The organism is Stenotrophomonas sp. AC248 (assembly GCF_979258185.1).
On sequence record NZ_OZ409840.1, the window covers coordinates 3,519,024 to 4,430,227 of the forward strand.

Genomic DNA, 911,204 nt, shown 5'->3' on the forward strand with positions numbered 1-911,204 from the left:
GTCAGCACCACGCCGTCCGGAATCGTGCGTACCAGTGCGTCGAACAGGTGGACCATCTGCGAACGCTTGGCCTGCAGTTCCTCGATCACCTTCTTGCGCGCCAGCAGGCGTTCCTTCTGGCGATCCAGGCGGTCGATTTCCTTGTTCTGTTCCTTGACCTTGTCGATCTCGGCCTGCAGGAAGGCATTGCGTTCGCCCTGCCCGCTGACCTGACGGTCGTAGTAGAACCAGATCATCAACGACAGCAGCAGGCCGCCGATGGCCGCAAAGCCGAGCATGCCGTAGAAGTCGCGCTGGCGTTGCTTGCGCCGCTCGGCGCGCCACGGCAATAGATTGATTCTTGCCATCAGTCAAAGCTCCTCAGCGCCAGACCGGTGGCAATCATCAGCGCCGGGGCATCCTGGGCCAGGGCATGCGCCTGGACCTTGGGACCCAGGGTCATCTGTGCCAGCGGGTTGGCCACCACGGTAGCCACGCCCAGCTGTTCTTCCACCATCTCCGGCAACCCGGCCAGCGCCGCGCAACCGCCGGCCAGCACGATGTGGTCCACGCGGTTGAATTCGCTACCGGCATAGAAGAACTGCAGCAGGCGGCTGATCTGCTGGACCGTGGCTTCCTTGAACGGCTCCAGCACTTCCATCTCGTAGCTTTCCGGCAGCCCGCCCTGGCGCTTGGCCAGTCCGGCTTCCTCGTAGGTGAGGCCGTAACGGCGCATCACTTCGTCGGTGAGCTGCTTGCCGCCGAACACCTGTTCGCGGCTGTACAGGCTACGCCCGCCACGCAGGACGTTCAGGGTGGTCATGGTGGCACCGATGTCCACCAGGGCGACCACGCCATCACTGGCGATGGGCAGTTCGCTGGCGACCAGGGCAAAGGCGTTCTCGACCGCGAAGGCCTCCACGTCCATGACCCGGGCGGTCAGCCCGCCGAGCTCCAGCGCCGACTGGCGCAGCTCCACGTTCTCCGACCGCGACGCCGCCAACAGCACCTGGACCATCTCCGGGTTGTTGGGAATGGCGCCCAGCACCTCGAAATCGAGGTTCACTTCCTCGATCGGGTACGGGATGTAGTTGACCGCTTCGAGCTCGACCTGGGCTTCCATGTCGTTCTCGTCCAGATCAGCCGGCATCGGGATCAGCTTGGTGATCACCGCCGAGCCGGCGACGGCTGCGGCAGCATGCCGGGCCTTCGTACCGGAACGGTTCACGGCGCGGCGGATAGCCTCACCCACGGCCTCCACTTCCACGATGTTCTTTTCCACGACCGCATTCGGCGGAAGTGGTTCCACAGCGTAATGTTCCACGCGGAAACGATTGCCACTGCGGGAAAGCTGCAAGAGCTTTACTGCAGTCGAGCTGATGTCGACGCCAATAAGCGGCGACTGGCTTTTTGGGATAAGCCCCACGGTTTCTCCCCTGCCGACGGGCACTTGGACGCATAACCTGCGCCCGCGCATTAATAACGTTTTTTTTGCAAACCGCAACCATCACGCAGTGAAACGTGCACTACCGCACGTTTCACGGCTCCCCAGACGGTCGTCGATCTGCGCTCCCCGGGAACAACCCCAGCCGTTCCCTTGCGTAATCTATACTCTGCGGCCACGAAATTCGCAATCGGAATCTGTCACTGATGACACGCTTTCGCCGCTGGCTGCGCTGGTTGCTGGTCGCCATCCTGGTCCTGGGCCTGATCGGCGCCGCCGTCGCAGGTGGCCTGTACTACGCCATTTCCTCCAAGCTTCCGGACGTGCAGACCCTGCGCGACATCGAGATGCAGGAGCCCATGTACGTGTATGCCAGCGATGGCAAGCTGATGGCCGTGTTCGGCGAGTCGCGGCGCGTACCGATCACCATGAAGGAGGTCCCGGAACGTCTCAAGCAGGCCTTCCTGGCCACCGAGGACGCCCGCTTCTACGAGCATGGCGGGGTGGACTACAAGGGCATCGGCCGCGCGGTCTGGCTGCTGGCCACCACCAACGACAAGCGCGTGCCGGGTGGGTCCACCATCACCCAGCAGGTCGCCCGCCAGTTCTTCCTGAGCTCCGAATACAGCTATACGCGCAAGCTGGCCGAGATCCTGCTGGCGCGCAAGATCGAGTCCGAGCTGAGCAAGGACGAGATCTTCGAGCTGTACCTGAACAAGAGTTTCTTCGGCAACCGCGCCTACGGCGTGGCCGCTGCGGCCGAGTTCTACTACGGCAAGAAGCTGGGCGATCTGGACCTGGACGAGATGGCCTCCTTGGCCGGCATCCCCAAGTTCCCGTCCTCGGGCAACCCGATCAGCAACCCCGAGCGGGCCCGCGAGCGCCGCGACTTCTATGTGCTGCAGCGCATGGCCAGCCTGGGCTTCATCAGCCAGGCCGAGGCCGACGCCGCCAAGGCGGTGCCGATGCACGCCAGCGCGCATGAGCCGCCGGTGCAGGTGGAAGCCCCCTACGTGGCCGAGCTGGTCCGCCAGGAAATGATCGCCCGCTTCGGCGGCGACGTGGTCAACAAGGGTTACCACGTGACCACCACCATCAACGCCGAGTTGCAGACGGCGGCCAACATCGCCGTGCGCGATGGCCTGCGCGTGTACGACCACCGGCATGGCTGGCATGGCGTGGAGCAGCACTTCGAGGTGTCGGCCGATGCCGATGCCAAGGCGCTGGCGGCCAAGCTGGTCGGCATTCCGGCCCAGTCCGGGCTGCTGCCGGCGATCGTGGCGTCCACCGCCGCCGATGGCAGCGCCACCGTGGTGCTGGCCAACCGCAGCGAGCTGGTGCTGCCCGTCGCGGCCAGCCGCTGGGTCAACAAAACCCCGGCCAAGCTGCTGACGCGGGGTGACCTGGTGCGGGTGCGCGCCGGCGAGAAGGAAGGCGAGTGGCTGATCGACCAGATCCCGCGCGGCCAGTCCGCGCTGGTCTCGCTGGATGCTGAAAGTGGCGCCTTGAAGGCACTGGTGGGCGGCTTCAGCTTCTCCGGCAACAAGTTCAACCGCGCCACCCAGGCGCGCCGCCAGCCGGGTTCGAGCTTCAAGCCGTTCATCTATGCGGCCGCGTTCGACAAGGGCTTCAACCCCGCCTCGATCGTGCTGGATGCCCCGGTGGTGTTCCGCGACCGCCGCGGCAAGACCTGGTCGCCGCAGAACGACGGCGGCGGCTTCCGTGGCCCGATGCGCCTGCGTGAGGCGCTGGTGCAGTCGCGCAACCTGGTCTCGGTGCGCCTGCTGGACGGCATGGGCGTGGACTACGCACGCAAGTACATCAGCGAGTTCGGCTTTGCCGAGGCCGAGCTGCCGCCCAACCTGTCGATGTCGCTGGGTACCGCCTCGGTGACCCCGTTGTCGGTGGCGCGCGGTTACGCCGTGTTCGCCAATGGCGGTTCGCGGGTGGATACCTGGGTGATCGACCAGGTGACCGACCGTGACGGCGTGGTGGTGTTCAAGGAAAACCCGGCGATGGCCTGCCGCGATTGCGCCGGCACCAGCGGCGGCGCGCCGGTCAGCCAGGTGGTGGACGGCTTCAACTTTGGCGCACCGCCTGCCCCGGCCACCGCTGCGGCGGCCAAGCCGCAGCAGGCGGCTGAACCGGCCAAGCCGGCCAACCCGGACGCCAAGGTCGCCCCGCGCGCCATCGACGCACGCACCGCCTATCAGCTGGTGTCGATGATGCGCGACGTGGTTCAGCGCGGCACCGGCACTGCGGCCAAGGTCCTCGGCCGCGAGGACGTGGGCGGCAAGACCGGCTCCACCAACGACCACCGCGACGCCTGGTTCTCCGGCTTCGGCGGCCCTTACGCCACCACGGTCTGGGTGGGTCGCGATGACTTCCGCTCGTTGGGCTACCGCGAGTACGGCGGCAAGGCCGCCTTGCCGATCTGGATCGACTACATGCGCGCCGCGCTGAAGGACACCCCGATCGCGCAGAACGAGCCGCCGTCCGGGATGGTCCAGGCCACCCTCAACGGGGCCACCGAGTGGGTCAAGGTGGAGGACATGGACAAGATCGAGGAGTACAGCTTCGATACCCATGTGCAGCAGGCTGACGACGCCGCGTTCGATATCTTCTGATGTCGACGGCAGGATGACGAGGAAGGCCGGGCATTGTCCGGCCTTTTTCGTTGCCACCGCCCCCACGTCACGTAGAGCCGGGCTCTGCCCGGCTGCCTGCCATGTCGGCCAGCCGGGCAGAGCCCGGCTCTACACGCCGGCGGCCGGGCAGAGCCCGGCTCTACACGTATGTCACATCGCCGGTGTACATTGCCGTGCAGGTCGCACAGGAGTACCGGTCATGCATCGAGCCCGCCAGCATGCAGCCACCCAGACCCGCGAGCGCCGCCACCGGCTTGCCCATGAAGCCGCCCGGCTGATGGCCGAGGGTGGCATCCGCGACTACCACCAGGCCAAGCTCAAGGCAGCGGCCCGGCTGGACATCCACGACGATGCCTCCCTGCCCCGCAATGCCGAAATCGAGGACGCGCTGCGCGAGTACCAGCGCCTGTTTGCCGGGGCCGATCATGGCGCGCAGCTGCGCCAGCGCCGCGAGGCGGCCCTGCGCGCGATGGAGTTCCTGGGGCAGTTCGCCCCGCGTCTGTGCGGCCCGGTGCTGGACGGCACCGCCGACGCCAACAGCCCGGTGCAGCTGCAGGTGCACAGCGACGACGCAGATGCGGTGCAACGCTACTTCGACGAACACGGCATTCCCGCCGAACTGCGCACGCGCCGCCTGCGGCTGGACCGCGAGCGGGTACTGGACGTGCCAGTGTGGGTGTTCAGCGCGGAGGAACTGACCTTCGACATCGCAGTACTGCCGTATGACGCGCTGCGCCAGCCGCCCTTGTCGGCCATCGATGAGAAGCCGATGCGGCGTGCGTCGGTGGCGCAGGTTCGCCAGATGCTGGCCGAAGCGGAGATGGCCGGCTACCTGCAGACGGGGTAGTGCTGCGTAGTGCGGCATGACCGCCGTGCGCCAACGCGATGGACCGGACGTCACGCGTCGGGAATGCTGCGCGCCTACGGCCTCACCAGCCCAGCAAGCCCCGCTCGAATGCACCGGGTTTGAGCTTTCCGTAGAACGCATCGAGGAAGATCGTACCGTCCGGCTTCCCATCCACTATCGCGGCGGCCGCCGGAACACGGACATCATCGATCACCTGCCACAGGTCTTCAGCGGCCATCGCGTACGAGCTGTCTGGCAGGGAGAAGCGTGCCGTCGGTGGCAGCGCGCTGTCCATGGTCCTGGCCACCGCTTCGGTGAACGACTCCAACGATGCGGTTTTGCGCGGGCGGCGCCGCACCATCTGCGCGAACATCAACTCCGAGAATATCCACGGCGAGCCGATGTAGTCGCGCCCCTCCACGTAGTCCTCGATCCTCACCGCCTTGCTGTCCAGGAACAGCAGCAATTCGGACTGATCGATCATGCGTTGCAGGGCCACATTCAAGATCATGTACATGCTTGCCGCAGTGCGTGTTACACGCTCGTAGTAGTACGTGTTCGGTTTGTGGGGAATGATCGAGCGGATCTTGTCGACGTCCTGAAGCAGCGTGTACACGTCGCCCCATACGCAGGAATCCACGAACACCTTCAACCCCAGGCCTTCCAGGTGCACGGCAAGGGCAACCACCGCATCGTGATCCTGGTGGGTGTGGGACAGGAAGACATCGGCCCGCTCGGTCGGGAACAGGTCCTTGGCGATGGTATCGGCGTCGATCAGGTTGTCATCATTGAGGATGTAATCCTTGATCTTCACCAGGCGGTGCTTGTTGCGGCTCTTGAACGTGTCGATGGCGCTGCGATCGGCATCGATCGCCAGCGCATCGAAGTTAGTGATTCTTGCATCCAGAAGCATGTTCGTTCCTTCTCATTCATGGGGGTGTTTTCGCGGGGCATGGCGTTCCCTCGCAGACTTCATATCCAGCCCAGCAGGCCTCGTTCCTGCTCACTCAGGGGCAGCTTTCCGTACAGGTGATCCAGGAACACCGGATGGTCGTGGCAGTAGGACGCAGCTGGAAATCCCGTGGTATCGGCGATGGCACGCTGGAGAACGTCCCACTCCATAACGTGCGTCGCTTCGGGCGCAGCGAATGCCGCAGGCCGTGTGGGCTGCATGGCTTTCAGTGCTTCCAGGCCCAGTCGGGGACGGCCACGTCGTGGCAGATGGCGGGCGAACATGAGCTCGGAGAACACCCACGGTGCGCCAACATGGCGACTGTCTTCCACGCATGCGTGTACCCGGGCAGGTTCGCCCTCCAGATGGAGGAACAGCTCGCAGCCATCGATCAGTCGCTGCAGCGTTGCATTGAGCACCATGCAGACGCTGGCCGACGTACGCGCCACCTTGAAGTAGTGAAAATGATGCGTACCGGGAGAATCGCGGCGCGCGGAGAGCATGTCGTCCATCTCCTGCTGCACCGCATACACGTTGCGCCAGAGGCAGGAGTCCACGAACACCGTCAGCCCCAGTGCCTCCAGCATCACCGCCAGTTGAAGTACCTGCTCTCGGTCGACGGCACCATGGGAGAGGAACACATCCGCCCGGGGCGCAGGTAACAAGGCCTGCTGCACCGACTCGGCATCCAGCAGATTGTTGCTGTCCATCAGGTAGGCGGCAATGTCGTGCGAGGCGGGCCTGCACCGTGCCTGGAAGGCCGCGATGGCCAAGGTGTCCACCTTCAACCTGTCCGCGGCGAAGTTGCGGATGCGCAGTTTCAGCAGCATCGGCGTGCCTCCTCGACAACCCCGTATACCAGCAGGACCGCGGCCACCAAGGAGAGATGGAAGGCGAGCACTGTCGGCCGGCACATCACCTTCCACAGCGGCTCGCGTACCAAGGCGAGCCGAGTCGCATCGATCCGGAAGGCAAGCACCTGCGCCAGCGGTGCGTCGCTGGCGGCGTTGTACAGCTGCACGAAGGCGCGCTCCTGCTGCAGGAAGAAGGCATGAAAGCCCATGAACAGCCCGCCGGGCAGCACGAACAACGCCCAATGAAACGGCGTCTGTTCGCCAACCGAACAGGCCAGCAGGGCGGTCATCACCGCCACGCTGCCGCCCTTCATCGCAGACGCGCTGTTGGCGAGGCGCGCGATGATCCCCTGCAGGATGGTGAGATACCCCAGCCGCAAGGCGATCTGGTTACTGACGTTCTCCATGACGATCCCCTTCTATGGAGGCCGGCAGGGCGCCTCGTCGGCGCCCTGCCCCGGCCCTTACCAGCCGATACCCACGCCCAGGCCCACACTCTGCTCACCGCTGTTGGTGAACGCGCCATTGAGGCTGAAGGTGGCCGAGCCGCGCTCGTTGAGCACGCGCTGGTAGCCCACCGCCATGGCCGACTCGCCATCGCTGTAGCCCACGCCCGCGCCGAGGCGGTTGTAGGCTGGCGAAGCCGGCGGTGTTCATGGCCATCGCCGTCTGCGCACTGCTCATCGCCGCCATGCGGTTGAAGCGCTTGTCCATCTTGTCCAGGCGCTGTTCGACCCCTTTGATCGCGTCATCGGTGTACTCGTTGGCGCGGGCGAGCATCTTCTCCAGATCGGCGGTGCTGACCTGCGGCGTGGGGGTGGGTGCAGGGGCGGGTGCGTCGGCCTTGGCCGGCTTGCCGCCGTCGTCGGCACTGGCAATGCGCCCCCCACCGTCTCCGGCAGAGGCGGTCTCCGGCGTACCCGATACCGCGCCACTGCCTTCCTCCTCCGCCACGGGCGGCGTGGGTGCACTGGCGGTCGCCATTGCGCGACCCTGCAGCGGGGTGTCAACGCGCTGTTCCAGGCCGTCGATGCGGCCATCCAGGCGCTGCTCCATGGCATGCAACTGGCCGCCGTTGACCGCATCCCGGCTGCCGGGTGCGATCAGACCGTTGGCCACGTTGCCGAGCACCATGCCGTTGGCGCCAGCCAGGTTGAGCTGGTTGAGGCCGTCAGTGCGGGTGGCGGGGCTGTCCTGGAAGACCGAGCGAAGTTGGGTCTCGACGTTGCCGACGCGGGTACTGTTGGAGATCACGGCACTGTCTAGCGCGGTCAGGGCGTCGCCCACGGTGTGCTGGACGCTGCCTTGAACCGCGAACGTCGAACCTACAACATTGCCGGCGGAATCAATACTTGCACCGCCACCCAGTGTGGACAGAGCTCTGTCGAGCTGGGAGACAGTGGCTGCATCACTGGCGCTACGCCCATCTGCGACGTTAACCAGCCGCCGTTGCAGATTGCTGTGCCCAAAAGACACGACACCTGCTTCCCTGGCGATCGAGGACGCCCCGAGCGCAAGGCTCCCCTGGGCACCCGCTTCGACGCGAGAGTACGCCCCCAATGCAATGCCATCGACGGAGTAGACGTTCGATCCAACTAGAGCAGCAAATCCCCTGTCGCCCGAAGAGCCTACATTTGCACCGCGGCCCAACGCAACCGAGTCTCTGGCCTGCGCTGAGGTATAGCTTCCTATTGCTGTCCCCCCTCTGACGAGGACGTAAACGAGCCATCGCCAATTGCAACGCCCATCTTTCCAGCCTGAGCCGCCTGGCTTTCGCCATCAGCCCACACGGAAACGTAGCGGCTGCCAGCTTCGAGTTCTCCAAGGCGTGCATTCGTGGAGTACAGCTGGGAGCCATTAATCACATCAAGGCTCCCATTCGCAATTAGTCCGTCAGCCACGCCCGTGACTGTCGATCCGCCAAAGTCGACCGCACCAACCAGTGTGCTAGTACGTCCATCGCTCAGATCGTTCAGAGCTCTATCTGCAATGCGGAGCTCATCCAGCGCAGTTCGATTTTCAGCTATATCCTGCTTTACAGCATGTAGCTGACCACCGTTGACCGCGTCGCGGCTGCCGGGTGCGATCAGACCGTTGGCCACGTTGCCGAGCACCATGCCGTTGGGGCCGGCCAGGTTGAGCTGGTTGAGGCCATCAGTGCGGGTGGCGGGGCTGTCCTGGAAGACCGAGCGGAGCTGGTGCTCCACCCTGCCAACGCGGGTGCCTGTGGTGGTCACGGCACCGTCGAGCACTGCTAGTGCATCGGCGACCGTGTTTTGCATGCCCCCTTGCAGGTTGTAAGTCGGACTGATGATGTTGCCATTTACATCTACGCCTGCATTACCCCCAAGCAAGGCTAGAGACTCATCTAGCTGTGCAATGGTGCTTGTGTCTTCTGCATCTCGACCGCGGGCCACGTTCACAATGCGTCGCTTCTTCGTCAGGTTTCCAACAGACACGACATTCTCTTCAGTCGCCGTTGATTCTGCCCCGAGCGCGACTGAGTTCTCCGCTCCGCCCTCTACTCTGGAATAGCCACCAAGTGCAGTGCCATTCTTACTGAGAACTGTAGAGCCAGTCCCAAGCGCAAATCCGTTCTCCGCAGCCTCGTCCACGAACGACGCTCGACCCAGTGCAACTGAACCCTTTGCTCTGGCCCTTGCGTAAGCGCCGACTGCGGTAGCGCCATTGGTGCCTTCACCTGCCTCAGCGCTATCGCCAATAGCAACGGAGAAATCACCTGCTTTTGCAGGAGAGCTCATTTCATCAAAAGCCACGGCAATAAACCGCCTGGCGCTTTCCATCAAGGAAACTCGATGATTGGTGGCAAACAACTGTCCACCATTCACCGCTTCGGTACTCGCCGCCGAGCTCACATCCCCCGCTGCCAGTCCACGCACCCGACCACCGTTCATATCGATGGCGCCGTCAGCGGAGAACTTCACCACCCCCTCTAGGTCCGGATCGAAATTGTCGAACTCGGTGCGCAGTTCGTCCAGGTCACGACGGTTGTCTGTGATGCGCCCATCCTGCCCGGACAGTTGCGAGGAGTGTGTCGCCAGTATCCCTTCATTGGCCGTCACTTTCTGCTGGGTACCGAACAACTGCTTGCCTGTAACCGCCTCGGTACTGGTCGCACCAAGGGCGCCATCGGCCACGCCGCTCAGCTTGCGCGCTGCATTGGACTTGTTGCGCAGGTCCAGCGTGGTGCCGGTGTTCTGCGCACCTAAGCGCAGGTCCCCGCTGGCTGAGACCTGGCTGACCAGGCCTTCCAGAGCCGTCGCACGGGTTACTACCCCGTCCGCCGTTCGCTGTGCGACGGTCGCTGCCGCTTGCGCCGTGGTCGCCGTATTCTGCGCTGCGGTCACGTTGGTGTTGGTGGCATTGAGCTGCTTCCCGGTTACCGCTTCGGTGCTGGTGGCACTCACGGTGCCATCCGCCACGCCGCTCAGCTTGCGTGCTGCATTGGACTTGTTGCGTACGTCCAGCACGGTGCCGGTGTTCTGCGCACCCAAGCGCAGCTCCCCGCTGGCTGAGACCTGGCTGACCAGGCCTTCCAGAGCCGTCGCACGGGTTGCTACCCCGTCCGCCGTTCGCTGTGCGGCGGTCGCTGCCGTTTGCGCCGCGGCCGCCGTATTCTGCGCTGCGGTCACGTTGGTGTTGGTGGCATTGAGCTGCTTCCCGGTTACCGCTTCGGTGCTGGTGGCACTCACGGTGCCATCCGCCACGCCGCTCAGCTTGCGCGCTGCATTGGACTTGTTGCGCAGGTCCAGCGTGGTGCCGGTGTTCTGCGCACCCAAGCGCAGGTTTCCGCTGGCTGAGACCTGGCTGACCAGGCCTTCCAGAGCCGTCGCGCGGGTTACTACCCCGTCCGCCGTTCGCTGTGCGGCGGTCGCTGCCGTTTGCGCCGTGGTCGCCGTGTTCTGCGCTGCGGTCACGTTGGTGTTGGTGGCATTAAGCTGCTTCCCGGTTACCGCTTCGGTGCTGGTGGCACTCAGAGTTGCGTCGGCCACGCCGCTGATCTTGCGATTCGCGCTGGACTTGTTGCGTACGTCCAGCGTGGTGCCCGTGTTCTGCGCTCCAAGGCATACATTGCCCGCCGACGCTGTCTGGCTGACCAACCCCTCCAGTGTCGTTGCGCGGGTGGCAACACTGTCGGCAACACGCTGCGCCGCCACTGCCGTTGTCTGTGCGCTGGTGGCGGTGGTCTGCGCGGTAGTCACGGCGCTGTTGGTGGCATGCAGTTGGCTGCCGGTGACCGCATCGGTACTGCCCGAGCCGACAGTGCCGTCCGCCACGTACTGGATCTTGCGCTTGGTAGTGGCATTGCCGACCGACACTGAATTGGCGGAGTTGGTCACCGCGCCGGCGCCCAACGCTACCGCGTTGGTGTGGGTGGCACTGCTGCGGTCGCCCAGTGCAAGCGCACTGCCACCGCCGGCCTTGGCCAAGTTGCCCAAGGCGGTGGCATAACTGCCGGTGGCGGCCGCCTCACGGCCGACGGCCGTGGCCTGGTTGGCGGTTGCCTGCGCACTGAAGCCCAGCGCCGTGGCGTGCGTCCCCTGCGCCTTGGCCGAGGTGCCGCTGGCCAATGCGCCGGTACCGGTGGCCGTGGCCTTGTTGGCCGCCGTCATGGCGGTGCCGGTGGCCGTGGTGTTGACGGCCACCGTCGCCTTGGCCGCAGCCCCATCGGCAGCGGCCTTGGCTGCCGTGGCGGTGCTGGTGGCTGTGGTCACGGCCTGGTTGGTGGCGTGCAGCTGTTGTCCGGTCACCGCATCGGTACTGGTAGCGCTCAACACGCCGTTGTCGATGTTCTGGATGCGGCGTTTGCCCCCACTGCGGTTGGCCACGTCAACCACCGTACCGGTATTTGCAGCGCCCACCCGGATGGCGCTGTTGGTGGAGGTCTGGGTGACCAGGCCGGTCGCTGCCAAGGCACGGTCCGCCGTGGACTTGGCGGTGTTGGCGGTGCTCAGTGCTGTTCTGACGTCCACGCTCACCGCGTTGAGCTGCCGACCATTGACCACGTCGGTGCTGGTCGCGTTGACCGTCCCATCGGCCACATTGACGACTTTGCGCTTCAGTGAGCTGTTGCCCACTGATATCTGGTGGCCGCCGGTCGTTTCCGAATCTGCGCCCAGTGCAACCGCATAGGTGTGATCAGCCTTGGAGTCTGCGCCCAATGCCATCGCCTTGCCGGTGCCACGCGCACGGGCCGCACGGCCCAATGCAATGCTGTCGGGATACCCCCCTGCGGACGCATGGTTGCCGATTGCGATGGAATGCATGGATCCGTTGTTGGCCACCTCAGCAAAGTCGCCCAGCACGATCGAACCCTCTGCACGCGCCTTGGTGTCTCCGCCGACCGCAATGGCGCCACTGCCCAGCGCATAGGAGCCACTACCAACAGCCAACGCATTGTGACCTTCCGATCGCGCAGCGTTTCCCACTGACACCGAGCCGACCGAATGGGCACGGCTGCCAAAGCCCAAGGCGACTGCGTGCGAGCCATAAGTCTCCGCGCGGTTGCCCACCGCCACGCTGTTTGGACCTGCAGCCTTCGAGCGGATGCCTACCGCGATACTCTCCTCGCCACCCGCCTGGGCTTCAGCACCTACAGCCATGGTCTCCGCGGCCGTGACCATGCTCCACTTTGCTGCCGTCGTATTGTTGTAGACATCCATCCGATGCAACGCCGTGGTGCCGATGGATGAGGAATACACCGCGTTGGGCTGGAAGGCGCTCAGCGTTTGCCGCTGCCACCAGTCCAGCTCATGCTCAGCCAGATCAGCTGAGCTGGCAACGGCGGGCAGCACAGACAGCAGCGCCATGAATGCCCTGCCTTTACGCACACTCTGTGCGAGCTTCCCGCGTGCACAGCTCAGCTCACTCGCCACTACCCAGCATTGCAGGGCGGTGGACCAGAGACGGCGATAGATCCTGTTCATGAAAACTCCTTGGCAAACGAAACGAGATGGAAACGGCCCGGCGTAGCGCAGCAGGCGGGTGGAGGGACTCAGGGGGCGAGCGTTTGCACGTGCTCACGGTGGCCATCCCGGGTCAGCCGGTAGCGCAGCTGAACGGTGTGGCCGGGCTGCATGGCGAACGGCAGCGGCAGTGCGCTGCCGGGATACAGGCTGCGCGACAGCTCGTGCGCGATGCATTGGCTGCCATCGCAGTCGGCGATGCTCGTGATGCCCAGGCGCAACGTGCCGGCGTTGCGCAGCTGGTCGCCTTGCACGCGAATATCCACCGTGCCGTCGGCTGGCAGTACGTTGACCAGCGCGCCCCACACCAGGTTCACGCCGATGCTGGCCTGGGCGCCCTCGCCCGCGTCCTGGTCGCGTTCGTCCGGACCGCGCACCCCTTCGAAGTAGATGCGGTAGGCAGTCTCGGCCTGCACGGGCTGCAGCGGAATCACGCGGATCAGGCGGTTGCCACCGCCGGCCAGGGCAAACTTGCCCGGGGTGACTGCGATGGCCGCTTCGCTGGGGTCCACGTCGACCTCATGCTCCTGCTCGTCGGCGGGATCGACGATACGGCGGACCGAGGTCTGGATGTACTGCGGCTGGGTAGACTGGGAATAGATGCGGATCTGCGTACTGCGCTTGCCATCGACCGCGGCGCGCATCGGGTGCACGGTGAGATTGGCGTGTGCAGGTGCCGCCAGCAGCAGCGACAGGGACAACAGAACAAGGACTGGAATTTTCATGGAAGCTCCTGGAAGGTCAGGGCGTGACCGTGGGGACGCGCAGCTCCACCTGCAGCTCGCCGAAGTAGGTGCCGGCCTGCTGGGTGGAGATGGGGACGCGCGGAATATCGAAGGTGATCGGCGTGGGGACGCAGAACACCGGTTGGCTCATGCCGGGCAACAACACCAGGCGCAGCAAAGCTGTGTCGATGCCATGCAGCTGTTGCTCCACGCCGTTGGGCATGAGCACCGGGGCGCCGTTGTGGTCCAGGGTGACGGTGTAGTCCAGGCGACGGGTATCGTCGCTGCCACCATCGGTATGCCAGAGCGAATAGCCACTCGGACCGGGCGGCTTGCCACTGCGGTCACGCACGGTCACGCCGAGGTACTGGGCTTGGGAGCCGAGCCCGTCGTATAGGCACATCTCGAGTGCGGTGCGGCCGCCAATGTTCTGACTGACTGGGTCGTAGGCCGCGTTGAGCTGCACCAGCGGAGTGACGTGGTGGAAAGCAGGGAAGTAGATTGAGACGGCGTTACGGTCAGTGATGGTGAGATCGAACTCAAAGTTATAGCGCGCCAGCGGCGTACCACCTATCTCATCGTGAAGATCCAGCGCTAGGGAAGCACGCCACTTTCCCGCCACCAGCCGCTGTACCTCGTTGTCTGGTAAATGAAGCTGTGCACCCGTTCCAATTGGCCACTCGGATGCACACTCCCATATGGACGCTGACCATAAGGGGATTGCGGCGCTGGACCACGAATCACCGCTGCAACGACGTCCTGGCATTGCACGATTGAGATGCCCGTCGAGCCTGAGCTCCGTCCTCATTCCTGAGCGCTGCTCTACAAACGTAAGCAGTACGCTGCCCGCTCCGGCCTCTCCCTCTGTGCCAACCTCTGGGCAGCGACCGTTTATTGAGTTCGACGAAGATTGGCAGGTGAGGTGTAGACCCCCGTATTTCGAGCTTGTATCAGTGCTATAACCCAGCACCGTGCGCGGCGCCCACAATTCGATATCCCCCGGCATCGCCGACCGATCCCACGACATCACAATGCTCTGCGTAGCACTCACCGGATGCGTCTCCGGCGGCCGCTGCCCCCACGCCTTCGGCATCACCACCAACAGCGTCATCAGCAACATCACCGCCCACACACCGCGCCGGTTCATGGCGTACCTCCAGCAGAAGCCGTCTGCGGCGTCGCCGCCAGCAGGGCCTGTTCCTGCAACAACCGGGTCACCCGCGCCTGCTGGCGGATCTCCGCCGGCAACTGCGCCACGCCCAGCGGCTCGCACTGCACGGCGCCCACCAGCATCACCACGCTGCGACGCTCACGCACCCTGAGCGGGCACTGCAACAGGCGGTCGTCCTGCAGCAGGTACAGGGTGCGTTCGCGGCGCGGGAAATCGGCCACGAAACCGCCGTTGCTGCCGGTGCCAGGCACCGGCGCATTGAGGATGCGGGCGCCGCCCAACGGCAGCCCGGCGATGTCGCGCGCGTTGCCGATAAAGGTGTAGGTCACCTCGATCGGCACCGGCATCTGCAGCAGCCGACCGGGTGACAGAAATACCGGGCGCGAGCCGCCCACGCCGGTCACGCGGATCGCGGCATCGCTGTTCAGAGCGCTGGCGTCCTGCACTTCGGCGCGGTGGCTCTGGTAGGCCGGCAGCGGCAACAGTCGGCGCTCGCCGAGTGCCAGCCGTTGCCGGCGCAGGCCGCCCACCTGCAGTTCGGCGGCGACGCCGGTCAGTTCCAGGTCGTCGGTGTCGTCCACCTGCACGGCCAGACCGGCCTCGGCCCCCAGCCCGCCGCCCCAGTAGAACCCGTGCCGGCCCAGTGCCAGGCCAGAGCTGTGGGTGGCGCTGTAGGCCATCTCGGTGCGGCCGCGCTGCTGGTAGTGGGCCACGGTGCCGCCGGTGTGGCCGATGCTGTTCTGCAGTTGCGCGCTGAGCGCGGCGCTGTAGCGGTCGCTGTTGTTGCCGCGCAGATCCACGGTGGCTTCGCGGTACTGCGCGTCCACGTCCTGGCGCAGGGTCTGCCCGGCGCTGTAGTTGATCTCCGGCCGCGCATGCTGCGGCTGGCGCACGTCCAGGCTGTAGCGGCGCTGCGAGGTGCCGCGGTCGCCGCGCTGCAGGCGGGTCAGGCTGAGGTTGAGGAAAATGCCGCGGTCCCGGCCGTCGCGCAGGCTGCTGTGGCTCTGCTGCTGCCACACGCCGACACGGGTGGAGATGCTGAACTCCTGCCAGCGCTGCACGCGGTTGTAGCTGGCCTGCCAGGTGCGGGTGAGACTGGGCTCGCGGCTGTATCGCTGCTCCCACGGCGGCAGCAGCGGGTCCAACCCGGCCAACGGGTCGTCGATGTCCCCGCCAAGCAGTCGCCCGCGGCTCCAGGTCTGGCGCCGGGTATAGGCGACATACGCACTGCCACCGGCAAGCGGCAGCGCCATCGAGGCACTGAGTGAATCGGCGCAGCCCAGCCGGTCGCGCGCGTCGTCCTCGAACTGGCAGGCCTTGCCGCGCATGCGCTGCTGGTACAGGTTCCAGGACGCATGGCGGCGGTAGGAGAGCTGGTGCTGCTGGCCGGTGCTGCCATCACTGCCCCGCAGGCCACTGAAGGTAGCGCGTATATCCTGGGTGGCGAAGGCGTGGCGCAGGTCCACGCGCAGCTCGCCATAGCTGAAGCCGCCGAGGTCGGCGGCCCCAGCGGTGACGGCGGCAGCGCGTCCCAACGGCAGGCGCAGGCCGGCCATGGCTGCCATCTCGCCGTCGAAACGGTCGCTGCGGCGCTCGTTGCGGCGGCCGCCCTGCAGGAACCACTGCACGCTGCTGTTGGTCCAGTCGCCGCCTTTGTCGAACGGCGCGTCCTCACTGCGTACCAGCACGCCATCTTCGTAGATGCGCAGGGTCACGCTGTAGTTGCCGAACGGGAAGCGGCGGGTGTCGAGTTCGTTGATGCCCGCCTGCAGGTAGAAGGTCTGCAGCAGGCGCTCACCGTCGAAGGCATCCACCCGCGCATCGCGCGCCAGCAGCACGGTCAGCGGTATCGCCTGCACCGCCGCCTCAGCATCCACGTAAGCCTGGGTGGTGCCCACGCGGAGGCCGGCGAAGCGGTCCATCGGCAGCATGCTGAAGCTGAAGGTGCCCCCTTGGGGGCTGGACAGGTTGCGACGATCCATGCGCCCGGCCTGCAGATAGTGCTGCTGGCCCAGGTCATGGCGGTAGTACGCGTTGTCGAACTGGACGTCATGGCGGCGCTGGCCACCGCGGTACTGCTGGCTGTTGAAGTTCCAATCCACCGCAATGTGGCCGCGCTGCAGTACACCCAGCGCACCTGCGCCCTGTGCAGTCAGCGCCTGGTAGCCGCGGCCACCACTGAAGTTCACTGTCTGCTGGTGCAGGAACGCATTGTCGGCGTTGCTGCTGACCGTGTGGAAACGGTCGGCCGCCGGCTCGGCGGTAATCCATTGGCGGGCGACGAACAGGCGCACCGCGCCCTCGCCCTCGTCGTAAAGTGCACGCACGGTATTGGGGTCCTCTGGCGGGTCGAGATAGCCGCAGCCCGCGCTGCCGGTGCCGTAGCGGCAGGCAAGATGGCTGTTGCGCGGCAGCGGCTGGGAAAGCGCGGGCAGCAACGCAGCCTGGGCCTCGGCGGAAAGGTCGAGTGCCTGCAGCACGCGCGCCGGATCTTCCAGCTGCACGTTCTCCAGAGTGACGCGCACCGGCGACAATCCGGCGGTGCGGCCGAACAGGCGCACATCAAGGTGCTCGGTCTGGCCGGCGACCAGATCTTCGAAACCGACGGGGACGCCGCGCGCCGCGACCAGCGGTGTGGCCAACGACAAGGCGAGCGCGACCGCCAGCCGAGTCAGGGCGGGTGCGTGAGCTTTCATGGGGAGTACTGCCTGAGGCCGCCGGCCCGGTGTCCGGGCCGGCGTGGGGTAACGCGAGGATTGAACCGTTACGGTTTCTGGGTCAGAACCACGCTGACGATCCCTTCGTACACGCCCTGCACCGTGATCGGGGTGCGGGTGGTCTGGGCGATATCGAGGTCCATGACGATCGATGCACCACTGAGCGCACCGTCGTACAGGTCCGCTGCCAGGAAATCCTGTGACGCAACGGTCAGGGCGCGCTTATTGAGGCTTACGGTGAGTGGAACGGCGGCGCCGATGCCGCTCTTGGGTACCAGCGACGGCGCATGTCCAAGCCGCACTTCCACATCCTTGTCTTCATCGTTGGTGTAGATACGCACGCGCTCGTTGTGCGTATTCAACCCCTGGCCCGGAACGTGGTCCAGTGCGATCGAGTCCGGCAACGCGGTGCCATCCTGCTTCATCAACGCCAGGGACGGATCGACATTGGTGTAGACGGTGATATGGGATTCGGCGGCGTTGGCCGACAGCGAAGCGGTGACCAGCGCTGCAGCGAGCGCGGCCTTCTTGAGAATGTTCGACATGGGGTTCTCTCTCTATTTTTGGGTACTTCGAAAGTAAGCTTCCGCAGGAAGCACCGCCGTCACCGCGTGGGGGTGTAGCAGCCCAGTCAGGTTAGTCAGGGAGGCGTGATTTACCCATTCAACCACTCCTAAAAACCGCAGCGCGGGTGCGATTTTGCGACGACACGCGCACTCCCGGGACATTGCAGAAATTCCTACGCAGCGTGCCTCTATCGGTTCGTATGGCAAGGCGTTGGATACGCAAAGGACGGCCGCAGCCGTCCTTCGCATGTTCCTGTCTCCAGCCACTTGGACGCGTGTCCCTGCGGCCCACACCTCACTCAACACCGGCTCATCCAGCAGCATCTCCTGGACATCCTTCCACATCTCTTCGCGCACCCGCCGTACCATCGCCGAGTCGCGCGCGGCCGGCACCGGCACCGGCAGCACCTCGCGGGCGTAGCGCGCCAACACCTCTGCCGCAGCAATCGCCGGCGGTCGCCGCGCGGGGTCTGCTGGACCGGCCATGTGTGCGTCTCCATTTCCGTTGGAAGGAACTGCAGCGTCTGCCTGTGGTCCAGCGGGCATTGCTTCCGGCGATGCGCCCCGGGCAGGGGCGCAGGGCACGCGGCGTCCTGCGTCCGCCCATGGCGGCCACGTCATTGTCAACCTGTGCGTTGCGCAGAGGGGGGTGGGCACGGCGGCGACAGTGCTGCGTCGCCGTGCGATGTGCCATCGCCCACGACGGTACGCAACGACGCGCGATCGTTCACCTGCTTCCACCAGTTCGTCTGTCCGGTGCAGCGCGCCTGCGAGGCGTTGGCACGGGTCGGTTCGGTTACCGCTGTTGCGACTTCATCCCCATCACACCCCCCTGCGTTGCGGATGCCTCATGCATCGGCGGCGGGTCGGCGCCATGCCTGCGCCAGCCCGGTCCTGGTCATCCCGCGCTGCACGGCAGGCCGCAGGATGCGACGAGAGCGTCCGCCCGGCCATTGGGCGCGTCGATGCCTGAATCACGTGATGCCCTATTCAACATTTGAATCTGGGCGCGTACGCACAGTTCCGTTCGGCCGGTGTTCTCACATTCACGCACCGGGCTGGCGCAGAGATACAGCGATGTGCGCAAACGGGCATGCGGGAGGTCAGCGCGGCGGCAGCACCTGCACGCGCTTCACCTCGATATCGGTGGGCTTGAAGCGGTGCGTGTCGACCTTGCCCAGCAGTTCCACCGTGGCAGATGCGCCAATGGGCGGGTGAGGCATGTCCTCGTCGTCGATCTCGACCTCGATGTCGCCGGTGGCGTCGCGGAAGCGGTAGCGTTCGTCGCCGACCTTGGCGACCAGATGGCCCAGCAGCAGCACCGCATGGTCGTCACGCTGCTGGCGTGCCTGCGCTACGGTGGTGGCGACGGCGGAGGCGCCCGGCCCGGTATAGCCGGCCAGGGCGTCGCTGGCATGCAGGGCAACGGGGGCAACAAGCAGGGGAATCAGCAGGTAGCGCTTCATGGTTGGTCTCCTTCGGGAACGGCTCGATTGATGCGACCAGCCTGATCCGCAGAGCCCGATAGACCCATGCAATAAGTACGAAAACGTCAGCGCAGCGCGCCTGCGCGGAGACACCGTTCATCGTCATGACGGGGGGAACCACCCCATGGGTGGCTGCACGGGGTGCCCACACCAACCGGCGCCACCGCGCAAGAATCAAGCTTCTTCGCCCATGTACGGCGAGCGTCTTGTTGCAACGGCCGTCGCAGAGTGAGTACGCCGCGACGCGGATGGCCGGGGGTGCAGGCGCCGTTTGGATCGGCTGGCGTCTCGATCCGGCCGGTCGCGAGCGTGAGGGCCCCGTAGCAGCCCGTAGGCCCCTGGCGCAAATGTCCCCCGGCCGCGTGGCGGCCTCCTCCTTTATTTTGCCCAGGAGCCTACCGGCCGCTACGGGGCTCGGCTTGCGGTAAGCAGGGGACGCCAGGCTTTTCTGGTGCTGTCGGTGGGTCGGGCGCGGGGCCCCCATGCCCTTGGAGGCGAAATAAAGGGGGAGGGGGAGGTGGCGGCCGCAGGCCGACGCCGGAGGACATTCGCCGGAAAGGGCATGGGGGCCCCGCGCCCGACCCGCCGGCGACTGCACCTGCAAATCGTCAAGGCACGTTTCTGCTTGCACCCATATGGGAGAAGAACCAAAAGAAACGCCCCGCAGTGCGGGGCGTTCTTCAACACGCGTTACCGGGACGATCAGCCCTGGTAGTCGCGCACGTCGCTGCCGGTGTAGACCTGGCGCGGACGGCCGATCTTCATTTCCGGATCGACCTGCTGTTCCAGCCAATGGGCCACCCAGCCGGAGGTACGGCCCAGGGCGAACATGACGGTGAACATTTCGGTCGGGATCTGCAGCGCCTTGTAGATGATGCCGCTGTAGAAATCGACGTTCGGGTACAGCTTGCGGGCAACGAAGTAGTCGTCCTGCAGCGCGGCCTGTTCCAGCTTGACGGCCACGTCCAGCAGCGGATCCTGCACGCCCAGCTGCTTGAGCACCTTGCCGGTCATCTCACCGATGACCTTGGCGCGCGGATCGAAGTTCTTGTACACGCGGTGGCCGAAGCCCATCAGGCGGAAGCCGGAGGTCTTGTCCTTGGCCTTGAGCACGGCGGACTCGACGTTGTCGGCCGAACCGATCTCTTCCAGCATCTTCAGCACGGCTTCGTTGGCACCGCCGTGGGCCGGACCCCACAGCGCGGTGACGCCAGCGGCGACCGACGCGTACGGGTTGGCACCGGTCGAACCGACCAGACGCACGGTCGAGGTCGAGGCGTTCTGCTCGTGGTCGGCGTGCAGGATGAACAGCAGATCCAGTGCCTTGACCACGTCCTGGTTCAGTTCGTACTGGCCGTCGGCCGATTCGAAGGTCTGCTTCAGGAAGCGGCTGACGTAGTCCAGCGAGGTGTCCGGCGTGTTGGCCGGCAGGCCCTTGCCGTGGCGGTAGATCAGCGCCGACAGGGTCGGCACCTTGGCGATCAGGCGCACGGCGGCCTGGCGGCGCTGTTCGGCGTCGGACAGGTCCAGCGAGGCGTGGTAGATGCCCGACAGCTGCGCGATGGCGGCGGTCAGGATGGCCATCGGATGGGCATCCTTGGCGAAGCTGCCGATCAGGGTGTTGATCGACGCATCGACGTTGGCTTCAGCGGCCAGCTCGTCGGTGAAGGCCTTCAACTGCTCGGCGCTCGGACGCTCGCCATTGATCAGCAGGTAGGCCACTTCGACGTAGCTGGACTTTTCCGAGAGCTGCTCGATCGGATAGCCGCGATACAGCAGCACGCCCTTGTCACCGTCGATGTAGGTGATGGCGGACTTGCAGCTGGCGGTGGCGGTGAAGCCGGAGTCGTAAGTGAAGAGACCGGTTTCCTTGGTCAGCTTCGAGATATCGACGCAATCGTTGCCGAGCGTAGGTTTGATGACGGGCAAAACAACCGACTTTTCGCCGGCGTTGAGCGTGACCTGATCAAGATCGGACACTGTGTGCGCTCCTCGAGGGAAGGCGCCCACCCAAGCGCATGGGGCAGGCACGTGAAGGAAGTCCACGATCGTTACCGTGGATCCCGGCATTATCGCACAGCAACATTTCTGCCGCCCTAGGACGGAAGTCGTAGACGCGGGTACGGGGCTGCGTATGGTGCGCCCTGCCAGCAGCGCCAAGGCTCCGCGCGGCATGCGGACAACAACGTCCGGACACAGCGTTCCGCAGGCACCCGTGCATCGCTTGGCCTGCGTTCAGTTCACGGCCCTGGAGCGGACACAAAAAAACAACGGCCGCCAAGGCGACCGTTGTTTTCGTGCAACTGCAGCGACAACTCAGCGCGCGTAGCGCTTCTGGAACTTGTCGATACGGCCGCTGGTGTCGATCACCTTGTGCTTGCCCGTGTAGAACGGATGCGAAGCCGAGGAGATTTCAACCTTGACGAGCGGGTACTCGTTGCCATCTTCCCACTTGACCGTTTCCTTGGCGGACATGGTCGAACGGGTCAGGATCTTGAAATCAGAGGTAACGTCGTGGAAAACCACGTCGCGGTAAACAGGATGAGTATCGGCCTTCATGGGCGCGCACCGTAATAAGGGCTGGTGATCAAGAGCGGCATTATAGCCCCGGATGCCGCAAAGGGCAAGCCGGGACCATCAACCGTGCGAAAGGTCCGCCGCAGCGGCGTCGTCAGACGCCGAGTGCCGCCCGGACCTGGGCTTCAAAACGCCCCTGGTCGTAGGCCATCAGCAGCTGGGTGTTATCCGGCTGCCCGGTCTGGCGGTTCCAGTCGACAATGGTAGCACCTCGGCTGTGCACGCCGGCCAGTTCGACGTTCAGCGGACGCGATTCGACCCGCAGGGCGCCGTCGGGCTGCAGCGCCCAAGCCATGGCGAGGGCATCGGCGGCGAACCAGCGCTCGCCGCGGCTGTCTTCGGACCACAGGCGGGTCTGGCGCGAAATCAGCTCATAGAAGCGGGCCTTGTCGGTGTCGGCAGCCAGCCACTTCTCGACATCGGCGTGCAGCAGGCCGTGGGCGACGGTGGCTTCCCAGTCGGCCACTTCGATGTGCGGGAAGCCGGTGAACACCACGTGCGCCGCTTCGGGGTCGAAGGCGATGTTGAACTCGGCCGCCGGGGTGATGTTGCCGTGGCAGGTCACCGCCCCGCCCATCACCAGGAAGCGCTTCACGCGCTGCGGCAGGGTCGGGTCGAGCTTGAGGGCCAGGGCCAGGTTGGTCAGCGGGCCAAGGGCGACCAGGAACAGCTCGCCGGCGTACTGGTGCGACAGGCGCAGAATCGCCAGGGCGGCGTGCTCGGCTTCGGCCTGGCGCTTGGCGGCCGGCAGGTTCACATCGCCAAATCCATCGGCGCCATGCACGTGGGCCGCGTCGACGGAGGGATGCAGCAGCGGGTCGGCGGTACCGGCGTAGACCGGCACGTCTTCGCGGCCGGCCACTTCACACAGCTTCAGCGCGTTGCGCACGGTGTGGTCCAGGCCGACATTGCCGGCGGCGATGGTCAGGCCGACGATATCGTGGCGCTCATCGGCGAAGGCCATCAACAGGGCCAGGGCGTCATCGACACCCGGATCGGTGTCGATCAACAGCGGAATCTTCTTGGTCATCGTTGCCGTCTTGATAATCGGCAAGGGACTTTCGCACCCTGTCATGACAAATACAAGGCGGGGGCGATCGGGTGCGGGCAGGTACCGACCGTTGGTCGGTACAGGGTTGAAAGGCGTCGCTTCGATCGGTCCGCCGGCGACCGGATGGGCCGCTACGGGGCCGACTTGCGGAACGGAGTACGTCAACGCCCGTGGAGAAATCAGGAAAGCCGCGCTGTTTTTACGCCGCCGCGTAGCGCACGGCCGTGCCGATCCAGCGGCGCACGACCTTGTCGGCCACCTCCGGTGCTTCGGACAGCAGGCGCTCGGCCAGGTCGTGCACGCCCGGCAGCAGGTCGGCGTCGCGCGCCAGGTCGGCCATGCGGAATGCAGCCAGGCCGGTCTGGCGGGTGCCGAGCAGTTCGCCGGGACCGCGCAGTTCCAAGTCCTTTTCGGCGATCAGGAAGCCGTCGTTGGTCTGGCGCATGGTTTCCAGCCGCTCGCGGGCCATGGCCGACAGCGGCGCCTGGTACAGCAGCACGCAGCGCGACACGGCCGAGCCGCGCCCTACCCGACCGCGCAGCTGGTGCAGCTGGGCCAGGCCAAGACGCTCGGCGTTTTCGATGATCATCAGCGATGCATTGGGAACGTCCACGCCCACTTCGATCACGGTGGTGGCCACCAGCAGGTCGAGCTGACCGGCCTTGAACGCCACCATCGTGGCGAGTTTTTCGCTGGCCTTGAGCCGCCCATGCACCAGGCCCACGCGCACGCCCGGCAACAGCGCCTGCAGCGATTCGAAGGTGGCCTGGGCCGGGGTGGCATCGAGCTCTTCGCTTTCCTCGATCAGCGTGCACACCCAGTACACCTGCTGCCCCTCGGCGCAGGCCACGGCGATGCGCTGGATCAGTTCGGGGCGCCGGTCGTTGTTGAACGCCACGGTCTGCACCGGGGTGCGCCCTGGCGGCAGTTCGTCGATGGCCGACACGTCCAGGTCGGCATACTCGGACATCGCCAGCGTGCGCGGGATCGGGGTGGCGGTCATCACCAGCTGGTGCGGCACGCTGCGCCCGTCCGCCCCCTTGTCGCGCAGGGCCAGGCGCTGATGCACGCCGAAGCGGTGCTGCTCGTCGACGATGGCCAGGGCGAGGTCCTTGAACACCACGCTGTCCTGCATCAGGGCATGGGTGCCGACCACCACCTGTGCGTCGCCGGAGGCCACGTCGGCCAGCACCTTGGTGCGCGCCTTGCCGGTGACCTTGCCGGCCAGCCAGGCGGTGCGCACGCCCAGCGGTTCCAGCCAGGCGCGCAGGTTGTTCAGATGCTGCTCGGCCAGCAGTTCGGTGGGCGCGGCCAGCGCAACCTGCTTGCCCCGCTCCACTGCCAGCATCGCCGCCAACGCGGCCACTACGGTCTTGCCCGACCCCACATCCCCCTGCACCAGGCGCAGCATCGGGTGCGCCTTGATGAGGTCCTTGCGGATCTGTTCGAACACGCGCTGCTGCGCGCCGGTGAGCTGGAACGGCAGGCTGTCGCGCAGCTGCCTGACCAGCACGCCCGGCCCGCGCAGCGACGGTGCGTGGTGCGCCTGCAGTGCCATGCGCTGGCGGCGCAGGCTGAGGTGGTGGGCCAGCAGTTCTTCGATGGCCAGGCGGCGTTGTGCCGGATGGCGGCCGGCGGCCAGCGCGGCCAGGTCGGCATTCGGCGGCGGCCGGTGCACGGTCAGCAGCGCGCTGCGCAGCGACGGCAGGCCCATGCCGGACAACCAGCCCGGCGGCACCAGCTCCAGCGTGGATTCTTCCGGCAACCGGTCCAACGCCAGCCCGATGAACTTGCGCAGGGTGGCCGGGCCGACGCCCTCGATGGCCGGGTAGACCGGGTCGAGGCTGTCGCCGAGATCGTCATCGTCGTTGACGCCCATCACCCGGTAACTGGGGTGGACGATCTCCAGCCCGGTATGGCCGGGCTTGGCGGTGCCATAGCAGCGGATGCGCGCGCCAACGGCGAACTGCGACACCTGCTGCGAGCGGAAATGGAAAAAGCGCAGTACCAGGGTGCCGTAGGAGTCGTCCTCGATGGCGACCTTCAGCACCGGGCGGCCACGGAAGCCGCGTTCAACCGCGCTGACCCGCCCTTCCACCTGCGCGGCCACGCCGGGCTGCAGTTGGGCGATGGTGGTCAGCCGGGTGCGGTCTTCATAGCGCAGTGGCAGATGCAGCCACAGGTCCTGCAACGAGGACAGGCCACGGGCCTCCAGCTTGGTGGCCACCGCCGGGCCGATCCCGGGAAGCATCGACAGCGATGCTTCCCCGGCCGCGGCCAGGGCCGGTGCAGGAGCCCGTGACCGTGCCACGTCAGGCCTGGTCGAGCACCATCACCGCATCAACCTCGAAGTTGGCGCCCTTGGGCAGGCCGGACACTTCGATGGTGGAACGGGCCGGGAACGGGGCCTTGAAGTAATCCTGCATGACCGCGTTGACCTTGGCGAATTCGGCCAGGTCGGTGAGGTACAGGCCGAGGCGGACGATCTGGTCCAGCGAACCACCGGCTTCTTCGGCCACGGCCTTGAGGTTGTCGAAGGCGCGGCGGGCCTGCGCTTCGATGTCGCCGGCGCCGACGATGTCACCGGTGGCCGGGTCCAGCGGGATCTGGCCGGAGAAGTACACGGTGTTGCCGGCACGCACAGCCTGCGAATACGGACCGATCGCGGCCGGGGCGTTGGCGCTGGTGATGATCTGGCGGGACATGGGAGCTCCAGGGGAACAAAAGTGGGCCCACCATTGTACCGCTGAAGCCAAGGCCCCAAAGCCGCGATCGAAGCCGCAATCGAAGCCGCAATGTCTGGTAGAGCCGACCGTTGGTCGGCTGGCCGGAAAATGACGAAGACGATTGGTCGGCCGGCCGACCATGTCGATCATTGTCGCGCGGTGCGCGAGCAGCCGACCAACGGTCGGCTCTACCCCCGGTGGTGCGCCAAGAGCGTCTGCGCCCATCATCGCCACGCGGAACGCGGTTTATTGCCGGCGAACCGACTGCACCACCGACAACCGTCGCAGCCTGCGCATGACCTCGGCCAGGTGGTTGCGGTCGCGGACCTGGATGTTGAAAGCCAGTACCGCCGCATTGAAATCGCGGTCGAGGTAGTCCACGCGTTCGATGTTGGAATGGCTCTGCGCGATCGCCGCGGCCAGCTGGGCCAGCACGCCGGTGCCGTTTTCCACTTCCACCACCAGCGAGGTGTCGTAGTCGCCGGACACGGTGGTGTCCCAGCCAATGGGCACCCAACGCTCGGGCGACTTGCGCAGTTCGGCCAGGTTCGGGCAGTCCATGCGGTGCACCACGATGCCCTTGCCGGCGGTGTGGTAACCCATGATGTCGTCGCCCGGGATCGGCTGGCAGCAGTTGGCGAAGCTGACCACGCCGCGCTCGCTGCCGTTGATCAGGATCTTTTCCTGCGAATGCTTGGAATGCGCGCCGCCGCGCAGCTCGGCGTAGGCCATCAGCGCCTGTGCGGCCTGGTTGGGCATCCAGTTGCCCAGCGCCACTTCGGCCAGCAGGGCCTCCAGGCGCGGGTAGCGGTGTTCGGCCAGGAACGCATCCAGGCGCCCCTTGGGCAGGCGTTCGAGCGAGCTGTCCATCGCCTCCAGCGCGCGGTCGAGCATGCGGTGGCCCAGTTGCACCGCGTCTTCGTGCTCCAACTGCTTGAGCTGGTGGCGGATGGCGGTGCGTGCCTTGGAACTGACCACGAACTCCAGCCACTGCGGCTTGGGCGTGGCCGAGCGCGCGGTGATCACTTCCACGGTCTGCCCGCTGACCAGCTTGGTGCGCAGCGGCACCAGCTTCTTGTCCACGCGCGAGGCCACGGCCATGTTGCCCACGTCGGTGTGCACCGCATAGGCGAAATCGAGCGCGGTGGAGTTGCGCGGCAGGGCCAGGATCTTGCCCTTCGGGGTGAACAGGTAGACCTCGTCCGGGAACAGGTCCACCTTGACGTTGTCCAGGAACTCCAGCGACGAACCGGCGGCGCGCTGGGAATCGATCAGTTCCACGATCCAGGCATGCGCGCGGCTCTGCGCGCTGTTGGGCGAGTCGCCGCCGAACTTGTAGGTCCAGTGCGCGGCCACGCCGCGCTCGGCGATCAGGTCCATTTCCTCGGTGCGGATCTGCACTTCGATCGGCGACCCGTACGGCCCGAACAGCACCGTGTGCAGCGACTGGTAGCCGTTGGCCTTGGGGATCGCGATGAAATCGCGGAAGCGCCCGTCCAGCGGCTTGAAGGTGGCATGCACCGCGCCCAGCGCGTGGTAGGCGCTGGGCACGTTGCGCACGACCAGGCGGAAGCCGAAGACATCCATCACCTGGTCGAAGGATTTGTTCTCGTCGTGCATCTTGTTGTAGATGCTCCACGGGGTCTTGATGCGGCTGACCAGCCGGTGCTCCAGCCCTTCCTTGGCCAGCCGCTGCGACAGCTGCACTTCCACCTGCGCCATCGCCTCGCGGCGGACCACCGGCTGGCTGCGGATGTGCTTTTCCAGGATGGCGTGGCGCCACGGGTACAGCGCCTTGAAGCCCAGGTTCTGCAGCTCGCTTTTGACCAGGCTCATGCCCAGCCGCTGCGCGATGGGGGCGTAGATCTCCAGCGTTTCACGGGCGATGCGGCCGCGCGCTTCGCGGCTCTGCGCGCCCAGCGTGCGCATGTTGTGCAGGCGGTCGGCCAGCTTGATCATGATCACGCGCAGGTCGCGCGACATCGCCAGCAGCATCTTGCGGAAGCTCTCGGCGGCCGCTTCCTGGCGGTCGCGGAATTTCAGCTTGTCCAGCTTGGTTACGCCGTCGACCAGCTCGGCCACCGCTTCGCCGAACTCGGCCGCCAGTTCCTCGCGCGTGAGCGGGGTGTCTTCGATGGTGTCGTGCAGGATCGCGGCGATCAGCGCTTCCACGTCCAGGCCGAGCTCGGCCAGCACCTGGGCCACGGCCACCGGATGGGTGATGTAGGGCTCACCGGACTTGCGGGTCTGCCCGGCATGCGCGGAGGCACCCACTTCCCAGGCACGGCGCAGCAACGGCAGTTGCTCGGGCGGCAGGTAATGCGCTGCGCGTTCGAGCTGGAGGACATAGTCGGGTACGGCCGCGCCGGGAGGCGAGGCGACCTTGGCAGTGGGGCCTGGGTTCATGCTGGAAGACTATTCCAGCGGCGGGATAACGGCAAACATCTGAACAGGGATCGGAGGGGGCTTCGACGACCAACGGTCGTCGCCTACCGCGTTGGACGGTGGTGGTGCGATGGCCAACGGTCGTTGCCTGGACCGATCACCCTGCGTCGTTGCGTGTCGGTGTTTCCGCGGCCCAGACGCAGAACAGCCCGCCAAGGCGGGCTGTTCGTGCAACCACAACCGGTTCGCGCGAGGCGATCAGTCGTCGTTCTTGGACATGTCTTCGTCGGCGACGACTTCGGCAGCGGCCCATTCCAGTGCTTCACGCTCTGCACGCTCGCGTTCGGCCTTCTCGACTTCGTCGATCAGGGCGTTGTCGATCTTGCGGGCCGCAATTTCGCGCAGCGCCAGCACGGTCGGCTTGTCTTCGGTTTCGCTGTTGTCCAGGGTGGCCTGAACGCCATTGGCCAGCTGACGGGCGCGCTTGGACGCCATCATGACCAGTTCGAAACGGTTGTTCACGACTTCCAGACAATCTTCTACGGTGATGCGGGCCATGCGGGCTCCCGGCAGCCGGTGAGGGCTGCTCAATCGAATGAGGGAAAGGGGACGGATTGTACCGGCGGGGGCTGGACAAAATCAAGCCAACCCGCTAGCACCCCGTTTGGAATCAGTCAGTTGAGGCCGCATCCTGGGTCAGCAGAGCCTGGATCAGGCCCGCGTGGCGGACCTTCTGGGCCTCCCGGCGCAGCCGGCTGGCCGTGAAGATGGCGCACAGCTCGTCCACTGCGGTCTCGAACACCTCGTTGACGATGACGTAGTCGAAGTCGTTGAAGTGCAGCATCTCTTCACGCGCGGCGGACAGGCGCTGGGCAATCACCGCCTCGCTGTCCTGGCCGCGCTTGCGCATGCGGTCCTGCAGGGCCTGCTTGGACGGCGGCAGGATGAACACCGTCACCGTGCCCGGCACCAGCTGCCGCACCTGCTGGGCGCCCTGCCAGTCGATCTCCAGCAGGACGTCCTGGCCCGCGGCCAGCTGCGGTTCCACCGACTGCCGTGCGGTGCCCTTCCAGTCGCCATGCACCCAGGCATGTTCGAAGAAATCGCCGGCGGCGATCATCCGCTCGAATTCCTCGGCGCTGACGAAATGGTAGTGCTCGCCGTTGATTTCACCCGGGCGCGTGGCCCGTGAGGTGAACGAGATCGACAGGGCGATCTGCGGGTCGCGCGCCAGCGTGGCGTTGACGATGCTGCTCTTGCCGGCCCCGGAGGGCGCGGCCACGATGTACAGGGTGCCGCGCGCAGGCGCACCGGCGGGCGTGGGCTGGCTGCTCATTCGATGTTCTGCACCTGTTCGCGGATCTGGTCGATCAGCACCTTCAGCTCGACGGCGGCATTGGAGGTACGGCTGTCCACCGACTTGGAGCCCAGCGTGTTGGCTTCGCGGTTGAATTCCTGCAGCAGGAAGTCCAGGCGGCGGCCCACCGGCTCGCGCTGGGTGAACACCCGGCGGATTTCGACGATGTGGCTGCCCAGGCGGTCCAGCTCTTCATCCACGTCCAGCTTCTGCAGCCACATCACCAGCTCCTGCTCGGCGCGGCCCGGATCGACCGGGTGCGGCAGGTCGGCCAGGCGCGCGGACAGCTTGGTGCGCTGGCCCTCGCGGATCAGCGGAATCAGCGTGGTGACCTCGGCGGCGATGCGCTCCACCCCGTCCACGCGTTCCTGGATGGCGGCGGCCAGCTTGTCGCCTTCACGCTCACGCGCGGCCACGAAGCCGTCCAGGGTGGCGTCCAGCAGGGCCAGCGCCTCGGCATGCAGCGCCGCGGCGTCCACCGCTTCGCCCTGCATCACGCCCGGCACCTGCAGCAGTTCGGTGAAGCTCACCTGCAGGCTGGGGAAGCCCGGCGCCAGGCGGCGGGCCAGTTCGCCCAGCTGGGCCAGCAGCACGTCGTTGACCACCAGTGCACCGGTGACCTCCGGCGCGCGCAGGCGCATGACCAGGTCGATCTTGCCGCGGCTGCAGCGGGAAGCGACGCGCTCGCGCAACTGCGGTTCCAACGCACGCAGCTCGTCGGGCAGGCGCACGCCCACCTCCAGGAACCGGTGGTTGACCGAGCGCAGCTCACAGGCCAGCGTGCCCCAGCGGGTGGCGCGCTCGCCGCCGGCATAGGCGGTCATGCTTCGAATCATGGTGGGTTTTCCGATGTTCCCAAAGGGGGAATGGTACCCTAGCGGTCTCATTCGAGCCTCCCTGCCTGCCCCCTCGGGGTGCGGGCATGGTCGCGTTCCCCCAGCTTCCACGGAACCCCAACGCATGTCCGACACCCGTCCCAGCGGCCGCCAGGCCGACCAGCTGCGCGAAGTGCGCATCGAGCGCGCCTTCACCCGTCACGCCGAGGGCTCGGTGCTGGTCAGCTTCGGTGAAACCCGCGTGCTGTGCACCGCCAGCGTGGAAAACCGCGTGCCCGGCTTCCTGCGTGGCAAGGGCGAAGGCTGGGTCACCGCCGAGTACGGCATGCTGCCGCGCTCCACCCACACCCGCAACGACCGCGAAGCGGCGCGCGGCAAGCAGGGCGGCCGCACGCTGGAAATCCAGCGCCTGATCGGCCGCACCCTGCGCGCCTGCATCGACCGCGGCGCTTTGGGCGAACGCACCATCACCCTGGACTGCGACGTCCTGCAGGCCGATGGCGGCACCCGTACCGCCGCCATCACCGGTGCCTACGTGGCGCTGGTGGACGCGGTGAACTTCCTGATCAAGCGCGGCGACATCAAGCGCAACCCGATCTTCGGCGCGGTGGCGGCGGTGTCGGTGGGCGTGTACCGCGGCACCCCGGTGCTCGACCTGGACTACGCCGAAGACAGTGACTGCGACACCGACATGAACGTGGTCATGAACGACGGCGGCGGTTTCATCGAACTGCAGGGCACCGCCGAAGGCCACGCCTTCCGCCGCGACGAGCTGGACGCGCTGCTGGTGCTGGCCGAGAAGGGCATCAAGGACCTGTTCGCGGCGCAGCAGGCCGCCCTGGCGTCTGCATGAACCGCCGCATCGCGCTGACCACCCTGGTGGTGGCCGACTACGACGAGGCCATTGCCTGGTACACCGGCATGCTCGGCTTCGCCCTGATCGACGACATCGACCAGGGTGACAAGCGCTGGGTGGTGGTCGGGCCGAGCGACGGCAGCGCAGCTGCCCTGCTGCTGGCGCGTGCCAGTACCGATGAGCAGCGCAGCCGGATCGGCAACCAGACCGGCGGCCGCGTCGGCTTCTTCCTGAACACCGACGATTTCTGGCGCGACCACGCCGCGTTGACCGCGCGTGGCGTGGAATTCCTGGAAACCCCGCGTGACGAGGTGTACGCCACCGTGGCGGTGTTCCGCGACCTGTACGGCAACACCTGGGACCTGCTGGAGCCGAAATGAAGACACTGGTACTGGCCAGCGGCAACGCCGGCAAGCTGAAGGAACTGCAGGCCATGCTGGGCGACCTGCCGCTGCAGATCGTAGCGCAGGGCGAGCTGGGCGTCAGTGACGTGCCGGAAACCGGCCTGACCTTCGTCGAGAACGCGCTGATCAAGGCCCGCCACGCCAGTGCCGTCACCGGCCTGCCGGCGCTGGCCGACGATTCGGGCCTGATCGTGGACGCGCTGGACGGCGCGCCCGGTCTGTACAGCGCGCGCTATGCGGGCAGTCCGACCAACGATGCGGCCAACAACGCCAAGCTGCTCGACGCGCTGCGCGAGGTGCCGGCCGAGCGCCGCACCGCCCGCTTCTACGCGGTGATCGTACTGCTGCGCCACGCCAACGACCCGCAGCCGCTGATCTGCGAAGGCAGCTGGGAAGGGGTGATCCTGGACGAAACGCGTGGCAGCAACGGCTTCGGGTACAACCCGGTATTCCTGGACCCGACGCACGGCCTGACCGCGGCGGAAATGGACCCCGCGCAGAAGAATGCCATCAGCCATCGCGCGCTGGCCCTGCAGTTGCTCAAGCAGAAACTGCCCGCGTTGCTGTGATGCCACCCCTGATGATGTCTGGAGAGCCGGCCAGCGGCCGGCACTACCCGTGAATTCCATGTCTCAGCCACACGACCATTGCGACCACCTGCCCGGCGAACACTGCGCGGGCGACCACGACCACGCGCCGCGGCTGATTCCGCCGCCGCTGGCGCTGTACGTGCACCTGCCGTGGTGCGTGCGCAAATGCCCGTACTGCGATTTCAACTCGCATGCGGCCAAGGGTGAACTGCCGTTCGAGGCGTACATCGACGCCCTGATCCGCGATCTGGATCAGGACCTGCCGCTGGTCTGGGGCCGGGTGGTGAGCAGCGTGTTCTTCGGCGGTGGCACGCCCAGCCTGTTCCCGCCCGAGGCGATCGACCGCTTCCTGCAGGCGGCGTCGGCCCGGCTGCGCTTCGCGCCGAACCTGGAAGTGACCCTGGAAACCAATCCGGGCACCGCCGAGCACGGCCGTTTCGACCGCTACCGCGCGGCCGGGGTGAACCGCATCAGCTTCGGCATACAGACCTTCAACGACGAGGCGCTCAAGCGCCTGGGACGCATCCACGACAGTGGTGAAGCCGAGCGTGCGGTGAAGCTGGCCCAGGATGCGGGCTACGACAATTTCAACATCGACCTGATGTACGCGCTGCCGCAGCAGACGCTGGCCCAGGCCGAACATGACCTGGAACGCGCGTTCGCGCTGCAGCCCACGCACATGTCGCACTACCAGCTCACCTTGGAGCCGAACACGGTGTTCTTCGCGCGGCCGCCGCAGGGCATCCCCGACGAGGATTCGGCGTGGGACATCCAGGAGCACTGCCAGGCGCTGCTGGCCGAGGCCGGCTACGCGCAGTACGAGGTCAGTGCCTACGCCAAGCCGGGCCGACAGAGCGCGCACAACCTGAACTACTGGCGCTTCGGCGACTACCTGGGCATCGGCGCGGGCGCGCACGGCAAGATCAGCAGCGGTGCCGAGCAGCACGTGCTGCGGCGTTGGAAGCACAAGCACCCGCAGACCTTCATGGACGCGGCGGGCACGGCAGCGGCGATCGGCGGCGATGACGTGATTGATGGCGAGCGCCTGCCGTTCGAATACATGCTCAACCTGCTGCGTCTGCATGAAGGGTTCACGCTGAAGGACTTCGAATCGCGCACCGGTCTGGAGGGCGCGAGCATCGCCGTGCCCTTGCAGGCGGCGATCCAGCGCGGCTGGATGACCCTGGACGGCGAGCATGCCCGCCCCACCGAGCTGGGCCGGCGTTTCACCAACGACGTGGTCGAACTGTTCCTCCCCGCGTAGAGCCGACCGTTGGTCGGCTGCTGTTGATCTGTTGCCGTCGATCTGATGCCACCTGCGCATGTCTGGGATTCCGCCGACGGCAGCCGACCAACGGTCGGCTCTACGTCGGGGGCGATGCGCAGGGGTAGAGCCGACCGTTGGTCGGCTGCTGTTGATCTGTTGCCGTCGATCTGATGCCAGCTGCGCATGCCTGGGATTCCGCCGACGGCAGCCGACCAACGGTCGGCTCTACGGCGGGGGCGATGCGCGGGGGTAGAGCCGGGTGTCGGGGGATCCCTTCTGGCGGGGACACCGCGAAACCGTTAGATTCCTTACTCTCAGGGGAGCCGGAACCACAACGGATGTCTGCGTCCGCACCTTCATCGTCCCAGACCGACCCGGCCCGTTTCGCCCACGTGGCCGCGCCGCCGCGCGTGCGCCGCCTGCTGGCGTCGCTGCATGCGTTGGCCGCGCAGACCCTGGCCACCCCGCTGAAACTGACCATCGTCGAACTGGAGCGCGAGCTGTTCCGCGATGCCGAGCGCGCGCGCAACAGCCAGATCCAGGCCGACATCTATGCCCAGACACGGCGCCTGCACGAGGTCAACGCACAGTTCGCCCCGCTGTTCCTGGACGCACTGGGGGACGCCCTGGCCCAGCTGCGCGAGCCGCGCGTGCGCCATGTGCCGACCCCGGCGGCCAGCACCCTCACCGCCAGTACCCTGACCCTGGTGGCCGACACCGACATCGACCGCGACATCGTGCTGGTGGAGATCACCCGCCGCGAGGCGCAACGGTCGGCCAGCGCCCTGCAACTGCTGGGGCAACGCTTCGCGGTGCTCGCCGCCGGCCCGGAGTTCGATGTCGAAGACCTGCCGTTCGGCCCGCACGTGCTGTGCCGGATCGTGCGGGAACTCGGCGAACGCTTCGAACTGGGGCTGGAAACCCAGCTGGCGCTCTACCGCGTGTTCGACCGCCAGTTGATCGACCGGTTGGGCGAACTGCTGGATCGCGCCAACATCCTGCTCGGGCACGAAGGTGTCCTGCCCGGCCTGGTCTACACCCCCTACCTGGCGCGGTCGGCCACCACCCGGCGCATCGTCACCGGCGCCGAACGCAGCGGCCCGGCGCGTGAAGGCGGCAAGGTCAATCGCCCCCTGACCGGCTGGAGCGGGTCGGCAAGCAACAGCGCGTGGGCGGCGATGACCAGCGAGGCAATGGGCGACCTGCCCGCCTCGCTGCGCTCCGGCCCGCCCGTGCCCGCCGGTGCGGAAAGTAACGCACCGGTTTCAGCAGCAGGCGCTGCGCCGCAGGATCTATCGGCGCCCGCCATGTCTGCGCTGCACCAGCTGCTCGACGCCGCGCGCCAAGCCAGCGCCACTGGCCTTGCCGGGGCGACGGGCAGTGCTGGCGGTACCGCTGCAAGCAGCGGCGCGGCGGCTTGCGGCGCCGTGGAGTCGCCGGGTGTTCCAACGGCGGCCAGCCCCGCCTCCTCTGCCGGCCCGCCGGTTGCGGTGGCCAGCGAATCGGTCCATGCCACCCTGGCCAAACTGCAGGCGCAAAGCGCCGGTACCGGCACGGCCCGGCGCAGCATGGCCGACCTGCACAACGCGCTGCTGGCCCAGATGCGCGCCGACCATGGCGCGCAGGCCGCCTTGACCGTCAAGGACAGCGACACCTTCGACCTGCTGGACATGCTCTACGGGCAGATCCAGCGCGAAGTGCGCCCGGACGCGGTCGCCGCCGATCTGCTCGCGCGCCTGCAGGTCCCGGTGGCCCGGGCCGCCCTGTCCGACCCGGCGTTCTTCGTGCGCGACCAGCATCCCGCGCGGGAGCTGCTCAATGCGGTGGCCGAAGCAGGCGCCAACTGGCTGGGCGAAGACGACGTGGACCCGCAGCTGGTGCAGAAGCTGGGCCGCGCCGTGGACCAGGTGGTGGACGACTACCAGGGCGACGCGGCGGTGTTCGAGGCCGCCAACGAAGACATCCAGCAGCACTTCCGCGCACTGGCGCACAAGGCCGAACTGGCCGAGCGCCGCCATGTGGAAGCCGCGCGCGGCAAGGAACGCCTGGAGTCGGCCAAGCAGCAGGCCGGCGCCAGCATCGAACAGCTGTGCGCCCAATCCCAACCCCCGCGCTTCGTGCAGTCGCTGCTGAAGCAGGCGTGGTCGGACGTGCTCACCCTCACCCTGCTTCGGCATGGCGAAGGCTCCGAGCAATGGCAGCAGCGCGAGCAGGAAACCGCCCGGATTGCCGAGGTGACCTGCCAGCCGCCCGGCACCGCGCCGAGCGATGCCGACCTGGGCGGCCAGGTGGAAGCCGCGCTGCTGCAGGTGGGCTACCACCAGGACGAAGCGGCCGCGATCGCGCGGCGCCTGTCCTCCCCGGGCGGCGAAGATGAAGGCAGTTCGCGCACCGAACTGACCGCCCGGATCCGTGCCCGCACCCGCCTGGGCGAACAGGGCGAGGGCCACGAGCCACGCAAAGTCGCGCCGCTGGCACGCAGCCTGGCCGAGGAAGACTGCTATCGCCAGCTGCGCACGCTGCCGTTCGGGACCTGGTTCGAATTCACCACCAACCAGCAGGGCGACCTGCGCCGCCAGCGGCTGTCGTGGTACAGCCTGCTCACCGACAATGCGTTGTTCGTCAATCCGCGCGGGCAGAAGGTGGGGGAACACTCGCTGGACGCGCTGGCCCGCCTGATGGCGCATGGCCAGGTGCGCATCGTCAACGAGGACAAGAGCCGCCTGATCGACCGCGCCTGGCAGGCGACGCTGCGCACGCTGCGTTCGCTGGCCGGCCCTGGCCCTGCCGCAGAGACCGCTCCATGACCGCCGATACCGATACCCGCCGCGCGCCGCGCCGCCAGGTGGCCGAACTGGTGCCTGTCACCGACATGCTGGCCGAGGCAGTGGTGGGACGGCTCGGCAATATTTCCGAAACCGGCATGCTCATGCTGGCCTCGGCACCAATGCACGACGACGCGCTGTACCAGCTGCAGTTCGCCATTCCCGGCCCGCACGGCCAGCCCGTTGCCCTGGACGTGGGCGCGCACCAGCTGTGGAGCGAGCAGACCCATGCCCCCGGCCAGGCCTGGGTGGGCTTCCGTTTCATCACCCTCAGCCGCGAGCACCGCGAATTGCTGCGGGCGTGGATCGCGCAGGAAACTTCGGCGGTCTGAGTGCCGGTTCCGGCACAGCGCGACGGGTCTGATTGCGGCAGAATCATGGGCTGCACTCCGCACTGCCCAACGAGCCTCCGCGATGAACCAGCCTGACCTTGGCGCCCTGTACTCCCATCACGTCAGCGTGCTGCGCCAGCGTGCCGATGAAGCGCTGGCCCGCGGCGGTTTCGACCACCTGGTAATTCCCAGCGGCACCCAGCACTACCAGGCGTTCGACGACCGCGACTACCCCTACGCGGTGAACCCGAACTTCAAGGCGTGGCTGCCGCTGACCAAGCTGCCCAACAGCTGGCTGGTGTACACCCCCGGCCAGCGCCCGACGCTGATCTTCTTCCAGCCGTTCGACTACTGGCACGTGGTGCCCGATGCCCCCAACGGCTGGTGGGTGGAGCACTTCAACATCGAGATCATCCGCAGCGCCGAGCATGCCCTGGCGCTGCTGCCCAAGGACCCGGCACGCTGCGCGATCCTGGGCGAGCCGCAGAGCGCCCTGGGTGCGTTCGTGCCGAACAACCCCGAGCCGGTGCTGCATTACCTGGACTGGCAGCGCGGCTACAAGACCCCGTATGAAATCGCACTGATGCGCCAGGCCCAGCGCCTGGGCGTGCGCGGTCATCGCGCCGCCGAGGCCGCGTTCCGCGCCGGCGCCAGCGAGTTCGAGATCCACATGGCCTACTGCAGTGCGGTGGGCCAGGACGCCAATGAACTGCCCTACGGCAACATCATCGGCCTCAACGAACATGCCGCGGTGCTGCACTACACCGACCTGGGCCGCAGCGCGCCGACGCCGTTGCGCAGCTTCCTGATCGATGCCGGTGCCAGCGCGTACGGGTATGCCAGCGACATCACCCGCACCTATGCCGCCGCCGGCCATGACGAGTTCCAAGCCATGATCGATGCGGTCGACGCGGCCCAGCAGCAGATGGCCGCCGGTGTGCGTGCCGGGGTGGACTACAAGCAGCTGCACGTGGACGCGCACTTGTCGTTGATGGGCATCCTGAAGGACTTCGGCGTGCTCAAGGTATCGCCCGAAGCGGCCCTGGCCACCGGCGTCAGCGCGGCGTTCTTCCCGCACGGCCTGGGCCACCTGATCGGCCTGCAGGTCCACGATGTGGCCGGTTTTGCCGCCAGCGACCGCGGCGGCCGCATCGAACGTCCGCAGGGCCACCCGTACCTGCGCCTGACCCGTGTGCTGGAGCCGGGCATGGTGGTGACCATCGAACCGGGCGTGTACTTCATCGACATGCTGCTGGACGAAGTGAAGCAGGCCGGCAACAGTGACAGCATCGACTGGAGCCGCGTCGACTTCTTCCGTCCCTACGGCGGCATCCGCATCGAAGACGAAGTGCTGTGCACCGACGGCGATGCCGACAACCTGACCCGCCCGGCGTTCGCCGCGGCCGATTGACGGCAGCCGGCCCGTAGAGCCGGGCTCTGCCCGGCTGCACGCGATGCCGGCCAGCGGCCGGCACTACCGGTGTCCCGGCCGCCCGTAGAGCCGGGCTCTGCCCGGCTGCACGCAATGCCGGCCAGCGGCCGGCACTACCGGTGTCCCGGCCGCTCGTAGAGCCGGGCTCTGCCCGGCTGCACGCAATGCCGGCCAGCGGCCGGCACTACCGGTGGTCCGGCAGCGCGCTCAGCCGGGCGGAGCCCGGCTCTACGGGTGTCAGCGCGCCGCCATTTCCTCTTCGATCTCATCGGCGCTGCGCGCCAGCGCCGCGGTCAGCACCTGGTGCCCGTCCTCGGTGATCAGCACGTCATCCTCGGTGCGGATGCCGATGCCGCGCCAGCGCGCTTCCACGCTGCGGTCATCTGCCGAGACATACAGGCCCGGTTCGATGGTGAACACCATGCCCGGTTCCAGCATGCGCGAGTCGCCGGCCAGCCGGTAATCGCCCACGTCGTGCACGTCCAGCCCCAGCCAGTGCCCGGTCTTGTGCCGGTAGAAGCGCTGGTAATGGCCTTCGGCGATGTTCTCTTCCGCGCTGCCCTTCAGCAGCCCCAGGTGCAGCAGGCCTTCGGTCAGGGTCTGCACGGCCGCCAGGTGCCCGGCTTCATACGCGTTGCCCGGCCTGGCCTGCGCCAACGCTGCCGCCTGCGCCGCGCCGACCAGGTCGTGCAGCGCGCGCTGTTCGGCACTGAAGCGCCCGTTCACCGGGAAGGTGCGGGTGATGTCGCTGGCGTAGCCGCGGTACTCGGCGCCTGCATCGATCAGCACCAGCTCGCCATCGCGCGATCGCGCGTTGTTGTCGCGGTAGTGCAGGATGCAGCCGTTGGCGCCGGCCCCGACAATGCTGGAGTATGCCGCGCACGCATCATTTGCCCGGAACTCGCGCTCCAGGTCGGCCTGCAGTTCGTACTCGTGGATGCCCGGGCGCGCCACCCGCATTGCTACCCGGTGGGCCTGCACGCTGATATCGGCGGCGCGCTGCATCAGCGCGATCTCGGCGCTGGACTTGAACAGCCGCTGTTCGTGCAGTAGGTGGCCCAGCTCCAGGAATTCATGCGGCGGCTGCGCGCCATGCCGCACCTGCGAGCGCACCCGGTTGACCCAGCCGATCAGCTTGAGGTCGAACTCCGCGTCGCGGCCGAAGTGGTAGTACACCCGCGAGCGCCCCTCCAGCAGACCCGGCAGGATGTCGTCGAGGTCGTCGATGGGATACGCATCGTCCATCCCATACTGCGACACCGCGCCTTCCTGCCCGGCACGCGCGCCGTCCCAGGCTTCGCGGTCGGCGTCGCGCTCACGGCAGAACAGGATCACCTCGCCGTGGCGCCGGCCGGGGATCAGCACCAGCACCGCGTCCGGCTCCGGGAAGCCGCTCAGGTACCAGAAGTCCGAGTCCTGGCGGAACGGGAAATGCGTATCCAGGCTGCGCACCCGCTCGGCCGCAGCCGGCAGCACCAGGATCGCGTCGTCGCCGGCCATTTCCATCAACTGCTGGCGGCGGCGGGTGTACTCGGCGGCGGAGATGCCGGTCAGCTGCCGGATATCCATCTCAGTTCAGACGCTGCCGGTGGCGCGCGGCCATCACGCAGTCGCCGTGCAGCAGCAGCACCGCCACGCGGATGAACTCTTCGATCTCGGCCAGCGCGTCTTCGTCATCATCGTTGCCGCTTTCGAAGTCTTCGCTGGAGGCCTGGGCCAGCTTGGCCAGGTCGTTCAGGGCTTCTTCGCCCTCTTCGGACAGCGTCGGGCGACGGCCACCGGAGCCCAGCCCGAAGCCGCCCAGGAAGGCGCGCGCCCAGGTGAACAGCGCATCGGCCTGCGCGGCGGTGTCGCTGGCGTCGCTGAGCAGCAGCTCGAACGCAAAGTCGCGGTCTTCCAGCTGCGCCACGCTGGCCTGCAGCAGCTGCGACAGCGGATCGTCCTCGGCCGGCAGCGGCAGGTTGTCATCGGCCAGCACCCGCGCCGGCCATTCGCGCACCGGCGCACCGCCGGCAGACAGCCAGCCGCACAGCCCGCCATGCAGTTCGGCGGCATTGGCGCCCAGGCCCAACGCCTGGCTGGCCTTGTTTACGTCATCGACACTCGGAAGTTCGGTCATCTTGGGGCTCGATCGGAAAAAGGCGCCGGGGCCGCCGGGGGCGGCGCTCTGGCAGCCTCACAGTGTAGCAATCCGCCCGTGGCCGTCGGGTTGCCATCGCGTTCCCGGGCAGGCGCTGCGGGGGTAACCCGACCCCTGCTGAAGCCCCCGTCATTATTCGCTTGACCGGCTCCACCGCCCTTGCCTATCGTGCCGGGCATGGAACCTTCCGACGCCATCACCCAATTGCAGGCCTTCGCCGCCCGGGTGGAGGCGTTGCTGGAACGCAACCAGCGCCTGGCCGAGGAGAACCGCAGCCTCCGCCATCAGCAGGAGCAACTGGTGGCCGAGCGCTCCCAGCTGCTGGCCAAGAACGAACAGGCCCGCTCCCGGGTCGAAGCGATGATCACCCGCCTCAAGTCCCTGGAGCAGCACACATGAGCCAGACCGAACCGGTCAGTGTCCGCATCCTGGACCGTGAATACACGGTGGGCGTGGGCCCGGAAGAGAAAGAAATCCTCACCGCAGCGGCCCGCCTGCTGGATGCGAAGATGCGCGAGATCCGCGGCAGCAACCGCATGGCCGCCGTGGACCGGGTGGCCGTGCTGGCCGCCTTGAACCTGGCGCATGAGCTGCAGCAGCTGCGCGATGAACACGCCCGCCAGGGCGTGGCACTGCAGCAGACCCTGGCCGATCTGAACCGGCGGCTGGACCGGGCGATCGACGGGGCGTGAGCCGCCGGCGGTAGAGCCGACCGTTGGTCGGCGCCACCCGAATGGTCATGCGGCCGACCAACGGCCGATGTTCCACGGCATGTTCCATTCAACAAGGCCATAGCATGGCCTTCATCGATCTGAATTCAGGTGCAATCCGACCGACGAACGGCCTATCCCTCGGCGCGCGCTTGGCTATAATGGCGACGCGTTCTCTGCTGTGAACGACGGCGTGTGCAAACATTCGCCTTGTCCCTTAATTACGACCACGGGTGCGCGACGGCGCCGGGAGTGCAAGTCCGCCTTGTAGCGGGAAGCCCGAAGGAACCCCAGCGTACCCACTTGAACCCCGGGTTCAAGGTCGTTTCGCACGCATCGTCACCGCGGAGAATGCAGTATTCCTGCAAGAGCGACGCCCCTACCGGGACGTCGCTCTTGTTTTATCCGCGCCCGCACCACGCCCCGGACCCAGGCATGACCGACCCGCGCACCGCACTGCGCCAGCAGCTGCGCCAACGCCGCCGAGACATCCCCGCCGCGCAGCGCCTGGCCGCCGCCGAACACCTGGCCGATCGCCTGCTCCAGCTCCCCTTCGCCCCTGCACACGGCTTCGTTGCCGGGTACTGGGCGATGGATGGCGAAATCGCCCTGCACCGCTGGCAGATGCAGCTGCCCGACATGTTGCAGTACTGCCTGCCGATCCTGGCCGGCGACACGCTGCGCTTCGCGCCGTGGCGACCCGGCCAGCCACTGACCGCCAACCGCTACGGCATTCCCGAACCGGACGTCGCGCTGGAGGCCACGCTGGCACCGGAGCAGATGACACTGGTGGTGGCGCCTCTGGTCGGTTTCGACGCGCAGGGCCGGCGCCTGGGCATGGGAGGCGGCTGGTATGATCGCAGCTTCGCGTTCCGCCACCAGCGCCCCGCACCGCCGTGGCTGGTGGGGGTCGGCTTCTCGGTGCAGCAGGTCGATGACCTGCCGGTACAGCCCTGGGATGTCGCGGTGGATGCGATCTGCACCGACATCTCCACCCACGTCTGCGTACCGGCCAACGGTCGGCACCTACCGTAATCAAAGACTCCGCATGACCGCACGCAAGCGCTACTGGCTGATGAAGTCCGAACCGGACGCCTTTTCCATCGACGATCTGCAGCGCGTGGGCCGTGAGCCCTGGAACGGCGTGCGTAACTACCAGGCGCGCAACTTCATGCGCGACGGCATGAAGGTCGGCGACGGGGTGCTGTTCTACCACTCCAATACCAAGGTGCCCGGCATCGTCGGCATTGCCACGGTGGCCAGCGAGGCCTACCCGGACGACACCCAGTTCAACCCCAAATCCGACTACTACGACCCCAAGGCCACCCGCGAAGAACCGCGCTGGATGCTGGTGGACGTGGCCTTCGAGCGCAAACTGCGCGACACCATTTCGCTGGACGAGATCAAGCTGCACGCCGATGCGCTGGGCGAAGGTTTTCCGCTGACCGCGCGCGGCAACCGCCTGTCGATCCTGCCGGTGACCGCCGCGCAGTGGAAGCTGCTGCTGTCGCTTGAAAAACACTGATTCCCCCTTTCCCTCATAGAGTTGCCCGCCATGTCCGAAGCCAAGCGCCTGGCTGCTGAAAAAGCCCTGGAATACGTCGAAGACGGCATGATCGTCGGGGTCGGCACCGGGTCCACCGTTGCCTACTTCATCGACGGCCTGGCCCGCATCAAGCACCGCATCAAGGGCACCGTGTCCAGCTCCGAGCAGAGCACCGCCCAGCTGAAGTCGCACGGCATCGAGGTGATGGAGCTCAACCACACCGGCAACCTGTCGCTGTACGTGGACGGCGCCGACGAGTGCGACGGCAACAAGTGCCTGATCAAGGGCGGCGGCGCCGCGCTGACCCGCGAGAAGATCATCGCCGAGGCCAGCGAGCGCTTCGTGTGCATCATCGACCCGAGCAAGCAGGTGCCGGTGCTGGGGCGTTTCCCGTTGCCGGTGGAAGTGATTCCGATGGCCCGCAGCCTGATCGCACGCCGCATCCTGGACATGACCGGCGGCCAGCCGGCCTGGCGCGAAGGCGTGGTCACCGACAACGGCAACGTGATCCTGGACATTCACCACCTGCAGATCACCGACCCGGTCAAGCTTGAGCGCGAGCTCAACCAGCTGCCCGGCGTGGTCAGCGTGGGCCTGTTCGCGCGGCGCCCGGCCGACGTGGTGATCGTCGGCGGCGAGCCGCCCCGCGTATTCTGATTCCGCGGCCGGCCCACGATGGCCGGCCTTCTTCCTGCCGAGGTAGACCCCGATGTCGCTGATCCGCCTGTTGCCGCTGCTGCTCCTGATGACCCTGACCGGCTGCGCCAGCAGCGGCACCCGCCACTGGGTGGAACTGAGCGGTGCCCGCTACCAGGTGGAACTGGCCCGCGATGACGCCAGCCGCGCGCGCGGGCTGATGTTCCGCGACCAGATGGATGCCGACCATGGCATGTTGTTCCTGCACGAGCGCGAGGAACTGCAGGCGTACTGGATGAAGAACACCAAGATCGCGCTGGACATCCTGTACTTCGACGAACAGCGCCGGCTGGTCAGCCAGCAGCGCGATGTGCCGCCGTGCTCGGCCGGCGACCGTTGCCCGCCCTACCCCAGCAGCGGCCCGGCCCGTTACGTGCTGGAGCTCAATGCCGGCCAGGCCGAAAAGCTGGGCTTGAAGGACGGCACCGAGATCACCTTCGGCCCCGGCATCGCCGACCGCTGACACCGCGTCCCCGCCCGGGGTAGAGCCGACCGTTGGTCGGCCGCCCCTGGCCCTCCTCAACGTTCCCGCTCAGCCGATCAACGGTCGGCTCTACCGGCGGGCGTGATCCGGCGCTGAAGCCCTTGAAACCGGCTGCGTTTGTCGCCAGTCTGTAGCCATGCAGGGGCAGATCACATTGCCGACGTGGGATTCACTGGCCGAGCTGGATGACGAGGCCCTGCCGCTGTTGCCCACGGCACTGCTGATCGCCCGCGACGAATACCCCGACCTGGACCCCACCGTCTACGACGCGGTGGTGCAGGCCCATGCCGACCACCTGCGTACCGAGGTGGACACCATTGAGCACTGGCCGCTGAAGATCGCCGCAGTGAACCGCCACCTGTTCGACGAACTGGGCTATGGCGGCGACCACGGCGAGTACTACGACCCACGCAACAGCTACCTCAACCAGGTGTTCGAACGCCGCCTGGGCAATCCGATCTCGCTGGCCCTGGTGCAGATGGAAGTCGCGCGCCGGCTGGGCATTCCGCTGGACGGGGTGTCCTTCCCGGGGCACTTCCTGGTGCGTCTGCCGGTGGACGACGGGGTGCTGGTGATGGACCCCTACAACGGCGGCCGCCCGCTGGACGTGGAAGAACTGCGCGAACGCGCACGCTCCCACCTGGGCGGCGAAACCCCGGACGACCACGTGCTGGCGCAGATCCTGGATGCCGCCCCGGCGCGCGCGATCCTGATGCGCATGCTGCGCAACCTGCACGGCGTGTATGTGGAGCGCGGCGAATGGGACCGCGCCGCGCGCAGTGCCGACCGCCTGCTCAAGCTGGCGCCCGAACAGGACGATGCGCTGCGTGACCGCGGCCTGGCGTACCTGAACCTGGATTACGAGGCCGGGGCGCGCCATGACCTGGCCCTGTACCTGCAACGCAACCGTCAGGCCACCGATGCGCAATGGGTGCGCGAGAAGCTGGTGGAACTGGGCGGACGGGCGCCGCGGTTGCATTGACGAAGAGGCGTATCGACCAACGGTCGATACCCGCCGGTCAATCGACCTCGACCATCTCGAAATCGTCCTTGGTCACGCCGCAATCGGGGCAGGTCCAGGTGTCGGGAATGTCTTCCCAGCGCGTGCCCGGCGCAATGCCTTCTTCCGGCAGGCCGTCTTCTTCCCTGTACAGAAAGCCGCAGACAACGCACATCCAGGTGCGGAAAGTGGTGGCGGTGGCATCGGTCATTGGATAATCACGGCTGGACAAAAACGGGCGACCGCCATTGTCCCACTCCCGTCGTGCTACCGGTAGCCACCGATGAATTCTGCTTCAGTCTCCCCCGTGCGCCCACGCGGCGTCTACCTGATCACCCCCGACGAGGCCGACACCGCCCGCCTGCTGGCGCGTACCGCGCCGCTGCTGGCCGCCGGCGCGACCTGGCTGCAGTACCGCAACAAGACCGCCGCGGCCGCCCTGCACCTGCAGCAGGCCACCGCGCTGCAGGCACTGTGCGCCCAGCACGGGGTGCCGTTGATCATCAATGACGACCCGGCACTGGCCCAGGCCGTGGGCGCCGCCGGCGTGCACCTGGGCGGCACCGACGGCGACATCGGCGCCGCGCGTGCCCTGCTGGGCCCCGACGCCATCATCGGCGCGTCCTGCTACGACCAGCTGGCCAATGCCGAACGTGCCGTGGTCGAGGGCGCCAGCTACGTGGCGTTCGGCGCGTTCTTCCCCACCACCACCAAGGTCACCTCCAGCCGTGCCACGCCGGACCTGCTGCGGCAAAGCGCCGCACTGGGCGTACCGCGGGTGGCGATCGGCGGGCTCAGCCCGGACAATGTGGGTCCCATCATCGCGGCCGGTGCCGACCTGGTGGCCGTGGTCAGCGGCATTTTTGCCGCCCCCGATCCGGTCGCCACCCAGCGCGCTTTCCTCGCCCAGTTTCCGTAAGACCCAGGACACCCCATGAACCACGACCAGTCCCACGCCCTGTTCACCCGCGCCCAGAAGCTGCTGCCGGGCGGTGTCAACTCGCCGGTGCGCGCGTTCAAATCGGTCGGCGGCGAGCCGTTCTTCGTGCAGCGCGCCGATGGCCCGTACCTGTACGACGTGGATGGCAACCGCTACATCGACTACGTGGGGTCGTGGGGCCCGATGATCGTCGGCCACAACCACCCGGCCGTGCGCCAGGCGGTCAAGCATGCGATCAACAACGGCCTGTCGTTCGGCGCGCCGTGCGAGGCCGAAGTGGTGATGGCCGAAACCCTCACCCGGCTGATCCCGTCGTGCCAGATGGTACGCATGGTCAACTCCGGCACCGAAGCCACGCTGTCGGCGATCCGGCTGGCGCGCGGGGCCACCGGGCGCAATCGCATCGTCAAGTTCGAAGGCTGCTACCACGGCCACGGCGACTCGTTCCTGGTGAAGGCCGGCAGCGGCATGCTGACCCTGGGCGTGCCCACCTCGCCGGGCGTGCCGGCCGGCCTGAGCGAACTCACCCTCACCCTGCCCTACAACGATTTCGACGCGGCCACCGCGCTGTTCGCCGAACAGGGCGAGCACATCGCCGGGCTGATCATCGAGCCGGTGGTGGGCAACGCCAACTGCATTCCGCCGCGCGACGGCTACCTGCAGCACCTGCGCGCCCTGTGCACCCAGTACGGCGCGCTGTTGATCTTCGATGAGGTGATGACCGGGTTCCGCGTCGCCCTTGGCGGTGCGCAGGCCCACTACGGCATCACCCCGGACCTGACCACCTTCGGCAAGATCATCGGCGGCGGCATGCCGGTGGGTGCCTACGGCGGCCGTGCCGACCTGATGTCGCAGATCGCCCCGGCCGGCCCGATCTACCAGGCCGGCACGCTCAGCGGCAACCCGGTGGCGATGGCCGCCGGCCTTGCGATGCTGGAACTGGTGCAGGAACCGGGCTTCCATGACCGCCTCAGCGCGGCCAGTGCGCGCCTGTGCGCCGGGCTGGAAGCGGCGGCGGCCGAGGCCGGCGTGCCCGTGACCACTACCCAGGTGGGCGGCATGTTCGGGCTGTTCTTCACCGACCAGAAGGTGGACACCTACGCCCAGGCCACCGCCTGTGACATTACTGCGTTCAACACCTTCTTCCACGCGATGCTGGAGCGCGGCGTGTTCCTGGCCCCGTCGGCGTACGAGGCCGGCTTCATGTCCAGCGCGCACGACGACAGCGTGATCGACGCGACCATCGACGCCGCCCGCGAGGCGTTCAAGGTGGTCAAGGGCTGATCGGGTACCGGACGACGGCCGGGACGACGGATCGGCCCCGGTCAACGGCGGGGGCGACGGATCGGCCCCGGTCCATGGCCTTCGGCGATGCAGGAGGGAACCGAGAGCATTCGGCGATGTGCCTCGCTGGCAGGGTCGCATCCCGATCGACCGCCGTTGGTCTGCGCAACGTTCGGTGAGGGCATGCCCCCAAAGCGAAGATCGCTTCGGCACAGGTGATGCGTTCGCCGCACCCACACGCATCAACGGCAGTCGTTTGGGAACCGACCCTACCAAGGCGCGTGCCTTCCATCATCGCGGAGCCGCCAACGGTTCTCATGATGCCGAGGGCATTCGGCGATGTGCCTCGCTGGCAGGGTCGCATCCCGATCGACCGCCGTTGGTCTGCGCAACGTTCGGTGAGGGCATGACCCCAAAGCGAAGATCGCTTCGGCACAGGTGATGCGTTCGCCGCACCCACACGCATCATCGGCAGTCGTTTGGGAACCGACCCTACCAGGCGCGTGCCCTCCATCATCGCGGAGCCACCAACGGTTTTCATGATGCCGAGAGCGTTCGGCGATGCGCCTCGCTGGTAGGGTCGCATCCCGATCGACCGCCGTTGGTCTGCGCAACGTTCGGTGAGGGCATGACCCCAGAACGCAGATCGCTTCGGCACTGGTCATGCGTTCGCCGCACCCACACGCATCATCGGCAGTCGTTTGGGAACCGACCCGACCAGGGCGCGTGCCGTCGCCGCACCGATGACGTTCTTACCCGAAGACCAGCTTGCCCTTCATCATCGCGAAGTGCCCCGGGAACGAGCAGAAGAACGTGTAATCGCCGCCCTTGGCCAGCTTCGCGGTCGAGAAGGTCACGCTGGTGGTCTGCCCACCGCCGATCACTGCGGTATGCGCCAGCACGCGCGCATCGCCCTTGGGCAAATAGCTGTCGGCCAGGCTCGTGCGCATGCCGGCCATCGCCACCGGCTGATAATCGGGGGTCCGCGTGAGCACCCAGTTGTGCCCCATCGCCGTGGCGGCCAGCTTGCCCGTGTGGCGCAGGGTCAGCTTCACCTGGCTGCAGTCTGCGCCGACCTTGATCTCCTTCTGGCTGAAGCTCATCTGGTCGGTGCTGTCGATGCTGACCGCACACACGCGGGCATGGGCAGCCGGGGCCAGCATCAGGCCGGCGAGCAACACGGGAACAAGCAGTTTCACGGCAATCTCCATCGAACAGTCCACGCGATTCTAGAGTCCGTGCCCATGCCCGGCCTGCGACGCGATGTCGCAGCGCGTGCCCCGGGTGGGGTACGGTCAGCAGTGGACCTGGACGAGAGTGCGCAATGGCCGTTGCCGTGGAGTGCCTGCTGCTGGATTTCGATGGCGTGCTGGTACGCCATGCGCGCCACCTGCGCGTGCGTCACTTGGCGGCCAGCACCGGCTGCAGCGTCGCGCAGGTGCAGGCGGCCTTGTTCGACAGCGGCCTGGAGCAGCAGCACGACGCCGGCCTGGACAGCACGCTGTACCTGCAGCAGGTGAGCGCTGCGTTGGGCAGCACGCTGAGCATTGCGCAGTGGCAGGCCGCGCGCATCGCCGCCTCCCTGCCGCAGGCCGGGGTGATCGAACGCATCGAGCAGGTCGCCCGCCGCCTGCCGATTGCGATCCTCACCAACAACGGCGCGCTGATGGCCGACACCATCCCGCGCATCCTGCCTACCCTGGCCACGGCGTTGCACGGGCGCATCCTGTGCAGCGGTGCGCTGGGCGGACGTAAACCGGACCCGGCTGTATTCGTGCAGGCGATGGCGCTGCTGGGCACACGCGCCGCGCGCACGCTGTTCATCGATGATCTGTTCACCAACGTGCGCGGTGCACGGCAGGCGGGATTGCAGGCGGAAACGGCAACCGACAGCCGCAGCATGGACAAGGTGTTGAAGCGGTACGGCCTGCCGTAGAGCCGACCGTTGGTCGGCTGCATTGGCCCCAGAGCAACCGCAGCCGACCAACGGTCGGCTCTACCGGGAGGCGATGAAGGATTGCACCGCCGCGCGCAGGCGCTTGAGGCCCTCGGCCACTTCCTCGTCGGTGATGTTCAGCGACGGCACGAAGCGCAGCACGTCCGGCCCAGCCTGCAGGGTCAGCAGGCCGTGATCGGCGGCGTGGTCCAGGATGGCACCGGCCTGGCCGGCGAAATCCTTGTCCAGCACCGCGCCCAGCATCAGGCCGCGGCCGCGCACCTGGCTGAACACCTTGAACTCATCGTTGATCCGGCCCAGGCCATCGCGCAGCGCCTGCGACTGGCGGCCCACGTTGTGCCCGATCTCCGGCGAGGACAGCTTGCGCAGCGCCACGCGCGCCACCGCCGCCGCCAGCGGATTGCCACCGAAGGTGGTGCCGTGCGCGCCAAACTGCATCACCTCGGCCACCTTCGGCCCGGCCAGCATCGCGCCGATCGGGAAACCGCCGCCCAAGGCCTTGGCCAGGGTCACGATGTCCGGTTTGATGCCTTCCTGCCAATGCGCGAACAGGGTGCCGGTGCGGCCCATGCCCACCTGGATCTCATCGAGCACCAGCAGGGCGTCGTGCTGGTCGCACAGCTCGCGGATGCGCTGCAGGAAGCCCGGCTTGGCCGGCATCACCCCGCCCTCGCCCTGGATCGGCTCGAGCATCACCGCCGCCACGTCGCCGGCGGCCATCGCGGTTTCCAGCTGCACCTCGTCGTTGAAATCGACGTAGCGGAAGCCGCCGGGCAGCGGCTCGTAGCCTTCCTGGTACTTGGGCTGGGCGGTGGCGGTGACCGCGGCCAGGGTGCGGCCGTGGAAGCTGCCGCGGAAGGTCACGATCACCCGCTGGTGGGCCGGGCGGCCCTTCGAGGACGCCCACTTGCGCACCAGCTTGATCGCCACTTCATTGGCTTCGGCGCCGGAATTGCACAGGAACACACGCTCGGCGAAGCGCGAGCTGGTGACCAGCTCCTCGGCCAGGCGCAGCGGCGGTTCGCTGTAGAACACGTTGCTGGTGTGCCACAGCTTGCCGGCCTGCTCGATCAGCGCGGCGGTCAGGTCCGGGTCGTTGTGGCCCAGCCCGCACACGGCGATGCCGGCGGCCAGGTCGATGAATTCACGCCCCTGGGTGTCCCACACGCGCGCACCCTGGCCGCGCTCAAGCACCACCTGGCGCGGTTTGTACACCGGCAGGTAGTAATGCGACAGGGACAACAGCGGATCGGTGGCAGCGGCGGTCATGGCGGTCAAGGGGTTGCGGGAAAGTCCCATTCTCGCGCTTCCGGCCGGTGAGGCACAATGCGGCGCATGCGACCGCTCACCGCCCCCCAGCTCAACCCCGCCACCGAGACCGGCTGGCGCCGGACCTGGTTCGAGATCATCTACCGCCACGACACCCGCCCGTCGCGCAATTTCGACCTGCTGCTGGTGTACGCCATCATCGCCAGCGTGCTGGTGGTGATGTTCGACAGCGTGCAGCGCTTCCACATCGCCCATGCCGACTGGCTGTACGTGCTGGAATGGGGCTTCACGATCCTGTTCACCGCCGAGTACCTGCTGCGGCTGGTGGTGGTCAAACGGCCCCTGCGCTACGCGTTCAGCATCTGGGGCATCATCGACCTGGCCTCGATCCTGCCCACCTACCTGTCCCTGTTCATCCCCGGCGCGCAGAGCCTGCTGGTGGTGCGCGCCCTGCGCATCCTGCGGGTGTTCCGCATCCTCAAGCTGACCCGTTACATCGAAGAAAGCGGCGTGCTGATGGAATCGCTGTGGCGCAGCCGGCGCAAGGTGCTGCTGTTCCTGTTCACGGTGGTCACCATCACGATCATCGCCGGCACCCTGATGTACGTGATCGAGGGGCCGAACCACGGGTTCACCAGCATCCCCAGCAGCATGTACTGGGCGGTGGTGACCATGGCTACGGTGGGCTTCGGCGACATCGTGCCGCAGACCGTGCTGGGCCGCTTCGTCACCTCGGTGCTGATCCTGATCGGCTACAGCATCATTGCCGTGCCCACTGGCATCTACACCGCCGAACTGGCCAGCACCATGCGCGAGGCCGACCTGGCCGCGCGGCGCGATGCGCGTGGCTGCCCGCACTGCGGGCTGGAAGGGCACGAGCCGGACGCCCGGCATTGCCGCCGGTGCGGCGACACGTTGCCCGATACCTTCAACCAGTGACCGCGATCCACCCCGGCGCGCGGCACGCACCGGGGTGGATCGCCATGCCGTTTACTGGCGGTTGCTCTGGAACACCAGGCTGTTGTACTCGTTCAACAGGCGCCCGGCCGAGCCCTGCGGGGCATGCGACGGCGAATCCAGCATGCGCTGTTCGAAGTCGGTGTACGGGGTCTTGTCGACCACGCGCTTGATGCGCTCCTTGCCCTCGCGACGGAAATTCTCCGCGGCGGTCTCGAAGCTGTTCCAGTCCATCTTGCCCGGCTCCTGGTCGGCCACCTTGGCGTGCGCTTCGTCGGCGATGGTATTGAAGGCATCCAGTCGGGCACGCCCCTGCACCACGTCGAAGTCATCCTCGGCCATCAGGTCCATCAGCGACTTGGCCTCCATCATGATGGCCAGGCGGTAATACGTGCGGGTGCGGCCTTCCTGCTTCTCCAGCGCCTGCAGCTGCGCCTGCTGGGCGCGGTCGTTCTCGGCCTCCAGCGCGGTGCTGAACACACCGCTGGCCTGCACGAAGGCAGCCAACGCCTCCATCAGCGGCGCATGCATTGCCTTGCCGCGCGCGTAGCCGTCGTCTTCGAAGTCTTCGCGCTTGTAGTAGTCGTATGCCGCGTGGGTAAGCGGCTGCAGGGTGTGCAGGCTGTCCAGGTAGGCCTTGGCCGCCTTGTCCAGCTCCGGCAGTGCCGGCGCGGCGGCGATCGCCGTGGGAATGGCCGCATCGCAGGTTTTGAGGTCGTTGGCGTCCAGGTCCGGCGGGCCGATCGGGCGCTCTTCGCGACCGGTCGGACCGGCCTTGGGGTCCTTCATCCAGCTGGTGTAGTACCCAATGCCTTGGTGGATGCCCGAATCGACATCGTTGTAGCAGTCGATGTAGCTGTTGAGCTTGCCGGTCAGCGCCTGCTCGGCCTCTTCGGCCTGGGCGTCGGCCTTGCTGGCCGGGGCGGCGGCCTCCTTGGCAGGCTCGGCGGACTTGTTGCCGCAGGCGGCCAGCGCCAGGGTGATCGACACGGCCAGTACCGCCGTGGAAAGAACGTGCTTCATCAAACGTCTCCGTGTTGTAAACGATTCCAGAGACGTAGTTTACCAACCCGGACCGCACAGGTCTGCGGTCCGGGTTGGCGGTGCGTGCAACGCCGTCGCGCGGGAGCGCTTCACGTTACCGGCATCCTGCCGATGCGGCCCTCAGCGCGCGCCGCTGAACCGCGCCATCCGGTTGGCCATGTCCACCAGATCGTTGTAGCTGGCCATCACCTCTTCGGCCGACCCCTGCGGCAGGCTCGCGCGCCCACCGCCCTGCAGCAGCATCTGCTCGCTGCGGGTGAGCGGCGTGTTGGCCTGCACGCGTTCGATGCGGCGGCCGGCATCACGGGCCAGCGCATCGGCCGAACGCTCTACGTGACCCCACATCGCATCGCCCTGCCCGACCTTGTCGTTCTGCGCCTGCTGCAACAGCGCCTGGAATGCAGCCAGCTCGGTGCGCGCCAGCGCCAGGTCCGGTGCATCAGCGCTGAGCAGCTGGGTCAGCCGCTTGCCATCGCCCACGATCCTGAGCTGGTAGTACGCCAGCGAGCGACCTTCGTCGGCTTCGATCTCCTTGAGCTGCGTGGCACGTCGTTCGTCCTCGCGCTTCTCCAGCGCGGCATCCAGTGCGGTGCCGGCGGCGAAGAACGCCGCGTAGGCCTGCATCATCGGCGCATGCTGGCTGCGCATGCCGGCATGGTCATCGCGGAGGTAGTCTTCGCGGCTGTAGTAACGGTCGGCCTGCTCGATCAGCGCGTACAGCTCGACAAAGGTCTTCTGATACGCGCGTGCCGCCGGGTCCAGGTCCGGCTCGGCCGGGGTCATGGCCAGTGCCGCCACCATCGGGGCGTTGCACGCATCCACGCGATGGGACAGCACCGTGCCGGGGCCGCGCACCTGCGTTTCCTTGCCAGTGGGGCCGGCGTCGGCGTCCTTCATCCAGCCGGTGTACTGCTGGAAGCCCTGATGGATCGGCTCCTCCACTGCGTTGAAGCAGTTGATGTAGGCATTCACTTTTTCCACGCCCTGCGCATCGGCGGCGGTGGAGGCGCCTTTGCTGCAGGCGCCGAGCAGGCCGGCCACGACGAGGGCAGTGGCGAGGGAGAGACAAGAAACACGCTGGGACATGGCAGGGATCTGAAACACGGGGTGCGCACCTTAGCAGTTGCGCGTGCAACCCCTGTCGATAACGTCGCCCCGTGTCGCCCTGAACCTCAATCCAGGAACAGATCCGGCAGCAGCGGCCGCGACGGGTCCATCGCATAGCCACTCAGGTCGGTGATACCGGCCGCAGCCAGCACCTCGTCATCGAGCAGGAACTGCCCGCTGAAGCCGGCTGCATCGCGGGTCAGCACGGCGTGCGCGGCATCGGCCAGGATCTCCGGCGTGCGGCAACCAGCAACATCCACGCCGGGAATCATGTTGATCGCATCGGTGGCGATGATGGTGCGCGGCCACAGCGCATTGACCGCCACGCCCTGCGGACCGAATTCGGCCGCCAGCCCCAGGGTGACAAAGCTCATGCCCATCTTGGCCAGCGTGTAGCCGGTGTGCGGGCCCCACCACTTCGGATCCAGGCTCGGTGGCGGCGCCAGGGTCAGGATGTGCGGATTGGGCGCCTGCAGCAGGTACGGCAGGCACGCCTGCGCGCACAGGAAACTGCCGCGCGAATTGACCTGCTGCATCAGGTCGAAGCGCTTCATCGGCGTATCCAGCGTGCCGCGCAGCCAGATCGCGCTGGCGTTGTTGACCAGGATGTCGATGCCGCCAAAGGTGTCCACGGTAGCGGCCACCGCGGCGCGCACCTGGTCTTCCTCGCGGATGTCGCACTTCAGCGCCAGGCCCTGGCCGCCGGCGGCGGTAACCGCCTCGACCGCGCTATGGATGGTGCCAGGCAGCTTCGGGTTGGGCACCGACGACTTGGCCGCGATCGCCACGTTGGCGCCATCACGCGCCGCGCGCAGGGCGATGGCCAGGCCGATGCCGCGCGAGCCACCGGTGATGAAAATGGTCTTGCCTTGCAGACTGGCCACGTCGAAAGCTCCTGCGCATGAATGTCTCGCGCCAGTATGCCGCGCCCACAGAATTTTCACCGCTCCTTGACGATAGTGGCCTCCCGGTTACCGCTGCGAGGTACTTGCCATGCGCCGTTCCCGTTGTCTGTTGCCTGCCCTGGGCCTGCTGCTGCTAGCCGCCTGCCAGAAAGACCCTGCCGAACCCGCCGCCCCGACCCCCACCGCTACCCCAAGCGCGCAGAAGATGGCGGCCGATGCCACGGTGCGCTGGAGCAATGCGGTGGTGTGGAGCGGCGACCTGAACAGCTGCCGCCAGGGCGAGGCGGCCGCCACCCGCGAGTGCCTGATCAAGGCGATGCAGGCCGGTGGTGCCAGCGCGGATGCGGTCACGGCGGCCGGGCAACTGTCCAGTGCCGGTGAGCTGGCGTTTGTCACCGCCTGGCATGAGCACGATGGCATTGGCGTGGCCACGGTGGCCTACCCGTTCCGGGCCAACACCAACGAGGGCACGCGGCTGGTGGATGCCGCCGGCAAGCGCATCGATGTGGACGCCGTGCAGCTTGACGACACCGTGCGTGCCGACCCGGGCGTGCAGGCCCTGCTGGCCGCCCACCCACAGGCGACGCCGTTCGCGCCGGCGCAGGCGGGCGGGAGCACACCGCTGGACAATGGCGGCATCCGACTGCTGTACCGCACGCCACTGCGCGACTGCCATGCCTGCGCCGACGTCGGGCAGATTCAGATCGGCTACGACTTTGATGGAACGCGGCATTTCATCGGGCAGCAGGTGGTGCCGGTGGCCACGCCCTGATGGCGAAGCGGCCAACGTCAGGCCGCGCCGATGTCACATAGGGTGTTCGACGCATCGATACGCTGCCAGGGACGGCACACTACTTCTTGTCGATGGCCTCCAGCCTTGGCATGGGCAGAACCCCGTGTGAGTAGCCCATGCTGCAGTTTCCGAGCGCATTGCACTCCTCCACAATTTCATCCAGGGAGGACATGCGCTGCGCCTCTGCAATGCGATCAAATCGACCGGCAACAACGGCCAACGGCGTTACCCCTTCACCGACAATCACCGGCTTTGAGCGTTCGAAGTGAGCGAGCACGCGGTAATAGCCGGGCTGATCCAGCGTTGGCTGCGTCCCCTCCCCTCTTGCACGGTCGTCGCCGGGAACAACGAACCCGGATGACAGATCGTTGCTCTGCGCCGCATCGCGGCTGGAGAACAACACGCGGGCTCCGAAGCCGGGGTAGTAGAGGACCACGACGACGTCCCTGCCCGCCAGCTTCTCCGGCGCGGTCAGCAGCTGGGTCGGCGAGACGTGGCACACGCCGCCGCTCATCCGATAGGCGCATATATCTTCGACGCCGCTGACGGTAACGGGCTCCGCGCGTTGGCATCCCGCCAGCGACAGGACGATCAACGCCGATACTCTGATACTAATCATTTCACCTCCCTCACCAGGCCACCAAGCCGCATCCTCTTTCCGTCACCCCGGAATGGGATCGCCGATTGTGCCAACTAGAAAGAATCACATTCGCCACGTCATCGGGCAACACATGCCGCCGGTAGCTGGAACGCGAGGCATGAAAACGCGGATTACTCTTGCGCCTTGGATGGCTTCTGCTGAGGCAATGCGCGACATCTACAGGATGCCGCCCAGCAGTTGCACCAGTGACAGGGGCTGATCTGGTGATGGCGGTTGTGCCGACCGCTGGCCGGCTGCGCAAAACCAAGATCTCACGCAGAAGCGCCCCGAAGGCATAACAGGGCGAACTCCCGCAAGCGGATTCACCTGCAGGCGGCATGCGAGGTTCATCCCCCCACAAGCCCACCTACAACTTGAAGGCATCCATTTCCAGGCTGCCCAGACGAATCGTCTCAAGAGTTACGCCCTGCCTCTTTCCAACCGGAACTGTTCGATTCAAATGGAAGACACCCATCACAACGACGCGCGACGCGGAATCCACACGCGTTGGTGACAGCAGATACGCCCTCAGCTCAGGCACTCGGTCACCCGAACGCAGTGACAGCGACGCCTGGATCTCATTGCCCTCGAACGAATCAAGCGAGGGGTAGAGTTCAATGACATCCTTTGCCACCGCTCTACCCTGTATCTGGATACGCCGACCATCATAGCGCTCGGGATGCGCAAGCAACTGCGTGTAGGTCGTGGCGCAGTAAATGCGATCGGCACGGTTACCGACATGCCAGCAATCGCCATCGCGTAGCGCAGCATCATCATGATCGGCGACACCGCAACCTGCCACAAGGACGAGAGCAGCCGTCAGCAGCAAGGGGGATGCACGATAACGTTTCACCGCACACTGCCCGGACCGGGTTGCGATTTGGACGCACGACGGCATTGCACCTGCCCGGGCGCTGCGAGACATGCTCCACCACCAGCCCATCGCGTTCTCGTCTCCGTGCTCCCTGCTCATCGATCCTTATTCCCGATACAGCACATGTGTCGTCTCGCCGCGGGCAAGCTGCTCCACCTCGGCAAGGCTGTCAACAACCAACACCGAGTACGTCAGCTCGACGCCCGAGTCCAGCTTTCTCTCGGTCTTGTCCGAATCCAGCTGAACGTCAAGATGCATACCCCGCCACCTGCCGCCGCAACAGATGCGGCACGATCACCCGATGTACCGGCGCCACCGGAAGCATGTACAGCCGCCCGAAGGCGTTGTGCGTATGCACCACCGTGGCGATCTCCAGTGCATCGCCACGCCATTGCAGTGCCAGTTGCACATGCAGGTGCCGGTCGTCGTCCTCCAGCACGATCGCGTCGGCCGTGCACCGCTGCACGGTGAAGATGCCCAGCCGTTGGCCGGGCGTGGGGTCGGCCGCGTCCTGCACGGCACGCAGTGATCCCAGGTCCTTCATGCCCAGCAGCCGCATGCCACCGTTGCGCATCGCCATCAGACCGTCGAACCAGCCCGGCACGGTGGACGCCATGTCCTTGTACGCCTGCAACGCCGAACGGCCGCCGCGTGGCACCGTCGCCCGGCACGCGTGCACGAAGTCGGCGCCGGGCAACTGCGCATGCAGCACGTTGCCGGCGTCCACCGGCACCACGCGCACCACCGGCGCACTCACGGCTTGGGCCCCTGCCCTTCGTTGTCTTCCCAGTGCAGGATCTTCCGGGTGACGAACCGGTAGACCGGCTTGCCCGTGCGGAACCACAGGTCGCGTACCCACGAGGTGCGCTTCAGCAGCCGCTTCTCCACCGGGGTCATGTGCTGCCGGCAGTACATGCGCTTGTGCTTGAGCAGGTGGCGCAGGTCTTCGCGGGCCAGCAGGCGCATCCAGCGCGAGCGCGGGTTGCCGATCACCGCCAGCTGGAAGTCGATCAGGGCCGGCGAGCCGTCCTCGCGTACCAGCCAGTTGGCTTCCTTGGCCAGATCGTTGTGCGCGATGCCATGCCGGTGCACGCGCTGCAGCAGCCGGCGCGCGGCGCGGAAATAGGCCAGGTCGCCGTGCGGCGGGCGCTGGTACATCGCATCGCCGGCCATGAAGCTGCGGTCCAGCCAGCGCCCGTTCCAGGACAGCAGCGCCGGGGTGTCGGCCATGCCGTCCAGGTGGGCCAGCGCGCGCGCTTCGCGCCGGGCCAGCCACCACGCGGGCAGCCGCAGCCACCACGGGGTGGCGCCCAGGTCGCGGCGGACAAAGCGCTGCCCGTCCTGCTCGATCAACAGAATGCAGCCGAAACTGTCGGCCTTCAGGGCATGCGGAGCGGGATCAGGGGGGCGGTTCATGGCGACATTCTAGGCGTGCGATCGCGTTCATTCACTGTAGATCACGCACGTTGGCCGCCGCTGGCCGGCAGTCAGTCACCTTCACACCTCTATAATCCGACGATGGACTCGTCATGGATCGATACCACGCTTGCGTGGATCTCAGCTCACCCCGTGCTCGCCGGTGCGGTCATTTTCCTCATTGCCTTCTGCGATGCGGTCATCGTGCTGGGCGCGATCGTACCCGCGCTGCCGCTGCTGTTCGCCGTGGGCGTGTTCATCGGCCTGGGCCAGATCTCCGGCCCGTACGCGGTGGCATGTGCGGCGGTGGGTGCGTTCGCCGGTGACGGCATCAGTTACTGGGTGGGCCGCCGCTGGGGCGACCGGCTGCGCGGCTTCTGGCCCTTCAGCAAGTACCCGCAGCTGCTGGACCGCGGCGAGACGATGTTCCGCCGCAATGCGTTCAAGAGCATCCTGGTGGCGCGCTATGTGGGGGCGATCCGGCCGTTCGTACCGGCCATTGCCGGCATGATGAAGATGCCGCTGTCGCGCTACTTCCAGGCCAGCGGTATTGCCAGCCTGTCCTGGGCAGTGTTGTTCCTGGCGCCGGGCTGGGTGCTGGGCGAAGCCTACGACGCCGTTGCGGCCGTGGCCGGGCGGCTGGTGATGGTGCTGGGTCTGGTGGCGGTGCTGATGGGCGTGGTGTGGGCGATCGTGCTGTACGGCTACCGCTGGTCGGCCTCGCGCATGGACAGCTGGCTGGCCACGCTGCTGCGCTGGTCGCAGCGCCACCCCACCCTGGGCCGTTACTCGGTGGCCGTGTTCGACCCGCAGCGGCGTGAGTCGGTGCCGCTGGCCATGCTGGCGTTGATGCTGCTGTTGCTGGGCTGGTGCTGGTTTGCGCTGCTGATGGCGGTGGTGGCGCACGGTGAGCCACTGCGCCTGGACATGGTGGTCCACCAGGCCATGCTGGCGCTGCGCAACCCGCTGGCCGACTACCCGATGGCCGCACTGGCGTCGCTGGGCGCATGGCAGGTGCTGCTGCCAGCCACGGCGGCCGGCATGGGCTACCTGGTCTGGCGCCGGCGCTGGATGGCGGCCGCGCATTGGCTGGCCGCGCTGGCCTTCGGGCTGGCACTGACCAAGCTGCTGGGCGCCACCGTGCACGTGGTGCGCCCGCCGGATGCCAGCAGTGGCTTCGGCTTCCCGTCGGTGTCGGTGACCATGGCCACCATCATCTTCGGCTTCTTCGCCGTGCTGATCGCGCGCGAGCTGCCCGGGCGCACGCGGGTGTGGCCCTACCTGCTGTCGGGCATCGTGGTCAGCCTGATCGGGTTTGCGCGGCTGTACCTGGGCGCGCATTGGCTGAGCGATGTCATCGGCGGCATGCTGTTTGGCATCTTCTGGCTGCTGGTACTGGGCATCGCCTACCGCCGCCGCTTCAACCGCTCGTTCTGGGTCAAGCCGGTGGCCTGGCTGTTCTACGGCGTGTTCGCGGTGGCTGCGCTCTGGTACGCGCCGCGCAATATTCCGCTCAAGCTGGCCCGCTTCGAGCCGGCCCAGCCGGCCCCGGTGGACATGCCCGCCACGGCCTGGCTGCAGGACGCGTGGCGGCAGTTGCCCGCGCGCCGCAACGAGTTCGATGACGACCAGCGCTGGCCGCTGGACGTGCAGGTGGCCGGCCCGCTGGCACCGCTGCAGAAGCGCCTGGAAAGCCAGGGCTGGCGCGTGCAGCCGCAGGCCGGTTGGGAACAGGCGCTGCTGATGCTCGACAAGTCGGCCACGCCGGACGAAGTGCCGGTGCTGCCGGCCACGCTGGATACCCAGGTGGAGTCGCTGCTGATGCTGCGCGCGGGCAATGCGCCCAACGAGATCTTCGCGCTGCGCCTGTGGCCGGCACCGGCGCGGCTGCAGCCGGGCAACCAGCCGCTGTGGCTGGGCAGCGCCCAGACGCTGCACTACCAGCAGCATTTCCACCTGATCGGGATGTGGCGGCCGATGCGCGGCATCGACCCGTCGTTGAAGGCGGTGCGCGACGCGCTGGACGGCCTGCCGCAGCAGGTAGACACGCATCCGGAGACGCAGATGCCGGTGTTGCGGGTGCGCACGAAGGCCGAATGACGCGGAAGCCGGCCCACGCATGACGTAGTGCCGGGTTCTACCCGGCAGGTGCGGGTGCGTTCGGTTGCGTTGTTGCGTCGCGCAGCGGGGCAGAGCCCCGCTCTACGCGGGGGGTGTCAGGTCGGGGATCCAGGCCAGCAGGTGCTGCAGGCGCAGATGGGGGTCGTCCTGCTGTAGCAGCTGCAGGCGCTGCGGCTCGTCCAGCGGCAACAGTTCGGCCAGGCGCCAGCCTACCCAGGCGGCCTGCTCCAGCTGGGCCGGATGGGTCGGGGCGAAGGCCGCGCCGGCCTGTTCGATGATGTGCTCCAGCACGGTGGCCAGCAGCGCGTGCTCCGGGCGCAGTTCGTCGTCGTGGTCGGCGGGTGCCCATTCCACGTCGGCCAGCACCAGCCCGTTGTCGCGGATGCGCGTGCGCAGCACATGGAAGCGACGCTGGCCGCGCAGGCGCAATACCAGCACGCCGTCGGCGCCCACATCGAAATCCTCGACGCGCGCTTCCACGCCGTAAGCGGCCGGCACCGCCGGCGCCCCCACTTCATCGCCGTCCAGAATCAGGCAGACGCCGAAACGGGTGTCCTGCCGGCTACACTCGCGCAGCATGTCCAGGTAGCGGCGTTCAAATACCCGCAGGCCCAGCGCGGCGCCAGGCAACAGCACCACGTGCAGCGGGAACAACGGCAGCGAAGCGGTATCGGTCATGGCCTGTGGCGCGCCCGCTTCATCCCTGCTGCAGCTGCGCCAGGAAGCGCCGCGGCGCGCCGTCGAAACCGCCGTTGGACATGAACACGACATGGTCGCCGGGGGCTGCGATCTCGCCCAACCGCGCCAGCAGCGCATCGGTGTCGGGCACGGCGTGGGCCTGCCCACGCACGGCGGCGATCACACCGGCCGCATCCCAGGCCAGCTCCGGGCGGTGCAGGAACACCACCGCATCGGCCAGGTCCAGCGACGGCGCCAGCGCTTCGGCATGTGCGCCCAGCCGCATGGAATTGCTGCGCGGTTCCATCGCCACCACGATGCGCGCGGCACCGACCTTGGCGCGCAGCCCTTCCAGCGTGGTGTGGATGGCGGTGGGGTGATGGGCGAAATCGTCGTAGACAGTGATGTCCTGCGCCTGCCCGATCACTTCCAGGCGGCGCTTGACGCTGCGGAAGCGGGCCAGCGCCGGGATCACCGCACTCAGTTCCACCCCGACCGCGTGCGCGGCAGCCAGCGCCGCCAGGCCGTTGAGCACGTTGTGGCGGCCCAGCAGGGGCCAGCGCACTTCGCCCACGCGGGTGCCACGGTGATGCACCACGAACGCACTGCCGTCGGCGTTGACCAGCTCGGCATGCCATTCCAGCGACGGATCAAACCCGAAGCGCTCCACCGGGGTCCAGCAACCCATCGCCAGCACCTGCGCCAGGTAGGCGTCCTCGCCATTGACGATCAAGCGGCCGCGCGCGGGCACGGTGCGCACCAGATGGTGGAACTGGCGCTGGATCGCGGCCACGTCCGGGAAGATGTCGGCGTGGTCGTATTCCAGGTTGTTGAGGATCGCCACCAGCGGCCGGTAATGCACGAACTTGCTGCGCTTGTCGAAGAAGGCCGTGTCGTACTCGTCGGCCTCGACCACGAACTCGCGCCCGCCGCCCAGGCGCGCCGACACGCCGAAGTCTTCAGCGACGCCGCCGATCAGGAAACCCGGCTCGCGCCCGGCGGCCTGCAGCAGCCAGGTCAGGATGGTGGTGGTGGTGGTCTTGCCATGGGTACCGGCCACGGCCAGCGTGTCACGCCCCGGCAGGACCTGCTCGGACAGCCACTGCGCACCGGAAATGTAGCGCTGGCCGGCGTCGAGCACCGCTTCCACCGCTGGATTGCCGCGCGACAGCGCATTGCCGACAATCACCTCATCGCAGTCGGCGGCAACGCTGGTGGCGCGATAGCCCGGATCCAGTGCGATGCCCAGCTGTTCCAACTGGGTCGACATCGGCGGATAGATGGCCTGGTCGCTGCCATGCACCTCATGGCCCAGTTCCCGCGCCAGCGCGGCCACGCCGCCCATGAAGGTGCCAGCGATACCAAGGATATGAATCTTGCTCATGCGGTGGATTGTGACCGATCACCTGCGACTGTGGATATTGTCGTCAGACAATTCCCCAGATGCGTGTAGGAAAAATACTCTGGGTGTCGGGGAATCCCCGATAGCGATGCAGTGTGAAGACGGACACAATTCAGGTGGCCAGCCGCAGCACCCCATTGGTCCTACTCCCCAAGAGGCCATCCCCAGGGGAGCTCATGCTGCGGGGCTCTGAGCAAGCCCGTCCGCTGGCACCTTAAACCGCACGCCTGGCCCCATGGGGCCAGGCGTGTGTGTTTACAGCCAGGCGGGCGCTGCCGCAGCAGCGCCACCGGCTCAGCCGTGGATCGCCGCGCGGATGCGCGCTTCCACGTCGTCCAGCTCACCCACGCCATCAACGCGCGCCAGGGTGCCGCGGCCGGCGTAGAAATCGACCACCGGGGCGGTCTGGTCGTTGTAGACCTGCAGGCGCTGACGCACCGATTCGGGGTTGTCGTCGGCGCGGCCCTGTTCGGCGGCACGGCCGGCAATGCGCTCGACCAGCAGTTCGGTCGGCACGTCCAGCTGCACCACCGCATCCAGCGGCTGGCCGATCTTCACCAGCAGGGTGTCCAGCGCGTTGGCCTGGGCCACGTTGCGCGGGTAACCATCGAGGATGAAGCCGTTGGCCACGTCGGCCTGGCCCAGGCGCGATTCGAGCATGCCCAGCAGGATGTCGTCGGACACCAGGTTGCCGGCGTCCATGACAGCCTTGGCCTGCTTGCCCAGCTCGGTGCCTGCGGCCACTTCGGCACGCAGCAGGTCGCCGGTGGAAATGTGCGCAATCGACAGGTGTTCCTTCAGGCGCGTCGCCTGTGTCCCCTTGCCCGAACCGGGCGGTCCCAACAGAACCAATCGCATCAACCTGACTCCAACTTGGTAAAAAAATGGAAGGGCGCGCGCCCCGGGATTGTCCACAATCACGCTGCACCGCAATACGCGCACTTTACCCCATACCGGTAATGTCTCTGCAATGTCCTTCCCCCACCCCCAGGTGAAATGATGTCCAAAGGTACCCTGCTCTACGCCCAGTCAGGCGGTGTCACCGCCGTGATCAACGCCACCGCCTCGGCGGTGATCAGCACCGCCCGAGCCAAGGGAATCAAGGTCTTGGCCGCGCGCAACGGCATTCTTGGCGCGCTCCGCGAAGACCTGATCGACACCACCAGGGAGTCGGCGGCGGCCATCGCCGCGCTGGCCCACACCCCGGGCGGGGCCTTCGGCTCGTGCCGCTACAAGCTGAAGTCGCTCGAGGCCGACCGCGGCAAGTACGAACGCCTGCTGGAGGTCCTGCGCGCCCACGACGTGCGCTGGTTCCTCTACAACGGCGGCAACGACTCGGCCGACACCGCCTGGAAGGTCTCCCAGCTGGCCAAGGCCTTCGATTACGACCTCACCTGCATCGGCGTGCCCAAGACCATCGACAACGACCTGGCGGTCACCGACACCTGCCCGGGCTTCGGCTCGGCCGCCAAGTACACCGCGGTGTCGGTGCGCGAGGCGGCGCTGGACGTGGCGGCCATGGCGGAAACCTCGACCAAGGTGTTCGTCTACGAAGCCATGGGCCGCCACGCCGGTTGGCTGGCGGCGGCCGCCGGCCTGGCCGGGCAAGGCCCCGACGACGCCCCGCACATCATCCTGCTGCCCGAGCGGGCCTACGACGAGGCCGCCTTCCTGGCCAAGGTCAAGCAGGTGGTCGAGCGCGTGGGCCATTGCGTGGTGGTGGCCTCCGAAGGCATCCAGACTGCGGACGGTACGTTCGTTGCCGATGCCGGCGGCGGCAAGGACTCGTTCGGGCACACCCAGCTGGGTGGCGTGGCTTCGCAGCTGGCCGCCCGGGTCAAGGACACGCTGGGCTACAAGGTGCACTGGACCCTGCCCGACTACCTGCAGCGCTCGGCGCGCCACATCGCGTCCAAGACCGACTGGGAGCAGGCGCAGGCGGTGGGCAAGGCGGCGGTGCAGTTCGCGCTGAAGGGCCACAACGCGGTGATGCCGGTGATCGTGCGCAGCAGCGACGCGCCCTACCGCTGGAAGATCGAGGCTGCGCCCCTGCACAAGGTGGCCAACCACGAGAAGAAGATGCCGGCCGGCTTCATCCGCAAGGACGGCTTCGGCATCACGGCCAAGGCCCGCGCCTACCTGTCACCGCTGATCAAGGGCGAGGCGCCCCTGCCCTACGGTGCCGATGGGCTGCCGAAGTATGTGACGCTCAAGAACGTGGGCGTGAAGAAGAAGCTGCCGGCCTGGCAGGAAGGCTGAGCCCCTCCGGCGGGTGGCGCGCCCCGGGGCGTGCCGCTCGTCGGCAATTGCGGCGCGCCGGGACGCCCCATACAATCGCGCCGAGCCGGCAGGACATGCGGGCTTTCGCACCCGCGACCCACCCTCCGCACTTGTGTGCGATGACAAGGACTGTACCGATGAAGCGCCACACCCTGGTTCCCCTGCTGCTGCTCGCCGTAGCGGCGCCCGCCTTTGCCGATACCTGCGAAAGCAGCTTCCAGAAGAAGGGCAACCCCCTGTCCGGCACCACCTATACCGCCTCGGTTACCGTGCCTGAGCTGACCGTCAAGAGCGCGATCGGCCAGATGAACGTGATTGCCAAGGGCAACAACATGGACGTCTTGAGCTCGGACGTGGAAAACGGCGCGATGCTGATCGAAGATCCGCAGACGGCGATGCACAAGACCATTCCGATCATCATCAGCGCCACCAGCGAGGGCCGCACCGGCACCGTGGCGATGACGGTCAAGCTCAACCCCGGCGCCTTTGCCAAGGCCGATTCGATCCGCGCCGAGATGTGCAAGATGCTCACCCAGGTGAAGCCGGGCAAGGCCGGCGAGCAGCTTGCCGCGTCCACGCCGAAGGCCTCCACGGTGAACATTTCGGCCAGCGATTTCGGCTACCAGCTGCGGACGCAGAACAAGGACAACCCCGCCGCGATCGAACCGCGCTACAAGGGCAAGATCTATTCGATCACCGGCCGGGTCAACGGCGTGCTCAAGAGCGGTGGCACCTACAACACCGGCTTCGAGCTGCCCAACGGCTCCGGTGGCATCGACTTCGAAAGCGTGGCCATCACCTGCGCCTTCGCGCCGAGCCAGGCCGCCTTCGCGCTGGCGTTGCGCCCGAAGGAAAAGGTCACCCTGGTCGGTGTGGTCGACCATTACGACCAGATCGGCCGCGTGCTGTGGCTGAAGGACTGCAAGGGCAACTGAGCCCGGCCAGCCTCGCGTCGCACCCAAGCCCGGACCGGCCCTGCCGTCCGGGCTTTTTCGTGGGCCTCAGCGGCAGGCGGTGCCTTCCACCTTCAGCTGCGCGGCGAACATCGGGATCTGTGCGATCTTGCCGGCGGCCGCCTGTTTCTTGGCCTCTTCCAGATAGATGCGCGACTGGCCCTGGCCATCCAGTTCGGCCTTGTGCGCCACCGGCATGCGCCACACGCGTACCACCGCCTGCTGCGCCGGGCACGCGGCGTTCGGCACGCGGATCACGTCGTTGAGCTTCCAGCCTTTGGCCTCGCTGGGCTGGGCCTTGTCGAAGTCGACGAAGCGGGCGCGCGGCTGGCACTGCTCGCTGGTGCGCACCACGGCGAATTTGTAGGGCTGTGCGGCATCGGCGGTGAACATGCCCTCCAACCGTGCACAGGCTTCGGGGATCTGGCGCAGCGTATGGGCCGCGCCCACCGCCTGCGGCGCACCGACGGCGCGTTTCAGCTCGGGGGTTTCAGCGGCGCTGGCAGCCACGGCGGGCAGCAGGGCCAGCCAGAGCAGGTGACGGGTGGACATGGCGGAACTCCGGATGCTGGGGATGGGCCGAGGCTGCCAGTGGGTGGCTGAACGGCGTGGCAAGGCGTCCCATCAACGCCTAGCGGGATCCAGACGACTGGACACCAGCCCCCTGAGTCAGGGGGCAGCCGCGAAGCGGCGGGGGATTGGATGCTGATAAGAGGGTCCCATGGTTTGCGCAGCAAACCGTGGGGCGACAGCGCGCATGCGATGGCGCGTACCCGGCACTACCCGTATGCGGGCTGTTGCCCGCATACTCGGGTTACCAGGGATTGCTGAACACCGCCACACGCTTGAAGACCGGGCACGGTCTGAACGGGTTGGTCCAAGGTTGCAGCCCGTTGTGCCCCCGCGTGGAGAGGTTCATCCGTTCGTCTGGATGCCATTCCATCACCCGGGAGGGGACATGCTGGAACGTTATGGGCTTTCTCTGGCGCTGTTCTGCGCCATTCTCGCGATTCTCTACGGCATCGTGTCGGCACGCTGGATCCTCCGGCAACCGGCTGGCAATGCCCGCATGCAGGAAATCGCCGCCGCCATCCAGGAAGGCGCGCGCGCCTATCTCAACCGTCAATACCTCACCATCGGCATCGCCGGCGTCGTGCTGTTCGTGCTGGTCGGATTCTTCCTCAGCTGGTACACCGCAATTGGCTTTGCGATCGGCGCCGTGCTGTCCGGCGCGGCCGGCTACATCGGCATGAACGTGTCGGTGCGCGCCAACGTGCGCACCGCCGAAGCGGCCCGCAACGGCCTCAGTGCCGCCATGGACGTGGCGTTCCGCGGCGGTGCGATCACCGGCATGCTGGTGGTCGGGCTGGGCCTGCTCGGCGTGGCCGGGTACTACGCGCTGCTGCTGCGGCTGGGGCTGGATACCGCGCAGGCACTGCATGCGCTGGTCGGGCTGGCCTTCGGTTCCTCGCTGATTTCAATCTTCGCGCGACTGGGCGGCGGCATCTTCACCAAGGGCGCCGACGTCGGCGCGGACCTGGTCGGCAAGGTGGAAGCCGGCATCCCTGAGGATGACCCGCGCAACCCGGCGGTGATCGCCGACAACGTGGGCGACAACGTCGGCGACTGCGCCGGCATGGCCGCCGACCTGTTCGAGACGTATGCGGTGACGGTGATCGCCACCATGCTGCTGGGCAGCCTGATGATCGCCGAAGCGGGACGCAACGCGATCCTGTATCCGCTGGTGCTGGGCGGTGTGTCGATCATCGCCTCGATCATCGGCGCGCTGTTCGTCAAGGTGAAGCCCGGTGGCTCGATCATGGGCGCGCTGTACAAGGGCGTGATCGTGTCGGCGGTGCTGGCCGCGATCGCGTTCTATCCGATCACCCTGCAACTGATGCCCGACAACAGCCACGGGGCGCTGAACCTGTACTTCTGCGCGTTGATCGGGCTGGTGCTGACCGGGCTGATCGTGTGGATCACCGAGTACTACACCGGCACCCAGTACAAGCCGGTGCAGCACGTGGCGCAGGCGTCCACCACCGGGCATGGCACCAACATCATCGCCGGGCTCGGGGTGTCGATGAAGTCGACCGCGTTGCCGGTGATCGCGGTGTGCGTGGCGATCTGGCTGGCGCACTATTTCGGCGGCCTGTACGGCATCGCCATCGCCGCCACCGCAATGCTGTCGATGGCCGGCATGATCGTGGCGCTGGATGCCTATGGCCCGATCACCGACAACGCCGGCGGCATTGCCGAGATGGCGGAACTGCCCTCCAGCATCCGCGACATCACCGACCCGCTGGATGCGGTGGGTAACACCACCAAGGCGGTCACCAAGGGCTATGCGATCGGCTCGGCGGCGCTGGCCGCGCTGGTGTTGTTCGCCGATTACACGCACAACCTGCAGGCGGCCAATCCGGGCGAGACGTTCGCCTTCGACCTGTCCGACCACACGGTGATCATCGGCCTGCTGATCGGCGGGCTGATTCCCTACCTGTTCGGTGCGATGGCGATGGAAGCGGTGGGCCGCGCGGCCGGTGCGGTGGTGGAGGAAGTGCGCCGCCAGTTCCGCGAGATCCCCGGCATCATGGAGGGCACCGGCAAGCCGCAGTACGACCGCGCGGTGGACATGCTGACCCGCTCGGCGATCCGCGAAATGATCGTGCCCTCGCTGTTGCCGGTGGCCGTACCGGTGGTGGTGGGCCTGCTGCTGGGGCCACGCGCACTGGGCGGATTGCTGATCGGCACCATCGTCACCGGCCTGTTCGTGGCGATCTCGATGACCACCGGCGGTGGCGCGTGGGACAACGCCAAGAAGTACATCGAAGATGGCCACTTCGGCGGCAAGGGCAGCGAGGCGCACAAGGCGGCCGTCACCGGCGACACCGTGGGTGATCCGTACAAGGACACGGCGGGCCCGGCGATCAATCCGCTGATCAAGATCATCAACATCGTCGCGCTGTTGCTGGTGCCGCTGCTGTAGGTCGAAGCACCAGCGCACGTCCCGGCCCAGCGCTTGGGCGTGCGTCCGGCCTTTGGCGTCACGGTTCAGCTACCCGCGACGCTACTTCGTCACATGCCGCTGGGCTGCGCCACTCTGCCAGAGCGAGGTCAATTTCCCCCTCCGCAGCGTCCAAGCGTCAAATTCGTACTTCCGGCTTGGAGACACTTGCCCGAAACTGCTTATCTATCAAGACATTCGCGGGCCAGACGAGCGAGACAACCTCTGCATCCAGTCGTATGCTTCTTCGACAGAACGCAGTTCAACCGCAACACAACTGTCTGGTTCAAGCGCCAGAACAGAGACGGTTGATCGTTCGGAATCGCTGGCCACGGTCATCAACCAGTGCAGATACTCCACGAATAGCTCTTTTTCGGCAGTCCGTGGCGGCGGAGGGGAAATGAACTGATTGCAGTACGTATCCAACGATACCGCAACGGAACGGTCGGGCGCCTCCGCGCTACAACTCGAGAATACCTTCTGGTTGCAGACTTGCGATCGATAGGGCGCGCAACGCAATTGCTGACTTCCGCTGTCCATCCAAGCGATGAAGTGGCATTGGTCATGCAAAGCACGCATTCGCGGATTCGTAGGAAGCAACGTGCAGAGTTTCTCACGCCTCGGCTTGTTCCTCTCGTCACGGAACTGTGCCTCAGTGAATTTGAACTCGATGAGAGAAAAACACGCTGAATCACTTACCAGGTAGTCTGCCGCATCCCGATCCTGCCCTCCCAGGGGAAAGGCATGAAAGCCCAACCCTTGTAGGCGCAAGTTATCGCTCATGCGACGATTGAACAGGTCTGCAACGCCTTGCTCCAGATGATTCACACGCTCTCCTCAATACATTGTCGAACTCGTCCTTACTCCACTTTATCTAACTCACCACGGCTACGCACGGGGCAGGACTATGGACTCAGCGCCGGCGGATGAAGAACGCCACCGGCACCATCACCTCCACCGGGTCGCCGCCGATCTCCGGCGGCGGCGCCGGCACCGGGCTGCCGCGGCGCACGGTGTCCAGCGTTTCGGCATCCAGCAACGGATGCCCACTGCTCTGGCCAATGCGGATGTTGCTCGCATTGCCCTGCCGGTCCACCGCAAAGCGCACATAGGCCACGCCTTGTTGGCGCAGGCGCTCGGCCCCGCGTGGATAGCGCCGATGCTGCTCCAGATGGCCCAGCAGCAACCCCTGCCAGGTGACCTGCGCGTCACTGCGCTGGCCGGCCATTGTCTGCGGCGCCGCGTAGCGTTGCGTGGCCTTCGCCTGTACGTCCGGCGGAGCCAGGGTCTGGTCCACATTGTGGGCGTCCGCGGGCGTCTGCTCGGTGGGCGGCGGCGTGCGCTGCGCTACCGCCTCTCCGTCCGGGTGCGGCTGCGGGGGCAGCGCCAGCGCGCGCACCGGCCGCGGTTCCGGCGTGGGGCGGTGCTGTTCCTGCTGCGAGGGCCCCTGCGCGATGTCGGTGGGCGGCACCGGCGGTGCTTCGGCGACCGGTGCCAGCTCCACCATCAGTGCTTCCGGCGGCGCGCTGGCCGGTGCGGTCGGCGCGCGCCCGATCCACCACAGCGTGGCCGCGATGCTGATCGCGTAGATGGCCAGCACGATGCCAAGGCTGCCGGCCCAGCGTGCATGCCCTGCACGGCCTTCGCTCATGGCGCGGGCTGTTCCAGCCCGACCAGGGCCACCTTGAGGTAGCCGGCCGCGCGCAGCGCGTTCATGGTCTGCATCAGGTCGCCGTAGGCCACCTGGCGGTCGGCGCGCAGGTAGATGCGCTGCTCACGGTCGCCGCCAGTCAGCCGCTGCAATGCGGCCGGCACTGCGTCGGCGCTAACGGCGGCATCGTTCAACCGCAGCGACAGGTCGGCCTGTACGGTCAGGAACACCGGCTCGTTCTCGCGCGGTTGCGGGCGCGCGCTGCTGGCCGGCAGGTCCACGGCGGTGTCCACGGTGGCCAGCGGTGCGGCGACCATGAAGATGATCAACAGCACCAGCATCACGTCGATGAAAGGGGTGACGTTGATCGCGTGGGTTTCTTCCAGCGCGTCGTCGTCGTGGCGTGCGGTACGGAGTGCCATGTCAAAGCCTCAGTGCGCAGCGCGCGCCAGCACCGGGCCGGCATGCACTGCCGCGCGGTCCAGGTCGCGCGACACCAGCTGCTGCACGGCCGCCGACAGGTCGCCCAGCAGCGCGCGTAGGCCGGCCAGCACCCGGGTGAAGTGGTTGTAGATCACCACCGCGGGAATGGCCGCCACCAGCCCCAGCGCGGTGGCCAGCAACGCTTCGGCGATGCCGGGCGCCACCACGGCCAGGTTGGTGGTGTTGGACTGGGCGATACCGACGAAGCTGTTCATGATCCCCCACACGGTGCCGAACAGGCCCACGAACGGCGCGATCGCGCCGATGCTGGCGAGCACGCCGATGCCGCGCCGCGCCTGCCGCGCACAGGCCAGTTCGATGCGCTCCAGGCGCGAGCCGACGCGCTCCTTCACCCCCGCCGGGTCGCCCCCGTGCGGCGACAGCCGCAGCTCGGTACGCGCGGCCTCCAGCAACAGGCGCACGGGTTCTTCCTGCAGCCGCGGGTCGAGCTGTGGGTCCGGCAGCTGCACGCTCTCCAGCAGCAGCGCGCGCGCCTGCAGCAGATGGCGGCGCTCGCGCGCCAGTTCCCAGCCCTTGGCCAGCAGCACCGTCCAGGTGGCCACCGAGGCGACGGCCAGGCCGATCATCACCGCTTTGACCACCACGTCGGCGGCCAGGTACATGCCCCATGGCGTCAGTGCAGGTGCCGGGGCGGCGATGGCGATGGCGAAGGGAAGCAACACAGTCATGGTCATGCTCATCAGGAAAGGGGGCGCGGCGTTGCGGCAACGCGCGCCGGAACAAGGGAGAGGCTCACTCGGGCGTGGGCGGCAGGCGCGGCGACGGCCGCGTCAGCACGTAGGCCGCGCTGGCAATGAAGAACGCGCCCACGCCCAGCAGCAGCCGCCACGACGGATGCGCGCCCCAGCAGAACATCACAAAGCCGAACGCCATGCCGCCGGCCGCAAAGGCCTTGCCCTTGCGGCTCACCGCGCCCTGCTCGCGCCACAGGCGCAAGGCCGGGCCGTAACGGGGGTGGTCGAGCAGCTTGCGTTCGAAGCGTGGCGAGCTGCGGGCGAAACAGCCCACCGCCAGGATCAGGAAGATGGTGGTGGGCATCACCGGCAGCAGCGCGCCGATCACGCCCAGCGCCACCATCACCCAGCCCAGGCAGAACCACAGCCAGCGCATCAGCGCGCGTCGAACTCGAGTTCGACGTGTCCGTGCACGCTGCGGAACGCCGCATCGGCGGCATCGATGACCTGCTGTTCCTGCGCGTCGTCCAGCACCACCCCGTCGAGCGCGGCGGTGAACTCGCGCCAATGGCGTGCCGCACCGTCGGGGTGCGCGGCCAGGTGGCGTGCACCGAAACCGGCATCCAGCCCCAGCCTGGCGGCCATCTTGTACAGAATGGTGCCGCCCAGGTTGGAGCCTTCGGCCACGTACAGCCAGCCCAGCGCGGCTGGCAGCGCCAGGTCCGGGTCCAGCCGCATCGGCACCGGGGCCGGCAGGATCTGTTCAAGGTCGGCCAGGTCGCGGGCGATCAGCGGCAGCCGGCGGCGTGCCTCCAGATCAGGCAGCAGGGCGTCAAGCGCGGCGTTGGCGTAGAGCGCGTCGATATCGCGATGGAAGCGGTACTGCACGCGCAGGAAACGCGCGAACTGGCCGCGGCTGGCGAAGATGTCGCCGGCCATGATGCGCTTGTCCAGCGCGCCGTGGCTGTCGCGGGTGGCGGCCTTCAGGCGCTGGCTGCGGGTGGCTTCAAGGGTATCGATGACGGTCATGGCGCTCGTGCTGGGCAATGGGGAATGCAGCCCGCGCAGGCCCCGGGAACAGGCCCTGCGCAGGTTTCCCGATTGAGACGTCTGCCACGGCGGCAACCCCAAGCCTGGTTGCGCGGCCGGCCCCCCCTACCCGATCCGGCGATGCCGGCCTCACGCGGCTGCACCGATAATGGCGGCACATTCTTGAGGAGGACTCCGCCATGATGATCACCACCGAACCGCGCATGACCAACCTGTTCCTGCAGCTGGGCCTGGACGCGAGCGACGCGGCGATCGCGCGCTTCATCGTTGACCACCAGCTGCCCGCCGAGGTGGCCCTGGTGGAGGCGCCGTACTGGAATGATGGCCAGCGCCAGTTCCTGGCCGAGCAGCTCAAGTCCGATGCGGACTGGGCGATCATCGTCGATGAACTGGGCGAGGCCCTGCATGCCGACGCGGTGGCGCAGCAGACTGGCGCCTGAAACGAACACGGGGGCCGGCAGTTGCCGGCCCCCGTGGGGTACATCACCGCATGCTCAGTAACGCCAGGTCAGCGCCAGCCGCACGATCCGGCCCGGTGCCGGCATTACGCCCAGCGCCAGGGGATCCAGGTAGTAGCGGTCGGTGAGGTTGTCGACGTTGAGGTCCACCGCGAACTGCTCGCTGGCCTGCCAACTGGCGAACAGGTCCACCACGGTGGCCGGGCGGTACAGCTGCTGGATCGCCGACAGGCCGACGTTCCATTCCTTGTCCAGCTTGCTGATCGGACCGGCGTTGTGGATCACCCGGGTGCCGAAGCTGAGCCGTTCGTCGAACAGGCGTGAGCCCAGGGTCAGGTTGACGGTGTAGCGCGGCGGATTCTGCGTGTTGCTGTAGGAACCCTCAAAGCCGCCATCAACGCAGTCGGGGGTATTGGCCAGTTCTTCGATCCTGCGCTGCACGCCGTAGGCACGGCGCTCGGCGGCGATGTCCGGCGCACAGGTCTTGGCTTCGACGTAATAGTGCGCGGACAGGTCGGCGAACACTTTGCCGGCATCGTAGCTGGACTGGAATTCCATGCCCGATACCTTGAAGCGGTCGATGTTGCGGATGTAGCCGGCCGACAGCGTGCGGTAGTCGCGGGTAATCAGGTCATCGATGCGGGTGTTGAAGTAGGCCAGCTTGAACGCCGCCGTATCGCCGTCGGTGAACAGCCCCTGCCGGACCGTGCTGGCGCCGATTTCCCAGGTACCGGCGCGTTCGGGCTTGAGCTCGCCCCCGATCGGCTTGGCGGCGGTGAACAGGCCCAGCGTGCTTTCGAACAGGCTCGGAAGCTTCACGCCTTCGGCGTACTTCACGTAGACCATGCTGTCGTCGTTGAAGTGGTAGGTGACGCTGGCGGTGGGCATGAAGGCATGGTCGGTACGGCGGATCGGCTGCGACCACGTCCAGCTGGTCGGCACGATCAGGTCCTCGGCCTCGGTCAAGTCATGGAAGTTCCAGCCGGTGATGTCGGCCACGGTGCCCTTCTTGTACGGCGAGGCCAGCAGCGACGCTTCGGTGAACTGGCCGTTCGCATCGGGGTACCAGTTGAGCATGGCGATGCGCTTGGCACGCCAGGCCGGCAGCGCCGGATTGCCGTCCAGCAGCTGGGTGTAGCGGTACTGGCCGATCACTTCCTCACCGTCCGGCGTGGCCAGGCGGTTGCGGTCGTGCACGCTGACGCGGTTGAAGCGCCCGCCCAGCAGCACTTCCCAATGGTCGTCGGGCTGCCACTTCATCGAGGCCACCGCGCTGTATTCCTTGCGGTCGGCGTTGCGCAGGAAACGGTTGTTGATCAGGTCGTCGTGCATGATCGGCGCATTCTTGCCGGGCCCGACGTCCTCGTCGCTGAAGGACAGGCCGTAGTCGAAGGTGAACACCCCGGCGGCATCGGTCACCAGGTGGGTCGTGTTGGACACGTCGAACCCGAGACGCTGCTGCTGCATGCTGTTGCGGTAGGCGTCTTTGTAGCCCGGGTCGGTATTGAAGCTCGGGCCGTCATACCACTCGGTGCGGCGATCGAAGTACCACGGGGTGATGCCGGTCAGGCCGTTGTACATCAGGCTGTCGGCGTCGGTGTACCAGAGGTTGGCCTTGAGGTCGACGCGGTCGTTGCCCGGGTTGAAGCGGTAACGCAGGTTGTAGGCATCCATATCCACGCTGCCCGGCTCCCACTGCGGCACGCGGTCACGGTCCACGCGGATGATCTGCGAGGCCATGATCTCGCCCTGGCGACCGCTGTAATGGCGGTAGCCCGCTTCCAGGGTCTGGGTGTCGTCGATGCGCCAGGTGCCCTTCAACAGCACCGAGTTGGACTTGGACGAGGTGTTGAACACTTCGGTGTTGGGCGGATTCAACGGGGCCAGCGTGCGCCGGGTCTGCGGGAAGTCGTCGTAGCCGTGCTTGCCGCCGTAGTAGTTGCCGGTGTCGCGCCAGGCGTAGGCGGCCACCAGGTCGAACGCATCCCAGTGCTTGCCACCGGCGATGTTGAAGAACTGCCCGCCCAGGCTGTTGCGGTTGCTGCGCGGCGCGGCGCCATAGGCCGGCACGTCGCGTGCGCTGCCGTTGGACACCCCACTGCGTACACGCAGGCCGACGTCCTGGCCCTCGCGCAGCACATCGCCGATCTTCAACGTCTCCATCTCGACCACGCCGCCGATGCCGCCGGACGCGTTGGCGCCGAGGCTGGGGCCCTTGGTGACGGTGAGGCTGGAGATCAGGTCCGGGTCCAGGTAGGTGCGCTGCGACTGGCCGGCGTAGCCCCGGTAGGTGTCCATGCTGGACTGGCCACCGTCGATGATCACCGGGATGCGGCTCTGGCCCTGGATGCCGCGGATGTTGAGGTCCAGCGCGTTGGCGGTACGCGGGTCGCCGGCGGTGACGCCGACCACGCCCTTGACGATGTCGGCGGCGGACGTGCCGCGGAAGCGTTCGATCGTGGCGCGCGGCACGTACACGCTGGAGCCGGCGGTGCGGTACACATCCAGTGCGCGCGCGGCATCGCTGTCGCCGTCGCCGGACTGCTCACCGGCCACCCGCAGCGCGTCGGTGACGATCACGCCGTCCTCGCGGCTGGCAGTGGCGGCTGGTTCCAGGGTCACCGCATCGGACCCGACGCTGCGCATCACCAGACCACTGCCACGCAGCAGCTGCTGCAGGGCCCGCTGCGCATCGAGGTCGCCGCTGACCGCGCTGGAGCGCACGCCCTCGGTGAGCGCTGCCGGCCAGGCCACCTGCACGCCGGACTGGCGCATGTAGGTGCGCAGTGCGTCGGCCAGCGGCTGGGCGGGAATATCGAAGCGATGCACGGCGGCGGCACGCGGCGTGCTGGCCTGGGCCATCGCCGGGAATGCAGGCGCGGCCACCAGGCCGGCGGCCAGCAAGGCGATGCAGAGGCGGGACCGACGCGGAGAACGGCCCGGGGAGGAGGTGATGCGCATGATGGAACCTGTCGAGAAGGCGATATCGCAGAAGCGACGTCCCCGCATACGGTGTGCGGGCGCTGCGAAGTACGTGGCGGCGGCGGGTACGTTCGGGGGGTGAGACGACTGGGGCGGCGACAACCCCAAGACCCATTTCGTTCGGCAGCGCGCGCCGCTACTTGCGGGCGTCGACCTGCACGATCGCCACGCCCATCGGCAGGCGGGTGACGCGCAGGCCGGCACTGCCGGCCAGTGCGTCCAGCGCCTGTTCGGGCCGGTCGATGCGGAACGCCGCGTTGATCGCCGGCAGCTGCGCCAGGTCGCCGCGGACGAAGGTGGGGCCACGCCGATAGCGCCCGATGCGCTGGACCGCCTCGGCAACGCCCACTTCATCCAGCAGCAGTTCGCCCTGCCGCCATGCCGCGATCCGGTCGGGCGCCTCGTCGGCCAGCCGCTGCACGCGGCCACCGGGCGCGAATGCGGCACGCTGCCCGGCCTGCAGCCAGGTCCAGCCACCGCCGTCGCTGGCCGCCACCCGCACCTGGCCCTGTTCCACATCGGCCTGCACGCCGGTGGCGTCGCTGGATACCGCAAACGCGGTGGAAATATCCTCGACCACCCCGCCCTGCGCGCGCACTTCAAACCGCTGCGGCTGGCCGGGCGCCACCTGGAACCAGGCACGACCGCGCAACAGCGCGATGCGGCGCACCTGGCCATCGAACTGCACGGCAATGGCCGAATCGGCATCCAGCACGGCGCGGCTGCCGTCAGGCAGCGCGACCTCGGCGATGCCGGTACCGGTGCGGTGGTCCGATTGCAGCCGCAGCCACGCATCCGGTGCCACCCAGGCCAGCGCCAGCACCGCCGCCGCGGCCAGCGACCAGCGGCGCACCCGCGCACGCCGGCGCGGCGGCGCGAGGGTGGCCTGCGGCCGTGGCCCCACGCTGCGCCAGAGCTGGCGTTCGCGTTCGAACACGCGCCGGTGGCCCGGCGCGGCCAGCCACCGCTCGAAGGCCTGCATGCCGGTGTCATCCACCGTGCCGGAGGCCAGCCACGCGATCCACGCCTGCGCCTGGACGGCGACAGACTCGGTGGATGCGGACGGCGGCGGAAGCGGATCGATGTGCGGCGGGCTCATGGCTGGCGGGGTGGCGCGGTCGGGGGCAATGCCACCGGCAAGGGACGGAAGCGGGGCACGCGACACCGCCCCAGTATGATCAAGACGAATGGCGGGTGCGGTTCCCCAATGCCATGACGCGCGCGGGCGCCATCAGCGCCCGTTGCGGGCCCAGGCCAGGCGCTGCAGGGCAGCGCGCACGTGGTTCTCCACGGTCGTCACCGACACCTTGAGGCGCTTGGCCACGTCGGCCTGGGTCATTCCCTGCAGGCGGTTGAGCCGGAAGATGGTGCGGGTTGGCTCGGGCAGGTGCTCGGCGGCGGCGAGCACACGCTGCAGTTCGTCCTGGGCCATCGCCTGTTCTTCGGTCGACAGCACTTCGTCCGGTCCCCACAGGTAATGCTCGGCCAGCAGGCGCGCGCGGCGGGTGCGCTCACGCCCGTGGTCGGTGGCCAGGTTGGTGGCCAGCCGGTACAGATAGGCCCGCGGGTTGTCGATGGCCTGGCCGCTGTCCACCCCGCGCGCCTTGAACCAGATCGCCTGGATCACGTCCTCGGCGCCGCCGTCATTGCCCAGGATGCGCTGCACCAGGCGCAGCAACGCCGGGCGTTCGCGGATCAGCATCTCGGTGAGGGCGGAGGCGTTGGTGGTCATGCGACGGACGCAGGGGCCGGGGCGGAAGGCGCGCCATGCTACCCCGCAAATGCGAATGAGTCACGTTTGTGCGGGCGCCGGGCGCTTCACCGCGCACACCCTGCCGTGGCCGGCGCCGCAGTAGAACAGCCCGGCACCGTCGGACTCCAATCCACTGACGCCGCGTCCGTCCGGCATCTGCAGGCGGTGCTGCACCGCGCCGCTGGCCGGGTCGATGCGGCGGATGTCGCTCTGCCCCGCCTCGTCGGTCCCGTGCCAGAGTTCGCCGTCCACCCAGGTCACGCCGGTCACGAAGCGGTCCGACGCGATCGTGCGCAGGATGCTGCCGGTGGCCGGGTCGACCTGGTGGATGCGGCGCTGCCGGTATTGCCCCACCCAGAGGCTGCCTTCGGCCCAGGCCATGCCGGAGTCGGTGCCGCCGCCCGGTGCGGGGATCGACGCCAGCACCTCGCCGCTGCGCGGATCGATCCGGTCGATGCGCGCGCCGGCGATCTGGTACAGGTGGGTGCCGTCGAAGGCGGTGCCGGCATCGCAGGGCAGTGCCAGGGTGCGTACCGCGTCGCCGCTGTCCGGGTCGAACGCCACCAGCGCAGCACCGGTGGCCGCCCATACGTGGTGCCCGTCGAAGCTGACGCCGTTGACGCAGTCCGAGCCGGCGAACGGGCCGTATTCGCGCACCAGTTCGGCGGCCTCTACGGGGGCAGCGGTACCCAAGGTGTCCGTGTTCATCGTTGCAGTCTCCTGGCCCGTGGAAGGCGGTGCCTGCCAGCGACACTAGCCAATCGGCAGCGCGGCAGGGAGTAACAAAATCGTCGTGAAACCGGCCAGCGGCACCGACCGCCAGCGCTGCGCCCGGCCACGCCCCCGGGTGTGGACCTGCCCCGCGGCCTGCAGCTCGGCCAGCGCACGCTGCACGCTGCGTTGGCTGGCGCCCACCGCCAGCGCCAACGACGAGGTGGACCAGGCGGCACCGTCGGCCAGCAGCGCGACCAACGCCGCCTGCTCACCATCGAACGGGGGCACCAGCACCGTGACCGTCTGCGCGTGGCAGGGCTGGATCCGGAATCCTTGCGGGGTGGCGTCAATCCGGGCCTGCGCGGCGATAAGCGCGCGCAGGCGGCCCAGCTCTACCCGCAGCCGCACACGCAGCGAGTCGTCGGGGTGGGCAATACCGAAGACCCGTTCAATCAGCACATCGCGTTCGACCCCACCCGGCCACGCCTCGGCCAGTGCGCGCAGCAAGGCGAACAACACCGGACGCCGCGCCAGACAGTGCCACTGCGTGCCGGTGCGTACGCCCCGTCGGCATGCATCCACCACCAGCGCGCCGGACGCGAGCAGGGCCGGAACATCGTCGATGCGCAGGGTGTGCGCCACGCCGGCCTGGAGGCTGCGGGCGGCCGGCCGGTCCAGCGCGGCATGCGCCTCGTCCACCTCCCGCCGCAGCGGGGCGATGCCGGCGCGTTCGGCCGCCGCCTGGGCGCGGGCCAGGGCGGCACGCGCCGGTGCGACCTGCAGCGCACGCAAGGCCAGTGCGGCAGCGGTCAACTCGGCCATGGCGGCCAGCGCCGGCGGCATCGGGCGGTCGGCCAGCTGGGCCAGGCCATGTTCGGCATCGCGCAGGCGGCCCAGCAACAGCCAGCGCCGGGCCAGGATCAGCCAGGCCTGCAACGCATTGGCGCCGTCTCCCCGCGCATCCAGCAGTGCCGCCACCTCCTGCAGGGGCTGCGACGATCCCGCCAGCTCGCGCATGGCCAGTGCCACCTCGGCCTCGGCGACCGTGCAACGCGCCCGCGCCACCGTCTCATGCGGGCCGAACGCGCGACGGGCGCGCCGCAGCAGGTCACGCGCGGTATCAAGTTGACCGAGCTGGGCCATGGCGATGCCGCGCAGCGCCAGCGCGGGCGGGTCGTCGCGCAGCGCAACGTAACCAAGCGCGGCCAGCACATCGCCGTTGGCAAGGGCGCGAGCGGCAGCCGTGATGAGGGCATCCATCTGCACAGGCTACCTGCCCGGCGTGGCGCCTGCAGCGATCGCGCCGCAGCTTAGAGGCAGGTGGTCAGCCCTTCGTACACGGTGGTGGCGGTGCCAGGCAACAAGGTGTCGATGGCCTCCGGCCCCTGAAGCGTGGCCAGCAGCCGCGGCAAGGGGGTCTGCGCCGCCAGCGGCAGCCGGCAGGCCCAATCGCGGGCATCCACCGTGACCGCGCCCGTGTCGGCCTCGACGTCCATGTTGCTGCCGGCAAATGTCCACCGGCACTCACCCACCCGGCCGCTGGCGGCGTGTACCGAACAGCGCAGGCGCATGGCCTGCAGGTTGTAGTACTCGCCTTCGCAGAAGGTGTCGCCGCAGACCTCATCGAAACCGCGTACCAGCGCCTGTTCCAGCGCACGGAAATGCGCCCCACCCTGCCCCTGGCCGGGATAATCCCGCGCGTCCACATAACGGGCCGCCGACGCTGCGCGCTCCGGCTGCCGGACCTGCTGGAGGCAGCCGCCCACCGCCTCGCCGATGGACAGCGCCGCACCGGGCAGCACGACATCGAGCGCGTCGGCGCGTTCCAGCGACGCATGGAAGGCCTCCACCCCCACCCCCGTGCCCAGCGGCAAGGGACAGTCCCAGCGTCGGTTGTCCACCAGGACCACGCCCGTGTCCGGCGCCACCTGCAGTTCGCTGGCAATGAACAGCCAGTTGCAGGCGTGCACCTGCCCGCTGGCCGCGTTGACCGAGCAGCGCAGCTGCAGTGCGCGCAGGTTGCTGTAGTCGCCTTCGCAGAGGGTATCGGCACAGACCGCGTCGAAGCGGTTCGCCAGATGGGCTTCCAGGGAATAGAAGCGGTCCCAGTTGGCCTCGTTGCGCGGGAAATCCACCAGGTCGACGAACGGCTGGGCAAGCAGCGGGGCGCTGGGCAGCCAGGCCAGCAGGGCGAACAGGCGCAGCAACGGCCGGAAACGTGGGTACATGGCCAGACTCCAACGGAAGGAGAACCAGCGTGGCCTGGCCCGGTGCACGGGCCCATCCGGCAAGGCCGCGCCGGGCCGTGGGAAAACCCGTCGCGGGGCGGTCATCCGGCCCCCGCTGCACGCGGCCCGGCAAAGGCATAAAATGGGGGGCTATCTGCCTTCATCCCCCTCTCGGAGTACACCCATGGGTCTGGAACTCGTCTCGCCCGGCAAGAACCCGCCGGAAGAAATCAACGTCATCATCGAGATCCCGAAGGATTCCGAGCCGGTGAAGTACGAAGTGGACAAGGAAACCGGTGCGATCTTCGTCGACCGCATCCTGTCCACCCCGATGCGCTACCCGTGCAACTACGGCTACGTGCCGAGCACCCTGTGCGGCGACGGTGACCCGGCCGACGTGCTGGTGGTGCTGCCGCTGCCGCTGATCCCCGGTTCGGTGGTGCGTTGCCGTCCGGTCGGCGTGCTCAAGATGAGCGATGAAGCCGGCAGCGACGAGAAGATCCTGGCCGTGCCGATCTCCAAGGTGTTCAGCGGCTACGCCCACGTGGAAGACATCGAGCAGGTGTCCAGCCACTGGCTGGAGCGCATCGGCCACTTCTTCGAGCATTACAAGGACCTGGAAAAGGGCAAGTGGGTCAAGCTTGACGGCTGGGCCGGCGCTGCCGAAGCCAAGCAGATCCTGGTGGAAGCGCACCAGCGTTACCTCGCCAACAACGGCTGAGGCTGAACCGCATCGCTTCGGCGCTGGCCGCCGAAGCGATGGACATCACGTTTTTTGACTGCGGCACATCACTATTTGTGCCGGATTGGGTACATTGCGTCTTCACACCGTCCACGGTGCGTTTCACCGTGGTCAGCCAGGGGACTTGTCGTGCGCATTCTGCTTGTTGGGGACCAGGCCAGCCTGTCGGCTGAACTGATGGATTTCATTGCCGATCTTGGGGAAGAGTGGCAACCGCTGACGGCCTCCGATGGCCAGTCGGCCATGAGCATCGTCGCCGCCGGTCCGGTGGACGCGGTCATTGCCTGCCCTACCCTGCCCGATCTTACGGCGACCACGCTGCTGGGGCAGATCCGTACCCTGCGCCCGGAAACGATCCGGATCGCGCTGGTGGATGCCGACCACAACAACCGCCCGCCGCCGGCGCGCCTGATCGGGGTGGCCCACCGCTTCCTGCCGATCCCGCTGGCCCCGGAAGTGCTGCTGGAAGCGCTGACCAGCCTGGAAGAACTGCGCGAACTGCTCGACAGCGCGCATCTGCGCAGCGCGATCGGTCGCATCGAAAAGCTGCCTTCACCGCCGCACCTGTACCTGAGCCTGACCCAGGCGCTGGAACACGACGACGACACCAACACCGCCGATGTGTCCAAGCTGGTGTCGGCCGACCCGGCGATTGCGGCCAAGGTGCTGCAGTTGTCCAACTCGGCGTTCTTCAACAGCGGCCGCACCATTTCCGACCTGCGCACCGCGGTAACGCGGCTGGGCCTGTCGACCCTGCGCGACCTGGTGCTGGCCAGCGAGGTGTTCTCTGCCTCGGCGCTGTCCGGTGCCGAACGCAATTCGCTGCAGCAGCGCGCGTTGCTGGCCTCGCGGCTGGCAGCCAAGCTGCTGCCCGATTCCAGCGCCGAGCTGGGTGCAACCGCCGCCCTGCTGGCCGATATCGGGCTGCTGCTGCCGGGCGTGCGCAACGAGCGCGGCGCCCCGGCCGACGCGACCGATGAACGCCCCGGCCATGCCGAGGCCGGCGCCTACCTGCTGGGCCTGTGGGGCCTGCCGATGCCGATCATCGAGGCGGTGGCGTTCCACCTGCAGCCGCAGAAGTCCAACACGCGCAGCTTCTGGGTAACCGGTGCGGTGCACGTGGCACTGGCGCTGATCAACGGGGACCCGGTGGATGAGGAGTACCTGCAGCGTGCCGGCGTGCTGCACAAGCTGCCGCAGTGGCGGGACCACGCCAATGGCCTGATGGGCCTGGTGGCTGCCGAAGTCTGACGCCGGCCTCCTTGACGGAACCACCCCGCACTGGCGCGTCATGATGATGCGCCAGTGTTGTTTCAGGGCCGCAGTGCGGCAACTCCTATCGCAGATAGCTCGACGCCCCTGCCGTTGCGCCTCACGGGCGTACAGCGGTGGCCTCGATTTCGACCCGCTGCCCCGGATGCGCCAGCGCAGCCACCTGGAATGTGGACCGCGCCGGCACGTTGGGCTGCCCGGCGGCAGAACCAAAGAACTGCGCATATCCTGCGGCGAATCCGTCTAGATCCATGTTCCCGTTGTTCTCTTTCCCGCCCACCAGGAACACCTGCAGCTTGACCACGTCCTGCATGCCCATTCCCAGCCGTTGCAGCTGATCGCGGATCTGTTCAAGGACACTGATGGTCTGCATCCGGGTGTCGCCATACGGCAGCCGCGACGCACTGCGCCCATCGCCGGCAACCAGCGCAGGCAGCTTCCCGCTGAGATAGACGATGGTGCGCCCCGGCGGCACTTCGACTGCATAGGCAACCGGAACGCCTGTCGCCTCATGGCGGATGATCTCGGTGGCCGAGGCCGCGTACGCCCCTGAGAAGAACAGGGCCGTCGCCATGGCCGCACCTTGGAAGGATCCTGCCTGCATACCAAATACTCCGCATCGTCGAATGAAGTGGATCGGGCGCGGCTGTAACCGGCGCCGCTTGAACGCCTCACCTTAGTGCGTGCTGCAGCGGTATGTCAGAGCCGGATGCGTCAGCCACCGGTCCGTATGCGGCCGGCCTGGCGGCCAACGCCCCGCCCTCCACGCGCCCTGTGCCTCGGGCGCGCATAGAAAAAGGGCGGACCTTGCGGTCCGCCCTCCTCTTTTACTGCAACAGAGCTTCGATGGATCAGAAGCGCTGGGTGTACTTCATGTACAGGAAGCGGCCGATATCGAAGCCGCCGTAGTAGGCGAAGCTCGAGTTCTGCTGCGAGTACATCAGCGGACCCTTGTGATCGAACACGTTGTTCGCGCCGACCGCAATGGTGGCATCCCACGGTGCCTTCCAGCTGACCTGCAGGTCATGGAAGGTGTTGGAGCCGGTCTTGCGCAGCGGAGCGGTTTCGCCATAGGCGAAGCGGTCCGGATCGGTGCAGCCGATGTCGATGCACGGCTCGTTCAGGCCCGAGTAGTAACGCGCGGTGTAGTTGACACCGAAGTCGCCCATCGCCCAGTTGACGCCCAGGTTGGAACGCACGCGGAACAGCGCGTCCTGACCAACCTTGCCGATCATGATGCTGTCGCCGGCGCTGTTCTGGTTGGCTTCGTCGTACTTGGCCAGGTAGCTGGTCTGCCAGTCGATGCTGAACTGACCGATGGCCAGCTCCGGCAGGCGGTACTTGATGCCCAGGTCGTAACCTTCGGTTTCCATCTTGCCGAGGTTGGCGGTGCCGTAGGTGATGCCGCTGATGTGGCCATCAGCCGCACGGGTCACGCCGCTGCAACGGCCAGCATTGCCCAGCACGTAGCAGTCACGCAGGATACGGTCGACGCTGTCTTCGATGATCATGTCGCTGATCTCGTAGCGGTACCAATCCAGCGAGATGTCCAGGCCCTGCACCCAACGCGGGCTCCAGACCAGACCCATGGTCTTGCTCTTGGAGGTTTCCGGCGACAGGTTCGGGTTGGCGCCGGAGACGAACTGGTCACCCGACTGGCACGGCGTGGTCGAGCACGGCACGTTGCCCTGGCCCAGCTGCACGTAGTTGGCCGGTGCACCACCGGCAAGGCAGGCGGCATTGCCGGCCACGCTGCCCGACACGCCCACGGCGCACGGATCGGTGTAACGCTCGAAGCTCGAGCTCAGGCCACCGTACAGATCGGAGATGGTCGGAGCGCGGAAGCCCTCGGCATAGGTGCCGCGGACCAGCAGCTCGTCCATCGGACGCCAGGTCAGACCGAACTTGCTGTTGGTGGTGCCGCCGAAGTTGCTGTAGTCCGAATAACGGCTGGCAACATTCAGGGTCAGTTCCTTGGCAAACGCCATGTCGGCCAGGATCGGCACGTTCAGTTCGAGGTAGACCTCGTTCAGATCGTACTCACCCTGGGTCGACTTCTGGCCCAGGCCGGTGGACTGGCCCGACTGCGCGAAGGCGTCCGGCACGTAGGAGCCTTCTTCCTTGCGGTGCTCCACGCCCACGGCGAAGCCGAGGTCGCCGGCCGGCAGGGTCACGATGGAACCGGCCAGGTTGGCGGTGAAGCTGGTGGTCTTGGTGACGCCACGGGTGGTGAAGGTCGGGAACAGGTATTCCTGCAGCGCCGGGTCGGCGAGCGAACCCTGGCCAGCCACGCCGTACGGCAGCAGCGGGTTCCACGGAATGCAGTCGGCCAGGGACGGATCCACAACGCCGGCAACGCCGCAACGTGCCACGCCGCCTGCATCGATGTAGGACGGGCCCAATGCCTTGCGCGAACCGATCAGGCTCATGTCACCGCGCTGGGTCTTGATCGACTCATTGCGGTTCCACAGTGCACCGACGTCCCAGTCAAAGGTCTTGTCGGCCACTTCGAAGTAGCCGCTGACGGTCGGCGCGAAGCGCAGGGTCTTCAGCTGGCTGTCGGTGGTGCGCGGCACTTCCCACAGGCGGCGACGGAACTCGATGTCCTTGCCACCGACGCCATTGACGTTGGTCGGGTTGAAGGCGCTGGAGGCCGACAGCGGGGTCTTGATGTTGGACGCGCTGGACTGGTACGGGTAGCCGGCGATCTGCTGGAACGTGTTGCGCTCGTTGTAGAGCACATCGGTGTTCAGGCTGATGCGGTCGGTGAAGTCGTAGGTGCCGTTGATGTACAGCGACTTGCGCTCCACACCGGTCAGCAGGCTCATCTGCTCGTTCGAATTGACGTACTCGTCTTCGGTCAGGACGTGGTAGTCATTCGGGTTCTTCGGATCGCCGCCCGGGTTCAGGGTCTTCCACACGGCGGTCTTGGAGTCGCCGCAGTTGACCTGCAGCGGGTTGCACCAGCTGCCGGTCTCGGTGATCGGGCTGCCGTCGCCAGCAACCGAATTCGGACCACGGCCGCCATCACGGCTGTACCAGCGGTCCTTGGCCCACACCGGATCCTGCTTGGAGTATTCGGCCGCCAGGGTCAGGCTGCCGCGCTCGCCGGACGCGCCCAGCAGCATCGAGTACTGCTGTTCGTCGCCGTCGCCGTTGCCGTACTGGCCAACGCGGACGCTGGCTTCGCCACCGTCGAAGTTCTTGCGGGTGATCACGTTGACCACGCCGGCAATGGCGTCCGAACCGTAGATCGAGGACGCGCCGTCCTTCAGGATTTCAATGCGCTCCACGGCAGCCATCGGGATCTGGCTCAGATCCTGGTAACCGGCCGTGGTGGCGCCCAGGCGCTTGCCATTCATCAGCACCAGGGTGCGCTGGGCGCCCAGGTTGCGGATGTCGACGTAGTAACCGCCCACGTTCTCGCCCGAGGACAGCGAATCCGAACGCGAGATGGCCGGGGAGCCGGCCGAGGTGAGGTTGTTCAGCACGTCAGCGACGTTCGAGAAACCCTGCTTCTCCAGGGCTTCACGCGTCATCGTCAGAATCGGCTGCTGGGTCTCCATGTTGGCGCCGCGGATGCGCGAGCCGGTGACCGAGATGCGATCCAGGTCAGTGGTGCCGGCTGCAGCTTCCTGCGCCGAGGCAAAGGTCGGCGACAGCGCGAGCGCAATGCCGGCGGGCAGAAGGCCCAGCCGCACTGCAGGAGTACGAAAATTCATTTATCTCTCCGAGGTACGTTAGTAGCGTGTTAAACCGCCTCGGAAAGTTACGATTGCGTTGCGGTTAATTATTTGCGGGAAGCAACCGATGGCTTTGCCGACTTTGGCGGGAGCATTCCACCGCCCTCGCGGAAGCCTGACGCAGACTGCCCGTAACGTGCCCGAAACGCCCTTGCAAAGCTGCAGCAGTTGTCAAATCCACTGGCAGCGGCGACTTCGCCGATCATCATGTCGGTATCACGCAGCAGGTCCGCCGCGCGCTCCAGCCGAAGGCGTGCCGACAGCGACTGCGGGCTTTCTTCATACAGGCTCTGGAAGGTCTTGGACAAGTACCAGCTGGAGAAGTTGGTCAGCTCGGCCAGTTCACCGATGCGCACCACGCGGTGGCTGTTGCCTTCCAGGTACAGGCGCGCACGCTGCATGCGGCCGAACACCTGGCGCTTGCGCACGCGCGAACGTCCCGGGCAACGCTGCACGCCGGTGGCCAGCACGCGCTGCAGCGAGGCCAGATGCAGCAGCACCGGGCGCAATGCCTGCGCTGGCTGGCCGCTGGCCAGTGCATCGCGCCACAGGCGCAGCGCTACGCGGACTTCGGCGCGGCTCATGCTGCCGCGGCCGGCATACAGGCTGCAGTCTTCCAGTTCGCCCAGCGCGCGCAATGCATCGGGGGTGAGGCTCAGGCCGATGCACAGACCATCGCGGCCGGCCTGGATCATCGGCTTGGATTCTTTCTCGAAGGCAATCCATTCGCGCTGGCGCAGGCGGAAGCGACCTTCCTTGGATTCCACCCACGCGCTGCCACGCAGCTGCATCCACACAGTGAAGGTTGCGCCAGCGGTCTGCAGGCTGCCGAGCCGGGCCACGCCCAGGCAGGTGGGCAGCGGACCGTCGTCGACGATCTTGTCCAGGGAAAGCGATTGGCCGCGATCGGCCAAGGAAAGCTGACGCATGACTGCACACCGTGTTTGCCGTTGCGGGGCAAACGTTTTGCCAAATCAGGCGAGCCAGGTCAGGAAAGTCCTACGAGATTCATCCGAATTCGACACGAGGCCGATACGAAAGAAGTACGAAGACTATTTTCCCTTCAAAAACAGGGCGTTGGACACCGCCGAGAAGACCGCCACCGGGGCCTCGGGCAGCGGCATCACGCCGATGTCGGCACCGTCGGCCACCGCCAGCGCCACATACAGGGCGCTGCCATCGGGTTGCGCACTGAAGCCGTTGCCGGCACTCAGCCGATCCACGTCCAGGCAGTGCTCGGTGCGGGCAGCGCCGGCGTTGATGCGCGAAAACAGCGTGGCGCAGGCGGCACCATTGGACAGGTAGTCCACGCTGCCATCGCGCGCCACCGTCCAGGTCCGGTAGCGCCAGCGCGATGGCCGGTCCTCGCTGACCTGCTGGATGCTGCCGGTGCTGAGCTGCGCATCCACCGACCACAACCCGCCTGCCGACAGCCGGGTGAACAGCACCCGTTGCGCGCTGCGGTCGAAGCGCGCCTGCGACACCCCTTCGATACTGGCCAGCAGCCGCCACGGCGACTGCCGACGATCGAACAGGGACAGCCGCAGCCGCTCGCGCGCGTCACGGTCGACGATCAGCACGTGGTCACTGTCGCCGCCGTACAGGGCCTGCAGCGGCTGGGCGACCGGAACCGGCAACGCCACCACCTGCTCATCGCGCGGTGACACTTCATAGATCACCGGGTTGGCCTGCGCATCGCGCCCGGACACCAGCAGGTGCGTGCTGTCCGGCGACCAGTCCGCGGCCTGCCGCGTTTCCGGCCGCAGGCCTTCCACCGGGCGCAGCGAGTCGGGCCGGGTCAGGTCCGCCCACCACAGGCCGTAATTGCCGGACCGGTCGGAGGTGAACACCAGTTGCCGGCCGTCAGGGGCGAGCATCGGCTGGCCGTCGCGGCCATTGGAGGGGAACAGGCGTTGCGGTTGCCCCGGCTGGCCGTCCTTGAGCGGCACCCGGAACAGCCCGAACTGCGCCTTGCGATGCACGAAGGCCAGCATCTCGTTGTGGCGCGACACCGCCGGTGACTGCGCATCGTCGATGCCGACATCGCGCAGCGTGCGGTTCTGCGTATCCAGTTCATACAGGCGCGATTCGCTGTCCACGCGGCGGCCGAACACGATGTGGCGGCTGTCACCGCGCCAGGCCCAGCCGCGGATCTCGGCCGAATCGGCGGTGAGCTGTTCGGGCACCCCGCCGCTGGCCGGGAGACGCCACAGGTCGCCAATCTGCGGGTTGCGCACGAACACGATCCAGCGCCCATCGGGCGAGTAGCGCGGCGCGTAATCGAAGCTGTCCTCGGCCACCTCGTAGGCCAGCGGCGTCCAACGCCCACTGGCGATATCCAGGACGCGGATGCCGCGGTGGGCATGCGTGCCGGCCAGGGAGCCGAACACCAGGCCGCGTCCATCCGGGGTCCAGTCGAAGCTGAGCAGTTCGGTGCCGTCACAGCGGGTAACGTGGCGTACCGCGCCGCCGGTGGCGCTGGCGATCAGCACCTCGCAGCTGCCGCCCGGCCCGAACCGCGCGAACGCGATGTCGCGCCCGTTGGGCGACCAGTTGGGGAAGCGGTCGGAATAGCCGTCCGGGGTTTCGGCCAGCAGCCGCGCCGGCGCGTTGCCGGACGTCTGCACTTTCACCGAGCTGCCGTTGCGGGCGCTGCTGTCGGCCTCGTAGGCAACCTGCGAACCGTCCGGGGACAGCGTGGGATAGGTCTCGAACCCGGCCGTGGCGGTGATCAGCCGGTACGGCCGCTGTGGGCTGCCGATCACCCGGCTGCCATCCTCCAGCACGCCGCTGGAACCGGGCTCGGCCGACGGGCGCTGCAGCAGCAATGCGGCCATCACCAGCAGCGCCACCAGCATGGCCAGCCCAACGGCCAGCAGCACGTAGCGACGGTGGCGCCGCCAGCGGCTGCGTACCGACGCCGTTGCCGGGCCTGGTGCGGTGCGCGCTGACGCAGGGGTTACCGCGTTGGCCGCAGGCGCCACGTCCGGTTCGGCGGCCGCCGGCACGACGGGATCGTCGGCCAGCATGCGTACCGGCACCAGCAGGCGGTACCCGGTCTTGGCGATGGTTTCGATGTACGCGGTGCCGTCGCCGTCGTCGCTGGCAAACGCCTTGCGCAGCTGGGTGACCGCCTGGGTGAGGACATCATTGGTGGGCAGGGTGTCGGGCCACACCTCGGCGAACAGTTCATCGCGGGTGACCACCGCACCGGGCGAACGCAGCAACGCTTTCAGTACGCCCAGCGCCTTGGGGGTGAGCCGGCGCACGCGACGCGCACCGGGCACCGTGACCTCGCGCGAGGACAACGTGACGGTGCAGCTGCCGATACGCACGACATCGGCCGAAGGAGGCTCACTAATGTTGCTGATCATTCCAGTGGTACGAAGGACTGCAGAACAACAGGAACGCAGCATTCATCGCAACCGACACCGATCGAACGAACCGCCAGATTCCGCACATGCCATCAGCGCAAACCGTAAAACAACTGAAGCGCGCGAATACTAGCCTATGCCGGTTAACCGCGCCTGTGCGTGCGGCCAACATCAGGCTCTCTCTCGCCGACGAATTCACATAAATCGCTTCAGTATTCGCGCCTTCGGGCGCGAATTTTTTATCTGCGATTCAGCTTTGTACACGCTTGATCATGGTCAATCCGACCAGGCGCGAGACCACCAAAGCCACGTACATCACGCCTGCGAACTGCTCCAGCATGACCAGTGCGCGTGCTTGCGGATGCACCGGCACCACGTCGCTCAAACCCACCCCGGACAGCAAGCTGAAGCTGAGATAAAGAAGCTCCATCCAGGTGCGCAATTCGCTCTCGCTGGTGGCCAGGAAACTGCCCGGGTACCACTGCTGGCAGACCGAGAAGGCGAACGCGAATGCCCAGGCCAACAGGGTGAACGTTGCCCCGGCCGCGAACAGTTCGTCGCGGGTGACCTTGTGGTCCTGGAGCATGTAGGCGGTCAGGCTGCCGGCGGTATAGAAATACAGCAGGCATTCCAGCAACTGGGCGGTGGTGGTGAGGGTGGGCCTGCCGAGCAGTGCCCCGGCGATGGAGAAGACCACCGCCGGGATGGCCAGCAGCAGCGCCAGCCACATGCCCAACGGGCTGCGCCGCACCACCCACAGGGCCAGGCCGAGCACGGCGATGCCGAACGCACCGAACACCGCGCGGCTGGCCCCGGCTTCGTCCATCGCCGGGTACAGCAGCACGCCCAGCAACTGCACGGCCAGCAACCACGCCGACGGATGCCGCCGTGCGATGGCCAGCCACTTGGTGGTACGTGCGATTGCCATGCCAGATCCCTTCCCTGCCCCGTTCGCCGCCGAGCTTAGCGCGCTTGCCGCCCCTGCCGCATGAGCACCGGGGCGACGGCCCGCCGCCCCGGCACCGGCCTCATTCCTGCCGGTAGACCTGCGCGCCGAGCTCGCGGAACTGCGCCGACTTGTCGGCCATGCCCTCCTCGATCGCGTCCCGTTCGGACAGGCCGTGTTCGGCGGCATAGTCGCGCACGTCCTGGGTGATCTTCATCGAGCAGAAATGCGGGCCGCACATCGAACAGAAGTGCGCCAGCTTGTGCGCGTCCTTGGGCAGGGTTTCATCGTGGAATTCCTTGGCCTTCTCCGGGTCCAGGCCGAGGTGGAACTGGTCTTCCCAGCGGAACTCGAAGCGCGCCTTGCTTAGTGCGTTGTCACGCACCTGCGCGCCGGGATGGCCCTTGGCCAGGTCCGAGGCATGCGCGGCGATGCGGTAGGCCATGATGCCGTCGCGCACGTCCTGGCGGTTGGGCAGGCCCAGGTGTTCCTTCGGCGTGACATAGCAGAGCATCGCGGTGCCGTACCAGCCGATCATGGCCGCGCCGATCGCGCTGGTGATGTGGTCGTAGCCCGGCGCGATGTCGGTGGTGAGCGGCCCCAGCGTGTAGAACGGCGCCTCGCCGCATTCGCGCAGCTGCTTGTCCATGTTCTCCTTGATCAACTGCATCGGCACGTGGCCCGGGCCTTCGATCATGGTTTGCACGTCGTGCTTCCAGGCGATTTTGGTCAACTCGCCGAGGGTTTCCAGCTCACCGAACTGGGCGGCATCGTTGGCATCGGCAATGCAGCCGGGGCGCAGGCCATCGCCGAGCGAGAAGGTCACGTCGTAGGCCTTCATGATCTCGCAGATGTCCTCGAAGTGCGTGTAGAGGAAGTTCTCCTTGTGGTGGGCCAGGCACCACTTGGCCAGGATGCTGCCACCGCGCGAGACGATGCCGGTCACGCGCTTGGCGGTCAGCGGCACGTAGCGCAGCAGCACGCCGGCGTGGATGGTGAAGTAATCCACGCCCTGCTCGGCCTGTTCGATCAGCGTGTCGCGGAAGATCTCCCAGGTGAGTTCCTCGGCGCGCCCATCCACCTTCTCCAGCGCCTGGTAGATCGGCACGGTGCCGATCGCCACCGGCGAGTTGCGCAGGATCCACTCGCGGGTTTCGTGGATGTGCTTGCCGGTGGAGAGGTCCATCACCGTGTCGCCGCCCCAGCGGATCGCCCACACCAGCTTTTCCACTTCCTCGGCGATGCCCGACGACACCGCGCTGTTGCCGATGTTGGCGTTGATCTTGGTCAGGAAGTTGCGGCCGATGATCATCGGCTCGCTTTCCGGGTGATTGATGTTGTTGGGCAGTACCGCGCGGCCGCGGGCGATCTCGTCGCGCACGAATTCAGGCGTGATGCGCGTTGGGATGGACGCGCCGAAAGACTCCCCGGGGTGCTGCCTGAGCAGCGCGGCATCGCGGATGGCCTCGATGCGCTGGTTCTCGCGGATGGCCACGAATTCCATTTCCGGGGTGATGATGCCGCGCCGTGCGTAGTGCATCTGGGTGACGTTGGCGCCGGCCACCGCACGGCGTGGCTGCAGCCGCGACGGGAAACGCACCGCGTCCAGGCGTGCATCGGTTTCGCGCGCCCGCCCGAAGCTGGAACTCAGGCCGTCCAGCAGTTCGGTATCGCCCCGCTCGGCCACCCAGCCGGCCCGCAACGGCGGCAGGCCGCAGGAGAGGTCGATGCGCGCATTCGGATCGGTATACGGGCCAGATGTGTCATACACGGTGACCGGCGCGTTCTCTTCCCCACCAAACAGGGTCGGCGTGCGGGTCAGCACGATCTCGCGCATGGGCACCTGCAGGTCGCTGCGTGAGCCGGGCACATGGATTTTGCGCGAACCGGGAATCGGTCGGGTAACCGATTCGGACAGTTGCTGGGCCTGCTGCTGCAGGGAGGAAAGCGCTGCGTTCATGACTTCGTCCTGGATCGGGTTCCGCCCAGGAATAGGCGGAACGGACGAAGCGGCGGCGCACGACGGACGCAACACGGGCGGTCTTCGGGCGGGGCAGCCCTACGGCGCATTGCGTCAGCATTGCGAAGCATCCCTACGCCGGTATCAACCGGATCAGGTTCGAAGGGACTGTCTCAACCGTGGCCACTGGGCCGCGGTACCCCCGCTTCGGGGCGAATTAGACCACAACCCTGACGCAATTGCCGCGCCCGGGCCGAGGCCATGCAGACAGCAGCTGGAACGTGAAAAAGGCGCTGATCTGCCATCCGCTAGAATGCTGCGGCGCGGAATGGCCGTCTGGCTGGTCCGCCCTGGAGTTCCGCAACCGGCATCGACCGGCTTGAATCGCCCCAGCCGCCGCCTCGGCAGCGCTGGAGACGGCAGGCATTCGCTCGCCCCCTTTGTACGGAGAAACTCCTCCATGGTGTTTCGCATTTCCATCGCACTGATCATTGCATTGGTGCTGATCGCCGGCCTCGCGCCCGGCCCCTTCAACGACGTGATCCAGAGTGGCCTGGGCCACATCATCCGCAGCACCGGCTGGCTGTACCTGCTGGTGGTGTTCATCACGCTGTCGTTCCTGATGTACCTGGCCTTCGGGCGGCTGGGCTCGCTGCGCATCGGCGGCGAAGATGCCGAGCCGGATTTTTCCAACGCCAGCTGGATGTCGATGCTGTTCGCCGCCGGCATGGGGATCGGCCTGGTGTTCTGGGGCGCGGCCGAGCCGATCTCGCACTTCGTCAAGCCGCCGGAAGGCCTGGCACCGCAGAGCATGGAGGCGGCCCGCGCCTCGATGCGCTACGCGTTCTTCCACTGGGGCCTGCATCCGTGGGCGATCTATGCACTGATCGGGCTGGCCATGGCGTGGTTCCAGTTCAACCGCAATGGCCGCGGCCTGATCAGTGATCTGTTGCAGCCGGTGATCGGCGCGCACCATCGTGGCTGGATGGGCACGGTAGTGAACGTGGCGGCGGTGGTGGCCACCGCGATCGGCGTGGCCACCACGCTGGGCTTCGGTACGATCCAGATCGCGGCGGGCCTGCATCGCGTGTTCGGCATCCGCGATTCGATTCCGGTGCAGCTGACCATCATCGCGGTGGCGTTCGTGCTGTACATGGCCTCCACCACCAGCGGGGTGAACCGCGGCATCAAGTGGCTGTCCAACTTCAACCTGGGGCTGGCGGCGGTATTGCTGGCGCTGGTGATGGTGCTGGGGCCGACCGGGTTCATCTTCGATACGTTCACCACCACCATCGGGTCGTATCTGAATTCGCTGGTGACGATGAGCCTGCGTATGTCGCCGTTCTCGGGCAGCACGTGGGTGGCCGACTGGACGATCTTCTACTGGGCCTGGTGGATCGCGTGGGCGCCGTTCGTGGGCTCGTTCATTGCGCGGGTGTCGCGCGGGCGCAGCATCCGCGAGTTCGTGCTGGGCGTGGTGATCGCACCGAGCGTGCTGGGCTTCCTGTGGTTCTCGGTGTTTGGTGGCACGGCGCTGTGGTCGCAGATCTTCGGGCACGTGGACCTGGCGCAGGCGCTGGGCAATGGTTATGAGACGGTGCTGTTCACGATGTTCGACAGCCTGCCGATGCCGATGCTGCTGTCGGTTGTCGCATTGGTGTTGTTGATCATCTTCTTCGTGACCTCGGCCGACTCGGCGGTGCTGGTGCTGGCCACGATGTCCACCGAGGAGGCAGGTGACCCGCCGTTGGCGCGGCGGATGGTGTGGGGCGTGGCGATCGCGCTGATTGCCGGTGTGTTGCTGCTGGCCGGTGGACTGACCGCGCTGCAGGGCATGATCACGATTGCGGCCTTGCCGTTCGCGCTGTTGATGCTGCTGGTGATGTGGTCGCTGTACCGGGTGCTGGATATGGAATACGCGTTGCAACGCCGGCGTGCGCAGCGGGCACGGCGGATGATGGACGAGTGGATCGAGCGGGAGATCGCCGCGCAGGAAGAGACGCGGGATGAGGCGGCGCGGGCGCCGTAGTTTGCCTCTGCCATGAGGCCCCGGTTGGGTCGGGGTGGATGGGAGTGCGGGACACGCCGTAAACCCCGCTTCGCGGTCCGGCCCAGCCGCATGCGGCTGTGCGTTCGACCGCATGCGAGGCAGTGCCTCGCAAGCAATGCGCTCTCACCCCTGGGGGCTCGTGGGCGCCATCCATGGCGCCCAACGGTCCCGCACTCCCATCCACCCCGCCCCTGGACACATGGCGGGCGGTGTGGGGAGAGCAGCCGACCAACGGTCGGCTCTACCGTTGGTCCGCCAATTGCATAGCGGGGCGGCGTTATCGCCGATCATTGCCGCGCGTTGCGCGGCCAGCCGACAAACGGTCGGCTCTACCCCGGGTTAATAGCCTGCGGCTTGGCCGTCTTTGCGGCTCTCCGAGGCGCCGTAGTACACGCCGGTGTCCGGGTCGCGCAGGATGGCCTGGTAGCCGCCGTAGGGGCCGTCGGCGAAGGTGACGCGGTGGCCCTTGCGCATCAGCGCGCGCACCGTTTCGTACGGGAAGCCGGTTTCCAGGTTGACCTCGCCACCGTCGCTCATCGCCGTGGCCTGCCCGGTCGGTTCGGTCGAGCCTTCGTGCTGGATGCGCGGCGCATCGCCGGCCTCCTGCAGGTTCATGCCGAAGTCGACCATGTTCATCACGATCTGCGCGTGCCCCTGCGGCTGCATCGCCCCGCCCATCACCCCGAAGCTCATCCAGGGCTTGCCGTCCTTGGTCACGAAGCCGGGAATGATGGTCTGGAACGGGCGCTTGCCCGGCGCGTAGCCATTCGGGTGGTCCTTCTGCAGGACGAACATCTCACCACGGTCCTGCAGGATGAAGCCCAGCCCCGGGGGCGCCATGCCACTGCCCATGCCGCGGTAGTTGGACTGGATCAGCGACACCATCATCCCGTCCGCGTCGGCGACGGTCATGTAGATCGTGTCGCCTTCCTGCAGCTGCTTCGGCGTGCCCGGCTGCACTTCGCGCAGGGCCTTGTCCATCGAGATCAACGCACGCCGCTGCGCCGCGTAGCCCTTCGAGACCAGCCGTTCCACCGGTGCCGGGTGGAACGCCGGATCGGTGTAGAAGCGCGCGCGGTCGGCGAAGGCCAGCTTCTTGGCTTCCACGAACAGGTGCACGTGTTCGGGCGAGCCGAAGGGGATCTTCGAGAAGTCGTAGCCCTCCAGCACGTTCAGGATCTGCAGCGCCGCGATGCCCTGGCTGTTGGGCGGCAGCTCCCATACGTCGTAGCCACGGTAGTTGCTGCTCACCGGTTCCACCCACTCACCGTGGTGGCTGGCCATGTCCTCGTAGCTCAGGTAGCCGCCGTTGGCCTTGAAGTAGCTGCCGATGGTGCGGGCGATGTCGCCCTTGTAGAAGGCATCGCGGCCACCGCGGCCGATCTGTTCCAGGGTGTTGGCCAGGTTCGGGTTCTTCCACATCTCGCCCTTGCGCGGCGCATGCCCGTTGACGGTGAACTGCTCCTTGAAGCCCGGGTACTGCGACAGCTTGGGCACCGAGCGGTCCCAGTAGTAGGCGATCACCTCGGCCACCGGATGGCCCTCGCGGGCGTAGCGGATGGCCGGGGCCAGGTTGTCGGCCATCGGCTTGCGGCCGAAGCGCTCGTGCAGCGCGAACCAGCCGTCCACCGCGCCCGGCACCGAGACCGGCAGCGGGCCGGTGGCCGGGATCTCCTTCAGGCCGCGGCGCTGGAACTCGGCCAGGGTCAGCGACTTGGGCGACCGGCCCGAGCCGTTGTAGCCATAAAGCTTCTGGGTCTTCGGGTCCCACACGATGGCGAACAGGTCGCCGCCGATGCCGTTGCCGGTCGGCTCCATCAGGCCCAGCGCGGCGTTGGCCGCGATCGCCGCGTCCACGGCCGAGCCGCCGCCCTTCATCACGTCCAGCGCGATCTGGGTCGCCAGCGGCTGCGAGGTGGCGGCCATCGCGTGCGGGGCGATCACCTCCGAGCGGGTGGCGAAGGGATGGCCGGTGACGCGGTCGGCGGCACTGGCGGCGATGGGAAGGGCACACAGCACGGCGGCGGCAAGCAGGCCGCGGGCAAGTCGTCGGGACACGGGGGATTCCTGATGGGTGGTAGCCACACCGATAGTGGCGGCAGAGCGGCCGCGATGGCATCCCACAATGGTCATGCCGTGGGCCGCATCGGCACCGAAATCCGCGCAGAACGTGCCTGCAAAATAGTGAATTCGGGTTCACCGCAACGCTTTCAACCGCAACCATCCTTGCGTGGCGGGGCTTTGCGCTGGATGCAGGCGAAACTGTTGGAAATATGCCTGCCAGGGTTGACAGCCTTAAAACCGCTGTGGTTTTCTCGATCTCATGTTGCAGCGCACAGCCATCCGCGAATCCATCGAGCACGCCGACACCGGCGGGGCGTCGATCCGTTCGCTTCTTGTCCTCGTACTTATTACCCAACCAACAGGTGCGGGACGGACCGGCGTGTAAGCAAGACTGCCAGGTATCCATCAAAACCCGCACCCACCCAGGTGCGGGTTTTTTCGTTTCAGAGCCTCCTCATTTTCCTCCCCCTTCCCGAGTTGCCCTTCCCGCCATGACCCGCCCGTCCGCCACCACCGCCTTCATGCCCACCGCCCCCACGGCGGATGCGTGCGGTTGTGGCGCTGCGCGTGCCACCCCTTCCCCTGACTGGCCGACGCGTCGCTGACCGTCGGCCATCTTTTTATTTCCGCCAAAGGACCTCCCCCATGAGCACCAACGACCTGCCCCAGATCAAGATCGCTGTTGTCGGCTACGGCAGCCAGGGCCGCGCCCACGCACTGAACCTGCGTGAATCCGGCTTCGACGTTGTCATCGGGCTGCGCCCGGGTGGCCCCACCGAGGTCAAGGCGCAGGCCGATGGCTTCACCGTCAAGGCCCCGGCCGAGGCGGTCAAGGATGCAGATCTGGTCGCCGTGCTGACCCCGGACATGGTCCAGAAGAAACTGTACGAGGACGTCCTCGCCCCGAACATGAAACAGGGCGCGGTGCTGCTGTTCGCGCATGGCCTGAACGTGCATTTCGACATGATCAAGCCGCGTGACGACCTGGACGTGGTGCTGGTCGCGCCGAAGGGCCCGGGCGCGCTGGTGCGCCGTGAGTACGAGATCGGCCGGGGCGTGCCGTGCATCTGGGCGGTCTACCAGGACCGGAGCGGCAAGGCCGCCGAGTACGCGCTGGCCTATGCGGCCGGCCTGGGCGGCGCACGCGCCAACCTGATCCAGACCACGTTCAAGGAAGAGACCGAAACCGATCTGTTCGGCGAGCAGGCAGTGCTCTGCGGCGGTGCCTCGGCGCTGGTGCAGGCCGGCTTTGAAACGCTGGTGGAAGCCGGCTACCAGCCGGAAATCGCCTACTACGAAGTCCTGCACGAACTGAAGCTGATCGTGGACCTGTTCTACGAAGGCGGCATCACCCGCATGCTGGAATTCATCTCCGAGACCGCGCAGTACGGCGACTACGTCAGCGGCCCGCGCGTCATCGATGCCGGCACCAAGGCGCGCATGAAGGACGTGCTGACCGACATCCAGAACGGCACCTTCACCAAGAACTGGGTAGCCGAGTACGAAGCGGGCCTGCCCAACTACAACAAGTTCAAGCAGGCCGACCTGGAGCACCCGATCGAGAAGGTAGGCAAGGAACTGCGCGCCAAGATGGTCTGGTTGCAAAGTCAAGCCGCGTAACCGCGCGGCTCCCCCACCCGCTTTCGTAAAGGTCACCGCATGAATACCTCCGCACACAGCACCGCGCCCCGCAACGGCGCACGCTGGTTGACGCAGGCCCTGGAAGCCGAGGGCGTGCACACGCTGTTCGGCTACCCCGGCGGCACCATCATGCCGTTCTACGACGCCCTGGTGGATTCAGGGTTGAAGCACATCCTGGTCCGCCACGAACAGGGCGCGGCCCTGGCCGCCAACGGCTATGCCCGCGCAAGCGGCCAGGTCGGCGTGTGTGTCGCAACGTCCGGCCCCGGCGCCTCCAACCTGGTCACCGGCATCGCCGATGCGATGCTGGATTCGGTGCCGATGGTCTGCATCACCGGCCAGGTCGCCACTCCGCTGCTGGGCACCGACGCGTTCCAGGAACTGGACGTGTTCGGTCTGACCATGCCGATCGTCAAGCACAGTTGGCTGGTGCGCTCGGTGGACGACCTGCCGCGCGTGGTCCGCGAAGCCTTCCGCATCGCCCGCGAGGGTCGCCCCGGGCCGGTGCTGATCGACCTGCCCAAGGACGTGCAGATCGCCGATGCCTCGCACCTGCCGGCGCACACCCCGGCCACGGTCAGCCCGCCGCCGGCACCGCAGGACGACGCAGTGGCGCAGGCCATTGCCGCGATCGCCGCCGCCGAAAAGCCGGTGATCTACGCCGGGGGCGGTGTTGCGCTGGGTGATGCGGTGGAGGACTTCCGTGCCTTCGTCGACGCCAGCGCGATCCCCACCGTGCTGACCCTGCGCGGGCTGGGCGCGCTGCCGCCGCAGCATCCGCACTACCTGGGCATGCTGGGCATGCACGGCACCCGCGCCGCCAACATGGCCGTGCAGGAAAGCGACCTGCTGATCGTGGTCGGCGCGCGCTTCGACGACCGCGCCACCGGCAAGTTGAACGAGTTCGCCCCGTTCGCGCGGGTCATCCACATCGACGCCGATGCGTATGAGATCTCCAAGCTGCGCAGTGCCGACATCGCCGTGCCGGGCAACGTGGGCAGCGCGCTGCGTGCATTGACCGCCGCGGCCACCACGCCGGCGTCGCAGGAGGCCTGGCGCAAGCGCTGCGGCAGCCACCGCGAACGCTTCGCCGCCCGCTACGATGCACCGGGCAAGCACATCTACGCCCCGGCGCTGCTGAAGCGGCTGAGCGAGCTGGCCCCGAGCGACGCGATCATTGCCTGCGATGTGGGCCAGCACCAGATGTGGGTGGCCCAGCACTGCCGCTTCAACCACCCGCGTAACCACCTGACCAGCGGCGCACTGGGCACCATGGGCTTCGGCCTGCCGGCGGCGATGGGTGCGCAGTTCGCCTGCCCCGACCGCACCGTGGTGCTGGTGTCCGGCGATGGCAGTTTCATGATGAACGTGCAGGAGCTGGCCACCATCGCGCGGTGCCGCCTGCCGGTGAAGATCGTGCTGCTGGACAACAGTTCGCTGGGCATGGTGCGCCAGTGGCAGGAACTGTTCTTCGCCGAGCGTTACAGCGAGATCGACCTGTCCGACAACCCGGACTTCGCCGCGCTGGCCCAGGTGTTCGGCATTCCCGCCACCCGTATCGAGGCCCGCGACGACGTCGAGGGTGGCCTGGCCGCGCTGCTGGCCCAGCCGGGCCCGGCGTTGCTGCACGTGGCCATCGATGCCCGCGCCAACGTGTGGCCGCTGGTGCCGCCCAACAACGCCAACAGCACCATGCTGGAAAGCAACCCTGCCCATCAGTCCCAGGAGTTCCCCAATGCAATACCGGCTTGACCTGGTGCTGGTTCCCGCCGAGGGCGCGCTGCTGCGCGTGATCGGCATGGCCGAACGCCGCGGCTTCGCGCCGCGCGCGATCGCCGGTGCGCCCAACGCGGCCGACCACGGCCGCTGGCACCTGCAGATGGTGGTGGACAGCAGCCGTCCGCCGGAAACCCTGTGCCGCCAGATCGAGAAGATCTACGACTGTGTTTCGGTGCGCATCAGCGCGCTCGAACCCGGAGTATCCGCATGAACGCCCGCACCGTTGCATCGGTGCCGGTACGGAGGTCTCTTCTCGCAGCACATGGATGTGCAAATGGTGCGCGTGCAGGAGGCACGACGTCGCACCGTGCGCCGTCGCAGCGCGTGCCGCGCCGCGACGATCACCATGGCAGGGTGCGTGATGCCGGCTAGCCGTACCCCGCAGGAACCGGACGTAGGCGACGTAAGCGTCGCCGACGTGCTGGCCGCGCAGGCGCGGCTGCGCCGCTATCTGCCGCCCACCCCGCTGCACTACGCCGAGCGTTTCGGGGTCTGGCTGAAGCTGGAGAACCTGCAGCGCACCGGTTCCTACAAGGTGCGCGGCGCATTGAACGCGCTGCTGGCCGGGCGCGAACGCGGTGACGACCGCCCGGTGATCTGCGCCTCGGCCGGCAACCACGCCCAGGGCGTGGCCTGGGCCGCCTACCGGCTGAACATTCCGGCCATCACGGTGATGCCGCACGGCGCACCGGCCACCAAGATCGCCGGCGTGGCCCACTGGGGCGCCACCGTGCGCCAGCACGGCACCAGCTACGACGAGGCCTACGCCTTCGCGCGTGCGCTGGCCGACCAGCACGGCTACCGCTTCCTGTCTGCGTTCGACGACCCCGACGTGATCGCCGGGCAAGGCACGCTGGGCATCGAACTGGCGCCGCATGCGCCGGACGTGGTGATCGTGCCCATCGGCGGCGGTGGCCTGGCCTCCGGCGTGGCGCTGGCGCTGAAATCGCAGGGCGTGCGCATCGTCGGTGCCCAGGTCGAAGGCGTCGACTCGATGGCCCGCGCCATCCGCGGCGACGTCCGGGAGATCACCCCGGTGGCCACCCTGGCCGACGGCGTCAAGGTGAAGATTCCCGGCTTCCTGACCCGCAAGCTGTGCAGCGCGCTGCTGGACGATGTGGTGATCGTGCGCGAGGCCGAGCTGCGCGAAACCCTGGTGCGGCTGGCCCTGGAAGAACATGTCATCGCCGAGGGCGCCGGTGCCCTGGCGTTGGCCGCCGGCCGCCGCGTGGCCGGCAAGCGCAAGTGCGCGGTGGTCAGCGGCGGCAACATCGACGCGATGGTGCTGGCCCAGCTGCTGGCCGACATCCGCCCGCGCCCCCCGCGCAAACCCCGCCGCCGTGCCAGCGAGCGAACGCGACTACCGCTGCCCACCGCGCTCGCCCCACCCAAGATTCCCGCCGCTTCCCCTTCCTTTGTGACCCCATCCGACATCGCTGTCGAGGAGACCTCCTGGTGACCACGCCCAACTCCCCCCGCATTAGAATTTTCGACACCACCCTGCGCGACGGCGAGCAATCCCCCGGCTGCAGCATGACCCCGCCGCAGAAGCTGGTGATGGCCCGCGCCCTGGCCGAGCTGGGCGTGGACATCATCGAAACCGGCTTCCCGGCCAGTTCGCAGTCCGACCGCGAAGCGATGACGCTGATCGGCCGCGAACTGCGCCAGACCACCCTGGCGGTGCTGTCGCGCTGCCTGGCGACCGACATCGAAACCTCGGCCAAGGCGCTGGAAGCGGCCGCCCATCCGCGGCTGCACCTGTTCCTGTCGACCAGCCCGCTGCACCGCGAGCACAAGCTGCGCATGAGCCGCGAGCAGGTGCTGGAATCGGTGCACAAGCACGTCAGCCTGGCCCGCGGTTACGTGGACGACGTGGAGTTCTCCGCCGAGGACGCCACCCGCACCGAAGAAGACTTCCTGATCGAGGTAGCCCGCGTGGCCGTGGCCGCCGGTGCCACCACCATCAACCTGCCCGACACCGTGGGCTTCACCACCCCCGAAGAGATCCGCGGCATGTTCCAGCGGGTGATCGCCGGGGTGCCCGACAGCGACCGCATCATCTTCAGTGCGCATTGCCACAACGACCTGGGCCTGGCCGTGGCCAACTCACTGGCAGCCATCGAAGGCGGCGCGCGGCAGGTGGAGTGCACCATCAACGGCATCGGCGAGCGCGCCGGCAACTGCTCGCTGGAAGAGATCGCCATGGTGCTGAAGGTGCGAAACGCCTTCTACGAGGAAGACACCCGCATCAACACCCCGCGCATCGTGTCCACCTCGCAGCTGCTGCAGCGTCTGGTCGGCATGCCGGTCCAGCGCAACAAGGCGATCGTGGGCGCCAACGCGTTCGCGCATGAGTCGGGCATCCATCAGCACGGCATGCTGCGCCACCGTGGCACCTACGAGATCATGCGTCCGGAAGACGTGGGCTGGGAGTCCTCGCAGATGGTGCTGGGCCGCCACAGCGGCCGCGCCGCGGTTGAACAGCGCCTGCGTGCGCTGGGCTTCTGGCTGGACGAGGACGAACTGAAGCACGTGTTCGAACAGTTCAAGGCACTGTGCGAGCAGCAGCGCGTGGTCACCGACGCCGACCTGCAGGTGTTGATGCAGGGCAGCGCCACCCAGAACGGCTACCGCCTGGCCTCGATGACCATCAGCGACGTGGGCAGCCGTGCCAACGCCCTGGTGGAACTGTCCGACCCGGACGGCAACCGCGTGGCCGAAACCTCGCAGGGCGATGGCCCGGTGGATGCGCTGTTCGGCGCGCTGTCGGCAGCCACCGGCGTGCAGCTGATGCTGGACAGCTACCACGTACACAGCGTCGGTATCGGTGCCGATGCGCGTGGCGAGGCCAACCTGAGCGTGCGCCACGACGGCGTGGAGTACGAAGGTACCGGCACCAGCCGCGACATCATCGAAGCCTCCGCACTGGCCTGGCTGGACGTGGCCAACCGCCTGCTGCGCCAGCGCAACGCCACCGCCGAACAACCCGCGGCCAGCGCCGCGGCATAAGGAGTTTCCATGAGCGCCTTCGACAGCTTCGACACCCCCGGCACGGATGCCCACCCGTGGAACGCCCACGACTACGCCATCGACGCCGGCTTCGTGCCCGTGCTCGGCGGCGCGGTGGCGCGGCTGCTCGACCCGCAGCGCGGTGAGCGCATCCTCGACCTGGGTTGCGGCGACGGCGTGTTGAGCTTCGACCTGGCCCTCAGCGGCGCGCACATCACCGGCGTCGACGCCTCGCCGGAACTGATCGGCGGTGCGCGCGCTCGCGGCATCGAGGCGCACGTCATGGATGCCCATGCCATGACCTTCGACCGCCAGTTCGATGCGGTGTTCAGCAACGCCGCCCTGCACTGGATGCGCGGCGCCGACCAGGTGATCGCCGGCGTTGCCCGCGCGTTGAAGCCGGGCGGCCGCTTCGTCGCCGAGATGGGCGGGCACGGCAACGTCGTGGCCATCACCAGCGCGCTGCAGGCCGCCCTGTGCAGCAACGGCCACGCGGTGCCGGCGTTCCCGTGGTACTTCCCCACCGCCGACGACTATGCCGATCGCCTGCGCGCGCACGGCTTCCAGGTGCGCTACATGGAGTCGCAGGTGCGTCCCACCGCACTGCCCACCGGCATGCGCGGCTGGCTGCGGACCTTCGCCCCTCCGTTCCTGGCCGGCCTGGACGCCACCCAGCGCCAGCACGTCATCGACGCTGCGGTCGCGCTGCTCGAACCGACCCAGTGCGACGGGAGCGGCCAGTGGACCGCCGATTACGTGCGGCTGCGCTTCGACGCGCGCCTGCGCACTGTTTGATCCATCTTTGACACGCACACAGCAAGGCCATTCCATGACCCCAGCTCCCCGCACCCTGTACGACAAACTGTGGGACGCCCACATCGTCGTGCCCGAATCGGACAGCGCGCCCGCCGTGCTGTACATCGACCTGCACCTGATCCACGAAGTGACCTCGCCGCAGGCCTTCACCGAACTGCGCGAGCGTGGCCTGGCGCCGCGCCGCCCGGACCGGACCAAGGCCACCATGGACCACTCCACCCCGACCCTGCCGGCCGGCCCCGACGGCAAGCTGCCCTACGCCAGCGCCGCCTCCGAAGCGCAGGTGGCGATGCTGGCGCGCAACTGCGCCGCGTATGGCATCGAGCTGTTCGACCTGCAGTCGGCCAATCGCGGCATCGTGCACGTGATCGCGCCCGAGCAGGGCTTCACCCAGCCGGGCATGACCATCGTCTGCGGCGACAGCCACACCTCCACCCACGGTGCGTTCGGCGCGCTGGCGTTCGGCATCGGCACCAGTGAAGTCGGCCACGTACTGGCGACCCAGTGCCTGCTGCAGCGCAAGGCCAAAACCATGGCCATCACCGTCGACGGCGTGCTGCCGGTGGGCGTGGGCGCCAAGGATGTGGCGCTGCACATCATCGGCGTGATCGGCGTCAATGGCGGCACCGGCCACGTGCTGGAGTTCCGCGGCAGCGCCATCGAGGCGATGGACATGGAGCAGCGCATGACGTTGTGCAACATGTCGATCGAGGCCGGCGCACGCGCCGGCATGGTCGCCCCGGACCAGACCACCTTCGACTGGGTCGCCAACACCCCGCGCGGGCCCAAGGGCGCCGACTTCGACGCCGCCGTGGCCGCCTGGTCGCAGCTGCGCAGCGATGCCGGCGCGCGCTTCGACGTGGAGGTCCACATCGAGGCCGCCGACATCCGCCCCACCCTGACCTGGGGCACCCACCCCGGCACGGCGATCGCGGTGGACCAGCCGATCCCGGCGGCCAACGATGCCGCCGACCAGAAAGGCCTGGACTACATGCACTTCCACGCCGGGCAGACCCTGGCCGGCACCCCGGTGGACGTGGTGTTTGTCGGTTCGTGCACCAACGGTCGCCTGAGCGACATGCGCGAAGTGGCGCAGGTGCTGCAGGGCCGCCACGTCGCCGATGGGGTACGCATGCTGGTGGTGCCCGGTTCGGAGATCGTCAAGCGCCAGGCCGAGGCCGAAGGCATCCACACCATCGTGCGCGCGGCCGGTGCCGAATGGCGCGAGCCGGGCTGCTCTATGTGCATCGCCATGAACGGCGACCTGGTCGCCCCGGGCCAGCTGGCGGTGAGCACCAGCAACCGCAATTTCGAGGGCCGCCAGGGCCCGGGCTCGCGCACGCTGCTGGCCTCGCCCATGACCGCGGCCTGGGCCGCGGTGAACGGCCGGGTGTCCGACCCGCGTGAACTGTATGCCGCCCAGGAGGTGGCCTGATGAGCGGCTTCCGTACCCTGACCTCGACCAGCGTGGTGCTGCGCGAGACCAACATCGACACCGACCAGATCATCCCGGCGCGGTTCCTGTCCACCACCGAGCGCGCCGGCCTGGGCAAGCATGCCTTCAACGACTGGCGCTGGCAGAGCGAGGGCGTGCCGAACCCGGCATTCGCCTTCAACCAACCGCACAACGCCGGGCGCAGCATCCTGCTGGCCGGGCGCAACTTCGGCTGCGGCTCCTCGCGTGAGCATGCGCCGTGGGCACTGACCGACCTGGGCCTGCGCGCCATCGTCAGCAGCGAGATCGCCGATATCTTCCGCGGCAATTCGCTGAAGAACGGCCTGCTGCCGATCGTGCTGGACGAGGCCGATGTGCAGACCCTGATGCAGCGCCCGGATGACGAACTGACCATCGACGTGGCCGCGCGCGAACTGCGCACGCCCGATGGACGCGTGTATGCCTTCCCGCTGGACGGCTTCTCGCAGACCTGCCTGCTGGAAGGCGTGGACCAATTGGGGTATCTGTTGGGCCGTACCCCTGACATTGAACGTTACGAGAGTGAACATGCACGCTGAGATTGTCGTATTGCCGGGTGACGGCATCGGTCCGGAAGTCGCCGCCGCCGCCGTCGCGGTGCTGGAGGCCGTCGCCATCCGTTTCGGTCACACCTTCGGGTTCCAGGAACACGATATCGGGGGCATCGCCATCGATCGCCACGGCGAGCCGCTGCCGGCCACCACGCTGGAGGCCTGCCGCAAGGCAGACGCCATCCTGCTTGGCGCGGTCGGCGGCCCGAAGTGGTCCGACCCGAATGCCAAGGTCCGCCCCGAGCAGGGCCTGCTGGCCATCCGCAAAGCACTGGGTCTGTACGCCAACCTGCGCCCGGTGCGCACGCACGCGGCCGCGCTTGGCGCCTCGCCGATCAAGGCCGAACTGCTGGAGGGCGTGGACTTCCTGGTTGTGCGTGAGCTGACCGGCGGCATCTACTTCGGTGAGAAGACCCGCACCGCCGACACCGCCAGCGACCTGTGCAGCTACAGCGTGGGCGAGATCGAACGCGTGCTGCGTACCGCCTTCCGCCTGGCCCGGACCCGCCGCGGCAAGGTCACCTCGGTGGACAAGGCCAACGTGCTGGAAACCTCGCGCCTGTGGCGCGATGTCGCTGCGCGGATCGGCCGCGAAGAGTTCCCGGACGTCGCACTGGAGCACCAACTGGTCGATTCGATGGCCATGCACCTGCTGGCCAAGCCGCGCGAATACGATGTGATCGTGACCGAGAACATGTTCGGTGACATCCTCACCGATGAAGCGTCGATGCTGGCCGGCTCGCTCGGTCTGCTGCCATCGGCGTCGCTGGGCGAGCCCGGCGCAGTGGGCATCTACGAGCCGATCCACGGTTCGGCGCCGGACATCGCCGGCAAGGGCATTGCCAATCCGTACGCCACGATCTTCAGTGCGGCGATGCTGCTGCGGCATTCACTGGGGCTGGACGAAGAGGCTGCTACGGTCGAGGCCGCGGTGTATGCCGTGCTGGATGACGGCGTGTTCACCGCCGATCTCGCCGCCAAGGGTTTTGCGGTGAGTACCGCCGCAGCAACCGACGCGGTCCTTGCCAAGCTGCAATGATCCTAACGAACGCGGCCTGAAGGCCGCGTTCGTGTTTCTACATCCCGCATGGCCTCCCTGTCCCGTCGGCCACGTCGCAGCCAGCGGCCGGCCTCCAACAAGGAAAGCCTTTGAACCCTCGTTCCTCTGCCGACTTTCTCACCCACGTGGCCCAGCGCGATCCGCATCAGCCGGAGTTCCTGCAGGCCGTCAAAGAAGTGATCCAAAGCCTGTGGCCGTTCCTGGAGCGCAATCCCCGCTACCTGGAACATGGCCTGCTGGAGCGGCTGGTGGAGCCCGAGCGGGTGATCCAGTTTCGCGTGGCCTGGGCCGATGATGCCGGCAAGATCCATGTGAATCGCGGCTGGCGCGTGCAGCACAGCTCGGCGATCGGCCCGTTCAAGGGCGGCATGCGCTTTCATCCGTCGGTCAACCAGTCGATCCTGAAGTTCCTTGCCTTCGAGCAGACCCTGAAGAACGCGCTCACCACCCTGCCGATGGGCGGTGGCAAGGGCGGCTCGGACTTCAATCCCAAGGGCCGCAGCGACACCGAAGTGATGCGCTTCTGCCAGGCCTTGATGCTGGAACTGCACCGCCACCTCGGTGCCGACACCGACGTGCCCGCGGGCGATATCGGCGTCGGCGCGCGCGAGGTCGGCTACATGACCGGCATGATGAAGAAGATCACCAACGACGCCTCCTGCGTGTTCACCGGGAAGGGGCTCTCCTACGGTGGCAGCCTGATGCGTCCGGAGGCGACCGGCTTCGGCACGGTCTACTTCGTCGAGCAGATGCTGCACCATGCCCGCCGCGATACCGATGGCGCCAGGGTGTTGATTTCCGGCGCCGGCAACGTGGCTCAGCATGCCGCGATCAAGGCCATCGAACTAGGTGCGAACGTGCTCACGCTCTCCGATTCCGGCGGCACGCTGTACGCCCGCGACGGCTTCGATGAAGCGGCGTTGCAGGAGGTGGTGGAACTGCGCAACGAACGTCGCGGCTGCCTGTCCGAACTGGCTGACGACAAGCGCTTCGAGTACCTGGACGGTAAGCGCCCCTGGCACATCCCGGCTGAGATCGCCCTGCCCTGCGCCACCCAGAACGAACTGGATGAAGACGATGCGCGCGCCCTGGTCGACAACGGCGTGCTGTGCGTGGCCGAAGGCGCCAACATGCCCTCGACGCTGGAGGCAGTGGACGTCTTCCTCGCGTCCGGCACCCTGTACGCACCCGGCAAGGCCAGCAACGCCGGCGGCGTGGCCACCTCGGGGCTGGAAATGAGCCAGAACGCGCAGCGCCTGTCCTGGCATCACGCCGATGTCGACGAGCGCCTGCACGGGATCATGAAGGACATCCACGCCAACTGCGTGCGCCACGGCAAGCGTGCCGATGGCAGCGTGAACTACGTGGATGGCGCCAATATCGCCGGCTTCGTCAAAGTGGCCGATGCGATGCTGGCGCAGGGCGTTTACTGAAGGCGGACCGTTGAAGAGGCGCGGCGGTGTTCATCCGCGGCGCCCTGCGGCGTGTCTTACCGCAGCGGTCAGTGCGCGGAGCGAATGTCGCTCGTCATGCAGCCGGCCAGCACCCCGCCGCTGTCGGTGGGTATGACGCTGAACGACCGCACGCGCGTGTATCCAGAGGACGCCTCCCGCGTTGCTTCGCGCCTCCAATACCCCTCTACCTGCCGATCCGCCGCGCCCAGACCGGTGACATCGAGCACCGCCCTCAGCGGCGCATCGCCCATGTCCGCCGCGAAGTAACCTCCATAGGCGAGGACGAGCGACTGCGCAGGCAGACCCTTCAACGCCACCGGCTGCTCCAGCGTGACGACCATGACGGGCATCTCCTGGCCATCGGCATGGTACTCACGCTCGGCGACCGCGCTTACATTGTCCGGCCATGCCAGCGGCGACAGTTCCGAGACACGCTCCCACATGTTGGCGATGCGCCGCATGGCAGCGTCGTCCGCCCGACATTCGAGCGCAGCGCCCATATCATCCGCCGTGGCAGTCTCGCGCAATCGGGGCGGAATGCGCGCTTCGCGCATCGGACCCGGGTAGTCACATCCCACCCGATAGCCCTCACCATCGCTGCTCACCACGATCGCGCCGGGCGATGACGTGTTGACGGCTGTAGGGGGCGCTGACCACACCTGGAACGGCTCACGCAACGTGCTCGACCGACGCCGCAGTCCGGTCTCGCTGACAATGCGCGCACGCTGCCCGGCATCGATGGGAATCGAGAAGCCCCTGTCATCCGCCACCACGCGGCGTGTTGTGATGCCGTGCACCGTCAACGCGTCCGGCATGTCGATGAAGGTCGTCATGTCCTCCTCGTCACTGCTGCGTGTGAAGCCCCAGCCCTGCAGATAGGCCGGACGCTCCTGCGGCGAGCCGTACCGTGCGCCCCGCAGCGCCGTCGTCACCGCCTCCACCGTCGCCGGTGAGGCACGGCATTCCAGGAGTTCGACGAGATCGCGCTGGAAACTGGCAGCAGTTTTCGCCTGCGCGGGCGGCGCGACGGCCATCAACAAGGCAACGGCCGCAGCAGAAACGAACAGAGAGGAAAAACGAAGCGACATCATGCGCGGCCGAAGACAATCCGGTGTGCATTGTGCACTCGCCAGTACCGCGAGACGACAGGCCATCGCGCCGAAAAGAAGAAGCCGGCCATCGGCCGGCTTCATCGTCCATCAACCTTCGCTGGTCTTGGCCTCATCCGGCTTCACCCGGAACCATGCCGCATACAGCGCCGGCAGGAACACCAACGTCAGCACGGTGCCGACGATCAAGCCGCCCATGATCGAGATCGCCATCGAGCCATAGAACGCACTGCGCGACAGCGGGATCATCGCCAGCACCGCGGCCAGCGCGGTCAGCACGATCGGGCGGAAGCGGCGCACGGTGGCGTCGATGATGGCGTGCCAGCGGTCATGCCCGGCGTCGATGTCCTGCTGGATCTGGTCGATCAGGATCACCGAGTTGCGCATGATCATGCCGGCCAGCGCGATGGTACCCAGCAGCGCCACGAAGCCGAACGGCGCGCGGAACAGCAGCAGGAACAGCGTGGCGCCGATGATGCCCAGCGGCGCGGTGACCAGCACCATGGCCGCACGCGAGAAGCTGCGCAGCTGCAGCATCAGCAGCGTGGCCACCACGATCAGGAACAGCGGCATGCCGGCCTTGATCGAGTTCTGCCCGCGTGCCGAGTCTTCCACGGTACCGCCGGTCTCCAGCAGGTAGCCCGACGGCAGCTGTGCACGGATGCCGTCCAGCGTGGGCAGGATCTGCTGCACCACGTCCAGCGGCTGCATGCCATCGCCGATGTCGGCGCGCACGGTCACCGTGGGCAGGCGGTTGCGGTGCCAGATGATGCCGTCCTCGAAGGCGTACTCCAGGCGCGCCACCTGCGACAGCGTCACCGGGGTGCCGCTGGCGGTGGGAATGGCCAGGCTGCCGAGCAGGCCCAGCTGGGCGCGCTCGTTGTCCGGCCCGCGCAGCAGCATCTCGATCTGGCGGTTGCCTTCGCGGTAGGTGCTCACGCTCATGCCCGACAGCGAACTGCTCAGGAACTGGCTCACCTGCGCGCTGCTCACGCCCAAGGCGCGGGCACGGTCCTGGTCGATCACCAGCCGCACCACCTTGCTCGGCTCGCTCCAGTCCAGGTTGACGTTGATCACGTGCGGGTTCTCGCGCACCTTGGCCTCGACCTGACGGGCAATGGCCTGCACCTGCGCGATGTGCTCGCCGGAGATGCGCATCTGCACCGGGTAGCCCACCGGCGGACCGTTCTCCAGGCGGGTCACGCGCATCTGCACATCGGGGAACTGCTTGATCACGTCCTTCATCAGCCAGTCGCGGGTGGACTCACGGGCCTTGGCGTCGGCGGTGAGCACCACGAACTGGGCGAAGTTGGTGGCCGGCAGCTGCTGGTCCAGCGGCAGATAGAAGCGCGGCGAACCGGTGCCGACGTAGGCCACGTAGTTGCTGATGCCCTCGCGGCCCTTCAACAGCTTTTCCAGCTTGCTGGCCTGGGCCTGGGTGGAGGCCAGCGATGCACCTTCGGCCAGCTCGATGTCGACCATCAGCTCGGGCCGGGTCGAATCGGGGAAGAACTGCTGCGGCACGAAGCGGAAAATCGCCAGCGAGAAAATGAACAACGCAATCGTGGCGCCGATCACCCACCAGCGGTGGCGCAGGCAGGTATCCAGGAAGCTGCGGAAGCGGGTGTAGAACGGCCGCTGGTACGGGTCATGGTCGTGCGCATGTTCGGTCGGCCTGATCCAGCGCGCGAACGCCGGGTGGCGGTCGGCCCACTGCAGGCGGCGGGCGTGCCAGCGCCCGGCCAGGCTGGTCGGCTTGGGCGGCTGCCGGTTGAACAGGTCCGGCAGCATCTTGTCGCCCAGGTACGGAATGAACAGCACCGCAGCAATCCACGACACCACCAGCGCGATGGTCACCACCTGGAACAGCGAACGGGTGTATTCACCGGTGCTCGATGCCGCGGTAGCGATCGGCAGGAAGCCGGCGGCGGTGATCAGCGTGCCGGTGAGCATCGGGAAGGCGGTGGATTCCCAGGCGAAACTCGCCGCGCGCAGGCGGTCGTAGCCCTGCTCCATCTTGGTGGCCATCATCTCCACCGCGATGATCGCATCGTCCACCAGCAGGCCCAGCGCCAGCACCAGCGCGCCCAGCGAGATCTTGTGCAGGCCGATGCCGAAGTAATGCATGACGAAGAAGGTCATCGCCAGCACCAGCGGAATGGTCACGCCCACCACCAGGCCGGTGCGCAGGCCCAGCGAGAAGAAGCTGACCAGCAGCACGATCACCACCGCTTCGGTGAGCACCTGCACGAACTCGCCCACCGACTCTTCCACCGCGTGCGGCTGGTCGGACACCTTGCGCAGCTGCATGCCAGCCGGCAGGGTCTTCTGCAGGCGCTCGAACTCGGCGTCCAGGGTGGCGCCCAGCTTCAGGATGTCGCCGCCGTCCTTCATCGCCACGGCCAGGCCGATGGCGTCCTCGCCCATGAAGCGCATCTTCGGCGAGGCAGGATCGGCGAAGCCGCGTTTGACCTGCGCGATATCGCCCAGGTGGATAGTGCGGTCGCCGGCCTGGATCGGGAACCGGCGGATGTCCTCGATCGAATCGAACTGGCCGGTCACGCGCAGCTGCACGCGGTCGCTGGGGGTTTCAAAGAAGCTGGTGGCACTGACCGCGTTCTGGTCGGCCAGCGCCTGCTGCACCTGCTGCAGCGACACGCCCAGCGTGGCCAGCTTGGTGTTGGACAACTCGATCCAGACCTTCTCGTCCTGCAGGCCCACCAGGTCGATCTTGCCGACGTCCGGCACGCGCTGCAGTTCCAGCTGGATGCGGTCGGCGTAGTCGCGCATCACCGCGTAATCGAAGCCCTTGCCGGTCAACGCGTAGATGTTGCCGAAGGTGTCGCCGAACTCATCGTTGTAGAACGGCCCGACGATCTCGCGCGGCAGCGTGGCGCGGATGTCGCCCACGCGTTTGCGCACCTGGTACCACAGGTCCGGAATCTGCTTGGAGCGCAGGCTGTCGCGCGCCATGAAGATCACCTGCGATTCGCCCGGACGCGAGTAGGACCGGATGAACTCGTATTCGCCGGTGTTCATCAGCGCTTTTTCGATCGGCTCAGTAACCTGCCGCGAGACCTGCTCGGCGGTGGCGCCGGGCCACATCGTGCGCACCACCATCGCCTTGAAGGTGAACGGCGGATCCTCGGACTGGCCCAGGTGCTTGTACGACCACGCGCCGATGACCGCGAACGCGAGCATCGCAAACAGCACCAGCGGGCGGTTGCTCAACGCCCATTCAGAAAGATTGAAGCGGCGCACGGCTCAGTGCCCCTTGCCGGCGGCAGCAGGCGCGGCCGCCGGTGCCAGCACCGGGCGGTTCTGGCGATCCACCGGGGTCACCACCTGGCCCTCGCGCAGCAGGTGGCCGCCGGCGGCGACCACCCAGTCGGTGCCGGTGACACCGGACAACACCGGCACCGCGTCGGCACCGTAGGCACCCACCGTTACCGGGGTGGCCTTGAGCGCGCCGTTGGCCGGGTTCACCACCCACACGCTGGCCGTGCCGTCAGCGCCACGCAGCACCGCCGCCAGCGGCAGCTGCAGGGTGCCGCTGCGGCCGGCGCGGGCGAACACGCGCGCGCTCTGGCCCAGCTCCACTTCGCTCAGCGCTTCGGGCGCCAGGCTGACCCGGGTGGCGTAGGTGCGGGCCTGCGCATCGGCGGCCGGGGCGATCTCGCGGATCGTGCCGGGCAGCAGCTGGCCCGGGCGGTTCCACAGTTCCACCTGCACCGCCTGGCCCACCTGGTAGTCGCGGATGCTGCTTTCCGGCAAGGCGATCAGCACCTCGCGTCCGCCATCGGCGGCCAGGGTGAACACGGTCTGCCCCGCGCTCACCACCTGCCCGGCTTCGGCCTGGCGGCTGGCGATCACGCCGTCGGCGGGGGCGCGCAGCTGCGCGTAATCGGCTTGGTTGCGGGCCACGGCCAGGTTGGCGCGGGCGGCGTTGGCCTGGCCCTGCGCGGCCTTGAAGGCGGCGGTCTGCTGGTCCAGCGCCGAGCGGCTCACCAGCTGGTCTTCGGCCAGCTTGGCGTAGCGCTTCTGGTCGTCGCGTGCGCGCACCAGATCGGCATCGGCGGCGGCCAGCTGGGCCTGCGAGGCGGCGGCCTGGGCGCTGTAGTCGGCCGCGTCCAGTTCGGCCAGCAGCTCGCCCTTGCGCACGCGCTGGCCGGCATCGACCAGGCGCTTGACCATGTTGCCTCCCACCCGGAAGGACAGTTGGCTCTCCTGGCGGGCATGCACCTCACCGGGATAGGCGGCCGCTTCCTGCCCGGCCACGGTGCCCGGATGCACCACCAGTACCGGAATGGCCGCCACCGGCTCGGCATCGTGCTTGCCGCACGCCGCCAGCAGCACCACCAGCAAACCACCGCCCATCCAACGCATGCTTTTCATGAGGTACAGGACCTGAGAAGAAATCCGGGAGAAATTCGCGCCGGCAACATACTGTTGCAGCACGGCTAATAGTGAACCAGCCGGTATAGTATAAATATCGAACCGATTGGTCTAGTATTGTTTGGATGACTGATCCGACCGCCCCTATTGCCCCTGCCAAGCCCGCCGCCAAGGCCTCCGGGCCGGGGCGCCCGAAGGACCTGGGCAAGCGCGCGGCGATCTTGGAGGCGGCCAAGGCCCTGTTCGTGGACCAGGGCTACAACGGGGTAAGCATGGACAGCATCGCCGCCCAGGCGGGGGTGTCGAAGCTGACTGTTTACAGCCATTTCGGCGACAAAGAGGCACTTTTCACCGAAGCTGTGAAGTCCACCTGTGTCGCCATGCTGCCCGACGCGCTGTTTGTCACCGACGCCGAAGGGCCGCTGCACGACCAGCTGCTGGGCATCGGCCACGCGTTTTTCAGCATGATCACCTCGGCCGAGGCGGTGGCGGTGCAGCGGGTGATGATGGCCCCGGAAACCGACGACCGCCTGCGCGAGATGTTCTGGGTGGCCGGCCCGCAACGCACCACCGACGCCCTGGCCGAGTTCCTGCGGGCCCGCGTGGCCCGTGGCGAGCTGGAGATCGACGACTGTGAAACCGCCGCGCTGCAGTTGATGACCCTCATCAAAGGCGAGCTGCATACGCATATGATGTGCGGGCTGCGACCGACCCCGGCCGACTGCGACGCCGATGCCCACGTGAGCGCCAGCGTGGCGTTCTTCCTGAGGGCCTACGCGCCGCGCCCCACGGCGTGAGAACAACATGAATGGACCGGAGGTCGCGGTGACTTCCGGCACTGCGACCCCGGCGCGACGGCAGCGATGCTCTCAGCGCGCCGCCGGCTCCCGGCACCGGTAAAATGGCCGGCCCACTGCGCTGGAACTAGAAACCTCATGACGATCGATTACTCCCACGCCCGCGAACTGATGGTTGAACAGCAGATCCGTCCCTGGGACGTGCTGGAGATCCGCGTGCTCGATGTACTGGCACGCCTGCCGCGCGAAGCGTTCGTCGCTGAATCGCACAAGGCCCTGGCGTATGCCGACATCGAACTGCCGCTGGGCTTCGGGCAGAAGATGATGAAGCCGGTCATCGAAGGCCGCACCCTGCAGGCGCTGGATCTGCAGCCGGGCGACGAAGTGCTGGAAATCGGCACCGGCAGCGGCTTCCTGAGCGCCTGCATGGGTGAGCTGGCCCGCGAAGTGCTGAGCCTGGAAATCCAGCCGGAACTGGCTACCGGTGCGCGTGCGCGCCTGGATGCCGCCGGCCTGGGCAACAACGTGCGGATTGAAACCGCCGATGCCCTGACCTGGGAAACCGAGCGCCGCTTCGACGCGATCTGCGTGACCGCCGCGGTGGACACCATCCCGTCACGTTTCACCCAGTGGCTGCGTCCCGGTGGCCGTCTGTTCGTCATCCGCGGCCAGTCGCCGGTGATGGAAGCGGTGCTGGTCAAGGCCGACGGCAGCACCGAGTCGCTGTTTGAAACCGATATCGATTACCTGCGCGGTGCCGCTCCGGCGCCCCAGTTCCAACTCTGAGTCCAAGGAAGCCGCAATGATCCGCCGATCCCTCGCTATTGCGCTGGCCGCCGCCCTGCTGCCGATGACCGCCTCTGCCGCCGACCTGCTGCAGGTCTACGAAATGGCGCGCAATGGCGACCCGCAGCTGTCCGCGGCTGAATCGACCCGTCTGTACGACAAGGAAGGCGCCGTGCAGGCACGCGCCGCGCTGCTGCCGCAGCTCAATGGTGAGGCCGCGCTCAACCGCAGCCGCAGCGACGACCGGGGCTTCAACACCGGCACGTCCACCACCAAGCGTCGTACCTACACGATCAACGGCTCCCAGACGTTGTTCAACTTCACCCAGTTCGCCAACCTGCGCTCGCAGCGCGAACTGAGCCAGGCCGCGGACTTCACCCTGGATTCGGCCAACGACAGCCTGATCGTGCGCACCTCGGCGGCGTACTTCAACGTGCTGGTGGCGATCGAATCGCTCACCGCCGCGCAGACCAACGAGGCGGCGGCCAAGAAGCAGTTCGACTTCGCCGACAAGCGCCTGGAAGTGGGCCTGGCCCCGATCACCGACGTGCATGAAGCGCGCGCCCAGTACGACCAGGCCCGCGCCAACACCATCGTCGCGCAGAACACCCTGGCCGACAGCTACCAGGCGCTGACCGAGTTGACCGGCCAGCCGGTGGCCGACCTGCGCGCCCTGCCGGCCGACTTCCGCCCGGAACTGCCGGCCAAGTACGCCCAGATCGACCAGCTGGTCGGTGAAGCGGTGGCGCAGAACCCGGCGCTGAAGGCACAGGAACTGAAGGTCAGCGCGGCCGAGTCCGGCGTGTCGGCCGCTCGCGGTGGCCATTACCCGACCCTGTCGCTGGGCGGCAGCTGGGGCAAGAGCGCAACCTGGGGCGATTCCAACGTCGGCAGCGGCGGTGCATTCAACCCCGACCTGCGCACCAACAGCGTCGGCCTGACCCTGAGCGTGCCGATCTTCTCCGGCGGTGCCACCCAGTCGGGCGTGCGCCAGGCACTGGCCCAGCGCGACATCGCGCAGGACGGTTACGAGCAGCAGAAGCGCGCCCTCGACCGCAACACCCGCAATGCCTACCAGACCCTGGTGGCCGGCATCAGCGAAGTGGAAGCGCGCCGCCTGGCCGTGGTCTCGGCACAGAGCGCCTACGACGCCTCGCAGGTGGGCCTGGAAGTGGGTACCCGCACCGTGCTGGACGTGATCCAGAACCAGCGCATCCTGTTCTCGGCGCAGCTGGACTACGCCAACGCGCGCTACACCTTCCTGCAGAACCGTCTGCAGCTGGGCCAGGCCGTTGGCACGCTGGACATCGCCGAACTGCAGGACATCAACCGCCTGCTGACCCAGGCGGCCGCCACGCCGAGCACCCAGGTCAACTGATCTGCCGCAACAGCGTTGGATGAAAAACCACCCGCATGCGGGTGGTTTTTTTTTGCCGCTTCGCCCGCCGTAGGCCCCCACCGTTGGTGGGTGCGCAAGTAGGTACCCACCAACGGTGGGTACGCATTGCGGGTCTACCGAGGTGCGCCACGCCAGCCGATCACGTCAATGCGCGGCATCCTCCCCCGCACGCCATTTCGCCACACAACCGGCGTTTTCCACGTTTCCGGGCGTGCACCGGCATAGCGCCGCGATACCTTGGTATAGATCGCCGAAATGCGCTTGACCGTGCCATCGCCACGCTCTAACGTCCGCCCCGCACCACCCTTCCCTTCGCCCAGAGACCCCTCCTTGGACAGTCATAGTCGACCTCGTTGCTGCTCCTGAGCCGACGGACCCGCTGACCCCAAGGTTGGCTCCGTCCGCACAGGACGGGGCTTGCCCGCGCATCGCATGATGCGCCCGCCTCGCATCACCTGCATCGCCGTTTCCAACGACCCCGACGAGGGTGCCGCTGGCGTTTCCGATTGCCTGGAGATTGCCCATGCACCAGTGCCGTGTACTGGTCCCGCTGTTGTTGAGCGCGGCCGTGCTTCCCCTCGATACCCGCGCCGCCGCCAGCCTGCTGGTGGACGATGCCAGCATCACCGATCCACGCCACTGCCAGCTCGAAAGCTGGGTGCGGCATACCCGCGACGGCCAGGAATGGACCGCCGTGCCGGCCTGCACCGTGGCCGATACCGAATGGTCGCTCGGCCTGACCCGCCTGCCGGGCCAGCCCGCCACGCAGTGGGCCATGGGCGCCAAGCGCGTGCTGGTCGAGCCGAAGGAGCGACGCTGGGGCCTGGCCGCCAGCGCCGGCCTGGGCGGCACCACGCACCGACCGCGCGGCGATGACTGGAACCTCACGGTTCCGCTGACCGTCGCGCTGGATGCGCAGGACCGGGTGCAGCTGCACCTCAACCTGGGCTGGGCCCGCCACGCACACGGGCAGGGGCGCACCAGCGGCGTCGGCATCGAGGTCGCGCTGCACCGCGACTGGTCACTGCTGGCCGAAAGCGCGCGCGATGCCGACCGCCAGCGCAGCAGCCAGATCGGCGTGCGCCGGCTGCTGTGGCCCGGCGCCAGCGTGGACCTGCTCGCCGGGCGCGTGCATCACCACCCCAACGGGCAGTGGCTGACGTTGGGCTTCAATCTCGCCGCCCTGCCCTGAGCCGCGGTTGCGCGCGTCGCCTGTCGCACCGCGTCACTTCGTCCACCGACCGCCCTGCCGCGCCAGCGTCGCTCCCGATGCCCGCTGCGGCCTGCCCCATTGCTACCTGCTGGAGAATTCCATGAACCGCGAAGACCTTCTGTTCTCGATCCGCACCCTGATCCGCTCACGCGATGCCGCTGCCTTTGCCAGCATCGCCAGCACCACGCATGCACTGGATCTGGTCGAAGCGCTCGATCTGTTCGGCACTGAGGCCACCCTGGGCCTGCTGATGCTGTTGCCAGCACCCGCACGTGCCGAGCTGTTCGCCCACTTTCCCGACGGTGCGCAGGACGCACTGCTCACTGTGATGCCACGCGACGCCGTGGTAACGCTGTTCGAGCACTTGCCGTCCGACGACCGCGCCGACCTCTACCACCGCCTCGATGATGCGGCACGCCAGCACCTGCTGCCCGCGCTGGCCAAGGTCGAGCGCGATGACCTGCTGCGCATGGCGGCCTACCCCGAGGGCACCGTGGGCGCGGTGACTACCTCCGACTACGCCTGCCTGGCCCCGCAGATGACGGTGGGCGACGCCATCGCCCACCTGCGCCATACCGCGCTGGACAAGGAGACCATCGACATCATCTTCGTGCTCGACCGCGACCAGCGCCTGCACGGCAGCGTCTCCCTGCGCGACCTGGTGCTGGCCGACGGCCGCGCGCCGATCGAATCGATCATGCGCAGCCCGCCCACCACCGCCGATGCCTACTGGCCGCAGCTGCAGGCCGCCGAACTGATCCGCCGCTACGACCTGCTGGCGCTGCCGGTCACCCATGCCGACGGGCGCATGATCGGCATCGTCACCGTCGACGATGCGATGGACATCGAGAAGCAACAGGATGCCGCGCAACTGGCGCGCTTCGGCGGCACGGTGAGCGCGCAGGGCAACGACCTGGATGTACGCACCACGCCGCTGAAGCAGATGTTCCGGGTGCGCGTGTTCTGGCTGGCGATCCTGACCGGCTTCGGCATCCTCACCAGCACCTTCGTGGCCGCGCAGGAGGCGCTGCTGTCGCAGGTGATCGTGCTCGCCGCGTTCATCGCCCCGATCGTGGACATGGGCGGCAACACCGGCAGCCAGTCGGCCACGCTGGTGATCCGCAGCATGGCGCTGGGCGAGTTGAAGCTGAGCTGGCGCGACGTGTGGTTCGTGGTGCGGCGCGAGCTGCCGGTGGCCGCCGGCCTGGGCGTCACCATCGCCGTGCTGGAAGCCGTCCTGGCGTACTTCAGCAAGGGCGTGGGCATGGACGTGCTGCTGGTGGTCGGCTCCAGCATGCTTGTGTGCACCGCGCTGGGCGGCATCATCGGCGCGCTGCTGCCGTTTGCGGCGCGCCGTATCGGCACCGACCCGGCCACGCTGTCGTCGCCGATGATCACCTCGATCATGGATCTGATCGGCGTGTTCATCTACTTCGGCTTCGCCTACCTGTTCCTGGGCGACCTGCTGGTGGCAGCGGCATAAGCGGCCTGCTGCTGCCGGAGCTCACGCCACTGGCGGCGGCAGGTGCGGGGCGATGAGCGCCACGGTGCGGTCGAGCGCGCCGCGTCCATTGCTGACCAGCATGCAGCCGGCGCGGGCCATGTCTTCGCGCGCCTGCGGATCGCGCAGCAGGGTCAACAGTGCATCGCCCACGCCCTGTGCATCGTCGGCGATCACCACCGCACCGGCCTCGCGCATGCGCCGGGAGATCTCGGCGAAGTTGTGCAGGTGCGGGCCGGTCACCGAGGCGGTCCCCATGGCCGCCGGTTCCAGCAGGTTGTGACCGCCGATCGCCTGCAGGCTGCCGCCGACGAAGGCGACCTGCGCACAGCCGTAGAAGGACATCAGCTCGCCCAGCGTGTCGATCACGAACACGTCGGTGTCGGCCTGCGGCCACTGCTGCTGGCGGCGCGTGGCCACCTTCCAGCCCTGCTCGCGGGCCAGTGCCTCCACCCGCGGGAAGCGCTCGGGATGGCGCGGCGCCCACAACAGCAGCAGGCCCGGCAGTGCCTCGCGCAGGCGGCGGTGCAGGTCGATGGTGGCCTGCTCTTCGCCTTCATGGGTGCTGGCGGCGATCCACACCGGGCGATCACCCGGCACCAGCGCATGGAACTGGGCCACGAAGGCCTGCACGTTGGGTGCGGCGATATCGAACTTCAGGTTGCCCAGCGCCTGCACCTGCTCGGGACGCGCACCCAGCTGGATGAAGCGCTCCGCATCGTCCTGCGACTGCGCGGCCACGCAGGTCACCGTGCGCAGTGCGCGCCCGATCAACGCCCGCAGCAGGCGATACCCGCGCAGCGAGCGTGCCGACAGCCGCGCGTTGAGGATGTACACCGGAATGCCCCGGTCCCGGCAGCCGAACAGCATGTTCGGCCACAGCTCGGTTTCCAGGATCAGCGCCAGGCTGGGCTTGAAGTGGCCGAGGAAGCGGCCGACGCTGCCCGGCACATCGTAGGGCAGGTAGACATGGTCCAGGGCGTCGCCCCACAGCGCGCGTACGCGTTCGGAGCCGGTCGGGGTGATGGTGGTGATCACCCAGCGGATATCCGGGCGCAACGTACGCAGGGCATTGACCAGCGGTGCGGCGGCGTTGACCTCGCCCACCGACACCGCGTGCAGCCACACCCGCGGCTGCCCGCTGGGATGCGGATAGGAGGCGTAACGCTCGTCCCAGCGGCGGAAGTACTCACGCACCCGGAACCCGCGCCAGACCAGGTGGTACACGGTGATCGGCAGCAACAGGTACAACACGGCCGAGTACAGGCCGCGCAGGATCCATTCGACAGGGCTTTTGCGCATGCGCAGAGGATACGGGAGCGGCGCGGGGAAGGCATCCCGCACCGCCGTGATGGGCCTGCCGGGATGCATCCATTAGAATCCAATCCATGTCAGATAACGCTTCCACCGCCACCCGCCCGTCCCTGCGCGACCCGCGCAACTGGCCGATGTTCGCCGTCATGTTCGCCGCCTTCGGCGTGGCCCGGCTGCCCTGGATGCTGCAGCGCGCGCTGGGCCGCGGCGTGGGCACCGTGGCCTACCGCCTGGCCGGCAGCCGCCGGCGCGCGGCCGAGGTCAACCTGCGCCTATGTTTCCCGGAAAAGGACGAAGCCTGGCGGCAGCGCCTGCTGCGCGACAGCTTCGACGCCCTGGGCGTGGGCATCTTCGAGTTCGCCCGGGCCTGGTGGGGCAGCATCGACAGCATCCGCCCGCAGGTGCAGATCGAAGGGCTGGAGCACCTGCAGCGCCTGCAGGCCGAAGGCCGCGGCGTGCTGCTGGTCTCGGGCCACTTCATGACGCTGGAGATGTGCGGGCGCCTGTTGTGCGACCACGTGGATCTGTCGGGCATGTACCGCAAGCACCGCAACCCGGTGTACGAATGGGCGGTGAAGTTCGGCCGGCTGCGCTATGCCAAGGCGATGTATGCCAACGAGGACATCCGCGCCACCGTGCGCCACCTGAAGAAGGGCGGGTTCCTGTGGTACGCCCCGGACCAGGACATGCGCGGCAAGGACACCGTGTTCGTGCCGTTCTTCGGGCACACCGCCGCCACCATCACCGCCACCCACCAGTTGTCCCGCATGACCGGTTGCGCGGTGGTGCCGTATTTCCATCGCCGCGAAGGCGGCCGGTACTTCCTCAAGATCGGCGCGCCGCTGGAGAATTTCCCCAGCGAGGATGTGGAAGCCGATACCGCACGCGTCAACCAGGCCATCGAAGCGATGGTGCGCGAAGCACCGGATCAGTACCTGTGGATCCACCGCCGCTTCAAGCGCCAGCCCGGCGGCCGCAGCGATTATTACCGGTAGAGCCACCCCATGGGTGGCTGCACAAATTCCGCCGGTAGAGCCACCCCATGGGTGGCTGCACAAATTCCGCCGGTAGAGCCACCCCATGGGTGGCTGCGTGGTGCCGGACCGCGAACAGCCACCCATGGGGTGGCTCTACCCCTCCATTGGCCAGCGCGACCACGCATACGGGTACTCACCCAATGCAGTGGCCAAACCCGCGCGTACCGGGTTGGCGAGGATATACAACGCTTGCCGGCGCAAGGATTCCTCCGTCCTCACGGCGTGGTCAAAGTATCCGTACTGCCAGACCCTCCCCTTTCGCCGCAGACGTTCATTCAACAATCGGCTGCTGCGTGATTTGAACAGCAGCATGCAACGCGCCAACGTGTCTTGCCGCAGCCGGATCAACCAATGCACGTGGTCCGGCATGACCACCCAGGCCAACGTACGGCTGACCCCGCAACGATCCATGTAGCGCAGCGTGTCGATGATTACCTCTGCATTGAGAGGATCTTCGAACCATCTGCGCCTGCCGTGCGTGGTGGTGGTGAGCGCGTAGCAATAGCCCGGATGCGAGTAGCGGCCGCGTTGGAGGCGTGGGCTGGTCATCGCACGAGGGTGCGTGGGACGGGGCGTGGTGCCCATCGGTGGATGGCGCGCGTGTGGGTCGGTATGCCGCCATCTACGGGTAGAGCCACCCCATGGGTGGCTGCGCGCAACGCCAGATTCCCAATCAGCCACCCATGGGGCGGCTCTACCCGTCGTCCCGCGCCAACAGGCTGCCGGCATACAGCGCGGCCAGCAGCAGGGTGAGCCCGCCCCAGAAGGTGGAATAGAACGCCAGGTGGGTGTTGAGCGGGAACACGGTGACCGCCAGCGCCAGCATGGCCGGGCGGGCGCGTTCGCGGGCTGGCAGCGGCGCGAAACGCCACGCGCGCCAGGCCTGGGCGGCGGCAGCCAGCCACAGCAGCAGGCCCAGTACGCCGGTTTCAGCGAGGATTTCCAGCACGATCTGGTGCGCGTGCAGCGCCGGGCCTTCGCCCCACACTTCCTGCGCCTGCGGTGCGGGGTTGCAACCCGGGTACGCATCGCGGAAGCCGCGCGCGCCCACACCGTTGACGGGGTGGTCGGCAATCATGCAGCCGGCCGCTGCCCAGATCTGCGCGCGCCCGGACAACGCCTGGTTGACGCCGTCGCCGTCGCCCTCCCACGCCATCGCGGTGCGCGAAACGCGCTCACGCACCTGGCTGGAGCCGAATCCGATCGCTACCGCGGCCACCAACCCGATGGCCAGACACCCGATCAACGCGCGCGCGCCGAGCAGGCGCCAGCCGGAGTACGCCACGACCAGCGCATAGGTGAGCCACGCAGCACGCGAGCCCGCCAGCACCAGCACCACGCCCACTGCGGCAGCGGCCACGCCCCAGCCCCACAGTCCGCCGCGTCGCGCGGCGGCAAACAGCGGGAACGGGGAGAGGCTGGCCAGGACCTGGCCAAATTTCAGGTTGCACGGCCCCAGCACGCCGCTGAGCCGGTCCACGGCAGCCACTTCAGCGGCGTTGCACAGGCCGTGCCCGCTCACCAGCTGCTTGAGCTGGTCCAGCGACCAGAACAACGCACTGCTGCCGAAGGCGGCCTGGGCCAGCGCATCGGCGGTCCACACCGCGGTGATCAGCGCGATGCCGCCCAGCGTCAGACGCCGCCGCTGCGGGGTGGCCACGGCAATCGCCACCAGCCACATGAAGGGCAGATAGCGAAGGCCGGCCGCGGTCTTGCGCCAGGCCGTCGCCGGGTCGATCGCATCGAAGGCGGAAAAGGCCTGCGGCAGCCAGTAGCCCAGGAACAGGATGCTGGTCAGCGCCCATGCCGGGCTGCTCAGCAGGTGCTGTTTGCCCTGCATGCGCAGCTGCACCATGCGCACGGCGGCATACAGCGCGCCCAGCACCAGCACGCTTTCGGCGATGCCAGGCAACGGCCACAGCGCCACGAACGCCAGCACCCACCACGGCGCCCAGCGACCGGCGCGGGACGCCGGAGAGCCGGGCACAAGCACCGGCTCAGCCGGCAAGGGAGGTGTAGAGCTTGAGGGTGTCACGCTGCATCGCCTGCAAGGTGAAAGGAATGCGGGCAGGCAGGCTGGGCGGTTGCTGCAGCAGCTGCAGCGCACGCGACAGCAGCGCCGCACCGTCGTGCAAGGCTACCGCACCAGAGGGCTGCAGCTGCGTCAGCAGTTCACCCACGCCACCGTGGTTCCAGCCCAGCACCGGGCGCCCCACCGACAGCGCTTCAACCACGGTGCGGCCGAACGCTTCGGGCTTGTCCGACACCTGCAGCACCAGGTCGCTGGCCGCGTAAGCCTGGGCGATGCGCGTGGTGGGCGCGGTCATCAGCACCGCATCGGCGACGCCCAGGGTGCGTGCCTGTGCCTCCAGTTCGGCTACATAGGCCTCGCGGCCCGGCTCGCGGGTGCCCGGCATCCACAACGTGGCAGGCACACCGGCCGCGTGCAGGCCGGCCAGCAGCTGCAGCGCATGCCGGTGGCCCTTCAACCGGGTGCCACGGCCAGGCAGCAACAGCAGCGGCGCATCGCCGGCCAGCGTCGGGTGCTGGGCGGCCACCGCCAGACGGGCGCGGCGATCGGTGCGCGCCACGCGCGGGAACTGGGCCACGTCCACGCCGCGCGGAATCACCTGCAGACGGTCGGCAGGCACGCTGGGGTAGTGCGTCTGTACGAAGCTGCGCACCGTGTTGGACACGCAGATCACCCGCTCGCCACTGGTCATCACCGCGCTGTAGCGGCCGGGCGAGTTGAGCCCGTGCACGGTGGTGACCCAGCGCGGGCGCTGGGCCTCGGGAAGGCTGCGCAGGGCGTACAGGCCCAGCCAGGCCGGCAGGCGCGAGCGCGCATGCACGATGTCGGCGCCCACTTCGGCAAACAACGCGCGCAGGCTGCGCACGTGGCGCAGGGTCAGCAGCGACTTGCGGCCGATGTCCAGGGTGAGGTGTTCGGCACCGCTGGCCAGCAGCGGCTCGACCAGTCGTCCACCCGCAGACACGACGATGGCCCGGTGGCCGGCGGCAACCAGGGCAGAGGCGATTTCAAGGGTGGAGCGTTCGACCCCGCCGGAGTGCAGCGCCGGCAGCAGCTGCACCACGGTCAGTCGGCGCACGGGAGCAGCGCTGACTTAGTCGGCCAGCACGAACACGGCGCCGCAGTACGGGCACTTGGCCTCGCAGTTGGGCTCGTCTTCGATCGGCAGGTACACGCGCGGGTGCGAATTCCACAGCGCCATTTCCGGGGTCGGGCAGCTCAGCGGCAGGTCGGCGCGATGCACGGTGTAGCGCTTCTCGGCGTTGGCGGGCGCAGTGGCGGTATGGCTCATGGCGTGGACACACACAAAGGAATTGCGAAGGGGGTGATTCTAGCACCCGGGGCTGTTGCATCGCCGTCCTCGCGCAGGCCGACCCACGCGGCAAGGACCCACCTTCGGCGCACAGCACCGTTCTTTTTAAATCGATCCAAAGAAACTGTCAACCGCGCCCGCAACAGGCTGATTTTCCGGGTTTGGATCGAACTAAATGGCACTTGCCAGCATCCCCCCGGCTGTTGCAGCATCGGTCCGGTTCGATTCCTGCCCCGATCGCATGGCCCGTCCCCCGCCGGACCTGCATCGCCCCTGTGTCCGCCCCCGGCGGCCGGGGTGGTGCCTGTCTGCCGAGGTCGCCGATGCGGGCTCTGCCTGCCGCCTGCCCTTCCCGGGAGTTCCCTGCATGACCCTGCCTGCCCCGCGCCCTGCCCGCCACGCCCTGCTGCCCCTCGCCCTTGCCGTGGCGTGCGCCTCGCTCGCCCTGCCGGCCCTCGGCCAGGGCCTGCAGACCTCCTTCGAGCGCGGCGAACCGGCCCCACTTGCCGGCAAGCAGGCCCTGCAGGTGGAAGTGGGCGGCGGTCCGCGCGCGCCGTATGCGGCCAAGCCAGGGGTCGGCTACAGCGGCCTGCGTGCTCTGCATTACACCGGCAGCGGCGGCACCCAGCAGCGCCGCCTGTTCAACACCGACGTGGCCATCGAGGCCGACACCACGCTGAGCTGGCTGGTGCTGCCGGAGATCGTCGGCACGGACACCGTGGCCTCCACCTACGTGTCGCTGGACCTGCTGCTGGACGACGGCAGCCGGGTCTCGGCCAGCGACGCGCGCGACCAGCACGGCAGTGCCTTGGGCGCCGCCGCGCAGGGCGACTCGAAGACGCTGTACCCGCAGCAGTGGGCACGCAAGGCCGTGCGCCTGGGCGAGGTGCCGGCGCTGCGCGGTCGCCGCGTGGTGGCGGTGGAACTGCAGGTGGCCAGTGCGGCCGGGGCGCCGGTGTCGGGCTGGATCGACGACGTGCAGCTGGCCGCGCAACCCCGCACTGCACCGCAGCGCGCGTCGGACTGGGTGCTGACCACGCGCGGCACGCAGGCCAACGGCACCTTCTCGCGCGGCAATAACTTCCCCGCCACGGCGGTGCCGCACGGCTTCAACTTCTGGACCCCGGTGACCGATGCCGGCGCGTTGAACTGGCTGTACCGCTGGAACGAACAGAACGACGCGCGCAACCGGCCGCAGCTGCAGGCGCTGGCCCTGAGCCACCAGCCCAGCCCGTGGATGGGCGACCGCCAGACCTTCCAGGTGATGCCGTCCAGCGGCCGCGGCGTGCCCGAGGCCGACCGCAGCAAACGCGCGCTGTCGTTCTCGCGCGACAACGAACGTGCGCGCCCCTACCGTTACGACGTGCGTTTCGACAACGGCATCGCCGCGTCGATCGCGCCCACCGACCATGCCGCGTTGTTCCAGTTCACCTTCCCTGAGAAGGGGGACGCCAACCTGCTGTTCGACAACGTCGACGCCCGCGGTGGGCTGACCCTGGATGCGGCCACGCAGACGCTGTCCGGCTACACCGACACCCGCAGCGGCCTGTCCAACGGCGCCACCCGCATGTACGTGGTGGCCAGCTTCGACGCGCCCTGGCGCAGCAGCGGTCAGATCAAGACCGGCCGCCCCACCGGCTACATCAAGTTCGATGCCGGCAGCACGCGCACGGTCACCATGCGCATCGCCACCTCGTTGATCTCCGTGGAGCAGGCCCGCCACAACCTGGCCCTGGAACTGGCCGCCGATGACACGCTCGACCGCGTGGCTGGGCGCGCGCAGGACGCGTGGGATGCACGGCTGGCTCCGTTCGACATCGGCGATGCAAGCGACGACCAGAAAACCACGCTGTATTCCAGCCTCTATCGCCTGTACCTGTACCCCAATTCCGGCCACGAAAACGTGGGCAGCGCCGCCGCGCCCGAATGGCGCTACGCCAGCCAGGCCAGCGCCGCCGAGGACAACACCGACGGCAGCGCCACGCGCAGCTTCGCCCCGGTGCGCGACGGCAAGGTGTACGTCAACAACGGTTTCTGGGACACCTTCCGCACCACTTGGCCGGCCTATGCGTTGTTCACCAAGGACGACGCCGGTGCGCTGGTGCAGGGCTTCCTGGAGCAGTACCGCGCCGGCGGCTGGGTGGCGCGCTGGTCCTCGCCGGGCTATGCCGACCTGATGGTGGGCACCAGTTCGGACGTGGCCTTCGCCGATGCCTGGCTGAAGGGCATCGGCGGCTTCGATCCGGAAGAGGCCTACACGGCCGCACTGAAGAACGCCACCGTGGTGCCGCCGGACCGCCATGTCGGGCGCAAGGGCATGGACCGGTCCACCTTCCGGGGCTACGCCAGTGCCGACGTGCACGAGGGCATGTCGTGGACGATGGAAGGGGCACTCAACGACTTCGGCATCGCCAACATGGCCCAGGCCCTGGCCAAGCGCGCCACCAGCGCCGCCGCACGCGAACGCTATGCCACCGAGGCCGACTACTTCGGCCATCGCGCCGGCACCTACGCCACGTTGTTCGACCCGGCCGCCGGGTTCTTCCAGGGCCGCACTGACGACGGCAACTGGCGCCTGACCGCCAAGGACTACGACCCGCGCGTGTGGGGCCACGACTACACCGAGAGCAACGGCTGGACCTTCGCCTTCACCGCCGCGCACGACGGCGAGGGCCTGGCCGGGCTGTATGGCGGCCGCGCCCAGCTGGCCGCCAAGCTCGACACGTTCTTCGCCACCCCGGAAACCGCCGATCCCGCCTTCGCCGGCTCCTACGGCGGCACCATCCACGAGATGACCGAAGCGCGCGACGTGCGCATGGGCATGTACGCGCACAGCAACCAGCCGGCGCACCACATCCCGTGGATGTACCTGTACGCCGGCCAGCCGTGGAAGACCCAGCAGCACGTGCGCGAGATCCTGGCGCGGCTGTATGTGGGCAGCGAGATCGGCCAGGGCTACCCGGGCGATGAGGACAACGGTGAGACCTCGGCGTGGTACGTGCTGGCCTCGCTGGGCCTGTATCCGCTGCGCATGGGCGCGCCCGAATACGCGATCGGTTCACCGGCGTTCCGCCACGCAAAGGTGGCACTGCAGGGCGGCGCGGTGCTGACGGTGAATGCCGCCAACAACTCGCGCGAGAACGTGTACGTGCAGTCGCTGAAGATCAACGGCAAGCCGTGGTCGAAGACCTGGGTGCCGCATGAGATGATCGCCAAGGGTGCCACGCTGGACTTCGTGATGGGCCCGCAGCCCTCCACCTGGGGCAGCGGCCCGGACGATGCGCCGCGCTCGCTCACCGCACGCGGCCAGCGCCCTGCCCTGCTGCATGACCTGCTGGGCAGCGGCGCACGCGCGCAGCTCGCCGACGGCCGCGCGGTGCCGGCGCTGCTGGACGACGATGCCGGCACGACGGTGCCGGTGGGCGCGGGCACGGTGGTGTTCACCGGGGTGAGCGATGGCACGCCGTCGATGTACACGCTGACCAGTGGCAACGGCGCGATACGCGGCGGTGCGTGGACGCTGGAAGCCCGCCGCGCTGGCGGCCGCTGGGTCACGCTGGACGAGCGCCGCGGCGAGGACTTCGCCTGGGCGTTGCAGACCCGGCCGTTCGCCATCGGCAAACCCGGTCGCTATGCCGAATACCGGCTGCGCATTGCCGGGCCGGGGCGGATGCAGTTGGCCGAGGTGGAGCTGCTGGCGCCGATGGGGGAGCAGTGAGAATGGGCAGGACCGGTTTTTTGAAGCGGGCGGCGGCCTGGATTGTGGGGAGCCGGCCAGCGGCCGGCACTACCCGGGCGCGTGTGCCGATCGTGGCGTGGAGCCGGCCAGCGGCCGGAACCACCCGGGTGCGTATTCCGATGGTGGCGTGGAGCCAGCCAGCGGCCGGAACCACCCGGGTGCGTGTGCCGATGGTGGCGTGGAGCCGGCCAGCGGCCGGCACTACCGTGTTGCTGGGGGCGTTGGTGGTGTTCGATGCTGCCGCGTTCGAGGCCAGCCAGCAGCGTGAGGGGGTGACGCTGGCCTACAGCGATCCGGCCGATGCGCTGGCCGCCCCGATGCGCACGCGCATCATCGACACGTTCTTTGCCGCGTATGTGCGCGAGCGCGCCGACTTCCATCCCGGCGCGCCGTCGCAGGTGCGCATCGTGATCGATCCGGGCTACGACGGCATCGCCTTCGTCGGCGAGGGCAAGGGCGCGGCCACCATCACCATCAATCCGGCCTGGCTGGCCAGGCACCCCGACGACGTCGACCTGGTCACCCACGAGGCGATGCACATCGTCCAGGGCTATCCCGAATACGCCAATGAACGCGTGCCGGGCTGGCTGGTGGAAGGCATTGCCGACTACGCGCGTGATCGTTACGGCCGGGAAAATGCGGCCGCGGACTGGGCACTGCCGACGACGGTGAAGGACGGGCAGAACTTCGACACCGGCTACCGGGTGACCGGTGCGTTCCTGTCGTGGAGCGAGGCGCAGCATCCGGGGCTGGTGAAGTCGCTGGATGGCGCATTGCGCGACGGGCGTTACACGCCGGCATTGTGGAAAGCGCGCACCGGCATGGCGTTGCCGGCGCTGTGGGCGGCGTACGTAAAGGCGCGTTGATGCCTGTGCGCCCACCGCCCCGGGTAGAGCCGACCGTTGGTCGGCTGCCCTCCGTCCAGGCGGCATGAACACCTGACGCGGGGCACGTGTGCGTGCCCCAGCCGACCAACGGTCGGCTCTACCGGGATGACGGTCAGGGCGCGCCCACCAGCCCGTTCTTGAATGCCTACTGGTCGGGCCCAGGGCGGCGGGAGCCGGTAGCCCGCCGCCGCGGCCGGGCCGCGTGGGGGTATTGGGCCCTCGGCAGGTTGCAGGCGGGTGACCGGGGTGCGGCGTGCGTGTGGCAGAGCAGAACGCCTGCCCACCAACGGTCGGTAGCTACCGGTTTCGCGGCGCGAAACCAAAACGCGCCCCGAAGGGCGCGTTTTGGCAACTGCAGGGGGAAGAACGCCTTAGGCGTTCTTCTCCGCCTCCAGCTGCTTGCGGATCTGCGCATCCACGGCCGCGATGGCGGTCATGTTGAGCACGCGGCGCGAGGTCGCGCTGGTGGTCAGGATGTGCACCGGCTTGGCCACGCCCATCAGGATCGGGCCGATCGCCACGCCGTCGGTGAACACGCGCACCAGGTTGTAGGCGATGTTGGCCGCTTCCAGGTTGGGCAGCACGAACAGGTTGGCGCGGCCCTTCAGCGTGCTGTCGGGCAGCAGCTTCTGGCGCAGTGCCTCGTCCCATGCGGTGTCGCCCTGCATTTCACCGTCCACGTTCAAACGCGGGTTGCGCTTGAGCAGCAGCGAACGCACGGTGCGCATCTTCAGCGCGTCGCGGGAATCGTGGCTGCCGAAGTTGGAGTGCGACAGCAGCGCCACCTTCGGTTCAATCCCGAACAGCTTCATGCGGTAGGCCGCCTGCAGGGTCGCTTCGCAGATCTGCTCGGCGGTCGGGTCTTCCTGCACGTGGGTGTCCACGAAGAAGAACACGCCCTGCTGGTTGATCACGCCGGTCATCGCCGAGGTCGAGGTCACCTTCGATTCCAGCGGCAGCACGCTGCGCACGTAGCCCAGCTTCTTGTGGAAGCGGCCCACCACGCCGGTGAGCATGGCGTCGGCTTCGCCGCGCGCCACCATCACCGCGGCAATCAACGTCGGCCGCGAACGCATCAGGTTCTTGGCCGCCGCCACGGTCACGCCGCGACGCCCGGTGAGGTTGTGGTAGTACTGCCAGTACTCGTTGAAGCGCGGGTCGTCGTTGATGTTGGTGATGTCGAAATCATCACCGGCCTTCATGCGCAGGCCCAGGCGCTCCACGCGCGATTCGATGACGTCCGGGCGGCCGATCAGGATCGGACGGGCCAGCCCTTCATCCACCACGTTCTGCACCGCGCGCAGCACCACTTCCTCTTCGCCTTCGGCGTACACCACGCGCTGCTTGTCGGCGCGCGCACGGTCGTACACCGGCTTCATCATCAGGCTGGTGCGGTAGACGAACTGGGCCAGCTTTTCGCGGTAGGCGCCCATGTCGGCGACCGGACGGGTCGCGACGCCGGAATCCATCGCGGCCTGCGCCACGGCGGCCGACAGCTCCACCAGCAGGCGGCGGTCGAACGGACGCGGAATCAGGTAATCGCGGCCGAAGCTCGGGGTCTCATCGCCATAGGCCGACCCCAGGTCGCTGGCCTCGCGGCGCGCCATCGCGGCGATCGCGTGCACGCAGGCGATCTTCATTTCTTCGTTGATCGCCGTGGCGCCCACGTCCAGCGCACCGCGGAACAGGTACGGGAAGCACAGCACGTTGTTGATCTGGTTCGGGTAGTCCGAACGGCCGGTGCCGATCAGCGCGTCCGGACGCACCGAACGGGCCACTTCCGGCATGATTTCCGGGGTCGGGTTGGCCAGCGCGAAGATCACCGGGTCCTTGGCCATGGTCTTGACCATGTCCGCGGTCAGGATGCCCGGGGCCGACAGGCCCAGGAAGATGTCCGCGCCATCGACGATCTCGGCCAGCGTGCGCTTGTCGGTCTCGCGTGCGTAACGGGCCTTTTCCGGGTCCAGGTCGGTGCGGCCGGTGTGGATCACCCCGTCGCGGTCGAAGGCCAGGATGTTTTCCTTCTTCAGTCCCAGCGACACCAGCATGTTGACGCAGGAAATACCCGCCGCGCCCATGCCGGTGGTGGCCAGCTTGACGTCTTCGATCCGCTTGCCGGTCACGACCATGGCGTTGAGCACCGCGGCACCGACGATGATCGCCGTGCCGTGCTGGTCGTCATGGAACACCGGGATGTTCATCCGCTCGCGCAGCTTGCGCTCGACGATGAAGCACTCCGGGGCCTTGATGTCTTCCAGGTTGATGCCGCCGAAGGTCGGCTCCAGCGAGGCGATGATGTCGACCAGCTTGTCCGGGTCGTTCTCGTCGATCTCGATGTCGAACACATCGATGCCGGCGAACTTCTGGAACAGCACGCCCTTGCCTTCCATCACCGGCTTGCCGGCCAGCGGGCCGATGTTGCCCAGGCCCAGCACGGCGGTGCCGTTGGAAATGACGGCGACGAGGTTGCCGCGGGCGGTCAGTTCGCTGGCCTGCTGCGGGTCGGCCATGATCGCCTCGCAGGCGTGTGCCACGCCCGGCGAGTACGCCAACGACAGATCACGCTGGGTCAGCATCGGCTTGGTCGCTGCGACGCGGATCTTGCCCGGCGGCGACATGCGGTGGTAATCGAGGGCAGCCTGTTTGAAATCTTCGTTGGACATCGCTTTCTGCAGATGAATGGGCGAGAGGAACAGGGGATCATACCCCCGTTGGCGTGGATGGACCTGTCGCTACGCTGTCGCGATCATGCTGCAACCGCACATATCGGCGCCGTTCGGCAGCGTATGCGCAGCGTGGCGCAGTGCGATGACAACCCGCATCAGCGGCGGTACGTCAATGAAAAAATCAGGGCCTGCCATCCGGGGGGACGGTGCAGGCCCTGCAACACACGCACGCATCAAACGGGTATCAGCGGGCCGGGGCGGTCAGCGGCGACGGCAGGTCGTCGGTGGTCAGCGCCGGCAGTTCGGCCTCGCGGCCGTCCAGGGCCAGCGCCAGGCGGTCGCGGTCCAGCGCGCCTTCCCAGCGCGACACCACCACGGTGGCCACGGCATTGCCGATGAAGTTGGTCAGCGAGCGGCATTCGCTCATGAAGCGGTCCACGCCCAGGATCAGCGCCATGCCGGCCACCGGCACTTCCGGCACCACGGCCAGGGTGGCGGCCAGGGTGATGAAGCCGGCACCGGTGACGCCGGCGGCGCCCTTGGAGCTCAGCATCGCCACCAGCAGCAGCGCGATCTGGTGGCCCAGGGTCAGCTCGGTATTGGTGGCCTGGGCGATGAACAGCGCGGCCAGGGTCATGTAGATGTTGGTGCCGTCCAGGTTGAACGAGTAGCCGGTGGGTACCACGAGGCCCACCACCGACTTGGCGCAGCCGGCGCGCCCCATCTTCTCCATCAGCGACGGCAGCGCCGACTCCGACGAGGACGTGCCCAGCACCAGCAGCAGCTCGGCCTTCAAGTAGCGGGCCAGCTTGAACACCGAGAACCCGCACAGCCGGCACACCACGCCCAGGATGACCGCCACGAACAGGAACGCAGTGAGGTAGAACGAGCCCACCAGCCAGGCCAGGTTGACCAGCGAACCCACCCCGTACTTGCCGATGGTGAAGGCGATGGCACCGAAGGCGCCGATCGGGGCGGCCTTCATCAGGATATGGACCAGGCGGAATACCGGGGCGGTCAGCGCCTCCAGGAAGGTCAGCACCGGGCGGCCCTTGGCACCGGTCAGCGCCAAGGCCACGCCGAACAGCACCGCCACGAACAGCACCTGCAGGATGTTGCCATCGACAAAGGCGCTGACCAGGGTGGCCGGGATGATGTCCATCGCAAAGCCGGTGAGGGTCAGCTCATGGGACTTTTCCACGTAGCTGTGGACCGCGGTCTGGTCCAGGTCGGCCGGGTTGATGTTCATGCCGGCGCCGGGCTGGACCACGTGCGCTACCACCATGCCCACGATCAGGGCCAGGGTGGAGAAGAACAGGAAGTAGGCCATCGACTTGGCGAACACCCGGCCGACCGTGCGCAGGTGGGTCATGCCGGCGATGCCGGTGACGATGGTCAGGAAGATGACCGGGGCGATGATCATCTTCACCAGCTTGATGAAGGCATCGCCCAGCGGCTTCAGCGATTCGGCGAAGGCCGGCTCGAAGTGGCCCAGGATGGCGCCAAGGACGATCGCCACCACCACCTGGAAATACAGTTGGCGGTAGAACGGCAGCGGCTTGGCCGCGACGGGGGCGGCGGTGGGAATGTGCATGGCGGACTCCGGAGGGACGGTATCGGCGCGTCCGGCCTGCAGGGGGTGCGGGCCGGTTCCGTGGGCAACACCGCAGCCCGGATCGTGTGTCGGGGGTTGCGGCGGATGGACGCATTTGTACGCGCGAGTCACCGCCACGCAGATAACCTATTGGTACTAGCCCCCCGGTTCAGGTGGCGTCGGGTGCCTACACTGCGCCCCACACCGCCCTCCCCCACGGCGGCAAGTGACGCGCGCGCGGCCGGCTGGGCAACAGTTTCCGGCGCAGCGGCCGTTGTTGTCCTGTCCCGTCTTAAAGAGAGAGCTGCACGTCCATGCGCCCGACCCCGACCCTGCTGGCCCTGTGCCTGGCTGCTACCCCCGCCCTGGCTTCGGCCGCCGATTTCGACAACTGGCCGACCAAGGTCGCCTTCAGCGATGGCACCGAACTGGCCGCCACCGCCAACATCGCTTACGACCTCAACGATTTCTCCGGCAACAGCGGCATCGAAGACGATGACGCGGTGCGCCGCAAGGAATTCGGCGCCACCCTGAAGAAGAAGGGCGTGTACGACGCGATGGTGTACTACGACTTCCAGGCCGACACCTGGCTGGACGTGTTCGTGCGTTTTGAGAGCAAGGCTTTCTTCGGCAGCGACATCGGCCGCTTCCGCTTCGGCTACATGAAGACCCCGGTGGGCCTGGATGCGGGCACCTCGTCGCGCGCCGGCAGCTTCCTGGAAACCGCCCTGCCCGTGCAGGCGTTCTACGAAGGCCGCCGCACCGGTGCCGAATGGGTGCTGGAGCGCCCGCAGTACCTGCTGCAGGCGGGCGCCTACGGCGGCAAGGACCTGCAGGGCGACAACCCCGGCACCACCCAGGCCGTGCGTGCGGTGTGGACCCCGGTCAAGGCCGCCGGCGACGTGCTGCACCTGGGCCTGGCCTACTCGCAGGAAAACCCGCGCGGCTACCGCGATGGCCGCGATGTGCACCACGACGCCAGCGCCCGCCTGCGCGCCCGCCCGGAAGCCGGCCTGACCGACATCCGCCTGGTGGATTCGGGCGCGCTGGCCACTGCCGACCAGATCCGCCGTACCGGCCTGGAAGGCATCTGGATCCGCGGCCCGTTCTCGGTGCAGGCCGAAGCGCTGCAGACCACCGTCACCCGTGAAGGCAAGCCGGACTACACCGGCAACGGCCAGTACGCCATGGCCAGCTGGGTGCTCACCGGGGAATCGCGTCCGTACAACGCCGGTGCGGTGGCCAACATCAAGCCGGCCCATGACTACGGCGCGGTGGAACTGGTGGCCCGTTACAGCCGCCTGGACCTGGACGACGCCGATGTCTTCGGTGGCCGCCAGCACGACTGGACCTTGGGCGCCAACTGGTACCTCACCAGCCACTTCAAGTTCCAGGCCAACTACGTGAAGGCGGATGCAAGCCGTCGCGGCGTGCATACCAAGCCGGAAATCTTCGAACTGCGCGCCCAGATGCACTTCTGATCGGCATCGCGGCGGGCGTGTACACCGCGCCCGCCGCACACCCGTAGACTGCCGCCATGTACTGGCTCGGCCGCCACCGCACCCTGTTGTTGACCCTGCTGCTGATGATCGGCGGTACCGTGCTGTGCGCGGCCGCCGCCGGGCATTATGCGTGGCGACGTGCATTGGCCACCGAAAGCGCGCAGGTGCAGCGCCAGCTGGAACTGTACGGCCAGGGCCTGCAACAACGCATCGACCGCTTCGGCACCTTGCCGCAGGTGCTGGCACTGGACCCGGACCTGCGCCGCGCGCTGCTGCAGGTGCCCGATGCCGCCGCCCGGCAGCGCCTCAACCTGAAACTGCAGCGCGCCAACCAGGTCACCCGCGCCTCCACTTTGACATTGGTCGGCCACGACGGCGTGGCCGTGGCCGCCAGCAACTGGGACCACCCCAGTAGCAACGTGGGCGAGGACTACAGCTACCGCCCCTATTACCGCCAGGCGCTGGCCACCGGCCGGGGCCGCTTCTACGGCATCGGCATGACCACCGGCGTACCCGGCTACTTCCTGTCCCAGGCCATCGAGGAAGACGGCCGCCGCATGGGCGTGGTGGTGATCAAGATCGAATTGTCGGCGCTGGAACAGGAATGGCTGTCCAGCCCGGACGTGGTGCTGGCCAGCGACGAGCACGACGTGGTGTTCCTGGCCAACCGCGATGCCTGGCGTTACCGCCTGCTGCGCCCGCTGGGGCCGGGCGAGCGGCGCGAGATGCTGGAAGCGCGGCAGTACGCCGACCGCTCGCTGCAACCGCTGCGGGTCCGCACCGAGGATGTGCTTGAGAACGGCGGGCGCATGGTGCGCCTGCTCGAACCCCTGCTGGCCGGGCCGATGCTGTGGCAGAGCCTGGCGCTGCCCGAGGAACACTGGAACCTGCACCTGCTGCACGATGCCGGCGCGGCCACCAGCGCCGGGCGCAGTGCGGCCATCGGCGGCGGCGCGGCGTGGCTGGCGCTGGGCTTCCTGGTGCTGTTCGTGCAGCAGCGTCGGCGCCTGGATGCGCATCGGCAGCGCAGCCGACGCGAGCTGGAAAGCGTGCTGGCCCAACATGCCGAGGAGCTGCGCACCGCGCAGGATGGCGTGCTGCAGGCCGCCCAGCAGGCCGACAGCGGGCTCAGCCGCAGTCTGGCGCACCTGCCGCAGGGCGTCGTGGTGATCGACAACACGCAGAAGCTGGTGGCGTGGAATGCGCGCTACCTGGAACTGTTCAAGTTCCCGGCCGGCCTGATCCGCGAAGGTCGCCCCATCGAGGAGATCTTCCGCTACAACGCGCGCCGCGGCCTGCTGGGGCCGGGGCCGATCGACGAAGCCATCGAGCGTCGCTTGAACCACCTGCGCAGCGGCCGCCCGCACATGCGCGAGAGCGAGAAAGACGACGGCACCGTGCTGGAGATTCGCGGCAATCCGCTGCCCGATGGCGGCTTTGTCACCAGCTACGCCGATATCACCGCCTACAAGAACACCGCGCGTGAACTGCGCTCGCTGGCCGATGCGCTGGAACACCGCGTGGCCGAGCGCACCCGCGACTTGGACGAGGCGCGCCGCGAGGCCGAGCGGGCCAACCGCTACAAGAGCCGCTTCGTGGCCTCGGCGGTGCACGACCTGCTGCAGCCGCTGAACGCCGCGCGCATGTTCGTGTCGGTGCTGCGCGGCAAGCTGGCCGGTGATGCACGTGAGTTGAGCGAACACGTGGATGCGGCGCTGGCCGCGCAGGATGCGATCCTGACCAGCCTGCTGGATATTTCACGGCTGGAATCGGGCGCCTTGCAGACCCAGGTGCAGGCCTTCGAGCTGTCGCCGCTGCTGGAAACGCTGGCGCGCGAATTCGGCATTGCCGCCGACAGCCGTGGCCTGCAGCTGCGCTGGGTGGACACCCGCGCGGTGGTGGTCAGCGACGAGGCGCTGTTGCGCCGCATCCTGCAGAATTTCCTCTCCAACGCGCTGCGTTACACCCCGCGTGGGCGCGTACTGCTGGGCTGCCGGCGCGTGGGCGACCAGCTGCGCATCGAAGTGCACGACCAGGGCCCGGGCATTCCGGAGAGCCTGCAGGGCGAGATTTTCGAAGAGTTCCGCCGCCTGGACGACGGTGTTGAACAGGAGCGCGGTGCCGGGCTGGGCTTGGCGATCGTCGAACGCATCGGTCGCCTGCTGGGTCATGGCATCCACCTGCACTCCACGCTGGGCCGCGGCAGTGTGTTCGCGGTGAGCGTGCCGCTGGGCGATGCGGCGGCCATTCCGGCACCGACGCCGGTGCCGGCCGTGGCGGCTGACGCCGGCGATGACAGCCCGCTGCGGCATTGCCGGGTGTGGAGCATCGATGACGACCCGCGCGTGTGCGCCGCCACCCGTGCGCTGCTGGAGCGCTGGGGCTGCGCGGTGGAGCTGGCCGACGGCCCGCAGGCCGCGCTGGAGATCGCCTCGGCACTCAACGTGCCGCAGTTGCTGCTGCTGGACGTACGCATGGGCCAGTGGCACGGCCCGGACCTGTACGACCACCTGTGCGACCTGTGGCAGGCGCGCCCGCCGTTGATCCTGGTTACCGCCGAGCGCGACGACGCGTTGAAGGCGCAGGCGGCGGAGAACGGCTGGGGGTTCCTGTCCAAGCCGGTGCGCCCGCCGGCGCTGCGGGCGTTGATGACGCAGTTGTTGGTACGACACAGGGCATAAAGCGGCTACACCTATCTCCGACCCGAGACGCCGGTAGGGTTGGTTCCCAAACGACCGCCAACCCTGCCGATCCGCGCGGCGTACGCATGACCTGCGACGAAGCCGCCTTCAGCACAGGTCATGCCACTACCGAACCCTGCGCAGGTTATCGGCGGTCGATCGGGATGCGACCCTACCTCGGTATACGCATCGCGAATTGCGCGGGGTATCGGCGGTGGATCTGGATGCGAACCCACGTCGGACAACGCATCCTGCTGAAGGTAGGGTCGGTTCCCAAACGACCGCCGACCCTGCCGATCCGCACGGCGAACGCATGACCTGCAACGAAGCCGCCTTCACCACAGGTCATGCCACTACCGAACGCTGCACAGGTTATCGGCGGTCGATCGGGATGCGACCCTACCTCGGTCTACGCATCGCACCTTTGCCACTTGTGAGGGATGGGCAAATGATCGCTTGCGCGCGTCAGCTGTCCAAACCCGCGCCGGCATCGCCTTCCGGCTCCAGCGCCTTCACCAGTACCGCGGCCTGCGTGCGGCTGTGGCATTCGAGCTTTTTCAGGATCGCGGTGACGTGCACCTTCACCGTGTTCTCGGCCAGGCCCAGTTCGTAGGCGATCTGTTTGTTGAGCAGGCCGTCGGCCAGGCACAGCAGCACGCGGAACTGCTGCGGGGTGAGCTGGGCCAGGCGTGCGGCGAGCAGCGCGTCGGACTCGGAGCGCTCCGGTGCCATGGCCGGGAACCAGACCCCGCCATCGAGCACCGCCGCCACCGCCTGGCCGATGGTTTCGGCGGGCGCGGACTTGGGGATGAAGCCGGCTGCGCCGAACTGCTGCGCGCGGCGGATTACGCGGGGGTGGTCGTTGGACGAGACGATGACCACCGGGATGTCCGGGTGCGCGCCGCGTACGTGCAGCAGCGAGGAGAACCCGCGGGCGCCGGGCATGGTCAGGTCCAGCAGCACCAGTTCGATTTCCGGGTGCTGGTCCAGCGCGGTTTCCAGCGTGGCGGCACTGGCCACTTCGATCACCTGCGCCTGCGGCAGTGACTGGCGCAGGGAATGGACGACGGCCGCGCGCAGCAGCGGGTGGTCGTCGGCGATCAGGACGGTGAGTTCGCTCATGCGGTCCATTGTAATGCGGTTGCCGGGCAGAGCCCGGCGCTACCCGGGTGGATCGTTGTAATGAGGCTGACGGCCAGCGGCCGTCACTACCCGGGTGGATCGTTGCAATGAGGTTGACGGCCAGCGGCCGTCACTACCCGGGTGGATCGTTGCAACGAGGTTGACGGCCAGCGGCCGTCACTACCGGGTGGAGGCCGGTGGCCGTCGTTACCGGTCGTCGCGCTGCCGCACGCTGCCGCGCCAGGCTTCGAGGAACTGGCGGCGCTTGAGGCCGTCCAGGTACACGAGCAGGCCCGGGCCCAGCTGGATGGGGCGGTAGCTGCGCGCGGGCGAGCGGCCACGTTGCTGGCCCTGTGCGGGCAGGATCGGCATCAGGCGGGCTTCGCGCGAGAGGACCTGCTGGCCGCGGGGTGACAGCAGGTAGTCGAGGAAACGCCGCGCCTCGTCCGGATGCGGGCTGCTGCGAGGAATCACCGCCGTGCGCAGCACCACCAGCGTGTAGTCCTCCGGTTCCACGATGCCCAGAGGTGCACCGGCCTCGATCCGCGCCTGCGCGTAGGAGCCCAGCACGTTGTAGACCAGCGACAGCTTGCCGCTGCTGACCTGGTCGAGCAGCACGCCGGTGCGTTCTTCCAGGTGCACGCCGTTGTCGCCCAGCGCGCCCAGCAGCGCGCCGGCAATGCTGCCGCGCTGGCCGTCCTGGGTGGCCAGCAGGTAGCCCACGCTGCTGCGCTCCACGTCGTAGGTGCCCACCCTGCCCTGCAGCGGTGCGTCCGGCGCGCGCAGCAGTTCCAGCAGTTGCCGGCGCGTGTGCGGTACCCGCGCCGCTGGCAGGGTGCGGGTGTTGTAGACGATGGCCACCGGCTCGTAGCTGATCCCGAACGCTTCGTGCCGCCATTGCGCCCACGCCGGCAAGGCGTCGGTCTGCACCGAGCGATGCGGCAGCGCATGGCCGTCGTTGACCAGCTTGGTCTGCAGGTCCATGCCGCTGCTGATCAGCATGTCCGGCGCCTGTGGACCGCCGCGGTCGCGTAGGTAGCGCGCGTAGATGTCCTGGGTGATCACATCCTCGTAGAGGATCTCGGTGCCCGGGTGCAGGCGCTGGTAGTCGGCGATCACCGTGGCGAACACTTCGATGTCGGTCGAGCCATGGATGCGCAGCTGCGCCACTGCCGGCCCCTTGGCCGGGAAGCGCTGCACATCGCCCGGTGCGGCCAGCGCCGGGCCTGCCACCAACAACTGCAACAGCACAAGCCACACGTACTTCATGCATGCATCCTCGGCAGGCGGATGGTGGCCACCAGGCCCCCTCCCACGCGGTTGCTCAGGTCGATCTGGCCGCCATGGCTGTCCACCACGCGCTTGACGATCGCCAGGCCCAGCCCGGCGCCGCCCGCTGCGGCCCCTTCGCCGCGCGCGAAACGCTCGAACACGCGCTCGGCATCGGCCGCGGCAATGCCCGGACCGTGGTCGGCGATGGTCAGCACCCAGTGCTGCGCCTCTTCGGTAAGCGCCACCTGCAGCGCACCGTCGCCGCCGTATTTAATGGCGTTGTCGATGAGATTCTTGATGGCCTCGCGCAGCAGCAGCGCGTCGCCATGTATCCAGGCCGCCTGTGCGCTCACCGCCAGCTGCACGCGCGGGGCCGGCAGTGCCTGCGGCAGCGCTTCATGCAGCGCCTGGTGCACGGTTTCGGCCAGGTCCACCGGGGCGAAGCGCTGCAGGTTGGCCCGGTGGATCACGCTGGCGTCGCTGAGCAGCTGGTTGAGCAACCGGCTCATGTGGGTGGCGTTGCGTTCGATGGCGTGCAGGCTGCGCCGCATGTCCTCGGGGTCTTCCTCGTCCAGTGCCAGCTGCGCCTGCGCGCGCAGTGCGGCCAGTGGCGTGCGCATCTGGTGCGCCGCCTCGGCCATGAACGCGCGCAGGGTTTCATTGCTGCCCTGCAGACGGCCCATGAAGTGGTTCAGCGCACCCACCATCTTGTCCATCTCGCGCGGCACGCTGGCATCGAGCGGCTTCAGGTCGGACGGTTCACGCCGCGCCAGCTCGCGCTCCATCCGCACCAGCGGGCGCAGCGCGCGGTGCACGCCCAGGCCCACCAGGGCCAGCGACAGCAGCGACAACACGGCGATGGCCAGCAACGCACGGGTCACCATGTCCTGCGCCAGCGCTTCGCGCGCGCGCCGGGTCTGGCCCACCTGCACCCGCACTTCACCCTGCGCCGACGGCGAGGACACCCGCCGCGACACCACCACGAAGCGCACCTGCTCGCCGCTGTAGAGCGCATCGAACAACTGCGGACGGTCGCTGGGCGCGTGCGGCGGCAGCGGCAGGTCCGCATACCCGGTCACCGTCTGGTCGCGCGCGTCGGACACGCGGTAGAACACGCGGTCTTCCGGCGCCATGGCCAGCAGGTCCAGCGCGGCATACGGCAGATCGACCTGCCATTGCGCCTCAACCAGCGCCACCGAATCGATGATCGACAGCGCCGAGGACACCAACAGGTGGTCGTAGGAGCGGTTGGCCGCGCGTTGCCCGTAGGCGCGCGCGCCGAACAGCAACGCCACCGCGAACAGCGCCAGGAACGCGCCCAGGTACAGCCACAGCGTGTGCCGGATCGAGCCGGACGTGCGCGGGTCAGTCGTCATCGCCGCCCGCACTGCCGGCGTCGTCGCCCAGCGCTTCGAGCAGGTAGCCGCTGCCACGCACGGTCACGATCCGCAGCGGCGCATCGGCCAGCTTGCGGCGCAGGCGGCCGACGTAAAGTTCGATCGCATTGGGGCCGGCCTCGTCGTCGAAGCCGAACAGGCCGTTGCCGATCTCGTCCTTGCCCACCACCTGGCCCAGCCGCCCCATCAAGATTTCCAGCAGGCGGTACTCGCGGTTGGGCAGTTCGATCGGCTGGCCGTCCAGGCTGACCCGGTGCGAGGCGTTGTCGAACTGGAACGCGCCGATCTGCACCACTTCGCTGGCCTGGCCACGGGTACGCCGCAGCAGGACCCGGCAGCGCGCCTCGAATTCGCGGAAATCGAAGGGTTTGCCCAGGTAATCGTCCGCGCCCACGTCCAGTGCCTGCACGCGGTCTTCGATGCCGTCGCGCGCGGTCAGCATCAGCACCGGGGTGCTGTCGCCGCGCTCGCGCATGCCGGCCAGCACGCGCAGGCCGTCCAGCTTGGGCAGGCCGATATCCAGCACCACCAAGTCGAAGCTCTGGTAGCGCAGCACGCTGGCCGCCGCCAGCCCGTCGCTCTGCCAGTCCACCGCGTGGCCACTGCGGCGCATGCGGCGAACGATGGCATCAGCCAGGTCCGGGTTGTCTTCCACCAGCAGCAGGCGCATCGGGTCAATTCGTCGAAGGTGCATGAATGCTAGCGCGAGCGGCCGCTGCCGTGGGCTTCGCTGCACTGCACAAACCCCTGACAGGTGGATGACAGCTTCGCGGCACTAGGCTGCGCCATCGCGTCGCAGTCCCCTGCCACGCCATTGGCGACATCACCGCACTGACGTACCTGGGAGGGTCCGTGGAACTGAACTCACTGCGCTGGCGCACGCCGGCTGCCTGCACCCTGCTGTTGCTGACCGCGCCGGTCTGGGCCGCCGAGGACAACGACGACGACCGCCCGGTCACCGCCACCGTCGGCGGCCGCCTGCACCTGGATTTCGCCGATTTCAGCAACGATGGCCGGGGCACCCCGAACAAGGACGACACCGAGATCCGCCGCGCCTGGCTGGATGTGTCGGGCAAGTTCTTCGTGGTCGACTACAAGCTGGAAGCCGACGTCTCCGGCGACCGGGTGGAGGCCAAGGACGTCTTCGTCAGCCGCAGCTTCGGTGACGCCGGCAAGCTCACCGTGGGCCAGTTCAAGCAGTTCTTCTCGCTGGACGATCGCACCAGCTCCAACTACGGCACCTTCCTGGAGCGCGGCAATGCCGGCACCACGCTGGCCCCGCTGTACCGGTTGGGCGCCTCGTGGCAGGCCGCGCGCGGCGACATGACCTGGGCAGCCAGCGCCTACAGCCTGGAGAGCATCGACGCCTGGCAGGTCAAGGGCCGCGCCGCCGGTGGCCGTGCCACCTGGGCACCGGGCGCCACCGCTGGGGAGGTGCTGCACCTGGGCCTGTCGCTGGCCCACGAGCGCTACGACAACCCCGGCGCCAACGGTGTGCCCGGGCTGAAGATCCGCCCGCGCCCGGCCGGCCACCTGTCCGACAACAGCCGCCTGACCCTGGTCGATTTCTCGGCCGGCCGCGACACCGACGTCAACAAGTGGTCGCTGGAGTACGCGCAGGTGCGCGGCCCGCTGTCCTGGCAGGGCGAGTTCAGCGGTGCCACCTTCGACGACGGCAGCCAGCGCGGCAAGGTGCTGGCCGGCTACGGCCTGGTCAGCTGGTTCGTCACCGGCGAGTCGCGCGTGTACGACCGCAAGACCGGCCGCTTCGGTCGGGTCAAGGATTTCCAGCACAAGGCAGGCGCCTTCGAGCTGGCACTGCGCTACGACCAGATGCGCGGCGACCAGCACCTGATCGGCCAGCCGGACCTGCGCGATGCACAGACCGAGGCATGGACGCTGGGCGGCAACTGGTACATGCGCCCGAACCTGCGCTTCATGCTCAACCTGATCGAAAGCCGCAACCGCGACCGCCTGACCGCAACCACGGTGGACCGCACCCGCGCGGTGACCGGCCGCCTGCAGTTCGATTTCTGAGCCTTCCCTTCCGTCTTTCCCTTCCAGGAGTCTGCAGATGATGCTGAGCATCCTCGGCTTTGGCATGGTCATTACATTCATGTATTTGATCATGAGCAAGCGGCTGTCGCCGCTGGTTGCCCTCATCACCATTCCGATCATCTTCGCGCTGCTGGGCGGCTTCGGTGCCGACATCGACGAGATGATGCTGGAGGGCATCAAGAAGATCGCGCCCACCGGCGTGATGCTGATGTTCGCCATCCTGTACTTCGGGGTGATGATCGATGCGGGCCTGTTCGACCCGCTGGTGCGGATCATCCTGCGCTTCGTCAAGGGCGACCCGATGAAGATCGTGCTCGGCACCGCGATCCTGGCGATGCTGATCTCGCTCGACGGCGATGGCTCGACCACCTACATGATCACCGTGTCGGCGATGCTGCCGCTGTACCAGCGGCTGGGCATGAACGCGCTGAACATGACCTGCGTGACCATCCTTGCCGGTGGCGTGATGAACCTCACCCCGTGGGGCGGGCCAACCGCGCGTGCGGCCACCGCGTTGCACGTGGACCCGGCCGACGTGTTCGTGCCGCTGATTCCCTCGATGGTGATCGCCTGCGCGGGCGTGCTGCTGCTGGCCTGGTACCTGGGCCTGAAGGAGCGCCGCCGGCTCGGCGTGGTGAGCCTGCCGCAGGGTGGCAGCTGGATGGACAACAGCGTGTCCGATGACGGGAACGCGCTGCCCACGGTGGAAGACGCCGAAGACACCAAGCGGCCGAAGCTGCTGTGGGTGAACCTGGCGCTCACCCTGGCGCTGATGACCGCGCTGATCATGGGCGTGCTGCCAATGCCGGTGCTGTTCATGGTCGGCTTTGCGATCGCGCTGGTGATCAACTACCCCAACCTGGCCGAGCAGCGCCGCCGCGTGGTCAACCATGCCGGCAATGTGCTGTCGGTGGTGGCGCTGATCTTCGCCGCCGGCATCTTCACCGGCATCCTCAACAACACCGGCATGGTGGAGGCGATGTCGCACAGCTTCCTGGCGATCATCCCCGACAGCTGGGGCCCGTACCTGGCGGTGATCACCGCGATCGCCTCGATGCCGTTCACCTTCTTCATGTCCAACGACGCCTTCTACTTCGGCGTGCTGCCGATCCTGTCCGAGGCCGCCGGCAACTACGGCATCACCCCGGTGGAAATGGCCCGCGCCTCGCTGGCCGGGCAGCCGGTGCACCTGCTCAGCCCGCTGGTGCCCTCGACCTACCTGCTGGTGGGCCTGGCCAAGGTGGAGTTCGCCGACCACCAGAAGTTCACCCTGAAGTGGGCCATCGCCATCTCGATGCTGCTGATGCTCGGCGGCCTGCTGTTCGGCCTGTACCCGCTTGCGTCCTGATCCGCCTACCAAGGAGCGTTCTGCCATGACCCTTCGCATCGCCTACGTCACCAGCGGTATGGGCAGTGTCGGCACTGCCATCTGCCAGAAGCTGGCCCGCAACGGCCACACCGTGGTGGCCGGTTGCGCACCGAACTCGCCGCGCAAGGCCGGCTGGCTGCGCGAACAGCGCGAGCTGGGCTTCGATTTCATCGCCTCCGAGGGCAACGCCGCGGACTGGTCCTCCACCGTGGCCGCCTTCGCCAAGGTCAAGGCTGAGGTCGGCGAGATCGACGTGCTGGTCAACAACGCCGGCGGCAGCCGCGACGTGTTGTTCCGGCAGATGAGCCCGGACGACTGGAACGCGGTGATGGGCTCGAACCTGCATGCGCTGTTCAACATCACCAAGCAGGTCATCGACGGCATGGCCGCGCGGGGCTGGGGCCGGATCGTGAACATCGGCTCGGTGAGCGCGCACAAGGGCCAGATCGGCCAGGTCAATTTCGCCACCGCGAAGGCGGCCATGCATGGGTTCAGCCGGGCGCTGGCCAATGAAGTAGCCACGCGCGGGGTGACGGTCAATACGATTTCGCCGGGCTACATCGCCAGCCAGTCGATCAGCAGTTTCCCGCCGGACGTGCTGGACCGGTTGGCCGGCTCGGTACCGATCCGCCGCCTGGGCAAGCCGGAAGAAGTGGCCAGCCTGTGCGCGTGGCTGGCATCGGATGATGCGGCGTATGTGACCGGCGCGGATTACGCGGTGAACGGTGGGCTGCACATGTTCTGATGTTTGACGCGTTAAGTTGACGCGTGACCTCCCCCACGAGGTGGCCGCGACGCTGCGAGGCGTTGCGGCTTTTTTTGTACGCCACACCGGCGCGTGTTCACCGTTGGTCGACACGCCATGAAACGCCACGGCCCCGCAACATCAAACGATCGATGCCTATCGGCGCCGCTCGTTGGCCTGCGCACAAGTCGGGTGACCACAGTCACACATCAACCGTCTTGCACGTTTTCCCAGCGAAAATCACGCTGGATGCGACACTCTCCAGCTACCCGCACTGACCCGCTTCGCTTCTAATCCATCTACAGAATCAGCCACGTTTTCGTGGTCAGTGGATTAGAAGGACTCCCGCATGTCGCATGGAATCGCAGCAGCCTCAAAGGCCCACTCGCAGCATCGCTTGATCGACATCGTGTGGGGGCCGGAGGCCAGCCCTGCTCCGCTGCTCCCGCAGCGCATCGAGTACCGCGACAGCCTCAGCGGCGATCTCCAGCTCACCGCCGCGTGCGTCGCCTCCCGTCCCGATCTCGACACCAGCGCGCTGCTCGGCCGCTCCATCGGTGTCGGGCTCATCAGCGCGCAAGGCCGGCGACGCTGGCTGACCGGCATCATCACTGGCGCGCACCGCGCAGGCCTGCATGGCGGCCTGCCGCAGGTGAACCTGCAGATCGGCTCGGCGCTGGCTCTGCTGGCGCACCGCCGCGCCTGCCGGGTCTTTCAGGACATCAGCGTGCCCGACATCGTGGCGCTGATCCTGGACGAACACCGGCACCGCAATCCACGCATTGCCGCCGCGTTCGAGCACACGCGCCAGCTGCTGCGCGAGCATCCTCCGCGCTCCTACTGCGTGCAGTTCAATGAGAGCGACCATGCCTTCATAGAGCGCGTGCTTGCCGAAGAAGGGATCAGTTACCACTTCCACTTCAACGTGGATCAGCTGCAGCCACGGCACTGCCTGCACCTGAGCGACAGCAGTCTGTTCGACCCGGGCCGTGCCCGGCCACTGCGGTATCGCAGCGCACTCACCGAGGACCGCGACGACGATCTGCAGCAGTGGCAGGCGCGTCAACACCTGGTGCCGTCGACCGTGACGTTGTCCAGCTATGACTACGCCAGCGCGCAGGTTCTGCAGGGCAGCGACGACACTGCGCTGCACCGCGACCTGCCGGCCAGTGACGCCACACTGGGATTGCAGGCGCATGAGGCGCAGACGCTCTACTACGCGAATGGCAACCAGGACCTTGATCGCTATGCGCGCCTGCGCATGCAGGCGCGGGAGCTGCGCGCACGCACATGGCTGGGCGAGGGGCAGTTGCGCAGCCTGGCCACCGGCGACGCCGTTATCATCGAGCAGCACCCGCTGTATGCGGCCCCAGAAAGTGCCGCTCGCAGTTTTCTGGTCACGGGCATCCATCTGGAGGCGTGCAACAACCTGCCCGACGCGGTGCCTACCGGCGATGGCGAGGGTCCCACGCCCGGCCAGTGTCGCACCCGGTTCCGCGCAGTGCCGCATGACCAGACGGTGGTACCCGCGTACGCCGACCGCCTGCACCGCCCCACCGCCAACGGCCCCCAGACCGCCACCGTGGTCGGCCCACCCGGCGAGACGGTGCATACCGATACGCTGGGCCGCATTCGGATCTGTTTCCACTGGCAGCGCCCACAGGACCACCCCGAAGGGCACACCGAAGATGCCCGCGCCTCCACCTGGGTGCGCGTCGCCCTGCCCAGCGCGGGCGATGGCTTTGGACACCAGTTCCTGCCGCGTATCGGTCAGGAGGTGCTGGTCACCTTCCTGCACGGCGATATCGACCGGCCGCTGGTGACCGGCGTCCTCTACAACGGGCGCCATGCGACACCCCGCTTCGCCGGGGTTGGGCACTTGCCGGGCAACCGCGCCCTGTCCGGCATCCGCTCGCAGGAACATGCAGGTGACGCACATGGCGAGTTGATCTTTGACGACAGCACCGGCCAGCTAGCCACCACGCTGCGCGCGAGCCCGCATGACAGCGCGCTGCACCTGGGACACCTGCACGGCCCGCGCACCGACGGCCAGGCAAGTCCGCGCGGCGAAGGCGCAGAGCTGCGCACCGATGCCGCCCTGGCGCTGCGCTCGGCGCAGGGCCTGCTGCTGAGCAGCCACGGCCGCCAGCGCGCGCAGGGCCACCAGTTGGACCGCCAGGAACTGCAGGGCCTTCTGGACGATTGCCGCCGTGTGTTCGAGGACCTGGCCACCCTGGCCATCGAACAGCAGGCGGGCGCACCGGCCACTGCCCCGCAGCAGGCACTTGCCGAGGCACTGCGCGGCTGGGGCGACCAGGGCGGCCAGGCACCTGTAATCGCCGTATCGGCCGCTGCTGGCCTGGTAAGCGCCACCCCGGCCTCGCAGTTGCACGTCAGCCAAGGACACCACGATGTAATTGCCACCGGCAGCCTGCAGCAGACGAGCGGCGAGCGCATGCACCTGCAGGCGGGCCAAGGCCTGTCGCTGTTTGCCCGTGACGGCGGCATCAGCACCATCGCCAACGCCGGGCACGTGGCGGTGCAGGCGCGCAGTGCGGAAATCCAGGCGCATGCGCTGCAAGGCGTGCAGATCAGTGCCGAGAACGGTGAGATCGTGCTGGCCGCACCGGTGATCCGCCTGGTGGCGGCCGACGGCAGCTTCCTGCGCGTGGGCGGGGGCGTGACCGGGGGTAGCAAGGACGCCATCGCGTTCCATGGTGCCAGCCATGACTGGGATGGGCCGCGCACCGAGCAGTGGCAGCGCGCCGTGGTGGCTGCGCCGATTCCGCCGGTATGCCTGCCCTGCCTGGCCATGGCGGCCATGCGCGGCAGCGCGGCGGTCAATCTGGCAGGCGCGGCATGAATCCCCTGCCGCCTGCGTGCCATGCCGCATTGGCCACCCACGGGGTGACGCCCTGCGTGCTCGTGGACGGCGCCATGCAACACGCCGCCGGCGTCCGGCTGGCCCGCACGCCGGGCGCGGGCATCTCGTTGTTTGACGACCTGCCCGAGGATGCGCAGGCGCTTGGCCCGTGGTTGCTGTCGCCAGCGCAGGCACAGGCAATGGGGCTGGACGGTAGTGGCCCAGGCGTGAACTGGCTGGTCAGTGCGCTGGCGCTGCCAGACGCGGCCAACCACCTGCGCCACTGGCTGCGCGATGGCCACCCGCGCGGGCTGCACTACACCCGCCTGGCCGATGGTCGCGTGCTGCGTGCGGCCATGACGGTGTGGACTCCAGCGCAGCGGGCTGCCTTCTGCATGCCGTGGCGTGGCTGGTGGCTGGCTGACCGCGATGGTGAAGCGTTGGCGCTTGCGCTGCCCGAACCGTTGTCCCTTGAGCCGGGCACAACGGCGGGCTGGACCGATGCGCAGCGCGAGGCACTGGCAGAGCACAGCGGGGTGGACCAGCTGCTGCACAGCCTTAAAGGACATGTGCGGTACGCCGCATCGCTGACCTCGCGCGAGCGCAGACACGCCGTCGCCACGCAGGTGCAGCGGGCAGCGGTGGCCGCGGGGTATGTGGAAGCGCCGGACCAGGTGAGCTGGATCGCATTCGCGCTGATGGCGGGAGGCTGCTCCATGCCACTGGATGGGCACCCGGTGCACGCGTTGGCGTTGCGCGGTGATGCGCTGTGGAGCGCGCTGATCGATGGGGCGGCCTCGGATGCACCCGCCGACACAATCACCTTTGACGAGGATCCGAAATGACAGACCCCGAGCGCCCTGAGACTACACCACCAGAACCAGCAGAAGATCACAGCCCACCGCTTCTTGGCGCAAGCAGGGAGCCTGTCGAAGATGACGCATCAACAGAGGCAATGGACCTGATGTGGTACGGCGTGGACGTGGTTACAGCTACGTTTATGGCAGCAACAATCGTGTGGCTATCAGCACCAGAAAGCGAAGACCCAGGAACCTGGTTCTTCTGCACCTTCGTGCCTTCGCTTCTCATGAGCAACGGTGTTCGAGACACGATCAAGGACGCCAATGCCCTCAGATTCCAGCAATCTTCACTCCTGCGCGTATCCTCCGGCGCGTGGCTTCTTGCGTGGGTGTTGTTCATCGGCTGGCTCGCCGAGGAACCACTACGCCTATACATCTGGCCGCTCCTTGCATTGCCGTTCGCCGCCGGAACAACGATTGCCGTGGCAGCAGTGCATTTCCTTTTTGCGCGCGCTCTCAGCACCGAGGCGGCGCGGCAGACTGCGTCCGCCGCAGCTGAAAAAGCACGACGGGACACCGCGTCCGATCCGACTGAGTCCGGGCTATCGTCGGAGGAGCCTGGCAGCGGGATGCCGCAGGGCCGCAGCAGCGACGGCAACTCACCCTTCTGGATGCTCGGAATCCTGCTGTTGCTCATTATTGCCGGCGCCATATCGGCGCGTTACCGCGCCGATACAGCGTTGAACGCCGTCCCTGAAGACCACTTGCGGACGATTCCGAGCACTTCTACACCGGATGATGCACGCCATGCCGATGCGGACAGCGTCGAGGAGCACATCCATCGACAACAAGAACTCGGGAGGAATGAATGAACATTACTGGATCGTCCGTCATTCAATCAGCAGTTGAAAAGGAGCGCGCATGACCACGTCTCAGCCGCCTGATGCCTCATCCACCCAGCCAGCGGAGCAACCAGCATCGGATAGTGATGGCCAAGCCAATGTGACCCAAGAAGGGCTCGAGCAGCAGGACTACGCGCAGCTGGCCTGGCTCGGGGTGGACGTAGCATTGGCTGCATTGATCACGACAGCAATGCTGTGGCAGCAACGTGACGGGAGCGACGTATCGCTGGAATGGCGGACTGTTGGGTTTGCAACCATCTTTCTCTTCATCAACGGGGTGCGGCAAACATTCAGCGATGTCCACAAGGCTCGTTTCAGACGATCACCCATTGTCCGTGCAGCCTTCAGCGTATGGCTCGCGGCATTCCTGCTGATGCTGGGCTGGGTAGGCGGTGGACCGCTGGGCCTTTATGCATTGCATGTGGTAGCCCTGCCCTTCATGACGGTCGTCACCGTTCTGGTGCTGGCGCTATACAACTCAGTTGCTCGTGGCGTTCGGCAGGACGTGGCAGAACGCATCGCTTACAGCGCGCTGCTTGAGAGGGCCCAACGGACCGCCGCAATCACCGGAACTCAACAGAACACCGAAGCCGGCCAGACCGCTGCCAGTCGGCGCGCAGGAATCGGCCAGGACATGAAGATCCTGCTTTGGCTTATGGTCATCTGCGCTGCGGCATTAGCTGTAAGCATCGCACCAGCGCGTCATTACATTTTGAAGCAGCACGTCTCTACGCAGGTGGGCGACAGCCTGATCTGCTGGACTATGGATGTGGCGCCACAGCCATTGGAACCTTCCTCATCGATGGCAGCCCTGCCAACGTGATCAGTAGGCACCGCTTCCATCGCGACCTGCCGCGGAAGTGGCAACCAGGCTTGGGTCTGCGCGTCAAATGGTGCCGCCCCACCCGCCCGGATAGTCACACATTCGATCAGCCACGGGAGAGAGGGTGCAGGTGGGTTGAAAAGGGTGCATCGATTCAACGGTGCACACATGCAGATAACTGGCTGCACATCTTCCCTGACGACCAGATGTTGGTGATCGCTTCTGTGAAGGCGCCGAATCATCAGGGCTACCCAGGGCCTGGGCACTCCAGCAAGGACGTCCAAGAAAGACAGAGGAGCTGGCCGCTATGAGTGAATACTCCCGGGCGTTTGAGAACACGGCCGCAACGCGAACTTACACCCCCTCGGAGGCGAGCGTCGATAGCGAGCGGGCGCCAGTTTTCGCGCACTTTCAAGTGTCAATGCGCCCCGATATGGCACACCTGAAGGACATCGAAAGAGAAGAATCCTGCGGACACGCAGTGATTGAATACTGGCGTCGCCGTAAGCACGACGCACTCCATTCAGCCGCATTCGCAGTTGCGGCTCTCACTATGGCGGGCTGTACGCCTCTGGAGCGAAGTTCAGACCCCAACGCACGCGTCGGCGGCAGCTTGACGTCGATGGACTATGAGCCGACCGACACCTTCGTGCGCCCTGTTTATGTCAATGGTCTGGGCGGGGACAGCGCCGGAACCGGCGGCAGTACTGTTCTCAGCGCGATCAGCCTGCCACAGCGTTGGTGTCCGGGGCTGACCGTAACTGTCAAATGGCGCCGATGCAGAGCTTTCTATGCGGACAAGCCGGAAACGGAAGAAGAGGCTTGCCGCTGGGTCGAGAAAGACGTTCCTGTACATCCCTACACCTACGTAGGCACCACCTGGTTGCACATCTTCGCTGATGACCAGGTGCTGGTTATCCCGGCAATGTTGGGCCCAAGGCATCCGGACTATCCCGGCGCGCGTCCCCCTTATAAGAACTTCTACGAGCGAAGAGGCATTGGCCGTGATGAATGAATGCTCCTGGCTCCCCGAGGAAGCGAACGTGATCTTTGGCATGCAGCGGGTGTCGCGCACACTGGATGCGCACTCCCTGACGACTCCCGGGAACGCACATTGCATAGGAACCGAGCCAGCAGATTCCTCCACATGCGCCTTGGTGAAGTCTCCCAGTCACCATAGGCGCGGTGCAATGCACATAGCCGCGCTCGCCGCCGTCGTGCTCACCTTGACGAGCTGCAAGCCCGCCGAACGAAGTTCGGACCCCAACGCGCGTGTCGGTGGCAGCTTGACTTCGATGGACTATGAGCCGACCGACACCTTCGTGCGCCCTGTTTATGTCAATGGCATGGGCGGAGACAGCGCAGGAACCGGCGGCAGTACTGTTCTCAGCGCGATCAGCCTGCCACAGCGCTGGCATCCCGGGCTGACCGTGAATGTCAGATGGAGGCGCTGCGCGCGCGGAACCTTCTATGTTCCCGGCGTTCCGCAGAATGAGGGGTGTCGCTGGGTCGAGAAAGACGTTCCTGTACATCCCTACACCTACGTAGGCACCACCTGGTTGCACATCTTCGCTGATGACCAGGTGCTGGTTATCCCGGCAATGTTGGGCCCAAGGCATCCGGACTATCCCGGCGCGCGTCCCCCCTATAAGAACTTCTACGAGCGAAGAGGCATTGGCCGTGATGAGTGAATGCTCCTGGCTCCCTGAGGAAGCGAAGGTGCTCTTTGGCGTGCGGCTGGTGTCGCGCACACTGGATGTGCACTCCCTGACGACTCCTGGGAACGCACATTGCATGGGAACCGAGCCAGCAGACTCCTCCGCATGCGCCTTGATGAAGTCCCCTGGCCACCTTAGACGCAGTGCAATGCACATAGCCGCGCTCGCCGCCGTCGTGCTCACCTTGACGAGTTGCAAGCCCGCCGAACGAAGTTCGGACCCCAACGCGCGCGTCGGCGGCAGCTTGACGTCAATGGACTACGAGCCGACCGACACATTCGTGCGCCCGGTGTATGTCAATGGCCTGGGCGGAGACAGTGCCGGAACCGGCGGCAGTACTGTTCTCAGCGCCATCAGCCTGCCACAGCGCTGGCATCCCGGGTTGACCGTGAATGTCAGATGGAGGCGCTGCGCGCGCGGCACCTTCTATGTTCCCGGCGTTCCGCAGAATGAGGGGTGCCGTTGGGTCGAGAAAGACGTTCCTGTGCATCCGTACACGTACGTGGGGCGTACCTGGCTACACATCTTCGCTGATGACGAAGTGCTGGTCATCCCGTCCATGAAAGGCCCGAATCATCCTGACTATCCAGGAGCTGAATTCCCCTATAAGAACTTCAACGATCGCAGAGGCATTGGTCGTGATGATTGAAACAGCGTGGCTCCCAGAAGACGCACCCGCAACTCGAATGTTCAACCCCGCAAAGGCGAGTGTCGGCATGGAGGGTGTTCCGTGCTGGATGAATGTTCAATTCTCGGTTTTCTTTGATGGAACGCGAAACCACAGAATTGAAGACCTACCGACAGGTGCGCACAGCAATGTCGTTAGACTCTTCGATGCTTGCCGTGAGAAGGAGGAAGAAGGTCAGTTCCGCCTCTACGTACAAGGCGTAGGAACTCCATTCCCTCATATTGGCGAAGTTGAGCCGCATCCGGACGGCGCGCAGAGCGGCGCCAATGGTGACCTGCACCTGCGTTACGCCTTTCTGTACATGGCTAACGAGCTGGCAAGAATCCTCACCGGGGACGTGATTGTCCCGGAGACCATCGCAGATACCAGCGCCGCCGTGCAGGACAAAGCCCAGGTCAAGGTCTGGCGACGCAAGCTGGAAGAAATGCTGGCCAACCCAATGCCAGGTGCGCCCACGATCCCGATGATCACCCTGGATCTGTTTGGTTTCTCACGAGGCGCAGCAGCAGCGCGAGCCTTCCTGAATCACCTCATCGAATGGACGGGTGATGGCCAGGCCCAGGTGTGCGGCATTCCACTGAGGGTCCGCTTCATGGGCCTGTTCGACACGGTTGCCTCGGTGACGTTCGCAGACTCCTTTCCGTTTCCGTTCAATGGCCACTTGGGATGGGCAAAGCCGGAATACATGATCATTCCCCAGTTTGTCGAGCAATGCGTGCATATGGTGGCTGGGCACGAAGCCCGCAACTCGTTTCCCTTGACCACAATAGGTGTAGAACGCGAGAAAGCACGCCCCCGAATCGAAATCGTGTACCCAGGCGTGCATGCTGACGTGGGCGGTGGATATGGACCCAACGCACAGGGCAAAGGAACCCACCTCGGCCAGCATCAGGTTCGACAGGATCAGTACGACATGCTGTCGCAGATTCCACTCAACGATATGTATGAACGCGCCTGCGCAGCAGCAGTACCATTAATCCCGATGGCTGCGCTGGGGGATGCCCAGCTCACCGACGCCTTCGCCATCTCCCCCGAACTACAACGCAGCTTCAACGCTCACCAAGCCACGCTGCAACAGCATCGCGGCGGGGCGCCGCTGATGCGCCTGCTGCACAGTCACTACGTCACCTACATCGGGTGGCGAAGAGACGTGTTGCCGCGTGCCCGGTTTATCGCACATCCCTTCATGACCCACTGCAAGGGCACCCAGGTGCAGGACCACATCAACCTGGACCAGGCCAATGCTGAGCTGGGCGTCTATATCCAGCCCTTCAGCCAGACCACGGACCGTCTGAGGGTGAGATTCCTGCAGTCAGGCACGGTCAACGCGATCACACGCGAGCACCAGTGCCTGCGGATGTACGACCGTTACTGGGCGGGTGCACCCGCGCCCACTACGGCGGTCAGCACCTTCATGGCGCAGTACGTGCACGACTCGCGCGCGGGCTTCGTGTTGACCGATCCCCAATGCGAGCGTGACTACACGAACATGCACGCCCTGCTGGAGAAGAAAGACAAACAGTACATCGCCAGTCGCAGTCGCTACCACGAGAAGGTGCTGCCGGCGTACGAGAAGCGGCGTGAAGCCAACCCCAGGATGGACGAGGAGCATCCATTACCGCCGGTCGATCCGCTCAATACCGCCGATCGCAGGGCACTGGAGATCTATCGCCGGGGTAACAAGCCCATCTTCACCGATGCCAAACCTGCATCGAGCATGGACGGAAAGCTGGACATGCTGGATGGCCTGGCGTTGATCTCGCGACGCGAGCCGCGTTGGAGCTATCTGCGCAGGCGGCAGATATTCCGGCCAGTATTCAAGCCGCGAGACAACGCCCGCGGCGAGGTGACGTCCCGCGGGGACGCCAAACGCCTCACACACGAGGACGGCCTGTCATGACCCCGGCAGCTCTCTGGCGGCGAGTCTTCTACGCTCTCTGTGCACCGTGGTCGTTGTTGATGGGCTGGTACGCGCTGGACCTGCCACCAGGCGAGCGCCTGGACGCGCTGGGCCCCTGGGCGGTGGGCAGTGTTGCCGCAGCCGCGTTTGCCCTGCTGGGCCGCGGCCTGCATGGGGGTGTGCAGGCGTGGTCCGCTCGCCCATCCCATCGCGACGCCAGTCCCATCCCGGCCGCCGCCGGCGCGGCGTCGGCGGCGTCCACCGAACCCACGCTGCAACTACGCGCCTGCTTCGCACGCCTGGAGCAGCATCCACCCGAGTGCCTGGCCACCCAACTGACCCCGTCCACGTCGCACGCCCCCCTGCTCGCCAACGACCTGCCCGACCCCGGCGCCTCGCTGGCCGAGCGCGGCATGGCACTGCAGGTACGCCTGGCACAGGCGATGGACATGCTGGTGAGCAACGTGCCCAGCGCCGGCCCAGTGCCGGTCTTTACGCTCGCCCCCACCCTTACCCCTGACAGCCGTTACGCCGCCGCCGACTGGCCCGGACTGATGGCAGCCCAGGCCACGGTGCGCCCGCCGCTGCTGCGGGCCATGGAGCAGAATGGCCCATCGCTGGCGCCCGTGCTGCAAGCCCTGCACGCGCAGTTCTCGGCTTCGCCAATGCTGTGCAACGCCGTGCTGTTGAGCGTGGACGGTGAGTTGATCCGCGGCCACTACTCCAGCCAACGGCGAGACCCGGACGCACCGCGTCTCCCGCCCGTGCACGACAGCGTGGTGGTGTTGTGGATTACCCGCGACGGCCTGCCCGCCGCCCTGCGCCAGCAGGCGGTGGACGCCAATAGCAGCGATGGGAAACGCGCCCGGCAGGCGATGGCGTGGTGGAGCAGGGAAATGGACAGCGTCCACGCGTTGTCCCCGGACGAAGCCCAGACGCGGGTGCTGCCGACAGCGACGGTAGATGCGTTGCTCAAGGCATACAGGGCGTCCGACGATCCCGAGCTGGCTGACCATGCCCGAGCTGCCCGCATGCTGGGCGAAGACACCTGGCACCCGGTGCCCTGGAGCACCCAGCAGGTGGAGGCGGACGACGCTGCGGCCGTGCTGGCCCGCCTGCCGCCCCCCCTGCACCTGCCGCTGCACGACGCGCACGGCAACCGATTGCCTGCCCTCGAATGCGAGCATGCGATCGCCGCCGGCTGGCAGGCGCTGTGCGCTCGCCTGCCGGACGATCAAGCGCCGTGGCGCGTGTGGCACGACAGCCGCGCCGATGCGGCCCTCACCGTCGCGCTGCGGCTGGCCCTGCGCGGGCTGTTGCCGCCGGTGGACCTCGACGACCCTGCACGTGCCGTGGATCTGGCCACGCGACTGGGTCCGCTGGGCAGTGGCGCCGGCGGCGCCGCATTGGCACTGGCAGCGGCCTGCCCAGGACGGCATGTCGTGGTCATTGCCGACGGCAACGGCGGTCTGCTGCTGCAACCGGTGATCACCGCAACGCCGCCGCAGGCATCTGCCAGCCCCCTGCCCACTTCCTATTGCCAAGTCCTCTCTGGAGCGCCATGAAATCCTGCATCGCCCTGCCCCTTCTGTTGGCCGCCGTTACCGCAATGAGCGCCTGCGAGCCGCAACCTATCCCATTGCCGGAGATCTGGAACACCTGGCCTGAAACACCCGAAGCACCGCAGCCGCTGCTGGGGACGGTGTGGAAGCTGCACGACCTGCCCGGCAATGGCGCGCACACCGCAGTGACGGTGTCGCCGGAATCGCACGTGGGCTTCATCATCCTGGAAGCCGATGGCCAGCACCTTACCGGCTACGCCGGCTGCCAGCCGATGACCGCACTGTACCGGCAACAGGGCACGACGCTGAACGTGGAAGGCCTGGTCCGCACCGGCTCGCGCTGCCACAAGGACAGCATGGACGACATCGGCGACCGCTTTGCCGCCGCGCTCAGCACGGCGACCGGCTACCGGATGGCCAGTGATGACGCGTTGCTCCACGTACTGGACGGCGACACGGTCACCGCAACCCTGATCTATCGCACGCCACCGAAGGGGCATTGGTGAACCGCGCGACGACCCGGAGGCCGGCATGAAACACCCGGTATGCCTGGGCGATCCCACCAGTGGCGGGGGCGAGGTCGTCTCATGTCAGATGGATGGCCGTCGCCACATTGGCGGCCGCGCGATCGCCGTGGTTGGCGATCTGGCCACGTGCCTGCTGCATCCCGGGCGTCATGCGTTTGTGGAGGGCAGCGAACGGGTGCGGGTGGAAGGCCAGGCGGTGGTCGTGGATGGCCACCGCCTGGCCTGTGGCTGCCACGGCATCGCCGGGCATGCTACGCACGTTCGTATCCGGTAGGTGCCGACCGTTGGTCGGCACACGCGGGAACCCGGCACCACCGACCAACGGTCGGTGGCTACCGCGGGGGTGGCGTTTGGCGGTGCCCGCGTTGGTCAGAACTCCGCTGCCACCGTCATGAACACCTGGCGCGGCGCGCTGGCGTGGATCGCGTAGCGGGTGCCGGTGGGGTCGGTCGGGGCGAACGAGCTGAGCTGGCCGGCGTAGCGCTTGTTGGTGAGGTTGGTTGCGTTGAGCGACACCTTGACGTCGCGCAGGCCCAGGCCGGGGCCGAACGAATAGCCCACGCCCGCATCGAAGGTGGTCACGCCTGCCACCGACTGGTCGTTGGTGTAGGTGTAATAGCGTTTGCCGGTGTACTTGGCGCGCAGGCTGGCGAAGTAGCCATCGCGGTTCCAGCTGATTTCACTGGATGCCATGCGCTGCGGGGTGTCCACGGTGATCTTGCCGGCCACCGGCACGATCGCCCCGCCGGAGGTGTAGTTGTCCTCGTAGGTGGTCTTGTTCCACGACAGCGCGTTGTACCACTGCAGGCCATCCACCGGCTTCAGGATAAAGGTCAACTCGGCGCCGCGGCTCTTCACCGAGCCCACGTTGATGAAGCGCGTGATGCACTCCGGGCGCGTGCCCACCTCGATGCTGGTGCACGGGTTGAGCGAGAGCAGGCGGTTGTCGAACATGACGTGGTACGCCGCGATCGAGGCCTGGTACTTTTCGCCGAAGGTGCGGAAGCCCGCTTCCAGCGTCTTGGACTTCTCCGGCTCCAGCCCGGCGCTGGCCGCGAACGATTCCGGCGACACCTGCAGCGGGCCGCCGCTGCCACCGCCGACGAACGCGGCGATGTTCTCCGAGTACGAGGCGAACAGCTCCTGGTTGGGGCTCAGCTTGAAGCCGATGCCGGCCTGCGGCAGCACCGATTCCTTGGCGGTCAGCGTGCCCGACGCGTAGCTGGCCTCGGTGCCCGGCTTCGCGTTGGCGGTCATGCGGGTGTTGGGGCTCTTGATGCCCACATCGACGGTCAGGCGGTCATCCAGGAAACGCATGCGGTCCTGCACGTAGAACTGGCGCGTGCGGATGTCGAAGTCCTGGTCGAACAGGCGGCGGTTCGGGTAGTTCAGGTAGGCGTCGTCCAGGAACGGACCGGTGATGTAGTAGAAGTTGCGCTCCACGTTGTGGTCGTTGCGCTCGTACCACAGGCCCGCTTCCAGCTCGTGGATGCCCCACTGCCAGCTCAGCGCGGCGGTGATGCCCTGGCGGTTGATGGTGTAGTTGGTGCTGCGGATGGAGATCGGCAGCGCCTGCGCGGTGCCCGGGTAGGACGGCTGGCCCGGTGCCCACCAGTGGCCTTGGCCACGGTTTTCATGATGGTAGCCGAGCAGCTTCAGGCGCGCGGTGTCGCCCAGCGCGAGGTCGGCATCCAGCGCGTACAGGTTGTCGTCGCGCAGCGCACGGCTCTGGTAGTAGGCATCGTCAATGCTGTTGACGCCCCCGCTGAAAGCGCACTTCTGCGCGTTGTAGGTGCCCGGCGCGCAGTACGCGGCGGCCACGGCGCGGTCCCAGTCCGGCGCGTAGATGTTCCAGTCATAGCCCAGGCCACGCCGCAGCATGTCCTTGGACAGGTAGGCGTAGTTGGCCTGGCTCACCCGCGAGGTGGCGGCGAACGCACCAAAGCGGTGGTCGCCCACGTTCCACACGGCCTTGGCATTGAACTGGCGCGTGGTCTGGTTCTGGTTCGGCGCGGCCCACATGTCCGAATCCTGGTGCACGCCGGACACGTAGGCCGAGAAACCGTTGAGGTCGCCGGTGTCCACGCGCAGGTAGCCACGGCGCTGGTTGTCGTCGCCCACGGTCACGCTGGCACGGCCGCCGAATTCGGTGGACGGGTCCTGAGAGAAGTACTGGATGGTGCCACCCAGGTTGCTGGTGGACGCCACGCCCAGCGAGCCGATGCCCTGGGACAGTTCCGCCCCGGCCAGGTTCTCGGCGATCAGGGCACGCGCGATGCTCAGGCCGTTGTAGTTGCCGTAGCTGTTGTCGCCCAGCGGAATGCCGTCCAGCGTGTAGCCCAGGCGGCTCTTGTCGAAGCCGCGCAGGGTGATGCTCTGCGATTCCTCGTTGGCGCCGAAGGCATCGTTGGACTGCACCGACACGCCCGGCAGGCGGTCGAGGATCTTCTGGCCGCTGGTGCCCGGCGGCAGCACCTGCTTGTCCACCGTGCCAATGCGCTGCACCTGGCGGGTTTCGCCCTGGCCGATCACCGACACGGTGTCCAGGGTCTGCGCGCTGAGCGCAACGGTGGCATCGGGGCCTGCGTTGGCGGCTACGTCGGCAGCGTGGGCATTGGCGGCGCACAGCGCAATCGCCACGGCGATCGTCAGGGGTCGGGTAAGCATGGTAGTCCGTTGCATGGGGGGTGATGACCTGCGCACTGCAGGTGCGTGACCATCATGCGAGCGCAACATGAAAGGATTCTTACGCCACGGGGTGCGGCGTATGAAATGCGACCCGACGCGCGAAACCGTGCGTGCATGCTCCCCGTATGCACCGCACGTACAATGCCTGCCTTACCGCAACGGCAGGGACAGCAGACAATGAACGAACAAGAGTACGAGGCCACCAAGTGGGCCCTGCTGCACGCCCATCTGGTGCAGGCCACGCCGGAACAGCGGCACCTCTATGTGGCGCGCTCCAACTACGGTGACAACCAGCGCGCCCTGGCATGGCTGGCCGACCAGCCCGACCTGGACCGCGCCACGGCGCTGATGCTGTTCTGGAGCGTGGGTGCTGGCGCGCATGCGCAGTACGAAACGCTGGACGACGTGCCCGACTACGATCGCGACACCCACCAGTTCATCGGCTTGGTGCAGCAACGCTTCCTGGACGGTTTCTATGCCGACCACGGTATCGGCTTCGATCCAACCCGGTGGGACGGCGCCGGTCCGAACGAGCATTCGGCCGCCGAACTGCAGCGCGTGCCGGCGCAGATGCTGCAGGCCGTGGACGGCGAGCATCAGATCGATCCGTTCGATGAAGCCTACGACGAGGACTACGACGACGGCCTGCCGATGGCGCTGGTCGAGCAGCTGTACGAGCTGGCTGACGTGCATATCGCCTGGGAAGAAGCGAACCCGCGGTAGGTCACCACCGTTGGTGGTGACGCGTCAGGTACGTCACCACCAACGGTGGTGACCTACTCGGCGGCCAGCTGGTCCATGCGGATGCGGTTGGCGAACAGCGAAAACGCCAGCATGCCGGCCAGGCCATTGGCGCGGCTGACCCAGTGCGGCAACCAGCGCGGCGGGCGCAGGATGCCCTCTTCAAACAGCGGCGCGAAGGCGATGGCATCGTGCAGCGACATCTTGCCGGCAAACAGCCAGCGGCAGACCTGCAGGCGGTCTTCGGCCAGCATGTGGCGGAAGAAGGTGTGCACCGACACCAACCCGCGCAGGTACACGGTGTCCTTGGTGAAGGCCGCGCCGCCGGTCGGCGGCACGCCGCGGAACACGCGCTGGGCCGAGGCGAAACTCTCTTCGTTGTTCTGCCCGGCCTCGCAGAAGTAGCGGAACACCTGGATGAAATCGGCGCCTTCGCGCGCCATCGCGATGGCTTCGGTGCGCAGGCTGATGCGCTTGAGCCGTTCGATGTCGATGCTGCCGGTGATCTGTTCGGCGAACGTGGCCAGCCCTTCCTGGGTGGCGGTGACCCGCGGCGAGGACAACGCCAGGCTGGGCAGGTGCGGCTGCTCGCGTCCGTTGAGGGCGGTCAACGAATGCACCAGCGCTTCGTGGTGGAACAGCTGCGCGCGGTCGTAGGCGCTGAAGCGTGCACTGGTGCGCAGGCGGATGCGGGTGGGACCGGCGGCGGCTTTGGAAATCAGCTCCGGGTCGAGCTGCACGCTGATGATGCGCGATTCGAAGAAAGCGTCCAGGTCGCTTTGCAGCTGCAGCTGCAGCGCGGTGGCCGAGACCGGCACCTGTTCTTCGGGGGCAAGCAGTTCGTGGTCCAGTTCCTGCGCGATCTGGATGAAGTGGCGTGCTGCCTCGCGGGTACTGGGGCCGTTGCCGGGCAGCGGGTGCTCGGGCGCGCCGAACAGCTCCACCGAATAGTGGTCCACCGCGGCGGTGCCCAGCGATTCCAGAAGGCCGGCGGCCAGGTCCCAGCTGTGCGCCGAGCGCTGCACATACAGGCCGATGGGATGGGTGGGATCGCATTGGGCGCTGATCGCGGCCAGGGCACGGCGCGTATCGCTGAAGTCCAGCCGGGGATAGGACACCTGGGGCAGCACCGGATTGCCGCGCGCGACGCTGGCCAGGAACGGTGCCTGCAGCGCGGCCGGCCAACTGGTCAGGCCAAGCAGCTTGATGCCGCCCACCGCCTCCACCAGCTGCGCATCGAGCGCGGTGTGGTGGGCCACCTCACGATCCACGGTCATCGGTGTGTCCATGGGCGGACAATAGCAGCCACCCATGGGGTGGCTCTACCCGCGGCCCCACCACGGCCGCCGCACACCGCCCGATCGTGGTCGACCCACCGGTGGCGGCACGTGGGTTATCGCCGGCCGCCCTTTCCGCCCGGTCGCCACTGCGCGCCCTTGCCCACGTGCTTGCGCTCGATGGCCTGCTGCGCCTGGCGCACCGCCAGCTTGGCCGCCGCGGCCGCCACTTCTTCCTTCAGCTTGAAGTAGTTCAACAGGCGTTCTTCATCCAGCGAGCCATCTTCGATGGCCGCACGGATCGCGCAGCCCGGCTCACGCTGGTGCGCGCAATCGCGGAAACGGCATTGCGCCGACAGGGCTTCCACGTCGGAGAAACCGCCTTCGCTCAAGGCCTCTTCACCGGTCGGCTTGAGCTCGCGCATGCCGGGTGTATCGATCAGGCAGGCACCGGCCGGCAGCGGGATCAAGGCGCGGTGGGTGGTGGTGTGGCGGCCGCGCGAGTCGTTCACACGCACGTCGGCGGTTTTCATGCGCTCCTCGCCGAGCAGGGTGTTGGTCAGCGTGGACTTGCCCGCCCCCGACGACCCCACCAGCACCACGGTGCGCCCCGCGCCCAGCCACGGCAGCAGCGCCGACGCGCTGGCCGGGTCGCGGCCGTTGATGGCCAGCAGCGGAATGTCCTGCGCGGCCAGCTCTTCCAGCACGTCCAGGGCATCCTGGCTGTACTCGGTCTGGTCGGCCTTGGTCAGCACCACCACCGGCTGCGCGCCGCCACCGCCCACCAGCAGCAGGTAGCGCTCGATCCGGCGCGGGTTGAAGTCCGCATCCAGGCCGCACACGATGAACACGGTATCGATGTTGGCCGCGATCACCTGCTGGTGGTAATGCTCGCCGGCCGCCCCGCGCTTGATCGCGGTGCGCCGCGGCAGCAGCGCGATGATCTTGATGCCGTCCAGCAGCACCCAGTCGCCCACTGCCGCGCGTTCATGGCTGGGAAACCGCGGCCGCTGCCACTCCGGCGGGGATTCGGTCTTGATCGCCGCGTCCGGCATGTCGGCCACGATGTAGCCGGTGCGGTGCTGCTCGATCACCCGGCCCGGACGGGCCTGCGGGTGTGCATCGAACAAGGCCTGCCAGCTGGGCAGCTCGGGGGCGCCTGCCCAGGGCCAGCCTATGGTCTGCAGGGCGCGGAAATCGATCGGTTCGCTCATCGCCCCATTCTACCCTCCCCCGCCGCTCCGGCCGGGCCCGGCAACCGCCCGCCAACAATGGGGTTTTGGCCCCGGCGGGGCTTGCCCCGCAACGCACCAATTCCGCTACCATGCAGATTCCATGCCCTCCAACGGCCCAGTCATGTCCACGCCCCCGATCAAGCCGCTTGCCACCCGCGAGCGCCTGTCCGAAGTCCGCTACGAAATCCGGGGCGAACTGGCGCGGCGAGCGCGTGAGCTGGAGGCCCAGGGGCGCAAGCTGATCAAGCTGAACATCGGCAACCCGGGCAACTTCGGCTTCCGCGCACCGGAACACCTGCAGCGCGCGATCGCCGACGACATGGGCCGCACCGACCCGTATACCCACCAGCAGGGCCTGCCGGAGGCCCGCGAGGCCATCGCCGCCGCCTACGCCCGCCGTGGCGCGCCCGATGCGCATCCGGACCGGGTGTTCGTCGGCAATGGTGTCAGCGAGCTGATCGACCTGTCGCTGCGCGCCCTGCTCAACCCCGGCGATGAAGTGCTGGTGCCCTCGCCCGACTACCCGCTGTGGTCGGCGGCCACCATCCTCAACGACGGCCGCCCGGTGTACTACCGCTGCGCCCCGGAGAACGGCTTCCAGCCGGACCCGGTGGAAATCGAGACGCTGGTGTCCTCGCGCACCCGCGCCATCGTGCTGATCAACCCGAACAACCCCAGCGGCGCCAGCTACTCGCGCGACCTGCTGGAGCGCATCGTCGCCATCGCCGCCAAGCACAACCTGCTGCTGATGGTCGATGAGATCTACGACCAGATCCTGTACGACGACGCGCAGTTCCACCCGGTGGCCCCGCTGGCCGGCGAGCATCCGTGCATCACCTTCAGCGGGCTGAGCAAGGTCCACCGCGCCTGTGGCTGGCGGGTGGGCTGGGCGATGCTGTCCGGTGCAGCCGAACGGCTGGGCGAGTTCCGCGCGGCGATGGACCTGCTGAGCGCGCTGCGCCTGTGCGCCAACGTGCCCGGCCAGTACGCCATCGATGCGGCCGTCAACGGCCCGGACACCGTCTCGGCGCTGTGCGCGCCCGGTGGCCGCCTGTATGAAACCCGCCGTGCGGTGATCGAGGCCTGCAACGCCAGCGAGCACCTGTCGCTGGTGGCACCGGCCGGCGCGCTGTACGCCTTCCCGGCGGTGGTCGGGCCGGCGGCCCGCAGCTTCGACGACCACGATTTCGCGCTGGAACTGATGAACGAGGAAGGCGTGCTGGTGGTCCCGGGCTCGAGCTTCAATGTGCCCTACCGCCACCACTTCCGGGTCACCCTGCTGCCCGAAGCAGAGGTGATGCGCGATGTCTTCGCCCGCATCGACCGCGCGTTGGCCCGGCGTGCCGAAGCGAATACCAAAGTAGTGCCGCTGAAGCCGCGCAGCGCGGTGGCCTGAGTGGCCCTGTCCTACCTGGCCCTGGGCGACTCCTACACCATCGGCGAAGGGGTTGAACCGGCCGCGCGTTGGCCACTGCAGCTGGTGGCCGGCCTGCGCGACATCGGCGTGGCGGTGGACGACCCGCAGATCATCGCCACCACCGGCTGGACCACCGACGAGCTGGAGGCCGGCATCGATGCCGCCGCGCCGCAGGGGCCGTTCGGCCTGGTCAGCCTGCTGATCGGGGTGAACGACCAGTACCGCGGCCGCAGCGTGGACGACTACCGCCCGCGCTTCACCGCGCTGCTGCAGCGCGCACTCGGCTTTGCCGGTGACCGTGCGCAGCGCGTGCTGGTGCTGTCCATTCCCGATTGGGGCGTAACCCCGTATGCGCGCGACAACAACCGCGACCGTGTGCAGGTCGGGCAGGAACTGGACGCCTACAACGCGGCCGCCGCCGCGATCTGCGCCGAACACGGCGTGTCGTTCATCGACATCACCGACCTCAGCCGGGTACCCGGCGGCGAAGCGGTGATGCTGGTCGACGATGGCCTGCATCCCTCTGCGGCGATGTACGCGCTGTGGACCGAACGCGCGTTCCAGGTGGCGCGCGTGCAGCTGGCCGACGAGGTGCCGCGCTGAGCACGGACGCCCTGCCACTGGCCAAGGAACAGGCCCGCCGCATCGCTGACGCGTTCATGCCGGCCCAGCGCTTCGGCAACCGACGCGATTACTACTACAGCCGCGGCAAGCTCGGCAGCGATCCGTTGTACCCGGGCGTACTGGCCGCGCTGGCGCCCGCGCACGGCGCCCTGCTCGACATCGGCTGCGGCCTGGGCCTGCTGGCGCACGTGCTGCGCCAGGCCGGGCACCGGCAGCCGTACCTGGGCGTGGACATCGATGCGGACAAGATTGCCCGTGCGCAACGCGCCGGGACGCGCGCAGCACTGGCCGATGCGCGCTTCGACTGCCTGGATGCCAGTGCCACCCTGCCCGCCCACCACGGCAGCGTGGCGCTGCTGGATGTGCTGCAGTACCTGCCCGCGCACGCCCAGACCGGGCTGCTGCAGGCGGCGGCCGCCCGCGTGGCACCGGGCGGGCGGCTGGTGATCCGCACCACCCTGGCCGACAACAGCGGCCGCGACCGCACCACCCGCATCACCGACATGCTGGCGCACCTGGTGGGGTGGATGGGCACGCGCCCGCGCCACTATCCGGACGCCGCCAGCGTGCGCGCGCCCTTGGAAGCGGCGGGCCTGCACCTGCAGATGCGCCCGCTGTATGGCAACACCCCGTTCAACAACTGGCTGGTCAGTGCCGAGCGGCCCGCGCTTGCCTGAGGGTCGCGCGCGGCGCGGCGCACGCGCATACTCGCGCCCCGATACCGGCATGGAGCCCGCATGACCCCGCCGTCGCCCCGACATTCCGCCCTGGGCATCGCCGCGCTGGTGATCAGCCTGTGCGGGCTGGTGATGTTTGCGATCAGCGCGCACTACGCGCATACCCCGGCCCATGCGCAGATGCAGACGCTGCCGGTGGTGCTGCTGGTGGTGGTGTGTATCAGCATCGGCCTGGCCGTGCTGGCCACGGTGATGGGCATCGGCAGCCTGCTGCAGCACCGCCGCCGGCGGGTCACCGGGGTGCTGGCGCTGGGGCTGGCGCTCACCCTGCTGCTGGCCCAGGTGTCGCTGGTCAGCTGGATGCGCCAGCAATGGCAGCATGCGCACCCGGTGGCGGGCAGCATGCAGCCGTAACGCGGCGGCCCGTGCCGCCTACGCCGCGTGGGGTAGGACCGCGCTCAGGCCACGATCCTGCAGGGCCTGCAGCACCGCTTCGATGATCGCCAGGTTGTGTCCGTGGGCGGCCCCCTCATGCAGCAGGACGATGGCGCCCGGCCCCAGGTCGGCCACGATGCGCTCCACCACGGCCGCCGGCTGGCAATCGACCCCGTCAAACCCGCGCGCGCTCCAGCCCACGCGGGTGAGCTGCCACTGCGCCAATGCCGGGGCCACGAACGGGTTGGTCATGCCCACCACCGAGCGGTACCAGCGCGGCGGCTGCCCGGCGAGGGCGGTCAGCGCCTGCTGGCACTGCGCGATCTCGTCGGCCATCGCCGCCCGCCCGAGCCGCCAGAAGCGGGTCTGCGGGTGGCGGTGGCTGTGGTTGCCCAGGGTGTGGCCGCGGGCCAGCATCTGCCGCACCAGTTCGGGCTGGGCCAGGGCCCGTTCGCCGACCAGGAAGAAGGTGGCCTTGGCCTGGTAGCGGTCCAGCAGGTCCAGCACCGCCGGGGTTTCGGGCGAGGGGCCGTCGTCGATGGTCAGCCACACCCGGGGCGCGCTGCCCGGCAGGCGGCTGAGCACAGGGGCATAGAAGCGGCTGTTGGGCAGGAACACGGGCACCATGAACAGCGCGTGCGAGGCCACCATCAGCGCCAGCCCGACGGGCCAGCCCAGGCCCACCCACGCCAGCACCACCAGCAGCTGTGAGACCAGCAGCCAGGGCAGCCAGCGCCAGGGGCGCAGGGGAATGCGATGCAATGTTTCCGGTACGGTCATGCCCCATGATGCCATGCGGCGTAGAATGACCGGTTCCAAACGCCGGACCCGACCGTCATGTCCCTTGATCCCGCCCTGCGCTCGCGCATCGAATCCATCCTCACCGCCAACCGCGTCGTGCTGTTCATGAAGGGTCAGCCGAGCATGCCGCAGTGCGGTTTTTCGGCCAAGGCCGTGGGCGCGCTGCAGGACCTGGGCGTGGAGTTCGCCCACGTCAACGTGCTGGCCGACGCGGAGATCCGCGAAGGCATCAAGGCCTACGGCGACTGGCCGACCATCCCGCAGCTGTACATCGACAGCGAGCTGGTGGGCGGCAGCGACATCATCCTGCAGATGGCCGGCAGCGGTGAGCTGAGCAGCGTGCTGGGTCTGGCCGCACCGGACCGCACGGCGCCCTCGATCACGGTGACGCCGGCAGCGGTTGAGATGCTGCGCGGCGCGCTGGCCGATGCACCGGGTGCGTCGCTGCAGCTGGGCATCGATGCAAACTTCCAGCCAAACTTCCAGCTGGCCCCGCACGACGACAACGCGATCGCGGCCGAGTCCAACGGGCTGCGCGTGCAGTTCGATCTGGCCAGCGCGCGTCGCGCCGAGGGCATCACCATCGATTGGGTGGACGATATCCGCGGCAAGGGTCTGGCGATCGACAACCCGAACGCACCGCGTGCGGTGAAGGATCTGGCGGTGCGCGATGCCGACGACCAGCTGCGTGCCGGCCGCCTGATGGTGGTGGACGTGCGCCCGGCCGACGAGCGCGCGATCGCATCGATCAACGCGTCGTTCGAGACGTTCGACGGTGACAACCGCGCCCGTCTGGAAGCCCTGCCGAAGGACACCGCGCTGGGCTTCCTGTGCCACCACGGCGGCCGCAGCGCACAGGCCGCCGAGCAGTTCCGCGCCTTGGGTTTCACCAACGTGCACAACATCACCGGCGGCATCGACGCCTGGTCGAACGACGTGGACAACAGCGTGCCGAAGTACTGATCGACCTCAGTTCAGCGCTCAAAGAAAAACGCCGGCAATGCCGGCGTTTTTCGTTTTGATTCTTCAAGCTAAGGCGGCTTGGCTGTGACGCCTCGGGCTGGGCGGGGGTGTGGGGGTTCGCGGGACACGCCGCAAGTACGTCCGTGTAGGCTCGTGAGCGCCATCCATGGCGCCCAACGGTCCCGCGAACCCCCACACCCCCCCCCCTGACAGTTGGCCGGTAGCCATGGCGAAAACACACAGCACAAGCAGCACCCGCTGGTTCAAGGTGTCAGAAGCGTTAGAGGTGTTAGAGGTGTTCGAGCTTTACCGCTCTTTCGTTGGGCACCCGCACACTGTCAATGGGTGGGTACGGGTGGGTTGGCGGGACCGTTGGGCGCCATGGATGGCGCCCACGAGCCTCCAGGGATGGATTTACGGCGTGTCCCGCCAACCCACCCGTACCCGCCAAGCCAGCGCACGCGCGCACCCGCCGCTGTTGCAGTTGCTGTTGAAGTGGAAGTTGCTGTTGCTCCCGCTTTTTAAAAGCCTCAACCCGCAAACCCACCCTCGGCCAGGTAATCCAGCTCCTCCGGCGTCGGCATCCGGCCCAACACCGCGTTGCGGTGCGGGAAACGGCCGAAGCGACGGATGATGTCGCGGTGCAGCTCGGCAAACTGCAGGTACTCCTTGTCGCCCAGCACATCGAACATCGCCACCGACCGCTCCTGGTCCTGCGGATCTTCCGAATGCTCGAACGGCAGATAGATGAAGGCACGCAGCTTGGGCACCAGCTGCAGATCCAACCCCTCCTCCACCGCGCGCATCGCGTAGTGCCGGGCCAGACCGTCGGTCGCGTAGGAATGGGCCGTGTCGCGGAAACAGTTACGCGGGAACTGGTCGAGCAGAATCATCAGCGCCAGCGCACCGTCCGCGCTGCCCAGCCAATGTTCGCGCCCACGCCGCGCCGCCGCGAAGTGTTCCTCCAGGAACGCCTCGCGGAACCGCGCATCGAACGCGTCATCGCGCGTGAACCATTGTTGTGGGCCGGCATCGCGCCAGAACTCCACCACTTGTACCGCCACGTCCATTCACTACCCCTGAGGGCGGAACGTCGCCAGGACGCCCGCCGGTTCCATTGCCATCACTCGTCAAAACGCAGGTGGCGGACCGACTTGCCGTTGCGCCGTATAAGCTTAAGCGCCTCGATACCGATCTGGATATGGTTTTCGACGAACTGCGAGCTGACCTTGGCGTCGGACGCCTCGGTTTTCACCCCGTCCGGGATCATCGGCTGGTCGGACACCAGCAGCAGCGCCCCGATCGGGATGTGGTTGGCAAAGCCCGCCGCGAACAGCGTGGCCGTCTCCATGTCGATGGCCATGCAGCGCATCAGCCGCAGCTTCTCCTTGAACGCCTCATCGTGCTCCCAGACCCGGCGGTTGGTCGTATAGACCGTGCCCGTCCAGTAATCATGGCCCAGATCGCGGATGGTGGTGGACACCGCCCGCTGCAGCGCAAACGCCGGCAGCGCCGGCACTTCCGGCGGCAGATAGTCGCCCGAGGTGCCCTCGCCACGGATCGCCGCGATCGGCAGGATCATGTCGCCCAGCTGGTTCTTGCGCTTCAGACCGCCACATTTGCCCAGGAACAGCACCGCCTTGGGCATCACCGCCGACAGCAGGTCCATCACGATGGCCGCGTTGGGGCTGCCCATCCCGAAGTTGATCAGCGTGATGTCATCGCTGGTGACGCTGGCCATCGGCCGGTCCATGCCCTGCACCGGCGCGCCGGTGAGGTGGGAAAAAGTGTGCAGGTAGCCTGCGAAGTTGGTCAGCAGGATGTGCTGGCCGAACTGGTCCAGCGGCACGCCGGTGTAGCGCGGCAGCCAGTTTTCGACGATTTCCTGTTTGTTCTTCATAGTGCGCGTGCGGTCCGGCAAGTGGTTCCAGTGTGCCTATTCTGCGGGTGCGCACCCAACAAGCAAGAAAAAGGCGGCCAATGGCCGCCTTTTTCCGTGCTGCCGTTACCGCTGGATCAGAACTGCACGGACCAGCGCGCGGTGGCACCGTGGTCACGCGACTCGCTGCCGAACTGGCCGTTGTAGCCCAGTTCCAGCTGGTTGCGCGGGCTCAACCAGGCCGACAGGCCCAGCTCGGCCACCACCGCATGGTCGGCGATGGCCGCGCCACTGACGGTGTAGCCGCTGCCACCGGCCAGGGCCAGGTTGGCCACCTGGTTGCGGTCGCCCGAGGCACGGCGGTAACCCACCCCGCCACGCACGTGCAGCCAGCTTTCCTGCTGCCACGCGGTCTTCAGGCCGCGGTCGAAGCGCACACCGGCGGTGCCGATGGTGGTGCGGGTATCGGCCACGTTGCCGTGCAGCGCAGCCGCGCCACCCTGCTCGTTGACGCCGTCCACGTCCACTTCCACGCGCGCCAACTGCAGGTACGGCTCCAGGCCCGCTTCGGCGCCGCCGATGCGGTAGGCACCTTCCACGAACAGCTGGCGGGTCTTGGCGTCGTAACGCGCGGTCAGTGCGTCCTGGAACCCGGCAAAGGCCAGTTCGCGGCGGCTGTCCACTTCGTGACGGGTGTAGCCCAGACCGGCGCGCAGGCCGAACCCACCCCACTGGTTGCCCACGTAGGCACCCAGGTGGGTGTTGTCGATTTCCGCACGGGCGCGACGGCCCTGGGCCTGCTTGCTGTCGGTACGCCCGGTACCGATCAGGCCGCCCACCTGCCAGCCCCCCGCGAAGCGGTGGTCGGCACCAACCAGCAGCCCGCTGGTGTTGCTTTGCGTGCGCGCCGCATTGGCATCGCCGTCGAGCTTGCCGCTGCCGCCGATGGCCTGCACCCAGGCGCCGGTGGCGGCCGCATCGCCCGCACCCGGCGCACGCGCGCCGACACTGCGACTGAGCGCGGCATCGCGCAGGTAACGGCTGCTTTCCACCAACGCCATCGGCGTGGCGGCATGCAGTTCACCGCTCAAGGCATCCAGTGCCGCGCCCACCTGGGCCGGGAACAACTGGGTCAGCGGCTTGGGCAGGCCCTGGTTGATACCCAGGCTGTCGGCGCTGGTGGCCACGCCGCGCTGGTTGGCGGTTACCGCCGCGCTGGCCAGTGCGTTGCCGCGGGCCACGTTGATCTGCACGCCGTTGGCGCCGTAGCCCAGGTTGAACTTCAGGAACGGCGAGAACGAGGAGAAGTCCAGCGTCGCAAAGCGACCGTTGACGCCGCCGTCGGCCTGCAGGAAGTTGAACTGCTCGCCCAGGTAATAGGTGCCCACTTCCGGCAGCGCCTTCAGGGTGCCGTCCAGGGTGGCGGTGCCGGTCACGTGCAGCATGTCGCTGCGGCTGCCCGGGGCCAGTTCGGCCAGGTAGATGCCGCTGGCGGTCTGCACGTAGTCGCCGTCGATGGTCAGCGTGCCGATCGAGTTGCCCGGCGCGATGATGCCTTCCACGCGGGTGTCGCCGAGACGGCCGATACCCTTCAACGCGCCCTTGCTCCCCACCACGGTGGAGCCGCCCTGCTGCAGACCGTTGAACGACACGGTACCGCCGTTGACGAACAGGTCCACATTCTCCAGCAGTGCGTCGGCGTTGACCCGGGTGGTGCCCGACGAGCGCAGCGTACCGGCCTCAAGGCTGCCGTTGAGCACGAAGGTGCCGGCCGTGCCGACCTCCGTCACCGCGCCTGACTGCACGCCGTCCAGGGTCACCGTACCGCCGCTGACGTTCAGTGCCGAGCCGTCGAGCACGCCCTTGGCGCTGATGACGCTGGTGCCGCCGAGGTTGTTCAAGGTGGTGGCCACCAGGCTGCCGTTGAGCACGAACCGGCCCGCCTGCACATCCACCGACGCGGTGAGCGCATTGGTGCCGTCCAGCTCGAGTACGCCCTCGCGCACGACGGCGCCGTTGAAGGTGTTGTCACCGCTCAGGCGCAGCCAGCCGATACCGGACTTGGTCAGCTTGCCCGGGCCGCCGATGTCGTTGGTCCAGTCGTCCCATGCATCGCCTTCCCACACCTTCAGGCCACCGGCTCGCTGGTTCATCACCACGTCGGTGTCCACGCGCAGCAGGCCGTAGCCTTCGATAGCCTTGCGCAGGTCCATCAGGCCCCAGCCGTAGACATCGTCGACGCCGGCTGCACCGAGGTCACGGGCGGTGGTGAGCAGCACGTCGCGTACCTGCGCGTTGTCCAGGTACGGGTAACGCTCGAACAACAGACCCAGCGCACCGGTCACATGCGGCGTCGCCATCGACGTGCCGCTCAGCAGCCCATAGGAGTAGGTCGGCAGGCGCTCCAGGACGTCCAGAATCAGGTTGCCGTTGTCGTCGGCGTACAGATCCGAGTTGACCTGCGAATCACCGCCATACACCGTGGAGTTGATATCCGTACCGGGCGCGGCCAGGCACCAGTTGGCCGCAAAACCGCAGCGCATCGACTGGTTGCTCAGCACCAGGTCCTGGTCGACGTTGACCACGGCAAGCCAGTACTTCTCGATATCGGGCATCGCACGCGGCAGCGAGGCGTACATGCCGGCGATCGGGCTTTCTTCCGGGCTCGGGTTGACGCCGCTGTTGCCGGCGGCCCACACCTGGATCATGCCCTTGGCACGCGAACCGTCAGCGATGGCCTGCAACCGCTCTTCGAACACCGGGTGGGACAGGTAGAAGTCCAGATCCTCCTCCGAGTTCGGCTCGCTTGCCAGGCCCCAGCTGTGGTTCACCGCACGCACGCCCTGCTCGTTGAGCTGGTTGTACAACTGCGGGAAGATCGAATTGGACGCCCCGATGGACGCTACGTTCTGCACGTCGAGGTAGCCATCGGGCGTGGCGGTGTAATAGGAGACGCTGTTGGAGAACAGGCGCGCCACGCTCAGGTCGGCACCGAAGGCAACGCCATGGGTGCCGCTGCCATCGCGGTTGGCCGCGATCGTGCCGCTGACGTGCGTACCGTGGATGCCGTAGCTGCCCCCTTCGAAGTACCCCCAGCTGTTGAGCAGGTCGACGATGCGCTGGTCGAAGGAGGGATCGAAGATGTTGAACTCGATGGCAACCTGGTCGCCATCCGTGGCGAAGCACGCGTCCGGACCGTCCACTGCGGCGGTGTTGGTGCACAGGGTGCCATCCGGCATCACGTCGGCCAGGTGGATGCTGCGATGGTCCTTGCCGGCAAACTCATCGTGATCCAGCCCGGTGCCGCTGTCGAACACGCCCAGGCGGATGCCCTTGCCGGTCAGTCCGCGCGCATAGGCGTACTCGGCATTGACGGCCTGCAGGCCCCAATCGGCCTTGAATTCGTCGGTGCGCCAGCTGGCTGCATCGCCGGCAACGCCCATGGTCGGCTGGGTGGGACCCGGTGCGGTCGGAACGATCGCCGCGCTCGTGCGCGGGGCCACGTCCACCACGTTCGGGGTCAGCTGGTAGGCGGCACGCTGCACGAGGCGCTGCTGCTGGTAACTGGTCAGGGTGTCGTCGGCGGCGCTGGCCACGCTGGGCAGCACCAGTGCGCTGAGCAGGATGCCGCCAATGGTGGTCGCCAACAGGCTGGGCGACGGGCGACGGGAGACTGCGGAAGAACGCTGGTTCATCTGTTTACCTTCCTTGAGTGATGCGCTTTCAGAGCAAATACGTGATCAATTTCACGGAACTGAGCGGGGTGAGCCCCACCCCGAGCGTACCTCATATTCACCATTTGTTCACAACCGTTTAATGATTACGAAACATTTCGCGATAGCCAACACCCCTGCAGTTCGTCACTTGGCAAACGCCCCCCTGCCCGGCTAGCGTCGGCGGCTGCGTCCATGTAACCCCGGGGAATCCATGCACAAGTTGTTGAGCGTCGGCGTCGGCCTGGCGTTGTTTTCGATCGGCCTCGCGCCTGCGCCCGCCGCCTCGCGCTTCGTGCAGGACCCCTACCCCACCACCTATGCGCCGATCGCCTCGGCACCGGTGCTGATCCACAACGCCACCGTGCTGACTGGCACCGGCACGCGCCTGGACAACGCCGACGTGCTGCTGCAGGACGGCCGCATCCGCGCGGTGGGCAGCGCGCTGGAGGCACCGGCCAACGCGGTCCGGATCGATGCGGCCGGGAAGTGGGTCACCCCCGGCATCATCGACGTGCATTCGCACCTGGGCGTCTACCCCAGTCCTGGGGTAAGCGCGCACAGCGACGGCAACGAGATGACCGCGCCGGTCACCGCCAACGTGTGGGCCGAGCATTCGGTGTGGCCGCAGGACCCGGGCTTTGCCGCCGCGCTGGCCGGGGGCGTGACCGCGATGCAGGTGCTGCCCGGGTCGGCCAACCTGGTGGGCGGGCGCGGGGTGACGCTGAAGAATGTGCCGGCCACCACCTACCAGGCCATGAAATTCCCGGGCGCGCCGTGGGGCCTGAAAATGGCCTGCGGTGAGAACCCCAAGCGCGTGTACGGCGGCGGCAAGGGCGTGGCCCCGGGCACGCGCATGGGCAACGTGGCCGGGTACCGCGCGGCCTTCATCGATGCCAGCGAGTACATCGCCAAGAACGCACCGAAGAAACAACAGAAGAAGCGCTGGTTCAGCGGCAGCGACAAGGGCGACAGCGCCGGCGATACCGGCGGCAAGCGTGACCTCAAGCTGGATACGCTGGCCGGTGCGATCCAGGGCGACATCCGCGTGCACATCCACTGCTACCGCGCCGATGAAATGGCCACCATGCTCGACCTGTCCAAGGAATTCGGCTTCAAGATCGCCGCCTTCCACCACGCGGTGGAGGCCTACAAGCTGTCCGACCGTCTCGCCGCCGAAGGCGTGTGCGGCGCGCTGTGGGCCGACTGGTGGGGCTTCAAGATGGAAGCGTTCGACGGCATCCAGGACAACATCGCGCTGGTCGACCGACCGGCCAACAGCTGCGCGATCGTGCACTCCGATTCCCCCGAGGGCATCCAGCGGCTCAACCAGGAAGCGGCCAAGGTGATCGCCAACGCGCGCCGGGCCGGGATCGAGATCGCCCCGGAGCGCGCGATGATTTGGCTGAGCTACAACGCGGCGCGCTCACTCGGCGTGGAGAAACAGACCGGCAGCCTGGAGGCGGGCAAGATGGGCGATGTGGTGGTGTGGAACGGCAGCCCCTTCAGCTCCTACGCGCAGGCCGAACAGGTGTTCATCGACGGCCACCAGGTGTACGACCGACGTGATGCGCGGCGGCAGCCGCTGTCGGACTTCATGCTGGGCCAGGAGGTGGGTCGATGAACCGGGTTCTGCTCCTTTCCGCGCGTTGCCGGGCGTGGCTCGGCACGACCGCGCTGCTGATGCTGGCCGCGTTGCCCGTGCACGCGCAGGACCTGCTGGTGCGCAACGCCACGGTGCATACCGCCAGCGCGCGCGGCAGCCTGGAACACGCCGACGTGCTGGTCCAGGGCGGCATCATCCGCGCGGTCGGTGCCGGCCTGGTCGCACCGGCCGGCGTCAGCGTGGTCGAGGCGGCGGGCAAGCCGCTGACCCCGGCGTTGTTCGGCGGCATCACCGACATCGGCATCGAAGAGGTGTCCGGCGAGTCGGCCACGGTGGACAGCACGCTGAAGCTGGACGACCAGCCGCTGCGGCCGGAGTTCGACGTCAGCCTGGCCTTCAACCCGGCCTCGGTGTTGATTCCAGTGGCACGGCTGGACGGCATCGGCTTCACCGCGCTGGGGGCCAACAGCGGCGGCGGCTTCATTGCCGGCCAGGGCGGGGTGATGCGGCTGGACGGCAGCGCCGACCCGATCGGGCCGCTGGCGCTGTATATCCGGCTGGGCGCGGCGGGGGCGGAACTAACCGGCAACTCGCGCGCGGCGCAGTGGATGCTGCTGGAACAGATGGTCAGCGAAGCGCGCGGGCGCGTGCCCGCCGATTCCCCGCATGCCCTGCTCACCCCCGCCGGGCGCGCCACGCTGGCACGTTACCTGGCCGGGCAAGGCCGGCTGGTGGTGCAGGTGGACCGCGCCGCTGACATCCGCCAGCTGCTGCGCTGGGCCGGCCGCGAGAACGTGAAGATCGCCATTGCTGGCGGTACCGAGGCCTGGCGCCTGGCCCCGCAGCTGGCGCAGGCCAACGTGCCGGTGTTCGTGGATGCACTGGGCAACCTGCCCAGCAGTTTCGACCAGCTCGGTGCCACGCTGGAAAACGCCGCGCGGCTGCGTGCCGCCGGGGTGCAGGTCAGCTTCGCCCAGCGCGACGATGCCTCGCACAACGCACGCAAGATGCGCCAGCTGGCCGGCAATGCCGTGGCCAACGGCCTGCCCTGGCAGGACGGTCTGGCCGGGCTGACCCGGGTGCCGGCGCAGGTGCTGGGCGTGGGCGATCGCATCGGCAGCATCGAGGTGGGCAAGCTGGCCGACCTGGTGCTGTGGGAAGGCGACCCCCTCGATGTGGGCCACTATGCCGAGCAGGTCTGGCTGGGCGGCCGCGCCATGCCGATGCGCTCGCGGCAGACCGAGCTGCGCGACCGCTACATGACGCCAGCGTCGGCCGAACCGCGCGCATACTCACGCTGAGCCCCATCCTGCGGCGGGCATGACGCCCGCCGCACCGTCCCCCCGGGAGTGCCCATGGCGCTGCGCTGGTATTTCGATTTCGTCTCGCCCTTCGCCTACCTGCACTGGCAGCAGCTCAAGACCCTGCCGCAGTTCGAGCGGATCACCCCGGTGCCGATCGCCTTCGGCGCGGTGCTGCACCACCTGGGCAACCTGGGCCCGGCCGAGATTCCGGCCAAACGCCGCTTCACCTACCGCCAGGTGCTGTGGCAGGCGCAGCAGCAGGGTGTGCCGCTGCGCTTCCCGCCCGGGCACCCGTTCAACCCGCTGGCCGCACTGCGGCTGTGCCTGGCCGCCGGTGCCACCCCGGCGTCGGTGGACATCCTGTTCAACTGGATCTGGCGCGACGGCCACACCGCCGACAGTGCCGCGTCCCTGGCCCTGCCGGGCGCCATGCTGGACGTGGCCCATGTGGCCGAGGCGATCAGCGCGCCCGACGTCAAGGAGCAGCTGCGGCGCAATACCGATGCGGCCATCGCCGCCGGGGTGTTCGGGGTCCCCACCCTGTCCATCGACGGCGAGCTGTACTGGGGCAACGACGCCCACGCGCTGATGCAGGCCGTGCTGGCCGATCCCGACACGGTCCAGGGCGGTGAGTGGGACCGGGTGGATACCCTGCCGGTGGCGGTCCAGCGCAGCCGTTGACCCGACGCCAGGTCCCCGGTCAGGCAGCGGCGGCGGTTTTGGGATAGCTTTCACAGTTCCGAACCTACAACCTGCCCGGAGGGGGGCTCAGGATGCGCATCGGAATCGTCGTCGACTCTGCCTGCGATCTGCCGCAGGACTTCATTGAACAACACAACATCGTGCTGCTGCCGATCACGGTGCGCATCGGCGAAGCCGTGCTTGCCGACCACCGCGACGAGCAGGCCACGCTCAGTTTCCTGCACGCCCACGTGGCCGAACACGGCGCCGAAGCGGAGACCATTCCGTTCAGCGTCACCCAGATCCGCGACCTGTTCCTGGGCAAGCTGGTGATCGATTACGACCATGTGTTCTGCATGACGATCACCAAGACCCGCAGCCCCATCCACGACAACGCGATGCAGGCGAGCTTCGCGATCCTCAACGACTACAAGCCGGTGCGCCAGGCGGCAGGCTTCAACTCGCCCTTCGCGCTGCGGGTGCTGGATACCCAGAACCTGTTCGCCGCCCAGGGCGTGACCGCGGTGGAAGCGGTGCGCCTGCGCGAGAGCGGGGCCAGCGTGCAGCAGATCCGCGAGCGGCTGGAAATGCTGGCGCAGAACGTGCACGGCTACATGGTCACGCGCGACCTGTATTACATGCGCGCCCGCGCACGCCACAAGGGGGACCGCAGCGTGGGCCTGCTCAGCGCGGCGCTGGGCAGCGCACTGGACATCAAGCCGGTGCTGCACGGGTACCGCGGTGAGACCGGCCCGGTGGCCAAGATCAAGGGCTTCGACAACGCGGTACAGAAGCTGTTCGACTTCGTCGGCCAGCGGGTCAAGGCCGGGCTGATGACCCCCACCGTGTGCGTCAGTTATGGCGGCGAGCTGGCCGACCTGCAGGCGCTGCCCGGCTATGCCAGCCTGCGCCAGACCTGCGAGGCGCACGGCGTGCAGATGTTCGAAGCGGTGATGAGCCTGACCGGCATGGTCAACGTGGGCAAGGGCGCACTCACGGTGGGGTTTGCCGACGGGCCGCATACCTTCAGCGCGTAGTGCCGGTCTTCAGCGGATATTGCCGGGCTCTGCCCGGCAACAACCGCCGCGATCTGCACGCCAAATCCACCGCGTTTCTGCCAGCCTTGCAGCCTTCAACGGAGATGACCATGTCGCAGTACCACATCAGCCTGCCGGACCCTTCCAAGGCCCGCGGCAACGATCCAGACCTGTCCTTCCACTCGCAGAGCGCGGCCGGCTTCGCCGAGGAACTGCAGGACGCCCTGCGCAGCACCGCCCTGTTCGAGAAGTGGCGCGCCAAGCAGCCCGACCCGGATGCGGTCGAGTCGCAGTGGGGTGCCACCGACCCCGATGCCACCGTGATCGGCGCGCAGGATGACCTGCGCATCAACCTGGTGGTGACCACCCGCATCGACAGCGATGTGTTCAAGCAGCGCCTGCGCATGCTGGCCGGGCACCACTGGGAACTGCGCGACGTGCGTTGAGGTTGGGTGCCGGCCAGCGGCCGGCACTACCGGGTGTTGTGACATTGCTGGGTGCCGGCCAGCGGCCGGCACTACCGTGTGTTGCGACATTGCGGGTTGCCGGCCAGCGGCCGGCACTACCGTGTGTTGCGACATTGCGGGTTGCCGGCCAGCGGCCGGCACTACCGGGTGTTGTGACATTGCGGGTTGCCGGCCAGCGGCCGGCACTACCGGGTGTTGTGACATTGCGGGTTGCCGGCCAGCGGCCGGCACTACCGGGTGTCGTGCCAGCCGCCGCCCAGCGCGCGGTACAGATCCACCCGGGCGATCGCCGCGGTGGCTTGGCTGTTGGCCAGCGCCGCCTGGTTGTCCAGCGCGATGCGCTGGGTGGTAAGCACGTCCAGCATGTCCACCACGCCCGCCTGGTACTGGCGCCGCGCCGCGTCCAGCGCGCGTTCGCTCTGGTCCACCGCCACCTGCAGCGCGGCACCGCGTTGCTGCTCGGCGGCGTAGCCGTCGATCGCATCATCCACTTCATGCCAGGCCTGCAGCACGGTGCGCTGGAACTGCAGCGCCGCCTGTTGCTGCTGCAGCCGGCTCACGGCGAGGTTGGCCTTGAGTCGGCCGCCCTGGAAGATCGGCAGGCTGATCGATGGCCCGATGCTGAAGCGATGCGCGTTCCAGCCGTCCAGATCGTCCAGCTGCTGCGCCTGGTAGCCGATGTCGCCGTTGAGGGTGATGCGCGGCAGGAAGCTGGCCTTGGCCACGCCGATGGAGGCGGTGGCCGCATGCAGGGCCGCTTCGGCGCGCCGGATGTCCGGGCGGCGCTCGGCCAGTTCGCTGGGTAGCCCGGTGGCCATCGCGGACAACACCGGCCAGTCGCGGCGGATGTCGGCCAAGCGGGCATCCAGCGCCTGCGGGGGTTGGGCCAGCAGCATCGCCAAGGCATTGCGCAACTGCGCATCGCGATGGCGCAGCGGTGCCAGGCGCGCCTCCAGCGCCGCTACCTGGGCGGCGGCACTGGCCACCTGCAGGGTGCTGGCCACGCCTTGGCGTTGGCGCACGCTGGTCAACCGCGCGATGTCGCGTGCAATGCGCAGGTTGTCCTCGGTGATGGCCAGCAGCTGGCGGGTCGCGCGCAGCTGCAGGTAGTCGCGCGCGGTTTCGGCCAGCACCGCGGTCTGCATCGCATGGGCGTCCTCAGCGGCGATCTCGATGCGCGCGTCGGCCGTCTCCACCTGGCGCCGCACGCGGCCCCACAGGTCCAGCTCCCAGCTCACACCGATACCGGCCTGGAACAGGCCGTAATCCTCACGCCCGCCATTGCCGGACGGATCGTTGAGACCCACTTCGCTGTTGCGTGCGCGCACGCCGCTGGCGGTGGCACCCACGCTGGGCACGCGGTCGGCCGCGACGATGCCGCGCGCGGCACGGCTCTGCTGCACACGGTTGGCCGCCAGCTGGATGTCCAGGTTGGCCTGCAGCGCCTGCGCGGCCAACGCGGCCAGGGTGGGATCCTCGAATGCGGCCCACCACTGTGCATCGCTGGCCAAGGCGTCAGCGCTGATCGCAGCGCCCTGCCACTGGGCGGGCAGCTGCGCGGTCGGGCGCACAAAGTCGGGGCCCAGGGTGCAGGCCGTCAACGCCGCACACAGCACGCCCAGCGGAAGCGCGCGCCAGGTTACTTTGCCGGTCATGCGCCCGCTCCTTCAAGGCCGCGATGCCCGCTGTCAAGGTCGACGCTGGCCTCCACCGACATGCCCGCACGCAGCTGGCCGAGCAACGGCTGGTCCTTGTCCAGCACGATCTTGACCGGCACCCGCTGCACCACCTTGGTGAAGTTGCCGGTGGCGTTTTCAGGGGCCACCGCCGCGAAGGTCACGCCCGTGGCCGGGGCGATGCTGTCGATGTGGCCATGCAGCGGCTGGCCGGGGAACATATCCACCTGCAGGTCCACCGCCTGCCCCGCGCGCATGCGGGTGAGCTGGGTTTCCTGGAAATTGGCCACCACGAACGCCTGCTGCAGCGGCACCACCGCCAGCACCGCCGTGCCCGGGGTGAGGTAGGCGCCCACGCGGATCGCGCGACGGCCGACCACACCGTCGATCGGCGCGCGCAGTTCGGTGTGCGACAGGTCCAGTTCGGCCCGCGCCTGCGCCGCTTCGGCGCGTTGCACCGCCGCCTGCGCAGCCTGCACGCCGGCGCTGAGAATGCCGGTGCGTTGGCGTGCGGTAAGCAGCGCCGCCCGGCCCTGGTGCAGGTGCGCGCTGGCCACGGCCTGGCGCGACTGGGCCTGCTGCGCGTTCTGCACGGTGCCGGCACCGTCGCGGGCCAGCGCGCCGTAGCGCTGCTGGTCGGCCTGGGCCAGGGTCAGTTCGGACTGGCTCACATCCAGCGTGGCGCGCGCCTGGTCGATCAGCGAATCCTGCTGGGCCAGCGCGGCCTGCGCATTGGCCAGCTGCGCACGCGCATTGGCCAGGTCGGCACGCGCGGCGGTCAGGGCCACCTGGTAGTCGCGGTCATCGATGCGGGCCAGCACGTCGCCGGCCTTCACTGGTTGGTTGTCGGCCACGCGCACCTCGCTGACGAAGCCGGCCACCTTGGGCGCCACCACAGTGAAGTCAACGGTGACGTAGGCATTATTGGTGCGCTGGTGGCGGCCGTCGCGCAGCAGCAGCCAGCCGCCGACGGCAAGCACCAGCACGCCTGCGGCGATGACGAAGGGAACGTGTTTTCGGGTGTCGCTCATGGGAAATATCCTGGAATTCAAGCCACGGCGCGTGGCGGGAAGATGCGGGTGGGCAGCCATGGAATCAGCGCGATCAACGCGACGGCGACCACGGCAACCAGCAGGTAGAGATCGGCGGCGGTGAGTGCGACCACCTGCGCATGCAGGCGCGCGCCCAGCGACGGCGAGGCGGCAGCGTCCAGCCACGGCGCGTTGCCCAGGCGCTCCACCAGCACGGTGGAATGCAGGTGGTTGCGCGCGGTGGTCACCGCCTCAAGCACGCCCCCGGCCAGCACCGCGGCAAAGCCTTTGACCGTGTTGAACCAGGCCGAGGCGAACGGGCCGTCGGCCGGCGCCAGGCTGCCGGTAGCCAGCAGCAACAACGGCAGCACCGCCATCGGCTGGGCAAGAATCTGCACCAGTTGCAGCAGCACGAAGTTGTCGCGGTTCCAGTCGGTGCCCAGGTGGCTGCCCAGCCAACAGGCCAGCGCCAGCAACGCCAGCCCGGTCGCCTGCACCCAGCGGCAGTCCACCCGGCGCTGATTGAGCAGCGTGGCCACCAACGGCAGTGCCAGCAGCTGTGGAATGGCCACCCACAGCATCAGCGGCGCCGTCTGCAGCGGCCGGTAGCCCTGCACCTGGGCCAGGAAGCTGGACGGAATCAGGATCACCGCCAGCAGCACGAACAGCACCCCGCCCAGGGTGATCAGCGCGTAGCTGAGGTTGCGGTTGGCCAGCAGCTGCAGCTTGAAGAACGGCAGCGGGTGCGACCATTCGTTGTAGAAAAACAGCACGAGCAGGCCACTGCCGCCGCCGAGCAGCGTGCAGATCAGCGGCGAGGCGAACCAGTCCAGCCGTGGCCCCTGCACCAGGCCCAGCACCAGCATCACCAGCGCCGGCAGGCCCAACGCCAAGCCCAACCCGTTGAACTGTGCAAAGCGCTCCAGCCGCAGCGGATCCTGCGGCAGGCCCCAGCCGACCATGGCGATGGCCGCGACGCACCACGGCACGATCTGCCAGAAGGCCCAGTGCCAGCCCACGTATTCCACCCACAGCGCCGCCATCGGCGTGCCCAGGCTGGGCCCGAACGTGGCGGTGAGTGCATAGCCGGCCAGCCCGTACAACTTGATGCCCGGCGGCAGGAAGCGCAGCGCCACGCTCATCAGCAGCGGCGGCAACGCGCCACCGGCCAGGCCCTGCAGCGCGCGCAGGATCAGGAAAGAAGGCAGGTCCGGCGCCAGCGGGCAGAGCACGCCCAGCAGCATGAACGCACCGATCATGCACATCGCAAAGCGACGCAGCGAGAACGTCACCGCACACCACGGCGCGAACGCCATCGCACTGACTGACATCGCCGTGTACACCGCCACGATCCAGCTGCCCGCATCGACGCTGAAGCCCATCGCACCGCGAATGTCGGCCAGCGCGACCTTGGTGACGTTTTCGTTGATGCCCGAGATCAGCACCGCCAGCAGCACGCCGCACAAGCCGACCGCCAGGCGCGGGCTCAGCACGGCCTGCGGCGGCGACGCCGGGGCGGCAGGTGAAGCGGCGGCCGGCACGGGTGCGCTCAGCGCATTCATCGCGCACCGCCGCTAACGGCACAGTGCACGGCATACAGCAGGAACATGGCAACCACTCCACGACGGGGAGCGGCAGTCTAGGCAGTGCGCATGCTGCGAAAAATGCTGTGCCGGCCAATCCTGGAATGCGTCACGCGCACGTCTCGAGGGTCACCCTGCACGCCCCGCCCGCGTCCCCAACTCAGGCCAGGCCTGACTGTGCATCGCACAGGGCTTTGATGCTGCGGCGCAGCCAACGATGCGCCAGATCGCTGTCCAGGCGTGGGTGCCATGCCTGCACCACAACGGCGGTGCTGACCGGAATCGGCAGCTCGAACAGCCGCAGCGGCACGCCCAGCCGTTCCAGCCGGCCCAGCATCACGCTCGGCATCTGCGGCAGGATCAGGTCCGAATCGGCCGCGGCGAAGATCGCCGAATGGAAGGTGGGCATGATCTGCGCCACCCGGCGCTGCAGGCCCTGCGTGGTCAGGTAATCGTCGATCGGCCCATGCGCGCGCCCGCGCCGCGACACCGCGATGTGGTCGTAGGCGACGAACCGCTGCACGGTGATCTCGTCGCCGAACAGCGAGTGGTCCTCGCGCGCGGCCCCGAAGAAGGAGGTACTGAACAGGTTCTGCACCTTGGTGTCGGCGCCGTGCTTGCCGGCGGTGCTGATGTGCAGGTCGATGCGGCCCTGCTGCATGGCATCGTCATCGCCGTCGCCTTCGGGCACGAAGCGCAGCACTGCGCGCGGTGCCTGGGACTGGAACAACTCGCGCATGCGGCCGCCGTAGGTACCCACGAACACATCGTTGGCGCGGATGCTGAAGGTGCGCTCCAGGGTCAGCATGTCGACCTCGCGGCCGGCGTTGAACACCAGGTGCGCCTGTTCGATCACCTCCCGCACCTGCTCGCGCAGTTGCAGCGCGCGCGGGGTGGGCGCCAGCCCCCGGCCCGAGCGCACCAGCACCGGGTCGCCGACCGCCTCGCGGATGCGCCCCAGGGTGCGGCTCATCGCCGGCGCGCTCAGGTTCATCCGCCGCGCAGCGCCGACCACGCTGCCCTCCTCGATCAACACGTCCAGGGCAAGCAGCAGGTTCAGGTCAGGCATGGCGGTGGCACACAGGGAGGATGGCAGTCACTTTACGGCATGCCAATTCGACGATTCATGCGTTTGACGCAATCCATGCCTGCGGCGCACGGCATGGGTGCGCGCGGTGCTTTGCGCGACCATCCCCGTCCCCCCTGCGAGATGCCGCATGTTCACCTCCATCCTGGTCGCCATCGACGGCGGCCCCCAGCACGCCCAGGTGCTGGCACTGGCCGGGTCGCTGGCCACCCCGCACACCCGCCTGCACCTGCTGTGCGTACTGGACCCGGCCTTTGCGCTGGCCGACGATGCCCCGCGCGCCGATCGCACCGAGTACGCGGCCGCCGACGCCCAGCGCCAGCAGGCCGTGCACCTGCTGACCACCGCGCTGGACCAGCTGCGCGAGCGCGGCATCGATGGCGTGGCCAGCCACCCGGCCGGGGAACCGGCCCAGGTCCTGTGCGATTACGCCCGCGAGCACGACTGCGACCTGATTGTCATCGGCCACCGGCATCTTTCCCGGATGGAGCGGTTGTTTGAACGCTCCGTCGGCCAATGGACCATCGACCACGCCCCGTGCCCGGTGCTGGTCGAGGTCCGCGACGCCGGTCCCTGACCCCCTCGCAGGCCGCCCATGCCCTATCGCACCCCCATGTCCCCCACCCGCGTCAGCTACCAGTCGATCGGCAGGCGATGCAATGCCGTCGAGCAACGCCTGCTGTGCGCGCTGCGCCGCGTGGCCGACCCCGCGACCCGCGATGACGCCGTCGCATTGCTGGGCGGCCTTGGCCTGGATGCCGACGGCGTCGGCGCCTTCACTGCGTTGGTGCCACTGCTGCGCACCGGCCACGCGCCGATCGAACTGCTGCAACCCGGCTCGCCGTTCATCGGCGCCACCGAACTGGACCTGCTGGCCTGCGTACGCCGACTCTCGCAATGGCGCCATCCGCGCCCGCGTGCACACCACGACGGCGATGCCATGGTGGCGCTGCGCGACCAGTTGGCCCAGTGCGCCCACGCCGCACGCCAAGCCGACCTTGGCCTGCGCCTGACCACGCTGTCACCGGTGGGCCTGCGCCTGCTCGATCCGGCTGCCTGGGTACGCAGCTGACTGTCGTGCGGGATACGGATCTACGGTTGAGCGTGCGCCTCGGGCAGCCGACCTTCCACCACGCGATTGCGGCCGGCGCGCTTGGCCTCGTACAACGCGGCATCGGTAGCGGCCAGCAACGCGATGGGGTCGGCCGAGGTTACCTGCGCCACGTGCGCCATCCCGATGCTGATGGTGACACCCACGCTGCCGATCGGATCGGCGGTGGCCAGCCGCAACCGCTCCACCGCCAGGCGCATGGTCTCGGCCAGGGCCAGCGCGCCGTCGCGGGTGGTACCTGACACCACCACCGCAAACTCCTCGCCGCCGTAGCGGGCCACCACGTCGGTGCCACGGGTAGCGCATCCGGACAGCGCGGTGGCCACGGCACGCAGGCAGGCGTCGCCCAGCGGGTGGCCGAAGCGGTCGTTGAATTCCTTGAAATGATCGATGTCCACCATCAGCAACGCCATGCCCTGGCCGCTGCGTCGCGCGCGGCTCCACTCCGCCTGCAGCACCTGATCGAACTGGCGGCGGTTGGCCACACCGGTCAGTGCATCCACCCGCGCCAGCACGTTCAACTGATCCTGGCGTTCCATCGCGCGCACCTGCATCACCACCCCGCGCAGGCCCGATCCCAGCGTGGCCAGCGCGAAGCCGACCACGGCCAGGTGCGGGTGTGCCTCCACCATCAAGGCCGACACCACCAGCAAGGCCGCCGGCAGGATCAACGGGCTGCCGGCACGCACGGCCAGGGCCAGGCGGCGCCGCGCGTCCATGGCCACCGCGTCGCCACGGCGCAGCGCCAGGCAGGCCAACAGCAGGAACGGAATGTCGATGATCAGATCGGCCAAGCCGCCGTAGCTGGTCTCGGTGGCGACATGGTTGATGTAGGCCGCCACGCCCATGTACACCCAGGCGAAGGCGGCCAGGGCGCGGAAGAAGATGCGCCGCGATGCGTCCTCGCTGGCCAGGTAGCGCACCAGCGCGAAGGCGGCGATGAACAGGTTTTCGATGTCGAACATCAGGCGCAGGCTGTTGATGCCCTGCTCGGGGGCATCGCTCATCGTGGCGAACGAGAAGGTGTGCACGAAGAACAGATAGCCCAGCAGCAGGGCCAGCGCGCCGTCGATGACCACCAGGTACCACGGCTCGTAACGCGGATGGGCCATCGCAAACGTCAACGGCACCCCGTACAGCACGTACAACAGCATGCTCACCCCGGGGGTTGCATCGGGCGTGCCCAGGCCGATTTCCTGGTACATGTTCAACGCCATGCCACCGGCCCACAGCAGCATGCCGGCGCTCAAGGCCAGCCAACCCACCCGCGCCTCGCTGTGCAGCATCCGCCACAGACAGGCCAAGGCGGCCAACACCGGCGCACCGATCAGGAACGAGAACGACACCGCCTGCGCATGGCCCGGCAACAGCACCAGGGCCAATCCGTGGCACACGATGTACAACGCCGCCAACACAGCTGCCATGCCATCCCCGCCCGGATGCGATGTGGACCCACGATACCGCCTTTGCCGTGCACCCGGTGCAGCCGCGCGTGTCACTTCACAGCGCCTGCACGCGCTCGCCGCTGCGCTCAGCTGCGCGTCAGCGTTTTCACAACAGCCGTGCACACCGCTGCGGCATGGTGCAGGTGAGCCCGCCCTGGAGTAGTCAATGCCGTTGCGTCCCACTGCCACCGTTTCGCTGCTGGTGCTGGCCCTTGCCAGCGCTACGCCCGCATTTGCCCAGCAACCGGCTGCCCTGCCCGCACCGGTTGCCGAAAGCAGCACACCCGCCACCGGCCCGCGTTCGGACCTGCACGCGCAGGTGCTGCTGGATCGCGCGCATTTCTCGCCCGGCCAGATCGACGGGCTGACCGGCTCCAACCAGAAGCGCGCGGTGGCCGGCTTCCAGGCCGCACATGGACTAAAAGTGACCGGCGAGCTGGATGACGCCACCTGGCAGGCGCTGCAGCCGGACGCAACCCCGGTGCTGGCGCGCTACACGCTCACTGCCGAGGATGTGGCCGGCCCGTTCGCGCCCATTCCGAAGAAACCGGCCGAGCAGGCCAAACTGAAGGCGCTTGGCTACGCATCAGTGGACGAGGCGCTGGGCGAACGCTTCCACGCCGCGCCCGAACTGCTGCGCGCGCTCAACCCCGGCGTGGACCTGGCCAAGGCCGGCAGCGAGATCCAGGTGCCCAACATCGCACCGGCGGCGTTGCCCAAGGCGGCCAAGCTGGTGATCGACAAGTCCGATTCCACGCTGCGCCTGTACGACGCGCAGGGCAAGGTGTACGCACAGTTCCCGGTGTCTTCGGGCAGCAAGCACGACCCGCTGCCGATCGGTAAGTGGAAGATCCTGGGCATCTCGCGCGACCCCACCTTCCACTACAACCCCAAGCTGTTCTGGGATGCCAGCAAGAAGGAAAGCAAGGCGCTGTTGCCGCCGGGCCCGAACAACCCGGTGGGCCGGGTCTGGATCGATATTTCCAAGCCGCACTACGGCCTGCACGGGACGCCCGAGCCGGGCCACGTGGGCAAGACCGAATCGCACGGCTGCGTGCGCATGACCAACTGGGACGCGCTGCAGGTGGCCGACGCGGTGGATGCGTCGGTGCCGGTAGTGATGCAGGAGTAACCGGATGAAACTGACCAAGCTGCTGGCACTGGGACTGGTGGTCGGGATTGCCGGCTGGTGGTGGCTGGGCCCGGTGGTGGACGGCCCGCGCGCGGATGCGGACGCCACGCCTGCGGTCCCGGTGCCGCCCCCGGCTGATCCGGCGGCGCTGGCCGCCCCGACCCGGGCGGCGCCAGCGGCCATGGCCAGCAGTGCGGCACCGGCAGCGCCGCTGACGCTTGCTCCGGCTGCGGCACCGGCCCGCCCGGCAGACGGCAGCGCGCTGGTGCTGCCGGTGCAAGGCATCACCGCCGCCCAGCTGCAGGACACCTTCACCGACGCCCGCAGCGAAGGCCGCGTGCACGATGCCATCGACATTCTGGCGCCGGCCGGCACCCCCGTGCTGGCGGTGGCCGATGGCACCATCGAGAAGCTGTTCAACAGCGATCGCGGCGGGCTGACGGTGTACCAGTTCGAGCCCGGCGGGCGGTATTGCTACTACTACGCCCACCTTGAGCGCTATGCCGACGGCCTGGCCGAGAAGCAGACCGTCACCCGCGGCCAGGTGATCGGCTACGTCGGCAGCACCGGCAATGCCAGTCCTGAGGCCCCGCATCTTCATTTCGAGATCCATACCCTGGGCCCGGAAAAGCACTGGTGGAAGGGCGCCTCGCTGAATCCCTACCCGGTGCTGCGCGGCGAGCAGCGGCTGCCCTGAGCCCGCCCGGCGGTGCGGCGGCCCGCTTGAACAGCCGCCGATGGCCGGCCCGCCCCGAAGATGCGAAAATCCCTCCCCCTTTCAGGCTGGCGCATTGGCGCCGGCCGCATACCCGAGATTCCGTGAAGACCCCCCAAGGCTTGCAGGCGCTGATCGACGACGGCGTGATCGATGAAGTGTTGCGCCCGCTCAAGAGCGGCAAGGAAGCGGCCGTGTACGTGGTCCGCAGCGGTGACGACGTGCGCTGTGCCAAGGTCTACAAGGACATGGCCCAACGCAGCTTCCAGCAGCGCGTGCAGTACCAGGAAGGCCGCAAGGTGCGCGGTAGCCGTGAAGCGCGTGCGGTAGGCAAGGCCAGCAAGTACGGTCGCAAGCAGCAGGAAACGGCCTGGAAGAACACCGAGGTGGACGCGCTGTACCAGCTGCGCGACGCCGGTGTGCGCGTGCCCGAACCGCATGGCTACTACCATGGCGTGCTGGTGATGGAGCTGGTGACCGACGCCGACGGCTTTTCCGCCGCGCGCCTGGGCGAAGTGGAGCTGGAGGCCGACCAGGCCCGCGACTTCCACCAGACTCTGGTCCGCCAGGTGGTGCGCATGCTGTGCTGCGGGCTGATCCATGGCGATCTGTCGCCGTACAACGTGCTGGTGGGGCCGGATGGCCCGGTGGTGATCGACTTCCCGCAGGTGGTCAGCGCCGGCGGCAACAATGCCGCGCGCAGCATGCTGCTGCGTGACGTCAACAACCTCACCGCCTACCTGGGGCGTTTCGCGCCGGAGCTGCTGGACAGCTGGTACGGCGAGGAGATGTGGGCGTTGTTCGAGGCCGGCGACCTGCTGCCCGACAGCCCGCTCACCGGCACCTTCGTGCACGACGAAACCACCATCGACCTGGACAGCGTGCGCCACGCCATCAACGATGCGCGCGAAGAAGCGTTGATCCGCCAGCAGGGTCGCGAGGCCGCGGAAGAAGACGAGGATTGAGGCGGCGGTAGAGCCACCCCATGGGTGGCTGTTCCTTGTTCCGGTATCGCGCGCAGCCGACCAACGGTCGGCTCTACCCCTCTGGTGCCGCGCGCAGCCGACCAACGGTCGGCTCTACCCCACTGGTGCTGCGTGCAGCCGACCAACGGTCGGCTCTACGATCAGGCGTGCAGCGCCTTGGCGTGGTGCGCGATGTGGTCGCCGATGAACGTGCTGATGAAGTAGTAGCTGTGGTCGTACCCCGGCTGCAGGCGCAGCTGCAGCGGGTGGCCGGCGGCGGTGCAGGCGGCCTGCAGCCACTGCGGCTGCAGCTGGGTGTCCAGGAATTCATCGCCACCGCCTTGGTCCACCAGTAGCGGCAGCTTTTCTTCGGCGGAGGCGACCAGTTCGCTGGCGTCCCACGCCGCCCAGCCGCTGCGGTCTTCGCCCAGGTACGCGGTGAACGCCTTCTGGCCCCACGGCACGCGGGTGGGTGCCACGATCGGCGAGAACGCCGACACGCTGCGGTAGCGGCCGGGGTTCTTCAGCGCGATCACCAACGCACCGTGGCCGCCCATCGAATGCCCGCTGATGCTGCGCGCACCGCTTGCCGGCAGATGCGCTTCCACCAGTGCCGGCAGTTCGTCCACGATGTAGTCGTACATGCGGTAGTGCGCCGCCCACGGCTGCTCGGTGGCATTGAGGTAGAAGCCCGCGCCCTTGCCCAGGTCGTAGCCCTCGGCGTCGGCCACGTCGTCACCACGCGGGCTGGTGTCCGGCGCTACCAGGATGACCCCATGCTCGGCCGCATAGCGCTGCGCGCCCGCCTTGGTGATGAAGTTCTGCTCGGTGCAGGTCAGCCCGCTCAGCCAGTACAGCACCGGCAGTGTCTGCGTGGCCGCTTGCGGCGGCAGGTACACCGCCACCTTCATCTCGCACCCCAGCACCGCCGAGCGGTGCTGGTACACGTCCTGCCAACCGCCGAAGGCGGCGCGATGTTCGATGCGTTCCATGGAAGTTCCTTCAGGGGCGGTCGCGCACAGGCGCGCCGCCGGTGTTGATGTCATGGTCCAGCTGCGCAAGCAGCTGCAGCAAGGGCTCGCATTCGTCCTGACCATCCAGGTTGCGCCGCGCCGCCACCGCAACCTGGCTCTGCGGCGGCCATTGCCCGTCGCGGCGTGCTTCGTGCAGGCGCGGCAGGAACACCTGCACCAGCCACTGTTCGAAGGGCATCTCGTCGATGCCGAACGGTGAATCGACGTGACGCGGCGCGCCGACCGGCCCCTGCAACCAGCCGAGCGCGCGCAACGCCTGCTCGATCTGGTCGACCAGCGCATCACGCAGCGGCACGGCCGGACGCTTCCAGAAGTCGGTCAGTCCCATGGGCCGCTCAGTAATGCACCACCGAGCGGATCGACTTGCCTTCGTGCATCAGCTCGAAGGCCTCGTTGATCTGCTCCAGGTCCATGGTGTGGGTGACGAACGGCGCCAGTTCGATGTCGCCCTTCATGGCGTCTTCGACCATGCCCGGCAGCTGGCTGCGGCCCTTCACGCCGCCGAAGGCGGTGCCCTTCCACGAGCGGCCGGTGACCAGCTGGAACGGACGGGTCGAGATTTCCTGACCCGAGCCGGCCACGCCGATGATCACCGACTGGCCCCAGCCACGGTGCGCGCATTCCAGTGCCGCACGCATCACGTTGACGTTGCCGATGCACTCGAAGGTGTGGTCCACGCCCCAGGTGGTCATCTCCACGATCACCTGCTGGATCGGCTTGTCGAAGTCCTTCGGGTTGACGCAGTCGGTGGCACCGAACTGCTTGGCCAGGTCGAACTTGGACGGGTTGGTGTCGATGGCGAAGATGCGGCCGGCCTTGGCCTGGCGCGCGCCCTGGATCACCGCCAGGCCGATGCCGCCCAGCCCGAACACGGCCACCGAATCGCCTTCCTGCACCTTGGCGGTGTTGTGCACCGCGCCGATGCCGGTGGTGACGCCGCAGCCCAGCAGGCACACGTGTTCCGGGTTCGCCTCGGGGTTGATCTTGGCCAGCGAGACCTCGGCCACCACGGTGTACTCGCTGAAGGTCGAGCAGCCCATGTAGTGGTAGATCGGCTCGCCGTTGTAGCTGAAGCGGGTGGTGCCATCGGGCATCACGCCCTTGCCCTGCGTGGCGCGTACGGCCACGCACAGGTTGGTCTTGCCCGAGGTACAGAACAGGCACTCACCGCATTCGGCGGTATACAGCGGAATGACGTGGTCGCCCGGCGCGACGCTGGTGACGCCCTCGCCCACTTCCACCACGATGCCGGCGCCTTCATGGCCCAGCACGGCCGGGAACAGGCCTTCCGGATCATCGCCGGACAGGGTGAACGCATCGGTATGGCAGACACCGGTATGGGTGATCTTGACCAGCACTTCGCCCTTCTTCGGCGGGGCGACGTCGATCTCGACGATCTTCAACGGCTGGCCGGGACCAAACGCTACAGCGGCACGGGATTTCATCGGGAACTCTCCAAGGCAAGGAACAAGACAGGTGCGCGCGCGGGTAGCCGCGCGCTTATTTCAGGTAGGAACGGATCAGCGCGCTCATGTCGCGCACACGCTCGGCGCGCTGCGCATCGGACTGCGCCGGCTGGCCGAATTCTTCACGCAGGTGGGCTTCCATCACTTCGGACATCAGCCCGTTGACCGCACCGCGGATCGCCGCGATCTGCTGCAGCACCGGCCCGCACTCGGCCCCGGCGTCCAGCGCCCGGTCCAGCGCATCGCACTGGCCGCGGATGCGGCGCACGCGGGCCAGGACCTTCTTCTTTTCTTCCGGGGAGTGCGGCACGGGCAAATGACCAGAGAACTATACTGGGGGATAGTATACACAACCGCTCGCGCGGGTCACTGCGCGGTTGCTTCGGCGCAGGCCATGGGCTAGAACGGGGCTCCCCCTCGTGAACCGCCCGCATGGACCGCCACGCATTCTGGACCCTCATCGAGCAGGCCCGGCAGGACGCCCCGTCGCCGGACGCCCTGCCCGCGCTGCTGACCCAGCGCCTGGCCGCACAGGACGCCGATGCCCTCCTGCGCTGGTGCGGGTATTTCCAGATTTACCATGCCCTGTCATACAAGAGCCGGTTGTGGGCGGCGGCCTACATCATCACCGACGGCTGCAGCGACGATGGCTTCGATTACTTCCGCGGCTGGCTGATCGGGCAGGGTCAGGCGTGCTTCCTGGCCGCCCTGCGCGACCCCGATTCCCTGGCCGCCCATCCGCTGGGCGCTACGCCGGCGGAGGGCGAAGGCATGCTTGCGGTGGGAGGCGCGGCCTGGTTTCAGCACCAGGGCATGGAGCCGGACCATGTCGCGCTGGGCGAGGCAATGCGCGCGCACGCGCCGAGTGCAGCCGACCACGCCGCGCTCATGGCCACGATCCACTACGCCGCCGATATCGATGCGCCGTGGGACGACGTCGATGGCGACGTGGAGGCGCTGGTGCCGCGGTTGGCGGCGCGGTTCGGCTGAGGCAGAAACCTCCTACCCTTCGCTGTCGCCCTCGCCAAACGCCTTGCTACGCAACCAGTCCAGCACGTCCCGGTGCAACTCAAGCGCCTGTGCCTCAGTGGGCGTACTCCACAGGCTGTGCCGCATGCCGGGCACCTCCACGTAGCGGAAGGTAACGCCCGCCCCCTGCATCGCCGTGGCCAGCTTACGTGCCGACGCCACCGGCACCGAGCCGTCGCGCTCACCGTGCACCACCAGCAATGGGGCACGCAGATCCCGCAGCACGTTGGCCTCCACCGCATCCAGGCGACCGGCCCAGACCGCGAAGGTGTTGGCCTCGCCCATCCAGTCCTTGCCGGGCACCGGCTCGGCGCGAATGGTGTCCATCCTGGCGCGCAGTTCCTGGCGGCAGGTGGTTGGCGTGCCGTTGGCTCCACACACCATGTCCTGCATCGATTCGGCCATCGGTGTCCCGCCGCCGAAGCCGATCAGCGCCACCGCCGTAGTCTGCGGCGCGTACGCGGCCAGCTGCGCGCCGATGCGCCCCCCATCGGAGAATCCCCAGATCCACAGCGCGCCGTTCCACCACGGTGCGTGGCGGTGCAGATACTGCAACGCACGCAGGTGATCAATAACGCGTTGATCCAGGGTGTAGTGCTGGCGGAACGCGTCGCTGCAGTGGAACTCCGGGCCGATGTCGATGCCACCGTCGGCAGTGCGCGGCGGGACGACGGTGCCGGGCTTTTCGATCACGGCCAAGGCGAAAGGATGCGGGCCGTCCACCTGCTGCTGAAGCCACGCCACGCTGTCGTTGAGCGTGGACGGAATGCACAGCGAGCCATCGATGAAGACCAGCAACGGCACCTTTCCCGCCGACGCAGGCCGGTGCACCTGTACATCCAGAAGGGTTCCGTCCACGCGGGGTACGCTCAGCTGCTCATGCAGCGGCGACGCGCTTGCCGCGCCCAGGCACAGCACGCCGACAATTGCCCAGGTGACACGATGAATCGCGTTGATCATGGTGCATCCATTGGCGGTGTCATTCCGCTGCGAACGTCAGCGCGCGCCGCGCACGGAGCGGCGTTTGCGTGCGCGCGGCGTCGGGCGGAAACAGGCTGATGTAACCGGCAGCGATCGCCCGGTCACGCAGGCGCGTGCCCACGCCCTCGGCCGCGACGATGGCCACATGGGTGACGCGCCCCTGCGGGTCCACGTCCATCTGCCATTCCACCCGTCCCACCCAATCCGCGGGCGAAATGTCCGCGTCGTAGTTGGGGCGGCCGTACACATAGGCGATGGCGGGGTCGCGCATGTACGGTGAATCATCCAGCGTGCGATCCACCCGCACGGTAGCGCTGGCATGGCGTCCATCGCCCAGCCACGTGTCCACCGTCCACTGCCCGGGCGCGCCGTCGTGGCCCAGCTCTGCGGGGAAACACTGCTTGCGGCCGCGATAGTCGGCATGGGTGCTGCGGGACACCTCCATGCCAGCCCCGTCGCGGATCGCCAGGGTCAGGCCCTGCACATCGGTATCGTGCGCATTCGCCGCGACGCACACCTGGTGCACCGGACCACCTTCCAGAACGAACTGCCGCGTCTGTTGCCGTGCCAACGCCCCCACCGGTGTCCTGGCCCACAGAAATTCGATGTAGATGGCCTCGGTACTTGCGGCCTGGCTGGCCTGCGCCGCCGGGCTTGCCAGCAGCAGTATCGGCAGCCCGCACCGGATCGTGCTCATCACTGCGTGTGCGCCGCGCATCTCCACTCCCGTCCGTGGTTGGTGGCATTGATGATGGCCTGCTTGGCACGGCACTGACAACCGATGCCTACCGGCCCGGCTCAGTCGAACGCACCGGCATCGGCCAATGTCGCCAGCGCATCCACCACGTAACGCACCTTCGGGCGCAGGTGCCGGGTCTGCGGCCATAGCGCGTGGATCTCCACATGGTGCTGCATGCACTGGCCGAGCACCTGCTGCAACGCGCCCGTCTGCAGGTGCCGCTTCACCAGGAAGTGCGGCATCTGGCAGATGCCCAGGCCGGCGATGGCCGCCTCGATCACGGCATCGCCATCGTTGAGTTGGTGGGTGCCGCTGGGAATGAAGCGCGCTTGCCCCGCGTCTTCTCCGATCCGCCACGCCACCGGCTGGCCGTACCGATAGCCGACGATGCTGCGATGCGCATGCAGGTCGTCCACGGTGGCGGGCGTGCCGTGCCTGTCCAGGTAGGCCGGCGACGCGCAGGTGATCAGCTGCTGGGTGCCCAGCCGTCGCGCAACCAGGTGCTGGGCCTGGTCCAGCCCACCGAAGCGGATCAACAGGTCGATGCCTTCTTCGACCGGGTCCACGAAGTGGTCGGTGAAGGTCATGGTGAGCTGCAGTTCGGGGTGTTCGGCACAGATGCGCAGCAGCACCGGCAGGATCATCAGCCGCCCGAACGAGGACGGCATGTCGATGCGCAGGCGCCCTGCCGGCAGGTGCGAGGCCGAGCCCAGGCACGCCTCGGCCGAGGCGATCTCTTCCAGCGCGGTGGCGCAGGAGGCGAAGTAGGCCTGGCCATCGGCGGTGAGCGAAATGCGCCGCGTGGTGCGATGGAACAGCCGCACGCCCAGGCGCTCCTCCAGCCGCGCGATCGCCTTGCCCACCGCCGAGCGCGAGATGCCCAGGGTCTCGGCCGCTTCGGTGAACGTGGCCGAGCGCGCCGTGGTGACGAAGGTGACGAGCCCGTTCAACGATTCCACTGGCAGCATCACCGCGCTCCATTGGGGACACAATGTCCCACTTGCTGGGAAATTGAAGTCCTTTATGCGCCTCCAGGTCAACCCTATCTTGAAGGGGTCGCGCCGCTGGCGCCCCCTTCCCCACGAGTTCCGCCTTATGACCGCCCTGCTCTTCCAGCCCTACGACCTCGCCGGCACCCCCCTGCGCAACCGCATCGCGATGGCGCCGATGACCCGCGCACGCAACCCCGGCACCGTGGCCAACGCCCTCACCGCGCAGTACTACCGGCAGCGCGCCAGTGCCGGGCTGATCATCAGCGAAGGCACCCCGGTGTCGCCGCAGGGCCAGGGCTACATCGACGTGCCGGGCATGTGGTCGGCCGAACAGGTGGACGGCTGGAAGCCGGTCACCGCTGCCGTGCATGCCGAAGGGGGCGTCATCTTCGCCCAGCTCTGGCACGTCGGCCGCATGTCGCACGCCTCACTGCAGCCCGACGGCGGCCAGCCGGTCAGCGCGGGCACCCGCCCGGTGGCGAGCGACCCGAAGAGCAGCGCGTTCGTGTACCGCGAGGACGGCAGCCGTGGGCAGGCCGATCCGACCCCGCCGCGTGCCCTGCGCACCGACGAGCTGCCCGGCATCGTCGACGACTTCGCGCGCGCGGCCGACAACGCGATCGCCGCCGGTTTCGACGGCATCGAACTGCACGCGGCCAACGGCTACCTGTTCGAACAGTTCCTCAACCCGGTCACCAATGACCGCACCGACGGCTACGGCGGCACGCTGCAGAACCGCGCGCGCCTGATCCTGGAGACCGTCGACGCGATGGTCGCGCGGATCGGGTCGCACCGCGTGGGCGTGCGGCTGGCACCGAACAACCTGCAGTTCGACATGCCCGAGTACGTCGGCAACGAAGCGGCGTATCTGTACCTGGCGCAGGAACTGGGCAAGCGCGGCCTGGCCTACGTGCACCTCAACGACAACCATGCACGGGGCGTGTCGGTCCTGAGCGAGGCGTTCCTGCGCACGTTCAAGCAGAGCTACGGCGGCACCCTGATCCTGGCCGGCAGCCTCACCCGCGCGCGCGCGCTGCGACTGGTGGACGAGGGCATCATCGATCTGGCGGCGTTCGGCCAGCCGTTCATCGCCAACCCGGACCTGGTGGCGCGGCTGGAGCGCGATGTGGCGCTGGCGGTGCCGGATCGGGCCACGTATTACGGCGGTGGGGCGGAGGGGTATACCGATTACCCGGTTGCCGGCTGATCATGGGGCCGGCGCGGGCGTGGTGATTCCGTGGGTGCGTGCAGCCACCCATGGGGTGGCTCTACCTTCCGCCCGCGCGGGGTTATCGCAACAGCAGGCCGCGCCAGGGGTTGGGTACGTCGCCCATCAGGGCCACCACCGCCTGGTCCAGTTGCCCGGCGTCGGCCAGGGTCGCCACCGGGTGCGCACGCAGGTGCGGCGGCAACGGCGCCGGCATCCGTCCGGCGTCCAACGCCAGCAGATGGTCGGCGAGCTGGCGGAAGTCCGCGTCGCTGAGTGCAGCAGGCCCAGGCATGGCCGCCGTCATGCCTGCACGTAGGGAATGCGCTCGTTGATGCGCGCGAAGCCGATCACCTGGCGGATCAGTGCATCGGCCTGGTCTTCGTGCAGTGCGCCGTCGGCGATGGCCTCGGTTTGCCCGAACCACGTTTCCAGTGCCTGCACCTGGTCGGCACGCAGCCACGCGCGGTGCGTGCCCAGCCAACGCTGCAGGTTGTCGGCCAGCGCGCCGTCGTCCAGCAGCGAATCCTCCAGGTCCAGCACCGACTCCACCATCTTGCGGAACAGGAAGTCCTGGTAGTTCGCGGCCAGCAGGTCGGCGCGGTCGTCGTCGTGCCAGACCAGCAGCACCGGCGGTTCGGCAAAGCCGGGTGCGTTGGTCCAGAAACAGTACACATCGCCGGCACCGGTTTCGGCAAACGGCAGCAACTGCATGTCCGCCCGCAGCGGGTTGTAGTGGTCGGCGGCAGTCAGGTCCGACCACGCCTCGTGCAGCCGCTCGCGCGCGATCGGCTCGTAGTCGTAGGCATACAGCAGCACCGGCGGTGCGGCCTGCAGCGCCGGAAACACGACCTTGAACCACTCCGGGTGCGGGCCACCAAAGCCCAGCCGATCCTCGGCGTCCAGCTGCCGGTAGAGCGGCGGGAAGGCTTGGCCGGTGGCCTGTTCGATATCGGAAAGCGTGTGCATGCAGGATCCATGAAGCCGAAGAGAGGCGCGCTCAGCGCGCGGTGTAACGATAGACCACGCTGGACGAAGAAGGGCGTGCAATCGACTGCCCGGACACGGCGACCACCGGCAGCGCATAGCTGCCATCGCGCATCACGCCGGCATGCTCGACGCGCGCATGGCCTGCCCGCCGCGACGCCAGCGTGGCGTGCAGGCGTGGCTCAATGCGAGCGCCTGCGCGGCTAGGCGGTGGTGTCGCGCACCATGTCCACGAATGCGCGCAGCGCCGACGACATCTGCCGTTGCCGCGGGTAATACAGCACGAAGCCGGGGAACGGTTCGCTCCAGTCTTCCAGCACCGCCACCAGGCGGCCATCGTCCAGGTACGGGCGCGCGGAGTCTTCCAGCACGTAGGCCAGGCCAAGGCCGTCGAGCACGGCCTGCAGGATGGTGTGCTGGTCGCCCAGGGTGAGCCGGCCGGGAACGTCCACTTCCAGTTCCTGGCCGTCGCGTTCGAACTGCCACTTGTACAGATGGCCGCTGGCGAAACGGAAGCGCACGCACTCATGCTGCGCCAGTTCGTGCGGATGCGCTGGAATGCCGCGGCGCTGCAGGTAGGACGGCGCGCCCACGATCAGGCCGCGCAACGGCGGGCCCAGCGGCACCGCCACCATGTCTTCGGGCACTGATTCATGCAGGCGCACGCCGGCATCGAATCCCTTGGCGACGATATCCACCAGGCCATCGTCCTGCGCCAGTTCGATGCGCACGTCGGGGTGGGCCTGCAGGAACCGCGCCAGGCGCGGGCCGAGCTGGGTCTGCACGGCGGCGCGAGTGGCGTTGATACGCAGCAGGCCGGCCGGGGCGGCGCGGAAGTGATTCATTTCCTCCAGCGCGTCATGCACCTGATCCAGGGCCGGCTGCAGCCGTTCGAGCAGGCGCTGGCCGGCCTCGGTGAGGGCCACGCTGCGGGTGGTGCGATGGAACAGGCCCACCCCCAGCCGTTCTTCCAGCGCGCGGATCGCATAGCTCACCGCCGAGGTGGACAGGGCCAGCTCGGCGCCCGCCTTACGGAAGCTGCGGTGGCGGGCCACGGCGGCGAAGGCGGCCAAATGGGTCAGATTGTCAGTGGCCATGATTATCCCGTTTTACTTGATGAATCATGCCGATATCCTGACTGTTTGTGCACGGGATCGGGGCGTATTGTAAAGCGCCTTTCTACAAACCTGCCAAGGATTCCCCATGTCCCTCGCCCATGGTTATGCGGTGCACGACCAGACCGCCCCGCTGGTGCCGTTCTCCTTCGAACGTCGCCCGGCCGGTCCCGATGACGTCCGCATCGAGATTCTCTTCAGCGGCATCTGCCACTCCGATCTGCACCAGGCCCGCGACGATTGGGGCGGCGCGATGTTCCCGATGGTGCCCGGCCACGAGATCATCGGCCGCGTGACCGAGGTCGGTGCCAATGTCACCCGCTTCAAGGTCGGCGACTTCGCCGGCGTCGGCTGCATGGTCGATTCGTGCCGCCACTGCGCGGCCTGCGATGAAGATCTGGAGCAGTACTGCGAGAAGGGTGCCACCTACACCTACAACAGCACCGAGCGTGATGGCGGCCAGCCGACCTTCGGCGGTTACTCCGACCACATCGTGGTCGAGCAGCGCTTCGTGGTGAAGGTGTCCGAGAAGCTGGACCTGAAGGCCGCTGCACCGCTGCTGTGCGCCGGCATCACCACCTATTCGCCGCTGCGCCATTGGAAGGTCGGCCCCGGTCAGAAGGTCGGCGTGATCGGTCTGGGTGGCCTGGGCCACATGGGCGTGAAGTTCGCCAAGGCGATGGGCGCCACGGTGGTGATGATCACCACCACCCCCGAAAAGGGCGCCGATGCCAAGCGCCTGGGTGCCGATGAAGTGCTGGTCTCACGTGATCCGGCGCAGATGAAGGCGCATGCCGGCAGCTTCGATTTCCTGCTCAACACAATCCCGGTGGGTCACGACACCAACCCGTACATGGCGTTGCTCAAGCGTGATGCCACCATGTGCCTGGTCGGCGTGCTGACCGAGCTGGATCCGCCGCCGACCGGCGTCAGCGTGATCTTCGGCCGCAAGCACATCACCGGTTCGGCGATTGGTGGCATGGCCGAAACGCAGGAAATGATGGACTTCTGTGCCGAGCACAACATCGTCAGCGATGTGGAAGTGATCGACATCAAGACCGTCAACGAAGCCTGGGAACGCATGGCGAAGAATGACGTGCGCTACCGCTTCGTGATCGACATGGCCACGCTGGAAAAAGCGGCCTGATCCTTCCGCACAGGCATGAAAAAACCCCGGCAATACCGGGGTTTTTTTTCAGCTGTACGCGTGTGGTCGGGCAGTCCAGGCGCCGCATGGATCCTGCTGTGTATTCGCCCGGGTCTGTCGCGAGCGTGAGGGCCCCGTAGCAGCCGGTAGACCCCTGGCGCAAATGTCCCCCGGCCGCGGGCGGCCTCCTCCTTTATTTTGCCCAGGAGCCTACCGGCTGCTACGGGGCTCGGCTTGCGGTAAGGAGGGGAAGCCAGTTTTTTCTGGCGCTGTCGGTGGGTCGGGCGCTGGGCGCCCATGCCCTTGGAGGCGAAATAAAGGAGGAGGGGGCGGCCGCGGGCCGACGCCGGAGGCGTCGCCGGAAAGGGCATGGGCGCCCAGTGCCCGACCCACCGACTACCGCTTTCGCCCACTCAGTACGCGAATTCCTTGAACACCGGATCGATGTTGCCGCCCCACTCGCCATGGAACAGCGCCAGCTTGCGATCGGCCGGGGTCAGCCCGGAATCGACGATCTCCTGCAGCACTTCCAGGAACTTGCTTTCGTCCTGGCCATCGGCGTTGCGCGCCGCGCGGCGCTTGAGGCCGGCCACGGCGATCTTCAGGGCTTCGCGCGAGAGGTCCAGAACGGTGCCGTTGCGGAACGGCAGCTTCAGCCCATGCCGCGGCACGCCATCACGCAGCACGTTGCGCTCGACCAGGCTGAAATCACGCACCAGGTCCCAGGCCGCATCCAGTGCGGCATCGTCGTACAGCAGGCCCACCCAGAACGCCGGCAATGCACACAGGCGGCTCCACGGGCCGGCATCGGCACCGCGCATTTCCAGGTACTTCTTCAAGCGCACTTCGGGGAAGGCGGTGGTCATGTGGTCCGACCAGTCGCGCAGCGTGGGCAACTGGCCCGGCAACACCGGCAGCTTGCCGACCATGAAATCGCGGAAGCTCTGGCCGCTGGCATCGTGGTACTTGCCATCGCGGTAAGAGAAGTACATCGGCACATCGAGCAGGTAATCCACGTACCGCTCGTAACCGAAGCCGTCCTCGAACACGAAGTCGAGCATGCCGGTGCGGTCGTTGTCGGTGTCGGTCCAGATGTGCGAGCGGTAGCTCTGGTAGCCGTTCGGCGCGCCTTCGGTGAAGGGCGAATCGGCGAACAGCGCGGTGGCGATCGGCTGCAGCGCCAGCGACACGCGGAACTTCTTGACCATGTCCGCTTCGGTGGCGTAGTCCAGGTTGACCTGCACCGTGCAGGTGCGGGTCATCATGTCCAGGCCGAGCGTGCCGACCTTGGGCATGTACTCGCGCATGATCTTGTAGCGCCCCTTGGGCATCCACGGCATCGCGTCGCGGGTCCACTTGGGCTGGAAGCCCATGCCCAGGAAGCCCAGCTGCAGTTCGCCGGCCACCTGCGCCACTTCATTGAGGTGGGTGCCGGTTTCCACGCAGGTCTGGTGGATGGTCTCCACCGCCGCGCCGGACAGTTCCAGCTGGCCGGCCGGTTCCAGCGTCACCGAGGCGTTGTCGCGCAGCAGCGCGATGGTGCGGCCCTCTTCCTGCACCGGATCCCAGCCGAAGCGGGTCAGGCCGTTGAGCAGGGCTTCGATGCCGCGGTCGCCGTCGAAGGTGGGCGGGCGCAGGTCGTCCAGGCGGAAGCCGAACTTCTCGTGCTCGGTGCCGATGCGCCACTGCGCCTGGGGCTTTTCGCCGGAGGCCAACGTGGCGACCAGTTCATTTCGGTCGGTGATCGGCGTCTCGGCGACGTGGCTGGGGCTCGACAAGGGGAGGCTCGCAGTATTCTGGTCAGGGCGGGGATGTGGGGTTGCAGCCCCCGCATCGCAAGGGCGCACTATATCGTGGCGTCCCCCACCGTCGTGTCACCGTGACGGTTTTCAGCATCCTATAAAAAAGGGCTTGACCGGGCCGCAGCGCCGTTGCGACGCATTTCGCCCCGCGCGGCGGGCGCGCCCTACACTGCCCCCATGAGCCGATCCAGACATCCGGAAGTACATCGCTCCGACCGCGTGGGCTGGCTGCGGGCCGCCGTGCTGGGCGCCAATGACGGCATCGTCTCGGTGGCCGGGCTGCTGGTCGGCATTGCGGCCAGCGGGGCCAGTGCCACCACGATTCTGGCCACCGGCATCGCCGGCACCGTGGCCGGGGCCATGTCGATGGCGGCCGGCGAGTACGTGTCAGTGCAGTCGCAGGTCGATACCGAGCATGCCGACCTGGCGGTGGAGAAACGCGAGCTGCGCGAAGACCCGCACAGCGAGCTGGAAGAACTGGCGGCCATCTACCGGCATCGCGGCCTGACCCCTGAACTGGCCCAGCAGGTGGCGGTGCAGTTGACCGCCCACGATGCCCTGGCCGCACATGCCCGCGACGAGCTGGGCATCACCGACGAACTGCGCGCCCGCCCGCTGCAGGCCGCGATGGCCTCGGCCGGTGCCTTTATCTGCGGCGCGGCGCTGCCGGTGCTGACCGCACTGCTGGCCCCGCATGCCTACGTTGCACAGGTCACCACCGCCGCCACCCTGGTCGGGCTGGGCCTGACCGGCGCGATGGCCGCGCGTGCCGGTGGCGCACCGCCCCTGCGCGGCGCGGTGCGGGTGATGTTCTGGGGCGCGCTGGCGATGGCGGCAGCGGCACTGATCGGCCAGTTGTTCGATACTGCGCGGTAATGAACGCCCTCCTGCACCCCGCCTCGCTACTGGACGACATGGCCAGCCTGGCCACCTGCGCGCGCGCCGACGGCTATGCCTGCGTCACCGCGCGTCGCGAGCACGGCGCCTCCTCGGTGGACATCCCGCAGCCGCAGTTCGCGATCCTGCTGCAGGGGCGCAAGCAAGTGGCCTGCGGCACGCAGTCGCTCACGTTCGTGCCCGGCGACCTGTTCCTGATCACCCGCCGCTGCCGCATCGACGTGGTCAACATTCCCGATCCGCACAGCGGCGTGTACCTCAGCGCGATCGTGCCCCTGTGCAGCGAAGCGCTGGCCGCCGCGCGCGTGCTCTGGAACGAACCCCTGCCCGAGGCCGGTGACGCGCTGGCGCGGTTGTCGCTGGACGACCACGGCGACACGCTGCGGCAATGGCGCCATGCGCTGGAACACGCGCGCTACACCGAGGCCCGGCTCGCGCTGGCCGCGCTGGTGCTGGCATTCTGCCGGCGCGGCCACGGCAGCCTGCTGGTGCCGCCCGAGCCCAGCCTGGGCGAACGCATCCGCGACCTGATCGCCGCCCAGCCCGAACGCGACTGGCAGTCGCGCGACTTCGAAGCGCAGTTGGGCCTGAGCGGTGCGACGCTGCGGCGGCGGTTGGCCAGCGAGCAGGCCAGCGTGCGCGAGCTGATCGCCGATGCACGCCTGGCGCACGCGATGAACCTGCTGTACACCACCCGGCTGCCACTGAAGACCGTGGCCGCGCGCGTGGGCTACCGCTCGCTGGGCAGCTTCAACAAGCGCTTCGCCGCGCGCTACGGGCTGGAACCGGCAGCAATCGGCAACAGCTGAAACGGCGAGCGGATCACGGCGCATTCTGAGCGGTACGCGGCATCGCCTGCGTGCAGCATGGGGGGCACCGCGGCACCGCCGCCTTGTGTAGAGCCTCTGCCATGTCCCTTCCCCGCATCCGCTTACGTGCTGCTGCCCTGTTGCTGGCCGTCGCCACCGGCCCAGCGCTGGCCACCACCGCGCACACGCCCTCGGCGCAGGTGCCCGGCGTCTATCACCAGCAGATCGGCACGCTGCAGGTCACCGCGCTGTTCGACGGCACCGTGGCACTGGGCCGCCAGGAACTGACCGGGATCGATGCCGGCGCGGTGACCCGCCTGCTCGATCACCGTTACGTGCCCGAAGACGGCAAAGGCCTGCAGACCGCGGTCAACGCGTATCTGGTGCAGCGGGGCAATCACCTGACGCTGGTGGATACCGGCACGGCCGCCTGCTTCGGGCCCGGCCTGGGCCAAGTGCTGGGCAACCTGCGCGCGGCCGGTTACGACCCGGCGGAGGTGGACGACGTGCTGCTCACCCATGCCCACCCGGACCACCTGTGCGGGCTGCTGGATGCGCAGGACACGATGGCCTACCCCAATGCCACGGTGTGGTTGTCGGCTGCCGACGCGGCCTATTGGCTGGACCCGGCCAGCGAAGCCACCGCACCGCAGGGCGTGCGCTTTGCCTTTGCGCTGGCGCGCAAGGCGGTGGCCCCCTACGAGGCGGCGGGCAAGCTGCGTCGTTTCAGCCCCGGGCAAACCTTGCCGGTTGGGGTGGCGGCGCTGGACAGCCATGGGCATACGCCGGGCCATGTGTCCTGGAAGCTGGACGCCGGCAAGGGCCAGGCGGTGCTGGTGTGGGGCGACATCGTGCATTTCCACGCGGTGCAGTTCGCCCAGCCCCAGGCGGCCTACGAGGCCGACAGCGACCGCACGGCCGCCGTCGCCAGCCGTCGCGCGATGATGGCGCAGGCGGCGGATGGGGGCTGGTGGGTGGCCGGTGCGCACCTGCCGTTCCCGGGGTTGGGCCACGTGCGGCGCGAGGGTGAGGCGTTTGCGTGGGTGCCGGGCGAGTTCGCGCCGTTGCCGGGGCATTGACCCGGGGATGCGGGCTGCGCGGCATTCGTGGGCGGGCGCGCGGCTGACCGGCGTTCGTTGGCGGGCCGCAAGCTGACCGGGTAGTGCCGGCCGCTGGCCGGCTCCTCTTTCGGCCGGATGTATCGGGAGCCGGCCAGCGGCCGGCACTACCGGGATGCGCGCACCGTTACCGGGGTCCGGCCCACGGCTACGGGGCCGCGCGCGGTATTACCGGGATGCGGGCTGCGCGGCATTCGTGAGCGGGCGCGCGGCTGACCGGCGTTCGTTGGCGGGCCGGAGGCTGACCGGTAGTGCCGGCCGCTGGCCGGCTCCTCTTTCGGCCGGATGTATCGGGAGCCGGCCAGCGGCCGGCACTACCGGGATGCGCGCACTGTTACCGGGTCCGGCCCACGGTTACGGGCCGCACGCGGCTGACCGGCGTTCGTTGGCGGGCCGCAAGCTGACCGGTAGTGCCGGCCGCTGGCCGGCTCCTCTTTCGGCCGGATGTATCGGGAGCCGGCCAGCGGCCGGCACTACCGGGATGCGCGCACTGTTACCCGGTCCGGCCCACGGTTACGGGGCCGCGCGCGGTGTTACGGGGATGCGGGCTGCGCGGCGTTCGTGGGTGAGCGCGCGGCTGACCGGCGTTCGTTGGCGGGCCGCAAGCTGACCGGTAGTGCCGGCCGCTGGCCGGCTCCTCTTTCGGCCGGATGTATCGGGAGCCGGCCAGCGGCCGGCACTACCGGGATGCGCGACCCGTTACCGGGGTCCGGCCCACGGTTACGGGGCCGCGCGCGGTATTACGGGGATGCGGGCTGACCGGCATTCGTGGGTGGGCGCGCGGCTGACCGGCGTTCGTTGGCGGGCCGCGAGCTGACCGGTAGTGCCGGCCGCTGGCCGGCTCCTCTTTCGGCCGGATGTATCGGGAGCCGGCCAGCGGCCGGCACTACCGGGATGCGCGCACTGTTACCGGGTCCGGCCCACGGTTACGGGGCCGCGCGCGGTATTACGGGGATGCGGGCTGACCGGCATTCGTGGGTGGGCGCGCGGCTGACCGGCGTTCGTTGGCGGGCCGCAAGCTGACCGGGTAGTGCCGGCCGCTGGCCGGCTCCTCTTTCGGCCGGATGTATCGGGAGCCGGCCAGCGGCCGGCACTACCGGGATGCGCGACCCGTTACCGGGGTCCGGCCCATGGTTACGGGGCCGCGCGGTGTTACGCGGTTTCGGGGGCCGGCTTGTTCAGGCCCAGCCAGCCGCCGATGATGCCGCGGGCTTCGTCCACGCCTTGGCGGGCGGGACCGGAGAAGGTCTGCACGCTGACGGTGTCGCCGAACGAGGACTGCAGTTCCTTGCGCACCTTCTGCAGGGCAATGCCCTGCTGGCCACGGCCCAGCTTGTCGGCCTTGGTCAGCAGCGCGTGCGCGGGCAGGCCGCGCTGCACCGCATAGGCCAGCATCTGGCGGTCGTAGTCCTTCAGCGGGTGACGGATGTCCATCACCACCACCAGGCCACGCAGCGCCTCGCGGGTACGGAAGTACTGGTCGATGAAGGCCTGCCAGTGGGCCTGCAGGTCCAGCGGCACCTTGGCGTACCCGTACCCGGGCAGGTCGACCAGCTTGGCCTCCGGGGTGACTTCGAAGAACACCAGCTGCTGGGTGCGGCCGGGGGTCTTGGAGACCCGGGCCAGGCTGTTCTGGCGGGTCAGGGCGTTGAGGGCGCTGGATTTGCCGGCGTTGGAGCGCCCGGCAAAGGCAACTTCGGCCCCGACATCCTCCGGCAATTGCCGGGTGTTGTGGGCCGAAAGCAGGTAGTGGGCACGTTCGAGGAGCAATGACATGCCCATAGGATCGCATGTCCGGGCCAGATCCGCGCTGCCGCGGCCGGTTTTGCTGCACCCTGCGTTGACCGTGGCGTGAAAGCGCATGGATAATCGGGCGATCCCCGCGGGTGCACCCTGCACCTGCCAGGCCGGTCCACACGGAGCTTCCGCATGCGCCACGCTCGCGTTCTTGCCGTTTCCGCTGTTGCTGTATCGCTGCTGGCCGCTGTTGCGGTCGCCCAGACCTCGATCACGCCCTTGCCTGACAACGGGCCGATCAAGACCGCGTCGCTGGAGGTCGATTTCAGCAAGACCACCTGGGGGGATGCCAAGGCCGGCCAGACCAAGGCAGCCGCCTGCGCGGCCTGCCACTCGGCCGACGGCAACTCCACCGTGGAGATGTATCCGAGCATCGCCGGGCAGAGCGAACGCTATACCGCCCAGCAGATGGCGTTGATCGCCAACGGCCAGCGCACCTCCGGGGCCTCGGCGGCGATGGTGCCGTTCGTGCAGGACCTCACCCCGCAGGACATGCGCGACATCGGTGCGTATTTCGCAACGCAGAAGGCCAGCGCCGGGCTTGCCGACGATGGCCTGGTGGGCGAAGGTCCGTACGCCGGCAAGAAGTTCTACGAGATCGGGCAGCAGCTGTATCGCGGGGGTGATGCCGAACGCGGCATCCCGGCGTGCATGGCCTGCCACGGTCCCACCGGTGCCGGCAACCCGGGCCCGGCCTACCCGCATATCGGCGGGCAGCATGCGGCCTACGTGGCGCGCCGGCTGCAGGAGTACCAGGCCGGCACCACCCAGGAAACCGACAAGGCACACTTCCAGATCATGGCCACCATTGCAAAGCAGCTGACCGAGCAGGAGATCCAGGCCCTGGGCAGCTACCTGCAGGGCCTGCACAACCGGGCCGACGATGTGGCCTCGGCCACGCCCGCGCAACCGGCGAAGGCCCCGTAAAGACCGCTCGGCGGCGCAATGGCCGCCCCGCCCCCGTGGCGGGTTATGTTCACCGCCACGCCGGCACTGGGCCGGCGTTGTTTTTTCCGATGGAGATGGATGTAGATGACGTTGATGCCCCGCCTGATGTTGTTGCTGCTGGCCCTGAGCCCCCTGTCCACGCTGGCGGCCGCGCCGGTCGCCCTGGTCGAAGGCACCGACTACGAACTGATCGAACAGCCCGGCCCGTATGCGCCGCTGGCCAGCAAGATCGAAGTGGTGGAAATGTTCGGCTACACCTGCCCGCATTGCGCGCGCTTCGAGCCGCAGCTGGAAGCCTGGGCCGCCAAGCTGCCCAAGGATGTGCGTTTCACCCCCGTGCCGGCCGCGTTCGGCGGTGTCTGGGATTCGTTCGCGCGCGCCTACTTCAGCGCCGACCAGCTGGGCGTGGCCAAGCGCAGCCATCGGGCCATGTTCGAGGCGCTGCATGAAAAGAACAGCCTGCCCATGCAGAACGTCTCGCCGGACGAACTGGCCGTCTTCTATAAAGACTATGGCGTGGCACCGGAGCGCTTCCTGGCCACCATCAAGGGCGATGCGGTCGAGCAGAAGCTGAAGGCCGCCCGCGCCTTCGCCCAGCGCACCAAGGTGCCCGGCACCCCGGCACTGGTGGTCAATGGCCGTTATCTGGTCAAGGGCGACTCGTTCGAAGCGCTGCTGCGCAACGCCGATGCCCTCATCGCCAAGGCCCGCAGCGAACGCACGCGCTGAGTGCAGGCTCGCTGAACCGTCACACACCGTCCACGCCGGACGCGCGTTGGCGCATGCCATCATTCCCCTCTGGCCGGCACCCCGGGTGCCGGCCCCACCATGTTCATCCGCTGGAGATGCCTAGATGAAGACCCGTTTCGCGATTTCGCTGCTGGCCCTGCTGCCGATTCTGGCGGCCTGCAAGGCCCAGGACGGCACCGCCAACACCACCGCTCCGACCGAACCGGCCACCCCGAGCAGCACCCCGGCCGCCGAGCCGGCAGCGCCCGCCACCGAGGCACCGGCTGCCAGCGGTGACACCGCCGCCGCCGAAACCGCCGCTGCCGCTGCGACCACCCCGGCCCCGGCCGCGGCGTCCTCGCGCCCGACCGGCCCGGAGCCGGTGGCAGGCACCGATTACGTGCTGATTGAAAACGGCCAGCCGTTCCAGCCGGCCGCCGGCAAGATCGAAGTGGCGGAGATCTTCGGTTACGTGTGCCCGGCCTGCGCCGCGTTCCAGCCGCTGATCGGGCCGTGGAAGGCGGGCCTGCCGAGCGACGTCAACTTCGTCTACGTGCCGGCCATGTTCGGCGGCACCTGGGACAACTACGCGCGTGCCTTCTATGCGGCACAGAGCATGGGCCTGCAGGAAAAGACCCATGAAGCGCTGTATTCGGCCATCCATGCCGAGCAGACCCTGAAGGGCGAGCGCGGCCGTGATTCGGTCGAAGACATCGCCGCCTTCTACGGCAAGCACGGTGCCGACGCCAAGCAGTTCGCCAGCACCATGAGCAGCTTCGCGGTGAATGCCAAGACCAACGCCGCCAAGCAGTTCGCCCAGCGCAGCCAGATCACCGGCACGCCGTCGGTTATCGTCAACGGCAAGTACCTGGTCAAGGGCAAGAGCTTCCCCGACATGCTGCGCATCGCCGATCACCTGATCGCCCGCGAACGCGCCGCCAAGGGCAACTGATTCCTACCGAGCCTGCAACCGTCGTGAATTCCCCCACCACGCGGACCCTGCGCCTGCTGACGGCCAACATCCAGGCCGGCAGCAGCACCCGCCGCTACAGCGACTATGTGACCCGCAGCTGGTCGCATGCGCTGCCGGCGGGGCGCAAGCGCACCAGCCTGGACGCCATTGCCCAGCTGGCGCGCGGTCATGACATCGTCGGCCTGCAGGAGGCCGATCCGGGCAGCCTGCGCTCGGGCTTCACCAACCAGACCCACTACCTGGCCGAGCGCGCCGGCTTCAATTACTGGAGCCACCAGCCCAACCGCCGCATGGGCGGGGTGGCGTCCAGCGCCAACGGCCTGCTGAGCAAACTGGAACCGGTGGAAGTACAGGACCACGCCCTGCCCGGCCGCATCGGCGGGCGCGGCGTGCTGCTGGCCAAGTTCGGCGAAGGCAGCGAAGGCCTGGCGGTTGCCGTGGCGCACCTGTCGCTGGGGACCAACTCGCGGATGTCGCAGTTGGCCTTCATCGCCGACCTGCTCACCGACCATCCCAACGCGGTGCTGATGGGCGATTTCAACTGCCTGGCCGACCGCCCGGAAATGCAGGCGCTGTACCAGAAGACCAACCTGCAACCGCCGGGTTGCGCGGTGCCGACGTTCCCGAGCTGGCGCCCGGACCGGGCCATCGACCACATCCTGCTCAGCACCGGCCTGCAGCAACGCAGCGCCGAAGCGGTCCCGGCCGCCTTTTCGGACCACCTGGCGCTGGCCATGGAAATCGACGTCCCCAGCCACGCGCTGCGCTGACACGTCCCCGTAGAGCGGGGCTCTGCCCCGCTGCACCAGAATTCGTAGAGCGGGGCTCTGCCCCGCTGCATTTCGCATGCACCCCGACAGCCGGGCAGAGCCCGACTCTACGGGCTTGGCGGTCGCGTAAACAGCCCGTCCACAGCCGCTATGCGCTAATGCTCCGGGTCTGCCGTGTTCGGCACCGAGAGTATTGCTCCCCATGAGCGCTGTGGAGTCGCCTCCCTACGAGGTACGCACGCTTCGACCGGTCTTCCTGCTTGCCGCCACGATCGTGGCGGCATTTGCCATTCTGGTCGCCGTGTTTCCCATCCAGTCCGGCAGCCTGCTGCTGGACGCGCAGACCTGGGCGTCGCGCAATGTCGGCTGGTACTACCTGCTGGCCATGACCGTGTACCTGGTCTTCGTGGTCGGCGTGGCCTTGTCCGGCTACGGCAACGTCAAGCTGGGCGCGGACCACGACGAACCGGAGTTCAGCTATCTGTCCTGGGCCGGCATGCTGTTTGCCGCCGGTATCAGCATCACGCTGTTCTTCTTCTGCGTGTCCGAACCCCTCACCCATTACCTGTTGCCCCCGCAGGGCGGCGTGGGCGAAGGCGAAGCCAGCGCGCGCCAGGCAATGCAGCTGCTGTTCCTGCATTGGGGCCTGCACGGCTGGGGCGTGTTCGCGTTGGCCGCCATGGCGCTGGCCTACTTCGCCTACCGCCACAACCTGCCGCTGGCGCTGCGCTCGGCGCTGTACCCGCTGATCGGCAAGCGCATCAACGGGCCGATCGGCTACACCGTGGACGCGCTGGGCATCGTGGCCACCGTGTTCGGGCTGGGCGCGGACATGGGCTTTGGCGTGCTGCACCTCAACGCCGGGCTCAACACCCTGTTCCCGGTGCCGCATGCGGCCTGGGTGCAGGTGGGGCTGATCGTGCTGATGATGGGCGCGGCGATCACCGTGGCCGTCTCCGGCGTGGAAAAAGGCGTGCGCTGGATGTCCAACATCAACATGCTGCTGGCGATCGGCCTGCTGCTGTTCATGCTGTTCGCCGGCCCCACCCAGTACCTGCTCAACGCGCTCATGCAGAACATGGGCGACTACCTGGGCAACGTGGTCGGCAAGAGTTTCGACGTGTATGCCTACGGCGGGCGCCCGGACTGGCTGGGCAACTGGACGGTGTTCTACTGGGCCTGGTGGATCGGCTGGGCGCCCTTCGTGGGGCTGTTCATCGCGCGCATCTCGCGCGGCCGCACCATCCGCGAATTCGTGCTCGGCGTGCTGCTGATCCCGCTGGGCTTCACCCTGGCGTGGCTGTCGATCTTCGGCAACAGCGCGCTGGACCAGATCCTGCACCACGACCAGGTGCACCTGGCGCAGATGGCGGTGGATAACCCGCCCACCGTGCTGTACGCGCTGCTGGAAAGCTACCCGTGGAGCCGCGCGGTCATCGCGGTCACGGTGATCGTCAGCTTCGTGTTCTTCGTCACCTCGGCCGACTCGGGCACGGTGGTGCTGTCTACGCTGTCCTCGCATGGCGGCGCACCGGAAGACGACGGCCCGCGCTGGCTGCGCGTGTTCTGGGGCGTGATGACCGGGCTGGTCACCGCCGGGTTGCTGCTGGCCGGCAGCATGGACGCGCTCAAGTCGGCGGTGGTGCTGGCCTCGTTGCCGTTCTCGGTGGTGTTGCTGCTCATGATCTGGGGACTGACCCGCGCCCTGGGCGAGGAATCGCAGCGCAAGAAGGCCTCGCAGTACTCGCCGATTCCGCTGATCGGGCAGTCACGGCACCAGCGTGGCTGGCGCCAGCGCATCACCCAGGCCGTGCATTTCCCGGTGCGCGACGAGGTGTACCGGTTCATGGACACCGACGTGAAGCCGGCGATCGAAGCGGTGGCCGCACAACTGGGCGAACAGGGCCTGGACGTGCAGACCAAATTCGAACCCGGCCAGATGGAACTGACCGTGGACCATGGCGAGCAGCAGGTGTTCACCTACCAGGTGATCATGCGCGGCTACCTCACCCCATCGTTCGCCGCGCAGCGCTTCCGCAACCTGCGCTACTACCGCGCCGAAGTGCACCTCTATGAAGGTGGACAGGACTACGAGCTGTTCGGCTACAGCCGGCAGCAGATCATCAACGACATCATCGACCAGTACGAGCGCCACCTGCAGTTCCTGCATCTGACCCGTTGAACCGCTGGTCTCCCGCTGCAAAGGAGTCATCGACATGCCTACATTCCCCGACCAACAGCTCTACATCGGCGGCCGCTACGTTCCCTCGCAGGGCGGACGCACCTTCGAGGTGATCAACCCGGCCACCGGGGCGGTGCTGGCCAAGGTGCACAGCGCCAACAGCGACGACCTGGATGCGGCCGTGGAAAGCGCACAGGCCGGCCAGAAGGTGTGGGCCGCGCTGACCACGGTGGAGCGCTCGCGCATCCTGCTGCGCGCCGTTGCCCTGCTGCGCGAGCGCAACGACGCGCTGGCCGAGCTGGAAACGCTCAACACCGGCAAGCCGCTCAGCGAAACGCGCAGCGTGGACATCGTCACCGGCGCCGACGTGCTGGAGTACTACGCCGGGGTGATGCACGGACTGGAAGGCAGCCAGGTGCCGCTGCGCGAAGGTAGCTTCTTCTACACCCGGCAGGAGCCGCTGGGCGTGGTCGGCGCCATCGGCGCATGGAACTACCCGATCCAGATCGCGCTGTGGAAGGCCGCCCCGGCGCTGGCCGCCGGCAACGCCATGATCTTCAAGCCCAGCGAAGTGACGCCACTGACCGCGCTGAAGCTGGCCGAGATCTTCACCGAAGCCGGCCTGCCCGATGGCGTGTTCAACGTACTGCCCGGCGATGGTGCCGGCGTGGGCACGGCGCTGACCGAGCACCCCGGCATCGAGAAGATCTCCTTCACCGGTGGCACCAGCACCGGGCGCAAGGTGATGGCCAGCGCCTCCAGCTCCACCCTCAAGGAGGTGACCATGGAGCTGGGCGGCAAGTCGCCGCTGATCATCTGCGCCGACGCCGACATCGAGCTGGCCGCCGACGTGGCGATGATGGCCAACTACTACAGCGCCGGCCAGGTCTGCACCAACGGCACCCGGGTGTTCGTGCCGCAGGCGCTGCTCACCGACTTCGAGCAGGCGCTGAGCGAGCGCATCGCACGCATCCGCATTGGCGATCCGTTGAACGAGGACACCAACTTCGGCCCGCTGGTCAGCGCCGCGCACATGCAGCGCGTGCTGGACCACATTGCCAGCGGCAAGGCCGAGGGCGCGCGCCTGGTCTGCGGTGGCGAGCGGCTCACCGACGGTGCATTCGGCAAGGGCTGCTATGTGGCCCCCACGCTGTTCAGCGACTGCCGCGATGACATGCGCATCGTGCGCGAGGAGATCTTCGGGCCGGTCCTGAGCCTGCTGGCCTACCAGACCGAAGAGGAAGCCGTGCGCCGCGCCAACGCCACCGAGTACGGCCTGGCAGCAGGCGTGGTCAGCAGTGACCTGAGCCGCGCGCACCGCCTGATCCACCAGCTGGAGGCCGGCATCTGCTGGGTGAACTGCTGGGGCGAATCACCGGCACAGATGCCGGTGGGCGGCTACAAGCAGTCCGGCGTGGGCCGCGAGAACGGCCTGGCCACGCTGCGCGCCTACACCCGCACCAAGTCCATCCAGATCGAACTGGACCGCTACGCGTCGGTGTTCTGAACCGGCCTGACAGGAGAACACCGCGATGAAGCGCGAGTACGACTACATCATCATCGGCGCCGGCTCGGCCGGCAACACGCTTGCGGCGCGCCTCACCGAGGACGACGGCGTGAGCGTGCTGCTGCTGGAAGCCGGCGGCCCGGACTACCGGCTGGACTTCCGCACCCAGATGCCCGCCGCGCTGGCCTACCCGCTGCAGGGCCGACGCTACAACTGGGCCTATGAAACCGAGCCGGAGCCGCACATGGACAACCGGCGCATGGAGTGCGGGCGCGGCAAGGGCCTGGGCGGCTCGTCGCTGATCAACGGCATGTGCTACATCCGCGGCAACGCGCTGGACTTCGACAACTGGGCACGGTTCGATGGCCTGGACGACTGGAGCTACCTCGACGTGCTGCCGTATTTCCGCAAGGCCGAAACGCGCGACATCGGCCCCAACGATTACCACGGCGGCGAAGGCCCGGTCAGCGTGGCCACCCCGAAGAACGGCAACAACGTGCTGTTCCACGCCATGGTGGAGGCCGGCGTGCAGGCCGGCTACCCGCGCACCGACGACCTCAACGGCTACCAGCAGGAAGGCTTCGGTCCGATGGACCGCACGGTGACCCCGCGCGGTCGTCGCTCCAGCACCGCACGTGGTTACCTGGACATGGCCAAGGACCGCGCCGGGCTGGAGATCGTGGTGCACGCCACCACCGACCGCATCCTGTTCGCCGGCAAGCGCGCGGTGGGCGTGCGCTACCTGGCCGGCAACAGCGCCGAGCCGATCGATGCCACCGCGCGCCGCGAAGTACTGCTGTGCGCCGGTGCCATCGCCTCGCCGCAGATCCTGCAGCGCTCCGGCGTGGGCGCGCCGGCGCTGCTGGCCGCGCTTGGCGTGCCGCTGGTGCACGACCTGCCCGGCGTGGGCGAGAACCTGCAGGACCACCTGGAGGTGTACATGCAGTACGCCTGCAAGAAGCCGGTGTCGCTGTACCCGGCGCTGCAGTGGTGGAACCAGCCGGCCATCGGCGCGGAGTGGCTGTTCGCCGGCACCGGCATCGGCGCCAGCAACCAGTTCGAGGCCGGCGGTTTCATCCGCACCCGCGACGAATTCGAATGGCCCAACATCCAGTACCACTTCCTGCCGGTGGCGATCAATTACAACGGCACCAACGCGGTCAAGGAACACGGGTTCCAGGCGCATGTGGGCTCGATGCGCACGCCCAGTCGCGGCCGCGTGCATGCCAGATCGCTGGACCCGCGTGAGCATCCGTCGATCCTGTTCAACTACCAGTCCACCGACCAGGACTGGCAGGAGTTCCGCGATGCCATCCGGATCACCCGCGAGATCATCGCCCAGCCCGCGCTGGACGAATACCGGGGCCGCGAGATCAGCCCGAGTGCGGACTGCAAGACCGATGCGGAGCTGGATGCATTCGTGCGGGCGCGGGCCGAGACCGCCTACCACCCGTCGTGTTCCTGCGCGATGGGCACCGATGCGATGAGCGTGGTGGACGGCCAGGGCCGCGTGCACGGCATGGAAAGCCTGCGCGTGGTGGACGCCTCGATCATGCCGCGCATCATCACCGGCAACCTCAACGCCACCACCATCATGATCGCCGAGAAAATCGCCGACCGCATCCGCGGCCGCGCCCCGCTGCCCCGCAGCACGGCGGACTACTACGTCGCCGGGGACGCGCCGGTAAGGCGCTGAAACCGCGGCGAAAACGGCAGGCGCCCACCGTTGGTGGGCGCGCGCCAAGGTAGTGCCGGCCGCTGGCCGGCTCCCAATACCGTTGGATCCTGAGGTAGTGCCGGCCGCTGGCCGGCTCCCAATACCGTTGGATCCTGAGGTAGTGCCGGCCGCTGGCCGGCTCCCGATACCGTTGGATCCTGAGGTAGTGCCGGCCGCTGGCCGGCTCCCGATACCGTTGGATCCTGAGCAGCCGGCCAGCGGCCGGCACTACCGGGTCATGCGACCGGTACGGCCGGCGCCATCCGCCGTGCGGTCACCGTGCTTCCCACCGACGCCACCACCGTGCAGCCAATGGCCGCCCACTGCAGCGGAGTAAGCTGCTCGGCCAGCAGCCCCATCGCCAGCAACGCGGCCACCGCCGGTTCCATGCTGATCAGGATGCCGAACGTCTCCTTCGGCAGCCGCTTCAGCGCCATCATCTCCAGCGACATCGGAATCGCGCTGGAGACGATCGCCACGCCCAGCCCGAACAGCAGGATCTTCGGGTCCAGCAAGGCCATGCCGGCGTGCGCGATGCCCACCGGCACCACTACCAGCGCCGCCGCGCACAACCCCAGCGATACCGTGTGCCCGGCGTGCAGATGCCCTGCCCGCTTGCCAAAGATGATGTACATCGCCCAACAGGCCGCCGCGCCCAGCGCGAACATCACCCCTACCGGATCCAGCGGCGCGCCATGGCCCAGCGGCAACAACAGCAGCAGCCCGACCACCGCGCAGCCCACCCAGACAAAATCGATCGGCCGGCGCGAGGACCACATCGCCACCGCCAGCGGCCCGCAGAACTCGATGGCCACCGCGATGCCGAATGGAATCGTGCGCAGCGCCATGTAGAACAGCAGGTTCATCACCCCCAGCGTGATCCCGTAGCGCAGGATCGCCCCGGCGTCGGCGCGCGTGGTGGTCCAGCGCCACGGCCGGAACACCGCCAGCAGCACCAGCGCCGAGAACCCCACGCGCAACGCGCTGGTGCCCTGCGCGCCGATCAGCGGGAACAATTGCTTGGCATAGGAGGTGCCCACGGACAGGGCGGTGACCGAGCCGAGCACGGCCAGGACGGGAATGAGCGAAGCGTAGCGGGAGGTCGACATCCGGCCAGCATATTGCGTAGCGGCCGAAGGAGATGCTCAATTGCAGGGGCCTTCCTGCATGTTTCACTCACCCATGACCGCCGCGTACGCCCCCGACGAATTCGACCGCGCCATCCTGGCCATCCTGCAGCGCGACAACACCACCGCCCAGCGTGAGATCGCCGAGACCGTGCACCTGTCCGCGCCCGCCGTGCAGCGCCGGATCAAGCGCCTGCAGGAAGCCGGCTTCATCCGCGCCAACGTTGCCGTGCTCGACCAGAACCGGCTGGGCCGCCCGCTGACCATCATGGTCGAGGTGCGCGTGAGCAGCGAACAGCCGCATCGCGTGGCCCCGTTCCGCCGCCGCGTGCAGGACGACCCGGCCGTGCAGCAGTGCTATGCGATCACCGGCGACGCCGACTTCCTGCTGATCCTCACCGCCGCGTCCATGGAAGAGTACGAGGCCATCAGCGAGCGCCTGTTCGGCAACGACGACAACATCGAGCGCTACCGCACGGCGGTGGCGCTGAGTACGTTGAAGCGGGGGCTGGACGTGCCGCTGTAGGACGGCCGGCGCGCCCGCGGGGGGTGCACCGGCCACCGCGCCCTCAGGGCACGCGCGTGAAGTGGATCGTCATCAGGATCGGCTTGCCGTCCTTGCTGAAGAACGCCTTGGACTCGGTCATCTGGTTGCCATCGCCGGCCACGGTATAGATGCGCGTGGAGGCCGGCGTGCCGTGGTCCACCAGCTGCATCACCAGTACATTCGGCGCGGGCATGCTGAGCGAGGCCACGTCGGCGCCGTAGTTGCCCACGATCGGGCCGGGCGTGCCATCCAGCGGCAGGGTGCTGTCGGCGGTCATCTTTCCGCCTTTCGGATCGACGATCTCGGCGCGGGTGGTCCAGCGACCCGCGCCGGCATCCTTGAACTCCAGCAGCACACTCTTGGGCCGGTCGGCCGCCGGCATCGGCAGCGTGGCGACATCGATCGCCCAGCGTCCGGCCAGGGGGAAGCGGCTGGCGTGGCGGCAAACAGCATCAGCGGCGCGGCCTGCAGTACGGCCGTGGTCAGGCAGACGGCGAACATCCTCTTCATGGAAGCTCCTTCCTGGGTGAGTGCACGACGTGAACCGTGCACGGGGCAACGGTGACGAGATCAGCCCCGGACGGCTGCTTCAATCGCCGCCACGTCGATCTTGCGCATGGTCATCATCGCCTCGAACGCGCGTCTGGCCACTGCCGGATCCTTGCTGGTGACCGCCTCGGTCAACACGCGCGGGCTGATCTGCCAGGACAGGCCCCATTTGTCGCGGCACCAGCCGCAGGCGCTTTCCTGGCCGCCGTTGCCGACGATGGCGTTCCACAGCCGGTCGGTCTCGGCCTGGTCGTCGGTGGCGATCTGGAAGGAAAACGCCTCGCTGTGCTTGAACGCCGGCCCGCCATTGAGACCGATGCAGGGGATGCCGGCCACGGTGAAGTCCACGGTCAGCACGTCCCCCTGCTTGCCGGACGGAAAGTCACTGGGCGCGTGGTGCACGGCGTTGACCGCACTGTCGGGGAAGGTCTGGGCGTAGAACGTGGCCGCGTCCAGCGCGGTGCCGTCGTACCAGAGGCAGATCGTGTTCCTGGCCACCATGGCGGTCTCCTGCAGCGATCGAGTGGGGCCAGCCTACGACCGACGGTGTTAAGCCGCTGCCCAGCAGCCCCAGATCCAGGCAGCGCAAGGCATCGGGGGGTGTCCGGATGCGGCCCGATGGACCAGCCTGAATTGCTGATACGACTGATTCGCATTAACATGGCGTTATCCCGTCCGCGCCAGGGAGGCGCTGCGGCGATCAGTGCCTGCGCCCGCGCCTTGTCCTGCAAGGCCTCCGCCAGCCGCGTACTGACCCCCACCCACTGCAGCGCGCCCGGCCACCGAGGATGTCGGCCATGTGCGTGCTGCCGCCCTGGAACCGCCGATGACCCGTTCTTCCGTTGTGCTGCCCCGCCTGTTGCCACAGGCCCGCCTGACCCAGGCCCTGCTCGCTGCGTTGTGCGCGCTGGCCGCCGCCCCTGCGTTCGCGCAGGACGCCCCTGCCGATGCCACCACCCTGGACAAGGTGGTGGTCAAGGGTGAGCGTGCCGAAGGCTACTCCGTGCGCAAGACCTCGGCCGGCACGCGTTTCGACCTGGCCCCACGCGAGATCCCGCAGTCGCTGAGCATCATCAGCCACCAGCGCATCGAGGACCAGAACCTCGATGACATCATCGACGTGCTGGCCAACACCACCGGCGTCAGCAGCACCCAGTCCGATACCGAACGCACCGAGTTCTACGCGCGTGGCTTCTACATCGACAGCTACCAGTTCGATGGCCTGCCTACCCAGATGGTGCAGAACTGGAGCTACGGCGATTCCGGCCTGGACCTGGCCCTGTATGACCGCGTGGAAGTGGTGCGCGGCGCCACCGGCCTGCTCAGTGGCGCCGGCAATCCCTCCGCCTCGGTCAACCTGATCCGCAAGCATGCCGACAGCGCCGAGCTGACGGGCACCGTGTCGGTCAACGTGGGCAGCTGGGGCCGCACCCGCAGCACCGTGGACGTGACTACCCCGCTGAACGCAAGCGGCTCGGTGCGCGCGCGCGTGATCGGCAGCTACCTGGACACCGACGCGCAGATGGACCGCTACAAGCAGCACAAGACGCTGGGCTATGCAGTGATCGACGCCGACCTGACCCCGGACACGCAGTTGAGCGTGGGCTACGACTACCAGCAGAAGCGGGCCAACGGCGCCACCTGGGGCGGCTTCCCGATGCTGTACTCCGACGGCACCTCGACCGGCTACGACGCATCGTTCAACGCCAGCCCGAGCTGGACCTACTGGGACACCACCAGCAAGCGCGCCTTCGCCACGCTGGAACATGGCTTCGCCAACGGCTGGAAGGTCAAGATCGGCGCGACGCACGACGAGAGCAAGGCCGACGACAAGCTGTTCTACCCGGCCTACAACGACTGGACCTCGGGAGCGTCGAACTTCGACAAGACCACCGGTGCCGGCATCTCGCCGTCGGCCGGCTTCTACAACACCGAGCGCAAGGTCAACGCGGTCGATGGTTTCGTGGACGGTCCGTTCCAGCTGTTCGGCCGCGAGCACCAGTTCATGGCCGGGCTCAGTTACAACAAGCGCGAGTACGCCAACTACGGCGACTACCAGGTAGGTGGCGCAAACCTGCCGTGGGATCCCTTCACCAGCTACCTGAACTGGAAGGGCGACATCGCCGAGCCGAACTGGAATGCGCTTGCACTGGCCAGCCGCGGCACCATCACCCAGAAGGCCGGCTACGCCGCCACCCGCCTGTCGCTGGCTGACCCGCTGAAGCTGATCATCGGCGCGCGCTATACCGACTGGAAGAGCGAAGGCGAAGACGCCGACCGCTCGCACAAGGTGACCACGCCGTATGCCGGCCTGGTGTTTGACATCAATGACACCTACTCCACCTATGCGTCCTACACCGAGATCTTCCAGCCGCAGATGCTGAAGAACCGCACCGGCAGCTACCTGGACCCGGTGGACGGCAAGAGCTACGAAGTGGGCGTCAAGGGTGCATGGTTCGACGACCGCTTGAATGCCTCGCTTGCCGTGTTCCGTATCGAGCAGGACAACGTGGGCCAGTCCACCGGCGAACCGGTGGTGGGCGGAACGGGCGGCGAAACCGCCTACATCGCCGCGCGCGGCACGGTCAGCCGTGGCGTCGAGTTTGAAGTGAACGGCGAACTGGCCCCGGGCTGGAACGCCACCTTTGGTGCCTCGCGCTACGTGGCCAAGGACATCAACGACGCGGACATCAACACCAACCTGCCGCAGACGACGATCAAGCTGTTCACCAGCTACACCCCGCAGTCGCTGACGGCGCTGACCGTGGGCGGCGGTGCCAACTGGCAGAACCGCATCTATTACCCGGTGCCCGCGTACGGACGCATCGAGCAGGACGGTTATGCACTGGTCAGCGCCTTCGTGCGCTACCGCATCTCGCCCGAGTTCAGCGTGCAGGCCAACCTCAACAACCTGCTGGACAAGAAGTACTTCTCGCAGATCAACGGCTACGGTGCCTACGGCGACGGCCGCAACGGCTCGATCACCTTCAACTGGTCGTTCTGACCGGTCATTGACCACAAGGTGACACCACAGAACGCCGGGCATTGCCCGGCGTTCTGCGTTCTGCACGACGCGCGATGGATGCGCAGCCACGCATGGCGTGGCTCTACCGGCTGCGGCGCGGTGCCCGATGGCGGTGCAGCCACGCATGGCGTGGCTTTACCGGCCGCAGCGCGATGCCCGATGGTAGTGCCGGCCGCTGGCCGGCTCCCCCTTCATCATCACCGGGCGTAATACCCCGCCTGATCCAGATCGGCGAGCAGATCCGGCCCCACCGGTGCCCACCCCAACAGCGCGCGAGTAGCCGCGCTGGACGCGGCCATGTCCGCGCCGGCCATCCGCGCGAACCACCCGAAGTGGTCGGCACCGCGCGACGCCACCGGCAGCTTCAAGTGTTTACCGATCACCACGGCGATCTGCTTGAACGGCACTGTTTCATCGGCGATGGCGTGGTACACCGGCACGCGGGCGCCCTGCTCCAGCGCATGTCGGTACACCCGGGCTGCGTCGTGCCGGTGTACGCCCGACCAGCAGTTCGTGCCGGCATCCAGGTAGGCCGACACGCCGGTCCGGCGCGCCAGGTCGATCAGGATCGGCACGAAGCCGTGTTCGCCCAGGCCGTGCACCGACGGCGGCAACCGCACCGTGGCCGCACGCACGCCCTGCAGTGCCAGCGCGCGTGCGGTGGGCTCGGACAGGCGCGGCGACGCCGGATCGGGCAGGTCGCCCTCCTCGCCCCCACGCGGCATGCCGAGCAGTCCGGACGTCACCAACAAGGGCCGCTCGGACCCCGCAAGCGCAGCGCCCAATGCCTGGATCACGCGCTGGTCCTGCGCACAGTTGTCGAGGAAGCGCGAGAAGTCATGATCGAAGGCCGTGTGCACTACCGCATCGGCGTCGGCGGCTGCATCGCGCAGCACCTCGTGCTGGTCCAGCGTGGCGAGCACCACGCCTGCACCCAGCGCCGACAGCGCCGCCGCTTTCTCACTGCTGCGGGCCTGTCCGGTCACCCGATGCCCGGCAGCCAGCAGTTCGTGCACGACCGCCGCCCCTACCCAACCGGTCGCGCCGGTAACGAAGACGTGCATGCTCAGCCCACCCGCATCGACAGTTCGACGTCGTCGCCGACGGCAATGGACAGGTAGCCACCGGACGCTGCGCGCACCCGCTCCAGGTAGGCCGGTGCGTGATCGGCATTGTCGGCCACGATCAGCGCGCCCGGTGCAAGCCGATCCTCAAGCAGGTCCAGGATGTCGGTGTAGAGCGGTTTGGCGCCATCGAGCAGGAGCAGGTCGATGCGCTCGGGAAGATCGTGGCGCAACGTCTGCAGCGCGTCACCTTCGCGGATCTCGACCAGGTCTTCGACGCCGCCGGCGCGCATATGCGCCCGCGCACGGGCCACCTTGCCCGGTTCGAATTCGCTGCTGACCAGGCGCCCGCCGCCGTTGTCGCGCAGGGCCGCAGCCAGGTGCAGCGTGGAGATGCCGAACGAGGTACCGAACTCGACGATGGCCCGGGCGCGCGTGCTGCGGGCCAGCAGGTACAGCAACGTGCCGGTCTGGCGCGACACCGGCAGCCACAGGTCCTTGAGCCGGGCGTACAGCGCCAGGTAGTCGGTACGGCTGTTCATCAGGCGGGTGCGTTCGTCGCCGGACATGCCGTCCAGGGCGGGGCTGGTGGCGTGCTCGGCGGCGTCGAACAGGTGCTCCAGCAGCGGAGCGATGGGGGCGGTGGTGAGGGTGTTCATGGCGGTGTCCCGTGGGCGATGGCGGGGGCGGCGTGCCCCGGCGAAATGCGAGTGATTCGTCGCATTTCCAGAATACGTGCGATCCTGCCGTCCCACTATTCGCATTCCCCACGCGCCCGGGGCCGCCCATGCCGCAACCGCCAACCCCTCGAATTTCCTCGCGAAAACGTCCCCGCCAGGCCCGCTCCAGTGCCCTGGTCGCGGTGATCCTGGAAGCGGCTGCTCAGGTTCTGGCCTTGCACGGTGCCGCCCGTTTCACCACCGCGCGGGTGGCCGAGCGTGCCGGGGTGAGCATCGGCTCGCTGTACCAGTACTTCCCCAACAAGGCCGCGATCCTGTTCCGCCTGCAGACCGACGAGTGGGCGCAGACCGGGGATGTCCTGCGGCGCGTGCTGGAAGATACCGGGGTGCCCCCGCTGGTACGCCTGCGCGCCCTGGTGCACGCCTTTCTGCGCTCCGAATGCGAGGAGGCGCAGATGCGCGTGGCACTCAGCGATGCCGCCCCGCTCTACCGCGATGCGCCGGAAACACGCCAGGCCCGCGCGCACGGTGAAGCGGCGTTCGATACCTTCATGTGCGAAGCGCTGCCCGAGGCAACGGCGGAGACGCGCGCATTGGCCGTCGACCTGATCGGCACCACCCTGAGCACGGTGGGCAAGCAGTTCTCCAGCAGTGATCCGTCACCGGCCGCTATTGATGCCTACGCCGAGGCGATGGCCGACATGTTCTGCGCGTACCTGAAGTCGCTGATGCCGCCTGCACCGCCACCGCGCAAGCGCTAGCCCGGCGCCGCAGTCACGCCGCATCCAACAGTATTCTTACGGTGGTATCCACAGCAGAACTTCGGATGCCCTGCCCCACACTGCGTCCTACGCTGGTCGTCACACCCGCGCGCAGAGTGCACCACGATGACCACGTCAAAACCGAACATCCTGTTCGTGATGGCCGACGATATCGGCTGGTTCAATATCAGCTGCAACAACAACGGCATCATGGGGTACCGCACACCCAATATCGACCGCATCGCGCGTGAAGGCGCCAACTTCACCGACTTCTACGGGCAGCAAAGCTGCACCGCCGGGCGCGCGGCGTTCATCACCGGCCAATCGCCGATCCGCACCGGGCTGACCAAGGTCGGCATGCCGGGGGCCACCCTGGGCCTGAGCTTCGAGGACCCTTCGGTGGGCCAGTTCCTGAAGCACTTCGGCTATGCCACCGGGCAGTTCGGCAAGAACCACCTGGGCGACCGCAACGAACACCTGCCCACCGTGCACGGCATGGACGAATTCTTCGGCAACCTGTACCACCTCAATGCCGAGGAAGAGCCGGAGTACCCCAACTATCCGAAGGATCCGGCGTTCCGCAAGCGCTTCGGGCCGCGTGGCGTGCTCAAGTGCACCGCCACCGACAAGGCCGATGACACCGACGACCCGCAGTTCGGCAAAGTCGGCGCGCAGGCCATCGAGAACACCGGCCCGCTCACGCGCAAGCGCATGGAAACCGTGGATGAAGAATTCCTGGCCTCGGCCCTGGATTTCATCGAGCGCAAGAGCAGCACAGGCGAGCCGTGGTTCTGCTACTTCAATCCAACCCGCATGCATGTGTTCACCCATCTCAAGCCGGCGTCGGTGGGCAAGACCGGGCTGGGCGTGTATCCCGATGGCATGGTGGAACTGGATGGGTACGTGGGCCAGCTGCTGGACAAGATCGACCAGTTGAACGTGGCCGACAACACCATCGTGGTGTTCACCACCGACAACGGTGCCGAGGTATGCACCTGGCCCGATGGCGGCGCCACGCCGTTCCGCGGCGAGAAGGACACCAACTGGGAAGGCGGCTGGCGGGTGCCGTGCGTGATGCGCTGGCCGGGCGTGATCGAACCGGGCCGGGTCATCAATGACATCGCGTCGCTGCAGGATTTCATCCCCACCTTCGCGGCCGCCAATGGCGAGCCGGACCTGGTGGAGAAGGTCAAGCAGGGGTACACGATGGGCGACAAGACCTACAAGGTGCACCTGGACGGGTACAACCTGCTGCCGTTCCTGGCCGGCAAGGAGGAAACGTCACCGCGCGAAGGCTTCCTGTACTGGAGCGACGATGGCGACTGCATGGCCGTGCGGATGGGGCGCTGGAAGGTGGTGTTCTCCGAGCAGCGCGCGAGCGGCCTGGAGAGCTGGCGGGAACCGCTGTCGCAGATGCGCATCCCCAAGTTCTTCGACCTGCGTGCCGACCCCTTCGAGCGGGGCGAAGAGAGCATCAAGTACAACGACTGGTTCCTGGAGCAGAACTTCCTGCTCTATATCGCGCCGCCGCTGCTGGGCAAGTGGCTGGAGAGCTTCAAGACCTTCCCGCCGCGCGCGCACGCGGCCAGCTTCAGCATCGACAAGGTGATGGAAGCGATGTCGCCCAAGAGCTGAGCGCCGTGCGCCCGGCCTCAGGGTCGGGCGCGCAGCAGCGCCAGCCCGAAGCCGATAAAGATGGTGCCCACCACGCGATCGAACACCTTGCGCAGGCCCGGGCGCGCCAGATAACTGGCCAGGCCGCGCCCACCGGCGGCGTACACCGCGTACCAGAACATTTCCATCAGCGCGAAGGTGCCCACCAGCACCACGAACTGCGGCAGCTGCGGCTGGCCGAGGTCGACGAACTGCGGCAGGAACGCCGACGCGAACAACAGCAGCTTGGGGTTGCTGATGCCGATGATGAAGCCATCGCGGAACAGGATGCGCCGCGAGCTGGGCGCGATCGTTGCCGCGCTGCCCACGTCCAGCGGCGCGTCGCCGCCACGCCAGGCCTTGATGCCCAGGTAGACCAGGTAGGCCACGCCCGCATAGCGCAGCACGTCGAACACCATCGGCGAGGCTTTCAGCACTGCACCCAGGCCGGCCGCGGAGATCGACAGGGCCAGCACCAGCGCCGTGAGGCAGCCGGCCATGGCCGCCACGCTGCGACGGAAGCCGACCCGCACGCTGCGGGTCATCACGTGCAGCATGTTGGGCCCCGGGGTGCCGCACAGGACGAACACGGTGACGGCGAAGATCCACCAGGTATGCAGGTTCATGGCAACAACGTTCTGAAGGGAGTAGAGCCGGGCGCTGCCCGGCTGTACATGATGCCTGACGCGGCCGCCGCCGTAGAGCCGGGCTCTGCCCGGCTTGCATCAGCCACGCGATCGGCACGGTCAGCCGGGCAGAGCCCGGCTCTACGTGGCTGCGATCGGCATGGTCAGCCGGGCAGAGCCCGGCGCTACGCGGTGCCACCGGCCACGGCCCGGGTGGCGGACCGTGGCCGGTGGGTCAGCGCCGGATCAGAACCGCAGGTCCGCGCGCAGGTACCAGTAGCGGCCACGCGGGATGTCATAGGTGGACGCGTCGTAGCCGTTGAGCGAGCACGACAGGCAGATCGGCGGATCCTTGTCGAACACGTTGTTCAAGCCGGCGCTGAGTTGCAGGCCCTTCATCCAGTCCACCTTGTAGCCCACCTGCAGGTCATGGAAGGTGGTGGCATCCAGCGTGTTGGTGCCCTCCTGCTGGTTGCTGCACACCGGGAACGCCACCGCGTCGCCGCAGTCTTCGGTCAGCTCGGAGATGTGCCGCACGGTCCAGGACGCGCTCCAGTTGGCCAGGGCCCAGCTCAGCGTCGCGTTGCTGGTCCACTCCGGGATCGAACTGTCGGCCACTTCCACGCCCGGCTTCTGCGGCTGCCGCTGGCCCGCCGCGCCCAGCGCTTCATAGCGCCCCACGAAGGTGTTCTGCCAGCCCAGCTTGAACTGGCCGATGTCGCTCTGCGGGAACGTCCAGAACAGGTCCACGTCCCAGCCGTCGGTCTTGATCGAGCCCAGGTTGGTGAGCCGGTTGTTGAAGCTGCTCACCGCACCGGTGGAGGCGCGGCTGATGCCGTCGCAGTAGACCGGGTCCAGGGTGTCCACGCACAGGTCCAGCTGGGTCTGCGCGTTGATGGCCTGGATCGCGCCTTCGATGGTGTGACGGTAGAAGGTCACTTCCACGTCGAAGCGCTCCGACCACGCCGCATCGTTGCCGAACCACGGGCTCCACACGAACCCGGCGCTGAAGCTGCGCGAGCGCTCCGGATCCAGTTCGGCGTTGCCGCCGGTGGTGACCGAGATCTGCGAGTTGGCCTGCTGGAAGCCGCTGGGTACGCCAAGCGCGGCGCAGTTGGCCGGATTGCCGCGCGGCGCGGTACCGCCCAGGCCGATCGAGCACGGGTCGAACAGCTGCAGGTCGGCACGCGCCGCCGAGCCATACAGCTCACCGATGGACGGTGCGCGGAAGCCTTCGGCGTAGCTGGTACGCAGCACGAAGTCGTTGGTCACCTGCCAGCGCAGGCCGTACTTGGGGGTGAACTCGCCGCCGAAGGTGGAGTAGTCCGAGTAGCGCCCGGCCAGGCTCAGGTCGAGCTTCTCGCCGATCGCGCTCTTGGCGAAGATCGGCACGCTCAGCTCCAGGTACGCTTCATTGACGTCGTAGGAACCGGAGGTGGGCAGCGACGGCACGCCGTTGTAATGACCGATCACGGTGAGCGGATCGGGATCGTAGCGGCCTTCGTACTTCCGGTACTCGTAGCCGGTGGCGAACGACACCGGGCCCGCCGGCAAGTTGAACAGGTCGCTGCTCAGGTTGGCGGTGAACAGGCTCAACTCGTTCTGGCTGCGGTCGCGCACTACCGGCTGTATCCAGTCCAGCATCGCCGGGGTGATCGACCCCGCGCCCCCGAAGATGTTCAGCGGCACGCAGCCGGGCGTGGCCGCGCAAACGGCCGGGTCGCCCAGGGCCATGTTCACCTTGAAGATGTCATAGCTGCCGTAGTTGGTCTGTTCGGCCTTGTTCTTGCTGTACATGCCGTTGACGTCCCAGAACCAGCTGCGGCTGCCGGCCTCGAACTGGCCGACCAGGCCGGTGGCGAAGTACTGGGTGTTGACCTCCTGCTCGAAGATGCGCGCGCCGCCTTCCACCGGGCGCCGGCCGATCAGGCTCATGTTGCCCGAGGACACCAGGTCGAACCCGAACGGGTTGTACGGGTTGAGCGCGGACACCACGATGTTGTCGGCCAGCGGGTTGCCGGTGGCGCCATCGGGGCCGAAGAACAGCGGCTCCGGGCCGGCCTGGTTGGTCGATTCGCGGCGGTTGCCCAGCGCCTTGATGTACCACTGGACGTTGTCGGTGATGTCGAAACGGAACTGGCCGAAGATGCCCTTACGTTCCGACGGCGTCAGCACCATGTTGTATTCGGCGAAGTTGAAGCGGTCGGCCGAGGTGAAGCAGTGGTAGTCGTCGGTACGGCTGCAACCGGCGCTGCCGTCGTAGCGCGGGTTGCTCACCCCGGTGTTGGGCACGATGTCCTGCTCGGCCCCGGTGTTGGGGTCGACGAAGGCGAAGCGGCCCTGCGGAATGCCACCGCTGCCGAAGGCCAGCCCGGTGCCGGGGATCGGGAAGCGCGACTGCTCGCGGTCGCGTGCATACACCGGGTCCTGCTTGGTCCAGCTGGCGCCCAGGAACAGGGTGTAGCGGTCGCCGCTGGTACCCCAGGCCAGGTCCACGCCCTTCTGGGTGCCGTCGCCCTTGCTGTATTCGCCGTAGTTCAGCGTGACCTGGCCACCGTCGAACTCGCGCCGGGTAATGATGTTGACCACGCCGGCGATGGCGTCGGAGCCGTACAGCGACGACGCGCCATCTTCGAGCACTTCGATGCGCTCGACGATCGCCAGCGGAATGGTATTGAGATCGGTGGCCGCGCCCACGCCGGAGGCCGAGGATTCGTTGACCCAGCGGATGCCGTCCACCAGCACCAGCACGCGCTTGGCCCCCAGGTGGCGCAGATCGACCTGGGCCGAACCGGCGCCCACGCCACTGCCGTCAGGCGGGAAGCCGAAGTTGCCGGAGGAGTTGAATTTGGCGTTCAGCGCCGACCCGGACCCGGTCAGCTGCTGCAGCACTTCGCCAATGGAATTCATGCCGGTGCGTTCGATCTCGGCGCGGGTGAGGGTCTGGATCGGGACCTGGCCTTCTACTTCGGCGCGCTTGATGCGGCTGCCGGTCACCTCGACGCGGTCCAGCTCGGTGGTCGTACGGGGCGTTTCCTGCGCGCCGGCCAGCGCGGGCACTGCCAACAACAGACACAGCGATACGGCGACCGCCAAGGGGCGGTAGTGCAGGTCGTTCATTCGCTCTCTCCACAAAGGAATGTTGGGCTGGGCTGCCGCACTCCCCCTGCATGGCGGCAACGTCTCCTTTGTAAACAAACGGTAAAACGCCGGTCGTGACGGAAGGCACCTTTTCACGTCGCTACGACAAATCCGAACAGGCAACATGTAGGCGCCGCAACGCAAAACGCCCCTGCAGGCAGGGGCGTTGTTTGGTGCGCCGCAGTGCGTACCCGCGCTACTGCACGAAGGCGATGCGCTCCAGGTGCGCGTTGTTGGCGGCCGCCAGCACCTTGGCCATCACCGCATACGCGGCGTCGGGGTCGCTGGCGATGCGCAGCTCCGGCAGGTTGCCGGCGTGCGCCTGGGCCTGCTCCTGCATGCTTCCCTGCAGGGAAGCGACCGGCACCACCTGCCCGTTCCAGGTGACCTGGTTGGACGCATCCACGCGCAGCTCGATCGGCGGCGGTGGCTCGGTGGGCGGCACCACGGTGGTGGTGCGTTGCGGCAGGTTGACCGGGATGGGCAAGGACACCATCGGGGCGGTCACGATGAAGATGATCAACAACACCAGCATCACATCGACCAACGGGGTGACGTTGATCTCGGCCAGTGGTCCAGACGTCGCGGCTGCGCGGAATGCCATGCTCTGTCTCTCCCTGGAGCGGGCTGCCCCATGGCCGACACTACGCCCGGCGCGGCGGGTCTTCACGGCGTTGTGCGGCGCTCGTTCATGATCGAGTCGGCTTGCCCTCACCGCCCTTCACCGCGCGCCGTTATGCTTTCGGCCATGACTCGACTTCCCCTGTATTTCCTCAGCGCCTCCGTCCTGCTGGCCTGCACCGGGGTCAGCCCGGTGGCCGATGCGCAGAACCTGGATGCGCAGCGCGCGCAGCTCAAGGCAGCCATCGACAACGCCGAGCGCGGCCAGTACGACCCGGCCCAGGCCGCAGCGCTGGTCAGGCATCCGCTGTACGGCTGGCTGGAATACGCCAACCTGCGCCGGAACATCGACACGGTCAGCGCCACGCAGGCGCAGGACTTCCTCAAGCGTTACAACGGTCAGGCCGTGGCCAGCAGTTTCCGCAGCGTCTGGCTGCCGGCCCTGGCACGCCGCCAGGACTGGCCCACGCTGCTGGCCAACTGGGTGCCTACCGACAACGTCGGGTTGCGCTGTGCCCAGCTCAACGCACGCCAGGCCACCGGCAAGGCCGACGCACAGTGGACCAGCGAGGCCCAGGCGATCTGGCGCAGCACTGGCAAGTCGCTGCCCGATGCGTGCGACGCGGTGTTCGCCGTGCTCGATGCCAAGGGCGGCCTGAGTGCCGACCTGCGCTGGGCCCGTATCGATGCGGCCGCCGACGAACAGCAGCCGGCGGTGATGCGCAGCGCCGCGCGCGGCCTGCCCGCCGCCGACCTGGCCCTGGCCAACACCTATGCCGCCTTCGTCGACAAACCCAATGCCAGCGCCTTGAACTGGCCACGGAATGAACGCAGCCGGCGCATCGCCACCGATGGCCTGGCCAAGCTGGCCAAGGCCGACCCGGCCGCCACCGAGCAGCAGCTGCCGCAGTACGCCAACGCGCTGCAGCTGAGCGCGGCTCAGCAGGCGCAGGTGCTGTACCAGGTGGCGCTGTGGACGGTGGCCTCGTATGGCCCCGAATCGGCGCGCCGTCTCAACGCGGTGCCCGATTCGGCCTACGACGAGCGCCTGCACGAATGGCGCGCGCGCGAAGCGATGTCGCGCGGCGACTGGCCGCAGGCGTTGGCCGCGATCCGCAAGATGGGCCCGACCCAGCGCAGCGACTCGCGCTGGCGCTACTTCGAGGCCCGCATGCTGGAGAAAACCGGCAAGCGCAGCGAGGCCCAGCCGCTGTACCGCGAGGCGGCACGTGCGGCCACCTTCCATGGCTTCCTCGCCGCCGACCAGCTCGGCCAGTCCACCTACACGCTGTGCCCGTGGGAACCCAACGACAGTGCGCAGGCGCAGGCGGCGGTCGCCCGCGACCCGGCCATCGTGCGGGCCATGGAGCTGTTCAAGATCGAACGCGCCGGCTGGGCCGTGGCCGAGTGGAATGACGCCCTGAGCCGCTACGACACCACCCAGCGCCGCATCGCGGTGGAAGTGGCGCGCGACAACGGCTGGTTCGACCGTGCGGTGTTCTCGCTTGGCAAGACCCCGGACGAGCAGCGCCTGTATTCGCTGCGCTTCCCGCTGCACCACGACGACGCCATCCGCCGCGAATCGGCCCGCAACGCGATCGACCCGGCCTGGGTGGCCGCCGAGATCCGCGCCGAGAGCATCTTCAACCCGAAGGCACGCTCGCCGGCGAACGCCATGGGCCTGATGCAGGTGCTGCCGGCCACCGGTGCCAGCGTGGCCAAGTCGATCGGCCTGACCAACTACGGCGGCGCCGCCAGCCTGTACGACCCGGACACCAACATCGCCCTGGGCACGGCCTACCTGCGCCAGCTGATGAACAAGTACGAGGGCCTGCCCTACATCACCATCGCCGCCTACAACGCCGGCCCCACGCCAACCGCGCGCTGGCAGACCCAGCGCCCGGGCTTCGACCCGGACATCTGGATCGAAACCATCAGCTACAAGGAAACCCGCGAGTACGTGGCCCGCATCCTGGCCTTCAGCGTGATCTACGACTGGCGCTTGAACGGCAACGCCCTGCCGGTGACCGACCGCATGAACGGCCGCCTGCAGGCCAAGCGCAAGAACTTCGCGTGCGCCGCCAACGCAGACAAGGGCGGCGACTGACCGGCCCGGGTATGCCGGCCGCTGGCGGGCTCGGCGAAGATCCCGCTAATGCCGGCCGCTGGCCGGCTCTGCGGACCGCCCGAACACCCCGGCACGGCCGGCCGCTGGCCGGCTCCCCGCACCGCCCGAACACCCCGGTAGTGCCGGCCGCTGGCCGGCTCCTCGCACCGCCCGAACACCCCGGTAGTGCCGGCCGCTGGCCGGCTCCCCGCACCGCCCGAACACCCCGGTAGTGCCGGCCGCTGGCCGGCTCCCCGCACCGCCCGAACACCCCGGTAGTGCCGGCCGCTGGCCGGCTCCTCGCATTGCCCGAAGATTCCCAGGAGCCGGCCAGCGGCCGGCACTACGTCATTGTCTGGGTTCATCGCGAGCCGGCCAGCGGCCGGCACTACCTCATTGTCCGAGCGAGCCGGCCAGCGGCCGGCACTACCGGTTGGCGTCGCGTTGGCCCACTGCGGCATCATGGGCGCATGAAGATCTATCTTGTTGGCGGCGCCGTACGCGACCGCCTGTTGCAGCAGACCCCCGGTGACCGCGACTGGGTGGTGGTGGGCGCCACCCAAGCGGACATGGAAGCGCAGGGCTACAAGGCCGTGGGCCGCGACTTCCCCGTGTTCCTGCACCCCCACACCGGCGAGGAATACGCCCTGGCGCGCACCGAGCGCAAATCCGGGCGCGGCTACCGCGGCTTCGTGGTCGATGCCGACCCGTCAGTGACGCTGGAAGACGACCTGCTGCGCCGCGACTTCACCATCAACGCAATCGCCTGCGACGAGGCCACCGGTACGCTGGTGGACCCGTATGGCGGTGCGCGCGACATCGAGAAGCGCATCCTGCGCCACGTGGGCCCCGCATTCGTGGAAGACCCGCTGCGGGTACTGCGCGCGGCGCGCTTCATGGCCCGCTTTGCGCCGTTCGGTTTCACCGTGGCCCCGGAAACCCTGGACCTGATGCGCCAGATCGCCGACAGCGGCGAACTGGATGCGCTGGTGCCCGAACGCGTCTGGCAGGAACTGCGGCGCGTGCTGCGCAGCGCCCAGCCGTCGGCCTTCCTGCGCACGTTGCACGAGACCGGCGCCCTGCGCGCGATCCTGCCCGAGCTGGAAGCGCTGTACGGCGTGCCGCAACGCGCCGAATTCCATCCCGAAGTGGATACCGGCGTGCACCAGGAAATGGTCAGCGACATGGCCGCGCGGTTGGCGCCGGGCGACGACCTGATCGGCTTCGCCGCGCTCACCCACGACCTGGGCAAGGGCCTGACGCCGCCGTCGGAATGGCCGCGCCACATCATGCACGAGCAGCGCGGCGTCGCCCCGCTGCATGCCCTGTGCGACCGCCTGAAGGTGCCGCTGGACCACCGCCAGCTGGCCGAAGCGGTGTGCCGCGATCATCTCAACGTGCACCGCATCGATGAACTGCGCGATGCCACCGTCCTGGACCTGCTCGCCCGCTGCGACGGCTTCCGCCGCCCGGAGCGCATCGCGCAGATCGCGCTGTGCTGCGAGGCCGACAAGCGGGGCCGGCTGGGGTTTGAAGACAGCGATTATCCGCAGGGCGCAACGCTCACGCGCCTGCACCAGGCGGCGCTGGCGATCCAGGCGCGGGACCTGGACCTCACCCACCTGAAGGGACCGGCGGTGGGTGAAGCGCTGGCCAAAGCGCGTACGCGGGCGATTGCGGCGGTGCGTTGAACGTCTGCGCCCCTGCGGCCCGTGCATCAACGGGCCAGCGCGGCGCATCCGATTTCAGCGTGCATCCACCACGGCAGCGGCCTGTTTGCAGGCCGGCTGCGCAAGCAGCCATTCGCGCGCCACCGCGGCCGCGTCCTGCCCTGGGGTCACCGTGACGTCAGGCTGCAGGCGGTTGCCATCGCCTACGCCGTTGCGGTCGGCCATCACGCTGCCGGTCAACAGCAGCATGCTGCCATCGGGCAGACGCTGCGGGGTATTGGAGGTGGAATAGCCGGCACTGGGCTGGCCGAAGCTGCGCGAAGCTGCCCGGCCGCGGAAGGCCAGTACCGATGCCTCGCCGGAACTGGCGGTGCGCGGCCCGAACAGGACGGCCACCGGCGCGCCCGGGTTGCGCAGCGTGTACCGCGTGTTGCTCGATCCCAACATCCCGTTCCCGTCCGACCAGATCGCGCCATCGCGATACGTCCACGGCTGCTGTTTGTCCGCGCGAAGGGACATGCCGACCGGATCACTTCCCCTGGCATCGCCCAGCAACGGGCCCAGGCCCAGCAACATGGGCCACATGTTGCCGCCACTGTTGCCGCGCAGGTCGACCACCCAGCCACAGCGGTTGCCATCGTCCTGTTCCTGGATGCGCGCCTGCAGCGCAATGGCCGCCTGCTTGCGGGCCTGGTACTGCACTTCCTGGGGCTGGGTCTGGTCGTCCATGTAGGCGCCCACCTTGATCCACCCCAGCCGCGCTGTCGGTCCGGTGCTGGCGTCCTCTGTCTGAAGGGGCGCAGCGCCCATCGCTGCCTGCGTGGCCGGTGCGCGTTTCGACTCAGTGCGCAACTGGCTGGGCGATATCCATCGCCCGTGCCCGCCACTGCTGCGCTGGATCACATCGTCCAGCAACCGCCGCGTCTGCGCCGGGTCGCCCGCAGCCGCCAACTCCGCGCGAGCCTTGGACCAGTCCACGCGGTCGCGATACAGCGACTGCTGCTGCAGCAGATCCAGGATCCGCGCCTGTGCCTCGGCACTGGGTACGTCCTGCGCGTGTGCAGCGCCACTTGCCGTTGCAAGCGCCACCATCAACAGCCAACCACGTCCTGCGATCATCGTGCTACATCCATGTAGTGAAGAGGCCGCAGCTTAGCGCTGCACGCGCGCATTGGTACAGTGCGCCGTTCGCATAACCAGCGACGCATGCCACCGCAACGCAGCCGGCATCGCCGGTTCCGTCCAGCGTGCCGCCACGGATCGCTACCGGCCGTCGCCCTACCAGTCCAGCCGCAGCCCGATATTGCCTTCGATCACCTTGCGTTCCTTGCGTGCGCTGCTTTCGAGGTCACGTGTGTAATCGGCTACCGCAAACGCACTGACGTTGCTGTTGAAACGCGCCACCACGCCCACGCCCACTTCCAGCGCACGCGCATCCTGCTGGTTCAGGATGCGATTGCTGTCGAAATCGATGCGGTCCTCGCCGTCCAGGGTCTGCCAGTAATTGAGCTTGATGTACGGCTGCCAGCCGTTGCCGGCGATGTCGTAGTCGGCAGCCAGGCGCAGGCCCACGCGTCCGGTCCAGGCGTTGTCGTTGTCAAAGCGCAGCGCGGACACCGCGTCGCCGGCATCGTCCACCGACGTGCGTTGCCAGATCACCTGCAGCTGGGGTTCCAGCCACCACGCACTCTGCCCGAACCGCAGCAGCGGCTTGCCCACTTCCAGCGAGGCGGTGGTGCCATCGCCGCGCACGTCGATGCCCAGCCCGCGCGAGGACGTTGCGTCGCCGTCGTAGCGGCTCTGCATCACCACCGCGTCCAGGTAGCCACCGGCACTGCCCGCGCGGGTCCAGTACACGCCCACGTGTTTGTCATCAAGCCGCGTGCGGCCCACCGCGACGTTTTCCCAGCCGATCGCAAAACCGGTCACGTTGCCCTGCGCGCGGGTGCGCCCGACGAATACGCCGAACTGGTCGCGATGGCTATCGCCCGCGTTGGCGTACAGGTCCAGGCCGGCCTGGATGCCCTGGATATCGCCATCGAAGCCGGGCTGCGCGTCGCCGTCCCACTGCTGTTCGTGGCTCTGCCCCACCAGCCGCGCCCAGGCCGCACGCACGCCGCCCTGCCCGGCCAGCAGACGCTGCTCGCCCTGGCGTTCGTGGAAGGTGCCCAGGCTGGCCAGGCTGGTTTCGCGCAGCAGCGGCGGCACCACCGAGTACAGGCCGGTCTCGAAGCGGTACAGCGGAATGATGTCGCCCTGCGCGGGGCGCGCACCGGGCGTGGGCGGCACCGCCAGCGGCCCGGGCACCCCGGCCACGTCGGTGGGCACGGGCGGCGGGGTATCGATGCTGGGCGGCGCGACGTCGGCGGGATCGGCCGGCTCCGGCGGCGGGGCCGGCTCGGGTGCGGCCGGGTTGGGATCATCCGGCGGATTGACGTCCGGCGGCGGCGGCGGTGCAGGCGGCAGGTCGACCGGCGGCGTGCCGGTACTGTCCGGCGGCGGCGGTGGCAACGTAGTGCCCCCGCCCGGGGGCGGCGCGGGTGCGGGGGTGACGCTGGCCACCAGGGTCGAGCGCAGATACCAGTTCTCGGCCGTGCCGCCGCTGACCCCGCCCTTGAACAGGAAGTACTCGTACGCACCGGCGGCGACCGGGTTGTACAGCGCGAACGCGGTGGGCGCGGTGGTGGCGCCGTTGATCGCCTGCACCACCAGGATGCCGTCGGCCACGGTGGACGCACCGGCGCCGCCGGCGTTGAGGATGCCCACGCCGGTGGTGCCGCTGGCGCTGCCGGTGGAGATCACCAGCTTGTCCGACGCGGAACTGTCGTCGCCCAGCACCGTGTTGAGATACAGCGCGCCGCCATTGCCGACGTAATTGCCGACCACGGTGAAGGTGTCGCCCACGCCGCCGCCGTTGCTCAGATCGATGCGGCCGGCGTTGGTGAGCGTGGCCAGCTGCCCGGCCGTGAACGGTGCGACGCCGCCGTTGCTGCCACCGCCGAACACCGCGCTGGTGGCATCGATGTCCAGGCGGCCGGTGCCGCTGGCGCTGTCGCCCAGCACCAGGGTGCCGTCGAAGGCCAGCTGGGTATCGTCGCGCAGCGCCACCTGTTCCCAGTTCGCAAAGCGCGCCACGCCGCCGGTCTTGACGTTGTCGAAGCCGAGCACGTCGTTGCCCAGCCCAGCGTCGAACACCGGCAGTGCGCCCAGGTGGGCGCTGTTGAGGTTGGTCAGCTGCGCGAGGTCATCGCCTTCACCGAAATCGATGGCGCCGTGTACCACGCCGCCGCCGTTCCAGGTCAGGCTGTCGTTACCGAAGCTCAGCCGGATTTCGCCGCGCACGGTGCCGCCGGTGATGGTCACCGCGTCGTCGCCGCCACTGACGCTGATGTTGCCGCCGATGTAGCCGTCGGACAGCACGATGGTGTCGCGACCGAAACCGGTCACCAGGTTGCCGTCGATGGTGCCGCCGGACATCAGGAAGGTGTTGTCGTCCAGCTTCATGTTGACCCGGCCGATGCGGCCGCCGGTCATTTCGGCGTAGTCGCCATCGTCGAACGCGCCGACGATGCGGCCGCCGGTCATGCGGAAGCGGTCCAGCGCGTCGCCCTGCAGCAGCGCGCCGATGCTGCCGCCGGTCATCAGGAAGGTGTCGATGCCCGAGCCCTGCTGCACCGTGCCAGTCACGCTGCCGCCGCTGATCTCCAGGCTGTCCTCGCCATCGCCCTGGTCGACGCTGTCGATCACGCCGTCGCGGATCACCAGCGCGTCGTTGCCTGCGCCCTGCAGCACGCCGCCCTGGATGCTGCCGCCGAGCATGTCGATGCGGTCGTTGCCGGCACCGGACACGACCCCGCCGGTACTGCCGGCAATGGTGCCGCGGTTGACCAGGTAGGTGGCCCCGTTGAGCTGCAGCGCGCGGCCGGCGTTGGCGATGATGCTGCCATTGTTGTTGATGACATGCCCGGTGCCGGCCTGCACGGTGATGGCATTGCCGCTGGCGATACCGAGCTGCGCGTTGGCCAGCACGTTGACGGTGGTGTTGGAGGCGCCGCCGGCGGTGACGATCGGCACCGGATCCGGATTGGGCGCTGCGGTCGAGCAGGTCACTGTCTGGCCCTGACCAGGCGCGGGGTTGTCGCAGCCGGCCCAGGCCGGCGCGGTACCGGCCAGCAGGACCGTACCCAGCGCGCCCCCACAGCCCCGACGCAGCCAATGTGAAATACGGTCTGCCAGCACGGTGCGTGCCGGCGAAACGGGCATCGAGCGCATACGCCTTTCCTGTTCAACAAGAGGGGGTACGGCAACGGCCCAGTGCTTCTACGCAGACCGGCGTCAGTACTTTTACCGCCGCGCCGTGATGGGCGGGTAAACGTACGGGACGCCCATCCTAGATTTTGAGGTAGATGCGCCGCGCGTCCAGCGCCCACACCACGCCCCACCACACCACCACGAAGCCCAGCGCACACAGCAGCGAGGCCAGTGCGGGGGCCGTCGGCAGCAGCGCCGACAGCGTCTGGTACAGCCATCCCCACGCGCCGCTGGCCATCAGCAGCAGGGCCATCGCCGACGAGCCGAGGTAGGCGGCAATGGCGTTGACGCCGAAGCGTCGGCCCAGTGCCGGCGCACCCCAGCGATCCACCAGCAGGTGGGCCAGCAGCAAGGCCGCCACCGACAGCCCGCCCGTCCACAGCACGAAACTGGGGGTCCACAGCTGCTTGTTGAGGGGCAGCCACAACGCGGCCACGCCGCCCAGGAGCAGGCATGCCGTGGCCAGCACCGCCAGCCCACCCACCTGCCCCGCCCGCAGCCACGCGCCCGCACGCAGCCCCAGCAGCGTGCTGGCGAGCGCGCCCAGGCTGCTCAGCAGCCCTTCGGGGTCGTGGCCGAGCCCGGTCAGCGGGTCGTACTTGTAAAGGAACGGCGCGAACAACGTCGTATCCAGGCGGCTGGCCGGGTTGACCCACGGTGCCAGCGAATCGGCCCCCAGCAGGATCGCCGCGTACGCAAGGAGCAGCCCGACCAGCACCGCCCATTGCGCGCGCGCGCGCGTCTGGATCGCCAGCAGCCCGACCACCGCCACGCACAATGCGATCCGCTGCAGCACGCCCCACAGCCGGTAGGCCGGCAGGTCCATCAGCCACCACGCCAGCAGGTGCAGCACCGCGCCGGCCACCGCGATGCGCAGCGCACGCTGCAGAAGGCCACTGCGCAGGGCCGGGCGCAACGCCGGCTCGCCCGCGCGCGGCGACAGGCTGAAGGCCATCGACACGCCGGCAATGAACAGGAACAGCGGAAAGATCAGGTCGGTGGGCGTGAAGCCGTGCCAGTCCGCATGCAGCAGCGGTGCATACACATGGCCCCAGTCGCCGGGGTTGTTGACCAGCAGCATCGCCGCCACGGTCAGCCCGCGCAGGGCATCGATCGAGCCCATGCGTGGCGATGGGGAGGCGGTCATGCGTCCTCGCGCTCGCCGGCAATCCAGGTGGCGCGCACCTGCAGCGCGTCGTCGAGCAGCACCAGGTCGGCCTGGTAGCCCTCGGCGATCTCGCCCAAGCGGTCGTCCAGATTGAGGAACTGCGCCGGGTAACGCGAGGCCATGCGTGCGGCCTCGTCCAGCGGCAGGCCAAGCAGGTGCACCGCGTTGCGCACCGCCGTGGCCATGTCCAGCGCCGAGCCCGCCAGCGAACCGGCGGCATTGCGCACCACGCCGTCCACGGCCGTGATCACTTCGCCATACAGTTCATAGCTGGGGCTGTCGGCACCCACCGGCGGCATCGCGTCGGTGACCAGCATCACCTTGCCGCGCGGCTTGGCCGCCAGCGCCACGCGCAGGCTGGCCGGGTGCACGTGCACGCCGTCGGCGATGATGCCGATCCAGCTGTCGCGGTCTTCCAGCGCCGCGCCCACCGCACCCGGCTCGCGCCCGGTCAACGGCGACATCGCGTTGTACAGATGGGTGAAACCGCGGATGCCGGCATCCAGCCCGGCGCGTGCTTCTTCGTAACTGGCCGCGGTATGCCCGGCGGCCACGATCACGCCGCGTTCGACCAGCGCGCGGATGCTCTCCAGCGGCACCCGTTCGGGGGCCAGCGTCAACAGCGTCACGCCGTTGTCGAGCGAGGCCGCCATCGCGATCTCGTCGGCGTCGGGCACGCGGAATTTGTTGGCGTCGTGCGTGCCCTTGCGCGCCGGCGCGATGTACGGGCCTTCCAGGTGGATGCCGAGCACGCCGGGCACGCCCTGCGCGATGGCCGCGCGGGTGGCGTCGATCGCGCGGCGCATCACCTGCACGTCGTCGCTGATCAGCGTGGGCAGCAGCCCGGTGGTGCCAAAGCGACGGTGTGCGGCAGCCAGCGTGCGCAGACTGTCCACGTCGGGCGTGTTGTTGAACAGCACGCCGCCGCCACCGTTGACCTGCGCGTCGATGAAGCCCGGCAGCAGCCAGCCGCCCCCCAGGTCCACCTGTTCGTCGGCGCTGCCCAGTTGCGGGGCCGCGTCGGACACCAGCGCGGTGATGCGGCCGTCTTCGATGACGACCGCCAGGTCGTCGCGGAACTCATCGCCGGCCAGGATCCGGGCATTGCGCAGGACGGTTTTCATCAGACGGTTTCCGTCACCTTGTTCAGATGCGGCGGCAGGTCCGGGTTGTGCCCGCGGCGCAGCGCCAGCGCGTTGATCGCACGATAGAACGCCTGCACGGTAAGCAGCGGTGCGCAGGCCGGGTGCGGGGCAACCGGCAGTGCAAGGTCGCCATCGACGTCGGCCAGCCACACCTGCGCGTCGCGCGCGCCAAACTCCTTCAGCACCGCGCGGGTGCCCGCGCCGGTTTCATCGGGCTGGGCAAACGCCAGCACCGGGAAGCCCGGGCCCACCAGCGCCATCGGCCCATGCTTCACTTCGGCCGAGCTGTAGGCTTCGGCATGCAGGCCGCAGGTTTCCTTGAACTTCAGCGCGGCTTCCTGGGCCGCGCCCAGGCCCAGGCCACGGCCGAGCACGAACAGGTTGTGCGCCGGCACCAGGCCGTCGGTCAGCGCCGACCAGTCGCTGTTCCAGGCCTGGCGCAGCGCATCGGGCAGCGCCCGCAGTGCGGCGATCAGTGCCGCGTCCTGGCTCCAGTAGGCCACCAGCTGCAGGATCGCCGACAACGAGGCCAGGTAGCTCTTGGTCGCCGCCACGCTGCGTTCGGCGCCGGCCCCAAGCGGAATCACCGTTTCGGCCAGCTGCGCCAGCGGCGAATCCTCCACGTTCACCAACGCCACCACGCGCGCACCGGCCGCGCGCGCGGCCTCGGCGTTGCGCAGCAGGTCCGGGCTCTTGCCCGACTGCGAAATGACGATGTACAGCGCGCCCCGCAGTTTCAGCGGCGCTTCGTACACCGAGCCCACCGACGGCGAGGCCGACGCGGTGACCAGGCCCAGCCGGGTTTCCAGCAGGTACTTGGCGTAGGTGGCGGCATGGTCCGAGCTGCCCCGCGCGCAGGTCACCACGAACGGCGGCGGCGCCGCGCGCAGGCTGGCGGCCAGCGTTTCCACCGCCGCCTGGTTGCGCGCGAACTGCGCGGCAATCACGTCGGCGGCTTCGGCGGCTTCGCGGTACATCAGGGTGTCGTGGGGGGCAGGCAGGGACATGGGAACTCAGGTGGTTTCAGGGGAAGGAGGGCGCGCGCCGGTCGGGCGCATCGGCGCGGTGGAACCACGCACCACCAGCTGCGGCACGAAGCCCTGGTTCTGCAGCTGCAGCGGTGCGTCGTCGTAGGCATCGCTGCGCAGCTGGGCGATCAGCAACCGCGCCGCATGCCGGGCGATGTCTTCGGTGGCCTGCTTGGCGGTGGTCAGCGGCGGCCACGACTGGCGCGAGAACGGGCTGTCCTCGAAGCCGGCAATGGACAGGTCGTAAGGCACGTTCATGCCCGCCGACTTGGCCGCGGCCAGCACGCCGGCGGCGATTTCATCGTTGGAGCCGAAGATCGCGGTGGGCGGTTCGCGCAGCGCCAGCAGCCGGCGTGCGCCGCGGAAGCCGTCGTCGAAGGTGTAGTCGCCCTGCACCACCAGGTGCTTGTCGATGCTCATGCCGTAGTCGCGCAGCGCCGCTTCGTAGCCGGCATAGCGTTCACCGCTGGACCGGTGCGAGGTGCCGCCCCACAGGAAGCCGATGCGCTGGTGGCCCAGCTGGATCAAATGCTCAGTGATTTCATAGGCCGCCTCGCGGTCATCGACGAACACGCACGCGCCGTCTTCGGGGTCGGCGGTGGCGGCGATGATCCGCACCAGCTTGATGCCGCGTGCGGTCAACGCCGCCACCAGGTCGCGGCGTTCAGACATCGGCGCGGTCAGTACCAGCCCGGCCAGGCGCGAACGCTGCACCCAGTCGGCCAGCTCTTCGGCCAGCATCGGCGAGCTGGAATCGCAGGGATGGATCTGCAACCCGAAGCCGGTCTCGCGGCAGGCCGCCAGCACGCCGTTCTGCACGCCGATGATGTGGTACGGGTTGGGGTTGTCGTACACCAGCCCGACCACCAGCGTGGTGCCCGTGCGCAGGTTGCGCGCGGCGGGATCGGGCTCGTAATCCAGCTCGGCGATCGCGCGCAGGACGCGCGCGCGGGTGGCCTGCATCACCGACGGCTCGTTGTTGATGACCCGCGACACCGTCTTCAGCGACACCTTGGCCCGCTCAGCCACATCCTTGATGGTCGCTCTGCGCATGCTCTTTTCCTGCCGGTCCGGTTGGACGTCCATGATCGCCGATCACTGGCCGTCGCGGGGCAGGCCGGCCCGATGGCCGCGCACCGAATAGAACAGGATGTACAGGTAGCACGGCACCATCAGCCCGGCGAACACCCACTGGAAGTCGAAGTGCTGCTTGAGCACGGCAAAGGCCTGCGGAATGATCGCGCCGCCGGCAATGGCCATCACCAGCAGCGCCGAGCCGGTTTCGGTGAACCGCCCCAGGCCGCGGATGGCCAGCGGGAAGATCGCCGGCCACATCATGGCGTTGGCAAAGCCCAGCGCGGCCACGAAGCCCACCGACACGTAGCCGTGGCTGAGCAGTGCGCCGATGCAGAACACCACGCCCAGCACTGCCGAGACGCTCAGGTAGCGCGACTGCGAAACCACGTGCGGGATCAACGCCAGCCCGGCCAGGTAGCCGACCAGCATCGCGCCCAGGGTGATCGAGGTGAACATCTTGGTCTGGTCCAGCGGCAGGTCGAAGCCGTGGCCGTAGGTGCCGATCGCATCGCCGGCCATCACCTCCACGCCCACGTACACGAACAGGCACAACACGCCCAGCCACAGGTGCGGGAACTGGAAGATGCTGGTGCGTTCGGCGGTGCCGGGCGCGCGCGCCGGGGTGGCGTTGGCTTCGGCGGTTTTCAGTTCGGGCAGCGGTGAGAACAGCACGCCCACCGCCAGCACCACCAGCAGCCCGGCCATGGCCATGTAGGGCATCTGGATCTTGGCGGCGAAGGTATCCAGCAGCACGGTCTTGGTGGCCGCATCGGCCACTTTCACCTGCGCGTCCAGGTCGCCGATGCCATGCAGCACCAGCGTGCCGATCAGCACCGGGGCCAGCATGCCGGCGATCTTGTTGCAGATGCCCATCAGCGCGATGCGCCGCGCCGCGGTCTCGATCGGGCCCAGGATGCTGATGTACGGGTTCACCGCGGTCTGCAGCAGGGCCAGCCCGCTGCCGATGATGAACAGGCCGCTGAGCGCCCCCGGGTACCAGCGCTGCTGGGCGAAGTGGGCAAACACCACCGCGCCGGCGGCCATCACCAGCAGGCTCAGGCTCAACCCCTTCTTCATGCCGGTGCGCTTGAGGATCCACGAGGCCGGCAGCGCCAGGAAGAAGTAGGACAGGTAGAACACCATCAGCACCAGGAAGGCGCCGACCTCGTCCAGCTCGAAGGCCAGTTTGACGAAGGTGATCAACGGCCCGTTGAGCCAGGTGAAGAAGCCGATCAGGAAGAACAGCACGCCGATGATCAGGATCGAAGTAAGCACGCTCGAACGCGCGGAGGCAGCAGGCACGGCAGACATCAAGAAAGCTCCTGCATCGGCGGGCCGCGATGGCGCGCCGGAAGAGTGGCTGGGAACAACGTTGTCACATTTATTCGTCGCCGCTGCCGGGTTTGTCAACAAGCGGTTTTCATCACGGTGCGGATCCGCGCCGTGCTGCACCTGCGCAGATCGCACGCCCCGCCACGCTTGACGGTCCCCGGCCCCGCCATTTCAGGCAGGTTGCAAAAACATGGCGGGCAAGGGATGAAAACGTTTTCTGATGACAGCGCCCGCTGCGGCGCAACATCGAAAGTCTGAGGTTATCGTTGACATCGTTGTCAGAACGATTACAGACTCCGCCTCAATCGCCGGGTCGGACCGGTCCTGCACAATCCAAGGGAGCCCGTGTGACCGCAGCCGCCCACTCTGTACCGGCCCATGCCCTGCCCGCCGCGGTGCCGCCGTTCCTGGCCGCCGATGTGGGTGGCACGCATGTCCGGGTGGCCCGGGTGCAGGCCAGCGCCCAGCCGGACCATCCGGTGCAGCTGCTGGAATACCGCAAGTTCCGCAATGCCGATTACCCCGGGCTGAGCGCGATCCTGGCCGAGTTCCTCGGTACCGGCGAGCGCCCGGCGCACTGCGTGGTGGCCACCGCCGGCGTTGCCCGGCTGGACGGCACCGTGATCAGCGCCAACCTGCCGTGGCCGTTGTCGGCGCGCCGGATCGAACAGGACGTGGGCCTGGACCAGGTCTACATCGTCAACGACTTTGAAGCGGTGGCCTATGCCGCCGCGCAGGTGGACGCCAGCGGTGTGTTGCAGCTGACCGGCCCGACCACCGCCCCGCGTGGCCCGACCCTGGTGGTCGGCCCGGGGACCGGACTGGGCGCGGCCGTGTGGATTCCCACCGCGCACGGTGCGGTGGTGCTGGCCACCGAAGCCGGCCAGCCCACCCTGGCCACCACCACCGAACTGGAAATGGCGATCGTGCGCCAGATGCAGCGCGAGCATGCGCATGTGTCGGTGGAACACGCCCTGTCCGGCCCCGGCCTGATGAATCTGTATCGCGCCCTGTGTGCCCTCAACGGCGTGGCCCCCACGCTGGCCACGCCCGATGCGATCACCGCCGCGGCCATGGCCAACCAGGACCCGCTGGCGCGCGAAAGCCTGGAGGTGTTCTGCGGCCTGCTCGGCAGCACCATCGGCGACATGGCCCTGCAGTACGGCATCACCGGCGGGGTCTACCTGGCCGGCGGCATCCTGCCGCAGATCCGCGAATTCCTGTTGAACAGCAGTTTCGTGCGCCGGTACCTCAACAAGGGGCCGATGCGCGAGGCGCTGGAACGCATTCCCGTGAAGGTGGTCGAGCACGGGCAGCTGGGCGTCATCGGCGCCGCCAGCTGGTACCTGGGACACCGGGACGCCTGATCGGTCCTGCAACACCGAAAACGCAGCACGCACTACGTGGCACGCCATCGTCGGGATGCACCGCATCTCCGGCAGGGCACCGCGCAACCGTAAGACGAACGCCGCAGCCGGCAACCATCGAGTGATGAGGAGAGACATCATGAACACCCGCAAGACCCTGCTTTCTGCAGCGATCGTCAGCTGCCTTGCCTTCAGTGCCCACGCGCAGCAGGCCCCGACCGCCACCGACCTGGACACCGTGCAGGTCACCGGTATCCGCGGCTCGATGGAGAAGTCCCTCGATACCAAGCGTGAGGCCAATGCACGCCTGGAAGTGGTCACCGCCGAAGACGTCGGCAAGCTGCCGGCGCACAACGTCGCCGACACCCTGCAGCGCTTGCCCGGCGTCAACATCAGCTCGTCCAGCGCCGACGAAGGCGGCTTCGATGAAGCCGACCGCGTCAGCCTGCGCGGCACCAGCCCCAGCCTCACCCAGACCCTGATCAACGGCCACACGGTCGGCTCGGCCGACTGGTTCGTGCTCAGCCAGGGCAGCAACGTCGGCCGCAGCGTCAGCTACACCCTGCTGCCGTCCGAACTGGTCAGCTCGGTGGAAGTGAACAAGTCCTCGCAGGCCAAACTGCAGGATGGCGGCACCACCGGTACCGTCAACATCATCACCCGCAAGCCGCTGGAGTTCGCCAAGCAGATCACGGCCGAAGCCTCGATCGGCGCGGTGCGTTCGGACCAGGCCAAGTCCAATGATCCGCAGCTGTCGGGTCTGTTCAACTACAAGAACGACGAAGGCACCTTCGGCGTGATGGTGCAGGCCTTCAGCCAGAAGCGCGAGCTGCGCCGTGAGGCACAGGAGATTCCGTCGGGCTTCTTCAAGATCGACCCGAACGGCACCGTCGCCCAGAGCAATCCGGATCTGGCTGGCGTGTACGCGCCCGCACTGCTGGGTTCGACCCTGTTCGAACAGACCCGCGAGCGCAAGGGCGGCCTGGTGTCGCTGCAGTTCAAGCCAGCCGACAACCTGACCCTGGGCCTGGAAGGCTTCACCTCCAAGCTGGAAGCCAACAACTACAACCGCAACTTCATGTTGTGGGGCGGCAAGATCCTCAACGACGACAAGGACGCCAACGGCGTGATCACCCGCCCGGGCCAGGCACCGCTGCCCGGCTACGTGGTCAAGGATGGCGTGCTCACCAACGCGAACTTCGCCGGCGTGGCCGGTACGCCGTACGCGGTGTACGACATGATCTACCGCGAGGCCTCGGCCAAGAGCAGCTACATCACCGCGGACGCGGACTGGCAGATCAGCGACAGCCTGTCGGCCAAGTTCCAGGCCGGCAGCACCAAGGGCACCGGTACCACCCCGCGCCAGTTCATCGCCGAAGTCACCGTGGGTGACGGTGGCGGCGCCAACTGGACCACCCACGGCGCCGGTTCGCCGGTGGACTGGAACGTGGGCGGCAACATCGGTCCCGATGGCGTGACCAGCTTCGGCACCTGGGGCAACCAGGAAGTCACCGCCGAAGACAAGGAAAAGTGGTTCACGGCCGACTTCAGCCAGTACTTCGATACCGGCACGCTGAACTCCATCGACTTCGGCGTGCGCTACGCAGACCACAAGCGTGAAGCCCAGTCGCCGGAAGGCGCCACCCCGGGCGACATCTGGTCGGCGCTGAAGGGCGGTGCCACCGGCAACTTCCCGGGCGGCTTTGCCGGCGGCATCGGCGGCAACTTCCCGCGCAACCTGTGGTACTACACCCCGGGCGCGCTGAAGGATGCCATCCTCAACAACTCCACCTGGCTGGCCGGCAATGATGGCCCGACCGGTCGCCACAACTACGGCGGCGAGTGGAAGGTGGCCGAGAAGAACTTCGCCGGCTACGTGCAGGCCAACTTCAGCGGCGACCGCTGGAGCGGCAACGTCGGCCTGCGCTACGTCAACATCAAGCAGGACATCGACACCTACCAGGCAGTCAGCGATGCGGCCAATGCCGATGTGAGCAGCCTGTTCGGCATGTGGAAGTCGCTGGCGTTCCAGAACAAGCACGACCGCATCCTGCCCAGCGCCAACCTCAAGTTCGATCTGGCCGACGACCTGGTGTTCCGCTTCGCCGCGTCGCAGACCCAGACCCTGCCGGACTTCTCGGCGCTGGGTGCCTCCTCGTGGGGTTCGGACCTGAGCAAGACCGGTGGCGGCGGCAACCCGAACCTGAAGCCGGTGCTGTCCACCAACTTCGACGCCAACCTGGAGTGGTACTTCATGCCGCGCGGCCTGGTGTCCGTCGGTGCCTACTCGATGAACCTGAAGGACTACGTGGCCTTCGGCACGCAGACCCAGATGCTGTACAGCGAACTGACCAACCAGCTGGAGGCCTACCAGGTCGCCGTGCCGGTCAACGCCGACGGCAAGGTCAACGGTCTGGAAGTGGCCTACGAGCAGCCGATCGGCGAGAACTTCGGTGTCAGCGCCAACTACACCTACGCCGATGGCAGCACCTCGCACGTCTGGGACGATGGCAGCAACAACCTGCTGGGTACCTCGAAGAACACCTACAACGTCGGTGCCTACTTCGAAAACGACACCTTTGGTGCCCGCGTCAGCTACACCTACCGTTCCTCGTTCCTGATCGGCCTGAAGGGCGCCAGCCCGTACTACCAGGACGATTTCGGCACCCTGGCACTGTCGCTGAGCTACAAGGCCACCGATTGGATGAGCGTCAGCTTCGATGCGCTGAACCTCAACAACCCGACCCTGAAGTACTACCAGAGTGCGTCGATCCCGAGCGCGTTCTACGAGAACGGCCGCCAGTACTACCTGAACTTCCGCTTCAAGTACTGATCCACGCCACATCCAGCTGCTAGCCTGATCGACGGGCCCGGACCTCCGGGCCCGTTTTTACAGGTGGAACCCGATTCGCTACAAAGGAATGACCCGATGCACACCCGCACCCGTCGTACCTCGCTGTCGCTGCTGTCTTTCGCACTGGCCCTGTCCCTGGCACCGCTCGCGCACGCCACCGATGCACAGGCGCCCGATGGCCCGCGGGCCCGGCCCGATGCGCTGTCGTTGATCCCCGCACCGGCCCACGTGGAACGCCTCGATGGCGCGCCCTTCAAGGTGGAAGCCAGCACCCCGGTGTGGGCGCGCGGCGACGCGGCCACGCGCGTGGCCCGCCAGTTCAGCACGCTGTTGCACAACAGCGGCGGCCCCACCCTGCAGGTCAAGAACGGGAACGGCAAGAACGGCGTCAACTTCGTGCTCAACACCGCGCTGAAGACCGGCGCCGAAGGCTACCAGCTGCGCTCCAACGGCGATGGCGTGACCGTTGGCGCGGCTACCGAAGCCGGCCTGTTCTACGGGGCGGCGACGTTGTCGCAACTGTTCACCAGCAACACCGACGGTGCCCTGCCGGCACTGCGCATCGACGATGCCCCGCGTTTCAGCTGGCGCGGCCTGATGCTCGATTCTGCCCGCCACTTCCAGAGCCTGGACGAGATCAAGCGCGTGCTCGACGCGATGGCCGAACAGAAGCTCAACACTTTCCATTGGCATCTCACCGATGACCAGGGCTGGCGCATGGAGATCAAGCGCTACCCGAAGCTGACCGCGGTCGGCAGCTGCCGCATCCCGGCCGGCGATGGTGGCCGCGACCCCGCCACCGGCGCCGAGCGTCCGTACTGCGGGTTCTACACCCAGGACCAGATCCGCGAGGTGATCGCCTATGCGGCCGCGCGCCATATCCAGGTGATCCCCGAGATCGACGTCCCCGGCCACGCCACCGCGGCGATCGCCGCATATCCGGAACTGGGCACGCTGGATACGCCGCTCAAGCCGTTGAGCGAATGGGGCGTGTTCCCGAACCTGTTCAACACCGAAGAAACCACGTTCACCTTCCTGGAAAACGTGCTGGAAGAAGTCATCGCGCTGTTCCCGTCCAAGTACGTGCACGTGGGCGGCGACGAGGCGGTCAAGGACCAGTGGGAAGCCTCGGCACGCGTACAGGCCCGCATGCGCGACGTGGGCGCAGGCAATGAAATGGAAATGCAGAGTCACCTGATCAAGCGCCTGGAGACCTTCCTGGAGCAGCATGACCGCCGCCTGATCGGGTGGGATGAGATCCTCGAGGGCGGCCTGCCGCCGGAAGCCACGGTGATGTCGTGGCGCGGCACCGAAGGCGGCCTGAAGGCGGCCAGCGAAGGCCACGACGTGGTGATGTCGCCGGTCACCGACATGTACATGGACTACCTGCAGACGACCTCGGACAACGAACCGCCGGGGCGCCCGCTGGTCACCTCGCTGGCGCGCGTGTATGGCTTCGAGCCGGTGCCCGATGCGCTGCCCAAGGACAAGCAGCAGCACATCCTCGGGCTGCAGGCCAACATGTTCACCGAACACACGCGCACCTACGCGCGCCTGCAGCACAACCTGTTCCCGCGCCTGGCCGCAGTGGCCGAGACCGGCTGGTCGCCGCGCGAACGCCGCGACTACGCCGACTTCCTGGCGCGCCTGCCCAACCAGCTGCAGCGCTGGCAGGCGATGGGCATTGCGTATGCACAGACCCCGTTCCAGGTGGAGCAGGACAGCCGCGACGACCGCAAGGCCGGCACCGCGACGCTGGCGCTGAGCACGCCGCTGGGCTACGAGATCCACTACAGCGTGGATGGCAGCCCGGTCACCGCGCAGTCGCCGCGCTACACCGCGCCGCTGACCCAGCCGTTGCCGATCGCGCTGCAGGCCGCCACGTTCTTCAACGGCAAGGCGTTGGCCAATGCCGCCAGCCGCTTCGATATCACGGCCACGTCGTTGCTCACCCGCAACGATCAGCAGCTGGCGATGTGCCCGGGCGAAGGCAAGCTGCTGCTGCGGCTGGAAGACGACGGCCCGGCCGACGGCGAACGCGCCATCTTCAACGTCAACATTTTCAACCCGTGCTGGTTGTGGAAGGACGCCGACGTGGACGGCATCGCCAGGCTGCGTGTGCGGGCCGGGCAGATCCCGTATTACTTCCAGCTGGCCCACGACGAACCGGCGCGGAAATTCAGCCCGGCGCGTGGCGCGCATGGCGAAATGGACGTGCTCAACGGCACCTGCGACGGCACGCCGCTGGTGAGCGTGCCACTGCCGGCCACGCCGGGCGCCGATGGCTTCATCACGCTGGAGGCGGCGCTGCCGCGGTCGTTGAAGGGCACCCAGGATTTGTGCGTGCGCTTCACCGGCGACACCCGCCCGACCATGTGGGTGGTGGATGAGGTGACGTTGCAGCCGCGTTGATCGGGGCGCGTACCCACCAACGGTGGGTACCTACCGGTAATTCGGCAGGTGACGACCGTGGGTCGTCACCGCGTGGACCCGGCACCCGCCGCGTCCCTCGGTAGTGCCGGCCGCTGGCCGGCTCCTCATGACCCCACCGCGTCGGGTTGCCGGCCAGCGGCCGGCACTACCGGGTGCGCGCTCTGGAGGCCCTCGGTTCGTTCGCGCCGAAGACAGCACCCGTTGCGCCACCGACACCCGCCGAACCTGCACTATCGGTAGATGACGACCGTTGGTCGTCACGACCTGTCACCCCCGCAAACGCAGCAACAGGTCGCGCAACGGGGTGAAGGTGAGGCACAGGCCGGCAACGACACCGATGCTGTTGGCCAGCACGTCCATCGGGTCGGCCATGCGGGTGGCGGTCAGGGCGCCCTGGGCGAACTCGATGCCGATGCCCAGGCCGACCAGGCCCACGCCCGCCCATGCCAGCGCGGCGCGCGTGCGGTAGATCTGCACCGCCGAGCCGGCCAGCACGAAGTACGCCAGGAAATGCTCGACCTTGTCGCTGTTGTCCGGCAGCGCCATCGGCGGCAGCCGGACCAGGCAGACGGCGATGGTGGCGGCAATGGCCATCCACCACAGCGCCAGCCAGAACCGCGCAAACCGCAGCGGCTTCAACAGTCCCGTGGCACTCATGTCAGAGGCGCCAAGTCAGATCGCCCAGCGTGAAGGCAGGCTCGAAATCGACGTCGCGCTGGAAGCCCATCACCTGGAAGCGCTCGCCCATGGCGGTGGGCAGGGTGAGTTTCTTGACCTGGTCGCGCAGGCGCACCTTGCCGAATTCATCGGTACGCGCGTCAGCCTTGGCCAACAACGCATCCAGGCCGTTGCCCAGCAGGAAGTTGGCCTGCGTGCAGTACCCGGCCAGCTCGAAGCCGGCCCCGGTGCCGGCTTCGGCCAACGCGGTGAAGTCCACCGAGGCGGTCAGGTCCTGCAGGCCCGGCCAGCGGTACAGGTCGTTGTGCACCTGGTGGCGGTAGAACGCGCGCACCGTGCCGTCGTCGCGCTCATCCTGGTAGTACTCGCCACGCGGGTAGCCGTAGTCGACGAACAGCATCGCGCCACGCTGCATGCCACCGGCCACGGCCTGGATCCAGTACGGCAGCTGCGGCAGCAGCTCGGACCGGTAGCCATCGGCGAACGGCTTTTCGCGGTAATGCTCGATATGCCGCACCGCCGCGCTCAGCATGGCGTCGGCCGGCTGCGCGCCGCGCATGAAGGCGCCGTCGGCATCCAGCTCGACGGTTTCCTCGAAGACCATGCCGTCGCGGGCCAGGAAGCGCGGTGTGGGCAGCGCGTCGATCACTTCGTTGGCGAACACCATGCCATCCCAGTCGTCATCGAACGGGCCGTCCAGCCATTCCACCAGTGCGAACAGCGGCGGCACCAGCGTTTTTTCCAGACGCTCGCGCTGGCGCTCGCGCAGGTCCGCGCTGGGTTCCAGGATCGCGTAGCGGTCGGGCAGCGCGTCCAGCTCGAGCATGCGCTTGAGCAGCACCTCGGCAAACGCGCCGCTGCCGCCGCCCAACTCCATGAAACGCGCCTGCGGCCCCAGCTGCTGCATCACCGGCGCGATCGCGTTGGCCAGGGTGGCGGCGAACAACGGGCCCAGTTCGGGCGCGGTGGTGAAGTCGCCGGATTGACCGAACTTGCTGGCGCCGGCGCTGTAGTACCCCAGCCCCGGCGTGTACAGGCTCAGCTCCATGAATCGGGCGAACGGCATGGCGCCGCCGTTGGCCAGGATTTCAGCACGCAGTGCCGCGGCCAGCTGATCGCTGTGGGCCAGGGCGTCGGTATCGGGGGTCGGCAGTGGGGAATGCATGGTGCAGGCGATTGCGGTGACAATGCACAGCATAGCCGAGCCCGGAGTTACCCCCGATGACCGATACCGCCCCCGTCGTGCTGATCACTGGCAGCGCACGCCGGATCGGCGCGGCGATCGCCCGCCAGTTCCACGCCTGCGGCTGGTCGGTGGTGCTGCACGCGCATACCTCCACCGCCGAACTGCAGCAGATGGCCTTCGACCTGGACATGCTGCGCCCGGGCAGCGTGCTGGCCCTGCAGGCCGACCTGCGCGACGCCGACACCCTGCCCGACCTGGTCGAACAGACCGTGGCCCAGTTCGGGCGGTTGGACGCGCTGGTCAACAACGCCTCCAACTTCTACCCCACCCTGCTGGGTCAGATCACCGCCGACCACTGGGACGACCTGTTCGCGGTCAACGCCCGCGCGCCGCTGCTGCTGGCGCAGGCCGCCGCCCCGCAGCTGCGCCGGCACCAGGGCTGCATCGTCAACCTGACCGACCTGCATGGGACCCAGCCGATGCGCGACCACCCGGTGTACAGCGCGGCCAAGGCGGCGCTGGAAATGGTCACCCGGTCACTGGCGCTGGAACTGGCCCCCAAGGTGCGGGTGAACGCGGTGGCCCCCGGCGCGATCCTGTGGCCCGAGCAGGGCAAGGACGATTACGCGCAGCAGGCCCTGCTGCTGCGCACGCCGCTGGCGCGTACCGGCACCGTGGAAGAGATCGCCGAGGCGGTGTACTGGCTGGTGACCGACGCACCGTTCATCACCGGGCATACGCTGCGCGTGGATGGCGGGCGGACGTTGTCGTAAGGGCTTGGGCCGCACCCTCGCGCCCCGCTCGACGGTAGTGCCGGCCGCTGGCCGGCTCTGCATGGAACCTGCATCGCGGGTTGCCGGCCAGCGGCCGGCACTACCGGGTACGGTGGGCATCGCGGGTTGCCGGCCAGCGGCCGGCATCCGCGCTACATCGCTTACCCCGGCAACAGGTCCATCGTCTCGAACGCGTCGCCGTGCTGGCGGTGCGCGCGCCACAGCGTGGCCAGGTCCAGCCCGCTGACCGGGTCGATGAACGTCGGCGCGATGTCGGCCAGCGGCTTCAGCACGAAGGCGTGCTTGAGCTCGGGGCGTGGGATGCGCAGGTGGCCGGGGCCTTCCACGATCAGGTCGCCGTAGAACACCACGTCCAGGTCCAGGGTCCGGTCGGAGAAGCGCGGGCCGCTGCGATCGCGGCCGTGCGCGTCTTCCAGCGCATGCAGCCAGGCATCCAGCGCGTCCAGCGGCAGGTCGGTCTCGATGGCCACCGCATTGTTGAGGAAATCCGGGCCGTCAAAACCGACGGCGGCGGTCCGGTAGGCTGGAGAGACCGCAACGGCGCCGAAGCGCGCGCGCAGGGCCTCCACCGCGGCGTGAAGGTGCTGTTGCGGCTGCAGGTTGCTGCCCAGGCTCAGGAGCACAGTGGTCATGGTATTCAGCATGCGTGGGGCGAATCCACACCGGGCCAACAGGGCCAGCGCATAGAATCGGGGTGCACATCATAGGACACCGACATGACCTATTGCGTCGGCATCGAGGTGGACGAAGGCCTGGTCTTCGCCGCCGACACCCGTACCAACGCGTCGCTGGACGACGTGCGGGTGCATCGCAAGCTGCACGAGTTCGAGTTCCCGGGCCAGGCCGCCTTCGTGATCATGGCCGCCGGCAACCTGGCTACCACCCAGCTGCTGATCTCACGGCTGCGGCGCGACGTGGAGGAACAGCGCGAGCAGAACCTGTGCGCCTACCGGCACCTGTTCGAGGTGGCCGAGTACGTGGGCCGCATCCTGGTCGACAGCCAGGTCAAATCCAGCACGCCCGAGCACGGCCACGACGGCATCAATACGCAGGCCACGCTGATCCTGGGGGGACAGGTGGGCGGCGAACAGCCCGGCATGTACATGATCTACCCGCTGGGCAACGCCATCGCCGCCTCGCCGGAAACCCCGTTCCTGCAGATCGGCGAATCCAAGTACGGCAAGCCGATCCTGGACCGCATCATCCGTCCGCAGACGCGCCTGGAAGACGCGGCGCGCACCGCGATCGTGTCGCTGGATTCCACCATCCGCTCCAACCTGTCGGTCGGCCTGCCGGTGGACCTGGTACTGATCCGCACGGGCGACCTGCGCATCAGCCAGCGCATGCGCCTGGCCGGCGATTCGCCGCTGTACGCCGAAATCCACGGGAGTTGGTCGCACAAACTGGAACAGGCCGTGGCCAGCCTGCCGGGATTCCCCTGGGAAGGGCGATGACCGCGCGCCCGGCGCGACCACCAACGGTGGTCGCCTACCGGGTGATCGCCTACCGGGTGGACGCGGTCGGGGTCGATGCGGTTCCGGTCAATGCAATCCGGGGGCGACGCGAACCCGGTCAATGAACCCGGTTAGGTGCCGACCGTTGGTCGGCACACGCGCGGCACACGGCACGCCCGGCTACGCCGTCTCCAACGCCTCGGCGACCGAGCGGAACACCTGCTGCATCTCCAACGGCTTGCGCAGCACGTGCACGTTGATGATCGGCGGGAACACCGCCAGCGGCACGGTGACGTCGGCCTCTTCCAGCACCAGCGCCGGACCGCGGTAGCCCAGCGCGGCCATCTCGCCCAGCAGATGGCTGGCCGACAGCAGTTTGGAGCCCGCGTCGGCAATCACCAGCGCCGGCATCGCCTCCTGCTGCATCCAGCGCAGCGCCGCGGCGCCGTCCGATGCCAGCTGCAGGTGGTAGCCCTGGCTGGACAGTGCATTGCCCAGCAGCGACAGACGCGTGGCTTCGCCATCCACCACCAGGATGGTCTGGCCCGCACCGGCGGCGATCGGCGCGTCGACCGCTTCGCCCTCGGCCGGCACTTCACGCATCGGCAGCAGCAGGTCGAAGCGCGTTCCCACACCGGGCGTGCTGTCCACATGGATGCTGCCGTTGGCACCTTCCACGATCCGCTTGCACGAAATCAGGCCCAGGCCGGTACCGTTGGCCTTGGTGGTAAAGAACGGATTGAACAGGTGCGACAAGGTCTCGGCATCCATGCCGGTGCCTTCGTCGGTCACCGAAATGCGCAACCACTCCTCGCCCTGCCCGCCCGCATCGGCCGACGCGCGCAGGGTCAGGCGACCGCCGTTCGGCATCGCCTGGATCCCATTCAACGCAAGGTTCAACAGCACCTGCTGCAGTTCGGTGTAGTTGGCGTCCACGCCAAGGCCGTCGTCGGCCACATCCAGGTGCAGGCTGACCTTGTTGGGCAGGTTGCTGCGCAACAGCAGCTCCACGGCCTCGAACAGGTGCGCGATGCAGATGTGCTCGCTCGGCTTGCGCGAACCGCGCACGAACGACAGCATCGATTCGGCCATCTCGTGCCCGCGCCGGCCGCACTCGGCGATGATGTCGGCCAGGTGATGCAGCTGCGGGTCGTCGCTGCGCGCCTTGAGCAGGTCCGGCATGATCAACAGCGGCTGCAGGATGTTGCGCAGGTCGTGGCTGAGCCCGGCCGCCAGCAGCGACAGGCTTTCCAGTCGCTGCGCGCGCATCAGTTCGGCTTCCACCCGCTGGCGGTCCATCGTGCTGCGCGACTCGCGCACCGCACGTGCCACCGCCGACGGCAGACGCGCCGGCTGGTGCTTGATGATGTAATCGTTGGCGCCCTGGTGCAGCGCGGCCACCGCGTTTTCCTCGCCCATCGTGCCGGACACGAAGATGAACGGCACATCGGGATGCCACGCACGCACGATTTCCAGCGCCTGGTTGCCGGAAAAGCCCGGCATGCTCAGGTCCGACAGCACGATATCCGGCGAGAAGCGGGTCAGCGCGTCGCGTAATTCGCGCGCGCTCTCCACCCGCTCGAAGCTCGCTTCAAGCCCCGCATCGAGCATCTGCTCGCACATCAGTTCGGCGTCCTCCGGGGAATCTTCCACCAGCAGGACGCGCAACATACCCAGGGAGGGGCCAGTCAGCGGCATGGGTTATTCGACTTCCGGCGCCTGGTTGATCACGGCCCAGAACTTGCCCAGGGTCTGCACGGCACCGAAGAACTGGTCCACGTCCACCGGCTTGACCACGTACGCGTTCACGCCCATGTCCCAGCTGCGGGCCAGGTCGCTTTCTTCGCGCGAGGACGACAGGATCACCACCGGCAGGCGCTTGAGCTCGTCGGTGTTGCGGATTTCCTTGAGGACCTCCAGGCCGTCCATGCGCGGCATCTTGATGTCCAGCAGCAGGACGGCCGGCAGGCCTTCCTCGCGGTTGGCATAGGCGCCACGGCGCAACAGGTAGTCCATCGCTTCCACGCCGTCTTCGACATGCACGATGGGGTTGGCCAGGCGGGCCTCTTTCAGGGCGTCGACGGCCATCTCGGCGTCGGCAGGGCTGTCCTCGGCGAGGAGGATGGTGCGGAGAGCGGTCATGCGGCGGAGCCTTTGTTGATTGCGTCGAGCGCAGGAGGAAGCAGGAAGTGGAAGGAGGCGCCCTGGTCGACGGCCGACTCGGCCCAGATGCGGCCGCCGTGGCGGGTCAACACGCGGCGCACACTGGCCAGGCCAATGCCGGTGCCGGGGTATTCACTGGCCTTGTGCAGGCGCTGGAACACGCCGAACAGTTTGGCGGCGTAGGCCATGTCGAAACCGGCGCCGTTGTCGCGCACCGTGAACAGGTGGCCGCCGTCGGGTTGTTGCTGGTACTCCACCTCGATCCGGGCCGGATCGCGGGTGGAGGAGTATTTGATGGCGTTGCCAAGCAGGTTCAACCACACCTGGCGCATCATGTTTTCGTCGGAGACCAGGATCGGCAGCGGCGCGATCTTCCACTCGATGTGGCGCGCCACGCCGGTCTCTTCGGCCTCGCTCTGTACGTTGGCGTCCAGCATCGCGCGGGTGTCGGCCACCAGCGACTGCATGTCCACCGCCTGCATGCGCATCGCCGCGCGGCCCAGCCGCGAGTAGACCAGCAGGTCGTCGATCAGCGCTGCCATGCGCCGCGCCGAATTGGAAATGACGCCCAGGTAGTGCAGCGACTTTTCGTCGGCCTCGTCGCCCAGGTGGCGCGCAAGCTTGTCCGAGAAGCCGCCGATGTGACGCAACGGGGCGCGCAGGTCGTGCGAGACCGAGTAGCTGAAGGCTTCCAGCTCGCGGTTCACTTCGGACACCTGCTCGACCTTGCCTTCCAGCTGACGGTTCAGTTCTTCCACGCGCTGCTGCACGGCGCGCTGCACGGTGACGTCGCTGACCGTCATCAGCACCACTTCATCGTCCTTGTCGGGCAAGGGCATGCGGCGGGCGTTGATCAACATGGTGCGCACCTGGTCGTCGGCGGTGCGCTGTTCGTGTTCGTAGTCCCACAGTTCGCGGCCGCGCAGCAGCACGTCGGTCAAGCGCTGGCGCACCACCGCATCGCTCCACGCGCCTGCACCGATGCTGTCCAGTGGCCGCACTTCGCTGCCGTCCTCTTCCAGGCCGTAGAGCTCGGCGAAGGCCGGGTTGTGCAGCTGCACCTTCAGTTCGCGGTCCAGCAGCACGATCGGTTCGCGCACGGTGTGCAGCACCGAGGCCGCACGCGCGGCCGAACGCTGCGAGGCGCGCTCGGCGGCGGCACGATGGCCGGCCTGGCGATACAGCAGCCACAGCACCAGGGCGAGCAGGGCCAGCTGCACGGCCAGGGCGGTCCATGAGACGAACTCGCCTTGGCGCTGCTGCTTCTGGAACGTTGCAGTGCGCTGCGCCAGCAGCTTCTCTTCGCTGGCCTGCAGTTCTTCGATCAGGTTGCGGATCGGGTAGCGCGTGGTCAGGTCCTGGACCAGTTCGCGCTGGTCGGAGTTGGGCGAGGCCTTGGCCAACTGCCTGGCCACTTCCATGCGCCGCTCGACCATCGACTGGATGCGGCCGATGCGCACCAGCTGTTCGGGATTGTCGCGGGTCAGTTCGGCCAGCGTCTGCAGGCGCAGCGGGATGTCCTTGGACTGGCCCAGGCGCTCACGCAGGCCCGGGGCATCGATGCCTTTGGACATCGTCAGCGCGGCCGATTCCACATCGCGCACGTCGGCCTGCAGCTGGTACACCGCCACACCGACGTCCTGGGTATGGGTGACCCAGCGCATGGCCTGGACATTGTCGTCGGACAGTTTTCGCAGGGTGACCCACGGCACCACGATGATCGCCGCCGCGGCCAAGGCCAACGCCGGTAAACGCCACCGATCCCAGATTTCATCACTGAAAGCCAGCGCCATAGTTCCTCTTCACCGTGCGATGCCGTTGCCGGCGGTGCCCTGTCGCGGCCGCCTCGGCTTCCCTGGCACGCCGTCGCGGGCGAAGCCGTCAATATACCGCAGCGCATTGTGAATAGGATGCGCCCTTTTTTCTGAACAATTAAGCGAACGCTGTTCGTGCACAGCCGCCGACAAAAAAGGGCTCTTTGCCCACGACGCTACGCGGGTGGGCGGGTGTGTTCAGATCGGCTGGCTTCTCCGATCCGGGCCGGTCGCGAGCGTGAGGGCCCCGTAGCAGCCGGTAGGCCCCTGGTGCAAATGTCCCCCGGCTGCGGGGCGGCCTCCTCCTTTATTTTGCCCAGGAGCCAACCGGCTGCTACGGGGCCTCGGCTTGCGGTAAGCAGGGGAAGCAAGGCTTTTCTGGCGCTGTCGGTGGGTCGGGCGCTGGGGCCCCATGCCCTTGGAGGCGAAATAAAGGAGGAGGCGGCGGCCGCAGGCCGACGCCGGGGGACATTCGCCGGAAAGGGCATGGGGCCCCAGCGCCCGACCCGCCGACGGCGGCGCCTTAAAAGCGTCAAAGCACGGTTCTGTCTACCCGCAGATGGAAGTAAAAAAAAGCGCGCCCGAAGGCGCGCCCTGTTGCTTGCAACAGCTGCTGGAATCAGCGCTTGGCAGCGGCGGCAGCGACCTTCAGACCGCTGGCATCGACGCTCTTGACACCCTTGATGCCCTTGGTCACGCGCAGTGCCTTGTCATGCTCGGCCTGGCTGGCCACGGTGCCGGTCAGGGTGACGACGCCGTTGACGGTCTCCACCTTGACTTCGGTACCCGGCACATTCTTGCTGGTGAGCAGGTCGGTCTTGACCTTGGTGGTGATCCAGCTGTCCGTCACCGGCTCGGCCGAATCATGCGTATCGGCATGGGTCATGGCGGCATGATCGGTGGTCTTCGGCGGGTCCTTGGCCATGGCCGACGACGTGCCCAGCACCATGCCGAGGGCCAGCGAAGCAGCAAGCAGATTACGGGTCGTGTTGGTCATGTTCGGTGTCTCCTTGGGTGTGCTGGCCAGTCTCCCTGCCGGGCCGTGTGCAGTACGTGGGCAAGACATAACGCCGCCGTGAACCGCTCAGGTTGATGCACAACCGTTCATGGTTCCGCACTGCAACAACCCGCGCTACGCTGTGCAGCCCGCATGCCTGGAGTCCCCGTCATGACCACGCCCCTGCAGGTTGGATTGATCGGCTACGGGCTGGCCGGCAGCGTCTTCCACGCGCCGCTGATCCAGCACACCCCGGGCTTGGCGTTGCACAGCATCGCCAGTTCGCAGCGCGATCGACTGCTGCGCAGCTTCACCGACGTACGCATCTGCGACCACCCCGCCGAACTGTTCGCCGATCCCGCGCTGGACGCGGTGGTCATCGCCACGCCCAACGCCGAACACGCACCGCTGGCAATCGCCGCGCTGCAGGCCGGCAAGCACGTGTTGGTGGACAAGCCGTTCGCGCTGGACCTGGCCGAGGCCGACGCCGTGGTGCGCGCCGCGCAGGCGGCCGAGCGCGTGGTCACCGTGTTCCAGAACCGCCGCTTCGATGCCGATTTCCTCACCCTGCAGCAGCTGCTGGCCGATGGCGTGCTGGGCGAGGTGGCCGAGTGCCACTCGCACTTCGACCGCTACCGCCCGCAGGTGCGCGACCGCTGGCGCGAAAGCGATGCGCCCGGGGCCGGGTTGTGGATGGACCTGGGCCCGCACCTGCTTGACCAGATGCTGCAGCTGTTCGGCTGGCCGCAGGCGATCAGCGCCGACCTGATGGCGCAACGCGACGGTGCGCGCAGCGACGACTATTTCCATGCGGTACTGCATTACCCGCGGCACCGGGCCATCGTGCATGCCGGCTCGCTGGTGGCCGCCGCCCGCCCGCGCTTTGCCGTGCACGGCAGCCGGGGCAGTTACCTCAAGCAGGGCCGCGACGTGCAGGAAGACCAGTTGCGCGAGGGCATCGCCCCGGGCGCGCCGGGTTGGGGCCTGGACCCGGTGCATGGCCAGCATGTCACCGTGGATGCTGCGGGCCACGAACACCCGGCCAGCGTGGACAACGCCCTGGGCGACTATCGGCGCCTGTATGCGGCGTTCCGCGATACGATGCAGGGTACGGGCGCGCCCACGGTGAGCGCGGCCGAAGCGTTGCAGCTGATGCGGCTGCTGGAGGCCGGCACGGAGAGTGCGCGCAGCGGGCGACGGGTGGATCTGGGTTAGCGTCCCGCCGCCCTGCGCGCGTTGGCGCAGGGTGGTGGGTTGGCGGGTTGGCGGGGAGCCGGCCAGCGGCCGGCACTACCGGGTTTTGATGGCGTGGCCGCCGAACTCGTTGCGCATCGCCGCCAGCAGGCGGTCGCTGAAGGAGTTCTTCTCGCGCGAGCGCAGGCGTTCGAGCAGGGACAAGGTGATGACCGGTGCGGGAACGTCCAGGTCGATCGCTTCGGCCACGGTCCAACGGCCTTCGCCGGAATCTTCCACGTACGGCGCGATCCCGTCCAACTGCGGGTTGCGGCCCAGTGCATCGGCGCTCAGGTCCAGCAGCCACGACCGCACCACGCTGCCGTGCTGCCAGGCCTTGGCCACCTGGGCCAGGTCCAGGTTGAAGTCGGTCTTGTGCTGCATCAGCGCGAAGCCTTCGGCGTAGGCCTGCATCATGCCGTACTCGATGCCGTTGTGGACCATCTTGCAGAAGTGGCCGGCGCCACTGGGACCCACGTGCGCCCAGCCGCGGTCTTCGCCCGGCGCCAGGGTGCGGAAGATCGCGCCCACCTGCGCCACGGCCGCCGTCTCGCCCCCGATCATCAGGCTGTAGCCTTCCTGCAGGCCCCACACCCCGCCGCTGGTGCCGCAGTCGATGTAGCTGACCTCTTCGCCCTTGAGCTGTTCGGCGCGGCGCATCGAGTCCTTGTAGTACGAGTTGCCGCCATCGATCACCACATCGCCCTCGGACAGGTGCGGGGCCAGCGCGGCCAGGGTCTGGTCGACCACGCCGGCGGGCACCATCAGCCACACCACGCGCGGCACCGGCAACTGCGCCAGCGTATCGGCGATCGAGGCACTGACCTCGAAACCGCGCTTGGCCGCGCTGTCCCGCGCGCCCTCACCAGGATCGACGCCGATCACCCGATGGCCGCCGCGATGCAGGCGCTCGGCCATGTTGGCGCCCATCTTTCCCAGGCCGATCATTGCAATGTCCATGTATCTCCTTCCAGCGTGTCAGTAGTGGTGGTGTGGGGGTGCTGCCGAGGGGGAATCGCACTGGCGAAGGCGTGCGTCGATCCAGCGTCGGTACAGCGTGGTATGCAGGTTGTGCAGGCCCAGTTCGAAGGCAAACGGCGTGCGCGGGTTGCGGTCGAGCAGGCGTGCGATGTGATACCGCACAGGACGTATACCGCGAGGATGCACGTAAATCACGAACCCCTGGTAGAACGGATCGTCCAGCAGCGCGTCCAGTTCGGCCAGCAGCGGTTTCTGCTCCGGCGGCAGGCCCTTGCGCCACACCGGGTCACGTTCGATCAGCAGCCGCTCGAAGCGGCGCGGTCCCGGCCCGGGCATGCGCTGGGCCAGCGCCCAGATCTGGCGGTTGATCGTGTCGTAGTGGGCAAACCCGCCGTGCGCGCGCAGCGCCTCGGCGGCCGCGTCGCTGACATCGACCACCACGAAGTTCTCGGCCTGGTTGTTGATGTCGTCCAGGTAGCTTTTGTCGAACACGTGCTCGATGAAGCCGGGCGCGCCGACGAAGGCCTGGCGGCCGAGCTGCGCGGTTTTCACCGCCTTGCCGTCGGCGAGGAACGCGCCGGCATGGCGGCCGAGCAGGATGCTGTCGGTGTCATGCAGGGTCAGGAAGGTGCCGATCGACAGTTCGCCAGGGCTGAACTCGGTATCGAACGCTGCATCGCCATAGAGCTCGCGCTGGGTGGCCAGCTGCGCCACCTGCCGCCCTACCCCGCATTCGGAGCGCACCCGGCCATCATAGAAGTGCTGCAGCGCGGCGCTGTTTGCGCCGGCCGGCTGGTAGCCACGCCCGAAACTGCGGAAGCGCTGCCAACCCTGCGCCTGCGCACCGCGTGCACCGAAACCGATCCAGCCCAGCTGCAGGGCGGAGAAGCGGTAACCGGGATTGTCCTGCAGCTGCGTGGTGGCCCGGCGCGTGGCGTGGCCCAGCTTGAACGTATAGGCGCACAGCGTGGCCGGGGTGTCGAACAAGCCGGTCATCAACGCGGCGCGTTGGGTGGCTGTCCACGCCTGTGGCACCTGCACCCGCAGGTCACCCGCCTGCTGCGCCTGCGGCAGCGTGGCGCGCGTGCAGACCGGGCCGCTGTGGATGATCGGCGTGGCCACCGGCGCGTCGACGAAGCGCCAGCCCAGCTCTTCCAGCAGCGCCTGCGTGCAGCTCGGCCCCGGCGCGGCAGTCACGGTGCCCATGGCCGCCGCGCACAGCATGGCCGCCAGCAGCTGCGGCCACCGGCGCGACCCACGCGTTACGGTTGGTGATGGCACCCTGCCCGCCTGGTCAGTGCGCGGGCACCGGGGTATCGGCCGCCGGCGCGGGGCCTGGCTCGGGCACCGGGGCCGGTGCGGCGGTCGGCGGCGCGGCCGGGGTCGGCTCCACGGGGGCGGGCGGCGGCGTTGCCGGCACCACCGGCAGGTACTGCTGCAGACGGTCAAAGAAGCGGCGGTAGAACTGCGCGTCCTGCACGGTGCTGCTGGCCACCTTCACCAGCGAGTCGTCGTTGCTGCCGAACGGCAGCGACACCGAGCCCAGCGCGCCCACGCCGACACTGGCCGAGGTCGGGCTCTTCTTCAACGCGTAACGGTCCTGCACCGCACTGACGAACACCAGCGCCTGGTCGCCGCGCGGCGCGCAGGAAATACGCAGCACCAGCTGCTCATGCTCCTCATCGCGGGGCTGGAAGTTCTTGTTGCCTTCCACCGCCGCCGTGTCGGACCGCGCGATGGCATAGCCCTGGCTGAGCAGGGTGCGGCGCGCCGCCTCGCAGGCCTGCGCCGGGGCACCGGGCACGGTGCGCGAATAGGTGTCGCCCGAATCGAAGGATTCGCGGATCAGGGTGCTGTCGGCGGCGCGGCCGCCGCAGGCGGTGAGCGACACGGCCAGCAGGCCCGCCGGGATTGCTTGGGACAGGCGCATGCGCGCTCCTGCAAGGACAGACTGCGCCCAGCATAGCCACCCCGGCGTATGTGCCGGGTCTAAACGGCGAAGGGCCGGCACATTGGCCGGCCCTTCGTTGTTTCCGGTTCATGCCCGGCTACCGCCCTCAATCGGCCCAGCGGCCTACGCCGGTGGACTGCGGCAGCACCTGCGCCGACAGCGGTCGGTCGGTTTCCAGCAGGTTGACCGCGTCGGCCAGGATCGCCGCCGACTCGCGCAGCAGCGGGTCCGGGCGTTTTTCGGCGGCCTTTTCGCGGGCGGCATCCTTGACGATGTCACGCTCGTTGCCGGTCAGGCCATCGTCGTTGCTGTCGTCGGCCAGCGGGTCCAGATCCAGGCCCAGCTGCTTGCGGATCACCTGGCGATCCACCCGCTGCTTGTCCTGCTTCTCACGCTCGGCGCGGCGCTCGGCCTCGTTGAGCGAGATGTACTTCTTGGCCTTTTCGGCGCGGAACTGCTCGACATCCTCGTTCCACCACTGGAACTCCTTGTCGGCGGCGATGCGCGAGGCATGGCGGGTTTCCAGCTTGGGCAGCAGCGGGCCGAAGTTGCCGTACTGGGTGTGCGGCACGGCGGCGATGCGGGTCCACGGCAGCGCGTTGTCGTAGGTGCTTTCGCCGTACTCGCTGGCGTCCACGCTGGCCGGGAAGGCCAGGTCGGGCACCACGCCCTTGTGCTGGGTGCTGCTGCCGCTGATGCGGAAGAACTGGGCGATGGTCAGCTTGACCTGCCCGTAGCGCTGGGCTTCCCCGGTGGGCCAACGGTCCAGGTCCACGATGTTCTGCACGGTGCCCTTGCCGAAGGTGGTCTCACCGATCACCAGGCCACGACCGTAGTCCTGGATGGCACCGGCGAAGATCTCCGACGCCGAGGCCGAGCCGCGGTTGATCAGCACCGCCAGCGGGCCATCCCACGCCACCGCTTCGCTGCGGTCGCTGTTGACGGTCACGCGGCCGCCAGACTCGCGCACCTGCACCACCGGGCCCTGCTCGATGAACAGGCCGGTCAGTTCGATCGCCTCGTCCAGCGAACCACCGCCGTTGTTGCGCAGGTCCAGCACCACGCCGTCGAGCTTGTCGGTCTTGAAGCCGGCCAGCAGCTTGGCCACGTCACGCGTCGCCGACGCATAGTCGGTGGCGTTGCGGCGGCGGCCTTCGAAGTCCTGGTAGAACGTGGGCAGCTTGATCACGCCGACCTTGCGCGCCGGTTCCCCGTCCTTGGCCGGAATGGTCAGCGTTTCGCCCTTGGCGGCCTGCTCGGCCAGACGCACCTTCTGCCGGGTCAGCACCAGCGTATGGTGCTTGCCGTCCACGCCTTCCTCGGCCGGAATGAATTCCAGCCGCACCTGGGTGTCGGCCTTGCCGCGGATCTTGGCCACCACGTCATCAATGCGCCAGCCGATCACATCTTCGATCGGCCCGGACTTGCCCTGGCCGACGCCGACGATGCGGTCGCCCGCCTTGAGCGTGCCATTGACCGCCACCGGACCGCCGGCGATGACCTCGCGGATCACCACCATGTCGTCCTGGCGCTGCAGCTGTGCGCCGATGCCTTCCAGCGACAACGACATGGCCTGGTTGAAGTTCTCGGCGGTGCGCGGGGTGAAGTAGTCGGTGTGCGGATCCACCGCGCTGGTGTAGGAGTTGAGGAAGAACTGGAACACGTCCTCGCCCTTCAGCTCATTGACCGACTTTTCCAGCGTCGCGTAGCGCTTGTCCAGCGTCTTGCGGATCTCGGCCGGCTGCTTGCCGGCCAGCTTCAGGCGCAGCCAATCGTTCTTGACCGACTTGCGCCACAGGTCATCGAGTTCGGCATTGCTGGCCGCCCACGGCACGTCCTTGCGGTCGTACTCGAACTTCTCGTCGCTGCTGAAATCGAAGTCCTGCTTGAGCAGCTTGCGGGCATACCCGACCCGCTCGCCCACGCGCTGCTTGTAGACCGCGAACACCTGGAACGCCGGCTCCAGCTCGCCGCCACGGATGGCGGTGGCGATGTTCGCCTCGAACGGTGCGAACTTGGTGATGTCGGCCTGGGTGAAGAACTGCTTGCTGCCGTCCAGCGCCTCCAGGTACCGCTTGAACACGTCCTTGGAGGTGGCCGCGTCAAGCGCGCGCGGACGGTAGGCATAGCGGCTGTCCGAGAGCAGCCCGTACACCAGCTTGGAGGTTGTCACCTGGTCGGCCGTGGCCGCCGACGGCAGCGCCGGCGAATCGGCATAGGCGGCCAGTGCCAGCGGCGCGGTGAGCGCCAGGGCCATCAGGAATGCGGGGGCTTTGAATTTCATCAACTTGCTCATGGCACCTTGCCAAGGGGGAGACTGCGTGCGGATCAGACCACACGACAGTGCCGAAAGTTGCGGGCTTTGTCATCCACCGCCGCGCAACACGTATTTCCAGCCTAAACCGGGGTCTGTAGCAAATTGTGAATGTGGGAGCAGCGCCACCGCGCCGGGTAGCCACCGACCGTTGGTCGGTGGAAACGGGCGGAACGTGGGGGTTGAACGTGAGGTGGCGGCACACCGGGCGGGCGAGCCCGTACCGACCAACGGTCGGTACCTACCGGGGTAGGCAACCGCCAGCGCAGGAAATTGTCGGGGAGGGGGCAGGTCGCCCTCTCCGGGACCGTTGGCGCCATGGATGGCGCCAGACGAGCACCATGGAGGGGATCTGGCGTGTCCTGGAGAGGGCGGTCTGCCCCCTCCGGGCACGTGGAGAACTGAAGCGCTGCTGTGTGCTGTTTTGCTGGATGCCGGGCAGAGCCCGGCGCTACGTGCAAAGCGTTTGCCGGGCAGCGCCAGGCGGGGTCAGGCTACCCCTGCGCCCTTGGCCTGTACGTCGGCGTGGTACGACGAGCGCACCATCGGACCCGAGGCCACGTGGCTGAAGCCCAGCTCGTAGCCGTAGACCTCCAGCGCCTTGTAGTCGTCCGGCGTCCAATAGCGCAACACCGGATGGTGATGCGGCGTCGGCTGCAGGTACTGACCGATCGTGATCATGTCCACGTCGTGCGCGCGCAGGTCGCGCATCGTCGCCCGCACCTGGTCCAGATCCTCGCCCAGGCCCAGCATGATGCCGGACTTGGTCGCAATCGACGGATGCTGCGCCTTGAAGTTCTTCAGCAGCGTCAGCGACCACTGGTAGTCCGCACCCGGCCGCACATTGCGGTACAGGTCCGGCACCGTCTCGATGTTGTGGTTGAACACGTCCGGCGGGTTGGTCGCCAGGATGTCCAGCGCGCGCTCCATGCGGCCCTTGCCACGGAAGTCCGGGGTCAGCACCTCGATGCGCGTGTTCGGCGACTTCTCGCGGATGGCCCCGATGCAGTCGGCGAAGTGCTGGGCACCGCCATCGCGCAGGTCATCGCGATCCACGCTGGTCACCACCACGTACTTCAGGCCCATGTCGGCCACCGTCTGGGACAGGCTGGCCGGCTCGTTGGCATCCGGCGGCTTCGGCCGCCCATGTGCCACGTCGCAGAACGAACAGCGCCGCGTGCACACCTCGCCCAGGATCATGAACGTCGCCGTGCCATGGCTGAAGCACTCGTGGATGTTCGGGCAGCTGGCTTCCTCGCAGACCGTCACCAGACGGTTCTCGCGCAGCTTGGCCTTCAGCGTCTGCACCGCGTTGCCCGACGGAATCCGCACCCGGATCCACGACGGTTTGCGCAGCACCGGCGCATCGGCGAACTGCACCGGCGAGCGGCCGATCTTGTCCCCGCCCAGCTGTTTGACGCCCGTCTGCAGCGGCGCAACGGACGGCGTGTCGCCCTGCACGATCTGCAGGGGAATGAGGCGAGCGGTGGTTTCAGTCATGGCCTTGGTCGGCGGCGTTACGCCGCCTCTGTCAGATCGGGCAAATCAGTGGTCGGCTGGAGGTCCAGGCCGAACTGGCGGGCCAGATGGCCCAGCAGCACCGGCGTCACGGCCGCCATGCCGGACGGTCCCCCCAAGTCTACCACCGAGGTCACCTGCAGCCCTTCGTAGCCACAGGGGTTGATGCGGTGGAACGGCTCCAGGTCCATGGCCACGTTGAAGGCCAACCCGTGGAAGGTGCAGCCGCGGCGGACCCGGATGCCCAGCGCGGCGACCTTCGCGCCGCCCACATAGACCCCGGGTGCCCCGTCCAGCCGTTCAGCGCCGATATTCCATTCGTCCAGCGTGTCGATGATCGCCTGCTCGATCCGGCACACGTAATCGCGCACCCCGATCCCCAGCCGGCGCAGCTGCAGCAGCGGGTAGACCACGATCTGGCCGGGCCCGTGGTAGGTCACCTGGCCGCCGCGGTCCACGTGCAGCACCGGAATGTCGCCCGGCGCCAGCACGTGCTCGTCCTTGCCGGCCTGGCCCAGGGTGAACACCGGGTCGTGCTCGACCACCCACAGCTCATCGGCCGTGGTGTCGTCGCGGTTGTCGGTGAACCGCTGCATGGCATGCCAGACCGGGGCATAAGGCTGCCGGCCAAGCTGGCGCACGCGCGCCGGCTGCGGCGGGCGCGCGCCCGGGCTGGGAACGCTGTCGCAGGCGGCTACAGCGTCCACTTCACTTCCGGGTGGTCACGCAGCGCGGCGTGGGCGGCGTCGTACTGCTCGCGGTTGTCGGCCTTGAACACCAGCCGCACCGACACATACTTGCCGTTGGACGAGTGTTTCCAGCTGACCCGCTCGGTCAGTACTTCAACGCCGGCCTGCTCAAGCAGGCGCGGCAATTCGCGTTCAAGCTCCTGGCCGGCCGCGCCCATGGCGCTGAGTTCGAACTGGCCGGGGAACTGGAAGCCGTGGTCGGGGTTGTCAGACTTGATCTCCATGACCGCGATTATGGGGACGCCAGCGGCCGAACCCAAGCGCTGCATGATCGTGCCCATAGCTGCACCCAACGCTACGTGAAAATCGGCCTTCACCAGCAAAACGCTCCAGTGCGTGCGCGGGTATGGTCAGTACATCACGCGTTCACTACGCTGCATGCGCTTAAAAACAAAACAAATCCTGAGCGGGAATTCCATGTCGTTGAAGCCCTATGCGTTGTCGGCCGCACTTGCCGGCGCCCTGGCGTTCGTCGCCCCCGCGGTGCAGGCCGCCAACCAGTGCGGCCCCGACGCGATGCGTGAGCACCCTCCGCAGGTCAACTTCCGCGTCGACAACGACCTGTTCGGCGGGGCCGACCAGGACCAGGGCTACACCAACGGCGCCCAGCTCACCCTGGTCTCGCCCAACCTGGTCGACTACACCGACGACCCCTGCCTGCCGCGCCTGGCGCGCTGGGTCAACCGGCACCTGGAAAAGCTGCACCCGGGCGAGTTCGAGCAGCAGAACATGATCTTCAGCCTGGCCCAGGGCATTTTCACCCCCACCGATTTCACCCGGAAGGACCTGATCGAGGACGACCGGCCCTACGCCGGCGTGCTGATCGGCAGCTTCGGCTACAACGCCCGCCGGGGCGACCGCCTGCAGACCACCCAGCTGGCCGTGGGCGTGGTCGGCCCGTGGGCACAGGGCGAGCAGGTGCAGAACGCAGTGCACGAACTGCTGGGCGACGAGAAGTTCCAAGGCTGGGACAACCAGCTGCACAACGAACCGGTGTTCATGCTCACCCACGAGCGCATGCGCCGCTGGCCGGCCGACGCCACCGACAACGCGACCGGCTGGGGCTGGGATGCGATCAGCCATTACGGCGGCGCGGTGGGCAACCTGGCCACCCACGTCAATGCGGGCGGTGAAGTGCGCTTCGGCTGGAAGCTGCCCGACGACTTCGGCAGCACCCCGCTGCGCCCGGCTGGCGAGAACACCGCCCCCACCCGCGGCGGCAAGCCGGCGGGCTGGTCCTGGCACCTGTTCGCCACGACCGACGCGGCCTGGGTGATCCGCGACATCACCTTGGACGGCAACACCTTCCGCAACAGCCACAGCGTGGACAAGCGCCACGTGGTGGGCCAGGCCGGCTACGGCGTGGCGGTGATGCGCGGCCGCTGGAAGTTCGCCGTGGCCCGCTACCACAGCACCCGCGAGTTCGACGGCCAGCGCCAGTCGCCGGTATTTGGCAGCTTCACCATCAGCCGCTCGCTGTAGCGAGCGACTGATGGTGAAGCGGGTAGCTGCCGACCGTTGGTCGGCACACCGAAAAGAAAAAGACCGGCACCCGCCGGTCTTTTTTTGCCTCCCCCACCGACCACCGGTAGTGCCGGCCGCTGGCCGGCTCCCCATGACCCCATCCGAACACCGGTAGGTGCCGGCCGCTGGCCGGCTCCTCATGACCCCAGCCAAACACCGGTAGTGCCGGCCGCTGGCCGGCGCCCCATGACCCCAGCCGGGTGTGCGAGGAGCCGGCCAGCGGCCGGCACTACCCGGAATTGCACCGTTTCGTCCGGAATTGCACCGTTTCGTCCGGAATCGCACCGTTTCGTCCGGAATTGCACCGTTCGTCCCGGAATCGCACCGTTTCGCCCGGGATTCGCAGCGGTTCACGCGGATTCGCCCCGGTACACGCACCGGTTCACCCAGGATTCGCAGCGGTTCACGCAGATTCGCACCGGTTCACCCGGTACACGCACCGCTTCCCGCGGTAGGTGCCGACCGTTGGTCGGCACACCATCAATCGGCGCATCGCACCAAAAAAAGACCGGCATGCGCCGGTCTTTTTTCACCACAGTCGGGCAGGAATCACTCCGATTCCCACCACATCCAGAAGCTGTCCCACAGGCGCTTGAAGAAGCCGGCCTCTTCCACGGCGGCCACGGCCACCAGCGGCGCTTCGGCCACCACCTTGCCATCCAGCGTCACCTTCAGCGAGCCGATCTGCTGGCCGGCCGTGAACGGCGCTTCCAGGGTCTTGGGCACGTCGATGGTCGGCTTGAGGTCGTTATAACGGCCACGCGGCACGCTCACCAGCAGCGGCTGGGCCACGCCCAGCTGCACGGTGTCGGTCTTGCCCTTCCACACCTTGTGCTCGGCCACGGCCTTGCCCGGCTCGTACATGCGGTGGGTTTCGAAGAAGCGGAAGCCCCAGTTGAGCAGCGCGAGGCTGTCATCGGCACGCTGCTTTTCCGAGCTGCCGCCCAGCACCACCGCGATCAGGCGCTGGTCGCCGCGCTGCGCCGAGCTCATCAGGCAGTAACCGGCTTCGGAGGTGTGGCCGGTCTTGATGCCGTCCACGCTGCCGTCGCGCCACAACAGCAGGTTGCGGTTGGGCTGCTTGATGGTGCCCACGGTGAATTCCTTCACCTTGTTGTAGGCGTAGGTCTCCGGGTAGTCACGCACCATCGCCCGGCCCAGCAGCGCCAGGTCGAAGGCGGTGCTGTGGTGGCCCGGCGCGGTCAGGCCGTGCGCGTTGACGAAGTGCGAGTTCTTCATGCCGATCTTGGCGGCGTAGCTGTTCATCAGCGAGGCGAAGGCCTCTTCGCTGCCGGCCACGTGCTCGGCCAGGGCAATCGCGGCATCGTTGCCGGACTGGATCGCCATGCCCTTTTCCATGTCTTCCAGGCGCGCGGTCTGGTTGACCGGGAAGCCGCTGTAGCTGCCGTCGGTACCGGCGCCACCTTCGCGCCAGGCGCGCTCGCTCATCATCACCTGGTCGTCGGGACGGACCTTGCCGTTCTTGACCTCGGCGGCGACCACATAGGAGGTCATCACCTTGGTGATGCTGGCCGGGGCCAGCTGTTCATGTTCGTTCTCGCCGGCCAGCACCTGGCCGGTGGCGTAGTCCATCAGCACCCAGGCCTTGGACACGCTGGGCTTGGGCGCCGGCGGGGTGGCAACGGTGATCGGGGCGGCGGCAGGAGCAGGCGGCGGCTGCGGGGCCGGCTGCGGGGTCTGGGCAGAGACCACGCCCACCAACAGGGTCGTGGCCATGGCAGCAGCGGCAAAGCGGAATTTCATCGGACAGCAAGCTCCTGGAGGGCGCCAAGGTGGAAAGAGGGGTGGGCCATTGTAGGCCCATGCAACGGTGCGGCGTGTGGCGGCCGGCGGGGCCGCCGTGCCGGTCAATCCTTCACGATCTGCGGCGATCCAAAGCCCAGACCCACGATGCGGCCGGCAAGTTCCGACGCACTGGCGTGGTCGGCGGCCGGAACCCGCAGGCGCCACAGGGTGCGGCCCCCGCTGACGATGTCGCTGATGCTGGCCCCGACGATGCCGGCCGAGGACAACTGCCCCAGCGCGCGGGTGGCGTTGTCGCGGCTGGCGAAGCTGGCCACCTGCAGGAACACATTGCCCACCTGCTGCTGCAGGGTGCTGCCCGGGACAGGCGTGGCGGCCGCTGCCGGGCGCGGTGCCGGGCGGGCGGCGGCGGCAACGGCCACCGGGGCGGCGGGCAGCGCGCTCACCGTGACCGGGGCATTGTCGATCTGTGCGGCCTGGGTAGCGGCCGGACGGCCCGCGCTGGGTGACGCCGTCGACGGCGACGGCAGCCGGCCCACCAGCGTGTCCATGTCGCTGGGCGTGCGCGCCGGCGCGGTGCTGGCCACGCTGGCGGCGGCCGCGGCACGGCGCTCGCGGCGCGAGGGCTTGTCGACCAGCAGGTTGTCGTCGCCCGGGCTGAGCGCACGCACTTCCACGTTGCCGGTGCCGCGCTGGGTGATGCCCAGGCGCACGGCGGCGGCGTAGCTCAGGTCGACCACGCGGCCATCATGGAACGGCCCGCGGTCGTTGACCCGCACGATCACCGATTCGCCGTTGTCCAGGTTGGTCACCCGGGCAAAGCTGGGCAGCGGCAGGGTCTTGTGCGCGGCGGTGAAGGCGTACATGTCGTACACCTCGCGGTTGGAGGTCAGCCGGCCGTGGAACTTGGCGCCGTAGTACGAGGCGGTGCCCTTCTCGGCATAGCCGCTGGTCTTGTCCAGCACCTGGTACTGCTTGCCCAGCACGACGTACGGCGACTTGTTGCCCACCGGCGAGCGCGGCAGGGCGACCACGTCCGGCTCGGGAATGCAGGCCACGTTCGGAATGTAGGTGGGCGTGCTGTCGTTGACGCCCGGCTTGTACAGCCCGCCGGCGCGATAGTCGCCGCGGGTGCTGGGATCTTCGGTGGCGGCCTTGTACGGCGAGCCATCCGGGCAATGGGCCGGGCGTCCGCCCTTGCCCTTGCCCTGCACCAGGGTGCCACCGGGCTTGGCGCTGCCGGCGGTGGCCGGCTTCTTGGGCGCGCTGCTGCAGGCGGCAAGCGCCAGGATCAGCAGACTTGGGACCAGCCATCTGCAGCGTGCGCGTGCGTTCATGCCGGGGGCAGCTCCTGTCCGGCGATGGCCTGGGACAACTGGAACACGGCCATCGCGTACATCTTGGAGAGGTTGTAACGGGTGATCGCGTAGTAGTTCTGGAAGCCCAGCCAGTACTGCTTGCCGGTGCTGCCTTCCAGCGTGATCGGGGTGGCGGTCAGCCCGGCCGGTACGGTGACGCTGGGCTGGTAACCGCGCTGGGCCAACGCGGACAGGGTCCAGGTGGGCGCCCATTCGGTGGGATTGAACTCCTCGCGTCCGGCGGCCAGCGTGGCCGGTACCGCAACCGGGCCGCCGCGCACCCAGCCGCCCTTCTTGACGAAGTAATTGGCGATCGAGGAGAACACGTCGTCGTAGCTGTTGAACAGGTCACGGCGACCATCGCCGTTGCCGTCCACCGCGAAGTCCTGGTAGCTGGACGGCATGAACTGGCCCATGCCCATCGCACCGGCGTAGCTGCCCTTGATCGCGGTGATGTCCAGCTTCTCGTCGCGGGTCAGCGCGAACAGGCGCGCCAGCTCATCGCGGAAATACAGTTCACGGCGCACCTCGCGTTCCAGCTTGGCCGGGTCGCCGCTGCGCGGGTACTTGAAGGCCAGCGTATACAGCGCGTCGAGCACGCGATAACTGCCGGTATTGCGGCCATAGCTGGTTTCAACGCCGATGATGGCCACGATCACTTCGGCCGGCACGCCCGTGCGCTGCTGCACGCGGGTGAGTTCATCGCGGTGTTCGGCCAGGAATTTCCGGCCCCCGTCGATCCGGGCCTGGCTGATGAACATCGGCCGGTACTCGTTCCACGGTTTGACCCGTTCGGCCGGGCGCGACATCGCGGCGATGATCGGGTCGCGGATCTGCGCCTGGGCCAGCGTCGCCTCGATCTGCGCGGCCGGAATGCCGTAGCGCTGGGCGGTATCGCGCACGAAGTTGGCGCGGGCCACCTCGAACGGCACCGGGGTCAGGTCGACCGGCGCAGCGGTGGCCGCAGCGGCTTCCGGCGCGGCTTCGGCCGGGCCTTTCTGCCCGGGCACCGGCTTGTTCGGTGCACCCGATGCCTGCGGTGACGGTGACGGAGAGGGCGGTTGGGTCGCGCAGGCGACCAAACCGAGCGTGAGCATGCAGGCCAGAGTGCGTCGAATCATCGCGGCAGGTTAGCAGGTCAAGGATGAATTAAAACCCCTAACACCATGAATCACAACGAATTGCGGCAGTCAGTGCCGAGTCGTTAAGGCGATGTGTATTTCGATGGGGATCACGTCCCCATTCAGATAAAGCGCCGCGTACTGATCAGCGGCAACTGCGCTACGGATTCAAAACGTGCGGGCCCCATGGCCACTGAGGTCGTGCCGGCTGCGCCCCCATCCCCATGGACGCAACCGGCCAAACCGACCAGGTCGGTACCAGCGCGGCGCGCAACTCCCCAGCGCGCGCCTCGCTCCTTGTACCCGTAAGGTCAACTACTCCCCGTCGAGCTCCCCAGATGCAGCGCTTGGCTCACTGCACCCTGCTGACGGGCCGCCATTGTGCAGGCCGTTTACGACAAGTCCATTGATCAGGATCAAGTGACGTCATATGTGTGCGCCACATCTCACTTTTGCGCCACTTTCTTGACGAAACCTGCACCAAACACGACAGCAGATGACGCGAATTCCGCAATTTTGCGAAACAGGTGCGCTGCTGGGGGCGTCGGGGGTCGAGCATCTGGAGGAGCCGGCCAGCGGCCGGCACTACCGGTTACGCGGCGGTCGGAAGCGGACGGTGGCGCTGGCGGCCGTGGACGGGCTGCCTGCCCTGCACCGCCATCACCAGCCCGAACCCCGCCAGCAACGACACCGCCGACGTGCCGCCATAACTGATCAGCGGCATCGGCACCCCCACCACCGGCAGCAGCCCGGAGATCATTCCCCCGTTGACCAGCACATAGACAAAGAACACCAGCCCGGTCGTACCGGCCAGTAATCGCGAGTAGCCGCAGCGGGTGCCCGCCGCGATCCACAGACAGCGCGCGATGACGAACAGGAACAGCCCGAGCACCGCTACCACTCCGACCCAGCCGAACTCCTCGGCCAGCACCGAGAACGCAAAGTCGGTGGTGTACTCCGGCAGGAAATCCAGCGCGGCCTGGGTGCCCTGCCCCCAGCCTTTCCCGTGCATCCCACCGGACCCGATGGCGATGCGCGACTGGATGATGTTCCAGCCGGTACCCAGCGGATCATTCTCCGGATACAGGAAGGTCAGCACGCGGTCCTTCTGGTACTGCCGCAGCAGCCCGAACCACGCCAGCGGTGCCGCCACCGACACCCCGCCCAGCGCCAGCGCCACCCAGCCCCAGTGCAGGCCGGCCAACAGCAGCGCGAACATCCCGCTGGCCGTCACCAGCGTGGCCGTGCCCAGGTTCGGCTGCAGCAGGATCAACACCGCCGGTACCCCGATCAACAACGCAGCCACCAGCACCACCTTCGGCCGCGGCGGCAGCGGCTGCCGGTGCAGGTACCAGGCCATCATCATGGGCAGGCTGAGCTTGAGCAGCTCCGACGGCTGCAGGTAGAACACCCCGAGGTTCAACCAGCGCTGCCCGTATTTTCCCGTGCCCACCACATACACCGCCAACAACGGCAGCAGCGACACCGCATAGATCCAGGGCGACCACGCCCGCAACTGCAGCACCGGCAGCCGCGACAACCCCCACATCGCCGCCAGCCCCGCCGCATAGCGCATCGCCTGCGCCTGCACCGGCCCTTCCACGCTGTGCAACACCGCCAGGCTGGCCAGCATCAGCAGGCACAACGCGACCAACAGCGGAAGGTCCAGCGAATGCAGGAAGAAATGAAACGCGGCGCGTACGCGCTGCAGGTGTTCGACCATGCGGGCGACTCCTGGAAATGCGCGACGCACAGCAGACGGCGACACGGCAACAAAAAGCGGACCCGAGCGGTCCGGCGCAAGCGGACGACCGTAGCATGTGGCTCGGTGGGCAAGCTGAGTCAGGCCCAACCCGCGGCCGGGCGCGGTGGGTCATGTTGTTTTAATACAGAAGAGCAGCCGGGCAGAGCCCGGCGCTACGCGTCAGCCGTAGCCGCCGTGCACCGGCTGGTGGCTGCGTGCCGCCATCACCAGCCCGAACCCGGCCAGCAGCGACACCGCCGACGTGCCGCCGTAGCTGATCAGCGGCATCGGCACGCCCACCACGGGCAACAGCCCGGAGATCATGCCGCCGTTCACCAGCACGTACACAAAGAACGCCAACCCCGTTGCGCCGGCCAACAACCGCGAATACGAATCCCGCGACTGCGACGCGATCCACAGGCAGCGCCCGATCACCACCAGATACAGCGCCAGCACCGTGGCCACGCCGATCCAGCCAAATTCCTCACTCAGCACCGAGAACGCAAAGTCCGTCGTCTGCTCGGGAATGAAGTTCAGGTGCGACTGCGAGCCCTGCCCCCAGCCCTTCCCGTCGAACCCGCCCGACCCGATCGCGATCTTCGACTGGATGATGTTCCAGCCGGCGCCCAGCGCGTCCATCTCCGGGTCCAGGAACATCATGATCCGGTCCTTCTGGTAGGGACGCAGCAGCCAGATCCACGCCACCGGCGCCGCCGCCGCGACACCGCCCACGGCCACCCCCACCCACCACCACGGCAGGCCGGCCAGCAGCAGCACGAACGCACCGCTCGCGGCGATCAGCACCCCGGTCCCAAAGTCCGGCTGCAGCATCACCAGCCCGGTCGGCACCCCGATGATCACCGCACTCACCATCACCGTCGAAAAACGCGGCGGCAACGGCATTTTGTGCAGGTACCAGGCCACCATCATCGGCAGACTCACCTTCAACAGCTCCGCCGGCTGCAGGTAGAACAGCTTCAGATCCAGCCACTGCCGCCCGTACTTGCCCGTGCCCAGCACGAACACCGCCAGCAGCGGAATCATCGAGATCGCATAGATCAACGGCGTCGCCGACCGGATGCGCAGGATCGACATCCGCGAAATGGCCCACATCGCGCCCAGGCCCACGGCGAAGCGCGCGCCCTGCGCGAACACCAGCCCGTCGCCGCCAGCGCTCTTCAGCACCGCCAGTCCGATCAGCATCAGCATGCCCAGGGCCAGGCACAGCACCCAGTCCAGCGAACTGCTGAAGCGCACGACCATGTCGGTCGCCCAACGCAGGAACACCTTCATCGTGAGCGCTCCGGCGCAGTGGGCGGTGCGGTGGCGGCGGGCACCGGGGCGCCTGGCACCGGCGATGGCACCGGCGCCGGTGCAACCGGCAGGCCCACCTGGATCGGCAGCGATTCAAGCACCGCCGCGGCCGCATCGCCGGCCGCGCGCGCGTTGTTGTCGCTGCTCTCGAACCCGGTGATTCCGATCGCCGTGGTGCCGCGCTCGCTGTCCAGCGGCTCCAGCCCGTCGGGCATCTTGCCCAGCAGCCACGCATCGAACAGCTTGCGCGCGATCGGCGCCGCCGCCGAGCCACCGTAACCGCCGCCCTCGACCGCGATCGCCACAGCGATCACCGGATTCTCGGCCGGCGCGAAGCCCACGAACAACGAACGGTGGCGCAGGTGCATCGGCAGGCTCTTGGGGTTCACCGCGGCCGTACCGCGGCGGCTGATCACCTGCGCCGTACCGGTCTTGCCGGCAATGGTGTACGGCGCGCCGGCCGCGGCGCGCGCGCCACTGCCACCCGGGCGCATCGTGCCCATCATGCCTTCGCGCACCGCCTGCAGGTTGCCCGGGCTGGGGCTGACCGGCTTGGTATCGCCGGCCGACACCGCGGTCCAGTCGGCGTCGAACCCGGCACGCTGCTGCATCACCAGGTGCGGCGTGCGCAGCTGGCCGTTGCCGATGCCGCTCACCCCATGCACCAGCTGCAGCGGCGTTACTTTCCAATCGCCCTGGCCGATGCTCACGTTGACCGTGTCGCCGGGGTACCAGCGTTCCTTGCGCGTTTTGTACTTGTGCTGCGGCGACGGCAGGATGCCGCCGATCTCGCCGGTGAGATCGATGCCGGTGGGCGCACCGAACCCGTAGTAGCCCATGTACTGGTCGAAGCGCTCGATGCCCATGTCCAGCGCCAGCTTGTAGTAGTACGTGTTCACCGACTGGGTGATCGACTTGCGCAGGTCGGTCCAGCCGTGGCCGCCGCGGTTGGCATCGCCCCAGCCACGCGAGGTGCCCGGCAGGTAGAACATGCCGGTGGAGAGGATCTTGTCTTCCGGCTTGCGCGTGCCGCTGTCCAGACCGGCCAGGCCGATCAGCGGCTTGATCGTCGAACCGGGGGCCACGCCGCCCAGCACCAGCCGGTTGAACTGCGGCCGCGAGGGGTTGCTGTTGAGCGCCTGGAAATCGGCATGCGAAATGCCATTGACGAACAGGTTCGGGTCATACGAGGGCAGGCTGACCATCGCCAGCACTTCGCCGGTGCGCGGGTCCATCGCCACGGCCGCGCCTTCGAACTCGCCGAACGCGGCCACCATCGCCCGTTGCAGGTCCGCGTCGATGGACAGCCGCAGGTCGCTGCCGGACTGCGCGGCCACCCGGCCGATGGTGCGGATGGCGCGGCCCTGCACGTTGGTCTCGACCTGCTCGTAGCCCACCTTCCCGCGCAGCTGCGACTCGTAGTAACGCTCCAGCCCGGACTTGCCGATATGGGTCAGCGCGGCATTGCCTTCGCCGAGGATCTCCAGGTCCTTGTCGTCCACCCGGCCCACGTAGCCGATGATGTGGGCGAACAGGTCGCCGTATGGGTAACGCCGGGTCAGGTAGGGCTCCAGCTCCACGCCGGGGTAGCGCCAGCGGTCCACCGCGAAGCGCGCCATTTCCTCATCGGTGACCCGCAGCTTGAGCGTGACCGGCAGGAACTTGCGGCGCGCCTTGCGCGACTTGTTGAAGGTTTCGATGTCCTCGGGGCTCAGCGCGAGGATCTTCGCCAGCCCGGCCAGGGTGGCGTCCATGTCCTTGACCTTGTCCGGGGTGATGTCCAGCCGGAACGCAGGCACGTTCTCGGCGAGCAGGCGCCCGTTGCGGTCGTAGATCATGCCGCGCCCGGGCACCACCGGACGTGGCTTGATCCGGTTGGCTTCCGAGCGGGTGGCGTAGATGTCGTGGTCCAGCACCTGCAGCTTGAAGTACCAGCCGCCCAGCCCGAGCAGGCAGACCAGCACGCCCAGGAAGCCCAGCGCGGCGCGACGCCGGAACTGTTCGCCCTCGGCGTGGGGGTTCTTGGCCTGGCGGCGCACGTACACGTCAGCGCCCGCGACGCCCGAAGCGGACCGCGTCGAGCAGGATGAACAGCAGCGGCCACAGGCCCATGCCCAGCAGCGGGGCCCACCAGTACGACCACGGCAGGGTCGGCTCGCCCACCACGATGTGCACCACCGAACTGACGATGCGGTCGTTGAACAGCAAACCGCCAATAGCCAGCATCTGCTGGGACATCGGGAAGAAGCGGATGCGCGCGCGGAAGCGCTGCAGGATGAAGGTGAGCATGACCAGACGCAGCGCCTGTTCGCCCAGCACCCCGCCGTACAGCAGGTCGGCGACCACGCCGCTGGCAAACGCGATGCCCAGCCCGACCCTGTCCGGCGCCTCGATCACCCAGTAGGCCAGCACCAGCGCCAGCCAGTACGGCCGCAGCGGCTGCAGCAGTGCCGGCAGCGGCAGCAGGCCCAGCAGCAGCGCCAGCACCACGCTGACCGGCAGCACCCACGGTTTGTCGCGCAGGCGGCTCATTCGCGATTCTCCACGGGCGGGGCTTGCCGGCCAGCGGCCGGCACTACCGGCTGGGGTTGCCGGGCAGAGCCCGGCGCTACGGCAGAGGGTTGGGGTTGCCGGGCAGAGCCCGGCGCTACGGCAGAGGGTTGGGGTTGCCGGGCAGAGCCCGGCGCTACGGGTTGGGCCGGCGAGGGTTGCCGGCCAGCGGCCGGCACTACCGGGGTGGTGGTTGGCTGCGGGGGCTGGGCCGTCGTACCAGCTGCCTCCTGCAACGGTACCGCCGACGGTCCGCCGGCTTCGCCGGAGAGGCGCAGGTTGGGCGGAATCCGAATCGCCGCGCCGGGGCGAAGGAGCAGCACATCGCGGCCACGGTCGAGCTGGGCGGCCGGTTTCAGTTCGCCCACCAGGAAGGCATGGGTGTCATCGGGGCGCAGTGCGGTGATCTTGCCCACCGGGAACCCGGCCGGGAAACGCCCGCCCAGGCCGGAGGTGACGATCTCATCGCCCACTTCCACGCCTGCGCTGAGCGGAATGTCGCGCAGTTCCAGAGTGTCGCCCCGGCCGTACACGATCAGGCGCACGCCGTTGCGGGCCACGGTTACCGGCACGGCGTGGTCCGGGTCGGTGAGCAGCAGCACCGTGGCATTGCTGCCGGTGGTGGCGATCACCTGGCCCATCAGGCCACCCGAATCGATCACGGCCTGGCCCAGGTGCACGCCGTCGCGGCTGCCGGCGGCCAGCACCAGGCGCTGCCGGACCGGGTCCAGGTCGATGTCCAGGATCGGCGCCAGCTGCACGTCCAACCCGCTGCGCTCGGCCACGTTGAGCAGCTCGCGCAGCTGCGCGTTGTCCAGCGCGGCGGTCTGCAGGCGGGTCAGGCGGGCGTTGGCGATCAGCAGCTTGTTGCGCAGCGCGCGGTTCTCTTCCACCAGCTGGCCATGGCTGGCGGCATTGTCCTTGACCTGGGTGCCCAGCTTGCCGGGCAACCCGGCCAGCGCCCATACCGGCTGCACCAGCACGTTGGTCTGCGCGCGCAGGCGCGCCAGCCAGCCGGCCTGGTCATCGAGCACGATCAGGGTGATGGCCAGGGCCAGGTAAGCGAGCAGCCGCAGTGGACTGGCGGCATCGCCCTGGCGGGAGGCTACGGGGGGACCGGCGTAGGGCGGCACGACTGGCTTCGACTGGAGGAAAACGAAAGAAGGATGCGACAACGCCCCGGCGTTGCGATACCCGGCGTGGCAGTCACGCAGTGGGCATCACGCCGCAGGGGCGCGTGCAGGGAGCACAGCCGGTTCGGCTTACTCCGGCGCAAAGAACTCGTTGCCGTGCATGTCCACCAGCTCCAGCGCACGACCACCGCCGCGAGCCACGCAGGTCAGCGGGTCATCGGCCACCTGCACGTGCAGGCCGGTTTCTTCGGAGATCAGGCGGTCCAGGTCGCGCAGCAGTGCGCCACCGCCGGTGAGCACGATGCCGCGCTCGGCGACGTCGGCACACAGTTCCGGCGGGGTCTGTTCCAGCGCCAGCTTGACCGCGCTGACGATGCCCGACAGCGGCTCGTGCAGGGCTTCCAGCACTTCGTTGGAGTTGATCTTGATCATCTTCGGCACGCCCTCGGCGAGGTTGCGGCCGGAGATTTCCATCTCGATCACTTCCGCCTGCGGGTAGGCGCAGCCCAGCTCCACCTTGATGCGCTCGGCGGTGGCTTCACCGATCAGCATGCCGTGGTTGCGGCGCACGTAGTTGGTGATCGACTCGTCGAAGCGGTCGCCGCCGATGCGCACCGAGGCCGAATAGACGATGCCGTTCAGCGAGATCACGGCCACTTCGGTGGTGCCGCCGCCGATGTCGATGACCATCGAGCCACGGGCTTCGGTCACCGGCATGCCGGCGCCGATCGCCGCGGCCATCGGTTCTTCGATCAGGAACACGTCACGCGCACCGGCCTCCTCGGCCGATTCCTTGATGGCGCGGCGCTCGACCTGGGTCGAGCCGGCCGGCACGCAGACCAGCACGCGCGGGCTGGGGCGCAGGAAGCGCGACTTGTGCACCTTCTTGATGAAGTGCTTGAGCATCGCCTCGGTGTAGGTGAAATCGGCGATGACGCCGTCTTTCATCGGGCGGATGGTGGTGATGTGGCCAGGGGTGCGGCCCAGCATCTGCTTGGCTTCGGCGCCTACGGCAGCCACGGAACGGGTACCACCGATGGCACGATCCTGGCGCACGGCGACCACGGACGGCTCGTTCAGCACGATTCCCTGCCCACGCACATAGATGAGGGTGTTGGCCGTGCCCAGGTCGATGGACAGGTCATTGGAGAACATGCCGCGCAGTTTCTTGAACATCTGGGAGTTGATCCTGAGGGGTGTCGCGCCCAACGCGGGATGGCGAAAAAATGGGCAGAATTCGAGGTCGACAAGCCTAGCAATCCCCCTGTGCGCGAGCAAGGACAAATCTGGTGCAAAGCCAGCCTTCACGGCCATTCAGGCGAATTTGACCCGGCTCGGACAGCACCGGTTCTGGCCCAAAGCCGCCTCACCCGTTAACCTTTGCGCCGCAGGGCGCCTCGAGGCGCCGTTTCGTTGCCCGCCTGGCGGGCCTCAAACTCCCTTCCGCATAGGCCTTAATCGATGTCCGCTTTGATCTGTGGTTCTCTTGCCTTCGACACCATCATGGTGTTCCCGGACCAGTTCAAGAATCACATCCTGCCGGACAAGGTGCACATCCTGAACGTGTCGTTCCTGGTGCCGCGCATGCGACGTGAATTCGGCGGTTGCGCAGGCAACATCGCCTACAACCTGCACCTGCTGGGCGGCGACCCGATCCCGATGGGCACCGTGGGCTCGGACTTCGGCCCGTACCGCGAGTACTTCCAGGGCCTGGGCATCGACCTGGCGCGGGTCAAGGTGATCGATGAGCTGTTCACGCCACAGGCGTTCATCACCACCGACCACGACAACAACCAGATCACCGCCTTCCACCCGGGCGCGATGATGCGGTCCTACGAGAACCACGTGAAGGACGTGCCGGGCGTGACCCTGGGCCTGGTCGGCCCGGACGGGCGCGAGGGCATGATCCAGAACTCCCAGGAGTTCTTCGAGGCCGGCGTGCCGTTCATCTTCGACCCGGGCCAGGCCATGCCGCTGTTCAACGGCCCGGAGCTGCGCACCTTCATCGAGCAGGCCGACTACGTGGTGGTCAACGACTACGAGTCCAACCTGCTGCAGGAGCGCACCGGCTGGGACGAAAAGGCGATCGTGAGCCGGGTCAAGGCCTACATCACCACCCGTGGCCCGAAGGGCGCGGTGATCCACACCCCGGAAAAGACCTATGACATCCCGCCGGCGCACGAGCGTCGCGTGGTCGACCCGACCGGCTGCGGCGACGCGTTCCGCGCCGGCCTGATCTACGGCATCGAGAAGGGCTTCGACTGGCTCACCATCGGCCGCATGGGCAACCTGATGGGCGCGCTGAAGGTGGAACACCCGGGCACGCAGAACCAGCGCTTCACTTTTGAAGAGTTCAACGAGCAGTTCAAGCAGCAATTTGGTTACGCGCTGAACGCGTAACCAAATTGCCCGCGCATTCCACCTAAACCCCGCGCCTGTCGGCGCGCCCCCTTGAACATCAAGGGGGCTTTTCACCAGAGGGTGGGACGCGACCTGTTGGTTCATGCGGCGTCGGGCGCAATACCCGCCTGGTAGGGTCGGATCCTGATCGACTGCCGACCTTGCCGGCCACTGCTGGAACGCATGACCCTGGATCGGGAACGCTGCTGTGCATTGCGGCGCGCGGCTGCGGCAGGCATCCGGCGTTCGTCGCGCCGATGGGCGACATCGGCAGTCGATCGGGATCCGACCCTACCAGGGTCGGGGTCACGGCTGTCGGGTGCTTCAACGCCCAACCTTGCCCCGTCCGCCCGGCTCAGGGCCGGGGCGTCGGCTTGGCCTTCTCCGGCAACCGGTACAGCTCTTTTTCGTAGGCCAGCGTGCCCCACATGGCATAGGCGTGGGCGCGCCGTGCCAGCGCCGGGTTCAGCGGCTGCGGCTGCAGCTGGTCGCTGGCCGGGTCGTAGCGGTAGCCCTGTGCCGGCTTGTCCGGCTGCAGGATGGCCACCTCGTTGCCCTCCATCCACGCCAGGTTGCGGTCGTACTGCATCAGCGCGCGCCCAGGCTGCAACCGTCGCGCGTCGGTCAGGTCCTGCCCGACCAGCGGCGTGGGATCGGCAATGCCCAGCAGCGACAACAGCGTCGGCGGCAGATCGATCTGGCTCACGATGCGGGCGTCCTGGCGTGGCGCGATGCCACCGCCCAGGATCAGCCCGGGGATGTGGAAGTTGGCGATGGGCACCATGTCCTTGCCGAACACCCGCGAATCATGGTCGGCCACGACCAGGAACACGGTGTTTTCCCAGTACGGTGACGCCATCGCCTTGCGGAAGAATTCGCCCAGCGCGTAATCGGCGTACTTGGCCGCGTTGTCGCGGGTCTGCTTGGGCTGCTCGTACAGGTCGATGCGGCCGTTGGGGAATTCGAACGGATCGTGGTTGCTGGAGGTGAACACCAGCCCGAAGAACGGCTTGCCCTGCGCATTCAACTCGCGGAACTGCTGGTCGGCCCGGCCGAACAGGTCCTCATCCGACGCCCCCCACGACCCGACGAACGCCGGCTTGCGGTAGTCCTTGCGGTCCACGATGCGGGTGAAGCCGTTGGCGAGGAAGAACTCGCGCATGTTGTCGAAATGGCTTTCACCGCCGTAGTAGAAGCCGGTGTCATAGCCATGCCGGCCCAGCACATCGGCCAGGGTGAAGAAACGCTGGCGGGAGGGGGGCAGCTTGACCACCGATTCGGCCGGGGTGGGCGGGAAGCCGGTCAGCACCGCCTCGATCCCGCGCACCGAGCGCGTGCCGGTCGCATACAGCCGCTCGAACGCCCAGCCCTGCGTGCTCAAGCGGTCGTAGTTGGGCGACAACGGCCGCCCACCCAGGCTGCCGATGAACTGCGCGCCCAGGCTTTCTTCCAGCACGATCACCAGGTTGCGCGGTTTGCCCGTGTGCATCGGCGGGCGCAGCGCCAGGCTCGGCAGGTCATCGGACACGTACGCCGATGCCGGCAGGCCACTGGTGGCGCGCAGTTCGCTGACCACCTCGGCCAGCGGCAGGTCGCCATACACGCGCGAGGTTTCGCTGCGGGTTGCCAGCTGCCGCGCGGCAAAGCCGACGGTGTAAAGCGAGTTCAGCGGCAGCGCATTGATGGTCGGGTCGGTGGAGAACGCCACCAGCGCCGGGTTCAAGGGCCGATGCCCCAAGCTGGAGCGCACGCCCATGGCGGCCAGCAGCAGCACCAGCAGCGCCAACGGCAGCCGCCACAGCCAGCCGGCCTCGACCGGGACCGTCGGCGTGGGCACTACCCAGCGGCGCGAGCCGCGCAGCAACACCCAGAACAGCACGATCACCGCGGTCACCTCGATCACCACGGCCAGCAGGTGGCCCCGCAGCAGGGTCATCCCGACTTCTTCGGGATAGATCAGGTATTCCAGGAACAGGCGGTTCGGGCGCAGCCCGTATTCGGCCATGAAGCTGGGCGTGGCCAGCTCCATGAATACCAGCAGCACGCTCGCCGCGATCAGCCAGCCGCGCAGCAGGTGGCGCCAGGCGCGGCCCAGCCGCCCGTCCACCGGCAGCAGCAGCGCCAGCACCGCGGGAATGCCATAGAGCAGGCAGAGGGTGGCCACATCCACCCGTATCCCCTGCAGGAACACCGTGCCCCAGCCGTCGGCCGCGCTGACCCGCGCGGCATGCCACAGCGCCAGCCCCAGCCGGGACACCGACAGGGCCACCAGGCCGAACAGGAAGAAGGCGGCAATCGGAGACAGACGCCGGTACAGCGACACCCATACAGCTCGGAGCATGAAAGGAATCCAGAAAGGGAACTACGAACAGCCGCGCCCATCCCTGGCAGCGGGCCACACCCGACCACGTGTTACCCGACACACCCGCCAGCGCAGCGCACCTGCCGCCGCCAGCGTTCAACGCCCACCGCCTGGATCAGGCCGCACCGGTCAGCGGCGGCGGTTCCCCAACCGCACCGCGCCCCACGCCCGACCCGTCCGTCATCCATCCGACACACGGCCGGTTCCGAACAATACAGGGATTAGCGCCGGCGTCGACCGGAAACGTGATCGCCCGTTTGCCGGCGTTGGGCGGCGGTTTCCACCGGCCGCCCGCCCTGCACTAGCGCTGGCAGTGCGCCAGCACCGCGCGGCAATCGGCCAGGTGCCAGCAGGCCATGCCCGGCCACGGGTTGTCCGGGGCATTGACCAGCAGCGTCCGGGTGCCGGCCGCACGGCCGCATTCCAGGTCGAAGCGGTAGTCGCCCACCATCACCACCTGCGCCGGGTCCACCTGCCAGCGCTGCACGAAGTACTGCAGCCCGGCCGGGGAGGGTTTCGGCTCGGCCTCGTCGCGGCCGATGATGTCCTGCTCGGCAAACACGTCGCCCAGCCCGATCGCCTGCAGGGTGATCTGCGCCAGGCTGCGCACGTTGCGGGTCAGGATGCCCAGCCGGCAGCCCGCCCCCTGCAGCGCGCGCACCAGCGCCACCGCGCCCGGCGCGGGCTGGGCCTCGGCGGCCAGCGCACGCTCATGCGCCAGCAGCCAGGCGTGCTTGGCCGTGGCCTCCGCCGCGGGCAACCCGGCCAGGTGGGTGAGGATGTCGTCCTGCACCGGGATCGCCAGTTCGCGCTTGATCCGCTCGAAGTCGTGCACCGCCACGGTCAGGGTGCCGTCCATGTCGAACACCCAGTGGCGGATCGCCGACAGCGGCAACGCCGCGGCCGGGTCGCCCGCCGCCGTCATTCCCACCACTTCGGCATGCGGTTGGGGTCCACCCCGCCGGTCTCGAACACCGCGGTACGGGTGCCGCCGGCCTTGACCGGGAATTCGATGCTGATCACCTTGGCCTTGCGCGCCAGCTTCCACAGCGCCTTCTGGTCGGTGATGAACATCGCGATCGCCTCGTCGGTCTTGGGCCGCCAGGCGGCCATCGCGATCGGCTTGCCACCGTCCACGCTGACCTGCACCTTGCACTGCGGGCAGCGGAAGTCACCGGCCTGCAGCACCAGGTAGGCATGCCGCTTCCATTCGGGGTGGTCGCGGAACACCAGCTGCACCGGCTTGGCACCGCTGCCGTCCACATCAACGCGCTGCTTGCTGTAGATCTGCGCCGAGACCTGCATGCCCTTGCTGCCCACGGGAATCTGGTTGTACTGCCACAGGCCCTGCATGCGGCGCAGGTCGCGCGCGGCATCGCCCTTGGCCTGCACCTCGGCGAAGCCCGGCTCGATCCGCGCGGCAACGTCGGTGTCCTTGTACTGGTCCAGCAAGGCACCGCCATGGATGCGCGCACGCTCCCAGTCCTGCGCGGCCACCGCCATCTCGTACTGCTTGGCCACGCCTTCGGCCTTTTCTTCCTGCTGCGCCTTGGCGGCAGCGGCGGCGGCTTCCTGCGCCTTGCGCTCTTCCTCGGGGTTGCTGCAGGCAACCAGCGCGAAGGCACAGGCAGCGGCCAGGATCAGTCGTTTCATTGCGTACTCCGTGATTGGCAAGGCGCCCAATGGCGTCACCGGTCTACTGTAACGGGGGAGCAGGCAGGGTCGCATCCCCATCCACCGCTCTCGGCGGGCCTGCGTGCGGTCGTGGCATGACCTGGGGCGGGGCCGCGGCCCTCTCCGCTGATGTTCATGCCGATATCGAACGGGGGCAATGCAATGGCGGTCGATTGGGATGCGACCCTACCGGGGTAGCGCGGTGTCGATCTGACGGATCCCTGTGACGGGGACGCTCGGCGTCGAGCTGACGGGGCCCTGTGACGGCTGGTAGGGTCGCATCCTTATCGACCGCCCTCGGCGGGTCCGCGTGCGGTGGTGGCATGACCTGGGACGCAGCCAAGGCTCTTTTCGTTTGATGTCCATGTCGGTATCGAACGTGGGCAATGCAATGGCGGTCGATTGGGATGCGACCCTACCTCGGTAGCGCGGCGTTGATCTGACGGATCCCTGTGACGGGGACGCTCGGCGTCGAGCTGACGGGGCCCTGTGTCGGTAGGGTCGCATCCCCATCGACCGCCCTCGGCTGGTCTGCGTGCGGTGGTGGCGTGAATTGGGACGGGGCCAAGGCCTTCTCCGTTTGATGTCCATGCCGATATCGAACGGGGGCGATGCAATGGCGGTCGATCGGGATGCGACCCTACCGGGGTAGCGCGGTGTCGATCTGACGGGGTGCCGCTGCGCATGGCGTCGGGCACAAAAACGGCGGGTTTCCCCGCCGTTTTCAAGCAGTGCGTCGCGCGGTGCTGGCTGGGCTGAGTTGCCGGCCAGCGGCCGGCACTACTTGCTTGCCTTGTCCAGCATGTCCTGCACCGACGCGGTGGTGATCGGGTGGTAGCCCGGCTTGGCCTTCTCGAAGGCCGCCTTGGCGAATGCCAGGCCTTCGGGGGTCTTCACCAGTTCTGCGTAGATCGGCAGGATCAGCTTGCGACGGCCCACGCGCTCGATGAAGGCTGCGGCCGGTTCGTTGGCTTCGGCGTAACCACTGCGGATGGCCAGCGGGTACCAGCGCATCGCGATTTCGCCATTGGCGGTTCCTGTGAAGTGGTACGCCTTGTCCAGCGCCGCCAGCTTGTCCAACGGCAGGGTCTTGCCCAGGCCATCGATGAAGTGCACCCACTCCTGGGTGCCCCACTCGCCGGTGATCTGCACGTTCGGCAGGGTGTTGCTGCCCTGCCAGGCGATGCGCGCGGTATCGACGATGGAGAAGTTGCGCGAGCGGGCCTTGGTCGCGAACGACGGAATGCCCGGCTCGTCCAGCCATGCCTTCAGCTCGGCGTCGGTCACGGCACCCGGCTTCTTGGACAGCAGATTCTTCTTCAGGTACGCAACGAACTGGTCGGTGTTCGCGCTCTGGAAGGCGTGGTCATCGAACCAGCCGCGCAGGAACGGGTCGAAGGTCTCGCGACCAAAACGCTGCTCCAGGAACTGCAGGAACCATGCGCCCTTGACGTAGGCGACCTGGCTCAGCGCGTCGTCCGGATCACGCTCGGTCAACGGCGGCAGCGCCAGCGCCTGGTCGGCCGGGCTCATGTCCTTCACTTCGGCCAGCAGATCGTTCTGGTCGATCTCGCGCTCCATCTCGGCCATTTCCTGGCCATACAGCGCTTCGGTGATGCGGCCCTGCACGTAGGTGGTGAACCCTTCGTTGAGCCAGATGTCCTTCCAGCTGGCGTTGGTCACCAGGTTGCCCGACCAGCTATGCGCCAGTTCGTGGGCCACCAGCGACACCAGCGACTTGTCGCCCACGATCACGGTGGGCGTGGCGAAGGTCAGGCGCGGGTTTTCCATGCCACCGAACGGGAACGACGGCGGCAGCACCAGCATGTCGTAGCGGCCCCAGCGGTACTGGCCGTACAGCTTCTCGGCGGCGCCGATCATCTTCTCGGTGTCTTCGAATTCCTTGGCGGCCTTGCCGACCATGGTCGGTTCAGCCCACACGCCGGAGCGGCCGGAGATCGGCTCGAACACCAGGTCGCCGGCGGCGATGGCCAGCAGGTAGGACGGGATCGGCTGCGGCATCTTGAAGGTGTAATCACCGTCACGCGCGGCCTTGGGATCGTTGTCGGCGCTCATCAGCACCATCACGTCCGCCCGCGAGGTGACATGCGCGCTGTAGGTGAAGCGCACGCTCGGCGTGTCCTGCAGCGGCACCCACGAACGGGCGTGGATGGCCTGGGACTGGCTGAACATGAAGGGCAGCTTCTTGCCCTCGGTCATCGACGGCTCCAGCCACTGCAGGCCCGAGGCGGTCGGGGCGGTGTGGTAGGTGATCTGCACCTTGGCCGGCTGCGCAGGCGCCTCGATGCTCAGCTTGCTGCCGAACACCTTGTCGGCCGGGGCCAGCACGAACTGCAGCGGCGATGCCTTGCCGTCGGCGTCGATCGCCTCGACCTTCGACACGGTCAGCTCGCGGGTGTCGAGCACCAGCTGCTTGGCCGCCTTGTCCTTCCACTCCAGGGTGTAGGTGGCGGTGCCACCGATCTGCTTGGCGTCGAAGTCCAGCTTCAGGTCCAGCGCCAGGTCCTTGACCACCACCTTGTCCGGCTCGGCGTAGGAGCTTTCATCGTGGCTGCGGCTGTCGGCTTTCATGGCAGTGCTCGCCGGTGCGGTGGCGGTGGGCGCGGCAGCCGGGGCGGCCGCTTCTTTGGAACAGCCGGCGGCCAGCGCCACGGCAAGGGGAATGAGCAGGAACGGAGATCGCATGGACATCGGGACCGATCAGGGTGAAACGACCAGTTTACCCCCTGTCCGCCCCGCCCCGCAGCGCCGGCGCCCCAGGCTGCGCATTCAGTCGGGTTCGCACAGCAACCGCGCGCCGCCGGCGTATTTGGCGCGGTACATCGCCGCGTCCGCGCGGCGGTATACCTCGCGCAGGTCTTCGCCCGGTCGATACGCCGCGCCACCGGCACTGGCCTTGAGCGGCGTCTGTTCACCGTTGTCCGCGGCCAGCACGGCCAACCAGTGGCGCAACCGCACGCAGGCCACCGCGTGGCTGGCGTGCACGGCCAACACGAACTCATCCCCGCCCCAGCGCCCGATCCAGTCGCCGGGCTGCAGCCACTGCCGCGCCGATTCCACCAGGCGTACCAGCACCTGGTCGCCGGCCAGGTGGCCGTGCGCGTCATTGATCGGCTTGAGGTTGTCCAGGTCCACCACGAACAGGCTCAACGGCTGCCGCCGCGATTGCGCCAGCTGCGCCGAGTCGGCCAGGGCCTGCTCGCAGCCACGCCGGTTCAGCGCCTGGGTGAGCGGATCAAGCAGCACGCTGCGACGCAGGTCGCGCAGGCCGGCGTCGACGCCGTGCAGGTTGCGGTTGATGCTGCGCAACAGCCGGCCGATCTCGTCATGGCCCAGGTCGGGCAGATGCGGCAGGCGCTGTTCGTCGTAGTAGGCCTCCAGCGCGTCGGCGGCCTGCCGCAGCGGCGCCATCAGCCGGTACAGCGCCATCATCGCCATCGCGGTGCCCACCAGGGTGGCGCCCAGCACCACGCCGACCACGGCCCACATCGTGTCGCGCTGGTAGTGGCCGCTGACGGCCATCCACAGCAGCAGCCCCAGCAGCGGTACGTGCACGCCGATGAACACCACGGTCATCAGCTTGGCGCTGAACGACCGGGGAAACACGCGGGCCAGGCCGCGGTACAGACGCATGGCAGGCCCTCTCTGACAGCCTGCCCGCAGTGTGGACCAGCTCCCTCAGCGGGAACTGGACCGGTGTCTCAAACCTTGTAGCCGGAGTGGATCGAGACGATGCCGCCGGTCAGGTTCTTGTAATGGCAGCGCGCGAAGCCCGCCTCGCCCATCATGGTCTTGAGCTGTTCCTGCGGCGGGTGCTTGCGGATGCTCTCGGCCAGGTACTGGTAGCTGTCGCCGTCACGCGCGAACAGCTGGCCCAGCTTGGGCAGGATCTTGAACGAGTGGAAGTCGTAGATCGGCTTGAACCAGTCCGCGGTGACTTCGGAGAACTCCAGCACGCGCGCCTGGCCGCCCACCTTGAGCACGCGGTACATCTCGCGCAGGCCGGCGTCCTTGTCGGTCACGTTGCGCAGGCCGAAGGCGATGGTCACCAGGTCGAAGCTGGCGTCCGGGAACGGCAGCGCCTCGGCGTTGCACTGCACGTACTCCAGGCCCTTGACCAAGCCGCGGTTCATCAACCGGTCGCGGCCCACCGACAGCATGCCGGCGTTGATGTCGCCCAGCACCACTTCACCCTCGTCACCCACCCGCTCCTTGATCAGCGCGGCGATGTCGCCGGTGCCGCCGGCCAGGTCGAGCACGCGGTCGCCCGGCTTCACCTGCGCGGTGGCCACGTAGTAGCGCTTCCAGGCCCGGTGGATGCCCAGGCTCATCAGGTCGTTCATCAGGTCGTAGCTGCGCGCGACCGAGGTGAACACTTCGCCCACCAGCTTCTGCTTGTCCTTGGCTGCGACATCGCGGAAGCCGAAATGGGTGGTGCCAGTCTTGTAGGGGGATTCGCTCATGGACGGATTATCGCACCGCTCGGCGCGCTGCGGCACCCGCCCCCTGCGACCGGGCGCCGCAGGGGGCCCGCGCCGGCCGGTGCCGAAGCCGCTGGCGGCCACTATCATGGCGGTCCAGATGCTTACGGACCGCCCATGATCACCACCCCCGACTACGCCGCCCTGCTTGAAACCGCCATCGCCGAAGCCCGCCAGGGCCTGGCCGAAGGCGGCATCCCGATCGGCGCTGCCCTGTACCACAACGACGGCCGCCTGCTGGGCTGCGGCCACAACCGCCGGGTGCAGGAAGGCGACCCGTCGGTGCACGGGGAAACCGATGCGTTCCGCAAGGCCGGCCGCCAGCGCCGCTACCAGGACACCATCATGGTCACCACGCTGGCCCCGTGCTGGTACTGCAGCGGGCTGGTGCGCCAGTTCAACATCGGCACCGTGGTGGTAGGCGAGTCGGTCACCTTCCAGGGCGGCATCGACTGGCTGCGCGAAAACGGGGTCAAAGTCATCGACATGCAGAGCCAGGCCTGCATCGACCTGCTGGGCGGCTTCATTTCGGCCCACCCGGAGGTCTGGAACGAAGACATCGGCGAGTGATCGCGATGCTTCGCGCAGTGGAGTGAGCCGTTCCGCTGCGCCTGTGAGGTGCTGTGACACCCGATCGCAGCATCTCCGGTTCTGAACGCTTCAGTTCCCGTCAGCCGGGTGAACGCGCTGTGCCAGCAGCGTATGGCCGTCCTCGCGCACCGCAGTGTCCACACCTGCGGCACCGCGCGACGACGCTGCACTAACAAACCCTGCACAGCGACCGCCTATGGTGGATGCACAGGGGGCAGCAGCGTCGAGGAGACGTCATGAATGCCCGAATACGCCGCACCGCCGCCATGGACCCCGCGCTGGTTACTGCCTGGGAACAGCTGCAGGTGCATTACGCCACCTACCAGAACTCCGCTCCGTTCTGGACCGCCTACCAGGCCATCCAGGACGCTTTGACCCACGCCCATCCGGAGCGGCGCATCGATGTCTGCAACCAGCTGGCCACGTTGGCCGAACAGCTGGGCGTGGTCGACCATGCACAGTTGCTGGGCGAACGCTGCGCTGAACATGTCAGCCAGGACCGCCACGCGGAGTCGACACCACAATGACGTCGCATGCACTGCGCTTTACGCACTCTTGTAAAACTCCCTCCTTGCATATCGATGCCACCATGTCTTCCGCCCAGCTTTCCATCCCTGCCGTGATCGACGTAGACGCAGAGGTTGCGTACTGGCGCCAGCGCCACGCCGACGGCAACCTTGGCACGGGCTCGGGGTCGTTCGGCCACTACGTGCCGTGGATCAAGTTCGCCTGCGATTCGCTGATCACCCAGCCGCGCGCGAGCGACGAGCAGCGCGATGAAACGTTCCAGACCCAGTACGCGCTGCAGATCATGCCGCGCCTCACCGAAGAGCAGGCCCGCGCGTTCGTCGAATCCTGCTGGGAACATGTGTACCTGGCCAGCCGCCACGACGCTGGCCACGCGCCCGCGCCTGGGTGCCGCACGCGCCTGAGCACACGCTGCACGGCGCGTACACGGCGCGCCGCCAATGATGGGGTCCCGTTGCTACCCTGCCGTGCCGCATGAGCCTTCGAAGTGTGTTCAACCTGGTCGCCAAGAAGGCGGCCTATGCAGCAGGAACGCCCTGGACGTTCCTTGCCGCCGTGTCCATCGTGGCGCTGTGGGCACTCAGCGGCCCCGTCTTCAAATTCAACGATACGTGGCAGCTGGTGATCAACACCGGCACCACGATCATCACCTTCCTGATGGTGTTCCTGATCCAGCACAGCCAGAACGCGGATGCGGCTGCGGTGCAGATCAAGCTCGATGAGCTGATCCGGGCCACCGCCGAGGCCAACAACGAACTGCTGGACCTGGAAGAGCTCGACGAAGAGCGACTGGAAGAGATCCGCCGCGAGTACGAGCGCATGGCGCGCGAAGCCGGTGATGCGCTGGAACGTGCGCGTGCCTGCCATGGCGATGGGCGCAAGGACGACCAACGTCATGACCGGGCGGATGAACCGCGGTCATGAGCGCATTGATGACCACGACGATGACCGGTAGAGCCGAATGGTAGAGCCGACTGTTAGTCGGCTGCTGTCCGCTCGTCGGCAAGGCCAGCCGACCAACGGTCGGCTCTACCGCGTTGCGCACGCCGCTCAGCCGCGCTCGTGCCAGCCGCCGCCCAGCACCTTGTACAGCGCGACCTGGTTGGACTGCTGCGCCAGCTGCGTGCTGACCAGCGACTTGCGCGCGGTATAGGCGGTGCGCCGCGCATCCAGCAGGGTCACGAAGCTATCCAGCCCCGCGTCGTAGCGCGCCTGCGACAACGTCTGCGCCTGCGTGGCCGCCGCCATCAGGGCCTGCTGCGAGGCCAGCTGCGCATCCAGGCTGTCGTTGAGCGCCAATGCATCGGCCGCCTCGCGGAAGCCCGACTGGATGGCCTTCTCATACTGCGCCAGCGCGATATCGCGGTTGGCGGTGGCCACGCCCAGGTTGGCGCGCAGCTTGCCGCCCTGGAAGATCGGCAGGTTCAGCGTCGGCACGAAGCTCCAGGCACGGGTGCCGCTGTCGAACAGGTTGGACAGCTCCGACGACGCCGAGCCGATGCTGCCGGTGAGGCTGATCGACGGGAAGAACGCCGCACGGGCCGCACCGATGTTGGCATTGGCCGACAGCAGCGTGTGCTCGGCGGCCATCACGTCGGGACGGCGCAGCAGCACCTCGCCGGGAACGCCGGCCGGCAGCGGGCGCACCGCCGCGATCTCGGTCACTTCGGTTGCCGGCAACAGGGTGTCATCGACCGGCCCACCGGCCAGCAGCACCAGCGCGTTGCGGTCCTGCGCCACCTGCCCGGCAAAGCGGGCCACGTCGGTGCGTGCGGTTTCCACCAGCGTACGGGTCTGGCTGAGTTCCAGCGACGACGCGCCGCCCAGCTGATGACGCGCCTCGGCCAGCCGCAGCGAGTCTTCGTAGCTGGCCAGGGTGGCCTGGGCGATGCGCAGCTGTTCGTTGTCCGCGCCCAGGGTCAGCCAGGCATTGGCCACTTCGGCCACAAGGCTGAGCTGCGCGCTGCGCCGGTTGGCCGCCTCGCTGAAGTACTGCTGCAACGCCGCCTGGCTCAGGTTGCGCACGCGGCCGAACAGGTCCAGCTCGAACTCGACCACACCGAGGTTCGCGCTGAACTGCTCGGTGACCGGGGCATCACCGCCGGTGCGGGTCATCTGCCCCTGCACGCCGACCGCAGGCACGCGGTCGGCGCGCTGGATGCGGTACTGCGCCCGCGCCTTTTCGACGTTGAGCACGGCCACGCGCAGGTCGCGGTTGTTGTCCAGCGACTGGGCGATCACCGCCTGCAGGCGCGGGTCGACGAAGAAATCGCGCCAGCCGATGTCGGCCACCTCGACGGTGGCCGAGGACGTGCCGCTGGTGGTGGCCGGCCACTGCGCCGGGATCGCCGGCGCGACTTCGGTGCTGGACGGCACCAGCGTGGCGCAGCCGGACAGCGCCGCGGCCACGGCGAGGGCCAGCAGGGAGGATGCCTTACTCATGATTGCCACCTTCCGGCGTATCGCCGTTGTGTTGCGTGCCGGCCTGCGGGGATGCCTCGGCCGCGCGCAGCTTGCGGTTGAACAGGCGTTGCACCACCACGAAGAACAGCGGGATGAAGAACACGCCCAGCACGGTGCCCACCACCATGCCGCCGAGCACGCCGGTACCGATCGCGCGCTGCGCGCCCGAACCGGCACCGGAGGCGATCGCCAGCGGCAGCACGCCCAGGCCGAAGGCCAGCGAGGTCATGATGATCGGGCGCAGACGGTCGCGCACGGCATGCATGGTGGCCTCGATCAGGCCAGCGCCCTTCTCCAGGTTTTCCTTGGCGAACTCCACGATCAGGATCGCGTTCTTGCTGGTCAGACCCACCGTGGTGAGCATGGCCACCTGGAAGTAGATGTCGCGTTCCATGCCACGCATGGTGTTGGCCAGCACCGCGCCGAGGATGCCCAGCGGGGCCACCAGCAGCACCGAGGTCGGCACGCTCCAGCTTTCATACAACGCGGCCAGGCACAGGAACACGATCAGCAGCGACAGCGTGTACAGCAGCGGCGTCTGCGAACCGGCCTGGCGTTCCTGGTAGGACAACGCAGTCCATTCGATCTCGAAGCCCGGCGGCAGGTCCTTGGCGATGCGCTCGATTTCCACCATGGCATCGCCGGAGGCCACGCCCGGGGCAGGCTCGCCCTGGATTTCCATCGCCGACACACCGTTGTAGCGCTCCAGGCGCGGCGAACCGTAGTCCCAGCGCTTGGAGGCGAAGGCACTGAACGGCACCATCTCGCCCTGGCTGTTCTTCACCGACCACACGTTGAAGTCGTCCGGGTTCATGCGGAAATCCGCATCGGACTGCACATACACGCGCTTGACCCGGCCACGGTCGATGAAGTCATCGATGTAGCTGCTGCCCCACGCGGTGGCGAGGGTGTTGTTGATCGAGGCCACCGACAGGCCCAGCGCATTGGCCTTCTCCACGTCCACGTCGATGCGCAGCTGCGGGGTGTCTTCCTGGCCGTTGGGACGCACGTTGGCCAGCAGCTTGCTGCCGCCTGCGCCGCCCAACAGCTGGTTGCGTGCGTTGAGCAGTGCTTCGTGGCCCTGCCCGCTGGTGTCCTTCAGGAAGAAGGTGTAGCCCGAGCCGATGCCCAGCTCCGGCATGGCCGGCGGCGGGAAGGCGAAGATGAAGGCGTCCTTGATCTGGCCCAGTGCGCCCATCGCGCGGCCGGTGATCGGCCCCACGCCCTGGTCGGCGTCGCGCTCCTTCCAGTCCTTGAGCTTGATGAAGGACATGCCCGCGTTCTGGCCCATGCCGGCGAAGCTGAAGCCCTGCACCGAGAACACCGATTCGACCGCCTCGGTTTCGTTCTTCAGGAAGTGTTCTTCCAGCTGGTACATCGCTTCCAGCGTGCGTTCCTGGGTAGCGCCGACCGGGGTCTGCACCAGGGCCATCAGGATGCCCTGGTCTTCGTTGGGCAGGAACGAGCTGGGCAGGCGCATGAACAGCAGGCCCATCACCAGTGCCAGCACGGCGAAGATCGACATGAAGCGCCACGGCCGGGCCAGGATGCCCTTGACGCCGCGCTGGTAGGTTTCGCTGGAGCGGTCGAAGCCGCGGTTGAAGCCGCCGAAGAACCGGCCCGACCAGCCCTTGTGCGCCACATGGTGCTCGCCCTTCTTCAGCGGCTTGAGCATGGTGGCGCACAGCGCCGGGGTGAGCACGATGGCGACCAGCACCGACAACGCCATGGCCGACACGATGGTGGCCGAGAACTGCCGGTAGATGACGCCGGTGGCACCGCTCATGAAGGCCATCGGCACGAACACCGCCGACAGCACCAGACCGATACCCACCAGCGCGCCGGTGATCTGGCCCATCGACTTGCGGGTGGCCTCCAGCGGTGACAGGCCTTCTTCGGACATGATGCGTTCGACGTTCTCCACCACCACGATGGCGTCATCGACCAACAGGCCGATCGCCAGCACCATGGCGAACATGGTCAGCATGTTGATCGAGAAGCCGAGCGCGGCCAGGATGCCGAACGTGCCCAGCAACACCACTGGTACCGCGATGGTCGGGATCAGGGTGGCGCGGAAGTTCTGCAGGAACAGGTACATCACCACGAACACGAGCACGATCGCTTCGATCAGGGTCTTGATGACGCCCTTGATCGAGACCTGCACGAACGGGGTGGTGTCATACGGCACCACCGATTCCAGCCCGGCCGGGAAGTTGGACTTCATGTCCTCCAGCGCGGCGCGCACGCCGTTGGCGGTGTCCAGCGCGTTGGCGCCGGTGGCCAGGGTGATGGCGATACCGGTGGACGGCTTGCCGTTGTAGCGGGTGACGAAGTCGTAGCTTTCCGCGCCCAGTTCCACGCGGGCAACGTCGCCCAGACGCAGCTCGCTGCCGTCGGTGCCGCCGCGGACCAGGATGTTGCGGAACTGTTCCGGGGTCTGCAGGCGGTCCTGCGCGTTGATGGTGGCGTTGAGCTGCTGGCCCTTCACCGACGGCGCGCCGCCGAGCTGGCCGATGGCGACCTGCGCGTTCTGCGCGGTGATCGCCGCAGTCACTTCATCCACCGACAGCTTGTAGGTGTGCAGCTTGTTGGGGTCCAGCCAGATGCGCATGGCGTACTTGCCACCGAACACCTGGATGTTGCCCACGCCCGGCACGCGGCTGAGCGGGTCCACGACATTGGAGCCGACGTAGTCGGAGATGTCGTTGGCGTCCATGCTGCCGTCGTTGGACACAAAGCCGATCACCTGCAGGAAGCCGCTGCTCGACTTGGCCACGTTGATGCCCTGCCGCTGTACTTCCTGCGGAAGCAGCGGCATGGCCAGCTGCAGCTTGTTCTGCACCTGCACCTGCGCGATGTCCGGGTTGGTCCCGCTCTCGAAGGTAAGGGTGATGGTGGCCTGGCCGTTGGCCGAGCTGTTGGAGGAGAAGTAGATCAGGCCATCGATGCCCTTCATGTTCTGCTCGATGATCTGGGTCACCGAGTCTTCCACCACCTTGGCCGACGCACCCGGGTAGGTGGCGCTGATTTCAACGGCGGGCGGTGCCACTTCGGGGTACATCGACACCGGCAGCTTCACCACGGCCAGCGCACCGGCGAGCATGATGATGATCGCAATCACCCACGCGAAGATGGGGCGATCAATAAAATAACGAGCCATTGGATTCTCCGCTTACTGCTTGTCGGCCGGCGCCGCCGGCGTGGCCGGCTTGGCCGGCGCGGCGCCCATCTCGGTGGCCTGCACGGGCATGCCCGGCTGGATCTTCTGCAGGCCTTCGACGATGACCTTGTCGCCCGGCTTCAGGCCGTCTTCGACCAGCCACTTGCTGCCGACCGCGCGGCTGACCTTGACCGGGCGCACTTCGACCTTGTTGTCCTTGCCGACCACCATGGCGGTGGTGTCGCCCTTGGGATCGCGGGCGATGCCCTGCATGGGCACGAGGATGCCGTTTTCGCGCACGCCGCTGCCGACCTGGGCGCGCACGTACATGCCGGGCATCAGCACCTGGTCGGGGTTGTCGACCTTGACCCGCAGCGCGTAGCTGCCGGTGGTGGGGTCGACGCTGACTTCGGAGAACTCCAGGGTGCCCTTGTGGGCGAACTCGGTGCCGTCGTCGAGCAGGATGGTGACCGGCAGGGTCTGGTTGTCCTGCAGGCGGCCGCTGGCCAGTTCACGGCGCATCTGCAGCAGTTCGCTGGCCGATTGGGTCAGGTCGACATAGATCGGGTCGAGCTGCTGCACGGTGGCAAGCGCGTCGGCCTGGCCGGCGCTGACCAGCGCGCCCTGGGTGACCGAGGACTTGCCGATGCGGCCGCTGATCGGGGCGGTGATGCGGGCGTAGCCCAGGGTGACGTTGGCGGCATCGAGGGCGGCCTTGGCGGCGCCCACGTCGGCCTCGGCCTGCTTCTGTGCGGCCACGGCGTTTTCCAGGTCCTGCTTGCTGACCGCGTCGACCTTGGCCAGTTCGGTGATGCGCTTGGCGCTCAGGCGCGCGGCGTTGGCGGTGGCGTCGGCGCGGGCAAGCTGGGCGCGGGCGCTGTTGGCCTGGGCGCGGTAGCTGGCGTCATCCACCTGGTACAGGGGCTGGCCGGCGGTGACCAGGCCGCCTTCGGTGAACAGGCGCTTGGCGACGATGCCGCTGACCTGGGGGCGCACTTCGGCGACCAGGAAGGCGTTGGTGCGGCCGGGCAGTTCGCGGGTGAGGCTGACCTGTTCGCCTTTGAGGGTGGCAACGGTGACCTGGCCCGGGCCGCCCTGCGGCCCCTCCTGCTCACCGCCGCCACAGGCGGACACGGTCAAGGCGATCGCGAGGGACAGCGCGAGAAGACGGTACGGGGTTCGGGACATGGTGGGGGCTCACAGGAAACGAAAAAGGGTCGCCTGCAGCACTACCCCGCCTTTAAAAGCGACGAATGACAGCCAACAGGGCGGCAAATACGGCAAATCTGACGGTTTCGGCTTTGGCGCGGCTACGCGCGGTCCTCACCGGGAATCAGTGGGACGGAAATATACATACATGCATGTTTGTTTGTAAAGCGGTACAATTCAGGTCGGTTTCATCCAGCAACTGCAAAGCGCAATGGCCAGAAAGACCAAAGAAGAGGCGCAGGCCACCCGCGCGGGGATCCTCGACGCGGCCCAGGCCTGTTTCCATGAATTCGGGGTGGCAGGGACGAGCCTGGCAATGATCGGTGCGCGCGCCGGCTATACGCGGGGGGCGGTGTACTGGCACTTCAAGAACAAGACGGAGGTGCTGACGGCGATGATCGACCGTGAGCGCGTTCCGTTCATCGAGCGGTTGCGGCGGACGACGTCGTCCAAGCGCACGACGCCGGTGCTGGATCTGCGGTCAGCCTTGCTGGTGTCCTTCCAGGAGCTGGCCGATGACGAGCGGTTGCGCAACATGATGGAGATCATGCTGCGCAACGATCTGTCGGTGGAGAGCCAGGCGATGCAGGAGCTGCAGCTGGAGGCATCGCGCGAGGAGCTGGGTATTTTCGCGGCGGCCTTCCAGCGCGCGCGCGAGTTGGGACAGTTGCGCGAGGGGGTGGACGTGGACACGGTGGCCCGTATCGTGAGCACGAGTCTGACCGGGGTGCTGTACAGCGCGATGCTGGAGCCGGAGCTGTTCGAGATCAAACGCGACGGCGCGCAGACGCTGGACGCGATTCTGAGTGCGTTCGTGAAGCCGGGTGTGTTCACCCCGGGCGCGGCGCCGACGGCGCTGCCTACTGAGGATGAGGTTTGAGGTTTAGGGCGTAAGGCGTAAGGCCAAAGCCAAAGCCAAATCCAAATCCGAAGCCGAAGCCGAAGCCGAAGCCGAAGCCAGGCAGATTCCGCTTGTCCATGGCTGGGCGGGGCGGTGTGGGTTCGCGGGACACGCCGTGAATCCATCCCTGGAGGCTCGTGAGCGCCATCCATGGCGCCCAACGGTCCCGCGAACCCACACCGCCCCACCCTCGACAATGGGCTGGTGGCCATGGAAAAGCCGCTCTTCATTTGAATCGACTTGCTTCCACTACGTTGTGTGTGCAGAAGATCCCGGACTGGGTTGAAGAGAAGTTGCTTTAGGCAAACGTAGGCAAAAGGTAGCTAAAGCTGTCGCCTTTTCTGTGCGCGACAGGAATGTGTCGAGGGTGGGGGCGTGGGAGTTTGCGGGACCGTTGGGCGCCATGGGTCCGGCGCATGCGCCGGACGGGTTGGGCAGGACGCCCAACCCCGGTCTTGCCGTTTGTGCAGGACTGCACAAACGAGCAAGGCGCTCACGAGCCTACACGGACGTACTTGCGGCGTGTCCCGCGAACTCCCACGCCCCTGCCCAACCAGCGCATGCGTCACACATAACGCTTTTGATCCACCGCAATCGAAATAAAAAAAGCGGCGACGCTTTCGCGCCGCCGCTTCCCTACCACCCGACTGTTGTGATGCGTTACAGGATGTAGCGGCTCAGGTCCGGGTCCTGCACCAGCTCGCCCAGGTGCGCATCCACGTAAGCCTTGTCGATGCTGATGGTCTCGCCATCGCGGTCCGGGGCTTCGTAGCTGAGCGTGTCCAGCAGGCGCTCCAGCACCGTGTGCAGGCGGCGGGCGCCGATGTTTTCCTGGCGCTCGTTGACCTGGAACGCGATCTCCGCCAGACGGTCCACCGCGTCCTCGGTGAACTTCATCGACACGCCCTCGGTCTGCAGCAGCGCTTCGTACTGCTTGGTCAGCGCCGCCTTCGGCTCGGTCAGGATACGCACGAAATCGTTCTTGCTCAGCGCGCCCAGCTCCACCCGGATCGGGAAACGACCCTGCAACTCCGGAATCAGATCGCTCGGCTTGGCCAGGTGGAACGCACCGGAAGCAATGAACAGAATGTGGTCGGTCTTGATCGTGCCGTACTTGGTGGACACGTTCGACCCTTCCACCAGCGGCAGCAGATCGCGCTGCACGCCCTCGCGCGACACATCGCCGCCCGATGAGCCTGCCTCACCGCGCTTGGCCACCTTGTCGATCTCATCGATGAACACGATGCCGTGCTGCTCGCAGGCCTCGATCGCCGCGCTGCGGATATCGTCTTCGTTGACCAGCTTGCCCGCCTCTTCCTCGATCAGCAGCGGACGCGCGGCCTTGATGCTCAGCGTGCGCTTCTGCGCCTTCGCCCCGCCCATGCTCGAGAACATCTGGCGCAGCTGCTGGCCCATTTCCTCCATGCCCGGCGGGGTCATGATGTCCATGCTGACGTTGGCCGACACTTCCAGCTCGATCTCGCGCTCGTCCAGCTCACCGTTGCGCAGCATGCGGCGGAACTTGATGCGGGTTTCGTTGTCCTGCGCCGACGGCTCGTTGCGCGCGGCCTCGGCATCGAAACCGATACCCGCGCTGCGACGCGGCAGCAGCGCGTCCAGGATGCGGTCTTCGGCGCGCTCTTCGGCCTGGGTGCGCACGCGCACCTTGGCCTGCTCGCGGTACAGCTTGACCGCGGTATCGGCCAGGTCGCGGATGATCTGCTCCACGTCCTTGCCCACATAGCCCACTTCGGTGAAACGGGTGGCTTCCACCTTCACGAACGGCGCGTTGGCCAGCGTGGCCAGGCGACGCGCGATCTCGGTCTTGCCGACGCCGGTCGGCCCGATCATCAGGATGTTCTTGGGCATCACTTCATTGCGCAGCTCGGCCGGCAGCTGCATGCGGCGCCAGCGGTTGCGCAATGCGATGGCCACCGCGCGCTTGGCGTCGTGCTGGCCCACGATGTGCCGGTCCAGTTCCTGCACGATCTCGCGCGGGGTCATGGTGGCGGAAGAAACTTCAATCTTGTGCGGCATGGGTGTGCTCACGAATGAATGTGGTGGGTCGGGGGTGCCGGCCAGCGGCCGGCACTACGCTTACAATTCCTCGACCACCACGTTGCGATTGGTGTAGATGCAGATGTCGCCGGCGATGTTGATCGACTCGGTGGCGATGGTGCGGGCGTCCAGTTCGGTGTGTGCCATCAGCGCGCGTGCGGCCGACAACGCGTACGAACCGCCGGAACCGATCGCGATGATGCCGTCTTCCGGCTCGATCACATCGCCGGTGCCGCTGATGATCAGCGAGGTGTCCTTGTCGGCCACGGCCAGCAGCGCTTCGAGCTTGCCCAGGCGGCGCTCGGTGCGCCAGTCCTTGGCCAGCTCCACTGCAGCGCGCTGCAGCTGGCCGTGCTTCTCAAGCTTGGCCTCGAACAGTTCGAACAGGGTGAAGGCGTCGGCGGCGGCACCGGCGAAACCGGCCAGGACCTGGCCCTCGCGACCCAGCCGGCGCACCTTGCGGGCGTTGCCCTTCATCACCGTGTGGCCAAGGGTGACCTGGCCATCGCCGGCAACCGCGACATGACCGTTGCGGCGCACCGAAATGATGGTGGTGGCGTGAAATACGTTGGGGTTCTGACTGGGGTCCATGGAGCCTCCGGGGTGACAGAGACTGAGGTGGGGTCGTTGCCGGGGGCTTCAACCCACCCTGCCCTGCGGCCCGGTGACGCAGTGGATCGATTCAGCTTTCGTTGCCGCTCTTGCGCCGCTTCGCGCGCGGGTGCGCGGCGTCGTAGACCTTGGCCAGGTACTGGAAATCCAGGTGGGTGTAGATCTGCGTGGTGGCGATATCGGCATGCCCGAGCAGTTCCTGCACGCCGCGCAGGTCGCCGGAGGATTCCAGGATGTGGCTGGCGAAACTGTGCCGCAGCATGTGCGGGTGTACATGCTTGAACAGGCCCTGGCGCTGGGCCAGCTGGCGGATGCGGATCTGGATCGCCCGCTGGCTGATCGGCCCGCCCTTGCGCCCCGGGAACACCGGTTGGGCGTCGCTGCCGCCGCTTTCGCCGCGCCAGCCTTCCAGCGCGGTGCGCGCGTGCGAGCCGAACGGCACGCGCCGCTCGCGGTTGCCCTTGCCCAGCACGTTGACCAGCCCGGTGGCGAAATCCAGGTCACGCCAGATCAGCGCGCACAGCTCGCTCAGGCGCAGCCCGGAGGAATAGAACAGTTCCAGCAGCGCGCGGTCACGCAGGCCCAGCGGCCCATCGGTGGGCAGCTCCACCAGCTGCACGGCCTCGTCGGCATCGAGCACCTGCGGCAGCTTGCGCGGCGCCTTCGGGGCCTTGAGCCCTGCGGCGGGACTGGCTTCGATGCGGCGATGCTTGAGCAGCCACGCATAGAAACTGCGGCACGCCGACAGGCGGCGCTGCAGCGACGTGGGCGAGAGCCCGCGGCGGTGTTCGGCGGCGATGAACTGGCGCAACTGCTCGCCATCGAGCACGTCGATGCGCGCGTCGTGGTCGTTGGCCCAGGCGGTCAAGGCGTCCAGGTCGCGGCGGTAGGCATCCAGGGTATGCACCGACATGCGCCGCTCCACCTCCAGGTGCGCGAGGAATTCCGCAGCGGCCCCCATGCCAGCGCCCACGTCGGCCTCAGTCGTGCGTGAAGCGGGCCAGGCCGACCGCCAGCGCTTCGCCCATCATGCGCAGGAACAGCGTGCCCATGCCGGGGTAGAAACGGTTGGGATCGTGGCTGCCCACGGCGATCAGGCCGACACCCGGCAGCGGCAGCAATGCGCTGGACTGCACCGTGTCGGCAAGCGCGCCGTACAGCACGGTGTTCTTTTCGGCCTGCAGGCGGCCGCAGATCGGCTCGCCATCGGCCAGGCAATCGCGGAACGACCCCAGCAGCGGGCTGTCGGCCGGGATCACCTGCAGCCACGGCGCCTGCTCCAGCCCGGCAACCGGCTGCAGCATCACCAGGCGCACCTTGTCGCCGGCGAAGTCTTCTTCCAGCGAGGCGGCCATGGCGCGCAGGGTATCGGCGGCCGTGGTCTGCTTCATCAGCGCCAGGGTCAGCTGATGGGTGCGGACGGCCAGGCGTTCGTTGACCTGCGCGTTGGCGGCCAGGTCGGCGAGCCGTCGCGACAGCTCGCGGTTCTTGTCGCGCAGCACGTCCAGCTGGTAGCTGGCCAGCGACGCGGTCGGGCCGTCATCGCGCGGCACCACCATGGTCAGTGCCAGGTCCGGGAACTGCTTGAGGAACGCCGGATGCCGCCGCAACCAGGCGGCGACTTCGTGCGCACCGATCTTTTCGACCGTCTCGTTCATGCGTGCCACTCCCCTTCAAAGACGAAGGCTGCCGGGCCGGACATCACCACCTGGGCGTCGTCGGCCGGCCAGCGCAGGCGCAGCTCGCCGCCGGGCAGCGACAGTGTGGCGTCGCGCTCCAGCCGGCCACGCTGCATCATCACCACCGCCGCCGCGCAGGCGCCGCTGCCGCAGGCCAGGGTTTCCCCCACACCGCGTTCGTACACGCGCAGGCGCGCATGGCGGGGGTCGATCACCTGCACGAAGCCGACATTCACCGACTGCGGGAAGGTGGCGTGCTGTTGCAGCAGGTTGCCCAGGCGTTCAACCGGGGCGGCATCGATCAGGCCCACTTCGATCACCGCATGCGGGTTGCCCATCGACACCGCGCCGAAGCGCACCGTGTCGCCCTGCAACGGCAGCAGGTATTCATCGCGCGCACGGGCAAAGCCCAGCAGCGGCACCTGCGCCGGCTCGAAGCGCGGCACGCCCATCGCCACCGCGTACTGGTCGTTGCCCAGGCGCTCGATGGTGTGGGTGGCCAGCGGGCTGTCGATGGCGAAGCTGTCCTCCTCACCGGCCGCGCCATCGCGCACCAGCCAGGCGGCCACGCACCGGGCGCCATTGCCGCACTGCTCGGACTGCGAGCCGTCGGCGTTCCAGATGCGGTAAGACGCCACCGACCCTTCCGCGCGCGGTGGTTCGATGGTGAGGATCTGGTCGCAGCCCACGCCGGTATGGCGGTCGGCCAGGCGGGCCGCCAGGGCCGGGGTGGGTGCAGGCGTACCGTCACGCAGGTCCAGGACGACGAAATCATTGCCGGCGCCGTGCATCTTGCTGAAGCGCAGCGCCGTGGAGGCGGCCTTAGTCATTACCATTTTCGGACTTCAGCGGCGCGTCGACCGGATCGGGCACCACCGGCGGGTTGTCGGTGTCATCCACGGCCGCCGGGGTGGTCTCATCGACGGCCGGCTCGGCGACTTCTTCGACCGGCACCGGCTTCTGCGGCAGCACCAGCGGGCCTTTGTTGCCGCAGGCGGCAAGGAGAAGCAGCGAGGCCGCTGCCAACGGAATCAGGATTCGGTTGCGATGGGGGATGCTCATGGCCTGAGTATAGCCGTGCGGCGCGTCAGCGCATGTGGGCTGACGCCCCACGCTTTGCTGCGCAAAACGCGGGCCCCGCGTTACCACTACCCACCCCCGGCCACTTCGCGGCCGCCCCCTGACTCAAGGGGCTCGTTACCCCATCATTCAGGGAGTTTCGTCCGGTGGGAGTGGGCGGCTCCACAGCCAGATCGCCACCGCCGCCATGCTGCCGATGGAGAACCACTTCACCCACGCGATCGGCACGCACCAGAGCATGATGCCGGCGCAGACCGCCATGGTCAGGGTCGCCATCCACTTGGCGTAGCGGCTGACCGCACCGTGGGCCTGCCAGTTGCGGATGGAAGGGCCAAAGCGCGGATGCTGCAGCAGCCAGGTGTGCAGACGGTCGGAGCCGCGCGAGGCGGCCCAGGCCGAGATCAGGATGAACACGGTGGTGGGCAGGCCCGGCACGAAGATGCCGACGATGCCGGTGGCCAGGCTGGCATAGGCCAGCAGCCACCAGGCCCAGCGGAACCGCACCGGCGGCCGCGTGGCTGGGGCATCGGCTACGTCGGGGCGCTCGGGCACGGTCATGCGCCCAGCATAGCGAGGCCGGACGGCGACCGCGATGGTCGCCGTCCGGAAAGCGGGTTGCCGGCCAGAGGCCGGCCTTACGGGGCGGCGGTCACGCCCAGCTGGTCGAGCACGAACGCATACGATTCGGCCAGCTCGTGGTAGCGCTGGAAACGCCCGGACTTGCCGCCGTGCCCGGCCTCCATGTTGGTGCGGAACACGATCGGATGGGTGCCGGTGTTGTCATCGCGCAGCTTGGCCACCCACTTGGCCGGCTCCCAGTACTGCACCTGCGAATCCCACAGCCCGGTGCCGACGAACAGCGCCGGGTAGGCCTGCTTCTTGACGTTGTCGTAGGGCGAGTAGCCGAGCATGTAGTCGTAGTACTCGCGCTGCTCCGGGTTGCCCCACTCGTCGTACTCGTTGGTGGTCAGCGGGATGCTGGCGTCGAGCATGGTGGTGACCACGTCCACGAACGGCACCTGCGCCACCATCACCCGGTAGTCCTGCGGGGCCTGGTTGGCCACCGCGCCCATCAGCAGGCCGCCGGCGCTGCCGCCGGACGCGGCCACGCGGTCCTTGGACGCATAGCCCAGGCGCACCAGTTCGCGGGTGACGTCGACGAAGTCGTTGAAGGTGTTCTGCTTCTTCAGCAGCTTGCCGTCCTCGTACCACGCACGGCCCATTTCCTCGCCGCCGCGGATATGCGCGATCGCATAGACCACGCCGCGGTCAAGCAGGCTCACCACGGTCTGGTTGAAACCGGGGTCCATCGACATGCCGTAGCTGCCGTAGGCGTACTGGTACAGCGCCGCGGTGCCGTCCTTCTTGAAACCGTTGCGGTACACCAGCGACACCGGCACCTTGGCCCCGTCACGCGCGGTCACCCAGACCCGCTCGGTGGTGTACTTGCCCGGGTCGTAGCCGATCACCGGCTGCTGCTTGAGCTGGCGGCGCTCACCGGTAACGGTGTTGAGCTCGTAGGTGGTGGTCGGGGTGGTCAGCGAGTTGTAGGCGTAGCGCAGCCACGGGCTGTCCGGCTCGGGGTTGGCGGCCAGGCCCATCGAGTAGGCCGGCTCGTCGGCCTTGACGTAGTCCTGGCGACCATCGGGATACAGCAGGCGAATCCGCTCGAGGCCATTGGAACGCTCGGCGATGGCACTGAAGCCGTCGAACAGCTCGAACCCTTCCACCAGTACCGCATCGTCATGGGCCACCCAGTCGGTCCACTGCGTGCGCGCGGTGGCATCGGTGGGGGCGGTGACGATCTTGAAGTTCTTCGCGCCGGCATCGTTGGTGCGGATCACCCAGCGGCCATTGAAGTGGTCGGCGTCGTACTCCACATCGCGCGCACGCGGCGCCAGCAGGGTGAATGCCTGCGGGTTGGCGGCCGGGGCATAACGGGTTTCCGAGCTGACCGTGCTGTGCAGTTCGATGGTGAGGAATTTGTCGTCGCGGGTGCGGCCGACGCCCATGTAGAAGCTGTCGTCCTTCTCTTCGTACACCAGCACGTCGCTGCTGGCCGGGGTGCCCAGCACGTGCTTTTTGACGCGCACGGTGAGCAGGGTTTCCGGATCATTCTCGACGTAGAACAGGGTGCGGTTGTCGTCGGCCCAGACCACGTTGGGCGACACGTTCTCGATACGGTCCGGCAGCACCTGGCCGGTGCGCAGGTCCTTGAAGCGGATCACGTACTGGCGGCGGCCGACATCGTCTTCGGCCCAGGCCAGCAGGTGGTTGTCCTGGCTGACGTCGGCATCGCCGACATCGAAGTAGTTCTTGCCCTCGGCCATCACGTTGATGTCCAGCAGGATCTCTTCGGGCGCCTCCATGCTGCCCTTGCGCCGTGCCTGGATCGGGTAATCCTTGCCGGTCTCGAAGCGGGTGTAATACCAGTAGCCGCGATCACGCGCGGGCACGCTGGCATCGTCCTGCTTGATGCGCGCCACGATTTCCTTGTACAGGGTGTCCTCGAGCGGCTTGAGCGGTGCCACCACCTGGTCGGTGTAGGCGTTTTCCGCATTCAGGTAGGCCAGCATCTTGGGATCTTCGCGCTTGTCGTCGCGCAGCCAGTAGTAGTCGTCGTTGCGGGTCGCGCCGAACGGCGCCTTGACCGTGTGCGGCTGCTTCTCGGCGTCGGGCGGGGTGAGCGCGGGGGCGGCATGCACGTTGGAGGTCATCAGGCTGGCAACCAGTAAACAAAGGGCGGGTTTCACGAGATAAGGCTCCTTACGGGGGAATGCAATGGCGTCCATGGTCGGCCCCAGTCTGGGCGGGCGTTGGGGCAGCGGCAAGCCTGCCGATGGTCACTGCACCTATCATCGGCAGGATGAGCACCCCTACCCCCACGGCCGGCTACAGCCGCCGCAGCCAGGAAATCGAACCCTTCCACGTGATGTCGCTGCTGGCCCGCGCGCAGGCGCTGGAGCAGGCCGGGCACGACGTGATCCACTTGGAGATCGGCGAGCCGGATTTCACCACCGCCGCACCGATCGTGCAGGCCGGCCAGGCCGCCCTGGCCGCCGGCCACACCCGCTACACCGCCGCGCGCGGGCTGCCCGCGCTGCGCGAGGCCATCGCCGGGTTCTACCAGCAGCGGTACCAGCTGCAGATCGACCCCGAGCGCATCCTGGTCACGCCGGGCGGCTCAGGCGCGCTGCTGCTGGCCAGCAGCCTGCTGGTGGACCCGGACAAGCACTGGCTGCTGGCCGACCCCGGCTATCCGTGCAACCGCCACTTCCTGCGCCTGGTCGAGGGCGCCGCGCAACTGGTGCCGGTGGGCCCGGAGACGGCCTACCAGCTCACCCCCGCGCTGATCGAGCAGCACTGGAACGCGGCCAGCGTGGGCGCGCTGGTGGCCTCGCCGGCCAACCCGACCGGCACGGTGCTGTCGGCGCCGCAGCTGGCCGGGTTGTCGCAGTCGTTGAAGGCGCGCGGCGGCCACCTGGTGGTGGACGAGATCTACCACGGCCTGACCTACGGCATGGACGCGGCCAGCGTGCTGCAGGTGGACGACGAGGCCTTCGTGCTCAACAGCTTCTCCAAGTACTACGGCATGACCGGTTGGCGGCTGGGCTGGCTGGTCGCCCCACCACAGGCGGTACCGGACCTGGAGAAGCTGGCGCAGAACCTGTACATCAGCGCCTCCAGCATTGCCCAGCATGCAGCACTGGCCTGCTTCACCCCGGAAAGCATGGCCATCTTCGAACACCGCCGCGCGGCCTTCCGCGAGCGCCGCGACTACCTGCTGCCGGCGCTGCGCGCGCTGGGCTTCCGCATCGAGGTGGAGCCCGAAGGCGCCTTCTACCTGTACTGCGACGTCAGCGCGTTCACCGATGACGCGCAGGCGTTCTGCGCGCACTTCCTGGAAACCCAGCACGTGGCCTTTACGCCGGGGCTGGATTTCGGACACTACCGCGCCAACGCCCACGTGCGACTGGCCTATACACAGGAAGTACCGCGTCTGGAAGAAGCCGTGGCACGGATCCGGCGTGGGTTGGAGACGTGGGTGCGGTGAGTCGGTAGACGCTGCAAAAGAAGACGCATGCGTCGGGCCCATGCGGCGCAACGGCCCCACAAACCTCCACACCCCACCCCATAAAGTTGGCCGGTGGCCACGGCGATAAAACAAAGACGGCAGCGCGAGGCGCCGCTCGCTTCACGCCTCTCCGCTTCCCGCTTCCCGCTTGCCTGTTGCGCACCCGCACACTGTCAGGGGTGGGTACGGGTGGGTTGGCGGGACCGTTGGGCGCCATGGATGGCGCTCACGAGCTTACACGGACGTACTTGCAGCGTGTCCCGCCAACTCACCCGTACCCACCCAGCCAGCAACCGCACGCACTCGCCGCTGTTGCTGTTGCTGTTGCTGTTGCCGTCGCAGTTGCCTTTCGCTTCGAAACCCCGCCGAAGGCGAACAACCAAAAAAACGCCGCGCATCTCTGCGCGGCGTCGAAATGGGGTGGAGCCAACCTGACGCCCCACCACCCGGAGGCGGACCGAAGCGGCCTTCGGTGAATTCCTGCGGCTACCGGGCCGATGGGCCATCCCAGCAGTCGAGCAACGCCCGACTCTACCGCAACTGCTCCCACAGGAAGCTATAGGCCAATGCCGACATGTGCGCGGCCTGCGCATTGTTGGCCGCGCCGCCGTGACCGCCCTCGATATTCTCGTAGTAGGTCACGTCCTTGCCGGCCTCGATCATCTTCGCGGCCATCTTGCGAGCATGGCCCGGATGCACCCGATCGTCACGGGTGGATGTCGTGAACAGCACCGGCGGGTAGGTCTTCTTCGCATCGAACAGGTGGTACGGCGAGAAGGTCTTGATGAACTCCCAATCGGCCGTGTCCGGATTGCCGTACTCGGCCATCCAGGATGCGCCGGCCAACAGGTGGCTGTAACGCTTCATGTCCAGCAGCGGCACCTGCACCACCACCGCCCCGAACAGCTCCGGGTACTGGGTGAGCATGTTGCCGGTGAGCAGGCCACCGTTGCTGCCGCCCTGCACGCCCAGGTGCTTGGCCGAGGTGATCTTGCGGCTCACCAGGTCGCGGGCGACCGCGGCCATGTCTTCATAGGCCTTGTGGCGGTTCTGCTTCAGCGCCGCCTGGTGCCAGCGCGGACCGTACTCGCCACCGCCGCGGATGTTGGCCACCACGTACACGCCGCCCTTCTCCAGCCACGCCCGGCCCATGCCGCCCGAGTACGACGGGGTCAGCGAGATCTCGAAGCCACCGTAGCCATACAGCAGCGTCGGGTTGGAACCATCTAGCTTCATGTCCTTGGCATGCACCACGAAGTACGGCACGCGGGTGCCGTCCTTGCTGGTCGCAAAGTGCTGTTCGATCACCTTGCCCTCGGCATTGAAGAACGCCGGCATGGTCTTGAGCACTTCCGGCTGCTTGCCGATCTCGGCAATGGCCAGCGTGGTCGGGGTCAGGTAGTCGGTGACGGTCATCCACACCGCGTCGCTGTCATCGGCATCCACCGCACCCACGGCCACGGTGCCGAACGACGGCGCGCCGGTGAAGTCGCTCTTCTTCCAGCCGCTGTCGGTCGGGGTGAGCACGCTCAGGCGGCTCTTGACGTCATCCAGCACGTTGAGCACCAGATGGTTCTTCGTCCAGCTGCTGCCGGCCAGTGAGGTGGTGTCGGTGGGCGCGAACAGCACTTCAAAGTCGCGCTTGCCGGCCAGGTAGTCGTCCAGCTTGGTGACCAGCAACGAACCGGCGGTGTAGGTCTTGCCGCCCACGGTCCACGCATCGCGCAGCTCCAGGGTCAGCCACTGCTTGCGCAGGCCTTTCTCGGCCGAGTTCGGCGCGTCGATCTTGGTCAGCGTGCCATCGTCGCCGCGCAGGTAGATCTCGTTGTTGTAGAAGGCCAGCGTGCGGCTGACCAGGTTGCGCTCGTAACCGGGGGTGTCGTCGTGCATGGCCGCGATGTACATGTCATCGGGCTTGCCTTCGTACACCACGCTGGCGCTGGCCATCGGCGTGCCGCGCTTCCACAGCTTGGCCACGCGCGGGTAGCCGGAGGTGGTCATGGTGCCGGCGCCGAAATCGGTGTAGACGAACACCGTGTCGCGGTCGATCCAGTTCAGCCCGCCCTTGGATTCGGGGCGGAAGAAGCCGTCCTTGATCCAGGTCTTGTTGGCCAGGTCGAACTCGCGGGTGACATCGGCATCGGCGCCGCCGCGCGACAGCGCGATCAGGCAACGCGAATAGTCCGGGCGCAGGCAGTCGGCGCCGTGCCAGACCCAGTTCTCACCCTCGGCCTTGTTCAGGGCATCGAGGTCGAGCACGGTTTCCCAGGTCGGCGAGGCCTTGCGGTACTCGGCCAGCGTGGTGCGGCGCCACAGGCCGCGCTCGTGCTGCTTGTCCTTCCAGAAGTTGTAGTAGTAGTCACCGATCTTCTGCACGCCGGGAATCTTGGCGTCCGAATCGAGCACCTCGCGGATGCTGGCTTCCATCTGCTTGAACGCCGGAGTCTGGGCCAGGCGGCCCTCCGACTTGGCGTTCTGCTGTTTGACCCAGTCCAGCGACTTGTCGCCGGTCACGTCTTCCAGCCACGCGTACGGGTCGGCGGGGGTCTCAGCAGCCATGGCAGTACCTACCGCACCGGCGGTCATCAGGCCTGCCATCAGGCAGGCGGAAGCGATTTTGGACATTGCAGCTCCAAGCGGACATAAGCCCCGGACGCTATCACACCGCCCGGCCGGCGCTCCCGTGTCGAAGGTCAGGGCGCGCCACGCGGGTGCGGCGGCGGGCCTGCGGGCCACGGCGACGGCCACTGCTGCGGCGGCGCAGCAGCGCCATTGGCAGGCGGAACCGGTACAGGCTCCACCAGGCGAGCCACGGCATGCCCACCAGCCACAGGGGCAGCCAGCCCAGCCATTCGCTGCTGCCGCGTGCCGCCGGCCACACCAGCACCAGGGCCAGTCCGGCCAGGGCGGCCTGCCGGACCCAGCGCAGTACCTGCGGATCGGGGGTGCTGGCCAGGCGTGCGGCGGCCTGTGAACGCGGGGAATGACGCGACGACGACAAGGGCATGACACGACTCCGTGCGAAAGTGATGCGTCACCTTGCCGTGCCACCATCTCACCGGCTGCGACCTGTTGCCGCAACCGGCACGGCAAGCATGAACGCCACCATTGACGTTCTCCGCTGTCCCACCCACCATGCCCGTGCCAGCCACTGGAGCCTTCTGCCGCATGTCTCTGAACCGCCCGCTTCGCGCTGTCCTGTTGCTGTCGACGCTGTCGCTGCTGTCCGCCTGCGCCTTCCGCCACGAGGCCAAGCCGAGCCCGGCACCGGTGGCCACCGAAGCGACTGGCGCCCCCATCGACCTGCAGAAGTTCATGGGCACCTGGTATGTGATCGGCCGGGTTCCCAACCCGATCGAACGCGGCCATGTGGCCAGCGTCAACGAGTTCAGCCTGCGCGGCGACCAGAAGGTGTCCATCACCTATCGGTACCGCAACGGGTTCTCCGAACCGCTCCAGGAGCTGACCGTGCGCGCCTCGGTGGATGAGGAAAGCGGCAACCACAACTGGCGCACCTGGTTCTACAAGATCGTGCCGACCCACACCCGCGTGCTGGAAGTGGCCCCGGACTATTCGTGGGCGATGCTGGGCTATCCCGGCCGCGAGATGGCCTGGATCTTCGCGCGCCAGCCGGACATGGACAAAGAGCTCTACAAGGAACTGGCCACCCGCCTGCGCGACGAGTACGGGGTCAACACCGACAAGCTCAAGCGCGTGCCGCAGCACCCCGAGCAGGTGGACCGGCTGGGGTATGAGGTGCCGAACGTCCGGTAAGCGTGGCGGTCAGGCTGCCTCGCGCGGCTGCACCCTGCGCTCGATTTCCTCGCGGGTCGGCAGCGTCTTCAGATCGTACTCGGCCTGGAGGGCCAGCCACGACGCGGCGTCCCCACCGAAATGACGTGCCAGGCGCACCGCGGTATCCGCCGTGACGCCGCGGGTTTCATGCACGATGGCATGCAATCGCGTAGGCGGCACATCCAGCGCCCGTGCCAGCGCAGTAATGCTCAGCTGCAACGGCAGCAGAAACTCCTCGCGCAGGATTTCGCCCGGATGGACGGCCCTGAGGTTGTTGGTGGGGCGGCTCATGGATGGCACCTCAGTGGTAATCGACGATCTCGACATCACGCGGACCGTTGTCGGTCCAGACAAAACAAAGTCGCCACTGCGCGTTGACGCGGATGCTGTGCTGCCCGCGTCGGTCGCCGTACAGCGCTTCGAGCCGATTTCCGGGCGGGCTGCGCAGGAACTGCAGCGTCTGTGCAGCATCCAGCATCTGCAGTTTGCGCTCGGCCAGTGACTGGAACGCACGAAATTGTCGAGGGCATCGTCCCGCAAACAGCGCGAGCGTGTGACGGCATCGGAAGGATTGAATCATTCCGCGCAGCGTATTACGCGAAACGGAATATAACACAGGTACCCGTCACGCAATGATGCGCTGGTCGAGCACCTGATCAATCGAATCTGTGCAGGCTGCCGCCTTGGCATTCCAATGGGCGGCACGACCTGGGGCCTGGCCCAGCCGCCGCTGAAGGTGGTGTACCGACCAACGGTCGGTACCTACCGGTTACTTCCGGCTGTAGTGGGACACCAGCCAGTCGCCCAGCATCTGCAGGATCTGCACCAGTACCAGCAGCAGCACCACGGTGACCAGGGCCACGTCGGTGTGCGAGCGCTGGTAGCCGTCGCGGAACGCCAGGTCACCCAGGCCGCCCGAGCCGATCGCGCCGCCCATCGCGGTGAAGCCGATGAGCGCGATCACCGTGACCGTGGCACCGGCAATCAGGCCGGGTCGCGCTTCGGGCAGCAACACCCGGGTGACCAGCTGCCAGGTGGTGGCGCCCATCGACTGGCTCGCTTCGATCACGCCACGGTCCACTTCGCGCAGCGCGGTTTCCACCAGGCGTGCGTAGAACGGCGCCGCGCCGATCACCAGCGGCACGATCGCACCGCGCACACCCAGCGAGGTGCCCATCATCCACAAGGTGAGCGGAATCAGCACGATCATCAGGATGATGAAAGGCACCGAGCGCAGCAGGTTCACCAGCACCGCCAGTGCGCCATACAGCACCGGCTTGCGGTGCAGCTGCGGCGAGCCGGTCAGGAACAGCAGCACGCCCAGCGGCAGGCCGATGGCCAGCGTCAGCGGCAGCGAGCCGCCGAGCATCAGCAGGGTATCCAGCGTGGCCTGGCCGATATCGGCCCACTTGCCCGCATCCAGATGGCGGAAGAACCCGCCGGCAGTACCCAGCATCATCGACGCAGCTCCTCAAGGTGGACACCGGCGGCCACGAAGCCGGCCTGCGCGGCCTGCACGTCGCCGCCCACCAGCGATACCGTCAGCTGGCCGTAGGGGGTGTCCTTGATCCGGTCGATACGGCCGGACAGGATGTTGTAGTCCACGCCGGTTTCGCGCGCGATGCGGCCCAGCAGCGGTTCGTAGGTGTCCGCGCCGAGGAAGGTCAGGCGCACGATGCGCCCGGCGACCGCCTCGAAGTCCTTGTGCAGCTCGCCCTCGTCCACCTGCTCCGATTCGCTCACGAAGCGGCGCGTGGTCGGGTGCTGCGGGTGCAGGAACACCTCGGTGACCGGGCCGGTTTCCACCAGGTGGCCGGCATCGAGTACGGCCACGCGGTCGCAGACCCGGCGGATCACGTCCATCTCGTGGGTGATCAGCACGATGGTCAGGCCCAGCTCGCGGTTGATCTTGCCCAGCAGCTTCAGCACCGAAGCGGTGGTCTGCGGGTCCAGTGCACTGGTGGCTTCATCGCACAGCAGGATCTGCGGGCGGGTGGCCAGGGCGCGGGCGATACCGACGCGCTGCTTCTGGCCGCCGGACAACTGCGCCGGGTACTTGGTTGCATGTGCTTCCAGGCCCACGGTATGCAGCAGTTCGTCCACGCGCGCGTCGATCTCGGCGCGCGGCGTACCGGCCAGCTCCAGCGGGAAGGCGACGTTGGCCGCCACCGTGCGCGAGGACAGCAGGTTGAAGTGCTGGAAGATCATGCCGATGCGACGGCGCAGCGTACGCAGGCCGTCGGCGTCGAGCGCGGTGACGTCTTCGCCGCTGATCAGCAGGCGGCCGCCGGTGGGTTCCTCAAGCCGGTTGATCAGGCGGATCAGGGTCGACTTGCCTGCCCCGGAGTGGCCGATGATGCCGAATACCTCGCCGGCCTCGATGGTCAGGTCCAGCGGCTGCAGCGCGGCGATCGCGCGGCCGCCGACGGCATAGGATTTGTGCAGGCGCTGGAACTCGATCACTTCGCGGTCAACCGGGCATCGACGGGAGGGGGCGTGCAGCCTACCAGCGCGGGGCGGCCCTGGCCCGCGCGGCTGTGCGGAATGATATTCCGTTTGGTTCTAAGCCGGCGTGATCGGGGCCAGGGACGGCCCTGCCCGGCTCAGGGATGGTCCAGCGGCGCGGGCGCCTGGACCTGGCGGACCCGCTCCCGGTGCAGCAGGTACAGGCCGGAGGCGACGATGATCGCCGCCCCCAGCCAGGTGAAGCGGTCCGGCAGCGCTCCCCAGAACAGCAGGTCCCAGCCGATCACCCAGACCAGCCCGGTGTACTCCAGCGGCGCGATCAGCGAGGCCTCGCCCAGCTGGAACGCGCGGGTCAGGGCCACCTGCCCGCCGGCCCCGGCCAGGCCCATGCCGGCGATCAACGCGGCGTGGCCCAGCTGCAACGGCTGCCAGTCGGGGATGGCCAGCAGGCCGGCGCCCACGGCCATGATCACCAGGAACCAGACCACCATCGACTGCGGGGTGTCGGTGCGGGTGAGCATGCTGACCGTGATGGCAGCCACGGCATAGGCGGTGGCGGCCAGCAGCACCATCAGGCCCGGCACCGAGATGAAGCCCCCCACGCCCGGCCGCAACACCACCAGCACCCCGACCAGGCCGATGCCGATGGCGATCCAGCGCCGCGGGCCGACGTGTTCGCCCAGCAGCGGCACCGACAACGCGGCGATCAGCAGCGGGGCCACGAAGTAGATGGTGTACGCGGTGGACAGCGGCAGGCTGCGCAGGGCGTAGACGAAGCAGCCGATCATCGCCATGCCCAGCGCCCCGCGCAGCAGGTGCAGGGCCCAGCGCTTGGGCACCAGCGAGCGCGGACCGGCGGTGGCCAGCACCCAGACCAGCACGAACGGCAGCGAGGCCGCGCCGCGCAGGAAGGTCACCTGCAGGGTGGGATAGCTGCTGGCGAGCTGCTTCATGCCGGCATCCATCAGCGAGAAGCAGGCCACGGCCATCAACATCCAGGCGACGGCGCGGGAGGGGGATTTCTGGGTGATCATTGCCCATTATCGCCACGATCGGCGGGCCGTCCATGCCGGGGTGGTTAGAATGACGGCATTCACCCGTTGGAGTTTCCCCATGCCTTCCTTTGACGTCGTTTCCGAAGTCAACACCCACGAACTGACCAACGCGGTCGACCAGGCCAACCGCGAGCTGTCGACCCGCTTCGATTTCAAGGGCGTGGAGGCCAAGTTCGTGCTGGAAGACAGCGTGATCAGCCAGTCCGCGCCGAGCGATTTCCAGCTGCAGCAGATGACCGACATCCTGCGTGCGCGCCTGATCGCGCGCGGCATCGACGTGCGCTGCCTGGAGTTCGGCGACGTCGAGACCAACCTGGCCGGTGCGCGCCAGAAGGTGACCGTCAAGCAGGGCATCGAACAGAAGGTCGCAAAGCAGATCGCGGCGAAATTGAAGGAAGGCAAGTTGAAGGTGGACAGCCAGATCAACGGCGACAAGCTGCGCGTCAACGGCAAGAAGCGCGACGACCTGCAGGATGCGATCGCGCTGCTGAAGAAGGAAACCTTCGAGGTCCCGCTGCAGTTCGACAATTTCCGCGATTGATCGCACCCGATCGCCCGCGCGCCCCCGGGCGGTAGTGCCGGCCGCTGGCCGGCAACCCCACAAGCCCCCAACGCGCACAGGTAGTGCCGGCCGCTGGCCGGCAACCACGCAACCCCCCAACGCGCACGGGTACTGCCGGCCGCTGGCCGGCACCCCGCAGATTCAGCCGCGCAGGTGCCGGTACAACGTCGTCCGCGAAATCCCCAGCTGCCGTGCCGCCGCCGCAATGTTGCCGTGGTGCGCGGCAACCGCCTCACGCACGCCCTGCGCGTTGAGCGCACGCAACGATGGCGCAGCCGCCTGACCCGCCGCAGCCTCAATCCGCACGCCCGCGCGCGCCGCCACCGGCCCGCGCAGGTACTGCACATACACCGCGGTGTCTTCGCCGATACGCACCCGGTGCGCAGGCCCGGTCTGCAGCAACCGCCGTCGCTGATGCACGCTGGCGCCGGCGAACAGGCCCTCCAGTGCAAGCAGCGGCAACGGCCCGCGCCGTGGCAGGCCGAACAAGCGGCGCGCCACCCGGTTGGCCGCGCGCACGCGGCCGTCTTCCTCGACGGCCAGCAGCCCCTGCAACGGTGACTGCAGCCAGCGCGCATCGTGCTGCACGGCCAGCAGGTGGCAGGGCCGGTGTTCGATCATCAGCCGGTTTTCGGTGGACAGCGCCGCCTGGCGGAAATACCCGTGCAGCAGTTCGGCATCGCGGTCGCCGGTGCCGGTGATGTCCAGTGCGCCGAGCACTTCGCCATCGAGCCCATGCAGCGGCACGCTCAGGCAGAACACCGCGGCGAACCGGTCCAGGTAGTGTTCATTGCCGCGCACCAGCGCGGGCGCGTCGTCGGCCAGGCTGCAGGCCGGTGCAGTGGTGCCGATGTCGATCTCGCGCAGTCGCCGGCCCACCTGGATCGGGCGCAGCACCGGCACATCGGCCAGGCCATGCTCGCGCTGGGCCACGATCATGCCCCCGGCGTTGACGCAGAACAGCGTCCACTGGCGGCCACCGAAGGCGGCCCAGAGATGGTCGAGGTCATCGCGCACGCAGCGCGCCAAGCGGCGGTCGGCCGGGTCGTCCAGGCGTGGCCCGGATGCGGCCAACGGGGCGTAATGCGGTTCCTGGCGCGGCTGCACGCCGGCCAGCCGCGAGCGCTCCCAAGAGCGCTGCACGGACGGGGCCAGCAACGACTCGGCCAGCGCCCCGCCGTCGGCGAAACGCTGGCGCGCCGCTGCCAATGCCTGTTGCTGCTCCAGCTGCATGCCGCCCATGGGATCCTCCAAACCGGATCTGGAGCGTACACCCGCCAACCTGACTGACTGCACCGTCGCAGGCCCCACGGCCTGCGACGCAGCGTTTCATCGTGCTGCCGGCCAGCGGCCGGCACTACCCGATGGTCAGGATCGGCTTGAGCGTGATGCCGCGGGTGCTGTCTTCGGCGGCCTGGTTGATCTGGTCCAGCGGGTAGAACTTCACCAGTTTGTCGAACGGGAAGCGGCCCTGCTGGTACAGCTGCACCAGCTGCGGAATGAACACCTTGGGCACACTGTCGCCTTCGACGATGCCGCGGATGCTGCGCCCGCCCAGCAGCAGGTTGTTGACGTCGAACTCGGCCTTGGTGCCCAGCTTCGGCGCGCCCACCACGCCGATCACACCGCGCCCGCCCAGCGCTTCGATGCCCTGCGCGAGCACCTCGGGGCGGCCGGTGGATTCCAGTGCGAAGGTGGCTCCGCCACCGGTGATCTCCCGCACGGCGTCGACCACATCAACCTCACGGCTGTTGATGACATGGGTGGCGCCCAGCTCTTTGGCCAGTTCCAGGCGCGACGGCACCACATCGATGGCGATGATGGTGGTGGCACCGGCCACGTGCGCGGCCATCACCGCGCTCAGGCCCACCGCGCCCGCGCCGAAGCTGGCAAAGCTGCTGCCGGCAGTGACCTTGAGCGAGTTGATCACCGCACCGGCACCGGTCTGGATGCCGCAACCCAGCGGACCCAGCAGTTCGATCGGGGCGTCATCGGGCACCTTGATCGCGTTGTTCTCGCGGCTCAGCGCATACGTGGCGAACGAGGACTGCGCGAAGAAATGATCGTGCAGCGGGTTGCCGTCCGGGTCCTGGATGGCGGTGCTGCCGTCCAGCTCGCCGCCGCCGAAATTGAGCCCGAAGAAATCCTTGCAGTACGCGCCATGCCCGCCGCTGCACGGATTGCAGTGGCCGCAGGCGCCGTAGGTGAGCACCACGTGGTCGCCCACCTTGAGGTCTTTCACGCCCGGGCCGAGCGCTTCGACGATGCCCGCGCCTTCATGCCCGAGCACCGCCGGCAGCGGCACCGGGTAGTACTGGTCACGCACGATCAGGTCGGTATGGCACAGGCCGGTGGCGATCACGCGCACCAGCACTTCGTCGTCCTGCGGGGCGCGGATGCGCGCCGGTTCGATGGTGAAGGGCTGTTCTTTCTCGCGCACCACGGCCACGGTGATGTCGCGCAGTTCTGCTGTAGTGGTCATGCTCGTTTCCTTGTTCAGATCGGGTAGGCGGGCGCTTCGCCCTTGACGGTCAGCCACTGCCACTGGGTGAACTCGTCGATGTTGGACGGGCCGCCGATGCTGGTGCCGTTGCCGGACGCGCCCACCCCGCCGAACGGGTTGATCACTTCATCGTTCACGGTCTGGTCGTTGATGTGCAGCAGGCCGGTACGCAGGCGTTCGCCCAGCTTCAGCGCGCGGCCCACGTTGCTGGACACGATCGCCATCGACAGGCCGTACTCGCTGTCGTTGGCCAGTTCCACGGCCTCGTCGTCGGTGTCGAACGGGACCACCACCGCGACCGGCGCGAAGATCTCTTCGTGGAAGGCGGGATTGTCGCGGCCCACGTCACTGAGCACGGTCGGCTCGAAGAACAGGTCCTGGTAGCTGCCGCCGGTGGCCAGCGTGGCACCGGCCGCCTGCGCGTCGGCCACGATCTTCGCGGCATGGTCGCGCTGCTGGGCATTGATCAGCGGGCCGATGGCCACATCGCCGGTGGCCGGGTTGCCGACCTTGAGCGATTTCGCCTTGGCCACCAGCTTTTCCAGGAACCGCGGATAAAGGCTGCGCTGGACCAGCACGCGACCGGTGGCCATGCAGATCTGGCCCTGGTGCAGGTACACGCCCCACGCGGTATTGGCGATGGCCAGGTCGATGTCGGCGTCGTCCAGGATGATCAGCGAGTTCTTGCCGCCCAGCTCCAGCGACACTTTCTTGAGGTGCTTGCCGGCCGCTTCGCCCACCTTGCGCCCGGCACCGGTGGACCCGGTGAACTGGATCATCGCGATGTTCGGGTCGCTGGTCAGCGCGGCGCCGGCCGCACCGTCGCCGGGCAGCACATGCAGCAGACCGGCCGGCAACCCGGCCAGTTCGAACAGCCGCGCGATCACGAAGCCACCGCACACTGCGGTGCGCGGGTCGGGCTTGAGTACCACCGCATTGCCCAGCGCCAGCGCCGGGGCAACCGCGCGCATGGCCAGGTACAGCGGGAAGTTGAACGGGGCGATCACGCCGACCACGCCCAGCGGGCGGCGGCGGGCCAGGTTCAGGCGGCCGGGCTCGGACGGCAGTACTTCGCCGATGCTGCGCGACGGCAGCGCCGCGGCTTCATGCAGCGCCTTGGTGTTCACCTTGGCCTCAAAGCCGGCCTTGAGCCGGGTTGAACCGCTCTCGCGGACCAGCCATTCCACGATCTCATCGTTGTACTGCTCGGCCAGCTGCGCAGCGCGGCGCAGCACCTGGGCGCGGGTTTCGTAGGGGGCGGCGGCCCAGTCGCGCTGGGCGGTGGCGGCGGTGCTGGCGGCGGCGGCGATGCCGGCCGGGTTGGTCATTGCGATCTGGCCCAGGGCGGTGCCGGTGGCCGGTTCGATCACGTCCTGGGTGCTGGCGCCGGACTGCCACTGGCCGTCGAACAGCTTGCCGGACCACAGCGCGGTGGGGAGGAATTCCGAGGTTGCATGCATCTGTTGGCTCCTTTTGACGAAGCACGGCCGCATGGCCGTCTTCTGCACATGGTTCACCCTGGCATTGGATACCTGCCGCGCCGCACTGCCTATTGGCCGTGCGCGGGAAACGCGCAAGCCCCTGCCGGTAAAGGGTTTTCAAGCATGCCCGGTGTCCAGTTAATGGACAGTGGTGTCCATGCCAACGGCGCCACCACGCGTGCGTGCGGCCATGCGCCGTACAATCGCCTGCCCAGCCCGCGATACCGCCCGCCATGAATGATCACGCCTTCACCGACGACAGCGCCCCGGACGGCACCGACTTCATCGCCGAAACCCGCACCTGGCTGGAGCAGATCGTGATCGGGCTGAACCTGTGCCCGTTCGCCAAGGCGGTGTATGTAAAGCACCAGGTGCGATTCGTGCTCAGCGATGCCACCACGCCTGAAGCGCTGGTGGAAGAGCTGGCCGAGGAGTTGCTGCGCCTGCGCGACACCTCGCCGGAAGAGACCGACACCACGCTGATCGTGCACCCGTACGTGCTGACCGACTTCCTGGACTACAACGATTTCCTCGACAACGCCGACGCGGCGATCGAGGCGCTGGACCTGCAGGGCATCCTGCAGGTGGCCAGCTTCCACCCCCAGTACCAGTTCGAGGGCGTGGCACCGGACGATGTGAGCAACTACACCAACCGCTCGCCCTACCCCACCCTGCACCTGCTGCGCGAAGACAGCGTGGAACGTGCGGTGGCGGCGTTCCCGGACCCGGACGTGATCGTGGAGCGCAACATCGAGACGCTGGACAAGCTGGGCGTGGAAGGCTGGACCCGCCTGCTGGGGCGCAAGGACAACTCGCGATGCCACTGACGCCGCCGATCACCGACTGGGCCACGCAGCCGCTGCGCGACCGCGTGGTGATCGTCACCGGCGGTGCGCAGGGCGTGGGCCGCGGCATCGCGCAGGCGGTGCTGGGCGCAGGTGGCAGCGTGGTGATTGCCGACCTGGATGCCGACGCTGGCAAGGCCTGCCTGAAAGAATGGGCGCTGCCCGAGCGGGCGGCCTTCCAGCGCGCGGACGTGGCCAGCGAGCGCAGCGTGCAGGCGCTGGTGAAAGCCGCGCTGAAGCGTTTCGGGCGCATCGACGGGCTGGTCAACAATGCCGGCATTGCCGCGGCGCATGGCACCCCGTTGGCGCAGATGCCGCTGGCCGAATGGCAGCGCCGGTTGTCGAGCCTGCACGGGGCCTTTCTGTGCAGCAAGCACGCGCTGCCGGCACTGCGCGAGCACGGCGGGCGCATCCTCAACATCGCCTCCACCCGCGCCGGCCAGTCCGAGGCGGACAGCGAAGCCTATGCGGCGGCCAAGGGCGGGCTGGTGGCCTTTACCCATGCGCTGGCGATCAGCGAAGGCCCGGCCGTGCGGGTGAACTGCATCAGCCCGGGCTGGATCACCACCGACGCCTGGCAGGCCCCGGCGCGGCGGCGCACGCCGAAGCTGTCGCGCCGCGACCACGCCCAGCACCCGGTGGGCCGCGTGGGCCAGCCGGAAGACATCGGCGCGTTGGCGGTGTTCCTGCTGTCGGACCTGTCCGGCTTCATCACCGGCCAGGACCACATCGTGGATGGCGGCATGACCCGGAAGATGATCTACGCCGAATAGCGGGGCGTACCGACCCACGGTCGGTACCTACCGGGGGTGCCGTCTGCATGTGATTGATGGCGCGCGCACCGACCAACGGTCGGTGCCTACCGGGGTGGCATGCACGTGTGATTGACGGGTGTGCGTACCGACCAACGGTCGGTGCGCATCGGCGTCGGACACACGGTCACGATGCCCGGTAGTGCCGGCCGCTGGCCGGCTCTGCGCTATCCCACCGGCGCACGGTGTCATGCATCCCGGGGAGCCGGCCAGCGGCCGGCACTACCGGGATCACACCCTTTGCATTTCGAGCGGCCGGCTCCACCGCCCGGGATCATGCCATGTGCATTTCGAGCGGCCGGCTGCACCGGACCGGGAATCACGCCCTTTGCATTTCGAGCGGCCGGCACCACCGGCCCGGCATCACGCCATGCCGTTATGCCGCAGCAGCGCATCCACGTTCGGTGCACGCCCGCGGAACGCCGCGAAGTTCTCCGCCGCACTGCGGCTGCCACCGCGCGACAGCACTTCGTCGCGGAAGCGCTTGCCGGTTTCCGCCACCTGGTCCGGTGCCTCTTCGAACGCGGCGTAGGCGTCGGCGCTGAGCACTTCGGCCCACTTGTAGCTGTAGTAACCGGCGGCATACCCGCCCGCGAAGATGTGGCTGAACTGATGCGGGAAGCGGTTCCAGGCCGGCGGCCGGTTCACCGCCACCTCGTCGCGCACGCGTTCCAGCAGCTGCAGCACGGTGTCCTGGACCGGGTCGAAGCTGCTGTGCAGCTGCATGTCGAACAGCGCGAATTCCAGCTGGCGCACGGTGAACATGCCGCTCTGGAAGTTGCGCGCGGCCAGCATGCGGTCGAACAACGCGCGCGGCAGCGGTTCACCGCTGTCCACGTGCGCGGTCATCGCCTGCACACGCGCCCACTCCCAGCAGAAGTTCTCCATGAACTGACTGGGCAGCTCCACCGCGTCCCATTCCACGCCATTGATGCCGGCCACGCCCAGCTCGCCGATGCGGGTGAGCAGCTGGTGCAGGCCATGGCCCATTTCGTGGAACAGGGTGGTCACGTCGCTGTGGCTGAAGGTGGCCGGCGCGCCGTCGGCGCCCTTGCCGAAGTTGCACACCAGGTACACCAGCGGCGTCTGCACGCCCTGGGCGGTGTCACGCCGGTTCCGGCAGTCATCCATCCACGCACCACCGCGCTTTCCCTCGCGTGCGTACAGGTCCAGATAGAACTGGCCGACCAGCGCACCCTGCGCATCCACCAGGCGGAAGAAGCGCACGTCCGGGTGCCACACCGGCGCGCTGTCGGGCTGCACCTGCAGGCCGTACAGGCCTTCAATCACGCCGAACAGACCGGCCAGCACCTTCGGCTCGGTGAAGTACTGCTTCACCTCCTGCTCGGAATAACTGTACCGGGCCTGCTTGAGCTTCTCGCTGGCAAACCCGAGGTCCCACGCTTCCAGCGCGGGCAGGCCGAGTTCGTCGCGGGCGAAGGCATCCAGTTCGGCACGGTCGCGCTGCGCGTGCGGCTTGGCGCGCGCGGCCAGGTCACGCAGGAAGCCGAGCACCTGGTTGGGGTCTTCGGCCATCTTGGTGGCGATGGAATAGGCGGCATAGTTGTCAAAGCCAAGCAGCGCGGCCAGTTCCGCGCGCAGAGCCAGCACGCGGTCGATGTTGGCGCTGTTGTCCAGCGCGGCATCGCCGAATTCCGAGGCACGCAGTGCGTTGGCGCGGTACAGCGTTTCGCGCAGCGGGCGATGCGTGGCGTAGGTCAGCACCGGCAGGTAGCACGGCATCTGCAGGGTCAGCTTCCAGCCGGGGAGCCCGTCCTTTTCGGCGGCGGCGCGTGCGGATGCGACCACGTCCTCGGGCAGCCCTTCCAGCTCGGCGCGGTCTTCGACGTGCAGCGACCATGCATCGGTGGCGTCCAGGACGTTCTGCGAGAACTTCGCCGACAGCGCCGACAGTTCTTCCTTGATCGCGCTGAAGCGCGCCTTGGCGTCGTCGTCCAGCTCGGCACCGCCCAGGCGGAAATCGCGCAGCGCGTTGTCCAGCACCTTGCGCTGGGCCTCATCAAAACCGGCGGCTTCGGGGGCGGCCGCCAAGCGCCGGTACTGCTCGAACAGCGCCAGGTTCTGGCCCAGCGCACTGCCGAAGCGGGTCACCTTGGGCAGGGTGGCGTTGTAGGCCTCGCGCAACGCCGGCGTGTTGACCACGCCCTGCAGGTGGCCCACCTGGCCCCAGGCGCGCCAGAGGCGTTCGGTGGCATCGTCCAGCGGCACCACGAAGCTGGCCCAGGTGACCGGGCTGACGGTTTCGGCGGCCTTCACCGCGGCTTCGGCGTCGGCCAGCAACGCGTCGATGGCCGGGCCGATGTGCTCGGGCTGGATCGCGTCGAAGCGCGGCAGGCCGGAAAAGTCGAGCAGGGGGTTGGTGGGGGTCACAGGCATCTCCAGACAACGGGGCCGCACAGCGGCATTCGCCCACGATATGGCATCGCCCCCACCCCGGCACAAGCCCTGCGCCGGTACGGCACGCCGATGTTCACGCGCGGCTGACGGCGCCGGACCGACGCTGAAGACCCCACCGTGGCGGTCCGGAGCGATCATGGATGATGTCACCCACACCCTGCCGGCGTTCGCGCTGATCGGCACCGCCAGCCACGCCGAACTGGACTGGATTGCCGCGCTGGGCCACCCCGACGAACAGGCGCGCCACCGCACGGCGCTGCAGCAGGTGGTGGGGGCGCAGCAGGGCCGGCTGCACGAGGACCAGCTCTGGTATCCCTACGAAGTGATCGAACGCGGCGCCGCGCACTACGCGCCGGGCCACGAACGCGAATTCGTGCTGTGCACACTGCTGGTCATCCTGGCCGTGCAGGCCGGCCAGCGCCTGGACGTGGACCTGGCCCTGCAGTTCGACGACCTGGCGGCCACGTATGAAACGCTGCCGCCGGTACTGCGCGACACCGTCCTGGACGCCTACCAGCGCGTACAGGCGTAGAGCCGACCGCTGGTCGGCTGCCGTCCCGCGCGCACAGGGGGTAGAGCCGACCGTTGGTCGGCTGATTTCCGGCGTCACGGCAAGAGCAGCCGACCAACGGTCGGCTCTACCTTCAGTACAATCCTTCCAACGACGCACACGGCAGTTCCGGCAGCCCCTGCCCGGCAACCGCCGCGGCAATCAGCGCGTCGGCCTGCTCCACGTCGATGCCCTGGCGCGGGTACCAGTCCGGGTTGTAGTAGCTGTGCGCGTAGCGCTCGCCGCTGTCGCACAGGATGGTCACGATCGAGCCGCTGCGGCCGGCCTTGCGCATCATCTCCGCCGCCTGCAGCACGCCGATGAAGTTGGTGCCGGTGGAGCCGCCCACGCGGCGGCCCAACTGCCGGCTCACATGCCGCATCGCGGCCAGGCTCAGTGCATCGGGCACCTTCACCATGGCATCCACACTGGTCGGAATGAAGCTGGATTCCACCCGCGGCCGACCGATGCCTTCCACGCGCGAGCCGCCGCTGCAGGTCAGCTCGCGCCACGGCTGCCCGGCCAGGGCCGCGCAGTAGCCGTCGTAGAACACCGACACTTCCGGGTCGGCGCACAGGATGCGGGTGTCGTGCCGGCGATAGCTGACGTAACGGCCCAGCGTGGCCGCGGTGCCGCCCGTGCCCGGACTGCACACGATCCACTCCGGCACCGGGTGCGGCTCTTCGGCCATCTGCTTGAAGATGGACTCGGCAATGTTGTTGTTGGCGCGCCAGTCGGTGGCCCGCTCGGCGTAGGTGAACTGGTCCATGAAGTGGCCGCCGGTGTCGCGCGCCAGCTTTTCCGAATCGCAGTTCAGGTCGCAGGCACGCTCGACCAAGTGGCAACGGCCGCCATGGAACTCGATCGCGGCAATCTTCTCCGGTGACGTAGTGGCCGGCATCACCGCGATGAACGGCAGGCCCAGCAGCCGCGCGAAATATGCCTCGGACACCGCCGTGGAGCCGCTGGAGGCCTCGATCACCGGGCGTCCCTCGCGCAGCCAGCCGTTGGCCAGCGCATACAGGAACAGCGAGCGCGCCAGACGGTGCTTGAGGCTGCCGGTGGGGTGGCTGGACTCGTCCTTGAAGTACAGGTCGATGCCGGCATGCCCGGGCAGATCCATCGGGATCAGGTGGGTATCGGCCGAACGGTTGAAATCGGCTTCGATCTTGCGGATGGCGGCAGCCACCCATTCACGCTGCGACATGGCCAGGACTGTGCAAGGAGACGCAGCATTCTACGTCGCCTTGCAGTCCCCCCGCTAAAATGGACGCCATGGCCGTGAACCCACGGCCCCCGCTGCCACAGGATTCCCCCATGAGCGTTGCTTCCCTGCAGTCCCAGCCCGGCGTTGCCGCCCAGCCGCCGGCCGAAACCACCGGTTTCGTGTTCAACCACACCATGCTGCGCGTGAAGGACATCGCCGCCTCGCTGGACTTCTATACCCGCGTGCTCGGCTTCCGCCTGATCGACCAGCGCGACTTCGCCGAAGCCCAGTTCAGCCTGTACTTCCTGGCCCTGCTGCCGGCCGGCACCCAGATCCCCGAGGGCGACGACGCGCGCCGGGTGTGGATGGCCGGCATTCCCGGCGTGCTGGAGCTGACCCACAACCACGGCACCGAAACCCAGCCCGGCGCGGTGTACCACGACGGCAACAGCGACCCGCGCGGCTTCGGCCACATCTGCGTGTCGGTGCCGGACATCCAGGCCGCCTGCAAGCGCTTCGATGACCTGCAGGTGCCCTACCAGAAGCGCCTGGAAGACGGCCGCATGAAACACCTGGCCTTTATCAAGGACCCCGACGGCTACTGGGTGGAGATCATCTCCAACACCCCGATCGCCTGAGAGCGCTGCATCCGGTAGGTGCCGACCGGTGGTCGGCACACCGTCGCAGGGTCGGCACACCGCCGCCGGGTCAGCAACGTGCACGCGGCGGACATGCCGCCGCGCTGCACCGGTGGTATACCTGCGCACCTGCCCAAGCCGAGGAGTGCGCATGGAAACCATGGAACTGTACCGGGGTCGCCTGATCGACCATCTGCAACTGGTGGTCAAGGACCTGGCCGCCAGCCGCCGCTTCTACCAGGCGGTGTTCGACAGCATCGGCATCCCCATCGCCGGTGAAGGCGACACCTATTTCTGGGCCGACGAACTGTTTATTTCCACTGCCAGCAGCGAGGCCGCCGCCGGCCAGCTCACCGGCCGCCACCACCTGGCCTTCCAGGCCCGCGACCGCGCCACCGTCGAGGCGTTCCACCAGGCCGCATTGGCCGCCGGTGGCAAGGACAACGGCGCGCCCGGCGAACGCCCGTACCACCCGGGCTACTACGCCGCGTTCGCGATCGATCCGGATGGCAACAACATCGAAGTGGTCTACCACGGTCCGGCCGACTACAGCGCCGATGCGGTGAAGGTGAGCTTCTCGCAGTAGACGGCCGCGCCCGTCGTTCCGTCCCGGGACGGGCACGCCATGCGCGCCCGCCCGGTCAGCATCGTGCGCGGATCAGCGCGAACACGTGCCCTTGCGGGCCATCTTCAACCCGGCCACCTGGCGGCGACCGTCGGCTTCGGGCACCACGTCCAGCTTGGCACCGCCCACGAAAACGCCCATCCGGATCGACTGCTGGATGAAGTAGTTGCGGCCCGATTCGGTCTGCACCTTCAGGTCGTTCGGCGAGAACTCCGATTCGGTCGAGAAGGTGTGCTCACGGTCGCCCGGCACCGTGGTGTAGAAGAACACCTTGTCGGCGCTTTCACCCAGGCATTCGCCATCGATCCAGATGTCCTTCCTCAGCGCCTTGCCGACGAAGCTGTTGCGGAACACATACACCCCGGCGGTGCCCGCTTCGGGCGTCGGGAAGGTCTTGGCGGTTTCGACCATGCCCTTGTCGGCCATCGGCACGCTTGCACAGCCAGACAACATGGCGATGGCCGCGGCCAATCCCAGCAACGAAATCCTGTTCACGTACTGCCCCCTGATGGTTGGATGAGAGGCGACGCGACTCCGGAGGGGACATACCAGGCCAAACACTGCGCGCAATCACGGATGCCGTGTTGCCGTGCCGTTCCTGGCCCGTCTGCTTCCCTGCCGGCGCCTGCGGCACCGGGGCGAAGTCTAGCCGGGAACGTGAAGAACGTGAATGGGCGCGCAGCGCGAGCCGACAGACCGTTCCAGCAGCGGGCCGTGAACGCTTCAGGGTGCGCCGCCGCCAATCTCACTGGATGAGATCGCCCCTGCTTAGGGTGCCCGCATGGACACCCTGCGCAAGCTCGCCATCCTCGCCGATGCCGCCAAGTACGACGCCTCCTGCGCCTCCAGCGGCGCGGGAAAGCGGAACTCGGTCAAATCCGGTGGCATCGGCAGCACCGAGGGCGCGGGGATCTGTCACAGCTATACCCCGGATGGGCGGTGCGTCTCGTTGCTGAAGATCCTGCTGACCAACTTCTGCATCTACGACTGCGCCTATTGCGTGAACCGGGTATCAAGCAACGTGCAGCGGGCGCGCTTCAGCGTGGACGAGGTGGTCGCGCTGACCATGGATTTTTACAAGCGCAATTACATCGAGGGCCTGTTCCTTTCCAGCGGCATCATCCGCAACGCCGACTACACGATGGAACGCATGGTGGAAGTGGCGCGGGTGCTGCGCCAGGAACATCGGTTCGCCGGATACATCCACCTGAAGACCATTCCCGAGGCCTCGCCGGAACTGCTGGCTGCCGCCGGGCGTTATGCCGATCGGCTGTCGATCAACATCGAACTGCCCACCGAAGACGGACTGGCCAGTTACGCCCCGGAAAAGTCGATGCCCTCCATCCGTGGCGCGATGGGCGAGCTCAGCTGGCGGATCGAGGAGGCCAAGGAGGCGCGCAAGGCGACCGCTGCCCTGCCGCTGGCCGACCCGGCCCCGCGCACCCGGAAACCGCGAGCGCCGCGCTTCGCACCGGCCGGGCAAAGTACACAGATGATCGTCGGCGCCGACGGCGCGAGCGACCAGCAGATCCTGGGCGCGGCGGACAACCTGTATGGCAATTACCACATGCGCCGGGTTTACTATTCCGCGTTCAGCCCGATCCCCGATGCCAGCAAAGCGCTGCCGCTGCAAGCGCCGCCACTGGCGCGTGAGCACCGGCTGTATCAGGCCGACTGGCTGCTGCGCTTTTACGGCTACGGGGTGGAAGAGATTACCGACACCACCCAGGGCGGCATGCTCGACCTGGACATCGATCCGAAAATGGCCTGGGCGATCCGACACCCCGAGCGTTTTCCGGTGGACGTCAATACGGCGCCGAAGGAATTGCTGTTGCGTATTCCCGGCTTGGGCGTGCGCAACGTCAAGCGCGTGTTGATGGCGCGCCGCCATGGCCGCCTGCGGGTGGCCGACGTGGCCCGGCTGCGCGCGCCGATGAGCAAACTATTGCCGTTCGTCCAGCTGGCCGACCACCATCCCCGCAAGCAGCTGGATGATCCTGCCACCCTGCGCGCGCGATTGGCGCCGCCACCGAAGCAGGGTGCGTTGTTTTGACTGGTCCGGCACGTACGGACCTGCAGCGCTGGAGCGCGCGGGTGGACCCGGCGTGGTCGGTGGAGGCATGGCGCGCGGTAGCGCGGGCGGCGTTGCAGCGACAGGTAACACCGCCCCAGCTGGACTGGCTCGATGCCGGCGACCGCTCGCTGCTCGATGCCCCTTCGGTGCTGGATGCGCCGCTACCGGTGGAGCCCACGCCAACGCAGGCCGCGGTACCCCGTGATTTTCTCGAACTGGCCGCCACCTGCCTGTGCCACCGTGAGCCGCAGCGGCTGGCGCTGCTGTACCGCATGCTGTGGCGGATCACCCACGGCGAGCGCCGGCTGCTGACCAACCCGGCCGACCCCGACGTGGTGCGCGCCATGGCCCTGGCGCAGGCAGTACGCCGCGATGCGCACAAAATGAAGGCGTTCGTGCGCTTCCGGGAAGTACCCGGCGAGCAAGAGGCGTTCATTGCCTGGTTCGAGCCAGACCACCACATCGTGGACCGGGTGGCGCCCTTCTTCGCGCGTCGCTTCGCCGGCATGCGGTGGGCGATCCTGACCCCGACGCGCAGCGCGCGATGGGATGGCAGCACTTTGTCATTCGGCCCCGGCGGCAGCCAGGAGCAGGCGCCGCGCGAGGACGCGCGCGAAGAATTGTGGCGCACCTACTACGCCAATATCTTCAACCCGGCCCGGCTCAACACGCGCATGATGCGGCAGGAAATGCCCGCCAGGTACTGGAAACACCTGCCTGAAGCAACGCTGCTGCCGATGCTGGTGCGCGACGCTGGCGATCGCGTACAGGAGATGCATGACCGCGACGTGCAGGCACCGCAGCGCCGCATTCCCGACCGCCGGATTACCGCGCGTGCGCCGGCCACCGCCAACGGCGATGACCTGGATGCGCTGCGCACGGCGGCCATGGGGTGCCGCCGCTGTCCACTATGGGAACCGGCCACCCAGACGGTGTTCGGTGAAGGGCCGCAGAACGCCAAGGTGATGCTGGTGGGCGAGCAGCCCGGCGACAGCGAAGACCTGAGCGGGCACCCGTTCGTGGGGCCGGCCGGGCAGCTGTTGAACCGCGCGTTGGCCGAACTGGATATCGACCGCAGCACGCTGTACATGACCAATGCGGTGAAGCACTTCCGGTTTGAGCGGCGCGGTAAACGGCGCATCCACAGCACGCCGCAGATGACCCACGTCACTGCGTGCAAACCGTGGCTGATGGCCGAAATTGAGAACGTGCGCCCGCAGGTGATCGTGTGCCTGGGAGCCACCGCAGCTACTGCCGTGTTCGGTGCGGGCTTCAACCTGATGGAGAAGCGCGGCTGTTGGCACGCGCTGGACGACGGCACCCGCGCGTTCGCCACGGTGCACCCGGCGTGGGTGCTGCGTCAGGGCGAGGGCGAGGCGCGGGAGGCGGCGTATCGGGGGCTGGTGGAGGATCTGCGGCGGTTGCTGGATGATCGGCACGAGGGGTGATGCAGGGCGGCGTTGCGCGGCGTACGCTGCTTTGGATGCGTCAGGGGTTGCCGGCCAGCGGCCGGCACTACCGATTAACGGTTGCCGGCCAGCGGCCGGCACTACCGATTAGCAGTTGCCGGCCAGCGGCCGGCACTACCGATCAGCAGCTCAGGATGAGGTGGCCGGCCAGTGCGCCGCAGCCCGCCCACAGGCCGAGCATCAGCAGCAGCCCGGCGAAGGCGGTCACTACGCGCCAGCCCGGCCGTGCGCCCTTGCTGCGCGCGAAGACCCACCATGCCAGCAGCGGGCCCGCGATCAGGCCGCCGCCCAGCAGCGCCACCGCCAACCAGCCGATCCACTCGGGCTTGTGGCCGGCTTCAGGGGGACATTGGGTGGTGGCATATCCCGCCGGAATCAGCAGCAGGTTGAACAGTCCAACAGCGATGCGACGGAGACGCGTGCCGACGCGGGGTCGGCACCTGTCCGCGATGCCATGGGCTGGCGTCAATGCGCCGCCATGTAGATGTCCTGCAGGACCGCCTTCTCAAGCTCCAGCTCACTGAGCAGGTTCTTGACGATATCGCCCAGGCTCAGGATGCCGACCAGCTTGGCATCTTCAGTCACCATCAGGTGGCGGTGGCGCGAGTAGGTCATCAGCGCCATGGCCTGCTTCAGCGTTGCGTCCGGGGCAATGCCTTCCAGACCTGCCGACGGCAAGCTGGCGATCACCCGGCGACCTGCCTGCGGGCCGTCATCGGCCAGGCTGCGCACGATGTCCTTCTCGGAAATGATCCGCACCGGGGCATCGTCTTTCATCACCACCAGGGCAGCGATCTTGTGCGCGCTCATCTTGTGCGCGGCGGCACCGATGGTGTCCTCGACATCGATGGTGACGATTGCATCTTTCTTGGATTGCAGGAGTTCGCGGACGTTCATTCTTGTTTCCTGTTACAGGTTACTGAAGTCGAGAGGTGCGCCTGGTTGCAGCGAGGGAGGCGGCGCCATGCGTCTGCCCGGTCCTCGGTCACTTGATTCTACGACTGCGGCTTGGCCCAGGAGTTTGCAAATCTGGGACAGTTCGTCGTCGAAACCGCTGACGACCCCGAGAATGGCACCGCGACTAAAACCGTCGCTGAATGCAGCCGCGGCCCACGACTAAAGTTTCACGGCCCTCTGCCGCATGTGGCACCACCCCACGGGTGGCTGCGTCGGCGCCGGATCAAAAGGCGGCCACGCATGGCGTGGCTCTACCGATGAATACGGGCGTAGAGCGACCCCATGGGTGGCTGCTCCCCCAACCCAATGCGCACGAAAAAGGGGGCCTCGCGGCCCCCTTCTCCCTATCCACATCGCCTGCGCGCGCGTTTATTCCACCGTCACGCTCTTGGCCAGGTTGCGCGGCTTGTCCACGTCGGTGCCACGTGCCAGTGCGGTGTGGTAGGCCAGCAGCTGCACCGGAATGGTGTGCACCACCGGGCTGAGCACGCCGGCGTGGCGCGGGGTGCGGATCACATGCACGCCCTCGGATTCAACGAAGTTGCTGTCCTGGTCGGCGAACACGAACAGTTCGCCACCGCGCGCACGCACTTCCTGCATGTTGGATTTGACCTTCTCCAGCAGGCTGTCGTTCGGCGCGATCACCACCACCGGCATGTCTTCGTCCACCAGCGCCAGCGGGCCGTGCTTGAGCTCACCGGCCGGGTAGGCTTCGGCGTGGATGTAGGTGATCTCTTTCAGCTTGAGCGCGCCTTCCAGCGCGATCGGGTAATGCAGGCCACGGCCCAGGAACAGCGCACTGCTCTTGCGCGCGAAGCGCTCGGCCCAGGCGGCGATCTGCGGCTCCATGTTCAGCGCGTGCTGCACGCTGCCCGGCAGGAAGCGCAGCTGCTCCAGGTACTCGGCTTCCTGCGCGGCATCCACCCGCCCGTGCAGCTTGCCCAGCACCACGGTGAGCTGGAACAACGCGGCCAGCTGCGTGGTGAACGCCTTGGTCGAGGCCACGCCGATCTCGGCGCCGGCGCGCGTGTAGCACACCAGTTCGCTGGCACGCGGGATCGCGCTTTCGGGCACGTTGCAGATCGACAGCGTGTGCAGGTGGCCCAGCGACTTGGCGTACTTCAGCGCTTCCATCGTGTCCAGCGTTTCGCCGGACTGGGAGATGGTCACGATCAGGTGCTTGGGGTTGGCATACGCGGCGCGGTAGCGGTACTCGCTGGCAATTTCCACGCTGCACGGCAGCCCGGAAATCGACTCGATCCAGTAACGCGCGGTCAGCCCGGAGTAGTAGCTGGTGCCACAGGCCAGGATCTGCACGCCCTCGATGCCCGACAGCACCGCTTCGGCATTCTTGCCGAACAGCTCGGCCGGGAACCCGCCGGCGTCGATCGCCGCTTCGATGGTGTCACCCAGCGCACGCGGCTGCTCGTGGATTTCCTTCTGCATGAAGTGGCGGTACGGGCCCAGTTCCAGCGAGGCCAGCGACACGTCGGACAGGTGCACGCCGCGGTCGATCGGCTGGTTGTGCTCGTCGAACACCTGCACGCCGTCGCGGCGGATGTCGGCGGTGTCGCCCTCTTCCAGGAAGATCACCCGGCGGGTGGACGACACGATGGCCGAGACGTCCGAGGCCACGAAGTTCTCGCCCTCGCCCAGACCCACCAGCAACGGGCAGCCCATGCGCGCGCAGACGAAGTGGTCCGGCTCGGCGCGGCTCATCACCGCCAGCGCGTAGGCACCGGTCAGCTCCTTGACGGTGTGCTGCAGCGCGGTCAGCAGGCTGTCACCGCCCTTGAGGTGGTGGTGCATGAGGTGCGCGATGACCTCGGTGTCGGTCTGCGACTCGAACACGTAGCCCAGCGCACGCAGCTTCTCGCGCTGTTCTTCGTGGTTTTCGATGATGCCGTTGTGGACCAGCGCCACGCCGTGGCTGATGTGCGGATGGGCGTTGGCTTCGGTCACGCCGCCGTGGGTGGCCCAGCGGGTGTGGCCGATGCCCAGCAGCGCGTCGAAGCCTTCCGCGGCTGCGGCCTTCTCCATCTCGGCCACGCGGCCGGTCCGGCGCACCCGGCGCACGTCGGCCTGGGCAGCGGAGCGGTCGATCACGGCAATGCCGGAGGAATCGTAGCCGCGATACTCCAGCCGCTTCAGTCCTTCGATGAGTACCGGTACCACGTCGCGATTGGCGATCGCTCCCACAATGCCGCACATAGTTTCTGATCCCTGCCGTTGATGCCTGCATTCTAGCGTGGCGGCCGGGGACGCTTGGCGCCTGTCCGCTTAACGAAAGTGTCCGGGGCACTGTCCGCGGACGCCCGGACACTCCGGTGGCGCATGCAACCCATTGATTTCAATGGCCGAAAAGTTGGCACGCGGTGTGCTTTGTACTGGGCAACCCAACCGCGAACGAGCCCGATGATCCGCGACACTTCCGCACAGGACCAGACCCTCTCCGTTGCCGGCACCCCTGCCCCGTGGAAGCGCTGGCTGTGGCCGGGCCTGGCCGCGCTGGTGGTGCTGCTGGCCATCGGCTTTGCCGCCCGTGCCTGGCTCGGCGCCAGCCGGTCCTTCGATAGTGCCCGGGTGCGCGTGGCCGAAGTCACGCGCGGCGACCTGGTGCGGGACATCGCCGCCGACGGCCGGGTGATCGCGGCCAACAGTCCGATCCTGTACGCCATCTCGGCCGGCACCGTGGACCTGAAGGTGGTCGCCGGCGACGTGGTCAAGAAGGGCCAGGAACTGGCGGTGATCGACAGCCCCGAGCTGCGCAGCAAGCTGGCCCAGGAGCAGTCCACCCTGGCCGGCCTGGAAGCCGAAGCCAGCCGCGCCAATCTCGATGCCACCCTGGCCCGGGCCAAGGCGCGCAAGGAAACCGACCAGGCCAGCATCGAGCGCCAGGCCGCCGAGCGCGACCTGCAGCGCTACCAGCGCGGCTTCGACGGCGGCGCGGTGCCGCAGATCGACCTGGCCAAGGCCAACGACAGCCTGAAAAAGGCCGACATCCAGCTGGCCAACGCACAGACCGACGCGCGCCTGCAGGGCCAGGGCGCGGACCTGGACGCACGCAACAAGCACCTGCTGGCCGAGCGCCAGAAGGCGGTGGTGGCCGAAGTGCAGCGCCAGGTGGACGCGCTCACCCTGCGCGCACCGTTCGACGGCCAGGTGGGCCAGGTGCAGGCCACCCAGCACACCAACGTGATCGCCAATGCGCCGATCCTGGGCGTGGTCGACCTGTCGCGCTTCGAGATCGAAATCAAGGTACCGGAAAGCTTCGCCCGCGACTTGGCGATCGGCATCCCGGCGCAGCTGACCAGCGGCAACGGCCAGCCCTTCCCCGGTGAAATCAGCGCGGTGTCCCCGGAGGTGGTGGCCGGTGAAGTGAATGCCCGCATCCGCTTCTCCGACAAGCAGCCGCAGGGCCTGCGCCAGAGCCAGCGGATGCAGGCGCGGGTGGTGCTGGATACGCGCCGCAACGTGCTCAAGATCGAGCGCGGTCCCTTCGTCGAACAGGGCAACGGCCAGGCCTACGTGATGAGCGGCAGCACCGCCGTGCGTCGCCCGGTGAAGCTGGGCGTAAGCAGCCTGGGCGAAGTGGAAATCCTCTCTGGCCTGCAGCCCGGCGACCGCGTCGTGGTGTCTGGCAGCGACCTGTTCGGCGATGCCGAACAGGTGTCCATCAACTGATCCCTCTCCATCCTTCTGAACGAACTGCAAAGGAAAACAGTCATGCTCGAGATGCGCTCGGTCGCCAAAGTGTTCCGTACCGAACAGGTGGAAACCCATGCCCTGCGGTCGCTCGACCTGCACGTGCGCGAGGGCGAGTTCGTCGCTGTCACCGGCCCGTCCGGGTCGGGCAAGACGACCTTCCTCAACATCGCCGGCCTGCTGGAAACCTTCACCAGCGGCACCTACCTGCTCGATGGGCAGGACGTGAGCAAGCTCGGCGATGACGCGCGCAGCCGCCTGCGCAACCAGAAGATCGGCTTCATCTTCCAGGGCTTCAACCTGATCTCCGACCTCAACCTGTTCGACAACGTGGACGTGCCGCTGCGCTACCGCGGTATGCCGGCCGCCGAGCGCAAGCAGCGCATCGAAAAGGCGCTGGGCCAGGTTGGCCTGGGCTCGCGCATGAAGCACTTCCCGGCCGAACTGTCCGGCGGGCAGCAGCAGCGTGCCGCGATCGCGCGCGCCCTGGCCGGCAGCCCGCGCCTGTTGCTGGCCGATGAACCGACCGGCAACCTGGACAGCCAGATGGCGCGCGGCGTCATGGAGCTGCTGGAGGAAATCAACGCCGCCGGCACCACCATCGTCATGGTGACCCATGATCCGGAACTGGCCGCGCGCGCGCAGCGCAACGTGCACATCGTCGACGGCCAGGCCACCGACCTGGTGCGCGAACCGGTGCTGGCGCACCCCGCGCCCCGCCATCGTCACCGTCAACGACTGAGGCCTGCCATGTTCGCCTACTACTTCCGACTGGCCCTGCGCAGCTTCCGGCGCAACAAGGTGCTGACCGCGCTGATGGTGATCGCCATCGCGCTGGGCATCGGTGCGTCGATGACCACCCTCACCGTGTTCCATGTGCTGTCTGGCGACCCGATCCCACAGAAGAGCGATCGCCTGTTCGCCGTGCAGGTCGATCCGCGGCCGATGCTGGGCTACCAGGCCGGCGAAGAGCCGGAAGACCAGATGACCCGTTTCGATGGTGAAGCCCTGCTGCGCGAAAAGCACGCAAAGCACCAGGCGGTAATGACCGGTGGCGGCGTGACTGTCGAATCGGACAAGGCCTCGTTGCGGCCCTTCGATACGGACGCACGCTACACCTCCACCGACTTCTTCCCGATGTTCGACACCCCGTTCCTGTACGGCCGCGCCTGGCCGACCAGCGATGACGAAGGGCGCGCGCGGGTCGCGGTGATTTCGCGCACACTCAACCAGAAGCTGTTCGACGGTGCCGACAGCATCGGCAAGCCGCTGCGCATGGACGGCCACGTGTTCACCGTGGTCGGCGTGCTCGACGAGTGGGCCCCGAACCCGCACTTCTACGACCTGGAAACCGGCCGCTATGGCGGCAGCGAAGACGTGTACCTGCCGTTCGCCACGGCCATGGACCTCAAGCTGGGCCGCAACGGCAACATGAACTGCTGGGGCAACAGCAACGGCGACTCGGAAGCCATCAACGCGCCCTGCACCTGGCTGCAGTACTGGGTGGAACTGCCCTCGGCCGCCGATGCAGCCAGCTACCGCGCTTACCTGGACAACTACTCGGCCCAGCAGAAGGCGGCCGGTCGTTTCGAGCGCCCGGCCAACGTGCGGCTGCGCAACGTGATGGAGTGGCTGGACTACAAGCAGGTGGTGCCCAGCGATGTGCGCCTGCAGCTGTGGCTGGCGATGGGCTTCCTGCTGGTCTGCCTGATCAACACCGTGGGCCTGCTGCTGGCCAAATTCCTGCGCCGCAGCGGCGAGATCGGCGTGCGTCGCGCACTGGGCGCCAGCCGCGGACAGATCTTCCTGCAGTCGTTGGTTGAAGCCGGCACCGTCGGCCTGGCCGGTGGTGTGCTGGGGCTCGGCCTGGCCCTGGTCGGCCTGTATGCGGTCCGCCAGCAGCCGGTGGAGTACGCCAAGCTGGCCACGCTGGACGGGCAGATGCTGTTGCTCACCTTCGGCCTGACCCTGGTGGCCAGCCTGCTGGCCGGATTCCTGCCCGCGCTGCGCGCGATGCAGGTTGCGCCCGCCATCCAACTCAAATCGCAGTAAGGCACCGGAGCACATCATGGATATCCGTCCCATCCTGTCCACCCTGCGCCGGCACAAGACCGCCGCAGCGTTGATCGTGCTGGAGATCGCGCTTACCTGCGCCATCGTCTGCAACGCGCTGTTCCTGATCGGGCAGCGCATCGACACCATCAGCCAACCCAGCGGCATCGCCGAAAATGAGCTGGTGGAAGTGCGTCTCGGCGGCATCGGCAAGCAGGTCAACGTTGAAGCCCGCACCCGCGAAGACCTGGCCGCGCTGCGCGGGATTCCCGGGGTGAAGAGCGCGGTGGCGATCAACCAGCTGCCGTTCCGCCGCAACTCGTGGAACAGCAGCCTGTCGCGCGTTCCCGACCAGGAACGCCCGACGTTGAGCGCCGCGCAGTACTACGCCCGCGAGGGCACGCTGGACACGCTGGGCGTCGAACTGATCGCCGGCAGCGACTTCCAGCCGGGTGAGTACCGCGAGTACGACGAGGTCGTCAACGATCCCGAATCTGAAACCAAGGGCAGCTCGGTGATCCTGACCAAGTCCGCCGCCGACAAGCTCTTCCCCGACGGCGATGCACTGGGCAAGACGGTGTACAGCGGCCGCATGCCGCTGCGCGTGACCGGCGTGGTCAAGGTGCTGGGTCGCCCCAGCCGGGTCGAGGGCAATACGCAGCACTCGATGGTGCTGCCGATCCGCATGTCCTACGACATGGGCTTCTACCTGATCCGGGTTACCGACCCGTCGCGCCGCGATGAAGTGCTCAAGGCCGCCGTGACCGCACTTGAACGGGTGGATTCCAGCCGCCTGGTGCGGGCCAAGGTCACCTACGAGGAAACCCGCAACAAGTACTTCGCCAATGACCGCGCGATGGTCGGCCTGTTGATCACCGTGTGCGTGGCCCTGCTGGTGGTCACCGCGCTGGGCATCGTCGGCCTGGCCAGCTTCTGGGTGCAGCAGCGCACCAAGCAGATCGGCATCCGCCGTGCACTGGGCGCCACGCGGGGGCAGATCCTGCGCTACTTCCAGACCGAGAACTTCCTGCTGGCCACGGTGGGCATCGTGCTGGGCATGTTGATGGCCTACACAATCAACCTGTGGCTGATGAACACCTACGAGCTGCCGCGCATGCCCATCAGCTACCTGCCGATCGGCGCGGTGCTGCTGTGGCTGCTGGGCCAGATCGCGGTGTTCGGCCCGGCCCGCCGCGCCGCCGCCGTGGCCCCGGCCATCGCCACCCGGAGTGCCTGACATGCGCCTGCCTACCCCTTCCCTGGCGCTGTGCCTGCTGCTGGCCAGCGCCCCGCCGCTGTCGGCCACCCACCGCGAGTCATCGCGGCTGGACTGGCGCGAAGACGGCCATCACCTGGCACTGGATGCCGAACAGAGCGTGGTGCGCGTGCGCAACGCCACGCCAGCCGGGCATTTCGGCGTGCGTGCCGGCGACCGCGTGCTGCGGGTGGGCACGCAGCCGGTGCGCAGCGTGGATGACCTGACCACCGCCCTGGGCCGCAGCGGCCCGGGCTCGGTGCCGGTGACCGTGCAGCGCGACGGCCGCGAACAGACCGTGCAGGTGGCCACCGCCGCGTGGCGCGGGGTGCTGCCCCCGCGGGCCCCTGCACCGCCACCACCGCCACCACCACCGCGGCGGTAGCCGGGACGGCGCCGGCGGCCCTGCCCGCCAGCGCCGTGCTCCGGTACTCTCTGTCCTTCTCCCGGTGCCCTGTCGACGCATGCCTTCGATCCTGATCATTGATGACAACGCCAGCGTCGGCACCGCACTGGAAGTGCTGTTCTCGCTGCACGATATCGACGCGCTGCACGCGCTGTCGCCCGAGGCCGGGCTGGCGCTGCTGGAACAACAGCCGGTGGACCTGGTGATCCAGGACATGAACTTCACCGAAGACACCACCTCCGGCGAAGAAGGCGAAGCGCTGTTCCAGCAGATCCGCGCACGCCACCCCGACCTGCCGGTGATTCTGCTGACCGCCTGGACCCACCTCAGCAGCGCGGTGGACCTGGTGCGTGCCGGCGCGGCCGACTATCTGGCCAAACCATGGGACGACCGCAAACTGCTGGTCACGGTGAACAACCTATTGGAGCTGTCCGAAACGCGTCGCGAGCTGGACCGCCGGCGCGACCGCGAGCAGCGCGACCGCACGGCGCTGGAAGCACGCTATGACCTGCGCGGCGCGGTGGTCGCCGATCCGGCCAGCGAGCGGGTGGTGAACCTGGCCTGCCAGGTCGCACGTTCGGCACTGCCGGTGTTGATCACCGGTCCCAACGGCGCCGGCAAGGAAAAGATCGCCGAGATCATCCAGGCCAACTCGCTGGTGGCCAAGGGCCCGTTCGTGGCGCTCAACTGTGGCGCCATTCCGGCCGAGCTGATCGAAGCCGAACTGTTCGGCAGCGAGGCCGGTGCCTACACCGGCGCCAACAAGGCCCGCGAAGGCAAATTCGAAGCTGCCGATGGCGGCACGCTGTTCCTCGACGAAATCGGCAACCTGTCACTGGGCGGACAGATGAAACTGCTGCGCGTGCTGGAAACCGGGCGTTTCGAGCGCCTGGGCTCCAACCGCGAACGCCAGGTCAAGGTGCGCGTGGTCAGTGCCACCAACGCCGACCTGCCCGCGATGATCCGCGACGGCAGCTTCCGCGAAGACCTTTACTACCGCCTCAATACCGTTGAACTGGCGCTGCCCCCGCTGGCCGAGCGCCCGGGCGACATCCTGCCGCTGGCAGAACGCTTCCTCAGTGGCGGCAAGGCGTTGTCCAGTGCGGCCGCCACGGCACTGCAGCGCCACCCCTGGCCGGGCAACGTGCGCGAGCTGCGCAACGTCATCCAGCGCGCCGAACTGCTGGCCCAGGGCGCGCGCATCGAAGTGGCCGACCTCAACCTGCCGCGGGCGCCGGCAGCGGCGCGGCCCACCGCACCGAGCGCCGATCCGGATCGCAGCCGCATCGAAGCGGCGCTGGCCCACAACCACGGCATCATCGCCCAGGCGGCCGCCGAGCTGGGCCTGAGCCGCCAGGCGCTGTACCGGCGCATGGATCGCCACGGCATCCCGCGCGAATGACACGCCGCTCCTTCACCTTCCGGCTGTTCCTGCGCCTGCTGCCGGTGCTGGCGCTGGCCGCTGCGTTTCCCTGGTACCTGGCGTTCTGGCTGGACCATGGGTGGGCGGTCAGCGTGGTGTCGATCGTCGTGCTGCTGTCGGTGATGTGGTTCAGCCTGCGCCGCGCCACCGCGCCGGTGCGTTCGCTGCTGCGGGCGTTGTCGGGCACCACCAGCAGCTACCGAGACGGCGAATACAATTTTTCGGTGTACTGGCCGGGCGACGACGAACTGGGTGACCTGGTGCAGGCGCACCGCGAGCTGGGCGACGTGCTGCGCGAACAGCGCCAGGGGCTGGTGCAACGGGAACTGCTGCTGGACACCATGGTGCAGAACACGCCGGTGTCGATGCTGCTGCTGGCCAACGGCGGCGACGGCATCCAGCGCGTGGTGTTCTCCAACCTGGCCGCGCGCAAGCTGCTGCACAACGGCTGGAAGCTGGAAGGCCAGCGCATGCAGGACGTGCTGGAAACGATGCCGGTGGAACTGCGCGATGCGATCGTGCGCGGCGGCGACAGCCTGTTCGCGGTTCGCCAGGACGACAGCGACGATGAAGAAGACGAGCAGGTGTACCACCTGTCGCGGCGCAACTTCCATCTCAACGGCCGCCCGCACGACCTGCTGCTGATCCGCCTGCTCACCGCCGAACTGCGCCGCCAGGAAGTGCAGACCTGGAAGAAGGTGATCCGGGTGATCAGCCACGAGCTCAACAACTCGCTGGCGCCGATCGCTTCGCTGGCCCATTCCGGCGGCGAGCTGGTGCGGCGTGGCAAGACCGAGCGGCTGGAAGAAGTGTTCGCCACCATCGAGGAGCGGGCGCGCCATCTGGAAGGCTTCATCCGCGGCTATGCGCGCTTTGCCAAGCTGCCGCAGCCGCAGCTGCAAAACGTGCAGTGGATTCAGTTCCTGACCAGCCTGCAGCACCAGATTCCATTCCGCATGCAGGGCATCGGCGACGACCTGCACAGCCGGGTGGATATCGCCCAGCTTGGCCAGGCGCTGCTGAACCTGCTGAAGAACGCACATGAAGCGGGCGGCGATGCCGAGCCGCCCAATGATGATGTCGAGGTCCGCCTGACCCGCCTGCCGCAGTGGCTGCGCCTGGAAGTGCTGGACCGCGGCAAGGGCATGAATGAAGCCGTGCTGCAGAACGCGTTGATGCCGTTCTACTCGACCAAGCGCAACGGCACCGGGTTGGGGTTGGCGCTTACCCGGGAAATCGTGGAAGCGCACGGCGGTCGGATTTCGCTGCAGAACCGCCGCGAAGGCGGGTTGTGCGTGGCGATCTTTTTGCCGGTTTGATCGGGTTGCCGGGCAGAGCCCGGCACTACGGGGGCGTTGGCATCGTCGGGTTGCCGGCCAGCGGCCGGCACTACCGGGATCGCTTGGTTGCCGGCCAGCGGCCGGCACTACCCGGATCGCCTGGTTGCCGGCCAGCGGCCGACATTACCGGGTGCGCGATGGCGCGTGTCAGCGCTTGGTGGGGCGCTTCCAGCCGTCGATGGTTTCCTGGCGTGCGCGGGCCAGGGTGAGCTTGCCGTCGGGGGCGGTGCGGGTGATCACCGAGCCGGCGGCAATGGTGGCGCCTGCGCCGATCACCACCGGGGCCACCAGCGCGCTGTTGGAGCCGATGAAGGCGTTGTCGCCGATGGTGGTCTGCGACTTGTTCACCCCGTCGTAGTTGCAGGTGATGGTGCCCGCACCGATGTTGACCTTGGCCCCGATCACCGCATCGCCCAGGTAGGTGAGGTGGTTGGCCTTGCTGCCCGGTCCCAGCGTGACCTTCTTGGTTTCCACGAAGTTGCCCACGTGGCTGCCGGCGGCCAGCACCGTACCCGGGCGCAGGCGTGCGAACGGCCCGATGTCCGCCGCGCCTTCGCTGACCACGCCGTCCAGGTCGCAATGCGCCTTGACCACGGTGCCCGCAGCCAGCGACACGTCCTTGAGCCGGGTGAACGGCCCGATGCTGACGCCGTCGCCCAGTTCGACCCGACCTTCCAGGATCACGTTGACGTCGATCTGCACGTCGCGCCCGACGCTGACCGTGCCGCGGATGTCCAGGCGCGCCGGGTCCAGCACCCGTGCGCCCTGCGTGCACAGCGCCCGCACCGCGCGCAGCTGCCACGCGCGCTCCAGCTGTGCCAGCTGCCACGGGTCGTTGGCGCCCTCGGCTTCCTGCGCGTCCTCGACGAACGCCATGTCGGCCGGGGTGTAGTCATGCGCGGCGGCGGCGAACACGTCGGTCAGGTAGTACTCGCCCTGCGCGTTGGCATTGGACAGCTGCGACAGCCAGGTGCGCAGCGCCGTGGACTCGGCGGTGATGATGCCGGTGTTGATGGTGCGGATGGCCAGCTGCTCGTCGGTGGCGTCCTTCTGCTCCACGATTGCCGCGACCCGGCCCTCGGCATTGCGCACGATGCGGCCGTAACCGGTGGGGTTGCGCCACTTCGGCCACCAGCACCGCCAGCCGGCCCGGCTGCGCCAGCAGGTGGCGCAGGGTATCGGTACGGATCATCGGCACGTCGCCGTACAGCACCAGCACCGTGGCCGCGTCGGGCACGTTCGGCATGGCCTGCTGTACCGCATGGCCGGTGCCCAGCTGTTCGCGCTGTTCGGCCCAGAGCAGGTCGGTCTGGCTGGCGAAGGCCTCGCGCACCGCATCGCCACCGTGGCCATACACGACATGGATGGCGGCGGGCTGCAGGTCGCGGGCGGCATCGATCACGTGGGCCAGCATCGGGCGGCCGGCAATCGGCTGCAGCACCTTGGGCAGGTCGGATTTCATGCGCTTGCCAGCGCCGGCGGCGAGGATGATGACGTGCAGGGCTTGGGTCATGGGGCAGCGTGTGTGGGCGGTAGTGGCTGCGATTCTAGAACGCAGACGGTTAACATGCTGCGTTTCCGCACCGGTATCGCCGTCCCGTGAGTCTGATCCGCCAAGGCAGCCACTTCATCCTGATCGGCCTGGTGCAGCTTGGGGTGGACTGGGCGGTTTTCGTCGGTGCCACCGCACTGGGCGTGCCGACCGTGCCGGCCAATGTGCTGGGCCGGGTGTGCGGGATGCTGCTGGGGTTCTGGCTCAACGGCCGCTATACGTTCGCTGCCGACGGCGACCACCGCCTCGGTTGGGCGCGGTTCGCACGGTTCCTGGCGCTGTGGCTGCTGTTGACCGTGGTCAGTACGCTGTTGGTGAGCACGACCGCGCACCACCTTGGCCTGGCCTATGCCTGGCTGGCCAAACCGGTCGTCGAAGGCGGTCTGGCCGCCGTCTCGTTCCTGCTGTTGCGGCGCTTCGTCTACCGCTGAGCGGCCGGCGCAGGAACCGGGCACCGGTGCGGTGCCCGGCCGGGGTCACCTTATTCGCACTTCAGCGCGCTGACCACCTGGGCGAACTGGTCGTTGGCCTGCTTGCAGCCCGTCTCCAGCGCGGTCTTGTCCTGCATGGTGGCCCACTGGGCCTTGGCCTGGTCCACGCCCTGCTGGAAGGCGGCGGCCGTCTGCGGGTTGGACTTGTCGAAGCAGGCCTTGGCGCGGGTCAGGTAGGCCTCACAGGCCTGCGGCAGGCCCGCGCCGATGCCGGCGTCAGCAACCGGGGCAGCGGTGGTCGGCGCAGCCGCCGCCGGGGTCGGGGTGGCCGGCGCGGCAGCGTCGTCCTTCTTGCCACACGCCACCAGGCCGGTGAGGGCCACTGCGAGAATCAATGCGTTCTTGAACATGGTCATTCCTTGATTGAACGGTCAGGGGTTTCGAATGCCTGCATGACAGTCTCCGGCCGCGCACGTCCGGGTGCATGTCTGGCAGGTGCACTTCTAGCATCAATGCCCGGCGGCGTCATTCTGCGCCGCACCGGCTGCGCCCCCGGCTGGCACCCCGTCGTGCGGGCAGAAGCCCAGCGTGGCCCGCACCAGGGCAATGCGCGTAGCGTCATCCAGCGGCGCGCCCGGCGTGCCCTGCCGGGCGATGGCCCGCGCCAGCTGGCGGGGGCAGTCCGGGGCAGCCCGCACATCGTCCAACTGCGCCCAGTGCGAGAGCAGGCGCTCATCGAGGGTATCGATGCGTTCGCGAATGGCGTCCAGCGACGGCGGCGGCGAGGGCGTCCTGCCCAGCAGGAACTGCTGGATATCGACGTGCTGCAGCAACTTGTTGGCCTCGATCAGCTGGCGGTAGGCGGCCTCCACCGCGTCCGGGTCCAGTCCCAGCTGCACCGCGCGGTCGCGCTTTCCGGCGAGCACGGCTGCCTCGCGCTGCGGGTCTTCGATCGGGCGTCCGGCCACAAACTTGTAGGCCGCCACGTCGTGGGCGATCGCGTTGCGCGCCGCCACCCGTTGTACCCAGACGCCCAGGCTGTCCAACGGCGCGAGCGCGGATACGCGGGCAGACAGCAGCAGGCTGCAAAGGACCGCAATGACCAGCGGGGTGCGTGCAGGATTCATCATCAGGACTCGGGCAAAGGATGCCGCCGATTCTGCCCGCCCTGCCCGCGCGCCGATGCCGTGTCGATCACAGTCCGGGCCATCGGGTCGCCCGCTGGCCCAGATACGACAACGCCGGCACAAGGCCGGCGCGGTCGAACACCCGCAGGCGAGCTGCTTAGTGCTTGAGCGTCTTGCGCAGGCGCTCCAGCGCCTGCAGCTGGACCACCGCTTCGGCCAGCTTCTGCTGGGCTTCGGCGACGTCCATGGCTTCGCCACGGTTGGCCAGCACGCGTTCGGCTTCTTCCTTGGCCTTGCGCACCGACGCTTCGTCGATGTCCTGGGCACGGATCGCGGTGTCGGCCAGCACGGTAACCACCTGCGGCTGCACCTCGAGGATGCCGCCGGAAATGGCGAAGTCGAGCTGCTCGCCGTTCGGCGTGGTCACTACCACCTTGCCCGGCTTCAGGCGGGTGATCAGCGGGGCATGCTTGGGCGCAATGCCCAGCTCGCCCAGCTCGCCGGTGGCCACGACCAGGGTCGCTTCACCACGGAAGATTTCCTGCTCGGCGCTGACGATGTCGCAACGGATGGTGCTCATGTAACTCTCTTCGCTAGGGGGCGGGTGTGACCCACCGCAGGGATTCCGCAGCGGTGGGCAGATGCCCACCCCGTGTCACGGTCGGGACGGGCGTGTGCCCGTCCCCGCCGCATCAGGCCTTCTCGGCCATCTTCTTGGCCTTCTCGACCGCTTCTTCGATGCTGCCGACCATGTAGAACGCCTGCTCCGGCAGGTGATCGTACTCGCCATCGACGATGGCCTTGAAGCCACGGATGGTGTCCTTCAGGCTCACGTACTTGCCCGGCGAGCCGGTGAACACTTCGGCCACGTGGAACGGCTGGCTGAAGAAGCGCTCGATCTTGCGGGCGCGGGTCACGGCCTGCTTGTCTTCTTCGGACAGTTCGTCCATGCCCAGGATGGCGATGATGTCCTTCAGTTCCTTGTACTTCTGCAAGGTCTGCTGGACGCGCTGGGCGGTGTCGTAGTGTTCGTTGCCGATGACCAGCGGGTCCATCTGGCGGCTGGTCGAATCCAGCGGATCCACGGCCGGGTAGATACCCAGCGAGGCGATCGAACGCGACAGGGTCACGGTCGAATCCAGGTGGGCGAAGGTGGTGGCCGGCGACGGATCGGTCAAGTCATCGGCGGGCACGTACACGGCCTGGATCGAGGTGATCGAGCCATTCTTGGTCGAGGTGATGCGCTCCTGCAGGACGCCCATTTCCTCGGCCAGGGTCGGCTGGTAGCCCACTGCCGACGGCATACGGCCCAGCAGTGCCGACACTTCGGTACCGGCCAGGGTGTAGCGGTAGATGTTGTCGACGAACAGCAGCACGTCCTTGCCCTTGCCGTTTTCGTCCTTCTCGTCGCGGAAGTACTCGGCCATGGTCAGGCCGGTCAGCGCGACGCGCAGGCGGTTGCCCGGCGGCTCGTTCATCTGGCCGTACACCATCGCGACCTTGTCCAGGACGTTGGAGTCCTTCATCTCGTGGTAGAAGTCGTTGCCCTCACGGGTACGCTCACCCACGCCGGCGAACACGGACAGGCCGCTGTGCGCCTTGGCGATGTTGTTGATCAGTTCCATCATGTTGACGGTCTTGCCGACGCCGGCGCCGCCGAACAGGCCGACCTTGCCGCCCTTGGCGAACGGGCACATCAGGTCGATGACCTTGATGCCGGTTTCCAGCAGCTCGGTGGCCGGGGACTGGTCTTCGTACGACGGGGCTTCACGGTGGATTTCCCACGTGTCGCTGGCGGTCACCGGACCGGCTTCGTCGATCGGACGACCCAGCACGTCCATGATGCGGCCCAGGGTGCCTGCACCGACCGGCACCGAGATGGCGCGTTCGGTGTTGGTGGCCACCAGGTTGCGCTTCAGGCCGTCGGTGGAGCCCAGCGCGATGCAACGGACCACGCCGTCGCCCAGCTGCTGCTGCACTTCCAGCGTGATTTCGGTGTTGTCCACCTTCAGCGCGTGGTACACCTTCGGCACCGACTCGCGGGGGAATTCGACGTCGACGACGGCGCCGATGATCTGAACGATCTTGCCCTGACTCATTGCTGCAATCCTCTAATGTGTGCTTTGACTGTGCGCGTCAGACTGCTGCCGCGCCGCCGACGATTTCGGAAATTTCCTGGGTGATCGCTGCCTGGCGGGCCTTGTTGTAGACCAGCTGCAGGGTTCCGATCAGCTTGTTCGCGTTGTCGCTTGCCGACTTCATCGCGACCATGCGGGCTGCATGCTCGGACGCGACGTTTTCCAGAACCGCCTGGTACACCAGCGACTCGACGTAACGCGTCATCACGTGCTCCAGCACGGTCGCGGCGTCGGGTTCGTACAGGTAGTCCCAGTCGTGGTGCGCGACCTGCTTCTCAGCGGCCGGCAACGGCAGCAGCTGGTCGAAGCTGGCCTTCTGCGTCATCGTGTTGATGAAGCGGTTGTAGACCAGGTACACGCGGTCGACCTTGCCTTCGGTGAAGGCATCGAGCATGACCTTGATCACGCCGATCAGCTGTTCCAGGTGCGGCACGTCGCCCATGTGGGTGACGCTGCCGACCATGTTGACCTTGATGCGGCGGAAGAAGGTCGAGGCCTTCTGGCCCACCGTCACCACGTCGATCTCGGCACCCTTGTCCTGGTACTGGCGGACTTCGCCCAGCATCTTGCGGAACAGGTTGTTGTTCAGGCCGCCGGCCAGGCCGCGGTCGGAGGAGATCACGATGTAACCGACCCGCTTGACCTCGTCACGCTGGACCAGGAACGGATGCTGGTAATCGGTGCTGGCCTGGGCCAGGTGACCGATCACCTGCTTCATCGCCTGCGCATACGGACGCGACGTCTTCATCCGCTCCTGCGCCTTGCGGATTTTGGAGGCCGAGACCATTTCGAGCGCGCGCGTCACCTTGCGGGTGTTCTGCACGCTCTTGATCTTGGTTTTGATTTCGCGTCCGCTTGCCATCTCTTCTTCCCGTATAGCGGGGCTCTGCCCCGCTGCCATTCAACGGTGAAGCGAGGCCGTCAGGCCCCGCCACACATGCGGCTTACCAGCTGCCGGTGGTCTTGAACTCGGCGATGCCCTTCTTGAAGGCCGCTTCGATGTCGTTGTCCCAACCGCCGGTGGCGTTGATTTTGCTGATCAGCTCGCCCTGGGTGTTGGCGAAGTGGGCGTGCAGGCCCTCCTCCAGTGCCAGCAGCTTGTTGACCGGCACGTCGTCGAGGTAACCCTCGTTGACGGCGTAGATGGTCAGCGCCTGGTTGGCGATCGACATCGGGGCGTACTGCTTCTGCTTCATCAGCTCGGTGACGCGCTGACCGCGCTCAAGCTGCTTGCGGGTGGCTTCGTCCAGGTCCGAGGCGAACTGCGCGAACGCAGCCAGCTCGCGGTACTGGGCCAGCGAGATACGGATGCCGCCGGACAGCTTCTTGATGATCTTGGTCTGGGCCGCACCACCGACGCGCGACACCGAGATACCGGCGTTCACGGCCGGGCGGATGCCCGAGTTGAACAGATCGGTTTCCAGGAAGATCTGGCCGTCGGTGATCGAGATCACGTTGGTCGGCACGAACGCCGAGACGTCACCGGCCTGGGTTTCGATGATCGGCAGCGCGGTGAGCGAGCCGGTCTTGCCCTTGACGGCGCCGTTGGTGAACTTCTCCACATACTCTTCGGACACGCGGGCAGCGCGCTCGAGCAGGCGGGAGTGCAGGTAGAACACGTCACCCGGGTAGGCTTCGCGGCCCGGCGGACGCTTCAGCAGCAGCGAGATCTGGCGGTAGGCCACGGCCTGCTTGGACAGATCGTCGTACACGATCAGCGCGTCTTCGCCGCGGTCCATGAAGTACTCACCCATGGTGCAGCCCGAGTAGGCGCTGATGTACTGCATCGCGGCCGATTCGGACGCGGTGGCAGCCACCACCACGGTGTGCGCCAGGGCGCCGTTCTCTTCCAGCTTGCGCACGATGTTGGCCACGGTCGAGGCCTTCTGGCCGATCGCGACGTACACGCACTTGATGCCGGTGCTCTTCTGGTTGATCACCGCATCGATGGCCAGGGCGGTCTTGCCGGTCTGGCGGTCACCGATGACCAGCTCGCGCTGGCCGCGGCCGATCGGAATCATGGAGTCGACCGACTTGTAACCGGTCTGCACCGGCTGGTCGACCGACTTGCGCCAGATCACGCCCGGGGCAACGCGCTCCACCGGCGCGGTGGCCTGTGCAGCGATCGGGCCCTTGCCGTCGATCGGCTCGCCCAGCGCGTTGACCACGCGGCCGAGCATTTCCGGACCCACCGGCACTTCCAGGATACGACCGGTGGTCTTGGCGACGTCGCCTTCGCGCAGGTGCTCATAGCCACCCAGGACCACGGCGCCGACCGAGTCGCGCTCCAGGTTCAGGGCCAGGGCGAAGGTGTTGTTCGGCAGTTCGATCATTTCGCCCTGCATCACGTCGGCCAGACCGAAGATGCGCACGATGCCGTCGGACACGCTGGTCACGGTGCCTTCGTTGCGCGATTCCGCGGCCAGCTTGACCTTCTCGATGCGGTTCTTGATCAGTTCGCTGATTTCGGAGGGGTTGAGCGTGGTTGCCATCGTCAAGTCCTAGTGCCGGCGATCACGCCGGACGTTAAATGAATTCAGTTAGCGAGCGCGGTCTGCAGGCGCGACAGCTTGCCCTTGAGCGAGCCATCGATGACCACGTCGCCGGCGTCGATGACGGCACCGCCGATCAACGAAGCATCGACTGCGGTCGAGACGTCCACTTCACGACCGAAGCGCTTGCGCAGCGCGGCCTTGATGGCGTCCAGTTCAGCGGCGGACAGTTCCGTGGCCGAGGTCACGGTGGCCTTGACCACGTGTTCGGCGTCGGCGCGCAGCTGGTCGTACATGCCGGCGATTTCCGGCAGCAGCGGCAGACGGTGCGCTTCGGCCAGGATGGCCAGGAAGCGACCGAAGGTCTCGCTGGACGATTCCGGCACCAGCAACGCGACGGCATCGCCGCGGTCCAGTTCCGGATTCGACAGCAAGGCCGCCACGCGTGGGTCGGCGGCTACATGGGCGGAGAACGCAAGCGCGTCCGACCACGGCGCGAACGTGCCTTCGTCGCGCGCGGTCGCGAACGCGGCGCGGGCATACGGGCGTGCAAGCGTGAGGGCCTGGCTCATCGATCAGATCTCCGATGCCAGCTCGTCGAGCAGCGCCTTGTGGGCGTTGGCGTCGATTTCGCGCTTGAGCAGCTTTTCGGCACCGCTCACGGCCAGTGCGGATACCTGCTTGCGCAGATCTTCACGGGCACGGTTGGCGGCAGCCTCGATTTCAGCGTGGGCCAGATCTTTCTGGCGGTTCGCTTCGGCGATGGCTTCATTCTTGGCGGCTTCAACGATCTGGTTGGCGCGCGCGTGGGCCTGGTCGATGATCTCGTTGGCCTTGCCGCGTGCATCCTTCAGTGCTTCGTTGACCTTTTCCTGCGCCTGGGCCAGATCCTTCTGGCTGCGGTCAGCAGCGGCGAGGCCTTCAGCGATCTTCTGCTGGCGCTCTTCGATGGCGTTCATCAACGGCGGCCAGATCTTGGTCGCGATGATCCAGATCAGACCGGCGAAAGCCAGTGCCTGGGCAACGAGGGTAAAACCGATATCCATGGGGTTCGCTCAATCTGGGGTGATGGGGTGGTTGCGCCGCCCAAGGCGGCGCAGCCTTTCCTTCATCCGCGATCAGGCGCACACGGCGCCTGATCGTTTCGCTTTCGCTGGATCAGCCTGCAACGGCCGGCAGACGGGCAACGAACTCGCCGATGGTCGGGTTGGCGAAGGCCAGCAGCAGGCCGACGGCGACCGAGATGATGAACGCGGCGTCGATCAGGCCGGCGGTGATGAACATGCGGACCTGCAGGACCGGAATCAGTTCCGGCTGGCGGGCAGCCGATTCCAGGAACTTACCGGACATGATGGCCAGACCAAGACCGGCACCGAGCGCGGCCAGGCCGATCATGATGCCGACGGCGAGGACGGTGGAGCTCTGGACTTGGGCGAGGTTGGTCAGGACGGCGAGGTACATGGTTTTCTCCTGGAACTTTGAATAGCTAAGGGTTTAGAAACAAACGGATGAAGGGTGAAGCGAAAACTCAGTGAGCGTCTTCCGACAGGCTCAGGTACACGATGGACAACATCATGAAGATGAAGGCCTGCAGCGGAATCACCAGCAGATGGAACAGCATCCAGCCCAGGCCGAATGCACCGCCTGCGATGGCGCCGGCGATACCCGCGCTGCCCAGCACCCAGATCAGCAGGAAGACGATTTCGCCGCCGAACATGTTGCCGAACAGTCGCATCGCCAGCGAGATCGGCTTGCTGAGCCACTCGACGATGTTGAGGATCAGGTTGAACGGCATCATCCACTTGCCGAACGGTGCGGTCAGGAATTCCTTGGTGAAGCCACCAATACCCTTGGCACGCAACGCGAAGAAGAGCATCAGGAAGAACACGCTGATCGACATGCCCAGGGTGGCATTGACGTCGGCGGTGGGGACCGGCTTCCAGTACGGCACGCCGAGGGCTTCCAGCGGCAGGGCGATGAAGTCGGCCGGGATCATCTTGATGAGGTTCATCAGGAGGATCCAGAAGAAGATCGTGATGGCGATCGGGGTCACCAGCTTGCTGGTGCCGTGGTAGGTGTCCTTGGCCTGGCGGTCAACGAACTCCAGGCAGATCTCCACGAACGCCTGCCACTTGCCCGGCACGCCGGCGGTGGCCTTGCGGGTTGCCATCCAGAAGCCGAACACCATCAACAGGCCCATCAGGACCGAAGTCACCATGGTGTCGACGTGGATCGCCCAGAAACCACCTTCCTGCATATGGAACGTCAGGTTGTGCAGGTGATGTTGGATGTAGGAGGTGGGTGTCAGCGCCTCGCCTGCCATGTGTCCGGAACCTTGAGTTAAATAAAGGGGATCAGCGCCTGGCCAGAGCCAGGACCTGGAACATCAACCCGACGGCGATACCGGCCAACAGCGCCAATGCAGGCAGCTTGAAGACCAGGAACCCCACCATCAGGACACCGAAAACGAGTACCCACTTTGCCACCACGGCCAGGATCAGGCGGGTCATTGCCGATCCAGCCGCCTGCACCCCGCCACCCAACGCCATGCGCGCCGCGACCCAGCCACCGGCCGACACCGCCACACCCGATGCCAGCGCCCCCAGGGCGTACATCGTTCCTGCCAGCAGCAGGAAGGCCAGAGCCAGGACAGCCACTGCAGCCAGCGGGTAAACCGCTGCGCGCAGCATCAGTCGCCGACCCGAATCAACGGAGTTCAGCACACGTATGTCCTGCAAGATCTTGAGTAGAAAGGCCGAGGTCGCAAGCAAGCGCCCCGTCGAGCCGCCAAATTATAGCAACGGGACAATTTGCGAGACAACCGCCCCCTGTTCATCCCGGATAGCCGCAAGTTGCTGCATCGCCACAGATTTTGCGTTCCACCGGCGGGCTAATCCCGGCCTGACTGGCTCTGCGCCTGTTGCGACGCACCAATTGAACTTTGGTCGCAGCCTCCTGTCAGATCAATCGACCTGCTCATTTCGATCCTCGTCGACGCCCTTGTGGCAGGTCTGGCACCCCAAAGTGGCCCCGAACTCTCTCCGGGGCCACTTTTTTCCGGCCGTTGGCCCGGGCGTTGGGACCGAATCCGGCGCCACGGCGGTTGCCTGAACGGGCTCCAGGGCGCGTTGCGGCCACCGATGTGACCGACGGCACGCCCCGGTGCATGAACGGTACACACAGCGTCCACCATACGTTCACGAATGGTGGACGCGGCGCTGGGCAAAGTGATTCCACATCAATGAATCACTGCAAGGACACACACCGATGCGCCTGATGCTCCCCCTGCTCGCCCTGCCGCTGGCCATGGCGGCACTGACCCACGCCAACACTGCCAGCGCCGCTGAAGGTGATGATCGCTTTGCCCTGCGCCTGGGCGCGATGAACATCGATTCGGACAATACGATCCGTGGCAACACCACCGTTGCCGGCCAGGACGTGGGCTTCTCCGAGGACTTCAAGCTGGGTGGCAAGGAGTGGGAGCCGCGCATCGACGGTATGTTCCGCATCAGCGACCGCCAGCGCCTGCTGTTCAACTACTTCAAGTACGACAAGGACCGCCGCGAGACGCTCGGCCAGGACATTTCCTACGGCGGCGTGACAGTGCCGGCCGACAGCTTCGTCAAGGGCGAGCTGAAGTATCAGGTGGCCAGCCTGGTGTACGACTACTCGGTGGTGGACACCGAGAAGTTCGACCTGGGCCTGCAGCTGGGTGCCGAGTACGCCAAGGTGAGCACCAAGGCCTATGCCGACGTGGGTGACCTGTACCAGGGCCGCTTCCTCGACGAGAAGGCCGACGGTGTGGCCCCGGTGGTGGGCGCCCGCATGAGCTTCACGCCGTCGGAAAAGTGGCTGATCACGCTGCAGGGCCAGTACCTCAACACGAGCTGGGGCAACTTCGACGACTACAAGGGCGACCTGACCCGCGCCAATGCGATCGTGGATTACCGCCTGACCAAGAACTTCGGCGTGTTCGCCGGCTACGACTGGTTCAAGCTGGACGTGGACCAGAAGGGCAGCGACGGCACCATCGGCCTGAAGCAGGAATTCAAGGGTCCGGTGGCCGGCATCAGCCTCACCTTCTAAGCAACCGCAGCACCTCTCTCCGAGCGCGGCAACAGGGCAACCTGTTGTCGCGTTTTTGTTTGTGTCGACGTCAGCAGGCAACGGCGAGGCGCGTCGAGCGCTGGGCGGGGATGCCCTTGCATGCGAATGTCCCCCGGCGCCGGCCTGCGGCCGTCACCGCCTCCTTTATTTCGCATGCAAGGGCATCCCCGCCCGCGTGGCGAGCGTCCCGGCTGCTGAAAAGGCAGGAGCGCAGAGGCGACGCTGTTTCTTTCAACAGGGCGAGCCCCTTCGTGGCCGGCAGGTCTTTCGCAAAATAAAGGAGGAGGTGACGGCCGCAGGCCGGCGCCGGGGGACATTTGCAGAAAGGCCTGCCGGCCACGAAGGGGCCCATCCGGTCGCGACCAGAGCAGGCAAAGACACAGCACCGCCCCGCGCCACGTAGCAACGAAAAACCCCGGCGTTTGCCAGGGTTTTTGTTGAACCGGTGTCACGACCAACGGTCGTGACCTACCGCTTCTTCGGCAGGTCTTTCGCAAAATAAAGGAGGAGGTGACGGCCGCAGGCCGGCGCCGGGGGGCATTTGCAGAAAGGCCTGCCGGTCACGAAGGGGCCCATCCGGTCGCGACCAAAGCAGGCAAAGACACAGCCCCGCCCCGCGCCACGCAGCAACGAAAAACCCCGGCGTTTGCCGGGGTTTTTGTTGAACCGGTGTCGCGACCAACGGACGTGATTTACCGCTTCTTGGGCATGTACAGATCGGTGATCGTGCCGTCGTAGATTTCCGCGGCCATCGCCACCGATTCGCTCAGCGTCGGGTGCGCGTGGATGGTGTGACCGATGTCCTCGGCCTCCGCGCCCATCTCGATCGCCAGCCCGATCTCGGCCAGCAGGTCGCCGGCGTGCACGCCCACGATCGCGCCACCGATGATGCGGTGCGTCTCCTCATCGAAGATCAGCTTGGTGAAGCCCTCGGTACGACCGATACCGATCGCACGGCCACTGGCCGCCCACGGGAACTTCGCCACGCCCACCTTCAGACCCTTGGCCTTCGCCTCGGTCTCGGTCACGCCCACCCAGGCGATTTCCGGATTGGTGTAGGCCACCGACGGAATCACCCGCGCCACCCACTCCTTCTTCTCGCCCGAGGCCACTTCCGCGGCCAGCTTGCCCTCGTGCGTAGCCTTGTGCGCCAGCATCGGGTTACCCACGATGTCGCCGATGGCGAAGATATGCGGCACGTTGGTGCGCATCTGGCGGTCCACCGGAATGAAGCCACGCTCGGTGACCTGCACGCCGGCCTTCTCGGCCCCGATCTTCTTGCCGTTCGGCGAGCGGCCCACGGCCACCAGCACGCGGTCGAAGGTGCCCTGCGCCAGCGCGGGCGTCTCGCCTTCGGTGGCGGCCTCGAAGGTCACCGTGATGCCCTTGGCATCGGCGCTCACGCCCGACGCCTTGGTCTTCAGGTGAACCTCCACGCCCTGCTTCTTCAGACGGTCGGCCAGCGGCTTCACCAGGTCCTTGTCGGCGCCCGGCATCAGCTGGTCCATGAACTCCACCACCGTCACCTTGCTGCCCAGGGCCGCATACACCGTCGCCATTTCCAGGCCGATGATGCCGCCGCCCACCACCAGCAACGAACCCGGCACCTCGGCCAGCTCCAATGCATCGGTGGAATCCATCACGCGCTTGTCGTCCCACGGGAAGTTCGGCAGCTTCACCGCCTGCGAACCGGCGGCGATGATGCACTGCTCGAAACGCAGCAGCTGGGTCTTGCCGTCGTCGCCGACGATCTCCAGCTCGTTGGCCGACACGAACGTGGCCAGGCCCTGCACCGTGCGCACCTTGCGCTGCTTGGCCATGCCGGCCAGGCCCTTGGTCAGCTGGGTGACCACCTTTTCCTTGTAGCCGCGCAGCTTGTCCAGGGTGATCGTGGGCGCGCCGAACTCGACGCCGAAATCACCGGCGTGGGCGACTTCATCAATCACCGCGGCGGCATGCAGCAGCGCCTTGGACGGAATGCAGCCCACGTTGAGGCAGACGCCGCCGAGGCTGGCGTACCGCTCGATCAACACCGTGTCCACGCCCAGGTCGGCCGAGCGGAACGCGGCGGTGTAACCGCCCGGGCCGGCGCCCAGCACCACCATCTTGCATTCGATGTCGGCCGGCTTGCCCGACGACAGCGCCGGCTGCGGCGCGGCCGGTTCGGCCGGGGCGCGGTGCGACGGGGTCACCGGCGGCTTGCTGGCCGGTGCGGCCTCCGCCTTGGGTGCGTCGGCCTTGGCCGGCGCAGCCGGTGCGGCGGCCTCGCCTTCGGCTTCAAGCAGCAGCACCACGTCGCCCTCGGACAGGTTGTCGCCGAGCTTGACCTTGATTTCCTTGACCACGCCGGCGGCCGACGACGGCACTTCCAGCGTTGCCTTGTCCGACTCCAGCGTGACCAGACCCTGGTCCTTCTTCACCGTGTCGCCCACGGCAACCAGCAGTTCGATCACCGGCACACCGCTGTAATCGCCGATGTCGGGAACCTTGATTTCAATTGCGGCCATTGTTGTTCTCCTGGTACTCAGCCGGCGGTGCCGGCGAGCAGTTGCTGCAGTTCGTCGAGCGACTCGTCCAGATCTTTCCAGCGACGGTCGAGCTTCTTTTCCTTGGTGTCGCTGGCTTCGATCAGCAGCGCCACCTGTTTCATCATCAGCTTGCCGGTACCGCATTCCGGGCGCGGGCCGCTGAAGCGCTGCCCGCCCACCTGGAAGGACAGCACCTCGCCATCCAGCACCGCCGCCTTGCGGTCGGCCGGCACCGCCGCGTCCAGCGCGGCCTGCCAGCTGCGCACCAGACGCTGTGCCAGCGCGGCCGGGATGCTGACCTGGTACTGGTCCGGCTCCTGGTCCACGCGCAGTTCAAGACCGCCCTGGCGGGCGCTGTTGTTCCAGCTGTAGACCCGCTTGTCGGCGCGGCTGTAACGCAGCGTCCATTCCTGTTCCTGGGTGCCCGGCAGCAGTGCCACGCCGGTTTCAACCCCGCTCTTGGGCAGGGTCACCAGCGACAGCGCCGGCTGTGCCTTGCCTTCGAACAGGGTTTCCACGGCCTGGCCGTAGTTGCCCACCGCCGGCGGCCAGCCGCGGCCGAGGCCGGAGCTGCAGTCCGCCGCGAGCGCCTGCGCCGCCGGCACCATGCCCAGCACCAAAGCCACGTAGAGCCGGGCTCTGCCCGGCTTCATGGCGGCCCTGCCCGGCTGCAACGCCAGGCCTTGCCTCACAGCAGCACGCGCCGCATGTCGGCCAGCACCTGCGACAGGTAGGTGGTGAAGCGGGCGGCCAGCGCACCGTCGATGACGCGGTGGTCGTAGCTCAGCGACAGCGGCAGCATCAGCTTCGGGGCGAATTCCTTGCCGTTCCAGACCGGCTGGATCGACGACTTGGACACGCCCAGGATGGCCACTTCCGGTGCATTGACGATGGGGGTGAACGCGGTGCCACCGATCCCGCCCAGCGAGCTGATCGAGAAGCAGCCACCGCTCATGTCGGCCGGGCCCAGCTTGCCGTCGCGCGCCTTCTTGGCCAGCTCGCCCGATTCCTGCGCGATCTGCACCACGCCCTTCTTGTCGACATCGCGGATCACCGGCACGACCAGGCCGCTCGGCGTATCGGCGGCGAAGCCGATGTTGAAGTACTTCTTCAGGGTCAGGTTCTCGCCGCTGGCATCCAGCGAGGCGTTGAACTCGGGGAACTTCTTCAGCGCCGCAGCACTGGCCTTGACCAGGAAGGCGAGCATGGTCAGCTTGATGCCGGCCTTCTCGTTTTCCTTGTTCAGGGCCACGCGCAGGGCCTCCAGCTCGGTGATGTCGGCCTGCTCGAACTGGGTGACGTGCGGGATCATGGCCCAGTTGCGCGCCAGGTTGGCGCCGGAGATCTTCTTGATCCGCGACAGCGGCTGGACCTCGACCTCACCGAACTTGCTGAAGTCCACCTTCGGCCACGGCAGCAGGTTCAGGCCACCACCGGCGGCCGCGGTGCCGCCGCTGGCAGCGACGCCGCCGGTCAGCGCGGACTTGACGAACTTCTGCACGTCGCCCTTGGTGATGCGGCCACCCTTCTCGGTGCCGCTCAGCTGGTTCAGGTCCACGCCCAGTTCGCGAGCGAACACGCGCACCGCGGGGGAGGCATAGGGCACCTTCTGCGGCAGCACGCTGTCGGCGTTGAACTGCACCGGCGGGCTGGTCGGCGCGCCGGCCGACGGGGTCGCAGCGGCCGGGGCCGGCTGGGTCGGCTTGGCGGCGGCCTGCTCGATCTCGCGGGCGGCCAGCTTGTCCGGCTGCGCCGGGGCGGCAACCGGCTCGACCTTCGTCGCAGTCTCGGCGGCTTCGGTCTTGGCGGCGGCAGCCGGGGCAGCGGCGGCGGCCGGCGTGGCCTCGCCTTCGGCCACTTCGATCAGCGCCACGACCTTGCCCTCGGACAGGTTGTCGCCGATCTTGACCTTGATCTCCTTGACCACGCCCGCCACCGAGGACGGCACTTCCATCGTGGCCTTGTCCGATTCCAGCGTGACCAGGCCCTGGTCCTTCTTGACGGTGTCACCAACGGCGACCAGCACCTCGATTACCGGGATGTCGCTGTAGTCACCGATATCGGGGACAAGTGCTTCCTTGATTTCGGCCATGGGGATAACTCCGGCAATCTGGTGTAGGGAATCGCCTATTGTAGGGCAGGAGGCGGCAGCGCCAACCGGCTGGGCGATTTTTTGCTGCCCCTGTCCCGGGACAAGCTGTTGCAGTGGCCTGCCTTGGCGGGCTTGTGCTTGGTACAGCACGAAGCAGTATTTTCCAGTCGGTACCGTATTGTCCGGCCTGGGCCATGCCCTCAGCCCTGCAACGCGTCCGCCAGCGGCTGCCATGCCGCCTGCAGCCGGGGCAGCGGCCAGGCCGCATTGGCCGGGCTGGTGGACGGCAGCGACCAGACCACCGGCGCGCCATCGGTGACCGGCAGCGCCGGTGCAATGCGGGCCATGAACAGCTGGTGGGCAGTGCCGCCGTTGCAGGCGATGGCCTGCAGCCGGGGCAACCCGGCAATCAGTGCAGGCAGCGCGTTGGGAACTTCACTGCCGCGCACGATCGACGCATCCAGGCTGCCACGTCGCTCGCAGCGCCCGATGACATCCCACAGGCCCACGCCGGCCGCGTTGAGTGCGGCCATGCGCGCGGGATAGGCATGCGTTGCCTCCACGCCGCACAACAACTGCATCAACGGCCAGAACCGATTGCGCGGATGTGCGTAGTACTGCGCGGCCTGCAGCGACGCCACACCGGGCATGGAGCCCAGTACCAGCACGCGGCACTGCGGTGATACCTGCGCGGGCAAGCCGATGCACGTGGTTGCTTCCATCACATCTCCAACAGGTGCATGAACATCTTCGCCGGCCGAATTGCCCGCGATTGCAGGGATTTTCCGCTGTTCGCTGAACGGAACAAACTAAAATTTAACGCGCGTCGGATTCGATTCATGTTGCGGGGACTACGTTTGCCTCGCCCCGGAAGCAACGGGGCCCAGAACAAAAAAATACCTGAGGAGATTCCCCCATGCGCTCCATCCGTACCCTGACCCTGGCAACCCTGACCGCACTGGCCTTTGCACCGGCCGCTTTCGCGCAGGACACCACCACCACTGACGACACCGCCTCGGGCAAGCATTTTGCCGTGGTCGGCGGCGTGTCGCTGCTGCAGCCCAAGAACGATCCCATCGACGGCGTGCGCAAGGTAGACGGTGGCCCGGCGCCGACGGTCAGCTTCAGCTACTACATCAACGACAACTGGGCCGTGGAACTGTGGGGCGCAGCCGACAAGTTCGACCACCGCGTGCGCGGCACCAACGGTGCGCGCCTGGGCACGGTTGAGCAGCAGCCGATCGCGCTGAGCGGCCAGTACCACTTCGGCCAGGCCGACAACGTGTTCCGTCCGTTCGTGGGCGTCGGTTACTACGAGTCCAACTTCAGCAATGAAGACCTGGCCAGCGACGTCGGTCACATCGGGCTGGAAACCGCCAAGGGCGCCATCGGCACCGTGGGCGTGGACATGAACATCAACAGCACCTGGTTCGCCCGTGCCGATGCCCGCTACATGCATTCGCGCCCGGAACTGACCGTCAACGGTGACAAGACCGGCGACAAGGCCAAGCTGGATCCGTGGACCGTCGGCTTCGGCATCGGTGCCCGCTTCTAAGCACCGGCCAGCCAACACGCAGTAACGCAACGGGCCCCTCGCGGGCCCGTTGTTGTTTCAGACGCACGGCCAGGCATTCATTCCGTCTTGCCCCGCGCGCGGCAATACTGGCCCTGACGCGAAACGGGGAGCGCGCATGGGCGATACCGGAACCGGACAGGACCTGCTCGACGTGCTGGTGGTGGGCGGCGGCATCAACGGCGCCGGCATTGCCCGCGACGCGGCCGGGCGCGGCTGGTCGGTGTGCCTGTGCGAACAGGACGACCTGGCCTCACACACCTCCAGCGCCAGTACCAAGCTGATCCACGGCGGCCTGCGCTACCTGCAGTACGGCGAGTTCGGGCTGGTACGCAAGGCACTGCGCGAGCGCAGCGTGCTGCAGCGCTTGGCCCCGCACCTGGTGGTCCCTACCCGCTTCGTGCTGCCGCATGCCGCGCACCTGCGGCCGGGCTGGATGCTGCACGCCGGGCTGTGGCTGTACGACCACCTGGGCCACGCCGGCAGCGCGTTCCCGCGCTCGCGGCGGCTGGACCTGCACAGCGACCCGCGCGGTGCGGCGCTGCAACCGGGCTTCCGCACGGGCTTCAGCTACTCCGATGCGCGCGTGGATGATGCGCGGCTGGTTGTGCTCAACGCACTGGATGCACACGAACGCGGCGCGCAGATCCACGTGCGCACCCGCTGCGAACAGCTGATCCGCCACCGTGACCACTGGTGGGCGGTGTTGCGCCACGCCGATGGCCGCGTGCAGCGCCTGCGGGCCCGCGCCGTGGTCAACGCGACCGGGCCTTGGGCCGGCAACCTGCTGGAGCGCGCCGGCATGGACGCACCGATCGGGCTGCGGCTGGTGCAGGGCAGCCATATCGTGGTGCCCCGCCTGTTTGCACACGACAGCGCCTACCTGCTGCAGCAGCCGGACCAGCGCATCGTGTTCGTGGTGCCGTTCGATCAGGACTTCACCCTGATCGGCACCACCGATGTGGACTATGACGGCGACCCGGCGCAGGTGCAGGCCGCCAGCAGCGAGGTGGCGTACCTGTGCGCGGCGGCCAACCGCTGGCTGCGCACGCCGGTGCAGCCGGCCGACGTGGTCTGGCAGTACAGCGGGGTGCGGCCGCTGCTGGCCGACCACCACCACGACGCGGCCAAGGTCACCCGCGATTACCGCCTGCAGCTGGATGCCAGCCAGGCCCCGCTGCTGAGCGTGCTGGGCGGCAAGCTCACCACCTACCGCACCTTGGCCGAAGAGGCCGTGGACCAGCTCGGCGCGGCGCTGGGCCGTGGCGAACCGGCGTGGACCGCCGACGGCGCGCCCCTGCCCGGCGGCGACATCGGTGCTGCGCCGGTGGTGCTGGCACGCCTGCAGGAGCAGTACCCGGGCGTGCCGCCGTCGCTGCTGGCCACGCTGGCCCGACGCTACGGCAGCCGCGCCAGTGCCGTGCTCGGCGACGCGGCCAGCACGGTGCAGCTGGGCACCGGTTTCGGCGCGGACCTGTACGCGCGCGAAGTGGATTACCTGATCGCGCACGAATGGGTGCGCACGCTGGATGACCTGCTGTGGCGTCGCACCAAGCTGGGCCTGCGGCTGGACGCGGCGCAACGCGACGTACTGGCCCAGTACGTCGCGCAGCGGGTGGCGGCGATGGCGTAGGCTGGGGCGCTGGCCGTGGCACGTCCCCGACCGGGCCACCCTTGATTCGTTGTACGGAGCAACGCATGGACAAGCAGTACGTGCTCGCGATCGACCAGGGCACCACCAGTTCGCGGGCGATCCTGTTCGACCGCGCCGGCCGCAGCGTCGGTAGTGCGCAGCGCGAATTCACCCAACTGTTTCCCCAGCCTGGCTGGGTGGAACATGACCCGCGCGAGATCCTCACCAGCGTCTACACCACGCTGACCGAACTGCTCAACCGCGAGCAGGTGGACCCGCGCAGCATCGCCGCGATCGGCATCACCAACCAGCGCGAAACCACGGTGGTGTGGGACAAGGCCACCGGCCAGCCGATCCACAACGCCATCGTGTGGCAATCACGGCAGAGCCATGCGATCTGCGAGCGGCTCCAGGCCGACGGCCATGAGCCGCTGGTGCGTGAGCGCACCGGGCTGCTGATCGATGCGTATTTCTCGGCCACCAAGATCCGCTGGATCCTGGACCACGTGGACGGCGCCCAGGCCCGCGCCGAGCGCGGCGAGCTGCTGTTCGGCACCATCGACAGCTGGCTGGTGTGGAACCTGAGCGGTGGCACCACGCACGTGACCGACTACAGCAATGCCGCGCGCACCTTGCTGTTCAACATCCATACCCTGGCGTGGGACGACCAGCTGCTGCAGGTGTTCAACATCCCGCGCGCGATGCTGCCGCCGGTGCGCAGCTCCAGCGAGGTGTATGCCACCACCCAGGCGCAGTTCTTCTTCGACCAGCAGATTCCCATCGCCGGGATCGCCGGCGACCAGCAGGCCGCGCTGTTCGGGCAGGCCTGCTTCGAGCCCGGCATGGCCAAGAACACCTACGGCACCGGCTGTTTCATGCTGATGAACACCGGCGACAAGGCGGTGGTATCGCGCAACGGCTTGTTGACCACGCTGGCCTGGGGCATCGACGGCAAGGTCGAGTACGCGCTGGAGGGTTCGATCTTCGTCGCCGGTTCGGTGGTGCAGTGGCTGCGCGACGGGTTGCGCATGTTCGGCAGGTCCAGCGACTGCCAGGCCTATGCCGAACGCGTGCCCGACACCGGCGGGGTGTACCTGGTGCCGGCCTTTGTGGGGTTGGGCGCGCCGTACTGGCGCAGCGACGTGCGCGGGGCGATGTTCGGCATCACCCGCGGGACGCGCAAGGAGCACTTCATCCGTGCCGCCGTGGAGTCGATGGCCTACCAGACCCGCGACGTGCTGGCCGCGATGCAGGCCGACGCCGGGATCGAACTGAAGGAGTTGCGCGCCGATGGCGGTGCGATCGGCAACGACTTCATGGCGCAGTTCCAGAGCGACATCCTGGGCGTGCCGGTGGTGCGCCCGCAGGTGGCTGAAACCACTGCCCTGGGCGCGGCCTACCTGGCCGGGCTCGCCACGGGGTTCTGGGGCAGCCGGGACGAGATCGCCGCGCAGTGGGCGGTGGACCGGCGCTTCATGCCGCAGATGGCGGTGGACCAGCGCGAGGCGCTGTACGCCGGCTGGCAGCAGGCGGTACAGGCCACGATGGGGTTCCGGGTGGGGTAAGTTTTTGGGTCTTCGCCCGTCTGCGGGGCCAGCAGAACCGCGGGCCCTTTGCAGGCGCGGGTGTCGTTGGGTCGGGCGCTGGGCCCAACGACTACAGGAAAAAGCCTTGCCTTCCGCCCATACCGCACGCCGAGCCCCGTCGCGGCCGGTTGGCTCCTGGGCAAAATAAAGGAGGAGGCCGCCCCGCGGCCGGGGGACATTTGCACCAGGGGCCTACCGGCCGCGACGGGGCCCACACGCTCGCGACAGCCCCGGAAGAACCTTTTTTTGGCGGGGTGTCCGACCATGGGTCGGACCCACCTCAGTCAAAACGCCGGAAGCACCGCGCCCTTGTACTTCTCGGCGATGAAGGCCTTCACTTCCGGGCTGGTCAACGCCTTGGCCAGCTGCTGCACGCGGGCGTCGTCCTTGTTGTCCGGACGGGCCACCAGGAAGTTCACGTACGGCGAGTCCTTGCTTTCGATCGCCAGCGCGTCCTGGGTCGGGTTGAGCCCGGCATCCAGGGCGTAGTTGGTGTTGATCAGGGCCAGGTCAACCTGGTCGAGCACGCGCGGCAGCATGGCCGAATCCAGCTCGCGGAACTTCAGCTGCTTCGGGTTGGCGATGATGTCGCGCTGGGTGGCCAGCGCATTGGTCGGGTCCTTCAACGTGATCAGCCCGGCCTTGTGCAGCAGGATCAGCGCGCGGCTGTTGTTGCTGGGGTCGTTGGGGATCACCACGTCGGCGCCGACCGGAACCTCGTCCAGCGACTTGAAGCGGCGCGAGTAGGCGCCGAACGGTTCGATGTGCACGCCGATGACCTTGACCAGGTTGGTCTTGCGGTCGCGGTTGTAGGCGTCCAGGTAGGGCTCGGTCTGGAAGTAGTTGACGTCCACCTGCTTCTGCACCAGCTGGTCGTTGGGCTGCACGTAGTCGTTGAACACGCGCACGTCCAGCTCCAGGCCTTCCTTCTGCAGGATCGGCTTGACCACCGCCAGGATCTCGGCATGCGGCACGGCCGTGGCGGCCACCACCAGCTTCTTCGAATCGGGGTTGGATTTACCGCAGGCGGCCAGGGCCAGCGAGGCGGCGAGCAGCGGGAGCAGCAGGTACTTCTTCATGGGGGGTATCCGGGGGCAGCGATAGCGCCCAACCTTACCGCACACCCCGGCCCTGCGGTATCGGGGGCATATGACCGCCGGGCATGAGGCCGGCGCTCACTCGTAGTTGCTGAGGGCCAGCGCCAGCAGTGCCTTGGCCTGTTCGCGCAGCATCACCGGTTCGATGATCTCCGCGTCCGAGCCGTAGTGCAGCACGTCCATCAGCAGTTCGCGCGACACGCTGTAGGGCACCTTCAACTCGTAGCGGCCGTCGGCCAGGAAGCGCCCCTGCTGCTTGGAATGCCAATGCTCGTCGGCCACCCAGCGCGCGGCCTTGGCACTGAAGACGATGGTGGCCCAGCCCTTGGGCGGCCCGGAGAAGATGCCGTAGCTGGCGCCCAGCTGTTCGTCCAGCTCGGTGTCATCCACGTCGCGGGCCACGGTGTCGACCACCCGGGCCTTGTAGATGCGGTCCACCGCGAAACTGCGCAGACCCTCGCGGCCGTGGTCCCAGGCATCCAGGTACCAGTTGTCGCGGTAGTGGGTCATGCGCTGCGGCGACACGGTGCGCTTGGTGGCCTCGTCGGTGGAACGGGCGCGGTACTCGAACGCCAGCTGCTTGCGCTCCAGCACGGCCGAGGCCACGGCGCGGAAGCTGGCCTCGTCGAATTTGCGGCCGCGGTGCGGAATGACCCGGACCCGGTCCACCGGCCAGGTGGACACGCCGGCCTGGGCGGCCAGCAGGCCTTCAATGCGCTGCTGCAGCGGTGCCAGCACCGAGGACAGCACGCCGCCGCCGGTGCGCGCCAACAGGTGCTGGGAGGCCAGCAGCGCGTGCAGTTCTTCGGAACTGAGCCACAGGCCAGGCAGTTCGAAGCGGTCGCTTTCGTCGTCCTGGTAGCGGAAGCCGGCCTCGCCGTCGCCCTCCACCGGTGCCATCAGCGCATCGCGCAGGAAGGCCAGGTCGCGGTAGACGGTGGCGCGGGAACACTCCAGTTTTTCCTGCAGGGTGGCCACCGTCACCGGGTAACGGGCGGACTTGAGCAGGCGATGCAGGGCGTTGATGCGTTCGTATCGGTCCATGACCCGATTATGTCCGAGTCGCCGTCGTTGTGGCGGCTTCGGCATCATCTTCGGCTATCGTGGAGCCCCCGAAAACCCCGTTGCCGCCTGTCATGCGCCTGTTACCTGCCCTTGCCGTGCTGTCCCTGCTGCTGTCCGGTTGCGCGCGTGCGCCCGATCCGGCCGCCACTGCGCCGGCCCCGGCGCAGGGCAGCGTGCCGGCCGCGGTGGATCCAGTGCAGGCGGTGCTGGGCGCCAGCCAGCGCTTCGGCCAGCTGCGCAGCTTCCACGCCAGCCTGCGCATGCAAGGGCCGCGTACGGTTGAGGCGACGATGGACTTCGTTGCCCCCGACCGCTACCGGCTGGTCACCGATGACGGTCCGCAGCTGATCATCGGCGACACCTTCTTTCTGCAGCGCGCCGGCGAGGTACGCCAGGTGCCGGTGCCCCCCGGCCTGCTGGCGCAGTGGCGCAACCCGTTGCCGCCCGACCTGGCCCCGGCCCAGCTGCAGGTGGAAGACCTGGGCAGCGACGCCATCGGCGGGCAACCGGCCCACAAATACCGGGTACGCCATGCCAGCGCCGCGCCGGACGGCATGCTGTATTGGATCAATGCACAGGGTCTGCCGGTGCAGATCGAGCGCCAGGGCCAGACCAAGGGCGAGACGTTCCGGATCACGCTGCGCTTCTCGCGTTTCGACGACCCGGCGCTGCGCATCGACCTTCCCTGAACAGGGCATTCGACCGAACCCCGCCTAAAGCGGCGGTAGATGGCGGGAATTGCACGCTGGATGCATCAAGTATCATCCCCCGTTGCCCGTCCCCCACTGGTTGATCCGGAGAACCGTTGATGTCCCTGCGCGTCTCGTTGCTTGTTCCCCTGCTGTTGTGCGCCCCGGCGGCGTTTGCCCAGGACACCACCGATCTGGCTGCGATGACCTCGCCATGGAGCGGCAGCGGCGGTGAGCTCGGCTTCGCCTCGGCCCGCGGCAACAGCAACACCGAAAGCGCCAACGGCCGCCTGCGCCTGCGCTACACCGACGACGATTGGGTGCACAGCATGGACCTGTTCGGGCTGCGCTCGCGCTCGGAATATGTCGAGACCGCCGATGACGGCACGGTCACCAAGCGCCGCAACACCACCGCCAACCGCTACACCGGCAGCGCCGGCAGCGCGTTGCAGCTGGGCGAGCACCGCCAGCTGACGGCCACGGTGCGTTACGAACGCGACGACTTCGCCACCTACGACCGCCAGAGCTCGTTCGGTCTGGGTTACGGCACCCGGCTGGTGGAAGGCGACCGCTTCTACATGGACGCGCAGATCGGCCCCGGTGTGCGCCGAACGCACAACACCGAAGACGATGAAACCCGCACCGGCCTGATCGGCCGTGGCCTGTTCGACGTGAAGTACTCGCTGACCCCCAACACCGACCTGGTCAACACGCTGCTGGTGGAATCGGGTTCGTACAACACCTTCGGCCAGAACGATTTCGGCGTGTCGGTGAGCATGAACGAACACCTGGCGCTGAAGGCCGGCTGGCAGGCGCGTTACAACAGCGACGTGGCCGAAGACAAGCGCAAGACCGACACCCTGACCACCATGAACGTGGTCTACAAATTCAAATGATGTCCCCGATCGGCTCTACCCCCGGGTAGAGCCGACCGTTGGTCGGCTGCCCTCAACCCGGCTGCCCCTCAACCCGGCGGGCGGCAACCCGGCACCCGGCTAAACCCCCAACAACTCCCCCGCTCCACCGGCCAGCAAACCTGCCGCCACCTGCCTGCCCAGCGCATCCGGGTCACGGCCCGGGCCACGCGCCTCGGCACGCACCAGACGGCCATCGGCCACGCCGCCCACCAGGCCCTGCAGGAACAGCTGCTCGCCTTCCCACTGCGCGAACCCGGCCACCGGCACGTGGCAGCTGCCATGCAGCGCACGGTTCATGGCGCGCTCGGCTTCCACACAGGCGCGGGTGCGCGCATCGTCGAGTGCGGCGAACAACGCCATCACCCGTGCATCCTCGCCATTGCATTCCACCGTCACCGCGCCCTGCGCCGGGGCCGGCAACCACGCCGGTGCGTTCAACCGGGCCACGATGCGCCCGCCCAGCCCCAGCCGCTCCAGCCCGGCCACCGCCAGCACGATCGCGTCGTAACCGCCGTTGTCCAGCTTGGCCAGGCGCGTGTTGACGTTGCCCCGCAGGTCCAGCAGTTCCAGGTCCGGGCGCAGCGCGCGCAACTGGGCCTGGCGGCGCAGCGACGAGGTGCCCACGCGCGCGCCGATCGGCAGCGCGTCCACCGAGGCATACAGGTTGGAGATGAAGCCGTCGGCCGGATCGTGGCGGGTCAGCATGGCCGGCAGTGCGAACGGTGCGTCCAGCTCCATCGGCACGTCCTTGAGCGAGTGCACCGCGCAATCGGCCTCGCCGCGCAGCATCGCCAGCTCCAGTTCCTTCAGGAACAGGCCCTTGCCGCCAATCGCGGCCAGCGAACGGTCCAGTACTTCATCGCCACGGGTGCTCATCGGCACCAGCACCACGTCCAGCCCGGGGTGAACCTCGCGCAGGCGGTCGGCAACGTGTTCGCTCTGCCACAGGGCAAGCGGGCTCTTTCGGGTGGCGATGCGCAGGGTTGTCATGCTGCCCATTATCCGCGCAGCAGCGCGTATCGGCCAACGCCGGCATGCTTCGCTGCGCGGACAAACGGCGTATCGACCAACGGTCGATACCTACAGGAGGTCCTGCTTGATGCTGGCCACGCAGCGCCGGCTGACCTCCAGCGGGGCTTTGCCATGGCGCAGCACGGCCTGGACCTGGCCTGCGCCATTTCGTCGCAGCTCGATCAGCTCGTGGCGGGCGACCAGGCAGTTGCGGTGGATGCGCACGAAACGGCCGACGAATTCCTCTTCCAGCGACTTCAGCGATTCCTCGAGAAGGTCTTCGCCGCGCGCGTGGTGCACCACCACGTACTTTTCCTCGGCCTGCAGGTAGTGGATGTCCTCGATCGGAATCAGCCGCAGGCTGCCGCGCAGGCGCGCGCACAACACGGTGCGGGCCTGCTGGCTGGGTGTACCGGGATGCCCGCTGCGCCCGGCCAGGAAGGTACGCGCACGCTCCAGCGCGGCGGCCAGCCGTTCGGGGCGCACCGGTTTCATCAGGTAGTCGATCGCGGCGGCCTCGAAGGCCGACAGCGCGTGGGCGTCGTAGGCGGTGCAGAACACCACCGCCGGGCGCGGGTCGAAGGTGGCCAGGTGACGGGCCGCTTCCAGGCCATCCAGTCCGGGCATGGCGATGTCCAGCAGCACCAGGTCCGGCTGCAGCGCGGCGCAGGCATGCAGCGCCTGTTCGCCGTTCTCGGCCTCGGCCACCACCTCTACCCCGGCCTGTTCGGCCAGCAGGCTGCGCAGGCGCTCGCGGGCCAGCGGCTCATCGTCGGCAATGACCACCTTCAAGGCTGATTCCTCACGGCACCGGGACGGTGATGTCGCACGCATAGTAGCCGTCGCTCCATGCTCCCGTCATCCGCGCGGCCGGGCCGAAGCGCCACGCCAGCCGGTGGGCGATGCTGCGCTGGGCGTGGCCGGCGCCCTGGGTGAGCGGCAGCGCGCGTGCCTGCGGGTCCGGCGCGGGGTTGTGCACGCGGATATGCAGCTGGCCGTCCACGCACGACAACGCGATGGCGATGGTGCCGCCCCCGGGCAGCCGCGAAATGCCGTGCAGCACGGCGTTTTCCACCAGCGGCTGCAGCACCAGCGGCGGCATCGGCAGCGACCACGGCAACGGTTCGTCGCGCTGCCACCGCACCTGCAGGCGTTCACCCAGGCGCAGCGATTCGATCGACAGGTAACGCTCAGCCAGTTCGCACTCGGCCTGCAGGGTGGAGTCGCCCTCGCCCGCGCCCAGCGCCGCGCGGAACAGGTCGGACAGGTCCAGCACCGCGCGCTCGGCCACCACCGGGTCGCGCCGCACCAGGCTGGCGATCAGGTTCATGCTGTTGAACAGGAAATGCGGGCGGATCCGCGCCTGCAGCGCGTCGGCCTGGGCACGCGCGTTGGCCACCACCTGCGCGGCCCAGCGATCGCTGACGTAGAAGTAGCGCAGCGCCAGCGCCACGATCAGGGCGGTCATGGTGGCGCTGCCCAGGGTGAAGCGCCAGAACCCGATGTGCCGGGCGAAGCCCTCGGCGTCGAGCACGCCGTACAGGCCGTGCACGACGCCGGCGCAGGCGGCGGCGATCAGCACGGTCATGGCCACCGCCAGCGCCGTGCCGGCCGCCTCGGGCAACCGCGACAACGCGGTGCGCGCCGCGCACAGGCACACCGTCACCGCCAGCGACAGCCACAGCGCAAAGCCGCTGGCCGTCAGGAAATCCGACACGCTCCAGTGGCGGCTGCCATCCGGCGCCAACGCCACCACCACCACCACCAGCTCGGCCAGGCCCAGCATCGCCGCCAGCCGTGGCAACCGGCACAGCTCGGGCAACCACGGCTGCTGGCGCGGGTCGTTCATGGCTCAGGCGGCCCGGAACCGTGCGTCCAGCCAGTCGCCCAGCGCCTCCAGCTCTTCGGCGCAGACCTGGTGGGCCATCGGGTAGGAACGCCACTCCAGCGGGAAGCCGAGGTCCTTCAAGGTCTGCGCGGTGTGCGCGGCGATCGCCTGCGGAATCACCGGGTCCTGCACGCCGTGGGCCATGAACACCGGCGGCCGGATGCCGTCGGGGGCACGCTGGGCGGCGGCGGTTTCCGGGTCGGGCAGGTAGGTGGACAGCGCGATCAGGCCACCGATCGGGCGGCTGCGGCGCAGTACCGCGCTCAGGATCACCGCCCCACCCTGCGAGAACCCGGCCAGCAGGATGCGTTCGGCCGGAATGCCGGCGGCCACCTGTTGGTCGATCAGGGTGTCCAGCGCCTGCACCGAGGCCGCCACGCCGGCCGCGTCGGCGCGCGAGCGGAAATCCATGCTGACGATGTCGTACCAGGCGCGCATCGGCACGCCGTTGTTGATCGTGATCGGCTGTACCGGCGCATGCGGAAAGACGAAGCGGATGGCCGGCCAGTGCGGGCGCAGCAGCTCGGGCACGATGGGGGCGAAGTCGTTGCCGTCGGCGCCCAGGCCGTGCAGCCACAGCACCGCCCATTGCGGGTCGGTGCCGGTTTCGTTGATGACGCTGTCCAGCATGGTGCGGCTCCAATACGTTCGAACCGCATTATGCCGCGCCGCTCAGCCCAGCGCGGTGTGCTCCGCTGCGGCCTTGCGCAGTTCGGCGGCGCGCACCAGCACCTTGGGCGGTGCGGTTTCCTCGGGAATCTCCATCAGCCGCAACCGATGCATGACCGTGCCGGCACTGCGCGAGGAGGTCAGCGCCACCACCGGAATGGCCAGCACCATGCCCACCACCACCGGGGCCATCCACGCCGCCAGTGACGGCGACACGGCATAGGCCAGGGTGCCCATGAACAGCCCAAACACGCTCAGCCCGCCATAGCCGCGGATGAGCGCCGGCCAGGAGATGCCGCCGTCGTCGCGCTGCTGCGCATCCCAGCCCGAATCCTTGCCGGCCAGCACCTCGGCCACGCCGCGCGACTGCACGTACATCACCACCGGTGCCATCAGCGCGGCCAGCACGGTTTCCAGCAGCATCGACAACAGCGCGCGGATGCCGCCGCCGCAGCCACGGCGATCCACCCGGTCCAGCAGCATGGCGATGTAGCCCAGCACCTTGGGGGTGAGCAGCACCACCATGGTGATGGCGAACATGCGGATCACCTTCTCTTCGTCCTGGTGGCGCCAGTACACGCCCGGCGACAGGTGCAGCATTTCATTGAAATCGATGCCGCCCTGGAACAGCGGGATGGCAATACCCACCAGCATCAACATGCCCCACATCGGCGCGGTGAAGTAGTGGCCGATGCCGATCATCATGTGCATGCGGCTCACCCAGTGCAGGCCCTTGGAGCCGACCACCTTGGCGTGCTGCAGGTTGCCCTGGCACCAGCGCCGGTCACGGACCAGCATGTCGGTGAGGGTGGGCGGGCCTTCTTCGTAGCTGCCCTTGAGGTAGGGCACCATGTGCGTGGCCCAGCCGCCGCGACGCATCAGCGCCGCTTCGACGAAATCATGGCTGAGCACGTGGCCGCCGAACGGCTCGCGGCCCGGCAACGCGGGCAGCCCGGCGTTCTCGGCGAAGGCCTGGGTACGGATGATGGCGTTGTGGCCCCAGTAGTTGCTTTCCGCGCCATGCCACCAGGCCACGCCACGGCCAATCACCGGCCCGTACACACGCCCGCCGAACTGCTGCATGCGCGCAAACAGCGTGCGCCCGCCGATCACCGCCGGCAGGGTCTGGATCAGGCCGACGTCGGGGTTGTGTTCCATGCCGGCCACCAGGCGCACGATGGTGTCGCCGGTCATCAGGCTGTCGGCGTCCAGGATCAGCATCTGCGGGTAACCACCGCCGAAGCGGCGCACCCAGTCGGCGATGTTGCCGGCCTTGCGGCCACTGTTGTCACCGCGGCGCCGGTAGAACAGGCGGTCGTGTCCGCCCACGGCATCGCACAGCGCGGCGAACGCCTGCTCCTCGGCCAGGCCGATGTCCTCGCGGCGGGTGTCGCTGAGCACGAAGAAATCGAACTGCGCCAGCTGCCCGGTGTCGGCTACCGATTCGTAGATGGCCTGCAGCCCGGCCAGCAGCCGGCGCGGGTCTTCGTTATAGGTGGGCATCAACAGCGCGGTGCGGGTGTGGACCACCGGCAACGGCTGGTCCGGGTCGATGCCGAGCTTGTAGCCCCGGTCGAACACCGCGGTGAGGAAGCCGGCCACCGCGCCGGAGAACGACAGCGCGATCCACGCGAACAGGGCCACGAACAGCACCAGCAGGCAGGCCTCGAGCACGCTGATGCCATTCATGGCCAGCACCTTCCACATCATCACGGTCGCGGCGATGGTCATCGCCGCCGTGCCGCCCAGGATGTAGAGGCGCCGCAACGCCATCAGCCGCGGCGCAGTGCGTTGCCGCGGCACCTGCAGCCGGCCGTCCCGGAAGGACTGCTCGGGCATCGACATCGGCACTTCGGCCGGCAGGATCGCCTGCCCGGCATCGGCCACGTGCATGACGGACTGCACACTCATCGGTGGCGCCCCTGCGTGGGTGATGACGGGCCGGGCGTGCCCGGTGCGGAGAGGGTCATCCAGATCCCGTCACGCCCAGCGGCGTGCTTGCGTCCTGCCTGCGCGGGGCCGTGGCCGGCACGCAGCTGATGTCTGTCACTACCGGAACCCACGAACTCTCCACCGTACCGAGACGAAAAATGCGGCTCAGCATAGGGGGGCAAATGTAAGCCGGGCGCGAAAGTTCCTTTCGTGATTTCTCCCCATTCAGCCTGAGCGGGCCGTGACATCCAGATGCCCGCTGCGACAGAACGCCGCAGGCCTTGTGGCACAGGCCTCTCCCCATTCATTTTGTAAACGGTTATCATTACGTTAACCAGGCAGGCATGCGTTACCGCACTACCCACCCAGACGCGTCGGCCCCCCGCCGTGCGCAGTCCCTCCGGTCGGGTTGCCTGCTTCGTCGTGCTGTCTTCGCGAGTCGCTTCCCGGTCGGGTACTCCTTACCCCTCCATGGAAGACCCTCATGTCTGCTCCCCGTCCCTCCCCCCTGCACCGCCGCCCTGCGTGCCTGGTCCGCGCACCGTTGGCGATGGCCGTGTGCCTGCTGCTGGCCACCCCTGTCGTTGCGCTGGCCGACGCCGCCGGCGAGCCCGCCGCCAAAAACCTGGACACCGTAGTGGTCACCGCCTCGGGCAACCAGCAATGGATCAAGGATGCCCCGGCCAGCATCAGCGTGATCTCGCGCGAGGATATCGAGCGCCAGCCCGTGCATGACCTGGGCACTCTGCTCAGCCGCATTCCCGGTGTGACCGGCGGGCTCAGCGCCGCCGGTGAGCAGTCCAAGATCAAGCTGCGCGGCATGCCCTCCAATTACACGCTGATCCTGGTGGACGGCAAGCGCGTGGGCAGCTCGGCCTCCACCAACTATCGCCCGGACCTGGGTCGCCAGGACCTCAACTGGATCTCGCCGGACCAGATCGAACGCATCGAAGTGGTGCGTGGCCCGATGTCCTCGCTGTACGGTTCGGATGCGATGGGCGGGGTGATCAACATCATCACCCGCCGCATCGGCGACACCTGGGGCGGCAGCGCCACCCACAGCTACACCTCGCCGCAGGACGGCAAGCGCGGCGATACCCAGCAGATCGGCACCAACTTCTCCGGCCCGCTCACCGAGAACATCGGCATGCGCGTGGGCGCCAGCTACACCAACCGCGACTCCGACCGCAGCAATGGCGGCGTGTACGGCAACGCCTATGGCGGCGAGAAGGACCGCAACTTCGATGCCCTGCTGGACTGGACGCTGAGCGACGCGCAGAGCCTGCAGTTCGAAGCCGGCTACGGCGTGCAGCAGGCCTTTGCCAGCACCTCGCTGGAAGACGAGGGCGACGGCGCCTGGGGCGCCAGCGAGCTCAAGCGCACCAGCCTGTCGTTGAGCCACACCGGCAACTGGTCCTTCGGCACCTCCAAGGTCACCGGCTACTGGACCGAGTTCAAGAACGACATCGGCCCGACCGGCCGCTCCGAAGCCAAGGACATGATCCTGGAAGGCAGCCTGAGCACGCCGTTCACCCTGTGGGTGGACCACCAGCTGAGCGTGGGCGGCCAGTGGAAGCGCCAGGAGCTGACCAACACCGACACCATCGGCCAGGCCCCGGTGGACTACGCCGGCAACCCGGTGAATGGCGCATCGCTGGAAGTGGACACCTGGGCGGTGTTCGTCGAAGACGAGCTGAAGCTGCACGAAAAGCTGGCCCTGACCCTGGGCGCCCGCCTGGATCACCACGAACAGTTCGGCAGCCACGTCAGCCCGCGTGCGTACCTGGTCTACCACCCGGCGGAAAGCTGGACGCTGCGCGGCGGCATCTCCAAGGGCTTCCGTGCGCCCAGCCTGACCGAGAACGCGGCGTCGGCGGCCACCCAGTCCGGCGGCCGCGGCTGCGGTTCGCTGCGTCCGCTGGGCTATGTCACCGGCGGCTGCTACATGGCCGGCAACCCGAACCTGGACCCGGAAACCAGCACCAACCGCGAGATCGGTTTCAACTTCGACAACGGCACCGTCGATACCGGGCTGACCTACTTCCATACCGACTTCAAGAACAAGATCGAGTACGAACCCCTCGGCTTCTTCAACGGGTACTGGTGGACGCGCATGGACAACGTCGAGCGCGCCCGCACCAGCGGCATGGAAGGCAACTTCAACCTCACCCTGGGCGACCACTGGCGCTGGCGCACCGCGGCCACCTGGATGAAGGAAGCCAAGAACCTCACCACCGGCGAGAACCTGATCGACACGCCGGAGTTCTCCGGCTATTCCTCGGTGGACTGGACCCCGCTGGATGCGTTCTCGGCCACGGTGTCGGCGCAGTACACCGGCAAGCAGGCCGGCATCGCCAGCACCTTCATCAAGGCCTACACGCTGTATGACCTGACCGCGGCGTGGCACGTCAACAGCACGCTGACCGTGCGCGGCGGGGTGAGCAACCTGGCCGACAAGAAGCTGTACGCCGAAGGCGCCACCGACTACTTCGTGGCCGGGCGCAGCTACTTCCTGAGCATGACCGCGCGCTTCTGAGGCGTGCGTGGCAGCGCGCGGGGATTCCCCGCGCGCGCGCCGATCAGGCGCTCAGGGGTGAGCTGGCGGCCGCGATGTCGGCCACCACCGGCGGGCGCGCCAATGCACGTGACGCGGACTGCGAGAACTGCAGGTGCGCCAGCTGGTGCTGGGCCTGGGTGGCGATAGGGCAAGGCGCGATGCACGGACCCGCTTCAGCGCGTTCGGGCAGGGTGACAACACTCGACATGGTCTGGTTTTCTCGATGCATTCCAATACGCCCCACGGCTCCCCGCCGCGCGGAATGCGCACCCTATATCAAATCGATTTCGAATGTGTGACGGCGCCTGCACTACCGGTCAGACGCGCCAAAATACTGGCGCTGGGTCGACGGCCACAGTTATCATGTAAGCGTTTACACACAAACTACGGACATGGACTCCAATACCTCTTCTTCTGCACCGCTCAGCCCGAAGTGGCAGTTCCGCTTCAACTTCTTCAGCCAGCATGGCGCCCCGAGTTCGCCGGCCTTCAAGGCCGCGTACAAGCAGCTGCCGTTCGGCGAGAAGATCAAGGTCAACTTCAACTTTTTCGCGCTGTTCTTCAGCTGGATCTACTTCCTGATCCTGGGCATGTGGCGCAAGGCCCTGACCATCCTGGGTCTGTCGATCGTGGTGATGGTGGTGGCTGCCTTCATGCCGAAGGCTGTCGGCAACGGCATCGCCATTGCGTGGTCGCTGCTGATCGCGCTGACCGCCAACTACTCCTACTACCTGGAAAAGGTGAAGGGCGACACCAGCTGGAACCCCTTCGCGGGCATGCGCTGGTAAGCACTGCCCTGACGCGTTGAATGAAAGCCCGGTCGCATGACCGGGCTTTTTTTTGGTTCTTCTCCCATAAGCGGGGCAAGAAGAAACGTGCTTTGACGCTTTCCAAGCGCAGCTGTCGGCGGGTCGGGCGCTGGGGCCCCCTGCCCTTTCCGGCGACGCCCCCGGCGTCGGCCTGCGGCCGCCACCTCCTCCTTTATTTCGCCTCCAAGGGCATGGGGCCCCAGCGCCCGACCCACCGACAGCCACAAAAAAGCGTGACTTCCCCAACCTGCACCGCAAGCCGAGCCCCTTAGCAGCCGGTAGGCCCCTGGGCAAAATAAAGGAGGAGGCCGCCCCGCGGCCGGGGGACATTTGCACCTGGGGCCTACCGGCTGCTACGGGGCCCTCACGCTCGCGACCGGCCGATCGGAGACGCCAGCCGCGGCGCCTTGCACACCCGGCCACGCGCGCAGCCTCGTGCTCACGCTTCGACGGCCCTTGCAACAAGACGCTTCCCTCAGGCGTCCGTACCAACCAACGGTTGGTACCTACCGGTTTGGCGCGATGCGGCGCGCGCCTCAGCCCAACGCCAAGTGGCCGTGCCACAGGCCCCACACCGCCGCCAGCGACACCGCCAGCACGCACACCGCGATCACCCGCTCCACCGGGGTGAACACCGGCTGCCCGCGCTGCCGCTTGGCCTGCGCGAACATCAACATGCCCGGTGCATACAACAGCGCCGACAGCAGCACCTGCGTCACCCCGCCGGCATACACCAGCCATAGCGCGTACACCGTGGCCAGCACCGCAATCACCAGATCGCGCCGGCGCGGTGCCGAAGGGTCGGCGTACCCTTCACCACGCCAGGCCACCAGCACCCCGTAGGCGGCCGAGAACAGGTACGGCACCAGCGCCATCGATGCACCCAGCAGCACCAGGCTGGTATAGGTGCTGGCACTGAACAGCGTGATCAACAGGAACAGCTGGATCAGCCCATTGGTCAGCCACAACGCGTTGGCCGGCACATCGTTGGCGTTCTGCCGGGCCAGGAAGGCCGGCATGGTGCCGTCGCCGGCAGCGGCGTGCAGCACTTCGGCACACAGCAGCACCCAGGCCAGCAACGCCCCCAGCACCGACACGACCATGCCGATGATGATCAGGCGCGCGCCCCACGGGCCGACGATCGCCTCCAGCACGAACGCCATCGACGGATTGTGCAGGTGTGCCAGCTGTTGCTGGCCCAGCACGCCCATCGACAGCAGGTTGACCAGCATCAGCAGCGCCAGCACGCCCAGGAAGCCGATCACCGTGGCCCGGCCGACATCGGCGCGGCGTGCCGCCCGGCGCGAATAGATGCTGGCGCCTTCGATGCCGATGAACACCCACACGGTGATCAGCATCATCCCGCGCAACTGCCCGCCAAGGCCGCCCAGCGACAGCGTGCCCCAGAAGTCCGCAGTGAAAACCTCCAGCCGGAAGCCGACGGCGGCGATCACCACGAACACCACGATCGGCACCACCTTGGCCACCGTCACCACCGCGTTGATCAGCGCCGCCTGGCCGATCCCGCGCAGGACCATGGCGTGCATGGCCCACAACAGGACCGACGCACAGGCGATGGCCTGCCAGGTATTGCCCTCGCCGAAGGCCGGCACGAAGTAGCCCAGCCCGCTGAAGATCAGCACGAAGAAGCTGACGTTGCCCAGCAGCGAGCAGATCCAGTAGCCCCACGCCGACGAAAAGCCGATGTAGTCACCGAAGCCTGCCTTGGCATAGGCGTAGATGCCGGCATCCAGCTGCGGCTTGCGATTGGCCAGGTTCTGGAACACGAACGCCAGCATCAACATGCCCAGGCCGCTGATGGTCCAGCCCAGCAGCGCAGCCCCCGGACCGGCGCTGCGGGCGATGTTCTGCGGCAGCGAGAAGATGCCCGCGCCCACCATCGACCCCACCACCAGGGCGGTCAGTGCGGCCAGGCCAAGCCGGTTGGAGGGCGCAGTCATGCGTGCACCGACGACAACGCCGCGGGGTCACCAGTACATGGCGGGGAGCGTGCAGTGCGTGCCATCCAACGTCCTGTGCGTGGCAGGTGCAGGGGCACCTGCCGTGTTCCAGGCACAGTCTAGCCGAGCGCGCGGCGGGCTCCGCCGCGCGCCGGGATCAGAACGTCTGCCAGTCGTCGCCGGCCAGCGCCGGCGCACGCGGGGCGCCGCGTGCCGCGACGACGGCACGCTTGGCCGGCGGCGCCGCGTGCGGGCGGGACGCAGGGGCCGGGGAGGCAGCGGCATCGATACGGAAGATCGCCACGGCGGTGCCCAGGTGCTGGGCCTGCTCTTCCATCGCACGGGCGGCCGCGGTGGCTTCTTCCACCAGCGCGGCGTTCTGCTGGGTGGTTTCGTCCATCTGGGTGATGGTCTGGTTGACCTGCTCGATACCGGCCGACTGCTCCTTCGACGCCGCCGAGATCTCGGCCATGATGTCGTTGACCCGGCGCACGCCACTGACGATTTCCTGCATGGTGTCACCGGCGGTGCGCACCAGTGCCGAGCCCTGGGTGACCTGGCTGACCGAGTCGTCGATCAAGGTCTTGATCTCCTTGGCCGCACCGGCCGACCGCTGCGCCAGCGCGCGCACTTCGGAGGCCACCACCGCGAACCCGCGACCCTGCTCACCGGCGCGGGCCGCTTCAACGGCGGCGTTCAAGGCCAGGATGTTGGTCTGGAAGGCGATGCCATCGATCACCGAAATGATCTCGGCGATGCGCTTGGACGAGGCCTCGATGCCCACCATGGTGGTGACCACCTGGCCCACCACCTGCCCGCCCTGCGACGCCACCTCGGCCGCGTTGGCCGCCAGCGTATTGGCCTGCACGGCGTGATCGGTGTTCTGGCGCACGGTGGAGGTCAGTTCCTCCATCGAGGCGGCGGTTTCTTCCAGGCTGGCCGCCTGCTGCTCGGTGCGGCGCGACAGGTCGCTGTTGCCCGAAGCAATCTCGCCGGCGGCCAGGTTGATGCTGGCCGTGGCCTGCTGGATGCGGCCCACGATGTCGGTCAGCTGGGTCACGGTGGTGTCGGCGTCGTCGCGCATCTGCGCGAACACGCCATGGAACTGCCCGTGCATGCGCGCGGTAAGGTCACCGGCGGCGATCGACCGCAGCAGCGCGGAAATCTGCTGCAGGTTGTCGTCGCTGACCTGCATCATGGTGTTGAGGTTTTCGACCATGCCGCGGAAGTCGTGGTCGAAGCGCACCACATCGCCACGCTGGCTGAAATCGCCCAGCGCGGCAGCACCGGCCAGGTCGCGGATCTGGGTGTTGATCGCGCGCAGGTTGGCCTTGGTGGTGTCCATCGCCTCGGTGAAGCGCGCCTGCTCGCCCGGCAGGCGGTCCATATCCTGGGACAGGTCGCCCACCGCGTACCGCTGCATCACTTCCACCAGGCGGCGGGTGACGGCGATGTTCGCGCCCACCAGCTGGTTGGTGTCGCCCACCATCCGCCCGTATTCGCCCGGGAAGGACTGGGCGTCCATGCGGTAGCTGAGCTCACCGGCTTCATGCCGCTGCGCCATTTCGCCCTGTGCAGCCATCACCGCGCGCACCTGGCTGCGCATGCGCTGCATCGATTCGAGCAGGCGCCCCACTTCGTCGTTGCGCGGCGGCGGCAGCGCGGTATCCAGGCGGCCTTCGGCAACATCGGCCGACAGCCGTACCGCTTCGGCCAGCGGACGGATCGCCTGGCGGCGCAGCAGTACGTAGACGCTGGCGCTGAGCACCAGCGCCGCGCCCAGGCCCACGGCCAGGATGATCCACAGCAGCGAACGCGCCTGTGCGGTGATCAGGTCGTGCGGCACCACCACACCCAGGGCGAAGCGCTCCTGGCTGGTGCCGATGCGCAGCGGCACATACGCCTTCACGTTGCCGGCCGCGTCCACGCTGAAGTCTTCGTAGGGCTTGTCGGCGCCCACCGCGGCCAGGATCCGGCGGGTGGTGGCATCGTCGCGACGCTTGCCGATCTCCTTGGCATCCTGGGCAGCCAGGACGATGCCACCCGGGGAAATCAGTTCGACGTGGCCTTCGCCCATCGGGCGCAGCGCCGCCAGGCGCTCCTGCAGCGCGGCCAGGCCGAAGTCGACGGTGACCGCGCCGAGGAAGGTGTCCTTGTCCAGCACCGGGGTGGACAGGGTGGTCATCAGCACGGGCTTGCCGGCGATCTCGTAGCTGTACGGTTCGGCCACGGTCTGGCGCTTCAAGGAGCGCGGGCGCAGGTACCAGTCGCCATCACCGGGGACGTCGTAGCCCTTCAGCGGATCCTGCTTGGGCGTGCCGTCCTGCCAGGACCAGTAGCTCATGAAACGGCCCGTCGCGTCGTGTGCTTCCGCATCGACGAACTCGCTGTCCTTGCCATCGAAGGCCTGCGGCTCCCACAGCGTGCCCAGCCCCACCCACTCCGGGTGCGAGCGCAGCTGCTGTTCGATCACGTGCGATGCAGTGGCCCGGGTCAAGCCGCCGGCCGCGTGCTGCACCACCAGGCTGTCAGCCAGCGCCTGGCTGGTGGAAAACGCGGCGGCCAGGTCGGCACCGACCCGGCGTGATTCGGCATTGGCCTCGCTCTGCATGGTCTGCCGCGAAGAGTCGATCAGCGCCTGGCTGGCTTCGCGGTAGCTGATGGCAGCGGTGATGCCGAAGCAGAGCATGGCGATCAGCGCGGTCCCCAGCATCAGCCGGTTGGCGATGCTTCCGGGGCGCTGGGAAGAGGTCGGGCGGGACGCAGGCATGGGGGCGGTTCCGGGAAAAGGGTCGGATCAGCGGTCGCCTGGGGGCGCCACTACGGCTTCGCGCAGTCCATTGCGGTCCGGGTGGCGCGGTGCAACTCACGGCCAGCCCTTGCCCCGATCGCAGACATCGGGGCATTGAGCTGGATAACGGCGCTGGCGCGCCGATGTTGAGGACCGTTTCCTGACCCCGTTCAGTGTTCGCCGGGGCGCGCGGCCGCGTGGCCGGTCGAACGCCCCACGCGCTCGACCAGGGTCTGGCTGGCCGCGTTGAGCCCGCGCACCTCCACCTCGGCGCCATGGGCGCGCAGCTTGTCCACCACCCGCTCCAGCGCCGCCACTGCGCTGAGGTCCCAGAAGTGCGCGTGGGTCAGGTCGATCACCACCCGCCCCGGCACCTGCTGCAGGTCGATACTGGCTGCGAACTGCCCGGCCGAGGCAAAGAACACCTGGCCGCTGACCGTGTACACGCGGGTGCCGTCGGCCAGCACCGTATCGCCCACCTGCAGCAGGCGCCCCACCTTGCGGGCGAAGAACAGCGCCGACAGCAACACCCCGGTCAGAACGCCCTTGGCCAGATCGTGGGTGGCCACGGTCACCACCACGGTGGCGATCATCACCACCGAGGAGCTCTTCGGGTGCTGGCGCAGTTCCTGGAAGGAGCGCCAATGGAACGTGCCGATGCTGACCATCACCATCACCGCGACCAGCGCGGCCATGGGGATCTGCCGCACCCACTCGGCGCCGTACACCACCAGCAGCAACAGCAGCACGCCGGCCACCAGGCACGACAGCCGCCCGCGCCCGCCGGACGACACGTTGATCACCGACTGGCCGATCATCGCGCAGCCGCCCATGCCGCCGAACAACCCGGCGGTGATGTTGGCCAGGCCCTGCCCGGCGCACTCGCGGTTGCGCTGGCTGGGCGTGTCGGTCATGTCCTCCACGATCTGCGCGGTCATCATCGACTCCAGCAGGCCCACCACCGCCAGCGTGGCCGACACCGGCAGCAGCAGGCGCAGCGTGTCCCAGGTAAGCGGCACGTCGGGGAACAGGAACACCGGCAGGCTGTCGGGCAGCACGCCCATGTCGCCCACGGTGCGCACGTCCCAGTGCAGGCCGATCGACAGCGCGGTGAGCACCACGATCGCCACCAGCGGCGAAGGCACCGCGCGCGTCACCCGCGGCAGCAGGTAGATGATGGCAAGCCCGGCCGCGCAGACGGCCCACACGTGCCAGGAGCGCCCGATCAGTTCCGGCATCTGCGCCAGGAAGATCAGGATCGCCAGCGCGTTGACGAACCCGGTGATCACCGAGCGCGACACGAAGCGCATCAGCACGCCCAGCTTCAATGCCCCGGCCAGTACCTGCAGCAGCCCGGCCAGAATGGTGGCCGCCAGCAGATACTGCAGGCCATGGTCCTTGACCAGGTCCACCATCACCAGCGCCATCGCACCGGTGGCCGCCGAAATCATGCCCGGGCGGCCGCCGGCGATGGCGGTGACCACCGCGATGCAGAACGAGGCATACAGCCCCACCTTGGGGTCGACCCCGGCGATGATCGAAAACGCGATCGCCTCGGGGATCAGGGCCAGCGCGACCACGGTACCGGACAGCAGGTCACCGCGGATATTGCCGAGCCATTGCTGGCGCAGCGGGTAGGAAACAGACATGGGCAGACTCCGCGCACCGGCGATACGCACGGCGCGCTGTGTGATGAAGACAGGACACTCCCTGGAACCCGGCAGTGGCACGGGCGCGTGGTGAACGCGGTATCAGGGTGGGGTCATCACAATCCAGCGGGGCGGGCAAAGGCGGCGCGCAGGATAGCGCAGCGGTGGGGCCGGCTCAAACGCCGGTTGACCACCGCCGCGCGCCGCGCGCACGATGCCCGCTGATTCCTCGTGGCAGGTGGCAGGCATGTACGGCTTGATTGGCAGGATGTTGATCGCACCCGGGCAGCGCGACGCGGTCATCGCGATCCTGCAGGAAGGCACCGATGCCATGCCCGGTTGCCGCAGCTACGTGGTGGCCCGCGATCCCACCGATGCCGATGCGCTCTGGATCACCGAGGTGTGGGACAGCCAGGACCACCATCGCGCGTCGCTGGCACTGCCTGCGGTACAGGCCGCGATCGCCAGGGCCCGGCCGCACATCACCGGGTTCGGCGAACGCTTCGAGACCGAGCCGGTGGGGGGCGTGGGTCTTTAGAGCCCTACGCCCGGCCGCAGCTCAGCGGGCAAACCGCCGGGCCCCGGCCACGCAGCTCACCGCACACACGGTGACCGCCAGCATCGTCCAGCTCACCTGTTCGTGCAGCAGCAGGGCCGCCAGGCCCAGCCCGAAGAACGGCTGCAGCAACTGCAGCTGGCCCACCGCGGCGATGCCTCCCTGGGCCAGCCCGCGATACCAGAACATGAAGCCGACCAGCATGCTGAACACCGACACGTAGGCCAGGCTCCACCAGGCCGGCGCGCCGATGGTGGCCAACGTGGGCGGCCAGCGCACCCACATCAGCGGCACCATCAGCGGCAACGCCAGCAGCAGCGCCCAGCTGATCACCTGCCACCCACCCAGCGTGCGCGACAGCCGCGCCCCTTCGGCATAGCCCAGCCCGCACACCACCACCGCCGCCAGCATCAGCAGGTCGCCCTGCAACGACGCAGCACCGCCGCCGAGCAGCGCGTAGCCGGCAACCGAGGCACTGCCCAGCAGCGAAAAACCCCAGAACGCCGGGCGCAGCCGTTCGCCGCCGCGCAGCACGCCGAACACCGCCGTGCTCAGCGGCAGCAGGCCCAGGAACACGATCGAGTGCGCCGAGGACACATGCTGCAGGGCCAACGCGGTGAGCAGCGGGAACCCCACCACCACACCCAGCGCCACCACCAGCAATGACGCCACCGCGGTGCGTGGCGGGCGCGGTTGGCGCAGCACCAGCAGCATCGCCGCGGCGATCAGGGCGGCGATGCTGGCGCGCGCGGCGGTCAGCAAGGTCGGATCGATGTCGGCGACCGCCACGCGCGTGGCGGGCAGTGAGCCGGCGAAGATCAGTACGCCGATGAATCCGTTGATCCAGCCCCGGGTGGTGGTATCCATTCTGGTGTTCCTGAGAGTGGCCACCAGTGGACCACGCGGCGCCTGCCGCCCCCAGACACAGTCCAGTACACTTTCACTGAACTGTTATGCCCACACCCCCAGTACGGACCCCGTGGCATGGATCTTCCCCCTACCCGAATCGCCGCCGTGATGGCCAGCGTGCGCGCCCGCATCAACGCCCGCAGCTACGTGCCGGGCATGCGCCTGCCGTCGGTGCGTGCCCAGGCCAAGGCCCTGCAGGTGTCTGTGTCCACGGTGGTGGAAGCGTACGCACGGCTGGTGGCCGAAGGCGTCATCAGCTCACGCCCCGGCGCGGGATTCCACGTCAACGGACCGGTGGCACCGCTGGCGCTGAGCGGCATCGACCCGCCCCGCGACCGCCAGGTCGACCCGCTCTGGCTGGCCCGGCAATCGCTGGAACACGATGCGCGCGTGCTCAAGCCCGGCTGCGGTTGGTTGCCCGAAGACTGGATGTACGTCGAGGGCATTCGCCGTGGCCTGCGCAGCGCGGCCCGCGCATCGGCCACGTCCCTGGCCGACTACGCCAGCCCGTTGGGCCTGCCGCCGCTGCGCCAGCTGCTGGCACGGCGGCTGGCCGGCCAGGGGGTGGACGCAGCACCGGAGCAGATCCTGCTGGCCGAGTCGGGCTCGCATGCCATCGACCTGATCTGCCGCTTCCTGCTGCAGCCCGGCGACACCGTGCTGGTCGATGACCCCTGCTATTTCAATTTCCTGGCCCTGCTCAAGGCCCACCGGGTGCAGGTGGTGGGCATTCCGTACACGCCCAACGGGCCCGACGTGGGGGCGTTCGGTGCGGCGCTGCAGGTGCATTCGCCGCGGCTGTACATCACCAATTCGGGCCTGCACAACCCGACCGGGGCGGTGCTCTCGCCGGTGACCGCACACCGCCTGCTGACGCTGGCCGAAGGCAGCGACCTGGTGATCGTCGAAGACGACCTGTTTGCGGATTTCGAACACAGCCCCGCGCCGCGGCTGGCCGCCTTCGACGGGTTGTCGCGGGTGATCCAGATCGGCAGCTTTTCCAAGACGCTGTCTGCTGCGGTGCGATGCGGTTTCATCGCCGCGCGACCGGAGTGGATCGACGCGCTTGCCGACCTGAAGATCGCCACCAGTTTCGGCGGCGGTCGCCTGGCCGCCGACATCCTGCTCACCGCACTCACCGACAGCGGCTACCGCCGCCACGTGGAGACCGTGCGCACGCGCCTGGCCGCCGCGCGCGACGTCACCCTGGACCGCCTTGCCACGCTCGGCATCCAGCCCTGGATCGTGCCGCAGGCGGGCATGTTGCTGTGGTGCCGTTTGCCCGATGGCCTGGACGCTGCAGCCATCGCGCAGCGCAGCCTGGCCGACGGCGTGGTGCTGGCGCCCGGCAATGCGTTCAGCCCGTCGCTGGGTGCGACCGGCTTCCTGCGTTTCAATGCCGCGCAGGCACAGAACACGCGTGTGTTCGAGGTGCTGGCGCGGGCCATGCGGGGGTGATCCATCGTGAACGCTTCATGCTTGCGCGCCGCAATGCGCTGCACTTCACGGGCGTTGCGCACGCCGCGCGGGATAGTAGCTGCAAGGCAGGGGACGACAGGCGCAGTGCATGTGGGACAGAAGCGACGATAGTGATCGGGTGGCGTTGATCGAAGCCCTGAACGTGATGGACCCCGCGCTGGGGAAATCACTGGACCCGATCACCGAGCTTGCGGCCTTCACCTTCGGCGTTCCAATCGCGCTGATCTCCATTATCGATGCCGACAGCCAGCGCTTCATTTCGCGCGTCGGGCTGGCGCTGGATCGCACCGACCGGCATGCCTCGGTGTGCGCCTGGGCGATCCAGTCCGACCAGGTGATGCAGGTGGCCAACCTGCGCGAAGATCCGCGCTTTGCCACCCACCCGTTGGTTACCGGGCCAGAGCAGCTGCGCTTCTATGCCGGCGCACCGCTGGTGACCAAGGCCGGGCTGGCGCTGGGTACGCTGTGCCTGATGGACCGTGCGCCGCGGGTGCTGTCGCCCCTGGAAACCCAGCAACTGCAGACCCTGGCGCGCGTGGTGATGGCGCAGATGGAACTGAAGGTGTCGATGGGCCGTCGCGAGCAGGTCACCGGGCTGCCCAACCGCCAGCAGTTCCAGGCCGATCTGGACCTGCTGACGCGGCGCGGCGACGGCGGACGCTTCACCGCTGTGATGCTGGATGTGTTCGACGTGCACAGCGCCAACGACGCCGGCCAGGCGTTGGGCATGAAGCCGGTGGAAACCCTGCTGCGGCAGGCCGCCCTGCGCGTGCAGCACGTATTGCAGGACCAGGCGGCGGCCTACCACGTGGGCGTGAGCCGCTTCGCGTTCGTGCTCAGCGGCCAGGACCACGCGCAGGTGGACGCGCTGCTCGACCGCCTGCGTGAGCGCCTGCGGCGTCCGTTGCTGGCCGGCAGCATTCCGATGTCGCCGCAGTTCCATGCCGGCGTCTGCGATTTCCAGGCCACGCCGGTGGACACCGGCGATGTGATCCGCAAATGCCTGGTGGCAATGAACCACGCCATCCAGACCGATGCGGGCCGCTGCTGGTATTCGGCAGACCGCGATACGCGCCTGCGCCGCCGCTACCGGCTGGCCTCCGACGCGGCACGCGGCCTGGCGCAACATCAATTCAACCTGGTCTACCAACCCCGCTTCGCGCTGTGCGACGGCCTGCCGGTAGCCGCCGAAGCGCTGCTGCGCTGGGTGCACCCGATGCTGGGGCCGGTAGGGCCGGGCGAGTTCATTCCCGTGCTGGAGCGCACCGCGCTGATGCCGGCGATGAGCCGCTGGGTGGTGGACCATGCCTTGGGCCAGCTGGCGCGCTGGCAACACACGTTGCCCGGCTTCTGCCTGTCGCTGAACCTGTCGGCGCGTGACTTCGATGATGCCGGCCTGTGGGACATGCTGTCCTCGCAGCTGGCCGCACACCACGTGCCGGCGTCGTTGCTGGAAGTGGAAATCACCGAAGGCGAATGGCTGCAGGGCCATCCGTCGGCGCTGCCGCAACTGCGCGCGATGGCCGCGGCCGGCATCCGCATCGCCATCGACGACTTCGGCAGCGGCTACAGCAACTTCAGCTACCTCAGCGAACTGCCCATTTCGCTGATCAAGATCGATCGCAGCCTGGTCACCGGCATGGCCCAGTCACGCACCGCGCGGCTGAAAGTGGAGGCGATCATCAAGCTGGCGCGGCAACTGGGCTACCGCACAGTGGCCGAAGGCGTGGAGAACGAGGCGGAGCTGTCGCTGCTGCGCCTGTGGGGATGCGACGAGGCACAGGGGTACCACCTGGCCCGGCCGATGCTGGCCGAGGCCGCCGCCCACCTGGTGGCCGCCTGCCGCGCCGGATCGCCCGCCGACGAAGCCGGCTAGCGCCGCCACGCGCTGGGTGCCTGGCCTACCACCCGACGGAACGCGGCGGCGAACTTGCCCGGGTTGGCGTAGCCCACCGCCAGGGCAATGACGGTCACCGCCTGCCCGGCCTGCAGCATCTGCTTGGCCGCTTCCATGCGACGCCAAGTGAGGTAGGCGTAGGGCGTCATGCCACTGGCCTGGGTGAAGCCACGGCTGAAGCCGCTTGCATCCCGCGCCACTTCGCGTGCCATGCGGGCCACGCTGATGTCCTCGCCCAGGTGATGCTCGATGAACGCCTGCACGCGCGCCATCTCCGCGCGGGGCAACGGCCGTGCCGGTGGGCGACGCGCGGGCAACGGCGCGCCGACACTGGCCAGCCGGCGCAGCACGATGTCCACCCCATGATCGAAAAATGCCGTCGAACAGGCGTTCGCCTCGGCGCACTGCCACAACGCATGCAGCACTGCGGCCACCACCGGGTCGGCATGCAGGCGTGCGGCGGCGTGCTCAAGGCCGGCCATCAACGGCGCGGCAGCGTCGGGCCTGAAACGCGGCAGGTCCACCACCAGCCCAAGCAGGTCCAGCGCCGGGCTGCGGTACTCGCCGGGGCAGCCCGGCAAGGCCACGTTGGTGTCGCCCACGCGCCAGCGACCGTCGATGGTTCCCAGCGCGGTGCGCTGGTGGAGCAGCCCCCCCACCCACCAGCAGCCCGATGCGGACGCCGCTGCCCTCTCCCATGCGTCCCTCGGCAGCGGCAAAGGGCTGGCGGACCAGCAGGACGCTGCCGTCGGCGTTGCGGATACACGCGTCCGGCCGCAGCCCGCCGTCGTCCTCGAGAAGGCGCGGGGGAATGGGTTCGGCGGCAGCGCGCAACGACGACATCGGCAGGGGATCCGGTTCTGGAGCAGTCCGCGCAGGAATGGAGCGGCGGCGGCCAATTGTTACACCATAACATTACCAAATCATTCGCATCGCGGTGCCCGTCACCGCCATCCAGGGGTTCTGTGTGAAGCACGCCGTACTTGCCGCCGCCCTCGCTGCGGCACTCCCGTCCCTGCAGGCCAGCCCTGCCCACGCGCAGGACGCGCCCACCACCGCCAGGGCCACCGAGCTGGACGGCATCGTGGTCACCGGCAGCAAGCGCGATACGCCGTACCTGCGCAGTGACATCTCGGTGACCGTGCTGGACCGCGACGCCCTGCAGCAGGCCAACGTCACCGAGTTCCGCGACCTGGACAAGCTCGCCCCCAACGTGAAGTTCAACGTGATGGGCCAGCTCAGCGACATGTTCATTTCCATCCGCGGCATCGAGTCCAATCCGTTCCTGGTCAACCGGGCCTCGGTCTACATCGACGGCATCCCGTTCCGCGAACTCAGCAACGCGGTGCTCAACCACGTCGAGTCCGTCGAGATCCTGCGCGGGCCGCAAGGCACGCTGTACGGTGCCAACAGCGAATCGGGGCTGGTGCTGGTGCGCACGCGCGCGCCATCGGCCACTACCGAAGGCGAGGTCAACCTGCGTGCCACCCACTTCGGCAATGGCCACGGCACCAGCGTGGATGGCTTTCTGGGCGGTGCACTGGGCAACAGCAACCGCCTGTTCGGCTCGCTGGCGTTCATGGCCTCCGACGAGGACAGCCACCTGAAGAACCTGACCCCGTTCGACGGCATCCCAGGCAAGGTCAAGGAAACCTACCTGCAGGGCAAGCTGCGTTGGGAACCCACCGACACGCTGTCCATCAACGCCATCGCCTACCACCTGGGCACGCGCGCGCCGGGGATGTTCGAATACGAGTACCTGCCGCTGGACGTGGGCCTGTACAACCAACGCTACGCCGACCTGTACAACGGCGGCCGCCACGCCGGCGACTTCACCTACATCAACGACGCGCCCAAGCGCACCAGCAAGACCGAGAACGTGGCCGGTGCCAGCGCGCAGTGGCAGCTGGCGCGCGGCACGGTGGACGCGGCGGTGTCCTACCGCGAGCAGCGCGACACGTCCGGCGGCTACGACTTCGACATGACCCACACCCCGGCGCTGGCCGGCCGCATCCACGACGCCCAGCGCAACTGGAATGGCGAACTGCGCTTCAGCTCGCTCGATGACCAGCCGTTGACCTGGATCGGCGGCGTGTCCACCTACCGGGTGAACAAGGATTCGGTGCTGGGCACGCGGGTCGGGCCCCCGCCGCGCGGGCTGGAAAGCTACGTGCTGGCGCCGCTGCAGGGGTCGGACGGGCAGGACTACAGCGTGTTCGGCACGCTCAGCTATACCCCGCCGGCCCTGCCAAAACTCACCGCCAGTCTTGGCCTGCGCTACGAACAGGCCAGACGTTCCACCCGCCAAAGCGCGGGCGAACTCGACCTGGGCCCGGGCGGATTGGTGTTCTACCGCGACGCCGAACTGTCGCATACCTTCACCGCCACCCTGCCCCGTGTGTCGCTGCGCTATGACGCCTCGGACACGCTGTCGTTCTACGCGGCATCGGCCAAGGGCTACATCCCCGGCGGCTTCAACCTGGCCGCCGCGCAGAACGACGTGGTCAACGACAAGGTGCTGCGCTACGAATCGGAAATGATGTGGAGCCATGAGGCAGGCTTCAAGATGAACGTGCTGGGCGGGCGCGGGCACATCGGCGGTGCGGTGTTCCAGATCGCGTCCAACAACTGGCAGGAAATCCAGTTGGCCACCGATGCCAACGGTCGCCCGATCTCGTCGGACTACGTGGGCTCGGATGCGTCCATCCGCTCGCGCGGGGTGGAACTGGAAGGCGTGCTGCAGCCCCTGCCCGGGCTGACGCTGACCGCCAACGCCGGCTACGTGGATGCGCAGTACCGCAAACTGCTGGTCGGCGACAACCAGAGCCTGGCCGGCAACAAGGTCAAGCTCACCCCGCAGTACACCGCTTACCTCGCCGCGCGTTACCAGCACCGCTCCGGCGTGTTCGCGCGGGTGGAATCGGCGTTCAACGGGCGCATGGCGCTGGACGAACGCAACCGCGCGTTCCAACCGGCCGTGGCCATCATCGGGGTGCAACTGGGCTACGAGACCGGCCCGTGGACCACGCGCGTGTACGTCGACAACCTCACCAACAAGCGCCGCATCAACGGACTCATCTTCGACAACCTGGCCTTCGGCCGCGACGGCAATGTCTACGGGCCGGTGGACCGGCCGCGGATCATCGGTGCAGAGGTGGGCTATCGGTTCTGAATGCACCACGCGGAGAAGCGGTGGCCCGCGTGGCCGCAGCGCGGGAATTCACCGCCCCTTGATCGGCACCGGCAGTACCCTCAAGGTGCATCGTCGAGGAACCAAGTGGATGCCCAACACAGGCCTGTTCTACCTGCTGGACGTGATCGGTGATGCCAGCCAGGAGGATCCGCAGGCGCTGAACCGATTGGCGTTCGTGCGTGCGCAATGTCTGCACTGCCACGCCATCCTCAGCCTGTCCGGCCCACCGGGCCTGGTCAACGTGGCCCATGGTGCGGCCGTGCTCACCTGCGACCGGTGCACCAACCGCCAGGCCATTTCCGGCGCGCGCTTCGCCGACTTTGTGCGGCGCGTGCAACATGGCCTGATACCCGCCGCAGCGGAGATCGCCCAGGCGTTGGACACGGGCGTGGATGCCGCGCACCTGCAGCGCCCCACCTAGGCGCCTACGTACCGCTGGCACCATGCACACCACGGGGCGCTCACGGCGGCCCGGATCTCACGCGCGCAGCGCCCGCGGGAACCCCAGGGTGAAGCGGGCACCCTCGCCCGGTACCGAGTCGATCTCGACGAATCCGTCGGCCTGGCGCACCGCGCCGCGAATCTGGGCCAACCCCAGGCCGGTGCCCGTGCCGGCCGGCTTGGTCGTGAAGTAGGCTTCGAACAGGCGCTTGCGCACCTCCGGCGCGATGCCCGGCCCGTCGTCCTGCACGCTCAACACGATGTACGCGCCCGGCGCATGCGGCTCGTCCACGGGCACCTCATCCACCTGCCGCTCGCCCAGTATCAGGGTGACCTCGCCGCGCTCGCCACAGGCATCGCGCGCGTTGATGACCAGGTTCATCACCGCCCGTTCCAGGCTGTGCGGGTCTGCCTGGACCAGTGCATGTGAGACCTGCGGGTGGTAGGCCAGCGCAATGTGGGCGCCGGCGGCCTGCTGCAGCAGCGGCAACAGCTCCTCCATCATCCGCGCCACGTCCACCAATTGCGGCCGATAAGGGTGGTGGCGGGCGAACCCCAGCAACCGCTGCGACATCGCCGCGCCCTGCTGCACCGCCCGGTCGGCCATCTGCAGCAGGCTGGCATCACGCTCCACCAGCTCCCCGTGCGTGCGCACCATTTCGATGGCGGTACCGGCCACGTGCAGCACGTTGTTGAGGTCGTGCACCGTGCCGGCCAGCAGCTGCCCGACTGCGTCGCCCTTCTGTGCCTGCGCGGCCACGGTCTCGGCCACGCGCTGGGCAACCCGTGCGATGTCCAGCTCCCCCTGCAGCTCACTGCTGCGCTGCTGGGCGGTGGCCAACTGTTCGTTGAGCTCCTCGGTGAACACCGTCCCCACCATCGACGGGGCGTGGTCGCGCAACGCGGCGGTGAGGGTGCGCAGCGCGGCCTCGGCGCGATGCCGGGCGGTGACATCACGGTTGACCGCGAGCAGCCCACGCACCGCGCCCTGCGCGTCGCGCAGCGGGCTGGTGGACACCAGCCAGAACCGGTGCTCGCCGGCCGGCGTCAGGCATTGGGCCTCGAACTGGCGGCGCTCACCGCGCGCGGCAGCGGCCAGGGCATCGGCCACCTTGTGACCCTCCTCGGGCGGCCACAGCGACGCCCACGGCGCGCCGATCACATGCTCGGCATTCTCCGCCGCCACCCGGGCCAGCCCGTGGGCGTTGACGAACCTGACCGTGCCGTCCAGTGAGACTTCCTTGATGGAGTCCAAGGACAGTTCGACGATCTGGTGAAAAACATCATCCATCTGGGGGATGGTCATGGACGCGGCGCTCGACGATAGGGGGCCATTCTGCACCCATCCGGGGCGCGCCGCGCTGGGCCGTCGGCGGGCTGGGGACGGGCGGCGCCCCAGCGCCCCCCCGCGCCCAGCCACGACAACGCGCGTGGGCGCCACCAGATGTGCCATGCTCCGCCCCACAACCACCGGAGAACACTGCAATGGCCAAGGGTATGGACAAGCAGAAAGAGCAGAAGAAGAAGCCTGCCAAGACTGCCAAGGAAAAGAAGGCAGAGAAGAATGAAAAGAAGAGCGCACGCGGTTTTGCGCCGACCTGATTCTTCGGTAGAACTGCGGGCGCCATGGGTGGGGCAGTGCATCTGCAACGTGCACTGACCTGCTCTGGCGCCCGCTTCCGTATGGTCGCCTGGACGGGCGCACTGCCCCCGGCAGGCGGTGCTTACGGCAACAGCGCAACGATCAGCTTCGGCAGGTAGAGCATCGCGGCTACCACGGCCGCCAGGATCAGGAACGTCTTCAGGGTCAATGGCCGGCGTCGTGGGTTGGCGAAATGCAGCTGCAGGTCAAGCAGCTCTGCGTCCAGCGTGCGTTGCTCGTCTGTAGTCCGCGCAGATGTATCTCCGGCCTGCTTTTCAAGCAGGCGGTAGCGCGCCATCAATGCACGGGCCGGTGTTCTGCGCAGGATCTGCGCCCGTATCGCGACCAGACGCTCCGCCTGGGGCATCAGTGCCGGCGCGAACTGCTCGGCCGGTGCCTGCCGGGCCGCAAGGCGTGCAGCATGGGCCGCCATCTCCGCCTGAAGGACGTCGTGCTCGATGCGAAGCTCGGCCAGGGATTTCCTGCGCAGGTTCATTGCCTATTCCCGTTATCGGCGCTGCAGCCCACTTGCCTCACCACTGACGTGCGTCGCCTGATCTTCTATTGAAGGAGCATCGCCATGGCAGGGACCGCGACAAATTCATGCGCGCGCCCCACCCGGTGCCGCTCCAGAAGACCTGCTTCCACGAGTGCAGTCAGATCGGACAGGGCCGTCGGATAGGAGATCTGATGCGCGCCTTGATGCGTTGCCACGGTATAGGCCCTGTCGGGGTCCCGGATTGCATTGGCAAGAAGCGCCCGTTGGCGATGGTTGAGCTCGATGCCCGCAACCTGTGCCTCACGCAGCACACGCCTTGCCCGACGATCCTGTTCGTTCTTTCGAATGATGTAGGCGTGCAGCGCCGCGATCGACTCCAGAATCACATCCAGCTGTTGAGCAATGAAGTACGTCATATCCGCATCATCGTGCTCGGCGTAGAGGTAGGCGCGCATGTACTTGCCGGGTGATTTCTTGAGAACGCTCGAGATCGACAGGTACTCGGTCAGCCAGTACCCGGCATTCATCATTGCCCAGTAGAACAGCACGCGCGCAGTTCGTCCGTTGCCGTCGCAGAACGGATGGTCGTACCCGAGCTGAAAGTGGATGGCGATTGCCTTGATCACCGGGTGAACGAAGGGCTCTTCATCTTTGCCGTTGGCAAAATCACACAGCGCCTGGAGCCTGTCGCGCACCTCGATTGCCGGCGGCGGCGTATGTAGAACCCTGTCTGTACTCCGATCAAAGATCAGCACGTTGTCTTCGGCAGTTCTGAGCTTCCCACAATCATCTTCCGACTCCAGCGTCCCTGCGGTAAGCATGGCGTGCAGCTCAAGAATCTCGTCAACGGTGAACGCCCGCTTTCCTCGCTCCCGAATGACCTTCATCGTGACGTGGTTGTTGTAGATCATCCTCTCGCTTTGATCGCGAGGCTGCCTGCCCGTGCTCAGCATCTCTTTAGCAACCACGCGTGTGGTCGCCGCACCTTCCAGCTGGGAGGACGTCATCGACTCTTCGATCAACGAGCGGATCAGGAAGCGGCCCTGCCCCCCTGAACGCTCCATTCCCTGGATCGCGCCGGCGGCCTCTCGATCGATGTAGTGCAGGCTCTTCTGCAGACTGTCGGTGACTGAAACACTGAACGGCACGCCGTACTTGTCCCGCAAGGGCAACGGCCGCTTCAGGCCAAGGCGAGCGAACTTGATGGAGGCCCACCACGTCCGGGAAGTGAGACCCTCTGGAGGCGTTTTGTGCCGGAGTGTGTCCCAGTGGATGTACTCACCCTTCAAATCTGGCTGGGAGGCACCCGTGGCCAACCACTGCAGAAGGCTGGGCGCATCCTGCTCCATGATTTCATTCAGCTTGGGTGGATCGACAGGGATCTTCATGGCAAGGAACTATAAAGTCTAGTGAAGTTTTATAGCAAATTTGGTCGTGGACCGGGTGTACTGAGCGCGGGAGCGCATCCGAAGCTTGCACCTGCGGTCCGCGCGGGCGGCCCCTTTCGGTGAGGATCATAAATTTACCCGGGTGTTATTGACGGCAGCGTTTTACCCGGGCAATATTCCGGCATGGACCAAGTCTCGCCCACCACCTATACCGCCTTCGTAGAGACGCGCCGCCTCATCTGCGGCCCTTTGCACGAAGTAGCTGCGGCCGTACTGCGCGCGCAGCAGACGCAGCCCGACACGCACCCGCTGGTCTTGAACGATGCCACCGGCCAGACGGTGGATCTGGATCTGCGCGGCGGCGAGGACGGGGTTGCAGCACGCTACACCGTGGTGGTGCCGCCCCAACCTCCCAAAGGACGTGGCCGGCCCAAACTCGGTGTCGTAGCGCGGGAAGTGACGCTTCTGCCGGAGCACTGGGACTGGCTCGCGGCGCAGCCGGGCGGCGCCTCGGTGGCCTTGCGCAAACTCGTACACGACGCGCGGCGCCAGGGCGGTGCCCACGACCGCGCACGCCAGGCGCGCGACCGTGCCTACAACGCAATGTCCACGCTGGCCGGCGACCTGCCCGGCTTCGAGGAAGCATCGCGGGCACTGTTCGCCGGCGACCACGAGCGGCTGATGGCGCAGATGCTCGGCTGGCCGCACGACGTGCGGGCATACGTCATGCAGCTCGCTGAGCCTGCACCCGCCTAAGCCGGGTCTCTTTTCCTTTTCTTTCCAACCCGCGCGCGGCCTCGGGCCGCTGCGCTGTGGGACCCCGCATGCCCGTTTGCCAGGAAGGCCGCATGAACGTGTCTGACGCACCCTCTCCCACCGCACCGGCGCCGACGCTGCGTGCGCGCTATCTCGCATTGCTGGCGCCGTTGATCCTGACCCACGCGATGCAAAGCGCGGGCGGGCTGCTTGATGGCTTCTGGCTCGGACGACTGCTGGGCGTGCGCGGCATCGCGACGGCGGCATCGTTCTTTCCGGTGTTCTTCCTGCTGCTGTCGCTGATCATCGGCCTGGGTTCCGGTGCCACCGTTCTGGCGGGCCAGGCAATGGGGGCGGGCGATGCCACGCAACTGCGGCGCGTGGCAGCGACGGCCTGGGCGGCAGCGCTTGGTGTCGGGCTTGCGGTCGCACTGGCTGGCGTGTGGTGTGCGCCGTGGTTGATGCAAGCGCTGGGCACCCCGCCGGACATCCTGCCCGCCGCGATCGACTATGCGCGCGCCATGCTGTTGGTGATGCCCTGCGTGTTTGTCACGTGGGCTGGCATGTCGCTGAGTCGCGGCACCGGCGATGCGACCTCGCCGATGTGGTCTCTGTTGGCGGCTACGTTGGTGGGTGCGGTGTGCACGCCGCTGCTGGTGGCCTACTCATCGCTGGGCGCGACCGGCGTCGCCGTATCCGCACTCTTCGCACAGGGTGCTGCGCTGGCCGTGTTGATGCATCGCTGGCGGCGCAACGGCCATCCGCTTGCCCCTCGCGCGGGCTGGCAGCACTGCAGGCCCAGTGCAGCCGTTGCCAAACGCATGCTGCAGATCGGACTGCCTGCCGCCCTGCAGATGCTGGCAATGGCGCTTGCCGAAATAGTGCTGCTGAGCCGGGTGAACCGTCACGGCTCAACCGCGACCGCCGCCTACGGCGCAGCGACGCAGGTGCTGAGCTGGGTGCAGTTCCCCGCGATGAGCCTGGGTATTGCCGCCGCCATCTTCAGCGCGCATGCCGTCGGCGCGGGACGACGGGAACGTCTGCCGGCCATCGTGGCTACGGGACTGCGCGTGAACGCCATGGTCACCCCTCTGTTCGTGGTTGCCGCGCATCTGCTCGCGCCGTTGGCGCTGTGCATCTTCCTGGAACCCGGGCCCGTCCTGGAACTGTCGGTCACCATCGTGCGCACGTTGGCCTGGAGCGTGCTGCTGCTCGGATGGAGCAACGTCCTGGTGGGCGCGATGCGCGCGAGCGGTGCGGCGCTGATCCCGGCGCTCCTGAGCATGGCCGCGATCCTTTGCATCGAGTTGCCGGTCGCCGCGGCGCTGGAAGAGCGCTTCGGCCTGGCAGGCCTGTTCTGGGCCGTTCCTGCCGCATTCCTGACCATGCTGGTGCTGCATGTCCTCTACTACCGTCACAAGGAAAGAAGCGATGGACGCTGACAACACACCGATGTCGCGCGCGGCACGACGGGCGGCCGCACGCCAAGCGCGCGACGCCTTCCCGCCCATGGGCATCTATGCCATCCGTGATCGCGAAAGTGGCCACCTCCTGCTTGGCGCAAGCCGCAACGTTCACGCCTCGCTGAATCGCGCTCGCTTTGAACTGCTGATGGGCAAGCACACGGACCGTGTGCTGCAAGCCGCGTGGAATCGTGGCGGCGCGGATGGACTTCACTTCGACGTGCTGGAACTGTTGAAGGAGCGGGAGAATGCAGACGTCGACTACGAGGGCGAGCTGAAGGCGCTGGAGCAGTTCTATCGCGAACTGCATGGGCTGACGCCATGAGTCTGGGCGGTTTGCGCGTGTATGGGCATTCATTGGAGCGCACCGACCAGGTGCGCGCGCTCGTCAACGAATGCAGCCCCACCACCATGCGCAACTGCTCGCACATCACGGGGATATGTCGCGCCAGATCATGTTTCGCTTCTGGCTGCTGCCAAACAGCATAAGGGTCCGCGACCGCCCCATTTCCGCTGTTCGACTGACTTCATAAAACCCTTACTGATGAGTAGGAATTTTCTGAATGAACCGTAGGCGTGACCCGCATCACGTGCACCTTGAACTGGCGGATTTGGCGAAGGCATTGCGTGCACGGAAGCGGCGCCAGGGTGATGGGAACCGAACGCCTGATGGCTGCCCAAGCGGATGCCGCGCAAAGCGTTACCGTGCTTCAGTACGCAGAAGCTGCCAGCGTCCAAGTACAAGGAAATGGATCGGCAGTTGAAGGGGCAGGAGCAAGGGCTCAATGATATGAGCGTTGAGGAGTACCTTGGGGCGCGGACTGGAGCGTTGCAGATGATCAAGATGCTCGATGAAGATTTCGAATACTTCTATGAAAAAAAGGGGTTCGGACCGGCGGTTGACGCTCAGCCGGTGCCGAAATCCAAGTTGGACCACTACAGGGGGAAAGTGCCAGATAGGCTGCTGGAGTACTGGAAGGCGTACGGCTTCGCAGGTTACGGCGGCGGCCGATTCTGGATGACCGATCCGGATGACTACTCCGAGGTACTCAATGCCTGGCTCCACGGAACCGAGTTCTACGGAACAGACACCTACTACGTCATCGGCCGTAGCGCGTTCGGTGATCTGACGCTGTGGGGGACAAAGACCGGCCCCAGCCTTACCATCGATTGTCCGTGGGCAATGCTCTTTCCGGACGAAAATTCTTCGTGGATGAGTGAAGGAAAAGGGGACTTTTTGATTTCAACGTGGCTGTCCGGGATGCAGGCCGACAGCCTGGATCAAACTGATGAGAGGGAGGCACCTCTCTTTGATCGAGCAAAGAAGCTTCTTGGCCCGCTGGCCCACGACGAAATGTATGGCTTCGTCCCCGCACTATCTGTAGGCGGGCCGTGCCGCCTCGATCACTTGAAGAAGGTCAAAGCCGTGGAGCACCTGATGTTCCTCGCCCAGCTTGGAGAACGCAGAATCATGGTGGACATCGTGAAAGAAGCGAAGGACCGGGGGCTTTGGAAGTGACGGCTGTCGCGTGATGTTAGACCGACCTGGCGCGGCTAACCATGGCCGCGAAGCCGCCGCCATTGAGCGGCGGTCGATAGCTACGTCAGGATGCAATGAGCATCACCCAACGCGCTTCGCTTCCGGACTTGGAGGGGCCCTAGAACGGCCAACCTATGCTCTTCGCCCGCACATGTGGCAACACGGGATGTTGAAGTGGTGGCCCACCAGCACCCACAAACTGCCGTCATGCTGTTGATAGTTATGAATATTTATGCAACTCGCGTGCTTTCCGACTCACGTTCCGACTCACTTTAATGACCATGTCTCTAAGCTTGGGCTAGCCATGGCCCCACAGCGGCGGCAAACTGAACACGTTCACCGAGTTCACCTAAATGTGGAGTGAGGCCATGGAGCGGACCCCTGAGGAAGATGACGATGACTTCTTCGACAAGCATTTCGAGATGCTCCCTGAGGAGCCTCCGGCGTTCAAGCAGGCTGTCGGCCACGTGGCAGCCAGCTATGGTCTGGCGGGCGACGCAGTGACGCATGAGATGTGCAGCATCCCGCTAACGGAGCGGGAATTCGAATACGTGGAATCAACGCTTAAGCACGCTCTTATCCTTCATCAGCGCGGAGAGATCGAGGCCGCCTGGTATCACTGGGGCTGCGCCAAGGCCGCAGTTTCTTCCAGAAATGGCTTTGAGGAAGGCCGATACGAATCGTCGGATCGCGCAGGTGCTGTTCGGTTGGCGGCTGAGTACGGTAAGCAGGGATCGGAAAAAAAGAAGGAGCTCAACGAACGCAAACGAGAGGCAGTGGTGCAGAAGCTGCTGGCACAACACCACGCAGAGGCGTTCGTCATACGGCGCCAACTGAAGGACGCCGCCGCCAAGTTTGGACCTGACGGCGGCGAGTCCCTTGCGGACGAAAAATGGGCGCATAGGTTGATCAAGCAAACCCGGCTGCTGCGCCTGTACGAGAGCCTTAGCGCTAGGCGAAAGCCCTGACCTTCAGGCCGAGAGATGGTGCCAAGGCGGCGCTGGGTGTGACGCCGCCGTAGGGGCCGCCAGTGCCGAAGGTGCGCGCGCGCCCCTCCGGTCGGAACCGGAGGTACAGATCCACCTTGGTCAGGTAGCGGAGAGCCTGTTCCAAGTGCGACCACTTCACGTCGTCCCCACGGCTAACCATGCCAATACCGCAGCGCTCATAGGCCTCCTTCTTCTTGTTGCAGTTGAAGAACATGCCCTTCGAGCCGGTGACCTTCTCCTGCCAGTACTGGCCCAACAGGTCAGCAATGACGATGTCGCGCGCCACGTGCTGCCCGTCGAAGAAGATCGCCACGTGGTAGTGGTGCCCCTTTTCCAAGCCGTACTCCAGCTTCCACATGTACCCTGCCAGATGCTCGGCGTAGGGGCCCTTCCGCAAGTGGTCCAAGAAGCGGTCGCGGTGCGCCTGCACCTGTTTCAGGGTCATTGCTTGGCCCTTGAAGCCGCTGCCGGGGCAGAAGTTGGAGAAGTACTCCAAATCCAGCCGGATCACCAGCAGCTTCGAGTACCGAGCCCTCAGCGCCTGGAGCAAGCGTTTGGATGACCTTGCATTCTCACGCTCGGCGCGCTTGAGGTTGTTCAGTCGCCTGCCCAGAGCCTCGCCCTTGGCAAACGCCCTGATCTTCGCCACAGCTGCGTTGAGCAAGGGCACGTCTTCGGGCCAAGCCCTGTCCCCCATCGAGCCAAACGGACCCAGAAAGCGTTTGAAGAGCGTGAAGAGCGGGCTGTGCCGGTGCTTCGGGAAATGCTCGTCAATCTCCTGCAGGCCAGACTTCAGGCAAAGCAGTATCGAGTCGCCCAGGGGCGTCTTCTGCACCCACTGGCGGCCATGCTTCCAGTAGACGCGAAACGGGGGCTTCTCCCCAGCCATCAGCTTGCCCATCATGTCCACGATCCGCTTGACCTCCAAGACCGCGGTCAGTTGATGGGTAACGAATAGCGTCCCATCCTCGCTCCATACGTAGGCGCGTTCGCGCATAAACGTGCTGTTGTTCTTCATTCGTGTCACCTACCATCCCGCTTGGGGATTGCTCATCTAACAGGGTTCATTCCTACTGGGCTGCGTTCGGACACACACATGCCCCGTGGGCCATTTGGCGCAGATCGGTGGTCTAACGCCACCGTCTCGCACGGAAAGTTAGCGCTGCTCGCGCGCCACCTCCCTGGCCCGAATCAGGCCCCAAAAGAACTCGTCGACTTCATGCTCCAAGAAGACGATTGAAGACCCCAAATGCAGGGGCTTGGGGAAGGACGGCATGTAGCTGGGGGACCGCTCGTTGAGGTATCCGTACAGCGTGGATCTAGCGATGCCCAGGCGCGCCTGGACCTCGGCGCGGCGGAGCATCCGGAGGGGTTTGGACGTGTCGGTTTGCATAGCCTCGGGTCGTTCGGGGAACGGTTGAGAGGCTACGAGCGACTCGCACCAACAACCATCGACCTACCCCCCTATAAAAAAATACAGTTCGTAAGTCATTGAACTTATTGCGCAAGAAACGTGGAAGGAACCAAGTCCGTCTGTAGGGGAGGAACTAGTTCTAAAGCAGCCGGGGCCATAATCTGCGCCCCGGCCCCAGGTCACTCAGCGCGGAATCGGGCCAGCAGGCCGGCCATGAAGACCACCGTGAAGGCAGCCAGGTACTCGAGAGGCGAATTGGGTCGTTCGGTGAACACGATAGGCTCCTAGTCAGTAGGGAGCCGGCATTGCGCCGGCACAGAAGAGAGGCTGATGCCTCTCCCTATCGTGTTATGGGTTTGAAATCTTTTTGCTTGCCGATGTCAGCTGCCTGGGCGTGGGCCTAGCTTGTTAGGCCACCACTCGGGGGGTTTGGCTACAGGGTCCGGGTCGGTGATGCCCACCGCGGCGCGCAAGACCACTGGCCAGCCATGGCCATCAATGTAGTGCCGGATGCCGTTCTGGCGCAGAAACATCAGTTGCCGAGCCTTCTGGGGCGTGCGCGTCAGCGCCTTGATCTCGTCGCGGGTCAGGCAGAGCTTTTCTGACATTTCATACCGCCTTGTTGGACCGCCATGCCAGCCTGGGCGAGTCAGCCGTCAATGACGCCCCAACCGCCTTACGTAGGACGATGACCCTGTTGTACTCGTCAACGTGATGCTGGATGCCGTTCTGGCGGAAGAAGTCCAGCTGTCTAGACCTCATCGGGGTTCTACTGATTTCCTCAACCTCAGCGCGCGACAGCACTTCCCCAGGCATCGGACGTCCCTAAGCGACCAGTGCTGATCATGCCGTAGGGAGGTACTCTCGGCCAGAGCGAAAAAGGAGGCCCGATGGACGCACCAGAACCTTTGCCTCAGCTCGAGGCAGAAATTGCCGCCCTAAGGCAGCTATTGGCAGCATTTCGATTCGACCTAGCGGGCAAAGACTGGCTTACGGTGGAGGAGGCGGCCTACTACTGCGGGGTGTCGATCAGCCAATTCAACACCAAAGCTGCGGGCTACTCGCTTGCCCCCCGAAACTTCATGGGCAAGAAGCTGTACGAGAAGGCTGCGCTATACCGGGCCATCCATGAAGCCAGCCAGTGGGGTCAAGTGCCACTGACGGGATATGCCTCTGCGCCACAGTCTCCGGGCGTAGCTGCTGCCTTTGCCAAGCTGGCTCGCTACGAAAGACGACGCGGACGGACTTGAGGAGAGGCGTTTGAACGTTACCGGAAAGCTCATGACCCTGGCGCAGGCAGCCGAGCTGTCGGCGTGCTCCACAAAGACCCTTCGCCGAGCAATCGATGCAGGACGCCTGAAGGCCTGTCGTCTAGGCCAAGGTGCAAAGTCAGATCGCATCCACCCTGCCGATCTGGATGCTTGGTGGGCAGCATCCAGACTCGAGCCCTTGCAGTTCCCTGCCTTTCCACACGCACGTCTGGCGCCGCCGATCGACACGGTAGATGAAAGGCTGGACCGGCTACTTGGCCCCCCAATACGTAAGAAGAAGCCAGCAGCTAAAAGGAAGCCAGCGACTTAGTCGCTTGCTCCCTCCTCCCACCACTTCGCCCGTCCACTGCCCTTGCGCCTGGCCGACTCCTCCAACGAGGCGGCCTGCTGTTCCTCCGGGCTCCGGGTGTCGCGTATCAGCAGGTGACCAAGCTGGCGCGCTACGAGAGGCGGCTTGGCCTTAAGAGCTCCCGTTAGAGTTTCGGCTTCCTCACGCCCTGAATTGACGCCTTATACCCATCCTCGACGGACGCCTGGCTCGGCTCAGCCCCCTCCGCGCTTAGCTTAGTCGACCCGGATATGGCCTGTAGTTTGGCGGGTGTTGATCGTACCGCTACTAGTTACACCTCATCCATTTCATCCAGCTCATCCAGTTCATCCAGTTCAGCCACATACCTCGGAGGCTCTCCCTCCTCCTGCCACAACGTCAGCGCTCGTTCCACGAGGCTCGGGGCGGTCTTCAAGTCAAAACCAGCAACAACGCCGTAGCTGTAGCAATCGACCCATCGCGCATCGCTCAACGTCACTTGATAGCGAATGACATCCGGGACTCGCGAACCCGACTCACCAAGCTCAACATTCAGACGAGCATTCAGAGGCGGCGTTTCCAGCGAGGTAGGGACGGCATAAACCAGTATCCCGTGCGTACTCAGGTCACTCGCAACTTCATTGATTGGTGCGTCTGTCGAACTGTGAACGACAATATCCATTGAAGCCCCCTGGGCGGTGGAATGGGATCACATCGTAGGCGATCCGCCTAATCAGTACCAGCCGCTTAATGGCTACCGGAAACGGAAATCTCAGACTCCGCGACTGCTCGTAAAGGGCCTGCAAACGGGCAAGGTGCCTATGCAGGCGGAGGCGCTGGGACCTTGGTGTCACGGTGACGTTACGGACCCCGTCCGAAGCTATCTGAGGATGGACCTGAGCGAGCGAGGCTAGGCCAAGATGAATACAAGCGAGTTGCCACAGCTTTTCACAGAGGCGCAGGCCGCCAGCTACCTTGGTGTCGCGGAGATAACGCTTCGACGTCAAAGGGCTGCGGACAGGATTGCTTACGTGCGGATTGGCCGGCAGGTGCGCTACACCGAGGCTCACCTCCTCAACTATATCGAGCAGCAGACTTATCGGCCCACCTTAGTCGCACTGGGTGCGAGCGCCACCAGCACAAAGGATCAGCCGTCTGGCACCAGGAATGGCGGCACACGAATGGACGCAGGCAGCGCATTTCGTTTGGCACAGCAGATCGTGTCGACACGGAAGCGCTGACGCGGTTAGAAGGAGCGCGTGCGGCGCCTACAGCTTGGGGTTAGGGATCGCGTCCAGTCGTCTTTGTGGCTGCATCTCCGTGCGACTGAGCTTGGGAGTCGATCCTGCGCCACCAGCCGGGCCACAGCCTCCTTCAGCGGCACGCCCTCGAGTACTCGGGCCGCACACCACCGCTCGGCGTAGCGCTTACCCTGGGCGAGGCTGGCTGCTCGGACCTCCTTGTCCTGCCACAGCTTCCTGCAGGACAGAACGACCCGGATGCTCTGGGCACTCGGCCGCACGCAGGCGATCTGACGGTTCCCCCACCAGAGCCCCCAGCGCTCGCCCGTCTGCACCCATCCAGCGGGGATGGGTGCAGCGCGAAATCCTTGGTCGCTGGTAGAAGGGATCATTGCCCGGAGCATACGCCCGGCGGTCGCAGATCCTGCGACCGTAGCAAAAGCATGGCCTGAACCGTTCTGGCTGTACCGCGGACACGGCCTTTCGATCAGACCTTAATAGGCCCAAACATGCCCGTATAGATGAGGGCGTTCCATACCTTTTTGATGGCTTGGCCCGTATCCTGACTCACAAATAGGGACGACCTACTGCCGTACGGGCTGCCAAGAAAATAGGGGCGCATGCTCTCCCACGTCTCAGCCAATTCCGATTGAGTCCAACAGGGCAATTCCTTTTCCAACAATAGAGGCAGCGCGATCGCGAGCGGGATCAAACCGTCGTTTCCCATGCGCTTCTTCCACTTACAGCGTACGACCACAGGCATTGCGTTGACGCTGTAGAAGTTCACGTCCAGTCGCTCCGCCGTGATCTCCGCCGCAGAATGCCAAGGCAGATTTTGGACCGACTCAATAACGTCTTCCGGACGGCGGTAGGGACAAGTAATGAAGCCGTTTGAGAAATAGACCGTGTGATCCAAGCCTCGATACCCGCACTGCTCATTTGGTGTCGTTGTGGGCGAACGATCGTCCTGATAGTTACGCACCAGCGGGTGCCAGCTTGGATACGCCTGCACGACCGGTCCCAGTTCCTCGCAGAGATCGACAAGCTTTTCTTTCAATTTTTCGCGCTCTTCCCTTCCTACCTCCAAGTCCCGAGGGATCAAGTACCTCAGCGCCTCTTCGAACGTAATTCGAGCCGCTTCGTCTGCCCTGAACGCCATTGCCACACCCCCTCAACCAAGCTTTGTTACGCATACCTTAGTACTTTTATGCGCATAGTGCAACTTCTGCGCACAGTGCATCACTACCGCGAGCCTCGCGCACCCTTCGCCGCTGGGTTTCTATGTCTTTGGCCAGCCGGTCTTGGCCGACTTTGTCCACACCGCGTCTTAGATCGAGGACATCTTCCAGCTGGCGGCCAACCGTGCGCGGAGCTTATCTTGGGCCTCCGCGAGCACCGTATCGCTGCCTTCAAGTCTTCTCAACTAAGTTCAATGCCAGAGCAGGTCCTTCGATGCGGGTTGATGCCCAGAACTATTTCGCCTTGATAGTGGAGCCGACCTGCGCCGAGTACTTCGAGCGACCGTGGGAGTTTCGTCGAGGGATCTTGTCACTGATCGTGACCTCCCACATGGCCGACTACTGGGTGATGAGCGGCTACGCGGGAACCTCATCTAGGAAAGATATGGGCGACGCAGTGAGCCAAGGCCGCACCGTTCTGGCCGGTCTCTATCCAGACCTGCAGCTGCTCACAGATGCAGCCGATGCAGCCAAACACGGGAGGCTCGCATCACTTCAGAGTCGTACGCGGCAAATCAGCGGAGCTGACCAGCTGGAATCGACCCCTGGCGTTTTCAACGCTCCGTTTGGTCAAGGAGTGTTCGCCGAGGCAGTGGAAATCTACTTCGATACCCCTGATGGTCGACGCGTGAACCTGCGGAGTCTGCTCAAAGAGGCATTGAAGTTCTGGCGGGGTCAACTCGGAAACCAGTCACTGCCCTAGCCGAGCAACAATTCCGCAGGCACTCTGCCAACCCAGCCAGGGTCGATCCTAGTGGTTCCGATCCCCGTGTGTAGGTTGCTATCAGGGTGACCGTCGAATACGCCTGGCCTCAGCCAGGTCAATCACCGTTGCTGGCAGTTTACTCAGACGACGTGCGTGGGGGCTCTCCATCTGCCAGCGCTCGAGCTCACTGAAGTAGTCGTCAGAAGTCAGGGGTGCGCCACATACCTTAGAAGTTCGCCTGTTTGTGGAGCCATTGAGCGTCAGCTGTGCGCCTGTTGTCTTGGAAGTCACATGGAAGGTCATGGAAGTACCATGGAAGTAGCGGTTTACCCAGCGTAGGCTTCGCGATCGGCACGGCGAGCCGCCTTGATTTCCCGAGAGATGTTCCGGGTCACCGCAGCTGCCTCCCTCAATCCATCGAGGTTAAGAGGGGTTGGCGCATGCAAACGGGGAGCCACGATGGTGCGGACTTTCGGCGACCTGCCGAAACAGTAGAAGAGCCCCGAGCCGGATCCCCCCAGATCGTCAACCGCGTAGCGGATCACCAAGTTGTCTGGATCCAGCCCGCTTGCACAGGCTGCGAGCTGCGCCTCCCTCCCCAGATCGGCAACAATCCCATGATGCTCCGCTAGGGATTGCCGATACCCCTTCGAGTACACCCAAAGCGGGTATGCCCTTCCTCCAGATTGGACCGACACCACGGTGACGAGCGATCCTGCCTGGATCAGGCAGTCCCAGGCTCTCCAGAAGCGGGAAATGTTCTCTTCAGAGTCAGAACCGAAGAGGCTAGCAACCACCTGACGTGGAACTCGCCAAGTTTCCTCAGCTTTTTCGGAAACCAACCAAAGCTGAAGCGCTCCTACCTCCCCTTGATACCCAAGCTCGAAGTCATCGCCGGCAGTCCCAGACTGCTCCCACTCCCTATAGGGCATGGTGTCGGGCGGGCAACCAAACCACTCAGCGTAGTCAGTGGATGCATAGACATGCAGGAGTAGGATCAACGCGTCCTTGATGGCTGATTCTGGGTCATCCAGCAGTAGGAGCCGAGCAATGTGCGACCCGAAGTCAGGATGCCGGTCTGTGAGCAGGGACGGCAAGTAGGCAAATTCACCGCTCCATTGCTCGATCTTGTACTCATCAGCATTGGCCTTCTTACGACCGGTCGCGCATATCAAACCCTGAGGCAACTCTTGGTCCGCCCCAAAAGTCAGAAGGCGCTTCAAAACTCTCTTTGAACGGAAGTCGGAGCAGCCAGTTGTCAGGCGAATCGCCTTCGCACCCGCGGCGGTGTGCTCGCGCTTCGGACCATAGGCATAGGCGGACAGCGTCATATAGCCCGCGAGCAGATCCGGTCCTTCGCTTGCGTTTGCGATGGCCTTTGCCGCACTCATCGATACCTTGAAGTATCCGGACATCTTGATTGATCTCTCCCCCCTACGGGTTCGATTCTATTGAAGTTGCGACCGGGACAGCCGCCCGCCATGGCTTGCTTTAGGGCCTGACAAAACTGCGCATGGCAGCCCTTGGACTGCCTGTCCGTTGTAGCCACAAGTTGAGAAGCAGGGCAGCTTGCAGCTGCCCTCTCCGCACCCCGTTCGGTGGTTCCCCTCACCTCACCTGCTGAACAAGGGCAAATCCCCAATTGCCTGCTTGGTCTTCTTGTCCGTGACCCAGACATTGAACGACGGATGGCGAACCTTCGCATCCCAGGGGATCAGTACGGAATCTACTTCCGTGCCATATGGAGAGATGCAGTACACGGCCGATTCATCGCCGTAGATGTGGCCCCAGATGCCGACGGAGCCGGCATGGCCAACGCTAACGGCCGCCAGAGGACTGGACTCAAGATCAGAGTGCAACGGATGCTCAACCCGGATCTCCCAGCCATAGGCCGAGTTCAGAGCGAGCACTTCGGAGTTAGAGAACATGGTCATCTGGCCGGCCCGGGGGCCGGTAAGAGCCAGAACCTTCGATACAAGACCCAACGAGCCATTGAGGCTGCATCGCAGCCACCAAGCCTCCTGCGCATAGAGCAATGTGCCCTCTGCAAGTTCTTCTACGTCGGCAGGAATCAGCACATCGGCGGGATAACTCATCACCATCTCCTTGGTAGCCCCGGCCAATCCAGGGCCCACTGGCATGCTATCAGGGCCGAGAGCGGGCGCCACTCTGAAGCCGGCCCCAAACCTGCCAATTTGATCCGCACGCGCGCATGAAGTACTCCAGATACTCACCACCCGGCCCGCTGGCGCGCTGCTGGGCCGAGCGGCCCAGCTTCCGGTTGTGGGCGCGGCCCTGCTCTTGCTGGTCACCCTGATGGAGATGACCTGGCTGCGGGCTCTTGTTCACACCTCGAGTTCCATGAAGGGCGTGTCGGTGATGGCCCTGTCATCACTATCTACGAGCCACAGCTCCCACTTGGTCCAAGCTACAGCTACGCCAAACCTCAAGTCCCTTTGCTCACCGGCAAGGGAGTACGCGAGTGTTTCATTCCGCACTATCTGAGAGACGATCAGGCCGGGCTGCCCTTCAGCAAAGATCAGTTGCCCCACCTCGTAAGCACGCTCGACAGTCTTCGGGGTGCCCGACACTTTGATCACAAGGCGGTATTTGGGGTTCAGCTTGCAGCACTTGCGATGAGCCCCGGGGTACTCCGTCTTGAAGCGAGAATCGCCTTGGAGCCGAAGGAAAAAAGTGTCCTCGTCACGGTCGTCTTGTACCCGCACTGCCAACGAGTAAAGCCCTTCGTCGAACACCAGTTCACCTGGCTCAATTGCATACGTGTGCGTAGGCACAAAAAGGTCTACCGGGTAGCTCATTGCCTGCTCCTTGGATGAGGTCACGCTGCATCCATCCTAAGTCACAAATTGCCGAATGCAGCCGGTCTAAGAAGTGGCTAACGAGATGGCAGGCGGTAAAGTCGGCATCCGCCTTGGAGCTCCTCCACATGGATCGGACAAGAACCGCTCCCGATCCGTCGTGCTTGGACGGATACGACTTCTTCGGCGTGGCCCGAGCCCCCGATTAGCGCCGCCAAGTAGGCCGACGCAGCTGTGATCCGCATGCCATCTTTTTGGTGATCCTCGACAGGCGCGCGACAGCGCGCAGCGTGTGTTCTTACTCTCTTTGACATCACCTTGATCCCTACCTTGATCAAACCCTTGATAAAGCCTTGATGTCTTCCCAAGGCCTCGCCTACGCTGCGACAGCCCTCGCCTCAGAGATCGCCTCGTACCCTTCCGCAAACCGGGTGCAGCACTCTTGGTAGTCTGCCCACCAAGCCGATGTCAGCCGTGTGTGGGGCCGATAGCGGAGCCTCGCTATGCCGAACATGGTTACCTCAAGAATGTGTGCGGGGGCAGGAACCAGCCAACCACGCCGCCCACTCGATTGGAGCCACTCCTGCTGGGAGACGGTCAGCAGATCATTGGCGGCGGCCACACATGAGCGATAGAGTCTCTTCTCGATATCGATTCCGTTCCAAGCAAGCGGATGTATGGGCTCTCCCTTGGGCCCTTCGAAGACGTAAGGGACCCAATCCACTAGGCCAAGGTTCTCTAGAATTTCGAACCGCTCGAAGAACTTCTTCCCCGGGTAATCAGCCCCCTTTAGCCGGTGAGGCTCAGTGGCAGCGTTTCCCCAATGAAGATAGGTCTGTTCGACCTCGTACAGCCAAACCACATGCGCCCCTGACTGGCCAACTCTTTCCCGCTTGAAGACCTTTTCGGTCACTTTGCGTGAAATACCCCCGTCCTCTCGGAGATTCTGTTGAGCATACAACTCAACGAACAGCTGAAGGACCAATGGGTCCTGAGTCTGCCGAATTTTGGTTATAGGCGGAATCTCAGATGCGACGCCGTCGACAATAGCGTTCGGAAGCCAAATGTCCTCTCCTTGGCGTTGAAGCTTGTACTTGGGCTTCTTTCCTGATTGGGAAGCCACCACCCCCTGTGCCACGAGGGAAGCCACAGCGTCTCTGGCGGTAGTCCACCGTACGCCCAACCTCTTGGAAGCCGCTTCAGCACTCCACTTTGTGGTGACGTTGTCTCCGCCCGTGCCCCGGGCCAAGACGAGGAATGCCGCCCCCTCATTGATACCCAGAGAGCAGGCTCTCAAAAAGGTTTCGCGCCCCACAGCAAAGAACCCGTCATTCACTACCACTGGATCACCCCGCTAGAGTCCGACATCAGTCCTGGAAATAATTCTGTGCTGGCGGCACGGAACAAACAAGCGCTCAGCCTTGGACAAGGTGACGCATTGATCTAATGGATCAATGGACGAAGTAAGTCCAGCATTGCAGCTCGGGATTCACCACTACTAGGTGCCGCCCGTCATAGAAGGCAGCCATAAGACCGCAGGTACAGGGCTCCCCTTCCGGCGCGCCGCAGCCCCCCTCGTGGTAGACGAAGTGCTCGTAGACCGTGGGCTGCCGCTCATGGGCGGCCAGGATCCGCTCCATCCAGTCCCAGGAGTCCAAGGCTTCGGCTGCCGAAGGGAGTGCTGGGATATCCGCTAGAGAACTCATTCTTGGCCCCCGCCTATTGCCGCAGCCCTGCCAGCACCTGAGCGAGCTCTCGGAGCGCGGGGCGCTCCCCTCCTTTCCAGGCGTTCAGGGCGACTTTTGCCTTGCCCTCGCTGGTGCGAGGCCCCGTCGACCGCTCCCACGGTCGCCATCTCTGGATCGCCAGTGCTTGCCGCTGGCGCCGCTCTGGGGTCCAACCACTGCGCATCTTGGACGTCCTCCAATAGTTTGTTTTGCTGTCTTTTTCTTCCCGCGCGCCCCGTCCGTTCCGGTGCCTGCCCGGGACTTTCCGGGGCATGGTTGTTCACCTGTTGATGGCCGCCGGCAATGTTGGCCTGCTTCACGAAGGCCACCGCCCGGGGGTTCTTGATCTCCGCCAGTGACTCCAGCGTGGTCCGACATTGGGACTGCGCCTTCAAGGCCAGCCGCATGTAGGTCTCCATCGCACCAAGGTGTGAGCCCATGTTGAGCGCAGCTCGCCGGCTCATCTCCAAGAACAGCGCGTTCAGGGCGATGGCTTGGCTGGTAAGTAGGCCGTCTGCCTGGCCAATTTCGCCCTTCGCGACTCGTCCAACTGCAGCGCGGGTAGACCTCACAAGCTCGTTCAGCTCATTGCCGCCGGCTACCCCAGAGTGCTGCGCAATCGGCATGCTGACAAAGGCATTGCTCGCAACCCCCTCGACGATAAGCTTGGCTGACTTCTGCTCGAGGGTCTGCCCCTTGCCTACCTCGACATTTAGCTTGGCGGCGGCCTGGTCGGCGGTGTGAGGGGCTTGTCTCGATGGTCTCATTGGCGTTGGGTTCCTATGCGAAGCGAGGCCGCCTCGCTGGGTGCTACGATTCGGCAACTCATGGAGGGGGGAGGAGATGGCAGCCCTGCAGGTATTAGTTCTTGCCGCGTCGATGGCCGCTGCTTGCCTGGCCACGGCTCAGGAGCACCAAGGCAAGGAGGGACATCTCTTTGCATGCATCAGGGACGGCATCCGGACCTACACCGCGAATCCTCTTCCCACCGATAGCGCATGTCGCCAGCTCAACTACCGGGAGGTTGAGAGTGCGACTAAGCGCCCTAGCGATCCCCCTGGGACATTCATGGGCTACAGGTGCGCCACCGATTGCAGTGGGCATCGTGCCGGCTATGCCTGGGCGGCCCGACAAGGCGTATCGGCGGCCTCCAACTGCACTGGCAACTCCCAGTCGTTCGTGGAGGGCTGCATGGCATACGTCGATGCGATGACACGAGGAGCGACGCGATGACCCTCCTTCGGAGCACGGTGACCAAGCTGCTGTCGTTTGCGGTCGCAACCATCGCTCTCGTAGGCTGCGAACAAGACTCCTGTAAGGAGTACTCACGATTCACCTGCAAACAGTTAGAGCAACAAACTTTCAACGTCTACTACTACGATACGCCGGAGTCCACAGAACGACTACTTGGCAGCACAGTAGGGTTGCAGCAATGTGCTTCCGTGGCGTGGAACGCGGCGCACGCGAGGAAGAAGGAACGCGGCGACGACTGGTCGTATGTTTGCTGCCTCCAAACCGAAGATTCGAGTTGCGCAGAGAAGCACCGCTGAACGTGAAACCACACAGCCCGAGGAGGCAGTCAGATAAAGCGCGATAAGGTGGACCTGTCACACGTTGGCGGCCAGCCGAAGGGATGGATGCAGAAGGAGCATGAGAACGAAGTGGCATTCCGACCGTTGGGCCGCGTGCTGATGCGCCTGCCCGACGAACTTGGGGAACGCAAGTGGAAGCATCCGATCCGTCTCTGAGATAGCGGTCGCATACCAATGCACGTCGTGGCTTGTGCATTGAGGTGCGTCCGACCGGCCCCAAGGTGTGTCGATACCGCTATCGCTGCTTCAGTAGACGTCAATCTGGTGGGCCCACCAGGATTCGAACCTGGAACCAAAGGATTATGAGTCCTCTGCTCTAACCGTTGAGCTATAGGCCCCCGCAGCTGCACAGTGTAGTGGAGCCCCCTGCACGCTTTCCACTGCACACCCAAAGATCATCCAAAACGCTGCCCCATCGCCTGCACCCGGCGTGCATTCTCCGCCGCCAGCTCGCGCAGTACCGCCGAGCGCAACAGCGCCGAGCACGCCACGCGCTGCCAATAATCCACTGCCAGCGGTACCGCCCACTGCAGGTGCGCAAGCTGGTCGCTGCGCTCCGGGTGCATGTCGCTGTCGCCGATGAGCCGTTCTAACGCTTGCAGCCCATCCCTGGTGGGCTGCGCGTCGCGATCGACCAAGGCCCGCCACCTTGCCAGCAGGCAAGCTGTCGAACAGCGCCTGGGGTTGGATGGCACGGGGACGGAGGACGGCCTCGGTTTGGGCGAATTAAGTTACGAATTCACACGCCAACTTCAGGGCGGTCATTACGGGATGAACTCGTAACCCGTTGATTAATCTCGCCTCAAGCCGATCATCGATGTAGAGAACGGCGGAATTAAGTTACGAAACGTGCAACGAAACAACACCTCTAACCTACCGATCCTCCAACCGCTTCATCAGCCGCTCCAACCTCTCCGCAACCGTCCGGCTGCCGTAAACGCCCCGCAGGCTGTCGGCCGGGGTCGCGCACTGCCCGTTGTCGGTAACCACCAACTGCGAGCCCTGCAGCGAGGCCCGCGCCTCACAGGGCGCCTCGCCCAGGAACAGCTCGTCGCCCATCGGCTCGGCGCTGCCAATCAGCGTGCCTGCGCCCTCGCCACCCGGTGGCAGCATGCTCAACAGCAGCGTGCGTCCCTCGTACCGGATTTCCAGCGTGCGGCCACCGCGCCCACCGCGCCCGTCCCAATACCCCAGCCAGCTGGTGAAGTCGGTTTCGGCCATATGTCCCGTCTTCATGACACGCCCGGCCGGCGCCCAGCCCACTACTTCCTTGCCGGGTGGAAGCACCTGCACGCAGTAGTACTCGTTCCAGCGGTCGCCGATCACCAGGCTGCTGGCCGGCGCCACCTTCTCGCCAGTGCGGCACCCCGCGCGCTCCTCGTCCAGGCACCCCGCACGTTCGCCCAGCAGCACCACCTGACCGGGTTCGACCACACTCCCCACGGTGTAGTCGAACTGGCTGGTGAAAAAGTCGGACAGGTTGCATGACGGCTGCTGCGGCGTCTGCGCCAAGGCGGCGAACGGACACAGCGCAAGCAGCAGGACCCACGGTTTCATCGGCATTGCGTTGACCAGGCAGTAAACAGCGACGCGCATGCTACCCCGCGTGCGCTGCCGCGCCCAGCCCGTGCCAACACCAGAAACAACAAACCCCGCTTGCGCGGGGTCTGTTGGTGTTTCATCGACAACTGCCGGGATCGATCAATCGATATCCAGGAAGCTGCGCAGCTGCTCGGACCGGCTCGGGTGACGCAGCTTGCGCAGCGCCTTGGCTTCGATCTGGCGGATACGCTCGCGGGTGACGTCGAACTGCTTGCCCACTTCCTCAAGGGTGTGGTCGGTGTTCATGTCGATGCCGAAGCGCATGCGCAGCACCTTGGCTTCCCTCGGGGTGAGGCCGGCCAGCACGTCGCGCACGGTTTCAGACAAGTTGATGTTGGTGGTGTTCTCGATCGGGGACTCCACGTTGGTGTCCTCGATGAAGTCGCCCAGATGGGAATCCTCGTCGTCGCCGATCGGGGTTTCCATCGAGATCGGCTCCTTGGCGATCTTCATCACCTTGCGGATCTTGTCTTCCGGCATGTCCATTTCCTTGGCCAGCTCCTCCGGCGTGGCCTCGCGGCCATACTGCTGGAGCATCTGGCGGGAAATGCGGTTCAACTTGTTGATCGTTTCGATCATGTGCACCGGAATACGGATGGTGCGCGCCTGATCGGCGATCGAACGGGTGATGGCCTGGCGGATCCACCAGGTGGCATACGTGGAGAACTTGTAACCACGGCGGTATTCGAACTTGTCCACGGCCTTCATCAGGCCGATGTTGCCTTCCTGGATGAGGTCGAGGAATTGCAGGCCGCGGTTGGTGTACTTCTTGGCGATGGAGATCACCAGGCGCAGGTTGGCTTCGACCATTTCCTTCTTGGCCTTGCGCGCGCGCGCCTCACCGTAGGCCATGGCACGGCTGATTTCCTTCAGCTCGTCCAGTTCCAGCCAGGTGGTCTTTTCGATGTCGAGCGTGGCCTGCTGCTCGGCGATGATCTGGTCCTTCACGTCACGCAGGGCCGAAGACCACTTCTGCTTGCGCTTCAGTGCGTCTTCCACCCACTCCAGGTTGGTCTGGTTACCTTCCCAGGAACGGATGAAGTCCTTGCGCGGCATGCGCGCGGTCACGGTGGCCAGGTTCAGCACGCGGCGCTCGTGGGACTTGATCTCGGCCATGACGTCGCGCAGCTGCTTGACCAGCACGTCGGTCAGCGGCAGCGGCAGCTTCAGGGTCACGAACACGGCGGCCATGTCGTCGCGCAGCTTGGCCAGCGGCTTGCGGTCACCCTTGGCGGCAGCCTTCTTGAACGCGCTGTACGCATCGCTCAGGGCCTGCATGCGGCGGGCAACTTCTTCCGGGTCCGGACCGGTCGGGCCGGCTTCTTCTTCAACGTCGTCGCCGTCGTCGTCGGCGTCGGCGTCGTCTTCAGCGTCGTCGCTGGTGTCTTCGGCCACGGCCGGGGCCGGCACTTCTTCGACCAGGTCGTTGAAGCCGACGATCACTTCGGCCAGGCGCTTCTTGCCTTCCTTGTGCGCGTCGTAGTCGGCCAGCAGCGATTCCACCGACACCGGGAAGGTGCCGAGTGCGGCCTGGACCTGGCCCAGGCCTTCTTCGATGCGCTTGGCGATGGCGATTTCGCCTTCGCGGGTCAGCAGCTCGACGGTACCCATTTCGCGCATGTACATGCGCACCGGGTCGGTGGTGCGACCACCTTCGGTGTCGAGCGCGCTCAGCGCGGCGGCAGCTTCTTCGGCCGCGGTGTCATCGACTTCGCGGTTGCCGGTGTTGCCATCGTTGAGCAACAGGGTTTCTGCATCGGGAGCAACTTCATGGACATCGATGCCCATGCCGTTGATCATGCCGATGATGTCTTCAATCTGCTCCGGGTCGACGATGTCGTCGGGCAGGTGATCATTGACTTCGGCGTAGGTCAGGTAGCCCTGTTCCAGGCCCTTGCTGATCAGAAGCTTGATGTCGTTTTGCTGGGCAGGACGTTCGTTGGCCATGTAGTGCTCGCGCCACCGGCAGGGAGAGGAATAGGACCTAGCATTATACCAGCCTGGCGCCCCACCGCCCGGGCGGTGGTCCCGGGGGTCAGGGTCTGAGCAGGAAGGTCACCGGACCATCGTTGACCAGGCTGACAACCATATGGGCACCAAACTGGCCTGTTTCCACCCCTGGGGCGTGTTTTTGCCTGCAGATGTCCACCAACCGGTTGAATCCACGTTCAGCCTCGGCCGGCGCGGCGGCCGTGCTGAAGCCCGGGCGCATGCCACTGCCAGTGTCGGCAGCCAGGGTGAACTGGCTCACCAGCAGCAGCCCGCCGCCGGTATCAGCCAGCGACCGGTTCATCTTTCCCCCTTCATCGGCAAACACACGGTAACCGAGCAGGCGATCGGCCATCCGCACGATCTGCGCCTCGCTGTCGCCGGGTTCCATGCCCACCAGCGCCAGCAATCCCGGGCCGATCCGGCCCACCGCCACGTCATCGACATGCACGCTGGCCTGGGTGACGCGCTGGATGAGAACAAGCATGGGCGGGGCTTCCGGGGTGGGGGCCGCCTACCTTAACGCGCCCGCCGGTCCACGCCGATTGTCCCAGCGGCTAGACTTCCCCGTGATGAAACCGCATACCACCGCCCGCCTGGCCTACCGCGCCGCCGCCCTGTTCACCCGCCTGCCCTGGTCCTGGCTGCGCGGCTTCGCCAACGTGCTGGCGTGGCTGTGGATCCGTCTCAATGCGCGCGAGAGCCGGGTGACCCGGCGCAACCTGGAACTGGCCTTCCCCGAACTGACCGACGCCCAGCGGGTGCAGATGCACCGCCAGGTGCTGCGCTCCACCGCGCTGCAGGCGCTGGAAACCCTGCGCCTGTGGACCCGCCCGCGCGAGCAGAACCTGGCCTGCCTGGTCGAGCGCCATGGCGAGGCGCTGTATGACGCGGCGCTGGCCGCAGGCAAGGGTGTGATCGTGGCCGCCCCCCACCATGGCAACTGGGAGCTGCTGAACCAGTGGCTGGCCTCGCGTGGTCCGATCGCCATCGTCTACAAGGCCCCCGACGAAGCCGTCGGCGATGCGTTCCTGCAGCTGGTGCGTGGCGGCGACAACGTGCAGCAGGTGCGGGCCGAGGGCCCGGCGGTGCGCCAGCTGTTCAAGGTGCTCAAGGACGGCGGCGCCACCGGCATCCTGCCCGACCAGCAGCCCAAGGCCGGCGACGGCGTGTTCGCCCCGTTCTTCGGGGTGGAGGCGCTGACCATGACCCTGGTCAACCGGCTGGCTGAACGGACCGGGGCCACCGTGCTGTACGGCTGGTGCGAGCGCGTGGGCCCGGGCATGCAGTTTGCCCTGCACGTCGAGCCGGCCGACCCGGCCGTGGCCGACCCGGATCCGCGCACGGCGGCAACCGCGCTCAACGCCGGGCTGGAGCGGATCGCCCGGCGCGACCCCACCCAGTACCAGTGGACTTACAAGCGTTATACGTTGCGCCCACCGGGCAGCGACGAGGTGGACCCCTATGCCACCGAAGAACACCCCCACTGACTGCGACGCAGCGTCGCGCCCCCGGCGCGATTGGAAACGGCGCCTTCCGTCCCCACTGTGGAACCCACGATGTCCCCCACGGCCCCTGCCATGTCTGATGCTGCTTCTTCCCTGTTCGGCGACCCGGCCGCGATCCGCTGCGAACGGGCGGTGGCCGAACTGCGCGCGGGCCGCCCGGTGGTGATCGACGACGGCCACGGCCAGCGGCTGGCCTTCATCGCCCTGGACAGCAGCACCCGCAGCAGCTTCAGCGCGTTTGCCCAGGCCGCCGCCGACCGCCACTACCTGTTCCTTACCGCCACCCGTGCGCGGGTGCTGGGGGTAGCCGCCGAACACGGCGCCCGCGTACCGCTGGCGGGCATCGACTTCGACGCCCTGCCCTCGCTGAGCTACCGGCGCGAACCGGAAGTGATGCCGGCGGGCTGGTCGGCCGGGCAGGCGCTGGACGATGGTGCGGTGGAAATCGCCCGCCTGGGCCTGCTGCTGCCGGCCATGGTGGGCGTGCTGCTGGAGCCGGCGGACCACCGCTTCGATGATTGCGCGCAGGTATCGCTGTGCGACCTGCACCAAGGGGCCGAGCAGGCCGCCCACGCCTACGAACTGGTCACCCGCTCGCCGGTGCCGCTGCGCGAGGTGGGCATGACCGAATTTGCCGTGTTCCGCGGCGGCGTGGCCCAGCGTGACCAGGTAGCCATCATCGTCGGCAGCCCGGACCTGTCCGGGGTGGTGCCGGTGCGCGTGCATTCGTCCTGCCTCACCGGCGACCTGTTCGGCTCGCTCAAGTGCGACTGCGGCGACCAGCTGCGGCGCGGCCTGCGCAAGCTCAAGGAACTGGGCGGTGGCGTGCTGCTGTACCTGGACCAGGAAGGCCGCGGCACCGGCATCGCCGCCAAGATGCGCGCCTACGGCTACCAGCACGACGGCCTGGACACCATTGACGCCGATGCGCAGCTGGGCTTCGGCGCCGATGAGCGCCGCTACGGCAGCGCAGTGGCGATGCTGCAGGGGCTGGGCGTGCACCGCGTGCAGCTGCTCAGCAACAACCCCACCAAGGCGCAGCGGCTGCGCAACGCCGGCATCGACGTGGTGGACTGCGTGCCGGTCACCGGCGATATCACCGCCGAGAACGAACAGTACCTGCGCACCAAGGCCGAACGGGCCGGCCACCTGCTCGACGTCGACGCGCTGATCCAGGCCGCGCAATAGCGCGCGGCAACCTGCTACCGTCTGCGCGACGGGCGCACCGCCAGCAGCAGCACGCCCGGCATCTCCCTTGCCGAGCGCCCTGCCTTGTCCGACGCCATCGACACCCCTGCCATTCCCTCTCCGCCGCCGCTGCCGCCGCTGCCGTCCAGCCCTGACTGGCAGGCGTTGCCACGGCGTGCCGCCGCCATCGCGGCGGTGGCCGGGGCCATCACCGGTACCGTCCTGATTGGTGGCGGGCTCGGCACGGCCTGGGTGCTGCTGGACCTGCCGCTGCGCTGGCTGGGCGTGGCCGGCATGCTGGTGCTGGGTGCGGCCATCGGCGCGGCCATTGGTTACCGCCGCCAGCGCCGCACGTTCTGGCGGCTCGACGCACAGGGCCTGGGCGTGCGCCGCGACCTGATGTGGCAGCAGGAGACCCGCGTGCCGATCTCGCGCGTGCAGCACCTGGACCTGCGCCGGGGGCCGATCGAACGCAGCGCACGGCTGGCCACGCTGGTGGTGCACACCGCCGGCAGCCGCTTCAGTGCGGTGAGCCTGAGCGGGTTGGATGGCGAGGATGCCGAACGCCTGCGCGATACCCTGGCCCACCAGCTCGACCGCGACGACGACGCCCTGTGAGCAGCCCGTCCCCGACAGAGGCCGCGTTGAACGACGCGCCGCCAGAGCAGCGCCTGCACCGGTGGTCATGGCTGTTCGTGCTGCTGATGCAGCTGCGCCAGTTCCTGCTGCCGCTGGTGGCGCTGCTGGTGTTCGGCAACCGCGGTGATCGCGATCAGATGTGGTCCTACCTGGCCGCACTGGTGGTGATCGTGGTGCTGGTGGGCACCTCGGTGCTGCAGTACCTGACCTACCGTTACCGGATCGGCCGCGACGCCATCAGCGTGCGCAGCGGGGTGGTGTCGCGCAACCGGCGCGAGATTCCGTTCGCGCGCATCCACAACGTGGTGGTGCACCAGAACCCGCTGCATCGCCTGTTCGGGGTGGCCGAACTGCGCCTGGAATCGGCCGGCGGCGCCCGGCCCGAGGCGGAAATGCGCGTGCTCAAGCTGTCCCAGGCGTTGGCGCTGGAACAGCTGGTGCGGCACCGCGGCCAGGCGGTCGTGGCGCCCCCGGCGACCACGGATGCCGATCTGGATGCAGATGCGGTCACGCCGCCGGTGGACGATGGCGTGCTGCTGCAGCTGAGCACACCCGAGGTGGTGCGCATCGGCCTGCTGTCCAACCGCGGCTGGGTGGTGGTGCTCGCCGCCGTGGGCGCCTCGTTCCAGCTGTTCCCCGATGGCACCGTGACCGACGCGATTGAAGAAGGCGGGCGTCAGGCGCTGGGCTACGCCAATGGTCTGCACCCGGCCACCTGGGTGTGGGCGGTGGCGGCGCTGGTGGCCGCGGCCGCGTTCTGGGTGCTGCTGCGCGTGTTTTCGGTGGTGCTGGCGCTGTTGCGTTATCACGGCTTCCAGTTGAGCGAACAGGAACGTCGGCTCACCGTGGTCAGCGGCCTGCTCACGCGCCTGCGCAGCAGCGTGGCGCGGCGTCGCATCCAGGCCTGGACGCTGCGCGAAAGCCCCTTGCAGCGCTGGGCCGGGCGCCGCCATCTGCGCATCGACATTGCCGCCGGGGTGTCCGAAGAGAACCAGCGCCGCGACCTGCGCGAACTGGCCCCACTGGCCACCCCAGAGGCGGCCGACGCCCTGGTGCAGCACCTGCTGCCGCAGGTGCAGTGGCCGCCCGCACACTGGCAACCGGTGCAGCAGCGCGGCTGGTGGCGGCTGAGCCTGGGTACCGCGGTGTGGGTACCGCTGGTGGCCGCTGCAGGCGTGTGGAACGAGGTGCCGTGGGCGGCCGTGATCCTGCTGTGGCTGCCGTGGTCGGCCTTCCGCGCGCATCGCCAGATGGCACGCATGGGCTATCACCTGGACGACCAGTACGTGGCCGTGCGCGGGGGGTGGTGGCAGCGTTGGTGGCGGTTCGCCGAGCTGGACAAACTGCAGGTGCTGCGCCTGAGCCGTTCGCCGCTGGACCGCCTGCTGGGGACCGCCAGCGTGTGGCTGGATACCGCCGGTGCCAGCGGCAGCGTGGCCTTGTGCCTGCGCTACCTGCCTGACGCCGAGGCGCGCGCGGTGCATGCGCGGTTGAGCGCGGCGTTGGCGCAGCGGCGCCTGCGCTGGTAACCGACGCAGCCGACCAACGGTCGGCTCTACCGCTTCGACGGCCCCCAATACCCCAGGTCACGCCGGATCTGCAGGCCGCGCGTCCACGCGCCGAACGGTTTGCGCTTGAGCGTCCCCAGTTCCCCGGCCAGGAAATCCTCCGTGGCCGCGATCACCCGCTCGCTGGAATACCCGTCGCGGTACGGGTGGATGCTGTCGGCATACTGCTGGATCTGCGCCACCAGTGCCGGCTCGGGCGACAGCGCGCGGTCCAGCATTGCCGGTAGCTGGGTGGCGTCGTCGAAGTCGATCATGTGCGGCTGCGGCACGCGGTTGCGGAAGGTCACCACCGGTTTGTACTGCACCACGAACTCGGACACGATCGAGGAGGTGTCCGACACCAGCACGTCGGCGGCACGCTGCGCGGCCATCACCTGTTCGGGCTCGATGAAGGCGGCGTTGTCGCCGGCCAGCGCGCGGTAGCGCGCGAACAGCTCCTCGCTGCACTTGGGATGCAGGGTCAGCAGCCAGTAGCGCTCACCGCGCGCGATGTCGGCGGCGATGTGCTCGTACAGGTGCGGCGCCGCACTCAGGCGTTCGGTGAAGGTGGAGCCGAACAGGATCACCGGGCGGCCAGCGGCAGGCGCCCGCAGCGCCGCGCTGGCGCCCCCGTCGTCGCGGAACAGCGGGTCCAGCTTCGGCCAGCCGGTCTGCGCCACCGCGAAATGGCCCTGGCGCGCGGCCAGGTCACGGAACGGCTCCGTCGTCGCCGGCCCCTGCGTGCAGTACAGGTCGAACAGGCCCCGCACGCGGAAATGGCCGCGCGCGCTGTCGCGCTTCTGCACATTGAAGCCATGGAAGACCTGCACCTTGGCCCCGGCGATGAACGGCGGCACCCAGTTGGCGGCGCTGAACACCGCACGCGGGCGCAGCGCCAGCGCCTGCGTGAGGTCCACGTTGGGCACCCCCGGCAGGCTGCCCCCGGCGGCGCCATCGGCGAACCAGGCCGACACCGATTGCCCGGACGCGTGCAACGCCTGGGCCAGAGGGGCGAGAATGGGCAGCGCATAACGCTCCGTCGCAAACAGCAGGTACTCGGCCATCATGTCCTCCACGACCGCTCCCACTGAACGGCCTCGCATCTCGGCCTGCATTATCGCGTTCAATGAAGCCGACCGCATCGGCGACTGCCTGGCCTCGCTGGCCTTCTGCGACGAGATCATCGTCGTGGACTCCCATTCCACCGATGCCACGGTCGCCATCGCCCGCGCCGCCGGGGCCACCGTGCTGCAGCGCGCCTTCGACGGCTTCCGCAGCCAGAAGGCGTTCTGCGTTGAACAGGCCAGCCACAACTGGGTGCTGTGCCTGGATGCCGACGAACGCATCAGCGACGACCTGCGCGCGGCCATCCTGGCCGCCCAGGCCAGCGGCTTTGCCGGCCACCATGGCTACCGTTTCGCGCGCCTGTCGGAGTATTTCGGCAAGTTCCTGCGCCATGGCAATGCCTACCCGGACCGCGTGCTGCGCCTGTTCGACCGCCGCCACGGCGGCTGGCGCGGCAAGCGCGAGATCCACGAAGCGGCCAGCGTCGACGGCAGCGTGGGCGTGCTGCGCGGCGACCTGATCCACTACCCGTACCGCTCGCTGGAACAGCAGTTGAGCAAGACCCAGCGCTACGCGCGGATGATGGCCGAGCACGAGTTCGCACGCGGCAAGCGCGCCACCCTGGCCAAGCTGGTCCTGGCCCCGGCGTGGCGGTTCTGGCGCGGGCTGCTGCTGCGCGGCGGCTTCCGCGATGGCTGGCACGGGCTGGTATATGCCTACGTGCGCGCCAACTACGTGCGCCAGAAGACGATCATGTTGTGGATGCTGCAGCACGGACAGCCGGTAAGCGACCCGCCGCGCCACAGCGACGCCGCATGAGCGCTGCTGTGGCAGACTTCATGCGCGTTTGATCGAAGACCTCCATGAAGATCCTCTACACCAACTTCCATTCCGGCGACGGCGGCGGCCACACCACCTACCTGGTGTCGCTGGCGCGCGCGCTGTCGGCGCGCCACCAGCTGTTCATGGCCGCCCCAGACAACAGCCGCGTGCTGCGCGTGGTCCGCGACGAGGGCATCGCCGAGCCGCTGGACATCGCCTTCAGCAGTGGCCTGCCCACGCTGCCCCAGCAATGGGCCGACATGCGCCGCCTGCGCCACCTGGTCCAGCAGCACCGGATCGACATCGTGCATGCCAACGGCGCGCGCGACCATCGGGTGATGATGGAAGCGGTGGCTGGCCTGGCCCATCGGCCCAAACTGGTGTTCACCAAGCACAACAGCAAGCCCAGCAACACGTTCGGCAATACCCTGCGCGCACGCTGGGGTACCGACCGGGTGATCGCGGTGTCCGCCCATACCCGCCAGATGCTGCTGGACAGCCCCTACCGGCGCTGCCCGATCGACGTGGTGCGCAATGGCGTGGACCTGGCGCGCTTCGCGCCGGTCGATGCGTCCGCCGGCGCGGCACTGCGTGCCCGCTGGACCACCGATCCCGATGCGCTGGTGATGGTGAGCAATGCCGGCACCGACGGTCACAAGGGCTGGATCGACCTGGTCGAGGCCGTCGCCACGCTGCCCGAGCCGATCCGCAGCCACATCCACGTGGCCGTGGCCGGCCGCGACGCGGAGCCGCGGCTGCTGGCACGGGTGGCCGCGCTGGGCCTGGGCGCGCAGGTCCACCTGCCCGGCCTGCTGGAGGACATCCGGCCGTTCGTGGCCAGCGGTGATGCGGGCTTCGTGCTGTCCCACGACGTGGAGACCATCTCCTTCGCCTGCCGCGAAATGATGGCGATGGGCAAGCCGGTGATGGTCAGCGACTACGCCGGCCTGCCGGAGAACATCGACCACGACCAGGACGGCTGGATCGTGCCGGTGCGCAACATTCCCGCGATCGCGGCCCAGGTGGCCCGGCTGTATGCACAGCGCCACGACCTGGCCCGGATCGGCGTGGCCGCGCGCCAGCGTGCTGTGCGCGAGTTCGGCCTGGACACGTTCACTGGCCTGACCGAAGCCAGCTACGACGCCGCCCTGCAGGGCGGTTGAACCGGGGTCAGTCCGCCTGGCGCCTGCGCGCCGGATCGGACAGGGCCAGGAACACCGCCACCCAGGTGGCGTAGAACGACGCCGAGCGCATGTCGCGGAACATCATCTCGGTGATGCCGAACACCAGGTAGCTGGCGCAGATCATCACCCCGGCACCGGCGAACAGGCGGCCGGCGTCGTCCTCGCGCCACAGCCGGCGCAGCAGCACCCAGCCCGGCGCGGCGTACAGCAGCACCAGCCCCAACCCGCCCAGCACGCCGTAGGTGGCCAGGAAATACAGCAGGTCGTTGTGGGTTTCGCCGTAGTCACGTGCCACGGTGGGCGACACCTGGCGGGCTTCGGCCAGGCTGCGCAGTTCTTCGCGGAAGCGGTCACCCCCGCCGATGCCGAACACCGGCTCGCTCTGGATCATGTGCCCCGCCGCACTCCACAGCTGCAGCCGGATGCACACCGACGTATCGGCCAGGTGGGTCACCTGGCACTCTTCGAATTCGTTCACGCCCAGGTGGATGCGCTCGCGCAGGGTGCTGTCGCTGAGCACGATCAGGCCCACCGCGCCGAGCAGCAACGCACCGGCCCAGGCCTTGTAACGGTTGAGCCGGCGCCCCTGCACCAGCAGTGCGATGAACACCAGCACCGGCACCGCCAACAGGCCGCCGCGGGTCTGGGTGGCCAGGAACGCGCCCAGCCCGGCCACGCCGGTGATCAGTTTCAGCGCGAACTCGGTGCGCTTGAAACGGGTAATGCGGTAGCCCAGCAGCAGCAGCGCCAGCATCGAAAACAGCAGCGTCAGGTTGCCGTAGGTCACCGTGTTGAACTGGCGGGTGGCCGGGCGTCCGCCGGTGCTCAACACCAGCCAGCCGACATTGATCACCGCATACCAGATGCCCAGCAACAAGCCGAACAGACCATGGGCCAGAATCGGGCGCGGAATCCGCAGCGCGGCGGCCAGGATCAGCAGCACGGTCAGGAAACGCGAGGCCTTTTCCACTTCCGAGCCCTTCCACAGGCCGTGCACCAGCAGGCTGGTCAGCACGCCGATCAGCATCACCGCCACGCCCACGCCCATCCACACATATTCGCGGCGGTTGTCGCACCAGACCTGCCCGGGCGCGGCCGGGCGCACCACGAACAGCACGATGATGCTCAGCAGGACCAGCAGGTAATAGCCCGCGCTGCCACCGTCCAGGGTCGACATCAGCAGCACCGGGGACAACCCGACCGCGATCGTGAAGGCCCATGCCAAGGCAAGGTTGGCGCGGGCAGGACGGAGTGGAGACATGGTCACGATCTGGGCAATGCGGCGTAATGACGGAGGAGGAACGGGTTCACCGGCCTCCATTCCAGGATCGGGCGAGCAGGCGGCATTGTCGCTGATCGTCCCGTAATGATCCATGAGAGTCCCATCACTCCTCCGGCGCCTCCCGGCCTTGTTCCAGGGTGATCCGTGCCAGTTCACGGGCACTGGGCCGGCATGGGCCGACCACGGCGTCGGCCGGTACCAGCCACCAGCCACGGCGATTGGCCACGCCCACCCGTTCGGCACGGTTGCGATCGATGCAGTCCAGCACGGCCGCTTCCTGTACCAGCAGCCAGCGCTGCCGCGGCGCCTGCGCCTGCCAGGCCACGCCGTCCTGCAACTGACTGTACCAACGGCGTTTGAAGCCAAAGGTGGTCGCGGGGCGGTCGGCCATGAGCAGGTTCTGTTCCTTCCACCCCACCAGCCCCAGCTCCGCGTCGGCGCCGATGCGCTGCCCGGCCTGCTGCATCAACCCGCGGGCCGAGCTGGAGTCGTTGAACAGCGGGTAGCCCACCAGCCCGTACGCCACCCAGACCATCGCCAGGGTCGACAGCACGGCCACATGGCGTCGTCGCGGGCCGCTGAAGCACAGGCTGGCCATGCCCCAGGCGCCCAGCGCCACGCCGATCCAGCCCAGCGCTGCGGTCACCGACGTGTCGATGCCGCGCTGCAGGATCAACCGGCTTTCAAAGCCGGGCTGGCCGACGAGCATGGTAATGCCCGCGCCCAGCAGGGCCAGCACCAGCACGGCGTTGAACGCGCCCAGCAACCACTGCACGTCACGCCGCCGCAGCAAGCCCGGCAGCAGCGGGGCCAGCGCCAGGCAGAACATCGGCAGCGCCGGCAGGATGTACACATCGCGCTTGCCATGCGGGATCGAGAAGAACAGCACGATCAGCAGCCACCAGCCCAGCAGTACCAGGTAGCGCGGATCGCGGCGGCGCAGCCGGCGCCACCAGGCGGGGATCGCCCACGGCACCACCAGGATCGCGGGGAGCCACATCGACGGCATGGTGGCCAGGAAATACCACCATGGCTGGTGGTGGTCCCACGACTGCGCGTACCGCTTGGCGGTCTGCCGGAACAGGATGTCGTTCATGTAGGCCCGGTACTCCACCGAGCCGCTGGACGTGGCGGCCAGCACCATCGGCACCAGCCACAGCGCCACCGCCAGCACGAAGGCCAGCGGGGCCAGCCAGAAGCGCCAGTCGCGCACGTGCAGCCTAACCCGCGGCCAGCCCAGCAGCGAGGCCACGGCCGCCGGCAGCACCATCAGCAGCGCCAGCACGCCCACGCCCTTGGTGATCACGCCCAGCCCGGCGGCGAACCAGCCCAGCCACCACCACCGCCACGCCGGCCCGCACAGCAGGTGCCGCAGCAGGCCGTAGTTGGCCAGGGTGATGAAGAACACCACCAGCGGATCGATCTGCGCCTTCTTGGCCTGGAAGGTGAAATGCACCGCAAACAACAGTGCCCAGGCCGCGTACAGGCCCACCCGGCGGGTCCACAGCCGGCGGCCCAGGTCGTAGACGCAGGCCAGCGTGCCCAGTGCGGCCAGCAGCGACGGCAGCAGGAACGCCACCCGCCAGTTGCCGAACACGCTGTAGAGCGCGGCCTGCGCCCACATCAGCATCGGCGGCTTGTCCGAGTACAGCTCGGTGCCACGGTGCGGGAACAGCCAATCGCCGCTGAGCACCATCTGCTTGGCCACCAGCGCAAAGCGCGGCTCGTCCGACGGCCAGGGGTCGCGCAGGCCCAGGCCGGCGCCGAGCACCAGCAGGGCCAACGTGGCAAGCAGCCAGAACTCGCGTCTGGCAGGGTTTTTCAACATATGACGCGGGTCCAGCGGCGGGGTATCAGCCCTTTTTTAGCAGACGCGCATAGAAGAATCCGTCTGCACCCTCTTCACCCGGCAGGCGCTGGCGGCCGGCCCAGGAGTCGTGGCCGAAGGCCTCGCCCAACGGCAGGAAGCCTGCGCGGGGGGTGCGCTGCAGGAAGGACTCGATCTGGAACTGGTTCTCTTCCCGCAGGATCGAGCATGTCGCATACAGCAGGGTCCCGCCCGGGGCCAGCATGCGGAAGCACGCATCCAGCAGGCGGGCCTGCAGCGCGACCAGGGCCTCGATATCGGCCGGGCGGCGGTGCACCAGCACGTCCGGCTGGCGGCGGATGATGCCGGTGGCCGAGCACGGCGCATCCAGCAGGATGCAGTCGAACGGCTGCCCGTCCCACCAGCTGTCCGGCGCGGCGGCGTCGGCCGCCAGCACCCGCGCCTGCGCGCCCACGCCGGTACGGGCGAAGGTCTCGCTGATGCGCTTGAGCCGCCGCGGGTCGATGTCCAGTGCCAGCAGCTGCAGGCTGGGATCACGTTCCAGCAGGTGCGCGGCCTTGCCGCCCGGTGCGGCGCAGGCGTCCAGCACGCGTGCACCGGGGCGCGGGGCCAGCGCATCGGCCACCTGCTGCGCCGACAGGTCCTGCACCGACAACGCGCCGGCGGCGAACCCCGGCAGCGCGGCCACCGGCACGGGCACCGGCAGGCGGATCGCATCGCTGCACAGCGGCGACGCCTCGGCCTCGATGGCGGCCGCAGCCAACTGTTCCAGCACCGCCTCGCGGCTGCCGTGCTGACGGTTCACCCGCAGCCACAGCGGCGCGGGCTGCAGGCTGGCGGCGAACACGTCCTCGGCCTGCTCCGGCCAGTCCTGCTCGATCATGCCGGCCAGCCAATCCGGGAACGCAGCGCGCGCCGGCTGGGCCGGAATGCCGTCACGCTGGGCGCGGCGCAGCAGCGCGTTGACCATGCCGGCCTGACGGTCGCGGCCCATGGCGCGGGCGGCGTCCACGGTGGCCGACAGCGCCGCATGGGCGGGCAGTTCAAGCGCGTCCAGCTGGGCAAAGCCCACCAGCAACAGCGCGCGCAGTTCGTCTTCGCGCACGCCGAGCGGACGTTGCATCCACTGCGCCAACGCAGCGTCGTAGGCACCGCGGCGGCGCAGCACCGCAAAGCACAGCGCCTCCAGCAGGGCGCGGTCGCGGCTGTCGTCCAGGGTGGGCAGTGCCTTGGCCAGTTCGGCCTTGAGCGAGCGCCCGCGGCCGATTACCTGGGCCAGGACCTTGGCCGCCAGTACGCGGGTGGGCACGCCGGGGGCGCTGGCGGCGCGCTGCGGGGCCTGCTTGTCCTGCTGGAGCTGGGTCATCTCAGGCACCCACGCTCAGGTCGCGGCGCGCGTTGAGGTAGTCGGCGGCCGTGATCGCCTTGCCGCCTTCGCGCTGCAGCACCCGCAGGCGCAGTGCGCCCTGCCCGCAGGCGATGTCGATGCCTTCGCGGGCGGCCGCCAGCAGCGTACCCGGGGCCTTGCCCTGGTTGTCCGGCAGCGCCACCGCGCCGTGGATGCGCACGCGCTCGCCGGCCAGCAGGGCCTCAGCGATCGGCCACGGGTTGAAGGCGCGCACGGTGCGCTCCAGTGCCTGCGCGTCCTGCGCCCAGTCCAACCGGGCTTCGGCCTTGTCCAGCTTGTGTGCGTAGGTCACCCCCGCCTCCGGCTGCGGCTGGGCAATCGGCTTGATCCCGGCGCGCAACAGGCCCAGCCCGTCCGACAGCACCTGCGCGCCCAGCTCGGCCAGGCGGTCATGCAGCTGGCCGCCGGTGTCGTTGGCACCGATGGCCAGGTGCTGCTTGAGCAGTACCGGACCGGTGTCCAGGCCCGCTTCCATCTGCATCAGGCACACGCCGCTTTCGCTGTCGCCGGCCTGGATCGCACGCTGGATCGGCGCGGCGCCGCGCCAGCGCGGCAGCAGCGAGGCATGCACGTTCCAGCAGCCGTGGGTGGGGATGGACAGCACGGCCTTGGGCAGGATCAGCCCGTAGGCCACCACCACCATCAGGTCCGGCTGCAGGTCGCGCAGCTGCTGCTGGGCTTCGGGGGACTTCAGGTGTTCGGGCTGGAACACCGGGATGCCACGCGCGATCGCCTCCAGCTTCACCGGCGACGGCATCAGCCCGCGCCCACGCCCGGCCGGGCGGTCCGGCTGGGTGTACACGGCCACCACTTCATGGTGGCGCGCGGCGACGCGCAGCGAGGACACGGCGAACTCCGGCGTACCGGCAAAGACAATCTTCATGGCTACCCCACTTGCAGAAAGAAAAACGGCGCCGGTGGCCGGCGCCGCACAACCAGGCCCGGCCCGCGGTCAGCCCGCGCGGCCCGGCCCTTGGGCATCTCAGGCAACGTGCTTGCGCGCCTTGGCCAGCTTCTTGCGCACCATCTCGCGCTTCAGCGGGGACAGGTAATCGATGAACAGCTTGCCGTCCAGGTGGTCCATCTCATGCTGGATGCACACCGCCAGCACGCCGTCGGTGGTCAGTTCCTGCGGCTGGCCCTGGCGATCCAGGAAGCGCACGGTGATCTGGTTGGCACGGGTGACGTCGGCAAAGATGCCCGGCACCGACAGGCAGCCTTCCTGGTAGACCTGGCCGCCCTCGTTGGCGACGATCTCCGGGTTGATGAACACCCGCGGGGTGTCCTTCTCTTCACTGACGTCGATGACCATGAAGCGCTTGTGCACGTCCACCTGGCTCGCGGCCAGGCCGATGCCCGGGGCGTCGTACATGGTGTGGAACATGTCATCGAGCAGTTGCTGGAAGGCCGGCGTGGTCACTTCGGCGGCGTCGATCAACGCGGCCCTGGTGCGCAGGCGCGGATCGGGAAACTCAAGAATGGGCAGGATAGCCATGGCAAATACCGGTAGGGGGCGCCGGTCAAAGCGGCGTACGTCGCAATTCTATCGCCAACGCTTGCCCTGCGCCCCGGTTTCTGGACTATAGTGCGGCAACCTGTTGGGGAATCAGGCACCACCTATGTTTGAACGTACTCGTACGGTCGTCGCCGTGGCGATGTTGACCGTTGCCACCTATGCTACCGCCGTTGAAGTGAATGGCGGGCACCCGGATACCTACGTCGTCCGCAAGGGCGATACTTTGTGGGACATTTCCGCGCGCTTCCTCAAGAAGCCGTGGCTGTGGCCGGAAATCTGGCAGGCCAATCCGCAGGTCAAGAACCCGCACCTGATCTACCCGGGTGACGTGCTGAGCCTGGCCTACCTGGATCGCGTCGTGGCCCAGCCCGGCCCGCGCCAGGAAGCGCCGGTCACCGGCATTCCGCTGGATCAGGTCGAACCCTTCCTGAAGCAGCTGAGCGTGGTCGACGAGGTCAAGTCGCTGCCGTTCGTGGTGGGCCTGGAAGACAACCGCCTGCGTGCCACCAGTGGCCAGACCGCCTATGTGCGCGGGCTTGAGGGCGCCGAAGTGGGCCAGCGCTGGGCCGTGGTCCGCCCGACCGTGCGCTACGCCCTGCCCAAGCCAACCGAGGACCTCACCGCCAGCGGGGATGTGACCCCGGGCAGCGGCAACCTCTGGAAGAACTTCTTCGTTCCCAGCAAGCGCAACCAGACGCTGGGCTACGAGTTGGCGCAGATCAACGTCGGCACGGTCACCAAGGTGGCCGCCGGCAATGTGGATGTGACCACCATTGCCCTGCAGACCGGGGTGGGCGGCGTGGAAGTGCGCAACGGCGACCGCCTGGTGCCGGTGCAGGCCAACCCGTACGACCTGCAGTTCTTCCCGCACGTTCCGGCTGCCCAGACCGAAGGCCTGGATATCCGCGTGCTGGCCGTGACCGACATGTTCCTGTCCGGTGGCCCGCGCGATGTGATCGCCATTTCCGCCGGCAGCACCGACGGCATCGACAACGGCACCGTCGTGTCGCTGTGGCGCCAGGGCCGGCACGTGGCCAACAAGATGAAGTACCCCGGTTCGTCGCGGATGGACGACTCGCTCACCGACGGCGCCGGGCGCTTCTCCCTGCCCGACGAGTACGCTGCCCATGCGATGGTGTTCCGCACCTACGACAAGGTCAGCTATGCCCTGGTGATGCAGGGGGTCAAGCCGGTGCTGGTCGGGTACGCGGCAAAGCACCCTGACGCTCAGTAAGCGCAAACCCCTACGCACTACTCCGACGGCGCCCCAGGGCGCCGTCGCTGTATGCGGCCTAGCCTTGGCGGATGTGCGAAACCCTCCCGCTTGACACCCGCGACGCCCTGCTCCGCCTGGTCCTGGCCGGCGGCCCGCTGCCACCGCGGCGGCGCCTGCTGCAGGCCCACGCCGATCCCGCCCTCGCCCTGCGTGCCGGACCATCCAGCTGGCGCGCCAATGGCTGCACCCCCGAGCAATGCGCGCGGCTGGCCTGCCCCGACCCGGTGGCCCTGGCGCTGGCCCACCACTGGGCGGCCCACCCCGGCCATCACCTGGTGCCGATCCACAGCGACGACTACCCGATGCTGCTGCGCCACCATCCCCAGGCGCCACTGGTGCTGTTCGTGCAGGGCGACCCGGCCACGCTGTGGCACCCCGGGGTTGCCGTGGTGGGCAGCCGCACGCCGTCGCCCAGCGGCGCGGAGCTGGCCGCCGAATTCGCCGCCGCGTTCGCGCGCAGCGGGCTGGCGGTGGTCAGCGGGCTGGCCGCGGGGGTGGACGCGCGCGCCCACGAGGCGGCGTTGCGGGTGCCGGGCGGCCTGACGGTGGCGGTGGTGGCCACCGGCCTGGACCGCACCTACCCTCCGCGCCATGCGGCCCTGCAGGCGCGGATCGCCCAGGGCGGCGCCGTGGTCAGCGAGTACCCGCCCGGCACCGCCGCCAGGGCCGGCCAGTTCCCCGCGCGCAACCGGCTGATCGCCGGGCTCAGCCTGGGCACGGTGGTGATCGAGGCGGCGCTGCGGTCCGGGGCGCTGATCACCGCCCGGCTGGCGGCCGAGGCCGGGCGCGAGGTCTTCGCCCTGCCCGGCTCGGTGCGCAACCCGCGGGCACGCGGCTGCCACCGCCTGATCCGCGAAGGCGTGATGCTGGTGGAGCACCCCGACGAAGTGATCGCCGGGCTGACCGCCCTGGCCGGCACCCTGGGCCAGGCCTTGCGAAGCCGGCTGGACGCCCCCACTGAACAGGCACGACCGGCGCCTCGGCGCGCCCCCTCCTTCCCCGACCCGGACTACCAGCGCTTGTGGCAGGCACTGGATGACAACCCAACGGGTATGGATTCACTGATCCAGCGCAGCGGATTGACGACGGCCCAGCTGTCGGCCATGCTGCTGGTCATGGAACTGGAAGGAAAGGTGGTTGCCGCCTATGGCCGCTACTGTCGAAAACCCTAGTTTCTTCACCTCCACAGCGTCGTTGACGCAGGCCGAGGGGCAATGAAAGAGAGCATTCTGGATGTCCTGCTGTACCTGTTCGAACATTATTTCAGCGAGGACCCGGACCTCGTCCGTGACCGCGACACCCTCCAGAACAGCCTGATACAGGCCGGCTTCAGCCCCACCGAAATCAAGAAAGCGTTCGACTGGCTCGATGCCCTGGCCGACCAGCGCCCGGCCGTGAACGTGGCCCGGGTCGATGGCCCGGTGCGCATCTACCACGGTCCGGAACTGGACAAGCTGGACGTTGAAGGCCGCGGCTTCCTGATGTTCCTGGAGCAGCACGGCATCCTGGACGCCAACCAGCGCGAGCTGGTGCTGGACCGCGCCATGGCCCTGGACCAGGACGAGCTGGACCTGGACGACCTCAAATGGGTGGTGCTGATGGTGCTGTTCAACCAGCCCGGGTCCGAGGCCGCCTACGCCTGGATGGAAACGCAGATGTTCATTGACGAACCGGAACCGCTTCACTGACCGTACACTGGGTGCCTTGCGCATTCAGGAGCGTGCCGTGGGCCAGTGGTTCTATGCAGAAGGAAATCGCCAGCAGCGCGGGCCGCTGGCGTCCGATGAACTGATCGCGCTGTACCAGTCCAGCCGCATTGCGGCCGATACGCTGGTCTGGCGCGACGGCATGGCGCAGTGGCAACCGCTGCGCGAGGTGGCCGACGAGATCGGCCTGGTACTGGCTGCGCCGCCGGCGCCCGTGACCGACCCACCCGCCGAAACCGACACGCCCGACGTTGCGCTGCCGCCGCAGATTCCCCTGGGCAGCCCCGCATCCGGCTCGGTGCCGCCCGTGACGGCCCCACCGGTGACGGCCGCTGCCGCGCCCGCCATGGCCACCACGCCGGTACCGCCGCGCCAGGGCCTGTCCGGCTGCGCCATCGCCGGCATCGTGGCCGGCATCGTCGGCGTGCTGCTGGTGGTGCTCATCGGCATTCTTGCCGCGATCGCCCTGCCCGCCTATCAGGAGTATGTGCTGCGCTCCAAAACCGCGCAGGCCATCACCGAACTGGACCCGATCAAGGTGCAGGTGAGCGAGTTCGTGCAGACCCACGGGCGCTGCCCGGTCAATGACGACGACGGGTTCCAGCCGGCCGAAAGCTATGCCAGCGGCGACCTGGCGGCGGTGCGGATCGGCCGCTTCGACAACAGCCACTGCGGCATCGAAGCCGAGCTGTCGGTGCCCGCCAAGGCGGCCCTGGACGGCAAACTGCTGTGGCTGGATTTCGACCCGGAGCTGCACCAGTGGGAATGCACCGGCGAGCCGGATGACAAGTACCTGCCGCAGCACTGCCGCGGCTGACAACGGACGCATGTCCATGGATGAACCCAAAGGGGATTGAAGCAATGACTGAGTGGTATTTCGCCGATGGCCAGGAACGCCAGGGCCCGTTGACCGCCGACGAGATGCGCCTGCGTTTCCAGCGCGCGCAGATCAGCCTGACCACGCTGGTCTGGCGTGAGGGCTTTGCGCAGTGGAAACCGCTGTCCGAGGCGGTCGACGAACTGCAGCTGCAGAACCTGAGCAGCGCTGCGGAGAACCTGGGCAGCGGCTTCGACCTGCGCGGCGATTACACGGCCATCGACAACGGCACCGCGCCGTTGCCGGGCACCGGTGGCGGCACCCATTCGCCGTACACGGCGCCGGCCGCCGGCGGCTATGCCAACGCGACGGTGGTCGGCGGCGGCAACGTGGTCTACGCCGGGTTCTGGAAGCGCTATGCCAGCTACTTCCTCGACTCGGTGGTGGTGAGCGTGGTCAACATTCCGATCAGCCTGATCTTCAACGGCATCGGCGCGGTGTCGGGCAACGAGTCGGTGGCGCTGGTGATGAGCCTGCTGGCGATGGTGGCCGGCCTGGCGCTGGGCGTGGCCTACTACGCCGGCTTCCATGCCTCGGCCGGTGGCGCCACCCTGGGCAAGATGGCCGTGGGCATCAAGGTGGTGCGCGGCAATGGCGAACGGCTCACCCTGGGCCGCGGCATCGGGCGCTACTTCGGCTTCCTGCTGAGCAGCCTGACCCTGATGATCGGTTTCATCATGGCCGCCTTCACCGAGCGCAAGCAGGCCCTGCACGACATGATCTGCGACACCGTGGTGGTCGACAAATGGGCCTACACCGAAAACGAGCACCTGCAGCAGCCGACCCTGGGCACCGTCACCATCGTGATTCTGGTGGTTTCGGGCCTGCTCACCGTGGCCGCCATCGGCGTCGGCATTGCCATGATCGGGGTCATCGCCTCGTCCATGTCCTGACCCCACCCTCACACCGGGCCGCTTGACACGGGCGGCTCGGTCGTGATTCCTCTAATAAGAGGAAAAGCTGAACGCCCGGCGCATACCCGGGCGTTCAGTTTATGGAAATCGCCCGCTGCCCTTCACTAATGCGGCCATTTGCTCCACCCTAGCGCCCTCTCCCGGGCTGCTGCCCACAGAAATAATCTGACATGCCCAAGCACCTGCTCATCGTCGAATCGCCCGCCAAGGCCAAGACGATCAACAAATACCTCGGCAAGGACTACACCGTCCTGGCCTCGTATGGGCATGTGCGCGACCTGGTGCCGAAGGAAGGCGCGGTCGATCCCGACAACAACTTCGCGATGCGGTACGACCTCATCGAGAAGAACGAAAAGCACGTCGATGCCATCGTCAAGGCTGCCAAGGGCGCCGACGACATCTTCCTGGCCACCGATCCGGATCGCGAGGGTGAGGCGATCAGCTGGCACATCGCCGAAATCCTGAAGGAACGCGGGCTGGTCAAGGACAAGCCGATGCAGCGCGTGGTCTTCACCGAGATCACCCCGCGCGCCATCAAGGAAGCCATGGGCCACCCGCGCGAGATCGCCGGTGACCTGGTCGATGCGCAGCAGGCACGCCGCGCGCTGGATTACCTGGTGGGCTTCAACCTCTCCCCGGTGCTGTGGCGCAAGGTGCAGCGCGGCCTGTCCGCCGGCCGCGTGCAGAGCCCGGCGCTGCGCATGATCGTCGAGCGCGAGGAAGAGATCGAAGCGTTCATCGCCCGCGAGTACTGGAGCATCGATGCCGCCTGCGCGCATCCCTCGCAGCCGTTCACCGCGCGCCTGACCAAGCTGGACGGCAAGAAGTTCGAACAGTTCACCGTGACCGACGGCGATACCGCCGAGGCCGCACGCCTGCGCATCCAGCAGGCCGCGCAGGGCGCGCTGCATGTCACCGACGTGGCCAGCAAGGAGCGCAAGCGCCGCCCGGCCCCGCCGTTCACCACCTCCACGCTGCAGCAGGAGGCCTCGCGCAAGCTGGGCTTCACCACCCGCAAGACCATGCAGGTGGCGCAGAAGCTGTACGAAGGTGTGGCCATCGGCGAGGAAGAAGGCACCGTCGGCCTGATCTCGTACATGCGTACCGACTCGGTCAACCTGTCCCAGGATGCGCTGGCCGAGATCCGCGACGTGATCGCCCGCGATTACGGCATCGCCTCGCTGCCCGACCAGCCCAACACCTACCAGACCAAGTCCAAGAACGCCCAGGAAGCGCATGAAGCGGTGCGCCCGACCTCTGCCCTGCGGACCCCGGCGCAGGTGGCGCGCTTCCTGACCGACGACGAGCGCAAGCTCTACGAACTGATCTGGAAGCGGGCCGTGGCCTGCCAGATGATCCCGGCCACGCTCAACACCGTGAGCGTGGACCTGTCGGCCGGCAGCGAACACGTGTTCCGCGCCAGCGGCACCACCGTGGTGGTGCCCGGCTTCCTGGCCGTGTACGAAGAAGGCAAGGACACCAAGAGCGCCGAGGATGACGACGAAGGCCGCAAGCTGCCGGCGATGAAGCCCGGCGACCGCGTGCCGCTCGACCGCATCGTGGCCGACCAGCACTTCACCCAGCCGCCGCCGCGCTTCACCGAAGCGGCGCTGGTCAAGGCGCTGGAAGAATATGGCATCGGCCGCCCGTCGACCTACGCCTCGATCATCCAGACCCTGCTGTTCCGCAAGTACGTGGAAATGGAAGGCCGCAGCTTCCGCCCGTCCGACGTCGGCCGTGCGGTGTCCAAGTTCCTGTCCAGCCACTTCACCCAGTACGTGGACTACGACTTCACCGCCAAGCTGGAAGACGAGCTCGATGCGGTGTCGCGTGGCGAGGAAGACTGGATTCCGCTGATGGCCCGCTTCTGGGACCCCTTCAGCAAGCTGGTCGAAGAGAAGAACGAGTCGGTCGATCGCGCCGAAGCCAGTGGCGCGCGCGAGCTCGGCACCGACCCCAAGACCGGCAAGCCGGTCAGCGTGCGGCTGGGCCGCTTCGGGCCGTACGCGGCCATCGGCAGCACCGCCGAAGATGCCGAAGACAAGCCCAAGTTCGCCTCGCTGCGCCCGGGCCAGTCGATGCACACCATTTCCCTGGAAGACGCGCTGGAGCTGTTCCTGATGCCGCGCGCGCTCGGCCAGGACAAGGACGAGGACGTCAGCGTCGGTATCGGCCGGTTCGGTCCGTTCGCCAAGCGCGGCAGCACCTATGCCTCGCTGAAGAAGGAAGACGACCCCTATACGATCGACCTGGCCCGTGCGGTGTTCCTGATCGAAGAGAAGGAAGAGATCGCGCGCAACCGGATCATCAAGGAGTTCGAGGGCAGCGACATCCAGGTGTTGAACGGCCGCTTCGGCCCGTACATCAGCGATGGCAGGATGAACGGCAAGATCCCCAAGGATCGTGAGCCGGCGTCGCTGACCCTGGCTGAAGTGCAGCAGTTGATGGAAGAAACCGGCAAGCCGGTGCGCAAGGGCTTCGGCAAGAAGGCGGCCAAGAAAGTGGTCGCCAAGAAGGCCGCGGTGAAGAAGGAGGCCGCGCCGAAGAAGGCCGCCGCCAAGAAGGCACCGGCGAAGAAAGCGGCCACCAAGAAGGCGGCAACGAAGAAGACCGCGACCAAGAAAGCGGCCACCAAGAAGGTTGCCAAGAAGACGGTCGCCAAGAAGGCCTGAGGGCCTCTACCGGCGCAGGCCCACGCCATGCGTGGATCTGCGCGGGGATCACCCGGTTGCCACGCCGCGGGCGGATAATGCGGGCCTATGCCCACGCCCGCTGTTGCCGCCATGAACGAACTCACCCTGGATACCGCCCTGCCCGTGCTCCGCGCTGGCGGGGTTGTGGCGTACCCCACCGAAGCGGTCTGGGGCCTGGGCTGTGATCCGGCCCATGAGGCGGCGGTGATGAAGCTGCTGCAGCTCAAGCAGCGCCCGGTCGAGAAAGGCATGATCCTGGTAGCGGCCGACCTGGCCCAGCTGGACGACTGGGTGCGCCTGCAGGCCTTGCCGGCACAACGCCAGGCCGTGGTGCTGGCCAGCTGGCCCGGCGCGAACACCTGGATCCTGCCGGCCGGCCCGCGCGCACCGCGCTGGATCACCGGCGCGCACAGCGGCATTGCCGTGCGCATCAGCGCGCACCCGTTGGTGGCCGCGTTGTGCCGCGCCTGGGGCGGTCCGCTGGTATCCACCAGTGCCAACCTGGCCGGCAAGCCACCGGCCCGGACCCGGACCGAACTGGACCCCGCGCTGCTGCCACTGCTGGATGGCCTGATCGACGGCGACACCGGCGGCCTGGCCCAGCCCACCCCGATCCGCGACGCGCTCAGCGGGCAGATCCTGCGCAGCTGAGCAGCCCCCATGCCCGCTGTTTTGCGCCGCTGCCGGTAAAGCCGCACACTGGCCCCATGCACCGAACAACCGCCCTGCGCCTGACCCTGCTGTTGTGCTGCGCCAGCGCGCCACTGGCCGCGCAGGACGCCGGCAATGTGCGCGTGTACCGGTGCGTGGGGAGCAACGGCGCGGTGTCGCTACAGGATGCGCCCTGCCGCGACGGGCGCCAGGAAGTGCGCGACATGCAACGTCCGCGCGACCCCGCCCCGCGCGAGGTGCGCAGCGACCGCGATCCTACTGCCACGCCTGCACCGGCCGCGCCGCAGCGCGAGGTGCGCCACGTCTACGTGCAGCCGCCACAGCCGCTGTACGAGTGCGTGCGCGACGACGGCAGCCGCTATACCAGCGACAGCGGCGAGGGCAATCCGCGCTGGGTCCCGATCTGGACCAGCGTGTACCTGCCGTATGGCGGCGGCCATCGCCCACCCGGGGGCGGCCGTCCGCCCCGTCCCCTGCCGCCGATCGCCCCGATGGGGGCCGGCACGGGATCGGGCTCGGTGAGCGCCAGCGGCGGCTCGCTGTCGATCTCCGGCGGCGGCCCGCACGTGGGCGGCAGCCTCAGCGTGGGCAGTGGCAGCACGCACTGGGAAGGCAACCGCGAGGCCTACCCCGGCACCTACACCGACACCGTGGTGCCCACCGGCAACGTGCTGGTGCGCGACGCGTGCAACGCCCTGCCGCAGCAGGAGGTCTGTGCGCGCCTGCAGGACCGTCACTGGGAACTGGTGCGCCAGTACAACAGTGCGCTGCAGGGCCAACGCGACGCGCTCAACCGTGAGCAGCGCAGCGTGGATGCGCGACTGGAACGCGACTGCCGCTAGCACGTGCTTCAATGCGCACTTCGCTACGCCTTGCCGCTTGCTGCCACGACCTGATGCACATCGATTCCCTGCCCCTTTCGCCCTTGATGCGCCGTGTCGCGCCGCGCGGCGGCGTGGCACTGCTAGCAGTGTGGCTGTGCCTGCCCGCCCCGGCGCACGCCGAGGACGTGGTGCTGTTCCGGTGCACCGCCGCCGATGGCGGCCTCACCGTGCAGAACGCACCCTGCCCGCCGGGCACCCAGCAGCGCATCCAGCGCTTCGTCGCGCCGGCCAGCAACGCCGTACCGGCGGCCCCGCCCCCCGCCCCGGTGGCGGCCGCAGTGCCAGCCAGCGCCGATCCGGCCATTGCCACCGGCACCCTGGCACACGCGCCGCTGCCAGTGCTGCAGGCCGGCGATGTGCAGACCTCGGTGGAGGCCGAGGGCACGGCCATCCTGGACAGCGACGTGGTACGCCGCCAGGCCGAGCAGCAGGCCGAAGCAGACGCCGTGGCCAAACAGCCGCTGCCGGAGATCTACGCCTGCCAGGGCCGTGACGGCGGCGGCTACCTGCACGAACGCGAACCGGCGCCGCCGCACTGCGAACTGATGACCGTCACCGGCCTGGGCGGCAACACACCGCTCAACGCGGCCGGTTGCGAAGTGATCCGCGACACGTGCGAGCCCATCGCCGAAGTACAGCGCTGCAACAGCTGGCAGCAGCGCTTCCGCGATGCGCGCGGACGGGAGCGCTTCGCCACGCCGGCAAACGCGGCCCTGGCAGTGGCCGAACGCGAACGCCTGCAGGCCATCCTCGCCAGCAGCGAGTGCCCCATCCCGTAACCATTGGTCGGCTGCGCACCCCATCCCGGTAGAGCCGACCGTTGGTCGGCTGCGCTACCCCATCCCGGTAGAGCCGACCGTTGGTCGGCTGCGCTACCCCATCCCGGTAGAGCCGACCGTTGGTCGGCTGCGCACCCCATCCCGGTAAAGCCGACCGTTGGTCGGCTGCGCCCCCATCCCGGTAGAGCCGACCGTTGGTCGGCTGCGCTATCCCACGTGGGTCGGCCTCAGAACCCGTACCGCAGGAACCCGCCGTCCACCGCGATGCATTCGCCGGTGACGTAACTGGACGCCGGCAGACACAGGAACCCCACCGCGGCCGCCACTTCCTCGGGCTCGCCGATGCGGCGCATCGGGGTGCGGTCGATCACTTCTTCGTAGTAGTCCGGATCGGACAGGGGCCCCGACGTGCGCCGGGTGCGGATGTACCACGGCGCCACCGCGTTGACCCGGATACCGTCTTCGGCCCATTCCACGGCCAGGTTGCGGGTCATCTGGTGCATGGCCGCCTTGGTCATGCCGTACACCGCGCCGCTGCGCACGTGGGTCAGGCCCGACACGCTGCCCACGTTGACGATCGCCGAGGCGGCGTGCCGGGCCAGCAACGGGTGCGCGTAGCGCGACAGCTCGAAGGCCGAGAACAGGTTGGTCTCGAAGATGCCGCGCCATTCGTCTTCGGTGTATTCGGTGGCCGGCTTGGTGATGTTGCCGCCGGCGTTGTTGATCAGCAGGTGCAGGCCATCGCTGTGGTCTTCGACCCAGTCGAGGATCTCGCGGCGGTCTTCGTCGTCGGAGACGTCGGCGGCCAATCCATGGATCTCGCGGTCGGGGAAGGCGTCCACCAGTTCATCGCGGGCCATTTCCAGCGCATCGGGATCGCGCCCGACGATCAACAGGTCCGCGCCGAAACCGGCCAGCTCCCGGGCAATCGCCAGTCCGATGCCGGCACTTGCACCGGTAATCAAAGCGGTCTGCCCATCCAATCGCCAACGTTGCGCGCTCACCTGTTTCTCCTGCGGGGGACCCTGCCCCGTGATGCTGCGCACTGCACCATGCGGTGCGCTGGACGCAGGATAGCGCAGCCCCTGCACGCGGTCCGCCCTGCATGCACGCCGGCGGCGACGGTGCGACACTGTCCTCCCCGGCCCATCAAGGTGCGCTTGCCATGAACATCCGTGTCGTCCTGCCGCTGACCGCGCTGCTGGCCCTGGCCGGCTGCAACCGACCGGTTCCACCGGCGCCGGACAAACCCCCGGAGCCGCAGGCCACTGCACTGCGCGACACCATCCAGCAGCCGCTGGACAAGGCCAAGGCCGCACGCGACCTGCTGGAAAAGGCGCCGGACACCCGCGCCGCCGACGAAGCCGCCAGCGACGACACCCCCGCCGACCGGTAGAGCCACCCCACGGGTGGCTGCCCATGGCGCTGCATCACACCGGTAGAGCCACCCCATGGGTGGCTGCGCGTGGCGCTGCATCACACCGGTAGAGCCACCCCATGGGTGGCTGCGCGTGGCGCTGCATCAGACCGGTAGAGCCACCCATGGGGCGGCTCTACCGGGTCTGGAACCAAAAAAACCCGGCCTTGGCCGGGTTTTTTCATCGCGTGCGCGTCAGCGCATCAGAAGCCGCAGAAGCAGTACGCCAGTGCCTTCACCGGTGCGCTGCCGCGCGGATCGCGGGCCGCGTCTTCGACGAAGCGCAGCTGGGTATCCAGCTCCGGCATCGAACGGGCCAGCATCAGCCGCGCCATGCCCGACTCGCCCAACATCCACGCACCGGCGTGGCTGCCGGCAAAGCCGCTCATGAACTGCGCGAACGGCGTGGCGCCCTTCTCGATGTAGCGCACGCGGACCTTGTCCACCTCGCCCAGCTTGGCGCGCTTGGCCGCATCGGCGACGGCAGCCTTGAGCCCACCGAACTCGTCGACCAGACCGCGTTCCTTGGCCTGCGCACCGCTCCACACGCGACCGCGGGCGACTTCATCGACCGCCTCGACCGGCTTGTTGCGTGCATCGGCCACCTTGCCGGTGAAATCGGCGTAGCCCTTGTTGATCACCGACTGGATCACCTGGCCCACGGCCGGGTCCATCGGACGGGTCATGTCGAACGCGCCGGCGAAGCGCGTGGTGCCCACGCCATCGGTGTGCACGCCGATCTTGTCCAGCGAACGGGCTACGTTCGGGATCATGCCGAAGATGCCGATCGACCCGGTGATGGTCGATGGATCGGCGTAGATGCGATCGGCGTTCATGCTGATCCAGTAACCACCGGAGGCAGCCAGGTCGCCCATCGACACCACCACCGGCTTGCCGGCCGCCTTCAGCGCCACCACTTCGCGGCGGATCTGCTCGGAGGCGAACACTTCACCGCCGGGCGAATCCACGCGCAGCACCACCGCCTTCACGTCCTTGTCGTCGCGGGCTTCGCGCAGCAGGGCCGAGGTCGACACGCCACCGACGCGACCGGCCGGCAGGTCGCCACCGGCGATTTCACCGGCGGCCACGATCACCGCTACCTGCGGACGCGAATCCACCGGCGAGCGGCGGCTGTCCAGCGCGGACAGGTAGGCATCGAGGTTCACGCTGCGGAAGCCGCCGTCGGCGTCTTCGTCAGCAACGCCGCGATCGGTAAGCAGGTCGTCCACTTCCTCGCGCGTTTTCAGCCCGTCCACCAGCTTCTGCTGCAGGGCGAACTTGGCCAGGTCGCCACCGGCGGCGGCGATCCCTTCGGGCATGGTGTCGATGCCGGCGGCCAGCTGCGCGGCGTCAAGCTTGCGCGCCTTGGCGATGTCGGCCAGGTAGCGCTGCCACACATCGTTCATCCAGAACAGGTCGGCTTCCTTGGCCTGCGGCGAGGCGGCGTCGAGCACGTACGGCTCGGCGGCGGACTTGTATTCGCCCACCTTGAACAGATGCACGTCCACACCGAGCTTGTCCTGCAGGCCGGTGCGGAAGTACTGGCGGTAACGGCCAAGGCCTTCCAGCACCACGCCGCCCATCGGGTCCAGGTAGACCTCGTCGGCCTGCGCGGCCAGCAGGTACTGCGACTGGCTCATGTTCTCGCTGAAGGCCACCACCTGCTTGCCGGCGGCGCGCAGTTCCTGCAGTGCGCCAGCCACTTCACGCATCGAGGCAAAGCCGCTGGGCTGCAGCTTGTCCAGCTCCAGCACCACGCGCTCGATCTTCTTGTCGGTGCGGGCCGCGTCGAGGGCGCGGATCAGGTCGCGCAGCTGCACTTCCTCGGCGCTGTTGTCACCGATCGCCTTGGACAGCGCGCGGCTGACCGGGTCGGCGCTGAACTGCTCGACCAGCCGGCCTTCCGGCGCGATCACCAGGGTGGTGCGGTCCTGCAATGCATTGCCGGAGCTGGCGCCCTTGCCCATCGCCACGACGAACAGGATCAGGATCAACAACAGCAGGCCGAAGAAGACCAGGTTGAGGATCAGCCTGCGGGTAAAGTTCATCACATCCCACAGCCCGATGAAGAAGCTGGCGACGGGATTGCGACGCGCGGGTTGGTTCATGGGGAAAACTCCAGTTGGCTTCTTGCCGTAATGCCAGCATAGCCGGTGCCGGGCAGACCGGCATCGGACACAAGTAAGGGGGTCGTCAGGCGGCGGGCGGCAACGCCAGGCCGACCCGGCGGCTGCTGACGCGCAGGCGCCAGGCCATCAGGATGGCGGCGGCGGTCAGGCCCAGGATCAGGCCCAGCCACATGCCCTGCGGTCCCATGCCCAGGCCAAGGCCCAGACCGGCACCGAGCGGCATGCCCAGGCCCCAGTACGAGAACATGGCGATGAACATCGGCACGCGGGTGTCCTTGAGCCCGCGCAGCGCGCCGGCCGAGAGCACCTGCACGCCATCGGGGAACTGGAACGCCGCGGCGTACAGCAGCAGCGTGGAGGCCAGCGCGGCCACGCCCATGTCGGCGGTATACACCCCGACGATGGCGTCATGGCCGAACAGCAGCACCAGGGCCGACAGCGTCTGGGTGCCCAGGATGATCACCAGGCCGGCAATCGCCGCCCGGCGCACGCCCAGCCCGTTGCCGCTGCCCACCGCATGGCCCACGCGCACGGTGGTGGCTTCGGCCACGCCCATCGGGATCATGAAGCACAGCTGCGCCACGTTGATGGCGATCTGGTGCGAGGCCGCTTCGGTGGCCCCCAGGCGACCGATCAGCAGCGCGGTGACGATGAACAGCCCGCCTTCCATCAGCACGGTGATGCCGATCGGCAGGCCGGTGCGCAGCAGGTCCCAGATCGCGGCCCAGCGCGGCGGCTCGAAGTGCGAGAACAGCTGCAGGTGCGCGAACCGCTTGGTTTTCCACAGGTAGCCGGCAAAGCACAGCGCCTGGATCCACATCATGGTTGCCGAGGCGATGCCCAGCCCTTCGGCGCCCATTTCCGGGAAGCCGAACTTGCCGTAGCAGAGGATGTAACCCAGCGGCGCCAGGATCACCAGGCCGCCGAAGCCCAGGATCATGGTCGGCAGCGTCCAGTGCATGCCCTCGCTGAGGTAGCGCATGCAGAAGTACAGCGTCAGCGCCGGACCGCCCCAACGCACGGCATGCAGGAACGCGGTGGCACCGGGCACGATGTCCGGGGCGATGCCGAACGCCGGCAGCAGCGGCGGCACCACCGTGAGGAAGGTGAACATGATCAGGCCCAGGCCGAGCGCCAGCCACAGTGCCTGGCGGAACAGCGGGCCGATCTCACGCTCGCGCCCAGCGCCATGCAGCTGCGACACCGAGGCGGTGAGCGAGATCAGGGTGCCGATCGGGATCAGCATCGGCAGCCACAGCAGCGCGGTGCCGATGGTGACGGCAGCCAGCGTCTGGGTGCCGTGGTGGCCGGCGATGACGTTGTCGACGAAGGAGATCAGGCCGGTGGAAACATGGCCCAGCACCAGCGGCAGCGCGAGCAGGCCGGTGGCGCGCACTTCCTGGGAAAGGCGCGGCGTAGGAGAAGCGATGGACATGGGGATCACGTACGGCAACTGCGGCAGCGCGCGGAGGGCACAGGCACCGGGTTGCGGCCGGTCATCTTACGCGCGTGGCACGGCAAAACCCACGACCGGGGGTGAATGTGCGGTTTGCGACACGATGGCGCCGCCGCCACGCTCGCACCTGGCGATGCGCGGCGGCGGGAATGCGCTCAATGCCCGACGTTCTGCTTCAACCACGCGTCGCGGGCGCCGGGGGCGAGCGCGAGGAACTGGCTGCGGACCTGGTCGCGCTCCTGCGGCGGCGTGCGCTGGGCCACCAGGCTGAGCTGGGCCAGCTGGTCCAGGCTGAGCTGGCGCAGGATGGCCAACGCCGGTTCGCGCTGCTCGGCCGGCAGGTAGCCGAACAATCCCTGCAGCTTGGGGAAGGCCTGGCCCAGTTGCGGTCCCAGCAGCCAGCCGTCGCGGAAGCGCTGGTCCTGCGCGTCGAAACGCGCGCGCAACGCCTGTTGCTGGGCCGGTGGCAAGGCGGCCATGCGCTGCGCGGCATCGCGGATGCGCGCCCGCTCCGCCGCCGGCAGGCCCTGCCAGGCGGCGTAGCGACGGCGCAGCTCCTGCAGCTGGGCCGGGTCGAGCGCGGCGCGGGTGGTCGGAATGGCCGCCGCGGTGGCTGGCGTGGCGACGGCCGGCGCCGCCGTGTCGCGGTCGGGCAACGGCAGCGGTTGCGAGGCGGCGTTGGCCAACGCGGGCAAGGCCAGCAGCAGCGCCACGCGCAGGAGGAGTTTATTCATCGGTGCTGGTCTCCAACCCGGCCGCCGCCGCTTCCGGGCGGCTGGGCTGCGGCTGTGATTCATCCACCGGCACCGGGCCGCCAGCGGCCGACCAGGCATACAGGTCGGCATCGCGCGCCAGCGGCAGGTCCGGGTCGGCCAGCATGGCCGCGTCGGTGGCGGCATGGGCCGGGTCGGCCGGCGCGGTCACGGGCACGTCGTCGGCCGGCAGGGCTTCCACCTGCACCGGGCCGGTGTCTGCAACGGCGCCGTCGGGTGCGCTGGCGGCCGGGTCGGTCGCGGTGCGGGCATGTTTCCACCAGGCTGCCCCGCCCAGCAGTACGCCGGCGGTGACCGCCACGATCAACAGCCCCTTCCAGGGGAGCCGGCGCCCGCCCTTGCGGCGCGCACGGGCACGGGCCGGCGTGGCGTCGGCCTTGTGCGGGGTGCGCCAGGAGGCGGCATCGTGGTTGGCTGGGGGCGGCGCGGCCACCGGCTGCTGCAGCTTCTGCAGGCGTGACAGCGGCAGGTCGCGCAGGCGCTGCTGCACCTGTTCGGCCAACGCGCGCCAGCCGGTCGCATCGGGATGGCCGTGCGCATCGCGCGGGCAGGCGTCGGCCAGTGCCTGCTGGTAGTCGGCCACGGGCAGGTCGAGGATCTGCGCGGCAGCCGCTTCGTCCAGCCCACCGCCGATGCGCAGCAGCAGCGCAAGCCGTGCTGGCGGCGGCAGGGCCTGCAGGTGGCCAAGCCCTGCCTCCCAGCGCCCGCCCTCGGCCGGCATGCGGATGGGGGTGCGGTGGGCCAGCAGGATCCAGAAACGGTCGGGCCATTGCGCCATCGGCACGTCGCTGGCGATACCGGCGAACGCCCGCATCACGGCCACCAGGGCCTGTTCGGCCACGGCCGGGTCACCGCACTGCAGCTCGGCCACCACCAGGGCACGGCGTTCAACGCCGCGCAGGAACGCCGACAGCGCGCCGGCTGCGGTAGAAGAAAGGGGGGCCGTCGCAGCCGTCATAGCAACTCCATCATTTGCGGAAATGATAGCGATTGCGCGGCCGATCCGGCGTGCCGATATGGGCAGCGTGTGAAGACGGGGCAGCCAGATTGCCGCTGTCATGGGCGCAGGTTGTGCACAGCATCAAGGAAAACCCGGGTACAACGGGGTGTGATAGCCATGAGATGCATGTTTCAGCTTTGTTTCACAGCTATCTAATTGAATTTAATGGATATTGTTGTGTGGCTATTTTTTGACCAAGTTGAGGGAGAGGTCGGAACTTCCTGACGCACGGCCCGGAGATCAAGAGTGGCGCACAGACTTATCCACAGAAGATGTGGATAAGCCTGAATCTCTCGACGGGACAGATATTTAGCCGCTATTTAGGTTCGCGCCGAGAGATCCGCAAGCGTGTTCACGGTCGCTGCCGGGGCGTGGGCGGGCCGCTACACTGCTGCGATGCCCAGTTCCGATCCGGCCCCCACCCTGTCGCTGACCGGTGGCCCCGCTCCCCAGCTGAATGCGCCGACCGTGCAGGTTGCGCTGCCACTGCCCCTGCCCCAGTGGTTCGATTACGCCCCGCCGCCGGGCGAGCCGCCGCATGCCGGCATGGTCGGGCGCCGGGTGCGGGTGCCGTTCGGTTCGCGCGAGCTGGTCGGGGTAGTCGCGGGCATCGGCGTGGTGGCCGATGGCGGCACGCTGCGCACCGCGCTGGACTGGATCGATGCCGAACCGCTGCTGGGCGGCGAGGTGTGGACCTCGTTGCAGTGGCTGGCGCGCTACACCCATGCCCCGCTCGGCGAGGTGGTCAGCACCGCCCTGCCGGCACCGCTGCGGCGTGGCGAGGCGGTACCCGCCACCCACCGCTGGGGCTGGCAGCTGACCGCCGACGGCCACGCGCAGCGCGCGCGCCTGCGTGCCGGCACCCGCCCGCAGCGGTTGGGCGCGCTGCTGGCCGAGGGCGTGGTGGATGAAGACGTGCTGGACGCCCGCATGGAGGACTGGCGCAGCGCGGCCCGTGCCCTGGCCAAGCGCGGCGTGGTCGAACGGATCGCGCTGGACCATCAGGTGCCCGTTGCGCAGGCCAGCGACGGACCGCCGCCCAACCCCGAGCAGGCCGCCGCGATTGCGGCGATCACCGGTGCCCGTGGCTTCGGCGCCTATCTGCTGGACGGGGTGACCGGCAGCGGCAAGACCGAGGTGTACCTGCAGGCGATCGTGGACTGCCTGGCACGCGGCAGACAGGCGCTGGTGCTGGTGCCGGAAATCGGCCTGACCCCGCAGACCCTGTCGCGCTTCCGCACTCGCCTGGGCATTCCGGTACACGTGCTGCATTCCGGTTTGAACGACAACGAACGCGCACGCGTATGGGCCGCGGCCGCGCGCGGCGAGGCGCAGGTGATCGTGGGCACGCGCTCGGCGATCTTCACCCCGTTGCCCAACGCCGGGCTGATCGTGGTGGATGAAGAACACGACGGCAGCTACAAGCAGCAGGATGGCATCCGCTACCACGCGCGCGATTTCGCCCTGGTGCGGGCCAAGGCGCTGGATGTGCCGGTGGTGCTGGGCAGCGCCACGCCGTCGCTGGAATCGCTGCACAACGCGCAGGCCGGCCGCTACACCCACCTGCGCCTGAAGGTACGCGCCGGCGATGCGCGCCCGCCGCGGGTGCGCGTGCTGGACGTGCGCAAGCGGCCGCTGCGTGATGGGCTGTCGCCGGAGGTGCTGCAGGGCATTGCCGAGCACCTGCAGGCCGGCCACCAGGTGCTGGTGTTCAAGAACCGCCGCGGCTATGCGCCGGTGCTGCTGTGCCACGACTGTGGCTGGACCGCGCCGTGCCAGCGCTGCGACGCACCGATGACGGTGCACGCCGGCGGCCGGCGCCTGCAGTGCCACCACTGCGGCGCGCGCCAGTCCGCGCCGTTGGCCTGCCCCGATTGCGGCAGCCTGGCGCTGCAGCCGCAGGGCATTGGCACCGAGCGCCTGGAAGAACATCTGGTCGAGGCCTTCGCCGATTACCCGGTGATCCGCATCGACCGTGGCACCACCAGCCGCCGCGACGCGCTGGAAACCCAACTGGCGGCGCTGGGCGACCGCGCAGGCATCCTGGTCGGCACGCAGATCCTGGCCAAGGGCCACGACCTGCCCAAGCTGACGCTGGTGGTAGTGGTGGGTATCGATGAGGGCCTGTTCTCGGCCGATTTCCGCGCCAGCGAGAAGCTGGCCCAGCAGTTGATCCAGGTGGCCGGGCGTGCCGGGCGCGCCACCGATCCGGGCGAGGTATGGCTGCAGACCCACCACCCCGGGCACCCGTTGCTGGAAACGCTGGTCAATGGTGGCTACCACGCCTTTGCCGAAGCGGAGTTGCAGCAGCGCGAAGCGGCCGGCTTTCCGCCGTTCGCGCACCTGGCGCTGCTGCGCGCCGAGTCGCAGCAGGTGGAGCATGCCAACGCGATGCTCAGCGCGGTGCGCGGGTTGATTCCTGACGATGCCGCGGTGGAGCGTTACGGCCCGATGCCGGCCCCGATGCCGCGCCGCGCCGGGTACCAGCGCACGCAGCTGTTGTTGTCAGCGCCCGCACGCCGGCCGCTGCACGGCGTACTGGACCTGATCACACCGCAGATTCACGCGCTGCCGCAGGCACGCAAGGTGCGCTGGTCGCTGGATGTGGACCCGACGGATCTCTACTAGGGCCATGTGCGGACCAACGGTCCGCAACTACCATGTACCGCCGCCGACCGTTGGTCGGCACGGCGCGTCAGGTCAACGCGGTCATGACGCCGCGCTGGTACGCCGGGCGCTGCTTGAGGCGCTCGTACCAGGCCGCCAGGTGCGGCAACTGCGGGCGCTGGATCGGCATTTCGAACCAGGCATAGATGAAGGCGCCCAGCGGGATGTCGCCCATGGCGAAGTCATCGCCGGACAGCCACGGCTGCCGCGACAACGCGTCGTCAGCCATGGCCAGCAGGTCGCCCGAGCGCACCAGCGCGGTAGCGATGCGCGCTTCATCGCGGTCGGCCGGGGCGGTACGCAGGGTGCCCCAGAACAGGTCGCGGAATACGCCGGAGAAGGCGGAGGTGGTCCAGTCCATCCACTTCTCCGACTGCGCGCGCGCCACCACGTCTTCGGGGTACAGGGTGCCCAGCGCATAGCGCGCGGCCAGGTAACGCACGATGGTGTTGGATTCCCACAGCGGCAGGCCATGGTCTTCGATCAACGGGACCAGGCCGTTGGGATTCATCGCCCGGTACTCCGGCGACTGGGTGCCGCCAAACGCACCGCCGACCTGGATCGACTCGTAGGGCACGGCGATTTCCTCGGCACACCAGAGGACTTTGCGCACGTTGCTCGAATTGTGGCGGCCCCAGATCTTCAGCATGGTTGGTTTCCCGGTTCGGACAGAAGCGGTGCCACAGCACCGCGCAGTGGCGCTACGATACGCCGGTCGGCGGCGTGGCCGTCACCTCATGGACGAAATGCAATGTTTGCGCAGATCCTCGAAATCAGTCTGTTGTGCCTGGGTATCGTGCTGCTGGTCGTGGGCTACCGCCGTCATCATCGCAACCTGATGCTGGCCGCCGCGCTGGTGCTGATGTCGTTCGGCACGCTGCAGGATTTTGGCCGCGGCGTCATCGACGGCTACCAGCAGTCCGACGCGCGCACGCTGTCGGTGGTGCACGCCACGCACTGACCGGCACCTCGCCCTGCATCACTTGGCCGCCTTGGCCGCGCCCTTCTTCGGCAGCGCGCGCACGTAGGTGGATTTGCCGTCCTTCTTCATTTCGAACAGGCCGGTGGCGGCCAGCAGTTCGCTGAGCTTGCCGTAGCCGTAGTTGCGCGAATCGAACGAGGCCTGGTTGCCGATCTGGCTGCCCACCGGGCCCAGGTGCGACCAGCCATCGTCGGCTTCGGCCGAGGCCACCGCGCTGCGCAGCATCTGCACCAGACGGGTGTCGCTGCGCAGCTCGGGGCCACTCTTGCGCGGCCGGGTTTCCTCGTTGCCGTGCTCCACCTCGGGGTCGGCGGCCAGGTCCTGTCCCAGCGCTTCCAGGTAGGTGAACTTGGAGCAGGCATTGACGAAGGGCTCGGGGGTTTTCTTCTCCCCGAACCCGTACACCTTGACCCCGTCGGTAAGCAGGCGCATCACCAGCGGGGTGAAGTCGGCATCGCTGGAGACGATCGCAAACCCATCCAGGTTGCGTGCGTACAGCAGGTCCATGCCATCGATCACCATGGCCATGTCCGAGGCGTTCTTGCCCCGGCTGTAGGCGAACTGCTGGATCGGGCGGATCGCGTAGGCATGCAGCACCGATTCCCAGCCTTTTAGCGCCGGGCTCTTCCAGTTGCCATAGGCACGGCGCACGTTGGCCACGCCATAGCGCGCCACCTCGGCCAGCACCACGTCGATCTTCGACGACGGCGCGTTGTCGGCATCGATCAGCAGGGCGATGCGCTTTTCCGGTTCGGTCATGTCAGCCTCCACAGCGATGCGACCACGGCCATGCGCCAGCGCGACGGCCCCTGAACCCAGTATCTGTCATCCGCGTGAACATCGTGCTTCACGTGCGACGATATGCCGCGTCGACCATGAACCCATGGGCCGGACGGCCGGCCCCCGCCAAGGAGTCCCTGCATGACCCGCGATACCCTGCCCCACCTGGTGATCATCGGTGGAGGCTTCGCCGGCCTCTGGGCCACCCGGGCATTGGCCAGCGCGCGCGTGCGCATCACCCTGGTAGACCGTCGCAACCACCATCTGTTCCAGCCGCTGCTGTACCAGGTGGCCACCGCCGGGCTGTCGGCACCGGATATCGCCGCGCCCCTGCGCCACATCCTGGGCGACCAGCGCAATGTGGAAGTGCGCCTGGGCGAAGTGACCTCGATCGACAAGCAGGCCCGGCAGATCACCCTGGCCGATGGCAGCCACCTGGGCTACGACACGCTGATGCTGTGCACCGGCGCCACCCACGCCTACTTCGGCCACGACGAATGGGCCGCCGATGCGCCCGGGCTGAAAACCCTGGACGATGCCATCGCGCTGCGCCGCAAGCTGCTGCTGGCCTTCGAGCGCGCCGAGGCCGAGCCCGATCCCGCCCGCAAGGCCGCCTGGCTCAGCTTCGCGGTGGTCGGCGGCGGCCCCACGGGCGTGGAACTGGCCGGCACCCTGGCCGAGATTGCCCGGCATACCCTGCGCAACGAGTTCCGCCACATCGATCCGGCCAGCGCCAAGGTGCGCCTGGTGGAAGCCGGCCCGCGCGTGCTGTCGACCTTCCCCGAGGTGCTGTCGTTGAAGGCGCGCCGCCAGCTCGAAAAACTGGGCGTGGAAGTGCTCACCGGTACGCCGGTCAGCGACATCAACGGCGACGGCTTCCAGCTGGGCAACCAGTTCGTGCCGGCGCGCACCGTGGTGTGGGCCGCCGGCGTGGCCGCCTCGCCGCTGGCACGCACACTGGCGGTGCCGCTGGACCGCGCCGGCCGCGTGCCGGTACAGCCGGACCTGACCATCGAAGGCCACCCGGAGATCTTCGTCGCCGGCGACCTGGCCGCGCTCAGCCAGGCCGACGGCCGGCCGGTGCCCGGCGTGGCGCCTGCGGCCAAGCAGATGGGCAAGCACGTGGCGGCGATCATCCGCGCGCGGCTGGAGGACAAACCGGCGCCGGGCCCGTTCAAGTACCAGGACTTCGGCAACCTGGCCACGATCGGGCGCATGGCGGCCATCGTGCACCTGGGCCGGCTGCAGTTGTCCGGCGTGCTGGCCTGGTGGTTCTGGCTGGCCGCGCACGTGTTCTTCCTGATCGGCTTCCGCAACCGCATCGTGGTGCTGCTCAACTGGGCGGTGGCGTATTGGAGCTACCAGCGCAGTGCGCGGATCATCTTCGGGGATGACCGTGAGGACCGCAGGCCGAAGCTGCCCAGCGACACCCCGCCGCCGCCATGACCCCGGCGATGCTCACCCCGCCGGCAGACGGGAAACGGAGATGGGCGGCTTGCGAAGTCGGCGCAGGCTGGCGCCGATGGCGTCCGGTTCGGTACATGGCATGCCCGCGTCAACCAGCTCCCCGCGCCAGATCGCCAGGCTGTCGAACAGACGCTGCAGCAGGAAGGCGCAGGCCTTGGGCGCGTCGAAACAGCCGTTCACGTCGTGTTCGTCGAAGCCACGGGTGTCCGCTGCCAGAAGCGCGTCCACGCTGATGCGCGAACCGCGTAGGGCTGCGTATTCGCGGAAGAAGCGCTCCACCTGGCGCTGGATGGTACGTGCCCACAGCGTGCGGTGCAGGGTGTGCTCACCGTCGCCGACCAGTGCCGCAGTCAGTGGCTGCATGTACGGCACGCAGTTGCCGCTGGTCCAGTTGCCCAGGATCGCTTTCACCAGCGCGGTGTATTCCTTGCTTGCCAACCAGGCGTCCCTGACGGCCTCGTAAGCCATCTGCATGCGCTGGGCGTGGTCGTGTTCGTCGCCGTCGCGCATCACTGCGCCCATTTCTTTATGGAACCTCGCTGTTCCCACTCCCGCCTCCCTGGCGCGTCGTCATTGGATTGCCCCACGCATGGCGTGGCGGCGAAGCGGCGGTGGGCCACCGCTGGCTGCGCCAGGATGTTGCCTGCACGCAGCGTCACTCAGGAATCGATGCTGCCCAGCTCGGCGACCCCATTGCAGAACGCCACGGTGAAGATCGGCCCCTGTTCCGATACCAGCTGGATGTCCCATGGGTTGCCGGGGTCGGCGTCCAGCGGCACGCTCACCGAGCACAGCTGCATCACCAGCGGCCACGCACGGGGCAAGGGTTCTCCGAAGTACTGCGCATACGCCGGACCGATCACCGCCTGCACGTCGTCCAGTATCCACGTTGGCTCGTCGATGAGCCGGCGCAGGAACGCGATCTGCGCCTCACTGGGGGGCGCCTTGTCGATGACATGGAAACTGGCCAGTACGACCCCGTCCTCCTCCTCTTCGGGCGCCTGGATCCAATGGTGGCTGTCATTGGAACCGGTCAGCAGTTCAAGCCGGCCCAGTTGAGGGTGCTCGAGGAACTCGGGGCCGCGAAACAGGCGCGAGAACAGGCCCATCAGCTTTCCATCGCGATCGTGTCGACCTCGCCAGCTTCATCGAAGTGCACCGATACCACGTAGTTGGTGACGTCGCCCGGCAGGGTGAAATCGAAGTACTCGCTCTCGTTTTCGCCCCAGGCCGACTTGAATTCCAGCAGGCCGATGATGGCGGCCGGCGTCGGCGCAACGTCGCCGAGGTGCTGCTGCCAATAGCTGGCCGGCAGCTCGTCGCGGTGGTGGTCGGCGAACAGATCCACGCCGTCTTCGCCGGCTTCGGTGCCCACGGCCTGCTGGATGGCAGCCAGTGCCTGCGCCTGTCGTTGTGCGGTTGTATCGGTCATGTGCTTTCCTTGTCTGTGGGGTGCAATGCGGCCTTGCATCGTGGAGACGCGCAGGGCGCAGCGCATGATCGCGGTGACGCGGCGGGCGGTCAATCGCGCGCGTTCGCCTCCCGCAGCCTATTCGAGTTTTTCCCGCTCTTCTTCGATATCGGCCTTCAGCGTGGCAGGCGCGACGGTGGCGCCCTGGCCGTGTTCGTCGGGCAGGACACAGACCCGCCGACCGTCACCGGCAAGGCCGGGCAGCCAGCGCTCCAGGAAGGCGTGCAGGGCGATCCTTTCCGGCCACGTGTTCGACCAGCTGCCCACCGCCGCACGTTCGGCGAACGCGCGGAACGGCCAGAACGGTGCCACCTGTTGACCCGCATCGGTAGCCGACATCACCCAGCCATCGGCGTTGCGCAATCCCCATACTTCTTCCCAGTCGGCCACGCGATTGACGAAATAGGCGTAGCGCTTCTCTGGCCGTGCACGCAGCACGGCGTCGACCTCTTGCGGCCCGAATCGATATCCCGCCTCACTGTCGCTGTGCGTGGTCGTCACTTTGCCGCCGCTTTCGGCTTGCTGTACCAAAGCGCATTGACGATGACCCAGCGCTCGCCGAACCGGCCCATGTGGAAATAGTCCACGAACCACGGTGTTTCCAATCGCACCGAGGCGGCGTTGCCGGTGACGTCGAGCACCTTGCAGCTGCGGTTCCACTGCGCCTTCGGGGTTTTCAACGCGCCCTGCCGGGTGAGTTCCACCAGCTCTTCCTTCGACATCCGGCGCAGGCCGAGGCGCTCATCCGGCGTGTCACCCAGGATCGCGCGCTTGGCCAGGTCCGGGTGCAGCGAACGCGCCACGCGGGCCGGGTCGCCCTCGAGCTGGCCGTCCACGTAGTCCAGGCAGGTGGCTTCGATCGCGGCACGCGTGGCGGGATCGATGGCGGGGGCAGCCGGTGTAGTAGCGCCGGCAAGGGCGAGCAACAGGGCAAGCGGGGTCATCGCAGGGTTTCCCTCGGGTAGGTGGCGCAGCTCATTCCTCGCGGAACAGCTCCAATTCGGTCAGGCCCAGCTGCATGTACATGAAGGCGGCCGCCTCGTCGCTCATTGGCTCGCCCTGCGGCCAACTGTCCAGCCAGGCCGTGATCGCCGCATTGTGCGGGTTGACCGCATCGGCCATCGCCTTCTTCTTCGCCGGGCTCTCCCCCTCCTGCATCATCTCGCGGAGGACGTCGTCGCCGATGCCCCAGTATTCGGCCAGCGGCACCAGGCCACGAAGGTTGGCAGGCACCTTGGCCCGGTCGAGCGGCGTGCGCGCGGCCGCGATGGCATCGGGGGCGTAGGCGGCACGGAAGGAATCGGCCGGGGCGATGTCGCCATACCGCAGTGCGTTCACGGGCGTGGCCGCCGATGCAGGCGCGGCGATCACCAGGCCGACCAGCAGCAGCGTGGGGAGCGACAGGAGCCACGTCGTGCGCGTCCGTGTCAGCGGCTTTCGTTGGAGATCGAACATCCTGGTTCCCTCCCGGTGGTCGGCTGATTGTGGCCTACGCCGTGACGGCGAGCCAGCGTCACGCGCAGCCGGGTGGAGCCCGGCGCTACGGGGTGGCCTGCAGCCACGCCAGCTTGCGCGCCCGCGGCTGGCGCTTGAGCTGCCATTCGGCTTTGGAGGCGGTCGCGCGGTCCGGGTAGGCGCGCATGGCCAGCAGCTTCACCGGCGGGTGGGCGCGGGTGTACTTGGCGCCCTTGCCGGCCAGATGGGCCTGGAAGCGGGCGTCCACGTCGTTGCTGATGCCGGCGTAGTAACTGCCGTTGCGGCATTCCAGCAGGTACACGTACCAGGGGGCGGGTTCAGCGGGCATACCGGGATTATCCACCGGAGAGCGCCCGGCGGCTGCTAGAATCCGCCCCGGATGCAGGAGAGAGGTGCCACGCTGGCACCCGCCGAAGGCGCAGGCTCCCATAATCGCTCAGGCCGGTGGCTCGGAACGCCACCAACCATGCATCCAGCACGCCGATCTGGAGAGAGGTCTTCAATGACCCGCCGAAGGGGCACGTGGCCTTGGCCACCGAACTCTCAGGCAAAAGGACAGCGGGAGCGGCAACGGAATCCCACCCTCACGACAGTGCCCCGCGCTGGCGTGCGATGTGCGTGCTTCCGTCCCCGCCTGACGTGCCCGGAGCCTCCCCCATGCTGCTCTCCCTGATCTACCTCATCGCCATTTCCGCCGAAGCCATGACCGGCGCGCTGTCCGCCGGACGGCGGCGCATGGACCTGTTCGGCGTGGTCATCATCGCCTGCGTCACCGCGCTGGGCGGTGGCTCGCTGCGCGACATCGTGCTGGGCCACTACCCGCTGGGCTGGGTGAAGCACCCCGAGTACCTGGGCTTCACCATCTGCGCGGCGTTGATCGCCACCTGGGTGGCGCGCTGGATGCACCACTTCCGCCGCACCTTCCTGGTGCTGGATGGACTGGGGCTGATCTGCTTCACCCTGATCGGCTGCGCGGTGGCGCGCGATGCCGGCCACGCCGCGCCGATCGTGCTGATCTCGGGCATGTTGACCGGTGCCTTCGGCGGCGTGCTGCGCGACGTGCTGTGCAACGAGGTCCCCCTGATCTTCCAGAAGGAACTGTATGCGGTGATCACCCTGTTCACCGGCGCGGCCTACCTGGGCCTGCTGGAGCTGGGCGTGTCGATCAACGCGGCCACGCTGTGGTGCCTGGGCGGCGGCTTCCTGCTGCGCCTGCTGGCGATCCACTTCAAATGGGAAATGCCCAAGTTCGTCTATCGCGACGAGGTGCATTGAACGGAACGTTCAATGCACCGGTAGCACCCGACCGTCCCGCCCCATGACCAAGGTCATGTGAGTGCAGGCACCCACACGCGGTACCATGACGCCCCCGCCCCTCCCGGGTCGGTATCCAGCCACGCTGCGGCATTCGACCAGCGGCCCCGCCAGACAACCCCACTTCGCCTCGCCTGCCCCCACGGGCCGGTAAACCATGGACGCGTTCGCCGTGTGGCGCACGCGCAGGATGCCCCATGTCTGCCCCGCTCCCCTCGCGTTCCCGTCGTCTGTTCAAACCGCTGTTGGTCGTGGCCGTGCTGGCCGCCGCCGTGATCGCCTGGCGCGTGTTGTCGCCCGCGCCGGCCGCCGAAGCCGCACCCGCGAGCACCGCCACGCCGGTGCGCGTGGCCACGGTGGTGCGCGAAGACCTGGTGGTGCGCCTGAAGGCGCTGGGCACGGTGACGCCGTTGCATACCGTGAGCCTGCGCAGCCGCGTGGAGGGCGAACTGCTGCGGCTGTCGTTCCGCGAGGGTGAACACGTCAAGGCCGGCGACCTGATCGCCGAGATCGACCCGCGCCCCTACCAGGTGGCGTTGGCGCGTGCGCTGGGCACCCAGCAGCAGAACCTGGCCGAACTGGACAACGCGCAGACCCAGCTCACGCGTTACAGCGAACTGCAGGCCAAGCACTTCGTCTCTGCCCAGGACCTGAGCGACCAGCAGAGCAAGGTGCGCCAGCTGCAGGGCCGTCGCCAGACCGACCAGGCTGCGGTGGATGAAGCACGCCTGCAACTGCAGTACACCCGCATCACCGCGCCGGTGGCCGGGCGCATGGGCCTGCGCAACGTGGACGTGGGCAACCTGGTGCGCAGCGGCGATACCGAGCCGCTGGCCACCATCACCCAGACCACGCCGATCAGCGTGCTCTTCACCGTGCCCGAGCCGGACCTGCCAGCGGTGGTGGCGGCCGTGCGCGCCACGCCCGACCTCACGGTGGAAGCATGGGATCGCGAAGAGCGCCAGGCGCTCGGCAGCGGCGTGCTGTCCAGCCTGGACAACCGCATCGACACCGCCACCGGCACGCTGAAGCTGCGCGCGCAGTTCGCCAATGCCGACGAGGCGCTGTTCCCCAACCAGTTCGTCAACATCCGCCTGCAGGTCAGCAGTGCCGATGCGGTGGTGATTCCCAACGCCGCCGTGCAGTTCGGCAGCAAGGGCAGCTATGTGTATGTGATCGCCCCGGACAACACCTCGCACCTGCGCAACGTGGTGCTGGGCCCGGCTGATGGCGAGCGCGTCTCGGTGCGCGAAGGCCTCAAGGCCGGCGAGCGGGTGGTGGTGGAAGGCATCGACGGCCTGCGCGAAGGTGCGCCGGTGGAGGTGGTGCCCACGCCGGGCACGCAGGTGGACGCGCCGCGGACCGGCGCATGAACCTCTCGCGGCCCTTCATCGAGCGCCCGGTAGCCACCACGCTGCTGATGGTGGCGCTGCTGCTGTCCGGCATCCTGGCCTACCGGCTGCTGCCGGTGGCGGCGCTGCCGCAGGTGGACTACCCGATCATCCAGGTCACCACGCTGTACCCGGGTGCCAGCCCGGGGGTGACCACCAGTGCGGTGACCGCGCCGCTGGAGCGGCAGCTCGGCCAGATTCCCGGGCTGAAGCAGATGTCCTCCACCAGCTCGGGGGGCGCGTCGGTGATCACCCTGCAGTTCTCGCTGGAGGTCGCCCTGGGCGTGGCCGAGCAGGAAGTGCAGGCCGCCATCAACGCCGCCGACAGCTTCCTGCCCGACGACCTGCCGGTGCCGCCGGTGTACCGCAAGGTCAACCCGGCCGACACCCCGATCCTGACCCTGGCGGTGACCTCGCAGGGCCTGTCGCTGCCGCAGGTGCACGACCTGGTGGATACGCGCATGGCCCAGCGCCTGTCGCAGCTGCCGGGCGTGGGCCTGGTCAGCCTGGCCGGCGGGCAGCGCCCGGCGGTGCGCATCCAGGTGAACCCGTCGGCGCTGGCCGCCAACGGGCTGAGCATGGCCAGCATCCGCACCGCGATCGGCGCGGCCAACGTCAACATGCCCAAGGGCAGCTTCGACGGCCCCACCCGCGCGATCATGCTCGATGCCAACGACCAGATGCGCTCGGTGGCCGAGTACCAGGCGCTGATCCTGGCCTACAAGGATGGCGCGCCGCTGCGCCTGGGCGATGTGGCCACGATCGAAGACGGCGCGGAAAACCGCCAGCTGGCCGCGTGGTCGGGCACCACGCCGGCGGTGCTGATCAACATCCAGCGCCAGCCCGGTGCCAACGTGATCGCCGTGGTGGACCAGGTGCGGGCGCTGCTGCCGCAGCTGCAGGCGTCGCTGCCCAAGGGCGTGGACGTGGCGGTGCTGAGCGACCGCACCGAATCGATCCGCGCCTCCATCCGCGGCGTGCAGCACGAACTGCTGATCGCCATCGCGCTGGTGGTGATGGTCACCTTCGTGTTCCTGCGCAACATTCCGGCCACGATCATTCCCAGCATCGCGGTGCCGCTGTCGCTGGTGGGCACCTTCGGGGTGATGCTGCTGGCGGGGTTCTCGCTCAACAACCTCACCCTGATGGCGCTCACCATCGCCACCGGCTTCGTGGTCGACGATGCGATCGTGATGCTGGAAAACATCGCCCGCCACCTGGAACGCGGCGCCACGCCGATGCAGGCGGCACTGAAGGGCGCTCGGCAGATCGGCTTCACCCTGATCTCGCTGACCCTGTCGCTGATCGCGGTGCTGATCCCGCTGCTGTTCATGGCCGACGTGGTGGGCAAGCTGTTCCACGAGTTCGCGATCACCCTGGCGGTGGCGATCGGCATCTCGCTGCTGGTGTCGCTGACGTTGACCCCGATGATGTGCGCGCGTCTGCTCAAGGCCGGCCATGCCACCCGCCGCGATGCAGATGGCCAGCAATCGGCGCAGCAGGGCGACCCGTTCGACCGCGTGGTGGCGATCTACGACCGCCAGCTGCACTGGGTGCTGCAGCGCCAGCCGCTGATGCTGGGCGCCACCGTGGCCACCTTGCTGCTTACCGCCGCACTGTACGTGTGGGTGCCCAAGGGGTTCTTCCCGGTGCAGGACGCCGGCTTGATCCAGGGCATCAGCGAAGCGCCGCAGTCGATCTCGTTCCAGGCCATGGCACAGCGCCAGCAGGCGCTTGCCGCGGCGCTGCTGGACGATACGGACGTGGCCAGCCTGTCCTCGTTCATCGGTGTGGACGGCAACAACGCCACGCTCAACAGTGGCCGGCTGCTGATCGAGCTGAAACCGCATGCGCAGCGCGATGCCGACGCGCAGGCGATCATCGCGCGGCTGCAGCAGCGCGTGGCGCACGTGCCCGGCATCACGCTGTACCTGCAGCCGGTGCAGGAACTGGGCATCGAGGACCGGATCAGCCGCACCCAGTACCAGTTCACCCTGACCAGCCCCGACAGCGACCAGCTCGCGCAGTGGACGCCCCGGTTGCTGGCCCACCTGCAGCAGTCCGCAGCCCTGGCCGACGTGGCCAGCGACCTGCAGGACCAGGGCCTGCAGGCGCACGTGCTGATCGACCGGGTGGCCGCCGCGCGCCTGGGCATCAGCGTGGACGCAATGGCCGATGCGCTGTACGACGCGTTCGGCCAGCGCCAGATCTCCACCATCTTCACCCAGGCCAATCAGTACCGCGTGGTGCTGGAAGCGCGCCCGGACGCGGCCTTCGGGCCGGACGCCATCGCGCGCCTGCACGTGGCCGGGCCGGAGGGCAAACAGGTGCCGCTGAATGGCATCGCGCGCATCGAGCAGCGCCCGGCGCACCTGTTGATCAACCACGTGGGCCAGTTCCCGGCGGTAACGTTCTCGTTCAACCTGGCACGCGGCGCGTCGCTGGGCGAAGCGGTGCAGGCCATTGAAGGCGCGCGTGCGGCGATCGGCCTGCCCACCGGGGTGGAGCTGCGCCTGCAGGGCGCGGCCGATGCGTTCCGCGCCTCACTGTCGAGCACGCTGTGGCTGGTGCTGGCCGCGGTGGTGGTGATGTACCTGGTGCTGGGCGTGCTGTATGAGAGTTTCATCCACCCCATCACCATCCTCTCCACCCTGCCCTCGGCCACGGTGGGCGCGCTGCTGGCGCTGCTGCTGAGCGGGCGCAGCCTGGACCTGATTGCGGTGATCGGCATCGTGCTGCTGATCGGGCTGGTGAAGAAGAACGCGATCATGATGATCGACTTCGCGCTGGAGGCCGAGCGTGAGTTCGGCCTGGCCCCGCACCAGGCGATCCACCAGGCCGCGCTGCTGCGCTTCCGTCCGATCCTGATGACCACCCTGGCCGCGCTGTTCGGCGCCATTCCGTTGATGTTCGCCAGCGGCTCGGGCGCGGAACTGCGGCAGCCGCTGGGCGTGGTGATGGTGGGCGGGCTGATCGTCAGCCAGGTGCTCACTCTGTTCACCACGCCGGTGATCTACCTGTTCTTCGACCGCTTCCGCCGGCGCCCGGCCGAACGTGCCGACGACGCGGCCGAGGCCCACGCGTGAGTCCGCTGGCGCGGGCGATCGGCTGGTTCGTGCAGCACCCGGTCGCCACCCTGCTGCTGTCGGTGGCGGTGGTGCTGGCCGGCCTGCTCGGTCTGCGGCTGCTGCCGGTGGCACCGCTGCCGCAGGTGGACTACCCGGCCATCAACGTCAGCGCCAGCCTGCCCGGGGCCAGCCCCGAATCGATGGCGGCCAACGTGGCCACGCCGCTGGAACGGGCGCTGGGCACGATTCCGGGCTTGAGCCGGATCGACTCGGCCAGCACCCAGGGCTCCACCCAGATCGAGCTGCAGTTCGAGCTGGGCCGCGACGTGGACAGCGCCGCGCGCGACGTGCAGGCGGCCATCAACGCCGCCCGCGCGCAGCTGCCCAGCGGCATGCCGGGCATGCCCCAGTACAACAAGGTCAATCCCTCGCAGGCACCGATCCTGGCGCTGGCACTGAGTTCGGACAGCCTCTCGCCCGGGCAGATCTTCGATGTGGCCTCCACGGTGATCGCGCAGAAGCTGGCGCAGATTCCGGGCGTAGGCGAAGTGCAGGTGGGCGGCAGTTCGCTGCCGGCGGTGCGGGTGTCGCTGGACCCCAATGCGCTCAACCAGCAGCGGATCGCGCTCGATGACGTGGCCGCGGCCATCCGCACCGCCAACGCGCTCAAGCCGCTGGGCACCGTGGCCAGCCAGAGCCGGCAATGGCAGCTGGAGGCCAGCCTGCAGCTGCGCACCGTCGCCGAGTACCGCGACCTGATCATCGCCATGCGCGAGGGCCGCCCGGTGCACCTGCGCGACGTGGCCCAGGTCAGCGAGGGCGTGGAAGACCGCTATGCCAGCGGCTTCCACAACCAGCGCCCGGCGGTGCTGTTGATCGTCAGCCGGCAGCCGGACGCCAACATCATCGAAACCGTCGACGCCATCAACGCGCAGATGGACACGCTGCAGGCGCTGCTGCCGGCCAGCATCGACATGCAGGTGGTGATGGACCGCTCGCCGGTCATCCGCGCCACCCTGCACGAGGCCGAGCTGACCCTGCTGTTGGCCATTGCCCTGGTGGTGCTGGTGGTCCTGGCCTTCCTGGGTCACTGGCGCGCCGCGCTGGTGCCCACCCTGGCCATTCCGGTGTCGCTGCTGGGCGCACTGGCGGTGATCGCGCTGCTCGGCTTCTCGCTCAACACGCTGTCGCTGATGGCGCTGATCGTGGCCGCGGTGCTGGTGGTGGACGATGCCATCGTGGTGCTGGAGAACATCGCCCGCCATCGCGAGAACGGTGCGTCGCCGATGGACGCGGCCCTGCGTGGTGCCGGTGAAGTGGGCGCCACCCTGTTGTCGATGAACATCGCACTGGCGGTGGTGTTCGTGTCGATCCTGTTCCTGGACGACTTCGTGGAGAAGCTGTTCCGCGAGTTCTCGCTGACCCTGGTGGCGGCAATGGGCGTGTCGCTGCTGGTCTCGCTGAGCCTGACCCCGATGCTGTGCGCACGTCTGCTGGGCCGTGAGCGGCCCGGTGCGGGCAACGTGCTGCAGCGGAGCGGCACGGCGTTGTTCGAGCGGCTGCGCGGCGGCTACGTGACCAGCCTGCAGACGATGCTGCGCTGGCTGGCCGTGCCGTTGCTGCTGTTCGGCGCGGTGATCGGGCTGAACGTGTGGCTGTTCCAGCAGGTGCCCAAGGGCATCGTGCCCAAGCAGGACACTGCGCAGCTGCGTGGCTTCGCGCGCGGCGACGACGGGCTGTCGTTCCAGGTGATGCAGCCCAAGATCGATGCGTATCGGAAGTTGCTGCTGGCCGACCCGGCCATCAGCGACATCATCGGGTACATCGGCGGGCGCAGCGGGGTCAACAACGCCTTCATCATGATCAAGATGAAGCCACTGGCCGAACGCAAGGTGTCCAGCCAGCAGGTGATCGACCGCCTGCGCAGCAACATGCCGAAGATTCCCGGCGGCGGCATGTTCCTGTGGGTGGACCAGGACATCAAGCTGGAAGGCAGCGGCGACAGCGGCCAGTACGAGTTCCAGCTGCTGTCCGGCGAGCTGGAACCCCTACGGCAATGGGCCCCCAAGGTGGCCGACGCACTGCGCGCCCTGCCCGAGCTGGTGGACGTGGAATCCAAGGGTGACGAAGGCATGCGCCAGGTGGTGCTGGACATCGACCGCGACGCCGCTGCACGGCTGGGCGTGGACATGCGCATGATCGCCTCGGTGCTCAACAACGCCTTCAGCCAGCGCCAGGTGGCCACGCTGTACGACACGCTCAACCAGTACCGCGTGGTGATGGAACTGGACCCGCGCTACACCCAGGACCCGTCCACGCTGGACCAGATCCACGTGATCGGCAAGGGCGGTCAGCGCCTGCCGCTGTCCTCCATTGCCAGCTGGTCCTACGGCATGGCGCCGGACCGCATTTACCACAGCCAACAGTTTGCCTCGGTCTGGATCGAGTTCGCGCTGGCACCCGGCGTAACCCTGGACCAGGCGGTGAAAGCCGTGGATCGCGCAATGGCCGGGATCATGCTGCCCAGCCATGTGCAGGCCAAGCTGAGTGGCGAGGCCGGTGGGTTTTCCAAACTGCGCGAGCGGCAGTTGTGGCTGATCGTGGGTGCGATGCTGGCCGTGTACCTGGTGCTGGGCGTGCTGTACGAGAGCTTCGTGCAGCCGCTGGCGATCCTGTCCACTCTGCCCTCGGCCGGCGTGGGCGCACTGCTGGCGCTGATGGCGTTCGGCAACGAATTGAACCTGATCTCGCTGCTGGGCCTGTTCCTGCTGGTAGGCGTGGTGATGAAGAACACCATCCTGATGATCGACTTCGCGCTGTCGGCCGAACGCGAGCGCGGGTTGTCGTCGTATGACGCCATCTGCGAGGCGGCACGGCTGCGCTTCCGGCCGATCCTGATGACCAGTGTGGCCGCGTTGCTGGGTACGTTGCCGTTGATGCTGGCGACCGGCGAAGGATGGGAGATGCGCCAGCCGTTGGGGATCGCGATCGTGGGTGGGTTGCTGGTGAGCCAGTGGTTGACGTTGTATACGACGCCGGCGATCTATCTGGCGTTGGCGCGGATGCGGCGGGGGTAGCAACGGCCTGATGTCCTTACGGCGTCAGATGAATCCGAATGAAAGGGAGCATTCGAGGTTCGCCAGATCCGAGAGCACGGCGACAGGTAGAAAGCTGCCCTCCTGCCCGTCGGACCCTTTGACCGGCCAAGTGATATCCAGCTCAAGAAATTCGGGCGTGACCACGTCCCGCACGGATTTCAGGCGCTGCAAGCCACCGGCGTGGGCTAGCAGTACTGGAACTGCTTGATCCAGCCTGCAGTCTGGTGCCAGTTCAATCGAGAACCTGGGAAAGGATCGCTTCAGCAACGCGGCAACACCCGCCCTCACGTGGGTACCCCGCTCGCCTGTTTCACTGGCTTTCACACTGAGCATCTCCTCTATCACATGAGGCGAGACCTCAAACCCCCTGAAGGTGAGTGAAGCGATCTTTGACCTGATGGAAGTGCTCATAACCCCTCCTCATTCCCGCCAGAGCTGCGGGGTACGGCCCCCAGCTTCACAAGCTCCGCCGGGAAGACGCCGCATTCGCCGTCGACCAAGACCACATGCGACGTCAGGCACCCGACAGCGAACAGCACGTACTCCGCAGCCTCCTTTGCCTCTTCAATCGCCGTGGTCACCACGCCCATCCTGCCTGCATCCTCCACAACCTCGTCCAATGCGTACTCTAGATGACGGGCCTCCGCTCCGACGCAGACGAACTCATGGCAGCCCAGCCCAAGCAGTATGTTGACCAGCGCCCGCGTGGAGCCCTGCGACGGCACGATGCCTGCTGGAAGCACGCAGGCAAAAGGCACGCCGGCGACGAACGAATCGATTTTGCCGTGCTCACCAGCATCAAACATCGCAATAGCGACACGCTGGTACTCGATGATGTTCATCGTTCCTTGGCCTCGAGAAAACAGACTGACATATCTAGAGCAACGGCTTATGGAGAGGAAGTCCGCGCGCGAGATTCTTTGCCCTGCAGCACGCTTCCAACGTTACCGGCACAGATCAATTCATCACCAGTTCCAAACTCATGAAACCAATCGATTACTTTGCTTGCGGGCAAAACGCCGGGCTCGCGACTGGCAGCCCACCCGACCATGATGCAAGCCATGAAGGGCCACACGCGCCGGTCCACCTCACGTCAGCGATCAGCCTGGATCACACCGGGCACTTCATCGCAGGATCGCAGCCGCATGCCCTCAAGAAAGTACCGCTGCCCTGCACCCGTGCCGGTGAAAGCCCACCCTGCCACGTCTCCACCCTCATCCACGTAGAAGGTCACGTCCCCGTACCTCTGCCTGGACAGAATCGCAGTCATCGACACCGTGCCCGAGGGGGTGCCGACACGGCAACTGGGGCCCCGCTCGAAACTCGCGCCCATGGCCTGCCACCGCGGCCCGGCATCGGGTGGCATGTAGAACGCGAAGTACTCGGAGACCAGACACGAAGGGGAAGGGAACTGTCCGTCGCACTTGCGCAGGTACTGCAGCTCGCATCCGGGCAGGAGGGTGCGTGTATTGAAGTCAATCGACACACTCCTACCGTCGTTTCTGTTGGTACCGTCGACGAAGTACAGGCGGCGCGGTGGTCGATTCGACGCCGACGCCGACGCCGGCGCGTGCGGCGCATCGCCAGGCGGCTGCAGCGTATTGGACGGGGAGACCAGCAGTTCCCCGATGGCACGCCCTGCCAGTTGCGGCCGTTCATCGCTGCTTCCCCACTGCCGCTGCAGTGCATCGATTGCACCCTCCTTGAAGGCGCCCGGCACGGCATACATCGCCCGACCAAAGAACCCCGGCGACCTGCAGCCTTGCGCAACAACTTCGCTCGCATAAAGCGCGTCATCGAACGCAAAGTACTTGTCGATCTCGACATCGGCGGGGTCTTGGATGCGCCAGGTCTGTTGCAGCAGCAATGACAATCGGGAGGTGCGATCGGCCGCGATGCGCTTACGGGTCTCGTTGAGGTCCGCGCCCACACCGCCCCCATTCTGCAGCCACTCCTGCACAAGCGCCTGCCAAGCCGCACCACATACAGCGTTGTGGGTGCTGATCTCGTTCAGAAGATCGCGATGGGACGAGGTGCCGACCGATGCACAGCCTGCCGTGACAGACAGAGCCATCGCCAGGCACAGAGTCTTCATCGGAGAGCGGCCAAGAACGTCTGCGCTGTCATTCATTTCGTCACCTTGGGTTGGGTCGCCAACTCAGCACACACTGACATCGACAGCGTTGCCCGCCTCCAGAATGACGCCGAGGGTGCACTGATACTCCCGCCGCTTCAGATCATTGGAGCACACCAGCCCGCCCGATGACGTTGTCATCAGGTCACTTGAACAGGCATCCCTTCGCGCCACAGCCGGCATCTACAGGTAAATGCTCTTTGCAGTATCAGAATTAAAGAAGAACGCAGCTCTATCCTTCTTCTCGCCTGGCGCGGGATCCACAATGTTGCGCGAAGCAAGCGTGTAGCTTCCGGATATCTCTGTGTACTCCTGAGATGACACGCCCCCGGCGACCACCAGCACACCGACAGTCTCCATCGCCGCGATTCCGCTGCTGCTTCTCATTGATCACTCCCCTGTAAGTGCATCCGGCCATCCTCTGAGTTCATGGAAGTCATCCCGTTCAACACGTCGACCGCTTCAAGTTGCTTCGTTCGCCGCGTTACAGAACCTCAGCAATGCGCGGCATATGACTGCCAAGTAGCCGCGCAAACCGATTGCGACGGTTCGCCAGGCTTCTTCCCCCAACCCGGCGTCAACGCGCCAGGCGGGCGTGCTCGACAGCTAGAGCGAGGTCCAGCACGGTTCGGACCGATTCCCACTCCGCTTCCACCCCGTTCGCCGTCAGCCAGCCATTCATTTCATCCATCCCCTTATCCAACACCCACGAATCGAACTGAAAAAGGTCCTGAAGCGAGTCCTCGGGACGAATGAGCCCGGGATCAATCTTGTAACAACTTCCCAATACCACCACTACGTCGCGAAAGTTGCGGAGTTCCACCCTGCTGGCAACGGGCGCGTGCATACGTTTTATCCGGTATTGATAAGTGAACCTGATCCCGTTCTTCGGCCATTTGTACTAGCAGGCTTAGTTGCCCTCGCCCTCATCGACTGCAAAGTGACCCGGTATCCGAATTAGCGGCTTGAAGTTTACCTTCCAGATATCCAACTCAAACGGGATACCGTTCTTATCCAGATTCATGGAAGCAATGACGTCTACTCCATCGGCATCACGAAAGCGCACTTCAGCTATTTTCTTGCCCATCTTTTGCACCAAAGATGTAGAGGGCGACAAGAAGCGCAAGCTTCCCATTCCACCATCATCCATTGGCGAAACTTTTGCTTGATCGAGCCATTCAGGCGGAAGCTCAAAATCAGCTTTCTTGATCAAAGCCAGAATCAGTTTTTTCTCAGCGGCAGTGAGAAGTCGTTCCATACATCAATCCGGTAGAGTAATTCGTCCAACATTGATCGATCCGTCTTCAAGCCTGAAGGCGGTGTAAGTTACTTGCGTTCCATCAACACTGATCGTTTGATTGAAAGGCTTCCCGGCCTCAATCCGCGAAGCAGATACACGCAGGTCAGTCTGTACTGCCCGTCGCACTGCTTCTCGGTAGCGCGGTGGATCCGTTTCCTCGCTTGAGACCCGCGTGCGCTTTGCTGATGCCCCAGTCGAAGTGATAACGCAACCCATTGGGGGACAGCGCGATGAACCCCTGCCCTGGATATCCATTGGCCGTTGCAGACTTGCAGATGAACCGCCAGTAGTCCTTGGTTATCCAACCCACCGTTCCGGTGGGCCCGGCTGGCACGCGGGAACTGGGGTTACTCAGCAGCGTGCGACTTCCCTGCCCGGGGATGCTCAGCTCATAGCCAGCCCAGTATTGTTCCGCCGACGTACCGCCAGCTGTTCCAGGCTCCTGGGTCAAACTGCAGCGCTGATCGGCGGTGCCGCCGATAGGGCGCCACCCGCCAGCTGAGATCGCGAACACGCCGGACATGTACGGCACATCCATGTCCCACTCACCGAGGCCGAGCAGGTGTTGGCCGTTGGAACGTGATCGATCGTCGACTTTGAGGCGGCGCCTCAGCTCTACCGGCAGGCTGCTGTTGCCGGGGATGCTGATATCGACATTGGCGAACTCGGTGTTGCCGTTGAAGGTGCTGACCTGCTCACCAAAGAGCGAGTCTACCGAGAGCACGCCCAGATCTTTTGCCCCGTTGATGCGCTCGATGGAGCGCTCGTGCAGGCCGTAGGAGCCGGGTGTTTGTGCGTGGGCGAATCCGAAAGACAACGCGAGGCCGAGCCCGGCCAAATACCGTGCAACGTGCTGCATCCAGTTTTCCCCTGAGCCATTCCCTGCCGCCCCAGTTGCTGGGGCAGCTAGCAAGGAGCGTTGTAGCAACGAAACTGAATTGTTGTCAAACAACGCATTGCAACAGAGGGGCCAGGTCCGCGTGCGGCCACCCATGGGGTGGCTCTACCGGGACAGGCCGGGTGTACCGGCGTGCCGTGGGCGCGTCAACCGCGTTACGCCGCTTCGCGCACCCGCGCTGCGCGGCGCGCGCGCACCGCTTCGGCCAGGCTTTCCAGCACGGCCAGCGAGCTGTCCCAGCCGATGCAGCCATCGGTGATGCTCTGGCCGTAGGTCAGCGGCTGCCCTTCGACAAGGTCCTGGCGACCGGCCACCAGGTGGCTTTCCACCATCACCCCGACGATGCGCTCTTCGCCATTGGCCAGCTGCGCGTTGATGTCGGCGATGACCTTGGGCTGGTTTTCCGGGTTCTTGCTGCTGTTGGCGTGGCTGGCATCGATCATGATGCGCGCGGCCAGGTGCGACTTAGCCAGGGTCTGGCTGGTCGCTTCCACATGGGTGGCGTCGTAGTTGGGCGTCTTGCCGCCGCGCAGGATGACGTGGCAATCCGGGTTGCCGGCGGTGGCGACGATGGCGGTGCCGCCTTCCTTGGTCACCGACAGGAAGTGATGCGGATTCGACGCAGCACCAATCGCGTCGGCAGCGATCTTGATGTTGCCGTCGGTGCCGTTCTTGAAGCCCACCGGGCACGACAGGCCCGAGGCGAGTTCGCGGTGCACCTGGCTTTCAGTGGTACGCGCGCCAATCGCGCCCCAGGCCACCAGGTCGGCAATGTACTGCGGCGAGATCACGTCGAGGAATTCCACGCCGGCCGGCAGGCCGAGCTTGTTGATGTCGCGCAGCAGACCGCGCGCCACGCGCAGGCCCTTGTTGATGTTGAAGCTGCCGTCCAGGTCCGGGTCGTTGATCAGGCCCTTCCAGCCCACCGTGGTGCGCGGCTTTTCGAAGTACACGCGCATGACGATTTCCAGTTCGTCAGCAAAGGCGTCACGCAGCGGCTTGAGGCGCTGGGCGTATTCGATGGCGGCCACCGGGTCGTGGATCGAGCACGGGCCGATCACTACCGCCAGGCGGTCATCGCGGCCGTGCAGGATCTCGTGCAGGGCCGCGCGCGAGGCGCTGACGGTGTCGGAGGCTTCATCGTCGCAGGGCAGCATGGCCAGCAGCTGGGCCGGCGGGGTCAACGGTTCGATCTTGCGGATGCGCAGGTCATCGGTGTGCGGGGGCATGGGGAAAACTCCTTGGAAGTGGGGGTCCCCAGCGCGGCGGCAACAAAAAAGCCGCCAGGTGCGCTGGCGGCTTTCGGGAATGCGTCTGAAGGTTTCTTCAGGGTGAGCGCATGCCTTCCTCCGCCGGTGGCTTCGGAAAGTAATACCAAAAGTAGGCATTGGCGGGGCGTGCGTTCATTGGGGAGTATTGATAGCACAGCTTTTGTGCGGCGCAAAATGTTTCATTCGCAACTGCGACGGCGGTGTTCAGCCACCGTGGGCGCGGGCCTCATGCCTTCGGCAGCGCCGCCAGTTCGGCCAGATGCTGCTGCAGCCCACCCGATGCGCCCGCGATGTGGGTGGTGGTGAAGTAGGTGTGCCAGCCGGTGCCATCAATGGCGGCCAGCAGCGCATCAGCATCCGTGCGGTCGCTGCATTGCCACACGGCGTAGAACTGCTCTGCGCTGCTGCGCGGCACGTCCGTATCCAGCGGGCCCATGGCCAGCGGTTTGATCCGCGCCGGATCGACATGCTGCATGCCCGCGCCGATGCGGGCGAAGAGCGCCCCCCGCGATACCGGGTCCAGCGCGGTCCAGGCGGGGGTGGCGGTGTAGAGCTCGATCAGCATGTAAGACATGGCATTCCTTGGGTCAGAGCGAGCGCAGGGCGCGCTTGCGGATGTAGCTATTGGCCGGATCATCGGCATGGCGCTGCTGCCATTGGCTGCACAGCGCGCGGACCCAGTCGGGCTGGCTTTTGCCGGCGTCGTTGAGCCAGTTGCCTACCGAATCCTGCACGTAGCGCGCTTCATCGCAGCACAGTGCGTCCAGCAGGTCCCGTGCATGGTGGGGTTCCTGCTTGAACAAGGTGATATGCGCGGCCCATACCCCGCGTGGGCGCAGCGCTTCGCAGGCGAAGCGGCGCACGTTCGGCGACGTGTCGTGGACCCAGGCCTGCAGGTGCGCGAGCACCCGCAGCGGCTCGGCGGCGATGTGGGGGCGCACGGCCAGCCAGGCCCATTCGCGCACGCCAAAGTGCGGGTCGTCGGCCAATGCGCGCAGGGCATCCAGCTTGCGCTCCAGGGTCAGCGCCGGATCGCTGCCGATCAGGTAGCAGGCCCAGCCGCGTACGGTGTCGCTGGCGTGTCGTGACCAGTGGGCATGATCGCCGTGCCCATGCGCGCGCAGCAGCGTGGCAGCGCCCTGCATGCGCAGGGTGATGCCCAGCTTTGCGGCGTTGCGCATCGGGGCCAGCGCCGAGGCCGGCAAGGTCGGCGCGACATGGGCCATCAGCCGGGCAAAATCGACGGCCAGCACTTCGGCCAGGTGGGCCGCTTCGGCCTCGCCCCGATCCAGCTGGCCGCGCCGCTCGCGGGTGATCGGCTTTTTCATGAGGTGCGCCCCGCATCGGTGCGCGACCACACGCGCTGCAGCAGCGTGCCAAGCACCTGGCGTTCGGCGGTGCTGATGTCGGCAAACAGCGAGGCGATCCAGTGGGTCTGCTGGTCGAACAGGCGCGCCGACAGTGTCTGTCCCGACCGGGTCAGGCGCACGTGGATGCGCCGCTTGTCATCGGGATCGCTGTGACGGCTCACCAGCTGCTCGCGCTCCAATCCATCCAGCAGGCCGGTCACGGTGGCACGGGTGACGCCGGCGCGCTCGGCCAACTGGTGCGGCGACAGCGCTGTATCCGCGCCGCGCAGCAGGAACAGCAGCACGAAACGCCCTTCGCTCAGGCCCAGCGGTGCCAGACGACTTGCGCAGTCCTGGTCGATCGCGCTGGCCAGCGACAGCACCTGGAAACACAGCGCCAATTCCCCCGCGTCCGGCTGGCCACGTCGCACCAGTTCGGTCAGGAAGGCCTGATGTTTGATTTCCAGCATGCAGGCGGATCCGGAATAGTACGGCGGCTAACTATATCGCTACTGCGACGCATCTGGAACCCCGCCGCACTTTACATACCCCAGGTGACAGGCAAAGATCCGGGACAGGATCACTCACAAGGACGCGTAGATGACCCCTTCCCAAGCTGACGCGATTGCTCAGGCCATCCTGCAACCGGACAACAAGCGCGAGGCCATCCAGCAACGTCAGCGCGCGCAGGCGCAGTACCTGGCGCGGCAACGCGTTGCCGTCGCCGCCGGCCTGGCTGGCATGGCGCTGGGTGCGGCGGCAGCGATATGGCTGCCCATGGCGTACTCGCAGGGAATGATGGTGGGCGGCGCGCTGTGCTTTCTGCTTGCGCATCTGGGCCTGGCGTGGCGCGACCGTCGGCGGGCCGCGCGTTGTCGGGCCTGACAGGTGCCGCGCCGCCACTCATGACGGAGCGGTGGGTATGCCTACCAGCGCATCTCGGCCGGTAAAGGCCCCGCATGCGACGGAAACAACGGCAGCACATACTCGGCCAGTTCCTGCAGTACCTCGGCGGCCGGCCGTTGCGAGAACTGGATACCGAGCGCGGCGTGGTTGACTCCGGCCTGCTGCCACTGCCCAAGCAGATCGATCAGCCCATTGCGGCCGGTCCTCAACGTGTAACCGCCATTGAGCGGCGTGCGCGGATGGTTCGGATCGTCGACCAGATCCAGCCATTCGTTGGTGACGTGCGGACGGAAGCCACCGTCGGGAATCAAACGACGCCACGCCTGGATCTTGGCCGCCAGTCGCTTCGGCCCGGCCGCATCGTGGGTAGCCTCGGGATAGGTCAGCCAGCCATCGGCATGCTGCCCCACCCAGTCCAGCGTCTGCCGCGAGGTGCCGGTGATCAGCAGCGGGATCGCGCCGGCCACCGGCTTGGGCAGCAGCTCCACGCCCTGCAGTGCGCCCAGTGGCGAGTCGATCTGCAGGGGACCGTGCTGCATCAGTTGGCGGACATACGCCACCGATGCGGCGAAGCGCTCGCCGCGGTCTGCATGGTCCAAGCCATAGGCCGGGAACTCCACTGGCCGATCACCGGAGGCGATGCCCAGCACCAGGCGCCCACCGGACAGCTGGTCGATCGAGGCCGCCGACTTGGCCAGATCGATCGGGTGCCGCAGCGAGAAGATCGCACTGCCCGTGGCCAACGCCAGCCGCTCGGTGCGCGCGGCCAGGTAGGCCAGGTAGGTGAACGGATCGAACACCTGCCCGGCATCGCCGAACAACGGGTCATACAGCGGCACATCGCGCACCCAGGTGGCGGCGAAGCCGTCACGGTCGAGCTGGCTCACCAGGTCGGCCTGGCCGGCCAGCACCTGCATGGTGCCCTGGTAGAAACGCAGCGGCAGGAACACGCCCAGCGTGAGCGCACCTTCGCGGAACATGCGCTGGTAGCCGGCATGCCGGGCGAACATCGGTGCGGATGCGCCGGTCAGAGGGGCCTGCACCTCGGTGATATCGGTCAAGAGGGTCATCGTGGTCATGCCTGGATCAGGGGCCGGTGGCCGGTTCGGGAAGCTGCACGCCGCGCTGCACCGCAGGCCGCTGTGACATGCGCAGGTGCCATGCACTCAAGTTCGGGTACGCGCTGAAATCGAAGCCGATGAGTCGTGCGATATGCATCCAGCCATAGCCGGCGATATCGGCGATGGAGTACTCCTCGCCGGCCAGCCACGGTCGGTCGGCCAGGCGCTGGTCGAGCGTGGCGAAGAACTCTGTGCTCAAGCGGCGGTAGCGTGCGATGGAAGGCGCATGCGGCGCGTCAGCGAACATCTCCGCATGAACGCGCTGGCCCAGGATCGGGCCGACACTGGCAGAGTGGAACATCAACCAGGTGATGGCGTCCCAGCGCGCGACGGCGGCGGTGGGCAGCAGCTTCCCGGTCCTGTCGGCGAGGTACAGCAGGATGGCGGCGGATTCGAACACCGTGATGCCACGTGCCGCATCCACCAGCACCGGAATGCGGCCATGGGGATGCAGCTTGAGAAAATCAGGGTGGCGATGCGCGCCATCGTCGATGCGGACGTGGTGCAGCACATAAGGAAGGCCCAGCTCTTCCAGCGCAATGGTGATCTTGAAGCCGTTGGGCGAGCTGTCGGTGTACAGGTGCAGCGAAGCTGGGGACACATCGGTCTCCTTGGCGGGCGATGGATAACGAGAGGGATGTGGTCGCGGTATCGGGGTCCGCTGATACAGCTGGACTAAACACCCCCGACTCAACATGATCACGATGCTACGCAGCGCCGTACGCCGTGTAGAACGATTTTTCCTTCACTACCAAGAGAGAAAAACTAAGGTCATGGGTGCTGTTCTTCCCCTGCTCGCCCTGCGCGCCTTCGTTGAAACCGGCCGCCATGGCAGCCTCAAGGCGGCCGCCGATGTCATGGGCGTCACCCCCGGCGCGATCAGCCAGCAACTCAAGCTGCTGCAGGCGCGTACCGGGGTGAGCCTGTTCACCCGCAGCCGCCACGGGGTGTCGCTCACACCAGAGGGCGCACAGGTACACCCGGCACTGGCGCGCGCCTTCGACCAGATCCAGGACAGCATGGCCACGCTGGAGGCGATCCACGCGCGGCAGACGTTGACCATCAGCACCGTGCCCAGCTTTGCCGCGTCATGGCTGGTGCCGCGATTGGGGCGGTTCACCGAACGCCACCCGGACATCGAGGTCCGCGTGGAGGCGTCCTCCGCACTGGTGGATCTGCGTCGCGACCGCATCGACATCGCCATCCGCCACGGTCTCGGTGACTATCCCGGCCTGGTCTCACGCCCACTGGCGGCGCCGGTGCTGTTGCCGGTGGCCTGCCCGGCGCTGCTCGACGAGGGCCCGCCGATCCACTCGGCCGTGGACTGCCTGCAGTACCCGCTGCTGCAGGATTCCGACCGCAGCGACTGGTCGCTGTGGTTCAGCGCGCTCGGTCTGCCACCCGATCCGCGCGTCGAACGTGGCCCGGCGTTCGATGATGACGTGTTGCTGATCCGCGCTGCAGAAGCCGGCCAGGGCATCGCGCTGGTGCGTGACCTGTATGTCGAAGCCGAAGTAGCCAGCGGGCGGCTGGCGGTGGTACTGGATCAGCCATGGCCGACGCGGTTTGCGTATTACGCCGTCACCCTGCCAGGCGCCGAAGAGAATCCGGCCATCGCGGCGTTCCTGCGCTGGCTGCAGGAAGAAGTCGAGGCGCCGACCAGCGCGCTGTGAGCCCATGATGCGCGCAACAAAAAACCCCGCCTTCCGGCGGGGTTTTTCGTCGTGCGTTGGCGGATGGCGGGTACCGACCAACGGTCGGTACCTACCGCTCCGATGTGTGCCGACCGATGGCCGGCATCTACATCAGAAGTCCATGCCGCCCATGCCACCCATGCCGCCCATGCCGCCGCCAGCTGCGCCAGCGCCGTCATCCTTCTTCGGGGCTTCGGCAACCATCGCTTCGGTGGTGATCATCAGGCCAGCGATCGAGGCAGCGTTCTGCAGCGCCGAACGGGTCACCTTGGTCGGGTCCAGGATGCCGAATTCCAGCATGTCGCCGAATTCGCCGGTGGCCGCGTTGTAGCCGAAGCTGCCGGTGCCTTCCTTGACGCGGTTGACGATGACCGACGGCTCTTCGCCGGCGTTGGCCACGATTTCGCGCAGCGGGGCTTCCATGGCGCGCAGGGCGATCTGGATGCCGTGGTTCTGGTCTTCGTTGGCACCCTTCAGGCCGCTCAGCGCGGTGACGGCACGGACCAGCGCAACGCCGCCGCCCGGGACCACGCCTTCTTCAACGGCTGCACGGGTAGCGTGCAGGGCGTCGTCGACGCGATCCTTCTTTTCCTTCATTTCGATTTCGGTCGAGGCACCGACCTTGATCACGGCAACGCCGCCGGCCAGCTTGGCCACGCGTTCCTGCAGCTTTTCACGGTCGTAATCGGACGAGGTGTCTTCGATCTGGGTCTTGATCTGGGTGACACGCGCTTCGATGTTGGCCTTCTCGCCGGCGCCATCGATGATGGTGGTGTTTTCCTTGGAGACCTGCACCTTCTTGGCGCGGCCCAGATCCTTGATCGTCGCCTTTTCCAGCGACAGACCAATTTCCTCGGAGATCACGGTGCCGCCGGTCAGCACGGCCATGTCTTCCAGCATCGCCTTGCGACGATCACCGAAGCCCGGTGCCTTGACGGCCACGACCTTGACGATGCCACGGATGGTGTTGACCACCAGGGTGGCCAGCGCTTCGCCTTCGATGTCTTCGGCGATGATCAGCAGCGGCTTGCCGGCCTTGGCGACGCCTTCCAGCACGGGCAGCAGGTCGCGCACGTTGGAGATCTTCTTGTCGTGCAGCAGCACGTACGGATCGTCCAGGTCAGCGGTCTGCGACTGCTGGTTGTTGATGAAGTACGGGGACAGGTAGCCACGGTCGAACTGCATGCCTTCGACGACGTCCAGCTCGTTGTCCAGGCCCGAGCCTTCTTCAACGGTGATGACGCCTTCCTTGGTCACGCGGCGCATGGCTTCGGCAATGATGTTGCCGATCGACTCGTCCGAGTTGGCCGAGATCGTGCCGACCTGGGCGATGGCCTTGTCGTCAGCGGTCGGCTTGGAGATGTTCTTCAGCTCGGCGACGGCGGCGATGACGGCCTTGTCGATACCGCGCTTGAGGTCCATCGGGTTCATGCCGGCAGCAACGGCCTTGGCGCCTTCGCGGATCAGGGCCTGGGCCAGCACGGTGGCGGTGGTGGTGCCGTCGCCGGCGTCATCGTTGGTGCGGGAAGCAACTTCCTTCACCATCTGCGCGCCCATGTTCTCGAACTTGTCAGCCAGTTCGATTTCCTTGGCAACGGACACGCCATCCTTGGTGATGGTCGGGGCGCCGAAGCTCTTTTCGAGCACGACGTTGCGGCCCTTCGGGCCCAGGGTTGCCTTGACGGCATTGGCGAGAATGTTGACGCCGCGCACCATGCGCGAACGAGCGTCTTCACCGAAACGAATATCTTTGGCAGCCATTGCGATTACCTTTTATGTAGAGCCGGGCGATGCCCGGCTGCTTGAATGGGGGATACGGTCGACCGGTCAGTCCGGCTACCGCGCGGCGGGGCAGAGCCCCGCTCTGCGTCATCAGATGATGGCGAGGATGTCGTCTTCGCGCAGGACCTTGTACTCGACGCCTTCGGACTTGTAGCTGCTGCCGGCGTACTGGCCGTAGATGACCTTGTCACCGACCTTCAGCGACGGCGCGCGCACGCTGCCGTTGTCCAGGGGCTTGCCCGGGCCGACGGCCACGACTTCACCCTTGGTGGACTTTTCCTTGGCGGAATCCGGAATCACGATGCCGCCGGACGAGATTTCGTCGGCTTCGATCGGCTTGACTACGACGCGGTCATGAAGCGGCTTGATGCTCATGTGAGACCCTTTTAAGTTGTTGATTGGTCTGGAAAAGTCTGGCGATGTTAGCACTCGCACAGGGCGACTGCCAGCCACGCTCACGAAAAAACCCGACGGTGCGGGTACAGAGCAGAGATGGTGCTGGGCACTTCCCTTTCAAGGGGCGAAGACGAAATTTTTCCGGCCGGCGGCCGGTGGGGCCCGAGGCAAGATCAAGGTCAAGGTCAAGGTCAAGGTCAAGGTCAACTGCGCCGCGAGTCCGCGGGCGTGGCGCGCTGGGCTGGTGGGGGCGGGGGTGCGGGACACGCCGTAAACCCATCCCTGGGGGCTCCGCGGCGCCATCCATGGCGCCGAGGGTCCCGCACCCCCACCCCCACCACCCCTAAGACACTCTGCCGTTGCTCACGGAAAAGCAGAACCAAGAGCAACCCTCCCCGCCAGGCGTGGCTGGCCATTGCATCGGCTCTCCCCAGGCCCCCAGCCAACTGTCTGGGGCGGGGGTGTGAGGGTTCACGGGACCCTCCACCGCATGGATGCGGTGGCGGAGCTTACATGGACGTACTTGCAGCGTGTCCCGTGAACCCTCACACCCCCGCCCAGCCTGCAGGACCGGCCAACCGAGGTTCTGGCTTCACGGCTCTGGCTCTAGCTCTAGCTCTGGCTCTAGCTCTGGCTCTAGCTCTAGCTCTAGCTCTAGCTCTAGCTCTAGCTCTGGCTCTAGCTCTAGCTCTAGCTCTAGCTCTGGCTCTAGCTCTTCAGCTTCGAAAAAAAAGAACCCTCCCCCGCCAATTCCTTGACGCACGTCCCACTGCGGAACCTAAGTCCCGACATATCGATAGATGTGTCATCTGGATTGATTAGATTCGGCCAGCAATAACCAATCACAAGGAGACGTAGATGAGGTTGCTCACACCGCTGTCCCTGGCGTGCCTGCTGGCATTGGCCGGCACCGCCCAGGCCGATGTATTCATCAATGAACTGCACTACGACGACAGCACGCCCGCCGGCGACGTCGGCGAAGCCATCGAAGTCGTTGCCACCGGCGGTGAAGACCTCAGCACCTACCGCCTCTACCTGTACAACGGCAGCAGCCCCTCGGCCGCCACCGTGTATGCCAACAACCCTGTCCCCGCCGGCACCGCCGCCGCGTGCGGCAAGGCCACCCTCGCCACCGTCACCTACCCCACCAACGGCCTCCAGAACGGCGCCAACGACGGCATCGCCCTCGTCGACGCCAGCGGCAACGTCGTCCAGTTCATCAGCTACGAAGGCACCATCACCGCCAGCGGCGGCCCGGCCGCCGGCCTGACCAGCCAGAACATCCCCGTCAGCGAAAGCAACAGCACCGCCCCCGGCACCTCCCTCCAGCTCACCGGCAGCGGCAGCCAGTACGCCCACTTCACCTGGGCCGAATCGGCCAAACAGACCTTCGGCGCCTGCAACAACGGCCAGACCTTCAGCGGCACCGGCGGCACCGGCCCCAACACCCCGCCGTCGGTACGCACCACCACCCCCGAACAAGGCGCCAGCACCTTCCCGGCCGCCGCCGACCTCACCGTCACCTTCAGCGAAACCGTCACCCTGGCCAGCGGCGCGTTCGTGCTCAGCTGCGGCCAGTCCGGCACCGTGCCGCTCAGCCACGCCAGCAGCGGCAGCACCTTCACCGTCTCCACCAACACCGCCCTGGTGGCGGGCGAAGCCTGCCGGTTCGACATCCGCGCCACCAAGGTCAGCGACGCCCAGGGCGCCCGCCCCGCCGCCGACACCCGCATCGCCTTCACCGTGGCCAGCAGCACCGGCAACCCGGACCCGGGCAATCCCGATCCCGGCACCCCCGGCGAGTACTACTCGCGCGTCAACACCGCCAACCCCAGCCAGCTGCGCTGCTCGCTGCATGAAACCATCAAGGGCCACACCGCCTACCCGTACAGCGGCTCGGGCACCAGCACCTGGACCATCCTGGAAATCGCCGACGAAGATCCCAACAACAGCGGCAAGATCCTGGACGCCTACCGCAACCGCAGCTACACCAAGGTCAGCGGCCGCGCGGGCACCGGCAGCGGCTTGACCTACAACCGCGAACACACCTGGCCCAACTCGCTGGGCTTTGCCAACACCACCGGCGACAAGGGCCTGCCGTATGCGCCCTACACCGACACCCACATGCTGTACCTGACCGACGCACAGTGGAACGCCGACCGCGGCAACAAGCCGTTCGGCAAGTGCGACAGCAACTGCGGCGAACGCGCCACCGAGTCCAACAACGGCTTCGGCGGCGGCAGCGGCGGCTATCCCGGCAACTCCAACTGGGTGCGCACGCCGGACGGCAATACCGGCACCTTTGAAGTGTGGGGCCACCGCAAGGGCGACATGGCGCGGGCCGTGATGTACATGGCCATCCGCTATGAAGGGGGCAAAGACGCCAAGACCGGCCAGTCCGAACCCGACCTGGAGCTGACCGACGACCGGGCCAAAATCGTCAAGACCTCGGCCTCGCCGGCGTACATGGGCCTGCTCTCGACCCTGATCGAATGGCACCTGTCCGACCCGCCGGATGCGGCCGAACGCGCCCGCAATGAAGTGATCTACAGCTTCCAGGGCAACCGCAACCCGTTCATCGACCACCCCGAATGGGCCACCCCGGCCCTGTTCACCTCGGCCAAGCCGACCAGCTGCCAGCTGCTCAACTGAGCCCCACCGGCCGGCGCCGCAACGGCGCCGGCCGGACCATTCGGGTCTGGCAGTCCTATACTCGGCGGTCATGTCGACCGTCGATCCCGTATTCATGCTGTTCACCACCTGCCCCGACGCGGCCTGCGCCACGCGGCTGGCACGTGCGTTGGTGGAAGAACGCCTGGCGGCGTGTGTTACCCGCCTGGACGGGGCGCACTCCACCTACCGCTGGCACGGGGAGATCAGCGAGGACCACGAGGTCCAGCTGCTGATCAAGACCACCGGCAGCCGCCTGGACGCGGCCATCGCACGGGTGCATGCGCTGCATCCGTATGAACTCCCGGAGTGCATCGCGGTCGAAACCCGCGCCGGCCTGCCGGCGTACCTGGACTGGATTCGGGCGCAGACCCGTGAGGAAAGTGATTGATGACGCTGTTTCGTCGTGTTGCCGCGCTGTGCGCGTTGTTCGTGGTGTCCCTGCCGGCGTGGGCCGTCAGCGAGAAAGATCTGCTGCCGGTGGACGAGGCGTTCGGGCTGACCGCGCAGGCGCGTGATCGCGACCGCGTCGAGATCAGCTGGAAGATCGCGCCGGGCTATTACCTGTACCGCCACCGCACCACGGTCAAGGCCGATGCCGGCTTTGCCGCCGAGGCATTGCAGATGCCGGCCGGCAAGAAGCACCACGACGACTTCTTCGGCGAGGTGGAAACCTACCGCGAGCGGCTCACCGCCGTGCTGCCGGGCAAGGCCGACGACGGCACCGACACGGTGACCCTGGAAGTGCGTTACCAAGGCTGTGCCGATGCCGGGGTGTGCTACCCGCCGCAGAAGCGCAGCATCAAAGTGAAGCTGCCCGCCGGCAGCGGCGCCGCTGCGGGCGTGGCCCCGGCCACCGCCGCGCCTGCGGCCCTCGGCGCCTCGCCGTTCAACAATCCGCTGGCCGGCAACGGCGGCGGCCTGCGCCTGCCGGGCGCCGCCAACACCCAGGCCCTGCCGCTGCCGTCCGAGCGCGCGTTCGGCTTCGACGCCATTGTCGATGACGGCAATACCGTGCTGCTGCGTTTCAGCCCGGCACCGGGCTACTACCTCTACCGCGACCGCACCTCGCTGAAGCTGGAAGGTGCCGCCGGAATCCGCGCCGACAAGCCGGCATGGCCGGCGGCCAAGTCGCACCGCGATGAACATTTCGGCGATGTGGCCGTGTATTTCGACCAGGTCGACGTCAAGCTGCCGCTGCGCCGCAGCCGTGCCGACGCCGACGAAGCCACCCTGGTGATCACCTTCCAGGGCTGCCAGACCGATGGCATCTGCTACCCGCCGATGACGCGCCGGGTGAAGCTGGCGCTGCCGGCCGGCAAGGTCAACGCACGCGCTGACGAAGCCGCGCACCAGAACGAAGTGATTGCCCCGCTGCCCGGCAAGGACAAGCGCGCGCCGGCGCGTGAGCGCGACGCCGCCGGCATCGCCACCCAGCCGATGCTGATCCGCCCCAACGACACGGCCGCCGCCGCGACCGACGCGTCGAGCGTGCCCGATGCCAGCGCCGACAACGCGCAGCGCACCCGCCCGCCGGGCGACGATGCCGCGCCCACCACGCTGATCGGCGCGCTGCTGCTGGCCCTGCTGGGTGGCCTGATCCTCAACCTGATGCCGTGCGTGCTGCCGATCCTGTCGCTGAAGGTGCTGGGCGTGGCGCAGAGCGGCGAAAGCCGCCAGCGCGCGCGCAGCCATGCGCTCTGGTACACCGCTGGCGTGCTGGTGGCCTTTGCCGCGATCGGTGCCCTGGTGCTGGCCCTGCGTGCCGCCGGCCAAGCCGCGGGCTGGGGCTTCCAGCTGCAGCACCCGTGGTTCATCGCCGCGCTGGTGTACCTGATGTTCACCGTGGGCCTGAGCCTGTCGGGCGTGTTCACGCTGGGCGGCAGCCTGGGCGGTGTGGGTCAGTCGCTGGCCGCGCGCAGTGGCCCGGTGGGAGATTTCTTCACCGGCGTACTGGCCTGCGTCGTGGCCAGCCCGTGCGTGGCGCCCTTCATGGGCCTGCCGCTGGCGTATGCGTTCACCGCCAGCACCGTGCCGGCGATCCTGGTGTTCATGGCACTGGGCCTGGGCCTGGCGCTGCCGTTCCTGTTGATAGGCTTCATTCCGTCGCTGGCCAAGCGCCTGCCGCGCCCGGGCGCCTGGATGGAAACGCTCAAGCACGTGCTTGCCTTCCCGATGTACGGCACCGCGATCTGGCTGCTGTGGGTGCTGGGCAAGCAGCGCGGCGTGGATGCCATGACGCTGGTGCTGGGTGGCCTGGTGGTGCTGGCACTGGCGCTGTGGTGGTACGAACGCAGCCGCTGGCGCAGCCAGCGCGTGGGCGGGCTGTTGGCCCTCCTGCTGCTGCTTGCCGCGCTGGTGCCGGTGTGGGGCGTGACCCGGCTGGTGCCGCCGGCCAAGGCGGCCGCGGCCGCCGCCGACAACGTGGTGGCCTACTCCCCGCAGATGCTCGACCGCCTGCGCCAGGACAACCGCGTGGTGTTCGTCAACATGACCGCCGACTGGTGCGTGACCTGCAAGGCCAACGAACGCACGGTGCTGGGCACCAACGCCTTCCACGACACCCTGCGCCGTACCAACGCGGTGTACATGCGCGGCGACTACACCAACGTCGACCCGGACATCACCGCGTTCCTGGATGAGCACAAGGCCGTGGGCGTGCCGCTGTACGTGGTGTATGGCCCGGGCGCACCGCCGACCGTGCTGCCCACGGTGCTCACCCAGGCCATCGTCGAAGAAGCGCTGCTGCGGACCGCGCGATGAGCCCGCGGCCACCCCGCCAACTTGCGGTGGTGGCCGTTCTGGCGGCGGTACTGGGCGTGGCTGCCGGGGCGTGGTTCTTCAACCGTCCCGGTGCAGCAACACCGCCCCCGCCACCGCGCGCGGTCACCCCGGGCGCCGGGATCGGCGATGCGATGCCCCCCATTACCCTGCCCGATGTGTCGGGTACGCCCGTGGATCTGGCCCGCTTCCGCGGGCGCCCGCTGCTGATCAACGTGTGGGCCAGCTGGTGCGGCCCATGCGTGGAGGAAATGCCGGCGCTGGCCGCCTTTGCCGCCGCCCAGCCGGCCGACGGCGTGCAGGTGCTGGGGCTGGCGCTGGATACCCCCGAAGGCGTGCGCGATTTCCTGGCCCAGGTGCCGGTGGGCTACCCGATCGTGCTGGACACACCCGGGCCGGCCGATGCCAGCGTGCGGCTGGGCAACGCGCAGGGGCTGTTGCCTTACTCGGTGCTGGTGGATGCGCGCGGGCGCATCGTGAAGCAGAAGCTGGGGCCGTTTCAGGCGGGCGAGATTGAGGCGTGGGCTACGCCGTGACCCGGGTGGTTGGTTGGGGTAGCGACGCATGGCGTCGCTCTACCGTCGAACGGGTCAGGGGAACCAGCGGCGCAGGTAGGGCGCGGTTGCGCCTGCCGTGGCGCGGCTGACCTGCGCTGGCGTACCCGCGGCGACGATCTCGCCGCCCTGCTCGCCAGCCCCCGGGCCGACGTCGATCACCCAGTCCGCATCGGCCACGACGCGCAGGTCGTGTTCCACCACCACCACGGTGTTGCCCGCGTCCACCAGCCCCTGCAGCTGCGCCATCAGTTTGTCGACGTCGGCCGGGTGCAGGCCGGTGGTCGGCTCATCCAGCACGTACAGGCTGCTGCCGTGCTGGCTGCGCTGCAGTTCGGTGGCCAGTTTGATCCGCTGCGCCTCGCCCCCGGACAACTCGGTGGCCGGCTGGCCCAGCCGCAGGTAGCCCAGGCCGATGTCGCGCAGCAGCTGCAGCGGGCGCTGCACCGGGGCCTCGTCGGCGAAGAAGGCCAAAGCCTCCTCCACGGTCATGCCCAGCACCTGGGCGATGTTGCGCCCGTTCCATTCCACTTCCAGCGTCTTGGCGTTGTAGCGCTGGCCATGGCAGGTGGGGCATGGCGCGTACACGCTGGGCATGAACAGCAGTTCCACGTGCACGAAGCCTTCGCCTTCGCAGGTGTCACAGCGGCCCTGTGCCACGTTGAAGGAAAAACGCCCGGCGCTGTAGCGGCGTGCCTTGGCGGTGCGGGTGGCGGCGAACAGGCGGCGCACGTGGTCGAACAGGCCGGTATAGGTGGCCAGGTTGGAACGCGGGGTGCGTCCGATCGGCTTCTGGTCCACGTTGACCAGCCGCGTGATGTGCCTGGCACCGGCATGCAGGCGGCCACGGGTGCGTTCGATGCTGCTGGGCACCGGCAGCTCGCTGTCGGGCTCCTCGCGCACCGGCTCGTGGCCGAGATGCTCGCTGACCAGTTCCACCAGCGCCTGGCTGACCAGGCTGGACTTGCCCGAACCGGACACGCCGGTGACCGCCGTGAACGCACCGATGGGAAAGCGCGCGTCCAGCCCGTGCAGATTGTTGCGGCGGATGCCGCGCAGTTCCAGCCAGGCCGCGGGCGTACGCGGGGTGCGACGCGTGCCGCGGCCGCTATCGAACAGATACGGCGCGGTCACCGATGCCTTGACCGTGCGCAGGCCCTTCGGCGGCCCGCTGTACAGCACCTGCCCGCCATGCTCGCCGGCGCCCGGGCCCACATCGACCAGCCAGTCGGCACGGCGCAGCATCTCCAGGTCGTGCTCGACCACGAACAACGTGTTGCCGCTGGCCTTGAGCTGGTCCAGCGCGTGGTACAGCGCCTGCCCGTCGGCCGGGTGCAGGCCGGCGGTCGGCTCGTCGAGCACGTACACCACACCGAACAGGCTGGAGCGGATCTGCGTGGCCAGCCGCAGCCGCTGCAGTTCGCCGGGCGACAGCGTCGGGGTGGCACGGTCCATCGACAGATAGCCCAGGCCCAGTGCTTCGAGCGTACCGATGCGCTCCACCAGGTCCTGCGCGATCCGCTGCGCGGCAATGCGTTTTTCTTCGGACAGGTCCGGCGTGCGGCGCACGTCGCTGCTGCCCACGTGCGATGGCCCACCGGCGGCCGCACGCGCCTGTTGCGCCTTGCGACCGGCCGCACGGCTGCGCGTGCCGGACGCAGCGGGCGCCTGGAAGCGCCCTTCGGCGGCCGGGCGCAACGCATCGGCCATGGCACTGAGCGAGAGCTGCGACAGCGCGCCGATATCCAGCCCGGCGAAGGTGACCGACAGCGCTTCGCGCTTGAGCCGCTTGCCGTCGCAGACCGGACATACGGTGCCCACCATGTAGCGCGCCACGCGCTTTTTCATCATCGCGCTCTGCGTGGTGGCGAAGGTATGCAGCACGTAGCGGCGCGCGCCGCTGAAGGTGCCCATGTAGCTGGGCTCTTCCTTGCGACGCAGCGCGGCGCGGGTTTCGGCCGGGGTGAAGCCGGCATACACCGGCGCCACCGGTTGTTCTTCGGTGAACAGGATCCAGTCGCGCTGCTTCTTGGGCAGGTCGCGCCAGGGAATATCCACGTCGTAGCCGAGGGTGACCAGGATGTCGCGCTGGTTCTGCCCGTGCCAGGCCGGCGGCCACGCCGCAATGGCGCGCTCGCGGATGCTCAACGACGGGTCGGGCACCATCGACTGCTCGGTGACCTCGAAGATGTGGCCCAGCCCATGGCAGTTCGGGCAGGCGCCTTGCGGGGTGTTGGGCGAGAAGTCTTCGGCAAACAGCATCGGCTGCTTCGGCGGGTAGCTGCCCGCACGCGAGTACAGCATGCGCAGCAGGCTGGACAGCGTGGTGACGCTGCCCACGCTGGAGCGCACGCTGGCGGTGCCGCGCTGCTGTTGCAGCGCCACGGCCGGTGGCAGCCCTTCGATGGCGTCCACGTCGGGCACGCCCACCTGGTCGATGAGCCGGCGCGCATAAGGCGACAGCGACTCCAGGTAACGCCGCTGCGCTTCGGCGTACAAGGTGCCGAAAGCCAGCGAGGACTTGCCCGAACCGGAGATGCCGGAGAACACCACCAAGGCGTCGCGTGGGATCTCCACGTCGACGTTTTTCAGGTTGTGTTCGCGGGCGCCGCGGACGCGGACAAAGGCGTTGCGTGCGGAAGCTGCGGGAGGCGTGCGACGGGTACTCATGCGTGCAGGATAATGAGCGCCCGCCGAAGCGGCCAGTGAAGACGCGTGAGGGCTGCGTATCGGTCGCGCGGTCAGCCCACCGCGCGCGCCGCCACCGGCCGCACCGCCGGCACCTCCAGCACGAAGGCGGCCACCGCGTCGGACAGCAGCGCGGCCTGGCGTTCCATCGCCTGCGCCGACGCCGACGCTTCCTCCACCAGCGCGGCGTTCTGCTGGGTGCTGCCATCCATCTGCAGCAGCGTATGCCCCACCTGCTCGATACCGGCGCTCTGCTGCTGCGAGGCGGCCGAGATGCTGGCCATGATGGCGCTGACCTGCTGCACGCTGCCGACGATCTGGCCCATCGTTGCACCGGCCTGGTCCACCTGGCGGCTGCCGGCGGCCACGGTGTCCACCGAGGCCTCGATCAGGCCCTTGATCTGGCGTGCGGCATCGGCACTGCGCTGGGCCAACAGGCGCACTTCGCTGGCCACCACGGCGAAGCTGCGGCCCTGCTCGCCGGCCCGCGCCGCCTCCACCGCCGCGTTCAAGGCCAGGATGTTGGTCTGGAAGGCGATGCCGTCGATGACCCCGGTGATGTCGGCGATACGCCGCGACGCGTCGGCGATGTCGCGCATGCTGGCCACCACCTGCGCCACCGAGGCGCCGCCCTGCTGGGCAACGCCGGTGGCCTGCAGCGCCAGCTGGTTGGCCTGCTGGGCGGCGTCGGCGTTCTGGCGCACGGTGGCGGTAAGTTCTTCCATCGACGAGGCGGTTTCTTCCAGGTGCGCGGCCTGGCGCTCGGTACGCCCGGCCAGCTCCTGGTTGCCGGCCACGATTTCGCCGGCGGCGTGGTCGATGGCCGATGACGCGTGCTGGATGCGCGCCACGATGTCGGTCAACTGCTGCACGGTGGCGTTGGCATCATCGCGCAGGTGGGCAAACACGCCCTGGAACTGGCCCTGCATGCGCACGCGCAGGTCGCCCTGGGCCAACCCGGACAGCACCGCCTGCACACCGGACAGATTGCCCTGGAAGGTATCCAGCAGGCGGTTGATGCTGACCGCCAGCGTGTGCACGAAGCCCTGCTTGCCGGTGGTGTCGATGCGACCGTGCAGCTGGCCCTGCGCGGCGGCATCGACCAGCGCGGCCACCTCGGTTTCCACGGTGGTTTCCAGCGCGCGGCTGCGCCACTCCACGGCCGCGCCGAGCAGCTGGTCGTGGTCGAGGATGGGATTGACCACCAGCTGGTAGCCGATGCCCGCATGCAGGATCTCGTGGCTGGACGCCGCATTGCCGTGCAGCTGCGCCACGATGCGTTGGAACACCGGGTGCAGTACGGCGGCGGGCTGGCCGCGCCATTGGGTTTCCTGCGTGGCCAGTTCGGCCAGCAGCGCGCGGTTGAGCAGGCCGATGCGCCCGTCCGGGTCGAGCACCATCACGCAGGCCTGGGCGCTGTCCAATGCCTGGCGGGCGCGGGTGTTGTCCTGGGCGCTGGCGCGCTCGGCCTGGATGCGCTCGCGCAGCCGCTGCTGCATGTGGATCAGGCGCTGCGCCAACTGGCCGATCTCGTCGTGCGGGTTGTGCACCGCAAGCACGCTGTCGAGCCGGTCCTCGGCGATGTCCTCGGCAAACCGCAGGGTGTCGGTGATGGGCTGGCGGACGGCCCGCATGACCAGCACCAGGCTGGCGATCAGCACCAGTGCCACCAGCGCCAGCGTCGCGGCGAACAGCACGGTCATCGCCCGTGCCTGGGCCTGCTGGCGTGCGCGTGCTGCGGCAAGCGCGGCCGCCTGCGCCTGCTGCAGGTGCTGCAGCGCGGGCGCGACCTGCGCGGCGGTATCGGTGAGCGCCATCGCCTCCACGTCCAACCCCACCCGTGCGGCGGTGTAGGCCAGCAACGCGCCTTGGTAATCGTCCATTGCGGCACGCAGCGCGTCCTGGGTGGGACCGGCCAGGCCCGAGGCCGACACCGCGAGGTCGAACGGCAGTTTGGCTTCGCTGGCCTGGTCGGTGTGCACCGCATCACCGGTAAGCAACAGCAGCGCTTCCTGCCGCCGCATGCGTTGCCACTGCAGCGCCAATGGCAGGTAGGCGGCGTCGGTGAGCAGGGTATCGAGCGCTGCGGCGCTGGCGTCCAGCTGCGCGCGCAGTCCGGCGTCGCCGCGCCCCATCTCGTCGGCGCGGTCGTTCAGCGCCGCAATGCCGGCAGTGAATTCCTGGGCGCGCGCCGCCAGTGCGGTCAACGCGGCTGCGGTACCGCGGTCGTGCGGGGCGCGCTGCAACGCCTGCAGCGACTGCTGCAGCTGCTGCTGGGCCTGCTGCAGGGCGCCGCGGTCGGCAGCGTCGAAGTGGATGGCATAGCGGGTCTGCAGGCGGCGGGCTTCGGCCACCTGGGTGGCCAGTGCGCTGGCCAGCGCGGCGTTCTGCTGGTGGGCGGCGAACGTGGCGGCGGCACGCTCGCTGCTGTAGCGGGTACCTGCGTAGACCAGCGCCACGACCAGCAGGCCGCTGCCACAGACCAGCAGCGCGGCCTTGAGCTTGCGTGCCACACTGAGCCGGCGCAGCGCGCCGATGGCGCGGCTGAAACCGGGACGTGGAAGGTGTTCACCCAAGCGGGCGAACCGGGACAACGGGCGGCGGGGGACGACCGACATCAGATGCTCCAGGCGGATTGACGCATCGGTATCGGCCGGAAACAGGCGGTCTTTAGGCTGCATTTTCGAACCGGCCGCAGCGCACTGCCACCCCCGCCCCTTGTAGCGGCGGCAAGCGACGGCAAGATGACGGTGGCGGGCATTCCGCGGGTGCGATTCAGCGTTCGATCGCCCGTGCTTGACCTCAACCACGGTTGAGCCGCCACAGTGGCGTCACCTTCCCGCATGGCCCCTGCCCATGGACCCGCAAACCTGTCGCGACTACCTGGCCCGCCTCGGCGTGGCGGCGCCACCGCCCCCTACCCTGGCCACGCTGGCGCTGCTGCAGGAACGTCACAACGCCACGTTCCCGTTCGAGACGCTCACCACGCTGCTGCGCGATGCGGTGGCCATCGACCTGCCCAGCGTGGCGCACAAGCTGCTGCGCGAAGGACGCGGCGGGTACTGCTACGAGCTCAACGGGCTGTTCCTGGCGCTGCTGCAGCACCTGGGCTTCGACGCCCGCGCCCTTGCCGCGCGCGTGGTCATGGGGCGCACCGATGACGCCCCCACCGCGCGCACCCACATGCTGGTGCTGGTGCGGATCGACGCGGTGGACTACATCGCCGACGTCGGCTTCGGTGGCAACACGCCGACCGGTCCGCTGCGGCTGGACCATCGGTTCGCCCAGGCCACGCCGCACGAGCACTATCGGCTGGACCAGCAGCACGACCAGTTCCTGCTGCGGGTGGACATCGCCGGCGAGTGGAGGCCGCTCTACCACTTCGACCTGCAGGTGCAGGCCCCCATCGACCATGAGGTGGGCAACTGGTATGTGTGCACGCACCCGCACTCCTCCTTCCCCGGACAGCTGCGGGTCGCCCTGGCCGGGCCGGACGGGCGCCGCACGATCGGCGCCGGGGCCTACACCGTGCACCGCCGCGGGCAGCCCAGCGAGCGCCGCATGCTCAACGGCACCGACGATGTGCTGACCGTGCTGCACGAGGCGTTCGGCATCACCGTGCCCGCGCATCCACGGCTGCGCGAGGCGATCACGGCGTGGTTGCGCGGGGTGGCGTGAGCCCGCTCACGCAAGCCGGCACGGGATGACATCGCCTTGCAGGCGCGTCGCGGTTCCGTAGCGAGGGCTCACAGATGGCCTACGGCTGGCAGCGGGGGTGGGCCACCACTGTTGCAATGTTATATCATTTCTATATCGAGACTGCCTGACGCCGCTTCCCCATGAAAACCCATGCCCTGGCCTCCGCCCTGCTGGCCACCCTGTGCGCCCCCGACGCGGCGGCCAGCCCGCCCCCTGGTTCGGCCGTCACCCTCGGCAGCGTGGAAGCCCGCAAGGGCAGCACCGGCCCCTTGGCGTCGCGCCAGGTGTTGACCTCGGTGGATGTGATGGGCGCCGACCAGATCGCGCACAAGAACGTCGGCAACAGCTGGGAACTGCTGGGGCAGATGCCGGGCATCCAGCTTACCGAAACCCGCCAGGGCGCCGAGTCCGGCAAAGCCAGCTTCCGTGCGTTCAACGGCGAGGGCTACATCAACGGCATCAAGATCCTGATCGACGGCATTCCCAGCAACGTCAACAGCGGCAACCAGCGCTTCGTGGACATGATCTTCCCGCTGGACATCGACTACATCGAAGTGGTGCGCGGCACCAACGACCCGCGCTACGGCCTGCACAACATCGGCGGCAACATCAACATCGGCACCCGCCAGGGCGGCACCTACACCGATGCCCGGCTCAGCGTCGGCAGTTTCGAGAGCCGCGAAGTGCAGGTCGCGCTCGGTCGCGAGGCCAACGGTGTGGCACAGAACTACTTCATCGGCACCCAGGCCTCGGACGGCTATCGCGACCACGACCGGTCGCGCAAGTACTCGCTGGGCGGCAAATGGTTCATCGGCAGCGACGAGGACGTGCTCAAGGCCGGCCTGGTCGCACGCGTGTACCACCACGTTGCCGACGAACCCGGCTTCCTCACCGCCACCGAACTGGCCAACGCACGCCGCGCATCGCCGCGCAAGAATGCCAACGATGGCGATGTGCGCGACATGCACACCCTCGGCGCGCACCTCGACCTGCGCCTCACCGATACCCTGCAGCTCAGCAACCGGCTGTACTACAACCGGTACGAGGACGATCGCCAGGTGACCTTCACCGACTACCGACCCGGCAACGCGCCGCGCCAGCGCCGGCAGTGGGACGAACGGCAGACGGGGCTGCTGAGCACCCTGACCTGGCGCGCCAGCGAGCGGCTCACCGTGGCTGGCGGCATCAACGCCGAACAGCAGGACAACGCGTACCGGCGACTGCGTTACGCCTACGGCATCCCGACCGACTTCGATGCCGTACCGGCGCGCATCCAGAACGATGACCGCTATTCCCTGGACAACGTCGGCGGCTACCTGCAGGCCGTGATCCAGCCGACACCCGCGTTGAAGATCGTCCCGGCGTGGCGGGTGGACCGGTTCTCGGGCGACACCCACCTGCCCGGCGGCGTCCGCGCGCCGTTGCAGCGCTCCGGCTGGATAGACCAACCCAAGCTCAGCGTGGCGTACGCGTTCACCCCCTCGCTCAACGTGTATGCCAACTGGGGCCGCACCTTCCAGGTGCTGACCGGGTCCACCGCCCCGGCCTACATGACCAGCGGGCAGGCCGCCTTCCGCCCGTCGATCAACACCGGCAAGGAACTGGGCATCAGCTTCAGCCCGGCCGACGGCATCCAGGCCCGTGTCGCCGCCTGGCAGCAGGACGCCACCGATGAAGTGGCCAACATGCCCGCCACCGGCACCACCGTCGGCCTGGGCCAGACCCGGCGACGCGGCGTGGACCTGCAGTTCAATGCACGCGTGAACGCGCACTGGACGCTCTGGGCATCGCACGCCATCCAGCAGGCCAAGGTGATCAGCGCGTTCACCGCCGACGGCCGCTCGCTAGCCGGCAACGAGGTGCTGGCCACGCCGCGCCACATCACCAACATCGGGGCCGACTACCGCCCCGATGCGCGCTGGCGCTTCGGCATGCAGGGCCGCCGGCAAGGCGACTACTACATCGAAGAACGCAACCAGCACGGTCGCTTTGGCGGCTTCGCGGTGCTGGACGCCAGCGCCGGCTACGCGGTGTCGGAGCGGCTCAGCGTGGACGTGCAGGTGAAAAACCTCACCGGCCGCACCTACGCCTACGCGTGGTACGACAATTTCTTCTGGGGCGGCAATGACCAGCCGATGTTCTCGCCGGCTCCGGGACGCAGCCTGTTCGTGTCGTTGAACCTCACGCTGTAGCAAGAACGGCCAAGCGGCCCTGGCGATGCTGGGCTACGCTGCGTGCCTGTCCCGATCCGGAAGGCGGCATGAGCGCGGCACGCAGGGCCCTGTGGTACATCGAAAGCCACCACGCCGCGCCGATCGCCCTGGCCGACGTGGCGCGCGTGGTGGGGGTATCGCCGTTCCACCTGTCCCGCGTGTTCCAGGCCAGCACCGGCACCTCGCTGGTGCGCTACCTGCGCGGGCGACGCCTGAGCGAAGCGGCGCGGCAACTGGCCGGCGGCGCGCGCGACATCCTGCAAGTCGCGCTGGACGCAGGCTATGCCTCACATCCCACCTTCACCCGTGCATTCTCCGAGCAGTTCGGCCGCCCGCCGGAACAGGTGCGCGCGCAAGGATTGGACAGCATCGCGCTGGTGGAGGCGATCAAGCTGCACGACGATGCCCTGCCCTGCGCGCAGCCACCGCGCATCGTCAACGCCGACACCTTGCTGGTAGCCGGAATCGGCGCGCGCCACCACGGCGCGTCGGTGGCCGCCATTCCCTCGCAATGGCAACGGCTGGCACTGCACTGCCCCAGCGCACCGGAGGTGAGCTACGGCGTGTGCTGCAACAGCGACGATGACGGCAGCTTCGACTATATCGCCGGCATCGGCGTGGCCGGCTTCGCGGCGCTGCCGGACGGCTGGCAGACCGTGCGCATTCCCGCCCACCGTTACGTGGTGGCATGGCACGCCGGCCACATCTCGGCGATCCGCTCCACCTGGTACTGGTTGTTGAACCATTACCTGCCCGCGTCCGGGCTGAGCCTGGCCGATGCGCCGGAGCTGGAACGCTACGACGCACGGTTTGACGCCCACAGCGGCCACGGCGGCGTGGAAATCTGGCTGCCCCTGGCCGACACCGACCCTACCTGAGAGAACGCCGATGCGAGTGCCTGCCCGTTGCCTGACCCTGCTGCTCTGCCTGGCCAGTGCCCCCTCGCTGGCAGCGCCCGCGCCTGCCGTTGTCGGCGAGCGCCATGGCCAGACCCGCAGCGCCAGCGCCGCGGTGCGCGATGCCGCGCATCACGACGGCCTGCGCTACACCGTGTGGTACCCGGCTGCGCCCGGTGCGCGCGAGCGGCCCATCACCATCGGGCCACCGGACGCCCCGCTGTTCAACGTGGGCAGCGCCGCCGTCGACGCGCCCATTGCGCCGGGTGCCCTGCCCACCCTGCTGCTGTCGCACGGCAATGGCGGCAGCGCGCGGATGATGGGCTGGTTCGGCATTGCCATGGCACGGGCCGGCTATCTGGTGATCGCGGTGGACCACCCGGGCAACAACGGCGTGGAGCCGATGACGCTGGCCGGCAGCATCCTGATCTGGGAACGGGCCGAGGACCTCAAGGCCGCCCTCGCCGCAGTGCAGGCCGACCCGCAGCTTGGGGCGCACGTGGATGCCACGCGCCTGGGGGTGGCCGGTTTTTCCGCCGGCGGCTTCACCGCGCTGGCCGCCGCCGGTGCCCGCGTCGACATGGCCCACCTGTTGGCGTTCTGCCGCGCCACCCCGGATGACGGGGTGTGCCAGCCGCAGCTGGAAATGCCCGCCTCCACGCTGCAGGCCCGCATCGACGCAGCGGCGACGCCCGCGTTGGCGCCTTACATGGCGCAGGCAGGCGATGACCTCGGCGTGCCCGGTGTGCGTGCCGCCTTCCTGATGGCACCGGCCATCGTGCAGGCGTTTACGCCGGCGCAGCTGCGCGCACTGCCGCAGCCGGTGTCGATTCTGCTTGGCGACGCCGATGCGGTAGCGCCGCCATCCACCAATGGCGAGGTGCTTGCAGCGCTCGCACCGCAGGCGACACTGCACGCGTTGCCCGGCGTAGGCCACTACGACTTCCTGGCTGCCTGCACCCCGCTCGGCCGCCAACGCCTGGCCACCCTGTGCCCACCGGAGGCGCCGCAGGCCGCGGCCCACGCAGCGGCCATCACGCAGGCGCTGCAGGTGTTTGGCCAAGCGCTGGCACCGGTATCGGGCACGCCCGCTACCCGCTAGCGCGCGCCCGCCGTCATCGCCGCGCTGCCGGCGTTGCGCCGGGGGCCGGCGTCCATGCGCGCAGCAACGGCAGCGGGTCATACGCGCCTTCGCTCCCGTAGATGCCCCAATGCAGGTGCGGTGGCGTGCCCTTGGCATTGCCGCTGTCGCCCACGTAGCCCAGCACCGTGCCGGCCGCCACCACTTCGCCGCGCGCCAAGCCGTCGCGCCAGCCTTCCAGGTGGGCGTAGTAGTAGCGCTCGCGGGCCGGGCCCAGTACCCACACCTGCCGCCCACCCAGCCCGCCCTCGCGGACATCGGCCACGATCCCGTCGCCCACGCTGCGCACCGGCGTGCCGCGCTTGGCGAAGATGTCGATGCCGGCATGGGTGCGGTCGCGGCCACGGGGCGCGCCGAACGTATCGGCAATGCGCCGGGCCGTCACCCCGTCCACGGGCACCGGCAGTGCGGTGGGCGGCGGCATCCGTGCCAGTGTCCACATCGCCCGCGGCACCTCTGCCCAGCGGCTGTTCCACAGGGCGCCCACCGCCACCACGCAGGCGGCCAACAGCAGCAGGCGAACCAGCCAGCGGCGCAGCCGACGTGCCGGTGAGGGCGTAGCGGCAGAAGAAGACATCGGTGTATCCGGGCGCATCGTTGCTCCAGTGGGGCGCAGGCAACGAGGGTACAAAGCGTGTGTGGGCTGGGCATGAAGTGCACGGTCTTTGTGGTCCGCGTCACGGCATTGCCGCGCCGGATGGACAGCGGCTTCACGTGGCATCTGCTGAACTGCAGCTGTCGCCTGGGAAATTCATTCCGGTTTCCCTCCGCTGGACGCCCGGCAGGCTGCTATCGAAGGCACCCCATGAACACCGCATTCAAGATATTTCTGTTGGTCGGCGCCCTGTTGTATGGGCTGCCCGGGTTGGTGTGGTGGGTGAACCACCGCCGTGCCATCCGTGCCAGACAGGGCGGGGCCGCGATGGGGTCCAGCGGGCCGACCACGTGAGCCTGACCGCCGAGCAGCGCCGCATCCTGGATGACATCAACGCCACCCGCCCGGTATCGGACGCAGATGCGAACTGGGCCGTGGCAGCCGGTTACGCCGCGCAGGCCGAAGACGGCGACATCGACCTGACCCAGGCCGGACGCCAACTGGTGGACAGCACCACGCTGTAAGCGGCACTGACAAACACGGCCGCCCGCTTCAGCGCCGCAACGCCTCCACCACCAGCGCGAACGCCGGCGAATGCTGCCGGCGACTGGGGTAATACAGGTGATAGCCCGGGAACGGCGGGCACCAGTCCGCCAGCACCCGCACCAGCCGGCCATCCTCCAGGTGCGGCGCAAACTCATCCTCGGGCAGGAAGGCAATGCCCAGCCCGTCCAGCGCGGCCAGCACCATGTGCGGCGAGGTGTTGAAGGTCAGCTGGCCGTCCACGCGCACGTTCACTGCACGCCCCCGACGCTCGAACTCCCAGGCGTACAGCCCGCCTCGTGTCGGGAAGCGCATGTTGATGCAACGGTGCCCGGTCAGGTCCGCCGGCACCTTCGGCGGCGGCACGCTGGCGAAGTAGGCCGGTGAGGCCACCGCCGCCATGCGCAACGGTGGGCCGATCGGCACAGCCACCATGTCCTTGTCGATGCTTTCGCCCAGCCGGATGCCCGCGTCGAAGCGGTCGGCCACGATATCGCGCAGGCCGTAGCTCACATCGAACTCGATGTTGATGTCCGGGTAGCGGTGCATCAGGGGCATCAAGCGCGGCAGCAGCAGCGTGCGCAGCGGGAAGTCGCCACTGGTCAGGCGCACGGTGCCGGCCGGTTTGTCGCGCAGTGCGGTCAGCGCGTCCAGTTCCGCTTCGATCTCATCGAAGCGATTGCCAATGGCGGCCAGCAGGCGCTCGCCGGCCTGGGTGGGCGACACGCTGCGCGTGGTGCGGGTCAGCAGGCGGATCTCCAGCCGCTCTTCCAGCGCCTTCAAGGCCTGGCTCAACGCGGACGGGGTCACCCCGAGCACGCTGGCGGCACGGGTGAAGCTGCCTTCGCGGGCAACGGTGACGAAGGCCAGAAGGTCGTTGAGATTGCGGCGTGCCATGGGGCAAGTCTGGCACGCCACATTGATTAGCGCACCTAACAGCGTCATTCCCGATTGGTTAGCTAATCAAATGGTGCCCGCGCGACCACACTGGGCTGGCCCACTCACCGATGGATCGCCCATGCCCAGGTTGCTTGCGCTGATTGCGCTGTTGACCCTTCCCCTCTTTGCCTCAGGAGCCGATATGAGCCACGGCGCAGACAATTTCTATTCCAGCCCCCGGGTGACCGTGCAGAAGGTCACCTTCAAGAACCAGTACCAGATGCAGGTGGCCGGCAACCTGTTCGTGCCCAAGGATCTGGACCGCAGCGTGCCGCACGCGGCCATCGTGGTTGGCCATCCCATGGGTGCGGTGAAGGAGCAGAGCGCCAACCTGTATGCCACGCGCATGGCCGAGCAGGGCTTCGTCACCCTCTCGCTGGATCTGTCGTTCTGGGGCGAAAGCGAAGGTCAGCCGCGCAACGCCGTCTCGCCGGACATCTACGCCGAGGACTTCAGCGCGGCAGTCGATTTCCTGCGCACGCAGCCGTTCGTGGACAAGGACCGCATCGGTGCCATTGGCATCTGTGGCAGCGGCAGCTTCGTCATCAGCGCGGCGAAGATCGACCCGCGCATCCAGGCCATCGCCACGGTGAGCATGTACGACATGGGCGCGGCCAACCGCAACGGTCTTGGCCACGCGGTGAGCGTGGCGCAACGCAAGGCCGCCATCGCCGCCGCAGTGGCCCAGCGCGATGTGGAATTCGCCGGCGGGCCGGTGCAGTACACCAGCGGGTCGGTGCACAGCATCGATGAAACCTCCTCGCCGGTTGAACGCGAGTTCTACGACTTCTATCGCACCCCGCGCGGGGCGTACACCCCGGCCGGATCCTCGCCGGCGCTGACCACTCATCCCACGCTGACCAGCAACCTGAAGTTCCTCAACTTCTATCCGTTCGCCGACATCGAGACCATCTCGCCGCGCCCGATGCTGTTCATCACCGGCGAGACCGCCCACTCGCGTGAGTTCAGCGAAGAGGCCTACCGCCTGGCCGGCCAGCCCAAGCAGCTGCTGGTGGTGCCCGGCGCCGGGCATGTGGACCTGTACGACCGGGTGGCGCTGATTCCATTCGACGCGCTGACCGCGTTCTTCACCACCCACCTGCGCGCCCGCTGAGCCCACAAAAAACGCCGGCCTACTGCGGGCCGGCGCCTTGTTTTCGCCCCTACCGAGTCCTCATGTCCACGCCTGCCTCCCCTCCCCTGCCTGCCACCACCGCCCAGGACGCTGTGCCTCATCCGGCCAACTGGGGCGGCGTGCTGGCCATGAGCCTGTGCGTGTTCGCCCTGATCGCCTCGGAATTCATGCCGGTCAGCCTGCTCTCGCCGATCGCCGCCACGCTTGGGGTGAGCGAAGGCTGGGTGGGCTACGGCATCGCCATTTCCGGCGCCTTCGCGGTGGTCACCAGCCTGCTCACCGCGCGCGTGGCCGGCCGCATGGACCGCAAGGCGCTGCTGCTTCTGCTCACGGTGCTGATGTGCGTGTCCGGCGTGGTGGTGGCCACGGCCGCCAACTACGCCATGTACATGCTCGGGCGGGCGCTGATCGGCGTGGTCATCGGTGCGTTCTGGTCGATGTCGGCGGCCGTGGCCATCCGCCTGGTACCGACGGACGAGGTGCCCAAGGCGTTGGCGCTGTTCAACGGCGGCAACGCACTGGCCACGGTGGTGGCCGCGCCGCTGGGCAGCTACCTGGGCGGCATCATCGGCTGGCGCGGTGCCTTCTTCTGCATCGTGCCGGTGGCGGTGATCGCGCTGGCATGGCAGTGGATTGCGCTGCCGTCGATGCGGCCGGCCCCGCAGGCCACGGCACGCCCCGGCGCGCTGCGGCTGCTCACCCGCCCGTTGCCCGCGCTGGGCATGCTTGCTGCCGGCCTGTTCTTCATGGGTCAGTTCACGCTGTTCACCTATGTGCGCCCCTTCCTGGAAGGCACCACCGTCGTCGCCCTGCCCGCGCTGTCCAGCATCCTGCTGGCCATCGGTGTAGCCGGCCTGGTCGGCACGCTGCTGGTGGGACGCCTGCTCCAGGGCAGCCCGTACCCGGTACTGATCCTGTTCCCGATCGTGATGGCGGTGATCGCGCTGGGCCTGACCGTGTTCGGCCATTCGCTGACGGTGACCGCCGTGCTGCTGGCGGCGTGGGGGCTGGTTGCCACCGCGGCGCCGGTGGGGTGGTGGTCATGGCTGGCCGCCACACTGCCGCGCGACGCCGAGGCCGGCGGTGGCCTGATGGTGGCGGTGGTGCAGCTGTGCATCGCGCTGGGCTCCACCGTGGGTGGCCTGCTGTACGACGGTGCCGGCTACCGGGCCACGTTCGGCGTGAGTGCACTGCTGTTGCTGCTGGCGTCCGCCGCAGCGGTCGCGGTGGCACGCGTGGGCCGGCGCGGCTGAGTACCAGGCCCGCGGCTCAGATCACCCGCAGGGTGATCGCCTTCAACACCGCGCGGGTCCGGTCGCGCGTGCCCAGCTTGTCCAGGATGGTGGAGACATAGTTCTTCACCGTGCCCTCGGCCAGGAACAGGCTGCGCGCGATTTCGCGGTTGGAATAGCCGCCGGCCAGCAACCGCAGGATCGCCACTTCCTTCTCGTTGAAGGTATCGCTGGGCGGCGCTTCATCGTGGAAGCGGTAGCGCGCACGCACCGGGTCGGTGCTCACCGGCAACAGCAGCGTGTGGCCGGCGGCGACGCGGCAGATCGCCTCGTGCAGGTCTTCCGGGGCGGCATCCTTGAGCATGAAGCCCTGCGCACCGGCTTCGCTGGCACGCAACAGCAGATCGCTTTCATCGAAGGTGGTCAGCAGCAGCCACGGCGTGGCGTCGCCGCGTGCACGCACCTGCTGCAGGGCCTGGATGCCGTCCAGGCCCGGCATGCGGATATCACTGAGCACCACGTCCACCGGTTGGTGGGCCAGGCCATCCAGCAATGCCTGGCCGTCGTCGGCCTCCAGCACCACCTGCACCCCCAACCCCTGCAACAGGGCCCGCAGGCCGGCCCGCACCAGCGCCTGGTCGTCGGCCAATGCGACCCGCACCGGTGCCGCGCTCATGCCGGCAACCGCGCGATGAGGTGCATGCCGCCGGCATCGGTACGCGCCAGTTCCAGCTGCCCCTGCAGCTCGGCCAGGCGTTCGCGCATGCCGGTGATACCGTTGCCTTCGCGGATGCGCTCGCTGCGCTGGCCGTCGTCGCGGATGTCGATGCGCACGCCGTGGGCGTCCGTGTCGATGTCCAGCCATACGGTGTTGGCATCGCCATGCCGCGCCGCGTTGGTGAGTGCTTCCTGGGCCAGCCGCAGTACCGCATCGGCCACCAGCGGATTGCCGATGCGAACCTGCGCGCCGATGCGCACGCGCAGCCCGGGCCGGGGGAACGGGGCCGCCAGCGCCTGCAGCGCGGTGGCCAGGTCGAGCCCGCGGTCATCGCGCATGGACTGCACCACCTGGCGGATATCGCCGAGCAACTCAGCGGACAGGCGCTCGGCCAGCAGCACCTGATCTCGGCCGGCCAGCGCAGGATCGGTGGACAACGCGCGCAGGTTCAGGCGCATCGCGGTGAGTTTGTGCCCGGCCACGTCGTGCAACTCGCGCGCCAGGCGCAGGCGCTCGGCGTCGCGTGCGCCGTCGGCCAGCAGCGTGCGCGTGGCCAGCAGGTCCGCATTGACCCGGGCCAGCGCATCGCGTGCCTGCTCGGCGCTGCGTGCGTAGTGCGCGGTAAGCGCGGCAAACGCCTGGAAGCCGGCGTAGATCGCCACGATCAGCAGCGGCTGGCTGAAGCCGCTGTGGCGCAGCACCAGGTATAGGGCAACGTTGAGCACCACCGTGGTGGCCAGCACCGCGCGCGGCGACCAGCGCTCGGCCAGGTGGGCCACCAGCACCACCAGCAGCACCGGCACCGTGCCCACGCGGGGCTCCAGCCAGCACAGCCACAACGCCAGCAGCGCCTGAAGCACGTCGCTGGCCAGACGCAGCGGCGACCGCGGCGGCAGGTGGTCGTAGGCCAGGAACAGCGCGATGAAGACCCCGAGCACGCTCCAGCGCAGCGCGCCATCGGCGTCGGACGGCAGCCCCAGCGACAGCCCCACGCCCAGGATGGTGAGCAGGCCGGCCAGGCTGAGGGGACTGATGAGGGTGCGCAGGAAAGAAGGCATGTGCGCATGCTGCCCGCGCAGGATGCCGCCCGGCAATGGGCGCGGCGCAGAAAGTGACTTCCGGCACTGCGGATCGATGACCACTGGGCATGGGGCCGCGGCGGCGCGCTGGGCAGACTGGCCCCACACCCAACCGAGCCACCGCCATGATCCGCAACGCCCTGTTCTGCCTTCCGTTCGCCGGCCTGCTGCTGGCCTCCACCGCCGCTGCCGGCGACCTCCAGGTGGACCTGCACGGCATCCGCGCCCACACCGGCACCGTGCGTCTGGCGGTGGTGGACAGCGCCGCCGGCTGGGACGGCAAGGCGGCTCCGGTGCAGGCGCAGAGCCTGCCGGCCACCGCCGATGCAGCGCACGTGGTGTTCAAGAACCTGCCCGCCGGCGACTACGCGGTGCTGGTTACCCATGACGAGAACGACAACGGCACGCTGGACACCAACCTGGTGGGCATTCCGGTGGAAGGTTATGGCTTCAGCAACAACCCGCGCGTGCAGCGCAAGCCCACCTTCGACGAAGCGCGGGTACAGGTGCCGGCCGACGGCGCGGCCATCGACATCGCACTGCGCTGACCGCACGCCCTCTTCCGCCCCTCTTACGAGATTCCCGCATGGACCGCCGCCGTTTCCTCCGCTCGCTGCTGTCGGCCACCACCACCGCCGTGATCGGCGCCACTGCCCTGCGCAGCCTGCCGGCCATGGCCGGCGATGCCGCCACGTTCGCCGCCGCCCGCCAGCAGCACCCGTGGCTGACCGGCTGGCGCAGCGTCACCACTGAAAGCCTGGGGCCGGCGACCGTGCAGCTCCAGGGCCGCCTGCCACAAGGGCTGGCCGGTACGCTGTACCGCAACGGCCCGGCCTGGACCGAACGCAACGGCTTCCGCTACGACCACTGGTTCGACGGCGACGGCATGGTGCACGGCTGGCACTTCAACGGCGATGGCACGCTGACCCATCGCGCGCGGATGGTGGCCACGCCCAAGTTCACCCGCGAGCAGAAGGCCGGCCGCTTCCTGTACCCGGCCGCCGGCACCGCCGTGCCGGACATGCAGGCGGTACGCAACAACGACGATGCCAACGCCGCCAACACCTCGGTGATCAGCATTCATGGCCGCCTGTTCGCCCTGTGCGAAGCCGGCTCGGCGTTCGAACTGGACCCCGATGAACTGACCACGCTGGGGCCCACCACCTGGCGCCCGGACCTGGCCACCGTGCCGTTCTCCGCGCACCCGCTTGTGGACCGCGACGGCACCGTGTGGAACTTCGGCTCGCTGTCGCTGCTGGGCGGTACCGGCCTGCTGGTGTGGAAGATCGGCGCAGACGGACAGCTGCGCTCGGCCACCGTACTGGACACTCCGTTCATGGGCTACCTGCATGCGTTCGCCATGACCGACGACCATCTGGTCTTCATGCTGATGCCGTTCGACGTCAAGCCATCCGGTGCGGCCTTCTTCGAGCGCCTGCAGTTCGCCCCGGACCGCCCCTGCCGCATCGCCGTGGTACCCAAGTCCGCGCCGGATACCGCGCAGTGGTTCGAGGCGGACTTCACCGCGGCCTACCATTTCGGCGATGCGTACCAGCGCAACGGCCGCATCGTCATGCGCACCGTGCGCCACGACGACATCAACGAAGCGCGCTCACCGATGCATGCCGCGATGGCCGGCGATGCCGCGCATGCAACCCATTCCAATGCCTCGCTGCGCGAACTGCACCTGGACCTGCGCACCGGGAAGGCACACTGGGAAGAGACCGGTATCCAGGGCATCGAATTCCCGCTGTTCGACCGCCGCAGCGCCGGCGGCCGCGGTGCGCGCCTGTACGCACCGGCCATGCAGGGCGAAACAACGGCGCCCTATTTCAACGCGGTGGCCAGCTACGACGTGGACCGGGGTCGGCGCGAGGTGCACCGGTACGGTCGCGACATCCTCGCCGAGGAACACGTGTTCGTCCCGCGACCTGGCAGCTGCAGCGCCGACGATGGCTGGCTGGTAGGTACGCTGCTGGATGCGGCCACCCAACGCAGCGGTATCGCGGTGCTGGATGCGCAGCGCATCGATGCGGGTCCACTGGCCCAGGCATGGCTGCCGTATGCGGTACCGCTGGGCTTCCATGGCACGTTCGCCGCACGCGGCTGATGGCGTGAGACGCTGAGAAAAAGCATGACCTCCCCGGGATCGCGCGCGTCAGCGCGACGGTTCCGGGGCCGCAGCGTCGTCCATCGGCAGTACCTCGCCCACCTGCGTGGCCAGGTCATACACCACCAGCGCCTCGCCCTCCGCATCGGCACTGCACACGCATTGGCCGTCATTGCGCCAGACGGCGGAGCGGCCCGCCATGACGAAATCATCGGCCGCGCCCACACCATTGGCCATCATCACGGTCATCCCGTGCTGCCGCGCGATGGCGGGGTAATGCCGGTAGCCTGTCTCTACGCCACGCGCGGCCTTGGCCACGCTGGCCAGGTAGACCGTTGCCCCACGCGCTGCCGCAGCCTGCGCGTGCACCGCCTGCAGCGATTCGTAGCAGATGGCGGGCGCGATCACCGCACCGTGCAGCGGGAAGACCATGGGCCTGTCGCCCGGATGGAAGTACGGCCGTTCGTCGGCATGCAGCATCTGCTTGGCGTACACCGCCGGCGCTTGCCGGCAGCGGAACACGAACATGCCGATCTCGATGCCCTCATGCCCGCTGTACGGGGCACCGACCGCGATCAGCATCTGGTGACGGTCACTGAGTGCCTGGAACACCGCCAGGCGCGGATCGTCCTGGGCCATCGCCAACCGCTGCGCCAGGCGGGGTTCGTAGCCGGTGAGCGAGAGTTCGGGGAACACCACCAACGCCGCGCCGTGGGACGCGGCCCGTTCAATGACCGCGATGTGCCGGTGAATGTTGCCATCGATATCACCGGCAAGCGCGCGCATCTGTGCCGCAACAAGCTTCATGGCGCTTCCTCTGCCAGGCAGGGCGGAACGCGCTGCGTGTGCGCCCTTCAATACACCGTCAAGCGGGCGCAGGGCAACACGGCGATGCGCGCTTCACTTGCGGGCGGAACGCGTGCGCTTTCCGTCGCTCTCCTGCGCAGCCGCGCGGCTCTCCGCGAACGCCGGGAAGGTCTCGGCAATGCTCGCCTTGTCGGGCAGGATGTAGAACACGCCACCGCGCTCGAACGTGGTCCGCACGACCTGGTCGTAGAACGGGGTCGAGACATTGATGCAGCCATGGGTGACACGGTTGTCGTCCGGCGACGCCGATGCCAGGCGTTCGGCACGCTTCTCGGCCGGGGTGCCGGGCGGGGTGGGATGGAGGGAGACGGCGGACTCGTAGTCCACCCACAGCACGCGCCCGGCGTCGATGGACGGACCGTAGCCGCCCACGAAGCGACCGGCCGGTGTGGTCCGGTCCCGTCCCGGAATCGCGCGAAGCGCAAGACCGGCAACGCCCGGTGCGGAATGATCGCCGATGGCCGAGCCAAACAGCGCGGGTGCCGCGCCGCGAAGCCGGCCGTCGCCGCCGAATATCAGGATCTGGGCGGCGGCCTTGTCCAGCACCGCGAAGGGATAGCCCTGGCTGTCCTTGCTTGCGACCACCCAGCCGGCAAGCTCGATCACGGTGTCGGAGACTTCCTGGCCTTGCGGCAGCTCATCGACGGCGGCGGCTGGCTGGGCAACGGGTTCTTCGGCGCGGGCTACGTCGGTGCCGGCCAACGCCAACGCCATGACCAGCGCGCCACAGACGGACCGGAATGCAGGAGATGAATACGTAGGGATGGCACAGTTCCTTGCAGTTAAGACGGTGTGATCACGGGACGCCGGTGGCCTGCAACGGCCACCGGAACCCGATTCCAATTAACCGCGCGGCGTGCGGCGGGGCGCCTTTTCAAGCTGCTGGACGCGGCCTTCAATCTGATCCAGACGCTGGTTGGCCTGCTGTGCGGACTGGTTGGCCGATTCGGCACTCTGGGCTGCGCCCTGAACCTTCACGTCGAGCTGGTCGAGGCGTGAGTTGATCGTTGCAAATTCGTCTTTATAGGTGGCGCAGGCACTGAGACCGACGGTGGCGATGATGGCCACGGTGAGCGTACGGGCGGTGTTGATCTGTCGCTTGGTGAGGAACATTGCACTCCCTCCTTCGTCTGGGGAACCCGGACTATAGCGGCCTTTTCGCCAGAGCCATGACCGGCTTTCAGCTGCGATTGGAAGACGTAGAGGCAGCGTGAAGAGCGACCATCATCGCTTCAGCTTCACTCCATCGGTCTCCGTGAGAATCCGTGGTACGTGAGTGACCAGCACGCCGGGCATCAGCATCATGGCGTGGCTGCGATAACAACGCGTGCTGCGAACAGAAGCGGCCACGCTCGCGGCGAGGGGCGCGCACAGAGATCGCTGCTACCCCTGCTGCGTCATCGCCACCGGTTCGCACGCATCGATGCCGACCAGTCCCGCGGCTCCCATTGCTTTCGCCAGTATCTCGCCGCATACCAGCAGCGGAATGGCCTCGTTGTGCGAGCCGAAATACCGGTCGGCAAAGGCCAGCTCATTGCCCGCCAGAAGCGCACCGGGAGCGAGCACGAGGGTCCCGCAGCCCACGACATCCAGGTGCCGTCCACAGCCGGTGCACAAACGCAGGCACTGCGTCCCCATGGCGGCATAGTCCAGCGCGACCGGGGTGATGCACGTAAGGTGATGGAAGCCCGGTGCCTTCGGCAGGTCCACGAAGCGCAGGTTGGATCCACCCAACGATGCATACAGGGTTCGGAAGCGGTCGCTGACAATCACCGCGCCGTCGTAGCAGCAGGAGATGTCCAGGCGGCGCCTGCGCATCCGGAATCCTGGGTTGGTGAATTCCGGATCGGTGCGGTAGCCGCACGTGGCACACGTGGGAACGCCACTGGCCGGGTCCACTTCGTCGCACGATCCGATCATGTGCGCGCCATTGCCTTTCAGACTGAGGTGGTAGAGCACGGGCGGTGACATCGGCAGTGAGTCGATCGGACGCCGATTTTAGCAGCGCAGGCTGACCAACCCGGTCGGTCATACTGGCAGCATGAAGATCGCCCTCGCCTCCCTGCTGCCCACCACCGACCTGCACCTGGCGGCATTCCTGCACCGCCGGCTGGCGCTTTCGCTGGCCCACGTGCGCGGCCAACTGGCGCTGGGCGCCAGCGGCACGTTCTACACCTGCGAACTGTATGGCAACGACCATGTGCAGCGTGACAGTGAGATCCGCGACATCGTCCGCGTGTTCGCCGAACGCAACGCGCCGCTGCAGGCGTGGGAAATGGACGCAGGCCAATCGCCGGAGCCGCTTGAAGAAGCCCACCTGCTGAACGCGCTCGACGCGGCGGCGGGCGCTTATCGGTAGCCGTCCAGCGCCCGGCCGCTGGCATCAAGGTGGCTGCCGCTGTGACCCGGAGGGTGATCCTGAACACCACAGAGACCTCCCATCCGACCTACTAGACGACTGGTCAGTTTCTGCGTATCGTAGCGGCCATGAAGAAGCCCGCCCATGAAACCCGCCAGCACATCCTCGACGTCACACGCGCGCTGATGACCCGCAAGGGCTACACCGCCGTGGGTCTGGCCGAGGTTGTGGCCGCTGCCGAGGTACCGAAGGGGTCCTTCTACTATTACTTCAAATCCAAGGAAGAGTTCGGCCTGGCGCTGCTGGATGAGTACTTCTCCGCCTACCTGGCCACGGTGGACCGCCTGTTGGGCGCAGGGGGATCCGGCGCCGAGCGCCTGATGGCCTACTTCGCCTACTGGAAGGACACCCAGGGCTCCGACTTCCCGGACGACAAGTGCCTGGTGGTCAAGCTGGGGCCGGAGATGTGCGATCTCTCCGATGACATGCGTTCGGTGCTCAGGACCGGCACCGACGCCATCATCCAGCGCATCACCCGGTGCACCGAGCACGGCCAGGCCGACGGCTCCATTCCCACCACGGTGCCGGCAACCGAGCTTGGCGAAGCGCTCTACCAGCTGTGGCTGGGCGCGTCGTTGCTGGCCAAGCTCAACGACTCCACCGCCGCGTTCGACACCGCCCTGGCCGCATCGCACCGCCTGCTGGCGTGATGTTGTTTTGCCTATTTACTAGACGACCGGTCAATTACATCGAACCTCTCATGACAGACATCAGCCCCCGTACCGACCTGTTCTCGCCCACTGCCCTGGGCGCCCTGCAGCTGGCCAACCGCATCGTGATGGCCCCGGTCACACGCAGCCGCTACGGCGAAGACGGCGTGCCCCACGACCTGCACGCCACCTACTACGCGCAGCGCGTCAGCGCCGGGCTGATCGTGGCCGAAGCCACCAACATTTCCCCCCAGGGCCGTGGCTACGCCGCCACGCCGGGCATCTGGAGCGAGGCACAGGTAGCGGGCTGGAAGCAGGTCACCGACGCGGTGCACGCCGCGGGCGGAAAGATCGTCAGCCAGCTCTGGCACGTGGGTCGCTTCTCCAATGCGGCGTTGCAGCCCAATGGCCAGGCCCCGGTTGCGCCGTCTGCCATCCAGGCCGAAGGCGATACCTACACCACCGACGGCTTCGTGCCGGTATCGATGCCGCGCGCGCTGGACACCGATGAAATGCCCGGCATCGTTGCGCAGTTCGCGCTCGCCGCACGCAATGCGCAGCGCGCCGGATTCGATGGCGTGGAAGTCCACGCCGCCAACAGCTATCTGCTTGATCAGTTCCTGCGCGACTCCACCAACCAGCGCACCGACCGCTATGGCGGTTCCATCGAGAACCGCGCCCGGCTGACGCTTGAAGTCACCCAGGCGGTGGTGGACATCTGGGGCAGCGATCGGGTGGGCATTCGCCTGTCGCCGGTCACCCCGGACGCGGGCAACACCCCGCCGGACAGCACCGTCATGGCCACCTACGGCCATCTGATCCAGCAGCTCAACCGCTTCAATCTGGCCTACCTGCATTTCGTCGAAGGGGCCACGGCCACCTCGCGCAGCGTTCCCGACGGCGTGAACCTGGATGCACTGCGTGCGCAGTTCAACGGACCCTTCATCGGCAACAACAACTACGACCTGGACCTGGCTATCGCGCGCCGCGCCGAAGGCCGTATTGATGCGGTGGCTTTCGGTCGTCTGTTCATTGCCAACCCGGACCTGGTGGAACGCCTGCAGCGCGGCATGCCGCTTGCCGTCGCACCGCGCGCGTCCTACTACGGCGGCGGTGCCGCCGGCTACACCGACTGGCCACCCGCCTCACCTTGATCGCCCTACCCGCACCGGTGCCTGCCGGCTGGTGCCCTGCATCCCCGACGGCCCGGCGCACCCTCGCCGGCCACCCCGCTCCCTCCCTGCAACTCCACCCTCGTAAAGGAATTCCCATGACCCATGCAACATACGTGCAGGACTACACCGCCATCGTCGAGGTACTGAACCAGTACAACGAAGGCGGCAAACAAGCCAACAGCAGCATCATGAAGCCGGCCTTCAACGCGCAGGCCACGATCTTCGGCGTGGACGCCGACAACGCGCTGGTGGGCGGTCCCATCCAGGGCCTGTTCGACACCATCGACACCGCGTTCCGTCCTTCGCCCGATGCACGCGCCGCCATCGCACGCATCGACATCGTGGGTACCGCAGCCAGCGCACGCATCGATACCGATGGCATCTCCGGCTACCGCTTCACCGACTTCTTCAACCTGCTCAAGGTGGACGGTCGCTGGACCGTGGTGAGCAAGATCTACCACACCCATCCTGCGGCCTGAGTCCAACGGGATACGGCGGGGCAGCCGCGCGATGCGGCTGGCCCGTGGTGCCGTCCATTCACCCTCACCACGGGCAGGCCGGCAACCCTGTACTCACGCCATGCCGAACGGACTGCACTGCCAGCCCTGCTGCCGGCGCGCCCACGCGTCCGGATCCGGGTCGCCGCTGTCGTCGCGTGGTGCCTGCCCATCTGCAGCCGCATTGCGGCTGATGTAGGCGTGCATGAACTGGTGCAGCAACGTTTCGACCGGACAGTGTTCGCGTGCGGCGGTTTCGTGGAAGCGGGCGCATAGGCCGGGGTCGACCGTTACCTGCATGAAGACACGCTTGCTCATGGGGTGCTCCTGTTGCCAAGTGGCGGGGCAGCGCCCCGCGCTACGTGTAGGGACTGCGCGGCACTGCACCGCGCTACGCTGCGGCCTTGCGCTGCAGCTTTCGCGGGATCTTCGGCGGAACGATGACCGGGCGGCTTACCACGGTGAGTACGATGCGGCCGTACGTGGCCTCCACCTTCAGGCTGGCGCCGATGTCGAAACCCACATCCAGCAGCCAACGGCCGCGCAGCTTCAGGTAGGGCACCCTCTCGGTGGGCCCCTGCTCTTCGCGGTCTGGGTACGTCAGGAAGCCTACCTTGTAGCGCATGGCGGGGCGGGAATACGCTTTGCGCTTGGGCGGTTCAAAGAGGGGCGTGTCTGCCCACGGGGTACGCATGCTGGACCTCCGGTTGACGTGTCGCCCCGCCGGGATGGCGGGGCGTCGGGAGGTTAGAAACCGTCATGCGCAAACCGGCGGGCGTATTTCCACGAGGGTGTTGTATTAGCCACCCTCCCGACAAAGGACGTCCAACTTTTGCACATGAGGAGTTTCTACGCTCCGGTGAACACCATGCGCGTTGGTGTTGAGGATGGGAAATCGCTTGTTTCTGTTGATGCGGCGGGTTTGTTTGATGGGGTCTTGATGACGTTGATTGCGTCAGGTGCCGCGCATCGAGCCGATGGTGTGTGTGGGCGCGTCCATCGGCTTGCGCGTCTGCGGCGCGGCGTTCGTGTTGTCCATGTCCGAAAAGATCATCCACTGCCCATCCGCCGCGCGTTGCAGGGCAAGGGTGAACTTTCCCGCATCGCGTCGGCCACCGCCGAAGCCGTATCCGCCGATGACATAGCCGACGGTGCCGGACACCGCGTGGGCGAATGCGCGCAGGCGCAGTGAACCGCCCGGGCCTTGGCCCGCGTAGGCCGCCTCGATGGCAGCACGGCCGCGCACGGGCGGTTGGTTGCTTTGCAGTATTACGCCGTCCTCGGCAAACAGCGCGGCAAGTCCTGCTGCGTTACCGGCGTTCCATGCGCGCTCGTAGTCGCGCAGCACACGATCGAGTTCGGCCGGCAACGGTACATCGGGAAGCTCTGCCTGCGGCTCGGCCGCCGGGGTGACTTGCGCGGCCAACGGGCTTGCCGTGAGTGCCAGCCAAGGGAAGATCAAAGCGAGTACCAGCGCGCGCATGGATCCAGCTCCTGTAGTCATGAGGGCGACGGCAGCCGCCGGGGCAAGAATACGCCTGCGGCCATGCCGTTGCGGGAAGGGCACGGGTTGACCGGTCGGGTGGGCGCACGGTGGCCGTCTATGCAAAGCCCTGCTCATGGGCGTGCCGCAGCCAGGCTACATCCACGGCGCCGGTGAACCCCACAAGGGCGTCCACGCCGCACTGTGGACACAGCGCGGTTTGATCCTGCTGCTCGCCGTCGCACCACGCCGCACTGGCACCAGGCGGAAATTCGGCGAAGCAGTAGTAACAGGCCGCCACATCGCTTGCGAGCAGCTGCCTGCGGTGCAGGGAAGATTCACAGGTCCTTGCCATGGCGTGCTCCTACCGCATCCCGCAGGTCGCCCCTGCGCAGCGACCATTCTCGGTGAAGCGCAGCTCCGAACGCCTTGGATGTCCGGTCGGCGCCGGCACGTCCGGCTGCACATCCGCTACCGCGCACTGCCATCCACGTACGGCCGCGACTGCAGGATCAGCACCTCATCCCCCACCACGGCCCACTCGATGTCCTGGTCCACGCCACCCAGCGCCTGCTTGGTGCTGGCGCCCACCCGGGCCAACCGCGCGATGAGCGCATCGGTGAGCACCTGGCGTGAACCGGTGATGGGCACTTCGCGCACCCCGCCGGCCGCGTCGGCCACCAGCTGGGTGTCTTCCGCCGACCGGCTCAGTACCTGCACCGCCTTGGACCAGGTGGAGTACATCACCTGCTCGGCCTGGCGCTTGCCTTCCACCACGCGGATACCCAGGCCGCGCTTGGCCGAAATGTAGGTGATGTGGCGGCGGGCGGCGTCGAACGGATCGCGCGTGATCATCACGCCGGAGCTGTCCGAAGGCGCGGCACGCTGCACCAGTACCGCCATGGCCACCGCGTCCTGGCGCAGGCCGGCGGCCGTACGGGCCTCGTACGCCTCGAAGTTGAAGACCGACGCCCACACCGTCTGCACGGCCTTGGCTACGTCGTCGGTGCGGGTGACATTGGGCACGGTGGTGTACAAACCGGCGCCGCTGAAGCCCGGCAGGTCCTCGGAGTTGGACGAGCTGCGCACGAACACCGCGCCGCCCTGCAACTGGCTGCGCCACTGGCTGTCCAGGCTGCGCACGAAAGTCGTATCGGGCGCGGCGTTGGCGATCTCCGCACGCAGCGCCGCCAACGCGTCCCGGCGGACGGCCGCGTCGGTACTGAAACCGGGACGACGTTGAAGTTCCTGCAGGCGCTGGGGAATGCGCAGCCGCTGCATCATCGCCTGGTAGTGGGCGAACGGGATGCAGAAGCCGTCGGGCACGCGCGCGGCGGGTGGCAGCGCGGTTTTCAGCGTGCCCAGGTTGGCCGCCTTCACCCCGCAATGGCCGCTGTCACGCGCGCGCAGCGCGGCCAGCGGCTTGAGCGCGACCACGCTCAGGTCCGGGCGTGGCAGGTTGCGCACCGTGGGGCGCGCCGCCGTGGCCGACGGCGTGCGTGCCGGGCGCGTCAGCCGGGTGACCTGGTAGTTGTTGTGGGTGACCTCCAGGGCGACCCACTGGCCGTCGTACGGGCGCAGGGCCGCCTGGGCATCGCGCAGGTAGAGGTTGGGAATGCCCCAGCCCTTGGCCAGCAGGTTCACGTGCGACAGCAGGGTGGAGGGACGCTGGGTGACCAGGCCGGCCACCGGTGACAGCGCGATGGGCACCTCATCCAGCACCGGGATGTCGCCCGGCGACAGCGTGCGCAGCTGCGCCTCCGAGCGCACGATGCGCAGCCGACCCTCGGCGCGGCCGGTGTTCAACGGCAGGAAGCGCTGCTCACGCAGCAGCGCCTCCTGGCTGACGTAGGGCAGCCCCATGCTGGTGGCCAGCTGCTCGTGCTGGGTGGAGTTGGTCTTGAAGCGGATCGGCTCGCGGAAGGAGGCGCGCACCACCGTGTCGGTCTGCCGCAGCAGGGGCGCGGTGAGCTTGTCGCCCTCCCAGAACTCGAAGGTGTAGCCGGGCAGATCGCGCTGCCAGCTGAGCGTGCCGAACAGGAAGCGCCGCTCGGGGTCACGGTACTGGGCGTTGAGCGTGGCCTTGTCCAGGCTGCGCACCAGCCGCTGGCGGCGCACGAACTGCTCGTGCAGCGCAATGCGCGGGGTGTTGATGTAGTAGATGCGCGCGGCGTTCTGCCGGTCGATCACGAAGATCAGGTGCGGCATCTCCAGCGCGGTACCGGCGTTGTAGACGCGGGCGAGCTGCATGAACTGCGCGCGGTTGTCGATGCGCGACAGATAGTCCGGCCCTTCGGTCGACGTGGGAGCGGCCTCGTTACCTGGCCGGTACTCGTAGGGTGATGGCTTGCGTGCGGTCTGCGCCAGCGCAGCTGAGGTGCAGAACAGCAGCAGCGCAAGCAGGGCCAGCACGCGCGGTGGCCAGGCAAGGTGCGTACGGGATCGGTCCATGATGCCGGTGCAGGAGTTGAAGTGGGTGGATCATAAGCCAGTCCGGCGGCGCTGGAGGGTCAGGCGTCAGCGAGCGTGGTCAGCGCCTGTGCGTGTAGCCGCTACCGCCGGCACCTCCACCGTGGTGAGCCGTTCGGCCCGCAGGCGTCGCAGCCGGCGCGCCGTGAGCGTCAACCCGTCCACCGCACCCACCGCCGTCCGCGTGAATGTCACCGTCCATGGGCCACTGACGAAGCGGTCACCGCCCACGGCCTCCAGCACCAGGTCACTCTGGCGCGGCCAGCGCACGGTCAGCTTGCCGTCCACGATCAGCACCGTATAGGTCATGCCGACCTCCTCGATACGGTACTGCCCGGCCATCGATGCCAACGCCTCGGCAGTGGGCATCGGCGCATTGACGCGCGAGAAGACGCGCGGCGTGGGCCAGGAATCCCAGATCCGCAGTTCGCGTGCACCTGGGAGCGCCTTGGTGGAGGTATCGAACTGCCATCGCGCCACCTCGCCCGCGCGGAACAGCCCAGCGCCGAGCGCTTCCAACGGGGACGCCGCGCCGGCCGGACGCAGCGCCCCGTCCTTCACGTCCACCCGTACCACCTCGTCGGTCACGGCACTCCAGTACACGCCCGCCAGCGGCACCAACGCCGCCTCCGGCACCTTCACCGCGGATGCAATCGGCCTCATCTGGTCCCCGAGATACACCGCCGCAATCTTCTGGTTGAGCTCCGCGGGTGCAAGCGTGGTGCCGTTGCACAGCGTCACGATCGCCAGCCGCTGGTCGGGGAAGGCCACCGTGTCGGCCCGGTACCCGGCATGCACGCCATCGTGGCCAATCGTGCGCAGGCCACGGTAGGTGCTGACGAACACGCCGCCGCCGTAGCCATTTGCGGCGCCGCTATCCAGCGCAGCCGAACGCTGCAGGGAGGCCACCAACGCTGCCCCACCCACGCGCCCGTCAACGAAGTTGGCCTGCCACTTCAGCAGGTCGCCCACGGTGCTGAACAGACCGGTCGGACCGTAGTAGTCCGATGCCGGAATGCTGATCTTCCAGCCGGCCTTGCCATCGGCCTGGTACGCCGCGGCACGCCCGCGCACGATCTCGGTGTGGTCGTCCTGGAAGTGGGTGTCGGCCATGCCCAGCGGCTTGAAGATGCGCTCATCGGCAAAGGCCCACAGCGGCTTGCCGGAGACGCGCTGCACGATGACCGCCAGCAACGTATAGCCCAGGTTGTTGTAGAGCGTTTCGCTGCCCGGCGCGAAGTTCACGCCACGTTGCCGGCTGGCAATCGCCAGCATGTCGTCCTGGGTCATGAGGTCGTCGCTGCGCCACCCGGCCAGGTACAGCAGCTGCCCCTGCTCGCGCAGGCCACTGGTGTGGTGGATCAGCTGCGCGATGGTGATCTTGCGGCCAATGTTCGACATCTCCGGCAGGTAGGTGCGGATGTCATCGTCCAGCGACAGCTTGCCGTCCTGTGCCAGCAGCGCGATCGAGAAGGCGGTGAACTGCTTGGAGACCGACCCGACGAGGAAGATCGATTCCGGGGAGAGGGGGATGTCGTACTCGAGCGTGGACATGCCGTAACCGCGCGCGTAATCCAGCACACCGTCGCGGGAGATCCCCACCGCGCAGCCGGGCGTGGCGGTGCCGTTCCACGGGGCGAACAGGGCGTCCACCTGCGCGTGGCGATCTGCCGGTGGGATGCCGGCGGGCTTCGCCTGACCAAGGGTGGGCTGCGCGGCCCACGCGGTGGCGATGATTGCCATCAACAAGACGGATCGACTGACACGCACGGCGGGCCCCTGGATGGATGCCCACGGCAGTGTTGGGCAGCGCAACCTAGCATGGCCATTGAAGGCTGCGATATAGGCCGGAAGTTATCTCCCGGCGTATCCGAACCCCTGCATTTCAAAGCGGCCTGCTTTGGCACCACGCCGTCGATGGGCGTCAGCGCAGCACGGCTTCGGCATCCACCAGCTGCACGTCGTGCATCAGGTTGAGGTAGGCCTCGTAGTAGTGCTTGTGCGACGCGCCGACGATGGTCAGCAGGCGCATGCCGGGGGTCTGACCCAGCACGTCACGCATGTTGGCGACCATGCGCAGGTTGCGGGTTTCCCAGTAGCCCACGTAGTTGCGGCCAAATGCCTGCGGCGACGGTTCCACCAACGCTGCGCCGAAGTCGCTGCGGTAGGTCTGCATCGCGCCTTCCGGTGCGTTGTACGTCCGGTAGATCGTCAGCATGCCGTGCGGCTGGGTCAGATGGGCGTTCAGCGCATCGTCCGCCGCGTGGCGGGCTTTGGAATACGGGTTGTCCCAAGCCTTCCTGATCGCATCGGCCGCCGCCTTCTCTACCTCCTTCGGCGTGGGCGAATCGGCGGTGTGGTCATCCACCGCCCACACCCGCTCCAGTCCCAGCCGGGCAGCGAGCGTGGCGGCCACCAGCACCGACTCGTCGCGCCGCTGCAGGCGCTTGTCCAGGAAGGCCACCAGCGCGTCGGTCATACCGTCGGCGGCAATGCGTTGCTCGGCGGGCAGGCGCAGCCATTGCACCACCGCGGAGTTGCGCTCACCGGCGGCCAGCCATACCGCTGCCAGCCGTCGCCGCTGCGCCGCACTGGGGGTGGCGGGCCACTGGGCCAGCAGGCGCTCGGCCTCGGCGTTGGCGGCCGGTACGTCCAGGCCGGTTGCGGCCTGCGCCGGGCCGGTATCCACGCAGTAGCTGCTCACGCTGTCGGCATACCGCGCGGGATTGCGCCGCATGTAGTCGCACTGCAGGCCGGACACGGCTTCCACCGCAATCGCCTCCGGCTTCCATGCGGCCAGACGCTCGAGCAGCGGTTCCAGCTGGGCCGGCGCGAAGGTGTCCGGCATTCCCGACAGGTGCGGCGAGCCCAGCACCAGCACCTCGTTGGGCCGGCCCGCCGGCGGGCCCTTCAGCTGGTCGGGGTGGAAGGGGGGCTGGTACCCCGTCCCGGCGGCCAGCGCGCTGGCGCTGCACAGCCCAAGAATGAACATACCGCTGATGCGTCCGATCATGCTGCCTCCATGCAATGGCGGGTGCCTTGCCTGGTCGCGATGCTGGTGCACACGGCGCGCAGCGGAAACCCCCGATGGTCATGGCAACCCTTTGGGCGTTTGCTGCATCGGGATCGGTCAGCTCCCCCGCCGCGCTTCCACCACCTCGCCGTCTTCCTTGATGAAGGGGCGCGTCATCGGCGGCAGGATTTCCAGCACGACCTCGGAGGGGCGGCACAGCCGGGTCCCCAGCGCCGTCTGCACGAACGGCCGGTTGATCAGAATCGGATGCGCCAGCATCGCGTCCAGCAGTGCGTCGTCGCCGAGCGCGGGGTCGCCCAGCCCTAGCGCGTCATAGGGCGTGCCCTTCTGCCGGATGGCATCGCGAACGCCCAGGCCTGCCGCTGTGATCAGTTCAACCAGGCGCGCGCGGCTGGGCGGGTGGGCCAGGTAGTCGATAACCTCCGGTTCGATGCCCACGTGCCGAAGCATCGCCAGCGTGTTGCGCGAGGTGCCGCAATTGGGGTTGTGGTAAATGACGGCGTTCATGCGCCCTCCGCCTGGTTCAAGGCTGCATCCACCACGCCGGCAGCGGCCGCAAGCGCGACTGCCTCCACCGCGCCCTTGCGTTCGCTGTAGCGGTCCACCAGGTAGTCGCTGCGCCCGCGCACCAGCAGGGTGAACTTGACCAGTTCCTCCATCACGTCCACCACGCGATCGTAATAGGCCGACGGCTTCATCCGCCCCGCGTCATCGAACTCCTGCCATGCCTTGGGCACGGACGACTGGTTGGGGATGGTCACCATGCGCATCCAACGGCCCAGCACCCGCAGCGCGTTGACCACGTTGAACGATTGCGAGCCACCGCAGACCTGCATCACCGCCAGCGTGCGTCCCTGGGTGGGGCGCACGCTGCCTTCTTCCAGCGGCAGCCAGTCGATCTGATTCTTGAACACCGCCGTCAGCGTGCCATGCCGCTCCGGGCTGACCCACACCTGGCCTTCGGACCACAGCGATGCCTGGCGCAGTTCCTGCACCTTGGGATGCGTGGCCGGTTCGGCATCGAGCATCGGCAGGCCATGCGGATCGAACAGCCGGGTGTCCGCCCCAAGCTGTTCCAGCAGCCGCTGCGCTTCCAGCGCCAGCTTGCGGCTGAACGATTGCGGGCGCAGCGAGCCATACAGGATGAGGATGCGCGGGCGGTGGCGCGGCGCCGTGCCCTGCTCCAGCCTGGCGGCCGAGGGAAGGTCCAGAGCGCCGGGCACTACGTTGGGGAGGGGGTCCATGGGTTGTCCATCGCTAATGTTTCCATTATTCTAGAATCATGGAACATACCACTGCAACCCACGCACTGGCTGCCCTGGGCCACGCCACCCGACTCTCGATCTTCCGCCTGCTGGTGCAGGCCGGCCGCGGCGGCAAGCTGGCCGGCGACATCGCCCAGGCGCTGGCGCTGCCCGGCGCCACGCTGTCCTTCCACCTGAAGGAGCTGAGCGCGGCCGGGCTGATCAACGCCGAGCAGCGTGGCCGCACCATCTGCTACCGGGCCGAGTTCCAGGCCATGAACGCACTGGTGGCCTACCTCACCGAAAACTGCTGCGCCGATGATCCGGCCTGTGACCGGCCCGGTTGCTGAGCACGCGCCATGACCCCTCAGCCCCCGCGTCTTTCCTTTCTGGATCGCTACCTCACCCTCTGGATCTTCCTGGCCATGGCGCTGGGCGTGGGGCTGGGCGCGATGTTCGACGGCGTACCGGCGGCGCTTAACAGCCTGTCGGTCGGTTCAACCAACGTCCCCATCGCGATCGGCCTGATCCTGATGATGTATCCGCCGCTGGCCAAGGTGAAGTACGAGGAACTGCCCCGGGTCTTCGCCGACAAGCGCGTGTTGCTGCTCTCGCTGCTGCAGAACTGGGTGGTGGGGCCGCTGCTGATGTTCGGCCTGGCCGTGCTGTTCCTGCGCGACTATCCCGACTACATGACCGGCCTGATCCTGATCGGCCTGGCGCGCTGCATCGCCATGGTGCTGGTATGGAATCAGCTGGCACGCGGTGACAGCCAGTACGTGGCAGGGCTGGTGGCGTTCAACTCGATCTTCCAGATCGCACTGTTCAGCGGCTATGCGTGGTTCTTCCTGTCGTGGCTGCCTTCGATGCTCGGGCTGCAGGGCAGCGTCATCAACGTCAGCTTCTGGACCATTGCCGAGGCGGTGCTGATCTACCTGGGCATTCCGTTCCTGGCCGGCTTCCTCACCCGGCGCTGGTTGCAGGCGCGCAAGGGCGCCCGCTGGTATGAAGAGACGTTCCTGCCGCGGATCAGCCCGATCACGCTGGCCGCGCTGCTGTTCACCATCGCGGCGATGTTCAGCCTGAAAGGGGGCGAGGTGCTGCGTATTCCGATGGATGCGGTGCGCATCGCCATTCCGCTGACGCTGTACTTCCTGATCCAGTTCATCATCAGCTTCGTGATGGGCCGGTTCGTCGCCCGCGACTACCCGCGCACCACGGCCATCGCGTTCACCGCGGCCGGCAACAACTTCGAACTGGCCATCGCCGTGGCGATCGCGTCCTTCGGGCTGGCCTCACCGGTGGCCTTCGCCGCGGTGATCGGGCCGCTGGTGGAGGTGCCGGTGCTGATCCTGCTGGTGCATGTCGCGTTGCGTTTGGGGAAGCGGTGGTTTCCAGCGGACGCGCGTACCGGGTGAGTGCTGCGGGTCGTGGCACGGCCGTGCAGGTGCGCGCGTTACATCAGGCGGGTGCGTGCGCGTGAGATGCTGGCGGGACGGGTGAATGCAGTGCATTTCAAACAACCGATTGAAACACCCGTAACTTCGCCGAACTGGACACCATCAGCCGGTTCCGCCAGACTTCGCCCTTTCCCGCTTCGTGGCACCCATGGCGAAACTGCTGGTCCTGCATGGCCCCAACCTCAACCTGCTCGGCACACGCGAGCCGGGGGTGTATGGGCACACCACGCTGGCGCAGATCGACCAGGCCCTGCTGGCCCAGGCGCACGCCGCCGGGCATGACGTGGAGAGCCTGCAGTCCAACGCCGAACACCACCTGGTGGACCGCGTGCAGGCCGCCCGTGAAGACGGCACCGCCTTCATCCTGATCAACCCGGCTGCGTTCACCCACACCTCGGTGGCCCTGCGCGATGCGCTGGCCGCGGTGGACGTGCCGTTCATCGAAATCCACCTGTCCAACCCGCATGCGCGCGAGCCGTTCCGCCAGCACAGCTATTTCAGCGACAAGGCGGTGGGCGTGATCTGCGGCTTTGGTGCCGACAGCTACCGCTACGCGATGGATGCCGCCCTGACCCGCCTGCAGGGCACGCGCGCCTGATGACGCTGCTGCGCGCCCTTGCCTGCGTGGTGTTGTCGGCCGGCCTGTGTGGCGGCGTGGCGGCGTCCGACCGCGAGGATGAGGGCATCGACTGCGCGCACCCGGTCACCACGATGGAGAGCGACCTGTGCGCCTCCGACGTGGCCGCCGCCGCCGACGTCGAACTCAATGCCGTGTATGCGCAGGCGCGCAAGCAGCTGCGTACGCCGGCCAAGGGCGGCAGCTGCAGCTACTGCGGCAATGCCGAACAGGAGCTGGTGTTGGCGCAACGTGCCTGGATGCAGTTGCGCGACCACGACTGCAATGCGGTCTACGCCCTCAACTCCGATGGCACCGCGCGCAACGGCGCGCAGATGCGCTGCCTGATCACCCTGGCGCGCGACCGTACGCGGCAACTGCGCGACTTCTACGAATTGCTTTGACCCGAGCGCACCGCGCTTCCCACCACACTGACACCACGAGCCAAGAGGCCCCCATGGATCTCCGCAAAATCAAGAAGCTGATCGACCTGCTGGAAGAGTCGAACCTCGCCGAAATCGAAATCAAGGAAGGCGAAGAGTCCGTGCGCCTGTCGCGCGCCCCGGTCTCCGGCTACGGCATGATGCAGGCCGCCCCGCAGATGATGATGGCGCCCGCGCCGGTGCAGGCCGCCGCGGCCCCGGCGATGCCGATGCAGTCGCCCACCGAAGCCTCGACCGGCGGCACCGCCAAGGCCGGTAACGCCCTGCCGGACGGCCACGTGCTGCGCGCACCGATGGTCGGCACGTTCTACGCGTCGTCCTCGCCGGACAAGCCGGCCTTCGTGTCGGTGGGCCAGGCCGTGAAGGCAGGCGAAACGCTGGCGATCATCGAAGCGATGAAGATGTTCAACCCGATCGAAGCCGATGTTTCCGGCACCATCGTCGCCATCCTGGGCGAAAACGGCCAGCCGGTCGAATTCGACCAGCCGCTGTTCGTGATCGGCTAAGGACTCGTCCATGCTCGACAAAGTCGTTATTGCCAACCGAGGGGAAATCGCGCTGCGCATCCTGCGCGCGTGCCACACCCTGGGCATCCGCACGGTGGCCGTGCATTCCACGGTCGACCGCAACCTCAAGCACGTGGCCATGGCCGACGAGTCGGTCTGCATTGGTCCGGCACCGTCGTCTGAGAGCTACCTCAACATTCCGGCGCTGATTGCCGCGGCGGAAGTCACCGACGCCCAGGCCATCCACCCGGGTTACGGCTTCCTGTCGGAGAACGCCGACTTCGCCGAGCGCGTGGAAGAGTCCGGTTTCATCTTCATCGGCCCCAAGGCCGACACCATCCGCCTGATGGGCGACAAGGTGGAAGCGATCCGTGCGATGAAGGCTGCCGGCGTGCCGTGCGTGCCCGGCTCGGGCGGCCCGCTCACCGACGACATCGTGGCCAACACCAAGATTGCCCGTGAGATCGGCTACCCGGTCATCATCAAGGCCTCCGGTGGCGGCGGCGGTCGCGGCATGCGCGTGGTGCATGCCGAGGCGTCGTTGAAGGCGGCCATCGAGACCACCAAGTCCGAAGCGAAGGCCGCCTTCAGCAACGACCAGGTGTACATGGAGAAGTTCCTGGAGAATCCGCGCCACGTGGAGATCCAGGTGCTGGCCGACGGCCAGGGCAACGCCATCCACCTGGGTGAGCGCGACTGCTCGATGCAGCGCCGCCACCAGAAGGTGGTGGAAGAAGCACCGGCACCGGGCATCAGCGACGAAATGCGCGAGCAGATCGGCAAGGTGTGCGTGGAAGCCTGCATCCGCATCGGCTACCGCGGCGCGGGTACCTTCGAGTTCCTGTTCGAAGACGGCCGTTTCTACTTCATCGAAATGAACACCCGCGTGCAGGTGGAGCATCCGGTGACGGAGATGGTGACCGGCATCGACCTGGTCTGCGAACAGCTGCGCATTGCCGCCGGCCAGAAGCTGACCATCAAGCAGAGCGACGTGGTGCTGACCGGTCACGCGATCGAGTGCCGCATCAACGCCGAAGACGCCGAAACCTTCGTGCCGAGCCCGGGGCAGATCACCGCCTTCCATCCGCCGGGTGGTCCCGGTGTGCGCGTGGATACCCACATCTACAGTGGTTACCGCGTGCCGCCGAACTATGACTCGATGATCGGCAAGCTGATCGTGCACGGCCCGGACCGCGAAACCGCGATCGCGCGCATGCGCGTGGCGCTGAGCGAGATGGTGGTTGATGGCATCAAGACCAACGTGGCGCTGCAGCAGCGGATCATGCGCGACAAGGGCTTCCAGGCCGGTGGGCAGAACATCCACTACCTGGAAAAGCGCCTGGCCGAACGCAAGAACAAGTCGATTGCGTTGACCTGATCGCGCGGTAGTGCGTTACAGCAGAAAGGCGGGGGATTCCCCCGCCTTTTTGTTTGTCCGGAATATGGGTTACGGGGACCGGTTCCTGCGTACCGACCGTTGGTCGGTACGCCCTGCCTCAACGCAACAGCGCGATGAGCAGCAGGATCGGGATCGGAATGCCCAGGAACCACAGCAGCAGGTATCTCATGGTGAATCCTCCTCGTTGAGCGGTGGGTTACAGGTCGCGGCGGCGGCCGCCCCAGGTGGCGAACAGGCTGGCGCTGAACGCACCGATGAGCAGCGTGATGAACAGCCACAGCGCCGCGTAGGCGGTCGCCTTGCGGGCATCGTCAGCCGCCTGCTTGGCGTCGTTCTTGGCCTTCTCCAGCGAGGCGCGCAGACGGGTCTGCATGTCGGTCACGCGGGCCTGCGCTTCGGCCTGGCTCATGCCGGTCTGGTTGGCCACCAGCTGCGCCAGGTACTGGGTATCAGCCGGGTCCATCGCATCGCCCTTCAGGCTGTTGACCACGATGCGGTTGACCTCGCCACGGACGTCACCCCGACCCGGACCCGGGCCGCGTTCGGCACCCGTCATCGGGCGCGGCGGCGGTGCTACGGGGCCTGCCTGCGGCTGCACCATCGCCGGTGCAGCGCCGGCAACCGGTGCCGGCGGCGGGCCCATCGGTGCAGTCGGTGCAGCCGGTGCATTCGGATTGGCGCGGAACAGGCCATCCACCCAGTACTGCAGGTCGCCGTTGTCGCCACCCATGGCGGCCGGCCCGGCAGCGGCGGCCAGGCCGCCTGCGGTGGTGGCGGCCGCCCCTGCGGTGGCACCGGCCACCTTGGCGCCCGCGCCCAGCACGCCGCCGATGGCGGTGGTGAGCAGGCCGGCCGTCAACAGCGTGGCCACCGACCACGACAGGAAGCCGTGTGCGGTATCGCGGAAGTAGGTCTCATCGCCATGCAGGTTGCTCCACTTGTTGCGCAGCCGGCCCGCGAGATAGCCGCCCAGTCCGGAGGCGGCAATGGCAGTGAAGGTGAGCCAGGCAATGCTGGACCAGCCGAACGCCTCGGCGGACACGCCCTCATACGCCCACGGGGATACCGATGACAGCCCCAGGCCGACGCCTAGGATCAACAACACCAGCGACAGCGCGGCAGCCGCGGCGGCACCGGCGAAGATCGCGCCCCAGGACGTGGCACTGTCGTGCGGCGCAATGGGGGGCGGGGTGACCACTGCAACCGTCGCGGTGGCGTGTGGTTCGGATGCGGCGTAATCGCCTCGGATGTTCATGGGGCAGGTTTCTCCGGCACGTGCGCTGCGAATGCAGCTGACGTGCGCAGGCTGCGCGACATCGCGTGAAACAGCCGAGAGCCTTGGGCGAAGGCGGCGTGCACTGGCATCCACGAGGCGATCACGCCCGGCGCGGCATCTGCACGTTTTCCTGCCTTGCACGCCCGATCAGATCGGCCACGCAGCGGCACTCAGCGCGCGCTGCGGACCCGTGCTGACCCACCACGGGAACCACACTGCAGCGGGGACATCGAGGCGATGCCCCGCGCAGCGGAGGGGATCAGCGCGGCGCGTTCGCCGCGGTCACCTGGCTGTTCTTGACCGGTGCCACGCCCAGCGACGAGGTCGGGTCGACAATCACCATGGTCTCGGTGGAACCATCGGGCCACACCACCTGGAAGGTGCTGCCGGTGGGCAGCGACGCGAACGGCATGCCGCTCTGCGCGCGGTACACCGCGGCCACCTGGCTGGCACCGGCGCGTCGCACGTCTTCCTGCGTCTTCACCGAGGTCAACTGCACCTTGGACAGGTTGCGATAGCGATCCTCGTAGGTATCGATCATCACCAGCCCGACCGCGCCGGCCGAATAGGCCACGAACAACACCACCCAGAACCAGAACTTGGCACCGTGCAGGAATCGACGGTAATTCATCGCCCTTTCCTCTTCTTGATCAGTTCTTCAACCAAAGCCTTCATTGTCCCCGCACCTTGCCGCGAAACCGCGGCGTCATAGACGAAGGTGGCAAAATCCTGCCCACCGTCCTGCGAACAGATCCCACCGTTCGCGCAGAAATTGTTCATCAGCACACTGTCCGGCCCGCAGGCCATACCCAGCTGGCATGCACCCAGCCGCCAGGCCAGTTCACTGAACTGATCCCCTGCCACCAGCCCCTCCAGCGCACGGTCACCGCTGGCGCGTTGCCCCATTGCCGGCGACAGCGCCATGAAAGCTTCCGGGTCGCGGGAATCGAGCACGCGTTCGACCAGCCCACGGCGATACTCCGGTGTGTTCATCAACGGCTGGCCGTCGGCGAACAACGACGCCTCGGCCGCCAGGTTGCCGGCCTTGGCCGCCTGCTGGCGCTGGGCGAGGATCAACTGGCGGCCCAGCCCGTCGCTGGCCACGAAGCCGCCACAGCGACGCGCCACGCGCTCGCGTGCCTGCACCATGGCCGGCGCGGCGGTCAGGCCGAGCCCGTTCAACAACGCGTTGTCCAACTGGTAGCCGCCCGGGTCCATCGCGTAGATGGCGCAGTAGTCGTACACCCGGCTGACCATCCACCCCGCTTCGGCGTTGCCGTTGGCGGCCTGCAGCTGCAGGCGCTGGGCATAGGCGAACAGATCGGTATCGCCTTCGATGTCGGCACGGATATCCAGCGGCAGGCCGGAGGCCACCGCGGTGCCGCGCTCGCTCGACAGCAACTGGCGGGCCAGCTGCTGGGCCTGCATCGGTGCGGCCGACACCAGCGATACCGGCGCTTCATCCACCGTGCCAGGCACCGTGTCGTCGTGCCGCACATGCCCACCGGCGCGATAGCCCACCACCCCCAGCAACGCCAGGGCCGGTACGACCAGCAACCAGGTTTTGAGGGTAGGCACGAGCGCCATGCGCAGGACCGGAAGATGCCCGTGGGGCAGCGGAAGGCCCAGTTTAGCAAGCCCTCCGGGCCGTGTCTGAACTGCGTGGCGGTTGCATTCTCGCCACCGCGCGAGACTGGACGAGGGCGCGCCACGGGCCGCAGGCCCCCACAATGGTCTAGCATTCACGGTTTTCCGCAGGTAATTCTTCCCATGCCGTTCCTGGAACTCACCCTCCGCTGCAGCGAATCCACCCAGCCCCGCTACGAAAATGCGCTGGACGATGTCGGCGCGCTGGCGGTGACCCTGCTCGACGCCGATGCCGATACCAGCAACGAGCGCGCCATCCTGGAACCGGGCGTGGGTGAAACCCCGCTGTGGAACGACCTGGTACTGACCGCACTGTTCGCGGCCGAGACCAACGCACTGGCGCTGCTGGCCGCGCTGGAGGCGTTCGACCCGGGCCTGGACTGGTCCGATGCCAGCTTCCGTGCGGTAGCCGATGAAGACTGGGAGCGCGCGTGGCTGGACCAGTTCCAGCCGATGGCGTTCGGCGAGCGCACCTGGATTGTGCCGTGGAACCACGCGCTGCCCGAGGCCGCGCAGGCCGACGATGCCGCCGTGATCCGCCTCGACCCGGGCCTGGCGTTCGGCTCGGGCACCCACCCCACCACCGCGTTGTGCCTGCGCTGGTTGGACAGCCTGGCCGCCGACGGCGTGCTGGACGGTCAGACCGTGCTCGATTTCGGCTGCGGCTCGGGCATCCTGGCGCTGGCGGCGGTGAAGCTGGGCGCGGCGCGTGCCGTGGGCGTGGACAACGACCCGCAGGCGGTGATCGCCACCGGCGACAACGCGCAGCGCAATGGCCTGGAAGATCGCCTGCAGGTCTACCTGCCGCACGACGAGCCGCCGGCCACCTACCCGGTGGTGGTGGCCAACATCCTGGCCTCGGCACTGGATGCACTGGCCGATGTGCTGGCCGCACGCGTGGCCCCCGGTGGGCGCATCGCGTTGTCGGGCATCCTGCACGGCCAGGAAGACGAGCTGCTGGTGCGCTATGCGCCGTGGTTCGAGCAGCTGGAAACCGCCCAGGACGAAGACTGGATGCGCATCACCGGCGTGCGCCGCGCCTGAGCTGGCGTGAACGTGCTTGAATGGGCGCGACCCTGCCGCCCGGCCCCGAATCGATGACCGAGCCTACCCCGCCACCCCGCCGCCCGCTGGCCACCTTCCTGCGCGCCAGCCCGGACGATGCGCCGCGCGAGCGGCCGCTGCCGGACGATGCACCGCCGGCCGCACATGACGCGGCGCGCGAGACGCCTGCGCAGATCACGCCGCCGCAGGTCGCGGTGTTCGATCCGCCGTCGGCCGAACGCGATGACCATGAGCAGCGCGCGGCGGACGTATCGCAACGGGAGCCGGCGCACGCTGCGGCCAGCGTCAACGATGACACCGCGCACGTTGCCGCCTGCGACCCGATGCCGCAGCAGGATGCGGCCGACGACGACGGCAGCGTGGACGTGCCTGCACCGGTGATCGGCGCAGGCAGTGCCCCCGCACCGAGCTTCATGCGGCTGCGTGCCGCGCGCCTGCACACGCCGCGCTGGCAATGGGGCGTACTGGCCGGGCTGGTGCTGTTGCTGGTGCTGCAGATCGCCGTGGCCGACCGCGCGCGGTTGGCCGCCGATGCCGGCAGCCGGCCGTGGATTGCCGGGCTGTGCAGCGTGCTGCGCTGCACGTTGCCCGCGTGGCAGGAGCCCGCAGCGTTCAGCATGATCAGCCGCGACGTGCGTCCGGTGCCGGGCCAGCCCGGCGCACTGCAGGTGCAGGCCAGCTTCCGCAACGATGCGCGCTGGGCCCAGGCCTGGCCCGCACTGCGACTGTCGTTGTCCGATGCCGATGGCCGCGTGATCGGCACCGGGGTGTTTGCCCCGCACGATTACCTGGACCGTTCGCTTGACGCCAACAGCGTATTGGAACCTGGCCAAAGCGCACAGATTGCGTTCCGCGTACGCGAGCCCGCCGCCTCCACCGTCGCATTCACCTTCGAGTTCCAGTAGCCGTGCCTGGCGCGTGGAGCGTGGCGGGCTGCCCACGCACGCGCTAGACTGGCCCCCTACAATTCTCCGACCGGGGCTGCTGTCCGCCCCGGCATCTGCACCGGGAACCTTCTTGAACGCTGTCCTTTCTCGTCCTGACAATAGTCGTGGCGCGCCGAAGCCACCGCTGCGCGAACACGTGGCCCAATCGGTCCGACGCTACCTGCGCGACCTGGATGGCTGCGATGCCGACGATGTGTACGAGATCGTGCTGCGCGAAATGGAAATCCCGTTGTTCGTGGAAGTGCTCAACCACTGCGAAGGCAACCAGAGCCGCGCCGCGGCCATGCTGGGCATCCACCGCGCCACGCTGCGCAAGAAGCTGAAGGAATACGGCATCGCCACCTGATGCCGTGCATCGACCAACGGTCGATGCCTACCCGTTTCGGTCACGCGCTCCAGAAATACCGTACCAGGTGGAAGAACACCGGCGCGGCGAAGCACACGGAATCCAGCCGGTCGAGCATGCCGCCGTGGCCCTCGATCATGTGGCCCCAGTCCTTGATGCCGCGATCGCGCTTGATCGCTGACATCACCAGACCGCCCCAGAAGCCCATCAGGTTGACCGCCAGCGACATGCCGAACGCCTGCCACGGCGTGAACGGGGTCAGCCACCACAGGGCCGCGCCCAGCGCACTGGCCGACAGCACGCCGCCGATGAAGCCCTCCACGGTCTTGGACGGCGACAGCTTCGGCGCGATCAGGCGCTTGCCGATCAGCTTGCCCCAGATGTACTGCAGCACGTCCGAGGACTGCACCACGATCACCAGGAACGCGAACAACAGCAGGTTGCGCGCCGGGTCCACCCCGGCCAGCTTGAGGTTCAGCAGCGCCGGCACGTGCGAGATGCAGAACACGCAGATCATCAACCCCCACTGCACCTTGGACGTCCGCTCCAGGTAGTCGGTGGTGTCGCCGCCGATGGTGGCCAGGATGGGCAGGAACAGGAACGCGTAGACCGGAATCAGCAAGGTGTACATGCCGTACCAGTCGGTCCACACCAGCCAGTACTGCCACGGCAGCACCACATAGAACGCGGCCAGCAACGCGTAGTAATCGCCGGCGCGGGTGGGGGTAAGCGTGATGAACTCGCGCAGCGCGAACAACGACACCAGCGCGAACAGCAGTACCACGCCGGTTCGCCCGAAGAAGAACGCCAGCGCGACCACGGCCGCCATCACCCACCACGCGCGGATCCGCGACACCAGGTTGGCCAGCACGCTGCTGGGCGCATGCCGCGCGCGCCAGCGCAGGGTTTCGGCGATGAGCGTGGCCACCACCAGCACCGCCGCGATGCCGGCAAACAGCAGGCGCGTCTGCGCATGCGTGGACAACTGCGCCACGTCGGTGGCCAGTGTCGAGAGCCAGGCGGTCATGCGCGCTCCCTGCGCGGCTGCGGGTCCAGCGCCATCAGCGACAGCCGCGCGCGCTCCAGGAAGCGGTCCTTGTCTTCATCGGCCTTCAGCCGCAGCGGCTCGCCGAAGGTGGTGGTGCACAGCAGCGGCAGCGGCAGCCAACGGCCCTTGGGCATCACCCGCTTGAGGTTGTCGATCCACACCGGCACGAACTCCAGTTCCGGACGCTGCCGGGCCAGGTGGTAGATGCCGCTCTTGAACGGCAGCACGCCCTCGTCGGGATTGCGCGTGCCTTCGGGGAACAGGATCAGCGAGTTGCCTTCATCCACGGCCTGGCACAGGCAGGCGATCGGGTCTTCAGTGCGTTTGGTCGCATCGCGCTCGATCAGCACGCCGTTGAACACCGCGTGGATGAGGTAGCGGCGCAGGCCATCGCGCTGCCAGTAGTCAGCCGCCGCCACCGGCCGCACCTGGCGGCGCAGGGTGATCGGCAGCGCCGACCAGATCAGCACGAAATCCCCGTGGCTGGCATGGTTGCCGTAGTACACGCGGTGGTCGCTGGACGGGGCGCAGCCCTGCCACAGCGCGCGCGCGCCGGTGAGCGCGCGGATGGCGAAGCTGCAGCCGCGCGCGATGAGGTCAGCAAACATGGGCAGGCGTCCTTGCGGGGGGCGGTGGTGGCATCACGGCAACGTTTTCAGGACCAGCGCGCCCAGCAGGCACACCGCCTGCAGGCCGAGCGCCAGCAACTGCCAGCGCAGCAGGCGGCGCATGCCCTGCCAGCGCGGTTGCCAACCGCGCGTGGCGGTGGACGCTTCACGCAGCCCCAGCTTCTGCAGCACGTCATCGATCACCCCGGGTGCGGCGTCGGGATGGCTGACCTGCAACGCTTCCAGCAACGCCGCATCGAAGCTGACCCGGGTGGCGTAGTACGCCTGCACCGCGCCGGCCAGCAGCGATGCCAACGCCGGCACTGCCACCCCCAGCGGCGGCATCGACAGGCACAGCAGCGCCAGCGCCGCGCCCGCCAGCACCACCGAGATGCCGGTGGCCATGCGCGCCTGGCGCAGCACGGCGGTCATCACCCGCAACTGGAACAACATGCTCATGCGCTCACCTGTGTGCTTCCGTTGGCGGCTGCGGCATCGCGCACAGCCTGTTCAATCGCATCGCGGTGCCGGTCATGCAGCACGATATGCGGGCAATCCAGCTGCAGCAGGCGGATCGCCGCGTCGGCACTGTCGGCGTGCCCGCTGCGGCACAACCAGGTGGCTACGGCTGCGGCACTGCGCGAATACCCCAGCGCGCAGCACACCAGCACCTCGCCACGACGATGCCCGTGTGCAATGGCCTCGGCAGCACGCTGCAGGTCGTGCGCGGTGGGGGTGGCCAGGTCCAGCATCGGCACGCTGCGGTAGTGCCGCACCTGGCCCGCGAAGGGCAGTTCGGCACACACGTCCACCACGGTCGACATCGGCAAGGACGCCCCCGCGGCCGGCATGCGTCCGAGCCACACGCCGTCGATCACCAGTTGCGGCTGCGGCGCGCGCCGGGTCCACCAGCGCGAGTTCAACCAGGCCGCCAGCAGGTACGGGGCCAGCAACCAGCGCGCGGCCATGCTCAGCCGGCCGTCTTCCTGCTTCTGGAACACCGCCGTGCCCAACGCGGCGTAGCCCAGCGCCACCAGCGCCAGGGACACCGCCGGCCAGCCCAGCCACAGCACCCAGCCACTGAACGTCAGCGCCAGCGACGCGCACAGCGCACTGCCCAATCCGTACAGCATCGCCAGCCGCCAACGCGTGCCGTCCTGCGCCCACTGCCAGTGGGCCAACGGCGAGCGGCCGTGCGCCGGCCACAGCCACACGCACAACCAGCCCACGGCCACGCCGGTGGGCACGTCCACGAAGTGATGCTGCCAGGTGGTCAGCACCGAAATCCCGATCAACGCAAACCACACGTGCAGGGCCGCCCGCCACCACCCGCGCAGGTGCTGCTGGAAGCGCACCCACAGCACCACCAACAGCACGATGTGCAGCGAGGGAGCCTGGTTGAACGGCTTGTCGAAGCCCAGCAGCACGTCGAACAACCACCCAAACACGCCGGCCGTTTCCGGTCGCTCCAGGCTGAAGCGCAGCGGCCAAAGCAGGAAACAGGCCACCGACAGCACCTGCGCGGTGAGCAGCCGGCGCGCATGCATGTCCAGTTCGGCGCGCTGGGTGCAGATGAAGAACGAGGCCACGTAGAACAGGTCGATGGACCAGTACGGCACGATGGTCCACGGCTGGAACGGAATGGACGCTTCCCAGTCGAACACGATGGAGGGCACGTAGGACAGGCGCCCGGCCATCGCATTGGACAGGCCATAGCTGAGGAAGAAGAACGGCCCCAGCAAGGCCAGCCACAGCAGGGCGCGGCGCCAGGGCCGCACGCCCTCGGTCACGGCAGCACCCGGCGCGCCAGCGACACGGTGAAGATGCCGAAGCGGTCGATGCGCTGGGTGACTTTCTCGAACCCGGCCAGGCGCACCAGTTCATCCATTTCCTGCTGGGTACGCCGGCGCATCACCCAGGCCACGCCTTCGCGGTGGCTGGTGAGCGCGCGCGCGATGAACTCCAGCTGCGGGTGCCACGGTTGCCCGGTGTACACCAGGTAGCCGCCTTCGCGCATGGCCGCGGCGATGCCCTGCAGCGAGCGCAGCACCGCATCGTTGTCGGCGAACAGTTCGTACAGCCCCGACACCGTGGACAACGTGGGGGCCACCGGCAGGGCTGCAAGCGAAGCCGCATCGAATGCATCGCCCTGTTCGAAGGTGGCGATGTCATCGGCACCGAATTCGCTGATGAGCTTGCGCCCGTCGATGACGTTGCGTTCGCTGAAGTCGCGCAGGGTGATCGCGTCGGCGCGCTGTTCGCCCTGGGCCAGTGCATCCAGCACGTAGCGGCCATGCCCGGCGGCCACGTCCAGCACGCGCACCGGGCGCCCTTCGCCATGCAGGTGCAACGCGGCCAGCTGCAGCAGCTCGCGCACATGGGTGCGGCGGATGCGGATGCCACGCCAGCCGATCGCGTCCAGGTAGTTGCGGTCGATCATGCGGCCCAGCGGGCCGCTCCCGCGCGCCTGGTCGCGGTAGATGTAGTCCAGCGTGCTGCCCGAATCGAAGCCGCTTTCCAGGCCCAGCGCGATGCCCTCCGACAGCGTGCCGCCGAAGCGCAGCCCGGCCCGGGTGAAGCGCCAGTACAGGTCCTTGGCACTGTTGCGCTGCGGGGGCCAGGACAGGATTTCCGCCTCGTCGAAGGTGGGGCCATGCCGGTGCGCATCGCGCAGGCTGGGCCGCACCAGCGGCTGCGCGAACCGCTCGCTGACGAAGCGGCGGATGGCCGCGATGGCCGGTGCACGGTCGCGCTCGCCCAGGGTGTCGTGGAAGAAGCCCGGCAACAGGTGGCGTTCCTTGATCGGCGAGGACAGCCGCTCGTAGAAGCGGTCCTGCGGCGCGCGATGCACCACGAAGTCCGACCCGGACACCAGCAGCTGGGTCGGCACGGTGATGGCCTGCGCATCGCCCACCACGCGATCGGCGGCCTCGTACAGGCCCAGCAGCACGCGCACCGAGATGGGCCGGGTAATCAGCGGATCGGTGCGGTAGCTTTCCACCCGCTCCGGATCGTGGGTGAGCCATTGCGGCTTGACGTAGCTGTTGACGAAGAAGTTGCCGCGCAGCTTCTGCATCAGCTTCAGGCCGGGCACCGCCAACGGTACGTACAGCTTGACCTTGAAGGCCGGCGAGGCAAGAACCAGCGCGCGCAGCGGCGGCGCGTAGTCGTGCACCCAGGTGGCGGCGACCACCGCGCCCACGCTCTGGGCGATGATCGCGATGTCCTGCACGGCGATGCCATGCTGCTGGCCGATGTGGGCGATGAAGCTGTCCAGGTCGCGCACCAGCGCCTCGAACCCCGGCGCATCGCCGCGCTCGCCCGGCGACTGGCCGTTGCCGCGCGCATCCCAGGCGAACACATCGGTGTCGGGCAGGTCCAGCTCATCGACCAGATGCGCTACCCGGCCGGAGTGCTCATGCCCGCGATGCAGCAGCACCACGGCACGGCGCGTGGCAGCCATCCCGCTGGCCGACCAATGCCGGTAGAACAGCGGCTGGCCATCAAAACTGTGGAACTGCAGATGTTGCTGTGCGCGCATGCATCACTCCGTTGTGCATCCGGCGGGATCCGGCCACGTCAGCCGATCTCCGCCAATCCCTGTCGAACGCGCCGCCAGCTGGTCAGCACGCAGAGTGCGGCCGCTGCCCACGCGATCCATCCCACGATGGCGCCGTCGATCCAGCCCGGCGCCAGCAGCACGCCGATCAGGCCGATCACGAACGCCCGGTCGCTCTTGCCCATCGGCCCGTCATAGCGCCGGCTGGCCCCCACCATCACGCCCAGGACGCCAGCGTACTCGCAAACCGCGGCCATCCACGTCAGCGCCCACAACGCGGTGGGGTTCACCCCCGGCACGCTGAGCAGGCTGAGGTAGAGCGCGGCGTCGGCGACGATGTCGCACAACTCGTTGAGATACGCGCCGAGGCGCGACTGCTGGCCGAATTCCCGGGCCAGCATGCCGTCCACGGCATTGAGTGCCATGCGCAGCAGCATCCACAGCGGCAGGGCCAGATACAGCAGCGGGTGCAGGGGCGCCCAGCGCCACACGGCAGCGGCCACCAGCAACGACACCCCCGCGGCCAACACCGTGACCGTATTGGCCGTGATGCCCGCGCGGTAAAGACCGCGTACGCCCGGGCGCAGCAGATCCTGGAAGCGCCCTTTCAATGCATAGATCGACATGCCGTGCTGTCCTCCTGACGTTCGCTAATCTACCTGTCGGCGCCGATGCAGGGAAACGCCCGCCGACGGCATCGGCTCACCCCGCTGCCAGCAGCTGCCGCCACAGCTGCAGGAAGCGGTCGGAGTACCAGTAGCCTTCGCTGCGCATCAACTGTTCCGGCAGACCTGCGGCGAGCACGTAACGCGTGTTGAAGCGCTGTTCGAACTGTCGCTTCAGCCGGGCCAGCTGCGCCGGGTCGCTCTCCAGCATCGCGCAGGCCAGCATGCCCAGCCAGCCGTCCACCTCGTCCGGTTCGCGGGTGAAGGCCTGGTCGAACAACCGCTTCGCATCCTGTGGCCGGCCCAGGTCCAGCAGCATGTAGCCATAGTTGCGCTGCGCGTCGATGTTGTCCGGCTGCGCCTGCAGCACCTGCTGCATGCGGATGGCCGCCTCGCCGGTGCGGCCCAGGTGGAACAGCACGTAGCCGGCATGTTCCTGCAACGCCGGGTCAGGCTGCGCCTGCGCCGGCTGCGCGCGTTGCAGTGCGTCCAGGCGCACCCACGCCGCCTCGAAGTCCGGCGCGGCCGCCGCCGGGTTGCCGGCCGACAATGCCATCGCGGCGCGGTTGAACCACGGCCGGTAATCGTCCGGTGCGTCATCGATGGCGGCCTGCAGCGCGCGACGCGCGGCGTCCGCATCGCCGGTGTCGGCCAGCGCGCTGGCCAGGTTGAGGTGGATGTCCATGCGCTGTCCGCGCTGGCCCGAAGCGTCCAGCTCCGGATCGCCCTGCAGCTTCAACGCGGTGCGGTATTCCTGCACGGCCTTGCGCGGCTGCTTGAGCTGCTGCAGGTACAGGTTGCCCAGGTTGTAGTGCGCGTCCAGGCGCGCGGGCTGCAGCCGCATCGCCGCGCGGTAGGCGTCCACCGCCTGCGCGAGCTGGCCGCTGTCGCCCAACGCATTGCCCAGGTTCACGCGCAGGCCGTAGTCGTCCGGAAAGCGTGCCACGCCGTTGGCCGCCACCACCGCCGCCTCGCGGGTATCGCCCAGCTGCAGCAGCATCGCCGCGTAGTTGATGAAGGCATCGGGCGACAGGTTGCCCGGCAGCTTCACCAGCTGGGCGTAGTAGCGCCGCGCCTTGTCGGTCTGGCCGGTACGGCTGTAATGGGTGGCCAGGCGCTGCTGGATGTCGAGGTTGCCCGGCTCCAGCTGGGCGGCGCGCAGCAGGTCCTTCTCGGCCGCGCCGTCATCGCCCAGTTCGTGCAGCACGTTGGCGCGGTTGAGCAGGCCAAGGGTCTTGAGCGGAGCGCGCTGGAGGTAGTCATTGAACGTGTCCAGCGCACGCTGGTGCTGCCCCAGCCGGGCCTGCGCCACCCCCAGGTTGAGCCAGGCGGTGTCCAGGCCGGGATCCAGCCGCACCGCCTGCGCGAACAGATCCGCAGCGGCCTGCCACTGCCCTGCCCGCGTCTGCGCCTGGCCCTGGTTGAACAGCAGCTGCGCCTGGTTTTCGGTGGGCAGGCGGGCGGCCTGTGCGGCTACCGCCGCGGTATCGCCCTTGCCGGCCTTGCCCAGCAGCGACAGGCGGTTGGTCAGCGCCTTCGCATTGCCCGGCGCCTTCGCCAACGCACGGTCGTAGGCGGCCAGCGCCTCACGCGTGTGGCCCAGCCGCTCCTCGACCACGCCGATGTTGAGCCAGGTATCGGCGTCGTCCTTGCCCAGCGCTACGGCCGCCTTGAAGTCCTGCAGCGCCCCGGCCGCGTCGCCCAGGTCCAACCGGGTCACGCCGCGGTTGTAGGGATACAGCGGCTCGGTGGGGTCCAGCTGCATCGCCCGCGCATCGTCGGCCAGCGACTGGCTGGAGCGGCCCAGCGCGTGCTGGGCCAGCGCGCGGTTGCCGTAGTAGCCAGCCACCTGGGGCGACTGCGCGATGGCTTGGTCCAGCAGGTCCAGCGCGCGGCGCGGCTGGCCCAGGTGCTGGTAGGCCTGGGCGGCATGGAAGGGGATGTCCGGGTGCAGCCCCGTTCCTTCAGGGTCGCGGCGGTAGGCGTCTTCGTAGGCGGCGTGCACCTCCAGCATCCGCGCGTTGGCATGCTGCTGGTTGAGCACGTACAGGTAATTGCGGAAGAAGCCGCTGGTATGCCAGCCCGCCTGCAAGGCCGCGGCGTAGTCGGCCAACGCGCCCTGCGCATCACCCGCCTTGGCCCGCGCACTGCCACGCAGCTGCAGGCTTTCGGCATCGCCCGGATCGCGCTGCAGCGCCTGCTCAGCTGCCGCCAGCACCCCGGCGTCATCGCCGGTCGCCGCGGCGATGTAGGCCTTCAGGCGGTACAGGCCGGCCTGGTCCGGCGCCAGCGTGATGGCCTGCGCGATCAGCCGGCTGGCCTGTGGCCAGTCCTGGTCTTCGTAGGCCCGGTAGGCACGCTGCTCAAGGTCGTCACTGCTGGACCCGTCGGCATCGGCCGGCGCGCCGGCCCCGTGGGCGGCATCCACCGCCACCGGCAGCGCCGCAATCTCCACAACCTGCACCGGTGCGTCGGCCGCCCCGTGCGCGGTGTCCTGCGCCTGCACGGCGGTGCCGGTCCCGGCGAATACCACCAGGCTGGCCAGCAGCGGCCCCTTCCATGTTGCTGTCGACACGTTCTGGACCTGCAAATCCCTGGCAGAGCGCGCAGCCTACCCCAGCGCCGCCGGCCTGCGGGGGCTGGGCGGTGTGCCGGATGCGGCTGCCGGGGGCAATATCGGTCGGGCGGCGCCCGCCACCGGCCCCCACCGCCTACAATATTGGCCCCGCTCCGCTGCCGATTGCCCTGTCCCCATGACTGCTGATCTGTTGCCCGTTCGTCGGGCCCTCCTGTCCGTCTCCGACAAAACCGGTCTGATCGACCTGGCCCGCGCCCTGGCGGCGCGCAACGTGGAGCTGCTGTCCACCGGCGGCACCGCCAAGGCGATCCGCGAGGCGGGCCTGGCCGTCAAGGACGTGGCCGACGTCACCGGCTTCCCGGAAATGATGGACGGCCGGGTCAAAACCCTGCATCCGATGGTGCACGGCGGCCTGCTCGGCCGTGCCGGGCTGGATGACGCGGTGATGGCCGAACACGGCATCGGCGCGATCGACCTGCTGGTGCTGAACCTGTACCCGTTCGAGTCGGTCACCGCCAAGGCCGACTGCACCCTGGACGATGCGGTGGAGAACATCGACATCGGCGGCCCGGCGATGCTGCGCTCGGCCGCGAAGAACTTCGCGCGCGTGGCCGTGGCCACCGACCCGGCGCAGTACGCCGAGCTGCTGGCCGAACTGGACGCCAACGACGGCAAGCTGTCGGCCGCCAAGCGCTTTGCCTTCTCGGTGGCCGCGTTCAACCGCGTGGCCCAGTACGACGCGGCGATCAGCAACTACCTGTCGGCCGTTGCCGCCCGCGATGCGGCGGTGCCGGTGCGCAGCGAATTCCCGGCGCAGATGAACTCCAGCTTCGTGAAGGTGATGGACCTTCGCTACGGCGAGAACCCGCACCAGAGCGGCGCGTTCTACCGCGACCTGTACCCGGTGCCGGGCACGCTGGCCACCTTCCAGCAGCTGCAGGGCAAGGAGCTGAGCTACAACAACCTGGCCGACGCCGACGCGGCGTGGGAATGCGTGCGCCAGTTCGACGCGCCGGCCTGCGTGATCGTCAAGCATGCCAACCCGTGCGGCGTGGCCGTGGGTGCCGGCAACGGCGATGCCTACGAGTTGGCCTACGCGACCGACCCGACCAGCGCCTTTGGCGGCATCATCGCCTTCAACCAGCCGCTGGATGCCGCCACCGCCAAGGTGATCCTGGACCGCCAGTTCGTTGAAGTGCTGATCGCCCCGGACTACGAACCGGCCGCGCTGGAATACGCGCAGAAGAAGGCCAACGTACGCGTGCTGCGCATTCCGCATGGGCAGGGCCGCAACAACTACGACACCAAGCGCGTGGGCTCGGGCCTGCTGATCCAGAGCGCGGACAACCGTGGCATGGCGCGCGACGAACTGACCGTGGTGAGCACGCTGGCCCCCACCGACAAGCAGTTTGCCGACCTGCTGTTCGCCTGGAAGGTGGCCAAGTTCGTGAAGTCCAACGCCATCGTGTATGCCAAGGACAACCGCACCATCGGCGTGGGCGCCGGCCAGATGAGCCGGGTGTACTCGGCGCGCATCGCCGGCATCAAGGCGGCCGACGCGAACCTGGTGGTGGAAGGCTCGGTGATGGCCTCCGATGCGTTCTTCCCGTTCCGCGATGGCATCGATGCCGCCGCCGCGGCCGGCATCAAGGCGGTGATCCAGCCGGGCGGCTCGATGCGCGACAACGAAGTGATCGCCGCCGCCAACGAACACGGCCTGGCCATGGTGTTCACCGGCGTCCGTCACTTCCGCCACTGACCCCTGGAGCGACACGGATGTCCCCGCAGCCCATGAAGACCCTCGCCGCCCTGGCCATTGCCAGTGCGGCTGCGCTGGCCGGTTGCACCCCGGCCAGTGAACCGGCGGCCCCGGCCGCCCCTGTTGCGGCGCAGACGCCCGCCGCACCGGTGGCCCACGTCAGCCGCACCGCGCGGCTGCAGGCCTTTCTGAACGAACGCTACGGCAAGACCGCGAAACTGGGCGGCACCTGGCGTGGCAGCTGGAGCCAGGATGGCGACACCCGCCCCACCGACTGGCGCGTCTGCGCCGAACAACCGGTAGTGAACGGCGACAGCTGGCAGCAGCTGCTGGCTGTATGCGGCTGGCCGCTGGACGGCGCGCACCCGGACCCGGGCGCGATCGACTTCTTCGTACTGCGCCCCGAGGCCGACCGTTTCGCCGTGGCCGCCGAACTGACCGGCCAGAACTTCGGCAGCCAGGGCCAGCCCGGCACGGTGCAGATCATCCGCGCCGGCAGCGACTTCTACGGGTTCCGCATCGAGCACGGCTGGTTTGGCCAAGGCTATTCGCTGATTACCCAGACGCTGGTGCTGCCCGGCCCGAACGGGCTGGTGGAGGCCGGTGGCGTGCGCAGCCACATCGACAACAGCAGTGCCTACGACTGCGACGATGCCGACGCCGAGCCGGACTGCCAGGCCCGTCTGTTCAACCTCGATTTCGCCCTGACCTTCGACACCCGCGACCCGGCCGCACGGCAGTGGCCGTTGGTGATCGAGGAAACCGGGATGAGCTGTGGCCGCACCCCGGTGCGCCGCGAGCATCGCTTCACCCTGGACGCGAAGAACTGGACCTACGCTTTCCCCGATGAATTGAACCGCGAAGGGTGCGAGTGATGGTGCGCGCGGGCCGTGCAGTGCACCACCTGCGCCCGTTCGCACTGGCCGCCGCACTGCTCGTCCTGCTCGCCGGGTGCGGCGATGCCACGCCCGCTTCCGACCCCGGCAAACCGCGCCGCGTGCTCGATAGCACCGCGCAGGTGGAAGACACCCTGCAGGTGAGTGGCACCGCCGATCAGCGCCTGCTGGGCTTCCTGCATGCGCGCTATGGCGACAACGCCCGGCTGGACGCGCCGTGGCAGGACCAGTGGGACGACACCGAGGTGGAGGCGCAGCGCCCGGTCACGCGCAGCGTGTGTGCCCGTGACACGCGCGATACTGATGGGCAGGTGCAGACGCTGCTGGCGGTCTGCCAGTCGCTGGACGACGCCGCCAGTGTGGAACCGGGCCGGCTGGATCTGTACGTGCTGCGCGATGGTCCGGCCGTTGGCACCAGCGAAGCGCCGCTGCTGGTCATCGCCCAGCGCCTGCAGGGCCAGTACGGTCGCAGGGGCGCGCCGGGCACGGTCCAGGTGGAGCCGCTTGGTCCGCAGCGCCATGCGTTCCGGATCACCCATGGCGAGATCCAGCGGGGCGTCACCCTCGCCTCGCGCAGCTATGTGGCCGTGCACGCCAGCCGCCTGCGCGAGGTGGCGCTGCTGCGTGAGCACATCGACAACAGCGCTGCCCGGCCCTGCGGCGACGCGGGCAAGGGCTGCGATGACACCGCGTTCAATGTGGACTTCAGCATTGCCGTGGGCACCGCCGACGCGGTGGACGGGTACTGGCCGCTGACCGTCCGCAGCCGTGGGCAGGACTGCACCGGGCCGGCGCACAGCTACGACCTGGTGGCGTTCGATCCGGTCGCCCGCCGCTACGCGGTGCCGCCGGAACTGCAGCGCGCGGACTGCGCCGAGTAACCGGGCGCCGTTGCACTGGGTGGACCGGCACCTGGCCGCGCCCATGCAGGGCCGGCCGACACCGCGTAAAATCGCGGGCCTGCCCCCACACGCGAGAACTGAATTGAAGATCCTGGTCATCGGCGCCGGCGGCCGTGAACACGCCCTGGCCTGGAAACTGGCCCAGTCCGCGACGGTGGAGGAAGTGATCGTGGCACCCGGCAACGCGGGTACCGCGACCGAGGCCAAATGCCGCAACGTGCCGGTCAAGGTCACCGACCTGGACGGGCTGCTGGCCCTGGTGGCCGCCGAAGGCATCGGCCTGACCGTGGTCGGCCCGGAAGTGCCGCTGGTGGCCGGCGTGGTGGACCGTTTCCGCGCCGCCGGGCAGCGCATCTTCGGGCCGACCGCCGCCGCCGCGCAGTTGGAAGGCAGCAAGGCGTACGCCAAGGACTTCCTGGCCCGCCACAACATCCCGACCGCGTTCTATGCCGTGCACACCGAGATCGCGCCGGCGCTGGCCTACATCCGTGAGAAGGGCGCACCGATCGTGGTCAAGGCCGACGGCCTGGCCGCGGGCAAGGGCGTGATCGTGGCGATGACCCTGGCCGAGGCCGAAGACGCGGTGCGCGACATGCTGTCGGGCAATGCGTTCGGCGACGCCGGCGCGCGCGTGGTGATCGAGGAGTTCCTCGACGGCGAAGAAGCCAGTTTCATTTCCATGGTGGACGGCACCACCGCGCTGCCGATGGCGACCTCGCAGGACCACAAGCGCGTGGGCGACGGCGACACCGGCCCGAACACCGGCGGCATGGGCGCGTACTCGCCGGCCCCGGTGGTCACCGACGCGGTGCATGCCCGGGTGATGCGCGAGGTGGTCAACCCGACCGTGCAGGGCATGATCGCCGACGGCATTCCGTTCACCGGTTTCCTCTATGCCGGGCTGATGATCGATGCCAACGGCGCGCCGAAGGTGATCGAGTTCAACGTGCGCTTCGGCGACCCGGAAACGCAGCCGGTGATGCTGCGCCTGCAGTCGGACCTGGTCGAGCTGGTACAGGCGGCCATCGACGCACGCCTGCACGAGGTCCAGGCGCAGTGGGATCCGCGCCCGTCGCTGGGCGTGGTGATGGCGGCGGCGCCCTACCCGGAAACGCCGATCAGCGGCGATGTGATCCACGGCCTGGACACGGTGCCGGCCACGGCCAAGGTGTTCCATGCAGGCACGGCGCTGGACGCGCAGGGCCAGGTGGTAAGCGCGGGCGGCCGGGTGCTGTGCGTGGCGGCGCTGGGCGACAGCGTGGGCGAGGCGCAGGCCAACGCGTATGCCGGCGTGGCGAAGGTGACCTGGGACAACGAGTTCCACCGCACCGACATCGGCTGGCGGGCAATCGCGCGGGAGAAGTGAGGCCGCACTGATCCGCGCATGGCGTGGAGCGTATGACGTCAGCGGCCCGGCATTGCCGGGCCGTTGCGTTACGGGACCGACGCTTCCGGAAAAGAAAAGGCCCGGCAGTGCCGGGCCTTTCATCACCTCAACGTCGCCCCGCATTACGCGGTAAACAGCGCCTTCATCTTCTTCAGCGCGTTCGCCTCGACCTGGCGGATGCGCTCGGCCGACACGCCGTACTCGTCGGCCAGCTCCTGCAGGGTGACCTTGCTGTCCGCGTCCAGCCAGCGACGGCGGATGATGTCGCGCGAACGCGCATCCAGTTCGGCCATGCCTTCGCGCAGCAGCTGCAGCTTGTTGTCTTCGCTGTCGGCACGCTCGTAGGCCATCGACGGATCTTCCGCGTCGGCCACCAGGTACGCAGCCGGCGACGGCGGGGCGTTTTCGTTGTCTTCGTCGCTGGGCGCATCGAAACCGATATCGCGGCCGGACAGGCGCGATTCCATCTCAAGCACTTCGCGCTCGGAAACGTTCAGGTCCTTGGCCACCGCGCGCACTTCGGCCGCGTTCATCCAGCCCAGGCGGGTCTTGGACTTGCGCAGGTTGAAGAACAGCTTGCGCTGCGCCTTGGTGGTGGCGACCTTCACGATGCGCCAGTTCTTCAGGATGAACTCGTGCATTTCCGCACGGATCCAATGCACCGCGAACGACACCAGGCGTACGCCCATGTCCGGGTCGAAGCGCTTCACCGCCTTCATCAGGCCGATGTTGCCTTCCTGGATCAGATCGCCCAGGGCGAGGCCGTAGCCGTTGTAGCCACGGGCCACGTGCACCACGAAGCGCAGGTGGGAATGGACCAGCTCGCGCGCGGCGTCCAGGTCCAGCTCGTCGCGGAAGCGGCGGGCCAAATCCTGCTCGTCATCGACCGACAGCACCGGGATCTGGTGCACGGCACCGATGTAGGCGTCCAGCGAACCGAGCGCACTGGGAATCGGGAGATTGTTTGCCACAAGGGCAGTAGACGTGTTCTGGCTCATAGGGCTCATCTTAGCAGTCTGAAACTTGGACTGCTAAAGGGGAAAGAAGTTCCAGCGTTCTGTTCATGCAACGATGGCACTGATTACCCGGATAACGTACCGCGAAATGATGACAGTGGCGAGCGGGTCAAAAAATAGGTCAAACATCATTAAAATCAATAGCTTGTCTAGATAAATGCGCCCACGGAGCGTCGATTTCCGCTGAACGACCGGGTTCCCCCACCCCATTCAGCCGAAAAGTGTTGGCAGGCATTCAGCCCGGCGAGCAAGGGGCGCGGCGCCGGCCAGCGGCACCGCACGCAACAGGGTGGTCGGTGGCCCAGCCGGGCAGAGCCCGGCTCTACGAAGGGCTGGATTCCCAACCCAGAGACATCCCGTTGATCCAGCCGGGCACCCACCGGAGCCGACCGCCGAAGCCGCCATCTCCGGTAGTGCCACGCCATGCGTGGCAGGCCAGACAATGACGAAGCCGGATGCGTGGCAGGCCAGACAATGACGAAGACAAATGCGTGGCAGGCCAGCCAACACCGAAGCCTAGTAATACCCCGCCATATTCAAGAAGAACCCCTTCTGGTCATACTTCAGCTCGGTCATGTCGTCGCTGAACTCGGTGAAGTTGTAGCCCACGCCGACCTTGAAGTTCTCGCCCACCCGGCGATCCACGCCCAGCAGCCAGCCCTTGCGGACGCCGCCGTCGCGTACCTTCAGCCAGCGGTGCTCGGCCAGCCCTTCCCACTTCTCGAACAGGCGGTAGCGCAGCTGCAGTGCGGCGAAGTCGGCGCGGCTGTCCAGCCAGGCGCCTTCGCCGCGGCCGGTGCGGTAGTCGCCCCAGCGTGAGGCGAGTTTGGCCGCCACTTCCCAGCGCGCGCCCAACTGGCGGATGCCCTCCACCGACAGCACCTGCGAGCGCTGGTCGTAGAGGTTGCCGCCTTCCTGGCCCAGCGAGGCCACGTCGTAGAGATAGGTGAACTTGCCGAAGCCGGCCCACCCGGTAGCGTCGTGCGGGCGCCAGGCAAAGCCCATGTTGGTTTCCACCAACTTGGCATCGGCCACCGGGTTGATCCGGTCGTCGGTGTCGGCGTAGTTGGCGCGCAGCGCAAAGCGCCAGTCTTCGTTGAGCTTGTACAGCAGGCGGTTGGTGGTCACCCATTGCTCGCGCTGCTCGGCACCGCTGTCGCGGCGGTACTCCAGCTTGCTGTTCCACTGCGCCACTGCGTCGGTGCGGCCGCCGCTGACGCTGTACGCGCGGCGGTCGATGCGGCCCACGGTGGAATCCAGTTCGCCATCCATCACGGTGAAGCCCAGGTTCCAGCCCTGCGCGGGATAGAAGTCCATGCCGAAGGTGTGCACCAGCCCGGCGCTGTCCTGGCGACGGTCCTTGAGGTACTGGCTTTCGTTGTACACGTTCACCTGGTTGCTCAGGCGCCAGCGCTGGCCCAGCGTCCAGCCGCTCTGCAGGCCGGTGTCGAACAGCGGGTCGGTGCCGGTGCGGTCGGTGCTGTAGCTGTAACTGCCGTACAGGCTGTGGTCCGGCGCCATGCGGTACTCGGCATCCACCTTGGCCCCGTTGCCGCGGCTGCCGCCGCTGACTTCGGCGCCCACGCTGCTGCGGTCGCCGAACAGGTAGCGCGCGCCCAGGGTGAGCAGGTCGTTCTTCTCGTAGGCGCCGCCGTCATCGTCCAGGGTCACCTGGCCGGTGCCGTACAGCTCCCACGACGACCCGAAGCGCTGCCGGTAACCGATTGCCGCCAGCATCGCCGACACGTCCTGCAGTGCCTGTTCCTCGCGTACGCGGCGCAGTTCGCCGGTGAGCTGGCCGTCGTTGCCCAGCCGCCACTCGGCGGTGAGCTGGCTCTGCTCCAGGGCCAGCTCGCCCTGCTCGGTGCGGGTGTGGCGGCCGTACAGGCTGACGTCGTCGGTGAGGTAGCCCAGGAACTCCGCGCCGTATTCCTGGATCGGCTGGCCGGTGTCCTGGCGGGCCACCGAGAAACCGGCATCCACGTCGCGCCACCACGCGCCCACGCTCCAGTCCCGCGCGGTCCAGCCCAGCTCGCGCAGGTTGGCGCGCGCTTCCACCGCGCTGGCCGTGCCCGAGCGCCGCCCTTCGTACGGGTTGCGGCGGATGAAGCTCAGGCCGCCGTTGTCCGAATAGAACACGGGTGCGGCAGTCGCATCGGTGCGGGTCTGTTCCACCTTCAGGTAGGTACCGCGCCCGGCCTGCAGGGTCAGGTCGGCGCCCTTGAGGCTGTAGTTTTCGCCGCTGCGGTTTTCGTCGATCCAGGTGCCCCCGATCGCCACGTGGTCGCCGATCCACTGGCGGCCGCGCGCACCGTAGGTGACGTCGTCGCTGCTGAAGCCCAGCGGCACGTATTCGTAGTCCACCAGCAGCAACTGGTCGTAGCCGTCCAGCGGCATGTCACGGGTGATGCTGCGGACGTTCTCGCGGGTGAGCTGGGCCAGCGGGCGGGTCAGGATCAGGCGACCCTGCAGGTCGTCGATCTCGTAGTCCACGCCCTCCTGCAGGGTGGCGCGGGTTTCAGTGCGCCCGGTGGTGCGGTCGCGCACTTCCAGCACCACCTGCTCCGAGCCGGGCAGCACATCGGTGTGGCGCAGGTAGTACAGGCTGCCGCCGGTGCCGAGGAATTCGCTATGCCCCGGTGCCGACTGCGCTTCGGACCCGAACACCTTCAGCTGCGACCGCGCCTCGCCCAGCGGCGTGGCCTCCAGCGAGCGCCAGTTCAACGCGCCGCCGTACAGCGAGCGCACGTACTGGCCGTACTCGGTACCGGTGATGCCGGTGGCGTAGTTGCCCCACAGCGCCTGGCTCTGGTCCCAGTCGACGCGCAGGTACAACCGGCCCTGGGTATCCACGTCGCGGTAGGTGGTGGAATCGTCGCCGTACACCGGGTAGTACAGGTCCGGGTCGAGGCGGCGGAACACGTCCTGTGCATCGGCCTGGGTGAAGTCGCGGAACAGGTATTTGAGTTCGCGGTCCTGGGTGTCGGCCTGCGCCGTCACCAGGTACTTGCCGCGCATCTTGCCCTTCAGGTAGAACGCCAACCGGCCATCGCTGAGGAAACCGTCGGTGTCGCGGTCGTCGGCGGCCAGCGGCTGCACGTTGCCACTGGCGCTGTTCTTGGACAGCGTCACGTCGGCAATGGCCACCAGGAACAGGTAGCGACCGGTCACGTCCACGTCCAGCTGGCGTTGCGCCGAGGGGGCATCGCGCGCTTCCACGCTGACGTCGTAGCGGTGCTGGCCCACCGGCTCGAGGAACTCGGCGGCGAACTTCTGCTCCAGGTCCACCGGGAAATCCTGGCCGTTGATGCGCACCCGGCTGTTGGGTTCCAGGTTGCGCCCATACAGGCGCACGCGTGAGCCGTGGATGGGAATGTTCTGCAGGCGCAGCGTGCTTTGCCCGTAGATGCTGTTGCTGACCTGCAGGTCCTGCGCGCTGTCGCCGTCGAGCGCCTGGCCCAGGGTTTTCTGCACGTTCTCGCGGGTGACCTGCAGGCCACGGTCGAAGTCGGCCGGGGTTACCAGCTGGATGCGCTGGATGCGCGTCTCGTCGAACGCGCCACCGGCACCGTAGGCACGGGCCACGTAGATCAGGTCATCGCCCGTGCGCAGCTTGATCTGTTCGGGCAGCGTGCCATCCCATTCGGCGTCGCCCACGTAATCGGCCGGCAACGGGATCCGCGCCAGCGGGGTGACCAGGTCGGTGTCGGTGCCGCGGTACAGCGTCACCTCCAGTTTCTGGATGAACGAGGCGTAGTTGTTGTAGCTGTGGAAGCGCAGCGGGCGGATCACCCGGCCGTTTTCGAACGGCACCGTGGCCGCCGCCTGCACGCTCAGGCTCGGCGGCACCATGGTGGGATCTTCGGTGGCCCACACCACGCCGCCGTTGGGCAGTTCGGCCATGAACTGGCCGCCGGGAGCGGCGACATCCGGCGTGGTGGCCGGTGCCAGCGGTACCGCGTTGGCCGCGCGTGGATCGACGCGGCCCGGCAACGGCAGCACCGCGCCATCGTCATCGCCGATGCGCAGCAACAGGCCGTCATCGCTGCGGCAGCTGTCGTCCTGGCAGCGGATCGCATCCGCTGCGGTGGGCGGCAGCGCCGTCTGGGCGATGGCCGGCGCGGTGGCCAGCAACAGCGCAGTGCCCAGCGCGAGCGGTGCACGGCGAAGAAGAAGCGCGGTCCAGGTCGAGGGTCTGCTCAGGGTGATATCCATGTTCAACGCCCCTCCCTGTTGGTGCGGTCCGCGCCGGGAGGAGGCTCGGGTGGATCGTCCAGCCGCAGCCGGTACAGCGTGCTGCCGTCGCCGCCCACGACCTCGATGTGGCTGGCGGCTGCAACCGTCGTTGGCACGCGGGTGGCCAGCGCCGTCTGCACCGCTTGCGCACGCTGCCGTGCCAGGGCCTCCTGGCCCGGGGCCGCCGTGAGCAGCGCACGGCCGCCGCCGCGCGTGACCAGCGCCTGCGCCGCCTTGTCCAGCACGGCGTCACGGCTGGCGTCCAGGCGGGCGCTGCCGGGTGCGAACAAGGCGTCGCCCAGTTCGATCCGGACCGGCCGGGGCGCCGTCGCGTCGGCGGGCGATGCGGTACTCAGCGCGCCATCGGGCATGCGCACACCGAAGTCGAAGCGCGCCGGCAGCCCGGGCGTGATCCGCCGGACCAACGGATTGGGCGTGGTGAAGCGGGCCCCGCTGGGCAACGTGGACGGGTCCACCTTGAGGATGAAGTTGCGCCCGCGTGCCTGGCCGCCGGGGATGCCCACCAGGTGATAGCGGCCGAAGGCATCGGTCTCCATCAGCAGGCCTTCCACCGCTGCCACGCGCACGCCCGGAATGCCCCGCTCGCCCGGGTCCTGCACGCCGTTGCCGTTGCGGTCGTCGAACACGCTGCCAATGATCAGGCTCTCGTCGAGCAGCGGATCGGTGGTGATGTCCACATCGGCCGAGGCCACGTTGCCGATGCTGCGGTTCTCGCCATCGATGGCGGTGATGCGGTTGGTGTGCACACCGGTGCCGGTACCCGCCCCGACGCGCAGGTAGTACACCACCGTGGCGCGCTCGCCCACCGGGATGTCGATGCCGTCGATGCGCAGCGGCTGCACACCACTGGTGCGCGCATCGTTGTCGGCGTCCTGCACCGCGAAGCCACCGCGCACGAAGGTGAAGCCCGGCGGCAGCGTGTCCAGCAGGGTGGCGCCGTTGGCATCCACCTCGCCCACGTTGTCGATGGTCACCGTGTAACGCACCAGGTCGCCGATCTGCGCGCTGCGCTTGGCGGCCACCTTGGTCAGGCGCAGCACGGCCTGCTGGCCGGCCACGGTGACGGCCACGTTCGCTTCGGCGCACAGCGCGGTGGGAATGGACACGTCGCAGACCCGGTAGCGGAAGCTGTCGGTGCCGGCAAACCCTGCGGCCGGCGTGTAGCTGCACAGGCCGTTGGCGCACTGCACGCTGCCGTGGGTCGGTGCGGTCACCACCTGCAGCGAGGCCGGGTCCAGCGGTGCACTGCGGGCGCTGTCGTTGGCCAGCACGTCGATCTGCACCGGCGCGGTGGTCTCCACGGTGACCGCGTCGTCCACCAGGGTGAGCACGTTCGGCTCCACGGTCACGGTGACCGTGGCGCTGGCGCACATGGCCGGGTCGGCCACGTCGCACACCTGGTAGTCGAAGTTCTGCACGCCGGCGAAGTTGGTCAGCGCGGCGAAGCGGATGCGCGCGCGCGGCAGCACCGTGGCCGTGCCGTACGGCGGCGGCGCGGTGATGGTCACTGTCACCGTATCGGGATCGATCGGCGTGCCGTTGACGCGGTCATTGCCCAGCACGTCGATCTCGATCACGCCGTCCTGCGGCACCTGCACCTGGTCATCCTCGGCATCCACGCCCGGCGCGCCGGCGATGACGGTCACGCTGACCGTGCCGGTGTCGCATACGGTGGGCTGGTTGAGCAGGCACAGGGTGTAGGTGGTGCTGTAGCTGCCCGGTGCCAGCCCGGCGGCCACGTCCACCCAGCCATCGGCGCTGAAGGTCAGCGCGGTAGTGGCCACCGGCGCGAAGCTCACCTGGGCCGGATCCAGCGGTGCGGTGTTGAAGGTGTCGTTGGTGAACACGTTCAACACGCGTGCCTGCCCGGCTGGCCCGATCGGACCGGCGCTGTCGTCCACCGCCAGCAGCGCACCCACCGGCCCCTGCACCAGCACCGTGGCGATGGCGGTGGTGCAGTTGGTCGGCACGCCGTTCTCGCACAGCTGGTAGGCCAGCTGCACCTGGCCCGGCTGCACGCCGGCGGCCACCATGATCTGGCCCTGGTTGTTCATGGTGTAGCCCGGCGTGCTGCCGGTGAGGCTGGCTACTACGCTGCCCACCGGCGGCGGCGACACGTTGTTGAAGCTGTCGTTGTCCAGCACCGAGCGCGCGATGGTGCCGCCCACCGACGGATCCACCGGCGTAGCGGTGAAGTCGTCGTTGACCGACAGCACCACGTTGGCCGACCCGGACAGCGTGAGCGTGACGCTGGCCGTGCCGCACTGCGCGCTGTACGGCGCAGGCAGGCATACCTGGTAGGTGAAGGTCACCGGCCCGGTGGTGCCCGACGGCGGGGTGTAGCTGAAGCTGCCGTCGGCGTTGAACACCAGCCCGGGCACCGCACCGCTGGTGAGGGTGTAGAGCGCGCCCGGCGGCGTGTTGTCGTTGGACGATACGTTGCCAAGGGTCGGGCGCCCGGCCGGGGCGGTGACGCTGTCGTTCTGCGGCGCCGGGGTGATCACCAGGGTGACGCCGGCGGTGGCGCAGTTGGCCGGCGCGGCGGCTTCGCAGATCTGGTAGGTGATCTGGGTGGCACCCGACGCGACGCCGGTGCCCACGCTGATCGTGCCATCGGGGTTGATGGTGATGCCGGCCGGTGCGCCCACCAGGCTGAGGATCACATCGCCAGGCGGCGGCGGACTGACCCCGTTGAGGCGGTCGTTGGCGAGCACGCTGGCCGACGAGGTGGCGCCGGGCAGCACATCGGTGAGCACATCATCGCCGGCCACCAGGGTGCCGTTGTTGATGTTGATGGTGACCGTGGCGGTGCCGCAGCTGGCCGCGTACGGCGCGGGCAGGCAGGCCTGGTAGGTGAAGCTGACCGGGCTCGGCGTGCCGCCCGGTGGGGTGTAGGTGAACGCGCCGGTGCTGGTGAGGGTCAGGCCGCCCGGCGCCGCACCCAGCACGGTATAGACCGCCGTAGCCGGCATGCTGTCATTGCTGGCCACGGTGTTGGTCAGCGTCTGCCCGGCCGGTACCGAGTACGCATCGTTCTGCGGTGCCGGGCTGACCACCACGGTGACGCTGGCGGTGTCGCAGTTGGCGGGCGCGGCGGCTTCGCAGATCTGGTAGGTGAGCGCGGTTGCACCGGAGGTGACGCCGGTGGACACGGTGATCCTGCCGTCGGTGCCGATGCTGAAGCCCGCCGGCGCACCGACCAGGCTCAGCAGCACGTCGCCCGCAGCCGGTGGCGACACCCCGTTGAGGCTGTCGTTGGCCAGCACGCTGGGCCCGGAGGTGCTGCCCGGTGCGACGCCAGTGAACGTGTCATCGCCGGCCACCAGCTGGCCGTTGTTGATGCTGATGGTGACGATGGCGCGCCCGCACAGGCTGGCGTTCGGCGCCGGCAGGCAGACCTGGTAGGCCACGCTGACCGGGCCGACCACGCCGATCGCCGGGGTGTAGGTGAAGCTGCCGTTGGCGTTGAACGTCAAGCCGGCCGGCGCGGTGTCCTGCAACGTGAACTGCGCACCGGGCGGGGTGTTGTCGTTGGCGGCCACGGTGTTGGACAGGGTCTGCCCGGCCTGCACGGCGTAGGCGTCATCCTGCGGCGCCGGGGTGACCACCACGGTGACGCTGGCGGTGTCGCAGTTGGACGGCGCGGCCGCTTCGCAGATCTGGTAGGTGAGGGTGGTCGGCCCGGAGCCCACGCCGCTGCCCACCGTGATGGTGCCGTCGGGGTTGAGCGTGAAGCCACCCGGCGCGCCGACCAGACTCAACAACACATCGCCCGCGGCCGGCGGCGACACGCCGTTGAGGCTGTCGTTGGCGAGCACGCTGGTGCCGGTGGTGGCACCGGGCAGCACGCCGACCAGGGTGTCATCGCCTGCACTCAGGGTGCCGTTGTTGATGTTCAGCGCCACCGTGGCGGTGGCACACAGGCTGCCGTTCGGCGCCGGCAGGCAGGTCTGGTAGGTGAAGCCCACCGGCGACACCGCACCGGTCGGCGGCGCGTAGGTGAAGCTGCCATCGGGGTTGAAGGTCAGGCCCGGCGGCGGCATGCCCTGCACCGCCCAGGTGGAGCCGGCCGGCATGCTGTCGTTGCTGGCCACGCTGTTGCTCAGCGTCTGCCCGGCCTGCACCGAGAACGCGTCGTTCTGCGGAGTCGGGCTGACGATCACGGTGACGCTGGCGGTGGTGCAGTTGCCCGGCGCGGCGGCTTCGCAGATCTGGTAGGTCAACGGGGTCGGTCCGGCACTGACGCCGGTGGCCACGCTGATGGTGCCGGTGGGCGTGATCGCAAAGCCCGCCGGTGCGCCGACCAGGGTCAGCAGCACGTTGGCCGCCGCCGGCGGCGACACACCGTTGAGGCTGTCGTTGGCCAGCACGCTGGCCGCCGAGGTGGTGCCCGGTGCCACGCCGCTGAGCGTGTCGTTGCCGGCCAGCAGCGAGCCGGTGGTGATGTTGAGGGTGACGCTGGCGGTGGCGCACACCACGTTCGGTGCGGGCAGGCAGGCCTGGTAGGTGAAGGTCACCGGGCTCGGCGTGGCGGGCAGCGGGGCGTAGGTGAACGACCCGTCGGCGTTGAAGGTCAGCCCGGCCGGCGGGGTGCCCTGCACGGTGAAGGTCGAGCCCGGCGGCAGGCTGTCATTGGTCGCCACGCTGTTGCTCAACGTCTGCCCGGCCTGCACCGAGAAGGCATCGTTCTGCGGCGAGGGGCTGACGATGACGGTGATGCTGGCGGTATCGCAGTTGGTCGGCGCGGCGGCTTCGCAGATCTGGTAGGTGAGCGTGGTGGTGCCCGATGTCACGGTGCTGCCCACGCCAAGGGTGCCGTCGGCATTGAGGGTGTACCCGGCCGGCGCGCCCACCAGGGTCAGCACAACGCTGGCCGGCAGCGGCGGGCTCACCGCATTGAGCGTGTCGTTGGCCAGCACGCTGACGCTGGTGGTGCCTCCTGCGGCGACTCCGCTGAGGGTGTCGTCAACTGCCACCAGGGTGCCGTTGCTGATGTTGAGGGTGACGCTGGCGCTGTCGCAGAGCGAGGCGTTCGGCGCCGACAGGCACGCCTGGTAGGTAAAGATCACCGGGCCGACGGTGCCGATCGGCGGGGTATAGGTGAAGGTGCCATCGCCGTTGAACGTCAGCCCGGCCGGTGTGGCGCCCTGCACCGTCCAGGTGGAGCCTGCCGGCAGATTGTCGTTGGCGGCCACGTTGCCGTTGCTGATGGAGCCGCCGGCCTGCACGGCATACGCGTCGTTCTGCGCGGACGGGGTGATCACCAGCGACACCGTGGCGGTATCGCAGTTGGACGGCGCGGCGGTTTCGCAGATCTGGTAGGTCAGCGTGGCCGGGCCGGAGGTGACCCCGGTGGGCACGGTGATGGTGCCATCGGCGGCGATGGCGTAGCCGGCCGGCGCACCCACCAGGCTCAGCTGCACGCTGGCCGCGGCCGGCGGGCTCACCGTGTTGAGCGCATCGTTGGCCAGCACGCTGGGCGTGGTGGTGCCGGGCACGACGCTGGTGAAGCTGTCATCGCCAGCCACCAGCGTGCCCAGGTTGACATTCACCGTGGCCGTGGCGAGGCCGCACACGCCGCTGTTGGGCGCAGGCAGGCAGGTCTGGTAGGTGAAGGTGACCGCCCCGGTGGTGCCCACCGGCGGGGTGTAGGTGAAGCTGCCATTTCCGTTGAACACCAGCCCGGTCGGCGGCGTGCCCTGCACTGCCCAGGTCGACCCGGCCGGCATGCTGTCGTTGGTGGCCACACTGCTGCCCACCAGCGTGTCACCGGCCTGCACGGCAAACGCGTCGTTCTGCGGTGCCGGGGTGATCACCAGGCGGATCGCGGCGCTGTCGCAGTTGGTCGGCGACGCGGTCTCGCACAGCTGGTAGTTCAGCAGCGTCGCACCGGCAGTCGCACCGGCCGGCACCTGCACAGTGCCGTCGTTGTTGATCACGAACCCGGCCGGTGCGCCTACCAGCAGCAGCTGCACATCGGCAGAGGCCGGCGGGGTGACCCCGTTGAGGGCGTCGTTGGCCAGCACGCTGGGCGTGGCCGAGCCGGCGGTGATCGGGGCCGCGAACGTATCGTCGTTGGCCACCACCGCGTTCACCGCGATGTTCAAGGTAGCCGTCGCGGTGCCGCACACCGCGGCATCCGGCGCCGGCAGGCAGGCCTGGTAGCTGAAGGTAACCGGGCCGATGGTGCCCGCCGGTGGGGTGTAGGTGAAGCTGCCGTTGCTGTTGAAGACCAGCCCCTGCGGCGGCGCGACCACGCTCCAGGTGGAGCCGGCCGGCATGTTGTCGTTGCCCGACACGTTGCCGGTGTTGGGCTGGCCGGACTGCACGGCGATCACGTCGTTGACCGGCACGGGGCGCACGACCAGCGCGATGGTGGCCGTGGCGCAGTTGTTGGCCGCCGCGGTTTCGCAGATCTGGTAGACCAGCGCGATGGCGCCGGTGGGCGCGGTGGCGGCCACCGACAGCGTACCGGTGGGGCTGAGGGTGAAACCGGCCGGTGCGCCCACCAGCGACAGCGACACCGTGGCCGCAGCCGGCGGGGTCACCCCGTTGAGCGCGTCGTTGCCCAGCACGCTGGGCGTGCTGGCGCCCGGCGCGATCGCACCGAAGCTGTCATCGGCCGCCACCAGCAGGCCGTTGTTGATGTTCAGCGTGGCCGTGGCGGTACCGCACACGGCGCTGTTCGGCGCAGGCAGACAGGCCTGGTAGTCGAAGCTGGCCGGGCTGGTAGTGCCCGCCGGCGGTGCATAGGTGAAGCTGCCATCGGCGTTGAAGGTGACCCCGGCCGGCGGCGTGCCCTGCAGCGTGTACACCGATCCGATCGGCATGCTGTCGTTGCCCGACACATTGCCAGTCAACGTCTGACCGGCCTGCACGGCGAAGGCGTCGTTGGCCGGTGCCGGAGCGACCACCAGGGCCACGCTGGCGGTGGCGCAGTTGGCCGACGCGGCGGCCTCGCAGATCTGGTAGGTGAGCGTGGTGGCACCGGACGCGGTGCCGGTGGCCACGCTGATGGTGCCGTCGGCGGCAATCGCAAACCCGGTGGGCGCGCCGACCAGCGACAGCACCACCTCGGCAGGCAACGGCGTGGCCGCGTTGAGGGTGTCGTTGGTCAGCACGGTGGGCGACGCCGTGCCCGGCGCGATCGGGGTGGCGAAGGTATCGGCCACGGCCACCAGCGTGCCGCTGTTGACGTTGAGCGTTGCGTTCGCGGTGGCGCACACGCCCGCATCGGGTGCCGGCAGGCAGACCGTGTAGGCGAAGGTGGATGCGCCGCTGAACCCGGTTGGCGGGGTGTAGACCAGGCTGCCATCGGCGGCCAGCACCAGCCCGTCCGGCGGGATGCCCACCACCTGGAAGACCGCACCGGCCGGCACGTTGTCGTTGCTGGCCACGCTGCTGGTGAGCACCTGCCCGGCCGCGGTGGACAACGCATCGTCCAGCGCCGACGGTGCCACCACCAGGCGGATCGTCGCGGTGTCGCAGTTGCCCGGCGCAGCCGCTTCGCACAACTGGTAGGTGAGGTTCTTGACCCCGGCAGGGGTACCGGCGGCCACGGTCACCGCGCCTTCGGCGGTGATGGCCAGGCCGGCCGGTGCGCCCACCAGTGACAGCAGCACGTCGGCCACCGCCGGCGGCGTGGCGCCGTTGAGCGAATCATTGGCCAGTACCGAGGTGGTGCTGCCGCCACTGACCGGGTTGATCGGGGTAGTGCTGAAATCATCGCCATTGGCGGCCAGGCTGCCCACGGTGATGGTGATGGTGGCGCTGGCCGTGGCGCACAGCGCCGCGTTCGGTGCCGGCAGGCAGACCTGGTAGTCGACGTTCACCGGCGAGGTAGCGCCCACCGGCGGCACATAGGTGAAGCTGCCCGACCCGGTGAAGGTCAGCCCGGCCGGCACCGGGCCGACCACGCTGAACAGCGCGCCCGCCGGCACGTTGTCGTTGTCACCGACGTTGCCGTTGAGCGCCTGCCCGGCCGCGGTGGAATAGGTGTCGTTGCTGGCCGACGGCGTCACTACCAGGCGCAGGGTGGCGCTGGCGCAGTTGCTGGGCAGCACCGCTTCGCAGACCTGGTAGGTCAGCACCACCGCGCCACTGGTGGCGGCCGCGGGCACCTGCAGCAGGCCGTTGGCATCGAGCGCGTAACCGGCCGGCGCACCGACCAGGCTCAGCAGTACACTGGCGGCGGCCGGCGGCGTAACGCCGTTGAGCGTGTCATTGACCAGCACGCTGCTGGCACTGGTGCCACCGGGGGCGAGCGGCGTGGCGCTGATGTCGTCGTCGCGCGCCACCAGGGTACCCGCGTTGACGTTGATGGTGGCCGTGGCGGTACTGCACTGCGCGCTGTCCGGCGCGGGCAGGCAGACCTCATAGGTGAACGTGACCGGGCCGGTGAAGTTGGCCGGCGGGGTGTACTGGATGCTGCCATCGGCGCCGAACTGCAGGCCCGCCGGCACCGCGCCGGGCACGCGGAACACCGCACCGGCCGGCGCGTTGTCGTTGCTGCCCACGTTGCCGGCCAGCAGCTGCCCGGCCGGGGTGGAGAACACATCGGCGGCCGCCAACGGCGCGACCAGCAGGCGGATCTGGGCCGTATCGCAGTTGCCCGGCAGCGCCGCTTCGCACAGCTGGTAGGTCAGCGTGACCGCACCGGCAGCCACGCCGCTGGCAATGGCGAGCACGCCATCGCTGCCCAGCGTGTAGCCCGACGGCGCGCCCACCAGGGTGAGCAGAACATCGGCCGAGGCCGGCGGCACGGTGCCATTGAGGCTGTCGTTGCCCAGCACCGACGCCGTGCTGCCGCCCACGGCAGGGTTGATCGGGGTCGCGCGGACATCATCGTCATTGGCCACCAGGGTGCCGGCATTGACGTTGACCGTGACCAACGCGCCGGCGCACACGGTGGTGTCCGGTGCGGGCAGGCAGGCCTGATAGGCGAAGGTGACCGCGCCCTGGGTGCCCACCGGCGGGGTGTAGGTGAAGCTGCCGTTCGGGTTGAACACCAGACCGGCCGGCGCGGTGCCGCTCAGGCTGAAGCTCGCGTTGGCCGGTACGTTGTCGTTGCCGGCCACGTTGCCGGTCACCGGCACGCCCACCTGCGTGCTGAGAGTGTCGTTGACCGCCACCGGCGCCAGCAGCAGCTGCACCGCACCGGTATCGCAGTTGCTGGGCAGTGCCGCTTCGCACAGCTGGTAGGAGAAGCTGACCGCACCGGCCGCCGCGCCACCGGGAACGGACACGGTGCCGTTGCTGTTGATCACATAGCCGGCCGGCGCGCCCACCAGGCTCAGGATCACATCGGCCGGGGCCGGCGGAACCGCGCCGTTGATGGTGTCGTTGCCAAGCACGCTGTTGGTGGTGCCGCCGCTGGCCGGGTTGATGATCGCGGCGCGGAAGTCATCGTCGTTGGCCACCAGCGTGCCGGCGTTGACGTTGAGGGTGACCGTGGCGGTATCGCAGACGGCGGCGAACGGCGCGGCCAGGCACGCCTGGTAGGTGAACGTGGTGGTGCCGGTGTACTGCGCCGGCGGGGTGTAGGTGAAGCTGCCATCGGGGTTGAACAGCAGCCCGGCCGGCGTGGCACCGGTCACGGCATAGGTGGTCCCGACGGCAACCGTGTCATTGACCGCCACGTTGCCGCTGACCGCGCGCGCCACCTGTGTGGTGAACGCATCGGCCACCGCGTCGGGCGCGATCACCACCGCAATGCTCGCGGTGGTGCAGTTGCTGGTGCCGGCCTGGCACAGCTGGTAGGTCAGGCTGATGGGCCCGGCCGGCGCACCCGCAGGCACCTGCAGCTGGCCGTTGGCGGCCAGTGTGTAACCGGCTGGCGGTGCATTGATCAGCGACAGCGTGGCCTGCGCAGGCAGTATGGCCGCGCCGTTGAAGGTGTCGTTGTCCAGCACGCTGGCGGTCAGCCCACCGGCACTGGTCAGCGGCGTGCCGGTGAAGTCGTCGTTGCCGGCCGCGATGACGGCGGCGCCGACATTGACGGTCACGGTGGCGGCATCGCACACGCCCGCATTCGGCGCCGGCAGGCACACCTGGTAGCGGAAACTGTCCGCACCGATGTACGCCGACTGCGCGGTGTAGCTGAAGCTGCCATCGGCATTGACCGTCACGGTGCCATGCGCGGCCACGGCCAGCAGGCTGAACTGTGCGCCCGCGCCCACGTTGTCGTTGCCGGTCACGGTGCCGGTCAGCGGGACGCCCGCCGTGGCCACGAACGCGTCGTCGAGCGCATCGGGCGCGACCACCAGCTGCACGCTGGCGGTGGCGCAGTTGGTGGGCGCCGCTATTTCGCAGATCTGGTAGTCAAAGGTCACTGCACCGGCCGCGGCACCGGCCGGCACCTGCACCTGCCCGTTGGCGTTGACCGCATAGTTGGCCGGCGCACCACTCAGGGTGAGCAGCACCGCGGCCGGGGCCACCGCCACCCCATTGAGGGTGTCGTTGCCCAGCAGGCTCACCGTGGTGGTGGTGCCCGGCAGCAGCGGCGTGGTGAACACATCGTTGACCGCGGCAATCTGGTTGGCCTGCACGTTCACGCTGACCGTGGCGGTGTCGCACACGGTGCCGTTCGGGGCCGGCAGGCAGACCTGGTAGATGAACGAGTCCGGCCCGGTATTGCCGTTGGACGGGGTGTAGCTGAAGGTCCCATCGGCGTTGACCACGGCGGCGCCACGCGCGGGCGCGGTGGCCAGGGTGTAGGTGGACCCGCTGGCGATGTTGTCGTTGCCGGCCAGGCTGCCAGTAGCCGGCTGACCGCCGCCCGGGGTGGTCACCGTGTCGTTCACTGCATCCGGGCTCACCACCAGATTGGCGGTGGCGGTGGCGCAGTTGGCCGGCAAGGCGTTTTCGCAGAAGCGATAGGTCAGCGCCAGCGGACCGGCCGCGGCGGTGGCCGGCACCTGCACGGTGCCGTTGGCATTGATGGCAAAGCCCGTCGGCGCGCCCACCAGGCTCAACGTCACCTGGGCCAGCGGCACGGCGCCGCCGTTGAACGTGTCGTTGGTGAACACGGTGGGGGTGAGCCCACCGGTGCCGGCCGGGATCGGCGTGGCGAAGGTGTCGTCCACCGCTACCAGTGCGTTGGCATTGACTACGATCGCAGCGGTTCCCGTCGCGCAGACGGCGCCGTTCGGCGCGGGCAGGCAGACCTGGTACTGGAACGAGGTGGGCGTGGCGATGCCGCCGACAGGCGCGTAGGTGAAGGTGCCGTCGCTGTTGACGGTGAGCCCGGCTGGCGGCGTGCCGACGGCGCTGAACACTGCACCCACCGGTGCGTTGTCGTTGCTGGCCACGTTGCCGGTGAACGAGGGCGCGCCACCGGTGGCGTTGAAGCTGTCGTTCACCGCAGTCGGGCCGATCACAACGCTGGCCGTGGCGGTGGCGCAGTTGGTCGGCGAGGCGTTCTCGCAGATCTGGTAGGTCAGGCTGCCGGCACCGGCGGTGGCGCCGGCCGGCACCGTGATCACGCCGGCACTGTTGATGGTGAATCCGGCCGGCGCGCCCTGCAGCGCGATGATGAGGTTGGCGCCGACCACCGGCGCACCGTTGAGCGTGTCATTGGCCAGCACCGTGGGCGTGGTGCCACCGGTGGCCGAGGAGATCGCGGTGGCGAACACATCGTTGTTGGCCACCAGCGCGTTGGCCTGCACCGGCACGGCCGGGGTGGTGGCGCTGTTGTCGCCCGGGGTCGGATCGGTGGTGCCGGTGGGCAGCACCAGCGCGACGCTGTTGGCCGGCACGGTGGCCGGGGTGGCGCTGGGCGCGGTGCCATTGACCAGCAGCACCACGCTGTCGCCCACGCCCACGTTGACCTGCACGTTGACGGCATTGCCGGTGCCACTGGACTGCGCGCACGACGATGCCGCGGTGGTGGGCTGGCAACTCCAGGCCACGTTGGTGAGCAGCGACGACACGGTGTCGACCACGCCCACGCCCTGCGCCGCCGACGGGCCGGCATTGCTCACCTGGATGCGGTACTGCACCGCGCCGCCGGCGGCCACCGGACTGGCACTCAGCAACGTCTTGGTCACGCTCAGCTGTGCCTGCAGGGCCAGCGCATTGGTATCGGTGGCGGTGTTGTTGCCCGGGGTCGGGTCGCCCACATCGGTCGGCGCGGTCACCGTGGCGGTGTTGTTGAGCGGGTTCGGGTAGCTCTGCGCAAGCAGCGTGGGAGACAGCAGCAACGCCAACAGCCCCACCGCGTGCGCGATGCCGGCCGATGCCCTGCGTGCCCTGCCCTGCGTGCGGCGTGCTGCCATGCGCTCATCCTCGAAGCGGTGATCGTGTCCATCCCCGGCGCGGGGTCATCCCCACGCCCACTGCGGTACCGCCCCGGGTGCTAGTACGCGCCCGGGTTGCTGCTGAAGCTGACCGGCACGCTGATCGTTGCCTGGCCCCCATTGATCAGGTTCACGCCCACGCTGACCGCGTTGCCGCCCACCGCACCGCCACTGGCCGCCGCGCACGTGCTGCCGCTGGTGGCACTGCAGGTCCAAGCGCCCCGCAAGGTGATGCCGTTGGGCAGGTTGTCGGCCACCACGGCATCGGTGACCGGGTCGGGCCCGTCGTTGCGCACCAGCAGCGTGTAGGTGGCCGTGCCGCCTGGTGTGTAGGTGCCGCTGCCGTCGCTCTTGGTGATCGACAGCTCGGCCTGGCGCGTGCGGTTGGTGATGCGGCACACCAGGGTCACGGCGGTGGCGGTCATCGCCGGCGCCTGCAGGGTGAAGCTGCCGCCGCTGCCGGAAGACACCACGGTGTTGTTCTGGTCGGTGCATTGCCAGCTGCTGGCATAGCGCGCCAGCGTGGTGCCGGCGGCGGCGGCTTCGGCCAGCGCGTAGCTGCCGCCGGGCACGGTGATCACCGCCGCGGTGGCGCCGTTGTTGCCCACGTTGCTGGCCGAGCCCACCGTGCTGCCGTTGTAGGTGATGGACAGGTTGAAGCGGCCGGTGTCGCTGGTGGGCTGCAGGTCCTTGACCAGCTGCAGCGTCGCCGCGCAGGCCTGGGTGATGCCTTCCACGGTGAACACCGCCTGGCCGATACGGATGCCCAGCAGCGCCAGCAGGTTGTCGACCAGGCCCCCGAGCACGGCCGTCAGCACGGGGGTGACCAGCACGTTGACGGCGGAGCGGATGGGCGTAAGCAGCGTGTTGACGATGCCGTTGACCAGGTCGGCCACCGGCAGCGGCAGCGGGATGCCGCCGAGCAGGGTCACGGTGGGGTTGCCACTGGTGACCTGGATGTTCAACGAGTTGACCAGCGTGGACACCATCGTGGCCGCGCTCACCGTACCGGCAGTCAGCGTGCGGGTCTGTGGGTAGGGACCAGTGAAGCTGGCACTCTGCAGCCCTGGCGTGGCGGTGGCGAAGCTGCGCACGCTGACCGTGAGCGGCACGGTGATGTCGGCGATCGGCGTGAGCAGGCCAAGCACGTTGGCCGCCACCCGCACCTTCACGCTGAGCGAGGTCAGCGTGGCGGCGGTCAGTGCCGTGTCGGTCAGCACGGTGCTGCGGTTGAAGAAGGTGGCGTCGCTGATCTGGCCGACATACAGGTTCACCAGGCCCGGGCGCGCCTGCAGCGTGACCGCGTTGCCCACCAGGTTCACCGCCGAGATCGAGCCTTCGGCACGCGCCACGTCGGCATACAGCTGCAGGTGCAGTACGTCGGCGGTGATGCTGGTGTTGGACAGCGACACCCCCAGCAGGTTGAGGCCGTTGAGCGCCGCGCTGAGCGTGCCGGTGTTGAGTCCCTGCACCAGGTCCAGGTCGAGCTTGATGCGGATGGCCGCACTGTGGAACGCCGCGCCCACCGTGCCGCAGCTGTAGACCGGCGGTTCGATCACCTGCAGCCACAGGCGCACGTTGGCCACACCGTTGAGGCCCAGCGCCGCGGTGTCGACGGTGATCGGCGTTGGCGTGGTGAGCACGTTGCGGAAGTTGTAGAGCTGCACGCCGCCGGTCAGCAGGTCCAGCACGTTCAGGCGCACGGTGGCCAGCGACCCGGTGGGCAGGGCGATCTGCAGCAGGTCGGCCAGGCGGATGTTGCCGGTGGTCCCGGCCACGCCCAGCGGCAGTGCGTTGAGCACGTTGGCCGCGGCGGTCTGGCCGTCGGCCTGCAGCACCTGCACCATCGCCGCGCGCAACTGGCCCAGGGTGATGTTGGCGTTGAGCACCTGGCTGGGATCGCTCACCACCACCCCGCCGTTGAGCTGGGTCAGCAAGGCGTTGAGGTTGATGTTGGCGCCGGCCAGGTTGTTCCAGTCGGCCACGCTCAGGTTGAGGCTGGTGCCCGGCAGCAGCGCGCCGAACAGCAGGTTGAGCACCGGACTCTGGGTGGAATCCACCGAGGCCAGGCGCGGACCGGCACTGACGCAGGCGCCGGCGGTACAGGCCGATTGCGCCTTGGCCTGCCCCAGGCATGAAAGCACCGCCAGTAGTGCAAGGAGCAGCCATGACTGCCAACGCACTGACGGAACGTTCACGCCTTTCACATTAACCATACATGCGTCTCCGCCGATTTTTGGCAGAGTTCGACCGTGGCGGCGGAGTTACTCCGTCGTCGTTCTGATCGTGCCCTGCCGGTGCCGTTTCCCGCTTGGGAATGCGTTTATGTCCGGTTCGGGCCGATTAATGCGGGGCAACGAAAATTCCGTCAAACAAGACGGCGTGAAATAGGGGGACAGTGGCGCTTGCTGGCGGGTCGGCGTCGGACGAATACCCCGGATGCAGCAGGCGGCGACAGCGATTCTGTACACGCGGGAAAAGAATCACTTCCAGGGAAGCAGGGCTTACCGAACAGGGAAAGGGGGCACTAAATGCAGGCCATGTGCGACAGAATCCGGCGAGCCCGACTAACGGCTGGCCTGTCCCAGGCGCAGCTGGCGTTGGCGGCCGGCGTGCGACGCAGTGCCGTAGCGCAGTGGGAACGGGAAGGCGGTACATTCCCGAGCGTGCAACACCTTGCCTGCATCGCAATTGTGACGCAAGTCCATTTTGAATGGCTGGCCACGGGGCGCGGTCCCGGGCGTCCGGAGGACGGCGTGGACCTGCCTTTGCCGGACGCGTTGCCGGTGGAAGCAGCACGTACCGCCCAGGAAACCGAGATTCTGTCGTTATTGCGGCGCATGCCCGCGCGCAAGCGTCAGGTGGCGCGCGCGATCATGGAAATGTTGACGGAGTAACGCGTGGCTGCCGGCCTGTTGCCGGCCCGGATTACAGCGCCGCGCGCGGCGGCAGCGACCAGTCGATGGGCGTCTGGCCGCGGCGCTGCAGGTATTCATTGGCCATCGAGAAGTGATGGCACCCCAGGAAACCGCGGTGCGCCGACAACGGCGACGGATGGGGTGCCTTCAGCACCCGATGCCGGCCGGTGTCGATCACCTTGCCCTTCTGTTGCGCGTAGCTGCCCCAGAGCATGAACACCAGCCCGTCGCGTTCACGGTTGAGGGTGTCCACGACATGGTCGGTGAACCCTTCCCAGCCGCGCTTCTGGTGCGCACCGGCTTGGCCGGCCTCCACGGTCAGCACCGCATTGAGCAACAGCACGCCCTGGCGCGCCCACGGCAGCAGGCAGCCGTGGTCCGGGCGCGGAATCCCCAGGTCGGCTTCGATTTCTTTGTAGATATTGAGCAGCGACGGCGGCACCGGGATGCCGGGCATCACCGAGAAACTCAGGCCATGGGCCTGGCCGGCGCCGTGGTAGGGGTCCTGCCCCAGGATCACCACCTTGACCTGCTCGAACGGGGTGGCATCGAAGGCGGCGAACATCTGCGGGCCGGGCGGGAACACCTGCGCACCGGCTGCCTTGCGCTGGCGCAGGAAGCTGGACAGGTCACGCATGTCCGGACGCAGCAGCCACTCACCAATACGTGCCTTCCAGCTCGGTTCAAGCTGGATGCTGGGGGTTGCGTCGTCGTTCATCGCACCAGGGGTTTTTCATTGAGCCGCGACAGGCGCAGCTGGAACAGGACCTTGGTCACCAGCAGGCGCTCTTCGATCGGCTTCTGCACCAGGTCGTTGGCACCGGCCTGCAGCAGGCCGGACTGGTTGAGCGGGTTGCCGTCGCCGGTCATCACCAGCACCGGCAGGCGGCGCTTGCCGTAGCCGAAATCCACGCGCACGCGCTCGACCACGTCCAGCCCGCTCAGCTCGCCCTTGAGGGTCACGTCGGTGAGCACCAGGTCGATGCGGTGGCTGCTGCGGCCCAGCGATTCGGCGGTGAGCAGCGCGAAGGCTTCCTCGGCGGTCATCACATGCAGCACGCGCAGGCTCTGGCGTTCGAGCATGCGCTTGGTCGCCTCGGCCACCACGCGGCTGTCTTCGACATACAGGATGGTGGCGCCGGGAATGGTTTCCGGCTGCACATAGCCACGGATGAACGTGGCCAGCGCCTCATGGCCCAGCGCCTTGTCGAAATAGTCAGTGACGTAGTCGGTGAAGCGGCGCTGTTCCAGGTGCTGCTGCGCATCGCCGGATACCACGATCACCGGCACGTAGGCCTGCCCGGCGGTTTCGCGGACCAGCCGCGCCAGCGCCAGGCCGTCGCCGTCGCTGAGCGTGAGCGAGGTGGTGACCAGGTTCACCGGCCCGGCGGCAAGGGCGTTGCGCGCCTCTTCGATGCTCGCGCAGCCCACCACCTCCACCGCCGGCAATTCGCGTTGCAGCACATCGGCAATCAACTTGCGGACCAGCTTGGAGCCGTCGACCACCATCACGCGCGGTGCATCGTCGACCAGGTGCTTCAGGGCTTGCGGGCGCATGCGGGCCTCAGGTTTCGGTCGGTCGGGTCTGGCGCAGGAAATGCCCTGTCACCAGCCACGCGCCCAGCCAGCCCAGCACCACGGTGCCGACCAGCACGAACGATGAATGCAGCAGATCCAACCCGTGCAACACGAACGGGCTGGCATAACTTTCAGACAACGCGGCCAGCGGCGGGCGCAAGGCCAGGCCGGCCACGCCGATCAGCGCCAGCGCCACCGCGCCGGCCCCCAGCCCGTACCACGCGCCCAGGTACAGGAACGGGCGGCGGATGAAGCCGTCGCTGGCGCCCAGCAACTGCAGCACGCCGATTTCCTCGCGGCGCGCCTGGATGTCCAGGCGCACGGTATTGCCCACCACCAGTGCGGCGCCCAGGCCCAGCAACACCGACAGCACCTGTACCAGCCGCGCGCCGAAGCCCAGCCAGGCGTCCAGGCGCTTGCGCCACAGCGCATCGTGCTGCACCAGGTCGGCCTGCGGCAGGCCTTCCAGCGACTGCGCCAGGCGCGCATCGTCGGCGCCTGCCTTCGGGGTGACGATCAGCAGCGTAGGCAACGGGTTGTCGTGCAGCGCATCGATCGCCTCGCCCAACCCGGCGCCGTCACGCAGTTCCTGCAGGCCCTGCTCCGGCGTCTGCACGGTGACGTTGGCCACATCGGCACGGCCACGCAACGAATCGGCGACCTGCCCGGCCGCCGCCGCGTCGGTGTCGGTCTTGAGGAACAGGTTGATGTCGCGCGACTGCTGCACGCTGCCGGCGAAATGGGTGAGGTTGTCCAGCGCGATGGACAGGCCCAACGGCAGGGCCAGGGCCAGCGCCATCACCATGATGGTCAGCAGCGTGGCCCACGGCTTGCGCCAGGCACGGCCCAGGCTGAACACCACGCTATGGCCGTGGTGATGAAGCCACACGCCCAGGCGCGACGGTGCCGCGGCGTCCCTGTTGGTGGGTGCGTTCATTCGGCCAGGTCCTGCGGCGAGATGTCGTCGATCAGCTTGCCGTGGTCCAGGATCAGCACGCGCTTGCGCATGTGCCGCAGCAGGGCCAGGTCGTGGCTGACTACCAGCACGCTGGTGCCGCGCTCGGGAAGCTCGGCGAACAACGCCATGATTTCCGCCGCCAGGGTGGGGTCGAGGTTGCCGGTGGGTTCGTCGGCCACCAGCAGCCGCGGTTCGCTGACGATCGCGCGGGCGATGCCCACCCGCTGCTGCTCACCCGCCGACAGCTGCGACGGCAGCGCTTTTTCGCGGTGGCCCAGGCCCATCCGTTCCAGCACCGAGCGCACCCGCTTGCCGATATCGGCGCGGCGGGTGCCGCGCAGGATCAGCGGCAGGGCGACGTTCTCGGCGATGCTGCGGTCCATCAGCAGGCGGTGGTCCTGGTAGACCGCACCCACCTCGCGACGGTGCCGGGGGATGTTGCCGCCACGCACCTTGAGCAGGTTGCGCTCGTTGAAGATCACCGCGCCGCGGCTGGGCCGCTCGTCGAGGTGGATCAACTTGAGCAGGGTGCTCTTGCCCGCACCGGAGTGACCGGTGACGAACAGCATTTCCCCGGGGGCGACATCGAAGCTGACGTCCACCAGTGCCTGGTGGCCGCCGGCATATTGTTTGCTGACATTGTCAAAACGCAGGACGCTCATCCCCTGATTATGCAGGACGAGGGTGGCGGCGTGCAGGTGGGGTGGGTGCCGACCCACGGTCGGGGGAAGCGCCATCGCATTCGCGCTGTCGCCCCACGGTTCGCTGCGCAAACCGTGGGCCCCTCTCATCAGCACCCGATCCCCCGTCGCTTCGCGACCGCCCCCTTACCAAGGGGGCTATACCCCCCAGGCATCGCGGGTCGCGCGTCCGGTCTTACGAACCGGACAGCATCCGGCGGATCTTGCGACCGATGCGGGTCAGGAACGACGCGCCCGGATCGGCGGCCGGGGTGCCACGCATCGGCTTGGCGGTCACCTGCACCGGGGTCACCGATGCCTGCGGTGTGGCACCTTCGGCGCCTTCGACCGGACGGCCGTGGCGACGACGACGACGCTTGCGCGGGGCGCGCTCGCCTTCCACGGCCGGGCTGTCGGCGGCGCTCGGGGCGTCCGCCGGGGCAACGGCGGCCTGGGCCACCGCGGCCTGCGGCTTGACCTCACCCTCGACCGGGGCGTCGCCTTCCACGCGCGGCTTGCGCTCGCGGCGCGGCTTGCCGTCGGCACTGCGCTCGCCCGGTGCGCGGCGTTCGCCACGGCCACCGGCCGACGGCTTGCCACCGCGACCGCTGCTGCTGCCACCGCCACGACGCTGTTCTTCGGCCGCACGCGCTTCGCGTGCCTCGCGGAAGATCTGGCCAACGCTCTCGTTCTCGTCGCCTTCCTCGCCCGCTTCGGCCGGCGCACGTTCCGGGCGCGGCAGCGAGGTCAGGATTTCGCTGGTGACCGCTTCGACCGGGATCTTCTGCTCGATGTAGGCCTCGATGTCCGGCAGGCCCATCGCGTAGCGCTCGCAGGCGAAGCTGATCGCATCGCCTTCTTCGCCCAGGCGCGCGGTACGGCCGATGCGGTGCACGTAGTCTTCGGCGTCGAACGGCAGGTCGTAGTTGTAGACGTACTTGATGCCGTCGATGTGCAGGCCGCGGGCGGCCACGTCGGTGGCTACCAGGATTTCGAGCTGGCCCTTCTGGAAGCGGTTGAGCAGGCTCTCACGCTTCTTCTGCGGCACGTCGCCGGACAGCACGCCCACGCGGTAGCCGGCCTTTTCAAGCGAACGGGCCACGCGCTCGACGAACACCTTGGTGTTGACGAAGACCATGGTGCGCGCGCCTTCGCTGCGCGACAGCAGGCCCAGCAGCAGCGGGATCTTTTCTTCGTCGGCCGGGAAGTAGATGCGCTGGCGCACGCGCGCGGCGGTGATCGACTCGCTTTCCACCACCAGCTTCTGCGGCTCGTTCATGTGCTCATAGGCCAGCTCCAGCACGCGGTGGCTGAGCGTGGCGCTGAACAGCAGCGTCTGGCGCGTGCTGCGCTCGGGCATGCGGCGCAGCAGGAAACGGATGTCCTTGATGAAGCCCAGATCGAACATGCGGTCGGCTTCGTCGAGCACGCAGATTTCGCAGGCGTGCAGCGACACCACCTTGTGCTGCTTGACATAATCGATCAGGCGGCCCGGGGTGGCGATGATGACGTCCACGCCCTGCTGCAGGATCTCGCGCTGCTTGTCGTAATCCACACCGCCGTAGACCAGCGCGAAGCGCAGGCCCAGGTCCGAACCGAACTTGACCGCATCCTTGTGGATCTGGATGGCCAGTTCGCGGGTGGGGGCCAGGATCAGCGCGCGCGGGTCTTCCGGCTTGCGGTCGGCCAGTGCCGGACGGGTCAGCAGGCGGTTCACCACCGCGACCAGGAAGGCCAGGGTCTTGCCGGTGCCGGTCTGGGCCTGGCCGGCGACGTCGCCGCCGGGCAGCGCGACCGGCAGGGTCAGCGCCTGGATGGGCGTGCAACGGGTGAATCCGGCTCCTTCAAGGCCGGCCTGCAGGGCCGGGTGCAGCTCGAAGGAGGAGAAGGTCAAATCGGTCAGCGGTTTGTCGCTCATGTGTCCGTCTTGGTAAGGCCGCCCCGGCAGCGGTGCGCGGGAGGCTTGCAATCTTGGGGGGCACCGTCGCCATTGCGGGCCCTGCGCCGGGGTTGGACGGGGCCGGACCTACCGGTCCAGGGGCGCCGCACAATGGCGCAGTTTAGCGCAATGTCGGCGCCAAACCGGCCTCCGCCGTCGCAAGGATGGCTGAGACAGCCCGCCAGAGGCCGACTGTCACCGTCGGTCCCCGGTATCGACCCGCCGGTTTTCACATGTTTTCACCGCGCCTGCCGCCAGTTGAACGTGCGCGCCACGGCCACTGGAGGCGGTCGCACACGGCCACATATAGAGAAGGACTGCCCCATCAATGCAGGGCGCCAATCACGGGATGCTGGGTTTCAGGCAGCACCTGCCCGGCCGCGACGATAGGGGTACACTGCCCGCCGTGAGCGACCAGGCATCCACCTGGCGCACCGCTGGCCGCCCTCGCGGCCACGAGGCAGCAGACGCGGACGGCACCTTCCGGTGGCGTCCAAATTCAACCTCCTCCGGCCCCGCCGGGTGCATTTCCAGACGAGAAACCAAGATGAGCGACAAGGTTGTACATGTCGGCGATGCCGACTTCGATAGCGCAGTGCTGAATTCCAAGGAACCGGTGCTGGTCGATTTCTGGGCCGAGTGGTGTGGTCCGTGCAAGATGATCGCCCCCGCCCTGGACGAACTGGCCGACGCCTACAACGGCCGCGCCAAGATCGCCAAGGTCAACGTGGACCAGAACCGCGCATTGGCCGCCAAGTACCACGTGCGCTCGATCCCGATGCTGCTGGTGTTCAAGGACGGCCAGGTCCAGGCGCAGCAGATCGGCGCGGTCGGCAAGGCCCAGCTGGCCGGCATGCTGGACAAGGCGCTGGCCTGATCGCAGCAGGCAGCCGGCCCCTGCCGGCTGCCCGCGGGGCCTGCCCCGCATGAATGACCCTGCCCCACCCGGCTTGCGCACCGCCGCGAGCCGGTGTTAGTGTCGGCAGCATCCGGCCGCATTCGCGCGCCGCATCTTCTGGACGACGTTCTTTCCAGAATCCTTTCCCAACGTTCGCTGCCCTGCCGGGCGCTCGCACCTTCTAGCGAGGAATCCAGCACTTGTCCGATATCACTACTTCCGAACCCGGGAGCGCCGACGCGCCCGCCGAGAAGCGCGTGCGCAAGCCGCGCGTCGCCAAGGCCGCCGCCAACACCGCTGCCGAGGCAGGTTCTCCCCCCTCCCAGCCTGCACTGCCCCTGGCTGCCGCGCATGACGCGCCGGCGCCGGTCGCCGCTCCGTCGGCGCCGCAGCAGGCACCGTCCGCCTCTACCGGCGACGCCTCCTCTGCCCAAGGCAATGCGCAACAGGACACCGGCGACGGTGGCCAGCGCAACCAGAACGGCAACAACACCCCCAAGGGCGGGCAGAACCCGTACCAGCAGGGTCAAGGCCAGGGCCAAGGCCAGAACCAAGGTCAGGGTCAGGGTCAGGGCAACCGCCGTGATCGTTTCCGCAATCGCCGTGACCGCAATCGCGGTGGCGATCGCTACAACGACGACGGCATGCCGCAGGACAACGGCGAACAGCAGCCGTTCGTGCGCAGCCAGCAGGCCAATGTGCCCGAAGGCTTCCCGGTCTATTCGCTGAGCGACCTCAAGCGCATGCCGGCGCAGAAGCTGCTGGAAATTGCCGAGCAGTTACAGATTTCCGAAGGCGTGGCACGTGCCCGCAAGCAGGACGTGATCTTCGCCCTGCTCAAGGTGCTCACCCGCCATGGCGACGGCGTTGCCGCCGACGGCGTGCTGGAAATCCTGCCCGACGGCTTTGGTTTCCTGCGTGCCGCCGAAGCCAGCTACCTGGCCGGCCCGGACGATACCTACATTTCGCCCAGCCAGATCCGCCGCTTCAACCTGCGCACCGGCGACCACCTGTCCGGCCGCATCCGCTTCCCGAAGGACGGCGAGCGTTACTTCGCGCTGTCGATCGTGGACACCATCAACGGTGAGCCGCTGGAAGCGTCGAAGAACAAGGTGCTGTTCGAAAACCTGACCCCGCTGTTCCCGCGCAAGCGCTTCACCCTGGAACGCGGCAACGGTTCGTCCGAAGACATCACCGGCCGCATCCTCGATCTGATGGCACCGCAGGGCAAGGGTCAGCGTTCGCTGATCGTCTCCCAGCCCAAGGCCGGTAAGACGATGATGATGCAGCAGGTGGCCACGGCGATCACCACCAATCATCCGGACGTGCACCTGATCGTGCTGCTGATCGATGAGCGCCCGGAAGAAGTGACCGAAATGCAGCGCACCGTGCGCGGCGAAGTCATCAGCTCCACCTTCGACGAACCGGCTGCGCGCCACGTGCAGGTTGCCGAAATGGTGATCGAGCGGGCCAAGCGCCTGGTCGAGCACAAGAAGGACGTGGTGATCCTGCTCGACTCGATCACCCGCCTGGCACGTGCCTACAACAACGTGGTGCCCAGCTCCGGCAAGGTGCTCACCGGTGGTGTGGACGCCAACGCCCTGCACCGTCCGAAGCGCTTCTTCGGCGCCGCGCGTAACGTGGAGGAAGGCGGCAGCCTGACCATCATCGCTACCGCGCTGGTCGATACCGGCAGCAAGATGGACGAGGTGATCTACGAAGAGTTCAAGGGCACCGGCAACAGCGAAGTGCACCTGAGCCGTCGCATCTCTGAAAAGCGCGTGTTCCCGGCGATCGACATCAACCGCTCGGGTACCCGTCGCGAAGACCTGCTGATCGAACCGGAACTGCTGCAGAAGATCTGGATCCTGCGCAAGCTGCTGCATCCGATGGATGAAATGGCCGCGATGGAATTCCTGCTCGACAAGATGAAGAACACCAAGTCCAACGACGAGTTCTTCGGTTCGATGAAGCGCTGATACGCGTTCCAGGCGAACAGAAAAAGGCCCCGCACTGCGGGGCCTTTTTCGTTGAGAGTGACCGGTAGTGCCGGCCGCTGGCCGGCTCCACGCACAAATACCCACACCCGGGTACCGCCGGCCGCGCTGGCCGGCTCCACGCACAAACACCCACACCCGGGTAGTGCCGGCCGCTGGCCGGCTCCACGCACGAACACCCACACCCGGGTACCGCCGGCCGCTGGCCGGCTCCACGCACAAACACCCACACCCGGGTAGTGCCGGCCGCTGGCCGGCTCCACGCACAAATACCCACACCCGGGTACCGCCGGCCGCTGGCCGGCTCCACGCACGAACACCCACACCCGGGTACCGCCGGCCGCTGGCCGGCTCCACGCACAAATACCCACACCCGGGTAGTGCCGGCCGCTGGCCGGCTCCACGCACGAACACCCACACCCGGGTAGTGCCGGCCGCTGGCCGGCTCCACGCACAAATACCCACGCCCGGGTACCGCCGGCCGCTGGCCGGCTCCACGCAGCCCCGCCGAACGCCAGCCGGGCAGAGCCCGGCTCTACGGACAACGCACGCCAGCCGGGCAGAGCCCGGCTCTACGGGCAGCGCACCACGCCCGGCGCCTTGTCTGCATTCACCGACACGCGCACCTGGGTGAAAGCCGCGGCAAACGGCGTGTCGGCACTCACCACGAACGGTGCTTCCACCGCCCCCAGGTCCACGCCGCGTTTGGCAAAGCACGCCAGCGGCACGGTCACGGTCTGCTTCTGGCCCGGCGCCAGCGTGGTCAGCAGTGGCGCGATATCCACGCCGCCTTCGCACCCGGTGCCGCACTGCATGCTCACCGTCACCGGCGATGCCGGGCGCTGCACCAGCTGCACGTCGAACTGCAGCGCGCCGTGGTTGCGCGCCAGCGCGCCCAGGTTGCGCCGCGAGGTGCTGCGCGCGATCAACTGCGCCGGTGCCCGCCACGTGACTTCCTTGGCATCCTGCTGGGTGTTCACCTGCACGGTGCGCACCTGCACCACCGGCGTGGCGGTCGGCCAGCGCAGTGTGGCGTTGAGGTCGTTGCCCAGCGGCTGGGTGGCGCCGTTGGCCGCCACGTGCAATGCGAACGGCGGGGTATCGGCACGGTTGAAGATCGGCAGCGTGGTCACCTCGCCGCAGTTGTCCGGATTGGCTTCGGGCAGGCGCGTCAGCGTGCCGGGCGCGGTGTAGGCCAGGCCGTGACCCAGCGCGAACAGCGGCGGGCGCTTCGGGTCGGGCCGGTCAATCGGCGCCGGGCACGGCACGCCCGGCCACGGGAAGCTCAACCGGCCGCGGAAGTCGTGCGTGGGCTTGCCGTCCTTGCCCGCCACCAGCACGTCGGTGATGCCACGGCCTTCGCTGCCCGGCAGCCACGCGGCCACGAACGCCTGGGACAGGTTGAGCAGGTCGTTGGTGTACATCGGGCGGCCGGAGAAATACACGGTCACCACCGGCTTGCCACTGGCCTGCGCCGCGCGCAGCACGGCCAGGTCCTGCGGGTAGGCGCGGCTGTGGCTGACCGAATCGGAGGCCAGGATGTCGCCGTTGGTTTCGGCGTAGGGGGTTTCGCCCACCACCGCCACCACCACATCGAACCTGCTCGGATCCAGCCCGGTGCCGTCGGCGCTGTAGGCCACCTGCTGTGTGCCCAGTTCGGCGCGCAGCGCACCCAGTACCGAATCGGCGTTGGGGAAATCGGCGTTGGTGTTCTCGGTGCCCTGCCAGGTCAGCGACCAGCCACCGGCCTGGTCGGACAGGTTGTCGGCGCTCTTGCCCACCACCATCACCCGCGCGTCGCGGCGCAACGGCAGCGCGCTGCCTTCGTTCTTCAGCAGCACCAGCGACTCACGCACCGCCCGGCGCGCCAGCGCGCGGTGCTGCACGGCGTTGGCGTCACCGGCGTAGCGACTGTCCGACGGTGTGTGCTCGAACAGGCCGGCGCGCAGCTTGACCCGCAGGATGCGGCTGACCGCATCGTCGATGCGCGCCATCGGGATTTCACCCTTCTCCACCTGCGCGATGGTGTTGGCGATGAATGCCTTCCAGTCGTCGGGCACCATCACCATGTCGATGCCGGCGTTGATCGCCTGGGCGCAGCTGTCGTTGCGGCAGCCCGGCACCTGGGCGATGCCGTTCCAGTCGGAGACGACGAAACCGTCGAAGCCCATCTTGTCTTTCAGGGCATCGGTGAGCAGCGCCTTGTTGCCGTGCATCTTGCCGTAGTCGACGCGGCCGGTGCGGTCGTTCCAGCTGTTGAACGAGGCCATCACCGTCTGCACGCCTTCGCCCAGCGCACCGTAGTAGCCCTGCCCGTGCACGTTGACCATGGTGGCCTTGTCCACCAGCGCCTCGCCCTGGTCACGGCCGTTGTCAGTCGCACCGTCGCCGATGTAATGCTTGGCCGTGGCGACCACGTTGCCGTCGTCGCCGAAACGGCCCTGCGCGCCCTTGACGTAGGCGCGTGCGTACTCGCGCACGCGTGCCGGGTCGGACGAGAAACTCTCATAGGTGCGGCCCCAGCGCGGGTCGTGCGCCACGGCCAGAGTGGGCGCGAACACCCAGTCGATGCCGGTGGCGCGGGTGGCCCGTGCGGTGGCCTCCCCGATGCGCTCGACCAGCTCGGCATCGCCGGCCGCGCCCAGGCCGATGTTGTGCGGGAACAGCGTGGCGCCATGGACGTTGTTGTGGCCGTGCACCGCATCGGTGCCCCAGATCACCGGCACCGGCGTACGTGCATCGGTGGCCAACGAGGCCGCCCGGTACGCGTCAGCCAGTTTCAACCAGTCTGCAACAGTGGCGTGCTTGTTCATGCCCGGCCACGAGCCGCCGCCATTGAGCACCGAGCCGATGTAGTACTGGCGCACCTGCGCCGGGGTGATGGTCTTGATCTCCGGCTGGGTCATCTGCCCCACCTTCTGCGCCAGTGTCATCTGCGCCACGATCTGCTTCACCCGCGCCTCGATGGCCGCATCGCTGGCAATCGCGCTGGTCACCCGCGGCCAGTCCTGCAGGCGTTCGCCACTGGCAGGCGCAGCGGCCACCGGTGCGGCCAGGGCCAGCAGCAGGCAGCTGCCAAGAAGGGTCTTGTTGGGGCTGTTCACGGACAACTACCTCCGGTGGAATGACGCGCGATCGGGGTGGGCGCCGCGCGGATGACGACCACGCGCGATGGGCGACGACGGGGTGTCGGCGCGCATTTGGATCGGTTCAACGCCCCTGTCTGACAGCGCTGTCATACAAACACCCGGCACTACTGTCAACCACTGGAAGGCCCGCGCGGGACGTGCGCCCCGCTACGACGGGGATTACCGCGCGAGCGGTTGCATCGATCTCATGCTGGGTGTTGCAACGCCGCACGAAATTCAACGGCGCGCCACAAGCCATCGCGGCATGGCACCATCGGCCTGCCTCGGCAACCTCTACGTGATGTTGCCGCACTACCATCGGCAGTTGCCGACCTGCCCCCACATAGGATCCACCGCACCATGCGTAGTCGAATCGAGGATGTCGCCGCAGTCGCGGGCGTTTCGATCAAGACCGTGTCCCGCGTGCTCAACAACGAGCCCAACGTGCGCGCCGAAACGCGCGAGCGGGTCACCGCGGCCGTGGCGCGGCTGGGCTACAAGCCCAACCTGTCGGCACGCAGCCTGGCCGGGCAGCGCTCCTATGCACTGGCGCTGGTCTACAACAATCCGTCGCGCAACTACCTGATGGAAATCCAGAACGGCATGCTTGAAGCCTGCCACGCCACGCATTACAACCTGATCCTGGGGCCGGTCGGCGTCGGCCGCAGCACCCTGCCCGACCTGGCGGCCCTGTTCGAGAATTCGCGGCCCGATGGCGTGGTGCTGATTCCACCGTTGACCGACGATGCGGTGGTGCTGGCCTATCTGGAAGAGCACGACATTCCCTTTTCCAGCATCGCCCCACGCCACCCGGACGGTCGCATCGGCGTGCGCATGGATGAAACCACGGCCGTGGTGGAACTGATGGGCCACCTGGTGGCGCAGGGCCACCGCCGCATTGGCCACATCAAGGGTCCGCGCGCGCACGGTGCCTGCCAGTGGCGCCTGGCCGGCTACCGCCAGGCGCTGCGCGAGCACGGCATCGCCTACGACCCGGGCCTGGTGGTCAACGGGCAGTTTTCGTTCGAATCCGGGATCGAGGCGGCCAATACACTGCTCGACCTGCCACAACCGCCCACCGCCATCTTCGCGGCCAACGATGACATGGCCGCCGCGGTGTACCGCGTGGCCGGCCAGCGTGGCCTGCGCGTTCCGCGTGACCTGTCGGTATGCGGCTTCGATGACACGCCCATCGCCGGGCATATCTACCCGGCGCTGACCACGGTGAGGCAGCCCACTTCGCACATGGGTCGGCTGGCCACCGAACAGCTGATCGACCACATCCGCTCACCCGACGCCGGCCGCATGGTCACGGTGGACCATGCGGTGCTGGTGCGCGAATCGACCCACGCGCCGCGACGGCGCTGAGGCGCGTGGTTACACGGCGTGGCGCGAGCCCCGCCACGCGTAGAACACGATGTACAGGTAGCACAGCATCGGCAGCAGGAACGACAGCTGCAGGCCGTGGTTGTCGGCCACCCAACCCATCGCCAGCGGTACCACCGCACCGCCCACGATGGCCATCACCAGCAGGCTGGAGCCCTTGCCGGTCAGCGCGCCCAGGCGCGCGATAGCGAGCGCGAAGATGGTCGGGAACATGATCGAGTTGAACAGCCCGATGCTGACCACCGCCCACTTGGCCAACCCGCCACCGGCCAGCATGGTCACCGCCAGTAGTGCCATCACCACCAGCGCGAAGATGCCCAGCAGGCGGCGCGGGTCGAGCCGTGCCAGCAGCACGGTGCCGACCAGGCGCCCGACCAGCGCACCGCCCCAGTACAACGACACATACCGCGTGGCTTCCTGCTCGGTGAGCCCTTCGCCGATGCCCGGCATCGACAGGAAGTTGACCAGCACGCTGCCGATGGACACTTCAGCGCCCACGTAGAAGAAGATCGCCAGCACGCCGTAGCGCAGGTGCGGATGCCGCAGCGCGTCGCGGATGCGCCCGCCGGTGGCGCCCTCTTCCACGCCCGGGATGGCCGGCAGGCGGAACATCCAGATGGCCGCGGCCAGCACGAACAGCGCCACCGCCAGGCCGAAGTACGGCAGCTGCACCGACTGCGCCTCGGCGGCGCGGTAGGCCAGTGCCTCGGCCTGCGGCAGCAGCGCCAGGGCTTCATCGGTGCGCGGTTCGGCCGACAGGATCAGCAGGCCGCCGAACAGCGGCGCCAGCGTGGTGCCCAGTGCATTCATCGACTGCGCCAGGGTCAGTCGGCTGGACGCGGTCTGCTCCGGTCCCAGCAGCGCCACGTACGGGTTGGCCGCCACCTGCAGCACGGTGATGCCGGTGGCGAGCACGAACAACGCCGCCAGGAACAACCCGTACACATGCGCATGCGCGGCCGGCCAGAACAGCAGCGCGCCCACGCCGGCAATGGCCAGCCCGGCCACGATGCCGCGCTTGTAGCCCACCGCCGCGACCAGCCGCCCTGCCGGCAGCGACATCAGGAAGTACGCACCGAAGAAGGTGAACTGCACCAGCATCGCCTGCACCCAGGTGAGCGCGAAGGCGGCCTTGAGGTGCGGAATGAGGATGTCGTTGAGGCAGGTCAGGAAGCCCCACATGAAGAAGATCGCGGTGACCACCGTCAGGGCCACGCGGTTGCTTTGCACGTGTTGCCCGCGCACTGCAGCAGGGTTGTCCATTGCATGTCCTTGTTGAAGGGTATGCCAGCCATTCGGCGGCCACACATGGAACCCGCTTCGTCATCGATTGTCCAGCGCTGTCAGCAGACAGGACATGGGCGGCATGGCGGCCTGCGCGGGGCATCCGCGCAGTTTCGTTCTGCACTGCACAACGCCGCCGGCATGCTGCAGCGGCAGCACGGGATACCGCAGCAAATGCGCCGCAGGCCCTGCGCCACGGTGCTTTACCGGTCGTCGATACGGCCCGGATGACAGCGCTGGACGTGCCGCCCACGTCGGCAGGAGTCGCAATGGCAGGGTCGTTTGTTGACAACGCTGTCAACGATGGCTCCCAATCCGGCCCGTGTGCTGTTGAACCACGCCGTCACGCCGTAGGACGCCATTATCGATTTCCCTGGGGAGGGAGCTTTCATGAAGACGTACAAGGTCGTACCCCGCAAGGCGATGCTCACTTCCGCGCTGCTGGCCGTGCTGGCCAGCCCCGCCTGGGCGCAGGATCCGGCCCGCCCGGCCACGGGCGAAGCGCCCGACCCGACCACGCTGGACGCGGTGCAGGTCACCGGCATCCGCGGCAGCCTCACCTCGTCGATGAACCTCAAGCGCGACAGCCAGGGTGTGGTCGATGGCATCGTGGCCGAGGACATCGGCAAGTTCCCCGATACCAACCTGGCCGAATCGCTGCAGCGCATCAGCGGCGTGTCGATCGACCGTACCTCCAGCGGCGAAGGGTCCAAGGTGACCGTGCGCGGCATCGGGCCCGACTTCAACCTGGTGCTGCTCAACGGCCGCCAGATGCCCGCGTCCAACCTGGGCAACGGCGGCGGTGGCCTGTCCGGCTCGCGCTCGTTCGATTTCGCCAACATCGCCTCCGAATCGATCTCGGCGGTGGAGGTGTACAAGACCACCCGCGCCGACAATCCCACCGGCGGCATCGGCGCCACCATCAACATCAAGACGCTGCGCCCGCTGGAGGCCGAGCCGGTGATCAGCCTGGGCCTGAAGGCGGTCAACGACAGTTCCAACGACAACCTGCCGCGCACCCTGCAGGGCGCCAACATCACCGGCGAGCTGTCGGGCATCTTCAGCCAGCGCTACGCCGACGACCGCTTCGGCGTGACCCTCAGCGCCAGCCACCAGGAGCGCGATTCGGGCTTCAACCAGGCCACCGTGGCCGAGGGCTGGGCCACCTTCCAGGGCAACGAAAGCAGCGACTGGCGCGCCTTGCCGCAACCCGGCCAAGGCTATTCAGACCGCATCCAGAACCGCCCCGACGCCACCGACATCTACGGCCGCCCGCAGAACACCGCCTACAACGTCAACGGCGTGCAGCGCCAGCGCACCAACGCCCAGGCCACCCTGCAGTGGAAGCCGGCCGACAACGTCACCACCACGCTGGACTACACCTATGTAGAGAACAAGGTGCAGCAGCAGCGCAGCGAGTTGTCGGTGTGGTTCAACTACGGCCCCGGCGACAGCACCTGGACCAATGGCCCGATCGCGGCGCCGATCATCTACAGCGAAGACATGGTCAACTCGGACGTGTCGATGGGCGGCATGAAGCTGGCCACCAAGAACAGCATGGACGCGCTGGGCTTCAACGTGGCCTGGGAAGTCAACGACGCGTTGAACCTGTCCTTCGACGTCCACAATGCCACCGCCGAATCGCAGCCGGACGGCCCGTATGGCTCGGCAGGCGTGCTCGGCGTGGCCGCCTTCGTGCGCGGCAAGACCACCGTGGACTACAGCGGCGACCTGCCGATCATCAACATCGCGCTGCCGCCGGGCGGCGTGCAGGCCAACCAGGCGCTGGTCACCGGTTCGGTATTCCAGAACAGCTACAACAAGTCCAAGGTGCAGCAGTACCAGGGCAGCGGCACCTTCAAGTTCGCCGACTATTCCGCACTGGATTTCGGCGTCGGCCATACCAAGGTGGAGAACCGCTCGGCCTCGGCGATCATGCAGCGCGACAGCTGGGGCGGGCTGGGCAACCCGGCCGACTATGACGACAGCATCTGGTACGCCGACGACATGGCCAAGTACTTCGATGCGTTCTCCGGGCACAGCGACCCGCGCCTGACCGGCCAGTTCCTGGTCTTCGACTTCGACCGCCTGCGCGAGCGTGCCGGCCAGGTGGCCGCCAATGGCGAGCCGCCCTGCCCCACCTGCTACCTGGCGCCCACCGAGTACACCGAAGACATCCGCACCACCGAAACCTCCAAAAGCGCCTACCTGCAGTACCGCACCACCTTCGACTGGTCGATGCCGCTGCATGTGGCCGCCGGCGTGCGCTACGAGCAGACCGAGGTGGAATCGACCGCGCTGGTGCGCGTGCCGACCAGCATCAACTGGGGCTCGGCCAACGAGTTCAACCTGGGCTATGCGGCCGAGGGCACCTTCATCGGCGGCAAGGGCAAGTACGACTACGTGCTGCCCAACGTGGACCTCAAGCTGGACATCACCGAGGCGCTGGCGCTGCGCGGCAGCTACAGCCGCAGCATCGGCCGCCCCGGCTGGACCCAGATCGACAGCGGCCGCCGCTTCGACAACATCGTGCGCACCCAGGGCGGCACCGGCTCGCGCGGCAATCCCGGGCTGGAGCCGCTGCTGGCCGACAACTTCGACCTGTCGCTGGAGTGGTACTACGGCGAATCCAGCTACGCCTCGCTGGGCTTCTTCCGCAAGAACATCAAGAACTTCATCAGCAACACCATCGTGCGCGACAACAGCGCCGGGCTGCACACCCCGGTGGGCGGCACCTACTGGAACGAAGCGCTGGCCTCGGGCTGCGGGGTCACCGACATGCCCTGCATCCGCGATTACATCTTCGCCAACCACGACGGCGACCCGGGCGTGACCGCCACCGGCACCAACTCGGCCGGCCAGCGCACCGGCACCATCGTCGGCCAGCCCGGCGACCCGGTCGCCGGGTTCGACATCACGGTGCCGGCCAACCAGCGCTCGGACCACCTGGACGGCTGGGAACTGAGCGTGCAGCAGTTGTTCGGGCAGACCGGCTTCGGCCTGGCGGCCAACTACACCAAGGTGAAGTCCGGCCTGACCTTCGACAACCTGAGCCTGGGCGACCAGTACCCGATGATCGGCTTGAGCGACTCGGCCAACCTGGTGCTGTTCTACGAGAAGTACAACTGGCAGGTGCGTGCGGCCTACAACTGGCGCGACAAGTTCCTCAACGGCATCGGCGGGCAGGGCCCGAACCCGAACTACACCGACGCCTATGGCCAGCTGGACCTCAACATCAGCTACGCGGTGAGCGACCAGCTCACGCTGAGCCTGGAGGCGATCAACCTGACCGACGAAACCATGCGCACCTATGCGCGCCACACCAACATGCTGCGCTACGCCACCCAGACCGGGCCGCGTTACATGTTCGGGGTACGCTACAAGTTCTGAGCACAGGAACCACGGCGCGATGACAGGCCGGATCGAGGAAGTGCATGGGCTGGACCCGGCGCAGCTGCACACGCAGCTGCCCGGCTGGACCACGCCCAAGGTGCTGCGCGGGCTGGTGGCACACTGGCCGATGGTGGCTGCGGCACGCACATCGGCGGCCGCAGCGGTGGCACACCTCAAGCAGTTCGACCACGGCCAGTTGCCGGTCACCGCCACCACGGCGCCGCCACAGGCGCAGGGGCGGCTGTTCTACAACGCGGACATGAGCGGCTTCAACTTCCGCCGTGAGCAGATCGCCCTGAAGGTGGTGCTCGACACCCTGCTCAAGTACCAGCCCGACCCCGACCCGCCCGGCATCTACGTGGCGTCGACCACGCTGGACAGCTTCCTGCCCGGTTTCGGCACGTGCAATCCGCTGGCGCTGGGGGTGGACGACCCGCTGGCCAGCATCTGGATCGGCAACCGCTCGCGCATTGCCGCCCACCAGGATGTACCGGACAACCTGGCCTGCGTGGCTGCGGGCCGACGCCGGGTGACTCTGTTCGCCCCGGAGCAGATCGACAACCTGTACATCGGTCCGCTGGATTTCACCCCCGCCGGCCAGGCCATCAGCCTGGTCGACTTCGCCGCACCGGACCTGCAGCGCTTTCCGCGTTTTGCCCAGGCGTTGGCGCATGCGCAGGTGGCCGAGCTGGGCCCGGGCGATGCGGTATTCATCCCCTCGCTGTGGTGGCACCACATGGAAGGGCTGGACACGTTCAATGTTCTGGTGAACTACTGGTGGCGTCCGGTGCCGGCATGGATGGATGCGCCCATGAACGCGTTGATGCTGGCCATGCTGGCGCTGCGCGAGCTGCCTCCGCACCAACGCGAACAGTGGCGTACCGTCTTCGACCATTACGTGTTCCATGCCAACCCGGACACCGCCGCGCATGTCCCCGCCCACGCGCGCGGCGTGCTGGGCGCGCTGGATGCGAATACGGCCGCACAGGTGCGCAGCGTGCTGCGCCGACGGTTGGAGCGCTGAACGCGTGCGGGTGCGCGCTTCACCCACGGCGCGCCGTAATCCGCAATAATCCGCGGCGTGACCCGTAGTCCGCCCGGGGGTGGGATGTTGCGCTCCTGATTGCTCCATCGCTGCCGTTCCATCCGCATCCCGGCTGGCGCTGCACCCTGCCAGTCCGAAGCCCCGCATGCGCCCGTTTTCCACCCGCCTCAACCTTGGCAAGCTGATCCTTGGCCTGGCCCTGCTCAGTGCCGTGGTGGCGCTGGCCAATACCCTGCACGCCAGTTACCGGGTGCAGCGCGAGCAGTTGATCGGCACCACCCTGGAAGCCAACCGGGTGTATGCCAGCAAGCTGGCCGAGACCACCCAGAACTTCATCCAGTCCGCGCAGCAGCAGCTGGCCTACAGCGCCACCGCGCTGGGCCAGCGCGCGCACGACCGCCGCGAGCTGGAAGCCGAAGCGGCACGCCTGCAGCTGCAGACCAACAGCTTCAATTCGGTGTTGATCGTCGACCCGGCCGGCACCGTGCTGGCCACCTCGCCGCAGAGCCTGGCGCTGCAGGGCGTCACCCTCAACAGCCGCGGCAACAAGGACGCGCTGGACCGGCGCGAGCCGTTCATCAGTGACCCCTACCAGTCGGCCACCGGGCGCCTGCTGGTGGCCATCTCCCATCCCGTCTTCAGCGCGCAGGGCCAGTACCAGGGCTACGTCAGCGGCACCATCTACCTGCGCGAGCGCAGCATCCTGCAGACGCTGCTGGGCAAGCATTACTACCGCGACGGCTCCTACCTGTACGTGGTCGACCGCAATGGCCGCATCCTGTACCACATCGAACCCAACCGGGTGGGTCAGTTCGCGATGGAGAACCCGGCGGTGCTGGCGGTCAGCAAGGGCCACACCGGCGCCCAGCAGGTGCGCAACAGCCACGGCGTGCAGATGCTGGCCGGCTATGCGCCGGTGCCGATCGTCGGCTGGGGCGTGGTGGCCCAGCGCCCGGCCGACGCCACGCTGGCGGCCTTGTCCACGCTGATGAAGGCGGTGATCTGGAATGCGATTCCGCTTGGCGTGCTGTCGCTGCTGATCACCTGGTGGTTCGCGCGACGCATCTCGCTGCCGCTGTGGCAGCTGGCGCGCAACGTGCAGAACCGCGACACCGGCATCGCCATCCGCCATGTCACCGGCATCCGCGCGTGGTACTACGAAGTGGCGCACCTCAAGCAGGCCCTGCTGTACAGCTTCAACCTGCTGCAGGACCGCATCGGCAAGCTCAACCGCGCCAGCATGACCGACCCGCTGACCGGACTGCAGAACCGCCGCGGCCTGCAACAAGGGCTGGAAGACTGGCAGGCGCGCGGGCAGCCGTTCGGGATCATCGCGCTGGACATCGACCGCTTCAAGACCATCAACGACCGCTTCGGGCATGCGGTGGGCGATGCGGTCATCCTGCGCATCGCGCAGCTGATGCGCGACGACTCGCGCGACACCGATCTGCTCTGCCGCAACGGCGGCGAAGAGTTCCTGATCCTGCTGCCGGGCATCGACACCGAGGCGTCCGCACGCATCGCCGAACGCCTGCGCGTGCAGGTGGCCGCCGAAGTGTTCGAGGAGGTCGGCTCGGTCACGGTGTCGCTGGGCGTGGCCCACTACCCCAGCTATCACGAGGATCCGCAGCAGGCGCTGCGGCTGGCCGACAAGGCGCTCTACATGGCCAAGGAACAGGGCCGCAACCGCACCGTGGTGCACCCGGCACCGGAACGGCGCGGCGGCGCGTGACGCGCCCAGGCAGGGCGTGCGCGTGCCCCGCCGCCGCTGCCGTGCGGGTCAGCCGCCAAGCGGGGTGAGCAACCTCGGCCCCTGGCGGGCAGCATCGGCCATGAACACGCCGCCCTGCGGAAGCAGGTCGGCGTTGGCATCGGCACTCAGCGCCTTGTCGGCACGCCACGGCGCCTGCTGGCGTGGGCCAGGAATGTACGCATCCCACTTGCCGTAGCGCTCACGCTCGTCGTGCAACGCGAAGTGGATGGGCACCCGCAGCGTCCAGCTCGGCGCATCCTTGAATTCACCAGCAGTAGGCGTCTTGAACGTCCACTTGCGTGCCGCGGCCATCGACGCGCGTGACAGCTTCTCGCGCATGCTGCGCATCTGCGCCTCGGTACCCACCACGCGCAGGTTGACCTGCTCGGTCGCCACGTCCATGACCTTGCCATCGCGACCCACCTGCACGAGAAGCAGCACATCGCCACGGCCACCTGCGCGATAGACGTCCTCCGGATAGGCCGGCGCGCGCGTCTGCAGCTTGGTGACGCGATCCACGGCGTCATCCTTGTACTCCTCGAAGTTGGCGGCCAACAGAGTGACCTGCTGCTTGCCGTCGGGCATGCTCTTGCCCCCCAGGCGGATGCTGACCGGCGTGCGTGCGGGGACGGCACGGCCGTCCACCCGCACCGGTTCGAACCGCCAAGTCTGCACGGCGCCTTCGAGGAAGCGCGCAATGGCCTCGTCGACCTGCTCGCGCTTGTCGAGCTGGAAGCTTTCCACCTGCCCTTCGGTGCCGATATGGATCTGGCCCGTCAGCACCATGGCCGCTTCGGCCTGCTCACGCACCGCGCGCCGGGACTGTGCCTGGGCTTCTGGCAGCATCGACAGGCCGACGCCGCCAACGGCGAGGGCCAACGCAAGAATATGGGATGAACGCATCGCACCTGCTCCTTGTGGATGCGTCGAGCCTAACGCAGCAGTCGTGGCGTTTCCAATCAAGCCAACCGGTGGCTTTCCGCATAAGGCGGCGTATCTGGAAAATCACCGGCAGCAAAGCGTGCCTGCAGGCCTTGCCACCATGCAGGATCGAACAGGTGCGCGAAGTGCTCGCGCACGGCCGCCAGCTCGGCGCCCGGCAAGCCCATGAACATCCAGAAGCGTTCGGGAAACACATCGCGCGGGCCGATCTGGAACCACGGCTCGTCGGCCAATGCTTCTTCTGCATTGCGGGGCGTGGGCCAGGCGCGGAAGGTGCAGTCACTGACCAGGCACAGTTCGTCGTAGTCGTAGAACACTGCGCGCCCATGCCGGGACACGCCGAAGTTCTTCGGCAGCATGTCGCCGGGAAAGATGTTGTTGCGCGCCATGTCGGTGATCGCCTGCGCGTAGTCCAGTGCCGCGTTGCGCCGGGCCTCGCTGGCCTGCTCGCGCAGGTACAGGTTGAGCGGACGGAACCGGCGCTGCACGTAGCACAGCGTTACCACCACGTCGTCGCCGTCCTCGCTGACGCTGCTGCGGCACTGGGTCAACAGCTCGTCCAGCAGTGCCGGGGCGAAACGCGCACGCGGAAACCGCAGGTGGCGATAAGGCTGCGCATCCAGCAGGCGGCCCACGCGGTCAAGGTTGAAGACCAGCGCATACTTCTCTTCCACCTGCTGCCGGGACATCGCCTTGGGCCAGGCGAAGCGGTCGCGGATCAGCTTGAACACCAGCGGATAGCTGGGCAGCGTGAACACCGCCATGACCATGCCCGGGGTGCCATCGGCATGCACCAGCTGCTCGGTGGGATGGTCCTGGAAGTGCCGGAAGAAGGTGCGGTAACGCTCGGTCTTGCCCTGCTTGGCGCGCCCCAGCACGGTGTAGATTTCATCGATGGGCTTGCCCGGCAGCAGGCTGCGCAGGAATACCACCGCATCGCCCACCGTGGCCAGGTCGGCCTGGAAATAGCTGCGCGACACCCCGAACAGGTGCGCCACGTCGCGGCGCCGGGTCAGCACGGCCTCGGCGCGCAGGCCATGCTGGTCGTTGACCAGTGCGATCACGCACGGCGAGAAGCGATGCTCGCCGAACACGCGGCCCACCAGATACGCGCGGCGTTCGCGGTAGAACACGGTGTCCAGCAACTCGATGCTGCGTACCGGGTAATCGCCCCAGTGCGCCAGGTCGTCCTGCAGCCGCACCGCGATCGCCGCCGCGCAGCGCAGCTGGTGTGCATACGGTACGTCGAACCGGTAGTCACCCAGTACCCGCAGCAGGCCCTCGGCCGGGCGCGTGGCCGACAGGGTGTAGCTGTGGCGGGCGACCGGATGGGTGATCGCGTCGGACGGCTCGACATCCATGGCCATGAACTCAATGGCCGCATCCACGCCCTGCGTGGCGAACAGCCGCCGCGCCAGGGTGTTGTAGAAGGTTTTGTACAGCTCGGCATCGATCAGGCCATCCAGCAGCGCGGCGTAGGCCTGGCGTACGTGCAGCCACAGCGTGCGGGTGCCCACCTGCTCGCCGGCGCCCCGGCGCAGGGCATCCACGGTCTGGGCGATGCAGTGGTCATACAGGCCGATGCGCTCGACGGCGTCCTGCCGGGCACCGGCCCAGTCACGCGTTTCAAAGCGCAGCCGCGCCCGCTGCGTGACCGCCGCAAAGCGCGCATGGTAATGCTCGAAGCCATCGCGGATCAGCAGCGCCAGCGTTGTGGCCAGCGTACCGGGATCAGGAGTATCGGCGGCTGCCATTCATCGCACCGAAGGGACCAGCGGTCACCATACGACAGCCGCCGCTGCCTGGGGTAGCGGGAAGAAAGAGGTTCTTCTCCCATCTGAGGGGAGCGCCTTGTTGCAAGGGCCGTCGCAGAGTGTGCACGACACTACGCGGGTGGCCGGGTGTGCAGGCGCTCTTTGGATTGGCTTCGGTCTCCGATCGGGCGGGTCGCGAGCGTGAGGGCCCCGCAGCAGCCGGTAGGCTCCTGGTGCAAATGTCCCCCGGCCGCGAAGCGGCCTCCTCCTTTATTTTGCCCAGGAGCCTACCGGCTGCTACGGGGCTCGGCCTGCGGTAAGGAGGAAAAGCCAGGCTTTTCTGGCGCTGTCGGTGGGTCGGGCGCTGGGTCCCCATGCCCTTGGAGGCGAAATAAAGGAGGAGGGGGCGGCCGCAGGCCGACGCCGGGGGACATTCGCCGGAAAGGGCATGGGGGCCCAGCGCCCGATCCGCCGCCGGCTGTGTGCCGGGAGAGCATCAAGGCACGTTTCTGCTTGCCCCGCCTATGGGCGAAGAACCAAAAAAACGCCGCCGGCCGCCACCACGGCGCGGCCGACGGCGGAGGGAACCTTACAGCGCCAGTTCGGCTTCCACGTCCTGCACCTTGCGGCGTGCCAGGGCGAGGTTGGACTTGTTGCGGTCCAGGACCAGGTACAGGAACAGGCCCTTCTTGCGCGAGACCGGGCGCAGGATGTGGTACGCCTTGCCCAGCGAGATCAGGATGTCTTCGATGGTGTCGTTGAGATTGAGCGATGCGGCCGTCTTCATCTTGGCGCGAATCACCTCGGTGTTGCCTGCCGCCGCCACTTCCATGTCCATCCCCGAACCGGCCTCCCCCAGCAGCATGCCGCTTTCGTAATCGACCAGCGCCACCGCCTGCGCGCCATCGATGGTCATCAGCGCGTTCAAGGTATCGTCGAGTCCTGCCATGTTGCACCCCGTTGGTTGTCGAGCCCCGTGTTCCCCTGCGGATCGGCTCGTGATCCGCTGAGTTCGGCCATGATGTTGCGGCCACATTCCTTCGCACTCCACAGCACCTTGCCGATCACGCAGCGCGCGTCGCAGGCGGTCATCAGCAGCAGCGGCGCCGGCGTTGCAGGCAGGGCCAGCATCAGCACCTTGCCCTCGCCGGCTTCCAGCATCAGCACTTCCAGCTCCCCCAGCGCCAGCTCGCGGCCCACCGCAGCGGCCAGGGCCAGCATCGCGCTGGTCATCGCGGCCAGGCGCTCGCCATTGCCATGCGTGCCTGCCGCCGGCACCAGCGCGAAACCATCCACGCTGGCCAGCACCACGCTGCGCACCCCGTTGATGTCATCGGCAAAGCCCTGCAGGTGATGGCCCAGGCGCGCGCGCAAGGCCGGGTCGAGGCGGCGTGCATCGTGTCCATCAGCCATGCGCAGCCACCAGGGCACCGGCTTCCATTTCGCTCATCAGTACGTCCATCAGGCACAGCCCCTGTTCGCGATCGCGTGCATCCACCGGCACCACCGGCAGCCAGCGGCCCTGCTGGCCGGTGTGTGCCGCGCAGGCCTCCAGGTCGAACTGCGGGGCCAGATCCAGCCGCGACACACCGATCACCGCCGGCACCTGCGCAGCGTGCTGCCGCAACACCGCCAGGTACGCAGCCAGCTCGTCGGCCACGGTGTCGCGGGTGGCATCCAGCAGCAGCACCACGCCACTGGCCCCCTGCAGCAGGATCGGCCAGAGGAAATCGAACCGCTGCTGCCCGGGCGTGCCATACAGACGCAGGCGGTCGCCGTTGGGAAGGTCGATGTCGGCGTAGTCCATCGCCACCGTGGTCGATGCCTTGTCCGCGCCCTGGCGGTCGCTGTTGTGCACATCGGTGTTGATCACCGCCCCGGCAGCGATGGCGCGCACCAGCGTCGACTTTCCACACCCCATGCTGCCCAGCACCACGATCTTGTGTTCGCGCACGTCAGCCCCCGCTGCGCTGGCGCACGCTGCGCCACATCCGGGCCAGCAGGCCACCGGCATCGTTGCCGCCGATCAGCCGGCTGCCACCTGCCGGTGCCTCCAGCGCGGCGTAACCGCATAGATAGGCCGGATGCACGAAGGCGCGCACCGCGTCGCCCGAAATGTCCAGCAACGACGCACATTCGTCCACGCTGCAGGCCCGTTTCAGCAGCAGCGAACACAGCCGGAAGCTGTCGTGCTGGTGGCCCAGCACGCGGAAATCCGGCCAGCGCAACAGGCGCACCCGTGCGTGCTGTTGCAGGCGTACATCCAGGTCGTGCCAATGCGCCGGGTGCTGGCCCCAGTGCCACAACAGCGGGCGCAGCGACTGGCGCGGCAGCTCACAGGCCAGTTGCTGGTAACGCTTGGCGGCGATGCCATGCAGCGCCAGTTGTTCGAAATCATCGGAGAGCAGCTGCGCCAGCTCGGCATTGCCGCTGCCGTCAGGCACCACCATCTGGTCCTGCTCGAAATCCAGCAACAGCACCGGCAACCCATTCAAGGCCAGCACCGCATGCCCGTGCCGGGACTGCAGGCTTTCGCGCAGCGCGCGGGTGATCGCCTTGGCGCCGCGCGCCGCACAGGGCTCTTCGATCGGCACAACGGTCGGTGCGGCGGGCATCTGGCGCAGTGCGTGCTCGATGGCATGGTCGTCCAGCACCGCGTGCTCATCGCCCTGGCCATGACGCAGGCGGCCATCCTGGTCTTCGATCCAGAACTGGATCTTCGGCCGCTCGCGCACCATGCGCAGCGCGGCATTGCGCAGTGCCGGGGTGTCCTTGATCACCAACAGATCGCAGTCATCCAGATCACGGCAGCTGCGCACGGTGTCGGCCGGCAATGCCGCGGCCGAGCGCAGGCGCTGCAACAAGGCGTGCTCCCCCTGGATATCCGATCCGACCACCAGCACCCTGGCCATCGCCTTCCCCTGCGTTGTGAGAGATCACACTTACTGCAGAAAAGATCGTCGATAGGCTATGCCATCGATACCGGGGCTTAAGTGATGCATCGCACAGATTGAAGTGACGTTTCTGCACAGCCCGTGGGTGGCCAGACGTTGTGGCGACAAGGCAAGTTCCGTACCACTCGCGTTGACGCGGCCTTCATGCCCGCGCGCGCGCCTCGATGGACGTCTCAGTTCGGACGCGTGCGGAAGTCGCACGACGGGATGCGATAGAGTCGTTGCGTATCGGTGGGTCCAGCGGGCATGCAGGGAGGCAATGGAATGCGGGGCATGACACATGCAGGCGCCTGGTTCACCGGTGGGCTGGCGGTTCTGTTGATGGGTGTGGTGGCCTGGAGCATGCTGCACAGGCAGCCCGGCGCGCAGGCCGCAGCGACCCACATGCCCACGCCGCCGTCGCCGCGGCACGCGGCACTCTCTGCCCATGCCGTCGCCGCACTGCCGATGTCCGCCGCGTCCCTGGCACGCATGGCCGAAGAGGCCAACGCAGAACTGGTGCAGCTCAACATCGCGGCGCAGGCCGGTGACCGCCTGGCCCAGCGCACCCTGGCCGAACGGTACGAGCACTGCACGTTCGTCAACCTGGCGCGTGCGGACTATCTGCGTGGCGTGGAGCATCTGGCCGACGGGGCGTTCGACCCGACGGCGGGCCCGGCCATCATCGATGCCGGGCACCGCATCTTCGCCCGCTGCGGCGGCAAGGAGGGGCTGCACTATCCGCTCACCGCCACGAGGACGTTGCGCAGACAGGCAGCCGCCCAGGGCGACCTTGCATCGCAGGCGTGGCTGCATATGTCCACGCAGGCCCCCTTGGACAAGGCCGACTACCTGGAATTGATCGAACAGTCGATCGCCGCCGACGATCTGGACGCCCTGAACTACCTGGGTCAGATGGCCTACCGCTACGACGATGGCAGCCAACCGGTCTCGGGCGAGCTGGCCGGGTACGCGTTGCAGATTGCCGCGTGCCGGCGCGGCGCCGATTGCGTGGCCGGTGGCCCGCTGATGGATCAGTTCTGCCAGATGGGGTCGTGCGGCAGCGGCGACTACGAGCAGCTGGTTCGCAACGAGCTGCTGCAGTCCGGCCAGCTCGCGGGCCTCCATGCGGCCATTGAGCGGCTCATGCCGTTGTTCCCGGCGCCGGCGGCCACACGGCGGTAGTGCCGAGATGGGCAGCCACCCATGGGGTAGATCTACCCACCGGGGTGGTTGCGTGCGGTTGGATAGGGGCGGGGTGCCGGTGCGTCGGTGAGGGTCAACGAAGCCCAACAAAAAACCCGCGCCGAAGCGCGGGTTTCTGTCGATCACCGCAGGTGCGGCGTCGAGACCTTACAGCGCAGCCAGCGCGCTGTTGAAGGTGCTGCTCGGGCGCATCGCGGCCGAGGCCTTGGCCACGTCCGGACGGTAGTAGCCGCCGATGTCGACGGCCTTGCCCTGCACCGCAGCCAGCTCTTCGACGATCGCCTGCTCGTTGTCAGCCAGTGCCTTGGCCAGCGGGGCGAAGCGGGCCTTCAGCGCAGCGTCGTCGTCCTGCGCGGCCAGGGCCTGGGCCCAGTACAGCGCGATGTAGAAGTGGCTGCCGCGGTTGTCGATGCCACCCAGCTTGCGCGACGGCGACTTGTCGTTGTCCAGGAACTGGCCGTTGGCCTGGTCCAGGGTCTTGGCCAGCACCGTGGCGCCGGCGTTGTCGTAACGGTTGCCGAGGTGTTCCAGCGAGGCGGCCAGGGCCAGGAACTCGCCCAGCGAATCCCAGCGCAGGTAGTCCTCTTCCACGAACTGCTGCACGTGCTTGGGGGCCGACCCGCCGGCACCGGTCTCGAACAGGCCGCCACCGGCCATCAGCGGCACGATCGACAGCATCTTGGCGCTGGTGCCCAGCTCCATGATCGGGAACAGGTCGGTGAGGTAATCGCGCAGCACGTTGCCGGTCACCGAGATGGTGTCCTCGCCCTTGCGGATGCGGTCCAGCGAGAACGCCGTCGCTTCCACCGGGGTCAGGATGCGGATGTCCAGGCCGGTCGTGTCGTGGTCCTTCAGGTAGGTCTCCACCTTGGCGATCACCTGCGCGTCGTGCGCACGTGCGGCATCCAGCCAGAACACCGCCGGGGTGCTGCTCAGGCGGGCGCGGTTGACGGCCAGCTTCACCCAATCCTGGATCGGGGCATCCTTGGTCTGGCACATGCGCCAGATGTCACCGGTCTGCACGGCGTGTTCGAACACCACGGCGCCCGCCTCGTCGGTGACGCGCACGGTGCCGTCGGCCGGGATCTGGAAGGTCTTGTCGTGCGAGCCGTATTCCTCGGCCTTCTGCGCCATCAGGCCGACGTTGGGCACCGAGCCCATGGTGGCCGGATCGAACGCGCCGTGGGTGCGGCAATCGTCGATGACGGCCTGGTACACACCGGCATAGCAACGATCAGGGATGACGGCCTTGGTGTCCTGCAGCTTGCCGTCGGCATTCCACATGCCACCCGAATCGCGGATCATCGCCGGCATCGACGCATCGACGATGACGTCGCTGGGCACGTGCAGGTTGGTGATGCCCTTGTCCGAGTTGACCATCGCCAGGCCCGGGCGCTTGCCGTATTCGGCGGCCAGGTCGGCCTTGATGGTTTCCTGCAGCGCTTCAGGCAGCTGCGGCAGGCGCGCGTAAAGATCGCCGATGCCGTTGTTGGGATCGAAGCCGGCCTGCTTGAGCACGTCGGCGTGCTTGGCCAGCACGTCCTTGTAGAACTCTTCGACGACCACGCCGAACATGATCGGGTCGGAGACCTTCATCATGGTGGCCTTGAGGTGCAGCGAGAACAGCACGCCCTTGGCCTTGGCGTCTGCGATCTGTGCCTGTACGAAGCTGGCCAGCGCGTTGCGGCTCATCACGGCGGCATCGACGATCTCACCGGCCTTGACCGCGGTCTTTTCCTTCAGCACGACGGTGGTGCCATCGGCCTGCTGCAGTTCGATCTTCAGGCTGCCGGCGGTAGCCAGCGTGGCCGACTTTTCGCTGCCGTAGAAATCGCCGCCGTCCATGTGCGACACATGCGACTTGGACTCGGTGGACCACTTGCCCATGCGGTGCGGGTGCTTGCGCGCGTAGTTCTTCACCGACAGGGGCGCGCGGCGATCGGAGTTGCCTTCGCGCAGCACCGGGTTCACCGCGCTGCCCTTGACCTTGTCATAGCGCGCCTTGATGTCGCGCGAGACGTCGTCGGTGGGCACGTCCGGGTAGTTCGGCAGGGCAAAGCCCTGGTCCTGCAGTTCCTTGATGGCCGCCTTCAGCTGCGGCACCGAGGCGCTGATGTTGGGCAGCTTGATGATGTTGGCGTCCGGGGTGGTCGCCAGCTGGCCCAGTTCGGCCAGGTGGTCCACTTCCTTCTGCGCGTCCTTCAGGTAATCCGGGAACAGCGCCAGGATGCGGCCGGACAGCGAGATATCACGGGTTTCAACGGCAATGCCGGCGGTGGCGGTGTAGGCCTCGACGATCGGCAGCAGCGACTGGGTCGCCAGGAACGGGGCTTCATCGGTAAGCGTGTAGAGAATCTTGGGCGAACTGGACATGGGGGACGGAGGCTCTCTTGCGGATCTGATGAGTGACCGCGCCGGGTGGGGCGCGCTGCGGGAAACTCCCGCATTGTCGCGTTTTAAGCCCCCCGGAGCAAAGCCGGGCCATACGCGAACGTATTGGAACACTGTGGTGCGGCCAGCTTCGTATCATCTGAAACCAGCCCATAAAAAAGACGCAGCCTCGCGGCTGCGTCCATCGTGAGCCTGTTGCCGGGAGAGAGTCGGCTGGCGGCTTACTTGACCTCGAACTCTTGCGGCGTTCCTGCCGCCTTACCATCTACCGTGACTTCCGCGCGGTACTTGCCCGCCGGCCAGCCCTTGGCATTCTTGAAGGTGACGTTGGTGGTGTCGGCACCGGTGGTGTTGAGTGCCTGGTTCTGCTCACCGGCCACCTGCCCGTCCTGGAACGTCAGCTTGGCGGCCACGTTGGCGTTGTTGGCCGCGCCGTCAGTGCGTACCGAGACGATGATGTCGTCCTTCGGTGCGAACAGCGCCACCGTTGCCACGCTCTTGTCGGCGGCAGCGGTCTTGCCCACCGTCACGGCGGTCACGTTCACGCCGGCTGCCGCGGCCATCGGCTCGGGCGCCGCAGGCGTCATCGGTGCCGGTTCAGCCGGGGTCATCGCCGCCGGTTGTGCGTTGTTGTCGGCGGTGTCTTCTTTCTTCTTGCAGCCGGCCAATGCCACGGTGGCCAGCAGGGCAGCGAGAACGGCAGTACTGATGGATGTCTTCTTCATGTAATTCCTCCCTGGGAATTCAGTGGACTACAAGCAAGGGTGACTCAGGCTTTGGGCGGCAACTTGAGGGTCTGGCCGGGGAAAATCTTGTCCGGGTCCTCGAGTACGTCACGGTTGGCCTCGAAGATCTTCTTCCAGGCGTTGGCGTCGCCCAGTTCCTGCTTGGCGATCTTCGACAGCGAGTCGCCCTTCTGCACGGTGTAGGTGCCTCCTACCTTTTCGGCGGTGCTGTCCACCGAAGCGGTAACGCCGGAGAAATCCGCCTTTTCGACCTTCTGCGCGGTGCTGTCCACGCTGGAGGTGACACCGGAGAAATCGGCCTTCTTATCGGTACTCATCCACACACTCCCGTCTTCATTGACGACATGGAACGGACGGTGTCACAGCGGGTGTTAATAGGGCATGGCGTGGATGTGAAGACGCGCGGAACGGCGACGGGCGGCCACATTGCCGGGGGTAGAGCCACCCCATGGGTGGCTGCGCGTGGTGCCGGGTTCCGGGGTAGAGCCACCCCATGGGTGGCTGCGCGTGGTGCCGGGTTCCGATGGCGTGGATGTGAAGACGCGCGGAACGGCGACGGGCGGCCACATTGCCGGGGGTAGAGCCACCCCATGGGTGGCTGCGCGTGGTGCCGGGTTCCGGGGTAGAGCCACCCCATGGGTGGCTGCGCGTGGTGCCGGGTTCCGGAGGTAGAGCCACCCCATGGGTGGCTGCGCGCGGTGCCGGGTTCCGGAGGTAGAGCCACCCCATGGGTGGCTGCGCGTGGTTCCGGGGTTCCGGGGCAGCGACCCGTGGGGTCGCTCTACTGGCGCAGGTCGCGGACGGTGCGGGCCGGCAGTTCGATGCCCGGGCTGGCCCGCCACGGGTTGATGTCCAGCCCGCCGCGGCGGGTGTAACGCGCTTCCACTTCCAGCCACTGCGGTGCGCAGCGCTGGGTGATTTCGCTGAAGATCCGCTCCACGCACTGCTCGTGGAATTCGGCGTGCTCGCGGTAGCTGACCAGATACTTCAGCAGCCCCTCGCGGTCGATCTGCGGCCCGTGGTAGCGGATACTCACACTGGCCCAGTCCGGCTGCCCCGTTACCGGGCAGTTGGACTTCAGCAGCGCCGAACTCAACGTCTCGGTCACCACCTGCGCGGCGTCGGCCGACAGGAATTCCGGCGCGGGCGGCCCGTAACGCTCGATCGCCACATCCAGCTCGTCCAGCGACTCGCCCTCGGCCTCCTCGACCAGCATCGGCACCCCGAACCGCACCGTCACCACCGCCCCGGCGCACCCGGACAGATCGGCGGTGATCCGCAGCCGCGCCGCCTCGTCATCGTCGAAGCGCGTGCTGTTGAGCGAATTGAGGTACAGCTTGAACGACTTGGATTCGATCAGATTGGGCGACGTGCACGGCACGCTGACCGTGGCCACCGCCACGCGCGGCTTGCCGCGCCGGTCCAGCCAGCTCAGCTCATAGGCCTGCCAACGGTCATGACCGACGAACGGCAGCGCCGCCTCGTCCAGACCGATCTCTTCACGCGCGCCACGGCGCGGAATGGGAAACAGCAGCGCGGAATCGTACTGCGACGGGTAAGCAACCTCGCGACCGAGGCTGGAGTCCTGGGGGGTATTCATCGCCCCATTTTACGCCGGGAGGGGCGCGGCGTCTGGCGACGAACGCGGAAGGCCATGGCGACCGGGGGCATTGCGCCCCCAGGCGGCGGGAGGGCCGGAACCCGCTCGCCCGTGCCGGTTTTCGCCCCGGCCAGCGGCCGGGGCCTACCGTCGTTTTACCCCGCCGCAGGCGCCGGCGCCGCTGTCCCGTTGAGATAATCCAGGCTCACCTGCAGCAACGCCCGCAAGCCCACGTCCAGCGCCTTCTCATCCAGCAGGAACTTCGGCGAGTGGTTGGCCGGCGCCGTGGCCGGATCGATCCCCTCGCTCGTCGACCCCACGAAGAAGAACAGCCCCGGTACCTCCTTGGCGTACAGCGAAAAGTCCTCCGCCCCCATCTGCAGCGGCGGCTCGTACACATTGTCCTTGCCCACCACCGCCTGCAGGCTCGGCAGCATCCGCGCCGTCAGCGCCGGGTCGTTCACCGTCGCCGGATTGCCCTCGGACTCGTAGATCTCCGTCACCGCCTTGGCCCCGTGCGCCGCCGCCGCGTGCTCGGCCACGTTGCGCAGGTCCGCGAAAATCTGCTGCCGCATCCCCTCGTCGAACGTCCGGATCGTGCCCACCATCTCCACCTCGTCGGGAATGATGTTGTAGCGGATACCGCCCTTGATCGCCCCGAATGTCAGCACTGCCGGCTGCTTGGACAGATTCGCCCGCCGGCTCACGATCGTCTGCGCCGTCCCCACCAGATCGGCCGTCGCCACGATCGGGTCCACCCCGTTCCACGGCGCCGACCCGTGCGTCTGCCGCCCGATCACCTTGATTCCGAACCGGTCCGAGGCGGCCATCAACGGCCCCCCGCGCACCGCGATCTGCCCGGCCGGCACGCTCGAGAACACATGCAGCCCGAACACCGCCTCCGGCTTGAAGTCGGCAAACAGACCCTCCTTCAGCATCAACGCCGCACCGCCCTCTTCTGGCGGCGGCGCCCCTTCTTCAGAGGGCTGGAAGATCAGCATCACCTCGCCCGGCAGGTTCGCCTGCATCTTCACCAGCGCGTCGGCCACCCCCAGCAGCGTGGCCGTATGCGCATCGTGCCCGCAGGCGTGCATCACCCCCACCGGCTCGCCGCGGTAGGTACTGGTGGCCTTGGACGCAAACGGCAGCCCGGTCTGCTCGGTCACCGGCAGGGCGTCCATGTCCGCGCGCAGCGCGATCCGCGGGCCCGGCTTGCCACCCTTGATGATCGCCACCACGCCATGGTGGGCAATCCCGGTTTTGGGCTTCAGCCCCATCGCGCGCAACTGCTCGGCCACCTTGGCCGACGTGCGCTCCTCGCGGTTGGACAGCTCCGGGTGCTGGTGGAAATCGCGCCGCCAGTCGACCACCTTGGCCTTCAGCCGGGTGGCCGCCGCCGTCACTTCCGGGCGCTCGGCGGGGGTAGCCGCGGCCAGCGCGGGGCAGGCAAGCAGCAGGGCGGACAGCAGCAGCGACAGACGAGGCATTGCACATCTCCACGGACGAACAGGACGGTCGAACCTGAATGTAGGGCATCGGCGCACTTGCTGCTGTAACTTTCTGCCCCCGCAGGCGTTCATTCATGGAACCCGGCCGGTCACATCCGGTCTGATCGCCCGTCCCATCCGTCATGCATGAAAGCTCCCGGGCGACGGGTATGCTTTGCACCAGCCATTTGGGCCCTGCCCTCCGCCAGCCTCAGGAGTTAGTTGAATGTCGCGTTTCTGGAAGATCGTGCTGCTGGTGGTCGCAGTGCTGGTGGTGGGGTTCATCGGGGTGCGCATGCTCGGCGGTGGCAAGCCCAAGGGCGACGCGGCGACCAATGCGGCTGGCGCCGGCCAGGAGGGGCAGGAGCGCAACGCCGGTCCCGTGCCGGTCACCGTGGTCGAAGCAGCCCGCCAGGACGTGCCGGTGTACGCCAGCGCGCTGGGCACCGTGGCGGCGATGAACACCGTCACCGTTAGCCCGCAGGTGGGCGGCCAGCTCATCAGCATCAACTTCAAGGAAGGCCAGGAAGTGCAGAAGGGCGACCTGCTCGCGCAGATCGACCCGCGTACCCTGCAGGCCAGCTTCGATGAAGCCGCCGCGGCCAAGCGCCAGAACCAGGCGCAGCTGGCCACCGCACGTTCCAACTACCAGCGCTCCAATTCGCCGGAGTACCGCCAGTACGTGGCCAAGACCGACCTGGACACCCAGCGCAACCAGGTGGCCCAGTTTGAAAGCGCGGTCGCCGCCAACGACGCCAGCATGCGCGCCGCCCAGGTGCAGCTGCAGTACACCAAGGTCACCGCCCCGATCTCCGGCATTGCCGGCATCCGCGCGGTGGACGCCGGCAACATCGTCAGCGCCGGCACCGCGCTGGTCACCCTGACCCAGATCCACCCCATCCACGTGGTCTTCAACCTGCCCGAGCGCCAGCTGCCCGACGTGCGCCAGGCCCAGAAGGCCGGCCCGGTCACCATCGCCGCGCTCGACCGCAACGATTCCCACGTGCTCACAGACGGCGGCACCCTGGACGTGGTGGACAACCAGATCAGCAGCGACAGCGGCACCTTCCGCGCCCGTGCGCTGTTCAACAACAGCGACAACAGCCTGTGGCCCGGCCAGTTCGTGAACGTGCGCATGCAGCTGCGCACGATCGGCGGCGGCGTGGTCATTCCGACCCAGGCAGTGATGCGCGGCCCGGACGGCGAGTACGTCTACATCGTCAAGCCCGACAGCACCGTGGCCATGCAGACGGTCAAGAGCGGCGTGGAAGTGGGCGACAGCAACGTGCAGATCACCGAGGGCCTCAAGGGCGGCGAGCGCGTGGTCAGCGAAGGCCAGTTCCGGCTCAAGCCGGGCAGCAAGGTCACCGCGCTCAAGCCGGGTGAAACCCCGGCGCCGCCGACCGACGCCGAGCTCAAGGCCGCCGCCCAGCAGGACAAGGGCGGTGGTGGCCGCCGCGGTGGCGGTCCGCGCTGAGCGCGCCTGCCTGACGTTCCCGACGCCGGCCGGCTGGCCGACGTCTGCCCGCTTCAACGCCGCATGACGTAACAGCAAGGATCCGCCCGTGGGCTTTTCGACGATCTTCATCCGCCGCCCGATCGCCACCTCGCTGTTGATGGCGGGCCTGCTGCTGCTCGGTATCCTCGGCTACCGCCAGCTGCCGGTGTCGGCGCTGCCGGAGATCGACGCGCCCAGCCTGGTGGTGACCACCCAGTACCCGGGTGCCAACGCCACCACCATGGCCTCGCTGGTGACCACCCCGCTGGAACGCCAGTTCGGGCAGATCTCCGGGCTGGAGATCATGACCTCCGATTCGTCGGCCGGCCTGTCCACGATCATCCTGCAGTTCTCGATGGACCGCGATATCGATATCGCCGCCCAGGACGTGCAGGCCGCGATCCGCCAGGCCACGCTGCCCTCCTCGCTGCCCTACCAGCCGGTCTACAACCGGGTGAACCCGGCCGACGCGGCCATCGTCACCCTCAAGCTCACCTCCGACACGCGCCCGCTGCGCGAGGTCAACAACTACGCCGACTCGATCCTGGCCCAGCGCCTGTCGCAGGTGCAGGGCGTGGGCCTGGTGTCCATCGCCGGCAACGTGCGCCCGGCCGTGCGCATCCAGGTCAACCCGGCGCAGCTGTCCAACATGGGCCTGACCCTGGAAGAACTGCGCAGCGCGCTGACCCAGGCCAACGTCAACGCGCCCAAGGGCTCGCTCAACGGCAAGACCCAGTCCTATTCGATCGGCACCAACGACCAGCTGACCAGCGCCGCCGAGTACCGCGACACCATCATCAGCTACAAGAACGGACGCCCGGTGCGGCTGTCGGATGTGGCCAACGTGGTCGATGGCGTGGAGAACGACCAGCTGGCCGCGTGGGCCGATGGCAAGCCGGCGGTGCTGCTGGAAGTGCGCCGCCAGCCCGGCGCCAACATCGTGCAGACCGTCGAGCGCATCCGCGCGCTGATCCCGCAGCTGCAGAACGTGCTGCCGGCCGACGTGCACCTGGAGATCTTCTCCGACCGTACCGAGACCATCCGCGCTTCGGTGCATGAAGTGCAGTTCACCCTGATCCTCACCATCTGCCTGGTGGTGGCGGTGATCTTCGTGTTCCTGCGCCGGCTGTGGGCCACCATCATTCCCTCGGTGGCGGTGCCGCTGTCGCTGGCCGGCACCTTCGGGGTGATGGCCTTTGCCGGGATGTCGCTGGACAACCTGTCGCTGATGGCGCTGGTGGTGGCCACCGGCTTCGTGGTCGACGATGCGATCGTGATGATCGAAAACATCGTGCGCTACATCGAGCAGGGCAAGAGCGGCCCGGAAGCGGCCGAGATCGGCGCGCGCCAGATCGGCTTCACCGTGCTGTCGCTGACCATCTCGCTGGTGGCGGTGTTCCTGCCGCTGCTGCTGATGCCCGGCGTGACCGGCCGCCTGTTCCACGAGTTCGCCTGGGTGCTGAGCATCGCGGTGACCTTGTCGATGCTGATCTCGCTGACCCTCACCCCGATGATGTGCGCCTACCTGCTCAAGCCCGACGCGCTGCCCGAAGGCGAAGACGCCCACGAGCGCGCCGCGGCGGCCGGCAAGGAAAACCTGTGGACGCGCACCGTGGGCGCCTACGAGCGCAGCCTGGACTGGGTGCTGGACCACCAGCGCATGACCCTGGCGGTGGCCGCCGGTGCGTTGGTGCTCACCGTGGTGCTGTACGTGGTGATCCCCAAGGGCCTGCTGCCCGAGCAGGACACCGGCCTGATCACCGGCGTGGTCCAGGCCGACCAGAACATCGCCTTCCCGCAGATGGAACTGCGCACCAAGGCGGTCGCCGAGGCGCTGCGCAAGGACCCGGCCGTGACCGGCGTGTCGGCCTTCATCGGCGCCGGCAGCATGAACCCCACCCTCAACCAGGGCCAGCTGTCGATCGTGCTCAAGGAGCGCGGCGACCGCGACGGGCTGGATGAGATCCTGCCGCGCCTGCAGCAGGCCGTGGCCGGCATTCCCGGCGTGGCGCTGTACCTCAAGCCGGTGCAGGACGTCACCCTGGACACCCGCGTGGCCGCCACCGAGTACCAGTACTCGCTGTCGGACGTGGACAGCGCGCAGGTCGCGCTGCAGGCCACCCGCCTGACCGAAGCGCTGCGCCAGCGCCCGGAACTGGCCGACGTCGACAACAACCTGTCCAACCAGGGGCGCGCGCTGGAACTGACCATCGACCGCGACAAGGCCAGCGTGCTGGGCGTGCCGATGCAGACCATCGACGACACCCTGTACGACGCGTTCGGCCAGCGCCAGATCTCGACCATCTTCACCGAACTCAACCAGTACCGCGTGGTGCTGGAAGTGGCCCCGGAGTTCCGCACCAGCACCGCGCTGATGAACCAGCTGGCGGTGGCCTCCAACGGCGCCGGCGCACTGACCGGCAGCAACGCCACCAACTTCGGCCAGGTCACCTCGTCCAACTCGTCCACCGCCACCGGCATCGGTGCGCAGAACACCGGCATTCCGGTGGGCGCGGGCAACATCATCCCGCTGGCGGCGCTGGCCGAGGGCAAGATCACCAGCACCCCGCTGGTGGTGAGCCACCAGCAGCAGCTGCCGGCGGTGACGGTGTCGTTCAACATCGCCCCGGGCTATTCGCTGTCCGATGCGGTCAAGGCCATCGAAGAAACCAAGGACGGCCTGGACATGCCCTCGCAGGTGCATGCGCAGTTCATCGGCAAGGCCGCCGAATTCACCGGCAGCCAGACCGACGTGGTGTGGCTGCTGCTGGCCTCGCTGGTGCTGATCTACATCGTGCTGGGCGTGCTGTATGAAAGTTACATCCACCCCTTCACCATCATCTCGACGCTGCCCCCGGCCGGCGTGGGTGCGCTGCTGGCGCTGATGGTGTGCGGGCTGCCGCTGTCGGTGGACGGCATCGTCGGCATCGTGCTGCTGATCGGCATCGTCAAGAAGAACGGCATCATGATGGTGGACTTCGCCATCGAAGCGCGCCGCGCCGGTGCCAACGCGCACGACGCGATCCGCCGCGCCTGCCTGCTGCGCTTCCGCCCGATCATGATGACCACCGCCGCGGCCATGCTCGGTGCACTGCCGCTGGCGCTGGGCACCGGCATCGGCTCGGAACTGCGCCGCCCGCTGGGCATTGCCATCGTCGGCGGCCTGCTGCTGTCGCAGCTGGTCACCCTGTACACCACGCCGGTGATCTACCTGTACATGGAACGCTTCTCCGAGTGGATGCGCGAACGCCGCGAGCAGCGCGCGCTGCGCCACGCCAGCGCCCAGGACCGCGCATGAGCACGCCGTACCTGCGCGCCCCGGGGGCAGCGGCATGAATATTTCCGGGCCCTTCATCCGCCGCCCGATCGGCACCGCGCTGCTGGCCATCGGCCTGTTCGTGGTCGGCCTGTTCTGCTACCTGAAACTGGGCGTGTCGGCGCTGCCGAACATCCAGATTCCGGTGATCTTCGTGCACGCCAGTCAGTCCGGCGCGGACGCCACCACCATGGCCTCCACGGTCACCGCGCCGCTGGAACGCCACCTGGGCCAGCTGCCCGGCATGGACCAGATGCGCTCGTCCAGTTCCGAAGGCAGCTCGCTGGTCTTCATGATCTTCCAGAGCGGGGTCGACATCGATTCGGCCGCGCTGGACGTGCAGACCGCGATCAATTCGGCCCAGGCCGATCTGCCGTCCGGGCTCGGTTCGCCGATGTTCCAAAAGGCCAACCCGAACGACGACCCGGTGATCGCCATCGCGCTCACCTCGCAGACGCAGTCGGCCGACGAGCTGTACAACGTGGCCGACTCGCTGCTGGCCCAGCGCATCCGCCAGATCAGCGGTGTGTCCTCGGTGGATATCGCCGGTGCCTCCACGCCGGCGGTGCGGGTGGATGTGAACCTGCGCCTGCTCAACGCACTCAACCTCACCCCCGATGACCTGCGCAACGCGGTGCGCGCGGCCAACGTGACCTCGCCCACCGGCTTCCTCACCGACGGCAACACCACCACCGCGATCATCGCCAACGACTCGGTGGCGCGCGCGGCCGACTTCGCCAACCTAGTCATCAAGACCCAGGATGACGGCCGGGTGATCCGCCTCAAGGACGTGGCCAACGTCTACGACGGCCAGCAGGACGCCTACCAGGCCGCGTGGTTCGACCACAAACCGGCGGTGGTGATGTATGTATTCACCCGCGCCGGCGCCAACATCGTGGAGACCGTGGACCGGGTCAAGGCGCAGATCCCGATGCTGCGCGACTACCTGCAGCCGGGCACGGTGATGACCCCGTACTTCGACCGCACCCCGACCATCCGCTCGTCGCTGCACGAAGTGCAGATCACCCTGCTGATCAGCCTGGCCATGGTGATTCTGACCATGGCGCTGTTCCTGCGCCGGCTGGCACCGACCCTGATCGCGGCGGTCACCGTGCCGCTGTCGCTGGCCGGTGCGGCGCTGGTGATGTACGTGTTCGGCTTCACCCTGAACAACCTGAGCCTGCTCGCGCTGGTGATCGCGATCGGGTTCGTGGTCGACGATGCGATCGTGGTGATCGAGAACGTCATGCGCCATCTCGACGAAGGCATGCCCCGCATGCAGGCCGCGCTGACCGGCGCGCGCGAGATCGGCTTCACCATCGTCTCCATCACCGCCTCGCTGGTGGCCGTGTTCATCCCGCTGCTGTTCGCCAGCGGCATGGTCGGTGCGTTCTTCCGCGAGTTCACCATCACCCTGGTGGCGGCGATCGTGGTGTCGATGATCGTCTCGCTCACGCTCACCCCGGCCCTGTGCAGCCGCTTCCTGAGCGCGCACGCCGAACCGGAGAAGCCCTCGCGGATCGGCCGCTTCCTGGATGCCACGCACGACCGCATGCTGCGCGTGTACACGGTCTGCCTGGACTTCTCGCTGCGCCACGCCCTGCTGCTGTCGCTCACCCCGATCCTGCTGATCGTGGCCACGGTGATGCTGGGCGGGGCGGTCAAGAAGGGCTCGTTCCCGGCCCAGGACACCGGCCTGATCTGGGGCCGCGCCAACTCCAGCGCCACGGTGTCCTTCGAGGACATGGTCAACCGCCAGCGCCGCATCACCGACATGCTGATGGCCGACCCGGCGGTGAAGACCGTGGGCGTGCGCCTGGGCAGTGGTCGCCAGGGCTCCAGCGCGCAGTTCAACGTGCAGCTGAAAACCCGCAAGGAAGGCCGCAAGGAAACCACCGCGCTGGCCCTGGCACGGCTGAGCGCCAAGGCCGACCGCTACCCCGACCTGCAGCTGCGCCTGCGCGCGATCCAGGATCTGCCCAGCGATGGCGGCGGCGGTAACAGCCAGGGCGCGCAGTACCGGGTCTCGCTGCAGGGCAACGACCTGGCCCAGCTGCAGGAATGGCTGCCCAAGGTGCAGGCCGCGCTGAAGAAGAACCCGAAGCTGCGTGACGTGGGCACCGACGTGGACACCGCCGGACTGCGCCAGAACGTGGTGATCGACCGTGCCAAGGCCGCACGCCTGGGCGTGTCGGTGGGTGCGATCGACGGCGCGCTGTACGGCGCGTTCGGCCAGCGCCAGATCTCCACCATCTACTCGGACATCAACCAGTACAGCGTGGTGGTCAACGCACTGCCCGAACAGACCGCCACCCCGCGTGCGCTGGATGAGATCTACGTGCGTGCCGGCAACGGCGAGATGATCCCGCTGACCGCCGTGGCGCATCAGGTGCCCGGGCTGGCACCGCCGCAGATCACCCACGAAAACCAGTACACCACGATGGACCTGAGCTACAACCTGGCGCCGGGCGTGAGCACCGGCGAAGGCGAGGCGATCATCAAGTCCACCGTGGACGGCCTGCGCCTGCCCGGTGACATCCGCATCAGCGATGGCGGCGGCTTCAACGTGCAGCTCAACCCGAACTCGATGCTGATCCTGGTACTGGCCGCCATCATCACCGTGTACCTGGTGCTGGGCATGCTGTACGAAAGCCTGGTGCACCCGGTGACGATCCTGTCCACGCTGCCGGCCGCGGGCGTCGGCGCGCTGCTGGCGTTGTTCGTGACCAACACCGAACTGTCGGTGATCTCGATGATCGCGCTGGTGCTGTTGATCGGCATCGTCAAGAAGAACGCGATCATGATGATCGACTTCGCGGTGGTGGCCCAGCGCGAGCACGGCAAGAGCCCCCGCGATGCGGTGCGTGAGGCCAGCATCGTGCGCTTCCGCCCGATCATGATGACCACCATGGTGGCGATCCTGGCGGCGGTGCCGCTGGCCATCGGCCTGGGCGAAGGCTCCGAACTGCGCCGCCCGCTGGGCATCGCGATGATCGGCGGCCTGCTGTTCTCGCAGAGCCTGACCCTGCTGAGCACGCCGGCGCTGTACGTGATCTTCTCGTGCCTGCGCGAACGCTGGGTCAACCGCCGCGCCCGCCGCCGCGAGCGGCGTGCAGTGAAGCGCAGCGCCATCGCCCGGTAGGTACCGACCGTTGGTCGGTACGCCCGGTCGGTCCGCCACGGTTTGACGCCAAGCAACAAAACGCGAACAATTCGCATCCAGCCACGGTCCTGCATCGCCTTCGCGATGCCCCCGCTGCCGGTTCCCGGCCAGCCTGCGCGATCCAGCCATCGACCCTCCCCCGCCCTCTGTAGATCGCGGACGGCGTTGTGCTGTCCGCCAAGGAACCCATCGATGCTGTCGTCCCCCCTGCCCCGCCTGGCCACGTTGGCCGTTGCGCTGTCGTTGGCCTGCGCCGCCCATGCCCAGTCCACTCCGGACGGCGCCGTGCGCGCGCGCTCGGCCACCGATCTGGATGCGGTCAAGGTCATCGCCGAACGCACCCACACCGACACCGGCGCGCTCGGCGACCGCGCCGTGCGCGACACCCCGTTCGCGATCGCCGTGGTCGGCCGCGAAGAGATCGAAAAGCGCCAGGTGGTCTCGCTCGGTGATGCCTTCCTGACCGACCCATCGGTGGTCACCCAGGTCAGCGCGTATGCCAGCGGCTGGAGTTCGCCGATCCGCAACCGCGGCATCGACCTCAGCTACGACAGCTACCGCGTCAACGGCCTGCAGGTGTCCTCGTGGGGCACCGAATGGCCGCTGGAAGTGATGGAACAGGTGGAACTGCTCAAGGGCCCCGGTGGCTTCATGTACGGCTTCGGCCAGCCCGGCGGCATCGTCAACTACGTCACCAAGAAGCCCACCGACACCCCCACCTTCGCTGCCCAGCTCGGCTGGCGCGAGGCGGGTATCGTGAGCGGCCAGGTCGACGTGGGCGGGCGCTTCGGCAATGAAGACATGTTCGGCTACCGCTTCAACGCGTACCAGGAGAAGGGCGAAACCTTCAACGGTGGCGAGGTCAACCGCAAGGTTGCCGCCCTGTCACTGGATGCGCGCCTGAGCGACAGCCTCACCTGGACCTTCGATGGCGTGTTCCAGTCGCGCGCGCTCAGCAACGAATCGCCGCAGTACTACTTCATCGGTCTGACCGAGCTGCCGCGCCCGCTGGCCGGCGACATCGACAACAGCATCGACGGCAGCTACTACGACACCCGTTCCAGCCTGCTCTCCACCGCGTTGAACTGGCAGATCAACAGCGACTGGAAGGCCAGCCTCAGCTATGGCGTGACCACCTCGTGGAACGACGTCAACAAGGTGTTCGCCTACATCGACAACGTCAACGGCGATTACAACGTCAACACCTACGAGCTGGGCGGCAAGAGCGAGTGGAAGCTGGCCCAGGCCATCGTGCAGGGCCGCTTCAACACCGGCCCGCTGTCGCACCAGGTGGTGGCCGGCGTCTCGCACCAGACCGGCCTGGGCTGGGACCGCCCGAACGAATGGAACACCATCGGCCGCGGCAACATCTACCAGCGCCCGGTGCTGCGCCACGATGCCGTGGGTTCGCGCGTGCTCAGCCGCGGCAGCGAAACCGTGCAGCAGGCCGTGTTCGTCAGCGACACGGTCAGCTTCGCCGATGGCTGGTCGCTGCTGGCCGGCGCGCGCTACAACGATTTCGAGAACAAGGGCGCCTACCACACCTACCCGGTCACCCCCACCTACGCCCTGATGTACAAGCCGGCCGATGCCGTCACCCTGTACGCCAGCTACGTGGAATCGCTGGAAGCAGGCAGCCGCGTCGGCAGCGACTACATCAACGCCGGCACCGTGCTCGACCCGACCATCAGCACGCAGTACGAGATCGGCGCCAAGATCGAGTACCCGCGCTGGAACGCCAACGCCGCCGCCTTCCGCCTGGAGCGCGGTGCCAACATCGACCGGCTCACCCCGGCCGGCAAGGTGCTGGTGCAGGACGGCATCACCCTGTACGAAGGCGTTGAGATCAGCGGCAACGTCCGCCTGACCGATGCGCTCAGCGTCGGCGGTGGTGTTACCTGGCTCGACCCCACCTACGACAAGCTGTCCCCCGACAGCGTGGCCCAGCAGGGCAACCGCACCGCCGGTGCCGCCCGCTGGCAGGGCGTGCTGCACGCCGATTACAGCATCCCGCAGGTGGACGGCCTGAGCGTGTATGCGCTGGCCCGCTACTACGGCGATGTCTATTACGACGCCGACAACACCCTCAAACTGCCCGACTACACCCTGGTCAACGCCGGCCTGGGCTACCGCATGCAGCTCGACGGCCACCCGGTCACCTGGCGCGCTGGCGTAGAGAACCTGGCCAACAAAAAATACTGGTCCAACGCCGGCGTCGGCCTGCCGCGCACCTTCGCGGTGAGCGTGCGCTTCGACATGTAATTCGATCGGCCGGTAGCTCCCCACACCCGGGAATGCCGGCCGCTGGCCGGCTCCTAGCACACCCTCCGCACCCGGTAACGCCGGCCGCTGGCCGGCTCCTCGCACACCCTCCACACCCGGTAACGCCGGCCGCTGGCCGGCTCCTCGCACACCCTCCACACCCGGTAACGCCGGCCGCTGGCCGGCTCCTAGCACACCATCGACACCTGAGAATGCCGGCCGCTGGCCGGCTCCTCGCACACCCTCCGCACCCGGGTAGTGCCGGCCGCTGGCCCGCTCCTCGCACACCCTCCACACCCGGGTAGTGCCGGCCGCTGGCCGGCTCCTCGCACCTCCGTCCGGGCGCACGGGGAGCCGGCCAGCGGCCGGCACTACCGGGCGCATCGTCCCCGCCCTGCGCAGCACGTTGACGTTGGATCGCCGTCAGGCTGTCCCCTTCACCCCACACCCGCAATAATGGGCTGCCCCGCACCCCGAGCCCGCATGTCCGCCCGAGAATCCCGCCTGAGCCGCCTGTGGGCGCATGAAAAGGCCAGCTACGGCCTGCGGGTACTCATCGCGCTGTCGGTGGCCATGGGCCTGTGCTGGCACCTGGACCAGCTGCCCGCGCTGCCCGGCGTGTTCCTCGGCATCATTGCCAGCGCCATCGCCGAAACCGACGACAACTGGTGGGGCCGGACCAAATCGGTCGCCCTCTCCCTGCTCTGCTTCGTCATCGCCGCCGCCGCGGTGGTCGAACTGTTCGCCTGGCCCTGGCTGTTCATCGCCGCACTGGCCGTGTCCACCTTCGGCCTCACCCTGCTCGGCGCGCTCGGCGAACGCTACGCGTCCATCGCCCAGGCCACCGTCACCCTGGCCATCTACACCATGATCGGCCTGGAACAGCACGGCGCCAACGACCGCGCCCAGGCCATCAGCGCGGTCAGCCACCTGCTCGCCGGCGCGCTCTGGTACGGCCTGCTCTCGATCCTGTGGACCGCCCTGTTTGCCAACCGGCCCGTGCGCGAGCGCATCGCCCGCCTGTACCTCGAGCTGGGCCGCTACCTGCAGCTCAAGGCCGACCTGTTCGAACCCATCCGCGACGCCGACGTGCAGAAGCGCCAGCTGGCCCTGGCCGAACAGAACCGCCGCGTGGTGGAGGCACTGAACATCGCCAAGGTCGCCATCCTCGCCCGCTTCGGTCGCTCCGGCCGGCCCGGCGTGCAGTCCGGCCTGTACCTGCGCCTGTACTACATGGCCCAGGATTTCCACGAACGCGCCAGCTCCTCGCACTATCCCTATGGCGCGCTCACCGAGGCGTTCTTCCACAGCGACGTGCTGTACCGCTGCCAGCGCCTGCTCGCGCTGCAGGGTGAGGCCTGTGCCAACCTGGGCCTGGCCATCCGCCTGCGCCGCCCGTTCCAGTACGGCGAGCGCACCAAGCAGGCCACCGCCGACCTCACCGATTCGCTCACCTGGCTGCGTGCCCAGCACAACCCGCAGTGGCAGCGCCTGCTGTCCTCGCTGGAGCTGCTCGGCCACAACCTGCAGAGCATCGAGCGGCGCCTGTCCGAGGCCGAAAAGTCCGACGCCACGTTGGACAACGTCGACACCCGCCTGCGCGACACCAATCCGCATACCCTGCGCGAAATGTTCGTGCGCATCCGCCAGCAGCTCACCCCCGGCTCGGTGCTGTTCCGCCACGGCCTGCGCATGGCGCTGGCCCTGATCGTCGGCTTTGCGGTGATCCGCCTGGTCAACGCCCAGAACGGCTCGTGGGTGCTGCTCACCATCGTGTTCGTGTGCCGCCCGCATTTCGGCGCCACCCGGCAACGGCTGGCCCAGCGTATCGCCGGCACCCTGATCGGGCTGGTGCTGACCTGGGCGCTGATGCAGCTGTTCCAGGACCTGCGCATCGAACTGCTGATCGCCCTGCTCTCGGCGCTGCTGTTCTTCTTCACCCGCAGCGATCGCTACCTGGTGGCGTCGGCGGCCATCACGGTGATGGCGCTGACCTGCTTCAACCTGATCGGCGACGGCTTCCTGCTGATCTGGCCCCGCCTGGTCGACACCCTGCTGGGCTGCGCGATCGCCGCGGCCGCGGCCTTCCTGATCCTGCCCGACTGGCAGGGCCGCCGCTTGAACCTGGTCATGGCCCGCGTGCTGGCCAACTGCGCGCGCTACCTGGATGCGGTGCTGGGCCAGTACGGCAGCGGCATGCAGGACGACCTGGCCTACCGCATCGCCCGCCGCGACATGCACAACGCCGACGCGGCGCTGTCCACCGCGCTGTCGAACATGCTGCGCGAGCCGGGCCACGTGCGCCGCAACCTGGATGCCGGGTTCCGCTTCCTGGCGCTCTCCAACACCCTGCTGGGGCATCTGTCGGCGCTCGGTGCGCATCGCGCGCAGCTGGACAGCTACGCGCAGGATGCCCAGGCGCTGGCCGGCGGCGAGCGGGTGGAACAGGCCATGCAGCAGATCGCCGCGGCGCTGGAGCAACGCCAACCGGTGGACGAGGCCGATAACGACGGCGACCGCGCCCTGGCCGAGCAGCTGGAACAGATCACCGACGACATGCCGCCCAAACTGCAGCTGATCCGCACCCAGATGGGCCTGATGCTGCGCCTGCTGCCCAAGCTGCGCGGCGCCGCCAACGAGGCCGCGCGCACCTTGCGGTAAGGGGGCTCCGGGGCAGCGGGGCAGAGCCCCGCTCTACGACGGCTCCTGCAACGCCGTACGACGTCCCCCGTAGCGCCGGGCTCTGCCCGGCAGCCGTCGATCGGCGCAACGCCATACGACCGTCCCCGTAGCGCCGGGCTCTGCCCGGCAGCCGTCGATCGGCGCAACGCCGGGGGCCGCCCGGCTGCATGCTAGGCTGCGCCGGTTCGCAAGGAGTTTCCATGTCCGGCCACAGCCAGTTCGCCCTGCTCAAGCAGCGTCGCTTCCTGCCGTTCTTCATCGTCCAGTCGCTGGGTGCGTTCAACGACAACGTGTACCGGCAGGCCATCATCGGCCTGCTGTTCTACCTCGGCGTCAGCCAGGAAGAGCAGTCGCTGTACACCACGCTGGCGCCGGCCATCTTCATCCTGCCCTACTTCCTGTTCTCGGCACTGGCCGGGCAGATCGCCGAAAAACTGGAAAAATCGCGGCTGATCGTGATCACCACCACCATGGAGATCGCGATCATGTCGCTGGCCGCGGTGGGCTTCGTCACCCAGAGCATGCCGGTGCTGCTGGTGGCCCTGTTCTGCACCGGCCTGCAGTCCACCCTGTTCGGCCCGGTGAAGTATTCGGTGCTGCCTTCGGTGCTGCGCCCGGAAGAACTCACCGGCGGCAACGGGCTGGTCGAGATGGGCACCTCGATGTCGATCCTGACCGGCATGATCAGCGGCGGCATCATCTTCACCCTGGCCGGCAGCTTCGGCCCGGTGGTGGCGGCCACCGCGGTGATCGCGCTGGCCATCTTCGGCAACATCACCGCGCGCATGATCCCCAAAGTGGATGCGGGCGCGCCGGACCTGAAGATCAACTGGAACCCGATCCCCGAATCGCTGGCCGTGTTGCGCCTGGCCAAGAAGCAGAAGGCGGTGCGCAACGCCATCCTGGGCGTGTCCTGGTTCTGGTTCGTGGGCACCATGCTCACCTCGCAGCTGCCCACCTACGCGGTGGTCAACCTGGGCGGCGAACCCACCCTGTACATCTTCGCGCTGGCGCTGTTCTCGGTCGGCACCGGCGTGGGCTCGCTGCTCTGCGAAAAACTGTCCGGGCGCACGGTGGAAATCGGCCTGGTGCCGCTGGGCGCGTTCGGCATGACCGCCTTCATGCTGGACCTGTACTTCGCCCGGGCCGGCACGGCCACCGCGGCCGGCCTGAGCGTGGGTGCCTTCGTTGCCCAGCCGGGCAGCATCCGCATCATCATCGACCTGATCGGCATCGGCCTGTTCACCGGCTTCTTCGTGGTGCCCCTGTTCGCACTGATCCAGAGCCGCACGCCGAAGTCGGAGATGTCGCGCGTGTTCGCCGCACTCAACATCCAGAACTCGGGCTTCATCGTGGGTGCGGCGATGATCGCGCTGGCCACGCAGAAGTTCCTGCACTGGACCATCCCGCAGCTGTTCCTGGCGCTGGCCATCGCCAATGCCGTGGTGTCGATCTACATCTTCACCATCGTCCCCGAATTCCTGATGCGCTTCCTCAGCTGGGTGATGGTGCGCGGCCTGTACCGGCTGCGCCTGCACGGGATCGAAGCCAATGTGCCCGACGAAGGCGCTGCGCTGATCGTGTGCAACCACGTCAGCTACATGGACGCGTTGATCCTGTCGGCGACGATTCCGCGCCCGGTGCGCTTTGTCATGTACTACAAGATCTTCAACATCCCGGTGATGCGCTGGATCTTCCGCACCGCCAAGGCAATCCCCATTGCCGGCGCGCGCGAAGACCCCGCGCTGATGCAGGCCGCCTTCGATGAAGTGGACAAAGCCCTGGCCGACGGCGAGCTGGTCTGCATCTTCCCCGAAGGCGCGCTCACCCGCGATGGCGAGATGGGCGCGTTCAAGTCCGGCGTGGAGAAGATCCTCGAGCGCCGCCCGGTGCCGGTGGTGCCGATGGCGCTGCGCGGCATGTGGGCGAGCATGTGGAGCCGGCGCGACACCCGGCTGGGCCGCATGCGCGTGCCACGCCGGTTCCGCGCGCATGTCGAGGTGGCCGCCGCACCGGCGCTTGCCGGCCAGGGTGCCAGTGCCGACATCCTGGAGCAGCAGGTACGGCAGCTACGCGGAGAAAACGGCTGAGGCCTAGTGCCGTCTGGATGTAAACGCATACATCCGGGCGTCCATCGGGTAAATTAGCGCCGGGGGACGTCCGTCCGCGCAGGCCAGCGCGGCGGCGGCCGAATATCATGCATACCGTTTGTTGCACCGATCGATGACGTTGCCACTGTGTGTGCGTGCGTTGTACCCCGTTCCACGCCCGTCAAATCCACCCAAGAAAATGGAGCTTTTCAGATGAACACCACTGCCGCACAAATCCCGAACCACCTGGTCTGGGCCATCCTGGCCACCCTGTTCTGCTGCCTGCCGGGCGGTATCGTGTCGATCGTCTACGCTGCCCAGGTCAACGGCAAGATTGCCGCAGGTGACCTTGCCGGCGCGCGTGACTCGTCGGACAAGGCGAAGAAGTGGGCCATGTGGTCGGCCATTGCCGGCGTCATCGTCGCCGTGCTGTACGTCGTGCTGGTGATGGCGATGGGCGGCCTGGGCGCGCTGAGCAACAGCGGCTACTGATCAGCACCGGGACGGCCTGGCCGGGGAACCTGCATGGGTTCACCGGCCGGGCCGTTCGCGCGTCATGGCCCTGCCCTCCCGAACCACGCTTGCCCGCTGGGCGCCCACGGCACTGGTTGCCGGCCTGGGCGCAGGCGCCATCGTGGTGTTGCGCAACGTCAGCCCCTATGCCGCCAACAGCCCGCTGCCGGGTTGCCCGCTGTACGCACTGACCGGCCTGTACTGCCCCGGCTGCGGCAGCACGCGCTGCCTTTACTCGCTGGTCCATTTCGATTGGCAGGGCGCCATCGCGATGAATCCGCTGCTGGTGATTTCGCTGCCCTTCCTGCTGCTGATGCTGCTGCACGGTGCAGGGGTGCGCCCACGCGTACTTGAACCGCTGATGCGCGTGCTGGCCAGCCCGATGTTCTGGCTGGTGTTGCTGGTGGGGTATGCGGTGCTTCGCAACCTGCCATGGATGCCGTTCGCCTGGCTTGCGCCGGGTTAGCGTGGCAGGTGCCGGGTAGAACCCGGCATTACGGGATACGGATGCCGGGTCAGGTTACCCAGCCGGCAATGACCAGCAGGGCCAGCGCGGCCATCCACAGCAACAGCATCCGCCACACCAGGCTCATTGCATCGCGCAGCTCCGGCAGGCGCCGCCACACCGGCACCATCCCGGCATCACTGTAGTCGTGTGCTTCTTCGCGCAGTTCGGCGCTCACGCTGGCGCGCGCCACCGCGCCCAGGAACACCGTCGAGGTCGCCCACTGGTTGCCGTGCGCCTGTCGCCAGGCCTTGTAAGCCGTGTCGAAGTTGCCCACCAGGGCCATCGACAGCGACATCAGCTGGGCCACCGGCCATTCCAGCCAGCCCAGCACCACCCGTGCACCGACCACGGCGTCGAGCGGGGCCAGCGAACGCATCGGCCCAACCGCCAGCAAGGCCAGCAGCCGGTACGCGACGGCGCCCACCGGGCCCAGCAGCAGGAACCAGAACAGCACCGCGAACCAGCGCCGCAAGCCGTTGAGCACCGTGGCCTCGACCAGCGACGATACGTCCTCGTGCAGGCTGCCCCCGGCCGATTGCAGCTGGGCGATCGCCGCGTGCCGGGTGGGTGCGTCATCGGCGTCGATCACCGCTTCCACGTCACGGTCCAGGTCGCGCGGGCCCCAGCAGATCACCAGGATGGCCACGCCCAGCAGCAGCGACGGCAGGCCGAACACGCGGCCGTGCAACGCCCACTGCAGCAGCAGCACCACCAGCACCCACGGCAGCACCGCCAGCACCCAGCCCTGGCGGCTGCGCCAGAACCCGTTTTCGGCCGCATGCGCATCCAGCCATTGCAGCCAGCGCCGGTAGAACCCGAAACCGCGAAGGGCCACGGCCGCAGCCGGCGCGACATGGCCCAGGGCCAGGGCGACCAGCACGGCAACCAGGGTGGTGAACATGTATGCCTCCGGCGCGGATCGTGGCCGCTACTATGCCTTGCGACCCGGCAATTCCCCGGGCCGAGGGTAATGTACGCCGCTGCGTGTTCAGCCAGCGGCAACGCAGGCCGTGGCTCAGCCCACCTGCTGGCGGTACCAGTGCTCGATCAGGCTGCGCGAAATCGAAATCGGCGGCGACAGGCGGATGCCCTCGCCGTCGTCTTCGACGTCCCGGGCCAGCGCCGCGCCCACTTCCTCGGCCGTGAACCAGCGTGCATCTTCCAGCTCGCCGTCCACCGTAGGCACGTCGTCTTCGGCCGTGGCCGCAAAGCCCAGCATCAACGCGCCCGGGAACGGCCAGGGCTGGGTGCCCAGGTACTGGCAGTGGCGAACGCGCACCTTGCTCTCTTCGAACACTTCACGCACCACGGTCTGCTCCAGCGACTCGCCCGGCTCGACGAACCCGGCCAGCACCGAATAGCGGCGCGGTGCCCAGTTGGCCTGCCGCCCGAGCAGCAGCCGCCCGTTGTTTTCCACCGCCACGATCACCGCCGGGTCCACCCGCGGGTAGTGCTCGGTACCGCATTGCGCGCAGCGCCCGACAAAGCCGCCGCGCGCGAAGGTGATGCCGCCGCCGCACACCCCGCAGAAGCGCGTGCGCGACTGCCAGTACGACATCCCGCGCGCATAGCAGAACGCGCTGGCATCGGCGGCCGACCACGTGGTGGCCGACTCGCGCAGATCCACCCGCTGCGGGGCAGTGACATCCACGGTCGCTGCTTCCAGCGAGAACCAGGCGCGCTCACCGCGCAGCCCAAGGAAGATCGCCGTTCCCGGCCCGCCCCCGACCTGCGCGCCGGTCAGCGCAAGCGGCTGGCCATCGTCGCCGGCCAGCGCGCGGCCGTCGGTGTCGAGCACCAGCACGTGCGCATCGGGCCACAGCCGCGCCAGCGCGTCGGCGTCCTGGCGCAGCGGATCGGCACGTTCAAGGGGATCGGTGGTGAAAGCAAAGCCGGACAGCGGCGTAGAAAATGTCGACATGCAGCAAGCCTGCCCACATTCGATCACAGTGGCAAGCGCCAGCCGACCGGTGTGGTCGGCAGCGCCACGCAGATCACATACTGAAACTGCTGCCGCAGCCGCAGGTGGTTTTGGCGTTCGGATTGCGGATCACGAACTGCGCGCCGGTCAGGCTTTCGGTGTAGTCCACCTCGGCGCCCATCAGGTACTGCAGGCTCAGCGGATCCACCAGCAGGGTGACACCGTTGGTGTCCACCGCCAGATCATCCTCGGCACGGTTCTCATCGAACTCGAACCCGTACTGGAAGCCGGAGCAGCCACCGCCCTGGATGTACACGCGCAAGGCAAGGCTGGTACTGGCCTCGTCCTGGATCAATTCGTTCACTTTGGCCGCAGCGGCTTCGGTGAAGTTGAGGGGACGGTCCAGCGATTGGTAGTTCGGCGCGGCGACAGGTGCGCCGGGCAAGGAAACAAGCGTGCTCATGTCCCCAGCATGGGGGCGCATGGGCACGCTTTCAAGCTGTCAGCCGTTCAGGCCATGGCCTCGGCCAGCTTCTTGCGGGCTGCGCCGTCCTTGCCCTTGCCAGCGGTTTCGTCGGCCGGCGGCGGCAGCGCGGCCATCTGCGCGCTGCCATGGATCAGGCGACCGGTCAGCTGCGCGCCAGCGTTCATCTCCACCACCTGGTAGTGGATGTTGCCGGAGACCCGCGCGGTCGGGGTCAGCTCCACCTTTTCGGTGGCGTGCACGTCGCCGTCCAGGCGGCCACTGATGACCACCACCTGGGCGCGGATCTCGCCCTCGATGCTGCCCTGCTCGGCCAGGGTGATGGTGGCATTGGCTGCCCCCTCGGCGGCGATGACCTTGCCCAGGATGGTGCCTTCCACATACAGGCCCCCACTGAACTCCACGTCGCCGCGGATCACCACCTGTGCGCCGATCAGCGCGTCCACGACCAGATGTCCGTCGCGGTTGGATTTGTTGCTGCCAAACATGGGCTTACTCCCCTTCTTTCGCCGATGGTGCTGCCGGTGCGCCGGCCTGCTTCCAATCAAAAACCTGGGTGGCGCCCCCCGCGCCCGATCCCAGCGTGACCCGCACACGTTGCGGGGTGAAGTCTTTCGGCAGGATGATGCTGCCGGTGAGCTGCTGGAAATACCGGAAGGAATAGTCCTGGCCCGGCACCTTGGTGCGCTGGTGCAGCTCGTCCCAGCTGACCGAGGTCAGCTTGCCGCCTTTGACGCCTTCCACGGTAAACCGCATCTGGCCCTGGCTGATCGCACCGCGATTGAGGTTCTGGGTCAGCACCACCGCGTACTGCCAGGTGCCGCCGGTTTCCGGGCTGAATTCAACCGAATGGGTGTTCAGGCCCTTGCGCTGGCTGGTCGCCCCCACCAGACGCTCGTAGAAGGCCACGTCGGCGCGCAGGCCGGCGATTTCCTCGTCGCGCTCGCCCAGCGAGGTCTGCACTTCATTGTTGGCGGCCCGGCTGATGCGGTCCGACGCCTGCAGCGTGGCCTGGCGCTGCTGCAGCTCGACCACCTGCTTGTTCAGGCTTTCCGCGCGCGCCTGCGCCGCGTCCAGCTGCTTGCCGGCATCCCCGCCGGGGCCGGCGGTCCAGCGCCCGATCAGGACGGCCAGGATGACGCTGACCAGCCACACCCCGGCCAGAATGGCCAGACGGCGGCGATCCTGCACGGGCGGCGTGCCGGGCCGGCGGATCTGGATACGCGATGGAGTCGGAGAGTTCATGGCGGTTGTCCGCGGCAGCGCGCTTGGCGATACCGGCACGGCCCCTGTCGGAACGAGCGACTGGCTAGTGTAAATCAGGGTCGGGCGATTTCACGCGCCAGCGGGCGTGGCCGGCGGTGGCGTTCATTGACGTCATCCCCGATAGTGTGGGCCTGTGCACACTTTGCAGGCGGAGCGCGCGTCATGACCGAAGCCCATCTGTTCGTCGTCGGCATCCTGCTGGCCTGGCTGGCGGGCATCCGCGTCTACCTGACCGTGTTCGGCGTGGGCCTGGCCGGGCTGCTTGGCTGGGTGGACCTGCCGCCGGCCCTGCAGGCCACCGAATCGTACTGGGTGCTGGGCACCTCGGCGGTGCTGGCGGTGGCCGAGTTCTTCGCCGACAAGATTCCCGGGGTGGATTCGGTCTGGGACCTGGTCCAGACCCTGGCCCGGGTGCCGGCCGGTGCCTTCCTGGCCGCCGCCACCCTGTCACCCGGCGGCGAACTCAGCGGCACCGCGCTGGTCGCCGGGGCCGGGGTGGCGCTGGCCAGCCACGGGCTCAAGTCCGGCACCCGCGCCCTGCTCAACACCTCACCGGAACCGGCCAGCAACTGGGTGGCCTCGGCGGCCGAAGACACCGTGGTGGTGGGCGGGCTGGCATTGGCGCTGGCCCACCCGTGGCTGGCGCTGATTCTGGTGGTCGGCTGCAGCCTGATCGGCGCGCTGGTGGTGTGGTGGGTATGGCGCACGTTGTGGAAGGGCATGCGCTGGCTGCTCGGGCAGACCGCCGAGCGACCCGGGGCGCTGCCGAATCGCGACGTGCTGCCACCGTAGGCACAGCCAGGCACGGCATAATTGCGTCGCAGACTGGGAGTATTGATGGCCGTCACCGACAACGTTGTTGCATCCGCCCGCGCCACGCGCGCTGAGACCCCGCCCGCCGACCATTGGCAACGGTGGGTCGGCAGCGCCGCGCCGGTCGCTGCCGCGCCGAGCAACGTGGTACCGCTTACCGCAGCCATCGCAGCGGCCCCACCGCCGCTGCCGCAGGCACCGCAGGCACGCGAAGACGACCCCGCGCCGCTGGGCCTGGATGCGCCTTACCGGGTGCTGATTGTCGAAGACGACCGCTCCCAGGCCCTGTTCGCGCAGAGCGTGCTGCACGGCGCCGGGATGGAGGCCATCGTGCACAGCGACGCCGAAGGCGTGCAGCAGGCCATCGCGGACAACCGCCCCGACCTGATCCTGATGGACCTGCACCTGCCCGGCCTGGACGGCATGCGCCTGACCGCGCTGATCCGCCAGCAACCCGGCCAGCAGCTGCTGCCCATCGTGTTCCTCAGTGGCGATCCGGACCCGGAGCGCCAGTTCGAAGTGCTCGACAGTGGCGCCGACGATTTCCTGAGCAAGCCGATCCGTCCGCGCCACCTCATTGCCGCGGTCTCCAACCGGATCCGCCGTGCGCGTGCGCAGGCCGCCACCCAGCCCGGCGCCAATGGCGCGCCGGCCATGAACAACCCCGAGACCGGCCTGCCCACCCGCCACCATGTGATGCAGCAGCTGGCCGCCTCGCTGGCCCACCGCGACCATGGCGGCCTGTTCTTCATCGAAGTGGCCAGTGCACTGGGCCTGCGCGAACGCTATGGCTACGCCGCGTTCGAGCGCCTGATGGTGCAGGCCGCGCAGCGCCTGGCCGACAGCGCGCAGCCGCACCTGCTGGCACGCTTGAACGACAACAGCTTCCTGGTGCTGGCCCGCGGCATCGACGAGGAAAGCCTGGACGGCGTGGCCCAGCACCTGCGTGAGCAGTTGTCCGGGCGCGCCTTCGTGATCCGCGACGACGAGTCGGTGCACCTGCGCGGCGTGGTCGGGCATGCGCAGCTCTCGCTGGGCTTCAGCGACGCCGGTACCGCACTGGAAGCGGTGGAACGCACCACCCTGCAGGCGCGCCTGCTCAGCGCCGGTGTGGCCGCGCACGTGCGCCGCGAAGATGTCGCCGCGCAGGAACACCTGGCCCTGCTCGAAGGCCAGCTGGAACTGGCCTACCAGCCGATCGTGGCCGTCGCCGGCGGTAATACCGCCCAGTACCAGGTGCTGCTGCGGCTGCGCCAGGCAGATGGCACCGTGCTCGCCGCCGGCCAGGTGATTCCGGCTGCCGAAGCCGCCGGGCGGATAGCCGACCTGGACCAGCAGGTGCTTGACCACACGCTGGGCCTGCTCGATCTGTACCGCCATGCCACCCAGCCGCTGAGCCTGTTCGTGTCGCAGTCGCTGCGCACGCTGGCCCGCGACGCCTTCGCCGACTGGCTGCTGGAATCGCTGGCGCGCCGCCAGATCGCCGGCGAGGCGCTGGTCATCGACGTCCGCCTGCCGGACGCGCTGATCCATACCGTCACCCTGCAGCAGTTCTGCTCGCGCATGGCCGCGGCCGGCGTGCGGTTCTGCCTGAGCCAGTTCGAACCGGGCGGCGAAGCCAACGCGCTGCTCACCCAGTTGCCCCTGACCTACGTGCGCATGGCCGCGCGTTTCTCCAGCAGCCACGCCAACCAGCGCACCCGCGACGAACTGCGTGCGGCCATCGACAACGCACACCGCGCCGGCCTGCAGATCATCGGTCAACAGATTGAGGATCCACAGGCGGCCGCCGCGATGTGGATGGGCGGGGTCGACTTCATCCAGGGCAACATGGTGCAGTCGGCGGGCAGTGAACTGAACTTCGACTTCCACAACGCGGTGTTGTGATGACGACCACCCAAGGACGGGTACCCCGCGCACTCTGGCTGACCGCCATGGCCGCCGCGGTTGCAGGCACCGCCGCACTGATGGCCGCCATCGGCAGCCGTGGCCCGTGGTCGCTGATTGCCGCCGCGGCGGCCGTGGTGACGGTGATTGCCAGCCTGAGCTGCGTGCAGCACTGGCGCGACACCCAGCAACGGTTGCAGCAGCTGCAACGCCGCGGCGACGCGCTGGCGGCCGAGCGCGATCAGCTGCAGCACGCGGTGCAGCAGCAGGATGTGCTGGAACAGGAACTGCTGCAGGCCAAGCAGGCCGCCGAAGCCGCCGCGCTGGCCAAGGGCGAGTTCCTGGCCACCATGAGCCACGAGATCCGCACGCCGCTCAATGGCATCCTGCCGATGCTGGACCTGATCGCGGGCGGCCAGCTGGGCGCCGACCAGCGGCAGATGCTGCAGACCGCCACCGTCAGCTCGCAGCAGCTGCTGCGCATCGTCGATGACATCCTCGATTACTCCCGTCTGGAGGCCAAGGGCCTGGACCTGGAGATCACCACGTTCAACCTGCGCGAGCTGCTCGAAGGGCAGGTCCAGCTGATGCAGCGCAGCGCCGATCCCAAGGCGTTGAAGCTGTCGCTGGAACTGGACCCGGCGGTGCGCCTGTCGGTACGCGGCGACCCGGTGCGCCTGCGCCAGGTGCTGGGCAACCTGCTGGTCAATGCCATCAAGTTCACCGAACGCGGCCAGGTCCGCGTGCGCGTGCAGCGGCTGGGCGAAACCAGCGCCCAGCACCAGTTGCGCTTCGAAGTGATCGACACCGGCATCGGTATCGACACGGCCCTGCAGTCGCGGCTGTTCCAGTCCTTCAGCCAGGCCGATGCCTCCACCACCCGCATTTACGGCGGCACCGGGCTGGGGCTGGCCATCTGCAAGCGCATCATCGACCTGATGCATGGCCGCATCGGGGTCAGCTCCACGCCGGGCCATGGCGCCACGTTCTGGTTCGAGATTCCGCTGCTGAAGGTCATCGGCGACCTGCCCGCCCTGGGCACCACCACCACCCGCGCGCTGCTGGTCAGTACCGACGCGCTGCTGGCCCAGCGCCTGGACCGCGTGCTTCAGCACTACGACATGCGCCTGCACGTGGTGGAAAGCGCCTCGGCCGCGCTGGACATCCTGCGTGCACCGCAGCGCCCCGGCATCGAGCCGGTGCTGAGCTGGGTCCTTGCCGATACCGAGGCCCTGCGCCACGGCGCCACCGCCCTGCACCGGGCCGTGCTGCGCGACGGTCGCGACCCCTTGCCCAGGCTGGTGTGGCTGCAGGGTGCCGAGCCCCTCGCGTCGGTGCTGCTGGAAGACGCGTCGCAGCTGCCGCGCGACGCCGCCGATAGCGACCTGCACGCCCTGCTCCGCCCCGCCATCGCCCCCGCCCGCCCGGCACCGCTGCTGGCCGAGGTAGTGGCCGATACCGACAGCGCTCCGTCCCCCCAGCTGGGGTTGCGCGTGCTGCTGGTGGAAGACAACAGCGTCAACCTGGCCGTTGCCCAGCGCCTGCTGCAGGTACTGGGCTGCAGCGTGGTGACCGCCACCGATGGGCAACAGGCGCTACAGCACCTGCACAGCCAGCGCGTGGACCTGGTGCTGATGGATTGCCAGATGCCGGTGCTGGATGGCTACCAGGCCACCCGCCGCTGGCGCGCGCACGAAGCCGACACCGGCGCGGCGCGCCAGCCGATCGTGGCGATGACCGCCAATGCCATGGCCGGCGACCGCGAGCGCTGCCTGCAGGCCGGCATGGACGACTACCTGTCCAAGCCGGTCAACCGCGCCTCGCTGCAGGCGTGCCTGCAACGCTGGCAAGGCAACGCAGCCCCGTCGCAGTGGCCCGCGCCGACTGCCGAGGTGCGCGCGCCGGACATGTCGTTCGCCGCACTGCCGCCATCGGTGATGCCTGACAGCGATGACGGCCCGCTGCCCGTGCTGGACAGCAGCGTGCTGGATGAACTGGTGGAGGTGATCGGCGCGCAGACCGCGCAGATCATCGGCGTGTTCCTGGACGACACCCCGGCGCTGATCACCCAGCTGCAGGATGCCTCGGTGGCCGCCGACCTGGATCAGCTGCGCGCGCTGGCGCACAGCCTCAAGTCCGCCAGCGCCAATGTGGGCGCGCTGGCCCTGTCGGCCGCCTCGCGCCGGATCGAACACGACGCGCGCGCCGGCACTCTGGAACGCCCCGCCGTGGCGGTGGCGTTGCTCATCGCCGAGTTCGCGCGCGCGCGGATCGCGCTGGCCGGGTATCAGAACGGCCTGCGCGTACCGCTGCAGGGCTGACTCAGTCGTCCAGCTTGGTCAGCAGGTAGTTCGGCTCGCTGATGCGTTCGATCAGGTCGAGCTGGGTTTCCAGCCAATCGATGTGCTCTTCCTCCGAATCGAGGATCTTCACGAACAGCTGGCGGCTCACGTAGTCGCCTACTGAATCGGCGTAGGCCACCGCATCGCGCAGCGTGACCACGCCATCGCGCTCCAGCGCCAGATCGCACTGCAGGATCTCGGTGGGATTCTCGCCGATGCGCAGCTTGCCCAGCGCCTGGAAGTTGGGCAGCCCTTCAAGGAACAGGATGCGATCGGACAGCATGTCGGCATGCTTCATCTCTTCGATCGATTCCTTGTACTCATGATCGGCCAGTTCTTTCAGGCCCCAGTTCTTCAGCATCTTGGCGTGCAGAAAATACTGGTTGATCGCGGTCAGCTCGTTGTAGAGGACCTTGTTGAGGAATTCGATGACTTTTGCGTCGCCCTTCATGAGCCTGCTCCTGCTGCGTGTGAACGCGCGCACTGTAGCGCTTCGCGCCGGGGCATGAAGAAACGCGAATCGTGCTCAGTTGCGCCCGGCGTCCTGCACCGGTAGTGCCGGCCGCTGGCCGACTCCGCAGAAATCTCTGTTACGTGCCGCCAGCCGGCGGTCAGGCGACCTGCGCCAGGCCCAACACAGGCAGCGGCAGATCGTGGGTCGCGCTGAACTTGGCCAGCAGGTCGGCTGCCATGTCCAGGCAGGAACCGCAGGTGGCGCCGCAGCCGGTGCGCATCGTCAGTTCGGACACGCTCGCGACACCGCTCTGGGCGGCTTCACGGATCTGGTGGTCGGTAACCCCGTTGCAGATACAAACGTACACGTGCGGACTCGGCAGGCAGGCCAGGAAGGGCCTGCCGCTATTCCAATAGAAATGCGAATGGTTGTCAATTTCGTATCTGAATCATTCTCGATACGGTTCAGACAGGCCAGCCACGGCTGAACGCCGTGGCGCACCCCATCACGGTGCGCCTGGGTCGCCCTTGGCCTTCCGCGGCCAGTAGCCCCGCTTGGGCGGCGTGCGCTTGCGCGGCCGATCGTGCCCGGCGGTGTTGCCCGGCATCCAGGCTTCCTGGGCCGACTTGGGCATCGACTCCACCCCGGTGCCGGCCACGCCACGCGCCAAGGGCGCCAGGTGGCGCAGCGCGCGGGCATAGACCCCGCGCTTGAACATCACCACGTGCTCGACCGGGTACCAGAAATCCACCCACCGCCACTGGTCGAACTCGGGGCTGTCGGTATGGTCCAGCGTCACATGGGATTCGTCGCCGGACAGGCGCAGCAGGAACCACACCTGCTTCTGGCCGATGCAGACCTGCTTCTCATTGCGCCGAATGGCGCGTGCGGGCAGCCGATAGCGCAGCCAACCCGGTGTCGCTCCGAGGACTTCGACGTGCTCGGGCAACAGCCCCGTTTCTTCGTGCAACTCGCGATACATGGCTTCGACGGGCGTCTCGTCGGTATTCATGCCGCCCTGCGGAAATTGCCAGCCATCCCGGCGCACACGTCGTGCCCAGAACACCTGCCCGTCTTCCCGCATCAGCACAATACCGACGTTCGGTCGATAGCCGTCCGGATCGATCACGATGCGGACTCCTAGAAAAATCTACTGATCCGACTTTGACACGCCCGCTGCCCACTCACAAGCGTGATGAAAAAGTGTTGACAGATCCGCGATACATCTCCAGAATTACCGGCTCCCTAGGCTATGTAGCTCAGCCGGTTAGAGCACAGCACTCATAATGCTGGGGTCGGTGGTTCGAGTCCACCCATAGCCACCAAGTTAACCCTTGGTTTTGTAGGGAAAAAGTGCAATACTTGCACGCACATATTGCCCCGTCGCCAAGCGGTAAGGCACCTGACTCTGACTCAGGCATTCGGTGGTTCGAATCCATCCGGGGCAGCCAAATAAAACAAAAGGCCTGATCGAAAGATCAGGCCTTTTGTTTTATTTGGTGCGGTTAGCTGGGCGCTATGCGCCCAGCACCCCAACCTTGCGGAGCAAGGTTGGGGTCCGCCTCGTTTACCTCCACATCCCCGCGCCTGTCGGCGCGCCCCCTTGGACTCCAAGGGGGCTGCTTCGCCTGATGGGGTGCGAGAGGCGCTGGGCGCCGTGGGTGCCGGTGGGTGGGCAGGTGGCGTTCGCCATCGCCGGCGGGGATGCGCCGCGATAACCAGGCGATGACACGAATGCGGCCAACGGCCGGAGGATAGAAGAGCAGAATCGCGGTCACGGCCATCGCGAGCGACGCCATCGGCCTGCGGAAGGCCTGCGTGGTTGCCGGCCAGCGGCCGGCACTACCGATCAAAATCCCCAGGCGCCCGCCCCGTGTTGCCCCGCCCTTCCCATGTGCACCAGCCAACTGTCGAGGGTCGGCGCGGGTGGGTTGGCGGGACCCTGAGCCGCATGGATGCGGCGACGGAGCTTACATGGGTGAGGGCGCTTTGCTTGCGAGGCACTGCCTCGCAAGCGCCCGAACGCCCAGCCGCCAGCGGCTGGGCCGGGCCGCGGAGCGGGACTTGCAGCGTGTCCCGCCAGCCCACCCGCGCCGACCCAGCCAGCGGATACGCAGAGCAGACGCTCTGGCTCTGGCTCTAGCTCCAGCCTTGGCTCCGGCTCCAGCTCCGGCCATATCGCCCCACAAACGACAAAAGCCCGGCCGAGGCCGGGCTTTTGCTGTCCTCCCAGCGGGATCCCGAAGGATCCCACGCCAGGCGCGATGGATCAGCGCTTGGAGAACTGGGTGGCGCGACGTGCCTTGTGCAGGCCGACCTTCTTACGCTCGACTTCACGGGCGTCACGGGTCATGAAGCCAGCCTTGCGCAGCTCGGACTTCAGGGTTTCGTCGTACTCGACCAGCGCACGGGCGATGCCCAGACGGATCGCACCGGCCTGACCGGTGGTACCACCGCCAGCAGCGGTGACCATGATGTCGAAGCTTTCGGTGTTCTTGGTCAGTTCCAGCGGCTGACGCACGATCATGCGTGCAGTCTCACGGCCAAAGAACTCGTCCAGCGGACGGCCATTGACGGTGATGTTGCCGACGCCCTTGCGCAGGAACACGCGGGCGGTGGAGGACTTGCGGCGGCCGGTGCCGTAGTTTTGAGTGATAGCCATGATTAGATATCCAGAACCTGAGGCTGCTGAGCGGCGTGCGGGTGCTCGGAACCCGAGTACACCTTGAGCTTGCGGTACATGGCGCGGCCCAGCGGGCCCTTCGGCAGCATGCCCTTGACGGCGGTCTCGATGACACGCTCCGGGTGGCGCTCAAGCGCCTGGGCCAGAGTTTCGGTCTTCAGGTTGCCGATGTAGCCAGTGAAACGGTGATACAGCTTGTCCTGCAGCTTGTTGCCGGTGACGACAATCTTTTCTGCATTGATGACAACCAGGTAATCACCGGTATCAACGTGAGGGGTGTAAACCGGCTTGTGCTTGCCGCGCAGACGGCGGGCCAGCTCGGTGGACAGACGGCCCAGCGTCTTGCCGGAAGCGTCGACGAGATACCAGTCGCGCTGGACGGTCTCGGACTTTGCAGTGAAAGTGCTCATGAAAGAACTCAAGTAGGTCGGGCTCATTACGGCGCTGAACGGCCGGAACTCTGCCACGCGTTGTGAAGAGGCGGGATTGTACTGGCCAACCCCGCCACTTGCAAGTTGCCCCCTGCCCCGGCTTGGCACGCCGCGCCCACGGGGCGAGAATCGACGGTCCCCCGCTGCACGCTGCCACCCCGCCATGACCGCCACCCGCCAGATCACCCCGCTCGATCACCTGCTGACCGAAGCCCAGCGCGCCCTGGACACGGTGTTTGGCAACCCGCCGGCCAGCCGCCCCTACCCGGCCGACACCACCCCCGACGTACAGATGAACACCCCCGAGCGCCGCCACGCGGCCGGCCTGATGCGCATCAACCACGTCGGCGAGGTCTGCGCCCAGGGCCTGTACTTCGGCCAGGCCGCCGTTGCCCAGGAAGCACAGACCCGCGCCCACCTGCTGGAAGCGGCCCAGGAAGAAACCGACCACCTGGCCTGGTGCGCCCAGCGCCTGCGCGAACTGGACAGCCGCCCCAGCCTGTTCAACCCCATCTGGTATGCCGGCAGCTACACCATCGGCACCCTGGCCGGCCTGCGCGGGGACGGCTGGAACCTGGGCTTCGTGGTCGAAACCGAGCGCCAGGTCGAGGCCCACCTGGACGAACACCTGGACACCCTGCCCCCGGCCGACCTGCGCAGCCGCGAGATCCTCAAGGTGATGAAGATCGACGAGGCCCGGCACGCCGACCACGCCGAACACGCCGGTGCCCGCAAGCTGCCCTTCCCGATCCCCGGGGTGATGGCGCTGGCCTCCAAGGTCATGAAGACCATCGCCTATCGCGTGTGACCTCCCGTCCCGGCTGAGGGGCCCGACCGGCGGCCAGACACAAAAAACGGCCCGGCGTCTTCACACCGGACCGTCATCGGTTGGCTTCCGTAGCGCCAGGTTCTACGCGACCCTGGCACCCCGGCGCGGGGCCGTCCCGCCTGTGCAGCACCGCCACGGGTTGCCCCGGGCGGCTGTCACCTGTCGCATTACTCGGCCAGATTGCGGCCGTGGAACAGCTCTTCGATCTCACGACGCAGCAGCGCTTCGATCTTCATGCGCTCCTTGAAGGAGATGTTCTTGGCCTTCTCTTCGAACAGGTACTGGTCGAGGTCGAAGTCCTTCAGGTGCATCTTCGTGTGGAAGATGTTTTCCTGGTAGACGTTGACGTCGAACATCTCGTAACGCGACTTGATGTTCTTGGCCAGGAAGTTCTGGATCGAGTTGATTTTGTGATCGATGTAGTGCTTCTTGCCCTTCACATCACGGGTGAAGCCACGCACGCGGTAGTCCATGATCACGATGTCCGATTCCAGACTCTCGATCAGGTAGTTCAGCGCCTTCAACGGCGAAATCACGCCGCAGGTGGCCACGTCGATGTCGGCGCGGAAGGTGGCGATGCCTTCCTGCGGGTGCGTTTCCGGATAGGTGTGCACGGTGATGTGCGACTTGTCCATGTGCGCGACCACGGCGTCGGAGATCAACTCCTTGCCGGCCTGCTTCTTGTCGATCACCGGCTCTTCCGAGATCAGGATCGTCACCGAGGCACCCTGCGGATCGTAATCCTGGCGCGCCACGTTAAGGATGTTGGCGCCGATGATCTCGGCGACATCGGTCAAGATTTGAGTAAGCCTGTCGGCGTTGTACTCTTCATCGATGTATTCAATGTAACGCTGACGCTCCTCTTCGGTGCGCGCGTAACACACGTCATAGATGTTGAAGCTCAGCGCCTTGGTGAGGTTGTTGAAACCCTGCAACCTGAGGCGAGGCAACGGCTTGACCACGGCGGTCGATCCTGTGAGTGGTGGGAAAGGGGGAATTATGGGGCAAAGTGATCGGGGGCGAAACTTGCATTGACACGAGTAGCTGTGCTTTGTTTGCCCTTAACAAATCGGATCGTTAAGCTCGCGGCACATAGCCGTGAATTGTTCATGAGCAAAGGGAGCGCCTCAACCGTGTCAACAGTGCGCCTTGCCGCAAGTCCATTGGCCCTGGATATCGCCACCATCGACCGGTTTCTGGCCCACAGCCATCGTCGCCGCTATCCCGCCCGCACCGACGTGTTCCGCCCCGGGGACCCGGCTGGCACCCTTTATTACGTGATCAGTGGCTCGGTCTCTATAATTGCTGAGGAAGAGGACGATCGTGAGCTGGTCCTCGGCTACTTCGGTTCAGGTGAGTTCGTCGGCGAGATGGGCCTGTTCGTCGAATCGGACCGCCGCGAGGTGATCCTGCGCACCCGCACCCCCTGCGAACTAGCTGAAATCAGCTACGAGCGCCTGCACCAGCTGTTCCTCGGCCCGCTCTCGGCCGATGCCCCGCGGCTGCTGTATGCGCTGGGCCAGCAGATCTCCAAGCGCCTGCTGGACACCAGCCGCAAGGCCAGCCGGCTGGCGTTCCTGGACGTTACCGACCGTATCGTGCGCACCCTTCACGACCTGTCCCGCGAGCCGGAGGCCATGAGCCACCCGCAGGGCACCCAGCTGCGCGTGTCGCGCCAGGAACTGGCCCGGCTGGTCGGCTGCTCGCGTGAAATGGCCGGCCGCGTGCTCAAGAAGCTGCAGACCGACGGCCTGCTGCATGCCCGCGGCAAGACCGTGGTCCTGTACGGCACCCGCTAACCCCCGCGCGCGCGGTAGAGCCGACCGTTGGTCGGCTACCTGGTCGGCTACCCGGTCAGCTCCCCCATGCCACCCGGCACGCTATTAGACACCCCACCCGGCATCCCGCCGGGCTCGGACTGCCCACGGTTGCCGGCCAGCGGCCGGCACTACCCGGCAGCACCCTACCCGGCCTCCCGCCGGGCCCCGACTGCCCACGGTTGCCGGCCAGCGGCCGGCACTACCCGGCTGTTTCCCGGTAGGCTGGCGCCATGGAGCTTGGCAGCGAATTCTATTGGTTCATCCTGATCGGCCTGGGCGCGCAGCTGGTCGACGGCGCGCTGGGCATGGCCTTCGGGCTGATCTCGTCCTCGATCCTGCTCAGCATGGGCCTGCCGCCGGCGGCGGTCAGCGCCAGCATTCATACCGCGGAAGTCTTCACCACCGGCGCGTCCGGGGTCTCCCACCTGGTGGCCGGCAATGTCGACCGTCGCCTGTTCCTGCGCCTGGCCATTCCCGGCGCGGTGGGCGGGGTCGTAGGCGCCTATGTGCTGACCCAGTTGCCGGGGGAGTTCATCCGCCCGTTCATCTACTGCTACCTGCTGGTGCTGGCGATCTTCATCCTGCTGCGTGCGGCCGGACGGCTGATGCCGGCCCAGGAAGTGAAGCGGGTGCCGGTGCTGGGCTTCTTCGCCGGCCTGCTGGATGCCAGCGGCGGCGGCGGTTGGGGTCCGGTGGCCACCTCCACCCTGCTGGCCCGGGGTGCGCAGGCCCGGACCACCATCGGCACGGTCAACGCCGCCGAGTTCGTGGTCACCCTAGCGGTATCGATCACCTTCCTGCTGACCATGGGCCTGCAGTACCTGAACATCGTGGCCGGCCTGCTGATCGGCGGGATGATGGCCGCACCGGTTGCCGCGCTGCTGGTGAAGCGGGTCAAGGAGCGCTGGGTGCTGGTGGCCGTGGGCGTGCTGGTCCTGGCGATCAGCCTGTTCCAGATCGGCCAGGCCCTGCTGCAATGGCGCGCCGCCTGAGCCGGTTGCGTCATCCGGTCTGGAAGACGCCAGACGCATATTCAATCGCGTCGGTCAGACCGGATCGCCAGCTCGATCGACGCAGCCCCAGTTGAGGATCGGCGTGCCCGGCGGCAGCACCTGCCGGAAGTGCGCCACCCGCGAGGCCTTCGGGTTCACCACCACCGGCGCCTTGGCGGCCAGCAACAGCGGCAGGTCGGCACTACTGTCGGAGTAGGCGATGGCGATCTCGCCGTAGCCGCGCTCGCGCAGCATGCGCATCTTCTCTTCGTTGTGGCAGTGGCGCGTGGCAACCACCGCGCCCAGGCACGGACCGACCTCTGTACCGATCACCGGCACGCCCTGGTGGGCGACGAAGGTGAGGATGGCGCGGGCCAGCTCCGGCGGCGCGCCGGTGGCCACCACCACCCGGTCGCCCTGCTCACGGTGCTGGGCGAACACGTCCAGCGCCACCGGCAACAGCCGGCGGCGGATGTCCGCCTCATGGGTCAGCACGTAGCGGTCGATGGCCTTGTTGAGGTCACGCGCACGGTGCAGGCCGAAGGTGGCGATCCACACATACCCGGAAATGCCGCGGCGGCGGGTGGGCAGCAGCGCCACCAGCGGGCCCAGGATCGGGGTGGCCAGCAGCGCGGCCAGCAGCCGCAACGGGTTGCGCTTGATCAGCCAGGCAAACAGGTGGCTGCCCGAGTCACCGTCGTACAGGGTGTGATCGAAATCGAAGACCACCAGCGGGGCGTCGTCGCGCGGCGTTGGGTAGATCGCAGTCATGCGCTGAAGAATAGCTGACGCAGGCCCTCGCCGGGCTCCTCCACGCGCATGAACGCCTCACCGACCAGGAAGGCATGCACGCCGGCGTTGCGCATCAGGCTGACGTCGTCGGCGCCGAGGATGCCGCTTTCGGTCACCAGCAGGCGATCGCGCGGCACCGCCTGGCGCATGTCCAGGGTGGTCTGCAGCGAGACCTCGAAGGTGCGCAGGTTGCGGTTGTTGATGCCGATCAGCGGCACCGGCACCTGGATGGCGCGCTCGAGCTCGTCGATGTCGTGCACTTCCACCAGCACGTCCATGCCCAGCTGCATGGCCAGGTCGGACAGCGCGGCCAGCTGGCGGTCGTCCAGCGCCGCCACGATCAGCAGGATGCAGTCGGCCCCGAGCACGCGTGCCTCGTACACCTGGTAGGCGTCGATCACGAAGTCCTTGCGCAGCACCGGCAGCGTGCACGCGTCGCGGGCCTGCTGCAGGTAAGCATCGCTGCCCTGGAAGAAGTCCACGTCGGTCAGCACCGACAGGCAGCTGGCGCCGCCGAACTCGTAGCTGACCGCGATGTCGGCCGGGTGGAAGTCGGCCCGGATCACGCCCTTGGACGGGCTGGCCTTCTTCACCTCGGCGATCACCGCCGGGTTGCCGGCGGCGATCGAGGCGCGCAGCGCGTCGGCGAAGCCCCGCACCGGCGGCGCCTGCTCGACCCGGGCGATCAGCGCCTCCAACGGCACCTGCGCGCGGCGCGCAGCCACTTCTTCGGCCTTACGGGCCAGGATGGTGTCGAGGATGTCGCTCTTGTCGCTCATGTCAGTCAGGGTCCTTCAGGCCGGCCATTATCGGCCAGCCATGGGCAAAGCGTGAAACGGACGGCTCAGCCGTCCGCGCGGATGCGCTGGGTGGCCGCCACGTACTGCGCCATGCGCGAACGGGCGCTGCCGTCGGCAATGGCCGCCCGGGCGCGGGCCAGGCCGTCGGCGATGCTGTCGGCCACGCCGGCCACGTACAGGGCCGCGCCGGCGTTGAGGGCCACGATATCCAGCGCCGGGCCGGGCTGGTTGTCGAGCACCGCGCGCAGCATCGCAATGGACTCTTCCGGGTTGGCCACCTTCAGGTTGCGACTGGCCGACATGGCAATGCCGAAATCTTCCGGGTGGATCTCGTACTCGCGCACCTTGCCGTCGCGCAGCTCACCCACCAGCGTGCCGGCGCCGAGCGAGATCTCGTCCATGTTGTCGCGACCCCACACCACCAGCGCGCGTTCGGCGCCCAGCTCGCGCAGCACGCGTGCCTGGATACCGACCAGATCGGGGTGGAACACGCCCATCAGCACGTTGGTGGCGCCCACCGGGTTGGTCAGCGGGCCCAGGATGTTGAAGATGGTGCGCACGCCCATCTCGCGGCGTACCGGTGCCACGACCTTCATCGCCGGGTGGTGCATCGGCGCGAACATGAAGCCGATGCCGGTCTCGGTGATGGCGCGCGCCACCTCATCCGGGCGCAGGTCGATGACCGCGCCCAGCGCTTCCACCGCATCGGCGCTGCCGGACTTGGACGACACGCTGCGGTTGCCGTGCTTGGCCACCTTGGCCCCGGCCGCCGCCACCACGAACATCGCGCAGGTGGAAATGTTGAAGGTGTGCGAGCCGTCGCCACCGGTCCCCACGATGTCCACCAGGTGGGTCTTGTCGTCCACCGGTACGGCCAACGCGAGTTCACGCATTACCGTGGCCGCGCCGGCAATCTCGCCCACCGTTTCCTTCTTGACCCGCAGGCCGGTGAGGATCGCGGCCGTCATCACCGGCGAGACGTCACCGCGCATCACCTGACGCATCAGGTCGACCATTTCGTCGAAGAAGATTTCGCGGTGCTCGATGGTGCGCTGCAGGGCTTCCTGGGGGGAGAAGGTCATGCGGGGTCCTTTGTGGTGCGGGTGCGGCGCGCTCAGCGCTGCAGGAAGTTCTTCAGCAGGGCGTGGCCATGCTCGGTGAGGATCGATTCGGGGTGGAACTGCACGCCTTCGACCGGGTGCTCGCGGTGGCGCAGGCCCATGATCTCTTCGACGCTGCCGTCCGCGTTCTCGGTCCACGCGGTCACTTCCAGGCAATCCGGCAGCGTGGTCTTGTCCACCACCAGCGAGTGGTAGCGCGTGGCCTGGTAGCGATCCGGCAGGCCGGCGAACACGCCCCGGCCCTCATGCCGGATCGGCGAGGTCTTGCCGTGCATGATGGTGCCCGCGCGGATCACATCGCCGCCGTAGACCTGGCCGATGCTCTGGTGGCCCAGGCACACGCCGAGGATCGGCGTGGTCGGGCCGAGCCGGCGGATCAGCTCCAGCGACACGCCCGCTTCGTTGGGCGTGCACGGGCCGGGCGAAATCACGATGCGCTCCGGGGCGAGCGCGGCGATCTCATCGACGCTCAAGGCGTCATTGCGCACCACCTTGACCTCGGCGCCCAGCGTCTGCAGGTACTGCACGAGGTTGTAGGTGAAGCTGTCGTAGTTGTCGAGCATCAACAACATGGTCAGGGTCCGTCTTGAATGAGGAAAATGGCGTACACGTTTTCATTGAAGCTGATCGGCCCGGCCTGCACCGATTCCGGCGGACGCATCGAGCCAGTCGCTTCGACACTGCTCGGCGGCTGCGGTGGGGCTGGTCGGGCAGACGACTTTTCCGCACGCGGCCAAGTGCCTGCCTGCACGCCATAGGCGAAGCTCGGCGCTACGTCGGAGATGCTGTACAGGCCGGTGATCCGGGCCCCATAGGCCTCGGCCAGCCCCTTGGCGGACTGCCGCGTCTGCGCGGCCGCCTCGGCCTTCAGCTCGGCACGCAGCGCGGCCTCCTTGGAGTAGCCGGGCTGCAGCGCGGTGATCTGCAGGTCTTCGTTGGCGTTGGTGTCGCGAAGAAAACCCTGCAGCGCCTCGGTACTGGCGAAGCTCCCGCGCACGCGGCGGCTGACACGCGTCCCGGCAAATACCTGTTTGCCGTTCTCATAGCGGTGCTCAGGTTGAATGGTCAGATTGTCCGCCCTGACCGTATCGGCCACGGCCCGATGCCGTTTGAGCGCGGCGAGCACGCTCCCCACGTTGTCCTGCACGCGGGCACGCGCTGCATCCGGCTGCATGTCAAGCGCCTTCACCAGGAGATCCACGGTGAAACGGTCGGGCATGACGATGCGCGTCCCCTCCCCCTTCACCAGCAGATGCGGCTGTGACGGGATGGAATTGGCCTGCGCCCATGCGGGGGCGGCCGCCACGGCCAACGTCGACGACAACAGCAATGCGCTTACCAGCTTCATGCAGTGTTCCTTGTCAAAAGAGTGGAGCGGAGCGTGCCGGACGTGCACGAGCGCACCGCAACGGGCCGGAGGCCTTGTCGCGAGGGGTCACAGTGCAGGGGTACGCCAGGGGACAGCAATCAACACGCTCCTGTTGGGGGGAGCCGCCGTGCCGGGGAGCGTTGAACTGGATCTTGCCCGCCGATACGGCGGCAAGGTGCGGTCCGGGACCGCGACGACCTGCCGCTTCCTATTGGAAGCGCCACCACTTGGCTACGTTGTTCAGCGCGGTGCAGGTCATGGGATAACTCGGGTTTCAGACTGTATGGAGAAGCCGGGCTAGGGCTTCTACGGCTTGCCTCTCAAGGGTATCAGATCTCTGGCGCAATGGCGCGGGGTCACACGGCCTGTGTTGGCCGTGCACCGCCCAGGCGCATAGGGGCTGCGCGACCACCCCGTCCGTGATCTGGCCAGCAGATCGCGCGCGCTCCACTTGCGAGCACGATGCTGTGCCCCTACCGTGTCCACACTTAAAGGAATGTGGGAGACGCCAGGATGGCGCGACTGTTCATCGTTGTGGGCGACAGTCTCAGTGGTGGCGGCACCGTGGTGAGCGGCTCGCCGTTTACCGATATCGATGGATCGGCCATGGCTCGCGTGGGCGACCGGGTCATCTGCAAGACCCACGGCCCAGGCTCGATCGTCTCCGGCGATGCCACGCTGATCATCGATGGAAACCCAGCCGCACGGCACGGGGACAAAGTGAGTTGTGGATGCCAGTTGATCGCTGGGCGACAGTCGTTGGCGTTTGTCGACGACGGGATGGCGGCATCGGCCACCGTGTCACGCAAACCAAGCCAGACAGCTCGAGGCGCAGGCCCTGCACATCCCCGCCCTGAGACACCATCGCAGACGTCATCAGCACTCTCATCCAGGTCAAGTTCGCCGCAATGCTGGGTTGATGACCATGTGGTGGAAGTATCCACGAATGCATCCGGGCGCTACTACGTCATATACGACGAAAACGGAGACGAACTCTCACTCGATCTGCAAAGGAAGTTCAGCATTCTTGTCCCGCTGAAGTCGAGCGGAAATGTGGAAGTCGTGGTGCGGATCAAGGCTGTTGCTGTAAACCAAGATGATATCGATGACGGCGAGGAGGGGGCTGAGAGGGGTGTTGATGAACGCGAACAGGTAACCGATGAGGATGTGGCCATCGCGAAGACCCGTATGGAATCAGGGATTCAACAGGGATGGAACGAAAAATTCATCATGCATGTGTCCGATCCCGCGTGCGGTATCCGGGCATTCCCCATACGCTTCAAGGTGCAATGGGTCGACACGCGTCAGCACTACACGATGAACGTTCAAGCAAATGAAGTTCATGAGAACGTCGTGGATATGATGGTTAACGTGTGGAAAGGAACAGCCATTTGGACGTTTTCACATGAGTATGCGCACTGCGTTGGAGTAGCAGACGAGTACTCCTACCATCCGGTTCATCCGTGGACACTCAAATATTATCGACCTGACGGCACGCTGGACCAAGAAGCAATTCAGATCCCCGTTCAGAAGCCCGATACGGATCCGAGCGCCACGATCATGTCGACCCACTACAACACGACTGTCAAAACAAGGCACGCATGGCAAATTGCGCAGGAAGTGGAGAAATTTCTTACGCGCCATACGGGGAGAAACATCGAATGCAACGTCAACTACTTTTCTGCTTAGCAATGAGCGTTAGTGGCTTACTCAGCGCGGGAGATCGCCCCATGGACAGCAATCCAGACTTCGAAGTGACTGCCGCCTGCAGGAACCAAACGCCCTGCGTTTTCAGGTCGCGCAACATCCATTTCGACGTCGTCATCAAGAACAAGACGGACGCCCCGATCCAGCTGCCGTTGGAGTTCATCCGCCATGCCGGTCCGATGGTCAAGCTGCGTGACAACCGCAGCCCCCGCTCCCTGATCCAGCCGACGCACATGCGAGATGGTGCCTTGCTGTCAAACCTGACGGTGCTGGCGCCCGGCCAGTCTGTCACCGTTGCGGGACTTATCGACGCGTCCTACCTGAGAAATTGGGGTGGCGCCTCAGCGGATGTAACCGCCATTGTCACACTCGGCGCTCCACTGGGCCAGGCGACCGAATTCCAACTCATCGGCACCACTCAGTTCCGTATTTTTGGCACTGACGCTGCGAGCAAAGCCAGCAGGCAAGACAAACGCTAGTGACAGCAAGACACGCGCCTGGTGCCGCAGTGCATTCATACGTGCCGCCACGTTCACTCATCAAGCGTGGTGGCGGCACGATTGAGGCGCGCCGCTGGGGCGCGCCGACTCACAGCCCCTTGGCCGCCTGCGCCACGGCACGGAACAACGCGCGGCCCTTGTTCATCGTCTCGTCCCATTCCTTGCCGGGATCGGAGTCGTACACGATGCCTGCACCGGCCTGTACGTGCAGGCGGCCGTCCTTGATGACGGCGGTGCGGATCGCGATGGCGGTGTCGGCATCGCCATGCCAGCCGATGTAGCCGATGCTGCCGGCGTAGACGTTGCGCTTGATCGGCTCGAGCTCGCGGATCACTTCCAGCGCGCGGATCTTCGGTGCGCCGCTGACGGTGCCGGCCGGGAAGGTTGCACGCAGCACGTCGGCGTAGCTCAGGCCCGGCTGCAGCTTGCCGGTCACCTCGCTGACGATATGCATGACGTGGCTGTAGCGCTCGATCACGAACTGCTCACCCACTTCCACCGTGCCCGCCTGCGAGACGCGGCCCGCATCGTTGCGACCCAGGTCGATCAGCATCAGGTGCTCGGCGCGCTCCTTGGGATCGGCCAGCAGTTCGGCTTCCAGGGCGTTGTCTTCGTCCACCGTGGCCCCGCGCGGGCGGGTGCCGGCGATCGGGCGCACGGTGACGTTGCCATCCTGCAGGCGCACCAGGATCTCGGGCGAAGAGCCCACCACCTGCACGTCACCGGTGTCCAGGAAGTACATGTACGGCGACGGATTCAGCGCGCGCAGCGCACGGTACACATCGACCGGGCGCGCCTTGAACGGCACGCTCAGGCGCTGGCTGAGCACCACCTGGAAGATGTCGCCGGCGCGGATGTATTCCTTGGATTTGTCGACCGCGGCAATGAAGCCCTCGCGGGTGAAGCCGGACACGAAGTCGTTCTCGTCGAGCACGTCGCGGGTGATCGGTGCCGGATAGCCCGCGCCCGGTGCACGCAGCTTGGCCACCAGCGCATCGAGCTTGGCCTGTGCCTGGTCCCACGCTCCGGGCTGGCCCGGGTCGGCGTGCACGATCAGGTACAGGCGGCCCTTGAGGTTGTCGAACACCGCCAGCTCTTCGGAGTGCAGCAGCAGGATGTCCGGCGTGCCCAGTTCGTCGCGGCCACGCGGCGGCGCCAGGCGCGGCTCGATGTAGCCGATGCACTCGAACCCGAACCAGCCCACCAGGCCGCCGGTGAAGCCCGGCAGGCCGGCCAGCTTGGGCACCGAATGGGCGCTGCGCAGCGCCTCGACCTCGGCGAACGGGTCGGCCACCTCACGGGTTTCGACCACCTGTCCCGACTCGCTGACGGTCAGGGTGTGGCCGTGGAACGCGTACACCCGGCGCGCCGGCAGGCCGATGATGGAATAGCGCCCGAAGCGTTCACCGCCCTCGACCGATTCAAACAGATAGGTATGCGGGCCGTCGGCGAGCTTCAGATAGACCGAAAGCGGCGTGTCCAGGTCGGACAGCACTTCGCGGACGACGGGGATGCGGGTGTGGCCTTCAGCGGCCTGCTGCTGGAACTGCTCGAACGTGATCAAGACGACTTTCCTTCCGGGATGCGGCGGGGGTGGGACGGACGACGGCAACAGGCCACCATCGCCACCAACGGCGAGCGGAAGAAAGGGTATGCGGGGTCGTCAGAATGGACACCCGGTGACTGTATCGCAGCTGGGGGTGCCAGGGAAACCCTGGCGGCCCGCCACGTTCGGTCAGGGCGGCGACAGCAGGTGGCTGCCCGGGTGCAGGTGCATGCGGACCCGCGCGGCCACGCATTCGATGCGGAAATGGCGGGCCTTCACCGGCTCACCGTCCAGGTTGAGGGTGATTGGCTGGTCGGCCTCGATCTCCACCCACGGCGCGCGGGTGCGATGGGCGACCTGCTCCAGCGCCCCCTGCTTGCCGCCCTTGAGCAGCGCGCCGATGGTCGAGGCGACTTCGCCGGTGAGTTCGGGAATCACGGTGACATCGAGCAGACCGTCGTCGATCACCGCATCCGGGCACAGCACCTGCCCGCCGCCGGCCTGCCGCCCGTTGCCGATGCCCAGCGCGATGAAGCCGCCCTCCCAGTCGAAACCCGGCGCGCGCAGGCGTGCACGGATCGGGTCGATCCGGCCCAGCCGCGAGATGCCGGTCACCAGGTAGGCCAGGCCGCCAAGCACCTTCTTCAGGCCTTCATCGGTTTCCACGGTGACCTCGGTTCCGAAGCCGCCGCTGGCGACATTGGCGCACCACCAGCGCTTGCCGTCGGCATCGATGTTCAGCAGGTCGACCGGGCGGGCCGCCTCCTGCGCGATCAACGTCAGTGCTTCCAGCGGCGCATCGGGAATGCCGGCAGCACTGGCGAAATCATTGGCGGTGCCCAGTGGCACCAGCCCCAGCGAAGGCAGTGCGTCGGCGGTCTCCGGCCGGTGCGCGAGGGTCTCGGCCACTTCGCTCAGGGTGCCGTCACCACCGGCGGCGATGATGGTATCCACGCCGTGGTCGATCGCCTCGGCCACGTAGCGCTCGGCGTCGCCATCCTCCCAGGTCACCCGCACCTCCAGCTGCACACCGCGCTCGCGCAGGGCGTGCACGGCCTCGCGCAGATCCGTGTTGCCGGTGGACTTGCCGTTGAGGATCAGACGCCAGCGCGGGGTGGTCATGCAGAGCTACCAAGGAGGTGGACGGCCAAGGCTAGCAGCGCCCGACGGCGGACCCGGTGAAGTCGGCGAAACCGTTCAGCCGAGCGCAATGCCCGCTACTCTCAGGAAACGTTTTTCCGCGTACATCGTCTCGTCGGCGTCGGCGTCGGCGTCGGCGTCGCACTCATCATCCGTGTCGAATTCGTCAGTCGCATCACTTTCCTCAAGGCACATGTATCGAGGGTTGTTCCAGTCATCGAACACGAGGGGCTGCACAACGCTGCGGATATCCGTTGTCTCGACGTGGTGACAACCAAATGGCAGGTAACCGTGCGCGGATGACACCGGACTCAGGCGCACCTGGCGCACCTGCATGTCATGCCAGCACTAGCACATACCCGTCACCACACCCAGCGCCAATGACGACATCATCTGTCATGTCTTTGTCACCAATAGCCCGGAGAATGGAAGTCCATAGCAGGGACGATGGATGGAGGCAGGATCAGCCTCCCGCAGTTCCCAGGGCCGTACCAGCAATGGTGCGGCCCTTTTTTTTGCGTACCAGCTCGGCTGCGCGCTCAAAGATAGGCCTCGAGGGCGCTGTGCAACAGGCAGCTGTCGAAGGCGTCGATACTGCGCAGCATCCCTTCGTCGATCGCGTGCGCCTGCAGCAGGACGGCGAGCGCCGGGAGGCCGGACGCGAACGTGCGTTCCACCCGGGTTTTCGAGTCGCGCAAGGCGACGTCGTAATCGAAACCGTAGGCGGTTTCCGTGAAGCGTACGGCATGGGTGATCAAGCGCAGTTCGTGAACGCCCTGCGCGCCCGGAAGAACATGGGCAAAAAGGCGCATTCCGGGCTCCGCCGCTTCAAGCTCCGCAGCCATCGGGCGCCCCTTTGCGATCAAGGCGAACGGCGGCAAGGGATGCTGACGCCTCCACAGGGCGACGGCGCGTTCAACGTCATGGCCGGTTGCACGAAGAGCGGCAGCAGCCTGTGCTGCGTCCACACCCGTGCGTCGCATGTAATCGGCACCGAGCTGACGCACCACGTACGCGTGGGCGTCCTGCAGATGGCCGCCGGATGCCTCCAGCGCCTGCCTGCAGAGTGCGATGGAGGTCGGCAATGCCTGGCGGAGTGAAGCGATCGCGCTTGCCTTCGAGACCTCAACCATCTGGGCAGCCTAGCCGGCAAAGGCCTTGAGTGCCTCACCTTCCATCCGGTACACCGTCCACTCGCTCTGCGGTTTCGCCCCCGCCGCTTCATAGAACTTGATCGCCGGTTCGTTCCAGTCCAGCACCGACCATTCGAACCGCCCGCAGCCTTCGGCCACCGCGATGCGTGCGATGTGCTGAAGCAGCGCCTTGCCGGCACCGCTGCCGCGGTTGTCCGGGCTGACGTAGAGGTCTTCCAGGTAGATGCCGTTGCGGCCCAGCCAGGTGGAGTAGTTGTAGAAATACACGGCGTAGCCGATGGCCGCGCCGTCGGCTTCGCAGATCAGCGCATGCGCCTTGGCATCGGGCCCGAACAGGCTGGCGCGGATGCCGGCCTCGTCGGTCTGCACCGACGACTCGGCCTTTTCATAGAGGGCCAGTTCGCGGATGAAGCGCAGGATCAGCGCTGCATCGTCGGCGGTGGCCACGCGGATGCTCACGGTAGCCACCGTCATGGCTCAGCCCCGCGCCTGGGCGACGTTCTGGCGCATCTGCGCGATCACGTCCTGGTAGCTGGTCTTGGCGTTGAAGATCGCCGAGCCGGCCACGAAGGCATCGGCACCGGCGGCGGCGATCGCCCCGATGTTGTCGGCCTTCACCCCGCCGTCGATCTCCAGGCGGATGTCGCGGCCGCTGGCATCGATCTTCTGGCGGACCACGCGCAGCTTGTCCAGCGCCGAGGGAATGAACGCCTGGCCGCCGAAGCCCGGGTTGACCGACATCAGCAGCACCAGGTCCAGGTCGTCCAGCACCCAGTCCAGGATGTCCACCGGGGTGCCGGGGTTGAGCACCAGGCCCGGCTTGCAGCCCAGCGAACGGATCAGCTGGATGGTGCGGTGGACGTGGCGCGAGGCTTCCGGGTGGAAGCTGATGTAAGTGGCACCGGCCTCGGCGAAGTCCGGGATGATGCGGTCCACCGGCTCCACCATCAGGTGCACGTCGATCGGCGCGGTAACCCCGTGCTTGCGCAGGGCCTGGCAGACCATCGGGCCGATGGTCAGGTTGGGCACATAGTGGTTGTCCATCACATCGAAGTGCACCCAGTCCGCACCGGCGGCGAGCACGTTGTCCACTTCCTCCCCCAGGCGGGCGAAATTGGCGGACAGGATGGAGGGGGCGATGATGCAGTTGGACATGGCCGGGGCCTTCAGTACTTGGAAAGGGATGCCCTGCGCGCGCTCAGCGCTTGCGCAGGGTCTTGATGCGGTCGTAGGCGGCGTTGAGCTGGCGCGACTTGCGCTCGGCCTGCTGGCGCAGCTCCGGGGCGGCGCCCACCACCTTGTCGGGGTGGTACTGGGACATCAGGCGGCGGTAGGCCAGGTCGATCTCGGCGTCGGTGGCCTCGGAGGTCAGCCCCAGCTCGCGGTAGGGGTTCTCCTTGTTCAGGCGGAACCAGTCGGCGTCGAAGGCATGCCCGATCAGCAGCCCGACCACGGCACCAAACAGCGGATTGGGCCTGAACAGCAGGGCCCCGGCGATGAATCCGAGCAGTTTTCCGTACCAGCGCATGGTCGTCTGGGCGGCCGTGGCAACAAAGGAGCCTCATTTTACGTCACAGCGGGCCCAACCCGCTTTACACTAGGCCGCCCGCTGTCTGTGCGGGCCCTCAGGGTCCCTTGGACGGCTGTCATGACAAGCCCCAGGAGTGCCCGTGCCGACCACGTTGTTGCAATCCGATCTCCCCGGCCTGCCCTTGCGCCATCGCGGCAAGGTGCGTGATGTTTTTGACATTCCGCGCGACCGGCTCCCCGCCGGCACGCCGCCGGGGGAGTACCTGCTGATGGTCGCCACCGACCGTCTGTCGGCCTTCGACGTGGTGCTGCCTGATCCGATCCCGGGCAAGGGCGAAATGCTCTGCCAGGTGTCGAACTTCTGGTTCGCCAAGACCGCCCACCTGATGCCCAACCACCTGACCGGCATCGACGTGGCCAGCGTGCTGCCCGACGGCGTGGACCCGGCCCTGTACGCCAAACGCGCGGTGGTCACCCGCAAGCTCAAGCCGGTGCCGGTGGAAGCGATCGCCCGCGGTTACCTGATCGGCAGCGGCTGGAAGGATTACCAGCGCACCGGCAAGGTCAGCGGCATCGACCTGCCCGATGGCCTGCGCCAGGCCGAGCAGCTGCCCGAGCCGATCTTCACCCCCTCGACCAAGGCCGCCGTGGGCGACCATGACGAGAACATCGATTTCGATGCGATGGTGAAGGCCGTGGGTGCCGACCTCGCCGAGCGCGTGCGGGATGCCACCCTGCGCATCTACAAGTTCGCCGCCGACTACGCCCGCGAGCGCGGCATCATCCTGGCCGACACCAAGTTCGAGTTCGGGACCGATGAAGACGGCCGCCTGTACATCATGGATGAGATGCTGACCCCGGACTCCTCGCGCTACTGGCCGGCCGACGAGTACGAGGTGGGCACCAGCCCGCCGAGCTACGACAAGCAGTTCGTGCGCGACTACCTGGAGACGCTGGACTGGGGCAAGACCGCCCCGGGCCCGACCATCCCGGCCGACATCATCGAGCGCACCCGCGCCAAGTACGCCGAGGCGCTGCAGCGCCTGGCGGGGATCAACGTCGACTGATGCGCCCGCGCCCCCGGCCGTGATGGCAGGGGGCGCCCGGGCCGGGGTCGACCCGGGCATGGGTCGACCGTAGAGTCGACCGTTGGTCGACTGCCGCGGACGTTGATCGCCTGTCGCGTGTAGAGTCGACCGTTGGTCGACTGCCGCGGACGTTGATCGCCTGTCGCGTGCAGCGCGAGGGGTATTGTCTGGGCCAGGCGCAGCCGACCAACGGTCGGCTCTACCCGCCGGGGCGGTATGCTGTGCCGATCCTGGGAGGGACCATGACCACCACCACCGTCGCGCGCCCGATCGACCGCTACTTCGCCAGCTATTCCGACGACCACCGCAATGTGCTCAACCAGCACATCCACGTGGTGGCGGTGCCGGCGATCCTCTGGTCGGTGGTGGCCCTGCTGTGGTGCCTGCCGCCGCTGGTGACCTGGTTCCAGAACGGGATCTGGTCGGCCTTTGCGATGTTCGCCGCCTGGTGCTTCTACAACCGGCTGTCGCGTGCGCTGGGCATCGGCATGCTGGTGCTCTTGTTCGTGTTCGGCTGCCTGTGCCGCCTGCTGGAGGCCGAAATCGGCCTGCACAACCTGCTGCGGGTGGCCATCGGCGTGTTCGTGGTGGCCTGGATCGCGCAGTTCATCGGCCACAAGTTTGAAGGGCGCAAGCCGAGCTTCCTGACCGACCTCACCTACCTGCTGATCGGGCCGGCGTGGGTGGTGGCCAAGCTGTACCGGCGGTTGGGTGTGGCTTACTGAGTGCCCCGTGCCGACCAACGGTCGGCACCTACCCGGGTTTTTCGGCGCCTGCCCGGTTTTGACACGTACCGCGGTTTTTTCTGAACGAGATCGATGCTCACCGGCGCGCGACGCGGGGGCGTCCAGCATCGTCGTGGACGGGCCGTGGCATGCATCCGGCGTTCATCTTCGTGCAGGGCGCAGGCCCTGCCGTTGCTGGCTTCGGACCCGTTCGAGGGGCCAGATCCGGCAAAGTCGAGCGCGCCGTTCCATACGCCCGTCAGCGGTCTCGAATGGGCACGACAGGAGGGTGGAAAAAATGAATCACGCACGTTACATGCAATTGATGGCGTATTCGGGTGTATCGGCAGCAATTGCCTGCCTGTTAGACTGAACGACCTGCTCGTGAATCGCGTATTCCCTGCATGAATCCCAGCCTGATCCTGCTGCTCGCCCTGCCGTTCCTGATGGCCGTGGCGGTCGCCTCATTCCGCCGCACCTCCCGCTCCACGGCCGCCTGGTTGGCCGCGGCAGCGCCGTTGGGGGGACTGGCGCTGTTGGCCACCATGACCCCGGCGATCATGGACGGCGGCGTTGTCCGCAGCTTCGGCACCTGGCTGCCCCAGATCGGCCTGGCCTTCTCGCTGCGCCTGGACGGCCTGGCCTGGATGTTCGCCGGCATGGTGCTGGCCATCGGCGCGCTGGTGGTGATGTACGCCCACTACTACCTCAGCGCGCGCGACAGCGCCCACCGCTTCTACTGCTACCTGTTGCTGTTCATGGGCGCCATGCTGGGCATGGTGCTGTCGGGCAACCTGTTGCTGCTGATGGTGTTCTGGGAAATGACCAGCATCAGCTCGTTCCTGCTGATCGGCTTCTGGTCGCATCGCCAGGACGCCCGCGAGGGCGCGCGGATGGCCCTGGTGGTCACCGGCGGCGGTGGCCTGGCCCTGCTCGGCGGCGTGCTGCTGATCGGCCGCATCGTGGGCAGCTTCGAGCTGGATGCGGTGCTGGCCAGCGGCGATCTGATCCGCGCCAGCGCGCTGTACCCCTACGCGCTGTTCCTGGTACTGGCCGGCATCTTCACCAAGAGCGCGCAGTTCCCGTTCCACTTCTGGCTGCCGCACGCCATGGCCGCGCCCACCCCGGTGTCGGCATACCTGCACTCGGCGACGATGGTCAAAGCCGGCGTGTTCCTGCTGGCGCGGCTGCATCCGGCGCTGGCCGGCACCGACCTGTTCTTCTATACGGTCAGCGGCATCGGCGCGATCACCCTGCTGATCGGCGCCTGGAACGCAATCTTCCAGCATGACCTGAAGGGCCTGCTGGCCTATTCGACGATCTCGCACCTGGGCCTGATCACCATGCTGTTCGGGCTGTCCACGCCGATGGCGGTGGTGGCCGGCGTGTTCCACATCCTCAACCACGCCACCTTCAAAGCCTCGCTGTTCATGGCCGCGGGCATCATCGACCACGAAACCGGCACCCGCGACATGCGCAAGCTGGGCGGGCTGCGCCGGTTGATGCCCTTCACCAGCGCACTGGCGATCATCGCCTCGCTGGCCATGGCCGGCATCCCGCTGCTCAACGGCTTCCTGTCCAAGGAAATGCTGTTCGCCGAAGCGCTCACCGCCGGTGGCCCGGAAACGATGCGGGTGGTGATGTCCATCGCCGCGCTGCTGGCTGGCGTGTTCGGCGTGGCCTACAGCCTGCGCTTCGTGCACGACACGTTCTTCGGCAAGGGCCCGCACGACCTGGACCGGGTGCCACACGAGCCGCCGCGCTTCATGAAGGTGCCGGTGGAGATCCTGGTGGTGGTGTGCGTGGCCGTCGGCGTGGCCCCGGCCATCACCATCGCCCCGGTGCTGCACGCGGCAGCCTCGTCGATCCTGGGCCCGGCGATGCCGGCCTACAGCCTGTCGGTGTGGCATGGCTTCAACACGCCGCTGATGATGAGCATCGCCGGTGTCATTGGCGGCATCGCGCTGTACTTCGGGCTGCGCCGGTTGATCAACCTGCATGCCGTGGTGAGCCGCGCGATCGGCCGCAACATCTTCCACAAGCAGCTGGACCTGGTGTTCGGCTTCGCCCACCGGCTCACCCAGGCGCTGGCCAACGGCAGCCTGCAGCGCATGCTGATGGCACTGGTGGTGGTGGCGATCATCGTCGCGCTGGCCCCGTTCGTGGCCAACCCCGGTTCGCCGAACTGGCCCTCGCCGCAGCCGCTGCCGCTGCTTGGCTGGACGCTGTGGCTGGTGATGATGGCCTGCGCGGTCAGTGCGCTGTTCGTGTACCGGCAGCGTCTGCTGGCGGTGCTGGTGCTGGGCGGCGTGGGCCTGATGGTGTCGCTCACCTTCGTGTTCCTGTCCGCCCCCGACCTGGCGCTGACCCAGCTGCTGGTGGAAATGGTCACCCTGGTGCTGATGCTGCTGGGCATGAACTACCTGCCCGCCCAATCGGCGCCGGAGCATTCGCGCTGGCGCAAACGCCGCGATGCCCTGATCGCCATCATCGGCGGCGGCGGTCTGGCGGCCGCGGCCTATACCGCCATGACCCTGCCGCCCAACACCATGGCCGGCGAGCTGGTCGCGCGTGCCCTGCCCGAGGCGTATGGGCAGAACGTGGTCAACGTGATCCTGGTGGACTTCCGCGGCTTCGATACCTTCGGTGAGATCACCGTGTTCGGCATCGCCGCCTTGGTGGTACACGCCATGCTGCGGCGCTCGCGGATGGCACCGGAGCAGATCATGCCGGGCCCGCCGATCAAGCTGCCGGTGCCGGCCGATCTGGCGCAGATCATGTTCCCGCTCACGCTCACCGTGTCGATCTTCCTGTTCCTGCGCGGCCACAACGCCCCCGGTGGCGGCTTCATCGCCGGCCTGGTGCTGGCCGTGCCGCTGCTGATCCAGTACGTGATCCAGGGCACCACCTCGGTGGAGTCGCGGTTCGGCTTCGACTACATCCGCTGCATCGGTGCCGGCCTGCTGATCGCCATCGTCAGCGGCAGTGCGTCGATGCTGTTCGGGGTGCCGTTCCTGACCAGCGGCCACCTGGACCTGCATATCCCGCTTATTGGCGAGGTGCCGCTGGCCAGCGCCATCGGCTTCGATACCGGCGTGTACCTGGTGGTGTTTGGCGGGGCGATGCTGATCCTGTCGATGATGGGCACCATCAAGCCGTCGCGTACGCGCAACGCCCGCAAGGGCGAGATCGATCCCAACCGTCGTTCGGCAAAAACCGGGGAGATGCACTGATGGAACTGGCCCTGGCAAGCGCCATCGGCGTGCTGAGCGCGATCGGCATCTACCTGCTGCTGCGCGCGCGTACCTTCGACGTCATCCTGGGCATGACCTTCCTGTCCTATGCCACCAACCTGCTGATCTTCGCCGGTGGCCGGCTGGTGTCGGGCAAGGCGCCGGTGCTGCGCGAAGGCATCGACAGCGACCTGGGCAACTACACCGACCCGTTGCCGCAGGCACTGGTGCTGACCGCGATCGTGATTGCCTTTGCGATGACCGCGGTGAGCATCGTGCTGGCCATGCGCAGCCGCAGCGACAACCACAGCGACCACGTCGACGCGCATGAGGAAGAGCAGGACACCGCGCCGGCCGATACTGCGCCGGGCCGGGAGGGCGGCGCATGAACCATGCGGTGATCCTGCCCATCCTGATCCCGTTGTTCGGCGCCGCCTGCTCGCTGTTCGTCGAGCACCGCCGGTATGGCCCCAAGGTGCAGCGCACGGTGGCGTGGACCACGCTGGCCGCGCTGGCCGCCGCGGTAGCCCTGCTGTTCGCGCAGACCGCCGATGGCAGCATCGCGGTGTACCTGCTGGGCGACTGGCCGTCGCGGCTGGGCATCGCGCTGGTGGCCGACCGGCTGTCGGCCTGGATGCTGGTGACCACGCTGCTGCTGGCCATCCCGTGCCTGCTGCACGCGTGCTCGGGCTGGGACCGGCGCGCGCCGCACTTCCATGCACTGTTCCAGTTCCAGCTGGTGGGCCTCAACGGCGCCTTCCTCACCGGCGACATCTTCAACCTGTTCGTGTTCTTCGAGGTGATGCTGATTGCCTCCTACGGCCTGCTGCTCAGCGGCGGCCGCGGCCTGCGCATGCGCATCGGCCTGCACTACGTGGTGTTCAACGTCACCGCCTCGACCCTGTTCCTGATCGCGCTTGGCCTGCTGTACGCCTCGCTGGGCTCGCTCAACATGGCCGAGCTGTCCCAGCGCATCGCCGAGGTACCGGCCACGCACCTGGTGCTGGTCAAGGCCACCATGGGGTTGTTGCTGCTGGTGTTCTGCAGCAAGGCCGCGCTGATGCCGCTGTACCTGTGGCTGCCCGAAGCCTATGCGCGTGCGCCCGCGGCGGTGGCCGCGCTGTTTGCGATCATGACCAAGGTGGGCCTGTACGCGGTGCTGCGGGTCAGTTCGCTGTGGTTCGGCGACGATGCCGGCCCGATGGCCGGATACGGCAGCGACTGGCTGCTGTGGGCGGGCGTGGCCACGCTGGTACTGGGCGGGCTGGGCGTGCTGGCCGCGGCGCGGTTGCGGGTGATGATCTCCTACCTGGTGGTGGTGTCGGCCGCGACGCTGTTCATCGCCTTCGCGGTGCGCACGCCCGAGGTGCTCTCCGCCGGTCTGTACTACCTGCCGCACAGTACCTTCGTGGCCGCCGCGCTGTTCCTGATTGCCGACCTGATCCGCCGCCGTCGTGGCGGGGCCAGTGACAGGAAGGAAATCATCGCGCCGATGCCCGGCAAGCAGACCCCGGCCGTGCTGTTCCTGATCGGTGCGGTGGCCGTGGCCGGTCTGCCGCCGCTGTCCGGCTTCCTGGCCAAGGCCGCCTTGCTGGCTGGCATGCCCGGGCAGTACACCGCCGTGGTCTGGACCGCCGTGCTGGGCAGCAGCCTGATGGTGATCGTGGGCATCACCCGCGCCGGCATCCGCCTGTTCTGGCGCGTGCCGGTGCAGGAAGACGGCGTGCCACCGCCGCGCAAGGCCCCCACCCGCACGGTGGAACTGTTCGCCGCCGCGCTGCTGCTGGTGTATGGCATTGCCATGAGCCTGTTCGCCGGCCCGCTGATGCAGCACACCGATGCGATGGCCACCCAGCTGCTGCACCCCGCCGAGTATGTGGGCGAGCTGCGCGCTACCACGCCGGAGATCCGCCAGCCATGACGCGCAAACCGTCGCTGTACAAGCGCCTGATTCCCTCGCCGTCGCTGAGCGTGATGGTGGTGGCGTTCTGGCTGCTGATGTCCGACAGCTTCACCTTCGGCCAGTTCGTGCTGGGCATGCTGCTGGGCCTGGTGGTGCCGCTGTTCGCCGCGCGCCTGGACCGCGAGTTCGCCCGCATCGGGTCGCTCAAGCCGGTGCCCAAGCTGCTCTGTGTGACCCTGTGGGACATCCTGGTGTCCAACATCCGCGTGGCGATCCAGGTGCTGGGCCCGGAACGCCGCATCCACCCCGGCTTCATCTGGTTGCCGCTGGACATCGCCAACATCCATGGCATCGCCGCGCTCACCAGCATGATCACGCTGACCCCGGGCACGGTGTCGGCCGCGTTGTCCGACGACCGTCGCCACCTGCTGGTGCACGTGCTGCACCTGGACGACCCGGACGAGCTGATCCGGCAGATCAAGCACCGCTACGAAGCCCCGCTGATGGAGATATTCCCATGACCGGTTACACCTTCATCCAGACCACCATGGTGGTGTGCATGCACGTGGTCGGGTTGGCCATGCTGCTGGCCACCTGGCGCCTGCTGCGCGGCCCCACCGTGCCCGACCGCATCCTGGCGCTGGACACGCTGTCGGTGACGGCCATCGCCGAGCTGATGCTGTTCGGCATGTACCTCAACTCGGCGGTGTATTTCGAAGCGGCGCTGATCATCGCCATGCTCGGCTTCGGCAGCACGGTGGTGCTGAGCAAGTTCGTGCTGCGCCGGGACATCGTGGAATGATCACCTTCATCCAGATCGTGTTGTCGATCCTGCTGCTGTTCGGCTGCTTCTTCATCTTGGTGGGCGCGTTGGGGCTGGTGAAGCTGTCGACCTTCTTCAAGCGCCTGCACGCTCCCACCAAGGCCAGCACGCTGGGCGTGGGCTGCGTGCTGGTGGGATCGGTGTGTTACCACATCTTCCTGGGCCAGGACCCGCAGCCGCGCGAACTGCTGATCACCGTGTTCCTGTTCATCACCGCCCCGATCAGCGCGCACATGATGGCCAAGGCGGCGTTGTCGCTGATGATGGAAAAGCGCCCCAGCCTGCCCGGCCATGAAACCGCCAAGGAAGAACAGCTGCCGCCGCCGCGCCCGGAAGGCGAACAGACCCGGTAGAGCCGACCGTTGGTCGGCTGCCCCAATCCACGTCCGGTAGAGCCGACCGTTGGTCGGCTGCCCCAACCCACGCCCGGTAGAGCCGACCGTTGGTCGGCTGCGCGCATCGTGCCGAAGAGCAGCCGACCAACGGTCGGCTCTACCCCGGAGCGCGTGGTCGCCGACGCGGCTTCTCAGCCGCCCCAGACCAGCGCCAGCTCCAGCGCCACCCAGCCCAGGAACGCCACCAGCAGCACGCCGCCTTCGCGGCGGCTGATGGTCAGGTCGCCACGCAGCATCGGGTACAGCACCAGCACGAAGGCGATCGCCGCCGGCAGCTCCAGGCGCACGAACGACGCCGGTACCGCCAGCGGCCGCAGTGCGGCCATGCCGCCCACCACCACCAGCAGGTTGAACAGGCTCGAGCCGATCACGTGGCCCAGCACCATGTCGCCCTGCCCGCGCCGTGCCGCGGCCACCGCCGCCGCCACCTCGGGCAGCGCGGTGCCAATGGCCACCGGCAACAGGCCCACCAGCAACGGCGACCAGCCCAGCCCCGCGCCGAACACCGGCGCGGCCTGCACGATCCAGCGCGCGCCGTAGTACAGGCACAGCCCGGCGAACACCACCCGCAACAGGTTGAGGAACAGGCCGGTGCGGGTCATCGCATAGCCGGCGATGGCCTCGCGCACGGGGTCCGATTCCAGCCGCGCGCGGCGCAGCACGAACACCAGCGATGCCACGAAGCCGAGCAGCAGCAGGCCGCCTTCCCAGCGCGTCACCACGCCGTCCAGGCCGAACACGATCAGCGCCAGGCTCGCCACCGCCACCATCACCAGCAGCGGCGACAGCAGCCGCGCGCGCACCAGCAGCGGGGCCGCCAGCGCGGCCAGGCCCAGGGTCAGGCCGACGTTGACGATGTTGCTGCCCACCGCGTTGCCCAGCGCGAGCTCTTCGGCTCCCACCACGAACGCACGCGCGTTGACCACCAGTTCCGGCAGCGAGGTGCCGAAGGCCACCAGCAGCAGCCCGGCCATGAACGGCGAGGCGCCGAAGCGCTGGGCCAGGCCGGAGGCCGCCTTGACGATCGAATCGCCGCCCAGTGCCAGCAGCAGCAATCCCAGCAGGAACCAAGCAGTGGCAGCAATCATCGGCAATCCCCAGGCATCAATGGGCCGATTCTAGAGCCAGACCGCACGCAGGGGGTGAGGAATCGGGCGCCCCTCGGCAGAAGCGGCGCGGCCTGCCCACGGCGCGCGCCGCAGCAGGCTTACGAGCAGCCTTCGACGTAGTCCACCTGCGGGGTCTGGCCGACCCGCCAGGCGCTGACATTGCCGTCGCCGTTGATCTCGAAGTTGATCAGCGCCCCGCCCTCGGTGGCCGGCCGCACGCGCAGGTTGTGGCCCTTTTCGTCGTACTTGTGCGGGGTGACATCGCCGCGGTCGGGGTACAGGGTCTGCAGCTGGCCCAGCGACATGCCGACCTTGCCGCCACCGGGCGCTGTGATGCGGTCGTTGCGCACGTCGTAGCGGACCAGACGCTTGCCTTCGATCATCAGGATCACATCCTCGGCCTGCGCCCCCTGCGGGCGCAGTGCATGGCAGTAATCGTCCGGCACCTCGCCCTGCAGTGGCGCCTTCCAGGCGGCACGCACCTGGTCCAGGGTGCTGCCCAGGGTCAGCGGACCATACCCATCCAGCCGCGCCGGGCCGGCGGCGGCCGGGTCCTGCGCTGCGGGCGCGGCAGGCGGTGCGGCGGGCGCGGCCGGCGCTGTGTCGACCGGCGTCGGCACGGCGGCCTCGGCGTCCTTCGACGGGGTTTCAGGGGTGCGCTCGCAGCTGCTGAGTGCCAACGCGATGCCCAATGCCAGAACGCTTCCCAGCTGCTTCATCTGCACTTCCTCCAGTCGGTGGTCGGCAGCCTAGCGCGAACGCTGTGCAGTGGCTGCATGCAGGAACGTGATTGTCATCGCGGTTTCACCTGCCGCGTTCAGGCTCGGCCTGCACCGCATCGACCCCACGCCCATGCAACCGCGCAAGACCGACCTCGCCCGCACCGCCCTGCAGGCCCACCGTGCGCCCCTGGACATGCGCCAGCGCCGCCTGCTGATCCTGTGCGACGGCCAACGCGATCTGCCGCAGCTCACCGCCATGATCGGGCCGGAAGCGTCAGCAATGGTGATTCAGCTGATCCAGGCCGGTTACCTGGTGTCCAACGCGGCGGCCGAGCCCACGCCACCGCCCGCTCCTGAGCCGGTGCCGACGCCCGCGGCACCCGCGGCAGCCCCGACCGAGCGCCGGCGCTCGCTGGTGGCCGCGCGCATCTACCTGCTGGGCATCCTGGAACTGCAGCGGCACCCCCACGCGGCGGCGCTGTTGCATGCGCTGCAGCAGGCACGCAGCGACGAGGCGGTGATCGCCGGCCTGCATACCGCGCTGGATGCGCTGCCCGCGCTCACCTCGCCCGGCTATGCCGAGCGGGTCCGCCAGCGCCTGCTGGAAGTGCTGCCGAAGGAGCAGGTGGACGGGTTCCAGACGCTCGCCGTTTGATGGCGTCTTGCACGTCGCCGATGTCTTCACTGGTCGTGTGAGGTTCAACCGGCTTCACGCCACAACCGGGCGACGTCGCTTTCAGGCGACGATGGCCAAGTGCAATCGCAAATCGATTTGCCATTCAAACTATAGGTTGTCGGCCGAGTGCCTAGGGCAGGATCAATTGACTGGCGGCAATCGATGCGTACAATTTTCTGTACAAGAACGCCGGAGCCATCGACCATGCAGACCCTTACCTACAGTGCAGCCCGTGCTGCCTTGGCGGAAACCATGGATCGCGTCATCAATGATCACGAACCCATCACCATCACCCGCAGCGGAAATAAGGCGGTGGTGATGATGTCACTGGAAGACTATCAGTCCATTGAAGAAACAGCCTACCTGATGCGTTCGCCGGCGAACGCAGCACGACTGGCAGCCGCAATGGAACAGCTCGACGCTGGTGGAGGCACCGCCCGCGAGCTTGCCGAGTGACGCTGCAGTTTTCCGACGCCGCCTGGGAGGACTACCTGCATTGGCAAGCCTCGGATCGTCGCAGGCTGGAGCGCGTCAACATGCTGCTGAAGGCCATTGGACGCGACCCGTACGAAGGCATCGGCAAACCCGAGCCGCTTCGTTTCAACAAGCATGGCTGGTGGTCGCGGCGGATCGATACAGAACATCGCGTCGTGTATCGCGTGACTGACGGCATCGTGTTGATCGCAGCATTGCGTTATCACTACCAAACGCCTTGAACGTGCAAATGCACAGACTCGGCCCTGTGCGTTGGCCTCCACGGATGCGGCGCTTCCTCGTCTCGCCTGCACCTGCTGATCAGCCTGCCGTCAATGCCGCAATCAACGCCTCTGCAACCGCCGGTTCTTCCACACGGCGCAGGTTGTCCAGATTCAGGATGTCGCCCTGCATCTGCGCGTAGCGGCGAAGGCGGCGCGTGAGCACCTTCGTGGCCGCATCGGCTGGTGCCGCGGACAACGCCTCCAACGCCCGGCGCGCACGTGCGGCGATATCCGGCAGGAAAACATGGCGCGGATCGCGTGGCGGAATGACGTTATCCAGCCGGCAGTTCTCGAAGGACACGTAGTCCAGAACGCAGGCGCTGAAGTCCGCATCCAGCAAGGCCGGTGCGCCGGCGGCAACAAACCTCACGTCCTTCAGCACGCCCTCGAACCGGCAGCCGGTGGTGGCGTGTGCCGGCATGCCGGTGTCGACGATCCGGCAGTTGATGAAGGTGCAGCCGTCGAGCACGCAGGCGTCGAAACGGCTCTGGCGGAAATCGCAGGTGTCAAAGACGCAGCCGCGAAACACGGTGTCATTGAGGCCACTGGCGCGAAAGTCGACACGGGTGAACTGGCAGGCGTCCATCACGGTGCGCGCGAAGAACCGCACCTCGGACATATCGCAGCCCTCGAAGACGGCACGTTGCAGCGTGCAGCGCTCGAACAGCGGCGCTTCCAGGCTGACGCCGCGCAGGTGCAGACCCTCGATATGCTCGCCAACGAAACGCGCTCTGGCGGGCAGCCGCAACGAGATGGCCGCCTCGTGCAACAGGCTCAGTGACGCGTGCGGCAAGGTCGCGCTCACGCGGTGAAGTTCGCCTTCAGGCCCTGCCAGCACTGCTGGTAATCGCGCTGCCGGTGCGCGGCGTCCATGGCCTGCGCGGTCGGGCGGATCACCCCACGGGTTTCGAACATGAAGGCCATGGTGTCCTTGATCACGTCCGGTTTGCTCAGGTCAGCCGCCGAGGCCTTGTCGAACGTGGCCGCATCCGGGCCGTGCCCGCTCATGCAGTTGTGCAGCGAGGCACCCCCGGGCACGAAACCGGCCGCCTTGGCGTCGTAGGCACCGTGGATGAGGCCCATGAACTCGCTGGCGATGTTGCGGTGGAACCACGGCGGCCGGAACGTGTCCTGCGCCACCAGCCAACGCGGCGGGAAGATGGCGAAGTCCATGTTGCTGGTCCCCGGGGTGTCGCTGGGCGAATGCAGCACCAGGAAGATCGACGGGTCCGGATGGTCGTGGCTGATCGAGCCGATGGTGTTGAAGCGGCGCAGGTCGTAGCGGTACGGCGCGTAGTTGCCGTGCCAGGCGACCACGTCCAGCGGCGAGTGGCCGATGGGCGCGCGCCACAGCTGGCCGCCGAACTTGGCGATCAACTCGAAGTCCCCCTCGATGTTTTCGAAGGCAGCCTGCGGCGTTTCGAAATCACGCGGGTTGGCCAGGCCGTTGGAGCCGATGGGCCCCAGGTCGGGCAGCTTCAGCAGGGCGCCGAAGTTCTCGCAGATGTAGCCACGAGCCTGGCCGTCGGGCAGTTCAACCCGGAAGCGCACGCCACGCGGGATCACCGCCACCTGCTGCGGCTCGATCTCGACCACGCCCAGCTCGGTGAGCAGGCGCAGCCGACCCAGCTGCGGCACGATCAGCAGCTCGCCGTCGGCGTTGTAGAAGTAGCGGCCCTGCATGTCGGCGTTGGCCGCGTACAGGTGGATGCCCACGCCATGGTGCGCGTCGGGCGCGCCGTTGCCGCCCATGGTGTACAGGCCATCGATGAAATCGGTGGGGGTGCCGGGTAGCGGCAGCGGGTCCCAGCGCAGCTGGTTGGGCGACACCGCCCCCGCGGCGAAGTCGCCGTGCAGGTGCGGCTGGGCGTAGGCAGCGAACTCACCGTGCGCCACCGCCGGGCGGATCCGGTACACCCAGCTGCGCCGGTTGCTGCCGCGCGGTGCAGTGAACGCGGTGCCTGACAGCTGTTCGGCGTACAGGCCATGCGCCACCCGCTGTGGCGAGTTGCGCCCTACCGGCAGCGCGCCGGGGACGGCCTCGGTGGCGAACTCGTTGCCGAAGCCGGTCTGGTAACCGCGGGCGGTGATGGAGGTGCTCATCTGTGTGTCCTGGCGGAGCCTGGGAGGTGTGCAATGGGTCGTGCGTTGGAGCAGCCGGGCAGAGCCCGGCTCTACGGGCATGTCCGGCATTGCAGCGGCCGGGCAGAGCCCGGCGGTACGGGTATGTCCGGGCAGCGCCCGGCGGTACGGATGGGTCCGGCGTGGCGGGAGCCGCGCCGGACCTATGCGCGTTACGTTACAGCACGCCGCGCTTCATCTGGTCGCGTTCGATGCTCTCGAACAGCGCGGTGAAGTTGCCTTCGCCGAAGCCTTCGTTGCCCTTGCGCTGGATGATCTCGAAGAAGATCGGGCCGATGCAGTTGGTGGTGAAGATCTGCAGCAGCTTGCGCTGCTTGGTTTCCGGATCGGCGTCGATCAGGATCTTGTTTTTGGCCAGGCGCGCCACGTCTTCGCCATGGCCCGGCACGCGCATGTCGATCACGTCGAAATAGGTGTCCGGGGTGTCCAGGAATTCCACGCCCTGCGCACGCATCGCCTCGACGGTGTCGTAGATGTTGTCGGTGAAGCAGGCGATGTGCTGGATGCCCTCGCCCTTGTAGGCGTCCAGGTATTCGTTGATCTGGCTCTTCGGATCGGACGATTCGTTGAGCGGGATGCGCACGATGCCGTCCGGGGCGGTCATCGCCTTGGACACCAGGCCGGTCTTGAGGCCCTTGATGTCGAAGTAGCGGATCTCGCGGAAGTTGAACAGGCGCTCGTAGTAGTCCGACCACTGCTGCATGTTGCCGAAGTACAGGTTGTGGGTGAGGTGGTCGATGAAGGTCAGGCCGAACCCGGTCGGGCGCTGGTTGACGCCTTCGATCGGCGCGTAGTCGGCATCGAACATGCTGCCGTTGGCGCCATAGCGGTCCACCAGATACAGCATGCAGTCGCCGATGCCTTTGATCACCGGGGCCGGCACGGCCTTGCTGTCCGGCTTGAAGTCGATCGCTTCGGCGCCGTTGCCCAGCGCCATCTGGAACACCTCGTCACCCGGCTTCTGGAAGCGGATGGCGAAACCACAGGCGCACGGGCCGTGCTTTTCAGCGAAGTCCGAGGCGAACGAATCGGGTTCTTCGTTGACCAGGAAGTTGACGTCACCCTGGCGGTACACGGTGATGGCGCGGCGCTTGTGGCGCAGCACGGCGGTGAAGCCCATCTTGCGGAAGTAGTCGTGCAGTTCGGCGGCGCGGCCGGCCGGCGCGGCGAACTCGACGAACTCGAACCCGTCGATGCCCATCGGGTTCTCGAAGGTGGTGACCTGCATGCCCGGATCGGGTGCGTGGGACGCGGTGCTCAGTTGGCTGGTCATGATGTGGCTCCAAAGCAAAGTCCGCATCGGAAAAAACCAGGTGCGGGAGGCGGGCAGACCCGCGAGAATGCGGTGTCCGGAACTAAGGTTTATAGTTTCACATGAAACCACCATCAAGGTGCACCGCAGCATGAACCCACCCGATCCCAGCAGCCACAGCATCCGTGCCTCGCACGCCCTGCTCGACCTGGAACAGTTCCTGCCGTACCGGCTGAGCGTCCTGTCCAACCGGGTCAGCGGCAATATCGCCAAGCTGTATGGGGACCGTTATGGTCTGGCGATCCCGGAATGGCGGGTCATCACCATCCTGGCGCTGTATCCGGGCTCGTCGGCCAGCGAGGTGTCCGACCGCACCGCGATGGACAAGGTGGCCGTCAGCCGCGCCGTGGCCAGACTGCTCGAGCGTGGCTTCATCAAGCGTGAAACCCACGGCGACGACCGGCGCCGCTCGGTGCTGGCGCTGTCGGCGGCCGGCTTCGAGGTGTACGAGACCATCGCCCCGCTGGTGATCGAGATCACCCGCAAGCTGATGTCCGTGCTGAGCGAGGAAGAGGAACAGATGCTGGAGACCCTGATCCTGCGCCTGGCCGGGGAAGGCCTGCAGAAGATGGACCAGGGCTGAGCGACCGGCGTACCCACCAACGGTGGGTACCTACGTAGCCATTGCGCCTTCGGCGCGCCCATCAACGGTGGGTACCCACGTATTCCGGTAGGCAACGACCGTTGGTCGTTGCGCGTCAGCTCAGATGCTTGCGCCGTGCGTGCACCCACGGCGCAGCCAGCGCGCCGATGGCGCCGCCGGCGAAGGCGAGCGAGGCGGCCACTACTGCCGCCTCGATGGCATTGGGCAGGGCCAGCGCGGCCAGCACCAGCAGGGCCGAGGGCAGGCCGATGAAGGTGGCCATGAAGTAGCCCCAGCGCGGCGCCCAGGTGCCGACCTGGAGCAGGCTCACCGGCATCCACGTTTCGGCCGAGGCGTCCTGTTTGACCTTGGCCGCCACCTTGGTCAGGTCCACTTCCACCGGCCCCTTGCCGGTGCGCGCCACGGCCAGCATCTGCGCCACCTCCTCCACCGGCGGGAACGAGGTCGGCCACGTCATCGGGGCGGTGACCCCGTAGGCAGTCAACAATGGCACGCTGATCCACGGCGCCAGCAGCGGGCGCAGCTTGCGCCGGTCGAGCACGCACCAGAGCTGGCTCACGCCATGGGCCACCACCGCGTACAGCGCCAGCTGACCCGGTTCGGGGTAAGGCAGCATGCTCACCCGGGCGGCCATGCTGTCGTAGCCCATCTGGCGCAGGAAGCCGGGGCGGGTACGGCCCTCGTGCGCCCAGGCCAGGCCCAGCGCCCCCACCAGATAGGCCTCGGCCGGATCCTTCACCCCGGCACTGGCGCGGTCGTCGCTGGCCAGGAAGAACGCCAGCGACTTGGGCTCGTCCACGTCGTCGCGGTCCCAGCGGCCGGTGTCGCCCAGCACGTGCTTGAGCGGCAGCCGTGCCGGGGCGGTCTCGGCCTTGGCCGCGTTCTGCAGGAACGGCAGTACCGACAGCACGAAACTCTGCAGGTCCAGCGCGCGCAGCCCGCTGCCCTGCCATTCCGGCGGCAGCAGCCCGGCCAGGGCCGGGTTGCGTGCCAGCACGTCCAGCTGCGCCTTCTGCTCGACCAGCTTCTGCACCGCGGCCTTGAGCATCACGTTGTCGGGCACCGCCACCAGCGGCAGCCGGTAGCGGATGGCGCCAGGGGCCGGCGCATCGTCGTGCGCATCGCCGCCGTCCAACGTGCCGTGGTCGTCGAGCAGCACGTCCACCGGGGGCAGGCTTACCCCGCCGGTGACATCGAGGCTGGTGTCCGAAGTGCTGTCGCTGGTGCCCGGCTGCATGCGTATCCGTCCGTTGGTGTGCGCCACGAAACACGCGCGGCATGAGGTCCTTGGAGGTAACGGCAGCGGTACGCGTAAATTGAGGGTCAGGGTGGCGCCGGAGTGCAGGATTCCCCGCGCGTGCTTCCCATCGTGGGGAGAAGAGCAAAAAAGGTTCTTCTTCCATCCAAGGGGAGCGTCTTGCTGCAAGGGCCGTCGCTGAGTGAGCACGACGCTATGTGGGTGGTCAGGTGTGCAGGCGCCGTTCGGATCGGCTGGCGTCTCCGATCAGGCCGGTCGCGAGCGTGAGGGCCCCGTAGCCGCCGGTAGGCCCCTGGCGCAAATGTCCCCCGGCCGCGGGGCGGCCTCCTCCTTTATTTTGCCCAGAGGCCTACCGGCCGCTACGGGGCTCGGCGCGCGGTAAGCAGGGGAAGCCAGGCTTTTCTGGCGCTGTCGGTGGGTGGGGCGCTGGGCCCCCATGCCCTTGGAGGCGAAATAAAGGAGGAGGGGGCGGCCGCAGGCCGACGCCGGGGGACATTCGCCGGAAAGGGCATGGGGGCCCAGTGCCCGACCCGCCGACGGCCGCGCCCGGAAAGCGTCAAAGCACCTTTCTGCTTGCCCCGCATAGGGGCGAAGAACCAAAAAAAAGCCGCGGAATCCGCGGCTTTTTCTCCGGTCACGGCGCCTTGGCGGGCGCCCAGTCCTTCATGAAGGCGAAGAACCGCGTGCGGTTGTACCCCTTCGGCTGGCCCTTGTCGGCCTCCAGCTCGCCGGTGAACTGCGAGTGCAGCAGCTTGCCGTCGGCGTCGAGCACGAACAGGTGCGGGTAGCCCTTGATCGCCGGGAACTGCGACAGGAACGCCGCGTTCTCGTTGTCTTCGCTGTAGTTGACCTTCATCCACACGAAGTTGGCGTCACGGAAGCTGCGGATCTCCGCATCGCCCTCGATGAAGGCATCCATCAGGTGGCACCACGAGCACCACTCCCCGCCCACGTCCAGCACGATCCGCTTGCCCCCACGCTGGGCCTCGACCTTGGCCGTGGCCAGGTCGGCGACCGGATCGCGGGCCGGGTCGAACTGCGCGTTGAGCGCCGCCACGGCGGCGACATCCGCCGCGGCCGGGGTATTGCCCGAGGCCACCGGTACGCTGGGATCAGCGACCGGCGCCTTCTGCTCGGTGGTGTCCACCGGCTGCGCAGGCGCGGTGGCAGGCGCCGACGACGGCGAGCAGGCGGCCAGCAGGCCGGCCGCGATCATCGCACCACCCCATGCGTACATGCGCATCACCGACCTCACTTGACGCCGTGCATCAGCTTGTTGATCAGCGGGGCGAGCAGGAACAGCAGCGCACCGGAAATGATCAACGCCCAGAAACCGAAGGTGTAGCCCTTCAGGGCCGATTCCACGGTCATGCCGCCTTCGCCGCTGACCACGCCGGCGAAGATGCCCGACAGGTTGTTGCCGATGCCGGTGGACAGGAACCAGCCGCCCATGCCGAAGCCCACCAGGCGCACCGGGGCCAGCTTGGTCACCATCGACAGACCGATCGGCGACAGGCACAGCTCACCGACCGACTGGATGACGTAGACCATGAACAGCGTCCAGAACGGGATCTTGCCGTCCACCACCATGCTCGACAGGGCCAGCATCAGCAGCGCGAAGGCCGCGCCGTTGAACAGCAGGCCCAGGCCGAACTTGCGCGGGATCGACGGATTGGCGCGGCCCAGCTTGATCCAGATCCAGGCAATGATCGGGGCCAGGGTGATGATGGCCACCGAGTTGACCGACTGGAACCACGCGGTCGGGAAGGTCCAGCCGCCGAGCTGGCGGTTGACGATCTCATCGGCCAGGAAGGTGAACGAGCTGCCGGCCTGTTCGAAGAACATCCAGAACATCACGTTGAAGACGAAGATGATCAGCATGGCGATCACGCGGTCGCGCTGGACCTTGCCCTCGCGGATGCCTTCGACCAGCAGCAGCACGCCCAGCGCGATGAACATCACGCCCAGGATCCAGGCCAGCGCGGTGGCGCCGGTGGACAGCAGGAAGTAGGCCACCGGGATGGCGACGATCGCGCCGACGAACACCATGATGATGCGGCCGAACCCTTCGGCGCCCACCGGCGGTGCGCCGATGCCCTTCAGGCCGGCACGACCGACGTAGAACCACGCCAGGCTGATCAGCATGCCAATGCCCGAGGCGATGAAGACCATCTTGTAGGACGGCATCGCCTGGGTGCCGAACACCCGCTCGGCCAGGTACTGGGTGAGCACCGGGGCGATCATCGCGCCGATGTTGATGCCCATGTAGAAGATGGTGAAGCCCGAGTCGCGCCGCTCATCCTTCAGGCCGTACAGCTTGCCGACCATGGTGGAAATGTTGGGCTTGAACAGGCCGTTGCCGATGATGATCGTGGCCAGGCCCAGCTCGAACACTTCCTTGTTCGGCATGGCGACCATGAACAGGCCGGCGGCCATGATCACCGCACCGGTCAGGATCGAGCGTTGGTAGCCCAGCACCCGGTCGGCCACGTAGCCGCCGAAGATGGCCGCGGCGTAGACCAGCGCCAGGTAGGCACCGTAGGTGCGGCTGGCGGCAGCCTGGCCGGCCGAGTCACCCTCGAAGAACTGCGACACGATGTACAGCACCAGCGCCCAGCGGATGCCGTAGAACGCGAAGCGCTCCCAGAATTCGGTCATGAACAGCATCCACAACGGGCGCGGATGGCCCAGCGTGGTCTTGAAATCCGGCAGCGCCGGGTCGGGAACGGATTTCGCGGCGGCGTCTACGCTCATGCGGGATTCCTGGGTTCGGTGGAAGACATGCACGTCCGATGTGCGAACAGCGCGGGAGAATCCCAGACCAACGGCGTTCACGTCAAATACACGCTGATCCGTGCAGGTGGCGGCATGCTCGCTGAACTTGCACCTGCAACCGTCGGGGATGGCCCGCCAGCGCAGCAACGGCGGGGGCTGCGGGCAGCCCCGTGGTCATCCGGGTGTCATGATGAATAGGGCGATCGGTGCCCGCGCGGACTCAGGCGTCCGGCGGCATCGGGTCGTCGTTGCGGATCGTGGTGCGCACCTGGAACAGCTCCGGGAAGAAAGTCAGCTCCAGCGCCTGGCGCAGGAAGCCGACCCCGCTGGAGCCGCCGGTGCCGCGCTTGAAGCCGATCACCCGCATCACCGTGCGCATGTGGCGGAAGCGCCACAGCTGGAAGGCGGTCTCCAGGTCCACCAGGTCCTCGCACAGCGAATACTCGCGCCAGAAGCGGTCGGTGTTCTGGTAGATCCGCTCGAACACCGGGTGCAGGGCGTCGTCGGCCACGTGCGGCTGCTGCCAGTCGCGGCCGGTGTACTCGGCCGGTACCGGGTGGCCGAAGCGGGCCAGGTAGCGCAGGAATTCCTCGTACAGGCTGGGCGCGTCCAGCACTTCCTGCAGCTGCGCCTGGCCGGCCGGGTCGTGCGAGAACACCTGCAGCATCTGCGCGTTCTTGTTGCCCAGCAGGAACTCGATGTAGCGGTACTGCAGCGACTGGAAGCCCGAGGACGGACCCAGCACGTCGCGGAAGCCCATGTACTCGGACGGGGTCAGGGTTTCCAGCACCGACCACTGCTCGGTCAGCTGGCGCAGCACCTGCTTGCTGCGCGCCAGCACCTTGCGGCACTGCCAGACCTCGTCGCGCTGCAGGAAGCCGATGGCCGCGCGCAGTTCGTGGGCCAGCAGCTTCAGCCACAGCTCGGACGTCTGGTGCTGGATGATGAAGAGCATCTCATCGTGGTGCGGCGGGTTGGACAGCGGCTGCTGGGCGCTGAGCAGCTGGTCCAGCCGCAGGTAGCCGCCGTAGGTCAGGCGCCCCTGCAGATCGGTGTGGATACCGGCTTCGAGGTCGCGTTGGTTCTTCTCGACGGACATGGCGTGGGCCAAATGAGGGGGTCAAAGGGTAGCGCACAGCATGCGCTCCCGGGCGGCGGGGGCCATGCGCCGGCGTGTGGTGCCCAAGCCGGGCCCGGATTCTGCGCGGGCAGACCGGCGGCAGCGGCCACCCGCCCTGCCCCGGCAACCGCCGCTCATGCCCGGTTGCAGCAACTGAATACGTTGCAGTCATTGGCATTTCGCGCCCCTTACGGGGTATATGGGCGTATTGTCCACCGGGACACTTGCTGCGCCGCAGGACGGCTTTTTCGTACGCCTTCCTTAACATGGCAATTCATATCATTTGTAACTTCCTGTCGAAGGTGCAGTACGCAATGACGGTTGCCGCTGAGTTCAAGATCGAATACCTGCAGTACCTGGACACGGACGGCACGCTCGTCCGCGATGACCTGCCCGAGGCCCTGCGCGATCCACGCGCGCTGCTGCCGATGTTCAAGCAGATGCTGTTCGTGCGCGTGTTCGACGGCAAGTCGATCGCGCTGCAGCGCACCGGCAAGCTGGGTACCTACGCGGCCTGCCTGGGCCACGAAGCCGCGCACGTGGGCATTGGCGCCTCGATGCAGAAGGACGACGTGTTCGCACCGTCCTACCGCGAGTACGGCGCGATGTTCATGCGTGGCGTGCGCCCGCACGACGTGCTGATGTACTGGGGCGGCGACGAGCGTGGCAACGACTACGGCGGCAACGCGGCCAAGGACTTCCCGTTCTGCGTGCCGATTTCCACCCAGTGCCTGCATGCGGCCGGCGCGGCGCTGAAGTTCAAGCTCAACAACGAAAAGCAGATCGCGGTGGCGGTGTGCGGCGATGGCGGCAGCTCCAAGACCGACTTCTACGCTGCCCTGAACTCCGCCGGTGCCTACAAGCTCCCGCTGATCCTGTGCATCGTCAACAACGGCTGGGCCATCTCGGTCCCGCGTTCGGCCCAGACCGGCGCCGAAACGCTGGCGCAGAAGGGGCTGGCCGGTGGCCTGTTCTGCCTGCAGGTGGACGGCAACGACCTGATCGCGGTGATGGCCGCCATGCTGCAGGCGCGCGAACGCGCGCTGGCCGGCGACGGCGGCACCGTGCTGGAACTGATGACCTACCGCCTGTCCGACCACACCACCGCCGATGACGCGCGCCGCTACCGCGACGACGCCGAAGTGAAGGATGCCTGGCAGCGCGAGCCGATGCTGCGCCTGCGCAAGTACCTCACCAACGCCGGTGTGTGGAGCGAGGAAGAGGAAGCCGCCTGGACCGCCGAGTGCGGCAAGCGCGTGGACGAAGAAGTGAACCTGTACCTCAATACCCCGGTGCAGCCGGTGGAGGCGATGTTCGACTTCCTGTATGCCGATCCGCCGCAGGACCTGCTGGCCCAGCGTGCGCAGGCGATCGCCCTGGAGCAGCGCCATGGATGAGATCAAGAACGGCGCCTCCAGCGCGCAGACCAACGCCGCCGACAGCGCCGCCGTCGCGCGCGGAGAAGACATCATGACCACCACCCCGATCACCCTCATCGAAGCCATCACCCAGGCGCTGGCCTGGGAGCTGGAGCACGACAAGTCGGTGCTGGTGCTGGGCGAAGACGTGGGCGTCAACGGCGGCGTGTTCCGCGCCACCGCCGGCCTGCAGCAGCGCTTTGGCGCCGACCGCATCCTGGACACCCCGCTGGATGAAACCACCATCGCCGGGCTGACCATCGGCCTGGCCGCACAGGGCATGAAGCCGGTGGCCGAAGCCCAGTTCGACGGCTTCATGTACCCGATGGTGGACCACATCATCTGCCACGCCGCGCGCCTGCGTTACCGCACCCGTGGCCGCCTGCACTGCCCGATGGTGCTGCGCGTGCCGTGGGGCGGTGGCATCCGCGCGCCGGAGCACCACAGCGAGGCCAACGAGTCGATCTTCACCAACGTGCCGGGCCTGCGCGTGGTGCTGCCGTCCTCGCCGCAGCGCGCCTATGGCCTGCTGCTGGCCGCGATCCGCGAACCGGATCCGGTGATCTACATGGAGCCCAAGCGCATCTACCGCCAGTACAAGGAAGTGGTCGTCAATGACGGCGAAGCCTTGCCGCTGGACGTGTGCTTCGTGCTGCGCGACGGCACCGACGTGACCCTGGTGACCTGGGGCGCGCAGGTGAAGGAAGCGCTGGAAGCGGCCGACAAGCTGGCCGGCGAAGGCATCAGTGCCGAAGTGATCGACGTGGCCACGCTGCGTCCGCTCGACTTTGCCACCATCGCCGAATCGGTGGCCAAGACCGGCCGTTGCGTGATCGTGCAGGAGGCGCCGAAGACGGCCGGCTTCGGTGCGGAAATCGCCGCGCGCCTGGCCGAGGAATCGCTGTACGACCTGCTGGCACCGGTCGAGCGCGTCACCGGCTATGACACCCACATTCCGTTGTTCCGCCTGGAAATGAAGTACCTGCCCAGCGTGGACCGGATCGTCAGCGCGGCCAAACGCGCCATTGCGGCAGGCTGACGTGCGGGCCCGCCTCCTAGGCCCGTACCGCAGCCAGTACCCCAACCCGCTCCGGTTCCGCACCGGCCAGATCGTCGAACTGGGTGTTCGTGACGAGGAATGGCCGGCGTTTGCCTGGGTACGCACCGATGACGGGCGTGCCGGCTGGGCACCGGTGGCGTGGTTGCAGTTGCTGGACGAAGGTCGCGCAGAAGCCCTGCGCGACTATGACGCCCGCGAACTGGATGTGGACAGCGGTGAACTGGTCAAACTGCATCATGAACACGGTGGTTGGTGGTGGTCCGAGCGCGCGAACGGCGCGACGGGCTGGCTGCCGGCCCGCGATCTCGAACTGCTGGAAGAGAACTGCACATGAGTGAGAACAAGAATTTCCACCTGCCCGACCTCGGCGAAGGCCTGCCGGACGCCACGATCGTGGAGTGGTTCGTCAAGGTAGGCGACGTGATCGCGCTCGACGCGCCGCTGGTGTCCATGGAGACCGCCAAGGCCGTGGTCGAAGTGCCCTCGCCGTTCTCCGGCAAGGTGCTGGCGCTGGCCGGCGGTGAAGGCGACATCATTCCCACCGGCAGCGTGCTGGCCCAGTTCGAACTGGACCCGAACATGCCGCAGCGCGCCGATGGCCAGGACACCGGCCACAGCCACGGGCACGCCGCGCCGTCGCCCACCCCCAGCACCGGCCAGACCGCGGCCGCGCAGCCGGACAAGGTGGTGGCGTCGGACAACGGGGGCGAGATTGCCAAGCCCGGCGCCGAGCGCGATGACGCCGGCACCGTGGTTGGCGCCATGCAGAGCTCCAATGCCGTGCACGCCGAACAGGCCGTCGCCGTGGGCGGGGTCAAGGCCGTGCCGGCCGTGCGCGCCACCGCGCGCAAGCTGGGCGTGGACCTTACCCGCGTGCGTGCCACCGGCACCGATGGCGCGGTAACCATGGCCGACGTCAAGCAGGCCGCCGCCGATGGCAGCGCCAAGGTCGGCGCTGCGCCGGCACGCGCCGCCGTGGCCGCACCGGCTGCAGCTGCACCGGCACCAGTGGCGCGCGCCGCCGAATCGCGTACGCCGCTGTCGGCCGCCGGTCGCCCGATGCGCACCCAGCCGCCGGGCGTGGTGGCCAAGGGCCAGCCGGAACCGCTCAAGGGCGTGCGTCGCAACATGGCGCGGGTCATGGCCGATGCGCACAGCAAGGTCGTGCCGACCACGCTCAACGACGACGCCGACATCCACGCCTGGGTGCCGGGCAACGACGTCACCGCGCGCCTGGTGCGCTCGATCGTGGTGGCCTGCCAGAAGGTGCCGGCCCTGAACGCGTGGTTCGACGGCGATGCGCTCACCCGCACGCTGCACAACCAGGTGGACATCGGCATCGCGGTGGACACCGACGATGGCCTGTTCGTGCCCGCCCTGCGCAACGCCGACATGCTCGACGCACGTGGCATCCGCGAGGGCGTGAACCGCCTGCGCGAGCAGGTGGAATCGCGCTCGATCGCCGCATCCGAGCTGAGCGGCTACACCATCTCGCTGTCCAACTTCGGCATGTTCGCCGGCCGCTACGCGACCCCGGTCGTGGTGCCGCCGTGCGTGGCCATCGTCGGTGCCGGCCGTGCCCGCCACCAGATGACCCCGGTGATGGGCGGCGTGGAAGCGCACAAGGTGATCCCGCTGTCGGTCACCTTCGACCACCGCGCGGCGACCGGCGGTGAAGCTGCGCGTTTCCTGCGGGCCATGCTGGATGATCTGGCGCTGGCCAGCTGATCTGCGCGAGCGGGTAGCTGCCGACCGTTGGTCGGCGGGCAATCACGGATACGACAACGGCCACCGGAAGGTGGCCGTTGTTGTTTCCGCACCCGGTAGTGCCGGCCGCTGGCCGGCTCCTCCGGATACCGTGCAGCCGACCAACGGTCGGCTCTACCTCCGGTTGGGTTCCGTGCAGCCGACCAACGGTCGGCTCTACCTCCGGTTGGGGTTCCTTGCAGCCGACCAACGGTCGGCTCTACCTGGGTTGGGTTTCCTGCAGCCGACCAACGGTCGGCTCTACCCTGCCAGGTCTGCTGCGCCTACGATCTGGACGCCCGGGCGCGGGGCCAGCGCTGCCTCCACCATGGCCGCGGCGATGTTCACCGCCGGGTTGATCCGCCAGGCACGCGGCAGCACCGGGCCGAGCGCGCCCAGCACCACGCTGGCCAAGTGCTCGCCGGTGCGGCGTTCGCTGCGTTCGCCGCCGATCAGGCCGGGACGTACCAGCGTCAGCGAGCGGTAGCCCAGCCCGCGCAGGTCCTGTTCCAGCCGGCCCTTGACCTGGTTGTAGAAGATCCGCGACTGCGGGTCGGCGCCCATCGCCGAATTCAGCACGAACGCGTGCGCGCCGTGGGCCTGGGCCAGGGTGGCCACCTGCAGCGGGTAGTCGTGGTCGATCCGGGAAAACACCGCGCGGCTGCCCGCCTGCTTGATGGTGCTGCCCAGCGCGCAGATCACCGCATCCACCGCCCACCAGGGCGCGTCCACCGGCAGCCGCTCGAAGTCGACCACGGGGTTGTGCAGGGCCGGGTCGGCGTGCGCCAGCGGCCGCCGGGTGGGCGCCACCACCGCATCGCAACGCGGGTCATCCAGCAGCTGCTGCAGCACGTGCCCGCCCACCAGCCCGGTTGCCCCCACCAGCATCACCTTCATCGCACGCTCCCACCGTCAGATTGCCTACCATCGTGGCACAGCTGCCGTGCCCGTCCCGCGTTCAAGCCGGCCTGCACCGCGCCGATACTGTTCCAACCTCTTCCACCCGCCCGGCTGCCCCGCCGGTGACCCGCCAAGGATCCGCGCATGACCGACCCGCACGACGCTCCCCCCAGCCCCGGCACCGCCGTGGGCCGGCTGCTGTCGCGGCGCCAGGTGGAGAACCGGGTGATCGACACGGCCAGCGTGGACGCGCCCGGCCCCAAGGGCGGCACCAGCGCCATGCTGCAGCGCCTGTTCGCCGGCATCGACAGCCCCGAACCGCTGCTGGCGGCCTTCGCCAACGGCATGTCCACCCTGCCCGGCGAACTGGGCGACATGGGCCTGCGCCTGCAGTCGGCCCAGCGCAGTGCCGACTGGGTCAGCTACGGCCGCGCGATGCGCCAGCTGATCGACAAGTACATCCGCACCATCGAGCAGGACAGCCCCGACGGCCAGCCCGACAGCCTGCGCCTGCGCGAGCTGCTGCGGCACACGCTGGGCGTGACCGTGGCCAGCCTGCTGCAGAACATGCCCGAACTGCGGGAGGAGCCGGCGCAGATCGCCGCCGACCTGCGCCACTGGCACCCCGGCCAGCCGCTGCAGCCGATCGAACTGCGCCTGCGCGAGCTGACCCACCAGATCGGCGTGCGCAGCGATGGCTGGCAGGAACAGCAGGAACTGCTGCTGAGCCTGTTCGACCTGCTGCTGGACAACATCGGCGAGCTGCTGGACGACAGCAGCTGGCTGCATGGGCAGGTGCATGCGGTGCGCCAGCTGATCAGCGGCCCGCTGGACCGCGACTCGGTCGACCAGGCGCGCGCCAACCTGCGCGAAGTGATCTACAAGCAGGGCCTGCTCAAACAGGGCATCGTCGAATCCAAGGCGGCCATGAAGGGCCTGATGGGCGGCTTCATCGAGCGCCTCGACGGCATGGCCGTGAGCACCGGCGAGTACCACGACCGGATCAGCAGCTATGCGCTGGCCCTGAAGGAAGCGCGCAGCATCGCCGACCTCAGCCAGCTGCTGCAGGGCGTGCTGCAGGACACCGGCCGCGTGCAGGAGCAGGCACTGCAGGCGCGCGACCACCTGGGCAATGCACGCCGCGAAGTGGAACAGGCCGAGCAGCGCATCGCCGAGCTGGAGCAGGAACTGCGCGATGTGTCCGGGCTGGTTCGCACCGACCCGCTGACCGGGGCGCTCAACCGCCGCGGTTTCGACGAACTGGTCGAGCGCGAGCTGGCACGGGCCGGCCGCCATGGCCACCCGCTGGCCCTGGCGCTGATCGACCTGGACGACTTCCACCAGACCAACACCGCCCACGGCCATGCCGGCGGCGATGCCGTGCTGCGCCACCTGGTGGCGGTCTGCCAGCTGCACCTGCGCAGCACCGATGCGATCGCCCGCATCGGCGGCGATGAGTTCGTGCTGCTGCTGCCCGAAACACCGGCCGCCGACAGCATGTCCACCCTGCTGCGGCTGCAGCGCTCGCTGGCCCAGCGCCCGCTGCAGCTGGACGACACGCGGGTGCCGGTGCACTTCAGCGCCGGGGTGGCGCAATGGCACGCCGGCGAACCGGTGGATGGCCTGCTGCGGCGTGCCGATGCGGCCCTGTATGCGGCCAAGCGCGTCGGCAAGAACCGCGTGCAGGCGGCCGACGCGCCCCGGTGACCGGCATGCCCGCCGAGGCGCTGTGATAACGGCCGCCTCCGTGCGAATCACCCGGGTATGGACATGAACACCCCTGCCGCCCACGACCCGCGCCTGCGCTTCGCCGCGTTGCTGGACCAGCACCGCGGCATCGTGCTGAAGATCGCACGCGGCTACTGCGCGCACCAGGAAGACCGGCTCGACCTGATCCAGGACATCAGCGTGCAGGCCTGGGACGCGTTCGACAGCTTCGACCCGGCACGCGCCCGCTTTTCCACCTGGCTGTACCGGGTCGCGCTCAACGTGGCCATCTCGCAGGTGCGCCGGCAGCAGCTGCACCAGCGCCACCACGCCACACTGGACGAGGACACCTTGCCGGTGGACGAGGGTGCACCGGCCGAGCAGCAGCACGCCGTACAGCAGCTGGAGGGTGCGATCCGCGCGCTTCCGCCGCTGGACCGCGCCTTGATGCTGCTGCACCTGGACGATCACGACCACCGCCAGATCGCCGACATTCTCGGCATCAGCACTGCCAACGTGTCCACCCGCCTGCACCGCCTGCGCCAGCAGCTGCGCGCACGCTTCGACCCCACCGCCTGAGGCCACCGTCATGCATACCGACCCACTCAAGCAGCTGTGGCACCAGGCCGGCGGCGATGCCGACGACAGCGAGGCCACCGCCGCGCTGAACAGCTGGCGCCGCCACCGGCAGTACGCCGCGCAACGCCAGTTGTCGGCGTTCAGTGCACTGCAGGTGGTGCAGCTGCTGTTCTGGCTGGGGCTGTCGATGTATTGCGGCAGCGTGTGGTGGCAGCAGCCACCGCTGGCGGTGATGCTCAGCGCCGTGGCGCTGCACGTCTACTGCGTGGCGGTGATCATCGTCAGCGCGGCCCGGTTGCACCTGCGCGGGCAACTGCAGCCCGACCAGCCGGTGCTGCAGCAGTCCCGGCAACTGGCGGTGTTGCGCATGCAGACCGCCGCCGGCGAACTGCTGCTCGGGCTGCCCTGGTGCTGGCTGTGGCTGGCGGTGCCGGTGCTGGTGGCGTGGCAGGCATGGGGCATCGACCTCTCCGCCTTCGCCGCACGCGCGTTGCTGATCTCGCTGGTGGCCGGGGCGGCGCTGATGACCGCCCTGATGCTCCTGGCCCGGCGCTGGCAGCGGCAGGCCCCGGCGTCACCCCGCCTGCAGCGCGCGATCGATGCCTTGTCCGGGCGTCGCCTGGCCCGCGCACGCGCCGAGCTGGAGGCGCTGCGCGACTGGAACGGCAGCTGACAGACCGCTTGCCTGTCAGTGCGCCGCTTTCTTGCCGCGCAGCTTCTGGAACCCCATCACCGCGGCCAGCACGATCGCACCGGCGATCACGCCGACCACCATGTTGCCCAGCGCGTTGATCAGCCAGCCCCACTGGCCTTCGCCCCCCAGGCCGACCACGGCGTGGTGCAGCGCCGGCACGTTGTGCACCAGGATGCCGCCACCCACCAGGAACATCGCCGCGGTGCCGGCCACCGACAGGAACTTCATCAACCAGGGCGCGGCGATCAGCAGGCCGCGGCCGAATGCGGCCAGCCCCGCGCCCTTGCGCGACAGGTACAAGCCCAGGTCGTCCAGCTTCACGATGCCGGCCACCAGCCCGTAGACGAACACCGTCATGGCCAGCGCGATCACCACCAGCGCGGTGACCTGGTTGAGGAACGGGGCGGCCGAGACCACCCCCAGCGACAACACGATGATCTCGGCCGACAGGATGAAGTCGGTGCGCACCGCGCCTTTTACCTTTTCGCCTTCCCAAGCCACCATGTCGACCTTCTCGTCGGCCAGCGCCTTGACCCGTTCGGCCTTGTGCTGCTCGTCCTCCTGCTTGGAATGCAGGAAGCGGTGCGCCAGCTTTTCAACGCCCTCGTAGCACAGGAACGCGCCGCCGATCATCATCAGCGGCACCACGATCGGCACCGGGTAACCCTTGCCACGCAGCCAGGCTTCCAGCGCGCTGATCGCCAGCGCGGCCGGCACCAGGATCGCCTTGTTCACCAACGAGCCCTTGGCCACCGCCCACACCACCGGCAGCTCGCGGTTGGCATTGACCCCGGTCACCTGCTGCGCGTTCAGCGCCAGGTCGTCGCCCAGCACGCCGGCGGTTTTCTTGGCCGCGACCTTGGTCAGGACCGACACGTCGTCCAACAGCGTGGCAATGTCATCGAGCAACGCAAACAGGCTGGCACCGGCCATGGCAATCCAATAGATCAAGCGGGAAGCGTGGATTCTGCCCGATCCTGGCCCGTTCGCGGTAGATGCCGGGGGATTCACCGCCCCACTACCTTCCCGCCCGCACACTGCCGGGGACACCCGTCCTGGAGCCCTGCTTGAATACCACGCCCGTCGCCCCTGGCTCGCCATCGCTGGTAAAAGGCATGAACCGCCGCAGCCAGATCCTGCGCCTGCTGCTGCGTTACCGGAACTCCGGGGTGTTTTCGGGCATGAACCTGGACGCCCGCGCGGTGCACGACATCCCGCCGGAGGGCAATCCGGAGCAGTTCGTCACCGACCTGGAATCGCTCGGCCCCACCTTCGTCAAACTGGGGCAGATGCTGTCCACCCGCCCGGACATGGTGCCGGTGGAATTTGCCACCGCGCTGGAACGCATGCAGGAAAAGGTGGCGCCGATTCCGGTCGAGCGCATTGCACAGATCATCGAGCAGGAGCTGGGCGCGTCGGTGTCCAAGCTGTTTGCCAGCTTCGACCCGGTGCCGCTGGGGTGCGCCTCCATTGCGCAGGTCCACCGCGCGCAGCTGCATGATGGCCGCGAGGTGGCGGTAAAGGTGCAGAAGCCGGAAGTGGCCGCGCAGCTGCGCTCGGACCTGGAGGTGCTGCGCAGTTTCGCGCTGGCCGCCGACCATCTCACCCAGGTGGGCCGCCGGGTACGCCTGCGCGACTGGCTCAACGAGTTCGCCAAGACCCTGATGCAGGAGCTGGACTACCAGGCAGAGGCAGAGAACCTGCAGCGCTTCGGCCAGCACCTCAAGCCGTTCAAGCCGCTGTGGGTGCCGCAGCCGATCTGGGACTACTGCAGCCACCGCGTGCTCACCATGGAGCTGGCCAACGGCGTGCGGGTGGACATGATTCCCGATGTGCGCCGCACCGAAGAACCGATGGCGCCGCTGGCCGCCGCGTTGATCCGCGGCTACATCGACCAGATCTTCGTGCATGGCGAAATCCATGCCGACCCGCACCCGGGCAACCTGCGCGTCACCCCGCAGGGTCGCCTGGCGATCTTCGACCTGGGCATGGTCGCGCACATGCCACCGCGCCTGCGCGAGCGCCTGCTCAAGCTGCTGTTCGCCGCCGTGGACGGGCGTGGCGAGGAAGTGGCCGATGAGATCATCGGCATCAGTACCCGGCTGGAATCGTTCGACGAAGAACGCTACTTGCGCGAAACCGGGCAGATGATTGCGCGCTATGCCGCCAACACCAGTTTCTCCGAAGGCCGCGTGGTGCTCGACCTGGTCCGCATCGCCACTGCCAGCGGGCTGCGCACGCCGCCGGAACTGAGCCTGCTCGGCAAGGCACTGTTGAACCTGGAAACGGTATGCCGGCTGCTGTCGCCCGACCTGGACACCCGCCGAATCGTGGAGAAACAGCTGCAGCACGTGATGCGTGCGCGCCTGAAGAAATCGCTGTCGGCGGCCAACCTGGCCAGCGAAGCCATGGAGATACAGCAGCTGCTGCGCGAAGGGCCGCGCAAGATGTCCGACATCCTTGCCCTGCTGGCCGAGAACCGCCTGCAGATGAAAGTGACCGGGCTGGAAGAATCGCGGCTGATGGAAAACCTGCAGAAGATCGCCAACCGCGTGTCGGCCGGCATTGTTACCGCCGCGTTGATTCTTGCCGCAGCGATGATGATGAAAGTGGATACCGGCTGGCACCTGTTCGGGTATCCGGCCATCGCATTCACCTTGATGCTGATCGGCGTGGCATTGGGCCTTGGCATCATCCTCAGCGCGCTGATCTTTGATCGTCGTGCGCGTTCGAAGGAAGAGCGCGGCCATCGATGATGCCGCGCTGCATCGCATTTCTTCACGTGTGTTTTACACCTGGAAACACGATGCGTTGTAGCGCATCTTCAGCATCCTGAAACAAACATTTCAGTCAGGTTCGTGCATGCATGATCGGGTCATCGGCTTGTCATGCAGATGTGGTTGGACAGCCGGTCGGATGGGAAATACGTCGTCATGACGTCCATCACCAACTGTCTCCACTACCGATACCGCCGATGCTCTGGATCCTGCTGCTGACTCTGTTGCTGCTCTCCTGGTTGCTGCTCGCCTCGCGCAAGTGGATATGGTGGAAGGCCAGCCTGATGTCGGTGCTGATGGTATTGCTGAGTACGTGGTGGTTGATCAACAAGCTGTCCGGCGACGGGCTCAACGCGGCCACGCTGTATCACCTGGGCGCCGACATGGAAGGCGCGGGCGTAGCGGACTTCAAGGGTTACATCGCCGCCTACATCGCGCTGTTGCTGGTCTCGCTGCTGCCCTTGGCGGCCGCACGCATGCAGCGCTGGCGCCGCATCGAACACGGCAAGGCGGTGTTCGGTGGTTTCGTCGCGATGTGGCTGGTGGCCATTGCGGTCAGCCCGCTGTACAGCGACGGCCTGCGCCTGTACCAGCAGATGCGCCCGGTGGACTACACCGTGATCGCGCCCGAGTACACCATTCCGCAACAGGCGCTGGCCAAGCCACGCAACATCGTGTGGATCTACGGCGAAAGCCTGGAGCGCACCTACCTCGATGAAACCACCTTCCCGGGCCTGATGCCCAACCTCAACCGGCTGGCCGGCCAGGCGCTGGATGTGCGCGGGCTGGTCTCGGCCGAAGGCGGCGGCTGGACCATCGCCGGGCTGGTGTCGTCGATGTGCGGCGTGCCGCTGACCACCGCCAAGGACGATGAGAACAGCATGGGCCGCATGGGCAGCTTCCTGCCCGAAGCGGTGTGCCTGGGCGACTACCTCAAGCAGCAGGGCTACACCAACCACTACCTGGGCGGCGCCAACGGGCAGTTCGCGGGCAAGGGCCAGTTCCTGGCCACGCACGGCTACGACGCGGTGGACGACCTGGCCTGGTTCAAGACGCAGAAGGTGGCGCGCTCGCACTTCTCCACCTGGGGCGTGCACGACGACGTGCTGCTGGACAAGGCCTATGACCGCTTCGAGCAGCTGTCCAAGGCCGGCCAGCCGTTCATGCTGACCACGCTCACCATGGACACCCACCATCCGGCCGGGCACCTGCCGGTGGCCTGCAAGCGCACCCGCTACCAGAGCGAGTACGGCAACATCGGCCTGCTCAACGCCCTCAAGTGCACCGATGGCCTGATCTCGAAATTGGTCGATCGCATCCAGGCCAGCCCGTATGGGCAGGACACCCTGATCGTCATCGCCTCCGATCACCTGGCCATGCCCAACGACCTCAGCCATGTGCTGGCCAAGCAGAAGCGCGAGAACCTGCTGCTGTTCCTGGGCAAGGACATCGCCCCGCGCCAGTTGGCCACCACCGCCGGCTCCACGCTGGATTCCGGCGCCACGCTGCTCAGCCTGATCGACCCGGCCATCAAGGCGATCGGCTTCGGCCGCTCGCTGCTGGATCCCGAACGCACCGACAGTGCCAGCGCTGCGGCGCTGCGTGACAACGGTAAGGACTACCCGCGTTATCTGGCCTTCTCGCGTTCGCTGTGGCTGGGCGACAAAACCCGCCAGCTGCGCATCGATGACGACAACCAGGTGGTGATCGGCCTGCAGCATGTGCAGCCGCCGGTGCTGCTGGAATACGACAAGCAGTTCGACCTGAAGTCGGTGTACCTGGAAAACACCTCCAAGCAGTTCGATGACGCCGACCCGGCCAATACGCTGGCCTACGTGGACCGCTGCACGGCGTTCGAGGATGGTTCGGCCGATGGCGACTGGTGCGCGATGCTGGTCAACCGTGACAAGGGCATCAAGCTGTACCGCGACGATGCGCTGCGCACCGGCTTTGCGGTGGATGGGCCGCTGGAACCGTTCAACGGCCCGCGCCCGAGCATCCGCCAGGCGCACATGATTACCCAGAAGGGCCGCCGCACCCGCGCCGGCCAGTACATGCTGCAGTTCGTGGCCAAGCAGTCGCCCGATCGCGGTTTCTGGATCGAAGCGGTGTCCTCGCAGCGCAAGGTGGTGGTGGCCCAGCAGTGGGTGCAGCCCGATGCAGAAGGCCGCATCAGCGTTCCGTTCGGCCTGGACCACGAAGTGGACGACCTGGAGATCCGCGCGTGGTTGAACCACGCCGAGAAGCTGGCCGTGGACAACTTCGCGCTGGTGCCCTCGCGCCGCGGCAACCGCGGGTAAAACCCCGGTAGATGCCGACCGTTGGTCGGCATGCCGTGGCATCGTCAGGTGTTCGTACCGACCAACGGTCGGTACCTACCGGGATTTGGTTGGGATCCGCGCCACCACGGTAGATGCCGACCGTTGGTCGGCACGCCGTGACATCGCCAGGTGTTCGTACCGACCAACGGTCGGTACCTACCTACTCCTGCGGCGCGGCCGGATCGCGGACCAGATGGATATCGGTCGGCGAGGACAGCGCGATATGCGCCGCCGCGAACTTCTGCAGCATCGTGAAGTACAGGTCGCTGCGCACGCCATACACCGCGCGCGGGCCGGACACGTAGGCGAAGCTGTTGATCGCTACCTGGCCGTTGGCGATCGAATCAATGAACACCGACGGTGCCGGTTCGGCCAGCACGCCCACGTGTTCGCTGTAGCAGTCCAGCAGGATCTGCCGCACCGCCGCCACGTCGGTGCTCAGCGGCACCGCGAACTGGATCTGGATGCGCCCCTGCGCATTGCCCATCGTCATGTTGCGGATGGTCTTGGTGATCAGCTCGGAGTTCGGCACGATCAGGGTGGATTTGTCGCCCACCTGGATCTCGGTGGAGCGCACGCTGATCCGCTTGATGTCCCCTTCCTGGTCGCCCAGCTTCACCCAGTCGCCAATCTTCACCGGGCGCTCGGCCAGCAGGATCAGGCCGGACACGAAGTTCTGGGTGATCGCCTGCAGGCCGAAGCCGATACCCACCGACAGCGCACTGACCACCAGCGCCAGCTTTTCAAAGCCGATGCCCAGCGCGGTCAGCCCCCACAGCACCGCCGCGATGATGCCCAGGTAACGGGTGACGGTGCTGATCGAGTTGCGCGCCCCGGCATCCAGGTCGGTCTTGGGCAGGTAGGTGTTGGTCAACCAGTTCTGGAAGGCCTGCATCACCGCCCACACCACCAGGAAGGCCAGCACCGCATACAGCACGCTGCTGGGCTTGAGGGTGGTGGTGCCGATGGTCAGCCCGTTGGACAGCGAGTCCATGGCGCTGAAGAACGTATTGAGGTTGCCGAACGGCGCGGTCAACGCCAGCACCGCCAGCAGGATCACCCCGATGCGCAGCACCGCCGACAGCAGCACGCCGGCCTGTTCCACCTTGGCATCGTTGAGCCCGGTGGTCAGCACGATGCTCTTGCCTACCCGGCTGGTAGGCGACAGCAGCCACAGCGACAGGTCGTCGGCGAACTTGAGCAGCAACGAGGCGGCCAGCAGCACCACCGCGCCCCACACCAGCTGCTGGGCCACGAACAGCGCCAGGTTGAGATAGCCCAGCAGCGTGGCGATCACCGCCGCGGCCACCACCACGTGCCCGGCCAGCCGCGCCAGCACGATCCAGCCGCTCTTGCGCACCGGCGCCTTGGGCTGCTTGGCCCCGGCGTCCACCTGCGCGTCCAGCTTGGCCTGCGCCTCGTCGGTCTGGCGACGGTGCAGGCGCGCCAGCGACACCAGGATGGCCACGATCAGCGCCATGTAGGTGATCGCGATCAAGCCGTCCACCGCCACCGTGGTGATCTCACTGGTGCGCGAGGCGCGGTTGATCTCCACCAGCAGGATGCTCAGGAAGGTCAGCCCGGCCGCGCCCCAGGCGTATTTGCGCAGCCGCCATGCCGCGCTGTCATCCAGGCTCAGCAGGCGCCAGGACGGCCGCTTGGGTACCAGCAGGCAGGCGCTGAGCGCGGTGATGAAGGCCGCCACGAACGTGGCCACCTGGAAGTGCAGCGCCAGCTGCTCCAACCGCGGCGGGATTGCCCCGATGGAGTCCAGCGCAGCCACCAGCACCACCGCTGCGAACCCCGGCAGCAAGGTGCCCACCGCCAGCAACCACACCGCCAGCCCGGACCGGCGCAGGCGGCCGTCGGGTGCGCGCTCGGAGGCGGCATAGCGGCGGCCAACGGCGCGCAGCCACAGCCGCAGCGGGAAGAACATCAGCAGCGCCAGCGCCAGCCCGGTCAGCGGCGCGCCCCAGCCGTGTTCGGCAATCGCCTTGCGTGCCGCGGTCTCGCCCAGGCGGTACAGCACCACCAGCCGCGAATAGTCGGCTGGCACGTGCACCGCGAACTGCTTCCATAACGACGGCGACAGCGGCGAGTTGACCTTGCGCGCCAGGTCCTCGCTGAACTGGGTGACGCGCATCTTCTCGATATCCGCGCCCACCTGCTTCGCATCACCGGCCAACAGCTTGGCCCGTGCAATGGCCGAGGCCAGGTCGCTGCGCTGCTGGTTCAGCGCCTTGCGTTGGGCGGTGATGTCGCGCGCCTCGGTGGTGCCTTCGGCCACCTCGCCCAACTGGGCCACGCGGGCGTCCACCTGCTCCAGCTGCGGTTGCAGGGCGTTGCGCGCCGCATCGGCGTCGCGCTGTACGGCCAATGCGCGGTCGGACAGGGTCTTGAGCGTATCGGGGGTATCGGCACTGTCGAGGGCGGCCTGAATCTGCTTCAGGTCCTTGCCGGCCTGCGCCAGCTGGACAATCGGATCATCGGCAGCGGCATCGTCGCCCTGCGCCAGCGCCAGGGGCGCCACGCTGAGCCAGGCGCAGAGCATCAACCAGGCCAGCGGCCGCAGGAAGGAACGGAATGAACGGGAAGACAAGCCGGCGCACCAACAGGATTCGCGCGGACCACCGCGCCTGCGCGAACTATAAACCGGGCTTCGTTCACGCCGGGTATGCGCGCCCGGCATGCCGCCGTCAGTACTTCAGGCGCAGCTCTTCCACCTGCGGCCGCAGGCTGGCATACCAGTCCTGGAATTCCTCTTCGCTGATCTCATCGGGCGCATACACGGCCACCTCGTCCCAGGCGTGGTCGGTCGGCAGCGGTTGGCGTGGGCCGGCGCGCAGCGAGTACGCCACGCCCTCGTGGTCCACCACGTCCTCGGCCGCCTCCCAGCGCGCGCGGGCAAAGTCGGTCGGGCTCTTGAGCAGGATCACGTGGTACATCGGCACCTCCATCGCAGTGAAAACAGGCAGGCTTCGCCCGCCCACAGAATAGCGCCGCCTGCCGCGCCGGTGCATCACGCACGGGCAACGCAACGTTCTCCACGCCGCGCCTGCGCGGGCTTCACCTACCCGTGGCGGTGGGCGCGGCATGGTGGCTGCACCTTCTCTTCGCGCACCCCATGAACACACACGCCGACCTCAAGACCGTTCCGGACCTCAAGCTGCCGCGCTACCTGGGCACCTGGTATGAAATCGCCCGCCTGCCGATGAAGCACGAGCCCGACGGGTGCACCGATGTGTCGGCCCATTACAGCCTGAAGGAGAACGGCCACGTGGCCGTGCTCAACCGCTGCCGCATGGACGGGGAGATCGAAGAAGCCGAAGGCGAAGCCTGCCCGGTGGACAACGACAGCGCGCGGCTGGAAGTCAGCTTCCTGCCCAAGGGCCTGCGCTGGATTCCCTTCACCAAGGGCGACTACTGGGTGATCCAGGTGGCGCCGGACTACAGCGTCGCACTGGTCGGCAGCCCGGATCGCAAATACCTGTGGCTGCTGTCGCGCACCCCCACCCTGGATACCACCGTGCAGGATCACTACCTGGCCCAGGCCCGCCAGCAGGGCTTTGACCTAGGGCCGCTGATCCAGACGCCGCATACCGGCCACCCCACCGCCTGAGCCCCGCATGGACCTGAAAAGTGGTTACCCGTTCTGGGCGGTGCGCAACGGGTTGATGCACGCCTTCCCGCCCCTGCGCGACGACCTGCAGTGCGATGTACTGGTGGTGGGCGGCGGGATCACCGGCGCGCTGATCGCCAACGAACTGTGCGCCCACGGCCACGATGTGGCGTTGATCGAACAACGGGACATCGGCTGGGGCAGCACCGCCGCCAGCACCGCGCTGCTGCAATACGAGATCGATACGCACCTGATCGACTTGGCCCGGCAGTACGGCGAAACCGCCGCCGTAGAGGCCTACCAGGCCTGTGCCGACGCGATTCCCGCGTTGCGCGAGGTCGCCCGCGGGCTCAAGGGGGTGGACTGCCATCCCATGCACAGCCTGTACTACGCCAGCAAACGCCGGCACCGCGCGGTGCTGCAGGAAGAATTCGCACTGCGCCAGCGGCATGGCTTCGACGTGCGCTGGCTGGACCGCGATGCGGTCGAGGACGAATTCGGCGTGGACGCGCCGGGCGCCATCCTCAGCGGGCTGGCCGCCCGCGTGGACCCTTACTGCCTGACCTACCGGCTGCTGGCGCGGCTGCAGAAGAACGGCTGCCAGGTGCACGACCGCACCACCCTGGCCACGTTGGTGCCCACCGCACGCGGGGTAACCGCCACCACCGCCGAGGGCGTGCGCATCCGCTGCGGGCACGTGGTGATGGCCGCCGGCTACGCCAACCAGCACTGGCTGAAGCCCTCGGTGGCGCGCAACCGCAGCAGCTACGCCTTCATCACCGACCCGATCCCGGCCGACCTGCTCGGGCCACTGGCCCAGACCATGGTCTGGGAGTCCGCGCGGCCCTACCTGTACATGCGCAGCACCGGCGACCAGCGGCTGCTGATCGGCGGTGAGGACGATGCGGTGGACATTCCGGCCCGGCGCGACCGGCGCGTGGACGCCAAGGCCGCGCGCCTGCTGAAGAAGGTGGGCAAGCTCTTTCCGCACCTGCCGCTGCAGCCGGCCTTCTCCTGGGCCGGCACGTTTGCCGAGACCGCCGACGGCCTGCCCTTCTTCGGTCCCCACCCGCAATGGGGGCCGCGGGTCCTGTTCGGCATGGCCTACGGCGGCAACGGCATCACCTATTCCATGATCGGCGCCGGCCTGCTGCGCGCCCGCATCGAGCGCCGCAAGCACCCGCTGGCCGCGCTGTTCGGGTTCGAGCGGCTGGAGTAAAGTTCCCCTGAAGGCGCTGCCATGACAGGCATCGTTCAAGCAGCCGGTGATAGCGTCAGCGCTGTCGGCGGCCTGCGTGCTGCCCGCCCGTTCCGGAGCCCATCATGATCCGCTCGCTTTCGCTGCTGCTGTGCCTGCTTGCCCCCGGGGTTGCCCTGGCCCAGTCCGCGGCAGGGGCCACCGGCCCGCAATCGGCGACCGGTCTCAACCTGGCGGTCCCGCAGGCGCCCATGCAGTACCTGGGTGATGGCTCGCTGCGCGGCGACCCGCCCGGCACCTTTTACGGCGACAAGAGCGGCCGCCGCCTGAGCGACCGTGGCGCGGCCAACGGCATCGCCGATGTCACCGACGACAAGCTGCGGGTCAACGGCAGCATCACCACCGGCATCGGCTACGCCAAGAACTTCGGCAACACCCATTACAACGCCGCCGAGTTGAACCTCAACAAGAACTACACCACCGACGAAGGCAAGACCCACAACGTCAACGTGAACATCCGCGTCAGCGAGGGCAAGGGTCCGGGCTTCGGCCCCTACGGTGGCTATGGCGGCTATGGCTACGGCCCCGGCCCCGGCTACTGGGACTACCCGCCCCCGTACGGCTGGTGAGGTAACGCACCACAGCGAAACGGCCGGTCACCCCGGCCGTTTCTGCATCCGCGTCACCGGCGGCGCGGTGCTCAGTCCCACCAGCCTTCGCGCTTGCTCGACAACACGCGCCCGTCGTGGCCGCTCATGCGCACTTCCACGCGCTGGTTGCGCGCGTTGCGGGCCTCCAGCTTCCAGGTGGCACCGTCGCGTTCGAAGGACTCCACCTGACGGAAACCGGCCTTCTGGGCCACGGCCAGGATCTGCCCGGCATCGAGCAGGGCGCGGGGGCTGCGCGGGTCGAAGATCTCACCGGTGGCCGGGTCCACGATCACTTCTTCGAAGCTGCCATCGGCACGGGTGACGTCCGCTTCCCACAGGCCGTCATCGCGTTCCAGCTCATGCACCTGGGTGTAGCCGGCGGCGCGCAGCTTGGCCTGTACGTCGGCAGCGCTCAGGTCGGCGGCGAAGGCCGGGGTGGATACCAGCGCGGTGGCAAGGGCGGCGGCCAGGATCAGCTTGTTCATGGGGGATCTCCAGAAAGGGCCGGTCGATTCCGGCACCGCCAGTCTGGCAAGCGCACCTAAGCGGACCATGAGCCCGGCTGTTAGGGAATGTTTAGACGGGCGGCGTATACCGTGTGGCATGTCCATGACCGCCTCCCTGTTGCTTCCCGTGCTGCTGGCGTTGAGCCCGCAGGAGCCCGTACGCGTGCACGACGGCGGCAGCCGCCAGCAGGAGGCGGTGCGCCAGGCCGTGCGCCAGGGCCGGCTGGTGCCGCTGCAGCAGGTGGTGGCCGACGCGCTGCGCCGCTACCCCGGCAAGCTGGTGGAAGTGGAACTGGACGACGGCAAGTACGAGATCGAGATCCTGGGCGCCAACGGCGTGGTGATGGAGCTGGATTACGATGCAGCTACCGGGCGCCTGTTGAAGATGGAAGAAGATTGATGCGGATCCTGCTTGCCGAGGACGATGCCCTGCTGGCCAACCGGCTGCAGGCCCTGCTGGAAGAGGCCGGCTACCTGGTGCTGCACAGCGCCGAGGGCCGCCAGGCTGAGGAGCTGGGCCAGATCGAGGACATCGCCGCGGCGGTGGTCGACCTGGGCCTGCCCGGGCTGGATGGCCTGAGCATCATCGAGCGTTGGCGCCAGGCCGGGCGCGGCTTCCCGGTGCTGGTGCTGACCGCCCGGGCGCGCTGGCACGACAAGCTGGCCGGCTTCGATGCCGGGGCCGACGACTACCTGACCAAACCGTTCCAGCCCGAAGAACTGCTGCTGCGCCTGCGTGCGCTGATCCGGCGCAGCGCCGGCCATGCCAGCCCGCGCCTGCAATGCGGACCACTGCTGCTGGACGTCAACGCCGGCCGCTTCGAGCTGGACGGCGAGCTGCTGCACCTGAGCCCGCAGGAGCAGCGCATCCTGAGCTACTTCCTGCACCACCCCGACGTGGTGATCAGCCGCTCGCGGTTGGGCGAGCACGTGTACGAAGCCGGCTTCGATCCCGATTCCAACACGCTGGACGTGCTGATCGGGCGGATCCGCCGCAAGCTGGGCAGCGACCTCATCCATACCCATCGTGGGCAGGGCTTCCGCCTGTCGGCACAGCCATGAATACCGGCTCGCTGCGTACCCGCCTGCTGCTCGCCGGTGGCGTGGGCCTGGTGCTGGTGTCGGCGCTGGCCACCTGGTGGCTGGGTGCGATGTTTGAGCGTTCGGCACGCAGCGCGCTGGACCAGCGCCTGGGCAACGAACTGATCGCAGTGCTGGCGCTGGCCGAAAGCGATGCACAGGGCCGCCTGCAGCTGCGCCGTGAATTGTTCGACGAGCGCTACCAGCGGGTGTTTTCCGGTACCTACTGGCAGGTGCAGGACGCCAAGGGCCAGCCGCTGGGGCAATCGCGCTCGTTGTGGGATGAAACCCTGGCCACCCCGGCGACGCTGCGCACCGGGCCGGCGCAGGCCTTCGACACCACCGGCCCGCTGCATGCCCCCCTGCGTGCGCTGGCCCAGCAGGTCACGTTGCCGCGCGTGCCCACGCCGCTGCGCGTGGTGGTGGCCACCGACCGCAGCGATCTGGACGCCCAGGTCAGCGCGTTCCGCCAGCACACGGCGCTGGCGCTGGCCGTGCTGGTGGCGCTGTGGTTCGCGGTACTGGTCACCCAGGTGCATTACGGCCTGCGCCCGCTGGCCGAACTGAGCCGCATCGCCGGCCAGGTCCGCAACGGTGAAAACGTGCGCTTTCCGCAGCAGGGGTTGGTCAGGGAGGTGGCGCCCTTGGCGGTGCAGCTCAACGACCTGCTCGACCACCATCAGCGCATGGTGGTGCGTGCGCGCCGCAGTGCCGAGGACCTCGCCCATGCCTTGAAGACGCCGCTGACGGTGCTGATGACCGAAGCCGAGGGCGACGGCAGCGACTGGCGCCAGACCCTGCGCAGCGAAACCGCGCGCATGCAGGCCAGCATCGAGCGCTACCTGGCGGCCGGGATCGGTGCCGACAGCCAGCAGCGCACCGTGGTGGCCCCGGTGATGGGCGCGCTGTGCAGTTTGATGCAGCGCGTTCACAACGAACGCGGGCTGGTGTTCGAACAGGACCCGGATGCGCAGGGCCTGTTTGCCGGTGCGCGCGAAGACCTGGAGGAAATGCTCGGCAACCTGCTCGACAATGCCGGCAAGTGGGCCGCGCATACGGTGCGTGTCAGCGTGCGCCACGTCGGTAATGAACTGCACATCCGCGTGGAGGACGATGGCCCGGGGTTGCCGGACGCGGAGCTGCAGCACGTGCTGGAGCGTGGCGTGCGCCTGGACGAGCGTGCCTCCAGCAACGGCCTGGGCCTGGCGATCGTGGCCGACATTGCCGAGAGTTACGGCGGCAGCTTGGTGCTGGCCAATACACACCCGGGACTGCGCGCGACGTTGACGCTGCCAGCGGGCTGACCAGCGGTTGGCCCTACCGGACCAAATGCGCGTAGAGCCGACCGTTGGTCGGCCGCATTTCACGAATAACCAAAAGCGTCCGTACTGGTAGAGCCGACCGTTGGTCGGCTGCATTTCACGAACAATCGAACGTGCCCGTGGTGTACGTCAGCCGACCAACGGTCGGCTCTACCCGGCCCCTACGGGACGCTCGTATGGTCGGCTGCATTTCGCGAACAACCGAATGCCCGTGGTGTACGTCAGCCGACCAACGGTCGGCTCTACCCGGCCCCTACGGGACGCTCGTATGGTCGGCTGCACTTTGCGAACAACCTGACGCGCCCATGGTGCGCGTCAGCCGACCAACGGTCGGCTCTACCGGGAGTGGTGCATCCACCAGCAATCGATGGCGTCGAGCACGATGTGGATGATCAGCCCGATGCCGAACAACCGTGTCTTCTTCGGCACGCACAGGCCCGCGTAGACCGCAATCGCCGGCGCGGTGTGCAACGGATGGAAGCCGATGCTGCAGCGGTTCGGGGCGTAGATCGGGTCGGCCAGCAGGTGGTCCAGGTCGATGATCCAGCCCAGCAACAGCAGTGCCCACGCCGACAAAAAACGCTTGCGCCAGAACATCCACGCCAGCAACGCCGGCACGGCGGCATGCAGGAACAGATGGAAGATCGCGCGTACGCTCATGAGCCGGCTGCCGTGTTGAAAAAGGAAACCAAGCCGCTACGTAGCGCCGGGCTCTGCCCGGCGGTATGCCCGGCAACGGGAAGCGTGCCGCAGCAAGCAGCCGGGCAGAGCCCGGCGCTACGCGGGTGCCGCTGGCTCAGGCCAGCGGCTCGTCGGACAGGTAGGTGTACCCGGTCAGGCCCGCTTCCAGCGCGTCGGACAGCTCCTGCGCGCGCTCCGGCGACAGCTTCGCCGCCGCCACGCGTTCGGCATAGCTGGCACGCAGGTCGGCCAGGCTGTAACCCACGTAGTCCAGCATCACGTCGGTGGTGTCGCCGCGGCGCTGCTGGGTGATCGCGTAGCCATCGGCATCGGCCAGCACTTCCACCGCGTCGGTGTCGCCGAACAGGTTGTGGATGTCGCCCAGGATTTCCTGGTACGCGCCCACCATGAAGAAGGCGATGCGGTAGCTCTCGCCCGGGTTCAGCGCGTGCAGCGGCAGCGAGCTGTCCAGGCTCTCGTTCTCGACGTAGGTCTTGACCATGCCATCGGAATCGCAGGTCATGTCGGCGATGATGCCGCGGCGCTGCGGCGCCTCGTTCAGGCGCTCGATCGGCACGATCGGGAACACCTGGTCGATCGCCCACGCATCGGGAATCGACTCGAACACGCTGAAGTTGACGAAATACTTGTCCACCAGGCGTTCGTTCAACTCGTCCAGCGCCGGGCGATGGCTCTTCTCGTCGTAGCTCAGGCGCGCACGCACCGCATGGGCGATGGCGTAGAACAGGTCATCGATGCGCGCCCGCTGCGGCAGGTCGATCTGGCCCAGCGCATAGCTGGACAGGCCTTCGGCATGGAAGTGCTGGGCTTCCTGGAACAGCTCCACCGCCGGGCGCTCGTCCAGCTCGGCGTGGATCTCGCGCAGGTGGCGGATCGCCGCCGGCTCGTCGTCGTGCTGGTCCGGCACGCGGCCTTCCTGCGCCTCTTCCACTTCAGACACGTTGGCAATCAGTACCGCGTGGTGCGCGGTCATCGCGCGGCCGCACTCGGTGACGATCCGCGGCGGGGTCAGGCCGTGTTCTTCGCAGGCATTGGCCAGCGGCTGCACGATGTTGCTGGCGTACGAATTGAGCCCATAGTTGATCGAGCAGAAGCTGCGCGAGCGGGTGCCTTCGTAATCCACGCCCAGGCCGCCACCGACGTCCACGTGGGTGATCTTCGCGCCCAGGCGCGACAGTTCCACGAAGTAGCGGGTGGCTTCGCGCATGCCGTTGGCGATGTCACGCACGTTGGAGATCTGCGAGCCCATGTGGAAATGCAGCAGGCTCAGGCAGTCGGCGTATTCGGTGTCGCGCAGCGACTTCCACAGGTCCAGCAGCTGGCGCGGGGACAGGCCGAACTTGGCCTTGTCGCCGCCACTGTTCTGCCACTTGCCCGCGCCCAGCGAGGCCAGGCGCATGCGCACGCCCAGGCCCGGCTTCACATCCAGCGCCTTGGATTCCTCCAGCACCAGCTTCAGCTCGGACGGCTTCTCGATCACGATGAAGGTCTGCAGGCCCAGCTTGCGGCCGATCAGGGCCAGGCGGATGTACTCGCGGTCCTTGTAGCCATTGCAGACGATCAGCCCGCCCGGGCGCGACAGCGCCAGCACGGCCATCAGCTCGGGCTTGCTGCCCGCTTCCAGGCCGAAGCCCTCGCCATGGTGGCTGGCCAGGGTGCCGGCCACGCCACGGTGCTGGTTGACCTTGATCGGGTACACGGCGGTGTAGCCGCCCGGGTACTCCCAGTCGGCCTGGGCCTGCGCGAACGCGGCCTGCAGCTTGCCCAGGCGCTGGCCCAGGATGTCCGGGAAGCGCACCAGCAGCGGCAGCTTGGCGCCGGCCTCGCGGGCGGCGTCCACGATCTTGGGCAAGGACACCACCGGGCCGTCCTGGCCAGTCGGTCTCACCACCATGTGTCCTGCCTGATCCACGTCGAAGTAGCCATCCGCCCAATGCGGAATCGAGTAGGTCTTGCGGGCTTGGTCGAGGGACCAATCGGTCATTTCAGTGGGCCTGGTTGGTAAAAAAGGGGGTGCATGATAACGCCTATGTGGCGACAGCTCCGTTATCATGCGCGCCCGCGCCCGTGCTCAGGCTTCAAACCTGAACGGGCAACCCGTCCGGACGTGGCTTGCGCCACGCGGCACCGCCGCCAGCCCGGCTCCAATACCCTTCCGAACAGGACTGCTATTCCATGACTGACAACAACAACTGGTACATCGAGCATTTCGAGCGCACCGGCTCGGCCATCGGCTACCGCCTGACCGGCAAGCTGGACGAAGTGCAGTCGCCGTTCCAGAAGATCGAGATCTTCGCGACCACCGACTGGGGCAACCTGATGACCATCGATGGCGCCATCATGTTGACCAGCAAGGACAACTTCTTCTATCACGAGATGATCAGCCACCCGGTGCTGTTCACCCACGCCGCGCCCAAGCGCGTGGTGATCATCGGCGGCGGCGACTGCGGCACCCTGCGCGAAGTGCTCAAGCACCCGGGCGTGGAGAGCGTGACCCAGTGCGACATCGACGAGCAGGTCACCGTGATGGCCCGCAAGCACTTCCCGGAACTGTGCGATTCCAACGACGACCCGCGCGCCGAGCTGATGTTCGACGATGGCGTGGCCTACATGGCCAACTGCCCGGCCGGCAGCGTGGACGTGGTGATCGTGGACTCCACCGACCCGGTGGGCCCGGGCGAAGGCCTGTTCAACAAGGCCTTCTACGAGAGCTGCTTCAAGGCGCTCAAGGACGACGGCATCCTGGTGCAGCAGTCCGAATCGCCGCTGATGCAGCTGGACCTGATCAACGAAATGCGCACCGAGATGGGCAAGGCGGGCTTCGGCTCGTTCAAGACCCTGCCGTTCCCGCAGCCGTGCTACCCGACCGGCTGGTGGAGCGTGACCCTGGCCCGCAAGGGCGAGAGCAGCTTCGACTTCCGCCAGGCCGATTCGGCTGGCAAGGCGTTCGATACGCTGTACTACACCGCCGCGCTGCACACCGGCGTGCTGGTGACCCCGCCGTTCGTGGCGGCAGCCCTGAAGGGCTGATGCGTTAAGCGCCGGTGTCGATCGTTGCCGCGCTGTGCGCGGCCAGCCGACCAACGGTCGGCTCTACCGGTCGGTGCCGGCGCAGGCGTTGACCCGGTCGGTGCCGGCGCAGGCGTTGACCCGGTCGGTGCCGGCGTTGGCGTTGACCCGGTCGGTGCCGGCGTTGGCGTTGACCCGGTCGATGCCGACGTTGGCATTAACCGGTCGGCGTTGGGTTTGGCATTGACCGGAAAACCCCGCGATGGCGGTAGGCACCGACCGTTGGTCGGTGCGGCCCACATCCACGCACGCAACAAAAAACCCGCGCTGGCAACAGCGCGGGTTTTTTGTACCCGGTAGTGCCGGCCGCTGGCCGGCAACCCCATGAACCCCTGACCTCAGATCGCCCAGATCCCGGCAATCACCGCCACCACCAGGCCCCACTTGATCACCTGGTAGGCCACCACGCTGCGCTCGCGCAGCGCCTTGGCCTTCAGCCGAACCTTGTACACGCCGCCAAACGCCTTGTTGACCCCACCGGTGGGGTCGCCCGGCAGGTTCGGCGAGGCGCCACCGGCCAACAGCGTGGACGCCACCGCGCGGTTGAACAGGCCCGGCAGGCCGAAGCGCAGCGGGCGCGCGATGTCGCAGAACAGGATCACCCGGTCATCGGGGGTCTCGTTGTGCGCGTGGTGGATGTAGGTCTCATCGAACATCATCCACTCGCCATCGCGCCAGCTCTTCTTGATGCCATCCACCACGATGTAGCAGCCATCGTCGTTGGGCGTGGTCAGGCCCAGGTGCAGGCGCAGCGAACCGGCGAACGGGTCGCGGTGCGGGCGCAGCTCGCTGCCCGAGGGCAGCTGGGCGAACATCGCCGCGCGCACGTCCGGCAGCGATTCCAGCAGCGCGGTGGTCTTCGGGCACAGCGTCTTGGCCGACGGGTGCGACGGGCCGTACCACTTCAGGTAGAAGCGCTTCCAGCCGCGGCGGAAGAACGAATTGAAGCCGGCATCGTTGAACGTGCTGGACGCGGCGATCTTGTCCGCATCGCGCAGCGCCAGCGCCTCGTCACGGATCATCTGCCAGTTCTGGCGCAGCGGTTCCAGCTGCGGGAATTCCTTGCCCGGGTCCAGGAACGGCGTGGTCGGCACCTTCGAGAACATGTACATGATCACGTTGATGGGGGCCATGAAGCTGGAGTGGTCCAGCAGCTGCCGCGACCAGCGCGCGCGCACCTTGCCGCGGAAATGGATATACAGCACGCAGGCGATGAACAGCGCTGCCAGCACGATCTTGGTCATCAGTCTTCCTCCGGCAGGGCCGGAACCGAAAAGTGGGGGCGATGCACGGCAGAAACCGGCACCGATAAGGCGTCAGGGGGCGGGGACGTGCCAGAGAGGGGCGGCCGCCCATGTCGCGATCAACAGCGTATGGTCGGCACCGGGTGCGCCGGGGTCAAGCGGGCGGTGGGACACGTTCAGCGCGCCGTGCCTGAACGCGCGGCCTAGACTACCCCGATGCACCGCCACCCCGTCACCGCCGCCTACCCGCCCCTCAGCGAGGCCTACCAAGGCTTTTTCGACCCCGTGGCCGGCGTGCAGGCACCCCGCATGTGCCGGATCGACGGCCCGGACGGCCCGCTGCACCTGGATCGCCACGGCCCGCCCGACGCCGGGCTCACCGTCATCCTGGTGCACGGTGCCGGCGGCTACGGACGGATGTTCGCGCCGCTGGCCCAGCGCCTGGCGGTGGCTGGACACGAGGTGCTGGCGCCGGACCTGCCCGGCTACGGGCTCAGCGGCGGGCCGTGGACGCAGGTGGACTACGCCGCGTGGAAACGCACGCTGCTGGCGTTGATCGAGGCAGAGCATGCGCGGCGACCGCGTCCGATCGTGCTGCTGGGTGCCAGCATCGGTGGCTACCTGGCCTACCTGGTGGCTGCCGAATCGCCCTGGGTGCGCGGCCTGGCCGTGACCACCCTGGCCGACCCGCGCGACCCGCAGGTGCAGGCCGCGCTGGTGCGCCGCCCTTGGATGCGCGCCCTGCTTCCGACCCTGCGGCCCCTGAGCCGACTGACCCGTGGGCTGCGCCTGCCGGTGCGCTGGTTCACCCACATGGACCGCATGTCACGCGATCCCGCCCTGACCGCGCTGGTCTGCCGCGACCCGCTCGGCGGCGGCAACCGGGTCCCGCTGGGCCTGCTCGCCTCCCTGTTCGACACCGCCCCGGCCGTGGAGCCGGAGCAGTTCGACCGCTGCCCGGTGCTCATGGTCCACCCGGCCTGCGATGCCTGGACACCCGTGGCGATCAGCGACCGCTTCTTCGACCGGCTGGCCGCGCCCCGCGAGCGGGTGCTGCTGGACCAGTGCGGTCATTTCCCGATCGAGTCCCCCGGCGTTGACCAGCTGCGCCACGCACTGCTGGCGTTCCTTGAACGCATTGCCCGGTCGGACGTTCCCGCAAGCGCTTGATCTTGAACGAAATTCTAGCGAGTGATACAGAATTGTCCGATTCTGCGTGACGAACTGTTCCACCCCCGGCTACGACATTTCTCCGACATTCTCTGGATTGGTGTACTGGTGAGTATTAAAATTAACGAAATCTTGATACCCACCCCTCCCCAGTAGCAGCACCGGTACGCCTGACGCTTTGCGCCGACCACCGGGTCGCCCAAAGAACGCCATGAATACTCCTGTTGCTTCGTGTGTCGGCACCGACACCGCCCCGGCCGAGCTGCTCAAGCGCGGCGAACGCCTGCTTGAACCGGACGTCTACCGCACCTGCCTCAACGGCCAGCAGGCCGTGGTGAAGGACTACACCCGTTACCGCGGCACGCCGCTGTCGCCGGTGGCGCGCCTGCTGGTTCGCCGCGAGGCCCGCATCCTGCAGCGCCTGAGTGGCTGGAAGCATGCCCCGGCCTTGCTGGGCACCATCGGCGGGCTGGCGCTGGGCATGGAGTTCATTCCCGGCCAGACCCTGAGCGCGGCCCAGTCGGTGGGCGTGGAGGTGTTCGAGCAGCTGCAGTACGCCCTCACCCGCCTGCACGCGGCCGGCATCACCCACAACGACCTGCATGGCACCAACGTGATGGTCAGCGGCGGGGTACCGGTGCTGGTGGACTTCACCTCGGCCTGGCGCAGCCCGCGCTGGCTGCCGGTGCACCCGGTATCGCGCCAGCTGCGCCGCAGCGACATGAAGAACCTGCTGAAGATGCGCCAGCGCCTGACCGGCCTGACGCCCACGCCGTCGCAGGCCGCACTGGTGGCCGACCCGCGCTGGGTGGCCAGCCTGCGCGTGGGCTGGAAGCGTTTCTACCGCTGGTTCAAGGGCCACGCGTAACCCCGCCGCTGTGTCCCGCAGGCCGGGCGCGCTGCCCGGCCATGCCAACCCGACCCGCATACAGCGGACCGTAGTGCCGGGCTCTGCCCGGCAAACCAACTTACAGCGCGTCAGCGTCCAGCTCACCGGTGCGGATGCGCACCACGCTGCCCAGGTCGTACACGAACACCTTGCCGTCGCCGATCTTGCCGGTGCCGGCGGCCTTCACGATGGCCTCCACCACTTCCTCGACCTGGCCATCGGTGACGGCCACCTCGATCTTCACCTTGGGCAGGAAGTCGACCACGTACTCCGCGCCGCGGTACAGCTCGGTATGTCCCTTCTGGCGCCCGAAGCCTTTCACCTCGGTGACCGTGATCCCGGTGACGCCGCGCTCGGCCAGTGCTTCGCGCACATCGTCGAGCTTGAACGGCTTGAGCACCGCCATGACCATCTTCATTCTGCTTGGCTCCTGTATTCCGGCGAGCGAGGATAACGCCTGTCCCCCGGTGAACGCGATGCGCGCGGTCAGTGCCGGCGCCGGCGTGGGGGACTATCCTTAGCGTATACCCTGCGGAGCAGTAGCATGATCGACCTCAACCACCTTGATGACCTGGCCCGTCGCCTGAGCGACATGGTCCCGCCGGGCCTGCGCCAGTCGCGCGAGGAACTGCAGGCCACCTTCAAGACCGCGCTGCAGGCCGGGCTGGGCAAACTGGACCTGGTCACCCGCGAGGAGTTCGACGTACAGCGCGCGGTGCTGCTCAAGACCCGCGAGAAGCTGGAGGCGCTGGAGAAGACCGTGGCCGAGCTGGAAGCGCGCGGCAGCAATACGCCGGCAGGCTAAGCCCAGGCCGCATCAGGCCGTTTGCAGCACAAACCTCTCGATCGCCAGCGCTACGCCATCCTCGGCGTTGGTCGCGGTTTCGAAGCGCGCCGTCTGTTTCACCGCATCGATCGCGTTGCCCATCGCCACGCTGGTCCCGGCGAACTGCAGCATGGTCAGGTCATTCTCCTGATCGCCGAGTGCCATCACGTTGGCCGCGTCCACGCCCAGGTGCGCGGCCAGCTTCTGCAGGCTCGGCCCCTTGCCTGCCCGGTGGTCGAACACTTCCAGGAAAAACGGCGCACTCTTGAGCACCGCGAAACGATCGGTGAGCTCCGATGGCAGGCGTGCAATCGCCGCGTCCAGCACGTGCGGCTCGTCGATCATCATCAGCTTGATGAACTGCATCGCCGGGTCCATGTCCTCCACCCGCCGGTACGACAGGGGCACGTGCGACAGGTGCGAATCGGCCACCGTGTAGATGCTGATGTCCTGGTTGGGCGTGTACATGCGCCGGCCATCCAGCGCCTGGAAGTGGATGCCCAGATCGCGTGCGATGCGTTCGCAGAACAGGAAGTCCTCGAAGCTCAGCGGATACTCCACCACGCGCTGGCCGCTGCCGAGGTTCTCCACCACCGCACCATTGCAGGCGATGCAGAATTCCGCATCGCCCTCGATGCCCAGCTCAGCCAGGAACGGCGCCAGCCCGGACACCGGTCGGCCGCTGGCCAGCACCACCCGCACGCCCTGCGCGCGGGCCGCGGCAATGGCCTGCTTCACCCGCGGCGTGAGCTTGTGGGCGGGGTTGAGCAGGGTGCCGTCCATGTCGATGGCGATGAGGTGGACCGGGCTGGGGCGGTGAGGCATATCCATCAGGTTGAATGTTCGGGCGGTGCAGGGGGGCGTCCAGTCTAGCGGCAGCGCATGAACGCCCGCGACCGCGCGCGTCGCCTCAGAAGCCTTCTGGAGTCGGAACGCTCTGTAGTTCCTTCGCCTTCCTCCACCGCTCCACGGCGCCATGAAGGCGCGATGCCCGACTCCCGTCCAGTGGCCAACCAGTGACCTTCTCGACAAGCCGGCCACCCGCAAAGAAATAGAACACCGGTGTCGACCAGTCATCGATCTCTGGCCAGTCAAGCCAGTCATACGTCAAAACCATACGCTGGGACGGATGACGTCGCTTCCAGCTCTCCACCTCGCGAACGCGAAGGTCACCTTCGGGAGGCACCAGCCACAACGCATCCTTGAAGCCGTCGGCAAGGAATGAATCCGTGGAAATGGCCGCGCCTGCCGCATTCGAAAACCCACATACAGGATTACTCACTACGACAATGCCATCCCTGAGCCGGGCTTCGTCAGCCGGCTCCACGGAGATATGGTTGTTGTCTGTCACCATTACCCTACGCACTGCACCCTTGCCGGCCAACGCGCCGACATCCACCGAAGGGAGCGATGGGCGCCCGGCCTCTGCCAGCAGGATGTCCGCCCACTCGAATTCTCGTGCCTTGATCATTGAACGGATCACTTGATCAAGGTCACCCTCCCTGGCACCGCCAAGCGCGGTCAATGCCCGATAGACCATGGCCAACTCTCGCGCGACGCCAGGGTCCTTCGAGTAGAAGACAGTGGAGATCGCAGCATCCAGTCGTGCTGAAAGTGCCTGTGGATCGGTGGTACTGACAGCTGCCGGGAACTCCGCCCTATACAGACGCACCAGACGATCGCGCCTCTCGAGTGAGGTCATTTGCTGCTCAGCAGACGCCATCGCCTCGATTCTTTGTGAGAATTCGGACGGATTCCCTTCCGCAGAAGCGACCCCAACCGCCAATGTCGAAAGATGCAGGAAGACAAGCGCCTTCATCGCACCGTGGAATGCGACGGCGGCGAACTGTCGTCGCATAGGCACGATCAGCAGTTGGACGTGCAAGCAGCACGCTGACTATCACGACAGGGACGCTGACCTTCACGCCTGCCCCCTTCGAGGAACGGGCTGTCGCTGTCGCCAGATTGTCCTCCGATGCCCAGCGGAGCACTATTGCAATGATCATCAATATCGCTACGGGGGGAGGCCGTAATCGAGCTCGTCCCGGACTCAAGCAGCTTCATGCGCTCTTCCATGTGATGAAGATCGGCGCGCCTTCATTGCGCACAGCTTCTATATCGCAAAACTGTTCGTTGCTCAACAAGCACAGCTGGAGATTCGCTACGTCCGCCCAGGTTGTAATGTCTGATTTGTGATTCATGTCAGTTTTGAAATTGCCAACGTCTACTGCTACGTCGTGTCGATGGCGGGCGACGAGCACCTGCCGGCGTTTCATCCATAGCGCTGACAACGCAAACAACATCGACAGGCGCGAAAATCTCCCTGGTAGCATCGCGTCGCCCACGTTCGGTTGAGTGCTTATCCCGTGCTGTAACTAGACGAATGCGACCTCGCACATGAAACGGTTGCAGCGCCGTACGCTACCCGAAGCGCAGTGAGCGATGCACCGCAATACCCACATCCAGCTGCAGGGTTTGCCTATACCGGTCAACGTTGAACTTACCCACCATTGCGAGCTTGACCGACAACTTTGGGTAATTGCATGAGCCTGGCGCTGGTCCACAGCCGTGCCCGCGCAGGCGTCAACGCGCCTGCCGTCCGCATTGAAGTACTGCTCTCCGGCGGCCTGCCGCACACCCAGATGGTGGGCCTGCCGGAAACCGCCGTGCGCGAATCGCGCGACCGCGTGCGTGCCGCCATCGTCTGTTCGCAGTTCGAGTTTCCACAGCGCCGCATCACCATCAACCTGGCCCCGGCCGATCTGCCCAAGGAAGGCGGTCGCTTTGATCTGGCCATCGCGCTCGGCATCCTGGCCGCCAGCGGGCAGATCGATACGCAGGTGTTGTCGCGCTATGAATTCCTGGGCGAACTGGCGCTGACCGGTGAACTGCGCGGGGTAAACGGCGTGCTGCCTGCCGCCCTTGCCGCCGCCCGGCTTGGCCGCACGTTGATCGTGCCACCGGAAAACGCCGCCGAAGCCGGCTTGGCCGGGCACGCCGATGTGCGCGTGGCGCGGACGCTGCTGGAAGCATGCGCCGGCCTGAGTGAGCGCACGTTGCCCAAGGCCCTGCCTGCCGACGTCGCCAGCCTGCCCATGCCCGACCTGCGCGACGTACGCGGCCAACCGCAGGCACGGCGGGCACTGGAAGTAGCCGCTGCCGGGGGCCACCACCTGTTGCTGATAGGGACACCGGGCTGCGGCAAGACGCTGCTGGCCTCGCGGTTGCCCGGCATCCTGCCCGACGCCACCGAGCTGGAGGCACTGGAGACCGCCACGGTGGCGTCCTGCACCGGCGGCGGCATCGACACCGCCCGTTGGCGGCAGCGCCCGTACCGATCACCGCACCACACCGCCAGCGCGGTATCGCTGGTGGGCGGCGGCTCGTTCCCGCGCCCGGGCGAGATATCGCTGGCGCACAACGGCGTGCTGTTCCTGGATGAGCTGCCCGAATGGAGCCGGCACGCACTGGAGGTGCTGCGCGAGCCATTGGAGTCGGGCCAGGTGGTAGTCGCGCGCGCGTCGCGCAGTGAAGCGTTTCCCGCACGCTTCCAGCTGGTGGCTGCGATGAACCCCTGCCCCTGTGGCTGGGCCGGCGACCGGAGCGGGCGCTGTCGCTGCGCGGTCGATGGCATCCAACGTTATCGCGGCCGCGTGTCCGGCCCGCTGCTGGACCGCATCGACCTGCATGTGGAGGTGCCGCGGTTGGAGCCGCACGAACTCCGCGATGACACGCCGTGCGGCGAAGACAGCAACACGGTGCGGGCGCGGGTGGTGGCGGCGCGCGAGGTGCAGCTGGGCCGCAGCGGGAAGGCCAATGCACAGTTGCAACCCGGCGAGCTGGCGCAGCACTGTCGGCTGTCTACTGCGGATCGGCAACTGCTTGAGGATGCGGTGGAACGATTGCAGCTGTCAGCGCGGTCGATGCATCGCATTCTTCGGGTGGCGCGGACGGTGGCCGACCTGGAGGGGAGTGAGGACATTCGGACGGCGCACGTGGCCGAAGCGATCGGGTATCGGCAGTTGGATCGGGGTGGGAGTGGATGAGCTATTGCAATCGCGCAGCACCACGGATAATCCAAGCTCACGAGAATACACTGCACGTTCATGAGTAGGGCTAGATAGCGTTAGAGCTCCTACACCGGTTGCTTGTCCGCAACCCGTCTGCCACGTTCCTCTATCGTGCTGACGGCTGGTCGATAATTGGAGCCGGCATCTGCGGCAGCGACATCCTTGTCGTCGACCGGTCAGTCACCCCACTGGCCGGTGATCTGGTGATCGCGGTCTGGGATGGCAACCCGCCGACATGCAAGGTTCTCAAGGCCTTCGAGCACCACCTGGAGCTGCAATCGGCCAATCCTGAGTTTCCGCCCATCGTCTTGGATCAGGGCACCGAGGTGGAGGTGCCAATCAAGCCGCAGCCTGTGACCTGCCAACAGCGGAAGGCCCAGGCCGCGCGACGGGCGGCTTCACTACGCCTTGAACAGCTTTTTGATCCTGACCCAGCACGGCGCAATGATGAACATGGAGATGACCGACCAGTTCTGCCGCAGCTGCATGCCAACGAGCAGGATGAATACATCAACGCCAATCACATTTACCAGCAGCACCACCGACAGCAGCTCCGGATTGGACAGGAACAGGAGCACCGTGGCGAAGCCAATCAGGGCGCCCCACTTCCTGGCAAAGGGTGAACTCAGTTTTTCGCGGAGATAGCCCATTGTCTCAATCGGTCCCGGACCGGTCTGCGTGCAGCCACAGTCTGGCTGCCCTGCGCAAGCACCGAAGAAGATGACGTTTCCCTTGGGCAGGGAGGTTTTTTTTCAAGGTACTTGAGCTCGACTCCTTCACCGATGTAGCCCTGTATCTCATCCGGATAGCACTCATGAATTTCTGTCCAGTGACCGCTACCAAGATAGCCGACCGTCAGAAGGTCACCGTTATGGTTCGCGACGCATTCTTGCCGTGCGCAGGCGTTCACCCAGCGCACGCAGCTGGCGTTGGGCACGCGGCATCAGAGGGGGAGTTCGCTTGGCCATGCAAGATTAAATTGCATCTCCGAGATTGAATTTCAATTTAATTTTGAATTCACCATCAAATTTCAGGTGGGGCGCAATGGCGGGGCCTGCCCTGGCCTGGGAGAAACCGTAACTGTTGATTCCAGCGCAAAAGAAATTCCCGCATTCCCCGCTTACTCCGCAAAGATCCAGCCACCAGACTGTCGGCCACCCGTACCACCGGCCTCCCACTGGATCTCCCCATGTCCCCCGCCTCGCACGCATCCAACGCCAACGCCCTCTCCCGCCTCACCGCCGGCGGTTTCAGCATCGGTGTGGAAGCGCCGCTGGACAACGACTGGACGCCCACCGGCGAACTCGCCCGCCGGAACAGTGGCCGGCTGCCCGGCGAACCGGACATGCAGCGCCATGCGGCCCTGGCCAGGCTGGTGGACCAGCTCGGCTTCCGGGCGTTGTGGGTGCGCGACGTGCCGGTCTACGACCCGTCCTTCGGCGATGCCGCGCAGGTGTTCGAGGTGTTCACCTACCTTGGCTACCTGGCCGGCATGACCCACGACATCCTGCTGGGCACCGCCGCCGTGGTGCTGCCCATCCGCGAGCCGCTGCTGACGCTAAAGGCTGCCGCCACGGTGCAGCAGCTCAGCGGCAACCGGTTGCTGATGGGCGTGGCCAGCGGCGACCGCCCGGTGGAGTACCCCCTGTTCGGCCGCGACTTCCCCGGTCGGGGTGCCAACTTCCGCAACCAGGTTGACCTGCTGCGCGATCACGCGCGCGCGCACCTGCCCGAACCGCTGGACCTGCTGCCCCGCCCGTCCGCGCCGCTGCCGCTGCTGGTGGCCGGGCTGTCGCAGCAAACCCCGGCATGGATCGGCCAGCACATGGATGGCAGCCTGGCCTTCCCGGGCACGCCGGCAGAGCACGCACATCGCGTGGCCGCGTGGCGGGCGGTGGCCGGCGCCAAACCCTATGCCAGCTTCATCCACCTGGAGCTGGACGAGCGCCCCGACGCGCCCATGAAGCGCTGGCGCTTCGGCTTCAGTGGCGGCCGCACCGCGCTGATCCAGGAACTGCAGGCCATGCGCGCGGCCGGTGTGGACCACATCGGCCTGCACGTGCGCCGCAACCAGCGCCCGCTGGATGACACCTTCCACGAAATCGCCGAGTACGTCCTGCCGCTGTTCCACACCTGCACGGCCACCGACAACGCGCCCGGCGCCGCAACCCGGGCAACCGCAGACGCCTGAGCACGACCGCTTTCCCCCCTCCCCCTTTTCATCGAGATACCCATGCGCATTTCCGTTCCCGGCCGACTGGGCTTTGGCACCGCCCCGCTAGGCAACATGTACCGCAACATCCCCGAGCAGGAAGCCCTCGACACCGTAGAGGCCGCCTGGCAGCAGGGCATCCGTTACTTCGACGCCGCCCCCATGTACGGCGCGGGCCTGGCCGAAATCCGGCTGGGCACGGCGCTGCAGCAGCACCGGCGCGACGACTACGTGCTCAGCACGAAGGTGGGGCGCTTGATCCTGGATGAGCGCGAAGACACCACGCAGCGCGACCTAGGCGAGAAGGGCGGCCTGTTCGAGCACGGCCTGCCCAACAAGATCGTCTACGACTACACCGCCGACGGCACGCTGCGCGCCATCGAGGCGAGCCTGGCGCGCCTGAAGACCGACCGCCTGGACATCGTGTGGATTCACGACCCGGCCCGCGACTTTCACGGCGAAGGCTGGCGCGACGTGTTCGACATCGCCATGAACGGTGCCGCCAAGGCCCTGACCCGGCTGCGCGAGGAAGGCGTCATCAGTGCCTGGGGGCTGGGCGTCAACCGCGTTGAACCGTGCGAAATGGCGTTGCAGCAGGCCGACCCGGACGGCTTCCTGATCGCCGGCCGGTACACCCTGCTGGACCACGCCGACGCGCTGCGCACCCTGATGCCGGCCAGCACCGCACGTGGCCTGGGCATCGTGGTGGGCGGCCCGTACAACTCCGGCATCCTGGCCGGCGGCACGCACTACGAATACCAGCAGGCCACGCCCGAGATCCTGGCCCGCGTGGACGCCCTGCGCGCGGTGTGCGCCGAGTTCAACGTGGACATCCGCGCGGCCGCCCTGCAGTTCTCGCTGGCGCATCCGGCCGTGGCGGCGGTGATTCCCGGCGCCAGCCAGCCGAGCCGCATCGCGGAGAATCTGGCGTTGGTGGATGCGGAGATTCCGGCTGCGTTCTGGCAGGCGCTGCGCACGCGTGGGTTGGTGGCGGTGGATGCACCGCTGCCGAAGGCGGGGTAAGGCGCAGGGTGGGCGTAGTGCCATCTCCGTAGCGCAGCATGCGCCTACCCGTACGCGCAGCATCGGCCGATAGTGACTATGGCGCCCCCGAGCCACCCTCTTGAACAGTGGGTGGTGCGGGAGCGGTTGGTAGCCGGGGTCACCCTGAAAGGTGAGATGCGCATGCTGCGCACCATCTCCCATGGGGTGATCAGACACATGGCCGCACAGCTGCAAATTCCCGCATCCACGTAACCACTAGACGCATGCCCCGCACCGTCGCACCATGGCAGGCATGCGCATTGAACAGCTCACGCTCCCCACTGCCGACGTTGCCGCCACGGCCGCCTATTTCGCCGACGTGCTGCAGCTTCCCGTGCATGACGCAACGGTCACGCTCGGCTGGAGCCAGCTCCACCTCATCCCCGCAGGCAATGTCCCTGTCGGCGGCGTCCACCTCGCCTTCAACGTGCCGCACAACCGCTTCGCCTCCGCCACCGCCTGGCTGGACGCGCGCGCCACGCGCCAACGCAACGCCGAAGGCCAGGAGCATTTCACCTTCGAAGGCCGGTGGGATTCCGAATCCATCTACTTCACCGGGCCCGATGAGCTCATCCTCGAACTCATCGCCCGCCGTCGCCTGCCCGCGTCGGAACGCACCGGCGCGTTCCACGGCAGCGAAATGACCTGCATCAGCGAAGTGGGCGTGCCAACCAACGCCGTCGCCGCGCTGCAGGCCCAGATTGAAACCACATTCGGCCTGGTGCCGCTGTCCACGCCCACGCCGTACTTCGCGCCGATGGGCGATGACGAAGGTCTGCTGATCGTGGTGGACGCCACCCGCCGCTGGTTCCCCGAGCAACTTTGGCTGCCCAATGCGCAGGGCCTGCAGGTGCGGCTGAGCGGCGTGCACGCCGATGCGGTGCTGGAAGACGCGGCACTGGGCTGGCGCGTGCAGTCCGCGTAACTTCGGCGCTACCAGCTGCCCGAAGCGCCCCCGCCGCCACTGCGCCCGCCACCGCCGGACCAGCTGCTGGACGAGCTGGACGAACTGCTGGACGAACTGCTGCTCGAGTCGCGATCGCTGCGCCGTGTGCGCCGCCCGCCCTTGCCCCGGCGGCCCGGCTGCGGGCGCTGGTGGAAGCCCATCACCATGGTCCAGGTGATGTAGAGGAAGAAGCCCCCGGCGATCACCATCACCAAGCCCGCGTCATCGCCGAACTTCGCATAGGTGCGGTGGACCAGCCACGCGTACACCGCCGACACCCCGCACAGGAACACCAGCCGCACGAAGAACCCCAGCTTGCCGGTGCGCCAGCTGGTGCGTAGCGCAGCCACCCACAAGGTAGCCAGGCCCACCGCAATGGACAGCACGAACACCAGCAGCAAGTGCAGCGCCAGGCTGGGAACCGGCCTGCCCATCGCCACACTGGCCACGCTGGCCGCCACCGCGGCCACCAGCAGGAACGACAGCACCCAGCGCGCCCGGCGGCTGTCTACCCACAGCCAGCCCAGCACCATGGCCACCGGCACCAGCATGCCCATGGCGATTGCCAGGGCGGCGGTAGCGCCGGGGGTGATCAGCGCGCAGGCCAGCGCGCCCACGCACACCACTGCAAGCATGAGCGACGGAACCCGCCACCAGCGGCTGGGCACGCCTCGCTGCCCCGCGCGGCGGGCCCACGCACCCACCAGTGCCCCGGCCAGCAGTGCCAACGCCACGATGCTGTCGCCACGGCGCCAGTCCTGCGGCAGCCGCACCACGTTGTCGGTCTCGGCAGGCAGCGGCAGCGCCTCGCCGTCGATCAGGCCCACCAGCAGCGCGCTGCCCTCGATGATCCCTTGCCCGGGTTTGCCCTCGCGCAGGCGCGGAATGATGGCCTGGTCGATGATGCGCTGCGCATACGCATCGGGGATGGCCCCTTCCAGCCCGTAACCGGTCTGGATGCGCACGCGGCGGTCGCCCATTGCCAGCAGCAGCAACACGCCATCGTCCACGCCCTTGCGGCCGATCTGCCATTGGTCGAACACACGCTGCGAATAGGCTTCGATGCCCTCCTCACCGGCGCTGTCGACCACCAGCACCTGCAGCTGCGCACCGCGCCGTGCCTGCAGCTCCAGCGCCTGGGTGCGCAGTTGCTGGGCTTCATCGGCCGACAGCACCTGCACGGTGTCCACCACCGGGTCGTGCAGGTCGGGGATGGGGGTGGGGGTGGGCGCGGCCAGCGCCAGTACCGGCAGCAGGCACAGCATCATCACCCACTGCCACAGTTGCGTCGTCCTGGCGTGCATCACAGCGTCCGGTTGCTTGATGCCCGCATGCTACGCGATGCGCCGCAGGCCGGCGCAAACGAAGAAGCCCCGCATCACGCGGGGCTTCCGGGGGCGGCCTTGCCGGTGGCCGTCACTCTTCCTCGTCCTGCCACCCCTGCTGCTGGTTCTGGTTGCGCTGCTGCTCTTCCTGCTGCTGTTGCTGCTGGTCGCGTTGATTCTGGGAATCCTGCTTGCGCTGCTGGGTCATGGAAGGTCTCCGGAGCCCACCGGCGGAATGCCGGGGTGCGGCAATGCTGTGCAGCGCCGGGTTAAGGACGCGTGGGAGAAACCTCAGAAAATCGTCAAGCCAGCCGCACTCCCGCACGCCCATGCCGTGCAGTGCCTGCAATGGCTGGGTTTGCGGGGGAATGGCCGTGCATATGGCGGTGCGGAATGGCCACATACCACTCCGCCCGCCGTGCCTGCTCAGCTGCGTGAATGGGTGACCTGTGCAGCAGCGAGGCTGCCGCCTATGATGGCCGCCACCCTCGCCCCGCCCGGAAAGGAATGCCCCATGCGAGGACTCACGCTCAGCGCCGCCTCGGTTGCCGACACCGACGTGCTGCACCGCCTGCTGCAGCTGTATTACTTCGAAGCGTCGGCATGGAGCGGCGAGCAGATCGCCCCCGACGGCACCTACGACTGCGCCCGCGCCGATGTGGAAGCCAACCTGCGCGAGACGCCCACCTGGGCGCAGCTGCTGTGGCTGGACGGCGTGCTGTGCGGGTTCGTGCTGGTGGACGAGGTAGACCACGAGGGCCACCACATTCCCGAGCTGGCCGACCTGTTCGTGCTGCCCACGCACCGCGGCAAGGGCATCGCACGCGAGGTGGTTGCGCGCCTGGTGGTGCCGGGTAGTGGCCGCTGGTTGCTGGCCACGTTCCGCAACGACACGGCGGCCCATGCGTTCTGGCGCAGGAACCTGCCGAAAATGGGCCTGACCATCGAGACGCCGGCGACGCCCGACGACTCGGACTTCCACTTCTTCCTGATCAGCGCGGCGTAGCCCCCGCCTGCACCCCTACGCCGACGGCGGCTCGCGTTCGGCCACCGCGTTGAGCCACGCCTGCTTGAGGAAATCGCGCACGGCCTGGAAGCGCGGCGTTTCGTACAGCGAGCGGTGCGTCCACAGCCACACGTCCTGGGTGAGCGCCGGTGCATCGCGCACGCGCACCAGCCCGCCCACGTGTTCGGCCACCGTGCGTTCAATCACGCCCAGCCCGCCGCCGGCGGTCACGCCGTCCAGCACGCCCACCGAATAGTTGCAGCGCAGCCAAGGGCGGTTGGCGCCGGGCAGGGTACGCAGCCAGCGTTCCACCTCGAACTCCACGCGCGGTTCGTCCAGCCCCACGAATTCCAGTTCATGCCACGCCTGGTTGGCGATGGCCGCCTGCCGCCGCGCGGCGTAGGCCTGGTTGGCGTACAGCGCGTACTCCACCCGCCCCACGCGGTCGCCGCGCAGGTCGGTGGTGTCGGGCGGGCCGTAGCGCAGCAGCGCGTCGGCCTCGCGGCGGGCCAGGTTGTAGGGCTCGCGCGAGGTGAGCACCTCCACGCCCAGGCCGGGGTGCAGGCGGTTCAGCCCGGGCAGCAGGGTGATCAGCAGGAAGCTGGCCCATTCGTCGGCGTTGATCCGCACCGTGCCCACCAGCTCCTTGGGCGTATCGGCCTCGCGGGCGATCTCGTCGGCGGCCTCTTCCATCTGCTCGGCCAGCGCGAACACCCGTTGCCCCAGCTCGGTGGGAATGCAGCCGGTGGACGTGCGCTCCACCACCTTGCCGCCCAGACGCTCTTCCAGCGCATCCAGCCGGCGCGACAGCGTGGCCGTGCTCATCCGCGCGGCCTTGGCTGCTTCGCGCAGGGTGCCGCCGCGCACCACCGCCAGCAGCACCATCAGGTTGTCCCACGGAAAGTGTTTCATATATGAAACGGCCGCCTACGATATTGGGGGTTTTTCACCATTTTTGAAACTTATACCATGGTCCCCGGGCGCGCTACGAGCGTTGATCGCCGCCCCTCCCCCTCCTTCGATCCGCTCCCCGCGCTCCCGGCCCTGCCGGCGGCGACCATCAGGTGCTGCACCATGAAAGCTGAAAAGACCCTCTGGGACCGTGTTGTCCACGCCGTGCTGTTTGAAGGCATTGCCCTGTGCCTGTGCGCACCGGTGATGTCGTACGTGCTGGGCAAGTCGCTGTTCGATACCGGCGTGCTCACCATCGCCCTGGCCACCTGCGCCATGCTGTGGAACATGCTCTACAACGCGATGTTCGAGCGCGTGGAAAAGAAGTTCGGGTTCAAGCGCACCGTGCCGGTGCGCATCGGGCACGCGGTGGGCTTTGAAGGCGGGCTGGTGTTGGTGGTGGTGCTGCTGGCCGCGTGGTGGCTGTCCATTTCCTACTGGGATGCATTCCTGTTGGAGATGGGACTGATCGCGTTCTTCCTGCCTTACACGTATGTGTACAACCTGGTGTATGACAAGGTACGGGAGCGGTTGGTGCGGCGGGGGGAGGCTGGGCGGGTTAGCGAGGCTTGATGATGGGGGCGCGCGCCTCGACGGGTCGCGCGCTCCTGATCTTTCGTCGCGTACGGGCAACCTTTCATCGCCGATTACCCTACGGGCGAACTCTCACGCATTGGCTCCGGCTGAAAGACGACGCCAGGCGTCCCGCTGGCGACCTGGTCAGCCTTGTACCTCTTCAACGCCCTACCCAGAGCGGCGCCGCAGAGAGCGCAGCCGGCTGATAGAACAAGAGACAGAATCACTAGAAGTGATGATTGCTCAACACCACCCGTGAGCCACGAAAGGCGCTGAAAGATCAGTTCTGTCGCGATGAATGACAGCGTCATCGCCAGAAAACACCTGTGCGGGCGCCAGAACGCGAAGAGCGCGCATACGGTAAATATCGCCGCGCAACTGAGCGTTTGATCAATGATCACGCGCCCGACGTGCCCGGCCGCCTGAACCAGCTCGACGTCGAAGAATCCCAGTGGCAGCCCTATGACCAATGTTGCAATGGACAGGGCACCGGTTTGAAGTGCGACCACACACAGAAAATGAAAAACTGCCGAGCAGCCAGTCCATTGGAGATGGTGCTTCATCACGCCGCGCTCCTTGTGCGTTGAGATCTGCCTTGCCCGGGTACACCAACAACGTCCCCAGTGGTGGGCAAGGCGATCTCTGAAACCGGGGTCAGGCGAGCCCCGCAATCAACGAGTCCACGGCTATCGCGAAGGCTCGCCGAACCATCGTTCAGGCCACTGATCCTCGGGCCCGAGAAGGAGCCAGATCTGTCGGTCCTCAGCAAGCACGTACGTGCCGACGATGCCGTAGGTCCGCTGGGCGTTACTGCCATCTTCAAACTGCTTGAAACCGATGACGCCGGTATGCCTGTAGCCGCCCAAACCAGGTGAGGTCCTGGCAAGGCTTCGGAAGTCTGCAACCGTCAGTGCGGGTCCCTCCGGGTCCATGAAAAACACAGGAAGAATGTCGACCTCCTCACCGCTCGGATCCACTTAAAGGCGTCCGACAGCGCGAACGTTCACCTCGCCGGGTGGAACATCCACGCCGTCGAGCCTGCGCGTTGCAAGAAGAATATGCATCGCTCAGCCGGTTCGAGAGGATCATTTCGGCGAAGAACACTTAAAAGAAGGTCAATAATCGAATCCGTAGAGTCCGTAATATGCACGGATGCGCACCTGCTTCCTTGCCTCTTTAAGCGCCACCGTGCTCCCTTACCCAGCGAAACAAGGCGCTGCATAGTGCCAGGTCGATGGAATCGACGGAACTTATCGTATATGGCCGTCTACGCGGGCAGACACTACGAAGTATCAGGCCGGTAACCGAATTACATCAGTCAGCTAAAGAGACTTCGCTGCGTGACCGGAACAGAAGTTTGGATCGCAACAGCGCGTCGGAGCTCTTGGACACGATCGCGCCACTCTTCTGAAGACTTCGACGACGTCGCATGCTGATATAAACTCATCAGCTCAGACGTAAGCGGTGCGGGACATGCGAGCCGAACGAATCCCGGGCCGGCAAGCTTTGCCCGGAACTGAACAGGATAGCCATTGCTAGGCGCATGAGAAGCCTTAGTGCGCACTACAGCCGTGACCTGCGAGGCACCAGTCGGATTCTGACTCACGAGATTACAAACGGCCGACGAATCGACCGTTTGATCGTCGCCCGCGACAAGCAGTGAGTGCTGGCTCCGACATAGCAGCGCATAATGCGTCCGCTTTAGACCCGCGCGCTCGCCCGTATTTCCGCGGCTCGTGACTAACACGTGCGCAGGCAGCGGCAGCACGTCACCAGTCTCACCTTCATAGGCCGTCCAGAGCACCACTGCACTAGGAGATACGTCGATCGCCTTCGGGGCACTCTTCATCCGGGTAAAAAGCACATCAAGGCTATCGAAGCCAAGTTCTCGCGCATGGCGAACACCAGGTCCGACAGAGTTGCCGATACCCCACGCAAACAAGCCGTCGCCGCAGAGGCGCTCAAACTCTTTTCTTTGTAGGATGGCTTCAAGACCTTGGCCGGCTTCGGTTCCCATCTTGGTCCAGCAGAACACGGGCGGCAGCACGTCACCACCTTGGCAGTAGGAAGCCGTGGAGGCTTCGATGGCCGCTTCGTCAAGCATGATTTTGCCCTGATAGCACTAACACAGTATGCTTCATGCTGAAAAAACCCGCAAGACGGCCTAGACTCTACAGCTCAGTCTTTAGAGCCAGTCATAAAACTGAAGCCAGTCATATGCAGAGACGGGCGCGAGAATCAAAGCAAAGGCGTTTGGTGCGTCCTTTTGAATGGCCCAGCACATGCAGCTGGATAGAGCGACGGAGCGCTTCATAGCTTCAAGGGCACTTCTGGTCTTTCGATCTTTCCGTTCATGATCTGCCGCAGATAAATGTGATATCTGAAGCGGTTCATTGCAATCGCAGGGTTACGCGACGTGAGACGTTGCAAGGACCGACCAGCAATCCCGGAAAGACGTGTTCGCCTTGGCAATTCAATTTAGAGTGCGGCCCCGCCAGGCTTCGCGTACTGCAACCGAGGGGGAGAGCAATGGAAAGCGCCGCCAACTTCAGAAATCGCCTCATCAGGCAGGGTGGCCTTGCACCGTCCATCGTCGACGCCGCATGGCCCGACTGGTGGAGCGAGCAGGCCGATGCGTCCGATTCGGCGAGGACCGAGCTTCGCTTCTCTATTGCCCGCAAGTTGGGACTGGATCCCCGCACATTACTTGATGATCAAACGCCACGCTGGATCTGGGAGGATACTGCTCGCTTCAAGAGCTTCCGAGGTGACGTGAATGCCCATCTCCCCGCGATCTCGTCATTCGGCATGGCGCTAGCTCGAATCCTGCTTGGGGCCAACCAACAAGCCGGGGTTGAGTTTCCAAATGGTCTAGGAGCAGCCCAATTGAGAGCCTGGACACTAAAGAGTCGTCCCATCGTCGGCTTACTCGAGCTCGTGCAACTTGCTTGGGGCTTCGGCATACCAGTAATTCACTTACGTGCCTACCCATTTAGCGCTAAGCAGATGAGTGCCATGAGCGTCTGCCTCAACGGTCGATTCGTCATCTTCTTGGCCAAAGACAGCCAGTACCCGGCACCTTCCGCATTTCACCTTGCGCACGAGCTCGGCCACATCTTCTTGGGCCACCTCGCGTCCGGGCAGTCCATTGTGGATCTAGGTGGACTTGGTGATCCGGAGGACGATGAGGGTGATGACGAGGAGCAGCAGGCCGACGCGTTCGCTATGGAACTGCTTACAGGCGATCCCGACTTGACTCTGCATATCGAAGGAGAGGGGCGCGCGGCGCGACGCCTCGCAGAACAGGCACTGGTAGTCCAACAGGAGCGTCGCATAGAAGCGGGCATCGTCGCGCTTGCGTACGGCCACCAGACCGAGAACTGGTCAACGGCCATTGCATCACTTTCCCACATATACGAGCAACCGTTCCCAGTTTGGCAAGCCGTTAATGACATCGCGGAACGAAACATTCAGTGGCCCGAGCTCGAAGACGAATCGGAGAGCTATCTACGTGCCGTAATGGGCCGCGACTATGGCTGACGCCGCGCTCGACAACGATGTAGTTTTAAAAGGTTCCTCTTACGGGATCCTGACCGATCTGCTAGCGGCCTTGCCTGAGGGACCGCATTCCCACGGCGTGCTTGGAGCTGCGCGCTTCATGCTGCCAAAAGCGCTTGCGCGAAAGTACATAGTTCGAACCGCAGAAGCACTCATTGATTTAGATGCTGCATTAGCGACGCTCGAAGTCCTGGAGCCCAGCGAGACGGAACAGCGGATCGCAGCGGAATTACAGTTCAATGCGCAGCAGGCTGGCTTGCCACTCGATGCCGGTGAGGCGCAGCTAACGGCGATGCTGGTGACGCGCGAACTGCATCATCTCCTTACTGGAGACAAGCGTGCCATCGCGGCGCTAGCGTTGACCCATCTACCAGAGCCCCTCAGCCGTGACCGGCTAGCTCACAAGCTCATCTGTCTCGAGCAAGCGATATGGGCCTTGCTGGAGCACCAAGACACCGCAACGGTGCGCGCTGCGATTTGCGCCGAGCCAACGGTCGATACACAGCTCCGTATCTGCTTCAGCTGCCTATCCCCAGAGGTAGAAGAAGCATCTTGGCGAGAGGGACTGCGCTCCGCGATAGAGGCGGTTCGGGCAAATTGCCCGGACCTGCTGGCAAGGATCTAACACTCACGGGTTCCGCAAAAATACCGCATAAGGTTCGCACAACTCGGCGACTAAACCGATCGCCGTGACCTTCTCGTCGGGTGCAGGTGGCACATTTACATTGTTGTCGAGCTCAAGGCATGCCTTGTCTATACGACCGGAAACGTAGGCATTGCCTGCGCGCCCGAGACTGGGACCTTGCGCCACATGAGTTCGCGCCAGGGGCAGGACTAGTTCTGTCTGCTGCAAGTTCTTGATTGCCAACGCATATCGCGACCCAAGAACATGGATACCCGCAGGCACCGGCTTCCAGACCCTGCCATCGATCGAGTATTCTTCGGATCGAAGGGGTTCGGCGAAGTGGTTGGATTGCATCTTCTCCATCACCAAATAGACCGGCTTTCCCTTCTGCGCCTGCGTGGTAGCGAAAGGCTGCACCATAGACGATGGGTGACAGGTATTACCCCCATAGCCCCAGAAGGCCATGCCCTCATCTTCGATCTCCTTTAGCTTGCGCTCGATGATCGTCTCGAGAGGCTCACGCGCATGGATCCCAATCTTCATGAAGATCACCGACTGTCCCGGTGTCATGATGGCGCTCATGGCATATTCTCCAGGTTCTCGATTTCGTACTCGTCATCGTGTGCCTTTCCGTAGTCAACGCGCTTGCGCTCTCTGATGTATCGGATCGCCAGCGGCTGATTGTTGCCGTAAAAATTTCGCAAGCGATCAGGGGCAAGCGCGGCAGACGCCACCCTCCCAGGGCAGGCGCCTGGAAGTGCCTTAACAAACAGGTTGCAGGATCGCAGGTCAGGATTGTCGTCTAAATGGTAGAGATGCATCTTCGACTGCATCTTCTGGACGTAATGCCCGTTGGAGAGCGCGAAACGCTGCGATTCGGCCAGCACATGCTGGGGCCAAGCCAGTGCGTGATCGTCGGCGATTACTATCATGCCCTCCCCCTTGTAACCCGTCGCCTCGAACCCACGCTGCATGAAGGCCTTAACGCTCTCTCCTGCGTTGCTAGCGCCCCATGGCGGGTTCGTGTAGAAGCAGTCAAACTGGCCAATCGAGCATTCTGGAAATGCATCGATGCAGTTATACAGGCGAGCGTCGAGCGTTTCCACGCCGGCGTGCTCGGCAAATCGTTTGATAGCACCTCCAATTCGTTCGTCAAAATCGAAGACCATGACCTCTGACGGACCGAAATCGAAGATCTTCCTGTGCTTGAGCAGTGCGACACAGACACTGATGGCGTCGCCATCACCGATGAATGCGAGCTTCTTGCCGTCAGCCCAGCGGGCAACCTGCTCACTCTGCATCACCATGTCGCCCGTTTTCATATAGATCTGATCGACGTTACGCAATGGCCTCGGTCGGTTCTGCACGACATCCGATACGGCGTTAATTGCGTCCTTCAGATTGATATCTGCCACGCCCCCTCCTGTCCATGAGTCAACAGCCGAAAGGATTCCACCCCAATTCAGGGAGTGAACCACAACCTCGCCCGACCACGATGCGCTCTCAGACGGACCATCTGTCTGCACGACGCGACCCACCACGCCATCGATTCTTGCCCCAAAAACGGCGGCCGCCTGCACCAGCCGCTTAGCAGTAAACTATCACATATTATGGCAGCGTATTATTTTCACAAGTACGCAATAATATCTTGACGGCATGGCGTCTGGGGCGCCGCTCCAAGGTGGTTGAATTCACCTTAGGCCCGCTCTAGCCAGGCGAACTCTATGCGTATACTCGACGCGTTTCGAGGTCCGATGTTTGGATCGCTCTACGAAGGCGCGGATATCGGACCGCAAGTCGCTCAGCAGGGTATTGAGCATCGCCCAGTTCACTGGAGCGCACTTGAGCGCGACTAAGGCGACATGCAGGATCCGCCACACATTCAAGGCAGCAGGTCCGAGAGATAAGCAGCGCAATTCAAGAATTGCCATGCTCTGAACAACCTGAGGAAATTGGCATCTCTTCATAGCAAGGAAGCGAATTCAAGTCTGAAGTGAGGCCGCTCGATTGTGCGAAGTCGCTCCGAGGTAGCTCATGCTGAGAAGCGAGCGATCTCCCGCCTAGTGCACATGAATTGACACTAGCGCTTTGTGCTAACTCGCCTCTTCTTCAACCTTGCTTCGAACTCCGACACCACATTCCCAAGTGTGACCCCACAGACATCGGCCAGGTCTCTTAGCTCGATCAGGTCCAGCCTGCGGGTTCCTCTCTCCACGTCACTCAGGTGGGACTGGGTGACGCCCAGCTGACTCGATACGTCGGTCTGGGTGAGGCCCGCCTCCAAACGCATTTCCCGGACCAATTCGACTAGAACTGCGTACTCCGGACGATAGATGGTCTTTGGCATGGCCGCGTATATGGGAAGAGCGGCTTCCAAAGCTATATCGCACTTCCATATATCGGAACATGCGATACGCTAGGGTCTCTTCCAGGTCGGAGAGACCGAATGGATGTGTTGATCTTGTGCTCTTACGAGCCCCGCGAGCGGCGATTCCATCGCGATCACGGCTGCTTGCAAAGGTTCTGGCGCGCCTCGTGGCTCAACCCACGCAGACGTTACGCGCACAGATCATTGGCAGTGACTGGATGCCTACTTGCACAAGCAGCATCTGCAAACATCGCACCGGTGGTTGCCCCGCGCACCTTCAGCTTGCGCACGAAGATTCCCACCATCACCCCCACCTCTCCAAACCCCCAACTCCAGTTCACCGCATCGTTCGCACCAGCTGCGACCCCCTGCGAGCTTCATCCCACTTCCGCACATCCACCGCACTCCACTTCGCATCATCGCGAATGCTGCCCGCCTGTTCGGTTGACCCTCTGCATACCCGAACGCATGGTGCACGCATGAACACACTCACGCGCATTGCCCTGCTTGGCGACGTGGCCAGCATCCGCCAGGGCCACCCCTTTCGCGGTGCCATTGCCGCCGTGCCGGAGGGCCCGGTGCAGGTCATTCAACTCAAGAATCTTGCCCTGGATGGGCTGCAGGAACGCGACCACCTGCTGCGCACCGCACTGCGTGCGCGCAAGCCGCCCGACTGGGTGCAGGATCAGGATGTTCTGATCGCCGGGCGCGGCAATCACCCGCTGGCGATGCTGCTGCACAACCCGCCAGAATCCACGGTGTGCAGCCCGCACCTGTATGTGCTGCGGGTGTGCACGCCCGATCTGCTGCCGGCCTTTCTGGCCTGGCAGTTGAACCAGCGCGCGGCACAGGCGTACCTGCGCCAGCAGGCGGCCGGGTCACGCCAGCAGAGCCTGCGCAAAACAGCGGTGGCGCAGTTGCCGGTGCATGTGCCGCCGGTGGCGCAGCAGCGCCGCATTGTGGGCATTGCCAGTGCGGCGCAGGCCGAACAGCGCTGCCTGGAAGCGCTGATCCACATTCGCCAACAGGAGATTGCCGTGGTGGCCGAGCAGGTGTTGCAGGGGAGTGGCGCATGAAGATGATGGCGGGCCTGCCCGGTGCACACGCCACGCACGCCGCGCTGAGCGCCGCGCGCGAACCCCTCAACGACGCCGCTGATGCCAATGCGGCCACCTACCTGCTGTTGGCGCTGTTGCTGCTCAAGATCGCCAGCGACACCGATGCCGCCGCGCAAGACCCGGACCAAACCTACGGCGCGCCGCTGCACTGGCCGCCCACCGCGCCCGGGGCGCAGCTGCTGGTAGTCCCGCCCGAGGCGCGCTTTGAGCTGCTGTTCCGCCAGCGTTTCGCCCCCGGCAATGACCGCCGCATCACCACCGCGCTGCAGCAGCTCACCCAGGCCAACCGCGCCACGCTGGCCGAGGTGTTCGATGTGCTGCGCCTGCACGATGGCTGGCCGCGCGATGCCGAGCACCGCGATGTGGCGCTCTCCCGCGTGCTGGGCCGCATGACAGTGCCGGCGCTGGACTTCCGCCCGCTGCGCGGCACCTACCGGGCCGACATCGGGCAGGCGGTGGACCGCCTGCTGGAACGCAGCCAGCCCCGCCGCAGACCCGCGCCCGTGGCCCACGTGCCCGACCCGCTGGGCTGGCTGATGGCCGGGCTGATGGACCCGCGCGAAGACGAAACCATCTGCGATGTGGCCTGCCACCACGGCAGCCTGCTGCTGGCGGCCAGCCGCTGGGCGCGCACCACCCACGGCGCACGCCGGCACCAGTTGCTGGGCCAGGAAGAGAGCGACACCGCCTGGGCATGTGCACGCCTGCGCCTGCTGCTGCATGGCGAAGACAACCACGCGGTGCATGCGGGCATGCCGCTGCTGCACGACGCCTTGGTGGATGCAACCGGGGAGCTGCGGCGGTTCCACGTGCAGCTCACGCGCCCGCCGTTTGCGCTGGCGTGGTCGCCCGAGCGCGGCATCCGCGATACGCACCAGCGCTTTGTGCATGGCATGCCACCACGCCAATGGGGCCATCTGGCGCTGTTGCAGCACATGGTGAGAACGATGGACCGGCACACCGGGCGCATTGCGATGGTGGTACCGCACGGGGTGCTGTTCCGCGATGGCGAGGAAGCGTTGATTCGCCGCAGCCTGCTGGACGCCAACCTGATTGAGGCCGTGGTCGGCCTGCCCGACCGGCTGTTTGCGGGCAGCCCGGTGGCGACCGCGCTGCTGGTGCTGCGCGCGATGCGCGACGACGAGAACGTGCTGTTTGTGGACGCGCGCCAGCTGCAGCCGCCCACCAAGCGTGGCCCCCGGCTGGACCAGGCCGCTGCCGAGCAGGTGCTGGCGCTGTGCCGCCGCCGCGAGGACGTAGCCGGTGTGGCCTGCCTGGCGTCACCGCAGATGCTGGCCCTGCAGGGCAGCAACCTGAGCATCGCGCGTTATGTGCAGCCGGGCGAGCACGCCCAGGTGCCCACGCTGGAGGCGCTGCGTGGGCAGCGTGCGCGGTTGCGTTCGCGCTTGGGCGCATTGGAGCAGGCACTGGACGGTGATCTGGCGGAGCTGGAAGAGCGGCCGGCGAAAGCGGGCTGACACTGCGGCGCGTGCCGGCTTGATTGGCACACGCTATGTGCATGCTTCAGTGCATTGAAACTGTTCACTACGCCGTGCAGCAGATGTGCAGGAAACGGAATGGTGCACACGGCGTGGCCCGTAGTGGCTGCGCCAGACTGCGGGCATGCGCTATCGAACCTTCTGCTTCGCCACGCCGCCACTGTTCCGTTTCCCGCTGCAAGGCGCGCTGTCATGAGCCGCGCCCCGGTGCGCGGGGTGGTAACCCGCTCCACCTTGGGCTGGTTGCAACGGCTGGGCTGGCAGTACCTGGCACCGAACCGGCGCTGTTCCCTGCGCGGCGATGACGGCAGCATGCTGCTGGACGGTCGTTTGCGGCAGTACCTGCAACAGCTGCGCTTTGAGGCGCACGGTGAGAAGTGGCCGCTGGATGCGGACGGCATTGCGCAGGTGCTGGCCGCCGTAACCCAAGGGCCGCTGCGGCGCGGCTCACAGGCAGGCAACGACGCCCTGCTGGTCGCGCTGCGCAACGGGGTATGCGTAGCGCAGCGGCTGCCAGATGGCCGCACGGTGCGGGCCACGGTGCCGCTGGTGGATTGGGCCGAGCCGCTTAACAACCAATGGGACATCGCCAGCGCGCGTGACGAGGGCCAGCCGCTGCTGGATGCGGCGCCACGGATTGATGTGCTGGTCGGCTACGTCAACGGCCTGCCCTTGCTGCGGCTGCTGTGCGTGGAGCGCGATGGGCAGGCGCGCTGGGGCCGGGATGCGGCGGCCATTGCCTTGCACTACCGGCAGGTGCGCGCCCGCGGCAATGCGTGCAGCCCGCCGTTGCTGCTGGCGCTGGACCGGCGCGGCGGGCGCTATGCGTGCAGCGGCGCACCGGCGGGCGGCTGGGTGCGGTGGCGCGATCACGGCTGGACCGCGGACGCCGTGCAGCAGCTGCGCGATACCGTGCCCATGCCCCGGACCGGTGCCGCAGAGGCCAATGGCCGCTGGCTGCGCGCGGTGCACGCGCCGTTGCTGGCCGGCGTGGCGGCGCCGGCGCGGGTGTTGGCGCTGCTGCGGGGTTTCATGCACACCGGTGCGGACGGCCAACCGCGTATTGCGCGGGCGGCGCAGTTCTTCGCGGTGCAAGCCGGGCTGGCGCAGTTGCGGCGTATCGATGCGCAGGGCTGCCGGGGCCGCGGGCATCTGCGGCTGGCAGCAGGCGCCGGCATGGCGCTTACGTGGCACTGGTTGGTGCAGCACGTGCAGCGCGACCCGTGGTTGCGCCACTGCCGGGTATTACTGGTGCAGCAGCACCCTGCCGTTGCGCCTCAGCCGGGCAGGCGGGGCGAACAGCCGGTGTCGCCCGGGCGGCGGCTGGCGGCCTTCATGGCCGACGGGCGCGGCTGCACCCTGCAGACCACGCCGGGCACACTGCAGGCCTGGCTGCGCCGCCGCGATGCCGGGCATGACGGTGACGACCTGATCGTGCTGGCAGACGCCCACCTGCAGGCCAGCCAGCCGGCGTGGGTGGAACGCGCGCGTGAGCGGCTACCGCGCGCCGGGTGGCTGTGGCTGGGCAACGGCCCGCCGCCGGAAACGGTGGGGAGTGCGGCGAGCGACCCGCTGCTGTTTGCGTGCAGCAATGCCGACGCCATCGCCGATGGCCTGTTGGCGCCGGTGTACCACCATGCGCTGCAGCCCACCCCGCCACGGCGGCAGAAAGCCAAGCGCGGGGCCACGCTTCTGGTTGAGCCCGCCGCGCCGCCCAGCGGCCGCTGGGCGTCGACCATCGCCCAGCACCTGCGCGATACCTTGCAGCACACCGAACGCAACCTGCGCGCGGTGCTGCTGGTGCACGATGCCGACACCATGCGCCGCTACCAGCGCGCCTTTGCTAGGGACGGGGCGATACACAGCGCGATGATCGGCCCCGGCTGCGGGCGAGCCAGCGCGGCGCAGCAGCAGGCGCAACTACTGATTGCCAGCGACCCGCACGCCCTGCCCTACCTGGATGCGCGGATGGCGCTGGCCTACCTGGACACGGCAGTGGACAGCGCGGGGTTGGCGCGGATATTGACCCTGCTCAACCGCCCGCACCCGCACAAGCACTGCGCGTGGCTGGTGCCTCTGCCGGGTGTGCCAGCGCCTTGGGAACACGGCGAGGCAGATGCCTGGGCCCCGCTGCCGTTGCAACAGGTGCAGGCCGGGCTATCGCGCCAGCACCGCCGCCTGCGGGCGTTGCTGCCACCCACCGGTTGCGCGGATTTCCACGCCTGCCGCGCGCACGTGGGGCCGCGATGGGGCGTGGACGAGCACGGCCAGGAACGCGACCTGCACCGCCTGCGCCGGCGTTGCCTGCATCAACGCGTGACGGGCTTCGGCCAGCAGCTGCAGGCCGCAATGCTGGCGCTGCCCGGCGAAGGCAGTGGAGCCGAAGCGGATACCCCACAGCAGCGTTACCGGTATGACCTGCATTTCTGTTCGCTGCTGCGCGATGCGGTAGCCGCAGAGGCGTGCGAGGCGCATTTGAGTGCGGACGAAGACGTGCGCATTCGCCATTGGGCGCGCGAACGTGCCCCGGAGGTGCGTGACGCGGGGTGGGACTACCTTGGCGCAGTGGACACGCTGCCGGTCAACCCACGCCATGAGGCGGATGCGTTGCACAGCCAGCTGCGCCATCAACTGGAAACCAGCACGATCGGGGCCGCCGCACGGCTGCAACTGCAACGGCAGCTGCGGGGCTTGTTGGCCACGCCGCGTACGCCTGCCGAGCGGTTGCATTGCCTGCAGGCGCTGCAGGCATTGCAGGTACTGCGGCTGCGGGCGCTGGAACTTCCCGCTGCCGGCAGCGCGACGCGGGTGCAACTGGCCTGCCGTGGGGTGCTGGTCCGCATCCTGGGTGCGCCGAAAAACACCGCGCAGCGGCAGGTGCATCACGCGGTGGCCGAACAGCTGCTCAGCGCCATCGGCGCCGCGCACGCGGCACAGCCACGCGCGCCGCACCTGGCGCTGGCCGACCTGCAACGCCGGCTGGCCCCGGCACTGGCAGCGGTGCTGTCGCCCGCGCACTGCGAGGCGGTGCTGGCACAGTTGCCAACGCTGCTGGCCGACACCGCACCTGCCCCCACGTAGAGCGGGGCTCTGCCCCGCTGTCGTTGATCCAAAGCAGCCGGGCAGAGCCCGGCTCTACGGGCATGCCCACCCACCTCGTAGAGCGGGGCTCTGCCCCGCTGCCGTTGATCCGAAGCAGCCGGGCAGAGCCCGGCTCTACGCGGCATGCCCACCCACCTCGTAGAGCGGGGCTCTGCCCCGCTGGCCTTACGGCATGACCGGCGGCACGTACGTCAGCGTCATGCCCAGCAGCCACAACAACCCCAGTACCAACGGGATATGCACCAGCAGCTGGATGAAGGTGAAGCCCACAATGTCACGCGCCTTCAACCCCAGCACGCCCAACAGCGGCAGCATCCAGAACGGGTTGATCAGGTTGGGTAGCGCTTCGGCAGCGTTGTACACCTGCACCGCCCAGCCCAGGTGGGCCTTGAGCTCATTGGCCGCCTGCATCACATACGGCGCCTCGATGATCCACTTGCCGCCGCCAGAGGGCACGAAGAAGCCCAGCACCGCCGAGTACACGCCCATGACCAGGGCGAAGGTGTCGGCGGTTGCGATGTGCACGAACAGGCTGGACAACCGGTGCGCCAGGGTTTCGTCGCCGCTGCCCACCGCGTGGGTGAGGATCATGGCGATGCCGCCGTACAGCGGGAACTGGATGAGCACGCCGGTGGTGCTGGGCACGGCCTTGGCCACGGCGTTGAGGAAGCTGCGCGGGCGCCAGTGCAGCAGCAGGCCCAGCGAAATGAACAGGAAGTTGTAGGTGTTGAGGTTGGCGATGGCGCTCACCAGCGGCTTGTTGGCAAATTCGCCAAACAGCCAGCCGAACGCCAGCAGCGAAAGCAGCACGGTGAGCAACGGGCTGTATTCCAGCCACTCGCCCGGGCGGGTGCGCGGCTGCAGCGGTTGCGGCTCGGCCTGGGCGGCGCCGTCGAAGTCCCTTGCGGTGCGGGCGGTGGCCGGGCCGGGGGCGGTGAGCCAGGCGATCAGCAGCGACACCAGGATCAACGCGGCGGTCAACGCGATGGACTGCCAAAGGAAGATGGTTTCGGTGAAGGGCAGCACCCCGGTGATCTCCACCAGCCCCGGCGGCATGCTGGCCGGGTTGGCCTGCAGCTGGGCGGCCGAGGAACTCAGGCCCATCGCCCACACCGCGCCCAGGCCCAGGTAGGCCGAGGCGCCGGCGGCGCGGTAGTCCATTTTCAGGTCCTCGCGTCGCGCCAGCGCGCGCACCAGCAAGCCGCCAAATACCAGCGAGAAGCCCCAGCTGAGCAGCGAGGCCAGCATGCTCACCAGGCCCACGTAGACCACCGCGCCACGGCCGGTGCGCGGCACCCGCGCCAGCTGGTCGATGAAGCGCGCCACGATGGGCGCGGTGGCCAGGGCGTAGCCGCCGATGACCACGAAGGCCATCTGCATGGTGAAGGGGATGAGGCTCCAGAAGCCTTCGCCGAAGGCGCTGGCGGTGGCCTGCGGGGTGGCGCCGAAGCCGATGGCGGCGGCCGCCACGATGACCACGCCGAGCACGGCGAACACGTAGGCGTCGGGGAACCATTTTTCCGCCCACGCGGCCGAGCGCAGTGCTGCGCGCGCCATCCAACCGTCTTGTGCTGCTGCCGACGTGGCCATCGCCCTACCCTCCCAGGTGATTCAGATGGAGAGCAGTGTGTGGGTTGGGTGGCGGGCTGTCAGTCGCCTATTGGTCGTAGGGGCGAGGTGCGCGGTGACGGCCGCGGGGGCGGCGCCTCGGGATGGTCGGGAGCCGGCCAGCGGCCGGCACTACCGGGGCATGGCACCGCGACCGGTCGGTAGGCCCCGACCGTTGGTCGGGGCGTTTTAATGGAACGCCAGGGCCGCGGCGATGCCGGCGAACAGGGTGGCGCCCACCCAGTTGTTGTGCAGGAAGGCCTTGAAGCAGGCATCGCGCTCGCGCTTGCGGCACAGCAGGAACTGGTAGGCGATCAGCAGCGCGGCCACGCCCACCGACATCCAGTACGCCGCACCCAGGCCGGCGCGCAGGCCCACCAGGCTCATGGTGCCCAGGAACAGAGTAAACAGGATGCCCTGGATGACCAGGTCCAGGTCGCCGAACAGGATGGCCGTGGAATGGGAGCCCATCTTGAGGTCGTCGTCGCGGTCCACCATGGCGTACCAGGTGTCGTAGGCGGTGGACCACAGGATGTTGGCGCCATACAGCAGCCAGCCCACCACCGGCACCTCGCCCTGCACGGCGGCGAACGCCATCGGGATGCCCCAGCCGAAGGCCATGCCCAGGTACACCTGCGGCAGGTGCGTGTAGCGCTTGAGGTAGGGGTAGCTGGCGGCCAGGAAGATGCCGATGAAGCTCAAGCCAATGGTCAGCCGGTTCAGGGTGAGCACCAGCGCGAAGGCCACCAGCATCAGCCCGGCGAACAGCAGCAGCGCCTCGCGCCCGGACACCCGGCCACTGGCCAGCGGGCGGTCCTTGGTGCGCTTGACGTGCGGGTCCAGCCAGCGGTCGGCGTAGTCGTTGATGACGCAGCCGGCCGAACGCGTCAGCCAGACCCCGGCACTGAACACGAACAGGGTCCACAGCGGCGGCAGGCCACCGGCGGCCAGCCACAATGCCCACCAGGTGGGCCACAGCAGCAGCAGGGTGCCGATCGGGCGATCGGCGCGCATCAGTTTCCAGTACTGGCCCCAACGCGACGGTGCGGGACCGTCGGGGGCTTCAAAACGTTCGTAAGCCATGCGCAAAGGATACCGCCAAGCCCCGCCGCGAGCGTTGCCGTGCCGGGCAATTGAACGGGGGGCAGACCTGCGCCGCGTTTACCGCTAGAATGCTCCTCCCGCGCCATCACGGCGTACGGCGGCCCGCACCGGCGCCCGGGACTGCAGGACACAACGCGCTCGTAGCTCAGCCGGATAGAGTAGTGGCTTCCGAAGCCATTGGTCGGGGGTTCGAATCCCTCCGGGCGCACCATCCTTGCCTTGTGGCCCATCGCCACACCCCCCTGAACGTCCAGAACCCTGCCCTGCGTCGCAGCCATTGCGATACCTGCAGCCCAGCGTGGACGGCCCACGTTTCTGGGACACTTCGGCCATGAAACGATCCCATGCGTGGCACCAACACGGCACCGTGTCGCTCTGGCGTTATCGGGAGAACCTGCGCAACTACCCGGGCTGGCATATCGGCGCCGATGCCGTCGGCTGCGCGTCGATGCTGGCGTTGTTGGATGCGCTGGCGCTGGACGGTCCGGGCGCGACACGGACGCTGCAGCTCTCTCCACCCAGTCCAGCGCAGCTGGCCGTGCCGAACAACCGCGATGCGCGGTGGGACGCCCCGGCAACGTTACGGCTGACGGTGGATGAGGATGTGGCGTTCTGGCAGTGGGATGTGGACGGCGCGCGCGCCACGCTGCGGCTGGGAGGGGCCGCGATGGGAAGTCTTCGACAGGGCGTGGTGGATATTGCCGCGGGTCGAGGCGATTACAGCGTGGGCCAGGGCGCGCAGGCGCTGTGGTTCTGGTGGCGATGAGCCGGCGGTAATGATGTGCCGTGCGTGCGTTTTGGAGTTTGGGTGAGGTTGCTTGTAGCCACCCATGGGGTGGCTCTACCTCCGCGTTCTTTGCCGACCACAGCAGCAAGGATAACCTTCCGAGGACGACCCGATGATGCGAGTGCAACTGCCCTTGGCCCTGCTGGGCCTTCTTCTGCCGATGATGGCCAGCGATGCATCGCCACCGGGGCGCTACCAGCCCGCGACGATCCAGGATCGCGATGGCGTGCCTTGTTTTGGGGTGCCTGACACGCGGGAAACACGCAGCAACGCGCCGATCATCGCAAGAGTGTCGGTAAGAGACAGTGGTGCGGGAGGCGTACCCGTGTGGGAGCACATCTTCCTGCGGTCGGGAACTGCCGAACCTGCGCTGCCGCCCAGCCAGTGCCTTGTTTATGGTCACGGGGACGCGTCCGCCCCTGCGTTACGGGCGGGAACGCGCTATGAGGTGGTTATGTCGGGGTATACGCCGGGCACGCCAGGCAAGCAGGGGGAGGCACAGAAGCGCGTGTTCGGCAGCTGCTTCGCTGTGGTGGATGTCGCCGGGAAGGGCGTGATTACGTCGGTGATAGCAGACTGCGCGACCGCGCGCGCTTCTGGGACGGCCCCCGTACCCCAGGGTGGCAGGTAGCGAATGGGGAAACCACGGTTGGGCCATGCCGTGGGTGCGTTTTGGAGTTTGGGGGAGATTTCGTGCAGCCACCCTTGGGGTGGCTCTACCGGGAGCGCGCGTAGAGGGAACGAGGGTCGGGTACCGGACAGACTGCCGGGGCCAGGGCGAGGTCTTCCCACCTGCCTGGCAGTGGCGAACCGCGTGTGCGGTCCACGACGTCCGTGTCGTTGTTCTGTCCGGTGTCCCGGTTGAAACGGTCAGGCGGTGAGTAGGTCCTTGAAGCGGGCCAGCGAGGCCATGTGGAAATGCACCAGCGCCAGCCAGCCCTGGCGGTGCCAGGCCAGCACGGTGGCGTCGGGGAGTGCGGCGAAGCGTTCGGCATCGATCAGCTGGAAGCCGAGCAGGCTGGACTGGCGGCCGTCGGGATGCACCACGTCGGCCTGGCGTTCCACCAGCACGCCGGCAGTGACCAGCGCGGCGCTGAAGGCCGCCGTGGCGGTGGCGTCGCGGGTGAACGCCTCGCAGAACGCCAGGGCCTGGCGGGTGAGCGCGCTGGGCTGGCCGTCGGCGTCGAACAGGGGCTGGCCTTCGTCGCCACTGGTGCGCAGCATCGGGGCGTCGGCGTCGATGGCCAACACGTGGCCGTCGGGCTCGGTGGTGCGGGCGAACACGAACGGATAGCGGCGCACATACGCGGGCACGTAGGTGCCGGTTTGCCAGTGGTCGGCCACCACGAAGCGGTTGTGTTCGGCCTGCAGGCCGAGCACGGCCACCGGGGCGGCGTCGGCGCCGACGAACACCAGCGGGTAATCGCGGGCCGCGGCGGCGAATTCGCCGATGACCAGCGGAACGGCGTGGCTGGCGGCGGCGAACGCGGCGTCGCCGGGCAGCAGGCGCCAGTGCGCGTGGGTGTGCGAAGAGAGCACTACCGGGGTGCGGTACAGCGGCGGCGAGGTCGGCGCAGCGGCGTCGGCTTCGATGGCATCGGGCGCGGCCTGGTCGGGCGCGTCAGGCAGCGTGTGCAGGGTGTCGTCAGTGGTCATGGGGTATCCAGCAGGGAAACGGCCGGCGCGGGTGCACCGGCCAACAGGTCAGAAGCCAGCGTTCACTTCCAGCTGGAAGACGTCGATGGACTGCGGCGCGCCGGTGACTTCCTTGGCCGCCATCCAGCGGCCGGTCAGCCACACGTTCTTGTCGAACATGTAGGAGCTGCCCAGGTAGTAGCCCTTGGCATTGGTGCCGCCCAGGTGGAAGTTGGAATCGTTGTAGGCATCGGGCAGCGCATCGGCTTCCAGGCGCTTGTAACCCAGCCACACGTTCCAGTCGCCGGCCTGCTTGAGCGCCAGTTGGCCGAAGGTGGCCTGCGCCATGTAGGCCATGTCACCGCTCTGGATGTCCTGCGGGCCGGCCACGCCGTTGGCGGCGGCGCCCAGGTTGGTGACGATGCCGCCCTGCGCGCGCGACCACATGCGGTTGCGGTCGAAGGCGAGGTTCTTGATGCCATGGCCTTCCACGCGCAGCGCGTAACCGGCGAAGGTGGGGGTTTCCCACGCCAGGTTGAGGTCCAGCAGTTCGAACTCGGAGGCCAGGCCCACGTACTGCGGCATCGGGGTGTTGGCCGGGTCGAGCGGATCGAGCGCGATGTTCCGCAGCAGCATCAGCGTGTTGCCCTTCTGCATGAACGCCGGGCGCGACCAGTCGCTGCTGCAGTGGTCGGCACCGGCGTACAGCGCGCAGGGCTGGGAGTATTCGCCGGCGATGTTGCGGAAGTCGAAGTAGCCCACTGCGGCGCGCAGTTTCTGCTGGTCGCCGAACTGCCAGTCGGCGCCGACCTGCACACCGTTGAGCCACTTGTTCTCGCTCTTCATCTTGGTCTGGCTGGTGTTGGGGAAACCGTCGGACGAGTACTCCAACGGGGTCAGGCCCAGCGTGGCGAACAGCGACAGCCCCTCGCCGCCCAGCGGGTAGGCGTACTTGAAGGCCAGGCCGTCGAAGTTGAGGTCGTTGGAGAACAGCGTGTCGGTGGACCAGTACGGGTTGCCGAAGCGGCCGCCGATGATGTCCAGGCCCTGCACCGGTGTGTAGGACAGCCAGGCCTGGTCGAGCCAGGCATCCTTCTTGGCCAGGCCGCCGCCCAGGGTCTGGGTGGACGACACCGGGCCGTTGTCGTTGCCGGTGGCCAGGCGCACGCCGGCCCGGGTGTGCTCGCCCAGCTCGGCCACCACGCCCAGGCGCGCGCGGATGCGCCAGGAATTGTTGCGGTCTTCGCGCGTGTTGCGCAGCGGCGGCAGGCCCAGGTTGGTGTTGCCGTTGACGTCGTAACCGTTGCCGGCGTTGATCCGCGCCCAATCCACTTCGATGTCGCTGTTGCGGTCCGAATACAGGCGGCTTTCATTGCGCACGCGCACGTCGCCCTGCACACGCAGGCGCTGGGTCCAGTCGGGCACCTGGTCCGGTGCGGCCCAGCCTTCGGCCTTGGCCTGGGCCATCACGCTGGTCTTGAGCTCCTCGCGGATCTCATCGCGCACGGTCTGCGGGATGTACGGCACGCGCACGTCGCCGGGCTGCGCGGCGATGGCGCCGGCTGCGGCTGCCGGGCGCGCCACGGCCGCTTCGCGCTGGGCTTCCAGCAGCAGTGCCTGGCCCGCCTCGGGCTTGAGCGCGCCGCTGTCGATCAGGCCACGGATCAGCTTGATCATCGTGCTTTCGCCGCTGCCGTCCTGGGCATGGGCGGCGCCGCTGGCCAGCACCAGCACGACACCGGCGGCGAGGGCGGAACGGCGCAGGCCCAGCAGCGCGGCGGAATAGGTTGAACGGGTCATCAGCTTGCTCGCAGAAAAAGGAAAGTCGGGAAGAAGGAGGCGGCCGCGCCTAGCCGGCCGGGCGCCGGCCCTGCACCAGCACGCGCGCCGGGAAATCCAGCGACGCCGGCGGGCGCTCGTCGATGCGGCCCACCGCGCGGATCGCCTGCAGCACGCGTTCGTCGGCCTCGGGATTGCCGCTGCCACGCAGCAGTTCCACCCGCGTGACCGCACCGGTCGGATCCAGCCAGATGTTGACGGTGAGCTGGAACGACAGCCGGCGAACCTGCTCGTCGCGTGCGACGGCCTGCTGCAGCACGTAGCCCAGGTAGCGCCCGTACGTGCCGTTGCCGGCGCCACCGCTACCGGTGCCACTGCGGCCACCGCCGCTGCCGGACTGGATGCCGAAACTGTCGGTACCGGCCTGCGCGGTGGCGTCCATGGTCACCGGGTCGGCGGTGTCCGGGGTGGGCGCTTCCTCGGTGGGCTTGGGCACCTCGTCCAGCGGCTCCGGTTCGGGCATCACCTCCTCGGGCTTGGGTTCGGGCTCGGGCTCCGGTTCCGGCGGTGGCGGGGGCGGCGGTGGGGGCAGCATCACCATCGGCACCTCCACCTGCGGGCGGCGGGTACTGGCGGTGTCCTTGAACAGCAGCAGCCATGCCAGCAGCGCGAGCAGCGCGATGCCGGCCAGCAGCGCGGCCAGCGGCCACCAGCGCTGCCAGCCGGCCGCGCCCTGCGCACGGGGATTGAGTGCAGTCACGCCATCACCCCTGTGGTTTGCCGGTCACCAGGCCAACCTGGTTGAGGTCGATCCGGCGCAGCAGGTCAAGAACCTCCACCACGCGTGCGTACTGCACCTGGGCATCGCCGCGCACGATCACCGGGAAGTCGGGGGTGAGTGCCTTTTCGGTGCGCAGGCGGTCTTCCAGCTCGGCCAGGCTCACCGGGTAGGCGTCGAGGAAGATCTGCCCGGCGTTGTCGACGGTGATCGCCTTGGTCTTCGGCTTTTCCAGCGCCATGCTGGAGCTGGCCTTGGGCAGGTTGACCTGGATTCCCGGAATGGAGGCGTTGCTGGTGAGGATGAAGATCACCAGCACCACCAGCAGCACGTCGACGAACGGGGTGACGTTGATGCCCTTTTCGCGCTTCTTGATGCCGAACCGTTTTGCCCTGGCCATGGTCGTGTGCCTCAGGCCTGGACCGGACGCGCGAAGGCGGCCGGTGCGCTGCGGTCGAACTCTTCGGCCAGGCGCGCGGTGAACTCGTCGACGAACACCGACATGTCCGCGGCAATGGCTTCGGCACGCGAGGCCAGCCAGTTGTAGCCAAACAACGCCGGGATCGCCACGCCCAGGCCGGCTGCGGTACACAGCAGCGCGGCGGCCATGCCGGGGGCAACGGAGTTGATGTCCACCGCACCGGCCATCGCGGCCACCACGAACACCAGCATGATGCCGATCACCGTGCCGAACAGGCCGATGTACGGCGCGCCTTCGATGGTGGTGGACAGCCAGTTCATGCGCTTGGACATGCGCTCGGTTTCACGGGTGACTTCGGCGTCCATCGAGGCGCGGATGGAGGTGATGGCCGCCGCGGTGAGGCCGTGGTGGTGCGAGCCGCGCCCGTCCATTTCTTCCATCGCGATGCGGTACAGCCGCCACAGCGTGGAGCTCTCGCGGATCTGCGGGGCCAGCGTGCCGGTGCGTTCCAGTTCCTGCAGCGAGGCCACCGGTGCGCCGGTGACCTTGCGGTACTGCACGGTGAAGGCCTCGTTGGCCTTGGCGACGATGCCGAAGTAGCGGCTCTTGGTGATCATGATGGCCCACGACAGCAGCAGCATCAGGCCGAGCATGGCCACCACCACCCAGGCGTCGACCGGCATCGCCTTGAGGATGAAACCGAAGTGGCTGACGCCGGCGGACTGTTCGTCTTCGCCGAAGGCAACCAGGCGCGATTCGGCGCCCTGCGCGCTGGCGTCGGCCAGCAGCTGGGTGGCCGGGCGGGCCACCTTGGACACGCGCACTTCGTCGATGTCGCCCAGGAACGGCTGGGCCATGGCCACCGCGGCGGTGGCGCCCGCGGCCGGGGCCACGTCGGCGCCCAGCAGCGCCTCACCGGCCAGCGCCGGCAGGCTGGCCTCGATGCGGGTGGCCTCGCGGCCGCCCACGTACAGCACCACCGCGCCATCGCTGGCAGTTACCGCCAGGTGCGCCCACTGCCCCGCCGCCAGTGCCGGCACCGGTTGGCTGCGCTGCTGGTTGACGCGCACGTAGGGCACGCCGTTGTCGAGGCCGATGATCAGCACGTTGTCGCCTTCGCGGCGGCTGTAGACGGCCTGGTCCGGGCCGAGCTGGGCCGGCTTGATCCAGGCCGAGACGGTCATCGCGCCGTTGGCGGCGATGGCCAGCGACGGCGAACCGGGCAGGTGCAGCGGCTGGCCGGCCAACTGCGCACCGCGCCCGATGATGGCGCCGTCGGCGGCCTTGAACGGGCCGCTGGGGTGGTTGACGTAGGCGGTGGTGTCGCGCGGCTCGTTGCCTTCGGCAAAGTGGTACACCGCGCTGTAGTCCGGGTCGAACACGCGCTGGCCGTTGCCGGCCGCCGGTGCACCGGCGTTGCCGTAGTACATCCACAGGGTCTGCGGCGCGGTGCCGCTGATGGCCGGCACGTCCACCCAGATCAGGGCCATGCCCAGGCTGGCGTCGTACTGCTCCACCTGGTGGTTGAGCACGGTGCGGCCGTCGGCACCGATGAAGCGGATGTCGCTGCCGCCGTCGGCCACGCCGTCGAAGGCGAAGTTGCCGGTGTGCAGGCGCACCAGCACGGGGGTGCGGCCGAGGTTGCCGCCGAGCGCGGCGCCGTTGGGGCCGGCGTCCACGGTGATGGGCTTGCGGTACTTCCAGTCGGCCTGCCACCACGGGGTATCGGCACGGGCGGTGCCGAGCGTGCACATGCTCAGGCAGAACAACAACAGGGCAAGAAGGCGTTGCATGGGAAATATCTCCGGGGAAGTCGGGGGTCGGGCTCAGTAACTGGCGCCGACGCTCAGGTGCAGTCGGTTCGCGCCCTTGGTGGTGGTGGGGCCATCGCTGAGCGTGTGGCCGTAGTCCAGGCGCAGGTTGAAGTGGTCGCTGATGCGCAGGCTGCTGCCCAGGCCGGCGGCGGACATCCAGCTGCTGTCGGCCTGCTCGGGCAGCGGCCGGCGCAGGCCCAGCCAGGCGCCATCGACGAAGGCGTACAGGCGCCAGTCCTGCAGGCCCCACAGCGCGAACGGGCGGGTGCGCCATTCCAGCGTGGCCAGGGCGCCGTAATCGCCGATGCCTTCGGCCGAGCGGTAGCCGCGCGTGGTGTACATGCCGCCGGCGGCGAACTGCTCGCCGGAGACCAGCGGCTGGTCGGTCATCTGCGCCGAGATGCGCGCGAACCACTGCGCGCCGCTGTCCAGGGTGTAGGTGTCGCTGAGGTCCAGCTTGAGCGCGAAGAAGCTGGAATCGGCGTAGGCGCGCTTCCAGTCGAACTCGTCGTCGCTGCTGCCATAGCCCAGCAGGCTGCGCGCGCCGAACACGGCCTGCAGTGCCACGCTGAGCTGGTGCTTGTCGCCCTGGCGGAAGCCGCTGTAGCCCAGCGTCAGCGGTGCGTACTTGAGCGGTGCGAAGTCCGACGCCTGGCCCACCATGGCCACCGATTCGTCCAGGTCCTTGAAGTCGATGCCGACCGACAGCTGGTGCCACCACGCGCCGGTCATGGGCAGGCTGTGGTTGAGCTTGATGCCCAGCGCATGGCCCTTGCCGGTGACGTTGGTCTGGCCGCTGGAGACCACGTTGCTGTCGGAGCGGTAGCCGGAGAATTCCAGCATCCAGTCCGGGCTGCCCAGCGGCAGGCCGTAGGACGCCGACAGCACGTTGGCCTGGTCCAGGTCCTGCGGGGCGGCGAAGAAGGTCAGCGAGGCGGTGTGGTCTTTCTGCCACAGGTTGTCGTGGCCGATGCTGACGATGCTGCGCAGCGGCTCGGTGTCCACGCTGTGGTCGTTGTTGACGGTGGCGCTGAAGCGCCAGGGCGTCTTGTCGTCGACCTTCAGCTCCACGTCCATGGTGCCGTCGGCGGCGCCTTGTTTGACCAGCGGCACCACCTGGCGCTTGCCGCCGCGGTTGAGTTCGGTGAGTTCGCGCTGCGCACCGTCGAAATCGGGCACCTGGCCCGGCTGCAGCGCCGGCACGCGCTCGCGCAGACGCGCGGCATCGTTGTAGCGCGCGCCCACCACGTTGACCTGGCCCACGCGGGTTTCGGTCACCTGCAGGATCACCACGCCACCGCTGACCTGCTGTTCGGGCAGGTCGACGTAGACCGACTGGTAGCCCTTGCGCTGGTACGCGGCCTGCAGCGCCAGCCGCGCGGCGTCCACGTCCTGCAGGGTGCGGTCGGGGCCCAGGTGCGGGGTGACCGCGCGTTCGATGTCGCGTGCATCCAGCACGCTGTTGCCGCGTACCAGGTACTCGTTGATGGTGACGCGCGCAGCGGCCGGCGTTTCGTTGGCAGCGGGCGTAGCCGGGGTGCCGGCCGCCGGTGCCTGCTGGGCGGCGGCCAGCGGCATCACGCACAGCAGGCACAGCGGCAGCGGCGACCAGGCCATCGCCTTGGGGGTTGAAGACATCAGGAGCTTCTCACTGCGGAAGAGGGAAGGAACACGCGCTGCGGTGGCCGCGATGGTGCGCAACGCGGGTAACACCGGCGTTGCACGCACAAGGCAGTTGCGGCGCGTTGGCCGCACCGGGCCGTGGCCACGCGCGGTGGCCGTGGAAATGTCGGGCGTCATGCTCACTGCCGTTGCGGGCCCGGGGCCGCCATGCGCGCACGTTGCTCGGCACTCAATTCGCCCATGCCCACCACCTGCACCACGCTGTCGGGGTCGTAGCGGTCGTCGCCCTTGGCCGGGGTGACGCTGCTGGTCTCTTCGCCAAAGCCGAGCACCTGCACGCTGATGGTGGACGGCTGGGCCTGGCGCGTTTGCCGCTTGACCATGTCCTGCGCGGCCTGCACGGCGTTGTTGGCCGCCGCACTGGCCGAGGTCAGCGCGTTGACGTTCACCGCCGCCACCATCGGGATGCCCACGGCCTTGCCCTGCACCTGGATGTTGTCGGCGTTGAGCACCTGCAGCGCGGCCAGGTTGACGTTGCCCGACACACGGATACCCGCTTCGCCTGCATCGATGGTGCCCAGCGGGGCGATCAGGTCGATGTCGCCCGGGGCGATCTCCGGGATCGGGTTGAGGGTGGCGATGCCGGCGCCGGTGGTGGGCGTGTTCGGCGACAAGCTGACGTTGCCTACGCTGTCGTAGACGCGGCGCTGCGGGGTGTAGACCACGGTGGTCTTGCTGCCGCGTCCGGCGTTGATGTCGCCTTCTGCCGACCAGGCCAGCACGTTGCCGCCGAAGGTGGTGAAGATGCGGCTCTGGCCGAGCAGCAGGCTGCCACGCGCATAGATGTTGATGTCGCCCTCGCCCTGGGTGAGCACGCCCGAGCCCGCCCCCGGCACGAACCCGCCATCGACACCGACCAGCGCGCGCCCACCGGGCACCAGCAGGCTGATGTCGCCGCCGAAATCGGTATGGATGCCGGCATCGTTGACCCGGTAGAACGGCAGGCCTTCGCTGGGACGACCGGCGGCGATCCACTCGGCCTCGGTCACGTAGCGCTTGCCCGGCAGCGGGCGGCGGGTGGCCACCACGTCGCCGGTTTTCTCGAAGTACTGGGCGCTGCTGAACATGGTGAGGTCGCCGCGGTAGGCGATCTCGCTGCCGGTGGCGTCCTTTGCCGGCAGCAGCGTGGCGATGGCCTCGCGGCCGCGCAGGTAGCTGCCCTCGCGCGGGCCGTCCACGTCGGTGTACTCGCGTCCGCCGGCCTTGAGCTCGGCGTAGTACACGTTGCGCAGGAACGCGCTCTGTTGTTCGGCCGGCAGCTGCGCGAAGAACGCCTGCGCGTCCATGCGGGCCGCGTCGAAGTGCAGGCCACGGCCGTTGGCACCGCCGAAGCGGGCGGTGAGCCAGTTGACCAGATGCAGCTGGCTGTCCTGCTTGAACTCGCGGGCCAGGTCGCGGTTGGCCACGCCGGTGGCACCGCTGGCGGTGGCGGCATCGCGCGCCTGGTCCAGGGTCTGCTGCTGTTGGGCCAGGAACGCGCTGGCACCGGCCTCGTCACCGCCGTAGCCGAACTCGCTCTTCAGCCACTGCGCCAACGAGGTGGCGCCGCCATACACGCGCACCACCTTGCCGGCCTGTTCGCCCAGCGCGCGGTTGGGGTCGGCCAGGTTGGCCGCGTCCAGGTAGCGCGCGGCGAAGCCGGTCCAATCCGCACCGTGCGGGCCCACGCCGGCCGCCACGGCAATGGCGGCCCCGCTGCTGCGGTCACCGGCGGCTGCGTTGGCCACCGGGCCCAGGCTGCGCAGTTCGCCCTTGTCGGCCATGTACAGGTCACGGCCGGCGCTGATGTCGAGCAGGCCGGGGCCGGCGATGTAGAAGGTGCTGAAGCGGATGTCACGCCCGGCCTGCACCACTGACACGTCATCGGCGCTGGTGTGCACGATCAGGTTGCCGCGCGCGGTGCCGGCGGCGATGGCGGCCGGCTTGGGCGGCGCAGAAGGATCGCCGCCCTTGAGCTGGTTGAACCAGCCCAGTGCGCCGTTGTTGTTGCCGTACACCGTGCCCACGTTGTCGAACGCACCCAACGGCGTGCCTGAATTGACGATGTCGCGCCCGGCACGAATGGCCACCGCGCCGCCGCCGTCGTACCAGGTGGTGGTGTCGGTCCGGATGGCACCGTTGCTGAGCACGTTGTTGGTGGTGGTGACGATGCTGCCGGTGCGCAGGCCCACCAGGTCGCCGTTGACCGCGTAGTAGCGCGAGGGCGTCTGGCCCACGTACACATGGCCCGATGCGCTGGGTGCGGTGAACGCGAACAGCGGGTACACCTGCGACGAACTGCTGGGCTCGTCGCCGGACAGCAGCACGCTGGGTGCCTGGCCGGTGGGGCTGACGTTGTGCACGAACCCGCGGCCGTACCAGAGCGTGTCGACCAGGCCCACGAAACCGGGATTGAACGGGCTGGGCAGCGCGGTCGGGTCGGCGCCGGACATGTTCAGACCAATGCCATTGGCATAGATCGAGCCGGCCGCCAGCAGTTCCAGCTGGCCGGTACCGTGCGCGGTGAAGACATCGTCCACCGGCGACGGCGCCAGCACCACGCCGGCCACGAAGTACTCGTTGTTGGTGCCCTGGGTCGGCGCGGTGCGCGGGGTGCCGTAGTAGATGCTGCCGCTGGCGGCGGTGGCACGCAGCACCGAGGGATACACATGGTTGCCGTCGGTGGGCTGGGCGTCGGTGCGGGTGTTGCGGTCGTGCATGGCCAGCGACGGGGTGAGGTTGCCACCGGCGGCCATCAGGTCCACCGCGGTGGACGGCGTCCACAGCGAGAACCAGCTCCAGCCACCGTCCTGGTAGGCCGTGCCGTCCACGCTGAAGGGCGTGCCGTTGTTGAACTGGGCCACGCGGCCCGGATCGGTAACGGTGCCCAGCACCAGGTCGCCGCGCGCATCCAGGCGTGCACCGGCATCACCGAGCACCAGCACCGGGCCGCCCGCCGCCGTGGCGGCCGTCGCGCTGTACATGTCGTACGGGCGCGATTCTTTCGCGTCCTGGCGGCTGCCGTAGCGCAGTTCCACCCCGCCGACGGCACCGGCTTCCAGCCGCAGCGCACCGCGCAGGTTGGTGAAGCTGCCGTTGAGCTCCAGGTGATGGAGGTCGTTGACGGTGACCAGGTTGGCCACCGGCGGGCTGTTGCTGCCGGTGTACGAACGCAGCGCAGGGTCGGGATTGAGTCCGCCGCCGATGCGGATGTCCAGGTCGCCGCCGCCGGTCTGCACCAGGGTGCCGTCGGCCGTGACCCGGCCGGTGCTGGCCACGGCCAGGTTGAGACCGGCGCTGCGGTTGATGAAAACTCCGCCGTGGTCACCCCGGCCCTGCAGCATGCCGGCATCGCCGGCCGCGTCCAGCACCAGGTTGCCACCGCCAAGCGTGCCGAACCCGGTGAAGCCGATCAGCCGCGGCATCTCCACGAAGTTGTTGTAGTAGTTGGCGCCGCTGGCCGCAGCCACGTAGGTGCCGAAGTTGATCCACCACGCGGTGGGCAGGCCCTCGGCCCCGCCCTGCACGCTGCCCGTGCCCTGCCGCCACAGCCAGTTGCCCACCGCGGCAGTGGAACTCACCCGATCGGTGGCAATGCCCAGCGCTTCGGGACGCAAACTGCTGCTCGGTCGCCCCAGGCTGTCGCCGACGATGGTGCCGCCGGCGCGAAGCAGCAGGTTGCCGCCCGCCTCGGGATACCAGGCCTGGTACAGGCTCTGGCTGCCGCCGTCGACCAGGTGTTCGAACACGCTGCCCTTGTCGCCGAGCACGGTGTTGCCGATCGGGTTGGAGGGATTGGGCGTCACCAGCGCACGCGGCTGGTTGTACGGATCGTGGCCTTGGGCGGGCAACACCGCCGACGGCGTACCGGCGGTGTACACGCCGTACAGCGAGGTGGTGGCGATGTCGCCGCCGGACACCAGGCGCAGGTCGCCGGTGCCGGTACGCACCACGCTGGGCAGCTGCTCGCGGCCCGGCAGCGTCTTGAATTCCTTGTCCGGTGGGACCTCCGGCGAATCCACGGCGGCGAGGCCCTCGTAACCGAGGTCGTTGAGATTTTCCGGGCCGCTGTAGATCAGGCCCAAGCCAATCAGTTCGGTGAGCTGGTCGTCGGTGAAGCCAGACCCGGAGGTCGGCACGAAACTCAGGATGTACTCACCGAAGAACACGTTGATCATTTCGACGAACAGGTCGGCATCGCCCCAGACATAGGTGGCCGGCGAGCCGGTGCCAGGAATCTCCACCACCGCGCCGCCCTGCCCGTAGTGCGGGTCGGACAGGCGCAGGCTGCCGGTACCGGCGCGGTCGATGGTGAGGCGGTCGGCGCCGGCCAGGTCGGCGCCGGCCACCAGGGTGATGTCCCACGATTGCGAACCGGCCGCCAGCATCGGCGCCAGCGCCCAGATGCGGCCCTGGTTGCCGTCGGCGTCGGTGGGGCGCAGGTTGACCGTGGTGGCACCGCCGGGCAGCTTGACCTCGGTGTCGCTGGGAATGAAGGCGCCCTTGGCCAAGCCCAGGTCGGTGGCCAGGGTGACCAGGTTGCCGATCGGCGAGGCGGGCAAGGCCACGCCTGCCGGCCAGGTCATCGCCGCGATGCGCGCGGCCATCGGCAGGCGCAGGCCGGCGGACAGCTGCGCGCCCTGCGGCAGCGTGACCGCGTCGGCCAGCACGGTACCGGCTGCGTACAACAGCGCGCCGGAGGCATCGTGCACCGCCGCGCCCAGCACCGTTCCCTTGGCCAGGGCCAGCGGCAGCGCCAGGCGCGCATCGGCCGGCAACAGGGTGCCGGCGGCCATCTGCATGTCGCCGATGGGCAGGTCGTAGTTGAGCACCTTGCCCGAGTTGAACACGCTGCCGGCCGCCAGGGTGACCAGCCCGCCGTGCGGCACCACCACGTCGCTGCCGAACAGCTGGCGGCCGGCGGTGAGGTACCAGCCGTTGTCGTCGAAGGTGCTGCCCAGGCGGCTGCCATCGAAGCCATCGCTGATGCTGCCGAACACCTCCAGGTCGCCTTGCGCGCGCAGCACCAGCGCACCGGCTTCACCGGAGCCGCGCACGCTGCTGCGCGCCAGGGCGGGGTTGAGGCTGGCGTAGCGGTGGGCGGACAGGTCCAGGTCACCGTCCACGTGCAGGTTGCCGTCGGCGTTGACGCCCAGGTTGGCCACCACCTCCACACCGGGGCGCAGGTGGAACGCATCGCCGTAGCGGCGCAGGCCGGCCAGGCGGGTGTTGACCAGCGCGCTGTTGCCCAGCGCGGCGTCGATGAAAGTGCTGCTTTGCGCGTGCAGGCGGTCGAGGTAGGCCTGGTCGATGACCTGGTAGCTTTCGCCGGTGGTGGTGTGTTCGGTGCCGGCTGCCGCGCTGTTGTCGGTGATGAAGGCATTGAGCTGGATCGCCCGCGCGCCGTCGATACCGATCGTGCCGCCGGCATCGATGGCCACGTCGTTGCTGCCCACGCGCGGTGCGTTCAACGCCACCGTGCCGTAGCTACGGTCGCTGCCGGCCACGCGCAGGTCCATGCGGGCGCCGCTGGCAATGGCCAGGGTGCCGCTGCCGGCATCGATGTCGATGCTGGCGCGGTTGGGCGCATCGATCGCCACGCCGTAGCTGTCACGGCGCAACACGCTGGCGCTGGCGTCGAGCACCGCCGTGCTGCCCAGGCTGACGCCCTGGCGTGCGGACAGGCGGATGCTGCCGGCCTGTTCGCCGCTGGCATCCACGGTGCCGTTGACGGTGAGCTGGCCGTTGTCCAGGCCGATGTCCACCGCGTGCGCCACCACCTCGTCGCCCAGCACCAGGTCGCCCTGGCCGATGCGGAAGCTGCGCGCGCCGGTCACGCCATCGCGGGTGAGGCGGGTGTTGAGGCCGCTGAAATCGGCGATGGACTGGCCATGCAGGTCGATCCGACCGGCGCTGTAGGGCACCTCGGTGCCGCCGGCGTCGTAATGGCCGCTGCTGCCGCCCAGGAGCGCGCCGGCCAGGTCGATGGCACCGCTGGCAGCACGCACGCTGAGCGCGCCGGCGCGGTTGTTCTGCGCGGCCAGGTCGATGCGCGCACCGGCCGCCTGCTGCACGCTGCCGCTGCGGCTGTCGATCACCACGTCCCCGCCCCAGCTGTACTTGGCGGTGTCGAAGAAGGCGATGCGGCGACCGGCGAGGTCCAGCTGCGCACCGTCGGCCAGGCGCACGTCACCCTGCGCGGCCAGGCGGAGCTTGCCGCTCGGCAGCAGCACGGCGGTGTCCAGCAGCAGACTGCCGGCGCGGCTGTCCAGGGCGATTTCCGCACCCAGCGCGCCGGCCAGGGTGGCGTTGTCGGGGCGGGCGGCGGCACCGTTGCCGGTGACCTGCAGGTTGCCGCCGGCGGTGATGGTGTTGACCGACCCGGCCGCGCCGGTAAGCAGCGGGGTGGTGATGAACAATTCGCCGCCACGGCGTGCATACGACCGCGTGGCCGGGTCCCAGTCGCCCTGGGTCTCGAACACGCTCAGGCTGCCCTTCTGGTTGGCGGTGAGGCGCTCGCTGGCGTTGAGGTGCACACCGGCAAAGCCCAGTGCGAGACGGTCCTGCGTACGCACGGTGTCCGGCTGCGTGCGCGGGCCGTAGCCCAGCACGATCTCGCGGGCGTCCACCACCAACTGGCCGTGGCCGGTGCCCGGACCGTCGGCAATGATGCTGCCGGCCGGCGCCAGCGCGCCGCTCCAGACCAGGGTGTCGGTCTGGATGCGGGCCACGGCGTCGGCATCGCCGTATCCGTAGATGGCCGGCGTGCCCAGCACCAGCTGCTTCAGCGCGGATCTTCCGGTGACCGCATCGAAGGTGGACAGCGACACGTCGCCGTAGAAGTTCACCGACTCGCGTGCGGTCAGCGACAGCGCCTCCAGCGCCGGTGCCCCCACGCTGGTGTCGCCCAGCAGCAGGCGGCTGAGCACGTCCTGGTTGAGGGTCATGCCAGAGGGCAACGTACCGCGCGCCGTGGCGTCGGCAATGGCCTCGGCACTGCCGACATTGATGCCGCCCACGGCCAGGGACAGGTTGCGGGTGCCGTAGCGCACCGCATCGCCGAGCACGAACCGGTTGTCGGTGGCGGTGGCGATGGTGCCTTCGGAGTACAGCCGGGTCTGGCCGGTGCAGGTGTCGCCCACCGCGCACGCGCCGATCTCGATGCTGCCGGCGCCATTGCCCTGGGTGTCGGGCGCGTCGGGTGCCAGCAGGTTGATCTGGCCGTTGGACACCGCCAGCAGCGCATTGCGGCCGGGGGCGTAGATGTAGCCCTGGGTGGCGTCGTAGGCGGCCGCGCCCTGGCCCAGCGTGTTGATGCCCGCGCCCTGCTCCAGCACGATGCCGCCGGCCTGGCGGCCGGTCATCAGGAACACGTCGGCGGCCTGCAGCTGTGCACCGGCACGCAGCACGATGCTGTTGCTGCCCGAGCTGCCCTCGAGGGTGATCACGTTGGCCGACTGCAGCGAGCCGGTGCCTGCGTTGGCATAGGTGCTGCGCAGCTGCCCGCCGATTTCCAGGCGTGCCGCGCCGATGCGGTTCAGCTCGCTGGCATGCACCGACACGCCGTTGAAGTCCGCGCTGGCCTGGCCGCCATCGGCGAGGATTTCGTAGTTGGTGGCATTGACCAGGCGGGCCACCGAACCGGTGCCACCGCTCGCCGGTGCGTCCAGCACGGTGGCGTTGAACTGCAGCGGCGGCAGGTCCAGCCCGCCGGCCACGGCCGGAGGGGTCACGTTGAAACTGATCGCCTTGGCGTCGCGCTCCAGCAACGGGCGCGGTGCGCCTTCACGCGCGGCCTGCTGCAGGGCAAAGGTTGCGTAACTGGTTTCGTTGTACTGCGCGTAGCTGCGCAGGGTATCGGCGGCGGTCACCACCAGCTGGGTGGGCAGCACGTCGCTGCTGCCGGTGTTGGCAATACCCAGCCGTGCCGAGGTGCTCCACGAGCCGTTGCGCATGGCCTGGGTGGTGCCGAAAGCCGCCGCGCTGCCGGCCAGGCCGTTGAGTTCCACCCGGAACGCGCCGGGCAGCAATGCATAGGTGGACGGCAACAGGGTATAGGTGCCGGCCGGCAAGCCCGGCACACCGGCGCCGATGGTGACCTGCTGGCCGATGGCCGGGTCGCCGGCGCCGCGCTCGCTGCCCAGCGGCGCCTGCCCGGCCTGCACGCCCGGCACGATGGCATACACCGGGTTGGTGGCCAGGCCCGGCAGGGTGAAGCCGTCGCGGCCCATCTGCACCAGCGGGTGCAGGCGCGCGTCGGTGGAGCCGCCGCGGCCGGACAGGAACGCCGCACCGGTGAGTTCGCCGCCGCCGGACAGGTCCAGCACCGCGCCTTCCTGCGCGTTCACCGCGTGCGAGCGGAACTCCACCTTCGGTTCGCCGCCCACGCCCTGGTAGGCCACGTCCACGCCGTTGTAGTTGTAGACCAGCCCATCGACCGTGCCGCCGTAGGGCATCACCAGGCCCTTGGCGCTGACCGAGGTCACGCTGCCCGGCAGCAGGTTGACCACCCCGGTGTGGCCGGTGCCGTCGGCGCGACCCAGGGTGATGGTGCCCAGCGGCGCGCGCAGCACGCCGCCCTGGTTGATCACCGCCGCGCCGAAGCTCATGTTGCCGAACACGCTGTACGGCTGCGGCGGCAACGCGGTGCCCACGCGCTGGATGTCCAGCACGCGGTCCGGGTCCAGTTCGGTGGTCAGCGCGCCCCACTCGTTGTACGCGCTGCGCAGGCCCACGGTGACGTTGCCGCTGCCGTAGATCTGCGCGGCCGCCAGGGTGGTGTTGCCCGGCGAGAACAAGTCGGCGGCGCGCAGGCGCAGGTCGCCCTGGCTCTGGATGCGCACCGTGCCGAAGGCATCGCGTTCGACCACCAGCGGATCGACGGCGTTGCGCACGATCTCGCCCTTTGCCCCGAAGCCGACCGCGCCCACCACGTCGACCAGGTCGCCGGCGAAGGTGATCGCCGCGGCGTCGGCCAGCGTGGCCACGCCCAGCGAACCGGTGGCCGGGGTGGCATTGCGCGACCCGGTGACCGGGTTGGGCATGATCGTGTTGTCGATCTGGCGACGTGCCGCGCCGGACAGCCGCAGGTACGGTGCCTCCAACCGGACCTGGCTGTCGCGTGCGGCGTCGGTGGACAGGCCCAGCGCGCTGGCGGTGAGGTACAGCGCCTGGCGCATGCTGAGCGCCACGTTGCCGTCGAAATCAAGCAGGCCGTTGACGTACAGCGAGGCGGTGTCGAAGCCACCGGCCTGGATGGCATCCACGCCGTAGCGCGCCTTGCCGTAGGCCAGGGTCGGGTCGCGTTCACCGGCCACCACGTCGGCCCCCAGGCCGCTGCCGCTGTACTGCTGTTCCATGATCAGCTCGCGCGGTATGCGCACGCCATCGTCCACCTCGGCGCCCTTGCTGGTCCAGCGGTCAACCTGGCCGTAGACCGGGGTTTCCAGGTTCAACGCCAGCGTGCCGCCTCGCGCACCGCTGCCACCGGCGGCGGCATGCAGGCGGCCATCCACGAACAAGCCATTGCTGGCGCTCAGCGCGATCACGCCGCCGTGGCTGGCCACGGGGGTCTGGCCGAGGCCGGGCAGGTCCAGCACCGCCTGCGCGCCGGACGCCTCCAGGCGGGCGCCCTCGCGCACCACCACGAACGCATCGATGGCCGGAAGGTCGCGCGAGGCCAGGTCATGCCGCGCGCCGATTTCGATGGTGCCGCCGTCCAGCACCTTGCCCTGGCGGTCGCCCGTGGCACCCAGCGCGGTGTAGGCGGCGCCGGACACGTCCAGCAGGGCGTGCTCGCCGATCCAGATCGAGCGCGCGTTCGGCATGCCGTTGGGGCGGTTGAGCAGCGGGCCTTCGCCCAGGTCGCCGCCGAGAACGCTGATGCGGCCACCGCGTGCCTGCAGCGTGCCGTCGAGGGTGATCTGCGCATTGCCGGTCAGCTGGATGGCCTGGCCCGGATCCACCGTGATCCGGCTGCCCGTGCCGATCTCCAGGTCAGCGGCGTTCTGCGCGGTACCGGCCGTCAATGACAGGCCCGCGCCCTTGCGCAGCGTCACCGCGCCCATTGCCGGATCATCCTGCTGCAGCGGCGGCAGCCAGGTCGACAGCGCCCCGTGCGGATCCTCGCCGCTGGCCAGTGCACGCGCGGCGGCGAGGTCGACCTGCAGCAGCGGCATGGCCACCTCCAGCTGCGCACCGTCCACCACCGACACGCCGTCGCGGCCGATCACGTTGTACTGCTTGAAGCCGGACTGGAACAGGCCGGTGTCCAGCGCCAGGAACGACTGCACCGGCACTTCGCGCTGCCACACCGTGCCCACCGGCAGGCGTGTGCCGGCCGGTACCGTGATGGCGGCGGTGGCCACGCTGCCGGCGGTGTAGCGCGAGGTCTGCGCCGGAATCGGCAGGCCACCGGGGAACACATTGGCCGGCACCACGTAGCCGGCCTGCAGGTCGGCAATGGTCCACAGCGTGGTGCCGGCCGGCAGGATCTCGCCGGCGTAGCGCACGGGGCCGTAGTTGGCCAGCTGCACGGTGGTGGGCAGCACCCATGCCGCCTGGGTGGTGACCGGCTTGGTGCTGCTCACTTCCGGCCGCACCGTCACCGGCATCGGCTTGCCGCCGGACACGTGGGTAACGGTGATGGAGAAGGTCAGCGGAATGATGTCGCCAGGCTGCAGGATGACATCGGCGGCCAGGCGCACCGGCAGGGTGCTGGCCTGCCCGGCGGCCAGGTGCTCGACGGCGTCGGGGATGTCGCCGCCGATGCTCACCAGCGTGCCGTTTTCGATGTTGAGCGCGCCGCCGCCCTTGACCCCGTGCGCGCGGATGCTGCCATCCAGCGACAGCACGCCGCTGCCCATGTTCTGGCCGGCGGCCAGGGTGACGTTGCCGCCCTTGCCGCCCGCCACGTCGCCGTCCACGCCCATCGCCGCGCCGGAAGACACATCGATCAGGCTGCCCTTGCCCAGGCTGACGTTGCCGGTGCTGCGCAGCGACACGCTGCCGCCGTCGACGAACGGCAACCCGGCGATGGACGCCGGATCCTGCCATTGGTTGGTCCACAGGCCGCGCGCATCGAGGGTGATGTTGTCGCCCACCATGACCTGGTGCAGCAGCGTGTCGCCCGGGCGCGCACTGATCGGCAGATCGAGCCACGGCGTACCGGACGCCGTGTGCTGCACCACCATGTCGCCCAGCGCGATGCTGCCGCCACGGGCGCGCAGGTCGGCGTTGATGCGCACGTCGCTGGCATGCAGGGCGATGCTGCCGCCGTGCGCCACTTCGACGGCCTGGTCCACGTTGATGCCGGCGTGCGCGTACACCGCCACGCCACCGAACGCCTGCGCGTTGAGCCACGCCGCGTCCAGCGCGATCGTGCCGGCGTCGGCGTGGGTGCCCTCACCGACGGTGACCCGCTCGACCAGCGGCGCAGGGCTGAAGCGCTGCTGGCCGCTGTCCTTGTCGTAGAACGGCAGGTAGCCGCCCACCACCAGCTGGCCCTGGCGGGCCACGCTGGTCTGCGCCTGCTGGTAACCATCCAGCGCGGCGTCGCGCGCACGCTGCTGGCGCTCGCCCTGGAAGGTGGTGGTGTCCACCTCGCCCTGCAGCTGCGCCTGGGCGGTGGACACGATCAGCCGGCCGGCGTCGCGGCCCACGGTGTAGCCGTTCTCCAGCTTGCGCTGCGGCGCGATCAGCGGGTTGTAGTAGAACGCGGTGTTTCCCCAGCGCGCGTGGGTGTCTTCAAAGCCGCGGTACAGGCCGGTGTAAAGCAGGTCGCCGGGGGCGGTGGAGGCGTTGTACAGCGTGCCGTCGGCGCCCTTGAGGTGGGTCAGGTTGACGTAGCCGGTCTGCACGTCCAGCGCGCCGCCGGACAGGTTGATGCTGGACCCGCGCGCGGTGGCCACGTTGCCACCGCTGAACTGCACGGTGCCGCCCTGCGCCGACCACTCGCCGATGCCGTGCCCGGTGACGCCCAGGTAACCGCCTACTTCGAGCAGGCCGCCGGCGGTGTACCAGCGGTCGGCCTCGTAGCCGTTGGTGCCGGCCGGCACCAGCACCAGGTCGCGGCGGTCCAGCCAGATGTTCTTGCTGTTGAGCGATTTATCGTCGCGGTTGAGCGGCGCGTCGCGCTGCTCGTTGCCCTGCACGTTGATCTGGACGTTGTTGGCTTCCATCGCGATCTTGACGCCGACGTAGCCGGCCACGTCGATGCGCGCGCCCTCGCCCACCGTACTGCTGCCCACGGCATCCACGAACACCTGGCCGCCGGTGGCCAGGGTGAGGCTGCCGGCCTCGAAGCCGACGTCGCCGCCGCTGCTGACCTGGACGAGCGACTGGTCACGGCGGTGGGCAATGCCGTCACCCAGCTTGTCCGAGTCCTGCACCAGGGTTTCGCGCTGCACGTCCAGCGCGGTGGTGGCGCTGGGGTCGAGCACGATCGCGGTGGTGCTGCCCTCGCCGAACGTGACCCGGCCGGTGGTGTCGCTGCGCTCGGTCTGCAGGTGCACGGTGCCGCGCGTATGCACCGAGGTGGTGGACAGCAGCGTGCCCTGCTGGCGCACGTCGTGACCGGCCAGGGTGATGTCACCGGTGCTGGCCTGGACCAGGCCGGTGTTGCTGACCACGCCGCTGGCGGGGGCTGCATCGGCAGCGGCCGCCACCGGGCTGCGCAGCGTGTTGACCACGTTGCCACGGGTGGTGGAGGTCAGGTTCTGGTCGGTGCCCAGGCCCTTGCGGATCACGAAGGCATCGCCGGCAGCCAGCGTGGTCTGGCCGTTGGCGGTGGTGATCTGGCCGTGGTTGTGCACCTGGCGGCCCAGCATGAGCACATAGCCGCCGCCGTCGGTGACCGAGGCCGGCACGTGCGTGGTGATCTGCGCGCCGCGCTCCACCACCACATCGCCGCTGGCGGCGGCATGGCTGAAGCTGCTGGCGGTGGTGGTCACCTCGTTGCCGAAGGTGGGAATGAAGCCGCTGCCCTGCGCGTCGCTGTACAGGCCCTTGCGGAACTGCGCATCGCTGATGTTCACCGCCGCGGCGGCCAGGTTCTTGACGTTGACCTGGCTGCTGCCGTCGAACACCACGCCGTTGCGGTTGACCAGCATCACCGTGCCCTGGCCCTGGATGCGGCCGAGGATCTGCGAGGGTCGCGCGGAGGGGTCATTGACCCGGTTGAGCAGCGACCAGCCGGCCTGCTGGTCGAAGTCGACCACGGTGTTGCGGCCGACGTTGAAGGTTTCCCAGTTGAGGATGGCCTTGTCGGCGGTCTGCGCGATGCTGACGGTGGTGGTGCCGTCCTTGCTGCTCTGCACCGGGCCACTGGCGTTGGACCAGCCGCGGGTCAGCGCGTCGTCGTCCACCTTCAGCCCACCTTCGCCCAACCCGTCGGGCACGCCGCCGGCACGCAGGCGCGCGGCATCGCGCGCGGTCTGCTGCATGCGCTGCTGCATGGCGATGGCCTGGGCGGCGGTGTTGAGGTTGTCCAGCGAGGTCTTGAGCGTGTCGCGCGCCTTCTGCGCCTGCGCATCGGTGCGCGCCAGGTTGGACGGCATGCCGTTGGGCAGGCGGCCGCTCTGCACCGCGTTCTGCTGCTGCACGCCCTTGTTGGCGAACCACGCCGGGCCGAAGGCCTGCTGCGCGGTGGCGCTGGCCACCACGCCGCCGGCCACCAGCATCACTGCGATGGCCTGCGCCAGCGGACGTACCTGCGGCGTACGCAGGGATGCACCGACAACCGAACCGTTCTGCTGCTTCACCATCGCCGTCACCCGTCGCAATATCGTTCGCTGATAAGGACAAGCGCAGGTCACCGCGTTACGCGGCACGCCTTTCCCTGGCAACGGGAAACAGCGTGACAGGGCAATGCGTTGCGCTTGTTACGCTGGATAAGACGCGGATAGGTGGCAACGACTGAACCGTTGCAATAAAAAATTCATCTGCACATGACGCCGCTGCGATTTGTGCCGTGCGCGTCATCGCGCTGTCATCGCGGCGTGCTGCAATCGCGCACGGATGCGCGGCCTGCTCAGCCGAGCAGGACCACGCCGCCGGGCATGTGCACAACGCGCGCGCCATACACGTCGCGGACCAGGTCGATGAAGGTGTCCAGGTCACGCAGGGGAATGCGCGCCTGCACCCGCCGCGCCTGCAGCGCCGTGCCGGCGATGACGATGCGGCCGGGGCGGTAGCGGTTGATCTCGTCCACCACGTCGGCCAGTGGCTGGTCATCGGCCACCAGCCACCCTTGGCGCCACGCGTCGATGCGGTCGGTGGCCACCTGCGCGACCGACGCGATGCGGTCGCCGCCCAGGCGCGCCTGCCAGCCCGGCTGCAGCGTTACCGTGCGCGTGCCGCGCGTCAGCGTGGCGCTGCCAGCCAGGCAAGTGACGCGCGCGTCGGCACCGACGCAACGCACATTGATCCGCGCGCCGGCGGCCGGCGTGACCCGGGCATCGTCGACATGGATCGCGAAGTTGGCGCGGCCGCGCGCAGGCACGCTGAACTGCGCTTCGCCCTGGCCCAGTTGCAGGCCGGTGCCGCCGTCGACGCGGCGCAGGTCGGTGCGGGTGCCCATGGCCACCGCGACACCCTGGATCTCCAATGTGCGCTGCTCGCCGGTGGCGGTGCGGAAGTCGGCCCCCAGCGCGTCCATCTCCGGCCACATGCCCAACGGCGAGCGCGCCATCAGCCAGCCCCCGGCGGCGGCCGCCACGGCACCGCCGAGGAACGCGCGGCGCGTGCGGTTGACCCGGCTGCGCGGACGCGCGTGGGCGGTGGGCACGGGCAATGGCAGCGACGCGGCGGCGGTGGGTGCGACCGCAGCGGCGTTGCCGGCCTGCAGTGCGGGGCCCAGCGCGTTCCACAGGGCACGCGCCTGCGCGAATGCCGCCGCATGGCGCGGGTCGAGCGCGCGCCAGCGGCGGAAGGCATCGGCGTCGGCCTGGGTGACGGGCGCGCCCTGCAGGCGCAGCAGCCAGTCATGCGCCTGCTGCTGCAGGTCGGGCGGAATCACGGTGGAGGCAAGCGGGTTCATACCAGTCATGACGGTTTTCCGGCGCCGGGACCGAACCGCTGCACCAGCGGCCGGTCCAGCCGTGCGGCGCAATGCTGCAGCGCCTTCTTCAGGTCTTTGCCGATCATCCGCGCGGACACGCCGTGTTCGGCGGCGATAGCCTCGATGGGGCGGTGTTCCACGCGGGCGGCAATCAGAATGGCGCGCTGGCGCGCGGGCAGTTCGCGCAGCGCGTCGGTGAGGGCGCTCATCTCCGCGCGGCCAAAGGTGACCGTGGCCGGGTCCAGGTGGTCGGTGCCCTCTTCCATCAGCGCCTCCACCTCGGCGCCGGTGAGCACCCGGGCGTGGGCGCTGCGCTGATCGCTGGCGGCGTTGACCGCCATCCGGAACAGGTAGGCCACCGGGTTGCGCTGCGGCTGTGCGCCGCCCATGCGTTCCACCCGCAGCCAGGTCTCCTGCAGCGCATCCAGCGCCAGGTCGTCCGAGCCGAGCCGCCGCCGCAGGCGCTTGCGGAACGCCTCGTAGTGTTCCAGCAGCACGCTGCCCAGGCTGCTCACGGCGCGCCCTTGCAGGGCACCGTTGCGTTCGCGCTGCGCGGCAGCAGCTGCAGCGTGATCGGCTGCGGCAGGCCACTGGGCAGGCCCGGCAACGCAAGTCCGCGCACGCGGGCCAGCAGCGCATCGTCGCGCGCGGTGTCGCCGCTGCCCTGCAGCAGGGTGCTTTTCTCAACGCGGTGGTCGGCATTCAACCAGAGTTGCAGCACGGCACGGTAGCTGCCCGGGCGCGTGGCGCGGGTGCCGCACAGCGCCTGCTCAAGCGAGCGCTGGATGATCCGCGCGGCGTGTGCCGGCACCGTGCCTGCCGAAGCGGCGGGCGCGTCCGACGGCGCGGCCGCGGCAACCGCATCGGCGGGAACCAGGGTGAGGGCCGCGCCGTCGACGAAGCGCGGCGCCAACCCGGTGCCTTCCAGCAGGGTCTGCAACGCAGGCAGCGGCGCAAAGGTGCCCTGGACCGGCGTGGAGCGCAGCCCACCCAGCAGATGCGCATCGATCAGTACCGCCACCCCGGTGATCTCCCCATACGACTGCAAGGCGTGCGGCAACGGTTGTGCCGGTATGTCGAAGCGACGTGGCGTGCCGCTGTCGTCGACACCGGCGGCTGCCGCGCACGGCAGCCACAGGCCCAGCGCGGCACTGCACATCGCCCCCAGCGCCAGCCCCAGCAGCGGTCGCGGGCGGGCCCGCGCCCCGGTGTCATCAAACTGCATGCAAGACACGCCAGCATCAGAACGCCAAGCCGGTCACGTTAGAGCGGCTTCATTGCAGCGCGGTGACAGACATGGTGCAGAACATTTCACACAGGGCGTGCGCGGTGCTGGCCTGTGCCGCGCTGTGGCTGGGCCTGTACGGCCCGGCCGCACGGGCAGGCGACGCGGCCGATGGCACCGGCTGCATCGAGCTGGAGGTCAATGGCGAGCGAATCCGCGATTACGCCTGCATGAGCCGGATGTTGGCACCGGCGGCGGCGACGGCAACGCCGGCAACCACGGCCCCGATGGCCGCCGAGCAGCGCGTGCGCCAGCCGCCCAGTGCGCTGGGGCTGGCCAACCGTGCCGCCACCCAGCAGCGCATGGGCACCAGTTTCGGGGTGTCCACCCAGCCACAACGGCCTGCCCCGCCACCCGCACCGGTGCGTCCGTGAGCGACTAAGGAACGGTGGCTTCGGCCGGTTGCATCCCAAGCCCCAGGCGCAGCGGCTGGCGCATGCCGGGCGGCGGGGGTCCGGGCAGGGGCGCATGGTCCAGCACGGCGCGCAGGTCGGCGTCGGCCTGCGCATCCCCCAGCGAGGCGAACTGGCTGCGGATCACCGTGCCGCCCGCGTCGATCCACAGGCTCACCACCAGCGGGGTGGCCGGTGCAGTCGTGGGGTGCTGCTGCAGGAACGCCTGCAGGCGAACCACGCGCGGGTCGTCGGTGCGCGCAAGACGTTCGGCCAGTGCGGTGCTGGCGGTGCCGGCATAGACCTGCCATGTGGCGGGCACCGCAGGTTCGGCGGTGCTGCCGGTGCCAGCCGCGGCCAGCCCCGCCAGTACCAGCCAGCCCCGTATGTGGGCGCCGCCCCGCCATTGCCACACACCCATCGCGCTTGCTCCGTCACCGTGTCATGAACCCGGACCGCGCGTCGCCGCGTACTGCGGGGGCGACGGTGGCCGGGTGGGCATGTACTGTGCGCAGCCTGCGTGACAGTGCGATGGCGAACAGCGTCGGGTGGCACCGGCGCTGGCCCGGTGCACCCCGCCGGTAGGCACCGACCGTTGGTCGGTGCGCCGTTGCTCAATACGTCCCGTCGAACGCAAAGATCGGCTTGCGCTGCTTCCACAGCCCGGCGGTGAAGTCCGGGAATTCCAGCGTCTGGAAGCTGTTGGCGATGGACTGCTCCGACAGCGGGGTGATCGCACTCCAGGTGATGGCGTCGTAGATGTCGATCGGCATCGGCGCGCGGGCCTTCAGGGCCTCAACGAACGCATGGATCACGAACCAGTCCATGCCACCGTGGCCAGCGCTGGCGGCGGTGTCGGCGTGCTGCTTCCACAGCGGGTGCTCGTACTGGTCCTGGTAGGCCTTGAAGTCTTCCCACTTGTGCGGCGGGCTGCGGCCTTCGATGTGGATGGACTGGTTGACGTCCATCCACAGGCCCTTGGTGCCCTGCACCCGGAAGCCCATCGAGTACGGGCGCGGCAGCGAGGTGTCGTGCTGCAGGATGATGGTTTCGCCGTTCTCGCAGGCCAGCGTGGTGGTCACCACGTCGCCCAGCTTGAACGCCACCTTGGTGCTGGGGTGGGTGGTGCCGCCGCTCTTGGCCACGGTGTAATCGTGCAGGCCACGCGCCTTGCTGGCGAAGGCGTTGATGTGGGTGAAGCGGTTGCCGCGGTTGATGCCGGTGTACATGGCGCACGGGCCGATGCCGTGGCTGGGGTACAGCTCGCCGTTGCGCTTGACCGAGTGCTCGGTGCGCCAGCGCGCCTCGGACCAGCCCTTGGCGCCGAACTCCACGCCACTGTCATAGGGCTGGTTGGGGTCGCCGGAGTTGAACTTCACCCCGCGCAGGTCGTGCTGGTAGCCGGCCTGCAGGTGCACCAGCTCGCCGAACAGGCCCTGGCGCACCATCTGCAGCGCGGCCATCACATCGCGCCGGTAGCAGACGTTCTCCAGCAGCATGTATGGGGTGCCGGTGGAGAGCTGGGTCTTGAGCACGTCCCAGTGGTCCTGCAGGGTGATGCCGGCCACCACTTCACAGCCAACCGCGATCTTGGCCTGCATGGCCGCGATGGCCATCGGGGCGTGGTACTCCCACGGGGTGGCGATGACCACGCCGTCCAGCCCGCGCTGTTCCAGCAGGCGCTTCCAGGCATTGACGTCGCGGTCCTGGCCGTAGGTCTTCGGCGCCGGCTTGCCGGCCTTGGCCACCATCTCCACGGCGCGGCCGAGCATGATCGGTTCGATGTCGCACAGCGCCACCACTTCCACGTCGTCGCGGCGCACCAGTTCCTTCAGCAGCACCTGGCCGCGCATGCCCGTGCCGATCAGGCCCAGCCGCACCTTGCGCCCGCGCGCCCAGGCCGGTACCTGCGGCAGCAGGCTGCTGGCGGCGACGGCGGCGCTGGCCGCGATGAATTCCCTACGTTGCATGGAACACTCCTCCTCTTGAGACCGCGCCGGCGGGGGCCGGCGCGGTGGAACCGTCAGAACTTGTAGCCGACGGTCAGACTGTAACCACGACCGAAGATGGTCGCGTAATCGCTGGAATCGCCCAGGAAGCTGTTCGGATCGTAGAACGGCAGGCGGTCGAACAGGTTCTTGACGGTGAAGCCCACGTTCCAGTGGTCATCCGGGCGCCAGGCCACGCTCAGGTTGGCCGTCCACCACGACGGGGCGCCGTCGCACTTGCTCTGCTCCACCGGCAGGTAGCCGGCGGTGCAGGTCTGCGGGTTGTTGTCTTCTTCATCGATCTGCTGGAGCGCCCACTTGGTGCCGCCCACGTAGTTGATGAACATGCTGGTGGTGACCTGCTTGTAGCTCCAGTCGGCGTTCAACGTGGCCCGCAGGCGCGGGTTGTTGTAATAGCCCACCAGGTCACCGTAGTACCAGCCGCTTTCGTCGTCCAGGTAGGAGCGGTTGCGGTTGGCGATGGTGGCGGCCACACCGATGTTCAGGTTGCCCCACTCGCCCAGCGAGAAGCGGCTGCGCGCGTCGATATCGAAGCCGTCGATCAGGGTCTTGCCGCGGTTCTTGTACTGCCCCACCACGCTGGCCACGTTGCCGGTGCTGTAACCGGGCAGCGTGCCGGGGCAGCTGACGCCGCTGGCCGGGTCGGCGCACATGGCCGCCAGCGCCGCCTGGTTGGCGCGGTCGGCTTCGGTGATCGGCGAACGGGTGGAGGAGATGATGTCTTCGTCGCGGGTGTAATCGGGTGCGACGATTTCGTTGGTGCGGTAGATGAACCAGTAATCGGCCGACACCGACAGCCACGCGGTGGGTTCGTAGACGAAGCCCAACGTGGTGATCTTGGCCTTCTCCGGCTTCAGCTCCGGGTTGGGCTGGGTCATGCGCGCCACGGTACGGCTGCAGTCGCTGTTGAGCAGGGTCTTGCCCAGGTCCACGTCACCGCCGCGCTGGGATTGCAGCAGCAGGTTGGCGATGGCGTTGGTCTCGTTGCAGCGCACTTCGTCGCGGTAGCCGCCAAGCTGGGCGAACACACCGCCGTTGCCGGATTCGGCCAGGCTGGGGGCACGGAAGCCGGTGGAATAGGTGCCGCGCAGCATCAGCTGGTCGAACATCTGGTACTTCAGACCCACCTTCGGGGCCAGGTTGGCGCTGAAGTCGGGGTACTTGTCCACGCGCAGCGCCGCGTCCAGTTCCAGCTTCTCGGTGAGCGGGGCCACGGTTTCGGCGAACAGCGCGTAGGTGTTGCGCTTGCCGTCGAACCACGAGCCGCCCTGCTGGGTGATCAGGCCGTTGGCCGCGTCCGGGTTGCCGGGGGTGTAGAAGGTTTCGCGGCTGGCATTGAAGCCGAAGGCCGCGCGCACTTCACCGGCCGGCATCTGGAACAGCGGGCCTTCAATCTTGCCGTCCAGGGTGTGCAGGCGGGTCCAGGACTGGATGTCGAAGGTGGGGAATGCTTCGCGGATCAGCGCCGCGTTGGCTTCGCTGTATTCGCCGAATTTATAGGCCGGGTGGTCGGAGATGATCACCCGCCCGGTGCCCGGGTCGACGCTGTACGGGCCAAACGCCTTCTCGAAGCCGGCCAGGTTGACGTTGGTGGTCTGGTAGGTCACCGAGTGGCTGCCGGCGGTGGCAAAGGCGGTTTCCCAGTTCCAGTCGCCCACGTCGCCCCGCAGGCCGGCCACCACGCGGTAGCTCTGGTCGGTGTTGCGCTGGCCGAAGTGGTTGGCGCCCACGTCCTGCAGCAGGTATTGCAGGCCCACCACGCCGCCCATCAGGGCTTTCAGTTCGGGCGAGGCGTGGTTGTATTCGTTGTTCGGGCCCAGGTACGGGTACAGGAACTGGTTGACCGTGGTGCCGGTGTTGCGCGAGAACCAGCTGGTGGGGTTGCCGGTGGTGGTGCCGTAGGCACGGGGGGTGCCGCCGTTGGCGGTCAGGTCGATGTCGGTGTAGGTCGCTTCGGCGAACGCCTCGGTGCTGTCGCCGATCAGGAAGTGGGCGTTGACGTAGGCGGTGTTGCGCTCGGACTTGGCACCGGCGTCGATCTCGTTGTTCATCCACGTCTCCCAGATACAGCGCGGGCCGGCCGCTTCACTGGTGAGCACGTTGTTGCAGCCGGGCGCGGCTTCCTGCACGCGGCGACCGGTGACCGGGTCGAAGGCGAAGTAGCTGCCCGGGTTGAACTCGCCCGGCTTGCTGCCGGTGCCCAGGCGCAGGTTGGGCAGGTAGTTGGGGTTGTTGACGTAGTACTGGGACGGGCGCTTGTCGTAGAAGTCGCTCAGCGGAATCGCATCGCGCCGGTACAGGTTGACCGAGGCGTACACGTTGTAGCGGTCTTCATCCAGGTCGCCGAAGCCGGCGGTGATGCTGCCCTGGTGTTCGCCGTAGGAGCTGATGCGCGACGATTTGTCGGTGGTGAGGTTGATCTCCGCGCCCTGGTAGGAGCGCTTGGTGATCACGTTGATCACGCCGGCCACCGCGTCGGTACCGTACACCGCCGAGGCGCCGTCGGTGAGCACTTCCATGCGTTCGATCGCCGCGGCGGGAATCGCATCAATGTTGACGAACTGGGTCTGGAAACCGGCGGGCGCGCCGTAGTACGACAGGCGACGGCCGTTCAGCAGCACCAGCGTGCCCTGCGCGCCGAGGCCGCGCAGGTTGGCCTGCGAGGCACCGTCGGAACCGGTGAACAGCGAACGGGAATCCTGCTGTGCCGGCCGCGCGGCGGGCAGGTTGTCGAGCACCTGCAGCAGCGTGCGCGCGCCCATGTTCTCGATGTCCTGCTTGCTGATCACCTGCACCGGCGATGCGGTTTCCACGTCGCTGCGGCGGATGTTGGAGCCGGTCACTTCAATGCGCTGCAGCTCGGTGGCCTTGGCAGCGGGCGCGGCCTCCTGCGCACCGGCGTTGCCGACCACGGCAAGGGCCAGGCCCAGTGCGATGGACAAGGGGGTAGCGGGGATGCAGCGATGGCGATGGCGTTCGGTCAACATCTTTGTCTCCTTGTTCGATCCGCAGCGTGGGGCTGGCGGTGGATGGGTGTTTTCGGGCAAACGTCCCCCGTGCCGCGGCCACACGGCCGCAGACGGGAAACGGAGAGAGCTGTTTTTTTGAAAGCGTGTTGCGTCGGTTACGGCGACACGATGCTGGCGGTATCGCCCTCCTGTCCGATCAGCGCGGCGTTGGCCCAGTTGCCGCAGACCTGCGCGGGGTGGTCGCCCTGCGCGCCCAGCGTGCGCAGGCTCAAGGTATGCAGGCCGCGCACGTCCAGCTCCGGTTTGACCACGCCGGGCGCCTTGACCAGGCCGCTGTCATACAGCAGCCGGTTGTCGCCCCACACCTGGAACTGCATGCCACCGGCGGCGCGGCACTGGTCATCGATGCCGAGATCGGCGCGCAGCAGGCGCCAGCTGCCGGTGAGCTTCAGGTCGATGCGGCTGTTGGCATTCACCCCCAGGCCGCGGCGGAACAGCAGGCCGTTCATGCGCAATGCCGCCTGGCCGCCAAAGGCGTGGTCGCTGGCCACGCTTGCCTGCAACGCGGCCGGCAGCGTCAGCGCAGACAGGTACAGCTGCTGGGCGGGCGTGGTGGGCTGCGGATGTTCCAGTACATGGAAGCTGGACAGCACGATGGCGCCAACGTCGCGCGGCTGCAGCGCATCCACCGCACGGGCCACGCTGCCCTGCGCGGCGGTCACCATCGGATCACTGGCGCCGGCACCGTCGCCGTCGGGGTTCTGCGTGCTCAGCACACGGAAGCGCAGCAGGCGGCCGGCGTGGGCGGGGAAGTCGATCTGCTGCGTGCCCTGCTGCAGGGTGAGGCGGCCACGCTTGACCGGTTCGCCCCACTCGCCATTGCTGTCGGCCAGGTAGATCTCGTAGTCACGGATCTGGCCGTTCTTCCAGTGCTGGTCGTTGCGCGGCGCCAGCTCGATGCCGTCGATCAGCTTGCGCTCGCCGAAGCCGAGCACCCATTCGTGCGCGCCGGTCTTCACCGCCTGGTTGCGTACCGTGCGGAACCAGGTGGCCGGGTCGTCATCGAAGGCCTTTTCCAGTTCGTAGCCCTGCTCTTCGGCCGGGCGGTTGACCACCAGCAGGCTGTCCGACGGCAGTGCGCGGCCCAGTTCCGGCGCGGCGGGGTACGCGTCGTCCGCAACGGCGGCGGCTACCGGCAGGGCCAGCTGCAGCGCCAGCGGCTGGCGGATGTCGGTGGGCGCGGTGCGTACATGCAGCGTGCCGCGACGCTCGGCGCCATCGAAGTACCAGCCTTCGCTGGCCGCCTGCCACGCCGCCTTGTCGGCCAGCATCGGCAGCGCGCGCTCGCCCAGGGTGACCGCGGTGGGGCGCTGGCGGCTGAGCACGCGCAATGCGTAGCGGCGTTGCGGCAGCTGGCCGGCGTACTGGCCCTGCACCGCACCGATGGCGACCTGCACCGGGCCCGTGCCCTGCGTGGGAGCTTTGACGGTCACCTGTTGGGTGCTGGATTCGCCCTTCTCGTAGCGCCGGGTGTTGCCGTCGTCTTCGTACAGGGTGTACTGCGCATCGCCCTGCGGGTACAGGTCGAAGGTGACTTCATCCAGCGGCTTCTGCCCGTCGTAGAGCATGTCCGGGTACATCGGAATGATCGCGCCGGCCCGCACGAACACCGGGATCGTGGCCAGGTCCACGGCGCGGTCCAGGGCGCGGCCGTCAGCACCGGCCTGCAGCTGGCGGCCATCCCAGTAGTCGATCCAGCGGCCCTGCGGCAGGTGGATGTCGCGGCGCCAGCCACGGCTGGCCGCCTGGCTGCGGTACACCGGCGCGATCAACAGGTCGCGGCCGAGCAGGAACTGGTACTTGTAGGCTTCGGTGTAGGCCTGCGGGTCCTGCGGGTAATCCCACATCAGCGCGCGCAGCAGCGGCGCGCCGGTGGTGGCCGCGTCATGCGCCAGCCCGTACATGTACGGGGTCATGCGCATCTTCAGCTTGAGGTAGTCGCGGTTGACGCTGCGGTAAGGCTCGTCGAACCACCACGGGTGCTTGCGGGCGTTGCCGGACCAGCCGGACATGCCCATCAGCACCGGGGTGAAGCTCTTCCACTGCAGGTCGCGGGTGAAGGTTTCAGCGCTGCCGCCGAAGATCGCATCCACATCGCCACTGGCGTAGGCCATGCCCGAGAGCCCCGAGCCGACCAGGGTGGGAATGTGCCAGCGGATGTAATCCCAGCTGCTGCTCTGGTCGCCGGTCCAGGCCACCGCGTAGCGCTGGATGCCGCCCCAGCCCATCACCGTCCACAGGAACGGGCGCGAATCGGAGTTGTGCAGGATGCCGTTGAACGCGGACTGGTTGGCGTCCATCGCGAACTGGTAGCCCTTGCCGGTCCAGGCCACGTCCAGCTTCTGCACGCGGCTGCCGGCGGTGCCCACTTCCCAGGCAATCTTGTCCACGCCGTTCTCGGTCCACAGCCCGGTCTTGAAGCCGTACTTCGCCAGGCCCTGCACGGTCTCGGGCAGCTTCTTGTAGCCGCAGCCGTAGCCATCGTTGGGCAGGATCCAGCCACCGGGCATGTCGTGGTCGCGGTACTGTTTGGCCACGCTGTCCACCACGTCGGGGGTGGTGCCGGTGGGACCGTCGCTCCAGCCATCGGGCACGCTGCCGGGCTTCTTGATGTTGTCGCCGTCGTTGTAGCAGTCGGCGTCGCCGTAGGAGAACGCCCAGCGTGGCAGCAGGCCGGCGCGGCCGGTCAGTGCGGTGTAGCGATCCAGCAGCGTGTGCAGGCTGGGGCCGACGAAGTAGTACGCATCAAAGCGGTCTTCGCGGTGCAGCAGCGTGGCCTGGTCGGCCTGGCGCAGATCGTAGGTGCCATCGCTCCAGGTGTTGCGCAGCATGCCCCAGCCGCGTGCGCTCAGCAGCATGGGCGCGGGGTTGGGGCGGTCGCCCTCTTCCCAGCCACCGGAGTAGGACACTTCCAGTTCGCGGCCCTTGAAGGCGAAGCGGCCGTTCTGCTGGCCGCCACCGAAGAAGTGTTCGTCGGCGTCGCTGGACAGCACCTGCACGCTCTGGTCCTTGCCCAGGTCCAGCGGCTGCAGCTCGCGCCACAGCGGCACCGCGCCGCCTGCGTCGCGGCGGTCCAGCGCCAGGCGTAGCGGTTGGCGCTGGATGTGCAACACCAGCGCGGCGGTGCGGATGCGGACTTCGGTGCCGTCTTCTTCCAGCTGGGCGGCCACCTTCGCGGCCGGCTGCGGCACCACGATCGGGGCGGCCTTGTCGCCGGCGCCGCTGAGCGTGCCGTTGCGTCCGGCCTGCACGCGCAGCATGTCCTCGCCCAGCAGGTCCACGCGCAGCACCATGCCGTTGTCGGTGCGGATATCCCAGCCGGGGATGCCGTCCTTGTTGGGAGCAGCGCTGATACGGGCCAGGTTGCCCAAGGGCTCGGCCACGGCCGGTGCCGCCGCCAACGCGGACAGCAGGGCCACCATCAGGCCAGTACGTCGAAACCGGGATTCCACCTTGCCCCCAAGCCCGCGGTCAGCGGGAATCTGAAACCAGTGCGGCCGACTCTAGGGCAGGGTCTCGAAAGATGTCAACAAATTGCAAAGAAAAAGGAAGGATATTTTCTTTAAAACGAAAGATATGACGGGAGCTGCTTTCTATATGGCGGCTGAATACGCGATTTCTGCCGCCTGAAACCTTGCTGCGGTGCGGCATCCGCGGGGGAGCGCCCTGCGGTCGACCCGATCGATTCGTAAAAACTGTGACCGCCCTAGCTTTTCTTTATCTTTCGATATTTGACATTTCGAAAGAAAACGCAGAAGGTGCGGTCGCCCAACAGGAATTGCGAATGGACGCTTCTGTGCTTACCGACTTGCCCGCGTGGCAGCGCCTTGGCGGCGCCTATACCGCCGAAGAAATCGCCCAGCAGCCGCGCATGTGGACTGCCCTGGCCGACCTCCTCGATGACGCGCAGGCGCGCATCGACCGCTTCCTTGGGGAGGCACTGCGCCAGCCCGGCCAGTTGGTGATCTTCACCGGTGCCGGCAGCTCGGGCTTCATCGCCGAAATGGTGGCCGACCACATCAATGCGCAGTGGCCCGCCGAGGTCCGCGCGCTCCACACCACCAGCCTGCTCACCCACCCGGCGCTGTACCTGCGCCGCGACCGCCCGACCCTGCTGGTGTCGTTCGGGCGCAGTGGCTCCAGCCCGGAAAGCGTGGCGGCGGTGGAACTGGTGCGCGACCGGGTCGACGACGCGCGCTTCCTGGACATCACCTGCAATGCCGACGGCGAACTGGCCCGGCGTGGCCATGGCCGCAGCGATACGCTGTCGCTGCTGATGCCGCCGCCCAGCTGCGACCGCGCCTTTGCCATGACCAGCAGCCTGAGCAGCATGCTGCTGGCCGCGCTGAGTGTGTTCGACAGCGCGCCGTGGCCGCAGCGCGTGCAGCGCCTGCGCAGCCTGGCCAGCCACGGCGAACGTGGCCTGCAGGCGTGGGACCGTGCCGTGGGCACGCTGGCCCAGGCCGCGTATTCGCGCGTCATCTACCTGGGCAGCGGCCCGCTGGAAGCACTGGCCCGCGAAGCGGCGCTGAAGGTGCTCGAGCTCACTGCCGGCCAGGTGCTGGCGCTGGCCAACACCCCGCTCGGCTTCCGCCACGGTCCCAAGTCCACGCTCAATGGCGACACCCTGGTGGTGATGCTGCGCAGCGCGCAGCCGCTGTCGCGCCGCTACGAACAGGACCTGCTGGACGAACTGCGGGGCGATGGCATCGCCGCACGGGTGATCTCGGTGGGTCCCGATGGCGATGACCGCGCCGACGGCGACTTCGTGCTCGACGCGCCCGCGCTGGACGACAGCTGGCTGGCCCCGCTGTGGCTGCTGATGCCGCAGTGCTATGCGCTGCAGCGTTCGGCGGCGCTGGGCATGACCCCGGACAACCCCTTCCCCGACGGCACCGTGAACCGGGTCGTGCAGGGCGTGACCATTCATTCCCATGGCTGAGCAGGGCATGCCCATGCAGTGCTGGTACGGCATCGACGTTGGTGGCACCAAGATCGAGCTGGTGGCCTACGACGCCACCCTGCGCGAACTGCACCGTGAGCGGGTGACCACGCCCACGCAGGACTACGACACCTTTTTGCAGGCGATCACCGGGCTGGTGCACAGCGCCGACCGCACGCTGGGCGGCGCGTGCCGTGCCATCGGTATCGGCCTGCCGGGCGTGCGCGACCGCAGCACCGGGCGGCAGCTGAGTGCGAACGTGCCCAGCCTCACCGGTCGCCTGGTCGGCGAGGACCTGCAGGCCCGGCTGCAACGGCCGTTGCAGTTCGGCAACGACCTGCAGTGCTTCGCCCTGAGCGAGGCCCACGGCGGCGCGGGCGCGGGGTACCCGAGCATGTTCGGCGCGATCCTCGGCACCGGCGCCGGCGGCGGTTTCTGCGTGGGCGGCCAGTTGCTCACCGGTGCCAACGGCATCGCCGGCGAGTGGGGGCACTGGAGCATTCCGGCCACCCTGCTGCAACGCCACGCGCTGCCGGTGCTGCCCTGCGCGTGCGGCCTGCGCGGTTGCCTGGAGCGCTACGTGTCCGGCAATGGCTTGGCCCTGATCCACGAAGGCCGCGGCGGTGACGCCGTGGACGCCACCGCCGTGGTGGCGCTGGCCCACGCCGGCGATGCCGTCGCCACGCAGGCGCTGGCCATCCACCGCGACCTGCTGGGCTACAGCTTTGCCAACCTGATCCTGGCCATCGACCCGCACGTGATCGTGCTGGGTGGCGGCCTGTCCAAGCTGGAGCAGCTGTACCACGACCTGCCCGCCGCGATCGTTCCCTACCTGTTCCAGGGGGTGCGCGTGCCGCCGATCCTGCCGCCCACCTTCGGCGATGCCGGCGGTGCGCGTGGCGCGGCGCTGCTGGCCCGCCAGCACCACCCTGCCTGCTGATACCCCTTTGTTGCACCGCTTGTTTCCGGAGTTGCCATGTCTGCCATCCAATCGCTGATCGCCGCCCATCGCCAGGGCCATCCCGTGGGCCTGTACAGCGTGTGCTGCAGCAATGAACAGGTGCTGCTGGCGGCCATGCAGGTCGCCCAGCGCTACGACACCCTGCTGCTGATCGAGGCCACCTCCAACCAGGTGGACCAGTTCGGTGGCTACACCGGCATGACCCCGCCGCAGTACCGCGACTACGTGCTCCAACTGGCGCGCGATGCGGGCTTCCCGGCCGAGCGGCTGGTGCTCGGCGGCGACCACCTGGGCCCCAATGCGTGGCAGAAGGGCCCGGCCGAGGTGGCGATGGCCAACGCGCGCACGCTGATCGAAGCGTACGTGGCCGCAGGCTTCCACAAGATCCACCTGGACTGCAGCATGTCCTGCGCCGATGACCCCACCCCGCTGCCCGATGCGGTGGTGGCGGCGCGCTCGGCCGAGCTGGCCCGCATCGCCGAGCGCACCGCCGCCGCGCACGGCCTGCCGCCGCCGGTGTACGTGATCGGCACTGAAGTCCCGATCCCCGGCGGCGAAGCCTCGCTGGCCGGTGGCCTGCAGGTCACCACGCCGGCGGCGGCAGCCACCACCCTGGCCATCCACCGCGAGGCGTTTTCCGCCCCGGACCTCCTGCCGGCGTGGGAGCGCGTGATTGCGATGGTGGTGCAGCCCGGCGTCGATTTCGACCACAGCAGCGTGCACTACTACGACCCGTCCGCAGCGCGCGCGTTGTCGGCGTTTGTTGACGCGCAGCCGCGCATCGTGTTCGAGGCGCACTCCACCGACTACCAGACCGAAGCCGGCCTGCACGCGCTGGTGCGCGACCACTTCGCCATCCTCAAGGTTGGCCCGGCCGCCACCTATGCCTTCCGCGAAGCGGTGTTCGCCCTGGCCATGATCGAAGCCGAGCTGCTGCCGGCGGCGCAGTGTTCCAACGTGATCGCCGTGCTCGACCAGTGCATGCGCGACAAGCCGGGCAGCTGGCGCAGCTACTACCAGGGCGACGAGCACGAACTGCGGTTGCTGCGCGCCTACTCGCTGAGCGACCGCAGCCGCTACTACTGGGGCGAGCCGGCCGTGGTGGCCGCGCTGCAGACGATGGTGGCCAACCTGCGCCAGCACGCGCCGCCGCAGATCCTGCTCAGCCAGTTCCTGCCCAACCAGCAGCTGGCCATCGAAGCCGGCGAGCTGACAGCCGAGCCGTTGGCGCTGATCCAGCACAAGGTGGCCGAACGGCTGGGCGAGTACGCCCGCGCCTGCAATCGCAACCGCGCCGGGGCCAATAACGAAACTTCCCGGGCCACGGAGCTTTCGGAACGGTAAGCTTCGGCTTTCCTTCTGAACGGAATCGCCCCCATGCGCAATACACGCCAGCGTCGCCAACAGATCCTGCAGTTGCTGGTCGAGCACGGCAACGTGCAGGTCAGCGAGCTGGTCGCGCGTTTCGGCGTGTCGGCGGTGACCATCCGCGCCGACCTGACCCACATCGAATCGCAGGGCCTGGCCACGCGTACCCATGGCGGCGCCACCCTGGTGCGCACCCCGCCGCAGGAACAGGACATCCATGAGAAGGACGCCCTGAACCTGCCGGTGAAGGACAGCATCGGCACGCACGCGGCCGGGCTGGTCAAGGCCGGCGACAACATCATCATCGACTCCGGCTCCACCACGATGACCCTGGCCCGGCACCTGCGCGGGCACCGCGACGTGACGGTGATGACCAACGGGCTGAACATCGCCTGGGAACTGGCCAACGCACCGGGCGTTGAACTGCTGCTCACCGGCGGCCTGCTGCGCAAGCAGTCGCTGTCGCTGCAGGGCAGCCAGGCCGAGGCCAGCCTCAACACCTACAGTTTCGACACCCTGTTTCTGGGCGTGGACGGCCTGGACCTGCAGTTCGGCCTGACCACCCACCACGAGGCCGAAGCCAGCCTCAACCACCGCATGGTCGAGCGCGCACGCCGTATCGTGGTGCTCACCGATGCCTCCAAGTTCGGCCGGGTCAGCCTGCACCGCATCGCGCGGCTGGACCAGGTCCACACCGTCATCACCGACGCCAGCATCGACGCCGAGTACCTGGAAGGGCTGCAGCGGCTGGGCATCGAAGTGATCATCGCCGAGTCCCCCGCGTGACCCAGACCCGCTCCCTTTACGGCCGCATCCTCACCCCGCTGGGGTGGCGCCGCGGCCACGTGCACTTCGACACCCATATCCGGCAGCTGCAGGTGGACGACCACAGCGGCGCCGATGATCCGCAGCTGCCGGTGATCCTGCCCGGCTTCATCGACCTGCATGTGCATGGCGCGGCCGGCGTGGACCTGATGCAGGGCGGCGACGTGGCCCGCACCATCGCCCGCACCCACGCGCGTTTTGGCACCACCACGCTGCTGGCCACCACCATGACCGCCGGCCTGGACGAGATCGCCCATGCGCTGCAGGGCGTTGCAGCCACCATGGCCGCCCCCGACGCCGCGGCCGCCTGCATCGCCGGCGTGCACCTGGAAGGCCCGTTCATCAGCCCGCAGCGGCTGGGCGCGCAGCCCAACCGCACGCTGGAGGCGACGCTGGCGCTGGTGCAGCAGCTGCATGCGCTGGCACCGATCCGGGTGATGACACTGGCCCCGGAGATCGGCGCGCACACCGCCCTGATTCCCGCGCTGTGCGCACTGGGCATCCGCGTGCAGCTGGGCCACAGCGCCGGCACCTACGAAGACGGCGTGGCCGCGTTGCAGGCCGGTGCCTCCGGCTTCACCCACCTGTTCAACGGCATGACCGGCGTGGACCACTACCGCCCCGGCATTGCCGCCGCCGCCCTGGCGCATGCGCAGTACGCCGAGATCATCCCGGACCTGCAGCACCTGCACCCGGGCGTGATCCGGCTGGCCGCACGCGCGATTCCGCGCCTGTATGCGGTGACCGACGCCACCGCCGCCACCGGCATGCCCGACGGCGAGTACGCGCTCGGCGAGCAGCGCGTGCACAAGTGCGGCGGCTGCGTGCGCCTGGCCACCGGTTCACTGGCCGGCAGCGCGCTGACCATGGACCAGGCCCTGCGCAACCTGGTGCAGGTGGGGCTGGAGCTGGCCGATGCATCGCAGCGCGTGTCCACCTTCCCGGCCCGGTACCTGGGCCTGGACGATCGCGGCAGCATCGCCCCGGCCGCGCGCGCGGACCTGGTGGTGCTGGATGCCGCACTGCAGTTGCAGCAGGTCTTCGTCACCGGCCACCCGATCCCCCTGTAATGCCGGGCGCTGCCCGGCCATGCCCCGTAGCGCCGGGCTCTGCCCGGCCAGCACCAACAATTCGCCAGGCCCGGCTGCTGGCACCGCCCCCTCTTCCCGTCTTTCCAGGAACGCGTAGATGACCACCGCCGCCGCCACTGCCGTTCCCACCGCCGACGCCCCGCGCTGGCCAATCCGCTACCTGCTCTTCATGGGGGGCATGGGGGGCCTGCTCTACGGCATCGACATCGGCATCATCGCCGGCGCCCTGCCCTACCTGGAGGCCACCGCCACCGCCAGCTGGCACCTCACCAGCCAGCAACTGGGCTTCGTGGTGGCCGCGGTACTGCTGGGCAGCGTGCTGTCGTCGCTGTTCGCCGGCATGGTGGCCGACCTGATCGGCCGGCGTGGCGCGATGTTCGTGGCCGGCGTGCTGTTCACCGCCAGCATTCCGATCATGGCGCTGTCCGACGGCTACGCCGCGCTGCTGATGGGGCGGCTGCTGCAGGGCATCAGCGGCGGCCTGATCGGCGTGGTAGTGCCGCTGTACCTGGCCGAAGTGCTCAGCCCCGAACGACGCGGCCGCGGCGCGGCGATGTTCCAGCTGCTGCTGACCGTCGGGCTGGTGCTGGCTGCGTTGATCGGCCTGTACCACGCCCATGCGGTGGACGCGGCCACCGAAGCGGTGCGCCAGTTGCCGGTTGCCGAACAGCAGCGCCTGCTGTTCGACGTCAAGGACCACGCATGGCGCACCATCTTCTGGACCTGCCTGCTGCCGGGGCTGGTGTTCACCGGCGGCGTGCTGCTGATCAGCGAATCGCCGCGCTGGCTGGTACGCCGTGGCCGTATCGAGAAAGCGCGGGCTGCCCTGCAGCGCACGGTGGCGGCAAGCGACGTCGAACCCACCCTGCAGCGCATCCAGGCACCCGATGCCGTGCAGACCGGCGCCAGCGGCAAGCGCGACCCGCTGCTGAGCCGTCGCTATGTATGGCCGTTCGTGCTGGCCTGCCTGGTGCTGGCCTTCACCCAGGCCACCGGCATCAACTCGGTGCTGGCCTATGCGGTCAACATCCTCAACCAGGCCGGCCTGCCCGGGTCGGTGGCCAATGGCGCCGACGTGGCCATCAAGCTGCTCAATGCGGTGATGACCGTGGTGGCGCTGGTATTGGTGGACCGCAAGGGCCGCAAGTTCCTGCTGATGCTGGGCACCGGTGGCATCACCGTGGCCCTGCTGGCCGCCGCGCTGCTGTTCGTCAAAAGCGAGCACGGGCGGCTGGACGTGCACGCGCAGCTGCAGCAGCAGGTGGCCGGCAGCAGCCTGTCGTTGCCGCTGGATGCGGCCCAGTGGCACCGCCTGGACCGCAACGCCGGCGACGCCCCGCAGCAGCTCACCGTGTCGTATGCGTACGGCGGTTTCAGCAACGTGCGGTCGCTGCGCAGCGACAACCCGATCGATGCCTCGCTGCAGATCCGCCGCGAAGACGCGGTGTCGGCCGACAGCGTGATCGGCGCGTTCTTCCGCCGGCTGCACCTCAACCCCTTCCCCGATCCCGCCCACGCCGCACAGGCGCCGCTGGTGATCGAGCGCGCGATGATCGGCCCGGTGCCCTCGCCCACCCACGGCTGGCTGGTGGCCGGCTGCATCCTGCTGTTCGTGGCGTTCTTCGCGGTGGGTCCGGGCGTGTGCGTGTGGCTGGCGCTGTCCGAACTGATGCCCACCCGCATCCGCTCCAACGGCATGAGCATCGCCCTGCTGATCAACCAGTTCGTGTCCACCGTGATCGCCGCGATCTTCCTGCCCACCGTGGGCCACCACGGCTACGCCAGCATGTTCTTCTTCTGGGCAGCGTGCACGCTGCTGTACTTCCTGATCGCCGCGTTCTGGCTGCCGGAAACCAAGGGCAAGTCGCTGGAACAGATCGAAGCCAACTTCCGCTGACGCGTACTGCCGGGCTCCGCCTCTGCCCGCCCTACCGTAGCGCCGGGCTCTGCCCGGCCGCCTGCCCGACCGTCCCAACGGCGGGCAGCGACGCGCTCAGGGCGTTTTCCCGGTGATTTCGGTGTACATGCGCTGTGCCTGGGTGGCATCGCCCAGGCCGGACACCTGCATGCCCTTGCCGAATGGTCCCTGGATGGTGGCCACCGACAGCACCTTCTCGCCAACGCTGAAGGCCACCCGGCGGCCAATGCGGGCCTCGGTGGCAGCCTGGATGCGCGGCGCGGCGGCGTCGGTCATGGTCAGACTCAGCAGCGGCTCGCCGCCCTGCGTGTTGCGGTCCAGCGCGACCGATGCGATATCGGCGGTGGTGATGAACGCCGGTTCCAGCACGGCCAGCGGGCGTCCGTTCTCGTCCTTCAACAGGGTGGCAGCGGCACTGCCGTGCTCGTCCACTTCGCGCATCTGGATGCGGGCCTGCGGCAACGGTGCCGCCGAGGAGGGGGGATCGAACACCTGGTGGATCTGCTGGCAACCGGCCAGGCCGACCGTGCCGGCCAGCAACATGACGGCAAGAAACATCCTGCGCATACGCCCTCCTCCTTGTTGGGGGGTGCGGGCCTGGCCCGGCACCGGTCAGCGCAGGCGGCGAAGGCGGAACGCCACCACCACCTGCAGTACGCCATAGATGAGGCTGCCGATTCCGATCCACAAGGTGGTGACGGCGACACCGGCCAGCGGGTTGGCCACCAGCAGTGCGCCCAGCACGATCGCCAGCACGCCGCTGAGAATCAGCAGCCATTCGCCCTGGATGTGGCGGCGCACACGCACCGCGAACACGATGCGGTGTATGCCGGCCACGATCAGCCACACCGCCAGCAGCAACACCAGCACGCTGGCCGTGGCCAACGGATTGATCACTGCCAGCACGCCGAACACCAGCGATGCCAGCGCGTACACCGCCAGCCAACCGCGCGATACCCCGCTGTTGCCGCCGAACAGTGCAACCAGACTGATCACGCCCTCCACCACGGCCATCACGCCGATCGCCCATGCCAGCGCGGTGGCGGCCGCAAGCGGCTGCAGGATGGCCACCGCACCAAACACCAGCGCGACCAGGCCGTACAGCAGCAGCACCCACCAGCTACGGGCAACCAGCGACACCACAGGCGATACCGGAATGTTCATGGGCAGCTCTCCATGCAGGGAGGGGGGACTGGCCCATGCTAGCGCCCGCGCATGAAAGCCGCAGTCACACCGCAGCGCCGCCGGGTATTGCCTTCAGTTCGTCCAGCAGCGCCTGTTCGGCCGCCGCGCTGAAGCGCCAGCCTCCCTCCACCGGCACGATCGCCCCCTCGGCCACCCGCGTATCCCACCACTCTTCGACGAAGCCGGGCGCGAACCCACCGGTCTTGAAGCCGAAGGGCGCCACGACCAGGTCGAACGGCACCATGAGTTCGTAGCACGGCGTTGCGTAGTCGTCCTGCTCGGCGGGGAGCTTGAGGAAATGCGTGAACGAGGTGGCCGTGGTCAGCTGCGAGTACAACCAGAACATCAGGTCGTACATCCGGTGCGAGTCGGGATCGGCATGCAGCGCGAAGAAGCCCTTTTCCTCGGTGATCCGGCGCGCCAGCGCACGCAACGCGCGCTCACCGTCGGGCAGCACACCGGCCGATGCCTCCAGCGCACGCTGCACGATCGGCGACAGCGTGCCGCGGTCCACCGTGACCAGATCGATCTCCAGGGTTTCGGCTGCATCGTCGAACGCATCTTCATCCACCAGTCCGTGGATGAACGTGGCGAAGTCCGGGGCGACCACCGTGATCGCGTAGTCCGCCTCCTGGTCCACGTGCACCACCTGGGGTTCGCCCTGCGGGCCGCACTGGCGGTAGTCGAGCATCACCAGGTCGTGCCCGGCGCTGGGGCAGTCGGCGATGACGATACCGATATCCGGGTAGCCCCACTCCTCCTGCATGAAGCGCGAACCGAATTCGCCGCCCACCGCGTAGGGCTTCTGTCGCCCAAGCGCATACAGGCCGCAGACCTGCACGTGATCCTCGGCCCAGCTGGTAGCCTCGTCCATCGGATGGCAACTGCGCTGCAGCAGGCCGCCGTTGTGGCGGCGGGCCAGTGCGATGTACGCATCGGGGATGCGATAGCCCAGCTCGGCCTGTAGCTCGGCAATGAGCGCGTCGCTGGGCGGCGGCTCCTGGTAGTTCTGCTGCGAGTACTCGCAGTCGTCCCAGAAATCGGCGAAGTCGAACGTGGCGAACGGATCCATCGGCGGCGGTCTTTCCCTATGACAGCCCCCGAGTATAGAGCGCCCCCTCACGGCACCCGTGCGCAGACCCACACCGCGGGATCGGGCAGGCCGACGCGCTGCAGGGCGTGCACGGCCGCGTCGAGCGTGGCGCCGGTGGTCATCACGTCATCCACCACGGTCAGCCGCGCCGGCGGTGGGGTGGTGATCGCAAAGGCGTCGTGCAGGTTGCGCCGCCGTGCATCGGCATCCAGCGCCGACTGCGCGGCCGTCAACCGATCCCGATGCAGTCCGCACCACAGCGGCTGCCGCAGCGCGCGCGCCAACGGCCGGGTGAGTTCCAACGCCTGGTCGTAGCCGCGCGTGCGCAGTCGCTGGCGGTGCAGCGGCACCGGGGCCAGCGGGCCGATGACGAAGCTGGGCACCCGCTGCAGCATCAACTGCGACAGCAGACGCCCGGCGGCCAGGTCGTGGTGGAACTTGAAGCGACGCAGCAGCTGGTCCACCGGTGCGGCGTACAGGAACGCCGCGGCAGCGGCAGCCTGCCGGGGCGGGTCATGCAGGCAGACACCACAGCACCGTGCAGGCGTGCCCTCCGGCAGCGGCAGCGCGCACAGCGGGCAGGCGTGGTCGTTCCAGGGCAGGGCGGCATGGCAGGCCGCGCACAGGTCCAGCCCGGCGCTGCCGGGTTCTTCGCAGACCAGGCAGCGCAGGGGCAGGGCCTGCTGGCCCAGCCAGGTCAGCGCAGCAGACAACCGGGCAAGCACGCGATCACCGTTTGAAGAGGCCGGCCCCCAGCGTGGCGGCCCGCCCCCAGGCGTGTATGTCGGTGCTTGCCGGTGCGTGCGGTCAGCCATCTACCGGGCGCACCCGCCGATCAATCGCAGTCCTGGTAGCCACCCAGTTCGCCACACTGCGTGCAGCGGAACATATACGCGGTAGGCGAGCCATCCTTGCGCAGCGCGCCGAAGAAATGGTCCCACTGCGGGCCATCATCCAGCCCGGTGCTGTCCTGGATCGCCGCGATCGCGCCTGCACCCAGTGCCTGCAGTTCCGCCTGCCCGGCACGGCCAATGAACTGGGCCGCGTCCCCGCAATGGGTCCACCACTTTTCCTGCTGCCAGGCGCTGAAGCCGGGGGTGCGCCGCGCGACTTCCTCGACCACCGCCTCCGGTACTTCGTCCCATTCACCGCCGCCGCCAATGCCTTCGTCATCGGTGAAGCTGGCATCAAGCCGCGCGCTGGCCGACCCGTCGGCAATGCACCACGGGCAGATCTCTGCGTCGTACTCCTCTTCGGCATACACCGGGCCGGTGTAGACGTAGCCGCGCGCCTGGTGGCAACTGACGCAGACCGTGGGGGAGGCGATGACGCTGCCGGTGGCGAGCGGGTCGGGGTGGTAGGTGAAACGGGGCAGGGTCATGCGGTCTCCTTCTGGTGCTTGGGTGGAGACTGTAGTGGGTATGGGTGGGTTGGGTGCCGGGTTGGTGGGGTTGGCTGGGTTGCCGGCCGGCGGCCGGCACTACCGGGCTGTAAACCTTCCGCATCTATATTTGGTTGACAGCGGGTTGCGTCGACGACCACACTTCCGCCCCCGTTCCTGCACGCCGAGGGCTGCTCCATGCCAAGCGACATCCGCCACGATTGGCGCAGCGAGGAGCTGCTGGCCCTGTTCGCGCTGCCGTTGCCTGCACTGCTGCACCGCGCCGCCAGCGTGCACCGCGAGCAGTTCGACCCGGCGCAGGTGCAGGTGTCCACGCTGCTGTCGGTCAAGACCGGCGGCTGCCCCGAAGACTGCGCGTATTGCCCGCAGGCCCAGCGCTACAGCACCGGGGTGGATGCGCAGAAGCTGATGGCCACCGAGGACGTGGTGGCCAAGGCGCGGCAGGCCAAGGCGGCCGGCGCGTCGCGGTTCTGCATGGGCGCGGCCTGGCGTTCGCCCAAGGAACGCGACATCCCCAAGGTGGCGGCGATGATCCGCGAGGTGAAGGCGCTGGGCCTGGAAACCTGCGCCACGCTTGGCATGCTCAGCGGCGACCAGGCCGTGGCCCTGCGCGAGGCCGGGTTGGACTACTACAACCACAACCTGGACACCGCGCCGGACTATTACGACTCGATCATCCACACCCGCCAGTACCAGGACCGCCTGGACACCCTGGGCCACGTGCGCGACGCCGGGTTGAAGACCTGCTGCGGCGGCATCGTGGGCATGGGCGAGACCCGCGAGCACCGCGCCGGACTGCTGCTGGCGCTGGCCAACCTGCCGGCCCACCCCGATTCGGTGCCGATCAACCGGCTGGTGCAGGTGGCCGGCACGCCCCTGCACGGCACCGCCGAACTGGACCCGTTCGAGTTCGTGCGGATGATCGCGGTGGCCCGTATCGCCATGCCCCGCGCGATGGTGCGGCTGTCGGCCGGGCGCGAGGCGATGAGCGACGAGCTGCAGGCCCTGTGCTTCCTGGCCGGGGCCAACTCGATCTTCTACGGGGAAAAGCTGCTGACTACCGGCAACCCGGACACCGAACGCGACCTGGCCCTGTTCGCGCGGCTGGGCCTGCGCCCGATGCCGGTCCAGGTGGATGCGGCCGACCACGACCATCCCGGCACGGTCCATGCCGACATCACCCAGGACACAGGGCGGTGCGGTGGCGGCACCGGGCAGGCCGCCTGAGGCCCGCCCGGTGCCCGCCCCCCGGGGCAGCGCCGCGCCCGCCAACCGGGTACGCTAACCGCCCATCCATGCCAGCCGACGACCATGGCCCGCCCCGACCTGCACGACCGCATCCAGGCCCAGCGCAAGCTCCGCGACGCGCAGGGCCGCATCCGCGTGCGCCGCACGGTGACCCGTCGCGACGGTGTGCGGCTGGAGATCGACGGCCAATGGCTCACCGGCTTCTGCAGCAATGACTACCTGGGGCTGTCACAGCAGTTCGGGGTGGTCAGCGCGCTGCAGGACGCCGCCGCGCGCGAGGGCGCCGGTGCCACCGCTTCGCACCTGATCTGCGGCCACCATGCGCTGCATGAGGCGCTGGAGCGGGAAATGGCCGAGTGGCTTGGCTACCCGCGCGCGCTGCTGTTCGGCAGCGGCTTTGCCGCCAACCTGGCGGTGCAGCAGGCGTTGCTCAGCGAAGAAGACGATGTGTGCGTGCAGGACCGGCTCAACCACGCCAGCCTGCTCGACGCCACGCGCCTGGCCGGTTGCCGGCTGCGCCGTTACCCGCACCTGGACACCGAAGGCGCGCTGCGCCAGTTGAAGCACGCGCCCGACGGCGCGGCGATGCTGGTCACCGATGGCGTGTTCAGCATGGACGGCGACATCGCCCCGCTGCGCTCGCTGTCGCTGGTGGCGCGCATGCAGGAAGCGCTGTTGTACGTGGACGATGCGCATGGCATCGGCGTGGTGGGCGAACATGGCCGCGGCTGCGTGGCCGATGCCGGGCTGGGCGTGGCCGACGTGCCGCTGCAGCTGGCCACCCTGGGCAAGGCGCTGGGTGGCAGTGGCGCGGTGGTGCTGGGCGATGACGCCCTGATCCAGCACCTGGCCGAAACCGCCCGTCCGTACATCTACACCACGGCGGTGTCGCCGGCACAGGCGGCCGCCTCGCTGGCCGCGGTGAAACTGGCCCGGCGTGACGACTGGCGACGCGAAAAACTCGGCGAGCTGATCGCCGTGTTCCGCGCCGGTGCGCGCCAGCACGGATTGGAACTGATGCCGTCCGATACGCCGATCCAGCCCTTGCTGTGCGGCGCGGAGTCCACCGTGATGGCCTTGTCGGCCGCGCTGGAAGCGTCCGGGTTCCTGGTCAGCGCGATCCGTCCCCCTACCGTGCCGGAAGGAAAAGCGCGCCTGCGCGTGACCTTGTCGGCACTGCACACCCCGGCGCAGGTGCGCGCGCTCACCGACGCGATCGGGCACGCGCGCGATACCGTCCTGCGCCAGCAGTCGCTGGATGCACTGAGCGCGTGAGCCCGGTGCTGTGAGCCTGCATATCGAGGTGGTCGGCAACGGGCCGGCAGTGGTGCTCATCCATGGCTGGGCACTGCATGGCGGCGTGTTCGCGCCGCTGGTGGACCGCCTGGCCGCGCAGTACCAGCTGCATCTGGTGGACCTGCCCGGCCATGGTTTCAGCCACGACGATGCCACGCCGCTGCGGCTGCCCCATGTGGTCAACGCCATCGCTGCCGCCACGCCACCGGCGGTGTGGTGCGGCTGGTCGCTGGGCGGGCTGTTCGCCCTGCATGCCGCCGCCACGCTGCCGCAGGTGCGCGCGCTGGTGATGATCGCCGCCACCCCGCGTTTCGTGCGCGGCGACGACTGGCCACACGCAGTGGAACCGGCGGTGTTTGAACAGTTCGGGCAGGACCTGGCGCAGGACTACCGCGGCACCCTGGAGCGTTTTCTGGCACTGGATGCGATGGGGTCCGAACACGCCCGGCAGGAACTGCGCACCCTGCGCGAGATGCTCATCGCGCGCGGTGAGCCGGCCGCGCGTGCGCTGCAGGAAGGGCTGCGCCTGCTGGAGACCACCGACCTGCGCGGCGCGCTGGCCGGGCTGGGCAAGCCCAGCCTGTGGCTGGCCGGCGCGCGCGACCGGCTGGTGTCCGCGCGCGCCATGCAGGCCGCCGCCGCGCTGTCGCCCGGCGCGCAGGCGCATGCGGTCGCCCAGGGCGGCCATGCGCCGTTCCTGGGCCACACCGACCAGGTGGCCACGCAGCTGCAACACTTCGTTGCCGGCCTTCCCTGACCCATCCACCGCGCGCATCGCCGATCATGTACGCCCGTCTTTCACTGCAGGAGTGACCCATGGATCTTGGAATCGCCGGTCGCTGGGCGCTGGTCTGCGCGGCCAGCAAAGGCTTGGGCCTGGGCTGCGCCCGTGCGCTGGTGCGCGAGGGCGTGAACGTGGTGGTGGCCGCTCGTGGTGAAGACGCGCTCGACCGCGCGGTGCTGGAACTGCAGGCGCTGCCCGGCGCGCGTAAGGTGGTCGGCGTGGTCGCCGACATCACCACCGAGGCTGGCCGCGACGCGGCCCTGGCCGCCTGCCCGCAGGTCGACATCCTGGTCAACAACGCCGGCGGCCCGCCCGCCGGGGATTTCCGCCAGTTCACCCGCGACGACTGGATCGCCGCGCTGGATGCCAACATGCTGGCGCCGATCGCGCTGATCCGCGCCACCGTGGACGGCATGATCGAGCGCGGCTTCGGCCGCGTGGTCAACATCACCTCCTCATCGGTGAAGGCGCCCATCGACATCCTGGGGCTGTCCAACGGCGCGCGCTCGGGCCTCACCGGCTTCGTCGCCGGCCTGGCCCGCAAGACCGTGGCGCACAACGTTACCCTCAACAACCTGCTGCCCGGTCAGTTCGACACCGACCGCCTGCGCGGCAACTTCGCCTACCTGGCCCAGCAGCAGGGCATCGACGCCGGCCAGATCGCCGAGCGCAAACGCACCCACATCCCGGCCGGCCGCTTCGGCACCGCCGATGAGTTCGGCGCCGCGTGCGCCTTCCTGTGCAGCGCGCACGCCGGCTACATCACCGGGCAGAACCTGCTGATCGACGGCGGCGCCTACCCGGGCACGTTCTGACCTTCGCACCCTTGTTTTCGCAGTGAGCCTTCCATGACGTCCAGCTTCGATCCCCGCCACGTCCGCCGCGCGTTCTCGCGTGCCGCCGCCAGCTACGACGCCGCCGCCGCGCTGCAGCGCGAGGTGGAAAACCGCCTGCTGGAATCGTTGGACTACCTGGAAGACCGCCAGCCGCAGGTCGTGCTGGACGTGGGCAGCGGCACCGGCCATGCCAGTGCGGCGATGAAGAAGCGCTGGCCCAAGGCGCAGGTGATCGCGCTGGACCTGGCCGAACCGATGCTGCGCGAAGCGAAGAAGCAGGCCGGCTGGTGGAGGCCGTTCACCCGCGTGTGCGCCGATGCGCAGGCCCTGCCCCTGCTGGACCAGAGCGTGGATGTGATCTACAGCAACCTGTGCCTGCAGTGGGTGGAAGACCTGCCGGCGGTGTTCGCCGGGTTCCGCCGCGTGCTCAAGCCGGGCGGGCTGCTGCTGTGCTCCACGTTCGGCCCGGAAACGCTGATCGAACTGCGCGACGCCTTCACCCAGGCCGACGCGGTGCCGCACGTGAGCCGCTTCGCGCCGATCGCGCAGTTCGGCGACGCGCTGATGATGGCCGGCTTCCGCGACCCGGTGCTGGACCGCGACCTGTTCACCCTCACCTACGACGACATGACCGCGCTGATGCGCGAGCTGCAGGCCATCGGCGCCACCAACGCGCGCCATGACCGCCGCCACACGCTCACCGGCCGCGGCCGCTTCGCCGCCGCCCGCGCCGCCTACGAACCGTTGCGCCGCGAAGACGGCAAGCTGCCCAGCAGCTGGGAAGTCATCTACGCCCACGCCTGGGCCCCCGAAGCCGGCGCCCCCATCCGCGAACAGGGCCACGACGTGGCCAGCGTGCCGGTATCGGCCATCCCGATCCGCCGCCGCACCCCCTGAAACCTGCCGGGGGTAGAGCCGACCGTTGGTCGGCTGCACGTATACCGGCCCGGCGGTAGAGCCGACCGTTGGTCGGCTGCACGTATACCGGCCCGACGGTAGAGCCGACCGTTGGTCGGCTGCACGTATACCGGCCCGGCGGTAGAGCCGACCGTTGGTCGGCTGCACGTATACCGGCCCGACGGTAGAGCCGACCGTTGGTCGGCTGCCCTTACGGCGGCCAGGCAATCCAGCCGACCAACGGTCGGCTCTACGCCGGAAACAGATCCCGGTGGAAGAAGTAAATCTCCTGCACCAGGAATTTCCAGCTGGTGTGGAAGCTGCGGAAGCGCGTGCTCGGCGTGGACGATGCCAGCGCATCGATGCCCAGCTCGCGCGCCAGCCGCAGCGCGCGCGCCATGTGCAGCGGGTCGCTGACGATGATCACCCGGTGCAGCTTGCGCTGCTGCATCAGCCGCCGCGCCTCGATCAGATTCTGGCGGGTGGTACGCGAGGCGGTCTCGATCAGGATCGCCTCGTCCGGAATGCCCTGCTTGAGCGCATAGCGGCGCGCCACCTGCGATTCGGAGAAGCGCGCGCCGGTACCGCCGTAGCCACCGGTGAAGATCAGCAGCGGCGCATAGCCGGCCTCATAAAGATCCAGGCCGTGCCGGATGCGTTCTTCAAACACCGGTGACGGCTTGGCGTCATACGCGGCCGCACCCAGCACGATGATCGCGTCGGCCTTGGCCGCCTGGTCGCGCTCGCCTACCCATACGATCCACGCGGTGACGCCCAGCAGCCAGGCCACCAGCAGAATGCACAGCCGCCACACCCAGCCCAGCAGCCCTACCCCGGCACGGCGGCTCATGCGCGCGCCCAGGGCAAGGCATCCAGGTCGACATTGCCGCCCGACAGCACCACGCCCACCCGCTGCCCGGCAAACCGCTGCGGCGTGGCGAGGATGGCGGCCAGGGCGATCGCCGACGACGGCTCCACCACCTGCTTGAGCACCTGCCAGAGCAGGCGCATGGCCGCCACGGTGGCGCTATCGGCCACGGTGATGACCTCGGCCGCGCCGTGCAGCAGCGCGAAGTTCGGGGCGCCCAGCGTGGTGCGCAGGCCATCGCACAGCGTGTCGGGGGTGAAATCGATGCGGCGTTCGCCGGCAGCCAGCGAGCGCGCGGTGTCGGCCGCGCCCGCCGGCTCGGCCAGCACCAGCCGGGTCTGCGGTGCCAGCGCCTGCAGCGCCAACCGCGTGCCCGACGCCAGCCCGCCGCCGCCCACCGGCACCACCAGCACGTCGAACGGGCCGTGGCCGCGCAGCAGCTCCAGCGCCGCCGTGCCCTGCCCGGCGATCACCCGCGGGTCGGCATAGGGGTGCACCAGGCTGGCGCCGGTCTGGGCCTGCACCTGCGCGCACATGGCTTCACGCGCGGCGATGCTGGCCTCGCAGCGCCACACCGTGGCGCCGTGACGGGCGATGTTGGCCAGCTTGGCGCCCACCGCGCCCTGGGGCACCACCACGTTGCAGGCGATGCCGCGGGTACGCGCGGCCAGCGCCAGCGCGGCACCATGGTTGCCCGAGGAATGGGTGACCACCCCGCGCGCGGCCTGGTCCGGGTCCAGCGACCACACCGCGTTGCAGGCCCCCCGGAACTTGAAGGCCCCGCCACGCTGCAGGTGCTCGCCCTTGAACAGCAGCGACGCCCCCGCCAACCCGTCCAGCGCGCGCGAGTGCAGCACCGGGGTCACGCTGGCATGCGGGGCAATGCGTGCGGCGGCCGCCAGCAGGTCGTCGACACAGGGCAAGGGTGAATCGCTCATGACGCAAGATTAACGTATGGCCCCGGTTCGCACCGCCCCGTCTGAACGTGACACGATGGCAATCATTCAGCGGATCGGGCCGGAGTTAAGGGCCGATTCAATGCGCCGGGCCGAAGCTGGCCGCATACCCTCGGGGGGAACCCACCATGAAAATGCGCCTGATCTTTGCCGGTGGCCTGTTGTTGGCCCTGTCCGGCTGCGCCACCTACGACTACGTTGGCGGTGGTGCTGGCAGCGGCTACTACCACGGCGCGCCGTCGGTGGAGTACCGCTATCCCTATGGGTACCCGTCCGGTTACGGCCCGGGCTACTACGGTGGCGGGTACTACGGCGGTGGCTATGGGTACGGCAACCCGTATTACCGCCCGTATCCGAACTATCGCCCGCCGCACAACCACCGCCCGCCGCCGCGTCCGGGCAACGGCGGCAATCCGCCGGTCCGGCCCGATCGCCCGGATCGACCGCGTCCGTCGTACAACGGCGGCTCGCCGTGGCGGAACATGGATTCGCTGGGGGGCCGGCAGCAACAGCAGCGTCCGCAGCAGCAGCGCCCGTCGGCGCCGCCGCAGGCACGTCCAGCGCAGGCACCGCGCCCGGCACAGCGGATGAACGGTTCCCCGTGGAGGAACATGAACAATTTGAACCAGCGCACAGTTGAGCCCTGATCCATCTTGATTTTCACCACCCACCCGGTTCAATCTAGGCGGGTGGTGACAGCTTCGGTCGCAAAGTGACAAAAGCGACACAGCACGTCACATCCAGCTCTATGTCGATATCCGCCGGGATTCTCTGGATCCCCCCTGTTCCGGCCCTGTCGGATGTCGGCACCTACAACGCAGAAGGCCCCGCCATGGCGGGGCCTTCTGTTTTTGGATCGTGGCATGGGCTGAAAAAAAACAGGGCCGGCAGTCCCCCGACTGCCGGCCCTTCTGCTTCCCCTGGTTGCGCATGGACCGGCCCCTGTTCCAATTCCGGTCCGTAGCGCCAAACGACGCCTGCCAGCCTGGGTGCTATTGGGTTATCTGCAGAAAACGTGCCAACTTGAGGGTTGATTTCAGCGACAGGCCCGATTGGCGCTAAAATCACCACCCCACGCCCTGCGTCCAGGGCCGTTCCGGGCCCCCCGCGCCCCCGAGCCCCATCGAAATGACCGACTCCTTCTACCGTTACGACGTCATCGTCATCGGCGGCGGCCACGCCGGCACCGAAGCTGCGCTGGCGGCTGCGCGCAGCGGTGCGCGCACCCTGCTGCTGACCCACAACGTGGAAACCATCGGCGCGATGAGCTGCAACCCGGCCATCGGCGGGATCGGCAAGGGCCACCTGGTGAAGGAGATCGACGCCCTGGGTGGGGCCATGGCGCATGCCGCCGACCGCGCCGGCATCCAGTGGCGCACCCTCAATGCCTCCAAGGGCCCGGCCGTGCGCGCCACCCGCTGCCAGGCCGACCGCAACCTGTACCGCATGACGATCCGCCAGATCGTGGAAGCCCAGCCGAACCTGACCGTGTTCCAGGCAGCGGTGGACGACCTGGTGATCGACGGCGACACCGTGCGCGGCGCGATCACCCAGACCGGGCTGACCTTCCACGCCGCCGCCGTGGTGCTCACCGCCGGCACCTTCCTGGCCGGCAAGATCCACGTGGGCCAGACCCAGTACGCCGCCGGCCGCATGGGCGACCCGCCGGCCACCACGCTGGCCGCCCGCCTGCGCGAGCGCCCGTTCGTGATCGACCGCCTGAAGACCGGCACGCCGCCGCGCATCGACGGCCGTTCGCTGGACTACAGGGTGATGGACGAGCAGCCCGGCGACGACCCGCGCCCGGTGATGTCCTTCCTGGGCCACCAGGCCGAACACCCGGCCCAGGTGAGCTGCTGGATCACCCACACCAGCGAGCGCACGCACGACATCATCCGCAGTGCCCTGCACCGCTCGCCGCTGTACAGCGGGCAGATCGAAGGCATCGGCCCGCGTTACTGCCCGTCGATCGAAGACAAGGTGGTGCGCTTCGCCGAGAAGGCCAGCCACCAGATCTTCGTCGAGCCCGAAGGGCTGGATGTGGTGGAGATCTACCCCAACGGCATTTCCACCTCGCTGCCGTTCGACGTGCAGCTGGCGCTGGTGCGCAGCATCGGCGGCTTCGAGAACGCGCACATCACCCGCCCCGGTTACGCGATCGAGTACGACTTCTTCGACCCGCGCAGGCTGGACAACACCCTGCAGACCAAGAGCGTGTCCGGGTTGTTCTTCGCCGGCCAGATCAACGGCACCACCGGCTATGAAGAAGCCGCGGCGCAGGGCCTGCTGGCCGGCATCAACGCCGCCCGCCACGTGCGCGAACAGGCCGGCTGGTGCCCGCGCCGCGACGAGGCCTACCTGGGCGTGCTGGTCGACGACCTGATCACCCACGGCACCACCGAGCCGTACCGCATGTTCACCAGCCGCGCCGAGTACCGCCTGCAGCTGCGCGAGGACAACGCCGACGTGCGCCTGACCGGCACCGGCCGCGAACTGGGTCTGGTGGATGACCACCGCTGGGCCGCGTTCCAGACCAAACAGGCGGCCGTGGCCACCGAATCGGCGCGCCTGCGCGCGCTCTGGGCCACGCCCGGCAACGCACTGGGCCGCGAAGTGGAAGCCACCCTGGGGGTGGCGGTCAGCCGCGAAACCAACGTGCTGGACCTGATCAAGCGCCCCGAACTGGACTACGCCCAGCTCATGCAGGTGCCGTCGCTGGGCCCGGCGGTGGCCGACCCGAAGGTCGCCGAGCAGGTGGAGATCGGCGTGAAGTACGCCGGCTACCTGGACCGCCAGCGCGACGAGATCGCGCGCCAGCAGCGCCACGAGAACACCGCCATCGCCAGCGACTTCGACTATGCCGGCGTGCGCGGCTTGTCGGCCGAAGTGCAGCAGAAGCTCGAGCGCGTGCGCCCGCAGACCATCGGCCAGGCCCAGCGCATCCCCGGCATGACCCCGGCGGCGATCTCGCTGCTGCTGGTGCACCTGGAACGCGCGCGCCGCATCCGCGCCGCATGACACGCCACCCCACCGGGTAACGCGGCACCCACCAGGTAGAGCCGACCGTTGGTCGGCTGCTCCAAATGCCCGGTAGAGCCGACCGTTGCCCGGCTGCCCCAGGTCCCGCGCAGCCGACCAACGGTCGGCTCTACCGGGTCCACGCCCAACCCACCGCTGCAGGACGCAGGAGAACAGACATGGATATCCATCCAATCGCGCCGGACAAGCGCGCCGCCGTCATCGTCGAATTGGAGCGCATCGAACGCGAACACGACGTGCGCGTGCTGATGGCCTGCGAATCGGGCAGTCGCGGCTGGGGCTTCTCCTCGCCCGACAGCGATTACGACGCGCGCTTCATCTACGTGCACCGCCAACCGTGGTACGTCAGCGTCAACGAGGCCACCGGCCCCGGCCAAGCACAGCGGGATGTCATCGAGCTGCCGATCGACGACGAACTGGATGTGAGCGGCTGGGACCTGCGCAAGGCACTGCGGCTGGTGTCCAAATCCAACCCGACCCTGTCCGAATGGCTGCGCTCGCCGATCGTGTATCGGCAGGACGATGCCGCGGTGGCCACGCTGCTGGATGCGGTGCAGCAGTTCCATTCGCCGCTGGGCAGCTGGTGGCATTACTTCAACATGGCCCGCACCAACTTCCGCGGCTATCTGCGCGGTGAGCGGGTGCGCACCAAGAAGTACCTGTATGTGCTGCGCCCGCTACTGGCCTGCCGCTGGATCGAGTGCGAGGCCGAGCCGCCGCCGATGGCCTTCGAGCTGCTACTGGATCGCCTGCTGCCCCACGGCCCGGTGCGCGCGGCAATCGACCAGCTGCTGGTGGTCAAGCGTGCCAGCGCCGAGGTTGCCGATGGCCCACGGGTGGGGGTGATCAGCGCGTACATCGAGGCCGAACTGGCGGCAATGGGCCATGCAGCCCCGCCACTGGCATCGGGCAATGGCGACAGCGAGGCATTGGACACGCTGTTCCGCCAGATGCTGGCCACGCACGCCCCCCGGTAGAGCCGACCGTTGGTCGGCTGCACAGCACGCGTCGCCGGGTTCCTGGCAGCCGACCAACGGTCGGCTCTACCCCCGGGTGGGGGCGTGCCGTTGCGCATGGCGGGCGTCGGGCGCCCCCGCGTTATCATCGGGGGCCGGGACAACGCTGCAGGCGGCGTCCCTGCCCCTGCGTTGCCGGAGTTTGCACATGTCCCCGATCCGCCCCTTCCTCGACACGCTTCCCGTCCTTGGTCAGCGCTGCTACATCGACCCGGCCTGCACCATCATCGGTGACGTGGTCCTGGGCGATGACGTATCGGTCTGGCCGGGCACGGTGATCCGCGGCGACGTCAACCATGTCCGGATCGGCGCGCGCAGCAACATCCAGGACGGCACCATCATCCATGTCAGCCACCATAGCCCGTACAACATGGAAGGCTTCCCGACCCTGATCGGCGAAGGGGTGACCGTGGGCCATGGCACCATCATCCATGCCTGCACCATCGGCGATTACAGCCTGATCGGCATGGGCGCGTGCATCCTCGACGGGGCACGGGTGGAGCAGCACGGCTTCGTCGGCGCCGGTGCCGTGGTGGGCCCGGGCAAGGTGGTGGGCGAAGGCGAACTGTGGGTGGGCAACCCGGCGCGCCTGGTGCGCACGCTGACCAGCAAGCAGATCGAATCGCTGCACTACTCGGCCGACCACTACGTCCGGCTCAAGGACAAGTACCTGGGCTGATCCCGGTCGCGGCGGTCGCAACCGCCCCCACCCCGCCCCCGGTGCTGGGCATCGGCACGGCCGCACGGTAAAGTCCACAGCCGACCAGGAAGCAGTCGAGAACCCGCATGCCCCCGCTGGCAGCAGACCGGAGAGGATTCCGGCACATCCATTCCGGCCCCGTGCGCGCATGAGTGCGACGATGCTGGACACCTACCGTGAAGTGATCACGCCCGAAGGCGTGCCGCTGCACCTGCCGGCCGCCGGTCCGGTGCCGCGTGCACTGGCGTGGGCGATCGATTTCACCCTCCGCGTCGGCGCGTTGATGATGCTGAGCATTCCGCTGGCCTTCCTCGGCGAGTTCGGCCAAGGCCTCTACCTGGCGCTGATGTTCCTGCTGATGTGGGCGTACACCATCGTGCAGGAGGCGCTGTGGGGCCGCACCGTGGGCAAGCGCGTGCTGGGTCTGCGCGTGGTCGCGCGCGACGGCGCACCCATCGGCTGGATGGCTGCCATCACCCGCAACCTGCTGCGCACCGTGGACATGCTGCCGTTCGGCTACGCGCTGGGCCTGCTGTCGAGCCTGTTCGATGCGCACGGGCGCCGCCTGGGCGACCTGGTCGCCGGCACCGTGGTGATCCACGACAGCGCGCGCCCGGCGCTGGGCAGCGTGCCCATCGACACCGTACTGGCGCCACCGCAACCGTTGCAGCCGGCCGAACAGGCCGCCGTGGTCGCCTTTGCCGAACGTGCCGCGCGGCTATCCGCCCCGCGCCAGCAGGAACTGGCCGGCATCGTCGCCCCGCTCAGCGGCGGCGGTGGCCAGGTGGGCGTGTTGCGCCTGTATGCGATGGCCAACTGGCTGCTGGGGCGCCGATGAGGCAGGAACAATTCGTCGCCCGCTACCAGCACGAATGGCAGGCGCTGGAGCACTGGCTGGCCACGCGCGGCGACAACCCGCGCAGTGGGCGCGGGCAACCGGCAGCCGACGGGCTCAATGATGAGGACATTCCGCAGCACTACCGGCGCCTGTGCCAGCAGCTCGCGCTGGCCCGCAAGCGCGGCTACAGCCCGCAGCTGGTGGCACGCCTGCAGCTGCTGATGCAGCAGGGCCACCGCCTGCTCTACCGCACCCCACCGCCCCGCTGGCGGCGTGCGCTGGAATTCCTGTTCGCGGATTTTCCGCAGCTGGTGCGCAGCCAGGCGCGCAGCATGTGGGTGGCCACCGCGTTGTTCGTGGTGCCGTTGGTCGGCACCTTCGCGCTGGTGCAGTGGTACCCGCAGTTCATCCACCTGCTGATGGACAACACGCAGATCGCCGCGATGGAGCGCATGTACGACCCGGCCGCACCGCACCTGGGGCGCGACAGCGGCACCGACTGGATGATGTTCGGCTACTACATCATGAACAACATCAGCATCGGCCTGCGTACCTTCGCCAGTGGCCTGCTGGCCGGCGTGGGCACGGTGCTGATCCTGCTGTTCAACGGGCTCACCATCGGCGCGGTGGCCGGCCACCTGCAGCACGTGGGCCACGGCGAACCGTTCTGGCGCTTCGTGGTCGGGCACGGTGCGTTCGAGCTGACCGCGATCGTGATCGCCGGTGGCGCGGGCCTGCAGCTGGGCATGAAACTGCTGGCACCGGGGCGCAGGCGCCGCATCGATGCCTTGATCGAAGGCGGCGTGATCGGCGCGCGCTTGTGCCTGGGCGTGGCGGCGATGCTGCTGGTGGCCGCGTTCATCGAAGCCTTCTGGTCCTCGATCGCCGAGATCCCCGCGTGGGGCAAGTTCGCCGTGGCCGCGGTGCTGTGGAGCGCGGTGTTTGCCTGGCTCTGGCGTGGTGGGCGTGGGAGCGGGCATGCGCATTGACCAGCTCGACGTAGTGCTGCGCGCACGCAGTGGCTGGGAAGCGGTGGAACTGGGCACGGCGCTGGTGCGCCGGCACGCACGCGCGATCTGGGCGCCGATCCTGCTGCTGGGCCTGCCGGTGTTCGCACTGGTCAACGCACTGGCGTGGTGGGCCGATGCATTCGGCTGGGCGTGGCTGCTGATGTGGTGGCTCAAGCCGGTGTTCGACCGGCTGGCCCTGTACGTCATGTCGCGCAGCATCTTCGGCGAAGCGCCCGGTGCCCTGCAGACCCTGCGCGCACAGCGCCAGTGGGGCTGGACCGGGTTCTGGGGCTACCTGGGCTGGCGCCGTTTCAGCCCGCTGCGCGCGCTGTTGCTGCCGGTGAACCTGCTGGAAGGCAACCCGCCCGAACACCGCGGCGCGCGCCGCCGCGCGATTGCCGGCGGTGCGTTCGGGCACGCGGTGCTGCTGGCTGCCACCTGCATGGCCTTCGAGCTGGTGCTGGTGGCAGGCTGCATCGCCGCGGTCTTCCTGTTCGTGCCGTTCGAGCTGCTGTCCGACTCGTGGCGCGCCGCGTGGGCCATGGTGCGCGACGACACCCCGGCGTGGGCCCTGCTCGGGCTCAACCTGGTGTGCTGGCTGTCGGCGACGTTGATCGGGCCGTTCTACACCGGCGCCGGCTTCGGGCTGTACTTGAACCGGCGCACCGAGATGGAAGCGTGGGACGTGGAGATCGCCTTCCGGCGCCTGCGCGACCGCCTGCAGCAGGCCGCACCGCTGCTCGTGCTTGCGCTGGTGCTGGCATGGCCCGGCACCGCCGTGCATGCCCAGTCGGCCGATGCGGATGCGCCCTCGCTGGAGCAGCTGCTGGACGATGCGCAAGCCGAGGCCGAGGCAGAGACGGACACGGACGCCGCCGAGCGGCCCACCGCCACCTACGCCAACGACCCGACCAATACCGCCGACGGCATCTTCGGCGCCGACCCGGTGGACACCGCCGGCTTCCGCCAGGCGGTGCAGCGCGCCTATGAGGATCCATTGCAAAGCCCCACCCGCCAGATCAGCCGCTGGGAACGCATCGACCACGATGCCGCCAAGAAAGAAGAGAAAAAACCGGACCCCAAGGACGCCGACACGGCGCGCAAGCGCAAGGGCCCGCTGCTGCCGGCGCAGATCGCCGAATGGATGCTGTGGGGGCTGGTTGGCATCCTGCTGGTGATCCTGGTGGTCACCGCACCGCGCTGGCTGCGCTGGTTGCGTGGCGATGGCGCCCGGCGCCGCAGCACGGTCTCGGCCGTGGTCGAAGATGACATCACCGTGCCGCAGGAGGTCCCACCGGACGCGGCGGCGCGTGCACGCGCCCTGTGGCACCAGGGGCGGCCACGCCAGGCGTTGGCGCTGCTGTACCGCGCCAGTGTGGAATCGATGAGCGAACGGGCGCAGATGGCGCTGCCGCCGGGCGCCACCGAGGCGCAGTGCCTGCGCGTATCGCGGCGCATGCCCGACGCGGACGACCGCAGCCTGTTCGCGCGTGTCGTGCGCGTGTGGCAGTACGCCGCCTATGCCGGACGACTGCCCGACGATGACGCCTTCGAGAGCCTGGCCAGCACCCTGCAGCAGCAGTTCCGGTGGCGCGGATGAGCGTCCGTCTGCGCTGGCTGTTGGTGGTGGTGGGGCTGCTCGCGATCGGCGTGCCGCTGACGATCCTGTTCCTGCGCTCGCATGAGCGCATCACCGAAACCCAGCACCTGCCCCCGCAGGGCGAAGCCAGCTACAACCCGTTGTACGTGCTGGGGCAGGCCTTGCGTGCCGATGGCATCGAGGTGCATTCGCAGCCGCGCGTGGACCTGACCGCGATGGCGCTGCAGCCGCACGACACCCTGGTGCTGCTGCAGGACAGCGCGCTGCTGCCCGCCCCCACCGCCAAGGCGCTGCTGGACTGGGTGGCACGCGGCGGCCACCTGCTGGTGCGCACCCCGCCGATCACCGGCGACGAATCACTCGAGCGCAATGGGCCGTTGCTGGACGCGCTGGGCGTGGACAGCATCGATGGGGAGGCCGGCTGCCAGCCCTTCCACGTGCGCGATGACCCGCAGCACGTGGAATTCTGTGGCGGCCGCCGGTTCAGCGTGGCACCACCACCGGGCGTCACGCTTGCGCGCAGCTGGGGCGAGCACGACGAAGACAACGAGGCCTATGGGCTGGTGTTCGCCCGCCTGCAGCACGGCCAGGGCAGTGTGGATGTGCTGGCCGACATGGAATTCATGAAAGGCCTGGGCCACCCGGCGCCGTCGGACACGCCCAGCGCCAAACAGGGCGACTTCATCGACGGGCTGCACGACAAGGCGCACCGCGACCTCACCCGCTACCTGCTGGCCCCGCGTTATGGCCAGGGCACGATGTGGCTGGTGTACGGCTCGCGCCCGCCCTCGCTGTGGCACCGGATCTTCTACCAGGGCTGGCCGGTCTGGGTGCCGCTGCTGCTGGCCCTGCTGGCCTGGCTGTGGCAGCGCGCGCAGCGCATGGGGAGCCTGTTGCCGTCACCGGCGATCGAGCGCCGCTCGCTGCTGGAACACGTGCGCGCCAGTGGCGAGCACCTGCTGCGGTACGGCAAGGCCCCACTGTTGTACGACGCGGTACGCCGTGCGTTCCTGGCACGGCTGCGGCGGCGGGCACCAACGGCCGCCGCGCTCACCGGCGAGGCGCAGGTACAGGCCATCGCCACGTTGCTGCAGTGGCCCCACGGCCGCGTGCAGACCGCCCTGCACGCCCCCGCTTCGCAAGACCTCACCGCGCTGCGCGAGCGCATCCGCCTGCTGATCCAGATGAGAAACCTGCTATGACCGAGTCCATCCAGCCGCCGCCGCTGTCCCCGCCCGACCCCAGCCCGGCCCCGGCCGCGCTGTCCGGCCCCAGCCTGGTTGAACGCGTCGATGCCGTGCGCGACGCGGTCGGCCGCGCGTTCATTGGCCAACCGGAGGTCCTCGACCAGATCCTGATCGCGCTGCTGGCCGGTGGCCACGTGCTGATCGAAGGCGTGCCCGGGCTGGGCAAGACCCTGCTGGTGCGGGCACTGGCCCAGGCGCTGGAGCTGGACTACGGCCGCGTGCAGTTCACCCCCGACCTGATGCCCAGCGACGTCAGCGGGCACGCGGTGTACGACCCCAAGTCGGAGAGCTTCAAGATCCGCCGCGGCCCGGTGTTCACCAACCTGCTGCTGGCCGATGAAATCAACCGCGCCCCGGCCAAGACCCAGTCGGCGCTGCTGGAAGTGATGCAGGAAGGCCAGGTCACCATCGAAGGCAAGGCGTTCGCGCTGACCCCGCCGTTCCTGGCACTGGCCACGCAGAACCCGGTGGAGCAGGAAGGCACGTACCCGCTGCCGGAAGCGCAGCTGGACCGCTTCCTGCTCAAGGTGCTGATCGACTACCCGCAGCTGGAAGACGAGAAGCGCATGGTGGATGCGATCACCACCGGGCGCAGCGCGGCCGACTTCGACCTGTCGCAGGTGCCGCGCGTGCTCACCGCCGCCGAGGTGGTGGCCCTGCAGCAGGCCACCGCCGCGATCACAGTGGATCCGGAAGTGATCGACTACGCGGTGCGGATCGTGGCCGCCACGCGCCAGTGGCCGGGCATCGCGCTGGGCGCCGGTCCGCGCGGCAGCATCGCGCTGGTCCGTGCGGCGCGCGCGCAGGCGGTGCTGGCCGGTCGCGATTTCGTCACCCCCGATGACGTGCGCGATATCGCCAAGCCGGCGCTGCGCCACCGCATTGCGCTGGCCCCGGAACTGCAGATCGAAGGGCAAAGTGCCGACGATGCGCTGGAAGCGTTGCTGGCCAAGGTGGAAGCACCGCGCAAATGAGGTCCTGCCGCGCCATTGACGCCTGGGGGCTGGGCCGATGAGGCCAGCGCCGTTGCTGCTGGTGTTGCTGCTGGCCTGGAGCCTGCTCGGGCTGCCGGTGGCGTTCGGGCTGTGGCCGCGCTGGAGCTGGGCGGCCGCCGGCGCTGCGATCGCGGTGCTGGCGCTGGTGGATCTGCTGCGCCTGTGGCGGCAGCCGTCGCCCAGCATCCAGCGCGACATGCCCGAGGCGTTAGCCTTGAACGTGGCACGGCCGGTCACGCTGCGGCTGGAATCGAGCCTGCGCCAGCGCGTGGAGGTGTTTGACCTGGCACCGGGCCAATGGACGCTGCAGGGCCTGCCGCGCCGGCTCACGCTCAAGCCGATGGTGGCCAGCAGTTTCCAGTACACCGTGACCCCCACCGCGCGCGGGCGTTTCGAGCTGGACGGTGTGCACCTGCGCGTGCATGCGCCGTGGCGGTTGTGGTGGCAGCGGCGTACGTTGCCGCCCGCGTTGAGCGTGCGCGTGTACCCCAACTTCGCCCCGCTGACCCGTTTTGCGTTGTTCAGTGCCGAACAGGCCTCGCGGCTGGTCGGCGCGCACCTGAAGCGTCGCCGTGGCGAAGGCACCGATTTCCATCAGATGCGCGAGTACCGCATCGGTGACAGCCTGCGCCAGATCGACTGGAAGGCGACCTCGCGCGCGCGCAAGCTGATTTCGCGCGAGTACCAGGACGAAAAGAACCAGCAGCTGATGCTGATGATCGACACCGGCCGGCGCATGATGGCCAGCGAAGGCGGGTTGTCGCATTTCGACCACGTGCTCAATGCATCGCTGGTCGTGTCCTACCTGGCGCTGCGCCAGGGCGACGGCGTGGGCCTGTTTGCCAGCGGCGGCGACAGCCGCTGGGTGGCACCGCAGCGCGGCATGGGCGCCATCGATGCCCTGCTGCGCGCCAGCTACGACCTGCAGGCGCGACCGGTCGCCACCGATTACCTGGCCGCCGCCACCGAGCTCACCCTGCGCCAACGGCGGCGTTCACTGGTGATGCTGGTCACCAACGTCCGCGACGAAGACATCGAAGACCTGCTGGCCGCGGTGCGGCTGCTGCAGCGCCAGCACCTGGTGTGCGTGGCCAGCCTGCGCGAACGCGAGCTGGACGACGCGCTGGACCAGCCGGTGGACACCCTGCAGGACGCCACCCAGGCCGGCGCCATTGCGCGTTACCTGCAGCAGCGCAGCGACGCCCACGAGGCCCTGCGCAGCCATCGGGTGATGGTGCTGGATGTCACCGCCGATGCACTGCCCGGCGCGCTGGTGGAGCGGTATCTGGCGGTCAAGCGCGACGGGCTGCTGTAGGCCACGACCGTTGGTCGTGGCGCACGGTGCATCGGCGCGGATGCATGTACCGACCAACGGTCGGTACCTACCGGATCGCGTTGGCCTTGGCGATCAGACGGGCGGTGGCCTTCTGCAGCAGCACGCGGTTGCGTGCCAGTTTCATCCACTGCGGCAGGCGGGAGAACATGGAGCCGTTGGACATGCCGGCGCGTTCGCGCAGCGGTGCGGCGGCATAGTCGTGCAGTGCCTGAAGGTGCGCTGCGTTGTACGCCCACAGGACGCCGGCTGCGGTCTTCTCGACCAGCAGCAGCGGCATGCCAAAATGCGGGTCGTTGGACTCAGCGCTGCCCAGTGGCCGCGCGGTGACCTCCACTTCGCTGTCGCGACCGCATTGCCGGCACGCCGCGGTAGACGTGGTCAACGTTGGCGTTGGGCGCGGGCGACGGATCTCCACGCCCACCCATTTGTACCCGCAGTGGCCGCAGGGTCGGTAGCCGCTGTAGAGCATCGGCCCCACCCAGTCGCCGGGGCCGCAGCGACTGCAGCCGCAGCCCCCGTCGAGCGCCATGGCGCACCCCAGGCAACGGAAGCGCCTCGATTGGTCCTGCCGCGTGACCCAGCCCGGCAAATCGCAGCGATGGCAGCGCACCGCGATGCGGTCCGCGTAGCGCCACAGGGCATGTCCTTCATCCAGATGTCGCCCGGCCAACGGCCCGGGACGCAGGCTGCGGTCGCGCTGGATCGCCATCACACGTAAATGCGGGTGGGGGCTTCGTCGATGATCGCGTGCGGCACGAAGCGCGCGCTGTCGCGGGTGATGCGGCTGTTGTCTTCGCGGATGCCCAGGCCGCAGGCCTGGTCGCCCACCACCCAGCTGCCCACCAGCGGGTAACCGCCGTCGAACGCGGTAAGCGGGTGCGCGGCCTGGCGGATCGCCGGGCCGGTGTACGGGCCTTCGCTCTCCTGCCAGCTGCCATCGGCCAGGTGCATGGCCACGTTGGCGCCTTCGCGCGAGAACAGCGGCTTGCGTACCCAGCCACGCGGCAGCGCGCTGCCATCGTCGAACTCGGCCGGCAGCAGGTTGGGGTGGCCGCGGTGGCGCTGCCACAACAACGGCAGCACGCCCTTGTTGCTCAGGATCGCTTTCCACGCCGGTTCCAGCAGCTGCACGCCCGACCCGGGCAAGGCCTGGCCGAACGACTCGGTCATCAGGTCTTCCAGCGGGTACAGCTTGAACAGGCTGCCAATGACGGTGTCATCCATCGCGGTGAAGCGACCGTCTTCGGACAACCCGATGTCCTCGATCGCGATCGCCTCGCCCCGCAGGCCGGCCTGGGCCGCGCAATCGCGCAGGTAGGCCACCGTGCCCTGGTCTTCCTCCGAGCTGCCCACCGCGCTGAAGTACAGCGGCGGCGGCAACTGCGCGGACAGCTGTGCGAAGCGGTCCACCAATGCTTCGTGGATCGCGTTGAACTGGTCGGCGTGCGGCGGCAGGCGGTTCTGGTTGCGCTGGTCTTCCAGCCACTGCCACTGGAAGAACGACGCCTCGAACAGCGACGTGGGCGTGTCGTAATTGAGTTCGTAGAGCTTGGCCGGGCCCGTGCCGTCGTAGGCAAAGTCCAGGCGGCCATACAGGTGCGGCTCGCCACGGCGCCAGCTGTCGGCGATCCAGTCGCGGAACGCCGGCGGGATGGCCAGCTGGTCCATCAGCTGTTCGCTGCCCACCACTTCGTCCACCAACCCCATCGCCATGGCGTGCAGCTCGGCGCTGGGGTCTTCGATGTCCTGCTCGATCTGGCGCAGGGTGAAGGCGTAGTACGCGGTTTCATCCCAATACGGCAGGCCGTCGATGGTGTGGAAGCGGAAGCCGGATTCCTCGGCCCGGGCGCGCCATTGGCTGCGCTCGGCAATACGGACACGCTGCATCGATCAGCCGCCGACGCTGCTGCGGCCGCTGCTGGTGCTGCCGAAGCCACCACGGCTGGCCGTCACGGCGCGGTTGGGGGTGGCGTTGACCGGGGCCAGGCCCGCCTTGCCGGCGCCGATGCCGCTGGCGGTGTTCAAGCCGCCGCTGCCACCCGGTGCCGGGCGTGCCCAGCCCTTGGCCTTGTCCTGGTAGGCCGGGCTGGCCGCCGGGGCCTGGGCCAGGCCGGCGCCGCGGTTGCCGAGCATCTGCGACATGAAGAAGCCCATCATCATCGGGCCGATGAACGAGTGGCCGGTGGAGGTCTTCTGTTCCACGCACTGCTCGGCGTTGTACTCGGCTTCGCATTCGGCACGCGAGGCGTACTTGGGCGCCGCATCGGCCGACTGCTTCTTCGCTTCGGCAAAGGCGGTGCGGCAGCTGGACGGGTCACCGGTGGCTTCGGTACAGGCTTCCACCGAGGTGTACAGCCCTTCCTGCGTCTGGACGCCGGCGTCCTTCTGGCAGGCGGTGAACAGCAGCGGTGCGGCGCTCATCAACAGCAGCGCGGTGGTCCTGGAACGTTTCATGGCGTCATGCCCCCTTGTACGGTTATCGGTTCAATCATGCCTCATCGGGCCGAACAACCAAAACCGGCAAAGCCGGGAAGATGAATGGCATTTCAGAAATCCGTCGCGCCACGCGACCCGCCATCGCTACGGGCGGCGGGCGCTTGGTTGCAAACGCAACCGGAATTTTTCGGCAGAATCGAGGTGAAACGCGCCCCCACGGCCCGCCAGATCCTGCCAGCCACCATGCCTGAATACCGCTCCCGCACCTCCACCGCCGGCCGCAACATGGCCGGCGCCCGCGCCCTGTGGCGCGCCACCGGCATGACCGATGGCGACTTCCACAAGCCGATCATCGCCATCGCCAACTCCTTCACCCAGTTCGTGCCGGGCCACGTGCACCTCAAGGACCTGGGGCAGCTGGTGGCGCGCGAGATCGAGCAGGTGGGCGGCGTGGCCAAGGAGTTCAACACCATCGCGGTGGATGACGGCATCGCCATGGGCCACGACGGCATGCTGTATTCGCTGCCGAGCCGCGAGATCATCGCCGACTCGGTGGAGTACATGGTCAACGCGCACTGCGCCGATGCGCTGGTGTGCATTTCCAACTGCGACAAGATCACCCCCGGCATGCTGATGGCCGCGTTGCGCCTGAACATCCCGGTGGTGTTCGTGTCCGGCGGCCCGATGGAAGCCGGCAAGACCCGCTTGTCCGAGCACAAGCTGGACCTGGTGGACGCGATGGTGATTGCCGCCGACGAAAGCGCCAGCGACGAGAAGGTCGCCGAGTACGAGCGCAGCGCCTGCCCCACCTGCGGGTCGTGTTCGGGCATGTTCACCGCCAACTCGATGAACTGCCTGACCGAAGCACTGGGGCTGTCGCTGCCGGGCAACGGCTCGACGCTGGCCACCCACGCCGACCGCGAGCAGCTTTTCCGTCGTGCCGGACGCCTGATCGTGGAGCTGTGCCATCGCTGGTACGGCGGCGAAGACGCCAACGCGCTGCCGCGCACCATCGCCAGCGTGGCCGCGTTCGAAAACGCGATGACCCTGGACATCGCCATGGGCGGTTCCACCAACACCATCCTGCACCTGCTGGCGGCCGCGCAGGAGGCGGAGGTCGACTTCGACCTGCATGCCATCGACGCGCTGTCGCGGCGCGTGCCGCAGCTGTGCAAGGTGGCCCCGAACACGCCGAAGTACCACATGGAAGACGTGCACCGCGCCGGCGGCGTGTACGGCATCCTGGGCGAACTGGCGCGTGGTGGGCTGCTGCATACCGACGTGCCCACCGTGCACAGCCGCAGCCTGGCCGACGCGATCGCGCGTTGGGATGTGGCCGTGAGCGACGATGAAAAGGTGCACGACTTCTTCCGTGCGGGTCCGGCAGGCATTCCCACCCAGGTGGCCTTCAGCCAGGCCACGCGCTGGCCCACGCTGGACGTGGACCGCGCCGACGGCTGCATCCGCAGCGTCGCCCATGCCTACTCGGCCGAAGGCGGGCTGGCCGTGCTGCGCGGCAACCTGGCCGTGGACGGGTGCGTGGTCAAGACCGCCGGCGTGGATGAGTCCATCCACGTCTTCGAAGGGCGCGCACGCGTGTTCGAAAGCCAGGACGCGGCGGTGGCCGGCATCCTCGCCGATCAGGTGGTGGCCGGCGACGTGGTGGTGATCCGCTATGAAGGCCCGAAGGGGGGCCCGGGCATGCAGGAAATGCTGTACCCGACCAGCTACCTGAAATCCAAGGGCCTGGGCAAGCAGTGCGCACTGCTCACCGACGGGCGCTTTTCCGGCGGCACCTCCGGGCTGTCGATCGGCCACGCCTCGCCCGAGGCCGCGGCCGGCGGGGTGATCGGGCTGGTGCAGGAAGGCGACCGCATCCGCATCGACATCCCGGCGCGTCGCATCGACCTGCTGGTGGATGACGCCACGCTGGCCGCCCGCCGCACCGCGCAGGACGCGCTGGGCTGGGCGCCGCGCGAAGCACGCCCGCGCAAGGTCACCGGCGCGCTGAAGGCCTACGCGCTGCTGGCCACCAGTGCCGACAAGGGGGCGGTGCGCGATTTGTCCAAGCTGTAACCGGCATCTATCGCACACCCCGGTAGTGCCGGCCGCTGGCCGGCTCCCCAGCCAAACACGTGCTGCCGGGCAGAGCCCGGCACTACGGGTGTGCGGCTGCCGGCCAACGGCCGGCACTACGGGTGTGCGGCTGCCGGCCAGCGGCCGGCACTACCGATCCGCGTTGGCGTGGCCAACGGTGACCGTTGCCCATGCGGGAACGGCACGCAGCCTTCATACTTGGCGTCCTTCACACATGGACGTGACGATGCGGCTGACTGCCTGCCTGATGTTTCTTGCGCTGTCCTGCGCTTCCGCTCCGCTGCTGGCGGCCGAATGCAGCGTGGCCAACCGCGACGCGGTGCTGGCCCTGCCCCTGCAGGTGTTCGATGGTGATCCGGATGCCGGCTGGCGGCCGCTGGCCGACCGGCCGGGCTGTTCGCTGGAGACCGCCGACCTCATCGCCGACTACCGTCGCCAGCAGCCCAAGGCGACCGGTGACCGGCCGTTGATCTGGCGCGAGGCGCAGCTGCGCGCACTGGGCGGGCAACGCGACCCGGCCAGCGCGCTGATGCGCAGCACCTACAAACCGGCGCACGCCGATGTGGGCGGCTGGAATGCCTATGTAGACGCCACCATCGCCTTCCTGGACGACGACCTGCCCGCGTTGAAGCAGGCGCGGGCGCGGTTGGCCGCGCTGCCGCCGCCACCGGGCCGCGTGGTCCGCAATGGGATGGTGCAGGTGGAGGCCGAGCAGGTGCCCTGGCCGCCGCGCTTGCCGGTGGTGGATGCGTTGGTGCGCTGCATGTACCAGCCGTATGCGTTGGCGTATGAGGCGTGCCCGGCCGCGTCGGAGTGAGCAACGGCTTGACCCGATGCGCGCTGCTGGCAAACACTTCGGGGATGGTTCTGCACAAGGAGGTGACGATGCGTGCTGTTCGCTGTCTGCTTGCACTGGCCGTTTCGGCCGTTGCACTTCCCGCTCTTGCCGACGACTGCGTGGTCGATCGGGCCGCGCTGCTGGCGTTGTCGCCGGATGCGTTCGACCAGGACCTGACCGGCGGTTGGCGACCGATGGCGGAGACGCCGGGATGCCAGCTGCCCGTTGCGGACCTGATTGCCGCCTACCGTGCGCAGCCCAAGGCTGCGGGCAACACCACGTTGATCTGGCACGAAGCGCAGGTGCGCGCGGAGGCCGGGCAGGATGCGCAGGCTGTGGCGCTGATGCGCCAGACCTACAAGCCCGCCCCCGATGCCGGGGGCTGGAATCCCTACGTGGATGCCAGCATCGCGCTGATCGAGAAGAACAAGCCTGCGCTGGTTTCGGCCCGCGCGGCGTTGGCAGCCGTGCCGGCGCCCCCGGAGGCGAACGTCAAGGACGGGTTCTTTTCGTTCACCCTGCCCAGCGGCGAAACGATGAAGGTGGCTTGGCCGCCCAACCTCGACGTGGTGGATGCCTTTGTCCGCTGCTTCGGCAAGCCCTACCGCGATGCCTACGGGATGGCCTGCCGCACCCCGGGCGGGTAACGCCGGTGTGCGCCTGGGTCACGCCGTGCAGCCACGCATGGCGTGGCTCTACCGGTTTCCTACCCGATCACCCGCTTGAACGGCGGCAACGCGTCGATGATGCGCTTGCCGTAGCGGCGGGTCAGCAGGCGCGAGTCGAGGATGATCACGCGGCCGGTGTCGGTGGACGTGCGGATCAGGCGGCCGGAGAACTGGGTCAGCGTGCGCAGCGCGTGCGGGATCGCGATCAGGTTGAAGGCGTTCAGGCCACGGCTTTCGAACCACTCGCTCAGCGTGGAGGTCTGCGGGTCGGTGGGCACCGCGAACGGTACCTGGGTGATCACCACCGTGGTGCACGCCTCGCCGGGCAGATCCAGGCCCTCGCCGAACGAGTTCAGCCCGAACAGCACCGAGCCTTCGCCGGCAGCGGTGCGCCGCAGGTGTTCGTCGATCATCTTCTGCTTGGCGCCCTCGCCCTGCACCAGCATCAGCTTGCGCTGCGCGGCGGGCATCAGCTCGGCCACCTTTTCCATCTTCCAGCGCGAGGTGAACAGCACGATGCTGCCCTTGCCCCAATCCAGTTCCTTGACCAGGTACTTGGCCACTTCCTTGGGGTGGCGCTCGCGGTCGTCCGGGGTGACCGGGAACGCGGGCACGATCAGCTGGGCCTGGTTGGGCAGGTCGAAGGGCGAGGCCAGCGACACCATCTCGGCTTCGGCCGGAATGCCGTTGTCGATCGCCAGCGACTGGAAATCGCCGCCGCCGGTGAGCGTGGCCGAGGTCATCACCACCGAATCCACTTCGTCCCACAGCAGCTTGCGCAGCACGTGCGCGGCCGACACCGGCGACCCGTGCAGGATCAGGTCGCCGTCGCGCGACAGGGTGATCCAGCGCGCCATCGGCGGTTGGCCTTCCTTGTCTTCGCGGCGCCAGGCCGTCCACAGGTTGTGCTGCTGCTCGATCATCTCCAGCGCCATGCCCAGGTTGCGCTGCAGGCGTTCGCGCGCGGCGTCCTCGGGCTTCCCCTTGGCCACCTGGGCCAGCGCGGCATGGGCCCAGTTGAACAGGCTGCGGGTGTCGTCGGCGATGGCCTCGATGTCGGCCATCCAGATGTCCGGCAGGCGCCCGTTCGGGGCGCGCCACATCGGCTCCTGGGCGGCCGGGTCCGGGCGCCAGCTGCGGTCGATGACGTCGCGGAACGCCTTGAGCTGCTTGCTGACCTTGGCCGCCGCTTCAATGGCTTCGTTGGGCAGCAGGTTGCCCAGCTTGTCCTTGTCCACCGCGCGGTAGGAGGCGGCGATGAGCACCTGCAGGCGGCCGGTGCGCTTGGCCATCTCGTCCAGGGCCAGGCTGGCCGCGCCCTGGTCGATGGCCACGCTGCCGATATGGTGGCCTTCGTCGAGCACCAGCAGCATGTCCGAGGGCGGCGCGATCAGCGGCTGGCCGTTGTCGCTTTCACCGATGGACAGCGCCGACAACAACAGCGCGTGGTTGGTGACCACGATCTGCGCCTCGCGCACGGTGTTGCGTGAGCGCAGCACCGCGCACTGCGCCGAATAGGCGCACTTGCGCCCGGCGCAGCCGGACGCCGGGGTGGTGATGCGCGAGCGCAGCGTGTTGCTGATGGTCTCCGGGGCGTTGTCGAGGTCGCCATTCCAGCGCCCTTCCAGAAAGTCCTTGCTCAGCTTCTGCGCCAGGTCCATCTCGATCGGCGCCAACGGCCGGTCGAACAGCGGCTGCTCGTCCTCGAACATGCCCTCCTGGGCGCCATCGCCATGTGCTTCGGCGGCATTGCGCGTGCACAGGTAGCGCGTGCGGCCCTTGGCCAGGGCCACCGTGGCCTCGATGCCGGTGGCCTTGAGGAAGTTGGGGATGTCGCGCTCGAACAGCTGCGACTGCAGGGCCACCGTGCCGGTGCTGATCACCAGCTTCTTTTTGGTGGCCAGCGCGATCGGCACCCCGGCGGTGAGGTAGCCCAGCGACTTGCCCACGCCGGTGGGGGCTTCGACCACGCCGACGCCGCCGCTGTGCGACAGCGCACGCGAGACCACGCCGATCATCTGGCTCTGCGAACGCCGGGTGCTGAAGCCGGGGGTATTGGCCTGCAGCTTGGCGTAGGCATCGCGGATGGCGGCCTTCATGTCGTCGTTCAACGCACGCGGGGCTTCAACTTTTTCGGTCACGCCAAGAGCTACCTGCCTGGATCACGGCGGGTATTTTCTCACGAGCGGAGGGTCGGAACCGGCGCGGATTTCCGCGCCGGTTCAGATCCGGGATGCAGGTCCGGTGCCGGAGCAACCGGGGACACGCATGGCCGGGACCTCAGCGCCGACGCAGCGCGGCCAGCAGGGCCCAGACCAGCACGATCAGCCCGGTGCTCTGTGCCAGGTACAGCGACTCCACGGCGTCCGAACTGCCGGAAAGCAGGGCCAGCAGGATCCGCACGATGTCCAGCGCCGCGCCGCCCAACAGCAACGCGGCACCGACCAGACCGATGCGCCCGCCGCGGCGCCGCACGAACGGCCGCAACGTCACCAGCAGCAGCACCGCCACCCCCAGCACAGTGACGTGCTGCAGCAGCTGCGCTATGTGCATGGGCCCCACCATCATCAGACCGGACAGCGACAGCGGCGAACTCATGCGCCTTCTCCTGCAGAGCCTGCCAGCGCCTGCCGCAGTGCCCTGCCAAGCAGCACCACGGCAGCGGCAAGCAACAGCGTCCGGGCCCAGCCGAAGGCGCCCAGCAACAGACCCAGCGACACCTCACTGCTGATGAAGGACATCAGCATGACCAGCGAGGCATCCCACAGCACCCCCACTGCGGGAGCCAGCAGCAGCACGCCCGCCGCCCATAGGCCAAGGCGTCGCCCCGGCTGCGCGGGCCGCCGCAACAGCAGCACCAGCGCCACCAGACCCAGCACCGGCATCAGCACCCCCGGCCTGGCCAGCCACAGCACGCCCTGCAGTACCAGCCCCCACAGCACACCCATATCAGACAGCGTCATCGGTCCACCTCCTTGTGTGTGAATTCCTTTGCTGCAAACCCCGCAGCACGTCGGGCCGGAACGCCGGCCCGATCCTCAGCCAGCGGCCGCCGTGGCGTGGCGGGCACGCAGCGTGCGGGTCAGGGCCCACACCAGCAGCACCACCCCGACCGCATTGAGCAGGCCCAGCACGAAGTGGCCCACGCCCAGCCACATCGACAGGCTGCGGATCGACTCGTAGTTGCCCTGCTGCACCATCCACATCGGCACCAGGTTCAACACCAGCCCGGCCACGGTCGCCACGGCCAGCAGGATCAGCGACCACAACGCCACGTCACGCACGGCCGTGCGCGGGGTGTCGATGACCCAGACCACCGAGACGGCCAGGGCAATCAGGATCGGCAGGCGCGTGGCGGTCATGCCCAGCACGGAAATCAGCAGCTCCATGTTCATCGGCTCAGTCCTCGCCGGCCAACGCGTGCTCGGCGCGCAGCTCGGTGTACACCGGGTCGGTCTGCGGGCGCACCGCATGCCACTGCAGGAAGCTCTCGGCGGCCTGCTCGACCAGCATGCCCAGCCCGTCGACCACGTTGCGGCAGCCGGCCGACCGCGCCCACGCGGTGAAGCCGATGGCGGCCTCGCCGTAGTTGAGGTCCACCGCGGTGGTCATGCTGTTGACCAGCCCCAGCGGCAGGGTGAATTCATTGGCGCGGTCGCGCCCGGCCGAGGTGGCGTTGATGATCAGTTCGAAGTCGCCCAGCTCGCGGATGTCTTCCCAGTAGCGGGTGATGGCGCGGCCGGGTTCGCCCATGGCGTCGATCAGCGCATCGGCGCGCTCGGGGGTGCGGTTGACCACCACCAGTTCCAGGATGCCGGCATCCAGCAGCGCCGGGGCGACGCTGCGCGCCGATCCGCCCGCGCCGATCAGCAGGGTGCGGCGGCCGCGCAGGTCCAGGCCGTGGCGGTCGGTGAGGTCGCGCACCAGGCCGATGCCATCGGTGGTGTCGCCGTGCCAGCGGTCGCCCTTGCGCAGCAGGGTGTTGACTGCGCCGGCGCGGCGCGCGCGCGAGGTCAGCGTGGTGCACAGCGCGAACGCTGCTTCCTTGTGCGGGGCGGTGATGTTGGCGCCCACGCCGCCTTCGGCCGCGAAGGCCTCCAGTGCGGCGGCGAACGCGTCCGGGCTGGCCTCGATGGCGCGGTAGTCCAGCGCGATGCCTTCCTGGCGGCCGAACGCGGCGTGGATGCGCGGCGACTGCGAGTGGGCGATGGGCTGGCCAAATACGGCGTAACGATCGGCGGTCATGGGTGTGTCTGCTCCGGGCCTAGAATGGAACGCAAACCCCCAACGGAAGCGGCTATGCGCACTCCATTGTCACTGCTCGCGCTGTGCGCCAGTTTACTCTCCACGCCGCAGGCGATGGCGCTTTCCGAATTCGGCATCGAGGGCATGGGCGTGGTGTCGACCAAGGCCAACGAGGCCCAGGCCACGATAGCCCCGGACGGCCAGCGCATCGTGTGGGCCTCCGACCGCGCCGGCGGCTGGGACCTGTGGCAGGCGGTACTGCGCGATGGACGCTGGCAGGACCCGACGCCGCTGGCGTTGAACACCGGCAGCGATGAAACCGACCCCTACTTCAGCCACGACGGGCGCTGGCTGTACTTCGCCTCCAACCGCGGTGGCGGGCGCGGCGGGTTCGACCTGTACAGCGTGGCGGTGCGTGGCGACGGCAGCTTCGGGCCGGTGATGGCGCTGCCGGTGACGATCAACACCGCCGCCGACGAGCGCCGCCCGGCCCTGCGCCCGGATGGCCAGGCGCTGCTGTTCGCGCGCAATGGCACCGGCACCCACGGCGGCTTCGACCTGTATCGGGCTGCCGTGCAGGACAAGGGCTTCGGCGCGGTGGCCGCGCTGCCGGCCCCGCTCAACAGCGCCGCCGACGAACTGGGGGGCGCGTGGCTGGGCAACGACGGCGCACTGGCCCTCACCCGGGTCAGCGGCGGGCACGCGCAGGTGTGGGTGGTGGGCTGCGACTACCGCCAACCGGCCACGCCGCTGGTGCTGTCGTTCAACACGGCCGATGGCCAGACCGGCGCACCGGTGGTGGATGCCGCCAAGCCGGGCGAGCTGGTGCTGGCCGGCATGGCCCGCGCACCGCGTGCCGGCGGGCTGGACCTGTACCGGATGAAGGCACCGGCCGCACCGGGCGGTGCGTGCCGCTAAGGGGAATCGATGCGGTCAGCGCGACGCCAGCAGCGCGGCGCGCTGCCGTTCGTACTCCGCTTCGCTGATGTCGCCGTGGTCCTTGCGCTGGTTCAACGCGGCCAGCTGCGCCTGCAGTTCGGGCGACAGCTGCGCCTCACGCGCCACCCGGGCGGCGGCGGACGGCTGTTCCGGCGGGCGCTTGGCCGCGCGCAGCACGCCGCGGATGACCAGCCCGATCACCGCCGCGAACACCACCACTCCGGTGCCCCAGGTCACCCATTGGACCCATCCCATCGTCTGCATCGTCATCGTCCTGTCGGCGTAGTGGCGCGTATTGTCAGCGTTCGCGCAGCCAACGCGCCACCTGCGGGGCGAAATAGGTCAGCACGCCATCGGCACCGGCGCGCTTGAACCCGATCAGCGACTCCAGCACGCAGGCGCGCTCGTCCAGCCAGCCGTTGGCGAAGGCGGCCTTCATCATCGCGTACTCGCCACTGACCTGGTAGGCGAAGGTCGGCACGCCGAACTGCTGCTTCACCCGGCGCACCAGGTCCAGGTACGGCATGCCCGGCTTGACCATCACCATGTCCGCGCCCTCTTCCAGGTCCAGTGCGATTTCGCGCATGGCCTCGTCGCCGTTGGCCGGGTCCATCTGGTAGGTCTTCTTGTCGGCCTTGCCCAGGCTGGCCGAGCTGCCCACCGCGTCGCGGAACGGGCCGTAGAAGGCCGAGGCGTACTTGGCCGAGTAGGCCATGATGCGCACGTTGACGTGGTCATCGGCATCCAGCGCGCGGCGGATGGCGCCGATGCGGCCGTCCATCATGTCCGACGGCGAAATGATGTCCACGCCGGCGGCGGCGTGCGACAGCGACTGCTTCACCAGCGCGGCCACGGTGATGTCGTTGAGCACGTAGCCCTTGTCATCGATGATGCCGTCCTGGCCGTGGGTGGTGTACGGGTCCAGTGCCACGTCGGTCATCACCCCCAGCTCGGGGAAGCGCGACTTCAGCGCGCGGATGGCGCGCTGTGCCAGGCCGTTTTCGTCCCATGCGGCGGCCGCATCCAGCGACTTGCCGGCCGGGTCGATCACCGGGAACAGGTCGATCACCGGGATGCCCAGCTCCAGTGCCTCTTCGGCCACCTTGAGCAGCTCGTCGATGGACAGGCGCTCCACGCCCGGCATCGATGCCACCGGCGCGCGGCCTTCCCGCTCATGCACGAACACCGGGTAGATCAGGTCGTCGGTGGTGAGCGTGTTCTCGCGCATCAGGCGACGCGAGAACTCGTCGTGGCGCATGCGGCGGGGGCGATAGTCGGGGTGGGCCATGGGGATGCTCCGTAACGGTATGCGGGGGGCGCGGCAGGATTACTGCAGCAGGTAACGATGCGGTTGCAGCGGCGCGGGCAGCGGGTCCACGCCAAGGCTGTCGAGCAGGTCGATTTCGATGGTGCGCACCAGCGCATCCAGCGGCAGGTCGTTGGGCTCCAGCCCGAACGGCTCTTCCATCTCCTCGCCCAACTGGTCCAACCCGAAGAAGGCGTAGGCCAGCACCGCCGACACCACCGGGGTGGCCCAGCCCAGCGAACTGGCCAGGCCGAACGGCAGCAGCACGCAGAACATCCACGCGCAGCGGTGCAGCAGCAGGGTGTAGGCGAACGGCAGCGGGGTGGACAGGATCCGCTCGCAGCCGGCCTGGATGCTGGACATCGCGTGCAGGCGCGTTTCGAACTGGGCGTACAGGATCGGGTCGAGCTGGCCGGCACGCAGCGGTTCGGCCAGGTCGGCGGCGATCATCGCCAGCAGCTGGTCGGGTGCGTTGAGGCGCGCGCCGAAGCGGGCGTGGTCGTGCTCGGCCACCCAGGGCAGCGCGGCCAACGCGGCGTCACCGCCGCGCAGCTTGGCCGCCAGCGCATGGGCAAACCCGATCCCGAGCCGGCAGATCCGGTCGCGGCGCGGCGCGTCGTCGGCCAGCACGGCGCTGCACAGCCGCGCCAGGCTGCGCGATTCGTAGACCAGTTGGCCCCACAACTTGCGGCCTTCCCACCAGCGCTCGAAGCAGGCGTTGTTGCGGAAGCTCAGGAAGATCGACAGCACCAGGCCGAGCAGGGTGAACGGCGCCACCGAGACGCGTTCGATGCCCGGCGGGTGCCAGACCTCGGCGAAGGCGGCCACGGCAATGGCCAGCACCAGGATCGCCAGCACCTTGGGCGCCACCGCCGGAACGATGGAGCCGCGCAGGATGTACAGCAATTGCCAGCCGTGGGGGCGGGGACGAATGATCATCGAAAGCGGACATGGCGCCTGGAAAGACGTGGGCCAGTGGCGCAAACGCCCCGGCAGCGGCTGATTGTACGCCCCTGCACGCGGGCGCCTGCCCGCTGCGACCGATGGTCGCAGCCCGGGCCGCAGCCGCCGGGTCGGCTCAGATGATGCCGCCGCCCAGGCCCAGCCGGACGATGCCCACCACCACCACGATGCCGTTCAGCACCAGCCCGGCCCAGGCCCGGCCGCGCTTGCTGGGGTGGGTGAACAGGATGCCCAGCGCGGCGATGACCGCACCGACCGCCGCGAACGGGATCAGGAACCAGTTGCCCCAGCCCAGCAACGGGATCAGCGCCAGCACCATCCACAGCAGGGCCAGGATGCCCCACAACAGACTGATCAATCCCATGCCAGGCTCCTTGAATGACGGTGGCGCCACCATAGCCCAGATCCGGGCCGTCGGCGCCGAACCTGACGCGTTCATCGGCGCATCTGTGCCGGCCATCGCAGCAGTGCCATGACGATCACCCGCAGGGTGCTAGCGTGGCAGTCAGAACGTTGGCACCGATTCAGTTGCCAGCGCCGATGATCGCGCCACGGACCACCGGTCCCTACCGAACAGGGGTGATGCATGAACATCCGATCGATTGCCGTACTCGGCGTACTGCTGGCCGTGGCCGGTTGCGCCAGCACGTCCAAAGTGATGCTGGGCCAGGCGCGTGCGCCGGTGGACCCGGCCAGCGTGCAGATCTATTCGACCCCGCCGGCTGGCTCGGTGGAAATCGCCCAGCTGGAATCGTCCAGCGCGGTTGGTTTCGGCACCCAGGGCCAGACCGATGCGGCGGTGATGCGGCTCAAGCGTGAAGCGGCCGCCCTGGGCGCCAACGGCGTGATCCTGATGGGCGTAGGCTCCAGCGGCTCGCCGGTGGGCATGTCGGTGGGCGGCGGCAGCTACGGCTCGCATGTGGGCGGCGGTGTCGGCATCGGCATTCCGACCACGCAGAAGCGCGCGGCCGGCGTGGCGATCTGGGTACCCAACCCGGCCGCACCCACGGCACCGGCGCGCCTGCCGACGCAGACGATCACGCCGACCCGGTAACCGGTAGGCCACGACCGTTGGTCGTGGCGGCCCCGCAACGGCGCACCGACCAACGGTCGGTGCCCACCGGCATTTGCCAGGTCAGCGTTTTGCAGGTGCCTTGTACTTCGGCACGAACACCTCGTTGACCGCCTGCGCCAGCTGGTCCGGCGGCAGTAGACCCTGGTCGAGCAGGAAGTTGTTGAAGGCCAGCCGGTCGAAACGCTTGCCCAGCGCCAGTTCGGTCTGCATGCGCAGTTCCAGGATCCGGGTATAGCCGTAGAAGTAGCTGCCGGCCTGGCCGGGCATGCGCACCATGTAGCGGTCCAGTTCCTGCGTGGCCATCGCCTTGGACAGGCCGACCTCGTCGATCAGCACGCGCTCGGCGTTGGCACGGTCGATCAGGCCCAGGTTGAGCATCGGGTCGAGCATGGCGCGCGCGGCCCGCAGCAGGCGGAACTGCAGCGCGATCAGCTGCCCGTCCAGCGGCTCGTACGGCACCATCTCCGCTTCGGCATACAGCGCCCAGCCTTCGACGTTGACCGAGTTGAAGGCGAACATGGTGCGCGCCAGCGAGATGCCGCGTTCGACCATCGCGGTGAACTGCAGCTCGTGGCCCGGGCGGCCTTCATGCGCGCTCAGCGTCCAGGCCGCCGAACCGAAGTTGAAGTCGTCGTACTGCGCGGCCTTGTCGCCTGCCGCCGGGTTGCCCAGCGGCAGCACGAAGGTGCCCTGCTGGCCGGTGTTGCCCACCAGCGGCGCCGGCAGGAAGTGCGGGGCGGGCGAGGCCGCGCTTTCGGCGGCCGAGCCCAGGCGCATCTGCATCGGGCGCTGCGGCACGTCGACGATTTTTTCGCGGCGGATGATCGGGTCGATCGCATCGATCACGCCGCGGTAGTGGTGCTCCAGCTGGTCGTCGGCGATCTTGTCGCCCTTCAGCGCGCGCACCACCGCCACCGGATCGGTAGGGTCGGTCACCTTCAGGCCCTTGGCCTGCACCACCAGTGGCGACAGCTGGCGCATCGCCGAGCGGGTTTCCATGAATTCCAGCTGCGCACGCTGCATCAGCACTGCCGGGGCGATGTCGATGCCCACGCGCTTGAGCTGGTAGGCATACAGCGGCTCGGGCAGGCGCGCGTCGGTACGGGCCTTGGGCAGCACGTCCTTGCGGGTCCAGTCGCGGTACTCGCGCAGCTGGGTGGCAAGCGTCTTCAGCGTCTCGTCGGCGCCGGCCACCTTGTACTTGCCGAACAGCTGTTCGATGCCGGCGATGTAGGTGTCCACGTTGGCCAGCGACTGCTCGACCTCGATCTTTGTCGGTTGCAGCAGACCCTTGTCGGCCAGGCGCTCTTCATAGCGCTGGCGCGACAGCGTGGTCACCGGCTGGGTGCCGGGGGCCAGGCCGGCGTAGGCCTTCAGGCGATCGAGCGCCTTGGCGCGACGCTCGGCCGATACCTGGTCGGAGAGCAGCATGTTGATACCGCTGAACACCGTCTGCGGCGTGTCGGTCCACGGCAGCAGGTACTTCTCGTTGAGCTCGCTGCCTTCGATGTTCTGGCTGGCCGCGGCGATCATGATCGCCAGGTCCTGGCGCACGTTCGGGTCGCGCTCGGTGGCCAGCTTGGCCTGCAGTTCGCTGCGTGCCTTGGCCATGGCCGCACGGTAGCGGGCGCCGTTGTCCGGGCCGAAATCGGCGACCTTGTCGTCGTAGCCGGGCACGCCGAAGAAGCCGGTTTCCTCCGGCTGGAACGGGCCCTGCGCATCCAGCAGGATCTGCGCCAGCTGGTTGCTGCGGGTGACCCAGGCCGGGCTGGACGGCGCCTTGGCGGCGGCAGCCTTGGCGGCCAGGGCCGGGGGTGCGCTCAGCGCAGCGGGAACGGAAAGGGCCAACGCAACGGCAAGGACAAGCGGCTTCATGCACGACTCCCGGGAACGGATGCCTGCGACCCTACCCGGTCAGGACGGTACCGACAATCGGCCAAGGGTCATGGTGGGCGCACCGCCGGGCGCCTGTGCCCGACCTGCTGCGGCCGACGCCGCAGCAGGCGCTGCACTCACAGCATCGCCGTGAGGGGGCAGTCGCCGCGCGCGCGGCAGTCGCGCAGCGCACATTCCTGCGCGGCCTCGGCGTCGTCCAGTGCGGTCAGGTCGATCGGCTCGGACTGCCCGGCCAGCACGTACAGCATCGGGTAGTCCCATTCCCCCTGCTGGCGCGTGGCCTGCAGGAACATCCGCGCGTGGCCGCGCGGACCATTCAAGTGCACCAGGAACTGGCTGTGGCCACCGCCACCGGGCGCCGAACGCATGCTGCCGGCGGGCAGGAACCCGTCTTCGATGGGCTCACCCAGTACCGCCACCAGTTCCACGCTGCAGCGCGCGCGGCGCATGGCTTCCTGGTAGGGCTCGCTACTGCGGCTCCAGTGCGCCCATTGGGTGACCGCCAGCCACACCACGGCCGCCGCCGCCGCGCTGGCCGACAGTACGGCCAACGGCATGGCCCAGCGCCAGTGTCGGCGCCACCATCCGGTGCCGGCACGGCGCGCCCCGGGAAGCGGGGGTGGCTGGTTCATCGGCGTCCTCCTTGTTATGCCGGTGATGCGGTGTACCGCAAGAGTTACGGTGCCAGGCAGCGCCCCAGGAAGTCCTCGGCCAGGCGGTAGCGGTGCAGCGCGTTGCTGCCCGACAGACCGTGCTTGGCGCCCGGGTAGGTCATCAGTTCGAACGGCTGCCCACGCTTCTGCAACGCACTCATCAGCGCGGTGGAGTTGGTGAACAGCACGTTGTCGTCGGCCATGCCGTGGATCAGCAGCAGGCGCGATCGCAGGCCGTCGATGTGGGTCAGCACGCGGGCCTCTTCATAGCCCTTCGGGTTGTTGCCCGGCAGGTTCATGTAGCGCTCGGTGTAGTGGCTGTCGTACAGGCCCCAATCGGTGACCGGCGCGCCGGCCACGCCGCAGGCGTAGGTGTCCGACGCCTTGGCCAGCAGCATCAGGGTCATGTAACCGCCGTTGGACCAGCCCTGCACGCCGATGCGCGCCGGGTCCACCCACGGCTGCTGCTTCAGCCAGGCCACGCCGCGCAGCTGGTCGGCCACTTCCACCGTGCCCTGCACGCCGTACAGCGCGCCGCCGAAGTCGCGACCGCGGCGCGGGGTGCCGCGGTTGTCCAGCGAGAACACCACGTAGCCCTGCTGGGCCAGGTACTGATTGAACAGGTGGTCGCCGCGGCCAGGCCAGCTGTTGGTGACGGTCTGGCTGGCCGGCCCGCCGTACACGTACACCGCCACCGGATAGCGCTTGGCCGGGTCGAAACCGGCTGGCTTGATCAGGCTGTAGTGCAGTTCGGTGCGGTTGTCGGCGGCCTTCAGGGTGCCGAACTCGACCGGGCGCTGGGCCTCCAGGTAACGCGCATACGGGTGCTGCGGATCGGCCAGGTTGTTCTCCACCAGCGTGGCGATCTTCGTGCCATCGGCGCGGTGCAGCGAAATCTGCGGCGGGGTGGTGGTGTTGGACCAGCTGTCCACGTACACGCTGGCATTGCGCGCGAAGCTGGCGCTGTGCATGCCCGGTGCCTGGGACAGACGCTGCGGCGTGCCACCCTGCAGCGACACCGCATAGATCTGGCTCTCGCGCGGCGACTCCACACCGGCCCGGAAGTAGACCTTGCCGGCCGCTTCGTCCACCGCCAGCAGTTCGTCCACCGGCCAGTTGCCGGCGGTCAGCGCGGTAACGGTCTTGCCGTCATCGGAGATGCGGTAGAGATGCTCGAAACCGCTGCGCTCGGACGACCACACAAAGCCGCCCCGGGTGAGGAAACGCAGGCTGTTGTGCAGCGGCACCCAGGTCGTGGAGGTTTCGGTGACCAGCGTGTGTTGCTTACCGCTGGCCAAGTCGACCTGGACCAGCGCCAGGTGCTTCTGATCGCGCGACTGGCGCTGGAAGGTCAGCCGTTGCGGATCGCGCCAGTCCACGCGCGCCAGATAGATGTCCGGGTCGGCCCCCAGGTTGACCCAGCGCGGCGAGGCATCGGCCTTGGGGGCAATCACGGCCAGCGTCACGGTGACGTTGTGGTCGCCGGCAGCGGGGTAGCGCTGTTCGATCATTTCGGTACGGTCGGCGTACATTTCGTAGCGCTTCTGCACCGGCACCGGGCTTTCGTCGATACGCGCAAACGCGATCGCCGAATCGTCCGGGGCCCACCAGTAACCGGTGTGGCGGTCCATCTCTTCGTCGGCGACGAACTCGGCCACGCCGTTGCCGATGGTGTCGCTGCCATCGCGGGTCAGCTGGATCTGGCGGCCGCTGGCCAGGTCGATGACCCACAGGTTGCGCGCGCGCACGAAGCTGACAAAGCCGCCCTTCGGCGACAGCTTGGCGTCGGTGGCAAAGCCCTCCCCGTGGGTGAGCTGGCGCACCGCGGCCGTGCCTTGCTTGGACAGGTCATACAGGTACAGCTCGCCGCCCAGCGGGAACAGCAGGGTGTGGGCGTCGGGCGACCATTGGTAATCGACAATGCCGGTCATCGCGGCGATGCGCTGGCGCTCGCGGCGTGCCTTCTCTTCATCGCTGAGGGTTTCGGTGCCGGGCAGCACCACCTTGGAGTCCACCAGCAGCCGGGTCTGGCCGCTGGCGATATCGAAGCTCCACAGGTCCAGCTGGTTGCGGTCTTCCTGCTTGCCGCGCAGGAAACTCACCTGCGAGCCATCCGGGGCCACCTTGGGTTTCATCAGGGTCGGACCGGACAACGGCAGCGGACCGGTGATGGCCTCCAGGGTGAGTTTTTCAGCGTGGGCCATGGTGGTCGAAGCGAGCATGAGGGCGAGCGAGGCAAACAGGTGGCGCATGAAGGGTTCCGGCAAGCGACAGGTCCGCCCGTTGCCAAGGAAGGCATGGGACGGTCAGCCCCCATCCTAACCAAGGCAGTGCGGGAAGGCAGCATGACCTTCTACCCGGGCGCGGCCGGAGCCCGGCGGCCTGGGCTCTGGCGGCAGGGCGCAGCCGGGCAGAGCCCGGCGCTACGGACCGAACCGCGCCCCCACGTAGAGCGGGGCTCTGCCCCGCTGCCTTGGGCTCGGCGGCAAGGCGCAGCCGGGCAGAGCCCGGCTCTACGGATGGGGACGCGCCCCTGCGTAGAGCGGGGCTCTGCCCCGCTGCCTTGGGCTCCGGCGGCAGGGCACAGCCGGGCAGAGCCCGGCGCTACCGGGTTTGTCAGCGCTGGCCGAACAGGTGTTTGCGCTCGGCGTCGCTGAGCGGCTTGCCGGCATCGGGGTTCACCTGCTGGCGCAGCGCATAGGCGCGCTGGGTGGCCGGGCGGGCGGCAATCGCATCATGCCAGCGCTTGAGGTGCGGGAAGGCGGCAAAGTCCACGGGCAGCTTGTCGTATGCGCCAATCCAGGGGTAGCTGGCCATGTCGGCAATGCTGTAAGCCTCGCCCCCCAGGTACGCACTGTTGGCCAGGCGCTTGTCCATCACCCCGTGCAGGCGGCGCACTTCATTGTTGTAGCGCTCGATGGCATAGGGAATCTGCTCGGGCGCGTACACATTGAAATGGCCCATCTGCCCGCTCATCGGGCCCAGCCCGGCCATCTGCCAGAACAGCCACTCCAGCACCGCCACGCGGCCACGGCTGTCGGCCGGCAGGAAGCGACCGGTCTTCTCGGCTAGGTACAGCAGGATCTCACCGGATTCGAACACGCTCTGCGGCGCGCCGCCATCGGCAGGCTGGTGGTCGACCAGCGCGGGCATCTTGTTGTTGGGCGAGATGGCCAGGAATTCCGGCTTGAACTGGTCGCCGGCGCCGATGTTGACCGGCTTGATCTGGTACGGCAGGCCCAGCTCTTCCAGCAGCAGCGTGACTTTGTGGCCATTGGGGGTGGGCCAGTAATACAGATCGATCATGGCGACAGCACTCGCGGATGAGGAACACCGAGTCTAGTGCGTCAGTTGGGTGGCAGGGTCACGGCGGACCCGTTACCCTGCCGCGTCTCCCGCAACGCAGCATTCCAGCATGAGCCCCACTCCCCGGCCCATCAGCCCCCTGTCCTCCCTGATCTTCGCCTCGCGCTGGCTCCAGCTGCCGCTGTACCTGGGCCTGATCCTGGCCCAATGCGTCTACGTGTTCCTGTTCGGCAAGGAGTTGTGGCACCTGCTGCACCAGGCCAATGCCATGGGCGAACAGGAAATCATGCTGCTGGTGCTGGGCCTGATCGACGTGGTGATGATCTCCAACCTGCTGGTGATGGTGATCGTGGGCGGTTACGAAACCTTCGTCTCGCGCCTGCGCCTGGAGAACCACCCCGACCAGCCGGAGTGGCTCAGCCACGTCAATGCCAGCGTGCTCAAGGTGAAACTGGCGCTGTCGATCATCGGCATCTCCTCGATCCACCTGCTCAAGACCTTCATCGCCTCCGGCAACCTGGACGGTCTGCCGTTGTGCAGCAGTCCCGATTACATCCTGGCCGTGCAGACCGCGATCAAGACGATTGGCCCGAGCGCCGAAGCCGCGTTCAAGTGCACCACCATGACCTCCACCGGCGTGATGTGGCAGACCATCATCCATTGCGCCTTCATCCTGTCGGCCATCGGCATCGCCTACACCGACAAGCTGATGAGCGGCACGCCCAGCAAGGCGTCGGCGCACTGACACTTGCCGGGCAGCGCCGGCATCGGTCACGATGCCGGCCTGCCCTCGCCGTCCGGCCCCTGGCTGGCCGGGGTGATGCTAGATTGCACACCTGCAGTACCGCCGTGGACGCCGGGAAACGTCCATCGGCCTCGGCCAGCCTGACCGCATCGGGCCTTACGTACCGTCGTATTCAAAGGGGAGTTGGATGTCGCACGTCAACACGATTGCCACGCTGCGCCGGCTGGCGCCGCTGGCCCTTCTGGTCGCTCTGGCTGCCTGTTCAGGCAAGGACGAACCGGCGCCGGCCGCGCCCGCCGCTGCCCCCGCTGCCGCACCGGTTGCAGCGCCTGCCGTGTCGGCCAAGGTGCAGTCGATGGGCACCGAGGAACTGCGCGACCTGGCCAGCAAGGCCCTGCGCGAGAACCGCATGTACGCCCCGGCCGGCGACAACGCCATCGAGTACTACCTGGCGCTGCGCGACAAGACCCCGGATGACGCCTCGGTCAAGAGCGCGCTCACCGACCTGCTGCCCTACACCCTGATCGCCGCCGAACAGAGCCTGGGCCGTGAGGACTTCGCCGAGTCGCAGCGGCTGGTCGCGCTGATCGAGAAGGTGGACGCCACCGCACCGGCCCTGCCGCGCCTGAAGCAGGGCATCAGCGGCGGCATGCAGACCGCCCTCAAGCGCACCCAGGAAGAGACCGACAAGGTCAAGAAGGACGCCGAGAATCGCACCAAGCAGCTGGCCGACCAGCAGCGCCTGGCCCAGCAGCAGGCGGTCGAAGCCGAAGCGGCCCGCACCATTGCCGCCCAGCAGGACGCCGCGCGCCGCGACGGCGAACGCCAGGATGCCGAGCGCCAGGCCAGCGCCCGCCGCGAGGCCGAGCAGCGCCAGCAGACCGCCGCCGCCCAGCAGGCCGCCGCGGCCCGCCAGGCCGCCACCCCGGCGGCAGCGGCACCGAGCCTGCGTCCGGTCAGCACCCCGGCCCCGCGCTACCCGGCCGAAGCATTGCGTTCGGGTACCTCCGGCGAAGTGCTGGTGGAAATCACCGTTGGCACCGACGGCTCGGTCACCAACGCCCGCGTGCTGCGCGCCACGCCGTCGCGCGTGTTCGACCGCGAGGCGCTCAACGCGGTCAAGCGCTGGAAGTTTGAACCGGTGGGCGCACCGGTGACCACCCGGCGTACGCTGGCGTTCGCGCCGGGCGGCTGATCGGTTTCAACAGTGACTTGCAGAAAGGCCCGGAGCGATCCGGGCCTTTTTTGTTTTTTGCGGGTGGGCTTCTACCGCCAGAGTTGGCGATCCAGGTGGCGCTGGCGTGCCCGTGCGTAGATGGCAGGATCACTGGCGAACTCGGCCATGAATCGGGGTTCCGGCAGCGCGTAAGGATCGTCGGGCGCAATAGCGCATTCGGCTTCGATCTCCGGCGGGAAGACCGGGGCCTTGCAGGTCTTGAAGGTCAGCCAACGGCTGAGCGTTAACGCGCCGTAGACCGGCAACATCAACGTGTAGCGCAGCGGGAAGAGCGCGGTGCCCATCATCAGACACACCAGCATCCAGTGGTTGCGGAAGGTGGGCAGTGTGGAGAGCGTGATGACGCGATCCAGCGGGTCATCGAAGCACGTTTCCGGACCCTCCTGCATGTAGCGACAGATCAACGCCCATTCTTCCCGGATGTCCTGGTCGTGATCCCAGAAGTGGCCGATGGTGAAGGTCTGCTGCACTTGACGGTTGCGATCAAGCAGGTGGCAGCGAAGGTCGCGCAGATTGGGGTCCTGGCCGCCACGGCCGATGTGGAAGAAGGCGAAGGGCGAACCCCATGGCACGACCAGGACGCCGCCCGGGCCGCTGTGACGGAAGAAGTAGATCTTGCGGGTGATGCGGTTGAAGCGGACGGGATAGTGCGTGTACTGGAAGAGGTCTTTGCGCAAATGAATGAACCACAAGAACGCGCATGGCCCGCATGAACACGTAGTGATCAGCACGACCATCAGCGCCGTTAGCACATGATCATCTGCCAACGATCTCAAAAGCGCATGGACTGTCCAGATACCTACGGAAATTGCGGCGACCATGAAACACACCGACATCAAGGTCGCGGCCATACCTTTCACCTTGAAGGTTCTGTTTACGAACTCGATATATGTCGAGTTGCACGCAATCAAGCCAAGTGCGTCATCCGGGATGAATGTCCCTGGGTTTTCAATATCAAGCTTTCCGTGAACCTCCTGCGGACAGAGGCCTTTGTGAAGACTGAAATGCGGATACCAGCCTGTGAGCACTCACTGTCTCCTCAGCTTCTCGAGTTCCGCCATCTGTAGGCTCAGGTGGGTGAACGCGCCTTTATTGTTCGAGCCGAAGTGGATCGCCTTATCGAGCCAGCGCTCAATTTCATCCGGCTTGAACCACGCCACGACAATGGTCACCGTTGCAGCAATGAGCATCAGAGCTATTGCAACCGGCACCGCCCAGCCAAAGAGCATCATGAGCGCCGCGAAAGCAGATGCGAGTCCGCTGAAAATCATCAGGCCACCATAGACTTTATCCAGAGAGAAGTCGCTTATTCCTTCCGTGATTGTCAAGGCTCCGAGGATCATTCCCGCTACCCCGCTCAGTATGCGTCGCGGGCTTCACAGTTTTTCTATTTCGATTTGTGGATGACTCGCGAGCTTCCATATGACATGCCTATCCGTGGCAGGGACATCCAACGCTCCGCAGCGCTGCGAAAGGTCAGTGCGCGATGACACGCTGCGCGTGACGGGTGCGTCGTGCAGGCAACGCCGTCACCGGCGCTGTTCCACCAGCTGTCGCAGCGCTGCATCTTTCGGCACCAGCACGTCGAACAGGCCCAGGGCGTGCAGGCCGGGCAGCAGCGCCAGCAGGTCGCGTTCGGCGGCGTTGCGCGCCGCGGCGTCCTGATCGGCATCGAGCAGGATCGTCGCATTGGCCAGGAACGCGCCGACGCTGCCCTTGCGCACGGTGATGCCGGCGCGTTGCACATGGTTGTGATCATCCGGCAGCAGGTCTTCAGGTCGCATCGGGGCACGCTCCAAGGGGGGAATGCCAGTATCCAGGGACCGCCACGGCGGTTCTGTCGTATAACTGCCACCTGATATGGCAGATCCGACACATCCCGCCCTGCTCGACCCGGCGCTGGCCGATGCGCCCGCGGGCCCGCTGCTGTTCGCTGCCCGCACGATCCGGCGTGGTGGCAAGGCCGGTCCACGGCGCACACCGCGCCACCAGCATGCGCGCGGGCAACTGCTGGGCGCCGACAGCGGCCTGATGCAGATCGACGTGGGGGCCACGCACTGGCTGTTGCCGGCCGGCCACTTGGCCTGGATTCCGCCTGACCTGCCGCACGCGTTGTTGGCGCCACAGGGCTTCGAGGGGTGGAGCCTGTACTTCAACGCAGCCGCCAGCGCGCTGCTGCCCGACCAGCCCCGGATCCTGGCACCGGGTCCGCTGCTGCAGGCCGCCATCCAGCGCGCGCAACAGTGGCCGCCCGGTCCGTTGGATGCTGCACGGCGACGTCTTGCAGGGGTGATCGTGGATGAGATCGCCACCCACCCGGCATTGCCGTTGGCCCTGGCACATCCGCAGGATCGACGGTTGCGACGCGTGGCCAGCGCGTTCGCCGCCCACCCCGAGGACAACCGCAGCGTCGAGCACTGGGCAGCGTTCGCCGGCTTGTCCAGCCGCACGCTCACCCGCCAATGGCAGCGCGAAACCGGTATGGGGCTGTCGCGCTGGCGGCAACGGCTGCGGGTGCTGCATGCGCTGCCCCGGCTGGCGGCAGGTGACACGGTCACGCGTACCGCGTTGGCGCTGGGGTATGAGACCACCAGCGCGTTCATCGCGGTATTCAAACGCGAACTGGGCGATACACCGGCGCGGTATGCGCGGGATGCACGCGGATGAGAGCGGCCGACGGGGCGATGGCGCACTCGCCATCGCCCCGGTGTGCTCAGCCCGAAATCGCCAACCGCTCCTGGTGGTAACGGCGCACCGCCGCATACCACAGCACCGCGGCAAGGCCGAAGCCGGCGGCCAGATAGACGGCCCACATCTGCATGCTGATCGCCTCGTGGCGGATGATCTTCAGCAGCATCTGGTTCTGCGCCAGGAACGGCACCGCGAACTGCCACAGCTCGCTCTTCAGCGGGTACACCATCAGCGCGTAGCCGGGCAGCATCGGCAGCAGCATCAGCCAGGTCATGTGGCTCTGGGCTTCCTTCATGCTCTTGGCCGCGGCCGACAGGAACGTCAGCAGCGAGGTGCCGATGAACAGCATCGGCAGCATGATCAGCAGCATCTGCAGCATCGGCAGGAAGCCCATGTTGAGCTGTCGCCCCGCCCCGCTGCTGGAGAGCTGCGCACTCAGTTTGAACGCGAGCAAGGTGAGCAGCAGCGACGCCATGCCCACCACGCAGGCGGCGACGATCTTGCCACTGACAATCGCGCTGCGGGAGGCCGGTGTGGCCAACAGCGGTTCCAGCGACTGGCGCTCGCGCTCACCGGCGGTGGTGTCCATCACCAGGTAGGCACCGCCCAGGAACGAGGTGATGGTCAGCAGCACCGGCAGCAGGAACGACAGCACCTGGCCGCGCTTGGCTTCGGCAGTGGCCAGGTCCTGGGTGGCCAGATCCAGCGGCCGCGCGACCTGGGCATCCACGCCACGGGCGAGCAGGCGCAGCGCACCCACCTGCTGGTTGTAGCCGGCCAGCGCGGTCTGCAGGCGCATGCTGGGGATGTCGGCGGCGCGGCGGGTGCTGTCCTTGACGATCTCCACCAGCGCCGGGCGGCCTTCGGCCCAGTCCTTGCCGAAGTCCGGGCTGATCCGCAGCGCGACGTCGATCTGCTGGTCACGGATGGCCGCGGTCAGATCCTTGGGCGCATCGACCGCGTTGAGCCCCTGCGCGGCCAGGAAGCGCACCAGGTTGGGGGCGTTCTCGCGGCCGATGGTGGCGATGTCCAGCGGTTTGTCGATCTGGGTCTTGACCCGGCTTTCGGCCAGCTTGCCCATGCCCAGGATCAGGATGGGATACAGCAGCGGGCCCAGCAGCAGGGTCAGGGCCAGGGTGCGGCGGTCGCGGGAAAGATCGCGCAGTTCCTTGCGCATCACGGTCAACAACGTGCTCAACGAACTCATGCGTGCAATCCTTCTTCCGAACCGATCACCTTGACGAAGGCATCTTCCAGGTTGTCTTCCCCGGTCTGTGCACGCAGCTCATCGGCGCTGCCGGCCGCCATGACCGTGCCGTGGGCGATGATCACGATGCGATCGCACAGCGCGGCCACCTCCTGCATGATGTGGCTGGAGAAGATCACGCAGCGGCCCTCGTCGCGCAGGCCGCGCAGGAAGCCGCGCAGCGCGCGCGTGGTCATCACGTCCAGGCCGTTGGTGGGTTCATCCAGGATCACGTTGCGCGGGTCGTGCACCAGCGCGCGGGCGATGGCGGTCTTGGTCCGCTGGCCCTGCGAGAAACCGTCGGTCTGGCGGTCCAGGATGTCGTCCATGTCCAGTGCCTTGGACAGCACCTGTGTGCGCGCGCGGATCTGCGCGGCGCTCATGCCGTGCAGCTGCCCGAAATAGGCGATGTTCTCGCGGGCGGTCAGGCGCTTGTATACGCCACGCGCGTCGGGCAGCACGCCCAGCCGGCGGCGCACCGCGACCGCGTCGGTGGACGCGTCGATGCCATCCACCAGCACGCGGCCCTGGTCGGGCGTCATCAGCGTGTACAGCATGCGCATGGTGGTGGTCTTGCCGGCGCCGTTGGGGCCGAGCAGGCCGGTGATCTGGCCGTCCTCGGCCTGGAAGCCGACGTTCTCCACCGCCTTGATCAGGCCGGTCTTGGTCTTGAAGGCTTTGTGCAGGTTCTCGGCGACGATCATGGTTCCCATCCGTTGAACGAGGTGAAGGCCGGCACCGGGCTCAGCGAGTCCAGGCAGGTGGCGTCAAGCGATTTGGCATCTGCCTTGTCCATGAACTGGCCCAGCAGGCGCGGCATGCAACCGGCGTTGAGGGTGCCGTGGCCCTGGCCCTTGGCGATCAGGTGGCGGCCGTTGGGCAGCGTCTTGAGCACCTGCTCGGCGTAGCGCGGCGGGGTGACCGGATCGAACTGGCCCGACAGCAGCAGCACCGGCAGGTCGCTCGTCAGCGGCGCGGTGAAATCCTTCGGGCGCGTGCCGACCTTCCAGCCCGGGCAGGCGGCGAAGAACATGCGCGCCACCTCCGGACCGAGCAGGCGATCGCTGGTGGCCGGCTCCTGGTAGCGGTCGGCATCCTCGGCGCAGATCACCGACCACTGCATGCCACGGTTCATCTGCACGCCCAGCGAGCGGCTGGCCATCCTGCTCAGCGACATCAGCGGGGCGTAGCGGCCATGCGCGGCTTCATCCAGCACCACCGGCAGCAGCGAGGACAACTCGGGCATGTAGGAGAACATGAGGGCCAGGCCGGTGACCGAATCGGACGTCAACACATCGCGCTTGGTTTCGGCGGTCCCCGGGTCGCGGTACTCGACCTCGACCGGGGACTTGGCCAGCGCGTCCATGACGTTCTTCAGCTGGGTACGCGTATCGACCGGGAAGCGCTTGGCGCAGGCGGCATCCTTCCTGCACTGCGCCGCCTGCAGGTCGATGGCGGCTTCAAAGGTGTTGGCGAAATCACCGCCCACCACCACGTCGTTCGGGGCCACCCCGTCGATCACCACCGCACGGGTGTGCTGCGGGTAGTGCGCGGCGTACTGCTGGGCCACGCGGGTGCCGTAGGACCCGCCGATCAGGTTGATCTTGTCCACGCCCAGCGCCGCACGCACGGTGTCGATGTCGGCGATGGCCTGGGTGGTGGTGTAGAAGCGGGTGTCGGCGCGGCTGGCCAGCGACGTGGCGCACTGCGCGGCGAAGTCGGCAATGGCCTGGGTGGTCGGGGCGATGGTGTCGTCCAGCGCCATTTCCTTGCCGTCGGCCCCCACGCAGGTGAGCGGGTTGGATTTGCCGGTGCCGCGCTGGTCGACCAGGATGATGTCGCGCTGCTTGCGCACTTCGCGCAACGCCACGTTGATCACCGCAGCCACTTCGGTCGCTGCCTGGCCCGGTCCACCGGCCAGGAAGAACACCGGGTCGCCCTTGCCCTCGCCTTCGTTGCTGGTATCCAGCCAGGCAATGTTCAACCCGATCTTGCGACCGTCCGGCGCGGCCGGGTTCTCGGCCACCTGCAGGGTGGCGCATTGCGCTTCCACGTTGTCGCTGGCCTGGGTGCTGGTCAGCGTGCACGGCTTGAACGTCAGGTGTCCGTATTGACGTTGTGCGGCTTCCGGGGTGGCCTCCGGTGTGGCCTGGCAGGCGGCCAGCAGCAGCAAGGCTGCACTGGTCGCCAAGGGACGGCAGGAAACTCGCATGTTCGATCGCATCCTGGATTGAAGGGTCTCAGCATGCCATGACGAAGGGGCGCGCTGGATGTGACCAGCGCGGTACCGGTGGCACGGGCGGCGTGCGCCGGCCAGGCTCAGGCAGGCAGTGGCACCGCACTGACGGTGCGATCGCGGCCGTCGGCCTTGGCCTGGTAGAGCGCCCGGTCGGCGGCGGCCAGCAAGGCCGCCAGGTCGTGCGCGCCGGTGCCGACCGCCAACCCGATGCTGGTGGTGACCGTGACCGGCATGTCGCCCACGTAGGCGGGGTGCGCCTGCAGCTGCGCGCGGATGTAGGCGGCGTGTTGGAGGGCGCGGGCATGGTCGGCACCCGGCAGCAGCACCACGAACTCCTCGCCGCCGTAGCGGCCCAGCAGCGGCTGCTGGCTGGCCAGGCAGTTGGCCAGGCAGTTGGCCAGGACCGAGGCGAAGTGGTGCAGCACCTGGTCGCCCGCGATATGCCCCCAGCGGTCGTTGACCTGCTTGAAGTGGTCCACGTCCAGCAGCAGCAGGGCCAACGGTTGCTGCTGCCGCTGGCACTGCTGCAGGCACGCCTGGCCATCGGCCAGCACCGCGCCGCGGTTGAGCAGGCCGGTGAGCCCGTCGGTGCGTGCCGCGCGGCGCAGGTCGACCAGCATCTTCTCCACCAGCAGCAGGACCAGCGCGAAGCAGCGGGCCAGTTCCAGGAAGATGCCCGCGAGGTAGGTGGCGAACATCGGCGCGCCGGCCCGGAAGATGTCCTGCCCCGCATCGGGCGCCACCGGCAGCCACAGCCGCACCAGGTACACCACCGCTTCGGCCCCGAAGATGGCCGCGGCCAGCCGGCAGCTGGTGCGCTGCAGAGGCGGCGCATGGCGCACCAGCATCCAGGCCATCCAGCTGTTGATCAGCACCGCGAACAGGCTGGCCACGTTGAGCCGGACGGCCAGGTTCGGGAACGGCACCACGAACACCACGATGCCGGCCACGTATGCCCCGGCCAGCAGGGCCGGCTGCCAGGCCGGCAGCCGCCGCTGCAGGTGGCGCGCCACGCCGTACAGCATCAGCACCGCCGACAGCGCCAGTACGGCGTTGCCGAAGATCACCAAAGGCACGACGGGCAGATGGGCGCGCAGCGCCACCGAGGTCAGGCTGAGCGCCAGCAGCCACAGGCTGGCCGTCCACAGCCGCAGCGCCGGTTGCCCGCGCAGGACCAACAACAGCAGTGAGAAGCCCAGCGCAATGCCCAGGCACAGCAGGTAGCCGAGCACGGCGACGGTGGGGAAATCCAGGGTCATGCGGCCTCGCGCCTCAGGGCGGCGCGCGCATCTTAGCGCGCGCCGCACCGGTTACTTGCTGCTGACGTACTTCTCGCGCCGCACCTGCGGGGTCGGCAGGCCGGCGTCCTTCAGGGACTCGAAGGTGGCATCGACCATGTCCGGGTTGCCGCACAGGTAGGCGATGTCGGTGGCCGGGTTCGGTGCGAACTCGGCCAGGTGCTGCTGCACGTAGCCGTGGCGCACGTCCGGATGGGGGTTGTCGGGCAGCTCGCGTGACAGGCACGGCACGTAGCGGAAGCCCGGGTGGGCGGCCGCGAAGGCATAGAAGTCGTCGCTGTAGAGCAGCTCGGTGGGGGTGCGGGCGCCTTGCAGCAGCACCACCTCCACCCCGCGCTCGGCCATGGCGGTGGCCAGCAGCGGCAGCATCGACCGGTACGGGGTGACCCCGGTGCCGGTGGCGATCAGCAGGTAGCGGGCGTTGTGGTCGCCCGGCTGCAGGCAGAACCGACCGAATGGGCCACTGGCGGTGATGTGGCCGCCGATGTCCAGGCCCTCGAACAGGGCCGTGGCGGCGCCGCCGGGGACGAAGCTGACCGCGATATCGACCGCTTCGCCCGCGCCGAGGGCGTGGTTGTGAATGGTGGCCAGCGAGTAACTGCGCTTGGTGGCGGTGCCGTCGGCGTACTCGAAATGGACCTGGATGAACTGGCCGGGCTGGAAATCCAGCGGCTGGCCGTCATCACGCAGGAACTGGTAGTGGCCGACGGTCGGGGCCAGCATGCGCCGGTCGACCAGTTTGAGGGGGAATTGGGCAGGCACGACTTTTCGGGACAGTGTGTAGCCGGGGCAAGCCCTCGGGGTCTTCTATAATAGCCGCTCCCCGCCCCTATCCAGCGCCAGCCCATGGGCGCGAAGGCAAGAGCTTGGCTTCCCAGAACACTCCCGCGCCCACCGCCGCCCCCGCCCTGCGGGTGCGTGACCTCCGCAAGACCTACGACAACGGCACCCAGGCCCTGAAGGGCGTCTCGCTGGACGTGGCCCCGGGCGACTTCTTCGCCCTGCTGGGCCCCAACGGCGCCGGCAAGTCGACCCTGATCGGCATCATCAGCTCGCTGGTGAACCTCAGCGAGGGCCAGGTCGAGGTCTTCGGCAGCGACCTGGTGCGCAACCGCAGCGCCACGATGCGCCTGATCGGCCTGGTACCGCAGGAGATCAACTTCAACCTGTTCGAAAAGCCCTTCGACATCCTGGTCAACTACGCCGGCTTCTATGGCGTGGCCCGTGCCGAGGCCGAGAAGATGGCCGAGGAGGAGCTCAAGCGCGCCCACCTTTGGGAGAAGGCGCAGGTGATGAGCCGCACGCTGTCCGGCGGCATGAAGCGCCGGCTGATGATCGCCCGCGCCATGATGACCCGCCCGCGCCTGCTGATCCTGGACGAGCCCACGGCCGGGGTGGACATCGAGATCCGCCGCGACATGTGGCGGGTGCTCAAGGAGATCAATGCCGCCGGCACGACGATCATCCTGACCACGCACTACCTGGAAGAAGCCGAGCACCTGTGCCGCAACCTGGCCATCATCAACCACGGCCAGATCGTCACCCAGGGGCCGATGCGTGAGCTGCTGGCCAAGCTGGACGTGGAAGGCTTCCTGTTCGACATCGACGGCAGCCTGCCGGCCGAGCTGCCGGTGATCGAAGGCGCCACGCTGATCGCCACCGACGGGCACACGCTGGACGTGGACATGCCGCGCGCGATGGACCTCAACCGGGTATTTGAAGCCTTGAACGCGGCCGGTATCCGGGTGCGTTCGATGCGGACCAAGAGCAACCGCCTGGAGGAGCTGTTCGTGCGCCTCACCGGCAACCAGGAGAATGCGGCATGAGCACCACCCCTACCCCGGTCCTGACCGACGGCCAGCGCAACCGCATCGCGTTGATGACGATCGTGCGCCGCGAAGTGGCGCGCATCCTGCGCATCTGGGGCCAGACCCTGGTGCCGCCGGCGATCACCATGACCCTGTATTTCCTGATCTTCGGCGGCCTGATCGGCTCGCGCGTGGGCGACATGGGCGGCTACACCTACATGCAGTTCATCGTGCCGGGCCTGGTGATGATGAGCGTGATCCAGAACAGTTACGGCAACATCAGTTCGTCATTCTTCGGGGCCAAGTTCGGCCGTCACGTGGAGGAGCTGCTGGTCAGCCCGATGCCGAACTGGGTGATCCTGTGGGGGTATGTGTCCGGTGCGGTGCTGCGCGGGTTGATGGTGGGCGTGATCGTGCTGATCATCGCGATGTTCTTCACGCCGGTGCGCATTCCGCACCCGCTGGTGACGCTGACGACGGTGCTGCTGGGCGCGACGATTTTCTCGCTGGCCGGGTTCATCAATGCGGTGTACGCGAAGAAGTTCGATGATGTGGCGATCGTGCCGACCTTCATCCTGACCCCGCTGACCTACCTGGGCGGTGTGTTCTATTCGGTGCAGCTGCTGCCGACGTGGGCGGAGGCGGCGACGCACGCGAATCCGATTTTCTACATGGTCAATGCGTTCCGCTATGGGCTGCTGGGCACCAGTGATGTGCCGCTGTGGGTGGCGTATGCGCTGATGATCGGTTTCGTGGTGGCGCTGACGGCGCTGGCGTTGTGGTTGTTGAAGCGGGGCGTAGGGATGCGGAGCTGAGGGGTGTTTTGCCGGGCCTGCGGCCCGGCGGCCCGCTTTACTGCCACTGCCGGAGCCACTGCCGGAGCAACGTCAACCGCGGCTCTGGGTTGAATCGGGGTAGGCGGGGCGCGTGAGTCTGCGGGGGACGCCGCAAGTACGTCCCTGTAGGCTCGGTCGCGCCATCCATGGCGCTCACGCCCCCGCACACTCACCCACCCCGCCTTCGACAGTTTCCTGGTGACGGCAGGGGAACAGCGACGACGGTTGCGGGGTTCCGGTAGTGCCGGCCGCTGGCCGGCAACCTCGCGGAAATGATCGTTCCTGTGGAGCCGGGCTTTTGCCCGGCTCTTTTCGTATGCGGTTGGACGAACTGTGAGAATGTGGAAGAGAGATTTGGAGGGACGTCGTGCCTTGAATCGATCTTGCCCATCCGCGAAAGGCGCTACGCCAACCGCCACATAGCGCCCTGCGGGTGCCGCAAAACTCCGGCACAATCGCAGGGTGAATCCCCCAACTGCAGTGAGCGTGCGATGCGTATCCTGATCCTCGGCGCCGGTGGTACCGGTGGTTATTTTGGTGGTCGGCTGGCCCAGGCCGGTGTGGATGTGACCTTCCTGGTGCGTCCCGCGCGTGCGGCGCAGCTGGCGGCCGAGGGGCTGGTGATCCGCAGTCCGCTTGGCGATGCCCGCTTCCCGGTGGCGCATGTCACGGCCGATGCGCTGCCTGCGTTGGCGGCGGCGCAGCCGTTCGATCTGGTGATCCTGAGCTGCAAGGCGTACGACCTGGACAGTTCGATCGAGGCGATTGCCCCGGCGATGGGGCCGCGTACGACGCTGCTGCCGATCCTCAACGGGTTGCACCACTACGCGGCACTGGATGCGCGCTTCGGGCGCGATGCGGTGCTGGGCGGGCTGTGTTTCATCAGTGCGACCAAGGCCGCCGATGGCGCGGTGCTGCACCTGGCGCCGGCGGCCAAGCTGACCTTCGGCGAGCGCGACGGTACCGGCAGCAGCGCGCGGGTGTTGGCGCTGGCGGCCGCGTGCGTGCAGGCGAACGTGGACCATGTGGCCAGCGATGCGATCGGGCAGGAACAGTGGATCAAGTACACGTTCCTGACCACCCTGGCGGCGGCGACGTGCCTGATGCGCGCCGATGTGGGCACGATCGTGGCCACCGACGATGGCGCGGCGATCGTGCGTGGGCTGTATGACGAATGTCTGGCCGTGGCCGATGCCGCGGGCGAGCCGATTCCGGCCAAGGCACGCGAGATCGCGTTGACGGCCACGACCCAGCCCGGCTCGGCGTTGAAGGCGTCCATGCTGCGCGACCTGGAAGCGGGCCAGCAGGTGGAGGCCGAGCAGATCGTGGGCGACATGCTGGCGCGCGCACGCGCCGCCGGGCAGGCCGCGCCGCTGCTGGCGGTGGCCTACAGCCACCTGCAGGCCTACCAGCGCCAGCGCGGCGCCTGAGCATGCGGATGGCCGCGCCGGCGCACGTGCTGGTGCTGGGCATGGGCTACAGCGGGCGGCACCTGGCCGCCCGGCTGCAGGCCCAGGGCATCGCATGCAGCGGCACCGGGCGTGACCCCGGCACCGCCCCCGATGACGGACTGACGCGGTATCGGCTGGCCGAGGGCGTGCCGGTTGATGAGGGGCTGCGCGCGGCGATCCGGCGCGCGGACGCGATCGTGTGCAGCGTGCCGCCGGAGGAGGCGGGCGACCCGGCGCTGCGCCTGCTCGCCGATGCACTCCACGACAGCCCCGCGCTGCGCTGGGTGGGTTATCTGTCCTCGACGGCGGTCTACGCCGACCGCGACGGGGGCTGGGTGGACGAACAGGCCCGTGCCGATGCGGACGACGCCACCGCCCTGCGACGGTTACGTGCCGAGCAGCAGTGGCGTGCGTTCGCGCAGGCACGCGGTATCGCCTCGGCGGTGTTCCGCCTGCCCGGACTGTACGGTCGGGGGCGCAACGCGCTGGTGCAGCTGGCGCAGGGCAAGGCCCGGCATGTGGTCCGGCCCGGGCTGGTCTTCAACCGGCTGCATGTGGAGGACCTGGCCGCTGCAGTGCTGGCGGCGATGCGGCGTGCGCAGGGGCACGCGCTGTATCTGCCGGCCGACGATGCGCCGGCCCCGCCCCAGGACGTGCTGGCGCATGCCGCCTTGCTGAGTGGCCTGCCGTTGCCCGCCGCGCAGGCCTGGGATGACCCGGCCGTTCCCGCCTCGCTGCGACGCTTCTACGCCAGCAATAAGCGCATTGACAGCCGCGGCACGCGCGCGGCCTTGCAGTGGCAGCCCCGCTTCGCGACCTACCGCGACGGTCTCGCCGACGCTTGGGCAAGCGGCGACGGCCACCGGTAGCCCACGACCGTTGGTCGTGGGGGATGTATCAGGCCGCGTCAGGCAACCGGAAGAACGCGCGCGTGGCCGCCGTCGCGTTGGCGGCAGTGGTCTCCACGTCTTCGCCCCGATCGCGCGCCAGCTCCTCGACGATGTGCGACAGGAACATCGGCTCGTTGCGGCGGTCCTTGGGCATCGGCTTGAGCGAGCGCGGCAGCAGGTACGGCGCGTCGGTTTCGATCATCAGGCGGTTGGCCGGGATGTGCTTCACCAGCTCGCGCAGGTGGCCGCCACGGCGTTCGTCGCACAACCAGCCGGTGATGCCGATGTACCAGTCCTGGTCCAGGTAGTCGAACAGCTCCTGGCGCTCGCCGGTGAAGCAGTGCACCACCGCCGCGCCCAGTCGGCCCTCGAAGTTCTTCATCTGCGCCATGAAATCGGCGTGGGCATCGCGCTGGTGCAGGAACAGCGGCTTGCGCGCGCCATCGGCAGCCAACACGTCGGCCGCCAGCTGCAGCTGGCGCTCGAAGGCGCGGTGCTGGGCCGGGCGCGGGGCGAAGTCACGGAAGTAATCCAGCCCGCACTCGCCCACCGCCACCACTTCGGCATGCGCATGCAGCGCGCGCATGTCCGCATCGCATTCATCGGTGTATTCCACCGCGTGGTGCGGGTGCACGCCGGCGGTGGCATACAGGAAGCCGGGATGCTGGCGTGCCAGCTCCAGCGCCATCGGCGAATGCTCGCGGCTGGCGCCGGTGATGATCATCTGTGCCACCCCCGCCTCGCGGGCACGCGCCAGCACGGCGTCGCGGTCGCGGTCGAAGGAGTCGTGGGTGAGGTTGGCGCCGATATCGATCAGTTGCATGGGGGAGCTACAAGGCAGGTAACCCGCGCATTGTAGCTGCCCCCGCGCAGGCTCACTCCGGATCGGGCCCGGTGAGCAGCCGCTGCACCAGTTCACGCGACAGGCCTGTCAGCACGATCCGGTCGCCGTCGCGCATCACGGTGATGAAGGGGTATCCATCGCGCTCGAGCGTATCTGCCGGTACGGGGCTGGCATCGACCGTGCCGCCTGCGGGAATGCGCAGGTACCAGACTTCCGCGCACAACGCAGAGAACGCCGGCAGCGGTTCCGGGTAGGTGCCGCCCCGGCCCGCAACCTCGGCGGTCTTCAACAACGCCAGCAGGCGCGGCAGCAGGTCGCCGTGGGACGTAGCGTCATCGAGGCCGAGCGAGGCACCCAAGGTCTCGGGGGCGGTGCTCATGCTGAACAAGGTGGCGGTGGCGCGCGAGCGCGGCACCAGGCTGGTGCGAAGGGTCAGGCCTTGCCCCTTCCAGAGCGCCTCGTTGGCGCCGTGCAGGAACGGCTGGAGGTCGTGGTCGAAGCGCTTCAGCCACGCGCCGTACTGCAGGCGCGCCGCGTCCAGGTTCCAGGGCGGCAGCGCGCATTGCGCGCCCGGTGCCTGGCGCTGCCAGCGCTCGGGAATCCCCACGCCCGCGCATTCGCGGCACACCAGCTCGGTGTCGGTCGGGCCCTCGAAGTGCAGGCTGGGCGCTTGGGCGTCGGCGCAGTCGTCACTGTCGAGCAGCAGGCGAAAGCCGGTGGTGCCGGCGCAGCGCACCAGCGTGTTGCTGTGCATGCCCAATGTGCTGCGGCCGAACTGCGAGAGCCAGACGAAAGCGCGGTCGTCGGCCAGCTGCAGGCTGGGGTAGAGCGGCTCGCGCAACGTGCCATCGGCCACCGCGCGCCGGATCGCCGCCTCGTTGTCCAACCCGGCAGGCAGGTAGCGGGCATCCAGCGTGGGCTGCAGCAGCATCGCCAGCGGGTGGCCGTCGTAGGGCATGTGCAGTCCCTCGCCCATGTCCCCGGCCAGTGCTGCGGTGGGCGTGGCGGCGCTGACCGACGCCAACGGACAGGTGAGAACCAGCGACAACAACAGGCGAGCCAAGCGCGACATCTACACATCCGGGTACGGCGGGGCGGCACAGGGAAGCATGCCGGCCGGCGGCTGGCAATTGGCCCGCGCTGCAGACACCGTATCCTTGCGCCATGAATGCCCCGATTTTCCCCATCTCCCCACTGCTGCCGCAGATTCTGGACCAGCTGGCCGACCACGCGCGCCTGGTGCTGGAAGCGCCACCCGGCGCCGGCAAGACCACCCAGGTGCCGTTGGCCCTGCTCGACGCGCCGTGGCTGCAAGGCCGCAGGATCATCATGCTGGAGCCCCGCCGGGTGGCCGCGCGCAGCGCCGCGCAGTTCATGGCGCGACAGCTGGGCGAGGAGGTGGGCGACACCGTCGGCTACCGCATCCGTTTCGAGAACAAGGTGTCGGCCCGCACCCGCGTCGAAGTGGTCACCGAAGGCATCCTGACCCGGATGCTGCAGGACGACCCGATGCTCGACGGCGTGGGCGCGCTGCTGTTCGATGAATTCCACGAACGCCACCTCGCCGCCGACCTCGGCCTGGCACTGGCGCTGGACGTGCAGGCGCAGCTGCGCGAGGACCTGCGCATCGTGGTGATGTCGGCCACGCTGGATGGCGAGCGCCTGGCGCAGTTCCTGGATGCACCGCGATTGAGCAGCGCGGGCCGCAGCTTCCCGGTGGCGATCCGCCATTTCCCCGCCCGTCGCGAGGAATCGCTGGAAGCCCAGGCGCGGCGCGCGGTGGAACAGGCACTGGCCGAACATCCCGGCGATGTACTGGTGTTCCTGCCGGGCCAACGCGAGATCGCGCGTACCCAGGCCGCGCTGGAGCAGGCGCTGCCGGCCACGGTGCAGGTGCTGCCGCTGCACGGGGAGCTGCCGGTGGAACAGCAGTCGCGCGTGCTGCAACCCGACCCGCAGGGCCAGCGCCGCGTGGTGCTGGCCACCAACGTGGCCGAATCCTCGGTCACGTTGCCAGGGGTGCGCGTGGTGATCGATGCCGGGCTGGCGCGCGAGCCGCGCTACGACCCCAACAGCGGCTTCGCACGGCTGGACGTGGTGAGCATCGCGCAGGCGTCGGCCGACCAGCGCGCAGGGCGTGCCGGGCGTGTGGCCGAGGGCTGGGCATGGCGGCTGTGGCCGCAGTCGCAGCGGCTGGAGGCACAGCGCCGGCCGGAGATCGCGCAGGTGGAATTGACGTCGCTGGCGTTGGAGCTGGCCGCGTGGGGCAGCGATGACCTGCGCTTCGTCGACCCGCCGCCGGTGGGCGCACTGGCCGCCGCGCGCGAGCTGCTGCAGCGGCTGGGTGCGATGAGCGACAGCGGCGGGCTGACCGCGCTGGGGCGCCGCATGCTTACCCTGGGCACGCACCCGCGGCTGGCGGCGATGCTGCTGGCCGCCACCGGCGGCAGCGAGCAGGCGCTGGCGTGCGACCTGGCCGCGCTGGTGGAGGCACGCGACCCGCTGCGCCAGGGCGGTGATGCACTGGCCGCGCGATGGCGCGCGTTGGCGGCGTTCCGCCACGGCCGCGCGCCGCACGATGCCAACCGCGGTGGGCTGGCCACCATCGATGCCGCCAGCAAGCAGTGGCGGCGACGCCTGCGCTGCGACGCCGCGCCGCCCACGTCGGTGGAAGCACACCAGCTCGGCGACCTGCTGGCCCACGCCTTCCCCGACCGGATCGCCGCGCGCCACCCCACCGATCCGCTGCGCTACCTGCTGGCCAACGGGCGCAGTGCGCGCCTGTTCGATCCGAGCGATCTGCGTGGCGAGCCGTGGCTGGTGGCGGTGGAACTGCGCTATGAGGCGCGCGACGCGTTGCTGCTGCGCGCCGCGCCGGTCGATGAGAACCGGCTGCGCCGCGACTTCCCCGCCCGCTTCACCCAGCAGGACGTGGTGCGCTGGGACGGCGACAAGCGTGCGCTGGTGGCGCGCCGCGAAACCCGTTTCGACCGCATCGTGCTGGACAGCCGGTCGGCCGGGCGCGTGGATCCGGCGCATGCCGCGCAGGCGCTGACCGAGGCCGTGGCCGAGCTGGGCATCGACGCGCTGCCGTGGACCGAGGGCCTGCGCCAATGGCAGGCACGGACGCTGGCGCTGCGTGCGTGGATGCCCGAGCTGGACCTGCCGGACGTGTCCGATGCGGCGCTGATGGCGACGCTGCCGCAGTGGCTGACGCCGGCCTTCACCGGCAAGACGCGGCTGGACGCGCTGGACGAAGCCAGTCTGGGCGAGGCCCTGAAATCGCCACTGCCGTGGGCGCAGCGCCAGGTGATCGACCGGCACGCGCCGGTGCGCATGGCGGTGCCGTCGGGCATGGAGCGGCCGATCCACTACGCGGTGGACGCCGATGGCATCACCCCGCAGGGGCCGGTGCTGGCGGTGAAACTGCAGGAGCTGTTCGGCCTGGCCGACACCCCGCGCATCGCCGATGGCCGCGTGCCGCTCACCCTGCACCTGCTCTCGCCCGGCGGCCGCCCCCTGCAGGTCACCCAGGACCTGCGCAACTTCTGGGCCAACACCTACGCCGAGGTCAAAAAGGAAATGAAGGGCCGCTATCCCCGGCACCCGTGGCCGGACGATCCGTGGACGGCAACCGCCACGCACCGGGCCAAGCCGCGCGGGACGTGACGCGGCTGTCGCATTCATGGCTGCCGGCTGACCGCGTCATCGCGCCGCACTGCACCGGTGCGGGCAAGCGGCTACAGTCGTGATCCGGCCGTAGCAGGTGGCTAACACGCCCTACACGGCCCGCGCGCCACACTGGATCAGAACCGAGGCAAAGGAACCCCCATGAGCAGACTGACTGTGATTACCGACCGCGCCCTTGAGCGCGCCCTGGACCTGGCAAGCAGCGCTGGCGACGGCCTCAAGCATGCCGGTGGCAGCCTGCGTCACCTTGGCCCGCAGGCTACGGACTGGATCAAGACCGGTGCCGCACTGGGCGCGGTGAAGACCGGCAGCAAGGTCGCCGCGAAGGTGGTCCGCCGCAATCCGGCCGTGACCATCGCCGCCGCTGCGGTGGGCGTGGGCCTGCTGGGCTACGCGCTGTACCGCAAGCAGCAGAAGAAGAAGCTTGCCAACGGCGGCGTGGTGGACGGCCAGGCGCAGCGCATCAGCGCCCGCAACCGCCGCACCAGCACCGTGGTCGATGAGCACAGCGATATCGGCAGCGACGCCTGATCTGCTGACGCGTCAGCGCGTGTGTATCGAAAGCCGCCGGCGTTGTCCGGCGGTTTTTTTGTACGTACCAACCAACGGTTGGTACCTACCGGCGGTGTTATCCGATCTGGCGCCACTGGCCCGGTTGCAGGTCGCCCAGCGCGTGCGGGCCCATGGAGGCGCGCACCAGGCGCAAGGTCGGTAGCCCCACGGCCGCGGTCATCCGCCGTACCTGGCGGTTGCGGCCCTCGCGCAGGGTGACGGCCAGCCAGCTGTCAGGCACGGTCTTGCGGAAGCGCACCGGTGGATCCCGCACCCACAGCGCGGGGGCGGGGTCGAGGCGTTCGATCCTCGCCGGCAGGGTCGGGCCGTCATTGAGCTGCACGCCGTCGCGCAGGGCCTGCAGCTGCGCGTCGCTGGGCGTGCCCTCCACCTGCACCCAGTAGGTCTTGTCGGCCTTGTGGCGCGGATCGGTGAGGGTGTGCGCCAGGCCACCGTCATCGGTGAGCAGCAGCAGGCCCTCGCTGTCGTAGTCCAGCCGCCCGGCCGCATACACCGCCGGCGGCAGCCCGAAGCCGGCCAGGGTCGCGCGCGGCGGCTGGCTGCGGTCGGTGAACTGGCACAGCACGTTGAAGGGTTTGTTGAAGGCGATCAGCATGGCGGAAACAACAGCGGGGGACGGGCCATTGTCCCATCCCCCGCTCGTCTGTGATGCAGGGCAACCCGCAGCGGGCGCTACGGTCAGGGCTTCACGAAGCGCAGGGTCATGCGGTCGCTCTCACCGATGGCCTGGTACTTCGCATCGTCGGCCTTGTCGTGCTGGTTGGTCGGCGGCAGGGTCCACACCCCGTTCGGGTGGTCCTTGGTGTCGCGCGGGTTGGCGTTGATCTCGCTGCTGCCGGCCAGTTTGAAGCCCGCCGCCTCGGCCATCGCGATCACCTGCTTCTGGCCCACGTAGCCGCTCTTGTCGTCGGCCGGCACGTCGGCCTTGGCACGGTGTTCAACCACGCCCAGCACGCCACCGGGCTTGAGCACCTTGTAGAAGCCGGTGAACATGCCCTCGGCCTGGTTGGCGCTGCGCCAGTTGTGCACGTTGCGGAAGGTCAGCACGACGTCGGCCGAGTTGTCCGCACCGAACTGCGGCGCGGTCGGGTTGTAGGCCACGACCTTGCTCTTGCCATACAGCGCGGCATTGGCGGCGAACTTCTTGTCCAGGCCGTCGCGGCTGCGCTGCTGGTAGTCACGGCCGCGACCTTCGGGCACCGCCATCGGGTCGACCACCGCCGCGACATAGGTGCCCTTGTCGTGCAGCAGCGGGCCCAGGATTTCCGCGTACCAGCCGCCGCCCGGGGTGATCTCGATGACGGTCTTGCCCGGTGCCACGCCGAAGAACGACAGCGTCTGCGCCGGATGCCGCCACGCATCGCGCTTGACGTTGGCCGGGTCGCGCCAGGTGCCCTGCACCGCCGCCTGCACCGCCGGGGTGATCGCGATCTGTGCATTGGGGCCGGCCGGCTTGGTCGCCAGGGCCGGGGCGGACAGCAGCAGCGTGGACAAGGTGAACAGGCAGGCAGTGGTCAGCGAACGGGTTTTCATCGGCGTCTTCCAGTGGCGGGATGCGGCGAGACTAGCAGCCGCGATGCCCAAGGTGTTCACAAAACGTTAGTGCGATGCAGCACGGCGGAACACTGTTTTGTGGCAGCCGCCGCAGCGCTGTCATGGCCGCGGAACTATGCTGATGCATTGGATTTCCACAGGAGCACCTCTCCCATGACTGCATCGCGCGAACTCGGCCGCTCCGGCCTGACTGTGCAACCCATTGCCTTCGGCGGCAACGTCTTCGGCTGGAGCGCCGACGAAAAAACCTCGTTCGCGCTGCTGGATGCCTTCGTCGACGCCGGCTTCAACCTGGTGGATACCGCCGACGCGTATTCGGCCTGGGTGCCGGGCAACAGCGGCGGCGAATCGGAGACCATCCTGGGCCGCTGGTTCAAGCACAGCGGCAAGCGCGACAAGGTGGTGCTGGCCACCAAGGTGGCCAAGTGGGCCGAGCGCCCGGGCCTGTCGGCCGACAACATCGCCGCGGCGGTGGAAGATTCGCTGCGCCGCCTGCAGACCGATGTGATCGATCTGTACCAGGCCCACGAAGACGACGAATCCACGCCGCTGGAAACCACCCTGGCCGCGTTCGGCCGCCTGATCGAACAGGGCAAGGTGCGTGCCATCGGTGCGTCCAACTACAGCGCCAGCCGCCTGCGCGATGCGCTTGCGGTGTCGGCCGACTATGCGCTGCCGCGCTATGAAACGTTGCAGCCCGAGTACAACCTGTACGACCGCGCCGGCTACGAGGCAGAACTGGAACCGCTGGTGCGCGACCAGGGCATCGGCGTGATCAGCTACTACTCGCTGGCCAGTGGCTTCCTGAGCGGCAAGTACCGCAGTGCCGCCGATGCGGGCAAGAGCAGCGCACGCGGCAAGCGCGTGGTGGACACGTACCTCAACCCGCGCGGCCTGCGCATCCTGACCGCGCTGGACGACATCGCCGCCACGCACGGTGCCAGTGCGTCGCAGGTGGCGTTGGCATGGCTGATCGCGCGGCCCGGCATTACCGCGCCGATCGTCAGCGCCACCAGCGTCGCGCAGTTGAAGGATGTGCTGGCGGCCGCACAGGTGGCGCTGTCGGCCGAGGATGTGGCGCAGCTGGATGCCGCCAGCACCGAGCAGGGCTGAGCCCGGCGGCCCACGTGTCGCACACGCAGCCGCCGCGAGGCGGCTGCGTCGTTTCGGTCATGCCGTGGTGCACGGCCGCGATGCAACGGCGGTCGTCGCATTCGGCCAACATAATGTGGGGATTACATAGTCCGCTTGCAGCGGGAAACAATCCCGGGTAATGTTCGCGCCCATCGCCGCAGCCTGCGGCACCCTTCCACCCAACCGAGCCCGTCATGTCCCTTCGTTTCTCCGCCATCGCCAAGCGACTGCACCGCGCAACAACTGCGCTGCGTCCGTGCGACGTTGCGGGCAAGGCCGACGCGCTGACCATCGACTGATCTTCCCACACGGAGATCGGTCACCGATCTCCGAGGCACGCCAACGCCCTCGGATGCTGCATCCGGGGGCGTTTTCGTTTGCGTTGGCGTCGCCCCACCTTCCGATCACATGGCGTGATCTTCCATCGTCCACACCCGGGCAAGGACTGCCTGACCACACGGACGTGTTGCCACGAGGCGCGAAAGCGCTGTGCCCAGGTGTGGGGCACGGGCAGCGGGAGATGATGTCTTTTTTATTATGCGTGCCGGTTTACCCGGCGCTGCCTGGCCGTGTCCCGAGATTATCTGGCACCGCCACGCAATGGAATGAATGACCATGAACATAGAATCCACTTTTGAGCTGCTGCACGCCGAGGGCACCACCCCCATCAAGGGCTGGGTCCACGGCGTACCCGTGGACGAACTGGCCCGGGCGCAACTGCGCAACATCGCCGCGGTGCCGTTCGTCGGCCCGTGGGTGGCGGTGATGCCGGACGTACACGTAGGCAAGGGAGCCACCGTGGGCTCGGTGATCCCCACCCGCGGCGCGATCATTCCGGCCGCGGTCGGCGTGGACATCGGCTGCGGCATGGCGGCGGTGCGCACCACGCTGCGCGCCGAGGACCTGCCCGACAACCTGGCCCGGCTGCGCAGTGACATCGAGCGCAGCGTGCCGGTGGGCAATGGCCGCGGCGGCGAGCACCGGCAGCTGCCGGACAGCATCCACAGCCGCATCGTGCGGTCCGGGCTGGTCGAGCGGCTGAATGCCATCAAGCAACGGCACCGGCGCGTGCGCACCGACAAGCTGGCCTGCCAGATCGGCACGCTCGGCGGCGGCAACCACTTCATCGAGATCTGCCTGGATGAAACCGGGGCGGTGTGGGTGATGCTGCACAGCGGCTCGCGCGGTACCGGCAACCTGATCGGCACCTACTTCATCGAGCAGGCGCGCGAGCAGCTGGCCCGGCGCGTGCTCGGCTTCCACCTGCCGGACAAGGACCTGGCCTTCTTCATGCAGGGCGAACCGTTGTTCGATGACTACGTGCAGGCCGTGTCGTGGGCGCAGGACTACGCCCGCGAGAACCGCGAGGCCATGATGGCGCGGGTGCTGGCCGAGATGCGCCTGCGGCTGCCGAAGTTCCAGTTGGAGAAGCTGGCGGTGAACTGCCACCACAACTATGTGCAGACCGAGACCCACGGTGGCGAGGAGCTGCTGGTGACCCGCAAGGGTGCGGTCAGCGCGCGCGCCGGCGAGCTGGGGATCATCCCGGGCAGCATGGGCACGCGCAGCTATATCGTGCGTGGCAAGGGCAATGCCGAGAGCTTCCACAGCTGCAGCCACGGTGCCGGCCGCGTGATGAGTCGCAGCGCGGCGCGCCAGCAGATCACCCTGGCCCAGCACCGCGAGGCGACCGCGCATGTGGAATGCCGCAAGGATGCCGCGGTGATCGACGAGTCACCCGCGGCCTACAAGTCGATTGACGCGGTGATGGCCGCGCAGCGCGACCTGGTGGAGGTGGTGCACACGCTGCGCCAGGTGGTGTGCATCAAGGGCTGAGCAGGCAGAACGGGGCGGCCACCAACCGGTGGCCGTGGATGTGTCAGGCCGCGCTGTCTTCGGCCACCAGCGCGTGGTGCAGGCTCACGCCCGCGCGCACGCCTTCGGCGCTGGCCAGGCTGATGTTGCCGACCAGCGTCGCGTCGCCGGCCGCGTAGATGCCGGGCACGCTGGTCTGCTTGCCCGCATCGACCTGCACGAGTACGCCCACCGGGCTGTCCTCCAGTGCGCAGCCGAGCTGCTGGACCAGCGGCGTCGCCATCTGCTGGCGCGCGGTAACAAACAGCGCACGCAGTTCCACCCGGCGGCCATCGGCAAGCAGCGCAGCGCTCAACGCGGGTGCCTCGCCCTCCAGGCCAACCACCGCCTCGTGCTCGATGCTCACGCCGCGACGCTGCAGGGCGGCCAGTTCCTCTGCGGTGAGCGCCATGCCGTGCGCGAACAGGGTGACCTGACCCCAATCGGCGAGCAGGGCCGCCATCGTGACCGACTTCTCGTGCCCGCCCAGCAGACCGATCGCGCCGCCGCCGATTTCATAGCCATGGCAGTACGGGCAATGCACCACGCTGTGGCCCCAGCGCTCGGCCAGGCCAGGCAGGTCGGGCAGATCGTCGCGGATGCCGGTGGCCAGCAGCAATTTGCGCGTGGCCCAGTTCTCGTTGCTGGCGGTACCCACCACGAAGCCGTCGACCGTGGGCTGGGCCGTGGTGACGGTGTCGCTGATCCAGCGCACGGTGGGGTACTCCAGCAGCTGCGCCTTGGCGTTGCGCAGCAACTCGGCACCGGCGATGCCGTCCTGGCCCAGCACGCCGTGCGAATGCGCGGCGAAGCGGTTGCGCGGCAGGCCGCTGTCGATCACCAGGACCTCACGGCGCGCACGCGCCAGGATCAGGGCGGCGGACAGGCCGGCGAAACTGCCGCCGACGACAATCGCATCAAATGTCATGGGGAACTCCTGCTGCATGGTGGGCCAGGTGGCGGGCGAAGGCCTCGCCGAGGGTGGCCAGGGTGGTGCCACGCAGGCGCTGCTCAAGCAGGGCCTGGGCCTGGCGGTAGCTGTCATCCAGTGCGTCGTTGACCACCTGCTGCACCGGGCAGCCGCGCCCGGTTTCGCGGGCACCCGTGTGCAGCAGCGCCGGCGCGCCGATCGCCACGTACACGTCATGCAGGGTGATCTGCGCCGGTGCGCGGGCCAGCTGGCTGCCGCCGCCGTGGCCACGCACGCTGGTGACCAGCCCGCCCTTCTGCAGGGCGGCGAGCAGGCGCCGGATCACCACCGGGTGGGTGGGCAGGCAGGTGGCGAGCTGCTCGGAGGTACGCGGGCCGTCCTGGCCGACCAGGTGGGCCATCACGTGCAGGGCATCGGAGAACTGGTTGCTGGATTTCATGTAACAACACTAGTTACAAATCGAGCCGATGTCCAGCGGGCGCTTCCATACGGTTTCGGGCGGCTGTCACACGCTCTTCATGTTGTTAATTAGGACATTAATGTGATCCGCATCTCACTTCAGAAGAGGAGGGGGTAAACCGATACCGCATCGCCCTCCCTCACTTTCGATTCCCATGAACATGACGTCCGGCGCCCCCAATCGCGCCTTGAGCCTGCAGTTCAAACTGCTGGGCGCGCTGTCGCTCGGCCTGGCCATCGTGGTGCTGTGCGCCTTGGCCGGCCTCGGTTCGGCCTGGCTGAACCTGTCCACTGCGGTGCCGCCGGAGGTGGCCCGCAATACGCAGGCCGAAGCGCTGCAGCGCGAGTTCCGGCTGCAGGTGCAGGAGTGGAAGAACGTGCTGATCCGCGGCAGCGATGCGGCACTGCGTGCGCGCCACCTGGCCGCTTTCGACCGCCAGGGCGGCAAGACCCGCACGCTGGGCAAGGACCTGGCCACCAGCAGCGATGCCGGCACCGCACGCCTGGCCGCCCAGTTCATGGCCCAGCATGCCGCGCTTGAAAAGGAGTACCACGGCGCGCTCGACGCCTTCGCCGCCAGCGGCTACAGCCCGCTGGAGGGGGATGCGCTGGTGCGCGGCAAGGACCGCGCGTTGGGCACCACGCTGGACGCGTTGGGCAACCGCACCGCCGCGGTGGCCGAGCAGGCCGTGCAGGCCCGTTCCGAACAGGCGCGGCGGACGCTGCTGGTGTGCGCGGCACTGACCGCCGCGGCTGCAGTGGTGCTGATGGGCCTGCTGGCGGTGTGGCTGCGCCGCGCGGTGATTGCGCCGGTAGTGGCGGTGGAAGCGGCCGCACGCGCGGTGGCGCGTGGGGAGCTTGACCATAGCGTGCAGGTCAACAGCCGCGACGAAATCGGTCGCCTCGGCCAGGCCATGATGGCGGTGACACGCACGCTCAAGGACGTACTGGCTGCGCAGGCCACCATGGCCGAACGCCACGAGGCCGGCCAGATCAGCTACCGCATGGACGACAGCGCCTTCCCCGGCGGCTACGGCCAGATGGTCCGCGACAGCAACGCACTGGTGGCCGCGCACATCCAGGTCAAGATGCGCGCCATCGAGATCATGGGCCGCTACGCGGTGGGCGACCTGTCGCAGGACATGGAACGCCTGCCCGGCGAGAAGGCGGTGATCACCCAGTCGCTGGACCGGGTCAAGGCCAACCTCGGCGCGATCAATGCCGAGATCAAGCAGTTGGCCAGTGCGGCAGCGGCCGGCGATTTCAGCCAGCGCGGCGACGAGGCACGCTACGAGCACGATTTCCGCGACATGGTTGGGGGGCTGAACCAGCTGATGAAGACCACCGAGCGCGACCTGGACCAGGTTTCCACGGTGCTGCAGGCGATCGCGCGTGGCGACCTGAGCGCGCGCATGCACGGCCAGTTCCATGGCGTGTTCGCGCGCATCCGCGACGACGTGGCGCTGACCAGCGGCCAGCTCACCGGCATCGTGGGCGACATCAAGCGTGCCGCGCAGTCGATCCAGACCGCCGCCGGCGAAATCGCCGCGGGCAACAGCGACCTGTCCCAGCGCACCGAACAACAGGCCGCCAACCTGGAGGAAACCGCCGCTTCGATGGAGGAGCTGACCTCGACCGTACGCCAGAACGCCGAGCATGCGCGACAGGCCAACCAGCTGGCCATCGGCGCACACGCGGTGGCCTCGCAGGGCGGTGCGGTGGTGGGCCAGGTGGTGCAGACCATGGGCGCGATTGAAACCTCGTCGAAGAAGATCGCCGAGATCATTTCGGTGATCGACGGCATCGCGTTCCAGACCAACATCCTGGCGCTCAACGCGGCCGTGGAAGCGGCGCGTGCCGGCGAACAGGGGCGCGGTTTTGCGGTGGTGGCCAGCGAAGTACGCACGCTGGCGCAGCGCTCGGCCGGCGCGGCCAAGGAAATCAAGACGCTGATCGATGCTTCGGTCGGCGATGTCGCCACCGGCGCGCGGCTGGTGCAGCAGGCCGGGCAGACCATGGGCGAGATCGTCACCGGCGTGCAGCGGGTGACCGACATCATGGCCGAGATCGCCGCCGCATCGCAGGAGCAGTCGGCCGGTATCGAACAGGTCAACCAGACCGTGGTGCACATGGACGAAGCCACCCAGCAGAACGCCGCCCTGGTGGAAGAGGCGTCGGCGGCGGCACGCAGCATGGAAGAACAGGCGGTGGCATTGAACGACGCCGTGGACGTGTTCGTGCTGGACGCCGGGCGCGCGCCGGCGCCGGGGCTGTCGCGCGCGGCGTGATCCAACGCGGCGCCGGCCTTGGGCCGGCGTCAGCGCGCGGATCAGCGCACGTAGGGGTCGCCCACCATCGCCGCCGCCAGGTGGTCCAGGAACGAGCTGATCCGCGCCGACACCGCGGTGTTGCGGTAGTAAACGGCGTGGATCGGCTGGCGCACCTCCACGGTGAGGTCCGGCAGCAGCTGCACCAGGCGGCCGTCCTGGCGGTCGCGGTGGGTCATGAAGTCGGACAGACAGACGATGCCCACCCCTTCCAGCGCCAGCGCGCGCAGCGTTTCGCCGCTGGACACCGCCATCGCCGGGCGCACATGCAGCAGCGCGTCGGTGTCGCCGGGCAGCGGCCAGTGGTTGAGCGAGTCCGGCTCATTGAAGCCCAGCAGCGTGTGCGTGCGCAGGTCGGCCACGCTGGCCGGCGTGCCGTGCTGCTGCAGGTAGCCCGGGCTGGCCAGCACACGCAGGCGGCTGTGGGCCAGCGGCCGCGCATGCAGGGTGGAATCGGCCAGCGGCCCGATCCGGATCGCCACGTCGGTGCGCCGTTCCAGCAGGTCGATGTAGCGCTCGCTGCTGTTGAGTTCCAGCACCACGTCGGGGTAACGCGCGCGGTAGCCCGCCACCAGGGGCGCGATCGCGTGCAGCACGAACGGCATCGCCGCATCCACGCGCAAGCGGCCCGCCGGCCGGTCGCGACGGGCGGCGAGCTGTTCCTCGGCCGCTTCCACCGACGCCACGATCGCGCGCGCGTGGGCCAGGAACGCATCGCCCTCTTCCGTGAGCTGCAGGCGCCGGGTGGTGCGGGTCAGCAGCGTGGTGCCCAGCTTCTCTTCCAGCCGGCCCAGCGCGCGGCTCACCCCGGAGGTGGTCTGGCCCAGGGTTTCGGCGGCGGCGGTGATCGAGCCGCTGTCGATCACGGCAATGAAGGCCTGCATTTCGTCGAGGGTGGTTTTCATGGCGGGCACGCGGCGGGCAGAGGCCCATTATTGACCATCAGGCAAGAGTGATTGGCGTGAAGGCCGCTTTTTCGGCAAGAGTGCGGCGCGCAGACTGCGCAGCCTCACCTCCCACCGGTAACCGTCATGTCCCGTGGTATTCCCTTGGCCCTGCTGGCGCTCACCCTCGGTGCGTATGCCATCGGCACCACCGAATTCGTCATCGTCGGGTTGATCCCGACCATCGCCGCCGACCTGGGCGTGTCCCTGCCCTCGGCCGGCCTGCTGGTCTCGCTGTACGCCCTGGGCGTGGCGATCGGCGCACCGGTGCTCACCGCGCTCACCGGCCGGGTGCCGCGCAAGACCCTGCTGGTGGCCTTGATGGTGCTGTTCACGCTGGGCAACGTGATTGCCTGGATGGCGCCCGGCTACGGCTCGCTGATCGTGGCGCGGGTGCTCACCGGCCTGGCGCACGGCGTGTTCTTCTCGATCGGGTCGATCATCGCCACCTCGGTGGTGCCCAAGGAGAAGGCCGCCAGCGCGATCGCGATCATGTTCACCGGGCTCACGGTGGCGCTGGTTACCGGCGTGCCGCTGGGTACCTTCATCGGCCAGCACCTGGGCTGGCGCGCCACCTTCCTGGCGGTGGCCGCGCTCGGCGTGATCGCGCTGATCGGCAGCCTGCTGTTCGTGCCGCGCAACCTGCAGCGCAGCGAACCGGCCACGTTCGGCCAGCAGCTGTCGGTGCTGGCGCAGCCGCGCCTGCTGCTGGTGTATGCCATCACCGCACTGGGCTACGGCGGCACGTTCCTGTCGTTCACCTACCTGGCCTCGATCCTGCAGGACGTCACCGGTTTTTCCGCCAATGCGGTCAGCGGCGTGCTGCTGGTGTACGGCGTGTCGGTGGCGATCGGCAACCTGTGGGGCGGCCGCCTGGCCGACCGTCGCGGCCCGATCCCGGCGCTGAAGCTGATCTTCGGTTTGCTCGCGGCCGTGTTGTTCGTGCTGACCTTCACCGCCTACAACACCTGGCTGGTGCTGCTGACGGTGCTGGCCCTGGGCGCGGTGGCGTTCGGCAACGTGCCGGGGCTGCAGGTGTACGTGGTCAAGCAGGCGCAGCGCTTTGCCCCGCAGGCCGCCGACGTGGCGTCGGGCCTGAACATCGCCGCGTTCAACGTCGGCATCGCGCTCGGTGCCTCGCTGGGCGGGCTGGTGGTGGACCATTTCGGCCTGATGCACACCCCGTGGCTGGGTGCGCTGGTGGTGATGGGTGCCTTCGGCCTGACCGCGTTGAGCGGTCGCCTGGATCGCCGCGATGGCGTGGCCGACCGCGCCGAAGGTATTGCCGTGAGCGCGCATTGAGGGATTCCGGTCGCGGACCCGTGACAGCCGCCGACTGATGGTCGGCTCTACCGTCGTTTTACGGTGCACGGCGTAGCCTGCACCTCACCCCATGAAGGAGTTTCCATGAGCATTCCCGCATTCGGCCTCGGCACGTTCCGCCTGAAGGGCCAGACCGTCATCGACTCGGTCCGCAACGCATTGGACGTGGGCTACCGCGCCGTCGACACCGCGCAGATCTACGACAACGAGGCCGAGGTTGGCCAGGCCATCGCCGAATCCGGCGTGGCCCGCGACGATCTGTTCCTGACCACCAAGGTGTGGATCGCCAACTTCAGCCACGACGCGCTGCTGGACAGCCTGCGCGAGAGCCTGCGCAAGCTGCGCACCGACCATGTCGAGCTCACCTTGATCCACTGGCCGTCGCCCAAGGATGCGGTGCCGATGGCCGAGTACCTGGGCGCGTTGGCCGAAGCGAAGTCGCTGGGCCTGACCCGGCAGATCGGCATCTCCAACTTCACCATCGACCTGACCCGCCAGGCCATCGCGATCCTGGGCGCCGATGCCATCGCCACCAACCAGATCGAAGTCCACCCCTACCTGCAGAACCGCGCCCTGATCGCGTTCCTGAAGGAACAGGGCATCCACGTGACCGCCTACATGAGCCTGGCCTACGGCGAAGTGCTCAAGGACCCGGTGATCCAGGCGATCGCCGAACGCCACCAGGCCACCCCGGCCCAGGTCGCGCTGGCATGGGCGCTGCAGCAGGGCTTCGCGGTGATCCCCTCCTCCACCAAGCGCGAGAACCTGGCCAGCAACCTGCTCGCCGCCGACCTGCGCCTGAGCGATGCGGACATGGCCCAGATCGCCACGCTGGACCGCGGCCAGCGGCTGGCCAACCCGGATGGGATTGCGCCGGCCTGGGATTGAACGAGGCGGCACGGTCGGTGTTCGCGTTGGTGATCCGCGCCTGCTGGTCGCCCGGCGGATGTACCCGGCGGTAGGGTCGGATCCCTATCGACCGCCGACCGTGTGCATCAGCGCAGCGAACGCATGACCCTGGCCGAAGCGCGTGCTTCGACGCGGGTCATGCCATCACCGAACGTGGCGCGTTTCACGGCAGTCGATCGGGATGCGACCCTACCGGGGTCGCTTTCCCGGTGTTGGTCATCCGCACCTTCTGACCGTCTTCCGAATGTACGCGGCGGTAGGGTCGGATCCCTATCGACCGCCGACCATGTGAATCGGGGCGGCGAACGCATGACCCTGGCCGAAGCGCGTGCTTCGACGCGGGTCATGCCATTACCGAACGTGGCGCGTTTCACGGCAGTCGATCCGGATGCGACCCTACCGGGGGTCGCTTTCCCGGTGTTGGTCATCCGCACCTTCTGGCCGTCTTCCGAATGTAACCGGCGGTAGGGTCGGATCCCTATCGACCGCCGACCATGTGAATCGGCGCGGCGAACGCACGACCCTGGCCGAAGCGCGTGCCTCGATGCGGGTCATGCCATCACCGAACGTGGCGCGTTTCACGGCAGTCGATCCGGATGCGACCCTACCGGGAGCAGCGGGCGCGGCGACAGTGCCGGATCAGGCCTGCAACCACGCGCGCATCGCCGCGCTCACCTCGTCCGGTTTCTCCATCGGTGCCAGGTGCCCGCAATCGGGCAGCACCACCAGCGTGGAGCCCGGGACCAGCGCATGCATCTCCTCGCTGATCGCCAGCGGGGTGATGCGGTCGTTGGCGCCGCACACGATCAACACCGGATCGCGGTAGCCGGCCAGCACGTCGTGGCCATCGCCGCGTTCCAGCGCGCTCTGGCGCAGGAATACCTCCGCGCCCAGCCGCGCGGTCATGTCGCGCACGCGCTGCACCAGCACGTAGTCATCCAGCCGCGAGGCGTCGATGTAGCTGCGCATCAGTGTGTCGCCAAAGCCGTGGAAGGTGCCGGGCAGGCGCACGCTGGCACGCTGCGAGTGGCGCTGGGCGGCGCGCTCGGGCGAGTCGGCGTGGATCGAGGTGTCGATCAACGCAAGCCGCAGCACCCGCTCCGGCGCGGTGCGCAGGATCTGCTGGGCGACGAAGCCGCCGAGCGAGAAGCCCGCCAACGCGAAACGCTCGGGCGCCTGCGCCAGCACATCGTCGACCACGGCCTGCATCGTCTCGCCCCGCGTCTGGTCGCCCACGATGCAGTCGGCGATGTCGGACAGGTCGGCCACCTGCGCGCGCCAGAGTTCAGCGTCGTTGAGCAGGCCGGGGAGCAGCAGCAGGGGAAGGCGGTCGGTCATGCCCCTATTGTCGCCGCGCCGACGTGCACGGTCCGTGCCGCCGACGGCTCAGTGCGTTGCGGTATCTGGCACGTCCGGCACCTGCACCTCCTGCACCGGCAGGGTCACCACCATCACCGTGGAGTCGTCCGGGTCCAGCCTGGTCTTGAAGCCCAGGCTCTGGCACATCGCCAGCATGGTGCTGTTCTCGCGCAGCACCTGCCCTTCGACAATGTTCAGGCCCAGCCACTTGGCGTACTCGATCATGATCGCCATCAGCCGCCAGCCGATGCCGTGGCCTTTCAGGTCCGAGCGGATCAGGATGCCGTACTCGCCGCGGTCGTAGTCGGCGTCGGCATGTAGGCGCACCGCGCCGAGCATGTCGCCGCTGCGCGGGTCGATGGCCACCAGCGCGATCGAACGGGCGTAATCGAGCTGGGTCAGGCGCGCGATGAATTCGTGGCTGAAGTGCTTCACCGACTGGAAGAAACGCAGGCGCAGGTCGTCGTCGGTGACGCGGGCGAAGAACGCGCGGAACAGCGCGTCATCTTCCGGCCGTACCGGGCGCACGAAGGCCGGCGCGCCGTCGGACAGGGTAATGGTGCGTTCCCATTCCTTGGGATACGGGAACACCGCAAAGCGCGGATGGCCGCGGCCCTTGTGCAGTTTGCGCGAGGGCGCGATGGCCACGCGTGCATCAAGCGCGATCACCCCGTCACGGTCGGCGAGCAGCGGGTTGATGTCCAGGCTGCGGATCTCGGGAATGTCGGCGGCCAGCTGCGCCAGCTTGACCAGGATCAGCGCTACGGCGCGCTCGTCGGCCGCCGGCACGTCGCGGTAGGCCTTGAGGATGCGCGAGACACGGGTGCGGCCGATCAGCTCGTGCGACAGGCGCAGGTCCAGCGGCGGCAGCGCAAGCGCCTTGTCGTCGATCACTTCGACGGCGGTACCGCCGCGGCCGAACACGATCACCGGTCCGAAGGTGGGGTCGTCGGCGATGCCGGCGATCAGCTCGCGCGCCTTGGGGCGCACGATGGTGGGCTGCACCAGCACGCCGTCGATGCGGGCGTCGGGGCGCTTCTCATGCGCGCGCGCGATGATCGAGGTGGCCGCCGCATGCACCGCCTGCAGCGAGCCGAGGTTGAGGCGCACGCCGTCCACATCGGACTTGTGCGGGATGTCGGCGGAAAACACCTTCACCGCTACGGTGGCGCCCTGCTCCAGCAGCGGCTGGGCCAGCTCCATGGCCTCGCGCGCGTCGCGTGCCTGCATCACCGGCGCCGACGGAATGCCATAGGCGGTGAGCAGCTGGTGGGTGGCGATCGGGTCCAGCCACTGCTGGCCGGCCGCCAGCGCAGCCTCGACCAGCGCGCGTGCGGTGGTGGTATCGACCACGAAATCTTCGGGCAGGCTGGGCGGGGTTTCCATCAGCGCGGCCTGCGCGTCGCGGTAACGCACCAGGTGCTGGAAGCCGCGCACGGCCTCGGCTTCGGTGGGATAGGTGGGCACGCGCGCGGCGTTGAGCGTGGCGGTGGCCCGGTCATCGTTGCCCAGCCAGACCGCGAACACGGGTTTGTCGCGGTGGTGGCGCGGGCGCAGGCCCAGCGTGCGGGTGAGGGCCTGGGCGGCGTCGGCCGAGGAGGTGAACGCGGTGGGCACGTTGACCACCAGCACCGCATCGTTTTCGCTGTCGGACATCAGCGCGTCGATGGCGGCGGCATAGCGCTCGCCATCGGCATCGACGACGATGTCGACCGGGTTGCTGCGCGACCAGCCCTGCGGCAGCACGCTGTCCAGCTGCGCCACGGTGGCCGGCGACAGCTCGGCCAGGCTGCCGCGCAGCGCCAGCAGCTGGTCCACGGCCAGGCGCCCTACCCCGCCGCCGTTGCTCAGGATGGCCAGCCGACGGCCCGGGAAGGTACCGAGGCGGCCGAGCGTTTCGGCGGCGGTGAACAGTTCGTCCAGTGCCCCCACGCGCAGCAGGCCGGCGCGGTTGAAGGCCGCGCCGTACACGGCGTCGGCGCTGGCCAGCGCCTGCACGTGGGTGTCGGCATCGGGGTTGATGCGGATGTGGCGGCCGGATTTGACCACCACCACCGGCTTGGCGCGCGCGGCGGCCCGCGCGGCCGACATGAACTTGCGCGCATCGCCGATGTGTTCGACGTAGAGCAGGATGGCGCGGGTGCGGTAGTCGGTGGCGAAGTAGTCGAGCAGGTCACCGAAGTCAACGTCGAGGGTGTCGCCGAGCGAGACGACCGCGGAGAAGCCGACCGAGCGCGCCACGCCCCATTCGACCAGGGCGGCGGCGATGGCGCTGGATTCGGAGATCAGCGCAAGGTCGCCGGCCTGCGGGAAGTGGGCGGCGATGCTGGCATTCAAACGCGCGTGCGGGGCGATGACGCCCAGGCAGTGCGGGCCGAGGATGCGCAGGCCCTTGGCGCGGGCGGCGGTTTCCACCTGCTCGGCCAGCGACCCGGGGCCCTGGCCGAGGTTGGCGGTGAGGATGATGGCGGCGGCCACGCCGCGTTCGGCGGCGGTGGCCACGACCTGGGGCACGATGCTGGCCGGCGCGGTGATGACGACCAGTTCGGGAACCCAGTCGAGGTCCTTGAGGCGTTTGACGGTGCGGATGCCGTCGATGTCGCTGTAGCGGGGGTTGATCCAGGCCACCTTGCCGGGGAAGCCGGTGCTGCGCAGGTTGCGCATGACGGCGCGGCCGGCGGAGCGTTCGCGCGGGCTGCCGCCGATGACGGCAACCGATTGCGGGCGGAAGACGGATTGCAGGTGGTAGGTGCTCATGGGGCCGATCAGTCACCGGTACATGGGATGACACGGTACACGGGTGCGGTGGTGGGTGGGATGATCTGGCGCAGACGCGGAATCAGAAGCCAAAGCAGATCAACGGCGCGTCACCGGCTGTTCCTTGTCCCGTGTTGGCTGGCGCCGCCATGCCATGCCGGGACACGCCGTGAACCCGTCCATGGGGGCTCGTGTACGGCATCCATGCCGTACACGGTCCCGGCATGGCATGGCATGGCGGCGCCAGCTTGGACGGGTCTGTATGGACGGCGGCATTCGAAGCGTAACGGCCGACGTCCCCTCCCCGGTAGAGCCACGCCATGCGTGGCTGCCTCTCACCGCGTCCGGCTACAACAACGTGCCGCGCAGGATCATCGCGGCGATGCTGAAATAGATGACCAGGCCGGTGACGTCGACGAGCGTGGCGACGAATGGCGCCGATGCGCTGGCGGGGTCGAAGCCGAGGCGTTTGAGGATGAAGGGCAGCATCGAGCCGGACAGCGAGCCGAAGGTGACGATGCCCACCAGCGCCGCGCCGATGGTGAGGGCGAGCAGCTGCCAGTGCTGGCCGTAATCGTGCAGGCCGAGCAGCTGCCAGGAGACGATGCGGATCATCGCCAGCACGCCCAGGATGGCGCCAAGGGTGAGGCCGGTGGGAATTTCGCGCAGCGCCACTTTCCACCAGTCGCGCAGGCGCAGTTCGCGCAGGGCCAGGCTGCGGATCAGCAGGGAGGTGGCCTGGGAGCCGGAGTTGCCGCCCGAGCTCATGATCAGCGGAATGAACAGGGTGAGCACGACCGCGCGGGCCAGCTCGTCCTCGTAGTGCTGCATGGCGCTGGCGGTGAGCATTTCGCCCAGGAACAGCACGCTCAGCCAGCCGGCGCGCTTGCGGATCATGCCGAAGAAGCCGATCTGCATGTACGGCTTTTCCAGCGCTTCCATGCCGCCGAACTTGTGCGCATCCTCGGTGGATTCCTCGATGAGGGCATCCAGGATGTCGTCCACGGTGACGATGCCGAGCACGTGCTGGGCCGGGTCCACCACGGGGATGGCGAGCAGGTCGTGGCGGCGGATCAGCTGGGCCACTTCTTCCTGGTCGAGCATGGCATCGACGGTGACCGGCGGGTTGGTCTGGGCCACGTCGAGGATGGGCTCGTCGGGCAGGCCGGTGATCAGGCGGCGCATGGTCACCACCTGCACCAGGGTGCGGGTGTGCGGGTCGAGCACGTAGATGGCGTAGACGGTTTCGCGGGTGCGCTCGACTTCGCGGATGTGCTGCAGGGTGCGGCCGACGGTCCAGTCGGCCGGCACGCTGACGAATTCGGTGGTCATCAGCGCACCGGCGGTGTGCGCGGGGTAGCTGAGCAGCTGCTGGATGGACTGGCGCGCGTCGGCGCTGAGCAGCGGGATCAGGCGCGCGCGGTCGTCGTCGTCCAGCTCATGGACGATGTCGGTGGCGCGGTCGTCGGCCATCAGGCCCAGCAGCGCGGCGGCACGGGCCACCGGCAGCAGCGCAACCAGGTCGCCACTGCGGTTGAGCTCGGGCTGTTCGAGCATCTTCACCGCGCGCGGCAACGGCAAGGCGGCCAGGGTGTCGGCGGCGCGCGACAGCTCCAGGGTATTGAGGAACTCCACCGCATCGGCGGTGTTGAAGCTGGCCAGGGGTGCGCTCAGGGCGGCGGCATCGGCCACCGGGCGCAGCAGGTCTTTCTGGTTCATCGGGTTCGCCTGTGGGGATCGCCATGCGCGACGCCAGCAGTGGCGAACCGTCCCTCGTCAGGCGGTGGCCATCACTGGCGTCGAGCAAGGTCGACTTCTACTGTCGCTGGACATCGGTTCGGGGACTCCGCAAGGGTGTACTGCCGGACGTGCCGGCAGCGGCGGGCAGTCTGGACCCGGGCGCCGGGCGGGTCAACCCGGGCACCGCTGCCGTGTTGGGCTGCGATTGACGTTGGGCCAACGTACGCGTCGCATAATGGGCGGCGGCCGTGGGCCGTGATGCCCTTTCCCTCGATGTTGCCCGGCGACGATCCCATGAGCAGGTCCTTCCATGCATAGCGGCGCGCTTGAGCTGGCCCTGGTGCTGCTGCTGGCGGCGGTGATCGCCGTGCCGGTGTTCAAGAAGCTGGGCTTCGGCGCGGTGCTGGGCTACCTGGCTGCCGGCGTGGTGCTGGGCCCGGATGGGCTGGGTTTCGTGCAGGATGCCGACCGCATCCTGGGCGCGGCCGAAATCGGCGTGGTGATGCTGCTGTTCGTGATCGGGCTGGAGCTGTCCCCGGCCCGCCTGAAAGTGATGCGGCGCTCGGTGTTCGGCGCTGGGGCACTGCAGGTGGCGCTGAGCGCACTGGTGCTGGGCAGCCTGCTGCTGCTCGACCACTTCCAGTGGAAGAGCGCGCTGATCGTGGGCATCGCGCTGGCGCTGTCGTCCACCGCAGTGGGCCTGCAGCTGCTGTCCGAGCACAAGGCGATCAACAGCGATTACGGCCGGCTGGGCTTTGCCATCCTGCTGTTCCAGGACCTGATCGCCATTCCCCTGCTGGCGGCGATTCCGCTGCTGGGCGGGGCCAAGAACGAAACCCTGCAATGGAACGACGTGGCCGTAGCGCTGGGCGCGCTGGCGGTGGTGATCCTGTGCGGGCGACCGGTGCTGCGCCGGCTGTTCAACATCATCGCGCGCACGCGCAGCCCGGAAGTATTCACCGCGATGGCGCTGCTGGTGGTGCTGGGCACGGCGTGGTTCATGCAGGAGGCCGGGTTGAGCCCGAGCCTGGGCGCGTTCCTGGCCGGCGTGCTGCTGTCCGATTCGGAATTCCGCCACGAGCTGGAATCGCAGATCGAACCGTTCAAGGGGCTGCTGCTGGGGCTGTTCTTCATTGCGGTGGGCATGGGCATCGACCTGGACCGCATCGTCGCCGAGCCGGCGATGATCGCCGCGGGCGTGGCGATCCTGCTGGTGGTGAAGTTCGGCCTGCTGTTCGGCATCGGCAAGCTGGCCAAGCTGCGCACCCGGCACGCGGTGATGCTGGGCAGCGTGCTGTGGCTGGGCGGTGAGTTCGCCTTCGTGGTGTTCAACGAGGCGCAGCGCGCGCACCTGCTGGGCAGCGCCAACCACGACCGGCTGGTGGCGATCGTGGGCCTGTCGATGGCGATCACCCCGCTGTTGATGATCGCGCTGCTGCGGCTGCTGGGCCGCGAGGACGCACCCAAGGGCACTGCGCCACCGGCCGACAAGGTGGACACCGGCGGCACCCAGCCGCAGGTGATGATCGCCGGCATGGGCCGCTTCGGCCAGGTGGTGGCGCGCCTGCTGACCGCCCAGAAGATTCCGTTCGTGGCGCTGGAGTCGAACCCGGACACGGTGTCGGACCTGCGCCGGTTCGGCAACAAGCTGTACTACGGCGACCCGACCCGGCCGGAGATGCTGCGCGCCGCCGGTGGCGAGCACATCCGCGTGTATGTGGTGACGCTGGACGACCCGGACGCCAACATGCGCGCCACGCGGCTGATCCGGCGCATGTACCCCGATGCGGTGGTGCTGGTGCGTGCACGCAATCGCCAGCATGCGTGGCGCTTGATGGACATGTCGGCCGAGCCGTTCCGCGAAGTGTTCGGCACCAGCCTGGAGTTGAGCGAGCGCATGCTGATCGCGCTGGGCATCCCGGCCGATACCGCGCGCAGCCATGTGCAGCGCTTCCGCGAGCACGACGAGAAACTGCTGCGCGACCAGTACCTGGTCTACGACGACGAGGCGGCGGTGATCCAGACCTCGCGTGATGCGCGGGCGGATCTTATGCATCTGTTCGAGGCGGATGCGGAGCGCGACGCGAAGACGGATGCGTCCGACCGGCGAGGTTGAAGTTACACCTACCCCGTAGTGCCGGGCTCTGCCCGGCAACCGCGTGCAGAACTGCCGGGCGTCGCCTGACGTTGACGGCAGCCGACCAACGGTCGGCTCTACGAGCGTGCACCGCCCCGTGGGGCCGGGCTCTGCCCGGCAACCGCGTGCAGCGATGCCGGGCATCGCCTGGCGTTGACGGCAGCCGACCAACGGTCGGCTCTACGAGCGTGCAGCGTCCCGTAGTGCCGGGCTCTGCCCGGCACCCGCGCGCAGCGCTGCTGGGCGTTGCCTGGCGCTGACGGCAGCCGACCAACGGTCGGCTCTACGAGCGTGGTGGGCCACGATCGTGGTGGTGCGGGGTCAGCCGTTGTCGCGCAGGAACCGCGCCATCGAGGACACGCCGGGGACGCGTGGTGCGAATTCGCCGGCCACGTCGATGAAGCCGCGCATGACCGCGATTTCGCGCGGGTTGCGGTTGAGCGCGTCGCGCACGTCCGGGTCGGCGCCGGCACGCATCAGGCGCTGTACCAGCAACGGCAGGCCGTGCAGGGCTGCCAGGTGCAGCGGACCGAATCCGCGCGGGTCGCGTACGTCCAGCGACACGTCCTCGTCGAGCAGGCGCTCCACCGCCGCCAGCACCACCTGTTCGTCGCAGGCGGTACCCGGTTCGGCGCGCGCGCCCAGCAGCAGCAGCAGCGGCGTTACCGAGCCCGCGGCGGCCTGGTCCGGCTCGGCGCCGGCCAGCAGCAGGGTGTCGAGCAGGGCGAGCAGGCGCGAGCGGTCGCGCGCACTGAACCCATACAACGCCGCGCAATGCAGCGGGCCCAGCTGCTGCGCGTCACCGGCATGCACGTTGGCGCCGGCGGTGAGCAGGCGCGCAACGATGTCGGGCAGGCCCAGCGCAGAGGCCAGCATCAGCACGGTGACACCGCCCGGCAGGCGATATTCGAGTTCGGCGCCGGCGTCGAGCAGCGCCGACACGATGTCGATCTGGCGCATGCTGACCGCCGCCGACAACGGCGTGGCGCCGCTGGCCGCCGCGTGCTGCGGGTTGGCACCGCGCGCCAACAACAGGTCGACCACGGCCAGATGACCGCCGCCGGCTGCGCGCAGCAGCGCGGTACAGCCCTGGGCGTCCACCACGTCCACCGCAAATCCCAGGTCGATCAGGCGGCGCACCGCATCGGCGTCGCCAGACATGGCGGCGGCCGGCAGGTCGGCATCACGCAAGACACGGCGCGGCAGGGGCCACACCCGCCAATCCAGCCAGTCGGCCAGGTCGCGGCGGCCGATCGACAGCGCCACGCCCAGCGGCGTCTGGCCGTCGGCAGCACGTGCTTCCGGCGAGGCGCCCTGCTGCACCAGCAGCTTCAGCGAGCCTTCGCGGGCCAGCGCCGTGGCCAGGTGCAGGGCGGTCATACCGTGGCTGTCGCGGGCCTCACGGTCCACGCCCAGCACCAGCAGCGCGTGTTGCAGCCGCAGCCAGCCCAGCCGCACGGCCAGGGACAGCGGCGGATCGCCCGCGGGGGACGGGGCAAACGGATCGGCACCGCGCTCCAGCAGTTCCAGGGCCAGCTGTTCCAGGCCCCGCGAGGCGTGGTCGTGCTGGGCGCAGGCACTGAGCAGGCGCGCCAGGCCACCGCGACCAGCCGGGGACAGGCCACGCCGCAGCAGCACCTGCAGGGCCGGCACCGCATCGATGCCGCGCGCGAGCAGGGCGAACATCGGCGTATCGCCGCAGGCGTCCAGCACTTCCGGCGCGGCGCCATGTGCCAGCAGCCAGTCCACGGCCTGCGGGTCCAGCGCCAGTTCGGCGTCGTGCAACAGGCCGCCCAGTTCCTGCGGATCGCATAGGCGGGCCAGCGCGACCATGCCCTCGAAATTGCCGAACCCCAGCGCTTCGCGCAGCAGGTCCAGCGGCGGGCGGTCCGGCAGCGTCGACGTGGCCAGGGCGGCATCGCCCTCGGCGGCGGTCAGGCCGTCGGTGACCGAGGCCGGCAGCGGGTAGCTGCGATCGAGCAGCGAGACGATGGTCCAGCGACCGGCGCTGGCGGCAATGTCGACGGCGCGGCGGCCCTGCGGATCGGGAATGTCGGCGGCGATGCCCAGCTCCAGCAGGCGCCGCACCAGCAGCGGCGACACGCTGTCGGCCATGCAGGCCAGCAGCACCGCATTGCGCCCTTCCAGGTCGACCGCGCCCAGGTCGGGCTTGTGCGGCAGCAGGTGTTCGATCACGGCGGCACGGCCGCCGCGGGCAGCTTCCAGCCACGGCGTGCGCGACAGGGCATCGCGCGATTCCAGGTTGGCGCCGGCGGCCAGCAGGACGTCGATGATGTCGACATGGCCGGCCAGGGCGGCTTCGTGCAGGGCGCTGCGGCGCTGGCGGTCGCGTGCGTCGGCGCGGGCCTTGTGCTTGAGCAGCAGCTGCACGCCGGCCGGATCGTCTTCTTCGGTGCCGGCGGCGGCCAGCAGGACCGGCGTGCCATCGGCGGGTTCGGTCTTGGCGCCGCGCTCGAGCAGGAACCGCGCCAGGCGCCAGTTGCCGACCTGGCAGGCCACGGCCAGCGGCGACCAGCTGTCGTTGTTGAGCGCATCCACTTCGGCGGCGGCATCGCGCAACAGTGCGGCCACGCCCGGGTCGGAGCTTCGTGCGGCGTGGTGCAACGGGGTGTTGCCATCGCTGTCGACGGCGCGCGAGTCGGCGCCGTTGGCCAGCAGGGTCATGACGGCTTCGGGGCGGCCGTGCCAGCTGTCGCGGGTGGCGGCGAGCAAGGGGGTCATGCCGCGGTGCGGGGCGTTGACGTCGACGCCGCGTGCGATCAGTTCGCGCAGCAGGCGCAGGTCGGGCAGCACGGCGGCCAGCACGGGCAGGTTGCGCTGGTCGCGCCAGGCCGGATCCGGCAGGCCGTGCGGGTCGGCACCGGCGGCGAGCAGCTGCAGGGCGCGGTCGACGCGGCCGCTGCGGGCGGCGTCGTACAGGGCGGGCAGGTGTTCGTGCGTGCCCAGCGGCTCCAGCGGCTCCAGCGGCTGCGGTTCGGCGGCGTGCGCGGTGAAGGCAGCGGCCGCGTCGCCATCAAGGTTGGCATGGCCACGCGCCGCCAGCGGTGCGGCGGGGGTGATGGCCTGCAGGAGCAGGTGCGCCAGCGGTGAGAGGACGACGATGGCGAGGGTCAGCGGCCAGCGCAGCGCATCGGCGACCAGGCCCGGCCAGGCGGGCAGCACCACCAGGGCGCAGACCACGACGACCAGGGCGGCGACGGCCAAGCCACGCCAGGCGCTCAGGTCGCGGCCGGACAGGGCCTGCCAGTGGTCGGTGAGGCTGCCATCGGTGCGTTCGATTTCATTCCACAGCGGCCAGGTGCGCCAGACGCCGAGCAGGGCGGCGCTGACGGCGACGCTGAGGCCGAGGACGGCGGCGAGGCTGCCACTGTCATGCAGTGCGCCCAGCGGCCAGGCGACCAGGGCGGCAAGCAGCACCGGGCCGGCCACCCAGGGGGCGAGCAATGCGGGCAGTTCCTGGCGCAGGAGCTGCGCAGGCGGATGCACGGGGCGGGTGCGCCGCCACCAGGAGATGCCGAGGGCGAACGCGGGCTGTGCGAGGGCGACGCCGAGCGCGGCCGGTACGCCGCCGAGCGCGGCCGGTACGCCGCCGAGTGCGGCGGCGAGGGCCAGGAGGACGCCGGCGGCCAAGGCGATGGCGGTGGCGCGGTTGCGCAGGGCGTCAGTCATCGCGGCGCGGTACGCGCACGGGGGCGACCAGCGGCGGGGGCATCTGCAGGTGGAAGCCGCGTTCGGCGAGGTTGGCGCGCACTTGCGCAACGTCGGCCAGGGCGAGGCGACGGTCGGGGGTCAGGGCGACTTCAAGGACGAATGCGAACGGCGCCAGGCTGGCCTTCAACGCGTCAGGTACGGCGTTGAAGTCATCACGGACGGCGAGGTAGACGTAAGTGTCCTGCTTGCGTTGGCTTTTGTAGACGTAGGCTTGCATTGCCCGCGGGGCTTGGCCCTGGCAGTAGATACGATGATTGTGGAGTAAAGCAGGCAAGGGGGAAAGCCGGGAGCGGGCTTAAGTGACGCTTTGATGGCGCGCGGCAGATTCAGGTTCATCAATGTCGCGGGGTTGTTCAGGTGGGTTTGGCCGGTTTTTTTGAAGCCAGAGCTTGAAGCAGGAGCAAAAGCTGGAGCAAAAACTGGATCAAAAGCGGCGCTGCCTTTCTGGGGGAGCGCTGGGGAGGGTGGGTATCCGGGGCACGCTGCAAGTACGTCCATGTAAGCTCCGTCGCCGCATCCATGCGGCTCAGGGCCCCGGATACCCACCCTCCCCAACGCTTTCAGAATTGGCTGGTGCGTTTTGGAGAGCAGGGCAACAGCCACGGCCGGAGCCGGAGCAGAGCACCGGTTTTCTTGGGGTGGGAGGAAGAGCTGCCGAGCGTGGCTCGGCAATACCAGCAGGCCGCGCGGCCTTGGGTCAGGTGGCGCCTTGGTCTGAGCCTTAGCCTTTGCCGGTGACTTCGCTTTTCCATGCGAACCGACACACTGTCCAAGGGCAGGCCTGTGTGGGTTGCCGGGGCCGTGTGTTGCCATGGATGGCAACACCGAGCCTCCATGGATGGATTTACGGCGTGCCCCGGCAACCCACACAGGCCTGCCCTCCCCGGCACAGTCGAGAAATCGCTTTGGCTGTGGCTGTGGCTGTGGCTGTTGCCGTCGGTCGTGAAACAACGCCCAGCCACCGCCCCAACGGAGCGGTGGCTGGCGGCGGTCTTACTTGACCTTGGCGTAGGTGCCCTTGAGGGCGACGCCGGCCATGAGGGTGCCGGCGTAGCACTCGTAGTTGGTGGTGCTCTTGAACTCGTTCTTCTTGTAGTAGCTCACGATGTCCACCACCGCGTTGGCGTTGCGCGACTTGGCGCCGTCCTGCAGCGCGCGCAGCGCCGACAGGGCGACCCAGCGGCAGGCTTCCTCGTCGCTCTTGTTGGCCGCGTTGGTCTTCTTGTTGGTCACGTCTTCGCCCAGGCGCTGCTGCACGTTGACCTTCTCGCCGGCCAGGTAGAAACGCACGCTGCCGTCGATGCCGGCATCGCGGGCGGCCTGCGAGTTCACCAGCTCACGCAGCGATTGTTCAACACGGGTGTCACGGGCCTGGGCGGTGCTGGCGACGGCAAGCAGCGCGGTGGCGGCAATCAGGGCAAAACGACGCATTCAACTTTCTCCTTGTTGGTAGGACGCGGGGTGGTGCGGAAAACGACCGACCCGGACCCGGGTCGGATGGATCAGGCCTGCCAGCGGCGGAAGATCAACGAGGTGTTGATGCCGCCGAAGGCGAAGTTGTTGCTCATCACGTACTCCGGCTGCAGCGCGCGGCCTTCGCCCTGGATGTAGTCCAGCGCGCCGCAGCGCGGGTCCACCTCGTGCAGATTCAACGTGGGCGCGAACCAGCCCTCGCGCATCATCTCGATGGTCATCCAGGCCTCGAACGCACCGCAGGCGCCTAGCATGTGGCCCACGTAGCTCTTCAGCGAACTGATCGGCATGCCCGGGCCGAATACCTGCGCGGTGGCCTGGGTCTCGGCGATGTCGCCATGCTCGGTGGCGGTGCCGTGTGCGTTGACGTACCCGATCTGCGCCGGTTCCAGGCCCGCGTCTTCCAGCGCCAGCCGCATGGCCTGAGCCATGGTGTCGGCGGTGGGCTGGGTGACGTGCTGGCCGTCGCTGTTGGTGCCGTAGCCAACCACTTCGGCCAGGATCGTGGCGCCGCGCGCCTGCGCGTGCTCCAGCTCTTCCAGGATCAGCGTGCCGGCGCCCTCGCCCAGCACCAGGCCGTCGCGGTGCGCGTCGAACGGGCTCGGCGTGGTCTGCGGCGCGTCGTTGCGCACGCTGGTGGCAAACAACGTATCGAACACCGCCGCGGCCGTGGCATCCAGCTGCTCGGCACCGCCGGTGACCATCACCAGCTGCTTGCCGCCGCGGATCGCCTCGTAACCGGCGCCCACGCCCTGGCTGCCCGACGTACAGGCGCTGGACGTGGTGTACACGCGGCCGGACAACCCGAAGAACACCCCGATGTTGACCGGCGAGGTGTGGCTCATCATTTTCAGGTAGGTGGTGGCGCTGATGCCGTCGGTGGTGTGTTCGTGCAGCATGCGGCCAAATTCAGCGGTGGCCTCGTGGCTGCCCGACGAGGAGCCATAGGCCACGCCGGCCATGCCACTGCGCAGCACCGGGTGGCCAAGCAGGCCGGCCGACTCCAGCGCCAGTTCGGTGGCGCGCACCGACATCACCGCCACCTTGCCCATGCTGCGGGTGGTCTTGCGGTTGTAGTGGGCCGGCAGGTCGTAGTCCTGCACGGGCGCGGCCAGGCGCGTGTTGAGGCCGTCGAACACTTCCCACTCGGGGATGTAGCGCACCGCGTTGACACGCGCATGCAGGCGCTCGCGGATGCTCGGCCAGTCGTGGCCCAGCGGGCTGAGCGCGGCGGCACCGGTGACCACCACGCGACGTTCGGTTCGGCTCATCAGACCATGCCTCCATTGACCGAGATCACCTGGCGGGTGATGTAACCGGCCGATTCGGACAGCAGGAAGGACACCGCATGGGCGACCTCGTCCGGCTGGCCCATGCGCCCGGCGGGAATCAGTTTGAGGGCGTGGTCCAGCACTTCCTGGTTGATCATGTCGGTCTCGATCAGGCCCGGGGCCACGCAGTTGACGGTGATCGCGCGGCTGGCCAGTTCCAGCGCCAGCGCCTTGGTGGCGCCGATGATGCCGGCCTTGGCCGCGCTGTAGTTGGTCTGCCCGCGGTTGCCGACCAGCCCCGACACCGAGGACAGGGTGACGATGCGGCCCGGCTTGCGCCGCCGCACCATCGGCATCACCAGCGGATGCAGCACGTTGTAGAAGCTGTCCAGGTTGGTGTGCACCACCGCGTCCCAGTCTTCGGCGGGCATCGCCGGGAACGCGCCGTCACGGGCGATGCCGGCGTTGCAGACCACCCCGTAATAAGCGCCGTGCGCTTCCACGTCGGCCTCCAGCGCGGTACGCGCGGCGTCGCGGTCGGCCACGTCGAACATCAGCACGCGGGCCTGCCGGCCCAGGGCCTGGATCTGGGCCACCACGTCCTGTGCTTCCTCGATGCGGCTGCGGCAATGCACCACCACGTCGAAGCCGTCGCGCGCGATGCGCAGCGCGATGGCGCGGCCGATGCCCCGACTGGCGCCGGTCACCAGCACTGTGAGATTCCCTGTCATGCCTCTCCACTCTCCAGATAAGCCATCGCATCGCGTGGTTCAAACACCGATACGTTGGCGACCGCCAATTCGGTAGCGCCTGCCAGGATCCGGCAGGCGAACATGCCCAGCCCATTTTCGCCCATCAGCTCGCACTGTGCCTCTACCCGCAGGCAGCTGCCGGCGGCGAAGTACGGCTGGTGCGCGGTGTAGCGGCGGGTGCCCAGCAGGAACCCGATCGAGGGTTCGCGCCCGGCCTGGCGTGCCTTGCAGCCTGCCCACGCGGCGATCGCCTGGGCCATGTATTCCACGCCCACCCACGCCGGGACGCCGTCGGCATGGTTGAACGGGCCGTGGTGCGGCACATCCACCTCGACCACGATCGACTCCGGCTGCCAGTCCAGCAGGCGGTCGATCAGGCGCATGCTGTCGCGGTGGGGCAGCACCTCCTCGATGTTCAGCGGCAGCTGCATGTTCATCCCTTCGCCAGGGCCAGGACGGCATTGCTGCCGCCGAAGGCGAACGAGTGGCTCAGCACATGCTGCGGCGGGTGTGCGGCGAGGGTGCCCGGTTCCACCAGCGCCAGCGCCGGCAACGCAGGGTCGCCCTGCCCGTCCCACCAGTGGGTGGGCAGCTGCTGGCACGGGTTGTCGGCCAGCACCATCCAGCACAGCGCGGCCTCGATCGCCCCGGACGCGCCCAGGGTGTGCCCGGTCAGCGGCTTGGTCGAGCTGGCCGGCACCGTGGTGCCCAGCACGGCCGCCACGGCCTGGCTTTCCATCGCGTCGTTGTGCCCGGTGGCGGTGCCATGCAGGTTCACGTAGTCCACCTGCGACGGCGCCCAGCCGGCTCGGTCCAGCGCCTGCTGCATGGCATCGATCGCGCCGCGTGCCTGCGGGTCCGGCGCGGACATGTGGTGCGCATCGGACGACTCGCCCCACCCGGCCAGGCACACCGGGCCGGGCGCGGTGGTCATCAGGAACAGCGCGGCGCCCTCGCCGATGTTGATGCCGTTGCGGTTGGCCGAGAACGGGTTGCAGCGCGCCGCCGAGACCGACTCCAGCGCGCTGAAGCCGGCCACGGTGAACCGGCACATCGAATCGGCGCCGCCGGCCACCACCGCGTCCGCCACCCCGGCGCGCAGCAGGCGCGCGGCGGCCATCAGCGCCTTGGCGCTGGACGAGCAGGCGGTGGAGATGGTCCAGGCCGGCCCGGTGCTGCCGATGCGCTCGCGCACGAACCGCGCCGACGTGCCCATTTCCTGCTGTGCGTAATCGAAGCCGGGCGGCCACTGGCCGGTGTCGCGGTGGCAGCGCAGCGCGTTCTCCGATTCGCCGATGCCCGAGGTACTGGTGCCGATGATGACCGCCACCCGATCGGCGCCATGGCGCGCGATCGCCGCGTCCACGGCGGGGCGGATCTGCATCAGGGCCGCTTCGAGCAGGGCGTTGTTGCGCCCGCGCAACGCCACCGGCAGCGCGGACAGGTCCGGCAGCGGGGTGGTCACCTCGCCCAACGCGAGAGTGCGACCGGCGATCAGCTGGTCGTTGTCGCGCAACCCGCCGGGCTGGTCGGCGAACAGGCCGGCGCGCACCTGCGCGCGGTCGCCGCCGAGCGCGCAGACCACGCCCAGTTCATTCAGATAGATCGCGCTGCTGCTACTGCTCACGGCGGTGCCTGTTCCATGTCCAACGATTCAATCACCAGTTCATAGCCCTCGGCCAGGTTGCGCAGGCGCACGCGGCCATCGGGCAGCGGCTCCAGCAGCAGCCACGCCTTGCCGGCCTGCTCCAGGCGGCGCTCGCGGCCGGCCTCGACCAGCGTCCAGCCCGCCGGCAGGGCGGCGCGGATGGCCGCGGCCGGCCACAGCGCGAACTGCAGGTCGTCCAGCACGCGCTCGCCGCGCACCTGCGGCGGCAGCCACGGCGCGCGGGTCTGTTCCAGCGTGGTGCCGTCCCAGACCATGCGCACGCCGGTCTGGCCCATGGCCTGCACCGCCAGCCGCACCTGGCTGCCGTCGGCTTCCAGCAACGCATCCAGCTCGCGTTCGTGGGTGCCGAAGCGGAACTGCAGGCGCTGCTGCAGCTGCAACGGCTGCGGCAGGGCCGACGGCGCCAGCTGCAGGGTGGGCAGCTGCACCAGCGGCGCGGGCATGCGGGTGCTGGCGCAGGACGCCAGCAGCACGCAGACGAGCAACAGGACGATCAGCCGCTGCACAGTTCCTCCAGCACCCGCAGGCGGCGGCCGCTGTCATCGGCCACGTACGGGTTGTGGGTGTCCCAGGCGTAGCCGGCCAGGATCGAGGAGATCATGCGGCGCACGTCGGGCTGCGGGTCGGGGTGATAGATGATTTTCTGGAAGCCACCGGCGTACCAGGCTTCGACGAAGCGGCGGAAGGTCTTGACTCCGGCGCGCAGCGGAATGGAGAAGTCCTTTTCCCAGTCCACCGTCTGCCCGTCGTATTCGCGGGCGATGCACGCACTGGCCAGCTCCGCGGATTTGAAGGCGATGGTGACGCCCGAGGAGAACACCGGGTCGAGGAACTCGCCGGCGTTGCCGAGCAGCGCGTAGCCTTCGCCCCACAGCGAGGACACGTTGGCCGAGTACCCGGTGATGGTGCGCACCGGCAGCACGGCCCATTCGGCGTTGGCGAGCAGGCGGGTCAGGTTGGGGTCTTCACCGACGATGGCGCGCAGCTTGTCCTCGTCGCTGCCCGGATACTTCTCGAAGAAGCTGGGCTCGGCGACCACGCCCAGCGAACAGCAGCCGTTGGAGAACGGGATGGTCCAGTACCACACGTCCACGTGCTCGGGATGGGTGGTGATCAGGATCTTGTTGCGGTCAAAGCCCGCGTCGGCCGGGATATGGTCGCGCACGTGGCAGAAGATCGCGCCGCGCACGGGGAAGTTCGACGGCGATTCGAGGTTCAACAGACGCGGCAACAACCGCGCGAAGCCGCTGGCGTCGAGGATGAAGCCGGCTTCGATGGTGTACTCGCTGCCGTCGGGGCGGCGCACCTGCACCCGCGCCGGGCGGCCCGGCTGCACCGACAGCACTTCATCGCCGAAACGCAGCGTGGTGCCCATGCGCTCGGCACCGCGCGCCAGGACGTTGTCGAAGTCGGCGCGCTGCACCTGGTAGGTGGTGCCCCAACCGGGCGAGAACTTGTCGCGGAAGTCGAACTCGGTGCTCGCTTCGCCGCGCACGAACGCCGCGCCATTCTTGTACTGGAACCCGGCCTGCACGACGTCCTGCAGCAGCCCCGCCGCTTCGATGTATTCCATGCTCTGCGGCAGCAGGCTCTCGCCGATGGAGAAGCGCGGGAACTGCTGGCGCTCGATCATCAGCACCTGGCGGCCCTGCCTGCGCAGCATCGCCGCCGCGACCGAGCCAGCCGGGCCGGCACCGATCACCAGGATCTCGGTTGTTTCCACTTGCGGGTTCATCGATACATCCTTGATCAAGAAAACAATGGCGGGAAAGGAAACACGCGGTGCTCAGTGCGGTGCGTCGTGCGGTGGCGGGCGGAACAGCGGCGAGATGATCCACACCAGGCCGATGCCGAACAGCAGGGTCAGGCCGAACGCGCGCAGTGCCGGCGTGGCCGACAGGCCCAGCAGGCCGAACGACAGCCAGGTACTGGCCGCGCCCACGCACACCGCCAACCACGCACTGGCATCACCGCGGTGTTCGATCAGGAAGATGCCGTAGTCGATGCCCATGCCCAGCAGCAGCATCAACGCCAGCACGTTGAACAACTGCAGCGGTTGGCCGAACAGGCCCAGCAGGGCCAGGGTCAGCGCGCCGGCCACCAGGGTCGGGGCGAACACGCGCCAGGCCTGCGCGCGGTAGCGCCAGTAAAGCACTGCGAACACCAGCACGATGCCCACCAGCAGCAGCCCGCTCATCAGCTTGCGGTAGTGCTTGAGCAGCGAGGAGAAATCGGCGGTGCGGTCGACCCAGCGCACGCCGTCTATGCCCTTGGCCTGGGTTTCAAGCAGGGTCAGCGCATCGGCGCGTGACAGGTCATCGACCATCACCACGGTGGCCAGGCCCGCACCGACCTCGCCCAGCCACAGGTGGTGGAACGGCATCGCCGCCGGGGAGGCCAGGAAGGCGTCGGCGTCCAGGTCGCGACCGGCGTAGTCCGGGCGTGACAGGGTTTCGCCCACCGCCTGGCCGACCTTGCCCAGTACCTGCGGCTCGACCGTGGCGGTCAGCGCGGCATCGGCATGCTGGCGCTGCACCGAGGGCAGCCAGTCGCTGATCGCGCGGTACCCGCCGATCTGCTTGTTGGCCGCCAGCACGCGCAGGCGTTCGATCAGCGCCTCTTCGCGCTGCAGCACCTGTTCGGCACTGTCGCCCTGCACCAGGTAGAACTGCGCCGGGCTGGGCATGCCCAGCATCTGGCTGATGCGGATCTGCTGGTCGATCAGGCTCTTGGGCGAGGACTGCAGGCTGCGCAGATCATCGTTGCTGTCCAGCCGGGCGATGCCCACGGCCGACAACAGCGCCGCCACGCCCAGGAAGATCGCGGCCTTGCGCCCGTGCAGGCGTGGCCAGCGCTCCAGCGTGCCGCCCAGCCAGCGCGAGAAGCCGGTGGTGCGGATCTCGCCGCCGTCCAGCCACGGGAACCAGAAGATCACGGTGAGGAAGGCGGCGGCCAGGCCGACCACCGAGAACAACGCCATCTGGCGCAGCCCCGGGAACGGTGCCAGGCCCAGGGCCAGGTAGGCCAGCGCGCTGGTCAGCAGCGCCAGCCACAGGCCGGGCAGCAGGTGCCGCAGCAGGCGCCAGCGGCGGTCGGCCGGCTCGGCCTGGCGCGAGGCGAACCAGTGGATGCCGTAGTCCTCGGCCACGCCCACCAGCGACGCGCCGAACACCAGCGTGAGCACGTGCACCTTGCCAAACACCAGCACTGTGACCGCCAGGGCCACGCCGCAGCCGATCAGCAGCGAGGCTGCCACCAGCAGGATCGGGCGCAGCGACCGGAACGCCAGCCACACCAGCAGCAGCACCGCGGCCAGCGAGCCCCAGCCGATCGTATTGATCTCCCAGTTGGCCTGCACCGCCGCCGCTTCCGCATGCAGCGGCACGCCGGCGCGCAGCACTTCCAGGCCGGGGGCCTGCTTGCGGGCCGCCGCGGCGGCCTGGTCCAGCAGCAGGTCGATGTGGCGTTCGCCATCGAGCTGGAACGCCGAACCCACGGTGTCGTACTGCACGATCGACCAGTGCTTGCCGTCGGCTTCGAGCAGGCCGTCATCGCCCATCTGCAGGCCCGAGCCGAGCGCGCGTTCCTGCCACCACTGCGGCCACAGCGACAGCGGGTCCTGCCGCCACTCGGTCAGCCGCGGCGCGCCCATCGGGCCGTACAGGGCGGCCAGCGCGGCGTCAGCCAGGCCATCCACCGGTTCGGACTGCAGGCGTTGGCGTTGCTCACTGGTGAGCAGGCGGTCGCGGTACGGCGCGTAGAACGCACGCGCCTGTTCGAACCACCCTTCGATGGAGCCGCTTTCCTGAAGTAGAGCGGGGCTCTGCCCCGCTGGAACGTCACCTGCGGCAGGCAGCGGGGCAGAGCCCCGCTCTACGGCGGCTGGCGCGTGAGGCAGCGGGGCAGAGCCCCGCGCTACGTTGGTTGATTTTGGGGTGATGGTGGCGCGGAAGGCGGCCTCGGCGGCCTTGGTCTGCGCGGCGTCGGCGCTGCCCAGCAGCACCACGATCTGGCGCGCGTTGGCATCGGCGATGCGCCGGGTGACGTCGGACAACAGGCGGTCGTGTGCATCCTGCGGCAACAGCGCCAGGATGTCGGTATCAATCCGCGACTCGCTCTTCCACAGCTGCCACTGCTGCACGCCCAAGCCCAGCAGCACCAGCAGCCACAGCACGGCCAGCCAGCGCCAGATGCGCTGCAGGCGGCCGTTCGACTTCAGTGCGTCATTCAAACTTGCCGCCCTCTTCCGCACTCAACGCAGCCGGCGTTTCGCTCATGCCGGTGAAGTGGATGCGGGTGACATCCTGGTTGGCCTCGGTGATCTCCACCTCGCGCACGTAGCGGTCGCCCTGCAGCTTCAGCCCGGTGAACACCTTGCCCAGCATCGCCGAGCGCGGGCTCAGCTGCATGCTCCAGCCGTTGTTCGCCTTGGCCTCCACCTTCACCGTGAACTGGGCCGACAACGCCTGTGCGTCGCCGCTCATCAGCGCGAACATGATCGCGTTGACCGAGCGCATCGCCGGCTGCTGGCGGCCGTCCAGCTCGACCCGGCTGCTGCCATCGCGCTGGCGGCTGAGGATGCGGTCACGGGTGACCACCACTTCGGACGGGAACGGCTTGAGCGTGGTCCAGACCACGCCATGGTCCTGGGCCAGCACGAAGCGCCCCTGCGAACGCAGCGGGTTCTTGAAACCGGCCACCTGCTTTTCCTGGCTGAACTCGCCCCGCAGCACGCCCACCTTGGCCACGCGCTGCTTGACCAGGTCCACATCGGCAGCGGGGGCGGCAAGCACCGGCGCGACCACGACCAACGACACCAGCACGACCAGCGTGCGCAGCAGAGCGTTCATTGCACTTCCACTCCCAGACGGTCCCACAGCACGCGCGGGCACAGGTACAGCATTTCGTTGGTGGCCGCGTCGACCGCCACTTGGATGGTGTGGGCGCGGGTCAGCACCTGGCCACTGTCGGCGTCGAAGATCTCGTAGGCGATCTTCAGCCGGTTTTCCCATTCGGTTATGGTGGCGCGCACGCGCAGCGCCTGCCCGTACAGCAGCGGCCGGATGTACTTCACCCGCGCGTCCACCACCGGCCAGATGTAGCCGGATTCGCGCATCTGCGGGTAGTCGTAGTCGTACTGCTGCAGCAGTGCGCAGCGGGCGACTTCGAAGTACTTGAAGTAGTTGCCGTGCCACACCACGTGCATCGGGTCGCAGTCGTGGAAGGTGGGCGACAGGCGCACCTCCAGGCTCAGGTCAGGGCTGGTCATACAGGCTCCAGCGCTGGCCACGGATGTCATCGAGCAGTGCGCGCAGCTCACCGTCCAGCGCGCGGTCTTCCTCGACCAGCGCGATGCGCGCGCACAGGTCCTGGTACATCGCGTCCAGTTCGCCGTGCAGGATGGCCTTCATGCCTACCCGCTGGCGCAGCGCCACGCCTTGGCGGGCGGTGATCAGCAGCGCGGCAACCACCTGCTCGGTCAGTTCGATCACGCGCAGGCAGTCGCGCGCGGCGATGGTGCCCATGCTGACCTTGTCCTGGTTGTGGCACTCGGTGGACCGCGAGAACACCGAGGCCGGCATGGTCTGCTTGAGCGCCTCGGCGGTCCACGCCGACACGCTGATCTGCAGCGCCTTCAGCCCGTGGTTGATCGCCGCGCGCTCACCGGTGGCCGCCGACAGGTTGGCCGGCAGGCCGTGGTTGTAGCGCGCGTCCACCACCAGTGCCATCTGCCGGTCGAGCAGGTCGGCCAGGTTGGCGATGGTGTTCTTCAGCGCGTCCATCGCAAAGGCAATGTGGCCGCCATAGAAGTGGCCGCCATGCAGGATGCGCTCGCCGTCGACGTCGATCAGCGGGTTGTCGTTGGCGCTGTTGAGTTCGGTTTCGATCAGCTGGCGCATGAGCGGCAGGGCGCCCTGCACCACGCCGATCACGTGCGGGGCGCAGCGCAGCGAGTAGCGGTCCTGCAGGCGCTGTTCGTTGCGCGGCGGGCGGTCGCTGTGCAGGTCCTGGCGCAGGCGCGCGGCGATCTGCATCTGGCCCGGGTGCGGCTTGGCGGCGAACAGCATCTCATCGAAATGGTGCGCGTTGCCGTCACTGGCCAGCACGTTGAACGCGGTCAGGCGGGTGGCCAGCTTGGTCAGGTAGTCGGCGCGGTCGTAGGCCAGGCAGGCCAGCGCGGTCATCACCGCGGTGCCGTTCATGATCGCCAGGCCTTCCTTGGGGCGCAGCCGCAGCGGGGTCATGCCGATCTCGGCCAGCACCTCGGCGGCCGGGCGGCGCGCGCCCTGGTACATCACCTCGCGCTCGCCACACAGCACCGCGGCCACGTAGGACAGCGGGGTGAGGTCACCACTGGCGCCGACCGAGCCTTCGGCCGGGATCAGCGGCAGCACGTCGTGGCGCAGCAGCGTGGCCAGCCCGTCCAGCAGCGGATGGCTGACCCCGGACATGCCGCGGACCAGCGAGGCCAGGCGCGCGGCGATCACCGCGCGGGTCTCCTGCGGGTCCAGGAACCGGCCCAGGCCGCAGCCGTGGTAGGTGAACAGATGGTGCGGCAGTTCGGCCACCAGCGCCGGCGGGATGTTCACCGTGCACGAATCGCCGTAGCCGGTGGTCACCCCGTAGATGACGCCGTCCTCGCGCAGCAGGCGGTCGAGGAAGTCGGCCCCCTTCTGGATGCGCGCCTGGAAGGCCGGGTCGTCGCTGACCATGGCCTGGGCCTGGCGCTGCGACAGCGCGACCACGTCTTCGATGGTCAGTGGCGCATCGCCGAAGCGGATATCGGGTGACTTACTTGCCATGAGATGCCTGATCCCAGAAGGGGAAGAAATTGAACCAGTCCAAGGGTGCCTGGGTGACCTGAACTTCCAGCCACCGGGCGAAATGTTCGGCCTGCGCGGTCAGCGCGGCGTCACGCGACCCGCGCGGCAGCACGATGCGGTCGCTGAAATGCTCGAAGCGCACGCGGTAGCCGTCGCCGTCGTGCAGGCAGGCCATGGTGTACACCGGGCAGGCCAGCGCCGAGGCCAGCACGTAGGCGCCGATCGGGAACTGCGCCACGTGGCCCAGGAACGGCGCCGGCACGGTGCGCCCGCCGCGCAGCGGCACGCGGTCGCCGACGATGGCCACGAAGCCGCCGTCGTTGACCCGCCGCTGCAGTTCCACCGCGGTGGCCGGGCCCATGTCGGTGACCTGCATCAGTTCCACCGATGCCAGCGGATCCAACCGCTGCATCAGCCGGTTGAAGCGCTGCGCGTGCGCGGTGTGCACCAGCACGGTGATGCGGAAACCGGGGACCTGTTCGGCCAGCACCTGGCACAGTTCCAGGCAGCCGATGTGCGCGGTGAGGATCAGCCCGCCCTCGCGGCGCGCGATCTTCTCCAGCATCAGGTCGCGCTGCAGGCGGATGTGGCTGGGCGGATAGCGCCCGCCCAGGCCGAGCAGCTTGTCCAGCAGGGTGTCGGCAAACAGCGCGAAGTGCTTCAGGCTGGTCCAGCGCCCGGGCACGCCACCCAGTACGCCGGTGTGCGCCTGCAGCCGCTGCAGGTACTGCAGCGACGACTGCCGCGCCACGCGGTTGCCCAGCCAATGGCACAGCACCACCGGGTACACGCACAGGCGGAACGGCCAGCGCCCTAACCAGCGGTGCACCCAGCACAGGAACAACACCCCGGCGGCCGAGGTGGTTTCGCTTAGGTCGGCCCAGTGCGGGGCGTTGGCCGGTGCCGGTGCGGTCATGCGCGTGGCGCTCCGGCCCGCGGCGCACCGGTGATGCGCCGCCACAGCAGGCGCGGGGCGCGCCACAGCATGCCGAAGAACAGGCGGGTGTGCATGCGGCTGATGCGCACGTTGTCGCGCCACACATCGAAGTGCGACACGCCATCGCTGGGATAGGTCACCCGCGTAGCCAGGCTGATCACCGGCACGTCGCGCCAGAACAGCCGCACCAGGATCTCGCTGTCGAAATCCATGCGCCGGCCGATGGTCTCCTCGCCCACCAGCGCCGTCACCGGTGCCAGCGGGTACAGCCGGAAGCCGCACATCGAATCGCGGATCTGCAGCGACAGCGTGTTGATCCACACCCAGATGTGGGTGGCGTAACGGCCGTACAGGCGCGCCTTGGGCACGCTGTCGTCGTAGGCCGGAATGCCGCAGATCACCGCGTCGGGATGCTGCCGCGACAGGGCAACGAAGCGCGGGATGTCGGTCGGGTCGTGCTGGCCGTCGGCATCGATCTGCAGCACGTGGCTGTGGCCACGGCGCGCCGCCTCGGCAAACCCGGCCAGCATCGCCCCGCCCTTGCCCTGGTTCACCGGCAGGCGCAGTAATGTGACCTGTGCGGGATATCCCGCCGCGAGGGCATCCAGCGCCTGCGCGCACCCGGGGTGCGAGCCATCGTCCACCAGCAGGCACGGCAGCCCGCTGGCCAGCACGCCGCGCACGACGGCGCCGATGGCATGCTCATGGTCGTAGACCGGAATCACCACCAGCGGCGCAAAGGGCGCAGCCGGGGGACCAGCGCGAGCGGCGTCAGACATCGCCGAACACCACCCGGCCACTGGCATGCACGCCGTGGTCGGAGACATAGCGGAAGCTCAACACCGACTTGGCCGCATCCCAGCCCAGGGTGAGCTGCAGGCAATCGCCGGGGCGCGCCACGTGCTGGAATTTCAGCGCGTCCATGCGTTCGAAGCGCGGCGGCATGCTGAACACATCGCGGGCGTAATGGATGGCCCAATCCAGCTGGACCACGCCCGGAAGGATCTTGGCCTGCGGGAAATGCCCGTCGAAGGCGATCAGGTCCGGGTCCAGCGGCAACAGCAGCGCTGCCGTGTCGGGCTCGCGCCGCTCCCATTGGACCACCGGGAACTGCGGCCGGAACAGCGCTGCCAGAGCGGCGAAGGTGACCTTGCCCTGTGCGTTCAACGGCAGCGCGTCGACGAAGCGCCAGCGCCGCGGCCGGGTCACTGCATCGTGGCTGCTGGCCAGGTGCGCGCCCAGCGCCTGCGCCTGGCGGCGTCGCTGGGCGTCGTCCCAGCCGGCCGCGTCGGCCTGCTGCGGCACCACCACGGCGGCCAGCTGTTCGCGCGCGCCCGGCAGCACCAGCACGCGCACGTCCTGTACCGCCGGATGCGCGCGCAGCTGCTGTTCCAGCGCGTCCAGCGATACCCGGCGTTCTTCGATCTTGACGATGCGGTCGGCCCGGCCGAGCAGGCGGAAGCTGCGCCCGGCGTCGGCCTCCACGCGGTCCTGGGTCTGCCACCAGTCGGTGTTTTCCAAGTGCGGCGAGGACACTGCCAGGCAGCCGTCCTGGATGCGCCAGGCCACGCCGGGCAACGGGTGCCACTGCGGCTGCCCGGCGCTCCAGCGGCGCCAGGCGATACCGCCGGTTTCGCTGCTGCCGAACACCTCGGTGGGGGCCACGCCAAGCAATGCCCGCGCCTGCAGCGCGGCCTCTTCGGGCAGCGGGCCGCCGGAGGAAAATACCGCGCGCAGCGGCCCCTGCAGCGAGGACCAGTCCAGTTGCTCGGGCAGGCGCTTGAGGTGGGCCGGGGTGGCCACCAGCACCGACGGCTGCCGCGCCAACGCACTGACCAGGTCTTCATGGAAGAACCGGCGCGGCTGGATGGCGCGGCCGGCGGCCAGCGGCCACAGCACGCGGAACAACAGGCCATAGATGTGCTGGTGCGAGACCGTGCCGTGCACCTGGGTGCCTTCCAGCTGGTCACCGAACGCGGCCTGCAGCGCATCCACTTCACGCGTGAGCTGGCGCATGCGCTTGACGATCGCGCTGGGCGCGCCGGTGCTGCCGGAGGTGAACACCACCAGCTCCAGCTGGTCTTCGTCCAGCGGCAGCAGTTCGCCCTCGACGTCGACGTCGGCATCGGGCTGCAGCGGGGCGTGGTGCGCGGGCACGTCACCGGCAAACCCGGCCACGCGCGGGCGCAGCGCATCCAGCGTGGCCGGCAGGTTGTCCCCGCCCAGGAAGACCCGCTTGCCGGCGTGCCAGGCGCCCAGCAGCGCGGCGGCAAAGGCCAGGGTGTCGTCGAAGTACAGGGCCCAGTCGCGTCCGGGCGCACGGGCGAACGCCCGCTGCCAGCGCATCACCTGCAGGCGGAAGTCGGGGTGCGACACCGCGCCGTGTTCGGCTTCGCCCACGATCCGGCCGGGACGTGGCGACACCGCCAGCCTGTCCAATGCGATCCACTCAACCATGCGCGTGCGCCGCTTTCACCCGTCGCCGCACCAGCCACTCGCCACCAAACAAGGCACCCATCATCACGTACGCCAACAATCCGTTGTACAGCGCCCAGACCTGGTTGGACGCCCACAGCGCCGTGATCAGGGCCAGACTTCCGTTGAGAACAAAGAAGCCGCACCAGATCCACGTGACGCGACGGGTATAGATCACGGCGAACGGCGGCAGGTCCGGCTCACTCAGCCGCGCCAGGCGCTCCACCGCGCTGGGCGGGAACCGCAGGCTGGTGGCGAAGATCACCAGCATCACCGCGTTCACCAGCGCCGGGTACAGCTTCAGCGGCAGGGCCTCGTTGAAGGCCGTAGCCACCAGGGCGAGCACCCCGGTGCCGAGGGCGGCCACCCACCACACCGGCTGGCGGGTGGTCAGCGCGCGCAGCGCGGCCAGCCCGAACAGCAGCAGCGACAGCCAGCGCGGCTCGAACCGGCCCAGCGACAGGTACACCACCAGCGGGTATGCCAGCGACAGCAACGCAAACGCCGCGACGCGCACCCGGACCATGGTCAGTGTCCTGCGGCAGCCGTCAGGCGGCTGCTTGACCGGGCAGCAGCCCGTGCACCACGTCGACGATGTCCTGCACGGTACGCACGGCCTTGAAGGCCTCCGGCTGCAGGTTGCGGCCCAGCAAGGGCTTGAGCTGCACGATCAGGTCGACCGCGTCGATGCTGTCGATGTCCAGGTCGTCGTACAGACGGGCCTGGGGCGTGATGCGCGCCGGTTCGATCTCAAAGCTGTCCTTGAGGATCTTGACGATGCGATCGAAAAGTTCGTTCTTGGTCATGGCAAATCCTGACGCGCCGTTACGACGACTGGCGTGCGGCGACAAACTCGCCCAAGGCACGCACGCTGGAGAAATGGCGACGGGTCTCTTCCGAATCCGCAGACAGGCTGACACCGTACTTTTTCTGCAGGGCCAAACCAAGTTCAAGTGCGTCAATCGAATCCAACCCCAACCCCTCGACGAACAAGGGCGCTTCCGGGTCGATGTCTTCGGGAGTGATGTCTTCCAGCGACAGCGATGAAATGATCAATTCCTTGATCTCGTGCTCAAGTGCCTGCACGGCTTGGTTCTCCAGCGAAGTCAAAGTAATGGGCAAGATGATCGGTCACGCGCCGGGCCGCCAAGGCATCCCCCCTGGGCGTGTCGCCGGCCACCGCCAGGAACGGGGCGATCGGGAGATCTTCCCCGACTTCCAGCTGAACGTGAAAACGCCGTGATGGCACACGATACCATTTCTGGCCCTTGGTCAGGGTAGGCGGGGTGCAGGTGATCCTGACCGGGGTTATGTCCAGGCCACCGCGGACGGCGATGTTGGCCGCCCCGCGCTGCAGGCGCAGGGGCTGGCCGGGCACGGTGCGGGTGCCTTCGGGGAAGATGACCAAGGTGCCGCCGGCCTTGACCGCGGCGATGCAGTCATCGATCAGCCCCGCACCATCCTCATTGGACACATACCCTGCCGCCCGCACCGGGCCGCACATGAACGGGTTGCAGGCCACGGCCCGCTTGACCACGCAGTCGGCATTGGGCAACTGGGCGATCAGCAGGACCACGTCGATCAGGGTCGGGTGGTTGGCCAGGATCAGCAGTCCGTTGCGCTGAAGACGTTCAGCCCCGCGAATTTCATAAGTCATCACGCCCAGCCGGTGCATCAGGCCCACGTGGCTGGCGAAGCTGAGCTGGACCAACCGGCGCGCCAGCGTGCGGCGCCGGACCGGGTTGCGGACCAGGAACAGCAACGGGAACAGCACCCCGCCCAGCACCAGGCCGCCGATGCCGAACACGGCAAAGCTGAGCCCGGTGCCGAACACCCGCCAGGCATGGTTGAGACGGCCGGGACCGCGCTCAGCCATGGCGTTGCCAGGTCCATTGCTGGCCATCGGCAGCCAGCGTCAGGGTCGGATCGCCGGCCAACAGGAAGCGCAGCGCATCCAGACCGTGGGGCAGTGCGCCAGCCGGGCTGTCGGCACCGGCCGCGCCCCAGCCCAGCGAGAGCCGGGTGCCGGGGCGATCGGCCCGGGCCAGCCGCCAGCACCAGGCGTAATAAGGATCGGGCTCGTCGGCGAAGCCGGCATACACCGGCGGCAAGGGCGATTCATACACGATCACCCGCACCTCGTCGGCGCCATCGGCCAACAGGCCGTAGGCCTCCACGCAGGCGGTTTCGACCGTGGCGCGGCCGGCGGCCAGGGCCAGATAGTTGCCGCGGTGGCCGCGGGCGATGGAATACAGCGCGGCCACCGCGTTGTGTACCGACAGGCCGAACGCGGTCGGGGACATGCCGTGGTCGGCGCCCAGGCTGTCGAGCAGTTCCATCGAACGGGCCACGTCGCCATGGCGCGAGGCGAACACCAGCGGCACCTGGCCGGCGTCGTCGGGCTGCTCGCACCAGCACGCGGCCTGGATGGCCATGCGGCCCAGCCGCTCGATGCGGCGTCGTTGCATGGCCGGGACCTCGGCCAGCGCCGGGGTGTCATCGCCCTGCGGCAGCGCGGGCGCCTGTGCCCAGGCCTGCCACTGTTCCTTCGAGGTCAGTCCCGGTGCCCAGGCCGACCAATCCACCACTGAGAACTCGATCATTCACGCCAACATGTTGATGGGCACCAAGGCATCGCAGCGCACCGCCGTAAAAAGGAGCGCACGCTATCATGACACCCTTGGCACTGGCAGCTTTCACAATCTGAAATGAGCAGCACGATCCACGACGCAACGGCCCCGGCGGTCGCTTTTCCCCCAGGTGCGGCGGTGTTCAGCGCCGGCTACCTGCCGGCAGCGCTGCGCGAGGCCGCCCTGGCCGACCCGTGCACCCTGGCGGTGTTCGGCTTTGGCGCGCCTGCGCCCTTCCCGGGCAAGGATCCGCGCTGGCTGCAGGTGCCCCTGGCCGAACACGGTCCGGCGCAGGTGGAAGTCTGGCGGGGCGCGACGCCGGTACAGTCGGGCGTCACCGACGGAGTGCGCTGGTCGCACAATGCCGCGCTGCTGTTCGGGGTGCTGGAGATCGACGAAGCCGAGGGCGGCATCGAGACGGCCGCCGCCGACGCCTATGCGCGGATGAGCAGCTTCCTGGCGCACTGCGGGTTCCCGCACCTGCTGCGGACCTGGAACTACCTGGACGCGGTGACCGAAGGCGACGGCGACCAGGAGCGCTACCGGCGCTTCTGCGTGGGCCGGGTGCGCGGGCTGCGCGAGCTGGACGAAGCAGCCCTGCCGGCCGCGACCTGCATCGGCCGCTTCGATGGGCACCGGCGCCTGCAGGTGTACTGGCTGGCCGGCCGCGAACCCGGCCTGCCCCTGGAAAACCCCCGCCAGGTAAGCGCGTTCCGCTACCCGCGCCAGTACGGCCCGCAGTCGCCCAGTTTTTCGCGGGCGCTGCTGGCACCGGCGGCAACCGGCCTGCCGCTGCTGCAGTCGGGCACGGCGGCGATCGTGGGCCATGTGTCCCAGCACACCGGCGCCGTGGAAGACCAGCTGCGCGAAACGCTGACCAACCTGCAGAGCCTGGTGGACGCCGCCCGACGGCAGCGTCCATCGCTGGCCGCCCAGCTCGGCGCCGATTCGGTACTCAAAGTGTATGTGCGGCGTGCCGAAGACATGCCGGCGGTGGCCGCCCAGATGGCCGCGTTACCCGGCCCACCGGCCTACGTGGTGCTGCACGCCGAAGTCTGCCGGGCCGAACTGCTGGTGGAAATCGAAGGCCTGCACGCGTAAAGCGGGGCGCTGCCCCGCTTCCCCGCTGCCGGGCAGAGCCCGGCACTACGATTGCGGTCGTGCCCTCAGTGATACCCGGTATCGGCCCGCACCTTGCCGCGGAACACCCGGTACGACCATGCCGTGTAGCCCAGGATCACCGGCAGCAGCACCACCAGCCCGACCAGGCTGAAGCCCAGCGACGACGCCGGGGCGGCCGCCTCCCACAGCGTCATGCTCGGCGGCAGCAGGTAGGGCCACATGCCCAGCACCAGCCCGATGAAGCCCAGGATGAACAACGCCAGGGTCAACAGGAACGGCGGCAGGTCGCGGCGCGGGTGCATCGCACTGCGCCACAGCGCCACCGCCACGCCCAGCGTCAGCAGCGGCACCGGCGACAACCACCAGAAGTTGCCATCGCTGAACCAGCGCGCCATCAGGCGCGAATCCAGGAACGGCAGCCAGGTGCTCACCAGCCCCATGAACACGATCACCGCCACCACCAGCGGCCGCGTCAGCGTGCGCGCGAACGCCTGCTCGCGGCCTTCGGTCTTCAGGATCAACCAGGTGCTGCCCAGCAGCGCGTAGCCGAACACCACCGCCGCACCGGTCAGCATCGAGAACGGACTGAACCAGCTGAACGCACCGCCGGCGTAACGGCCATCCACGATCTGCAGGCCTTCCACCAGCGCCCCGAGAATCACCCCCTGCGCGAACGCAGCCAGCAGCGACCCCAGCCCGAACGCCACGCTCCACAACCGCCGCGAGCGGTGCGCCTTGAAGCGGAATTCAAACGCCACCCCGCGGAACACCAGCGCCACCACCAGCAGCAGCACCGGCAGGTACAGCGCCGACAACAGCGCCGCATAGGCCTTGGGGAAGGCTGCCATCAGCCCGGCCCCGCCCAGCACCAGCCAGGTTTCGTTGCCGTCCCAGATGGGCGCGGCGGTGTTCATCATGATGTCCAGCTGTTCTTCGTCCTCGGCCATCGGCGCCAGGATGCCGATGCCCAGTACGAAACCGTCCAGCACCACGTACATCAGCACGCCAAAACCAATCACCGCAAACCATGCCACCGGCAGCCAGGTTGTCATCTCCATGTCAGCGCTCCTCCAGCGGTTCGTCGGCACCGGACAGCGGCCGCGCCGGGGTATGACTGCCCGCGTCCAGCGCCGGCGCCGGCTCATGCGGCTTGGGCCCGGTGCGGATGATCTTCACCAGGTACCAGATGCCCCAGCCGAACACGAACGCATAGCCCACGATGTAGACGCCCAACGACAGCGCGGTCATCCAGGCACTCTGCGGGCCCACCGCGTCGGCGGTGCGCAGCACCCCGTACACCACCCACGGCTGGCGCCCCATCTCGGTCACGAACCAGCCCGATACCAGCGCGATGAAGCCGCTGGGCAGCATCCAGTTCCAGCCCCGCACCAGCCAGCGCGACTGCAGCAGCTTGCCCCGCCACCACTGGAACGCCGACACCCAGGCCAGCAGCAGCATCAGCGTGCCCAGCCCGACCATGATCCGGAACGCGAAGAACACCGGCACCACCGGCGGCCGATCGCTGGCCGGTACCGAGGTGAGCGGGTCGAACGTTCCCTCCAGCGAATGGGTCAGGATCAGGCTGCCCAGCCGGGGAATGGCGATTTCATAATCGTTGCGCTCGGCTTTTTCGTTGGGCACCGCGAACACCACCAGCGGCACGCCCTTGCCCTCGCCTTCGGAATGCCAGTGCGCTTCCATCGCGGCAATCTTCATCGGCTGGTGCTTGAGCGTATTCAAGCCATGCATGTCGCCCACGAAGATCTGCACCGGCACGGTCAGCGCGGCGAACGCCACGGCCGCCAGCAGCATCGTGCGCCCGGCTTCCACGTGCGTGCCCTTGCGCAGGTACCAGGCGCCCACGCCACCGATCACGAAACAGGTGGTGATGAACGAGCCCAGCGCCATGTGCGCCAGCCGGTACGGGAAGGAGGGGTTGAACACCACCTGCCACCAGTCCTGCGGGTGCACGATGCCGTCGATCAGCGCGTAGCCGGCCGGGGTCTGCAGCCAGCTGTTGGACGACAGGATCCAGAACGTGGAGAACAGCGTGCCCAGCGCCACCATGCAGGTGGAGAAGAAATGCAGCCGCGGCGAAACGCGGCCCCAGCCGAACATCATCACGCCCAGGAAGCTGGCCTCCAGGAAGAAGGCGGTGAGGACTTCATAGGTAAGCAGCGGCCCGATCACGCTGCCGGCCACCTCGCTGAGGCGCGGCCAGTTGGTGCCGAACTGGAAGGCCATGACGATGCCGCTGACCACGCCCATGCCGAAGGACACCGCGAAGATCTTCTGCCAGAAGAAATACAGCTCGCGCCAGACCGGGTTGCCGGTGCGCAGCCAGCGTGACTCCACGAAGGCCAGCCAACTGGCGGTGCCGATGGTGAAGGCGGGAAACAACACATGGAAACTGATGACGAACCCGAACTGGATCCGCGACAACAACAACGCGTCCACGTGACGCCTCCGACTGGTTTCTGAAATCCGCACCAGTCTGGGCCGGTATCCGTGAAAGGCACATGCGACCCGGTGACGCGCTGCTTCACTTTGTCGCAGGGGCTACCGCGAGCGTGAGGGCCCCTTAGCGGCCGGTAGGCCCCTGGTGCAAATGTCCCCCGGCCGCGGTCGCGGCCTCCTCCTTTATTTTGCCCAGGAGCCTACCGGCCGCTAAGGGGCTCGGCTTGCGGTAAGCAAGTGGACGCCGGGCATTTCGGGGCCTGTCGGTGGGTCGGGCGCTGGGGTCCCATACCCTTGGAGGCGAAATAAAGGAGGAGGGGTCGGCCGCAGGCCGACGCCGGGGGACATTCGCCGGAAAGGGTATGGGGCCCCAGCGCCCGACCCACCGACCACCGCTTGCCTTGGCCCATGACCTGTGGCCCCTTACTACGGCCCTAGCGGCTGCTACGCTTGCGGGGTTTTCTACTACGGTGCCGCCCGCAATGCCCAGAACGCTGCCCTTGTCCCTGCTGCTGCTCGCCGCCCTCGGCGGGACCGCCCACGCGGCGCCCACGCCGATCACCATCGAGCAGGCCATGGCCGACCCCGACTGGATCGGCCCGCCGGTCGAAAGCGCGTGGTGGTCCTGGAACAGCCAGCAGGTGGAGTACCAGCTCAAGCGCACGGGCAGCCCGGTCCGCGACACCTTCCGCCAGCCGGTCAGCGGTGGCGTGCGCCACCCAGGTGGCCGATGACCAGCGCAGCAGCCTGGACGTGGACAGCCCGGTGTACGACACCACCCGCCAGCGCGCGGTGTTCGTGCGCAACGGCGATGTGTTCCTGCGCGACCTGCGCAGCGGCGCGCTGACCCAGCTGACCCGCAGCAGCGAGAAGGCCAGCGCAGCCAACTTCGCCCGCGACGGCGGAGTGATCTGGCAGACCGGCCAGAACTGGTTCCACTGGACCGCCGCCGGTGGCGTCCAGCAGGTGGCCAGCCTGAAGGCCGAAAAGAACCCCGACGATGCGCCCAAGGCCGACGTCCTGCGCGACCAGCAGCTGCGTACCCTGGCCACCCTGCGCAATGATCGCGCCCAGCGCGACGCGCTCAAGGCGCAGGAAGCCAGCTGGCGCCGCGCCGACGCCACCCGCGCGCCCGGCCCGGTCTACCTGGGCGCCGATGTCGAGATCGTCGGCAGCGCCCTCTCGCCGGACACCCGCAGCCTCATCGTGGTGACCAAGCCGAAGGGCTTCGACGAAGGCCGCGGCGGCAAGATGCCCAAGTACGTGACCGAATCGGGCTACGAAGAGTTCGAGGACACCCGCACCCGCGTGGGCCGCAATGATCCCGAGCCGCATTCCCTGTGGCTGGTCGATGCGGTCACCGGCACGGTCAAGCCGCTCTCGCTGGACCGCCTGCCCGGCATCGGCACCGACCCGCTGGCCGCACTGCGCAAGGCCGCCGGCAAGGACGCACTCAAGGGCAACCGCCCGCTGGAAGTGCTGGCCGGCCCCGGCAACCCCGGTATCCGCTGGAGCGCCGACGGCCAGCAGGCCGCGATCATGCTGCGCGCCAACGACAACAAGGACCGCTGGATCGCCAGCGTCAGCCCCGCCAGCGCCACGCTGGAAAACCGCCACCGCCTGACCGACAGCGCCTGGATCAACTGGGGCTTCAACGACTTTGGCTGGTCCAACGACAACCGCACGCTGTGGCTGCTGTCCGAAGAATCGGGCTACGCGCACCTGTATACCCAGCAGGGCACCGCCAAGCCGCAGGCACTGACCGGCGGCAAGTGGGAAACCTCGATGCCGGTGCCCAGCGCCGACGGCCGCGGCTTCTACTTCCTGTGCAACCAGCAGAGCCCGGGCGACTACGAAGTCTGCGCGGTCGACACCGCCAGCAGGCAGGTGCGTGAGCTGACCGCGCTCAACGGCGTCGAAGACTTCTCGCTGTCCCCGGACGGCCAGCAGCTGCTGGTGCGTTACTCCGGCGCCTACCTGCCGGCGCAGCTGGCCGTGGTGCCCACCAGCGGCGGCCAGGCCAAGGTGCTCACCGACACCCGCACCGCCGCCTACAAGGCCCGCGAGTGGGTGCAGCCCAAGCTGGTGCAGGTGCCGTCCAAGCATGGCGCCGGCGTGGTCTGGGCCAAGTATTACGGCCCGGAAAATCCCGAACCGGGCAAGCAGTACCCGATCGCCATGTTCGTGCACGGTGCCGGCTACCTGCAGAACGTCCACCAGCGCTACCCGGCCTACTTCCGCGAGCAGATGTTCCACAACCTGCTGGTGCAGCAGGGCTACATCGTGCTGGACATGGATTACCGCGGCAGCGAAGGCTACGGCCGCGACTGGCGCACCGCCATCTACCGCAACATGGGCCACCCCGAGCTGGAAGACTACAAGGACGGCCTGGACTGGCTGGTGGCCACCAAGCAGGGCGACCGTGACCACGCCGGCATCTACGGCGGCTCCTACGGTGGCTTCATGACCTTCATGGCGCTGTTCCGCTCGCCGGGCACGTTCAAGGCCGGTGCCGCGCTGCGCCCGGTGGTCGACTGGCACCAGTACAACCACGGCTACACCGCCAACATCCTCAACACCCCGGACATCGACCCGGAGGCGTACCGCAAGTCGTCGCCGATCGAATACGCCGACGGCCTGCAGGACCACCTGCTGATCGCGCACGGCATGATGGATGACAACGTGTTCTTCCAGGACTCGGTCAACCTCACCCAGAAGCTGATCGAGCTGCACAAGGACAACTGGTCCATCGCGCCGTACCCGCTGGAGCGCCATGGCTACGTCCGTCCGGACTCGTGGCTGGACCAGTACAAGCGCATCCTCAAGCTGTTCAACGACACCTTGAAGTAAGTGGCGGCGCAGGCCAGCCACCCCGCGGCGCCGATCGAGATCGTCGCCGCGGTCATCCTGGATGCCACCGGCCAGGTGCTGGTGGTGCGCAAGCACGGCTCGGATACCTTCATCCAGCCCGGGGGCAAACCCGACCCGGGCGAAGCACCGCTGCAGGCGTTGGCGCGTGAACTGCACGAGGAACTGGGCGTGCAGTTGGATCTGGGCAGCGCCCAGGCACTGGGGCGTTTCGAGGCCTGGGCGGTGCACGAACACGGCCGCCGGGTACGGGCCCAGGTGTGGCGGGTGCAGGTCACCGGCACACCACAGGCGCAGGCGGAAATCGCCGAGTTGGCCTGGGTTCCCCTGCAGGCGCCGCATGGGCGGCGCTTGGCAGCCTTGAGCGAAGACCATATCCTGCCCGCGGCCGCACGCGCGGTGGCTGCGGGCTGATGCCCGTGGCCGACTCCAACAGGACACCGGATGTCATCGCCCCCGCAATTACCTAGTGCCCAGCCGCCCGTAGACCCGCTGGCGCCCCCGAAATTCCTGTCGCCGATGACCAAGTCGGTGCTGCTGGTGTGCGTGGCCTCCGCCGTGGGCTGGGCCATTGCGGCGCTGGTCGTCGGCCCGCTGTCGATCGGCGCCTTCCTGCAGGAGCAGGTGGAAACCCGGGATGTGGCCTGGCTGTCACCGCCGCTGCAATGGCTGACCACACATGCGCTGGGCATCTGCGTGGCCATGCTGCTCACCTGCCTGGTGGGCGTGGTGGCGTGCGTGGGCATGCTGCGCCGTGAACAATGGGCGGTGTGGCTGTTCATCGTCTTGCTGGTGGTGACCGCACTGCTGAACTTCGTTGCCGCGTGGGCGATGGACGATGCAATGGCGCACCTGTCGCAGTACCTGACGCGGCACGCTGACACCCCCGAGATGCGCCAGCTGCGCCATGACCTGCAGCTGCAGCGCATCGTCCTGAGCGGCATGCTGGTGCTCACCGCCGTGGGCTTTGCCGGCCTGCATGGCTGGTTGGCCGCACGCCTGCTGCGTGCCGACGTGCGCGCCTGGCTGCAACGCTGATACCTGGCCCGGCCGGGCCCCTGCGCCCGTGCCGACGCCCCCCGATTTCCACCCAAGGATGCTGTTGTGACTTCTGTTGTTTCCGCGCGCCGCCGCTTCATCGGCTGGCGTGCCCTGGCCGTTCTCGTCCTGGCCGCCGCCAGCCTTCCCGCCGCTGCCCAGTCCATGGCCTGCGGCACGTACAAGCAGGACGATGGCAACGCCACCCTGATCCTGGAAAGCGAGGGCCACGGCTTCCTGACGTCGGCCCACTCGCCCACCGAGGAACTGCGCATCGCACGCAGCGAGGATGTGCTGGGCATGGTCAACCTGGCCACCGGCCGCATGGAGAACTGGACCTTCGGCGAGGGCGACCGCACCCTGACCGGCGGGTACCACGATTTCGTGCGGGAGAAGGCCGCGGCCTGCAAGCCGTTCTACGCGGTCGAGGAAGGCAGCTGCCGCGCCGATCCGGTGGGCTGCCTGGAGCACTACGTCGAGGCCAAACCGGTGCAGCTGCGCCAGTGGTGCAGCGAAGACGTGCCGGTGGCCTGCAAGCGCCTGATCGAGGTCTACCAGGAACAGGCCAACGCAGCCGCCCCGGAAGAGCCGCCGCCGTTCCCCATGCCGGCGCAGTGCGATGAAACCGCCAAGGAATTCGACCCGGTGGTCTGCCTGCGCCTGGGCGAAACCATGGCAGGCGAGATCATGGGCAAGGCGATCATGGGGCTGAGCCACGCATCGCAGGCCGTACTGCCGTCCGAGCAGCTGATCGAACTGGCAGGCCTGTGCAAGCAGCACCCACGCGAGGAATTCTGCCAGAGCGTCGCCGAGTCACAGTGGAACGCCGGCCGGTTGCTGGAGGCCCGCGACGCCCTGCAGCACGCCTGCAGCACGCGCGCCGACGCCCATGCCTGCACACTGGTCGCCCCGCTGGTCGGGTTGTCGGCGGCGGCGCTGTCGCCGGTGCCCGCCACCACCCTGCCCTGTGGCCGCTACGAGGCCGAGAACGGCCTGCCCTCGGACCTGCAGTTCGGCGATGCCGGCGTGGTCCAGCTGAGCGGCTACGCCACGCGCCTGCGTGCCCGCGTGCAGGACGGGCGGATCCACCTGCGCCGCGACATCGGCGACGATGTCGTGCTGCAGACCACGCGCGACGGCAGCCTGGTGGGCATGGACGGCAACACCCGTTTTGCCCATTACACGCGTCAACCCGGCGCCGCCGTCGCCTGCAGCGCACCGCTGAGCTTCACCGAGATTCCGCAGCCGCTGGACTGCCCCACGTTGGATCGCGAGGGCGGTCCGGAGGCCTGCTGCAAGGCCGGTCAGCTGCTGGGCTGCAAGCTGGCCGCCAGCGCGCGTGCACGTGATGAAGACTGGAAAAGCACGCTGCCCTACTACGCCGCGCTGTGCACCGCCGGCGTGCGCGATGGCTGCGTGGGCCTGGCCGAGGTCTATGTACATACCGGTGACGAAGCGGTGCCGAACATGTTGACCGCCATCTGCGCCAAGGGCGGCGCTACCCACATCGCCTGCGACGTGGACGCTACCCGTGATTGGCCGGCACTGCGCGCGATGGTGCGTGCGATGGCCGAGGAGGCCGCAGGCGGCGAGTGACGCCTGCGACGGCGGCGCGGCGCCAACGGCCGTAAGCGACAGCCACGGTTGCCAGCGCCGGCCGCATCGCTATCCTGCAGCCCTTCACAGACGGCGCAGGCGTCCTTGCAGGACATGCGCCGTCCACCGCGCTCCATCATGGCCTGCGACCGGGTGTGTCGCTTCAAGGATCGAACATGCTGCCCTGCCTTTCACGCCTCCCACTGCGCGCCGCAACGGCGGCACTGCTGCTCGCGCTGGCGCCCACCGCCTTCTCGCAACCGCTCACGTGCGGTCGCTTCCTCAACGAAACCGACAGCGCCGAACTGGTCCTGGAAGGCCCCGACCGCGGCTACGAAATCAATTACAACGGCGACCGCAGCGCGTTTCTCGTGCAGATGCAGGCTGGGCAGCCGCAGGTGATCGATCTCGGATCGGGCAGCATCCAGCCATTGAACGTGAGCCAGCGTGGGCGCGTGCTGGAACTGGGCTGGAACCGCTTCTCACTGCGCACGCCCGCCCAATGCAGCGCGCCGGTGACCCATCCCGACGGCAGCTGCCTGGCCGACCCGCTGCGCTGCCTGGCCGATCGCTACGACCAGGACACCGCGGCGCTGGAAGCAGGCTGCAGCGACGGCATGCCGGCCCTGTGCCGGGATCTGCCCGGTCGCTATCGGAAGGATGCACAGGCCCGGCAGCAAGGGGACGGCGACGATGATGCCGGCTTCTCCGAGAACCAGCTGATCGCCATGCGCGCGTACATGGAAAGGGCCTTCGACGAGATGGGCCTTCCCGCCCTGTGCCGCGAAGACGGCGATGTATTCGATGAGGCGGCATGCAGGAATACGCTGGCATCCCGCCCGGAGCTGGGCGAAAAAATCGCCGAGGCCCTGCAGGGCGCTGCGTTGGCGGCCGGCATGGTCAAGGTGCTTGCACCCGAACCGGACCGCCCGCTGTCGGAGGCGCACCGGATGAAGCTGCAGGGCTACTGCCAGGCACGCCCGCATGGCGGCTTCTGCACCGAGGTGGCCGAACAGCACTGGGATGCCGGCGACCTGCAGCACGCGACGGCGGCGCTGGCGCTGGCCTGCACGGCAGGTGACACGCACGCGTGCGGGCTGGCACCCCCGTTGCAGCAGTTGGGCGCGGGCCTCACGCCCCAGGCCGCCGCAACGCTGCCGTGCGGCGCGTATGTCTCCCAGCGCGCCTTGATGGATGCACTGCGCTTTGGTGACCGTGGCCTGGTCGACATGGGCATGGGCCAGTTGCGCGCCCGCCTTGAAGACGGCGCCATCCGGATCCGTCACGAGCAGGGCGGCGACTTCGTACTGAAGCCGTTGCCCAACGGCGACCTGCTGGGCATGGACCGCTGGACGCGCTTCCAGCGCTTCCAGCGCGCGCCGGTCGAAGGCGACCCGGCCCGTTGCGTGCCGCCGGTGCACTTCAACGAACTGCCGCTGCCGCAGGATTGCCCCAAGGCGCTGGTCGACGGCGGGGCGGAAGCCTGCTGCGCCAGCGGCAGCATGCAGGGCTGCAACGTGCTGGGCACGCGACTGGGATTGAAGGGGCAGTGGGAGCAGGCGAGCGTGCATTACCTGCAGGTGTGCCGCGCAGGTATCCGCGAAGGCTGCGAGAACCTGGCCACTGCACAGGAACGGGACGGTGACGTGGATGCGCATGGCATGTTGCAGGCGCTGTGCCAGGCCGACGCGAGTGGGCGCCACGTTGCCTGCGACCTGCTGGACACGCGCAACTGGGCCATGATGTCGGCCGGGCACGCGCTGGAGCAGGCACTGCAGAACAACGACAACGATGCCGACGAAGACGTCCCACCGGCACGGCGCACGCCCAACCACAAGGAATGATCCGCTGCGGCCGCGCCCACCGCCCGGGTATCCGGGCTGCGGTAAAGTAGCGCCATGAACGAATTCGAGCGCGTACGCAGCTACCTGACCGACCTGCAGGACCGCATCTGTGCGGCCATCGAGGCCGCCGACGGCCAGGCTCGGTTCGCCGAAGACCAATGGCAGCGCGCCGAGGGTGGCGGCGGCCGCACCCGCATCCTGCGCGATGGCGCGGTGTTCGAGCAGGCCGGCATCGGCTTCTCCGACGTGGCCGGCACCCGCCTGCCCCCGTCGGCGTCAGCCAACCGGCCGGAGCTGGCCGGTGCCTCGTGGCGGGCCACCGGGGTATCGCTGGTGTTCCACCCGGCCAACCCGTACCTGCCCACCACCCATGCCAACGTGCGCTATTTCCGCGCCGAGCGTGATGGCGTGGAAGTGGCGTCGTGGTTCGGCGGCGGCTTCGACCTGACCCCGTTCTATCCGTTCGATGAGGACGTGCAGCAGTGGCACCGCGTCGCGCACGACCTGTGTGCGCCGTTTGGCGAAGGGCGCTATGCCGATCACAAGCGCTGGTGCGACGAGTACTTCTTCCTGCGCCACCGCAATGAAACGCGCGGCGTGGGCGGGCTGTTCTTCGACGACCTGCACGGTGACTTCGAACGCGATTTTGCCTACCTGCGCGCGGTCGGCGATGGCTTCCTCGACGCCTACCTGCCGATCGTGGCACGTCGCAAGGACATGCCGTACGGCGAGCGTGAGCGCGAGTTCCAGCTGTACCGCCGCGGCCGCTACGTGGAGTTCAACCTGGTCTACGACCGCGGCACGCTGTTCGGCCTGCAGAGCGGCGGGCGCAGCGAGAGCATCCTGATGAGCCTGCCACCGCGGGTACGCTGGGAATACGGTTTCCAGCCCGAAACCGGCAGCGACGAAGCCCGCCTGGCCGACTACCTGGTCCCGCGCGACTGGGTGTAACCGGACGCGCCACCGCAGAGGCCGGTGCGTTACCGAGGGTGGAATCGCGCGCGGCCGATGGTCGCCCCGGCGGGTGGTAGAGCCACCCCATGGGTGGCTGCGGTACCCAACGAAGGCAGCCACCCATGGGGTGGCTCTACTCCTTCTTCGGCACGATGGTGATGTGGCCGTTGATTTCCAGCACCGCCAGCGCGACATCGTCGATCGACAGGCAACCCTGTTGGCGCAGCGCCGCATCGACATCGGCCGACGTGACCATTTCGCGCCGGAGCACCGAATCCAGCAGCTTGCCGTCGCGCGCGATCAGCACCGGCTCGCCTTCGACCAGGGTTTCCACGCGCCGGCTGCGCGTGCTCAACCACCCCACCCCGTAGTTGAGCAGGATCAGCGTGGCCGCCAGCAGCAGCCCGCCGCCCAGCGACGTGTCTTTGCCCAGCAGGGCGTTCTGCACCGCATTGCCCAGCAGCACGATCAGCAGCACATCGAACGGGGTGATCTGGCCCAGCGCGCGCTTGCCCGACAACCGCACCATGCCCAGCACCAGCACGTACACCACCACCGCGCGCAGGATGAATTCCCACCACGGCATGGCCAATGCAAACAGATCGCTCATGCGGTTCTCCCCGGGTCCAGCCCACAGCATGGGCCGCGCGTGGGGCAAACGGCAATCGGCAGCGCGGGGCCTGTCCTGCGGCGGGACGCGCGGGGTTTATGGCGGCCCAAATAAAAAGCCCCGCCGACCAGGGGGAGGTCAGCGGGGCCGGGGAACGGGCGCTTGGGGAGGAGCCCCCGTTCCGAGATCTGCTCCAGGGGATGGGAGAGATCCACAACAGGCGTTGCGCCTGTCGAGGTCTATAAAAGCACCCCGAACATTGATAGTTCGTGAAGGGGCCCAATTAATGAAAGCTCTGTAGGGGAAACATTCATCCGACAGTCAGTTTTTCAAGGCGCCATGAACCAATTCAGCTGTTTGAGCGTGATTTCCGTCTCAGTGCGCCTCATCCCAGTTATCACCGACGCCGGCGTCCACCACCAACGGCACCCGCAACTGGGCTGACGACGACATCAGTTCCACCACCTTCAAACGCAAGGTTTCGAGAAACTCACTTTCGGTTTCAAACACCAGTTCATCGTGCACCTGCATGATCATCCGCGCCTGGTCGCCCTGGCCCTGCAGCCACCCGTCCACTTTCACCATCGCCCGCTTGATGATGTCGGCCGCAGTGCCCTGCATCGGGGCATTGATCGCCGCCCGTTCAGCCCCGGCGCGCAGGCCCTGGTTGCGGGCGTGAATGTCGTTCAGGTACAGCCGGCGGCCTTCCAGGGTTTCCACATAGCCCTGGTCGCGGGCCTGCTGGCGCATGCGCTCCATGAAGTCGCGCACGCCCGGGTAGCGGCTGAAGTACAGCGCCACGTAATCCTGGGCCTGGCCGCGGTCGATGCCCAGGTTGCGGGCCAGCCCGAACGCGCTCATGCCGTACATCAGGCCGAAGTTGATCGCCTTGGCCGCGCGGCGCTCGTTCGGGGTGACCTCGTCCAGCGCGCGCCCGAACACCTCGGCCGCGGTGGCCCGGTGCACGTCCACGCCCTGTTCGAAGGCGCGCACCAGGCCCGGGTCTTCGGACAGGTGGGCCATGATCCGCAGCTCGATCTGCGAGTAATCGCAGGCCAGGATCTTGCGCCCGGGCGGGGCCACGAACGCACGGCGGATGCGGCGGCCGTCGTCGGTGCGGATCGGGATGTTCTGCAGGTTCGGGTCCGACGAAGACAGCCGGCCGGTGGCCGCGCCGGACTGGTGGTAGCTGGTGTGGACCCGGCCGGTGTCCGGGTTGACCATCTCCGGCAGCTTGTCGGTGTAGGTGCTGCGCAGCTTGGCCAGCCCGCGGTACTCCAGGATCACCCGCGGCAGCTCGTGCTGCTCGGCGATGGCCTCCAGCGCCTCTTCATTGGTGCTGGGCTGGCCCTTGGGGGTCTTCACCAGCGCCGGCAGCTTCAGTTCGTCGAACAGTACCGCCTGCAGCTGCTTGGGCGAATCCAGGTTGAAGGTGTGGCCGGCCAGCTCGGTGGCCTTCTGCTGGGCGGCCAGCATGCGCACGCTCAGGTCCTGGCTCTGGCGGCGCAGTTCGGCCATGTCGATGTGCACGCCGTTGGCTTCGATCCGGGCCAGCACCGGCACCAGCGGCATTTCGATGTCGCGGTACACCCCGTCCAGCGACGGAACAGCCAGCAGCTGTGGCTGCAGCACGCGGTGCAGGCGCAGGGTGATGTCGGCGTCTTCGGCGGCATAGCGGCCTGCCTCGTCCAGGCCCACCTGCGAGAACGGGATCTGCTTGGCACCCTTGCCGGCCACGTCCTCGAACTTGATCGTGGTGTAGCCCAGGTAGCGCATCGCCAGCGAATCCATGTCGTGGCGGGTGGCGGTGGAATTGAGCACGAAGCTCTCCAGCATGGTGTCGTCGTGGTAGCCCTGCACGTCGATGCCATGCCGGCGCAGCACGTGCAGGTCGTACTTGCCGTGCTGGCCGAGCTTCTTCTTGTCGGGGTTTTCCAGCACCGGGCGCAGCGCGGCCAGTACCTGTTCGGCGCCCAGCTGGGCCGGCGCGCCGGGATAGTTGTGGCCCACCGGGATGTAGGCGGCCCTGCCCGGCTCCACCGCCAGGCTGATGCCCACCAGGTTGGCGCGCATCGCATCGAGCGCGTCGGTTTCGGTGTCGAAGGCGATCAGGTCGGCCGCCTCGGCGCGCTGCACCCAGGCATCCAGCTGTTCGGTGGTGAGCACGGTCTCGTACTCGCCGGGCGCCGACAGCGCCGGATCGACCTCGGCCGCCGTTTCCGCCGGCGCGCTGCGTGCGTACCCGGCGGCGGTGCCACGCAGGCTCACCGTGGCGTCGCTGGCGGCCACTGCCGCCGCTGCCGGGCCTCCCAGCTCCTTCAGCGCCTGGGTGAAGCCGTAGCGCAGGTACAGCTCGCCCAGGGTGGGTACGTCCGGGTCGCGCAGTGCCAGCGTGCGCGGGCTGGACTCCAGCGGCACGTCGGTGCGGATGGTGACCAGCTCGCGGTTGAGCGGCAGGCGCTCCAGCGCCGCGCGCAGGTTCTCGCCGATCTTGCCCTTCATGCCCGGTGCGGCGGCCATCACCCCGTCCAGGTTCTGGTACTCGGCCAGCCACTTGGCGGCGGTCTTGGGGCCGCACTTCTCCACGCCGGGCACGTTGTCCACGGTGTCGCCCATCAGCGCCAGCAGGTCGACGATCTGATCGGCGCGCACGCCGAACTTGTCCATCACCGCCGCATCCGAATCCATCCGGCTGCCGGTCATGGTGTTGACCAGTTCGATGCCCGGGCGGACCAGCTGGGCGAAGTCCTTGTCGCCGGTGGAGATGGTCACCTGCAGGCCGTCCTGGTGGCCCTGCAGGGCCAGCGTGCCGATCACATCGTCGGCTTCCACGCCGGGAATGCGCAGGATGCTCAGGCCGAGCGCTTCGACGATGCGGCACATCGGCTCGATCTGCGGACGCAGGTCGTCGGGCATCGGCGGGCGGTTGGCCTTGTAGTCGGCATACAGGTCGTCGCGGAAGGTCTTGCCGGGCGCATCGACCACGAACGCCACGTAGGCCGGGCGCTCCTTCAGGGTGGCGCGCAGCATGTTGACCACACCGAACAGCGCGCCGGTGGGTTCACCGTGGGCGTTGGTCAGCGGCGGAAGCGCGTGGAACGCGCGGTACAGGTAACTGGACCCGTCAATCAGGACTAATCGGCTCATGCGACGATTCTACGCGCCCGCCCGCGCCGACCCCAGACACGCCGACGACGACGCGTGGGGCATAATCGACCTTCACTTTGTACAAGGACCTCGGCCCATGAAGACCCTGTTGCTGGTTGGCCTGCTCGCGCTGGCCGGTTGTGCCACCACGGGCGGCGGCGGTAAGCCCCCGGTCGATGTAAGCGGTGCCGATGTGTCCAGCAAGACCCTGGCCAACGGCGACACGCTGCAGGAGTACCGCGTGGGTGGCCAGCTGCGGATGGTCAAGGTGACGCCTGCGCAGGGCCCGGCGTTCTACATGTACGACCGCAACGGCGATGGCCGCATGGACAGCGACAAGGACGGCGTGTCGCCGGTGTATTGGAAGCTCTACAGCTGGTGACGGCAGGCGCCCCGCCCGCCACGCGGTTGGAACGCTGCTTGCATCGACAGGTTCTCCGGACTTTGCCTTGTTTCAGTAGATGAATACGCCCGAACGCCGCCAGCCGCCCGACCCCGCCCAGCTGCGGGCCGGGCTCACCGCCGAGCAACGCCAGGCCGTGGAAACGCTGGAACACTTTGGCTGGCACCTGCGCTTCGTGCGCCGCCCGCTGTTCCGCGACCCGATCCCGGTCCTGTTCGACCGCAGCGGCGAACGCTTCGTGGTGCTGCAGCCTGACGGCACCCTGGATGAATCGCAGACGCTGAAGCTGCGGCCGTAGCGGTGAACGCCGGGCTGCGGCCGGTCCACCGCTGCGTGTAATGCCGACCGCTGGCCGGCTCCTCGCAACCTCAACACACCACGGCAATGCCGGCCGCTGGCCGGCTCGTCGGGAAACCCTACCCAACACGGTAGTGCCGGCCGCTGGCCGGCTCCTCGTAAAACCTGGCATGGTCGGGAGCCGGCCAGCGGCCGGCACTACCGGGACGCGGCTATGCGGCGCCGTCCGTCACCGGATCACCAGCACCGGCACGGTGCTGCGCGCCAGCACCTCGGCGGTCTGGCTGCCCAGCAGCACGCGCGTGACGCCGCGGCGGCCATGCGAGGTCATCACGATCAGGTCGCTGTTGCGCTCGACGGCGGTATCGATGATGCCGTCGGCCGCATACCGGTCCAGCACGTGCACCACGTTGGCACGCAGGCCCTGCGCCTCGGCGGTGGCCTTGGCCGGGGCCAGGACCTTCTGCGCGGTCTCTTCGCGGTCGGCCTTGTACTCGGGGCTGTTCATGTAGCCCACGCTCCAGCCCATCGCGTCGTACATGCCCACCGCCCACGGCTCGGACACGGTCACGATGTCGACCTCGGCATTCAGATCCTTGGCCAGTTCCAGGCCTTTGAGCAGGCCCTTTTCAGACAGCTCCGAGCCGTCGGTGGCAATCAGGATTCGCTTGTACATGGCAGGGCTCCTTCCGGTGCAGTGTGGGACCACCATTGCACACCCGGCGTGGAGGCCGCGCCTTGAGCCGGATCAATCGCGCCGGGGCACCACGCGTGCGGGGTTGCCCACCACCGTGGCACCGGCCGCCACGTCGCGGGTGACCACGCTGCCTGCGCCCACCACCGCGTCGTCGCCAATGCTCACGCCGGGCAGCAGGATGGCGCCACCGCCGATCCACACATTGCGCCCGATTCGCACCGGTCGCGCCAGCTCCAATCCCTGCGCCCGCGCCTGCGGGTCACGCGGGTGGTCGGCCGCGTAGATCTGCACTGCCGGGCCGATCTGGGTGCCATCGCCGATGTGCACCTCGGCCACGTCCAGGATCACGCAGTTGTAGTTGAGGAACACCCCGGTGCCCAGGTGGATGTGGCTGCCGTAGTCGCAATGGAACGGCGGGCGGATCACCGTGCCGTCGCCGACCGCGCCGAGGCGCTCGCGCAGCAGCGCACGGCGGACATCCGGCGCCTCGGCCAGGGCGGCGTTGTAGCGCACCATCCAGGCCTTGGCCGCCGCCATCTCGGCCTGCAGCTGCGGGTCGCCCGGCCGGTAGGGGTGGCCAGACAGCATCTTGTCCTTCTCGCTCAGCGCCATGATCGTTCCTGCAATGCGGCTGCTGATGATGCCGGTTCGCCGCGATGCCGGTAAGCCCGCGGCACGCCCGGTTCAGCGCAGGCGCAGCTGCCGCCGCGGTCCGCGCGTGACAACCAGCGTGGCCACCGCCAACGCGACCGCGGTGGCCCAGAACGGCCAGGACGCCAGCAACGCGCACAGGCCATCCGGGCGCGGTTCGCAGCGCAGCCGGACCAGGTCCAGGCCACCGCCGTGTTGCAGGCAGGTGTAGGCATGCTCGAACAGGGCCACGACCGGTGCCACCCAGTCTGCCGACAGCGTCAGCGCAACCAGGACAGCCAACAGGTACGGAGTTCCCTTGTTCATTTGCGCGCTCCCAGCGGACAGCGCCAGACTCTGGTCGCCGCGCCGGACCGCCACAAGCGGCACGCGACGAAGCGGCTGAAATGCGGGATGAGTGCACGGCCATGGCCGACGAGTGGGGGCGCCGGCGCCCGCGGCGGGCGCCCATGCGCCGCCCTACCGTCCGTCGGCGCGTGACTTCCGGCAGTCACCGCAGCCCCACCAGCGCCGTACGGTGGCGGCAACCGGTCCTTCCACACCGGCACCCGGAGCGGCACGATGGCAACGCAGCAGCGGACCGGCCGCCTGGCCGGTGGGGTGTATCTGGTGGTGATCGCCACCGGCATCTTCAGCCTGGCCTATGTGCCCTCCCGGATCAGCGTCGGTGACGATCCCGCCGCCACCGTGGCCAACGTGATCGCGCATGCCGACCTGTTCCGCGCCGGCATCGCCGCCTTCGCGCTGGAGCAGATCGCCTTCCTGCTGCTACCGCTGCTGCTGTATCGCGTGTTCGCTGCAGCACATCGCCCAGCGGCCACGCTGATGGTGGCACTGGCGGTCACCGGAGTACCGATCGCGCTGGCCGCACTTTCCCACCGCCTGGAGGCGGTGACCCTGCTCACCGACCCGGCGCTGGCGCGGGCGCTGTCGGGCGGGCAGCTGCAGATGCTGGCGATGGCCGCGCTGAAAAGCTGGAGCAGCCACATCTTCCTGGCCAGCCTGTTCTGGGGCCTGTGGCTGCTGCCGTTCGGCTGGCTGGTGTGGCGCACGCGCGCCATACCGCGTGTGCTCGGCGTGCTGCTGATGCTCGGCGGCATCGGCTACCTGCTCAACGTGTTCGGCGAGCTGCTGATCCCCGGCTACGCCACGACGGCACTCTCCAACTACGCCACGCTGCCCGCTTCGCTCGGTGAGATCGGCAGCGGCCTGTGGCTGACCCTGTTCGGGGCGCGCGCCCCCGACCTTGTCCCGCCCCGGGTGGCGCGCGCGGTCAACGACTGACCGTCACCCGCCACCCGCCCTCATGCGGCTGCCAGTCGAACTCGACCGGCAGGAATTTCTCGATCAGGCGCGCGTTGCTGGCCAGATGCTCGCTGATCGCCGCGGTGGTGAAGCTGCCGGCCCCGGCCAGCGCCATCGGCAGCAGCAGCTGGTCGGACAGGTGCTCGCCCACGCAGCCGCTGCCCTGCAGGTACTGCTGCACCTGCCCGGCCAGGCGCGCGCCGACCTGCTCGGCCGACACGCCACGCTCGCCGTGCCCGCTGAACACCTCCACGTGTGCGTCGTGACGCACATGTACCAGCGCCACGTTGCCCGGGCCCAGTGCCGGGCGTACCGAGCGCACGTGGCGTGGATGCGGATCCACGCCCAGTGTGTCCGCCAATACCTGCAACTCGCGCAGTCCGATGCTGCTGGACAGGCCGGACATCAACACCGTGGCTTCGATCGACGCCAGGTTGCCGCGGCCCTGAAAGTCGCACGCCTGCAACGCCGCGCATGGCGCGACCTCGACCTGCAGCACCCCGCCACCGGCCGGATGGAAGCCATGCTGGTGCAGTTCCAGCGATGCCTGCACGCCCATTCTGGCCAGCGCTGGCAGGTAGGCATCGGCAATGAAATCGGCGCTGGGCGCCAACGGGTTATGGGTACCGCCTTCCAGCCGCACCCGCGACGGCGCTGCGGCCTGCCACAGCGCCGGCAGAATGGTCTGCAGCACCAGCGTGGCCGAGCCGGCGCTGCCGGTGGCGAACTGGTAGTCGCCCGCGCACACCGGGCCAGGCTCGAAGCGCAGCGAGGTCGCGCCGAGTTGCACGCCCTGCGTGCAGGCGTTGCCCACCCGCGCCGCGGCCGTGACCGCGGTGAGGTGCTGTCGCATCAGGCCGGGGCGACGGCGTTGCGCGCGGATGTCGCGCATCGTGAAGCCAATGCCGGTGCACAGGCTCAAGGTCAACGCCGAGCGCAGCAGTTGCCCGCCGCCCTGGCTGCCATCCAGTTCCATCATGTCCATGTGTGTCGTCCTCCTTGCCGGCGCGCGGCGCAGTGTACGCCGCGCGGCCGGCGGTTCATCCCTTTACGCACACCACCTGGCGCAGCGTATGCACGATCTCGACCAGGTCGCGCTGGGCCTCCATCACCGCTTCGATCGACTTGTAGGCCGCCGGCGACTCGTCCACCACTTCCACGTCCTTGCGGCATTCCACGTGCGCGGTGGCCTTGGCGTGGTCGTCCACGCTGATCAGCTTGCGCGCCTGGGTACGGCTCATCACGCGGCCGGCGCCGTGGCTGCAGCTGTGGAAGCTGTCCTCGTTGCCGAGCCCGCGCACAATGAAACTCTTGGCGCCCATGCTGCCCGGAATGATCCCCATCTCGCCCTTGCGCGCACTCACCGCGCCCTTGCGGGTGAGCATCACGTCCTTGCCGAAGTGGTGCTCGCGGCTCACGTAGTTGTGGTGGCAGTTGACCGCCTCGGCCTGCGCCTCGAACGGCTTGGTGATCACCGTACGCACCGCGGCCACCACGTTGCGCATCATGATCTCGCGGTTCATGCGGGCGAAGCGCTGCGCCCAGTCCACGGCGAACACGTAGTCGCCGTAGTGGGTGCTGCCCTCGGGCAGGTAGGCCAGGTCCTGGTCGGGCAGGTTGATCATCCAGCGACGCATTTCCTGCTTGGCCAGCTCGATGAAGTAGGTGCCGATGGCATTGCCCACGCCACGCGAGCCGGAGTGCAGCATGAACCACACGCGCTGGTCTTCATCCAGGCAGATTTCCACGAAGTGGTTGCCGGTACCCAGCGTGCCCAGGTGCTTGAGGTTGTTGGTGTTCTTCAGCTTGGGGTGGCGCTCGCAGATCAACGCGAAGTCGTCCACCAGCTGGGTCCAGCCGTCCACCGCCAGTTCCGGCGGCGTCTCCCAGCTGCCCTTGTCGCGGCCACGGCCCACGCTGCGGCCGTGCGGCACCGCGCGCTCGATCGCGCTGCGCACCGCCGACAGGTTGTCGGGCAGGTCGCTGGCGGTCAGCGTGGTGCGGGTGGCGATCATGCCGCAGCCGATGTCCACGCCCACGGCCGCCGGGATGATCGCGCCGATGGTGGGCACCACCGAGCCAATGGTGGCGCCCTTGCCCAGGTGCACGTCGGGCATCACCGAGATCCAGCGGTGGATGAAGGGCAGGCGCGCGATGTTCTGCAGCTGCTCGCGCGCCGCATCTTCCAGCGGCACGCCGCGGGTCCACAGCTTGATCGGAACAGCGCCGGGCTGCTGGATGACGTCGTAGGTGATGCTCATGGTTCGTTTCCTTGTTCGATATGCCGGAAGGCGGCGCGGTACAGCGTCCGGCCCGGCCCGGCTGGCCCCATTGCCAGCCGGGCATTGCCCGTGCCGCATCCCTGCGGCGTGCACCTGCGCTGCGATGGGGCCGGTGGGCGGCCCGCATCGCGTCCTGCCGGGGATAGAGCAATCGGCGTGCCAACTTTTTCACTATCTTCCCAAGGGATTGTTTTAAAAGGATTTTCATCAGATTTTTAGCCGTCTGTGCTTCTACCGCAGAGTGGACTTCTATATATTCTCAGCGCGCCTCTTATAAGGATGGATATGGGCAAGCGACAGGTGGTGTTCGGCATGCTCGGTATCCAGCTTGATGCCGGGACCGGTCCAGGCCGCTGGCAGAAGTGGCGGCCGACGGTGGCACTGGGCATGCACGATGACTTCGTGCCCAACCGCATCGAACTGCTGGTGGACGCGCGCCGCTTCGGCACGCTGACCGCGCTGGTCCGCGAGGACCTGGCGCTGACCGCGCCGGAAACCGCGGTGCACGTCCACGACACCTACATGGCCGACCCGTGGGAGTTCGAGGGGGTGTACGCCTGCCTGCACGATTTCCTGGCCGGCTATGCGTTCCAGCCGGACGAGGAGGACTACTACATCCACATCACCACCGGCACGCACGTCAGCCAGATCTGCTGGTTCCTGCTGACCGAGAGCCGGCACTTCCCCGGCCGACTGCTGCAGACGTCGCCGCCGCGCAAGCAGCACGTGGGGGACCCGGGCACGTACGCGGTGATCGACCTGGACCTGTCGCGCTACGACCACATCGCCCAGCGCTTTGCCCAGCAGCAACTGCAGGACCGCGACCTGCTCAAGGGCGGCATCGCCACCCGCAACCCGGCCTTCAACCGGATGATCGAGCAGATCGAAACCGTGGCCACCCGCTCACGCGCGCCGATGCTGCTGATGGGTCCCACCGGCGCCGGCAAGAGCCAGCTGGCCAGGCGCGTGTTCGACCTGAAGAAGCTCAAGCACCAGTTGCCGGGGCGGTTTGTCGAAGTGAACTGCGCCACCCTGCGCGGCGACGGCGCGATGAGCACGTTGTTCGGCCACACCAAGGGCGCCTACACCGGTGCGGTGAGTGACCGCGCCGGCCTGCTGCGGTCGGCCGACAAGGGCCTGCTGTTCCTGGACGAGATCGGCGAGCTGGGCCAGGACGAACAGGCGATGCTGCTGCGTGCGCTGGAAGAAAAGCGCTTCCTGCCGGTGGGCAGCGACCGCGAGGTGGAGAGCGATTTCCAGCTGATCGCCGGCACCAACCGCGACCTGCAGCAGGCCGTGCGCGCGGGCCGCTTCCGCGAGGACCTGCTGGCCCGGCTCAACCTGTGGACCTACCCGTTGCCCGGCCTGGCCGAGCGCCGCGAGGACATCGAACCCAACCTGGACTTCGAGTTGGAACGCTGGTCGCGCGAGCAGCACGAGCGGGTGCGCTTCAATGCGGAGGCGCGCAGCCGTTACTTGGCCTTCGCCACGAGCCCCGACGCCACCTGGCGGGGCAACTTCCGCGACCTGGGCGCGTCGCTGATGCGGCTGGCCACGCTGGCCAACGCCGGGCGCATCCAGACCGATGGGGTGGAAGAAGAGATCGCGCGGTTACGCGCGCAGTGGCATGGCGGCACCGCCGTATCGCCGCTGGACGCGCTGCTGGGTGAGGCTGCTGCCGAACTGGACCGCTTCGACCGCGTGCAGCTTGAGGACGTGGTGCGGGTCTGTGCCCGCTCTGCATCGCTGTCGGCCGCCGGCCGCGAGCTGTTCGCGGTGTCGCGCACGCAGCGGGCCAGCACCAATGATGCGGACCGGCTGCGCAAGTATCTGGCCCGGTTTGGATTGGATTGGGAGCAGGTGCGCGCAGTGTCGCGCGGGGGTGTTGCGCCGTAAACGCCGGGTGCCGACGAGGGGTGGCCGGGTGTGCGAGCAGCCGACCAACGGTCGGCTCTACCCGGGTTGGCGGCCTGCCAACGGTCTGGGACTCGGTAGAGCCGACCGTTGGTCGGCTGAACTGGGAGCAGGTGCACGCGGTTTCGCGCACGGGTGTTGCGCCGTAAACGTCGGGGGCCGACGAGGGGTGGCCGGGTTACGTGCAGCCGACCAACGGTCGGCTTTACCCGGGTTCGGTGCACCGCAGACGACCGACGGTCGGCTCTACCGGGGTTGGCGGCCTACCAACGGTCTGGGGCTCGGTAGAGCCGACCGTTGGTCGGCTGCACTCACACCCGGCACCGTTACACGGTGATCAGGCGATCTTCACTACGCGCGCGCCTTGGCACAGCGGGTAGGTGGCCACCAGGTCGGCGATGCGCTCGCGCAAGGTCTCGAACGACACGCCGTACAGATACAGCGCGGTCTCGGTCGGCCCCTGCCACCAGCTGCAGATCTCGCCCACGCCTTCAATGCGCTCGACGATCTGCTCGAACACATAGTTCGAGTCGCACTGCTCGTAGACCTCATCGGGCAGGTCGGTGCCGTTGAGGTACAGCGCCAGGCCTTCGGTGACGCCGAACGGCTGGTCCGGTTCGCCTGCACGCTGGATCAGCGAGCCCTTCGGCGCGCCCAGCTGTTCCAGTAGTTCGATCACGCCCGGCAGCGAGGCCGGATCGGTCAGGGCAATCTCGATATCGCCGTAGTCCACTTCGCCCTCGTCGGTCAGCGCGGTGCCGCCGCCGGTAAGCTGGCCCAGCTCAGCGCTTTCCAGCAGCGCATCGAGCGGATCCTCGAACAGCTCATGGCGATGCTCGGGTTGCAGCTTGGCATTCAATTTGACGGTGACGTGCAGCGGGGAATCGGTCATGGGGGTGGCCTGTGCCAACGGAATACGCCCCATTGTAGTGCCGGCCGCTGGCCGGCTCCCGATAACAACCGAGCGAAGAGCAGCCGGCCAGCGGCCGGCACTACCGCGGCAGGGCCACCAGCGCCGGCTACAAGACCCGGCGCGTCATCCGTGGCGCGCCGGGCTCAGAGCACGGTGAGGTTGGCGTAGGCCATCACCAGCCACTTGCTGCCGGCATCGGCGAACTCCACCTGCACGCGCGCGTGCTGGCCGTTGCCCTCGTAGTCGGTGACCATGCCTTCGCCGAATTTCGGGTGGTTGACCAGCGCGCCCAGCTTCAGCGGCGGCGCCTCCAGCGCGGCGTGGCCCATCACCCGGTTGGCACCGAGCGAGGCGGTGCGCGAGACCTGCACCTTGGGCCGCACTTCGTTGAGCAGTTCCCGCGGGATCTCGCGCAGGAAGCGCGACGGCACGTTGTAGTTTTCCTGCCCGTGGATGCGCCGCGATTCGGCGTAGCTGAGCACCAGCTTCTGGCGCGCGCGGGTGATGCCCACGTACGCCAGGCGGCGCTCTTCCTCCAACCGCCCGCTTTCTTCGAGCGAGCGTGCGCTCGGGAACAGGCCATCTTCCATGCCGGCCAGGAACACGATCGGGAACTCCAGGCCCTTGGCCGAGTGCAGCGTCATCAGCTGCACGCCCTCCTCGCCCGCCTGGGCCTGGCCTTCGCCGGCCTCCAGCGAGGCGTAGGACAGGAACGCGACCAGTTCGCTCATGGTCTCGCCGGTCTCTTCGATGTCGTCCTCGCGGCGCACGAACCGCGAGGCCACCGACACCAGTTCGTCCAGGTTGTCCGCGCGCGATTCGGAATCCAGCGCGTTGCGGCTTTCCTTGGACCAGTGTTCGCGCAGGCCCGAACGCACCAGCACGTGGTCGATGCGCTCGGCCAGGGTCATCTCGCCGGCTTCGCCATGCAGCTGGTTGACCAGGGTGAGGAAGCCGGCCAGCGCGTTGCGTGCGCGCGCCGCCAGTTCATTGCCCTGGGTGGTGAGCATGGTGGCTTCCCACAGCGAAATCGCGTGGCTGCGCGCCAACCGCCGCACTTCATCCAGGGTGCGGTCGCCGATGCCACGCGTGGGCGTGTTGACCGCGCGCTCGAAGGCGGCGTCGTCGTTGCGGTTGGTCATCAGCCGCAGGTAGGCCAGCGCGTCCTTGATTTCGGCACGCTCGAAGAAGCGCATGCCGCCATATACGCGGTACGGCACCTGCTCGGAGATCAAGGCTTCCTCAAACGCGCGCGACTGCGCGTTGCTGCGGTAAAGCACCGCGGCATCGCCATAGCTGCCGCCGTCGCGCACCCACTGGCGCGCGCGCTCGACCACATAGCGCGCCTCGTCCATTTCGTTGTAGGCCGCGTACAGGTCGATCGGGTCACCGTCGCCGCTGTCGGTCCACAGTTCCTTGCCGATGCGGTCGGGGTTGTGCGCGATCACCGCGTTGGCCGCGCCCAGGATGTTGGCGCTGGAGCGGTAGTTCTGCTCCAGGCGCACGGTCTGTGCGCCGGGGAAATCCTTCAGGAAGCGCTGGACGTTCTCGACCTTGGCGCCGCGCCAGCCGTAGATGGCCTGGTCATCGTCGCCGACCACGAACACGTGGCCGCTGTCGCCGGCCAGCACGCGCACGAAGGCGTACTGGATGGCGTTGGTGTCCTGGAACTCGTCCACCAGGATTTCGCGGAAGCGCGAGCGGTAGTGGGCCAGCAACGCCGGGTTGTCGCGCAGCAGTTCATGCGCGCGCAGCAGCAGCTCGGCGAAGTCGACCAGGCCGGCGCGGTCGCAGCGCTCCTGGTAGGCGATGTACGCCTGGCGCATGGTTTCCAGCCACGCGTCGTGCGGCTCGGGCTGGATGTGCTGCGGGCGACGGCCTTCATCCTTCTGCTCGTTGATCCACCACGCGATCTGCTTGGGCGGGTGCTTGCTGTCGTCGATCTCCAGCTGCTGCACCACGCGCTTGACCAGCCGCAGCTGGTCATCCGAATCGAGCACCTGGAAGCTGTCGGGCAGCTTGGCGTCCTGGTAGTGCAGGCGCAGCAGGCGGTGGGCCAGCCCGTGGAAGGTGCCGATCCACGCGCCACGGCTGCCCTGCGGCAGCTGCAGGTCGATGCGGTGGCGCATCTCGCCGGCGGCCTTGTTGGTGAAGGTCACCGCAAAAATGCCATGGGTGGGCACGCCGCAGACTTCATTCAGCCAGGCGATGCGGTGGATAAGTACGCGGGTCTTGCCGGAACCGGCACCGGCAAGCACCAGATGGTGGCCGGGCGGGGCGGACACAGCTTCGCGCTGGGCGGGGTTGAGCCCGTCGAGCAAGTGGGAGACATCCATCGGGCTATTTTACGCCCTCCGCGCCCTCCCTGCGTCAGGGTTTGCGGCCGGCGGCTTCGTCCTTCAGGCGGGCGTCCAGCTGGGCGCGTCCGTTCTGCGCGTAACGCTCGCAGGCCCCCGCCTCCACCAACGGCGGCGTGCCATCGCCCGCCAGGCGGGCGAACAGATCGCTGCCCAGCGGATGCGGCGTCACGTGGATGTCGCAGGGCAGCGCGGCAAGGGTGTCCAGGCCGCGGCGGAACGCGGCCACCATCTCCGGATGATCCAGGTAGCGGTACTGCGCATCGGAGATGGCGCTGACGCTGTCGGTGTAGGCGATGTCCAGGCAGCGTGCGCCCTCGCAGGAACGCCATGTCCAGCTGGTGCCACCGGGGGTGTGGCCTGGCGTGGCATGCGCGGTCAGCGCCAGCGGGCCAACGCGGACCACCTCGCCGTCGCCGATCACCGCAACGTCGGCCACCGGCGGGAAGGTCCCACCGGGTTCGAGGTACTGCGGGTCGCTGCGGTCGCTCCTGCCCTTGCGCAGCGTGGCTACCGCCGGTGCACGCGCCAGCAGCGGGGCACCGGTGGCCGCCTGCAGGTGGGCCAGGCCGGCGGCATGGTCGGAGTGTTCGTGCGAGTTCAGCAGGTACTTCACCGCGTGCGGATCGAAGCCCAGCGCGCGGATGTTGGCGGCGATCAGGGGACCGGCCGCCGCGGTGCCGCCATCGATCAGCACATGCCCCTGGTCGGAGGTCACCAGCACCGCCGACAGCCCGCAGGTGCCCACATACCACGTGTTGCCGAAGATGCGCCGTGGCGGGGCGCGATCGCTCCAGCCGTCCATGACGCTGGCACCGGCCGGGCAGGCCGGAATGTCATCGACTGCGCTGGTCGCAGGCGTTGCGGCGTTGGCCGGCGCGCCGGATGCGGGGGCATCGGCACTGTCCGCCGGCCGGCAGGCGGCCAGCAGCATGCCCATACCCAGTACGGCGAATACGCGGCGCATCACGGCCGGGGTAACGGGTCCGCGCAGGGCGGTCGGGGCGGAGGTGGGCGTCATGCGCATTCCCGGTCTGAAAGGCAGCAGCCTAGAGCGGTCTGCGCGCCGTCGCCAATGCGAAGATCGAGACAGAGGCATGAGCCCTTTGAATACCTCGCGTCAGCCGGTACCGCGAGGTGTCGCAGCTGGCCCACCTACGCAGGGGGTCAGCCCAGCGCGCGCGCCGCGGCCTGCTGCGCCTGCACCCGCAGCTCCGGAATGGCCAGGCTTTCCCACAGCGTGCCGATGCGCAGGCTGCCCACCACCTGCACACCCGGATGCGGCTGGCCGTTGGCCGCGAGCAGTTCGGCATGCACCACCGAGGTATCCAGCCCCAGGCCGTGCGGGCCTGGCCGGGCGTGGCCGTCGGCCAGCAACTGCTGCACCAGCGGGTTGCGCATGGCGGTGGCGCGGGTTTCCACGCCGGTGGCATTGATCAGCGCGCCCACGCGCAGCGGGGGCAGGCCACCGCCGGCGCCGTGCGCATGCACCTGCAGAGTGCCGTCGAGCACCAGCACGGTATCGAGCCGGGCGCGGTGGCGCTGCAGCTGACCCGACTGTTCCAGCGCGGCCAATTGCGCCTCGACACTTTCGGCGATGCGGTGGCGGTGCACGTCCCAGTACCGCACCACGTGGCGCAGGAAGCGACGCTGGTCGGCGGCCTCCAGACCCCGCCACAGTGCCTGGCCCAGCGGGCGGATGCGATCCATCACGCTCTGCCACGGCAGGCCCTGCGCAACGGCGTCACGGGCGTGGCCGCGCAGCGTGCGCAGCGCCTGCCGCACTGGCAGACCCGGCAGCGCTTGCGGATCGAAACCAGCCGCGCCGCCGTGCGCGTGCGGCAGCGGCAGCAGTGCATGCCGCGACAGCACGTGGATGCGCCCGCGGTGCCCGGCATTGGCCAGCGCCACCACGCTGTCGGCCATGCTCAGGCCCGAGCCGATGATGGCCAGGTCGCCGTCGCCGGCCAACAGGCGCACGCCGTCGTAGTCCCACGCATCGACCACCTTGCCCGGGGGCAGCGCGTCGGCGCCGGTGACCGGCAGCGGGCGCATGCTGTTGCCGCAGGCCAGCACCACCTGGCGTGCCTGCCAGGTGTCGCCACCGGCCAGCGTCAGCTGCTGCGTGGCGGTGCCGGGCTGCAACGCGGTAACCGCATCATGCACCACGTTGAACTGCGCGGGGCTGCTGGCCTGCGCCTGCTCCAGGCGTGCCTGCAGGTAGGCGGCGTAGCAGCGGCGCGGGGCGTATTCGGCGGCTACCGCGTCGCGCGGCAGGCCGGGAAACGCGTCCACTTGCAGCAGGTAGTCCAGGAAATCATCGGGCGCATCGGGCAATGCGCTCATCTTGCCGGCCGGCACGTTGAGCAGGTGCTCGGGCCACGGCGTGGCGTAGGCGATGCCCTGGGCCAGCGCCGAGGCCGGCTCGAACAAAGTGACATGCAGCGCAGCAGTGGCCGTGCGCAGCGCATGCAGCGCCACCAGCACGCCCGCCGCACCGCCGCCGACGATGGCCAGGTCACACTGGCGAGGGATTTGGGTTGCCGTCATGCCCCGATTGTAGGCGATGCGCGCGGTGGCCCCGTGTGGGCCATCGCCGCAGCGCTACATCAGTGCATCGGCCAGCCGCGCGATGCCTTCGCGGCTGCGCCGCCAGGTCGGGCGCTTGCGCCAGCTTTTCAGCTCCAGCTGGCGCGACTGCAGCAGGTAGTCGTTCTCGATATGCAGCAGCTGGGCGACGATGCCGCGGTCATAGCAGAGCATGCCGATTTCCGCGTTGAGCGCGAACGAGCGGATGTCCAGGTTGATCGAGCCGACCAACGCGATGTCCTCGTCCACGGTGAGGTGCTTGGCGTGCAGGAAGCAGGGTTCGTACAGCGCGATGCGCACGCCGCTACGCAGTAGTTCGTCGTAGTAGGCCTCCTGCGCCCAGGCGGTAAGCCGCTGGTTGCTGCTGGCCGACAGGATCAGCTGCACCTGCACGCCCGACAGCGCGGCGATGCGCAGTGCGCTGAGGGTGGCCTCGTCGGGCACGAAGTACGGGGTGACCAGCACGATGCGGCGACGCGCCAGGTGGATCAGCGCGTTGACCGCATCGCGTGCGTTGCTGAAGGGATACGCCGGGCCGCTGGGCAGCAGCTGGGTGGCCACGTCGGCCGAGCACACCGGCACGGCGGTGAGCACATCCAGGCGCTGCCCGGTTTCCATGTACCAGTCGCTGGCGAACACCGCTTCCAGGTGCGCCACGCCCGGGCCGCGTACGCGCGCTACCAGTTCCCTGTTGGGAAAGCCCGGCACGAACTCGGGCTGCGCCAGGTTCTGCGAACCGATGTAGCCCACCCGGTTGTCGATCACCGCGATCTTGCGGTGGTTGCGCAGGTCCATGCGCCCGCTGCGGCGCCAGCGCAGGCCGCCGGGCAGCATCGCGCGGACGTCCACGCCCAGCGCCTGCAGCCGGTGCCGGTAATGGCGCAGCCCGCGCTTGGCGCCCACCGCATCCAGCAGCAGGCGGCAATGCACGCCGCGCGCGGCGGCACGCTGCAACGCCTGCACGATGGCCTCGCCCACCGCGTCGTCGAACATCAGGTAGTACAGCAGGTGCACGCGCTCACGCGCCTGGTCGATGTCGGCGATCAGCGCCTGCAGCGAGGCGTCGTAGTCCACCAGCAGTTCCACGGCGTTGCCATGGATGGGCATGAAGTCGCCCTGGCGTTCGATCAACGGCACGATCTCGGCCGTGGCGGTGTCGGGCTCCGGCGTCCAGCGCAGCGGCGGCTGCAACGCCTGTTCCTCGCGGATCACCTGCGAGGCTTCGGCCTGGCGCTGCACGCGCTGGCGCGACAGCCACGGGTGGCCGAACAGCAGGTACAGCGGCAAGCCGAGCAGCGGCACGAAGCCAACCAGCAGCAGCCAGCTGCGCGCGGCACCGGGCGTGGTGCGGCTGGGAATCCACAACAGCGCGGCCAGCCGGATCAGCCAATCCAGCATCAACAACCACGAACCCAGCAGCCACTCGAACAGCATCGCGTCGCCCGTCGGGAGGTAGGCCGGCATTCTGACATGGCCGGTGCATGCACCCGGTAGTGCCGGCCGCCGGCCGGCTCCTCGTCACTTCGTCAGGAGACCCATAGAGCCTGCCATCGGAAAAGATGCTTCTCCCAATGGAGAGGAGCGCCTCGTTTCGAGGGACGTAGCAGGTTACGCAGGGTGCAACGTGCGTGGTCGGGTTGTGGAGGCGCCGGTTTGGATCGGGTGGCGTCTCCGATCGGGTCTGTCGCGCGCGTGAGGGCCCCGCAACGGCCGGTAGGCCCCTGGCGCAAATGTCCCCCGGCCGCGTGGCGGCCTCCTCCTTTATTTTGCCCAGAAGCCTACCGGCCGCTGCGGGGCTCGGCGTGCGGTAAGCAACGGGACGCCAGGCTTTTCCGGGGCCTGTGGGTGGGTTGGGCGCTGGCCCCCCATGCCCTTGGAGGCGAAATAAAGGAGGAGGGGGCGGCCGCAGGCCGACGCCGGGGGACATTCGCCGGAAAGGGTCTGGGGGGCCAGCGCCCAACCCACCCACAGGCCGCGCCTGAAAAGGTGCACAGCGCGCTTGGTGCTCGCCAAGCGGACGAGAGAAAGAACCAAAAAAAAACCCGCCACGAGGGCGGGTTTTTTCTTGGGGAAGCTCAAGTACCCTTGCGGATTACTTGATCTTGCCTTCCTTGTACAGGACGTGCTTGCGCACGACCGGATCGTACTTCAGGAATTCCATCTTCCCGGGGGTGTTCTTCTTGTTCTTGTCCGTCGTGTAGAAGTGGCCAGTGTTGGCCGTCGAAATCAGACGGATCTTATCGCGCTTGCCTGCCATGATCGTTTACTCCTCAGACCTTTTCGCCGCGCGAACGCAGCTCAGCCAGAACGGAGTCGATACCGTTCTTGTCGATGGTGCGCAGGGCATGCGCGGAAACACGAAGCTTGACCCAGCGGTTTTCGCTGGCAACCCAGAAGCGGCGCTCGTGCAGGTTGGGCAGGAAACGACGACGGGTCTTGTTGTTGGCGTGCGAGACGTTGTTACCCGTCTGCACTCGCTTGCCGGAAACTTGGCATACGCGGGACATTGCGCACCTCGATGAAAGTAGTTGTCAGCCCATAGCCCGGGCGACGGCGGCCTCGACGGTTTCCCGCCACACGTCATGAGAATCAAAGGGTTACGCTGTCGAGGGCAGACCGGATGACGTGTTCCCGGCCGCCGATCCAGAGCTTTCTGGACACAGCGAGCCGCGCATTATGCCGCAGGCCGTGGGCTGGCGCAAGTTGTCCACAGGGCCATGGCGGCCCCCGGTGCCGGGCCGATCCGCCGTGTTCGCATGGCCACCCGCGGGCGACGGCGATACTGGCCGCCCTTTTCCCCTGGACCCCTCGATGCGGCTGCTGGCACTTACCTACGGCACCGAAGGCGACACCCGCCCGCTGGTCATGCTCTGCCACGGCCTGATGGCCGCCGGACACGAGGTGATGCTGCTGGCCGAGGGCGGCACCCTGGGCAGCGCGCGCGCCTTGGGCGTGCCGCACGCCGCGCTGGAGGGCGACATCCACGACGAGGTGGTGGCGCTGGTGTCGCGCGGCAACAACACGCTGGCCGCCTCGCGCGGACTGGCCCGGATGGCGCGCCGGCACGTGCCGGCGTGGACCCGGCAGGCCGATGCGGCCGCCGCCGGGTGCGATGCGGTGCTGACCGGTGGGTTGGCCGCCTTCGTGGGCATGACCGTGGCCGAGCGGCATGGCCTGCCCGCGATCGGGCTGGGCATGATCCCGCTGACGCCCACCGCCGCCTTCCCGTCCCCGTTCCTGCCCCGGCTGCCCCTGCCCGGTGCGCTGAACCGGCTCAGCTACGGGCTGGTCAACCAGGCGGTCTGGCGCACCTTCCGGCAGCCGATCAACCAGGCCCGGCACGCGCTGGGCATGCCACCGCGACGCAGCCTCTGGCGCGATCTGCCGATGCTCTACGGCATCTCGCCCAGCCTGCTGCCGCAACCGGCGGACTGGCCCGCCAACCATCGCATCTGCGGCCAGTGGCGCCTGCCGGACAGCCCGTGGCAACCGCCACCGGACCTGCAGGCCTTCCTCGATGCCGGTCCCGCCCCGGTGTACCTGGGCTTTGGCAGCATGACCGGCTTTGATCGCGACCGCGTGCTGCCGGCGCTGCTGGGCGCACTGGCGCCCCGCCGGGTGCTGCTGTTCCCTGGCTGGGCGGGGCTGCCCAGCATGCCCCTGCCCGCGCACGTGTTCGTGATCGGGCCGACCCCGCACGAGGCGCTGTTCCCGCGCTGCGCGCTGGTGATCCACCACGGCGGCAGCGGCACCACGCATTCGGCCTGCCGGGCCGGGGTGCCATCGCTGGTGATGCCATTCGCGGCCGACCAGTTTTTCTGGGCGGCGCGCTTGCAGGCGTTGGGCGTGGCGCCGGCGGCGTTGTCGCCGAAGCGGTTGGACGCAAGGACGCTGGCGAAAGCGTTGGCGTTCGTTGAAGCCCCCGGCACCCGGGCCCGGGCGGTCACACTGGGAGAGGCGATGGCCGAGGAATGCGGCGTAGATGAGGCCATCACGCGGCTCGAACAATGGCTGCCCTGGGAACATTAACCAAGACGTTCGGGTGGTTTTACACGCCGTCGGCCACATGGCATGATTCCCTTCAAGCGCTGCTGATCGGGACCTGGCAACAGGAAAGTAGTGCTGCGAAGACCGGCATGGCCCGGACTTTCCTCAGCCTTTGGCGGGATAGGCGCAAGCCGACGCGATACACAAGCACCGAGAACGAAATCTGAAAGCGCCCCAGAGATGGGGCGCTTTTTTCGTTCAGGGCCTGGAGATTCCAAGCTTGCTGGCGAGCACCTTGGTGACGCGAAACACGCCATGTCCGTGTGGCAGGACCTGACCGTGCCAATTGCGGTTGTAGGCACTGGCAACCCAGATGTGGGCGCGGTTGGGTTCTGCTCGCCGCGTTATACGGGTCCAGATGATGTCACCGTGGCCCATGTCGGTGCAGAAGTACTGCTCACGTGCCTCACCACGAACCTGACGCACCTGCCGACGGACGGATGCGTCGAAGAACGCACCGCGCATGAAATGCGCCACATCGTGACTCAACTGGTAGCGATCCAGACAAAAGTAGCGTTCTTCGGTGTGATGTGGAAACCGCGGCCCCCTGCCTTTTTGATCGGTGAATAGATGAAAGCTGAACATCACGTCCACCTCGACGATCGAACCGTGCACAACAATCGAAAGCGTAAATGGATCGAGATGTGAGAGGTCATATACCCGCGTGCCGACCGTGAACTTCCCGTATGACACCTGGTGCACTCCATGCGCAGCTCTTCCTGGACGGCATTGATGATAGCGGCGCGGATCAGCACACAAGTGCGCTCGACGTCGCATCGTGGTGCATCCTGCTGACGTCATGCCTGCCCGTCAGTGCGCGACAGGCATGACGTTGCATGCCTGCCGCAGGGTGCATCACCCGACCAACGGTCGGGTGCTACCGGGGGAGCGGTGTCGCATCGGCTTTGCGGTGCAACCACCGATACAACACAGGCAGCACCAGCAACGTCAGCAGCGTGGACGACACGATGCCGCCGATCACCACCGTGGCCAGCGGGCGTTGCACTTCCGAACCGGCGCCCACGTTGAAGGCCATCGGCACGAAGCCCAGCGAGGCCACCAGTGCGGTCATCAGCACCGGGCGCAGCCGCCCCAGTGCGCCGTCGCGCACGGCATCGGCCAGCGGCAATCCGCCCTCGCGCAGGCTGCGCACGAAGCTGATCATCACCAGCCCGTTGAGTACCGCCACGCCGGACAACGCGATGAAGCCGACACCGGCCGAGATCGACAGCGGAATGCCGCGCGCGGCCAGCGCCAGCACGCCGCCGGTCAACGCCAGCGGCACGCCGCTGAACACGATCGCCGCGTCCTTGACCGACCCGAACGCCCAGAACAGCAGCGCGAAGATGATCGCCAGCGTCACCGGCACCACGATGGACAGGCGCTGGCTGGCCGAAATCAGCTGTTCGAAGCTGCCGCCGTACTCGATCCAGTACCCGTTGGGCACCTGCACGTCGCGCCCGATGGCCTGCTGCAGGTCGGTTACGAAACTGCCGAGGTCGCGGTCACGCACGTTGGCGGTGACCACGATGCGGCGCTTGCCGTTTTCGCGGTTGATCTGGTTCGGCCCCTCGCTGTTGCCCAGCGTGGCCAGCTCGCGCAGCGGCACGGTGCGGGCGCTGCCGCTGGTCCAGCTGCCTGCGCGGCTGGACTCGTCGGCATCATCGCCGGCCAGTGCCGGGGCCAGCGACACCGGCAGGTCGGCCAGTGCGGCCGGGTCCTGGCGCAGCGCTTCGGGCAGGCGCACCACGATGTCGAAGCGGCGGTCGCCTTCGAAGAGCTGCCCGGCCACCTGCCCGCCCACCGCGGTAGCCACGGTGGACTGCACCTGGCCGGGATTGAGCCCGTAACCGGCCAGCGCGGTACGGTTGGGGGTGATGGTCAGCAACGGCAGCCCACTGGTTTCCTCCACGCGCACGTCGGCCGCACCCGGTACGGTGCCCGCCACGCTGGCGATGCGCTTGCCCACGCTCAGCAGCGTGTCCAGGTCATCACCGAACAGCATCACCGCCACGTCCGCCCGCACGCCGGAAATCAGCTCGTTGGTGCGCATCTGGATCGGCTGGGTGAACTCGTAGTTGTTGCCCGGCAACTGCTCCACCGCCGCTTCCAGTTCACCCAGCAACGCCGCCCGTGACTTGCGCGGGTCCGGCCAGTCCTTGCGCGGTTTCATCATGATGAAGGTGTCGGCCACCGACGGCGGCATCGGGTCGGACGCCACTTCCGGCGTACCGATCTTGGAGAACACCTTGTCGACCTCGGCGAACTGCACCAGCCGTTTTTCGATCTGCAGCTGCATCTGGATCGACTGGGTCAGGCTGGTGCCGGGGATGCGCATGGCATGCATGGCCACGTCGCCCTCGTCCAGGTTGGGCACGAATTCGCTGCCCAGGCGCGTGGCCAGCAGGCCGCAGCCCACCACCAGCACCAGCGCGCCGCCCACCATCCAGCGCCCGCGCCGCAGCGAGAAGGCCAACAGCGGCTCATAGCGCCGGCGCACCCACGCCATCAGCCGGTTTTCCTTTTCCTGCACGCGGCCGCCGAGGAACAACGCGACGGCCGCCGGCACGAAGGTCAGCGCCAGCAGCATCGCACCGGTCAGCGCGAGCACCACGGTGATCGCCATCGGGTGGAACATTTTTCCTTCCACGCCAGACAGCGCGAAGATCGGCAGGTACACCGCGGTGATGATGCCCAGCCCGAACAGGCTGGGGCGGATCACCTCGGCGGTGGCGCTGGCGGTTTCGGCGAAGCGTTCGGCGGCGGTCATGTCGCGGCCCAGCGCGTGCTGGCGTTCGCCGAAACGGCGCAGGCAGTTCTCGATGATGATCACCGCGCCGTCAACGATCAGGCCGAAGTCAAGCGCGCCCAGGCTCATCAGGTTGGCCGACACCCCACCGCGTGCCATGCCGGTCAGGGTGAACAGCATCGCCAGCGGAATCACCGCGGCGGTGATCAGCGCCGCGCGGAAATTGCCGAGCAGCGCGAACAGCACCACGATCACCAGCAGCGCACCTTCAATCAGGTTCTTGGCCACGGTGTCGATGGTGCGGTCCACCAGCGCGGTGCGATCGTAGCTGGCGGTCACGGTGACGCCTTCGGGCAGGCTGGCCTGCGCCTGCTGCAGCCGTGCGGCGGCGGCCTGGGCCACGTCGCGGCTGTTGGCGCCGATCAGCATCACCACCGTGCCCATCACGACTTCGTGGCCGTTCTGGGTGGCCGCGCCACTGCGCAGCTCCGGGCCGTCCTGCACCTGCGCCACGTCGTGCACGTGGATCGGCACGCCTTCGCGCCGGGCCAGCACGATGTTGCCGATCTCCTCCAGGTTGGCCACCTGGCCCGGAATGCGCACCAGGAACTGCTGGCCGTTGCGCTCGATGTAGCCGGCGCCCACGTTCTGGTTGTTGGCTTCCACCGCCTGCGCCACGTCCTCCAGGGTGAAGCCCAGCGCGCGCAGGCGTGCCGGGTCCGGGGTGATGTGCACCTGGCGCTGGAAGCCGCCGATGGTGTTGACCTCGGTCACCCCCGGCACGTTGCGCAGCTGCGGGCGGATCACCCAGTCCTGCAGGGTGCGCAGGTCGGTGGCGGTGTAGGCGCTGCCATCGGGTTTGCGCGCCTTCGGATCGGCGTCGATGGTGTACATGAAGATCTCACCGAGGCCGGTGGAGATCGGGCCCAGCTGCGGGTCCAGCCCCTCGGGGATCTGCGACTTCACCTGCTGCAGGCGTTCGGCCACCTGCTGGCGGGCGAAGTAGATGTCGGTGCCGTCTTCAAATACCACGGTGACCTGCGACAACCCGTAGCGCGACAGCGAGCGTGCCTGTTCCATGCGCGGCAGGCCGGCCATCACCGTTTCCACCGGGTAGGTGATGCGTTGTTCGGTTTCCAGCGGCGAGTAGCCGGGGGCCGCGGTGTTGATCTGCACCTGGACGTTGGTGATGTCCGGGGTGGCGTCGATGGGCAGCTTGGTGAAGCTCCAGATGCCGACCGCCACCAGCACCAGGGTCAGGCTCATCATCAGCCAGCGGTGGGCGATGGACGCACCGATGATGCGTTCCAGCACACCGGCGCGTTCAATGCTCATGCGACGCCCCCGCCTTGCCGATGTCGGCCTTCACCACGTAGCTCTGCTCGACCACGACCTGTTCGCCGGGCGTTACCCCGTCCAGCACTTCGACCTTGCCCGCATCGCGCGCGCCCAGGCGCACCGGGCGCGCGGTGTAGGTGTCGCCGGTGCGCACGAACACCACGTCCTTGCCGCCCATGCTCTGCAGCGCGCTAAGCGGCACCACCTGCGCGGCCGGTTGGGCTGGCCACCACGATGCGTGCCTTCACCGCCGCACCGGGCCGCCACAGGCCATCGTCATTGCGCAGCGTGGCGCGGGCCACCGTGCTCTGGCTGGCGGTGGCGGTGCCGGGCAGCACGCGTTCGAGCGTGGTGGTCTGGCTGACCCCGTCGGTCATGCGCGCCACCGTGACCGGCACGCCGGCGGTGATGTGCTGGGTGTCGTTGCCGAAGATGTGCAGGTCCACCCACAACGTGGACAGGTCGCCGATCTCGAACAACGGCGTGCCCTCGCCCGCCACGCCGCCCACCTGGGCCTGGCGCGCCAGCACCACGCCACTGATCGGCGCGCTGACGGTGTAGGTGGTGAGGCTGAGATTGCTTTCGATGCTGGCCAGCACCTGGCCAGCCGCGACGCGGTCGCCGACGTTGGCGCGCAGCGAGCGGATCGGCCCGGGGAAGCGCGCCATCACCTGCGCCACGCGACCATCGACGGGCGTCAGCAGGCCCTGCACGTCGTGCTCGTCGGCGATGGTGCCCGCTGCGACCGGGGCGACGCGGATGCCGGCCTGTTCGGCCATCGCAGCGGTGATGGTGGTGGTTTCCGGCGCGCTTTCGTCATGCGCGTCCTCGTCATGCGCCGCCTCGTCGCTGTGCCCGGCCTCGCCGTGGCCCGGATCGGCCGCGGCCGGGGTGCCGGCCTCCTTCGCGCAGCCGGCCAGGGCCAGCAGGGTGAGCAGCAGGCCGGCGGTGAGCGCGGTGCGGGGGAAGAAAGTGGTCATCGGCGGTCCTCCGTGGACACGGCGGCAGTGGCGGGGGTGTCGCCGGCGGCGAGCATGCTCTGCCCGGTGAGACGCTGGATTTCGATCAGTGCGGTCTGCGCGGCGATGGCCGCGTCCAGCTGGCGCTGGCGGGCCTCGATGCGCATGGCCTGCAGCTGCGCCCATTCCATGTAGCTGATGGCACCGGCGCGCCAGGCCTTCTCGGCGGCGTTCTCGGCACGCGTGAGCTGCGGCAGCACGTCGCGCGCCATGCGCGTGACCTCCAGCCGCGAGGTCAGGTAGCGGCCATGGGCTTCGGCCAGGGTGGCGTACAGCTGCAGCGCGCGCGCATCCCGTTCCACCGCGTTGAGCGCCAGTTCGGCTTCGGCGGCGCGGATCTCCGGCGCGGCGCGGGCCACGCTGCCCAGCGGCACGCTGAAGCCGGCCACGAAGGCGCTGTCACGGCTCTCACGGTTGTTGCGAACGCCCACCTGCCAGCTGACATCCGGCCGCGCGGCAGTGCGGGCCAGCTGCACCTGCGCCTCGCGGATGCGGCGCTCGCCGGCCAGCATGGCCAGCTCAGGGGTGCGCTGCAGTGTGTCGGCCAGCACGGCGAAGTCCTGCAGCGCCGGCAGCTGCATCGGGTCGCCCGTGACGACGTCGAAGCCGGGCTCGCGCTGCCGCCACATCGCCGACAACGCGGCACGCGCGGACTGGTCGGCCTGGGTGGCGCGGTCGCGGTCCAGCTCGGCCTGGGCCAGCATTGCCTGGGCGGTCAGCAGCACCGATTCGGGCGACGCACCGGCCTGCAGCCGCAGGCGCGCGGCCGCCACCGCGCGCTTGCGCTGCTCGATGTCGGTGCGGGCGATGGCCAGCCGCTGGCGGGCGTCGGTGACAGCGAGATAGCGGCGTGCCACCTCGGCCATCAGGTCCAGCCGGGCGGTTTCGCGCTGGGGAGCCAGGCTGTCCAGGTTGGCCTGGGCCACGGCACGGCGGGCGTCCAGCTTGCCGCCGCGTTCGAGCATGCCGGCCAGGGTGACGGTCAGCTCGGCGCTGCGCAGGCCGCTGGCATCGCCGCTGCCCAGCACGTTCTCAAGGTCCACGCCCACGGTCAGTGGCGGGCGCAGCCCGGCCGCGTCCCGGCGCGCTTCCCAGATCGGGCGTTGCGCCTCGGCCAGGCGAAGGTCGGGGTGGTACTGGGCGACGCGCGCGATGGCGTCGTCGAGGGTCAACGGGTCAGGCGTTTTCGTGCCCTGCGCATACACGCACGGCACGAACGCGAGGACAGCCAAGGCTGCCAGGCGCATCCACATGGGGAATCTCCAGATAACGGTTCAGATGGACAACGGCGGCGCGGGGCCGCGTGACATCAGGACGCTATCGGGGGGCGCAGCAGGCTCTCGGGCGGCTGGGTGCGCAACTGCGCGACCCGCCCGGCCGGCACGCTGTGCGCCGGCGCGGCGGGCAGGATCCACGGCAGTGACGCCATCGGCAGCACGCCGCCGTGGCCGTGGCAGTGGCCGCAGTGCACCAGCGCGTGCAGCAGGTCGCCGTCGGCCGGATCGGGTTCGGCATCGCCCGGCAGCGCGGTGTCGGCCGGGGCCGCGGCGCTGTGCAGGCTGATATGGATGTCGGCCAGTGCCGACGCCGTGGCCGTGCCGAACACGCCCAGGCCCACCGCCACCAGCATCAGCAGGCGCAGCAGCAGGGACGGACGGGGGCGGGCGTGGCGGAACATGCCGGCAGGGTAGCGGGCGGCTTGCCCGTTACACAATCGCAGCGCGGCGCGATGGTTCACGTTGACGGGATCGGCCGCGTGACGGCCGATCCCGTAAGGGTCAGCTGGCGGCCTTGCGCTGGGCGATATAGGCCTGGATCTGCTGCTCCAGCACCGGCAGCGGCACCGAGCCCTGCTTGAGCACGGCATCGTGGAAGGACTTCACGTCGAACCGGTCACCCAGCTCCTGCTCGGCCTGCGCGCGCAGGCGCACGATGGCGATCTCGCCCAGCTTGTAGCTCAGCGCCTGGCCCGGCCAGGAGATGTAGCGGTCCACTTCGGTGGTCACTTCATGCTCGCTCAGCGCGGTGTGGTCGCGGAGGTAGGCGATGGCCTGCTCGCGGGTCCAGCCCTTGTGGTGCACGCCGGTGTCGATCACCAGGCGCGCGGCGCGCCACATTTCGTAGGTCAGGCGGCCGAAGTCCTCGTAGGGGGTCTCGTAGATACCCATTTCTACGCCGAGCTTTTCGCAGTACAGGCCCCAGCCTTCGCCATAGGCGGAGATGTAGGCGTTGCGGCGGAACTCGGGCTGCTCGCCCTGCTCGGCCGCCAGTGCGCCCTGCAGCGCATGGCCGGGGTCGGATTCGTGCAGGGTCAGGGCCGGCAGGTTGTACAGCGGGCGGGCCGGCAGGTTGTAGGTGTTGAGCCAGTAGGTGCCCATGCCGCCGCGACCGGCGGTCCAGAACGGGGCGATGTCCGGCGGCACCGGCACGATGGTGAAGCGTGCGCGCGGCAGGGTCATGTACTTGCCGATCACCCCGTCCACGCGCTTGGAGATCCACGCGGCGCGGTGCAGCAGTTCGTCGGGGGTCTTGGCGTAGAACTGCGGATCGGTACGCAGGAAGGTCAGGAACTGCGCGAAGCTGCCCTTGAATTCCACCTGCTTGATGATGCCGTTCATTTCCGTCTGGATGCGCGCCACTTCCTTCAGGCCGATCTCGTGGATCTGCTGCGGGGTGAGGTCCAGCGTGGTGTATTCGTGGATCTGCTGCTTGTAGTACGCCTTGCCGTCGGGCATCGCTTCGGCGGCCAGGGTGGTGCGCGCCTGCGGCACGTACTCGCTGACGAAGAAGGTACGCAGCTTGGCGAACGCCGGCACCACGCTGCCACCGATGGCCTGCCGCGCCTGTTCCTGCAGCTGCGCCTGCTCGGCCGCGGGGATGCTGGCGGGCAGCTTCTTGAAGGGCGCGTACAGCGGCGAGGCGGTCGGGTCCTTCAGTTCGGACACGGTGGCGATGGACACTTCGCGCCCGTCCAGCACCGCGCGCGGCACGCTGAAGCCACGCTTGAGCCCGGCCCGCATGTTGTCGGTCTGCTGGTCGAAGTAGCGCGGCACGTCGTTGAGGCGGGCGATGTAGTTGCGGTAGTCCTTGGCGGTCTTCATCTCGCGGCGCGCCATGAAGGACAGGTTGGACCAGAACGAGGAGTCGGCGTTGAACGGCATTTCATAGCCGCGCAGGCGCACCTCGGCGGCCAGGTTGAAGACCTGGTCGCGGTAGATGGCGAAGTTGATCTGGTTGTCGGCCGAGAGCGCCTTCGGGTCGATCCTGCCGAGCTTGGCCAGCACCTCGTCCCAGACCTTCAGCCGGGCCTGCTGGGCCGCCGCGCCCACATCGGGCATGCGGGTGGCGTTGGCCGGGCCGTCGCCGTCTTCGCTGGCTTCACCACCGCCGTCCTGGCGCCACTTCCATTCGGTTTCGTAAATGCTGCGGAACTGCGCATCGGCGGGGCTTTCCGCCGCCAGGCTGGCCGGTGCGGCCGCCGGTGCAGCGGGCGGGGCGGCCAGAACGGCGCCGGCAGGAAGGGCCAGGGCGAGCAGCAGCGCGGTGACGAGGGGCGATTTCACGATCAGCGGTTCCCGGTGGACGGCAAACCCCGATCATGGCACCCACCGAAGGCCCCGCGCATGGATCAAAGGTCCTGCCCGCTTCGCGGGGCAGGACCGGGGACGCGCGGTCGGCATCTACCGGGAATCGCGGATCCGGACGGACCGGTAGCCACCGACCGTTGGTCGGTGGGCCCATCCTCAATGCGGCGCCTTGTCCCGCTTCCACCCACGGTGGGCGATATCCAGCTTCAGGCTGTACAGCGCGGTGAACGCCGGGAACAGGTTCTGCAGTACGCCCACCGAGTCCTGCTTGGCCGAAAACAGGAAGTAGCTCAGCGTCATCAGGCTGCCCACCACGCTCATGTACCAGAACAGCCGCGGGATCACCGGCTTGCCGGCGCGCCGGGAGGCCACGAACTGGACCAGCCAGCGGCCGCCGAACATCAGCGCGCCGGTGTAGCCGATCAGCTTCCAGCCGGTCACGTGCAGGCCGGTCCAGTACAGCCAGGTCAACGGTTGGTCGAGCCAGTGCAGCTCCATCAGCGTTCTTCCACGGCGGTGCGCTTGCTGCGCGTGATCAGCCAGGCCACCCCACGCAGGTCGCGGATGCCGACCAGCGCGCGGCCCAGGTTGGTGTACTTGGACACCCCGGCGGTGCGGTGACGGTGGTTGACCGGCACGCTGAGGGTTTTCCAGCCGGCGCGCTGCATCAGCGCCGGCAGATAACGATGCATATGGTCGAAGTACGGCAGGTCCAGGAACGCCTCGCGCTCGAACAGCTTGATGCCGCAGCCGGTGTCGGGGGTGTCATCGCGCAGCATGCGCGCGCGGATGGCATTGGCCCACTTGCTGGCCCAGCGCTTGCTGCCCGAATCCTGGCGGTGCACCCGCCAGCCGGCGAACAGCTTCACCTGCGGCGCAGCCGCGGCACGCGCGGCGAGCAGCTTGGGAATATCGGCCGGGTCGTTCTGACCATCGCCGTCCAGCGTGGCGATCCAGGGCGCGCGCGCCTGCTTGACGCCGGTGCGCACCGCCGTGCTCTGCCCGCTCTGGTTGACATGGTGCAGCACCCGCAGCTCGGGGTGGACGGCCTTGAGCCCCTGCAGCACCGCCAGGGTGTCATCGCGCGAATGGTCGTCGACGTAGACGATCTCGAACACCACCTGCCCACGCAGCGCGGCGGTGATCTCCTCGATCAGGGGGGTCACGTTGTCGCGTTCATTGAAGACGGGAACAACAACCGACAGCTGGGGTTGGCTCATGGTCGGGCTCTGCGGAGGGCCAGGATCGAAAACGAGCGCGCATTTTCCGCACCCGAGGTTATCCGAAGATGAATCCGCAGATGTGTGTCAGGCGTGATTACCGAAATAATCGCGGCACCAGGCCACCACCGGGGGCAGGCCCTGCTCGATCGGCGTGGCCGGTTCATAGCCGAATGCGTCACGGGCGCGCGTGGTATCGGCCATGGTGCGCACCATGTCGCCGGGTTGCATCGGCTTGTACACCTTGTGCGCCGGGCGTCCGGCCGCCGCTTCGATGACCCCGATGAAGTGCTCGAGTTCGATCGGCGTGTGGTTGCCCAGGTTGAAGACACGGTGCGGGACATCCTCGCTGGACGGATGCGCCAGCGCGCCGAGGATACCGGCCACGATGTCGGAAACATGTGTGAAATCGCGCTGCATTTTTCCGTCGTTGAACACGTCGATCGGGCGCCCGGCCAGCACCGCGCGCGAGAACAGCAGCGGTGCCATGTCCGGCCGGCCCCAGGGGCCGTACACGGTAAAGAAGCGCAGGCCGGTGGCGCGCAGGCTGTACAGCTGCGCGTAGGTGTAGGCCATCAGCTCGTTGGCGGCCTTGGTGGCCGCGTACAGCGAGCGCGGCTTGTCGATGCGCTGGTCTTCGGAGAACGGCGGGGTGGCCGAATCGCCGTACACCGAACTGCTGGACGCATACACCAGGTGCGCCACGCCACGGTGGCGGCACAGCTCGAGCATGTTGACGAAGCCGACCAGGTTGCTGTCCACGTAGGCGTGCGGGTTCTCGATCGAATAACGCACGCCCGCCTGCGCGGCCAGGTGGATCACTCGGGTCGGGGCGACCTCGTCGAACAGCGCGGCCAGGCCGTCGCGGTCGGTCAGGTCGAGCACGCGGATATCGGCGTCCGGGCACAGTGCGGCCACGCGGTCGCGCTTGATCTGCGGATCGTAGTAGTCGTTGTAGTTGTCCAGCCCGACCACCGTTTCACCGGCATCGAGCAGCGCGCGGACCGTGTTGGCCCCAATGAAGCCGGCAGCGCCGGTGACGAGGATGGTCATCGCAGTAGTCCTGGAAATACGGGGAACAGCATAGCGGTGCGGTATGTCACTCAGAACAGGCCGAAGCGTTTCCTGGCGACGTTGACCCGGCCCGGCTCGATGATGTCGCTGACGCCCTTGGCATCGAAACGGTCGAGCAGCGCGTCACTGCCCTTCTTCAGCTTCAGCGCCATTTCTTCCGGGTACAGCGGCACCAGGGACATGAACACGATGGTCTTTTCATCGTCGACCACCAGCTGGCCAAAGTCTTCCGGGGCATTGACCGGGGGCAGCACGATCACGCCGTCGAAGCCGACGCCCGGCGCATAGGGCGTGGGCGGATCGAAGTTGGGAATGGTGTGGCCGAAGCCCAGCCAGGTGTCGAACTTGTGCGGCAGCCGCGCCATCATCTTGAGCAGGCGGATCGGCCAGTAGTGGCGCTCGTCCTCAAGGTCGGCCTGCTGCAGCGGCCAGTCGGCCGGCAGGGTCACCATCAGCTCCATGTACCGCGGCGCGTCGACGTCGTCGGACAGGGTCATCGGCAGGTCACTCATGCCCGAGGTGACCAGCCGCAGATGCGGGAACGCCTCGGTGGCCGGCACCACGTGCACGTCGATGTGCACCGCGTCGGACACGATCTCGTGGAACACGCTCGAGACCGGGCCGAGGTGCCGTTCGATATGCGCGCCGATCTGCTCGATGCACGCCTCACCGGCCGCCGGCGCGAAGTCGCGGGGCCGGGTGTGGGTCAACATCGGACTGCTGCCCGGGCTGACATCGTCGTAGGTGTCGCTCATCCATCTCTCCTTGTGGGCCGCCACCGGCTGCCCGGACTGCGTCACCACAACGTGAGCGGCGCATCCTTGGCCAGCGTGGCCTTGCGTTCCTTGCTGAAATTCCACCACGGGCGCGGTGCCTCGCCCTGCATGAAGCGCACGATCGACAGGAACACGTCGATCACGCACGGGTCATGCATCACCCCGGTGCGCATGCAGAGCTGCGCATACATGTCGTAGGCATCGCGGCCGCGCAGGTGCGCAGGGACACGGATACCGATCAGACGCAGATCTTTCTCACAGGCCGGCCCGACATTCGGCAGGTCGGTCAGACGCAACAGATGGTTGCGGTCGACCTTGGCAGGGTTCATTGCGGGGGGATGATCCTCTTGCGCCGGCGGGGGACTCAGCCCTTCTGTGCGCGCAGTCGTTCGAGCACGCCATCCAGCGTGTCCAGGTCGGTGTAATGGATGATCAGCTTGCCCTTGCCGCCACGCCCGTGGTTGATCGCCACGCGGGCGCCCAGCGATTCGGACAGTTCGGTTTCCAGCGAGGCGATGTCGGCCTGCGGCGCGCTGGCCGCCGGCTTCTTGCGCAGCGAACCGGGCACCTTGCCGGCCGCGAACTGCTGCGCACGGTGTTCCACTTCGCGCACCGACCAGCCCTGGTCGGCCGCTTCCTGGGCCAGCTTGCTGGCCAGTTCCGGGGCGAGGGTGAGCAGCGCACGCGCATGGCCCATTTCCAGCCGGCGGGTTTCCAGCAGCAGGCGGATCGCGATCGGCAGCTCAAGCAGGCGCAGCAGGTTGGACACCGCCGCGCGCGAACGGCCTACGGCCTGGGCCGCCTCGGCGTGGGTGAGCGCGAACTCGCTGATCAGGCGCTGCAGCGCTTCGGCTTCTTCCAGCGGGTTGAGGTCTTCGCGCTGGATGTTCTCGATCAGCGCCATCGCGATGACGGTGCGGTCTTCCAGCTCGCGCACCACCACCGGCACTTCGTCCAGGCCGGCCAGCTGCGAGGCGCGCCAGCGACGTTCGCCGGCGACGATTTCGAAACTGTCCGGGCCGAGCTGGCGGACCAGGATCGGCTGGATCACGCCCTGCGCCTTGATGGATTCGGCCAGCTCGGCGAGCTTGGTTTCGTCCATGTCGCGGCGCGGCTGGTACTTGCCCGGCTGCAGCTGGCCTACCGGCAGCTTGCGCAGCACTTCACCCGGCATGGGCTCGATCACCGCGGCCGCCTGTACCTGGTTCACCGCACCCTTGGGCCCCAGCAGCGCATCGAGGCCGCGGCCGAGGCCGCGTTTCTTGCCGAGGGCGGGCTTGGTGCTCATCAGGCGGTCTCCAGGGCTTTATCGGCCGTGTTGCGTTGTTGGTGGCGGCGGATGATCTCGCCGGCCAGGCCGAGGTAGGCAACGCCGCCCCGCGAGGCGCGGTCGTAACCGACGATGCTCTGCCCGTGGCTGGGTGCTTCGGCCAGGCGCACGTTGCGCGGCACGATGGTGCGGAACACGCGGTCGCCGAAGTGTTCGGTGAGCTCGGCCGACACCGCGTTGGCCAGGTTGTTGCGCACGTCGAACATGGTGCGCAGCACGCCCTCGATCTCCAGGCTGGGATTGAGGTTGGCGCGCAGCGCTTCGATGGTTTCCACCAGCGCGCTCAGCCCTTCCAGCGCGTAGTACTCGCACTGCATCGGCACGATCACCGAATCGGCGGCGGCCAGGGCGTTCAGGGTCAGCAGCGACAGCGCCGGCGGGCAGTCGATCAGGATGAAGTCGTACTCGTCACGGACCGGGGCCAGGGCGCGCTTGAGGCGCTGCTCGCGCTCGCCCTGGTCCATCAGCTGGATCTCGGCGGCGGTCAGGTCGATGTTGCCCGGGAGCAGGTCGAATCCTTCCGGGGTGGTGACCCGGACTTCGGCAGCGGTGGCTTCGCCCAGCAGCAGGTCGCAGGTGGACGCGGCGACTTCACGCTTGTCCACGCCGCTGCCCATGGTCGCATTGCCTTGGGAATCCAGGTCGACCAGGAGCACGCGCTTGGGTGCAGCAGCCAGGGAGGCGGCCAGATTGACGGCGGTCGTGGTCTTGCCGACGCCACCTTTCTGGTTGGCGATGGCGATGATGCGGGCCATGCGTGTGAGCCTCATCGGCAGGGAGTGGGACTGGTCATTATGCGTATATGGGGCGTGTCATGCACTGTGAGATGCGCGCCGACAGGCGCCCGCGACCTCGATGGGGCGCCTGGCATGCGCCCGGTGGACAGCGCAGCGGCAGCTGTGGCGGGCGTTGCCGCCGATATGAGGGCGCGCGCGCAGCCGCAGGCCGGCGCGCGCCGGAGACCGGTCAGGGACCGGCCACCACCACCAGATGGCGCTCACCGGTCAGGCCGGGCACGTGCAGCGGCAGCACCTGTTCGACCGTCCAGCCGGCCGGCAGCTGGGCAATTTCGTCATGCGGGTGCACGCCTTTCATGGCCAGCAGGCGGCCGCCCGGGCGCAGCAGATGACCGCCGACGGCGATGATGCCGGCCAGGGTATCCATGGCGCGGGCGGTCAGGTGGTCGTAGGCGCCCGGTTCGGCAAGCGCTTCGGCCCGCGATTCGGCCACGCGGGCATTGGTCAGGCCGAGCTGGCGCACGGCTTCGCGCATGAAGCGCGCCTTCTTGCCGTTGCTTTCGACCAGGGTCACCTGCAGCTGCGGGCGGGCGATGGCCAGCGGGATGCCGGGCAGGCCGGGGCCGGTGCCCAGGTCGGCCAAGGTGCCGGCCTCCAGGTAGGGCTGCATGGCCAGCGAGTCGAGCAGGTGGCGGGTGACCATCTCCAGCGGGTCGCGGATGGCGGTGAGGTTGTAGGTGCGGTTCCAGCGGTCGAGCAGGGTCAGGTAGGTCAGCAGCGGCGGCGCCAGCGCGGCGTCCAGCTGCATGGCGGCCAGGCCGCGCTCAAGCGCATCGGCCACGCCAGCGGGGAGAGTGTGTTCTTTCATGCCGCCATTATCGCACCCCGGTAGAGCCGACCGTTGGTCGGCTGCGCATCACCCGTAACCCGGATCGACAGCCGGCTGGCCGACCCCCGGTAGAGCCGACCGTTGGTCGGCTGCTCTGCCCGTAACCCCGACCGTCGGCCGGGCTGCCCCTCTCACATCACATGCCACGCCAGCGCCGCGCGGAAATCCGCCGCCGCCTGCCATTCGTGCAGGTGCCAGCGCGCCGCGTCGCCCAGCTCCGGGTCGCACCAGGCCAGCTGCAGGCGGCCTTCGGCGTCCGGGGCCAGCTGCAGGCGGTGCAGACCAAAGGAAATGCCCTGCCCCTGCGCCTTGAGGATGGCTTCCTTGGCGCACCAGACCCGGAAGAACCACGGATTGCGGGTGGCCTCGTCCAGCCCCAGCAGCCAGGCAACCTCGGCCGGGTGGAAGAAGCGCTCGATGATTTCCACCATGCGCGGGCGTGGGCGCAGCGGCTCCAGGTCCACGCCCAGCCGGACGCGTTCGGCCATCGCCACCAGCAGCAGGCCATGGCTGTGGCTCCAGCCGGTGCCGATGTGCGCCAGCGGGCCGTGCAGTTCGGGGCGGCCGCGGGCGTCGCGCTGCAGCGGCAGGGTGTCCGGCGTGCCGCCCAGCTGGTCGGCCAGCAGCACCCGCGCCTGCGGCTCGCCCCGGGTGCCGTTGACGTGCGGCAGGCACCAGACCGTGACCGGGCCGAACTGCCACGGACCGCCGGGGGTGGCCGGCAGGGTCATGCCCACACCCGGTGAGGACGGCTGCACGGTGATTTCACGGGGGCTGCCGTCAACTGGCCCGGTCGTTCACGCAAACCGGGAGTCAACGCTATGGGCATCATCATCTGGCTGATCGTCGGCGGCATCGTGGGCTGGCTTGCCAGCATCATCATGAAGCGCGACGCGCAACAAGGCATCATCCTCAACATCGTGGTTGGCATCATCGGCGCCTTGCTGGCCGGTTGGCTGTTCGGCGGTGGCATCAACGAAGCGATCACGATCCGTACGTTCCTGTTCTCGTTGATCGGCGCGGTGATCCTGCTGGCGATCGTGAATCTGTTTACGCGTCGAAGCGTCCGGTAACGCCCGACCGTTGGTCGGTACGCGGCGGCTGGAACGCCGATTGTGCAACAAGGCCCGGCACTGCCGGGCCTTGTTGTATGGGGTGCCTCACCACGTGCCGCAACCTGCAGGCCAGCCGGCGGCCGGCATTACCCCAGGTGCACCCACGCCGGGGCGTGGTCGCTGGGGCGGTCCCAGGTGCGCGGCTCGCGGTCGATGCCCGAGGCGATCGCGCGCGCCTTGAGTGCGTCCGAAACCAGGGTCAGGTCGATGCGCAGGCCCAGATTGCGGCGGAAACCGGCCGCGCGGTAATCCCACCAGCTGAACACGCCTTCTTCCTCGCTGTGCAGGCGGAAGGCATCGTGCAGGCCCAGCTTCAGCAGCTTGTTGAGGGCGCCGCGCTCGGCGGTGGAGGTCAGGATGTGGTTCTCGTTCCAGACCAGCGGGTCGTTCACATCCCGCGCGTCCGGGGCGATGTTGAAATCGCCCATCACCACCAGCTCGGGGTAGCGGGCCAGCTCGGACTCGACCCAGGCGTGCACCGCTTCCAGCCAGCGCAGCTTGTAAGCGTACTTGTCGGTGCCCACGTCCTGGCCGTTGACCACGTACAGGTTGATGATGCGCACGCCATTGACGGTACCGGCGATGGCGCGCTTCTGCTCATCCTCGAACCCGGGAATGCCGATCTGCACGTCCTGCGCCGGTTCGCGCGACAGCAGCGCGACGCCGTTGTAGGTCTTCTGCCCGGCAAACACGCTGCGGTAGCCCAGCCCGGCCAGCACCGCGTCGGGGAACTTGTGGTCCTCCATCTTGGTTTCCTGGATACCGACCACGTCCGGCGCAAACGCCGTGAGCCATTGTTCCAGGTGCGGCAGGCGCACGTTGAGCGAATTGACGTTCCAGGAGGCGATTTTCATGCGCGCCATTCTACCGGGTAGCCACCGGTGGTCGGTGGGCGCGGGCAATGCCGGCCGCTGCTCGGTGGGCGCGGTAGTGCCGGCCGCTGGCCGGCAACCCCGTGCAACCCCGGCATCGCGGACAGCTGCATCGCCGTTGCGCACGCTACGCTGTGGCCCCCCGATCGCACCGAAACCCCCATGGACGCAGACGCCTTCGTAGCCAAGTGGTACGCCGAGAAAGAACAGCTGCTGGCCGCCGCCTGGGCCCCGGGGACGGAATCGGCAGCGCGGATCGCCGCGATGGCGCTGTCACCCGCGCAGGCACAGCAGTTGCGGGACATGCTCGATGTGTTCGCCACCGACGCCATGTACACGCTGCTGCTCGGGCTGGACGGCAGCGCCGCGCTGGGCGGCGACCAGCGTCACTACACCGTGCTGGACGAAGACGGTTCGGTGATCGCCGAAGAAGGCGATCTGGAGGCGGCCGCCTACGCGTGGTTCCACGAAGGCCGCTCCTCGCGTTGACCCCATGCGCTGCGCGGCCGTGCTATCGGCTGCGGGTCAGCGCACCAGCGCCTTGAGCATCCCGGCGATCTTCGAATACGGCGGTTTGAGCAGGTCGCTGGCGGCCCAGCGCGACTGCCACAGGATCGGCAGCTGCTTGCTGAGCCCGTCGAAGCCGGCGCGGCCGTGGTAGGCGCCCATGCCGCTCGGGCCAACGCCGCCAAACGGCAGGTCGTTGATGGCGAAGTGCAGCAGGGTGTCGTTGACGGTGATACCGCCGGCCACCACCTGCCCGAGCACGCGTTCAACCGTGTCACGCTGCTGGCTGAAGACGTACAGCGCCAGCGGCCGGTCGCGGCCCTGCACCTCGGCCAGGGCGGCATCCAGATTGGGATACGCGCAGACCGGCAGGATCGGGCCGAAAATTTCCTCCTGCATCAGGTCCAGGTCGGCGGGCGGGTCGAGCACGATGGTCGGCACGATCAGGCGTTCGCGTGCGGCACGTTCGGGATCCACCGTGGCCAGCTCGATTACCGGCACGCCGCGCGCACGCGCCTGGTCCAGGTAGCCGCGCAGGCGCTGGTACTGGCCCTCGTGGATGATGCGGGTGTAGTCGGTGGCGTCGCTGAAATCACCGTAGCGCGCGCGCACCTGGGTCTGAAGCTGCTGCACCAGTTCGCGCTGGCGGGCGCCATCGATGAGCACGTAGTCCGGGGCGATGCAGGTCTGGCCGGCGTTGAACCACTTGCCGGTGGCCAGGCGCGCGGCCGCCTTGTCCAGCGGGTAGTCGCTGCAGACGATGGCCGGCGATTTGCCGCCCAGTTCCAGGGTCAGCGGGGTGAGGTGTTCGGCGGCGGCGGCCATCACCTTGCGGCCAATGGCGGTGGAGCCGGTGAACACCAGGTGGTCCAGCGGCGAGCCGGCCAGGGCACTGGCCAGCGCACCGTCGCCCTGCACCACCGCCACGCGGTCGGCCGGGAACACCTCGGCCAGCAGTGCCTGCAGGAACGCGCTGGTGCGCGGCGTATGTTCGGAGGGCTTGAGGATGACGTGGTTGCCCGCGGCGATCGCGGTGGCCAGCGGAATCAGGGCCAGGTTGACCGGGTAATTCCACGGCGAGATCACCGCGACCACGCCCAGCGGCACCGCGCGGGTCTGCGCGCGCGCCGGCCAGAACCGCCAGCCCACGCCGACCCGGCGCGGCCGTGCCCAGCGGCGCAGGTGCTTGAGCAGGTGGTCGATTTCGCCGAGCACGGTCATGCCATCGGCGATCATGGATTCGTGGGTGGAGCGGTGGCCGAAGTCGGCCGAGATGGCGTCGGCCATCTGCGGCAGGCGCGCCTTCAACGCCGCGCGCAGGCGCTGCAGGTCGTCGCGGCGCTGGTCCAGCGACGGTCGGTTGGCCTGCCAGGCCATACGCAGGGTGTGCAGGAGTGCCGGTAGCGCGGCGGGATCGGTGTGGGTATCGCTCATGGGCCGACTATAGCGGCACGCTGCGTGAGCGCGTGTCACCGGTAGTGCCGGCCGCTGGCCGGCAACCTCGCACGTATGTCCGAAAGCGC

General features: G+C 67.8%; 785 protein-coding genes, 4 tRNA genes, 1 other RNA gene, 7 pseudogenes and 3 riboswitches (1 of these 800 only partly in view). Of the genes and pseudogenes, 336 read left to right on the forward strand and 461 right to left on the reverse strand.

Going from position 1 to position 911,204, the window contains the following annotated elements; all coding sequences use genetic code 11:
* Both ACZ0AE_RS15880 and ACZ0AE_RS15885 read right to left on the reverse strand, forming a co-directional pair.
* Positions 1-347 carry the 5' portion of a PilN domain-containing protein gene (locus ACZ0AE_RS15880; protein WP_463601579.1) on the reverse strand. Its footprint begins 490 nt before the window's first position, so the window shows 347 of its 837 coding nt (coding positions 1-347); the start codon lies at positions 345-347; its stop codon lies off the left edge, out of view.
* Positions 347-1,405 (reverse strand): pilus assembly protein PilM, encoded by a 1,059-nt coding sequence (locus ACZ0AE_RS15885; protein WP_038686523.1) that lies wholly within the window; start codon positions 1,403-1,405, stop codon positions 347-349. Before ACZ0AE_RS15885 ends, ACZ0AE_RS15880 begins: the two co-directional genes overlap by 1 nt.
* A gap of 224 nt (positions 1,406-1,629) precedes the next feature.
* Between ACZ0AE_RS15885 and ACZ0AE_RS15890 the strand changes: the two genes are divergently transcribed.
* Positions 1,630-4,050 carry a penicillin-binding protein 1A gene (locus ACZ0AE_RS15890; protein WP_463601580.1) on the forward strand — a complete coding sequence of 807 codons (2,421 nt, stop codon included), beginning with the start codon at positions 1,630-1,632 and terminating at the stop codon, positions 4,048-4,050.
* Positions 4,051-4,270: 220 nt separating this feature from the next.
* Positions 4,271-4,918 (forward strand): hypothetical protein, encoded by a 648-nt coding sequence (locus ACZ0AE_RS15895; protein ID WP_448134308.1) that lies wholly within the window; start codon positions 4,271-4,273, stop codon positions 4,916-4,918.
* An 82-nt stretch (positions 4,919-5,000) separates the two neighbouring features.
* Here the strand turns inward: ACZ0AE_RS15895 and ACZ0AE_RS15900 are convergent, their stop codons facing one another.
* The 20 genes and pseudogenes from ACZ0AE_RS15900 to ACZ0AE_RS15995 form a co-directional block, all read right to left on the reverse strand.
* Positions 5,001-5,831, reverse strand: a complete 831-nt coding sequence (locus ACZ0AE_RS15900; RefSeq protein ID WP_463601581.1) for a hypothetical protein — start codon at positions 5,829-5,831, stop codon at positions 5,001-5,003.
* A gap of 59 nt (positions 5,832-5,890) precedes the next feature.
* Entirely contained in the window at positions 5,891-6,700 is an 810-nt protein-coding gene (locus ACZ0AE_RS15905) for a TIR domain-containing protein (protein ID WP_038686517.1), read from the reverse strand.
* Entirely contained in the window at positions 6,691-7,131 is a 441-nt protein-coding gene (locus ACZ0AE_RS15910) for a hypothetical protein (protein WP_038686515.1), read from the reverse strand. The genes ACZ0AE_RS15905 and ACZ0AE_RS15910 overlap by 10 nt, the downstream gene beginning before the upstream one ends.
* Before the next feature lie 57 nt (positions 7,132-7,188).
* On the reverse strand, positions 7,189-7,308 hold the full coding sequence (locus ACZ0AE_RS15915) for a hypothetical protein (RefSeq protein ID WP_463601582.1): 120 nt from the start codon (positions 7,306-7,308) through the stop codon (positions 7,189-7,191).
* Between the two features lie 478 nt (positions 7,309-7,786).
* Positions 7,787-8,200 (reverse strand): annotated as a pseudogene (locus ACZ0AE_RS15920) (hypothetical protein); the annotation flags it as partial.
* Between the two features lie 212 nt (positions 8,201-8,412).
* Positions 8,413-12,672, reverse strand: coding sequence for an ESPR-type extended signal peptide-containing protein (locus ACZ0AE_RS15925; RefSeq protein WP_463601583.1), 4,260 nt, complete (start codon positions 12,670-12,672; stop codon positions 8,413-8,415).
* A 68-nt stretch (positions 12,673-12,740) separates the two neighbouring features.
* Positions 12,741-13,436, reverse strand: a complete 696-nt coding sequence (locus ACZ0AE_RS15930; RefSeq protein ID WP_463602124.1) for a pilus assembly protein — start codon at positions 13,434-13,436, stop codon at positions 12,741-12,743.
* A gap of 16 nt (positions 13,437-13,452) precedes the next feature.
* Complete coding sequence (locus ACZ0AE_RS15935) at positions 13,453-14,583, reverse strand: CfaE/CblD family pilus tip adhesin (protein ID WP_229980614.1); 1,131 nt, start codon at positions 14,581-14,583, stop codon at positions 13,453-13,455.
* Complete coding sequence (locus ACZ0AE_RS15940) at positions 14,580-17,303, reverse strand: TcfC E-set like domain-containing protein (protein WP_463601584.1); 2,724 nt, start codon at positions 17,301-17,303, stop codon at positions 14,580-14,582. The genes ACZ0AE_RS15935 and ACZ0AE_RS15940 overlap by 4 nt, the downstream gene beginning before the upstream one ends.
* A 68-nt stretch (positions 17,304-17,371) precedes the next feature.
* The gene (locus tag ACZ0AE_RS15945; RefSeq protein ID WP_038686507.1) at positions 17,372-17,869 is read right to left on the reverse strand and encodes a CS1 type fimbrial major subunit; all 498 of its coding nucleotides are present in this window, start codon (positions 17,867-17,869) and stop codon (positions 17,372-17,374) included.
* A gap of 1,124 nt (positions 17,870-18,993) precedes the next feature.
* Positions 18,994-19,356, reverse strand: a complete 363-nt coding sequence (locus ACZ0AE_RS15950; protein ID WP_038686505.1) for a NirD/YgiW/YdeI family stress tolerance protein — start codon at positions 19,354-19,356, stop codon at positions 18,994-18,996.
* A gap of 723 nt (positions 19,357-20,079) precedes the next feature.
* Entirely contained in the window at positions 20,080-21,552 is a 1,473-nt protein-coding gene (locus tag ACZ0AE_RS15955) for a citrate synthase (RefSeq protein ID WP_463601585.1), read from the reverse strand.
* Between the two features lie 141 nt (positions 21,553-21,693).
* Positions 21,694-21,936 carry a type B 50S ribosomal protein L31 gene (locus ACZ0AE_RS15960; protein WP_038686500.1) on the reverse strand — a complete coding sequence of 81 codons (243 nt, stop codon included), beginning with the start codon at positions 21,934-21,936 and terminating at the stop codon, positions 21,694-21,696.
* 112 nt (positions 21,937-22,048) lie between these two features.
* Positions 22,049-22,984, reverse strand: a complete 936-nt coding sequence (locus tag ACZ0AE_RS15965) for a nucleoside hydrolase (protein WP_463601586.1) — start codon at positions 22,982-22,984, stop codon at positions 22,049-22,051.
* A 220-nt stretch (positions 22,985-23,204) separates the two neighbouring features.
* Positions 23,205-25,316 (reverse strand): ATP-dependent DNA helicase RecG, encoded by a 2,112-nt coding sequence (gene recG / locus ACZ0AE_RS15970; protein WP_463601587.1) that lies wholly within the window; start codon positions 25,314-25,316, stop codon positions 23,205-23,207.
* Between the two features lies 1 nt (position 25,317).
* A complete protein-coding gene (locus tag ACZ0AE_RS15975) occupies positions 25,318-25,710 on the reverse strand; it encodes a RidA family protein (RefSeq protein ID WP_038686492.1) in 393 nt (130 codons plus the stop codon).
* Between the two features lie 267 nt (positions 25,711-25,977).
* Positions 25,978-28,137, reverse strand: a complete 2,160-nt coding sequence (locus tag ACZ0AE_RS15980; protein WP_038686491.1) for a RelA/SpoT family protein — start codon at positions 28,135-28,137, stop codon at positions 25,978-25,980.
* 237 nt (positions 28,138-28,374) lie between these two features.
* A complete protein-coding gene (rpoZ, locus tag ACZ0AE_RS15985) occupies positions 28,375-28,674 on the reverse strand; it encodes a DNA-directed RNA polymerase subunit omega (RefSeq protein WP_005410877.1) in 300 nt (99 codons plus the stop codon).
* 112 nt (positions 28,675-28,786) lie between these two features.
* Positions 28,787-29,452: a guanylate kinase gene (gene gmk, locus ACZ0AE_RS15990; RefSeq protein ID WP_051598735.1), complete on the reverse strand. Its 666-nt coding sequence runs from the start codon at positions 29,450-29,452 to the stop codon at positions 28,787-28,789.
* Entirely contained in the window at positions 29,449-30,309 is an 861-nt protein-coding gene (locus ACZ0AE_RS15995; RefSeq protein WP_463601588.1) for a YicC/YloC family endoribonuclease, read from the reverse strand. Before ACZ0AE_RS15995 ends, gmk begins: the two co-directional genes overlap by 4 nt.
* 124 nt (positions 30,310-30,433) lie before the next feature.
* Between ACZ0AE_RS15995 and rph the strand changes: the two genes are divergently transcribed.
* The 7 genes from rph (at position 30,434) to pepQ (ending at position 37,994) form a co-directional block, all read left to right on the forward strand.
* A complete protein-coding gene (gene rph, locus ACZ0AE_RS16000) occupies positions 30,434-31,162 on the forward strand; it encodes a ribonuclease PH (RefSeq protein WP_038686489.1) in 729 nt (242 codons plus the stop codon).
* Positions 31,159-31,545: a VOC family protein gene (locus ACZ0AE_RS16005; RefSeq protein WP_463601589.1), complete on the forward strand. Its 387-nt coding sequence runs from the start codon at positions 31,159-31,161 to the stop codon at positions 31,543-31,545. The genes rph and ACZ0AE_RS16005 overlap by 4 nt, the downstream gene beginning before the upstream one ends.
* Positions 31,542-32,138 (forward strand): RdgB/HAM1 family non-canonical purine NTP pyrophosphatase, encoded by a 597-nt coding sequence (gene rdgB / locus ACZ0AE_RS16010; protein WP_463601590.1) that lies wholly within the window; start codon positions 31,542-31,544, stop codon positions 32,136-32,138. The genes ACZ0AE_RS16005 and rdgB overlap by 4 nt, the downstream gene beginning before the upstream one ends.
* 58 nt (positions 32,139-32,196) lie before the next feature.
* Positions 32,197-33,423, forward strand: a complete 1,227-nt coding sequence (gene hemW, locus ACZ0AE_RS16015; RefSeq protein WP_463602106.1) for a radical SAM family heme chaperone HemW — start codon at positions 32,197-32,199, stop codon at positions 33,421-33,423.
* 341 nt (positions 33,424-33,764) lie between these two features.
* Positions 33,765-36,233, forward strand: coding sequence for a DUF1631 domain-containing protein (locus ACZ0AE_RS16020; RefSeq protein WP_463601591.1), 2,469 nt, complete (start codon positions 33,765-33,767; stop codon positions 36,231-36,233).
* Entirely contained in the window at positions 36,230-36,583 is a 354-nt protein-coding gene (locus tag ACZ0AE_RS16025; RefSeq protein ID WP_463601592.1) for a PilZ domain-containing protein, read from the forward strand. The genes ACZ0AE_RS16020 and ACZ0AE_RS16025 overlap by 4 nt, the downstream gene beginning before the upstream one ends.
* Positions 36,584-36,665: 82 nt before the next feature.
* Entirely contained in the window at positions 36,666-37,994 is a 1,329-nt protein-coding gene (pepQ, locus tag ACZ0AE_RS16030) for a Xaa-Pro dipeptidase (RefSeq protein WP_463601593.1), read from the forward strand.
* A 258-nt stretch (positions 37,995-38,252) separates the two neighbouring features.
* Here pepQ and ACZ0AE_RS16035 read toward each other — a convergent pair whose 3' ends face one another.
* Positions 38,253-39,578: an aminopeptidase P N-terminal domain-containing protein gene (locus ACZ0AE_RS16035; RefSeq protein WP_463602107.1), complete on the reverse strand. Its 1,326-nt coding sequence runs from the start codon at positions 39,576-39,578 to the stop codon at positions 38,253-38,255.
* A gap of 7 nt (positions 39,579-39,585) precedes the next feature.
* On the reverse strand, positions 39,586-40,134 hold the full coding sequence (locus tag ACZ0AE_RS16040; RefSeq protein WP_038686483.1) for a UPF0149 family protein: 549 nt from the start codon (positions 40,132-40,134) through the stop codon (positions 39,586-39,588).
* A gap of 198 nt (positions 40,135-40,332) precedes the next feature.
* Here ACZ0AE_RS16040 and ACZ0AE_RS16045 point away from each other — a divergent pair, with 198 nt between their 5' ends.
* The 8 genes from ACZ0AE_RS16045 to ACZ0AE_RS16080 all read left to right on the forward strand — a co-directional run bounded on the left by ACZ0AE_RS16045 (position 40,333) and on the right by ACZ0AE_RS16080 (position 44,573).
* Positions 40,333-40,554, forward strand: a complete 222-nt coding sequence (locus ACZ0AE_RS16045) for a TIGR02449 family protein (RefSeq protein ID WP_038686482.1) — start codon at positions 40,333-40,335, stop codon at positions 40,552-40,554.
* On the forward strand, positions 40,551-40,847 hold the full coding sequence (locus ACZ0AE_RS16050; protein ID WP_038686480.1) for a cell division protein ZapA: 297 nt from the start codon (positions 40,551-40,553) through the stop codon (positions 40,845-40,847). Before ACZ0AE_RS16045 ends, ACZ0AE_RS16050 begins: the two co-directional genes overlap by 4 nt.
* Positions 40,848-41,035: 188 nt before the next feature.
* Positions 41,036-41,220, forward strand: a non-coding RNA gene (ssrS, locus tag ACZ0AE_RS16055) — 6S RNA.
* Between the two features lie 80 nt (positions 41,221-41,300).
* Positions 41,301-41,900, forward strand: coding sequence for a 5-formyltetrahydrofolate cyclo-ligase (locus ACZ0AE_RS16060; RefSeq protein WP_463601594.1), 600 nt, complete (start codon positions 41,301-41,303; stop codon positions 41,898-41,900).
* Positions 41,901-41,913: 13 nt separating this feature from the next.
* A complete protein-coding gene (locus ACZ0AE_RS16065) occupies positions 41,914-42,390 on the forward strand; it encodes an EVE domain-containing protein (RefSeq protein WP_137190237.1) in 477 nt (158 codons plus the stop codon).
* A 30-nt stretch (positions 42,391-42,420) separates the two neighbouring features.
* Positions 42,421-43,068 (forward strand): ribose-5-phosphate isomerase RpiA, encoded by a 648-nt coding sequence (rpiA, locus tag ACZ0AE_RS16070; RefSeq protein ID WP_038686473.1) that lies wholly within the window; start codon positions 42,421-42,423, stop codon positions 43,066-43,068.
* Positions 43,069-43,120: 52 nt separating this feature from the next.
* Positions 43,121-43,570 (forward strand): DUF192 domain-containing protein, encoded by a 450-nt coding sequence (locus ACZ0AE_RS16075; protein WP_038686472.1) that lies wholly within the window; start codon positions 43,121-43,123, stop codon positions 43,568-43,570.
* A gap of 157 nt (positions 43,571-43,727) precedes the next feature.
* The gene (locus ACZ0AE_RS16080) at positions 43,728-44,573 is read left to right on the forward strand and encodes a SirB1 family protein (RefSeq protein ID WP_038686470.1); all 846 of its coding nucleotides are present in this window, start codon (positions 43,728-43,730) and stop codon (positions 44,571-44,573) included.
* A 37-nt stretch (positions 44,574-44,610) separates the two neighbouring features.
* Here the strand turns inward: ACZ0AE_RS16080 and ACZ0AE_RS16085 are convergent, their stop codons facing one another.
* Complete coding sequence (locus ACZ0AE_RS16085) at positions 44,611-44,802, reverse strand: rubredoxin (RefSeq protein ID WP_037553342.1); 192 nt, start codon at positions 44,800-44,802, stop codon at positions 44,611-44,613.
* 72 nt (positions 44,803-44,874) lie between these two features.
* Here ACZ0AE_RS16085 and thiE point away from each other — a divergent pair, with 72 nt between their 5' ends.
* Both thiE and hemL read left to right on the forward strand, forming a co-directional pair.
* Entirely contained in the window at positions 44,875-45,510 is a 636-nt protein-coding gene (gene thiE, locus ACZ0AE_RS16090; RefSeq protein ID WP_463601595.1) for a thiamine phosphate synthase, read from the forward strand.
* 15 nt (positions 45,511-45,525) lie between these two features.
* The gene (gene hemL / locus ACZ0AE_RS16095; protein ID WP_038686465.1) at positions 45,526-46,815 is read left to right on the forward strand and encodes a glutamate-1-semialdehyde 2,1-aminomutase; all 1,290 of its coding nucleotides are present in this window, start codon (positions 45,526-45,528) and stop codon (positions 46,813-46,815) included.
* A 752-nt stretch (positions 46,816-47,567) separates the two neighbouring features.
* On the opposite strand, the gene azu is transcribed toward hemL, so the two are convergent.
* Entirely contained in the window at positions 47,568-48,026 is a 459-nt protein-coding gene (gene azu / locus ACZ0AE_RS16100; RefSeq protein ID WP_038686464.1) for an azurin, read from the reverse strand.
* A 113-nt stretch (positions 48,027-48,139) separates the two neighbouring features.
* Between azu and ACZ0AE_RS16105 the strand changes: the two genes are divergently transcribed.
* Positions 48,140-48,751 carry an HAD-IA family hydrolase gene (locus tag ACZ0AE_RS16105; protein ID WP_463601596.1) on the forward strand — a complete coding sequence of 204 codons (612 nt, stop codon included), beginning with the start codon at positions 48,140-48,142 and terminating at the stop codon, positions 48,749-48,751.
* 60 nt (positions 48,752-48,811) lie between these two features.
* Here the strand turns inward: ACZ0AE_RS16105 and ACZ0AE_RS16110 are convergent, their stop codons facing one another.
* Positions 48,812-50,041: an acetylornithine transaminase gene (locus tag ACZ0AE_RS16110; RefSeq protein ID WP_141059144.1), complete on the reverse strand. Its 1,230-nt coding sequence runs from the start codon at positions 50,039-50,041 to the stop codon at positions 48,812-48,814.
* A 66-nt stretch (positions 50,042-50,107) separates the two neighbouring features.
* On the opposite strand from ACZ0AE_RS16110, the gene ACZ0AE_RS16115 reads away from it, so the two are divergent.
* A complete protein-coding gene (locus tag ACZ0AE_RS16115) occupies positions 50,108-50,980 on the forward strand; it encodes an ion transporter (protein ID WP_448134335.1) in 873 nt (290 codons plus the stop codon).
* 51 nt (positions 50,981-51,031) lie between these two features.
* On the opposite strand, the gene ACZ0AE_RS16120 is transcribed toward ACZ0AE_RS16115, so the two are convergent.
* The 3 genes from ACZ0AE_RS16120 to ACZ0AE_RS16130 form a co-directional block, all read right to left on the reverse strand.
* The gene (locus tag ACZ0AE_RS16120; protein ID WP_038686458.1) at positions 51,032-52,021 is read right to left on the reverse strand and encodes a YiiG family protein; all 990 of its coding nucleotides are present in this window, start codon (positions 52,019-52,021) and stop codon (positions 51,032-51,034) included.
* Positions 52,022-52,162: 141 nt separating this feature from the next.
* Positions 52,163-53,128: a YiiG family protein gene (locus tag ACZ0AE_RS16125; RefSeq protein ID WP_463601597.1), complete on the reverse strand. Its 966-nt coding sequence runs from the start codon at positions 53,126-53,128 to the stop codon at positions 52,163-52,165.
* 86 nt (positions 53,129-53,214) lie between these two features.
* A complete protein-coding gene (locus tag ACZ0AE_RS16130) occupies positions 53,215-54,033 on the reverse strand; it encodes an SDR family oxidoreductase (protein ID WP_038686455.1) in 819 nt (272 codons plus the stop codon).
* Between the two features lie 109 nt (positions 54,034-54,142).
* On the opposite strand from ACZ0AE_RS16130, the gene ACZ0AE_RS16135 reads away from it, so the two are divergent.
* Positions 54,143-54,826, forward strand: coding sequence for a hypothetical protein (locus tag ACZ0AE_RS16135; RefSeq protein ID WP_448136426.1), 684 nt, complete (start codon positions 54,143-54,145; stop codon positions 54,824-54,826).
* A 79-nt stretch (positions 54,827-54,905) separates the two neighbouring features.
* On the opposite strand, the gene ACZ0AE_RS16140 is transcribed toward ACZ0AE_RS16135, so the two are convergent.
* The 5 genes from ACZ0AE_RS16140 to ACZ0AE_RS16160 all read right to left on the reverse strand — a co-directional run bounded on the left by ACZ0AE_RS16140 (position 54,906) and on the right by ACZ0AE_RS16160 (position 57,777).
* On the reverse strand, positions 54,906-55,466 hold the full coding sequence (locus tag ACZ0AE_RS16140) for a hypothetical protein (RefSeq protein ID WP_463601598.1): 561 nt from the start codon (positions 55,464-55,466) through the stop codon (positions 54,906-54,908).
* Between the two features lie 388 nt (positions 55,467-55,854).
* Positions 55,855-56,340, reverse strand: coding sequence for a hypothetical protein (locus ACZ0AE_RS16145; RefSeq protein ID WP_463601599.1), 486 nt, complete (start codon positions 56,338-56,340; stop codon positions 55,855-55,857).
* Between the two features lie 126 nt (positions 56,341-56,466).
* Positions 56,467-56,619 carry a hypothetical protein gene (locus ACZ0AE_RS16150; RefSeq protein WP_448134342.1) on the reverse strand — a complete coding sequence of 51 codons (153 nt, stop codon included), beginning with the start codon at positions 56,617-56,619 and terminating at the stop codon, positions 56,467-56,469.
* On the reverse strand, positions 56,609-57,118 hold the full coding sequence (locus tag ACZ0AE_RS16155) for a DUF2867 domain-containing protein (protein WP_463601600.1): 510 nt from the start codon (positions 57,116-57,118) through the stop codon (positions 56,609-56,611). Before ACZ0AE_RS16155 ends, ACZ0AE_RS16150 begins: the two co-directional genes overlap by 11 nt.
* Positions 57,115-57,777: a protein kinase family protein gene (locus tag ACZ0AE_RS16160; RefSeq protein WP_463601601.1), complete on the reverse strand. Its 663-nt coding sequence runs from the start codon at positions 57,775-57,777 to the stop codon at positions 57,115-57,117. The genes ACZ0AE_RS16155 and ACZ0AE_RS16160 overlap by 4 nt, the downstream gene beginning before the upstream one ends.
* A gap of 102 nt (positions 57,778-57,879) precedes the next feature.
* Here ACZ0AE_RS16160 and ACZ0AE_RS16165 point away from each other — a divergent pair, with 102 nt between their 5' ends.
* A complete protein-coding gene (locus ACZ0AE_RS16165; protein ID WP_038686446.1) occupies positions 57,880-59,877 on the forward strand; it encodes a bifunctional DedA family/phosphatase PAP2 family protein in 1,998 nt (665 codons plus the stop codon).
* A 102-nt stretch (positions 59,878-59,979) separates the two neighbouring features.
* Here the strand turns inward: ACZ0AE_RS16165 and ACZ0AE_RS16170 are convergent, their stop codons facing one another.
* From ACZ0AE_RS16170 to ACZ0AE_RS16180, 3 genes are all read right to left on the reverse strand, one after another.
* The gene (locus ACZ0AE_RS16170) at positions 59,980-60,576 is read right to left on the reverse strand and encodes an LON peptidase substrate-binding domain-containing protein (protein WP_463601602.1); all 597 of its coding nucleotides are present in this window, start codon (positions 60,574-60,576) and stop codon (positions 59,980-59,982) included.
* A 19-nt stretch (positions 60,577-60,595) separates the two neighbouring features.
* Complete coding sequence (gene mpl / locus ACZ0AE_RS16175) at positions 60,596-61,960, reverse strand: UDP-N-acetylmuramate:L-alanyl-gamma-D-glutamyl-meso-diaminopimelate ligase (protein WP_447595515.1); 1,365 nt, start codon at positions 61,958-61,960, stop codon at positions 60,596-60,598.
* A gap of 312 nt (positions 61,961-62,272) precedes the next feature.
* On the reverse strand, positions 62,273-62,836 hold the full coding sequence (locus ACZ0AE_RS16180) for an adenylate kinase (protein ID WP_038686440.1): 564 nt from the start codon (positions 62,834-62,836) through the stop codon (positions 62,273-62,275).
* A 141-nt stretch (positions 62,837-62,977) separates the two neighbouring features.
* On the opposite strand from ACZ0AE_RS16180, the gene ACZ0AE_RS16185 reads away from it, so the two are divergent.
* Positions 62,978-64,237 carry a 6-phosphofructokinase gene (locus tag ACZ0AE_RS16185; RefSeq protein ID WP_038691859.1) on the forward strand — a complete coding sequence of 420 codons (1,260 nt, stop codon included), beginning with the start codon at positions 62,978-62,980 and terminating at the stop codon, positions 64,235-64,237.
* 158 nt (positions 64,238-64,395) lie between these two features.
* A complete protein-coding gene (locus tag ACZ0AE_RS16190) occupies positions 64,396-65,193 on the forward strand; it encodes an OB-fold protein (RefSeq protein ID WP_038686438.1) in 798 nt (265 codons plus the stop codon).
* Between the two features lie 66 nt (positions 65,194-65,259).
* On the opposite strand, the gene ACZ0AE_RS16195 is transcribed toward ACZ0AE_RS16190, so the two are convergent.
* Positions 65,260-65,763 (reverse strand): hypothetical protein, encoded by a 504-nt coding sequence (locus ACZ0AE_RS16195; protein ID WP_463601603.1) that lies wholly within the window; start codon positions 65,761-65,763, stop codon positions 65,260-65,262.
* 406 nt (positions 65,764-66,169) lie between these two features.
* Here ACZ0AE_RS16195 and ACZ0AE_RS16200 point away from each other — a divergent pair, with 406 nt between their 5' ends.
* Positions 66,170-68,197 (forward strand): sodium-translocating pyrophosphatase, encoded by a 2,028-nt coding sequence (locus tag ACZ0AE_RS16200; RefSeq protein ID WP_038686434.1) that lies wholly within the window; start codon positions 66,170-66,172, stop codon positions 68,195-68,197.
* Between the two features lie 207 nt (positions 68,198-68,404).
* On the opposite strand, the gene ACZ0AE_RS16205 is transcribed toward ACZ0AE_RS16200, so the two are convergent.
* From ACZ0AE_RS16205 to ACZ0AE_RS16230, 6 genes are all read right to left on the reverse strand, one after another.
* Positions 68,405-69,043 carry a hypothetical protein gene (locus ACZ0AE_RS16205; protein WP_463601604.1) on the reverse strand — a complete coding sequence of 213 codons (639 nt, stop codon included), beginning with the start codon at positions 69,041-69,043 and terminating at the stop codon, positions 68,405-68,407.
* A gap of 85 nt (positions 69,044-69,128) precedes the next feature.
* Positions 69,129-69,866, reverse strand: a complete 738-nt coding sequence (locus ACZ0AE_RS16210; protein WP_463601605.1) for an energy transducer TonB — start codon at positions 69,864-69,866, stop codon at positions 69,129-69,131.
* Positions 69,863-70,288, reverse strand: a complete 426-nt coding sequence (gene exbD, locus ACZ0AE_RS16215) for a TonB system transport protein ExbD (RefSeq protein ID WP_463601606.1) — start codon at positions 70,286-70,288, stop codon at positions 69,863-69,865. The genes ACZ0AE_RS16210 and exbD overlap by 4 nt, the downstream gene beginning before the upstream one ends.
* A gap of 9 nt (positions 70,289-70,297) precedes the next feature.
* Entirely contained in the window at positions 70,298-71,050 is a 753-nt protein-coding gene (gene exbB / locus ACZ0AE_RS16220; protein WP_463601607.1) for a tonB-system energizer ExbB, read from the reverse strand.
* Between the two features lie 52 nt (positions 71,051-71,102).
* Positions 71,103-71,480: a YbaN family protein gene (locus ACZ0AE_RS16225; RefSeq protein ID WP_038686428.1), complete on the reverse strand. Its 378-nt coding sequence runs from the start codon at positions 71,478-71,480 to the stop codon at positions 71,103-71,105.
* A complete protein-coding gene (locus tag ACZ0AE_RS16230; protein WP_447595530.1) occupies positions 71,480-72,073 on the reverse strand; it encodes a biliverdin-producing heme oxygenase in 594 nt (197 codons plus the stop codon). The genes ACZ0AE_RS16225 and ACZ0AE_RS16230 overlap by 1 nt, the downstream gene beginning before the upstream one ends.
* A gap of 203 nt (positions 72,074-72,276) precedes the next feature.
* On the opposite strand from ACZ0AE_RS16230, the gene ACZ0AE_RS16235 reads away from it, so the two are divergent.
* Positions 72,277-72,534, forward strand: coding sequence for a DUF2789 domain-containing protein (locus ACZ0AE_RS16235; RefSeq protein WP_038691855.1), 258 nt, complete (start codon positions 72,277-72,279; stop codon positions 72,532-72,534).
* A gap of 54 nt (positions 72,535-72,588) precedes the next feature.
* On the opposite strand, the gene ACZ0AE_RS16240 is transcribed toward ACZ0AE_RS16235, so the two are convergent.
* The 6 genes from ACZ0AE_RS16240 to ACZ0AE_RS16265 form a co-directional block, all read right to left on the reverse strand.
* Positions 72,589-75,513 (reverse strand): TonB-dependent receptor, encoded by a 2,925-nt coding sequence (locus ACZ0AE_RS16240; protein ID WP_463601608.1) that lies wholly within the window; start codon positions 75,511-75,513, stop codon positions 72,589-72,591.
* Positions 75,514-75,670: 157 nt separating this feature from the next.
* On the reverse strand, positions 75,671-76,633 hold the full coding sequence (locus tag ACZ0AE_RS16245) for a FecR family protein (RefSeq protein ID WP_463601609.1): 963 nt from the start codon (positions 76,631-76,633) through the stop codon (positions 75,671-75,673).
* A gap of 132 nt (positions 76,634-76,765) precedes the next feature.
* Complete coding sequence (locus ACZ0AE_RS16250; RefSeq protein ID WP_038686421.1) at positions 76,766-77,266, reverse strand: RNA polymerase sigma factor; 501 nt, start codon at positions 77,264-77,266, stop codon at positions 76,766-76,768.
* A 60-nt stretch (positions 77,267-77,326) separates the two neighbouring features.
* Positions 77,327-77,995: a Vgb family protein gene (locus ACZ0AE_RS16255; protein WP_051598734.1), complete on the reverse strand. Its 669-nt coding sequence runs from the start codon at positions 77,993-77,995 to the stop codon at positions 77,327-77,329.
* 45 nt (positions 77,996-78,040) lie between these two features.
* Positions 78,041-79,261 carry a helix-turn-helix domain-containing protein gene (locus ACZ0AE_RS16260; protein WP_463601610.1) on the reverse strand — a complete coding sequence of 407 codons (1,221 nt, stop codon included), beginning with the start codon at positions 79,259-79,261 and terminating at the stop codon, positions 78,041-78,043.
* 50 nt (positions 79,262-79,311) lie between these two features.
* Positions 79,312-80,229, reverse strand: a complete 918-nt coding sequence (locus ACZ0AE_RS16265; RefSeq protein WP_463601611.1) for a hypothetical protein — start codon at positions 80,227-80,229, stop codon at positions 79,312-79,314.
* A 184-nt stretch (positions 80,230-80,413) separates the two neighbouring features.
* Between ACZ0AE_RS16265 and ppa the strand changes: the two genes are divergently transcribed.
* Both ppa and ACZ0AE_RS16275 read left to right on the forward strand, forming a co-directional pair.
* Complete coding sequence (gene ppa, locus ACZ0AE_RS16270; RefSeq protein WP_354284549.1) at positions 80,414-80,950, forward strand: inorganic diphosphatase; 537 nt, start codon at positions 80,414-80,416, stop codon at positions 80,948-80,950.
* A 150-nt stretch (positions 80,951-81,100) separates the two neighbouring features.
* Positions 81,101-82,222, forward strand: coding sequence for an HDOD domain-containing protein (locus ACZ0AE_RS16275; RefSeq protein WP_463601612.1), 1,122 nt, complete (start codon positions 81,101-81,103; stop codon positions 82,220-82,222).
* A 121-nt stretch (positions 82,223-82,343) separates the two neighbouring features.
* Here ACZ0AE_RS16275 and ACZ0AE_RS16280 read toward each other — a convergent pair whose 3' ends face one another.
* The 6 genes from ACZ0AE_RS16280 to thiC all read right to left on the reverse strand — a co-directional run bounded on the left by ACZ0AE_RS16280 (position 82,344) and on the right by thiC (position 92,266).
* Positions 82,344-82,817: a RidA family protein gene (locus tag ACZ0AE_RS16280; RefSeq protein WP_463601613.1), complete on the reverse strand. Its 474-nt coding sequence runs from the start codon at positions 82,815-82,817 to the stop codon at positions 82,344-82,346.
* Positions 82,818-83,094: 277 nt separating this feature from the next.
* Positions 83,095-85,965: a TonB-dependent receptor plug domain-containing protein gene (locus ACZ0AE_RS16285; RefSeq protein ID WP_038686415.1), complete on the reverse strand. Its 2,871-nt coding sequence runs from the start codon at positions 85,963-85,965 to the stop codon at positions 83,095-83,097.
* A 68-nt stretch (positions 85,966-86,033) separates the two neighbouring features.
* A complete protein-coding gene (locus ACZ0AE_RS16290; RefSeq protein ID WP_038686412.1) occupies positions 86,034-86,915 on the reverse strand; it encodes a helix-turn-helix transcriptional regulator in 882 nt (293 codons plus the stop codon).
* 123 nt (positions 86,916-87,038) lie between these two features.
* Positions 87,039-89,360: a winged helix-turn-helix domain-containing protein gene (locus ACZ0AE_RS16295; protein WP_463601614.1), complete on the reverse strand. Its 2,322-nt coding sequence runs from the start codon at positions 89,358-89,360 to the stop codon at positions 87,039-87,041.
* Between the two features lie 250 nt (positions 89,361-89,610).
* Complete coding sequence (locus ACZ0AE_RS16300) at positions 89,611-90,288, reverse strand: ion channel (RefSeq protein WP_463601615.1); 678 nt, start codon at positions 90,286-90,288, stop codon at positions 89,611-89,613.
* A 100-nt stretch (positions 90,289-90,388) separates the two neighbouring features.
* Positions 90,389-92,266 carry a phosphomethylpyrimidine synthase ThiC gene (gene thiC, locus ACZ0AE_RS16305; protein ID WP_463601616.1) on the reverse strand — a complete coding sequence of 626 codons (1,878 nt, stop codon included), beginning with the start codon at positions 92,264-92,266 and terminating at the stop codon, positions 90,389-90,391.
* Positions 92,267-92,378: 112 nt separating this feature from the next.
* Positions 92,379-92,480, reverse strand: a riboswitch (TPP riboswitch).
* A gap of 246 nt (positions 92,481-92,726) precedes the next feature.
* Here thiC and ACZ0AE_RS16310 point away from each other — a divergent pair.
* Positions 92,727-94,295, forward strand: coding sequence for a BCCT family transporter (locus ACZ0AE_RS16310; protein WP_463601617.1), 1,569 nt, complete (start codon positions 92,727-92,729; stop codon positions 94,293-94,295).
* A gap of 360 nt (positions 94,296-94,655) precedes the next feature.
* Here ACZ0AE_RS16310 and ggt read toward each other — a convergent pair whose 3' ends face one another.
* Positions 94,656-96,374 (reverse strand): gamma-glutamyltransferase, encoded by a 1,719-nt coding sequence (gene ggt / locus ACZ0AE_RS16315; RefSeq protein ID WP_463601618.1) that lies wholly within the window; start codon positions 96,372-96,374, stop codon positions 94,656-94,658.
* 651 nt (positions 96,375-97,025) lie between these two features.
* Between ggt and ilvC the strand changes: the two genes are divergently transcribed.
* The 10 genes from ilvC to gdhA all read left to right on the forward strand — a co-directional run bounded on the left by ilvC (position 97,026) and on the right by gdhA (position 108,143).
* Positions 97,026-98,000: a ketol-acid reductoisomerase gene (gene ilvC, locus ACZ0AE_RS16320; protein WP_038686400.1), complete on the forward strand. Its 975-nt coding sequence runs from the start codon at positions 97,026-97,028 to the stop codon at positions 97,998-98,000.
* Positions 98,001-98,039: 39 nt separating this feature from the next.
* A complete protein-coding gene (gene ilvG / locus ACZ0AE_RS16325; RefSeq protein WP_038686398.1) occupies positions 98,040-99,773 on the forward strand; it encodes an acetolactate synthase 2 catalytic subunit in 1,734 nt (577 codons plus the stop codon).
* A complete protein-coding gene (locus tag ACZ0AE_RS16330; RefSeq protein WP_463601619.1) occupies positions 99,757-100,011 on the forward strand; it encodes an ACT domain-containing protein in 255 nt (84 codons plus the stop codon). Before ilvG ends, ACZ0AE_RS16330 begins: the two co-directional genes overlap by 17 nt.
* A gap of 150 nt (positions 100,012-100,161) precedes the next feature.
* Entirely contained in the window at positions 100,162-101,259 is a 1,098-nt protein-coding gene (locus ACZ0AE_RS16335; protein ID WP_463601620.1) for a threonine dehydratase, read from the forward strand.
* Positions 101,256-102,809, forward strand: coding sequence for a 2-isopropylmalate synthase (locus ACZ0AE_RS16340; RefSeq protein ID WP_425598293.1), 1,554 nt, complete (start codon positions 101,256-101,258; stop codon positions 102,807-102,809). Before ACZ0AE_RS16335 ends, ACZ0AE_RS16340 begins: the two co-directional genes overlap by 4 nt.
* A 9-nt stretch (positions 102,810-102,818) precedes the next feature.
* On the forward strand, positions 102,819-103,604 hold the full coding sequence (locus ACZ0AE_RS16345) for a methyltransferase domain-containing protein (protein WP_463601621.1): 786 nt from the start codon (positions 102,819-102,821) through the stop codon (positions 103,602-103,604).
* A gap of 34 nt (positions 103,605-103,638) precedes the next feature.
* Positions 103,639-105,060 carry a 3-isopropylmalate dehydratase large subunit gene (gene leuC / locus ACZ0AE_RS16350; RefSeq protein WP_463601622.1) on the forward strand — a complete coding sequence of 474 codons (1,422 nt, stop codon included), beginning with the start codon at positions 103,639-103,641 and terminating at the stop codon, positions 105,058-105,060.
* A complete protein-coding gene (gene leuD / locus ACZ0AE_RS16355; RefSeq protein ID WP_038686391.1) occupies positions 105,060-105,638 on the forward strand; it encodes a 3-isopropylmalate dehydratase small subunit in 579 nt (192 codons plus the stop codon). The genes leuC and leuD overlap by 1 nt, the downstream gene beginning before the upstream one ends.
* The gene (leuB, locus tag ACZ0AE_RS16360; protein WP_463601623.1) at positions 105,628-106,689 is read left to right on the forward strand and encodes a 3-isopropylmalate dehydrogenase; all 1,062 of its coding nucleotides are present in this window, start codon (positions 105,628-105,630) and stop codon (positions 106,687-106,689) included. The genes leuD and leuB overlap by 11 nt, the downstream gene beginning before the upstream one ends.
* A gap of 110 nt (positions 106,690-106,799) precedes the next feature.
* Positions 106,800-108,143: an NADP-specific glutamate dehydrogenase gene (gdhA, locus tag ACZ0AE_RS16365; protein ID WP_463601624.1), complete on the forward strand. Its 1,344-nt coding sequence runs from the start codon at positions 106,800-106,802 to the stop codon at positions 108,141-108,143.
* Between the two features lie 68 nt (positions 108,144-108,211).
* Here gdhA and ACZ0AE_RS16370 read toward each other — a convergent pair whose 3' ends face one another.
* From ACZ0AE_RS16370 to ACZ0AE_RS16380, 3 genes are read right to left on the reverse strand one after another with little or no spacing between them, the layout of a single operon-like run.
* Positions 108,212-109,357: a hypothetical protein gene (locus tag ACZ0AE_RS16370; protein ID WP_463601625.1), complete on the reverse strand. Its 1,146-nt coding sequence runs from the start codon at positions 109,355-109,357 to the stop codon at positions 108,212-108,214.
* 6 nt (positions 109,358-109,363) lie between these two features.
* Complete coding sequence (locus ACZ0AE_RS16375) at positions 109,364-112,534, reverse strand: efflux RND transporter permease subunit (RefSeq protein WP_463601626.1); 3,171 nt, start codon at positions 112,532-112,534, stop codon at positions 109,364-109,366.
* A gap of 3 nt (positions 112,535-112,537) precedes the next feature.
* Entirely contained in the window at positions 112,538-113,668 is a 1,131-nt protein-coding gene (locus tag ACZ0AE_RS16380) for an efflux RND transporter periplasmic adaptor subunit (protein WP_038686382.1), read from the reverse strand.
* Between the two features lie 125 nt (positions 113,669-113,793).
* On the opposite strand from ACZ0AE_RS16380, the gene ACZ0AE_RS16385 reads away from it, so the two are divergent.
* From ACZ0AE_RS16385 to mgtE (ACZ0AE_RS16405), 5 genes are all read left to right on the forward strand, one after another.
* A complete protein-coding gene (locus tag ACZ0AE_RS16385) occupies positions 113,794-114,465 on the forward strand; it encodes a TetR/AcrR family transcriptional regulator (protein ID WP_038686381.1) in 672 nt (223 codons plus the stop codon).
* 138 nt (positions 114,466-114,603) lie between these two features.
* The gene (locus ACZ0AE_RS16390; protein ID WP_038686379.1) at positions 114,604-115,251 is read left to right on the forward strand and encodes a protein-L-isoaspartate O-methyltransferase family protein; all 648 of its coding nucleotides are present in this window, start codon (positions 114,604-114,606) and stop codon (positions 115,249-115,251) included.
* A 16-nt stretch (positions 115,252-115,267) separates the two neighbouring features.
* Positions 115,268-116,629 carry a TolC family outer membrane protein gene (locus tag ACZ0AE_RS16395; RefSeq protein ID WP_447595576.1) on the forward strand — a complete coding sequence of 454 codons (1,362 nt, stop codon included), beginning with the start codon at positions 115,268-115,270 and terminating at the stop codon, positions 116,627-116,629.
* A gap of 544 nt (positions 116,630-117,173) precedes the next feature.
* Positions 117,174-117,842, forward strand: coding sequence for a hypothetical protein (locus ACZ0AE_RS16400; RefSeq protein ID WP_463601627.1), 669 nt, complete (start codon positions 117,174-117,176; stop codon positions 117,840-117,842).
* Positions 117,843-117,963: 121 nt separating this feature from the next.
* Positions 117,964-119,346: a magnesium transporter gene (gene mgtE / locus ACZ0AE_RS16405; RefSeq protein WP_463601628.1), complete on the forward strand. Its 1,383-nt coding sequence runs from the start codon at positions 117,964-117,966 to the stop codon at positions 119,344-119,346.
* Between the two features lie 21 nt (positions 119,347-119,367).
* On the opposite strand, the gene waaA is transcribed toward mgtE (ACZ0AE_RS16405), so the two are convergent.
* A complete protein-coding gene (waaA, locus tag ACZ0AE_RS16410; RefSeq protein ID WP_447595582.1) occupies positions 119,368-120,666 on the reverse strand; it encodes a lipid IV(A) 3-deoxy-D-manno-octulosonic acid transferase in 1,299 nt (432 codons plus the stop codon).
* Positions 120,667-120,752: 86 nt separating this feature from the next.
* Between waaA and ACZ0AE_RS16415 the strand changes: the two genes are divergently transcribed.
* Complete coding sequence (locus ACZ0AE_RS16415; protein ID WP_038686370.1) at positions 120,753-121,673, forward strand: LpxL/LpxP family Kdo(2)-lipid IV(A) lauroyl/palmitoleoyl acyltransferase; 921 nt, start codon at positions 120,753-120,755, stop codon at positions 121,671-121,673.
* 135 nt (positions 121,674-121,808) lie between these two features.
* On the opposite strand, the gene ACZ0AE_RS16420 is transcribed toward ACZ0AE_RS16415, so the two are convergent.
* The 4 genes from ACZ0AE_RS16420 to ACZ0AE_RS16435 form a co-directional block, all read right to left on the reverse strand.
* Positions 121,809-122,264, reverse strand: a complete 456-nt coding sequence (locus ACZ0AE_RS16420) for an REP-associated tyrosine transposase (protein WP_463601629.1) — start codon at positions 122,262-122,264, stop codon at positions 121,809-121,811.
* 145 nt (positions 122,265-122,409) lie between these two features.
* The gene (locus ACZ0AE_RS16425; protein ID WP_463601630.1) at positions 122,410-123,702 is read right to left on the reverse strand and encodes an O-antigen ligase family protein; all 1,293 of its coding nucleotides are present in this window, start codon (positions 123,700-123,702) and stop codon (positions 122,410-122,412) included.
* 10 nt (positions 123,703-123,712) lie between these two features.
* Complete coding sequence (locus ACZ0AE_RS16430) at positions 123,713-124,825, reverse strand: glycosyltransferase (protein ID WP_463601631.1); 1,113 nt, start codon at positions 124,823-124,825, stop codon at positions 123,713-123,715.
* A 15-nt stretch (positions 124,826-124,840) separates the two neighbouring features.
* The gene (locus tag ACZ0AE_RS16435; protein WP_312239123.1) at positions 124,841-125,038 is read right to left on the reverse strand and encodes a zinc-finger domain-containing protein; all 198 of its coding nucleotides are present in this window, start codon (positions 125,036-125,038) and stop codon (positions 124,841-124,843) included.
* Positions 125,039-125,426: 388 nt separating this feature from the next.
* Here ACZ0AE_RS16435 and ACZ0AE_RS16440 point away from each other — a divergent pair, with 388 nt between their 5' ends.
* Both ACZ0AE_RS16440 and ACZ0AE_RS16445 read left to right on the forward strand, forming a co-directional pair.
* Positions 125,427-128,777 (forward strand): GH92 family glycosyl hydrolase, encoded by a 3,351-nt coding sequence (locus ACZ0AE_RS16440; protein WP_463601632.1) that lies wholly within the window; start codon positions 125,427-125,429, stop codon positions 128,775-128,777.
* Positions 128,778-128,905: 128 nt separating this feature from the next.
* Positions 128,906-129,664 (forward strand): basic secretory protein-like protein, encoded by a 759-nt coding sequence (locus ACZ0AE_RS16445; RefSeq protein ID WP_463601633.1) that lies wholly within the window; start codon positions 128,906-128,908, stop codon positions 129,662-129,664.
* 392 nt (positions 129,665-130,056) lie between these two features.
* On the opposite strand, the gene ACZ0AE_RS16450 is transcribed toward ACZ0AE_RS16445, so the two are convergent.
* Together ACZ0AE_RS16450 and ACZ0AE_RS16455 are read right to left on the reverse strand one after the other, a co-directional pair.
* Positions 130,057-132,348, reverse strand: coding sequence for an NADP-dependent malic enzyme (locus tag ACZ0AE_RS16450; RefSeq protein ID WP_137190302.1), 2,292 nt, complete (start codon positions 132,346-132,348; stop codon positions 130,057-130,059).
* 247 nt (positions 132,349-132,595) lie between these two features.
* Entirely contained in the window at positions 132,596-133,945 is a 1,350-nt protein-coding gene (locus ACZ0AE_RS16455; RefSeq protein WP_463601634.1) for a dicarboxylate/amino acid:cation symporter, read from the reverse strand.
* 314 nt (positions 133,946-134,259) lie between these two features.
* On the opposite strand from ACZ0AE_RS16455, the gene ACZ0AE_RS16460 reads away from it, so the two are divergent.
* Both ACZ0AE_RS16460 and ACZ0AE_RS16465 read left to right on the forward strand, forming a co-directional pair.
* Positions 134,260-135,426, forward strand: a complete 1,167-nt coding sequence (locus ACZ0AE_RS16460; protein ID WP_137190304.1) for an OprO/OprP family phosphate-selective porin — start codon at positions 134,260-134,262, stop codon at positions 135,424-135,426.
* Positions 135,427-135,482: 56 nt separating this feature from the next.
* Positions 135,483-138,128: a hybrid sensor histidine kinase/response regulator gene (locus ACZ0AE_RS16465; RefSeq protein ID WP_463601635.1), complete on the forward strand. Its 2,646-nt coding sequence runs from the start codon at positions 135,483-135,485 to the stop codon at positions 138,126-138,128.
* A gap of 465 nt (positions 138,129-138,593) precedes the next feature.
* On the opposite strand, the gene ACZ0AE_RS16470 is transcribed toward ACZ0AE_RS16465, so the two are convergent.
* The 4 genes from ACZ0AE_RS16470 to ACZ0AE_RS16485 form a co-directional block, all read right to left on the reverse strand.
* Complete coding sequence (locus tag ACZ0AE_RS16470) at positions 138,594-139,250, reverse strand: LuxR C-terminal-related transcriptional regulator (RefSeq protein WP_463601636.1); 657 nt, start codon at positions 139,248-139,250, stop codon at positions 138,594-138,596.
* Between the two features lie 207 nt (positions 139,251-139,457).
* Positions 139,458-140,519: an ABC transporter substrate-binding protein gene (locus ACZ0AE_RS16475; RefSeq protein WP_463601637.1), complete on the reverse strand. Its 1,062-nt coding sequence runs from the start codon at positions 140,517-140,519 to the stop codon at positions 139,458-139,460.
* Complete coding sequence (locus ACZ0AE_RS16480; protein WP_425598292.1) at positions 140,516-141,898, reverse strand: sensor histidine kinase N-terminal domain-containing protein; 1,383 nt, start codon at positions 141,896-141,898, stop codon at positions 140,516-140,518. The genes ACZ0AE_RS16475 and ACZ0AE_RS16480 overlap by 4 nt, the downstream gene beginning before the upstream one ends.
* Entirely contained in the window at positions 141,888-142,589 is a 702-nt protein-coding gene (locus tag ACZ0AE_RS16485) for a response regulator transcription factor (RefSeq protein WP_038686349.1), read from the reverse strand. Before ACZ0AE_RS16485 ends, ACZ0AE_RS16480 begins: the two co-directional genes overlap by 11 nt.
* Before the next feature lie 182 nt (positions 142,590-142,771).
* On the opposite strand from ACZ0AE_RS16485, the gene ACZ0AE_RS16490 reads away from it, so the two are divergent.
* From ACZ0AE_RS16490 to ACZ0AE_RS16560, 15 genes are all read left to right on the forward strand, one after another.
* A complete protein-coding gene (locus ACZ0AE_RS16490; RefSeq protein WP_081797136.1) occupies positions 142,772-143,956 on the forward strand; it encodes an OprO/OprP family phosphate-selective porin in 1,185 nt (394 codons plus the stop codon).
* Positions 143,957-143,996: 40 nt separating this feature from the next.
* Positions 143,997-145,325 carry a CitMHS family transporter gene (locus ACZ0AE_RS16495; RefSeq protein WP_038691835.1) on the forward strand — a complete coding sequence of 443 codons (1,329 nt, stop codon included), beginning with the start codon at positions 143,997-143,999 and terminating at the stop codon, positions 145,323-145,325.
* Between the two features lie 25 nt (positions 145,326-145,350).
* Positions 145,351-146,091 (forward strand): acetoacetyl-CoA reductase, encoded by a 741-nt coding sequence (phbB, locus tag ACZ0AE_RS16500; RefSeq protein WP_128097684.1) that lies wholly within the window; start codon positions 145,351-145,353, stop codon positions 146,089-146,091.
* Positions 146,092-146,440: 349 nt separating this feature from the next.
* On the forward strand, positions 146,441-148,954 hold the full coding sequence (locus ACZ0AE_RS16505; RefSeq protein WP_463601638.1) for a type VI secretion system Vgr family protein: 2,514 nt from the start codon (positions 146,441-146,443) through the stop codon (positions 148,952-148,954).
* On the forward strand, positions 148,951-149,799 hold the full coding sequence (locus ACZ0AE_RS16510) for a DUF4123 domain-containing protein (protein ID WP_463601639.1): 849 nt from the start codon (positions 148,951-148,953) through the stop codon (positions 149,797-149,799). The genes ACZ0AE_RS16505 and ACZ0AE_RS16510 overlap by 4 nt, the downstream gene beginning before the upstream one ends.
* 110 nt (positions 149,800-149,909) lie before the next feature.
* Positions 149,910-150,626, forward strand: a complete 717-nt coding sequence (locus tag ACZ0AE_RS16515; RefSeq protein WP_463601640.1) for a hypothetical protein — start codon at positions 149,910-149,912, stop codon at positions 150,624-150,626.
* Positions 150,627-150,675: 49 nt separating this feature from the next.
* Positions 150,676-151,479 carry a hypothetical protein gene (locus ACZ0AE_RS16520; protein ID WP_463601641.1) on the forward strand — a complete coding sequence of 268 codons (804 nt, stop codon included), beginning with the start codon at positions 150,676-150,678 and terminating at the stop codon, positions 151,477-151,479.
* Complete coding sequence (locus ACZ0AE_RS16525; protein WP_463601642.1) at positions 151,476-151,790, forward strand: DUF3304 domain-containing protein; 315 nt, start codon at positions 151,476-151,478, stop codon at positions 151,788-151,790. Before ACZ0AE_RS16520 ends, ACZ0AE_RS16525 begins: the two co-directional genes overlap by 4 nt.
* Entirely contained in the window at positions 151,787-152,494 is a 708-nt protein-coding gene (locus tag ACZ0AE_RS16530; RefSeq protein ID WP_463601643.1) for a DUF3304 domain-containing protein, read from the forward strand. Before ACZ0AE_RS16525 ends, ACZ0AE_RS16530 begins: the two co-directional genes overlap by 4 nt.
* A 175-nt stretch (positions 152,495-152,669) precedes the next feature.
* On the forward strand, positions 152,670-153,170 hold the full coding sequence (locus ACZ0AE_RS16535; RefSeq protein WP_463601644.1) for a DUF3304 domain-containing protein: 501 nt from the start codon (positions 152,670-152,672) through the stop codon (positions 153,168-153,170).
* A 175-nt stretch (positions 153,171-153,345) separates the two neighbouring features.
* On the forward strand, positions 153,346-153,846 hold the full coding sequence (locus tag ACZ0AE_RS16540; RefSeq protein WP_463601645.1) for a DUF3304 domain-containing protein: 501 nt from the start codon (positions 153,346-153,348) through the stop codon (positions 153,844-153,846).
* Positions 153,847-153,883: 37 nt separating this feature from the next.
* Positions 153,884-155,785 (forward strand): T6SS phospholipase effector Tle1-like catalytic domain-containing protein, encoded by a 1,902-nt coding sequence (locus ACZ0AE_RS16545; protein ID WP_463601646.1) that lies wholly within the window; start codon positions 153,884-153,886, stop codon positions 155,783-155,785.
* Positions 155,782-157,350, forward strand: a complete 1,569-nt coding sequence (locus ACZ0AE_RS16550) for a hypothetical protein (RefSeq protein ID WP_463601647.1) — start codon at positions 155,782-155,784, stop codon at positions 157,348-157,350. Before ACZ0AE_RS16545 ends, ACZ0AE_RS16550 begins: the two co-directional genes overlap by 4 nt.
* The gene (locus ACZ0AE_RS16555) at positions 157,347-157,853 is read left to right on the forward strand and encodes an META domain-containing protein (RefSeq protein WP_463601648.1); all 507 of its coding nucleotides are present in this window, start codon (positions 157,347-157,349) and stop codon (positions 157,851-157,853) included. The genes ACZ0AE_RS16550 and ACZ0AE_RS16555 overlap by 4 nt, the downstream gene beginning before the upstream one ends.
* A gap of 88 nt (positions 157,854-157,941) precedes the next feature.
* Positions 157,942-158,148 (forward strand): PAAR domain-containing protein, encoded by a 207-nt coding sequence (locus ACZ0AE_RS16560; RefSeq protein ID WP_463602108.1) that lies wholly within the window; start codon positions 157,942-157,944, stop codon positions 158,146-158,148.
* Positions 158,149-158,243: 95 nt separating this feature from the next.
* Here ACZ0AE_RS16560 and ACZ0AE_RS16565 read toward each other — a convergent pair whose 3' ends face one another.
* Entirely contained in the window at positions 158,244-160,541 is a 2,298-nt protein-coding gene (locus ACZ0AE_RS16565) for a TonB-dependent receptor (protein WP_448134382.1), read from the reverse strand.
* Positions 160,542-160,739: 198 nt separating this feature from the next.
* On the opposite strand from ACZ0AE_RS16565, the gene ACZ0AE_RS16570 reads away from it, so the two are divergent.
* Positions 160,740-161,285, forward strand: coding sequence for a DUF4274 domain-containing protein (locus ACZ0AE_RS16570; protein WP_463601649.1), 546 nt, complete (start codon positions 160,740-160,742; stop codon positions 161,283-161,285).
* 53 nt (positions 161,286-161,338) lie between these two features.
* Here the strand turns inward: ACZ0AE_RS16570 and ACZ0AE_RS16575 are convergent, their stop codons facing one another.
* Positions 161,339-162,580, reverse strand: a complete 1,242-nt coding sequence (locus ACZ0AE_RS16575) for a flavohemoglobin expression-modulating QEGLA motif protein (RefSeq protein ID WP_038686344.1) — start codon at positions 162,578-162,580, stop codon at positions 161,339-161,341.
* A 116-nt stretch (positions 162,581-162,696) separates the two neighbouring features.
* Positions 162,697-163,794, reverse strand: a complete 1,098-nt coding sequence (gene rsgA / locus ACZ0AE_RS16580) for a ribosome small subunit-dependent GTPase A (protein ID WP_463601650.1) — start codon at positions 163,792-163,794, stop codon at positions 162,697-162,699.
* A 142-nt stretch (positions 163,795-163,936) separates the two neighbouring features.
* Here rsgA and ACZ0AE_RS16585 point away from each other — a divergent pair, with 142 nt between their 5' ends.
* The 4 genes from ACZ0AE_RS16585 to ACZ0AE_RS16600 are packed head-to-tail and all read left to right on the forward strand — an operon-like array spanning position 163,937 to position 166,947.
* Positions 163,937-165,211, forward strand: a complete 1,275-nt coding sequence (locus ACZ0AE_RS16585; protein WP_038686340.1) for a pyridoxal phosphate-dependent aminotransferase — start codon at positions 163,937-163,939, stop codon at positions 165,209-165,211.
* Complete coding sequence (locus ACZ0AE_RS16590; protein ID WP_447595617.1) at positions 165,212-165,835, forward strand: SGNH/GDSL hydrolase family protein; 624 nt, start codon at positions 165,212-165,214, stop codon at positions 165,833-165,835.
* Between the two features lie 56 nt (positions 165,836-165,891).
* Positions 165,892-166,533 (forward strand): class I SAM-dependent methyltransferase, encoded by a 642-nt coding sequence (locus tag ACZ0AE_RS16595; RefSeq protein ID WP_081797132.1) that lies wholly within the window; start codon positions 165,892-165,894, stop codon positions 166,531-166,533.
* Between the two features lie 60 nt (positions 166,534-166,593).
* Positions 166,594-166,947 (forward strand): hypothetical protein, encoded by a 354-nt coding sequence (locus ACZ0AE_RS16600; RefSeq protein WP_463601651.1) that lies wholly within the window; start codon positions 166,594-166,596, stop codon positions 166,945-166,947.
* An 18-nt stretch (positions 166,948-166,965) separates the two neighbouring features.
* On the opposite strand, the gene ACZ0AE_RS16605 is transcribed toward ACZ0AE_RS16600, so the two are convergent.
* The gene (locus tag ACZ0AE_RS16605; protein WP_463601652.1) at positions 166,966-167,748 is read right to left on the reverse strand and encodes a polysaccharide deacetylase family protein; all 783 of its coding nucleotides are present in this window, start codon (positions 167,746-167,748) and stop codon (positions 166,966-166,968) included.
* Positions 167,749-167,805: 57 nt separating this feature from the next.
* On the opposite strand from ACZ0AE_RS16605, the gene grxD reads away from it, so the two are divergent.
* A complete protein-coding gene (gene grxD / locus ACZ0AE_RS16610) occupies positions 167,806-168,732 on the forward strand; it encodes a Grx4 family monothiol glutaredoxin (protein WP_447595623.1) in 927 nt (308 codons plus the stop codon).
* 530 nt (positions 168,733-169,262) lie between these two features.
* Here grxD and ACZ0AE_RS16615 read toward each other — a convergent pair.
* The 3 genes from ACZ0AE_RS16615 to ACZ0AE_RS16625 all read right to left on the reverse strand — a co-directional run bounded on the left by ACZ0AE_RS16615 (position 169,263) and on the right by ACZ0AE_RS16625 (position 174,306).
* The gene (locus tag ACZ0AE_RS16615; protein ID WP_038686332.1) at positions 169,263-169,802 is read right to left on the reverse strand and encodes a DUF924 family protein; all 540 of its coding nucleotides are present in this window, start codon (positions 169,800-169,802) and stop codon (positions 169,263-169,265) included.
* A gap of 53 nt (positions 169,803-169,855) precedes the next feature.
* Entirely contained in the window at positions 169,856-170,632 is a 777-nt protein-coding gene (locus ACZ0AE_RS16620; protein WP_038686330.1) for an AMP nucleosidase, read from the reverse strand.
* Positions 170,633-170,748: 116 nt separating this feature from the next.
* Positions 170,749-174,306, reverse strand: a complete 3,558-nt coding sequence (locus tag ACZ0AE_RS16625) for an autotransporter domain-containing protein (RefSeq protein ID WP_038686328.1) — start codon at positions 174,304-174,306, stop codon at positions 170,749-170,751.
* A 232-nt stretch (positions 174,307-174,538) separates the two neighbouring features.
* Between ACZ0AE_RS16625 and ACZ0AE_RS16630 the strand changes: the two genes are divergently transcribed.
* From ACZ0AE_RS16630 to ACZ0AE_RS16650, 5 genes are all read left to right on the forward strand, one after another.
* Positions 174,539-175,948: an amidohydrolase gene (locus tag ACZ0AE_RS16630; RefSeq protein WP_463601653.1), complete on the forward strand. Its 1,410-nt coding sequence runs from the start codon at positions 174,539-174,541 to the stop codon at positions 175,946-175,948.
* On the forward strand, positions 175,945-177,231 hold the full coding sequence (locus ACZ0AE_RS16635; protein WP_463601654.1) for an amidohydrolase family protein: 1,287 nt from the start codon (positions 175,945-175,947) through the stop codon (positions 177,229-177,231). Before ACZ0AE_RS16630 ends, ACZ0AE_RS16635 begins: the two co-directional genes overlap by 4 nt.
* A gap of 54 nt (positions 177,232-177,285) precedes the next feature.
* Positions 177,286-177,915, forward strand: a complete 630-nt coding sequence (locus tag ACZ0AE_RS16640; RefSeq protein ID WP_463601655.1) for a DsbA family protein — start codon at positions 177,286-177,288, stop codon at positions 177,913-177,915.
* 92 nt (positions 177,916-178,007) lie between these two features.
* Positions 178,008-178,952 carry a DegV family protein gene (locus ACZ0AE_RS16645; RefSeq protein ID WP_038686319.1) on the forward strand — a complete coding sequence of 315 codons (945 nt, stop codon included), beginning with the start codon at positions 178,008-178,010 and terminating at the stop codon, positions 178,950-178,952.
* 104 nt (positions 178,953-179,056) lie between these two features.
* Positions 179,057-179,398: a hypothetical protein gene (locus ACZ0AE_RS16650; protein ID WP_463601656.1), complete on the forward strand. Its 342-nt coding sequence runs from the start codon at positions 179,057-179,059 to the stop codon at positions 179,396-179,398.
* Between the two features lie 251 nt (positions 179,399-179,649).
* Here ACZ0AE_RS16650 and ACZ0AE_RS16655 read toward each other — a convergent pair whose 3' ends face one another.
* The 4 genes from ACZ0AE_RS16655 to ACZ0AE_RS16670 all read right to left on the reverse strand — a co-directional run bounded on the left by ACZ0AE_RS16655 (position 179,650) and on the right by ACZ0AE_RS16670 (position 184,778).
* Positions 179,650-181,074 carry an efflux transporter outer membrane subunit gene (locus tag ACZ0AE_RS16655; protein WP_463601657.1) on the reverse strand — a complete coding sequence of 475 codons (1,425 nt, stop codon included), beginning with the start codon at positions 181,072-181,074 and terminating at the stop codon, positions 179,650-179,652.
* The gene (locus tag ACZ0AE_RS16660) at positions 181,071-182,126 is read right to left on the reverse strand and encodes an HlyD family secretion protein (RefSeq protein WP_463601658.1); all 1,056 of its coding nucleotides are present in this window, start codon (positions 182,124-182,126) and stop codon (positions 181,071-181,073) included. The genes ACZ0AE_RS16655 and ACZ0AE_RS16660 overlap by 4 nt, the downstream gene beginning before the upstream one ends.
* 17 nt (positions 182,127-182,143) lie before the next feature.
* Positions 182,144-183,688: an MFS transporter gene (locus ACZ0AE_RS16665; protein WP_463601659.1), complete on the reverse strand. Its 1,545-nt coding sequence runs from the start codon at positions 183,686-183,688 to the stop codon at positions 182,144-182,146.
* Positions 183,689-183,869: 181 nt separating this feature from the next.
* Positions 183,870-184,778, reverse strand: a complete 909-nt coding sequence (locus tag ACZ0AE_RS16670) for a LysR family transcriptional regulator (RefSeq protein ID WP_463601660.1) — start codon at positions 184,776-184,778, stop codon at positions 183,870-183,872.
* 148 nt (positions 184,779-184,926) lie between these two features.
* Here ACZ0AE_RS16670 and ACZ0AE_RS16675 point away from each other — a divergent pair, with 148 nt between their 5' ends.
* Positions 184,927-185,373 (forward strand): universal stress protein, encoded by a 447-nt coding sequence (locus tag ACZ0AE_RS16675; protein ID WP_038686308.1) that lies wholly within the window; start codon positions 184,927-184,929, stop codon positions 185,371-185,373.
* A gap of 36 nt (positions 185,374-185,409) precedes the next feature.
* Positions 185,410-185,868, forward strand: a complete 459-nt coding sequence (locus ACZ0AE_RS16680) for a hypothetical protein (RefSeq protein WP_244880175.1) — start codon at positions 185,410-185,412, stop codon at positions 185,866-185,868.
* 20 nt (positions 185,869-185,888) lie between these two features.
* Here the strand turns inward: ACZ0AE_RS16680 and ACZ0AE_RS16685 are convergent, their stop codons facing one another.
* Positions 185,889-187,331, reverse strand: a complete 1,443-nt coding sequence (locus tag ACZ0AE_RS16685) for a GGDEF domain-containing protein (protein WP_463601661.1) — start codon at positions 187,329-187,331, stop codon at positions 185,889-185,891.
* Between the two features lie 187 nt (positions 187,332-187,518).
* On the opposite strand from ACZ0AE_RS16685, the gene ACZ0AE_RS16690 reads away from it, so the two are divergent.
* The 3 genes from ACZ0AE_RS16690 to ACZ0AE_RS16700 all read left to right on the forward strand — a co-directional run bounded on the left by ACZ0AE_RS16690 (position 187,519) and on the right by ACZ0AE_RS16700 (position 190,164).
* Complete coding sequence (locus ACZ0AE_RS16690; RefSeq protein ID WP_463601662.1) at positions 187,519-188,484, forward strand: L,D-transpeptidase family protein; 966 nt, start codon at positions 187,519-187,521, stop codon at positions 188,482-188,484.
* A 4-nt stretch (positions 188,485-188,488) separates the two neighbouring features.
* On the forward strand, positions 188,489-189,181 hold the full coding sequence (locus ACZ0AE_RS16695) for a M23 family metallopeptidase (protein ID WP_463601663.1): 693 nt from the start codon (positions 188,489-188,491) through the stop codon (positions 189,179-189,181).
* Positions 189,182-189,303: 122 nt separating this feature from the next.
* The gene (locus ACZ0AE_RS16700; protein WP_038686301.1) at positions 189,304-190,164 is read left to right on the forward strand and encodes a PA4780 family RIO1-like protein kinase; all 861 of its coding nucleotides are present in this window, start codon (positions 189,304-189,306) and stop codon (positions 190,162-190,164) included.
* 161 nt (positions 190,165-190,325) lie between these two features.
* Here ACZ0AE_RS16700 and fghA read toward each other — a convergent pair whose 3' ends face one another.
* From fghA to ACZ0AE_RS16720, 4 genes are read right to left on the reverse strand one after another with little or no spacing between them, the layout of a single operon-like run.
* Positions 190,326-191,156 (reverse strand): S-formylglutathione hydrolase, encoded by an 831-nt coding sequence (gene fghA, locus ACZ0AE_RS16705; protein ID WP_463601664.1) that lies wholly within the window; start codon positions 191,154-191,156, stop codon positions 190,326-190,328.
* Positions 191,157-191,166: 10 nt separating this feature from the next.
* Positions 191,167-191,526: a YqcC family protein gene (locus tag ACZ0AE_RS16710; RefSeq protein ID WP_463601665.1), complete on the reverse strand. Its 360-nt coding sequence runs from the start codon at positions 191,524-191,526 to the stop codon at positions 191,167-191,169.
* A 7-nt stretch (positions 191,527-191,533) separates the two neighbouring features.
* Positions 191,534-192,643: an S-(hydroxymethyl)glutathione dehydrogenase/class III alcohol dehydrogenase gene (locus ACZ0AE_RS16715; protein WP_137190334.1), complete on the reverse strand. Its 1,110-nt coding sequence runs from the start codon at positions 192,641-192,643 to the stop codon at positions 191,534-191,536.
* A 55-nt stretch (positions 192,644-192,698) separates the two neighbouring features.
* A complete protein-coding gene (locus ACZ0AE_RS16720) occupies positions 192,699-192,974 on the reverse strand; it encodes a metal/formaldehyde-sensitive transcriptional repressor (RefSeq protein WP_038691827.1) in 276 nt (91 codons plus the stop codon).
* Positions 192,975-193,096: 122 nt separating this feature from the next.
* Between ACZ0AE_RS16720 and ACZ0AE_RS16725 the strand changes: the two genes are divergently transcribed.
* Positions 193,097-193,654 carry a DUF4240 domain-containing protein gene (locus tag ACZ0AE_RS16725; RefSeq protein WP_463601666.1) on the forward strand — a complete coding sequence of 186 codons (558 nt, stop codon included), beginning with the start codon at positions 193,097-193,099 and terminating at the stop codon, positions 193,652-193,654.
* Positions 193,655-193,666: 12 nt separating this feature from the next.
* Here the strand turns inward: ACZ0AE_RS16725 and ACZ0AE_RS16730 are convergent, their stop codons facing one another.
* The 3 genes from ACZ0AE_RS16730 to ACZ0AE_RS16740 form a co-directional block, all read right to left on the reverse strand.
* Positions 193,667-194,653 carry an alpha/beta hydrolase family protein gene (locus ACZ0AE_RS16730; RefSeq protein ID WP_463601667.1) on the reverse strand — a complete coding sequence of 329 codons (987 nt, stop codon included), beginning with the start codon at positions 194,651-194,653 and terminating at the stop codon, positions 193,667-193,669.
* A 19-nt stretch (positions 194,654-194,672) separates the two neighbouring features.
* A complete protein-coding gene (locus ACZ0AE_RS16735) occupies positions 194,673-195,392 on the reverse strand; it encodes a hypothetical protein (protein WP_244880174.1) in 720 nt (239 codons plus the stop codon).
* 80 nt (positions 195,393-195,472) lie between these two features.
* A complete protein-coding gene (locus ACZ0AE_RS16740) occupies positions 195,473-196,381 on the reverse strand; it encodes a LysR family transcriptional regulator (protein WP_463601668.1) in 909 nt (302 codons plus the stop codon).
* A gap of 127 nt (positions 196,382-196,508) precedes the next feature.
* Between ACZ0AE_RS16740 and ACZ0AE_RS16745 the strand changes: the two genes are divergently transcribed.
* Complete coding sequence (locus ACZ0AE_RS16745) at positions 196,509-197,612, forward strand: alkene reductase (RefSeq protein WP_463601669.1); 1,104 nt, start codon at positions 196,509-196,511, stop codon at positions 197,610-197,612.
* 82 nt (positions 197,613-197,694) lie between these two features.
* On the opposite strand, the gene ACZ0AE_RS16750 is transcribed toward ACZ0AE_RS16745, so the two are convergent.
* The 3 genes from ACZ0AE_RS16750 to ACZ0AE_RS16760 all read right to left on the reverse strand — a co-directional run bounded on the left by ACZ0AE_RS16750 (position 197,695) and on the right by ACZ0AE_RS16760 (position 199,696).
* Positions 197,695-197,907, reverse strand: coding sequence for a hypothetical protein (locus ACZ0AE_RS16750; protein WP_463601670.1), 213 nt, complete (start codon positions 197,905-197,907; stop codon positions 197,695-197,697).
* 8 nt (positions 197,908-197,915) lie between these two features.
* Positions 197,916-198,581, reverse strand: coding sequence for an SMI1/KNR4 family protein (locus tag ACZ0AE_RS16755; protein ID WP_463601671.1), 666 nt, complete (start codon positions 198,579-198,581; stop codon positions 197,916-197,918).
* 221 nt (positions 198,582-198,802) lie between these two features.
* Positions 198,803-199,696, reverse strand: a complete 894-nt coding sequence (locus ACZ0AE_RS16760) for a LysR family transcriptional regulator (protein WP_038686281.1) — start codon at positions 199,694-199,696, stop codon at positions 198,803-198,805.
* A gap of 106 nt (positions 199,697-199,802) precedes the next feature.
* On the opposite strand from ACZ0AE_RS16760, the gene ACZ0AE_RS16765 reads away from it, so the two are divergent.
* On the forward strand, positions 199,803-200,861 hold the full coding sequence (locus tag ACZ0AE_RS16765) for an NAD(P)-dependent alcohol dehydrogenase (protein WP_447595680.1): 1,059 nt from the start codon (positions 199,803-199,805) through the stop codon (positions 200,859-200,861).
* A gap of 413 nt (positions 200,862-201,274) precedes the next feature.
* Here the strand turns inward: ACZ0AE_RS16765 and ACZ0AE_RS16770 are convergent, their stop codons facing one another.
* Positions 201,275-202,639 carry a glutamate--cysteine ligase gene (locus ACZ0AE_RS16770; protein ID WP_038686277.1) on the reverse strand — a complete coding sequence of 455 codons (1,365 nt, stop codon included), beginning with the start codon at positions 202,637-202,639 and terminating at the stop codon, positions 201,275-201,277.
* A 201-nt stretch (positions 202,640-202,840) separates the two neighbouring features.
* Between ACZ0AE_RS16770 and ACZ0AE_RS16775 the strand changes: the two genes are divergently transcribed.
* The 3 genes from ACZ0AE_RS16775 to ACZ0AE_RS16785 all read left to right on the forward strand — a co-directional run bounded on the left by ACZ0AE_RS16775 (position 202,841) and on the right by ACZ0AE_RS16785 (position 205,448).
* The gene (locus ACZ0AE_RS16775) at positions 202,841-203,539 is read left to right on the forward strand and encodes a VIT1/CCC1 transporter family protein (RefSeq protein WP_038686275.1); all 699 of its coding nucleotides are present in this window, start codon (positions 202,841-202,843) and stop codon (positions 203,537-203,539) included.
* Complete coding sequence (locus ACZ0AE_RS16780; protein WP_447595685.1) at positions 203,539-204,369, forward strand: helix-turn-helix transcriptional regulator; 831 nt, start codon at positions 203,539-203,541, stop codon at positions 204,367-204,369. The genes ACZ0AE_RS16775 and ACZ0AE_RS16780 overlap by 1 nt, the downstream gene beginning before the upstream one ends.
* Before the next feature lie 101 nt (positions 204,370-204,470).
* Positions 204,471-205,448: an MBL fold metallo-hydrolase gene (locus ACZ0AE_RS16785; RefSeq protein WP_463601672.1), complete on the forward strand. Its 978-nt coding sequence runs from the start codon at positions 204,471-204,473 to the stop codon at positions 205,446-205,448.
* A 1,191-nt stretch (positions 205,449-206,639) separates the two neighbouring features.
* On the opposite strand, the gene yihA is transcribed toward ACZ0AE_RS16785, so the two are convergent.
* Positions 206,640-207,263 carry a ribosome biogenesis GTP-binding protein YihA/YsxC gene (gene yihA, locus ACZ0AE_RS16790; RefSeq protein WP_038686269.1) on the reverse strand — a complete coding sequence of 208 codons (624 nt, stop codon included), beginning with the start codon at positions 207,261-207,263 and terminating at the stop codon, positions 206,640-206,642.
* Between the two features lie 153 nt (positions 207,264-207,416).
* Between yihA and ACZ0AE_RS16795 the strand changes: the two genes are divergently transcribed.
* The 7 genes from ACZ0AE_RS16795 (at position 207,417) to betA (ending at position 216,089) form a co-directional block, all read left to right on the forward strand.
* Entirely contained in the window at positions 207,417-208,211 is a 795-nt protein-coding gene (locus ACZ0AE_RS16795) for a c-type cytochrome (RefSeq protein WP_038686267.1), read from the forward strand.
* Positions 208,212-208,316: 105 nt separating this feature from the next.
* A complete protein-coding gene (locus ACZ0AE_RS16800; protein WP_463601673.1) occupies positions 208,317-208,961 on the forward strand; it encodes a thiol:disulfide interchange protein DsbA/DsbL in 645 nt (214 codons plus the stop codon).
* A gap of 124 nt (positions 208,962-209,085) precedes the next feature.
* Positions 209,086-209,913, forward strand: a complete 828-nt coding sequence (locus tag ACZ0AE_RS16805) for a thiol:disulfide interchange protein DsbA/DsbL (protein ID WP_137190346.1) — start codon at positions 209,086-209,088, stop codon at positions 209,911-209,913.
* A gap of 53 nt (positions 209,914-209,966) precedes the next feature.
* Positions 209,967-210,704: an endonuclease/exonuclease/phosphatase family protein gene (locus tag ACZ0AE_RS16810; protein WP_181406277.1), complete on the forward strand. Its 738-nt coding sequence runs from the start codon at positions 209,967-209,969 to the stop codon at positions 210,702-210,704.
* Between the two features lie 202 nt (positions 210,705-210,906).
* Positions 210,907-212,886 carry a choline BCCT transporter BetT gene (gene betT / locus ACZ0AE_RS16815; protein ID WP_038686262.1) on the forward strand — a complete coding sequence of 660 codons (1,980 nt, stop codon included), beginning with the start codon at positions 210,907-210,909 and terminating at the stop codon, positions 212,884-212,886.
* A 34-nt stretch (positions 212,887-212,920) separates the two neighbouring features.
* Positions 212,921-214,393 (forward strand): betaine-aldehyde dehydrogenase, encoded by a 1,473-nt coding sequence (betB, locus tag ACZ0AE_RS16820; protein ID WP_447595692.1) that lies wholly within the window; start codon positions 212,921-212,923, stop codon positions 214,391-214,393.
* A gap of 25 nt (positions 214,394-214,418) precedes the next feature.
* Positions 214,419-216,089 carry a choline dehydrogenase gene (betA, locus tag ACZ0AE_RS16825; protein ID WP_463601674.1) on the forward strand — a complete coding sequence of 557 codons (1,671 nt, stop codon included), beginning with the start codon at positions 214,419-214,421 and terminating at the stop codon, positions 216,087-216,089.
* Positions 216,090-216,346: 257 nt separating this feature from the next.
* On the opposite strand, the gene ACZ0AE_RS16830 is transcribed toward betA, so the two are convergent.
* Positions 216,347-217,219, reverse strand: a complete 873-nt coding sequence (locus ACZ0AE_RS16830; RefSeq protein WP_463601675.1) for an EamA family transporter — start codon at positions 217,217-217,219, stop codon at positions 216,347-216,349.
* A 73-nt stretch (positions 217,220-217,292) separates the two neighbouring features.
* Between ACZ0AE_RS16830 and ACZ0AE_RS16835 the strand changes: the two genes are divergently transcribed.
* On the forward strand, positions 217,293-217,763 hold the full coding sequence (locus tag ACZ0AE_RS16835) for an Lrp/AsnC family transcriptional regulator (RefSeq protein WP_038686253.1): 471 nt from the start codon (positions 217,293-217,295) through the stop codon (positions 217,761-217,763).
* Positions 217,764-217,806: 43 nt separating this feature from the next.
* Here the strand turns inward: ACZ0AE_RS16835 and ACZ0AE_RS16840 are convergent, their stop codons facing one another.
* The gene (locus tag ACZ0AE_RS16840) at positions 217,807-218,166 is read right to left on the reverse strand and encodes a LuxR family transcriptional regulator (protein WP_463601676.1); all 360 of its coding nucleotides are present in this window, start codon (positions 218,164-218,166) and stop codon (positions 217,807-217,809) included.
* 188 nt (positions 218,167-218,354) lie between these two features.
* Positions 218,355-218,834 carry a VOC family protein gene (locus ACZ0AE_RS16845; protein WP_038686251.1) on the reverse strand — a complete coding sequence of 160 codons (480 nt, stop codon included), beginning with the start codon at positions 218,832-218,834 and terminating at the stop codon, positions 218,355-218,357.
* A gap of 325 nt (positions 218,835-219,159) precedes the next feature.
* On the opposite strand from ACZ0AE_RS16845, the gene fhuE reads away from it, so the two are divergent.
* A complete protein-coding gene (gene fhuE / locus ACZ0AE_RS16850) occupies positions 219,160-221,337 on the forward strand; it encodes a ferric-rhodotorulic acid/ferric-coprogen receptor FhuE (RefSeq protein WP_463601677.1) in 2,178 nt (725 codons plus the stop codon).
* Positions 221,338-221,555: 218 nt separating this feature from the next.
* Here the strand turns inward: fhuE and ACZ0AE_RS16855 are convergent, their stop codons facing one another.
* Positions 221,556-222,422 (reverse strand): SDR family oxidoreductase, encoded by an 867-nt coding sequence (locus tag ACZ0AE_RS16855; protein WP_463601678.1) that lies wholly within the window; start codon positions 222,420-222,422, stop codon positions 221,556-221,558.
* A gap of 2 nt (positions 222,423-222,424) precedes the next feature.
* The gene (locus ACZ0AE_RS16860) at positions 222,425-223,081 is read right to left on the reverse strand and encodes an O-methyltransferase (RefSeq protein WP_463601679.1); all 657 of its coding nucleotides are present in this window, start codon (positions 223,079-223,081) and stop codon (positions 222,425-222,427) included.
* A gap of 128 nt (positions 223,082-223,209) precedes the next feature.
* Between ACZ0AE_RS16860 and ACZ0AE_RS16865 the strand changes: the two genes are divergently transcribed.
* Positions 223,210-223,863 (forward strand): TetR family transcriptional regulator, encoded by a 654-nt coding sequence (locus ACZ0AE_RS16865; RefSeq protein WP_463601680.1) that lies wholly within the window; start codon positions 223,210-223,212, stop codon positions 223,861-223,863.
* Between the two features lie 126 nt (positions 223,864-223,989).
* Entirely contained in the window at positions 223,990-225,498 is a 1,509-nt protein-coding gene (locus ACZ0AE_RS16870) for an arylsulfatase (RefSeq protein ID WP_463601681.1), read from the forward strand.
* Between the two features lie 17 nt (positions 225,499-225,515).
* On the opposite strand, the gene ACZ0AE_RS16875 is transcribed toward ACZ0AE_RS16870, so the two are convergent.
* The 3 genes from ACZ0AE_RS16875 to ACZ0AE_RS16885 all read right to left on the reverse strand — a co-directional run bounded on the left by ACZ0AE_RS16875 (position 225,516) and on the right by ACZ0AE_RS16885 (position 229,887).
* Complete coding sequence (locus tag ACZ0AE_RS16875) at positions 225,516-226,142, reverse strand: LysE family translocator (RefSeq protein WP_038686248.1); 627 nt, start codon at positions 226,140-226,142, stop codon at positions 225,516-225,518.
* A gap of 246 nt (positions 226,143-226,388) precedes the next feature.
* Entirely contained in the window at positions 226,389-229,262 is a 2,874-nt protein-coding gene (locus ACZ0AE_RS16880) for a TonB-dependent receptor plug domain-containing protein (protein ID WP_463601682.1), read from the reverse strand.
* A gap of 217 nt (positions 229,263-229,479) precedes the next feature.
* Positions 229,480-229,887, reverse strand: a complete 408-nt coding sequence (locus tag ACZ0AE_RS16885; protein ID WP_463601683.1) for an ExbD/TolR family protein — start codon at positions 229,885-229,887, stop codon at positions 229,480-229,482.
* 132 nt (positions 229,888-230,019) lie between these two features.
* Between ACZ0AE_RS16885 and ACZ0AE_RS16890 the strand changes: the two genes are divergently transcribed.
* Together ACZ0AE_RS16890 and ACZ0AE_RS16895 are read left to right on the forward strand one after the other, a co-directional pair.
* A complete protein-coding gene (locus tag ACZ0AE_RS16890) occupies positions 230,020-232,011 on the forward strand; it encodes a transglycosylase SLT domain-containing protein (RefSeq protein ID WP_463601684.1) in 1,992 nt (663 codons plus the stop codon).
* Positions 232,012-232,481: 470 nt separating this feature from the next.
* Complete coding sequence (locus tag ACZ0AE_RS16895) at positions 232,482-233,702, forward strand: multifunctional CCA addition/repair protein (RefSeq protein WP_463601685.1); 1,221 nt, start codon at positions 232,482-232,484, stop codon at positions 233,700-233,702.
* A 54-nt stretch (positions 233,703-233,756) separates the two neighbouring features.
* Here the strand turns inward: ACZ0AE_RS16895 and ACZ0AE_RS16900 are convergent, their stop codons facing one another.
* The 7 genes from ACZ0AE_RS16900 to ACZ0AE_RS16930 all read right to left on the reverse strand — a co-directional run bounded on the left by ACZ0AE_RS16900 (position 233,757) and on the right by ACZ0AE_RS16930 (position 243,721).
* Positions 233,757-234,800: a S41 family peptidase gene (locus ACZ0AE_RS16900; RefSeq protein WP_463601686.1), complete on the reverse strand. Its 1,044-nt coding sequence runs from the start codon at positions 234,798-234,800 to the stop codon at positions 233,757-233,759.
* A 159-nt stretch (positions 234,801-234,959) separates the two neighbouring features.
* A complete protein-coding gene (locus tag ACZ0AE_RS16905) occupies positions 234,960-237,953 on the reverse strand; it encodes an autotransporter family protein (protein WP_463601687.1) in 2,994 nt (997 codons plus the stop codon).
* 118 nt (positions 237,954-238,071) lie between these two features.
* Positions 238,072-239,139 (reverse strand): acyltransferase family protein, encoded by a 1,068-nt coding sequence (locus ACZ0AE_RS16910; RefSeq protein ID WP_463601688.1) that lies wholly within the window; start codon positions 239,137-239,139, stop codon positions 238,072-238,074.
* Positions 239,136-240,284: an N-acetylglucosamine-6-phosphate deacetylase gene (nagA, locus tag ACZ0AE_RS16915; RefSeq protein ID WP_038686238.1), complete on the reverse strand. Its 1,149-nt coding sequence runs from the start codon at positions 240,282-240,284 to the stop codon at positions 239,136-239,138. Before nagA (ACZ0AE_RS16915) ends, ACZ0AE_RS16910 begins: the two co-directional genes overlap by 4 nt.
* Positions 240,284-241,312 (reverse strand): SIS domain-containing protein, encoded by a 1,029-nt coding sequence (locus ACZ0AE_RS16920; RefSeq protein WP_448134421.1) that lies wholly within the window; start codon positions 241,310-241,312, stop codon positions 240,284-240,286. Before ACZ0AE_RS16920 ends, nagA (ACZ0AE_RS16915) begins: the two co-directional genes overlap by 1 nt.
* 6 nt (positions 241,313-241,318) lie before the next feature.
* Positions 241,319-242,386: a LacI family DNA-binding transcriptional regulator gene (locus ACZ0AE_RS16925; RefSeq protein WP_038691819.1), complete on the reverse strand. Its 1,068-nt coding sequence runs from the start codon at positions 242,384-242,386 to the stop codon at positions 241,319-241,321.
* A 42-nt stretch (positions 242,387-242,428) separates the two neighbouring features.
* Entirely contained in the window at positions 242,429-243,721 is a 1,293-nt protein-coding gene (locus ACZ0AE_RS16930) for a sugar MFS transporter (protein ID WP_038686234.1), read from the reverse strand.
* 368 nt (positions 243,722-244,089) lie between these two features.
* Between ACZ0AE_RS16930 and ACZ0AE_RS16935 the strand changes: the two genes are divergently transcribed.
* The 3 genes from ACZ0AE_RS16935 (at position 244,090) to ACZ0AE_RS16945 (ending at position 250,375) form a co-directional block, all read left to right on the forward strand.
* Positions 244,090-245,109, forward strand: coding sequence for a glucokinase family protein (locus ACZ0AE_RS16935; protein WP_051598729.1), 1,020 nt, complete (start codon positions 244,090-244,092; stop codon positions 245,107-245,109).
* A gap of 139 nt (positions 245,110-245,248) precedes the next feature.
* Complete coding sequence (locus ACZ0AE_RS16940; RefSeq protein WP_463601689.1) at positions 245,249-247,942, forward strand: TonB-dependent receptor; 2,694 nt, start codon at positions 245,249-245,251, stop codon at positions 247,940-247,942.
* Positions 247,943-248,038: 96 nt separating this feature from the next.
* Positions 248,039-250,375 carry a family 20 glycosylhydrolase gene (locus ACZ0AE_RS16945; RefSeq protein WP_463601690.1) on the forward strand — a complete coding sequence of 779 codons (2,337 nt, stop codon included), beginning with the start codon at positions 248,039-248,041 and terminating at the stop codon, positions 250,373-250,375.
* A 288-nt stretch (positions 250,376-250,663) separates the two neighbouring features.
* On the opposite strand, the gene ACZ0AE_RS16950 is transcribed toward ACZ0AE_RS16945, so the two are convergent.
* Positions 250,664-251,053, reverse strand: coding sequence for a VanZ family protein (locus ACZ0AE_RS16950; RefSeq protein ID WP_463601691.1), 390 nt, complete (start codon positions 251,051-251,053; stop codon positions 250,664-250,666).
* 1 nt (position 251,054) lies between these two features.
* Positions 251,055-252,239, reverse strand: a complete 1,185-nt coding sequence (locus tag ACZ0AE_RS16955; protein WP_038691815.1) for a class I SAM-dependent methyltransferase — start codon at positions 252,237-252,239, stop codon at positions 251,055-251,057.
* A 56-nt stretch (positions 252,240-252,295) separates the two neighbouring features.
* Between ACZ0AE_RS16955 and ACZ0AE_RS16960 the strand changes: the two genes are divergently transcribed.
* Positions 252,296-253,033 (forward strand): pteridine reductase, encoded by a 738-nt coding sequence (locus ACZ0AE_RS16960; protein ID WP_448134426.1) that lies wholly within the window; start codon positions 252,296-252,298, stop codon positions 253,031-253,033.
* A 161-nt stretch (positions 253,034-253,194) separates the two neighbouring features.
* Here ACZ0AE_RS16960 and folK read toward each other — a convergent pair whose 3' ends face one another.
* Positions 253,195-253,686, reverse strand: coding sequence for a 2-amino-4-hydroxy-6-hydroxymethyldihydropteridine diphosphokinase (gene folK, locus ACZ0AE_RS16965; protein ID WP_137190379.1), 492 nt, complete (start codon positions 253,684-253,686; stop codon positions 253,195-253,197).
* 84 nt (positions 253,687-253,770) lie between these two features.
* Between folK and ACZ0AE_RS16970 the strand changes: the two genes are divergently transcribed.
* Entirely contained in the window at positions 253,771-254,508 is a 738-nt protein-coding gene (locus ACZ0AE_RS16970; protein WP_038686223.1) for a proteasome-type protease, read from the forward strand.
* A 180-nt stretch (positions 254,509-254,688) separates the two neighbouring features.
* Here ACZ0AE_RS16970 and ACZ0AE_RS16975 read toward each other — a convergent pair whose 3' ends face one another.
* The 4 genes from ACZ0AE_RS16975 to ACZ0AE_RS16990 form a co-directional block, all read right to left on the reverse strand.
* Entirely contained in the window at positions 254,689-256,206 is a 1,518-nt protein-coding gene (locus ACZ0AE_RS16975) for an ATP-binding response regulator (protein WP_038686221.1), read from the reverse strand.
* Between the two features lie 3 nt (positions 256,207-256,209).
* A complete protein-coding gene (locus ACZ0AE_RS16980) occupies positions 256,210-256,650 on the reverse strand; it encodes a response regulator (protein ID WP_038686220.1) in 441 nt (146 codons plus the stop codon).
* Positions 256,647-258,464 carry a sensor histidine kinase gene (locus ACZ0AE_RS16985; RefSeq protein ID WP_463601692.1) on the reverse strand — a complete coding sequence of 606 codons (1,818 nt, stop codon included), beginning with the start codon at positions 258,462-258,464 and terminating at the stop codon, positions 256,647-256,649. Before ACZ0AE_RS16985 ends, ACZ0AE_RS16980 begins: the two co-directional genes overlap by 4 nt.
* A 640-nt stretch (positions 258,465-259,104) precedes the next feature.
* Positions 259,105-259,482 carry a BON domain-containing protein gene (locus ACZ0AE_RS16990; protein ID WP_038686217.1) on the reverse strand — a complete coding sequence of 126 codons (378 nt, stop codon included), beginning with the start codon at positions 259,480-259,482 and terminating at the stop codon, positions 259,105-259,107.
* Positions 259,483-259,653: 171 nt separating this feature from the next.
* Here ACZ0AE_RS16990 and ACZ0AE_RS16995 point away from each other — a divergent pair, with 171 nt between their 5' ends.
* Positions 259,654-260,697 (forward strand): oxidoreductase, encoded by a 1,044-nt coding sequence (locus tag ACZ0AE_RS16995; protein WP_463601693.1) that lies wholly within the window; start codon positions 259,654-259,656, stop codon positions 260,695-260,697.
* A gap of 75 nt (positions 260,698-260,772) precedes the next feature.
* Here the strand turns inward: ACZ0AE_RS16995 and gnd are convergent, their stop codons facing one another.
* From gnd to ACZ0AE_RS17030, 7 genes are all read right to left on the reverse strand, one after another.
* Positions 260,773-261,675 carry a phosphogluconate dehydrogenase (NAD(+)-dependent, decarboxylating) gene (gene gnd / locus ACZ0AE_RS17000; RefSeq protein ID WP_448134429.1) on the reverse strand — a complete coding sequence of 301 codons (903 nt, stop codon included), beginning with the start codon at positions 261,673-261,675 and terminating at the stop codon, positions 260,773-260,775.
* 18 nt (positions 261,676-261,693) lie between these two features.
* On the reverse strand, positions 261,694-262,920 hold the full coding sequence (locus tag ACZ0AE_RS17005; protein WP_463602109.1) for a hypothetical protein: 1,227 nt from the start codon (positions 262,918-262,920) through the stop codon (positions 261,694-261,696).
* A 70-nt stretch (positions 262,921-262,990) separates the two neighbouring features.
* A complete protein-coding gene (locus ACZ0AE_RS17010; RefSeq protein ID WP_463601694.1) occupies positions 262,991-263,626 on the reverse strand; it encodes a DUF2242 domain-containing protein in 636 nt (211 codons plus the stop codon).
* Positions 263,627-263,753: 127 nt separating this feature from the next.
* The gene (locus tag ACZ0AE_RS17015) at positions 263,754-265,931 is read right to left on the reverse strand and encodes a carboxy terminal-processing peptidase (RefSeq protein ID WP_463601695.1); all 2,178 of its coding nucleotides are present in this window, start codon (positions 265,929-265,931) and stop codon (positions 263,754-263,756) included.
* Between the two features lie 519 nt (positions 265,932-266,450).
* Positions 266,451-267,461: a lipoyl synthase gene (gene lipA, locus ACZ0AE_RS17020; RefSeq protein WP_038686209.1), complete on the reverse strand. Its 1,011-nt coding sequence runs from the start codon at positions 267,459-267,461 to the stop codon at positions 266,451-266,453.
* A gap of 17 nt (positions 267,462-267,478) precedes the next feature.
* Positions 267,479-268,186, reverse strand: coding sequence for a lipoyl(octanoyl) transferase LipB (gene lipB, locus ACZ0AE_RS17025; RefSeq protein WP_038686207.1), 708 nt, complete (start codon positions 268,184-268,186; stop codon positions 267,479-267,481).
* On the reverse strand, positions 268,174-268,452 hold the full coding sequence (locus tag ACZ0AE_RS17030; protein WP_038691809.1) for a DUF493 family protein: 279 nt from the start codon (positions 268,450-268,452) through the stop codon (positions 268,174-268,176). Before ACZ0AE_RS17030 ends, lipB begins: the two co-directional genes overlap by 13 nt.
* 193 nt (positions 268,453-268,645) lie before the next feature.
* Here ACZ0AE_RS17030 and ACZ0AE_RS17035 point away from each other — a divergent pair, with 193 nt between their 5' ends.
* Entirely contained in the window at positions 268,646-269,710 is a 1,065-nt protein-coding gene (locus ACZ0AE_RS17035; protein WP_038686205.1) for a lipid A deacylase LpxR family protein, read from the forward strand.
* Between the two features lie 591 nt (positions 269,711-270,301).
* Here ACZ0AE_RS17035 and ACZ0AE_RS17040 read toward each other — a convergent pair.
* The 9 genes from ACZ0AE_RS17040 to ACZ0AE_RS17080 all read right to left on the reverse strand — a co-directional run bounded on the left by ACZ0AE_RS17040 (position 270,302) and on the right by ACZ0AE_RS17080 (position 281,912).
* Complete coding sequence (locus tag ACZ0AE_RS17040; protein ID WP_463601696.1) at positions 270,302-271,516, reverse strand: D-alanyl-D-alanine carboxypeptidase family protein; 1,215 nt, start codon at positions 271,514-271,516, stop codon at positions 270,302-270,304.
* Between the two features lie 104 nt (positions 271,517-271,620).
* Entirely contained in the window at positions 271,621-272,853 is a 1,233-nt protein-coding gene (locus ACZ0AE_RS17045) for a septal ring lytic transglycosylase RlpA family protein (protein ID WP_463601697.1), read from the reverse strand.
* Complete coding sequence (mltB, locus tag ACZ0AE_RS17050) at positions 272,850-273,995, reverse strand: lytic murein transglycosylase B (protein WP_137190388.1); 1,146 nt, start codon at positions 273,993-273,995, stop codon at positions 272,850-272,852. The genes ACZ0AE_RS17045 and mltB overlap by 4 nt, the downstream gene beginning before the upstream one ends.
* Before the next feature lie 592 nt (positions 273,996-274,587).
* Positions 274,588-275,718 carry a rod shape-determining protein RodA gene (rodA, locus tag ACZ0AE_RS17055; protein WP_447595759.1) on the reverse strand — a complete coding sequence of 377 codons (1,131 nt, stop codon included), beginning with the start codon at positions 275,716-275,718 and terminating at the stop codon, positions 274,588-274,590.
* A 201-nt stretch (positions 275,719-275,919) separates the two neighbouring features.
* Entirely contained in the window at positions 275,920-277,032 is a 1,113-nt protein-coding gene (gene rodA, locus ACZ0AE_RS17060; protein ID WP_038686196.1) for a rod shape-determining protein RodA, read from the reverse strand.
* On the reverse strand, positions 277,029-279,098 hold the full coding sequence (mrdA, locus tag ACZ0AE_RS17065) for a penicillin-binding protein 2 (protein WP_463601698.1): 2,070 nt from the start codon (positions 279,096-279,098) through the stop codon (positions 277,029-277,031). Before mrdA ends, rodA (ACZ0AE_RS17060) begins: the two co-directional genes overlap by 4 nt.
* Before the next feature lies 1 nt (position 279,099).
* Positions 279,100-279,585, reverse strand: coding sequence for a rod shape-determining protein MreD (mreD, locus tag ACZ0AE_RS17070; RefSeq protein WP_038686193.1), 486 nt, complete (start codon positions 279,583-279,585; stop codon positions 279,100-279,102).
* Positions 279,582-280,736: a rod shape-determining protein MreC gene (mreC, locus tag ACZ0AE_RS17075; RefSeq protein WP_038686191.1), complete on the reverse strand. Its 1,155-nt coding sequence runs from the start codon at positions 280,734-280,736 to the stop codon at positions 279,582-279,584. The genes mreD and mreC overlap by 4 nt, the downstream gene beginning before the upstream one ends.
* A gap of 129 nt (positions 280,737-280,865) precedes the next feature.
* On the reverse strand, positions 280,866-281,912 hold the full coding sequence (locus ACZ0AE_RS17080) for a rod shape-determining protein (protein ID WP_038686189.1): 1,047 nt from the start codon (positions 281,910-281,912) through the stop codon (positions 280,866-280,868).
* Positions 281,913-282,197: 285 nt separating this feature from the next.
* On the opposite strand from ACZ0AE_RS17080, the gene ACZ0AE_RS17085 reads away from it, so the two are divergent.
* Positions 282,198-283,136 (forward strand): carbohydrate kinase family protein, encoded by a 939-nt coding sequence (locus ACZ0AE_RS17085; protein ID WP_038686188.1) that lies wholly within the window; start codon positions 282,198-282,200, stop codon positions 283,134-283,136.
* Between the two features lie 355 nt (positions 283,137-283,491).
* Here ACZ0AE_RS17085 and ACZ0AE_RS17090 read toward each other — a convergent pair whose 3' ends face one another.
* From ACZ0AE_RS17090 to ubiE, 6 genes are all read right to left on the reverse strand, one after another.
* Positions 283,492-285,477 carry an LTA synthase family protein gene (locus ACZ0AE_RS17090; RefSeq protein ID WP_463601699.1) on the reverse strand — a complete coding sequence of 662 codons (1,986 nt, stop codon included), beginning with the start codon at positions 285,475-285,477 and terminating at the stop codon, positions 283,492-283,494.
* 322 nt (positions 285,478-285,799) lie between these two features.
* A complete protein-coding gene (locus ACZ0AE_RS17095) occupies positions 285,800-286,423 on the reverse strand; it encodes an HAD family hydrolase (RefSeq protein ID WP_314404279.1) in 624 nt (207 codons plus the stop codon).
* Positions 286,420-287,151 (reverse strand): hypothetical protein, encoded by a 732-nt coding sequence (locus ACZ0AE_RS17100; RefSeq protein ID WP_038686184.1) that lies wholly within the window; start codon positions 287,149-287,151, stop codon positions 286,420-286,422. Before ACZ0AE_RS17100 ends, ACZ0AE_RS17095 begins: the two co-directional genes overlap by 4 nt.
* A gap of 801 nt (positions 287,152-287,952) precedes the next feature.
* Complete coding sequence (locus tag ACZ0AE_RS17105) at positions 287,953-289,878, reverse strand: M1 family metallopeptidase (RefSeq protein WP_038691803.1); 1,926 nt, start codon at positions 289,876-289,878, stop codon at positions 287,953-287,955.
* Between the two features lie 84 nt (positions 289,879-289,962).
* The gene (locus ACZ0AE_RS17110; protein WP_463601700.1) at positions 289,963-290,826 is read right to left on the reverse strand and encodes a GGDEF domain-containing protein; all 864 of its coding nucleotides are present in this window, start codon (positions 290,824-290,826) and stop codon (positions 289,963-289,965) included.
* A 68-nt stretch (positions 290,827-290,894) separates the two neighbouring features.
* Positions 290,895-291,656 (reverse strand): bifunctional demethylmenaquinone methyltransferase/2-methoxy-6-polyprenyl-1,4-benzoquinol methylase UbiE, encoded by a 762-nt coding sequence (gene ubiE, locus ACZ0AE_RS17115; RefSeq protein ID WP_038686180.1) that lies wholly within the window; start codon positions 291,654-291,656, stop codon positions 290,895-290,897.
* Positions 291,657-291,791: 135 nt separating this feature from the next.
* Between ubiE and ACZ0AE_RS17120 the strand changes: the two genes are divergently transcribed.
* From ACZ0AE_RS17120 to ACZ0AE_RS17135, 4 genes are all read left to right on the forward strand, one after another.
* Positions 291,792-292,244: a nucleoside deaminase gene (locus tag ACZ0AE_RS17120; RefSeq protein ID WP_463601701.1), complete on the forward strand. Its 453-nt coding sequence runs from the start codon at positions 291,792-291,794 to the stop codon at positions 292,242-292,244.
* A gap of 257 nt (positions 292,245-292,501) precedes the next feature.
* Positions 292,502-292,792, forward strand: coding sequence for a hypothetical protein (locus tag ACZ0AE_RS17125; protein WP_038686177.1), 291 nt, complete (start codon positions 292,502-292,504; stop codon positions 292,790-292,792).
* Between the two features lie 62 nt (positions 292,793-292,854).
* The gene (locus ACZ0AE_RS17130; protein WP_463601702.1) at positions 292,855-293,271 is read left to right on the forward strand and encodes a hypothetical protein; all 417 of its coding nucleotides are present in this window, start codon (positions 292,855-292,857) and stop codon (positions 293,269-293,271) included.
* The gene (locus ACZ0AE_RS17135; protein WP_463601703.1) at positions 293,268-293,717 is read left to right on the forward strand and encodes a low affinity iron permease family protein; all 450 of its coding nucleotides are present in this window, start codon (positions 293,268-293,270) and stop codon (positions 293,715-293,717) included. Before ACZ0AE_RS17130 ends, ACZ0AE_RS17135 begins: the two co-directional genes overlap by 4 nt.
* Positions 293,718-293,843: 126 nt before the next feature.
* Here the strand turns inward: ACZ0AE_RS17135 and ACZ0AE_RS17140 are convergent, their stop codons facing one another.
* From ACZ0AE_RS17140 to smeD, 3 genes are read right to left on the reverse strand one after another with little or no spacing between them, the layout of a single operon-like run.
* On the reverse strand, positions 293,844-295,235 hold the full coding sequence (locus tag ACZ0AE_RS17140; RefSeq protein WP_038686173.1) for an efflux transporter outer membrane subunit: 1,392 nt from the start codon (positions 295,233-295,235) through the stop codon (positions 293,844-293,846).
* Complete coding sequence (gene smeE / locus ACZ0AE_RS17145; RefSeq protein WP_428711981.1) at positions 295,228-298,416, reverse strand: multidrug efflux RND transporter permease subunit SmeE; 3,189 nt, start codon at positions 298,414-298,416, stop codon at positions 295,228-295,230. The genes ACZ0AE_RS17140 and smeE overlap by 8 nt, the downstream gene beginning before the upstream one ends.
* Before the next feature lie 12 nt (positions 298,417-298,428).
* Positions 298,429-299,604, reverse strand: coding sequence for a multidrug efflux RND transporter periplasmic adaptor subunit SmeD (smeD, locus tag ACZ0AE_RS17150; protein WP_137190402.1), 1,176 nt, complete (start codon positions 299,602-299,604; stop codon positions 298,429-298,431).
* 232 nt (positions 299,605-299,836) lie between these two features.
* On the opposite strand from smeD, the gene ACZ0AE_RS17155 reads away from it, so the two are divergent.
* Entirely contained in the window at positions 299,837-300,505 is a 669-nt protein-coding gene (locus ACZ0AE_RS17155) for a TetR family transcriptional regulator (protein WP_038686169.1), read from the forward strand.
* A 681-nt stretch (positions 300,506-301,186) separates the two neighbouring features.
* Here the strand turns inward: ACZ0AE_RS17155 and hslU are convergent.
* The 8 genes from hslU to ACZ0AE_RS17195 all read right to left on the reverse strand — a co-directional run bounded on the left by hslU (position 301,187) and on the right by ACZ0AE_RS17195 (position 308,708).
* Positions 301,187-302,563 (reverse strand): ATP-dependent protease ATPase subunit HslU, encoded by a 1,377-nt coding sequence (gene hslU, locus ACZ0AE_RS17160; RefSeq protein ID WP_038686167.1) that lies wholly within the window; start codon positions 302,561-302,563, stop codon positions 301,187-301,189.
* Between the two features lie 60 nt (positions 302,564-302,623).
* Positions 302,624-303,175 carry an ATP-dependent protease subunit HslV gene (gene hslV, locus ACZ0AE_RS17165; RefSeq protein WP_019183676.1) on the reverse strand — a complete coding sequence of 184 codons (552 nt, stop codon included), beginning with the start codon at positions 303,173-303,175 and terminating at the stop codon, positions 302,624-302,626.
* A gap of 91 nt (positions 303,176-303,266) precedes the next feature.
* On the reverse strand, positions 303,267-304,157 hold the full coding sequence (gene xerC / locus ACZ0AE_RS17170) for a tyrosine recombinase XerC (protein ID WP_463601704.1): 891 nt from the start codon (positions 304,155-304,157) through the stop codon (positions 303,267-303,269).
* A gap of 19 nt (positions 304,158-304,176) precedes the next feature.
* On the reverse strand, positions 304,177-304,854 hold the full coding sequence (locus ACZ0AE_RS17175) for a DUF484 family protein (RefSeq protein WP_137190405.1): 678 nt from the start codon (positions 304,852-304,854) through the stop codon (positions 304,177-304,179).
* Entirely contained in the window at positions 304,851-305,705 is an 855-nt protein-coding gene (gene dapF, locus ACZ0AE_RS17180) for a diaminopimelate epimerase (RefSeq protein ID WP_463601705.1), read from the reverse strand. Before dapF ends, ACZ0AE_RS17175 begins: the two co-directional genes overlap by 4 nt.
* Entirely contained in the window at positions 305,698-305,937 is a 240-nt protein-coding gene (gene lptM / locus ACZ0AE_RS17185; protein ID WP_463601706.1) for an LPS translocon maturation chaperone LptM, read from the reverse strand. Before lptM ends, dapF begins: the two co-directional genes overlap by 8 nt.
* A 147-nt stretch (positions 305,938-306,084) precedes the next feature.
* Positions 306,085-306,513 carry a YbaN family protein gene (locus tag ACZ0AE_RS17190; RefSeq protein ID WP_463601707.1) on the reverse strand — a complete coding sequence of 143 codons (429 nt, stop codon included), beginning with the start codon at positions 306,511-306,513 and terminating at the stop codon, positions 306,085-306,087.
* A 77-nt stretch (positions 306,514-306,590) separates the two neighbouring features.
* Positions 306,591-308,708: a S9 family peptidase gene (locus tag ACZ0AE_RS17195; RefSeq protein ID WP_137190406.1), complete on the reverse strand. Its 2,118-nt coding sequence runs from the start codon at positions 308,706-308,708 to the stop codon at positions 306,591-306,593.
* 113 nt (positions 308,709-308,821) lie between these two features.
* Here ACZ0AE_RS17195 and ACZ0AE_RS17200 point away from each other — a divergent pair, with 113 nt between their 5' ends.
* On the forward strand, positions 308,822-310,009 hold the full coding sequence (locus tag ACZ0AE_RS17200) for a pyridoxal phosphate-dependent aminotransferase (protein ID WP_447595770.1): 1,188 nt from the start codon (positions 308,822-308,824) through the stop codon (positions 310,007-310,009).
* Between the two features lie 552 nt (positions 310,010-310,561).
* On the opposite strand, the gene ACZ0AE_RS17205 is transcribed toward ACZ0AE_RS17200, so the two are convergent.
* Together ACZ0AE_RS17205 and ACZ0AE_RS17210 are read right to left on the reverse strand one after the other, a co-directional pair.
* Positions 310,562-312,655, reverse strand: a complete 2,094-nt coding sequence (locus tag ACZ0AE_RS17205) for a prolyl oligopeptidase family serine peptidase (RefSeq protein WP_463601708.1) — start codon at positions 312,653-312,655, stop codon at positions 310,562-310,564.
* Positions 312,656-312,689: 34 nt separating this feature from the next.
* Positions 312,690-313,037, reverse strand: coding sequence for a hypothetical protein (locus ACZ0AE_RS17210; RefSeq protein ID WP_244880172.1), 348 nt, complete (start codon positions 313,035-313,037; stop codon positions 312,690-312,692).
* Between the two features lie 161 nt (positions 313,038-313,198).
* Here ACZ0AE_RS17210 and ACZ0AE_RS17215 point away from each other — a divergent pair, with 161 nt between their 5' ends.
* On the forward strand, positions 313,199-313,804 hold the full coding sequence (locus ACZ0AE_RS17215; protein ID WP_038686152.1) for a lipocalin family protein: 606 nt from the start codon (positions 313,199-313,201) through the stop codon (positions 313,802-313,804).
* Positions 313,805-313,813: 9 nt separating this feature from the next.
* On the opposite strand, the gene ACZ0AE_RS17220 is transcribed toward ACZ0AE_RS17215, so the two are convergent.
* The 5 genes from ACZ0AE_RS17220 to ACZ0AE_RS17240 form a co-directional block, all read right to left on the reverse strand.
* Positions 313,814-314,116 carry a HigA family addiction module antitoxin gene (locus ACZ0AE_RS17220; RefSeq protein WP_038686150.1) on the reverse strand — a complete coding sequence of 101 codons (303 nt, stop codon included), beginning with the start codon at positions 314,114-314,116 and terminating at the stop codon, positions 313,814-313,816.
* 10 nt (positions 314,117-314,126) lie between these two features.
* On the reverse strand, positions 314,127-314,405 hold the full coding sequence (locus tag ACZ0AE_RS17225; protein WP_447595779.1) for a type II toxin-antitoxin system RelE/ParE family toxin: 279 nt from the start codon (positions 314,403-314,405) through the stop codon (positions 314,127-314,129).
* Positions 314,406-314,594: 189 nt separating this feature from the next.
* The gene (locus ACZ0AE_RS17230) at positions 314,595-315,284 is read right to left on the reverse strand and encodes a methionine ABC transporter permease (RefSeq protein ID WP_038686148.1); all 690 of its coding nucleotides are present in this window, start codon (positions 315,282-315,284) and stop codon (positions 314,595-314,597) included.
* A complete protein-coding gene (locus ACZ0AE_RS17235; RefSeq protein ID WP_038686146.1) occupies positions 315,281-316,288 on the reverse strand; it encodes a methionine ABC transporter ATP-binding protein in 1,008 nt (335 codons plus the stop codon). Before ACZ0AE_RS17235 ends, ACZ0AE_RS17230 begins: the two co-directional genes overlap by 4 nt.
* Positions 316,289-316,428: 140 nt before the next feature.
* Positions 316,429-317,325 carry a DMT family transporter gene (locus tag ACZ0AE_RS17240; protein ID WP_038686144.1) on the reverse strand — a complete coding sequence of 299 codons (897 nt, stop codon included), beginning with the start codon at positions 317,323-317,325 and terminating at the stop codon, positions 316,429-316,431.
* Positions 317,326-317,404: 79 nt separating this feature from the next.
* Between ACZ0AE_RS17240 and ACZ0AE_RS17245 the strand changes: the two genes are divergently transcribed.
* A complete protein-coding gene (locus tag ACZ0AE_RS17245) occupies positions 317,405-317,887 on the forward strand; it encodes a YajQ family cyclic di-GMP-binding protein (protein ID WP_038686143.1) in 483 nt (160 codons plus the stop codon).
* Positions 317,888-318,049: 162 nt separating this feature from the next.
* Here the strand turns inward: ACZ0AE_RS17245 and ACZ0AE_RS17250 are convergent, their stop codons facing one another.
* The 3 genes from ACZ0AE_RS17250 to ACZ0AE_RS17260 all read right to left on the reverse strand — a co-directional run bounded on the left by ACZ0AE_RS17250 (position 318,050) and on the right by ACZ0AE_RS17260 (position 321,871).
* Complete coding sequence (locus ACZ0AE_RS17250; protein WP_463601709.1) at positions 318,050-319,150, reverse strand: helix-turn-helix domain-containing protein; 1,101 nt, start codon at positions 319,148-319,150, stop codon at positions 318,050-318,052.
* 115 nt (positions 319,151-319,265) lie between these two features.
* A complete protein-coding gene (locus ACZ0AE_RS17255) occupies positions 319,266-320,390 on the reverse strand; it encodes an NAD(P)-dependent alcohol dehydrogenase (RefSeq protein WP_463601710.1) in 1,125 nt (374 codons plus the stop codon).
* 14 nt (positions 320,391-320,404) lie between these two features.
* Positions 320,405-321,871, reverse strand: coding sequence for a benzaldehyde dehydrogenase (locus ACZ0AE_RS17260; RefSeq protein ID WP_463601711.1), 1,467 nt, complete (start codon positions 321,869-321,871; stop codon positions 320,405-320,407).
* A gap of 254 nt (positions 321,872-322,125) precedes the next feature.
* Here ACZ0AE_RS17260 and ACZ0AE_RS17265 point away from each other — a divergent pair, with 254 nt between their 5' ends.
* Complete coding sequence (locus ACZ0AE_RS17265) at positions 322,126-322,719, forward strand: DUF1415 domain-containing protein (RefSeq protein ID WP_038686137.1); 594 nt, start codon at positions 322,126-322,128, stop codon at positions 322,717-322,719.
* Positions 322,710-323,510 (forward strand): SDR family oxidoreductase, encoded by an 801-nt coding sequence (locus ACZ0AE_RS17270; RefSeq protein ID WP_463601712.1) that lies wholly within the window; start codon positions 322,710-322,712, stop codon positions 323,508-323,510. Before ACZ0AE_RS17265 ends, ACZ0AE_RS17270 begins: the two co-directional genes overlap by 10 nt.
* 402 nt (positions 323,511-323,912) lie before the next feature.
* Here the strand turns inward: ACZ0AE_RS17270 and ACZ0AE_RS17275 are convergent, their stop codons facing one another.
* Entirely contained in the window at positions 323,913-325,946 is a 2,034-nt protein-coding gene (locus ACZ0AE_RS17275) for a M3 family metallopeptidase (RefSeq protein ID WP_463601713.1), read from the reverse strand.
* A gap of 157 nt (positions 325,947-326,103) precedes the next feature.
* Here ACZ0AE_RS17275 and ACZ0AE_RS17280 point away from each other — a divergent pair, with 157 nt between their 5' ends.
* A complete protein-coding gene (locus ACZ0AE_RS17280) occupies positions 326,104-326,499 on the forward strand; it encodes a hypothetical protein (RefSeq protein WP_447595785.1) in 396 nt (131 codons plus the stop codon).
* A 112-nt stretch (positions 326,500-326,611) separates the two neighbouring features.
* Here the strand turns inward: ACZ0AE_RS17280 and ACZ0AE_RS17285 are convergent, their stop codons facing one another.
* Positions 326,612-327,724 (reverse strand): PLP-dependent cysteine synthase family protein, encoded by a 1,113-nt coding sequence (locus ACZ0AE_RS17285; RefSeq protein ID WP_038686130.1) that lies wholly within the window; start codon positions 327,722-327,724, stop codon positions 326,612-326,614.
* A gap of 110 nt (positions 327,725-327,834) precedes the next feature.
* Here ACZ0AE_RS17285 and gloA point away from each other — a divergent pair, with 110 nt between their 5' ends.
* A complete protein-coding gene (gene gloA, locus ACZ0AE_RS17290; protein WP_038686128.1) occupies positions 327,835-328,362 on the forward strand; it encodes a lactoylglutathione lyase in 528 nt (175 codons plus the stop codon).
* A gap of 151 nt (positions 328,363-328,513) precedes the next feature.
* Positions 328,514-328,948, forward strand: coding sequence for a VOC family protein (locus ACZ0AE_RS17295; protein WP_038686126.1), 435 nt, complete (start codon positions 328,514-328,516; stop codon positions 328,946-328,948).
* A gap of 72 nt (positions 328,949-329,020) precedes the next feature.
* On the opposite strand, the gene ACZ0AE_RS17300 is transcribed toward ACZ0AE_RS17295, so the two are convergent.
* Positions 329,021-329,482, reverse strand: a complete 462-nt coding sequence (locus ACZ0AE_RS17300; protein WP_241658972.1) for a DUF2846 domain-containing protein — start codon at positions 329,480-329,482, stop codon at positions 329,021-329,023.
* A 286-nt stretch (positions 329,483-329,768) separates the two neighbouring features.
* Between ACZ0AE_RS17300 and ACZ0AE_RS17305 the strand changes: the two genes are divergently transcribed.
* Both ACZ0AE_RS17305 and ACZ0AE_RS17310 read left to right on the forward strand, forming a co-directional pair.
* Positions 329,769-331,040 carry a putative DNA modification/repair radical SAM protein gene (locus tag ACZ0AE_RS17305; RefSeq protein ID WP_463601714.1) on the forward strand — a complete coding sequence of 424 codons (1,272 nt, stop codon included), beginning with the start codon at positions 329,769-329,771 and terminating at the stop codon, positions 331,038-331,040.
* On the forward strand, positions 331,037-332,509 hold the full coding sequence (locus ACZ0AE_RS17310; RefSeq protein WP_463601715.1) for a UdgX family uracil-DNA binding protein: 1,473 nt from the start codon (positions 331,037-331,039) through the stop codon (positions 332,507-332,509). The genes ACZ0AE_RS17305 and ACZ0AE_RS17310 overlap by 4 nt, the downstream gene beginning before the upstream one ends.
* Before the next feature lie 142 nt (positions 332,510-332,651).
* Here ACZ0AE_RS17310 and ACZ0AE_RS17315 read toward each other — a convergent pair whose 3' ends face one another.
* From ACZ0AE_RS17315 to glmS, 3 genes are all read right to left on the reverse strand, one after another.
* Positions 332,652-332,999, reverse strand: a complete 348-nt coding sequence (locus ACZ0AE_RS17315) for a hypothetical protein (RefSeq protein WP_463601716.1) — start codon at positions 332,997-332,999, stop codon at positions 332,652-332,654.
* The gene (locus ACZ0AE_RS17320; protein ID WP_038686119.1) at positions 332,996-333,427 is read right to left on the reverse strand and encodes a CBS domain-containing protein; all 432 of its coding nucleotides are present in this window, start codon (positions 333,425-333,427) and stop codon (positions 332,996-332,998) included. Before ACZ0AE_RS17320 ends, ACZ0AE_RS17315 begins: the two co-directional genes overlap by 4 nt.
* Before the next feature lie 429 nt (positions 333,428-333,856).
* Entirely contained in the window at positions 333,857-335,698 is a 1,842-nt protein-coding gene (gene glmS / locus ACZ0AE_RS17325) for a glutamine--fructose-6-phosphate transaminase (isomerizing) (RefSeq protein ID WP_141059452.1), read from the reverse strand.
* 204 nt (positions 335,699-335,902) lie between these two features.
* On the opposite strand from glmS, the gene ACZ0AE_RS17330 reads away from it, so the two are divergent.
* The 7 genes and pseudogenes from ACZ0AE_RS17330 to ACZ0AE_RS17360 all read left to right on the forward strand — a co-directional run bounded on the left by ACZ0AE_RS17330 (position 335,903) and on the right by ACZ0AE_RS17360 (position 343,647).
* Positions 335,903-337,171 carry an efflux RND transporter periplasmic adaptor subunit gene (locus ACZ0AE_RS17330; protein WP_038686116.1) on the forward strand — a complete coding sequence of 423 codons (1,269 nt, stop codon included), beginning with the start codon at positions 335,903-335,905 and terminating at the stop codon, positions 337,169-337,171.
* A 42-nt stretch (positions 337,172-337,213) separates the two neighbouring features.
* A pseudogene (locus ACZ0AE_RS17335) lies at positions 337,214-337,934 on the forward strand (ABC transporter ATP-binding protein).
* Positions 337,935-337,942: 8 nt separating this feature from the next.
* Positions 337,943-339,244, forward strand: a complete 1,302-nt coding sequence (locus ACZ0AE_RS17340) for an ABC transporter permease (protein ID WP_038686112.1) — start codon at positions 337,943-337,945, stop codon at positions 339,242-339,244.
* A 16-nt stretch (positions 339,245-339,260) separates the two neighbouring features.
* Complete coding sequence (locus ACZ0AE_RS17345) at positions 339,261-340,481, forward strand: ABC transporter permease (protein ID WP_038686110.1); 1,221 nt, start codon at positions 339,261-339,263, stop codon at positions 340,479-340,481.
* 1 nt (position 340,482) lies between these two features.
* Complete coding sequence (locus tag ACZ0AE_RS17350) at positions 340,483-340,884, forward strand: PDZ domain-containing protein (RefSeq protein WP_463601717.1); 402 nt, start codon at positions 340,483-340,485, stop codon at positions 340,882-340,884.
* Positions 340,885-340,963: 79 nt separating this feature from the next.
* The gene (locus tag ACZ0AE_RS17355; RefSeq protein ID WP_038686107.1) at positions 340,964-342,307 is read left to right on the forward strand and encodes a sigma-54-dependent transcriptional regulator; all 1,344 of its coding nucleotides are present in this window, start codon (positions 340,964-340,966) and stop codon (positions 342,305-342,307) included.
* Positions 342,304-343,647 carry a sensor histidine kinase gene (locus tag ACZ0AE_RS17360; RefSeq protein WP_463601718.1) on the forward strand — a complete coding sequence of 448 codons (1,344 nt, stop codon included), beginning with the start codon at positions 342,304-342,306 and terminating at the stop codon, positions 343,645-343,647. The genes ACZ0AE_RS17355 and ACZ0AE_RS17360 overlap by 4 nt, the downstream gene beginning before the upstream one ends.
* 168 nt (positions 343,648-343,815) lie before the next feature.
* Here the strand turns inward: ACZ0AE_RS17360 and glmU are convergent.
* Positions 343,816-345,181: pseudogene (gene glmU, locus ACZ0AE_RS17365) on the reverse strand (bifunctional UDP-N-acetylglucosamine diphosphorylase/glucosamine-1-phosphate N-acetyltransferase GlmU).
* An 86-nt stretch (positions 345,182-345,267) separates the two neighbouring features.
* Between glmU and ACZ0AE_RS17370 the strand changes: the two are divergent.
* Positions 345,268-345,651, forward strand: coding sequence for a GtrA family protein (locus ACZ0AE_RS17370; RefSeq protein WP_463601719.1), 384 nt, complete (start codon positions 345,268-345,270; stop codon positions 345,649-345,651).
* A gap of 50 nt (positions 345,652-345,701) precedes the next feature.
* Here the strand turns inward: ACZ0AE_RS17370 and ACZ0AE_RS17375 are convergent, their stop codons facing one another.
* The 11 genes from ACZ0AE_RS17375 to ACZ0AE_RS17425 form a co-directional block, all read right to left on the reverse strand.
* On the reverse strand, positions 345,702-346,061 hold the full coding sequence (locus ACZ0AE_RS17375) for a hypothetical protein (RefSeq protein ID WP_447595795.1): 360 nt from the start codon (positions 346,059-346,061) through the stop codon (positions 345,702-345,704).
* A 99-nt stretch (positions 346,062-346,160) separates the two neighbouring features.
* A complete protein-coding gene (gene aroQ / locus ACZ0AE_RS17380; protein ID WP_463601720.1) occupies positions 346,161-346,781 on the reverse strand; it encodes a gamma subclass chorismate mutase AroQ in 621 nt (206 codons plus the stop codon).
* Positions 346,782-346,935: 154 nt separating this feature from the next.
* Positions 346,936-347,358 carry a F0F1 ATP synthase subunit epsilon gene (locus ACZ0AE_RS17385; protein WP_038686101.1) on the reverse strand — a complete coding sequence of 141 codons (423 nt, stop codon included), beginning with the start codon at positions 347,356-347,358 and terminating at the stop codon, positions 346,936-346,938.
* A 112-nt stretch (positions 347,359-347,470) separates the two neighbouring features.
* A complete protein-coding gene (gene atpD, locus ACZ0AE_RS17390) occupies positions 347,471-348,877 on the reverse strand; it encodes a F0F1 ATP synthase subunit beta (RefSeq protein ID WP_447595797.1) in 1,407 nt (468 codons plus the stop codon).
* Positions 348,878-348,914: 37 nt separating this feature from the next.
* The gene (gene atpG / locus ACZ0AE_RS17395) at positions 348,915-349,778 is read right to left on the reverse strand and encodes a F0F1 ATP synthase subunit gamma (protein WP_038686099.1); all 864 of its coding nucleotides are present in this window, start codon (positions 349,776-349,778) and stop codon (positions 348,915-348,917) included.
* Positions 349,779-349,860: 82 nt separating this feature from the next.
* On the reverse strand, positions 349,861-351,408 hold the full coding sequence (atpA, locus tag ACZ0AE_RS17400; RefSeq protein ID WP_038686097.1) for a F0F1 ATP synthase subunit alpha: 1,548 nt from the start codon (positions 351,406-351,408) through the stop codon (positions 349,861-349,863).
* Between the two features lie 44 nt (positions 351,409-351,452).
* Positions 351,453-351,980, reverse strand: a complete 528-nt coding sequence (locus ACZ0AE_RS17405; RefSeq protein ID WP_128097914.1) for a F0F1 ATP synthase subunit delta — start codon at positions 351,978-351,980, stop codon at positions 351,453-351,455.
* 3 nt (positions 351,981-351,983) lie between these two features.
* On the reverse strand, positions 351,984-352,454 hold the full coding sequence (locus ACZ0AE_RS17410; protein ID WP_038686094.1) for a F0F1 ATP synthase subunit B: 471 nt from the start codon (positions 352,452-352,454) through the stop codon (positions 351,984-351,986).
* A 112-nt stretch (positions 352,455-352,566) separates the two neighbouring features.
* The gene (atpE, locus tag ACZ0AE_RS17415; RefSeq protein ID WP_038686092.1) at positions 352,567-352,869 is read right to left on the reverse strand and encodes a F0F1 ATP synthase subunit C; all 303 of its coding nucleotides are present in this window, start codon (positions 352,867-352,869) and stop codon (positions 352,567-352,569) included.
* Between the two features lie 67 nt (positions 352,870-352,936).
* Positions 352,937-353,731 carry a F0F1 ATP synthase subunit A gene (gene atpB, locus ACZ0AE_RS17420; protein ID WP_038686091.1) on the reverse strand — a complete coding sequence of 265 codons (795 nt, stop codon included), beginning with the start codon at positions 353,729-353,731 and terminating at the stop codon, positions 352,937-352,939.
* A 31-nt stretch (positions 353,732-353,762) separates the two neighbouring features.
* Complete coding sequence (locus ACZ0AE_RS17425; RefSeq protein WP_181394075.1) at positions 353,763-354,131, reverse strand: hypothetical protein; 369 nt, start codon at positions 354,129-354,131, stop codon at positions 353,763-353,765.
* Positions 354,132-354,684: 553 nt separating this feature from the next.
* On the opposite strand from ACZ0AE_RS17425, the gene ACZ0AE_RS17430 reads away from it, so the two are divergent.
* Positions 354,685-355,494: a hypothetical protein gene (locus ACZ0AE_RS17430; protein WP_425598308.1), complete on the forward strand. Its 810-nt coding sequence runs from the start codon at positions 354,685-354,687 to the stop codon at positions 355,492-355,494.
* Positions 355,495-356,207: 713 nt separating this feature from the next.
* Here ACZ0AE_RS17430 and lpdA read toward each other — a convergent pair.
* The 4 genes from lpdA to ACZ0AE_RS17450 form a co-directional block, all read right to left on the reverse strand.
* Entirely contained in the window at positions 356,208-358,022 is a 1,815-nt protein-coding gene (lpdA, locus tag ACZ0AE_RS17435; RefSeq protein ID WP_448134464.1) for a dihydrolipoyl dehydrogenase, read from the reverse strand.
* A gap of 17 nt (positions 358,023-358,039) precedes the next feature.
* Positions 358,040-358,696 carry a hypothetical protein gene (locus tag ACZ0AE_RS17440; RefSeq protein WP_051598720.1) on the reverse strand — a complete coding sequence of 219 codons (657 nt, stop codon included), beginning with the start codon at positions 358,694-358,696 and terminating at the stop codon, positions 358,040-358,042.
* Positions 358,697-358,731: 35 nt separating this feature from the next.
* A complete protein-coding gene (aceF, locus tag ACZ0AE_RS17445) occupies positions 358,732-360,135 on the reverse strand; it encodes a dihydrolipoyllysine-residue acetyltransferase (protein WP_463601721.1) in 1,404 nt (467 codons plus the stop codon).
* Positions 360,136-360,335: 200 nt separating this feature from the next.
* Positions 360,336-360,857 carry a DNA-deoxyinosine glycosylase gene (locus ACZ0AE_RS17450; RefSeq protein ID WP_463601722.1) on the reverse strand — a complete coding sequence of 174 codons (522 nt, stop codon included), beginning with the start codon at positions 360,855-360,857 and terminating at the stop codon, positions 360,336-360,338.
* Between the two features lie 194 nt (positions 360,858-361,051).
* Here ACZ0AE_RS17450 and ACZ0AE_RS17455 point away from each other — a divergent pair, with 194 nt between their 5' ends.
* From ACZ0AE_RS17455 to glpK, 3 genes are all read left to right on the forward strand, one after another.
* Positions 361,052-361,690, forward strand: a complete 639-nt coding sequence (locus ACZ0AE_RS17455) for an OmpW/AlkL family protein (RefSeq protein WP_038686081.1) — start codon at positions 361,052-361,054, stop codon at positions 361,688-361,690.
* A gap of 136 nt (positions 361,691-361,826) precedes the next feature.
* A complete protein-coding gene (gene glpD, locus ACZ0AE_RS17460; RefSeq protein WP_463601723.1) occupies positions 361,827-363,341 on the forward strand; it encodes a glycerol-3-phosphate dehydrogenase in 1,515 nt (504 codons plus the stop codon).
* A 65-nt stretch (positions 363,342-363,406) separates the two neighbouring features.
* The gene (glpK, locus tag ACZ0AE_RS17465) at positions 363,407-364,906 is read left to right on the forward strand and encodes a glycerol kinase GlpK (RefSeq protein WP_463601724.1); all 1,500 of its coding nucleotides are present in this window, start codon (positions 363,407-363,409) and stop codon (positions 364,904-364,906) included.
* 305 nt (positions 364,907-365,211) lie between these two features.
* Here the strand turns inward: glpK and ACZ0AE_RS17470 are convergent, their stop codons facing one another.
* Together ACZ0AE_RS17470 and ACZ0AE_RS17475 are read right to left on the reverse strand one after the other, a co-directional pair.
* A complete protein-coding gene (locus tag ACZ0AE_RS17470) occupies positions 365,212-366,006 on the reverse strand; it encodes a MetQ/NlpA family ABC transporter substrate-binding protein (RefSeq protein WP_141059467.1) in 795 nt (264 codons plus the stop codon).
* Between the two features lie 96 nt (positions 366,007-366,102).
* Positions 366,103-367,068, reverse strand: coding sequence for a helix-turn-helix transcriptional regulator (locus ACZ0AE_RS17475; protein WP_038686074.1), 966 nt, complete (start codon positions 367,066-367,068; stop codon positions 366,103-366,105).
* Between the two features lie 92 nt (positions 367,069-367,160).
* Between ACZ0AE_RS17475 and ACZ0AE_RS17480 the strand changes: the two genes are divergently transcribed.
* Both ACZ0AE_RS17480 and ACZ0AE_RS17485 read left to right on the forward strand, forming a co-directional pair.
* The gene (locus ACZ0AE_RS17480; RefSeq protein ID WP_447595807.1) at positions 367,161-367,778 is read left to right on the forward strand and encodes a hypothetical protein; all 618 of its coding nucleotides are present in this window, start codon (positions 367,161-367,163) and stop codon (positions 367,776-367,778) included.
* 119 nt (positions 367,779-367,897) lie between these two features.
* Positions 367,898-368,674: a DUF481 domain-containing protein gene (locus tag ACZ0AE_RS17485; protein ID WP_038686071.1), complete on the forward strand. Its 777-nt coding sequence runs from the start codon at positions 367,898-367,900 to the stop codon at positions 368,672-368,674.
* A 99-nt stretch (positions 368,675-368,773) separates the two neighbouring features.
* Here ACZ0AE_RS17485 and hemC read toward each other — a convergent pair whose 3' ends face one another.
* From hemC to mdoH, 5 genes are all read right to left on the reverse strand, one after another.
* Positions 368,774-369,685: a hydroxymethylbilane synthase gene (hemC, locus tag ACZ0AE_RS17490; protein WP_463601725.1), complete on the reverse strand. Its 912-nt coding sequence runs from the start codon at positions 369,683-369,685 to the stop codon at positions 368,774-368,776.
* A 90-nt stretch (positions 369,686-369,775) separates the two neighbouring features.
* A complete protein-coding gene (locus ACZ0AE_RS17495) occupies positions 369,776-370,540 on the reverse strand; it encodes a LytR/AlgR family response regulator transcription factor (protein WP_185753450.1) in 765 nt (254 codons plus the stop codon).
* Positions 370,509-371,555 carry a sensor histidine kinase gene (locus ACZ0AE_RS17500; RefSeq protein WP_463601726.1) on the reverse strand — a complete coding sequence of 349 codons (1,047 nt, stop codon included), beginning with the start codon at positions 371,553-371,555 and terminating at the stop codon, positions 370,509-370,511. Before ACZ0AE_RS17500 ends, ACZ0AE_RS17495 begins: the two co-directional genes overlap by 32 nt.
* Before the next feature lie 3 nt (positions 371,556-371,558).
* Positions 371,559-372,224 carry an alpha/beta hydrolase gene (locus tag ACZ0AE_RS17505; RefSeq protein ID WP_463601727.1) on the reverse strand — a complete coding sequence of 222 codons (666 nt, stop codon included), beginning with the start codon at positions 372,222-372,224 and terminating at the stop codon, positions 371,559-371,561.
* Positions 372,225-372,266: 42 nt separating this feature from the next.
* Positions 372,267-374,174, reverse strand: a complete 1,908-nt coding sequence (gene mdoH / locus ACZ0AE_RS17510) for a glucans biosynthesis glucosyltransferase MdoH (protein ID WP_038686064.1) — start codon at positions 374,172-374,174, stop codon at positions 372,267-372,269.
* A 505-nt stretch (positions 374,175-374,679) separates the two neighbouring features.
* On the opposite strand from mdoH, the gene ACZ0AE_RS17515 reads away from it, so the two are divergent.
* Entirely contained in the window at positions 374,680-376,731 is a 2,052-nt protein-coding gene (locus ACZ0AE_RS17515) for a TonB-dependent receptor domain-containing protein (protein WP_463601728.1), read from the forward strand.
* Positions 376,732-376,774: 43 nt separating this feature from the next.
* On the opposite strand, the gene ACZ0AE_RS17520 is transcribed toward ACZ0AE_RS17515, so the two are convergent.
* Positions 376,775-376,960, reverse strand: a complete 186-nt coding sequence (locus tag ACZ0AE_RS17520; protein ID WP_185753449.1) for a hypothetical protein — start codon at positions 376,958-376,960, stop codon at positions 376,775-376,777.
* Positions 376,961-377,144: 184 nt separating this feature from the next.
* Here ACZ0AE_RS17520 and ACZ0AE_RS17525 point away from each other — a divergent pair, with 184 nt between their 5' ends.
* Complete coding sequence (locus ACZ0AE_RS17525; protein ID WP_038686060.1) at positions 377,145-377,540, forward strand: DUF2628 domain-containing protein; 396 nt, start codon at positions 377,145-377,147, stop codon at positions 377,538-377,540.
* 557 nt (positions 377,541-378,097) lie between these two features.
* Here the strand turns inward: ACZ0AE_RS17525 and arcD are convergent.
* The 3 genes from arcD to ACZ0AE_RS17540 form a co-directional block, all read right to left on the reverse strand.
* Positions 378,098-379,522 (reverse strand): arginine-ornithine antiporter, encoded by a 1,425-nt coding sequence (arcD, locus tag ACZ0AE_RS17530; RefSeq protein WP_463601729.1) that lies wholly within the window; start codon positions 379,520-379,522, stop codon positions 378,098-378,100.
* Positions 379,523-379,679: 157 nt separating this feature from the next.
* Positions 379,680-382,292 (reverse strand): methyl-accepting chemotaxis protein, encoded by a 2,613-nt coding sequence (locus ACZ0AE_RS17535; RefSeq protein ID WP_463601730.1) that lies wholly within the window; start codon positions 382,290-382,292, stop codon positions 379,680-379,682.
* A gap of 191 nt (positions 382,293-382,483) precedes the next feature.
* Positions 382,484-383,962: a SulP family inorganic anion transporter gene (locus tag ACZ0AE_RS17540; RefSeq protein ID WP_463601731.1), complete on the reverse strand. Its 1,479-nt coding sequence runs from the start codon at positions 383,960-383,962 to the stop codon at positions 382,484-382,486.
* Positions 383,963-384,209: 247 nt separating this feature from the next.
* Between ACZ0AE_RS17540 and ACZ0AE_RS17545 the strand changes: the two genes are divergently transcribed.
* Entirely contained in the window at positions 384,210-384,500 is a 291-nt protein-coding gene (locus tag ACZ0AE_RS17545) for a putative quinol monooxygenase (protein ID WP_038686053.1), read from the forward strand.
* A gap of 21 nt (positions 384,501-384,521) precedes the next feature.
* Here ACZ0AE_RS17545 and ACZ0AE_RS17550 read toward each other — a convergent pair whose 3' ends face one another.
* The gene (locus tag ACZ0AE_RS17550) at positions 384,522-385,385 is read right to left on the reverse strand and encodes a DMT family transporter (protein WP_463601732.1); all 864 of its coding nucleotides are present in this window, start codon (positions 385,383-385,385) and stop codon (positions 384,522-384,524) included.
* A 117-nt stretch (positions 385,386-385,502) separates the two neighbouring features.
* On the opposite strand from ACZ0AE_RS17550, the gene ACZ0AE_RS17555 reads away from it, so the two are divergent.
* Together ACZ0AE_RS17555 and ACZ0AE_RS17560 are read left to right on the forward strand one after the other, a co-directional pair.
* Positions 385,503-386,885 (forward strand): aminotransferase-like domain-containing protein, encoded by a 1,383-nt coding sequence (locus tag ACZ0AE_RS17555; protein WP_463601733.1) that lies wholly within the window; start codon positions 385,503-385,505, stop codon positions 386,883-386,885.
* A gap of 109 nt (positions 386,886-386,994) precedes the next feature.
* Positions 386,995-388,782: a GGDEF domain-containing phosphodiesterase gene (locus ACZ0AE_RS17560; protein WP_463601734.1), complete on the forward strand. Its 1,788-nt coding sequence runs from the start codon at positions 386,995-386,997 to the stop codon at positions 388,780-388,782.
* On the opposite strand, the gene ACZ0AE_RS17565 is transcribed toward ACZ0AE_RS17560, so the two are convergent.
* Entirely contained in the window at positions 388,779-389,462 is a 684-nt protein-coding gene (locus ACZ0AE_RS17565; protein ID WP_463601735.1) for a helix-turn-helix transcriptional regulator, read from the reverse strand. The two genes, ACZ0AE_RS17560 and ACZ0AE_RS17565, sit on opposite strands and share 4 nt — an antisense overlap.
* Before the next feature lie 308 nt (positions 389,463-389,770).
* Between ACZ0AE_RS17565 and ACZ0AE_RS17570 the strand changes: the two genes are divergently transcribed.
* Positions 389,771-391,975 (forward strand): TonB-dependent receptor, encoded by a 2,205-nt coding sequence (locus ACZ0AE_RS17570; protein ID WP_463601736.1) that lies wholly within the window; start codon positions 389,771-389,773, stop codon positions 391,973-391,975.
* 109 nt (positions 391,976-392,084) lie between these two features.
* Positions 392,085-392,417: a hypothetical protein gene (locus ACZ0AE_RS17575; protein ID WP_038686048.1), complete on the forward strand. Its 333-nt coding sequence runs from the start codon at positions 392,085-392,087 to the stop codon at positions 392,415-392,417.
* A 57-nt stretch (positions 392,418-392,474) separates the two neighbouring features.
* On the opposite strand, the gene ACZ0AE_RS17580 is transcribed toward ACZ0AE_RS17575, so the two are convergent.
* From ACZ0AE_RS17580 to ACZ0AE_RS17590, 3 genes are all read right to left on the reverse strand, one after another.
* Positions 392,475-393,743 (reverse strand): two-component system sensor histidine kinase NtrB, encoded by a 1,269-nt coding sequence (locus ACZ0AE_RS17580; protein ID WP_185753448.1) that lies wholly within the window; start codon positions 393,741-393,743, stop codon positions 392,475-392,477.
* A 418-nt stretch (positions 393,744-394,161) separates the two neighbouring features.
* Entirely contained in the window at positions 394,162-394,575 is a 414-nt protein-coding gene (locus ACZ0AE_RS17585; RefSeq protein WP_463601737.1) for a hypothetical protein, read from the reverse strand.
* Positions 394,576-394,640: 65 nt separating this feature from the next.
* Positions 394,641-395,966 carry a Fic family protein gene (locus tag ACZ0AE_RS17590; protein WP_448134488.1) on the reverse strand — a complete coding sequence of 442 codons (1,326 nt, stop codon included), beginning with the start codon at positions 395,964-395,966 and terminating at the stop codon, positions 394,641-394,643.
* 183 nt (positions 395,967-396,149) lie between these two features.
* Between ACZ0AE_RS17590 and ACZ0AE_RS17595 the strand changes: the two genes are divergently transcribed.
* From ACZ0AE_RS17595 to ACZ0AE_RS17615, 5 genes are all read left to right on the forward strand, one after another.
* Positions 396,150-396,722 (forward strand): DUF2239 family protein, encoded by a 573-nt coding sequence (locus ACZ0AE_RS17595; protein ID WP_463601738.1) that lies wholly within the window; start codon positions 396,150-396,152, stop codon positions 396,720-396,722.
* A 92-nt stretch (positions 396,723-396,814) separates the two neighbouring features.
* Positions 396,815-398,164: an MATE family efflux transporter gene (locus tag ACZ0AE_RS17600; RefSeq protein ID WP_463601739.1), complete on the forward strand. Its 1,350-nt coding sequence runs from the start codon at positions 396,815-396,817 to the stop codon at positions 398,162-398,164.
* Positions 398,154-398,510 (forward strand): GIY-YIG nuclease family protein, encoded by a 357-nt coding sequence (locus ACZ0AE_RS17605; protein ID WP_463601740.1) that lies wholly within the window; start codon positions 398,154-398,156, stop codon positions 398,508-398,510. The genes ACZ0AE_RS17600 and ACZ0AE_RS17605 overlap by 11 nt, the downstream gene beginning before the upstream one ends.
* A 510-nt stretch (positions 398,511-399,020) precedes the next feature.
* Positions 399,021-399,704 carry a GAD-like domain-containing protein gene (locus ACZ0AE_RS17610; protein ID WP_463601741.1) on the forward strand — a complete coding sequence of 228 codons (684 nt, stop codon included), beginning with the start codon at positions 399,021-399,023 and terminating at the stop codon, positions 399,702-399,704.
* A gap of 389 nt (positions 399,705-400,093) precedes the next feature.
* Positions 400,094-400,693 carry a hypothetical protein gene (locus tag ACZ0AE_RS17615; RefSeq protein WP_463601742.1) on the forward strand — a complete coding sequence of 200 codons (600 nt, stop codon included), beginning with the start codon at positions 400,094-400,096 and terminating at the stop codon, positions 400,691-400,693.
* Here ACZ0AE_RS17615 and ACZ0AE_RS17620 read toward each other — a convergent pair.
* The 4 genes from ACZ0AE_RS17620 to ACZ0AE_RS17635 all read right to left on the reverse strand — a co-directional run bounded on the left by ACZ0AE_RS17620 (position 400,677) and on the right by ACZ0AE_RS17635 (position 402,944).
* Positions 400,677-401,732, reverse strand: coding sequence for a YagK/YfjJ domain-containing protein (locus ACZ0AE_RS17620; RefSeq protein WP_463601743.1), 1,056 nt, complete (start codon positions 401,730-401,732; stop codon positions 400,677-400,679). The two genes, ACZ0AE_RS17615 and ACZ0AE_RS17620, sit on opposite strands and share 17 nt — an antisense overlap.
* A 138-nt stretch (positions 401,733-401,870) precedes the next feature.
* Positions 401,871-402,107 (reverse strand): helix-turn-helix transcriptional regulator, encoded by a 237-nt coding sequence (locus ACZ0AE_RS17625; protein WP_463601744.1) that lies wholly within the window; start codon positions 402,105-402,107, stop codon positions 401,871-401,873.
* Positions 402,108-402,508: 401 nt separating this feature from the next.
* Entirely contained in the window at positions 402,509-402,736 is a 228-nt protein-coding gene (locus ACZ0AE_RS17630; RefSeq protein ID WP_463601745.1) for a DUF4224 domain-containing protein, read from the reverse strand.
* 1 nt (position 402,737) lies between these two features.
* Positions 402,738-402,944, reverse strand: coding sequence for a DUF4224 domain-containing protein (locus ACZ0AE_RS17635; protein ID WP_463271637.1), 207 nt, complete (start codon positions 402,942-402,944; stop codon positions 402,738-402,740).
* Between the two features lie 74 nt (positions 402,945-403,018).
* On the opposite strand from ACZ0AE_RS17635, the gene ACZ0AE_RS17640 reads away from it, so the two are divergent.
* Both ACZ0AE_RS17640 and ACZ0AE_RS17645 read left to right on the forward strand, forming a co-directional pair.
* Positions 403,019-403,378, forward strand: a complete 360-nt coding sequence (locus tag ACZ0AE_RS17640; protein WP_463601746.1) for a hypothetical protein — start codon at positions 403,019-403,021, stop codon at positions 403,376-403,378.
* Between the two features lie 31 nt (positions 403,379-403,409).
* Complete coding sequence (locus tag ACZ0AE_RS17645; RefSeq protein WP_463601747.1) at positions 403,410-403,709, forward strand: helix-turn-helix domain-containing protein; 300 nt, start codon at positions 403,410-403,412, stop codon at positions 403,707-403,709.
* A gap of 310 nt (positions 403,710-404,019) precedes the next feature.
* Here ACZ0AE_RS17645 and ACZ0AE_RS17650 read toward each other — a convergent pair whose 3' ends face one another.
* Positions 404,020-404,388: a hypothetical protein gene (locus tag ACZ0AE_RS17650; RefSeq protein WP_463601748.1), complete on the reverse strand. Its 369-nt coding sequence runs from the start codon at positions 404,386-404,388 to the stop codon at positions 404,020-404,022.
* A 238-nt stretch (positions 404,389-404,626) separates the two neighbouring features.
* Between ACZ0AE_RS17650 and ACZ0AE_RS17655 the strand changes: the two genes are divergently transcribed.
* Positions 404,627-404,947 (forward strand): helix-turn-helix domain-containing protein, encoded by a 321-nt coding sequence (locus ACZ0AE_RS17655; protein ID WP_463601749.1) that lies wholly within the window; start codon positions 404,627-404,629, stop codon positions 404,945-404,947.
* 487 nt (positions 404,948-405,434) lie between these two features.
* On the opposite strand, the gene ACZ0AE_RS17660 is transcribed toward ACZ0AE_RS17655, so the two are convergent.
* On the reverse strand, positions 405,435-406,106 hold the full coding sequence (locus tag ACZ0AE_RS17660) for a hypothetical protein (protein ID WP_463602110.1): 672 nt from the start codon (positions 406,104-406,106) through the stop codon (positions 405,435-405,437).
* Positions 406,107-406,399: 293 nt separating this feature from the next.
* On the opposite strand from ACZ0AE_RS17660, the gene ACZ0AE_RS17665 reads away from it, so the two are divergent.
* Complete coding sequence (locus ACZ0AE_RS17665) at positions 406,400-406,888, forward strand: hypothetical protein (RefSeq protein WP_463601750.1); 489 nt, start codon at positions 406,400-406,402, stop codon at positions 406,886-406,888.
* A 329-nt stretch (positions 406,889-407,217) separates the two neighbouring features.
* Here ACZ0AE_RS17665 and ACZ0AE_RS17670 read toward each other — a convergent pair whose 3' ends face one another.
* The 9 genes from ACZ0AE_RS17670 to dtd all read right to left on the reverse strand — a co-directional run bounded on the left by ACZ0AE_RS17670 (position 407,218) and on the right by dtd (position 417,107).
* Complete coding sequence (locus ACZ0AE_RS17670) at positions 407,218-408,306, reverse strand: hypothetical protein (protein WP_463601751.1); 1,089 nt, start codon at positions 408,304-408,306, stop codon at positions 407,218-407,220.
* A 198-nt stretch (positions 408,307-408,504) separates the two neighbouring features.
* Positions 408,505-408,987: a hypothetical protein gene (locus ACZ0AE_RS17675; protein WP_463601752.1), complete on the reverse strand. Its 483-nt coding sequence runs from the start codon at positions 408,985-408,987 to the stop codon at positions 408,505-408,507.
* A 249-nt stretch (positions 408,988-409,236) separates the two neighbouring features.
* The gene (locus ACZ0AE_RS17680; RefSeq protein WP_463601753.1) at positions 409,237-409,734 is read right to left on the reverse strand and encodes a hypothetical protein; all 498 of its coding nucleotides are present in this window, start codon (positions 409,732-409,734) and stop codon (positions 409,237-409,239) included.
* 352 nt (positions 409,735-410,086) lie between these two features.
* The gene (locus ACZ0AE_RS17685) at positions 410,087-411,046 is read right to left on the reverse strand and encodes a hypothetical protein (RefSeq protein WP_463601754.1); all 960 of its coding nucleotides are present in this window, start codon (positions 411,044-411,046) and stop codon (positions 410,087-410,089) included.
* A gap of 2,245 nt (positions 411,047-413,291) precedes the next feature.
* A tRNA-Ile gene (locus ACZ0AE_RS17690) sits at positions 413,292-413,367 on the reverse strand.
* 57 nt (positions 413,368-413,424) lie between these two features.
* Positions 413,425-413,667, reverse strand: coding sequence for a hypothetical protein (locus tag ACZ0AE_RS17695; protein WP_320488935.1), 243 nt, complete (start codon positions 413,665-413,667; stop codon positions 413,425-413,427).
* A 235-nt stretch (positions 413,668-413,902) separates the two neighbouring features.
* The gene (locus ACZ0AE_RS17700; RefSeq protein WP_448134513.1) at positions 413,903-414,586 is read right to left on the reverse strand and encodes a hypothetical protein; all 684 of its coding nucleotides are present in this window, start codon (positions 414,584-414,586) and stop codon (positions 413,903-413,905) included.
* Positions 414,587-414,730: 144 nt separating this feature from the next.
* Complete coding sequence (gene rpoD / locus ACZ0AE_RS17705) at positions 414,731-416,578, reverse strand: RNA polymerase sigma factor RpoD (RefSeq protein WP_463601755.1); 1,848 nt, start codon at positions 416,576-416,578, stop codon at positions 414,731-414,733.
* A gap of 88 nt (positions 416,579-416,666) precedes the next feature.
* Positions 416,667-417,107 (reverse strand): D-aminoacyl-tRNA deacylase, encoded by a 441-nt coding sequence (gene dtd / locus ACZ0AE_RS17710; RefSeq protein ID WP_038686000.1) that lies wholly within the window; start codon positions 417,105-417,107, stop codon positions 416,667-416,669.
* A gap of 85 nt (positions 417,108-417,192) precedes the next feature.
* On the opposite strand from dtd, the gene ACZ0AE_RS17715 reads away from it, so the two are divergent.
* The 4 genes from ACZ0AE_RS17715 (at position 417,193) to ACZ0AE_RS17730 (ending at position 421,484) form a co-directional block, all read left to right on the forward strand.
* Positions 417,193-418,110, forward strand: a complete 918-nt coding sequence (locus tag ACZ0AE_RS17715) for a lauroyl acyltransferase (RefSeq protein ID WP_447595839.1) — start codon at positions 417,193-417,195, stop codon at positions 418,108-418,110.
* Between the two features lie 69 nt (positions 418,111-418,179).
* Positions 418,180-419,316: a GTP cyclohydrolase II RibA gene (gene ribA, locus ACZ0AE_RS17720; RefSeq protein WP_038685995.1), complete on the forward strand. Its 1,137-nt coding sequence runs from the start codon at positions 418,180-418,182 to the stop codon at positions 419,314-419,316.
* Positions 419,317-419,400: 84 nt separating this feature from the next.
* Positions 419,401-419,934 (forward strand): PH domain-containing protein, encoded by a 534-nt coding sequence (locus tag ACZ0AE_RS17725; protein ID WP_081797123.1) that lies wholly within the window; start codon positions 419,401-419,403, stop codon positions 419,932-419,934.
* Entirely contained in the window at positions 419,931-421,484 is a 1,554-nt protein-coding gene (locus ACZ0AE_RS17730) for a PH domain-containing protein (protein ID WP_463601756.1), read from the forward strand. Before ACZ0AE_RS17725 ends, ACZ0AE_RS17730 begins: the two co-directional genes overlap by 4 nt.
* A 26-nt stretch (positions 421,485-421,510) precedes the next feature.
* Here the strand turns inward: ACZ0AE_RS17730 and ACZ0AE_RS17735 are convergent, their stop codons facing one another.
* Entirely contained in the window at positions 421,511-422,569 is a 1,059-nt protein-coding gene (locus ACZ0AE_RS17735) for a CDP-glycerol glycerophosphotransferase family protein (RefSeq protein ID WP_463602111.1), read from the reverse strand.
* On the opposite strand from ACZ0AE_RS17735, the gene ACZ0AE_RS17740 reads away from it, so the two are divergent.
* Together ACZ0AE_RS17740 and ACZ0AE_RS17745 are read left to right on the forward strand one after the other, a co-directional pair.
* Complete coding sequence (locus ACZ0AE_RS17740; protein WP_463601757.1) at positions 422,568-423,386, forward strand: glycosyltransferase family 2 protein; 819 nt, start codon at positions 422,568-422,570, stop codon at positions 423,384-423,386. The two genes, ACZ0AE_RS17735 and ACZ0AE_RS17740, sit on opposite strands and share 2 nt — an antisense overlap.
* A 44-nt stretch (positions 423,387-423,430) precedes the next feature.
* Positions 423,431-424,552, forward strand: coding sequence for a glycosyltransferase (locus ACZ0AE_RS17745; protein ID WP_463601758.1), 1,122 nt, complete (start codon positions 423,431-423,433; stop codon positions 424,550-424,552).
* Between the two features lie 7 nt (positions 424,553-424,559).
* On the opposite strand, the gene ACZ0AE_RS17750 is transcribed toward ACZ0AE_RS17745, so the two are convergent.
* The 5 genes from ACZ0AE_RS17750 to def form a co-directional block, all read right to left on the reverse strand.
* On the reverse strand, positions 424,560-425,834 hold the full coding sequence (locus tag ACZ0AE_RS17750; protein WP_038685987.1) for an O-antigen ligase family protein: 1,275 nt from the start codon (positions 425,832-425,834) through the stop codon (positions 424,560-424,562).
* Between the two features lie 124 nt (positions 425,835-425,958).
* On the reverse strand, positions 425,959-427,683 hold the full coding sequence (locus ACZ0AE_RS17755) for an ArnT family glycosyltransferase (protein ID WP_463601759.1): 1,725 nt from the start codon (positions 427,681-427,683) through the stop codon (positions 425,959-425,961).
* A gap of 25 nt (positions 427,684-427,708) precedes the next feature.
* Positions 427,709-429,049, reverse strand: a complete 1,341-nt coding sequence (rsmB, locus tag ACZ0AE_RS17760; RefSeq protein ID WP_038685984.1) for a 16S rRNA (cytosine(967)-C(5))-methyltransferase RsmB — start codon at positions 429,047-429,049, stop codon at positions 427,709-427,711.
* Between the two features lies 1 nt (position 429,050).
* The gene (gene fmt / locus ACZ0AE_RS17765; RefSeq protein ID WP_448134519.1) at positions 429,051-429,974 is read right to left on the reverse strand and encodes a methionyl-tRNA formyltransferase; all 924 of its coding nucleotides are present in this window, start codon (positions 429,972-429,974) and stop codon (positions 429,051-429,053) included.
* Between the two features lie 99 nt (positions 429,975-430,073).
* The gene (gene def / locus ACZ0AE_RS17770) at positions 430,074-430,586 is read right to left on the reverse strand and encodes a peptide deformylase (RefSeq protein ID WP_463601760.1); all 513 of its coding nucleotides are present in this window, start codon (positions 430,584-430,586) and stop codon (positions 430,074-430,076) included.
* 124 nt (positions 430,587-430,710) lie between these two features.
* On the opposite strand from def, the gene ACZ0AE_RS17775 reads away from it, so the two are divergent.
* The 9 genes from ACZ0AE_RS17775 (at position 430,711) to ACZ0AE_RS17815 (ending at position 440,408) form a co-directional block, all read left to right on the forward strand.
* Positions 430,711-431,841 (forward strand): LysM peptidoglycan-binding domain-containing protein, encoded by a 1,131-nt coding sequence (locus ACZ0AE_RS17775; protein ID WP_038685979.1) that lies wholly within the window; start codon positions 430,711-430,713, stop codon positions 431,839-431,841.
* Between the two features lie 71 nt (positions 431,842-431,912).
* Positions 431,913-433,055 (forward strand): DNA-processing protein DprA, encoded by a 1,143-nt coding sequence (gene dprA / locus ACZ0AE_RS17780; RefSeq protein ID WP_463601761.1) that lies wholly within the window; start codon positions 431,913-431,915, stop codon positions 433,053-433,055.
* A 42-nt stretch (positions 433,056-433,097) separates the two neighbouring features.
* On the forward strand, positions 433,098-433,571 hold the full coding sequence (locus ACZ0AE_RS17785; RefSeq protein WP_038685975.1) for a DUF494 family protein: 474 nt from the start codon (positions 433,098-433,100) through the stop codon (positions 433,569-433,571).
* A 37-nt stretch (positions 433,572-433,608) separates the two neighbouring features.
* Positions 433,609-434,406 (forward strand): GYF domain-containing protein, encoded by a 798-nt coding sequence (locus ACZ0AE_RS17790; RefSeq protein ID WP_463601762.1) that lies wholly within the window; start codon positions 433,609-433,611, stop codon positions 434,404-434,406.
* Positions 434,407-434,450: 44 nt separating this feature from the next.
* Positions 434,451-435,359 carry an RDD family protein gene (locus ACZ0AE_RS17795; protein ID WP_463601763.1) on the forward strand — a complete coding sequence of 303 codons (909 nt, stop codon included), beginning with the start codon at positions 434,451-434,453 and terminating at the stop codon, positions 435,357-435,359.
* A gap of 191 nt (positions 435,360-435,550) precedes the next feature.
* Positions 435,551-438,052 (forward strand): DNA topoisomerase I, encoded by a 2,502-nt coding sequence (locus tag ACZ0AE_RS17800; RefSeq protein WP_447595847.1) that lies wholly within the window; start codon positions 435,551-435,553, stop codon positions 438,050-438,052.
* Positions 438,053-438,163: 111 nt separating this feature from the next.
* Positions 438,164-438,724 carry an L-threonylcarbamoyladenylate synthase type 1 TsaC gene (gene tsaC / locus ACZ0AE_RS17805; RefSeq protein WP_141057678.1) on the forward strand — a complete coding sequence of 187 codons (561 nt, stop codon included), beginning with the start codon at positions 438,164-438,166 and terminating at the stop codon, positions 438,722-438,724.
* Positions 438,725-438,780: 56 nt separating this feature from the next.
* Positions 438,781-439,587: a DUF4124 domain-containing protein gene (locus tag ACZ0AE_RS17810; RefSeq protein WP_463601764.1), complete on the forward strand. Its 807-nt coding sequence runs from the start codon at positions 438,781-438,783 to the stop codon at positions 439,585-439,587.
* 53 nt (positions 439,588-439,640) lie between these two features.
* On the forward strand, positions 439,641-440,408 hold the full coding sequence (locus ACZ0AE_RS17815; RefSeq protein ID WP_463601765.1) for a hypothetical protein: 768 nt from the start codon (positions 439,641-439,643) through the stop codon (positions 440,406-440,408).
* A 227-nt stretch (positions 440,409-440,635) separates the two neighbouring features.
* Here ACZ0AE_RS17815 and ACZ0AE_RS17820 read toward each other — a convergent pair whose 3' ends face one another.
* Entirely contained in the window at positions 440,636-441,412 is a 777-nt protein-coding gene (locus tag ACZ0AE_RS17820; RefSeq protein ID WP_038691757.1) for an SDR family oxidoreductase, read from the reverse strand.
* A 161-nt stretch (positions 441,413-441,573) separates the two neighbouring features.
* Here ACZ0AE_RS17820 and ACZ0AE_RS17825 point away from each other — a divergent pair, with 161 nt between their 5' ends.
* Entirely contained in the window at positions 441,574-441,804 is a 231-nt protein-coding gene (locus ACZ0AE_RS17825) for a hypothetical protein (protein WP_038685968.1), read from the forward strand.
* A 224-nt stretch (positions 441,805-442,028) separates the two neighbouring features.
* Here ACZ0AE_RS17825 and sppA read toward each other — a convergent pair whose 3' ends face one another.
* From sppA to ACZ0AE_RS17845, 4 genes are all read right to left on the reverse strand, one after another.
* Positions 442,029-443,933 (reverse strand): signal peptide peptidase SppA, encoded by a 1,905-nt coding sequence (gene sppA / locus ACZ0AE_RS17830; RefSeq protein WP_038685967.1) that lies wholly within the window; start codon positions 443,931-443,933, stop codon positions 442,029-442,031.
* Positions 443,934-444,018: 85 nt separating this feature from the next.
* A complete protein-coding gene (locus ACZ0AE_RS17835; RefSeq protein WP_313245875.1) occupies positions 444,019-445,389 on the reverse strand; it encodes an MATE family efflux transporter in 1,371 nt (456 codons plus the stop codon).
* Between the two features lie 176 nt (positions 445,390-445,565).
* A complete protein-coding gene (locus ACZ0AE_RS17840) occupies positions 445,566-446,144 on the reverse strand; it encodes a DUF3106 domain-containing protein (protein ID WP_038685962.1) in 579 nt (192 codons plus the stop codon).
* Positions 446,137-447,141, reverse strand: a complete 1,005-nt coding sequence (locus ACZ0AE_RS17845) for a hypothetical protein (protein WP_463601766.1) — start codon at positions 447,139-447,141, stop codon at positions 446,137-446,139. The genes ACZ0AE_RS17840 and ACZ0AE_RS17845 overlap by 8 nt, the downstream gene beginning before the upstream one ends.
* A 495-nt stretch (positions 447,142-447,636) precedes the next feature.
* Here ACZ0AE_RS17845 and ACZ0AE_RS17850 point away from each other — a divergent pair, with 495 nt between their 5' ends.
* Positions 447,637-449,811 (forward strand): primosomal protein N', encoded by a 2,175-nt coding sequence (locus tag ACZ0AE_RS17850; protein WP_463602112.1) that lies wholly within the window; start codon positions 447,637-447,639, stop codon positions 449,809-449,811.
* 67 nt (positions 449,812-449,878) lie between these two features.
* On the opposite strand, the gene ACZ0AE_RS17855 is transcribed toward ACZ0AE_RS17850, so the two are convergent.
* Positions 449,879-450,499: a glutathione S-transferase family protein gene (locus ACZ0AE_RS17855; protein ID WP_038685958.1), complete on the reverse strand. Its 621-nt coding sequence runs from the start codon at positions 450,497-450,499 to the stop codon at positions 449,879-449,881.
* 102 nt (positions 450,500-450,601) lie between these two features.
* Between ACZ0AE_RS17855 and ACZ0AE_RS17860 the strand changes: the two genes are divergently transcribed.
* Positions 450,602-450,811 (forward strand): hypothetical protein, encoded by a 210-nt coding sequence (locus tag ACZ0AE_RS17860; RefSeq protein WP_038685955.1) that lies wholly within the window; start codon positions 450,602-450,604, stop codon positions 450,809-450,811.
* A gap of 18 nt (positions 450,812-450,829) precedes the next feature.
* Here the strand turns inward: ACZ0AE_RS17860 and ACZ0AE_RS17865 are convergent, their stop codons facing one another.
* Positions 450,830-451,591 (reverse strand): NYN domain-containing protein, encoded by a 762-nt coding sequence (locus ACZ0AE_RS17865; RefSeq protein ID WP_038685954.1) that lies wholly within the window; start codon positions 451,589-451,591, stop codon positions 450,830-450,832.
* Positions 451,592-451,753: 162 nt separating this feature from the next.
* Here ACZ0AE_RS17865 and ACZ0AE_RS17870 point away from each other — a divergent pair, with 162 nt between their 5' ends.
* The gene (locus ACZ0AE_RS17870; RefSeq protein WP_463601767.1) at positions 451,754-453,058 is read left to right on the forward strand and encodes an NAD(P)/FAD-dependent oxidoreductase; all 1,305 of its coding nucleotides are present in this window, start codon (positions 451,754-451,756) and stop codon (positions 453,056-453,058) included.
* 12 nt (positions 453,059-453,070) lie between these two features.
* Here the strand turns inward: ACZ0AE_RS17870 and ACZ0AE_RS17875 are convergent, their stop codons facing one another.
* The 7 genes from ACZ0AE_RS17875 to ACZ0AE_RS17905 all read right to left on the reverse strand — a co-directional run bounded on the left by ACZ0AE_RS17875 (position 453,071) and on the right by ACZ0AE_RS17905 (position 456,354).
* A complete protein-coding gene (locus ACZ0AE_RS17875) occupies positions 453,071-453,601 on the reverse strand; it encodes a hypothetical protein (protein ID WP_463601768.1) in 531 nt (176 codons plus the stop codon).
* A 137-nt stretch (positions 453,602-453,738) separates the two neighbouring features.
* Positions 453,739-454,188 carry a hypothetical protein gene (locus tag ACZ0AE_RS17880; protein ID WP_463601769.1) on the reverse strand — a complete coding sequence of 150 codons (450 nt, stop codon included), beginning with the start codon at positions 454,186-454,188 and terminating at the stop codon, positions 453,739-453,741.
* Complete coding sequence (locus ACZ0AE_RS17885; protein ID WP_463601770.1) at positions 454,188-454,511, reverse strand: DUF2004 domain-containing protein; 324 nt, start codon at positions 454,509-454,511, stop codon at positions 454,188-454,190. Before ACZ0AE_RS17885 ends, ACZ0AE_RS17880 begins: the two co-directional genes overlap by 1 nt.
* 117 nt (positions 454,512-454,628) lie before the next feature.
* On the reverse strand, positions 454,629-455,051 hold the full coding sequence (locus ACZ0AE_RS17890; RefSeq protein ID WP_463601771.1) for a DUF2750 domain-containing protein: 423 nt from the start codon (positions 455,049-455,051) through the stop codon (positions 454,629-454,631).
* Entirely contained in the window at positions 455,048-455,494 is a 447-nt protein-coding gene (locus tag ACZ0AE_RS17895; RefSeq protein ID WP_137190513.1) for a nuclear transport factor 2 family protein, read from the reverse strand. Before ACZ0AE_RS17895 ends, ACZ0AE_RS17890 begins: the two co-directional genes overlap by 4 nt.
* 31 nt (positions 455,495-455,525) lie before the next feature.
* Positions 455,526-456,005 carry a hypothetical protein gene (locus tag ACZ0AE_RS17900; protein WP_463601772.1) on the reverse strand — a complete coding sequence of 160 codons (480 nt, stop codon included), beginning with the start codon at positions 456,003-456,005 and terminating at the stop codon, positions 455,526-455,528.
* 85 nt (positions 456,006-456,090) lie between these two features.
* Positions 456,091-456,354 (reverse strand): GIY-YIG nuclease family protein, encoded by a 264-nt coding sequence (locus ACZ0AE_RS17905; protein ID WP_128097542.1) that lies wholly within the window; start codon positions 456,352-456,354, stop codon positions 456,091-456,093.
* Positions 456,355-456,398: 44 nt separating this feature from the next.
* A riboswitch (glycine riboswitch) is annotated at positions 456,399-456,493 on the forward strand.
* An 8-nt stretch (positions 456,494-456,501) separates the two neighbouring features.
* Positions 456,502-456,593, forward strand: a riboswitch (glycine riboswitch).
* Between the two features lie 90 nt (positions 456,594-456,683).
* On the opposite strand from ACZ0AE_RS17905, the gene ACZ0AE_RS17910 reads away from it, so the two are divergent.
* From ACZ0AE_RS17910 to ACZ0AE_RS17925, 4 genes are all read left to right on the forward strand, one after another.
* The gene (locus ACZ0AE_RS17910; protein WP_038685940.1) at positions 456,684-457,301 is read left to right on the forward strand and encodes a trimeric intracellular cation channel family protein; all 618 of its coding nucleotides are present in this window, start codon (positions 456,684-456,686) and stop codon (positions 457,299-457,301) included.
* A 236-nt stretch (positions 457,302-457,537) separates the two neighbouring features.
* Positions 457,538-458,713 (forward strand): MdtA/MuxA family multidrug efflux RND transporter periplasmic adaptor subunit, encoded by a 1,176-nt coding sequence (locus tag ACZ0AE_RS17915; protein WP_313245894.1) that lies wholly within the window; start codon positions 457,538-457,540, stop codon positions 458,711-458,713.
* Positions 458,710-461,817, forward strand: a complete 3,108-nt coding sequence (locus ACZ0AE_RS17920; RefSeq protein WP_463601773.1) for an MdtB/MuxB family multidrug efflux RND transporter permease subunit — start codon at positions 458,710-458,712, stop codon at positions 461,815-461,817. Before ACZ0AE_RS17915 ends, ACZ0AE_RS17920 begins: the two co-directional genes overlap by 4 nt.
* On the forward strand, positions 461,814-464,876 hold the full coding sequence (locus tag ACZ0AE_RS17925) for an efflux RND transporter permease subunit (RefSeq protein ID WP_463601774.1): 3,063 nt from the start codon (positions 461,814-461,816) through the stop codon (positions 464,874-464,876). Before ACZ0AE_RS17920 ends, ACZ0AE_RS17925 begins: the two co-directional genes overlap by 4 nt.
* A 24-nt stretch (positions 464,877-464,900) precedes the next feature.
* On the opposite strand, the gene ACZ0AE_RS17930 is transcribed toward ACZ0AE_RS17925, so the two are convergent.
* From ACZ0AE_RS17930 to ACZ0AE_RS17975, 10 genes are all read right to left on the reverse strand, one after another.
* Positions 464,901-465,308, reverse strand: a complete 408-nt coding sequence (locus ACZ0AE_RS17930) for a hypothetical protein (protein ID WP_463601775.1) — start codon at positions 465,306-465,308, stop codon at positions 464,901-464,903.
* Positions 465,305-465,739: a hypothetical protein gene (locus tag ACZ0AE_RS17935; RefSeq protein WP_463601776.1), complete on the reverse strand. Its 435-nt coding sequence runs from the start codon at positions 465,737-465,739 to the stop codon at positions 465,305-465,307. The genes ACZ0AE_RS17930 and ACZ0AE_RS17935 overlap by 4 nt, the downstream gene beginning before the upstream one ends.
* 251 nt (positions 465,740-465,990) lie before the next feature.
* Positions 465,991-467,028 (reverse strand): hypothetical protein, encoded by a 1,038-nt coding sequence (locus ACZ0AE_RS17940; RefSeq protein ID WP_463601777.1) that lies wholly within the window; start codon positions 467,026-467,028, stop codon positions 465,991-465,993.
* A 580-nt stretch (positions 467,029-467,608) separates the two neighbouring features.
* Positions 467,609-467,878: a hypothetical protein gene (locus ACZ0AE_RS17945; RefSeq protein WP_463601778.1), complete on the reverse strand. Its 270-nt coding sequence runs from the start codon at positions 467,876-467,878 to the stop codon at positions 467,609-467,611.
* A gap of 63 nt (positions 467,879-467,941) precedes the next feature.
* Positions 467,942-468,289: a DUF6984 family protein gene (locus ACZ0AE_RS17950; RefSeq protein WP_463601779.1), complete on the reverse strand. Its 348-nt coding sequence runs from the start codon at positions 468,287-468,289 to the stop codon at positions 467,942-467,944.
* Positions 468,290-468,434: 145 nt separating this feature from the next.
* The gene (locus tag ACZ0AE_RS17955; RefSeq protein WP_463601780.1) at positions 468,435-469,190 is read right to left on the reverse strand and encodes a hypothetical protein; all 756 of its coding nucleotides are present in this window, start codon (positions 469,188-469,190) and stop codon (positions 468,435-468,437) included.
* A 194-nt stretch (positions 469,191-469,384) separates the two neighbouring features.
* Positions 469,385-470,458, reverse strand: a complete 1,074-nt coding sequence (gene aroG, locus ACZ0AE_RS17960) for a 3-deoxy-7-phosphoheptulonate synthase AroG (protein ID WP_038685930.1) — start codon at positions 470,456-470,458, stop codon at positions 469,385-469,387.
* A gap of 268 nt (positions 470,459-470,726) precedes the next feature.
* The gene (locus ACZ0AE_RS17965; protein ID WP_038685928.1) at positions 470,727-471,074 is read right to left on the reverse strand and encodes a DUF6616 family protein; all 348 of its coding nucleotides are present in this window, start codon (positions 471,072-471,074) and stop codon (positions 470,727-470,729) included.
* Between the two features lie 13 nt (positions 471,075-471,087).
* On the reverse strand, positions 471,088-471,828 hold the full coding sequence (locus tag ACZ0AE_RS17970) for a DNA alkylation repair protein (protein ID WP_463601781.1): 741 nt from the start codon (positions 471,826-471,828) through the stop codon (positions 471,088-471,090).
* Entirely contained in the window at positions 471,825-472,319 is a 495-nt protein-coding gene (locus ACZ0AE_RS17975; RefSeq protein ID WP_463601782.1) for a MarR family winged helix-turn-helix transcriptional regulator, read from the reverse strand. Before ACZ0AE_RS17975 ends, ACZ0AE_RS17970 begins: the two co-directional genes overlap by 4 nt.
* A gap of 130 nt (positions 472,320-472,449) precedes the next feature.
* Here ACZ0AE_RS17975 and ACZ0AE_RS17980 point away from each other — a divergent pair, with 130 nt between their 5' ends.
* On the forward strand, positions 472,450-472,734 hold the full coding sequence (locus ACZ0AE_RS17980; RefSeq protein WP_447595865.1) for a hypothetical protein: 285 nt from the start codon (positions 472,450-472,452) through the stop codon (positions 472,732-472,734).
* Between the two features lie 41 nt (positions 472,735-472,775).
* On the opposite strand, the gene ACZ0AE_RS17985 is transcribed toward ACZ0AE_RS17980, so the two are convergent.
* Both ACZ0AE_RS17985 and ACZ0AE_RS17990 read right to left on the reverse strand, forming a co-directional pair.
* A complete protein-coding gene (locus ACZ0AE_RS17985) occupies positions 472,776-473,825 on the reverse strand; it encodes an LLM class oxidoreductase (protein WP_463601783.1) in 1,050 nt (349 codons plus the stop codon).
* A 16-nt stretch (positions 473,826-473,841) separates the two neighbouring features.
* Positions 473,842-474,477, reverse strand: a complete 636-nt coding sequence (locus tag ACZ0AE_RS17990) for a glutathione S-transferase family protein (protein ID WP_463601784.1) — start codon at positions 474,475-474,477, stop codon at positions 473,842-473,844.
* Between the two features lie 172 nt (positions 474,478-474,649).
* Between ACZ0AE_RS17990 and ACZ0AE_RS17995 the strand changes: the two genes are divergently transcribed.
* Positions 474,650-475,549 (forward strand): LysR substrate-binding domain-containing protein, encoded by a 900-nt coding sequence (locus tag ACZ0AE_RS17995; protein ID WP_463601785.1) that lies wholly within the window; start codon positions 474,650-474,652, stop codon positions 475,547-475,549.
* Between the two features lie 132 nt (positions 475,550-475,681).
* On the opposite strand, the gene groL is transcribed toward ACZ0AE_RS17995, so the two are convergent.
* Positions 475,682-477,331, reverse strand: a complete 1,650-nt coding sequence (gene groL / locus ACZ0AE_RS18000) for a chaperonin GroEL (RefSeq protein WP_038685920.1) — start codon at positions 477,329-477,331, stop codon at positions 475,682-475,684.
* Positions 477,332-477,442: 111 nt separating this feature from the next.
* Positions 477,443-477,727: a co-chaperone GroES gene (locus tag ACZ0AE_RS18005; RefSeq protein ID WP_038685917.1), complete on the reverse strand. Its 285-nt coding sequence runs from the start codon at positions 477,725-477,727 to the stop codon at positions 477,443-477,445.
* Positions 477,728-478,606: 879 nt separating this feature from the next.
* Here ACZ0AE_RS18005 and ACZ0AE_RS18010 point away from each other — a divergent pair.
* The 4 genes from ACZ0AE_RS18010 to ACZ0AE_RS18025 all read left to right on the forward strand — a co-directional run bounded on the left by ACZ0AE_RS18010 (position 478,607) and on the right by ACZ0AE_RS18025 (position 483,735).
* Positions 478,607-480,400, forward strand: a complete 1,794-nt coding sequence (locus ACZ0AE_RS18010; protein ID WP_463601786.1) for an endonuclease — start codon at positions 478,607-478,609, stop codon at positions 480,398-480,400.
* Between the two features lie 70 nt (positions 480,401-480,470).
* Positions 480,471-480,809 (forward strand): divalent-cation tolerance protein CutA, encoded by a 339-nt coding sequence (cutA, locus tag ACZ0AE_RS18015; protein WP_038685914.1) that lies wholly within the window; start codon positions 480,471-480,473, stop codon positions 480,807-480,809.
* Entirely contained in the window at positions 480,809-483,181 is a 2,373-nt protein-coding gene (locus ACZ0AE_RS18020; RefSeq protein WP_185753438.1) for a protein-disulfide reductase DsbD family protein, read from the forward strand. Before cutA ends, ACZ0AE_RS18020 begins: the two co-directional genes overlap by 1 nt.
* Positions 483,178-483,735, forward strand: a complete 558-nt coding sequence (locus ACZ0AE_RS18025) for a TlpA family protein disulfide reductase (RefSeq protein ID WP_463601787.1) — start codon at positions 483,178-483,180, stop codon at positions 483,733-483,735. Before ACZ0AE_RS18020 ends, ACZ0AE_RS18025 begins: the two co-directional genes overlap by 4 nt.
* Positions 483,736-483,789: 54 nt before the next feature.
* Here the strand turns inward: ACZ0AE_RS18025 and ACZ0AE_RS18030 are convergent, their stop codons facing one another.
* Complete coding sequence (locus tag ACZ0AE_RS18030) at positions 483,790-486,423, reverse strand: excinuclease ABC subunit UvrA (RefSeq protein ID WP_463601788.1); 2,634 nt, start codon at positions 486,421-486,423, stop codon at positions 483,790-483,792.
* A gap of 71 nt (positions 486,424-486,494) precedes the next feature.
* Positions 486,495-489,059, reverse strand: a complete 2,565-nt coding sequence (locus ACZ0AE_RS18035) for a methyl-accepting chemotaxis protein (RefSeq protein ID WP_463601789.1) — start codon at positions 489,057-489,059, stop codon at positions 486,495-486,497.
* Between the two features lie 238 nt (positions 489,060-489,297).
* Between ACZ0AE_RS18035 and ACZ0AE_RS18040 the strand changes: the two genes are divergently transcribed.
* From ACZ0AE_RS18040 to ACZ0AE_RS18055, 4 genes are all read left to right on the forward strand, one after another.
* Entirely contained in the window at positions 489,298-490,119 is an 822-nt protein-coding gene (locus tag ACZ0AE_RS18040) for an arylamine N-acetyltransferase family protein (RefSeq protein WP_463601790.1), read from the forward strand.
* 161 nt (positions 490,120-490,280) lie between these two features.
* Positions 490,281-492,332, forward strand: a complete 2,052-nt coding sequence (locus ACZ0AE_RS18045) for a TonB-dependent receptor (protein ID WP_463601791.1) — start codon at positions 490,281-490,283, stop codon at positions 492,330-492,332.
* Between the two features lie 68 nt (positions 492,333-492,400).
* Positions 492,401-493,231, forward strand: coding sequence for an AraC family transcriptional regulator (locus ACZ0AE_RS18050; RefSeq protein ID WP_463601792.1), 831 nt, complete (start codon positions 492,401-492,403; stop codon positions 493,229-493,231).
* Positions 493,232-493,241: 10 nt separating this feature from the next.
* The gene (locus ACZ0AE_RS18055) at positions 493,242-494,351 is read left to right on the forward strand and encodes an alpha/beta hydrolase family protein (protein ID WP_463601793.1); all 1,110 of its coding nucleotides are present in this window, start codon (positions 493,242-493,244) and stop codon (positions 494,349-494,351) included.
* 13 nt (positions 494,352-494,364) lie between these two features.
* On the opposite strand, the gene ACZ0AE_RS18060 is transcribed toward ACZ0AE_RS18055, so the two are convergent.
* The gene (locus ACZ0AE_RS18060) at positions 494,365-494,985 is read right to left on the reverse strand and encodes a M23 family metallopeptidase (protein WP_463601794.1); all 621 of its coding nucleotides are present in this window, start codon (positions 494,983-494,985) and stop codon (positions 494,365-494,367) included.
* A 350-nt stretch (positions 494,986-495,335) separates the two neighbouring features.
* On the opposite strand from ACZ0AE_RS18060, the gene ACZ0AE_RS18065 reads away from it, so the two are divergent.
* Positions 495,336-495,509: a hypothetical protein gene (locus tag ACZ0AE_RS18065; RefSeq protein ID WP_447595878.1), complete on the forward strand. Its 174-nt coding sequence runs from the start codon at positions 495,336-495,338 to the stop codon at positions 495,507-495,509.
* 28 nt (positions 495,510-495,537) lie between these two features.
* On the opposite strand, the gene ACZ0AE_RS18070 is transcribed toward ACZ0AE_RS18065, so the two are convergent.
* Complete coding sequence (locus tag ACZ0AE_RS18070; RefSeq protein WP_137190542.1) at positions 495,538-496,425, reverse strand: LysR family transcriptional regulator; 888 nt, start codon at positions 496,423-496,425, stop codon at positions 495,538-495,540.
* Positions 496,426-496,609: 184 nt separating this feature from the next.
* Here ACZ0AE_RS18070 and ACZ0AE_RS18075 point away from each other — a divergent pair, with 184 nt between their 5' ends.
* Entirely contained in the window at positions 496,610-497,581 is a 972-nt protein-coding gene (locus ACZ0AE_RS18075) for an alpha/beta hydrolase (protein ID WP_463601795.1), read from the forward strand.
* A 62-nt stretch (positions 497,582-497,643) separates the two neighbouring features.
* Complete coding sequence (locus tag ACZ0AE_RS18080) at positions 497,644-498,855, forward strand: MFS transporter (protein WP_463601796.1); 1,212 nt, start codon at positions 497,644-497,646, stop codon at positions 498,853-498,855.
* Between the two features lie 16 nt (positions 498,856-498,871).
* Here ACZ0AE_RS18080 and ACZ0AE_RS18085 read toward each other — a convergent pair whose 3' ends face one another.
* Both ACZ0AE_RS18085 and ACZ0AE_RS18090 read right to left on the reverse strand, forming a co-directional pair.
* Positions 498,872-499,510, reverse strand: a complete 639-nt coding sequence (locus ACZ0AE_RS18085) for a response regulator transcription factor (protein WP_137190544.1) — start codon at positions 499,508-499,510, stop codon at positions 498,872-498,874.
* Positions 499,507-500,610: a sensor histidine kinase gene (locus ACZ0AE_RS18090; RefSeq protein WP_463601797.1), complete on the reverse strand. Its 1,104-nt coding sequence runs from the start codon at positions 500,608-500,610 to the stop codon at positions 499,507-499,509. The genes ACZ0AE_RS18085 and ACZ0AE_RS18090 overlap by 4 nt, the downstream gene beginning before the upstream one ends.
* A gap of 146 nt (positions 500,611-500,756) precedes the next feature.
* Between ACZ0AE_RS18090 and ACZ0AE_RS18095 the strand changes: the two genes are divergently transcribed.
* Together ACZ0AE_RS18095 and ACZ0AE_RS18100 are read left to right on the forward strand one after the other, a co-directional pair.
* Positions 500,757-501,179, forward strand: a complete 423-nt coding sequence (locus ACZ0AE_RS18095; RefSeq protein ID WP_038685891.1) for a DUF2141 domain-containing protein — start codon at positions 500,757-500,759, stop codon at positions 501,177-501,179.
* Positions 501,180-501,217: 38 nt separating this feature from the next.
* Positions 501,218-502,741: a carotenoid oxygenase family protein gene (locus ACZ0AE_RS18100; protein ID WP_463601798.1), complete on the forward strand. Its 1,524-nt coding sequence runs from the start codon at positions 501,218-501,220 to the stop codon at positions 502,739-502,741.
* 48 nt (positions 502,742-502,789) lie between these two features.
* On the opposite strand, the gene ACZ0AE_RS18105 is transcribed toward ACZ0AE_RS18100, so the two are convergent.
* The 4 genes from ACZ0AE_RS18105 to ACZ0AE_RS18120 all read right to left on the reverse strand — a co-directional run bounded on the left by ACZ0AE_RS18105 (position 502,790) and on the right by ACZ0AE_RS18120 (position 505,579).
* The gene (locus ACZ0AE_RS18105; protein ID WP_463601799.1) at positions 502,790-503,548 is read right to left on the reverse strand and encodes a carbon-nitrogen hydrolase family protein; all 759 of its coding nucleotides are present in this window, start codon (positions 503,546-503,548) and stop codon (positions 502,790-502,792) included.
* 93 nt (positions 503,549-503,641) lie between these two features.
* Positions 503,642-504,322, reverse strand: a complete 681-nt coding sequence (locus ACZ0AE_RS18110; RefSeq protein ID WP_463601800.1) for a hypothetical protein — start codon at positions 504,320-504,322, stop codon at positions 503,642-503,644.
* A gap of 129 nt (positions 504,323-504,451) precedes the next feature.
* On the reverse strand, positions 504,452-504,721 hold the full coding sequence (locus ACZ0AE_RS18115) for a membrane protein (RefSeq protein ID WP_038685884.1): 270 nt from the start codon (positions 504,719-504,721) through the stop codon (positions 504,452-504,454).
* A gap of 270 nt (positions 504,722-504,991) precedes the next feature.
* Positions 504,992-505,579 carry a hypothetical protein gene (locus ACZ0AE_RS18120; RefSeq protein ID WP_463601801.1) on the reverse strand — a complete coding sequence of 196 codons (588 nt, stop codon included), beginning with the start codon at positions 505,577-505,579 and terminating at the stop codon, positions 504,992-504,994.
* 70 nt (positions 505,580-505,649) lie between these two features.
* Between ACZ0AE_RS18120 and ACZ0AE_RS18125 the strand changes: the two genes are divergently transcribed.
* The 4 genes from ACZ0AE_RS18125 (at position 505,650) to ACZ0AE_RS18140 (ending at position 508,331) form a co-directional block, all read left to right on the forward strand.
* On the forward strand, positions 505,650-505,967 hold the full coding sequence (locus tag ACZ0AE_RS18125) for a hypothetical protein (protein ID WP_463601802.1): 318 nt from the start codon (positions 505,650-505,652) through the stop codon (positions 505,965-505,967).
* Between the two features lie 128 nt (positions 505,968-506,095).
* Complete coding sequence (locus tag ACZ0AE_RS18130) at positions 506,096-506,677, forward strand: TetR/AcrR family transcriptional regulator (protein ID WP_463601803.1); 582 nt, start codon at positions 506,096-506,098, stop codon at positions 506,675-506,677.
* A 50-nt stretch (positions 506,678-506,727) separates the two neighbouring features.
* Entirely contained in the window at positions 506,728-507,831 is a 1,104-nt protein-coding gene (locus tag ACZ0AE_RS18135; RefSeq protein WP_463601804.1) for an alkene reductase, read from the forward strand.
* Between the two features lie 116 nt (positions 507,832-507,947).
* The gene (locus ACZ0AE_RS18140) at positions 507,948-508,331 is read left to right on the forward strand and encodes a nuclear transport factor 2 family protein (RefSeq protein ID WP_354284909.1); all 384 of its coding nucleotides are present in this window, start codon (positions 507,948-507,950) and stop codon (positions 508,329-508,331) included.
* Positions 508,332-508,424: 93 nt separating this feature from the next.
* Here ACZ0AE_RS18140 and ACZ0AE_RS18145 read toward each other — a convergent pair whose 3' ends face one another.
* The 8 genes from ACZ0AE_RS18145 to arsH all read right to left on the reverse strand — a co-directional run bounded on the left by ACZ0AE_RS18145 (position 508,425) and on the right by arsH (position 516,579).
* Positions 508,425-508,667, reverse strand: coding sequence for a hypothetical protein (locus tag ACZ0AE_RS18145; protein WP_463601805.1), 243 nt, complete (start codon positions 508,665-508,667; stop codon positions 508,425-508,427).
* A gap of 73 nt (positions 508,668-508,740) precedes the next feature.
* A complete protein-coding gene (locus ACZ0AE_RS18150; RefSeq protein ID WP_463601806.1) occupies positions 508,741-509,043 on the reverse strand; it encodes a SymE family type I addiction module toxin in 303 nt (100 codons plus the stop codon).
* Between the two features lie 261 nt (positions 509,044-509,304).
* A complete protein-coding gene (locus ACZ0AE_RS18155) occupies positions 509,305-509,832 on the reverse strand; it encodes a YybH family protein (RefSeq protein WP_463601807.1) in 528 nt (175 codons plus the stop codon).
* Positions 509,833-510,303: 471 nt separating this feature from the next.
* Positions 510,304-512,283 (reverse strand): PEP/pyruvate-binding domain-containing protein, encoded by a 1,980-nt coding sequence (locus ACZ0AE_RS18160; RefSeq protein WP_463601808.1) that lies wholly within the window; start codon positions 512,281-512,283, stop codon positions 510,304-510,306.
* A 66-nt stretch (positions 512,284-512,349) separates the two neighbouring features.
* Positions 512,350-514,044, reverse strand: a complete 1,695-nt coding sequence (locus tag ACZ0AE_RS18165) for a serine hydrolase domain-containing protein (protein ID WP_463601809.1) — start codon at positions 514,042-514,044, stop codon at positions 512,350-512,352.
* 181 nt (positions 514,045-514,225) lie between these two features.
* Positions 514,226-515,314, reverse strand: coding sequence for a DUF5694 domain-containing protein (locus ACZ0AE_RS18170; protein WP_463601810.1), 1,089 nt, complete (start codon positions 515,312-515,314; stop codon positions 514,226-514,228).
* A 117-nt stretch (positions 515,315-515,431) separates the two neighbouring features.
* Complete coding sequence (gene arsC, locus ACZ0AE_RS18175) at positions 515,432-515,842, reverse strand: arsenate reductase (glutaredoxin) (RefSeq protein ID WP_463601811.1); 411 nt, start codon at positions 515,840-515,842, stop codon at positions 515,432-515,434.
* Positions 515,839-516,579 (reverse strand): arsenical resistance protein ArsH, encoded by a 741-nt coding sequence (gene arsH, locus ACZ0AE_RS18180; protein WP_463601812.1) that lies wholly within the window; start codon positions 516,577-516,579, stop codon positions 515,839-515,841. The genes arsC and arsH overlap by 4 nt, the downstream gene beginning before the upstream one ends.
* A gap of 38 nt (positions 516,580-516,617) precedes the next feature.
* On the opposite strand from arsH, the gene ACZ0AE_RS18185 reads away from it, so the two are divergent.
* The 6 genes from ACZ0AE_RS18185 to accC all read left to right on the forward strand — a co-directional run bounded on the left by ACZ0AE_RS18185 (position 516,618) and on the right by accC (position 520,982).
* Positions 516,618-516,929, forward strand: coding sequence for an ArsR/SmtB family transcription factor (locus ACZ0AE_RS18185; protein ID WP_038685868.1), 312 nt, complete (start codon positions 516,618-516,620; stop codon positions 516,927-516,929).
* Positions 516,930-516,938: 9 nt separating this feature from the next.
* Positions 516,939-517,997 (forward strand): ACR3 family arsenite efflux transporter, encoded by a 1,059-nt coding sequence (arsB, locus tag ACZ0AE_RS18190; protein WP_463601813.1) that lies wholly within the window; start codon positions 516,939-516,941, stop codon positions 517,995-517,997.
* A gap of 190 nt (positions 517,998-518,187) precedes the next feature.
* Entirely contained in the window at positions 518,188-518,637 is a 450-nt protein-coding gene (gene aroQ, locus ACZ0AE_RS18195) for a type II 3-dehydroquinate dehydratase (RefSeq protein ID WP_137190553.1), read from the forward strand.
* Positions 518,637-519,059, forward strand: a complete 423-nt coding sequence (locus ACZ0AE_RS18200; protein WP_463601814.1) for a lysozyme inhibitor LprI family protein — start codon at positions 518,637-518,639, stop codon at positions 519,057-519,059. Before aroQ (ACZ0AE_RS18195) ends, ACZ0AE_RS18200 begins: the two co-directional genes overlap by 1 nt.
* Positions 519,060-519,112: 53 nt before the next feature.
* Positions 519,113-519,604 carry an acetyl-CoA carboxylase biotin carboxyl carrier protein gene (accB, locus tag ACZ0AE_RS18205; protein WP_137190554.1) on the forward strand — a complete coding sequence of 164 codons (492 nt, stop codon included), beginning with the start codon at positions 519,113-519,115 and terminating at the stop codon, positions 519,602-519,604.
* Positions 519,605-519,614: 10 nt separating this feature from the next.
* Positions 519,615-520,982 (forward strand): acetyl-CoA carboxylase biotin carboxylase subunit, encoded by a 1,368-nt coding sequence (gene accC / locus ACZ0AE_RS18210; RefSeq protein WP_038685860.1) that lies wholly within the window; start codon positions 519,615-519,617, stop codon positions 520,980-520,982.
* A 217-nt stretch (positions 520,983-521,199) separates the two neighbouring features.
* Here the strand turns inward: accC and ACZ0AE_RS18215 are convergent, their stop codons facing one another.
* The 3 genes from ACZ0AE_RS18215 to ACZ0AE_RS18225 all read right to left on the reverse strand — a co-directional run bounded on the left by ACZ0AE_RS18215 (position 521,200) and on the right by ACZ0AE_RS18225 (position 523,866).
* The gene (locus ACZ0AE_RS18215) at positions 521,200-522,258 is read right to left on the reverse strand and encodes a hypothetical protein (RefSeq protein WP_463601815.1); all 1,059 of its coding nucleotides are present in this window, start codon (positions 522,256-522,258) and stop codon (positions 521,200-521,202) included.
* 280 nt (positions 522,259-522,538) lie between these two features.
* Entirely contained in the window at positions 522,539-522,910 is a 372-nt protein-coding gene (locus tag ACZ0AE_RS18220) for a hypothetical protein (RefSeq protein ID WP_038685858.1), read from the reverse strand.
* Positions 522,907-523,866, reverse strand: coding sequence for a hypothetical protein (locus tag ACZ0AE_RS18225; protein ID WP_038685856.1), 960 nt, complete (start codon positions 523,864-523,866; stop codon positions 522,907-522,909). Before ACZ0AE_RS18225 ends, ACZ0AE_RS18220 begins: the two co-directional genes overlap by 4 nt.
* Positions 523,867-524,049: 183 nt before the next feature.
* Here ACZ0AE_RS18225 and prmA point away from each other — a divergent pair, with 183 nt between their 5' ends.
* The 3 genes from prmA (at position 524,050) to fis (ending at position 526,284) form a co-directional block, all read left to right on the forward strand.
* A complete protein-coding gene (gene prmA / locus ACZ0AE_RS18230; protein WP_463601816.1) occupies positions 524,050-524,970 on the forward strand; it encodes a 50S ribosomal protein L11 methyltransferase in 921 nt (306 codons plus the stop codon).
* Between the two features lie 53 nt (positions 524,971-525,023).
* Positions 525,024-525,896: a DUF3426 domain-containing protein gene (locus tag ACZ0AE_RS18235; RefSeq protein ID WP_463602113.1), complete on the forward strand. Its 873-nt coding sequence runs from the start codon at positions 525,024-525,026 to the stop codon at positions 525,894-525,896.
* A gap of 112 nt (positions 525,897-526,008) precedes the next feature.
* Positions 526,009-526,284, forward strand: coding sequence for a DNA-binding transcriptional regulator Fis (fis, locus tag ACZ0AE_RS18240; RefSeq protein ID WP_038685853.1), 276 nt, complete (start codon positions 526,009-526,011; stop codon positions 526,282-526,284).
* Positions 526,285-526,324: 40 nt separating this feature from the next.
* Here fis and ACZ0AE_RS18245 read toward each other — a convergent pair whose 3' ends face one another.
* The 7 genes from ACZ0AE_RS18245 to ACZ0AE_RS18275 form a co-directional block, all read right to left on the reverse strand.
* Entirely contained in the window at positions 526,325-527,311 is a 987-nt protein-coding gene (locus ACZ0AE_RS18245; RefSeq protein ID WP_038685851.1) for a phosphatidate cytidylyltransferase, read from the reverse strand.
* The gene (locus tag ACZ0AE_RS18250) at positions 527,308-527,940 is read right to left on the reverse strand and encodes a lysophospholipid acyltransferase family protein (protein ID WP_038685849.1); all 633 of its coding nucleotides are present in this window, start codon (positions 527,938-527,940) and stop codon (positions 527,308-527,310) included. The genes ACZ0AE_RS18245 and ACZ0AE_RS18250 overlap by 4 nt, the downstream gene beginning before the upstream one ends.
* A gap of 33 nt (positions 527,941-527,973) precedes the next feature.
* Positions 527,974-528,399 carry a hypothetical protein gene (locus ACZ0AE_RS18255; RefSeq protein WP_463601817.1) on the reverse strand — a complete coding sequence of 142 codons (426 nt, stop codon included), beginning with the start codon at positions 528,397-528,399 and terminating at the stop codon, positions 527,974-527,976.
* Complete coding sequence (locus ACZ0AE_RS18260; RefSeq protein ID WP_463601818.1) at positions 528,396-529,730, reverse strand: phosphatase PAP2/dual specificity phosphatase family protein; 1,335 nt, start codon at positions 529,728-529,730, stop codon at positions 528,396-528,398. The genes ACZ0AE_RS18255 and ACZ0AE_RS18260 overlap by 4 nt, the downstream gene beginning before the upstream one ends.
* Positions 529,727-531,481 (reverse strand): bifunctional alpha/beta hydrolase/class I SAM-dependent methyltransferase, encoded by a 1,755-nt coding sequence (locus tag ACZ0AE_RS18265; RefSeq protein ID WP_463601819.1) that lies wholly within the window; start codon positions 531,479-531,481, stop codon positions 529,727-529,729. Before ACZ0AE_RS18265 ends, ACZ0AE_RS18260 begins: the two co-directional genes overlap by 4 nt.
* 38 nt (positions 531,482-531,519) lie before the next feature.
* Positions 531,520-532,125, reverse strand: a complete 606-nt coding sequence (locus ACZ0AE_RS18270; RefSeq protein ID WP_137190563.1) for a CDP-alcohol phosphatidyltransferase family protein — start codon at positions 532,123-532,125, stop codon at positions 531,520-531,522.
* Between the two features lie 76 nt (positions 532,126-532,201).
* Complete coding sequence (locus ACZ0AE_RS18275; RefSeq protein WP_463601820.1) at positions 532,202-534,739, reverse strand: tetratricopeptide repeat protein; 2,538 nt, start codon at positions 534,737-534,739, stop codon at positions 532,202-532,204.
* A 178-nt stretch (positions 534,740-534,917) separates the two neighbouring features.
* Here ACZ0AE_RS18275 and purH point away from each other — a divergent pair, with 178 nt between their 5' ends.
* The 4 genes from purH (at position 534,918) to purD (ending at position 539,665) form a co-directional block, all read left to right on the forward strand.
* Entirely contained in the window at positions 534,918-536,501 is a 1,584-nt protein-coding gene (purH, locus tag ACZ0AE_RS18280; RefSeq protein WP_320488783.1) for a bifunctional phosphoribosylaminoimidazolecarboxamide formyltransferase/IMP cyclohydrolase, read from the forward strand.
* A 17-nt stretch (positions 536,502-536,518) separates the two neighbouring features.
* Positions 536,519-537,376 carry a hypothetical protein gene (locus tag ACZ0AE_RS18285; RefSeq protein ID WP_463601821.1) on the forward strand — a complete coding sequence of 286 codons (858 nt, stop codon included), beginning with the start codon at positions 536,519-536,521 and terminating at the stop codon, positions 537,374-537,376.
* Positions 537,376-538,278 carry a hypothetical protein gene (locus ACZ0AE_RS18290; protein ID WP_463601822.1) on the forward strand — a complete coding sequence of 301 codons (903 nt, stop codon included), beginning with the start codon at positions 537,376-537,378 and terminating at the stop codon, positions 538,276-538,278. Before ACZ0AE_RS18285 ends, ACZ0AE_RS18290 begins: the two co-directional genes overlap by 1 nt.
* 103 nt (positions 538,279-538,381) lie before the next feature.
* Positions 538,382-539,665 (forward strand): phosphoribosylamine--glycine ligase, encoded by a 1,284-nt coding sequence (gene purD / locus ACZ0AE_RS18295; protein WP_463601823.1) that lies wholly within the window; start codon positions 538,382-538,384, stop codon positions 539,663-539,665.
* A 143-nt stretch (positions 539,666-539,808) separates the two neighbouring features.
* Here the strand turns inward: purD and rpoH are convergent, their stop codons facing one another.
* From rpoH to ACZ0AE_RS18315, 4 genes are all read right to left on the reverse strand, one after another.
* A complete protein-coding gene (rpoH, locus tag ACZ0AE_RS18300) occupies positions 539,809-540,684 on the reverse strand; it encodes an RNA polymerase sigma factor RpoH (RefSeq protein WP_038685839.1) in 876 nt (291 codons plus the stop codon).
* 534 nt (positions 540,685-541,218) lie between these two features.
* Positions 541,219-544,917, reverse strand: coding sequence for a TonB-dependent receptor (locus ACZ0AE_RS18305; protein ID WP_463601824.1), 3,699 nt, complete (start codon positions 544,915-544,917; stop codon positions 541,219-541,221).
* Between the two features lie 2 nt (positions 544,918-544,919).
* Positions 544,920-557,234, reverse strand: a complete 12,315-nt coding sequence (locus ACZ0AE_RS18310; protein ID WP_463601825.1) for an Ig-like domain-containing protein — start codon at positions 557,232-557,234, stop codon at positions 544,920-544,922.
* 80 nt (positions 557,235-557,314) lie between these two features.
* Positions 557,315-559,453: a hypothetical protein gene (locus tag ACZ0AE_RS18315; RefSeq protein WP_463601826.1), complete on the reverse strand. Its 2,139-nt coding sequence runs from the start codon at positions 559,451-559,453 to the stop codon at positions 557,315-557,317.
* Between the two features lie 342 nt (positions 559,454-559,795).
* Between ACZ0AE_RS18315 and ACZ0AE_RS18320 the strand changes: the two are divergent.
* Together ACZ0AE_RS18320 and ACZ0AE_RS18325 are read left to right on the forward strand one after the other, a co-directional pair.
* Positions 559,796-559,981: pseudogene (locus ACZ0AE_RS18320) on the forward strand (helix-turn-helix domain-containing protein); the annotation flags it as partial.
* Positions 559,982-560,011: 30 nt separating this feature from the next.
* Positions 560,012-560,152 (forward strand): hypothetical protein, encoded by a 141-nt coding sequence (locus ACZ0AE_RS18325; protein WP_236546334.1) that lies wholly within the window; start codon positions 560,012-560,014, stop codon positions 560,150-560,152.
* A gap of 31 nt (positions 560,153-560,183) precedes the next feature.
* On the opposite strand, the gene ung is transcribed toward ACZ0AE_RS18325, so the two are convergent.
* From ung to rhlB, 5 genes are all read right to left on the reverse strand, one after another.
* Positions 560,184-560,891, reverse strand: a complete 708-nt coding sequence (ung, locus tag ACZ0AE_RS18330) for a uracil-DNA glycosylase (protein WP_463601827.1) — start codon at positions 560,889-560,891, stop codon at positions 560,184-560,186.
* Positions 560,888-561,730 (reverse strand): response regulator, encoded by an 843-nt coding sequence (locus ACZ0AE_RS18335; RefSeq protein ID WP_038685834.1) that lies wholly within the window; start codon positions 561,728-561,730, stop codon positions 560,888-560,890. The genes ung and ACZ0AE_RS18335 overlap by 4 nt, the downstream gene beginning before the upstream one ends.
* A 7-nt stretch (positions 561,731-561,737) precedes the next feature.
* Positions 561,738-562,688, reverse strand: coding sequence for a permease-like cell division protein FtsX (gene ftsX / locus ACZ0AE_RS18340; RefSeq protein ID WP_463601828.1), 951 nt, complete (start codon positions 562,686-562,688; stop codon positions 561,738-561,740).
* Positions 562,685-563,371: a cell division ATP-binding protein FtsE gene (gene ftsE, locus ACZ0AE_RS18345; protein ID WP_038685832.1), complete on the reverse strand. Its 687-nt coding sequence runs from the start codon at positions 563,369-563,371 to the stop codon at positions 562,685-562,687. The genes ftsX and ftsE overlap by 4 nt, the downstream gene beginning before the upstream one ends.
* Positions 563,372-563,585: 214 nt before the next feature.
* Complete coding sequence (gene rhlB, locus ACZ0AE_RS18350; RefSeq protein ID WP_463601829.1) at positions 563,586-565,307, reverse strand: ATP-dependent RNA helicase RhlB; 1,722 nt, start codon at positions 565,305-565,307, stop codon at positions 563,586-563,588.
* A 568-nt stretch (positions 565,308-565,875) separates the two neighbouring features.
* Between rhlB and trxA the strand changes: the two genes are divergently transcribed.
* Positions 565,876-566,205 (forward strand): thioredoxin TrxA, encoded by a 330-nt coding sequence (gene trxA / locus ACZ0AE_RS18355; RefSeq protein ID WP_038685830.1) that lies wholly within the window; start codon positions 565,876-565,878, stop codon positions 566,203-566,205.
* Positions 566,206-566,426: 221 nt separating this feature from the next.
* Positions 566,427-568,205 (forward strand): transcription termination factor Rho, encoded by a 1,779-nt coding sequence (gene rho, locus ACZ0AE_RS18360; protein WP_038685829.1) that lies wholly within the window; start codon positions 566,427-566,429, stop codon positions 568,203-568,205.
* Positions 568,206-568,795: 590 nt separating this feature from the next.
* Here rho and ACZ0AE_RS18365 read toward each other — a convergent pair.
* Positions 568,796-571,327, reverse strand: a complete 2,532-nt coding sequence (locus tag ACZ0AE_RS18365) for a glycoside hydrolase family 3 protein (RefSeq protein ID WP_463601830.1) — start codon at positions 571,325-571,327, stop codon at positions 568,796-568,798.
* A 384-nt stretch (positions 571,328-571,711) separates the two neighbouring features.
* On the opposite strand from ACZ0AE_RS18365, the gene ACZ0AE_RS18370 reads away from it, so the two are divergent.
* Entirely contained in the window at positions 571,712-572,719 is a 1,008-nt protein-coding gene (locus ACZ0AE_RS18370) for a LacI family DNA-binding transcriptional regulator (protein ID WP_447595927.1), read from the forward strand.
* 9 nt (positions 572,720-572,728) lie between these two features.
* Here the strand turns inward: ACZ0AE_RS18370 and ACZ0AE_RS18375 are convergent, their stop codons facing one another.
* The gene (locus ACZ0AE_RS18375; protein ID WP_463601831.1) at positions 572,729-574,000 is read right to left on the reverse strand and encodes a sugar MFS transporter; all 1,272 of its coding nucleotides are present in this window, start codon (positions 573,998-574,000) and stop codon (positions 572,729-572,731) included.
* Between the two features lie 411 nt (positions 574,001-574,411).
* Here ACZ0AE_RS18375 and ACZ0AE_RS18380 point away from each other — a divergent pair, with 411 nt between their 5' ends.
* From ACZ0AE_RS18380 to ACZ0AE_RS18390, 3 genes are all read left to right on the forward strand, one after another.
* The gene (locus ACZ0AE_RS18380; RefSeq protein ID WP_448134603.1) at positions 574,412-577,411 is read left to right on the forward strand and encodes a TonB-dependent receptor; all 3,000 of its coding nucleotides are present in this window, start codon (positions 574,412-574,414) and stop codon (positions 577,409-577,411) included.
* Positions 577,412-577,430: 19 nt separating this feature from the next.
* A complete protein-coding gene (locus tag ACZ0AE_RS18385; RefSeq protein WP_463601832.1) occupies positions 577,431-578,438 on the forward strand; it encodes a cupin-like domain-containing protein in 1,008 nt (335 codons plus the stop codon).
* A gap of 166 nt (positions 578,439-578,604) precedes the next feature.
* Entirely contained in the window at positions 578,605-580,191 is a 1,587-nt protein-coding gene (locus ACZ0AE_RS18390; protein ID WP_463601833.1) for a sensor domain-containing diguanylate cyclase, read from the forward strand.
* 48 nt (positions 580,192-580,239) lie between these two features.
* Here ACZ0AE_RS18390 and ACZ0AE_RS18395 read toward each other — a convergent pair whose 3' ends face one another.
* The 6 genes and pseudogenes from ACZ0AE_RS18395 to ACZ0AE_RS18420 all read right to left on the reverse strand — a co-directional run bounded on the left by ACZ0AE_RS18395 (position 580,240) and on the right by ACZ0AE_RS18420 (position 585,820).
* The gene (locus tag ACZ0AE_RS18395) at positions 580,240-581,115 is read right to left on the reverse strand and encodes an energy transducer TonB (RefSeq protein WP_463601834.1); all 876 of its coding nucleotides are present in this window, start codon (positions 581,113-581,115) and stop codon (positions 580,240-580,242) included.
* A gap of 56 nt (positions 581,116-581,171) precedes the next feature.
* Positions 581,172-582,908, reverse strand: coding sequence for a bifunctional isocitrate dehydrogenase kinase/phosphatase (gene aceK, locus ACZ0AE_RS18400; RefSeq protein WP_463601835.1), 1,737 nt, complete (start codon positions 582,906-582,908; stop codon positions 581,172-581,174).
* 589 nt (positions 582,909-583,497) lie between these two features.
* Positions 583,498-583,857: a hypothetical protein gene (locus ACZ0AE_RS18405; RefSeq protein ID WP_038685821.1), complete on the reverse strand. Its 360-nt coding sequence runs from the start codon at positions 583,855-583,857 to the stop codon at positions 583,498-583,500.
* A 50-nt stretch (positions 583,858-583,907) separates the two neighbouring features.
* Positions 583,908-584,321 (reverse strand): annotated as a pseudogene (locus ACZ0AE_RS18410) (roadblock/LC7 domain-containing protein); the annotation flags it as partial.
* A complete protein-coding gene (locus ACZ0AE_RS18415; RefSeq protein ID WP_463601836.1) occupies positions 584,314-584,862 on the reverse strand; it encodes a GTP-binding protein in 549 nt (182 codons plus the stop codon). The gene ACZ0AE_RS18415 and the pseudogene ACZ0AE_RS18410, both read right to left, overlap by 8 nt.
* Before the next feature lies 1 nt (position 584,863).
* The gene (locus ACZ0AE_RS18420; RefSeq protein ID WP_463601837.1) at positions 584,864-585,820 is read right to left on the reverse strand and encodes a hypothetical protein; all 957 of its coding nucleotides are present in this window, start codon (positions 585,818-585,820) and stop codon (positions 584,864-584,866) included.
* 315 nt (positions 585,821-586,135) lie between these two features.
* Between ACZ0AE_RS18420 and ACZ0AE_RS18425 the strand changes: the two genes are divergently transcribed.
* Positions 586,136-587,026 carry a hypothetical protein gene (locus tag ACZ0AE_RS18425; RefSeq protein ID WP_463601838.1) on the forward strand — a complete coding sequence of 297 codons (891 nt, stop codon included), beginning with the start codon at positions 586,136-586,138 and terminating at the stop codon, positions 587,024-587,026.
* A gap of 168 nt (positions 587,027-587,194) precedes the next feature.
* On the opposite strand, the gene ACZ0AE_RS18430 is transcribed toward ACZ0AE_RS18425, so the two are convergent.
* The 5 genes from ACZ0AE_RS18430 to ACZ0AE_RS18450 all read right to left on the reverse strand — a co-directional run bounded on the left by ACZ0AE_RS18430 (position 587,195) and on the right by ACZ0AE_RS18450 (position 593,271).
* Positions 587,195-589,420 carry an NADP-dependent isocitrate dehydrogenase gene (locus ACZ0AE_RS18430; protein WP_463601839.1) on the reverse strand — a complete coding sequence of 742 codons (2,226 nt, stop codon included), beginning with the start codon at positions 589,418-589,420 and terminating at the stop codon, positions 587,195-587,197.
* Positions 589,421-589,659: 239 nt separating this feature from the next.
* Complete coding sequence (locus ACZ0AE_RS18435; RefSeq protein WP_038685817.1) at positions 589,660-590,163, reverse strand: hypothetical protein; 504 nt, start codon at positions 590,161-590,163, stop codon at positions 589,660-589,662.
* A 44-nt stretch (positions 590,164-590,207) separates the two neighbouring features.
* On the reverse strand, positions 590,208-590,501 hold the full coding sequence (locus ACZ0AE_RS18440) for a LysM peptidoglycan-binding domain-containing protein (protein ID WP_038685816.1): 294 nt from the start codon (positions 590,499-590,501) through the stop codon (positions 590,208-590,210).
* Between the two features lie 464 nt (positions 590,502-590,965).
* Entirely contained in the window at positions 590,966-591,784 is an 819-nt protein-coding gene (gene queF, locus ACZ0AE_RS18445; protein ID WP_141057786.1) for an NADPH-dependent 7-cyano-7-deazaguanine reductase QueF, read from the reverse strand.
* A 155-nt stretch (positions 591,785-591,939) separates the two neighbouring features.
* On the reverse strand, positions 591,940-593,271 hold the full coding sequence (locus tag ACZ0AE_RS18450) for an amidohydrolase (protein WP_463602114.1): 1,332 nt from the start codon (positions 593,269-593,271) through the stop codon (positions 591,940-591,942).
* Positions 593,272-593,497: 226 nt separating this feature from the next.
* Here ACZ0AE_RS18450 and ACZ0AE_RS18455 point away from each other — a divergent pair, with 226 nt between their 5' ends.
* From ACZ0AE_RS18455 to ACZ0AE_RS18490, 8 genes are all read left to right on the forward strand, one after another.
* Entirely contained in the window at positions 593,498-594,748 is a 1,251-nt protein-coding gene (locus ACZ0AE_RS18455; RefSeq protein WP_463601840.1) for an efflux RND transporter periplasmic adaptor subunit, read from the forward strand.
* A gap of 88 nt (positions 594,749-594,836) precedes the next feature.
* Entirely contained in the window at positions 594,837-598,067 is a 3,231-nt protein-coding gene (locus ACZ0AE_RS18460; RefSeq protein ID WP_038685812.1) for an efflux RND transporter permease subunit, read from the forward strand.
* A 34-nt stretch (positions 598,068-598,101) separates the two neighbouring features.
* The gene (locus ACZ0AE_RS18465; protein ID WP_463601841.1) at positions 598,102-601,227 is read left to right on the forward strand and encodes an efflux RND transporter permease subunit; all 3,126 of its coding nucleotides are present in this window, start codon (positions 598,102-598,104) and stop codon (positions 601,225-601,227) included.
* A gap of 213 nt (positions 601,228-601,440) precedes the next feature.
* Complete coding sequence (locus ACZ0AE_RS18470) at positions 601,441-603,510, forward strand: TonB-dependent siderophore receptor (protein ID WP_463601842.1); 2,070 nt, start codon at positions 601,441-601,443, stop codon at positions 603,508-603,510.
* 483 nt (positions 603,511-603,993) lie between these two features.
* Positions 603,994-606,171 (forward strand): YccS family putative transporter, encoded by a 2,178-nt coding sequence (gene yccS / locus ACZ0AE_RS18475; RefSeq protein WP_463601843.1) that lies wholly within the window; start codon positions 603,994-603,996, stop codon positions 606,169-606,171.
* 221 nt (positions 606,172-606,392) lie between these two features.
* Positions 606,393-608,282, forward strand: a complete 1,890-nt coding sequence (locus ACZ0AE_RS18480; protein WP_463601844.1) for an MFS transporter — start codon at positions 606,393-606,395, stop codon at positions 608,280-608,282.
* Positions 608,283-608,495: 213 nt separating this feature from the next.
* Positions 608,496-608,774, forward strand: coding sequence for a CD225/dispanin family protein (locus ACZ0AE_RS18485; protein ID WP_038685807.1), 279 nt, complete (start codon positions 608,496-608,498; stop codon positions 608,772-608,774).
* A 64-nt stretch (positions 608,775-608,838) separates the two neighbouring features.
* Positions 608,839-609,261, forward strand: a complete 423-nt coding sequence (locus ACZ0AE_RS18490) for a DUF2752 domain-containing protein (RefSeq protein WP_463601845.1) — start codon at positions 608,839-608,841, stop codon at positions 609,259-609,261.
* A gap of 49 nt (positions 609,262-609,310) precedes the next feature.
* Here the strand turns inward: ACZ0AE_RS18490 and ampE are convergent, their stop codons facing one another.
* From ampE to ACZ0AE_RS18515, 5 genes are all read right to left on the reverse strand, one after another.
* Positions 609,311-610,204, reverse strand: a complete 894-nt coding sequence (gene ampE, locus ACZ0AE_RS18495; protein ID WP_137190595.1) for a regulatory signaling modulator protein AmpE — start codon at positions 610,202-610,204, stop codon at positions 609,311-609,313.
* 114 nt (positions 610,205-610,318) lie between these two features.
* Positions 610,319-611,224 carry an NAD(+) diphosphatase gene (gene nudC / locus ACZ0AE_RS18500; RefSeq protein WP_448134616.1) on the reverse strand — a complete coding sequence of 302 codons (906 nt, stop codon included), beginning with the start codon at positions 611,222-611,224 and terminating at the stop codon, positions 610,319-610,321.
* 73 nt (positions 611,225-611,297) lie between these two features.
* Complete coding sequence (gene erpA, locus ACZ0AE_RS18505) at positions 611,298-611,687, reverse strand: iron-sulfur cluster insertion protein ErpA (RefSeq protein WP_463601846.1); 390 nt, start codon at positions 611,685-611,687, stop codon at positions 611,298-611,300.
* 47 nt (positions 611,688-611,734) lie between these two features.
* Positions 611,735-612,196, reverse strand: a complete 462-nt coding sequence (locus ACZ0AE_RS18510) for a bactofilin family protein (protein ID WP_463601847.1) — start codon at positions 612,194-612,196, stop codon at positions 611,735-611,737.
* 4 nt (positions 612,197-612,200) lie between these two features.
* A complete protein-coding gene (locus tag ACZ0AE_RS18515; RefSeq protein ID WP_038685801.1) occupies positions 612,201-612,953 on the reverse strand; it encodes a DUF6776 family protein in 753 nt (250 codons plus the stop codon).
* Positions 612,954-613,136: 183 nt separating this feature from the next.
* Between ACZ0AE_RS18515 and ACZ0AE_RS18520 the strand changes: the two genes are divergently transcribed.
* The 3 genes from ACZ0AE_RS18520 to ACZ0AE_RS18530 are packed head-to-tail and all read left to right on the forward strand — an operon-like array spanning position 613,137 to position 617,995.
* Positions 613,137-613,766, forward strand: coding sequence for a DUF4126 domain-containing protein (locus ACZ0AE_RS18520; RefSeq protein ID WP_463601848.1), 630 nt, complete (start codon positions 613,137-613,139; stop codon positions 613,764-613,766).
* 21 nt (positions 613,767-613,787) lie between these two features.
* The gene (locus ACZ0AE_RS18525; RefSeq protein WP_425598290.1) at positions 613,788-615,674 is read left to right on the forward strand and encodes an EAL domain-containing protein; all 1,887 of its coding nucleotides are present in this window, start codon (positions 613,788-613,790) and stop codon (positions 615,672-615,674) included.
* Positions 615,674-617,995 carry a hybrid sensor histidine kinase/response regulator gene (locus tag ACZ0AE_RS18530; RefSeq protein WP_463601849.1) on the forward strand — a complete coding sequence of 774 codons (2,322 nt, stop codon included), beginning with the start codon at positions 615,674-615,676 and terminating at the stop codon, positions 617,993-617,995. Before ACZ0AE_RS18525 ends, ACZ0AE_RS18530 begins: the two co-directional genes overlap by 1 nt.
* Before the next feature lies 1 nt (position 617,996).
* On the opposite strand, the gene bfr is transcribed toward ACZ0AE_RS18530, so the two are convergent.
* From bfr to ACZ0AE_RS18545, 3 genes are all read right to left on the reverse strand, one after another.
* Entirely contained in the window at positions 617,997-618,467 is a 471-nt protein-coding gene (gene bfr, locus ACZ0AE_RS18535) for a bacterioferritin (RefSeq protein WP_128096615.1), read from the reverse strand.
* A 160-nt stretch (positions 618,468-618,627) separates the two neighbouring features.
* A complete protein-coding gene (locus ACZ0AE_RS18540; protein WP_038685797.1) occupies positions 618,628-618,837 on the reverse strand; it encodes a (2Fe-2S)-binding protein in 210 nt (69 codons plus the stop codon).
* Between the two features lie 138 nt (positions 618,838-618,975).
* Positions 618,976-619,599: an RNA pyrophosphohydrolase gene (locus ACZ0AE_RS18545; RefSeq protein ID WP_038685796.1), complete on the reverse strand. Its 624-nt coding sequence runs from the start codon at positions 619,597-619,599 to the stop codon at positions 618,976-618,978.
* 119 nt (positions 619,600-619,718) lie between these two features.
* Here ACZ0AE_RS18545 and ACZ0AE_RS18550 point away from each other — a divergent pair.
* Together ACZ0AE_RS18550 and ACZ0AE_RS18555 are read left to right on the forward strand one after the other, a co-directional pair.
* Positions 619,719-619,795 (forward strand) — tRNA-Met (locus ACZ0AE_RS18550).
* Positions 619,796-619,846: 51 nt separating this feature from the next.
* A tRNA-Gln gene (locus ACZ0AE_RS18555) sits at positions 619,847-619,921 on the forward strand.
* 818 nt (positions 619,922-620,739) lie between these two features.
* On the opposite strand, the gene rpsI is transcribed toward ACZ0AE_RS18555, so the two are convergent.
* Together rpsI and rplM are read right to left on the reverse strand one after the other, a co-directional pair.
* Positions 620,740-621,132 carry a 30S ribosomal protein S9 gene (rpsI, locus tag ACZ0AE_RS18560; RefSeq protein WP_463601850.1) on the reverse strand — a complete coding sequence of 131 codons (393 nt, stop codon included), beginning with the start codon at positions 621,130-621,132 and terminating at the stop codon, positions 620,740-620,742.
* 2 nt (positions 621,133-621,134) lie between these two features.
* On the reverse strand, positions 621,135-621,563 hold the full coding sequence (gene rplM / locus ACZ0AE_RS18565; RefSeq protein WP_038685795.1) for a 50S ribosomal protein L13: 429 nt from the start codon (positions 621,561-621,563) through the stop codon (positions 621,135-621,137).
* 184 nt (positions 621,564-621,747) lie between these two features.
* Between rplM and coq7 the strand changes: the two genes are divergently transcribed.
* Positions 621,748-622,392: a 2-polyprenyl-3-methyl-6-methoxy-1,4-benzoquinone monooxygenase gene (gene coq7, locus ACZ0AE_RS18570; protein ID WP_038685794.1), complete on the forward strand. Its 645-nt coding sequence runs from the start codon at positions 621,748-621,750 to the stop codon at positions 622,390-622,392.
* 188 nt (positions 622,393-622,580) lie between these two features.
* On the opposite strand, the gene speD is transcribed toward coq7, so the two are convergent.
* On the reverse strand, positions 622,581-623,375 hold the full coding sequence (speD, locus tag ACZ0AE_RS18575; RefSeq protein WP_025874620.1) for an adenosylmethionine decarboxylase: 795 nt from the start codon (positions 623,373-623,375) through the stop codon (positions 622,581-622,583).
* 147 nt (positions 623,376-623,522) lie between these two features.
* Between speD and crp the strand changes: the two genes are divergently transcribed.
* Complete coding sequence (crp, locus tag ACZ0AE_RS18580) at positions 623,523-624,212, forward strand: cAMP-activated global transcriptional regulator CRP (RefSeq protein ID WP_038685793.1); 690 nt, start codon at positions 623,523-623,525, stop codon at positions 624,210-624,212.
* A gap of 251 nt (positions 624,213-624,463) precedes the next feature.
* On the forward strand, positions 624,464-625,225 hold the full coding sequence (locus ACZ0AE_RS18585; protein ID WP_463601851.1) for a sulfite exporter TauE/SafE family protein: 762 nt from the start codon (positions 624,464-624,466) through the stop codon (positions 625,223-625,225).
* Positions 625,226-625,279: 54 nt separating this feature from the next.
* Here the strand turns inward: ACZ0AE_RS18585 and ACZ0AE_RS18590 are convergent, their stop codons facing one another.
* The 5 genes from ACZ0AE_RS18590 to ACZ0AE_RS18610 form a co-directional block, all read right to left on the reverse strand.
* Positions 625,280-625,996 carry a haloacid dehalogenase-like hydrolase gene (locus ACZ0AE_RS18590; RefSeq protein WP_447595943.1) on the reverse strand — a complete coding sequence of 239 codons (717 nt, stop codon included), beginning with the start codon at positions 625,994-625,996 and terminating at the stop codon, positions 625,280-625,282.
* Positions 625,993-626,796: an indole-3-glycerol phosphate synthase TrpC gene (gene trpC / locus ACZ0AE_RS18595; protein WP_038685790.1), complete on the reverse strand. Its 804-nt coding sequence runs from the start codon at positions 626,794-626,796 to the stop codon at positions 625,993-625,995. Before trpC ends, ACZ0AE_RS18590 begins: the two co-directional genes overlap by 4 nt.
* Positions 626,797-626,861: 65 nt before the next feature.
* Positions 626,862-627,899, reverse strand: coding sequence for an anthranilate phosphoribosyltransferase (gene trpD / locus ACZ0AE_RS18600; RefSeq protein WP_038685789.1), 1,038 nt, complete (start codon positions 627,897-627,899; stop codon positions 626,862-626,864).
* Between the two features lie 32 nt (positions 627,900-627,931).
* Positions 627,932-628,510: an anthranilate synthase component II gene (locus ACZ0AE_RS18605; protein ID WP_038685788.1), complete on the reverse strand. Its 579-nt coding sequence runs from the start codon at positions 628,508-628,510 to the stop codon at positions 627,932-627,934.
* A 2-nt stretch (positions 628,511-628,512) separates the two neighbouring features.
* Positions 628,513-629,286: an SIMPL domain-containing protein gene (locus tag ACZ0AE_RS18610; protein WP_463601852.1), complete on the reverse strand. Its 774-nt coding sequence runs from the start codon at positions 629,284-629,286 to the stop codon at positions 628,513-628,515.
* 534 nt (positions 629,287-629,820) lie between these two features.
* Between ACZ0AE_RS18610 and ACZ0AE_RS18615 the strand changes: the two genes are divergently transcribed.
* Positions 629,821-630,996 carry a PAAR domain-containing protein gene (locus tag ACZ0AE_RS18615; protein ID WP_463601853.1) on the forward strand — a complete coding sequence of 392 codons (1,176 nt, stop codon included), beginning with the start codon at positions 629,821-629,823 and terminating at the stop codon, positions 630,994-630,996.
* A gap of 41 nt (positions 630,997-631,037) precedes the next feature.
* Positions 631,038-631,493, forward strand: coding sequence for a hypothetical protein (locus ACZ0AE_RS18620; RefSeq protein ID WP_448134621.1), 456 nt, complete (start codon positions 631,038-631,040; stop codon positions 631,491-631,493).
* A 109-nt stretch (positions 631,494-631,602) separates the two neighbouring features.
* Here the strand turns inward: ACZ0AE_RS18620 and trpE are convergent, their stop codons facing one another.
* The 7 genes from trpE to ACZ0AE_RS18655 form a co-directional block, all read right to left on the reverse strand.
* Entirely contained in the window at positions 631,603-633,078 is a 1,476-nt protein-coding gene (gene trpE / locus ACZ0AE_RS18625; protein WP_137190609.1) for an anthranilate synthase component I, read from the reverse strand.
* 171 nt (positions 633,079-633,249) lie between these two features.
* Positions 633,250-634,182 (reverse strand): lipid kinase YegS, encoded by a 933-nt coding sequence (yegS, locus tag ACZ0AE_RS18630; protein ID WP_463601854.1) that lies wholly within the window; start codon positions 634,180-634,182, stop codon positions 633,250-633,252.
* A 75-nt stretch (positions 634,183-634,257) separates the two neighbouring features.
* Positions 634,258-634,536, reverse strand: a complete 279-nt coding sequence (locus ACZ0AE_RS18635; RefSeq protein ID WP_463601855.1) for a hypothetical protein — start codon at positions 634,534-634,536, stop codon at positions 634,258-634,260.
* Between the two features lie 203 nt (positions 634,537-634,739).
* A complete protein-coding gene (locus tag ACZ0AE_RS18640; protein WP_463601856.1) occupies positions 634,740-635,333 on the reverse strand; it encodes a hypothetical protein in 594 nt (197 codons plus the stop codon).
* Between the two features lie 9 nt (positions 635,334-635,342).
* Complete coding sequence (locus ACZ0AE_RS18645; protein WP_463602115.1) at positions 635,343-635,822, reverse strand: GNAT family N-acetyltransferase; 480 nt, start codon at positions 635,820-635,822, stop codon at positions 635,343-635,345.
* Between the two features lie 9 nt (positions 635,823-635,831).
* The gene (gene rpe / locus ACZ0AE_RS18650; protein ID WP_038685783.1) at positions 635,832-636,509 is read right to left on the reverse strand and encodes a ribulose-phosphate 3-epimerase; all 678 of its coding nucleotides are present in this window, start codon (positions 636,507-636,509) and stop codon (positions 635,832-635,834) included.
* 43 nt (positions 636,510-636,552) lie between these two features.
* The gene (locus ACZ0AE_RS18655; RefSeq protein ID WP_038685782.1) at positions 636,553-636,882 is read right to left on the reverse strand and encodes a J domain-containing protein; all 330 of its coding nucleotides are present in this window, start codon (positions 636,880-636,882) and stop codon (positions 636,553-636,555) included.
* A 142-nt stretch (positions 636,883-637,024) separates the two neighbouring features.
* Between ACZ0AE_RS18655 and ACZ0AE_RS18660 the strand changes: the two genes are divergently transcribed.
* The 8 genes from ACZ0AE_RS18660 to ACZ0AE_RS18695 all read left to right on the forward strand — a co-directional run bounded on the left by ACZ0AE_RS18660 (position 637,025) and on the right by ACZ0AE_RS18695 (position 645,009).
* Complete coding sequence (locus ACZ0AE_RS18660; protein WP_038691715.1) at positions 637,025-637,951, forward strand: phosphoribosylaminoimidazolesuccinocarboxamide synthase; 927 nt, start codon at positions 637,025-637,027, stop codon at positions 637,949-637,951.
* Positions 637,952-638,214: 263 nt separating this feature from the next.
* The gene (locus ACZ0AE_RS18665) at positions 638,215-638,697 is read left to right on the forward strand and encodes an Mpo1 family 2-hydroxy fatty acid dioxygenase (RefSeq protein ID WP_463601857.1); all 483 of its coding nucleotides are present in this window, start codon (positions 638,215-638,217) and stop codon (positions 638,695-638,697) included.
* Between the two features lie 404 nt (positions 638,698-639,101).
* Positions 639,102-641,930 (forward strand): monovalent cation/H+ antiporter subunit A, encoded by a 2,829-nt coding sequence (locus tag ACZ0AE_RS18670; RefSeq protein ID WP_448134624.1) that lies wholly within the window; start codon positions 639,102-639,104, stop codon positions 641,928-641,930.
* Positions 641,930-642,319, forward strand: coding sequence for a Na+/H+ antiporter subunit C (locus tag ACZ0AE_RS18675; RefSeq protein WP_137190617.1), 390 nt, complete (start codon positions 641,930-641,932; stop codon positions 642,317-642,319). Before ACZ0AE_RS18670 ends, ACZ0AE_RS18675 begins: the two co-directional genes overlap by 1 nt.
* Positions 642,316-643,851: a monovalent cation/H+ antiporter subunit D gene (locus ACZ0AE_RS18680; protein WP_463601858.1), complete on the forward strand. Its 1,536-nt coding sequence runs from the start codon at positions 642,316-642,318 to the stop codon at positions 643,849-643,851. Before ACZ0AE_RS18675 ends, ACZ0AE_RS18680 begins: the two co-directional genes overlap by 4 nt.
* A complete protein-coding gene (locus ACZ0AE_RS18685; protein WP_038685777.1) occupies positions 643,848-644,354 on the forward strand; it encodes a Na+/H+ antiporter subunit E in 507 nt (168 codons plus the stop codon). Before ACZ0AE_RS18680 ends, ACZ0AE_RS18685 begins: the two co-directional genes overlap by 4 nt.
* On the forward strand, positions 644,351-644,635 hold the full coding sequence (locus tag ACZ0AE_RS18690) for a K+/H+ antiporter subunit F (protein ID WP_038685776.1): 285 nt from the start codon (positions 644,351-644,353) through the stop codon (positions 644,633-644,635). The genes ACZ0AE_RS18685 and ACZ0AE_RS18690 overlap by 4 nt, the downstream gene beginning before the upstream one ends.
* Positions 644,632-645,009, forward strand: coding sequence for a Na+/H+ antiporter subunit G (locus ACZ0AE_RS18695; protein WP_038685775.1), 378 nt, complete (start codon positions 644,632-644,634; stop codon positions 645,007-645,009). Before ACZ0AE_RS18690 ends, ACZ0AE_RS18695 begins: the two co-directional genes overlap by 4 nt.
* 173 nt (positions 645,010-645,182) lie before the next feature.
* Here ACZ0AE_RS18695 and ACZ0AE_RS18700 read toward each other — a convergent pair whose 3' ends face one another.
* Positions 645,183-646,139, reverse strand: coding sequence for a sodium:calcium antiporter (locus tag ACZ0AE_RS18700; protein WP_038685774.1), 957 nt, complete (start codon positions 646,137-646,139; stop codon positions 645,183-645,185).
* 119 nt (positions 646,140-646,258) lie between these two features.
* The gene (locus ACZ0AE_RS18705; protein WP_463601859.1) at positions 646,259-646,879 is read right to left on the reverse strand and encodes a hypothetical protein; all 621 of its coding nucleotides are present in this window, start codon (positions 646,877-646,879) and stop codon (positions 646,259-646,261) included.
* Positions 646,880-647,012: 133 nt separating this feature from the next.
* On the opposite strand from ACZ0AE_RS18705, the gene ACZ0AE_RS18710 reads away from it, so the two are divergent.
* The 3 genes from ACZ0AE_RS18710 (at position 647,013) to ACZ0AE_RS18720 (ending at position 648,274) form a co-directional block, all read left to right on the forward strand.
* Positions 647,013-647,537 (forward strand): hypothetical protein, encoded by a 525-nt coding sequence (locus ACZ0AE_RS18710; protein WP_463602116.1) that lies wholly within the window; start codon positions 647,013-647,015, stop codon positions 647,535-647,537.
* A gap of 225 nt (positions 647,538-647,762) precedes the next feature.
* A complete protein-coding gene (locus tag ACZ0AE_RS18715) occupies positions 647,763-648,014 on the forward strand; it encodes a type II toxin-antitoxin system Phd/YefM family antitoxin (RefSeq protein ID WP_141057821.1) in 252 nt (83 codons plus the stop codon).
* Positions 648,011-648,274: a Txe/YoeB family addiction module toxin gene (locus ACZ0AE_RS18720; RefSeq protein ID WP_137190623.1), complete on the forward strand. Its 264-nt coding sequence runs from the start codon at positions 648,011-648,013 to the stop codon at positions 648,272-648,274. The genes ACZ0AE_RS18715 and ACZ0AE_RS18720 overlap by 4 nt, the downstream gene beginning before the upstream one ends.
* Before the next feature lie 79 nt (positions 648,275-648,353).
* On the opposite strand, the gene ACZ0AE_RS18725 is transcribed toward ACZ0AE_RS18720, so the two are convergent.
* The 3 genes from ACZ0AE_RS18725 to hppD all read right to left on the reverse strand — a co-directional run bounded on the left by ACZ0AE_RS18725 (position 648,354) and on the right by hppD (position 651,686).
* Positions 648,354-649,121 (reverse strand): pentapeptide repeat-containing protein, encoded by a 768-nt coding sequence (locus ACZ0AE_RS18725; RefSeq protein ID WP_463601860.1) that lies wholly within the window; start codon positions 649,119-649,121, stop codon positions 648,354-648,356.
* Positions 649,118-650,419: a homogentisate 1,2-dioxygenase gene (gene hmgA, locus ACZ0AE_RS18730; protein ID WP_463601861.1), complete on the reverse strand. Its 1,302-nt coding sequence runs from the start codon at positions 650,417-650,419 to the stop codon at positions 649,118-649,120. The genes ACZ0AE_RS18725 and hmgA overlap by 4 nt, the downstream gene beginning before the upstream one ends.
* Positions 650,420-650,615: 196 nt before the next feature.
* Positions 650,616-651,686 carry a 4-hydroxyphenylpyruvate dioxygenase gene (gene hppD, locus ACZ0AE_RS18735; protein ID WP_463602117.1) on the reverse strand — a complete coding sequence of 357 codons (1,071 nt, stop codon included), beginning with the start codon at positions 651,684-651,686 and terminating at the stop codon, positions 650,616-650,618.
* Positions 651,687-651,861: 175 nt separating this feature from the next.
* Here hppD and ACZ0AE_RS18740 point away from each other — a divergent pair, with 175 nt between their 5' ends.
* Positions 651,862-652,353 (forward strand): MarR family winged helix-turn-helix transcriptional regulator, encoded by a 492-nt coding sequence (locus ACZ0AE_RS18740; protein WP_128095606.1) that lies wholly within the window; start codon positions 651,862-651,864, stop codon positions 652,351-652,353.
* Positions 652,354-652,468: 115 nt separating this feature from the next.
* On the opposite strand, the gene ACZ0AE_RS18745 is transcribed toward ACZ0AE_RS18740, so the two are convergent.
* The 4 genes from ACZ0AE_RS18745 to ACZ0AE_RS18760 form a co-directional block, all read right to left on the reverse strand.
* Entirely contained in the window at positions 652,469-653,611 is a 1,143-nt protein-coding gene (locus tag ACZ0AE_RS18745; RefSeq protein ID WP_448134631.1) for a hypothetical protein, read from the reverse strand.
* A gap of 655 nt (positions 653,612-654,266) precedes the next feature.
* Positions 654,267-654,875, reverse strand: coding sequence for a thioredoxin family protein (locus ACZ0AE_RS18750; protein WP_463601862.1), 609 nt, complete (start codon positions 654,873-654,875; stop codon positions 654,267-654,269).
* Positions 654,876-654,883: 8 nt separating this feature from the next.
* Positions 654,884-656,386: a peptide MFS transporter gene (locus ACZ0AE_RS18755; protein WP_038685764.1), complete on the reverse strand. Its 1,503-nt coding sequence runs from the start codon at positions 656,384-656,386 to the stop codon at positions 654,884-654,886.
* 241 nt (positions 656,387-656,627) lie between these two features.
* Positions 656,628-657,506 (reverse strand): tryptophan 2,3-dioxygenase, encoded by an 879-nt coding sequence (locus ACZ0AE_RS18760; RefSeq protein WP_038685763.1) that lies wholly within the window; start codon positions 657,504-657,506, stop codon positions 656,628-656,630.
* 335 nt (positions 657,507-657,841) lie between these two features.
* On the opposite strand from ACZ0AE_RS18760, the gene pdhA reads away from it, so the two are divergent.
* From pdhA to ACZ0AE_RS18780, 4 genes are read left to right on the forward strand one after another with little or no spacing between them, the layout of a single operon-like run.
* Positions 657,842-658,924 carry a pyruvate dehydrogenase (acetyl-transferring) E1 component subunit alpha gene (gene pdhA, locus ACZ0AE_RS18765; protein ID WP_038685762.1) on the forward strand — a complete coding sequence of 361 codons (1,083 nt, stop codon included), beginning with the start codon at positions 657,842-657,844 and terminating at the stop codon, positions 658,922-658,924.
* A complete protein-coding gene (locus tag ACZ0AE_RS18770; protein ID WP_141057826.1) occupies positions 658,917-659,984 on the forward strand; it encodes an alpha-ketoacid dehydrogenase subunit beta in 1,068 nt (355 codons plus the stop codon). The genes pdhA and ACZ0AE_RS18770 overlap by 8 nt, the downstream gene beginning before the upstream one ends.
* A 1-nt stretch (position 659,985) precedes the next feature.
* Positions 659,986-660,339 (forward strand): SH3 domain-containing protein, encoded by a 354-nt coding sequence (locus tag ACZ0AE_RS18775; RefSeq protein ID WP_038685760.1) that lies wholly within the window; start codon positions 659,986-659,988, stop codon positions 660,337-660,339.
* Positions 660,336-661,733 (forward strand): dihydrolipoamide acetyltransferase family protein, encoded by a 1,398-nt coding sequence (locus tag ACZ0AE_RS18780; protein ID WP_320488686.1) that lies wholly within the window; start codon positions 660,336-660,338, stop codon positions 661,731-661,733. Before ACZ0AE_RS18775 ends, ACZ0AE_RS18780 begins: the two co-directional genes overlap by 4 nt.
* A 279-nt stretch (positions 661,734-662,012) precedes the next feature.
* Here the strand turns inward: ACZ0AE_RS18780 and ACZ0AE_RS18785 are convergent, their stop codons facing one another.
* Positions 662,013-662,648 carry an NAD(P)H-binding protein gene (locus tag ACZ0AE_RS18785; RefSeq protein WP_463601863.1) on the reverse strand — a complete coding sequence of 212 codons (636 nt, stop codon included), beginning with the start codon at positions 662,646-662,648 and terminating at the stop codon, positions 662,013-662,015.
* Positions 662,649-662,795: 147 nt separating this feature from the next.
* On the opposite strand from ACZ0AE_RS18785, the gene ACZ0AE_RS18790 reads away from it, so the two are divergent.
* The 3 genes from ACZ0AE_RS18790 to ACZ0AE_RS18800 are packed head-to-tail and all read left to right on the forward strand — an operon-like array spanning position 662,796 to position 665,610.
* The gene (locus ACZ0AE_RS18790; RefSeq protein ID WP_320488684.1) at positions 662,796-664,358 is read left to right on the forward strand and encodes a GGDEF domain-containing protein; all 1,563 of its coding nucleotides are present in this window, start codon (positions 662,796-662,798) and stop codon (positions 664,356-664,358) included.
* Positions 664,359-664,415: 57 nt separating this feature from the next.
* On the forward strand, positions 664,416-664,937 hold the full coding sequence (locus ACZ0AE_RS18795; protein ID WP_463601864.1) for an RNA polymerase sigma factor: 522 nt from the start codon (positions 664,416-664,418) through the stop codon (positions 664,935-664,937).
* A gap of 10 nt (positions 664,938-664,947) precedes the next feature.
* Entirely contained in the window at positions 664,948-665,610 is a 663-nt protein-coding gene (locus ACZ0AE_RS18800) for a hypothetical protein (RefSeq protein WP_463601865.1), read from the forward strand.
* A 15-nt stretch (positions 665,611-665,625) separates the two neighbouring features.
* On the opposite strand, the gene ACZ0AE_RS18805 is transcribed toward ACZ0AE_RS18800, so the two are convergent.
* Positions 665,626-666,564 (reverse strand): DUF808 domain-containing protein, encoded by a 939-nt coding sequence (locus ACZ0AE_RS18805; protein WP_038691709.1) that lies wholly within the window; start codon positions 666,562-666,564, stop codon positions 665,626-665,628.
* Positions 666,565-666,746: 182 nt separating this feature from the next.
* On the opposite strand from ACZ0AE_RS18805, the gene ACZ0AE_RS18810 reads away from it, so the two are divergent.
* On the forward strand, positions 666,747-668,387 hold the full coding sequence (locus ACZ0AE_RS18810) for an ABC1 kinase family protein (protein ID WP_394343873.1): 1,641 nt from the start codon (positions 666,747-666,749) through the stop codon (positions 668,385-668,387).
* 218 nt (positions 668,388-668,605) lie between these two features.
* Positions 668,606-670,708: a phosphoglycerol transferase I gene (locus ACZ0AE_RS18815; protein WP_463601866.1), complete on the forward strand. Its 2,103-nt coding sequence runs from the start codon at positions 668,606-668,608 to the stop codon at positions 670,706-670,708.
* A gap of 181 nt (positions 670,709-670,889) precedes the next feature.
* On the opposite strand, the gene ACZ0AE_RS18820 is transcribed toward ACZ0AE_RS18815, so the two are convergent.
* Together ACZ0AE_RS18820 and ACZ0AE_RS18825 are read right to left on the reverse strand one after the other, a co-directional pair.
* Positions 670,890-673,280, reverse strand: coding sequence for a DUF3772 domain-containing protein (locus tag ACZ0AE_RS18820; RefSeq protein ID WP_448134878.1), 2,391 nt, complete (start codon positions 673,278-673,280; stop codon positions 670,890-670,892).
* 145 nt (positions 673,281-673,425) lie between these two features.
* Positions 673,426-673,674, reverse strand: coding sequence for a hypothetical protein (locus tag ACZ0AE_RS18825; RefSeq protein WP_038691707.1), 249 nt, complete (start codon positions 673,672-673,674; stop codon positions 673,426-673,428).
* A gap of 179 nt (positions 673,675-673,853) precedes the next feature.
* Between ACZ0AE_RS18825 and ACZ0AE_RS18830 the strand changes: the two genes are divergently transcribed.
* The 3 genes from ACZ0AE_RS18830 (at position 673,854) to ACZ0AE_RS18840 (ending at position 676,175) form a co-directional block, all read left to right on the forward strand.
* Positions 673,854-674,348 (forward strand): lipocalin family protein, encoded by a 495-nt coding sequence (locus tag ACZ0AE_RS18830; protein ID WP_038685752.1) that lies wholly within the window; start codon positions 673,854-673,856, stop codon positions 674,346-674,348.
* A 7-nt stretch (positions 674,349-674,355) separates the two neighbouring features.
* Entirely contained in the window at positions 674,356-675,567 is a 1,212-nt protein-coding gene (locus ACZ0AE_RS18835) for an NAD(P)/FAD-dependent oxidoreductase (protein ID WP_463601867.1), read from the forward strand.
* Positions 675,568-675,671: 104 nt separating this feature from the next.
* Positions 675,672-676,175 (forward strand): hypothetical protein, encoded by a 504-nt coding sequence (locus tag ACZ0AE_RS18840; protein WP_038685750.1) that lies wholly within the window; start codon positions 675,672-675,674, stop codon positions 676,173-676,175.
* A 71-nt stretch (positions 676,176-676,246) separates the two neighbouring features.
* Here the strand turns inward: ACZ0AE_RS18840 and ACZ0AE_RS18845 are convergent, their stop codons facing one another.
* Entirely contained in the window at positions 676,247-676,681 is a 435-nt protein-coding gene (locus tag ACZ0AE_RS18845) for a PepSY domain-containing protein (protein WP_128095427.1), read from the reverse strand.
* 124 nt (positions 676,682-676,805) lie between these two features.
* Between ACZ0AE_RS18845 and ACZ0AE_RS18850 the strand changes: the two genes are divergently transcribed.
* From ACZ0AE_RS18850 to ACZ0AE_RS18860, 3 genes are read left to right on the forward strand one after another with little or no spacing between them, the layout of a single operon-like run.
* Positions 676,806-677,102 carry a PepSY domain-containing protein gene (locus tag ACZ0AE_RS18850; RefSeq protein WP_038685748.1) on the forward strand — a complete coding sequence of 99 codons (297 nt, stop codon included), beginning with the start codon at positions 676,806-676,808 and terminating at the stop codon, positions 677,100-677,102.
* Positions 677,102-677,764, forward strand: coding sequence for a response regulator transcription factor (locus ACZ0AE_RS18855; RefSeq protein WP_038685747.1), 663 nt, complete (start codon positions 677,102-677,104; stop codon positions 677,762-677,764). Before ACZ0AE_RS18850 ends, ACZ0AE_RS18855 begins: the two co-directional genes overlap by 1 nt.
* The gene (locus ACZ0AE_RS18860; RefSeq protein WP_463601868.1) at positions 677,761-679,086 is read left to right on the forward strand and encodes a sensor histidine kinase; all 1,326 of its coding nucleotides are present in this window, start codon (positions 677,761-677,763) and stop codon (positions 679,084-679,086) included. The genes ACZ0AE_RS18855 and ACZ0AE_RS18860 overlap by 4 nt, the downstream gene beginning before the upstream one ends.
* A 354-nt stretch (positions 679,087-679,440) precedes the next feature.
* On the opposite strand, the gene ACZ0AE_RS18865 is transcribed toward ACZ0AE_RS18860, so the two are convergent.
* Both ACZ0AE_RS18865 and speA read right to left on the reverse strand, forming a co-directional pair.
* Entirely contained in the window at positions 679,441-679,764 is a 324-nt protein-coding gene (locus tag ACZ0AE_RS18865; protein ID WP_463601869.1) for a DUF6122 family protein, read from the reverse strand.
* A 136-nt stretch (positions 679,765-679,900) separates the two neighbouring features.
* Positions 679,901-681,790, reverse strand: a complete 1,890-nt coding sequence (speA, locus tag ACZ0AE_RS18870) for an arginine decarboxylase (RefSeq protein ID WP_038685744.1) — start codon at positions 681,788-681,790, stop codon at positions 679,901-679,903.
* Between the two features lie 191 nt (positions 681,791-681,981).
* On the opposite strand from speA, the gene speE reads away from it, so the two are divergent.
* Positions 681,982-682,836 (forward strand): polyamine aminopropyltransferase, encoded by an 855-nt coding sequence (gene speE, locus ACZ0AE_RS18875; protein ID WP_137190644.1) that lies wholly within the window; start codon positions 681,982-681,984, stop codon positions 682,834-682,836.
* Positions 682,837-682,899: 63 nt separating this feature from the next.
* On the opposite strand, the gene ACZ0AE_RS18880 is transcribed toward speE, so the two are convergent.
* On the reverse strand, positions 682,900-683,091 hold the full coding sequence (locus ACZ0AE_RS18880; protein WP_463601870.1) for a hypothetical protein: 192 nt from the start codon (positions 683,089-683,091) through the stop codon (positions 682,900-682,902).
* A gap of 122 nt (positions 683,092-683,213) precedes the next feature.
* Positions 683,214-684,119 carry an aspartyl/asparaginyl beta-hydroxylase domain-containing protein gene (locus ACZ0AE_RS18885; protein WP_463601871.1) on the reverse strand — a complete coding sequence of 302 codons (906 nt, stop codon included), beginning with the start codon at positions 684,117-684,119 and terminating at the stop codon, positions 683,214-683,216.
* 216 nt (positions 684,120-684,335) lie between these two features.
* On the opposite strand from ACZ0AE_RS18885, the gene ACZ0AE_RS18890 reads away from it, so the two are divergent.
* The gene (locus tag ACZ0AE_RS18890; protein WP_463601872.1) at positions 684,336-685,289 is read left to right on the forward strand and encodes an alpha/beta hydrolase; all 954 of its coding nucleotides are present in this window, start codon (positions 684,336-684,338) and stop codon (positions 685,287-685,289) included.
* A gap of 211 nt (positions 685,290-685,500) precedes the next feature.
* Positions 685,501-686,157, forward strand: coding sequence for an RIO1 family regulatory kinase/ATPase domain-containing protein (locus ACZ0AE_RS18895; protein WP_038685740.1), 657 nt, complete (start codon positions 685,501-685,503; stop codon positions 686,155-686,157).
* Between the two features lie 100 nt (positions 686,158-686,257).
* Here ACZ0AE_RS18895 and ACZ0AE_RS18900 read toward each other — a convergent pair whose 3' ends face one another.
* Positions 686,258-686,596: a P-II family nitrogen regulator gene (locus ACZ0AE_RS18900; RefSeq protein WP_038685739.1), complete on the reverse strand. Its 339-nt coding sequence runs from the start codon at positions 686,594-686,596 to the stop codon at positions 686,258-686,260.
* A 126-nt stretch (positions 686,597-686,722) separates the two neighbouring features.
* Here ACZ0AE_RS18900 and ubiK point away from each other — a divergent pair, with 126 nt between their 5' ends.
* Positions 686,723-686,983: a ubiquinone biosynthesis accessory factor UbiK gene (gene ubiK / locus ACZ0AE_RS18905; protein WP_448136678.1), complete on the forward strand. Its 261-nt coding sequence runs from the start codon at positions 686,723-686,725 to the stop codon at positions 686,981-686,983.
* Between the two features lie 12 nt (positions 686,984-686,995).
* Here ubiK and yidA read toward each other — a convergent pair whose 3' ends face one another.
* The 3 genes from yidA to ACZ0AE_RS18920 form a co-directional block, all read right to left on the reverse strand.
* Positions 686,996-687,835, reverse strand: a complete 840-nt coding sequence (gene yidA / locus ACZ0AE_RS18910) for a sugar-phosphatase (protein WP_463601873.1) — start codon at positions 687,833-687,835, stop codon at positions 686,996-686,998.
* Between the two features lie 79 nt (positions 687,836-687,914).
* A complete protein-coding gene (locus ACZ0AE_RS18915; RefSeq protein WP_463601874.1) occupies positions 687,915-688,862 on the reverse strand; it encodes a hypothetical protein in 948 nt (315 codons plus the stop codon).
* A gap of 202 nt (positions 688,863-689,064) precedes the next feature.
* Positions 689,065-689,349: a hypothetical protein gene (locus tag ACZ0AE_RS18920; RefSeq protein WP_463601875.1), complete on the reverse strand. Its 285-nt coding sequence runs from the start codon at positions 689,347-689,349 to the stop codon at positions 689,065-689,067.
* 198 nt (positions 689,350-689,547) lie between these two features.
* Between ACZ0AE_RS18920 and ACZ0AE_RS18925 the strand changes: the two genes are divergently transcribed.
* The 5 genes from ACZ0AE_RS18925 (at position 689,548) to ACZ0AE_RS18945 (ending at position 695,255) form a co-directional block, all read left to right on the forward strand.
* Entirely contained in the window at positions 689,548-691,050 is a 1,503-nt protein-coding gene (locus ACZ0AE_RS18925; RefSeq protein ID WP_463601876.1) for a YifB family Mg chelatase-like AAA ATPase, read from the forward strand.
* A 98-nt stretch (positions 691,051-691,148) separates the two neighbouring features.
* A complete protein-coding gene (locus tag ACZ0AE_RS18930) occupies positions 691,149-691,697 on the forward strand; it encodes a LexA family protein (protein ID WP_463601877.1) in 549 nt (182 codons plus the stop codon).
* 566 nt (positions 691,698-692,263) lie between these two features.
* Positions 692,264-693,265, forward strand: a complete 1,002-nt coding sequence (locus ACZ0AE_RS18935; RefSeq protein ID WP_463601878.1) for a TIGR03571 family LLM class oxidoreductase — start codon at positions 692,264-692,266, stop codon at positions 693,263-693,265.
* Between the two features lie 42 nt (positions 693,266-693,307).
* A complete protein-coding gene (locus tag ACZ0AE_RS18940; RefSeq protein ID WP_463601879.1) occupies positions 693,308-694,309 on the forward strand; it encodes an aldo/keto reductase in 1,002 nt (333 codons plus the stop codon).
* A gap of 274 nt (positions 694,310-694,583) precedes the next feature.
* On the forward strand, positions 694,584-695,255 hold the full coding sequence (locus ACZ0AE_RS18945; protein WP_463601880.1) for a VOC family protein: 672 nt from the start codon (positions 694,584-694,586) through the stop codon (positions 695,253-695,255).
* 8 nt (positions 695,256-695,263) lie between these two features.
* Here ACZ0AE_RS18945 and ACZ0AE_RS18950 read toward each other — a convergent pair whose 3' ends face one another.
* A complete protein-coding gene (locus ACZ0AE_RS18950) occupies positions 695,264-696,580 on the reverse strand; it encodes a TPM domain-containing protein (protein WP_463601881.1) in 1,317 nt (438 codons plus the stop codon).
* 535 nt (positions 696,581-697,115) lie between these two features.
* Here ACZ0AE_RS18950 and ACZ0AE_RS18955 point away from each other — a divergent pair.
* Positions 697,116-697,607, forward strand: coding sequence for a GNAT family N-acetyltransferase (locus ACZ0AE_RS18955; protein WP_463601882.1), 492 nt, complete (start codon positions 697,116-697,118; stop codon positions 697,605-697,607).
* 15 nt (positions 697,608-697,622) lie between these two features.
* Here ACZ0AE_RS18955 and ACZ0AE_RS18960 read toward each other — a convergent pair whose 3' ends face one another.
* Positions 697,623-698,519: a LysR family transcriptional regulator gene (locus tag ACZ0AE_RS18960; RefSeq protein WP_463601883.1), complete on the reverse strand. Its 897-nt coding sequence runs from the start codon at positions 698,517-698,519 to the stop codon at positions 697,623-697,625.
* Between the two features lie 162 nt (positions 698,520-698,681).
* Here ACZ0AE_RS18960 and ACZ0AE_RS18965 point away from each other — a divergent pair, with 162 nt between their 5' ends.
* On the forward strand, positions 698,682-699,131 hold the full coding sequence (locus ACZ0AE_RS18965) for a multidrug/biocide efflux PACE transporter (RefSeq protein ID WP_463601884.1): 450 nt from the start codon (positions 698,682-698,684) through the stop codon (positions 699,129-699,131).
* Positions 699,132-699,205: 74 nt separating this feature from the next.
* Here the strand turns inward: ACZ0AE_RS18965 and ACZ0AE_RS18970 are convergent, their stop codons facing one another.
* The gene (locus tag ACZ0AE_RS18970; RefSeq protein ID WP_463601885.1) at positions 699,206-699,697 is read right to left on the reverse strand and encodes a hypothetical protein; all 492 of its coding nucleotides are present in this window, start codon (positions 699,695-699,697) and stop codon (positions 699,206-699,208) included.
* A gap of 755 nt (positions 699,698-700,452) precedes the next feature.
* The gene (locus tag ACZ0AE_RS18975) at positions 700,453-701,238 is read right to left on the reverse strand and encodes a hypothetical protein (RefSeq protein ID WP_313424905.1); all 786 of its coding nucleotides are present in this window, start codon (positions 701,236-701,238) and stop codon (positions 700,453-700,455) included.
* Positions 701,239-701,663: 425 nt separating this feature from the next.
* Here ACZ0AE_RS18975 and ACZ0AE_RS18980 point away from each other — a divergent pair, with 425 nt between their 5' ends.
* Complete coding sequence (locus ACZ0AE_RS18980) at positions 701,664-702,674, forward strand: ImmA/IrrE family metallo-endopeptidase (protein WP_463601886.1); 1,011 nt, start codon at positions 701,664-701,666, stop codon at positions 702,672-702,674.
* Positions 702,667-703,317: a hypothetical protein gene (locus ACZ0AE_RS18985; protein WP_463601887.1), complete on the forward strand. Its 651-nt coding sequence runs from the start codon at positions 702,667-702,669 to the stop codon at positions 703,315-703,317. Before ACZ0AE_RS18980 ends, ACZ0AE_RS18985 begins: the two co-directional genes overlap by 8 nt.
* A 3-nt stretch (positions 703,318-703,320) precedes the next feature.
* Here ACZ0AE_RS18985 and ACZ0AE_RS18990 read toward each other — a convergent pair whose 3' ends face one another.
* The 3 genes from ACZ0AE_RS18990 to ACZ0AE_RS19000 form a co-directional block, all read right to left on the reverse strand.
* A complete protein-coding gene (locus ACZ0AE_RS18990) occupies positions 703,321-703,899 on the reverse strand; it encodes a hypothetical protein (RefSeq protein WP_313424911.1) in 579 nt (192 codons plus the stop codon).
* Positions 703,896-704,732: a bis-aminopropyl spermidine synthase family protein gene (locus ACZ0AE_RS18995; RefSeq protein WP_463601888.1), complete on the reverse strand. Its 837-nt coding sequence runs from the start codon at positions 704,730-704,732 to the stop codon at positions 703,896-703,898. Before ACZ0AE_RS18995 ends, ACZ0AE_RS18990 begins: the two co-directional genes overlap by 4 nt.
* A 665-nt stretch (positions 704,733-705,397) precedes the next feature.
* A complete protein-coding gene (locus ACZ0AE_RS19000) occupies positions 705,398-705,664 on the reverse strand; it encodes a helix-turn-helix domain-containing protein (protein WP_313424917.1) in 267 nt (88 codons plus the stop codon).
* A 500-nt stretch (positions 705,665-706,164) separates the two neighbouring features.
* On the opposite strand from ACZ0AE_RS19000, the gene ACZ0AE_RS19005 reads away from it, so the two are divergent.
* The 3 genes from ACZ0AE_RS19005 (at position 706,165) to ACZ0AE_RS19015 (ending at position 711,383) form a co-directional block, all read left to right on the forward strand.
* The gene (locus ACZ0AE_RS19005; RefSeq protein ID WP_137190681.1) at positions 706,165-706,761 is read left to right on the forward strand and encodes a restriction endonuclease subunit S; all 597 of its coding nucleotides are present in this window, start codon (positions 706,165-706,167) and stop codon (positions 706,759-706,761) included.
* Positions 706,758-708,281, forward strand: coding sequence for an HsdM family class I SAM-dependent methyltransferase (locus tag ACZ0AE_RS19010; RefSeq protein ID WP_463601889.1), 1,524 nt, complete (start codon positions 706,758-706,760; stop codon positions 708,279-708,281). The genes ACZ0AE_RS19005 and ACZ0AE_RS19010 overlap by 4 nt, the downstream gene beginning before the upstream one ends.
* A gap of 213 nt (positions 708,282-708,494) precedes the next feature.
* Positions 708,495-711,383 carry a type I restriction endonuclease gene (locus tag ACZ0AE_RS19015; protein ID WP_463601890.1) on the forward strand — a complete coding sequence of 963 codons (2,889 nt, stop codon included), beginning with the start codon at positions 708,495-708,497 and terminating at the stop codon, positions 711,381-711,383.
* 186 nt (positions 711,384-711,569) lie between these two features.
* Here ACZ0AE_RS19015 and ACZ0AE_RS19020 read toward each other — a convergent pair whose 3' ends face one another.
* Together ACZ0AE_RS19020 and ubiA are read right to left on the reverse strand one after the other, a co-directional pair.
* Positions 711,570-712,994: a short-chain fatty acid transporter gene (locus tag ACZ0AE_RS19020; protein ID WP_463601891.1), complete on the reverse strand. Its 1,425-nt coding sequence runs from the start codon at positions 712,992-712,994 to the stop codon at positions 711,570-711,572.
* A 207-nt stretch (positions 712,995-713,201) separates the two neighbouring features.
* Positions 713,202-714,095, reverse strand: a complete 894-nt coding sequence (ubiA, locus tag ACZ0AE_RS19025) for a 4-hydroxybenzoate octaprenyltransferase (RefSeq protein WP_313424924.1) — start codon at positions 714,093-714,095, stop codon at positions 713,202-713,204.
* Positions 714,096-714,250: 155 nt separating this feature from the next.
* Between ubiA and ACZ0AE_RS19030 the strand changes: the two genes are divergently transcribed.
* Together ACZ0AE_RS19030 and ACZ0AE_RS19035 are read left to right on the forward strand one after the other, a co-directional pair.
* A tRNA-Arg gene (locus ACZ0AE_RS19030) sits at positions 714,251-714,327 on the forward strand.
* Between the two features lie 120 nt (positions 714,328-714,447).
* Positions 714,448-714,882 carry a hypothetical protein gene (locus ACZ0AE_RS19035; RefSeq protein WP_463601892.1) on the forward strand — a complete coding sequence of 145 codons (435 nt, stop codon included), beginning with the start codon at positions 714,448-714,450 and terminating at the stop codon, positions 714,880-714,882.
* Between the two features lie 891 nt (positions 714,883-715,773).
* On the opposite strand, the gene ACZ0AE_RS19040 is transcribed toward ACZ0AE_RS19035, so the two are convergent.
* The 10 genes from ACZ0AE_RS19040 to ACZ0AE_RS19085 all read right to left on the reverse strand — a co-directional run bounded on the left by ACZ0AE_RS19040 (position 715,774) and on the right by ACZ0AE_RS19085 (position 739,275).
* Positions 715,774-716,559: a SapC family protein gene (locus tag ACZ0AE_RS19040; RefSeq protein WP_463601893.1), complete on the reverse strand. Its 786-nt coding sequence runs from the start codon at positions 716,557-716,559 to the stop codon at positions 715,774-715,776.
* A 48-nt stretch (positions 716,560-716,607) separates the two neighbouring features.
* Positions 716,608-718,338: a putative porin gene (locus tag ACZ0AE_RS19045; protein WP_314402822.1), complete on the reverse strand. Its 1,731-nt coding sequence runs from the start codon at positions 718,336-718,338 to the stop codon at positions 716,608-716,610.
* A 49-nt stretch (positions 718,339-718,387) separates the two neighbouring features.
* Complete coding sequence (locus tag ACZ0AE_RS19050; protein WP_241658989.1) at positions 718,388-719,077, reverse strand: energy transducer TonB family protein; 690 nt, start codon at positions 719,075-719,077, stop codon at positions 718,388-718,390.
* A gap of 4 nt (positions 719,078-719,081) precedes the next feature.
* Complete coding sequence (locus ACZ0AE_RS19055) at positions 719,082-719,495, reverse strand: ExbD/TolR family protein (protein WP_038685716.1); 414 nt, start codon at positions 719,493-719,495, stop codon at positions 719,082-719,084.
* A gap of 11 nt (positions 719,496-719,506) precedes the next feature.
* Positions 719,507-721,309, reverse strand: coding sequence for a DUF2341 domain-containing protein (locus ACZ0AE_RS19060; RefSeq protein WP_463601894.1), 1,803 nt, complete (start codon positions 721,307-721,309; stop codon positions 719,507-719,509).
* Positions 721,310-721,342: 33 nt separating this feature from the next.
* Positions 721,343-722,968 carry a ShlB/FhaC/HecB family hemolysin secretion/activation protein gene (locus ACZ0AE_RS19065; RefSeq protein ID WP_463601895.1) on the reverse strand — a complete coding sequence of 542 codons (1,626 nt, stop codon included), beginning with the start codon at positions 722,966-722,968 and terminating at the stop codon, positions 721,343-721,345.
* A 164-nt stretch (positions 722,969-723,132) separates the two neighbouring features.
* A complete protein-coding gene (locus tag ACZ0AE_RS19070; protein WP_463601896.1) occupies positions 723,133-736,755 on the reverse strand; it encodes a filamentous haemagglutinin family protein in 13,623 nt (4,540 codons plus the stop codon).
* Positions 736,756-737,021: 266 nt separating this feature from the next.
* Positions 737,022-738,038 carry a FecR family protein gene (locus ACZ0AE_RS19075; protein ID WP_463601897.1) on the reverse strand — a complete coding sequence of 339 codons (1,017 nt, stop codon included), beginning with the start codon at positions 738,036-738,038 and terminating at the stop codon, positions 737,022-737,024.
* The gene (locus ACZ0AE_RS19080; protein WP_241658990.1) at positions 738,035-738,565 is read right to left on the reverse strand and encodes an RNA polymerase sigma factor; all 531 of its coding nucleotides are present in this window, start codon (positions 738,563-738,565) and stop codon (positions 738,035-738,037) included. The genes ACZ0AE_RS19075 and ACZ0AE_RS19080 overlap by 4 nt, the downstream gene beginning before the upstream one ends.
* Positions 738,562-739,275, reverse strand: a complete 714-nt coding sequence (locus ACZ0AE_RS19085) for a TonB-dependent outer membrane receptor (RefSeq protein WP_463601898.1) — start codon at positions 739,273-739,275, stop codon at positions 738,562-738,564. The genes ACZ0AE_RS19080 and ACZ0AE_RS19085 overlap by 4 nt, the downstream gene beginning before the upstream one ends.
* 71 nt (positions 739,276-739,346) lie before the next feature.
* On the opposite strand from ACZ0AE_RS19085, the gene ACZ0AE_RS19090 reads away from it, so the two are divergent.
* Complete coding sequence (locus tag ACZ0AE_RS19090) at positions 739,347-739,709, forward strand: hypothetical protein (RefSeq protein WP_463601899.1); 363 nt, start codon at positions 739,347-739,349, stop codon at positions 739,707-739,709.
* 4 nt (positions 739,710-739,713) lie between these two features.
* Here the strand turns inward: ACZ0AE_RS19090 and ACZ0AE_RS19095 are convergent, their stop codons facing one another.
* The 4 genes from ACZ0AE_RS19095 to ACZ0AE_RS19110 all read right to left on the reverse strand — a co-directional run bounded on the left by ACZ0AE_RS19095 (position 739,714) and on the right by ACZ0AE_RS19110 (position 748,187).
* A complete protein-coding gene (locus ACZ0AE_RS19095) occupies positions 739,714-740,148 on the reverse strand; it encodes a hypothetical protein (RefSeq protein WP_463601900.1) in 435 nt (144 codons plus the stop codon).
* Between the two features lie 193 nt (positions 740,149-740,341).
* Positions 740,342-741,697 carry a Gfo/Idh/MocA family protein gene (locus ACZ0AE_RS19100; protein ID WP_320488574.1) on the reverse strand — a complete coding sequence of 452 codons (1,356 nt, stop codon included), beginning with the start codon at positions 741,695-741,697 and terminating at the stop codon, positions 740,342-740,344.
* A 53-nt stretch (positions 741,698-741,750) separates the two neighbouring features.
* Positions 741,751-744,723 (reverse strand): TonB-dependent receptor domain-containing protein, encoded by a 2,973-nt coding sequence (locus ACZ0AE_RS19105; RefSeq protein ID WP_463601901.1) that lies wholly within the window; start codon positions 744,721-744,723, stop codon positions 741,751-741,753.
* A 137-nt stretch (positions 744,724-744,860) separates the two neighbouring features.
* Entirely contained in the window at positions 744,861-748,187 is a 3,327-nt protein-coding gene (locus ACZ0AE_RS19110; RefSeq protein ID WP_463601902.1) for a TIM-barrel domain-containing protein, read from the reverse strand.
* Between the two features lie 362 nt (positions 748,188-748,549).
* On the opposite strand from ACZ0AE_RS19110, the gene ACZ0AE_RS19115 reads away from it, so the two are divergent.
* The 6 genes from ACZ0AE_RS19115 to ACZ0AE_RS19140 all read left to right on the forward strand — a co-directional run bounded on the left by ACZ0AE_RS19115 (position 748,550) and on the right by ACZ0AE_RS19140 (position 755,849).
* Positions 748,550-749,707 (forward strand): SIS domain-containing protein, encoded by a 1,158-nt coding sequence (locus ACZ0AE_RS19115; RefSeq protein WP_463601903.1) that lies wholly within the window; start codon positions 748,550-748,552, stop codon positions 749,705-749,707.
* Positions 749,708-749,720: 13 nt separating this feature from the next.
* On the forward strand, positions 749,721-750,647 hold the full coding sequence (locus ACZ0AE_RS19120; RefSeq protein ID WP_447596295.1) for an ROK family protein: 927 nt from the start codon (positions 749,721-749,723) through the stop codon (positions 750,645-750,647).
* 36 nt (positions 750,648-750,683) lie between these two features.
* A complete protein-coding gene (locus tag ACZ0AE_RS19125; RefSeq protein ID WP_463601904.1) occupies positions 750,684-752,012 on the forward strand; it encodes a D-tagatose-bisphosphate aldolase, class II, non-catalytic subunit in 1,329 nt (442 codons plus the stop codon).
* Positions 752,013-752,045: 33 nt separating this feature from the next.
* Positions 752,046-752,822, forward strand: coding sequence for a DeoR family transcriptional regulator (locus ACZ0AE_RS19130; RefSeq protein ID WP_137190701.1), 777 nt, complete (start codon positions 752,046-752,048; stop codon positions 752,820-752,822).
* Entirely contained in the window at positions 752,819-753,931 is a 1,113-nt protein-coding gene (nagA, locus tag ACZ0AE_RS19135) for an N-acetylglucosamine-6-phosphate deacetylase (RefSeq protein ID WP_463601905.1), read from the forward strand. Before ACZ0AE_RS19130 ends, nagA (ACZ0AE_RS19135) begins: the two co-directional genes overlap by 4 nt.
* Positions 753,932-754,049: 118 nt before the next feature.
* A complete protein-coding gene (locus ACZ0AE_RS19140) occupies positions 754,050-755,849 on the forward strand; it encodes an MFS transporter (RefSeq protein ID WP_463601906.1) in 1,800 nt (599 codons plus the stop codon).
* A gap of 96 nt (positions 755,850-755,945) precedes the next feature.
* On the opposite strand, the gene ACZ0AE_RS19145 is transcribed toward ACZ0AE_RS19140, so the two are convergent.
* From ACZ0AE_RS19145 to ACZ0AE_RS19165, 5 genes are all read right to left on the reverse strand, one after another.
* On the reverse strand, positions 755,946-756,437 hold the full coding sequence (locus ACZ0AE_RS19145; protein ID WP_463601907.1) for a SecDF P1 head subdomain-containing protein: 492 nt from the start codon (positions 756,435-756,437) through the stop codon (positions 755,946-755,948).
* 45 nt (positions 756,438-756,482) lie between these two features.
* Entirely contained in the window at positions 756,483-757,034 is a 552-nt protein-coding gene (locus tag ACZ0AE_RS19150; protein ID WP_038685691.1) for an HdeD family acid-resistance protein, read from the reverse strand.
* A 64-nt stretch (positions 757,035-757,098) separates the two neighbouring features.
* Positions 757,099-758,127, reverse strand: coding sequence for an SMI1/KNR4 family protein (locus ACZ0AE_RS19155; RefSeq protein ID WP_463601908.1), 1,029 nt, complete (start codon positions 758,125-758,127; stop codon positions 757,099-757,101).
* A gap of 47 nt (positions 758,128-758,174) precedes the next feature.
* Positions 758,175-758,873 carry a ComF family protein gene (locus ACZ0AE_RS19160; protein ID WP_447596025.1) on the reverse strand — a complete coding sequence of 233 codons (699 nt, stop codon included), beginning with the start codon at positions 758,871-758,873 and terminating at the stop codon, positions 758,175-758,177.
* 110 nt (positions 758,874-758,983) lie between these two features.
* A complete protein-coding gene (locus ACZ0AE_RS19165) occupies positions 758,984-759,529 on the reverse strand; it encodes a CbrC family protein (protein WP_463601909.1) in 546 nt (181 codons plus the stop codon).
* Between the two features lie 198 nt (positions 759,530-759,727).
* On the opposite strand from ACZ0AE_RS19165, the gene bioB reads away from it, so the two are divergent.
* From bioB to bioC, 5 genes are all read left to right on the forward strand, one after another.
* Positions 759,728-760,777, forward strand: a complete 1,050-nt coding sequence (gene bioB / locus ACZ0AE_RS19170; protein WP_463601910.1) for a biotin synthase BioB — start codon at positions 759,728-759,730, stop codon at positions 760,775-760,777.
* A gap of 84 nt (positions 760,778-760,861) precedes the next feature.
* The gene (gene bioF / locus ACZ0AE_RS19175) at positions 760,862-762,073 is read left to right on the forward strand and encodes an 8-amino-7-oxononanoate synthase (protein ID WP_038685682.1); all 1,212 of its coding nucleotides are present in this window, start codon (positions 760,862-760,864) and stop codon (positions 762,071-762,073) included.
* Positions 762,074-762,089: 16 nt separating this feature from the next.
* Entirely contained in the window at positions 762,090-762,851 is a 762-nt protein-coding gene (gene bioH / locus ACZ0AE_RS19180; RefSeq protein ID WP_463602118.1) for a pimeloyl-ACP methyl ester esterase BioH, read from the forward strand.
* A gap of 59 nt (positions 762,852-762,910) precedes the next feature.
* Entirely contained in the window at positions 762,911-763,693 is a 783-nt protein-coding gene (locus tag ACZ0AE_RS19185; protein ID WP_038685680.1) for an SDR family oxidoreductase, read from the forward strand.
* A gap of 33 nt (positions 763,694-763,726) precedes the next feature.
* Complete coding sequence (gene bioC, locus ACZ0AE_RS19190; RefSeq protein ID WP_463601911.1) at positions 763,727-764,611, forward strand: malonyl-ACP O-methyltransferase BioC; 885 nt, start codon at positions 763,727-763,729, stop codon at positions 764,609-764,611.
* Between the two features lie 250 nt (positions 764,612-764,861).
* On the opposite strand, the gene ACZ0AE_RS19195 is transcribed toward bioC, so the two are convergent.
* Both ACZ0AE_RS19195 and ACZ0AE_RS19200 read right to left on the reverse strand, forming a co-directional pair.
* Positions 764,862-765,473 (reverse strand): YdcF family protein, encoded by a 612-nt coding sequence (locus ACZ0AE_RS19195; protein ID WP_137190713.1) that lies wholly within the window; start codon positions 765,471-765,473, stop codon positions 764,862-764,864.
* Positions 765,458-766,417 (reverse strand): pyridoxal-phosphate dependent enzyme, encoded by a 960-nt coding sequence (locus ACZ0AE_RS19200; protein WP_463601912.1) that lies wholly within the window; start codon positions 766,415-766,417, stop codon positions 765,458-765,460. The genes ACZ0AE_RS19195 and ACZ0AE_RS19200 overlap by 16 nt, the downstream gene beginning before the upstream one ends.
* A gap of 146 nt (positions 766,418-766,563) precedes the next feature.
* Here ACZ0AE_RS19200 and ACZ0AE_RS19205 point away from each other — a divergent pair, with 146 nt between their 5' ends.
* The 10 genes from ACZ0AE_RS19205 to ACZ0AE_RS19250 all read left to right on the forward strand — a co-directional run bounded on the left by ACZ0AE_RS19205 (position 766,564) and on the right by ACZ0AE_RS19250 (position 778,195).
* Positions 766,564-767,082, forward strand: coding sequence for a hypothetical protein (locus ACZ0AE_RS19205; protein WP_038685672.1), 519 nt, complete (start codon positions 766,564-766,566; stop codon positions 767,080-767,082).
* 481 nt (positions 767,083-767,563) lie between these two features.
* Positions 767,564-769,453, forward strand: coding sequence for a tRNA uridine-5-carboxymethylaminomethyl(34) synthesis enzyme MnmG (mnmG, locus tag ACZ0AE_RS19210; RefSeq protein WP_463601913.1), 1,890 nt, complete (start codon positions 767,564-767,566; stop codon positions 769,451-769,453).
* Positions 769,454-769,632: 179 nt separating this feature from the next.
* On the forward strand, positions 769,633-770,451 hold the full coding sequence (locus tag ACZ0AE_RS19215) for a nucleotidyltransferase domain-containing protein (protein ID WP_463601914.1): 819 nt from the start codon (positions 769,633-769,635) through the stop codon (positions 770,449-770,451).
* Between the two features lie 187 nt (positions 770,452-770,638).
* Entirely contained in the window at positions 770,639-771,169 is a 531-nt protein-coding gene (locus ACZ0AE_RS19220) for a gamma carbonic anhydrase family protein (RefSeq protein ID WP_038685668.1), read from the forward strand.
* Between the two features lie 169 nt (positions 771,170-771,338).
* Positions 771,339-772,028 (forward strand): RDD family protein, encoded by a 690-nt coding sequence (locus ACZ0AE_RS19225; RefSeq protein ID WP_137190718.1) that lies wholly within the window; start codon positions 771,339-771,341, stop codon positions 772,026-772,028.
* Positions 772,025-773,017, forward strand: a complete 993-nt coding sequence (locus tag ACZ0AE_RS19230; RefSeq protein ID WP_463601915.1) for a stage II sporulation protein M — start codon at positions 772,025-772,027, stop codon at positions 773,015-773,017. Before ACZ0AE_RS19225 ends, ACZ0AE_RS19230 begins: the two co-directional genes overlap by 4 nt.
* Positions 773,007-774,638, forward strand: a complete 1,632-nt coding sequence (locus ACZ0AE_RS19235; protein WP_463601916.1) for a DUF4129 domain-containing protein — start codon at positions 773,007-773,009, stop codon at positions 774,636-774,638. Before ACZ0AE_RS19230 ends, ACZ0AE_RS19235 begins: the two co-directional genes overlap by 11 nt.
* Positions 774,635-775,840 (forward strand): DUF4350 domain-containing protein, encoded by a 1,206-nt coding sequence (locus ACZ0AE_RS19240; protein ID WP_463601917.1) that lies wholly within the window; start codon positions 774,635-774,637, stop codon positions 775,838-775,840. The genes ACZ0AE_RS19235 and ACZ0AE_RS19240 overlap by 4 nt, the downstream gene beginning before the upstream one ends.
* Positions 775,837-776,859, forward strand: coding sequence for an AAA family ATPase (locus ACZ0AE_RS19245; RefSeq protein ID WP_051598689.1), 1,023 nt, complete (start codon positions 775,837-775,839; stop codon positions 776,857-776,859). Before ACZ0AE_RS19240 ends, ACZ0AE_RS19245 begins: the two co-directional genes overlap by 4 nt.
* Positions 776,860-776,896: 37 nt before the next feature.
* A complete protein-coding gene (locus ACZ0AE_RS19250) occupies positions 776,897-778,195 on the forward strand; it encodes a DUF58 domain-containing protein (protein ID WP_313424988.1) in 1,299 nt (432 codons plus the stop codon).
* Positions 778,196-778,262: 67 nt separating this feature from the next.
* Here ACZ0AE_RS19250 and ACZ0AE_RS19255 read toward each other — a convergent pair whose 3' ends face one another.
* The 3 genes from ACZ0AE_RS19255 to ACZ0AE_RS19265 form a co-directional block, all read right to left on the reverse strand.
* Positions 778,263-778,598: a hypothetical protein gene (locus ACZ0AE_RS19255; protein ID WP_342341999.1), complete on the reverse strand. Its 336-nt coding sequence runs from the start codon at positions 778,596-778,598 to the stop codon at positions 778,263-778,265.
* Positions 778,599-778,924: 326 nt separating this feature from the next.
* On the reverse strand, positions 778,925-780,103 hold the full coding sequence (locus ACZ0AE_RS19260) for a glutathionylspermidine synthase family protein (RefSeq protein ID WP_038685654.1): 1,179 nt from the start codon (positions 780,101-780,103) through the stop codon (positions 778,925-778,927).
* Positions 780,104-780,106: 3 nt separating this feature from the next.
* Entirely contained in the window at positions 780,107-780,670 is a 564-nt protein-coding gene (locus ACZ0AE_RS19265; protein ID WP_038685652.1) for a DUF1190 domain-containing protein, read from the reverse strand.
* 225 nt (positions 780,671-780,895) lie between these two features.
* On the opposite strand from ACZ0AE_RS19265, the gene ilvD reads away from it, so the two are divergent.
* From ilvD to ACZ0AE_RS19280, 3 genes are all read left to right on the forward strand, one after another.
* Positions 780,896-782,728, forward strand: coding sequence for a dihydroxy-acid dehydratase (gene ilvD, locus ACZ0AE_RS19270; protein ID WP_038685650.1), 1,833 nt, complete (start codon positions 780,896-780,898; stop codon positions 782,726-782,728).
* A gap of 247 nt (positions 782,729-782,975) precedes the next feature.
* Positions 782,976-783,566 carry a hypothetical protein gene (locus ACZ0AE_RS19275; RefSeq protein ID WP_463601918.1) on the forward strand — a complete coding sequence of 197 codons (591 nt, stop codon included), beginning with the start codon at positions 782,976-782,978 and terminating at the stop codon, positions 783,564-783,566.
* On the forward strand, positions 783,563-784,234 hold the full coding sequence (locus ACZ0AE_RS19280) for a hypothetical protein (protein WP_463601919.1): 672 nt from the start codon (positions 783,563-783,565) through the stop codon (positions 784,232-784,234). The genes ACZ0AE_RS19275 and ACZ0AE_RS19280 overlap by 4 nt, the downstream gene beginning before the upstream one ends.
* Positions 784,235-784,293: 59 nt before the next feature.
* On the opposite strand, the gene dinG is transcribed toward ACZ0AE_RS19280, so the two are convergent.
* The 5 genes from dinG to aroE all read right to left on the reverse strand — a co-directional run bounded on the left by dinG (position 784,294) and on the right by aroE (position 788,500).
* Positions 784,294-786,354, reverse strand: a complete 2,061-nt coding sequence (gene dinG, locus ACZ0AE_RS19285) for an ATP-dependent DNA helicase DinG (RefSeq protein ID WP_102100656.1) — start codon at positions 786,352-786,354, stop codon at positions 784,294-784,296.
* Between the two features lie 181 nt (positions 786,355-786,535).
* Positions 786,536-786,853 (reverse strand): hypothetical protein, encoded by a 318-nt coding sequence (locus ACZ0AE_RS19290; RefSeq protein WP_463601920.1) that lies wholly within the window; start codon positions 786,851-786,853, stop codon positions 786,536-786,538.
* Entirely contained in the window at positions 786,850-787,218 is a 369-nt protein-coding gene (locus ACZ0AE_RS19295; RefSeq protein WP_463601921.1) for a hypothetical protein, read from the reverse strand. Before ACZ0AE_RS19295 ends, ACZ0AE_RS19290 begins: the two co-directional genes overlap by 4 nt.
* Before the next feature lie 75 nt (positions 787,219-787,293).
* Entirely contained in the window at positions 787,294-787,650 is a 357-nt protein-coding gene (locus ACZ0AE_RS19300) for a hypothetical protein (RefSeq protein WP_244880159.1), read from the reverse strand.
* A 4-nt stretch (positions 787,651-787,654) separates the two neighbouring features.
* The gene (gene aroE, locus ACZ0AE_RS19305) at positions 787,655-788,500 is read right to left on the reverse strand and encodes a shikimate dehydrogenase (RefSeq protein WP_038685641.1); all 846 of its coding nucleotides are present in this window, start codon (positions 788,498-788,500) and stop codon (positions 787,655-787,657) included.
* Positions 788,501-788,554: 54 nt separating this feature from the next.
* On the opposite strand from aroE, the gene ACZ0AE_RS19310 reads away from it, so the two are divergent.
* Positions 788,555-789,418, forward strand: coding sequence for a TolB family protein (locus ACZ0AE_RS19310; protein ID WP_463601922.1), 864 nt, complete (start codon positions 788,555-788,557; stop codon positions 789,416-789,418).
* A 15-nt stretch (positions 789,419-789,433) separates the two neighbouring features.
* On the opposite strand, the gene ACZ0AE_RS19315 is transcribed toward ACZ0AE_RS19310, so the two are convergent.
* The 4 genes from ACZ0AE_RS19315 to ACZ0AE_RS19330 all read right to left on the reverse strand — a co-directional run bounded on the left by ACZ0AE_RS19315 (position 789,434) and on the right by ACZ0AE_RS19330 (position 792,072).
* Positions 789,434-789,703: an SHOCT domain-containing protein gene (locus ACZ0AE_RS19315; RefSeq protein ID WP_038685638.1), complete on the reverse strand. Its 270-nt coding sequence runs from the start codon at positions 789,701-789,703 to the stop codon at positions 789,434-789,436.
* Positions 789,704-789,737: 34 nt separating this feature from the next.
* Positions 789,738-790,727: a porphobilinogen synthase gene (gene hemB / locus ACZ0AE_RS19320; protein WP_038685636.1), complete on the reverse strand. Its 990-nt coding sequence runs from the start codon at positions 790,725-790,727 to the stop codon at positions 789,738-789,740.
* A 39-nt stretch (positions 790,728-790,766) separates the two neighbouring features.
* Positions 790,767-791,684, reverse strand: a complete 918-nt coding sequence (locus tag ACZ0AE_RS19325; RefSeq protein WP_463601923.1) for a bestrophin family protein — start codon at positions 791,682-791,684, stop codon at positions 790,767-790,769.
* Positions 791,685-791,823: 139 nt separating this feature from the next.
* Positions 791,824-792,072, reverse strand: coding sequence for a hypothetical protein (locus ACZ0AE_RS19330; protein WP_038685632.1), 249 nt, complete (start codon positions 792,070-792,072; stop codon positions 791,824-791,826).
* 222 nt (positions 792,073-792,294) lie between these two features.
* Between ACZ0AE_RS19330 and ACZ0AE_RS19335 the strand changes: the two genes are divergently transcribed.
* Complete coding sequence (locus tag ACZ0AE_RS19335; protein WP_038685630.1) at positions 792,295-792,762, forward strand: hypothetical protein; 468 nt, start codon at positions 792,295-792,297, stop codon at positions 792,760-792,762.
* Between the two features lie 81 nt (positions 792,763-792,843).
* On the opposite strand, the gene ACZ0AE_RS19340 is transcribed toward ACZ0AE_RS19335, so the two are convergent.
* The 4 genes from ACZ0AE_RS19340 to ACZ0AE_RS19355 all read right to left on the reverse strand — a co-directional run bounded on the left by ACZ0AE_RS19340 (position 792,844) and on the right by ACZ0AE_RS19355 (position 798,638).
* On the reverse strand, positions 792,844-794,658 hold the full coding sequence (locus ACZ0AE_RS19340) for a DUF885 domain-containing protein (RefSeq protein WP_038685628.1): 1,815 nt from the start codon (positions 794,656-794,658) through the stop codon (positions 792,844-792,846).
* 137 nt (positions 794,659-794,795) lie between these two features.
* On the reverse strand, positions 794,796-795,236 hold the full coding sequence (locus ACZ0AE_RS19345) for a cytochrome c oxidase assembly factor Coa1 family protein (protein ID WP_244880158.1): 441 nt from the start codon (positions 795,234-795,236) through the stop codon (positions 794,796-794,798).
* A 119-nt stretch (positions 795,237-795,355) separates the two neighbouring features.
* On the reverse strand, positions 795,356-797,584 hold the full coding sequence (locus ACZ0AE_RS19350) for a S9 family peptidase (protein ID WP_463601924.1): 2,229 nt from the start codon (positions 797,582-797,584) through the stop codon (positions 795,356-795,358).
* Between the two features lie 364 nt (positions 797,585-797,948).
* The gene (locus tag ACZ0AE_RS19355) at positions 797,949-798,638 is read right to left on the reverse strand and encodes a glutathione S-transferase N-terminal domain-containing protein (RefSeq protein ID WP_463601925.1); all 690 of its coding nucleotides are present in this window, start codon (positions 798,636-798,638) and stop codon (positions 797,949-797,951) included.
* Positions 798,639-798,747: 109 nt separating this feature from the next.
* On the opposite strand from ACZ0AE_RS19355, the gene ACZ0AE_RS19360 reads away from it, so the two are divergent.
* Both ACZ0AE_RS19360 and ACZ0AE_RS19365 read left to right on the forward strand, forming a co-directional pair.
* Positions 798,748-799,383 carry a TIGR00645 family protein gene (locus ACZ0AE_RS19360; protein ID WP_038685622.1) on the forward strand — a complete coding sequence of 212 codons (636 nt, stop codon included), beginning with the start codon at positions 798,748-798,750 and terminating at the stop codon, positions 799,381-799,383.
* 187 nt (positions 799,384-799,570) lie between these two features.
* Positions 799,571-800,578 carry an energy transducer TonB gene (locus ACZ0AE_RS19365; RefSeq protein ID WP_038685620.1) on the forward strand — a complete coding sequence of 336 codons (1,008 nt, stop codon included), beginning with the start codon at positions 799,571-799,573 and terminating at the stop codon, positions 800,576-800,578.
* Between the two features lie 71 nt (positions 800,579-800,649).
* On the opposite strand, the gene ACZ0AE_RS19370 is transcribed toward ACZ0AE_RS19365, so the two are convergent.
* From ACZ0AE_RS19370 to ACZ0AE_RS19380, 3 genes are all read right to left on the reverse strand, one after another.
* The gene (locus ACZ0AE_RS19370; RefSeq protein WP_463601926.1) at positions 800,650-801,648 is read right to left on the reverse strand and encodes a DUF6708 domain-containing protein; all 999 of its coding nucleotides are present in this window, start codon (positions 801,646-801,648) and stop codon (positions 800,650-800,652) included.
* A complete protein-coding gene (locus tag ACZ0AE_RS19375; RefSeq protein WP_463601927.1) occupies positions 801,649-801,963 on the reverse strand; it encodes a hypothetical protein in 315 nt (104 codons plus the stop codon).
* Between the two features lie 186 nt (positions 801,964-802,149).
* Positions 802,150-802,404 carry a hypothetical protein gene (locus tag ACZ0AE_RS19380; protein ID WP_463601928.1) on the reverse strand — a complete coding sequence of 85 codons (255 nt, stop codon included), beginning with the start codon at positions 802,402-802,404 and terminating at the stop codon, positions 802,150-802,152.
* A gap of 76 nt (positions 802,405-802,480) precedes the next feature.
* On the opposite strand from ACZ0AE_RS19380, the gene ACZ0AE_RS19385 reads away from it, so the two are divergent.
* Positions 802,481-803,287 carry an AraC family transcriptional regulator gene (locus ACZ0AE_RS19385; RefSeq protein ID WP_463601929.1) on the forward strand — a complete coding sequence of 269 codons (807 nt, stop codon included), beginning with the start codon at positions 802,481-802,483 and terminating at the stop codon, positions 803,285-803,287.
* A 46-nt stretch (positions 803,288-803,333) separates the two neighbouring features.
* On the opposite strand, the gene ACZ0AE_RS19390 is transcribed toward ACZ0AE_RS19385, so the two are convergent.
* The 5 genes from ACZ0AE_RS19390 to ACZ0AE_RS19410 all read right to left on the reverse strand — a co-directional run bounded on the left by ACZ0AE_RS19390 (position 803,334) and on the right by ACZ0AE_RS19410 (position 808,856).
* Positions 803,334-804,518 (reverse strand): ABC transporter permease, encoded by a 1,185-nt coding sequence (locus ACZ0AE_RS19390; RefSeq protein WP_038685612.1) that lies wholly within the window; start codon positions 804,516-804,518, stop codon positions 803,334-803,336.
* Complete coding sequence (locus ACZ0AE_RS19395) at positions 804,515-805,261, reverse strand: ABC transporter ATP-binding protein (protein WP_463601930.1); 747 nt, start codon at positions 805,259-805,261, stop codon at positions 804,515-804,517. The genes ACZ0AE_RS19390 and ACZ0AE_RS19395 overlap by 4 nt, the downstream gene beginning before the upstream one ends.
* A complete protein-coding gene (locus ACZ0AE_RS19400) occupies positions 805,258-806,769 on the reverse strand; it encodes an alpha/beta hydrolase (RefSeq protein WP_463601931.1) in 1,512 nt (503 codons plus the stop codon). The genes ACZ0AE_RS19395 and ACZ0AE_RS19400 overlap by 4 nt, the downstream gene beginning before the upstream one ends.
* 107 nt (positions 806,770-806,876) lie before the next feature.
* Positions 806,877-808,055: a GGDEF domain-containing protein gene (locus tag ACZ0AE_RS19405; protein ID WP_463601932.1), complete on the reverse strand. Its 1,179-nt coding sequence runs from the start codon at positions 808,053-808,055 to the stop codon at positions 806,877-806,879.
* 51 nt (positions 808,056-808,106) lie between these two features.
* On the reverse strand, positions 808,107-808,856 hold the full coding sequence (locus ACZ0AE_RS19410) for a ferredoxin--NADP reductase (protein WP_463601933.1): 750 nt from the start codon (positions 808,854-808,856) through the stop codon (positions 808,107-808,109).
* Positions 808,857-808,960: 104 nt separating this feature from the next.
* Here ACZ0AE_RS19410 and ACZ0AE_RS19415 point away from each other — a divergent pair, with 104 nt between their 5' ends.
* From ACZ0AE_RS19415 to ACZ0AE_RS19430, 4 genes are all read left to right on the forward strand, one after another.
* Entirely contained in the window at positions 808,961-809,920 is a 960-nt protein-coding gene (locus tag ACZ0AE_RS19415) for an ABC transporter ATP-binding protein (RefSeq protein ID WP_038685602.1), read from the forward strand.
* Positions 809,917-810,717 (forward strand): ABC transporter permease, encoded by an 801-nt coding sequence (locus ACZ0AE_RS19420; RefSeq protein WP_038685599.1) that lies wholly within the window; start codon positions 809,917-809,919, stop codon positions 810,715-810,717. The genes ACZ0AE_RS19415 and ACZ0AE_RS19420 overlap by 4 nt, the downstream gene beginning before the upstream one ends.
* Positions 810,718-811,229: 512 nt before the next feature.
* Complete coding sequence (gene panE / locus ACZ0AE_RS19425) at positions 811,230-812,168, forward strand: 2-dehydropantoate 2-reductase (protein WP_463601934.1); 939 nt, start codon at positions 811,230-811,232, stop codon at positions 812,166-812,168.
* Between the two features lie 2 nt (positions 812,169-812,170).
* Positions 812,171-813,058, forward strand: coding sequence for an NAD-dependent epimerase/dehydratase family protein (locus ACZ0AE_RS19430; protein WP_463601935.1), 888 nt, complete (start codon positions 812,171-812,173; stop codon positions 813,056-813,058).
* 28 nt (positions 813,059-813,086) lie between these two features.
* Here ACZ0AE_RS19430 and ACZ0AE_RS19435 read toward each other — a convergent pair whose 3' ends face one another.
* Entirely contained in the window at positions 813,087-813,902 is an 816-nt protein-coding gene (locus ACZ0AE_RS19435) for a TatD family hydrolase (protein ID WP_463601936.1), read from the reverse strand.
* 52 nt (positions 813,903-813,954) lie between these two features.
* Complete coding sequence (locus tag ACZ0AE_RS19440) at positions 813,955-814,995, reverse strand: hypothetical protein (RefSeq protein ID WP_463601937.1); 1,041 nt, start codon at positions 814,993-814,995, stop codon at positions 813,955-813,957.
* A gap of 92 nt (positions 814,996-815,087) precedes the next feature.
* On the opposite strand from ACZ0AE_RS19440, the gene hrpB reads away from it, so the two are divergent.
* Both hrpB and ACZ0AE_RS19450 read left to right on the forward strand, forming a co-directional pair.
* Positions 815,088-817,592: an ATP-dependent helicase HrpB gene (gene hrpB, locus ACZ0AE_RS19445; protein ID WP_463601938.1), complete on the forward strand. Its 2,505-nt coding sequence runs from the start codon at positions 815,088-815,090 to the stop codon at positions 817,590-817,592.
* Between the two features lie 162 nt (positions 817,593-817,754).
* Positions 817,755-818,144, forward strand: a complete 390-nt coding sequence (locus tag ACZ0AE_RS19450) for a hypothetical protein (RefSeq protein WP_038685585.1) — start codon at positions 817,755-817,757, stop codon at positions 818,142-818,144.
* A 97-nt stretch (positions 818,145-818,241) separates the two neighbouring features.
* Here ACZ0AE_RS19450 and ACZ0AE_RS19455 read toward each other — a convergent pair whose 3' ends face one another.
* Together ACZ0AE_RS19455 and ACZ0AE_RS19460 are read right to left on the reverse strand one after the other, a co-directional pair.
* Complete coding sequence (locus ACZ0AE_RS19455; protein ID WP_447596058.1) at positions 818,242-818,781, reverse strand: pseudouridine synthase; 540 nt, start codon at positions 818,779-818,781, stop codon at positions 818,242-818,244.
* An 83-nt stretch (positions 818,782-818,864) separates the two neighbouring features.
* Positions 818,865-819,719, reverse strand: coding sequence for a class I SAM-dependent methyltransferase (locus tag ACZ0AE_RS19460; protein WP_463601939.1), 855 nt, complete (start codon positions 819,717-819,719; stop codon positions 818,865-818,867).
* Positions 819,720-819,893: 174 nt separating this feature from the next.
* On the opposite strand from ACZ0AE_RS19460, the gene ACZ0AE_RS19465 reads away from it, so the two are divergent.
* Both ACZ0AE_RS19465 and ACZ0AE_RS19470 read left to right on the forward strand, forming a co-directional pair.
* Positions 819,894-820,853, forward strand: a complete 960-nt coding sequence (locus ACZ0AE_RS19465; RefSeq protein WP_463601940.1) for an aldo/keto reductase — start codon at positions 819,894-819,896, stop codon at positions 820,851-820,853.
* A 636-nt stretch (positions 820,854-821,489) separates the two neighbouring features.
* Positions 821,490-822,710, forward strand: a complete 1,221-nt coding sequence (locus ACZ0AE_RS19470; RefSeq protein WP_463601941.1) for an RtcB family protein — start codon at positions 821,490-821,492, stop codon at positions 822,708-822,710.
* A gap of 43 nt (positions 822,711-822,753) precedes the next feature.
* Here ACZ0AE_RS19470 and ACZ0AE_RS19475 read toward each other — a convergent pair whose 3' ends face one another.
* Both ACZ0AE_RS19475 and ACZ0AE_RS19480 read right to left on the reverse strand, forming a co-directional pair.
* Positions 822,754-823,656, reverse strand: coding sequence for an NAD(P)/FAD-dependent oxidoreductase (locus ACZ0AE_RS19475; protein ID WP_463601942.1), 903 nt, complete (start codon positions 823,654-823,656; stop codon positions 822,754-822,756).
* Positions 823,646-824,098 (reverse strand): Rrf2 family transcriptional regulator, encoded by a 453-nt coding sequence (locus ACZ0AE_RS19480; protein WP_463601943.1) that lies wholly within the window; start codon positions 824,096-824,098, stop codon positions 823,646-823,648. The genes ACZ0AE_RS19475 and ACZ0AE_RS19480 overlap by 11 nt, the downstream gene beginning before the upstream one ends.
* A 175-nt stretch (positions 824,099-824,273) precedes the next feature.
* Between ACZ0AE_RS19480 and ACZ0AE_RS19485 the strand changes: the two genes are divergently transcribed.
* A complete protein-coding gene (locus ACZ0AE_RS19485; protein ID WP_463601944.1) occupies positions 824,274-826,406 on the forward strand; it encodes a methyl-accepting chemotaxis protein in 2,133 nt (710 codons plus the stop codon).
* 41 nt (positions 826,407-826,447) lie between these two features.
* Here ACZ0AE_RS19485 and ACZ0AE_RS19490 read toward each other — a convergent pair whose 3' ends face one another.
* Complete coding sequence (locus ACZ0AE_RS19490; protein ID WP_038685572.1) at positions 826,448-827,350, reverse strand: LysR substrate-binding domain-containing protein; 903 nt, start codon at positions 827,348-827,350, stop codon at positions 826,448-826,450.
* Positions 827,351-827,476: 126 nt separating this feature from the next.
* Between ACZ0AE_RS19490 and ACZ0AE_RS19495 the strand changes: the two genes are divergently transcribed.
* On the forward strand, positions 827,477-828,691 hold the full coding sequence (locus tag ACZ0AE_RS19495; protein WP_038685570.1) for an MFS transporter: 1,215 nt from the start codon (positions 827,477-827,479) through the stop codon (positions 828,689-828,691).
* Between the two features lie 105 nt (positions 828,692-828,796).
* Positions 828,797-829,600: a 2,5-didehydrogluconate reductase DkgB gene (gene dkgB / locus ACZ0AE_RS19500; RefSeq protein ID WP_463601945.1), complete on the forward strand. Its 804-nt coding sequence runs from the start codon at positions 828,797-828,799 to the stop codon at positions 829,598-829,600.
* Between the two features lie 660 nt (positions 829,601-830,260).
* On the opposite strand, the gene ACZ0AE_RS19505 is transcribed toward dkgB, so the two are convergent.
* The 3 genes from ACZ0AE_RS19505 to mgtE (ACZ0AE_RS19515) form a co-directional block, all read right to left on the reverse strand.
* Complete coding sequence (locus ACZ0AE_RS19505) at positions 830,261-830,959, reverse strand: alpha/beta fold hydrolase (protein ID WP_463601946.1); 699 nt, start codon at positions 830,957-830,959, stop codon at positions 830,261-830,263.
* A gap of 48 nt (positions 830,960-831,007) precedes the next feature.
* Complete coding sequence (locus tag ACZ0AE_RS19510; protein WP_141058887.1) at positions 831,008-833,737, reverse strand: bifunctional acetate--CoA ligase family protein/GNAT family N-acetyltransferase; 2,730 nt, start codon at positions 833,735-833,737, stop codon at positions 831,008-831,010.
* 348 nt (positions 833,738-834,085) lie between these two features.
* A complete protein-coding gene (mgtE, locus tag ACZ0AE_RS19515; protein ID WP_447596068.1) occupies positions 834,086-835,456 on the reverse strand; it encodes a magnesium transporter in 1,371 nt (456 codons plus the stop codon).
* A 331-nt stretch (positions 835,457-835,787) separates the two neighbouring features.
* On the opposite strand from mgtE (ACZ0AE_RS19515), the gene ACZ0AE_RS19520 reads away from it, so the two are divergent.
* Positions 835,788-837,593 carry a monovalent cation:proton antiporter-2 (CPA2) family protein gene (locus ACZ0AE_RS19520; protein ID WP_038685560.1) on the forward strand — a complete coding sequence of 602 codons (1,806 nt, stop codon included), beginning with the start codon at positions 835,788-835,790 and terminating at the stop codon, positions 837,591-837,593.
* A 342-nt stretch (positions 837,594-837,935) separates the two neighbouring features.
* Here ACZ0AE_RS19520 and ACZ0AE_RS19525 read toward each other — a convergent pair whose 3' ends face one another.
* From ACZ0AE_RS19525 to ACZ0AE_RS19625, 21 genes are all read right to left on the reverse strand, one after another.
* Positions 837,936-841,304, reverse strand: coding sequence for an ankyrin repeat domain-containing protein (locus ACZ0AE_RS19525; RefSeq protein WP_463601947.1), 3,369 nt, complete (start codon positions 841,302-841,304; stop codon positions 837,936-837,938).
* Complete coding sequence (locus ACZ0AE_RS19530) at positions 841,297-841,563, reverse strand: YcgL domain-containing protein (protein WP_038685557.1); 267 nt, start codon at positions 841,561-841,563, stop codon at positions 841,297-841,299. Before ACZ0AE_RS19530 ends, ACZ0AE_RS19525 begins: the two co-directional genes overlap by 8 nt.
* 776 nt (positions 841,564-842,339) lie before the next feature.
* The gene (locus ACZ0AE_RS19535; protein ID WP_038685550.1) at positions 842,340-842,777 is read right to left on the reverse strand and encodes a hypothetical protein; all 438 of its coding nucleotides are present in this window, start codon (positions 842,775-842,777) and stop codon (positions 842,340-842,342) included.
* A gap of 71 nt (positions 842,778-842,848) precedes the next feature.
* The gene (locus ACZ0AE_RS19540; protein WP_038685548.1) at positions 842,849-844,090 is read right to left on the reverse strand and encodes a beta-ketoacyl-ACP synthase; all 1,242 of its coding nucleotides are present in this window, start codon (positions 844,088-844,090) and stop codon (positions 842,849-842,851) included.
* Positions 844,090-844,821, reverse strand: a complete 732-nt coding sequence (gene fabG / locus ACZ0AE_RS19545) for a 3-oxoacyl-ACP reductase FabG (protein ID WP_038685546.1) — start codon at positions 844,819-844,821, stop codon at positions 844,090-844,092. Before fabG ends, ACZ0AE_RS19540 begins: the two co-directional genes overlap by 1 nt.
* Entirely contained in the window at positions 844,818-845,279 is a 462-nt protein-coding gene (locus ACZ0AE_RS19550) for a hotdog family protein (RefSeq protein WP_181406238.1), read from the reverse strand. The genes fabG and ACZ0AE_RS19550 overlap by 4 nt, the downstream gene beginning before the upstream one ends.
* The gene (locus ACZ0AE_RS19555) at positions 845,276-846,469 is read right to left on the reverse strand and encodes a beta-ketoacyl-[acyl-carrier-protein] synthase family protein (RefSeq protein WP_463601948.1); all 1,194 of its coding nucleotides are present in this window, start codon (positions 846,467-846,469) and stop codon (positions 845,276-845,278) included. Before ACZ0AE_RS19555 ends, ACZ0AE_RS19550 begins: the two co-directional genes overlap by 4 nt.
* Complete coding sequence (locus ACZ0AE_RS19560) at positions 846,466-847,017, reverse strand: DUF3261 domain-containing protein (protein WP_038685543.1); 552 nt, start codon at positions 847,015-847,017, stop codon at positions 846,466-846,468. Before ACZ0AE_RS19560 ends, ACZ0AE_RS19555 begins: the two co-directional genes overlap by 4 nt.
* Positions 847,005-848,246 carry an NAD(P)/FAD-dependent oxidoreductase gene (locus ACZ0AE_RS19565; RefSeq protein WP_137190774.1) on the reverse strand — a complete coding sequence of 414 codons (1,242 nt, stop codon included), beginning with the start codon at positions 848,244-848,246 and terminating at the stop codon, positions 847,005-847,007. Before ACZ0AE_RS19565 ends, ACZ0AE_RS19560 begins: the two co-directional genes overlap by 13 nt.
* A 51-nt stretch (positions 848,247-848,297) precedes the next feature.
* Positions 848,298-850,742: an MMPL family transporter gene (locus ACZ0AE_RS19570; protein WP_463601949.1), complete on the reverse strand. Its 2,445-nt coding sequence runs from the start codon at positions 850,740-850,742 to the stop codon at positions 848,298-848,300.
* A complete protein-coding gene (locus ACZ0AE_RS19575) occupies positions 850,735-851,361 on the reverse strand; it encodes an outer membrane lipoprotein carrier protein LolA (protein ID WP_038685541.1) in 627 nt (208 codons plus the stop codon). The genes ACZ0AE_RS19570 and ACZ0AE_RS19575 overlap by 8 nt, the downstream gene beginning before the upstream one ends.
* Entirely contained in the window at positions 851,358-851,780 is a 423-nt protein-coding gene (locus ACZ0AE_RS19580; protein WP_038685540.1) for an acyl-CoA thioesterase, read from the reverse strand. Before ACZ0AE_RS19580 ends, ACZ0AE_RS19575 begins: the two co-directional genes overlap by 4 nt.
* Entirely contained in the window at positions 851,767-853,314 is a 1,548-nt protein-coding gene (locus ACZ0AE_RS19585) for an HAL/PAL/TAL family ammonia-lyase (RefSeq protein ID WP_463601950.1), read from the reverse strand. The genes ACZ0AE_RS19580 and ACZ0AE_RS19585 overlap by 14 nt, the downstream gene beginning before the upstream one ends.
* Complete coding sequence (locus tag ACZ0AE_RS19590; RefSeq protein ID WP_463601951.1) at positions 853,304-854,251, reverse strand: LpxL/LpxP family acyltransferase; 948 nt, start codon at positions 854,249-854,251, stop codon at positions 853,304-853,306. Before ACZ0AE_RS19590 ends, ACZ0AE_RS19585 begins: the two co-directional genes overlap by 11 nt.
* Positions 854,248-855,051 (reverse strand): glycosyltransferase family 2 protein, encoded by an 804-nt coding sequence (locus tag ACZ0AE_RS19595; RefSeq protein WP_463601952.1) that lies wholly within the window; start codon positions 855,049-855,051, stop codon positions 854,248-854,250. Before ACZ0AE_RS19595 ends, ACZ0AE_RS19590 begins: the two co-directional genes overlap by 4 nt.
* Complete coding sequence (locus tag ACZ0AE_RS19600) at positions 855,044-856,729, reverse strand: AMP-binding protein (protein ID WP_463601953.1); 1,686 nt, start codon at positions 856,727-856,729, stop codon at positions 855,044-855,046. Before ACZ0AE_RS19600 ends, ACZ0AE_RS19595 begins: the two co-directional genes overlap by 8 nt.
* Positions 856,722-857,273, reverse strand: a complete 552-nt coding sequence (locus ACZ0AE_RS19605; protein WP_463601954.1) for a COG4648 family protein — start codon at positions 857,271-857,273, stop codon at positions 856,722-856,724. Before ACZ0AE_RS19605 ends, ACZ0AE_RS19600 begins: the two co-directional genes overlap by 8 nt.
* A gap of 22 nt (positions 857,274-857,295) precedes the next feature.
* Positions 857,296-857,553 carry an acyl carrier protein gene (locus tag ACZ0AE_RS19610; protein WP_038685533.1) on the reverse strand — a complete coding sequence of 86 codons (258 nt, stop codon included), beginning with the start codon at positions 857,551-857,553 and terminating at the stop codon, positions 857,296-857,298.
* 19 nt (positions 857,554-857,572) lie between these two features.
* Positions 857,573-857,833 (reverse strand): phosphopantetheine-binding protein, encoded by a 261-nt coding sequence (locus ACZ0AE_RS19615; protein WP_447596080.1) that lies wholly within the window; start codon positions 857,831-857,833, stop codon positions 857,573-857,575.
* Positions 857,820-858,623 carry a lysophospholipid acyltransferase family protein gene (locus ACZ0AE_RS19620; RefSeq protein WP_463601955.1) on the reverse strand — a complete coding sequence of 268 codons (804 nt, stop codon included), beginning with the start codon at positions 858,621-858,623 and terminating at the stop codon, positions 857,820-857,822. Before ACZ0AE_RS19620 ends, ACZ0AE_RS19615 begins: the two co-directional genes overlap by 14 nt.
* Positions 858,616-859,350, reverse strand: coding sequence for a beta-ketoacyl synthase chain length factor (locus ACZ0AE_RS19625; RefSeq protein WP_448134732.1), 735 nt, complete (start codon positions 859,348-859,350; stop codon positions 858,616-858,618). Before ACZ0AE_RS19625 ends, ACZ0AE_RS19620 begins: the two co-directional genes overlap by 8 nt.
* A gap of 105 nt (positions 859,351-859,455) precedes the next feature.
* On the opposite strand from ACZ0AE_RS19625, the gene ACZ0AE_RS19630 reads away from it, so the two are divergent.
* A complete protein-coding gene (locus ACZ0AE_RS19630; protein ID WP_463601956.1) occupies positions 859,456-860,478 on the forward strand; it encodes a chorismate transformation FkbO/Hyg5 family protein in 1,023 nt (340 codons plus the stop codon).
* 65 nt (positions 860,479-860,543) lie between these two features.
* On the opposite strand, the gene cydB is transcribed toward ACZ0AE_RS19630, so the two are convergent.
* Together cydB and ACZ0AE_RS19640 are read right to left on the reverse strand one after the other, a co-directional pair.
* Positions 860,544-861,557 carry a cytochrome d ubiquinol oxidase subunit II gene (gene cydB, locus ACZ0AE_RS19635; protein WP_038685523.1) on the reverse strand — a complete coding sequence of 338 codons (1,014 nt, stop codon included), beginning with the start codon at positions 861,555-861,557 and terminating at the stop codon, positions 860,544-860,546.
* 1 nt (position 861,558) lies between these two features.
* Positions 861,559-862,956 carry a cytochrome ubiquinol oxidase subunit I gene (locus ACZ0AE_RS19640; protein WP_448134734.1) on the reverse strand — a complete coding sequence of 466 codons (1,398 nt, stop codon included), beginning with the start codon at positions 862,954-862,956 and terminating at the stop codon, positions 861,559-861,561.
* Between the two features lie 482 nt (positions 862,957-863,438).
* Here ACZ0AE_RS19640 and ACZ0AE_RS19645 point away from each other — a divergent pair.
* The 6 genes and pseudogenes from ACZ0AE_RS19645 (at position 863,439) to hemF (ending at position 871,253) form a co-directional block, all read left to right on the forward strand.
* Positions 863,439-865,806, forward strand: a pseudogene (locus ACZ0AE_RS19645) (S9 family peptidase).
* The gene (locus ACZ0AE_RS19650; protein ID WP_463601957.1) at positions 865,807-866,238 is read left to right on the forward strand and encodes an NUDIX hydrolase; all 432 of its coding nucleotides are present in this window, start codon (positions 865,807-865,809) and stop codon (positions 866,236-866,238) included.
* 105 nt (positions 866,239-866,343) lie between these two features.
* Positions 866,344-866,862: a hypothetical protein gene (locus tag ACZ0AE_RS19655; RefSeq protein WP_463601958.1), complete on the forward strand. Its 519-nt coding sequence runs from the start codon at positions 866,344-866,346 to the stop codon at positions 866,860-866,862.
* Positions 866,863-866,928: 66 nt separating this feature from the next.
* Positions 866,929-868,458: a hypothetical protein gene (locus tag ACZ0AE_RS19660; protein WP_463601959.1), complete on the forward strand. Its 1,530-nt coding sequence runs from the start codon at positions 866,929-866,931 to the stop codon at positions 868,456-868,458.
* Positions 868,459-868,634: 176 nt separating this feature from the next.
* Positions 868,635-870,302 carry a hypothetical protein gene (locus ACZ0AE_RS19665; RefSeq protein ID WP_463601960.1) on the forward strand — a complete coding sequence of 556 codons (1,668 nt, stop codon included), beginning with the start codon at positions 868,635-868,637 and terminating at the stop codon, positions 870,300-870,302.
* Positions 870,303-870,356: 54 nt separating this feature from the next.
* On the forward strand, positions 870,357-871,253 hold the full coding sequence (gene hemF, locus ACZ0AE_RS19670; RefSeq protein ID WP_038685516.1) for an oxygen-dependent coproporphyrinogen oxidase: 897 nt from the start codon (positions 870,357-870,359) through the stop codon (positions 871,251-871,253).
* A gap of 136 nt (positions 871,254-871,389) precedes the next feature.
* On the opposite strand, the gene ACZ0AE_RS19675 is transcribed toward hemF, so the two are convergent.
* Together ACZ0AE_RS19675 and polA are read right to left on the reverse strand one after the other, a co-directional pair.
* Positions 871,390-871,866, reverse strand: a complete 477-nt coding sequence (locus ACZ0AE_RS19675) for a DUF421 domain-containing protein (RefSeq protein ID WP_463601961.1) — start codon at positions 871,864-871,866, stop codon at positions 871,390-871,392.
* A gap of 375 nt (positions 871,867-872,241) precedes the next feature.
* A complete protein-coding gene (gene polA / locus ACZ0AE_RS19680; protein WP_463601962.1) occupies positions 872,242-875,013 on the reverse strand; it encodes a DNA polymerase I in 2,772 nt (923 codons plus the stop codon).
* Between the two features lie 97 nt (positions 875,014-875,110).
* Here polA and ACZ0AE_RS19685 point away from each other — a divergent pair, with 97 nt between their 5' ends.
* Together ACZ0AE_RS19685 and ACZ0AE_RS19690 are read left to right on the forward strand one after the other, a co-directional pair.
* Positions 875,111-875,395: a DUF2782 domain-containing protein gene (locus ACZ0AE_RS19685; protein WP_038685510.1), complete on the forward strand. Its 285-nt coding sequence runs from the start codon at positions 875,111-875,113 to the stop codon at positions 875,393-875,395.
* A gap of 79 nt (positions 875,396-875,474) precedes the next feature.
* Complete coding sequence (locus tag ACZ0AE_RS19690; RefSeq protein ID WP_448134739.1) at positions 875,475-875,714, forward strand: hypothetical protein; 240 nt, start codon at positions 875,475-875,477, stop codon at positions 875,712-875,714.
* Between the two features lie 228 nt (positions 875,715-875,942).
* On the opposite strand, the gene ACZ0AE_RS19695 is transcribed toward ACZ0AE_RS19690, so the two are convergent.
* The 3 genes from ACZ0AE_RS19695 to ACZ0AE_RS19705 form a co-directional block, all read right to left on the reverse strand.
* Positions 875,943-876,389 carry a universal stress protein gene (locus ACZ0AE_RS19695; RefSeq protein WP_038685506.1) on the reverse strand — a complete coding sequence of 149 codons (447 nt, stop codon included), beginning with the start codon at positions 876,387-876,389 and terminating at the stop codon, positions 875,943-875,945.
* Between the two features lie 72 nt (positions 876,390-876,461).
* Positions 876,462-877,022 carry a sugar O-acetyltransferase gene (locus tag ACZ0AE_RS19700; protein ID WP_463601963.1) on the reverse strand — a complete coding sequence of 187 codons (561 nt, stop codon included), beginning with the start codon at positions 877,020-877,022 and terminating at the stop codon, positions 876,462-876,464.
* A gap of 72 nt (positions 877,023-877,094) precedes the next feature.
* Positions 877,095-877,367, reverse strand: coding sequence for a hypothetical protein (locus tag ACZ0AE_RS19705; protein ID WP_463601964.1), 273 nt, complete (start codon positions 877,365-877,367; stop codon positions 877,095-877,097).
* Between the two features lie 255 nt (positions 877,368-877,622).
* Here ACZ0AE_RS19705 and ACZ0AE_RS19710 point away from each other — a divergent pair, with 255 nt between their 5' ends.
* Positions 877,623-878,345: a DUF4386 domain-containing protein gene (locus ACZ0AE_RS19710; protein WP_463601965.1), complete on the forward strand. Its 723-nt coding sequence runs from the start codon at positions 877,623-877,625 to the stop codon at positions 878,343-878,345.
* Here ACZ0AE_RS19710 and rtcA read toward each other — a convergent pair.
* Positions 878,335-879,351, reverse strand: a complete 1,017-nt coding sequence (gene rtcA / locus ACZ0AE_RS19715) for an RNA 3'-terminal phosphate cyclase (protein WP_463601966.1) — start codon at positions 879,349-879,351, stop codon at positions 878,335-878,337. The genes ACZ0AE_RS19710 and rtcA overlap by 11 nt on opposite strands.
* A gap of 55 nt (positions 879,352-879,406) precedes the next feature.
* Entirely contained in the window at positions 879,407-880,627 is a 1,221-nt protein-coding gene (locus ACZ0AE_RS19720) for an RtcB family protein (RefSeq protein WP_141058862.1), read from the reverse strand.
* Positions 880,628-880,933: 306 nt separating this feature from the next.
* On the opposite strand from ACZ0AE_RS19720, the gene rtcR reads away from it, so the two are divergent.
* The gene (gene rtcR / locus ACZ0AE_RS19725) at positions 880,934-882,544 is read left to right on the forward strand and encodes an RNA repair transcriptional activator RtcR (protein WP_463601967.1); all 1,611 of its coding nucleotides are present in this window, start codon (positions 880,934-880,936) and stop codon (positions 882,542-882,544) included.
* Positions 882,545-882,899: 355 nt separating this feature from the next.
* Here rtcR and ACZ0AE_RS19730 read toward each other — a convergent pair whose 3' ends face one another.
* The 7 genes from ACZ0AE_RS19730 to rpmB all read right to left on the reverse strand — a co-directional run bounded on the left by ACZ0AE_RS19730 (position 882,900) and on the right by rpmB (position 890,928).
* Positions 882,900-883,454, reverse strand: a complete 555-nt coding sequence (locus ACZ0AE_RS19730) for a hypothetical protein (protein WP_038685497.1) — start codon at positions 883,452-883,454, stop codon at positions 882,900-882,902.
* A gap of 164 nt (positions 883,455-883,618) precedes the next feature.
* The gene (gene uvrD, locus ACZ0AE_RS19735; protein WP_038685491.1) at positions 883,619-885,811 is read right to left on the reverse strand and encodes a DNA helicase II; all 2,193 of its coding nucleotides are present in this window, start codon (positions 885,809-885,811) and stop codon (positions 883,619-883,621) included.
* Positions 885,812-885,845: 34 nt separating this feature from the next.
* On the reverse strand, positions 885,846-886,853 hold the full coding sequence (gene bla, locus ACZ0AE_RS19740) for a subclass B3 metallo-beta-lactamase (protein WP_463601968.1): 1,008 nt from the start codon (positions 886,851-886,853) through the stop codon (positions 885,846-885,848).
* Positions 886,854-886,999: 146 nt separating this feature from the next.
* Positions 887,000-888,400, reverse strand: coding sequence for an FAD/NAD(P)-binding protein (locus ACZ0AE_RS19745; protein WP_463602119.1), 1,401 nt, complete (start codon positions 888,398-888,400; stop codon positions 887,000-887,002).
* Positions 888,401-888,436: 36 nt separating this feature from the next.
* Positions 888,437-889,855: a cardiolipin synthase gene (gene cls, locus ACZ0AE_RS19750; RefSeq protein WP_038691644.1), complete on the reverse strand. Its 1,419-nt coding sequence runs from the start codon at positions 889,853-889,855 to the stop codon at positions 888,437-888,439.
* 658 nt (positions 889,856-890,513) lie between these two features.
* Complete coding sequence (gene rpmG / locus ACZ0AE_RS19755) at positions 890,514-890,681, reverse strand: 50S ribosomal protein L33 (protein WP_172407465.1); 168 nt, start codon at positions 890,679-890,681, stop codon at positions 890,514-890,516.
* Between the two features lie 10 nt (positions 890,682-890,691).
* On the reverse strand, positions 890,692-890,928 hold the full coding sequence (gene rpmB, locus ACZ0AE_RS19760; protein WP_019185625.1) for a 50S ribosomal protein L28: 237 nt from the start codon (positions 890,926-890,928) through the stop codon (positions 890,692-890,694).
* A 304-nt stretch (positions 890,929-891,232) separates the two neighbouring features.
* On the opposite strand from rpmB, the gene ACZ0AE_RS19765 reads away from it, so the two are divergent.
* Complete coding sequence (locus tag ACZ0AE_RS19765; RefSeq protein WP_463601969.1) at positions 891,233-892,450, forward strand: glycosyltransferase; 1,218 nt, start codon at positions 891,233-891,235, stop codon at positions 892,448-892,450.
* Between the two features lie 216 nt (positions 892,451-892,666).
* Here ACZ0AE_RS19765 and ACZ0AE_RS19770 read toward each other — a convergent pair whose 3' ends face one another.
* From ACZ0AE_RS19770 to ACZ0AE_RS19840, 15 genes and pseudogenes are all read right to left on the reverse strand, one after another.
* Entirely contained in the window at positions 892,667-893,161 is a 495-nt protein-coding gene (locus tag ACZ0AE_RS19770) for a hypothetical protein (RefSeq protein WP_448134747.1), read from the reverse strand.
* A gap of 184 nt (positions 893,162-893,345) precedes the next feature.
* Entirely contained in the window at positions 893,346-896,552 is a 3,207-nt protein-coding gene (locus tag ACZ0AE_RS19775; protein ID WP_463601970.1) for an efflux RND transporter permease subunit, read from the reverse strand.
* Positions 896,542-897,535, reverse strand: a pseudogene (locus ACZ0AE_RS19780) (efflux RND transporter periplasmic adaptor subunit). The gene ACZ0AE_RS19775 and the pseudogene ACZ0AE_RS19780 overlap by 11 nt, the downstream one beginning before the upstream one ends.
* Positions 897,532-898,827 (reverse strand): TolC family protein, encoded by a 1,296-nt coding sequence (locus ACZ0AE_RS19785; RefSeq protein WP_038685479.1) that lies wholly within the window; start codon positions 898,825-898,827, stop codon positions 897,532-897,534. Before ACZ0AE_RS19785 ends, ACZ0AE_RS19780 begins: the two are co-directional and overlap by 4 nt.
* A 56-nt stretch (positions 898,828-898,883) precedes the next feature.
* Positions 898,884-899,252: a DUF2946 family protein gene (locus ACZ0AE_RS19790; protein ID WP_463601971.1), complete on the reverse strand. Its 369-nt coding sequence runs from the start codon at positions 899,250-899,252 to the stop codon at positions 898,884-898,886.
* A gap of 100 nt (positions 899,253-899,352) precedes the next feature.
* Positions 899,353-901,137, reverse strand: coding sequence for a DUF885 domain-containing protein (locus tag ACZ0AE_RS19795; RefSeq protein WP_038685477.1), 1,785 nt, complete (start codon positions 901,135-901,137; stop codon positions 899,353-899,355).
* Positions 901,138-901,317: 180 nt separating this feature from the next.
* Positions 901,318-901,659, reverse strand: a complete 342-nt coding sequence (locus tag ACZ0AE_RS19800; RefSeq protein ID WP_038685475.1) for a lipid-A-disaccharide synthase N-terminal domain-containing protein — start codon at positions 901,657-901,659, stop codon at positions 901,318-901,320.
* On the reverse strand, positions 901,659-902,381 hold the full coding sequence (locus ACZ0AE_RS19805) for a glycosyltransferase family 2 protein (protein ID WP_463601972.1): 723 nt from the start codon (positions 902,379-902,381) through the stop codon (positions 901,659-901,661). Before ACZ0AE_RS19805 ends, ACZ0AE_RS19800 begins: the two co-directional genes overlap by 1 nt.
* 87 nt (positions 902,382-902,468) lie before the next feature.
* Complete coding sequence (locus ACZ0AE_RS19810) at positions 902,469-903,434, reverse strand: NAD-dependent epimerase/dehydratase family protein (RefSeq protein WP_448134752.1); 966 nt, start codon at positions 903,432-903,434, stop codon at positions 902,469-902,471.
* A 50-nt stretch (positions 903,435-903,484) separates the two neighbouring features.
* Entirely contained in the window at positions 903,485-904,210 is a 726-nt protein-coding gene (locus ACZ0AE_RS19815) for a suppressor of fused domain protein (RefSeq protein ID WP_463601973.1), read from the reverse strand.
* Positions 904,211-904,251: 41 nt separating this feature from the next.
* Positions 904,252-904,560, reverse strand: a complete 309-nt coding sequence (locus ACZ0AE_RS19820) for a helix-hairpin-helix domain-containing protein (protein ID WP_447596101.1) — start codon at positions 904,558-904,560, stop codon at positions 904,252-904,254.
* 35 nt (positions 904,561-904,595) lie between these two features.
* On the reverse strand, positions 904,596-905,519 hold the full coding sequence (locus tag ACZ0AE_RS19825) for a ParB/RepB/Spo0J family partition protein (protein WP_463601974.1): 924 nt from the start codon (positions 905,517-905,519) through the stop codon (positions 904,596-904,598).
* The gene (locus ACZ0AE_RS19830; protein ID WP_038685462.1) at positions 905,519-906,316 is read right to left on the reverse strand and encodes a ParA family protein; all 798 of its coding nucleotides are present in this window, start codon (positions 906,314-906,316) and stop codon (positions 905,519-905,521) included. The genes ACZ0AE_RS19825 and ACZ0AE_RS19830 overlap by 1 nt, the downstream gene beginning before the upstream one ends.
* A 211-nt stretch (positions 906,317-906,527) precedes the next feature.
* Positions 906,528-907,166 (reverse strand): 16S rRNA (guanine(527)-N(7))-methyltransferase RsmG, encoded by a 639-nt coding sequence (rsmG, locus tag ACZ0AE_RS19835; protein ID WP_038685460.1) that lies wholly within the window; start codon positions 907,164-907,166, stop codon positions 906,528-906,530.
* 152 nt (positions 907,167-907,318) lie between these two features.
* Entirely contained in the window at positions 907,319-907,918 is a 600-nt protein-coding gene (locus tag ACZ0AE_RS19840) for a 4'-phosphopantetheinyl transferase family protein (protein ID WP_463601975.1), read from the reverse strand.
* Positions 907,919-908,008: 90 nt separating this feature from the next.
* Here ACZ0AE_RS19840 and ACZ0AE_RS19845 point away from each other — a divergent pair, with 90 nt between their 5' ends.
* Positions 908,009-908,260 (forward strand): GlsB/YeaQ/YmgE family stress response membrane protein, encoded by a 252-nt coding sequence (locus ACZ0AE_RS19845; RefSeq protein WP_038685456.1) that lies wholly within the window; start codon positions 908,009-908,011, stop codon positions 908,258-908,260.
* A 128-nt stretch (positions 908,261-908,388) separates the two neighbouring features.
* On the opposite strand, the gene xth is transcribed toward ACZ0AE_RS19845, so the two are convergent.
* A complete protein-coding gene (gene xth / locus ACZ0AE_RS19850; protein WP_448134756.1) occupies positions 908,389-909,156 on the reverse strand; it encodes an exodeoxyribonuclease III in 768 nt (255 codons plus the stop codon).
* A gap of 180 nt (positions 909,157-909,336) precedes the next feature.
* On the opposite strand from xth, the gene ACZ0AE_RS19855 reads away from it, so the two are divergent.
* Positions 909,337-909,663: a hypothetical protein gene (locus ACZ0AE_RS19855; RefSeq protein WP_314404229.1), complete on the forward strand. Its 327-nt coding sequence runs from the start codon at positions 909,337-909,339 to the stop codon at positions 909,661-909,663.
* Positions 909,664-909,699: 36 nt separating this feature from the next.
* On the opposite strand, the gene ACZ0AE_RS19860 is transcribed toward ACZ0AE_RS19855, so the two are convergent.
* Positions 909,700-911,115 (reverse strand): coniferyl aldehyde dehydrogenase, encoded by a 1,416-nt coding sequence (locus ACZ0AE_RS19860; protein ID WP_463601976.1) that lies wholly within the window; start codon positions 911,113-911,115, stop codon positions 909,700-909,702.
* Between the last annotated feature and the right edge of the window lie 89 nt (positions 911,116-911,204).

Coding starts and splice junctions, on each gene's coding strand:
- ACZ0AE_RS15890 (WP_463601580.1), top strand. CDS start 1,630: ATGACACGCTTTCGCCGCTGGCTGCGCTGGTTGCTGGTCGCCATCCTG.
- ACZ0AE_RS15895 (WP_448134308.1), top strand. CDS start 4,271: ATGCATCGAGCCCGCCAGCATGCAGCCACCCAGACCCGCGAGCGCCGC.
- ACZ0AE_RS15900 (WP_463601581.1), bottom strand. CDS start 5,831: ATGCTTCTGGATGCAAGAATCACTAACTTCGATGCGCTGGCGATCGAT.
- ACZ0AE_RS15905 (WP_038686517.1), bottom strand. CDS start 6,700: ATGCTGCTGAAACTGCGCATCCGCAACTTCGCCGCGGACAGGTTGAAG.
- ACZ0AE_RS15910 (WP_038686515.1), bottom strand. CDS start 7,131: ATGGAGAACGTCAGTAACCAGATCGCCTTGCGGCTGGGGTATCTCACC.
- ACZ0AE_RS15915 (WP_463601582.1), bottom strand. CDS start 7,308: ATGGCGGTGGGCTACCAGCGCGTGCTCAACGAGCGCGGCTCGGCCACC.
- ACZ0AE_RS15925 (WP_463601583.1), bottom strand. CDS start 12,672: ATGAACAGGATCTATCGCCGTCTCTGGTCCACCGCCCTGCAATGCTGG.
- ACZ0AE_RS15930 (WP_463602124.1), bottom strand. CDS start 13,436: ATGAAAATTCCAGTCCTTGTTCTGTTGTCCCTGTCGCTGCTGCTGGCG.
- ACZ0AE_RS15935 (WP_229980614.1), bottom strand. CDS start 14,583: ATGAACCGGCGCGGTGTGTGGGCGGTGATGTTGCTGATGACGCTGTTG.
- ACZ0AE_RS15940 (WP_463601584.1), bottom strand. CDS start 17,303: ATGAAAGCTCACGCACCCGCCCTGACTCGGCTGGCGGTCGCGCTCGCC.
- ACZ0AE_RS15945 (WP_038686507.1), bottom strand. CDS start 17,869: ATGTCGAACATTCTCAAGAAGGCCGCGCTCGCTGCAGCGCTGGTCACC.
- ACZ0AE_RS15950 (WP_038686505.1), bottom strand. CDS start 19,356: ATGAAGCGCTACCTGCTGATTCCCCTGCTTGTTGCCCCCGTTGCCCTG.
- ACZ0AE_RS15955 (WP_463601585.1), bottom strand. CDS start 21,552: ATGCCGCGCGGAGCCTTGGCGCTGCTGGCAGGGCGCACCATACGCAGC.
- ACZ0AE_RS15960 (WP_038686500.1), bottom strand. CDS start 21,936: ATGAAGGCCGATACTCATCCTGTTTACCGCGACGTGGTTTTCCACGAC.
- ACZ0AE_RS15965 (WP_463601586.1), bottom strand. CDS start 22,984: ATGACCAAGAAGATTCCGCTGTTGATCGACACCGATCCGGGTGTCGAT.
- ACZ0AE_RS15975 (WP_038686492.1), bottom strand. CDS start 25,710: ATGTCCCGCCAGATCATCACCAGCGCCAACGCCCCGGCCGCGATCGGT.
- ACZ0AE_RS15980 (WP_038686491.1), bottom strand. CDS start 28,137: ATGAACCCAGGCCCCACTGCCAAGGTCGCCTCGCCTCCCGGCGCGGCC.
- rpoZ (WP_005410877.1), bottom strand. CDS start 28,674: ATGGCCCGCATCACCGTAGAAGATTGTCTGGAAGTCGTGAACAACCGT.
- gmk (WP_051598735.1), bottom strand. CDS start 29,452: ATGAGCAGCCAGCCCACGCCCGCCGGTGCGCCTGCGCGCGGCACCCTG.
- ACZ0AE_RS15995 (WP_463601588.1), bottom strand. CDS start 30,309: ATGATTCGAAGCATGACCGCCTATGCCGGCGGCGAGCGCGCCACCCGC.
- rph (WP_038686489.1), top strand. CDS start 30,434: ATGTCCGACACCCGTCCCAGCGGCCGCCAGGCCGACCAGCTGCGCGAA.
- ACZ0AE_RS16005 (WP_463601589.1), top strand. CDS start 31,159: ATGAACCGCCGCATCGCGCTGACCACCCTGGTGGTGGCCGACTACGAC.
- rdgB (WP_463601590.1), top strand. CDS start 31,542: ATGAAGACACTGGTACTGGCCAGCGGCAACGCCGGCAAGCTGAAGGAA.
- hemW (WP_463602106.1), top strand. CDS start 32,197: ATGTCTCAGCCACACGACCATTGCGACCACCTGCCCGGCGAACACTGC.
- ACZ0AE_RS16020 (WP_463601591.1), top strand. CDS start 33,765: ATGTCTGCGTCCGCACCTTCATCGTCCCAGACCGACCCGGCCCGTTTC.
- ACZ0AE_RS16025 (WP_463601592.1), top strand. CDS start 36,230: ATGACCGCCGATACCGATACCCGCCGCGCGCCGCGCCGCCAGGTGGCC.
- pepQ (WP_463601593.1), top strand. CDS start 36,666: ATGAACCAGCCTGACCTTGGCGCCCTGTACTCCCATCACGTCAGCGTG.
- ACZ0AE_RS16040 (WP_038686483.1), bottom strand. CDS start 40,134: ATGACCGAACTTCCGAGTGTCGATGACGTAAACAAGGCCAGCCAGGCG.
- ACZ0AE_RS16045 (WP_038686482.1), top strand. CDS start 40,333: ATGGAACCTTCCGACGCCATCACCCAATTGCAGGCCTTCGCCGCCCGG.
- ACZ0AE_RS16050 (WP_038686480.1), top strand. CDS start 40,551: ATGAGCCAGACCGAACCGGTCAGTGTCCGCATCCTGGACCGTGAATAC.
- ACZ0AE_RS16060 (WP_463601594.1), top strand. CDS start 41,301: ATGACCGACCCGCGCACCGCACTGCGCCAGCAGCTGCGCCAACGCCGC.
- ACZ0AE_RS16065 (WP_137190237.1), top strand. CDS start 41,914: ATGACCGCACGCAAGCGCTACTGGCTGATGAAGTCCGAACCGGACGCC.
- rpiA (WP_038686473.1), top strand. CDS start 42,421: ATGTCCGAAGCCAAGCGCCTGGCTGCTGAAAAAGCCCTGGAATACGTC.
- ACZ0AE_RS16075 (WP_038686472.1), top strand. CDS start 43,121: ATGTCGCTGATCCGCCTGTTGCCGCTGCTGCTCCTGATGACCCTGACC.
- ACZ0AE_RS16080 (WP_038686470.1), top strand. CDS start 43,728: ATGCAGGGGCAGATCACATTGCCGACGTGGGATTCACTGGCCGAGCTG.
- ACZ0AE_RS16085 (WP_037553342.1), bottom strand. CDS start 44,802: ATGACCGATGCCACCGCCACCACTTTCCGCACCTGGATGTGCGTTGTC.
- thiE (WP_463601595.1), top strand. CDS start 44,875: ATGAATTCTGCTTCAGTCTCCCCCGTGCGCCCACGCGGCGTCTACCTG.
- hemL (WP_038686465.1), top strand. CDS start 45,526: ATGAACCACGACCAGTCCCACGCCCTGTTCACCCGCGCCCAGAAGCTG.
- azu (WP_038686464.1), bottom strand. CDS start 48,026: ATGGAGATTGCCGTGAAACTGCTTGTTCCCGTGTTGCTCGCCGGCCTG.
- ACZ0AE_RS16105 (WP_463601596.1), top strand. CDS start 48,140: ATGGCCGTTGCCGTGGAGTGCCTGCTGCTGGATTTCGATGGCGTGCTG.
- ACZ0AE_RS16110 (WP_141059144.1), bottom strand. CDS start 50,041: ATGACCGCCGCTGCCACCGATCCGCTGTTGTCCCTGTCGCATTACTAC.
- ACZ0AE_RS16115 (WP_448134335.1), top strand. CDS start 50,108: ATGCGACCGCTCACCGCCCCCCAGCTCAACCCCGCCACCGAGACCGGC.
- ACZ0AE_RS16120 (WP_038686458.1), bottom strand. CDS start 52,021: ATGAAGCACGTTCTTTCCACGGCGGTACTGGCCGTGTCGATCACCCTG.
- ACZ0AE_RS16125 (WP_463601597.1), bottom strand. CDS start 53,128: ATGTCCCAGCGTGTTTCTTGTCTCTCCCTCGCCACTGCCCTCGTCGTG.
- ACZ0AE_RS16135 (WP_448136426.1), top strand. CDS start 54,143: ATGCGCCGTTCCCGTTGTCTGTTGCCTGCCCTGGGCCTGCTGCTGCTA.
- ACZ0AE_RS16140 (WP_463601598.1), bottom strand. CDS start 55,466: ATGATTAGTATCAGAGTATCGGCGTTGATCGTCCTGTCGCTGGCGGGA.
- ACZ0AE_RS16150 (WP_448134342.1), bottom strand. CDS start 56,619: ATGCATCTTGACGTTCAGCTGGATTCGGACAAGACCGAGAGAAAGCTG.
- ACZ0AE_RS16160 (WP_463601601.1), bottom strand. CDS start 57,777: ATGAACCGCCCCCCTGATCCCGCTCCGCATGCCCTGAAGGCCGACAGT.
- ACZ0AE_RS16165 (WP_038686446.1), top strand. CDS start 57,880: ATGGACTCGTCATGGATCGATACCACGCTTGCGTGGATCTCAGCTCAC.
- ACZ0AE_RS16170 (WP_463601602.1), bottom strand. CDS start 60,576: ATGACCGATACCGCTTCGCTGCCGTTGTTCCCGCTGCACGTGGTGCTG.
- mpl (WP_447595515.1), bottom strand. CDS start 61,960: ATGAGCAAGATTCATATCCTTGGTATCGCTGGCACCTTCATGGGCGGC.
- ACZ0AE_RS16180 (WP_038686440.1), bottom strand. CDS start 62,836: ATGCGATTGGTTCTGTTGGGACCGCCCGGTTCGGGCAAGGGGACACAG.
- ACZ0AE_RS16185 (WP_038691859.1), top strand. CDS start 62,978: ATGTCCAAAGGTACCCTGCTCTACGCCCAGTCAGGCGGTGTCACCGCC.
- ACZ0AE_RS16190 (WP_038686438.1), top strand. CDS start 64,396: ATGAAGCGCCACACCCTGGTTCCCCTGCTGCTGCTCGCCGTAGCGGCG.
- ACZ0AE_RS16195 (WP_463601603.1), bottom strand. CDS start 65,763: ATGTCCACCCGTCACCTGCTCTGGCTGGCCCTGCTGCCCGCCGTGGCT.
- ACZ0AE_RS16200 (WP_038686434.1), top strand. CDS start 66,170: ATGCTGGAACGTTATGGGCTTTCTCTGGCGCTGTTCTGCGCCATTCTC.
- ACZ0AE_RS16210 (WP_463601605.1), bottom strand. CDS start 69,866: ATGAGCGAAGGCCGTGCAGGGCATGCACGCTGGGCCGGCAGCCTTGGC.
- exbD (WP_463601606.1), bottom strand. CDS start 70,288: ATGGCACTCCGTACCGCACGCCACGACGACGACGCGCTGGAAGAAACC.
- exbB (WP_463601607.1), bottom strand. CDS start 71,050: ATGAGCATGACCATGACTGTGTTGCTTCCCTTCGCCATCGCCATCGCC.
- ACZ0AE_RS16225 (WP_038686428.1), bottom strand. CDS start 71,480: ATGCGCTGGCTGTGGTTCTGCCTGGGCTGGGTGATGGTGGCGCTGGGC.
- ACZ0AE_RS16230 (WP_447595530.1), bottom strand. CDS start 72,073: ATGACCGTCATCGATACCCTTGAAGCCACCCGCAGCCAGCGCCTGAAG.
- ACZ0AE_RS16235 (WP_038691855.1), top strand. CDS start 72,277: ATGATCACCACCGAACCGCGCATGACCAACCTGTTCCTGCAGCTGGGC.
- ACZ0AE_RS16240 (WP_463601608.1), bottom strand. CDS start 75,513: ATGCGCATCACCTCCTCCCCGGGCCGTTCTCCGCGTCGGTCCCGCCTC.
- ACZ0AE_RS16245 (WP_463601609.1), bottom strand. CDS start 76,633: ATGAGCCCGCCGCACATCGATCCGCTTCCGCCGCCGTCCGCATCCACC.
- ACZ0AE_RS16250 (WP_038686421.1), bottom strand. CDS start 77,266: ATGACCACCAACGCCTCCGCCCTCACCGAGATGCTGATCCGCGAACGC.
- ACZ0AE_RS16255 (WP_051598734.1), bottom strand. CDS start 77,995: ATGAACACGGACACCTTGGGTACCGCTGCCCCCGTAGAGGCCGCCGAA.
- ACZ0AE_RS16260 (WP_463601610.1), bottom strand. CDS start 79,261: ATGGATGCCCTCATCACGGCTGCCGCTCGCGCCCTTGCCAACGGCGAT.
- ACZ0AE_RS16265 (WP_463601611.1), bottom strand. CDS start 80,229: ATGTACCCACGTTTCCGGCCGTTGCTGCGCCTGTTCGCCCTGCTGGCC.
- ppa (WP_354284549.1), top strand. CDS start 80,414: ATGGGTCTGGAACTCGTCTCGCCCGGCAAGAACCCGCCGGAAGAAATC.
- ACZ0AE_RS16280 (WP_463601613.1), bottom strand. CDS start 82,817: ATGGCGACGGCCCTGTTCTTCTCAGGGGCGTACGCGGCCTCGGCCACC.
- ACZ0AE_RS16285 (WP_038686415.1), bottom strand. CDS start 85,965: ATGAATTTTCGTACTCCTGCAGTGCGGCTGGGCCTTCTGCCCGCCGGC.
- ACZ0AE_RS16290 (WP_038686412.1), bottom strand. CDS start 86,915: ATGCGTCAGCTTTCCTTGGCCGATCGCGGCCAATCGCTTTCCCTGGAC.
- ACZ0AE_RS16295 (WP_463601614.1), bottom strand. CDS start 89,360: ATGATCAGCAACATTAGTGAGCCTCCTTCGGCCGATGTCGTGCGTATC.
- ACZ0AE_RS16300 (WP_463601615.1), bottom strand. CDS start 90,288: ATGGCAATCGCACGTACCACCAAGTGGCTGGCCATCGCACGGCGGCAT.
- thiC (WP_463601616.1), bottom strand. CDS start 92,266: ATGAACGCAGCGCTTTCCTCCCTGCAGCAGCAGGCCCAGCAACTGTCC.
- ACZ0AE_RS16310 (WP_463601617.1), top strand. CDS start 92,727: ATGGTGTTTCGCATTTCCATCGCACTGATCATTGCATTGGTGCTGATC.
- ilvC (WP_038686400.1), top strand. CDS start 97,026: ATGAGCACCAACGACCTGCCCCAGATCAAGATCGCTGTTGTCGGCTAC.
- ilvG (WP_038686398.1), top strand. CDS start 98,040: ATGAATACCTCCGCACACAGCACCGCGCCCCGCAACGGCGCACGCTGG.
- ACZ0AE_RS16330 (WP_463601619.1), top strand. CDS start 99,757: ATGCAATACCGGCTTGACCTGGTGCTGGTTCCCGCCGAGGGCGCGCTG.
- ACZ0AE_RS16335 (WP_463601620.1), top strand. CDS start 100,162: ATGCCGGCTAGCCGTACCCCGCAGGAACCGGACGTAGGCGACGTAAGC.
- ACZ0AE_RS16345 (WP_463601621.1), top strand. CDS start 102,819: ATGAGCGCCTTCGACAGCTTCGACACCCCCGGCACGGATGCCCACCCG.
- leuC (WP_463601622.1), top strand. CDS start 103,639: ATGACCCCAGCTCCCCGCACCCTGTACGACAAACTGTGGGACGCCCAC.
- leuD (WP_038686391.1), top strand. CDS start 105,060: ATGAGCGGCTTCCGTACCCTGACCTCGACCAGCGTGGTGCTGCGCGAG.
- leuB (WP_463601623.1), top strand. CDS start 105,628: ATGCACGCTGAGATTGTCGTATTGCCGGGTGACGGCATCGGTCCGGAA.
- ACZ0AE_RS16370 (WP_463601625.1), bottom strand. CDS start 109,357: ATGAAGCCGGCCGATGGCCGGCTTCTTCTTTTCGGCGCGATGGCCTGT.
- ACZ0AE_RS16380 (WP_038686382.1), bottom strand. CDS start 113,668: ATGAAAAGCATGCGTTGGATGGGCGGTGGTTTGCTGGTGGTGCTGCTG.
- ACZ0AE_RS16385 (WP_038686381.1), top strand. CDS start 113,794: ATGACTGATCCGACCGCCCCTATTGCCCCTGCCAAGCCCGCCGCCAAG.
- ACZ0AE_RS16390 (WP_038686379.1), top strand. CDS start 114,604: ATGACGATCGATTACTCCCACGCCCGCGAACTGATGGTTGAACAGCAG.
- ACZ0AE_RS16395 (WP_447595576.1), top strand. CDS start 115,268: ATGATCCGCCGATCCCTCGCTATTGCGCTGGCCGCCGCCCTGCTGCCG.
- ACZ0AE_RS16400 (WP_463601627.1), top strand. CDS start 117,174: ATGCACCAGTGCCGTGTACTGGTCCCGCTGTTGTTGAGCGCGGCCGTG.
- mgtE (WP_463601628.1), top strand. CDS start 117,964: ATGAACCGCGAAGACCTTCTGTTCTCGATCCGCACCCTGATCCGCTCA.
- waaA (WP_447595582.1), bottom strand. CDS start 120,666: ATGCGCAAAAGCCCTGTCGAATGGATCCTGCGCGGCCTGTACTCGGCC.
- ACZ0AE_RS16415 (WP_038686370.1), top strand. CDS start 120,753: ATGTCAGATAACGCTTCCACCGCCACCCGCCCGTCCCTGCGCGACCCG.
- ACZ0AE_RS16420 (WP_463601629.1), bottom strand. CDS start 122,264: ATGACCAGCCCACGCCTCCAACGCGGCCGCTACTCGCATCCGGGCTAT.
- ACZ0AE_RS16435 (WP_312239123.1), bottom strand. CDS start 125,038: ATGAGCCATACCGCCACTGCGCCCGCCAACGCCGAGAAGCGCTACACC.
- ACZ0AE_RS16440 (WP_463601632.1), top strand. CDS start 125,427: ATGACCCTGCCTGCCCCGCGCCCTGCCCGCCACGCCCTGCTGCCCCTC.
- ACZ0AE_RS16450 (WP_137190302.1), bottom strand. CDS start 132,348: ATGTCCAACGAAGATTTCAAACAGGCTGCCCTCGATTACCACCGCATG.
- ACZ0AE_RS16455 (WP_463601634.1), bottom strand. CDS start 133,945: ATGCACATTCCCACCGCCGCCCCCGTCGCGGCCAAGCCGCTGCCGTTC.
- ACZ0AE_RS16460 (WP_137190304.1), top strand. CDS start 134,260: ATGCGCCCGACCCCGACCCTGCTGGCCCTGTGCCTGGCTGCTACCCCC.
- ACZ0AE_RS16465 (WP_463601635.1), top strand. CDS start 135,483: ATGTACTGGCTCGGCCGCCACCGCACCCTGTTGTTGACCCTGCTGCTG.
- ACZ0AE_RS16470 (WP_463601636.1), bottom strand. CDS start 139,250: ATGAGCGAACTCACCGTCCTGATCGCCGACGACCACCCGCTGCTGCGC.
- ACZ0AE_RS16475 (WP_463601637.1), bottom strand. CDS start 140,519: ATGAAGTACGTGTGGCTTGTGCTGTTGCAGTTGTTGGTGGCAGGCCCG.
- ACZ0AE_RS16480 (WP_425598292.1), bottom strand. CDS start 141,898: ATGACGACTGACCCGCGCACGTCCGGCTCGATCCGGCACACGCTGTGG.
- ACZ0AE_RS16485 (WP_038686349.1), bottom strand. CDS start 142,589: ATGCGCCTGCTGCTGGTGGAAGACAACCCGGACCTGGCTGATGCCATC.
- ACZ0AE_RS16495 (WP_038691835.1), top strand. CDS start 143,997: ATGCTGAGCATCCTCGGCTTTGGCATGGTCATTACATTCATGTATTTG.
- phbB (WP_128097684.1), top strand. CDS start 145,351: ATGACCCTTCGCATCGCCTACGTCACCAGCGGTATGGGCAGTGTCGGC.
- ACZ0AE_RS16505 (WP_463601638.1), top strand. CDS start 146,441: ATGTCGCATGGAATCGCAGCAGCCTCAAAGGCCCACTCGCAGCATCGC.
- ACZ0AE_RS16510 (WP_463601639.1), top strand. CDS start 148,951: ATGAATCCCCTGCCGCCTGCGTGCCATGCCGCATTGGCCACCCACGGG.
- ACZ0AE_RS16515 (WP_463601640.1), top strand. CDS start 149,910: ATGGACCTGATGTGGTACGGCGTGGACGTGGTTACAGCTACGTTTATG.
- ACZ0AE_RS16520 (WP_463601641.1), top strand. CDS start 150,676: ATGACCACGTCTCAGCCGCCTGATGCCTCATCCACCCAGCCAGCGGAG.
- ACZ0AE_RS16530 (WP_463601643.1), top strand. CDS start 151,787: ATGAGTGAATACTCCCGGGCGTTTGAGAACACGGCCGCAACGCGAACT.
- ACZ0AE_RS16535 (WP_463601644.1), top strand. CDS start 152,670: ATGCACATAGCCGCGCTCGCCGCCGTCGTGCTCACCTTGACGAGCTGC.
- ACZ0AE_RS16540 (WP_463601645.1), top strand. CDS start 153,346: ATGCACATAGCCGCGCTCGCCGCCGTCGTGCTCACCTTGACGAGTTGC.
- ACZ0AE_RS16545 (WP_463601646.1), top strand. CDS start 153,884: ATGTTCAACCCCGCAAAGGCGAGTGTCGGCATGGAGGGTGTTCCGTGC.
- ACZ0AE_RS16550 (WP_463601647.1), top strand. CDS start 155,782: ATGACCCCGGCAGCTCTCTGGCGGCGAGTCTTCTACGCTCTCTGTGCA.
- ACZ0AE_RS16555 (WP_463601648.1), top strand. CDS start 157,347: ATGAAATCCTGCATCGCCCTGCCCCTTCTGTTGGCCGCCGTTACCGCA.
- ACZ0AE_RS16560 (WP_463602108.1), top strand. CDS start 157,942: ATGGATGGCCGTCGCCACATTGGCGGCCGCGCGATCGCCGTGGTTGGC.
- ACZ0AE_RS16565 (WP_448134382.1), bottom strand. CDS start 160,541: ATGCTTACCCGACCCCTGACGATCGCCGTGGCGATTGCGCTGTGCGCC.
- ACZ0AE_RS16570 (WP_463601649.1), top strand. CDS start 160,740: ATGAACGAACAAGAGTACGAGGCCACCAAGTGGGCCCTGCTGCACGCC.
- ACZ0AE_RS16575 (WP_038686344.1), bottom strand. CDS start 162,580: ATGACCGTGGATCGTGAGGTGGCCCACCACACCGCGCTCGATGCGCAG.
- rsgA (WP_463601650.1), bottom strand. CDS start 163,794: ATGAGCGAACCGATCGATTTCCGCGCCCTGCAGACCATAGGCTGGCCC.
- ACZ0AE_RS16585 (WP_038686340.1), top strand. CDS start 163,937: ATGTCCACGCCCCCGATCAAGCCGCTTGCCACCCGCGAGCGCCTGTCC.
- ACZ0AE_RS16595 (WP_081797132.1), top strand. CDS start 165,892: ATGCCGGCCCAGCGCTTCGGCAACCGACGCGATTACTACTACAGCCGC.
- ACZ0AE_RS16600 (WP_463601651.1), top strand. CDS start 166,594: ATGACCCCGCCGTCGCCCCGACATTCCGCCCTGGGCATCGCCGCGCTG.
- ACZ0AE_RS16605 (WP_463601652.1), bottom strand. CDS start 167,748: ATGACCGTACCGGAAACATTGCATCGCATTCCCCTGCGCCCCTGGCGC.
- grxD (WP_447595623.1), top strand. CDS start 167,806: ATGTCCCTTGATCCCGCCCTGCGCTCGCGCATCGAATCCATCCTCACC.
- ACZ0AE_RS16615 (WP_038686332.1), bottom strand. CDS start 169,802: ATGGACGTGGCGGTACAAGTGGTGGAGTTCTGGCGCGATGCCGGCCCA.
- ACZ0AE_RS16620 (WP_038686330.1), bottom strand. CDS start 170,632: ATGAAGAACAAACAGGAAATCGTCGAAAACTGGCTGCCGCGCTACACC.
- ACZ0AE_RS16625 (WP_038686328.1), bottom strand. CDS start 174,306: ATGAACCAGCGTTCTTCCGCAGTCTCCCGTCGCCCGTCGCCCAGCCTG.
- ACZ0AE_RS16630 (WP_463601653.1), top strand. CDS start 174,539: ATGCACAAGTTGTTGAGCGTCGGCGTCGGCCTGGCGTTGTTTTCGATC.
- ACZ0AE_RS16635 (WP_463601654.1), top strand. CDS start 175,945: ATGAACCGGGTTCTGCTCCTTTCCGCGCGTTGCCGGGCGTGGCTCGGC.
- ACZ0AE_RS16640 (WP_463601655.1), top strand. CDS start 177,286: ATGGCGCTGCGCTGGTATTTCGATTTCGTCTCGCCCTTCGCCTACCTG.
- ACZ0AE_RS16645 (WP_038686319.1), top strand. CDS start 178,008: ATGCGCATCGGAATCGTCGTCGACTCTGCCTGCGATCTGCCGCAGGAC.
- ACZ0AE_RS16650 (WP_463601656.1), top strand. CDS start 179,057: ATGACCATGTCGCAGTACCACATCAGCCTGCCGGACCCTTCCAAGGCC.
- ACZ0AE_RS16655 (WP_463601657.1), bottom strand. CDS start 181,074: ATGACCGGCAAAGTAACCTGGCGCGCGCTTCCGCTGGGCGTGCTGTGT.
- ACZ0AE_RS16660 (WP_463601658.1), bottom strand. CDS start 182,126: ATGAGCGACACCCGAAAACACGTTCCCTTCGTCATCGCCGCAGGCGTG.
- ACZ0AE_RS16665 (WP_463601659.1), bottom strand. CDS start 183,688: ATGAATGCGCTGAGCGCACCCGTGCCGGCCGCCGCTTCACCTGCCGCC.
- ACZ0AE_RS16670 (WP_463601660.1), bottom strand. CDS start 184,778: ATGCCTGACCTGAACCTGCTGCTTGCCCTGGACGTGTTGATCGAGGAG.
- ACZ0AE_RS16675 (WP_038686308.1), top strand. CDS start 184,927: ATGTTCACCTCCATCCTGGTCGCCATCGACGGCGGCCCCCAGCACGCC.
- ACZ0AE_RS16680 (WP_244880175.1), top strand. CDS start 185,410: ATGTCCCCCACCCGCGTCAGCTACCAGTCGATCGGCAGGCGATGCAAT.
- ACZ0AE_RS16685 (WP_463601661.1), bottom strand. CDS start 187,331: ATGGCAGCTGTGTTGGCGGCGTTGTACATCGTGTGCCACGGATTGGCC.
- ACZ0AE_RS16690 (WP_463601662.1), top strand. CDS start 187,519: ATGCCGTTGCGTCCCACTGCCACCGTTTCGCTGCTGGTGCTGGCCCTT.
- ACZ0AE_RS16695 (WP_463601663.1), top strand. CDS start 188,489: ATGAAACTGACCAAGCTGCTGGCACTGGGACTGGTGGTCGGGATTGCC.
- fghA (WP_463601664.1), bottom strand. CDS start 191,156: ATGGAACGCATCGAACATCGCGCCGCCTTCGGCGGTTGGCAGGACGTG.
- ACZ0AE_RS16710 (WP_463601665.1), bottom strand. CDS start 191,526: ATGGGACTGACCGACTTCTGGAAGCGTCCGGCCGTGCCGCTGCGTGAT.
- ACZ0AE_RS16715 (WP_137190334.1), bottom strand. CDS start 192,643: ATGAAATCCCGTGCCGCTGTAGCGTTTGGTCCCGGCCAGCCGTTGAAG.
- ACZ0AE_RS16725 (WP_463601666.1), top strand. CDS start 193,097: ATGGACCGCCACGCATTCTGGACCCTCATCGAGCAGGCCCGGCAGGAC.
- ACZ0AE_RS16730 (WP_463601667.1), bottom strand. CDS start 194,653: ATGATCAACGCGATTCATCGTGTCACCTGGGCAATTGTCGGCGTGCTG.
- ACZ0AE_RS16735 (WP_244880174.1), bottom strand. CDS start 195,392: ATGCGCGGCGCACACGCAGTGATGAGCACGATCCGGTGCGGGCTGCCG.
- ACZ0AE_RS16740 (WP_463601668.1), bottom strand. CDS start 196,381: ATGCTGCCAGTGGAATCGTTGAACGGGCTCGTCACCTTCGTCACCACG.
- ACZ0AE_RS16745 (WP_463601669.1), top strand. CDS start 196,509: ATGACCGCCCTGCTCTTCCAGCCCTACGACCTCGCCGGCACCCCCCTG.
- ACZ0AE_RS16750 (WP_463601670.1), bottom strand. CDS start 197,907: ATGCCTGGGCCTGCTGCACTCAGCGACGCGGACTTCCGCCAGCTCGCC.
- ACZ0AE_RS16755 (WP_463601671.1), bottom strand. CDS start 198,581: ATGCACACGCTTTCCGATATCGAACAGGCCACCGGCCAAGCCTTCCCG.
- ACZ0AE_RS16760 (WP_038686281.1), bottom strand. CDS start 199,696: ATGGCCACTGACAATCTGACCCATTTGGCCGCCTTCGCCGCCGTGGCC.
- ACZ0AE_RS16765 (WP_447595680.1), top strand. CDS start 199,803: ATGTCCCTCGCCCATGGTTATGCGGTGCACGACCAGACCGCCCCGCTG.
- ACZ0AE_RS16775 (WP_038686275.1), top strand. CDS start 202,841: ATGAGCCGATCCAGACATCCGGAAGTACATCGCTCCGACCGCGTGGGC.
- ACZ0AE_RS16780 (WP_447595685.1), top strand. CDS start 203,539: ATGAACGCCCTCCTGCACCCCGCCTCGCTACTGGACGACATGGCCAGC.
- ACZ0AE_RS16785 (WP_463601672.1), top strand. CDS start 204,471: ATGTCCCTTCCCCGCATCCGCTTACGTGCTGCTGCCCTGTTGCTGGCC.
- yihA (WP_038686269.1), bottom strand. CDS start 207,263: ATGTCATTGCTCCTCGAACGTGCCCACTACCTGCTTTCGGCCCACAAC.
- ACZ0AE_RS16795 (WP_038686267.1), top strand. CDS start 207,417: ATGCGCCACGCTCGCGTTCTTGCCGTTTCCGCTGTTGCTGTATCGCTG.
- ACZ0AE_RS16800 (WP_463601673.1), top strand. CDS start 208,317: ATGACGTTGATGCCCCGCCTGATGTTGTTGCTGCTGGCCCTGAGCCCC.
- ACZ0AE_RS16805 (WP_137190346.1), top strand. CDS start 209,086: ATGAAGACCCGTTTCGCGATTTCGCTGCTGGCCCTGCTGCCGATTCTG.
- betT (WP_038686262.1), top strand. CDS start 210,907: ATGAGCGCTGTGGAGTCGCCTCCCTACGAGGTACGCACGCTTCGACCG.
- betB (WP_447595692.1), top strand. CDS start 212,921: ATGCCTACATTCCCCGACCAACAGCTCTACATCGGCGGCCGCTACGTT.
- betA (WP_463601674.1), top strand. CDS start 214,419: ATGAAGCGCGAGTACGACTACATCATCATCGGCGCCGGCTCGGCCGGC.
- ACZ0AE_RS16830 (WP_463601675.1), bottom strand. CDS start 217,219: ATGTCGACCTCCCGCTACGCTTCGCTCATTCCCGTCCTGGCCGTGCTC.
- ACZ0AE_RS16835 (WP_038686253.1), top strand. CDS start 217,293: ATGACCGCCGCGTACGCCCCCGACGAATTCGACCGCGCCATCCTGGCC.
- ACZ0AE_RS16840 (WP_463601676.1), bottom strand. CDS start 218,166: ATGCCGGCGGCCGACCGGCCCAAGAGTGTGCTGCTGGAGTTCAAGGAT.
- ACZ0AE_RS16845 (WP_038686251.1), bottom strand. CDS start 218,834: ATGGTGGCCAGGAACACGATCTGCCTCTGGTACGACGGCACCGCGCTG.
- fhuE (WP_463601677.1), top strand. CDS start 219,160: ATGACCCGTTCTTCCGTTGTGCTGCCCCGCCTGTTGCCACAGGCCCGC.
- ACZ0AE_RS16855 (WP_463601678.1), bottom strand. CDS start 222,422: ATGCACGTCTTCGTTACCGGCGCGACCGGTTGGGTAGGGGCGGCGGTC.
- ACZ0AE_RS16860 (WP_463601679.1), bottom strand. CDS start 223,081: ATGAACACCCTCACCACCGCCCCCATCGCTCCGCTGCTGGAGCACCTG.
- ACZ0AE_RS16865 (WP_463601680.1), top strand. CDS start 223,210: ATGCCGCAACCGCCAACCCCTCGAATTTCCTCGCGAAAACGTCCCCGC.
- ACZ0AE_RS16870 (WP_463601681.1), top strand. CDS start 223,990: ATGACCACGTCAAAACCGAACATCCTGTTCGTGATGGCCGACGATATC.
- ACZ0AE_RS16875 (WP_038686248.1), bottom strand. CDS start 226,142: ATGAACCTGCATACCTGGTGGATCTTCGCCGTCACCGTGTTCGTCCTG.
- ACZ0AE_RS16880 (WP_463601682.1), bottom strand. CDS start 229,262: ATGAACGACCTGCACTACCGCCCCTTGGCGGTCGCCGTATCGCTGTGT.
- ACZ0AE_RS16885 (WP_463601683.1), bottom strand. CDS start 229,887: ATGGCATTCCGCGCAGCCGCGACGTCTGGACCACTGGCCGAGATCAAC.
- ACZ0AE_RS16890 (WP_463601684.1), top strand. CDS start 230,020: ATGCTTTCGGCCATGACTCGACTTCCCCTGTATTTCCTCAGCGCCTCC.
- ACZ0AE_RS16895 (WP_463601685.1), top strand. CDS start 232,482: ATGAAGATCTATCTTGTTGGCGGCGCCGTACGCGACCGCCTGTTGCAG.
- ACZ0AE_RS16900 (WP_463601686.1), bottom strand. CDS start 234,800: ATGATCGCAGGACGTGGTTGGCTGTTGATGGTGGCGCTTGCAACGGCA.
- ACZ0AE_RS16905 (WP_463601687.1), bottom strand. CDS start 237,953: ATGCGCTCGATGCCCGTTTCGCCGGCACGCACCGTGCTGGCAGACCGT.
- ACZ0AE_RS16910 (WP_463601688.1), bottom strand. CDS start 239,139: ATGACCGCCTCCCCATCGCCACGCATGGGCTCGATCGATGCCCTGCGC.
- nagA (WP_038686238.1), bottom strand. CDS start 240,284: ATGAAAACCGTCCTGCGCAATGCCCGGATCCTGGCCGGCGATGAGTTC.
- ACZ0AE_RS16920 (WP_448134421.1), bottom strand. CDS start 241,312: ATGTCCCTGCCTGCCCCCCACGACACCCTGATGTACCGCGAAGCCGCC.
- ACZ0AE_RS16925 (WP_038691819.1), bottom strand. CDS start 242,386: ATGCGCAGAGCGACCATCAAGGATGTGGCTGAGCGGGCCAAGGTGTCG.
- ACZ0AE_RS16930 (WP_038686234.1), bottom strand. CDS start 243,721: ATGTCTGCCGTGCCTGCTGCCTCCGCGCGTTCGAGCGTGCTTACTTCG.
- ACZ0AE_RS16940 (WP_463601689.1), top strand. CDS start 245,249: ATGAACACCCGCAAGACCCTGCTTTCTGCAGCGATCGTCAGCTGCCTT.
- ACZ0AE_RS16945 (WP_463601690.1), top strand. CDS start 248,039: ATGCACACCCGCACCCGTCGTACCTCGCTGTCGCTGCTGTCTTTCGCA.
- ACZ0AE_RS16950 (WP_463601691.1), bottom strand. CDS start 251,053: ATGAGTGCCACGGGACTGTTGAAGCCGCTGCGGTTTGCGCGGTTCTGG.
- ACZ0AE_RS16955 (WP_038691815.1), bottom strand. CDS start 252,239: ATGCATTCCCCACTGCCGACCCCCGATACCGACGCCCTGGCCCACAGC.
- ACZ0AE_RS16960 (WP_448134426.1), top strand. CDS start 252,296: ATGACCGATACCGCCCCCGTCGTGCTGATCACTGGCAGCGCACGCCGG.
- folK (WP_137190379.1), bottom strand. CDS start 253,686: ATGACCACTGTGCTCCTGAGCCTGGGCAGCAACCTGCAGCCGCAACAG.
- ACZ0AE_RS16970 (WP_038686223.1), top strand. CDS start 253,771: ATGACCTATTGCGTCGGCATCGAGGTGGACGAAGGCCTGGTCTTCGCC.
- ACZ0AE_RS16975 (WP_038686221.1), bottom strand. CDS start 256,206: ATGCCGCTGACTGGCCCCTCCCTGGGTATGTTGCGCGTCCTGCTGGTG.
- ACZ0AE_RS16980 (WP_038686220.1), bottom strand. CDS start 256,650: ATGACCGCTCTCCGCACCATCCTCCTCGCCGAGGACAGCCCTGCCGAC.
- ACZ0AE_RS16985 (WP_463601692.1), bottom strand. CDS start 258,464: ATGGCGCTGGCTTTCAGTGATGAAATCTGGGATCGGTGGCGTTTACCG.
- ACZ0AE_RS16990 (WP_038686217.1), bottom strand. CDS start 259,482: ATGACCAACACGACCCGTAATCTGCTTGCTGCTTCGCTGGCCCTCGGC.
- ACZ0AE_RS16995 (WP_463601693.1), top strand. CDS start 259,654: ATGACCACGCCCCTGCAGGTTGGATTGATCGGCTACGGGCTGGCCGGC.
- gnd (WP_448134429.1), bottom strand. CDS start 261,675: ATGGACATTGCAATGATCGGCCTGGGAAAGATGGGCGCCAACATGGCC.
- ACZ0AE_RS17005 (WP_463602109.1), bottom strand. CDS start 262,920: ATGCTGTGCGCGGCGGCCATGGGCACCGTGACTGCCGCGCCGGGGCCG.
- ACZ0AE_RS17010 (WP_463601694.1), bottom strand. CDS start 263,626: ATGCGCCTGTCCCAAGCAATCCCGGCGGGCCTGCTGGCCGTGTCGCTC.
- ACZ0AE_RS17015 (WP_463601695.1), bottom strand. CDS start 265,931: ATGAAATTCAAAGCCCCCGCATTCCTGATGGCCCTGGCGCTCACCGCG.
- lipA (WP_038686209.1), bottom strand. CDS start 267,461: ATGACTGAAACCACCGCTCGCCTCATTCCCCTGCAGATCGTGCAGGGC.
- ACZ0AE_RS17030 (WP_038691809.1), bottom strand. CDS start 268,452: ATGGAGATCAAGTCTGACAACCCCGACCACGGCTTCCAGTTCCCCGGC.
- ACZ0AE_RS17035 (WP_038686205.1), top strand. CDS start 268,646: ATGTCGTTGAAGCCCTATGCGTTGTCGGCCGCACTTGCCGGCGCCCTG.
- ACZ0AE_RS17040 (WP_463601696.1), bottom strand. CDS start 271,516: ATGAAATTCCGCTTTGCCGCTGCTGCCATGGCCACGACCCTGTTGGTG.
- ACZ0AE_RS17045 (WP_463601697.1), bottom strand. CDS start 272,853: ATGAACGCACGCGCACGCTGCAGATGGCTGGTCCCAAGTCTGCTGATC.
- mltB (WP_137190388.1), bottom strand. CDS start 273,995: ATGATTCGACGCACTCTGGCCTGCATGCTCACGCTCGGTTTGGTCGCC.
- rodA (WP_447595759.1), bottom strand. CDS start 275,718: ATGGTCGAACACCTGCAGCGCGTACGCGCCGCGTTTCATTTCTTCCTG.
- rodA (WP_038686196.1), bottom strand. CDS start 277,032: ATGAAGGTGTTCCTGCGTTGGGCGACCGACATGGTCGTGCGCTTCAGC.
- mreD (WP_038686193.1), bottom strand. CDS start 279,585: ATGAGCCGCCTGCGCGACAAACCGTGGGTGCTGCCGGTCAGCGTGGTG.
- ACZ0AE_RS17080 (WP_038686189.1), bottom strand. CDS start 281,912: ATGTTCAAGAAACTGCGCGGCATGTTCTCCAATGACCTGTCCATCGAC.
- ACZ0AE_RS17085 (WP_038686188.1), top strand. CDS start 282,198: ATGTCCGCTTTGATCTGTGGTTCTCTTGCCTTCGACACCATCATGGTG.
- ACZ0AE_RS17090 (WP_463601699.1), bottom strand. CDS start 285,477: ATGCTCCGAGCTGTATGGGTGTCGCTGTACCGGCGTCTGTCTCCGATT.
- ACZ0AE_RS17095 (WP_314404279.1), bottom strand. CDS start 286,423: ATGACGGCGGCGGGCGACCCGGCCGCGGCGTTGCCGCTGTCGGCGATC.
- ACZ0AE_RS17100 (WP_038686184.1), bottom strand. CDS start 287,151: ATGAAACGACTGATCCTGGCCGCTGCCTGTGCCTTCGCGCTGGTTGCC.
- ACZ0AE_RS17105 (WP_038691803.1), bottom strand. CDS start 289,878: ATGCGATCTCCGTTCCTGCTCATTCCCCTTGCCGTGGCGCTGGCCGCC.
- ACZ0AE_RS17110 (WP_463601700.1), bottom strand. CDS start 290,826: ATGCGTCTGTACCGCGGCCTGGCCCGCGTGTTTCCCCGGTCGTTCAGC.
- ubiE (WP_038686180.1), bottom strand. CDS start 291,656: ATGAGCGAATCCCCCTACAAGACTGGCACCACCCATTTCGGCTTCCGC.
- ACZ0AE_RS17120 (WP_463601701.1), top strand. CDS start 291,792: ATGATCACCACCCCCGACTACGCCGCCCTGCTTGAAACCGCCATCGCC.
- ACZ0AE_RS17125 (WP_038686177.1), top strand. CDS start 292,502: ATGAATGCCCGAATACGCCGCACCGCCGCCATGGACCCCGCGCTGGTT.
- ACZ0AE_RS17130 (WP_463601702.1), top strand. CDS start 292,855: ATGTCTTCCGCCCAGCTTTCCATCCCTGCCGTGATCGACGTAGACGCA.
- ACZ0AE_RS17135 (WP_463601703.1), top strand. CDS start 293,268: ATGAGCCTTCGAAGTGTGTTCAACCTGGTCGCCAAGAAGGCGGCCTAT.
- ACZ0AE_RS17140 (WP_038686173.1), bottom strand. CDS start 295,235: ATGAGTAAGGCATCCTCCCTGCTGGCCCTCGCCGTGGCCGCGGCGCTG.
- smeE (WP_428711981.1), bottom strand. CDS start 298,416: ATGGCTCGTTATTTTATTGATCGCCCCATCTTCGCGTGGGTGATTGCG.
- smeD (WP_137190402.1), bottom strand. CDS start 299,604: ATGTCCCGAACCCCGTACCGTCTTCTCGCGCTGTCCCTCGCGATCGCC.
- ACZ0AE_RS17155 (WP_038686169.1), top strand. CDS start 299,837: ATGGCCAGAAAGACCAAAGAAGAGGCGCAGGCCACCCGCGCGGGGATC.
- hslU (WP_038686167.1), bottom strand. CDS start 302,563: ATGCCGCACAAGATTGAAGTTTCTTCCGCCACCATGACCCCGCGCGAG.
- hslV (WP_019183676.1), bottom strand. CDS start 303,175: ATGGACCCCAGTCAGAACCCCAACGTATTTCACGCCACCACCATCATT.
- xerC (WP_463601704.1), bottom strand. CDS start 304,157: ATGGGGGCCGCTGCGGAATTCCTCGCGCACCTGGAGGTGGAGCGGCGC.
- ACZ0AE_RS17175 (WP_137190405.1), bottom strand. CDS start 304,854: ATGAACGAGACGGTCGAAAAGATCGGTGCGCACGAAGTCGCCGCCTGG.
- dapF (WP_463601705.1), bottom strand. CDS start 305,705: ATGACTAAGGCCGCCTCCACGGCGCTGCGCTTCAGCAAGATGCACGGC.
- lptM (WP_463601706.1), bottom strand. CDS start 305,937: ATGAGCATCCCCCATCGCAACCGAATCCTGATTCCGTTGGCAGCGGCC.
- ACZ0AE_RS17190 (WP_463601707.1), bottom strand. CDS start 306,513: ATGACCGTGCCCGAGCGCCCCGACGTAGCCGATGCCCCAGCCACGCGG.
- ACZ0AE_RS17200 (WP_447595770.1), top strand. CDS start 308,822: ATGAGCACCCCTACCCCCACGGCCGGCTACAGCCGCCGCAGCCAGGAA.
- ACZ0AE_RS17205 (WP_463601708.1), bottom strand. CDS start 312,655: ATGTCCAAAATCGCTTCCGCCTGCCTGATGGCAGGCCTGATGACCGCC.
- ACZ0AE_RS17210 (WP_244880172.1), bottom strand. CDS start 313,037: ATGCCCTTGTCGTCGTCGCGTCATTCCCCGCGTTCACAGGCCGCCGCA.
- ACZ0AE_RS17215 (WP_038686152.1), top strand. CDS start 313,199: ATGTCTCTGAACCGCCCGCTTCGCGCTGTCCTGTTGCTGTCGACGCTG.
- ACZ0AE_RS17220 (WP_038686150.1), bottom strand. CDS start 314,116: ATGAGCCGCCCCACCAACAACCTCAGGGCCGTCCATCCGGGCGAAATC.
- ACZ0AE_RS17225 (WP_447595779.1), bottom strand. CDS start 314,405: ATGATTCAATCCTTCCGATGCCGTCACACGCTCGCGCTGTTTGCGGGA.
- ACZ0AE_RS17230 (WP_038686148.1), bottom strand. CDS start 315,284: ATGATGCTGGGTACTGCCGGCGGGTTCTTCCGCCATCTGGATGCGGGC.
- ACZ0AE_RS17240 (WP_038686144.1), bottom strand. CDS start 317,325: ATGATCACCCAGAAATCCCCCTCCCGCGCCGTCGCCTGGATGTTGATG.
- ACZ0AE_RS17245 (WP_038686143.1), top strand. CDS start 317,405: ATGCCTTCCTTTGACGTCGTTTCCGAAGTCAACACCCACGAACTGACC.
- ACZ0AE_RS17250 (WP_463601709.1), bottom strand. CDS start 319,150: ATGGGCGGCATGCAGCTGGAGCAGCAACAGGCATTGGCAGCGGCGCGC.
- ACZ0AE_RS17255 (WP_463601710.1), bottom strand. CDS start 320,390: ATGACCACTACAGCAGAACTGCGCGACATCACCGTGGCCGTGGTGCGC.
- ACZ0AE_RS17260 (WP_463601711.1), bottom strand. CDS start 321,871: ATGCATGCAACCTCGGAATTCCTCCCCACCGCGCTGTGGTCCGGCAAG.
- ACZ0AE_RS17265 (WP_038686137.1), top strand. CDS start 322,126: ATGAATGATCACGCCTTCACCGACGACAGCGCCCCGGACGGCACCGAC.
- ACZ0AE_RS17270 (WP_463601712.1), top strand. CDS start 322,710: ATGCCACTGACGCCGCCGATCACCGACTGGGCCACGCAGCCGCTGCGC.
- ACZ0AE_RS17275 (WP_463601713.1), bottom strand. CDS start 325,946: ATGCCTGTGACCCCCACCAACCCCCTGCTCGACTTTTCCGGCCTGCCG.
- ACZ0AE_RS17280 (WP_447595785.1), top strand. CDS start 326,104: ATGGATGATGTCACCCACACCCTGCCGGCGTTCGCGCTGATCGGCACC.
- ACZ0AE_RS17285 (WP_038686130.1), bottom strand. CDS start 327,724: ATGTCGCAGCGTGAATGGGTGGCTGCCGCCATCCGCAAGATCGAAGCC.
- gloA (WP_038686128.1), top strand. CDS start 327,835: ATGAGCGTTGCTTCCCTGCAGTCCCAGCCCGGCGTTGCCGCCCAGCCG.
- ACZ0AE_RS17295 (WP_038686126.1), top strand. CDS start 328,514: ATGGAAACCATGGAACTGTACCGGGGTCGCCTGATCGACCATCTGCAA.
- ACZ0AE_RS17305 (WP_463601714.1), top strand. CDS start 329,769: ATGGACACCCTGCGCAAGCTCGCCATCCTCGCCGATGCCGCCAAGTAC.
- ACZ0AE_RS17320 (WP_038686119.1), bottom strand. CDS start 333,427: ATGAACGTCCGCGAACTCCTGCAATCCAAGAAAGATGCAATCGTCACC.
- glmS (WP_141059452.1), bottom strand. CDS start 335,698: ATGTGCGGCATTGTGGGAGCGATCGCCAATCGCGACGTGGTACCGGTA.
- ACZ0AE_RS17330 (WP_038686116.1), top strand. CDS start 335,903: ATGATCCGCGACACTTCCGCACAGGACCAGACCCTCTCCGTTGCCGGC.
- ACZ0AE_RS17340 (WP_038686112.1), top strand. CDS start 337,943: ATGTTCGCCTACTACTTCCGACTGGCCCTGCGCAGCTTCCGGCGCAAC.
- ACZ0AE_RS17345 (WP_038686110.1), top strand. CDS start 339,261: ATGGATATCCGTCCCATCCTGTCCACCCTGCGCCGGCACAAGACCGCC.
- ACZ0AE_RS17350 (WP_463601717.1), top strand. CDS start 340,483: ATGCGCCTGCCTACCCCTTCCCTGGCGCTGTGCCTGCTGCTGGCCAGC.
- ACZ0AE_RS17355 (WP_038686107.1), top strand. CDS start 340,964: ATGCCTTCGATCCTGATCATTGATGACAACGCCAGCGTCGGCACCGCA.
- ACZ0AE_RS17360 (WP_463601718.1), top strand. CDS start 342,304: ATGACACGCCGCTCCTTCACCTTCCGGCTGTTCCTGCGCCTGCTGCCG.
- ACZ0AE_RS17375 (WP_447595795.1), bottom strand. CDS start 346,061: ATGTTCAAGAACGCATTGATTCTCGCAGTGGCCCTCACCGGCCTGGTG.
- aroQ (WP_463601720.1), bottom strand. CDS start 346,781: ATGATGAATCCTGCACGCACCCCGCTGGTCATTGCGGTCCTTTGCAGC.
- ACZ0AE_RS17385 (WP_038686101.1), bottom strand. CDS start 347,358: ATGAGCACCATCCGTTGCGACATCGTCAGCGCCGAGCAGGAAATCTTC.
- atpD (WP_447595797.1), bottom strand. CDS start 348,877: ATGAGTCAGGGCAAGATCGTTCAGATCATCGGCGCCGTCGTCGACGTC.
- atpG (WP_038686099.1), bottom strand. CDS start 349,778: ATGGCAAGCGGACGCGAAATCAAAACCAAGATCAAGAGCGTGCAGAAC.
- atpA (WP_038686097.1), bottom strand. CDS start 351,408: ATGGCAACCACGCTCAACCCCTCCGAAATCAGCGAACTGATCAAGAAC.
- ACZ0AE_RS17405 (WP_128097914.1), bottom strand. CDS start 351,980: ATGAGCCAGGCCCTCACGCTTGCACGCCCGTATGCCCGCGCCGCGTTC.
- ACZ0AE_RS17410 (WP_038686094.1), bottom strand. CDS start 352,454: ATGGATATCGGTTTTACCCTCGTTGCCCAGGCACTGGCTTTCGCCGGT.
- atpE (WP_038686092.1), bottom strand. CDS start 352,869: ATGTACCTCGCCGTCCTGACCAACCTCGCCCAAGTCCAGAGCTCCACC.
- atpB (WP_038686091.1), bottom strand. CDS start 353,731: ATGGCAGGCGAGGCGCTGACACCCACCTCCTACATCCAACATCACCTG.
- ACZ0AE_RS17430 (WP_425598308.1), top strand. CDS start 354,685: ATGCTCCCCCTGCTCGCCCTGCCGCTGGCCATGGCGGCACTGACCCAC.
- lpdA (WP_448134464.1), bottom strand. CDS start 358,022: ATGGCCGCAATTGAAATCAAGGTTCCCGACATCGGCGATTACAGCGGT.
- ACZ0AE_RS17440 (WP_051598720.1), bottom strand. CDS start 358,696: ATGAAGCCGGGCAGAGCCCGGCTCTACGTGGCTTTGGTGCTGGGCATG.
- aceF (WP_463601721.1), bottom strand. CDS start 360,135: ATGGCCGAAATCAAGGAAGCACTTGTCCCCGATATCGGTGACTACAGC.
- ACZ0AE_RS17450 (WP_463601722.1), bottom strand. CDS start 360,857: ATGGAAGCAACCACGTGCATCGGCTTGCCCGCGCAGGTATCACCGCAG.
- ACZ0AE_RS17455 (WP_038686081.1), top strand. CDS start 361,052: ATGCGCTCCATCCGTACCCTGACCCTGGCAACCCTGACCGCACTGGCC.
- glpD (WP_463601723.1), top strand. CDS start 361,827: ATGGGCGATACCGGAACCGGACAGGACCTGCTCGACGTGCTGGTGGTG.
- glpK (WP_463601724.1), top strand. CDS start 363,407: ATGGACAAGCAGTACGTGCTCGCGATCGACCAGGGCACCACCAGTTCG.
- ACZ0AE_RS17470 (WP_141059467.1), bottom strand. CDS start 366,006: ATGAAGAAGTACCTGCTGCTCCCGCTGCTCGCCGCCTCGCTGGCCCTG.
- ACZ0AE_RS17475 (WP_038686074.1), bottom strand. CDS start 367,068: ATGGACCGATACGAACGCATCAACGCCCTGCATCGCCTGCTCAAGTCC.
- ACZ0AE_RS17480 (WP_447595807.1), top strand. CDS start 367,161: ATGCGCCTGTTACCTGCCCTTGCCGTGCTGTCCCTGCTGCTGTCCGGT.
- ACZ0AE_RS17485 (WP_038686071.1), top strand. CDS start 367,898: ATGTCCCTGCGCGTCTCGTTGCTTGTTCCCCTGCTGTTGTGCGCCCCG.
- hemC (WP_463601725.1), bottom strand. CDS start 369,685: ATGACAACCCTGCGCATCGCCACCCGAAAGAGCCCGCTTGCCCTGTGG.
- ACZ0AE_RS17495 (WP_185753450.1), bottom strand. CDS start 370,540: ATGCGTGCGACATCACCGTCCCGGTGCCGTGAGGAATCAGCCTTGAAG.
- ACZ0AE_RS17500 (WP_463601726.1), bottom strand. CDS start 371,555: ATGAACGACCCGCGCCAGCAGCCGTGGTTGCCCGAGCTGTGCCGGTTG.
- ACZ0AE_RS17505 (WP_463601727.1), bottom strand. CDS start 372,224: ATGCTGGACAGCGTCATCAACGAAACCGGCACCGACCCGCAATGGGCG.
- mdoH (WP_038686064.1), bottom strand. CDS start 374,174: ATGAGTGTGCAGTCCGTCATGCACGTGGCCGATGCCGGGCAGGCGATC.
- ACZ0AE_RS17515 (WP_463601728.1), top strand. CDS start 374,680: ATGTCTGCTCCCCGTCCCTCCCCCCTGCACCGCCGCCCTGCGTGCCTG.
- ACZ0AE_RS17520 (WP_185753449.1), bottom strand. CDS start 376,960: ATGTCGAGTGTTGTCACCCTGCCCGAACGCGCTGAAGCGGGTCCGTGC.
- ACZ0AE_RS17525 (WP_038686060.1), top strand. CDS start 377,145: ATGGACTCCAATACCTCTTCTTCTGCACCGCTCAGCCCGAAGTGGCAG.
- arcD (WP_463601729.1), bottom strand. CDS start 379,522: ATGACTGCGCCCTCCAACCGGCTTGGCCTGGCCGCACTGACCGCCCTG.
- ACZ0AE_RS17535 (WP_463601730.1), bottom strand. CDS start 382,292: ATGCCTGCGTCCCGCCCGACCTCTTCCCAGCGCCCCGGAAGCATCGCC.
- ACZ0AE_RS17540 (WP_463601731.1), bottom strand. CDS start 383,962: ATGTCTGTTTCCTACCCGCTGCGCCAGCAATGGCTCGGCAATATCCGC.
- ACZ0AE_RS17545 (WP_038686053.1), top strand. CDS start 384,210: ATGTACGGCTTGATTGGCAGGATGTTGATCGCACCCGGGCAGCGCGAC.
- ACZ0AE_RS17550 (WP_463601732.1), bottom strand. CDS start 385,385: ATGGATACCACCACCCGGGGCTGGATCAACGGATTCATCGGCGTACTG.
- ACZ0AE_RS17555 (WP_463601733.1), top strand. CDS start 385,503: ATGGATCTTCCCCCTACCCGAATCGCCGCCGTGATGGCCAGCGTGCGC.
- ACZ0AE_RS17560 (WP_463601734.1), top strand. CDS start 386,995: ATGTGGGACAGAAGCGACGATAGTGATCGGGTGGCGTTGATCGAAGCC.
- ACZ0AE_RS17575 (WP_038686048.1), top strand. CDS start 392,085: ATGCCCAACACAGGCCTGTTCTACCTGCTGGACGTGATCGGTGATGCC.
- ACZ0AE_RS17580 (WP_185753448.1), bottom strand. CDS start 393,743: ATGACCATCCCCCAGATGGATGATGTTTTTCACCAGATCGTCGAACTG.
- ACZ0AE_RS17585 (WP_463601737.1), bottom strand. CDS start 394,575: ATGAACCTGCGCAGGAAATCCCTGGCCGAGCTTCGCATCGAGCACGAC.
- ACZ0AE_RS17590 (WP_448134488.1), bottom strand. CDS start 395,966: ATGAAGATCCCTGTCGATCCACCCAAGCTGAATGAAATCATGGAGCAG.
- ACZ0AE_RS17595 (WP_463601738.1), top strand. CDS start 396,150: ATGGACCAAGTCTCGCCCACCACCTATACCGCCTTCGTAGAGACGCGC.
- ACZ0AE_RS17600 (WP_463601739.1), top strand. CDS start 396,815: ATGAACGTGTCTGACGCACCCTCTCCCACCGCACCGGCGCCGACGCTG.
- ACZ0AE_RS17605 (WP_463601740.1), top strand. CDS start 398,154: ATGGACGCTGACAACACACCGATGTCGCGCGCGGCACGACGGGCGGCC.
- ACZ0AE_RS17610 (WP_463601741.1), top strand. CDS start 399,021: ATGATCAAGATGCTCGATGAAGATTTCGAATACTTCTATGAAAAAAAG.
- ACZ0AE_RS17615 (WP_463601742.1), top strand. CDS start 400,094: ATGGAGCGGACCCCTGAGGAAGATGACGATGACTTCTTCGACAAGCAT.
- ACZ0AE_RS17620 (WP_463601743.1), bottom strand. CDS start 401,732: ATGAAGAACAACAGCACGTTTATGCGCGAACGCGCCTACGTATGGAGC.
- ACZ0AE_RS17625 (WP_463601744.1), bottom strand. CDS start 402,107: ATGCAAACCGACACGTCCAAACCCCTCCGGATGCTCCGCCGCGCCGAG.
- ACZ0AE_RS17630 (WP_463601745.1), bottom strand. CDS start 402,736: ATGTCAGAAAAGCTCTGCCTGACCCGCGACGAGATCAAGGCGCTGACG.
- ACZ0AE_RS17635 (WP_463271637.1), bottom strand. CDS start 402,944: ATGCCTGGGGAAGTGCTGTCGCGCGCTGAGGTTGAGGAAATCAGTAGA.
- ACZ0AE_RS17640 (WP_463601746.1), top strand. CDS start 403,019: ATGGACGCACCAGAACCTTTGCCTCAGCTCGAGGCAGAAATTGCCGCC.
- ACZ0AE_RS17645 (WP_463601747.1), top strand. CDS start 403,410: ATGACCCTGGCGCAGGCAGCCGAGCTGTCGGCGTGCTCCACAAAGACC.
- ACZ0AE_RS17650 (WP_463601748.1), bottom strand. CDS start 404,388: ATGGATATTGTCGTTCACAGTTCGACAGACGCACCAATCAATGAAGTT.
- ACZ0AE_RS17655 (WP_463601749.1), top strand. CDS start 404,627: ATGAATACAAGCGAGTTGCCACAGCTTTTCACAGAGGCGCAGGCCGCC.
- ACZ0AE_RS17660 (WP_463602110.1), bottom strand. CDS start 406,106: ATGGCGTTCAGGGCAGACGAAGCGGCTCGAATTACGTTCGAAGAGGCG.
- ACZ0AE_RS17665 (WP_463601750.1), top strand. CDS start 406,400: ATGCGGGTTGATGCCCAGAACTATTTCGCCTTGATAGTGGAGCCGACC.
- ACZ0AE_RS17670 (WP_463601751.1), bottom strand. CDS start 408,306: ATGTCCGGATACTTCAAGGTATCGATGAGTGCGGCAAAGGCCATCGCA.
- ACZ0AE_RS17675 (WP_463601752.1), bottom strand. CDS start 408,987: ATGAGTTATCCCGCCGATGTGCTGATTCCTGCCGACGTAGAAGAACTT.
- ACZ0AE_RS17700 (WP_448134513.1), bottom strand. CDS start 414,586: ATGAAACCGTGGGTCCTGCTGCTTGCGCTGTGTCCGTTCGCCGCCTTG.
- rpoD (WP_463601755.1), bottom strand. CDS start 416,578: ATGGCCAACGAACGTCCTGCCCAGCAAAACGACATCAAGCTTCTGATC.
- dtd (WP_038686000.1), bottom strand. CDS start 417,107: ATGCTTGTTCTCATCCAGCGCGTCACCCAGGCCAGCGTGCATGTCGAT.
- ACZ0AE_RS17715 (WP_447595839.1), top strand. CDS start 417,193: ATGAAACCGCATACCACCGCCCGCCTGGCCTACCGCGCCGCCGCCCTG.
- ribA (WP_038685995.1), top strand. CDS start 418,180: ATGTCCCCCACGGCCCCTGCCATGTCTGATGCTGCTTCTTCCCTGTTC.
- ACZ0AE_RS17740 (WP_463601757.1), top strand. CDS start 422,568: ATGTCCTCCACGACCGCTCCCACTGAACGGCCTCGCATCTCGGCCTGC.
- ACZ0AE_RS17735 (WP_463602111.1), bottom strand. CDS start 422,569: ATGATGGCCGAGTACCTGCTGTTTGCGACGGAGCGTTATGCGCTGCCC.
- ACZ0AE_RS17745 (WP_463601758.1), top strand. CDS start 423,431: ATGAAGATCCTCTACACCAACTTCCATTCCGGCGACGGCGGCGGCCAC.
- ACZ0AE_RS17750 (WP_038685987.1), bottom strand. CDS start 425,834: ATGTCTCCACTCCGTCCTGCCCGCGCCAACCTTGCCTTGGCATGGGCC.
- ACZ0AE_RS17755 (WP_463601759.1), bottom strand. CDS start 427,683: ATGTTGAAAAACCCTGCCAGACGCGAGTTCTGGCTGCTTGCCACGTTG.
- rsmB (WP_038685984.1), bottom strand. CDS start 429,049: ATGACCCAGCTCCAGCAGGACAAGCAGGCCCCGCAGCGCGCCGCCAGC.
- fmt (WP_448134519.1), bottom strand. CDS start 429,974: ATGAAGATTGTCTTTGCCGGTACGCCGGAGTTCGCCGTGTCCTCGCTG.
- def (WP_463601760.1), bottom strand. CDS start 430,586: ATGGCTATCCTGCCCATTCTTGAGTTTCCCGATCCGCGCCTGCGCACC.
- ACZ0AE_RS17775 (WP_038685979.1), top strand. CDS start 430,711: ATGTTTGAACGTACTCGTACGGTCGTCGCCGTGGCGATGTTGACCGTT.
- dprA (WP_463601761.1), top strand. CDS start 431,913: ATGTGCGAAACCCTCCCGCTTGACACCCGCGACGCCCTGCTCCGCCTG.
- ACZ0AE_RS17785 (WP_038685975.1), top strand. CDS start 433,098: ATGAAAGAGAGCATTCTGGATGTCCTGCTGTACCTGTTCGAACATTAT.
- ACZ0AE_RS17795 (WP_463601763.1), top strand. CDS start 434,451: ATGACTGAGTGGTATTTCGCCGATGGCCAGGAACGCCAGGGCCCGTTG.
- ACZ0AE_RS17800 (WP_447595847.1), top strand. CDS start 435,551: ATGCCCAAGCACCTGCTCATCGTCGAATCGCCCGCCAAGGCCAAGACG.
- tsaC (WP_141057678.1), top strand. CDS start 438,164: ATGAACGAACTCACCCTGGATACCGCCCTGCCCGTGCTCCGCGCTGGC.
- ACZ0AE_RS17810 (WP_463601764.1), top strand. CDS start 438,781: ATGCACCGAACAACCGCCCTGCGCCTGACCCTGCTGTTGTGCTGCGCC.
- ACZ0AE_RS17815 (WP_463601765.1), top strand. CDS start 439,641: ATGCACATCGATTCCCTGCCCCTTTCGCCCTTGATGCGCCGTGTCGCG.
- ACZ0AE_RS17825 (WP_038685968.1), top strand. CDS start 441,574: ATGAACATCCGTGTCGTCCTGCCGCTGACCGCGCTGCTGGCCCTGGCC.
- sppA (WP_038685967.1), bottom strand. CDS start 443,933: ATGAACCAACCCGCGCGTCGCAATCCCGTCGCCAGCTTCTTCATCGGG.
- ACZ0AE_RS17835 (WP_313245875.1), bottom strand. CDS start 445,389: ATGTCCATCGCTTCTCCTACGCCGCGCCTTTCCCAGGAAGTGCGCGCC.
- ACZ0AE_RS17840 (WP_038685962.1), bottom strand. CDS start 446,144: ATGAATAAACTCCTCCTGCGCGTGGCGCTGCTGCTGGCCTTGCCCGCG.
- ACZ0AE_RS17845 (WP_463601766.1), bottom strand. CDS start 447,141: ATGACGGCTGCGACGGCCCCCCTTTCTTCTACCGCAGCCGGCGCGCTG.
- ACZ0AE_RS17855 (WP_038685958.1), bottom strand. CDS start 450,499: ATGCTGAAGATCTGGGGCCGCCACAATTCGAGCAACGTGCGCAAAGTC.
- ACZ0AE_RS17860 (WP_038685955.1), top strand. CDS start 450,602: ATGTTTGCGCAGATCCTCGAAATCAGTCTGTTGTGCCTGGGTATCGTG.
- ACZ0AE_RS17865 (WP_038685954.1), bottom strand. CDS start 451,591: ATGACCGAACCGGAAAAGCGCATCGCCCTGCTGATCGATGCCGACAAC.
- ACZ0AE_RS17870 (WP_463601767.1), top strand. CDS start 451,754: ATGACCCGCGATACCCTGCCCCACCTGGTGATCATCGGTGGAGGCTTC.
- ACZ0AE_RS17875 (WP_463601768.1), bottom strand. CDS start 453,601: ATGGGCGCAGTGATGCGCGACGGCGACGAACACGACCACGCCCAGCGC.
- ACZ0AE_RS17880 (WP_463601769.1), bottom strand. CDS start 454,188: ATGGGCCTGTTCTCGCGCCTGTTTCGCGGCCCCGAGTTCCTCGAGCAC.
- ACZ0AE_RS17885 (WP_463601770.1), bottom strand. CDS start 454,511: ATGACCGATACAACCGCACAACGACAGGCGCAGGCACTGGCTGCCATC.
- ACZ0AE_RS17895 (WP_137190513.1), bottom strand. CDS start 455,494: ATGACCCCGCTTGCCCTGTTGCTCGCCCTTGCCGGCGCTACTACACCG.
- ACZ0AE_RS17900 (WP_463601772.1), bottom strand. CDS start 456,005: ATGTTCGATCTCCAACGAAAGCCGCTGACACGGACGCGCACGACGTGG.
- ACZ0AE_RS17905 (WP_128097542.1), bottom strand. CDS start 456,354: ATGCCCGCTGAACCCGCCCCCTGGTACGTGTACCTGCTGGAATGCCGC.
- ACZ0AE_RS17910 (WP_038685940.1), top strand. CDS start 456,684: ATGCTGCTCTCCCTGATCTACCTCATCGCCATTTCCGCCGAAGCCATG.
- ACZ0AE_RS17915 (WP_313245894.1), top strand. CDS start 457,538: ATGTCTGCCCCGCTCCCCTCGCGTTCCCGTCGTCTGTTCAAACCGCTG.
- ACZ0AE_RS17920 (WP_463601773.1), top strand. CDS start 458,710: ATGAACCTCTCGCGGCCCTTCATCGAGCGCCCGGTAGCCACCACGCTG.
- ACZ0AE_RS17930 (WP_463601775.1), bottom strand. CDS start 465,308: ATGAGCACTTCCATCAGGTCAAAGATCGCTTCACTCACCTTCAGGGGG.
- ACZ0AE_RS17935 (WP_463601776.1), bottom strand. CDS start 465,739: ATGAACATCATCGAGTACCAGCGTGTCGCTATTGCGATGTTTGATGCT.
- ACZ0AE_RS17940 (WP_463601777.1), bottom strand. CDS start 467,028: ATGAATGACAGCGCAGACGTTCTTGGCCGCTCTCCGATGAAGACTCTG.
- ACZ0AE_RS17945 (WP_463601778.1), bottom strand. CDS start 467,878: ATGCACGCGCCCGTTGCCAGCAGGGTGGAACTCCGCAACTTTCGCGAC.
- ACZ0AE_RS17950 (WP_463601779.1), bottom strand. CDS start 468,289: ATGGAACGACTTCTCACTGCCGCTGAGAAAAAACTGATTCTGGCTTTG.
- ACZ0AE_RS17955 (WP_463601780.1), bottom strand. CDS start 469,190: ATGCAGCACGTTGCACGGTATTTGGCCGGGCTCGGCCTCGCGTTGTCT.
- aroG (WP_038685930.1), bottom strand. CDS start 470,458: ATGCCCCCGCACACCGATGACCTGCGCATCCGCAAGATCGAACCGTTG.
- ACZ0AE_RS17965 (WP_038685928.1), bottom strand. CDS start 471,074: ATGTCTTACATGCTGATCGAGCTCTACACCGCCACCCCCGCCTGGACC.
- ACZ0AE_RS17970 (WP_463601781.1), bottom strand. CDS start 471,828: ATGAAAAAGCCGATCACCCGCGAGCGGCGCGGCCAGCTGGATCGGGGC.
- ACZ0AE_RS17975 (WP_463601782.1), bottom strand. CDS start 472,319: ATGCTGGAAATCAAACATCAGGCCTTCCTGACCGAACTGGTGCGACGT.
- ACZ0AE_RS17980 (WP_447595865.1), top strand. CDS start 472,450: ATGACCCCTTCCCAAGCTGACGCGATTGCTCAGGCCATCCTGCAACCG.
- ACZ0AE_RS17985 (WP_463601783.1), bottom strand. CDS start 473,825: ATGACCCTCTTGACCGATATCACCGAGGTGCAGGCCCCTCTGACCGGC.
- ACZ0AE_RS17995 (WP_463601785.1), top strand. CDS start 474,650: ATGGGTGCTGTTCTTCCCCTGCTCGCCCTGCGCGCCTTCGTTGAAACC.
- groL (WP_038685920.1), bottom strand. CDS start 477,331: ATGGCTGCCAAAGATATTCGTTTCGGTGAAGACGCTCGTTCGCGCATG.
- ACZ0AE_RS18005 (WP_038685917.1), bottom strand. CDS start 477,727: ATGAGCATCAAGCCGCTTCATGACCGCGTCGTAGTCAAGCCGATCGAA.
- ACZ0AE_RS18010 (WP_463601786.1), top strand. CDS start 478,607: ATGAGGTTGCTCACACCGCTGTCCCTGGCGTGCCTGCTGGCATTGGCC.
- cutA (WP_038685914.1), top strand. CDS start 480,471: ATGTCGACCGTCGATCCCGTATTCATGCTGTTCACCACCTGCCCCGAC.
- ACZ0AE_RS18020 (WP_185753438.1), top strand. CDS start 480,809: ATGACGCTGTTTCGTCGTGTTGCCGCGCTGTGCGCGTTGTTCGTGGTG.
- ACZ0AE_RS18025 (WP_463601787.1), top strand. CDS start 483,178: ATGAGCCCGCGGCCACCCCGCCAACTTGCGGTGGTGGCCGTTCTGGCG.
- ACZ0AE_RS18030 (WP_463601788.1), bottom strand. CDS start 486,423: ATGAGTACCCGTCGCACGCCTCCCGCAGCTTCCGCACGCAACGCCTTT.
- ACZ0AE_RS18035 (WP_463601789.1), bottom strand. CDS start 489,059: ATGTCGGTCGTCCCCCGCCGCCCGTTGTCCCGGTTCGCCCGCTTGGGT.
- ACZ0AE_RS18040 (WP_463601790.1), top strand. CDS start 489,298: ATGGACCCGCAAACCTGTCGCGACTACCTGGCCCGCCTCGGCGTGGCG.
- ACZ0AE_RS18045 (WP_463601791.1), top strand. CDS start 490,281: ATGAAAACCCATGCCCTGGCCTCCGCCCTGCTGGCCACCCTGTGCGCC.
- ACZ0AE_RS18050 (WP_463601792.1), top strand. CDS start 492,401: ATGAGCGCGGCACGCAGGGCCCTGTGGTACATCGAAAGCCACCACGCC.
- ACZ0AE_RS18055 (WP_463601793.1), top strand. CDS start 493,242: ATGCGAGTGCCTGCCCGTTGCCTGACCCTGCTGCTCTGCCTGGCCAGT.
- ACZ0AE_RS18060 (WP_463601794.1), bottom strand. CDS start 494,985: ATGCGCCCGGATACACCGATGTCTTCTTCTGCCGCTACGCCCTCACCG.
- ACZ0AE_RS18070 (WP_137190542.1), bottom strand. CDS start 496,425: ATGGCACGCCGCAATCTCAACGACCTTCTGGCCTTCGTCACCGTTGCC.
- ACZ0AE_RS18075 (WP_463601795.1), top strand. CDS start 496,610: ATGAGCCACGGCGCAGACAATTTCTATTCCAGCCCCCGGGTGACCGTG.
- ACZ0AE_RS18080 (WP_463601796.1), top strand. CDS start 497,644: ATGTCCACGCCTGCCTCCCCTCCCCTGCCTGCCACCACCGCCCAGGAC.
- ACZ0AE_RS18085 (WP_137190544.1), bottom strand. CDS start 499,510: ATGAGCGCGGCACCGGTGCGGGTCGCATTGGCCGACGACCAGGCGCTG.
- ACZ0AE_RS18090 (WP_463601797.1), bottom strand. CDS start 500,610: ATGCCTTCTTTCCTGCGCACCCTCATCAGTCCCCTCAGCCTGGCCGGC.
- ACZ0AE_RS18095 (WP_038685891.1), top strand. CDS start 500,757: ATGATCCGCAACGCCCTGTTCTGCCTTCCGTTCGCCGGCCTGCTGCTG.
- ACZ0AE_RS18100 (WP_463601798.1), top strand. CDS start 501,218: ATGGACCGCCGCCGTTTCCTCCGCTCGCTGCTGTCGGCCACCACCACC.
- ACZ0AE_RS18105 (WP_463601799.1), bottom strand. CDS start 503,548: ATGAAGCTTGTTGCGGCACAGATGCGCGCGCTTGCCGGTGATATCGAT.
- ACZ0AE_RS18110 (WP_463601800.1), bottom strand. CDS start 504,322: ATGGCGTTGGCGTTGGCCGGCACCGACGTAGCCCGCGCCGAAGAACCC.
- ACZ0AE_RS18115 (WP_038685884.1), bottom strand. CDS start 504,721: ATGTTCCTCACCAAGCGACAGATCAACACCGCCCGTACGCTCACCGTG.
- ACZ0AE_RS18120 (WP_463601801.1), bottom strand. CDS start 505,579: ATGTCACCGCCCGTGCTCTACCACCTCAGTCTGAAAGGCAATGGCGCG.
- ACZ0AE_RS18125 (WP_463601802.1), top strand. CDS start 505,650: ATGAAGATCGCCCTCGCCTCCCTGCTGCCCACCACCGACCTGCACCTG.
- ACZ0AE_RS18130 (WP_463601803.1), top strand. CDS start 506,096: ATGAAGAAGCCCGCCCATGAAACCCGCCAGCACATCCTCGACGTCACA.
- ACZ0AE_RS18135 (WP_463601804.1), top strand. CDS start 506,728: ATGACAGACATCAGCCCCCGTACCGACCTGTTCTCGCCCACTGCCCTG.
- ACZ0AE_RS18140 (WP_354284909.1), top strand. CDS start 507,948: ATGACCCATGCAACATACGTGCAGGACTACACCGCCATCGTCGAGGTA.
- ACZ0AE_RS18145 (WP_463601805.1), bottom strand. CDS start 508,667: ATGAGCAAGCGTGTCTTCATGCAGGTAACGGTCGACCCCGGCCTATGC.
- ACZ0AE_RS18150 (WP_463601806.1), bottom strand. CDS start 509,043: ATGCGTACCCCGTGGGCAGACACGCCCCTCTTTGAACCGCCCAAGCGC.
- ACZ0AE_RS18155 (WP_463601807.1), bottom strand. CDS start 509,832: ATGCGCGCGCTGGTACTCGCTTTGATCTTCCCTTGGCTGGCACTCACG.
- ACZ0AE_RS18160 (WP_463601808.1), bottom strand. CDS start 512,283: ATGGACCGATCCCGTACGCACCTTGCCTGGCCACCGCGCGTGCTGGCC.
- ACZ0AE_RS18165 (WP_463601809.1), bottom strand. CDS start 514,044: ATGGCAATCATCGCCACCGCGTGGGCCGCGCAGCCCACCCTTGGTCAG.
- ACZ0AE_RS18170 (WP_463601810.1), bottom strand. CDS start 515,314: ATGATCGGACGCATCAGCGGTATGTTCATTCTTGGGCTGTGCAGCGCC.
- arsC (WP_463601811.1), bottom strand. CDS start 515,842: ATGAACGCCGTCATTTACCACAACCCCAATTGCGGCACCTCGCGCAAC.
- arsH (WP_463601812.1), bottom strand. CDS start 516,579: ATGGACCCCCTCCCCAACGTAGTGCCCGGCGCTCTGGACCTTCCCTCG.
- ACZ0AE_RS18185 (WP_038685868.1), top strand. CDS start 516,618: ATGGAACATACCACTGCAACCCACGCACTGGCTGCCCTGGGCCACGCC.
- arsB (WP_463601813.1), top strand. CDS start 516,939: ATGACCCCTCAGCCCCCGCGTCTTTCCTTTCTGGATCGCTACCTCACC.
- aroQ (WP_137190553.1), top strand. CDS start 518,188: ATGGCGAAACTGCTGGTCCTGCATGGCCCCAACCTCAACCTGCTCGGC.
- ACZ0AE_RS18200 (WP_463601814.1), top strand. CDS start 518,637: ATGACGCTGCTGCGCGCCCTTGCCTGCGTGGTGTTGTCGGCCGGCCTG.
- accB (WP_137190554.1), top strand. CDS start 519,113: ATGGATCTCCGCAAAATCAAGAAGCTGATCGACCTGCTGGAAGAGTCG.
- accC (WP_038685860.1), top strand. CDS start 519,615: ATGCTCGACAAAGTCGTTATTGCCAACCGAGGGGAAATCGCGCTGCGC.
- ACZ0AE_RS18215 (WP_463601815.1), bottom strand. CDS start 522,258: ATGAACATCCGAGGCGATTACGCCGCATCCGAACCACACGCCACCGCG.
- ACZ0AE_RS18220 (WP_038685858.1), bottom strand. CDS start 522,910: ATGAATTACCGTCGATTCCTGCACGGTGCCAAGTTCTGGTTCTGGGTG.
- ACZ0AE_RS18225 (WP_038685856.1), bottom strand. CDS start 523,866: ATGGCGCTCGTGCCTACCCTCAAAACCTGGTTGCTGGTCGTACCGGCC.
- prmA (WP_463601816.1), top strand. CDS start 524,050: ATGCCGTTCCTGGAACTCACCCTCCGCTGCAGCGAATCCACCCAGCCC.
- ACZ0AE_RS18235 (WP_463602113.1), top strand. CDS start 525,024: ATGACCGAGCCTACCCCGCCACCCCGCCGCCCGCTGGCCACCTTCCTG.
- ACZ0AE_RS18245 (WP_038685851.1), bottom strand. CDS start 527,311: ATGACCGCCTGGCTCTCGACACTGGCCACCGACGTGGCGCAGTTGTCC.
- ACZ0AE_RS18250 (WP_038685849.1), bottom strand. CDS start 527,940: ATGTTTGCTGACCTCATCGCGCGCGGCTGCAGCTTCGCCATCCGCGCG.
- ACZ0AE_RS18255 (WP_463601817.1), bottom strand. CDS start 528,399: ATGAGCATGTTGTTCCAGTTGCGGGTGATGACCGCCGTGCTGCGCCAG.
- ACZ0AE_RS18265 (WP_463601819.1), bottom strand. CDS start 531,481: ATGCGCGCACAGCAACATCTGCAGTTCCACAGTTTTGATGGCCAGCCG.
- ACZ0AE_RS18270 (WP_137190563.1), bottom strand. CDS start 532,125: ATGTCGATCTATGCATTGAAAGGGCGCTTCCAGGATCTGCTGCGCCCG.
- purH (WP_320488783.1), top strand. CDS start 534,918: ATGACTGCTGATCTGTTGCCCGTTCGTCGGGCCCTCCTGTCCGTCTCC.
- ACZ0AE_RS18285 (WP_463601821.1), top strand. CDS start 536,519: ATGTCCCCGCAGCCCATGAAGACCCTCGCCGCCCTGGCCATTGCCAGT.
- ACZ0AE_RS18290 (WP_463601822.1), top strand. CDS start 537,376: ATGGTGCGCGCGGGCCGTGCAGTGCACCACCTGCGCCCGTTCGCACTG.
- rpoH (WP_038685839.1), bottom strand. CDS start 540,684: ATGAGCCAGAACACGTCTACTGCCCTTGTGGCAAACAATCTCCCGATT.
- ACZ0AE_RS18305 (WP_463601824.1), bottom strand. CDS start 544,917: ATGGATATCACCCTGAGCAGACCCTCGACCTGGACCGCGCTTCTTCTT.
- ACZ0AE_RS18310 (WP_463601825.1), bottom strand. CDS start 557,234: ATGGCAGCACGCCGCACGCAGGGCAGGGCACGCAGGGCATCGGCCGGC.
- ung (WP_463601827.1), bottom strand. CDS start 560,891: ATGAACGACGACGCAACCCCCAGCATCCAGCTTGAACCGAGCTGGAAG.
- ACZ0AE_RS18335 (WP_038685834.1), bottom strand. CDS start 561,730: ATGCGCCCGCAAGCCCTGAAGCACCTGGTCGACGATGCACCGCGCGTG.
- ftsX (WP_463601828.1), bottom strand. CDS start 562,688: ATGAACGCACCCACCAACAGGGACGCCGCGGCACCGTCGCGCCTGGGC.
- ftsE (WP_038685832.1), bottom strand. CDS start 563,371: ATGAGCGTCCTGCGTTTTGACAATGTCAGCAAACAATATGCCGGCGGC.
- rhlB (WP_463601829.1), bottom strand. CDS start 565,307: ATGAGCGACAAACCGCTGACCGATTTGACCTTCTCCTCCTTCGAGCTG.
- trxA (WP_038685830.1), top strand. CDS start 565,876: ATGAGCGACAAGGTTGTACATGTCGGCGATGCCGACTTCGATAGCGCA.
- ACZ0AE_RS18370 (WP_447595927.1), top strand. CDS start 571,712: ATGCGTAGTCGAATCGAGGATGTCGCCGCAGTCGCGGGCGTTTCGATC.
- ACZ0AE_RS18375 (WP_463601831.1), bottom strand. CDS start 574,000: ATGGACAACCCTGCTGCAGTGCGCGGGCAACACGTGCAAAGCAACCGC.
- ACZ0AE_RS18380 (WP_448134603.1), top strand. CDS start 574,412: ATGAAGACGTACAAGGTCGTACCCCGCAAGGCGATGCTCACTTCCGCG.
- ACZ0AE_RS18385 (WP_463601832.1), top strand. CDS start 577,431: ATGACAGGCCGGATCGAGGAAGTGCATGGGCTGGACCCGGCGCAGCTG.
- ACZ0AE_RS18390 (WP_463601833.1), top strand. CDS start 578,605: ATGCGCCCGTTTTCCACCCGCCTCAACCTTGGCAAGCTGATCCTTGGC.
- ACZ0AE_RS18395 (WP_463601834.1), bottom strand. CDS start 581,115: ATGCGTTCATCCCATATTCTTGCGTTGGCCCTCGCCGTTGGCGGCGTC.
- aceK (WP_463601835.1), bottom strand. CDS start 582,908: ATGGCAGCCGCCGATACTCCTGATCCCGGTACGCTGGCCACAACGCTG.
- ACZ0AE_RS18405 (WP_038685821.1), bottom strand. CDS start 583,857: ATGGCAGGACTCGACGATACCTTGAACGCGCTGATGACCATCGATGGC.
- ACZ0AE_RS18420 (WP_463601837.1), bottom strand. CDS start 585,820: ATGGCCAGGGTGCTGGTGGTCGGATCGGATATCCAGGGGGAGCACGCC.
- ACZ0AE_RS18425 (WP_463601838.1), top strand. CDS start 586,136: ATGACACATGCAGGCGCCTGGTTCACCGGTGGGCTGGCGGTTCTGTTG.
- ACZ0AE_RS18430 (WP_463601839.1), bottom strand. CDS start 589,420: ATGTCCAGTTCGCCCAAGATTCTCTACACGCTTACCGATGAAGCCCCG.
- ACZ0AE_RS18435 (WP_038685817.1), bottom strand. CDS start 590,163: ATGAAGAAGACATCCATCAGTACTGCCGTTCTCGCTGCCCTGCTGGCC.
- ACZ0AE_RS18440 (WP_038685816.1), bottom strand. CDS start 590,501: ATGAGTACCGATAAGAAGGCCGATTTCTCCGGTGTCACCTCCAGCGTG.
- queF (WP_141057786.1), bottom strand. CDS start 591,784: ATGAATACCCCCCAGGACTCCAGCCTCGGTCGCGAGGTTGCTTACCCG.
- ACZ0AE_RS18450 (WP_463602114.1), bottom strand. CDS start 593,271: ATGCCTCGTCTGTCGCTGCTGCTGTCCGCCCTGCTGCTTGCCTGCCCC.
- ACZ0AE_RS18455 (WP_463601840.1), top strand. CDS start 593,498: ATGTCGCGTTTCTGGAAGATCGTGCTGCTGGTGGTCGCAGTGCTGGTG.
- ACZ0AE_RS18465 (WP_463601841.1), top strand. CDS start 598,102: ATGAATATTTCCGGGCCCTTCATCCGCCGCCCGATCGGCACCGCGCTG.
- ACZ0AE_RS18470 (WP_463601842.1), top strand. CDS start 601,441: ATGCTGTCGTCCCCCCTGCCCCGCCTGGCCACGTTGGCCGTTGCGCTG.
- yccS (WP_463601843.1), top strand. CDS start 603,994: ATGTCCGCCCGAGAATCCCGCCTGAGCCGCCTGTGGGCGCATGAAAAG.
- ACZ0AE_RS18480 (WP_463601844.1), top strand. CDS start 606,393: ATGTCCGGCCACAGCCAGTTCGCCCTGCTCAAGCAGCGTCGCTTCCTG.
- ACZ0AE_RS18485 (WP_038685807.1), top strand. CDS start 608,496: ATGAACACCACTGCCGCACAAATCCCGAACCACCTGGTCTGGGCCATC.
- ACZ0AE_RS18490 (WP_463601845.1), top strand. CDS start 608,839: ATGGCCCTGCCCTCCCGAACCACGCTTGCCCGCTGGGCGCCCACGGCA.
- ampE (WP_137190595.1), bottom strand. CDS start 610,204: ATGTTCACCACCCTGGTTGCCGTGCTGGTCGCCCTGGCCCTGGGCCAT.
- nudC (WP_448134616.1), bottom strand. CDS start 611,224: ATGTCGACATTTTCTACGCCGCTGTCCGGCTTTGCTTTCACCACCGAT.
- erpA (WP_463601846.1), bottom strand. CDS start 611,687: ATGAGCACGCTTGTTTCCTTGCCCGGCGCACCTGTCGCCGCGCCGAAC.
- ACZ0AE_RS18510 (WP_463601847.1), bottom strand. CDS start 612,196: ATGTTTGGCAGCAACAAATCCAACCGCGACGGACATCTGGTCGTGGAC.
- ACZ0AE_RS18515 (WP_038685801.1), bottom strand. CDS start 612,953: ATGAACTCTCCGACTCCATCGCGTATCCAGATCCGCCGGCCCGGCACG.
- ACZ0AE_RS18520 (WP_463601848.1), top strand. CDS start 613,137: ATGACCGAAGCCCATCTGTTCGTCGTCGGCATCCTGCTGGCCTGGCTG.
- ACZ0AE_RS18530 (WP_463601849.1), top strand. CDS start 615,674: ATGACGACCACCCAAGGACGGGTACCCCGCGCACTCTGGCTGACCGCC.
- bfr (WP_128096615.1), bottom strand. CDS start 618,467: ATGAAGGGCGACGCAAAAGTCATCGAATTCCTCAACAAGGTCCTCTAC.
- rpsI (WP_463601850.1), bottom strand. CDS start 621,132: ATGGCTATCACTCAAAACTACGGCACCGGCCGCCGCAAGTCCTCCACC.
- rplM (WP_038685795.1), bottom strand. CDS start 621,563: ATGAGCACTTTCACTGCAAAGTCCGAGACCGTCCAGCGCGACTGGTAT.
- coq7 (WP_038685794.1), top strand. CDS start 621,748: ATGACCGCCACCCGCCAGATCACCCCGCTCGATCACCTGCTGACCGAA.
- crp (WP_038685793.1), top strand. CDS start 623,523: ATGAGCAAAGGGAGCGCCTCAACCGTGTCAACAGTGCGCCTTGCCGCA.
- ACZ0AE_RS18585 (WP_463601851.1), top strand. CDS start 624,464: ATGGAGCTTGGCAGCGAATTCTATTGGTTCATCCTGATCGGCCTGGGC.
- ACZ0AE_RS18590 (WP_447595943.1), bottom strand. CDS start 625,996: ATGACTGCGATCTACCCAACGCCGCGCGACGACGCCCCGCTGGTGGTC.
- trpC (WP_038685790.1), bottom strand. CDS start 626,796: ATGAGCGACAAGAGCGACATCCTCGACACCATCCTGGCCCGTAAGGCC.
- trpD (WP_038685789.1), bottom strand. CDS start 627,899: ATGACCTTCTCCCCCCAGGAAGCCCTGCAGCGCACCATCGAGCACCGC.
- ACZ0AE_RS18605 (WP_038685788.1), bottom strand. CDS start 628,510: ATGTTGTTGATGCTCGACAACTACGACAGCTTCACCTACAACCTCGTG.
- ACZ0AE_RS18610 (WP_463601852.1), bottom strand. CDS start 629,286: ATGAAGCTGGTAAGCGCATTGCTGTTGTCGTCGACGTTGGCCGTGGCG.
- ACZ0AE_RS18615 (WP_463601853.1), top strand. CDS start 629,821: ATGGCGCGACTGTTCATCGTTGTGGGCGACAGTCTCAGTGGTGGCGGC.
- ACZ0AE_RS18620 (WP_448134621.1), top strand. CDS start 631,038: ATGGACAGCAATCCAGACTTCGAAGTGACTGCCGCCTGCAGGAACCAA.
- yegS (WP_463601854.1), bottom strand. CDS start 634,182: ATGACCACCCCGCGCTGGCGTCTGATCCTCAACGGCAAGTCCACCGGC.
- ACZ0AE_RS18635 (WP_463601855.1), bottom strand. CDS start 634,536: ATGCAGGTGCGCCAGGTGCGCCTGAGTCCGGTGTCATCCGCGCACGGT.
- ACZ0AE_RS18640 (WP_463601856.1), bottom strand. CDS start 635,333: ATGGTTGAGGTCTCGAAGGCAAGCGCGATCGCTTCACTCCGCCAGGCA.
- rpe (WP_038685783.1), bottom strand. CDS start 636,509: ATGTCCAACTGCATCATCGCCCCCTCCATCCTGTCCGCCAATTTCGCC.
- ACZ0AE_RS18655 (WP_038685782.1), bottom strand. CDS start 636,882: ATGCGCTGGTACGGAAAACTGCTCGGATTCATCGCCGGGGCCCTGCTG.
- ACZ0AE_RS18665 (WP_463601857.1), top strand. CDS start 638,215: ATGACCACCACCACCGTCGCGCGCCCGATCGACCGCTACTTCGCCAGC.
- ACZ0AE_RS18670 (WP_448134624.1), top strand. CDS start 639,102: ATGAATCCCAGCCTGATCCTGCTGCTCGCCCTGCCGTTCCTGATGGCC.
- ACZ0AE_RS18675 (WP_137190617.1), top strand. CDS start 641,930: ATGGAACTGGCCCTGGCAAGCGCCATCGGCGTGCTGAGCGCGATCGGC.
- ACZ0AE_RS18680 (WP_463601858.1), top strand. CDS start 642,316: ATGAACCATGCGGTGATCCTGCCCATCCTGATCCCGTTGTTCGGCGCC.
- ACZ0AE_RS18685 (WP_038685777.1), top strand. CDS start 643,848: ATGACGCGCAAACCGTCGCTGTACAAGCGCCTGATTCCCTCGCCGTCG.
- ACZ0AE_RS18690 (WP_038685776.1), top strand. CDS start 644,351: ATGACCGGTTACACCTTCATCCAGACCACCATGGTGGTGTGCATGCAC.
- ACZ0AE_RS18695 (WP_038685775.1), top strand. CDS start 644,632: ATGATCACCTTCATCCAGATCGTGTTGTCGATCCTGCTGCTGTTCGGC.
- ACZ0AE_RS18700 (WP_038685774.1), bottom strand. CDS start 646,139: ATGATTGCTGCCACTGCTTGGTTCCTGCTGGGATTGCTGCTGCTGGCA.
- ACZ0AE_RS18705 (WP_463601859.1), bottom strand. CDS start 646,879: ATGAAGCAGCTGGGAAGCGTTCTGGCATTGGGCATCGCGTTGGCACTC.
- ACZ0AE_RS18710 (WP_463602116.1), top strand. CDS start 647,013: ATGCAACCGCGCAAGACCGACCTCGCCCGCACCGCCCTGCAGGCCCAC.
- ACZ0AE_RS18715 (WP_141057821.1), top strand. CDS start 647,763: ATGCAGACCCTTACCTACAGTGCAGCCCGTGCTGCCTTGGCGGAAACC.
- hmgA (WP_463601861.1), bottom strand. CDS start 650,419: ATGAGCACCTCCATCACCGCCCGCGGTTACCAGACCGGCTTCGGCAAC.
- hppD (WP_463602117.1), bottom strand. CDS start 651,686: ATGCAGGTCACCACCTTCGAGAACCCGATGGGCATCGACGGGTTCGAG.
- ACZ0AE_RS18740 (WP_128095606.1), top strand. CDS start 651,862: ATGAACCCACCCGATCCCAGCAGCCACAGCATCCGTGCCTCGCACGCC.
- ACZ0AE_RS18745 (WP_448134631.1), bottom strand. CDS start 653,611: ATGCAGCCGGGCACCAGCGACAGCACTTCGGACACCAGCCTCGATGTC.
- ACZ0AE_RS18750 (WP_463601862.1), bottom strand. CDS start 654,875: ATGCGCATGTACGCATGGGGTGGTGCGATGATCGCGGCCGGCCTGCTG.
- ACZ0AE_RS18755 (WP_038685764.1), bottom strand. CDS start 656,386: ATGAGCGTAGACGCCGCCGCGAAATCCGTTCCCGACCCGGCGCTGCCG.
- ACZ0AE_RS18760 (WP_038685763.1), bottom strand. CDS start 657,506: ATGTCCGTCGAGAAGAACCAACGCGACCTCGAAGCCGGTATCCACACC.
- pdhA (WP_038685762.1), top strand. CDS start 657,842: ATGACGGTTGCCGCTGAGTTCAAGATCGAATACCTGCAGTACCTGGAC.
- ACZ0AE_RS18770 (WP_141057826.1), top strand. CDS start 658,917: ATGGATGAGATCAAGAACGGCGCCTCCAGCGCGCAGACCAACGCCGCC.
- ACZ0AE_RS18780 (WP_320488686.1), top strand. CDS start 660,336: ATGAGTGAGAACAAGAATTTCCACCTGCCCGACCTCGGCGAAGGCCTG.
- ACZ0AE_RS18785 (WP_463601863.1), bottom strand. CDS start 662,648: ATGAAGGTGATGCTGGTGGGGGCAACCGGGCTGGTGGGCGGGCACGTG.
- ACZ0AE_RS18790 (WP_320488684.1), top strand. CDS start 662,796: ATGACCGACCCGCACGACGCTCCCCCCAGCCCCGGCACCGCCGTGGGC.
- ACZ0AE_RS18795 (WP_463601864.1), top strand. CDS start 664,416: ATGGACATGAACACCCCTGCCGCCCACGACCCGCGCCTGCGCTTCGCC.
- ACZ0AE_RS18800 (WP_463601865.1), top strand. CDS start 664,948: ATGCATACCGACCCACTCAAGCAGCTGTGGCACCAGGCCGGCGGCGAT.
- ACZ0AE_RS18805 (WP_038691709.1), bottom strand. CDS start 666,564: ATGGCCGGTGCCAGCCTGTTTGCGTTGCTCGATGACATTGCCACGCTG.
- ACZ0AE_RS18810 (WP_394343873.1), top strand. CDS start 666,747: ATGAACCGCCGCAGCCAGATCCTGCGCCTGCTGCTGCGTTACCGGAAC.
- ACZ0AE_RS18815 (WP_463601866.1), top strand. CDS start 668,606: ATGCTCTGGATCCTGCTGCTGACTCTGTTGCTGCTCTCCTGGTTGCTG.
- ACZ0AE_RS18820 (WP_448134878.1), bottom strand. CDS start 673,280: ATGCTCTGCGCCTGGCTCAGCGTGGCGCCCCTGGCGCTGGCGCAGGGC.
- ACZ0AE_RS18825 (WP_038691707.1), bottom strand. CDS start 673,674: ATGTACCACGTGATCCTGCTCAAGAGCCCGACCGACTTTGCCCGCGCG.
- ACZ0AE_RS18830 (WP_038685752.1), top strand. CDS start 673,854: ATGAACACACACGCCGACCTCAAGACCGTTCCGGACCTCAAGCTGCCG.
- ACZ0AE_RS18835 (WP_463601867.1), top strand. CDS start 674,356: ATGGACCTGAAAAGTGGTTACCCGTTCTGGGCGGTGCGCAACGGGTTG.
- ACZ0AE_RS18840 (WP_038685750.1), top strand. CDS start 675,672: ATGATCCGCTCGCTTTCGCTGCTGCTGTGCCTGCTTGCCCCCGGGGTT.
- ACZ0AE_RS18845 (WP_128095427.1), bottom strand. CDS start 676,681: ATGAACAAGCTGATCCTGGCCGCCGCCCTTGCCACCGCGCTGGTATCC.
- ACZ0AE_RS18850 (WP_038685748.1), top strand. CDS start 676,806: ATGACCGCCTCCCTGTTGCTTCCCGTGCTGCTGGCGTTGAGCCCGCAG.
- ACZ0AE_RS18855 (WP_038685747.1), top strand. CDS start 677,102: ATGCGGATCCTGCTTGCCGAGGACGATGCCCTGCTGGCCAACCGGCTG.
- ACZ0AE_RS18860 (WP_463601868.1), top strand. CDS start 677,761: ATGAATACCGGCTCGCTGCGTACCCGCCTGCTGCTCGCCGGTGGCGTG.
- ACZ0AE_RS18865 (WP_463601869.1), bottom strand. CDS start 679,764: ATGAGCGTACGCGCGATCTTCCATCTGTTCCTGCATGCCGCCGTGCCG.
- speA (WP_038685744.1), bottom strand. CDS start 681,790: ATGACCGATTGGTCCCTCGACCAAGCCCGCAAGACCTACTCGATTCCG.
- speE (WP_137190644.1), top strand. CDS start 681,982: ATGACTGACAACAACAACTGGTACATCGAGCATTTCGAGCGCACCGGC.
- ACZ0AE_RS18885 (WP_463601871.1), bottom strand. CDS start 684,119: ATGACCAAGATCGTGCTGGCAGCGCTGTTCATCGCCTGCGTGCTGTAT.
- ACZ0AE_RS18890 (WP_463601872.1), top strand. CDS start 684,336: ATGCACCGCCACCCCGTCACCGCCGCCTACCCGCCCCTCAGCGAGGCC.
- ACZ0AE_RS18895 (WP_038685740.1), top strand. CDS start 685,501: ATGAATACTCCTGTTGCTTCGTGTGTCGGCACCGACACCGCCCCGGCC.
- ACZ0AE_RS18900 (WP_038685739.1), bottom strand. CDS start 686,596: ATGAAGATGGTCATGGCGGTGCTCAAGCCGTTCAAGCTCGACGATGTG.
- ubiK (WP_448136678.1), top strand. CDS start 686,723: ATGATCGACCTCAACCACCTTGATGACCTGGCCCGTCGCCTGAGCGAC.
- yidA (WP_463601873.1), bottom strand. CDS start 687,835: ATGGATATGCCTCACCGCCCCAGCCCGGTCCACCTCATCGCCATCGAC.
- ACZ0AE_RS18915 (WP_463601874.1), bottom strand. CDS start 688,862: ATGCGACGACAGTTCGCCGCCGTCGCATTCCACGGTGCGATGAAGGCG.
- ACZ0AE_RS18925 (WP_463601876.1), top strand. CDS start 689,548: ATGAGCCTGGCGCTGGTCCACAGCCGTGCCCGCGCAGGCGTCAACGCG.
- ACZ0AE_RS18935 (WP_463601878.1), top strand. CDS start 692,264: ATGTCCCCCGCCTCGCACGCATCCAACGCCAACGCCCTCTCCCGCCTC.
- ACZ0AE_RS18940 (WP_463601879.1), top strand. CDS start 693,308: ATGCGCATTTCCGTTCCCGGCCGACTGGGCTTTGGCACCGCCCCGCTA.
- ACZ0AE_RS18945 (WP_463601880.1), top strand. CDS start 694,584: ATGCGCATTGAACAGCTCACGCTCCCCACTGCCGACGTTGCCGCCACG.
- ACZ0AE_RS18950 (WP_463601881.1), bottom strand. CDS start 696,580: ATGCACGCCAGGACGACGCAACTGTGGCAGTGGGTGATGATGCTGTGC.
- ACZ0AE_RS18955 (WP_463601882.1), top strand. CDS start 697,116: ATGCGAGGACTCACGCTCAGCGCCGCCTCGGTTGCCGACACCGACGTG.
- ACZ0AE_RS18960 (WP_463601883.1), bottom strand. CDS start 698,519: ATGAAACACTTTCCGTGGGACAACCTGATGGTGCTGCTGGCGGTGGTG.
- ACZ0AE_RS18965 (WP_463601884.1), top strand. CDS start 698,682: ATGAAAGCTGAAAAGACCCTCTGGGACCGTGTTGTCCACGCCGTGCTG.
- ACZ0AE_RS18970 (WP_463601885.1), bottom strand. CDS start 699,697: ATGAAGCACCATCTCCAATGGACTGGCTGCTCGGCAGTTTTTCATTTT.
- ACZ0AE_RS18975 (WP_313424905.1), bottom strand. CDS start 701,238: ATGCTTGACGAAGCGGCCATCGAAGCCTCCACGGCTTCCTACTGCCAA.
- ACZ0AE_RS18980 (WP_463601886.1), top strand. CDS start 701,664: ATGGAAAGCGCCGCCAACTTCAGAAATCGCCTCATCAGGCAGGGTGGC.
- ACZ0AE_RS18985 (WP_463601887.1), top strand. CDS start 702,667: ATGGCTGACGCCGCGCTCGACAACGATGTAGTTTTAAAAGGTTCCTCT.
- ACZ0AE_RS18990 (WP_313424911.1), bottom strand. CDS start 703,899: ATGAGCGCCATCATGACACCGGGACAGTCGGTGATCTTCATGAAGATT.
- ACZ0AE_RS19000 (WP_313424917.1), bottom strand. CDS start 705,664: ATGCCAAAGACCATCTATCGTCCGGAGTACGCAGTTCTAGTCGAATTG.
- ACZ0AE_RS19005 (WP_137190681.1), top strand. CDS start 706,165: ATGAACACACTCACGCGCATTGCCCTGCTTGGCGACGTGGCCAGCATC.
- ACZ0AE_RS19010 (WP_463601889.1), top strand. CDS start 706,758: ATGAAGATGATGGCGGGCCTGCCCGGTGCACACGCCACGCACGCCGCG.
- ACZ0AE_RS19015 (WP_463601890.1), top strand. CDS start 708,495: ATGAGCCGCGCCCCGGTGCGCGGGGTGGTAACCCGCTCCACCTTGGGC.
- ACZ0AE_RS19020 (WP_463601891.1), bottom strand. CDS start 712,994: ATGGCCACGTCGGCAGCAGCACAAGACGGTTGGATGGCGCGCGCAGCA.
- ubiA (WP_313424924.1), bottom strand. CDS start 714,095: ATGGCTTACGAACGTTTTGAAGCCCCCGACGGTCCCGCACCGTCGCGT.
- ACZ0AE_RS19035 (WP_463601892.1), top strand. CDS start 714,448: ATGAAACGATCCCATGCGTGGCACCAACACGGCACCGTGTCGCTCTGG.
- ACZ0AE_RS19040 (WP_463601893.1), bottom strand. CDS start 716,559: ATGACCACTGACGACACCCTGCACACGCTGCCTGACGCGCCCGACCAG.
- ACZ0AE_RS19045 (WP_314402822.1), bottom strand. CDS start 718,338: ATGACCCGTTCAACCTATTCCGCCGCGCTGCTGGGCCTGCGCCGTTCC.
- ACZ0AE_RS19055 (WP_038685716.1), bottom strand. CDS start 719,495: ATGGCCAGGGCAAAACGGTTCGGCATCAAGAAGCGCGAAAAGGGCATC.
- ACZ0AE_RS19060 (WP_463601894.1), bottom strand. CDS start 721,309: ATGCAACGCCTTCTTGCCCTGTTGTTGTTCTGCCTGAGCATGTGCACG.
- ACZ0AE_RS19065 (WP_463601895.1), bottom strand. CDS start 722,968: ATGTCTTCAACCCCCAAGGCGATGGCCTGGTCGCCGCTGCCGCTGTGC.
- ACZ0AE_RS19070 (WP_463601896.1), bottom strand. CDS start 736,755: ATGGTGAAGCAGCAGAACGGTTCGGTTGTCGGTGCATCCCTGCGTACG.
- ACZ0AE_RS19075 (WP_463601897.1), bottom strand. CDS start 738,038: ATGACTGGTATGAACCCGCTTGCCTCCACCGTGATTCCGCCCGACCTG.
- ACZ0AE_RS19085 (WP_463601898.1), bottom strand. CDS start 739,275: ATGCAGTTTGATGACACCGGGGCGCGGGCCCGCCCGCGACCGCTGCTG.
- ACZ0AE_RS19090 (WP_463601899.1), top strand. CDS start 739,347: ATGGTGCAGAACATTTCACACAGGGCGTGCGCGGTGCTGGCCTGTGCC.
- ACZ0AE_RS19095 (WP_463601900.1), bottom strand. CDS start 740,148: ATGGGTGTGTGGCAATGGCGGGGCGGCGCCCACATACGGGGCTGGCTG.
- ACZ0AE_RS19100 (WP_320488574.1), bottom strand. CDS start 741,697: ATGCAACGTAGGGAATTCATCGCGGCCAGCGCCGCCGTCGCCGCCAGC.
- ACZ0AE_RS19105 (WP_463601901.1), bottom strand. CDS start 744,723: ATGTTGACCGAACGCCATCGCCATCGCTGCATCCCCGCTACCCCCTTG.
- ACZ0AE_RS19110 (WP_463601902.1), bottom strand. CDS start 748,187: ATGGTGGCCCTGCTGTCCGCGTTGGCGGCGGCACCGGCCGTGGCCGAG.
- ACZ0AE_RS19115 (WP_463601903.1), top strand. CDS start 748,550: ATGGACGCTTCTGTGCTTACCGACTTGCCCGCGTGGCAGCGCCTTGGC.
- ACZ0AE_RS19120 (WP_447596295.1), top strand. CDS start 749,721: ATGCAGTGCTGGTACGGCATCGACGTTGGTGGCACCAAGATCGAGCTG.
- ACZ0AE_RS19125 (WP_463601904.1), top strand. CDS start 750,684: ATGTCTGCCATCCAATCGCTGATCGCCGCCCATCGCCAGGGCCATCCC.
- ACZ0AE_RS19130 (WP_137190701.1), top strand. CDS start 752,046: ATGCGCAATACACGCCAGCGTCGCCAACAGATCCTGCAGTTGCTGGTC.
- ACZ0AE_RS19140 (WP_463601906.1), top strand. CDS start 754,050: ATGACCACCGCCGCCGCCACTGCCGTTCCCACCGCCGACGCCCCGCGC.
- ACZ0AE_RS19145 (WP_463601907.1), bottom strand. CDS start 756,437: ATGCGCAGGATGTTTCTTGCCGTCATGTTGCTGGCCGGCACGGTCGGC.
- ACZ0AE_RS19150 (WP_038685691.1), bottom strand. CDS start 757,034: ATGAACATTCCGGTATCGCCTGTGGTGTCGCTGGTTGCCCGTAGCTGG.
- ACZ0AE_RS19155 (WP_463601908.1), bottom strand. CDS start 758,127: ATGGATCCGTTCGCCACGTTCGACTTCGCCGATTTCTGGGACGACTGC.
- ACZ0AE_RS19165 (WP_463601909.1), bottom strand. CDS start 759,529: ATGACCCTGCCCCGTTTCACCTACCACCCCGACCCGCTCGCCACCGGC.
- bioB (WP_463601910.1), top strand. CDS start 759,728: ATGCCAAGCGACATCCGCCACGATTGGCGCAGCGAGGAGCTGCTGGCC.
- bioF (WP_038685682.1), top strand. CDS start 760,862: ATGGCCCGCCCCGACCTGCACGACCGCATCCAGGCCCAGCGCAAGCTC.
- ACZ0AE_RS19185 (WP_038685680.1), top strand. CDS start 762,911: ATGGATCTTGGAATCGCCGGTCGCTGGGCGCTGGTCTGCGCGGCCAGC.
- bioC (WP_463601911.1), top strand. CDS start 763,727: ATGACGTCCAGCTTCGATCCCCGCCACGTCCGCCGCGCGTTCTCGCGT.
- ACZ0AE_RS19200 (WP_463601912.1), bottom strand. CDS start 766,417: ATGAGCGATTCACCCTTGCCCTGTGTCGACGACCTGCTGGCGGCCGCC.
- ACZ0AE_RS19205 (WP_038685672.1), top strand. CDS start 766,564: ATGAAAATGCGCCTGATCTTTGCCGGTGGCCTGTTGTTGGCCCTGTCC.
- mnmG (WP_463601913.1), top strand. CDS start 767,564: ATGACCGACTCCTTCTACCGTTACGACGTCATCGTCATCGGCGGCGGC.
- ACZ0AE_RS19215 (WP_463601914.1), top strand. CDS start 769,633: ATGGATATCCATCCAATCGCGCCGGACAAGCGCGCCGCCGTCATCGTC.
- ACZ0AE_RS19220 (WP_038685668.1), top strand. CDS start 770,639: ATGTCCCCGATCCGCCCCTTCCTCGACACGCTTCCCGTCCTTGGTCAG.
- ACZ0AE_RS19225 (WP_137190718.1), top strand. CDS start 771,339: ATGAGTGCGACGATGCTGGACACCTACCGTGAAGTGATCACGCCCGAA.
- ACZ0AE_RS19230 (WP_463601915.1), top strand. CDS start 772,025: ATGAGGCAGGAACAATTCGTCGCCCGCTACCAGCACGAATGGCAGGCG.
- ACZ0AE_RS19235 (WP_463601916.1), top strand. CDS start 773,007: ATGCGCATTGACCAGCTCGACGTAGTGCTGCGCGCACGCAGTGGCTGG.
- ACZ0AE_RS19240 (WP_463601917.1), top strand. CDS start 774,635: ATGAGCGTCCGTCTGCGCTGGCTGTTGGTGGTGGTGGGGCTGCTCGCG.
- ACZ0AE_RS19245 (WP_051598689.1), top strand. CDS start 775,837: ATGACCGAGTCCATCCAGCCGCCGCCGCTGTCCCCGCCCGACCCCAGC.
- ACZ0AE_RS19250 (WP_313424988.1), top strand. CDS start 776,897: ATGAGGCCAGCGCCGTTGCTGCTGGTGTTGCTGCTGGCCTGGAGCCTG.
- ACZ0AE_RS19260 (WP_038685654.1), bottom strand. CDS start 780,103: ATGCAGCGTGTCCGTATTGCCGAGCGCAGCCAATGGCGCGCCCGGGCC.
- ACZ0AE_RS19265 (WP_038685652.1), bottom strand. CDS start 780,670: ATGAAACGTTCCAGGACCACCGCGCTGCTGTTGATGAGCGCCGCACCG.
- ilvD (WP_038685650.1), top strand. CDS start 780,896: ATGCCTGAATACCGCTCCCGCACCTCCACCGCCGGCCGCAACATGGCC.
- ACZ0AE_RS19275 (WP_463601918.1), top strand. CDS start 782,976: ATGCGGCTGACTGCCTGCCTGATGTTTCTTGCGCTGTCCTGCGCTTCC.
- dinG (WP_102100656.1), bottom strand. CDS start 786,354: ATGAAGGCCGCCATCCGCGATGCCTACGCCAAGCTGCAGGCCAATACC.
- ACZ0AE_RS19290 (WP_463601920.1), bottom strand. CDS start 786,853: ATGAGTTCGCCGCTGTCGCTGTCCGGTCTGATGATGGTGGGGCCCATG.
- ACZ0AE_RS19295 (WP_463601921.1), bottom strand. CDS start 787,218: ATGACGCTGTCTGATATGGGTGTGCTGTGGGGGCTGGTACTGCAGGGC.
- ACZ0AE_RS19300 (WP_244880159.1), bottom strand. CDS start 787,650: ATGAACATGGAGCTGCTGATTTCCGTGCTGGGCATGACCGCCACGCGC.
- aroE (WP_038685641.1), bottom strand. CDS start 788,500: ATGACCGCCGATCGTTACGCCGTATTTGGCCAGCCCATCGCCCACTCG.
- ACZ0AE_RS19310 (WP_463601922.1), top strand. CDS start 788,555: ATGCGCACTCCATTGTCACTGCTCGCGCTGTGCGCCAGTTTACTCTCC.
- ACZ0AE_RS19315 (WP_038685638.1), bottom strand. CDS start 789,703: ATGCAGACGATGGGATGGGTCCAATGGGTGACCTGGGGCACCGGAGTG.
- hemB (WP_038685636.1), bottom strand. CDS start 790,727: ATGGCCCACCCCGACTATCGCCCCCGCCGCATGCGCCACGACGAGTTC.
- ACZ0AE_RS19325 (WP_463601923.1), bottom strand. CDS start 791,684: ATGATCATTCGTCCCCGCCCCCACGGCTGGCAATTGCTGTACATCCTG.
- ACZ0AE_RS19330 (WP_038685632.1), bottom strand. CDS start 792,072: ATGGGATTGATCAGTCTGTTGTGGGGCATCCTGGCCCTGCTGTGGATG.
- ACZ0AE_RS19335 (WP_038685630.1), top strand. CDS start 792,295: ATGAACATCCGATCGATTGCCGTACTCGGCGTACTGCTGGCCGTGGCC.
- ACZ0AE_RS19340 (WP_038685628.1), bottom strand. CDS start 794,658: ATGAAGCCGCTTGTCCTTGCCGTTGCGTTGGCCCTTTCCGTTCCCGCT.
- ACZ0AE_RS19345 (WP_244880158.1), bottom strand. CDS start 795,236: ATGCCGTTGGCCGTACTGTCGGCCAGCGCGGCGGCGGCGGCCGTGGTG.
- ACZ0AE_RS19350 (WP_463601924.1), bottom strand. CDS start 797,584: ATGCGCCACCTGTTTGCCTCGCTCGCCCTCATGCTCGCTTCGACCACC.
- ACZ0AE_RS19355 (WP_463601925.1), bottom strand. CDS start 798,638: ATGATCGATCTGTATTACTGGCCCACCCCCAATGGCCACAAAGTCACG.
- ACZ0AE_RS19360 (WP_038685622.1), top strand. CDS start 798,748: ATGAGCCCCACTCCCCGGCCCATCAGCCCCCTGTCCTCCCTGATCTTC.
- ACZ0AE_RS19365 (WP_038685620.1), top strand. CDS start 799,571: ATGTCGCACGTCAACACGATTGCCACGCTGCGCCGGCTGGCGCCGCTG.
- ACZ0AE_RS19375 (WP_463601927.1), bottom strand. CDS start 801,963: ATGATCCTCGGAGCCTTGACAATCACGGAAGGAATAAGCGACTTCTCT.
- ACZ0AE_RS19380 (WP_463601928.1), bottom strand. CDS start 802,404: ATGCGACCTGAAGACCTGCTGCCGGATGATCACAACCATGTGCAACGC.
- ACZ0AE_RS19385 (WP_463601929.1), top strand. CDS start 802,481: ATGGCAGATCCGACACATCCCGCCCTGCTCGACCCGGCGCTGGCCGAT.
- ACZ0AE_RS19390 (WP_038685612.1), bottom strand. CDS start 804,518: ATGAGTTCGTTGAGCACGTTGTTGACCGTGATGCGCAAGGAACTGCGC.
- ACZ0AE_RS19395 (WP_463601930.1), bottom strand. CDS start 805,261: ATGATCGTCGCCGAGAACCTGCACAAAGCCTTCAAGACCAAGACCGGC.
- ACZ0AE_RS19400 (WP_463601931.1), bottom strand. CDS start 806,769: ATGCGAGTTTCCTGCCGTCCCTTGGCGACCAGTGCAGCCTTGCTGCTG.
- ACZ0AE_RS19405 (WP_463601932.1), bottom strand. CDS start 808,055: ATGACCCTGGATTTCCCCACCGTCGCCGTGCTCGGCTACCTGCTGTGC.
- ACZ0AE_RS19420 (WP_038685599.1), top strand. CDS start 809,917: ATGAGCACCACCCCTACCCCGGTCCTGACCGACGGCCAGCGCAACCGC.
- panE (WP_463601934.1), top strand. CDS start 811,230: ATGCGTATCCTGATCCTCGGCGCCGGTGGTACCGGTGGTTATTTTGGT.
- ACZ0AE_RS19430 (WP_463601935.1), top strand. CDS start 812,171: ATGCGGATGGCCGCGCCGGCGCACGTGCTGGTGCTGGGCATGGGCTAC.
- ACZ0AE_RS19435 (WP_463601936.1), bottom strand. CDS start 813,902: ATGCAACTGATCGATATCGGCGCCAACCTCACCCACGACTCCTTCGAC.
- ACZ0AE_RS19440 (WP_463601937.1), bottom strand. CDS start 814,995: ATGTCGCGCTTGGCTCGCCTGTTGTTGTCGCTGGTTCTCACCTGTCCG.
- hrpB (WP_463601938.1), top strand. CDS start 815,088: ATGAATGCCCCGATTTTCCCCATCTCCCCACTGCTGCCGCAGATTCTG.
- ACZ0AE_RS19450 (WP_038685585.1), top strand. CDS start 817,755: ATGAGCAGACTGACTGTGATTACCGACCGCGCCCTTGAGCGCGCCCTG.
- ACZ0AE_RS19455 (WP_447596058.1), bottom strand. CDS start 818,781: ATGCTGATCGCCTTCAACAAACCCTTCAACGTGCTGTGCCAGTTCACC.
- ACZ0AE_RS19460 (WP_463601939.1), bottom strand. CDS start 819,719: ATGAAAACCCGTTCGCTGACCACTGCCTGCCTGTTCACCTTGTCCACG.
- ACZ0AE_RS19465 (WP_463601940.1), top strand. CDS start 819,894: ATGACTGCATCGCGCGAACTCGGCCGCTCCGGCCTGACTGTGCAACCC.
- ACZ0AE_RS19470 (WP_463601941.1), top strand. CDS start 821,490: ATGAACATAGAATCCACTTTTGAGCTGCTGCACGCCGAGGGCACCACC.
- ACZ0AE_RS19475 (WP_463601942.1), bottom strand. CDS start 823,656: ATGACATTTGATGCGATTGTCGTCGGCGGCAGTTTCGCCGGCCTGTCC.
- ACZ0AE_RS19480 (WP_463601943.1), bottom strand. CDS start 824,098: ATGAAATCCAGCAACCAGTTCTCCGATGCCCTGCACGTGATGGCCCAC.
- ACZ0AE_RS19485 (WP_463601944.1), top strand. CDS start 824,274: ATGAACATGACGTCCGGCGCCCCCAATCGCGCCTTGAGCCTGCAGTTC.
- ACZ0AE_RS19490 (WP_038685572.1), bottom strand. CDS start 827,350: ATGAAAACCACCCTCGACGAAATGCAGGCCTTCATTGCCGTGATCGAC.
- ACZ0AE_RS19495 (WP_038685570.1), top strand. CDS start 827,477: ATGTCCCGTGGTATTCCCTTGGCCCTGCTGGCGCTCACCCTCGGTGCG.
- dkgB (WP_463601945.1), top strand. CDS start 828,797: ATGAGCATTCCCGCATTCGGCCTCGGCACGTTCCGCCTGAAGGGCCAG.
- ACZ0AE_RS19505 (WP_463601946.1), bottom strand. CDS start 830,959: ATGACCGACCGCCTTCCCCTGCTGCTGCTCCCCGGCCTGCTCAACGAC.
- ACZ0AE_RS19510 (WP_141058887.1), bottom strand. CDS start 833,737: ATGAGCACCTACCACCTGCAATCCGTCTTCCGCCCGCAATCGGTTGCC.
- mgtE (WP_447596068.1), bottom strand. CDS start 835,456: ATGAACCAGAAAGACCTGCTGCGCCCGGTGGCCGATGCCGCCGCCCTG.
- ACZ0AE_RS19520 (WP_038685560.1), top strand. CDS start 835,788: ATGCATAGCGGCGCGCTTGAGCTGGCCCTGGTGCTGCTGCTGGCGGCG.
- ACZ0AE_RS19525 (WP_463601947.1), bottom strand. CDS start 841,304: ATGACTGACGCCCTGCGCAACCGCGCCACCGCCATCGCCTTGGCCGCC.
- ACZ0AE_RS19530 (WP_038685557.1), bottom strand. CDS start 841,563: ATGCAAGCCTACGTCTACAAAAGCCAACGCAAGCAGGACACTTACGTC.
- ACZ0AE_RS19535 (WP_038685550.1), bottom strand. CDS start 842,777: ATGCGTCGTTTTGCCCTGATTGCCGCCACCGCGCTGCTTGCCGTCGCC.
- ACZ0AE_RS19540 (WP_038685548.1), bottom strand. CDS start 844,090: ATGAGCCGAACCGAACGTCGCGTGGTGGTCACCGGTGCCGCCGCGCTC.
- fabG (WP_038685546.1), bottom strand. CDS start 844,821: ATGACAGGGAATCTCACAGTGCTGGTGACCGGCGCCAGTCGGGGCATC.
- ACZ0AE_RS19550 (WP_181406238.1), bottom strand. CDS start 845,279: ATGAACATGCAGCTGCCGCTGAACATCGAGGAGGTGCTGCCCCACCGC.
- ACZ0AE_RS19565 (WP_137190774.1), bottom strand. CDS start 848,246: ATGAACCCGCAAGTGGAAACAACCGAGATCCTGGTGATCGGTGCCGGC.
- ACZ0AE_RS19575 (WP_038685541.1), bottom strand. CDS start 851,361: ATGAACGCTCTGCTGCGCACGCTGGTCGTGCTGGTGTCGTTGGTCGTG.
- ACZ0AE_RS19580 (WP_038685540.1), bottom strand. CDS start 851,780: ATGACCAGCCCTGACCTGAGCCTGGAGGTGCGCCTGTCGCCCACCTTC.
- ACZ0AE_RS19585 (WP_463601950.1), bottom strand. CDS start 853,314: ATGGCAAGTAAGTCACCCGATATCCGCTTCGGCGATGCGCCACTGACC.
- ACZ0AE_RS19590 (WP_463601951.1), bottom strand. CDS start 854,251: ATGACCGCACCGGCACCGGCCAACGCCCCGCACTGGGCCGACCTAAGC.
- ACZ0AE_RS19595 (WP_463601952.1), bottom strand. CDS start 855,051: ATGTCTGACGCCGCTCGCGCTGGTCCCCCGGCTGCGCCCTTTGCGCCG.
- ACZ0AE_RS19600 (WP_463601953.1), bottom strand. CDS start 856,729: ATGGTTGAGTGGATCGCATTGGACAGGCTGGCGGTGTCGCCACGTCCC.
- ACZ0AE_RS19605 (WP_463601954.1), bottom strand. CDS start 857,273: ATGGTCCGGGTGCGCGTCGCGGCGTTTGCGTTGCTGTCGCTGGCATAC.
- ACZ0AE_RS19610 (WP_038685533.1), bottom strand. CDS start 857,553: ATGACCAAGAACGAACTTTTCGATCGCATCGTCAAGATCCTCAAGGAC.
- ACZ0AE_RS19620 (WP_463601955.1), bottom strand. CDS start 858,623: ATGGCTGAGCGCGGTCCCGGCCGTCTCAACCATGCCTGGCGGGTGTTC.
- ACZ0AE_RS19625 (WP_448134732.1), bottom strand. CDS start 859,350: ATGATCGAGTTCTCAGTGGTGGATTGGTCGGCCTGGGCACCGGGACTG.
- ACZ0AE_RS19630 (WP_463601956.1), top strand. CDS start 859,456: ATGAGCAGCACGATCCACGACGCAACGGCCCCGGCGGTCGCTTTTCCC.
- cydB (WP_038685523.1), bottom strand. CDS start 861,557: ATGGAGATGACAACCTGGCTGCCGGTGGCATGGTTTGCGGTGATTGGT.
- ACZ0AE_RS19655 (WP_463601958.1), top strand. CDS start 866,344: ATGACCAAGTCGGTGCTGCTGGTGTGCGTGGCCTCCGCCGTGGGCTGG.
- ACZ0AE_RS19665 (WP_463601960.1), top strand. CDS start 868,635: ATGCTGCCCTGCCTTTCACGCCTCCCACTGCGCGCCGCAACGGCGGCA.
- hemF (WP_038685516.1), top strand. CDS start 870,357: ATGAACGAATTCGAGCGCGTACGCAGCTACCTGACCGACCTGCAGGAC.
- ACZ0AE_RS19675 (WP_463601961.1), bottom strand. CDS start 871,866: ATGAGCGATCTGTTTGCATTGGCCATGCCGTGGTGGGAATTCATCCTG.
- polA (WP_463601962.1), bottom strand. CDS start 875,013: ATGAGCCGATTAGTCCTGATTGACGGGTCCAGTTACCTGTACCGCGCG.
- ACZ0AE_RS19685 (WP_038685510.1), top strand. CDS start 875,111: ATGAAGACCCTGTTGCTGGTTGGCCTGCTCGCGCTGGCCGGTTGTGCC.
- ACZ0AE_RS19690 (WP_448134739.1), top strand. CDS start 875,475: ATGAATACGCCCGAACGCCGCCAGCCGCCCGACCCCGCCCAGCTGCGG.
- ACZ0AE_RS19695 (WP_038685506.1), bottom strand. CDS start 876,389: ATGTACAAGCGAATCCTGATTGCCACCGACGGCTCGGAGCTGTCTGAA.
- ACZ0AE_RS19700 (WP_463601963.1), bottom strand. CDS start 877,022: ATGGCGCTGAGCGAGAAGGACAAGATGCTGTCTGGCCACCCCTACCGG.
- ACZ0AE_RS19705 (WP_463601964.1), bottom strand. CDS start 877,367: ATGAACAAGGGAACTCCGTACCTGTTGGCTGTCCTGGTTGCGCTGACG.
- ACZ0AE_RS19710 (WP_463601965.1), top strand. CDS start 877,623: ATGGCAACGCAGCAGCGGACCGGCCGCCTGGCCGGTGGGGTGTATCTG.
- rtcA (WP_463601966.1), bottom strand. CDS start 879,351: ATGGACATGATGGAACTGGATGGCAGCCAGGGCGGCGGGCAACTGCTG.
- ACZ0AE_RS19720 (WP_141058862.1), bottom strand. CDS start 880,627: ATGAGCATCACCTACGACGTCATCCAGCAGCCCGGCGCTGTTCCGATC.
- rtcR (WP_463601967.1), top strand. CDS start 880,934: ATGGGCAAGCGACAGGTGGTGTTCGGCATGCTCGGTATCCAGCTTGAT.
- ACZ0AE_RS19730 (WP_038685497.1), bottom strand. CDS start 883,454: ATGACCGATTCCCCGCTGCACGTCACCGTCAAATTGAATGCCAAGCTG.
- uvrD (WP_038685491.1), bottom strand. CDS start 885,811: ATGGATGTCTCCCACTTGCTCGACGGGCTCAACCCCGCCCAGCGCGAA.
- bla (WP_463601968.1), bottom strand. CDS start 886,853: ATGACGCCCACCTCCGCCCCGACCGCCCTGCGCGGACCCGTTACCCCG.
- cls (WP_038691644.1), bottom strand. CDS start 889,855: ATGCTGTTCGAGTGGCTGCTGGGTTCGTGGTTGTTGATGCTGGATTGG.
- rpmB (WP_019185625.1), bottom strand. CDS start 890,928: ATGTCCCGCGTATGCCAAGTTTCCGGCAAGCGAGTGCAGACGGGTAAC.
- ACZ0AE_RS19765 (WP_463601969.1), top strand. CDS start 891,233: ATGCGGCTGCTGGCACTTACCTACGGCACCGAAGGCGACACCCGCCCG.
- ACZ0AE_RS19775 (WP_463601970.1), bottom strand. CDS start 896,552: ATGAGCATTGAACGCGCCGGTGTGCTGGAACGCATCATCGGTGCGTCC.
- ACZ0AE_RS19785 (WP_038685479.1), bottom strand. CDS start 898,827: ATGTGGATGCGCCTGGCAGCCTTGGCTGTCCTCGCGTTCGTGCCGTGC.
- ACZ0AE_RS19790 (WP_463601971.1), bottom strand. CDS start 899,252: ATGTTCCGCCACGCCCGCCCCCGTCCGTCCCTGCTGCTGCGCCTGCTG.
- ACZ0AE_RS19800 (WP_038685475.1), bottom strand. CDS start 901,659: ATGGAGCTGCACTGGCTCGACCAACCGTTGACCTGGCTGTACTGGACC.
- ACZ0AE_RS19805 (WP_463601972.1), bottom strand. CDS start 902,381: ATGAGCCAACCCCAGCTGTCGGTTGTTGTTCCCGTCTTCAATGAACGC.
- ACZ0AE_RS19810 (WP_448134752.1), bottom strand. CDS start 903,434: ATGACCATCCTCGTCACCGGCGCTGCCGGCTTCATTGGGGCCAACACG.
- ACZ0AE_RS19815 (WP_463601973.1), bottom strand. CDS start 904,210: ATGAGCGACACCTACGACGATGTCAGCCCGGGCAGCAGTCCGATGTTG.
- ACZ0AE_RS19820 (WP_447596101.1), bottom strand. CDS start 904,560: ATGAACCCTGCCAAGGTCGACCGCAACCATCTGTTGCGTCTGACCGAC.
- ACZ0AE_RS19825 (WP_463601974.1), bottom strand. CDS start 905,519: ATGAGCACCAAGCCCGCCCTCGGCAAGAAACGCGGCCTCGGCCGCGGC.
- ACZ0AE_RS19830 (WP_038685462.1), bottom strand. CDS start 906,316: ATGGCCCGCATCATCGCCATCGCCAACCAGAAAGGTGGCGTCGGCAAG.
- rsmG (WP_038685460.1), bottom strand. CDS start 907,166: ATGAAAGAACACACTCTCCCCGCTGGCGTGGCCGATGCGCTTGAGCGC.
- ACZ0AE_RS19840 (WP_463601975.1), bottom strand. CDS start 907,918: ATGACCCTGCCGGCCACCCCCGGCGGTCCGTGGCAGTTCGGCCCGGTC.
- ACZ0AE_RS19845 (WP_038685456.1), top strand. CDS start 908,009: ATGGGCATCATCATCTGGCTGATCGTCGGCGGCATCGTGGGCTGGCTT.
- xth (WP_448134756.1), bottom strand. CDS start 909,156: ATGAAAATCGCCTCCTGGAACGTCAATTCGCTCAACGTGCGCCTGCCG.
- ACZ0AE_RS19855 (WP_314404229.1), top strand. CDS start 909,337: ATGGACGCAGACGCCTTCGTAGCCAAGTGGTACGCCGAGAAAGAACAG.
- ACZ0AE_RS19860 (WP_463601976.1), bottom strand. CDS start 911,115: ATGAGCGATACCCACACCGATCCCGCCGCGCTACCGGCACTCCTGCAC.